759 protein-coding genes, 5 tRNA genes, 3 rRNA genes, 1 other RNA gene, 16 pseudogenes and 6 riboswitches (2 of these 790 running past the window's edge) are annotated in these 922,746 nt (G+C 73.1%); of the genes and pseudogenes, 489 read left to right on the top strand and 295 right to left on the bottom strand.

Annotation, left to right across the window (positions count from 1 at the left end):
* Both O7625_RS29870 and O7625_RS29865 read left to right on the top strand, forming a co-directional pair.
* Nucleotides 1–596: the end of a lyase family protein gene (locus O7625_RS29870; protein WP_282343291.1), read on the top strand. Its footprint begins 856 nt before the window's first position; the window shows 596 of its 1,452 coding nt (coding positions 857–1,452); its start codon lies beyond the left edge, outside the window; its stop codon occupies nucleotides 594–596.
* Between the two features lie 58 nt (nucleotides 597–654).
* Nucleotides 655–1,617 (top strand): ROK family protein, encoded by a 963-nt coding sequence (locus tag O7625_RS29865; RefSeq protein WP_282343290.1) that lies wholly within the window; start codon nucleotides 655–657, stop codon nucleotides 1,615–1,617.
* Between the two features lie 332 nt (nucleotides 1,618–1,949).
* On the opposite strand, the gene O7625_RS29860 is transcribed toward O7625_RS29865, so the two are convergent.
* The 9 genes from O7625_RS29860 to O7625_RS29820 all read right to left on the bottom strand — a co-directional run bounded on the left by O7625_RS29860 (nucleotide 1,950) and on the right by O7625_RS29820 (nucleotide 10,737).
* On the bottom strand, nucleotides 1,950–2,207 hold the full coding sequence (locus O7625_RS29860) for a hypothetical protein (protein ID WP_282343289.1): 258 nt from the start codon (nucleotides 2,205–2,207) through the stop codon (nucleotides 1,950–1,952).
* 276 nt (nucleotides 2,208–2,483) lie between these two features.
* Complete coding sequence (fabF, locus tag O7625_RS29855; protein WP_282343287.1) at nucleotides 2,484–3,710, bottom strand: beta-ketoacyl-ACP synthase II; 1,227 nt, start codon at nucleotides 3,708–3,710, stop codon at nucleotides 2,484–2,486.
* A 1-nt stretch (nucleotide 3,711) separates the two neighbouring features.
* Entirely contained in the window at nucleotides 3,712–3,951 is a 240-nt protein-coding gene (locus O7625_RS29850; protein WP_067313076.1) for an acyl carrier protein, read from the bottom strand.
* Nucleotides 3,952–4,026: 75 nt separating this feature from the next.
* Entirely contained in the window at nucleotides 4,027–4,971 is a 945-nt protein-coding gene (locus O7625_RS29845) for a beta-ketoacyl-ACP synthase III (protein ID WP_067313078.1), read from the bottom strand.
* A complete protein-coding gene (locus O7625_RS29840) occupies nucleotides 4,968–6,140 on the bottom strand; it encodes an acyltransferase domain-containing protein (protein ID WP_282343284.1) in 1,173 nt (390 codons plus the stop codon). Before O7625_RS29840 ends, O7625_RS29845 begins: the two co-directional genes overlap by 4 nt.
* A gap of 134 nt (nucleotides 6,141–6,274) precedes the next feature.
* Nucleotides 6,275–7,465, bottom strand: coding sequence for a helix-turn-helix domain-containing protein (locus tag O7625_RS29835; protein ID WP_282347141.1), 1,191 nt, complete (start codon nucleotides 7,463–7,465; stop codon nucleotides 6,275–6,277).
* A 194-nt stretch (nucleotides 7,466–7,659) separates the two neighbouring features.
* Nucleotides 7,660–8,739: a cellulose binding domain-containing protein gene (locus O7625_RS29830; RefSeq protein WP_282343283.1), complete on the bottom strand. Its 1,080-nt coding sequence runs from the start codon at nucleotides 8,737–8,739 to the stop codon at nucleotides 7,660–7,662.
* 118 nt (nucleotides 8,740–8,857) lie between these two features.
* Nucleotides 8,858–9,544, bottom strand: a complete 687-nt coding sequence (locus O7625_RS29825; RefSeq protein WP_067313111.1) for a response regulator transcription factor — start codon at nucleotides 9,542–9,544, stop codon at nucleotides 8,858–8,860.
* A complete protein-coding gene (locus O7625_RS29820) occupies nucleotides 9,541–10,737 on the bottom strand; it encodes a histidine kinase (RefSeq protein ID WP_282343281.1) in 1,197 nt (398 codons plus the stop codon). Before O7625_RS29820 ends, O7625_RS29825 begins: the two co-directional genes overlap by 4 nt.
* A gap of 190 nt (nucleotides 10,738–10,927) precedes the next feature.
* Between O7625_RS29820 and O7625_RS29815 the strand changes: the two genes are divergently transcribed.
* Together O7625_RS29815 and O7625_RS29810 are read left to right on the top strand one after the other, a co-directional pair.
* Nucleotides 10,928–11,467 (top strand): hypothetical protein, encoded by a 540-nt coding sequence (locus O7625_RS29815; protein ID WP_282343279.1) that lies wholly within the window; start codon nucleotides 10,928–10,930, stop codon nucleotides 11,465–11,467.
* A gap of 103 nt (nucleotides 11,468–11,570) precedes the next feature.
* Nucleotides 11,571–11,927: a hypothetical protein gene (locus O7625_RS29810; protein WP_282343277.1), complete on the top strand. Its 357-nt coding sequence runs from the start codon at nucleotides 11,571–11,573 to the stop codon at nucleotides 11,925–11,927.
* A 53-nt stretch (nucleotides 11,928–11,980) separates the two neighbouring features.
* Here the strand turns inward: O7625_RS29810 and O7625_RS29805 are convergent, their stop codons facing one another.
* Nucleotides 11,981–12,640 (bottom strand): hypothetical protein, encoded by a 660-nt coding sequence (locus O7625_RS29805; protein ID WP_282343275.1) that lies wholly within the window; start codon nucleotides 12,638–12,640, stop codon nucleotides 11,981–11,983.
* A 223-nt stretch (nucleotides 12,641–12,863) separates the two neighbouring features.
* Between O7625_RS29805 and O7625_RS29800 the strand changes: the two genes are divergently transcribed.
* Nucleotides 12,864–13,466, top strand: coding sequence for a copper resistance CopC family protein (locus O7625_RS29800; protein WP_282343273.1), 603 nt, complete (start codon nucleotides 12,864–12,866; stop codon nucleotides 13,464–13,466).
* Between the two features lie 45 nt (nucleotides 13,467–13,511).
* Here the strand turns inward: O7625_RS29800 and gltX are convergent, their stop codons facing one another.
* The 3 genes from gltX to O7625_RS29785 form a co-directional block, all read right to left on the bottom strand.
* Nucleotides 13,512–14,921: a glutamate--tRNA ligase gene (gene gltX, locus O7625_RS29795; RefSeq protein WP_282343271.1), complete on the bottom strand. Its 1,410-nt coding sequence runs from the start codon at nucleotides 14,919–14,921 to the stop codon at nucleotides 13,512–13,514.
* Between the two features lie 180 nt (nucleotides 14,922–15,101).
* Nucleotides 15,102–16,379 carry an MFS transporter gene (locus tag O7625_RS29790; protein WP_282343269.1) on the bottom strand — a complete coding sequence of 426 codons (1,278 nt, stop codon included), beginning with the start codon at nucleotides 16,377–16,379 and terminating at the stop codon, nucleotides 15,102–15,104.
* Nucleotides 16,376–17,701 carry a GH1 family beta-glucosidase gene (locus O7625_RS29785; protein WP_067314622.1) on the bottom strand — a complete coding sequence of 442 codons (1,326 nt, stop codon included), beginning with the start codon at nucleotides 17,699–17,701 and terminating at the stop codon, nucleotides 16,376–16,378. The genes O7625_RS29790 and O7625_RS29785 overlap by 4 nt, the downstream gene beginning before the upstream one ends.
* Before the next feature lie 182 nt (nucleotides 17,702–17,883).
* Here O7625_RS29785 and O7625_RS29780 point away from each other — a divergent pair, with 182 nt between their 5' ends.
* Nucleotides 17,884–18,330, top strand: coding sequence for an SRPBCC family protein (locus tag O7625_RS29780; protein WP_067314624.1), 447 nt, complete (start codon nucleotides 17,884–17,886; stop codon nucleotides 18,328–18,330).
* A gap of 131 nt (nucleotides 18,331–18,461) precedes the next feature.
* On the opposite strand, the gene aceE is transcribed toward O7625_RS29780, so the two are convergent.
* On the bottom strand, nucleotides 18,462–21,206 hold the full coding sequence (gene aceE / locus O7625_RS29775; protein WP_348773977.1) for a pyruvate dehydrogenase (acetyl-transferring), homodimeric type: 2,745 nt from the start codon (nucleotides 21,204–21,206) through the stop codon (nucleotides 18,462–18,464).
* Between the two features lie 173 nt (nucleotides 21,207–21,379).
* Between aceE and O7625_RS29770 the strand changes: the two genes are divergently transcribed.
* On the top strand, nucleotides 21,380–21,784 hold the full coding sequence (locus O7625_RS29770; protein ID WP_067314628.1) for a YjbQ family protein: 405 nt from the start codon (nucleotides 21,380–21,382) through the stop codon (nucleotides 21,782–21,784).
* Between the two features lie 112 nt (nucleotides 21,785–21,896).
* On the opposite strand, the gene O7625_RS29765 is transcribed toward O7625_RS29770, so the two are convergent.
* Entirely contained in the window at nucleotides 21,897–23,564 is a 1,668-nt protein-coding gene (locus tag O7625_RS29765; protein WP_282343266.1) for an alkaline phosphatase D family protein, read from the bottom strand.
* Between the two features lie 199 nt (nucleotides 23,565–23,763).
* Here O7625_RS29765 and O7625_RS29760 point away from each other — a divergent pair, with 199 nt between their 5' ends.
* The 5 genes from O7625_RS29760 (at nucleotide 23,764) to O7625_RS29740 (ending at nucleotide 28,955) form a co-directional block, all read left to right on the top strand.
* The gene (locus tag O7625_RS29760; RefSeq protein ID WP_282343265.1) at nucleotides 23,764–26,766 is read left to right on the top strand and encodes a thiamine pyrophosphate-dependent enzyme; all 3,003 of its coding nucleotides are present in this window, start codon (nucleotides 23,764–23,766) and stop codon (nucleotides 26,764–26,766) included.
* Nucleotides 26,767–26,879: 113 nt separating this feature from the next.
* Nucleotides 26,880–27,317, top strand: a complete 438-nt coding sequence (locus tag O7625_RS29755) for a DUF3052 domain-containing protein (RefSeq protein ID WP_067315614.1) — start codon at nucleotides 26,880–26,882, stop codon at nucleotides 27,315–27,317.
* 93 nt (nucleotides 27,318–27,410) lie between these two features.
* Nucleotides 27,411–27,878 carry a peroxiredoxin gene (locus O7625_RS29750; RefSeq protein WP_282343264.1) on the top strand — a complete coding sequence of 156 codons (468 nt, stop codon included), beginning with the start codon at nucleotides 27,411–27,413 and terminating at the stop codon, nucleotides 27,876–27,878.
* Nucleotides 27,879–27,961: 83 nt separating this feature from the next.
* Nucleotides 27,962–28,036 (top strand) — tRNA-Val (locus O7625_RS29745).
* 130 nt (nucleotides 28,037–28,166) lie between these two features.
* Nucleotides 28,167–28,955 (top strand): alpha/beta hydrolase, encoded by a 789-nt coding sequence (locus tag O7625_RS29740; protein WP_282343263.1) that lies wholly within the window; start codon nucleotides 28,167–28,169, stop codon nucleotides 28,953–28,955.
* Between the two features lie 368 nt (nucleotides 28,956–29,323).
* Here the strand turns inward: O7625_RS29740 and O7625_RS29735 are convergent, their stop codons facing one another.
* Complete coding sequence (locus tag O7625_RS29735) at nucleotides 29,324–30,262, bottom strand: aminoglycoside phosphotransferase family protein (RefSeq protein ID WP_282343261.1); 939 nt, start codon at nucleotides 30,260–30,262, stop codon at nucleotides 29,324–29,326.
* A 264-nt stretch (nucleotides 30,263–30,526) separates the two neighbouring features.
* Between O7625_RS29735 and O7625_RS29730 the strand changes: the two genes are divergently transcribed.
* Nucleotides 30,527–31,675, top strand: a complete 1,149-nt coding sequence (locus O7625_RS29730; RefSeq protein ID WP_067313661.1) for a polysaccharide pyruvyl transferase family protein — start codon at nucleotides 30,527–30,529, stop codon at nucleotides 31,673–31,675.
* Nucleotides 31,676–31,783: 108 nt separating this feature from the next.
* Here the strand turns inward: O7625_RS29730 and O7625_RS29725 are convergent, their stop codons facing one another.
* The gene (locus O7625_RS29725; RefSeq protein ID WP_282343258.1) at nucleotides 31,784–31,981 is read right to left on the bottom strand and encodes a hypothetical protein; all 198 of its coding nucleotides are present in this window, start codon (nucleotides 31,979–31,981) and stop codon (nucleotides 31,784–31,786) included.
* An 82-nt stretch (nucleotides 31,982–32,063) separates the two neighbouring features.
* On the opposite strand from O7625_RS29725, the gene O7625_RS29720 reads away from it, so the two are divergent.
* From O7625_RS29720 to O7625_RS29710, 3 genes are all read left to right on the top strand, one after another.
* Nucleotides 32,064–32,585 (top strand): DinB family protein, encoded by a 522-nt coding sequence (locus tag O7625_RS29720; protein WP_282343256.1) that lies wholly within the window; start codon nucleotides 32,064–32,066, stop codon nucleotides 32,583–32,585.
* A 265-nt stretch (nucleotides 32,586–32,850) separates the two neighbouring features.
* A complete protein-coding gene (locus O7625_RS29715) occupies nucleotides 32,851–36,087 on the top strand; it encodes a DEAD/DEAH box helicase (protein ID WP_282343254.1) in 3,237 nt (1,078 codons plus the stop codon).
* Entirely contained in the window at nucleotides 36,084–37,166 is a 1,083-nt protein-coding gene (locus O7625_RS29710) for an SWIM zinc finger family protein (protein ID WP_282343252.1), read from the top strand. Before O7625_RS29715 ends, O7625_RS29710 begins: the two co-directional genes overlap by 4 nt.
* 92 nt (nucleotides 37,167–37,258) lie before the next feature.
* Here the strand turns inward: O7625_RS29710 and O7625_RS29705 are convergent, their stop codons facing one another.
* Nucleotides 37,259–37,522, bottom strand: coding sequence for a DUF3040 domain-containing protein (locus O7625_RS29705; RefSeq protein ID WP_067313648.1), 264 nt, complete (start codon nucleotides 37,520–37,522; stop codon nucleotides 37,259–37,261).
* A gap of 515 nt (nucleotides 37,523–38,037) precedes the next feature.
* Here O7625_RS29705 and O7625_RS29700 point away from each other — a divergent pair.
* From O7625_RS29700 to O7625_RS29680, 5 genes are read left to right on the top strand one after another with little or no spacing between them, the layout of a single operon-like run.
* Complete coding sequence (locus tag O7625_RS29700) at nucleotides 38,038–39,972, top strand: DUF1800 domain-containing protein (protein ID WP_282343250.1); 1,935 nt, start codon at nucleotides 38,038–38,040, stop codon at nucleotides 39,970–39,972.
* A gap of 44 nt (nucleotides 39,973–40,016) precedes the next feature.
* The gene (locus O7625_RS29695; RefSeq protein WP_282343248.1) at nucleotides 40,017–41,384 is read left to right on the top strand and encodes a DUF1501 domain-containing protein; all 1,368 of its coding nucleotides are present in this window, start codon (nucleotides 40,017–40,019) and stop codon (nucleotides 41,382–41,384) included.
* A complete protein-coding gene (locus O7625_RS29690; RefSeq protein ID WP_282343246.1) occupies nucleotides 41,381–42,802 on the top strand; it encodes a ferric reductase-like transmembrane domain-containing protein in 1,422 nt (473 codons plus the stop codon). The genes O7625_RS29695 and O7625_RS29690 overlap by 4 nt, the downstream gene beginning before the upstream one ends.
* 10 nt (nucleotides 42,803–42,812) lie before the next feature.
* Nucleotides 42,813–43,397 (top strand): FMN-binding protein, encoded by a 585-nt coding sequence (locus O7625_RS29685; RefSeq protein ID WP_282343244.1) that lies wholly within the window; start codon nucleotides 42,813–42,815, stop codon nucleotides 43,395–43,397.
* A gap of 44 nt (nucleotides 43,398–43,441) precedes the next feature.
* The gene (locus tag O7625_RS29680) at nucleotides 43,442–44,164 is read left to right on the top strand and encodes an FAD:protein FMN transferase (protein WP_282347139.1); all 723 of its coding nucleotides are present in this window, start codon (nucleotides 43,442–43,444) and stop codon (nucleotides 44,162–44,164) included.
* A gap of 90 nt (nucleotides 44,165–44,254) precedes the next feature.
* Here O7625_RS29680 and O7625_RS29675 read toward each other — a convergent pair whose 3' ends face one another.
* Both O7625_RS29675 and O7625_RS29670 read right to left on the bottom strand, forming a co-directional pair.
* Nucleotides 44,255–44,413 (bottom strand): hypothetical protein, encoded by a 159-nt coding sequence (locus O7625_RS29675; protein ID WP_282343242.1) that lies wholly within the window; start codon nucleotides 44,411–44,413, stop codon nucleotides 44,255–44,257.
* Between the two features lie 126 nt (nucleotides 44,414–44,539).
* Nucleotides 44,540–45,211, bottom strand: a complete 672-nt coding sequence (locus tag O7625_RS29670; protein WP_282347138.1) for a bifunctional DNA primase/polymerase — start codon at nucleotides 45,209–45,211, stop codon at nucleotides 44,540–44,542.
* A 248-nt stretch (nucleotides 45,212–45,459) separates the two neighbouring features.
* On the opposite strand from O7625_RS29670, the gene O7625_RS29665 reads away from it, so the two are divergent.
* The 7 genes from O7625_RS29665 (at nucleotide 45,460) to O7625_RS29635 (ending at nucleotide 52,514) form a co-directional block, all read left to right on the top strand.
* A complete protein-coding gene (locus O7625_RS29665; RefSeq protein ID WP_282343241.1) occupies nucleotides 45,460–46,686 on the top strand; it encodes a helix-turn-helix domain-containing protein in 1,227 nt (408 codons plus the stop codon).
* A gap of 16 nt (nucleotides 46,687–46,702) precedes the next feature.
* The gene (locus O7625_RS29660) at nucleotides 46,703–47,284 is read left to right on the top strand and encodes a flavoprotein (RefSeq protein WP_282343240.1); all 582 of its coding nucleotides are present in this window, start codon (nucleotides 46,703–46,705) and stop codon (nucleotides 47,282–47,284) included.
* A gap of 56 nt (nucleotides 47,285–47,340) precedes the next feature.
* Nucleotides 47,341–48,207 carry a Nif3-like dinuclear metal center hexameric protein gene (locus O7625_RS29655; protein WP_282343238.1) on the top strand — a complete coding sequence of 289 codons (867 nt, stop codon included), beginning with the start codon at nucleotides 47,341–47,343 and terminating at the stop codon, nucleotides 48,205–48,207.
* The gene (locus O7625_RS29650; RefSeq protein WP_067314868.1) at nucleotides 48,204–48,941 is read left to right on the top strand and encodes a C4-type zinc ribbon domain-containing protein; all 738 of its coding nucleotides are present in this window, start codon (nucleotides 48,204–48,206) and stop codon (nucleotides 48,939–48,941) included. The genes O7625_RS29655 and O7625_RS29650 overlap by 4 nt, the downstream gene beginning before the upstream one ends.
* Before the next feature lie 4 nt (nucleotides 48,942–48,945).
* Nucleotides 48,946–50,193 (top strand): bifunctional RNase H/acid phosphatase, encoded by a 1,248-nt coding sequence (locus tag O7625_RS29645; RefSeq protein ID WP_282343235.1) that lies wholly within the window; start codon nucleotides 48,946–48,948, stop codon nucleotides 50,191–50,193.
* A 307-nt stretch (nucleotides 50,194–50,500) separates the two neighbouring features.
* Nucleotides 50,501–50,746: a DUF3311 domain-containing protein gene (locus O7625_RS29640; protein ID WP_067314872.1), complete on the top strand. Its 246-nt coding sequence runs from the start codon at nucleotides 50,501–50,503 to the stop codon at nucleotides 50,744–50,746.
* A 118-nt stretch (nucleotides 50,747–50,864) separates the two neighbouring features.
* Nucleotides 50,865–52,514, top strand: a complete 1,650-nt coding sequence (locus O7625_RS29635; protein WP_282343230.1) for a sodium:solute symporter — start codon at nucleotides 50,865–50,867, stop codon at nucleotides 52,512–52,514.
* A 299-nt stretch (nucleotides 52,515–52,813) separates the two neighbouring features.
* On the opposite strand, the gene O7625_RS29630 is transcribed toward O7625_RS29635, so the two are convergent.
* On the bottom strand, nucleotides 52,814–53,293 hold the full coding sequence (locus O7625_RS29630; RefSeq protein ID WP_282343228.1) for a MarR family transcriptional regulator: 480 nt from the start codon (nucleotides 53,291–53,293) through the stop codon (nucleotides 52,814–52,816).
* A gap of 70 nt (nucleotides 53,294–53,363) precedes the next feature.
* Here O7625_RS29630 and O7625_RS29625 point away from each other — a divergent pair, with 70 nt between their 5' ends.
* Nucleotides 53,364–54,587: an MFS transporter gene (locus O7625_RS29625; protein ID WP_282343226.1), complete on the top strand. Its 1,224-nt coding sequence runs from the start codon at nucleotides 53,364–53,366 to the stop codon at nucleotides 54,585–54,587.
* A 16-nt stretch (nucleotides 54,588–54,603) separates the two neighbouring features.
* Here the strand turns inward: O7625_RS29625 and O7625_RS29620 are convergent, their stop codons facing one another.
* Nucleotides 54,604–55,365: a sulfite exporter TauE/SafE family protein gene (locus tag O7625_RS29620; protein ID WP_282343224.1), complete on the bottom strand. Its 762-nt coding sequence runs from the start codon at nucleotides 55,363–55,365 to the stop codon at nucleotides 54,604–54,606.
* Between the two features lie 195 nt (nucleotides 55,366–55,560).
* Here O7625_RS29620 and O7625_RS29615 point away from each other — a divergent pair, with 195 nt between their 5' ends.
* The 5 genes from O7625_RS29615 (at nucleotide 55,561) to O7625_RS29595 (ending at nucleotide 61,821) form a co-directional block, all read left to right on the top strand.
* On the top strand, nucleotides 55,561–56,373 hold the full coding sequence (locus tag O7625_RS29615) for a hypothetical protein (protein ID WP_282343222.1): 813 nt from the start codon (nucleotides 55,561–55,563) through the stop codon (nucleotides 56,371–56,373).
* Between the two features lie 53 nt (nucleotides 56,374–56,426).
* Nucleotides 56,427–56,844, top strand: an RNA gene (gene rnpB, locus O7625_RS29610) — RNase P RNA component class A.
* Between the two features lie 968 nt (nucleotides 56,845–57,812).
* Nucleotides 57,813–58,205 carry a hypothetical protein gene (locus O7625_RS29605; protein ID WP_282343220.1) on the top strand — a complete coding sequence of 131 codons (393 nt, stop codon included), beginning with the start codon at nucleotides 57,813–57,815 and terminating at the stop codon, nucleotides 58,203–58,205.
* A 450-nt stretch (nucleotides 58,206–58,655) separates the two neighbouring features.
* Nucleotides 58,656–60,785 carry a hypothetical protein gene (locus O7625_RS29600; RefSeq protein ID WP_282343218.1) on the top strand — a complete coding sequence of 710 codons (2,130 nt, stop codon included), beginning with the start codon at nucleotides 58,656–58,658 and terminating at the stop codon, nucleotides 60,783–60,785.
* Nucleotides 60,778–61,821, top strand: coding sequence for a hypothetical protein (locus O7625_RS29595; protein WP_282343217.1), 1,044 nt, complete (start codon nucleotides 60,778–60,780; stop codon nucleotides 61,819–61,821). Before O7625_RS29600 ends, O7625_RS29595 begins: the two co-directional genes overlap by 8 nt.
* 412 nt (nucleotides 61,822–62,233) lie before the next feature.
* Here O7625_RS29595 and O7625_RS29590 read toward each other — a convergent pair whose 3' ends face one another.
* The 3 genes from O7625_RS29590 to O7625_RS29580 all read right to left on the bottom strand — a co-directional run bounded on the left by O7625_RS29590 (nucleotide 62,234) and on the right by O7625_RS29580 (nucleotide 64,902).
* Nucleotides 62,234–62,839: a hypothetical protein gene (locus tag O7625_RS29590; RefSeq protein WP_282343214.1), complete on the bottom strand. Its 606-nt coding sequence runs from the start codon at nucleotides 62,837–62,839 to the stop codon at nucleotides 62,234–62,236.
* 1,206 nt (nucleotides 62,840–64,045) lie between these two features.
* A complete protein-coding gene (locus O7625_RS29585) occupies nucleotides 64,046–64,534 on the bottom strand; it encodes a roadblock/LC7 domain-containing protein (RefSeq protein ID WP_084261209.1) in 489 nt (162 codons plus the stop codon).
* On the bottom strand, nucleotides 64,531–64,902 hold the full coding sequence (locus tag O7625_RS29580) for a hypothetical protein (protein ID WP_067306011.1): 372 nt from the start codon (nucleotides 64,900–64,902) through the stop codon (nucleotides 64,531–64,533). The genes O7625_RS29585 and O7625_RS29580 overlap by 4 nt, the downstream gene beginning before the upstream one ends.
* A 393-nt stretch (nucleotides 64,903–65,295) precedes the next feature.
* Between O7625_RS29580 and O7625_RS29575 the strand changes: the two genes are divergently transcribed.
* The 4 genes from O7625_RS29575 (at nucleotide 65,296) to npdG (ending at nucleotide 69,176) form a co-directional block, all read left to right on the top strand.
* Nucleotides 65,296–65,568: a hypothetical protein gene (locus tag O7625_RS29575; RefSeq protein WP_282343209.1), complete on the top strand. Its 273-nt coding sequence runs from the start codon at nucleotides 65,296–65,298 to the stop codon at nucleotides 65,566–65,568.
* Between the two features lie 82 nt (nucleotides 65,569–65,650).
* Nucleotides 65,651–66,724 (top strand): HU family DNA-binding protein, encoded by a 1,074-nt coding sequence (locus O7625_RS29570; RefSeq protein WP_282343207.1) that lies wholly within the window; start codon nucleotides 65,651–65,653, stop codon nucleotides 66,722–66,724.
* A 65-nt stretch (nucleotides 66,725–66,789) separates the two neighbouring features.
* Nucleotides 66,790–68,223 (top strand): RNB domain-containing ribonuclease, encoded by a 1,434-nt coding sequence (locus O7625_RS29565; protein ID WP_282343206.1) that lies wholly within the window; start codon nucleotides 66,790–66,792, stop codon nucleotides 68,221–68,223.
* Between the two features lie 254 nt (nucleotides 68,224–68,477).
* Nucleotides 68,478–69,176, top strand: a complete 699-nt coding sequence (gene npdG, locus O7625_RS29560) for an NADPH-dependent F420 reductase (RefSeq protein WP_282343205.1) — start codon at nucleotides 68,478–68,480, stop codon at nucleotides 69,174–69,176.
* A 161-nt stretch (nucleotides 69,177–69,337) separates the two neighbouring features.
* Here npdG and O7625_RS29555 read toward each other — a convergent pair whose 3' ends face one another.
* From O7625_RS29555 to O7625_RS29545, 3 genes are all read right to left on the bottom strand, one after another.
* Nucleotides 69,338–69,853, bottom strand: a complete 516-nt coding sequence (locus O7625_RS29555; protein ID WP_282343203.1) for a hypothetical protein — start codon at nucleotides 69,851–69,853, stop codon at nucleotides 69,338–69,340.
* A gap of 261 nt (nucleotides 69,854–70,114) precedes the next feature.
* The gene (gene panB, locus O7625_RS29550) at nucleotides 70,115–70,960 is read right to left on the bottom strand and encodes a 3-methyl-2-oxobutanoate hydroxymethyltransferase (protein WP_282343201.1); all 846 of its coding nucleotides are present in this window, start codon (nucleotides 70,958–70,960) and stop codon (nucleotides 70,115–70,117) included.
* Between the two features lie 239 nt (nucleotides 70,961–71,199).
* On the bottom strand, nucleotides 71,200–72,960 hold the full coding sequence (locus O7625_RS29545) for an NAD+ synthase (protein WP_282343198.1): 1,761 nt from the start codon (nucleotides 72,958–72,960) through the stop codon (nucleotides 71,200–71,202).
* Between the two features lie 245 nt (nucleotides 72,961–73,205).
* Here O7625_RS29545 and glnA (O7625_RS29540) point away from each other — a divergent pair, with 245 nt between their 5' ends.
* From glnA (O7625_RS29540) to O7625_RS29525, 4 genes are all read left to right on the top strand, one after another.
* Nucleotides 73,206–74,555, top strand: a complete 1,350-nt coding sequence (gene glnA, locus O7625_RS29540; RefSeq protein ID WP_282343196.1) for a type I glutamate--ammonia ligase — start codon at nucleotides 73,206–73,208, stop codon at nucleotides 74,553–74,555.
* Between the two features lie 167 nt (nucleotides 74,556–74,722).
* Nucleotides 74,723–75,148, top strand: coding sequence for a DUF350 domain-containing protein (locus tag O7625_RS29535; protein WP_067306037.1), 426 nt, complete (start codon nucleotides 74,723–74,725; stop codon nucleotides 75,146–75,148).
* Nucleotides 75,149–75,309: 161 nt separating this feature from the next.
* Entirely contained in the window at nucleotides 75,310–76,002 is a 693-nt protein-coding gene (locus O7625_RS29530) for a WYL domain-containing protein (protein ID WP_282343193.1), read from the top strand.
* A 219-nt stretch (nucleotides 76,003–76,221) separates the two neighbouring features.
* Nucleotides 76,222–76,596, top strand: a complete 375-nt coding sequence (locus O7625_RS29525) for a VOC family protein (RefSeq protein ID WP_282343192.1) — start codon at nucleotides 76,222–76,224, stop codon at nucleotides 76,594–76,596.
* 231 nt (nucleotides 76,597–76,827) lie between these two features.
* On the opposite strand, the gene O7625_RS29520 is transcribed toward O7625_RS29525, so the two are convergent.
* Nucleotides 76,828–77,304: a hypothetical protein gene (locus O7625_RS29520; protein ID WP_282343191.1), complete on the bottom strand. Its 477-nt coding sequence runs from the start codon at nucleotides 77,302–77,304 to the stop codon at nucleotides 76,828–76,830.
* A 340-nt stretch (nucleotides 77,305–77,644) separates the two neighbouring features.
* On the bottom strand, nucleotides 77,645–78,580 hold the full coding sequence (locus O7625_RS29515) for an LD-carboxypeptidase (protein ID WP_282343189.1): 936 nt from the start codon (nucleotides 78,578–78,580) through the stop codon (nucleotides 77,645–77,647).
* Nucleotides 78,581–78,838: 258 nt separating this feature from the next.
* Between O7625_RS29515 and O7625_RS29510 the strand changes: the two genes are divergently transcribed.
* A complete protein-coding gene (locus tag O7625_RS29510; RefSeq protein WP_282343187.1) occupies nucleotides 78,839–79,603 on the top strand; it encodes a type 1 glutamine amidotransferase in 765 nt (254 codons plus the stop codon).
* A gap of 1 nt (nucleotide 79,604) precedes the next feature.
* The gene (locus O7625_RS29505; protein WP_282343184.1) at nucleotides 79,605–82,616 is read left to right on the top strand and encodes a bifunctional [glutamine synthetase] adenylyltransferase/[glutamine synthetase]-adenylyl-L-tyrosine phosphorylase; all 3,012 of its coding nucleotides are present in this window, start codon (nucleotides 79,605–79,607) and stop codon (nucleotides 82,614–82,616) included.
* Nucleotides 82,617–82,638: 22 nt separating this feature from the next.
* Here the strand turns inward: O7625_RS29505 and O7625_RS29500 are convergent, their stop codons facing one another.
* Complete coding sequence (locus O7625_RS29500) at nucleotides 82,639–84,444, bottom strand: SAM-dependent methyltransferase (protein WP_282343183.1); 1,806 nt, start codon at nucleotides 84,442–84,444, stop codon at nucleotides 82,639–82,641.
* Between the two features lie 407 nt (nucleotides 84,445–84,851).
* Here O7625_RS29500 and O7625_RS29495 point away from each other — a divergent pair, with 407 nt between their 5' ends.
* Nucleotides 84,852–85,481 carry an XRE family transcriptional regulator gene (locus O7625_RS29495; protein ID WP_282347137.1) on the top strand — a complete coding sequence of 210 codons (630 nt, stop codon included), beginning with the start codon at nucleotides 84,852–84,854 and terminating at the stop codon, nucleotides 85,479–85,481.
* Nucleotides 85,482–85,531: 50 nt separating this feature from the next.
* Here O7625_RS29495 and O7625_RS29490 read toward each other — a convergent pair whose 3' ends face one another.
* Nucleotides 85,532–87,466: a hypothetical protein gene (locus O7625_RS29490; protein WP_282343181.1), complete on the bottom strand. Its 1,935-nt coding sequence runs from the start codon at nucleotides 87,464–87,466 to the stop codon at nucleotides 85,532–85,534.
* Between the two features lie 44 nt (nucleotides 87,467–87,510).
* Between O7625_RS29490 and mptB (O7625_RS29485) the strand changes: the two genes are divergently transcribed.
* Together mptB (O7625_RS29485) and mptB (O7625_RS29480) are read left to right on the top strand one after the other, a co-directional pair.
* The gene (mptB, locus tag O7625_RS29485) at nucleotides 87,511–88,944 is read left to right on the top strand and encodes a polyprenol phosphomannose-dependent alpha 1,6 mannosyltransferase MptB (protein ID WP_282347136.1); all 1,434 of its coding nucleotides are present in this window, start codon (nucleotides 87,511–87,513) and stop codon (nucleotides 88,942–88,944) included.
* Between the two features lie 11 nt (nucleotides 88,945–88,955).
* Entirely contained in the window at nucleotides 88,956–90,479 is a 1,524-nt protein-coding gene (gene mptB / locus O7625_RS29480; protein ID WP_282343179.1) for a polyprenol phosphomannose-dependent alpha 1,6 mannosyltransferase MptB, read from the top strand.
* A gap of 15 nt (nucleotides 90,480–90,494) precedes the next feature.
* Here mptB (O7625_RS29480) and glnA (O7625_RS29475) read toward each other — a convergent pair whose 3' ends face one another.
* The gene (gene glnA / locus O7625_RS29475; RefSeq protein ID WP_067313152.1) at nucleotides 90,495–91,919 is read right to left on the bottom strand and encodes a type I glutamate--ammonia ligase; all 1,425 of its coding nucleotides are present in this window, start codon (nucleotides 91,917–91,919) and stop codon (nucleotides 90,495–90,497) included.
* Nucleotides 91,920–92,262: 343 nt separating this feature from the next.
* On the opposite strand from glnA (O7625_RS29475), the gene O7625_RS29470 reads away from it, so the two are divergent.
* Nucleotides 92,263–92,646 (top strand): RDD family protein, encoded by a 384-nt coding sequence (locus O7625_RS29470; protein WP_282347135.1) that lies wholly within the window; start codon nucleotides 92,263–92,265, stop codon nucleotides 92,644–92,646.
* A 266-nt stretch (nucleotides 92,647–92,912) separates the two neighbouring features.
* Here O7625_RS29470 and O7625_RS29465 read toward each other — a convergent pair whose 3' ends face one another.
* The 3 genes from O7625_RS29465 to lipA all read right to left on the bottom strand — a co-directional run bounded on the left by O7625_RS29465 (nucleotide 92,913) and on the right by lipA (nucleotide 96,571).
* Entirely contained in the window at nucleotides 92,913–93,602 is a 690-nt protein-coding gene (locus tag O7625_RS29465) for a DUF4191 domain-containing protein (RefSeq protein WP_282343177.1), read from the bottom strand.
* 145 nt (nucleotides 93,603–93,747) lie between these two features.
* Entirely contained in the window at nucleotides 93,748–95,274 is a 1,527-nt protein-coding gene (locus O7625_RS29460; protein WP_282343175.1) for an NAD(P)/FAD-dependent oxidoreductase, read from the bottom strand.
* A 274-nt stretch (nucleotides 95,275–95,548) separates the two neighbouring features.
* Nucleotides 95,549–96,571, bottom strand: a complete 1,023-nt coding sequence (gene lipA, locus O7625_RS29455) for a lipoyl synthase (RefSeq protein ID WP_282347134.1) — start codon at nucleotides 96,569–96,571, stop codon at nucleotides 95,549–95,551.
* Nucleotides 96,572–96,957: 386 nt separating this feature from the next.
* Here lipA and aspS (O7625_RS29450) point away from each other — a divergent pair, with 386 nt between their 5' ends.
* Nucleotides 96,958–98,244 (top strand): aspartate--tRNA(Asn) ligase, encoded by a 1,287-nt coding sequence (aspS, locus tag O7625_RS29450; protein ID WP_282343174.1) that lies wholly within the window; start codon nucleotides 96,958–96,960, stop codon nucleotides 98,242–98,244.
* 564 nt (nucleotides 98,245–98,808) lie between these two features.
* On the opposite strand, the gene O7625_RS29445 is transcribed toward aspS (O7625_RS29450), so the two are convergent.
* The 7 genes from O7625_RS29445 to O7625_RS29415 form a co-directional block, all read right to left on the bottom strand.
* Nucleotides 98,809–99,201 (bottom strand): VOC family protein, encoded by a 393-nt coding sequence (locus O7625_RS29445; protein WP_282343172.1) that lies wholly within the window; start codon nucleotides 99,199–99,201, stop codon nucleotides 98,809–98,811.
* 4 nt (nucleotides 99,202–99,205) lie between these two features.
* On the bottom strand, nucleotides 99,206–99,844 hold the full coding sequence (gene lipB, locus O7625_RS29440; protein WP_282343170.1) for a lipoyl(octanoyl) transferase LipB: 639 nt from the start codon (nucleotides 99,842–99,844) through the stop codon (nucleotides 99,206–99,208).
* Between the two features lie 103 nt (nucleotides 99,845–99,947).
* Complete coding sequence (locus O7625_RS29435; RefSeq protein WP_282343168.1) at nucleotides 99,948–101,771, bottom strand: DUF2079 domain-containing protein; 1,824 nt, start codon at nucleotides 101,769–101,771, stop codon at nucleotides 99,948–99,950.
* A 97-nt stretch (nucleotides 101,772–101,868) separates the two neighbouring features.
* The gene (locus O7625_RS29430) at nucleotides 101,869–102,768 is read right to left on the bottom strand and encodes a TIGR01777 family oxidoreductase (protein WP_282343166.1); all 900 of its coding nucleotides are present in this window, start codon (nucleotides 102,766–102,768) and stop codon (nucleotides 101,869–101,871) included.
* 101 nt (nucleotides 102,769–102,869) lie between these two features.
* Nucleotides 102,870–103,517: a DUF4276 family protein gene (locus O7625_RS29425; protein WP_282343164.1), complete on the bottom strand. Its 648-nt coding sequence runs from the start codon at nucleotides 103,515–103,517 to the stop codon at nucleotides 102,870–102,872.
* Nucleotides 103,514–104,941, bottom strand: a complete 1,428-nt coding sequence (locus tag O7625_RS29420) for an AAA family ATPase (protein ID WP_282343162.1) — start codon at nucleotides 104,939–104,941, stop codon at nucleotides 103,514–103,516. Before O7625_RS29420 ends, O7625_RS29425 begins: the two co-directional genes overlap by 4 nt.
* A gap of 170 nt (nucleotides 104,942–105,111) precedes the next feature.
* Nucleotides 105,112–106,113, bottom strand: a complete 1,002-nt coding sequence (locus tag O7625_RS29415; RefSeq protein ID WP_282343161.1) for an aldo/keto reductase — start codon at nucleotides 106,111–106,113, stop codon at nucleotides 105,112–105,114.
* 46 nt (nucleotides 106,114–106,159) lie between these two features.
* Here O7625_RS29415 and O7625_RS29410 point away from each other — a divergent pair, with 46 nt between their 5' ends.
* Nucleotides 106,160–106,540, top strand: a complete 381-nt coding sequence (locus tag O7625_RS29410) for a MerR family transcriptional regulator (protein WP_282343159.1) — start codon at nucleotides 106,160–106,162, stop codon at nucleotides 106,538–106,540.
* Between the two features lie 17 nt (nucleotides 106,541–106,557).
* On the opposite strand, the gene O7625_RS29405 is transcribed toward O7625_RS29410, so the two are convergent.
* The 4 genes from O7625_RS29405 to O7625_RS29390 form a co-directional block, all read right to left on the bottom strand.
* Complete coding sequence (locus O7625_RS29405) at nucleotides 106,558–106,728, bottom strand: hypothetical protein (RefSeq protein ID WP_282343157.1); 171 nt, start codon at nucleotides 106,726–106,728, stop codon at nucleotides 106,558–106,560.
* A 32-nt stretch (nucleotides 106,729–106,760) separates the two neighbouring features.
* Nucleotides 106,761–107,198 (bottom strand): LLM class flavin-dependent oxidoreductase, encoded by a 438-nt coding sequence (locus O7625_RS29400; protein ID WP_282343156.1) that lies wholly within the window; start codon nucleotides 107,196–107,198, stop codon nucleotides 106,761–106,763.
* A 105-nt stretch (nucleotides 107,199–107,303) separates the two neighbouring features.
* Nucleotides 107,304–107,915 carry a hemerythrin domain-containing protein gene (locus O7625_RS29395; protein ID WP_282343155.1) on the bottom strand — a complete coding sequence of 204 codons (612 nt, stop codon included), beginning with the start codon at nucleotides 107,913–107,915 and terminating at the stop codon, nucleotides 107,304–107,306.
* Nucleotides 107,916–108,150: 235 nt separating this feature from the next.
* On the bottom strand, nucleotides 108,151–108,756 hold the full coding sequence (locus O7625_RS29390; RefSeq protein WP_282343154.1) for a TetR/AcrR family transcriptional regulator: 606 nt from the start codon (nucleotides 108,754–108,756) through the stop codon (nucleotides 108,151–108,153).
* Nucleotides 108,757–108,988: 232 nt separating this feature from the next.
* On the opposite strand from O7625_RS29390, the gene O7625_RS29385 reads away from it, so the two are divergent.
* Complete coding sequence (locus tag O7625_RS29385) at nucleotides 108,989–109,933, top strand: SDR family NAD(P)-dependent oxidoreductase (RefSeq protein WP_282343153.1); 945 nt, start codon at nucleotides 108,989–108,991, stop codon at nucleotides 109,931–109,933.
* Between the two features lie 149 nt (nucleotides 109,934–110,082).
* Here O7625_RS29385 and sucB read toward each other — a convergent pair whose 3' ends face one another.
* Both sucB and lpdA read right to left on the bottom strand, forming a co-directional pair.
* Entirely contained in the window at nucleotides 110,083–111,915 is a 1,833-nt protein-coding gene (gene sucB, locus O7625_RS29380) for a 2-oxoglutarate dehydrogenase, E2 component, dihydrolipoamide succinyltransferase (RefSeq protein WP_282343151.1), read from the bottom strand.
* 71 nt (nucleotides 111,916–111,986) lie between these two features.
* The gene (gene lpdA, locus O7625_RS29375) at nucleotides 111,987–113,375 is read right to left on the bottom strand and encodes a dihydrolipoyl dehydrogenase (RefSeq protein ID WP_282343149.1); all 1,389 of its coding nucleotides are present in this window, start codon (nucleotides 113,373–113,375) and stop codon (nucleotides 111,987–111,989) included.
* A 180-nt stretch (nucleotides 113,376–113,555) separates the two neighbouring features.
* Here lpdA and O7625_RS29370 point away from each other — a divergent pair, with 180 nt between their 5' ends.
* Nucleotides 113,556–113,885, top strand: a complete 330-nt coding sequence (locus tag O7625_RS29370) for a hypothetical protein (RefSeq protein WP_282343146.1) — start codon at nucleotides 113,556–113,558, stop codon at nucleotides 113,883–113,885.
* A gap of 178 nt (nucleotides 113,886–114,063) precedes the next feature.
* Here the strand turns inward: O7625_RS29370 and O7625_RS29365 are convergent, their stop codons facing one another.
* Nucleotides 114,064–115,635, bottom strand: a complete 1,572-nt coding sequence (locus tag O7625_RS29365; protein ID WP_282343144.1) for a leucyl aminopeptidase — start codon at nucleotides 115,633–115,635, stop codon at nucleotides 114,064–114,066.
* 164 nt (nucleotides 115,636–115,799) lie between these two features.
* On the opposite strand from O7625_RS29365, the gene gcvT reads away from it, so the two are divergent.
* Nucleotides 115,800–116,930 (top strand): glycine cleavage system aminomethyltransferase GcvT, encoded by a 1,131-nt coding sequence (gene gcvT, locus O7625_RS29360; RefSeq protein ID WP_067313625.1) that lies wholly within the window; start codon nucleotides 115,800–115,802, stop codon nucleotides 116,928–116,930.
* 186 nt (nucleotides 116,931–117,116) lie between these two features.
* Here the strand turns inward: gcvT and O7625_RS29355 are convergent, their stop codons facing one another.
* The 3 genes and pseudogenes from O7625_RS29355 to O7625_RS29345 form a co-directional block, all read right to left on the bottom strand.
* Nucleotides 117,117–118,412 carry a DUF2314 domain-containing protein gene (locus O7625_RS29355; protein ID WP_282343141.1) on the bottom strand — a complete coding sequence of 432 codons (1,296 nt, stop codon included), beginning with the start codon at nucleotides 118,410–118,412 and terminating at the stop codon, nucleotides 117,117–117,119.
* A 65-nt stretch (nucleotides 118,413–118,477) separates the two neighbouring features.
* On the bottom strand, nucleotides 118,478–119,251 hold the full coding sequence (cobS, locus tag O7625_RS29350; RefSeq protein WP_282343140.1) for an adenosylcobinamide-GDP ribazoletransferase: 774 nt from the start codon (nucleotides 119,249–119,251) through the stop codon (nucleotides 118,478–118,480).
* Nucleotides 119,252–119,426: 175 nt separating this feature from the next.
* A pseudogene (locus O7625_RS29345) lies at nucleotides 119,427–121,415 on the bottom strand (bifunctional adenosylcobinamide kinase/adenosylcobinamide-phosphate guanylyltransferase); the annotation flags it as partial.
* A gap of 217 nt (nucleotides 121,416–121,632) precedes the next feature.
* Between O7625_RS29345 and O7625_RS29340 the strand changes: the two are divergent.
* Nucleotides 121,633–121,833 carry a hypothetical protein gene (locus tag O7625_RS29340; RefSeq protein WP_067313620.1) on the top strand — a complete coding sequence of 67 codons (201 nt, stop codon included), beginning with the start codon at nucleotides 121,633–121,635 and terminating at the stop codon, nucleotides 121,831–121,833.
* Complete coding sequence (locus tag O7625_RS29335) at nucleotides 121,833–122,630, top strand: site-2 protease family protein (RefSeq protein WP_282343136.1); 798 nt, start codon at nucleotides 121,833–121,835, stop codon at nucleotides 122,628–122,630. The genes O7625_RS29340 and O7625_RS29335 overlap by 1 nt, the downstream gene beginning before the upstream one ends.
* A 43-nt stretch (nucleotides 122,631–122,673) precedes the next feature.
* Here the strand turns inward: O7625_RS29335 and O7625_RS29330 are convergent, their stop codons facing one another.
* Nucleotides 122,674–123,672, bottom strand: coding sequence for an aldo/keto reductase family protein (locus O7625_RS29330; RefSeq protein WP_067313615.1), 999 nt, complete (start codon nucleotides 123,670–123,672; stop codon nucleotides 122,674–122,676).
* A 48-nt stretch (nucleotides 123,673–123,720) separates the two neighbouring features.
* Nucleotides 123,721–127,746: a WG repeat-containing protein gene (locus tag O7625_RS29325; RefSeq protein ID WP_282343134.1), complete on the bottom strand. Its 4,026-nt coding sequence runs from the start codon at nucleotides 127,744–127,746 to the stop codon at nucleotides 123,721–123,723.
* 296 nt (nucleotides 127,747–128,042) lie between these two features.
* Between O7625_RS29325 and O7625_RS29320 the strand changes: the two genes are divergently transcribed.
* Genes O7625_RS29320 through O7625_RS29310 form a run of 3 tightly spaced genes read left to right on the top strand, consistent with a single transcriptional unit; the run spans nucleotide 128,043 to nucleotide 130,643 of the window.
* Nucleotides 128,043–128,756 carry an ABC-2 family transporter protein gene (locus O7625_RS29320; RefSeq protein ID WP_282343133.1) on the top strand — a complete coding sequence of 238 codons (714 nt, stop codon included), beginning with the start codon at nucleotides 128,043–128,045 and terminating at the stop codon, nucleotides 128,754–128,756.
* Nucleotides 128,749–129,591, top strand: a complete 843-nt coding sequence (locus tag O7625_RS29315; RefSeq protein WP_282343131.1) for an ABC-2 family transporter protein — start codon at nucleotides 128,749–128,751, stop codon at nucleotides 129,589–129,591. The genes O7625_RS29320 and O7625_RS29315 overlap by 8 nt, the downstream gene beginning before the upstream one ends.
* Nucleotides 129,588–130,643, top strand: a complete 1,056-nt coding sequence (locus O7625_RS29310) for an ATP-binding cassette domain-containing protein (RefSeq protein WP_282343130.1) — start codon at nucleotides 129,588–129,590, stop codon at nucleotides 130,641–130,643. Before O7625_RS29315 ends, O7625_RS29310 begins: the two co-directional genes overlap by 4 nt.
* Here O7625_RS29310 and O7625_RS29305 read toward each other — a convergent pair.
* The 3 genes from O7625_RS29305 to nadA form a co-directional block, all read right to left on the bottom strand.
* A complete protein-coding gene (locus O7625_RS29305; RefSeq protein WP_282343127.1) occupies nucleotides 130,585–131,229 on the bottom strand; it encodes a DUF3043 domain-containing protein in 645 nt (214 codons plus the stop codon). The two genes, O7625_RS29310 and O7625_RS29305, sit on opposite strands and share 59 nt — an antisense overlap.
* A gap of 109 nt (nucleotides 131,230–131,338) precedes the next feature.
* Nucleotides 131,339–132,694: a UDP-N-acetylglucosamine 1-carboxyvinyltransferase gene (murA, locus tag O7625_RS29300; RefSeq protein WP_348773976.1), complete on the bottom strand. Its 1,356-nt coding sequence runs from the start codon at nucleotides 132,692–132,694 to the stop codon at nucleotides 131,339–131,341.
* 238 nt (nucleotides 132,695–132,932) lie between these two features.
* Nucleotides 132,933–134,132: a quinolinate synthase NadA gene (gene nadA / locus O7625_RS29295; RefSeq protein ID WP_282343125.1), complete on the bottom strand. Its 1,200-nt coding sequence runs from the start codon at nucleotides 134,130–134,132 to the stop codon at nucleotides 132,933–132,935.
* Nucleotides 134,133–134,226: 94 nt separating this feature from the next.
* On the opposite strand from nadA, the gene O7625_RS29290 reads away from it, so the two are divergent.
* The 4 genes from O7625_RS29290 (at nucleotide 134,227) to O7625_RS29275 (ending at nucleotide 137,849) form a co-directional block, all read left to right on the top strand.
* The gene (locus O7625_RS29290; RefSeq protein WP_282343123.1) at nucleotides 134,227–135,363 is read left to right on the top strand and encodes a glycerate kinase; all 1,137 of its coding nucleotides are present in this window, start codon (nucleotides 134,227–134,229) and stop codon (nucleotides 135,361–135,363) included.
* A gap of 283 nt (nucleotides 135,364–135,646) precedes the next feature.
* Complete coding sequence (gene erpA / locus O7625_RS29285) at nucleotides 135,647–136,015, top strand: iron-sulfur cluster insertion protein ErpA (protein WP_067314213.1); 369 nt, start codon at nucleotides 135,647–135,649, stop codon at nucleotides 136,013–136,015.
* Nucleotides 136,016–136,374: 359 nt separating this feature from the next.
* Nucleotides 136,375–137,352 (top strand): carbohydrate kinase family protein, encoded by a 978-nt coding sequence (locus tag O7625_RS29280; RefSeq protein ID WP_282343121.1) that lies wholly within the window; start codon nucleotides 136,375–136,377, stop codon nucleotides 137,350–137,352.
* On the top strand, nucleotides 137,349–137,849 hold the full coding sequence (locus O7625_RS29275; RefSeq protein ID WP_067314209.1) for an ATP-binding protein: 501 nt from the start codon (nucleotides 137,349–137,351) through the stop codon (nucleotides 137,847–137,849). Before O7625_RS29280 ends, O7625_RS29275 begins: the two co-directional genes overlap by 4 nt.
* Before the next feature lie 727 nt (nucleotides 137,850–138,576).
* Here O7625_RS29275 and O7625_RS29270 read toward each other — a convergent pair.
* Nucleotides 138,577–138,792 (bottom strand): sulfurtransferase TusA family protein, encoded by a 216-nt coding sequence (locus tag O7625_RS29270; RefSeq protein ID WP_282347132.1) that lies wholly within the window; start codon nucleotides 138,790–138,792, stop codon nucleotides 138,577–138,579.
* Between the two features lie 227 nt (nucleotides 138,793–139,019).
* Nucleotides 139,020–140,171: an aminotransferase class V-fold PLP-dependent enzyme gene (locus O7625_RS29265; RefSeq protein WP_282343120.1), complete on the bottom strand. Its 1,152-nt coding sequence runs from the start codon at nucleotides 140,169–140,171 to the stop codon at nucleotides 139,020–139,022.
* A gap of 171 nt (nucleotides 140,172–140,342) precedes the next feature.
* Here O7625_RS29265 and coxB point away from each other — a divergent pair, with 171 nt between their 5' ends.
* Together coxB and O7625_RS29255 are read left to right on the top strand one after the other, a co-directional pair.
* Nucleotides 140,343–141,314, top strand: a complete 972-nt coding sequence (coxB, locus tag O7625_RS29260; RefSeq protein WP_282343116.1) for a cytochrome c oxidase subunit II — start codon at nucleotides 140,343–140,345, stop codon at nucleotides 141,312–141,314.
* Between the two features lie 10 nt (nucleotides 141,315–141,324).
* Nucleotides 141,325–141,753, top strand: a complete 429-nt coding sequence (locus O7625_RS29255; RefSeq protein WP_282343114.1) for a cytochrome c oxidase subunit 4 — start codon at nucleotides 141,325–141,327, stop codon at nucleotides 141,751–141,753.
* 419 nt (nucleotides 141,754–142,172) lie between these two features.
* Here O7625_RS29255 and O7625_RS29250 read toward each other — a convergent pair whose 3' ends face one another.
* The 5 genes and pseudogenes from O7625_RS29250 to O7625_RS29230 all read right to left on the bottom strand — a co-directional run.
* Nucleotides 142,173–142,583 (bottom strand): VOC family protein, encoded by a 411-nt coding sequence (locus O7625_RS29250; RefSeq protein WP_282343111.1) that lies wholly within the window; start codon nucleotides 142,581–142,583, stop codon nucleotides 142,173–142,175.
* Nucleotides 142,584–142,745: 162 nt separating this feature from the next.
* The gene (locus tag O7625_RS29245; RefSeq protein WP_282343109.1) at nucleotides 142,746–142,952 is read right to left on the bottom strand and encodes a hypothetical protein; all 207 of its coding nucleotides are present in this window, start codon (nucleotides 142,950–142,952) and stop codon (nucleotides 142,746–142,748) included.
* 527 nt (nucleotides 142,953–143,479) lie between these two features.
* Nucleotides 143,480–144,526: an anthranilate phosphoribosyltransferase gene (trpD, locus tag O7625_RS29240; protein WP_282343107.1), complete on the bottom strand. Its 1,047-nt coding sequence runs from the start codon at nucleotides 144,524–144,526 to the stop codon at nucleotides 143,480–143,482.
* 85 nt (nucleotides 144,527–144,611) lie between these two features.
* Nucleotides 144,612–145,007 carry a hypothetical protein gene (locus O7625_RS29235; protein WP_067314694.1) on the bottom strand — a complete coding sequence of 132 codons (396 nt, stop codon included), beginning with the start codon at nucleotides 145,005–145,007 and terminating at the stop codon, nucleotides 144,612–144,614.
* A 286-nt stretch (nucleotides 145,008–145,293) separates the two neighbouring features.
* Nucleotides 145,294–146,217: pseudogene (locus O7625_RS29230) on the bottom strand (cytochrome c oxidase assembly protein); the annotation flags it as partial.
* Nucleotides 146,218–146,343: 126 nt separating this feature from the next.
* Between O7625_RS29230 and O7625_RS29225 the strand changes: the two are divergent.
* From O7625_RS29225 to O7625_RS29205, 5 genes are all read left to right on the top strand, one after another.
* On the top strand, nucleotides 146,344–146,943 hold the full coding sequence (locus O7625_RS29225) for a heme-copper oxidase subunit III (protein ID WP_067314692.1): 600 nt from the start codon (nucleotides 146,344–146,346) through the stop codon (nucleotides 146,941–146,943).
* Between the two features lie 72 nt (nucleotides 146,944–147,015).
* A complete protein-coding gene (locus tag O7625_RS29220; protein WP_067314690.1) occupies nucleotides 147,016–147,849 on the top strand; it encodes a cytochrome c in 834 nt (277 codons plus the stop codon).
* A gap of 67 nt (nucleotides 147,850–147,916) precedes the next feature.
* Nucleotides 147,917–149,002: a Rieske 2Fe-2S domain-containing protein gene (locus O7625_RS29215; RefSeq protein WP_282343102.1), complete on the top strand. Its 1,086-nt coding sequence runs from the start codon at nucleotides 147,917–147,919 to the stop codon at nucleotides 149,000–149,002.
* On the top strand, nucleotides 148,999–150,624 hold the full coding sequence (locus tag O7625_RS29210; protein ID WP_067314685.1) for a cytochrome bc complex cytochrome b subunit: 1,626 nt from the start codon (nucleotides 148,999–149,001) through the stop codon (nucleotides 150,622–150,624). Before O7625_RS29215 ends, O7625_RS29210 begins: the two co-directional genes overlap by 4 nt.
* A 327-nt stretch (nucleotides 150,625–150,951) precedes the next feature.
* Nucleotides 150,952–151,629 (top strand): DUF4142 domain-containing protein, encoded by a 678-nt coding sequence (locus O7625_RS29205; protein ID WP_282343100.1) that lies wholly within the window; start codon nucleotides 150,952–150,954, stop codon nucleotides 151,627–151,629.
* 187 nt (nucleotides 151,630–151,816) lie between these two features.
* On the opposite strand, the gene O7625_RS29200 is transcribed toward O7625_RS29205, so the two are convergent.
* The 6 genes from O7625_RS29200 to O7625_RS29175 form a co-directional block, all read right to left on the bottom strand.
* Entirely contained in the window at nucleotides 151,817–152,104 is a 288-nt protein-coding gene (locus O7625_RS29200) for an Lrp/AsnC ligand binding domain-containing protein (RefSeq protein WP_067314680.1), read from the bottom strand.
* 729 nt (nucleotides 152,105–152,833) lie between these two features.
* Entirely contained in the window at nucleotides 152,834–153,448 is a 615-nt protein-coding gene (locus tag O7625_RS29195; RefSeq protein ID WP_282343099.1) for a hypothetical protein, read from the bottom strand.
* 23 nt (nucleotides 153,449–153,471) lie between these two features.
* Entirely contained in the window at nucleotides 153,472–154,335 is an 864-nt protein-coding gene (locus O7625_RS29190) for a sugar phosphate nucleotidyltransferase (protein ID WP_282343098.1), read from the bottom strand.
* A complete protein-coding gene (locus O7625_RS29185; RefSeq protein WP_067307979.1) occupies nucleotides 154,332–154,853 on the bottom strand; it encodes an NUDIX domain-containing protein in 522 nt (173 codons plus the stop codon). The genes O7625_RS29190 and O7625_RS29185 overlap by 4 nt, the downstream gene beginning before the upstream one ends.
* 79 nt (nucleotides 154,854–154,932) lie before the next feature.
* A complete protein-coding gene (locus O7625_RS29180; RefSeq protein WP_282347131.1) occupies nucleotides 154,933–156,720 on the bottom strand; it encodes an HD domain-containing protein in 1,788 nt (595 codons plus the stop codon).
* Between the two features lie 127 nt (nucleotides 156,721–156,847).
* Nucleotides 156,848–158,605, bottom strand: a complete 1,758-nt coding sequence (locus O7625_RS29175) for a DEDD exonuclease domain-containing protein (RefSeq protein WP_282343095.1) — start codon at nucleotides 158,603–158,605, stop codon at nucleotides 156,848–156,850.
* Between the two features lie 127 nt (nucleotides 158,606–158,732).
* Between O7625_RS29175 and O7625_RS29170 the strand changes: the two genes are divergently transcribed.
* Nucleotides 158,733–160,259 (top strand): NYN domain-containing protein, encoded by a 1,527-nt coding sequence (locus O7625_RS29170; RefSeq protein WP_282343093.1) that lies wholly within the window; start codon nucleotides 158,733–158,735, stop codon nucleotides 160,257–160,259.
* A 64-nt stretch (nucleotides 160,260–160,323) separates the two neighbouring features.
* Here the strand turns inward: O7625_RS29170 and O7625_RS29165 are convergent, their stop codons facing one another.
* Nucleotides 160,324–161,085 carry an FAD-binding oxidoreductase gene (locus O7625_RS29165; RefSeq protein WP_282343091.1) on the bottom strand — a complete coding sequence of 254 codons (762 nt, stop codon included), beginning with the start codon at nucleotides 161,083–161,085 and terminating at the stop codon, nucleotides 160,324–160,326.
* Nucleotides 161,082–161,435, bottom strand: coding sequence for a hypothetical protein (locus O7625_RS29160; protein WP_282343089.1), 354 nt, complete (start codon nucleotides 161,433–161,435; stop codon nucleotides 161,082–161,084). The genes O7625_RS29165 and O7625_RS29160 overlap by 4 nt, the downstream gene beginning before the upstream one ends.
* Nucleotides 161,436–162,098: 663 nt before the next feature.
* Here O7625_RS29160 and O7625_RS29155 point away from each other — a divergent pair.
* The 5 genes from O7625_RS29155 to O7625_RS29135 all read left to right on the top strand — a co-directional run bounded on the left by O7625_RS29155 (nucleotide 162,099) and on the right by O7625_RS29135 (nucleotide 166,833).
* The gene (locus O7625_RS29155; protein WP_282343088.1) at nucleotides 162,099–163,340 is read left to right on the top strand and encodes a helix-turn-helix transcriptional regulator; all 1,242 of its coding nucleotides are present in this window, start codon (nucleotides 162,099–162,101) and stop codon (nucleotides 163,338–163,340) included.
* A complete protein-coding gene (locus tag O7625_RS29150) occupies nucleotides 163,340–163,888 on the top strand; it encodes a GNAT family N-acetyltransferase (protein ID WP_282343086.1) in 549 nt (182 codons plus the stop codon). Before O7625_RS29155 ends, O7625_RS29150 begins: the two co-directional genes overlap by 1 nt.
* A gap of 152 nt (nucleotides 163,889–164,040) precedes the next feature.
* Nucleotides 164,041–164,247, top strand: a complete 207-nt coding sequence (locus tag O7625_RS29145; protein ID WP_067308001.1) for a hypothetical protein — start codon at nucleotides 164,041–164,043, stop codon at nucleotides 164,245–164,247.
* Between the two features lie 190 nt (nucleotides 164,248–164,437).
* Nucleotides 164,438–165,697 (top strand): M48 family metallopeptidase, encoded by a 1,260-nt coding sequence (locus O7625_RS29140; protein WP_282343085.1) that lies wholly within the window; start codon nucleotides 164,438–164,440, stop codon nucleotides 165,695–165,697.
* A complete protein-coding gene (locus O7625_RS29135) occupies nucleotides 165,694–166,833 on the top strand; it encodes a glycosyltransferase family 4 protein (protein WP_282343083.1) in 1,140 nt (379 codons plus the stop codon). The genes O7625_RS29140 and O7625_RS29135 overlap by 4 nt, the downstream gene beginning before the upstream one ends.
* Before the next feature lie 147 nt (nucleotides 166,834–166,980).
* Here the strand turns inward: O7625_RS29135 and O7625_RS29130 are convergent, their stop codons facing one another.
* From O7625_RS29130 to O7625_RS29110, 5 genes are all read right to left on the bottom strand, one after another.
* The gene (locus tag O7625_RS29130; protein ID WP_282343081.1) at nucleotides 166,981–168,741 is read right to left on the bottom strand and encodes a bifunctional diguanylate cyclase/phosphodiesterase; all 1,761 of its coding nucleotides are present in this window, start codon (nucleotides 168,739–168,741) and stop codon (nucleotides 166,981–166,983) included.
* Complete coding sequence (locus tag O7625_RS29125) at nucleotides 168,734–169,543, bottom strand: SAM-dependent methyltransferase (RefSeq protein WP_282343079.1); 810 nt, start codon at nucleotides 169,541–169,543, stop codon at nucleotides 168,734–168,736. The genes O7625_RS29130 and O7625_RS29125 overlap by 8 nt, the downstream gene beginning before the upstream one ends.
* 205 nt (nucleotides 169,544–169,748) lie before the next feature.
* Nucleotides 169,749–170,417, bottom strand: coding sequence for a response regulator transcription factor (locus O7625_RS29120; protein ID WP_007072219.1), 669 nt, complete (start codon nucleotides 170,415–170,417; stop codon nucleotides 169,749–169,751).
* 7 nt (nucleotides 170,418–170,424) lie between these two features.
* Nucleotides 170,425–172,116, bottom strand: coding sequence for a GAF domain-containing sensor histidine kinase (locus O7625_RS29115; RefSeq protein WP_282343077.1), 1,692 nt, complete (start codon nucleotides 172,114–172,116; stop codon nucleotides 170,425–170,427).
* Between the two features lie 14 nt (nucleotides 172,117–172,130).
* Nucleotides 172,131–173,930, bottom strand: coding sequence for a long-chain fatty acid--CoA ligase (locus O7625_RS29110; protein ID WP_282343075.1), 1,800 nt, complete (start codon nucleotides 173,928–173,930; stop codon nucleotides 172,131–172,133).
* A 169-nt stretch (nucleotides 173,931–174,099) separates the two neighbouring features.
* On the opposite strand from O7625_RS29110, the gene O7625_RS29105 reads away from it, so the two are divergent.
* From O7625_RS29105 to O7625_RS29080, 6 genes are all read left to right on the top strand, one after another.
* On the top strand, nucleotides 174,100–174,552 hold the full coding sequence (locus tag O7625_RS29105) for an SRPBCC family protein (protein WP_282343073.1): 453 nt from the start codon (nucleotides 174,100–174,102) through the stop codon (nucleotides 174,550–174,552).
* A 37-nt stretch (nucleotides 174,553–174,589) separates the two neighbouring features.
* Complete coding sequence (locus tag O7625_RS29100; protein WP_282343071.1) at nucleotides 174,590–175,273, top strand: hypothetical protein; 684 nt, start codon at nucleotides 174,590–174,592, stop codon at nucleotides 175,271–175,273.
* Nucleotides 175,274–175,337: 64 nt separating this feature from the next.
* A complete protein-coding gene (locus O7625_RS29095; RefSeq protein ID WP_172898563.1) occupies nucleotides 175,338–176,294 on the top strand; it encodes an ROK family glucokinase in 957 nt (318 codons plus the stop codon).
* The gene (locus tag O7625_RS29090; protein WP_282343069.1) at nucleotides 176,291–177,013 is read left to right on the top strand and encodes an endonuclease/exonuclease/phosphatase family protein; all 723 of its coding nucleotides are present in this window, start codon (nucleotides 176,291–176,293) and stop codon (nucleotides 177,011–177,013) included. Before O7625_RS29095 ends, O7625_RS29090 begins: the two co-directional genes overlap by 4 nt.
* Before the next feature lie 112 nt (nucleotides 177,014–177,125).
* The gene (locus tag O7625_RS29085; RefSeq protein ID WP_282343067.1) at nucleotides 177,126–178,529 is read left to right on the top strand and encodes an NAD(P)-binding domain-containing protein; all 1,404 of its coding nucleotides are present in this window, start codon (nucleotides 177,126–177,128) and stop codon (nucleotides 178,527–178,529) included.
* Nucleotides 178,529–179,356 (top strand): alpha/beta fold hydrolase, encoded by an 828-nt coding sequence (locus O7625_RS29080; RefSeq protein WP_282343065.1) that lies wholly within the window; start codon nucleotides 178,529–178,531, stop codon nucleotides 179,354–179,356. The genes O7625_RS29085 and O7625_RS29080 overlap by 1 nt, the downstream gene beginning before the upstream one ends.
* A gap of 40 nt (nucleotides 179,357–179,396) precedes the next feature.
* Here O7625_RS29080 and O7625_RS29075 read toward each other — a convergent pair whose 3' ends face one another.
* The 3 genes from O7625_RS29075 to O7625_RS29065 all read right to left on the bottom strand — a co-directional run bounded on the left by O7625_RS29075 (nucleotide 179,397) and on the right by O7625_RS29065 (nucleotide 186,144).
* Nucleotides 179,397–180,815 carry a trehalose-6-phosphate synthase gene (locus tag O7625_RS29075; RefSeq protein WP_067308052.1) on the bottom strand — a complete coding sequence of 473 codons (1,419 nt, stop codon included), beginning with the start codon at nucleotides 180,813–180,815 and terminating at the stop codon, nucleotides 179,397–179,399.
* A 221-nt stretch (nucleotides 180,816–181,036) separates the two neighbouring features.
* Entirely contained in the window at nucleotides 181,037–181,885 is an 849-nt protein-coding gene (locus O7625_RS29070) for a DUF308 domain-containing protein (protein WP_067308034.1), read from the bottom strand.
* Between the two features lie 482 nt (nucleotides 181,886–182,367).
* A complete protein-coding gene (locus O7625_RS29065; RefSeq protein WP_282343062.1) occupies nucleotides 182,368–186,144 on the bottom strand; it encodes an adenylate/guanylate cyclase domain-containing protein in 3,777 nt (1,258 codons plus the stop codon).
* Between the two features lie 41 nt (nucleotides 186,145–186,185).
* On the opposite strand from O7625_RS29065, the gene O7625_RS29060 reads away from it, so the two are divergent.
* Nucleotides 186,186–186,452, top strand: a complete 267-nt coding sequence (locus O7625_RS29060) for a hypothetical protein (RefSeq protein ID WP_282343060.1) — start codon at nucleotides 186,186–186,188, stop codon at nucleotides 186,450–186,452.
* A gap of 84 nt (nucleotides 186,453–186,536) precedes the next feature.
* On the opposite strand, the gene O7625_RS29055 is transcribed toward O7625_RS29060, so the two are convergent.
* Nucleotides 186,537–187,229 (bottom strand): Crp/Fnr family transcriptional regulator, encoded by a 693-nt coding sequence (locus O7625_RS29055; protein WP_282347130.1) that lies wholly within the window; start codon nucleotides 187,227–187,229, stop codon nucleotides 186,537–186,539.
* Nucleotides 187,230–187,513: 284 nt separating this feature from the next.
* Here O7625_RS29055 and O7625_RS29050 point away from each other — a divergent pair, with 284 nt between their 5' ends.
* The 5 genes from O7625_RS29050 to O7625_RS29030 all read left to right on the top strand — a co-directional run bounded on the left by O7625_RS29050 (nucleotide 187,514) and on the right by O7625_RS29030 (nucleotide 191,689).
* Nucleotides 187,514–188,026: a polyadenylate-specific 3'-exoribonuclease AS gene (locus tag O7625_RS29050; RefSeq protein ID WP_282343058.1), complete on the top strand. Its 513-nt coding sequence runs from the start codon at nucleotides 187,514–187,516 to the stop codon at nucleotides 188,024–188,026.
* A gap of 51 nt (nucleotides 188,027–188,077) precedes the next feature.
* The gene (locus tag O7625_RS29045) at nucleotides 188,078–188,581 is read left to right on the top strand and encodes a pyridoxamine 5'-phosphate oxidase family protein (protein WP_282343057.1); all 504 of its coding nucleotides are present in this window, start codon (nucleotides 188,078–188,080) and stop codon (nucleotides 188,579–188,581) included.
* A 177-nt stretch (nucleotides 188,582–188,758) separates the two neighbouring features.
* A complete protein-coding gene (locus O7625_RS29040; RefSeq protein ID WP_088644698.1) occupies nucleotides 188,759–189,787 on the top strand; it encodes a 6-phosphofructokinase in 1,029 nt (342 codons plus the stop codon).
* A gap of 78 nt (nucleotides 189,788–189,865) precedes the next feature.
* Entirely contained in the window at nucleotides 189,866–190,684 is an 819-nt protein-coding gene (proC, locus tag O7625_RS29035; RefSeq protein WP_145921025.1) for a pyrroline-5-carboxylate reductase, read from the top strand.
* 12 nt (nucleotides 190,685–190,696) lie between these two features.
* Nucleotides 190,697–191,689 (top strand): aminoglycoside phosphotransferase family protein, encoded by a 993-nt coding sequence (locus O7625_RS29030; protein ID WP_282343052.1) that lies wholly within the window; start codon nucleotides 190,697–190,699, stop codon nucleotides 191,687–191,689.
* Here O7625_RS29030 and O7625_RS29025 read toward each other — a convergent pair.
* Nucleotides 191,664–191,951 carry a hypothetical protein gene (locus O7625_RS29025; protein WP_282343051.1) on the bottom strand — a complete coding sequence of 96 codons (288 nt, stop codon included), beginning with the start codon at nucleotides 191,949–191,951 and terminating at the stop codon, nucleotides 191,664–191,666. The genes O7625_RS29030 and O7625_RS29025 overlap by 26 nt on opposite strands.
* Nucleotides 191,952–192,154: 203 nt before the next feature.
* On the opposite strand from O7625_RS29025, the gene O7625_RS29020 reads away from it, so the two are divergent.
* Together O7625_RS29020 and O7625_RS29015 are read left to right on the top strand one after the other, a co-directional pair.
* Nucleotides 192,155–192,673 (top strand): helix-turn-helix domain-containing protein, encoded by a 519-nt coding sequence (locus O7625_RS29020; protein WP_282343050.1) that lies wholly within the window; start codon nucleotides 192,155–192,157, stop codon nucleotides 192,671–192,673.
* 10 nt (nucleotides 192,674–192,683) lie between these two features.
* Nucleotides 192,684–193,253: a PIN domain-containing protein gene (locus O7625_RS29015; RefSeq protein WP_282343049.1), complete on the top strand. Its 570-nt coding sequence runs from the start codon at nucleotides 192,684–192,686 to the stop codon at nucleotides 193,251–193,253.
* Nucleotides 193,254–193,296: 43 nt separating this feature from the next.
* Here the strand turns inward: O7625_RS29015 and O7625_RS29010 are convergent, their stop codons facing one another.
* A complete protein-coding gene (locus O7625_RS29010) occupies nucleotides 193,297–194,130 on the bottom strand; it encodes an exonuclease domain-containing protein (protein WP_282343041.1) in 834 nt (277 codons plus the stop codon).
* Nucleotides 194,131–194,658: 528 nt separating this feature from the next.
* Here O7625_RS29010 and O7625_RS29005 point away from each other — a divergent pair.
* Nucleotides 194,659–195,012, top strand: coding sequence for a DUF2203 domain-containing protein (locus O7625_RS29005; RefSeq protein ID WP_282343038.1), 354 nt, complete (start codon nucleotides 194,659–194,661; stop codon nucleotides 195,010–195,012).
* Nucleotides 195,013–195,469: 457 nt separating this feature from the next.
* On the opposite strand, the gene O7625_RS29000 is transcribed toward O7625_RS29005, so the two are convergent.
* The 3 genes from O7625_RS29000 to O7625_RS28990 all read right to left on the bottom strand — a co-directional run bounded on the left by O7625_RS29000 (nucleotide 195,470) and on the right by O7625_RS28990 (nucleotide 198,264).
* On the bottom strand, nucleotides 195,470–196,417 hold the full coding sequence (locus tag O7625_RS29000; RefSeq protein WP_282343036.1) for a threonine/serine dehydratase: 948 nt from the start codon (nucleotides 196,415–196,417) through the stop codon (nucleotides 195,470–195,472).
* Nucleotides 196,418–196,594: 177 nt separating this feature from the next.
* Nucleotides 196,595–197,404 carry a class F sortase gene (locus O7625_RS28995; protein ID WP_282343034.1) on the bottom strand — a complete coding sequence of 270 codons (810 nt, stop codon included), beginning with the start codon at nucleotides 197,402–197,404 and terminating at the stop codon, nucleotides 196,595–196,597.
* Nucleotides 197,401–198,264 (bottom strand): DUF4397 domain-containing protein, encoded by an 864-nt coding sequence (locus O7625_RS28990; protein ID WP_282343033.1) that lies wholly within the window; start codon nucleotides 198,262–198,264, stop codon nucleotides 197,401–197,403. The genes O7625_RS28995 and O7625_RS28990 overlap by 4 nt, the downstream gene beginning before the upstream one ends.
* A 151-nt stretch (nucleotides 198,265–198,415) precedes the next feature.
* Between O7625_RS28990 and O7625_RS28985 the strand changes: the two genes are divergently transcribed.
* The 3 genes from O7625_RS28985 (at nucleotide 198,416) to O7625_RS28975 (ending at nucleotide 200,433) form a co-directional block, all read left to right on the top strand.
* Nucleotides 198,416–198,910 (top strand): GNAT family N-acetyltransferase, encoded by a 495-nt coding sequence (locus O7625_RS28985; protein ID WP_282343032.1) that lies wholly within the window; start codon nucleotides 198,416–198,418, stop codon nucleotides 198,908–198,910.
* Between the two features lie 3 nt (nucleotides 198,911–198,913).
* On the top strand, nucleotides 198,914–199,480 hold the full coding sequence (locus O7625_RS28980) for a GNAT family protein (protein WP_282343030.1): 567 nt from the start codon (nucleotides 198,914–198,916) through the stop codon (nucleotides 199,478–199,480).
* Nucleotides 199,481–199,629: 149 nt separating this feature from the next.
* Nucleotides 199,630–200,433 carry an SGNH/GDSL hydrolase family protein gene (locus O7625_RS28975; RefSeq protein WP_282343028.1) on the top strand — a complete coding sequence of 268 codons (804 nt, stop codon included), beginning with the start codon at nucleotides 199,630–199,632 and terminating at the stop codon, nucleotides 200,431–200,433.
* A gap of 88 nt (nucleotides 200,434–200,521) precedes the next feature.
* Here O7625_RS28975 and O7625_RS28970 read toward each other — a convergent pair whose 3' ends face one another.
* Nucleotides 200,522–201,016, bottom strand: a complete 495-nt coding sequence (locus O7625_RS28970) for a glutathione peroxidase (protein ID WP_067313572.1) — start codon at nucleotides 201,014–201,016, stop codon at nucleotides 200,522–200,524.
* A 145-nt stretch (nucleotides 201,017–201,161) separates the two neighbouring features.
* Between O7625_RS28970 and O7625_RS28965 the strand changes: the two genes are divergently transcribed.
* The 4 genes from O7625_RS28965 (at nucleotide 201,162) to O7625_RS28950 (ending at nucleotide 205,939) form a co-directional block, all read left to right on the top strand.
* Nucleotides 201,162–202,784, top strand: a complete 1,623-nt coding sequence (locus tag O7625_RS28965) for a glycosyl hydrolase family 18 protein (RefSeq protein ID WP_282343026.1) — start codon at nucleotides 201,162–201,164, stop codon at nucleotides 202,782–202,784.
* Nucleotides 202,785–202,942: 158 nt separating this feature from the next.
* A complete protein-coding gene (locus O7625_RS28960) occupies nucleotides 202,943–203,419 on the top strand; it encodes a hypothetical protein (protein ID WP_067313577.1) in 477 nt (158 codons plus the stop codon).
* Between the two features lie 68 nt (nucleotides 203,420–203,487).
* On the top strand, nucleotides 203,488–204,894 hold the full coding sequence (locus O7625_RS28955) for a 3-deoxy-7-phosphoheptulonate synthase class II (RefSeq protein WP_089004191.1): 1,407 nt from the start codon (nucleotides 203,488–203,490) through the stop codon (nucleotides 204,892–204,894).
* Nucleotides 204,895–204,919: 25 nt separating this feature from the next.
* Complete coding sequence (locus tag O7625_RS28950) at nucleotides 204,920–205,939, top strand: GntG family PLP-dependent aldolase (RefSeq protein WP_282347129.1); 1,020 nt, start codon at nucleotides 204,920–204,922, stop codon at nucleotides 205,937–205,939.
* A 233-nt stretch (nucleotides 205,940–206,172) separates the two neighbouring features.
* On the opposite strand, the gene O7625_RS28945 is transcribed toward O7625_RS28950, so the two are convergent.
* Both O7625_RS28945 and pknB read right to left on the bottom strand, forming a co-directional pair.
* Nucleotides 206,173–207,036 (bottom strand): deoxyribonuclease IV, encoded by an 864-nt coding sequence (locus O7625_RS28945; RefSeq protein ID WP_282347128.1) that lies wholly within the window; start codon nucleotides 207,034–207,036, stop codon nucleotides 206,173–206,175.
* Nucleotides 207,037–207,056: 20 nt separating this feature from the next.
* Entirely contained in the window at nucleotides 207,057–209,042 is a 1,986-nt protein-coding gene (gene pknB, locus O7625_RS28940) for a Stk1 family PASTA domain-containing Ser/Thr kinase (protein ID WP_067301903.1), read from the bottom strand.
* A 383-nt stretch (nucleotides 209,043–209,425) separates the two neighbouring features.
* On the opposite strand from pknB, the gene O7625_RS28935 reads away from it, so the two are divergent.
* Nucleotides 209,426–209,815 carry an Rv2175c family DNA-binding protein gene (locus O7625_RS28935; protein WP_282343018.1) on the top strand — a complete coding sequence of 130 codons (390 nt, stop codon included), beginning with the start codon at nucleotides 209,426–209,428 and terminating at the stop codon, nucleotides 209,813–209,815.
* 235 nt (nucleotides 209,816–210,050) lie between these two features.
* Here O7625_RS28935 and O7625_RS28930 read toward each other — a convergent pair whose 3' ends face one another.
* Nucleotides 210,051–211,133 carry a polyprenyl synthetase family protein gene (locus O7625_RS28930; RefSeq protein WP_282343016.1) on the bottom strand — a complete coding sequence of 361 codons (1,083 nt, stop codon included), beginning with the start codon at nucleotides 211,131–211,133 and terminating at the stop codon, nucleotides 210,051–210,053.
* A gap of 81 nt (nucleotides 211,134–211,214) precedes the next feature.
* Nucleotides 211,215–211,451, bottom strand: a complete 237-nt coding sequence (locus O7625_RS28925; protein ID WP_282343014.1) for a GntR family transcriptional regulator — start codon at nucleotides 211,449–211,451, stop codon at nucleotides 211,215–211,217.
* Between the two features lie 603 nt (nucleotides 211,452–212,054).
* On the opposite strand from O7625_RS28925, the gene O7625_RS28920 reads away from it, so the two are divergent.
* The 3 genes from O7625_RS28920 (at nucleotide 212,055) to O7625_RS28910 (ending at nucleotide 214,071) form a co-directional block, all read left to right on the top strand.
* Complete coding sequence (locus O7625_RS28920; protein WP_282343013.1) at nucleotides 212,055–212,297, top strand: hypothetical protein; 243 nt, start codon at nucleotides 212,055–212,057, stop codon at nucleotides 212,295–212,297.
* Nucleotides 212,298–212,419: 122 nt separating this feature from the next.
* Nucleotides 212,420–213,337 carry a methylenetetrahydrofolate reductase [NAD(P)H] gene (metF, locus tag O7625_RS28915; RefSeq protein WP_067301893.1) on the top strand — a complete coding sequence of 306 codons (918 nt, stop codon included), beginning with the start codon at nucleotides 212,420–212,422 and terminating at the stop codon, nucleotides 213,335–213,337.
* A gap of 44 nt (nucleotides 213,338–213,381) precedes the next feature.
* Nucleotides 213,382–214,071, top strand: coding sequence for a CDP-alcohol phosphatidyltransferase family protein (locus O7625_RS28910; protein WP_067301891.1), 690 nt, complete (start codon nucleotides 213,382–213,384; stop codon nucleotides 214,069–214,071).
* Nucleotides 214,072–214,120: 49 nt separating this feature from the next.
* Here O7625_RS28910 and crtI read toward each other — a convergent pair whose 3' ends face one another.
* From crtI to O7625_RS28880, 6 genes are all read right to left on the bottom strand, one after another.
* A complete protein-coding gene (crtI, locus tag O7625_RS28905) occupies nucleotides 214,121–215,608 on the bottom strand; it encodes a phytoene desaturase family protein (RefSeq protein WP_282343006.1) in 1,488 nt (495 codons plus the stop codon).
* Nucleotides 215,609–215,618: 10 nt separating this feature from the next.
* A complete protein-coding gene (locus O7625_RS28900; RefSeq protein ID WP_282343005.1) occupies nucleotides 215,619–216,749 on the bottom strand; it encodes a glycosyltransferase family A protein in 1,131 nt (376 codons plus the stop codon).
* A 94-nt stretch (nucleotides 216,750–216,843) separates the two neighbouring features.
* Nucleotides 216,844–217,722 (bottom strand): carotenoid biosynthesis protein, encoded by an 879-nt coding sequence (locus O7625_RS28895; RefSeq protein ID WP_282343003.1) that lies wholly within the window; start codon nucleotides 217,720–217,722, stop codon nucleotides 216,844–216,846.
* Entirely contained in the window at nucleotides 217,719–218,288 is a 570-nt protein-coding gene (locus tag O7625_RS28890; RefSeq protein ID WP_282343000.1) for a GNAT family N-acetyltransferase, read from the bottom strand. Before O7625_RS28890 ends, O7625_RS28895 begins: the two co-directional genes overlap by 4 nt.
* Before the next feature lie 10 nt (nucleotides 218,289–218,298).
* Nucleotides 218,299–219,018 carry a monooxygenase gene (locus O7625_RS28885; protein WP_282342998.1) on the bottom strand — a complete coding sequence of 240 codons (720 nt, stop codon included), beginning with the start codon at nucleotides 219,016–219,018 and terminating at the stop codon, nucleotides 218,299–218,301.
* Nucleotides 219,015–219,503 (bottom strand): YbaK/EbsC family protein, encoded by a 489-nt coding sequence (locus O7625_RS28880; protein ID WP_282342996.1) that lies wholly within the window; start codon nucleotides 219,501–219,503, stop codon nucleotides 219,015–219,017. Before O7625_RS28880 ends, O7625_RS28885 begins: the two co-directional genes overlap by 4 nt.
* A gap of 609 nt (nucleotides 219,504–220,112) precedes the next feature.
* On the opposite strand from O7625_RS28880, the gene O7625_RS28875 reads away from it, so the two are divergent.
* The 3 genes from O7625_RS28875 (at nucleotide 220,113) to O7625_RS28865 (ending at nucleotide 223,273) form a co-directional block, all read left to right on the top strand.
* Nucleotides 220,113–220,562, top strand: a complete 450-nt coding sequence (locus tag O7625_RS28875; RefSeq protein ID WP_067301872.1) for an SAV_6107 family HEPN domain-containing protein — start codon at nucleotides 220,113–220,115, stop codon at nucleotides 220,560–220,562.
* A gap of 144 nt (nucleotides 220,563–220,706) precedes the next feature.
* Nucleotides 220,707–221,444: a hypothetical protein gene (locus O7625_RS28870; protein ID WP_067301869.1), complete on the top strand. Its 738-nt coding sequence runs from the start codon at nucleotides 220,707–220,709 to the stop codon at nucleotides 221,442–221,444.
* A 20-nt stretch (nucleotides 221,445–221,464) separates the two neighbouring features.
* Nucleotides 221,465–223,273 (top strand): DNA polymerase Y family protein, encoded by a 1,809-nt coding sequence (locus O7625_RS28865; RefSeq protein ID WP_282347127.1) that lies wholly within the window; start codon nucleotides 221,465–221,467, stop codon nucleotides 223,271–223,273.
* 185 nt (nucleotides 223,274–223,458) lie between these two features.
* On the opposite strand, the gene O7625_RS28860 is transcribed toward O7625_RS28865, so the two are convergent.
* Nucleotides 223,459–223,803 (bottom strand): hypothetical protein, encoded by a 345-nt coding sequence (locus O7625_RS28860; RefSeq protein WP_282342991.1) that lies wholly within the window; start codon nucleotides 223,801–223,803, stop codon nucleotides 223,459–223,461.
* On the opposite strand from O7625_RS28860, the gene O7625_RS28855 reads away from it, so the two are divergent.
* The 6 genes from O7625_RS28855 (at nucleotide 223,792) to O7625_RS28830 (ending at nucleotide 231,430) form a co-directional block, all read left to right on the top strand.
* Nucleotides 223,792–227,298 carry an error-prone DNA polymerase gene (locus O7625_RS28855; protein ID WP_282342989.1) on the top strand — a complete coding sequence of 1,169 codons (3,507 nt, stop codon included), beginning with the start codon at nucleotides 223,792–223,794 and terminating at the stop codon, nucleotides 227,296–227,298. The genes O7625_RS28860 and O7625_RS28855 overlap by 12 nt on opposite strands.
* Nucleotides 227,299–227,389: 91 nt before the next feature.
* Nucleotides 227,390–227,569, top strand: coding sequence for a hypothetical protein (locus O7625_RS28850; protein ID WP_067301863.1), 180 nt, complete (start codon nucleotides 227,390–227,392; stop codon nucleotides 227,567–227,569).
* Between the two features lie 43 nt (nucleotides 227,570–227,612).
* The gene (locus O7625_RS28845; protein WP_067301928.1) at nucleotides 227,613–228,383 is read left to right on the top strand and encodes a methyltransferase domain-containing protein; all 771 of its coding nucleotides are present in this window, start codon (nucleotides 227,613–227,615) and stop codon (nucleotides 228,381–228,383) included.
* Nucleotides 228,380–229,567 (top strand): nucleotide pyrophosphatase/phosphodiesterase family protein, encoded by a 1,188-nt coding sequence (locus O7625_RS28840; protein ID WP_282342987.1) that lies wholly within the window; start codon nucleotides 228,380–228,382, stop codon nucleotides 229,565–229,567. The genes O7625_RS28845 and O7625_RS28840 overlap by 4 nt, the downstream gene beginning before the upstream one ends.
* 92 nt (nucleotides 229,568–229,659) lie before the next feature.
* On the top strand, nucleotides 229,660–230,919 hold the full coding sequence (locus O7625_RS28835; RefSeq protein ID WP_282342985.1) for a DNA polymerase IV: 1,260 nt from the start codon (nucleotides 229,660–229,662) through the stop codon (nucleotides 230,917–230,919).
* Nucleotides 230,920–231,034: 115 nt separating this feature from the next.
* Nucleotides 231,035–231,430 (top strand): DUF3040 domain-containing protein, encoded by a 396-nt coding sequence (locus tag O7625_RS28830; protein ID WP_067301847.1) that lies wholly within the window; start codon nucleotides 231,035–231,037, stop codon nucleotides 231,428–231,430.
* A gap of 346 nt (nucleotides 231,431–231,776) precedes the next feature.
* On the opposite strand, the gene O7625_RS28825 is transcribed toward O7625_RS28830, so the two are convergent.
* The 3 genes from O7625_RS28825 to O7625_RS28815 are packed head-to-tail and all read right to left on the bottom strand — an operon-like array spanning nucleotide 231,777 to nucleotide 236,632.
* Nucleotides 231,777–234,245 (bottom strand): DUF3488 and transglutaminase-like domain-containing protein, encoded by a 2,469-nt coding sequence (locus O7625_RS28825; RefSeq protein ID WP_282342983.1) that lies wholly within the window; start codon nucleotides 234,243–234,245, stop codon nucleotides 231,777–231,779.
* A gap of 28 nt (nucleotides 234,246–234,273) precedes the next feature.
* Nucleotides 234,274–235,572 carry a DUF58 domain-containing protein gene (locus tag O7625_RS28820; protein ID WP_282342982.1) on the bottom strand — a complete coding sequence of 433 codons (1,299 nt, stop codon included), beginning with the start codon at nucleotides 235,570–235,572 and terminating at the stop codon, nucleotides 234,274–234,276.
* 1 nt (nucleotide 235,573) lies between these two features.
* The gene (locus O7625_RS28815; protein ID WP_067301838.1) at nucleotides 235,574–236,632 is read right to left on the bottom strand and encodes a MoxR family ATPase; all 1,059 of its coding nucleotides are present in this window, start codon (nucleotides 236,630–236,632) and stop codon (nucleotides 235,574–235,576) included.
* Between the two features lie 417 nt (nucleotides 236,633–237,049).
* Between O7625_RS28815 and leuS the strand changes: the two genes are divergently transcribed.
* Nucleotides 237,050–239,914: a leucine--tRNA ligase gene (leuS, locus tag O7625_RS28810; protein WP_282342979.1), complete on the top strand. Its 2,865-nt coding sequence runs from the start codon at nucleotides 237,050–237,052 to the stop codon at nucleotides 239,912–239,914.
* A 94-nt stretch (nucleotides 239,915–240,008) separates the two neighbouring features.
* Here leuS and O7625_RS28805 read toward each other — a convergent pair whose 3' ends face one another.
* Both O7625_RS28805 and O7625_RS28800 read right to left on the bottom strand, forming a co-directional pair.
* A complete protein-coding gene (locus tag O7625_RS28805; RefSeq protein WP_282342978.1) occupies nucleotides 240,009–240,851 on the bottom strand; it encodes a hypothetical protein in 843 nt (280 codons plus the stop codon).
* On the bottom strand, nucleotides 240,848–241,759 hold the full coding sequence (locus O7625_RS28800; RefSeq protein WP_282342977.1) for an ATP-binding cassette domain-containing protein: 912 nt from the start codon (nucleotides 241,757–241,759) through the stop codon (nucleotides 240,848–240,850). The genes O7625_RS28805 and O7625_RS28800 overlap by 4 nt, the downstream gene beginning before the upstream one ends.
* Nucleotides 241,760–241,891: 132 nt before the next feature.
* On the opposite strand from O7625_RS28800, the gene O7625_RS28795 reads away from it, so the two are divergent.
* Nucleotides 241,892–243,115 carry a sensor histidine kinase gene (locus tag O7625_RS28795; RefSeq protein WP_282342976.1) on the top strand — a complete coding sequence of 408 codons (1,224 nt, stop codon included), beginning with the start codon at nucleotides 241,892–241,894 and terminating at the stop codon, nucleotides 243,113–243,115.
* Nucleotides 243,112–243,798, top strand: coding sequence for a response regulator transcription factor (locus O7625_RS28790; RefSeq protein ID WP_282342975.1), 687 nt, complete (start codon nucleotides 243,112–243,114; stop codon nucleotides 243,796–243,798). The genes O7625_RS28795 and O7625_RS28790 overlap by 4 nt, the downstream gene beginning before the upstream one ends.
* 71 nt (nucleotides 243,799–243,869) lie before the next feature.
* Here O7625_RS28790 and O7625_RS28785 read toward each other — a convergent pair whose 3' ends face one another.
* From O7625_RS28785 to O7625_RS28775, 3 genes are read right to left on the bottom strand one after another with little or no spacing between them, the layout of a single operon-like run.
* Nucleotides 243,870–244,553, bottom strand: a complete 684-nt coding sequence (locus O7625_RS28785) for a VTT domain-containing protein (protein ID WP_282342974.1) — start codon at nucleotides 244,551–244,553, stop codon at nucleotides 243,870–243,872.
* A 16-nt stretch (nucleotides 244,554–244,569) separates the two neighbouring features.
* Nucleotides 244,570–245,292, bottom strand: coding sequence for a glutamine amidotransferase (locus tag O7625_RS28780; protein ID WP_067301824.1), 723 nt, complete (start codon nucleotides 245,290–245,292; stop codon nucleotides 244,570–244,572).
* Nucleotides 245,282–246,529 (bottom strand): MurT ligase domain-containing protein, encoded by a 1,248-nt coding sequence (locus tag O7625_RS28775; protein ID WP_282347126.1) that lies wholly within the window; start codon nucleotides 246,527–246,529, stop codon nucleotides 245,282–245,284. The genes O7625_RS28780 and O7625_RS28775 overlap by 11 nt, the downstream gene beginning before the upstream one ends.
* A 354-nt stretch (nucleotides 246,530–246,883) precedes the next feature.
* On the opposite strand from O7625_RS28775, the gene mraZ reads away from it, so the two are divergent.
* From mraZ to O7625_RS28655, 24 genes are all read left to right on the top strand, one after another.
* Nucleotides 246,884–247,315: a division/cell wall cluster transcriptional repressor MraZ gene (gene mraZ, locus O7625_RS28770; RefSeq protein ID WP_282342973.1), complete on the top strand. Its 432-nt coding sequence runs from the start codon at nucleotides 246,884–246,886 to the stop codon at nucleotides 247,313–247,315.
* A gap of 210 nt (nucleotides 247,316–247,525) precedes the next feature.
* Nucleotides 247,526–248,635, top strand: coding sequence for a 16S rRNA (cytosine(1402)-N(4))-methyltransferase RsmH (gene rsmH, locus O7625_RS28765; RefSeq protein WP_282342972.1), 1,110 nt, complete (start codon nucleotides 247,526–247,528; stop codon nucleotides 248,633–248,635).
* Nucleotides 248,632–249,234 carry a hypothetical protein gene (locus O7625_RS28760; protein WP_282342971.1) on the top strand — a complete coding sequence of 201 codons (603 nt, stop codon included), beginning with the start codon at nucleotides 248,632–248,634 and terminating at the stop codon, nucleotides 249,232–249,234. Before rsmH ends, O7625_RS28760 begins: the two co-directional genes overlap by 4 nt.
* A 5-nt stretch (nucleotides 249,235–249,239) precedes the next feature.
* A complete protein-coding gene (locus O7625_RS28755) occupies nucleotides 249,240–251,588 on the top strand; it encodes a penicillin-binding transpeptidase domain-containing protein (RefSeq protein WP_282342970.1) in 2,349 nt (782 codons plus the stop codon).
* A gap of 52 nt (nucleotides 251,589–251,640) precedes the next feature.
* On the top strand, nucleotides 251,641–253,203 hold the full coding sequence (locus tag O7625_RS28750; protein WP_282342969.1) for a UDP-N-acetylmuramoyl-L-alanyl-D-glutamate--2,6-diaminopimelate ligase: 1,563 nt from the start codon (nucleotides 251,641–251,643) through the stop codon (nucleotides 253,201–253,203).
* Nucleotides 253,200–254,612: a UDP-N-acetylmuramoyl-tripeptide--D-alanyl-D-alanine ligase gene (gene murF, locus O7625_RS28745; protein ID WP_282342968.1), complete on the top strand. Its 1,413-nt coding sequence runs from the start codon at nucleotides 253,200–253,202 to the stop codon at nucleotides 254,610–254,612. The genes O7625_RS28750 and murF overlap by 4 nt, the downstream gene beginning before the upstream one ends.
* A complete protein-coding gene (gene mraY, locus O7625_RS28740; protein WP_067301809.1) occupies nucleotides 254,609–255,745 on the top strand; it encodes a phospho-N-acetylmuramoyl-pentapeptide-transferase in 1,137 nt (378 codons plus the stop codon). Before murF ends, mraY begins: the two co-directional genes overlap by 4 nt.
* Nucleotides 255,746–256,017: 272 nt before the next feature.
* A complete protein-coding gene (locus O7625_RS28735) occupies nucleotides 256,018–257,424 on the top strand; it encodes a putative peptidoglycan glycosyltransferase FtsW (protein WP_282347125.1) in 1,407 nt (468 codons plus the stop codon).
* Nucleotides 257,424–258,530 carry an undecaprenyldiphospho-muramoylpentapeptide beta-N-acetylglucosaminyltransferase gene (gene murG, locus O7625_RS28730; protein ID WP_282342967.1) on the top strand — a complete coding sequence of 369 codons (1,107 nt, stop codon included), beginning with the start codon at nucleotides 257,424–257,426 and terminating at the stop codon, nucleotides 258,528–258,530. The genes O7625_RS28735 and murG overlap by 1 nt, the downstream gene beginning before the upstream one ends.
* A gap of 31 nt (nucleotides 258,531–258,561) precedes the next feature.
* Nucleotides 258,562–259,980 carry a UDP-N-acetylmuramate--L-alanine ligase gene (gene murC / locus O7625_RS28725; RefSeq protein WP_282342966.1) on the top strand — a complete coding sequence of 473 codons (1,419 nt, stop codon included), beginning with the start codon at nucleotides 258,562–258,564 and terminating at the stop codon, nucleotides 259,978–259,980.
* 112 nt (nucleotides 259,981–260,092) lie between these two features.
* Nucleotides 260,093–260,911, top strand: coding sequence for an FtsQ-type POTRA domain-containing protein (locus O7625_RS28720; RefSeq protein ID WP_282342965.1), 819 nt, complete (start codon nucleotides 260,093–260,095; stop codon nucleotides 260,909–260,911).
* A gap of 240 nt (nucleotides 260,912–261,151) precedes the next feature.
* Complete coding sequence (ftsZ, locus tag O7625_RS28715; protein WP_067301796.1) at nucleotides 261,152–262,267, top strand: cell division protein FtsZ; 1,116 nt, start codon at nucleotides 261,152–261,154, stop codon at nucleotides 262,265–262,267.
* 105 nt (nucleotides 262,268–262,372) lie between these two features.
* Nucleotides 262,373–263,110 (top strand): YggS family pyridoxal phosphate-dependent enzyme, encoded by a 738-nt coding sequence (locus tag O7625_RS28710; RefSeq protein WP_282342964.1) that lies wholly within the window; start codon nucleotides 262,373–262,375, stop codon nucleotides 263,108–263,110.
* A gap of 184 nt (nucleotides 263,111–263,294) precedes the next feature.
* Complete coding sequence (locus O7625_RS28705) at nucleotides 263,295–264,020, top strand: cell division protein SepF (protein ID WP_282342963.1); 726 nt, start codon at nucleotides 263,295–263,297, stop codon at nucleotides 264,018–264,020.
* 29 nt (nucleotides 264,021–264,049) lie between these two features.
* Nucleotides 264,050–264,355, top strand: coding sequence for a YggT family protein (locus O7625_RS28700; RefSeq protein ID WP_067301785.1), 306 nt, complete (start codon nucleotides 264,050–264,052; stop codon nucleotides 264,353–264,355).
* A 43-nt stretch (nucleotides 264,356–264,398) separates the two neighbouring features.
* The gene (locus O7625_RS28695; RefSeq protein WP_067301781.1) at nucleotides 264,399–265,199 is read left to right on the top strand and encodes a DivIVA domain-containing protein; all 801 of its coding nucleotides are present in this window, start codon (nucleotides 264,399–264,401) and stop codon (nucleotides 265,197–265,199) included.
* Between the two features lie 69 nt (nucleotides 265,200–265,268).
* Nucleotides 265,269–266,141 (top strand): hypothetical protein, encoded by an 873-nt coding sequence (locus tag O7625_RS28690; protein WP_282342962.1) that lies wholly within the window; start codon nucleotides 265,269–265,271, stop codon nucleotides 266,139–266,141.
* An 11-nt stretch (nucleotides 266,142–266,152) separates the two neighbouring features.
* Nucleotides 266,153–266,455 (top strand): DUF167 domain-containing protein, encoded by a 303-nt coding sequence (locus tag O7625_RS28685; RefSeq protein WP_282342961.1) that lies wholly within the window; start codon nucleotides 266,153–266,155, stop codon nucleotides 266,453–266,455.
* A 22-nt stretch (nucleotides 266,456–266,477) separates the two neighbouring features.
* Nucleotides 266,478–267,980, top strand: a complete 1,503-nt coding sequence (locus O7625_RS28680; RefSeq protein WP_282342960.1) for a potassium/proton antiporter — start codon at nucleotides 266,478–266,480, stop codon at nucleotides 267,978–267,980.
* A gap of 222 nt (nucleotides 267,981–268,202) precedes the next feature.
* Nucleotides 268,203–268,622 (top strand): TraR/DksA family transcriptional regulator, encoded by a 420-nt coding sequence (locus O7625_RS28675; protein WP_067301769.1) that lies wholly within the window; start codon nucleotides 268,203–268,205, stop codon nucleotides 268,620–268,622.
* Nucleotides 268,623–268,688: 66 nt separating this feature from the next.
* The gene (gene lspA, locus O7625_RS28670; RefSeq protein ID WP_282342958.1) at nucleotides 268,689–269,321 is read left to right on the top strand and encodes a signal peptidase II; all 633 of its coding nucleotides are present in this window, start codon (nucleotides 268,689–268,691) and stop codon (nucleotides 269,319–269,321) included.
* A complete protein-coding gene (locus tag O7625_RS28665) occupies nucleotides 269,318–270,262 on the top strand; it encodes an RluA family pseudouridine synthase (protein WP_282342956.1) in 945 nt (314 codons plus the stop codon). The genes lspA and O7625_RS28665 overlap by 4 nt, the downstream gene beginning before the upstream one ends.
* Nucleotides 270,263–270,547: 285 nt before the next feature.
* Nucleotides 270,548–272,221 (top strand): AAA family ATPase, encoded by a 1,674-nt coding sequence (locus O7625_RS28660; RefSeq protein WP_282342954.1) that lies wholly within the window; start codon nucleotides 270,548–270,550, stop codon nucleotides 272,219–272,221.
* A gap of 56 nt (nucleotides 272,222–272,277) precedes the next feature.
* Nucleotides 272,278–273,306: a DUF2567 domain-containing protein gene (locus O7625_RS28655; RefSeq protein WP_348773975.1), complete on the top strand. Its 1,029-nt coding sequence runs from the start codon at nucleotides 272,278–272,280 to the stop codon at nucleotides 273,304–273,306.
* Here the strand turns inward: O7625_RS28655 and O7625_RS28650 are convergent.
* The gene (locus O7625_RS28650; RefSeq protein ID WP_282342953.1) at nucleotides 273,221–273,919 is read right to left on the bottom strand and encodes an LON peptidase substrate-binding domain-containing protein; all 699 of its coding nucleotides are present in this window, start codon (nucleotides 273,917–273,919) and stop codon (nucleotides 273,221–273,223) included. The two genes, O7625_RS28655 and O7625_RS28650, sit on opposite strands and share 86 nt — an antisense overlap.
* A 106-nt stretch (nucleotides 273,920–274,025) precedes the next feature.
* Here O7625_RS28650 and hisD point away from each other — a divergent pair, with 106 nt between their 5' ends.
* The 12 genes from hisD (at nucleotide 274,026) to hisF (ending at nucleotide 282,631) form a co-directional block, all read left to right on the top strand.
* Nucleotides 274,026–275,348: a histidinol dehydrogenase gene (gene hisD, locus O7625_RS28645; RefSeq protein WP_282342952.1), complete on the top strand. Its 1,323-nt coding sequence runs from the start codon at nucleotides 274,026–274,028 to the stop codon at nucleotides 275,346–275,348.
* A complete protein-coding gene (locus O7625_RS28640; protein ID WP_282342951.1) occupies nucleotides 275,345–276,418 on the top strand; it encodes a histidinol-phosphate transaminase in 1,074 nt (357 codons plus the stop codon). Before hisD ends, O7625_RS28640 begins: the two co-directional genes overlap by 4 nt.
* Nucleotides 276,415–277,026 (top strand): imidazoleglycerol-phosphate dehydratase HisB, encoded by a 612-nt coding sequence (gene hisB, locus O7625_RS28635; RefSeq protein ID WP_067301745.1) that lies wholly within the window; start codon nucleotides 276,415–276,417, stop codon nucleotides 277,024–277,026. Before O7625_RS28640 ends, hisB begins: the two co-directional genes overlap by 4 nt.
* Nucleotides 277,027–277,090: 64 nt before the next feature.
* The gene (locus O7625_RS28630) at nucleotides 277,091–277,261 is read left to right on the top strand and encodes a hypothetical protein (protein ID WP_172898466.1); all 171 of its coding nucleotides are present in this window, start codon (nucleotides 277,091–277,093) and stop codon (nucleotides 277,259–277,261) included.
* Nucleotides 277,261–277,929, top strand: a complete 669-nt coding sequence (gene hisH / locus O7625_RS28625; RefSeq protein ID WP_282342950.1) for an imidazole glycerol phosphate synthase subunit HisH — start codon at nucleotides 277,261–277,263, stop codon at nucleotides 277,927–277,929. Before O7625_RS28630 ends, hisH begins: the two co-directional genes overlap by 1 nt.
* Nucleotides 277,930–277,959: 30 nt before the next feature.
* Nucleotides 277,960–278,283: a hypothetical protein gene (locus tag O7625_RS28620; protein ID WP_067301738.1), complete on the top strand. Its 324-nt coding sequence runs from the start codon at nucleotides 277,960–277,962 to the stop codon at nucleotides 278,281–278,283.
* 14 nt (nucleotides 278,284–278,297) lie between these two features.
* Nucleotides 278,298–279,026 carry a bifunctional 1-(5-phosphoribosyl)-5-((5-phosphoribosylamino)methylideneamino)imidazole-4-carboxamide isomerase/phosphoribosylanthranilate isomerase PriA gene (gene priA / locus O7625_RS28615; RefSeq protein ID WP_282342948.1) on the top strand — a complete coding sequence of 243 codons (729 nt, stop codon included), beginning with the start codon at nucleotides 278,298–278,300 and terminating at the stop codon, nucleotides 279,024–279,026.
* Complete coding sequence (locus O7625_RS28610) at nucleotides 279,023–279,445, top strand: RidA family protein (RefSeq protein WP_282342946.1); 423 nt, start codon at nucleotides 279,023–279,025, stop codon at nucleotides 279,443–279,445. The genes priA and O7625_RS28610 overlap by 4 nt, the downstream gene beginning before the upstream one ends.
* Nucleotides 279,446–279,688: 243 nt before the next feature.
* Nucleotides 279,689–280,135: a MarR family transcriptional regulator gene (locus O7625_RS28605; RefSeq protein ID WP_067301729.1), complete on the top strand. Its 447-nt coding sequence runs from the start codon at nucleotides 279,689–279,691 to the stop codon at nucleotides 280,133–280,135.
* 5 nt (nucleotides 280,136–280,140) lie between these two features.
* On the top strand, nucleotides 280,141–280,572 hold the full coding sequence (locus O7625_RS28600) for an organic hydroperoxide resistance protein (protein WP_282342945.1): 432 nt from the start codon (nucleotides 280,141–280,143) through the stop codon (nucleotides 280,570–280,572).
* 45 nt (nucleotides 280,573–280,617) lie between these two features.
* Nucleotides 280,618–281,616 (top strand): NADP-dependent oxidoreductase, encoded by a 999-nt coding sequence (locus O7625_RS28595; protein WP_282342943.1) that lies wholly within the window; start codon nucleotides 280,618–280,620, stop codon nucleotides 281,614–281,616.
* Between the two features lie 247 nt (nucleotides 281,617–281,863).
* Nucleotides 281,864–282,631, top strand: coding sequence for an imidazole glycerol phosphate synthase subunit HisF (hisF, locus tag O7625_RS28590; RefSeq protein ID WP_067301720.1), 768 nt, complete (start codon nucleotides 281,864–281,866; stop codon nucleotides 282,629–282,631).
* A gap of 66 nt (nucleotides 282,632–282,697) precedes the next feature.
* Here hisF and O7625_RS28585 read toward each other — a convergent pair whose 3' ends face one another.
* Both O7625_RS28585 and O7625_RS28580 read right to left on the bottom strand, forming a co-directional pair.
* A complete protein-coding gene (locus O7625_RS28585; RefSeq protein WP_089004194.1) occupies nucleotides 282,698–283,156 on the bottom strand; it encodes a hypothetical protein in 459 nt (152 codons plus the stop codon).
* 409 nt (nucleotides 283,157–283,565) lie between these two features.
* Nucleotides 283,566–284,168 (bottom strand): annotated as a pseudogene (locus O7625_RS28580) (hypothetical protein); the annotation flags it as partial.
* A 58-nt stretch (nucleotides 284,169–284,226) separates the two neighbouring features.
* Between O7625_RS28580 and O7625_RS28575 the strand changes: the two are divergent.
* On the top strand, nucleotides 284,227–285,684 hold the full coding sequence (locus tag O7625_RS28575; RefSeq protein WP_282342939.1) for a PLP-dependent aminotransferase family protein: 1,458 nt from the start codon (nucleotides 284,227–284,229) through the stop codon (nucleotides 285,682–285,684).
* A gap of 46 nt (nucleotides 285,685–285,730) precedes the next feature.
* The gene (locus O7625_RS28570; RefSeq protein WP_282342937.1) at nucleotides 285,731–287,035 is read left to right on the top strand and encodes a low temperature requirement protein A; all 1,305 of its coding nucleotides are present in this window, start codon (nucleotides 285,731–285,733) and stop codon (nucleotides 287,033–287,035) included.
* A 58-nt stretch (nucleotides 287,036–287,093) separates the two neighbouring features.
* Here the strand turns inward: O7625_RS28570 and O7625_RS28565 are convergent, their stop codons facing one another.
* Complete coding sequence (locus O7625_RS28565; protein WP_282342935.1) at nucleotides 287,094–288,920, bottom strand: long-chain fatty acid--CoA ligase; 1,827 nt, start codon at nucleotides 288,918–288,920, stop codon at nucleotides 287,094–287,096.
* Nucleotides 288,921–289,165: 245 nt separating this feature from the next.
* Nucleotides 289,166–289,795, bottom strand: coding sequence for a TIGR03085 family metal-binding protein (locus tag O7625_RS28560; RefSeq protein WP_282342933.1), 630 nt, complete (start codon nucleotides 289,793–289,795; stop codon nucleotides 289,166–289,168).
* Nucleotides 289,796–289,960: 165 nt separating this feature from the next.
* On the opposite strand from O7625_RS28560, the gene O7625_RS28555 reads away from it, so the two are divergent.
* The 3 genes from O7625_RS28555 to O7625_RS28545 all read left to right on the top strand — a co-directional run bounded on the left by O7625_RS28555 (nucleotide 289,961) and on the right by O7625_RS28545 (nucleotide 294,655).
* On the top strand, nucleotides 289,961–291,835 hold the full coding sequence (locus tag O7625_RS28555; RefSeq protein ID WP_282342931.1) for an ABC transporter ATP-binding protein: 1,875 nt from the start codon (nucleotides 289,961–289,963) through the stop codon (nucleotides 291,833–291,835).
* Nucleotides 291,836–292,030: 195 nt separating this feature from the next.
* Nucleotides 292,031–293,818, top strand: coding sequence for an ABC transporter ATP-binding protein (locus O7625_RS28550; protein WP_282342929.1), 1,788 nt, complete (start codon nucleotides 292,031–292,033; stop codon nucleotides 293,816–293,818).
* A 99-nt stretch (nucleotides 293,819–293,917) separates the two neighbouring features.
* Nucleotides 293,918–294,655 (top strand): DUF2470 domain-containing protein, encoded by a 738-nt coding sequence (locus O7625_RS28545; RefSeq protein WP_282342928.1) that lies wholly within the window; start codon nucleotides 293,918–293,920, stop codon nucleotides 294,653–294,655.
* A 419-nt stretch (nucleotides 294,656–295,074) separates the two neighbouring features.
* Here the strand turns inward: O7625_RS28545 and O7625_RS28540 are convergent, their stop codons facing one another.
* The 3 genes from O7625_RS28540 to O7625_RS28530 are packed head-to-tail and all read right to left on the bottom strand — an operon-like array spanning nucleotide 295,075 to nucleotide 297,178.
* Nucleotides 295,075–295,680, bottom strand: a complete 606-nt coding sequence (locus O7625_RS28540) for a TetR family transcriptional regulator (protein ID WP_089004374.1) — start codon at nucleotides 295,678–295,680, stop codon at nucleotides 295,075–295,077.
* A gap of 5 nt (nucleotides 295,681–295,685) precedes the next feature.
* Complete coding sequence (locus O7625_RS28535) at nucleotides 295,686–296,441, bottom strand: ABC transporter permease (RefSeq protein ID WP_067315418.1); 756 nt, start codon at nucleotides 296,439–296,441, stop codon at nucleotides 295,686–295,688.
* Nucleotides 296,438–297,178, bottom strand: coding sequence for an ABC transporter ATP-binding protein (locus tag O7625_RS28530; protein ID WP_282342925.1), 741 nt, complete (start codon nucleotides 297,176–297,178; stop codon nucleotides 296,438–296,440). The genes O7625_RS28535 and O7625_RS28530 overlap by 4 nt, the downstream gene beginning before the upstream one ends.
* A 267-nt stretch (nucleotides 297,179–297,445) precedes the next feature.
* On the opposite strand from O7625_RS28530, the pseudogene O7625_RS30310 reads away from it, so the two are divergent.
* The 4 genes and pseudogenes from O7625_RS30310 to O7625_RS28510 all read left to right on the top strand — a co-directional run.
* A pseudogene (locus O7625_RS30310) lies at nucleotides 297,446–298,165 on the top strand (phosphoribosyl-AMP cyclohydrolase); the annotation flags it as partial.
* A gap of 210 nt (nucleotides 298,166–298,375) precedes the next feature.
* A pseudogene (gene hisI / locus O7625_RS28520) lies at nucleotides 298,376–298,738 on the top strand (phosphoribosyl-AMP cyclohydrolase); the annotation flags it as partial.
* Nucleotides 298,735–300,288: an anthranilate synthase component I gene (locus O7625_RS28515; RefSeq protein ID WP_067315426.1), complete on the top strand. Its 1,554-nt coding sequence runs from the start codon at nucleotides 298,735–298,737 to the stop codon at nucleotides 300,286–300,288. The pseudogene hisI and the gene O7625_RS28515, both read left to right, overlap by 4 nt.
* On the top strand, nucleotides 300,285–300,875 hold the full coding sequence (locus O7625_RS28510; protein ID WP_282342922.1) for a Trp biosynthesis-associated membrane protein: 591 nt from the start codon (nucleotides 300,285–300,287) through the stop codon (nucleotides 300,873–300,875). The genes O7625_RS28515 and O7625_RS28510 overlap by 4 nt, the downstream gene beginning before the upstream one ends.
* A gap of 133 nt (nucleotides 300,876–301,008) precedes the next feature.
* Here O7625_RS28510 and O7625_RS28505 read toward each other — a convergent pair.
* Nucleotides 301,009–301,248 (bottom strand): annotated as a pseudogene (locus O7625_RS28505) (hypothetical protein); the annotation flags it as partial.
* Between the two features lie 477 nt (nucleotides 301,249–301,725).
* Here O7625_RS28505 and trpC point away from each other — a divergent pair.
* The 5 genes from trpC to O7625_RS28480 all read left to right on the top strand — a co-directional run bounded on the left by trpC (nucleotide 301,726) and on the right by O7625_RS28480 (nucleotide 307,279).
* The gene (gene trpC / locus O7625_RS28500) at nucleotides 301,726–302,529 is read left to right on the top strand and encodes an indole-3-glycerol phosphate synthase TrpC (protein ID WP_282347123.1); all 804 of its coding nucleotides are present in this window, start codon (nucleotides 301,726–301,728) and stop codon (nucleotides 302,527–302,529) included.
* Between the two features lie 111 nt (nucleotides 302,530–302,640).
* The gene (trpB, locus tag O7625_RS28495) at nucleotides 302,641–303,876 is read left to right on the top strand and encodes a tryptophan synthase subunit beta (protein WP_282342920.1); all 1,236 of its coding nucleotides are present in this window, start codon (nucleotides 302,641–302,643) and stop codon (nucleotides 303,874–303,876) included.
* A gap of 4 nt (nucleotides 303,877–303,880) precedes the next feature.
* The gene (gene trpA, locus O7625_RS28490; RefSeq protein ID WP_282342918.1) at nucleotides 303,881–304,690 is read left to right on the top strand and encodes a tryptophan synthase subunit alpha; all 810 of its coding nucleotides are present in this window, start codon (nucleotides 303,881–303,883) and stop codon (nucleotides 304,688–304,690) included.
* Between the two features lie 49 nt (nucleotides 304,691–304,739).
* Nucleotides 304,740–306,077, top strand: a complete 1,338-nt coding sequence (gene lgt / locus O7625_RS28485; RefSeq protein ID WP_282342916.1) for a prolipoprotein diacylglyceryl transferase — start codon at nucleotides 304,740–304,742, stop codon at nucleotides 306,075–306,077.
* 11 nt (nucleotides 306,078–306,088) lie between these two features.
* A complete protein-coding gene (locus tag O7625_RS28480; protein ID WP_282342914.1) occupies nucleotides 306,089–307,279 on the top strand; it encodes an NAD(P)/FAD-dependent oxidoreductase in 1,191 nt (396 codons plus the stop codon).
* Nucleotides 307,280–307,632: 353 nt separating this feature from the next.
* Here the strand turns inward: O7625_RS28480 and O7625_RS28475 are convergent, their stop codons facing one another.
* The gene (locus O7625_RS28475; RefSeq protein ID WP_067314579.1) at nucleotides 307,633–308,475 is read right to left on the bottom strand and encodes a GNAT family N-acetyltransferase; all 843 of its coding nucleotides are present in this window, start codon (nucleotides 308,473–308,475) and stop codon (nucleotides 307,633–307,635) included.
* 146 nt (nucleotides 308,476–308,621) lie between these two features.
* Here O7625_RS28475 and gltB point away from each other — a divergent pair, with 146 nt between their 5' ends.
* Both gltB and O7625_RS28465 read left to right on the top strand, forming a co-directional pair.
* Complete coding sequence (gene gltB / locus O7625_RS28470; RefSeq protein WP_282342913.1) at nucleotides 308,622–313,277, top strand: glutamate synthase large subunit; 4,656 nt, start codon at nucleotides 308,622–308,624, stop codon at nucleotides 313,275–313,277.
* On the top strand, nucleotides 313,270–314,778 hold the full coding sequence (locus tag O7625_RS28465) for a glutamate synthase subunit beta (RefSeq protein WP_282342912.1): 1,509 nt from the start codon (nucleotides 313,270–313,272) through the stop codon (nucleotides 314,776–314,778). Before gltB ends, O7625_RS28465 begins: the two co-directional genes overlap by 8 nt.
* Nucleotides 314,779–315,464: 686 nt before the next feature.
* Here O7625_RS28465 and O7625_RS28460 read toward each other — a convergent pair.
* On the bottom strand, nucleotides 315,465–317,003 hold the full coding sequence (locus O7625_RS28460) for a M1 family metallopeptidase (RefSeq protein ID WP_282342911.1): 1,539 nt from the start codon (nucleotides 317,001–317,003) through the stop codon (nucleotides 315,465–315,467).
* 200 nt (nucleotides 317,004–317,203) lie between these two features.
* Between O7625_RS28460 and O7625_RS28455 the strand changes: the two genes are divergently transcribed.
* From O7625_RS28455 to O7625_RS28405, 11 genes are all read left to right on the top strand, one after another.
* Nucleotides 317,204–318,016: an SGNH/GDSL hydrolase family protein gene (locus tag O7625_RS28455; protein ID WP_282342910.1), complete on the top strand. Its 813-nt coding sequence runs from the start codon at nucleotides 317,204–317,206 to the stop codon at nucleotides 318,014–318,016.
* A 106-nt stretch (nucleotides 318,017–318,122) separates the two neighbouring features.
* A complete protein-coding gene (locus tag O7625_RS28450; protein ID WP_282342909.1) occupies nucleotides 318,123–320,864 on the top strand; it encodes a hypothetical protein in 2,742 nt (913 codons plus the stop codon).
* 80 nt (nucleotides 320,865–320,944) lie between these two features.
* Nucleotides 320,945–321,955: a hypothetical protein gene (locus O7625_RS28445; RefSeq protein ID WP_282342908.1), complete on the top strand. Its 1,011-nt coding sequence runs from the start codon at nucleotides 320,945–320,947 to the stop codon at nucleotides 321,953–321,955.
* Nucleotides 321,956–322,717, top strand: a complete 762-nt coding sequence (locus O7625_RS28440) for a hypothetical protein (RefSeq protein ID WP_282342907.1) — start codon at nucleotides 321,956–321,958, stop codon at nucleotides 322,715–322,717. It abuts the gene before it with no gap.
* Between the two features lie 216 nt (nucleotides 322,718–322,933).
* Complete coding sequence (locus tag O7625_RS28435) at nucleotides 322,934–323,302, top strand: peptidase inhibitor family I36 protein (RefSeq protein WP_282342906.1); 369 nt, start codon at nucleotides 322,934–322,936, stop codon at nucleotides 323,300–323,302.
* A 181-nt stretch (nucleotides 323,303–323,483) separates the two neighbouring features.
* Nucleotides 323,484–323,978, top strand: a complete 495-nt coding sequence (locus tag O7625_RS28430; RefSeq protein WP_282342904.1) for a hypothetical protein — start codon at nucleotides 323,484–323,486, stop codon at nucleotides 323,976–323,978.
* A gap of 217 nt (nucleotides 323,979–324,195) precedes the next feature.
* Nucleotides 324,196–327,633, top strand: a complete 3,438-nt coding sequence (locus O7625_RS28425; RefSeq protein ID WP_282342903.1) for a DEAD/DEAH box helicase family protein — start codon at nucleotides 324,196–324,198, stop codon at nucleotides 327,631–327,633.
* Nucleotides 327,630–329,012 (top strand): restriction endonuclease subunit S, encoded by a 1,383-nt coding sequence (locus O7625_RS28420; RefSeq protein WP_282342902.1) that lies wholly within the window; start codon nucleotides 327,630–327,632, stop codon nucleotides 329,010–329,012. Before O7625_RS28425 ends, O7625_RS28420 begins: the two co-directional genes overlap by 4 nt.
* A gap of 5 nt (nucleotides 329,013–329,017) precedes the next feature.
* Nucleotides 329,018–330,508: a class I SAM-dependent DNA methyltransferase gene (locus O7625_RS28415; protein ID WP_282342901.1), complete on the top strand. Its 1,491-nt coding sequence runs from the start codon at nucleotides 329,018–329,020 to the stop codon at nucleotides 330,506–330,508.
* A gap of 2 nt (nucleotides 330,509–330,510) precedes the next feature.
* On the top strand, nucleotides 330,511–330,834 hold the full coding sequence (locus O7625_RS28410; protein WP_282342900.1) for a helix-turn-helix transcriptional regulator: 324 nt from the start codon (nucleotides 330,511–330,513) through the stop codon (nucleotides 330,832–330,834).
* 271 nt (nucleotides 330,835–331,105) lie between these two features.
* Nucleotides 331,106–331,441, top strand: coding sequence for a DUF6204 family protein (locus tag O7625_RS28405; protein WP_282342899.1), 336 nt, complete (start codon nucleotides 331,106–331,108; stop codon nucleotides 331,439–331,441).
* Between the two features lie 405 nt (nucleotides 331,442–331,846).
* Here the strand turns inward: O7625_RS28405 and O7625_RS28400 are convergent, their stop codons facing one another.
* Entirely contained in the window at nucleotides 331,847–332,062 is a 216-nt protein-coding gene (locus O7625_RS28400; RefSeq protein WP_282342898.1) for a DNA-binding protein, read from the bottom strand.
* A gap of 79 nt (nucleotides 332,063–332,141) precedes the next feature.
* On the opposite strand from O7625_RS28400, the gene O7625_RS28395 reads away from it, so the two are divergent.
* The gene (locus O7625_RS28395) at nucleotides 332,142–332,333 is read left to right on the top strand and encodes a hypothetical protein (protein ID WP_084261485.1); all 192 of its coding nucleotides are present in this window, start codon (nucleotides 332,142–332,144) and stop codon (nucleotides 332,331–332,333) included.
* On the top strand, nucleotides 332,333–332,644 hold the full coding sequence (locus O7625_RS28390; protein ID WP_282347122.1) for a hypothetical protein: 312 nt from the start codon (nucleotides 332,333–332,335) through the stop codon (nucleotides 332,642–332,644). Before O7625_RS28395 ends, O7625_RS28390 begins: the two co-directional genes overlap by 1 nt.
* A 27-nt stretch (nucleotides 332,645–332,671) precedes the next feature.
* On the opposite strand, the gene O7625_RS28385 is transcribed toward O7625_RS28390, so the two are convergent.
* Nucleotides 332,672–335,221, bottom strand: coding sequence for a tetratricopeptide repeat protein (locus O7625_RS28385; protein WP_282342897.1), 2,550 nt, complete (start codon nucleotides 335,219–335,221; stop codon nucleotides 332,672–332,674).
* A 194-nt stretch (nucleotides 335,222–335,415) separates the two neighbouring features.
* Between O7625_RS28385 and O7625_RS28380 the strand changes: the two genes are divergently transcribed.
* Nucleotides 335,416–336,915 carry a DUF3237 family protein gene (locus O7625_RS28380; RefSeq protein ID WP_282342895.1) on the top strand — a complete coding sequence of 500 codons (1,500 nt, stop codon included), beginning with the start codon at nucleotides 335,416–335,418 and terminating at the stop codon, nucleotides 336,913–336,915.
* 72 nt (nucleotides 336,916–336,987) lie between these two features.
* On the opposite strand, the gene O7625_RS28375 is transcribed toward O7625_RS28380, so the two are convergent.
* Nucleotides 336,988–337,938: an FAD-dependent oxidoreductase gene (locus O7625_RS28375; protein WP_282342893.1), complete on the bottom strand. Its 951-nt coding sequence runs from the start codon at nucleotides 337,936–337,938 to the stop codon at nucleotides 336,988–336,990.
* Nucleotides 337,939–338,062: 124 nt separating this feature from the next.
* On the opposite strand from O7625_RS28375, the gene O7625_RS28370 reads away from it, so the two are divergent.
* The 3 genes from O7625_RS28370 to O7625_RS28360 all read left to right on the top strand — a co-directional run bounded on the left by O7625_RS28370 (nucleotide 338,063) and on the right by O7625_RS28360 (nucleotide 342,246).
* Nucleotides 338,063–339,106 (top strand): LysR substrate-binding domain-containing protein, encoded by a 1,044-nt coding sequence (locus tag O7625_RS28370; RefSeq protein WP_282342891.1) that lies wholly within the window; start codon nucleotides 338,063–338,065, stop codon nucleotides 339,104–339,106.
* Between the two features lie 333 nt (nucleotides 339,107–339,439).
* A complete protein-coding gene (locus tag O7625_RS28365) occupies nucleotides 339,440–341,737 on the top strand; it encodes a M48 family metalloprotease (protein ID WP_282347121.1) in 2,298 nt (765 codons plus the stop codon).
* 50 nt (nucleotides 341,738–341,787) lie between these two features.
* Entirely contained in the window at nucleotides 341,788–342,246 is a 459-nt protein-coding gene (locus tag O7625_RS28360; RefSeq protein WP_282342889.1) for a hypothetical protein, read from the top strand.
* A gap of 453 nt (nucleotides 342,247–342,699) precedes the next feature.
* Here the strand turns inward: O7625_RS28360 and O7625_RS28355 are convergent, their stop codons facing one another.
* Together O7625_RS28355 and O7625_RS28350 are read right to left on the bottom strand one after the other, a co-directional pair.
* The gene (locus tag O7625_RS28355) at nucleotides 342,700–343,566 is read right to left on the bottom strand and encodes an aldo/keto reductase (protein ID WP_282342887.1); all 867 of its coding nucleotides are present in this window, start codon (nucleotides 343,564–343,566) and stop codon (nucleotides 342,700–342,702) included.
* Between the two features lie 116 nt (nucleotides 343,567–343,682).
* On the bottom strand, nucleotides 343,683–345,806 hold the full coding sequence (locus O7625_RS28350) for a GAF domain-containing SpoIIE family protein phosphatase (RefSeq protein WP_282342885.1): 2,124 nt from the start codon (nucleotides 345,804–345,806) through the stop codon (nucleotides 343,683–343,685).
* A gap of 370 nt (nucleotides 345,807–346,176) precedes the next feature.
* On the opposite strand from O7625_RS28350, the gene O7625_RS28345 reads away from it, so the two are divergent.
* The 3 genes from O7625_RS28345 (at nucleotide 346,177) to O7625_RS28335 (ending at nucleotide 349,202) form a co-directional block, all read left to right on the top strand.
* Complete coding sequence (locus O7625_RS28345; protein ID WP_067303965.1) at nucleotides 346,177–346,542, top strand: YciI family protein; 366 nt, start codon at nucleotides 346,177–346,179, stop codon at nucleotides 346,540–346,542.
* 260 nt (nucleotides 346,543–346,802) lie between these two features.
* Nucleotides 346,803–348,251, top strand: a complete 1,449-nt coding sequence (pyk, locus tag O7625_RS28340; protein WP_282342878.1) for a pyruvate kinase — start codon at nucleotides 346,803–346,805, stop codon at nucleotides 348,249–348,251.
* A 66-nt stretch (nucleotides 348,252–348,317) separates the two neighbouring features.
* Nucleotides 348,318–349,202, top strand: a complete 885-nt coding sequence (locus O7625_RS28335) for an acyl-CoA thioesterase II (RefSeq protein ID WP_067303970.1) — start codon at nucleotides 348,318–348,320, stop codon at nucleotides 349,200–349,202.
* Nucleotides 349,203–349,315: 113 nt separating this feature from the next.
* On the opposite strand, the gene O7625_RS28330 is transcribed toward O7625_RS28335, so the two are convergent.
* Together O7625_RS28330 and O7625_RS28325 are read right to left on the bottom strand one after the other, a co-directional pair.
* Nucleotides 349,316–351,082 (bottom strand): extracellular solute-binding protein, encoded by a 1,767-nt coding sequence (locus O7625_RS28330; protein WP_282342873.1) that lies wholly within the window; start codon nucleotides 351,080–351,082, stop codon nucleotides 349,316–349,318.
* A 30-nt stretch (nucleotides 351,083–351,112) separates the two neighbouring features.
* Entirely contained in the window at nucleotides 351,113–352,699 is a 1,587-nt protein-coding gene (locus tag O7625_RS28325) for a serine/threonine protein kinase (protein WP_282342872.1), read from the bottom strand.
* A gap of 225 nt (nucleotides 352,700–352,924) precedes the next feature.
* Here O7625_RS28325 and O7625_RS28320 point away from each other — a divergent pair, with 225 nt between their 5' ends.
* Together O7625_RS28320 and O7625_RS28315 are read left to right on the top strand one after the other, a co-directional pair.
* A complete protein-coding gene (locus O7625_RS28320; RefSeq protein WP_067303978.1) occupies nucleotides 352,925–353,395 on the top strand; it encodes an Rrf2 family transcriptional regulator in 471 nt (156 codons plus the stop codon).
* Nucleotides 353,396–353,789: 394 nt separating this feature from the next.
* Nucleotides 353,790–354,668: pseudogene (locus tag O7625_RS28315) on the top strand (sulfite exporter TauE/SafE family protein); the annotation flags it as partial.
* A gap of 363 nt (nucleotides 354,669–355,031) precedes the next feature.
* Here the strand turns inward: O7625_RS28315 and O7625_RS28310 are convergent.
* Nucleotides 355,032–356,468: a pyridoxal-dependent decarboxylase gene (locus tag O7625_RS28310; RefSeq protein ID WP_282342870.1), complete on the bottom strand. Its 1,437-nt coding sequence runs from the start codon at nucleotides 356,466–356,468 to the stop codon at nucleotides 355,032–355,034.
* A 212-nt stretch (nucleotides 356,469–356,680) separates the two neighbouring features.
* On the opposite strand from O7625_RS28310, the gene O7625_RS28305 reads away from it, so the two are divergent.
* Nucleotides 356,681–358,981: a cellulose binding domain-containing protein gene (locus O7625_RS28305; RefSeq protein ID WP_282342869.1), complete on the top strand. Its 2,301-nt coding sequence runs from the start codon at nucleotides 356,681–356,683 to the stop codon at nucleotides 358,979–358,981.
* 239 nt (nucleotides 358,982–359,220) lie between these two features.
* On the opposite strand, the gene O7625_RS28300 is transcribed toward O7625_RS28305, so the two are convergent.
* Nucleotides 359,221–360,231, bottom strand: a complete 1,011-nt coding sequence (locus O7625_RS28300) for an LLM class flavin-dependent oxidoreductase (protein ID WP_282342868.1) — start codon at nucleotides 360,229–360,231, stop codon at nucleotides 359,221–359,223.
* Nucleotides 360,232–360,620: 389 nt separating this feature from the next.
* Here O7625_RS28300 and O7625_RS28295 point away from each other — a divergent pair, with 389 nt between their 5' ends.
* A complete protein-coding gene (locus tag O7625_RS28295) occupies nucleotides 360,621–361,082 on the top strand; it encodes a hypothetical protein (RefSeq protein WP_282342867.1) in 462 nt (153 codons plus the stop codon).
* Nucleotides 361,083–361,319: 237 nt separating this feature from the next.
* Here the strand turns inward: O7625_RS28295 and O7625_RS28290 are convergent.
* Nucleotides 361,320–361,402, bottom strand: a tRNA-Leu gene (locus tag O7625_RS28290).
* 95 nt (nucleotides 361,403–361,497) lie between these two features.
* On the opposite strand from O7625_RS28290, the gene O7625_RS28285 reads away from it, so the two are divergent.
* From O7625_RS28285 to O7625_RS28245, 9 genes are all read left to right on the top strand, one after another.
* Nucleotides 361,498–362,121: a response regulator gene (locus tag O7625_RS28285; protein ID WP_067303992.1), complete on the top strand. Its 624-nt coding sequence runs from the start codon at nucleotides 361,498–361,500 to the stop codon at nucleotides 362,119–362,121.
* Nucleotides 362,122–362,182: 61 nt separating this feature from the next.
* Nucleotides 362,183–363,364, top strand: a complete 1,182-nt coding sequence (locus O7625_RS28280; RefSeq protein ID WP_282342866.1) for a hypothetical protein — start codon at nucleotides 362,183–362,185, stop codon at nucleotides 363,362–363,364.
* Between the two features lie 262 nt (nucleotides 363,365–363,626).
* Nucleotides 363,627–364,796 carry a branched-chain amino acid ABC transporter substrate-binding protein gene (locus tag O7625_RS28275; protein WP_067303997.1) on the top strand — a complete coding sequence of 390 codons (1,170 nt, stop codon included), beginning with the start codon at nucleotides 363,627–363,629 and terminating at the stop codon, nucleotides 364,794–364,796.
* A 91-nt stretch (nucleotides 364,797–364,887) separates the two neighbouring features.
* Nucleotides 364,888–365,838, top strand: a complete 951-nt coding sequence (locus O7625_RS28270) for a branched-chain amino acid ABC transporter permease (protein ID WP_282342865.1) — start codon at nucleotides 364,888–364,890, stop codon at nucleotides 365,836–365,838.
* The gene (locus tag O7625_RS28265) at nucleotides 365,835–366,989 is read left to right on the top strand and encodes a branched-chain amino acid ABC transporter permease (protein ID WP_067303999.1); all 1,155 of its coding nucleotides are present in this window, start codon (nucleotides 365,835–365,837) and stop codon (nucleotides 366,987–366,989) included. Before O7625_RS28270 ends, O7625_RS28265 begins: the two co-directional genes overlap by 4 nt.
* Before the next feature lie 7 nt (nucleotides 366,990–366,996).
* The gene (locus O7625_RS28260) at nucleotides 366,997–367,902 is read left to right on the top strand and encodes an ABC transporter ATP-binding protein (RefSeq protein WP_282342863.1); all 906 of its coding nucleotides are present in this window, start codon (nucleotides 366,997–366,999) and stop codon (nucleotides 367,900–367,902) included.
* Entirely contained in the window at nucleotides 367,892–368,602 is a 711-nt protein-coding gene (locus O7625_RS28255) for an ABC transporter ATP-binding protein (RefSeq protein ID WP_067304002.1), read from the top strand. The genes O7625_RS28260 and O7625_RS28255 overlap by 11 nt, the downstream gene beginning before the upstream one ends.
* A gap of 183 nt (nucleotides 368,603–368,785) precedes the next feature.
* Nucleotides 368,786–371,485, top strand: a complete 2,700-nt coding sequence (gene polA, locus O7625_RS28250) for a DNA polymerase I (protein ID WP_282342859.1) — start codon at nucleotides 368,786–368,788, stop codon at nucleotides 371,483–371,485.
* Nucleotides 371,486–371,545: 60 nt separating this feature from the next.
* A complete protein-coding gene (locus O7625_RS28245; RefSeq protein WP_282342857.1) occupies nucleotides 371,546–372,109 on the top strand; it encodes a cysteine hydrolase family protein in 564 nt (187 codons plus the stop codon).
* 147 nt (nucleotides 372,110–372,256) lie between these two features.
* Here O7625_RS28245 and O7625_RS28240 read toward each other — a convergent pair whose 3' ends face one another.
* Complete coding sequence (locus tag O7625_RS28240; protein WP_348773974.1) at nucleotides 372,257–372,604, bottom strand: DUF3140 domain-containing protein; 348 nt, start codon at nucleotides 372,602–372,604, stop codon at nucleotides 372,257–372,259.
* Between the two features lie 134 nt (nucleotides 372,605–372,738).
* Nucleotides 372,739–373,548 carry a class I SAM-dependent methyltransferase gene (locus O7625_RS28235; RefSeq protein ID WP_067304057.1) on the bottom strand — a complete coding sequence of 270 codons (810 nt, stop codon included), beginning with the start codon at nucleotides 373,546–373,548 and terminating at the stop codon, nucleotides 372,739–372,741.
* 404 nt (nucleotides 373,549–373,952) lie between these two features.
* On the opposite strand from O7625_RS28235, the gene rpsA reads away from it, so the two are divergent.
* Nucleotides 373,953–375,449, top strand: a complete 1,497-nt coding sequence (gene rpsA / locus O7625_RS28230; protein ID WP_067304014.1) for a 30S ribosomal protein S1 — start codon at nucleotides 373,953–373,955, stop codon at nucleotides 375,447–375,449.
* Nucleotides 375,450–375,850: 401 nt separating this feature from the next.
* Nucleotides 375,851–377,068 (top strand): dephospho-CoA kinase, encoded by a 1,218-nt coding sequence (gene coaE, locus O7625_RS28225; protein WP_282342854.1) that lies wholly within the window; start codon nucleotides 375,851–375,853, stop codon nucleotides 377,066–377,068.
* A 66-nt stretch (nucleotides 377,069–377,134) separates the two neighbouring features.
* Here the strand turns inward: coaE and O7625_RS28220 are convergent, their stop codons facing one another.
* The gene (locus O7625_RS28220) at nucleotides 377,135–378,625 is read right to left on the bottom strand and encodes a hypothetical protein (protein WP_282342852.1); all 1,491 of its coding nucleotides are present in this window, start codon (nucleotides 378,623–378,625) and stop codon (nucleotides 377,135–377,137) included.
* Between the two features lie 631 nt (nucleotides 378,626–379,256).
* Here O7625_RS28220 and uvrB point away from each other — a divergent pair.
* A complete protein-coding gene (gene uvrB, locus O7625_RS28215) occupies nucleotides 379,257–381,365 on the top strand; it encodes an excinuclease ABC subunit UvrB (RefSeq protein WP_282342849.1) in 2,109 nt (702 codons plus the stop codon).
* A 159-nt stretch (nucleotides 381,366–381,524) separates the two neighbouring features.
* Nucleotides 381,525–382,355: pseudogene (locus tag O7625_RS28210) on the top strand (helix-turn-helix transcriptional regulator); the annotation flags it as partial.
* A 172-nt stretch (nucleotides 382,356–382,527) separates the two neighbouring features.
* Here O7625_RS28210 and O7625_RS28205 read toward each other — a convergent pair.
* A complete protein-coding gene (locus O7625_RS28205) occupies nucleotides 382,528–383,289 on the bottom strand; it encodes an SDR family oxidoreductase (protein WP_282342845.1) in 762 nt (253 codons plus the stop codon).
* Between the two features lie 204 nt (nucleotides 383,290–383,493).
* A complete protein-coding gene (locus tag O7625_RS28200) occupies nucleotides 383,494–383,787 on the bottom strand; it encodes an antibiotic biosynthesis monooxygenase (protein WP_067304019.1) in 294 nt (97 codons plus the stop codon).
* Between the two features lie 426 nt (nucleotides 383,788–384,213).
* Between O7625_RS28200 and O7625_RS28195 the strand changes: the two genes are divergently transcribed.
* Nucleotides 384,214–385,212 carry a TerC family protein gene (locus O7625_RS28195; protein WP_067304022.1) on the top strand — a complete coding sequence of 333 codons (999 nt, stop codon included), beginning with the start codon at nucleotides 384,214–384,216 and terminating at the stop codon, nucleotides 385,210–385,212.
* A 47-nt stretch (nucleotides 385,213–385,259) separates the two neighbouring features.
* On the opposite strand, the gene O7625_RS28190 is transcribed toward O7625_RS28195, so the two are convergent.
* Nucleotides 385,260–386,183 (bottom strand): NlpC/P60 family protein, encoded by a 924-nt coding sequence (locus O7625_RS28190; protein ID WP_282342841.1) that lies wholly within the window; start codon nucleotides 386,181–386,183, stop codon nucleotides 385,260–385,262.
* Between the two features lie 61 nt (nucleotides 386,184–386,244).
* Nucleotides 386,245–387,342: a dipeptide epimerase gene (locus O7625_RS28185; protein ID WP_282342839.1), complete on the bottom strand. Its 1,098-nt coding sequence runs from the start codon at nucleotides 387,340–387,342 to the stop codon at nucleotides 386,245–386,247.
* A gap of 43 nt (nucleotides 387,343–387,385) precedes the next feature.
* On the opposite strand from O7625_RS28185, the gene O7625_RS28180 reads away from it, so the two are divergent.
* Nucleotides 387,386–388,183 (top strand): tyrosine-protein phosphatase, encoded by a 798-nt coding sequence (locus tag O7625_RS28180; RefSeq protein ID WP_282342837.1) that lies wholly within the window; start codon nucleotides 387,386–387,388, stop codon nucleotides 388,181–388,183.
* 139 nt (nucleotides 388,184–388,322) lie between these two features.
* Here the strand turns inward: O7625_RS28180 and O7625_RS28175 are convergent, their stop codons facing one another.
* The 3 genes from O7625_RS28175 to O7625_RS28165 form a co-directional block, all read right to left on the bottom strand.
* Nucleotides 388,323–389,180 carry a serine hydrolase gene (locus O7625_RS28175; protein WP_282342833.1) on the bottom strand — a complete coding sequence of 286 codons (858 nt, stop codon included), beginning with the start codon at nucleotides 389,178–389,180 and terminating at the stop codon, nucleotides 388,323–388,325.
* A 212-nt stretch (nucleotides 389,181–389,392) separates the two neighbouring features.
* Nucleotides 389,393–391,261, bottom strand: coding sequence for a translational GTPase TypA (gene typA, locus O7625_RS28170; protein ID WP_067304033.1), 1,869 nt, complete (start codon nucleotides 391,259–391,261; stop codon nucleotides 389,393–389,395).
* A 416-nt stretch (nucleotides 391,262–391,677) separates the two neighbouring features.
* Nucleotides 391,678–393,807: an efflux RND transporter permease subunit gene (locus O7625_RS28165; RefSeq protein WP_282342829.1), complete on the bottom strand. Its 2,130-nt coding sequence runs from the start codon at nucleotides 393,805–393,807 to the stop codon at nucleotides 391,678–391,680.
* A 144-nt stretch (nucleotides 393,808–393,951) separates the two neighbouring features.
* Here O7625_RS28165 and O7625_RS28160 point away from each other — a divergent pair, with 144 nt between their 5' ends.
* From O7625_RS28160 to O7625_RS28150, 3 genes are all read left to right on the top strand, one after another.
* The gene (locus tag O7625_RS28160) at nucleotides 393,952–394,467 is read left to right on the top strand and encodes a MarR family transcriptional regulator (protein ID WP_282347119.1); all 516 of its coding nucleotides are present in this window, start codon (nucleotides 393,952–393,954) and stop codon (nucleotides 394,465–394,467) included.
* Between the two features lies 1 nt (nucleotide 394,468).
* Nucleotides 394,469–396,130 (top strand): CocE/NonD family hydrolase, encoded by a 1,662-nt coding sequence (locus O7625_RS28155; RefSeq protein ID WP_282342827.1) that lies wholly within the window; start codon nucleotides 394,469–394,471, stop codon nucleotides 396,128–396,130.
* Nucleotides 396,131–396,323: 193 nt separating this feature from the next.
* Entirely contained in the window at nucleotides 396,324–397,181 is an 858-nt protein-coding gene (locus O7625_RS28150; RefSeq protein WP_282342825.1) for a hypothetical protein, read from the top strand.
* Between the two features lie 411 nt (nucleotides 397,182–397,592).
* Here the strand turns inward: O7625_RS28150 and O7625_RS28145 are convergent, their stop codons facing one another.
* Complete coding sequence (locus O7625_RS28145; protein WP_067314937.1) at nucleotides 397,593–397,796, bottom strand: cold-shock protein; 204 nt, start codon at nucleotides 397,794–397,796, stop codon at nucleotides 397,593–397,595.
* Between the two features lie 226 nt (nucleotides 397,797–398,022).
* Here O7625_RS28145 and O7625_RS28140 point away from each other — a divergent pair, with 226 nt between their 5' ends.
* A complete protein-coding gene (locus tag O7625_RS28140; RefSeq protein ID WP_282347117.1) occupies nucleotides 398,023–398,661 on the top strand; it encodes a 50S ribosomal protein L11 methyltransferase in 639 nt (212 codons plus the stop codon).
* 50 nt (nucleotides 398,662–398,711) lie between these two features.
* Here O7625_RS28140 and O7625_RS28135 read toward each other — a convergent pair whose 3' ends face one another.
* Both O7625_RS28135 and O7625_RS28130 read right to left on the bottom strand, forming a co-directional pair.
* On the bottom strand, nucleotides 398,712–399,365 hold the full coding sequence (locus O7625_RS28135) for an MBL fold metallo-hydrolase (protein WP_282342824.1): 654 nt from the start codon (nucleotides 399,363–399,365) through the stop codon (nucleotides 398,712–398,714).
* Nucleotides 399,366–399,371: 6 nt separating this feature from the next.
* Nucleotides 399,372–400,091, bottom strand: coding sequence for a maleylpyruvate isomerase family mycothiol-dependent enzyme (locus O7625_RS28130; RefSeq protein ID WP_282342822.1), 720 nt, complete (start codon nucleotides 400,089–400,091; stop codon nucleotides 399,372–399,374).
* Between the two features lie 179 nt (nucleotides 400,092–400,270).
* On the opposite strand from O7625_RS28130, the gene rsgA reads away from it, so the two are divergent.
* From rsgA to O7625_RS28115, 3 genes are all read left to right on the top strand, one after another.
* Nucleotides 400,271–401,350: a ribosome small subunit-dependent GTPase A gene (gene rsgA / locus O7625_RS28125; protein ID WP_282342820.1), complete on the top strand. Its 1,080-nt coding sequence runs from the start codon at nucleotides 400,271–400,273 to the stop codon at nucleotides 401,348–401,350.
* A 397-nt stretch (nucleotides 401,351–401,747) separates the two neighbouring features.
* A complete protein-coding gene (gene uvrA, locus O7625_RS28120; protein WP_282342818.1) occupies nucleotides 401,748–404,693 on the top strand; it encodes an excinuclease ABC subunit UvrA in 2,946 nt (981 codons plus the stop codon).
* Between the two features lie 203 nt (nucleotides 404,694–404,896).
* Complete coding sequence (locus O7625_RS28115; protein ID WP_282342817.1) at nucleotides 404,897–405,364, top strand: Rieske (2Fe-2S) protein; 468 nt, start codon at nucleotides 404,897–404,899, stop codon at nucleotides 405,362–405,364.
* 55 nt (nucleotides 405,365–405,419) lie between these two features.
* Here the strand turns inward: O7625_RS28115 and O7625_RS28110 are convergent, their stop codons facing one another.
* Complete coding sequence (locus tag O7625_RS28110; protein WP_282342815.1) at nucleotides 405,420–408,659, bottom strand: penicillin acylase family protein; 3,240 nt, start codon at nucleotides 408,657–408,659, stop codon at nucleotides 405,420–405,422.
* 182 nt (nucleotides 408,660–408,841) lie between these two features.
* Here O7625_RS28110 and O7625_RS28105 point away from each other — a divergent pair, with 182 nt between their 5' ends.
* Complete coding sequence (locus tag O7625_RS28105) at nucleotides 408,842–410,209, top strand: endonuclease/exonuclease/phosphatase family protein (protein WP_282342814.1); 1,368 nt, start codon at nucleotides 408,842–408,844, stop codon at nucleotides 410,207–410,209.
* Nucleotides 410,210–410,219: 10 nt separating this feature from the next.
* Nucleotides 410,220–412,169, top strand: coding sequence for an excinuclease ABC subunit UvrC (gene uvrC / locus O7625_RS28100; RefSeq protein WP_282342812.1), 1,950 nt, complete (start codon nucleotides 410,220–410,222; stop codon nucleotides 412,167–412,169).
* Between the two features lie 6 nt (nucleotides 412,170–412,175).
* On the opposite strand, the gene recQ is transcribed toward uvrC, so the two are convergent.
* Both recQ and O7625_RS28090 read right to left on the bottom strand, forming a co-directional pair.
* On the bottom strand, nucleotides 412,176–414,020 hold the full coding sequence (gene recQ, locus O7625_RS28095; RefSeq protein WP_282342811.1) for a DNA helicase RecQ: 1,845 nt from the start codon (nucleotides 414,018–414,020) through the stop codon (nucleotides 412,176–412,178).
* Nucleotides 414,021–414,113: 93 nt separating this feature from the next.
* The gene (locus O7625_RS28090) at nucleotides 414,114–414,566 is read right to left on the bottom strand and encodes a hypothetical protein (protein ID WP_282342810.1); all 453 of its coding nucleotides are present in this window, start codon (nucleotides 414,564–414,566) and stop codon (nucleotides 414,114–414,116) included.
* Nucleotides 414,567–414,786: 220 nt separating this feature from the next.
* On the opposite strand from O7625_RS28090, the gene O7625_RS28085 reads away from it, so the two are divergent.
* The 11 genes from O7625_RS28085 (at nucleotide 414,787) to O7625_RS28035 (ending at nucleotide 424,302) form a co-directional block, all read left to right on the top strand.
* Entirely contained in the window at nucleotides 414,787–415,641 is an 855-nt protein-coding gene (locus O7625_RS28085) for a helix-turn-helix transcriptional regulator (protein ID WP_282342808.1), read from the top strand.
* Nucleotides 415,642–415,664: 23 nt separating this feature from the next.
* Nucleotides 415,665–415,868, top strand: a complete 204-nt coding sequence (locus tag O7625_RS28080; protein WP_282342806.1) for a DUF397 domain-containing protein — start codon at nucleotides 415,665–415,667, stop codon at nucleotides 415,866–415,868.
* A 65-nt stretch (nucleotides 415,869–415,933) separates the two neighbouring features.
* Complete coding sequence (locus O7625_RS28075; protein WP_282342804.1) at nucleotides 415,934–416,833, top strand: hypothetical protein; 900 nt, start codon at nucleotides 415,934–415,936, stop codon at nucleotides 416,831–416,833.
* 398 nt (nucleotides 416,834–417,231) lie between these two features.
* Nucleotides 417,232–418,143, top strand: a complete 912-nt coding sequence (gene rapZ / locus O7625_RS28070; protein ID WP_282342802.1) for an RNase adapter RapZ — start codon at nucleotides 417,232–417,234, stop codon at nucleotides 418,141–418,143.
* Nucleotides 418,140–419,102: a uridine diphosphate-N-acetylglucosamine-binding protein YvcK gene (gene yvcK, locus O7625_RS28065; RefSeq protein WP_282342800.1), complete on the top strand. Its 963-nt coding sequence runs from the start codon at nucleotides 418,140–418,142 to the stop codon at nucleotides 419,100–419,102. The genes rapZ and yvcK overlap by 4 nt, the downstream gene beginning before the upstream one ends.
* 54 nt (nucleotides 419,103–419,156) lie before the next feature.
* Nucleotides 419,157–420,137: a DNA-binding protein WhiA gene (gene whiA / locus O7625_RS28060; RefSeq protein ID WP_067304387.1), complete on the top strand. Its 981-nt coding sequence runs from the start codon at nucleotides 419,157–419,159 to the stop codon at nucleotides 420,135–420,137.
* A gap of 338 nt (nucleotides 420,138–420,475) precedes the next feature.
* Nucleotides 420,476–421,480 (top strand): type I glyceraldehyde-3-phosphate dehydrogenase, encoded by a 1,005-nt coding sequence (gene gap, locus O7625_RS28055; protein ID WP_282342798.1) that lies wholly within the window; start codon nucleotides 420,476–420,478, stop codon nucleotides 421,478–421,480.
* On the top strand, nucleotides 421,477–422,682 hold the full coding sequence (locus O7625_RS28050; protein WP_282342796.1) for a phosphoglycerate kinase: 1,206 nt from the start codon (nucleotides 421,477–421,479) through the stop codon (nucleotides 422,680–422,682). The genes gap and O7625_RS28050 overlap by 4 nt, the downstream gene beginning before the upstream one ends.
* Nucleotides 422,682–423,473, top strand: a complete 792-nt coding sequence (gene tpiA / locus O7625_RS28045; protein WP_282342794.1) for a triose-phosphate isomerase — start codon at nucleotides 422,682–422,684, stop codon at nucleotides 423,471–423,473. The genes O7625_RS28050 and tpiA overlap by 1 nt, the downstream gene beginning before the upstream one ends.
* Before the next feature lie 95 nt (nucleotides 423,474–423,568).
* Entirely contained in the window at nucleotides 423,569–423,829 is a 261-nt protein-coding gene (gene secG / locus O7625_RS28040) for a preprotein translocase subunit SecG (protein ID WP_067304373.1), read from the top strand.
* Nucleotides 423,830–423,957: 128 nt separating this feature from the next.
* Complete coding sequence (locus O7625_RS28035) at nucleotides 423,958–424,302, top strand: RNA polymerase-binding protein RbpA (protein WP_282342792.1); 345 nt, start codon at nucleotides 423,958–423,960, stop codon at nucleotides 424,300–424,302.
* Nucleotides 424,303–424,441: 139 nt separating this feature from the next.
* Here the strand turns inward: O7625_RS28035 and pgl are convergent, their stop codons facing one another.
* From pgl to tkt, 5 genes are all read right to left on the bottom strand, one after another.
* A complete protein-coding gene (gene pgl, locus O7625_RS28030; RefSeq protein WP_067304451.1) occupies nucleotides 424,442–425,212 on the bottom strand; it encodes a 6-phosphogluconolactonase in 771 nt (256 codons plus the stop codon).
* A gap of 175 nt (nucleotides 425,213–425,387) precedes the next feature.
* Complete coding sequence (locus O7625_RS28025) at nucleotides 425,388–426,404, bottom strand: glucose-6-phosphate dehydrogenase assembly protein OpcA (protein ID WP_282342789.1); 1,017 nt, start codon at nucleotides 426,402–426,404, stop codon at nucleotides 425,388–425,390.
* A 46-nt stretch (nucleotides 426,405–426,450) separates the two neighbouring features.
* On the bottom strand, nucleotides 426,451–428,016 hold the full coding sequence (zwf, locus tag O7625_RS28020) for a glucose-6-phosphate dehydrogenase (protein WP_231932570.1): 1,566 nt from the start codon (nucleotides 428,014–428,016) through the stop codon (nucleotides 426,451–426,453).
* A gap of 262 nt (nucleotides 428,017–428,278) precedes the next feature.
* Nucleotides 428,279–429,457 carry a transaldolase gene (gene tal / locus O7625_RS28015; RefSeq protein ID WP_282342786.1) on the bottom strand — a complete coding sequence of 393 codons (1,179 nt, stop codon included), beginning with the start codon at nucleotides 429,455–429,457 and terminating at the stop codon, nucleotides 428,279–428,281.
* A gap of 16 nt (nucleotides 429,458–429,473) precedes the next feature.
* On the bottom strand, nucleotides 429,474–431,603 hold the full coding sequence (gene tkt / locus O7625_RS28010; RefSeq protein ID WP_282266773.1) for a transketolase: 2,130 nt from the start codon (nucleotides 431,601–431,603) through the stop codon (nucleotides 429,474–429,476).
* A gap of 263 nt (nucleotides 431,604–431,866) precedes the next feature.
* On the opposite strand from tkt, the gene O7625_RS28005 reads away from it, so the two are divergent.
* The 3 genes from O7625_RS28005 to O7625_RS27995 all read left to right on the top strand — a co-directional run bounded on the left by O7625_RS28005 (nucleotide 431,867) and on the right by O7625_RS27995 (nucleotide 434,469).
* Nucleotides 431,867–432,826 (top strand): heme o synthase, encoded by a 960-nt coding sequence (locus O7625_RS28005; protein ID WP_282342784.1) that lies wholly within the window; start codon nucleotides 431,867–431,869, stop codon nucleotides 432,824–432,826.
* Nucleotides 432,827–433,213: 387 nt separating this feature from the next.
* Nucleotides 433,214–433,546 (top strand): hypothetical protein, encoded by a 333-nt coding sequence (locus O7625_RS28000; protein WP_067304356.1) that lies wholly within the window; start codon nucleotides 433,214–433,216, stop codon nucleotides 433,544–433,546.
* Entirely contained in the window at nucleotides 433,543–434,469 is a 927-nt protein-coding gene (locus O7625_RS27995; protein ID WP_282342783.1) for a hypothetical protein, read from the top strand. The genes O7625_RS28000 and O7625_RS27995 overlap by 4 nt, the downstream gene beginning before the upstream one ends.
* A gap of 209 nt (nucleotides 434,470–434,678) precedes the next feature.
* Here O7625_RS27995 and O7625_RS27990 read toward each other — a convergent pair whose 3' ends face one another.
* The gene (locus O7625_RS27990) at nucleotides 434,679–435,626 is read right to left on the bottom strand and encodes a COX15/CtaA family protein (protein WP_282347116.1); all 948 of its coding nucleotides are present in this window, start codon (nucleotides 435,624–435,626) and stop codon (nucleotides 434,679–434,681) included.
* 319 nt (nucleotides 435,627–435,945) lie between these two features.
* Between O7625_RS27990 and O7625_RS27985 the strand changes: the two genes are divergently transcribed.
* From O7625_RS27985 to O7625_RS27945, 9 genes are all read left to right on the top strand, one after another.
* Nucleotides 435,946–436,605 (top strand): ArsR family transcriptional regulator, encoded by a 660-nt coding sequence (locus O7625_RS27985; RefSeq protein ID WP_231932875.1) that lies wholly within the window; start codon nucleotides 435,946–435,948, stop codon nucleotides 436,603–436,605.
* Complete coding sequence (sufB, locus tag O7625_RS27980) at nucleotides 436,602–438,032, top strand: Fe-S cluster assembly protein SufB (RefSeq protein WP_067304352.1); 1,431 nt, start codon at nucleotides 436,602–436,604, stop codon at nucleotides 438,030–438,032. Before O7625_RS27985 ends, sufB begins: the two co-directional genes overlap by 4 nt.
* 118 nt (nucleotides 438,033–438,150) lie before the next feature.
* Nucleotides 438,151–439,347: a Fe-S cluster assembly protein SufD gene (sufD, locus tag O7625_RS27975; protein ID WP_282342782.1), complete on the top strand. Its 1,197-nt coding sequence runs from the start codon at nucleotides 438,151–438,153 to the stop codon at nucleotides 439,345–439,347.
* A gap of 1 nt (nucleotide 439,348) precedes the next feature.
* Entirely contained in the window at nucleotides 439,349–439,693 is a 345-nt protein-coding gene (locus O7625_RS27970) for a non-heme iron oxygenase ferredoxin subunit (protein WP_067304347.1), read from the top strand.
* On the top strand, nucleotides 439,693–440,466 hold the full coding sequence (gene sufC / locus O7625_RS27965; RefSeq protein WP_282342780.1) for a Fe-S cluster assembly ATPase SufC: 774 nt from the start codon (nucleotides 439,693–439,695) through the stop codon (nucleotides 440,464–440,466). Before O7625_RS27970 ends, sufC begins: the two co-directional genes overlap by 1 nt.
* Before the next feature lie 26 nt (nucleotides 440,467–440,492).
* Nucleotides 440,493–441,797 (top strand): cysteine desulfurase, encoded by a 1,305-nt coding sequence (locus O7625_RS27960; protein WP_067304342.1) that lies wholly within the window; start codon nucleotides 440,493–440,495, stop codon nucleotides 441,795–441,797.
* The gene (sufU, locus tag O7625_RS27955) at nucleotides 441,797–442,273 is read left to right on the top strand and encodes a Fe-S cluster assembly sulfur transfer protein SufU (protein WP_067304339.1); all 477 of its coding nucleotides are present in this window, start codon (nucleotides 441,797–441,799) and stop codon (nucleotides 442,271–442,273) included. The genes O7625_RS27960 and sufU overlap by 1 nt, the downstream gene beginning before the upstream one ends.
* Entirely contained in the window at nucleotides 442,270–442,743 is a 474-nt protein-coding gene (locus tag O7625_RS27950; protein WP_282342777.1) for a metal-sulfur cluster assembly factor, read from the top strand. The genes sufU and O7625_RS27950 overlap by 4 nt, the downstream gene beginning before the upstream one ends.
* A 118-nt stretch (nucleotides 442,744–442,861) precedes the next feature.
* Entirely contained in the window at nucleotides 442,862–443,575 is a 714-nt protein-coding gene (locus tag O7625_RS27945; protein ID WP_282342775.1) for an acVLRF1 family peptidyl-tRNA hydrolase, read from the top strand.
* Between the two features lie 77 nt (nucleotides 443,576–443,652).
* Here O7625_RS27945 and O7625_RS27940 read toward each other — a convergent pair whose 3' ends face one another.
* Complete coding sequence (locus O7625_RS27940) at nucleotides 443,653–444,570, bottom strand: neutral zinc metallopeptidase (protein WP_282347115.1); 918 nt, start codon at nucleotides 444,568–444,570, stop codon at nucleotides 443,653–443,655.
* Nucleotides 444,571–444,813: 243 nt separating this feature from the next.
* On the opposite strand from O7625_RS27940, the gene O7625_RS27935 reads away from it, so the two are divergent.
* Nucleotides 444,814–446,418, top strand: coding sequence for an ABC-F family ATP-binding cassette domain-containing protein (locus O7625_RS27935; RefSeq protein WP_067304334.1), 1,605 nt, complete (start codon nucleotides 444,814–444,816; stop codon nucleotides 446,416–446,418).
* 115 nt (nucleotides 446,419–446,533) lie between these two features.
* Here the strand turns inward: O7625_RS27935 and O7625_RS27930 are convergent, their stop codons facing one another.
* Nucleotides 446,534–447,145 carry a cadmium resistance transporter gene (locus O7625_RS27930; protein WP_282342773.1) on the bottom strand — a complete coding sequence of 204 codons (612 nt, stop codon included), beginning with the start codon at nucleotides 447,143–447,145 and terminating at the stop codon, nucleotides 446,534–446,536.
* Nucleotides 447,146–447,348: 203 nt separating this feature from the next.
* Between O7625_RS27930 and O7625_RS27925 the strand changes: the two genes are divergently transcribed.
* From O7625_RS27925 to O7625_RS27905, 5 genes are all read left to right on the top strand, one after another.
* Nucleotides 447,349–447,576, top strand: coding sequence for a helix-turn-helix domain-containing protein (locus O7625_RS27925; RefSeq protein WP_007072022.1), 228 nt, complete (start codon nucleotides 447,349–447,351; stop codon nucleotides 447,574–447,576).
* A gap of 43 nt (nucleotides 447,577–447,619) precedes the next feature.
* Nucleotides 447,620–448,387 carry an enoyl-CoA hydratase/isomerase family protein gene (locus O7625_RS27920; RefSeq protein WP_282342772.1) on the top strand — a complete coding sequence of 256 codons (768 nt, stop codon included), beginning with the start codon at nucleotides 447,620–447,622 and terminating at the stop codon, nucleotides 448,385–448,387.
* 10 nt (nucleotides 448,388–448,397) lie between these two features.
* Nucleotides 448,398–448,526 carry a hypothetical protein gene (locus tag O7625_RS27915; RefSeq protein WP_282342771.1) on the top strand — a complete coding sequence of 43 codons (129 nt, stop codon included), beginning with the start codon at nucleotides 448,398–448,400 and terminating at the stop codon, nucleotides 448,524–448,526.
* An 83-nt stretch (nucleotides 448,527–448,609) separates the two neighbouring features.
* A complete protein-coding gene (locus O7625_RS27910) occupies nucleotides 448,610–450,592 on the top strand; it encodes an ABC transporter ATP-binding protein (RefSeq protein WP_282347114.1) in 1,983 nt (660 codons plus the stop codon).
* Between the two features lie 224 nt (nucleotides 450,593–450,816).
* Nucleotides 450,817–451,254, top strand: coding sequence for a hypothetical protein (locus O7625_RS27905; protein WP_157517479.1), 438 nt, complete (start codon nucleotides 450,817–450,819; stop codon nucleotides 451,252–451,254).
* 3 nt (nucleotides 451,255–451,257) lie between these two features.
* On the opposite strand, the gene mug is transcribed toward O7625_RS27905, so the two are convergent.
* The 6 genes from mug to O7625_RS27875 all read right to left on the bottom strand — a co-directional run bounded on the left by mug (nucleotide 451,258) and on the right by O7625_RS27875 (nucleotide 455,715).
* On the bottom strand, nucleotides 451,258–451,800 hold the full coding sequence (mug, locus tag O7625_RS27900; protein ID WP_282347113.1) for a G/U mismatch-specific DNA glycosylase: 543 nt from the start codon (nucleotides 451,798–451,800) through the stop codon (nucleotides 451,258–451,260).
* A gap of 176 nt (nucleotides 451,801–451,976) precedes the next feature.
* On the bottom strand, nucleotides 451,977–452,729 hold the full coding sequence (locus O7625_RS27895) for an SDR family oxidoreductase (protein WP_282342770.1): 753 nt from the start codon (nucleotides 452,727–452,729) through the stop codon (nucleotides 451,977–451,979).
* Nucleotides 452,730–452,761: 32 nt separating this feature from the next.
* Nucleotides 452,762–453,196, bottom strand: coding sequence for a hypothetical protein (locus O7625_RS27890; RefSeq protein ID WP_282347112.1), 435 nt, complete (start codon nucleotides 453,194–453,196; stop codon nucleotides 452,762–452,764).
* A gap of 68 nt (nucleotides 453,197–453,264) precedes the next feature.
* On the bottom strand, nucleotides 453,265–454,083 hold the full coding sequence (locus O7625_RS27885; RefSeq protein WP_282342769.1) for a DUF692 domain-containing protein: 819 nt from the start codon (nucleotides 454,081–454,083) through the stop codon (nucleotides 453,265–453,267).
* A complete protein-coding gene (locus O7625_RS27880; RefSeq protein ID WP_282342768.1) occupies nucleotides 454,080–455,009 on the bottom strand; it encodes a TIGR04222 domain-containing membrane protein in 930 nt (309 codons plus the stop codon). Before O7625_RS27880 ends, O7625_RS27885 begins: the two co-directional genes overlap by 4 nt.
* Before the next feature lie 133 nt (nucleotides 455,010–455,142).
* Complete coding sequence (locus O7625_RS27875; RefSeq protein ID WP_067304319.1) at nucleotides 455,143–455,715, bottom strand: TetR/AcrR family transcriptional regulator; 573 nt, start codon at nucleotides 455,713–455,715, stop codon at nucleotides 455,143–455,145.
* Nucleotides 455,716–455,932: 217 nt separating this feature from the next.
* Here O7625_RS27875 and O7625_RS27870 point away from each other — a divergent pair, with 217 nt between their 5' ends.
* Nucleotides 455,933–456,580, top strand: a complete 648-nt coding sequence (locus tag O7625_RS27870; protein WP_067304316.1) for an HAD-IA family hydrolase — start codon at nucleotides 455,933–455,935, stop codon at nucleotides 456,578–456,580.
* A gap of 156 nt (nucleotides 456,581–456,736) precedes the next feature.
* Entirely contained in the window at nucleotides 456,737–457,660 is a 924-nt protein-coding gene (locus O7625_RS27865) for an RIO1 family regulatory kinase/ATPase (RefSeq protein ID WP_282342767.1), read from the top strand.
* Between the two features lie 48 nt (nucleotides 457,661–457,708).
* On the opposite strand, the gene O7625_RS27860 is transcribed toward O7625_RS27865, so the two are convergent.
* Nucleotides 457,709–457,963 carry a DUF2630 family protein gene (locus tag O7625_RS27860; RefSeq protein ID WP_172898470.1) on the bottom strand — a complete coding sequence of 85 codons (255 nt, stop codon included), beginning with the start codon at nucleotides 457,961–457,963 and terminating at the stop codon, nucleotides 457,709–457,711.
* Nucleotides 457,964–458,180: 217 nt separating this feature from the next.
* Between O7625_RS27860 and O7625_RS27855 the strand changes: the two genes are divergently transcribed.
* The 4 genes from O7625_RS27855 to O7625_RS27840 all read left to right on the top strand — a co-directional run bounded on the left by O7625_RS27855 (nucleotide 458,181) and on the right by O7625_RS27840 (nucleotide 462,180).
* The gene (locus O7625_RS27855) at nucleotides 458,181–460,667 is read left to right on the top strand and encodes a nitrate- and nitrite sensing domain-containing protein (protein WP_282342766.1); all 2,487 of its coding nucleotides are present in this window, start codon (nucleotides 458,181–458,183) and stop codon (nucleotides 460,665–460,667) included.
* Between the two features lie 106 nt (nucleotides 460,668–460,773).
* Nucleotides 460,774–461,196: a roadblock/LC7 domain-containing protein gene (locus tag O7625_RS27850; protein ID WP_282342765.1), complete on the top strand. Its 423-nt coding sequence runs from the start codon at nucleotides 460,774–460,776 to the stop codon at nucleotides 461,194–461,196.
* A 5-nt stretch (nucleotides 461,197–461,201) separates the two neighbouring features.
* Entirely contained in the window at nucleotides 461,202–461,588 is a 387-nt protein-coding gene (locus O7625_RS27845) for a DUF742 domain-containing protein (protein ID WP_067311056.1), read from the top strand.
* Nucleotides 461,569–462,180, top strand: coding sequence for an ATP/GTP-binding protein (locus tag O7625_RS27840; protein ID WP_067311059.1), 612 nt, complete (start codon nucleotides 461,569–461,571; stop codon nucleotides 462,178–462,180). Before O7625_RS27845 ends, O7625_RS27840 begins: the two co-directional genes overlap by 20 nt.
* A gap of 78 nt (nucleotides 462,181–462,258) precedes the next feature.
* On the opposite strand, the gene O7625_RS27835 is transcribed toward O7625_RS27840, so the two are convergent.
* Nucleotides 462,259–465,141: an aconitate hydratase gene (locus O7625_RS27835; RefSeq protein ID WP_282342764.1), complete on the bottom strand. Its 2,883-nt coding sequence runs from the start codon at nucleotides 465,139–465,141 to the stop codon at nucleotides 462,259–462,261.
* Nucleotides 465,142–465,334: 193 nt separating this feature from the next.
* Here O7625_RS27835 and O7625_RS27830 point away from each other — a divergent pair, with 193 nt between their 5' ends.
* From O7625_RS27830 to O7625_RS27820, 3 genes are all read left to right on the top strand, one after another.
* Nucleotides 465,335–465,769, top strand: a complete 435-nt coding sequence (locus tag O7625_RS27830; RefSeq protein WP_282342763.1) for a VOC family protein — start codon at nucleotides 465,335–465,337, stop codon at nucleotides 465,767–465,769.
* A 34-nt stretch (nucleotides 465,770–465,803) separates the two neighbouring features.
* Nucleotides 465,804–466,289 (top strand): YcxB family protein, encoded by a 486-nt coding sequence (locus O7625_RS27825; RefSeq protein ID WP_282342762.1) that lies wholly within the window; start codon nucleotides 465,804–465,806, stop codon nucleotides 466,287–466,289.
* Between the two features lie 84 nt (nucleotides 466,290–466,373).
* Nucleotides 466,374–467,030 carry a DedA family protein gene (locus O7625_RS27820; RefSeq protein WP_282342761.1) on the top strand — a complete coding sequence of 219 codons (657 nt, stop codon included), beginning with the start codon at nucleotides 466,374–466,376 and terminating at the stop codon, nucleotides 467,028–467,030.
* 113 nt (nucleotides 467,031–467,143) lie between these two features.
* Here the strand turns inward: O7625_RS27820 and O7625_RS27815 are convergent, their stop codons facing one another.
* From O7625_RS27815 to O7625_RS27805, 3 genes are all read right to left on the bottom strand, one after another.
* Entirely contained in the window at nucleotides 467,144–467,800 is a 657-nt protein-coding gene (locus O7625_RS27815) for a C39 family peptidase (protein ID WP_067311073.1), read from the bottom strand.
* A 358-nt stretch (nucleotides 467,801–468,158) separates the two neighbouring features.
* On the bottom strand, nucleotides 468,159–468,884 hold the full coding sequence (locus O7625_RS27810) for a hypothetical protein (protein ID WP_282342760.1): 726 nt from the start codon (nucleotides 468,882–468,884) through the stop codon (nucleotides 468,159–468,161).
* 98 nt (nucleotides 468,885–468,982) lie between these two features.
* Nucleotides 468,983–469,165 carry a hypothetical protein gene (locus tag O7625_RS27805; RefSeq protein WP_067311079.1) on the bottom strand — a complete coding sequence of 61 codons (183 nt, stop codon included), beginning with the start codon at nucleotides 469,163–469,165 and terminating at the stop codon, nucleotides 468,983–468,985.
* Nucleotides 469,166–469,184: 19 nt separating this feature from the next.
* On the opposite strand from O7625_RS27805, the gene O7625_RS27800 reads away from it, so the two are divergent.
* The 5 genes from O7625_RS27800 (at nucleotide 469,185) to pulA (ending at nucleotide 477,750) form a co-directional block, all read left to right on the top strand.
* Nucleotides 469,185–469,859, top strand: coding sequence for a hypothetical protein (locus O7625_RS27800; RefSeq protein WP_282342759.1), 675 nt, complete (start codon nucleotides 469,185–469,187; stop codon nucleotides 469,857–469,859).
* Between the two features lie 100 nt (nucleotides 469,860–469,959).
* The gene (locus O7625_RS27795) at nucleotides 469,960–470,349 is read left to right on the top strand and encodes a hypothetical protein (protein ID WP_282342758.1); all 390 of its coding nucleotides are present in this window, start codon (nucleotides 469,960–469,962) and stop codon (nucleotides 470,347–470,349) included.
* A 156-nt stretch (nucleotides 470,350–470,505) separates the two neighbouring features.
* On the top strand, nucleotides 470,506–471,258 hold the full coding sequence (locus tag O7625_RS27790; RefSeq protein ID WP_282342757.1) for a hypothetical protein: 753 nt from the start codon (nucleotides 470,506–470,508) through the stop codon (nucleotides 471,256–471,258).
* A 101-nt stretch (nucleotides 471,259–471,359) separates the two neighbouring features.
* On the top strand, nucleotides 471,360–472,130 hold the full coding sequence (locus O7625_RS27785; protein WP_282342756.1) for a cellulose binding domain-containing protein: 771 nt from the start codon (nucleotides 471,360–471,362) through the stop codon (nucleotides 472,128–472,130).
* Nucleotides 472,131–472,254: 124 nt separating this feature from the next.
* A complete protein-coding gene (gene pulA / locus O7625_RS27780) occupies nucleotides 472,255–477,750 on the top strand; it encodes a pullulanase-type alpha-1,6-glucosidase (protein ID WP_282342755.1) in 5,496 nt (1,831 codons plus the stop codon).
* 98 nt (nucleotides 477,751–477,848) lie between these two features.
* On the opposite strand, the gene O7625_RS27775 is transcribed toward pulA, so the two are convergent.
* The 3 genes from O7625_RS27775 to O7625_RS27765 all read right to left on the bottom strand — a co-directional run bounded on the left by O7625_RS27775 (nucleotide 477,849) and on the right by O7625_RS27765 (nucleotide 482,289).
* Complete coding sequence (locus tag O7625_RS27775; protein WP_282342754.1) at nucleotides 477,849–479,522, bottom strand: right-handed parallel beta-helix repeat-containing protein; 1,674 nt, start codon at nucleotides 479,520–479,522, stop codon at nucleotides 477,849–477,851.
* Between the two features lie 285 nt (nucleotides 479,523–479,807).
* Nucleotides 479,808–480,089, bottom strand: coding sequence for a hypothetical protein (locus tag O7625_RS27770; RefSeq protein WP_282347111.1), 282 nt, complete (start codon nucleotides 480,087–480,089; stop codon nucleotides 479,808–479,810).
* Between the two features lie 718 nt (nucleotides 480,090–480,807).
* Nucleotides 480,808–482,289 (bottom strand): aminopeptidase P family protein, encoded by a 1,482-nt coding sequence (locus tag O7625_RS27765; protein ID WP_282342753.1) that lies wholly within the window; start codon nucleotides 482,287–482,289, stop codon nucleotides 480,808–480,810.
* Nucleotides 482,290–482,574: 285 nt separating this feature from the next.
* Between O7625_RS27765 and asnB the strand changes: the two genes are divergently transcribed.
* Nucleotides 482,575–484,536, top strand: coding sequence for an asparagine synthase (glutamine-hydrolyzing) (gene asnB / locus O7625_RS27760; protein WP_282342752.1), 1,962 nt, complete (start codon nucleotides 482,575–482,577; stop codon nucleotides 484,534–484,536).
* A gap of 93 nt (nucleotides 484,537–484,629) precedes the next feature.
* Here asnB and O7625_RS27755 read toward each other — a convergent pair whose 3' ends face one another.
* Nucleotides 484,630–485,757: a lytic polysaccharide monooxygenase gene (locus O7625_RS27755; protein ID WP_282342751.1), complete on the bottom strand. Its 1,128-nt coding sequence runs from the start codon at nucleotides 485,755–485,757 to the stop codon at nucleotides 484,630–484,632.
* Nucleotides 485,758–486,095: 338 nt separating this feature from the next.
* Here O7625_RS27755 and O7625_RS27750 point away from each other — a divergent pair, with 338 nt between their 5' ends.
* Nucleotides 486,096–487,028, top strand: a complete 933-nt coding sequence (locus O7625_RS27750; protein ID WP_282342750.1) for a carbohydrate kinase — start codon at nucleotides 486,096–486,098, stop codon at nucleotides 487,026–487,028.
* Nucleotides 487,029–487,160: 132 nt separating this feature from the next.
* Here the strand turns inward: O7625_RS27750 and O7625_RS27745 are convergent, their stop codons facing one another.
* Together O7625_RS27745 and O7625_RS27740 are read right to left on the bottom strand one after the other, a co-directional pair.
* Entirely contained in the window at nucleotides 487,161–487,991 is an 831-nt protein-coding gene (locus O7625_RS27745) for an MBL fold metallo-hydrolase (RefSeq protein WP_282342749.1), read from the bottom strand.
* Nucleotides 487,988–488,395 carry a hotdog domain-containing protein gene (locus O7625_RS27740; RefSeq protein WP_282342748.1) on the bottom strand — a complete coding sequence of 136 codons (408 nt, stop codon included), beginning with the start codon at nucleotides 488,393–488,395 and terminating at the stop codon, nucleotides 487,988–487,990. Before O7625_RS27740 ends, O7625_RS27745 begins: the two co-directional genes overlap by 4 nt.
* Before the next feature lie 191 nt (nucleotides 488,396–488,586).
* On the opposite strand from O7625_RS27740, the gene O7625_RS27735 reads away from it, so the two are divergent.
* Nucleotides 488,587–489,612 carry a phosphatase PAP2 family protein gene (locus O7625_RS27735; RefSeq protein WP_282342747.1) on the top strand — a complete coding sequence of 342 codons (1,026 nt, stop codon included), beginning with the start codon at nucleotides 488,587–488,589 and terminating at the stop codon, nucleotides 489,610–489,612.
* A gap of 182 nt (nucleotides 489,613–489,794) precedes the next feature.
* Here O7625_RS27735 and O7625_RS27730 read toward each other — a convergent pair whose 3' ends face one another.
* The 3 genes from O7625_RS27730 to O7625_RS27720 are packed head-to-tail and all read right to left on the bottom strand — an operon-like array spanning nucleotide 489,795 to nucleotide 491,997.
* Nucleotides 489,795–491,255 (bottom strand): PH domain-containing protein, encoded by a 1,461-nt coding sequence (locus O7625_RS27730; RefSeq protein WP_282342746.1) that lies wholly within the window; start codon nucleotides 491,253–491,255, stop codon nucleotides 489,795–489,797.
* Entirely contained in the window at nucleotides 491,252–491,770 is a 519-nt protein-coding gene (locus O7625_RS27725; protein ID WP_282342745.1) for a PH domain-containing protein, read from the bottom strand. The genes O7625_RS27730 and O7625_RS27725 overlap by 4 nt, the downstream gene beginning before the upstream one ends.
* Nucleotides 491,767–491,997, bottom strand: a complete 231-nt coding sequence (locus O7625_RS27720; RefSeq protein WP_067312915.1) for a hypothetical protein — start codon at nucleotides 491,995–491,997, stop codon at nucleotides 491,767–491,769. The genes O7625_RS27725 and O7625_RS27720 overlap by 4 nt, the downstream gene beginning before the upstream one ends.
* Nucleotides 491,998–492,237: 240 nt before the next feature.
* Between O7625_RS27720 and O7625_RS27715 the strand changes: the two genes are divergently transcribed.
* From O7625_RS27715 to O7625_RS27685, 7 genes are all read left to right on the top strand, one after another.
* Nucleotides 492,238–493,347, top strand: a complete 1,110-nt coding sequence (locus tag O7625_RS27715) for a MoxR family ATPase (protein ID WP_282342744.1) — start codon at nucleotides 492,238–492,240, stop codon at nucleotides 493,345–493,347.
* Complete coding sequence (locus tag O7625_RS27710) at nucleotides 493,326–494,348, top strand: DUF58 domain-containing protein (RefSeq protein WP_282347110.1); 1,023 nt, start codon at nucleotides 493,326–493,328, stop codon at nucleotides 494,346–494,348. The genes O7625_RS27715 and O7625_RS27710 overlap by 22 nt, the downstream gene beginning before the upstream one ends.
* Nucleotides 494,345–495,295, top strand: a complete 951-nt coding sequence (locus O7625_RS27705) for a VWA domain-containing protein (protein ID WP_067312912.1) — start codon at nucleotides 494,345–494,347, stop codon at nucleotides 495,293–495,295. Before O7625_RS27710 ends, O7625_RS27705 begins: the two co-directional genes overlap by 4 nt.
* 670 nt (nucleotides 495,296–495,965) lie before the next feature.
* Nucleotides 495,966–496,670, top strand: a complete 705-nt coding sequence (locus O7625_RS27700) for a beta-ketoacyl-ACP reductase (RefSeq protein ID WP_282342743.1) — start codon at nucleotides 495,966–495,968, stop codon at nucleotides 496,668–496,670.
* 23 nt (nucleotides 496,671–496,693) lie between these two features.
* Complete coding sequence (gene fabI, locus O7625_RS27695; protein ID WP_282342742.1) at nucleotides 496,694–497,461, top strand: enoyl-ACP reductase FabI; 768 nt, start codon at nucleotides 496,694–496,696, stop codon at nucleotides 497,459–497,461.
* Between the two features lie 98 nt (nucleotides 497,462–497,559).
* On the top strand, nucleotides 497,560–498,591 hold the full coding sequence (locus tag O7625_RS27690) for a ferrochelatase (protein ID WP_282342741.1): 1,032 nt from the start codon (nucleotides 497,560–497,562) through the stop codon (nucleotides 498,589–498,591).
* The gene (locus O7625_RS27685) at nucleotides 498,540–499,409 is read left to right on the top strand and encodes an HAD-IIA family hydrolase (RefSeq protein ID WP_282342740.1); all 870 of its coding nucleotides are present in this window, start codon (nucleotides 498,540–498,542) and stop codon (nucleotides 499,407–499,409) included. The genes O7625_RS27690 and O7625_RS27685 overlap by 52 nt, the downstream gene beginning before the upstream one ends.
* Nucleotides 499,410–499,448: 39 nt before the next feature.
* Here the strand turns inward: O7625_RS27685 and O7625_RS27680 are convergent, their stop codons facing one another.
* The gene (locus O7625_RS27680) at nucleotides 499,449–500,243 is read right to left on the bottom strand and encodes a hypothetical protein (protein WP_282342739.1); all 795 of its coding nucleotides are present in this window, start codon (nucleotides 500,241–500,243) and stop codon (nucleotides 499,449–499,451) included.
* Nucleotides 500,244–500,370: 127 nt separating this feature from the next.
* Here O7625_RS27680 and O7625_RS27675 point away from each other — a divergent pair, with 127 nt between their 5' ends.
* On the top strand, nucleotides 500,371–501,198 hold the full coding sequence (locus tag O7625_RS27675) for a DUF3097 domain-containing protein (protein ID WP_282342738.1): 828 nt from the start codon (nucleotides 500,371–500,373) through the stop codon (nucleotides 501,196–501,198).
* Nucleotides 501,199–501,226: 28 nt separating this feature from the next.
* On the opposite strand, the gene O7625_RS27670 is transcribed toward O7625_RS27675, so the two are convergent.
* Nucleotides 501,227–502,540, bottom strand: coding sequence for a serine hydrolase domain-containing protein (locus tag O7625_RS27670; protein WP_282342737.1), 1,314 nt, complete (start codon nucleotides 502,538–502,540; stop codon nucleotides 501,227–501,229).
* A gap of 94 nt (nucleotides 502,541–502,634) precedes the next feature.
* Between O7625_RS27670 and O7625_RS27665 the strand changes: the two genes are divergently transcribed.
* The 4 genes from O7625_RS27665 to O7625_RS27650 all read left to right on the top strand — a co-directional run bounded on the left by O7625_RS27665 (nucleotide 502,635) and on the right by O7625_RS27650 (nucleotide 507,856).
* The gene (locus O7625_RS27665; RefSeq protein ID WP_067312893.1) at nucleotides 502,635–503,108 is read left to right on the top strand and encodes an NfeD family protein; all 474 of its coding nucleotides are present in this window, start codon (nucleotides 502,635–502,637) and stop codon (nucleotides 503,106–503,108) included.
* Nucleotides 503,109–503,112: 4 nt separating this feature from the next.
* Nucleotides 503,113–504,219, top strand: coding sequence for an SPFH domain-containing protein (locus O7625_RS27660; RefSeq protein ID WP_067312891.1), 1,107 nt, complete (start codon nucleotides 503,113–503,115; stop codon nucleotides 504,217–504,219).
* Nucleotides 504,220–504,477: 258 nt separating this feature from the next.
* Nucleotides 504,478–505,269, top strand: coding sequence for a hypothetical protein (locus tag O7625_RS27655; protein WP_282342736.1), 792 nt, complete (start codon nucleotides 504,478–504,480; stop codon nucleotides 505,267–505,269).
* Nucleotides 505,270–505,630: 361 nt separating this feature from the next.
* The gene (locus O7625_RS27650; RefSeq protein WP_282342735.1) at nucleotides 505,631–507,856 is read left to right on the top strand and encodes a transglycosylase domain-containing protein; all 2,226 of its coding nucleotides are present in this window, start codon (nucleotides 505,631–505,633) and stop codon (nucleotides 507,854–507,856) included.
* 274 nt (nucleotides 507,857–508,130) lie between these two features.
* Here O7625_RS27650 and O7625_RS27645 read toward each other — a convergent pair whose 3' ends face one another.
* Nucleotides 508,131–508,736: a thymidylate kinase gene (locus tag O7625_RS27645; RefSeq protein WP_282342734.1), complete on the bottom strand. Its 606-nt coding sequence runs from the start codon at nucleotides 508,734–508,736 to the stop codon at nucleotides 508,131–508,133.
* A 298-nt stretch (nucleotides 508,737–509,034) separates the two neighbouring features.
* Nucleotides 509,035–510,873, bottom strand: coding sequence for a thiamine pyrophosphate-requiring protein (locus tag O7625_RS27640; protein WP_282342733.1), 1,839 nt, complete (start codon nucleotides 510,871–510,873; stop codon nucleotides 509,035–509,037).
* Nucleotides 510,874–511,060: 187 nt separating this feature from the next.
* Here O7625_RS27640 and O7625_RS27635 point away from each other — a divergent pair, with 187 nt between their 5' ends.
* The 3 genes from O7625_RS27635 to O7625_RS27625 all read left to right on the top strand — a co-directional run bounded on the left by O7625_RS27635 (nucleotide 511,061) and on the right by O7625_RS27625 (nucleotide 515,275).
* A complete protein-coding gene (locus O7625_RS27635) occupies nucleotides 511,061–511,876 on the top strand; it encodes an RNA methyltransferase (RefSeq protein WP_282342732.1) in 816 nt (271 codons plus the stop codon).
* A gap of 56 nt (nucleotides 511,877–511,932) precedes the next feature.
* The gene (gene argG, locus O7625_RS27630) at nucleotides 511,933–513,384 is read left to right on the top strand and encodes an argininosuccinate synthase (protein ID WP_282266661.1); all 1,452 of its coding nucleotides are present in this window, start codon (nucleotides 511,933–511,935) and stop codon (nucleotides 513,382–513,384) included.
* 94 nt (nucleotides 513,385–513,478) lie between these two features.
* Nucleotides 513,479–515,275, top strand: coding sequence for a PucR family transcriptional regulator ligand-binding domain-containing protein (locus tag O7625_RS27625; protein WP_282342731.1), 1,797 nt, complete (start codon nucleotides 513,479–513,481; stop codon nucleotides 515,273–515,275).
* Between the two features lie 185 nt (nucleotides 515,276–515,460).
* On the opposite strand, the gene O7625_RS27620 is transcribed toward O7625_RS27625, so the two are convergent.
* Nucleotides 515,461–516,810, bottom strand: a complete 1,350-nt coding sequence (locus O7625_RS27620) for a hypothetical protein (RefSeq protein ID WP_282342730.1) — start codon at nucleotides 516,808–516,810, stop codon at nucleotides 515,461–515,463.
* 88 nt (nucleotides 516,811–516,898) lie between these two features.
* On the opposite strand from O7625_RS27620, the gene murD reads away from it, so the two are divergent.
* The 3 genes from murD to O7625_RS27605 all read left to right on the top strand — a co-directional run bounded on the left by murD (nucleotide 516,899) and on the right by O7625_RS27605 (nucleotide 521,182).
* Complete coding sequence (murD, locus tag O7625_RS27615) at nucleotides 516,899–518,245, top strand: UDP-N-acetylmuramoyl-L-alanine--D-glutamate ligase (RefSeq protein ID WP_282342729.1); 1,347 nt, start codon at nucleotides 516,899–516,901, stop codon at nucleotides 518,243–518,245.
* 121 nt (nucleotides 518,246–518,366) lie between these two features.
* Nucleotides 518,367–519,674, top strand: coding sequence for an aspartate aminotransferase family protein (locus O7625_RS27610; protein ID WP_282342728.1), 1,308 nt, complete (start codon nucleotides 518,367–518,369; stop codon nucleotides 519,672–519,674).
* On the top strand, nucleotides 519,671–521,182 hold the full coding sequence (locus O7625_RS27605; RefSeq protein ID WP_282342727.1) for a CoA-acylating methylmalonate-semialdehyde dehydrogenase: 1,512 nt from the start codon (nucleotides 519,671–519,673) through the stop codon (nucleotides 521,180–521,182). Before O7625_RS27610 ends, O7625_RS27605 begins: the two co-directional genes overlap by 4 nt.
* 137 nt (nucleotides 521,183–521,319) lie before the next feature.
* Here the strand turns inward: O7625_RS27605 and O7625_RS27600 are convergent, their stop codons facing one another.
* On the bottom strand, nucleotides 521,320–522,309 hold the full coding sequence (locus tag O7625_RS27600) for a BadF/BadG/BcrA/BcrD ATPase family protein (RefSeq protein WP_282342726.1): 990 nt from the start codon (nucleotides 522,307–522,309) through the stop codon (nucleotides 521,320–521,322).
* A 201-nt stretch (nucleotides 522,310–522,510) separates the two neighbouring features.
* Here O7625_RS27600 and O7625_RS27595 point away from each other — a divergent pair, with 201 nt between their 5' ends.
* The 7 genes from O7625_RS27595 to O7625_RS27565 all read left to right on the top strand — a co-directional run bounded on the left by O7625_RS27595 (nucleotide 522,511) and on the right by O7625_RS27565 (nucleotide 530,682).
* Complete coding sequence (locus tag O7625_RS27595) at nucleotides 522,511–523,458, top strand: MurR/RpiR family transcriptional regulator (protein WP_282342725.1); 948 nt, start codon at nucleotides 522,511–522,513, stop codon at nucleotides 523,456–523,458.
* Nucleotides 523,455–524,204, top strand: coding sequence for an SIS domain-containing protein (locus tag O7625_RS27590; RefSeq protein ID WP_282342724.1), 750 nt, complete (start codon nucleotides 523,455–523,457; stop codon nucleotides 524,202–524,204). Before O7625_RS27595 ends, O7625_RS27590 begins: the two co-directional genes overlap by 4 nt.
* Before the next feature lie 25 nt (nucleotides 524,205–524,229).
* On the top strand, nucleotides 524,230–525,666 hold the full coding sequence (gene ngcE, locus O7625_RS27585; protein WP_067311567.1) for an N-acetylglucosamine/diacetylchitobiose ABC transporter substrate-binding protein: 1,437 nt from the start codon (nucleotides 524,230–524,232) through the stop codon (nucleotides 525,664–525,666).
* A 20-nt stretch (nucleotides 525,667–525,686) separates the two neighbouring features.
* Nucleotides 525,687–526,595, top strand: a complete 909-nt coding sequence (locus O7625_RS27580) for a sugar ABC transporter permease (RefSeq protein WP_067311563.1) — start codon at nucleotides 525,687–525,689, stop codon at nucleotides 526,593–526,595.
* 1 nt (nucleotide 526,596) lies between these two features.
* On the top strand, nucleotides 526,597–527,517 hold the full coding sequence (locus O7625_RS27575; protein ID WP_067311560.1) for a carbohydrate ABC transporter permease: 921 nt from the start codon (nucleotides 526,597–526,599) through the stop codon (nucleotides 527,515–527,517).
* Between the two features lie 483 nt (nucleotides 527,518–528,000).
* On the top strand, nucleotides 528,001–529,680 hold the full coding sequence (locus O7625_RS27570) for a bifunctional 3'-5' exonuclease/DNA polymerase (protein ID WP_282342723.1): 1,680 nt from the start codon (nucleotides 528,001–528,003) through the stop codon (nucleotides 529,678–529,680).
* Nucleotides 529,681–530,088: 408 nt separating this feature from the next.
* Nucleotides 530,089–530,682, top strand: coding sequence for an NTP transferase domain-containing protein (locus O7625_RS27565; RefSeq protein ID WP_067315470.1), 594 nt, complete (start codon nucleotides 530,089–530,091; stop codon nucleotides 530,680–530,682).
* A 164-nt stretch (nucleotides 530,683–530,846) separates the two neighbouring features.
* Here O7625_RS27565 and O7625_RS27560 read toward each other — a convergent pair whose 3' ends face one another.
* The 6 genes from O7625_RS27560 to O7625_RS27535 all read right to left on the bottom strand — a co-directional run bounded on the left by O7625_RS27560 (nucleotide 530,847) and on the right by O7625_RS27535 (nucleotide 540,135).
* A complete protein-coding gene (locus O7625_RS27560; RefSeq protein ID WP_282342722.1) occupies nucleotides 530,847–531,500 on the bottom strand; it encodes a hypothetical protein in 654 nt (217 codons plus the stop codon).
* Between the two features lie 129 nt (nucleotides 531,501–531,629).
* Nucleotides 531,630–532,439, bottom strand: coding sequence for a metal-dependent hydrolase (locus O7625_RS27555; protein ID WP_067315465.1), 810 nt, complete (start codon nucleotides 532,437–532,439; stop codon nucleotides 531,630–531,632).
* A gap of 102 nt (nucleotides 532,440–532,541) precedes the next feature.
* A complete protein-coding gene (locus O7625_RS27550; RefSeq protein ID WP_282342721.1) occupies nucleotides 532,542–534,209 on the bottom strand; it encodes a serine/threonine-protein kinase in 1,668 nt (555 codons plus the stop codon).
* A gap of 140 nt (nucleotides 534,210–534,349) precedes the next feature.
* Complete coding sequence (locus O7625_RS27545) at nucleotides 534,350–536,653, bottom strand: serine/threonine-protein kinase (RefSeq protein WP_282342720.1); 2,304 nt, start codon at nucleotides 536,651–536,653, stop codon at nucleotides 534,350–534,352.
* A gap of 64 nt (nucleotides 536,654–536,717) precedes the next feature.
* Nucleotides 536,718–538,052: a glycosyltransferase family 4 protein gene (locus O7625_RS27540; protein ID WP_282342719.1), complete on the bottom strand. Its 1,335-nt coding sequence runs from the start codon at nucleotides 538,050–538,052 to the stop codon at nucleotides 536,718–536,720.
* A 142-nt stretch (nucleotides 538,053–538,194) separates the two neighbouring features.
* Complete coding sequence (locus O7625_RS27535) at nucleotides 538,195–540,135, bottom strand: amylo-alpha-1,6-glucosidase (RefSeq protein ID WP_282342718.1); 1,941 nt, start codon at nucleotides 540,133–540,135, stop codon at nucleotides 538,195–538,197.
* Between the two features lie 45 nt (nucleotides 540,136–540,180).
* On the opposite strand from O7625_RS27535, the gene O7625_RS27530 reads away from it, so the two are divergent.
* The 3 genes from O7625_RS27530 (at nucleotide 540,181) to O7625_RS27520 (ending at nucleotide 544,828) form a co-directional block, all read left to right on the top strand.
* Nucleotides 540,181–542,919, top strand: coding sequence for a glucosidase (locus O7625_RS27530; protein WP_282342717.1), 2,739 nt, complete (start codon nucleotides 540,181–540,183; stop codon nucleotides 542,917–542,919).
* Nucleotides 542,920–542,973: 54 nt separating this feature from the next.
* The gene (locus O7625_RS27525) at nucleotides 542,974–543,693 is read left to right on the top strand and encodes an HAD family hydrolase (RefSeq protein ID WP_282342716.1); all 720 of its coding nucleotides are present in this window, start codon (nucleotides 542,974–542,976) and stop codon (nucleotides 543,691–543,693) included.
* 433 nt (nucleotides 543,694–544,126) lie between these two features.
* Nucleotides 544,127–544,828, top strand: a complete 702-nt coding sequence (locus tag O7625_RS27520; RefSeq protein ID WP_282342715.1) for a L,D-transpeptidase family protein — start codon at nucleotides 544,127–544,129, stop codon at nucleotides 544,826–544,828.
* Between the two features lie 231 nt (nucleotides 544,829–545,059).
* Here O7625_RS27520 and O7625_RS27515 read toward each other — a convergent pair whose 3' ends face one another.
* Nucleotides 545,060–545,335: a hypothetical protein gene (locus tag O7625_RS27515; RefSeq protein ID WP_067308270.1), complete on the bottom strand. Its 276-nt coding sequence runs from the start codon at nucleotides 545,333–545,335 to the stop codon at nucleotides 545,060–545,062.
* 47 nt (nucleotides 545,336–545,382) lie between these two features.
* A complete protein-coding gene (locus tag O7625_RS27510; RefSeq protein WP_067308294.1) occupies nucleotides 545,383–545,814 on the bottom strand; it encodes a hypothetical protein in 432 nt (143 codons plus the stop codon).
* Nucleotides 545,815–546,295: 481 nt separating this feature from the next.
* Between O7625_RS27510 and O7625_RS27505 the strand changes: the two genes are divergently transcribed.
* Entirely contained in the window at nucleotides 546,296–546,463 is a 168-nt protein-coding gene (locus tag O7625_RS27505; protein WP_282342714.1) for a hypothetical protein, read from the top strand.
* On the opposite strand, the gene O7625_RS27500 is transcribed toward O7625_RS27505, so the two are convergent.
* On the bottom strand, nucleotides 546,464–547,042 hold the full coding sequence (locus O7625_RS27500) for a DsbA family protein (protein WP_282342712.1): 579 nt from the start codon (nucleotides 547,040–547,042) through the stop codon (nucleotides 546,464–546,466).
* Nucleotides 547,043–548,222: 1,180 nt separating this feature from the next.
* Between O7625_RS27500 and O7625_RS27495 the strand changes: the two genes are divergently transcribed.
* Genes O7625_RS27495 through ugpC form a run of 4 tightly spaced genes read left to right on the top strand, consistent with a single transcriptional unit; the run spans nucleotide 548,223 to nucleotide 552,459 of the window.
* Complete coding sequence (locus O7625_RS27495; protein ID WP_282342710.1) at nucleotides 548,223–549,512, top strand: ABC transporter substrate-binding protein; 1,290 nt, start codon at nucleotides 548,223–548,225, stop codon at nucleotides 549,510–549,512.
* Nucleotides 549,509–550,408, top strand: a complete 900-nt coding sequence (locus tag O7625_RS27490) for a sugar ABC transporter permease (RefSeq protein ID WP_067308257.1) — start codon at nucleotides 549,509–549,511, stop codon at nucleotides 550,406–550,408. Before O7625_RS27495 ends, O7625_RS27490 begins: the two co-directional genes overlap by 4 nt.
* A 1-nt stretch (nucleotide 550,409) precedes the next feature.
* Complete coding sequence (locus O7625_RS27485) at nucleotides 550,410–551,243, top strand: carbohydrate ABC transporter permease (protein WP_067308254.1); 834 nt, start codon at nucleotides 550,410–550,412, stop codon at nucleotides 551,241–551,243.
* Nucleotides 551,244–551,253: 10 nt separating this feature from the next.
* A complete protein-coding gene (ugpC, locus tag O7625_RS27480; protein WP_067308250.1) occupies nucleotides 551,254–552,459 on the top strand; it encodes a sn-glycerol-3-phosphate ABC transporter ATP-binding protein UgpC in 1,206 nt (401 codons plus the stop codon).
* A 910-nt stretch (nucleotides 552,460–553,369) separates the two neighbouring features.
* Here ugpC and O7625_RS27475 read toward each other — a convergent pair.
* The gene (locus O7625_RS27475; protein ID WP_282342708.1) at nucleotides 553,370–554,476 is read right to left on the bottom strand and encodes a winged helix DNA-binding domain-containing protein; all 1,107 of its coding nucleotides are present in this window, start codon (nucleotides 554,474–554,476) and stop codon (nucleotides 553,370–553,372) included.
* Between the two features lie 351 nt (nucleotides 554,477–554,827).
* Between O7625_RS27475 and wrbA the strand changes: the two genes are divergently transcribed.
* Nucleotides 554,828–555,448 carry an NAD(P)H:quinone oxidoreductase gene (wrbA, locus tag O7625_RS27470; protein ID WP_067308244.1) on the top strand — a complete coding sequence of 207 codons (621 nt, stop codon included), beginning with the start codon at nucleotides 554,828–554,830 and terminating at the stop codon, nucleotides 555,446–555,448.
* 122 nt (nucleotides 555,449–555,570) lie between these two features.
* Here the strand turns inward: wrbA and O7625_RS27465 are convergent, their stop codons facing one another.
* A complete protein-coding gene (locus O7625_RS27465) occupies nucleotides 555,571–557,490 on the bottom strand; it encodes an anthranilate synthase family protein (protein ID WP_282342706.1) in 1,920 nt (639 codons plus the stop codon).
* 261 nt (nucleotides 557,491–557,751) lie between these two features.
* Here O7625_RS27465 and O7625_RS27460 point away from each other — a divergent pair, with 261 nt between their 5' ends.
* The 3 genes from O7625_RS27460 (at nucleotide 557,752) to O7625_RS27450 (ending at nucleotide 562,185) form a co-directional block, all read left to right on the top strand.
* Nucleotides 557,752–559,179, top strand: coding sequence for an FGGY family carbohydrate kinase (locus tag O7625_RS27460; RefSeq protein WP_282342705.1), 1,428 nt, complete (start codon nucleotides 557,752–557,754; stop codon nucleotides 559,177–559,179).
* A 70-nt stretch (nucleotides 559,180–559,249) separates the two neighbouring features.
* Nucleotides 559,250–561,766, top strand: coding sequence for a nitrate- and nitrite sensing domain-containing protein (locus tag O7625_RS27455; protein WP_282342703.1), 2,517 nt, complete (start codon nucleotides 559,250–559,252; stop codon nucleotides 561,764–561,766).
* Nucleotides 561,767–561,771: 5 nt separating this feature from the next.
* On the top strand, nucleotides 561,772–562,185 hold the full coding sequence (locus O7625_RS27450; protein WP_197700131.1) for a roadblock/LC7 domain-containing protein: 414 nt from the start codon (nucleotides 561,772–561,774) through the stop codon (nucleotides 562,183–562,185).
* Nucleotides 562,186–562,279: 94 nt separating this feature from the next.
* On the opposite strand, the gene O7625_RS27445 is transcribed toward O7625_RS27450, so the two are convergent.
* Complete coding sequence (locus O7625_RS27445; protein WP_282342700.1) at nucleotides 562,280–563,770, bottom strand: GH1 family beta-glucosidase; 1,491 nt, start codon at nucleotides 563,768–563,770, stop codon at nucleotides 562,280–562,282.
* An 898-nt stretch (nucleotides 563,771–564,668) separates the two neighbouring features.
* On the opposite strand from O7625_RS27445, the gene O7625_RS27440 reads away from it, so the two are divergent.
* Nucleotides 564,669–567,566 carry a glycoside hydrolase family 48 protein gene (locus O7625_RS27440; RefSeq protein ID WP_282347107.1) on the top strand — a complete coding sequence of 966 codons (2,898 nt, stop codon included), beginning with the start codon at nucleotides 564,669–564,671 and terminating at the stop codon, nucleotides 567,564–567,566.
* 372 nt (nucleotides 567,567–567,938) lie between these two features.
* On the opposite strand, the gene O7625_RS27435 is transcribed toward O7625_RS27440, so the two are convergent.
* Nucleotides 567,939–568,544 (bottom strand): DUF3159 domain-containing protein, encoded by a 606-nt coding sequence (locus O7625_RS27435; RefSeq protein WP_282347105.1) that lies wholly within the window; start codon nucleotides 568,542–568,544, stop codon nucleotides 567,939–567,941.
* Nucleotides 568,545–568,945: 401 nt separating this feature from the next.
* On the opposite strand from O7625_RS27435, the gene O7625_RS27430 reads away from it, so the two are divergent.
* Nucleotides 568,946–569,833, top strand: a complete 888-nt coding sequence (locus O7625_RS27430) for a phosphatase PAP2 family protein (RefSeq protein WP_282342698.1) — start codon at nucleotides 568,946–568,948, stop codon at nucleotides 569,831–569,833.
* 198 nt (nucleotides 569,834–570,031) lie between these two features.
* On the opposite strand, the gene O7625_RS27425 is transcribed toward O7625_RS27430, so the two are convergent.
* Nucleotides 570,032–571,246 carry a low temperature requirement protein A gene (locus O7625_RS27425; RefSeq protein WP_282342697.1) on the bottom strand — a complete coding sequence of 405 codons (1,215 nt, stop codon included), beginning with the start codon at nucleotides 571,244–571,246 and terminating at the stop codon, nucleotides 570,032–570,034.
* 125 nt (nucleotides 571,247–571,371) lie between these two features.
* Between O7625_RS27425 and O7625_RS27420 the strand changes: the two are divergent.
* Nucleotides 571,372–572,346, top strand: a pseudogene (locus O7625_RS27420) (LLM class F420-dependent oxidoreductase); the annotation flags it as partial.
* Nucleotides 572,347–572,467: 121 nt separating this feature from the next.
* A complete protein-coding gene (locus tag O7625_RS27415; protein ID WP_067314234.1) occupies nucleotides 572,468–573,277 on the top strand; it encodes an SDR family oxidoreductase in 810 nt (269 codons plus the stop codon).
* A 254-nt stretch (nucleotides 573,278–573,531) separates the two neighbouring features.
* On the opposite strand, the gene O7625_RS27410 is transcribed toward O7625_RS27415, so the two are convergent.
* From O7625_RS27410 to O7625_RS27385, 6 genes and pseudogenes are all read right to left on the bottom strand, one after another.
* Complete coding sequence (locus O7625_RS27410) at nucleotides 573,532–575,856, bottom strand: transglutaminase domain-containing protein (protein WP_282342695.1); 2,325 nt, start codon at nucleotides 575,854–575,856, stop codon at nucleotides 573,532–573,534.
* The gene (locus tag O7625_RS27405; RefSeq protein ID WP_282342693.1) at nucleotides 575,832–576,992 is read right to left on the bottom strand and encodes a DUF58 domain-containing protein; all 1,161 of its coding nucleotides are present in this window, start codon (nucleotides 576,990–576,992) and stop codon (nucleotides 575,832–575,834) included. Before O7625_RS27405 ends, O7625_RS27410 begins: the two co-directional genes overlap by 25 nt.
* A gap of 10 nt (nucleotides 576,993–577,002) precedes the next feature.
* Nucleotides 577,003–578,001: a MoxR family ATPase gene (locus tag O7625_RS27400; RefSeq protein WP_282342691.1), complete on the bottom strand. Its 999-nt coding sequence runs from the start codon at nucleotides 577,999–578,001 to the stop codon at nucleotides 577,003–577,005.
* Between the two features lie 35 nt (nucleotides 578,002–578,036).
* The gene (locus O7625_RS27395) at nucleotides 578,037–580,661 is read right to left on the bottom strand and encodes a fibronectin type III domain-containing protein (protein WP_282342689.1); all 2,625 of its coding nucleotides are present in this window, start codon (nucleotides 580,659–580,661) and stop codon (nucleotides 578,037–578,039) included.
* Nucleotides 580,662–580,846: 185 nt separating this feature from the next.
* A pseudogene (locus tag O7625_RS27390) lies at nucleotides 580,847–581,140 on the bottom strand (fibronectin type III domain-containing protein); the annotation flags it as partial.
* Nucleotides 581,141–583,336: 2,196 nt separating this feature from the next.
* Nucleotides 583,337–583,762: pseudogene (locus tag O7625_RS27385) on the bottom strand (tetratricopeptide repeat protein); the annotation flags it as partial.
* Between the two features lie 210 nt (nucleotides 583,763–583,972).
* Here O7625_RS27385 and O7625_RS27380 point away from each other — a divergent pair.
* Nucleotides 583,973–584,056 (top strand) — tRNA-Leu (locus O7625_RS27380).
* A gap of 603 nt (nucleotides 584,057–584,659) precedes the next feature.
* Here the strand turns inward: O7625_RS27380 and O7625_RS27375 are convergent.
* The 9 genes from O7625_RS27375 to pucL form a co-directional block, all read right to left on the bottom strand.
* The gene (locus tag O7625_RS27375) at nucleotides 584,660–584,935 is read right to left on the bottom strand and encodes a hypothetical protein (protein WP_281593055.1); all 276 of its coding nucleotides are present in this window, start codon (nucleotides 584,933–584,935) and stop codon (nucleotides 584,660–584,662) included.
* Nucleotides 584,936–584,953: 18 nt separating this feature from the next.
* Complete coding sequence (gene uraH, locus O7625_RS27370) at nucleotides 584,954–585,280, bottom strand: hydroxyisourate hydrolase (protein ID WP_281593054.1); 327 nt, start codon at nucleotides 585,278–585,280, stop codon at nucleotides 584,954–584,956.
* Nucleotides 585,280–585,789 (bottom strand): 2-oxo-4-hydroxy-4-carboxy-5-ureidoimidazoline decarboxylase, encoded by a 510-nt coding sequence (gene uraD / locus O7625_RS27365; protein ID WP_281593052.1) that lies wholly within the window; start codon nucleotides 585,787–585,789, stop codon nucleotides 585,280–585,282. Before uraD ends, uraH begins: the two co-directional genes overlap by 1 nt.
* Nucleotides 585,786–587,213 (bottom strand): guanine deaminase, encoded by a 1,428-nt coding sequence (locus tag O7625_RS27360; protein ID WP_282342685.1) that lies wholly within the window; start codon nucleotides 587,211–587,213, stop codon nucleotides 585,786–585,788. Before O7625_RS27360 ends, uraD begins: the two co-directional genes overlap by 4 nt.
* Nucleotides 587,210–588,061 carry a xanthine dehydrogenase accessory protein XdhC gene (gene xdhC / locus O7625_RS27355; RefSeq protein ID WP_281593050.1) on the bottom strand — a complete coding sequence of 284 codons (852 nt, stop codon included), beginning with the start codon at nucleotides 588,059–588,061 and terminating at the stop codon, nucleotides 587,210–587,212. Before xdhC ends, O7625_RS27360 begins: the two co-directional genes overlap by 4 nt.
* Nucleotides 588,054–590,447, bottom strand: a complete 2,394-nt coding sequence (xdhB, locus tag O7625_RS27350; RefSeq protein ID WP_282342684.1) for a xanthine dehydrogenase molybdopterin binding subunit — start codon at nucleotides 590,445–590,447, stop codon at nucleotides 588,054–588,056. The genes xdhC and xdhB overlap by 8 nt, the downstream gene beginning before the upstream one ends.
* 19 nt (nucleotides 590,448–590,466) lie before the next feature.
* On the bottom strand, nucleotides 590,467–592,026 hold the full coding sequence (locus tag O7625_RS27345; RefSeq protein WP_282342682.1) for an FAD binding domain-containing protein: 1,560 nt from the start codon (nucleotides 592,024–592,026) through the stop codon (nucleotides 590,467–590,469).
* A 65-nt stretch (nucleotides 592,027–592,091) separates the two neighbouring features.
* Nucleotides 592,092–593,429 carry an allantoinase AllB gene (gene allB, locus O7625_RS27340; protein WP_091606516.1) on the bottom strand — a complete coding sequence of 446 codons (1,338 nt, stop codon included), beginning with the start codon at nucleotides 593,427–593,429 and terminating at the stop codon, nucleotides 592,092–592,094.
* 87 nt (nucleotides 593,430–593,516) lie between these two features.
* Nucleotides 593,517–594,422 carry a factor-independent urate hydroxylase gene (pucL, locus tag O7625_RS27335; RefSeq protein ID WP_091606513.1) on the bottom strand — a complete coding sequence of 302 codons (906 nt, stop codon included), beginning with the start codon at nucleotides 594,420–594,422 and terminating at the stop codon, nucleotides 593,517–593,519.
* A gap of 357 nt (nucleotides 594,423–594,779) precedes the next feature.
* Between pucL and O7625_RS27330 the strand changes: the two genes are divergently transcribed.
* Complete coding sequence (locus tag O7625_RS27330; protein ID WP_282342679.1) at nucleotides 594,780–595,430, top strand: TIGR00730 family Rossman fold protein; 651 nt, start codon at nucleotides 594,780–594,782, stop codon at nucleotides 595,428–595,430.
* A gap of 319 nt (nucleotides 595,431–595,749) precedes the next feature.
* On the opposite strand, the gene O7625_RS27325 is transcribed toward O7625_RS27330, so the two are convergent.
* Complete coding sequence (locus O7625_RS27325; protein WP_282342678.1) at nucleotides 595,750–596,394, bottom strand: 4'-phosphopantetheinyl transferase superfamily protein; 645 nt, start codon at nucleotides 596,392–596,394, stop codon at nucleotides 595,750–595,752.
* 122 nt (nucleotides 596,395–596,516) lie between these two features.
* On the opposite strand from O7625_RS27325, the gene O7625_RS27320 reads away from it, so the two are divergent.
* From O7625_RS27320 to O7625_RS27310, 3 genes are all read left to right on the top strand, one after another.
* The gene (locus O7625_RS27320; protein ID WP_282342677.1) at nucleotides 596,517–607,013 is read left to right on the top strand and encodes a non-ribosomal peptide synthetase; all 10,497 of its coding nucleotides are present in this window, start codon (nucleotides 596,517–596,519) and stop codon (nucleotides 607,011–607,013) included.
* Nucleotides 607,014–607,049: 36 nt separating this feature from the next.
* Nucleotides 607,050–608,015, top strand: coding sequence for a kinase (locus O7625_RS27315; protein ID WP_281593045.1), 966 nt, complete (start codon nucleotides 607,050–607,052; stop codon nucleotides 608,013–608,015).
* Nucleotides 608,016–608,367: 352 nt separating this feature from the next.
* Nucleotides 608,368–611,442 (top strand): AfsR/SARP family transcriptional regulator, encoded by a 3,075-nt coding sequence (locus tag O7625_RS27310; RefSeq protein WP_282342675.1) that lies wholly within the window; start codon nucleotides 608,368–608,370, stop codon nucleotides 611,440–611,442.
* Between the two features lie 153 nt (nucleotides 611,443–611,595).
* Here O7625_RS27310 and O7625_RS27305 read toward each other — a convergent pair whose 3' ends face one another.
* Genes O7625_RS27305 through O7625_RS27290 form a run of 4 tightly spaced genes read right to left on the bottom strand, consistent with a single transcriptional unit; the run spans nucleotide 611,596 to nucleotide 617,599 of the window.
* On the bottom strand, nucleotides 611,596–612,657 hold the full coding sequence (locus O7625_RS27305) for a GntG family PLP-dependent aldolase (RefSeq protein WP_282342674.1): 1,062 nt from the start codon (nucleotides 612,655–612,657) through the stop codon (nucleotides 611,596–611,598).
* The gene (locus tag O7625_RS27300; RefSeq protein ID WP_282342673.1) at nucleotides 612,641–614,875 is read right to left on the bottom strand and encodes a pyridoxal-phosphate dependent enzyme; all 2,235 of its coding nucleotides are present in this window, start codon (nucleotides 614,873–614,875) and stop codon (nucleotides 612,641–612,643) included. The genes O7625_RS27305 and O7625_RS27300 overlap by 17 nt, the downstream gene beginning before the upstream one ends.
* Nucleotides 614,865–616,346, bottom strand: a complete 1,482-nt coding sequence (locus O7625_RS27295) for a lyase family protein (protein WP_282342672.1) — start codon at nucleotides 616,344–616,346, stop codon at nucleotides 614,865–614,867. The genes O7625_RS27300 and O7625_RS27295 overlap by 11 nt, the downstream gene beginning before the upstream one ends.
* Nucleotides 616,343–617,599 (bottom strand): Zn-dependent hydrolase, encoded by a 1,257-nt coding sequence (locus O7625_RS27290; RefSeq protein WP_282342671.1) that lies wholly within the window; start codon nucleotides 617,597–617,599, stop codon nucleotides 616,343–616,345. The genes O7625_RS27295 and O7625_RS27290 overlap by 4 nt, the downstream gene beginning before the upstream one ends.
* Nucleotides 617,600–618,122: 523 nt before the next feature.
* Between O7625_RS27290 and O7625_RS27285 the strand changes: the two genes are divergently transcribed.
* Complete coding sequence (locus O7625_RS27285; protein ID WP_141714744.1) at nucleotides 618,123–618,599, top strand: hypothetical protein; 477 nt, start codon at nucleotides 618,123–618,125, stop codon at nucleotides 618,597–618,599.
* A gap of 1,674 nt (nucleotides 618,600–620,273) precedes the next feature.
* Here O7625_RS27285 and O7625_RS27280 read toward each other — a convergent pair.
* From O7625_RS27280 to O7625_RS27250, 7 genes are read right to left on the bottom strand one after another with little or no spacing between them, the layout of a single operon-like run.
* Nucleotides 620,274–620,525 carry a phosphopantetheine-binding protein gene (locus O7625_RS27280; protein WP_091606476.1) on the bottom strand — a complete coding sequence of 84 codons (252 nt, stop codon included), beginning with the start codon at nucleotides 620,523–620,525 and terminating at the stop codon, nucleotides 620,274–620,276.
* A gap of 1 nt (nucleotide 620,526) precedes the next feature.
* On the bottom strand, nucleotides 620,527–621,432 hold the full coding sequence (locus O7625_RS27275) for a 3-hydroxyacyl-CoA dehydrogenase NAD-binding domain-containing protein (protein WP_282342669.1): 906 nt from the start codon (nucleotides 621,430–621,432) through the stop codon (nucleotides 620,527–620,529).
* A 3-nt stretch (nucleotides 621,433–621,435) separates the two neighbouring features.
* Nucleotides 621,436–622,635 (bottom strand): hypothetical protein, encoded by a 1,200-nt coding sequence (locus O7625_RS27270; RefSeq protein ID WP_091606468.1) that lies wholly within the window; start codon nucleotides 622,633–622,635, stop codon nucleotides 621,436–621,438.
* 40 nt (nucleotides 622,636–622,675) lie between these two features.
* Nucleotides 622,676–623,830 carry an acyl-CoA dehydrogenase family protein gene (locus tag O7625_RS27265; protein WP_282342668.1) on the bottom strand — a complete coding sequence of 385 codons (1,155 nt, stop codon included), beginning with the start codon at nucleotides 623,828–623,830 and terminating at the stop codon, nucleotides 622,676–622,678.
* On the bottom strand, nucleotides 623,815–625,098 hold the full coding sequence (locus O7625_RS27260) for an acyltransferase domain-containing protein (protein ID WP_282342667.1): 1,284 nt from the start codon (nucleotides 625,096–625,098) through the stop codon (nucleotides 623,815–623,817). The genes O7625_RS27265 and O7625_RS27260 overlap by 16 nt, the downstream gene beginning before the upstream one ends.
* Nucleotides 625,099–625,127: 29 nt before the next feature.
* Entirely contained in the window at nucleotides 625,128–625,322 is a 195-nt protein-coding gene (locus O7625_RS27255; protein ID WP_091606459.1) for an MbtH family NRPS accessory protein, read from the bottom strand.
* Nucleotides 625,323–625,338: 16 nt separating this feature from the next.
* Nucleotides 625,339–627,168 (bottom strand): non-ribosomal peptide synthetase, encoded by a 1,830-nt coding sequence (locus O7625_RS27250; RefSeq protein WP_282342666.1) that lies wholly within the window; start codon nucleotides 627,166–627,168, stop codon nucleotides 625,339–625,341.
* Between the two features lie 128 nt (nucleotides 627,169–627,296).
* On the opposite strand from O7625_RS27250, the gene O7625_RS27245 reads away from it, so the two are divergent.
* Both O7625_RS27245 and O7625_RS27240 read left to right on the top strand, forming a co-directional pair.
* Nucleotides 627,297–634,943: a non-ribosomal peptide synthetase gene (locus O7625_RS27245; protein ID WP_282342665.1), complete on the top strand. Its 7,647-nt coding sequence runs from the start codon at nucleotides 627,297–627,299 to the stop codon at nucleotides 634,941–634,943.
* Between the two features lie 3 nt (nucleotides 634,944–634,946).
* The gene (locus tag O7625_RS27240; RefSeq protein WP_091606449.1) at nucleotides 634,947–635,717 is read left to right on the top strand and encodes an alpha/beta fold hydrolase; all 771 of its coding nucleotides are present in this window, start codon (nucleotides 634,947–634,949) and stop codon (nucleotides 635,715–635,717) included.
* A 39-nt stretch (nucleotides 635,718–635,756) separates the two neighbouring features.
* On the opposite strand, the gene O7625_RS27235 is transcribed toward O7625_RS27240, so the two are convergent.
* From O7625_RS27235 to O7625_RS27225, 3 genes and pseudogenes are all read right to left on the bottom strand, one after another.
* Nucleotides 635,757–637,025, bottom strand: a complete 1,269-nt coding sequence (locus O7625_RS27235; RefSeq protein WP_282342664.1) for an MFS transporter — start codon at nucleotides 637,023–637,025, stop codon at nucleotides 635,757–635,759.
* Nucleotides 637,026–637,108: 83 nt separating this feature from the next.
* Nucleotides 637,109–637,702: a helix-turn-helix domain-containing protein gene (locus O7625_RS27230; protein ID WP_282342663.1), complete on the bottom strand. Its 594-nt coding sequence runs from the start codon at nucleotides 637,700–637,702 to the stop codon at nucleotides 637,109–637,111.
* A gap of 84 nt (nucleotides 637,703–637,786) precedes the next feature.
* Nucleotides 637,787–638,092: pseudogene (locus tag O7625_RS27225) on the bottom strand (transposase); the annotation flags it as partial.
* A gap of 98 nt (nucleotides 638,093–638,190) precedes the next feature.
* Here O7625_RS27225 and O7625_RS27220 point away from each other — a divergent pair.
* A pseudogene (locus O7625_RS27220) lies at nucleotides 638,191–638,589 on the top strand (LuxR C-terminal-related transcriptional regulator); the annotation flags it as partial.
* Between the two features lie 9 nt (nucleotides 638,590–638,598).
* On the opposite strand, the gene O7625_RS27215 reads toward O7625_RS27220, so the two are convergent.
* Entirely contained in the window at nucleotides 638,599–639,144 is a 546-nt protein-coding gene (locus O7625_RS27215; protein WP_282342661.1) for a flavin reductase family protein, read from the bottom strand.
* 262 nt (nucleotides 639,145–639,406) lie between these two features.
* Between O7625_RS27215 and O7625_RS27210 the strand changes: the two genes are divergently transcribed.
* Complete coding sequence (locus O7625_RS27210; RefSeq protein ID WP_282342660.1) at nucleotides 639,407–639,604, top strand: hypothetical protein; 198 nt, start codon at nucleotides 639,407–639,409, stop codon at nucleotides 639,602–639,604.
* Between the two features lie 416 nt (nucleotides 639,605–640,020).
* On the opposite strand, the gene O7625_RS27205 is transcribed toward O7625_RS27210, so the two are convergent.
* The gene (locus tag O7625_RS27205) at nucleotides 640,021–641,148 is read right to left on the bottom strand and encodes a Fic family protein (protein WP_282342659.1); all 1,128 of its coding nucleotides are present in this window, start codon (nucleotides 641,146–641,148) and stop codon (nucleotides 640,021–640,023) included.
* 1,095 nt (nucleotides 641,149–642,243) lie between these two features.
* Entirely contained in the window at nucleotides 642,244–642,510 is a 267-nt protein-coding gene (locus tag O7625_RS27200; RefSeq protein ID WP_282342658.1) for a hypothetical protein, read from the bottom strand.
* Nucleotides 642,511–642,914: 404 nt separating this feature from the next.
* Between O7625_RS27200 and O7625_RS27195 the strand changes: the two genes are divergently transcribed.
* The gene (locus O7625_RS27195; protein ID WP_067306942.1) at nucleotides 642,915–643,154 is read left to right on the top strand and encodes a helix-turn-helix domain-containing protein; all 240 of its coding nucleotides are present in this window, start codon (nucleotides 642,915–642,917) and stop codon (nucleotides 643,152–643,154) included.
* A 345-nt stretch (nucleotides 643,155–643,499) separates the two neighbouring features.
* Here O7625_RS27195 and O7625_RS27190 read toward each other — a convergent pair whose 3' ends face one another.
* A complete protein-coding gene (locus O7625_RS27190) occupies nucleotides 643,500–643,637 on the bottom strand; it encodes a hypothetical protein (RefSeq protein ID WP_157517520.1) in 138 nt (45 codons plus the stop codon).
* Between the two features lie 32 nt (nucleotides 643,638–643,669).
* The gene (locus O7625_RS27185; protein ID WP_282342657.1) at nucleotides 643,670–644,545 is read right to left on the bottom strand and encodes an alpha/beta fold hydrolase; all 876 of its coding nucleotides are present in this window, start codon (nucleotides 644,543–644,545) and stop codon (nucleotides 643,670–643,672) included.
* Between the two features lie 94 nt (nucleotides 644,546–644,639).
* Between O7625_RS27185 and O7625_RS27180 the strand changes: the two genes are divergently transcribed.
* The gene (locus O7625_RS27180) at nucleotides 644,640–645,020 is read left to right on the top strand and encodes a helix-turn-helix domain-containing protein (protein WP_282342656.1); all 381 of its coding nucleotides are present in this window, start codon (nucleotides 644,640–644,642) and stop codon (nucleotides 645,018–645,020) included.
* A 166-nt stretch (nucleotides 645,021–645,186) separates the two neighbouring features.
* Here O7625_RS27180 and O7625_RS27175 read toward each other — a convergent pair whose 3' ends face one another.
* On the bottom strand, nucleotides 645,187–646,224 hold the full coding sequence (locus O7625_RS27175; protein WP_282342655.1) for a medium chain dehydrogenase/reductase family protein: 1,038 nt from the start codon (nucleotides 646,222–646,224) through the stop codon (nucleotides 645,187–645,189).
* A gap of 31 nt (nucleotides 646,225–646,255) precedes the next feature.
* The gene (locus tag O7625_RS27170) at nucleotides 646,256–646,666 is read right to left on the bottom strand and encodes a Dabb family protein (protein WP_282342654.1); all 411 of its coding nucleotides are present in this window, start codon (nucleotides 646,664–646,666) and stop codon (nucleotides 646,256–646,258) included.
* A gap of 185 nt (nucleotides 646,667–646,851) precedes the next feature.
* Here O7625_RS27170 and O7625_RS27165 point away from each other — a divergent pair, with 185 nt between their 5' ends.
* Nucleotides 646,852–649,536 carry a LuxR family transcriptional regulator gene (locus O7625_RS27165; RefSeq protein ID WP_282347103.1) on the top strand — a complete coding sequence of 895 codons (2,685 nt, stop codon included), beginning with the start codon at nucleotides 646,852–646,854 and terminating at the stop codon, nucleotides 649,534–649,536.
* A 531-nt stretch (nucleotides 649,537–650,067) separates the two neighbouring features.
* A complete protein-coding gene (locus tag O7625_RS27160; RefSeq protein ID WP_282342653.1) occupies nucleotides 650,068–650,523 on the top strand; it encodes a hypothetical protein in 456 nt (151 codons plus the stop codon).
* Between the two features lie 288 nt (nucleotides 650,524–650,811).
* Here O7625_RS27160 and O7625_RS27155 read toward each other — a convergent pair whose 3' ends face one another.
* The 3 genes from O7625_RS27155 to O7625_RS27145 form a co-directional block, all read right to left on the bottom strand.
* On the bottom strand, nucleotides 650,812–651,315 hold the full coding sequence (locus tag O7625_RS27155) for a hypothetical protein (RefSeq protein ID WP_282342652.1): 504 nt from the start codon (nucleotides 651,313–651,315) through the stop codon (nucleotides 650,812–650,814).
* A gap of 62 nt (nucleotides 651,316–651,377) precedes the next feature.
* Nucleotides 651,378–653,009: an ATP-dependent DNA helicase RecQ gene (locus O7625_RS27150; RefSeq protein ID WP_282342651.1), complete on the bottom strand. Its 1,632-nt coding sequence runs from the start codon at nucleotides 653,007–653,009 to the stop codon at nucleotides 651,378–651,380.
* A 119-nt stretch (nucleotides 653,010–653,128) separates the two neighbouring features.
* A complete protein-coding gene (locus O7625_RS27145; protein ID WP_255470159.1) occupies nucleotides 653,129–653,254 on the bottom strand; it encodes a hypothetical protein in 126 nt (41 codons plus the stop codon).
* Between the two features lie 139 nt (nucleotides 653,255–653,393).
* Between O7625_RS27145 and O7625_RS27140 the strand changes: the two genes are divergently transcribed.
* Nucleotides 653,394–654,911 carry a glycoside hydrolase family 3 protein gene (locus O7625_RS27140; RefSeq protein WP_282342650.1) on the top strand — a complete coding sequence of 506 codons (1,518 nt, stop codon included), beginning with the start codon at nucleotides 653,394–653,396 and terminating at the stop codon, nucleotides 654,909–654,911.
* Nucleotides 654,912–654,953: 42 nt separating this feature from the next.
* Here the strand turns inward: O7625_RS27140 and O7625_RS27135 are convergent, their stop codons facing one another.
* Nucleotides 654,954–656,180: a cysteine desulfurase-like protein gene (locus O7625_RS27135; RefSeq protein ID WP_282342649.1), complete on the bottom strand. Its 1,227-nt coding sequence runs from the start codon at nucleotides 656,178–656,180 to the stop codon at nucleotides 654,954–654,956.
* 83 nt (nucleotides 656,181–656,263) lie between these two features.
* Here O7625_RS27135 and O7625_RS27130 point away from each other — a divergent pair, with 83 nt between their 5' ends.
* The 7 genes from O7625_RS27130 (at nucleotide 656,264) to O7625_RS27100 (ending at nucleotide 660,686) form a co-directional block, all read left to right on the top strand.
* The gene (locus O7625_RS27130; RefSeq protein WP_282342648.1) at nucleotides 656,264–656,626 is read left to right on the top strand and encodes a hypothetical protein; all 363 of its coding nucleotides are present in this window, start codon (nucleotides 656,264–656,266) and stop codon (nucleotides 656,624–656,626) included.
* A gap of 59 nt (nucleotides 656,627–656,685) precedes the next feature.
* Nucleotides 656,686–657,507 carry a DUF1206 domain-containing protein gene (locus O7625_RS27125; protein ID WP_067306978.1) on the top strand — a complete coding sequence of 274 codons (822 nt, stop codon included), beginning with the start codon at nucleotides 656,686–656,688 and terminating at the stop codon, nucleotides 657,505–657,507.
* Nucleotides 657,508–657,587: 80 nt separating this feature from the next.
* Nucleotides 657,588–658,826 (top strand): mechanosensitive ion channel domain-containing protein, encoded by a 1,239-nt coding sequence (locus O7625_RS27120; protein ID WP_067306981.1) that lies wholly within the window; start codon nucleotides 657,588–657,590, stop codon nucleotides 658,824–658,826.
* A 253-nt stretch (nucleotides 658,827–659,079) separates the two neighbouring features.
* Complete coding sequence (locus O7625_RS27115) at nucleotides 659,080–659,514, top strand: phage holin family protein (RefSeq protein WP_282342647.1); 435 nt, start codon at nucleotides 659,080–659,082, stop codon at nucleotides 659,512–659,514.
* On the top strand, nucleotides 659,511–659,870 hold the full coding sequence (locus O7625_RS27110) for a DUF3618 domain-containing protein (RefSeq protein ID WP_282342646.1): 360 nt from the start codon (nucleotides 659,511–659,513) through the stop codon (nucleotides 659,868–659,870). The genes O7625_RS27115 and O7625_RS27110 overlap by 4 nt, the downstream gene beginning before the upstream one ends.
* Nucleotides 659,867–660,139, top strand: coding sequence for a DUF4235 domain-containing protein (locus O7625_RS27105; protein ID WP_282342645.1), 273 nt, complete (start codon nucleotides 659,867–659,869; stop codon nucleotides 660,137–660,139). The genes O7625_RS27110 and O7625_RS27105 overlap by 4 nt, the downstream gene beginning before the upstream one ends.
* A gap of 343 nt (nucleotides 660,140–660,482) precedes the next feature.
* Nucleotides 660,483–660,686, top strand: a complete 204-nt coding sequence (locus O7625_RS27100) for a cold-shock protein (RefSeq protein WP_067306996.1) — start codon at nucleotides 660,483–660,485, stop codon at nucleotides 660,684–660,686.
* A gap of 108 nt (nucleotides 660,687–660,794) precedes the next feature.
* On the opposite strand, the gene O7625_RS27095 is transcribed toward O7625_RS27100, so the two are convergent.
* Both O7625_RS27095 and O7625_RS27090 read right to left on the bottom strand, forming a co-directional pair.
* Nucleotides 660,795–660,989 carry a hypothetical protein gene (locus O7625_RS27095; RefSeq protein ID WP_067306999.1) on the bottom strand — a complete coding sequence of 65 codons (195 nt, stop codon included), beginning with the start codon at nucleotides 660,987–660,989 and terminating at the stop codon, nucleotides 660,795–660,797.
* Nucleotides 660,990–661,077: 88 nt separating this feature from the next.
* The gene (locus O7625_RS27090; protein ID WP_282342644.1) at nucleotides 661,078–662,061 is read right to left on the bottom strand and encodes an aldo/keto reductase; all 984 of its coding nucleotides are present in this window, start codon (nucleotides 662,059–662,061) and stop codon (nucleotides 661,078–661,080) included.
* 86 nt (nucleotides 662,062–662,147) lie between these two features.
* Between O7625_RS27090 and O7625_RS27085 the strand changes: the two genes are divergently transcribed.
* A complete protein-coding gene (locus tag O7625_RS27085) occupies nucleotides 662,148–662,936 on the top strand; it encodes a trans-aconitate 2-methyltransferase (protein WP_282342643.1) in 789 nt (262 codons plus the stop codon).
* Complete coding sequence (locus O7625_RS27080; RefSeq protein WP_282342642.1) at nucleotides 662,933–663,952, top strand: adenosine deaminase; 1,020 nt, start codon at nucleotides 662,933–662,935, stop codon at nucleotides 663,950–663,952. The genes O7625_RS27085 and O7625_RS27080 overlap by 4 nt, the downstream gene beginning before the upstream one ends.
* A gap of 225 nt (nucleotides 663,953–664,177) precedes the next feature.
* Here O7625_RS27080 and O7625_RS27075 read toward each other — a convergent pair whose 3' ends face one another.
* Together O7625_RS27075 and O7625_RS27070 are read right to left on the bottom strand one after the other, a co-directional pair.
* Nucleotides 664,178–665,581, bottom strand: a complete 1,404-nt coding sequence (locus O7625_RS27075) for a HAMP domain-containing sensor histidine kinase (RefSeq protein WP_282342641.1) — start codon at nucleotides 665,579–665,581, stop codon at nucleotides 664,178–664,180.
* 29 nt (nucleotides 665,582–665,610) lie between these two features.
* Nucleotides 665,611–666,300 carry a response regulator transcription factor gene (locus tag O7625_RS27070; protein ID WP_067307012.1) on the bottom strand — a complete coding sequence of 230 codons (690 nt, stop codon included), beginning with the start codon at nucleotides 666,298–666,300 and terminating at the stop codon, nucleotides 665,611–665,613.
* Nucleotides 666,301–666,373: 73 nt separating this feature from the next.
* Here O7625_RS27070 and O7625_RS27065 point away from each other — a divergent pair, with 73 nt between their 5' ends.
* A complete protein-coding gene (locus O7625_RS27065) occupies nucleotides 666,374–667,297 on the top strand; it encodes an ADP-ribosylglycohydrolase family protein (RefSeq protein WP_282342640.1) in 924 nt (307 codons plus the stop codon).
* A 169-nt stretch (nucleotides 667,298–667,466) separates the two neighbouring features.
* Here the strand turns inward: O7625_RS27065 and O7625_RS27060 are convergent, their stop codons facing one another.
* Complete coding sequence (locus tag O7625_RS27060; RefSeq protein WP_282342638.1) at nucleotides 667,467–668,342, bottom strand: YcnI family protein; 876 nt, start codon at nucleotides 668,340–668,342, stop codon at nucleotides 667,467–667,469.
* A gap of 209 nt (nucleotides 668,343–668,551) precedes the next feature.
* On the opposite strand from O7625_RS27060, the gene thrS reads away from it, so the two are divergent.
* The 4 genes from thrS to O7625_RS27040 all read left to right on the top strand — a co-directional run bounded on the left by thrS (nucleotide 668,552) and on the right by O7625_RS27040 (nucleotide 673,341).
* Entirely contained in the window at nucleotides 668,552–670,555 is a 2,004-nt protein-coding gene (thrS, locus tag O7625_RS27055; RefSeq protein ID WP_282342637.1) for a threonine--tRNA ligase, read from the top strand.
* Nucleotides 670,556–670,685: 130 nt separating this feature from the next.
* On the top strand, nucleotides 670,686–671,198 hold the full coding sequence (locus tag O7625_RS27050; protein WP_089004381.1) for an HIT domain-containing protein: 513 nt from the start codon (nucleotides 670,686–670,688) through the stop codon (nucleotides 671,196–671,198).
* A 28-nt stretch (nucleotides 671,199–671,226) separates the two neighbouring features.
* Nucleotides 671,227–671,895 carry a hypothetical protein gene (locus tag O7625_RS27045; protein WP_282342636.1) on the top strand — a complete coding sequence of 223 codons (669 nt, stop codon included), beginning with the start codon at nucleotides 671,227–671,229 and terminating at the stop codon, nucleotides 671,893–671,895.
* A gap of 387 nt (nucleotides 671,896–672,282) precedes the next feature.
* A complete protein-coding gene (locus O7625_RS27040; protein ID WP_282342634.1) occupies nucleotides 672,283–673,341 on the top strand; it encodes an aldo/keto reductase in 1,059 nt (352 codons plus the stop codon).
* Nucleotides 673,342–673,776: 435 nt separating this feature from the next.
* Here O7625_RS27040 and O7625_RS27035 read toward each other — a convergent pair.
* Nucleotides 673,777–675,423 (bottom strand): annotated as a pseudogene (locus O7625_RS27035) (GTP-binding protein); the annotation flags it as partial.
* 249 nt (nucleotides 675,424–675,672) lie between these two features.
* On the opposite strand from O7625_RS27035, the gene pgsA reads away from it, so the two are divergent.
* The 7 genes from pgsA (at nucleotide 675,673) to O7625_RS27000 (ending at nucleotide 681,672) form a co-directional block, all read left to right on the top strand.
* On the top strand, nucleotides 675,673–676,293 hold the full coding sequence (pgsA, locus tag O7625_RS27030; protein WP_282342633.1) for a phosphatidylinositol phosphate synthase: 621 nt from the start codon (nucleotides 675,673–675,675) through the stop codon (nucleotides 676,291–676,293).
* Entirely contained in the window at nucleotides 676,290–677,231 is a 942-nt protein-coding gene (locus tag O7625_RS27025) for a phosphatidylinositol mannoside acyltransferase (RefSeq protein WP_067315321.1), read from the top strand. The genes pgsA and O7625_RS27025 overlap by 4 nt, the downstream gene beginning before the upstream one ends.
* 15 nt (nucleotides 677,232–677,246) lie before the next feature.
* Complete coding sequence (locus O7625_RS27020) at nucleotides 677,247–678,419, top strand: glycosyltransferase family 4 protein (RefSeq protein WP_282342631.1); 1,173 nt, start codon at nucleotides 677,247–677,249, stop codon at nucleotides 678,417–678,419.
* 8 nt (nucleotides 678,420–678,427) lie between these two features.
* Entirely contained in the window at nucleotides 678,428–678,931 is a 504-nt protein-coding gene (locus O7625_RS27015) for a hypothetical protein (RefSeq protein ID WP_282347100.1), read from the top strand.
* A 130-nt stretch (nucleotides 678,932–679,061) separates the two neighbouring features.
* Complete coding sequence (gene pdxS, locus O7625_RS27010) at nucleotides 679,062–679,979, top strand: pyridoxal 5'-phosphate synthase lyase subunit PdxS (protein ID WP_282342629.1); 918 nt, start codon at nucleotides 679,062–679,064, stop codon at nucleotides 679,977–679,979.
* Between the two features lie 28 nt (nucleotides 679,980–680,007).
* The gene (pdxT, locus tag O7625_RS27005) at nucleotides 680,008–680,613 is read left to right on the top strand and encodes a pyridoxal 5'-phosphate synthase glutaminase subunit PdxT (RefSeq protein WP_282342627.1); all 606 of its coding nucleotides are present in this window, start codon (nucleotides 680,008–680,010) and stop codon (nucleotides 680,611–680,613) included.
* 306 nt (nucleotides 680,614–680,919) lie between these two features.
* Entirely contained in the window at nucleotides 680,920–681,672 is a 753-nt protein-coding gene (locus tag O7625_RS27000; RefSeq protein ID WP_067314570.1) for a YebC/PmpR family DNA-binding transcriptional regulator, read from the top strand.
* A gap of 108 nt (nucleotides 681,673–681,780) precedes the next feature.
* Here O7625_RS27000 and O7625_RS26995 read toward each other — a convergent pair whose 3' ends face one another.
* The 3 genes from O7625_RS26995 to O7625_RS26985 form a co-directional block, all read right to left on the bottom strand.
* Nucleotides 681,781–682,743, bottom strand: a complete 963-nt coding sequence (locus tag O7625_RS26995; protein ID WP_282342623.1) for a permease prefix domain 1-containing protein — start codon at nucleotides 682,741–682,743, stop codon at nucleotides 681,781–681,783.
* Nucleotides 682,740–683,081 (bottom strand): PadR family transcriptional regulator, encoded by a 342-nt coding sequence (locus O7625_RS26990; protein WP_282342621.1) that lies wholly within the window; start codon nucleotides 683,079–683,081, stop codon nucleotides 682,740–682,742. Before O7625_RS26990 ends, O7625_RS26995 begins: the two co-directional genes overlap by 4 nt.
* A gap of 117 nt (nucleotides 683,082–683,198) precedes the next feature.
* Nucleotides 683,199–683,786, bottom strand: a complete 588-nt coding sequence (locus O7625_RS26985) for a hypothetical protein (protein WP_282342619.1) — start codon at nucleotides 683,784–683,786, stop codon at nucleotides 683,199–683,201.
* 144 nt (nucleotides 683,787–683,930) lie between these two features.
* On the opposite strand from O7625_RS26985, the gene O7625_RS26980 reads away from it, so the two are divergent.
* The gene (locus O7625_RS26980; protein ID WP_282342617.1) at nucleotides 683,931–685,478 is read left to right on the top strand and encodes a serine/threonine protein kinase; all 1,548 of its coding nucleotides are present in this window, start codon (nucleotides 683,931–683,933) and stop codon (nucleotides 685,476–685,478) included.
* On the opposite strand, the gene O7625_RS26975 is transcribed toward O7625_RS26980, so the two are convergent.
* Together O7625_RS26975 and O7625_RS26970 are read right to left on the bottom strand one after the other, a co-directional pair.
* Nucleotides 685,475–686,026, bottom strand: coding sequence for a hypothetical protein (locus O7625_RS26975; RefSeq protein ID WP_282342616.1), 552 nt, complete (start codon nucleotides 686,024–686,026; stop codon nucleotides 685,475–685,477). The two genes, O7625_RS26980 and O7625_RS26975, sit on opposite strands and share 4 nt — an antisense overlap.
* A 65-nt stretch (nucleotides 686,027–686,091) precedes the next feature.
* Nucleotides 686,092–686,631, bottom strand: a complete 540-nt coding sequence (locus tag O7625_RS26970; protein WP_067314556.1) for an RNA polymerase sigma factor — start codon at nucleotides 686,629–686,631, stop codon at nucleotides 686,092–686,094.
* 183 nt (nucleotides 686,632–686,814) lie between these two features.
* Here O7625_RS26970 and O7625_RS26965 point away from each other — a divergent pair, with 183 nt between their 5' ends.
* The 4 genes from O7625_RS26965 (at nucleotide 686,815) to dnaE (ending at nucleotide 694,362) form a co-directional block, all read left to right on the top strand.
* Nucleotides 686,815–687,537 carry a TetR family transcriptional regulator gene (locus O7625_RS26965; RefSeq protein ID WP_282342612.1) on the top strand — a complete coding sequence of 241 codons (723 nt, stop codon included), beginning with the start codon at nucleotides 686,815–686,817 and terminating at the stop codon, nucleotides 687,535–687,537.
* Nucleotides 687,534–689,117, top strand: coding sequence for an MDR family MFS transporter (locus O7625_RS26960; RefSeq protein ID WP_067314554.1), 1,584 nt, complete (start codon nucleotides 687,534–687,536; stop codon nucleotides 689,115–689,117). The genes O7625_RS26965 and O7625_RS26960 overlap by 4 nt, the downstream gene beginning before the upstream one ends.
* Before the next feature lie 167 nt (nucleotides 689,118–689,284).
* Nucleotides 689,285–690,595 carry a M6 family metalloprotease domain-containing protein gene (locus O7625_RS26955; protein ID WP_282342610.1) on the top strand — a complete coding sequence of 437 codons (1,311 nt, stop codon included), beginning with the start codon at nucleotides 689,285–689,287 and terminating at the stop codon, nucleotides 690,593–690,595.
* A 233-nt stretch (nucleotides 690,596–690,828) separates the two neighbouring features.
* Nucleotides 690,829–694,362, top strand: coding sequence for a DNA polymerase III subunit alpha (gene dnaE / locus O7625_RS26950; RefSeq protein WP_282342609.1), 3,534 nt, complete (start codon nucleotides 690,829–690,831; stop codon nucleotides 694,360–694,362).
* A gap of 150 nt (nucleotides 694,363–694,512) precedes the next feature.
* Here the strand turns inward: dnaE and O7625_RS26945 are convergent, their stop codons facing one another.
* Nucleotides 694,513–695,373, bottom strand: a complete 861-nt coding sequence (locus O7625_RS26945) for an SPFH domain-containing protein (protein WP_067307804.1) — start codon at nucleotides 695,371–695,373, stop codon at nucleotides 694,513–694,515.
* 178 nt (nucleotides 695,374–695,551) lie between these two features.
* On the opposite strand from O7625_RS26945, the gene O7625_RS26940 reads away from it, so the two are divergent.
* From O7625_RS26940 to O7625_RS26885, 12 genes are all read left to right on the top strand, one after another.
* The gene (locus tag O7625_RS26940) at nucleotides 695,552–696,589 is read left to right on the top strand and encodes an aminotransferase class V-fold PLP-dependent enzyme (protein WP_282342607.1); all 1,038 of its coding nucleotides are present in this window, start codon (nucleotides 695,552–695,554) and stop codon (nucleotides 696,587–696,589) included.
* Nucleotides 696,590–696,742: 153 nt separating this feature from the next.
* Nucleotides 696,743–697,366, top strand: coding sequence for a transcriptional regulator (locus O7625_RS26935; RefSeq protein ID WP_282342605.1), 624 nt, complete (start codon nucleotides 696,743–696,745; stop codon nucleotides 697,364–697,366).
* Nucleotides 697,367–697,546: 180 nt separating this feature from the next.
* Nucleotides 697,547–699,112 (top strand): MFS transporter, encoded by a 1,566-nt coding sequence (locus tag O7625_RS26930; RefSeq protein ID WP_282342603.1) that lies wholly within the window; start codon nucleotides 697,547–697,549, stop codon nucleotides 699,110–699,112.
* Nucleotides 699,113–699,123: 11 nt separating this feature from the next.
* Nucleotides 699,124–699,732 (top strand): TetR/AcrR family transcriptional regulator, encoded by a 609-nt coding sequence (locus O7625_RS26925; protein WP_067307813.1) that lies wholly within the window; start codon nucleotides 699,124–699,126, stop codon nucleotides 699,730–699,732.
* 136 nt (nucleotides 699,733–699,868) lie between these two features.
* Complete coding sequence (gene ruvC / locus O7625_RS26920) at nucleotides 699,869–700,396, top strand: crossover junction endodeoxyribonuclease RuvC (RefSeq protein ID WP_067307816.1); 528 nt, start codon at nucleotides 699,869–699,871, stop codon at nucleotides 700,394–700,396.
* Nucleotides 700,393–700,995: a Holliday junction branch migration protein RuvA gene (gene ruvA, locus O7625_RS26915; protein ID WP_067307819.1), complete on the top strand. Its 603-nt coding sequence runs from the start codon at nucleotides 700,393–700,395 to the stop codon at nucleotides 700,993–700,995. The genes ruvC and ruvA overlap by 4 nt, the downstream gene beginning before the upstream one ends.
* Nucleotides 700,996–701,038: 43 nt before the next feature.
* Complete coding sequence (ruvB, locus tag O7625_RS26910) at nucleotides 701,039–702,103, top strand: Holliday junction branch migration DNA helicase RuvB (protein ID WP_067307871.1); 1,065 nt, start codon at nucleotides 701,039–701,041, stop codon at nucleotides 702,101–702,103.
* Nucleotides 702,104–702,241: 138 nt separating this feature from the next.
* The gene (gene yajC, locus O7625_RS26905; protein WP_282342595.1) at nucleotides 702,242–702,589 is read left to right on the top strand and encodes a preprotein translocase subunit YajC; all 348 of its coding nucleotides are present in this window, start codon (nucleotides 702,242–702,244) and stop codon (nucleotides 702,587–702,589) included.
* A 226-nt stretch (nucleotides 702,590–702,815) separates the two neighbouring features.
* On the top strand, nucleotides 702,816–704,729 hold the full coding sequence (secD, locus tag O7625_RS26900; protein ID WP_282342593.1) for a protein translocase subunit SecD: 1,914 nt from the start codon (nucleotides 702,816–702,818) through the stop codon (nucleotides 704,727–704,729).
* Between the two features lies 1 nt (nucleotide 704,730).
* Nucleotides 704,731–705,930 (top strand): protein translocase subunit SecF, encoded by a 1,200-nt coding sequence (gene secF, locus O7625_RS26895; RefSeq protein WP_067307824.1) that lies wholly within the window; start codon nucleotides 704,731–704,733, stop codon nucleotides 705,928–705,930.
* Nucleotides 705,931–706,029: 99 nt separating this feature from the next.
* On the top strand, nucleotides 706,030–706,596 hold the full coding sequence (locus O7625_RS26890) for an adenine phosphoribosyltransferase (RefSeq protein ID WP_067307827.1): 567 nt from the start codon (nucleotides 706,030–706,032) through the stop codon (nucleotides 706,594–706,596).
* 277 nt (nucleotides 706,597–706,873) lie between these two features.
* Entirely contained in the window at nucleotides 706,874–709,306 is a 2,433-nt protein-coding gene (locus tag O7625_RS26885; protein WP_172898568.1) for a bifunctional (p)ppGpp synthetase/guanosine-3',5'-bis(diphosphate) 3'-pyrophosphohydrolase, read from the top strand.
* A 131-nt stretch (nucleotides 709,307–709,437) separates the two neighbouring features.
* Here O7625_RS26885 and O7625_RS26880 read toward each other — a convergent pair whose 3' ends face one another.
* Nucleotides 709,438–710,280, bottom strand: coding sequence for a peptidylprolyl isomerase (locus O7625_RS26880; protein ID WP_282342590.1), 843 nt, complete (start codon nucleotides 710,278–710,280; stop codon nucleotides 709,438–709,440).
* 59 nt (nucleotides 710,281–710,339) lie between these two features.
* Entirely contained in the window at nucleotides 710,340–711,224 is an 885-nt protein-coding gene (locus O7625_RS26875; protein WP_282342588.1) for a peptidylprolyl isomerase, read from the bottom strand.
* A gap of 261 nt (nucleotides 711,225–711,485) precedes the next feature.
* On the opposite strand from O7625_RS26875, the gene O7625_RS26870 reads away from it, so the two are divergent.
* The 7 genes from O7625_RS26870 to O7625_RS26840 all read left to right on the top strand — a co-directional run bounded on the left by O7625_RS26870 (nucleotide 711,486) and on the right by O7625_RS26840 (nucleotide 720,549).
* Nucleotides 711,486–712,205 (top strand): MBL fold metallo-hydrolase, encoded by a 720-nt coding sequence (locus O7625_RS26870; protein ID WP_282342587.1) that lies wholly within the window; start codon nucleotides 711,486–711,488, stop codon nucleotides 712,203–712,205.
* 71 nt (nucleotides 712,206–712,276) lie between these two features.
* The gene (gene hisS / locus O7625_RS26865; protein WP_282342586.1) at nucleotides 712,277–713,599 is read left to right on the top strand and encodes a histidine--tRNA ligase; all 1,323 of its coding nucleotides are present in this window, start codon (nucleotides 712,277–712,279) and stop codon (nucleotides 713,597–713,599) included.
* A 75-nt stretch (nucleotides 713,600–713,674) separates the two neighbouring features.
* Nucleotides 713,675–714,610, top strand: coding sequence for an acyl-ACP desaturase (locus O7625_RS26860; protein WP_067307843.1), 936 nt, complete (start codon nucleotides 713,675–713,677; stop codon nucleotides 714,608–714,610).
* 694 nt (nucleotides 714,611–715,304) lie between these two features.
* A complete protein-coding gene (locus tag O7625_RS26855) occupies nucleotides 715,305–716,357 on the top strand; it encodes a S1 family peptidase (RefSeq protein WP_282342584.1) in 1,053 nt (350 codons plus the stop codon).
* A 192-nt stretch (nucleotides 716,358–716,549) separates the two neighbouring features.
* Entirely contained in the window at nucleotides 716,550–718,352 is a 1,803-nt protein-coding gene (gene aspS, locus O7625_RS26850) for an aspartate--tRNA ligase (protein ID WP_282342581.1), read from the top strand.
* A gap of 212 nt (nucleotides 718,353–718,564) precedes the next feature.
* Nucleotides 718,565–719,164, top strand: coding sequence for a helix-turn-helix domain-containing protein (locus O7625_RS26845; RefSeq protein ID WP_282342580.1), 600 nt, complete (start codon nucleotides 718,565–718,567; stop codon nucleotides 719,162–719,164).
* Nucleotides 719,161–720,549 (top strand): MFS transporter, encoded by a 1,389-nt coding sequence (locus O7625_RS26840; RefSeq protein ID WP_282342579.1) that lies wholly within the window; start codon nucleotides 719,161–719,163, stop codon nucleotides 720,547–720,549. Before O7625_RS26845 ends, O7625_RS26840 begins: the two co-directional genes overlap by 4 nt.
* Here the strand turns inward: O7625_RS26840 and O7625_RS26835 are convergent.
* A complete protein-coding gene (locus tag O7625_RS26835) occupies nucleotides 720,520–721,266 on the bottom strand; it encodes a GNAT family N-acetyltransferase (RefSeq protein WP_282342578.1) in 747 nt (248 codons plus the stop codon). The genes O7625_RS26840 and O7625_RS26835 overlap by 30 nt on opposite strands.
* Before the next feature lie 131 nt (nucleotides 721,267–721,397).
* Here O7625_RS26835 and O7625_RS26830 point away from each other — a divergent pair, with 131 nt between their 5' ends.
* The 21 genes from O7625_RS26830 to O7625_RS26730 all read left to right on the top strand — a co-directional run bounded on the left by O7625_RS26830 (nucleotide 721,398) and on the right by O7625_RS26730 (nucleotide 750,104).
* On the top strand, nucleotides 721,398–721,610 hold the full coding sequence (locus O7625_RS26830; protein WP_067307861.1) for a hypothetical protein: 213 nt from the start codon (nucleotides 721,398–721,400) through the stop codon (nucleotides 721,608–721,610).
* A gap of 75 nt (nucleotides 721,611–721,685) precedes the next feature.
* Nucleotides 721,686–723,185, top strand: coding sequence for a replication-associated recombination protein A (locus O7625_RS26825; protein ID WP_282342577.1), 1,500 nt, complete (start codon nucleotides 721,686–721,688; stop codon nucleotides 723,183–723,185).
* Between the two features lie 3,374 nt (nucleotides 723,186–726,559).
* Nucleotides 726,560–727,165 (top strand): hypothetical protein, encoded by a 606-nt coding sequence (locus O7625_RS26820; protein WP_089004382.1) that lies wholly within the window; start codon nucleotides 726,560–726,562, stop codon nucleotides 727,163–727,165.
* Nucleotides 727,166–727,312: 147 nt separating this feature from the next.
* The gene (locus O7625_RS26815; RefSeq protein WP_067312329.1) at nucleotides 727,313–727,774 is read left to right on the top strand and encodes a DUF948 domain-containing protein; all 462 of its coding nucleotides are present in this window, start codon (nucleotides 727,313–727,315) and stop codon (nucleotides 727,772–727,774) included.
* A 33-nt stretch (nucleotides 727,775–727,807) separates the two neighbouring features.
* Nucleotides 727,808–728,113, top strand: a complete 306-nt coding sequence (locus O7625_RS26810) for a hypothetical protein (RefSeq protein WP_067312326.1) — start codon at nucleotides 727,808–727,810, stop codon at nucleotides 728,111–728,113.
* The gene (gene alaS / locus O7625_RS26805) at nucleotides 728,110–730,788 is read left to right on the top strand and encodes an alanine--tRNA ligase (RefSeq protein ID WP_282342576.1); all 2,679 of its coding nucleotides are present in this window, start codon (nucleotides 728,110–728,112) and stop codon (nucleotides 730,786–730,788) included. The genes O7625_RS26810 and alaS (O7625_RS26805) overlap by 4 nt, the downstream gene beginning before the upstream one ends.
* A gap of 73 nt (nucleotides 730,789–730,861) precedes the next feature.
* Entirely contained in the window at nucleotides 730,862–731,323 is a 462-nt protein-coding gene (ruvX, locus tag O7625_RS26800; protein WP_067312321.1) for a Holliday junction resolvase RuvX, read from the top strand.
* Entirely contained in the window at nucleotides 731,320–732,561 is a 1,242-nt protein-coding gene (gene mltG / locus O7625_RS26795) for an endolytic transglycosylase MltG (protein WP_282342575.1), read from the top strand. The genes ruvX and mltG overlap by 4 nt, the downstream gene beginning before the upstream one ends.
* Nucleotides 732,558–733,367, top strand: a complete 810-nt coding sequence (locus tag O7625_RS26790) for a shikimate dehydrogenase (RefSeq protein ID WP_282342574.1) — start codon at nucleotides 732,558–732,560, stop codon at nucleotides 733,365–733,367. Before mltG ends, O7625_RS26790 begins: the two co-directional genes overlap by 4 nt.
* 251 nt (nucleotides 733,368–733,618) lie before the next feature.
* Nucleotides 733,619–735,124 carry a glycoside hydrolase family 16 protein gene (locus tag O7625_RS26785; RefSeq protein WP_282342573.1) on the top strand — a complete coding sequence of 502 codons (1,506 nt, stop codon included), beginning with the start codon at nucleotides 733,619–733,621 and terminating at the stop codon, nucleotides 735,122–735,124.
* Between the two features lie 115 nt (nucleotides 735,125–735,239).
* Nucleotides 735,240–736,475, top strand: a complete 1,236-nt coding sequence (locus O7625_RS26780) for a hypothetical protein (protein ID WP_282342571.1) — start codon at nucleotides 735,240–735,242, stop codon at nucleotides 736,473–736,475.
* 320 nt (nucleotides 736,476–736,795) lie between these two features.
* The gene (locus O7625_RS26775; RefSeq protein WP_282342569.1) at nucleotides 736,796–737,626 is read left to right on the top strand and encodes a phosphatase PAP2 family protein; all 831 of its coding nucleotides are present in this window, start codon (nucleotides 736,796–736,798) and stop codon (nucleotides 737,624–737,626) included.
* Between the two features lie 89 nt (nucleotides 737,627–737,715).
* On the top strand, nucleotides 737,716–738,660 hold the full coding sequence (locus O7625_RS26770; RefSeq protein WP_282342567.1) for a glycosyltransferase: 945 nt from the start codon (nucleotides 737,716–737,718) through the stop codon (nucleotides 738,658–738,660).
* A 221-nt stretch (nucleotides 738,661–738,881) separates the two neighbouring features.
* Nucleotides 738,882–740,798: a delta-60 repeat domain-containing protein gene (locus O7625_RS26765; protein ID WP_282342565.1), complete on the top strand. Its 1,917-nt coding sequence runs from the start codon at nucleotides 738,882–738,884 to the stop codon at nucleotides 740,796–740,798.
* Between the two features lie 192 nt (nucleotides 740,799–740,990).
* The gene (locus O7625_RS26760) at nucleotides 740,991–742,637 is read left to right on the top strand and encodes a hypothetical protein (RefSeq protein WP_282342564.1); all 1,647 of its coding nucleotides are present in this window, start codon (nucleotides 740,991–740,993) and stop codon (nucleotides 742,635–742,637) included.
* The gene (locus O7625_RS26755) at nucleotides 742,630–743,562 is read left to right on the top strand and encodes a glycosyltransferase family A protein (RefSeq protein WP_282342563.1); all 933 of its coding nucleotides are present in this window, start codon (nucleotides 742,630–742,632) and stop codon (nucleotides 743,560–743,562) included. The genes O7625_RS26760 and O7625_RS26755 overlap by 8 nt, the downstream gene beginning before the upstream one ends.
* On the top strand, nucleotides 743,555–745,786 hold the full coding sequence (locus O7625_RS26750; protein ID WP_282342561.1) for a hypothetical protein: 2,232 nt from the start codon (nucleotides 743,555–743,557) through the stop codon (nucleotides 745,784–745,786). The genes O7625_RS26755 and O7625_RS26750 overlap by 8 nt, the downstream gene beginning before the upstream one ends.
* Nucleotides 745,783–747,393, top strand: coding sequence for a lipopolysaccharide biosynthesis protein (locus O7625_RS26745; RefSeq protein ID WP_282342559.1), 1,611 nt, complete (start codon nucleotides 745,783–745,785; stop codon nucleotides 747,391–747,393). The genes O7625_RS26750 and O7625_RS26745 overlap by 4 nt, the downstream gene beginning before the upstream one ends.
* Before the next feature lie 13 nt (nucleotides 747,394–747,406).
* Nucleotides 747,407–748,294 (top strand): sulfotransferase domain-containing protein, encoded by an 888-nt coding sequence (locus O7625_RS26740; RefSeq protein ID WP_282342557.1) that lies wholly within the window; start codon nucleotides 747,407–747,409, stop codon nucleotides 748,292–748,294.
* Between the two features lie 87 nt (nucleotides 748,295–748,381).
* The gene (gene aroC, locus O7625_RS26735; RefSeq protein ID WP_282342556.1) at nucleotides 748,382–749,560 is read left to right on the top strand and encodes a chorismate synthase; all 1,179 of its coding nucleotides are present in this window, start codon (nucleotides 748,382–748,384) and stop codon (nucleotides 749,558–749,560) included.
* A gap of 37 nt (nucleotides 749,561–749,597) precedes the next feature.
* Nucleotides 749,598–750,104: a shikimate kinase gene (locus O7625_RS26730; protein WP_282342554.1), complete on the top strand. Its 507-nt coding sequence runs from the start codon at nucleotides 749,598–749,600 to the stop codon at nucleotides 750,102–750,104.
* Here the strand turns inward: O7625_RS26730 and O7625_RS26725 are convergent.
* Both O7625_RS26725 and O7625_RS26720 read right to left on the bottom strand, forming a co-directional pair.
* Nucleotides 750,094–750,882 carry a cytochrome c oxidase assembly protein gene (locus tag O7625_RS26725; RefSeq protein WP_282342553.1) on the bottom strand — a complete coding sequence of 263 codons (789 nt, stop codon included), beginning with the start codon at nucleotides 750,880–750,882 and terminating at the stop codon, nucleotides 750,094–750,096. The two genes, O7625_RS26730 and O7625_RS26725, sit on opposite strands and share 11 nt — an antisense overlap.
* Nucleotides 750,879–751,403, bottom strand: a complete 525-nt coding sequence (locus O7625_RS26720) for a DUF2243 domain-containing protein (RefSeq protein WP_282342552.1) — start codon at nucleotides 751,401–751,403, stop codon at nucleotides 750,879–750,881. The genes O7625_RS26725 and O7625_RS26720 overlap by 4 nt, the downstream gene beginning before the upstream one ends.
* A 159-nt stretch (nucleotides 751,404–751,562) precedes the next feature.
* Between O7625_RS26720 and aroB the strand changes: the two genes are divergently transcribed.
* From aroB to nusB, 4 genes are all read left to right on the top strand, one after another.
* Nucleotides 751,563–752,639: a 3-dehydroquinate synthase gene (aroB, locus tag O7625_RS26715; protein WP_067309489.1), complete on the top strand. Its 1,077-nt coding sequence runs from the start codon at nucleotides 751,563–751,565 to the stop codon at nucleotides 752,637–752,639.
* A complete protein-coding gene (gene aroQ, locus O7625_RS26710; RefSeq protein WP_282342548.1) occupies nucleotides 752,636–753,094 on the top strand; it encodes a type II 3-dehydroquinate dehydratase in 459 nt (152 codons plus the stop codon). Before aroB ends, aroQ begins: the two co-directional genes overlap by 4 nt.
* A 138-nt stretch (nucleotides 753,095–753,232) precedes the next feature.
* The gene (gene efp / locus O7625_RS26705) at nucleotides 753,233–753,790 is read left to right on the top strand and encodes an elongation factor P (protein WP_067309483.1); all 558 of its coding nucleotides are present in this window, start codon (nucleotides 753,233–753,235) and stop codon (nucleotides 753,788–753,790) included.
* 23 nt (nucleotides 753,791–753,813) lie between these two features.
* Complete coding sequence (gene nusB, locus O7625_RS26700) at nucleotides 753,814–754,224, top strand: transcription antitermination factor NusB (protein WP_172898569.1); 411 nt, start codon at nucleotides 753,814–753,816, stop codon at nucleotides 754,222–754,224.
* Nucleotides 754,225–754,348: 124 nt separating this feature from the next.
* Here nusB and O7625_RS26695 read toward each other — a convergent pair whose 3' ends face one another.
* Nucleotides 754,349–754,837, bottom strand: a complete 489-nt coding sequence (locus O7625_RS26695) for a helix-turn-helix domain-containing protein (RefSeq protein ID WP_013285505.1) — start codon at nucleotides 754,835–754,837, stop codon at nucleotides 754,349–754,351.
* Nucleotides 754,838–755,122: 285 nt separating this feature from the next.
* On the opposite strand from O7625_RS26695, the gene pyrR reads away from it, so the two are divergent.
* The 18 genes from pyrR (at nucleotide 755,123) to O7625_RS26605 (ending at nucleotide 777,084) form a co-directional block, all read left to right on the top strand.
* Nucleotides 755,123–755,704 (top strand): bifunctional pyr operon transcriptional regulator/uracil phosphoribosyltransferase PyrR, encoded by a 582-nt coding sequence (gene pyrR, locus O7625_RS26690; protein ID WP_067309477.1) that lies wholly within the window; start codon nucleotides 755,123–755,125, stop codon nucleotides 755,702–755,704.
* Between the two features lie 49 nt (nucleotides 755,705–755,753).
* Nucleotides 755,754–756,740 carry an aspartate carbamoyltransferase catalytic subunit gene (locus O7625_RS26685; RefSeq protein ID WP_067309474.1) on the top strand — a complete coding sequence of 329 codons (987 nt, stop codon included), beginning with the start codon at nucleotides 755,754–755,756 and terminating at the stop codon, nucleotides 756,738–756,740.
* Entirely contained in the window at nucleotides 756,737–758,068 is a 1,332-nt protein-coding gene (locus O7625_RS26680; RefSeq protein ID WP_282342542.1) for a dihydroorotase, read from the top strand. The genes O7625_RS26685 and O7625_RS26680 overlap by 4 nt, the downstream gene beginning before the upstream one ends.
* Before the next feature lie 173 nt (nucleotides 758,069–758,241).
* The gene (gene carA, locus O7625_RS26675) at nucleotides 758,242–759,444 is read left to right on the top strand and encodes a glutamine-hydrolyzing carbamoyl-phosphate synthase small subunit (protein ID WP_282342540.1); all 1,203 of its coding nucleotides are present in this window, start codon (nucleotides 758,242–758,244) and stop codon (nucleotides 759,442–759,444) included.
* The gene (gene carB, locus O7625_RS26670; RefSeq protein WP_282342538.1) at nucleotides 759,437–762,835 is read left to right on the top strand and encodes a carbamoyl-phosphate synthase large subunit; all 3,399 of its coding nucleotides are present in this window, start codon (nucleotides 759,437–759,439) and stop codon (nucleotides 762,833–762,835) included. Before carA ends, carB begins: the two co-directional genes overlap by 8 nt.
* A 199-nt stretch (nucleotides 762,836–763,034) precedes the next feature.
* Nucleotides 763,035–764,078 (top strand): quinone-dependent dihydroorotate dehydrogenase, encoded by a 1,044-nt coding sequence (locus O7625_RS26665; protein ID WP_282342537.1) that lies wholly within the window; start codon nucleotides 763,035–763,037, stop codon nucleotides 764,076–764,078.
* A gap of 364 nt (nucleotides 764,079–764,442) precedes the next feature.
* Nucleotides 764,443–765,717: an adenosylmethionine--8-amino-7-oxononanoate transaminase gene (locus O7625_RS26660; RefSeq protein ID WP_282342536.1), complete on the top strand. Its 1,275-nt coding sequence runs from the start codon at nucleotides 764,443–764,445 to the stop codon at nucleotides 765,715–765,717.
* 79 nt (nucleotides 765,718–765,796) lie between these two features.
* Complete coding sequence (gene pyrF, locus O7625_RS26655) at nucleotides 765,797–766,636, top strand: orotidine-5'-phosphate decarboxylase (protein WP_067309451.1); 840 nt, start codon at nucleotides 765,797–765,799, stop codon at nucleotides 766,634–766,636.
* 174 nt (nucleotides 766,637–766,810) lie between these two features.
* Nucleotides 766,811–767,128 (top strand): integration host factor, actinobacterial type, encoded by a 318-nt coding sequence (gene mihF, locus O7625_RS26650; protein ID WP_067309448.1) that lies wholly within the window; start codon nucleotides 766,811–766,813, stop codon nucleotides 767,126–767,128.
* A gap of 25 nt (nucleotides 767,129–767,153) precedes the next feature.
* Nucleotides 767,154–767,654, top strand: coding sequence for a guanylate kinase (locus O7625_RS26645; RefSeq protein ID WP_282342534.1), 501 nt, complete (start codon nucleotides 767,154–767,156; stop codon nucleotides 767,652–767,654).
* Nucleotides 767,655–767,788: 134 nt separating this feature from the next.
* Entirely contained in the window at nucleotides 767,789–768,052 is a 264-nt protein-coding gene (gene rpoZ, locus O7625_RS26640; RefSeq protein ID WP_007075826.1) for a DNA-directed RNA polymerase subunit omega, read from the top strand.
* A gap of 14 nt (nucleotides 768,053–768,066) precedes the next feature.
* Nucleotides 768,067–769,275: a bifunctional phosphopantothenoylcysteine decarboxylase/phosphopantothenate--cysteine ligase CoaBC gene (gene coaBC, locus O7625_RS26635; protein ID WP_282342532.1), complete on the top strand. Its 1,209-nt coding sequence runs from the start codon at nucleotides 768,067–768,069 to the stop codon at nucleotides 769,273–769,275.
* Between the two features lie 91 nt (nucleotides 769,276–769,366).
* Nucleotides 769,367–770,560, top strand: coding sequence for a methionine adenosyltransferase (gene metK / locus O7625_RS26630; protein WP_067309439.1), 1,194 nt, complete (start codon nucleotides 769,367–769,369; stop codon nucleotides 770,558–770,560).
* 59 nt (nucleotides 770,561–770,619) lie between these two features.
* Nucleotides 770,620–772,743: a primosomal protein N' gene (locus tag O7625_RS26625; protein WP_282342530.1), complete on the top strand. Its 2,124-nt coding sequence runs from the start codon at nucleotides 770,620–770,622 to the stop codon at nucleotides 772,741–772,743.
* A gap of 192 nt (nucleotides 772,744–772,935) precedes the next feature.
* Entirely contained in the window at nucleotides 772,936–773,919 is a 984-nt protein-coding gene (locus O7625_RS26620; RefSeq protein ID WP_282342528.1) for an AAA family ATPase, read from the top strand.
* A 135-nt stretch (nucleotides 773,920–774,054) separates the two neighbouring features.
* Nucleotides 774,055–774,615 (top strand): peptide deformylase, encoded by a 561-nt coding sequence (gene def, locus O7625_RS26615; protein ID WP_067309436.1) that lies wholly within the window; start codon nucleotides 774,055–774,057, stop codon nucleotides 774,613–774,615.
* Between the two features lie 7 nt (nucleotides 774,616–774,622).
* Nucleotides 774,623–775,549, top strand: coding sequence for a methionyl-tRNA formyltransferase (fmt, locus tag O7625_RS26610; RefSeq protein ID WP_067309433.1), 927 nt, complete (start codon nucleotides 774,623–774,625; stop codon nucleotides 775,547–775,549).
* Nucleotides 775,546–777,084, top strand: a complete 1,539-nt coding sequence (locus tag O7625_RS26605; protein WP_282342525.1) for a transcription antitermination factor NusB — start codon at nucleotides 775,546–775,548, stop codon at nucleotides 777,082–777,084. The genes fmt and O7625_RS26605 overlap by 4 nt, the downstream gene beginning before the upstream one ends.
* A 251-nt stretch (nucleotides 777,085–777,335) precedes the next feature.
* Here the strand turns inward: O7625_RS26605 and O7625_RS26600 are convergent, their stop codons facing one another.
* A complete protein-coding gene (locus tag O7625_RS26600; RefSeq protein ID WP_282342524.1) occupies nucleotides 777,336–778,226 on the bottom strand; it encodes a septum formation family protein in 891 nt (296 codons plus the stop codon).
* A gap of 258 nt (nucleotides 778,227–778,484) precedes the next feature.
* On the opposite strand from O7625_RS26600, the gene rpe reads away from it, so the two are divergent.
* The 7 genes from rpe (at nucleotide 778,485) to ribH (ending at nucleotide 784,719) form a co-directional block, all read left to right on the top strand.
* A complete protein-coding gene (gene rpe, locus O7625_RS26595) occupies nucleotides 778,485–779,165 on the top strand; it encodes a ribulose-phosphate 3-epimerase (protein ID WP_067305107.1) in 681 nt (226 codons plus the stop codon).
* Nucleotides 779,166–779,167: 2 nt separating this feature from the next.
* Complete coding sequence (locus tag O7625_RS26590; protein ID WP_067305109.1) at nucleotides 779,168–780,127, top strand: response regulator; 960 nt, start codon at nucleotides 779,168–779,170, stop codon at nucleotides 780,125–780,127.
* 62 nt (nucleotides 780,128–780,189) lie between these two features.
* Nucleotides 780,190–780,360, top strand: a riboswitch (FMN riboswitch).
* 134 nt (nucleotides 780,361–780,494) lie between these two features.
* Nucleotides 780,495–781,556 carry a bifunctional diaminohydroxyphosphoribosylaminopyrimidine deaminase/5-amino-6-(5-phosphoribosylamino)uracil reductase RibD gene (ribD, locus tag O7625_RS26585; RefSeq protein ID WP_282266367.1) on the top strand — a complete coding sequence of 354 codons (1,062 nt, stop codon included), beginning with the start codon at nucleotides 780,495–780,497 and terminating at the stop codon, nucleotides 781,554–781,556.
* Nucleotide 781,557: 1 nt separating this feature from the next.
* Nucleotides 781,558–782,250 carry a riboflavin synthase gene (locus tag O7625_RS26580; protein WP_282342520.1) on the top strand — a complete coding sequence of 231 codons (693 nt, stop codon included), beginning with the start codon at nucleotides 781,558–781,560 and terminating at the stop codon, nucleotides 782,248–782,250.
* Nucleotides 782,247–782,942, top strand: a complete 696-nt coding sequence (gene pnuC, locus O7625_RS26575; RefSeq protein ID WP_282342518.1) for a nicotinamide riboside transporter PnuC — start codon at nucleotides 782,247–782,249, stop codon at nucleotides 782,940–782,942. The genes O7625_RS26580 and pnuC overlap by 4 nt, the downstream gene beginning before the upstream one ends.
* Nucleotides 782,939–784,216: a bifunctional 3,4-dihydroxy-2-butanone-4-phosphate synthase/GTP cyclohydrolase II gene (locus O7625_RS26570; protein ID WP_282342516.1), complete on the top strand. Its 1,278-nt coding sequence runs from the start codon at nucleotides 782,939–782,941 to the stop codon at nucleotides 784,214–784,216. Before pnuC ends, O7625_RS26570 begins: the two co-directional genes overlap by 4 nt.
* 2 nt (nucleotides 784,217–784,218) lie before the next feature.
* Complete coding sequence (gene ribH, locus O7625_RS26565; RefSeq protein ID WP_282347099.1) at nucleotides 784,219–784,719, top strand: 6,7-dimethyl-8-ribityllumazine synthase; 501 nt, start codon at nucleotides 784,219–784,221, stop codon at nucleotides 784,717–784,719.
* A gap of 157 nt (nucleotides 784,720–784,876) precedes the next feature.
* On the opposite strand, the gene O7625_RS26560 is transcribed toward ribH, so the two are convergent.
* The 3 genes from O7625_RS26560 to O7625_RS26550 form a co-directional block, all read right to left on the bottom strand.
* Nucleotides 784,877–785,620: an amino acid ABC transporter ATP-binding protein gene (locus tag O7625_RS26560; protein WP_282342509.1), complete on the bottom strand. Its 744-nt coding sequence runs from the start codon at nucleotides 785,618–785,620 to the stop codon at nucleotides 784,877–784,879.
* A gap of 33 nt (nucleotides 785,621–785,653) precedes the next feature.
* Nucleotides 785,654–786,421, bottom strand: a complete 768-nt coding sequence (locus O7625_RS26555) for an ABC transporter permease subunit (protein ID WP_282347098.1) — start codon at nucleotides 786,419–786,421, stop codon at nucleotides 785,654–785,656.
* Nucleotides 786,422–786,558: 137 nt separating this feature from the next.
* Complete coding sequence (locus O7625_RS26550) at nucleotides 786,559–787,431, bottom strand: ABC transporter substrate-binding protein (RefSeq protein WP_282342508.1); 873 nt, start codon at nucleotides 787,429–787,431, stop codon at nucleotides 786,559–786,561.
* Between the two features lie 198 nt (nucleotides 787,432–787,629).
* Here O7625_RS26550 and O7625_RS26545 point away from each other — a divergent pair, with 198 nt between their 5' ends.
* The 9 genes from O7625_RS26545 (at nucleotide 787,630) to pheT (ending at nucleotide 795,739) form a co-directional block, all read left to right on the top strand.
* Entirely contained in the window at nucleotides 787,630–787,893 is a 264-nt protein-coding gene (locus O7625_RS26545) for a phosphoribosyl-ATP diphosphatase (protein ID WP_282342506.1), read from the top strand.
* A gap of 46 nt (nucleotides 787,894–787,939) precedes the next feature.
* Nucleotides 787,940–788,785 (top strand): ATP phosphoribosyltransferase, encoded by an 846-nt coding sequence (gene hisG, locus O7625_RS26540; protein WP_282342504.1) that lies wholly within the window; start codon nucleotides 787,940–787,942, stop codon nucleotides 788,783–788,785.
* Nucleotides 788,786–788,830: 45 nt separating this feature from the next.
* Entirely contained in the window at nucleotides 788,831–789,304 is a 474-nt protein-coding gene (locus tag O7625_RS26535) for a PH domain-containing protein (RefSeq protein WP_282342502.1), read from the top strand.
* 348 nt (nucleotides 789,305–789,652) lie between these two features.
* Nucleotides 789,653–790,303, top strand: coding sequence for a translation initiation factor IF-3 (gene infC / locus O7625_RS26530; RefSeq protein ID WP_067305144.1), 651 nt, complete (start codon nucleotides 789,653–789,655; stop codon nucleotides 790,301–790,303).
* An 18-nt stretch (nucleotides 790,304–790,321) separates the two neighbouring features.
* Nucleotides 790,322–790,516: a 50S ribosomal protein L35 gene (rpmI, locus tag O7625_RS26525; RefSeq protein WP_026267805.1), complete on the top strand. Its 195-nt coding sequence runs from the start codon at nucleotides 790,322–790,324 to the stop codon at nucleotides 790,514–790,516.
* Between the two features lie 32 nt (nucleotides 790,517–790,548).
* Nucleotides 790,549–790,941, top strand: a complete 393-nt coding sequence (gene rplT / locus O7625_RS26520) for a 50S ribosomal protein L20 (RefSeq protein WP_067305147.1) — start codon at nucleotides 790,549–790,551, stop codon at nucleotides 790,939–790,941.
* Nucleotides 790,942–790,972: 31 nt separating this feature from the next.
* The gene (locus O7625_RS26515; protein WP_282342501.1) at nucleotides 790,973–791,812 is read left to right on the top strand and encodes an RNA methyltransferase; all 840 of its coding nucleotides are present in this window, start codon (nucleotides 790,973–790,975) and stop codon (nucleotides 791,810–791,812) included.
* Nucleotides 791,813–792,072: 260 nt separating this feature from the next.
* The gene (pheS, locus tag O7625_RS26510) at nucleotides 792,073–793,152 is read left to right on the top strand and encodes a phenylalanine--tRNA ligase subunit alpha (RefSeq protein WP_282342500.1); all 1,080 of its coding nucleotides are present in this window, start codon (nucleotides 792,073–792,075) and stop codon (nucleotides 793,150–793,152) included.
* Between the two features lie 40 nt (nucleotides 793,153–793,192).
* A complete protein-coding gene (gene pheT / locus O7625_RS26505; protein ID WP_282342499.1) occupies nucleotides 793,193–795,739 on the top strand; it encodes a phenylalanine--tRNA ligase subunit beta in 2,547 nt (848 codons plus the stop codon).
* 56 nt (nucleotides 795,740–795,795) lie between these two features.
* On the opposite strand, the gene O7625_RS26500 is transcribed toward pheT, so the two are convergent.
* The gene (locus O7625_RS26500) at nucleotides 795,796–797,517 is read right to left on the bottom strand and encodes a beta-1,3-glucanase family protein (RefSeq protein WP_282342498.1); all 1,722 of its coding nucleotides are present in this window, start codon (nucleotides 797,515–797,517) and stop codon (nucleotides 795,796–795,798) included.
* Between the two features lie 219 nt (nucleotides 797,518–797,736).
* Here O7625_RS26500 and argC point away from each other — a divergent pair, with 219 nt between their 5' ends.
* From argC to argH, 7 genes are all read left to right on the top strand, one after another.
* Nucleotides 797,737–798,738, top strand: a complete 1,002-nt coding sequence (gene argC, locus O7625_RS26495; RefSeq protein WP_282342496.1) for an N-acetyl-gamma-glutamyl-phosphate reductase — start codon at nucleotides 797,737–797,739, stop codon at nucleotides 798,736–798,738.
* Between the two features lie 55 nt (nucleotides 798,739–798,793).
* Complete coding sequence (argJ, locus tag O7625_RS26490) at nucleotides 798,794–799,966, top strand: bifunctional glutamate N-acetyltransferase/amino-acid acetyltransferase ArgJ (protein WP_282342494.1); 1,173 nt, start codon at nucleotides 798,794–798,796, stop codon at nucleotides 799,964–799,966.
* Complete coding sequence (gene argB, locus O7625_RS26485; RefSeq protein ID WP_282342492.1) at nucleotides 799,963–800,889, top strand: acetylglutamate kinase; 927 nt, start codon at nucleotides 799,963–799,965, stop codon at nucleotides 800,887–800,889. Before argJ ends, argB begins: the two co-directional genes overlap by 4 nt.
* Nucleotides 800,886–802,130 (top strand): acetylornithine transaminase, encoded by a 1,245-nt coding sequence (locus tag O7625_RS26480; protein WP_067305172.1) that lies wholly within the window; start codon nucleotides 800,886–800,888, stop codon nucleotides 802,128–802,130. The genes argB and O7625_RS26480 overlap by 4 nt, the downstream gene beginning before the upstream one ends.
* The gene (gene argF / locus O7625_RS26475; RefSeq protein WP_282342486.1) at nucleotides 802,127–803,056 is read left to right on the top strand and encodes an ornithine carbamoyltransferase; all 930 of its coding nucleotides are present in this window, start codon (nucleotides 802,127–802,129) and stop codon (nucleotides 803,054–803,056) included. The genes O7625_RS26480 and argF overlap by 4 nt, the downstream gene beginning before the upstream one ends.
* Nucleotides 803,053–803,562: an arginine repressor gene (locus O7625_RS26470; RefSeq protein ID WP_067305179.1), complete on the top strand. Its 510-nt coding sequence runs from the start codon at nucleotides 803,053–803,055 to the stop codon at nucleotides 803,560–803,562. The genes argF and O7625_RS26470 overlap by 4 nt, the downstream gene beginning before the upstream one ends.
* A gap of 82 nt (nucleotides 803,563–803,644) precedes the next feature.
* A complete protein-coding gene (gene argH, locus O7625_RS26465; RefSeq protein WP_067305182.1) occupies nucleotides 803,645–805,108 on the top strand; it encodes an argininosuccinate lyase in 1,464 nt (487 codons plus the stop codon).
* A gap of 86 nt (nucleotides 805,109–805,194) precedes the next feature.
* On the opposite strand, the gene O7625_RS26460 is transcribed toward argH, so the two are convergent.
* Nucleotides 805,195–805,545, bottom strand: coding sequence for an MmcQ/YjbR family DNA-binding protein (locus O7625_RS26460; RefSeq protein WP_282342482.1), 351 nt, complete (start codon nucleotides 805,543–805,545; stop codon nucleotides 805,195–805,197).
* Nucleotides 805,546–806,018: 473 nt separating this feature from the next.
* Entirely contained in the window at nucleotides 806,019–806,426 is a 408-nt protein-coding gene (locus tag O7625_RS26455; RefSeq protein WP_282342480.1) for a DNA-binding protein, read from the bottom strand.
* A gap of 128 nt (nucleotides 806,427–806,554) precedes the next feature.
* Between O7625_RS26455 and O7625_RS26450 the strand changes: the two genes are divergently transcribed.
* The 4 genes from O7625_RS26450 to O7625_RS26435 all read left to right on the top strand — a co-directional run bounded on the left by O7625_RS26450 (nucleotide 806,555) and on the right by O7625_RS26435 (nucleotide 809,505).
* Nucleotides 806,555–807,160, top strand: coding sequence for a DNA-3-methyladenine glycosylase (locus tag O7625_RS26450; protein WP_282342479.1), 606 nt, complete (start codon nucleotides 806,555–806,557; stop codon nucleotides 807,158–807,160).
* 140 nt (nucleotides 807,161–807,300) lie between these two features.
* Nucleotides 807,301–807,603 carry a hypothetical protein gene (locus tag O7625_RS26445; protein ID WP_282342477.1) on the top strand — a complete coding sequence of 101 codons (303 nt, stop codon included), beginning with the start codon at nucleotides 807,301–807,303 and terminating at the stop codon, nucleotides 807,601–807,603.
* A gap of 112 nt (nucleotides 807,604–807,715) precedes the next feature.
* Nucleotides 807,716–808,882: an LLM class flavin-dependent oxidoreductase gene (locus O7625_RS26440; protein WP_282342475.1), complete on the top strand. Its 1,167-nt coding sequence runs from the start codon at nucleotides 807,716–807,718 to the stop codon at nucleotides 808,880–808,882.
* A complete protein-coding gene (locus tag O7625_RS26435; RefSeq protein WP_282342473.1) occupies nucleotides 808,879–809,505 on the top strand; it encodes an FMN reductase in 627 nt (208 codons plus the stop codon). Before O7625_RS26440 ends, O7625_RS26435 begins: the two co-directional genes overlap by 4 nt.
* Before the next feature lie 3 nt (nucleotides 809,506–809,508).
* Here the strand turns inward: O7625_RS26435 and O7625_RS26430 are convergent, their stop codons facing one another.
* Nucleotides 809,509–810,387: a universal stress protein gene (locus tag O7625_RS26430; protein WP_282342471.1), complete on the bottom strand. Its 879-nt coding sequence runs from the start codon at nucleotides 810,385–810,387 to the stop codon at nucleotides 809,509–809,511.
* Between the two features lie 178 nt (nucleotides 810,388–810,565).
* Here O7625_RS26430 and O7625_RS26425 point away from each other — a divergent pair, with 178 nt between their 5' ends.
* On the top strand, nucleotides 810,566–811,036 hold the full coding sequence (locus O7625_RS26425; RefSeq protein WP_282342469.1) for a cyclic nucleotide-binding domain-containing protein: 471 nt from the start codon (nucleotides 810,566–810,568) through the stop codon (nucleotides 811,034–811,036).
* Here O7625_RS26425 and O7625_RS26420 read toward each other — a convergent pair.
* On the bottom strand, nucleotides 810,951–811,316 hold the full coding sequence (locus tag O7625_RS26420; RefSeq protein WP_282347097.1) for a hypothetical protein: 366 nt from the start codon (nucleotides 811,314–811,316) through the stop codon (nucleotides 810,951–810,953). The genes O7625_RS26425 and O7625_RS26420 overlap by 86 nt on opposite strands.
* Nucleotides 811,313–811,489: a hypothetical protein gene (locus tag O7625_RS26415; protein WP_282347151.1), complete on the bottom strand. Its 177-nt coding sequence runs from the start codon at nucleotides 811,487–811,489 to the stop codon at nucleotides 811,313–811,315. The genes O7625_RS26420 and O7625_RS26415 overlap by 4 nt, the downstream gene beginning before the upstream one ends.
* A 220-nt stretch (nucleotides 811,490–811,709) precedes the next feature.
* Here O7625_RS26415 and O7625_RS26410 point away from each other — a divergent pair, with 220 nt between their 5' ends.
* Nucleotides 811,710–811,934 carry a hypothetical protein gene (locus O7625_RS26410; protein WP_282342467.1) on the top strand — a complete coding sequence of 75 codons (225 nt, stop codon included), beginning with the start codon at nucleotides 811,710–811,712 and terminating at the stop codon, nucleotides 811,932–811,934.
* A 114-nt stretch (nucleotides 811,935–812,048) separates the two neighbouring features.
* Nucleotides 812,049–812,270, top strand: a complete 222-nt coding sequence (locus O7625_RS26405; protein WP_282342465.1) for a hypothetical protein — start codon at nucleotides 812,049–812,051, stop codon at nucleotides 812,268–812,270.
* Between the two features lie 30 nt (nucleotides 812,271–812,300).
* Here O7625_RS26405 and pflA read toward each other — a convergent pair whose 3' ends face one another.
* The 3 genes from pflA to O7625_RS26390 all read right to left on the bottom strand — a co-directional run bounded on the left by pflA (nucleotide 812,301) and on the right by O7625_RS26390 (nucleotide 815,922).
* Nucleotides 812,301–813,086, bottom strand: coding sequence for a pyruvate formate-lyase-activating protein (gene pflA, locus O7625_RS26400; protein ID WP_282342463.1), 786 nt, complete (start codon nucleotides 813,084–813,086; stop codon nucleotides 812,301–812,303).
* On the bottom strand, nucleotides 813,083–815,326 hold the full coding sequence (gene pflB, locus O7625_RS26395) for a formate C-acetyltransferase (RefSeq protein ID WP_282342461.1): 2,244 nt from the start codon (nucleotides 815,324–815,326) through the stop codon (nucleotides 813,083–813,085). The genes pflA and pflB overlap by 4 nt, the downstream gene beginning before the upstream one ends.
* Nucleotides 815,327–815,469: 143 nt before the next feature.
* A complete protein-coding gene (locus O7625_RS26390) occupies nucleotides 815,470–815,922 on the bottom strand; it encodes a hypothetical protein (protein WP_282342460.1) in 453 nt (150 codons plus the stop codon).
* Between the two features lie 137 nt (nucleotides 815,923–816,059).
* Between O7625_RS26390 and O7625_RS26385 the strand changes: the two genes are divergently transcribed.
* The 3 genes from O7625_RS26385 to O7625_RS26375 all read left to right on the top strand — a co-directional run bounded on the left by O7625_RS26385 (nucleotide 816,060) and on the right by O7625_RS26375 (nucleotide 818,657).
* Complete coding sequence (locus O7625_RS26385; protein WP_282342458.1) at nucleotides 816,060–816,563, top strand: GNAT family N-acetyltransferase; 504 nt, start codon at nucleotides 816,060–816,062, stop codon at nucleotides 816,561–816,563.
* 9 nt (nucleotides 816,564–816,572) lie between these two features.
* Entirely contained in the window at nucleotides 816,573–817,208 is a 636-nt protein-coding gene (locus O7625_RS26380; RefSeq protein ID WP_282342456.1) for a hypothetical protein, read from the top strand.
* A 126-nt stretch (nucleotides 817,209–817,334) separates the two neighbouring features.
* Nucleotides 817,335–818,657 (top strand): hemolysin family protein, encoded by a 1,323-nt coding sequence (locus tag O7625_RS26375; protein WP_231932585.1) that lies wholly within the window; start codon nucleotides 817,335–817,337, stop codon nucleotides 818,655–818,657.
* A gap of 88 nt (nucleotides 818,658–818,745) precedes the next feature.
* Here the strand turns inward: O7625_RS26375 and O7625_RS26370 are convergent, their stop codons facing one another.
* The 4 genes from O7625_RS26370 to O7625_RS26355 form a co-directional block, all read right to left on the bottom strand.
* On the bottom strand, nucleotides 818,746–819,063 hold the full coding sequence (locus tag O7625_RS26370; RefSeq protein WP_282342455.1) for a PRC-barrel domain containing protein: 318 nt from the start codon (nucleotides 819,061–819,063) through the stop codon (nucleotides 818,746–818,748).
* The gene (locus O7625_RS26365) at nucleotides 819,050–819,421 is read right to left on the bottom strand and encodes a hypothetical protein (protein ID WP_282347096.1); all 372 of its coding nucleotides are present in this window, start codon (nucleotides 819,419–819,421) and stop codon (nucleotides 819,050–819,052) included. Before O7625_RS26365 ends, O7625_RS26370 begins: the two co-directional genes overlap by 14 nt.
* 2 nt (nucleotides 819,422–819,423) lie before the next feature.
* On the bottom strand, nucleotides 819,424–820,650 hold the full coding sequence (locus O7625_RS26360) for a divalent metal cation transporter (protein ID WP_282342453.1): 1,227 nt from the start codon (nucleotides 820,648–820,650) through the stop codon (nucleotides 819,424–819,426).
* 98 nt (nucleotides 820,651–820,748) lie between these two features.
* Nucleotides 820,749–821,123 carry a PaaI family thioesterase gene (locus O7625_RS26355; protein ID WP_282347095.1) on the bottom strand — a complete coding sequence of 125 codons (375 nt, stop codon included), beginning with the start codon at nucleotides 821,121–821,123 and terminating at the stop codon, nucleotides 820,749–820,751.
* A gap of 116 nt (nucleotides 821,124–821,239) precedes the next feature.
* Here O7625_RS26355 and tyrS point away from each other — a divergent pair, with 116 nt between their 5' ends.
* From tyrS to rrf, 5 genes are all read left to right on the top strand, one after another.
* On the top strand, nucleotides 821,240–822,526 hold the full coding sequence (tyrS, locus tag O7625_RS26350; RefSeq protein WP_282347094.1) for a tyrosine--tRNA ligase: 1,287 nt from the start codon (nucleotides 821,240–821,242) through the stop codon (nucleotides 822,524–822,526).
* Between the two features lie 176 nt (nucleotides 822,527–822,702).
* Nucleotides 822,703–822,984: a hypothetical protein gene (locus O7625_RS26345; protein ID WP_282342452.1), complete on the top strand. Its 282-nt coding sequence runs from the start codon at nucleotides 822,703–822,705 to the stop codon at nucleotides 822,982–822,984.
* A gap of 743 nt (nucleotides 822,985–823,727) precedes the next feature.
* Nucleotides 823,728–825,242, top strand: a 16S ribosomal RNA gene (locus O7625_RS26340).
* 395 nt (nucleotides 825,243–825,637) lie between these two features.
* A 23S ribosomal RNA gene (locus O7625_RS26335) occupies nucleotides 825,638–828,750 on the top strand.
* 111 nt (nucleotides 828,751–828,861) lie between these two features.
* A 5S ribosomal RNA gene (gene rrf / locus O7625_RS26330) occupies nucleotides 828,862–828,978 on the top strand.
* The 16S, 23S and 5S rRNA genes sit together here, the layout of an rRNA operon.
* Before the next feature lie 90 nt (nucleotides 828,979–829,068).
* Here the strand turns inward: rrf and O7625_RS26325 are convergent.
* Entirely contained in the window at nucleotides 829,069–831,057 is a 1,989-nt protein-coding gene (locus O7625_RS26325; RefSeq protein WP_282342451.1) for a hypothetical protein, read from the bottom strand.
* Here O7625_RS26325 and O7625_RS26320 point away from each other — a divergent pair.
* Nucleotides 831,007–831,960, top strand: coding sequence for a Replicase polyprotein 1ab (locus O7625_RS26320; protein WP_282342449.1), 954 nt, complete (start codon nucleotides 831,007–831,009; stop codon nucleotides 831,958–831,960). The two genes, O7625_RS26325 and O7625_RS26320, sit on opposite strands and share 51 nt — an antisense overlap.
* On the top strand, nucleotides 831,957–832,976 hold the full coding sequence (locus tag O7625_RS26315) for an HAD-IIA family hydrolase (protein ID WP_282342447.1): 1,020 nt from the start codon (nucleotides 831,957–831,959) through the stop codon (nucleotides 832,974–832,976). Before O7625_RS26320 ends, O7625_RS26315 begins: the two co-directional genes overlap by 4 nt.
* Before the next feature lie 46 nt (nucleotides 832,977–833,022).
* Here the strand turns inward: O7625_RS26315 and O7625_RS26310 are convergent, their stop codons facing one another.
* Nucleotides 833,023–833,358 (bottom strand): SCP2 sterol-binding domain-containing protein, encoded by a 336-nt coding sequence (locus tag O7625_RS26310; protein ID WP_282342446.1) that lies wholly within the window; start codon nucleotides 833,356–833,358, stop codon nucleotides 833,023–833,025.
* A 111-nt stretch (nucleotides 833,359–833,469) separates the two neighbouring features.
* Between O7625_RS26310 and O7625_RS26305 the strand changes: the two genes are divergently transcribed.
* The 22 genes from O7625_RS26305 (at nucleotide 833,470) to O7625_RS26200 (ending at nucleotide 858,456) form a co-directional block, all read left to right on the top strand.
* Nucleotides 833,470–834,168, top strand: a complete 699-nt coding sequence (locus O7625_RS26305) for a hypothetical protein (RefSeq protein WP_282342444.1) — start codon at nucleotides 833,470–833,472, stop codon at nucleotides 834,166–834,168.
* Between the two features lie 259 nt (nucleotides 834,169–834,427).
* Nucleotides 834,428–834,622: a hypothetical protein gene (locus O7625_RS30305; RefSeq protein ID WP_348774029.1), complete on the top strand. Its 195-nt coding sequence runs from the start codon at nucleotides 834,428–834,430 to the stop codon at nucleotides 834,620–834,622.
* Between the two features lie 22 nt (nucleotides 834,623–834,644).
* The gene (locus tag O7625_RS26295; RefSeq protein WP_282342442.1) at nucleotides 834,645–835,490 is read left to right on the top strand and encodes a TlyA family RNA methyltransferase; all 846 of its coding nucleotides are present in this window, start codon (nucleotides 834,645–834,647) and stop codon (nucleotides 835,488–835,490) included.
* A gap of 109 nt (nucleotides 835,491–835,599) precedes the next feature.
* Entirely contained in the window at nucleotides 835,600–836,484 is an 885-nt protein-coding gene (locus O7625_RS26290; RefSeq protein WP_067313367.1) for an NAD kinase, read from the top strand.
* 162 nt (nucleotides 836,485–836,646) lie between these two features.
* Nucleotides 836,647–838,404 carry a DNA repair protein RecN gene (gene recN, locus O7625_RS26285; RefSeq protein WP_067313353.1) on the top strand — a complete coding sequence of 586 codons (1,758 nt, stop codon included), beginning with the start codon at nucleotides 836,647–836,649 and terminating at the stop codon, nucleotides 838,402–838,404.
* A gap of 119 nt (nucleotides 838,405–838,523) precedes the next feature.
* Entirely contained in the window at nucleotides 838,524–839,702 is a 1,179-nt protein-coding gene (steA, locus tag O7625_RS26280) for a putative cytokinetic ring protein SteA (protein WP_067313369.1), read from the top strand.
* Between the two features lie 27 nt (nucleotides 839,703–839,729).
* Entirely contained in the window at nucleotides 839,730–840,665 is a 936-nt protein-coding gene (locus O7625_RS26275; protein ID WP_067313355.1) for a copper transporter, read from the top strand.
* Nucleotides 840,666–840,723: 58 nt separating this feature from the next.
* Nucleotides 840,724–841,590 carry a hypothetical protein gene (locus tag O7625_RS26270; protein ID WP_282342438.1) on the top strand — a complete coding sequence of 289 codons (867 nt, stop codon included), beginning with the start codon at nucleotides 840,724–840,726 and terminating at the stop codon, nucleotides 841,588–841,590.
* A gap of 1 nt (nucleotide 841,591) precedes the next feature.
* Complete coding sequence (locus O7625_RS26265) at nucleotides 841,592–843,262, top strand: lipid II flippase MurJ (RefSeq protein WP_282342437.1); 1,671 nt, start codon at nucleotides 841,592–841,594, stop codon at nucleotides 843,260–843,262.
* On the top strand, nucleotides 843,259–844,461 hold the full coding sequence (locus O7625_RS26260; RefSeq protein WP_282342435.1) for a glycosyltransferase family 4 protein: 1,203 nt from the start codon (nucleotides 843,259–843,261) through the stop codon (nucleotides 844,459–844,461). The genes O7625_RS26265 and O7625_RS26260 overlap by 4 nt, the downstream gene beginning before the upstream one ends.
* Nucleotides 844,461–846,887 (top strand): hypothetical protein, encoded by a 2,427-nt coding sequence (locus O7625_RS26255; RefSeq protein WP_282342433.1) that lies wholly within the window; start codon nucleotides 844,461–844,463, stop codon nucleotides 846,885–846,887. The genes O7625_RS26260 and O7625_RS26255 overlap by 1 nt, the downstream gene beginning before the upstream one ends.
* A gap of 129 nt (nucleotides 846,888–847,016) precedes the next feature.
* Nucleotides 847,017–848,843, top strand: coding sequence for a CTP synthase (locus O7625_RS26250; RefSeq protein ID WP_282342432.1), 1,827 nt, complete (start codon nucleotides 847,017–847,019; stop codon nucleotides 848,841–848,843).
* Nucleotides 848,840–849,445, top strand: a complete 606-nt coding sequence (locus tag O7625_RS26245) for an NUDIX hydrolase (protein ID WP_282342430.1) — start codon at nucleotides 848,840–848,842, stop codon at nucleotides 849,443–849,445. Before O7625_RS26250 ends, O7625_RS26245 begins: the two co-directional genes overlap by 4 nt.
* A 384-nt stretch (nucleotides 849,446–849,829) precedes the next feature.
* A complete protein-coding gene (gene ald, locus O7625_RS26240) occupies nucleotides 849,830–850,945 on the top strand; it encodes an alanine dehydrogenase (RefSeq protein ID WP_282342428.1) in 1,116 nt (371 codons plus the stop codon).
* The gene (locus O7625_RS26235; protein WP_282347093.1) at nucleotides 850,942–851,985 is read left to right on the top strand and encodes a site-specific tyrosine recombinase XerD; all 1,044 of its coding nucleotides are present in this window, start codon (nucleotides 850,942–850,944) and stop codon (nucleotides 851,983–851,985) included. The genes ald and O7625_RS26235 overlap by 4 nt, the downstream gene beginning before the upstream one ends.
* A 205-nt stretch (nucleotides 851,986–852,190) precedes the next feature.
* Nucleotides 852,191–853,114, top strand: coding sequence for a ParA family protein (locus tag O7625_RS26230; RefSeq protein ID WP_067315071.1), 924 nt, complete (start codon nucleotides 852,191–852,193; stop codon nucleotides 853,112–853,114).
* A gap of 68 nt (nucleotides 853,115–853,182) precedes the next feature.
* Entirely contained in the window at nucleotides 853,183–854,229 is a 1,047-nt protein-coding gene (locus O7625_RS26225; RefSeq protein ID WP_282342426.1) for a segregation/condensation protein A, read from the top strand.
* A gap of 4 nt (nucleotides 854,230–854,233) precedes the next feature.
* Complete coding sequence (scpB, locus tag O7625_RS26220) at nucleotides 854,234–855,193, top strand: SMC-Scp complex subunit ScpB (RefSeq protein ID WP_282342424.1); 960 nt, start codon at nucleotides 854,234–854,236, stop codon at nucleotides 855,191–855,193.
* Nucleotides 855,180–855,950: a pseudouridine synthase gene (locus O7625_RS26215; protein ID WP_067304624.1), complete on the top strand. Its 771-nt coding sequence runs from the start codon at nucleotides 855,180–855,182 to the stop codon at nucleotides 855,948–855,950. The genes scpB and O7625_RS26215 overlap by 14 nt, the downstream gene beginning before the upstream one ends.
* A 192-nt stretch (nucleotides 855,951–856,142) precedes the next feature.
* A complete protein-coding gene (gene cmk / locus O7625_RS26210) occupies nucleotides 856,143–856,823 on the top strand; it encodes a (d)CMP kinase (protein WP_282342421.1) in 681 nt (226 codons plus the stop codon).
* Entirely contained in the window at nucleotides 856,820–858,217 is a 1,398-nt protein-coding gene (der, locus tag O7625_RS26205) for a ribosome biogenesis GTPase Der (RefSeq protein ID WP_282342420.1), read from the top strand. Before cmk ends, der begins: the two co-directional genes overlap by 4 nt.
* A gap of 165 nt (nucleotides 858,218–858,382) precedes the next feature.
* Nucleotides 858,383–858,456: transfer RNA gene (locus O7625_RS26200), tRNA-Pro, on the top strand.
* Nucleotides 858,457–858,540: 84 nt separating this feature from the next.
* Here O7625_RS26200 and O7625_RS26195 read toward each other — a convergent pair.
* From O7625_RS26195 to O7625_RS26150, 10 genes are all read right to left on the bottom strand, one after another.
* Nucleotides 858,541–859,566 (bottom strand): site-specific integrase, encoded by a 1,026-nt coding sequence (locus O7625_RS26195; RefSeq protein ID WP_282342418.1) that lies wholly within the window; start codon nucleotides 859,564–859,566, stop codon nucleotides 858,541–858,543.
* A 75-nt stretch (nucleotides 859,567–859,641) separates the two neighbouring features.
* Nucleotides 859,642–859,995, bottom strand: coding sequence for a LysE family transporter (locus tag O7625_RS26190; protein WP_282342414.1), 354 nt, complete (start codon nucleotides 859,993–859,995; stop codon nucleotides 859,642–859,644).
* 3 nt (nucleotides 859,996–859,998) lie between these two features.
* Nucleotides 859,999–860,511 carry an acyl-CoA thioesterase gene (locus O7625_RS26185; RefSeq protein ID WP_282342412.1) on the bottom strand — a complete coding sequence of 171 codons (513 nt, stop codon included), beginning with the start codon at nucleotides 860,509–860,511 and terminating at the stop codon, nucleotides 859,999–860,001.
* 115 nt (nucleotides 860,512–860,626) lie between these two features.
* A riboswitch (cobalamin riboswitch) is annotated at nucleotides 860,627–860,847 on the bottom strand.
* A 12-nt stretch (nucleotides 860,848–860,859) separates the two neighbouring features.
* Nucleotides 860,860–861,846 carry an ECF transporter S component gene (locus O7625_RS26180; RefSeq protein ID WP_282342410.1) on the bottom strand — a complete coding sequence of 329 codons (987 nt, stop codon included), beginning with the start codon at nucleotides 861,844–861,846 and terminating at the stop codon, nucleotides 860,860–860,862.
* Nucleotides 861,843–863,480, bottom strand: coding sequence for an ABC transporter ATP-binding protein (locus tag O7625_RS26175; protein WP_282342408.1), 1,638 nt, complete (start codon nucleotides 863,478–863,480; stop codon nucleotides 861,843–861,845). Before O7625_RS26175 ends, O7625_RS26180 begins: the two co-directional genes overlap by 4 nt.
* Nucleotides 863,477–864,718 carry a CbiQ family ECF transporter T component gene (locus O7625_RS26170; protein ID WP_282342407.1) on the bottom strand — a complete coding sequence of 414 codons (1,242 nt, stop codon included), beginning with the start codon at nucleotides 864,716–864,718 and terminating at the stop codon, nucleotides 863,477–863,479. The genes O7625_RS26175 and O7625_RS26170 overlap by 4 nt, the downstream gene beginning before the upstream one ends.
* Nucleotides 864,711–865,610 carry a hypothetical protein gene (locus O7625_RS26165; RefSeq protein WP_282342406.1) on the bottom strand — a complete coding sequence of 300 codons (900 nt, stop codon included), beginning with the start codon at nucleotides 865,608–865,610 and terminating at the stop codon, nucleotides 864,711–864,713. The genes O7625_RS26170 and O7625_RS26165 overlap by 8 nt, the downstream gene beginning before the upstream one ends.
* The gene (locus O7625_RS26160; RefSeq protein WP_282342405.1) at nucleotides 865,607–867,055 is read right to left on the bottom strand and encodes a cell wall anchor protein; all 1,449 of its coding nucleotides are present in this window, start codon (nucleotides 867,053–867,055) and stop codon (nucleotides 865,607–865,609) included. Before O7625_RS26160 ends, O7625_RS26165 begins: the two co-directional genes overlap by 4 nt.
* 138 nt (nucleotides 867,056–867,193) lie before the next feature.
* Nucleotides 867,194–867,332, bottom strand: a riboswitch (cobalamin riboswitch).
* An 84-nt stretch (nucleotides 867,333–867,416) separates the two neighbouring features.
* The gene (locus tag O7625_RS26155) at nucleotides 867,417–867,902 is read right to left on the bottom strand and encodes a hypothetical protein (RefSeq protein ID WP_282342402.1); all 486 of its coding nucleotides are present in this window, start codon (nucleotides 867,900–867,902) and stop codon (nucleotides 867,417–867,419) included.
* 32 nt (nucleotides 867,903–867,934) lie between these two features.
* A complete protein-coding gene (locus O7625_RS26150; RefSeq protein ID WP_282342401.1) occupies nucleotides 867,935–868,978 on the bottom strand; it encodes a peptidase in 1,044 nt (347 codons plus the stop codon).
* Nucleotides 868,979–869,078: 100 nt separating this feature from the next.
* Nucleotides 869,079–869,230, bottom strand: a riboswitch (cobalamin riboswitch).
* Nucleotides 869,231–869,422: 192 nt separating this feature from the next.
* Nucleotides 869,423–869,628: riboswitch (cobalamin riboswitch) on the top strand.
* Nucleotides 869,629–869,843: 215 nt separating this feature from the next.
* Between O7625_RS26150 and O7625_RS26145 the strand changes: the two genes are divergently transcribed.
* On the top strand, nucleotides 869,844–870,146 hold the full coding sequence (locus O7625_RS26145) for a hypothetical protein (RefSeq protein WP_282342400.1): 303 nt from the start codon (nucleotides 869,844–869,846) through the stop codon (nucleotides 870,144–870,146).
* A gap of 139 nt (nucleotides 870,147–870,285) precedes the next feature.
* Here O7625_RS26145 and metE read toward each other — a convergent pair whose 3' ends face one another.
* The 5 genes from metE to O7625_RS26120 form a co-directional block, all read right to left on the bottom strand.
* The gene (metE, locus tag O7625_RS26140; protein ID WP_282342398.1) at nucleotides 870,286–872,523 is read right to left on the bottom strand and encodes a 5-methyltetrahydropteroyltriglutamate--homocysteine S-methyltransferase; all 2,238 of its coding nucleotides are present in this window, start codon (nucleotides 872,521–872,523) and stop codon (nucleotides 870,286–870,288) included.
* A 114-nt stretch (nucleotides 872,524–872,637) separates the two neighbouring features.
* Nucleotides 872,638–872,852, bottom strand: a riboswitch (cobalamin riboswitch).
* Between the two features lie 487 nt (nucleotides 872,853–873,339).
* Entirely contained in the window at nucleotides 873,340–873,561 is a 222-nt protein-coding gene (locus tag O7625_RS26135) for a superoxide dismutase (RefSeq protein ID WP_282342394.1), read from the bottom strand.
* A 29-nt stretch (nucleotides 873,562–873,590) separates the two neighbouring features.
* Nucleotides 873,591–876,236: an alanine--tRNA ligase gene (gene alaS / locus O7625_RS26130; protein WP_282342392.1), complete on the bottom strand. Its 2,646-nt coding sequence runs from the start codon at nucleotides 876,234–876,236 to the stop codon at nucleotides 873,591–873,593.
* Between the two features lie 212 nt (nucleotides 876,237–876,448).
* A complete protein-coding gene (locus O7625_RS26125; RefSeq protein WP_282342390.1) occupies nucleotides 876,449–876,709 on the bottom strand; it encodes a superoxide dismutase in 261 nt (86 codons plus the stop codon).
* A gap of 5 nt (nucleotides 876,710–876,714) precedes the next feature.
* Nucleotides 876,715–877,329, bottom strand: coding sequence for a superoxide dismutase (locus O7625_RS26120; protein ID WP_282342388.1), 615 nt, complete (start codon nucleotides 877,327–877,329; stop codon nucleotides 876,715–876,717).
* A gap of 85 nt (nucleotides 877,330–877,414) precedes the next feature.
* Here O7625_RS26120 and O7625_RS26115 point away from each other — a divergent pair, with 85 nt between their 5' ends.
* From O7625_RS26115 to tsaD, 4 genes are read left to right on the top strand one after another with little or no spacing between them, the layout of a single operon-like run.
* Entirely contained in the window at nucleotides 877,415–877,816 is a 402-nt protein-coding gene (locus O7625_RS26115) for a transcriptional repressor (RefSeq protein ID WP_282342386.1), read from the top strand.
* Nucleotides 877,817–877,851: 35 nt separating this feature from the next.
* The gene (locus O7625_RS26110) at nucleotides 877,852–878,577 is read left to right on the top strand and encodes a CGNR zinc finger domain-containing protein (RefSeq protein WP_282342385.1); all 726 of its coding nucleotides are present in this window, start codon (nucleotides 877,852–877,854) and stop codon (nucleotides 878,575–878,577) included.
* Nucleotides 878,578–878,586: 9 nt separating this feature from the next.
* Nucleotides 878,587–879,135, top strand: a complete 549-nt coding sequence (def, locus tag O7625_RS26105; RefSeq protein WP_282342383.1) for a peptide deformylase — start codon at nucleotides 878,587–878,589, stop codon at nucleotides 879,133–879,135.
* Nucleotides 879,136–879,138: 3 nt separating this feature from the next.
* Nucleotides 879,139–880,191 carry a tRNA (adenosine(37)-N6)-threonylcarbamoyltransferase complex transferase subunit TsaD gene (gene tsaD / locus O7625_RS26100; RefSeq protein ID WP_282342381.1) on the top strand — a complete coding sequence of 351 codons (1,053 nt, stop codon included), beginning with the start codon at nucleotides 879,139–879,141 and terminating at the stop codon, nucleotides 880,189–880,191.
* A 672-nt stretch (nucleotides 880,192–880,863) separates the two neighbouring features.
* On the opposite strand, the pseudogene O7625_RS26095 reads toward tsaD, so the two are convergent.
* A pseudogene (locus tag O7625_RS26095) lies at nucleotides 880,864–881,247 on the bottom strand (transposase); the annotation flags it as partial.
* A 131-nt stretch (nucleotides 881,248–881,378) separates the two neighbouring features.
* On the opposite strand from O7625_RS26095, the gene O7625_RS26090 reads away from it, so the two are divergent.
* A complete protein-coding gene (locus O7625_RS26090; RefSeq protein ID WP_282342379.1) occupies nucleotides 881,379–882,659 on the top strand; it encodes an SMC family ATPase in 1,281 nt (426 codons plus the stop codon).
* A gap of 474 nt (nucleotides 882,660–883,133) precedes the next feature.
* Here the strand turns inward: O7625_RS26090 and O7625_RS26085 are convergent, their stop codons facing one another.
* The 3 genes and pseudogenes from O7625_RS26085 to O7625_RS26075 all read right to left on the bottom strand — a co-directional run bounded on the left by O7625_RS26085 (nucleotide 883,134) and on the right by O7625_RS26075 (nucleotide 886,087).
* Nucleotides 883,134–883,646: a hypothetical protein gene (locus tag O7625_RS26085; protein WP_282342377.1), complete on the bottom strand. Its 513-nt coding sequence runs from the start codon at nucleotides 883,644–883,646 to the stop codon at nucleotides 883,134–883,136.
* Nucleotides 883,647–883,830: 184 nt separating this feature from the next.
* A pseudogene (locus O7625_RS26080) lies at nucleotides 883,831–884,601 on the bottom strand (IS5 family transposase); the annotation flags it as partial.
* A gap of 130 nt (nucleotides 884,602–884,731) precedes the next feature.
* Nucleotides 884,732–886,087: a glycoside hydrolase family 6 protein gene (locus tag O7625_RS26075; RefSeq protein WP_282342375.1), complete on the bottom strand. Its 1,356-nt coding sequence runs from the start codon at nucleotides 886,085–886,087 to the stop codon at nucleotides 884,732–884,734.
* A 1,243-nt stretch (nucleotides 886,088–887,330) separates the two neighbouring features.
* Here O7625_RS26075 and O7625_RS26070 point away from each other — a divergent pair.
* The 6 genes from O7625_RS26070 (at nucleotide 887,331) to O7625_RS26045 (ending at nucleotide 903,370) form a co-directional block, all read left to right on the top strand.
* Entirely contained in the window at nucleotides 887,331–889,478 is a 2,148-nt protein-coding gene (locus O7625_RS26070; RefSeq protein WP_282342373.1) for a glycoside hydrolase domain-containing protein, read from the top strand.
* A gap of 170 nt (nucleotides 889,479–889,648) precedes the next feature.
* The gene (locus O7625_RS26065) at nucleotides 889,649–890,275 is read left to right on the top strand and encodes a hypothetical protein (protein ID WP_282342371.1); all 627 of its coding nucleotides are present in this window, start codon (nucleotides 889,649–889,651) and stop codon (nucleotides 890,273–890,275) included.
* A gap of 203 nt (nucleotides 890,276–890,478) precedes the next feature.
* Nucleotides 890,479–892,149 (top strand): hypothetical protein, encoded by a 1,671-nt coding sequence (locus tag O7625_RS26060; protein ID WP_282342369.1) that lies wholly within the window; start codon nucleotides 890,479–890,481, stop codon nucleotides 892,147–892,149.
* Between the two features lie 43 nt (nucleotides 892,150–892,192).
* The gene (locus O7625_RS26055) at nucleotides 892,193–896,782 is read left to right on the top strand and encodes a DUF6603 domain-containing protein (RefSeq protein WP_282342367.1); all 4,590 of its coding nucleotides are present in this window, start codon (nucleotides 892,193–892,195) and stop codon (nucleotides 896,780–896,782) included.
* Nucleotides 896,783–896,822: 40 nt separating this feature from the next.
* On the top strand, nucleotides 896,823–899,681 hold the full coding sequence (locus O7625_RS26050; RefSeq protein WP_282342366.1) for a hypothetical protein: 2,859 nt from the start codon (nucleotides 896,823–896,825) through the stop codon (nucleotides 899,679–899,681).
* A 5-nt stretch (nucleotides 899,682–899,686) separates the two neighbouring features.
* On the top strand, nucleotides 899,687–903,370 hold the full coding sequence (locus O7625_RS26045; protein WP_282342365.1) for a hypothetical protein: 3,684 nt from the start codon (nucleotides 899,687–899,689) through the stop codon (nucleotides 903,368–903,370).
* 28 nt (nucleotides 903,371–903,398) lie between these two features.
* On the opposite strand, the gene O7625_RS26040 is transcribed toward O7625_RS26045, so the two are convergent.
* Entirely contained in the window at nucleotides 903,399–904,658 is a 1,260-nt protein-coding gene (locus O7625_RS26040) for an APC family permease (protein WP_282342363.1), read from the bottom strand.
* Nucleotides 904,659–904,779: 121 nt separating this feature from the next.
* On the opposite strand from O7625_RS26040, the gene O7625_RS26035 reads away from it, so the two are divergent.
* Both O7625_RS26035 and O7625_RS26030 read left to right on the top strand, forming a co-directional pair.
* Nucleotides 904,780–905,553: an ArsR family transcriptional regulator gene (locus O7625_RS26035; RefSeq protein ID WP_282342362.1), complete on the top strand. Its 774-nt coding sequence runs from the start codon at nucleotides 904,780–904,782 to the stop codon at nucleotides 905,551–905,553.
* A complete protein-coding gene (locus O7625_RS26030; protein ID WP_282342361.1) occupies nucleotides 905,550–905,951 on the top strand; it encodes a VOC family protein in 402 nt (133 codons plus the stop codon). Before O7625_RS26035 ends, O7625_RS26030 begins: the two co-directional genes overlap by 4 nt.
* 118 nt (nucleotides 905,952–906,069) lie before the next feature.
* Here O7625_RS26030 and O7625_RS26025 read toward each other — a convergent pair whose 3' ends face one another.
* Nucleotides 906,070–909,117 carry a tetratricopeptide repeat protein gene (locus tag O7625_RS26025; protein WP_282342360.1) on the bottom strand — a complete coding sequence of 1,016 codons (3,048 nt, stop codon included), beginning with the start codon at nucleotides 909,115–909,117 and terminating at the stop codon, nucleotides 906,070–906,072.
* Between the two features lie 157 nt (nucleotides 909,118–909,274).
* Entirely contained in the window at nucleotides 909,275–910,240 is a 966-nt protein-coding gene (locus O7625_RS26020; RefSeq protein ID WP_282342359.1) for an NmrA/HSCARG family protein, read from the bottom strand.
* Nucleotides 910,241–910,329: 89 nt separating this feature from the next.
* Here O7625_RS26020 and O7625_RS26015 point away from each other — a divergent pair, with 89 nt between their 5' ends.
* Nucleotides 910,330–910,848, top strand: a complete 519-nt coding sequence (locus O7625_RS26015; protein ID WP_282342358.1) for a MarR family winged helix-turn-helix transcriptional regulator — start codon at nucleotides 910,330–910,332, stop codon at nucleotides 910,846–910,848.
* A gap of 72 nt (nucleotides 910,849–910,920) precedes the next feature.
* On the opposite strand, the gene O7625_RS26010 is transcribed toward O7625_RS26015, so the two are convergent.
* Together O7625_RS26010 and O7625_RS26005 are read right to left on the bottom strand one after the other, a co-directional pair.
* Nucleotides 910,921–911,217, bottom strand: a complete 297-nt coding sequence (locus tag O7625_RS26010; protein WP_282342357.1) for a hypothetical protein — start codon at nucleotides 911,215–911,217, stop codon at nucleotides 910,921–910,923.
* Between the two features lie 91 nt (nucleotides 911,218–911,308).
* The gene (locus O7625_RS26005) at nucleotides 911,309–911,860 is read right to left on the bottom strand and encodes a GNAT family N-acetyltransferase (RefSeq protein WP_282342356.1); all 552 of its coding nucleotides are present in this window, start codon (nucleotides 911,858–911,860) and stop codon (nucleotides 911,309–911,311) included.
* Between the two features lie 238 nt (nucleotides 911,861–912,098).
* Between O7625_RS26005 and O7625_RS26000 the strand changes: the two genes are divergently transcribed.
* From O7625_RS26000 to O7625_RS25960, 9 genes are all read left to right on the top strand, one after another.
* On the top strand, nucleotides 912,099–913,547 hold the full coding sequence (locus O7625_RS26000) for an alpha/beta fold hydrolase (protein WP_282342355.1): 1,449 nt from the start codon (nucleotides 912,099–912,101) through the stop codon (nucleotides 913,545–913,547).
* Between the two features lie 148 nt (nucleotides 913,548–913,695).
* Nucleotides 913,696–913,824, top strand: a tRNA-OTHER gene (locus O7625_RS25995).
* 54 nt (nucleotides 913,825–913,878) lie between these two features.
* Nucleotides 913,879–916,038, top strand: a complete 2,160-nt coding sequence (locus O7625_RS25990) for a hypothetical protein (RefSeq protein WP_282342353.1) — start codon at nucleotides 913,879–913,881, stop codon at nucleotides 916,036–916,038.
* A gap of 387 nt (nucleotides 916,039–916,425) precedes the next feature.
* Nucleotides 916,426–917,385, top strand: a complete 960-nt coding sequence (locus O7625_RS25985) for an acyl-CoA dehydrogenase (RefSeq protein WP_282342351.1) — start codon at nucleotides 916,426–916,428, stop codon at nucleotides 917,383–917,385.
* Entirely contained in the window at nucleotides 917,379–918,116 is a 738-nt protein-coding gene (locus O7625_RS25980) for a PIG-L family deacetylase (RefSeq protein WP_282342349.1), read from the top strand. Before O7625_RS25985 ends, O7625_RS25980 begins: the two co-directional genes overlap by 7 nt.
* On the top strand, nucleotides 918,113–918,739 hold the full coding sequence (locus O7625_RS25975) for an SAM-dependent methyltransferase (protein ID WP_282342347.1): 627 nt from the start codon (nucleotides 918,113–918,115) through the stop codon (nucleotides 918,737–918,739). The genes O7625_RS25980 and O7625_RS25975 overlap by 4 nt, the downstream gene beginning before the upstream one ends.
* Nucleotides 918,736–919,413, top strand: a complete 678-nt coding sequence (locus O7625_RS25970; protein ID WP_282342345.1) for a glycosyltransferase — start codon at nucleotides 918,736–918,738, stop codon at nucleotides 919,411–919,413. The genes O7625_RS25975 and O7625_RS25970 overlap by 4 nt, the downstream gene beginning before the upstream one ends.
* 253 nt (nucleotides 919,414–919,666) lie before the next feature.
* Nucleotides 919,667–921,385 carry an aminotransferase class V-fold PLP-dependent enzyme gene (locus O7625_RS25965; RefSeq protein ID WP_282342343.1) on the top strand — a complete coding sequence of 573 codons (1,719 nt, stop codon included), beginning with the start codon at nucleotides 919,667–919,669 and terminating at the stop codon, nucleotides 921,383–921,385.
* Between the two features lie 176 nt (nucleotides 921,386–921,561).
* Complete coding sequence (locus O7625_RS25960; RefSeq protein WP_282342342.1) at nucleotides 921,562–922,461, top strand: ABC transporter substrate-binding protein; 900 nt, start codon at nucleotides 921,562–921,564, stop codon at nucleotides 922,459–922,461.
* Nucleotides 922,462–922,504: 43 nt separating this feature from the next.
* Here O7625_RS25960 and meaB read toward each other — a convergent pair whose 3' ends face one another.
* Nucleotides 922,505–922,746: the 3' end of a methylmalonyl Co-A mutase-associated GTPase MeaB gene (gene meaB / locus O7625_RS25955; protein WP_282342340.1), read on the bottom strand. Its footprint extends 775 nt past the window's final position; only the last 242 of its 1,017 coding nucleotides appear in the window; its start codon lies beyond the right edge, outside the window — the gene reads right to left on this strand; its stop codon occupies nucleotides 922,505–922,507.

Raw genomic sequence — 922,746 nt, 5'->3', positions numbered from 1 at the left:
CGATGGCCGGCGCGAGCGCCGCCGACGCCGCCTCGGTGCTCAACAACGTCGGGGCCGCCTGGTGGGAGGACTCCAACAACGCCACCACCGACGTGCAGGTCCGGCTCTGGGACAGCAACGACCGGGCGGACCGGTTCTTCGCCCTGGTCGGCGGCTTCCTCGCCGAGTTGGAACCGCTGCACCCGCCCACCCGGGAGGAGATCGTCGCGTCCGGGGCCACGACCACCGCCGCGGCCGACGCGCTGACCCGGCACGGGGTGCCGTTCCGGGCCGCCCACTCGGTGGTCGGCCGGCTGGTCCGGGCCGGTGCGCCGGACACCTGGACCGCCGACGGGGTCCGGGCCGCCGCCGAGGGACTCACCGACCGGTTGACCGACGACGCCGTCGCCGACCTGATCGCCGCCGCCGTCCACCCCGACCTGGTGCTGGACCGGGCGCAGGTGGACGGGCCGGGAGCCGCCGCCGTCCGCGCCCAGGTCGCCACCCTGCGGGTCGCGTTCACCGGCGTCGCCGACCGCCTCGCCGCGACCCGCGACCGGCTGGCCCGCGCCGACGCGGCGCTGGACACGGTCGCCGCCGAGGTGGCCGGCCGGTGAGCGCGTCGAGGAGACGACCCGGTGCCGGTCCGGCCGCCGGGCCGGGGGCAACCGCGTCGTGGACGCGACCGGCGGGCACGGCGGTGACGGGGCGGTGGAGCAGGTGAGCGTACGGCTGGCCGGTGTCGCCGCCGGCACCCGCACCGACGGGCTGCTGCTCGGCATCGACTTCGGTGGCACCAAGATGGCGGTCGGGGTGGCCGACGGGAGCGGCCGGTTGCTGGCCCACCGGCGGATCGCCACGCACGCCGAGCGGGGTGCCCCGCAGGCGTTGGACCGGGCTCTGGCGCTCGCCGCCGAACTGGTCGCCGGGGCCGGTGGGCCGCTCGTGGCGGCCGGCGTCGCCTCGCCCGGCGTGGTGCGTCCGGACGGCATCGACCTGGCCCCCAACGTGCCCGGCTGGGAGCGGTTGCGGCTGGCCGACGCGGTGTCCGACGCCCTCGGGGTGGCCCGGGTGGCGGTGGACAACGACCTGAACGCCGCCGCCCTGGCCGAGCTGCGGCTCGGCGCGCTGCGCGACGCCGACCCCGGCCTGGTGGTGGGGATCGGCACCGGCGTGGCGGCGGCGGTCACCGTCGGCGGCCGGGTCCTCGCCGGGCACCGGGGGGCGGCCGGCGAGATCGGGTACGCGGTGGCCGGCGGCCCCTGGCCGGGCACCATGCTGGAGCTGGACTTCTCCGGCCGGGCGCTGGACCGGTTGGCCGACGAGCTGGGGGTGGCCGGGCAGGCGGCCGGGCTGGCCGCCGCCGCCGAACTGCCCGGTGCGGCCCGTGACGCGCTCACCGCCCGGGTCGACGAACTGGCCCGGCACCTGGTCACCTGCTGCCTGCTGCTGGATCCGCAGCGGGTGGTGCTGGTCGGCGGGGTGGCCGGCAGCACGCTGATCCGGGGGCTGCTGGTCGACCGGCTGGCCGAGGTGCTGCCGCACCGTCCCGACGTGGTGCTGTCCCGGTTCGCCGACGACGCGGCGCTGCTCGGCGCAGTCACCCTGGCCCGGGAAGCGGTGCCGGCAGCCCGCTGACCGCCCCACCCGGGCCTCCGGGCCGGGTGGGGCGGACCGGTCCGGCCGGGTGGGGCGGGCCGGTCCGGCCGGGTGGGGCGGGCCGGTCGGGCCGGGTGGGGCGGGCCGGTCCGGCCGGGTGGGGCGGGCCGGTCGGGCCGGGTGGGGCGGGCCGGTCGGGCCGCGTGGGGCGGGCCGGTCGGGCCGCGTGGGGCGGGCCGGTCGGGCCGCGTGTCCGACCCGCGAAAGGGGGGCGGGCCGGACACGCGATGCAGGTCGGACACGCGGTGCGGGCCGGACAGGCGGTGCGGGCCGGACAGGCGGTGCGGGCCGGACAGGCGGTGCGGGGCGGGTCAGAAGGTGGGTGGGGTGGGGCTGGTCGGGGTGAGCACCCCACCGGCCGGGGTCCGGATGGCGTGGGCCGCCGCCCCGGCCCGGGCATGGATGGCGTGGGCCGCCGCTGCGTTGCGGACCACCTTGGCGGTGTCGTGGCTGACCAGGGTCCGGTTCTGCTTCACGGTCCGGCCGTCGATGAGCACGGTGTCGATGTTGGCGGGGGTGGCCGAGCGGACCAGGGCGGTTTCATGGGGTCGGGTGGTGGAGTTGCCCATGATCAGATTGCGATTCTGAACACTCGCCCCGGCGTGTCGTCCCAATTTCAGCAATCTGATCATGAGGCCCGCCTAGGACCCGAGGCCCGCCCGAGGGCTGTGCCCCACTGAGGGCTGTGCCCCGCCTGGGCTTGTGCCCCGCCTGGGCTTGTGCCCGCCTAGGACCCGAGGCACGCCTGAGGGCTGTGCCCCGCCCGAGGCCCTAGGCATGCCTGGGGCGCTAACGCCGGCCAGCCCACCAGTCCGGGTGCAGGGCTGGTGGGCTGGCGGTGTCGGTCAGGGGCGGGTGAAGACCAGGGCGACGTTGTGGCCGCCGAAGCCGAAGGAGTTGTTCAGCGCGGCGGGCACGTCCAGGTGGCGGACCTTGTTCGCGGCCACGTCCATGTCCAGACCGTCGTCCGGGTCGTCCAGGTTGATCGTCGGCGGGATGACGCCGTCGCGGATGGTCAGGATGGTGGCGATCGACTCCAGCGCGCCGGCCGCGCCGAGCAGGTGCCCGGTCATCGACTTGGTGGCGGTCAGCACCGGATGGTCGCCGAGCGCCCGGTGCAGCGCCTTGATCTCGGCGAGGTCGCCCACCGGGGTGGAGGTGGCGTGCGCGTTGACGTGCACGATGTCCGCCTTCGCCACGTCCGCGTCGGCGATCGCCTTGGCGATGGCCCGGATCGCGCCGGCCCCCTCCGGGTGCGGCTGGACGATGTCGTACCCGTCCGAGGTGATGCCCGCACCGGCGAGCCGGGCGTACACGTGGGCGCCGCGGGCGGCGGCGTGGTCTGCCCGCTCCAGCACCAGGATGCCGGCGCCCTCACCGAGGACGAAGCCGTCCCGGCCCTTGTCCCAGGGGCGGGAGGCCAGCTCGGGCTCGTCGTTGCGGGTCGACATGGCCCGCATGGAGCTGAAACCGGCGATCGGCAGCGGGTGGATCACCGCCTCGGTGCCGCCGGCCACCACCACGTCGGCCCGGCCGGCGCGGATCATGTCCAGGCCGAGCGCGATCGCCTCCGCACCCGTCGCACAGGCGCTCGCCACCGAGTGCACCCCGGCCTGCGCGCCCAGCTCCAACCCCACCCAGGCGGCGGGGCCGTTGGGCATCAGCATCGGAATGGTGTGCGGGGAGACCCGGCGCGGGCCGGACGCCTCCAGGATGTCGTCCTGGGCGAGCAGGGTGAGGGCACCGCCGATGCCGGAGCCGACGCTGGCGCCCAGCCGCTCCGGGTCCAGCCCGGAGTCGGCGAGCCCGGAGTCCGCCCAGGCCTGCTGCGCCGCGATCAGCGCGATCGCCTCGGAGCGGTCCAGCCGGCGTAGCTTGACCCGGTCCAGCACCTCGGACGGGTCCACCGCGAGCTGGGCGGCGATCCGGACCGGGAGCTGGCCGGCCCACTCCTGGGTGAGCGGACCCACCCCGGAGCGGCCGGCGAGCATGGCGTCCCAGGTCGACGCGACGTCCCCGCCCAGCGGGGTGGTCGCGCCGAGCCCGGTGACGACGACGTCGACGTGACTCATCTCAGGACTGCGCCTCGATGAAGCTGACGGCGTCCCCGACGGTCTTCAGGTTCTGTACCTCGTTGTCCGGGATCTTGACGCCGAACTTCTCCTCGGCGGCGACCACGACCTCCACCATGGAGAGCGAGTCGACATCGAGGTCGTCGGTGAAGGACTTCCCCTCGGCCACGTCGTCCGGGTTCACCCCGGCGACCTCTTCGAGGATCTCGGCGAGGCCGGAGGTGATCTCGTCACGGGTCATTGCGGTGGGTTCCTCTCATCGGGTTTGTTCTCCGCCGGATGGCGGTGCGCCGCGGTCGCCGACCGGGGCGGGTCTTCAGGGGCAGCGGACGACCTGGCCGGCGTAGGTCAGCCCGCCGCCGAAGCCGAACAGCAGCACCGGGGCGCCCGAGGGCACCTCCCGCCGCTCGACCAGCTTGGACAGGGCCAGCGGCACGCTCGCCGCCGAGGTGTTGCCGGACTCGACGATGTCCTTGGCGATGATCGCCTGGGGGATGTTCAGCCGCTTGGCGATGCCGTCGATGATCCGCGAGTTGGCCTGGTGCGGCACGAACGCGGCGAGCTCCGACGGGTCGACGCCGGCCCGCTCGCAGGCCTGGAGGGCCAGCGGGGCCAGCGCGGTGGTGGCCCAGCGGAACACCGACTGACCCTCCTGCGCGATGTACGGCCGCCAGCCCTCGATGCGTACCGCGTCGCTCTTGTCCGGTGCGGAACCCCACACCACCGGTCCGATCCCGGCCGGCTCGTCGTCGGCGGTGGCGGTGACCACCGCCGCGCCCGCGCCGTCGGCGAAGATGATGCAGGTGGAACGGTCGGTCCAGTCGGTGAAGTCGGAGAGCTTCTCGGCGCCGATGACCAGCGCGTTGCGCGACGCGCCGGCCCGGATGGCGTGGTCGACGGTGCCCAGGGCGTAGGCGAAGCCGGAGCACGCGGTGTTCAGGTCGAACGCCCCGGGCGCGGTGATGCCCAGCTTGGCGGCGACCCGGCAGGCGACGTTGGGGCTGCGGTCGATCGAGGTGCAGGTGGCGACCACCACCAGGTCGATGTCGGCGGCGGTGAGGCCCGAGTTGGCCAGGGCCTTGTCCGCCGCGGCGGTGGCCATGTCGGCCACCGACTCGCCGTCGGCGATCCGCCGGCTGGCGATGCCGACACGGTCCCTGATCCACTCGTCGTTGGTGTCGACGAACTGGGCGATGTCGTCGTTGGTCACCACCCGGGACGGCTGGTAGTGCCCGAGGGCGACGATCCGACTGCCGCTCATGCGTGGCCTCCGATACGGGCGATGGGTCGGCCCGGCGCGACCGGGTCGTCGTGGTGGGCGAGCCATTCGGTGAGCGGGCCGCTGTCGTGCGCGGTCACCTCGACCGGCCCCTGCCGGGTGGCCACCTGCCCGAGCACCTGACCGGTGCTCAGCCGGGCGCCCTCGACGAGGCCCTCGGCCGGGGTGAACGAGCCGACGGCGGGGGCGACGACCACGCGGGACGGTGCCGGTGCCGGCCGGGTGGCGGGCGGGCCGCTGTGCCGGGCGATCAGGTCGCGGGCGGCGGGCAGGTCACGGGGGGTGTTCAGGGTGACGATCTCCGGCACACCGGTGGCCTTGAGTTCCCGCTTGGCCAGCCCGGCGAGGGTGCCGGCCGGGGGGAGTTCGAGCAGGCCGGTGACGCCCAGCTCGGCCAGCGTGTGCATGCACAGGTCCCACCGCACCGGTGCGGTGACCTGTCGGACCAGCCGGTGGACGAATTCCCTGCCCCGCGAGACGACCGCGCCGTCGAGGTCGGACAGGAGCAGCCGGGCCGGGGCCGACGGGGTGATCCCGGCGGCGACGGCGGCCAGGGCCTGCTCGGCGGTCGCCATGTACGGGGTGTGGAACGCCCCGGCGACCTTGAGCCGGACGACCTTCGCCTTGGCCGGGGGCTCGGCGGCGAGCTTGTCCAGGGCGTCGAGCGCCCCGGCGGCGACCACCTGGCCGGCGCCGTTGCGGTTGGCCGGGTGCAGGCCGTGCGTGGCCAGGGCGGCGAGCACCTCGTCCGGGTCGCCGCCGAGCACGGCGACCATCCCGGTCGGCTCCAGGGCACAGGCGTCGGCCATCGCTCGGCCGCGTACCCCGGCGAGGGTGATCACCGTCTCGGCGGAGAGCACCCCGGCCAGCGCGGCGGCGGCCAGCTCCCCGACGCTGTGCCCGGCGACCAGGTCGACGTCGTGCAGGGGGAGCTGTTCGGCGGCCAGCAGGGCCGAGGCCACCAGCAGCGGCTGGGTGCGGGCGGTGTCCCGGATCTCGTCGGCGTCCGCCTCGGTGCCGAGCCGTACCAGGTCCACCCCGGCCGACGCCGACCACCAGCGCAGCCGTGACTCGGCACCGCGCAGGTCGAGCCAGGGCGTCAGGAAGCCGGGCTTCTGGGAACCCTGGCCGGGAGAGAGGACGGCGAGCACGTCTATGACTCTCCCCGATACCCCGGGGTAGCGCTGTGCGGCCTGACACCAAACCACACTAGAAGTCTTGGAGGTTTCCTACAAAAATCGGCGGGGATCGTCTCCTATCGGGCTTGTCCATCGGTCACCCGGCGTCATCGTGGGGCCGGGCCGGTCACGCCGGCCGGGACGATCGGGTCGAGCCGGCCCACCGTGAGTGCCACCTGGAGCGCGAACGCGTCCCGGGGCGTCAGCGGGGAGAAGCCGGTCACTTCGGCGATTCGTCGCAGACGGTAACGGACCGTGTTCGGATGCACGAACAGCGCCCGGGCCGCGCTCTCCAGCGTCCCGCCGGCGGCGAAGAAGGCGTCCAGCGTCTCCAGCAGCTCCCCGCCGGCGCGCAGCAGGGTGGCGTACACGTCGTGCCGCAGCCGGCGGCGGGCCTCGGCGTCCCCGGCCAGCGCCCGCTCGGGCAGCAGGTCGGCCGCCGGCACCGGGCGGGGTGCGGTGGGCCAGGCCGGGGCCGCCCGGTATCCGGCCAGCGCGGCCCGCGCCGAGTCCGTCGCCTCGTCCAGACTGGGTACGGCCGGACCGACCACCACCGGCCCCTCACCGAACGCGGGAAGCAGCTTCTCGGTGGCGGTCACCGGATCGGTCGCGCCCCCGAGCACGATGACCAGCCGGTCGCCGTGCACGCCCCCGATCACCTCCACCCCGATCCGGCGGGCGTGCCGGTAGACGGTGTGCAGCACGGCGGCCACCTCCCCGCCGGGGGACCGGCCCACCGCGACCGCCACCGGTGGCGCGTCCGCCCAGCCCAGCGCAGCGGCCCGGCTGGCCAGCACGTCGGGGGAGTCGCCGCGGAGCAGGGCGTCGACCAGCAGCGCCTGCAACCGGGCGTCCCAGGAGCCGCGGGACTCGGCGGCGCGGGCGTAGACCCGGGCGGCGGCGAAGGCGATCTCCCGGGAGAAGCGCAGCACCGCCTCGCGGAGCTGCTGCTCCTCGCCGGGTGCGGCCAGGTGGGAAACCTGCTCCTCGACCACGTCGATGGTCACCTTGATCAACGCCACCGTCTGCTGGAGGCTGATCGACCGGGCCAGGGCCAGCGGCGCGGCGTCGAACACCTCGTCGGACACCTCCTGGGTGCTGTCCGTGGTGCCGCCGCCGGAGCCCAGCCACTCGACCAGGGACCGGGCGCCGGCCTGTGCCACCAGCATCACCCAGGAGCGCTGGTCGGCCGGCAGCTCACGGAACCAGGGCAGGCTCTCGTCCATCCGGGCCACGCTGGCGGTGGCCAGCGCCCCCGCCGCCCGTTCGATCCGGCGCAGGGTGGCCGTCAGTTCCATCCCACCCGGTTCGTTCACCGCACCAGCCTGACACGCCCTGAGCAGGGCCTCGACGCCGGCTCCGGTGCACCGGTCACGAACCGGCCCGGGGCACCGGGTCGCGCGGGCGACGAGCTGCGCTCCGGGCCGGTCGGGCCGGCCCGGAGCGCGGGGCCGCCCACCGCGCGACGAGCGGGGGCGGCCGGGGCGCGGGGTCAGGCCGTGACGGTGAGGTGGACGACCCAGCGCACCTGCGGGGAGGGGCACGGCGTGGGCGCGTGCCGGCAGACGTTGTCGGTGATGGTGGCGACGTCGACCCGCCCCGGGGCGGTCGCCAGGTAGCTGGCGACGAGCGGCTGGCCGGTCGGGTACCCGCCGGTCACCTCGCGGGCCACGACCACCCCGGCGGGGGTGACGGTGGGCGGCAGGTAGTTGCTGGCCAGGCTCACCACCAGGGTGTCACCGACGCGCAGGGTGAGCTCCCGCTGGTTGTCGGGGGCGGTGACCACGACGGTCTGTCCGGTGCCGGTCGGTGGCAACTCGATGACCGAGACGTGCAGCGTCCACAGGACGGCGGGCAGGGCGCACGGCGGGGTGGCGTACCGGCAGGCGTGGTCGGTCCGGGTGGTCAGGTCGGCGGTGCCCGGGGTCACCGCGCGGAACGTCGCCGCCAGGGGCTGCCCGGTCGGGTAGCCGCCGCTGCTCGAGAGGGGGGAGAGCACGCCGCCGGTGACCGTGGGCGGCAGGTAGTCGGCGGCGAGGGCCACGCCCAGCGTCTGCCCGACGAACAGGGTGACGGTGCGCTGGTTGTCGGCCTCCTGCACGGTGACGTCCGCGCCGCTCGGCGGGCTGACGGTGGTCGGTGGGGCGGCGTCGTTGGTGCAGCTCGGCGTCGGCGTCGAGGTGGGGCCGGCGAGCTGGACCCCGAAGGTGGTCGACGCGCCCGGGGCGAGCACCCCGTTGTACGACGCGTTGGTCGCGGTCGCGGTGCCGCCGGTCGCGGCGATCGAGGCGTTCCAGGACGACACGATCCGCTGGCCGTCGGCGAGCGGCCAGCTGACCGTCCACCGGTGGGCGGTCGCCGACGCGGTGTTGACGACGGTGAAGGTGGTGATCTGGCCGCCGTTGGCCCCGCTGCCCCACTGGGAGTCGACCCGGACCGTGGCGGTGCACCCGCCGACCGTGGTGGCCGTGGCGGGTGCGCCCCCGGCGACAGTGGTCATGCCGAGGGCCACGACGGTGGTGGCGGCGACGATGCCGCACGCCGTCAGGACGGACCTCCTGGAAGCGATCATGTCCATTCCTCCGATCCGGCGGATCTCCGGCCGGGCGGCGTCGGACGACAGGTGCCGGCCTGGTTGCGTTCCGCACCGCACCCTACGACCGGCCGAAAGGGCGGTCAATAGATTTACGTCAATGTTGACGGAGATCGGACCGCGGTGCCGGGACGGGCAGGGCCAACTCCTGGGCGAGGATCGCCGCCTGCACCCGGCTGCGCAGCGCCAGCTTGGCCAGAATCCGGCTGACATGGGTCTTGGCGGTGCTCTCCGCCACCGCCAACCGGTCCGCGATCTGCTGGTTGGACAGGCCGACGCCCAGACAGGCCAGCACGTCGCGCTCCCGGGGCGTCAACGCGGCCACCGCCTCCCGCTCCGCGTCGCCGACGCCCGGCGCGGTCGCCGCGAAGGCCGAGATCAGCCGCCGGGTCAGGGTCGGGGCGATCACCCCCTCGCCCCGGGCCACCGCGCGCACCGCCGCCACCAGCCCGGCCGCGTCGGTGTCCTTGAGCAGGAAGCCGGCCGCCCCCGCCCGCAGCGCGCCGAAGACGTACTCGTCGAGGTCGAAGGTGGTCAGCACCAGCACCTCGGCGGTACCGGCGGCGACGATCTCCCGGGTCGCGGAGACCCCGTCCAGCCGGGGCATCCGGACGTCCAGCACCGCCACGTCGGGGAGCAGCTCCCGGCAGAGCCGGACCGCCGCCACCCCGTCGGCCGCCTCACCCACCACCTCGATCTCCGGCGCCCCGGCCAGGATCAGCGCCAGCCCGGCCCGCACCGCGTCCTGGTCGTCGGCCAGCACCACCCGCACCGGGGCGGTCACGCCGACGCCCCGGTGGGCAGCGCCGCCCGGACCCGCCAGCACCCGTCCCGGAGACCGCCGGTGAACTCCCCGTCGAGCAGGGTGGCCCGCTCCCGCATCCCGATCAGCCCCGCGCCGCCGCCCGGCAGCCCCGCACCGGCCGTCCCCCCCGCACCGGGCCGGTCGGACCGCACCGGATTCTCCACCGTCACCACCACCTCCGTCGGCCGGTACGCCACGGTCAGCTCCGCCGTGCCCCGGCCGTGGCGCAGCGCGTTGGTCAACGACTCCTGCACGATCCGGTACGCCGCCAGGTCGACCCCGACCGGCAGCGGCCGGGGTCGGCCCTCGACCGTCGTCCGGACCCGCAGACCGGCCGCGGCCATCCGGGCCAGCAGCTGGTCCAGCTCGGCCAGGCGGACCCGGGTGGCCTCCTGCACCGGATCGGCGGACGGCTCCCGCAGCAGCCCGACGAGCTGCCGCATCTCCGTCATCCCCTGCACGCTGCTCTCCCGGATCACCCGTAGCGCCGCCTCGACCCGGGGCCGGTCCAGCCCGGGTGCGGCGAGCACGGCGGTGGCGTGCAGGGCCACCGCGCTGAGGTGGTTCGCCACCACGTCGTGCAGCTCACGGGCCATCCGGGCGCGCTCGGCCAGCACCGCCTGCCGCCGGTCCAGCTCGACCAGCCGGGCGGTCTGCTCGGCGCGGGTCCGCTCGGCCGCCGCCTGGTCGCGGTACTGCCGCACGCTGACCCCGGTGACCACCGGCAGCACCCCGAGCAGGGCGAACGGCACCCCGAACCCGGCACCCCGCCAGCCCCAGACCAGCAGGCCGAGGGCGGTGCTGCCGACGGTCAGCCCGACGGTGACCCGCAGCAGCCAGCGCCGCACCCGGGACGGGCCGTACACGCAGGTGTCGTACAACACCTGGGTGTAGATCACGGTGCTGCCCACCGAGACGCCGAGTGCGGCGTCGGCCAGCACCGCCACGGTGCCCACCGCCAGACCGGTGCGGGTCGCCACCCGGCGCAGCCCGACGGCCACGCTCACCGCCAGCAGCGGCAGCAGGAAGCACGCCCTCGGCACGTCCGGCGCCCAGGGGAACTGGGGTTGCAGGCCGACGCCGTAGACCGCCAGGCCGCCGCCGAGGGACGCTCCGGCCAGCGCCAGGTCGCGCCCGGGCCGACCGGAGCCGGCCCAGCCCGGCATCCGCATGGTCCCGATCCCATCACACCCCGGGGCCGGTCCCCTCCGACCTGGGCAGGACACCGCCCGCCCGGCCGTCCGTCGAAGGAGGTACGCCGGCCGGCGGTCCGTCGAACGATGGACCCGTAACTCGTCCCCGCCGGTGAGGTGGGGGCCGGCCCGCCCCGGCACGCTGGAGAGCACGAGGGGGAGGTTGGACATGCTGCTGGCGGTCATCATCGGCTGCGAGGTCGGGTTCTGGGTGCTGCTGGTCGCCGGGCTGGTCGCCCGGTACCCGCTGCGCCGGCCCCGGGTGGGCGCGGCGCTGCTGGTCTGCGTCCCGCTGGTCGACCTGGTGCTGCTGGTCGCGGCGGCGGTGGACCTGCGGCGAGGGGCCACCGCGGACGCCACCCACGGGCTGGCCGCCATCTACCTCGGCTTCTCGGTGGCGTTCGGGCACTCCCTGATCCGCTGGGCGGACCAGCGCTTCGCCCACCGGTTCGCGGGCGGGCCGCCGCCGGTGAAGCCGCCCCGCTACGGCTGGGCGCGGGCCCGGCACGAGTGGCGGGAGTGGGGGAAGGCGCTGCTCGGCTGGGCCGTCGCGTGCGCCCTGCTGGCCACCGCGATCGTCGTCGTCGGCGACGCCGAGCGCACCCGGGAGCTGGCGAACTGGATCCGCAACCTCACCGTCGGGCTGCTGATCTGGCTGGTCGCGTTCCCGGTCTGGGAGACGATCTTCCCGCGCCGACCGAAGTCCTGACACCGGGGTACGCGCTGCACGGCGTGTCGGTGCCGGCCAGTACGGTGGCACTGCCGCGCCGGGATGTCGTCCCGGCGCGCGACGCGAGTGTGAGGAGACCGGGATGGCGCACGGGGAGGCCGAACAGGGCTGCGCCCAGGGCGAGCCCTGCCGGCCGGGCCACCACGACCAGCCGGGGGCGGCGCGACCGCACCGCCGGCTGGCGACGGAGCAGGTCTGTCGGGCGGCTGAGCGGGCCGACGACGAGCTGGCGCTGCCCCGCCAGCGCAGCAGCGAGCCGGCCGACGGGCCGGTGTCCCGACCGGCGGCGGTGGAACCCGGTCCGGTGGGTCAGCCCGACGCACCGACCCGGGCCTGCCGCAGTGACCTGGCCGGGTGGGCCGGTGCCCACCGGCACGGGCCGGTGCGTCCGGTGCGGCGTCCGCAGCGCCTCCAGCGCCCACCGCAGCGCTGGTGCTGACCGGCCCGCCCCGGCGCTGGTGCTGACCGGCCGCTGCCGCGCCGGCTGACGGATCAGCGGGTGCGGCGGCGGACCAGCAGGGCGATACCGGCCAGGCCGAGGGTGATCACCAGCATCACCCCGACGTTGAGCAGCAGCAGCCGCTGGAGTTCGGCGAGCGCGTCGTCGATGTCCCGGCCCGGGTTCAGGGCGTCCTCCGGGAGCACCCGTTCGCCGCCGCCGACGCCACCGGTCACCGTGTCGAGTCGGCGTTCCAACGGCACCCCGGCGGCCCGCAGCGTCTCGGACATGTTGAGCCGCCCGAGGAACCACCCGGCGGTGGTCTTGCGCTGGTCGGGCTGCTTGGCCGGGCGGTAGGCCCGGGGGCCGCCCTTGGCCAGCGGATAGAGGTCGTACGTCTGCTTGGGAACGTCCCCGGCGAGCACGACGACCGTGTACTTCGGACCGAGGTCCGCCGGCTTGGGCCCCTTGGCCTCACCGGTGCGGCCGAACCAGCTGACCTGGTCGATGACCGCGACCACCTGGGTCGGCGCGGTGTCCGCCCGCAGCCGCAACGGTGCGCTCAGCCCGACGCCGGTGATGTCCACCCCGGCGGGCGGCGTCTTCGGCGCGGCCCGGTGCGCGTCGGCCGCCTGTGCCGCCGGACCGGTGGTCAGGACCACCGTCACCACCATGGCGACCACTGCGAGCAGCCGCCTCACCTTCTCGGCCATCGCCGCCTCCTCGCCCCGTTCGATGGATGGCTGTGCTGCGGGTCACGTGCGGATCGGTCGACGACGGTGGTCGACCGGGCAGCGCCGGCCCCACCTCATAGACTCCATGGAACATCGCGCGGATGCAGCTCTGGGAACAATAAGTGGAACTATCTGCGATCCCCGAACGACCACAAGACAGCCACGTGATCAGTGGGCGGATCTTACCTTTGCGGAGGGCTTCATGGGGGGCAGGGTCGCACGGCTGGTACGGGCGGTGCCAGTGCTCGTCGGCGTGGTGCTCGCGGTCGCGCTGTCGTCCGCGTCGCCGGCGTACGCGCACAACTCGCTGACCGGCAGCAATCCGGCAAATGGTGCCCGGATCGCCACCGCGCCGACCACGGTGGAGCTGCGCTTCCTGGCCAAGCTCGACCCGGCCAGGACGAAGATCACAGTGACCGGACCGGACAACATCCCGGCCGCCGGTGGTGCGCCGGCCTTCTCCGGCAGCCGGGTCAGCGTGCCGTTCACCCCCGGGGCGGCGGGCCTCTACATCGTCGAGTACCGACTGCCCTCCAGCGACGGGCACCCGGTCAAGGGCGAGGTGCGGTTCACCCTCACCACCGGCACCGCCGCCGTGCCCCCGTCCCCGTCGGCCACCCCGTCGGCCAGTGCCGCCCCGACGCCGAGCAGCAGCCCGGCACCCGCCGCGTCGTCGGCGGACCCGGTCCCTGCCGCCGGCACCGACGACGCCGGCCGGGGCTGGCTCTGGGCGGCCGGCGGCCTGGCGCTGCTCGCCGCGCTCGTCACCGGGCTGTTCCTGCGCCGCCGTTCCGCCCGTCCCTGACCGGCGGGCCGGGGCGGCGGTGCGGACCGGTCGGCGGCGCGGGGCTCAGACCAGCCGGAGCCGGGCGGCCCGCAGTCGGGTCAGCGTGCGCTCCCGGCCCAGCACCTCCAGCGACTCGAACAGCGGCAGCCCGACGGTACGGCCGGTGACCGCCACCCGGACGGGAGCCTGGGCCTTGCCGAGCTTCAGGCCACGCTCCGCGCCGACCGCCTCCAGCGTCGACTTCAGTGACTCCGCGTCCCAGGAGTCGAGGGCGGCGTAGCCGGCGACGGCCGCGTCGAGCAGGTCGGCCGCCCCCTCCTTCATCGCCTTCGTCCAGGCCGCCTCGTCGATCGACGGCTCGGCGAGGAAGAGGAAGTCGACGTTGGGCACGATCTCGCTGAGCACCGCGATCCGGGTCTGCGCCAGCGGGGCCACCGCGGCGAACGCGTCGGCGTCGAACTCCGCCGGCTGCCACGGCGGCGGCGCGATGGTGCCGGTGCCGGTCAGCCACGGCTGGCAGGCGGCCACGAACTCGTCGACCGGCAGCGCCCGGATGTACTCGCCGTTGAACGCGCGCAGCTTCTTCTCGTCGAAGAAGGCGGGGGAGGGGTTGACCTCGGTCAACCGGAACTCCTCCTCGATCACCGACCAGGGCACGATCTCCCGGTCGCCGGAGGGTGCCCAGCCGAGCAGCATCAGGTAGTTGCGCATCGCGGCGGCGAGGTAGCCCTCGTCCCGGTACGCCTCCAGGGCCACCTTGTCGCGGCGCTTGGAGAGCTTCTGCCGCTTCTCGTTGACCACCACCGGCACGTGTGCCCAGACCGGCGGCTCGACCCCCAGCGCCTCCCAGAGGAGCTGCTGCTTGGGGGTGTTCGGCAGGTGCTCCTCGGCCCGGATCACGTGGGTGATCCCCATCGTCATGTCGTCCACGACGTTGGCGAGCAGGAACACCGGGGAGCCGTCGCCCCGGGCGATGACGAAGTCCTCGATCAGCTTGTTCTCGAAGGTCGGCTCGCCCCGGATCAGGTCGACCACCACCGTGCTGCCCTCGTCCGGGGTACGGAAACGCAGCGCCCGTCCGTCGCCCGCCGCCAGCCCCCGGTCCCGGCAGAAGCCGTCGTAGCCCTGGTACTGCGAGCCGGTGCGGGCCTGCACCGCCTCCCGGGTGCAGTCGCAGTAGTAGGCCCGCCCGGCGTCGCGCAGCCGCTGGGCGGCGGCGCGGTGCTCACCGGCGTACGACGACTGGAAGTAGGGGCCTTCGTAGCTGCCCCGGGCGATGCCGATCCAGTCCAGCGCGGACAGGATGCCCTCGGTCCATTCGGGCCTGTTGCGGGCGGCGTCGGTGTCCTCGACGCGCAGCACGAACACCCCGCCCTGCTGCTTGGCGTAGATCCAGTTCTGCAGCGCCGAGCGGGCGCCGCCGACGTGGAACATACCGGTCGGGGAGGGGGCGAAGCGCACACGTACCGTCACGTCGCCCAGCCTACGGCCGGGCTCGACCAGGCTCCGCCAGGGGGCCGGGAGCCGCCGCCCCCGCGCGCGTCGCCGGCGGCTCCCGGTCCGCCGGCTCCTCCGGCACCAGCCGCCGCCCCGCGCGGGTCGGCGGCGGACCGGACCGCCGGCCGCGGGACCGGCCGGCACCCGGCCCGGTGCTCAGCGGACGCCCCGGATCTTAAGCACCAGGGCGCTGCCGAGCAGGGTGACCACCGCGGTCACCGCGTACAGCGTCGGGTAGCCGCCCAGGTGGACCACGATCGGGGCGGAGAGCGCCGGGCCGAGCACCTGGGGCGCGGAGTTGGCGATGTTGATCACGCCGAGGTCCTTGCCCCGGTCGGTGGCGCGGGGCAGCACCTCGGTGATCAACGCCGCGTCGACCGACAGGTAGACGCCGTAGCCGGCACCGAGCAGCACCGCGGCGACCAGCGCCGCCGGCCAGGTCGGGGCGACCGCCAGCAGCAGCGCGGCCACCGCCATCACCACCCCGGAGACGATCACGTAGACCTTGCGCCGGCCGGACCGGTCGGACAGCATCCCGGCGACCACGGCGGTGAGCATCATGCCCAGGGTGTAGAGCAGGATCAGCACCAGCAGCCCGCCCTCGGGGTCGGGGTAGCGCACCCCGTCGGTGAGGAAGTACAGCAGGTAGAGGGTGCCCAGGGCGTTGCCGATCTGCACCAGGAACCGGGTGATCCAGGCCCAGGCGAAGTCCGGGTGCCGGCGCGGGTCGATCCACATCGAGGCGACCAGCGCGCGCAGCCGCAGCGGCGGACGGTGCTGCCGGGGCAGCGGGTCGTCGGGGGTGAGGAAGGCGAACGGCAGCGCCAGCAGCAGCACCGCCAGCGCCATCGCCGTGTAGCCGGGCACCGTGCCGCTGACCAGGGCGGTGACCAGCACCGCGCCGAGCACCAGGCCGAGCGCCTGCGGGATGCCCACCCAGCCGGAGACGCCGCCGCGCTGCACCACCGGCACCCGGTCCGGGATGGCGGCGGTGAGGCTGGCCAGCATCGCGTTGAAGCAGACCTGGGCGGCGACCCAGCCCAGCGCCACCCCGGCGATGGTCTGCTGCCGGGCCAGCAGCACCAGCGCCAGCGCGCCGAGCACCGCGCCGCCGGCCGTCCAGACGTGCCGGCGGCCGAACTCCCGCCCGCCGATGCGCAGGCAGGTGCGGTCCGACAGCGCCCCGGCGAGCGGGTTGGCCAGCACCGCCGCGAGCGCGCCCAGCCCGGTGACGACGGCCAGCATCGCCTCCTTGTGGTCCGGCGAGATCCGCTCCACCTGCTGGGGCAGCAGCACCTGGATCGGGGTGAAGAAGGCCATCCACACCCCGAGGTTGGCCGCGAAGACCAGCGCGATCCAGCTCCGCCGGACCGGGACCACCGGGTCGGCGAGCGCCGCCGGCAGCGAGGCCGGCGTCGGGTCGACGGTGGTCACCCCCGGCCGACCTGGGACCGGTACCAGGCGTACGAGGACTTCGGCGTCCGGGTTCCGGTGGGGAAGTCCACGTGCACCAGGCCGAAGCGCTTGGTGAAGCCCTCGGCCCACTCCCAGTTGTCCAGCAGCGACCAGACGAAGTACCCGGTCACGTCGACGCCCTCGTCGATCGCCGCCCGGACGGCCCGCAGGTGCCCGTCGAGGTAGGCGATCCGGTCGGGGTCGTGCACCCGGCCGTCGGCGTCCGGGACGTCGTCCCAGGCGCAGCCGCCCTCGGTGACCTGGATCGTCGGCAGTGCGTCGCCGTACCGGTCCCGCAGGCCGACGAGCAGGTCGCGCAGCCCGTCCGGGACCACCGGCCAGTCGAACGCGGTCCGTGGGTAGCCCTCCAGCGGGACCAGCGTGAACGGCACCGGCGAGCCCTCCTCGGGGGCGCGGACCCCGGTGGGGTTGTAGTAGTTGACCCCGAGCACGTCCAGCGGCGCGGCGATCACCGCGAGGTCGCCGTCGCGCACCACGCCCGGGTCGAGGCCGTCCGGGTAGCCCCGGCCCAGCAGCGGGTCGGTGAACAGGTGGTTGTGCAGGTCGTCGTACGCCGCCGCGGCGGCCCGGTCGGCGTCGGTGTCGCCGTGCCGGACCACCGGTGAGTAGTTGTTGGCGATGGCCACCGGCGCGGTGCTGTGGGCGCGCAGCGCGGCGACCGCCAGCCCGTGCCCGAGCAGCTGGTGGTGGGCGGCCGGGAGGGAGTCGAAGAGCAGGGTCCGGCCGGGGGCGTGCTCGCCGGTGCCGTGGCCGAGGCTCAGGTGGATGAACGGCTCGTTGAGGGTGATCCAGAGCTTCACCCGGTCGCCGAGGCGGGCGGCGGTCAGCTCGGCGTACTCGGCGAAGTGGGCGGCGGTGTCCCGGTTCAGCCAGCCGCCGGCGTCCTCCAGGGGCTGGGGCAGGTCCCAGTGGAACAGGGTGGCGACCGGGTCGATGCCGGCAGCCAGCAGGTCGTCGACGAGCCGGTCGTAGAAGTCCAGGCCGGCGGCGTTGACCGGGCCGGTGCCGGCGGGGCGTACCCGGGGCCAGGCGATCGAGAACCGGTAGGCCGAGACCCCGAGCCCGGCGAGCAGCGCGACGTCCTCCCGGTACCGGTGGTAGTGGTCGCAGGCCACGTCGCCGGTGCTGCCGTCGAGGATCCGGCCGGGGGTGTGGGCGAAGGTGTCCCAGATGGACGGTCCCCGGCCGTCGGCGGTGGCACCCCCCTCGATCTGGTACGCGGAGGTGGACACCCCCCAACGGAAGCCGGCGGGGAAACCGGGGATCGGTGCGGTCGTCATCCACCCTCCCAGAACGCGAAACGTGTTCGCACTCTAGGGCGCGCAGCCCGGGAGCGCCATAGGTGCGGGGTAATGCGGGTGCCGGGGATTTCGGCGTGTCTTTGCCGAACACATCCCGGTAAGTCCGATTTGACGCTTAGAGTGCGTAATATCGCGGATGTCCTCAGTGGGGGAAGAACAGAATGATCCTCGTCGAACGCAGTGCACACGTGCTGGCACCGGTGGAAGCGGTCTGGGAAGTCGTCCAGCGGGCCGAGCAGTTGCCCGCCTGGCTGGCCGGGGTCCGGGCCGCCGAGGTGCTCTCGGGGGAGGGCTTCGGTCGCCGACAGCTCGTCCAGGCCGGGCGCGGCTCGGCGCACGAGGCCGAGGTGATCGCCTACCAGGAGCCCACCCTGATCGGCTGGCGGGAACGCGCCCGGGGGGCCGGTGCCCGCGCCGAGGCGCGCACCGAGATCTACGTGCAGCTCACCGCCGATGAGGAGGAGGGCGGCACGATCGTCCGGCTGATCGTGGTCCGCTGGCCGGCCGGCCCGGTCAAGGGCGCCCTGCTGCGCCTCGGACTACGCCGGGTCGGCGCCGACCTGGAGGACTCGCTGGCCCGCCTGACCGACCTGGCCGCGGTGGGCTGACCGGCCCGCCGCCGGTCGAACCGGCCGCCGGTCCCGCCACCGCCGTACCGCCGTACCACGCGCCGCCTCACGACGGTGGCCCGACCTCCCACCGGGGAGATCGGGCCACCGTCGTCACTGCGGTCAGCCGGTCAGCTGTCGCCGCCGGTCTCGCCGACCGGGGCGGAGTTGACGTCGTCGATGGCGTACTTCTTGGCCGCCTCGGCCGGCACGGTGGCCGGCACCGCGCCGCGCAGGGCGAGCTGGCGCAGTGTCGCCACCGCCACCGACTCGGCGTCGACGTGGAAGTGCCGGCGCAGCGCGTGCCGGGTGTCCGACATGCCGAAACCGTCGGTGCCGAGCGAGGTGTAGTCGCCCGGTACCCAGCGGGAGATCAGGTCCGGTACCGCGCGCATCCAGTCGCTGACCGCGACCTTCGGCCCGTCGGCGTCGGCCAGCTTCTCCTGGATGTACGGCACCCGCTGCTCCGCCCCCGGGTTGAGCAGGTTGTGCTCCTCGCAGAGCACCGCGTCGCGGCGCAGCTCGGTCCAGGAGGTCACCGACCAGACGTCAGCGGCCACCCCCCAGTCCTGGGCGAGCAGCTGCTGTGCCTTGAGCGCCCACTGCATGCCGGTGCCGGAGGCCAGGATGTTCGCCTTCGGCGCGTCCCCGTCGACCTGCGGGGCCTCGGCGTACCGGTAGATGCCCCGGAGCAGCCCCTCGACGTCCAGCCCGGACGGCTCCACCGGCTGGTGGATCGGCTCGTTGTAGACGGTGAGGTAGTAGAAGATGTTCTCCTGGTCCTCGCCGTACATCCGGTGCAGGCCGCGCTCCACGATGTGCGCCAGCTCGAACCCGAACGCCGCGTCGTAGGCGACCACCGCCGGGTTGGTGGCGGCCAGCAGCAGCGAGTGGCCGTCCTCGTGCTGGAGGCCCTCACCGTTGAGCGTGGTACGGCCGGCGGTCGCGCCGAGGACGAAGCCCCGGGCCATCTGGTCGGCCGCCGCCCAGAAACCGTCACCGGTGCGCTGGAACCCGAACATCGAGTAGAAGATGTACATCGGGATCATCGGCTCGTCGTGGGTGGCGTACGAGGTGCCGGCGGCGGTGAACGAGGCGACCGAACCGGCCTCGTTGATCCCCTCGTGCAGGATCTGCCCGGTGGTCGACTCCTTGTAGGACAGGAAGAGGTCCCGGTCGACCGAGGTGTACCGCTGGCCGTGCGGGGAGTAGATCTTCGCGGTCGGGAAGATCGAGTCCAGACCGAAGGTGCGGGCCTCGTCCGGGATGATCGGCACCCAGCGCTTGCCGAACTCCTTGTCCTTCATGATGTCCTTGAGCAGGCGGACGAAGGCCATCGTGGTGGCCACCTTCTGCTTGCCCGAGCCGCGCTTGACGTCGGCGAACCGCTCCGACCCCGGAATGGCCAGCTTCTTGTGGCTGGTCCGCCGGGACGGCAGGTAACCGCCGAGCTGCTCGCGCCGCTCCCGCAGGTACGCCAGCTCGTCCGAGGACTCGCCCGGGGTGTAGTACGGCGGCAGGTACGGGTTCTCCTCCAGCGCCTTGTCCGGGATGTCCAGGTAGAGCCGGTCGCGGAACAGCTTCAGGTCGTCCAGCGTCAGCTTCTTCATCTGGTGCGTGGCGTTGCGGCCCTCGAAGTGCGAGCCCAGCGTCCAGCCCTTGATGGTCTTGGCCAGGATGACGGTCGGCTGCCCGGTGTGCTCGGTGGCCGCCTTGTAGGCCGCGTAGAGCTTGCGGTAGTCGTGCCCGCCCCGCTTGAGGTTCCAGATCTCGTCGTCGGACAGGTGCTCGACCATCTTGCGGGTCCGCTGGTCCCGGCCGAAGAAGTGCTCCCGGACGTACGCCCCGGACTCCGCCTTGTAGGTCTGGTAGTCGCCGTCGGGGGTGGTGTTCATCAGGTTGACCAGCGCACCGTCGGTGTCCGCGGCGAGCAGCGGATCCCACTCCCGGCCCCAGACCACCTTGATCACGTTCCAGCCGGCGCCCCGGAAGAACGCCTCCAGCTCCTGCATCACCTTGCCGTTGCCGCGGACCGGGCCGTCCAGCCGCTGGAGGTTGCAGTTGATCACGAAGGTGAGGTTGTCCAGCTCCTCGCGGGCGGCCACGCCGATCGCGCCGAGCGACTCCACCTCGTCCATCTCGCCGTCACCGAGGAACGCCCAGACGTGCTGCTGGGAGGTGTCCTTGATGCCCCGGTGCTGCAGGTAGCGGTTGAACCGGGCCTGGTAGATCGCGTTCAGCGGGCCCAGACCCATGGAGACCGTGGGGAACTCCCAGAAGTCCGGCATCAGCCGCGGATGCGGGTACGACGGCAGCCCGCCGCCCGGGTGGGACAGCTCCTGCCGGAACCCGTCGAGCTGGTCCTCGGAGAGCCGGCCCTCCAGGAACGCCCGCCCGTACATGCCGGGGGAGGCGTGACCCTGGTAGAAGATGTGGTCGCCGCCACCCGGGTGGTTCTTGCCCCGGAAGAAGTGGTTGAAGCCCACCTCGTAGAGGGAGGCGGAGCTGGCGAAGGTGGAGATGTGCCCGCCGACGCCGATCTCCGGCCGCTGCGCCCGGTGCACCAGCATCGCCGCGTTCCACCGCACGTACGCCCGGATCCGCCGCTCGATGTGCTCGTCACCCGGGAACCAGGGTTCCTGCTCCGGGGCGATGGTGTTGATGTAGTCGGTGGTGGTCAGGGACGGAACCCCGACCTGCCGCTCACGGGCCCGCTCCAGCAGGCTCAGCATGACGTACCGGGCGCGTTTGGTTCCGCGCTCGTCGATGACACCGTCGAGCGACTCGACCCATTCGCCGGTCTCTTCAGGGTCGATGTCCGGAAGCTGGCTCGGCAGACCAGCGGTGATCACCGGGCGCTTGCGTTCCGTAGCCACAGGCGTTCCCTCGGTTGTGTGTGGGATAGGTCTCTAGCGCCATCCTGCCCTCTGGTGGCACCCGTCGTCACGTGTAGCTCCCCCAGACGCGACGCTGAACACAGGTACCCGTCGGTAACTTGGCGCTGTCGACCTACCGGGCGACGGTCGGGCCGGTGCGGCAGAATGCGCCCATGCGCAGTGAGGTGATCACCGTCCGGACCGGCTCCCGTCCCACCGTCGCGGACATCACGGCCGAGGCCGAACGGTTCGTCTCCGGGCAGGGCGACGGGCTGCTGCACGTCTTCGTGCCGCACGCCACCGCCGGGGTGGCGGTCATCGAGACCGGTGCCGGCTCCGACGACGACCTGCTGCGGGCGCTCGACGACCTGCTGCCCACCGACGACCGCTGGCGGCACCGGCACGGCTCACCCGGCCACGGCCGGGACCACGTGCTGCCCGCCTTCGTCCCGCCGTACGCGACGCTGCCGGTGCTCGGCGGCCGGCTCCAGCTCGGCACCTGGCAGTCGGTCTGCCTGGTCGACCCGAACGGCGACAACCCGACCCGCCAGGTCCGCTTCTCCTTCCTTCCCGGCTGACCCGGCCGGGCCGCTTCCCTGGTCGACCCGGCCGGGCCGCTCCCGGCTGAGCCAGCCGGGCCGCTCCCGGCTGACCCGGCCGGGGCGCTCCCGGCTGACCCGGCCGGGCCGTTCAGCGCAGCCCGGTCTCCGTCTCGACGGTGTACCGGTCCCGGTCCACCCCCGACGGCAGCGCGCGGGCCGTGGTCGGCGGCCGGTCGTACGTCTGGTGCAGGCCGGGCACCCGGTCCTCGACCACGAACGACGCCCGGGGGTACGCCGGGGCGCCCGGCCGGCTCACGTACGGCAACACCATGAAGTCCGCGCTGAGCTGGGCCGGGGTGATCGTGGTCCGGACGAAACCGCGCAGGTCGTTCTGGAACCGCAGGTGCGGGTTGGTGCGCAGCCAGGGGTGCGAGCCGCTGGCCGAGTCGAACCCGTCCCCGCCCGAGGTGACCGAGGAGCAGACCAGCTCGGTGCCGACCGTCCGCGCCGCCGGGTCGAGGTAGTCCAGCTTCAGGTCGGCGGCCCAGTGCGCGTGCACGTCGCCGGTGAGCACCACCGGGTTGCGCACCCCGGCCGCCACCCAGCCCCGGGTGATCCGGTCCCGGGAGGCCAGGTAGCCGTCCCAGGCGTCCATGCTGGTCAACCTGGTCGGCCCCGGGTCGCGGTCCCGGGCGGCGAAGAACACCTGCTGGGCGAGGAGGTCCCAGCGGGAGTCGGACCGGCGGAACCCGTCCAGCAGCCACGCCTCCTGCGCCGCGCCGGTGAGGGTGCGCCCCGGGTCGGCCGCCGCCGGGCAGTCCCGGTAGCCGTCCCCGCACGCCTGGTCGTCCCGGTACTGCCGGGTGTCGAGCAGGTGGAAGGTGGCCAGCCGACCCCAGCGCAGCCGCCGGTACAGCGCCATGTCCGGACCGCGCGGCACCGAGCCCCGCCGCAACGGCATGTTCTCGTGGTACGCCTGGAAGGCGGCGGCCCGCCGGGCCAGGAAGTTCGGATCCGGCTCCTCCGGCACCGCGCCGGCCCAGTTGTTCTCCACCTCGTGGTCGTCGAAGACCACCGCCCAGGGGGCCACCGCGTGCGCCGCCTGGAGATCCGGGTCGGTCTTGTACTGGGCGTGCCGCTGCCGGTAGTTGGCCAGCGTCCGGGTCTCCGGCCCCTCGTGCCCGCGCGGCCGGTCGGGGCCGTACTCCCGGGCGTACTCGTACTGGTAGTCGCCGAGGTGCAGGATCAGCTCCGGCTCGCTCTCGGCCAACCGCCGGTACGCGGTGAAGTACCCCTGCTCGTAGTGGGAACAGGAGACGAAACCCATGGCCAGCGCGGCGGGCAGGGCGGCCGGATCGGGCGCGGTACGGGTCCGCGCGGTCGGCGAGAGGTGACCCTCGGCCCGGAACCGGTAGAAGTACTCCCGTCCCGGCAGCAACCCGGTCAGCTCGACGTGCACGCTGTGCGCCGACTCGGGCCGGGCGGTCTGGGTACCCCGCTGGACGACGTGCCGGAACAGCTCGTCGGCGGCCACCTCCCACTGCACCTCGACCGTCCGGGCGGGCATGCCGCCCAACCCGTCCTCGGCCAGCGGCACCGGAGCCAGCCGGGTCCACAGCACCATCCCCTGGTGGTCGGGGTCGCCGGAGGCCACTCCCAGGGTGAACGGCCAGATCAGCGGCCGGTGGCTGGCGGTGCCCACCGGGCGGGCCGGGCGTCCACCGGCGGCGTCGGCGGGTGTCGGCAGGCCGGCGGTCGCACCGGCCGCGCCGACGGCCGCACCGGAGAGCAGGACGGTACGTCGGGACAGTGCCACGGGAACCTCCCAGGGTCCGCTTCGTTCCTGACCCCGGCAGCGTCGCGACCCACGGTGACCGTCAGGTGGCCGTCGGAGGCCGTCGTCGTCTCCGGCAGCCGAACAGCGGCCGGCGGCGGTGGTGGTCGCGCGGACCGAGTCGCCCCGCCCGGTCGTGTCTGAGTGGGCGACCGTGGCCTCCGTCGGTAATGCTGATCGCGTGACCACCCCGCAAGATCTCGACGACCGGTTCCGGGAGACCCTGGGCGCACTGCCCGAGCCCGAGCGGCGGTGTGACCCGGCGCAACCGGTACGGCCCGGCGCGGCACTGACCGGGCGACAGCTGCTCGCCCTCTTCGACGCCCAGGTGACCAGCCGGCAGCTCGACCTGGCCGGCCGCTGGCTGCGGAGCTTCGACGAGGGCTTCTACACCATCGGCTCGGCCGGGCACGAGGCCAACGCGGCGGTCGCCGCCGCCCTGCGGCCCACCGACCCCGCCCTGCTGCACTACCGCTCCGGCGCGTTCTACTGCCTGCGCGCCGCCCAGGCGGCCGGCGTCTTCCCCGGCGGCGGCACCCCGGCCGAGGGCGTCCCGGACCGGGACGCCGACACGGACCCGGCGACGACCGCGCCGCATCCCGACGGCGTGCCGGTGGCCGGGCACTTCTCCGACGGCGTAGCGGCGGCCGGGCACCTTTCCGACGGTGCGGCGGCAGCCGGGGACTTCTCCGACGGGGTGGCGGCGGCCGGGCAGCCGTCCGACGGTGCAGCGGCGGCCGGGGACGGCGACGATGCCCTCGGACCGCCGCCGGGAGCCGACCCGGAACCCGTCGTCACCGACGACCCGCGTGCCGTGCGGGCCGGCGTGCCGGACGCCCCCGACGGCGTGGCCGTGTCGCCGCCCCCGGCCGGTCCGGTCACCTACCGGGTGGGTGCCGACGGCACCGCCGAACCGGTACCCCGCCACCGGCCCACGCCCACCGCTGCCGGCCCGGTGCCCGCCGTGACGGACCCCGCCCAGCCCTCCGCCTCCACCGACCCCACGTCCGCCTCCACCGACCCCGCCTCCACCGATCCCGCCCTCACCGATCCCGCCTCGACCGGCCCCGGGCACACCGGCACCGGGCACACCGGCCCCGGGGACGTCACCCCGGCCGGTGTCGCCGACCGGGGGGCGGTGGCCGGCACGCCGTCGGCGCCGGCTGACCGGCCGGCGTCGGCGACCGGCCCGGCCGAGCGGTCGCCGGGGGACCGGGACGAGTGGGAGCAGGCGTACGCCGAAGCGGCCCGGGACGTGCTGAGCGGGATGGTCGCCTCGGCCCGGGATCCGATCGCCGGCGGCCGGCACAAGGTCTTCGGCCGGGCCGACCTGGCCGTGGTGCCGACCACCTCCACCATCGCCTCGCACCTGCCCCGGGCGGTCGGGCTGGGGCTGGCCGTGGAACGGCTGCGCCGGATCGACACCGCCGGCCGGCGCGACGATCCGGCCGGTCCGCCGCGCTCGCCGTGGCCCCGGGACGCCATCGTGGTCTGCTCGTTCGGCGACGCCTCGGTCAACCACGCCAGCGCCACCGCCGCGTTCAACACCGCCGGCTGGTACGACCACACCGGCCTGCGGATCCCGGTGCTCTTCGTCTGCGAGGACAACGGCCTCGGCATCAGCGTCCGGTCGCCCGACGGCTGGGTGGAACGCACCCTGCGGGCCCGACCGGGGGTGCGCTACTTCACCGTCGACGGCACCGACCCGGTGGCCGCGTACGCGATGGCCGCCGAGGCCGCCGGCTGGGTGCGGCGGCACCGTCGGCCAGCGGTGCTGCACCTGCGCACGGTGCGGCTGCTCGGGCACGCCGGTGCGGACGCCGAGCGGGCGTACCGCAGCACCGCCGAGATCGCCGCCGACGAGGCACGCGACCCGGTGCTGGCCACCGCCCGGCTGCTCGTCGAGGCGGGGGTGGCCACCGGGGAGGAGCTGCTGGCCCGCTACGACGAGCAGGGCTGGCAGGTACGCCGTACCGCCGAGGAGGTGCTCGACGAGCCGAAGCTGGCCACCCCGGCCGAGGTGGTGGCCCCGCTGTCGCCCCGCCGGCCGCTGCGGGTCGCCACCGCGGTGGCCCGGGCGGCGGAGCGGGCCGCCGGGCCGGACGCGGCCAGCCGGGCGGAGGCGTTCGGGGGCAGGCCGCCGGAGCTGGCCGGGCCGCTGACCCTGGCGCAGAGCATCAACGCCGCCCTCGCCGACGGGATGCTCAGTCATCCCCAGCTGGCCGTCTTCGGGGAGGACGTCGCCGCCAAGGGCGGGGTGTACGGGGTGACCAAGGGGCTGCGGGAGAGGTTCGGCGCGGCCCGGGTCTTCGACACCCTGCTCGACGAGACGTCGGTGCTGGGGCTGGGGCTGGGCGCCGGGCTGGCCGGGATGCTGCCGGTGCCCGAGATCCAGTACCTGGCGTACCTGCACAACGCGGAGGACCAGCTGCGGGGCGAGGCGGCCACCATGCAGTTCTTCTCGCAGGGGGCGTTCCGCAATCCGATGGTGGTGCGGGTGCCGGGGCTGGCGTACCAGGAGGGGTTCGGCGGACACTTCCACAACGACAACTCGGTGGCCGTACTGCGGGACGTGCCGGGTCTGGTGGTCGCGGTGCCGGCGCGGCCCGACGACGCCGCGCCGCTGCTGCGGACCTGCCTGGCCGCCGCCGTGGTGGACGGCACGGTCTCGGTGTTCCTGGAGCCGATCGCGCTCTACCACACCCGGGACCTGTACGAGCCGGGTGACGGTGAGTGGATGGGGCCGTACCCCGAGCCGGGTGCCTGGGCGGCCGGTCACGTGCCGATCGGCCGGGCCAGGGTGTACGGCGTCGGATCGGCCGAGGACATCACCATCGTCACCTTCGGTAACGGGGTGCGGATGTCGTTGCGGGCGGCGTCGACGCTGGCCGACGAGGGGATCGGCAGCCGGGTGGTGGACCTGCGGTGGTTGGCCCCGCTGCCGGTGGCGGACCTGATCCGGGAGGCGTCCGCCACGGGCCGGGTGCTGGTGGTCGACGAGACACGGCGCTCCGGCGGGGTCGGGGAGGGGATCCTCGCCACGCTGGTGGACGCCGGATACGTGGGGGCGGCGCGGCGGGTGGCGGCAGTCGACTCGTTTGTACCATTAGGTCCGGCTGCCCGTCAGGTGCTGGTCTCCGAGGATGCCATTACCCAGGGTGCCCGTACGCTGCTGGCACGGTAAATTCCGTTCCACCCGGTGCGCCACTTGCGCGACGGACCACAACTGTGTGGACTCTGCCTGACGGCGTCGCCGCGACGCCACCGAGCAGGGACGAGATGAGGAGGCACGCGACAGTGAGCGCGACCGCTGGTCAGGCCGCCGACGGGGTACGTCTCCTGGCGGACCGGTTCGGGATCGAACCGGGGATGGTCGTCATGGAGATGGGGTACGACGAGGACGTCGACCAGGATCTCCGGGACGCCCTGACCGACCGCTGTGGAGAACTGGTCGACGAGGACACCGACGAGGTGGTCGACGCGGTGCTCGTCTGGTACCGCGACGGCGACGGTGACCTCTTCGAGCTCCTCGTCGACGCCCTCGGCCCGCTGGCCGACGCCGGAGTCGTGTGGCTGTTGACGCCGAAGGCGGGACGGGACGGCCACGTCGAGCCGAGTGAGGTCGCCGAGTCGGCGCAGACCGCGGGCCTCCAGCAGACCTCGACCCTCAACGCCGGCAAGGACTGGAGCGGCGCCCGGCTGGTGCTGCGCCGCGGGTCCAAGGGCCGCAAGTAGGTCGTACCCGACTGAGCGGTCCCACACCCCGGGTGTCGCCCGTGGGTGTGGCAGGCTGAAACCACCCCCCCAGACTCGACCCGAGGAGTTCGCATGCCGATCGAGGTTGGTGCCGAGGCACCCGACTTCCTGCTGAAGGACCAGAACAACCAGGAGGTACGGCTCTCGGACTACCGGGGCAACCGCACCGTGCTGCTGGTCTTCTACCCGCTCGCGTTCACCGGCATCTGCCAGGGTGAGCTGTGCGAGGTGCGGGACAACCTCAACGACTACGTCAACGACGACGTGCAGGTGCTCACCGTCAGCGTCGACTCGGTGTACGCCCACAAGATCTGGGCCGAGAAGGAGAGCTACCAGTTCCCGCTGCTGTCCGACTTCTGGCCGCACGGGGCGGTCGCCCAGGCGTACGGCGTCTTCAACGACCTCGCCGGCATCGCCAACCGGGGCACCTTCGTCATCGACAGGGACGGCATCGTCCGGTTCGCCGAGATGAACATGCCGGGTGAGGCGCGCGACCAGCAGGGCTGGCGCAAGGCCCTCGCCGACACGGTCGCCGCCTGACCGGTCACCGGGCACACCGTTGCGACGGGTCGGGGGCCGGCAGGTAGGCTTGCCAGCCTCCGGCCCGCTCGCACGGGCGTTCCGGGCGCGTAGCTCAGTGGGAGAGCACTCGCCTTACAAGCGAGGGGTCGCAGGTTCGAAACCTGCCGCGCCCACCACACCATCGGCACCGGATCCGAAGGCCGCCGCTGGCCGCCTTGAGCAGCACCGTCGTTGCCGTCAGAGGCCGGGGGTACGCCGTCGGGGTGTCCGCGCGCGGCCCGCCGCAGCAGGTCGGGGGAGACGCCGGTGAGCTACGCGGACGTCAACGGACTACGCCTGTGGTACGAGGAGCACGGCGACGGCCCGCCGTTGGTGCTGCTGCACGGCGGCTACGGCTCGGTGGAGACGTTCGCCCCGATCCTGCCGGCCCTGGCGCGGCGTCGCCGGGTGATCGCGGTGGACCTCCAGGGTCACGGCCGGACGGCCGACGTGGACCGACCGCTGCGCTACGAGTCGATGGCCGACGACGTCGCCGCGCTGCTGCGGCACCTCGACCTGCCCGGCGCGGAGGTGCTCGGCTACTCCCTCGGCGGCGGGGTGGCGCTGCGGGCCGCCATCCAGCACCCGGAACTGGTGCGCCGACTGGTGCTGGTCTCCACCCCGTGCAAGCGGCAGGGGTGGTACCCCGAGGTGCTGGCCGCGATGGCCGACCAGGACGAGCGGACCGGCGAGCAGATGCGCGGCACGCCCCCGCACCAGCTCTACGCACGGATCGCCCCCCGGCCGCAGGACTGGCCGACGCTGTGGGCCAGGACCGGTGACCTGCTGCGCCGCGAGTACGACTGGTCGCCGGAGGTGGCCGCCCTTGCCGTACCGGTCCTGTTGGTCTTCGCCGACGCCGACGCGATCCCGGTCGCCCACATGGCCGAGTTCTACCGCCTGCTCGGCGGCGGCCGCCGCGCCCCGGGCGGGGACGGCACCGCCCGCCCCCTCTCCCGCCTGGCGATCCTCCCGGGCCTCACCCACCAGGAGATCCCCACCACCCCCCTCCTCCCCCACCTGGTCCTCCCCTTCCTGACCCACCAACTCCACTGACCCCCCGCCCGCCGACTCCTCCCCTCCCTCTGCCCCCACCCCGCCCCCACCCCGCCCCTGCCCCGCCCCTGCCCCCACCCCGCCCCCGCCCCGCCCCTGCCCCGCCCCTGCCCCCACCCCGCCCCCGCCCCGCCCCGTGTCCCCACCCCGCCGCGTCCCGCCTCGGCCCGGTGATCAAGAGATTTAGGTCAGGCTGGGCGCTGAAGATGACCCAAACCTCTTGATCACTCGATCAGGCGGGCCGGGTGGGTTGGTGATCAAGAGGTTTGGGTCAGGGTGGGACGGGCGGGGTGACGTAAACCTCTTGATCACCGGGCCTAGCCGGGGGTGAGGGCGGGGCGGGGCGGGGGTGGAGTGCTGAGGTGGTGTTACTGCGGGAGGCGGTGGGTTAGCCAGGGGAGGAGGGCGTCGGCCTGGGCCTGTTGGAAGCGGCGGACGGTGGGGATGCCCGGCGGTGGCGGCCGGCGGGCACTGTCGGTGAAGAAGCCGGCCAGGCCCGCATAGAAGCCGGTCAGCACGGCAGGGTCGACGTCGGCGGTGAGCGGCAGCCGACGTACCAGTGCCTCGGTGTCGTGCCCACCGTGCAGCCGCACGTTGACCAGCAGCAGTGCGGTGTCCAACCAGGCGGGGCCCCGGCAGGCCCACGGCCAGTCCACCACGGTGACCGAACCGTCCGGGCCGATCAGCAGGTTGTCGGCCCGGACGTCGAGGTGACACAGGGTGTCGCCGGTCAGCGCGGCCAACCCCCGGTCGGCTGCCGCGCACAGCTCGGTCAGGTGCGCGGCGGCCCACGGGTCGAGCCGGGGCGGTGGGTCGGCGGCGATCCGCCGCCAGCCGGCGAAGTCGTGGGCCAGCCGCTCGGCGGCGGTCGGTACGTCCGGCACCGGGTTCGGGGTGAGCGCACCGGCCAGGGCGGCCAGCGCGCAGAGCACCGAGTCGAGTTCGGTGGCCCGCCAGGGCGTGTACGGGTGCCGGCCCTCGACGTCGGTGAGCACCAACGCCACCCACTCGCCGTCGTCGTGCCAGCCGAGCAGCCGGGGCGTCGGCGCCGATCCGGGCAGGGCGGCGGTGTGCCTGGCCTCGGCCCGGTGCATCCGGGGCGTCTCCGGGTTCTGCGCCGGGCTGACCGCCTTGACGAACGCGCGCCGCCCGCCGGCCGTTCTCACCCGGTCGGCGGTGCCGGGGGAGTACCCGCCCGGTTGGGAACGCGCCTCGACCACCCGGTCGCCGATGATCTGCTCCACCGCCAGCTGGACCGACCGGGGCAACTCGGCCCACCCGATCCTGCCCCCGCCCGTGCCATCCATCCCCCCACCCTGGCCGCCCCCCGCAATCCAGACAATCGGATTACCTCCCCCACCCCCGCCCCTGCTCCCGCCCCCGCGCATCGCGCGCACAAGCCGTTGATCAAGAGGTTTACGCCAGAGAAGTTGAGCAGGTTGACGTAAACCTCTTGATCAACGGGCTGAAGCGCCGGGGGCCGGGCCGGCCGGGCGGGGTGGGGGAGGGGGTGGGCATGGGTTGGGGTTGGGGGGGAATGCGGGCGGGACGGTCCTGGGGAGGAGTGACGGATGAGAGGTCCCACCGGCTTGACCATCGGTGTGCTCGGCTCGTACGGCGGTCGGAACCTGGGTGACGAGGCGATCCTCACCGGGCTCCTCGCCGATCTCCGCGAGCAGGAGCCGAACGCCCGGATCATCGTGTTCTCCCGCAATCCGGCGCACACCGCGCTGGCCCATCCGGACGTGGAGGCGGTGCCCTGGGAGGGCGTCAGCCGGGTCGACTCGGCCGAGGTGCTCGGCCAGCTCGACCTGCTCATCCTCGGCGGCGGCGGCATCCTGTACGACAGGGAGGCCCGCCGTTACCTACGGGTCGTCCGGGTCGCCCAGGAACGGGGGCTGCCCCTGCTGACGTACGCGGTCGGTGTCGGGCCGCTCAACGACGGGGTGGACACCGGCATGGTCCGGGAGACCCTGGCCGGGGCGACCGAGGTGACCGTCCGGGACCAGGAGTCCCGGATGGTGCTGGAGGAGGCCGGGCTGCTCAACCCGATCACCGTCACCGCCGACCCGGCGTTCCTGCTGGAACCGGAGGACTTCCCGGCCCGGCTGCTGCGCGAGGAGGGGGTGCCCGCCGGTCGACGCCTGGTCGGGCTGAGCGTCCGTGAGCCGGGGCGGGCGGCCGAGCGGCTCGACGTCGACGGGTACCACCGGTTGCTGGCCCAGATCGGCGACTTCCTGGTGCAGCGGATCGACGCGCACGTGCTGTTCGTCCCGATGGAGCGGGACGACATCCGGCACTCGCACGGGGTGCTGTCGCACATGGTGGCCGCCGACCGGGGGCGGATCCTGCACGGTGACTACTCGCCCCGGCAGGTGCTCGGCCTGATGCGCCACTTCGACCTGGCCGTCGGGATGCGGCTGCACTTCCTGATCTTCGCGGCGATGGTCGGCACCCCGTTCCTGCCGCTGCCGTACGCGGGAAAGGTCTTCGACCTGGCCCAGCGGCTCGGCGTGCCGGCGCTGCGCGGGGTGGAACGCGAGGTGGAGGGTCCGCTGCTGGCGGAGGTGGACCGGCTCTGGGACGAGCGGGACTTCCGCCGCGAGGCCACCGCCCAACGGGTCGCCGAGGTCTGCGAACAGGCCCGGGGCACCTCGCAGGTCACCCGGGCCGTACTGGACGGCCTGCGGTCCCGTTCGCTGGCCCGGACGGCCGTCTGACGGCACGGAAACGCCGGCCGGTCTGGGCGGCGCGGACGCGCCCGTTGCGCGCTGGCCCGGACGGCCGTCTGACGGCGCGGACGCGCCCGGTGGCGGTGGCGCGGCGGGTCAGACCGCCGGGCCGCGCCACCGGTAGCGCCACTGGTCGCCCGCCGACTCGAGTTCGTAGATCTGGGCGTCGACCAGCCCCTGCGGGCCGAGGTGGTGGTGGGTCAGCGGGGGGCGCTGGTTGCTGTCCAGCTCGACGTCGACCGCCTCGCCGTCAGCCGGGCCGTCCGCCAGGGGAATCCGTACCGTCGAAGCCATGCGCCCATCCTGCCAAGCCGGCCGCCCGGCCGCAGGGTTTGCCGGGACAGCGGGCCGCCCCGGGCGTGACTATCGTGCGGTGATGGCGGAGATTCGGATCGACCCGACGCTGGGTCCGGTGCTCGCCCGCACGGGTGACGAACGGGCGGTGCTCGACGCGTTTCTCGATTTCCACCGCGCGACGGTGCTGCGCAAGGCGCGGGGGCTGACCGACGCCGAGGCGTCCCGCCGGCTGGTGCCGTCGGCGACCACCCTGGCCGGCCTCCTGCGGCACCTCACCCTGGTCGAACGGAACTGGTTCCCGTTCCTGCTCGCCCCGACCCCCGACGACGTCTTCCCGACCTCCGAGGAGGACGCGGTGGCCAGCTTCACCGTGCCGCCGGGGGAGACGCTCGACGCGCTCGCCGACGCCTACGAACGGGCCTGCGTCCGCTCCCGCGAGCTGGCCGCCCGGTTCCCGCTGGACCGGGTGGTCGCCCATCCGCAGCTCGGTGAGGTGTCGCTGCGCTGGATCATGGTGCACATGATCGAGGAGACCGCCCGGCACGCCGGGCACGCCGACATCCTCCGTGAGCTGACCGACGGCAGCACCGGCGCGATCTGACCCGACACCCCGCTCCGGTCGGTCCGACCCGCCCACCCTCGGTCGTCGCGCACCCTCGGTCGTCGCGCATCCCGACCCGCCCATCCCGGGCCGTCGCCCACCCTCGGTCGTCGGCCGTCCGGGGTTGTCGACCACCCTGACCACCCCCGGGCCGTCGGCCACCCCGATTCGTCGGTCATCCCGGGCCGGTCCGCCATGGCGTGCGGCGCTGACCGGTCGTCGCCGCCTATCCTGGCCCCCGGCGTCGACGACGAGGGGGAAGCGCGTGCTGGTCGTCCACGGATCGTGGCTGGTCGGGGCCGGTCTGGCGATCTGGGCGGAGGATTCCACCCGGCCGACGCAGGTGCCGCGTCGCCCCGGCCGGGCACCCCGCGAGCGCCCCCACCCCTTCGCCGCCGGGCCGGCCGCGCTCGGCGCGCTGCTCGGCGACCGCCCGGCCGGCACCGTGCTGCTCACCCTGCCGACCCGGGCCGGGGCGCCGCTGCACTCCCCGGAGCTGGTCCCGACCGCCGTCGGGGAACCGGCCCGCGGCCCGGTCACCCTCGCCGGTTGGCGGACCCCCGCCCTCCGGTACGCCCCGGACGCCGCGCTCGCCCTGCTGGGTGACCTCGACGGGCTCGACGCCGTGGTCGGGGCGGGCCTGCGTCACCTGGCCCGGGTGGCCGAGCTCGCGGTCGACCTGGTGGCCCGGGGCCGGCTGCTGCCCGGCGTGGCCGACCCTCCCCCGGGGGAGGCGCCCCCGTCTCCGACGGCGACCGGCCGGGCGGCGCGTTCCGCCGGGGAGGCGGTCGGGTGGGCGGTGTGGCGGCCCCTGCTTACCGGCGCGGACGCCGCCTGGGTCCGGTCGCTGGCCCTCGCCCTGCCCCCGGCGGTCCGGGCCGCCAGCAACGACCCGCTGCCCACCACCCGTCCCCGCCCCGGCACGGGCCGGGCGGCCGGGACGCCGTCCGTTCCCGGTGCGGCCGGGGTGTCGTCCGGTCCGGGCGCGGGCGGGGCGGCTCGGGTCGTACCGGGTACCGGGGCCGGTGAGCTGGTGGCCGACGCGCTGGACCTGCTCACCGATGCCGCCGCCCGGCGGGCGCTGGCCGGCACCGACCTGGTCGGAGGCGGTCGGCGCGACGGCGTGACGGCCGGGTGGCTGGCGGCGCTGACCGGCCCGCACCGCCGGTTCACCGCCGGAACGACCGCCCTGGCCACCCTCCGCACCGAGCTGGACGCCTGGCAGCGCGACGCCGTCGGCGGCCCGGTCCGGGCCAGTTTCCGGCTGGTCGAGCCGGCCGACGACGAGATCGTCGACCCCCTGACCGTGGTGCCGGCCGACCCGTCGGGCGTCGTCGGTCAGGGGGGACGGTGGCGGGTCGAGTTCGGCCTCCAGGCCGCCGACGAGCCGGGCCTGCACGTCGCCGCCGGGGACGTCTGGCGGACGCCGGAGCGGCTGCCGGCGCTCGCCGGCCGGGGGGACGACCCACAGGAGACCCTGCTGGCCGAGCTGGGCCGGGCCGGGCGGCTCTGGCCGGAGCTGGACGAGGCGCTGCGTACCCCCGCCCCGGAGCAGCTCGACCTGGACGTCGAGGGGGCGCACCGGTTCCTGCGCGACGGCGCACCGGTGCTGCACGCCGCCGGCTTCGGGGTGCTGCTGCCGTCCTGGTGGCAGCGGCCGTCGGCGCGGCTCGGCACCCGGTTGCAGGCGCGCAGCCGGACCGCCCCGGGCACCGTCGCCGCCGCCTCCGCGCTCGGGCTGGACGCGTTGGTCGACTACCGCTGGGAGGTGGCGCTCGGGGACGAGACGATCGACGCCGACGAGCTGGCCGCGCTGGCCGCGTTGAAGACCCCGCTGGTGCGGCTGCGCGGCCGGTGGGTGGAGCTGGATCCGAAGCGGTTGGCCGCCGGCCTGCGGCTGCTGCGTTCCGCCGGTGAGCTGACCGTGGCCGACCTGCTCAAGATGGGGCTGGCCGGGTCGGACCGGCCGGACGCCCTGCCGGTGCTGGCGGTGAACGCCGACGGCCCGCTCGGTGACCTGCTGGCCGGGCAGGCCGAACGGCGGCTCGCCCCGCTGGACCCGCCGCCCGCCTTCCGGGGTACCCTGCGGCCGTACCAGCGGCGCGGTTTGGCCTGGCTCGCCTTCCTCCAGTCGCTCGGGCTCGGCGGGGTGCTCGCCGACGACATGGGGTTGGGCAAGACCGTGCAGCTGCTCGCCCTGCTCGCCGGGGACCGGCCGGACTCCGGGCCGACCCTGCTGGTCTGTCCGATGTCGCTGGTCGGCAACTGGCAGCGCGAGGCGGCCCGGTTCACCCCTGACCTGCGCGTCCACGTGCACCACGGCGTGGACCGGGCACGGGACGCGGAGTTCGAGGCGGCGGTGCACGCCGCCGACCTGGTGCTCACCACCTACGCGGTGGCCGCCCGGGACGCCGTCGCGCTGGCTTCGGTCGGTTGGCACCGGGTGGTGGTCGACGAGGCCCAGGCGATCAAGAACGCGGCCACCCGGCAGGCCGAGGCGATCCGGGCGTTGCCCGCCCGGCACCGGGTCGCGGTCACCGGTACCCCGGTGGAGAACCGGCTGGCCGACCTCTGGTCGATCATGCAGTTCGCCAATCCCGGTCTGCTCGGCCCGGCGAGCAGTTTCCGGCAGTCGTACGCGGTGCCGATCGAGCGGCACGGCGACGCCGAGACCGCCGCCCGGCTGCGCCGGATCACCGGCCCGTTCGTGCTGCGTCGACTCAAGACCGACGCCTCGATCATCTCCGACCTGCCGGAGAAGCTGGAGATGGAGGTGCTCTGCAACCTGACCGCCGAGCAGGCCTCGCTCTACCGGGCGGTCGTCGACGAGATGCTGGCGAAGATCGAGTCCAGCACGGGGATGGAACGCCGGGGCCTGGTGCTGGCCACCATGACCCGGCTCAAACAGGTCTGCAACCACCCCGCCCAGCTGCTGCGGGACGGCTCGCCGCTGGCCGGCCGCTCCGGCAAGCTGCAACGGCTGGAGGAGATCGTCGACGAGGTGCTCGCCGCCGACGAGAAGGCCCTGCTGTTCACCCAGTACGCCGAGTTCGGCGCGCTGCTGCGCGGGCACCTGTCGGCCCGCTTCGGCCGGGAGGTGCTCTACCTGCACGGCGGGGTCGGCAAGGCCGACCGGGACGACCTGGTGACCCGGTTCCAGTCCCCGGACGGCCCGGCCCTGTTCGTGCTCTCCCTCAAGGCCGGTGGCACCGGGCTCACCCTGACCGCCGCCAACCACGTCGTACACGTCGACCGGTGGTGGAATCCGGCGGTCGAGGACCAGGCCACCGACCGGGCGTTCCGGATCGGCCAGCGACGGCGGGTGCAGGTCCGCAAGTTCGTCTGCGCCGGCACCGTGGAGGAACGGGTGGCCGCGATGATCGCCGACAAGCGGAGCCTGGCCGCGTCCGTGGTGGGCAGCGGCGAACAGTGGGTCACCGAGCTGTCCACCGGCCAACTGCGGGAGCTGTTCGCGCTGGACGCCGGGGCGGTGGTCGAATGACCGCCCGACGGGCCGGGCCTTCCGCCGGCCGCCCCGGCCCGGCCGGTCCCGGGGCGGGGGGCGCGTTCGCCGACTTCGGCCCGCCGCGCCGGGTCGACGACGGGTTGCGGGCGCGCAGCACCCGGGGAGCCATCGGGGTCTCCTGGTGGTCCCGGCGGTTCCTGGAGGTGCTGGAGTCGTTCGCCCTCGGCACCCGGCTCACCCGGGGCCGGGCGTACGCCCGCCGTGGTCAGGTCCGCCGGCTGGTCGTGTCACCCGGACGGGTCGAGGCGAGCGTGCAGGGTTCCCGCCCTGCGCCGTACCCGGTGGTCATCGCCCTGCCGCCCTTTCCCGACCCGCTCTGGGCGCGGGTCGAGCGGGAGCTGGCCGGGCAGGCGTTCTTCAGCGCCCGGCTGCTCGCCGGTGACCTGCCGGCCGAGCTGGAGGAGGTGTTCGCCGCCGCCGGGGCGCCGCTGTTCCCCGCCTCGGTGGGGGAGCTGACCCAGCACTGCGGCTGCCCCGACTTCGCGGTGCCGTGCAAGCACCTCGCCGCGACGTTCTACCTGCTCGCCGAGGCGTTCGACGCCGATCCGTTCGCGTTGCTGCACTGGCGGGGCCGGAGCCGGGACGAACTGCTGGGCCGGCTCCGTACGCTTCGCGCCGGCACCGCCGGCCCGTCGGGTTCCGCCGGCACCGCCGGCCCGTCGGGTTCCGCCGGCACCGCCGGAGCAACCGGGCCTGCCGGCACCGTCGCGTCACCCGAACCCGCCGGGTCGCCCGATGTCGGCGGCAGGGCACCGGGTGGGTCGGCGGCGGACCCCGTACCGTCGATGGTGGACCGTACGGCGAGCGGCGCGGGCGGGCCGGATCCTGCTCCGGCGGGCGCGGCCCGGGTGCTCGCCGACCTGCCCGACGTGCCGCTGAGCGCGGCGGTGGACCGGTTCTGGCTGCCACCGGTGCCGTTGCCGGACCGACCGGCGGTCCTGGCCACCGGCCCGGAACTGCTGCTGCGCCAACTCGGCGCACCCGCACCGGAGATCGGCGGGCCGGGCCTGCTGGAACGCCTGCGCCGGGCCTACCAGGCCCTCGACCCCGGCTGACCGGCCTCCCGACCAGCGTCGGACCACCGCCCGACCGGACCTCGGCCCGGTGCGGGCGGTGGGTCGGTCCGGGGGCGGCCGGAGCGGCGGGGTCAGCGCCAGCGCCAACGGTGCCGGAAGTGCCACATGAGTCCGGTGTGGGCCGTCAGGACCATCAGACACATGGCACCGGCGGTCCGCCCGGCCAGGACGGTCATCGCGGGCAGGGCCGCCCACAGGACGACGGTCAACAGCAACAGCCAGCGTCCGCGCCGGGCTCGAATCCGATGGTCGAGTCGGGCGAAGAACCTCGGATCGCTCTCCCGGAGGTGCCGGGTGATCTGGTCGAATCTGCGCTGATCCTCTTTGCTGAGCATGGCGGTGCCTTCCCCTCACGGCTTCAGCGGTTCGGCGGCTTACCCGCTCCGGCAGCGGGTCACGCCCTCCTGCTGCTGCTACTTTCGCCTCCCCGGACCGGCGGCGGAACGGGCTGTCCGCTGCGGCGGGGCGGCTGTCCGTTTCGACGGGACGGGTCGTCCGAAACCGGACCACGGGGCGCGGGCACGACCTCAGCGCGGGTTTACCGGCGCCTTAAGTTTCGCTGTGCCGGTGAACGTCGTGCTTCCACGGCACGTACCACCGAACGGTCGCGGCGGGGTCGAGGCCGGACACGTCGTCCCTGCTGGGGACGCCGGCCTCCGCCCGGGGCGCAACCACCCGGTCGGCGGCGCTGCTGAGCTGCGCCTTAAGTGCCCTGCCCGGCCGTCGCGCGCGGCCTTGAAGGCCACCCACCGCTTGGCTACCTTCCCGGGGCAACTCCTCCGGCAGCCGCCGCACCCGCCGCCCCGCCCGGTCGCAGCGTACGGCGCATCGAAGAAAGCGGGACTGGCGCATGGCCGACCAGAACGTGCCACCGCGGCGACCGCGCGACGAACAGGGGTACGGTGCCGCCCGCGGCCCGCAGTGGGTCGGCCCCGAGGGCCTGGGTCGGCAGGCGTTCCACCAGCCGGCCGGCAGCGGACTGCCCATTCTGGACGACGACGGTGACGACGATCGGAGCCGGGTCGGCCGGCGACGTGCCCTGGTCGCGCTGGGCGGCACCGCCGCCGTGGTGGCCGGTGGCGCGGCGCTGGCGATGAGCCCCCGGGCGCGGGGCCTGTTCGACGACGCCGCCGGGGACGCCACCGGCGTCACCGCCACCGACGGCACGCCGGCCCGCCCGAGCGGCCAGCAGCCGAGCACGGTACGCACCTACACCGAGCAGAACGAGAGCTACATGGGCTCCCGGGCCGGTGCGGCGCTGAAGCGGAACTCGCCCAGCGGTGGCCGTACCTTCTCCGGCCCGGCCGACGCGGCGGCGCGGACCCCGGTGACGGTCGAGACCGTGCTGGCCAAGGACCCGGTCCGGCACCTGGCCAGCCGGGCCACCTTCGGGGCCACCCCCAAGGTGCTCGCCGACATCAGGCGGATGGGCATCGACGCCTGGGTGCGTCAGCAGCTCGACCCGGAGAAGATCGCCCCGAGCGCCGCCGAGCTGAAGCTCGCCGAGCTGCCCACCCTCGCGCTGACCAGCAAGCAGCTACGCGACCAGCGGGAACAGCTCGCCGCGCGGGGGGCACAGCCGGAGAAGGAGATGGTCGACGGCACGCTGGCCCGGCAGATCTGGTCGCAGCGGCAGCTCTACGAGGTGATGGTCGACTTCTGGAACGACTTCCTGCACGTCGCGGCGGACTTCGACGGCGGTGAGGCGTACCGGAACTCGTTCGACCGGGACGTGATCCGCGAGCACGCCATGGGCAGCTACCCGGACATGCTGGTGGCCGCCAACCGGCACCCGGCGCTGCTGCTCTACCTCAACCAGAACGACTCCCGGGCCGACGCGGTCAACGAGAACCTCGCCCGGGAGAACCTGGAGCTGTACTCGGTCGGGGTCGACGGCGGCTACACCGAGAAGGACGTCCGGCAGGCCGCCCTGCTCCAGACCGGCCGGGGTGTCGACGACGGGCGGTACGTCTTCCGCCACGACCGGCACTACCGGGGCAAGGTCAGGATCCTCGGCTTCAGCCACCCCAACGACTCGACCGACCCGAAGAAGGCCGACCAGGTCGTCGACGCGTACCTCACCTACCTCGCGCTGCACCCGTCGACCGCCCGGTCGGTGGCGCGTGCCCTGGCCACCCGGTTCGTCTCGGACACCCCGCCGAAGTCCCTGGTGGACCGGCTCGCCCGGATCTACACGGTCAACAGGGGCTCGGTGAAGCCGCTGCTGATGTCGCTGTTCAGCTCCTCGGAGTTCTGGGCGGCGGTGGGCCAGAAGGTGCGCCGGCCGATGGAGTACCTGGTCGCCACCTACCGGACGCTGGGCGTCGGGCCGCAGGCCGGGCCGGGTTTCCGCCAGGGCGACAGCGGGCGCACCGCGTTCGCCCAGGGGCTGCGCCAGATCCACGACAAGCTGCGCGAGCTGGGCCACCACCCGATGGGCCAGCCCACCCCCGACGGCTACCCGGACGTCTACGTCGCCTGGACGTCGGCCGGCACGATGGTCAACGGCTGGAACGAGGCGGCCGAGCTGATCGCCGGGAACCGCACCCCGTTCACGTACACCCGGCCGGAGAAGCTGGTGGCGAAGCCGCCGGCGACCGCCGGGGCGTACGTGGACGCGCTGGCCCAGCGGCTGGTGCACCAGAAGCTGTCCACCCGGGAGCGGAACCTGATCCTCGGGGTGGCCGGGGTGTCCGCCACCGCCAGGGTCGACGCCACGTTCGACGGGGCGATCGCCGCCGTCGCGCGGGCGATCCTCGCGTCCCCCCAGCACCACCTGCGGTGAGGCAGTCGATGGAGAAGCCGGCGACGCATCCGAGGGAGAAGACCGTGCCCGCGTTCCCCCTGCACCCCGAGTGCCCCGACCTGCGCCGGCTCGCCGACAACCCGGCCGAGGCGCTGCTGCGCGCCGAGGCCGACGTCGTCGCCGCCGAGAACGCCGCCGAGGCCGACCGCTACCGCCGGCTGGAGGAGCTGGAGGAGGCGCAGCAGGACGGGCGCGGGGTGACCCGGCGGACCTTCGTCGCCGGTGCCGCCGCCACCGCCACCACGCTGGCCACCGCCCAGTTCGTCAGCACGTCGGCGTCGTTCGCGGCGACGAGGACCGGCACCCTGATCCACGTCTTCCTCTACGGCGGGCTGGACGGGCTGAGCCTGGTCGCCCCGGCCGACGACCCGGTGCTCGCCAAGGCCCGCCCCGACCTGCTGCTCGGCGACGACTCGCTGGCCCTGGGCCGGGGCTTCAAGCTGACCAGCGCCTTCGCCCCGCTGGAGAAGTGGCTGCGCAACGGGCGGCTCGGCTTCGTCCCGGCAGTCTCCGACGAGCGGTTGTCCCGCAGCCACTTCCAGGCCGCCGACGCCTGCAACCTGGGCGGCCTGCCCAGCGAGACCGGCGGCCGGGGCTGGCTGGACAGCCTGGTCGACTCGCTCGGCAAGGGCACCGCGTTCCGCAGCGTCGGCATCGGCAGCACGCTGCCCCGCTCGCTGGTCGGCACCAACGGCGCGCTGTCGCTCAACAGCGTCGGCTCGTTGCGGCTCAACGGCGAGGAGCGGTACCGGGCGGCCACCGAGAAGGCGATCCGGGGGCTGTTCACCGGGATCCACCATCCGGTCGAGGAGGCGGTGATCGAGGGGATGGGCGCGCTGTCGACCGCCCAGCAGCTCGCCGCGAAGCCGTACCGGCCGGCGGAGGGGGTGACCTACGAGGGCATCGGGTACGCCTTCCAGCAGCTCGCCCAGTTGATCAAGGGTGGGGCGAACGTCCGGGTCGCCACGGTCGGCATGGGCGGCTACGACACCCACGAGAACCAGGGCACCCGCGCCGGCGGCCAGCTCCACCGGCGGCTGGGCGAGCTGGCGAAGGCGATGGCGGCCTTCCTCACCGACCTGGGCGACCGGGCGGACGACGTCACCATCATGGTGTCCAGCGAGTTCGGCCGCCGGGTCGCCTCCAACGGCGGCGGCACCGACCACGGCCACGGCGGGGTGGTCACCGTCCTGTCCGGCCGCCGGCTCGCCGGCCCGCTGCTCGGCGCCTGGGACGGCCTGGGTGACCTGGACTCGGGCGACGTGCCCGAGTACAACAACATGTTCGACGTCTACGGCACGGTGGCGCAGGGCCGGTTCGGGCTGACCACGGCCCAGGTGGACAGGATCTTCCCGAGAAGGAAGTTCACCCCGATGAAGCTCTACGCGTGACCTGTCGGGACCTGCCCGCCGCCGGCCGTCGTACCGGGGATCCGTCCCGGCACGGCGGCCGGTCGGCTGCGTCCGTACCCCCGCCGCCGGCCCTGCCCCGGCGGGGGTCCACCGGCCGGCGGGTGCTGTCCGCGCTGTTCTGGCTGGGCCTGGTCGCGGCGGTGCTCCCGTGGTGGCTCGACACCCCGGCCGGTTCGCTGGCCGGCACCGCCGACCTGCTCACCGCGGCCGGGCGGGTCACCGGCCTGGTCGCCGGCTACCTGCTGCTCGTGCAGGTGCTGATGATGAGCCGCCTCGGCGTGCTGGAACGCGGGGTCGGCGGCGAGCGGCTGTCCCGGGTGCACCGGGACCTGGGCGCGACCCTGCTGGTGGCGGTGCTGGCCCACCTGTCGCTGCTGGTGGTCGGCTACGCGCGGACCCGGGACAACTCGGTGACCGCCCAGGTGGGGGTGCTGCTGCGCGACTTCGACGACCTGGTGTCCGCCTTCGTCGCGGCCGGCATCCTGGTGCTGGTCGGCGGCACCGGCATCCGGGCCGTCCGCCGGGCGGTGCCCTACGAACTCTGGTACCACCTGCACCTGACCAGCTATCTCGCGCTGCTGCTCGGCTTCGGCCACCAGTTCAGCAACGGCGCGCAGCTCTTCCCGCCCGGCCCGGTCCGCACCGGCTGGATCGCCGGCTACCTGCTGGTGGCCGCCGCCCTGGCCTGGGGTCGGCTGGTCGCGCCGCTGCTGCTCAACCTGCGGCACCGGCTGCGGGTGACCGACGTGGTGGCGGAGAGCCCGGACACCGTCTCGATCTACCTGACCGGCCACCGGCTCCTCCAGCTCGACCTGCTCGGCGGGCAGTACCTGCGCTGGCGGTTCCTGACCCGGGGGTGCTGGTGGCAGTCGCACCCGTTCTCGCCGTCCGCCGCGGCGAACGGCCGCTGGCTGCGGCTGACCGTCAAGGTGGTCGGCGGGCACACCGCCGACCTGCGCGACCTGCGACCCGGCACCCGGGTCTGGGCGGAGGGTCCGTCCGGGACCTGCACCGCCGCGCACCGGACCCGGGAGCGGGCTTTGCTGATCGCCGGCGGCAGCGGCATCGGCCCGCTCCGGGCGATGCTGGAGGAGCTGCCGCCCGGCGCGGCCCTGATCTACCGGGCCCGCACCCCGGCCGACGTGCTGCTGCAGCACGAGCTGGACTGGCTGGCCCAGGCCCGGCAGACCGCCGTCTGGTACGTCGTCGGCTCCCGCGACGACGCCGGCCCCCGGCAGGTGATGAGCCCGGACGGGTTGCGCCGGCTGGTGCCCGACCTGACCCGCCGGGACGTGTACCTGTGCGGACCACAGGGGCTGGTCGACTCCTCGGTGCGGGCGCTGCGCCGGGCCGGGGTGCCCCGCCGGCAGATCCACCTCGCCCCGTTCGAGCTGTAGGAGGGCTGACATGCGTCGCGCGCTTCTCGCGATCACCGGGCTGGCCGCCGGCACCACCGCGCTGGTGGTGCTCAAGGGCGGACCGGGCACCGGCCAGGTCGCCCAGGGTCTGCCGGCCGCCACGCCGGCCGAGCGCGGCCCGGTCACCACCGGCCCGGTCACCACCGAGGCGACCCCGCAGCGCCCCACGGCGACGAACCGGCCGACCGGCCGACCCGGCGCCACCCCGAGCCGCACCCCCGGCGGCACCCGGAGTACTCCCGGCGGCACTCCGCCCGCCCCGAGGGCCGGCTCCGCCGCGCCGCCGTCGACCACCCGCCGGGTCACCGGCCCGGTGATCTCCACGGAGTACGGCAACGTGCAGGTGCGGATCACCGTCTCCGGGACGAGGATCGTCGACGCGGTGGCCGTGGAGCTGCCCCAGGGCGGCCAGTCCGACCTGCGCAGCGCCCGGGTCGACGACGCCTACAGCGGCACCTCCGGGGCGGTGGTGCGTCAGCAGAGCGCCCTGCTGGACACCGTCTCCCAGGCGACCGCCACCAGCGACGGCTACCGGCGGTCGTTGCAGGCCGCGCTCGACCGGGCACGCGGGTGACCGTGCCACGGACCCGGCCCGGCCTGCGCCGGGTCGAACAGGTGATGGGTACGGCGATCAGCCTGGACCTCGCCGACGACCTGCCCGCCGCCACCCTGCGTACGCTCGCCGACGACACCTTCCGCTGGCTGCGTGAGGTCGACGCCCGGTTCACCACCTACCGCGACGACAGCGAGGTACGCCGCGTCGACCGGGGCGAGCTGCCGCTGTCCGGGGCGTCGGCGGACCTGCGCGCGGTGCTGGCCCGCTGCGCCGACCTGTGGGGCGACACCGACGGCTACTTCGACGTGTACGCCACCGGACGGCTGGATCCCTCGGGTTTCGTGAAGGGCTGGTCGGTCCAGGTCGCCTCGGACCGGCTGGTGGCCGCCGGGGCCGCCCAGCACTGCCTGAACGCCGGTGGCGACGTCCGGGTACGCGGGCACTCGTCGTCCGGGCGGCCGTGGCGGATCGGCGTCCGGCACCCCTGGGACGCGTCCGCCACCTGCCTGGTGCTCACCGGTACCGACCTGGCGGTCGCCACCTCGGGCGTCTACGAGCGGGGGCACCACGTCCTCGATCCCCGGCGGGGCGAGCCGGCGCGGGGCCTGCGCTCGGTCACCGTGGTCGGCTCCGACCTGGGCGTCGCCGACGCCTACGCCACGGCGGCGGTGGCGATGGGGGTGGCCGGCGTCGGCTGGCTCGACCGGCTGCCCGGCCACCGGCACGCAGTGGTCACCGACGACGGCCGGCTGCTGCGCTCCACCAGCCTGCCGCTGGTCGACTGACCGCACGACCGGGCGGTACGGGTGCAGGGGCGCGGTGGGGCCGGTGGACGGTGCCGGCCGGCGGACGGCAGCGGGTGACCGCGGTGCGGGTCACCGGGCGGTGCGCCGGGTGCCGGCCGGGCGGGAGCCGGTGGGTCGGGGCCGCCCCGGTTGGGAACCGGCGGGTCGGCTGTCCGACCAGTGCCGGGGTCGCCGCCGGTGCGGTGGTTCGGTGCCGTCGGTGTGCCGCATCTCGTCGTCCCTGGCCATGTTCCTACCCCCGCTCCGCAGGCGCACCCGCGCCGTCGTGGTGTGCAACGAGCGCGGCGGCGGCCGGGACGCTGGCCGGAACCCGACCCTGCCGCGCGGCACCAGGCCATTGCCGCCGTGCGGTGGTCAGTGGCCGCGCCGGGGCAGCGGGAGCTGGCCGGGCAGCAGCTCCGGGGTCAGCGTCACCCCGTCGGCCCGTAACGTCTCGATCAGGGTGTTCTGCAGCAGGTACGAGTCGGGCAGTTGCCAGCGGGCCTGTTCCGGGGCGACCGCCCAGCGCACCGTGCCCTCGGGCAGCCGGGTGGGCGGGGCCGGTATCCACGACCCGGCACCGTGGCGCACCACGTGGAAGCAGTGTTCCAGTTCGGGGCGGAGCGGGTCGCCGGGGCGGACCAGGAACATCCACCGCCCGGTCGGGGTCACCACCACCGGCCCCTGGGCACCCGACCCGGCCGGGTGTCCGGGAACCGCGTCGAGCAGCCGCCGGCCCAGCTGCGCCGAGACCTCCAGCACGTCGAAGGCGCGGCCGGTGGGCAGCAGCACCCCGTGCGGACGACTGCGCCACCAGGTGGCCACCCGGGCCGGGTCGGTGCTCGCCCCGCGTTCCCAGTTCTCCAGGGCGGGATGACAGCCGACGGTGGGGCAGCCGGCCCGGCCGCAGACGAAGCGGCTGCGCGCGAGGCAGGCACCGGGGGTCACCTCCCAGCCGTGCACCGCGTACCGCACGGCGATCCGGCGCAGCCGGACCCGCTCGATCGGTGACAGCTGGGCGACCCTCGGCCCGACGTTTCCCCACATGTCCCGTGCTCTCCGCTCACTCCGACCGGTCACCGCGCCACCCCCTACGTCGAGCGCCGTCACTGTCCCGACCCGGGATCGTTGACCTGACGAACAGCTCGTGCAACTTGCACGAAAAGTTACGAGAACCACCTGTATGGGTGCCGCACACGCTGTGCGACCAGCAGGGACGGACGGATCGGAAGCACCCCGCCGGGGTCGTCCGCAGACCGGCCGGACGAACCGACGAGGGGGAGGAACGGGAGAAGATGGACGAGCTGCCGATCGGGCGACGGGTGGCCTACTGGCGCGGGCGGCGCAAGATGTCGCAACAGGTCTTCGCCGACCGGCTGGGCAAGTCCAAGAGCTGGGTCGACAAGGTCGAGCGCGGGGTCCGCCGGCTGGACAAGTTCTCCGTCCTGTACGAGATCGCCGTCATCCTCCGGATCGACGTGCAACTGCTGCTCGGCAAGGACCCGGAACGGCGCAGCGACGCGCTGACCTGCATCGACCAGATCGAGGTGCAGGAGATCCGGGCGGCCCTGGAGCAGTACAGCTCGATGACCGCGTACTTCGACGCGGTGTCGCACCCGCCGCCCCTGCCCGACCTGGGCAAGGCCGTCACCCACGCCTGGCTCACCTACCAGTACGGCCGCTACGCGATGCTCACCCGGGCGCTGCCGAAGCTGCTGCGCGACGCCCAGGCCGCCGACGCCGGCCACCAGGGGGACCAGGCGAAGGAGGCCGCCAACCTGCTCGGGCAGGTCTACCAGATCGCCTCCTCGGTGCTGCGCAAGCTGGGCGAGTGCGACCTGGCCTGGTTGGCCGCCGACCGGTCGATGGCGGTCGCCCAGCGTGCCGACGACCCGCTGCTGGCCGGGGTCGCCACCACCCGGGTCTGCAACGCGCTGGTGGCGATGGGCCGGGCCCGCCCCGCCCTGGAGCTGAACGTCAGCATCGCGAACCGGCTCGCCCCCGGCGGCATGAACGACAGCGGGCCGGGCCGGCTCTCCGTCTACGGCATGCTGCTGTTGCAGGGGGCGATGGCCGCCGCCCGGTTCGGTGACTCGGACACCGTCGAGGACCTGTTCCACGGCGCCCACGAGGCGGCCGTCATGCTGGGCGGCGACCAGAACCACTACTGGACCTCGTTCGGCCCGACGAACCTGGAGCTGCACCGGGCCGCCGCCGCGGTGGAGATGGGCGACGGCGGACGGGCGGTGGAGATCCACCAGCGGATCCCCGAGCCGCGCTTCAACGGGTTGCTGCCCGAGCGCCGCGCCCACCACCTGCTCGACATCGCCCGGGGCTACACCCAGGTCGGTGACATGGCCAAGGCGGGGGAGATGCTGCTGCGCGGCGACCGGCTCGCCCCGTCGGAGATCCGCTGCCGGCCGATCGCCCACGAGGTGATGTCCGACGTGCTGCGTCGCACACGGGGTGCGTTGCCCGCGCCGCTGGCGGAGTTGGCTGAGCAGATGGGAGTCGGAGTATGAACGCGGCGGTGGCCGGATGAGCGGCGGACCGCACCAGAACGACGAGCGCCGGACGGTGCTCTACGTCATCGCCTGCGGTTCGCCGCTGGCCCGTCACCTCGACCGCCTGGTCGGCCTGGCCCAGGACGACGGCTGGGAGGTCTGCGTCGTCACCACCCCGGACGGGGCGAAGTTCGTGGACCGGTCCGCGCTGGCCCGGCAGACCGGCCACCCGGTGCGGACCCACTACAAGAACCCGGGCGACCCGGACCTGCTGCCCCCGGCGGACGCCATGGTGGTCTGCCCGGCCACCGTCAACACGGTCAACAAGTGGGCGGCCGGGATCACCGACACCCTGGCGCTGGGCCTGCTGGTCGAGGGGCAGGGCCGGGGGGTGCCGGTGGTGGTGGTGCCGTTCACCAACGCGGCGATGGCCGGGCACCCGGCCTTCCAGACCGGCCTGCAACGGCTCCGCGAGTGGGGCGCCACGGTGCTCTTCGGCGACCACGTCTACCCGTTGCACCCGCCCGGTACGGGGGAACGGCACCTGCACGCCTTCCCGTGGGAGGCGGCGGTGGCCGCCCTGCCGGACCGGTCCCGGGCCGCCTCGGCGGCCTGACCCGGGCGACGGGCGGTGGGCGTGGTCGCCGCTGCGCGCCGGTAAGCTGACCGGCCGTGAGCACAACCGCGTCCCCGCCGTCCGTCGCCGACGTCGTCACCGAGCTGGATCGGCGTTACCCGCCCGCCTGGGCCGAGGAGTGGGACCGGGTCGGTCTGGTGCTCGGCGAGCCCACCGACCCGGTCCGCCGGATCTACGGCACGGTGGACGTCGTACCCGAGACGGTCGCCGAGGCCCTCGCCGCCGGGGCCGACCTGATCGTCGCCCACCATCCGCTGCTGCTGCGCGGTGTCTCCTCGGTCGCCCCGACCACCTGGAAGGGGCGGATCGTGCACGACCTGATCCGCGCCGGTGTCGCCCTGTACGTGGCGCACACCAACGCCGACGTCGCCGCACCCGGCGTCTCCGACGCGCTGGCCGCCCGGTTCGGGCTGACCGACCTGCGCCCCCTCGCGCCGTCCGCCCCCGGTTCCCCGTCGGCCGGTGGTGGCCGGGGCATCGGCCGGATCGGCGAGCTGCCCGCCCCGATGAGCCTGGCCGAGCTGACCCGGCACGCCGCCGCCGTCCTGCCGGCCACGGTCTGGGGGGTTCGCGCCGGGGGTGATCCCGCGCGTATCGTGCATACCCTCGCGGTCAGCGGCGGCTCGGGCGAGGGTTTCCTGGCCGCCGCGACCGCCGCCGGAGCGGACGCGTTCCTCAGCTCCGACCTGCGGCACCACTCCGCCGGCGAGCACCTCGCCGCCGGTGGACCCGCCCTGCTGGAGGCCGCGCACTGGGCGACCGAACGACCCTGGCTGGACGACGTGGCCGCCCACCTGCGGGCCGGCTTCGGCGTCGAGACCGTGGTGTCCGACCTGGACACCGACCCGTGGACCGTGCACGCCGCCGCACCCGCGATGGACGACAAGGAGCCCCGACCGTGAAGGCTGAACCCCAGGTCCAGCGCCGCCTGCTCGATCTTCAGGCGATCGACACCACCCTCGCCCAGCTCGCCCACCGACGCCGGTCGCTGCCCGAACGGGCCGAGCTGGAGGGGTTGGCCCGCGAGCTGTCCGGGTTGGAGGACGAGCGGGTCCGGGCCCAGGTCGCCGTGGACGACCTGGACCGGGACATCGCCCGGCTGGAGAAGGACATCGACCAGGTACGGGCCCGGAAGAGCAAGGACGAGACCCGGCTGGCCAGCGGCAGCGGGCCGGCCCGCGAGCTGGAGGCGCTCCAGCACGAGCTGGTCTCCCTCAACCGGCGTCAGAGCGACCTGGAGGACGCCGAGCTGGAGCTGATGGAGCAGCGCGAGACGGCGCAGGCCACCCTGGACGGGATCGAGGCCCGGATCGCCGAAACCCGGGACCGGCGGGCCGCCGCCGAGCAGCGCCGCGACGAGAGCCTGGCCGCCATCGCCAAGGAGGAGGAGTTCAAGCAGGGCGCGCGTAAGCCGCTCGCCGCGGACCTCCCCGCCGACCTGGTGAGCCTCTACGACAAGATCCGCGAGGACACCGGCCTCGGTGCGGCACTGCTCACCTCGGGCCGCTGCGGTGGGTGCCGGCTGGAGCTGTCTGGGGCGGACCTGGCCCGGATCCGCCGGTCGGACCCGGACGAGGTGGTCCGCTGCGAGGACTGCCGGCGGATCATGGTGCGTACCAACGAGTCGGGGCTGTAGCCCGGTGGCGGTACGCGCGGTCGTCATCGAGGCCGACGGCGGGTCGCGGGGCAACCCCGGTCCGGCCGGGTACGGTGCCGTGGTCCGGGATCCGGCCTCCGGCGAGGTACTGCTCGAACGCGCCGAGGCGATCGGCACGGCCACCAACAACGTCGCCGAGTACCGGGGTCTGATCGCCGGGCTGGAGGCCGCCGCCGAGCTGGGCGCGGTCGAGGTCGACGCCCGGATGGACTCCAAGCTGGTGGTCGAGCAGATGTGCGGCCGGTGGCAGATCAAGCACCCGGGGCTGCGCCCGCTCGCCGCCCAGGCCGCCGCGCTGGTGGACCGCTTCGACACCGTCCGGTTCAGCTGGATCCCCCGGGACCGCAACAGGCACGCCGATGCCCTGGCCAACGCGGCGATGGACGCCGCCGCCGGCAAGCCGTCCCGGTCGGCGCCCGGCTCGTCCGCCGGCCAGCCGTCCCGGCCGACGCCCTCGTCGTCCGGCGACGAGCCGTCCCGGCCGGTGGCCGGTGCCGACTCGCCGGGCCGGGCGCAGGCCCGCGAGGTGGCCGCCCGCGCGGCCACCCGGACCGCCGGCACCGATCCGGCGACCACCAAGGCGTCCTGGGAGCCGCGACCGACCTTCACCGCCACCCGGCTGATCCTGGTCCGGCACGGTGCGACCGAGTGGACCGTGCAGCACCGCTACGCCGGCCGGGCCGACGTGCCGCTGTCCGAGTCCGGCCAGGCCCAGGCCCGGGCCACCGCCGCCCGGGTGGCCGCGCTGGCCCCGTCCGTCGCGGCCGTGCTCAGCTCCCCGCTGTCCCGGTGTACGGCCACCGCCGAGGCGATCGCCGGGGCACTCGGCGGTCTGCCGGTACGCCCGCAGGACGACTGGATCGAGTGCGACTTCGGCGACTGGGACGGCCACACCTTCGCCGAGGTGCGGGACCGCTGGCCCGGCGAGTTGGACGCCTGGCTCGCCTCCACCCGGATCGCCCCGCCGGGCGGTGAGTCGTTCACCGAGGTCGGGCAGCGGGTCGACCGGGCGATGGCGGCGCTGCGGGAGGCGTACCCCGGAGAGACCGTGGTGGTCGTCTCACACGTCTCGCCGATCAAGCTGGCGTTGCGCGACGCCCTCGCGGCCGGCGATGCCTTCCTGCACCGGCTCTACCTGGACGCGGCGGGCATCTCGGTGCTCGACATGTGGCCCGACGGCGGGATCGCGGTCCGCTCGGTCAACGACACCGCCCACCTGCCGCCCGACTGAGCCCCGGTCGCCCACCGGCCGGTCCGGACGTCCCGGACCGGCCGGTTCGTCGTGGCCCGGTCCGCTGTGGCCTGGTTCGTCGTGGCCCGGTTCGTGGCCTGGTTCGCTGTGGCCTGGTTCGTTATGGCCCGGTCCGCGGGTCGCTGCGTCGTTCGTCGTCGGTCGATGTGCCGGGCCTGGGGTACGCCGCTCGGCGCAGCCGGGCGGCCGTTGAGCGCATCGTCGCGCGCCGATGGAAGGTGAACCGCTCCACCGGGTCGTAGCGTCCGGCCGTTACCGGTCGGCACGACTACCGGAGGTGGGTCAGATGACCGTCGGCGAACCGGAGACACCCCGTGCGGCGTCGTCCAGGGCGAAGGACCACAGCCCCTGGAACTGGTTGCTCTTCGTCCCGATCGTGGTGCCGCTGATCCCGGTGCTGTTCAACGCGGACTCGCCCCGGCTGTTCGGCTTCCCGCGCTTCTACTGGCTGCAACTGGCCTGGATCCTGCTCGGGGTGGCCACCACCACGCTGGTCTACCGGATGACCCGGAAGCGGGGTGGGGACCGGTGAGCGCGAGGAGTGAGCCGGTTTTGCGAGCCCCGCAGTCGCGAGCGGCAGGTGGCTCGGTGAGCGCGAGGAGTGAGCCGGTTTTGCGAGCCCCGCAGTCGCGAACGGAGGGGGAACGCTGATGTGGCGTGATCATCTGACCGAGATCATCGTCTTCTCGGTGCTCTTCCTGCTGGTCAGCGCGATGGGCTTCGTGGCGGCCCGGTGGCGGGCGCCGAAGGACATGGCGCACCTCGACGAGTGGGGTCTGGGCGGGCGCAGCTTCGGCGGCTGGATCACCTGGTTCCTGGTCGGCGGTGACCTCTACACGGCGTACACCTTCGTGGCGGTGCCGGCGCTGATGTTCGGGGCGGGCGCGGCCGGGTTCTTCGCGGTGCCGTACACGATCGTCATCTACCCGCTGGTGTTCCTGGTGCTCTGCCGGCTCTGGTCGGTGTCGCACCGGCACGGCTTCGTCACCCCGGCCGACTTCGTGCGCCGCCGGTTCGACTCGCCGGTGCTGGCCCTGCTGATCGCGATCACCGGCATCGTGGCGACCATGCCGTACATCGCGTTGCAGCTGGTGGGCATCGAGGCGGTGCTCAAGACGATGGGGGTCACCGGGGACAACGCGGTGGCCCGGCACCTGCCGATCATCATCGCGTTCGCGATCCTGGCCGCCTACACCTACCAGTCCGGGTTGCGTGCCCCGGCGCTGATCGCGTTCGTCAAGGACAGCCTGATCTACGTCGTCATCCTGGTGGCGGTGATCTACCTGCCGTACAAGCTGGGGGGTTGGGGTTCGATCTTCGACGCCGCGGACGCGAAGTTCGCCGCCTCGCCCAACCCGAACGACGGCATCCTGCTCAACGCCGACAACCAGCTCCAGTACGTCACCCTGGCGTTCGGTTCGGCGCTGGCGCTCTTCCTCTATCCGCACAGCATCACCGGCGTGCTGGCCAGCCGGAGCCGGGACGTGATCAAGCGGAACATGTCGGCGTTGCCGGCGTACAGCCTGCTGCTCGGGCTGATCGCGCTGCTCGGCTTCATGGCCATCGCGGCCGGGGTGAAGCCGCTGCCCGGGGCGAAGGAGGGCACCCTCGACAGCAACACGGTGGTGCCGGTGCTGTTCGACCAGCAGTTCCCGGACTGGTTCGCCGGGGTGGCGTACGCGGCGATCGGCATCGGCGCGTTGGTGCCGGCGGCGATCATGTCGATCGCGGCGGCGAACCTGTTCACCCGCAACATCTACAAGGAGTACCTGAGGCGGGACGCCAGCCCGGCCCAGGAGGCGACCGTATCGAAGGTCACCTCGCTGGTGGTGAAGGTCGGCGCGGTGGCCTGCATCGTCTTCCTCGACCCGCAGTTCTCCATCGACCTCCAGCTGATCGGCGGCGTGATCATCCTGCAGACGCTGCCGGCGGTGGCGCTGGGTCTCTACACCCGCTGGTTCCACCGGGGCGCGCTGATCGCCGGTTGGGCGGCCGGCATGGGGCTGGGCATGTGGATGCTCTACCAGATCCCCAACCCGGCGTCGAAACGCGCACACTTCGGCGGGTCGGCGTTCCCGCTGTCCGACTTCGGCTTCGACACCAAGAAGACGATCTACGTGGGCATCGTCGCCGTGCTGGTGAACCTGGTGGTGGCGGCGCTGGTCACGCTGGCGCTGCGGGCGGCGAAGGTGGCCGAGGGCACCGACGGCACCACCCCCGACGACTACTTCGCCGACGAGGGCGACCCCCGCATCACCCCCACCCGAACCCCCACCCCATCCCCCGAACCCATCGCCTAACCCCCGCCCCGCCCTCCTGCCCTCCACCCCGCCCTCCGCCCCTGCCCCCGCCCTCCGCCCCGGTGATCAAGAGCTTTACGTCAACATCCCGCCGAGAACTGGCCCAAACCTCTTGACCACGTGACCGACTCGGCCGCCGTGTCCGCCTCCGGGCTGACTGAGGCCGGTGATCAAGAGGTTTGGGCCAGCGTTCGGGGTGGAGCTGACGTAAAGCTCTTGATCACCGGGGCGGGGGCGGGGGCGGGACGGACGGCGGGGCGGGGGCAGCCGGCGGGGCGGGGGCGCGCGGGGTGGGTGGGTCAGGGGCGGCGGGTGCGGGAGTCGAGGGCCTGGTTGAGGCGGCCCAGCAGGGTGGCCAGGGTGTCCCGGTCGGCGGGGGTCCAGTCGGCCAGGATGTCGCCGTAGAGCCGGGTCCGGGCGGCCTGGACGACGGCCATCCGGTGCAGGCCGGCGGCGGTGGGGGAGACCACGGTGCCCCGCCCGTCCGTCGGGTCGGGGGTGCGGGCGATCAGGCCGTCGCGTTGCAGCGCCGACAACTGCCGGGTGACCGTGGAGCCGTCCAGGTTGAGCCGGGCGGCCAGTGCCGAGACGTTCTGCGGGCCGGTGGCGTCGAGGTGGCGCAGGATCACGTACGCCGCACGGTCGAGGACCCGGTGCTCGGCGCTGCCGGTGGCCCGGCGGGTGGCCTCGCCCAGCCGCATGAGCAGGGCCACCTCGGTCTCGATCCGGCCGAGGGCGGCCTCGCCCGACTCCGTTCGCGTCGCCTGGTCGTCACTCATAGCTGTATGATACAACAGAATTACCTGTATGATACAGTTATATGCGGCTTCGGCCGGACGGGAGAGCGGAGTGGACCGGCATACCGAGCCCCACCGCAGTGCCATCTACGCCACCACGCTGGTGGCCTTCCTCGCCATCGCCGGCATCGCCGTGGTAGACCCCATCCTGCCCGCGATCGGCACCGCGATCGGGGTCACCGCCTGGCAGGTCGAACTGCTCTTTACCGCGTACATCGCGGTGATGGCGGTCGGGATGATCCCGGCGACGCTGGCCAGCGGACGGTTCGGCTTCAAGCCGGTGCTCGTCACCGGCGTCTCGGTGGTCGGCCTGGCCGCCATCGCCGCCTCGTTCAGCGACGACATCGTGCAGCTGTCGGTGCTGCGCGGCGTCTGGGGGCTGGGCAACGCGATGTTCTTCGCCACCGCCATGGTGGTCCTGGTCAACCTCGCCAACGACCGGGAATGGGTGGTCGGCCTCTTCGAGACCGCGCTCGGCCTCGGCTTCGCCGTCGGCCCGCTGATCGGCGGCCTGCTCGGCCAGGTGAGCTGGCGGCTGCCCTTCTTCGTCTGCGGCATGTTCATGGTGCTCGCCCTGCTGGTGGCCGCCCGCAAGCTCCGCGAGCCGACCCACCGGCAGCCGCCCGTACGGCTGGGGCAGATCTTCGCCACCTACCGCCGGCCGGCGTTCCTCATTCTCTGCGTGGTCACCGCCGCGTACAACTTCGTCTTCTTCGTGGTGCTCGGCTACACGCCGCTCTTCCTCGGCCTCGACGTCATCCCGCTCGGCCTCGCGTTCACCGGCTGGGGTCTCGGCCTGGCCGCCGGCATCCTGCTCATCGGCCACCGGCTGGCCCACCGGATCGGCGCCGTGCAGACCGTCGGGGTGGCGCTGGTCGGCCTGCTGGCCTGCATGGTCCTCTTCGCCACCTCGACCGGCACCGCCGAGTCGCTGGTGGTGCTGGTCGTCGCCGGCCTGTGCATGGGGCTGGCCAACGCCAACCTCACCGACCTGGCCCTCGGCCTCGGCTCCACCGACCGTCGGGTCGCCACCGGCGCGTTCAACCTGGTCCGCTGGGGAGCCGCCGCACCCGCCCCGATCCTCGCCGGCAAGCTCGCCGAACACGGGCTGGCGCTGCCGTTCTGGGTCGGCGCCGGGGTGCTCGCCGTCGGCCTGCTGGTCTACCTGACCTGCGCGCACCTGATGGCCGCCGGTTACGGGGAACGGCTGCGCTGGTCCCGCTGGAACCGGGCCGCCCGGCAGGCCGAGCACGAACCCGTCGGGGAGGCCTACTGAGCGGCCTCGTCGCCGTTCAGCCCAGCGCCCGCCAGAGCAGGTAGAGGCCGATCGTCGTGCCGAAGCAGACGATCAGCGTCCGGAGCACCACCGGTGGCAGCCGCCGGGTCACCCGGGCCCCCACGTACCCGCCGAGCATGGTGGCCGGCGCGACCACCGCGACCGCCGCCCAGTTGACCGGCCCGAACAGGGCGAACACCACCAGCGTGGTCAACCCCACCACGGCCGAGAGCAGGTTCTTCACCGCCGACACCCGGGCCAGCGTCGCGTCCAGCACCAGGGCCAGGCCGGCGACCAGCATCACCCCGAGCGCCGCGCCGAAATAGCCGCCATACACCGTGCCGACCGCGACCATCGCCTGCACCGTGAGGGTACGGCGGCGCGGGCCCAACTCGGCCGGGTGGCCGACCAGCCGGCGCAGCGGCCCCTGGAAGGCCAGCACCGCCGTGGCCCCGAGCACCAGGAACGGCACCACCAGGTCGAACGCCCGCGCCGGGGTGGCCAGCAGGAGCAGGCAACCGACCCCCGTGCCGAGCACCGCCGTCGGCAGCAACGGCCACAGCGTCCGCCGGGGCGGCAGGTCCGTCCGGCTGCCCGCCACACTCGCCGCGTAGCCGGGGAAGACCGACACCGAGTTGCTGACGTTCGCCGCGACGGGCGGAATGCCCACCGCGATCATCGCCGGGAACGTGATCAGCGAACCACCGCCGGCCGCCGCGTTCACCATGCCCGCGGCGAGACCGGCGATGACCAGCAGAAGAACGTCCGAGAGCCCCATGGTGCCCAGAGGCTAGTACCACGGCCGTACGGCGGGATCAGGCGGACCGCCGCACACCGCCCCGTGAGACCCGACGCAGGTCCGCGCGGTCGTCTGTCAAGGATCAGGCAATTCGTGGTGCCGACGGTCGGCAGAGCCTAATGTCGATGCCTCCCGGGGCGGTCGCGCCGGCCGGACAGCAGCTGCGGAGGAACCTTGCTCGGGAGATTCATCGCGTTGGCCGGCGCCGTCGTCAAGAACGCCATGCTCTACATCCTCATCGCGGGCCTCTGCCTCTACGTCCTGGGTATGTTCCTCTGGCGCGAGCTCGGCGCCCTGCAGAAGTACCAGGTGCCGTTCCTCGCCACCACGCTCTTCTTCATCCTCGTCTTCGTGGTGGCGCAGACGGCGGTGCTGGACCGGCACCGCCAGTCGCTGGCCTCGATCGAGCTGGGCCTGGCCCTGCTCGCCGAACAGGCCGGTCGAGCCGTCGACGTGCAGGTGTACGAGGACGACCAGGTCTACGAGGCCACCCGGCAGGCCGTGCAGAACGCCCGCGAACGGGTCTGCGTCAGCTACCTGCGCAGCCATGGGCCGAACCCGGTGGGCGCGGCGGCCCGCCACATCCAGGCATGCCGGGAGTGGGCGCTCAGCTCGCCGCACCACCGCTTCCGCCGGGTGATCCTGCACAGCGACGAGGAGGCCATGGCCGAATTCCTGGCCACCGAACTCGCGGCCGTGCGGGCAGCCAAAGTCAAGGGCCACCGGTACGGGGTCAAACTGCTGACCGAGTCCCGGCACGCGGCGGAGGCGTTCAGCATCGGCATCTACGACGACGACCTGGTCATCATCACGTACTCCACCGACTCCCACCGGCACGTCGCCTTCAGTATCCGCAGCCAGGACGTGGTGAACCGCTGTTTCCGCTTCTACTTCGAAAGCCTCTGGGGGTCCGCGACCGACATCGAGAAGTGCATCGGTACCCCCGCCGCGGCCGAGCTGCCCGCCCCGGCCGAGGCCGACCGGTAGCCACCGCTGCGACGCGTCCCGCCGGCACCTCGTTAGGATGGGAGCGCGACGGACGAGTCGACCGGGCGGTCGCGTCGGCGGGCTGCGGCCCGCCGCCGAGGAACGTCCGGACTCCACAGGGCAGGGTGGTTGTTAACAGCAACCCGGGGCGACCCGCGGGACAGTGCCACAGAAAACAGACCGCCGACCCCACTCGGGGACGGTAAGGGTGAAACGGTGGGGTAAGAGCCCACCAGCACCCCGGGTGACCGGGGTGGCTCGGTAAACCCCACCCGGAGCAAGGCCAAGCAAGGGCGTCACCGCAAGTTGACGACCCGGCGCAGACGCTTGAGGGCTGCCCGCCCGATGTCTGCGGGTAGGCCGCAGGAGCCTGTCGGCGACGGCAGGCCGAGATGGATGGCCGCCGCCGGTGCGGACCTCGTAAGGGGTACGCGCCGCGCACAGAATCCGGCGTACAGGTCGACTCGTCCGTCGCCCACCAGCTCAGAGCCGTGATCATGGCTCTGAGCTGGTTCTATGTTCGGGCGTCGCTGGTCGTTCTTGGTCAACGTTGGCCGGCGTTTGACGCCCTGAGCGCTGACTCAGTTGCCCCTCGCCTCCGGTCGGTCGTGCTGCATCGTCGTGGGCCTGTGCGGGGCCGGCGGGTGGGGTTCCGGGTGGAGGGCCGCCGGCTGTGGGGAGGGCCGGGTGCGTCCTGGCCGTGGAGCCGGGTACCGCGACGGGATGAGCCGGTGGCAAGCCGGTCCCGGGGTTGGATCGGCGCGGCAGGCGGAAGCTCCGACCTCGACGGGGCCGGGGCGACGGCTTCCGTACCGGCCTTCGTGGTCCCATCCCCGGATTGGATGGGCCTGCCTGCGCCATGCGGTCGCTGCGCTTCGTGAGCGCCACCCGGATGAACTGGCCCTGGACTGATCTGCGGTCCGCACCGGGGCGGTGTCCCGACGCCTGTCCGCGGCTTACCACCGGCCGGGCTTGCTGTCTCGCTCATGTAAATGCCCTACGACCTGGCCGCCGCGAACCCGGGCCTGCCCCCTTTCCTCCATTCTCGCCCCATGGTGCTCCACGAAACGCTGGCGAGTAGTAGCCGTTATCGCTTTCTCTGCGATCTTGAAGGTTCATCTACCAGGCGAACGTTGTGGTCCTGCCTCTGAATCCAGTTCTACTGGCCCTCGTGACCAGACAGCATAGAGTCTTACCGGGTCGCTCCCGCGATCAATCTGCAGCCCGCGAGATGCGATACGAGATGTTGTCAAGTTTTTGACAAATGCGCCGTCTGGTTGTCCGTAGGTTGCGACTCACCCGCTATCGATGCAAGGGTCGGTAGGCGGCGGGTTGTCTATCTCGGCTTGGGTTGCCGGGGTGGATCCAACTGTCGGAGGATGCCGCGAAGCTATCAAGAGGGGGTGATTCGACTGAGAGAAGTCATTACCACTGTTGTCATGGCACTTGGTACCGCAGCGCTCCAGCTTGTCATGAAAGGCCTGAGTCGAACCAACCATGCGGGCAAGAATCACGGCTTGAGTCTGGATGACGCCCTCTTCTGGTCTGATTGGGTGATTGCTGCAGCGCTTGCACTCTCTGGATCCATAGTCGTGTCGTCGAGTCAAGGCAAGCAGATTCCTCAACTACAACTGTTCCTCTGCTTTGCTGCAATATTCTTCGGCTGTAGCGTCCTCCCCTTCTTCCTGAGGATATTCGCCTACGGGCCTGATGCCGAGATCAAATCCTGGGGTTGGTGGGGGCTCGGATGGGTCCTGGTGGCCAATGCCTCCGGAGTGCTCGTTCTTTTGAGCGCAGTTTGGGCGGGGGTGGCAGTCTATGACCGACAATAGGAGCGAATCGGACGGTACTGAAGGTCACTCCCAGTCCGAGAAGGTGGCTGCGGCCGCAGGTGCGGCTGCGACTGTCGGCAGCGCAGTCGCTTCGATAGCCGTGGCGGCCGGAATGACCGCCGTCCCCGCAGTTGGTATCGCTCTTGTCGCCTCGGCCGTTATCACCAAACTGGTGGCGACGTACCTTCGCAAGAAGCGAGACAGGAGTTAGCCGACCCAGGGCCAGCGCCGGCCGGCGTTCGACGCCCCTACGACGCCTTGGAGACGGGATGCGCGGGTGGCGAGCCGGTCCCTGGCGGGACAGCGGCAGCAGCCGGTAGCCTGGCGGCGCCTGGTAGCTGGCGAGTCACGACCTGCGTCGTCGCTGCTGTCGGACCGCCCGTGTAGCCTTCGGGCCTACCCGCCATGCCTGTGGCCCAGCCAGCCATGCCTGTACGGAAGAAGCGTCACTTGCCACGGAACGAGGCTCCCCCACGGCAGCCCTTCGCGCTCGAATCCCGGTTCGATGCGGCGTTCACCGCCCGCCTGGCGTTGCGCGAGAAGCAGGTTCAGCAAAGCTACCGGCCCATCATCAGCATTCACAAGTGGTTCGCCCGACGTCCCGGCACCCTTTTCCGGAACCTGCTGCTGAGCGAGTTCGGGGACGGGAAGGTGAGTGAGGAGTTCTGGCAGCCGCACAATATCGACGCGGTCATCGCCGACCCGTTCATGGGCGGCGGCACGACGATGTTCGAGGCCCTCAGGTTGGGTGCGGGTGTCGTTGGTCGGGACGTGAACCCGATGGCTTACTGGCTGGTGCGGCAGGGCATCGAAAAGATCGACCTCGACGAGTTCGCGGCGGTCGGAGAGAAGATCTGGCTCCAGTTGCTCGACGAGCTCGGCGAGCTGTACAAGACGCGGTGTGAACACTGCGACGGCGACGCGACCGTCAAGTACTTCCTCTGGGTCAAGACGTGCCGGTGCCCGCATTGTGCATCGGTTGTTTCGCTGTTCCCCGGCTACCGGATCGCCGAGGCCGTGCGGCATCCGCGCGAGGTGTACCACTGCCCGCGTTGCGACCGGTTGCGGGAGATGGGGGCCACGAAGGACCCGCGGTGCCCGGAGTGCGCCACCAGCCTGAAGGGGAACGCGAGTCGCGGCAAGGCCACCTGCCTGGATTGCCAGACGACCTTTGCCTTCGCGCCCCATCTGGCTACCCCTCCCGAGCACCGTCTCTTCGCTATCGAGTACCAGTGCGTCACCTGCTACCCGAACGTCAAGGGACGACAGTTCAAGACGCCGGACAGCGAGGACCACCAGCGGGTCGAGGCGGCGGGCCGCCGCCTGGGTGCCGACGGCGGGGACATTCCTGACGACGCGATCCCCGAGGGGGACGAGACCAACCGGCTCCTCCGGTGGGGATACCAGCGGTACCGGGCGATGTTCAACGACCGTCAGTTGGTCGGCCTGCGTACCCTCCTGCGGCTGATCCGTGAAGTCCCGGACCAGCGTCAACGCTACGCCCTGGCGACCGTCTTCAGCGACTTCCTGCGGTACCAGAACCTGCTGTGCCGCTACGACACCTACGCGCTGAAGTGTCAGGACATCTTCTCGGTCCATGGATTTCCGGTCGGGCTCATCGCGTGCGAAAACAACCTGCCGGGCACACCCCGGGTGGGATCCGGCTCGTTCATCCATTTCGTCGAGAAGTTCCGCAAGGCGAAGAGGTACGCCCAGCAGCCGTTCGAGATATCGCATGACGGCGGGCGGAAGCGGGTGCTCCCCATTCGCGGGGAGAGCGCCGAGGCGGCCCTGGTCGCCGGCCTGCCCCGGCGGGGGGAGGCCTGGCTGGACTGTGCTCCCTCCCAGGAGGTACCGCTGGGTCGTCGCTCGCTCGACGGCGTCTTCACCGATCCGCCGTACTTCGACAACGTCCAGTACGCGGAGCTGATGGACTTCTGCTTCGTGTGGCTGCGCAAGCTGCTCGGCGATGACATCCCGGCGTTCAGGCGAGCATCGACCCGCACCGAACACGAGTTGACCGGGAACGACACCCTGAACCGGGGCCTCGTCGAGTTCACGACGGGCATCAGCGCGGTTTTCCAGCGCATGCGGGCCGGGCTCAGGGAAGGCGCTCCGCTGGTGTTCACCTACCACCACAACCAGCCGGCCGCCTACGCCCCGCTCGTCGTGGCGTTGCTCGACGCGGGCCTGACGTGTACCGCCACCCTGCCGGCACCGGCCGAGATGGCCGCCTCCCTGCACATCGCGGGCACCGGGTCGTCGATCCTCGACTCGATCTTCGTTTGCAGGTCCGCGGGGTTCGTCGCCGACAACGCCGCCCTCCTGCCCGACCGCACCGACGATCTGGGCGCCGCGGTCGACCGGGACGTGGCGGCGATGCTGGCGGCGGACTACGCGTGCACCCGGGGCGACGTGGCGTGCCTGCAGGCCGGCCACATCGCGGGTCAGACCGTGCGGGACCTCGTCGACGACTGGGACCTGTCCGTCCCCGTCCCGGATCGGATCGCCATCGTCACCGCTCACATGGCCAGCCTTGCTGTCAGCACGGGAAGCAGGTCACAACCACCCCATGACTGACGTCCGCCCCTACCAACTCTCGGACGCCCAGCTGCTGGAGCACCTGGACGCCATGGTCTCGGTCACCTTCGCTGACCTCACCAGCCAGTTCATGTTGCTGCCGCGCGGTTCCGCCTTCGTCGCCTATGAGGAGTTCCTGGCCGGCTATGAGGCGGTCCGGCAGGCGACCGGCGGCTTCGCCGGCGTCAGCGTCGACCGGTTGTGGAACGCGCTCCGCAGGAATGCCCTGGCCCTGGTGGCGATTCGCTGCATTCTTGGCATCTCCCCGCCGGAATGGGAAGATCTGACGTTCGAAGAGACCGGCGTACGGCTGCCCAGCAACTGGGCGCGGGGGCTCGACGGCAGAGTCAAGCGGAACCACGCGTTCTTCACCTCCTCCACCGGCAGGACGGCGCTCACCGTCGAGCGGACCACGCTCCTTCTGCAGAGTGCCTGTAGCGCCCTGTCGAGCGGGGCGGAGGAGACGCCCGAAGGTTTGATCCACCGCCTGGACAAGATCGACACCAGGGAAGGCCTGGAGAGCGTTCGCTACGTCGCGCAGCAGCACGTTCCGTACGCCGTCCTGTTGTACGAGCGCTACCTGGGTCGACCGTTCGCCAGCCATCGCGATTCCGTGTCGGAACTCGTGGGCGACGTGATGGAAAGCGCCATCGAGGAGCAGTTGACCTCCCAACGCATCCCGTTCAGAAAGACCAGGCGAGCCGAACGGGTACCGGGCTTCGACCAGGCGCCGGACTTCTTCGTCCCCGACGAGCTGGCGCCGTCGGTCATCATCGAGGCCAAGATCACCGGTGACGACGGAACGGCGCGGGACAAGGTCTCGCGGATTCTGCGCCTCGCCAGCATGAGAGACCAGCGGATCGCCGACGGTCGCCGTGGGTTCCAGGTCGTGGCCTGCATCGACGGTCGCGGCTTCGGCGTCCGCCGCCAGGACCTGAAGGACCTGCTCACGGCGACGCGTGGCAAGGTCTTCACGGCCAGCAGCCTGGGTGATCTGGTACGCAACACCGATCTTCACACCTTCAGGCCGGGCTGACCCGGGTGCGGTGGTCGGGTGGTACGTGCTGCCGGCTGACCCGTTGCGGTGTCCTCTCGGCGATCGGTCGTCAGTAGCGGGTGGAGGGTGACGGGCCGGCGGGGTCTGACGGCTGGCCGGTCGGGGGTGGCGCTGTCGGGTCCTGCGGATCCTGGTTCTCCCCGCCCTGCCGGGTGGGACACGCCGGTAGCGGCTCCAGCTGACCCAGCTTCGCGCGAATCGGCAGGATATCGATGACCTTTCCGTACCCGGTCGGCTCGCCGCCTCTCCTGCCGGGCCGGCAGGACAGCTCTCCCGGTGGTCCTCCACGGACGACCACCGGGAAGCGGCAGGGCACCGAAGCCGAGCCTGAGCTGTCCGGGCGTCGACGTCGTCCGTGGTCGACGTCGACACCCGACGAGCCCGCGTCAGGTCACACCGTGCAGTCGTGTGGCCCGTCGGTGGTGAGGAGCGCCAGCGAACACACCTTCAGCAGGGGGTAGTGCGGCCCCATGACCGTCGCGGCGGTCTCGGCCGAACTGTCCACCGGCACGTTCTGGGTGGCGTGCGGGAAGCCGGCCACCGGCATCAGGTTCCGCAGCAGGACCATGTGCGGGGCCGCCGGGTAGGAGACGGAGAACGGCAGGAAGGTGGCCCCCTCGATCCCCTCGATCGCCGTCCGCTGCTGTTCCCGCCCGAGCACGTACGTGTAGTAGCCGTGCCGGTCTAGGCGGGTGTCGTCGTCGTAGCGGCAGCCGAGGCTCGCCGGTGCGTCGGTGAACCGGTTGATCACGACGGGTTTGACCTGGCCGCCCAGGTTGGTGCACATCGAGAAGTACCGCAGGTCCGTGTGGCGGCGCGGCCAGACGCCGGGATGGTTGCCGGAGACGGTACGGGGCGCCCGGCCCCGGATCACCATGACCTGGTCCGCTGCCGGCGGGGTCACCCAGGTACCGAGGTACGCGTTGTCCGGGTTCGGCGCGAGGTTCTCCACCTCGGACGTCCGGGTGAAGAGCTTCTGGCCGGTCTCCTCCGGCAACCCCGGTCCACCGGGATGCCCAGGCCCGCCCGGTCCACCTGGCCCACCTGGCCCACCCGGTCCGCCGGGTCCACCAGGTCCGCCCGGTCCACCGGGTCCACCAGGTCCGCCCGGTCCGCCGGGATGCCCCGGTCCGTCACCGGGTCCACCCGGTCCGCCAGGATGTCCCGGCCCTCCCGGCCCGCCGGGATGTCCCGGTCCACCGGGTCCAGGTCCGCTCGGGTGTCCGGGGCCGCCAGGATGTCCGGGGCCGCCGGGCTCGGCGTCGGCAGACCTCGCCGTCTCCCGGGCCGGGGTCGGTGCCGGGGTGGTGGGGGTGCTTCCGCCCGACGTGCAGGGGGGCAGGGTCTGTGACACCCCGTCGAGGGTGAGGGTGATGGTGGGCAGCACCACCGTCGCATCACCACCGGTCGGTAGGTAGACCCGGAAGATGACCGACGCCTTCGCGCCGGGCAGGGCGTCCTCCCGGGCCAGTGGCAGACGGTTGGTCTGTCCCAACGCCACCTCGGGGCTGATGGTGAGGGTGAACCGGCCACCCGGCGCGGCGGGGGACTTCCATGGGTTCAGGCTGCCCGGATCCGGTGTGATCAGGTAGTCGGGCATGCTGGAGCTGACGCCATTACGCATAAAGTAGGTGGGCTTGTCGTCGTACACGTTGAAAGAGGCGTATCGCGCGTCGGGGAAGACCCCGGAGATGGTGATTTCCAGACCCGGCGTGACCGGGTAGATGGTCGACCAGTAGGTGGCGGCGGTGTCCGGCCAGTAGGCGTTCAGGCTCGTCGCCCCGTACTTCGACGACCAGGCGCAGGTCGGCATGGTGGTGCCGGCGGCGGTACGCTCGGCCTCGGCCGGTGCGGCTACCAGGGGAATGCTCAGGGCGATCAGCCCTGACAGGAGGAGAAGCGGCCGACGTGTGGCTCGCGTCGATGATGCGAGTACAGAGAGTGGCATCCGTCGACTTGATCAGAAATATGTGTCGACGCAGTTACTGAAGCGGTCAATTGTCGTTGCTGTGTCGCGCGTTTTCGACCTGTCTGTGATTACTGTTTGGAGGCGGTGGTGATATTTTCGGAAAAGCCAGGTCGAGGATATCTGGTCGGGTGGTGCGGCAGAGTGTGGACAAGTGCGGGATTCGCCCGTTAAAGAATGTCTGCGGCCGGGCGGCCGGGGCCACGACGTGGTCCGTCGCCGCCCCCGCCGTCCGGGTCAGGCGTCCGTCGGTACGCGGGTCAGCAGCACCGCGAGGCGGCTGGCCACTCCCGGGGCGTGCAGGTGCAGCCGGGCGACGTTGACGGCGTCCGTGCCGACGACGGCGAGCAGGGCCTGCTCGCTGACCGCGTAGACGCTCAGGTAGCCCTCCTGGTTGCGTACCGTGGACTGCTGGAACTCGCCCTGGCCCAGTCGCATCCCGACCTGCCGGCCGAGGCCGAAGGTGGTCGCGGCGAGTGCGGCCAGGTCGTTCGGGTCCACCTCGTTCTGGAGGTTGTGCGTGATGAGCAGGCCGTCGACGCCGCCCAACACGCAGCCGTGCACTCCCGGAATCTGATGCCGTAGTTCCGCCAGCTCCCGACTGATCGCCGGGTACGGCAACGAGCTGTCCCCGGCGAGCGACGGCGGGAGCGGCCGGGCGGCCGGCAGCTTGGCGCGGCGTGCGGAGCGGCGGGGCAGGGCGGTCTCGGTCTTGTCGGCGCTCACAGTTCCAGGCTCTCCTCGATGGTGCGCAGCTGGTGCCGGGCCATGGCCAGGTTGGCCCGGCTCTTGCTCACCATCAGATAGAGGAAGAGACCCTTGCCGGTACGTCCGGTCAACGGTCGGATCAGGTGGTACTGGCTGCCGAGCGTGATCAGGATGTCCTCGATCTCGTCCTCGATCTTGAGCATCTCCAGGGTACGCATCTTGGCGCGGACGACGTCGGTGTTGCCGGCGGCGGCGACGGTCAGGTCGATCTCGCCGGTGCCGCCGGCCACGCCGAGGGTCATGCCACTGCTGTAGTCGACGAGCGCCACCCCGATCGCTCCATCGATGCTCATCGCGTTTTTCAGGGCGACGTCCAGGCTAGCCACGGTGGTGTTCTCCCGGTTCGACAGGGCGGCGCCGCCGTTGGCCCCTTCGTCTTTCTGCCCACGTGGTGGGCGGGGGGTGGCGCCGCAAGAGGTTTGACGAGGCTCGCACACACCTCGATCCGCTCGCATCCGGGGTCGCCGCATCGGCCTGTCCGGCCGGGCACTGTCGGCCGGCTGTCCGGTCAAGAGGGGCAGGCCGAAGGATGGTTCGTCCCGCGGCGGCCTGTTACCAGGTGTCCACGCCGCGCGACATCGGCGGAGGCCCCCGATCCGACGGTGGTCGAGCTGCGGGGCCGGCGGTGTCGGGGGTCGCGGGCTGCCGTCCGGCTGCTTCTCGGGCAGGTCGGGGCCGGTTTCGCGGTTCTGCCCCCGGGAAGTCCGAGCACGTCTACTGTGGAAGTGGTCGTGACCGATTGCGGCGATCCGGTGGCGGTCGGGCTGCGCCCGGTGCACAGTGATCTCATGAACGACAGCGGAAGTGGTGGGCCCTACTACTGGTGCACCCGACACCACCGGGTCGAGACCGATGCCGACGTGTGCCCTGCCAAGCACGTTCTCGGACCGTATCCCTCGGCAGCCGACGCGCAGAACGCCCTGCAGAAGGTGCAGGAGCGCAACGAGGCGTGGGAGGCCGAAGACGCCCGCTGGGCCGGGGAGGGCAACTGAACGGCGCGGGACGGCCCGCGTCGAGGACTCCGTGCCTCCGTGGGGAGGCACGCGGGAGCATGTCCCCAAGGAGGGAACCGAGATGGCCGAAGCAACAGAGGCCACCACCCGCCCGGCCGTGACGAGGACCGCCGCGGCGGAGCGGACCGCTGGCGCGACCCGGAGTACCGCGGCCCGACGTTCCAGCACCACCACGGCTGCGGCCCGCAGGGTGTCGGCTGGCCGGGCGACGGCGAGCGCCGCGGGCGCCGGCTCCGGCCGGACCCCGGCCGCCGGTACGACCACCGCCCGGAGGGCGGCGGCCGGTAGGGCCGGCGGGGCGAAGAAGGCCCCGGCCACCAGGAGTCCCGCCAAGAAGGCCCCCGCCTCGACGTCGGCGGCGAAGAAGGCCCCGGCCGCCAGGAGCACGGCGACGACGGCAGCCGCGTCGACGTCGACCGCGAGGAAGGCCCCGGCGAAGAAGGCCGTCGGCAAGACCACCGTCGCCGCCCGGAAGACCGCCGGAGCGGCGAGGAAGACCACGGCGACCGCCCGGAGCGCGGCGGCCAAGAAGACCACGGCGGCGAAGAGGACCACGGCGGCCGCGGCGAGGAAGACCGCGGCGACCGCCCGCACCGCCGCGAAGAAGTCCACGCCCGCGAAGAAGTCCACGCCCGCGAAGAAGTCCACGCCCGCGAAGAGCGCGGCGGCGAAGAAGGCCACGACGGCGGCGAAGACCATGCCCGCCAGGAAGACCACGGCAGCCAGGAAGACCACGACGGCCAAGACCACGGCGGCCAAGACCACGGCGGCCAAGACCACGGCGGCCGGGAAGACGACGGCGGCCAGGAAGACCACGGCGGCCAAGAAGACCACGGCGGGCGGGAAGGCCGTGCCCGCCAAGAAGACCGCCACGGTCAGGAAGGCACCGGCCAAGAAGGCGCCGGCCCGGAAGTCGACGGCGAAGACGGCGCCCGCGTCGAAGTCGACCGCGAAGACGGCCCCGGCCAGGAAGACGAGCGCGACGACCACCCGCAAGGCGGCGGCGAAGAAGACGGTCGCCACGAAGACGGTCGCCACGAAGGCCAGCGCCCGCAAGGCCCCCGCCCGGACCGCGGCGGCGCGGGCCGGCGCACCGGCCGGTGCCCGGTCCCGGGCAGGTAAGGCCACCGGCTGACCGTACGGAGACCACCGGCCGCCCGCCGGAGAGCGGATCACGCGGCACGCTGCCAGGATTGACCCGTGGTCATCCGACGTGTGCTCGCGCCCCGCATCGACTTCGGCGCGCTGCGCCGCGAGCTGGGACTGCCTGACGGCTTCCCGGCTGCGGCGCAGCGCGAGGCGGACGAGGCGGCGCACGCCCCGCTGCCCGCCGCGGCCGACCGTACCGACATCCCGTTCGTCACGGTCGACCCGGCCGCCTCCCGCGACCTGGACCAGGCGATGCACCTCGGCCGCCGCCCCGGTGGCGGCTACCGGGTGCGGTACGCCATCGCCGACGTCGCCACCCACGTGCGTCCCGGCGGCCCGCTGGAGGAGGAGACCTGGCGGCGCGGCCAGACGGTCTACCTGCCCGACGGGAACGTGCCGCTGCATCCGCACACGCTCAGCGAGGGGGCCGCCAGTCTGCTGCCCGACGTCGACCGGGCGGCGGTGCTCTGGACCATCGACCTCGACGCCGACGGGGCCACCGTCGCCGTGGAACTGGAACGCGCCCTGGTGCGTAGCCGCGCCAAACTGGACTACGCCGGGGTGCAGGTGGCCGCCGACACCGACCGGCTGCCCGAGCCGATCGCGCTGCTGCCCGAGATCGGTGCCCTGCTCACCGCTCGTGGCCTGCGCCGGGGGGCGATCAACCTGCCGCTGCCCGAGCAGGACGTCGAGCCCGACGGGGACGGCTGGCGGCTGGTGCTGCGCGGCCCCGGCCCGATGGAGGACCACAACGCCCAGATCTCCCTGCTCACCGGGATGGCGGCGGCGGACATCATGCTCGCCGGCCGGATCGGTCTGCTGCGTACCATGCCGCCGCCGAAACCGGAGGCGGTGGCCCGGCTGCGGGCGGCGGCGGCCCCGCTGGGCGTGCACTGGCCGGACGGGGTACGGGTCGGCGAGGTGCTGGCCGGGTTGGACGCCTCGCAGCCCCGGGCCGCCGCCTTCGTCGACCAGGCGGCCGAGCTGATGCGCGGTGCCGCGTACACGGCGTTCGACGGGGAACTGCCCGGACAGCCGGAACACGGCGGGGTCGCCGCCGCGTACGCGCACGTCACCGCCCCGCTGCGCCGGCTGGCCGACCGGTACGCCACCGAGGTCTGCCTGGCCCTGCACGAGGACCGCCCGGTACCGCAGTGGGCACGTGCGGCGCTGCCCCGGCTGCCTGAGGTGATGGCCTCGACCGACCGTACGGCGGGCACCGCCACCCGGGGGGCGATCGAGCTGGCCGAGGCGGTGCTGCTGGAGCACCGGGTGGGGGAGACGTTCTCGGCGGCGGTGCTGGACGTGGACGCGCCCCCGAACGGCCAGTCGAAGCCCGGCCGGATCCCCGGCGGGACGGTGGCGCTGGACGATCCCCCGGTACGCGCCCGCTGCACCGGGGAGCTGCCCCTGGGTGAACGGGTCACCGTCCGTCTGGTCACCGCCGACCCGGTCGAACGCAAGGTCCTCTTCGAGCGCTCCTGAACACCCCCGGCGACGTTCCCGGCCCGGCGACGTCACCGGGCCGGTGCGGCCGATGGTCGTTGCCGGCCGATGGTCGGGGGCCGACGGTCGCGGGCGGCCGATGGCTGGTACGGCCGGCTGGTGGGGGCGGCGACGGCCTGGGGGCGGCCGACGGTCGCGGGTGGCCGGCCGTTGCGGGTGGCCGTTGGTCGGGGCGGCCAGTGTCACAGCGCCGTGCGCCGGTGGTGGCGCGGGCGGTTTGCGAGGATGGCGTCATGGCATACGACGCGAGCACCCTCCCCGACGTGTCCGGGCTGACCGTCGGCATCATCGGTGGCACCGGCGACCAGGGGCGGGGGCTGGCCTACCGGTTCGCCCGCGCCGGCCAGCAGGTGCTGATCGGATCCCGTTCCGCCGAGCGGGCCGCCGAGGCGGCGGCGGAGATCGCCGCGCTGCCCGGGCTGCCCGCCGGGGTCGACGTAACCGGTGCCGGCAACGACGAGGTGGCCCGTCGCAGCGACGTGGTGGTCGTCGCGGTGCCGTGGGACGGGCACGCGGCCACCGTCGCCGCGCTGGCCGGGCCGCTGGCCGGCAAGATCGTCGTCGACTGCGTCAACCCGCTCGGCTTCGACAAGCAGGGTCCGTACGCCCTGCCGGTCGCCGAGGGCAGCGCCGTGCAGCAGGCGGCGGCCCTGCTGCCGGACTCCCGGGTCTGTGCGGCGTTCAACCACGTCAGCGCACCGTTGCTGGCCGACCCGGAGGTCGACCGGATCGACCTCGACGTGCTGATCTGCACCGAGGAACGGGAACTGGTCGACGTCGTCGGCGCGCTGGCCGCCCGGATCCCCGGCATGCGCGGCATCTACGCCGGGCGGTTGCGCAACGCCCACCAGATCGAGGCGTTCACCGCCAACCTGATCGCCATCAACAAGCGCTACAAGGCGCACGCCGGCATCCGGGTCACCGACCTCTGATCCGCCGCCCGCCCCACCCGCGCGCCTTGTTACCGAGATCTTGGAGGGAAAGTGCCCCCAGGGGGGCCGAATACCGCCAAGATCTCGGCGTACAGCGCCGCACCCCAGCTCGTGGGGGCGGAGGCGGGTGCGGTGGCGTGGGCGTGGTGGAGGGCGGGCGGTCAGAAGTTGATGTCGACGCCGGCCTTCTTGCAGGCGGTGTTCGCCATCGCGCTGGTCTTCTGGAACTCCGGACGGTCGGCGGCGGCTTCCATGTCCGGGGCGGTCGCCACCCTGCCGGCGGCGACGCCGAACGCGGCCAGCGCGGTGGCTGCCTCGCTGGCAGGGCTGCCGGCGGTGGCCTTGGCCAGTCCGGTCGCCATCTCCGTGTAGGCCTTCTTCAGCGCCGGATTCGGGTCGCCACCCGACGTGGCGGCCTTCACGACCTCGGCCTTCGTCTCGTCGGCGATCTTCTTCGCCGCCGTGCAGAGCTTCTTGTCGGCGGTCGGGTCGGCGGCCGCGGTCGGGTCGGCGGCGGTGGGATCCCCGGCTGCCGTGGAAGAGGAGGCGGACGGCGCGGCAGTGGTGGCGGAGGCCGACGGTGCCGCCGTCGTCGGCGTCTCCTCTTCGCTGCACGCCGCGAGGGCGAACACGAAGACACAGGTCAGGGCGACAGTTGACAAGCGGGCAGGCTTCACGGGCGGAACCCTAGCGGCTTTCCCCGGCCCGTGGTCGCCCGTCCCGTCCTGCGGCACCCCACCCGTCGGAACGCCGCCCGCGCCGGGAGCGCCGCCCCGCGGGGGTGGAGGACACGACAGGGGTGGAGGACACGACGGGGTGGTGGGACACGACAGGGGTGGTGGACACGACGGGGAGGTGGACCAGGGGTGGTGGAGGTGAGTGGACGTGACGGGGGCGGTGGACAGCGGTCGCCACCGCCGCCACCGCCCCCGTCACGCTCAGAACGTGTGCTCGGCGGCCGGGAAGTCGCCGCCGCGTACCTCGTCGGCGAAGCGGCGGGTGGCCTCGGTCAGCGCCCCGGCCAGGTCGGCGTAGCGCTTGACGAACCGGGGGGCCTTCCCGGTGCGTAGCCCGGCCATGTCCTGCCAGACCAGCACCTGGGCGTCGGTGTCCGGGCCGGCGCCGATGCCGACGGTGGGGATCGCCAGTTCGGCGGTGACCCGCTTGGCGACGTCGCCCGGCACCATCTCCAGTACCACCGCGAACGCGCCCGCCCCGGCCACCGCCCGCGCGTCGGCCAGCACCTCGTCGGCGGTGTCGCCGCGCCCCTGCACCCGGTAGCCGCCCAGGGTGTGTTCGCTCTGCGGGGTGAACCCGATGTGCGCCATCACCGGGATGCCCGCGCCGGTGATGGCCGCGATCTGCTCGGCGCAGCGCCGGCCACCCTCCAGCTTCACCGCGTGGCAGCCACCCTCCTTCATGAACCGCACCGCCGTGCGCAGCGCCTGCGTCGGCCCCTCCTCGTACGAGCCGAACGGCAGGTCGCCGACGACCAGGCTCTGCCGGGTCGCCCGGACCACGGCGCGGACCAGCGGCAACAACTCGTCGACGGTCACCGGCAGGGTGGTCTCGTAGCCGAACACGTTGTTCGCCGCCGAGTCGCCGACCAGCAGCGCGGGGATCCCCGCCTGGTCGAAGATCGCGGCGGTGTACTGGTCGTACGAGGTGAGCATCGCCCACCGGTCGCCGCGCTCCTTGGCGGCGATCAGGTCGCGGGTGCGGACCCGGCGGGTGGCCGGCCCGCCGTACAGGGCGGTCACCTCGGTCGGGGTGGACTCCACCATGACTGTCTCCTTTCCTCGAGGCCGCTGTCGCGGTCCCCGGGCTCTGCCGCGATCGTCGCACCGCGCGACCGGTCGACGGCAGGGAACAGTGCAGGATTTCACTCCGCCGGGGTGAAGCCGACCGCCCGCCGCAGCACCGCAGCGCCGCCGGAGCGCCGACCGCCGGGACGCCGACCAGCCGGGACGCCGACCGGTGCGGAGCCGGCCGGAGTGGGTGGTGAACCGGCCGGCCGCGGTGCTCAGCCGTCCTCGCGCCAGCGGTTGGTGATCGGCAGGCGACGGTCCCGGCCGAACGCCTTCATCGAGATCTTCGTGCCGGGTGCGGACTGCCGGCGCTTGTACTCGGCGGTGTCCACCAGCCGCAGCACCCGGTCGACCACCGCCGGGTCGTGGCCGGACTCGACCAGCCCGGCCCGGCCCAGGTCGCCGTCGACGTAGCCGATCAGGATCGGATCCAGCACGTCGTACTCGGGCAGGCTGTCGCTGTCGAGCTGGCCCGGGCTCAGCTCGGCCGACGGCGGCTTGCCGATGGAGTTCTCCGGGATCGGCGGGGTCTCGCCGCGGCGGGCCGCGTCGGCGTTGCGCCACTTCGCCAGCCGCCAGACCAGCGTCTTCCAGACGTCCTTGACCGGGTTGAACCCGCCGACCGAGTCGCCGTAGAGGGTCGAGTAGCCGACCGCCAGCTCGCTCTTGTTGCCGGTGGTGAGGACCAGGTGGCCCTCCTGGTTGGACAGTGCCATCAGGATGACCCCGCGGACCCGGGCCTGGAGGTTCTCCACCGCGACCCCGGACAGCGAGATGTTGGCCAGGAAGGTGTCCACCATCGGCTGGATCGGCTCGACCCGGTAGTCCAGGCCGGTCCGTTTGGCGAGATCCTCCGCGTCGGCCCGGGAGTGCTCCGAGGAGTGCTGGCTGGGCAGCGAGACGCCGACCACCCGCTGCGGCCCGAGCGCGTCGACGGCGAGCGCGGCCACCACCGCCGAGTCGATGCCGCCGGACAGGCCCAGCACCACCGAGGGGAACCGGTTCTTGTTGACGTAGTCGCGCAGACCCAGCACCAGCGCCTGCCACACCTCGGCCTCGTCGGCCACCGGCGCCATCAGGCCGCCGTCGGCCGCCGGCCCGGTCGGGGCCGCCGGAACCCCCTCGACGGTACGCCGCAGCACCCGCATCCCGTCGGCGAGTTCCTCGGTCTCGGCGGCGTGCGGGCCCGCCCCGGCCAGCTCCACGTCGTGCACGAGCAGGTGCTCGACGAACTGCGGCGCGCGGGTGAGCAGGTCGCCGTCGGCGGTGACGATCATCGAGTCACCCTCGAAGACCAGCTCGTCCTGGCCGCCGACCATGTTGACGTACGCGATCGGGGCACCGGCCTCGACGGCCCGGCGACGCACCAGCGGCAGCCGTACGTCGTCCTTGTTCAGCTCGTACGGCGAGCCGTTGATGTTGACCACCAGGCCGACGCCGGCCTGCCGGGCCACCGCGAACGGGCCGCCGGCCTGCCACAGGTCCTCGCAGATGGTCAGCGCCACGTCCACCCCGGCGACCCGGACCACGGTCAGGGTGTCGCCGGGCACGAAGTAGCGGTCCTCGTCGAACACCCCGTAGTTGGGCAGGTGGTGCTTGAAGTAGCGGGCCACCACCTCGCCCCGGTGCAGCAGCGCGGCGGCGTTGCGCGCCCCTCGACCGGGCTGCGCGTCCCCGCTGACCTGGGGTGGGCCGTCGGCATCCAGGTAGCCGACCACGACCGGCAGGTCACCGAGGCCGTCGGTGGCCAGGTCGGCGGCGAGCCGGTGCAGCGCGGCCTGCGAGGCGGCGACGAAGGAACGGCGGAAGACCAGGTCCTCGACCGGGTAGCCGGTGAGCACCATCTCCGGGAAGGCGACGAGCTGGGCGCCGGCGTCGGCGGCCCGACGGGTCCAGGCGCGGATCAGCTCGGCGTTGCCGGCCGTGTCGCCGACGGTCGGGTTGACCTGGCACAGGGCCAGACGCAGGGTGGTCATGTACTCATCTTGCCCCAGTGGCGGCCGGTCGATCCGGTGGCTCCGACGAGACGACGGACACCCTCCGGCCGACACCCGGCCGGCCCGGTGCTGGTGGCGGGGCGCCCGCTGATCCGGCGGTCGGGACACCGCAGGACGAGCGGCGGCAGGTCGCGTAACGTCTGCTTAACCAGGCCGGTGGAGACTGGGCGGTCAGGACGGACCGGCCGACCGGTGCCGGACGAACGTGGCGAGGGGTTGGGGAAGTGGACCGTCAGCAGGAGTTCGTCCTCCGCACGCTGGAAGAGCGGGACATCCGGTTCGTCCGGCTGTGGTTCACCGACGTGCTGGGCACGCTCAAGAGCGTCTCGGTCGCTCCGGCGGAGCTGGAGGCGGCCTTTGAGGAGGGCATCGGGTTCGACGGCTCGGCCATCGAGGGCTTCGCCCGGGTCTTCGAGTCCGACATGGTCGCCATGCCGGATCCGACCACCTTCCAGGTGTTCCCCTTCGAGGGCGGGGTGAGCGGCGAGAGCGCCCGGATGTTCTGCGACATCCTGCTGCCCGACGGCGGCCCGTCCTGGGCCGACCCGCGGCACGTGCTGCGCCGGATGCTGTCCAAGGCGGCCGAGAAGGGCTTCACCTTCTACACCCACCCCGAGATCGAGTTCTTCCTGCTGGAGAACGGCCCGCAGGACGGCTCGGTGCCCATCGCCGTGGACTCCGGCGGCTACTTCGAGCACACCACGCACGCCGTCGCGCGGGACTTCCGCCGGCAGGCCGTGCTGGCGCTGGAGCGGATCGGCATCTCGGTGGAGTTCAGCCACCACGAGGTCGCCCCCGGCCAGCAGGAGATCGACCTGCGGTACGCCGACGCGCTGACCACCGCCGACAACATCATGACCTTCCGGCACGTGGTCAAGGAGGTGGCGCTCTCCACCGGCGTGCAGGCCAGCTTCATGCCGAAGCCCTTCACCGACCAGCCGGGCAGCGGCATGCACACCCACCTGTCGCTGTTCGAGGGGGAGCGCAACGCCTTCCACGACTCCGGTGACCCGATGAAACTGTCGAAGGTGGCGAAGTCGTTCATCGCCGGGCTGCTGATGCACGCCCGGGAGTACACCGCGGTCACCAACCAGTGGGTCAACTCGTACAAGCGGCTGTTCCCGCAGGCGTTGCCGGACCGGATCACCGAGAGCCCGGCGTACGTCTGCTGGGGGCACCTGAACCGGTCGGCGCTGGTCCGCGTCCCCGCGTACGGCAAGCCGAACTCGGCCCGGGTGGAGGTCCGCTCGCTGGACTCGGCGACCAACCCCTACCTGGCGTTCGCGGTGATGCTCGGCGCGGGCCTGAAGGGCATCGAGGAGGGCTACGAGCTGCCGCCGGGCGCGGAGGACGACGTCTGGTCGCTGACCAGCGCCGAGCGGCGGGCGATGGGCTACGAGGCGCTGCCGGAGAACCTGTCCGAGGCGATCGACGTGATGGCCGGCTCCGAACTGGTCGCCGAGGTGCTGGGCGAGCACGTCTTCGACTTCTTCCTGCGCAACAAGCGGGCCGAGTGGGAGCAGTACCGCCGCGAGGTCACCCCGTACGAGCGGCAGCGGTACCTGTCGCTGTAGCGCGTACCGTCGGCCGGGGTCGTCCGCGACGGGGCCGACGGCGGCCCGGTCGCCCGACGGTCCGCATCTCGGCCGGTCCGGGGGCTGTCGGTGGTGGTGCGGTGCCGCTATCGTCTCGATCACCGTGCCGGCACCCGCGCCGGGCGCAGGAGGTCGGGAGGCCGTCGGTGCTGGAGGATCTGCTCACCGGAGCATGGCAGAGCGTCGTGTTCGGTGTCGTCGGGGTGGCGCTGATGGCGGCCGGCTTCGTGCTGGTCGACGTGCTCACCCCGGGCAAGTTGCGCGAGCTGATCTGGATTCGGCGTAACGGCAACGCCGGGCTGCTGCTGGCCGCCAACCAGCTCGGCGTCGCCGGCATCGTCTTCACGGCGATCGTGACCAGCTACGACGACTTCGCCAAGGGGCTCGCCTCGACGGTGATCTTCGGGCTGATCGGGCTGGCCGTCATGGCGCTGGCCTTCGGTGTCCTCGACCTGCTCACGCCGGGCAAGCTCGGCGAGGTCATCTGCTCCGACGAGCCGCACCCGGCGGCCCGGGTCAGCGCCGCCACCCACTTCGGGGCGGCCCTGATCGTCTGCGCCTGCATCGCCTGACCGGGCTGCAGGCCGACCGGTCGCCGCCTCGACCGGGCTGCCCGTCCGGCCGGACCGTTGCCCGACCGGGCTGCCGTCTCGCCGGGTCGCGGCCCGACCCGGTTCGTGTCCGGTCGACGGCGGCGGCGCGGTTCGTCGTACCCCCGTCGTAGCGTGCGGAGATGAACCGGACGGACCGTCTCTACGCCCTGGTGGAAGAGTTGCGGGCGGTGGCGCCCAGGCCGCGCAGCGCCCGCTGGCTGGCCGGCCGTTTCGAGGTGAGCACCCGCACCGTCGAACGGGACATCGTCGCCCTGCAGGGGGCCGGCGTGCCGATCTGGGCCGAGCCCGGCCGTGCCGGCGGTTACGTGGTCGACCGTGCGTACACCCTGCCACCGGTCAACCTGACCGCTGCCGAGGCGGTGGCGATGGCGGTGGCCCTGCACCGCCTCGCCGGCACCCCGTTCGCCGAGGCGGGCGGCACCGCGCTGCGCAAACTGCTCGCGGTGCTGCCGGCCGCCGACGCCGCCGACGCGCGTCTGCTCGCCGGGCGGGTGCTGCTGATCGGCGTCGGGCCGGCCACCTCCGTCCCGGCCGTCGTCGCCGGCGCGGTCGCCGCCCGCCGGGTGCTCCGCCTGCGGTACGCCGACCGGCGCGGCGTGGCCTCGTCGCGCGAGGTCGAGCCGCTGGGCTACCTGGGCAACAGCCGGCACTGGTATCTGTTCGCCTGGTGTCGGCTCCGCGGCGGGCCGCGTTGCTTCCGTACCGACCGGATCGTCGGCGTGGAGGTGCTGCCGGAGCCGGTGACCCGGGAGTTCCGCCCCGACGAGGTGGACGTCCCGCCCGAGCGGTTGCACCGGCTGAGCCTCGCGTGAGGCTGGTCCCGGGGGCGGCGGGTCCGGCCGGGAACCCGGGGCGCGGCGGGTCCGGGAGCGGCGGATGCGGGGGCGGCGAGTCCGGGAAAGGTGGGGGCCGGGGCGGGTCGTCGCCCGGGAGTTTTCCGCAAACACCGACAGGACGGTGTCGCGGACGCTCGGCAGGCTGGCCGCCGAGCCCACCGGCCGCCCGGCCGGCAGGGGGACAGGAGGCAGCGCGTGACCAGCACACCCATCACCTGGTTCGAGATCGGCACCGACCGGCCGGAGGAGGTACGAGGCTTCTACGCCGAGTTGTTCGGCTGGAGCTTCGCCGTGGAGGACCCGGCCGGCGGTGGGTCCTACCAGACGACCACCGCGGGGCAGCCGGCCGGCATCGGCGGAGGGATCCGGCTCCTCCCCGAGGGCGCACCCGGGTACGCGATCCTCTACGCCGAGGTGACCGACGTGGCGCAGACGTGTCGGCGGGCCGAGGCGGCCGGCGGTACGGTGCTGACGCCGCCGGGGACCACGCCGAACGGGTTGACCCGGGCCCGCCTGCGCGACCCGTCGGGCAACCTGCTCGGTGTCTTCTCCCCGCCGGCGACCACCTGATCGAGCGGGGGCGGCGTCGCGGTACCGGCCGGGTGGCCACCGCGACACCGCCCCCGCTACGTCGGTCACCGGCCGACTGCCACCGCGACGCCGCCCTTCTCGCGTCGGTCACCGGCCTGGTGGCCCGCCGCGACGCCTGTCGGTCACCGGCCGGCTGCGACGCCTGTCGGTCACCGGCCGGGTGGCTAGCGGCGACGCTGGTCGGTCACCGGCCGGGTGGCCGGCGGTGGGTCACTTGCCGGGCGGGCCGTCCGGGCCGCCGCGGTGGCCGGGGCCACCCGGACCCGGGAACACCCCGGACTCGACGGCCTTGGTGATCGCGTCGGCCTGCTCCTGGGTGAGCTTGCCGTCCTCGACCGCCTGGGCCAGCCGCTCGGTCAGCTTCGCCTGCCGGTCCTCGGCCGACGGCCGTTCCGGCCGGTCACCCTTGACCCGGTCCTTGTGCTGCTCGCGCACCTTGTCCAGCGCGGCGGTCACCTTGTCGGTGTCCACGCCCAGCTCCTTGGCCAGCGCCTCGGCGAACTCGTGCTGCCGGCCGGCGCGTTCGGACTGCCGGTCGGTGCCCTGCTCGGCCTCGCTGCTGACACTCGGCGTCGGGGTGGATCCACCCTCGGCGAAGGCCACCGTGGGAGCGGCGATCCCCACCCCGAGCACGCCGGCGGCGGCGAGGCCGACCAGCAGCTGCTTCTTCGACATCGTGCGGGACATCAGTCCTCCAGTATCTCGGTGGTGATGCGTTGACGTCACCGACAGTGACCATCGAATCTGAGAAAACCCCGTCCCGATCCTGTCCCCCAGCTGAAAGTTCCGCCCTCCGGCCCGCCGGCTCCACCCACCGGCCCGCTGATTCCGCCCTCCGGCCCGGCAATTCGCCCCTCCGGCCCGGTGATCAAGAGGTTTAAGACGGGAATGCGCTTTCCGTCCGCCCAAACCTCTTGATCACCGGGGTCCGCCTGCCTAAACCTCTTGATCACCGGGGTCCGGCCACCGGACCTCTTGATCACCGAGGTGGGTGGGCGGGGGAGGGGTGGGGAGGGGAGGGGAGGGATTACTGGACGGCGGGGGTGAGGGTGAGGGTGTCGGTCGTGGTGTCCAGGGTGGCCCGGGTGTGGACGGGGACGGTGAGCTGGCCGGGGCCGTGGCCGATCGGCAGGCCACCGAGGACCGGCACGCCCAGGTCGCCGAGGCGGTCGGTGAGGACGTCCACGACGGTGGTGTCCCACCCGTCGGCGCAGTCGGTGAACTGGCCGACCGCGACGGCGGCCAGGCCGTCCAGCGCGCCGGCGCGGCGCAGGTGGGTGAGCATCCGGTCGACCTTGTACGGGGGCTCCTGCACCTCCTCGACGAGCAGCACCGCCCCGGTCAGGTCGGGCATGTCCGGGGTGCCGATGGTGGCGGTGATCAGGCAGAGGTTCCCGCCGATCAGCCGACCGGCCGCCCGCCCCGGTACCCGGACCGGATACGTCGTCTCCTCCGGCACCGCGGCCACGGTCACCGGGGCGGTGGTCATCAGCGCGGCGTGCAGCGACTGCGCCGAACGCAGCGGCGTGCGCTCGTCGACCCAGGCTGCCCCGGGACCGTGCACGCCGGCCAGCCGGGCACCCCGCCAGAGCGCGAACTGCAGGGCGGTGATGTCGGAGAAACCGGCCACCACCTTCGGATCCCGCCGGACGGCGGCCATGTCGATCAGGTCGACCACCCGCTGTGCGCCGTAACCGCCCCGGGTGCAGATCACCCCGCGTACCTGCGGGTCGGCGAAGGCGGCGTTCAGATCGGCGGCGCGCAGCGCGTCGTCCCCGGCGAGGTAACCCCGGCGGGCGTACGCGTGGGGTGCCACCACCGGCCGCAGCCCCCAGCCGGTCAGCAGCTCGATGCCGCGCGCCACCCGCTCCGGCCGGGTCGGCCCGGACGGCGAGACCAGCATCACCGTGTCGCCCTCGCGCAGCACGGGCGGACGCAGGACGGACGGGTCGTCGGCGATCACAGCGGCCGAGCATAGTCGCCCCGCCGGGCCGGACCGCGCTGATCCGGACCCCCGTTCGCGGCCCACCGACCCGGCCCGGGCCGGACCTGCTGTCGGCGCATCGACCCGCCCGGGGCGGTCCCGCTGTCGGCCCAGCCCTATACGGTCCGCCGTCGGCGCGGCGACCCGACCCGCGGCGACCCGGCCCGCTCCGGTCGCGCCGGCGGTCGACGCGAGGCGTCCCGGGCGGCTGTCGACGTACCCGATAGCCTCGACGGCGTGGGAACCGCACTGGTGATCGAGAACGACCCGACCGACGACCCCCGACGGCTGGGGGACTGGCTGGTGGAGGGGGGCCTGGAACTGCGGGTGCTGCGCCCGCACGCCGGCGACGAGCTGCCCGACGACCTGACCGGGTACGTGGCGCTGGTGGTGCTCGGCGGCGACCAGCACGCCTACCCGTCGGCCGACGGCACCCCCGGCGCACCCTGGTTCCCGAAGCTCGAAGGGTTGCTGCGCAAGGCCGTCCGGCACCGGGTGCCGACCCTCGGCGTCTGCCTCGGCGCGCAACTGCTGGCCACCGCGCACGCCGGCCTGGTCGAGCGCAGCCCGTCCGGCCCCGAGGTGGGTCCAGGGGTGGTCGGCCGGCGCGACGCCGCCGAGAGTGACCTGCTGTTCCGGTACGTGCCGCTGATCCCGGACGTGCTCCAGTGGCACGCCGACGAGATCACCGAGCTGCCCCGGGCCGCCACCCTGCTGGCCGCCTCGACCCGCTACCCGCACCAGGCGTTCCGGCTCGGTGACCGGGCCTGGGGTCTCCAGTTCCACATCGAGTGCGACACCGCGATGATCGCCGGCTGGGCGCACGGCTCCGAGCTGCTCGCCGAGCTGGGCTACGACGAGGACCTGGTGGTGGCCGCCTGCGACCGGGTGATGGCCGACGTCGAGGAGGTGTGGCAGCCGTTCGCCGTCCGCTTCGCCGCTCTCGCCCTCGGCGAGCTGGCCGACGACACCCGCCGCAGCCTCCCCCTGCTCGGCCATTGAGATGAGCAGACCCACCAGGGGACGGCTGGCCCGTTACGGCTTCGCCGAAGGCGACGGTGGTCCGCGCGCCGCCGACCTGCTCGGCTCGGACGGGCTCGGGCTGTGGCGGGCCGACGAGCAGGAACCCGCCGACCGGGCGGCGGCCGACCTGCTGGCCGCGCTCTCCCGGGCCGCCGACCCGGATCTGGCACTGCGCCAGCTGCACCGGATGGTGGAGTCCGAGCGGCGGACCGCCACGGCGACGGGGTCGGGGGTGCTGGCCGCGCTCGCCGCCGACCCGGGCCTGCGGCGTCGGCTGGTCGCCGTCCTCGGGGCGTCCTCCGCCCTGGGTGACCACCTGGTCGCCAACCCGGGCCAGTGGACGGTGCTCGGCACCGCCCCGGACGGGCTGGCCCCCACCGCCGACGGCCGGCTCGGCCTGGCCCTCGCCGGGCGGCTGACCACCGCCACCGCGCCGGTGGCGGTGCTGCGGCAGGCGTACCGGCTGGCGTTGCTGCGGATCGCGGCGGCCGACCTGACCGGGGGGCGGGGCCTGGAGCAGGTGATGTCGGCGCTCTCCGCGCTGGCCGACGCCACCCTGGCGGCGGCGTACGAGATCGCGGTGGGCGAGCTGCCGGCGGGGACGCCCCGGCCGCGGCTGGCCGTGGTGGCGATGGGCAAGTGCGGCGGCGGCGAGCTGAACTACGTCTCCGACGTCGACGTGATCTTCGTGGCCGCGACCGACGAGGACCTGCCCGCCGCGACCACCGTCGCGGCCCGGTTGATCCATGTCTGCGGCCTGGTCGCCTGGCCGGTGGACGCCGCGCTGCGTCCGGAGGGCAACCGGGGGCCGCTGGTCCGCACCCTGGCCAGCCACCTCGCCTACTACCAGCGGTGGGCCCGCACCTGGGAGTTCCAGGCGCTGCTCAAGGCCCGGCCGGCCGCCGGTGACCTGGCGTTGGCCGGCGAGTGGGTCGACGCCCTCGCCCCGCTGGTCTGGCGGGCGTCCGAGCGGCCCGAGGCGGTCTCCGACGTACGCGCCATGCGCCGCCGGATCATCGACAACATCCCGCCGAAGGAGCTGGACCGCGAGATCAAGCGGGGTCCGGGCGGGCTGCGGGACATCGAGTTCGCCGTCCAGCTGCTGCAACTGGTGCACGGCCGGGGCGACGAGTCGCTGCGGGTGCCGGGCACCGTGCCGGCGCTGCGCGCGTTGGTGACCGGCGGCTACGTCGGGCGGGCCGACGGCGAGGCGCTGCTGCGCGGGTACCGCTTCCTGCGCGGCGTCGAGCACCGGCTGCAGCTCCAGGCGCTGCGGCGCACCCACACCGTGCCGACCGAACCGGCCGCGCTGCGCTGGCTGGCCGCCGCGCTCGGTTACGCCGCCATCCCCGGCCGCAGCGCCGTGGAGAGCTTCCGTGTCGACTGGGTCGCCCACGCCACCGAGGTACGCCGGCTGCACGCGAAACTGCTCTACCGGCCACTGCTGGAGTCGGTGGCCCGGGTGCCCGCCGACGGGCTGCGGCTCACCCCGGAGGCGGCCCGGCACCGGCTGGAGATCCTCGGTTTCGCCGACCCGGCCGGTGCGCTGCGGCACCTCCAGGCCCTCACCGGCGGGGTGAGTCGGACCGCCGCGATCCAGCGGACCCTGCTGCCGGTGCTGCTCAGCGAGTTCGCCGACGCGCCCGAACCGGACCGGGGGCTGCTCAACTACCGTCAGGTCTCCGACAAGCTCGGCAGCACCCCGTGGTACCTCCGACTGCTGCGCGACTCCGGCCCGGTGGCCCGCCGGCTGGCCCGGGTACTGTCGTCGTCCCGGTACGCGGCCGACCTGCTGGCCCGGGAACCGGAGGCGCTGCGGCTGCTGGCCGAGGAGAACGAGCTGGCACCCCGGTCCCGGGAGGTGCTCGGCGACGGGTTCGCCGCCGCCGCCGCCCGGCACGCCGACCCGGTCGAGGCGACCCGGGCGGTCCGCGCGCTGCGCCGCCGGGAACTCGTCCGGATCGCCTGCGCCGACGTGCTCAGCCGGGCCGGTGGGTTGGCCCCGCGCCCCGAGCGCGGCGCACCGACCGGCCCGCTGGCCGACGTGACCCGGGTCGGCACCGGGCTGTCCCACGTCACCGACGCCACCCTCTCCGCCGCGCTGCGGGCCGTCCGGGCCGCCCAGCCGAAGCTGCCCGGCCTGCGGTTCGCGGTGATCGGCCTGGGTCGCCTCGGCGGGTACGAGTCGAACTACCTGTCCGACGCCGACGTGCTCTTCGTCTACGACGCGCCGGCCGGGACGGCGGAGAGCACGGCCAGCGCCACCGCGCACGCCATCGCCGAGGAGCTGCGTCGGCTGCTGAGCGCCCCGGCCCCCGACCCGGCGCTCGGGGTCGACGCCGACCTGCGCCCGGAGGGACGGCAGGGGCCACTGGTCCGCAGCCTCGCCGCCTACGCCCAGTACTACGCCCGCTGGTCCCGGGTCTGGGAGGCGCAGGCGCTGCTGCGCGCCCGGTTCGTCTGCGGCGACAGCGACCTGGGGGCCGAGTTCGAGGCGATGGTCGACCCGGTCCGCTATCCGGCCGACGGGCTGACCCGCGAGCAGATCGTCGAGATCCGGCGGATCAAGGCCCGGGTGGAGAACGAGCGGCTGCCCCGGGGCGCCGACCCGGCCACCCACACCAAGCTGGGGCGGGGTGGTCTGGCCGACGTCGAGTGGGCGGTGCAGCTGCTCCAGCTCCGGCACGCGGGGGCGTACCCGCAGCTGCGCGGGACGCGTACCCTCGATGCGCTCGCGGCGGCGCGGGACGCCGAGCTGGTCGATCCCGCGGACGCCGCCGCGATGGCCGCCGGGTGGACCCTCGCCGCGCAGGTCCGCAACGCGCTGATGCTGGTCCGGGGTCGGGCCGGCGACCAGCTCCCCCGGCACGGGGTGGAGCTGGCCGGGGTGGTGCGGTTGCTCGGCGCGGACGACCCGGGGGAGTTCCTCGACGACTACCTGCGCACCGCCCGGCGCTCCCGGACGGCGATGCAGCGGGTCCTGGAGAGCTGAGCCCGCCGCCGGTGCGGGTCCGTCACCGGCGGCGGAGCAGCACCAGGTGGTCGACCAGGGTGGCGGTCTCGCCCTGCGGGCCGGTGGCCTGTCGCTGCGGCGCGTCCAGCCGTTCGACGTGCCATCCGTCCGGGTCGAGATCGAGGTCGGCCAGGGTCTCCTGCGGGGTGGGGAAGCGCAGGTGGCGGTGCTCGGGGTCGCCCCAGGGCGGCACCGAGCCGTGCTCGACCACGAGCAGCCGCCCGCCGGGTGCCACCGCCCGGGCCGCGGCCCGCAGCACCTCGGTCCGGGGGAAGTCCAGGGGCGACTGGAGGAACTGCGCGGAGACCAGGTCGAACACGCCGGCCGGGAAGGTCCGGGCCAGGTCGTGTCGCCGGAACTCGACCCGGGCCGTCACCCCGGCGGCCGCCACGGCGGCGGCCGACCGCTCCAGGGCGGCGGTGGAGACGTCGACGGCGGTCACCCGCCAGCCCTGCCGGGCCAGCCAGACCGCGTCGCCGCCCTCTCCGCAGCCCAGGTCGAGGGCGGTTCCGGCGGGCAGCTCCCCGACGACGTCGACCAGGTGCGGATTGGGCCGCCCGCTCCACTGCCGCTCCCGGCCCTGGTACAGCTCGTCCCAGTGCCCGGCGGTCGCCTCGTCGACCGCCGGGTCGCCGTCGGCACCCGCCCCGACCGGGACGACCGCCGGAAGCCCGGCCCCGGGAGCCGGGTCGGCCGCCGGCACCCCGGCGGCCGGGCCGGTGGCCGGGCCGGTGGCCGTGGCCGCCCGGCGGGCGGCCACCGCGCGGGTGGTGTCCTCGTCGATCAGGTCGGCGTTGACCGCGGCGGCGGCCTTCAGGCCCGCCGCGGCGGCGGCGATCACGGTGGCCTGCGGGTCGGTGACGTTGCCGGCCGCCCACACCCCGGGCACCCCGGTCGCGCCGCTGGCGTCGGTGGCGAGCCGGTTGCCGAGAACGTGCCCGCCGAGCCCGAAGTCCTCGGAGGTCAGTCCGAGCCCGGTGAGGAAGGCGGCCCGGGCGTGGAACGCGGGGGCCACCACCAGCGCCTCCCGGGGCACCACCCGGCCGGAGTGCAGCCGTAGGCCGGTCAGCCGGTCGGCATCGACCTCCACCGCCGCGACCTCGCCGTCGACCACGGCGACACCCCGGGCGGCGAGCTTCTCCGCGTCGTCGGCGGGCAGCGGGCCGGCGGTGTGCGTGAAGACCACCACGTCGTCGGTGAGTTGCCGGAACAGCAGCGCCTGGTGGGCGGCGAACGGCCCGGTGGCGAGCACCCCGACGGCCCGGTCCCGGACCTCCCAGCCGTGGCAGTACGGGCAGTGCAGCACGTCCCGCCCCCACCGGTCGGCCAGGCCCGGCACCTCGGGCAGCTCGTCGACCAGGCCGGTGGTGACCAGCAACCGCCGGGCGTGCAGCGTACGGCCGTCGGCCAGGGTGACCGCGAACCGTGCCGGCCCGGCGTCGCCGGCCCGGTCCGGGGCGTCGTTCGGGTCGGCTGCGTCGTTCGGGTCGGCCGGGTCGGCTGCGTCAGCCGGGTGGGCTGCGTCGGCCGGGTGGGCTGCGTCGGCCGGGTGGGCTGCGGTGACCGTGCCGTCGAGGACGGTGACGCCGTAGCGGGCCACCTCGGCGCGGCCCGTCGCGTACAGCTCGGCGGGCGGCACGCCCTCGTTGGTCAGAAAATTGTGCACGCGATCGGCGGGGGCGTTGCGCGGTGCGCCGCCGTCCACCACCACGACGTCGCGGCGGAACCGGCCCAGGGCGAGCGCGCCGCTGAGCCCGGCCGCGCCGCCGCCGATCACCACCACGTCGTGTACCACCGGGTACGTCATGATCGTTGCCTCCTCGCGGGTGGGTCCGTCCCACCGACGCCCCGGATCGTCCCCCGGGATCGCCGAACTGCCAAACATCGTTGCCGGAATGGCAAACTGGTGCGGTGACCGACGAGCGCACCGAGCAGGAAGCCCAGCCCCGGTCGGCGGCCGGACCCGGCAGCTCACGGTCGGGCGATGGCCCCGGGCCGGACCGGGCCTCGCGGGTGGGTGGCGGCTCCGGGCCGGACCGGAACCGGCGGGCGGGTCGCGGAGCCGGGCCGGGCCGGGACTCGCGGGTGGGTGGCGGACCAGAGCCGGACCAGGGCTCGCGGGTGGGTGGCGGTGCCGGGCCGGAGCAGGGTGCCGGGGCGGGGCCGGGACGGTGGACCGTCCCGGACGGGACGCAGGCCACCGACCCCGAGGAGGTGCTGACCGCCGTGGGGCCGCGGCTGCGGGCGCTGCGCCAGCAGCGCGGCGTGACGCTGAGTCAGCTCGGAGCGGGGACCGGGATCTCGGTCAGCACGCTGTCCCGGCTGGAGTCGGGCGGCCGGCGGCCCACCCTGGAACTCCTGCTCGCCCTGGCCCGCTTCCACCGGGTGCCGCTGGACGACCTGGTCGGCACGCCGCAGATCGGGGATCCCCGGGTGCACCGCCGGCCGGTGCTCCGGCACGGGGTCACCATCGTGCCGTTGAGCCGACGTCCGGGCGGTGTGCAGGCGTACAAGATGATGTATCCGCCCGGGGTGCCGGTGGGGGAGCCGAGCCAGCAGGTGCACGAGGGCTACGAGTGGCTCTACGTGCTCTCCGGCCGGGTCCGGCTGCTGCTCGGCGGTCACGACCTCACCCTCGACGCCGGTGAGGTGGCCGAGTTCGACACCCGTACCCCGCACTGGTTCGGCAACCCGTTCGACGCTCCCGCCGAGCTGCTCAGCCTCTTCGGGCCGCAGGGAGAGCGCCTCCACGTCCGCGCCCGCCCCGCCACCCCACCCGCTACCCCACCTCCCACCCCACCCCACCCTCCACCTCCCACCTCACCCCCCGCCCTGCCGCGTTGATCAAGAGGTTTGCGTCGTGCTGCTGCGGATCCCTGACCTGAACCTCTTGATCAACGCGGCGATGCGGCGGTGGTGGTGAGGGTCCAGGTGCCGGGGGTGGGGACCGTGAGGAGGGTCCAGGGGCCGTCAGGGGTGATCGTGGCGGGGGGTGAGGCGGTCAGCCAGCGGGTGTGGCGGATGCGGATCAGGACCTGGGCGGCGGCTGTGGTGCGGAGGGTCAGTGTGGCGGCGTCCTGGCGGACCAGCACCCCGGGCGGGGCGACCAGGGGCGTCGGGTCGGTCACCGCGTACAACCGCCAGTGCCGGTCCGACCAGACCTCGGTCAGGTACGGCAACCCCGCCCCGACCAGCTCCGCCTCGGCCCGGCCCACCCAGGACAGCGGCGCGTCGGGGACGGCGACGTACTGCACGGCGTACTCGTCCAGCCAGGCCCGGTAGCTGTCGGCGGTCAGCGGCACACCGGTACCGCTCGCCCCCGGGACGGTGGTGAAGAAGAGCGGGTTGCGGCCGATGTCGACCTGCCGCAGCCAGCCCCGGGCCAGCGGCACCTCGCCCAGCTGCGCGGCCTCCCAGTAGTTGCGGGTCGGCGGCACCTCCACCCGACCGGTGAGCCCGCGCCGGCCCAGCTCGGCGGCGAGCGGGGCGAAGTAGCTCCGGTCGGCGGTCGGATCGTCGGCGCTGCGCAGGTCGGCGGCGACCACCGGCGGCAGCCACCAGCACACCACCGCCAACAGCGCGGTCAACGCCACCGCGCCGGTCCACCAGCCCCGGGCGCGTCCCGCCCGCCCGGTCCCCGGGACCTGCCCGGACCCTGACGCCGCGTCGGTCGGCGGGACCGACGGGGTGGCCAAGGGGACCGACGGGGTGGCCGGGGGGAGCGGCAGGTCGGTCGCGCCGGTCGGGGTGGTCGCGCCGGTCGGCGGGACCGGTGGGGTGGTGTCGCCGGATCCGGGGCCCGCGCGGCGGGGCAGCCGGGCGGTGAGCCAGCCGGGTGGCCGGGCGGCGGCGGCCAGCACCGGCAGCGCGAACATCGTCACCAGCCGGGTCGCGTTCAGCCCGACCGGGGTGTGCACCAGCGCCGCCGCCAGCACCCCGGCCGCCGCCAGCACCGCCGCCACCCGCACCGGCCGGTACGCCACCAGCGCCGCCACCAGCAGGCTGACGGTGACCGACCGCAGGGTGTCGGTGCGGCTGATGTTCATCCAGCCGCCCTCGCCGAACAGCAGCCCGGTGACCGCGAGCGGCACCGCCGCCGCGCCGCCGAGCAGCAAGCCGTCGGCGTACCGGCGGTCGACCAGCAACGCCGCCCCGACCAGGCCGACGAACAGCCCCGCCACCGGGCTGGTCGCCGAGGCGGCCAGCGCGCCGAGCACCACCAGGACCGGCCTGACCCGCCGCCAGCCCGGACCGGCCACCCGGCTTGCGCCGGGACCGGCGGCCCGACGTCTGCCCGGATCGGCGGCCTGCGGTCCCCCGGGACCGGCGGTCCGACGTCCACCCGGATCGGGCGTTCGACGCGCGCTCCGGTCGGCCGGCGGCGTCCCGGCTGGGGCGTCGGCCGTCGGCAGGGTCAGGGCGAGCAGGGCGACCAGCCCGAACGCCACCCCGAGGGCGTAGGTGACCCGGCCGGAGACCAGGTTGCCGGTGATCGTGAGCACCCCGACCAGGCTGCCGAGCAGCGGCCGGGGCACCCCGGTCCACACCAGCAGGGCGGCGAACGCGGCGGCCGAGCCGACCAGTGCCAACGCGCCCGTCGGCCGTACCCCGAGAGTCGCCATCAGCGGCGGCGAGACCAGGCTGTAGCCGAACGGCTGGATGCCGGCGTACCAGCGCAGGTCGACCAGGGCGAAGCCGTGCGCGGCGAAGAAGTCGGCGCGGGCCACCTGGGCGGACAGGTCCGAGCCCAGCCGGGGCAGCGCCAGCCACACCCCGGCGAGCAGGACGGCGAAACCGGTGGCCGACCCCACCACCCTGTTGCCCCGCATGCCCACCTCCGGTCCGCGATCACGCTACTGGCAGCATGACGGACGTGCCTCACCACCTGTCCCGCTGGCTCGGTCTGTCCGGTTCGGTGCTGCTCGCCGTCGCCGCGTACCTCGGGGGCGCGCTGCCGGGGTCGGAGCTGCGCCCCACCCCGGTCACCATCTGGCAGAGCCGGCACGGGCCGCTCGTCCTGGCCCTCTGGCTGGTCGGCACCGGGCTACTCGCCTGGGCGTGGTGGAGCCTGCGCGACCGGGTGCCGTCGGCCCGGTGGGCACTGGTCACCGCCGGGCTCTGGGTGCTGCCGCTGCTGTTCGCGCCGCCGCTGGGCAGCCGGGACGTGTACGCGTACGCCTGTCAGGGGGCCAGCTACGCGGCGGGGATCAACCCGTACGAGCAGGGGGTGTCGGCGCTGCCCTGCCCCTGGATCGACACCATCTCCTACATCTGGCGGGACACCCCGGCACCGTACGGGCCGCTCTTCGTGCTGCTCGCCGGGGCGATCGTCCGGGCCACCGGGTCACTCGACACCGACACCGCGCTGGCCGTGAACATCGCCCTGTTCCGGGTGCTCGCGGTGCTCGGGGTGGCGACGGCCGCGGCCTGCCTGCCGGTGCTGGCCCGGCGCTGCGGGGTGCCGGTGGGCCGGGCGCTCTGGCTGGCGCTGGCCTCCCCACTGGTCGGTGTGCACCTGATCTCCGGGGCGCACAACGACGCGCTGATGATCGGCCTGCTGGCCGCCGGGCTGGCCGTGGTGGCGGCCAACCCGGGGCGGCGCTGGCCGCTGCTGGCCGGCGGGGTGCTGCTCGGCCTGGCCGGCGCGGTGAAGGTGACCGCCCTGGTGGTGGTGCCGTTCGCGGTGCTGGCCGCGCTGGTCGGGCCGTACCGGATCCGGGCGCTGTGGCGCGACGGCCTGCCGGTCGCCGGCGGCGCGCTGGTCGCGGTGGTCGGCGCGACCCTGGCGGCTGGCCTGGACCTCGGCTGGATCGCCGGCCTGGAACAGGGTGGCCTGGTGATCGCCTGGACGTCGCCGCCGACCGCGGTCGGGCAGACCGTCGGCTACGTCGCGGCGCTGTTCGGCGCGGACGTCGACGCGCTGCCGGTGACCCGGACGATCGGCATGGTGGTGCTGGCGGTGCTGCTGGTCTGGCTGTGGTGGCGGGCCCGCACCCGGGATCCGCTCTGGCACGCCGGCCTGGCCCTGGCCGCGACGGTGGCCCTCGCACCGCTGTTCCACCCCTGGTACTGGCTCTGGCCGATGGCGGTGCTCGCCGCGACGACCCACCGCGCCACCCGGTGGTTCGCGCTGGTGGCGTTGATCTCGGCGTTCCTGGTGCTGCCCGACGGCACCGGGCTGCCCCGGTTCACCAAGATGCCCGGAGCCCCGCTGATGACGCTGTTGGTGATCGTGGTGGCCGTCCGGTTGGTACGGTCGGCTCGGGCGGCCCGGCGGCCCGCCACCGCCGTTTCGACCGCCGACTGAGGAGATGGCCGGTGACCGGACCGGGCGGGGTACGCGTGGCGCGCTACCTCGGGTTGACCGGAGCGGTGCTGCTCGCGGTGGCCGGCTGGCTGGGCGGGGTGCTGCCCACGGTGCCGCCGACCGGCCCGTGGCGGGCGCCGCACGGCCCCGTGGCGGTGTCGTGCTGGCTGGTCGGGACGGCGCTGATGGTGGCCGCCTGGTGGGCGTTGCGCGCCGGTGCCCCGTCGACCCGGTGGGCGTACGCCACCGCCGGGCTCTGGTCGCTGCCGCTGCTGGTCACCCCGCCGCTGGCCAGCCGGGACGTCTACTCGTACGCCTGCCAGGGCTGGTCGTACGCGGCCGGCCACGACCCGTACCGGGTGGGGGTGGCGGTGGCCGGCTGCCCGTGGGTGGAATCGGTCGCGCCGATCTGGCGGGACACCCCGGCCCCGTACGGCCCGGCCTTCGTGCTACTGGCCGCGCTGGCCGCCGGGCTCGGCGGCACCCTGGTCGGCACCCTGGTCGTGCTGCGGCTGTACGCGGTGGCCGGGGTGCTGCTGGTGGCGCTCTGCCTGCCCGGCCTGGCCCGCGCCGCCGGGGTGCCCACCCGCCGGGCGGCCTGGCTGGCGCTGGCCTCCCCGCTGGTCGGGGTGCACCTGGTGGCCGGCGCGCACAACGACGCGGTGATGCTCGGCCTGCTGCTGTTCGGCCTGCTGGTGCTGGTCCGCTCACCCGGGCGGGGGCGGGCGCTGCTCGTCGCCGGGGTGCTGCTGGGGCTGGCGGTGGCGGTGAAGGCGACCGCGGTGGTGGTGCTGCCCTTCGCGGCCCTGACGGCGCTGCACGGCCGGTACACCTGGCGGGGCCTGCTGCGTGACGGCGGACGGCTGGCCGGGGCGGTGCTGGTCACCCTGGCGGCGGTCTCGGCGCTGTCCGGGCTGGGGCTGGGCTGGGTGGCCGGGCTGGCCCGCAGCGGTGACTCGCAGCAGTGGACGTCGCCGCCGACGGCGGTGGGTTTCGTGGTCGACTACGTCGGCGAGCTGGCCGGTCGGCACCCGGGCGCGGTGCCGGTGACCCGGGCGGTGGGCCTGCTGGTGCTGCTGGTGCTGCTGGCGGTGCTCTGGTGGCGGGCGTGGACGGCGCTGCGCGGGCTCAACGACGTCCGGCAGCGGGTGCACCGGCTGGCCGCAGCCCGGCCCCGGGTCACCCTGCTCGCGGCGGGGCTGGCGCTCGCGGCGACGGTGCTGCTCGCCCCGGTCCTGCACCCGTGGTACGTGACCTGGCCGCTGCTGGTGCTCGCGGTGTCGGCGACCCGGACGACCTGGCTGGTGCCGCCCGCGGCGCTGGCGGCGTTCCTCACCCTGCCCGACGGCACCACTGTCGCCCGGTACAGCAAGGCGCCCGGCGCGATCGTGATGACCGCCCTGGTGGTGGCGGTGCTGGTCGGCGCGTTGCGGGGCGGGGTGGTGGCGGTGCTGGTCGGCGCGTTGCGGGGCGGCTGGACGAACGGAACGGGCCGGCGTCGCGGAGGCGACGCCGGCCCGGCCGGTGGAACGTGACCGTCGAGGTGGGCCTCAGCAGTCGAAGTACATGGCGAACTCGTGCGGGGTCGGGCGCAGGCGCACCGGGTCGACCTCGTTGGCCCGCTTCCAGCTGACCCAGGTGGAGATCAGGTCGGGCGTGAAGACGCCGCCGTCGAGCAGGTAGTCGTGGTCGGCCTCGAGGGCGTCGAGCACCTCCGGCAGCGAGCCCGGCACCTGCTTGACGTCGCCCCACTCCTCCGGCGGAAGGTCGTAGAGGTCCTTGTCGATCGGGGCCGGCGGCTCGATCTTGCTCTTGATGCCGTCCAGGCCGGCCATCATCATCGCCGAGAAGGCGAGGTACGGGTTGCTGGACGGGTCCGGCACCCGGAACTCGACCCGCTTGGCCTTGGCGCTGGCGCCGGTGACCGGGATGCGGGTGCAGGCGGAGCGGTTGCGCTGCGAGTAGACCAGGTTCACCGGGGCCTCGTAGCCGGGCACCAGCCGGCGGTACGAGTTGACCGTCGGGTTGGTGAACGCCAGCAGCGACGGCGCGTGGTGCAGCAGACCACCGATGTACCAGCGGGCCATGTCCGACAGGCCGGCGTAGCCGGTCTCGTCGTAGAACAGCGGCTCACCGTTGAGCCAGAGGCTCTGGTGGGTGTGCATGCCGGAGCCGTTGTCGCCGAAGAGCGGCTTGGGCATGAAGGTGGCGGTCTTGCCGTTGGCCCAGGCCTCGTTCTTCACGATGTACTTGAAGAGCTGGAGCTGGTCGCCGGCGTGCAGCAGGGTGGAGAACTTGTAGTTGATCTCCGACTGGCCGGCGGTGCCGACCTCGTGGTGCGAACGCTCCACGGTGAAGCCGCCGTCGACCAGGCGACGCACGATCGAGTCACGCAGGTCGGCGTAGTGGTCCACCGGCGGCACCGGGAAGTAGCCGCCCTTGTACGCGGTCTTGTAGCCGCGGTTGCCGCCGGCCTCCTCGCGCCCGCTGTTCCACGCGCCCTCGATCGAGTCGATGTAGTAGAACGACTGGTGCGCGGAGGTCTCGTGGCGGATCGAGTCGAAGATGTAGAACTCGGCCTCGGCACCGAAGTACGCGGTGTCGGCGATGCCGCTGGCGGCGAGGTAGGCCTCGGCCTTCTTGGCCACGTTGCGCGGGTCCCGGGAGTAGGCCTCACGGGTGAACGGGTCGTGGATGAAGAAGTTGAGCGCGAGGGTCTTCTGCGCGCGGAACGGGTCGATGAAGGCGGTCGCGACGTCCGGGAGCAGGAGCATGTCCGACTCGTGGATCGCCTGGAAACCGCGGATCGACGAACCGTCGAACGCGAGACCGTCGGTGAAGACGCTGTCGTCGAAGGACTCCACCGGCAGATTGAAGTGCTGCATCACGCCGGGCAGGTCACAAAAACGTACGTCGACGAACTTTACGTCCTCGTTCTTGAGGTATCGCAGGAGTTCCTCGGGATTGGCAAACACACGTCCTCCTGGCACGTCCACTCCGGTGGCTGGGCTCTGGCGACGCTATGACCGTGGGGTTGCTCGCCCGTGTCTCCAATGTTTCTGCCGTGTTACGACGCTCGCGGAGCGTCATCTGCGCCGCTCAGTACCCGCCGGGTTGTCCGTTCGGACGATACCGGCAGGAGCACTGTATCGCCATTCGCGGTGATAAGACCGAAGTTGCACAGACTGCGAGAACAGCCTGCCTGTCCACCTGGTGACCGGCCCGGCGGGCGGCAGCGGCACCCGCTGACCGCCCCGACCGACGCCGGGCCGGTGCTGACTACCCTTGACCACCGTGACGAGTCCGCCCGCGGCACCGGTGCCGCCCGCCACCGACCCCGCCTTCACCCCGCCGAGCCTCGGCCGACGGTTCGGTGCCCTGGTGATCGACTGGGTGCTCTGCCTGCTGGTGTCGAACTTCTTCGCCGACCCGGTCCGCGACGGCTGGGCCCCGGTGGCGGTGCTCGTCGTCGAGTACGGCCTCTTCCTCGGCCTCTTCGCCCAGACCCCCGGCATGTGGATCACCCGGCTGCGCTGCCTCGACTGGTCCGACGGCGGACGGATCGGGATACCCCGGGCGTTCCTGCGCGGCCTGCTCCTGGCCCTGGTGGTTCCGCCCCTGATCATGGACGAGCAACGCCGTGGCCTGCACGACCGGCTCACCGGCGCGGTCATCGCCGACGCACCCCGCCCCACCCGCTGACCACCCCCGCCTCCCGCATGGGCGCCCCCGCCCACCGCATGCTCGCCCTGCCTCCCGCATGCTCCCGCCACCGCATGATCATGAACGGTCGACCCCCGCTGCGGAGAGGACCGCGCGGGGGTCGAGCGCAGGCGCGGGACGGAGCGGGCCGGATGCGCGGGCCGTCGGCGGCAGGTGGCAGGCAGCAGGCCGGCTGCGGCTGGCAGGTGGCAGGTGGCAGGTGGCAGGTGGCAGGTGGCAGGTGGCAGGGCGGACGACGCAGTGGGTCAGCGGCCCCGCGTCTGGCGGAACGCGCGGCCCGGAGGGCGCATGTTCTTCGGGATCGCGCCCTTGGGCATCTGCGGGCGGGCGGTGAGGGCCTTGAGCCGCTTGTCGAGCGAGTTGACGTCCTTGCCGTTCAGGGTGCGCGGCAGCCGCATCAGGGTCATCCGCAGCTTGCGGATCGGCAGCTCACCCTCGCCCTGGCCGATCACGTAGTCGTGCAGCGGCGCGGAGCCGATCACCTTGGCCAGCCGGCGCTTCTCCTGACCCAGCAGGCCGCGTACCCGCTGCGGGTTGCCCTCGGCGAGCAGGATCACGCCGGGCCGCCCGATCACCAGGTGCACCATGTCCATCTGGGTGGTGGAGCTGACCGCCGGGGTGACCCGCCAGTCGCCGCGCATGTTCTCCATGATCTGCGCCGCCGCCCCGGGCTGCCCCTCGGCGGCGTTCATCATCGCCTTGTTGGACCGCAGGTTGAGCACGATCAGCACGGCGAGCAGGGTGAACAGGATGCCGATCGGCAGCCAGAGCCAGCCCCAGAGGATCACCGCGACCACGGTGAGCGCGAGCGGGATCAGCACCGCTCCGGCGGCCAGCGGCGCGAACCACCGGTCCTGCTTGGCGGTGAACCGGAACACCATCCCGATCTGCTTCAGCCGCTGGCCGAACGAGACCTTCTCCTGGGGCTTTGCCATGCCGCGAGTCTAGTGGTCCCCGCCAGGACGGATGATCCCCGGCCGGCGGTCGGCGGCGGGCCGGGGCGTCCCGGGTGGCGGGACCACCGCGAGCGGGGTCGATCCCCGGCCGGGCCGGAACGGACCCGGCCGGTTCCGCCGGTGTTCAGCTGGCGGGCGAGCGGTCCCCGGCCGGCGGCGCGGTGCGCGGGCGGGGCACGACCGGGGCGGCCCGACCGGTGCCGCCCTGCCCCGTGCCGCCATGGCCGGCGCTGTCGGCGCCGCCCTCCTCGTGGTAGTCCTCCTCGACGTTGACCGCCCAGACGTCGTGGTCGGTGCCGTCCAGGATGTTCTCGGCGGCCAGCATCGCGGTGAGCATCGAGTGGTCCTGGTTGTTGTACCGGTGCATGCCGTTGCGGCCCACCGGGTGCACGTTCGGCACCGCCTCGGCGAGCCAGCGGCGGATCACCTCGACCGCCTCGGCGTACCCCTCGTCGTAGACCGGGTAGGCCTTCGGCATCCGCACCACGTAGCCGGTGGTGACCGAGCCGGGGCGGACCAGGCCGAGCCGCTCCAGCTCGGCGGTGCCGAAGGCGACCAGCTCCGGGTCGGGCGTCGACCACAGCTCGTCACCCTCGTTGACGAAGTACTCCAGGCCGAGGCAGGTGCCGCCGTCGCGGACCATCTCCGGCGACCAGGCGCCGTAGTTCTGGATCCGGCCGACCTGCACCCCGGGGGTGTGCACGTAGATCCAGTTGTCGGGGAAACCGGCCTCGGCCGGCACCACCAGGGCCACGGTCAGGAAGTCCCGGTGCAGCAGCGCGTCGGCGGCCTCGCGCACCTCCGCCGGGGCGGGCGGGTCCATCGCCCGCACCAGGGCCGAGATCGGCATGGTGGAGACCACGTGGTCGGCGGCGATCCGCCGTTCGCCGGTCGGGCCGGCGACGGTCACCGCGACCGCCCGGCCGTCCGCGCGGTGCACGGTGTGCACCGCGGTCTCCAACTCGACCGTCCCACCGCCCTTGACCACCAGCTCGGCGCAGCGCTCCCACATCATCCCCGGGCCGAGCCGGGGGTAGCGAAACTCCTCGATCAGGCTGGTCACCTCGGTGCCGCCGCGCTGGGGCAGCAGCGCGCCGCGGATCGCCGCGCCGAGGGACAGGTTGCGGATCCGCTGGGCCGCCCAGTCCGCCTGCAGCTCCGTCGCAGGGATGCCCCAGACCTTCTCGGTGTACGTCTTGAAGAACATCCGGTACAGCCGGGCACCGAACCGGGCGGACACCCAGCCCTCGAAGTGGCTCTGGTCGGCCGGCGGGCGGACCCGCGCCCACAGGTACGACCCGACGCACCGGCACGCCTCCCACACGCCGAGGTTCCGCAGCGCGTTGCCGGCCCGCAGCGGGTAGTCGAACAGCCGGCCCTGGTAGTGGATCCGGCTCATCCGGGGGCGCAGCAGGAAGTCGTCCTCGGGGAGCACCTCGTGCCAGAACGCCTCGACCCGGGACACCTTGGTGAAGAACCGGTGCCCGCCGATGTCGAAGCGCCAGCCCTCCCGCTCGACGGTGCGGCTGATCCCGCCCACCACGTCGTCGGCCTCCACCACCTCGACCGGGGCGTGTCTGCGGGTCAACTCGTACGCGGCGGTGAGACCGGCGGGGCCGGCGCCGATGACAACCGTGTGCGGCTGCGCCATCAAAGACACCACCATCGATGAGTTAGGGGTCGGGGCTGGCGGAATCTAACACGATCTCGCCCTGCTCGGGGAGGGTCGTCGAATCGTCGCCGAGCTGCCGCCCAGCACCCCTTGCGGGTGTGGCCGAGGTCTGGAAAGATCGACATATCCGAATGCCCGGCGATCGTCGCGGTGGCCGACGGAGTCGTGCGGGCGTACCCCGGTGGCGTCCCGGGCCGGCCGACGGCACCGAGGCACCGTCAGCCGAAGCCGATCGAGGCGTTCCGGCGGGCCGTCAGCCGACGGTGACCGAGGCGTCCTGGCGGGCGGTCAGGGCCTGCTGGTAGAGCCGCCCCGCGCGGTACGACGAACGCACCAGCGGCCCGCTCATCACCCCGGCGAAGCCGATCTCCTCGGCCTCCTCGCGCAGCTCCACGAACTCCTCCGGCTTGACCCAGCGGGTCACCGGGTGGTGCCGGGGGGTGGGCCGCAGGTACTGGGTGATGGTGATCAGCTCGCAGCCGGCCTCATGCAGGTCACGCAGCGCCTGGGAGACCTCGGCCCGCTCCTCGCCCATGCCCAGGATCAGGTTGCTCTTGGTGACCAGGCCGTCGGCGCGGGCCTGCCGGATCACGTCGAGCGAGCGCTCGTAGCGGAACGCCGGACGGATCCGCTTGAAGATCCGGGGCACCGTCTCGACGTTGTGCGCCAGCACCTCCGGCCGGGCGCCGAACACCTCGGCGAGCTGCTCGGGGACCGCGTTGAAGTCGGGGATCAGCAGCTCGACGCCGCAGCCGGAGCGCAGCGCGTGGATCTGCCGGACGGTCTCGGCGTACAACCACGCGCCGCCGTCGGGCAGGTCGTCACGGGCCACGCCGGTGATGGTGGCGTACCGCAGGCCCATGGTGGCGACCGACTCGGCGACCCGGCGGGGCTCGTCGGCGTCGAACTCGGCCGGCTTGCCGGTGTCGATCTGGCAGAAGTCGCAGCGCCGGGTGCACTGGTCGCCGCCGATGAGGAAGGTGGCCTCCCGGTCCTCCCAGCACTCGTAGATGTTGGGGCAGCCGGCCTCCTGGCAGACGGTGTGCAACCCCTCGCGCGAGACCAGCCCGCGCAGCTCGGTGTACTCCGGCCCCATCTTGGCCTTGACCTTGATCCACGGCGGTTTGCGCTCGATCGGCGTCTCGGCGTTGCGCGCCTCGATCCGCAGCATCCGTCGCCCCTCGGGGGCGACCGTCGCGGAGCGCGCTGCCTGCTGGGTCGTCGGCGCGGAGTGCTCGATCGTCACGAAAACGAGCCTACGCCCGACGGCGGCGATCGATACACGTCGGGCGACCGGCGTCACGTCCCGGGCCTTGTGACACCGGACACCGGCCGGCCGAAAAAGCCCGTTACAGGCCGCCCGGTCGGGTGCTAGCGTGCCGGCAGAGCTGTGACGGAGCCGAGTACCGCCCCGATCCGCCAGTGCAGAGAGCCGCCGGTTGCTGGAAGGCGGTCTGACGCCGGGGCGCGAAGACCCTCCCGAGCCGCGGGAAGAACGGCGCGTCCGCACGCCCAGTAGAGCCCGCCCGGCTGGCCCCGGTGAAAAGGCGACGAATGAGGCCCCCGCCACGGTGGGGGCGAAGGTGTGGTGGCACCGCGAGGTTCCCGCTCGCCCACACCTCCCGGGGATCGCGTTGCGATTCGATCGAGGAGGTAACCGCCGTGCAACGCATCCTGTCTTCCCACCTGTCCACCCGTGTCGGCGCGACCGTGCGGGTCGCCGGCTGGGTGCACCGCCGCCGACTGCTCAAGTCGGTGGCCTTCCTGATCGTTCGGGACGCCGCCGGCCTGACCCAGGTGGTGGTCACCGACCCGGCCGTCCGGGCCGCCGTGACGGCGCTGCCCGAGGAGACCGTGGTCGAGGTGGTCGGCACGGTCACCGCGAACGGCACCGCGCCCGCCGGGGTCGAGCTGACCGGCCCGGCGGTACGACCGCTCGGCCCACCCGCCGTGCCGCCCCCGTTCGACCTGTACCGGCCGGCGCTCACCGCGACCCTGCCCACCCAGCTCGACCACGCCCCGGTGGCGCTGCGGCACCCGAGCCGCGCGGCGGCCCTGCGGATCGCGGCGGCGGCGGTGGCCGGCTTCCGGGCCACCCTGGACGTCCGCGACTTCGTGGAGGTGCACACCCCGAAGGTGGTGGCCACGTCCACCGAGAGCGGGGCGGACGTCTTCGCCCTCGACTGGTTCGGCCGGCCCGCCTACCTGGCCCAGTCGCCGCAGTTCTACAAGCAGCTCATGGTGGGGGTCTTCGAGCGGGTCTACGAGGTGGGGCCGGTGTTCCGGGCCGAACCGCACGACACCGTCCGGCACCTGGCCCAGTACACCTCGCTCGACGTCGAGTTGGGCTTCGTCGACGACCACCGGGACGTGATGGCGGTGCTGCGGGACACCCTCGCCGGGATGCTCGCCGAGGTGGCGCGCCGGGCCGACGGCGCGGTGGCGACCCTGGGGCTGACCCTGCCCGGGGTGCCGGTCGAGATCCCGGCCGTGCACTTCACCGAGGCGCTGCGGATCGCCGGCGCACCCGCCGACGAGCCGGACCTGGCCCCCGCCCACGAGCGGACACTGAGTGAGTGGGCCCGGACCACCCACGGCTCGGACTTCCTCTTCGTCACCGGCTACCCGATGGCGAAGCGGCCCTTCTACACCCATCCCGCCCCGGCCCGGCCGGCGTACTCGAACGGTTTCGACCTGCTCTTCCGGGGGCTGGAGCTGGTCACCGGCGGGCAGCGGCTGCACCGCCACCCGGACTACCTGGCAGCGCTCGCGGCGCGCGGCGAGCCGGTCGAGCCGTACGCCGGGTACCTGGACGCGTTCCGGCACGGGATGCCGCCGCACGGCGGCTTCGCGGTCGGCCTGGAGCGCTTCGTGGCCCGGCTGGTCGGCGCGGCCAACGTCCGGGAGGTGACCGCCTTCCCGCGCGACCTGCACCGGCTGACCCCCTGAGCCGCCGAGGGTCTGCCCGGCCGGCCCATGCCGGTCTGCGCGAGGCCGGTCGGCTGACCGGTCGGGCTGGGCGGCCCTGCCGAGGATGCTGGCCTGCCTCGGCCGCCTGGTCTGCCCGCTCTGCCCGGTCTGCCCGGCCGCCTGGTCTGCCCGGCCGCCCGCGGTCGCCCGCCGGGCGTGCACTCTGGGTAGTGGCCTCGCCGATGTCACCGTTGATTGCTCTCCGTGATCGGCGCGGGGTGTTAGCGAAGCCCATTTTTGTCACGTCTCAGCCAGCGCCCCGCTGAACAGGGGTTTTGCCGCTGCCTCTCTCCGGCCTACCCACCTGCCCCTCCGCACTTTGCTCTGCTGCCATCGACGCGACGGTAACTTTCCGCATGCGGTGCCTTTAGGGCAGCAGAGCAAAGTGGGGGAGAGGGGTAGGTGTTACCCGTAGCTTTTCTTACGCTGCGTAGCGTATTGGGAGGTGCTGCGGCCGACGGCGCTGGGCGGTAGCGTGGTGGATACGGTGCCGGTGGATCTGCGGCGGCCCGACGGGGCAACGGGAGCGGCGGGGTGGCGGGGTCAGGCCGGGCCGAGCAGGTCCCAGCGGTTGCCGGCGATGTCCCGGAACACGGCCACCCGACCGTACGGTTCGGTGCGCGGAGGCGTCACGAACTCCACGCCGGCGTCGACCATCCGCCGGTGGACGGCGTCGAAGTCGTCGACCCGGAGGAAGAAGCCGACCCGGCCGGCGACCTGGGCACCGACCGCCGCGTCCTGCCGCTCGCCGTCGGCGCGGGCCAGCAGGATGCCGGTCTGCGCGCCGGGCGGACGGACCACCACCCACCGCTTCGGGCGGCCGTCGTTGGTCAGCGAGGGCGCGTCCTCGACCAGCTCGAAGCCGAGAATCCCGGTGAAGAACGCGATGGCCGGGTCGTAGTCGGCGACGACGAGGGTGACGAGGTCGATCCGCACCGGCTCAGCCGAGCAGGGTGGGCAGGTGCCGCTCCACCACGGGCAGCACCTCGGCCACCGTCACGGGGCGGCCCAGCTCGGCGGTGAGCGAGGTGGTGCCGGCGTCGGCGATGCCGCACGGCACGATCCGGTCGTAGTACGACAGGTCGCAGTCGCAGTTGATCGCGAAGCCGTGCTGGGTGACACCCCGGGCGACCCGGATACCGATGGCGGCCACCTTGCGGGCCGGGCCCCGGTCGTCGTCGGGCACCCAGACGCCGCTGCGTCCCTCGACCCGGCCGGCGGTCAGCCCGAACTCGGCGCAGACGTCGATCAGCAGCTGCTCGGTGCGGCGGACGTAGGCGACCACGTCGACCGGGTCGGGTAGCCGGACGATGGGGTAGCCGACGAGCTGCCCCGGCCCGTGCCAGGTGATCTTGCCGCCCCGGTCGACGTCGACCACCGGGGTGCCGTCCATCGGTCGGTCCCAGGGCTCGGTGCGCTTGCCCGCGGTGTAGACGCTCGGGTGCTCCAACAGCAGCACCGTGTCGCCCCGCTCGCCGGCCACCACCTCCGCGTGCAGCCGTCGTTGCTCGTGCCACGCGGTCGGGTAGTCGACCACCCCGGCCCGGACGGTGGTCACCCCGGAAGTCGTCACGCTCACCGTGCGAGCCTAGCGCCGCCCACCCGTGCCCCGCCCCGTGAGCCTCGTCGCGCCACCCTCGGTGACCCCGGCGACCCTCCCGGGGAGCGGGCCGGCGGGCTGGTCAGGAGGTGGGGACGGTCCAGAGCCAGACGTCGTCCACCCGGCGTGGCTCGCCGAGCAGCGCGGTGGCGGTGCGGCGCAGCGCGTCCTCGTCCAGGTCGTACTTGGCGCCGTGCACCTCGTCGGGGAGGACGACCGCCTCGACCCCCCAGTACCGCAGGTCCTCCCGGGACAGCCGGATGCTGCCCTCGGTGACGATCGGCACCAGCCCGGTCCGGCCGGCCTGGTCCATCAGGGTGTCGAAGGTGCGCGGCGGAGGGCCGATCCGGCCCCGCCCGTCGGGGCCGCCGGGGCCGAGGAAGAAGCCGGCGGGAAGCCGGAACTCACCCTGCCGATGGGCCAGGGCGTACGCCTGCCAGCGCTGGCCGTCAGGGGTGACGTCCAGGGTCAGCGGGATCGGGGTGAGCACCCCGCCCGGTGAGACGTACTCCCGCCAGGTGCCGGCGGTGACGAACTCCGGCACCGGCGGACGGACGCTGGTCAGCAGCGGGGTGGGCAGCAGCGGCAGCAACGCCGCCGCGAAGCCCGCCCCCCACGCCCAGGCCGCCGTCCGGCCCGGTGGCGTCGTCCGCAGCCGGTCGATGGTGTATGCCAGCAGCACCCCGATCACCGGGGCGACCACCAGGGCCAGCCGGGACGGCAGGGCGGCGTTGACCACCGGCAGGTCGTCCAGCACCCCGAAGGGCAGCAGTTGCCCGGTGCGCCGCCCGTTCCACTGCGCCACCGGCCCCCAGGAGAGCACCGCGAAGACCACGGCGGTCACCCCGAGCGCGGCCAGCGTGGCCCGCCGGCCGGGGCTGGCGCGCCGCCACAGCCACCCGAGACAGGCCACCGTGAGCAGCAGCAGCGGCAGCCCGAAGAAGCTGTTCTCCTCGGTCGGGTTGGGCGCCAGCGTGGTGTCCAGCCCGGCGGCCCCGGCCAGCGACCGGCTCGGGTACGCCCCGAACGCGGCGATGTCCTCGGAGTGGATGACCGGGTCGAAGCCGGTGCCGTGGAAGCGCTGCGGCCCGGCGAAGTGCAGCCACAGCGGGTACGCCAGCAGCACCCCGGCGACCAGCGCGGTCACCGCCAGCCCGCGCAGGAAGTCCGGCAGCGCGGCGCGGGCCTGCGTCCGTCGGGCCGGGTGCAGCGCCCAGACGGCGAGGAACACGGCGATCGCCAGGGCGGTGAAGAACAGCCCCTCGGCGGCGATCGAGAAGGCCACCGCGACCAGCAGGCCGAGCAGCAGGCCGCCCCGCCGCCAGTGCCCCGGTCGACCCAGCGCGAACACCGCCGCCACCAGCAGCGGCACCAGCCAGCCGGCGGTCCAGTTCAGGTGCGCGTTGGCGTGCGCGACCATGCCGGGGGAGAAGGCGATGGACAGCGCCCCGACGCCCGCCGCGAGCCGGCTGGCGACGAGCCGCCGGGAGAGCAGCCAGTACCAGGCCAGCGCGGTGGCGGCCAGGTTGAGGGTGAGGATCACCAGGAACGTCGCCGGTGGTCCGACCAGGTACGTCAGCGGCGCGAAGACCACCGCGTACACGGTGATCGAGGTGTTGACGGCGAGGTTCACCCCGTCCGGCACGTTGAGCAGGTGGGTGAAGAGCGGGTTCTCCCCGTGGGTGACCGCGTGTCCGCCGAAGGCGAGCAGCCACTCGAACAACGCCTGGTCGCTGGAGTTCACGGTGATCGCCCGCTGGTCCGGGTCGCGCCACAGTCCGCTGGTGACCCAGACCGCCAGCACCACCGCGATGATCACCACGATCAGGTCGGCCCGTCGACCCCGGCGGGCGTCCGGTGCGGCGGTGGGCGGCTGGTCGGCGGCCAGGGTCGGGGAGGTCGGCACGGAGCGGACGTTACCAACCGCAACCGGACCCGCCGGCCGGACCCGCGGACCCGCCGCCGGGCGGACGTCCTCGGCTCGCCGGGCGACCGCCCCCGGCTCAGTCGGTCAGGGCGGCGTGCAGGGCGGCGGGCAGCTCGGGATGGGTCCAGGTGAAGCCGGCCCGGGTGAGCGCGGCGGGCAGGACCCGGGTGCTGGCGAGCGCCTCCTGGGCGAAGCCGCCCAGGGCGACCTTCAGGGCCACCGCCGGGATCGGGACGATCGCCGGCCGGTGCAGTTGGCGGGCGAACTCCCGGGTGAACTCGGCGTTGGTGACCGGGTTCGGGCCGACGACGTTCACCGCGCCCGCGGTGTCCCCGGCGTCCAGCAGGAACACCACGGCGTCCAGCCAGTCCCGCATCGAGATCCACGGCAGCCACTGCCGCCCGCTGCCCAGCCGGCCGGCGACGCCCAGCTTGAACGGCAGCAACTGTGGCTTGAGCAGCCCCCCGTCGCGGTGCAGCGGCAGACCGGTCCGCAGCCGCACCACCCGTACCCCGGCGTCCTCGGCGGGCCGGGTCGCGGCCTCCCAGACCCGGCACACGTCGGCGAGGAACCCCTCACCCGCCGGGGCGTCCTCCTCGACCACCCGGTCGCCGGTGTCGCCGTACCAGCCGACCGCGGAGGAGTTCAGCAGCACCCCGGGGCGGTCCGCCGCCGGCAGCCCGGCGATCGTGACGGCCAGCGTGGTGGTGCTGTCCACCCGGCTGGACCGGATCACCCTGCGGTAGTCGTCGGTCCATCGCTTGTCGCCGACCCCGGCCCCGGCCAGGTTGACCACCGCGTCGGCCCCGGCCACCACGGCCGGGTCGAGCTGCCCGGCCGCCGGATCCCACCGCCGTTCGTCCGGGGTACGCGGCGACCGCCGGACCAGCCGGATGACCTGGTGCCCCTCGTCGGTGAGACGATCGACCAACCGGGTGCCGAGAAAACCGGACGCGCCGCCCATCAGGATCCGCATACTCCCATCTTCGGCTACGGATGGGGATGCGGATGCGTGGAGCGGCATGAGTCACTCGGCTGTCGCAGCGGCGGATCTGCTCCGCACTACTCGCTGTCGCGCTACCGGTGTGGCTCCCACCGCGCGGCGATCCTGTCGATGTCCTCACGTAGCCGCTTCCAGCTGTCGAGTCGAGCGACCGGCCCTGACGGATCGAGTAGTTGCAGTAACTGACGTCGATGTTGGTTGAACCGTTTGCGGACGGCCTCCCTTCGGCGACCGGTCTCTCCCGATGCGGCCAGGAGACAGGTTCGGAGCATCTCCTTCGGATCGGCGAGCGCCTCCACCTCATGTCTTTTCGGCAGGGTGAGGCCCATGCGTCCCGTCGGGTTGCCGGCCACCAGCCGGATGGTCGTCTCGTCGAGCAGTAGCCATGCCTCCGTCATACGCACCGGGATCACCGGGATGAGTGCGCTCGCCACGTCGAGTGATCCGATCGCACCGGTGATCTCTCTCAGCCTGGCATCGTGGCCGGCATTGTCCGCGTCCCGGTGCACCACGACCAGATCGACGGGCGCGCCGACCAGCCGTAGGCCGGCAGCCACCCGGGACCGCACATCCTTGTGGACCTTTCCGAGTAGAGAGAAGTCCGGTTGACTCAGTCGTACCTCGATGCCTCGCTCGAGGAACAGGGATTCGATGAGCTCGGCGAGGGGAGCATCGGAACTGCCCTCCGCCACGAACAAGCCGGAGTAGGAGCGTTGCCTCATCCCACCATGTCCAACGGGAGTCGCAGTTGAGCCCCGGGAGGCGCGGCGAGGTAGGCCACGACATCCGCCTCGGAGAAGCTCGGCTGCCCTGGCGTGGCCCGCCACGAGTCGCGGTAGGGCAACAGTGCCAATGCCCTGGTGACCGTGCCGTCCGGTGCCAGTCTGGGCCTGACGTCGGCCAACAGAAGGTCGGACGGGGCGCAGAGTGCCATCACCCCCGGCGAGTGCGTGTTCACGATGACCTGTCGGAACGGGTTGGTGTCCGCAGGGGCCACGGTGGGATCAACAGCGAGATCCTGAACGAGTTGCACCATCGCAGGCAGGTTGGCCGGGTGGATGCCATTCTCCGGCTCCTCCATGCAGATCAGTCCGGTGAAGCCCGGATCCTCCAGCAGAACGCAGAGTGCCAGGAACCGCAGGGTGCCTTCCGATAGTGCCCGAGCCGGCAGCCGGAGATTGCTCTTCTCCTGCAGGAAGAGCGTGAAGACCTCCCGGACCTGGTCCAACTCCACGGTGATTCCTCTGACGCCGAGCCCGATGAGATCAGACAAGCGACCGGCGACGCGGGCATAGAGGGCAGCCGGGTCGGCCTCAGAATGGTCCCCGGTGGGTTCGTTGGCAATTCGGTAGAGCGCTGCGGCCAGGTGGCGGCCGTCGGGGGCGAGCGAGCGAGGATCGGCGAAACCGTCAGGGGCGCGTAGGGCGGAGGGTTCGAGCGCCAGTCTGCGCCAGCTCTGCATCTCCCGTCGCGCCGCCAGGATCGTCGGGTAGTCATTGGTGGTGACTGTACTCAGGACGGTACGACCGGCCCGCGCCGCTGCTCGCGGTTGAGGCTTACCTCTGCTCCCGCCGTCGCCGTGCACGTTGATCACCGTGCCGGTGTCTCGCTGCTCAGTGGAGAGGAAAGGGCCGCCACGTCGTTCACCGCGTACCACGCCGTTTCGGAAACGTGCGACGTTGTGACGGAATCTGAGATGTTGCCCGGCCTCACCGCGCCGGATGTGCCGTAGCTCTTCACCGAGCAGACTCAGCCGGCCGATGCTGCCCTCACGCGTCGGGGTCTCGAATCCGAGCGTCACTTCGTACCGAAGAAAGGTCGTGGTGGCATCAGCGGCTGTCCCGAGGTCGTCCTCCACCTCGGTCGGCACGATCATTTCGGCGGCGAGCTTGAGGCGATGCTCGTGGTCCCGATAGCCGTCCCAGAACAGGTCGCGGGGGTCGCCCCCGCGCACACCGGAGGAACCGCGGACGCGTTGCGACGCCTCGACAAGACTGTCGCTGGCGAGGTACGACATGAACTCGATGGCGTCGAAGATGTTCGACTTGCCGACGCCATTGGCGCCGGCGATGCAGGTGAACGGACCAAAATCGACCGCGATATCGAGCAGGTTCTTGAAACCCTGCACCTCGAGCCGCGTCAGCATGGCACGAGCCTAGTCGTCGAGAAACCTCTCACCGGGGGCACCTCGGCTGCCGGCGCGGCGGCGAACCGGCTCGACCGCAGGGGCGAGACCCTGCGGTCGAGCTCCGGACGGGTACGGGGAGGACGAGATGTGTCCGTCTCGGCACCGCTGAGCGGCACGGTGTCGATAGATCAGGCGCTCGGCGAGACCGGACGCAGATCGGCGAGGAGCCGCTCCACCTCGGCGAACGCGTCCGCCGGCAGCGGGCCGAGGGTGAGGGTGGCGAAGTTCTCCCGGGCCTGCGCCACCGTCCGGCAGCCGGGGATCGGCACCGTCCGGGGGCTGCGGGCGAGCAGCCAGCCCAACGCCCCCTGGGCGAGCGTGCGGCCGTCCGAGGTCAACGCCGCCCGGACCGCCGCCACCCGGGCCGACCACTCGGGGCTGGGGCGGCCGTCGCGGAACCACACCAGCCACTGCGGTGCCCGCACCCGTACGTCGTCCGCCCCCGGCGTGCGGGTGGCCCCGGTGAGCAGGCCCATCGCCAGCGGCCCCCGGTTGAGGCTGGCCAGGTCGAACGTGTCGCAGACCGCCAGCACCTGCGGGTTGTCGTTGAGCACCGACTCGTCGTGTTCGACGGCGACGCAGTGCGGTCCCGCCTCGGCGAACGCCCGCGCCGACGCCGGGTCGTCGGTGCTCCAGCCGTACCCCCGGATCTTGCCCTGGGTGACCAGGCCCTCCAGGGTGTCGACCAGGTCGAGCGCGGCGGACGCCGCCAGGTCGTTGAGGTGTAGCAGGTAGAGGTCGACGTGGTCGGTGCCGAGCCGGCGCAGCGACCCCTCCAGGCTGGCCACCGCGTACGCCGGGTCGGCGTCGACGCCCAGCGCCCGCCGGGTCGCCTCGTCGCTGCGGTTGCCGAACTTGGTGACGATCACCGCCCGGTCCCGCCGGCCGGCGAGCGCCCGGCCGAGCACCCGCTCGCTGTGGCCGGCACCGTAGTTGCTGGCCGTGTCGAAGAGGGTGACCCCCAGGTCGAGGGCCTGGTGGACGGTGGCGACCGACTCGTCGTCGTCCACCTCGCCCCAGCCGTATGGCTGACCGTCGTCGCCCCAGAGCGGGCCGCCGATCGCCCAGCACCCCATGCCGACCGCGCCGACCTCGATTCCGCTGCGACCCAGAGTCCGTGTCGTCGTCATGCCGACCAGTGTTGAACCTGGAGTGCGCTCCAGGTCAAGCGGTAACATGCGGCCCGTGTATTCGCCCTCGGAGGCCGCCCGGCGCAGCGGGTTCAGCCTCGACACCCTCCGCTACTACGAGAAGATCGGCCTGCTCAGCGGCATCGGCCGCACCTCCGGCGGCCGTCGGGTCTTCACCGACGACGACCTGAGCTGGCTGGTGATCTTCCGGTGCCTGCGCGACACCGGCATGCCGATCGCCGAGATGTGCCGCTACGCCGAGCTGTCCCGCGCCGGCGAGCACACCGTCGTCGCGCGGCAGGAGCTGTTGGAACAACACGCCGCCCGGGTCGAGGAGCAGATGACGCTGCTCCAGCGCCAGTACGCCCACCTGCGCGAGAAGATCCGCTTCTACCAGGGCGTCACCGGGGCGACCCCCGCCCCCTGAGCGCCCGACCCCGCCGGTCACGGGTGGGTGGACCCCGACCCGTCCTGGGCCGGTGGGGCACCGGGCAGCCGGGCCAGCACCGGGACGAGCGGTTCGAGGGCGTCCCGGCGTACCACGAAGCGGGTGACGCCCCAGCGACGCCGGTGGGCCGCGACCGCCGCGACGATCTCGTCCACCGTGCCGATCAACACGAACGGGGTGGCCAGCAGCTCGGCGACGGTCAGTCCGATCCGTTCGGCCTGGAGTCGACCGTCACCGGGGAGCCGTCGAGCAGGGCGCGGACCGCCTCGGCGACGGCCACGCAGCGGCGGACCCGACCGGCGACGTCGGGGTGTACCCGGCCGACGGCGGCCCACTCGGCGGGGGCGTGGCCGGCCCCGACGCCGAGCCGGGCCCGCCCGCCGGAGACCAGGTCGAGGGTGGCCACGTCGGCGGCGAGCAGGATCGGTTCCCGCACGCCCAGATTCGACACGTACGAGCCGAGTCCGATCGTGGTGGTCACCGACGCGGCGGCGGCGAGCGCGACGAACGGGGACGTCACGTCGCCCGGGTGGTCGGCGGCGAGCAGGGCATCGAAGCCGGTCGCCTCGGCTCGCCGGGCGAGGTCGACCCAGTCCGCCGCGTCGGTCGGGGTCGCCTGGAGCGAGACGACGGTCACCGGCCCAGCTTCGCCGACGCGGGTCGCCCCGGCCATCGCGCAGGCGCGGATTCCGCCGACCGGAGAATCCGGGCCGTCCACCCAGGTTTCCGCCGACCCACGCGATCACCAGTCCGGTGGCGGGGACACACCGAGCAGCTCCTCGGTGCCGCCGGCCCGGTCGCCGAGCGCGTCGAGGGCGGCGGTGAGGGTGCGTTCCTCGTAGCGGAAGTGAGATCCGAGGATGGCGGACAGGCCGTCCAGCTCGACGCGCACCCGGTCCAGGGCCGCCGGGTCGTCCACCGGCGGATCGGCGACCAGCGCCTCGATCCGCCGCACGATCCAGTCGACCATGCGGTGGTCCCGGCTGAGCTTGTCGAGCACCGGCCGCAGCTCGGGTGCCTCGTCGGCGAGCACCCGGAACGCCCCCGCGTCCTCGCCGGTGTGGTGCCGGGTCAGCGCGGCGCAGAAGCTGAGACAGTGGGTACGCAGGTGGCGCAGCCGGCCGCCGGGAGGCGACCGATCGTCCCCGGGACCGGCAGTGCGTCGACCCGGCCCGGCCGGCGGCCCGTCGTCGGCGGGCCGACCCGTGCCGGGAGGGCGATCGGCGTCGGTCGACGGGTCGGTGTCGAGGGCGGCCCGGATCTGGTCCAGCTCGTCGAGCAGCCAGAGATGGATCTCTACCAGTTGGTGGCCGAGCGCGGTCAGGCGGTCGGTCGGGGTGGAATCGGGGTGCACGTGTGTCCCATGCTGTCCCGCGCCTCCATGCCCTCGGCGGTCTCCTTGCCGGGTGCACCGCGACGCTGCACCGATCCTACGACGTGCCCGGCGCGCTGTCCGACCCCGAGGGTGACGCACCCGGCCGTGCCGTCCGACCGCTGATCGGGCCTCCTCGTGCCGACGGGACCGCCGGGGCGGCCCCATGCGCCCGTGCGTGGCCGGCCCGCCCGGCGGGCACGCCCCGGGATCAGGCTCAGTCGGCCGGGTGCCGGCGCAGCCCGGCCATCAGCAGGTCGAGCAGCCGGCCGGCGAGGTCCCGCTGGTCCGGCCCCTGGGCGGCCAGGGACATCCCGCTGAGCCCGGCCAGCACGTCGCCGGGATCCACGTCGGGGCGGATCGTGCCGGCGGTGACGCCGGCCGTCAGCAACCGGGTCAGCGCGGCGACCAGCAGGTCCCGGCTCTGCGCGTACGGGTTGGTGCCGGCGGCGACCACCAGGCGCAGGGCGTCGGCCATACCCCGCTTGGTGGCCAGGTAGTCGACGAAGTGGTCCATCCAGGCCCGGGTCGCCTCGGCGGCGGGCAGCCGGGCCAGCAGCTCGTCGGCGGCGGCGCACAGCTTGGCCAGCTCGCTGCGGTAGGCGGCCTCGACCAGGGCCTCCCGGGTGGGGAAGTGCCGGTAGAGGGTGCCGATGCCGACCCCCGCGTCGCGGGCGATCGCCTCCAGGGTCACCTCCGGCCCCTGCCGGGAGAACGCCCGGACGGCGGTGTCGAGCAGCCGCTGCCGGTTACGCAGCGCATCGGCGCGCAGCGGGCGGGGGGCGGGCTGCGGCGCGTCGCCTCCGGGGCGGTTCTGCGGCACGTCGTCTCCTGGGGTCCGGTACGGCACGGGCCGCCGGTCGGCGTCCCGGCGGGCGGGGTTTCTCCGGTCGTGAGCCGCCGCCCGAGGTGTCACACGGCCCGAGGCGCGACGCGGCCCGGTTGGCAAACGGAGGAACCTCCGGTTAGGCTCGGAAGCTGTAACGGAGGGGCCTCCGCTTCTCATCGTAGCGGCCGGGCCGCTCGACCCGCGCCGCGCCGGACAAGGACGGATCATGACCACCAACACACCAGTCCGCACGCCCTTCGACGCCAGCAGCACCGCCCTGGAGGTGGTCCGGGACGTCGACCTCACCGGCCGCCGCGCCGTGGTGACCGGCGGCGCCTCGGGCATCGGCGTGGAGACCGCCCGCGCGCTCGCCGCCGCCGGGGCCGACGTCACCCTGGCCGTGCGGGACCTCGACGCCGGCCAGCGGGCGGCCCGGGACATCACCGCCACGACCGGCAACGACCGGCTGCTGGTCGCCCCGCTCGACCTCGCCGACCAGGCGTCGGTGGCCGCCTTCGTGGCCACCTGGGACGGGCCGCTGCACCTGCTGGTGAACAACGCCGGCGTCATGGCGTCGCCCGAGCGGCGCACCGCCGAGGGCTGGGAGTTGCAGTTCGCCACCAATTACCTCGGCCACTTCGCCCTCGCCACCGGACTGCACCGCGCCCTCGCCGCCGCCGACGGCGCCCGGATCGTCTCGGTCAGCTCGGCGGCGCACCTGCGGTCGGAGGTGGTCTTCGACGACATCCACTTCCGGCAGCGCCCCTACGACCCGTGGCTGGCGTACGGGCAGTCGAAGACCGCGAACGTGCTCTTCGCGGTCGAGGCGAGCCGGCGCTGGGCAGACGACGGCATCCTCAGCAACGCGCTGATGCCCGGCGCGATCCACACCAACCTCCAGCGGCACGTCAGCGCCGAGGAACTGGAGCGGATGCGGGCCGCCAGCGGCGGCGGCGCGGCCAGCTGGAAGACCGTGGAACAGGGCGCCGCCACCTCGGTGCTGGTCGCCACCTCGCCGCTGCTCGACGGGATCGGCGGCCGGTACTTCGAGGACTGCCAGCAGGCCGCCCCGCACCAGCCGGGCACCCGTACCGGAGTCGCCGACTACGCCCTCGACCCGGCCGCCGCCGAGCGGCTCTGGACGGTCTCCGAGCAGACCCTGCGCGGCTGACCCGCCGCTCGGCACGCCAGCGCGGTGACGACGAAGGTCCCCGCGCGGCGGGCCAGGGCGGTGACGACGAAGGTCCCCGCTCGGCACGCCGGGTGGTGACGACGAAGGCGCCCCGGTCGACCGACCGGGGCGCCTTCGTGGACGGGTCGTTACAGGCCCAGCTCGGCCTCGAAGTTGCCGCCCTCCAGCCGCTCCTTGACCGCGACCAGGAAACGGGCCGCGTCGGCACCGTCGATCAGCCGGTGGTCGTAGGACAGGGCCAGGTAGACCATCGACCGGATCGCCACGACCTCACCCAGGTCCGGGTCGTTCACCACGACCGGACGCTTCACCACGGCACCCGTGCCGAGCATCGCCGACTGCGGCGAGGGCACGATCGGGGTGTCGAAGAGCGCGCCCCGGCTGCCGGTGTTGGTCAGCGTGAAGGTCGCCCCGGCGATCTCGTCCGGGCTGATCTTGTTGGTCCGGGTGCGCTCGGCCAGGTCGGCGACCCGCTTGGCGATGCCGCCCAGGTTGAGGTCACCGGCGTTGTGGATGACCGGCGTCAGCAGGCCCCGCTCGGTGTCCACCGCGATGCCGAGGTTCTCGGCCTCCGGGTAGGTGATGGTGCCCGCGTCGAGGTCCATCCGGGCGTTCACGACCGGGTACGTCTGCAGGGCCTCGATGGCGGCCAGCGCGAAGAACGGCAGGAACGACAGCTTCACACCGTGCCGCTGCTGGAACGAGTCCTTCGCCTGCGTCCGCAGCCGGGCGATCCGGGTGACGTCCACCTCGATGACCGTGGTGAGCTGCGCCATCTCGTGCAGCGACTCCTGCAACCGGGTGGCGATGGCTTTGCGGATCCGGGTCAGCTTCTCGGTGCTGCCCCGCTTGCCGCTCGGCTGCGGCTTCGCGGCCGGTGCCGCCGGGGCGGACGGCTGCGGGGTGGGGGCGGGCGCGGCCTTGGCCGCCTTCGCCTTCTCCGCCGCCTCCAGCACGTCCTGCTTGCGGATCCGGCCACCGACGCCGGTGCCGTTGACCGACGCCAGGTCGACGCCGTGCTCACCGGCCAGCTTGCGCACCAGCGGGGTCACGTAACCGGGGACCTCGCCGCCGCCCTGGGCGGCGGCGAGGGCAGCCGACGGTCGGGCCGGCGGGGCCGCGGGAGCGGCCGGCTGAGCGGCCTGCTCGGCCTTCGCCGGCTGGGCCGCCGACTCGGCCTCGGCGGCCGGCTCGTTGTATCCCGCGCCCGGGGTGGGCTCGGTGACCTCGGGCTCCGGCTTCGACTCGGCCTTCGGGGCCGGCTCGGCCGCCGCCTTCGAGGCGGGCTCCGGCTCCGGCGCCGACTCGGCCGGGGCGGCGCCCCCGGCGGTGCCGATGACCGCCAGGTCCGCGCCGACCGCGGCGGTCTCGTCCTCGGGGACCTTGATCTCCAGGACGGTGCCGGCGACCGGCGACGGGATCTCGGTGTCCACCTTGTCGGTCGACACCTCCAGCAGCGGCTCGTCGACCTCGACGGTCTCGCCGACCTGCTTGAGCCAGCGGGTGACGGTGCCCTCGGTGACGCTCTCGCCCAGGGCCGGCATCTTCACCGCGGTGCCCTCGCCCGAGGACGCCGGGGCGGCCTGCGCCGCCTGCTGCTCCTGCTTCTGCTCGGGCTCCGGGCCGGTGCCCTCGGCGGCGGCCGTCGGTTCGGTGGCCGGCTCGGCCTGCTCCGGCTCGGCGGCCTCGTCGTCCTGCGGGGCGTCCGAGCCGGCCGACTCGCCCTCGCCGGAGATGACGGCCAGCTCGCTGCCGACCTCGGCGGTCTCGTCCTCAGCGACCACGATCCGGCTCAGCACCCCCGCCGCGGGGGACGGGATCTCGGTGTCCACCTTGTCGGTCGACACCTCCAGCAGCGGCTCGTCGACCTCGACGGTCTCGCCCTCCTGCTTGAGCCAGCGGGTGACGGTGCCCTCGGTGACGCTCTCGCCGAGCCGAGGCATGGTGACCGATACCGGCATGTTCTGAAACTCCTTCGTGGCCTGGTGCGATCCTCGCCCGCTTGCCGCCGGCGTCGCGGAATGAGTGTGGGTCAGGCGTGCGCGTGCAGCGGCTTGCCGGCCAGGGCCAGGTGCGCCTCGCCCAGGGCCTCGTTCTGGGTCGGGTGGGCGTGCACGAGCTGCGCCACCTCGGCCGGGTAGGCCTCCCAGTTGTAGATGAGCTGCGCCTCGCCGATCAGCTCACCGACCCGGGCTCCGACCATGTGCACGCCGACCACCGGGCCGTCCTCGACCCGGACCAGCTTCACGAAACCGGCGGTCTTGAGGATCTGGCTCTTGCCGTTGCCGCCCAGGTTGTAGTTGTAGGTGCTGACCTTGTCGCCGTACTGCTCCTTGGCCTTCGCCTCGGTCAGGCCCACCGACGCAAGCTCCGGGTCGGAGTAGGTGACGCGCGGGATGCCGGCCTCGTCGATCACGGCCGGGTTCAGGCCGGCGATCTCCTCGGCGACGAAGATGCCCTGGGCGAAGCCCCGGTGGGCGAGCTGGAGGCCGGGCACGATGTCGCCGACCGCGTAGACGTTCGGTACGCCGGTGCGCAGCCGCTCGTCGGTCAGCACGTACCCCCGGTCGAGCTTGACGCCCTGCTGCTCGTAGCCGAGGTCGGCGGTGTTCGGCCCCCGGCCGACGGCGACCAGCAGCAGCTCGGCCTCGACGGTCTCGCCGCCGGCGATGGTCAGCTTGACGCCCTTCTCGGTCTTCTCGACCTTCTCGAACGGCTTGCCGACCTTGAAGTTGATCTTCCGCTTGCGGAACGCCCGCTCCAGCGCCTTGGACGACTCCTCGTCCTCGGCGGCCACCAGCCGGGGCAGCGCCTCGACGATGGTCACGTCCACCCCGAAGGACTTCCACACGCTGGCGAACTCGACGCCGATCACGCCGCCGCCCAGCACGATCACCGACGCCGGAACCCGGTCCAGGGTCAGCGCGTGGTCGCTGGTGATGATCCGCTCACCGTCGACCTCCAGGCCGGGCAGGCTCTTGGCGTACGAACCGGAGGCCAGGATCACGTTGCGGCCGGTGTACCGCTTGCCGTCGACCTCGACGACGTTCTTGCCGACCAGCTTGCCGGCGCCCGCCACGAAGGTGATGTTCTTGTTGCCGCCCACCAGCCCCTGCAGGCCCTTGTACAGCCGGGAGATCACCCCGTCCTTGTACGCGTTGACCCCGGCCATGTCGATGCCGACCAGCTCGGCCTGGACGCCGAACTGCGCCGACTCACGGGTCTGGTCGGCGATCTCGGCCGCGTGCAGCAGTGCCTTCGTCGGGATGCAGCCGTTGTGCAGGCAGGTGCCGCCGAGCTTGCCCTTCTCGACGAGCGCGACGGAGAGGCCAAGCTGGGCGGCACGCAGCGCCGCCGCGTAGCCGCCGCTGCCACCTCCGAGAATGACGATGTCGAAGGTTGCGTCGTTCGGCTCGCTCACGTCCAACTCCCTGGTCGCTTCGCTGCATCGGGGGTCACGGCGGGGCGGCACGGGCAGACCCCACCTCGGTCATCTTGTCACTTGCCCGTCCGCAGCGCGTACCGAGGTGCCCAACGACACGTCACCGACACGTACTCTTGTCACCGTCCGCGACGACGGACGGGGGAGAGGAGTAGCCCGGTGGCGCTGTTCCGGCGACGCAAACCGCCGACTCCGGCCAACCGTGACCGGCCGGCCGAGCGGGCCGACCTGGATCACCTGGCCGACTTCGTCCGCACCCGGCGGGGTGTCGAGGCGTACCTCGAACCCCGGACCACGATGACCGAGACGACCGTCATCATGATCGCCGACGACGGCGAGTGGACCCGGCGGCGGATCGACGGCCCGGACGGCGCCCGCCGCTTCGCGCACGCCCTGGGCATCCCGATCTACGACGTCCGGCTGATGGGCTACCCGCAACGGATGCGCGACTACAACGAACGCCGCAAGCGCCGGCCCGAACTGTTCTGACTGGCGACCCCCGCCCGGCGTCGCGCCCGTCCCGCGAGGCGTCGCCTCGGGCGGTCGTCGCTCCGGGTAGGCCGGCGTAGCTCCGAGTTGGCGTCGCTCCGGGTAGGCCGGCGTCGCGCGGTACGGGCCGGCGCGGACGGGATGCCGTCGGGGGCACCCCGTCCGCGGGTCGCGCAGGTCAGCCGTGGGCCGCGACGTCCTCGACCAGCTGCAGCAGGGTGCGGACCGGTACGCCGGTGCCGCCCTTGGTCCAGTAGCCGGTCGGCTCGCCCACGTGGTAGCTCGGCCCGGCGATGTCGATGTGCGCCCAGGCCACCCCGTCGGTGACGAACTCGCGCAGGAACACCCCGCCCTGGAGCATGTGGCCGGCCCGGTCCATCCCCGCGTTGACCTGCGAGATGTCCGCGACGTCCGAGTCCATGCCCTTGCGTACGTCGTCCGGCAGCGGCATCGGCCAGGCCGGCTCGCCGACCGCGTCGCCGGCCTCCCGTACCCGCTCGCACAGCTCGGGGGTGCCCATCACCCCGGCGATCCGCTTGCCCAGCGCGACCACCTGCCCACCGGTGAGGGTGGAGGTCTCGAACAGGTAGTCGGTGCCGTCGGCGCAGGCCCGGGCCATCGCGTCACCCAGGATCATCCGGCCCTCGGCGTCGGTGTTGAGCACCTCGACCCGCTTGCCGTTGAACATGGTGACCACGTCACCCGGCCGGTAGCTGGTGCCCGACGGCATGTTCTCCGCCATCGGCAGGTACCCGGTCACCGTCACCGACGGCTTGAGCGCGGCGATGGCCAGCATCGTCGCGCCGACGGCCGCCGCGCCGGCCATGTCGGACTTCATCTCCCACATGCCCTGCGCCGACTTGATCGAGATGCCGCCGGTGTCGAAGGTGATGCCCTTGCCGACCAGCGCCACCCGCTTGCCGTTGGTCTCGCCCTCCGGGGTCCAGGTCAGCTTGACCAGGCGCGGCGGGGCCTCGGATCCCTGACCGACGGCGGTGATGCCGCCGTACCCGCCGGCCCGCAGCTCCGCCTCGTCCAGCACCTCGACGTCGAGCCCGGCGGCCCGCGCGGCGGTGGCCACGGCCTCGGCGAAGGCCGGGGGCCGCAGCTCGTTCGGCGCGGTGTTCACCCAGTCCCGGGTGGTCCGCACCGCCCCGGCCACCACGGCGGCCCGGTCCACCTCGGCGCGGGCGGCCTGGTCGGCGGCGTCCGGCACGGCGATCAGCACCTCGGCCACCGGCTCCCGCCGGGTCGGCTGCGGCTTGGTCTTGTAGCCGGCGAACCGGTAGCCGCCGAGCAGCGCGCCCTCGGCGACCGCGCGGAGCGCGGCCGGGGCGTCGGCGTCGTCCGGCAACGGCAGGCTCAGCGCCACCCGGGGCGCCCCGGCCAGGGCCCGGACCGCCGCGCCGGCCGCCCGGCGCAGGGTCTCCGGGCCGGGGGCGGCACCGGTCGGCTCCGGACCCAGCCCGACCGCCACGACCAGCGGCGCGGTGACGGTGCCGAGCGTGGCCAGCTTGATCACCTCGCCGGGACCGCCGGTCGCGCCGAGCAGGGCGAGCGTCTCGGTCAGTTTGCCGTCGAAGGCGGCGGCGATGCTCTCCGCACCGTCGGCGAGCAGCAGGGTACCCGCCGGGCCGCTCGTGGCGTCCGGGCCGGTGGTCTGGCTGTGCACGCCGATCACGACCGCGTCGACCGCGAGTTCGGCAGGGTCGGTGTCGACCAGGCTGAGGGTGGTGCTGGACGATGTCACTGAAGCTACTCCGGGCGGGCCGGGCCGGCCGCGTCGTCGCGTACCGGCGGTGTGATGGTCTCCGGCGGCAACCTACCCCGCCGGAGCGCGGGTGTGTCCCGCCGACGTGCCGACGGGCCCCGCCGATGCTAACCAGCGGCACACCCCCCGGTAAGTTGCCACCCATGACGGACGTGACCTCCGACGCCGCCGCGACCCGGCTGCGCCGTTCCCCGCTGCACGCGCGACACGCCGCGCTCGGCGCCAAGTTCGCCCCCTTCGGGGGCTGGGAGATGCCGCTGGAGTACGCCGGCGGCGGGGTGCTCAAGGAGCACACGGCGGTACGGACGGCGGTCGGCGTCTTCGACGTCTCGCACCTGGGCAAGGCCCGGGTGAGCGGCCCCGGCGCGGCCCGGTTCGTCAACTCCTGCCTGACCAACGACCTGGACCGGATCGGGGCGGGCCGGGCGCAGTACACGCTCTGCTGCGACGACGCCACCGGCGGGGTGGTCGACGACATCATCGCCTACCGGTACGCCGACGACCACGTCTTCCTCATCCCGAACGCGGCGAACACCGCCGAGGTGGTCCGCCGGCTGCGTGCCGCCGCACCGGCCGGCGTGGAGGTCACCGACGAGCACGAGCGGTACGCGGTGCTGGCCGTGCAGGGTCCGCGCTCCGCCGAGCTGCTCGACGCGCTGGGCCTGCCCACCGGGCACGACTACATGAGCTTCTCCCCGGCGACGCTGGCCGACGCCGGGCTGACCGTCTGCCGGACCGGGTACACCGGCGAGCTGGGCTACGAGCTGGTGGTCCCGGCCGACCACGCGGTCGCGGTGTGGGACGCGCTGTTCGCCGCCGGCACCGGTGTCGGGCTGCGGCCCTGCGGGCTGGGCGCCCGGGACACCCTGCGCACCGAGATGGGTTACCCGTTGCACGGGCAGGATCTCTCCCTGGAGATCACCCCGGTGCAGGGCCGGTCCGGCTGGGCGGTGGGCTGGGACAAGCCGGCCTTCTGGGGCCGTGACGCGCTGCTCGCCGAGAAGGCCGCCGGCCCGCGTCGTACGCTACGCGGCCTGGAGGCCGTCGACCGGGCCATCCCGCGCGCCGGCATGACCGTGTACGTCGGCGACGCCCCGGTGGGCACGGTCACCAGCGGCACCTTCAGCCCGACCCGCAAGCAGGGCATCGCCCTGGCCCTGCTGGACACCGCCCCGAAACTCGCCGACGGCGCCCTCGTCGAGGTCGACATCCGCGGACGCCGCGCCCAGATGCGGGTGACCCGTCCCCCCTTCACCACCCCCTCGGTCCGCTGACCCACCCCCCACCCCACCCCCGCCCTCCGCTGCGCCCCCGCTGGCCCCCGGTGATCAAGAGGTTTACGTCAGGTCCGGCCGAGATCCTGACGTAAACCTCTTGATCACCGGGGCGAGCCGGGCGCGGGGCGAGCGCGAGCCGAGCGCGGGGGCGCGGAGGGTGGGGTGGGGTCGGGCGGGGAGGGGTCAGTGGGTGGGGTGGGGGCGTTCGCCGGCGTCCAGGACGGCCTGGGTCCAGCCGCCCTCGATGACGCCGGTGCCGTCCAGGACCGCCCAGTCGACGACCTCGGCGACCGGCACCACGACCGGGGAGCCGATCCGCACGGTGGGGTCGGTGTTGGCGTCGCTGGCGCTCGCGCCGACGATCCGCTCCGGGGAGTCCCACGAGTTCACCCCGGCCCAGACGTACTCGGGGCCGTCGTCGCCGGGCAGGCCGTACTTGACCACCAGCTGTGACTCCGGGGGCAGCCCGTCGGCGAGGAACCGGGCGCGGATGTCGTCCAGCCCGGCGCGGGCGGTGGCGATCGCCCGGCTCATCGCGTCCCCCGAGCGGGCGTACCGGACGTCCGGCTCGATGCCGGAGAACAGGGTCGCGCAGGCCGTCGCGTAGTAGCGGCCGTCCGGCCCCGGATGACCGGGGGGCGGGCGCAGGCTGAGGAACGAGTCGGCCTCCGGATCGGTAGCCGGGTCCAGCTCCAGGCGCAGCAGCACCGGGGCCGTCGCGCCGTGCTGCTCCGGATTGCCGTACGCCACCGCGATGTCGTGCCCGGTCACCGTGGCCAGCACCGGCAGCTGCACGAACGCCGGCACCTCCTCGCCGGCGAGGCCGTCGGTCCAGTCCCGCAGCAGCCGACGGGCCGCCCCGGTCAGCACCGCCCCCCAGGCTCGGGTCAGGTGGTCGGGCACCCCCTGGGTCTGCAACTCCAGCATCCCGAACCGGCGGAGCCCCTTGGTGGTGAACCACAGCCCCTCGGTGTCCGACGAGTAGGGGACCAGCACCCAGTCGACCAGCCGGATCCGGCCCTGTGCGTCCGGCAGCGACCTGAGCGCCGTCGCCGGGTCGAGGAACTGCAACCCGAACACGTCCACCACGTCGCCGTCGACCGACTCGGCCACCGCGGCGGCCACCGCCCGCGCCGCCCACTCGTGCGCCGGCGGCCAACCCGGCCGGTACTCGGCCCGCACCACCACCAGGTGACTGGCGGCGGCGAGCCGGCCCAGTTGGGCCTCGGTGGCACCGAAGGCGGTGAGCAGGTCCGGCGGCAGCTGCGGGAACTCGTCGATCGACCGGGTGTCCACCGACATCAGCGGACTGTCCAGCATCTGCGTGGCGAGGCCGTACACCGGGTCGGCGAGCCGACCGGCCAGTGCCCGTACCGCGGTCTTCGGGCTCACCCGCGGCAACCCCGCCATCGGCACCAGGTAGGTCGCGCTGAGCGACTCCGGGACCGGTACGGGCAGGAAGTCGTCCGTGATGAGCAAGTCGTCCCCCGGAAGGCCGTGCCGGTGTTGTCGGGGCAAACGCTACCCGCCGGGCCGCGTCGTCCTCAGCCGGACAGCACCAAGCCCAGGTAGACCAGCGTGGTCACCACCTCGACGGTGGCCCCGAGCACGTCGCCGGTGATCCCGCCGAACCGGCGTACCAGGTGCCGGAGCAGGCCGGTCACGACGGCGAGGGAGGCCAGCACGGCCACCGGCCCCTGCCACGGGCGGCCCGGCACGGCCGGCACCGCCACCAGCGCGACGGCGACCGCGCCGACGACCGGCCCGACCGGCCCGACCGTGCCGGCGACCAGCGCGCCGAGCCCGTCCGGGCGGGCCGCCGGCACCCCGCGCCGGCAGGCCAGGGTGACGCCGAGCCGACCGGCGGCGGTGCCGGCCACCACCGCCGCGAGCGTCGCCGGCCACGACCGGCCGGCCAGCTCCGCGAGCGTCGCCGTCTGGAGCAGCAGGACGACCACCAGGGCGACCACGCCGAACGGCCCGACGTCCGGCTTCTTCATGATCTCCAGCGCCGCCGGGCCCCGCCGGTACGACCCCAGCGCGTCCACGGTGTCGGCCAGCCCGTCCAGGTGCAGCCCCCGGGTGAGCAGGGCCGCCGATCCGACGGTCACCCCGGCGGCGACCAGGGGCGGGGCCAGCGCGGCCAGCAGCAGCAGCACCCCGCCGAGCAGCCCGCCGAGCAGCGCACCGACGAGCGGGGCGAGCGCCATCGCGGTGCCCGCCGTGGTCCGGTCGATCCGTCCGGTCCGGACCGGGGCGATGGTGAGGGTGGTCAGTGCCAGTCGGAGCCCGTCGCCGCGCCCGGACTCAGCCGGCACGCCGACCGGACGGGTCGCGCTCCGGCCCGGTGTCGCCGCGCTCCGGGCCGGTGCCGTCCGCTCCGGCGGACTCCGCGGCGTCGTGCGCCCCGGCGGGCTGCGCCCCGGCGGCGGTCGGGTCGGGAGTGACGGTGGCCGGGTCGGGAGCGTTGGTCGGGCCGGTGGTGGTCGGGCCGGTGGTGGTCGGCCCGGGGCCGGCCGGCTGCGGCTCGGCGAACTCGGGGGTGACGTCGGGCACGTCGCCCCCGATGCGCTCCGGGTCGGTGGGCTCCGGGGTGGCGCGGCTGAGGCCCGGATCGGTGACGTCCGGGGCGGCGGAACTCCGGGACGGCTCGTCGGGCTCCGGCGGGGTGGGGGTCAGGCCCGGGTCGGTGGCGTCCGGCAGGGTGGCGTCCGGCCCGTCGTCGTCGGCGCCGCCGTGGTGCGGGTGGGCGGGCAACGCCCCGGCCAGCGCCAGCACCGAGCGCAGCAGCGGCAACGCGGCCAGCGCGTTCGCCCCCTCGCCGAGGTCGAGCCGCAGCTCCAGCAGCGGGGTCAGGCCGAGCACGTCGGCGGCGAGCCGGACCGCCGGGTGGCCACCGTGGTCGACCAGCAGGCACCAGTGCCGGGCCTGACCGGCCAGGTCCCGGCTGATCATCCCGGCGGCCAGGCCGACCGGCCCGTCGAGCAGCACCGGCACCCGGCGGGCGGTCGCGCCGAGCAGCACGCCGGTCGCCACCGCCACGTCACCGCCGCCCAGCTCGGCCAGGACGTCCTTGGCGTCCCGGGGGGAGCGGCGGGTGCGGTGCAGCGCGTCCCGGACCGTCGCGCACCGCACCATCCAGGCGGCGTCGTCGATCTCGCCGTCGGCCGTGTACACCCGGCCCAGCACGGTGGGGGCCTCCGCTCCCGCGGTCGCGACCAGCACCGCGGCGGCGGCGGCCTCGGTGCCCGCGCCGCACGCCCCCAGCACCAGCAGCCGTACGCCCGCGTCGGCGGCCTCCTCGGCCAGTCGCCAGCCGTAGCGCAGGGCCGCCTCGACGGCCTCGACGTCCAGCGCCGGCCCGTGTTCGATCGGTGCGGACGGCGGGGTGTCCACCACCTGGAGGCCGGCCCCGTTCTCGGCGGCCAGACGGGCGAGCGCCCCCCGCCCGGCCCGCGCCTGCCGGGCCAGCCGGGCCGACTCGTTGGGCAGTGCCCCGGCCGCCGCGCCGCCGGCGTGGTCACCGTGCAGCAGCAGCACCCGGACGTCGGTCCACGGCGTGGGCGTCGGGGTGCCCTGGGTGGCGGCGGCGAACTCGACCACCCGCTCCAGCACGCCCAGCCCGGCCCCCGGCAGGTCCAGGGTGCCGAGCCGCTGCACCGCCTGCGGGCCGGCGTACTCGTCGGGCATCGGCAGTTCCATGCCGGGCTGGATGACCAGCCCGGTGTCGACCACCGGCAGCGCCATGGTCGGCGCGGCCCAGCCGGTGCCGTCGTCGGCGGCCGGCGCGGCCGGCGTCGTCGGCAGGGTCGGGGTCAGCACCTCCGGCAGCGGGGCCGGCGACGGGTCGGCGGGGGCCGGGTGCCCGACGGTGGTGGGGGTCGCGTCACCGCCCGGGGCGGCCTGGGCGGGTACGCCGACCGGCCGGGCCGGGGCGGACGCTTTGAGCCAGGCCGGCTGGCCGGCGACCACCAGCGCCACCGCGTCGCAGGCGTCCGCGACGGCCCGGTTGGCCGCGCCCAGCGCGTCGGTGAACGCCCGGCCGAGCGGGGTGGTGGGCACCAGCGACAGGCCCACCTCCGGGCTGACCAGCACGATCCGCGCCTCGCTGGCGCGTACCGCGTCGGCCAGTTCGGCGATGGTGGCGACGTCGTCGGCGGGCTGGTGGGCCGGGTCGAGCAGCACCGTCACCCAGCCGCCGAGGTCGTCCACGAGGACCGTCTCGTTCGGCCCGGCCGAGGCGAGCACGTCGGCCAGCCGGCGCGGGTCGTCCGCGGTCTCCTCGGTGGTCCAGCTCCCCGGCCGGCGGGCCCGGTGGGCGGCCAGGCGGGTGGCCCACTCGGTGTCGTCCGGGTCGCCGACGGCCGAGGTCGCCACGTACCGCACGGTGGGTGCGTCGGCCACCAGGGACTCGGCGAACTCCGACTTGCCCGAACGGATACCGCCGAGCACCAGGACCGTGTTCCACCCCTCAACGGACATGCCCGTACCTTAAGGCCGCCCGGCCCGGCAGCGCCCGCCGGCCCGGCCGCGTCCCGGGGGGCGTCCTGGCCGGTCGGGCCGGGTCGGACCGGCGGCGGTGACGGCGGGTCACCGGTGCGGCCCCGGAGGCCCGCGTCCGGTGCGGTCCGGCACCGGCCGACTACGCTTGCGGGGGTCCGTCCCCCGGGGGCGGCGGAGCGGCGAGGGGAGACGCGGCATGGCGTGGAGCTGGCGGTACGAGGGCACGGACGGCGCGTCGGTCGACGGACCGGCGGACACGTTCAGCAGTCAGGCGGACGCCGAGTCCTGGATCGGCCAGACCTGGCGGGAGCTCGCGGCGTCCGGCGTCACCTCGGTCACGCTCGTCGAGGACGACCGGGTGGACTACCGGATGAGCCTGCTGCCGACGGCGGAGTGATGGCCCACGACCGCCCGGGGGGCGAGCCGTTGGTGCTCGGCGTGCCCCGGGCGGCGTTCCGGCCCAGCCCGGTCTTCCTGGCCCTGGTGGCGCTCTTCGTGACCAGTGGCGTGCTCACCTGGAACGGGGTGGGCAACGTCCGGTTCGACGTGTTCCTCTTCGTCGTCTCCGGCTGGCTGGTCTCGCTCTGCCTGCACGAGTACGCCCACGCGGTGGTCGCCTACCGGGCCGGTGACCGGGACATCGCCCACCGGGGCTACCTGACGTTGAACCCGCTCAAGTACACCCATCCGCTGCTGTCGATCGTGTTGCCGGTGGTGGTGGTGCTGCTCGGCGGCATCGGCCTGCCCGGCGGGGCGGTCTGGGTGGACCGGCACGCCATCCCGGGGCGGCTGCGGCACACCCTGGTCAGTCTCGCCGGCCCGGCGACCAACGTGCTGTTCACCCTGCTGCTGGTGGTGGTGCTGCGGGTGGGGATCGGGGCGGGCGGCCCGGTGGAGTTCTGGGCCGGGGTGGCGCTGCTGGCGTTCCTCCAGCTCACCGCGAGTGTGCTGAACCTGCTCCCGGTGCCCGGCCTGGACGGCGGCAACATGATCCAGCCGTGGCTCAACCCGCAGTGGCGACGGATGTACGACCTATTCGCGCCGTTCGGCTTCATCCTGCTCTTCGCCCTGCTGTGGAACCCGCGCATCGGCGGCTGGTTCTTCACCGCCGTCTTCTGGCTCAGCGACCTGCTGGGTCTGCCGCCGTGGCTCTACAGCACCGCGCTGTCCCTGATCCGGTTCTGGCAGACCTGACCGCACCCCGGCCCGGAGCGGGTCCGGGGTGCGGCCGGGCGGGTCAGGGGCGCTTGGCCGGGCTCTCGGTCTTGGCCGGGTCGCGTTCGGTGACCGGGGCGACGATGTCGTCGATGGCCTTGAGCAGGTCCGCCTCCAGGGTCACCCCGGCGGCCTTGACGTTGTCGTGGACCTGGTCGGGGCGGGACGCCCCGATAATCGCCGACGCGACGTTCGGGTTCTGGAGCACCCAGGCGACGGCGAGCTGCGGCATGGTCAGCCCGGCCTGCTCGGCGAGCGGCTTGAGCTGCTGCACCCGGTTCAGCACCTCGTCGTCGAGCCACTTCGCGATGAAGTCCGCGCCCGACTTCTCGTCGGTGGCCCGGGAACCGGCCGGCGGCGGCTGACCCGGCAGGTACTTGCCGGACAGCACACCCTGCGCCATCGGCGACCAGACGATCTGGGAGATGCCCAGCTCCTCGCTGGCGGGCACCACCTCGGCCTCGATGACCCGCCACAGCATCGAGTACTGCGGCTGGTTGGAGACCAGTGGGATGTGCAGCTCCCGGGCGAGGGCGTGCGCCTCGCGCAGTTGCGACGCCTTCCACTCCGAGACGCCGATGTAGAGCGCCTTGCCCGCCCGTACGACGTCGGCGAACGCCTCCATCGTCTCTTCCAGCGGCGTGCTGTAGTCGTACCGGTGGGCCTGGTAGAGGTCCACGTGGTCGGTCTGGAGGCGGCGCAGCGAGCCGTCGATCGAGGCCATGATGTGCTTACGGGACAGGCCACGGTCGTTGCGGCCGGGCCCGGTCGGCCAGAAGACCTTGGTGAAGATCTCCACCCCCTCCCGGCGTTCCCCGGCGAGGGCCTTGCCGAGCACCGTCTCGGCGCGCGTGCCGGCGTAGGCGTCGGCGGTGTCGAAGGTGGTGATGCCGCTGTCCAGGGCGGCCCGCACGCACGCCAGCGCCGCGTCCTCCTCCACCTGGGAACCGTGGGTGATCCAGTTGCCGTACGAGATCTCGCTGACCATGAGGCCCGAACGGCCAAGGTGACGGAATTCCATGCTGCGACCCTAGCCCCGCCCGGTCCGGGGCACCCGTCGACGCGGTGGTCAGAGCACGGGGTGGGTGTCGGCGAGCAGCCGGTCGATCTCCGCCAGCACCCCGTCCCGGTCGGGGTGCACCGGGCGGATCAGCGGTTCGCCCCGCCGGTCCAGCGCCCCCCAGTGGTCCATCCCGTCACCGACCAGGAACGCCACCGGGTGGATCACCAGGGCCGGGTGCACCGGCCGGACCAGCATCGTGCCGGCGCGGTCGACCACCCCCTGCCGACCGGCGAGTTCCACCACGGCCAGCCCCTCGTCGGTGAAGCCGTCGAGCTGCCGACCGTCGGACAGCGTCGTGGTGATCCCGTGGTAGCGCGGCGGGACGACCAGCCGGCCGTGCCGGTCCACCGCGCCCCAGCCGCCCCGGCGGACGGCCGCCACCCCGGCACGGAACGGGCGGACCTCCTCGAAGCCCGCCGGCACCAGCACTGTCCCGTCGGGCTCGATCGCCGACCAGTCGGCGTCGCCGCCCCGCGACACCCAGGCCAGGCCGTCGGAGAAGGGCAGCACCCGGGTGTACCCGGCGTCGAGCAGGGTGCCGCCGGCCTCGTCGATCAGTTCCCAACCGGTGTGGTCGGGGCGGCGTACCCAGGCCACCTGCTCGTGGAACGGCTGCGCCTCGGCGTACCGGTAGTCGACGACCAGGTCACCGGCGGTGTCCGCGTACCCCCAGCAGCCCCGGCCGTCGTGGGTGGGCCGCGGCGCGCGGCGGCCGTGCCGCACCTCGTCCCGGCTGCGTGGGTACGGCCCGAAGCCCGCCCGCGCCGCCGCCCGGCTGTGCACCGCGTCCAGCGCCACCCCGATCCGCCCGGTCAGCTCCGGGTCGTCGGCCCGACGCAGGTCCAGTGCCCGCTCGAAATGGGCGCACGCCTCGATCAGCCGACCCTGGTCGTAGCAGCAGCGGCCGGCGTGCTCGTGCAGGGCCGAGCGCAGCCGGTCGGGGAGTTCGGTGGAGTTGGCCTCGGTGAACAGCCGGTCGGCCTCGGCGAACTCGCCCTTCCAACGCAGCGCCTCGGCCAGCCGCGCCCGGGCCAGCGCGGTCCGCCGCAGCTCACCGGTCGCCTCGGCGTAGGTCAGGGCGAGCCGTCCGTCGGCCAGCGCGTCGTCCAGGTCGTCGACCAGCCGGGAGGTCACCGCCCGCAGGCTGAGCAGCCTGGCCCGGGCCCGGTTGTCCAGGGCCGAGGCGAGCTTCTCGGTCAGCCGGCGTCGGAGGACCCGCAGTTCCGCCGGGTCGTCGACCACCTCGCGCAGGGTCTGCGGGTCCAGCCGCCACCGGTAGCCGGCCAGCACCTGCTCGGGATCGTCCCGGGGTACGGCCGACGGGGCGTCGGGCTCGTCCGGTTCGCCCGGGACGGTCACCGTCGACCCCGACCGCGCGCCGCTCCGGAGGGCGGTCGGCGGTGTCGCCGTGCTCCCGGCCGGCGGTGTCGGGGTGCCGGTCGGCTGTGTCGGGGTGCCGGCCGGCGGTGTCGGGGTGCCGGCCGCGCTGGTGGTGGTCGCCGGTCCGGCCTCGACCGCCGCACCCGGGTCGGCCTGCGGGCTGCTGTCGGCGGGGGTGGCGCGCGGGCCCGTGCCGGCCGGCTCGGTGGGACGGCCGGTGCGGTCGTCGGCCGGCTCGGTGGGAGCGTCGGTGCGGTCGTCGGCCGGGAGCGGGCCACCGTCGGCGGTGTCGGCCGGGGCGGAACCCCCTGCCGGGCCGGCTCCCGTGTCGGGGGTCGCCGTGTCGAGGCGGTGCTCCGGGACGCTGGCGGCGGGCGGGTGCGGCTGCACCGCCACGTCGGCGGCGGCTGTAGCGGCTTCCGCCGCCGGCGCAGACCCGGTCCTGCCGGGACCGTCGGTGGCGCTGACCGTGCCGTCCCGGTCCGGCGCCGGCCGGGGGTCGTGTACGGGAGCGGCGTCGGAGGCGTCCGCCGGGGAGGCGGACCGGGCCGGCGGTACCGCGAACCCGGTGCCGGCGGTCCGGTCGCCGGTGTCGGCGGATCGGTCCACGGCAGGTGGGGTCCGGTCGCCGGCGTCGGTGCGGGCGGTTCGGTCGCCGGGGTCGGTGCGGGCGGTTCGGTCACCGGCGTCGGTGACCGGCCCACCGGTGCCGGCGTGTGCGGGCCTGCCACCGGCGTCGGTGGTGCCGGTGGCGGGTGGCGTGGGCGTCGACCGGCCGGGCCGGAACCAGGCGGCGGAGCTGTTCGGCGGGGTCCGGGGCGCGGTGTCCGGTGCGTCGGCGGTGGGCTCCGGCGGCGGTGGGACGTACCGGCGGGGTCGGTCGGGGGTGATCTCCAGACCACCGGGTCGGCCGGTCGGGGGAGCGGCGGGTGGGTCGGCCGGTGTCGGCGCAGCCGGCCGGCGGTCGCTCTGCGGGGGCTGGCGGAACTCGATGTTCAGCCGGGCCGCTGGTGGCGCGGAGACCGGGGCGGCGTCGGCCGTACCGAGGTCGGCCGCCGGCCCCGGGGCCGGCGAGACCGGAACCGGAGAGACCGGCGGGCCGGAGACCGGCGGGCCGGAGACCGGGCGGGCCGGGGACGGACCAGGGACCGCGCGGGTCGGAGGCGGGCCGGGGTACGGCGGGCCGGAGACCGGGCGGGTCGGCGGGGGTGCCGCGCCGCCCCGACGGTCCCCGGGGCGTTCCGGCATCGGGTCCGGGGTGACCCGGGCCGCCGGACGGTCGTCGTAGCGGCCGGGCGGGGGGACCGGCCGGTGCGGTTCCGCCGGGCGGCGCTCCGACCCGGGGTACGGCTCCCGGCCGTCGCGGGTGTGGTCCGGGTCGTGCGTGGGTCGCCGGGTGCCCGTCCGGTCGGTGCCGGCACGACTCCACGGCTCGCCGGTCGACGGGGCCGGCGGCGGCGTGGACTCGCGGGGACGGAGGTCGGGGAACGCCTCCGTACGCGACGCCGCCTCCCGTGGTCGCGGTGGCGGTCGCTCCGCGGGGACGCGTGGGTGCTGCCACCGGTCCTCGGGAATGGGGGAGATCGGCGTCCGGTCGTCGTCGAAGGGACGGCGGCGGAGGTCGTCGTGGCCCCGGGCGGCGGGTCGTTCGACGGACTCCCGTGCCGGCGACCTGGGGGGTTCGTCCTCCCGGAACCGCGTCGGGAGATCCTGCGCGGGCCGCCGCGTGCCCGGGTACGGGTCGTGGCGGGCACCATCGGTGAACCGCCGGTCGTGGCGGTTCTCGTCGGTGAGCCGTCGATCGTGCCCGCCGTCGTCCGGGGTGCGTCGGGCCTGGCCAATGGCGTCGGGGGTGAGCCCGCCGTCGTCGGGGGTGCGGTGGTCGACGCCGGGGCGTTCGCTGGTGGTGCGCCTGCGGCGGGGGAGCCCGTCGGGCTCGACGCTCCAGCCCGGTTCGACGAACCGGTCGGAGCGGCTGTCGCGGGGCGGTTCGTGGCGGGGCGGTTCGTGGCGGGGAGCGGGGGAGACGGGTGCCCGGCCGGGGGACACCGGTGTGACCCCGGGAGTGGTGCGCTCCCGGCCGGGTGGGGTGTCGTACCCGTCGGCGCGGTGTCGGTCGGGGGCGGCGCGGTCGGGGGCGGCGCGGTCGCGGTGCCACCCGGTGGGGGCCGGGTCGACGGCATCCCGCCGCCGGTCGGACCATCTGGTCCGGCCGGCGTGCCGGTCGGCTTCCGGGCGGCCGTCGTACCGGTCCGGTTCGGTCCGGTCGGCGGGCCGGTCCGTCGCGGGCCGGCGGCGTTCCCGCTGCCAGATCGGCTCGTCCGGGGGCCGGCGGTACGCCTCGTCGACCGGCCGGCGGTACGCGTCGTGGTCGGGGTACCGCTCGTCGCCCGGCTCGTCCTCGCGGGTGGCCGCGTCCTCCTGGTCGGCCCAGGACCGGCCGAGGTAGGTGCCGTCGGGGCGGGTCGGGGCGAGCGGGGGCACCTCGGCGCGGCCGAAGGCGGCGGGCCGCCCCCGCGGGTCGGCGTACCGGTTGCCGATGTCCCCGGGGTAGCGCTGGCCGCGGAACTGGGGGTGCCACTCGCTGGTCGGCTCGATCACCCAGGACGGTTCCGCCGGGGCGTCCCAGCGGTCGCGCCACCCGCCCGTCATCGGGGGCCTCCGTGTCCACGCGTGCGGCGCGGCCCGATGCCCGGCTCGCGTCGCTCGCTCACGGCGGTGTCACCTCGTTGCAAATTGTGGTGCCGGGCGCCCCGGGATGCCGGTAGAGTCCCCCGTCCGGCACGGCGGGGCTGCGGAAGGAGGGTAGCGGCGTGGGCTCGGTCACCGCCACTGTGGCACTACCCACGAGCGCAAACGTTACCCGATGGTTCCGGACATTCGGGGCCATATCCCGGGCCGGATTCCGCCGGTACGCCACCTATCGACAGGCCGCCCTGGCCGGTGCGGTGACCAACACCGTGTTCGGTTTCCTGCACTGCTCGGTGCTGCTGGCCGCCGCCGGGACCGGAGCCGTCGGCGGGTACGACCGGAGACAGCTCGCCACCTTCGTCTGGGTGGGGCAGGGGCTGATCGCCGTCGTGCTGCTCTGGGGCTGGAGCGACCTGGCCGACCGGATCCGCACCGGTGACGTGGCCACCGACCTGCTCCGCCCGGTGCACCCGGTGACCAGCTACCTCGCCACCGACCTGGGGCGGGCCGGGTACGCGGCGCTGGCCCGGCTGCTCCCGCCCGTCCTGGTCGGGCCGCTCTTCTTCGACGTCTACCTGCCGTCCCGGTGGCCCACCGTCGGGCTCTTCGTGGTCTCCGTGGTGGTCGCCGTGGTGCTCTGCTTCGGCTGCCGGTTCCTGGTCAACGCCACCGCGTACTGGTGGCAGGACGCGCGGGGTCCGCTGCTGCTGTGGACCCTCGGCTCGGGGGTGCTGGCCGGGCTCTACTTCCCGCTGCGGTTCCTGCCGGAGTGGCTGCAACTGGTGCTGTGGTGTGGCACCCCGTTCCCGAGCCTGCTGCAGACCCCGCTCGACGTGCTGGTGGAGCGGGATCCGCCGGCCGTCCAGGTCGGCCTGGTCGCGCTCCAGCTCGGCTGGGCGGTGCTGGTGCTGGCCGCCTGCCGGCTGGTGCAGCGGCGGGCCGAACGTCGGCTGGTGGTGCAGGGTGGTTGAGCCGGGGGTGTGCACCGGCGAGGCGGTCCGGCCAGGTGGGACGTTGCGGGCGTACCGGGCGCTGCTCGGGGCGCAGGCCCGGTCGCAGACGGCGTACCGGGCGTCGTTCCTGCTGGACCTGCTGGGCAACCTGGGAGCCACCGTCTTCGACGTGGTCACCGTCCTAGTGATCTACGGGGTGACCCGGGAGCTGGGCGGGTTCACGCTGCGCGAGACGCTGGTGATGGTGGGGCTGTCGGCCAGCGCCTTCGCCGTGGCGGACCTGCTGGTCGGCAACATCGAGCGGCTGCCGGCGCACGTCCGCACCGGCCTGTTCGACGCGGTGCTGCTCCGGCCGCTCGGCGCGCTGCCCCAGCTGCTGCTGATGAACCTGCCGCTGCGCAAGGTGTCCCGGGGTGTGTTCGGGGTGGCCGTGCTGGTGGTGGCGCTGGGCTCGGCCGGGATCGACTGGACCCCGGCCCGGGTGGCGCTGGCGGTGGTCGCCCCGCTGGCCGGGGTGGTCTTCTTCGGGTCGCTCTTCGTGGCCACCGCCACCGTGTCGTTCTGGTGGGTGGACTCCGGCGAACTGGCCAACTCGGTCACCTACGGTGGGCGGGACTTCACCTCGTACCCGGTGACCGTCTTCGAGGGGTGGTTCCGGGCCGCCTTCGCCTACGGGCTGGGCTTCGCCTTCGTCAGTTACCAGCCGGCGCTGGCGCTGCTGGGCCGCGCCGACCCGCTCGGCCTGCCGTCGTGGGCCGGCTGGACCGCGCCGGTGGTGGCGTTGGTCGCCGCCGTGGTGGCGGCGGCGGCCTGGCGCACCGGCATCCGCCACTACCGGAGTACGGGGTCATGAGCGTCATCGAGCTGGACGGGCTGCGCAAGGAGTTCACGGTACGGGTGAGGGCGGGCCGGCTGCGCCGGGAGAAGCGCACGGTCACCGCCGTGGACGGCATCGACCTGCGGGTGGAGCGGGGCGAGATGCTCGGCTACATCGGCCCGAACGGGGCGGGCAAGTCGACCACCCTGAAGATGCTCACCGGGGTGCTGAGCCCGTCGGCGGGGCAGGCCCGGGTCTGCGGCCTGCGCCCGGTCGCCGACCGGACCCGGCTGGCGCTGCGGATCGGGGTGGTCTTCGGGCAGCGCTCCCAACTGTGGTGGGACCTGCCGCTGGGTGACTCGTTCGACCTGCTGCGGCACCTCTACCGGGTGCCCGCCGCCGACCACGCCGCCCGGCTGCGCCGCTGCCGTGACCTGCTCGACCTGGACGCCTTCCTGGACACCCCGGTCCGGCAGCTCTCGCTGGGGCAGCGGATGCGCGGCGAGTTGACCGCCGCGCTGCTGCACGGCCCGCAGGTGCTCTTCCTCGACGAGCCGACCATCGGGCTGGACGTGGTGAGCCGGCAGGCGGTCCGGGAGTTCCTCGCCGAGCTGGGCCGGGCCGGTGACACCACACTGGTGCTGACCACCCACGACCTGGCCGACATCGAGCGGTTGTGCGCCCGGCTGGTGGTGGTCGACCACGGCCGGGTGGTGCACGACGGGTCGATCGCCGCCCTGCACGCCCGGTACGGCTCCCGCCGGTTGGTCGTCGTCGAGCTGGACGCCCCGTTGGCGGTGCCGCCGCAGCCGGTGGGGGCGCCGCTGCTCCGGGTCGAGGCCGACGGCCGGCGGCTGGTCTACACGCTGGAGTCGGCGGGGGTGGCGGAGGTGGTGTCCGCGGTGGCCGGGCTGGCCGCGTTGCGTGACGTCTCGATCGTCGAGCCGGACATCGAGGACGTGGTGGCCCGGCTCTACCGGACCCCGCCCCCCGCCCCCGGTGGGGGCGGGGCCGTCGGGAGAGAACTGGTCAGACCGGTTCGCCGATCTGCACCCGGGGGGCCGGGGCGCGCATCCGGCGGAAGGTGATCGACCGCATGATCGCGTACAGGTAGAGCGAGCCCATCCGCTCGCCGCTGGTCGGGAAGCGCTCCCGGACCAGCTTCTTGATCCGGCGGGAGATCAGCACCGAGTCGATCACCACGCCGAGCGCGAGCGCGCCCCACACCACGTTGGAGGCGAGCCGGATCGCCGGCGGCATGGCGGCGTTCGAGCCGATCAGCACGATCAACGCGCCACCGAAGAACCAGGTGCCGATCGTCCGGCGGGAGTCGACCACGTTGCGGGCCAGCAGCCGCTCCGGCCCCCGGTCCCGGGGGCCGCCCTCGCGGCGGAACTCGGCGGCGGCCTCGGTGCGCGCCTTGCGGCGCTGCTCCCGGGCCTCCTCCTTGGTCAGCGGCCGGGTCGGGCCGGCGGGCCGGCGACCGGCGACCGGCCGTTTCGGGGTCTCGACGCCCAGTTCCTTCTTGCTCGGGGTGTAGCCCCGGGGGCGCGCGGCGGATGGCTCCTCGGTCACCACCGTGGCGGTGGCGGAGGAGTCGGAGTCGGCGGACTTGCGGCGAAACAGCGACGGCACGAGGTGAAGGGTAGCCACCCGCCGTCGCCCGGTGCACATCACGGGTGCACCGGGCGCTCGGCGGGCGGGTGGGACGGGGTCACGGCCGTGGCCGGGAGCGGGCCGGACCGGGGTCACGGCCGCCCGCCGGTACGGGCCGGACGGGGTGTTACGGGCGTTCGGTGTGCGCGCCGAGGTCGGCCAGCTTGGCCTCGAAGTCCTCGTAGCCCCGGTTGATCAGGTCGACGCCGTACACCCGGGAGGTGCCCTCGGCGGCGAGCGCCGCGATCAGGTGGCTGAACCCGGCCCGCAGGTCCGGGATGACCAGGTCGGCGGCGTGCAGCTTGCTCGGCCCGGCGATCACCGCGGAGTGCTTGAAGTTGCGGCGGCCGAACCGGCACGGGGTGCCGCCGAGGCAGTCCCGGTAGACCTGGATGTTGGCGCCCATGGTGTTCAGCGCGTCGGTGTAGCCCAGCCGCTGCTCGTAGACCGTCTCGTGGACGATCGACAGGCCCCGGGCCTGGGTCAACGCCACCACGAGGGGCTGCTGCCAGTCGGTCATGAAGCCGGGGTGCACGTCGGTCTCCAGCGCCACCGCGTTCAGCTCGCCGCCCGGGTGCCAGAACCGGATGCCGCCCTCCTGGCCCGGGTCGCCGAGCTTCGGCGGGCGGGCGTCGGTGACCTCGTACTCGCCGCCGACGGAGCGGAAGATGTTGAGGAAGGTCATCATGTCGGCCTGCTGCGCGCCGAGCACCTCGACGTGGCCCCGGGTGGCCAGCGCCGCCGCGGCCCAGCTCGCCGCCTCGATCCGGTCCGGGATCGGCCGGTGGGTGTAGCCGTGCAGCTTCTTGACGCCCTGGATCTCGATCACCCGGTCGGTGTGCACCTTGATGATCGCGCCCATCTTCTGCAGGATGCAGATCAGGTCGATGATCTCGGGCTCGACGGCGGCGTTGCGCAGCTCGGTGACGCCCTCGGCCATCACCGCGGTCAGCAGCACCTGCTCGGTCGCGCCGACGCTCGGGTACGGCAGGGCGAACTTGGTGCCGTGCAGTCCGTTCGGCGCCGACAGGTGCAGACCCTCGGGGCTCTTCTCCACCGTCGCGCCGAACTCGCGCAGCGCCTGGAGGTGGAAGTCGATCGGGCGGGGGCCGATGTGGCAGCCGCCCAGGTCGGGGATGAAGGCGTGGCCGAGCCGGTGCAGCAGCGGGCCGCAGAACAGGATCGGGATCCGGCTGGATCCGGCGTGCACGTTGATCTGGTCGGTGCTGGCGCTCTCGACGTTGGACGGGTCGAAGACCAGCTCGCCGTCCTCGGTGCCGTCGGTGACCTTCACCCCGTGCAGGCCGAGCAGCCCGCGGACCACCTCGACGTCACGGATCTTGGGGACGTCGAACAGCCGGCTGGGCGAGTCGCCCAGCAGGGCCGCGACCATCGCCTTGGAGACCAGGTTCTTCGCGCCGCGCACGCGGATCCGCCCTTCGAGCGGAGTACCTCCGTGTACGACCAGGACGTCGTCCGTCAACGCAACCTCCAGCGCGTGTCGGGTGGTGCCAGGTGAGTCGATGATGGGGCATGCTGTCCAGCCGCCCGGTACGGGCTGTCCAGCTACCCGCTGGGGGGCCGACAGCAAACGGCCCCCGTGGTACGTCGCCCCGGCAGCATAGCCCTCCGTGACGAGATGCGAATCGGTCACCGCACCGACGCGGGAACGAACCGGCGAATCTGGTACGTTCCCGTACCTTGTCGGTGACCGTACGTGATCAGGTGGCGGCGGGCGGCGGGGTGTCGGCGGCCGGCAGCGCGAGCATCTGGTCCAGCGCCACCCGGGCGTGGTGCGCGGTGTCCGCGTCGACGGTGATCTGGTTGACCACCCGGCCGGCGACCAGCTCCTCCAGCGCCCAGACCAGGTGCGGCAGGTCGATCCGGTTCATCGTGGAGCAGTAGCAGACCGCCTTGTCCAGGAACATGATCTGCTTGTCCGGGTGGGCCAGCGCCAGCCGGCGGACCAGGTTCAACTCGGTGCCGACCGCCCACGCCGAGCCGGCCGGGGCCGCCTCGATCGCCTTGATGATGTACTCCGTCGAGCCGACCTGGTCGGCGGCGGTGACCACCTCGTGCCGGCACTCCGGGTGCACCAGCACGGTGACCCCGGGCACCCGGGCCCGGACGTCGTGCACGCTGTCCAGGGTGAACCGGCCGTGCACCGAACAGTGCCCCCGCCACAGGATCATCTTCGCGTCGCGGACCTGCTCGGCGGTGAGCCCGCCGTTCGGCTTGTGCGGGTCGTAGAGCACGCAGTCGTCCAGCGAGTAGCCCATCTCCAGCACCGCCGTGTTGCGGCCCAGGTGCTGGTCGGGCAGGAACAGCACCTTGGAGCCCTGCGCGTAGGCCCAGTCCAGCGCCCGCTTCGCGTTCGACGAGGTGCAGACCACGCCGCCGTTGCGGCCGACGAAGCCCTTGATGTCCGCCGAGGAGTTCATGTACGTCACCGGCACGGTGTCCGCCGCGACACCCAGGTCGGTCAGCACCTCCCAGGCCCGTTCGACCTGCCCCAGCACCGCCATGTCGGCCATCGAGCAACCGGCCGCCAGATCGGGCAGGATCACCCGCTGCGCGTCGGTGGTGAGGATGTCGGCGCTCTCGGCCATGAAGTGCACGCCGCAGAAGACGATGTACTCGGCGTCCGGGCGGGCCGCCGCCTCCCGGGCCAGCTTGAACGAGTCGCCGGTGACGTCGGCGAACTGGATCACCTCGTCGCGCTGGTAGTGGTGACCGAGAACGAACACCCGCGTGCCCAGCGCGGCCTTCGCCGCCGCCGCGCGGGCCACCAGGTCGGGGTCGCTCGGCGCCGGCAGGTCTCCCGGACACTCCACGCCACGCTCGGTGGCAGGGTCGCTGCCGCGGCCGAGGAGCAGCAGCGCGGTCGCCGTGTTGGAGGGTTCCACCCAGGTCGAAGTCACGTCCTCATGGTCCCACAACGGGCCGTTCGCACGACCGCTGCCGGTGTGGGCTGCCACACTGCTCCGCGCCGATGTGGCCTGCCACACTCTGGGCATGCGCGTGCTGCTCTGTCCGGACAAGTTCGCCGGCACCCTGGAGGCCCCCGAGGTGGCGGCTGCCGTCGCCGCCGGCTGGCGGGCGGTGCACAGCACGGACGAGCTGCTCGTCCGCCCCCTGGCCGACGGCGGCCCGGGTTTCGTCACGGTGCTCGCCGGTGCGCTCGACGGCCACCGGATCCCGGTGCCGACGGTCGACCCGCTGGGCCGTCCCGTCACCGGTGAGATCCTGCTCACCGCCGACGGCACCGGCTACCTGGAGAGCGCCCAGGCGTGCGGGCTGCACCTGCTGGCCGCTACCGAGCGCGACCCGAAGGCCACCACCTCGTACGGCCTCGGGGCGCTGGTCACCGCCGCCGTCGAGCACGGGGCCCGGACGGTGGTGATCGGGCTGGGCGGCTCCGGCACCAACGACGGCGGGGCCGGTCTGTTCGCGGCGCTCGGCGCGACCCCGCTCGACGACGCCGGCCGGGCGCTGCCGTACGGCGGAGCGGCGCTGGCCGCCGTCGCCGCCCTCGACGGGGTGCCCCGGCTGCGCGGGGCCGCCCTGGTCGCCGCCACCGACGTGGACAACCCGCTGCTCGGACTGCACGGCGCGAGCAGCGTCTACGGCCCGCAGAAGGGTGCCGACCGGGCCGACGTGCTGCTGCTCGACGCCGCGCTGGAGCGTTGGGCGACGGTGCTGGAGCGGGACCTGCCGGGCTGCCCGCCCGGCCTGGGCACGCTGCCCGGCGGGGGTGCCGCCGGCGGCCTCGGGGCGGCGGTGCTGGCCCTCGGCGGGCGCTGCGAATCCGGCATCGGCCTGGTCGGCCGGGCGATCGGCCTGGACGCCGCGCTGGACGACTGCGATCTGGTGATCACCGGGGAGGGGTCGTTCGACCACCAGTCGCTGCGCGGCAAGGTGGTCGCCGGGGTGGCCGGGGCGGCCCGCGACCGGGGGGTGCCGTGCGTGGTGCTGGCGGGCCGGGTGAGCACCGGCCGGCGGGAGGCCGCCTCGGCCGGGGTTACCGAGGCGTACAGCCTGGTGGAGCACTTCGGCGGCGAGGAGCGTGGCGGGGTGGCGGCGGCGATGGACCGGCCCGCCGAGGGGCTGCGGGCGCTCGGTGCCCGCCTGGCCCGGCAGTGGAGCCGCTGACCGGGCGGCCGGGCGGGGTGGCCGCGAGCCGTCGGCCGGTGGCCGGGCGGGGTAGCCGGGAGCCGTCCGGCGGTGGCCGGGCGGGGTGGCCGGGAGCCGTCGGGCGGTGGCCGGGAGTCGTCCGGTGGGTGGCCGGCGGGGCGGGCCGGGGCGGCGATCACGCCAGCCGGGTGGTGCCGGCCGGGGCGGCGTACCATCGGAGCTGGACCACACCGGGAATCACTGGCCGTCGCGTGCTGTTGGCCAGGGTGTCCGGACCCATACCGCGCAGGGAGATTTCCACGTGACCACGCCAGCGCAGACCGACTCGACCGAGGCTCAGGCCCCTACTTCCGTCGTCCTCACCGACGTCGCGGCGCAGAAGGTCAAGGCCCTGATCGAGCAGGAGGGCCGCGACGACCTGCGGCTCCGGGTCGCGGTGCAGCCGGGTGGCTGCTCCGGCCTGCGGTACCAGCTCTTCTTCGACGAGCGTTCGCTCGACGGTGACGTCGTCACCGACTTCGACGGCGTAGGCGTCGTGGTCGACCGGATGAGCGCCCCCTACCTGGCCGGGGCGACCATCGACTTCGCCGACCGGATCGACGCCCAGGGTTTCACCATCGACAACCCCAACGCGGGCAGCTCCTGCGCCTGCGGCGACTCGTTCAGCTGAGTCGCGACCCGTCGCGCCCGACGGGGCCGTCCCGACCCGGGACGGCCCCGTCGTCGCGTCCGCGCCGGCTGTCGGGTGCGGGTCGGCTCGTCAGCTGTGGATCGGCTGTCCCGTCCGGGTCGGCTTGTCGTGTGCGGGGCCGGCTGTTGTCTGTGGGCGGCTGTCGCGTCCGGGTCGGCGTCGGGTGCCGGGCCGTCTGTCGTGTGCGGGCCGGCTGTCGCGGCCGGCCGGCTCGGCGGCCGACCGGCGGGTGACGAACGGATGACCAGGTGGTGGCCGGTGCTCGTCCGACCCTCGTCCGTCGCTTGAGAGTGACCGGTAGGCTGACCCGCGCCGTGCTCCCGACCCCGAGGGTTGACATGAAGATCGCCGTGACCGGTTCGATCGCGACCGACCATCTGATGAGCTTTCCCGGCCGCTTCGCCGACCAGCTCATCGCCGACCAGTTGCACAAGGTCTCGCTCTCCTTCCTGGTGGACGACCTGGTGCTGCGCCGGGGCGGGGTGGCCGCCAACATCGCGTTCGGCATGGGGCAGCTCGGGCTGAGCCCCATCCTGCTCGGCGCGGTGGGCGCCGACTTCGCCGACTACCGTTCCTGGCTGGAGCGGCACGGCGTGGACTGCGACTCGGTGCACGTCAGCGAGGTGGCCCACACCGCCCGCTTCGTCTGCACCACCGACACCGACATGTGCCAGATCGCCTCGTTCTACGCGGGGGCGATGAGCGAGGCCCGCAACATCGAGCTGACCCCCGTCGCGGACCGGCTCGGCGGCCTGGACCTGGTCCTGGTCAGCGCGAACGACCCGGAGGCGATGCTCCGCCACTCGGCCGAGTGCCGGGATCGGGGCTACGCCTTCGTCGCCGACCCGTCGCAGCAGCTCGCCCGGATGGACGGCGCGGACGTGGTCGCGCTGATCGACGGGGCCGAGTACCTGATGACCAACGACTACGAGAAGTCGCTGCTGCAGAGCAAGGCCGGGCTGACCGACGCCCAGCTCCTGGAGCGGGTGAAGGTCCGGGTCACCACCCTCGGCAAGGACGGCGTGGAGATCGCCACCCGGGCCGGGGAGCCGTTCCGGGTGCCGATCGTCCGGGACGCGCGGGCCGTCGACCCGACCGGGGTCGGCGACGGCTTCCGGGCCGGTTTCTTCGCCGCCCTGTCCTGGGGCCTCGGGCTGGAACGTGCCGCCCAGGTCGGTTCGCTGCTGGCCGCGCTGGTCCTGGAGACCGTCGGCACCCAGGAGTACGACGTGCGCCGCGACGTGTTCGTCAAGCGGCTGGCCGACTCGTACGGGGACGACGCCGCCGAGGATGTCCGGCCGCACCTGGTGCCATGACGCAGTCGCTGGTCGTGTTCGCCGGCCTGCCGGGGGTGGGTAAGAGCACCCTCGCCGGGCAGGTCGGCGTCTCGCTGGGCGCCCCGGTGCTGCCGGTCGACCCGATCGAGCGGGCGCTGGCCCGGCACGGGCTGACCGGTCACGGGGCGGCCCTGGCCGGGTACGACGCGCTGGCCGGGCTGGCCGGGGTTCAGCTCGGGCTGGGCACCAGCGTGGTGGTCGACGCGGTCAACCCGGTGGCCGGTGCCCGGGAGCTCTGGTTCGACCTGGCCGCGCGGGCCGGGGTGCCGCTGCGGCTGATCGAGGTGTACTGCGGCGACGAGGCGGAGTGGCGTCGCCGGGTGGAGGCCCGGCACGCCGCGGACCCGCTCGCCCCGACCTGGGAGCAGACCGGACGGCGCGGCACGGAGTACGAACCGCTGGTCGGCCCCCGCCTGGTCGTGGACACCACCATCGCGATCGACCCGCTCCCGGCCATCCTGCGTTACCTGGCCTGATCCCCGCGCGTCAGGCGTCGCCTGCCCTGACCGGGGAAGCGCGTCGGGCGGCGGTCAACGGATGGACCCCACCGCCCACCCCGACCCCCGTCCTGAACTGGCTCATCACCGCCCTGACCCACCACCCCACCCCCTAACCCCACCCACCCCTTTCCCCACCCAGCCCTTCCCCCACATCCGCCCCGGTGATCAAGAGGTTTACGTCAAGTTAGTGATCAACTTTGACGTCAACCTCTTGATCACCGGGGCGCAGTGGTGGGGCGAGAGCGGAGGCGAGGAGGCGGGGGTGGGGGTGCGGGGTGGTCAGATCGGCTTAGGTAGGACGACCTCCAGGCGTACCGACCTACTCCCTGATCAGCGCGCGACTCGGCCGGTAAGAGGGTGACCCAACGCAGCTCCCCCGTCCCCGTCCCCGTCCCTGTCCCCGTCCCCCCGCCCCTGTCGATCATGGAGTTATGGTGCCTGTGAAACGGTCGATATACCGCATATCGACCACCACAACTCCATGATCGACGGGGCGGGAGGGGGCGGGAGGGGGCGGGGCGGGAGGGGGCGGGGACGGGGTTGGGGTGAGGTGGGGAGCGGGGACGGGCGGGCAGTGGGACGGGGAGCGGGGCGGGGTGGTGAGCCGGGCAGGAGGACGCGGAGCTGGGGAGAGGGGCGGGGGAGCGGAGCTGGGGAGAAAGTCGGGGGAGAGCGAGGGGGGAGGGGCGTGGGGGGGGGGGGGTCAGTGGGTGCGGCGGATGTCGTAGGCGGGGCCGTCGGGGGTGGTGGCGACGAACTCCTGGGCGCGCATCCGGCACCAGGCGGGGATGTCGACGGCGGCGGCCGGATCGTCGGCGAGTACCCGGAGGACCGTGCCGACGGGCAGCTCGGGCAGCCGGCGGGCCAGCGCGATCACCGGCAGCGGGCAGCGCTGCCCCCGACAGTCCAGCACCTCCACCGCTGCGGCCCCCTCGTCGCTGGCCCCGGGCGGGCGGTCCACGGGGGCAACCCCATCGTCGCCCGCCCTGCTCGGCGAGCCGTCGTGCCTGGTCGGGGTGGTCGCAGGCCTACCACCCGGGCCGTCGTGCCTGGTCGGGGTGGTCGCAGGCCTACCACCCGGGCCGTCGTGCCTGGTCGGGGTGGTCGCAGGCCTACCACCCGGGCCGTCCTGCCCGGTCGGGGTGGTCACAGGCCCACCACGCCGGCGTCGGCGCGCAGGTCGGCGACGATCCCGGGTAGCTCGGTGAGGAAGCGTTCGACGTCGGCGTCGGTGGTGTCCCGGTGCAGCGAGACCCGGACGTTGCCGTGCGAGAGCACCCCCATCGCCTCCAGCACGTGCGACGGGCGCAGCGTCGAGGAGGTGCAGGAGGAGCCGGAGGAGACGGCGAAGCCGCGCCGGTCCAGCGCATGCAGCAGCACCTCGCCGTCGACGTACAGGCAGGAGAAGGTGACCAGGTGGGGGAGCCGGTCGACCGGGTCGCCGACCACTTCCACGTCCGGCACGTCGGCGGCGACCCGGGTGCGGATCCGGTCGACCAGCGGGGTCAGCCGGGCCGCCTCGGTCGCCGCGTCGGCCGCCGCCGCGCGCAGGCTCGCCGCCGCTGCCACCACCGCCGGCAGGTTCACCACCCCGGGGGTACGCCCGAACTCCCGCTCGTCGGCCGGCCACGGCGACTCCCAGCGGGTGCCCTTGCGGACCACCAGCAGCCCCACGCCGGGTGGGCCGCCCCACTTGTGCGCGCTGGCGGTCAGCACCGACCAGCCGGACGGCACCGGAACCCGGCCGACCAGCTGGGCCGCGTCCACGTAGAGCGGCACCCCGGCGGCGGCACAGTCGGCGGCGGCCCCGGCGACCGGCTGGGCGGTGCCCACCTCGTGGCTGGCCCCGATCAGCGCCGCCAGCGCCACCCCGGGTGACTGCACCGCCGCCGACCAGGCGGCCTTGTCGAGCCGGCCGAGCCGGTCCACCGGTACGGAGGTCGCGGTGCCGCCGGCCGCGACGTGCCGTTCGGCGGCGTGCAGCACCGCCGAGTGTTCGATCGCGGAGTGCACCAGCGTCGCCCCGCTGCGCCGCCGGCCGGCGAGGCCACCGAGCACGGCGGAGTGCGCGGCGTGCGTACCGCTGGGGGTGAAGGAGAGCTCGTCGGGGCGGACGCCGAGGATGGCGGCGGTGGCCTCGCGCGCCGCGTCGAGGAGCTGGGCCGCCCGGCGGGCTCGGCCGTAGAGCCGGGCGGGGTCGGCCCAGCCGTCGTCGAGGGCGGCCAGCAGCGCCTGCCGGGCGACCGGATGCAGTGGCGCGGCGGTGGCGGCGTCCAGGTAGACCGGGTGGGCACTCACGAAAGATGACGCTATCGCGTCGGGATGGCCAAGATCCCCCCGATGGGGTCGGACAGCGACCCCAACACGGTCGCGCCCGCCATGGTCGAGTAATCTGCGACCGTCGGTGACGCCTTTGCCGTCGGTGCTGTTGGAAAGCCCCACCGCGGCGTGCTAGGGAGGCAGGACCAGGTGGTCGCAAGGAGTTCGGAGGTACGGCCGTCGGCCGTACGGCACAGCGCTTCCCCCGGAGCCGGTGAGCGTCGGCGGCGTGGTGCTGGCCGGCTCGCCGGGCTCGGCCTCGGCGGAGCTGCGCTGCTGGTTCTGCTCACCGGGTGTGACGTCGGCCGCTCCGTCGACGGCTTCGGCTGGCCGCAGGGCGGCATCACCCCCGAGGCGCACCGGATGTACGACCTGTGGATCGCCTCCTGCATCGCCGCCCTGGCGGTTGGTGTCTTCGTCTGGGGCCTGATCTTCTGGTGTGTGGTGCGCTACCGCAAGCGCGGCAACGAGCTGCCGGTGCAGACCCGCTACAACCTGCCGATGGAGTTCCTCTACACCATCGCGCCGATCCTGATCGTCTCGGTGCTCTTCTACTACACGGCGGTGGTCCAGACCGACGTGGTGCGTACGACGAAGAACCCCGACGTCGTCGTCGAGGTCGTCGCCGTCAAGTGGAACTGGCAGTTCAACTACCGCGACGGCCAGGGCCCCGAGGCCAACACCGTGGCGTCGGTGCTGGGCACCAGCGAGGTCATCCCGGTGCTGGTGCTGCCGACCGGACGGTCCATCCGGTTCGAGGAGACCAGCCGCGACGTCATCCACTCCTTCTGGGTGCCGGAGCTGCTGTTCAAGCGCGACGTGATGCCCGGCAAGATCCGTAACGTCTTCGAGGTCTCCAAGCTGGAGACCGAGGGCGCGTTCGTGGGCCGCTGCGCCGAGCTGTGCGGCAGCTACCACGCCTTCATGAACTTCGAGCTGCGGGTGGTCTCCCCGGAGGCGTACGACCAGTTCCTGGCGGCCAAGCGGGACGGCAAGTCGACGCAGGAGGCGCTGACCGCCATCGGTCAGGACCCGTACGCGAAGACCACCCAGCCGTTCGACACCCGGCGGACGAAGGACAACTTCAACCCGGACGACGCGTCCGCGAGCGCGGGAAACTGAGGTATCCGGCATGAAGACCGAGTGGCGTATCTTCCTGATCATCGCCGCGTTCCTGCTCGGCGCGACGGTCCTCTACGGTGCCTGGACGTACGGCGACTCCGGCGGCCAGGTCGAGTGGGTCGGCACGGTGGCCCTGCTGCTGTCCTTCCTGCTCTGCGCGATGTGCGGTGGCTTCTTCTGGTTCGTCTCCCGCCGCATCGACCTGCGCCCCGAGGACCGGCCGGACGGCGAGATCGCCGACGGCGCGGGCGAGATCGGCTTCTTCAGCCCCGGCAGCTACTGGCCGTTCGGCCTGGCGCTGGCCGCCGCGATCGCCGGCCTCGGCCTGGTGTTCTGGCAGTTCTGGCTGCTCGGCCTGGGCCTGGTGCTGGTCATCCTCGCCGCCTGCGGCCTGCTCTTCGAGTACTACTCCGGTACCCGGCGCACCGCCGAGCACTGACCCACCGGCCCGGCCGCTGCGAGCCTGCTCGCCGCGCCCGGCACCGACCCGATCACCCGACCGGCCCGCCTCCCCACCCGGGAGGCGGGCCGGTCGTCGTTGCCTGCTGCCGTCAGTGCCCCGCTTCCGCCGCCGCGGCTACTGTCCTGCTGTCCTGCTGTCCTGCTGTCCTGCTGTCCTGCTGTCTCTGCTGCTCTGCTGCTCTGCTGTCCCGCTGTCCCGCTGCGGTCTGCCGCGTGCCGTCTGCCGTCTGCCGTGCGGCCGTCGGCTGCTGTCGTCGCGGATGATCGACTCCAAAGGGCCGAAGTAGCGGTGTTCCCGGCGCTTGATACCGCTGTTTCGGCTCAGTTGAGTGGATCAGGCAGGCGTGGTGGATGAGTGGGTCAGGGAGGCGTGGTGGGTCAGGCGGGCGTGGTGGGTCAGGCGGGCTCGGGCCAGACAGGTCCCTGGTCGGTCCAGGTGACACCCTTGTTGCGGCACAGGCAGAAGGGGTGACCGACCGGGTCGGTGTAGACCCGCCACCCGTAGCCGTCGGGGCCGACGAAGTCATGCTTCAGGGTCGCGCCGAGGGCCAGGACACGACGCTGCTCGGCCTCGATGTCATCGACCTCGAAGTCGAGGTGGAACTGTTTGGGGTGCTCGCCGTCGGGCCACTGCGGGGCGCGGTACTCCGACACCCTGATGAAGGCCAGCTCGATCTCGCCGAACCGGATACCGGCCCAGTCCTCGTTGCTGCCCTCCTTGACCGGGCGATCCGTCACTGCGGAGTAGAAGGCCGCCAGCGTCATCGTGTCCGGGCAGTCGATGATGAAATCCGTGAGTCGGAGCATCCGGTGATCCTGTCACGCAGCTCAGCGGCCGGACTTCGGGGCAGGTCGGAGTCCGGGGCAGGTCGGAGTCCGGGGCACGGTCGGACCTCCGGGTAGGGCCGGACTTCCGGGTAGGGCCGGGGCGGTATTCAGCCGGGGGAGCCGGCGGTGCCCCAGTCGGATTCAGGCCGCGTGACGACCGGCTGGCGGCCGGCGGCGGCGGTCGGCCAGTCGGGTGGGTTGGAAGGCGAAGGTCGCGATCAGCACCGCCGCACCACAGCCGGTGCAGGCCAGCTCGGGGCAGTCGGCGCCGTGGCCGTCGGGGCACGGCGGCACCTCGAACAGCTGAACGCTCTCGCAGGTGTCGCAGTAGAACTCGCGATCCGACACGGGCGTCCCCTCTCGCTCCGGAAACCGCCGATGGACCGTGCCGCCATCACCGGAAACAGAAAACTACTCTCATGTAGTTTCCCACGCCCGGGTGACAATTCCCCGCCGCCCCGCCGCCCCGCCGCCCCGCCGCCCCGCCGCCCCGCCGCCCCGCCGCCCCGCCGCCCCGCCGAAACCTCTTGGTCACCGCCGTCGCCCCACGGTTCAGGCGGTGATCAAGAGGTTTTGGTCACGTCGGCGCGGTCTGCTGACCGAAAGCTCTTGATCACCGGGGCGGGGCGACCGGCGGGGGCGGGGCGACCGGCGGGGGCGGGGCGACCGGCGGGGGCGGGGCGACCGGCGGGGGCGGGGCGACCGGCGGGGCAGGGCGACCGGCGGGGCAGGGCGACCGGCGGGGCAGGGCGGGGCGACAGTGGGGTGGCGGCCTGCGGGTCACGCCGGTATCCGGGCAGCCCGCCACGGCATCCCGGCGGGGCTGGCCGGTCCGAGGGCCGGGGGTGGTTGGGCGCGGGAGGGACGGCTGCGGCTCAGAGGGAGCGGGCGACCTCGATCCACCGCTCCAGGGTGGCCGCTGCCGCCCCCGAGTCGACGGACTCCGCGGCGCGGGCCATACCGGCGCGTACCGCCTGGGTGAGGTCACCGTCCAGCGAGGTCTGGGTGGCCAGCGCGACGGCCGCGTTGACCAGGACGGCGTCGCGTACCGGACCGGTCTCGCCGGCCAGCAGCCGGCGGGCCACGGCGGCGTTGTGCGCGGCGTCACCGCCCCGCAGGTCGGCCAGGGTGGCCCGGGGCACCCCGAGGTCGGCCGCGTCCAGCACGGCCTCCCGGACGGCACCCCCCTGGGCCACCCAGACCCGGGTGGGCGCGGCGGTGGTGAACTCGTCCAGGCCGTCCTCGCCGCGCATCACGATCACCGAGTCGCCCCGGCGGGCGAAGACCTCGGCCATCACCGGGGCCATCCGGGCGTCGAAGCAGCCGACCGCCCCGGCCCGCGGCCGGGCCGGGTTGGTCAACGGGCCGAGGAAGTTGAACGCGGTCGGCACGCCGATCTCCCGTCGGACCGGACCGGTGTGCCGCATGCTGGGGTGGAACCGGGCCGCGAAGCAGAAGCCGATCCCGGCCTCGGCCACGCACCGGGCCACCTGCTCCGGGCCGAGATCCAGCGGTACGCCGAAGTGCTCCAGCAGGTCGGCGGTGCCGCACAGCGAGGAGGCGGCACGGTTGCCGTGCTTCACCACCCGTACGCCCGCGCCGGCCACGACCAGCGCGGTCATCGTCGAGATGTTGACCGTGTGGGCGAGGTCACCGCCGGTGCCGACCACGTCGACCGCGGTCCGGCGCAGCTCCTCCGGCAGGGTGACCCGGACCGAGTTGTCGAACATCGCCTCGACCAGGCCGGCCAGTTCGGCCGGGGTCTCACCCTTGGCGCGCAGCGCGACCGCGAAACCGGCGATCTGCGCCGGGGTGGCGGCGCCGGCCATGATCTCGTTCATCGCCCAGGCGGTGTCGGCGGTGGACAGCTCGTTGCCGCGCAACAGCGCGTTGAGCAGGTGCGGCCAGGTCCGTTCGCCCATGCTGGGCCTCCCGAGCGGCGTGGGGTGTGATGGACGGGAGGCGCCCGTCACCCGGGCGCCAGGGACGCCGCCGAGCGCGTCCGGCTCAGGCGGCGGCGTGCGTACGCAGCAGCTCGGCGACCGTGGTGCCGGTGGTCACCGGGTCGAGCGGGTGCATCAGCACGCCGTCGACCTGCGCGTACGAGGCGAGCCATCGGTCGGCGGCGCGGGCGATGACCACGCAGGTGGGCGGGGCGTCCGCCCGGTCGTCCTTGATCTGGCGGGCGATGCCGATGCCGCCGCCGGGGCTGGCCTCACCGTCGAGCAGCATCAGGTCGATCTCGTAGTCGTCGACCAGCCGGATGCAGCCGAAGTAGTCGGACGCCTCGACGAACTCGATCTGGATGCCCGGCGCGGGACGGGTGCCCACGGCCAGCCGCATCCGGTCCCGGACCTGCTGGTCGTCGCTGTAGAGCAGGACGGTGCAGAGACGATCGCTCATACCGACACTCCGCTTCGCTCCGTGCCGTGATGAGGCACCGTCGCACTGAGCATGACTCGCTCGCTGCGCTCACTCATGGGCTGTACTCCTCGTTGCTGCCGCTGATCCTACCGGGCGGTGTGGCGTACTCGACATCCCGCCTGCCGGCTCCCGGCGGACCGGGTTTCGCGGCAGCTCAATGCGGGTTTCCGGGGCTCGTTCCGGCTCCGGCGGCGGCTCCGGCCCCCGCGGCTGAGGCCCCAGCCCCAGCCCCGGCCCCGGCCTCGGCGGTGGCGGTGCCGGCCTCGGCGGCGCGGTCGCGGGCCTCCTGCCGGTCCAGCTCGCGGTCCACCCGGCGGGCCTCCCGCTCGGACTGCTTGACCCACTGCACCACCAGCACCGCGAGCATCGTCACGCTGACGAACTCGCCGCCGGCCCAGAGGATCCCCCCGGCGACCACCTGGTCGTTCCACGGGTCGGACCAGGCCAGGTTGAGTGACGGGTACCAGTCGCCGCCGAACAGGGTGGTGCTCTGCATGATGGTGAGCCCGAGCACGGTGTGGAACGGCACCGAGAGCAGCATCAGCAGCGCCCGCGCCGGGTACGGCCAGCGGCCGGGCAGCGGGTCGAGGCCGAGCAGCGGCCAGAAGAACACGCAGCCGGTCATGATGAAGTGCGCGTGCACCAGCTCGTGCGCCCAGGCGTGTTCGAGGGTGTAGCGGTAGAGGTCGGTGAAGTAGAGCGCGAACGGGTTGACCACGAAGATGGTGAACGCCACCAGCGGGAAGCTGTAGACCCGGGCGATCCGGCTGTGCACGACGGCCAGCAGCCGCTTTCGCGGGCCGACCGGCAGGGTGCGCAGCGCGAGGGTGACCGGTGCGCCCAGGGCGAGGAAGATCGGCGAGATCATCGACAGCACCATGTGCTGCACCATGTGCACCGAGAGCAGGGCGGTGTCGTAGGCGTGCAGGCCGCTGACCGTGACCGCGGCGATGCCGCCCAGGCCCGGTCCGAGGAAGCACACGGTACGGAGCACCGGCCAGTGGTCCCCGCGCAGCCGCAGCCGGTGCACCCCGTAGAGGTAGAGGCCGGCGGCGAGGACCAGGCCCAGGGCGAGCCAGCTGTCCAGCCGGGTCTCGGTGAAGACGCGGGTGATGTCGAACGGCGGCGGTACCTCGACGCCGGCCGCCGCCACTACGGTGGACGGGGCCGTCGAGGTGGCGGCGAAGATCGAATCGACGTGCAGCACGCTTTTCAGGCTAGGCCAGGCGAACCGGACCGCCACGATCGGGCCATCCCTGACCCGGGTTTGGCCCCCCGCTGATCGCCCGCCCCGGTCAAGGGCAATAATGACCGCGTGACTGCGGCCCCAGCCATTGACAAGAGCCGGATCCACTCTCTGACGCGGCCCAACATGGTCAGCGTCGGGACGATCGTGTGGCTCTCCAGCGAACTCATGTTCTTCGCGGCGCTGTTCGCGATGTACTTCTCGATCCGCGCGGCGGCGCCGGAGCAGTGGGAGAAGCACACCGAGGTCCTCAACATCCCCTACGCGACCACCTTCACGGTGATCCTGGTGCTGTCCTCGGTTACCTGCCAGCTCGGTGTCTTCGCGGCCGAGAAGGGTGACGTGCACGCCCTGCGGCGCTGGTTCACGCTCACCTTCGTGATGGGCCTGATCTTCGTGCTCGGCCAGGCGAACGAGTACCTGACCCTGGTCCACGAGGGCGTGAAGATCAACGAAGACGGTTACGGGTCGATGTTCTACCTCACCACCGGCTTCCACGGCCTGCACGTGACCGGCGGTCTCATCGCCTTCATCATCTTCATGATCCGCACCACCATGGGCCGGTTCACCCCTGCCCAGGCCACGTCGGCGATCGTCGTGTCGTACTACTGGCACTTCGTCGACGTCGTGTGGATCGGGCTCTACGCCATGATCTACTGGCTTCAGTGATCTTGGCGCGTCACGTTCCGCGCCGCTGCTCCGTCCCCTGAGACAAGGTCCAACCGGTTAAGGACACAGGTCATGACTTCTGACAACGACCGCCGACGCGGTCTGCTCGCGCGCCTGCGCGGGCGGCCCGCGGCGCGCAGCAGGGGCCGCCGCCGGCTGGGCGCGGCGTTCCGGCTGATCGCCGCGCTGACGCTGGCCGGCGGTGCCTACACGGTCTTCGCCCCGGGCGCGCAGGCGCAGGAAAACCCGCCGCTGACCGGCGCCGCGGCCGAGGGCCGGGCGCTGTTCGACGTGAGCTGCGTGACCTGTCACGGCCCCAACGCCCAGGGCGTCGAGGGTCGTGGCCCGAGCCTGATCGGTGTCGGCTCCGCCTCGGTGGAGTTCCAGGTCGGCAGCGGCCGGATGCCGATGGCCCGGCAGGAGGCGCAGGCCATGCGCAAGCCGCCGGTCTTCACCGACGAGCAGGTACGCCAGCTCGGCCAGTACATCCAGGAGCTCGGCGGCGGCCCCCAGGTCCCGCAGGGCAACCTCCGCGAGGGCGCGAACCTGGCCACCGGTGGCGAGCTGTTCCGGATCAACTGCTCGCAGTGCCACGCCTTCGGCGGTGGCGGCGGCGCGCTCTCCTCCGGCAAGTACGCCCCGAGCCTGGCCCCGGCCAGCGACGCGCAGATCTACGCCGCGATGCTCAGCGGCCCGCAGAACATGCCGGTGTTCGGCGACAACCAGATCACCCCGGAGCAGAAGGCGGACATCATCGCCTACATCCAGGAGTCCCTGAAGGCCGACCAGGACCAGGGCGGCTTCAACCTCGGTCGGTACGGGCCGTCCACCGAGGGGCTGGCCATCTTCCTGGTGGGCATCGTCGCGCTGGTCTTCACGAGCCTGTGGATTGCGGGCAAGTCGTGACCGGGCGGATCGTCGACAGCATTGCCGTGGTGCCGGCCGCCGGCACCGCCCGTAGCGAGGTGACGGCATGAGCACCCAGACCGAGCAGCACGCCCCGCAGGACCGGGAGCCGCTCGACGTCCACGACCCCCGGCTCTCCCGGTTCGACATCGTCACCGAGGGGGCCCGCCGGGACGACATCGAGATCGTCCACTACGAGGAGCAGGTCGTCCCGGGCAGCAAGGCCGAGCGCCGGCTGACCCGTACGGTCGCGGCGATGTTCCTGCTGACCGGGCTGGCCGCGACCGCGTTCCTGGTCGTCTACATCTGGTGGCCCTGGGAGTACGAGCCGGGCCGGGGCGGCGACAAGTGGTACACCCCGCTGCTCGGCGTCACCCTGGGCATCGCCCTGCTCGGCATCGGCTTCGGCATCCTCACCTGGGGCAAGAAGCTGCTGCCCAAGGAGGTCTCGATCCAGGACCGGCACGACGGCCCCGGGTCGTCGGAGGACCGGAAGATCACCGGCGAGACCATGCTCTACCTGGCCGACGAGATGGGGGTGCGGCGGCGTCCGCTGCTCGGTGTCTCGCTCGTCGCCGGCCTGCTGCCGGTCGGGGCGGTCGCCGCGGCCCCGCTGGTCGGCGGCCTGATCTCCAACCCGCACAAGAACAACCAGATGTTCACCACCGGCTTCGCGCCGGCCGACGGCAAGAAGATCCGGCTGGTCCGTGAGGACGGCCGGCCGATCCGTCCCGCCGACGTCAGCGCCGGTGGCCAGCTCACCGTCTTCCCCGGCATCGACCACGGCGTGAGCAACCGGCACGCCGACTCGCCGACCCTGCTGATCCACCTGCGGGAGAGCGACGCGGAGAAGTCCCGGCAGGCCAACTCGCGGGTCGGCCACGGTGACTACATGTGGGGCAACTACGCCGCGTACTCCAAGATCTGCACGCACGCCGGCTGCCCGGCGAGCCTCTACGAGCAGCAGACCAACCGGCTGCTCTGCCCGTGTCACCAGAGCCAGTTCCTGATCACCGACAACGCCCGTCCGGTCTTCGGCCCGGCGAGCCGGCGGCTTCCCCAGCTGCCGATCGAGGTGGACGAGGAAGGTTTCTTCGTGGCGAAGTCCGACTACACTGAAACCGTCGGCCCCGACTTCTGGGAGCGGCCATGAAGCGCCGAAAGTTTGACGTGGCAGCGGTGCCGGGCAAGGCCGCAGTGGGAGCGGACGACCGCTTCCAGGTAGCCACGCCGCTGCGCAAGCTGCTCAACAAGGTCTTCCCGGACCACTGGTCGTTCCTGCTCGGCGAGATCGCGCTCTTCTCGTTCGTCGTGCTGCTGCTGACCGGCGTGTTCCTGACCTTCTTCTACGAGCCGGCGATGACCGAGGTGGTCTACAACGGCAGCTACGCCCCGCTGCGGGGCACGCCGATGTCCGCCGCGTACGCCTCCAGCCTGGACATCTCGTTCGATGTCCGGGGCGGTCTGATCATGCGGCAGATGCACCACTGGTCCGCGCTGCTGTTCATGGCCGCGATCGTGGTGCACATGCTGCGGATCTTCTTCACCGGCGCGTTCCGCAAGCCGCGGGAGACCAACTGGATCATCGGTTCGCTGCTCTTCTGGGTCGGCTTCCTGGCCGGCTTCACCGGCTACTCGCTGCCGGACGACGGCCTGTCCGGCACCGGCCTGCGGATCGCCTCGGGCATCATGCTGTCGATCCCGGTGATCGGCTCCTGGGTCACCTCGTCCATCTTCGGGGGCGAGTTCCCGGGCGAGATCATCATCAGCCGGTTCTTCATCGCCCACGTGCTGCTGATCCCGGGTCTGCTGGTGGCGCTGATCAGCGCCCACCTGGGCCTGGTGTTCAAGCAGAAGCACACCCAGTGGCCCGGCCCCGGCCGGACCAACGACAACGTGGTCGGCGAGCGGATGTTCCCGCGTTACGCGCTCAAGCAGGGCGGCTTCTTCATGGTCGTCTTCGGCGTGATCGCGCTGATGGGCGGTCTGTTCCAGATCAACCCGATCTGGTATTTCGGCCCGTACGAGGCGTGGGTGGTCTCGGCCGCCAGCCAGCCCGACTGGTACGTGATGTTCCTCGACGGCTCGACCCGGCTGATGCCCGCCTGGGAGATCAACATCCCGATCGGCGACGGGTACGTCATCCCGCCGCTGTTCTGGCCGACGGTCGTGCTGCCGGGCATCCTGGTCGGCCTCTCCACGCTCTACCCGTTCGTGGAGGCGCGGCAGCTCAAGGACTACCGGCACCACAACCTGCTGCAGCGGCCCCGGGACGTGCCGGCCCGCACCGCGGTGGGCGCGATGGCGGTCGCCTTCTACATCGTGCTGACGCTCTCCGGCGCCAACGACGTGATCGCCGACAAGTTCCACATCAGCCTGAACGCGATGACCTGGGCGGGCCGGATCGGCCTGCTGGTGGTCCCGCCGCTGGCGTACTACGTCACGTACCGGATCTGCCTCGGGCTCCAGCAGCACGACCGGGAGGTGCTGGCCCACGGCGTGGAGACCGGCATCATCCGTCGACTGCCCGACGGCCGGTTCGAGGAGGTCCACCAGCCGCTCAGCGCAGCCGACGGCCACGGCCACGCCGAGCTGGACTACGTCGGTTGGGTGGTGCCGAAGAAGATGAACCGGCTCGGGGCGCTCGGCCCGGCGATCCGGGGCTTCTTCTACCCGATCGAGAAGCCCGTCGAGGCACCGGTTTCGCCGGGGCACCCGCCGGTGGAACCCCGCCCGGAGCGGGAGCAGATCGGCAGCGGCGACGCCCGCCGCTGACCTTCCCGATCCTGTCGACCGAGACGCCCGCCGGAGTACTCCGGCGGGCGTCTCGTCCGTTTCCGGGGCACCGAGCCCCGTTTCCGGACGAGCTGACGTCCGTTTCCGGGGCGTTCCGGGTGAGCTGACGTCCGTTTCCGGTGGCGACCGGGCCGGACGGCGAGGCGACCGGCCCGGCACCCGTTGGTGGCCCGGTTGGTCCCCGACCGGGGCAGGCACCCGTTGCAGGTCCGGCGGCGACGCGACCGGCCACCAACGGGTGGAAAGCCCAGGAATAACCCCCGCCAGCCGGGTATCCGTGCGGTCCAACGGAAACGGGGAGGCAACATGTTGGGTATCAAACGCCTGGGACTACTGGCCACGCTGGCGGTGGTCGGTCTGGCGCCCGCAGCCGCCGCAGAGGCCGCCGCGCAGCCGTCGGCGCAGGACACCCAGTACCTGCAGGCGGTGCACCAGGTGAACCTGGCGGAGATCGTCACCGGCAACCTGGCCCAGAAGAAGGGCCAGAACGAGCAGGTCAAGCAGCTGGGGCAGCAGTTCGTCACGGACCACACCCAGCTCGACCAGACGGTGCAGAGCACCGCGCAGCAGCTCAACGTGTCGCTGCCGAGCGCGCCGACGGCCGACCAGCAGAAGGTCATCGACAAGCTCAACGGGCTCAACGGCGCGGCGTTCGACAAGGCCTGGGTGACCGCTGAGCTGGCCGGTCACGTGCAGGCCATCCAGGCCACCCAGACCGAGATCTCGCAGGGCTCGGAACAGTCGGTGGTCCAGTTGGCGCAGGACGCCCTGCCGGTGTTGCAGGCGCACTACGACGCGCTGGTGGCCCTGGCCCAGGAGCTGGGCATCCCGGTCCCGCAGACCAGTGCCAGTGGCACCGCGAGCCCGAACGGCAGCGGCACGCCGGCACCCGGTGGCCCGACCGAGTCCCCGGCCCCGGGCGGCACCACGGAGTCGCCGGAGCCGGGTGGCAGCACCGAGACACCCGCTCCGGACAACAGCTGACACCTCGTACCACCTGATGGTGGCCGGTCCCCAGGGGCCGGCCACCATCGTGCGCGCGGACACCAGCAGCCGGTGCCACCGTCGCGCACGCCGCTACCGGCGGCCGGTGCTGTTGGCGGCCGGATGCCGGCGGCCGGGGGTGGCGGCGGCCGGATGCCGGCGGTGGGATGGTGTCGGCGGGGCCGGGTCAGTCGGCGCTGGCCAGGCCGATCGCGAAGGCCTCCTCCAGGTCGTGCTGGGAGTAGGCGCGGAAGGCGATGTGCGATTCGGTGCCGAGCACCCCGGGCACCTTGGAGATACTGCCGGCGATGACCTGGGCGATCTGCTCGAACTCCCGGACCCGGACGATGGCGATCAGGTCGACGTGCCCGGCCACCGAGTAGACCTCGCTGACGCCGGGCAGGTTGGCCAGGTTCTCGGCCACCTCGGGGATCGAGTCGGTGGCGCAGTCGATCAGGACGATCGCGGTGATCACTGGATGATTCTCCGTTCGTCGTGCCCGGCGCGACGCCGGCCTGGTGTCGTCGACCATGCTAGTGCCGTACCCACCCGCCCCTCCCGGTTGTCCCCGCCCCGCATCCCTGGCCCTCGCGCCCCGACCCTGGCCCGCGCGCCCTCAACCCTGCCGTTCACGCCGCTGGCCCCTGTCGCCCTGCGCTGCCGCCCTGCCATGTCGGCCCCTGAACCTCACCCCTGGATCGTCGCTCCCGCCCGTTGGTCCTACGCCGCTTCGCTTTCCAACCGGTGTGGCCCGTACGTCGAGCCGGTCCGTGCGCCGATTCAACCCCGCCCTCGGGCCACGGCCGGCGAGCGAGCCGGTGCCCGGGGGTCTGTGCGAGCGCGACTGCCGTCGGCGTGAACATCGAACGGAAGGCGTATGCCTGGCTGGCATATTTATGCCAGCCAGGCATACGCGTCGCACCGCATAGTGTCGGTGGTGAAGGCTCCCCTGCCCGCAGCGCCGGTGGCCGGTCGCGCCGGATGTTGTCGGTGGTGAAGGCTTGGCTGTCCGCAGCGCCGGTGGCCGGTCGTCGTGCCGGATGGTGTCGGTGGTGAAGGCTCCCCTGCCCGCAGCGCCGGTAGCCGGTCGTGCCGGATGGTGTCGGTGGTGCTCGCTCGCCCGCCAGCGCCAGCAGCCGGACGAGGGCCGCCGGTGGCGCAGGGCAGAGCGGGTGGCCGGGACGAGAGCCGCCGGTGGCGGGGGTCAGAGCAGCATGGTGCGGGGGTCGGCGGCCATGGCACGCAGCCACCCCGCCGCCTCCGCCGCCCCCGGGCAGCGGGCGGTGTCCAGCGCGGCGGCCAGGGCGTACATCTCCGGCGGCGGGATGAGCAGGCTCTCCTTGCTGCGCAGCCCCAGCTTGACCGTGCCGGTGTCGGTGGTGACGGTGAGCACCGGGGTCCGGGTGACCGCGCCGGTGGCGACCAGCGAGCCGTCGCTGGAGACCCCGGTGTGCGCGACGGCCGCGGCCCGCAACGACACCGACCGGGCGGCCCGCAGGTCGACGCTCTTCGTGGTGAGGCCGACCACGGTGAGCCGGCTGCCCTCCAGCCGGGCACTCGTCCGCACGATGCTGGTCACCAGCAGGCCGATGAAGAGCATGACCAGCCCGGCCGACAGCAGCGCCACGAGTGCCGGCACGGTCGCGCTGCCCGAGCTGTCGTTGCCGGTCGCCGCGTTCAGGCCGGTCCCGATGAAGGCACCGACACAACCGCAGGTCACCGTCAGGATGGCACCCAGCACCAGCAACGAGACGACCCGACCTGTCCGGCCCGACCGGTAGCCGACCGACAGGGGGATCCGGGGCACGGAGGGCTGCATGCCGGTGATTCTGGCACCGACGATCAACTTCCGCCTGGTGAGGCCGGCACGGTGAGGCCGTCGCCGGCCCGGATGGCGTCCCGGAGCCGTTCGTCCGGGCCGACCGTCGCGCCGGGCCAGACCACCACGCGCTCCACGTCGCCGCGTACCACCGCACCCGCGCCGACCACCGCGTGCCGTGCCCGGCCGGTGACGGTGGCGTCCGGGGCGACCAGCAGGCCACCGTCCCCGGCGGCGTGCAGGTTGGCCGCCAGGTAGTCGGCGGGCGTGCCGGTGTCGAAGAACGTTCCCGGGTACGGCACCACGGTCAGCTCACCGGCCGCCTCCGCCGGCCGCCACACCGTGCGGACCAGGTCACCGAAGCGGGCCGGCAGCTCCCGCACCCGGTGCCAGGGCAGCAGCGAGAAGCCGGTGAAGACGTGCCCGTCGAAGGTGCCGGGGGCGGTCGGGTCCGGGGCCGGGCGGCCGAGCAGCCGGACGGACCGGAAGTCCCAACCGGCGAGCAGCGCCGCGACGTCCGGCCCGGGAGCGCGGTGCGGATCGGCCAGGTACGCGTCGGCGTTGCCGACCAGCACCCCCCGGCCGGCGATCCAGCCCCGCAGGTTGCCCAGGCCGCCGGCGGTGCCCAGCGGATCGCCCGGCTCCACCGACAGGTGTGCCCGGTCGCCGACGTGCGTCACCACCTGGTCGGCCAGGTAGCAGGCGTTCACCGCCACCCGGTCCGGCCCGGTCAGGCCCAGGCCGGCGAGCCGTGCCAGCGCCCGATCCAGCAGCGACACGTTGCCGATCGGGCAGAGCGCCTTCGGCACCCGGGCGGTGAGCGGGCGTAACCGGGTGCCCTCACCGGCGGCGAGCACCACCGCGCACAGGCCGTCCGGTGCGCTCACGTCGCCGGCTGGCCGGCCTGCGGCCCGATGCCGTAGTGGCCGAGCAGGTTGGCGGTGGCCCGGCTCAGCCGGGGCAGGTCGTCCAGCGGGTGCCAGGCGGCCTCCAGGACCTCCGCGCCGTCCACCTTCAGGGTCGTGGTGGAGGCGGGCACCTCGACCTCGAAGACCATGTCCACCCAGCCCCGGGTGTGCACCAGGGCGTTCGGCACGGCCGGGCGGAGCCGGTCGGGGGGCAGCCGGACGCCGGACTCCTCGTGCAGCTCGCGGGCCGCGCCGACGACCGGCGCCTCGCCGCGCTGGAGCAGCCCGGCGGGGAGCGTCCAGCTGTGCCCGGGGGGCTGGCGCAGCAGCAGGAGCCGGCCGGCCCCACCGGCCTCGCTGTCCCGGACCAGGGTCACCGCGCCGACGACGTACTTCGGCCCGGCGAGCCGGACCAGGCGACGGCGGACCGACACCGGCAGCCGGTAGAAGACCTTGTACGCGACGGCCCGGCCGGTGGCGCGGGAGCGGAGGATCATGGCTCCAGGCTAGGCCGTCGATGCGCCGCTGTGGGGCGCGGGGCGACCGGTCACCCGGGCAGGCGTCGACCCGCCCCGGTCACTGTCGATGGTCGACCAGGTCGATGAGCTGGCGGACCACGGTGTCCGGTTCGACCGCCCGGTCGAAGACCGCGACCAGCAGGGTCTCCAGGTCGGGGTAGCCGAGCTCCTCCGACAGCCGCAGCAGCGGCAGGTCGCTGGCCAGCCCCCGATCGTGCTTGCGCAGCGCCAGCCCGATGGTGGCCCGCCCCAGGCGTACCTTGTCGGCGATCGAGATGCCGGGCTCGGTGTGGTCGGTGAACCAGCGGCTGATCTGCATCTGCGCGTGCGGCGACTTGACGAAGTCGAGCCACTCGCGGCGGGGCCCCCGGGGGGCGGAGGTCGCCTCGAAGCCGCTCTCCGCGTCGCTCTCGGTGTAGATCTCCACCACGTCGCCCTCGTCCAGTTCGGACGCCAGCGGGGCGAGCCGGCCGTTGATCCGCGCGGCGAGACAGTGGTCGCCCCGCTCGGTGCCCAGCTCGTAGGCCAGGTCGACCGGGGTGGCCCCGGCCGGGAGCACCACCTGCCGGCCGTCGGCGACCACCTGGATCTGCGCCTCGGCCAGGTCGCAGCGCAGCGACTGGAGGAACTGGGCCGGGTCGGGGGCCTCCTGCTCCCAGTCGAGCACCCGGCGCAGCCAGGAGAGCCGGTCGGTGTTGCTGGTCTCGCCGGAGGCGCGGGGGAAGCGGAAGTCGGCGGCCACGCCGTACTCGGCGCAGCGGTGCATCTCCTGGGTGCGGATCAGCACCTCGACGGTGCGCTCCTGCGGGCCGCAGACGCTGGTGTGCAGGGAGCGGTAGAGGTTGTTCTTGGGGGAGGCGATGAAGTCCTTGAACCGGCCGGGGACCGGCCGCCAGCGCCCGTGCACCGCGCCGAGGGCGGCGTAACAGTCGGTGGCCGGGCCGTCCACCACGATCACGATCCGGGGCAGGTCGTACGGGGCGGTGTGCCCGCCGGCCACGGTGTCCTTCCAGATCGAGTAGAGGTGCCGGGGGCGGACGCTCACCTCGGCGTCCACCCGGCTGCGCCGCAGCGCCACCTTGGCCTGGGCCACCACGTCGTCGAGGTAGACGTCCCAGCCGGGCCGGTCGTGCACGTACCGGGCCAGCCGGGCGTGCTCGTCGGGCTCCAGGTGCAGCAGCACCACGTCGTCGAGGTCGCGTTTGAGGGTCTGGATGCCGAGCCGGTCGCAGAGCGGGACCAGCACCTCCTGGGTCTTGCGGGCGATCCGCTCGCGGGAGGCGGCCGAGCGGACCCCGAGGGTACGCATGTTGTGCAGCCGGTCGGCCAGCTTGATGATCAGCACCCGGACGTCCTTGCCGGCCGCGATGATCATCTTGCGGATCGTCTCGGCCTCGGCCGCCTTGCCGTAGAACGCCTTGTCGAACTTGGTCACCCCGTCGACCAGGTGGGCCACCTCGTGGCCGAAGTCCTCGCTGAGCGCCTGGAGGGTGTAGCGGGTGTCCTCCACGGTGTCGTGCAGCAGCGCCGCGACCAGGGTGGTGGTGTCCATCCCGAGGTCGGCGCAGATCTGGGCGACCGCCAGCGGGTGGGTGATGTAGGGCTCGCCGCTCTTGCGGAACTGCCCGCGGTGCATGTTCTCGGCGATCGTGTACGCCCTGCGCAGCACGGAGGCGTCCGCGCTGGAATGGATGCCGCGGTGGGTGCGGACCAGCTGGGTCACCGGATCACCGTCGCTGGCCGGCCAGCTCAACAAGGACCGGAGCCGCCGGGCCAGGGGCAACTCACCCGGCTGGGCCGGGAGCGCACCCCCCAGGGCGGCGCCGTGTCCGGCGTCGACGTCCACGAGGGACACCTCCTCACCCCGACTCCCGTCCACCGTACCCGGCAACCGGAAGCAGGCCCACGAAACGGGCAGGACTGCACTCCCTTAACAGCCTAAGCGAGGCGGGGTAGTCCGATCGGTCACTTGCTCATGGGCGTTCGGTCGAGAGTTGGGCGGACCCACCGCCCTCGGCCTTCGCCAGCAGGTCACGGAACCGCCCCGCGCCGGCCACCGGGGACGACCATTCGGAGGTCATCTCCACCAGACGGGTCTCCGGTCGCTCCAACCAGGACAGGATCCGCTCGGTCTCCTCGGCGGTGGCCCGGGGCACCGGCCCGTGCCCGCCCGGCTCCACCGTCTCGGCGGTGGCCCGGATCGCGGTGATCGTCGGTCGCGGGTGGACGCCCGGCGGGGACACCCCGGCGCCGGCGAGCCGCCCGTGCCGCACCAGCGCCAGCTCCCAACCACCCCCGGCGGCGGGCCGGGCGGCGGCCAGCTCGTCGATCCGGGTCAGCCCGGCCAGCCGCTGCATCCGGACGGCGGCCCGCAGCACCGCCGCCAGCCGGGACCGCACCACCGCCGCCTCCTCGTAGCGCCGGGACGCCGCCAGCGCCTCGATCCGGGCCAGCAGGGCGTCCACCACCACCTGCGGGTCGCTGGTGGTGGCGGTGCGGAACGGCGTGACGGCGCGCCGGTCGTACTCCTCGGGGGTGATCCGGTGCTCGCAGGGTGCCGGGCAGCGGCCCAGCTCGGCCAGGGCGCAGGCCGGCGTGACCGTGCGCAGTGACAACCGGTGGGTGCACTGGCGCAGCGGCACCGCGTCGTGGAACCCGGCGGCGGCCAGCTCGGCGGCCCGGGTGGAGCGGAACGGGCCGAGGTAGGCGGTGTCGCCGGGGGCCAGGCCGCGCACCACCGACAGCCGGGGGTACGGCCCGTCGGTCAGCTTGAGCCACACCATCCGCTCCGGATACTTCGACCGGCGGTTGTACGGCGGGGCGTGCGCGGCGATCAACCGCAGCTCGCGGACCTCCGCCTCCAGCGGGTGGGCGCACTCGACCGCCTCCACCCGCTCGGCGGCGGCCAGCATCTCCGACATCCGGGCCCGTTTCTCGGCGGCGGTGAAGTAGCTGCGCACCCGGGTGGCGATGTCGCCGGAGGTGCCGACGTAGAGCGGCCGGTCGTCGGCCGCCCGGAAGATGTAGACCCCGGGGGCCTTCGGCAGCCCCTCGGCCAGGTGCCGCTTGCGTCGCTGGGTGGGGGTGACCGCCCGGGTGAACTCGATCGCCTCGCCGACCGTGTCGACCCGGTGCCCACCGAGCCGGGCGATCAGCCCGTGCAGCACGTCCACCGTCGCCTTGGCGTCGTCCAGCGCCCGGTGGGTGGGCTGGGTGGCGGTGCGGAAGTAGGCGGCCAGGGTGCCCAGCTTGCGGTTGGGCACCTCGTCGCGGCTGAGCACCCGGCGGGCCAGCGCCGCCGTGTCCAGCACCCGGGGGTTGGGCCAGCGGTGGCCGTGCTTCGCGCAGGCGGCCTTGAGGAACCCGACATCGTAGGGCGCGTTGTGGGCCACCAGCACGGCGTCGGCGATGAACTCCAGGAAGCTCGGCAGCACCTGCTCGATCGGCGGGGCGGGAACCAGCATGGCCTGGGTGATACCGGTCAGCACGGTGATGAACGGCGGGATCGGCACCCCCGGGTTGACCAGGGTGGCGAGTACGCCCAGCTCCTCGCCGCCGCGTACCTTGACCGCGCCGATCTCGGTGATGCCGCCGCCGTCGGGTGAGCCGCCGGTGGTCTCCAGGTCGACCACCACGAACGTCGTCGCGTAGAGCGGCAGCGCCGGATCGACGCCGCCGGCCGACCGGTCCAGCCCGGCCAGGGTCTGTTGGACGAACTCCCCAGGTGCCACGGCCGGCAGGTTAATCGTCAGGTGCGACACTCCCGTCACCGCAGCCCCAGCAGCCCCCCACGACATAGGATGAGAGATCGGCTCACTCATCCGGCGGTGGGCCCGGTCGCGGTGGGAGACTTGCCCCATGCCCCTCACCGAGCCGTACGACGACCACCTCCCGGAGGAGGGGTCGTCCGCCGCCGTGCCCGGGGCCGGCGGGAACCCGGGTGCGGGGGCGCCCGAAACTGAGACCGGACCGCCCGAGACCGGATCCGCTGGGGGCGAGGCCGGATCCGCCGGGGCCGAGGCCGGATCCGCCGGGGGCGGAGCGTCGGAGGCGGGATCCGCCGAGACCGGGCCGCCCGAGCCGGAGCCCAGCCTGCCCGAGCCGGTCCGGCAGCGGATCGTGGCGCTCACCGCCGCGGTCCTGCCCGGCCTGCCCGGCGACGAGGTGCCGGTGCCGCTGCGCCGGGTGGCGAAGTTCGCCCCGAACCGCCGGGCGCGGCTGGGCGGCTCGGCCATCGCCGCGCAGCTCACCGCCGATCCGCTGTTCCGGCAGCGGGTCACCGCCCGGGTCCTGGCCGACGCCGGTGACCTGGGTGCGGCAGTGGTCGACGGGACCGCGCCGGCCGCCGCCGACCCGGTCGAGGTGGCCGCCCTGGCCTACCTCGTCCGCCCCCGGGGCTGGCGGGAGCTGATCGACGCCAGCGGGGCCGTGGTCCGCGCCGAGGCGGACAGCGCGGTCGTCGCCGAGCTGGTCCGGGAGGCCGAACAGCGGGCCACCCGGGCCGAGCACGACCGGGCGGTGGCCCGGGTGGAGGCGGACAAGCTCCGCGACGAGCTGGCCCGGGTCCGCGAGGAGCTGGGTCAGCTCCGGGAGGACAACCGCCAGCTCCAGCGCAGCCTGCGGGAGACCCAGGCCCGGGAACGCCGGGCCAACGACCTGCTCGCCACCGAACGCGGCCGGGCCACCCGGGCCGCCGCCGACAGCGACGCCGAGCTGCGCCGGGCGCGGGCCCGGCTGGCCGAGGCCGAGGCGGCGGCCGGGGTGGCCAAGGCCAGCGCCAAGGAGGCTCGCTCGGTCGACGACGCCCGGCTGTGGCTGCTGCTGGAGACGATCGGTCAGGCCGCCGTCGGGCTGCGCCGCGAACTGGCTCTGGACCCGGTGGACAAGCTCCCCGCCGACTTCGTGGCCGACGCCTTCACCGACGCCCCGGTGACCGCCCAGGCCGGACCGGCCGCCCGCGCCCGGGACACCGACGACCCGGCCCGACTCGATCAACTGCTCGCCCTGCCCCGGGCGCACCTGGTCGTCGACGGCTACAACGTCACCAAGCGCGGGTTCGGCGAGATGTCCCTGGAGCAGCAGCGCAAGCGGTTGATCACCGGGCTGGGGGGGATCGCCGCGCAGACCGGCGACGAGGTGACCGTGGTCTTCGACGGGGCGGAGCGGATGCACGGCCTGCCGCCCACCCCGCGCGGGGTGCGGGTGCTCTTCTCCCGAAAGGGGGAGACCGCCGACGAGCTGATCCGCCGACTGGTCCGGGCCGAGCCGCCCGGCCGCCCGGTGGTGGTGATCTCCTCCGACCGCGAGGTCGCCGACGGGGTACGCCGGCACGGGGCGTACCCGCTGGGCGCGGACTCGCTGCTGCGCCGGCTGTCCCGCTCCTGAGCGACGCGCTGCACTACCCCGTGAGCAGGACCGGGCGAACGTCCGGTGCGGGCTGGCCGCAGTGTCAGCCGGGGATCTCCGGGGCCATCGGGGCGGGCAGGTGGAGGCGGTCCTCGGGCACTCCCGCCAGGGGTAGCCGGCGGCGGGCGTCGTCGAGCATCGCGGGTGGGCCGCAGACGTACACCTGGTCGTGAGGTCGGTGGTGGCGCAGGGCGACGGTGAGCGCGTCGCCCCGCTCGGCCGGTGCGGCCTGCGGGTCGTCGGAGAACGCGGGCACGATGGTGAGCCAGTCGTGGGCCTGCTGGAGCTTGTCGAGGGCGATCGGGTCGTACAGGCCGGTGAAGGTGCGGGTGGCGGCGATCAGGATGACCCGGCGGCCGTCGGGGGCGGCGGCGACCTGTTCGACCAGGGCGCGCAGTGGGGCCAGGCCGGTGCCGCCGGCCACCAGCAGCAGGTCGCCGTCGCGCAGGTGCAGGCCGGTGTCGCGGGGCGGGCCGAGGTGGAGCAGCTCGCCGGGGCGTACCTGGTGCACGAGGCTGGCCGAGACGGTGCCGGTGGGGACGGCGCGGACGTGCAGCTCGACGGTGCCGTCGGGGCGTGGCGCGTTCGCGGGGGAGTACCAGCGCCACCGGCCGGGGTGGCGCGCGGTGTGGACGGGGACGGCCTGGCCGGGGCGGTGGGCCAGCCGCGACCAGGGGCGGAGGGTCAGGATGGCGGTGGCAGTGCAGGGCCGGTCGTGGTCGACCACCCGGGCCGGCACGCTGTCGCACCGGCCCGTCCCGTCGGGCGGTAGCGGCCACCCCGACGGCTGGTCGGCGGCGCTCATCGGGCCACCGCCCGGCGTACCCGGCTGATCCGTTCGTCGGGCAGGTCCGCCGCCCAGCACACCCCGACCAGGTAGTCGCCGACGCGCCGGTGCTGCTCCTCGGACAGGCCGAGCCCGCCCCAGGGGTCCGCCGGCTCCCCGGCGAGCGCGGCGGTCACGCTCGCCGTCAGGTGCGCGGCCAGCCGGCCGAGATCCACCCCGACGAGGTACGGCGACAGCTCCGCGTCCGCCGCCACCAGCCGCAACCAGCGGCGGACGATCTCGGCCGGGGTCATGCCGCAGGTCTCCTGCCCCGGCCGGCTGTCGCGGGGCGGCCGGTCCCCGTCGGGGATGTCTGCTGCGGTGGTCATCGTGTCTGCGCCCCTGTGCGTCGCGGAGGGTGGACCGGCACCGGGGCGGGCGGGGTCGAGGTCGCGTCGTGGGAGTCGACACCACCCCGGAGCCCGGCACCCGCCCCGGGCCATGCCGTCGACCATCGCCGCTGACCAGGGGTTCCGTTATGTGGTGATGATCGTGGGCGGCATGCGCGCACCGTATTCGACCGACTACGCGGATGGACCCGCCCGCCTGTGCCTCATCGCCACCCCGGTCCCGGTGTCCTGGCTCGACCGGGCGGCGTGGCAGGAACGGTCCGTCCGACTGGTACGACATGAGCGTGGGCGTCCTCGATATGCGCGCTGCGTATACCACTCGTGCACGGAGCGGGTTGAATGATTACGCTCGACGTCGGACTCGACCGCCCGCGATTGGCGAGGTTGCCGGTGACATCTGCGAACTGCCCACGCTGCGGCGGACGACTCGCCCGTGACAACGACAGCGGACGCTGCGCCCCCTGCCAGGCTGCCGAACGCGACCGGCTGAGCGCGCCACCCGAGGTGCCGACCTCCTTCTGGGACCACCAGCCGGTACGACAGGCGTTGGCGTCTCGTCATTTCGGTCGGTTGATTAGGGCCTACCGGTGCCATCCCTACCACGGGCGGCACCCGTTGCCGCAGAGCGTGGTGGCGGGGTGGATGGGGATCACTCAGGCGCAGTTGAGCCGGATTGAGAACGGACCGCCGGTAGTGCACCTGGACCGGCTGGCGCACTGGGCGAAGATCCTCGGGATACCGGGTGTCCTGTTGTGGTTCAGCCTGCCCGGCGTGCGGCCCAGCTCAACGACGGACTTCGGGCCGGTACCGGGGCGCGACTGCCATGACCACGGGGACCTTGAGACGACACCAGTTTCTCTCGAACCATCGACGAAGGGGGTGGTCACCACGGACCGCCGGCAGTTCCACGCACTGGCAGCGTTGGCGGGAGTCGGCTCCGTGAGCAATGTGGGCTTCTTCGCCACGCTCGCGGACCAGTCTGCGTCCATCGGCCTCGAACACGTCCGCCGGGCCGGCTCCCTGGTGAAGGAGTTCCGGGACGCCGACGCGGCGACCGGTGCCAATCAGCTGTGCGACATCGCCATCCATGTCCATGGTCGTCTGGCCTCCTGGGCGGCAGAGGCACTCTACAGTCGAGATGTCGGTGAAGCCCTCCAGGCGTCGCTCGCCGACCTGGCCGTAGAGACGGCGTGGCTGGCTCACGACGCCGAACGCCGGGCAGCCGTGCGTCCCTATCTCCACGAGGCGATCACACGGGCACGGCTCGCCGACGATCTCCAGGTCGAGGCACGCGCGTTCACGCAACTCGCACTTCACACCTGGAACTTCCGGCCCACCGAGTCTCTGCACTGCGCGGACGCCGCGTTCCGGATCTCCGCCGGCTGGGCGACCCCACGCCTGCGCACACTTCTACACCTTCGGCGGGCATGCGCGTTCGCCGTGCTGAAGGACCACGGCGCTTTCGAGCGCGAGATGCGCAACGCACGCCAGCAACTGGAACGGGGTCCGCACCAAGAGGATCCCGACTTCGTCCACTTCGTCAACGCCCAGGAGGTCCAGGGTCTGGAGGCGTTGTCGTTCCTCTCGCTCGACCAGCCGGGGCGTGCCGCGGAGGCGCTCCGTGACGCCATCGCCAACGGATCCCCCACCCACCGGCGCAACCAGGTCTACTACCGGGTACGGCTGATCGAGGCGACCTGCCGGGCGGGCGACGTCAGCGAGGCCGCCCGGATGGCGGTTGACCTGCTCCCTGAGGTGCGGCAGATGAACTCCGGCCGGGTGACCCGGCATCTGGCCGACATCCGTTCGACAGTGGGCCGGCTACCTCGGCAGACCGCCCCGGTCCGAGACTTCATCGAAGCCTTCGACGGGGTGGCCGTCTGATGATCGGGAGTCTGACCTTCCGCCACTACAGTTCGGTCGAAGCCGAAGAGATCACCGAGCAATTGATCGCCCTCTACCTGGACGTCCATGCCGGGCAGGGGGATTTCTACGGTGAGGACCGTTACCGTCGCCAACTGTCCGCCCACCGGCAGCGGCCTGGATGGGTGCTGGTAGCCGCTGCGCTGAATGAGGAGTTGATCGGGTACGTCTACGGGTTCCCGTTGGCACCGGACACCCGATGGTGGGACGGCATCGAGGAACCCGTGCCGGTCGGCTTCACCGAGGAGGACGGGCAGCGGACCTTCGCCATCTGCGAGCTGCTGGTGCGCGCGCAGTGGCGGCGGCAGGGGGTTGCGCGGGCGCTGCACGACGATCTGGTGCGGAGCCGACACGAGCAGCGGATGACCCTTCTCGCCCGGCCGGACAACGGCCCCGCGCAGGCGGCGTACCGGTCCTGGGGATGGCGGACCGTCACCCGGCTTCGACCCGGCTGGCCCGACGCGCCCCTGTTCGACGTCCTCGTCCGCGATCCGGGTTCGACAGGCTGACGATCACGCCGCCGTCCGGCGATCGGCCCGGCACTGGTTGATCACTGTTGTCCGATTGTGTCGTACCCGATGGCTAGTGTCCGACCTGACCGACGGTGCTCGGGTGGTGACGAGGGTCTTCCGCCCGACGCCGCACTGCGTCAGGAGGCACGATGCTCATCGACTGCGACGGTTGCCGGGTCCGTGGTGCGGGCTGCGCCGGCTGCCTGGTGACGGCCCTGCTCGACACCGACTCGCCGGCCGCCGGCCTGGGTGCCGCCGAGCACCGGGCGATCGAGGTGCTGACCCGCTCCGGCTTCGAGGTGGAGGTGCTGGCCCACGAGACCGCCCGTCCGGCCCGCCGCCGTCGGGTCGCCTGACGCCCGCCGGTCCGCTGCGGCACGGCCCGGTGCCGGTGGGCCGGTGGTCTACGCGGGCCGTAACGGGGTCCGGGGCACACCGCGCCGCTGCCGCGTCGGCGGGCCATAGGATGGGCGCTCACGGCGGGAGGAGCGGCGGCATGACTCGGGTACGACGCCACACCCGCAGACCCGCTGCCGGGGTGTCCCGGTGACCCCGCGCGGCTGGGCGGTGCTCACCCTGGCGGCGCTGGTGCTCGCCCTGGTCGTGGTCGGTGCCCTGCTGGTCCCGTGGCACCGGCCCCCGGCACCCCGGGCCGATCAGCTCGCCGCGCTGCGCGACCTGCCCACCGACCAGGTGGCCCGGGGGCGGGCGTTCCAGGCGGCGCTGCGCCCCGGCCGCTACACCGGGCTGGTCGTCGGGCTGCTGGTGGCCCTGCTGCTCGGGCTGACCCCGCTCGGCGCCCGGCTGGTCGAGCTGGCCGGGCGGCCCTTCGGCGACCACTGGATCGCCCGCGCGGTGCTCGGCGGGATCGCCGTGGTGCTCGTCGCCGACCTGCTCACCCTGCCCTTCGCCGCCTGGCGGCAGTCGGTGCTGACCCGCTACGGGCTGAGCACCCACGGCTGGGGTGGCTGGACGGTCGACCTGCTCAAGTCGTACGCGGTCAGCGCGGTCGTCGGCGCGGTGGTGCTGCTCGGCTTCTACACCGTCACCCGGCTCGCCCCGCGCTGGTGGTGGGCGTTCGGGGCGGCCGGCGCGGCCGGGTTGGTGGTGCTGCTCTCCTTCGTGCTGCCGGTGCTGGTGGAGCCGGTGTTCAACCGGTTCACCCCGATGGAGCCGGGGCCGCTGCGCACCGAGCTGACCGCGCTGGCTGCCCGGGACGGCGTACCGGTGCGGGACGTGCTGGTCGCCGACGCCTCCCGCCGCACCCGGGCGGTCAACGCCTACGTCTCCGGCCTGGGGCCGACCCGCCGGGTAGTGGTCTACGACACCCTGCTGCGCGAGGCCACTCCCGCCGAGGTGACCAGCGTCGTCGCGCACGAGCTGGGCCACGCCAAGGACCGGGACGTCTGGACCGGCACGCTGACCGGCGCGCTCGGTGCCGCCACCGCGGTCGTCGCGCTCTACCTGCTCGGCTCCTGGACGCCGCTGCTGCGCCGGGCCGGCGTCGACTCGATCGCCGAGCCCCGGGCGTTCGCGCTGCTCATCGCCCTGGTGACGGTCGTCGGGCTGGTGGCCGCCCCGGTGCAGGCGTTGATGTCCCGCCGGGTCGAGGCCCGGGCCGACGCGCACGCGCTGGCGCTCACCGGCGACCCGGCCACCTTCGAGGCGATGCAACGCCGGCTGGCCGGGGTCAACCTGGGCGACCCGGACCCGCCCCGCTGGGAGTACCTCTGGTCGGCGTCGCACCCGTCCACGGTGGAACGGATGGCCGCCGCCCGCGCCTACGCCCGGCAGGTCGGCCGGTGAGCCGGACCCTGCTGGTCACCAACGACTTCCCGCCCCGCCCCGGCGGCATCCAGTCGTTCGTGCACCAGCTCGCCGTCCGCCAGCCGCCCGGCTCGGTGGTCGTCTACGCCTCCAGCTGGCGGGACACCGCCGAGTTCGACGCCGCGCAGCCCTTCCCGGTGGTCCGGGACGCCACCCGGGTGCTGCTGCCCACCCCCGGGGTCGCCCGCCGGGCCGCCCGGCTGGCCCGCGAGCACGGCTGCGACACCGTCTGGTTCGGTGCCGCCGCACCGCTCGGCCTGCTCGCCGGGGGGCTGCGCCGCCGCGCCGGCATCCGCCGCGCGGTGGCGTTGACCCACGGCCACGAAGCCGGCTGGGCGACCCTGCCCGGCGCCCGGGCCGCGCTGCGCCGGATCGGCCGGGACACCGACGTGGTCACCTACCTCGGCGACTACACCCGGGTACGGCTGGAACGCGCCCTGCACGGCGTCACCGAGCTGCACCGGCTCGCCCCCGGGGTCGACGTGGACACCTACCATCCGGCGGTGGACGGCGCACCGGTCCGGGCCCGGCACGGGCTGGCCGACCGGCCGGTGGTGGTCTGTGTGTCCCGGCTGGTCCCGCGCAAGGGCCAGGACATGCTGATCCGGGCGCTGCCGGCGATCCGTCGCCGGGTGCCCGACGCGGCGCTGTTGGTGGTCGGGGGCGGGCCGTACCGGGCGACGCTGGAGAAGCTGGCCCGGTCCACCGGCGTGGCGCGGGACGTGGTGTTCACCGGTTCGGTGCCGTGGGAGGCGCTGCCGGCCCACTACGCCGCCGGTGACGTCTACGCGATGCCCTGCCGCACCCGTAACCGGGGCCTGGACGTCGAAGGGCTGGGCATCGTCTACCTGGAGGCGTCGGCGACCGGGCTGCCGGTGGTGGCCGGCGACTCCGGCGGCGCACCCGACGCGGTCCGCGAGGGCGAGACCGGCTACGTCGTCCCGGGTCGGGACGTCGCAGTGCTCGCCGACCGGGTGGCCACCCTGCTCGCCGACCGGGAGCTGGCCCGCCAGCTCGGCGCGGCCGGTCGGGCCTGGGTGGAGAAGGAGTGGCGCTGGGAGACCCAGGCCCGCCGGCTGGCCGACCTGCTCGCCGGCACCACCGCACCCGGCTGAGCCGCGACCGACCGCCTGGTGTGCCTCACTTCGGCGGCCGGTGCCGTGCCGGGTGGCCCGTGGTGCGCCACCTCGGCGGCCGGTGCCGTGCCGGGCGGCCCGGCGGGTGTCACCAGGGCGGCCGGTGCCCGGTGGCCCGGCCGGGGCTCAGCGGATCTTCTCCAGGATGCGGGCGGCCGGGGCGGGCCGACCGAAGTGCCAGCCCTGGCCGGCGTCGCAGCCGATGGCGCGGAGCCGGTCGGCCTGGTCGGCGGTCTCCACCCCCTCGGCGGTGACGGTCAGGTCCAGCGCGTGGGCCAGCGACACCAGCGAGGCGAGGATCCGCTCGTCGTTGCGGCTGGCCGGGTCGACCTGCGGGGTACGCAGCCTGGTCACGAACTCACCGGCCACCTTCAGCTCGGTCACCGGCAGGTCCCGCAGATAGACCAGGTTGCTGTAGCCGGTGCCGAAGTCGTCGATGGCGATCCGGACGCCCAGCTCGTTGAGCATCCGTAGCGCCCGGACCGGGTCCTCCGCGCCGGTGCTCATCATGGTGCTCTCGGTGATCTCCAACTGGAGCCGGTGCGGTGGCAGGCCGGTCTGCGCCAGCAGCCCGCATACCTCCTGCACCAGGCCGGGTCGGTGGACCTGCCGGACGGCCAGGTTGACGCTGACGAACGGGGCCGGCCCGCCGCCCGCCGCCCAGCTCTCCGCCTCCCGGCACGCCTCGGCGAGCACCCAGCCGCCGAGCCGGACGATCAGCCCGGTCTCCTCGGCCAGGCCGATGAAGCTGTCCGGACCCAGTACCCCCAGCTCCGGGTGCCGCCAGCGGACCAGCGCCTCCACCCCGAGCAGGGTGCCGTCGCGCAAGGACGTCAGCGGCTGGTAGTCGAGGAAGAACTCACCCCGGTCGAGGGCGGCGGGGATGGCCGCCGACAGGGCGTACCGGGCCAGCTCGGTGCGGTGCCGGGCCGGGTCGAACAGCGCCCAGCGGGCGCCGCCGGCCGCCTTGGCCCAGTGCAGGGTGCTGTCGGCGGCCCGCATCAGCTCACCCGGGGTGGCGCCGACCACCGGCCGTTCCACGATGCCGACGCTGGCCGTGACGGTCAGCTCGTGCCCGTCGACCAGGGCCGGCTCGGCGACCGCCGCGAGCGCCGCCTCGGCCACCGTGACCACGTCGTCGGTGCCGCGGGTGTGCTGGACCAGGATGACGAACTCGTCGCCACCGAGCCGGGCCACCAGATGCTCGCCGAGCGCCCGGCGCAGCCGCTGCGCCACCTGCACCAGCAGGGCGTCGCCGAGCTGGTGCCCGAGGGAGTCGTTGACCACCTTGAACCGGTCGAGGTCGAGGAAGCAGACCCCCACCCGGTCGGAACCCCGCCCCGGCAGGGCGATGGCGGCGGCGAGCCGTTCGGTGAACAGGGTCCGGTTGGGAAGGTCGGTGAGCGGGTCGTGGGTGGCCTGGTGGCGGAACCGGGACTCACTGTCGCGCAGCGCCCGTTCGGCCTGCGCCCGGGCCACCATCGCGGCCCGCCGGATCGACTCCTGCTCGTCGAGCGTCCGGTCGCGCAGCGCGCGGGCGTACCCGGTGGTGATGGTGGCGAGCAGCCGGGCCAGCCGGTCGGAGACGTCGTCGCCGACCAGACCGAGGTCGCGCAGCAGACGGAGCTGGATCACCTCGACGGTACGGCCCAGCCCCTCGGCCGAGGCGATGTGCGCGGCCACCAGTTCGGCACCCACCTGGTGCCCGATGCGCGGGTCGAACGGCTCGGCCCGCAGCGCGGCGGCCAGCCGTACGGTGAGGCGTTGCAGCAGCGCCTCCAGCTGGGCCTGGGTCATCGGCAGGTAGCTGGTGCCGGAGACCGCCTTGGCCCAGGCGCGGGCGAAGATGCCCGGACAGGACGCGCCGGTGGCCACCGGCTCACCCATCGAGACGCCCGACGCCGCCCAGGAAGCCGGCCCGCTCGGCGTCCTCGGCGCTCTCCGGCGTCTCGGGCCGCCACTGCGGCAACCAGACCACCCCGGGATCGACCAGCGTGAAACCGTCGAAGAACGCGGCCAGCTCGGCCCGGCTGCGGATGCACAGCGGGTTGTCGGTGCGGCGGTAGACCCGTTCCGCCTCGGCCTGCTCCGCCCTGCGGCGACCGTCCTCGCCGGCCTGGGAGAGGACCAGGTGACTGCCCGGGGCCAGCGCCGAGCGCAGCGTCCGCAGGATGTCCTCGGGATGGTCGGAGTGCGGGATGAAGTGCAGCACCGCCACGACCATCACCGCCACCGGCTGGGTGAAGTCGATCAGGCGGGTGACCTCGGGATGTCGCAGGATCGCCTCTGGCCGGCGCAGGTCCTCCCGGACGACGACGGCGTTGCCGTTGCCGGCGAGGATCTCCTGGCTGTGCGCCACGGCGACCGGGTCCACGTCGACGTAGACCACCCGGGCGTCCGGGGCGGCCCGCTGGGCGATCTCGTGCACGTTGCCGACGGTGGGGATGCCGGAGCCGATGTCGAGGAACTGACGGATACCGGAGTCGACCAGGTATTGCACCACCCGGCGCAGGAACGCCCGGTTGGCCTGGGCCATCAGCGGCGCGTCGGGCACCGCCTCCACCATCGCGCGGGCGGCGACCCGGTCGGCGGCGAAATTGTGCGAGCCGCCGAGATAGTAGTCGTACATGCGGGCGACGCTGGGGCGTTCGATGTCGATGTCGTCGGGTGCCCAGTCCGGTCGCTGCATCCCCAACCCCTTTGTCGAGTATCACCGCGTGGGTCGTCGCCTGCGCGGTTCACCCGGGTATTGTGCCCGCCCACTGCCCGGGTGCAAAGACCGCGATCTGTGCGCGATCATCCCCTTACCGGGCGCAATCGAAACCTGTGGATCGCCCGGCAGGCCCGGTCCGACGAGGGATCCGGGCCTGCCGGCCCGCGGGGTGAGGACCCGCTCAGAACTTCGGTGCGTCCGGCGCCTCGAGCAGGCCCAACCGCAGGGCGGTCATCAACGCCTGCGCCCGGTTGGCCGCGCCCAGCTTCTCGTAGAGCTTGGAGATGTGGGTCTTGGCGGTGGACTCGCTGACGAAGAGCTGCTTGGCGATGCCGGCCACGCTCATGCCGTCGGCGAGCAGCCGCAGCACCTGACCCTCGCGGGGGGAGAGCTGCGGACCGGACGGGGCCAGCCGACGCTTCATCGCCTCGGCCAGGTCGGCCGCGGTGAACGCGCTGGGCGAGGAGGCGGCGTGCCGGGCGGCGGCGACCACCTCGTCGGCCGGCGCGGTCTTCGGCACGAACGCGCTGGCCCCCGCCTCCAACGCGCCGAAGAGCTGGTCGTCACCGGCGTACATGGTGAGCACCACGATGCCCATCGACGCGCTGGACTTGCGCAGCGCCCGGGTGGCCTCCAGGCCGCTGCCGTCGGGAAGTCGCAGATCCATGATCACGACGTCCGGTTGCAGCGCGCCGGCCTGGCGCACGCCCTCCGCCGCCGTCGCGGCCTCGCCGACGACCTCGAACTGACGGTCACGCTCGAAGGCGTGCCGCAGCCCCTTGCGGATCAGGTCGTGATCGTCGACAAGGAGGACCTTGGTACGGGTGGCCGGTGTCGGGCTTGTGGTCATCCTCGAATTACTCCACTTCTGCTGCTGCGCTGCCACGCACGTTATCGCGCCGGGGCGACGAACCCACCACCACCGCCACGGTCGTACCGCTGGGTTGCCGGGGACTGATCTCCAACCGGCCCCGGATACGTTCCGCCCTCTCCGCCATGATCGCAAGGCCGTAGTGACCGTCGGTGCGCTGGTCACCGATGCCGTGACCGTCATCCGACACTTCAATTTGCGCGTACGGGGGGTCCACCTCGCAGGTGACCCAGAGATTCGACGCCCCGGCGTGCTTGCGGGCGTTGGTCACCGCCTCCTGCGCGATGCGCAGCAACTCGGCCTCGGTGGCGGCCGGCAACCGGGCGGTCGACTCGTCCAGCGACAGGTGCACCCGCAGCCCGCCGGCCGAACCCACGGTCCGGGCGTACTCGGCGATCGCCGCCGCCAGGCCGCCGTGCCGGTCCACCTCGCTGCGCAGCTCGAACAGGCTCAGCCTCAGCTCGGTGATCACCCGGGTCACCTCGCCGCGCAGGGTGCGCAGCGCCTCGGCGGTCTCCTTCGGGTCCTCGTCCACGTAGGCCAGGGCGTTGTCGATGCCGTAGCCGACCATCACCAGCTCCTGCGCCACCCCGTCGTGGATCTCCCGGGCCAGCCGCTGGCGCTCCTCGTTGGTGGCCAGCGACCGCACGTCGTCGAAGAGCAGCGCCGCCTCCAGCCGCAACGCGGCCGGGCCGGTCAGCCCGGTCACCCGGGACACCACCGGCGGCGGGTAGGCGTGCGCGGCGTCCGCCTCCAGCACCACCAGGCCGACCGTACGGACCCCGGCGACCAGCGGCACGATCAGCGACGAGACGTCCCCGCCGGGGTGCGAGCGGGCCTGCGACCGGGCCGCGGTCTGCGGCTGCTGGCTGGCCCAGGCGTCGGCGATCGCCGAATCGGAGTCCAGCGTCGTTTCCCAGTCGACCCGGTCCACGCCCACCTGGGCGAGCACCACCAGCCGGCCGCCGCCGCTGGCCGACAGCACCGCGCCCCGGTTGCCGGGGGCCACGGTGCGCAGCTCCTCCAGCAGGTGCTCGGAGATGCCGCCCGGGTCGAGGGTGGCCCCGGGCAGCTGCCGGGCGACCGTCCGGAGCTGGGTCAGCAGCCGGGTCGCCTCGGCGTACGGCTGGGGCTTGCCCTCGGCGCGGACCCGCATCACCTGGTGCAGGGTGCCGGCGGCGTACAGCCCGAGCCCGGCGAGGATCAGCCACTGTGCGCAGACCGCCAGGTAGCCCGGCTGGCCGAGCTGCCGCCCGCCGTCGACCACGGTGAGCGCGCCGGCCATCAGCAGGGTGACCGCGGTGACCGCGAGCAGCACCGCCCCCTCGCGGAACTGCCGGCGCAGCGCGGTGACGGTGACCGGCACCGCGAGGTAGGGCAGCACCGCCGACGCGCCCAGCCCGCCGACCGACGAGCCGAGCACGGCGGAGACGGCGACCTGGCTGGCGGCCAGCCCGATCACCACCGCCTCGGCGAGCCGGCTCAGCGGACCGATCAACCGGTGCTCGGGGGCGAGCAGGGCGGGCGCTCCGGCGACCGCCAGCAGGGCGATCCACCAGAGCTGGGCGGGATCGCGGGTGGCGATCAGGGTCAGGACGCCGACCAGCGCGAGCATCACCGCACGGGCGGCGGCGGCGACGGGGCGCGTCTGGGGGCGGACGGCTGTGGAGGCGGACACGTGACGGATCGTAGTCAGCCTTGGTAGATCTCCGCGATCTCGGCCGCGTACGTCTTGTGCACGACCTGCCGCTTGACCTTGAGCGAGGGGGTCAGCTCACCGGTCGCCTCGGTGAAGTCGCGGGGCAGGATGCGGAACACCTTGATCGCCTCGGCCTTGGAGACGGCCAGGTTGGCGGTGTCCACCGCGCCCTGGATCTCGGCCCGCAGCCCGTCGTGCGTCAGCAGCTGGTCGACCGGGGTGTCCTCGGCCAGCCCGTGGGCGGCCAGCCACTTCGGCAGCGCCTCCTCGTCGACGGTGACCAGAGCAGCGATGAACGGCTGCCGGTCGCCGACCACCACGCACTGGCTGACCAGCGGATGCGACCGGACCTGGTCCTCCAGCACGGCCGGTGCGACGTTCTTGCCGGCGGCCGTCACGATGATCTCCTTCTTGCGGCCGGTGATGCTGAGGAAGCCGTCGTCGTCGAGGTGGCCCAGGTCGCCGGTGCGGAACCAGCCGTCGGTGAGCGCCTCGGCGGTGGCCGACTCGTTCTTCCAGTACCCCTGGAAGATCAGGTCACCGGCGATCAGGATCTCGCCGTCGTCGGCGATCCGGATGGTCACGCCGGGCAGCGGGCGGCCGACGGTGCCGATCTTCGTGCCGGTGGGCAGGTTGGCCGCGGCGGCGGGCGAGGTCTCGGTGAGGCCGTACCCCTCGCAGATGGTCACCCCGATGCCACGGAAGAAGTGCCCGAGCCGGGCGCCGAGCGGAGCGCCACCGGAGATCGCGTCCCGGCAGCGGCCCCCGAGCGCGGCCCGCAGCTTGCGGTAGACCAGCCGGTCGAAGACGGCGTGCTGGGCGCGCAGCGCGAACCCGGGACCGCCCGGGGTCTCCTGCGCCTCGCTCCAGGCGATGGCGACCTTCTCCGCCCGGTCGAAGATCGCGCCCTTGCCGTCGGCCTCGGCCTTCTGCCGGGCGCCGTTGTAGACCTTCTCGAAGACCCGGGGGACGGAGAGCACGAAGGTCGGCCGGAACTCCTGGAGCTGGGGGATCAGGTCCCGGGTGTCGGCGCAGTGCGCCATGGTGGCCCGCGCCTGCACCACCCCGATCTGGATGAGCCGGGCGAAGGCGTGCGCCAGCGGGAGGAACAGCAGGGTCGAGGCCCCCGGGCGGAACAGGTTCGGCAGCACCGGGACGGCGTTGGCGATGTCGGCGTACATGTTGCGGTGGGTCAGCACGCAGCCCTTGGGGCGGCCGGTGGTGCCGCTGGTGTAGATGATCGTGGCGACGTCGGCGGCGCGGACCGAGGTGCGGCGGCGCTCGATCTCCTCCGGGTCGACCGCCGCGCCGGCGGCGACGATCTCGTCCACCCCGCCCAGCTCGATCTGCCACACGTCGCGCAGCTCGGGCAGCCGGTCCCGGACCCCGGCGACCAGGGTGGCGTGGCTGTTGGTCTCCACCACCACCGCGACCGCACCGGAGTCGGCGAGGATCCAGGCGGCCTGTTCGGCGCTGGAGGTCTCGTAGATCGGCACGGTGACCGCGCCGGCCGCCCAGATGGCGTAGTCGAGCAGGGTCCACTCGTAGCGGGTGCGGCTCATCAGGGCGACCCGGTCGCCGGGGGCCACCCCCGCGCCGGCCAGCCCCCGGGCGACCGCCACCACCTCGTCGCGGAACTGCCGGCAGGTGACGTCGACCGCGGCGCGGCCCTCCACGGCGGGCCGGACGAACTGCACCGCGTCCGGTGCCGCCTCGGCGTTGTCCCAGACCGGGTCGGTCAGGTTTGCCGCGTCGCCGATGCTGACGATCGGCGGAACGGAGAACTCGCGCACCTGCACTCCCTCGTGCTCGCACTGGCCGGGCCGACCACGGGCCGGCATGGTCGAAACCTACCCGGCCGCCGCGCCGGATGCCCCAGCCAGGTAGCCCGCCCCACCGGCCCGGACCCGGCTCCGGGGGTGGAGCGGGGCGTCCGCCGGGCGCGGCGGGTAGCCTCCCCCCATGGCGGACTCCTCCACCCAGTCGATCATCATCGGCGCGTCACCTGACCAGGTGGCCGCGGTCATCTGCGACTTCGCGAGCTACCCGGAGTGGACCGAGGCGGTGCGCCGGACCGAGGTCGTCGAGGAGTACGAGGACGGCTACGCCAGCCAGGTGCGGTTCACCATCGACGCCGGCGTGATGGCCGACGAGTACGTGCTGGCCTACGAGTACGCCGAGGACCTCTCCCGGATCGAGTGGCACCTGGTCGCGCCGTCGCGGATGCAGAAGGCGCAGCGCGGCTCGTACGACCTGGTCGGCAACCCGGACGACACCTGCACGGTGACCTACACCCTGGAGGTCGAGCTGTCGGTGGGCATGATCGGCATGTTTCGCCGGAAAGCCGAGAAAATGATCATGGATACGGCGTTGAAGCAGCTCAAGCGCCGGGTAGAAGCAGCCGGTGCGGCGTAGCGACGCGGCGGCCGGCGACACGACGGAGGAGCCGACCATGGGCGCAACGGAGCCGGGCTCGGCCCGGGAGGAAGCCGAACGGCTGGTCGCCACGCTGATCGCGACGGCCCGGCTGGCATCCGACGGCACCGGCTCGGGTGCGGGACCGTGGGGTCCGTTCGGTGGGATCGTGTCGGGTGTCCTCGGTCACAGTGCCGGCCCGGCCCGCCCGACCGGGGGCGCGCACCGGGCCGGTGCTTTCGGCACCGGATCGGCGGAGTGCTGCATCTGTCCCGTCTGTCGGGCTATCGCCGCGTTGCGCGATCCGAGCCCCGAGTTCGCCGAGCGGCTCGCCACCGGCGCGGGCGACCTGGCGGCGGGGATCGCCAGCCTGATGCGCGCGTTCGGCACGCCGGCAGGCGGGGAAGCATCCCACGGGACGCCCGGTGACGCCAGTGCGACGACCGGCGGAGCCGGCCCCGCCGATTCCGACGCCGATCATGTGTGGCGCGAGGCCACCCGTACCGGGCATGATTCTGCGTCGGCGCCGGAGCGGGACATCTGGTCCGCCGCCACCCGGGCGGAGGACGCGGCCGAACCGACCGCCGCCGCACCGCCCGTCGACGACGCCGGGCCGGCCGCGTCGGCCCAGCAGGTCCGGCCCACGGCCGACGGCCCCGTGGTGCCCGCCTCGCGGGCGCCGTCCGGCGCGGGCGGGGACGCACCAGGCGACGGGGCCTGACCACCGGACATCCCGGCGGTGCTCGGCCGCTTCGGTCGATGCCGGGACGCACATGCAGAGGGGAGTGGCCGCGGTGACGCTGACCATCGGAGTCGACGTCGGTGGCACGAAGGTGGCCGGCGGTGTCGTGGACGACACCGGCAGGGTGCTCGTGCAGGCCCGGCGGGACACTCCCGCGGACGACGTCGGCAAGACCCGCGACGTCATCATCGACCTGGTCACCCAGCTCGCCGCCGGCCACCAGGTCGACGCGGTGGGGATCGGCGCGGCCGGCTGGATCGACGCCTCCCGCTCCACCGTGCTCTTCGCCCCGAACCTGGCCTGGCGCGACGAGCCGCTGCGCGACTACGTCAGCACCGCCACCGGGCTGCCGGTGATCGTCGAGAACGACGGCAACGTGGCCGCCTGGGCCGAGTTCCGGCACGGTGCGGCCCGCGAGGCCGACGACTCCATGGTCATGTTCACCATCGGCACCGGCGTCGGCGGCGGCATCGTGCTCGGCGGTGAGCTGGTCCGCGGCGCCCACGGCATCGCCGCCGAGCTGGGCCACATGCTCACCGTCCCCGACGGCCACCAGTGCGGCTGCGGCCGGCTCGGCTGCATCGAGCAGTACGCCAGCGGCAGCGCCCTGGTCCGGTTCGCCCGGGCCGGCGCGCGGCAGGAGCCCCAGCGCGCCACCGCCCTGCTCGACCTGGCCGGCGGCGACGCCGAGGCGATCACCGGCCCGATGGTCACCACCGCCGCCCAGGCCGGCGACCCGATCTCGGCCGAGGCGTTCGCCCAGATCGGCCGGTGGCTCGGCACCAGCCTCGCCGACATGGCGCAGATCCTCGACCCGCAGGTGCTGGTCGTCGGCGGCGGCGTGGTGGACGCCGGTGACCTGCTGCTCGGCCCGACCCGGCGGTCGTTCACCGACGCGCTGGCCCAGCGCAGCCGGCTCCCGGTGGCCGAGATCCGCCCCGCCGAACTCGGCAACAGCGCGGGCGTCATCGGCGCCGCCGACCTGGCCCGCCGCCGATGAGCGCCGGGTCCACCGACCCCGCCGCCGACCGGGTGCCGCTGCGGGTGGTGTCCTACAACATCCACAGCCAGCGCGACGACACGGCGGCGCTGGCCAGCGTGGTCCGGGAGGCCGCCCCGGACGTGGTGATCGTGCAGGAGGCGCCGCGCCGGTTCCGGTGGCGGCAGAAGTCCGCCGCGTTGGCCGACTCGTTCGGCCTGGTGGTGGCCGCCGGTGGCCTGCCCTCGCTGGGCAACCTGCTGCTGACCAGCCTGCGGGTCCGGGTGACCGGGACGCACTGCCAGCGGTTCCCGCTGACCCCGGGCCGGCACCTGCGCGGCGCGGCGTACGCCCGCTGCCAGGTGGGCCCGGCCCGGTTCCTGCTGGCCGGCTCGCACCTGTCCACCGACCCCACCGAACGCCCCGGGCAGGCCGCCCTGCTCAAGCGGGAGCTGTCCGCCGCCGACCTGCCGGTGGTCTTCGGGGCCGACCTCAACGAGGGGCCGGACGGCCCGGCCTGGGGCACCGTGGCGGCCGGGCTGACCGACGCGGCGGTGGCCGCCGACGCGGCCGACCGGCACACCTACTCGTGCGCCAATCCGCGCCGGCGGATCGACGCGCTCTTCGTCGACCCCCGGGTCGAGGTGGTCGGCTACGACGTGGTGGACACCCCGACCACCCGCCGGGCCAGCGACCACTTCCCGGTCCTGGTCGACCTGCTGCTGCCGGCCGCCGGCTGACCCGGCGGCCCGGCCGCGAAACCCCCGCGAGCCGGGCTGGACAACGGGCGGCGGGTCCGGGGAGGATGCCCGTCGAACCGGCGTACCTGGCCGCACATAAGGAGATTTCCGGGTGTCCCCCTCCACCGAGCACGGCCGGCCCGATCCGGAGACCACCACGCTCGCCCCGAGCCGGGACGGCCGCCCGGTGTCCGACCGGGGCGACACGGTCTGCGTGATCGGTGCCGGGGCGAGCGGCCTCACCGCCGTCAAGAACCTCACCGAGCACGGCTTCGGCGTCGACTGCTACGAACGGGAGACCGGCGTCGGCGGCGGCTGGAACTGGCGGCACGACCGCAGCCCGGTGTACGCCAGCACGCACCTCATCTCGTCGCGGCCGTTCACCCAGTTCCCCGACTTCCCGATGCCGGACTCCTGGCCGGACTACCCGCACCACAGCGAGCTGCTGTCCTACTTCGAGCGGTACGCCGACCACTTCGACCTGCGCCGGCACATCTGGTTCGGCACCGAGGTCGTCCGGGTGGAGCCGGTCGACGGCGACCGGTGGGACGTCACCACCCGCAGCACCGGCGGGTACGGCCCGGAGCGCACCTCCCGGTACGCCGCCGTGCTCGTCGCCAACGGGCACAACTGGTCACCGAAGCTGCCCCGCTACGAGGGGCTGGAGGAGTTCCGGGGCGAGGTCATGCACTCCTCGTCCTACAAGGACCCGGCCCAGTTACGCGGCAAGCGGGTGCTCGTCGTCGGGGCCGGCAACACCGGCTGTGACCTGGCGGTCGAGGCGGCCCAGCAGGCGTCCCGGTGCTGGCACTCCACCCGCCGCGGCTACTGGTACGCCCCGAAGTACGTCCTCGGCCGCCCCGCCGACCAGGTCAACGACACGCTGCTGTCCTGGCGGGTGCCGCTGCGGCTGCGGCAGTGGCTCTACCACCGGACCCTGCGGCTGACCGTGGGTGACCTGACCCGGTTCGGGCTGCCGAAGCCGGACCACCGGGTCTACGAGACACACCCGATCGCCAACAGCCAACTGGTCTACTACGTCGGCCACGGCGAGATCACCCCGGTCCCGGACGTGGCCCGGTTCCACCCCGGCGGGGTGACCCTCACCGACGGCCGGGAGATCGACCCGGAGCTGGTCGTCTTCGCCACCGGCTACCTGCCCCGCTTCGAGTTCCTCGACCCGGGGATCCTCGGCGACGCCGACGGGTCCGGCCGGCCCCGGCTCTGGCTGCACGCCTTCCCGCCGGGCCACCCGACCCTGGCGGTGGCCGGGCTGTTGCAGCCCGACTCGGGGCTGTTCACCCTGGCGCACTGGCAGACGGTGCTCTTCGCCCGGTCGCTGCGGGTGCGCCGGGAGCAGCCGCAGCGGGCCGCCGCGTTCGCCTCCCGGGCGGCGGCCGGCGCGGGGCAGCGGTACACGGGGAAGGTCAAGGACAGCAGCCGGCACTGGTTCGAGGTGGGCCACGTCGACTACCTGCGCGCGGTGCAGCGCGCCCTCGACGAGCTGGAGGACTGATGAGCGGCACGACCGGGGAGCGGGTACGCGTCCTGCGGGGCCGGGAGTGGGCACGTCCGGTCCGCGCGGTGCGGCGGGAGGTGCTCAGCGTCGTCCCGGACCTGGAGGAGGGGCGTCCGCCGCTGCTGTTCGTGCCGGGGTTCGGGCACGGGGCGTGGGCGTTCGCCGAGCACTGGCTGGAGCACGCCGCGTCCCGGGGCTTCCCCGCGTACGCGGTGAGCCTGCGCGGGCACAGCGGCAGCGAACCGGCGGCGGAGGCGACGCTGCGGGCGTACACCCATGACGTGGTCCAGGTGGCGGCGGGCCTGCCCCGGCAGGCGGTGCTGGTGGGGCACGGCGCGGGGGCGCTGGTGGTGACACACGCGTTGGCGCGGTACCCGGCGCGGGCGGCGGTGCTGGTCGCGCCGGTGCTCGGCGGCGTCGCGACCGCCGTGGCCGCGGCGCGCGGCAACCCGGTCGGTACGCTGCCCGCCCTGTTCGGCGGGGCGCTGCGGCTGAACCGCCGGCAGTTGTTCAGCCGGGAGCTGCCCGACGCGGACGCGCGGCGGCACCTGGCCCGGCTGGGCCGGGCCAGCCGGCGGGCGCAGTGGCAGCTGCTCGCCGGCCGGCAGGCCGAGCCGGCGGTGGGCCGGCCGCCGGTGCTGGTGCTGGGCAGCCCCGACGACCGGGTCGTCCCGCCCGCCGCGCTGACCCGGGCGGCCCGCCGGTACGGCGCGGCCCCGCTGCTCTTTCCGGGCATGGGGCACGACCTGATGCTCGACACCCGCTGGCAGGAGCCGCTGGACGCGCTCCTCGACTGGCTGGTCAAGGAGCCCGGCCGCGGCTGACCGCCCGGCTCAGGAGCCCGGCCGCGGCTGACCGCCCGGCTCAGCCGGTGCTGCTGAGCCGGGTGAGCAGGGAGCCGGTGTCGTCCAGGGCGCTGAGGTAGGAGCGCGCCCAGGCGTGGATGTCGTGCCGGTGCAGGTGGTCGCGCATCGCCCGCATTCGGTCACCGGCGTCGGCGGGCGCGGCCCGCAGCGCCGACAACAGCCCCTGCTTGAGCCCCTCCAGGTCGTGCGGGTTGACCAGGTACGCCTGCTCCAGCTCGGCCGCCGCCCCGGCGAACTCGCTGAGCAGCAGCGCGCCGGTGTCGTCGACCCGGGCGGCCACGTACTCCTTGGCCACCAGGTTCATGCCGTCGCGCAGCGGGGTGACCGCCATGACGTCGGCGACCCGGTAGAGCGCCGCCAGCTCGGCGCGGTCGAAGGGCTGGCTGAGGTAGTGGATGGCCGGTTCGCCGACCCGGCCGAACTCGCCGTTGATCCGGCCGACCTCGCGTTCGATCCGTTCGCGCAGGATCTGGTACTGGCCGACCCGCTCCCGGCTCGGCATGGCGACCTGCACCAGCACCGTGTCCCGGACCTTGACGTCACCGCTGGCCAGCAGCTCGCTGTAGGCCTTCAGCCGCTGCTCGATGCCCTTGGTGTAGTCCATCCGGTCGAGGCTGAGGATGACCCGCTCGGGGTCGCCCAGGTCGTGCCGGAGCCGGCGGGCCCGCGCGGTGACGTCCGGCCGCCCGGCGAGCGCCGCCATCTCGGCGGTGTCGATCGAGACCGGGTACGCCCCGATCCGCACCACCCGGTCCTGCACGCCGATCCGCCGGTCGGTGGCCGGCAGGCCGAGCACCTTGGTGGCGAGCTGGGCGAAGTTGTGTGCCGCCTGGGCCCGCTGGAAACCGATCAGGTCGGCGCCGAGCATCCCGCGCAGCAGCTCCGACCGGCGGGGGAGCTGCATGAACAGCTCCGGCGGCGGGAACGGCACGTGCAGGAAGAAGCCGATCCGCAGGTCGGGGCGGAGTTCGCGGAGCAGGCCGGGGACCAGTTGCAGGTGGTAGTCCTGCACCCAGACCACCGCGCCCGGGTCGGCCACCGCGGCGGTCGCCTCGGCGAACCGCTGGTTGACCCGCTGGTACGCCTCCCACCAGCGGCGATGGTATTCGGGTTGCTCGACCGCGTCGTGGTAGAGCGGCCAGAGGGTGGCGTTGGCGAAACCCTCGTAGTGGTCGCGCAGGTCGTCGGCGGTGAGCGGGACGGTCTCCATGTGGACACCGTCCACGTCGGGCAGCACGGGCGCGGGCCCGGTGCCACCGGCCCAGCCGACCCAGGTGGCCGGGGTCTGGCGGAGCAGGGGGTGCAGGGCGCTGACCAGCCCGCCGGGGCTGCGGCGCCACTCGCAGGCGCCGTCGGGCGCCACGCTGTCGTCGATGGGGAGCCGGTTGGCCACCACCACCAGTGATCTCTGTCGCATCTCGGGCATTCCGATCGGCAGTGGACCGACCACGCGAGCGGGGAACAACCGGGCGGTCGGTGGGGGAAGTGACCTACAACGGTATTCCTACTGACCGTAAGTTACACCGCTGTTACACCGGGCGGGGGGCCGGTGGTGTCCCGGCATGCGGGCGGGACGGCGGTGGGGTCGGGGGCGGGGAACGGGGGCTGGGGAATCCGGTCGGGCCTACGGGGGAATGGTCAGACGACCGCGCCGTCGTCGGGATCGTGCTCGTCCTCGTCGCCGGGACGCAGTCGCCAGATCAGCGTGACGAAACCGGCGAGGATGCCGGTGAAACCGAGCAGGGTGACCACCGAGGCGTCCACCACCGGCAGCAAGGACGGGTTGAGGAAGAGGACGAAGCCGAGCACGATCCCCAGCACGCCGACCACCGCGTACTTCGAGATCCGGGGCAGCGGCGGGGGAGGGGGCGGGGTGTAGCCCTCCTCCGGGTCGTCCGGCAGGTCCGCCCCGAAGGTGTCCAGGCCGTCCAGCAGCGACGGCTCGTCCTGCCGGCCCCGGGGGGTCACCGAGATGCCGGAGATGTCGGCCGCGTACGGCAGCCGTCGGACGTCGGTGGCGGTCGGGCCGGTCGGCTCGTCGGCGCGGGTGACCGGGCCACCCGCCCGGGAGGCCGGATCGGTGGTCTCGTCGTCGTCGACGTCCTCCGAGGCCGGCCAGGGGTTGCTGCCGGCGGCCGGGGCGGTGTGGAAGGCGGCGACGATCCGTTCCCACTCGGCGTCGACGTCCGGTTCGGGCCGGGCCGGCTCCGGGGTCGACTCGTCGGCGAGCTGGGTGAGGTAGTCGCGGGCGGTGGTCAGGTGCGAGCGGTCGACGTAGAGCCGGTCGACCGGCCGGGACGGCACGGTGGTCGTCCGGGTGATCGGGTTCAGGTCGGCGGAGGGCTGCAGGTAGGCGGCGATCCCGCCCGCGGCGAGCACGTCGAGCAGGTGCTCGCCGACGCGCGGGTCGACGTCGCCCGCGACGGCGTACTCGCTCGCGTCGAGCCCGTTGTCCCGCCGTCCCCGGCGGGCGCCACCCGCTGACACCGGACATCCTCCTCCGCGCACCTCGCGGTGCGGTCGTGTCGGCGCCCCGTACGCCGTGCCCTGAATCGTGACACGTCGGCACCCGGTTCCGGGAGTGCGTTGTGGCGTGCCGCTCGTGGTTCGTCGCTCCGCGACTCGGCGGACGCCCCCGTCGGGCCGCCCCGGGGCGGCACGGTCGCCGTCCCGCGCGCCCGGTCGGGGCGGCGCGACGCGGGGCCGTCGGCCCGGCGAGCACGCGGGAACGGCCGCCGTAGCGGCTGGTGGCGTACCTGATCGGCGGTCCGCCGCCCGGGGCGTGCTCGCCCGCTCCGCCGGCCCGGACGTCCCTGCGGCCGCTCGGCGGGTCGCTGGCCCCCGGTGGCGGGGAGCTTCGGCGGTGCCGTCCGATCCATTGCCGAGCGGGGTCCGCAAGAAGTGACATTCGACGTGAATCAGGAATACTTCACCTGCGGACACCCCGACCGTCGGCGGGGGAGGGAAGGTCAGCGTCGGGCGGCCGTCGTCGGGGCGGCCAGCCGGAGCAGGCCGGGCATGCCGAAGCGGTCGGCGAAGTCGCGTACCCGGTCGAGGGCGACCGCCGCCGCGGCCGGATCGGCGACGGCCAGCGCCGGCACCGACAGCGCGGTGGTCAGCACGTGGTCGGTGGTGTCGGTCATCCGGGCGTAACTGTCCGCCGCCGTCCGCAACAGCCGGGCGGCCCGGTGCGCGTCGCCGTCGGCCGTCGCCAGGGTGGCCCCGGCGACCTGTCCGGCGGCCACCGCCCAGGGGGTCATCCGGGCGGACCGGTCGAGCAGGTCGTGGACCAGCCGGGCGGCGTCCGGGCCGAGCACGGCGGCGACGTGGCCCACCGCCGGCACCCACTCGGCGAACGGGATCATCCGGGTCCGCCGCCAGTCCTCGGCCAGCTCCACCAGCAGCCGCATCGCCTCGTCGGACCGACCCTCGACGGCCCGGCAGAGCGCGGCGTGCGCCAGCGTCGAGCGCAGCACCCGGTGGAAACCACTGCGTCGCGCGGCGACCAGGGCCTTGGCCACCATGTCCGGACCATCCGCCCCGTCCCCGTCCCCCTCCGCCCCGCTGCCGCCCGCCCCGCTGCCGCCCGCCCCGCTGCCGCCCGCCCCGCTGCCGCCCGCCCCGCCGCCGGCCGCCCCGCCGCCGGCCGGGCCTGCGCCGGCCGGGCCTGCGCCGGTCGGGCCTGCGCCGGCCGGGCCTGCGCCGGTCGGACCCCCGCCGGCCGGTGCGGGTCCGGCCACCCCACCCGCCGGCTCGACCCCGGCGCTCAGCGCACGCATCCACCCGGAGACCGCCACGATGTGCAGGTCCCACTCGGCGGTCGGCCGGCGGGTCGACTCGGTCGCCATCTCCAGGGCCGCCACCCAGTCGCCGGCGTAGTACGCCCGCGTCCACTGGTCGGCGAAGCTGGTCGCCACGCCGTGCCCACCGGCCAGGTCCAGCGCACGCTGTTCGTCGACCAGCCGGGCCGACCGGGCCAGGTCGCCCTCCTCCTGGGCCGCCCAGGCGAGGTTCTGCACCGCCCGCCGCCGACAGGCCAGCCGGTCGGCCCGGCAGTGTTCGGCCACCTCGGTCAGCTCCGCGTACGCCTGCTGCTCGCCGGCCAGGTAGCGGGCCACCGCCAGGGTGATCCGGGCGTTGGCCCGGACCTCGGGAAGCGCCATCCGCTCGGCCAGCCCGGCCGCCGAGCGGGCCGCCGCACAGGCCGGCTCGGTCTCGAAGTTGAGCATCCGGACCCGGGCCAGCTCCAGCAGCGCCTCCGCCTTGTCCTCGGACTCCGGCAGCCCGGCGTAGATCTCGTTGGCCCGGTCCAGGCAGCGCAGCGTCTCGGACCGGTCGGCCCGGCTCCAGGCGGCCGTGGCGAGCAGGGTCCAGGCGCGGGCCGCGCCGGAGCGGTCCCCGGCGGCGGCCAGCCGGTCGACCAGCCCGGTCAGGGTCTGCGTGCCGCCGTCGACGAGGAACGCGTCCCCGTCGCGGAACAGGGCGAGCTGCGCGGCGAACAGCTCCAGCCCCGGGTCGGGCTCCCCGCCGATCGCGAGCGCCCGGTCGACCAGCGTCGCCGCGTTGTCCAGGGCGTGCAGCGCGTTGGCCCGGCGGGCGGCCCGGTGCAGCGCGGTCCGGGCCGCCATCGCGTACGGGGTCGGGTCCAGCCCGACGGTCCGGGCGATCTCGTGGGCGGCCCAGCGGTGGTTGGCCAGCGTCTCGGCCAGGTCCTGCTGCCCGGCGTCGGCGCGCTGGGCCAGCCAGTCGGCGGTGTGCTGGTGCCGCAGCACCCGTTCCGCCCGGGGCAGCCGCTGGTAACACACGTCGCGGACCAGGATGTGCCGGAACCGGTACTCCGGCTGACCGGCCATCGTGGACGCGGGCAGCTCGAAGACCATGTCCCGGCGCTGCAACCGGTCCAGCGCCCGCTTGACCCACTCGACCGTCCGGCCCAGGGCGGTCGCCACCGGCGCCGGCCAGAACTGCACCCCGACCACGGCGGCGGCCTGGAGTACCGCCCGGTCGGCCGGATCGAGCAGGTCGAGCCGGTTGGCGATGACCGCCTGGACGGTGCGCGGCATGTCGGCGGTGCCGGCCGGGTCGAACCGGGCGGTCGGGTCCAGCAGCCCGCCGTCCATCAGCATCCGGGCGTACTCCTGGGCGTACAACGGATTGCCGTCGGCGAACTCGATCAGCGGCGGGCGGGCCGCCGCCGGCAACGCGGCCTGGCCGAGCAGCAGGGAGTACAGGGTGTCGATGTCCGCGTCGTGCATCGGCGGCACCGAGATGGACATCGCGCCGCTGATCATGCCGGTCCAGGCCGGCTGCCGCTCCCGCAGCTCCGGCCGCGCGGTCGCCACCACCAGCAGGGGTACGCCCCGAGCCGCCGCGCCGAGCTGCTCGACGAAGGTGAGCATCGCCTGGTCGGCCCAGTGCATGTCCTCGAAGACCAGCACGGTCGGACCCTGCCCGGCGAGGGCGAGCAGGAAGCGTCGCCAGGCGGCCCCGGTCTCGGCCGGGTTGAGCCGCCCCGCGGAGACCCCCAGCAGCGGTCCGAGCGCGTCGGCCAACCGCAGGTCGGGCGGATCGCCGAGCTGGTCGAGGCGCTGGCGCAGCCGGTCGCGCAGCGGCTCCGGGTCGTCGGTGTCCGGTGCCCCCAGCCAGGCCTTGACGATGTCGGCCAGCGCGGCGTAGGTGACGTTCTCGCCGAACGGCGGGCACTGCCCGACCAGCCAGGTGACCCGGTGGCCGGGCAGGTTGGCGGCGTGCCGGGACAGCTCGCGCAGCAGCCGGCTCTTGCCCACCCCGGCCGGACCGAAGACGGTCACCAGCTGGGAGGTGCGCTCGTTGACCGTGCGGTGCAGGGCGCTGACCAGCAGGCCGCGCTCGTGTTCCCGGTCGACCATCGGGGTCAGCTCGGCGGCCTGCGGGTCGGTGCGCGGCCGGGCCCGGACGGCCAGCCAGAGCCGGCTGACGGCCGTGCGTCCCTTCAGGGTGACCGAGGGCTGGTCGACGTACTCCAGCTCGTGCCGGGTGGCCGCCCAGGTGCTCTCGTCGACGACCACCCCGCCGGTCGGGGCGAGCCCCTGCAACCGGGAGGCGGTGTTCACCACGTCGCCGGTGACGAAGGCCTGCCCGCCGTCGCGGGTGGCGGAGAGGTCCACCAGCGCCTCACCGGTGGCCACGCCGACCCGGAAACCCAGCGGCGGCTGTGGTCCGGCGGCCTGCCGGGCCAGGCTGCGTTGCAGCTCCAGACCGGCCCGTACGCAGCGCAGCGCGTCGTTGTCGGTGGCGACCGGGGCACCGAAGAGGGCCATCACCGCGTCCCCGATGTACTTCTCCACCACCCCGCCGTACTGGTGGACGAGTTTGCGGACGGTGGCGAAGTACGCCTGCTGGAGACTGCGTGCCTGCTCCGGGTCGGCCCGCTCGGCGTACGTGGTGAAGTCGACGATGTCGATGAAGAGCACACTGACCTGGCGGCGGTCCTCCCGCACGGTGACCGCGTGGTCGTGCAGCGGCTGCCCGCAGTCGGTGCAGAAGTTGGCCTCGGGGGTGTTGGCGTGCCCGCACGAGGCGCAGCCGAGCGTCAGCGCCTGTCCGCAGCCGCCGCAGAAGCGGTCGTCCGGTCCCGCCGCCCGGGAGCAGTGTCCACACCTGAGGTCGATGACGAACTCCGTACGTGAGGAGATCCCATTATCCCGCCGCGACGGCCAGTCGGGTACCCGACCTGTGGGCGGACCCTGCGGCTGGCCGGCCGCCACTAGTGTTCCTCACGAGGAAAACTCACTGTCAGGAGAGTGCCGTGCACGTGCGCTTGTCCGCCTACTGGACCGATCCGGACGGCACCGTCCGGTCCCCGGGGGAGACGGTCGACGTCGACGCGGTGACCCTGGCGAGGATGGAGGAGCAGGGCATGGTGGACAATTCCGACAGCCAGACCACCTCGGACGCCGGCACGACCACGGGCTCGACGTCCAAGCCGCAGAAGATCGGTCCCGGGCCGACCACACCCCCGGAGAACATCGGGCCGGGGCCGACTGCCCCGCCCGCGGACGACATCGGTAAGTGAGCGAACGGCGTGGCCGGCGGACCGAAGGGTCCGCCGGCCACGCCGTTCGTGTCGTCTGGGACGGGCCACCCGGGGGCGGCCTGGTCAGCGGTCGGTCATCCCGGCCCGTCGGCGCAGCGCGGCCACGTCGGTCACCACGATCCGGCGACCCTCGGTACGCAGCCAGCCGCGGCTGGCGAAGGAGCCGATCGCCTGGTTGACGCTCTGCCGGGAACCGCCGGCCATCTCGGCGAGCTGGCTCTGGTTGAGCTCGATGGTGATCATCGGGGCCTGGCTCTCGCCGGCCAGCCGGACCAGCGTCTTGGCCACCCGACCGGGCAGGTCGAGGAAGACGTGGTCGGCGTTCTGCTCGGTGAGCCGCCGGATCAGCGCGCCCAGCGACCGCATCACCGCGTCCAGGATGCGCGGGTTGGAGTGCACCAGCTCCATGAAGGCCGGACGGGACAGCGCGAGCGCGGCGCAGTCCTCGATCGCCTCGGCCGAGGCCGAGCGGGTGGAGGCGTCCAGCAGGGAGACCTCACCCAGCACATCGGGTGGTCGGATGACCGACAGCACGGCGCGTTCCCCGGTCGGCGCGGTACGGAACACCGCCACCGCCCCGCGGCGCAACACGATCAGCGACTCGCCGGGATCGTTCTCGACGAAGAGGAGTTGGCCCTTGCGGTAGGTGCGCGGCACGGCCGCGGCGATCACCCGCTGGCGGACCTCCGGCTCCAGCCCCGCGAACATCTCCACTCCGGTGAGGGCGTCCCCCGGCTCCGGCAGGCGCATCTCCACGGCCCCACCCCTCCCCCGGTCACGGACCACAACTTCGCTCACCGGGTGAACCCTGACGGCCCTGTCGAGGTGAACTGACACCGGTTCGGCGTCCGGTAGCGGTACACATCAGATCATGACGGTCCAGTCGCTTGCTGTACACCCCCGTAGACCGTTCCGTGACACTCCCGAGCTGCGGCGGCGGGCGGTGACGGGCGTCCCGCGCGGCCCGACCGCACCGGCGGGGCCGGGACGGCCACCCCCGCCCGGGGACGGCCTCCGGCGGTGGGCGAGGATGGACGACGATGGTCTACCGCTACTTCTACGACTGCGAATTCATCGAGGACGGCCGGAGCGTCGACCTCGTGTCGATCGGTGTCGTCGACGAGTACGGCCGCGAGTTCTACGCGGTCTCCACCGAGTTCGACGACTCCCGCGCCGTGCCCTGGGTCCGCCGCAACGTGCTGGACAAGCTCCCCTCGCCGGCGGACCGTGCCTGGCGCTCCCGGAGCCGGATCCGCGACGACCTGTACGAGTTCCTGCTGGAGCCGGTCCGGGACCGGCCGGGCGAGCAGCTGGAGCTGTGGGCCTGGTACGCCGCCTACGACCACGTGGTGCTGGCCCAGCTCTGGGGGGCGATGCCGGCGCTGCCCCGGGAGATCCCCCGGTTCACCAAGGAGCTGCGGCAGCTCTGGGACGACCGGGGCCGTCCCCGGCTGCCGGACGCGGCGGCCGACCGGCACGACGCGCTGGTCGACGCCCGGCACAACCTGGCCCGCTGGCAGGCGATGACAGCCGGTGACAGCCGGCAGGTTTGACCCGCGTTGCCCGGGGCACCGGTTCGGCGAGCCGATCCGAGGGAGTGCGCCATGGCCGACGACGCGACCACCATCACCGAAGCCCGGCGGCGGGTGACCGAGCTGATCCGGGACGCCCGGATCTGCATGTTGACCACGATCGGGGTGGACGGCCGGCTGCTCAGCCGGCCGATGGCGCTCCAGGCGGCCGAGTTCGACGGCGACCTGTGGTTCTTCGCCTACGCCGACTCGGCCAAGGTGCGTCAGCTCCGGGTCAACCCGGAGGTCAACGTCGCCTTCTCCGACCAGCGGCACCACGCCTGGGTCTCGGTCTCCGGCACCGCCCAGGAGGCGTACGACCGGTCCCGGGCCGAGCAGCTGTGGAACCCGGTGCTCAAGGCGTGGTTCCCGGACGGGCTGGACACCCCCGGGCTGACCCTGATCAAGGTGCACGCCAGCTCGGCCGAGTACTGGGACTCGCCGGGTGGCACGGTGGTCAACCTGCTCGGGTTCGCCAAGGCTGCGGTGACCGGGAAGCCGCCGGCGGTGGGGGAGAACCACGAGGTCAGCTACTGACCGGTAGCCGGGGCCGGGCCGGGACCGGTCGGGGCGCGGTGTCGGCGTACACCTGAGCCGACTACAGTGCGCAGTGACGGCCCGCCCCGGGCCGGCAACGGTGCCGATGGTCTGAGCTGACACATATCCTGGGGCTTATCCGGGCTTCACCTGACGTTCCAGGAGGATGAGCAGATCATGCGTATCGGCGTGCTCACCGGCGGCGGCGACTGCCCAGGTCTCAACGCGGTCATCCGGGCGGTCGTCCGTAAGGGCGTCGCTACTTACGGTCACGAGTTCGTGGGTTTCCGGGACGGCTGGAAGGGTCCGCTTGAGGGCCTGTCCAAGCCGCTCGGCATCCCTGAGGTGCGGGGCATCCTGCCGCGCGGCGGTACCATCCTCGGCTCGTCCCGCACCAACCCTTTCAAGATCGAGAACGGCGTGGAGCGGATCAAGGAGAACCTCGCCGCGCAGGGCGTGGACGCGCTGATCGCGATCGGCGGCGAGGACACCCTGGGTGTCGCCACCAAGCTGCACGAGCTGGGCGTCAACGTGGTCGGTGTGCCGAAGACGATCGACAACGACCTGGGCGCCACCGACTACACCTTCGGCTTCGACACCGCCGTCAACATCGCCATGGAGGCGATCGACCGGCTGCACACCACCGCGGAGAGCCACCACCGCACCCTGGTCGTCGAGGTGATGGGCCGGCACGCCGGCTGGATCGCCCTGCACGCCGGCCTCGCCGGTGGCGCCAACGTGATCCTGCTGCCCGAGCGCAAGTTCGACGTCGACCAGGTCGCCGGGTACGTCGAGAAGCGCTTCCAGCACCAGTACGCCCCGATCGTCGTGGTCGCCGAGGGCGCCCAGCCGCTCGACGGCCAGATGGTCCTGCACAACCAGGAGCTGGACGCCTTCGGGCACGTCCGGCTCGGCGGCATCGGCCAGTGGCTCGCCGAGCAGCTGGAGGCGAAGACCGGCAAGGAGGCCCGCACCGTCGTGCTCGGGCACATCCAGCGCGGTGGCACCCCGACCGCGTTCGACCGGGTGCTCGCCACCCGGCTCGGCCTGCAGGCCATCGACGCCGCCCACGAGGGTGACTGGGGCAAGATGGTCGCGATGCAGAGCACCGACATCGTCCGGGTGCCGCTGGCCGAGGCCACCCGCGAGCTGAAGACCGTCCCGATCGAGCGCTACGACGAGGCCGAGGTCTTCTTCGGCAGCTGAGCGCACCCCACCCCTTCCCCTCCGCCCTGTCGGAGGGGAAGGGGCACGGGACCGGACGAACGGGACGGAAGGGTGACAATGGGGTCGGCGAGGCACACTGTCGCGGTGATCGGGGCGGGAAAGATCGGCGAGCTGATGCTCTCCGGGCTGCTGCGGTCCGGCTGGCCGGCACAGCGGCTACTGGCCACCGCCCGCCGTCCCGTCCGGGCCGAGGAGCTGGCCACCCGGTACGGCGTACGGGTGGTCGACAACCTGACCGCCGTCGACGAGGCGGCGGTGCTGGCGATCGCGGTGAAGCCCCAGGACGCGGGCGTCCTGCTGGACGAGATCGGCCCCAAGGTGCCGGCCGACAAGCTGGTCGTCTCGCTCTGCGCCGGGCTGCCCACCAGCTTCTTCAGCCGTCGGCTGCCCGAGGGCACGCCGGTGGTCCGGGTGATGACCAACACCCCGGCCCTGGTCGACCAGGCGATGAGCGCCATCTCGGCCGGCGCGCACGCCACCGGCGAACACCTGGCCCTGGCCGAGGAGATGTTCGCCCCGCTCGGCGCGACCCTGCGGGTGCCCGAGTCGCAGCAGGACGCGGTCACCGCGCTCTCCGGCTCCGGCCCGGCCTACTTCTACCTGCTGGTCGAGGCCATGATCGACGCTGGCATCCTGCTCGGCCTGCCCCGGCAGGTGGCGCACGAGCTGATCGTGCAGACCGCGATCGGCTCGGCCATGATGCTGCGCGACTCCGGCGAACACCCGGTCAAGCTCCGCGAGGCCGTCACCTCCCCGGCCGGCACCACCATCTCCGCCGTCCGCGAGCTGGAGAAGCACGGGGTACGCGCGGCGCTGCTGGCGGCGCTGGAAGCCGCCCGCGACCGCGCCCGCGAACTCGCCGCCCAGGCCGACTGAGGTCACCGACCGATGTCGGACGGGAGATCGAACGACATTCCCGATCTTGGTCCACCACCCGAACGCATAGTGGTCGACGCGGACCAGGTGCGCCGGCTCGTCGCCGCCCAGTTCCCACAATGGGCCGGCCTCCCGGTCGAACGAGTCGCCAACGGCGGCTGGGACAACTGGACCTTCCACCTCGGTCCGGGGATGTCGGTACGCCTGCCGAGCGCACTGGAGTACGCCGAGGCGGTCGACAAGGAACACATCTGGCTTCCGGTGCTCGCCTCTCAACTCCCGTTGCCCATCTCCACGCCATTGGCGAAAGGCGAACCCGGCGAGGGCTATCCGTACCCGTGGTCGGTCTGCCGATGGCTCGACGGTCAGACCGCGCGGAGGGACCGCATCGCCGACCCGGTCCGGTTCGCACTCGACCTGGCCGAGTTCGTCGCGGCACTGCAGGACATCGACGCCGCTGGCGGCCCTCGCCCCGGCAGGCACAACTGGTACCGGGGTGGCACGCTGCGTACCTACCATGAGCAGGCCAGCCGAGGACTCAGGGCGCTCGGCGGTCGTATCGACACCGGCCTGGCCGACGAGATCTGGGAATGCGCTCTGGACGCGGGTCCCAACGGTGTGGAGCGCTGGTTCCACGGTGACCTCGCGCAGGAGAACATTCTCCTCGATGATGGGCACCTGGCAGGGATCATCGACTTCGGCACCTGCGGCGTCGGCGATCCTTCCTGTGACCTGGCTGTCGCTTGGACACTCCTGACCACCGACGGCCGACGGGTGTTCCGGGAGCGGCTGCCCGTCGAGGACGCGACGTGGGCGCGCGGCCGTGGCTGGGCGCTCTGGAAGACGCTTGTCACCTATGCCAACGCGCCTGACGACAGCGAAGTGGCGGCGAACTCACGGAGGATCCTCGACGAGATCTTCGCCGAGTACACCGACAGCGAACAGCCGGTGAAGCCCCGCACCGACCGGGCGACGCGGCCTACCCGGCCGCCGCCGATGCCTTGAGAACCGGGATGGCGTCGATCTTCTCTGAGCTGAGGCTTTCCCAGTAGATGCCCCTCGGACGCTGCCGTCGCCGGCACTCGATCACCTCATCCGGAGTGATGATCAGATCGAGGCCGAAATCGTGCGATGACTCGGGGAGCGGCCCGTCAACGACCTGCAACGGATGGACCGTCGTTGCGAGGATGGTGGACGGGCCGACCAAGCCGGTCTCGGTGAGTAAGCCGACTTCGATGTCTGAGTGGTCCGCGCCGAGGCGCAGCACGGCCGGGTGGTCGACTACCTGGCCGGGTGCTGCGGGCGCTCGACGTGCCGGCCGGTGCGGTGGACGCGGCCCGGCGGGCCTTCGCCGACGAGGCCGGCGCGTGACCGCCGGCTCGCGGCTGCGGTTGCTCGCCGCAGGGGTCCTGGCCGAACACATCCACCTGCCGACCGAGCCCGTCGGCCAACCCTATCGTTTTTTTCGCTTTGGCGAGTATCGTGGTGACGGGATCGATGACGCCGGAGGGTCTTGTGACGGTGGTACCAGCAGGCGGATCGGCGCCCAACGGTGACGAGTTGCGGCGCTTCGCCCGGCGGTCGCTGCGGGGGCGGCGGCTGCAACTGATCGTCGATGGCGGAGAACCGGTCGACGTGCCGTCCGTGGTGGGGGAGGCCCTCGCCGAAGTCGTGTCGATCCTCGGTCGCGGGCGGCCGGTGCGGGTGATGGCGGAGAACGTCGAGCTGTCGACCGGGGAGGCCGCCGCGATCCTGGGCGTGACCCGTCCGACGGTGGTCAAGCTGATGAACGATGGCGTGCTGCCCTACACCCGCCCCAACTCCAGCCGCCGGGTCGCGTTGCACGATGTGCTGGCCTACAAGGAGCGCCGGTCGAGAGCGCGCCGTGAGGCCCTGGACGAGTTGACGGCCGACGCGATCGACATGGGCGTCTACGACGAGGCGATCCGGCGCGGTCGCCAGCAGCCAGCCGACCAACCGGACGAGTGACCGTCCGCTGATGACCGTCGCCGTGCTGGACGCCTGCGTCCTCGTGCCCAGCGTCCTCGCCGACACCCCGCTGCGCTGCGCCGAGCAGGAGCTGTACCGCCCGCTCTGGACGCGGACGATCCTCGACGAGGTTCGCCGGAACCTGCCGCCGTCTGTGCTCGGTGCCAAGGCCGAACGCAGGGTCGAGGTCATGCGAGAACACTTCCCGACAGCGATGGTCTCGGGGTATGAACCTCTCATCGCCGAGATGACCAACGATCCCAAGGATCGCCACGTGCTCGCCGCCGCCGTCGTCGCCGACGCGGAAGTGATCGTCACCGCCAACCTTCGCGATTTCCCGGACCACGCGCTGGCACCGTACGCCATCGAGGCGCTGCACCCGGACGACTTCCTCTGCCTGCTGCTGGACGACGACCCGGAACGAATCGCGGACATCGTCGTGCAGCAGGCGGAGGCCACCGGGAGAGGTGGACGGCCGAAGCTCAGTGTGGACGACGTCCTGAGCGGTCTGGCCGGTTGCCGGGCGATCCGGTTCGTGCACCGGGTCTCTCGCCAACTCGCCGAAGGTCGTTGGCCCTGACCTGTTTCGATCCGGTGCGGACTGGCGGCTGAGAAGGGGTGGCCTATCGGCGACGCCGGGTCTCCAGCGGCCACTCCAGGCTGACCCGCTCGTCGCGGCCCTGCCGGTCGAAGTACTCCTGGAGGTTCCGCTTCTGCCCGGCGTACCAGGTGACCTGCGCGCGGTGGAGGTCGTCGGGGAGCATCCGGGCGATGCGTTCGTGCCGGGCCGCGATCGCCGCGGCCAGCGCGACGGCGGCGCGGGCGTCGCTCGCGGCCTCGTGCGCGGAGCCGGCGTCCACCTGGTAGTACCGGCACAGGTCGCCGAGCTGCCGGCTGCCGTACCGGTGGGGTTCGACCTCCTGGTGCAGGATCGAGGGGTCGATGACGACGGCACGGTCCCAGTCCAGCGACGGCAGGGCGTGCCGGGCCAGCTCGGCGTGCAACGTCGTGACGTCGAAGTGGGCGCAGAAGGCGACCAGCGGCGTGCCCTCGGCGATCACCTTCCCGATGGCCGCGCCCAACTCGGCCAGCGCCTCGCCGGCCGGCCTTCCGGTGCTGCGCACCATCTCGTCGGTGATGCCGTGGATCTCGGTGGTGCGGGGCGGGATCGGCACCCCGGGATTGACGAGCCACCGCCTGGTCGTGCCATCGGAGTGCACCAGGGCGGCGGAGACGATGCGGGCGTCCAGCGGCTCGTCCCCGGTGGTCTCGATGTCGAAGCCCACCATCGGCAGGTCGTGCCACCCGCGGTGGGTGCCCGGCGGCGGCGCCACCTCCACCGGCACACAACCGTCGTGGTACGTGGTCCAGCCGGCACCGACCCTGAGCGCCTGCCCGGCCCCGGCCTCCACCCGCCGTCGGCACGTGCCACAGCTACCGGGGAACTTGTTGATCACGATGGGACTCCTGGTTCGGTCGTGCGGATGCCCCCGACGGACACGGGTGCCGGGGGTGGGACGCGAGGGGTCGCGCCCCAAGATCCTTGATCACCGGTCCCGTCGTCCACACCCGCCGGCCGGATCACCCTATGACCCTTGTGGACTGTCGGCTCCGGCCGCCCGCCGGTCGCGCCCCGCAGCCGGCCGACACCGACAGCGACGCGGGCAACTCCGGTGACGACAAAGCGACACGGCCACCCGACTCCCCGGTGACACGGTGACACGGTGGTGCACGACACCCGGCCCGGTGCGGTGGTGACGTGGCGGTGTATGAGACCCGGCCTGTTGAGGCGGTGACGCGGTGGTGCATGAGACCCAGCCTGTTGAGGCGGTGACGCGGTGGTGCATGAGACCCGGCCCGGTGATGCGGTCACCCGGTCACCCGGTCACCCGGTCACGTGGCGGGCGGCCCGGCACCGGCCCGCAGGGTCGACCGAAGCCGGCGACGGGTCGGTACGAAAGGCGCGGGTGCTCCATACTGGCCCGGTGTTCACTCTCGCCCAGGCGCGGTACCTGGTCGCCACCCTGCAGCCCCGCATCGACGAGCTGATCGGCATCCGGGCCGACCTGGCTGAGCTCCGGGCCGACCTGGCCGGTCCCGGCATGTCGGCGCTCGGCGGCCGGGCCGAGGTCAAGGCGCTGGAGGCCCGGTTACACGGGGTGCTGGAGGAGCTGAACTCGCACGACATCCAGGTCAAGGGGATCGCCCCGGTGCTGCTCGACTTCCCCGGCGAACGCGAGGGCCGGGCGGTGCTCTGGTGCTGGCTGGAGGGCGACTCCGACGTGCGCTGGTACCACCGGGTCGAGTGCGGCTTCGCCGGCCGCCGCCCCATCCGCTAACCCCACCCAGCCCTGCACACCCCACCCCCACCCCTGCCCCGCCCCGCGCACCCCACCCCGCACACTCCACCTCACCCCGCACACTCCACCCCGCACACCCCACCCACCCACCCACCCCACCGCGTCGATCATGGAGTTGTGGGGGACGCGAAAGTGGTCATAACCTCGCGAAATTGGCACCAGAACTCCAAGATCGCGCGTGACGCTCGAACTCAGGGCGGGCCGCGCCGGGGCCGGGGGTAGCCGGGCGGCCGTATCGGAGCTGGTCGGGCCACACTCGGAGGTGGGTCGGGTCGGAGGGCGCCGTAGTCAGGCCAGGTCGCCCTGGGTCGGGCCGGAGCCTTCCGGGCCGCGTGTGAGCTGGGCTGGTGGGTGCGTCGGAGTCAGGGCGGGGCCGCGCTGAAGCCAGCCGGGGGCGGGGTGCGGGGTGCGGGGGAGGGCGGTGTGGAAGAGGGGATCAGGGGAGGGTGGACAGCAGGGCGGGGGAGACGTTGCCGCCGCTGAGTACCAGGATCGTCCGGGTACCCGGGGCAGCGGTCACCCGACCGGTACGCAGCGCGGCGAGGGTGACCGCCGCCGCCGGTTCGAGCAGTAGCCGGGTAGCCGCCATCAGCTCCCACCAGGCGGACCGGATGTCGGCCTCGGTAACCTCGACCAGATCGTCCACCAGTTCCCGGACGTGGGCCAGGGTGAGCCGGCCGGCGAAGGGGGCGGCCAGTCCGTCGGCCATCGAGACCGGTCGGGTCGCCGGGGTGGCGCCGTCGCCGCGGAGCGCGTACCCGACGACGTTGGCGGTGGCCGGCTCGACGCCGACGATCCGGGCCGTCGGGACGGCCGCCCGGACGGCGGTGGCCACCCCGCTGATCAGCCCGCCCCCGCCGACCGGGACCAGCACCAGGCCCGGCGGCGGGCCGTCGGCCAGCAGCTCCCGTCCCAGGGTGGCCTGACCGGCGATGACGTCCGGGTCGTCGAACGGCGGCAGCAGGTGGTAGCCGCGTTCGGCGGTGATCTGCTCGCAGGTGGCGAGCAGGTCGTCGGTGAGCACCACCTCGCCACCCCAGCGGCGGACCGCCTCGATCTTGGTGGGTACCGCGTTGGGGGGCATGCAGACGACGGTGGGCAGACCGAAGCTGCGACCGGCGAAGGCCACGGCCATGGCGTGGTTGCCGGCGGAGAAGGCGGTCAGCCCGGCGGGGACCGCCTGCCGCTCGGCCAGGGCGAGCAGCGCGTTCAGCGCGCCCCGGACCTTGAAGCTGCCGGTGTGCTGGAGGTTCTCCGCCTTCACCGCGATGTCGAGCCCGTACTCGTCGCTGAGCTGTGGACAGGGCAGCAGGGGGGTCCGGACGATCCGTCCGGCGAGCCGGTGTTCGGCGGCCAGGACGTCATCCACGCTGGTCAGTCGCACTGCCGGAGCCTAGCCGACCGGCCCGGGGTCAGCCGGCGGCGGAGCGGGGAAGTGCGTCGGCCGGCGGTGGAGGGAGTCGGCCGGCGGCGGGGAAAGGAGTCAGCTGGCGGTGGAGCAGGGGAGGGGGTCGGCGGGCGGTGGAGCGGGAAAGGAGTGAGTCGGCGGCGAGGGAGAGGGTCAGTCGGCGGCGGTGCGGGGGAGGGGATCGGCCGGCGGGTCGGCGACCGCGAAGACCACCACGTTGTCCCGGTAGTGCCGCACACGCCGGTCGAAGTCGCCGCCGCAGGTGATCAGCCGCAGCTCGGGGCCGGGCGTCGGGCCGTACACGGTGGCGGTGGGAAAGGCGTCCTTGGGGGTACGCAGCGCGCCGGTGACCCGGAACGTCACCCGGCGGTCGCCGCGCCACACCTCGATCCGGTCGCCGGGGCGCAGTTCGCCGAGGCGGGCGAAGACGGCCGGGCCGCGCCGCGAGTCCAGGTGGCCGGCGATCACCGCCGGTCCGGGGTCGCCCGGTGCCGGCCCGCCGCCGTACCAGCCGGCCCTGGTGAAGTCGGCCGGCGGGACCAGGGTGCCGGCCCGGTCCAGGCCGAGCGCGGTGAGCGTGGAGTCGACGCCGATCCGCGCCACCCGTACCCGGGTGGGTGGCGCGGGCGCGGTGCGGAGGGCGCCGGCCCCGGTGGCGCAACCGCCGGTGCAGCCGGGCCGCCACTCTCCGGACCCGGCGGCGGGGCCGCTGCCGTCCATCGGGTCGGAGCCGACGGCCGGGTCGGAGCCGGCGGCGGGGCCGTTGCCGTCCACCGGGCCGGAGTCGGCGGCGGGGTCGGAGCCGGCGGCCGGGCCGGAGTCGGCGGGGCCGAGTCGGGTGTCGGTGGCCAGGCCGACACCGGTACCGGCGGCGAGGCAGAGCGCCACCCCGAACGCGACCAGGGCGGTGGCCGGTGCCGGCCGGGCGCGGTGCCGCCGGATCGCGAAGCCGGGCCTGGTCACCAGACCGGTCGCCGCCGACGCCGCACCAGCACCGTCGTGCCCACCAGCACGGCCCCCGCGGCCAGCCCGCCGGCCACCTTCGGGTACGTCCCGAGCCCGCCGACGGTCAGGCCGCCGGCCCCCGCCGGCACCCCGCCGGCCGGGGCGACCCCACCGTCGCGGGCGTCCTCGCGCAGCTCGGTGGTGAGCCCGCCCCGCTTGCCGTCGAGCACCAGTAGCGAGTAGACCCGCCCACCGGCGAGGGTCACCTCGGCGTCGGTGGTCGGGCCGCTGCCACCGCCGAGGCGCAGCCGCCAGCGGCCCGGCTCCATCTGGTGGTAGTCGGTGGTGGTGGCGAACCGGACGTCGTCGGCGATGGTCGGGCCGTCGTCGGCCGCCACGTCGACCACCGGGGCGCGTACCGAGGCCTGCACGATCCGTACCTTCGCCTGCCCGGCCGCCGGGGCGCTGAGGTCGTCGGCGAGCACCCGCAGGCCCAGGTCGGCGTACCGGCCCACCCCGGCCACCGTGTACGCCCGGCCGGCGTCGACGGCCACCTCGGTGGTGAGCACCGGCGGCTCGCTGGCCGGGGCGCCGGCCTGCCGCATCGCCACCGCGTACCGGCCGGCGGCCAGGGGCAGGTAGCGGGAGACGACGCCGTAGCCGACGGCGGGGAAGACCTGCGGCGTCCCGTTGCCGGCGGCGGAGAGGTAGACGTCCACGGCCGGGGTGTCGGGGGAGAGGTGGGCGAGCCGGACGTAACCGACGTCCCCGGCCGCGGCGACGGCCGGTGCGGCACCGCTCACGGCCACCGCCGCGCCGAGCAGGAGGGTGCCGGCGGCGGCGAACAGCCGGCGCGGCGCGGTACGGAGCTGGGGCATCTCGCCTCCGAAGTGGTGTGTCGGTCCGGTCCCGACCTCCAGCGTCCCGTGAGCGGGACTGGATGGCAAGCCGGACACCTGCGGAACCCGCCGGTTCCGATCAGCGTGTCTCGGTCGGTGACCCCTGCGGAGTATCCGGTACCGTCCGTTCGTGATCAACGTTCGACGGGCCGTGGTGGCCGACGCCGGGGAGATCGTCCGCCTGCGTGGGGTGATGCTGGCCGACATGGACCAGATGGCTCCCGCGCCGGGCCCCTGGCAGCAGGCCGCCCGGGAGGTGCTCCACCACCGGCTCGCCGAACCGGCCGACCTGATGGCGGTCTTCGTCGTCGACGACCCCCGCCGACCGGGCGCCCTGGCGGCCTGCGCGACCGGGACCATCGAGCAGCGCCTGGGCGGTCCCGACAACCCCGACGGGCTGATCGGGTACGTCTTCAACGTGGTCACCGAGCCGGCGTACCGTCGTCGCGGTTTTTCCCGGGCCTGCCTGGAGGCGCTGCTGGACTGGTACCGGCAACGCGGGGTGGGCAGGGTCGACCTGCGGGCCTCGGTCCCGGGCGAACCGCTCTACCGGTCCCTGGGATTCGTGCCCACCTCGGGGCCGACGCTGCGGTTGAGCCTGCCGGTGCCGGCCGGGCGGGGCTGACGGGTGTTCGCGTCGCCGCTGACCGACGCCGCCGAGCTGCGCCCGCTCTCGCCGTGGCACGCGGAGGAGTTCCTGGCCCACCTGGATCGGGCCCGGACGCACATCGCCCCCTGGGTCGGCGCGTCCTTCGTGGCCACCGACCTGGAGTCGGCCCGCCGGGTGCTGCGCCGGTACGCCGAGAAGTGGGCGGCCGACGCCGGTGGCATCTGGGGGATCTGGGCCGGGGGCACCCTGGTCGGCGGGGTGATGTTCGTGTCCTTCGACCCGGTGTCGGGGGTGGCCGAGGCGGGCTGCTGGCTGGAGCCGGCCGCCGAGAGGCGGGGTCTGGTGACCCGGGCGGCCACCCGGATCGTGGACTGGGCGATCCGGGAGCGCGGCATCCACCGGGTCGAGTGGCGGACCAGCGTCGGCAACGTCCGCAGCGTGGCGGTGGCCCGCCGGCTCGGGATGCGGCACGAGGGCACCCTGCGCGAGGCCGTGCCGGGTCCGGCGGGTCGGGTCGACGTCGAGGTGTGGGCGGTGCTGGCGGGGCAGTGGTCGCCGACGGGCGGCCCACGGGCGTCGGCGTAGCCGCGGACGTCGGCGTAGCCGCGGGCGGTCGTCTGCGGGGGTGCCGGTGCGGGGTCGCCGGACCCCTGTTCCACATCGATGTCCTTCCCAAACTCTGCATCGAGTGATATCTATCTCACACCACCACTTCCAGCCCCCAGGAGTGCGACGTGCGGAGATCCCGACTCGTGTCCCTCGCCGTGAGTCTCGCGGCATCCATCGGCGTGACCCTCGGCGTGGCGGTGCCCGCCCAGGCGGCCCCCTCCGACCGGTACGTGGCCCTCGGCGACTCGTACGCCTCCGGCGTCGGCGCCGACAGCTACACCTCCGAGAGCGGGGCCTGCCAGCGCAGCACCAACGCCTACCCGGCGCTGTACAACACCAACGTCAAGCCCGCCTCGTACAAGTCGGTGGCCTGCTCCGGGGCGACCACCACGGACGTGGTCAACAACCAGCTCTCCGCACTGACCTCGACCACCACCCTGGTCAGCGTCACCATCGGCGGCAACGACGTCGGCTTCACCTCGATCATGAGCACCTGCGTGCTCCAGGGCGAGTCCCAGTGCGTCGCGGCCGTGCAGGCCGCCGAGAACAAGGCCCGCGCGGAGCTGCCGAGCAAGCTGGCCACCGTCTACCGGGGAATCCGGTCCCGCGCGCCGTCGGCCCGGGTGGTGGTCGTCGGCTACCCGGTCTTCTATCAGCTCGGCACGGTCTGCGTGGGGCTCACCGCGACCTCCCGCGCGAAGATCAACGAGGGCATCAACCTGGTGGACGACCTCACCCGCACCGCCGCCACCTCGGCCGGCTTCACCTTCGCCGACGTCCGGTCCGTCTTCGTCGGTCACCAGCTGTGCAGCTACGGCGAGAAGTGGCTGCACGCGCTGAACTTCGTCAACCTCGGTGTCTCCTACCACCCGACGGCGGCCGGCCAGTCCGGCGGCTACTACCCGGTCTTCCGCTCCGCGGCGGGCTGACCCACCACCAGCGGCCGGGCCGCCGGCGGATCGATCGCCGGCGGCCCGGCCGCTGGTGTTTCCGGTCGTCGGCGCTGCCACCGCATCCTCACCGGCCGGCGGGCAGGACCTTGTCGATCGCCGCGCGCAGCTCGGCCGAGTCCGGGGTGACCGTGGGCGCGAACCGGGCGGCGACCGTGCCGTCCGGGGCGACCAGGAACTTCTCGAAGTTCCACCGGACGTCCCCGGTGTGTCCGTCGGCGTCGGGGGTGTCGACCAGCGCCGCGTAGAGCGGGTGCCGGGCCGGGCCGTTGACGTCGACCTTCTCGGTCAGCGGGAAGGTGACCCCGTAGTTGACCTGGCAGAACTCGCCGATCTCGGCCGCCGTGCCGGGTTCCTGCCCGGCGAACTGGTTGCACGGCACCCCGAGCACCACCAGCCCCCGGTCGGCGTACTCGGTGGACAGCTCCTGGAGGCCGGCGTACTGCGGGGTGAGCCCGCAGCGGGAGGCCACGTTCACCACCAGCAGCGCCCGCCCCCGGTAGCCGGCCAGGTCGACGGGTCCGCCGGTCAGGGCGTCGATCTCGATGTCGAAGACGGTCATGCCGCGAGGCTACGCGCCCGTGCGCCCCACCTCGCCCGACCGGGCCGGCGAATCGACGGATACGCATCTTGACGAAGTGATGACGGTGTGAGTAGCGTCTCCCCATCGATTTGGAAAGTTTCCTAACTGTTTGAGGAGGCGCCCCATGAAGAGATCCCTCCGCCGCGCCCTGTGGGCCGGCGCGGTCGTCGCGCTGACCGTGGCGGCGGTACCGGTGACCTCGGCGTTCGGCGCCGGAAGCGTTACCGCGACATTCGCCTCGGCGCAGGACTGGGGGACCGGCCACGAGGGCCGGGTCACCGTCGCCAACGGCTCCAGCGCCAGCGTCAGCACCTGGCGTATCGAGTTCGACCTGCCGGCCGGCACCACCATCAGCAGCTTCTGGGACGCCGACGTCACCAGCAGCGGCAACCACTACGTGGCGGTGAAGAAGAGCTGGGCCGGGCCGCTCGCCCCGGGGGCCAGCTTCAGCTGGGGCTACAACGGCACCGGGCCGTACAAGGCCCCGCTGAACTGCACGATCAACGGCGCGTCGTGCGGCGGGGGCACCCCGCCCACCACCACGAAACCGCCGACGACCGCCCCGCCCACCACCGCCCCGCCGACCACGCCGCCCCCGACGACCCCGCCGCCGACCACCCCGCCGCCCAGCGGGGACAAGAAGGTCGTCGGCTACTTCGCCGAGTGGGGCGTCTACGGGCGCAACTACCACGTCAAGAACATCGCCACCAGCGGCTCCGCCGCCAAGCTCACCCACATCCTGTACGCCTTCGGCAACACCACCGGCGGCCGGTGCACGATCGGGGACAGCTACGCCGACTACGACAAGGCGTACACCGCGGCGGACAGCGTGGACGGCGTCGCCGACACCTGGGACCAGCCGCTGCGCGGCAGCTTCAACCAGCTGCGCAAGCTGAAGAAGATGTACCCGCACCTCAAGGTGATCTGGTCCTTCGGCGGCTGGACCTGGTCGGGTGGCTTCACCCAGGCCGCGCAGAACCCGGCCGCGTTCGCCGACAGCTGCTACAACCTGGTGGAGGACCCGCGCTGGGCGGACGTCTTCGACGGCATCGACGTCGACTGGGAGTACCCCAACGCCTGTGGTCTGAGCTGCGACAGCAGCGGCCCGAACGCGTTCAAGAACGTGATCTCCGCGCTGCGGGCCAAGTTCGGCTCGTCGGCCCTGGTCACCGCGGCGATCACCGCCGACGGCAGCAACGGCGGCAAGATCGACGCCACCGACTACGCCGGTGCGGTGGGCAACCTCAACTGGCTGATGCCGATGACGTACGACTACTTCGGCGCGTTCAACGCGCAGGGCCCCACCGCCCCGCACTCGCCGCTCACCTCGTACACCGGGATTCCGCAGCAGGGCTTCAACTCCGACGCGGCGATCCAGAAGCTCAAGTCCAAGGGCGTCCCGGCCAGCAAGCTGCTGCTCGGCATCGGCTTCTACGGTCGCGGCTGGACCGGGGTGACCCAGGCCGCCCCGGGCGGCACCGCCACCGGCGCGGCCCCCGGCACCTACGAGGCGGGCATCGAGGACTACAAGGTGCTCAAGAACACCTGCCCGGCCACCGGCACGATCGCCGGTACGGCGTACGCCAAGTGCGGCAGCAACTGGTGGAGCTACGACACCCCGGCCACCATCGGCGGCAAGATGACCTACGCGAAGAACCAGGGCCTCGGTGGCGCGTTCTTCTGGGAACTCTCCGGTGACACCGGCAACGGCGAGCTGATCGGCGCGATCAAGGGCGGTCTCGGCTGAGCCGAGCACCGACACCGCACCCGTCCGGCGGGGAGGGACCAGCAATCCGGTCCCTCCCCGTCGGCGTGTCCGCGTCGTCACGGGTTGCCACCCCACCGGTGCGGTGTGGCAGACTCGCCGCTCGGCAACCGGTCGACATGTCGCATCCCGGAGGACGTATGGACGCCAGACTCCGCGCCGCGGGCGTCGTACCGCTGGCCCTGTCGCTGTTCACCCTGCTCGGCTGCGGCTCGACCGGGGACGACGGGGCCGAGGGGACGCCGGAGCGGGTGCCCGCCCAGGAAGCGTCCGGCAAGGCCCGCGAGCGGGTCCAGGCGTACCTCGACGCGATGACCGCCAAGGACCCGGCCGCCGGCCGCAGCCAGCTCTGCGCGACGATGCACGCGGGTTTCGACGCCGCCGCGACCGGGCCGAACGGCGACTTCGCCGACCACTTCAAGGTGTCCCGGGCGACCATCACCGACATCCGCACCGGTGCCCAGGGGCAGGAGGTCAGCACCACCGTGACCGCTTCGGCGGGGACGCGGAAGACCACCCGCCCGCTGCTGTTCACGGTCACCCGGGACGGCGCGGACTGGTGCATCGCGGGCGAGGAGCCCGGTGGACACAGCCCTGAGCCGTCGGTCACCCCCTGACCTCCCAACTGCCGGAACCGCGCCCCTCGCCGCCCGGCCGCCCGGACCGTCGCCGTACGCTTTCTCCCATGCGCCATGAGTGGCATCAGCTGAGCTACCCCGCCGTGAGCAGCCCCGGGCTGCAGACCAGCCGCCCCACCGTCGACTCCGCCGAGGACGCCGCCCTCGGCCTCGACAGGTGGCGTGAGCTGCCCCGCCAGCAGACCCCGCCGTGGTCCGACCCGGCCCAGGTCGCCGAGGTGTGCAAGGTGCTCGACACCGTGCCGTCGGTGGTCGCGCCCTACGAGGTCGACCAGCTCCGGCGCAAGCTCGCCCTGGTCTGCGAGGGCAAGGCGTTCCTGCTCCAGGGCGGCGACTGCGCCGAGACCTTCGCCGACAACACCGAGAGCCACCTGCTGGCCAACGCCCGCACCCTGCTCCAGATGGCGATCGTGCTCACCTACGGCGCGTCCCTGCCGGTGGTGAAGGTGGCCCGGGTCGCCGGCCAGTACACCAAGCCCCGGTCGCTGCCGACCGACGCCCGGGGCCTGCCCGCCTACCGGGGCGACATGATCAACGCGCTGGAGGCCGACCCGGCCGCCCGGGTCGCCGACCCGCAGCGCATGATCCGGGCGTACGCGAACTCGGCCGCCGCGATGAACATGCTCCGCGCCTACCTGGCGGGTGGGCTGGCCGACCTGCACGCGGTGCACGACTGGAACAAGGGCTTCGTGAAGAACTCCCCGGCGGGGGAGCGCTACGAGGCGATCGCCCGGGAGATCGACCGGGCCATCGCGTTCATCCGGGCCTGCGGGATGACCGAGGACGACGCGCTGCGTACCGTCACCCTCTACTGCTCGCACGAGGCGCTGGCGCTGGAGTACGACCGGGCGCTGACCCGGGTCTCCGACCGCCGGGCGTACGGGCTGTCCGGGCACTTCCTCTGGGTCGGCGAGCGGACCCGGCAGCTCGACGGCGCGCACATCGACTACATCTCCCGGATCGCCAACCCGATCGGGGTGAAGCTCGGCCCGACCACCAGCCCGGACGAGGCGATCGAGCTGTGCGAGAAGCTCAACCCGGAGAACATCCCCGGCCGGCTCACCCTGATCAGCCGGATGGGCAACCACAAGGTCCGCGACGCGCTGCCGCCGATCGTCGCCAAGGTCACCGCCGCCGGGGCCAAGGTGGTGTGGCAGTGCGACCCGATGCACGGCAACACCCACGAGTCCTCCAACGGCTACAAGACCCGGCACTTCGACCGGATCGTCGACGAGGTGCTCGGCTACTTCGAGGTGCACCGGGGGCTGGAGACCCACCCCGGCGGCATTCACGTCGAGCTGACCGGCGAGGACGTCACCGAGTGCCTCGGCGGCGCGCAGGGCATCGAGGACCTCGACCTGCCCGACCGGTACGAGACCGCCTGTGACCCCCGGCTGAACACCCAGCAGTCGCTGGAGCTGGCCTTCCTGGTGGCGGAGATGCTGCGTGGCTGACCACCCGACCGGCGGCGACACCCCGCTGGTGGACCTGCGGTCCGACACGGTGACCCGACCGACCGTCGGGATGCGGGCGGCGATGGCCGCCGCCGAGGTCGGCGACGACGTGTACGGCGAGGACCCGGCGGTCAACGCGCTGGAGGCCGAGGTCGCGGCGCTCTTCGGGCACGAGGCGGCGCTCTTCGCCCCGACCGGCTCGATGGCCAACCAGATCGCCCTCCAACTGGTCGTCCCGCCCGGCGACGAACTGCTCTGCGACGCCGACGCGCACGTGGTGACGTACGAGGTCGGCGCGGCGGCGGCGTACGGCGCGATCTCCTCGCGGACCTGGCCGGCGGTGGGCGCGGACCTCGACCCGGGCGTGGTGGAGGCGATGATCCGGCCGGACGGCTACTTCGCGGTGCCGACCCGGGCGATCGCCGTCGAGCAGACCCACAACCGGGGCGGCGGCGGGGTCATCCCGTTGCCGACCCTGCGGGAGCTGCGCCGGGTCGCCGACACCGCCGGCCTCGCCCTGCACTGCGACGGCGCCCGGATCTGGCACGCGCACGTCGCCGACGGGGTGCCCCTGCAGGAGTACGGCGCGCTCTTCGACACGCTGTCGGTCTGCCTCTCCAAGGGGCTCGGCGCACCGGCCGGCTCGCTGGTGGTCGGCAGCGCCGCGCAGATCGCCCGGGCCCGGGTCCTGCGCAAGCGGATGGGTGGCGGCATGCGGCAGGTCGGGGTGCTCGCCGCCGCCGGCCGGTACGCCCTGACCCACCACCTCGCCCGGCTCGCCGACGACCACGCCCGTGCGGCCCGGCTCGCCGAGGCGCTCGCCGGGTCCGGGGTGCTCGCCGGGCCGGTGCGGACCAACATCGTCCCGCTGGACCTGACCGGGCACCGGCTCGACGCCCGTGCCCTGGCGACCGCCGCCCGCGCCGAGGGGGTGCTGCTGTCGGTCCTCGGCCCCCGTACCGCCCGCCTGGTCACCCACCTCGACCTCGACGACGCCGCCATCGACCACGCCGCCAAGATCCTCCCCCACCTCCTGACCCCCTGACCCTCTCCCGCTCCCTCCTCGCTCTTCCCCTCCCGCCCACCGCCCTGCGCGGGTTGATCAAGAGGTTTGCGTCGCCCTGTCCGCGTTGATCAAGAGGTTTGCGTCGCCCTGTCCGCGTTGATCAAGAGGTTTGCGTCAACTTCGATCTTCACGTTGACCTGAACCTCTTGATCAACGCTGAATCTCTTGATCAACGGGGGAGCCAGGGGAGGCTGCGGGGAGAAAGGGTGGATTTAGGGGGTTTGGAGGCGGTTGAGGGTGGTGATGTCGGTGGCGTGGCCCTCGTGTTTGTCCGAGGGGGTCTCCACGACGACGGGGATGCCGGCGGTGGCCGGGTGGGCCATCAGCTCGGCGAAGGCCGGTTCGCCGATGCCGCCCTTGCCGATGTTCTCGTGCCGGTCCCGGGTGGAGCCGCACAGGTCCTTGGAGTCGTTGGCGTGGATCAGCTTCAGCCGGTCCGCCCCGACCGTGGCGACCAGGGCGTCCAGGGTCGCCGTCATGCCACCCTCGGCGGCCAGGTCGTGCCCGGCCGCCCAGGCGTGGCAGGTGTCGAAGCAGACGCCCAGCCCCGGGTGCCGGTCCACCGCGTCCAGGTAGGGGCCGAGGTGCTCCACCCGGGAGGCCAGTGACCGGCCGCCACCGGCACTCGGCTCCACCAGCAGCAGCGGACCACCGGCGGCCATGGTCTCGTCCAGCAGCGGCAACAGCGACTCGCGTACCTGCCGCAGGGCGGTCTCGGCGTAACCGGCGTCGACCGCGCTGCCGGCGTGGAACACCACCCCCCGGGCCCCGATCGCCCGCCCCCGGCGCAGCGCGTGCGCCAGCGTCTGCGCGGACTTCTCCACCGTCGCCGGGGTGGGCGAGCCCAGGTTGACCAGCAGCGAGGCGTGGATGTAGACGGGCACCCCACGGGCGGCGCAGCCCGCGGCGAAGAGCGCGTCCTGGGCCGGGTCACCGGGCGGCAACGCCCAACCCCGCGAGTTGGAGACGTAGACCTGCACCACCCGGGAACCGGTCGCGTCCACGTACGGCAGGGCCGCCCTGGCCAGCCCGCCCGAGGTGGGGGTGTGCGAACCGACCGGCCGGAGCGGGCTCACCGGCAGCCCGCCGGGGCGACTCACAGGCAGCCCAGGGTGACCGGGGTGCCGGGCGGCACCTGGGAGTTCTCGCCCGGGTTCTGGAACCGGACGATGCCGTTGGGGTTGAACTGGACGTTCACCGTGAAGCCGGCCCCCTCCAACTGCTGCTTGGCCTGCTGGCAGGGCAGGTCGACCACCCGGGGCACGGTCACCTGCGGCGGACCCTTGCTGACGTCCAGCTTGACCTTGGTGCCCTTCTCCACGCCCGCGCCGTCGGCCGGACTCTGCCCGAGCACCTCGTCGCGCGGCTTGTCGGACTCCTTGTACGTCTCCACCGCCACCAGCCCGAGCTGGGACAGCGCGGTGCGGGCGTCGCCGAGGCTCTTGCCGACCAGATCCGGCACCGTGACGGGGGCCCGACCCCGGCTCAGGATGACGGTCACCTTGGTGCCCGGTTTCACCTCGGTGCCCACCTTGGGGTTGGTGTCCACCACCACCCCGGCCGGCAGGTTGTCGTCGTAGCGGGGGCTGCCCTTGGCCACCACCAGCTTCGCGCCGGTCAGATCGGCCTCGGCCAGGTCGAACTCCTTGCCGACGACGTCCGGCACCGGGAACCGCTCGGGCCCCAGGGAGAGGGTCAGCGTGATGGTGCCGCCCTTGAGGATCTTGGCAGCCGAGCCCGGGTCCTGGGCGACCACGCCGTCGCGGGGGATCTTCTCGTCGTACCGTGGTTCGGCGAAGGAGAGCCGGAACCCGGCCCGGTCCGCCTGGGCCTGCGCGTCGGCGCGGCTGAGGTTCACCAGCTGCGGGGCGACCGTGTAGCGGCCCACCCCGACCCACCAGCCCCCCATCGCGGCGAGCAGGCCGATCACCACCACGGCCGCCGCCACCGACAACCGGCCGCGCGGGGTGCCCATCACCCGGGTACGCAGCTGCGCGAACCGGGAACCCAGGGCGGCATCCTCGACGGCCCGGCGTCGGTGCGGGCGCTGCGGGGCGACCGGCTCGGGCAGCCGGGCCCAGGTCGGCCGGTTCACCGGGCTGACCGCGGCCACCACCATCGTCGGCTGGGCCACCGCCGGCAACTCCTCGCCCACCCGGCCCAGCACGGCGGTGTGCGCGTTCGGGTTGCCCAGCTCGTCCCGGGCCACCTGCACCTCGGCCAGCAGCGCGCCCGCGTCGGCCGGGCGGGCGCCCGGATCCCGCCGGGTCGCCCGGCCGACCAGCTCGTCGAGCACCCGGGGCAGGCCGGGCACCAGGATCGACGGGGCCGGGACGTCCCGGTCGACATGCTGCCAGGCCACCTCGACCGGGCGGTCCCCGTCGTACGGAACCCGACCGGTGAGCATCTCGAACAGCACGATGCCGGCCGAGTAGACGTCGGTCCGCGGGTCGGCCTGCCCGTCGGTGACCAGCTCCGGCGCCACGTACGCGACGGTCGCCATCAGCTGGTTGCCGTCGCCCTCCTCGGCGCTGGCCTCCACCGCGCGGGCCAGGCCGAAGTCGGCGACCTTGACCACGCTGTCGACCAGGTTGGCCACCCCGCCGGTGGGCGCCTCGGCGACCAGCACGTTCTCCGGCTTGACGTCCCGGTGGACCAGCCCGGCCCGGTGTGCGGCGGCGATCGCGGCGAGCATCTGCTCCATGATCGCCAATGCCTCATCGGGGTTGAGCCGGCGGCGTTCGGCCAGCACCTCGCGCAGGGTGCGGCCCCGGACGTACTCCATCACCAGGTAGGGCAGCCCCTGGTGGGTGCCCTGGTCGTAGACGGCGACCACGTTGGGATGGGTCAACCGGGCGATGGCCTTGGCCTCGTCGGTGAACCGGCCCGGGAATCCCGCCAGTCGGGACCGCGCCTCGGTGGCCTGGGACGGGTGGATGATCTTCACCGCGACGGTGCGTTCCAGCCGCTCGTCGGTGGCGGTGTACACGGTCGCCATGCCACCACGGGCCACGCGACCGCGAATGCGGTAGCGCCCGTCGAGCAGCGAGCCCAGCAACGTGTCGGCGACCTGTATGTCCATCGGCAGGGAGTCTATGTGTCCTGAGGGTGAAGGTTGAACAGGATGCTACAGCCGGGTTCCGACCCGACCGACCCGCCGCACTGATCCGGGCACGGCAGCGCGCTGCCCGACCGCACCCCACCGGCACGACGGGACGCCGCCGCGCGTGCCTCCGGCGTGCGGTCGGGTCGTGTCGGGCGGGTGCCGCCGGGTGCCGCTGCGCGTGCCTGGGCCGGGGCACCGCCGGGAGTACGGCCGTGTGACGCGGGATGCCGTTGCGGGTGCGGCCGGGTGGTGTGGGGCGTGTGACGCGGGGTGCCGTTGTGGGTGCGGCCGGGTGGTGTGGGGTGTGCGACGCGGGGTGCCGTTGCGGCTGCGGCCGGGGGACGTGGCAGGGTGGTCCGGTGACCGATTCCGTACCCGCCGACCAGTCCGTCGGCAGTGAACTCGCCGGCCCCGGCGACCCGGCCGACTGGCTGAGCCTCCCCGACGTCGCCGAGCGGCTCGACCTGTCGATCAGCAAGGTCCACCAGATGATCCGGGACCGCGAGCTGATCGCGGTGCGCCGGGACGGCGTCCGCCGGATCCCCGCCGACCTGGTGGCCAACAAGACGGTGCTCAAGCACCTGCCCGGCGTGCTCAACCTGCTCGCCGACGCCGGGTACGACGACGAGGCCGCGTTGCGCTGGCTCTACCAGCACGACGACACCCTCTCCGGTGGTAACGGCGCGGTCACCCTCGGCGGCGACCACGCCCGCGAGGTGAAGCGCCGCGCCCAGGCCCTCGGCTTCTGACCCTTCCCGCCGTCCCGCCTCCCCTCCCCCCCGTCCCGCCTCCCCTCCCGTCCCAGAGCCGGCCCCCTGAAGTCACGAGACCACAGCACGATCAAGAGGTTCAGGTCACCTGCCGGCTCATCTCGTGACCTGAACCTCTTGATCAACGAGGTTCAGCGCGGGGTGGAGTGGGGCGGCGGCGTAGGGCGGGGCGGCGGCGTAGGGCGGCGCGCGGGGGAGTGGGGACGGGGCGGGGTCAGTCGGCGCGGCGGGTGGCGGCGATGGCCAGGTCGACCAGGGCCTGTCGGGCCTCGGTGTCGAGGTCGACGCCGGCCAGGGCGGCCAGGGCGGCGTCGGTCAGGGTGACGATGCGCTGCTCGGTACGGGCCAACGCGCCGGTGGCGCTGATCAGCTCGCGGAGCCGGGTCACCCCGTCCTCGTCCAGCGCCGGGTCACCGAGCCGGCCGAGCAGCAGCTCCCGCCCCGCCCGGTCGGCGACCTCCACCGCCGCCGCCACCAGGTAGGTGCGCTTGCCCTCGCGCAGGTCGTCGCCGGCCGGTTTGCCGGTCTGGGCCGGGTCGCCGAACACCCCCAGCACGTCGTCGCGGAGCTGGAACGCCTCGCCGAGCGGCAACCCGTACGCCGAGTAGGCGGTGCACACGTCCGCGGACGCGTCGGCGAGCGCGCCACCGAGCAGCAGCGGCCGTTCCACGGTGTACTTGGCCGACTTGTACCGGGCCACCTTGCCGGCCCGCTCCAGCGAGACCTCGCCGGTCGCCTGGGTCAGCACGTCCAGGTACTGCCCGACGGTGACCTCGGCGCGCATCTCGTCGAAGACCGGCCGGGCGCGGGCCGCCGTGCGCGGGTCCAGCCCGGCGGAGTGCAGCATCTCGTCGGACCAGACCAGGCAGAGGTCACCGAGCAGGATCGCCGCCGCGTCGCCGAAGCCGTCCGGATTGCCGTTCCAGCCGGTCGCCCGGTGCCGGGCGGCGAACCGCCGGTGCACCGCCGGCTCGCCGCGCCGGGTGTCGGAGCGGTCCATCAGGTCGTCGTGGATCAGGGCGCTGGCCTGGAAGAACTCCAGCGCGGCCAGGGCGGTGACCACCTGGTCGGCGTCCACCCCGCCGGCGCCCCGGAACCCCCAGTACGCGAACGCCGGGCGCAGCCGTTTGCCGCCACCGAGCACGAACCCCTCGACCGCCTCGGCGACCGGCGTGAGGGCCTCGTCGATGCCGGCCATCCAGCTGCGCCGGCCGGCCAGGAACTCGGTCAGGGCCTTGTCGACGCGCTGCCGCAGGCCGGCACGGTCGACGGGGGAGACGGGAGCGGCGTGGGTCACGCCCCGACGCTAGCCGGTCGCCACCGTCGCCGCCGCACCAGCGCCCCGGCGCGTCGGCCCGGCGGGCGGACGCCCGTCGGGTCACTTCTGCTCGGCGACCCACGTCCCGCGACCGGCGAACGTCAACACCAGCCCGCGTTCGCGCATCAGCTTGACGGCCGCTCGTACCGTTCCGCGCGACACGCCGTAGGTCTGTTGCAGGTAGGCCTCGCTCGGAATCGGTTGCCGAGGTTTGAGCGTCCCGTCTTCGATCTGTTTGGCGAGTAGGTCAGCCAGTTGTACGTAGAACGGCACTGGCGACATCTCATCGATGCTCATGGTCGGACCTTAGGAACGACGAACACGACAATCTCGACCAGCTACGTACAGCACAGCATTGTCCGTGCAGCTCGTTCTAATGCGTGCTGTACGGGCCTGTACGAGTGGAACGAGCTGGGCTACCCTCGGTGGCAATCCGCAAACCGTCAGCACTGGGGAGAAGTCTTGTGTCCCGTTGGAAGTGGTTTCACCGGCCGGCCAGAGCCGTCGACATCGTCCAGAAGCCGGCACCCACGCGAGAAGCTGTCGTTTTCGCTCGGCGCGGCCCTGTCCGGTGCTGGCCGGCGGCGGGCGATCGGTCGACGACGAATCATGCGCCCAGCCGACGCGCCGGAAACGGCGTACGGCCCAACCGGGGCTCCTGGCCCCGTGGCTGACAGGTGCCTGCCGAGCCGAGAGGGACCGGGGCCGGCGGCCTCGCCGGGCTGGGCCACCCGCCATGGTTGAGGCGGGGTCGGAGCCACCGTTCGCTGTGCTCATGGCCGGCTACGTGGTCGACTTCCACCATCGCAGCGTCTGCTCTCGGTGTCGGCCCGACGGCTCCTGCGTGCGCCTGACGCAGGCCGGCGAGACGCTACGTGCCTGGCGGGACAGGAAGAACCGGTGAGGGCCGGAGACGCATTCGACGTGACCAGGGCCGCGAGTGTCCAGTTCCTCAAGCCCATCCGTTTCCGGCTGATCCGCGTGCTCGACTGGCCTACGTACGACGGGTGGGTATGGCTCGACGGCTATCAACTGGACGCGAGGGGGGACGCTGTGTCGCGCCGGAAGATCTTCGTGCGGAGGGACGGTCTTCGCCCCGCCGTTCCGATCCGGGCCACCGGCAAGAGGACGAGGCGCGGTTAGCGTGACCACCACCCCGGCGCGTCACTGCGGGGCGCGGGTGGGACGTCGGTCGGCTCGGCGAGTGTCGATGTTCTGGTGGGAAGTACGTGAAGCCGGGCGGCAACGCCCGCTAGAGTCGACACGTGGCGCTCGGTCTTCCCTCCGTCCTCCCCAATCCCCAGCCGGCGATCGGGGAGCTGATCCGCGACCGCCAGCCGACGTTCTCGTTCGAGTTCTTCCCGCCCAAGACGGCGCAGGGCGAGCAGCTGCTCTGGCAGACCATCCGCGAGCTGGAGCCGTTGCGCCCGTCGTTCGTGTCGATCACCTACGGCGCGGGCGGTTCGACCCGGGACACCACCGTCGCGGTGACCGAGCGGATCGCCACCGAGACCACGTTGCTGCCGATGGCGCACCTGACCGCCGTCAACCACTCGGTCGCCGAGCTGCGCAACGTGATCGGGCGACTGGCCGGGGTGGGGGTCCGCAACGTGCTCGCCGTGCGTGGTGACCCGCCCGGCGACCCGGGCGGGGAGTGGATCCGCCACCCCGAGGGCGTCGACTACGCCGAGGACCTGGTCCGGCTGGTCCGCGACGCCGGTGACTTCAGCGTCGGGGTGGCCGCCTTCCCCTACAAGCATCCCCGGTCGGTCGACGTCGAGAGCGACACCGCGCACTTCGTCCGCAAGTGCCGGGCCGGCGCGGAGTTCGCCATCACCCAGATGTTCTTCGACGCCGACGACTACCTGCGGCTGCGCGACCGGGTGGCGGCGGCCGGCTGTGACACGCCGATCCTGGCCGGGGTGATGCCGGTGACCCAGATCGGCACCATCGAACGCTCGGTGCAGCTGTCCGGGGCGCCCTTCCCGCCCGCGCTGGCCGAGCGGTTCGCGCGGGTCGCCGACGACCCGGAGGCGGTCCGCCGGCTCGGCATCGAGCAGGCCAGCGAGATGTGCGCCCGGCTGCTCGACGAGGGGGTGCCCGGTATCCACTTCATCACCCTCAACCGCTCACCCGCGACCCGGGAGGTGTGGCGCAGCCTGCGGGCCGACGCCCGGGTGTGAACGCGCTGACCCCGACACCTCGACCACACCGCGGCGGTTGACCGATGGTGGGCACACAGCTGAACTGGAACGAGTACGCGACCGCCTGGGCCCGGTTGCACGGCGGTTTCGACCCCCGGGCCGCCGCGCCGGTGGTCCGTGCCTGGCTGCGCTTCGCCTACCACGTCGGTTACGTACTGGGCCGGCTGCGGGTCACCCCGACCGCGGTGACCGTCGGCGGGGTGCTGCTCTGCCTGTGCGTACCGCTGTTCAGCGTCCGGTCGGCCCAGGGGGCGATCGTGGGGGCGCTGTTCGTGTTGCTCGCCTCGGTCGCCGACAGTGTGGACGGGGCGGTGGCGGTCGCCACCGGCCGGACCACCCGGCTCGGCTACGTCTACGACTCGGTCGCCGACCGGCTCGGCGAGATCGCCTGGCTGGTGGCGTTCTGGCTGGTCGGCGCGCCGGGGGCGCTGGTGGTCGCGGCCGGCGCGCTGTCCTGGCTGCACGAGTACGTCCGGGCCCGCGCGGTCGCCGCCGGGATGCGGGAGATCGGCGCGGTCACCGTGGGGGAGCGGCCCACCCGGGTCTGCGTCGCCCTGGTCGGGCTGCTGCTGGCCGGGCTGACCGGGCTGATCGACCTGGACCTGTCCGCCGGCACCATCACCATGGCCACCGCCGTCTGGCTGCTGCTGGCCGGCTTCGGCCTCGGCCAGCTCCTCTCCACCGTCCGCCGCGCCCTGCTCGACGCCGGCTGACCCGCCCGCGCCCGGGGCGCGGCCCGGGCGGGCCATGGGGCGGGGATTTCTACCAGGCGGGGCCGATCTCGTCGGCGACGATCTGGGCGGACAGGGTGACCATCGGCAGGCCGCCGCCGGGGTGGCTGGAGCCGCCGACCAGCCACAGCCCGTGCACCGGCCCCCGGTTGGCGGGGCGGAGCAGCCCACCCGCCGTACCGTAGATCGACCCGCCGGGCGCGGCGGTCGCGGCGTCCAGGTCGGCCGGGGTGCGGATCTCGCGGAACAGCAGCCGGTCCCGCACGTCGACCCCCCGCTCGGCGAGTACGTCGAGGATCCGGTCGGCGTACGCGTCGGCGAGCCCCGGCCGACGCCAGTCGACCGCATCCGGGGCGGTGCCGTGGCGGGCGGCGTTGACCAGCACGAACCACGCCTCGTGCCCGGCCGGGCGGACCATCGGGTCGTCGGCCACGGTGACGAAGACCGTCGGGTCGGTCGCCGGCCGGGCCCGGATCCCCCGCCCCGGGTCGCCGAAGACGGCGTCGAACTCGGCGTCGTAGTCGCCGGGGAAGAAGACGGTGTGGTGGGCGAGCCCGGAGTCGCCGCGTACCCCGAGCAGCAGCACGAAACCGGCCAGGCTGCGGTCGGTCAGCGCGGCCAGCCGGCGCGGGTGGGGCAGGAGGTCCCGGTAGACGGTGAGCGCGTCGGCGTTGGCGACCACCACGTCGGCGGGGACGGGCGCGTGGACCCCGGCGAGGCGTACCCCGTGCACCCGGCCCCCGGCGGCGTCGATCCGGGTGACCGTCTCCCCGGTGCGGACCGTCACGCCCAGGTCCAGGCAGCGGGAGAGCAGCGCGTCGGCCAGGGTGCCCAGCCCACCGCGCAGGTACCAGCCGCCGAAGGTCAGCTCGGCGTAGGGGACGGCCACCAGCGCGGCCGGGGCGCGACGCGGATCCGCGCCGGTGTAGGTGGCGTAGCGGTCCAGCAGCATCCGCAGCCGGGGGTCCGACAGGTGGCTGCGGCCCAGCCCGCGCAGGGTGCGGCCGGGGCCGATCGCGGCCAGGTCACCCAGCCGCCAGGCCAGCGCGGCCAGGTCCCGCGGCGAGTCGACGGTACGCCGCAGGATGTCCCGGTGTGAGGCCGTCCACACCCGGGCGGCCCGCCGCCACAGCCGTTGCCAGTCGGCGGCGGACCGGTCGCCGAGGGCGACGCCGATCCGGGCGGCGAACTCGTCCGGGTCGGCGCACGAGTCGAGGACCGGCCCGCCACCGGGGAAGACGTGCCGCACGATCGGGTCCAGCGGGGTCAGGTCGAGGTACTCGTCGAGCTTCGCCCCGGTCGCCTCGAACAGGTCGTGGAAGACCTGCGGCAGGGTGAGCAGGCTCGGCCCGGTGTCGAAGTGGAAGCTGCCCGCCGGGGTGTGCCGGACGTACCGGCCGAGCTTGCCGCCGACGGTGCCGGACCGCTCGAAGACGGTCACCTCGTGCCCGCTGACGGCCAGCCGGGCGGCGGTGGCCAACCCGCCCACGCCGGCGCCGATGACCACGATCCGCGCCATGCCGCGCCTCCTAGCTGACCGGGCGGCCCCGCCAGGACAGGCGACGCCGCTTCCGCAGATGGTACGACCGCAGGGTCAGCCAACCGAGCACCACGACCGACACGGGGTGGGCCAGCGCGTCGGGCCAGGCCCGGCCGCCGGTGGCGTGGGCGCTGCGCACCCGGCCGGCGACTCCGGCGGCGTACCCGGTCAGGGCCAGCCCGGCGGCCGGCGGCGAACCCGCCACCAGCGCCGCCACCGCCAGCAGCGGCGGCGCGGTGTAGAGCAGCAGCAGCGCGGCGACCACCGCCGCGGCGGCCGCCGGGTGGCCGAAGGTGGCCCAGAGCGACTTGGTGTAGCCGTCGCGCAGCTGCGGCCAGGTCTCGTACATCCGGCAGGCGGCCAGCCGGGAGCCGTCGGCCAGCGCGATCCGGCCGCCGGCGCGCTTCACCGCCCGCGCCAGCTCGATGTCCTCCAGCACCCGGTCGGCGACGGCGGCGTGCCCGCCGGCCCGCTCGTAGCCGGCCCGGTCCACCAGCAGGAACTGCCCCCCGGCCGCGGCCAGCGACGGCCGCGCCGAGCGTTCCATCGCGCGCAGCGGCAGGAAGGTCAGCCACAACCACTGCAACAGCGGCTGCACCAGCCGGTCACCGACCGTCCGCACCAGAATCCTCGGGTACGCCGACAGCAGCGTCGCCCGCGCCGCCCGCAGCTCGGTCACCGCCGCCGCCACCGCGTACGGGGTGAGCACCACGTCGGCGTCGACGAAGGCGTACACGGTGGCGGTCGGGTCGGCGTGCCCGGCGAGCTGGTGGCAGGCGTGCGGTTTGCCCAGCCAGCCCGGTGGCGGGGTGACCCCGGTGCGCAGGGTGACCCGGGGGTCGTCGCCGACGACCGCGCGGACCACCTCGGCGGTGCCATCGGTCGAGCCGTCGTCGAGCACCACGATCCGCAGGTCGGGCACCCCCTGCTGGGCGAGCAGCGCGCGCAGGCACGGGGTGACCCGGTCGGCCTCGTCGCGCAGCGGGAGCAGCACCGCCACCGCCTCGTCGACCCCGACCGGCCCGTCGGCGGGCCGGCGCAGCCAGTACCGGGCGTTGACCCAGGTGTGTGTGGTCAGTGCGGTCACCGCGACGGCCAGCACGAGCGCGACGACGGTCACCGCCCCTTCACCGACCAGGCCGGGTGCGGTCGGTGCCGTCCCGGCGTCGGGTGCCAGCACGGTGGCGGGGCGGGTCGGCCGGGCCGGGTGCCGCTCATGCCGGGGTGTCGACGCCGGGCCGGTCCGGCACCGGCCGGTCGGCGGGCCGTCGGCGGGCGCGTAGCAGGGTCACCGCCAGCGGCACCGCCACGGCCGCCATGCCGACCGCACCCCAGACCGCCGAGGCGGGCAGCCGGAGGAAGACCGCGTGCGCCAGCACGCTGGAGAAGTACGTCCACAGGTAGAGCGCGAACATCGGGTCGTCGCGGGAGCCGGTGACCGCGGCGGACGGCCCGGCCAGCGGGCGCAGCGCGCTCATCAGCAGCACCGCGAAGAGCAGCCAGCCCAGGTAGTTGCTGACCGGGATGCCGGGCAGGCCGGGCAGGGCCGGGGTGGCGTCGCGCCACACCCAGTAGCCCTCGGCCACCATCTGCGGGTCGAGGAAGAGGTCCCAGCCGGCCAGTCCGACGGTGGCCAGCGCCACCCGCCCGGCGTGCCCCACCCACCGGGGCGTCGCGGTGCCGGCGGCGGGTGCCCGGCCGGCGGGCGTGGTCAGCCTGCCGGTGGGCGTGGTCAGCCGGACGGCGGCCAGCCAGGCGGGCCAGGCCATCCAGGTCCAGGCCAGTGGGATGATCAACGGCACCCCGGCCAGCTTCGGCCCCAACTCGCCGGAGTAGTCGTAGCTGCCGAACGGGAAGCCGGTGGCCACCCCGAGCGCCTCGATCGCGAACCCGCCGCCGGTGGCCACCGCGACCAGCGCCACCGCCGCCCGGGCGCCCCGGGTGAGCAGCGCGTGCCCCACCGAGAGCAGGTAACCGAGGACGACCGTGGCCACGGTGAGCCGGGCCCGGGTGCCGCCGGTGGTGAGCGGATAGCAGATCTGGGCCAGCACCAGGACGGCCAGCAGCAGCCAGGGGACGTGCCGGCGGGTCATGGTGTGGCCGGGCCGGACGTGCCGGGGCGGGGCAGCGGCAGGTCCCGGCCGAGCACCCCGAACGGCCGTTCGTCACCGGGGAACCGGAAGTGCCGCAGCACGTCGACGAAGCCGAACCGCCGGTACAGCCGCCAGGCCCGCGACGTCCGCTCGTCGGCCTCCGGGGTGGACAGCAGGGTGGTGCCGCCCTCAGCGAGGCTGAGCAGGGCGGTGAGCTGCCGGGCGCCCACGCCGTGCCCCTGCGCGGCCGGCCGGACGTGCAGCTCGACCACCTCGAAGCAGTGGGTCAGCCAGCGCTGCCGGGCGTCCGGGTCCAGCGCCCGGAAGACCTGGTCGTGCCACCACTGTCCACCCGCACCGAGGTAGCCGTAGCCGAAGCCGGCCAGGTGGCCCTCGGTGGTGAGGCTGGCGACGGCGCGGAACCCGGGCCGGCGGGCGTGGGTGGCGATGTAGCCGCGCCGGGCCTCCAGCAGGTCGCTGCGGTAGCCCATCGCCTCCCCGTAGACCGTGACCACGTCGTCGAGCCGCCGGACGAGATCCTCCGGCGTCCACCGCACCAACCTCATGCGCGTCCTCTCACGGTTGCGGGTCACCCTCGGCGACCCAGCCCAGCACCGACCGGTCGCCGACCACGGCGCGCACCTCGAAGCGCGCGAACAACTCCTCCGCGTACCACCCTTCGGTGGGGGTGCGGGTGATCGCCGCCCGGTGCTCCGGGTGACGGTACGCGAACGCCACGAGGTCCGTCGGGTCGCGCCACACGCTGACCGTGCCCTGCCAGCCGAGCGGCGCCTCGCCGACGCCGAACCGGGCGAGCAGCCCCGGCGCGGCGTGCAGCGCGGCGGCGACCGGGGGGACGGCCCGCCAGAAGGTGAGCGCCCGGCGGGGACGCAACCGGGCCCGGGTCAGCGCCAGCACCGGCCCGTCGACCCGGCCGCCCGCCGGCTCGCCGAACGGCCGCCGGCCCGACCACTCGCCCCGGCTGGTCACCGGGCGCAGCTCCAGCCGGGCCGAGGCGCGGGCGATCCGGGCCCAGGAGCGGCCCACCGGGGAGGCGTCGAAGCCGGCCGCCGCGGCGGGGGAGTCCCACACCACCAGCGCGGCCCACCGGGTCAGGTCGGCGTCCCCCGGGCCGAAGCCGGTGCCGGTCCCGGTGCCGAGCAGCTTGCCGAACCGTACGCCGGGGGTGCGCCGCAGCCGCCACGGATGCCGGGCCATCCGGGTCAACGCCCGGCCCACGGCGGCCCGGGGCACCCGCCACACGTGCAGGGTGACGAGCTCCGGGGTGGTGTTCACGCCACCTCGGCGGGAGTGCCGCCGGTGATCCGCAGCAGCTCCGGGTAGGTGGTGGGGAAGACGGCCTGCGGTACGCCACCGGCGGCCCATACCTCGGGGTGGCCGGCCAGGGCGGTGTCGACCAGGGTGCGCAGCGGCCCGGGGTGGCCGACCGGGGCGACCCCGCCGATCACCTGCCCGGTGTGCTCCCGGACGAACTCGGGGGTGGCCCGGCGCAGGTGGGTCACCCCGAGGTGGGCGGCCAGGCCGGCGGTGTCCACCCGGTGCGCGCCGGAGGTGAGCACCAGCAGCGGGGTGCCGTCGGCGTCGAAGACCAGCGAGTTGGCGATCGCGCCGACGTGGACGCCGAGCGCGGCGGCCGCCGCGGCGGCGGTGTGCACCGCCTCGGGCAGCAACCGGACCCGGCTGGGGGAGTCGGACCCGTCCCGCGCGCCCGCGTCGTCGAGCGCCCGCTGCACCGCCTGCACGTTCGGGTGTGACTGCATGGGGCCATTCTCCCCGGTGCCGTCGGTGCTGCGGCAGCCGGTCCCGGTCGAGCGCCCCGCATCCGGCCGCACCCCCACCGGCGGGCAGTCCGGTGCTCCTGTTCCGCGCCGGCCGGTCCCGCACCGCGCCATGCCGGGCTATCCGGTCCGTGCGCCCGCGCCGCACGGTCCGGTTCCGCCGCTGCCGGGTGCGGGCGGGGCTCCAACCTGGCACGCCGTACGCCACCGTTGCGTTTTCGTCGGGGGCAGGGTGTACTGTCAGAGCAGTTAGAACGAGTGTTCGATTCACTCGCACACCCGTTCCAACGCCCCCGGGGGCGGTGTTTCGCGGCGCCGACCCGGGCAGGTGCGGTTTCGCGGACCGCACCGGGGTTCCGGGCAGTCGCGAGCCCGGTCCCGTCAAGGCAGGTCGTCGCCCGCCGCCCACGACCCCCGGGCGGCGGGCGACGAACCCGCCGGTTCGCCGGCCGGGTGTGGTGTGGGGAAGCGTCCACACCCGGCCGGCCCCCATCGGTGCGCCTTCCTCCGCACCACCCGCCCCGGGCGTCGCGCCGGTGGAGTCCCTCCACCGTGCGTTCCGCCCGACCCGGTCACGCGGAGGAGACAGTCATGCCGACCAACCCGGCCCAGGCGCCGACGGTGCCCGCGCACGTGCTGCCGCACCGCACCCCGACCCAACTCCTCGCGGTGGCCCGACGAGGGCTGGCCGAGGCCGCCCAGACCCGCCCCGACGGGTTGCGTTACGCCGCCGCCCACCTGGCCGCGCTGCGCGCCGCCGCCGCCCTGCTGGCGGCCCGCGCCCGGCCCGCGCCCAGCCGGCGACGCCGGATCACCAGCGTCTGGGTGCTGCTCGCCAGCGTCGCCCCCGAGCTGGACGAGTGGTCCCGGCACTTCGCCGCCGCCGCCGGCAAGCGGGCCGCCGCCGAGGCCGGCATACCCCGGGTGGTGAACGCCCGGGAGGCCGACGACCTGCTCCGGGCCGCCGAGCAGTTCGTGGCGGTGGTGGAGCAGGCCCTCGGCCTGACCCACCAGCCCGCCCTCGACGGCCTCGCCGCCTGACCCGCTTCGCCGGTCGGGTCGGCGGGGCCGCGGCCGGCTCGCCACCCGGGGGAAACAGCTGACCCGGCCGCGTCCCGGTCCCCGCCGGCCCGCTGTCCGACGCACAACCTGATCCGAGTAACGACACGACGGGGGGCTGGTCCGATGGCGGGCCGCATGGTGGTCGGTTCCGCCGCACTGGCCGCTCTGGTGCGTCCGGCGAGCGCGCCGGACCCGACGGGCGGCCACCGGGTGCTCCCGGTGGCACCCGAGCTGACCGGCCTGCTGCCGCACCGGGGGCTACGCCGGGGCAGCACGGTCGCCGTCACCACCGGTCAGCCCCGGCACAGTGGTGGCACCTCCCTGGTGCTGGCGTTGCTCGCCGAGGCGTCCCGGGCCGGGTCGTGGTGCGCGGTCGTCGGGGTGCCCACCTTCGGTGCCGGTGCCGCCGCCGAGGCCGGCATCGCCCTGGACCGCCTGGCCCTGGTGCCCCATCCCGGCCCGGAATGGCCCACCGTGGTCGCCGCCCTGATCGACGGGGTCGACGTGGTGGTGACCGCCGTGCCGCACGCCGTCTCCGCCCCGGTCGCCGACCGGTTGGCTGCGCGGGCACGGCAACGCGGCTGCGTGCTCGTGCCGTACGGTCGCTGGGCCGGTGCGGACGTCACCCTCCAGGTGGTCCGGGGGGTCTGGGCGGGGCTCGGTCCGGGCCGGGGCCGGCTGCGCCGCCGGGAGGTCACCGTGTCGGCCCGCGGGCGCGGGGCGGCGGCCCGCCCGAAGGAGATCACCATGTGGTTGCCCGGGGACGGGTCCACCCGGATCATCCCGCGGGCCGGGTCGACCGGCCCGTCCGGGTCCACCGCCGGGGCCCGGCCGGGCGGGTTGGCCGTGGTCGGGCCGTGACCCGTACGCCGGTACGCACCATGCTGCTCTGGTGCCCGGACTGGCCGGTGCTCGCCGTCGAGATCGTCGACGGGGTACCCGCCACCGGCCCGGTGGCCGTGCTGCACGCCAACCGGGTGGTGGCCTGTTCGGCGCCGGCCCGCGCCGTCGGGGTGCGCCGGGGCCTACGCCGACGGGAGGCGCAGGGGCGCTGCCCTTCGCTGACCGTCGTGGACCACGACCCCGGTCGGGACGCCCGTGCCTTCGAACCGGTCGTCGCCGCGGTCGAGGAGGTCGTCGCCGCGGTCGAGGTGGTCCGCCCCGGCGTCTGTGCGTTCGCCGCCCGAGGACCCGCCCGCCACCTCGGCGGTGAGGAGGCCGCCGCCGAACGGATCGTGGAACAGGTCGCCCAGGCCTGCGCGGTGGAGAGCCAGATCGGCATCGCCGACGGGGTCTTCGCCGCCGGTCTCGCCGCGCGGACCGGGCAGGTGGTGCCCCCGGGCGGCACGCCGGGATTCCTGGCCGGGCTGCCCGTCGAGGCGGTCGGCCGACCGGCGCTGGCCGACCTGCTGCGCCGGCTCGGCGTACGGACCCTGGGCGACTTCGCCGCGCTGCCCGCCGGTGACGTGCTGGCCCGGTTCGGCTTCGACGGGGCGCTCGCCCACCGGCTCGCCGCCGGGTACGACCACCGGCCGCTCGCCGTCCGGCAGCCGCCCGCCGACCTGACGGTCACCGCCCACCACGACGAGCCCCTCGACCGGGTCGACGCGGCGGCCTTCGCGGCCCGGATGCTGGCCGAGCGGCTGCACGACCGGCTGGCGGGGCACGGGCTGGCCTGTACCCGGCTCGGCATCGAGGCGGTCACCGCGCACGGCCAGGAACTGCACCGGGTGTGGCGGCACGACGGGCTGCTCACCGCCGCCGCCATCGCCGACCGGGTGCGCTGGCAGCTCGACGGCTGGCTCTCCGGCAGCACCGGTCGACCCGGTGCCCGCCCGGCCCGACCCACCGCCGGAATCGTCCGGCTGCGGCTGATCCCCGACGGGCTGCTGGCCCGGGGTGGGCTGCAACCCGGCCTGTGGGGGGAGGCCGGTGCGGAACGGGACCGGGCGCACCGGGCGTTGAGCCGGGTGCAGGGCATCCTCGGCCCGGAGGCGGTGGTCACCGCCGTGCTGGGCGGCGGCCGGTCCCCGGCCGACCAGACCCGTCTGGTCCCGTGGGGCGACGAACGACTGCCCACCCGCCCCGGCCCGCCCCCGTTGCCGGACACACTCCCGCTGCCGGACGTATCCCCACGGCGGGGTGTGTCCCCGCTGCCGGACGTGCCCTCACGATCGGGCGTGTCTCCACGGCCGGGCCTGTCTCCACGGGTGGACATGTCGCCAAGGGCGGGCCTGTCTTCACGGCCGGGCCTGTCTCCACGGCCGGGCCTGTCTTCACGGCCGGGCCTGCCTCCGCTGCCGGGCCTGTCTTCACGGGCGGGCCTGTCTTCACGGGCGGTGGCGGGTGGGCTGCCTGCGGCGCCGCCCTGGCCGGGACGGCTGCCGCCGCCCGCGCCGGCCGTGGTGCTGTCCGTTCCGCTCGCCGCGACCGTGCACGACGCCGCCGGGGAGCCGGTGGTGGTCAGCGCACGGCTGGTGGTCAGCGGCGCCCCCGCCCGACTCTGTGTCGGCGGTAGCGACCCGGCGGAGATCGTCGGCTGGTCCGGTCCGTGGCCGCTGGACGAACGGTGGTGGGTGCCCACCGAGGCCCATCGCCGGGCCCGGTTCCAGGTCTGCCTGGCCGACGGCGCCGCCCTCCTGCTGGCCGTCCAGGCGGGCCGGTGGCTGGTGGAGGCGATCTATGACTGACCGGTTGTCTGGTCCGCGTCGGGCTGCGTCGGGTTGGTCTGGGTCGGATCGTGTCGCGTCGGGTTGGGTTGGTCCGGACCGGACCGGGCCGCGTCGGGTTGGGTTGGTCCGGGCCGGGGCGCGTCGGGTTGGTCCGGGCCTCAGGGTTGTTTCCTCATGATGAGTGGTATGCCGCTGAGGCATATTTATGCCTCAGCGGCATACCACTCATCGGAGAAACCACTCCTGTCGGCGGTGACCCTGCCGCGCCACGCGCCCTGCGCCGCAGGAGCGACCCGCCGCGTCAGGGCGGCGCGCACCGTGAGGGCGGCGCGCACCGTGAGGGCGGCGCGCACCGTGAGGGCGGCGTGCACCGTGAGGGCGGCGTGCACCGTGAGGGCGGCGTGCACTGTTGGGGCGGGGGCGGGCTGCACCGACAGGGTGGCCTGCACCGACAGGGTGGCCTGCACCGTGGGGGCGGCCTGTGCCGTGAGGGCGGCCTGTGCCGCGGGGACGGCGGGCACGGCGGGGGCGGCCGGATGAGCTTCCATAATCCGAAGCTGCCCTGGTCGGAGCTGGAGCGGGTGCTGTCCGGACGCCCCGCCGACGGCAGCGCGGGCGACCGTTTCCTGGACGGAGGTTCCCCCGGCGAGCGTTCCCCGGGTGACCGGTTCCAGGACGGTGGGCCTCGGGGCGGCCGGTTCCAGAACGGCGGGCCTCGGGGCGGGCGGTCCCGGGAGGACGGGCCGGATGGCCGGCGGCGGACGGACCGGCACCTGCACGTGGTGGATCCACTCGCCGACGCCGACGGTGGCGACTCGCCGGCCTGGAGCCGGCACCGCGAGCGGTACACGCCTGTCGGGCTGACCCGACCGGACGGCGCGGTGCCCTACGCCGAGTTGCACGCGCACACCAACTTCAGCTTCCTCGACGGGGCGAGTCATCCGGAGGAACTGGCCGAGGAGGCCGTCCGGTTGGGGTTGACCGCGCTCGCCGTGACCGACCACGACGGGTTCTACGGGGTGGTCCGGTTCGCCGAGGCGGCCGGTGCGCTAGGCCTGCCGACGGTCTTCGGCGCGGAGCTGTCGCTGGGGCTGCCCGGCCCGCAGCAGGGCGAACCGGACCCGCTGGGCCGGCACCTGCTGGTGCTGGCCCACGGCCACGAGGGGTACGCCCGACTCGCGTCGGTCATCTCGCGGGCCCAGCTACGCGGCGGGGAGAAGGGTCGCCCGGTCTACGGCGACCTGGAGGAGCTCGCCGCCGAGCTGCGGGACCACGTGCTGGTGCTGACCGGCTGCCGCAAGGGGCACGTGCCGGCGGCGCTGCTCACCGAGGGGGTCGACGCGGCGGCCCGGGAGCTGGACCGGCTCACCGCGCTGTTCGGCGCGGAGACGGTGGCGGTGGAGCTGACCGACCACGGGCACCCGGTCGACGCCGACCGTAACGACGCCCTCGCCGAGCTGGCCGCCGCCACCGGGCTACCCACCGTGGCCAGCAACAACGTGCACTACTCCAGCCCGGGGCGGCGACGGCTGGCGACCACCCTGGCCGCCGTACGGGCCCGGCGCAGCCTGGACGAGATCGACGGCTGGCTGCCCGCCGCGGCCACCGCCCACCTGCGCAGCGGCGCGGAGATGGCGGCCCGGTTCGCCGGGTACCCGGGTGCGGTGTCCCGGGCCGCCGAGTTCGGCGCGGAACTCGCCTTCGACCTGCACCTGGTCGCGCCCCGGCTGCCGGCGTACCCGGTGCCGGCGGGGCACACCGAGATGAGCTGGCTGCGTCACCTCACGATGGCCGGGGCACACGAGCGCTACGGCCCGCCCGGGGCGCACCCGGAGGCGTACGGGCAGCTGGAACACGAGCTGCGGATGATCGACGAGCTGGGCTTCCCCGGCTACTTCCTGGTGGTCTACGACATCGTGGCGTTCTGCCGCGCGCAGGACATCTACTGCCAGGGCCGGGGTTCGGCGGCCAACTCGGCGGTCTGCTACGCGCTGCGGATCACCAACGTGGACGCGGTACGGCACCGGCTGCTGTTCGAGCGGTTCCTCGCCCCGGAACGCGACGGGCCACCCGACATCGACGTGGACATCGAGTCCGACCGGCGGGAGGAGGTGATCCAGCACGTCTACGCCCGGTACGGCCGGGAGCACACCGCCCAGGTCGCCAACGTCATCTCGTACCGGCCCCGGTCGGCGGTGCGGGACGTGGCGAAGGCGTTCGGCTACTCGCCCGGGCAGCAGGACGCCTGGAGCAAACAGATCGACCGCTGGGGCTCGGTCGCGGCGGTGGACGTCGAGGGCATCCCCGAGCAGGTGGTGGCGTACGCCGACGAGTTGCAGACGTTCCCCCGGCACCTGGGCATCCACTCCGGTGGCATGGTGATCTGCGACCGGCCGGTGATCGAGGTGTGCCCGGTGGAGTGGGGGCGGATGCCCGGCCGCAGCGTGCTCCAGTGGGACAAGGACGACTGCGCGGCCGTCGGGCTGGTCAAGTTCGACCTGCTCGGCCTGGGCATGCTCTCCGCCCTGCACTACGGGTACGACCTGATCGGCCAGAGCCTCGACCTGGGCGACATGACGCTGGACGACCCCGAGGTCTACGAGATGCTCTGCCGGGCCGACTCGGTGGGGGTGTTCCAGGTGGAGAGCCGCGCCCAGATGGCCACCCTGCCCCGGTTGAAACCGCGCGAGTTCTACGACCTGGTGGTGGAGGTGGCGCTGATCCGGCCCGGCCCGATCCAGGGCGGCTCGGTGCACCCGTACATCCGGCGCAAGAACGGCCAGGAGCCGGTGACGTACCCGCACCCGCTGATGCGCAACGCGCTGGAGAAGACCCTCGGCGTGCCGCTGTTCCAGGAGCAGCTCATGCAGCTCGCCATCGACCTGGCCGGCTTCGACGCCGCCGGAGCCGACCAGTTGCGCCGGGCGATGGGGGCGAAACGGTCGGTACAGCGGATGGCGCAGCTCGCCGACCGGCTCTACGCCGGGATGGCCGAGCGGGGGATCACCGGCGAGCTGGCCGACGACGTCTACCGCAAGCTCACCGCGTTCGCCAGCTACGGCTTCCCGGAGAGCCACGCGATGAGCTTCGCCTACCTGGTGTACGCCAGCTCGTGGCTCAAGCGCCATCATCCGGCGGCGTTCCTGGCCGCCCTGCTCAACGCCCAGCCGATGGGGTTCTATGCGCCGCAGACCCTGGTCGACGACGCCCGGCGGCACGGCGTCGAGGTCCGCCGGCCGGACGTCAACGCCAGCGGGGCGGGGGCGGTGCTGGAGTCCACGCCGGAAACGCGCTGGGGGAGCGTGCCGGGGGAGCCGCCGCACGCCTGGGGGCTGGGCGGGCCGGCGGTCCGGCTCGGGCTGGGCGGGGTCCGTACCCTCGGGGACGGGGTGGCCGAGCGGATCGAGGCGGAGCGGACGGCGCACGGGACGTACCGGGACATGCCGGATCTGGCCCGGCGGGTCGGTCTCACCGCGGGTCAGTTGGAGGCGCTGGCCACCGCGGACGCCTTCGCCTGTTTCGGGCTGACCCGGCGGCAGGCGCTCTGGGCGGCCGGCGCGGCGGCCCAGGACCGGCCGGGCCGGCTGCCCGGCACGGTGACCGGCGCGGCGGCCCCCACCCTGCCCGGGATGGAGGCGGTGGACCGGCTGGTCGCCGACGTGTGGGCCACTGGGTTGTCCCCGGAGAGCCACCCGGCCCGGTTCCTCCGGGACCGGCTCGACGCGCTGGGCGCGGTGCCGATCGCCCGGCTGGGTGGGGTGGAGTCGGGTCGGCGGGTCCGGGTCGGCGGGATCGTCACCCACCGGCAGCGGCCGGCGACGGCCGGCGGGGTCACCTTCCTCAACCTGGAGGACGAGACCGGGATGCTCAACGTCACGTGTTCGCCGGGGCTGTGGCAGCGTTACCGGCGGGTCGCCCGTACCAGCGCCGCCCTCGTGGTCCGTGGCCTGCTGCAGCGGCACGAGGGGGTCACCAACCTCACCGCCGACCGGCTGGACCCGATCACGCCGCCGGTCGCGCCGGCCTCCCGCGACTTCCGATGAGTGATCCACATTACGGTTTTCCGGCCCGGAAAACGGGAGACTTCCGGCACGCGCCGGCAGAGCGGCCCGCGCGTGGCAAGGGGGATGACCAGTGACGATGGACAGTACGTACACCGGTGGACTGGCGAACGCCCGGCGCACCCGGCTGGGGGCCGGTTGGACGCCCGCCCAGGACGCCGAGCCGCGGGAGTACCAGGTGACCGAGGGTCCGGTGGCCAACGACCGCCGGTCCCGCGCCGAGGAGGACCCGGCCGGCGGCGGGGAGATCTGAGCCGGCGGCGTCGGCACCGCCAGCGGGGGGTCGGGTGGCGCGGGTGACTAGGCTCGACCGGGTGGAGCAGAGCACCCGAGGCCGGTTCGCCGGGCCGCCGCTGACCCCCCGTACCGCCGTCGTCTGGTCGGTGCTCGCCGCCGAACTGGACCGGCGGGCCGACGTCGAGCTGTCCGTGCTCGACGTGGGTGGCGGCACGGGCGGGTTCGCCGTGCCGCTGGCCCAGGCCGGTCACCGGGTGACCGTGGTCGACGCCAGCCCTGACGCGCTCGCCGCGCTCACCCGCCGGGCCGCCGAGGCCGGGGTCGCCGACCGGGTACGCGCCGTGCAGGGCGACGGCGACGCGCTGACCGGCCTGGTCGAACCGGCCTCCGTCGACCTGGTGCTGTGCCATTCGGTGCTGGAGGTGGTCGACGACCCGGGTCCGGTGGCGACCGCGCTGGCCGGCGCGCTGCGCCCCGGGGGCGCGGCGAGTGTGCTGGTCCCCGGGCGGGCGGCCGCCGTGCTGGGCCGGGCGATGAACGGCCAGATGGAGGTCGCCGCCGCGCTGGTCGCCGCCGCCGACGGGGCCGCCGGCCCCCGGGACACCCTGCGCCGCCGGTTCGACGCCGGGGAGGCCGCCGCGCTGCTGAGTGCCGCCGGCCTCACCGTGGAGGAGATCCACGGGGTACGCGTCCTGGCCGACCTGCTGCCCGCCAGCGTCGCCGACGCCCAGCCGGGTGCCCTGGTGGAGCTGGAACGGGCGCTGGCCGGGCGCCCGCCGTACCGGGACCTCGCCGCCCAGCTGCACCTCTTCGCCCGCCGGCCGGCATGACCGGCGTGCCCCGCAGTGGCCTGCCCGCGCCTCCCGCCGATCCGCTGGCGGTGGTGCCGCCGCGCTACGGCGGGGGCAGCCTGGCCGACGTGCTGCCCAGCGCGTTGGCCGTGCTCGGTGTGCCGGGCGCGGCCGACCTGCTCGGGCTCGCGCCGGGCCTGGCCGGGGTACGGCGGATCGCGGTCTTGCTGGTCGACGGCCTCGGGTGGTACCAGCTCCCCACCGCCGCCCGGTACGCCCCGACCCTGACCGGGCTGGCCGCGACGGTGGGCCGCCCGCTGACCTCGGGGTTCCCCTCCACCACCCCGACCAGCCTGGTCACCCTGGGCGCGGGGGCGGCCCCCGGGGCGCACGGCGTGCTCGGCTTCACCGTCCGGGTGCCCGGCACCGACCGGGTGCTCAACCACATCGACTGGAACGGCGACCCGGATCCGCTGCACTGGCAGCCGGTGCGGACCCAGTGGCAGCGCGCCCGTGCCGCCGGGGTCGCGGTGACCGTGGTGAGCCGCCCCGAGTACGCCGGCAGCGGGCTCACCCTGGCCGCCAACCGGGGCGGCGACTACCGGGGGGCCGCCGGGGTGGACGCCCTGGCCCGGACGATGCTGGCGGCGCTGGCCGCCGGGACCGGCCCCACCCTGGTCTCCGGCTACCACCCCGACCTGGACCGGCACGGGCACCTGAGCGGGGTCGACTCGGCACCGTGGCGGATCGCCGCCGCCGGGGTGGACGGCCTGCTGGCCCGGCTCGTCGACGGGCTGCCGCCGGATGCCGCGCTGCTGGTCACCGCCGACCACGGCCAGCTCGACGTGCCCGCGGAGCACCGTTTCGACCTGGACACCGACCTGCGGCTACGGGCCGGGATACGGGTGGTCGCCGGTGAGCCCCGGGTGCGGTACCTGCACGTCGAGCCGGGTGCGGTGGACGACGTGCTGGCCACCTGGTCGGCGGTGCTCGGCCCGGCGGCCCGGGTGACCACCCGCGAGGAGCTGGTGGCCGAGGGCTGGTTCGGCCCGGTCGACGAGGACCACCTGCACCGGGTCGGCGACGTGGTGGTGACCTGCCGGGGCACGTACGCGGTGCTGGCCACCCGCTCCGAGCCGCCGGCGGCGTCCCGGCTGGTGGCGTACCACGGGGCGGACACGGCGGCGGAGATGACCGTGCCGCTGCTGGTGGTGCGGGGCTGACGGTCGGCCCGCCCGGCCGCCGGCTGCGTGGCGCGGCGTCGCGTGACCCGGCTGCCGGGCCAGGTGTCGTACCGGGCGGCTAGCCTGCGGGGATGGGCCGGAGCCAGTCGTTGCCGCGGGGTGGTGACCCGCGTTTCGGCCCCGACGCCGACGACTCGGCCAGCCCGATCCTGCACGTCGACATGGACGCCTTCTTCGCCGCCGTGGAGGTGCGCCACCGGCCCGAGCTGCGCGGTCGGCCGGTGGTGGTCGGCGGGGTCGGCCCGCGCGGCGTGGTCAGTTCCGCCAGTTACGAGGCCCGCCGGTACGGCGTGCGCAGCGCGATGCCCACCGCGCGGGCGCGGGCGCTCTGCCCGGGCGCGGTCTACCTGTCCCCTGACTTCGCCCGCTACCGGGCGGCCTCCGACGCGGTGATGCGGATCTTCCGGGACGTCACCCCGCTGGTCGAGCCGCTCTCCCTCGACGAGGCGTTCCTCGACGTGACCGGTGCCCGCCGGTTGTTCGGCCCGCCGGCGGCCATCGCCCGGCGGATCCGCGCCCGGGTGACGGCCGAGCAGGGGCTGACCTGCTCGGTCGGAGTGGCGCCGAGCAAGTTCGTGGCGAAGCTCGGCTCCACCCGGGCCAAGCCGGACGGCCTGCTCGTGGTGCCGGCCGGTCGGGTGCTGGAGTTCCTCCACCCGCTGCCGGTCGACGCGCTGTGGGGGGTGGGCGAGCGGTCAGCCGAGACGCTGCGCCGGCTCGGTCTGCGGACCATCGGCGACCTGGCCGAGGCGCCCGTCGGGATGCTCCGCAAGGCGCTCGGTGCGGCGTCCGCGACCCACCTGCACGAGCTGGCCCGGGGGCGTGACCCCCGGCCGGTCAGCCCGGAGCAGGTGGAGAAGTCGATCGGGGCCGAGGTGACCTTCGACGTCGACGTCGTCGACCCGCAGGAGATCCGCCGGGCGCTGCTCGCCCTCAGCGAGAAGGTGGGCAGCCGGCTGCGTGGGGCCGGTCAGGTCGGCCGGACGATCTCGCTCAAGGTGCGACTGTCCGATTTCCGCACCGTGCACCGGTCCCGGACCCTCGGCGGGGCGACCGACGTGGCCCGCGAGATATTCGACACCTCGTGGGGCCTCTGGACGGTTCTCGACCCTGGTGAGCCGGTCCGGCTGGTCGGCGTCCGGGTGGAGGGTCTGGCCGGGGTGGCCGACACGCCGAGACAGCTCACGCTCGGCGCACCGGAGCGGGGCTGGCGGGAAGCGGAGACCGCCGCGGACGCGGCGGCTGCCCGTTTCGGGCGGTCCGTCATAGGTCCGGCCAGTCTGCTCGGCAAACGTGACCGCCGGCCCGGGGAAAATAGCAGTCGGCCGTAGGTCGTCCCGCTTTCCGACGCGCGAGCCCCCTCGTAGACTTGGCGGCAAGCAGCCGGATGGCTGCCACGGTCTGTCGGCCCGACCGGGCCGACCAACGTGACCGGGGAGGAGTGCCGTGCCGCTCTCGGAGCACGAGCAGCGGCTGTTCGAGCAGATCGAGCGGTCGCTTGCCGAGGACCCCAAATTCGCCTCGGCCGTGCGCGCCAGCGACCCGCGTTTCCATACGCGACGTCGCCTGCTCGTCGCTGCCGGCGTGGTGGTCGTCGGTCTGGCCCTGTTGGTCTACGGCGCGGTGATCAAGACGCCGCCGCTGGCAGTGGCGGGGTTCGTCGTCATGCTGGCCGCGCTGGGCTACGCGGTGCAGTCGCACCGGCGGGCGCAGTCACCGGACCTGCACGTGGTGGGTGGCACGACGAGTCGTCGCCGTCCGCGTGGCCGGGGTGGCCGTCGGCCGTCGCTGCTGGACCGCATGGAAGATCGGTGGCGGCAGCGTCCGGAGGGACACCGCTGACCTGTCCGCCCCACGGGATGGACGGGCGTCACCGCCGACGGTGGGTGCCGGACGACGTCCGGCAACCTCCGTCGTATCGCCATGTCCGCGTCACCCGGCAACCTCCTCGTATCGCCATGTCGGCGTCCCTCGTATCGCCATGTCCGCGTCGCCCGCCGGGCCGGTAGCGTGCGCCACCCGCCCGACTGACGCTCCCGCCGGCCCTTGATCCACTCCTGTGGGGCGAGGTAGCGGTATCAGCCCGTCCTGATACCGCTACCTCGCCCCACGAGCGAGCGGGCGAGCGGGCGGCCGGGCGGGGCGGGGCAGGCCGAGCGGGGCGAGCGGGGCGGGGCGGGCTGCGGGGTCAGGCGCGGCGGGCGGCCAGCAGCCGGCGGGGGTTCCAGCGCAGCAGCAGCCGGCGGAGCCGGCCGGAGGCCGCCACCAGCCGTGCCGAGCCGTCGCCGAGCGAGGTGCGCCAGCGCAGCAGCACCGACGGGGGCAGTACGGCGGCGAGGAACCGGGTACGCCGGTCCGCCCTGGCGGCCAGGGTGCCGCGTACCGTCCGTAACGCCGGGTACAGCGGCTCACCGGTGAGCGGGTTCCGGGCGTAGCGGGCGCGTTCCTCCGCCCGGCCGAGCAGCCGTACCGCCGTGGCCGAGTCGCCGTCCGCGCCGACCGCCTCGCGGGCCAGCCGTTCGGCGGTCGCCCGGGGCGTCTCCGTGCGGTCGATCGGCACCCGGTAGTCGATCAGGGTGTCGAGCAGCTCGTCCCAGGCCGCGTGTGCGTCCGACCGGGCCCGGTCGGCCTCCGCACCCAGCACCGTCATCGGGACGCTCCCACCCACCGCGCCGTCGGCGGCCGCGCCGGCCGCCACCGGGACGGGCGGGCGGTGCCGCCGCTGGCGCAGCGCACGGCGACGCAGCGCCGGCACGGCCAGCAGCGCCAGCAGCGCGAGCAACCCGGCGGCCGTCCACCACGGCCAGGTCGGGGCGCGTTCGACCGGGGCGTTGACGGTCGAGTCGAAGCCCTGGTCGACCTCCCGGTCGGTCTCGTCGTCGGCCTGCGGCCCGGCGGTGGCGCCCGGGTCACCCGGGGCGGCCGGCGCGGCGGTGTCCGACGGCTCCGGGTCCGGCGCGTCGGTGTCCGGCGCCCACGCCGACCGGGTGGACCCCTGGACGCCGTACGCGGGGGTGGCGTCGAACGGCACCCACCCCAGCCGGTCGAAGTAGACCTCCGTCCAGGAGTGCAGGTTCCGGTTGGTCAACGTGTAGGTGTCCCCGTCGACGTTGCTGCCGTTGGTGAAGCCGAACGCCACCCGGGCCGGGATGCCGGCCTCCCGCACCAGCCAGGCCAGCGCCGCCGCGTACTGCTGGCAGTAGCCGACCTTGTTGGTGAGGAAGTCCACGATCTCCTGGCCGCTGGTGCCGCCCTTGGTGCTCAGCGAGTACCGGAAGCCGTTCTCCTGGGAGAAGTAGTCGTAGATCGCCCGGACCCGGTCGTAGTCGGTGGACTTCCCCTCCACCAGCCGGTTGACCAGCAGGGTGACCTCCCGGGCCTCCGGGGTCCGGGTCTGTTGCCGCCGGATCGGGTGGTCGGCGGGCAGCGGCCGGGCCCGGCGCAGCGCCGCCGGGTCGTACGTCGAGCGCACGTACTCGAACGAGTAACGCTTGCCCCGGGAGTTGTCCCGGTTGGAGAAGACCACCCCGAGGTTCTGGTCGTACGACCAGTTGCCGTTGAGCCCGTCGAAGCCGACCGGATCGGTGTAGAGCGGCACGAAGGGCATGTTCAGTGTCCGGCTGACCTCCACGGTCGCCCGGTAGGTCTGCTGCTCCACCCCCGGCCCGGCCCGGTCCGCCGGGTCGGGGAGTTCCCGGTTGACCGGTCGGCCGTTGGGCGCGCGTACCCGGAAGCCGTCCGGACGCAGCTCGTCCGCGACGCCGAACCGCAGGTAGAAGGGGTTCTTCTCGGTGGTGGTGACCTTCACCATGTCGGCCACCTCGGACTGGTTGAGCTGCCCGCTGAGCGCCGCGAAGAGGTCGATCCGCCCGGGGCCACCGCCCTGGCCGGGGCGTCCGGTGCCGGTGCCGTTGCCGGCGCCGATGAACTGGTCCAGCAGTCCACCGCTCATCCCCGGCACGGCCAGCGGCAGCACCACGGCCAGGACCACCCCGACCACCGCCAGCCGGCGGCCGGCGGCGGCCAGCGGGGAGGACTCCCAGACGTCCACGTCGCGGCCCTCGCCGGTGAACCGGCGGCCGAACCGGCGGACCCGGTCGACGTTGTCGGTGACCAGCAGCCAGAGGTAGCCGGCGGCGCCGACCACGAACGGCATCGCCGGCACACTGTCCACGTAGACCGCCACCGGGACCGAGTAGATGGCCAGCATGGGCAGCCCGGCCAGCGCCGGTCGGCGCAGCCCGACGGCGAGCACGTCGACCACGACCGCCACCGAGCCCACCCCGAGCACGCTGATGAACAGCAGCGGGGTGGTGTCCGGCACCTTCACCCCGTAGGTACGCATGTCCTGTAGCGAGCCCTGGGCCAGCTCACCGAAGTGGGCCAGCGTCCCCGGCGTGGGCAGGAACGCGATCAGCTCGCTGCCGCCCGGGAAGAGCCAGGTCAGCGCGAGCAGCAGACCGGCGAGCATGCCCAGCACCTGACCCCAGAGCGGGGCACGGACCAGCCGGGTGAGCGCCGCCGCGCCGGCCACCACGGCGACCGCGATGGTCGACTGGATCAGCCAGGTCCACTGCTGGAAGATCGACGACAGCGGGGCCGCGGCGAGCAGGGTCGCCGCGGCGGCCACGAAGCCGATGTTCCGGGACGCGATCACGGCGTCACCCTCTCTGTGGTCGGACGGGTCACCGCACCGCCCCGGCAACCGTCTCGGCCAGGGCCGCGCGCAGCGCGAAGCCCTGCGAGCCGCGCCCGGCCTGCGGCCAGAGCGCCGGCAGTTGACCGTCGTGGTCGACCCCGATGATCCGCCAGCCGCCCTGCAACAGGGTGAGCGCGGCGGCGGCGTGGACCTGCTCGGCCTCGAACCGGGCACGTTCCGGCAGGCTGAGCCAGGTGGAGCTGTTGAGCAGGAAACCGACGCAGGTCGCGCCGCTGCCGCGCAGCCCGCTCAACAGCTCCGCCTCGGCGGTGGTCAGCGAGCCGAACAGCGCGATGATCAGGCCGCCGTCGGCGCGTTGCCGGACCCGCTGCACCAGGGCCGCGACGTCGCCGCGCTGGTCGAGCCGGACGTCGGCGAGGTGGTCGAGGAGCAGGCCGTCACCGGTGGCCTCGGTGGCGTCGACGTCCACCCCGTCCCCGGTGACCAGGCGCAGCTTGTAGCCGGCCTGCCGGAGGTGGGTGGCGATGCTGGCGGCGGCGGAGACCGACCACTCGAAGCTGGCCGTCGGGCCGTCGCCCCGGTGGCCGTGCGCCCGGGTGTCCAGCAGCACCGTGGCCCGGCTCTCCCAGGGCTGTTCCTCCCGGCGCACCATCAGCTCACCGGTGCGGGCGGTCGACTTCCAGTGCACCCGGCGCAGGTCGTCGCCCATCCGGTACTCCCGGGTGGCGGTGTCGTCCTCGCCGTGCACGGCGACCGACCGGGCCCGGCTGTCGCCGCTGCCGGCGTACTCACCGGGCAGGCGCACCGAGGGCAGCGGGGTGACCTGGGGGACCACCGTCAGCTGCTCGGTGCTGGGGAACGCCCGGGCCAGCTCGCACAGCCCGAACGGGTCGGTCATCCGGACCACCAGGGGCCCCACCTCGTACCGGCCGCGCACGTCGGCCCGGACGGTGTACGCCACCGAGCTGGCCTGCTGCGCGCCGAGTCGTTCCAGCACCACCCGGGGCCGGCTGCCCAGCGCGTACGGCAGCCGGTCCTCCAGCAGCAGGGTGCCGGTGGGCAGCCGGGACATGTTCTGCAACCGCAGCACCACCCGGGAGCTGGCCCCGACCGGCACCCGGTGCGGGTCGAGCGAGCGGTTGCAGGCCAGCTTGTACCTGGTCCGCCCGACGTAGAGCGCGGCGAGCAGCGGCAGGACGGCGAGCAGCACCGCCACCCGCAGCAGGTCCCGCTCGCCGAGGATGCCGGCGGAGATCGCCGCGGCGATCGCCGCCGCCAGGAACGAACGACCCCGGGTGGTCAGGCCCCGCAGCCCGGCCCGCACGTCACGGCCTCCGCGGCTCGAACGGCGGGCGGCCGTTGCCGGCGGCGGGCCGGGGCGTGTCGTACCCGGTGGCGCGCTTGCGGTCCGACGGCAGGGCCAGCCGGTGCACCAGGTCGGCGACGATCGCGTCGGTGGTGCGCCGGGCGAGCTGGGCGTCGGCGGTGGGGATGACCCGGTGGGCCAGCACCGGCACCGCCAGCGCCTGCAGGTCGTCGGGGAGCACGTAGTCACGCCCCTCCAGGGCGGCCACCGCGCGGGCGGTGCGCAGCAGCTGGAGGGTGGCCCGGGGGGACGCGCCCAGCCGCAGGTCGGGGGCCTCCCGGGTGGCGGTGACCAGGTCGACGGCGTACTGCTTGACGGCGTCGGCGACGTGCACGTTGCGGACGGTGGCGATCAGCCGACGGACCGTGTCGGCGTCGGAGACCGGGCGCAGCTCCTGGAGCGGGTCGGCGGCGCCGTGCCCGTCGAGCATGGCCAGCTCGGCCTCCGGGCCGGGGTAGCCCATCGCGATCCGGGCGGTGAACCGGTCCCGCTGCGCCTCCGGCAGGGGGTACGTCCCCTCCATCTCGATCGGGTTCTGGGTGGCGATCACCATGAACGGCGTCTGGAGCTGGTAGGTGACCCCGTCGACGGTGACCTGCCGCTCCTCCATGCACTCCAGCAGCGCGGACTGGGTCTTCGGCGAGGCCCGGTTGATCTCGTCGCCGACGACCAGGTTGGCGAAGACCGCGCCGGGCCGGAACTCGAAGTCGTGGGTCTCCTGGTTGTAGACGCTGACCCCGGTGACGTCGCTGGGCAGCAGGTCCGGGGTGAACTGGATGCGGCGGACCGAGCAGTCGATGGACCGGGCCAGCGCCTTGGCCAGTTTGGTCTTGCCGACGCCCGGGACGTCCTCGATCAGCAGGTGGCCCTCGGCCAGCAGGACCGCCAGGGCGAGCCGCACCGTGGCTGTCTTGCCCTCGATGACCTGCTCGATGTTGGCCACGACGGCCTCGCTGGCGGCATGGAACTCGTCGTGCGGCAGCACGCCGCCCACCTCGTCCCAGGTCTGTTGTGTCACGGGCCTTCCCCTCGTCGCCACGACGGCAGCTCTTTAAGGAGCACCTGGACCCGTCGTTCGGTTCGCAACGGGAAGCCTCGTCTGCCGCAGGAATCGCACTGGTCTCTCAGGCTAACCATGTTTGCGGTGATCGCCGAACCCTGCCGGAAGTCGGCCGGTCACCCAGCGGATATTCGTCAGGTCGGGGGACCTGACGCGGCCGGACGATCACGGACGGTGACCGGTGGGCCGGACGTGGCCCGCGGCCGGCGGGCGCCAGGGGGTACACTGCGGAACATGGCCGGAGCCATCCTGCTTCTTACCGAGCCGTGCTGACGCGCTGACGCGCGACGGCACGGCGGCCCCTCCTGTGCGAGGGGCTTTTTCGTGCCCTGAACAGATGCCCCGGATCCGACCTGACCGCGCCAAGGAGAAGCCATGACTGAGGCAGCCGCACCGGCGGGCGACACCCCCCCGTTCCGGTACACCGCCGCCCTGGCCGACGAGATCGAACGTCGGTGGCAGGACACCTGGGCGCGGGAGGGCACCTTCCACGCCCCGAACCCCACCGGCCCGCTGGCCGACCCGGACCACCCACGGGCCGGCGCGGAGAAGCTCTACGTGCTGGACATGTTCCCCTACCCGTCCGGCGCCGGGCTGCACGTCGGCCACCCGCTGGGCTACATCGGCACCGACTGCTACGCCCGCTACCAGCGGATGTCCGGTCGCAACGTGCTGCACGCGATGGGTTTCGACGCGTTCGGGCTGCCCGCCGAGCAGTACGCGGTGCAGACCGGCACCCACCCCCGGACGACCACGGTGGCCAACATCGAGCGGTACAAGGCGCAGCTGCGCCGGCTGGGGCTGGCCCACGACGAGCGGCGCTCGGTGGCCACCATCGACACCGACTTCTACCGGTGGACCCAGTGGGTCTTCCTGCAGATCTTCAACTCCTGGTACGACCCCGACGCCCGCAAGGCCCGCCCGGTCGCCGAGCTGGTCGCGGCGTTCGCCGCCGGTGACCGGCCGACCCCGGACGGCCGGGCCTGGGCCGAGCTGACCGACGCCGAACAGCGGCGGATCGTCGACGACCACCGGCTGGCGTACGTCTCGCAGGCGCCGGTGAACTGGTGCCCGGGGCTGGGCACCGTGCTGGCCAACGAGGAGGTCACCGCCGACGGCCGCTCCGACCGGGGCAACTTCCCGGTCTTCAAGCGCAACCTGAAGCAGTGGATGATGCGGATCACCGCGTACGGCGACCGGCTGCTGGACGACCTGGACGCGCTGGACTGGCCCGAGTCGATCAAGCTGCAGCAGCGCAACTGGATCGGCCGCTCCACCGGCGCGCACATCGACTTCACGACCGGGACCACTGATTCCGGTGTGGCGGGCGAAGCCCGCATCAGGGTGTTCACCACCCGGCCGGACACCCTCTTCGGGGCCACCTACCTGGTGCTGGCCCCCGAGCACGAGCTGGTCGACGCGCTGACGGCGGCCGCCTGGCCGGACGGCACGCGGGACGCCTGGACGGGCGGGCACGCCAGCCCCCGGGCGGCCGTCGAGGCGTACCGGAAGGCGGCGGCGGCCAAGACCGACGTGGAGCGGCAGGCCGACACGAAGGAGAAGACCGGCGTCTTCGTCGGCACCTACGCCACCCACCCGGTCACCGGCGGGCGGATTCCGATCTTCATCGCCGACTACGTGCTGGCCGGCTACGGCACCGGCGCGATCATGGCGGTGCCCGCCCAGGACGAGCGGGACTGGGACTTCGCCGAGGTCTTCGAGCTGCCGATCGTGCGGACCGTGCAGCCCCCCGAGGGGTTCGACGGCCGGGCGTACACCGGGGACGGGCCGGCGATCAACAGCGCCGCGCCCGAGCGCGGCCTGGACCTGGACGGGCTGGGGGTGACCGAGGCCAAGGCCGCGATCGTCGAGTGGCTGGAGGCCAACGGCCACGGGGTCGGCGCGGTCACCTGGCGGCTGCGGGACTGGCTGTTCTCCCGGCAACGCTACTGGGGCGAGCCGTTCCCGATCGTCTACGACTCCACCGGCGCGGCGATCCCGCTGCCCGAGTCGATGCTGCCGGTCGAGCTGCCCGAGGTGGACGACTTCTCGCCGAAGACGTTCGACCCGGACGACGCCGACAGCAACCCGGAGACCCCACTGTCGCGGCGGCGCGACTGGGTCGAGGTGGAGCTGGACCTGGGCGACGGGCCGCAGCGGTACACCCGGGAGACCAACGTGATGCCGCAGTGGGCCGGCTCCTGCTGGTACGAGCTGCGCTACCTGGACCCCACCAACCCGGACCGGTTCGTCGACGCCGAGAACGAGCGGTACTGGATGGGGCCGCGCGCCGAGGGTGACTGCGGGGGCACCGACCTGTACGTCGGCGGGGCCGAGCACGCCGTGCTGCACCTGCTGTACGCCCGGTTCTGGCACAAGGTGCTGTACGACCTGGGGCACGTGTCGTCGTTCGAGCCGTTCCGCAGGCTGTTCAACCAGGGCATGATCCAGGCGTTCGCGTTCACCGACCCGCGGGGCGTCTACGTGCCCGCCGAGGAGGTCGTCGAGGTCGACGGCCGCTGGTTCCACGGTGAGCAGGAGGTGACCCGCGAGTACGGCAAGATGGGCAAGTCGCTGCGCAACGTGGTCACCCCGGACGACATGTGCGCGGCCTACGGCGCGGACACCTTCCGGGTGTACGAGATGTCGATGGGTCCGTTGGAGGTGTCCCGCCCGTGGGAGACCCGGGCGGTGGTCGGGTCGTACCGGTTCCTGCAACGGGTCTGGCGGGCCGTGGTCGACGAGCAGACCGGCGCGCCGCGGGTCACCGACGAGCCCGCCGACGCCGCGACCCGCCGGCTGCTGCACCGGATCGTCGACGGGGTCCGGACCGACATGGAGGGCATCCGGTTCAACACCGCGATCGCCAAGCTGATCGAGCTGACCAACGCGCTCACCCGGCTGCCGGCCACCCCGCGCGAGGTGGCCGAACCGCTGGTGCTGATGCTGGCCCCGTTCGCCCCGCACGTCGCCGAGGAGCTGTGGCGCACCCTGGGTCACGCCACCTCCCTGGCGTACGCGGACTTCCCGACCGCCGACCCGGCGCTGCTGGTCGCCGAGACGATCACCTACCCGGTGCAGGTCAACGGCAAGGTCCGGGGCCGGGTCGAGGTGCCCGCCGACGCGGCGCAGGAGGTCGTCCGGGCGGCGGCCCTGGAGGCGGTCGCGTCCGCGCTGGCCGGCAAGGAGCCGCGCAAGGTCATCGTGGTGCCGGGCCGGCTGGTCTCGGTCGTCGCCTGACCTGTCGGGAAGAGCCCCTCGTCGACGCTTCACGCGGCGCGAGGGGCTCTTCCCACCGGTCCGCCCGGCGTGCCGCCGCGGACCGTGGGGCGGGTCAGGGTTCGCGGCGGTGCACGACCAGCGCGGCCACCAGGGTGGCGACGACCGGCCAGACGGCGAGGGTCACCCAGGAACCCGGGATCGTGGCGAGATGCTCGTTGAACTGGATGTACGGGTTCGCGACGAGCCGTTCCCAGGCCGGCACCGGCAGGGCGTTGTGGATCGCGGCCGTCCACCGGTTCTCCAGGTCGAAGGCCAGCGGCAGCAGGAGCAGCAGCCCCGTGGTCGCGACGATCGCCGGGGCGGTGTGCCGCAGCAACGCGCCGAAGCCCAGGCCGATGAGCGCGCAGACCGGCAGCAGCAGCGCCGAGGCGACGACCGCCCGCAACGCCCCGGGGTCGCCGAGCGACGCGCCGGCCCCCCGGTCGGCGAGGATGGCCTGCGACAGCCCGAACGACACGGCTGCGGTCAGCACCCCGACGACCAGCATGACCGTCGCCAACACCAGCACCTTGGCGGCGGCCACCGCGGACCGCGCCGGTACGGCGGCGAACGTGGTACGGATCTGGCCGCTGGCGTACTCACCGGCGATCGCCACCGCGCCGACCGCCCCGGCGGCGAGGATGACGAACAGCCAGCCCTCCTCGGGGAAGGCGTCGTGGATCGGGTCGAACGCGGCCTGCCGCTCCGCCGAGTAGCCCGGCCAGTTGTGGTGGTCGGCCAGCGCCGCCCGCACGCTGAACAGCATGGCCGAGACCGCGATCAGCGCCAGCGACCCGTAGGTGGACCGCAGCGAGAACAGCTTGAGCCACTCGGCGGCGAGCAGGTCACGGAAGCGGGCGGCGGGCTCGACGGCCCGGCGGCCGGCGCCCCGGGTGGCCTCGGTCGGGGCGGTCACCGGTGTTCTCCCGCCCGGTATTCGACGCGGTCGGCGGTGAGGTTCATGAACGCTTCCTCCAGTGAGGTGGACCGGGTGATCAATTCGTGCACCGGGATGCCCCGGGTGAAGGCCAGGTCGCCGAGCGCCGTCGGGCTCAGGCCGGTCACCGTGAGCGCCCCGTCGGGGGCCGTCCCGACGTCCGCGCCCGCCTCGCGCACCGCGACGGTCAGCGCCGCCGGGTCCGGCGTACGGACCACGACCTGCGCCTGGACGCTGCGGGCGGCGAACTCGGCCAGACTCTCGTCGGCGATCAACTCGCCCCGGCCGATCACCACCAGGTGCTGGGCGGTCTGCTCCATCTCGCTCATCAGATGGCTGGAGACGAGGATGGTCCGGCCCTCGGCGGCGAGCCGCTGGAACAGTTCACGCACCCACCGCACCCCGGCCGGGTCGAGCCCGTTGAACGGCTCGTCGAACAGCAGCGTCGGCGGATCGCCGAGCAGCGCGGCGGCGATACCGAGCCGCTGCTTCATACCGAGCGAGAAGCCACCGATCCGGCGTCCGGCGACGTCGCTCAGGCCCACCTCGCCCAGCACCTCGTCGACCCGGGACCGGCCGATGGCGTTGCTGGCGGCGAGCGCCCGCAGGTGTGACCGGGCACTCCGCCCGCCGTGCACGTCGCCCGCGTCGAGCAGCGCGCCGACGTGCCGTAACCCGCGCCGACGCGCGGCGAACGGCTGCCCGTCCACCAGGGCACTGCCGCTGGTCGGGCGGTGCAGGCCGAGCAGCAACCGGAGGGTGGTGGACTTGCCGGCGCCGTTGGGCCCGAGGAACCCGGTCACGTGCCCGGGCCGGACGGTGAGGGTGAGCCGGTCGACGGCCGTGGTCCGGCCGTACCGCTTGGTGAGGTCACGTATCTCGATCACGGCGTCGACGTTGCCGGACGGCGGCCGACCGGGCGTCGTACCGCCGGCCACTTCGGTCCCTGCGGGGTAGGCCCCGGGGCGTACGCCCGCCGGCTGATGACCACCCGGCCGCCCGCTGGCTACGGTGTGCCCATGCGTGCCGTCGCCGCCCGCCCGTACCCTGTCGCCCACCGGGTGCGGACGGTCCTCGTCTGGGCCGGGGTGGGCCTGTTCCCGGTCGTGGTGCTGTTCGCGTCGACCGTCGGCACGGGTGGTCCGCTCCTGCCGGTCCCCACCCCCGACGGGAGCGTGCCGGGGATTCCGCTGCGCTACCTCGCGCCGATGCTGGTGGTGCTGCTGCCCGCCGCGCTGCTGGGACGCCGTCCGCTGCTCGCGCTGGGGCTGGCCCTCGTCGGGGCCTGCACGGTGACCGTGGCGACGAACGCCTGGGAGAACGGCTACCTGTCCGCCGTCTGGTACCTGCAGTTCCTCGTCATCGATGCGATGGTGGGGCTGGTCGCGACACGCTTCCCGGGCCGGATCGCGGTCCCCGCCGCCGCCGTGGTGCTCGTGCTGCAGGTCACGGCGGGTTTCGTCAACTCAGCTACCGGCCCGGTCGACCGGGCCACCAGTTCGGTGCTGCTGGTGGTCGCCGCCGTGGTGGCCGGCGGGGCGGCGCGGGCCCGCCGTCGGCACGCCGAGGAGTCACGCGCGCACACCGCCGTCGAGGCGGTCACCGCGGAGCGGCTGCGGATCGCCCGGGAGGTGCACGACATGGTGGCGCACAGCATCGGTGTCATCGCCATCCAGGCGGGTGTCGGCGCCCGGGTCATCGACACCCAGCCGGGGCAGGCCCGGGCCGCGCTCGCCGCCATCGAGCAGACCAGCCGGGACACGCTGGCCGGGCTGCGGCGTACCGTCGGGGCGCTGCGTCACCCGCAGCAGGCGGAGGCGTCGCTGGACCCGCCGCCCGGTCTGGCGGACCTGGACCGGCTGGTCGACGTCGCCGCCGACGCGGGGGTCCGGGTGGCGGTACGCCGGGAGGGTCCGCCCCGACCCCTGCCCGGGGAGGTCGACCTCGCCGCCTACCGGATCGTGCAGGAGGCCCTGACGAACGTCGTGCGGCACGCGGGCGTCGACCGGTGCCGGGTCACCCTCGACTATCTGCCGGACGGGCTCCGGGTCGAGGTGGTCGACGCGGGCCGGGGCACTCCGCCCGGCGGTGTGGGCGCCGGGCACGGCATCCTCGGCATGCGGGAACGGGTGACGCTGCTCGGGGGCCGGTTCGCCGCCGGGCCGCGCCCGGAGGGCGGCTTCCGGGTCGCGGCCCGCCTGCCGGCCGACGGCGGACGGGTGAGCGCCGGGGCCGAGGGGTGAGCATCCGGGTGCTGCTCGTCGACGACCAGCCGCTGGTCCGCGCGGGTCTGCGGGTGCTGATCGCCGACGCACCCGACATCGAGGTGGTCGGTGAGGCCGGCACCGGCACGGAGGCGGTCCGGCTGGCCCGGGACGTGCTGCCCGACGTGGTGCTGATGGACCTGCGGATGCCCGGGACCGACGGCATCACCGCCACCCGGGCGATCACCGCCGCCGGCGGCCCGACCCGGGTGCTGGTGCTGACCACGTTCGACGACGACGCGCACGTGCACGGCGCACTGCGTGCCGGGGCGAGCGGATTCCTGGTCAAGGACATGGCCCTGGACGACATCCTCGGCGCGGTCCGGGTGGTCGCCGCCGGTGACGCCCTCATCGCTCCGGCGGTGACCCGCCGGCTGATCGCCGAGTTTGCCCGCCGCCCCGACCGGGCCGCCCAGCCGCGCCCCCTGCCCGGGGTGACCGAGCGGGAACGCGAGGTGCTGACCCTGGTCGGTCGGGGCTTGTCCAACGCGGAGATCGCCGCGCACCTGTTCATCAGCGCGGCCACCGCCAAGGCCCACGTGGCCCGGCTGTTCACCAAGCTCGGCGCACGGGACCGGGTGCACCTGGTCATCGCCGCCTACGAGGCCGGGCTGGTCCACCCCGCGCACCGTGACGACCGTGACGCGGAACGCGGCTCCTGACCCGCCGGGGCGACGGCACGCCACCGGCCGGCCCGTCCGGCGTCGGCGCCGGTCCCCGACGCCGGTCGGGGTCAGCCCGGGTCGAGCCGGCGTCGGCGCTCCGCCCGCCACCACTGGTACGCCAGCACCGCGCTGGCGATCAGCCCGAGGCCGGCCGGGGCGGCGGCGTACCAGTTGATGCTGCCGGGGGAGCTGGCCGCCGCGCCGATGGCGGCGTAGCCGAAGGCGGTCGGGGCGGAGGCCAGCACGCTGCCGACCAGGAACGGCAGCACCCGCGCCCCGGTGGTGCCGTAGCCGTAGCTGACCAGCCCGAATCCGGCGATCGGCAGCATCCGTACGGTGATCACGCCCAGCACGCTCTGCCGGGCGAACCAGCCGTCGAGCCGGGCCAGCCGGCCGCGTACCCGTTCGGCGACGAACTCCCGCCCCAGCACCCGACCGACGGCGAAGCCGAGCGCGGCGGCCAGCAGCGCCGCGCCGAGCGCGTACGCCGCCCCCTCCAGCGGGCCGAACACGGCCCCCGCCACGAACGTGACGAAGGTACGCGGGACCAGCGCCACCAGCAGCAACGCCCCGACGACGATCCCCGCGACCGGCGCGTACCCGCCGAGGGCGTCGGCCAGCCGGGGCAGCTCGCCGACGTCCGGCCGGGGCGCCACCAGCAGCAGCACCGCGAACCCGGCCAGCATGACCAGCAGCAGGACGAACCGACGTGCCGACGGCTGACCGAGCAGCCGCCGGACGGCGGCGATCACGGGTGGGCGGCGGGCGTCACGGGCGGGCGGCGGCGGCCACCGCGGCGCGGCGCTCGGTGCGCAGCCGTTCGGCCCAGGTGTCGTCCAGCGGCGGGAGCTGGTGCGCGCCGGTGGCCCAGCGCAGCAGCAGATCGGCCAGGGCCGGGTTACGGGCCAGCGCCGGCCCGTGCGAATAGGTGCCCAGCAGCTTGCCCCGCCAGGCGCCCTCGGTGACGCCGTCGTTGCCGACCCCGGCGCTGACCCGGGCCAGCGGCGACACGCCGGGGCCGAGGTGGGTCCGACCGCCGTGGTTCTCGAAGCCGGAGAGCGCCGGCACCCCCAGCCTCGGGTCGATCTCGCCGGCCAGCTCGCCGACCGCCCGGGTCGGACCCCGGTCGGAGGAGAGGTCGAGCAGCTCCAGGCCGGCGCAGCGGGTGCCCTTGGCGAAGAAGGAGCTGCCGAGGAGCTGGTAGCCGGCGCAGACGCCGAAGACCACCGAGCCCTGGGCGACGGCCCGGTGCAGGCCGCCGTCGGCGAGCAGCCGTTGCGCGCCGAGCGCCTGCGGGCCGTCCTCGCCGCCGCCGAGCAGGTAGATGTCGGCGGTGGCGGGCAGCCGCTGGTCGGAGCGGACCTCCAGCACCTCGACCGGCATCCCGCGCTGCTGCGCCCGGCGGGCCAGGATCAGCAGGTTGCCCCGGTCGCCGTAGGTGGAGAGCAGGTCGGGGTAGATCCAGACGATACGCAGGCTCTCAGTTGACACGGTCCAACTCCGCTCGGATGTCCTGGAAGGCGGTGTAGTTCGCGATGACCTCCAGCCGGCCCGGCGGGACCGCCCGGACCGCCTCGCCGAACGCCCGGACGTGCTGGAACGGCACCCCGTTGACGTCGAGCCGGACCGCCAGGTCGTACGCCCGGTCGCCGGTGATCAGCACCTGCCGGCCGCGCAGCGGGGCGAAGTCGACGTCGAACAGCCAGGAGGTGTCCAGCCCGTCGGGGTCGCGGGCGTTGATGGAGAGCAGGGTGGGCGCCTCGTCGGCCATGTCGAACGCCTCCAGCCAACTGGCCGGGTTCTTGGCCAGCAGCAGCCGGATGTTGCGCCCGTCCCGGTCGACCTGGGCGTACCGGCCGGCGACCGAGGTCACCGTGTGCAGCCGGGACACCGCGTCGACGGGGCGTACCCCGAACTCGGCGGCGACGGCGAGGGCGGTGGCCGCGTTGCCGAGGTTGACCTTGCCGGGGAGCTGGAGGGTCACCTTGTGCCAGGCCCCGGTGGGGTCGAGCACGCCGTCGTCCTCCACCGTCCACTGCGCTTCCGGGCGGCGCAGCGGGCAGCCGGAGCACCACCACTGCTCACCGGAGCGCTGGATGGTGGAGCCGCACTCCGGGCAGACCCAGGAGTCGTCGTGCCAGCGTTGCCCGGCGCTGAACCAGGTGACGTGCGGCGGGCGGACGCCCCGTGCGGGGTCGGCCGGCGGGGTGGCGGCCCAGACCACCATCGGGTCGTCGGCGTTGGCGACCACCCGTACGTCGGTGTGCCGGACCAGCGCGGAACGCCAGAGCTGCGCCATCATGGCGACCTCCTTGGCCCGGTCGAGCTGGTCGCGGGAGAGGTTGAGCAGGGCCACCACGTGCGGCTCGGTGGCCTCCAGCACCTGCGCGAGGTAGTGCTCGTCGACCTCCAGCACCGCGTACGGCGTGCTGCCGGCCTTGGCCAGCGCCGAGGTGTGCCCGGTGGGCATGTTGGCGCCGAAGGAGTTGGTGGCGACCCGGCCGAGCACGCCGACGGCGGCGGCGCTGAGCCGGGTGGTGGTGGTCTTGCCGTTGGTGCCGGAGATCAGCGCGATGGCGCGTCCGGCCGAGAGGTGGGCCAGCAGGTCCGGGTCGATCTTCAGGCCGATCCATCCGCCGATCACCGAGCCGTCACCCCGGCCGGCGGCGCGCGACAGCGCCGCGGCGGTCCTCGACACGGAGCTGGCCACCTTCGCCCGCAGGGGCATCTTCGCGTCCGTCACCCGAGCGAGGTTACCGGACCCCCGCGCCCGCCAGATCGCCGCCGACGGCGAACCGTTCGGTCGGGGTGGGCCGGGCGTCCGGTCGGCGCGGGCTCCACCGGACGGGGTCGATCGATGTCGGGTAGCGGACCCGGCCCGGCGGCGCTCCGCCCCTCCACTTCGCTCCACCGGCTCTGACGTGCGGTTTTGCCCGCGACAGCGACGCGCCGCGCGGGCGAATCTGGTTGCAGGTGGAGGGAAGTGGAGTAGAGTGGGGCGCATTGGTGAGGCCGGGAGGGCCCACCGGCCCGGGGGGTCAGCGGCGCCGCGAACGCCGCTCAGGGCGAGGGGGTAGGGCCGATGTTCCTCGGCACGCACACCCCACGCCTGGACGAAAAGGGCCGGTTGATCCTTCCGGCCAAGTTCCGGGACGAACTGGCGGGGGGTGTCGTGATCACCAAAGGGCAGGATCGCTGTCTCTACGTCTTCCCCACGTCCGAGTTCCAGCGGATCGCCGACCAGTTGCGCGCGCAGCCCATGACGAACAAGGCGGCCCGGGCCTACAGCCGGGTCTTCTTCGCCAGCGCGCACGACGAGGTCCCCGACAAGCAGGGCCGGGTCACCATCCCGGCCCACCTGCGGTCCTATGCCGCGCTCGACCGGGATCTGGTGGTGATCGGGGCGTCCACCCGGGTGGAGATCTGGGACCGGACGGCCTGGGAGAGCTACCTCGCCGAGAGCGAAGACGACTTCGCCGACATCGAGGAGGGGGTGCTGCCCAGCGGTCTGTAGGGCGTGGCGACGCCCGACGTACTGCGAGATCTCCAGCCGCTTTCGAGTTCCTGGCGCCCCTTCCCCGGTGCCAGGGGCACGATCTCCCTCCCGGGTCGACGACCCGGAGCCGGAGCGGGAGCGGATGGGGATCTGGCGGTACGACGGCACGGCGTCGTCCGACGGCAGAGCGCGACACGTAAGAGCAGGTATTCCACAGTGGGGGTCGACATGGGGGAGCTACGCGGCACGCACGTGCCGGTGCTGCTCGAGCGGTGTCTCGAGCTGCTGGCCCCCGCGCTGGACCGGGGCGGCCGGACGGTCCACGTCGATGCCACGCTGGGCCTGGCCGGGCATGCCGAGGCGGTGCTGGAACGGCATCCGCACACGGTGCTGATCGGCCTGGACCGGGACACCGAGGCCCTGGCGCACGCCCGGGTCCGGCTGGCCCGCTTCGCCGACCGGATCCACCTGGAGCACGCCGTCTACGACGAGTTGCCCGAGGTGGTGGCCCGGCTGGGCTATCCGGTCATCGACGGGGTGCTGTTCGACCTGGGCGTCTCCTCGTTGCAGCTCGACGCGCCCGACCGCGGGTTCGCCTACGCCCAGGACGCGCCGCTGGACATGCGGATGGACCAGACCCGGGGGGTGACCGCCGAGGAGGTGGTCAACACCTACTCCCACCCGGATCTGGCCCGGGTGCTGCGGGTCTACGGCGAGGAGAAGTTCGCCGGCCGGATCGCCTCGGCGATCCTCCGGGAGCGTGAGCAGGGGCGGATCACCTCCTCGGCCCGGCTGGCGGAGCTGGTCAGGGAGAGCATTCCGGCACCAGCGCGACGAACCGGGGGACACCCGGCCAAGAGAACGTTTCAGGCTTTACGGATCGAGGTAAACAGGGAACTGGCGGTGCTGGAGAAGGCGCTGCCGGCTGCCCTCGACACGCTCGGCGTGGGCGGTCGCATGGTGGTCCTGTCCTACCACTCGCTGGAGGACCGGCTCACCAAGCAGGCGCTCGCCGACCGGGTCCGCAGCAAGGGCCCGGTCGACCTGCCGGTGGAACTGCCCGGGTCGGGTCCGACGTTCCGACTGCTCAGTCGGGGCGCCGAACTCGCCGGGGAGGAGGAGGTCACCGCGAACCCGCGGGCCGCGTCGGTGCGGTTGCGGGCCGCGGAGCGACTCGACCCGGCCACCGGGCCGTCGGGGCGGACCGACCGCGAACGGTCCCGCCGACGGGTCAGGGCGATGCACCAACCGGGAACGGGGTCGACAGCGGGTTCCACAGTGGATCCGGTGGGGGCGCCGGGGGACGGCAGGACGGACGAACAGGGGGAGGGGACATGAACGTCAACAAGCGCGACGGCCGCGACGCGGTCGTCGGGCAGCGCGCACCGCGGTCGGGGGGCCGGACCACGGCGCAGCGCACGGCCCGTACCACGATGCCGGCGGACCTCGCTGGTCGACAGGGGGAGGCTCGCCGGGGGGCGCGCGCGTTCCCCACTCAGGGCAGCGCCGCGCTGCGACCGGCCGAGCAGCCGGCCACCCGGACCACCACCACCGGCACCGGGTCGCCCCGGCTGCGGGTGGCGCCACCGCCGCCGGTCCGGGTGCCCCGGGCACCGTTCGCCGCGCTGATCGTGGTGCTCGTGGTCGGCGGGGTGCTGGGCATCCTCGCGGTCAACACGAAGATCAACGAGAACGCCTTCAAGCTCCAGCAGCTCCAGCAGCAGCAGGCCCGGCTCGACGTCGACCAGCAGCAGTTGGAGAAGCAGATCGAGGAGGCCAAGGAGCCGGGCAACCTGACCGCCCGGGCCCGCAAGCTGGGTCTGGTGGAGGCCGGCGAGCCGGCGTACATCCGGCTGCCGGACGGTCGGCTGATCGGCGTGCCGCAGCCGGCCGACGGGCAGCCGGCGATCACCAGCCAGCAGGGCAACGGGGGGTAGCACCCGTGCCGCCGAGATCGGACGAACCGCGCCGGGACGCCACGGGCTCCCGGCGCGGTGCGGTTCGTGGTGGGGCCGCCCGCGCCGGCGAGCCGCGAGCCGGGCAGCCCCGCGCCGGCGAGCCGCGAGCCGGGCAGCCCCGCACCGGGGAACCCCGGACCGGGCAACCCCGGGGCGGCGAGCCGCGCACCGGCGACCCACGGCCGGGGGAGTCCCGGGGCGGGGACACCGGCGGGATCTCCGACGCGCGGGCGTACACCCCCCGGGGCCGCACCATCCGGGAGAGCAGCGAGGACCGGGGCGGGCAGCGGCGCACCCCGCGCGCCGGCCGCTCCGGCGACCCGTTCCGCCCCGCCCTCCAGGTCCTCGACGGCGGTCGGGCCGCCGCCAACCGGAGCGGCCGCCGGGAGGCCGCGCCGACCGGTCGTACCGGCGTCATCCGGACCGTGCCGCCGCGCGTCGCGCCCGACGACGACGAGTTCGCCGAGCCGCCCGCCCCGCGCCGCCGGCCCGGCCGCAGCGTCCCGCGCCGGGGTGACCCGCCCGGTCGCGGCGCCCCACGCCGCACCGAGACGCCCCGGCGTACCGACCGACCGGCCGGGCGACGGCCGGTGCGCAAGCCACGCCGCCCGCCGAAGCTCGCCGAGCCGCGTCGCCGGCTGCGACTGGGCACCGTGCTGGTGCTGGCGATCTTCGCGGTCATCGGCATCCGGCTGGTCGTGCTGCAGGCCGTGGACACCCCGGCGTACGCCGGCGGCGGCGTCGACAACCGGCTCACCCGGATCGACCTGCCGGCCCCGCGCGGCTCGATCCAGGACCGCACCGGCGCCCCGCTGGCCCGCAGTGTCGAGGCCCGGTACGTCTTCGCCGACCCCACCATGGTCAAGGACCGCACCGAGACCGCGAAGCTGCTCTCCCCGCTGCTCGGCGTCCCGGTCTCCGAACTGGCCGACAAGATGAAGCGTCGGGGCAACCTCCAGTTCCGCTACCTGGCCCGGGGCGTCGACGTCGCGCAGGCCAAGCAGATCGAGGCGCTCGACCTCGCCGGCATCGGCACCCACCGCGACGAACGCCGCGAGGTGCCCGGCGGTGACCTGGCCGCCAACCTGGTCGGCTTCACCAGCCAGGACATGGACGGGCTGGAGGGCCTGGAGGCCCGCTACGACGACCTGCTGCGCGGCCAGGACGGCCGGCGGGTGTACGAGGCGGGGCTGGGCGACCTCAACGCCCCCATCCCCGGCGGCTACAGCCAGACCACCGCCCCCAAGCCGGGCAGCTCGCTGGTGCTCACCATCGACCGGGACCTCCAGTTCCAGGTGCAGCAGATCCTCAGCCGGCAGATGGCACAGACCCGGGGCGCGATCGGCGCGGCGGTGGTGCTCGACGTCAAGACCGGCGACGTGCTGGCCCAGGCGAGCAACCCGACCTACAACGCGGCCTCGCCGGAGCAGAGCCGACCCACCGACCGGGAGGACGCCGCCTCCAGCTTCGTGGTCGACCCGGGGTCGGTGCACAAGGCGATCACCTACGGCGCGGCGTTGCAGGAGGGCGTCATCACCCCGGACAGCGCCTGGCCGGTGGCGAACAGCATCACCCGGGGCGGGGTGACCTTCCGCGACACCCATCCGGCCGAGGGCAAGAAGTTGAGCGTGGCCGGGATGCTGGCGTACTCGTCCAACGTCGGCACCATCGAGATCGGCGACCGGCTCGGCCGGGACCGGCTGATCGACTACCAGAAGCGCTTCGGGCTGGGGCAGCCCACCGGCGAGGGGATGCCCGGCGAGGCGTCCGGCCGGCTGCTCCCGGCCGAGCAGTGGAGCGACTCGTCGTACGGGTCGGTGCCGATCGGGCACAGCGTCGACGCCACCCCGCTGCAGATGGCCGCCGCGTACGCCACCATCGCCAACGACGGCACCTACGTCCAGCCGCACCTGATCAAGGAGGTGGTCGGGGCGGACGGCAGGCGCACCCCGGCCGCCGCGCCGGTCACCCGGTCGGTGCTCAGCCCGAGCAACGCCGCCGCGCTGCGTACCCTGCTGGAGGCGGTCACCACCGTCGACGACGCGACCGGCGTGGCCGCGGCGGTGCCCGGCTACCGGATCGCCGGCAAGACCGGCACCGGGCTGCGGTACGCCGACGGCAAGCAGCAGCCGGGCGAGGTGGGCTCGTTCATCGGGATGGCCCCCGCCGAGGCGCCCCGCTACGTGGTGGCGGTCTTCGTGTGGAACCCCGAGGGCGGTGGCGGCGCGGTCGTCGCCCCGGCGTTCCGCGAGATGATGGGCTTCACGCTGCGTCACTACCGGGTTCCGCCGTCGCGCGGGAAATCCCCCAACTTCGAGGTCTTTCCGCGCTGACCGGGAACGGCGGGACATCATCGGTGAGTGCCGACGAACCACCGGGGCGGCTGTGCGGCCGGAACCGGACGACCGGGTAGGGTCTGACGCCGTGCCCGGCAATCCACGCCCCCGTACCGTGCCCGGAGTCCGGCTCGGCGACCTCGCCGACCGGCTCGCCGTAGCGCCGCCGGCCGACGCCGCCGAGCTGGTCGTGACCGGGGTGACCCACGCCAGCCAGGAGGTCCGCCCCGGCGACCTGTACGCCGCCCTGCCCGGTGCCCGTCGGCACGGCGCGGAGTTCGCCGCCGGGGCCGCCACGGCCGGCGCGGTGGCCGTGCTGACCGACCCGGCCGGCGCGGCGGCGGCCGGCGCGACCGGGCTGCCCGTCCTGGTGACACCCGATCCCCGGGCCGTGCTGGGCGAGCTGGCCGCCGCGGTCTACGGCGACCCGACCGACGGGCTCACCGTGATCGGGGTGACCGGCACCGCCGGCAAGACCTCGACGGCCTACCTGATCGAGTCCGGGCTACGCGCCGCCGGTCACGTCACCGGCCTGATCGGCACCGTGGAGACCCGCCTCGGCGACCTGGTGATCGACAGCGTCCGGACCACTCCGGAGGCCACCGACCTGCACGCCCTGCTCGCCGCCGCCCGCGAGCGCGGGGTGACCGCGGTGGTCATGGAGGTGTCCAGCCACGCCCTGGCGATGGGCCGGGTGGGCGGGGTCCGGTTCGCCGTCGGCGGCTACACCAAATTCGGCTCCGACCACCTCGACTTCCACGCCGACGCGGCGGACTACTTCGCCGCCAAGGCCAGGCTCTTCGACGGGCGCTGCCGGGTCGAGGTGCTCAACCACGACGACCCGGCGCTGCGCCCGCTGTTCCGGCCGGCCACGGTCAGCTACTCGGCGGCCGGCGACCCGACCGCCACCTGGTGGGCCGACCGGGTCGGCGGCGAGGGCTACGCCCAGCGGTTCACCGCGCACGGCCCGGACGGCCTGGAGCTGCCCGCCGGGGTGGCGCTGCCCGGCCGGCACAACGTGGCCAACGCGCTGCTCGCGGTGGCCAGCCTGGTCGCCACCGGGGTGGACCCGGCGACCGCCGTCGCCGGGGTGGCCGCCTGCGGCGGGGTGCCCGGCCGGCTGGAACTGGTCAGCGGGGACGCCCCGGTGCGCGGGGTGGTCGACTACGCGCACAAGACCGATGCCGTGGTGGCCGCCCTCGCCGCGCTGCGCGGCACCGGCACCGGTCGGCTGATCTGCGTCATCGGCGCCGGTGGCGACCGGGACCGGGGCAAGCGCCCGGTGATGGGCGCCGCCGCCGCCCGGGGGGCCGACGTGGTGCTGGTGACCGACGACAACCCGCGCACCGAGGACCCGGCGGCGATCCGGGCCGAGGTGCTGGCCGGGGCGTACCGGGCGGACGCCGGTGCCCGGATCGTCGAGGTGCCGGGCCGGCGGGAGGCCATCGCCGAGGCGGTCCGGCTGGCCGAGCCGGGGGACGTGGTGGCGCTGCTCGGCAAGGGGCACGAACGCGGTCAGGAGATCGCCGGCGAGGTGTACCCGTTCGACGACCGCACCGAGCTGGCGGAGGCGCTGCGCGTCCGCTTCGGCGACCTGGCGGGTCGACGGTGATCCCGCTGAGCCTGGCCGAGGTGGCCGCGGCGGTGGGCGGCCGGCTGCACGCCGCCGACCCGGACACCCGGGTCACCGGCCCGGTCGAGTTCGACTCCCGCAAGGTCGCCGCCGGGGCGCTCTTCGTGGCCTTCCCCGGCGAGCGGGTCGACGGGCACGACTACGCCGCCGGTGCGGTCGCCGCCGGTGCGGTGGCGGTGCTCGGCACCCGGGAGCTGCCCGGGGTGCCGATGGTGCTGGTGGACGACGCGCTGGCCGCGCTGGGTCGGCTGGCCCGGGCGGTGGTGGACCGGCTGCCGGGGCTCACCGTGATCGGGCTGACCGGATCGTCGGGCAAGACCACCACCAAGGACCTGATCGCCCAGCTCGCCGTGCGGCTCGGTCCGACGGTGGCCCCGCCCGGGTCGTTCAACAACGAGCTGGGCCACCCGTACACCGCCCTGCAGGCCACCGCGCAGACCCGGTACCTGGTGATGGAGAAGGGAGCCCGGGGCGTCGGGCACGTCCGTTACCTCTGTGACGTGGTGCCGCCGCGGATCTCGGTGGTGCTCAACGTCGGGGTGGCGCACCTGGGCGAGTTCGGCTCGGTGGAGAACATCGCCCTGGCCAAGGGGGAGCTGGTGGAGGCGCTGCCGGCCGACGGGCTGGCGGTGCTCAACGCCGACGACCGGCTGGTGGCGGCGATGGCGTCGCGCACCGCCGCCCGGGTGGTCCGCTACGGCGAGTCGGCCGACGCCGACGTGCGCGCGGTGGACGTGACCCTGGACGGGCGGGGGCGGCCGGCGTACACCCTGCTGACCCCGGAGGGGACCGCCCCGGTGCGGCTCGGCCTGACCGGCCGGCACCAGGTCTCCAACTCGCTGGCCGCGGCGGCGGTCGCCCGGGAGCTGGGCATGCCGCTGGCCGAGCTGGCGGCGGCCCTGGGCGAGCTGGGGCTGGTCTCCACCCGCCGGATGGACGTCTTCACCCGGCCGGACGGGGTGACCGTGATCGACGACTCGTACAACGCCAACCCGGCCTCGACGGCGGTGGCGCTGCGGGCGCTGGCCGGGATGCACCGGGGCGGGCGGACGTTCGCCGCCCTGGGTTACATGGCCGAGCTGGGCGAGTACGAGGACGAGGGGCACCGGGAGGTCGGCCGGCTCGCGGCCGAGCTCGGTGTCGACCGGCTGCTCGTGGTGGGTGAGCCGGCCGCGCCGATCCACGAGGGCGCGACAGCGGTAAGTGACTGGGGAGGAGGGTCGGTGCTGCTCACCGATCAGGCGGCGGCCGTCGAGGTGCTGCGCAGCGAGCTACGACCGGGTGACGTCGTCCTGGTGAAGGGCTCCCGGTACCGCACCTGGGAGGTGGCCGACGCGCTGCGTGCCGACGGCGAGGGTGCCGGGGCCGGCGCGGGGGGTGCCGCGTGAGGGCGGTCATCGTCGCCATCGGGGTGGCGTTCCTGGTGTCGCTGCTGGCCACGCCGCTCGCGATCAAGGTGTTCGCCCGGCTCAAGGCCGGTCAGCCGATCCGGTCGAACCTCGGGCTGGCCAGCAACGAGGGCAAGAAGGGCACGCCGACGATGGGCGGCGTGGTGTTCATCCTGGCCACGGTGATCGCCTACGTGGCCGGTCACCTCGCCCTGACCACCCTGCCGGACGCGCAGATCGCCCAGGTCGAGCCGACCATCACCGCCCTGGTGCTGCTGGGGCTGATGGTCTTCTCCGGCGCGGTCGGCTTCATCGACGACTTCCTCAAGGTGCGCAAGCGGCACAGCGGCGGGCTCAACAAGCGCGGCAAGCTGTTCGGGCAGATCCTGGTCGGGGCGGCCTTCGGGGTCGTCGCGCTCTACTTCCCGAGCAGCATGACCGACGCCAGCGGGGCGACGACCAACACCGAGACGGTGGGCAGCACCACGCTGAGCTTCATCCGGGACATCCCGGCGCTGGAGATCGGCAAGGTCGCCTCGGTGATCGTGATCATCATGGTGGTGATGGCGGCGACCAACGGGGTCAACCTCACCGACGGCCTGGACGGGCTGGCCACCGGCGCCTCGGTGATGGTGCTGGCCGCGTACGCGCTGATCGCGTTCTGGCAGTACCGGCACTGGTGCGCCGACCCGACGTACACCGCCAACCCGGACAACTACTGCTACGCCGTCCGGGATCCGCTGGAGATCGCGTTGATCGCCGGGGCGGCGGCCGGGGCCTGCGTGGGCTTCCTGTGGTGGAACACCTCGCCCGCCCGGATCTTCATGGGCGACACCGGTGCGCTGGGCCTCGGCGGCCTGATCGCCGGGATGGCGATGTCCACCCGGACGGTCCTGCTGCTGCCGATCCTGGGCGGGCTCTTCGTGATCATCACGATGTCCGTGGTGATCCAGATCATCTCCTTCCGCACCACCGGCAAGCGGGTCTTCCGGATGTCCCCGCTGCAGCACCACTTCGAGTTGGCCGGCTGGAGCGAGGTCAACATCGTGGTCCGCTTCTGGATCATCGCGGGCATCGGGGTGGCCATCGCGCTGGGCCTGTTCTACAGCGACTTCCTGGCCAGCATGGGCTGACCCCGGGCACCGGGGCGGTCCCGCGACGGGTCACCGCCCCGGCCCCCGGCCGGGGTTCCCCCTACCCGAGGGGCACCCGATCCGCATTTCGACACGCCGACCGGCACGAACGGCCGGAACCAGCCGCCCGTAGCGGCGATGATGGGCGGGTGGGGGAGGACCGAGGCACCAGCACCGGCACGACGACCCAGACCCAGCCGCGGCGGGTCGCGGGCTCGGGGCGTACCACCGACCCGCCAGCAGCGCTGGCCGGGCTGGGGCCGGCCGGCGGCCTGGCGGCGCTGCGCGGCCTGCTGGCCCGCCCGCTGGCCTCCTACTACCTGCTGCTGTCCAGCGCCGGCCTGCTGCTGCTGATCGGCCTGACCATGGTCTTCTCGGCCACCAGCGTGCGCGACTACGCCGAGGCCGGTGACGCGGCCGCCTCGGTCACCAAGCAGGCGATCTTCGCGGTGATCGGCATCGTCGCGTTCTGGGCCTGCCAGCGCCTGCCGGCCAGCACCTTCCGTTCGCTGGGCCGACCCCTGCTCGGGGCCGCGGTGGTGCTGCTGCTGGTGCTCAACCTGCTGGTGGCCCTGGACGCCCTGTTCGGGCTGGCCTCCCTCGGGCCGCTGCGGGCCAACCTGCTCTGGCTCTATCTCGGGCCGATCCAGGTGCAGCCCGCCGAGCTGGCCAAGCTGGCGCTGGTGCTGTGGGGGGCGCACGTGATCGCCCGCAAGGGCGCCGCGCTCGGCTGGTGGAAGGAGCTGGCCACCCCGCTGTTCCCGGTGGTCGGCCTGCTCTTCGTCCTGGTCGGCTACAACGACCTGGGCAGCATGCTCTGCCTGCTGGCCATCGTGGTCGGCCTGCTCTGGGCCGCCGGGGTGCGGTTGCGGGTCTTCGCCGCGCTCTCCGCGGTCGGCCTGGCGGGGATCGGACTGCTCGTCGCGGTGGCCTCGCTCGGGGCCGGATCCGGCGCGCGCGGCCAGGAGAACTACCGACTGGCCCGGCTCACCTCGTTCCTCGACACGCCCGACCCGGCCAAGTGCGTCGAGGACGCCTGCTGGCAGATGGTGCAGGCCCGCAACGCCATCGAGCACGGCGGCTGGTTCGGTGTCGGGCTGGGCAAGAGCAGCGTCAAGTTCGGCTGGCTGCCGGCCGCCCACAACGACTTCATCTTCGCCGTCATCGCCGAGGAGCTGGGCGTGGTCGGCTGCACCGTCATCCTGGTGCTCTTCGCCGTGCTCGCCTACACCGGGCTGCGGATCGCCCGCCGGGTCGCCGACCCGTTCCGCCGGCTCGCCGCCACCGCCGTCACCGCCTGGCTGGTCGGCCAGGCGGTGATCAACATCGGCGGGGTGACCAAGCTGCTGCCGCTGACCGGGGTGCCGCTGCCGTTCATCTCCGACGGCGGCAGCGCGCTGGTCGTGACCCTGGCGGCGGTCGGCATGCTCGCCTCCTTCGCCCGCGCCGAACCCGACGCGGCCCGCGCCCTGCACGCCCGTCCGCCCGCCCGATGGGTCCGACTAGTCTGGGCCCCGTTGCCGCCGCTTCCCGGCGCGCGGAGCCGACCGGCACCGCCGTCGGCTGCCCCGGGGTCCGTGCCCCGGGCGCGCGGGCGGCGACCCGACGATCAGGCCGTACCGCGCGGCGTCCGGCAGGACCGGACCCGGGGCGGGACGGCGAGCGAGAGGAGACGCTGATGGGTCCGCTGCGTTCGGTGGTGCTCTGTGGAGGGGGCACCGGTGGGCACATCTACCCGCTGCTCGCCTTCGCCGACTGCCTGCGCCGACACGACCCGGGCGTCCGGATCACCTGCCTCGGCACCCCGAAGGGGCTGGAGAACGAGCTGATCCCGCCGGCCGGCTACGACCTGCGGCAGATCCCGGCCTACCAGCTGCCCCGCTCGGTCAACATGGGCCTGGTCCGCACCCCGGACCGGATGTGGAAGGCGGCCCGCGCCGCCGGCAAGGTGATCGACGAGGTCGCCGCCGACGTGGTCGTCGGCTTCGGCGGGTACGTCTCGGTGCCCGGCTACCTGGCCGCCTGGCGGCGGGAGATGCCGATCGTCATCCACGAGGTCAACGTCCCGCCGGGGGTGGCCAACCGGCTCGGCATGAAGTTCACCAAGAACCTCGCGGTCGGCTTCCCGCACCAGCCGGCCCAGTCCGAGGTGCTGCGCGACGCCCGGGTGGTCGGCGTGCCGCTGCGCCGGGGCATCGCCGGGCTGGACCGCAACGCCATGCGCGCCGCCGCCCGCGCCCACTTCGGACTCCGCCCCGACCTGCCGGTCCTCTTCGTCGCCGGTGGTTCGCAGGGGGCCCGGTCGATCAACCTGGCGGTCTCCGGCGCGGCCAAGGAGCTGGCCCGCAACGGGGTGCAGGTGCTGCACGTGATGGGTGCCCGCAACGAGCCGGTGCCGATCCCGACCGACCTGCCGGTGCCGTACGTGGCGCTGCCCTACCTGTCCGAGATGGAGCTGGGCTACGCCGCCGCCGACCTGATGCTGGCCCGGGGCGGGGCGATGACCTGCGCCGAGGTGGCCGCCATCGGGCTGCCCACCATCTACGTGCCGTACCCGCACTCCAACCAGGAGCAGAAGCGCAACGCGCTGCCCGTGGTGGAGGCCGGCGGCGGGCTGCTCGTCGACGACGCCGAGCTGACCCCGGCCTGGCTGGAGCGCACCGTGCTGCCCCTGCTGCGCGACCCGCAGCGGCTGTACGCGATGGGTGCCGCCGCCGCCGGGTACGGCCGCCGCGACGGCGACGTGGCACTGCTCAACTTCGTCTACGAGGCGGTGGCCCGGTGAGCCGGTCCACCGCGACGGGAAGGTACCTGGCATGAACACCGCGCAGTTCACCCCGGCCGGCACGCTCACCGCGGAGGACCTGGGCCGGATCCACCTGATCGGGGTGGGCGGGGTCGGGATGAGCGGCCTGGCCCGGCTCTTCCTCACCCGGGGCCTGCCGGTCTCCGGCAGCGAGCTGCGCGAGTGGCCGTCGCTGGCCGGCATGCGGGCGCTGGGCGGCACCATCCACATGAGCCACGAGGCGGCCAACCTCGACGGGGTGGACACCGTGGTCTACTCCTCGGCGATTCCGCAGGACCACCTGGAGATGGTCGAGGCCCGCCGGCGCGGGCTGCGGGTGCTGCACCGCTCCGAGGCGCTCGCCGCGGCGATGACCGGCCGTCGGACGGTGGCGGTGGCCGGCACCCACGGCAAGACCACCACCACCTCGATGGTGACCATGGTGCTCCAGCAGGCCGGGGTCGACCCGTCCTTCGTGATCGGCGGGGAGATCTCCGAGGTGGGCTCGGGGGCGCACCATGGCACCGGCGAGCACTTCGTGGTCGAGGCGGACGAGAGTGACAGGTCGTTCCTGATCTACCGCCCGTACGTGTCGATCATCACCAACATCGAGGCCGACCACCTGAACACCTACGGCGACCTGGCGACCCTGGAGGCGGCCTTCGCCGAGTTCGCCCGGCTCACCGACCCGGCCGGGTACGTCATCACCTGCGCCGACGACCCGGGCGGGCGGCGGCTGGCCGAGACGCTGCGCGCCGAGGGGCGGCGGGTCTGGACGTACGGCGAGGCGGCCGACGCCGACCTGCGGCTGTCCGAGATGGCCTCGTCCGCCCAGGGCGTGCGCTACCTGGCGGCCCTGGACGGCCGTTCGCTGGGGGAGATCCGGCTGCCGGTGCCGGGACGCCACATGGGCCTCAACAGCGCCTCGGCGGTGCTCGCCGCCCACCTGCTCGGCCTGCCGGTGGCGGCGGCGGAGGCGGCCCTGGCCGCCTTCCCGGGCGTGCGCCGGCGCTTCGAGCGCAAGGGCGTCGCCGACGGCGTGCTGGTCTACGACGAGTACGCCTACCACCCGACCTCGATGACGCTGGCCCTGCGGACGCTGCGCGAGGTGGCCGGCGACGGCCGGCTGATCGTGGTCTTCCAGCCCTACCGGCTGTACCGGACCCGGGACCTCCAGGCGGAGATCGCCGCCGCCCTGGCGATCGCCGACGAGCTGGTGCTGCTGGAGGTCTTCGGCCCCGGTGAGCTGCGCCAGCCGGGTGAGGGGTCGGCGGCGTTGCTGGCGGCGGTGCCGCTCGACGACGCGCACAAGGTCTTCGTGGACTCGCTCGACGACGCGCCGGTGGAGGTGGCCCGCCGGGCCCGCCCCGGCGACGTGGTGGTGACGATGGGCGCTCCGCCGATCTCGCTGCTGGGCGATCAGCTGCTCGACGCGTTGACCGCGCGATGATCGCGCGGTTCCTCCGGCGCGGCCCGGACCGCGGCGTCCGGGCCGGGAGCGCCGCCGGTCCGCCCGTCGGGCGCCCGGTGGCCGGTCCGGACGGCGCGACCGCCGGTAGCGGATGAGTCCGGGTCCGGCGCGGGGCCGTGGCACCGGCACGGACGGCGGTGGTGCCCGGCGGGGTCCGGTCCGGCGCTGGCAGCTCGTCCGGGCGGGCAGCGACGCGGTCCCGCCGTCGACCCGGCGGTTCATGGCGCGGGCCCGGCAGCGGCGGATGCGGGCCGCGCTGCCCTGGGCGGTGGTGGCCGGGGTGCTGGTCCTCGCCGGCCTGGTGGCGTGGGCGGTGCTCGGATCCGGCCTGTTCGGGGTGCGTGAGGTCCGGGTGGAGGGGGCGCGGCTGGTCACCCCGGTCGAGGTGCGTGACGCGGCGGGGGTGCCGGACGGGGTGCCGCTGGCCCGGGTGGACCTGGCCGCGACGGCCCGGCGGATCGGTGGCCTGGCCCCGGTGGAGCGCGCCACGGTCCGCCGGGACTGGCCCGGTGCCCTGGTGGTGACGGTGGTGGAGCGGACCGGGGTGGCGGTGGTGCCCCGGGACGACCGGTTCGTGGTGATCGACCGGGCCGGGGTGGTGTTCCGCACGCTGGCCCGGCCGCCGGACGGGCTGCCGGTGGTGCGGCTGGCGGCTCCGGGGCCGGACGATCCGGGCACCCGGGCGGCGTTGCAGGTGCTGGCCGTGCTCACCCCGCAGCTGCGGGCCGCCCTGGTCGAGGTGACCGTCGAGGGACTGGCCCGGATCGGGCTGACCCTGCGCGACGGGCGGGCGGTGGTGTGGGGCGACGCGACCCGGGGCGCGGACAAGGCGCGGGTGGCGACGGCGTTGCTGGGTCGGAAGGCCGACACGATCGACGTGAGCGCGCCGGACGTGGTGACCCTCAGGTGAGGTCCGTGGTGGACGTGAGTCGCCCCGCACCCGGCGGCGACACGCCGGTGGGGTCCTTGGCTCTCGGCGTGGGGGCGCTTACGTTGCCCCGAAGAGGATCAGTGGTTGACATAACTCTAAGCCTCTAGTAGAGGGTTAGGGTTCAGCTCTGATCCTCGCTGGTGAAAGCTCCTCGACCACCGGTCCGGGCCACGCCGTACCGGGGCAGTGCGAGCCAATCTCGAAGGGAAAGGACCGGAGATGACACCTCCGCACAACTACCTGGCGGTCATCAAGGTCGTCGGCATCGGCGGCGGCGGCGTCAACGCCGTCAACCGGATGATCGAGGTTGGGCTCAAGGGCGTCGAGTTCATCGCGATCAACACCGACGCGCAGGCGTTGCTGATGAGTGACGCCGACGTCAAGCTCGACGTCGGCCGGGAGCTGACCCGGGGGCTCGGCGCGGGCGCCAACCCGGACGTCGGCAAGAACGCCGCCGAGGACCACCGCGACGAGATCGAAGAGGTGCTCAAGGGCGCCGACATGGTCTTCGTCACCTGTGGCGAGGGGGGCGGCACCGGCACCGGCGGGGCGCCGGTGGTGGCCAACATCGCCCGCAAGCTCGGTGCGCTGACCATCGGTGTGGTCACCCGTCCGTTCTCCTTCGAGGGCAAGCGCCGCCAGGTGCAGGCCGAGTCGGGGATAGACGAGCTGCGCAACCAGTGCGACACGCTGATCGTCATCCCCAACGACCGGCTACTGGCGCTGGGTGACCGCGGCATCAGCATGATGGACGCCTTCCGCACCGCCGACCAGGTGCTGCTCTCCGGCGTCCAGGGCATCACCGACCTGATCACCACGCCGGGCCTGATCAACCTCGACTTCGCCGACGTCAAGAGCGTGATGAGCGGGGCGGGCAGCGCGCTGATGGGCATCGGTAGCGCCCGGGGCGAGAACCGGGCGGTCGAGGCGGCCGAGGCGGCCATCTCCAGCCCGCTGCTGGAGCAGAGCATGGACGGCGCGCGGGGGGTGCTGCTCTCCATCGCCGGCGGCTCCGACCTGGGCCTGTTCGAGATCAACGACGCGGCGCAGCTGGTCACCGACGCGGCCCATCCGGACGCCAACATCATCTTCGGCGCGGTCATCGACGACGCGCTCGGCGACGAGGTGCGGGTCACCGTGATCGCCGCCGGCTTCGACGGCGGGACGCCCGCGTACAAGGCGGTCGACTCGCCGCGCAAGAGCAACCAGAACCAGCCGACGACGCAGACCCCGACGGTCACCGCGCCGGCCACCCTGCCGCCGCCGCAGCAGACGCCGCGCCGGGTGCTCTTCGACGACGTCGACGTGCCCGACTTCCTCAAGAACGGCTCCTGAGCCGCCGATGACGAGCAGCTCCGTGGCCGGTCCCGCGGCCCCGCCGGTGACCGGCGGTCCCCGTGCGGGCCGCGTCGTCGCGTCGTCGACCGGGCGGACCGGCCGATGACCGGTCCCTCCGGTCCGGACCGCCGGGCCGAGCTGGCGGCCGGGCTGGCCGCGGTACGGACCCGGATCACCGGGGCGTGCGCCGCCGCCGGCCGGGATCCGGCCGGGGTGACCATGATCGCGGTGACCAAGACCTACCCGGCCGGTGACGCGGTCGCGCTGGCCGGGCTCGGGGTCGTCGACCTGGGGGAGAACCGGGACCAGGAGGCCGCGCCGAAGGCGGCCGAGGTGGCGGCGGCGGGGGTGACCGCCCGTTGGCACTTCATCGGCCAGTTGCAACGCAACAAGGCCCGTTCGGTGGTCCGCTACGCCGACGTGGTGCACTCCGTGGACAGTGCCCGGTTGGCCCGGGCGCTGGCCACCGCCGCCGAGTCCGGTCGGGACCGTCCGCTGGAGACGCTGGTGCAGGTCAGTATCGACGGTGACCCGGCCCGGGGTGGTGCCCTGCCGGGCTCCACCGACCCCGACCGGGGGCTCGACCCGGTGGCCGAGGTGCTGGCCGGGGCGGGAGCGCTGCGGTTGGCCGGGCTGATGGCGGTGGCGCCGCTGGGCTGGGAACCCGAGCGGGCGTTCGCCCGGCTGGCCGAGGTGGCGGCGGCGTTCCGGGCGCGGCATCCGGCGGCCACCGCGCTCTCCGCCGGGATGAGCGGTGACCTGGAGGTGGCGATCGGGTACGGGGCGACACATGTCCGCGTCGGCAGCGCGTTGCTCGGAATGCGTTCCACGCTGCGGTAGCCTGACCCCGGTAGGAGCAAATTACATCAGTGTTGTTCAGGAGCGGCGTCCCGAGGTCGGGGGCCACGACGGGCGAGCCGCGAATCGCGCGTCGGGGGAGCGTCGCTCCGATCCGGTGGGCAGGGACGTCCACTGGCGACACGGCACGGGGGTGCGTGCCGCACGGCGGACGGAAGGGCGCGGGATGGGTGCACTGCGCAAGGCGGGGGTCTGGCTCGGGCTCGTCGAGGAAGACGACGAGCGCGGCTACGACGAGGGCTACGACAAGCCCGGCTACCGCGAGTCGCGGTACCGGTCGAGCCGGTACTCCGAGGAGTTCGCCGACGACGACGAGGACGACGCCGAGGAGCCGCCGGCGCCGCGTCCCCGGCTGGGTGACCGGGGCCGGCTGGCCGACCGGTCCAGCCGGGCGGTGGAGGCCGACCGCGCCGACGACGAGCGGGCCGAGCGGTCGGAGCGGGCCGACCGGGCCGAACGTTCGGAGCGGGCCGAGCGGGCGAGCGTCCGGTCGATCACCCGGTCGACCGGTGCGGATACCTCGGGCGCGTTGAGCTACCACACCCGGGACAATCTCGCCCTGGCGCCGCAGGCCTCGCCCCGGGAGCGCCCGGTGGTGGCCGAGGAGGAGCAGCGCTACCAGATCACCACGCTGCACCCGACCACCTACCGGGAGGCGCGGACCATCGGCGAGCACTTCCGCGACGGGGTTCCGGTGATCATCAATCTTACCGAGATGGACGAGGCGGACGCCCGCCGACTGGTGGACTTCGCCGCCGGGCTGGCGTTCGGGCTGCGCGGTACGATCGAGCGCGTGACCAACCGGGTGTTCCTGCTCTCGCCGGCCAACGTCCAGGTCACCGCCGAGGACAAGGCCAAGATCGCTGAGGGCGGCTTCTTCTCCCTGAGCTAAGTCCACCCGAACGAGGGACGTCGCCTACCGTGTTGTCGATCATGTTCCAACTTTTGTACCTGATTTTGTACCTCTTCCTTATTGTGCTGTTGGCCCGATTCGTTCTCAGTGCGGTCCTCCAGTACGGTCGTCGGTGGCAACCGGGGCGTGGCGCGTCCGCCGGACTCGAGTCCGTGTGGAGCGTCACGGATCCGCCTCTCAAGGCGTTGAGGCGGGTGATCCCCCCACTGCGAATTGGTACCGTGAGCATCGACCTGGCCTCCCTTGTGCTCCTGGTTATCCTGTTCGTGCTGATGAGGTTTGTGTTAGATCCGCTGATCAGGAACTTCTCCTGACCAGCGCGCGCTTTCGCGGCCGCAACTGACCCGAGGAGTTTCGATGCCGCTGACACCGGCCGACGTGCACAACGTCGCCTTCAAAAAGCCGCCGATCGGCAAGCGGGGGTACGACGAGGAGGAGGTCGACGCCTTCCTGGACGAGGTCGAGCGGGAGCTTGCCCGTCTGATCGAGGAGAACAACGAGCTGCGCGCCCAGGTGGAGCGCGGCGGTCGTGGCGGGGCCCCTGCCGGCCCCGGCGGCGACGCCCGGCTCGCCGCCGAGCTCAACGACGTCAAGGCCCAGCTCGACCGGGTGCAGCGCGACAAGGCCGCCGCCGAGCAGGCCGCCCGTGCGATGCAGGCGGAGCTGGAGCAGGTCCGCACCACCGGTGGCCCGGCCGTCGGCGGCGACGGCGAGCAGCAGGCGCTGCGGGTGCTCATGATGGCCCAGCGCACCGCCGACGACCACGTCTCCGACGCCCGTCGCGAGGCCGACCAGCTGCTCTCCGAGGCCCGTTCGAAGGCCGAGGAGGTCACCCGGGAGGCGCGGGCCAAGGCCGACGCGCTGGAACGCGACGCCCGTCAGCGGCACCAGGAGGCCATGGGCGGCCTGGACGCCAAGCGGACCGCGTTGCAGAAGCACATCGAGGAACTCAAGCAGTTCGAGCGCGAGTACCGCACCCGGCTCAAGGCCTACCTGGAGAGCCAGCTGCGCGACCTCGACGGTCGGGGTCAGGGCCTGGAGGCCGAGATGACCCGCACCGAGGGCACCCGTGCCGTCGGTGGCAACGGGCTCGCCGCGGCGAGCCTCGCCGGCTCGTACGGCGGCAGCCGCTCCGGCGCCCTCGAAGCCGGCCGCTGATCCACGTCGGCGGCCGTCCCCCGACGGCCGCCGACTTAGCCACGACCCACGACGCGGCGGGGGTGAGCTGTGCTAGTCGCCAGTCTGCTGCTCATCCTTGTCGCGGTCGCCCTGCTGGTGTTCGGTCTCGTCGACGGCTCCAGCACGCTGTTGACCAGTTCCATCGCGGCCAGTCTGCTGGCCGCCGTCGCACTGGTGGCCGGTGCCCGCCAGGCAGCCGCCACCAGGGCGAGGGCGGCGGAGCGGGCCGAGCAGGGTGAGCACGCGGGTGCGCCCCGCGCCACCGCCCCGCCGGCCGCGTCCGTGCCGTCGGAGGTCCCGACGACGTACGTTCCGACGACGATCGGTGCCGGTGGCGTCGGGTGGCGGCAACCACCCGGCCCGCCGGTGGCCGACGATCCCGTCGTCCTCTCCCCCCGCCCCGACGCCGGGGCCTGGGAACCCGAGGCGGAAGCCCCCTGGGATCCGGTCGTGGTCCCCGAGCCGGCGGGGCCGACCGGTCGACCCCCGGCGACCGGTCCCGTCCGGTACGACGACCCCGACCCCGACCGGTACGACGACCCCGACCCCGACCGGTACGCCGCCGATGACACCGACCCCGACCGGTACGACGACCTTCCCGTCGATGCCCCCCACACCGACCGTCAGGTGGACGGCCCGGACGACCCCGCGCCGCCCTGGGAGCACCCGGCCGACGCCTCGTCGCCGTGGGAACCACCGCTGCAGCGCGTCCCGCCCGCCGACGCCGCCCTGGTGGCCCAGCTCGACGACGAGGTCCGGGTCGTCGACGGGCATCCCCGCTACCACCTGCTCTCCTGCGCCCACCTGATCGAGCGGGAGCACGAGCCGCTGCCGGTGTTCGAAGCGATCTCGCTCGGCTTCACCCCGTGCGGCCTGTGCAACCCGGACACCGCCCTGCTCGCCGACACCTACCCCCGCTGAGGCCGGCGTCGATGCCCATGGACACGCTGACCGTGGCCGTACGGGTCAAGCCCGGCGCGTCCCGGCCCAGGGTCGGCGGCTGCTTCGCCGGCCCGCACGGTCCCGCCCTGGTGATCGCGGTGACCGCCCCGGCGGTGGACGGGCGGGCCACCGAGGCGGCCCGCCGGGCGCTGGCCGGCGCGCTGGGCGTCCGGCCGGCGGCGGTGGCGCTGCGGACCGGAGCGGCCAGCCGGGACAAGCTCTTCCTGGTCGACGGTCCGCCGCCCGGCCTGACCGAGCTGCTGCGGCGGCTACGCGACGGATCGGCCGGGTGACAGCGCCCGGGGTGGGGCGCCCGTGACGCCGGGGTTGGACCTGGCCCTGCTCCTCGGAGCGGCCGTGTTGCTGGTGGCGGTCGGTGCGGTGCGGTTCTCCACCCGGCTGGGCGTACCGAGTCTCCTGGTCTATCTGGCGCTCGGGGTGGCGATCGGCGAGGCGGGGCTGGGCATCCGGTTCGACGACGCCGAGCTGACCCGGGTACTCGGCTTCTGCGCGCTGATCGTGATCATCGCAGAGGGCGGGCTGACCGCGCGGTGGAGCACCCTGCGCCCGGTGCTCGGCCTGGCCGGCGCGTTGTCCACGGTCGGGGTGCTGGTCAGCATCGTCGTGGTCGGCCTGGTGGTGCACCTGCTGCTCGGGCTGGACTGGCGGTTGGCGCTGCTCTACGGCGCGGTGCTCTCCTCCACCGACGCGGCGGCGGTCTTCGCCACCCTGCGCCGGTTGCGGCTGCCGCCGCGGCTGGTGGCCACCCTGGAGGCCGAGTCGGGCATGAACGACGCCCCGGTGGTGATCCTGGTGGTGCTGCTGTCCCGCAGCGGCCCGGTGGAGCACCCGTGGTGGTTCGAGGTCTTCCTGGTCGGCTACGAGCTGGGAGTGGGCGCGGCGGTCGGGTTGGCCGTCGGGCTGGCCGGTCGGTTCGCGTTGCGGCGGGCGGCGCTGCCCTCGTCCGGGTTGTACCCGATCGCCGCGGTCGGCTTCACCGTGCTGGCATACGCCGCCGGGGCGGTGGTGCACGCCTCCGGCTTCCTCGCCGTCTACGTGGCCGGGGTGCTGCTGGGCAATGCCCGGCTGCCGCACCGGCAGGCCATCCTGGGGTTCGCCGACGGGCTGGCCTGGCTGGCCCAGATCGGGCTGTTCGTGCTGCTCGGCCTGTTGGCCACGCCGGAGCGGCTGCACACCGCGCTGCTCCCGGCGGTGGTGACCGGGTTGGCCCTGCTGCTGCTGGCCCGGCCGGCGTCGGTGCTGGTCTCCGCGTTGCCGTTCCGGGTGGGTCTGCGTGAGCAGGCGTTCCTGTCCTGGGCCGGGCTGCGCGGGGCGGTGCCTATCGTGCTGGCCACCATCCCGCTCTCGGCCCGGGTGCCCGGGGCGGACCGGCTGTTCGACGCGGTCTTCGTGCTGGTGGTGATCTTCACGGTGCTCCAGGCGGGCACGCTCGCGTCGGCCGCCCGCCGGCTGCGGGTGACCGCGCCGGCCGAGCTGGCGGAGATCCGGGTGGAGACCGCGCCGCTGGAGCGGATGCGGGCGGACCTGCTCCAGTTGGAGGTGCCGACGGGCTCCCGGCTGGCCGGGGTGCACGTCGACGAGTTGCGGTTGCCGGTGGGTGCGTCGGTGACCCTGGTGCTGCGGGACGGGGTGGGCTTCGTGCCGGGTACGGACACCCGGCTCAAGACCGGCGACAGTCTGTTGATCGTGGCGACCGCCGGGGTGCGCGACGAGGCCGAGCGCCGGCTGCGGGCGGTCAGCCGGCGCGGTCGGCTGGCGAGGTGGTTCGGCGAGTACGGCGAGGATCGAGACGGTTGACCTGCTAGTCTCCTTTTTGCCCCAATTAGCGGTTTTAGGGGCTGAATAGCGGTGCGACAGTGCGGCACGTTGTCGGACGCCTGCACGTTCCGTATTCTTGCCAACCTCCGGAGTGCGCGGCCACCGTTGCCGTGCGCCCGTTTTGTTACGCGGGGACGCCACGTCGGCGGACCCTGTCCGGGCACCGCCGAGCGCCGCGTCCCGCGGCTGAGGGAGCTGACGATGGCGAAGCCAGCCGACACCAGGACCGCCGGTAGCAAGCCGACGGCGAAGGCCACCCGCAGCGCGGCCGAGACCGAGAAGATCCGGGCGGCCCTGGCGGCCCGACGGGACGAGCTGCGCGCCGAGTACGATCAGACGCTGAGCGAGATCACCGAGCTGCAGCGCGACCGGTTGACCGACTCGGCCGGGGACGACCAGGCCGACACCGGCACCAAGACGTTCGAGCGCGAGCAGGAGATCTCCCTCGCCAACAGCATCCGGGAACGGATCACGCAGGTCGAGCGCGCCCTGGAGCGGCTCGACGAGGGTGGCTACGGATGGTGCGAGCGGTGCGGGAACCCGATCCCGGTGGAGCGGCTCGCCGCCTTCCCGTCGGCGACCCTCTGCGTGACCTGCAAGCAGCTGGCGGAGCGGCGCTGACGTCCACTCCCCGGTGACCTCGCGAGACGGCGGAACCACGCCGTCAGGACAGTCGATGGGGAGTCGATGACCACAGCACCGACCGCCGGATCCGGCACCACCGAGCCGGGCGGTGGCACACCCCGCCGCAGGGCGGTCGTGGTCCTCGTCGGCATCGCCTCACTCGCGCTGCTGACGGATCTGCTCACCAAGCACCTGGCCCTGCAACTGCTCGACGACCGGGCCCCGGTCCGGCTGCTGGGCGGGGCGGTGTACCTCACCCTGACCCGCAACAGCGGCGCGGCGTGGAGCATCGGCGCGGACCACACCTGGGTGTTCCCGCTGATCACCATCGGGGTGGTCGGCTGGATTGCCTGGATGGCGCTGCGGCTGCGCTCGCTGCCCTGGGCGGTCTCCCTCGGCCTGGTGCTGGGGGGCGCGCTGGGCAACCTCACCGACCGGATCTTCCGGGCACCCGGCCACTTCGTCGGTCACGTGGTGGACATGGTCAGCCTCTTCGACCCGTACGGCCAGGTGTGGCCGGTGTTCAACCTGGCCGACAGCTGCCTGGTCTCCGGGGTGCTGCTGGCCGTGCTGCTGGAGCTGACCGGCCGCCAGCGCGACGGGCGGCGGGTCGGCGGCCGGGGCGACGCGGTGTCCACCGGGTCACCGGCCGACGGGCCGACCCATGCCGACGCCGAGCCGAGGGAGCGGGCATGACCGACACCTTCGTCGCCGGTGGCGACCACCGTTCGCTGCCTGTCCCGGACGGCCTCGACGGGATGCGGCTGGACCAGGCGGTGTCCCGCCTCTTCGGGCTCTCCCGCACCGCCGCCGCCGCGCTGGTCGACGCCGGGGACGCGCTGGTCGACGGGGTGGCCCGGCAGAACTCGCACAAGGTCAAGGCCGGTTCCTGGCTGGAGGTGACGCTGCCTGCCCCGGTCGCCCCGCCGACCGTGGTGCCGCAGGCGGTCCCCGGGCTGACCGTGGTCTACGCCGACGACGACATCGTGGTGGTGGACAAGCCGGTCGGGGTGGCCGCCCATCCCAGCCCCGGCTGGACCGGCCCGACGGTGATCGGCGGCCTCGCCGCGATCGGCCACCGGATCTCCACCAGCGGGGCCGCCGAGCGGCAGGGCGTGGTGCACCGCCTCGACGTGGGCACCACCGGGATCATGGCGGTGGCCAAGAGCGAGCAGGCGTACACCGCGCTCAAGCGGGCGTTCAAGTACCGCGAGGTGGAGAAGCGCTACCATGCGGTGGTCCAGGGGCATCCCGACCCGTCGCGGGGGACCATCGACGCCCCGATCGACCGCCACCCGCACCACGACTACCGCTGGGCGGTGGTCTCCGACGGCAAGCCGAGCATCACCCACTACGACACCATCGAGGCGTTCCCGTCGGCCAGCCTGCTCGACGTCCGGCTGGAGACGGGGCGTACCCACCAGATCCGGGTGCACTTCTCGACCCTGCGGCATCCCTGCGTCGGCGACCTCACCTACGGCGCCGACCCGACCCTGTCGGCGCGGCTCGAACTGCGCCGGCAGTGGCTGCACGCCCGGTCGTTGACCTTCGCCCATCCGCGTACCGGCGACGACGTCACCTTCGTCAGCGAGTACCCGGACGACCTGGCCCGCGCGCTGACGATCCTGCGCGACTGACCGGTACGGCCCGGTCCACCACCCGCCGGCAGGGCGGGCCGGTGATGGGCGATTCGTCGGAAGGGGCACCCGGCGTGATCGCCCCGACACCGTCACCGACCGGAGAGGGTACGGATCGTCCGGCGTCGACCCCCGCTGCGACCTCCCCGGACTCCGGTGGCAGCGGGTCATCCGCCCGGTCGCGCTGAGTATTGTTGCCGGGGGATGTGTGCAGACCGCCGTGGTCCGAATAGGGTTTCGTTCGTAGCCTGTCAGGTGGATATCGACGGCGCGGGAGGGCGAGCCTTGGACGGCACCGAGACCGGCTGGAGCCGGTCGGCCGAACCGGCACCGCGATGGCGGGCGCTCTTCGAGCGCGCCCGCCTCGGCGGGCGCGCCGCCGAACAGCCGGAGCCGGACCGCCGGGGCGAGGACCCGACCCGGGAGCCGTTGCCCGGCCGTACGCCCGGCGGCGGCTGGGCCGGGCGGGGATCGGCCACCGTGCCACCACCTGCCGACCCGGGCTACCCCGCGCGCCCGGGCTACCCCGCCGATCCGAACTACCCCGCGAGCCCGGGCTACCCGGCGGACCCGAACTACCCCGCGGAGCCGGGTTACGCCGTCGATCCGGGCTACCGGGCCGGGGCGAGCTACCGGGTCGACCCGGCCCACCACGCCGGCCCCGGCTACCCGGCCGAGCCCGGTCTCCGCGCCGATCCCGGCTACCCGGCCGGCTCCGGTTACCCGGCCGAGCCCGGCTACGCGGCCGATCCCGGTTACCCGGCCGAGCCCGGTTACCGGTCCACCGGCGGTTATCCGGCCGAGCCCGGCTACCTGCCGGAGCCGGCCCGCCCGCCGGACCCGCCGGTCGTGCCGTCCCGCTACGCCCTGCTGGACGGCGGTTACCGGGCTGAGCCACCAGCCGCCGAGTCCCGGTACGCCCTGCTGGACAACGGGTACCGCGCGCCCGGTTACGCGCCGCCCGAACCGGCGTACCAGCCACCCCAGCCGACGTACCCGGAGCCGGCGTACCCGGAGCCCGGCTATCCGGCCGAGCCGCCGGTCTACCAGCCCGAGCAGCAGGCCTACCCGCCCGCGGTGACCGCCGACCGCAGCTATCCGGCCCGGATCGAGCCGGCCCGCATCGAGTGGCGTCAGCAGGGTCCACAGGACGAGCAGGAACGGGCCGCCGGCATCCTCCGGCGTGACCTGGGCACGCCCCGGGTGCTCGCGTTCGCCAACCCCAAGGGCGGCGTGCACAAGACCACCGCCACCGTGCTCGCCGCCGCGACCGTCGGCAGCGTCCGGGGCCGGGGCGTGCTCGCCTGGGACGACAACGAGCTGCGCGGCACCCTCGGGCTGCGCGCCGGCAGCGCCCGGCACGCCCGGACGATCCGGCACCTGATCAGCGACCTGGCGCACATCGAGATCCGCGACGGGGCCGAGCTGCTGGAGTCCCTCGACGACTACCTGCGGCACGCCTCCGACGGCTCGTACGACGTGCTGGCCGGGGAGGAGAGCCCCCGGTTCGCCCAGCGGCTCGACCAGTTCACCGTCAAGCGGGTGCTGGAGCTGCTGCGCCGCACCCACGACGTGGTCTGCGTGGACACCGGCAACAACGTGGAGAGCCCCAACTGGCGCACCGTCATGCACGCCGCCGACCAGCTCGTGGTGACCACCGTGCCCCGGGAGGACGCCGCGTTCAGCGCCGACTGGATGCTCGACCTGCTGCACGAGGAGGGGATGGGCGAGCTGGCCGACAACGCGGTCACCCTGATCTCCTGCCCGACCCCGGGCCGGTCACCCCTGCAGGACGACCTGGAACGGCACTTCGCCACCCGGACCCGGGCCGTCGCCGTGGTGCCGTACGACCCGGTGCTGGAGACCGGCTCGTCGATCGAGTACCACCACCTCCAGGCCGAGACCCGGGCCGCCTGGCTGCGGGCCGCCTCGATGATGCTGGAGCCGTTCGCCCGCTGAGGGGCAGTCCCGCCTCCGCCGCCCCGCCGTACCGCTGCGCCTGAGAGGATCATCGGGTGAGCACGGACACCCCCGATCCCCACCGCCCCGCCGACGCCCCGGCGGGTGCCGCGCCCACCCCGGACGCCGCCACCACCGGGCCACCGGCCGGCGGGCCGTCCACCGCGCCCGGCCACGACCCGGCCGGGAACCACCCCACCGCGTCGGCCTACGACCCCACCGCCCCGGGGCGCGACCCGGCCGGTGACGGCCCTACCACGCCCGGCCACGACCCGATCGTGCCCGGCCACGACCCGGCCGGTTACGGCCCTACCGCGCCCGGCCACGACCCGGCCGGGTCGTACCTGCCGTGGCCGCCGGCCGCCGGGCCGCCGCAGCGGGCCGACCGGCGGCCGGGGCGCACGCTGGCGGTGGCGGGTGCGCTCGTGCTGGGCGTGGCTGCGCTCGGTGGGCCGCTGGGGCTGCTCTGGGCGGCGCTGGCCCCGGACACCCCGGTGCGCAAGACCGCCGAGGGGGCCGTCTACGCCCAGCCCCAGCCGGAGCAGCCGATCGCCGCCGACGGCTGGTTCAGCCTGCTCGGGCTCGGTTTCGGGGTGCTCGCCGCGATCGCGGTGTGGACGCTGCTGCGCCGTCGCCGCGGGCCGGTGGACCTGGCCGCGCTGACCGTCGGCGCGCTCGGCGCCGCCCTGGTCGCCTGGCAGCTCGGCCGGCGGATCGGGCTGGACGGCTACCAGCGGCTGCTCGCCACCGCGCCCGCCGGCACGCCGTTCGACAAACCGGCCGACCTGCGGGCCGGGGGCATCGAACGGATCTTCGGCGTGCTGCCCGTGCCGTACGGCAACCTGCTGCTGCCGGCGTTCGCCGCCGCCGTGACGTACACCCTGCTGGCCGGCTGGTCGCGCTGGCCGGCACTGCGCCCGGAGCCGGAGCCGGCACTGCGCCCGGAGCCGGCGCCCGACGCGGCGGCGGGGTGGCCCGCCGCCGGGGCGGCCGACGGGGTCAGTTGGGGGCCGGCGGGGACGCCAGCTCCGACAGCGGCACCGGAACCGCCCGCACCTGGCGCAGCAGGGTCGACTCGCGGTTGAGCAGCCGCAGCTCGGCGCGGAGCCGGGCCGCCGTGTCGTCGATGGCGAGCAGCCGTTGCCGGTCGGCCACGGTCAGCACGGCGGTGGCCGCGACCAGGTGGGACAGCACCGTCGGGTCCTCCGGCAGCTGCTCGGACAGCTCCTCCGGGTCGTCCCGGATCAGCCCCAGGTACTGCCGGAACACCGCGATCACCCGGGTCGCCAGCAGCTCCGCGGCCTCGTCCGGGCCGGTCGGCTCAGGCAGCCACTCGACCTCGGCGGTCAGGTAGCCGGCGGCGTCCCGGTCGGTCCCGGTGACCCGGAACCGTCGCCGGCCCACCGTGACGATGTCGAAGCCGCCGTCGTCCAGCTCGGTGACCTGCCGCAGCTCGGCCGTGCAGCCCACCTCGTGCAGGGTCACCTCGCCGCCGCCGGGGGTGGCCCGACCCGCGGCCGGGGCGACCTCCCAGCCGGAGCGGATCGCCACCACACCGAACTCCCGGGGCACCCCCTCGGGCCGGGCGACCAGGTCCCGCACCAGGTGGCGGTAACGCTCCTCGAAGATGTGCAACGGCAGCACCAGACCTGGAAAGAGCACCGTTGCGAGGGGGAACACCGGCAGCCGTGCGGTCACACGTCCGAGCGTAGCCCGATCCGGCGAGGTCGGCGTGTCCCGGCTCACCGTCCCGCGGTACGGGCGGCGCGGGTCGCCCTCCGGGCCGCCGCCTAGACTCGGGGGCGTGTTGAATCGGATCGACCTGCGCGGCGGGCTCCGCGACCCGCGCCGCCTGCTGCCCCGTGCCCAGCTCGACGTCTCCGTGGCCGTCGAGCGGATCCGCCCCCTCGTCGAGGCGGTCCGGGACCACGGGTACCCGGCGATCCGGGAGGCCAGCGAACGGTTCGACGGGGTCTGCCCGCCGGTGCTGCGGGTTCCGGCCGGGGCGATCGCCGAGGCGGAGGGGACGCTCGACCCCGACGTCCGGGCCGCCCTGCTGGAGTCGATCGAGCGGACCCGTCGGGTGCATGCCGACCAGCGCCGCACCGACCACACCACCCAGGTCGTGCCCGGGGGCACCGTCACCGAGCGCTGGCTGCCGGTCGACCGGGTCGGCCTGTACGTCCCCGGCGGGCTGGCGATGTACCCGTCGACGGTGGTGATGAACGTGGTCCCGGCCCAGGCGGCCGGGGTCCGCTCGCTGGTGGTGACCAGCCCGCCGCAGCAGGACAACGGGGGCCTGCCGGACGCCCGGGTGCTCGCCGCCTGCGCGCTGCTCGGCGTCGAGGAGGTGTACGCCGTCGGCGGCGCCCAGGCGGTGGCGATGCTGGCGTACGGCGCCGCGGTCGACGCCGAGGGCACCCTGCGCTGCGAGCCGGTCGACATGATCACCGGACCGGGCAACATCTGGGTCACCGCGGCCAAGCGGCTGCTGCGCGGCGTGGTCGGCATCGACGCCGAGGCCGGCCCCACCGAGATCGCGGTGCTGGCCGACGACACCGCCGACCCGGCGCACGTCGCCGCCGACCTGATCAGCCAGGCCGAGCACGACCCGCTGGCGGCCAGTGTGCTGGTCACCCCGTCGGTCGAGCTGGCCGACGCGGTGGACCGGGAGCTGGCCCGGCAGGTGCCGGCCACCAAGCACGCCGACCGGGTCGGCACCGCGCTGGGCGGGGAGCAGAGCGGCGTCGTGCTGGTCGACGACCTCGACGCGGGGCTGCGGGTGGTCGACGCGTACGCCGCCGAGCACCTGGAGATCCAGACCCGGGACGCCCGCGACTGGGCGCTGCGGGTGCGCAACGCCGGGGCGATCTTCGTGGGGGCGTGGGCGCCGGTGTCGCTCGGCGACTACTGCGCCGGCTCCAACCACGTGCTGCCCACCGGGGGCTGCGCCCGGCACTCGTCCGGGCTGTCCGTGCAGTCCTTCCTGCGCGGGGTGCACCTGGTGGAGTACACCCGGGAGGCGCTGCGCGACGTCGCGCCGCACGTGCTGACCCTGGCCACCGTGGAGGACCTGCCGGCGCACGGTCAGGCGGTCGCCGTGCGCTTCGCCGGGGAGCCGTCGTGACCACCCTCGACGACCTGCCGATCCGCGACGACCTGCGGGGGCGGTCGCCGTACGGTGCGCCGCAGCTCGACGTGGCCGTCCGGCTGAACACCAACGAGAACTCCTACCCGGTGCCGGAGCCGGTGGTGGAGGCGATCGCCAAGGCGCTCGCCGCCGCGCTGCGCGACCTCAACCGCTACCCGGACCGGGAGGCGCTGGCGCTCCGCGCCGACCTGGCCGGCTACCTGGGCCACGGGATCACCGCGGATCAGGTCTGGGCGGCCAACGGCTCCAACGAGATCCAGCAGCAGCTGCTCCAGGCCTTCGGCGGGCCGGGGCGGACCGCGCTCGGCTTCGTGCCGGCGTACTCGATGCACCCGCTGCTGGCCCTGGGCACCGGCACCCGGTGGGTGCCGGTGCAGCGGGGGGTCGACTTCGGGCTGACCGCCGCCGAGGCGGTCGCCGAGGTCCGGACGCACCGCCCCGACGTGGTCTTCCTCTGCTCGCCGAACAACCCGACCGGCACCGCGCTCGACCCGGCGGTGGTCACCGCCGTGCTCGACGCCGCGCCCGGCATGGTGGTCGTCGACGAGGCGTACGCCGAGTTCGCCCGCCCCGGCACCGGCAACGCCCTGACGCTGCTGCCCGGCCACCCCCGGCTGGTGGTGAGCCGGACGATGAGCAAGGCGTTCGGGTTCGCCGGTGGCCGGTTGGGCTATCTGGCGGCCGACCCGGCGGTGGTGGCCGCGGTACAGCTGGTCCGGTTGCCCTACCACCTCTCCACGCTCACCCAGGCCGCCGCCCGCGCGGCGCTGGCCCACCGCGACGCCCTGCTCGGCAACGTCGAGGCGATCAAGGTGCAACGCGACCGGATCGTCGACACGCTGCGGTCGCGGGGCCATCGGGTGGCCGACAGCGACGCCAACTTCGTGCTCTTCGCCGTCGGCGACGACCAGGCCACCGCCTGGCGTGCCCTGCTCGACGCCGGGGTGCTGGTCCGGGACGTCGGCCTGCCCGGCTGGCTGCGGGTCACCGCCGGCACCCCCGCCGAGACCGACGCCTTCCTCACCGCGATGGAGAAACTGTCATGAGTCGCACCGCCCGGGTGGAGCGGATCACCAAGGAGACCAAGGTCCTCGTCGAGATCGACCTCGACGGCACCGGCCAGGCCGAGATCAGCACCGGGGTCGGCTTCTACGACCACATGCTCCACCAGATCGCCCGGCACGGCGGCTTCGACCTGACCGTCCGCACCGTCGGTGACCTGGAGATCGACGCCCACCACACGATGGAGGACACCGCGCTGGCCCTGGGCGCCGCGTTCGACCAGGCGCTGGGGGACAAGGCCGGCATCCGGCGGTACGGCTCGGCCACCGTCCCGATGGACGAGGTGCTCGTCCGGGCCGCCGTCGACCTGTCCGGCCGCCCGTACGTGGTGCACGACGAGCCGGCGCTGTCGCCGTACATCGGGCCGGTCTACCCGACCAGCATGACCCGGCACATCTGGGAGTCCTTCGGCCAGTCGGCCCGGGTCACCCTGCACGTGGACGTGCTGCGCTCGGCCCGGCCGGGTGGCCACCCGGACGCGCACCACGTGGTGGAGGCCCAGTTCAAGGCGGTCTCCCGGGCGCTGCGGGAGGCCACCGCACTCGACCCGCGTAACGCCGGCGTGGTGCCCAGCACCAAGGGCGCGCTGTGACCGGCGCGGCCCGGACGACCCGGCCCGGCCCGCGCCGGGGTGACCGGGCCGGAGGGCGACGCTGATGGGGCCGGTGCTGCCGACCCTGCTGTTGATCCTCGCCGGCCTCCTCGTCGGCGGGGCCTGGTCGTTGTACCGGCAGGACGCGCCGCGTGGTGCGATCGTGGTCACCGGGCTGCTCGCCGTGCTGGCCACCGTCGGCGGGGTGCTCTGGCTGCTACCCGGGGAGGGCTGATGAGCGAGCGGGTCGCCGGGGACGACACCGGCGGGCGGAGGCGCGGCCGGCGGATCGTGGTGCTCGACTACGGCTCGGGCAACCTGCGTTCGGCCGAGCGGGCGCTGGCGCACGCCGGGGCGGACGTCACGGTCACCGCCGACCTGGCCGCCGCCGCCGGGGCCGACGGGTTGGTGGTGCCGGGTGTCGGCGCGTACGCGGCCTGCATGGCCGGGATCGAGGCGTCGGGTGCCGGCCCGGTGATCGCCGAGCGGGTCGCCGCCGGTCGGCCGGTGCTCGGCATCTGCGTGGGCATGCAGGTGCTCTTCGAGCACGGCGACGAGCACGGGGTGGTGACCAAGGGGCTGGGGCTGCTGCCGGGCGGGGTGACCCGGCTGCCCGCCGACCGGTTGCCGCACATGGGCTGGAACACGGTGACGCCGCCGGCCGGCTCGGTGCTCTTCGCCGGGCTGCCCGCCGACAGCCGGTTCTACTTCGTGCACTCCTACGGGGTGCTGGACCGGCCGGCGCTGACCGGAGCGGGGGCCCGGGTCACCACCGCGCACCACGGCACGGACTTCGTCGCCGCGGTGGAGCGGGGGGCGCTGTCGGCCGCCCAGTTCCACCCGGAGAAGTCGGCCGAGACCGGTGCCGCGCTGCTGCGTAACTGGCTGGCCACGGTTGACTGAGCCGTCGGGCCGCACCGGGCCGGGTGCGCGGTGAGCAAGGAGCGGGCCCGCCGACGGGCCGTCCGGGAGGCGGAGGCGGCCCGCGACCGCGTCGTCCGCCAGCGCAAGCTGGCCCGGCGGCAGCGTCGTCGCGCCCTGGTCCGCCGGGTCACCCCGCAGTGGCGGCGGGGCCGGACCGGCCGGTTGGCCCGGCGCAGCCGGGGGGAGCGGGCCGCCATCGTCGGGCTGACCGCGGCGGCGCTGGCGCTGATCTGGGTGTTCGTCGACGATCTCGCGCTGCGGTTGGTGCTGGTCGTGCTGTTGCTGCTGGTCCTGCCGGCGATCGTGGTGATCGCCCTGGACCGTCGGATCTGACCGAGGAGTAGAACGTGAGCCTGACCCTCTTGCCCGCCGTGGACGTCGCCGACGGCCAGGCCGTCCGACTCGTGCAGGGCGCGGCCGGCAGCGAGACCGCGTACGGCGACCCGCTCGACGCGGCGCTGGCCTGGCAGAACGACGGCGCGGAGTGGATCCACCTGGTCGACCTGGACGCGGCCTTCGGCCGGGGTTCCAATGCCGCCCTGCTCGCCGAGCTGGTCGGGAAGCTGGACGTGCGGGTGGAGCTGTCGGGCGGTATCCGGGACGACGCGTCGCTGCGGGCCGCGCTGGCCACCGGGGCGGCCCGGGTGAACATCGGCACCGCCGCGCTGGAGGACCCGCAGTGGTGCGACCGGATCTGCGCCGAGTACGGCGACCGGGTGGCGATCGGCCTGGACGTGCGGGGCCGTACCCTCGCGGCGCGCGGGTGGACCCGGGACGGTGGTGACCTGTGGGAGGTGCTGGCCCGGCTGGACGCCGCCGGCGCGTCCCGGTACGTGGTGACCGACATCACCAAGGACGGCACGATGCGCGGGCCGAACCTGGACCTGCTGGCCGAGGTGTGCGCCCGCACCTCCGCCCCGGTGATCGCCTCCGGTGGTGTCTCGACCCTGGACGACCTGCGCGCCCTGGCGACCCTGGAGTCGGCCGGTGTGGAGGGCGTGATCGCCGGCAAGGCGCTCTATGCGGGCGCGTTCACGGTGGCCGAGGCGCTGGCCACGCTCCGGGCCGCCGGGTGACCGACGCCGGGCTGCCGCCGGGTGACGACGCGACGGTCACCCGGCTCGGCTCGGGCGGCCCGTGGGAGGCGGTGTACGGCTACTCCCGGGTGGTTCGGGCCGGCCGGTCGGCCTGGACGGCCGGCTGCACGTCGACTGTCGACGGGACGGTGACGCACGTCGGTGACGCCGCCGCCCAGACCGCCCAGGCGTTGCGGATCGGCCTGGCCGCCCTGGGCGAGGTGGGCGCGTGCGCCGCCGACGTGGTGCGGACCCGGCTGTACGTGACCGACCGCCTCTTCGCCGACGAGGTGGGCCGGGCGCACAACGCCGTCTTCGGCGCGGTCCGGCCCGCCGCCACCATGGTCGTCGTCGCCGGCCTGCTCGACCCGGACCACCTGGTGGAGGTCGAGCTGGAGGCCTACCTGCCGCCGTCCTGACCCGCGCACCGGCCGTTCCGGGCCGGTGCGTCCCGGCCTGCCCGATCCGTTCCCTCCCGGCCTGCCCGATCCGTTCCCTCCCGGCCTGCCCGATCCGTTCCCTCCCGGCCTATCCCGGCCCGTTCCCGCCCGACCCGGCGTGTCCCGGGTCGCACCGCGGCGGGCCGTGCCGGGCCGGGAGAGCTGGGTCACCCTCCGGCCTGATCGGTTGTGCACAATCAAATTGCGGGCTATGTTTTCCGGGTGACTGAGGATCTGGTGCTGGGCCGGCAGGTGTGCTTCGCGCTCTACGCGGCGTCCCGGGCGCTCACCGACGTCTACCGGCCCATCCTCGACGAGTTCGGGCTCACCTACCCGCAGTACCTGGTGCTGCTGGTGCTCTGGGAGCGGGGTGACGATCCACCCACCGTCTCCGAGCTGGGAGCCGCGCTACGGCTCGACTCCGGCACCCTCTCCCCGCTGCTCAAGCGGTTGGCGGCGGCGGGCCTGGTGGTCCGCACCCGCTCCGCACGTGACGAGCGACGGGTCGAGGTGGGGCTGACCGCCGACGGCGCGGCCCTGCGCCAGCGGATGACCGACGTGCCGACGCGGGTGGTCTGCGCCACCGGCCTCGACGAGGCCGAACTCGTCACGCTGCACGACACCCTCACCCGGATGACCGCGACGATCCACCGACAGAAGGAGCAGTGATTCCCATGCAGGTGCTCTACACCGCCTCCGCGACGGCCACCGGCGACGGCCGCAACGGCCACGTCCGCACCTCCGACGCCACCCTCGACCTGGACCTGACCATCCCGAAGGAGATGGGCGGCGCGGGCGGCGCGGCCAACCCCGAGCAGCTCTTCGCCGCCGGCTACGCGGCCTGCTTCCACTCCGCGTTGCGCACGGTCGCCCGCCGCGACAAGGTCGACGTGACCGGTTCGGTCGTCGAGGCGGAGGTCGGCATCGGCGCGAACGGCAGCGGCGGCTTCGGCCTGGCCGTCACCCTGGTGGTGGACCTGCCGGCCGTCGAGCGCTCCGCCGCCCAGCAGCTGGTCGAGGCCGCCCACCAGGTGTGCCCCTACTCGAACGCCACCCGGGGCAACATCGAGGTCACCCTCACCGTGCGCGAGGCCGCCGCGGCCTGAGCACCGCACCGGTCCACCACCATCGCGTACGAGAGGACGACACCGATGAGCAGCAACCGTGAGATCCACCTGGCGTCCCGCCCGCAGGGCTGGCCGACCGCAGACAACTTCCGCCTGGTCGACACCGAGGTGCCCAGCCCGGGGCCGGGGCAGATCGTGGTCCGCAACCAGTTCATGTCGGTCGACCCGTACATGCGCGGCCGGATGAACGACGTCAAGTCCTACGTGCCGCCGTTCGCCCTGGACGCGCCGCTCGACGGTGGGGCGGTCGGGGAGGTGGTGGCCGGCGAAGCCGACGGGATCCGGGTCGGCGACACCGTGCTGCACGGGCTCGGCTGGCGGGAGTACGCGCTGGTCGACGGCCGGTCCGCCCGCCGGGTCGATCCGGACGTCGCCCCGGTCAGCGCCTACCTGAGCGTGCTCGGGATGACCGGGCTGACCGCGTACGCCGGGCTGCTCGACGTGGCGGCGATGCAGCCGGGGGAGACGGTGTTCGTCTCCGGCGCGGCCGGCGCGGTGGGCAGCATGGTCGGCCAGATCGCCAAGCTCAGGGGGGCTGGCCGGGTGGTCGGCAGCGCCGGCTCGCCGGCCAAGGTGGAGCGGTTGACGGCGCTCGGTTTCGATGCCGCCTTCGACTACCATGACGGCCCGGTACGCGACGCGCTGAAGGCCGCCGCCCCGGACGGGATCGACGTCTACTTCGACAACGTCGGCGGCGAGCACCTGGAAGCGGCGATCGGCGCGATGAACCTGCACGGCCGGGCCGCGATCTGCGGCATGATCGCGCAGTACAACTCGGCCGAGCCGCCGGCCGCGCCGCGCAACCTGGCGCTGGTCATCGGCAAGCGGCTCACCCTGCGCGGCTTCCTGGTCGGCGACCACGGCGACCTGCGCGACCAGTTCGTCACCGAGGTCGGCGGCTGGCTGCGCGAGGGCCGGCTCTCCTACGACGAGACGATCGTCGACGGCATCGAGAACGCCCCCGAAGCGTTCCTGGGCCTGCTCCGCGGCGAAAACCTCGGCAAAATGCTCGTCCGCCTCTAACCAGCCCACCCCCACCCCCACCCCCACCCGCTCCCCGCCCCCACGCCTCCCGCCCCTGCCCGGCCCCGCCCGACAGCGTTGATCAAGAGGTCTGCGCCATTCTTGAAGATCGAACTGGCGTAAACCTCTTGATCATCGTCCGTAAACCTCTTGATCACCGTGGGGTTCCCCGGGGGTGGCGTGCGGGGTGGGCGAGGAGGGGGCACGGGGTGGGGGTGGGTGGGGCGGGGTTGGATAGGCTCGGCGCATGACGGTGGCGGTACGGGTGATCCCGTGTCTGGACGTGGACGCCGGCCGGGTGGTCAAGGGGGTCAACTTCCTCGACCTGCGCGACGCCGGTGATCCGGTGGAGCTGGCGGCGGCGTACGACCGGGCCGGCGCGGACGAGTTGACCTTCCTGGACGTCACCGCGTCCTCCAGCGACCGGGGCACCATGCTCGACGTGGTACGCCGTACCGCCGAGTCGGTGTTCATCCCGCTGACCGTCGGCGGCGGGGTCCGGCAGGTCGCCGACGTGGACACCCTGCTGCGCGCCGGGGCGGACAAGGTGGGGGTGAACACCGCCGCCATCGCCCGCCCCGAGCTGATCGCCGAGATCGCCGACCGGTTCGGCCGGCAGGTGCTGGTGCTCTCGTTGGACGTCCGGCGGGCATCCGCCGGCACCACCCCCAGCGGTTTCGAGGTGACCACCCACGGTGGCCGGCGGGGCACCGGGCTCGATGCGGTCGAGTGGGCGGCGCGCGGTGCCGAGCTGGGCGCGGGGGAGATCCTGCTCAACTCGATGGACGCCGACGGCACCAAGGCCGGTTTCGACCTCACCCTGATCGAGGCGGTCCGTGCGGTGGTCGACGTGCCGGTGATCGCCAGCGGCGGTGCCGGCCGGGTGGCACACTTCCCGCCCGCGATCGGCGCGGGCGCCGACGCGGTGCTCGCCGCCAGCGTCTTCCACTTCGGCGAGCTGACCGTCGGGGAGGTCAAGGACGCCCTGCGCGCCGCCGGGCACCCGGTGCGCTGACGCTTCCCGCCGCCGCCCACCCCGCGCGCATCCTGGTCCACGTGGGGCGGGCGTGGGCGTGGTGGCTCAGCGGCCGGTCTGGCCCTCGGGGGAGCGGCGCGGGGCCGGAATCGACCGGACCACGTACTCCTGCACGGCGGCGGCATGGTCCTCCTCGGGCAGGTGCCACGGGGCGCTGCCCGGGGCGTGTCGCCGGACGAGCACCCCCTGGACACTGTCGACGGTGCCCCCGACCCCGGCCCGGGGCCGGGTGCGCCAGAGCTGCTCGCCGTCCGGGGTGATCCGGAACCAGCCGTCGGAGACGGTGACCAGTCCCGCGCCGACCAGTCGCTGGACCGCTGTCTCCACGTCGTGCCGTTCGGGTATCGCGTGGTTGAGGTGGTCGGCGGTGGACAGCACGTCAGTGAGTCGAACCCCTTCCGGGCGGCGGGAGTCCGCCGCGCGCCGATGCCGTCCGGCCCCGCTGGCGATCACCAGTGACACGAAGATCCAGGCGTCCGTCCAGCGCCACGCGTTATCCCCCATGCACGAATGATGCCTGTAGGTGTCCGCTGAGGAAACACCTACTTTCCCCCTGTCATGTCAGCGCAGCTCAGCGTGGATCACCCCCGAAGCCCCGGAGCGCGGTCGCGCCGGAGACCGGTCCGGGACGACCCGCTCCGGGAGCGTGCGGCGGCTCGGCGCCCGGCGTCCCGACGCGCGGCGGGGGGTGGGTCGGCGCGGTGGGAACCGGTGTCCCGACGCGCGGCGGGGGGTGGGTCGGCGCGGTGGGAACCGGTGTCCCGACGCGCGGCGCGGGTTCGGTCGGATCGGTGGGAACCGGTGTCCCGACGCGCGGCGCGGGTTCGGTCGGTGCGGTGGGAACCGGTATTCCGGCACCTGGTGCGGTGGCACCCGGTGCCGCTCGGGGCGGCTCGGCGGGAACCGGTGCCGGCGGGACGGCGAAGCGCGGAATGAAGAACTGGGTCAGCGGGCCGATGCCGAGTGCGTACCCGACGGTGCCGACCCCGACCGTGCCGCCGAGCAGCCAGCCCAGGGCCAGCACGGTGACCTCGATGACGGTGCGGACCAGCCGGACCGAGCGGCCCGGCCGGCGGGCGACGTAGCCGGTCATCAGGCCGTCGCGGGGGCCGGGGCCGAGCCGGGCGCCGAGGTAGAGGCCGGTGGCCGCGCCGTTGGCGACGATGCCGCCGAGCAGCAGGCCGGCCCGGACGGGCAGCGGCAGCCCGGCCGGCAGCAGGGCCACCGTGGCGTCCACCACCAGCCCGATCACCACCACGTTGCTCACCGTGCCGAGCCCCGGGCGTTGCCGCAGCGGGATCCAGAGCAACAGCACGAGCGCGCCGACGGCGATGGTCACGGTGCCGAACGACAGGCCGGTCTGCCGGGACAGCCCCTGGTGGAAGACGTCCCACGGGTCCAACCCGAGCCCGGAGCGGATCATCATGGCCATGCTGACGCCGTAGAGGACCAGCCCGGCGAAGAGCTGGGTGAGCCGTCGGGCGGGACGGTGCCGGAGATTGCCAAGCAGAGCCATGCATGCCACCCTAGGGTCCAATGCTCAGCGTAGAAGAGCCAATTCGACGGGAGTGGTCGTGACCAGCCAGGTGCGAGGGGTCCAATTGGCCCGGTTGCTCGGGCAGTGGCACGCGTTGCCGGGTCGTCGTCGCAGCCCCGACTACGCCGCGCTCGCCGCCGCGGTCCGGGGCCTGCTCGCCGACGGCCGGCTCCCCCTGGGGGTACGCCTACCCGCCGAGCGGGAGCTGGCCGAGGCGCTGCGGATCAGCCGTACCACGGTCACCGCCGCCTACCGGCAGCTGCGGGAGACCGGTCACCTGGCCAGCCGACGCGGCGCGGGGAGCTGGACCATGCTGCCCGGCACCCACCGGGTCGCCAGCACCGGCCTGTGGACCCCGCTGGACGACCGCGACATGATCGACCTCGGGGTGGCCGCGCTGGCCGCCCCGCCCGAACTGGTGCCGGCCGCCCGGGCCGCGGTGGAGGACCTGCCGCGTTACCTGTCCGGCGCGGGCTACCACCCGACCGGCATCATCGAGCTGCGCGAGGCGGTCGCCCGGACGTACACCGAGCGGGGCCTGCCGACCAGCGCCGAGCAGATCATGGTGACCAGCGGCACCCAGCACGCCCTGGACCTGGTGCTCCGGCTGGCCCTCGCGCCCGGCGGGAACGTCCTGGTGGAGTCGCCCACCTATCCGAACGCGCTCGCCGCGCTGGCCGCCCGGCGGGCCCGGATCAGCACCCACGGCCTCGCCGTCGACGCCGGCTGGGACGCCGACCTGCTGCTGGGCAGCATCCGGCAGACCAGGCCCAAACTGGCGTACCTGATCCCCGAGTTCCAGAACCCGACCGGCCACCTGATGCCCGCCGAGCTGCGGGAGCGGCTGGTGGCCACCGCCCACGCCGCCGGCACCGACCTGGTGGTCGACGAGTCCTTCGTGGATCTGCCGCTGAACGGCACACCGCTGCCCCCGCCGGTCGCCGTCTTCGACCGGCACTCCCGGGTGATCTCCATCGGCGGGATGAGCAAGCCGTACTGGGGTGGGCTGCGGATCGGCTGGGTGCGGGCGTCCGCCCCGCAGGTGCAGCGGCTGGCCGCGGCCCGGGTCGGGGTGGACATGGCCAGCCCGGTGCTCGACCAGTTGGTGGCGGTGCACCTGCTCGCCCAGGCGCCGGCGATCGTCGCGGCCCGCCGTGCGCAGCTCGTCACCCAGCGGGACGCCCTGATCGACGTGCTCGCCGAGCGGCTGCCCGACTGGCGGGTCGGGGTGCCGCACGGCGGGGTCACCCTCTGGGTCGAGCTGGACGGCCCGATCTCCAGCGCACTGGCCCGTGCCGCCGAGGAGGTGGGCGTACGGCTGGCCCCCGGCCCCCGCTTCGGCCTGGACGGCACCCTGGAACGCTTCCTGCGGCTGCCCTTCACCCTGCCCGCCGACGACCTGGTGGAGGCGGTCGGGCGGCTGGCGGCCATCCGGTACGACCTCGACCGGGGAGCCGGTCGCCCGCGCTGGCGGGAGCCGGCCGTCATCGCCTGACCCGAAACCGGCCTGGCCGGGCGGTGCCGGCTGGGAGACTGCCGGGGTGGGTAACCCGGGGTGGTCGCGTGGCGTCCGGCCCGGCGCGCCCGGCTCGCGGACCACCCGCCTGGAACTCTTCTACGACCTGGTCTTCGTCTTCGCCTTCTTCAACGTCACCGCGTTGACCTCGCAGCAGCCGACCGGCAGCAACCTGCTGCGCTGTCTGCTGGTGCTGGGGTTGCTGTGGTGGTGCTGGACCGGGTTCGCGGGCCTCGGCAACGCCGTCCGGGCCGACCAGGGGTGGCTGCCGGTGGTCGGCTTCCTCACCGGCACCGCCACCTTCCTGCTGGCGCTGAGCATGCCGGGGGCGTTCGTCGACGAGCCGGGCGGGCTGAACGGCCCGCTGGTCTTCGCCGGCTGCTACTTCCTGGTCCGGGCCTCCCAGCTGGCCGTCTTCGGCGTGCTGGCCCGCGGCGACCCGACCCGGTGGCGGCAGTGGATCCGGCTGGCGTTGCTGCCGGTGGCCGCCACCGGGCTGCTGGTCGTCTCCGCGTCGCTGCCGGGGAGGATCGCCGGGGACGGCGCCGCGACCGCCCTGCAACTCACCCTCTGGGCGGCGGCCCTGCTGCTGGAGTACGTGGTCGGGGTACGGGTGGGCGGGACCTACTGGACGGTGCTCTCCGCCGGGCACTGGGCGGAACGGCACGCCCTGATGGTGCTGATCGCGCTCGGCGAGTCGATCATCGCGCTCGGGGTAGGCCCGAAGTTCGTCACCGGTCTGCCGTTGACCTGGCCGGTGGTGATCGCCGCGGTACTCGGCATCGCCGTGGCGTCGGTGCTGTGGTGGGCCTACTTCGACACCCTGGCGCTCGCCCTGGAGCAGGCGCTGCACCGCAGCCGCGACCCGGCGTCGCGGGCCCGGCTGGCCCGGGACGTCTACACCTACCTGCACCTGCCGATCGTCGCCGGGGTGATCTTCTTCGCGCTCGGGCTCAAGGACCTGCTGGTCGAGGTGGCCGATCCGGACACCCCGCGCTGGGGGGAGTCGCTCGGCGGGTACTGGATCCTGGTGCTCTACGGCGGGGTCGGCCTCTACCTGCTCAGTCTCGTCGCCTGCGGGCTGCGGGCGGTCCGGGTGCTGCGCTGGCCGCCGGTGGTGGCGGTGCTGGCGCTGGGCGCGCTCGCCCCGGTGGGTGCCCGGGTGCCCGAGGTGGGCGCGTTGGCGCTGTTGGCGCTGGTCTGCGTCGCCCTGGTCGCGGTGGAGACCCGGGGGCAGGGCCGCCGTCGCCATCGGGTGCGGCAGTTGGCCCTCCAGGAGCAGGAGGCGGCCGAGGCCGAGCAGAGCCGGTGGCGGCACGAACACCTGTGACCGACCGGCGGCGGTGTCCCGGGACGGGGGGACACCGACGCCGGTCGGTCACCGACGGTCAGATCTCGGCCAGGCTGCCCGCGTACATCTTGTCGATCTCGGCGGCGAAGTTGCTCTCCACCCCACGGCGCTTGATCTTCAGGGACGGGGTCATCTCGCCGTCCTCGATGGTCAGGTCGCGGGGCAGGACGGTGACCCTCTTGATCGTCTCCCAGCGGTTGAGCTTGGTGTTGAGCTGGGCGACGTGTTCCTCGACCATGGCCCGGGCCTCGGGCGAGGCGACGATCTCGGCGTAGTCGCGTCCCTCGAGCGGACCCCCCGCCGCCCAGCCCCGGATGGCGTCCGGGTCCAGGCTGACCAGCATGGTGCAGTAGTTGCGGGCCTGACCGATCACGATCGCCTGTGAGGTGTACGGGCAGATCGCCTTGAACATGCCCTCGATGTGCGACGGCGCGACGTACTTGCCGCCGGAGGTCTTGACCAGGTCCTTCTTCCGGTCGGTGATCCGCAGGTAACCGTCGCCGTCGAGGCTGCCGATGTCACCGGTGCGGAAGAAGCCGTCCTCGGTGAACGCGGCGGCCGTCTCCTCGGGCAGGTTGTGGTAGCCGCGCATCACCGGTCGACCCCGGACCAGGATCTCGCCGTCGGTGTCGATCCGGCACTCCAGGTCGCCCATCGCCCGGCCGACCGTGCCGATCCGCAGCCCGTCGGGCGGGTTGACGAAGTTGCCGGCGCTGGTCTCGGTCAACCCGTACCCCTCGGAGATGGGTAGGTTGGCCGCGGCGAAGAAGGTGGCGATCTCCGCGCTCAACGGGGCCGCGCCGGAGACGAGCACCCGGATCCGGCCGCCGAGGCGGGCCTGGAGCTTGCTGAACACCAGCTTCTCGGCCACCGCGTACTTGGCCTTCAGCAGGCCCGGGACCGGGCGGCCGGCCTGCTCCAGGGCGACCTTCCGCTTGCCGACCTCGACCCCCCAGGCGAAGATCTTCGCCTTCGCGCCGCCCGCGTCCTGCGCGGTGGTGACCGCCTTGTTGTAGACCTTCTCGTAGACCCGGGGCGCTCCGCACATCAGCGTCGGACGGATCACCGCGAGCATCTCGACCAGCTTGTCCACCCGGCCGTCGACATAGGTGGGCAGGCCGACGTGCGTCGATCCGCAGAGCAGCGTCTTGCCGAACGAGTGGGACAGCGGCAGCCACAGGTACTGCACGTCGTCGTCGCGCAGCAGACCCGTCTCGGCCTGTACCACCCCCTCCCAGCACCAGCCGCCGTGCAGCAGCTCGACGCCCTTCGGCCGGCCGGTGGTGCCCGAGGTGTAGATCAGCGTGGCCAGGTGCTCCGGGCCGACCGGGGCGATCAGCCGGTCGACCAGCCCCGGGTCGGCGGCGAGGGCCTGGGTGCCCCGCTCCTCCAGCTCGGCGAGGGTGAGCTGGGGCACCGCGGCGGCCGGGTCGGGGGTGCCGTCGAAGAGCACCACGTGGGTCAGCGCGGGCAACTGCGCACCGGCGATCTTCGCGGCCTGGGCCGGGTTCTCCGCGAACAGCACCCGGGAGCCGGAGTCGGCGATGATGTACGTCGCGTCCTGCGGCTCGGTGGTGGGGTAGACGGTGGTGGTCGCGCCACCGGCGCACATGATGCCGAAGTCGGCGATGATCCAGTCCAGCCGGGTGTTGGCCAGGATCGCCACCGGGTCCTCCAGCCCGACCCCGAGCCCGTGCAGGCCGGCGGCGACCGCGTCGGCCCGCCGGCCGACCTGCGCCCAGGTCAGCCAGACCGGCCCGGAGTCGTCCGCCGCCGGGTGGGCGAAGGCGTGCCGGTCGGGGGTCGCGGCCACCCGCTTGCGGAACATGTCGGGGATGGAGCGGTACGGGACATCGAGAGCCATCGCGGTAGCCGCCTTCGGGGGTGGATGACGTGACGGGGGTCACGTCGCTCTGCGGTTACCGAAGGGTATTGCCTGCACCGGCGCATCGGCTAGCCCTCGAACCTGTGAGGCGGCTGAGTACCGCCCGCCCCGGTCGCCCGGTGCCCCCGTGCGCCACCCGCCCCGGTCACCCGTTGCCCCGGTGTGCCACCCGCCCCGGTCGTCCGGTGCCCATGCGCGGCCCGCTCCGGTGCGCGGGCCGCCGGTCAGAGCCCGAGCGGAGCGGTGCGCAGGCGTTCGGCCAGCGCGGCCGGGCCGTCGATCTGGACCCGGGCCACCCGTTGCCGGCCGGAAAGGAACAGCACCAGCTCCCCGGACGACCCGACCAGCCGGACCCGTTCCCCGCCCCGGCCGGCGGTCAGCTCGCCGTGGCCGGGGGCCTGCACCAGCAGACTCGCCGGGAAGCGTCGGACCCGGGTCCGGACCAGCAGGGCCACCGGGCGCCACAGCCGGGCGGTCAGCCCGGCCGGGAGGTCCCGGGGCTGCCAGCCCGACCGGGCCCGCCGGATGTCCTCGTGGTGGATGAAGAACTCCATGGTGTTGGCCACCTCGTCGGTCAGCGGGTTGCTGACCGGGCTCCACACCGGTGGGCGGCGCACCTGGGCGACCAGTTCCGACCAGGGCCGGGCGGCGATCCGCAGGCGCACCCGCTCGGCGTACCCCTGTAGTGGCGGCAGCAGGATGCCACCGGCGGCGTCCGGACGGCGCTCCCGCACCACCAAATGGGCGGCGAGGTCCCGGGCGGTCCACCCCTCGTTGATCGTCGGGGCGTCCGGGCCCACTTCCAGCATCAGGTCGGCGAGCGCCTCGCGCTCCGCTCGGGCGTACCGCGGCATGCAGCGATCGTAGGTCGCCTCACCGGCATCGGCGCGGCGAGCGGTCCGCCGCGCCGGCCGGTGACCGCTCGGCGACGTGACGGTGGACATACCACGCCGGGCGGCGGAGGTGGCTGCGACCGGTAAGGATAAGGGAGATACTGGTGGCTTACGGCGGGGGAGAGCGTGACGAGCGGGACGAGTCGGGACGTGATCCAGCGGGGGCTGTCGATCCTCGGCCGGGCGATCCGGGAACAACCACGCATCTTCGCGGTGGCCGTCGCCGGCAGCGTGCTCTTCGGCGGGCTGGTGATCGCCAGCGCCTACGTGGTGGGCGCCGTCGTCGGAGACGTGGTGGTGCCGGCGGTCGAGTCCGGTGAGGTGGGCACCGGCACCCTGGCCCTGGCCGCGGTGGCGCTGTTCGGGATCAGCGTGCTGCGGGTGGTCGGCATCTTCGGCCGGCGGCTCGGCGCGGGCTACATGCAGTTCCGCCTCCAGGCCGCCTACCGCCGCCGGGTCACCCGCCGCTACCTGGAGCTGCCGCTGTCCTGGCACCACCGCAACGCCACCGGGACGCTGCTGTCCAACGCCAACTCCGACGTGGAGGCGGCCTGGTACCCGATCGCACCGCTGCCCTTCGCGGTCGGCACGCTGGTGATGCTGGTCGGCGCGGTCGGCTCGCTCTTCGCCACCGACTGGGCGCTCGCCCTGGTCGGGCTGGCCGTGTTCCCCGCCCTGTTCGCGCTCAACGTGGTCTACTCCCGCCGGATGGCGCCCCGGCAGGCCCGCGCGCAGCGGTTGCGGGCCGAGGTCAGCGGCATCGCCCACGAGAGCTTCGACGGCGCCCTGGTGGTCAAGACCATGGGCCGGGAGGCCCAGGAGACCGCCCGGTTCGCCGGTCGCGCCGGGCAGCTACGGGACGCGCTGATCTCGGTCGGTCGGCTGCGGGGGGTCTTCGACCCGCTGCTGGAGACGCTGCCCAGCCTCGGCACCCTGGCGGTGCTCGTGGTCGGCACGATCCGGCTGCGGCAGGGCGCGATCAGCGTCACCGAACTGGTCAGCGTCGCCTTCCTCTTCACCGTGCTGGCCTTCCCGGTGCGGGCCATCGGCTGGGTGCTGGCCGAGCTGCCCCGCAGCGTCGCCGGCTGGGACCGGGTCAGCCGGGTGCTCGACGCCACCGGCGAGATGCCCTACGGGGACGTCGCCCTCGCCGACGACGGTACGCCCGCCACCCTGGCCTTCACCGACGTCCACTTCGGGTACGCGCCGGCCGAGGCGCACCTGCCCGGCACGCAGGTGCTCGGTGAGGTCACCTTCACCGTGCCCGCCGGGCGGACGGTGGCGCTGGTCGGGCCGACCGGCGCCGGCAAGTCCACCATCGCCTCGCTGGCGGTCCGACTGGTCGACCCGGACGCCGGCACGGTCAGCCTGGACGGGGTGGACGTCCGGCGGCTCACCGCCGGGTCGCTCGCCTCGACCGCCGCCCTGGTCGCCCAGGTGCCGTTCGTCTTCGACGACACGGTCCGGGCCAACATCAGCCTGGACCGGCCGGGCATCGACGACGCGGACGTCTGGGCGGCGCTGCGGCTGGCCGAGGCGGACGGTTTCGTCGCCGCCCTCCCCGACGGGCTGGACACCATGGTCGGCGAGCGGGGCACCTCGCTCTCCGGCGGGCAGCGGCAACGGCTCACCCTGGCCCGCGCGTTGGCCGGTCGGCCCCGGCTGCTGGTGCTCGACGACGCCACCAGCGCGGTCGACCCCCGGGTCGAGGCCGCCATCCTGGCCGGACTGCGTTCCCCCGCACCCGGGCAGCAGGCCGCCGCGTCGATCCTGGTGGTGGCGTACCGGCGGGCCACCATCGCGCTCGCCGACGAGGTGATCTACCTGGAGCAGGGCCGGGTGCTGGCCCGGGGCACCCACACCGAACTGCTGGCCACCGTACCCGGCTACGTCGACCTGGTCACCGCGTACGAGCAGGCCGAGCAGGAACGTGAGCAGAACCGGACGTACGACGAGGTCGCCCCGCTGCCGTCGGGCCTGGAGATCGAGGTGGACCGGTGAGCGCGAGGAGTGCAGCGCAGCGGAGCCCCGCAGTCGCGAGCGGAAGGTTGGTTCGGTGAGCGCGAGGAGTGCAGCGCAGCGGAGCCCCGCAGTCGCGAGCGGAAGGTTGGTTCGGTGAGCGCGAGGAGTGCAGCGCAGCGGAGCCCCGCAGTCGCGAGCGGAGCGGCGGCAGCGGTGAGCGAGGGGGCGGCAGCGGTGAGCGCGGGTGCGGGCGGTGCGGACGAGCGGGCCGAGGGAACCTGGCAGACGTTGCGGCGCGGGCTGGCGCTCTCGCCGGAGCTGCGTACCGGACTGGCCGGCACGATCGCCCTGGCGCTGGTCTACATGGTCGGCCGGGTGGCCGTGCCGGTCGCCGTGCAGCGCGGCATCGACCAGGGCATCGCCGTGCCCGGCGGCCCGGACCTGGGGGTGATCGTCACCGTGGTCACCGCCACGGCGGCGGTGCTGGTGCTCACCACCGCCTGCGGTTACCTGATGATGCGGCGGTTGTTCACGGTCAGCGAGACCGCGCTGGCCAACGTGCGGACCAGGGCTTTCCGGCACGTGCACGACCTGTCGATGCTGCACCAGCAGTCGGAGCGGCGCGGGTCGCTGGTCTCCCGGGTGACCAGCGACGTCGACCAGATCACCCAGTTCCTCCAGTGGGGCGGGGTCATCCTCATCGTCAACCTGGGTCAGCTCGCCGTCACGACGGCCGTGATGGTGGCGTACTCCTGGCAGTTGACGCTGGTGGTGCTCGTCGCGTTCGCGCCGGCGGTGCTGATGATCCGGCTGTTGCAGCGCCGGCTGGCCGGGGCGTACGGGGTGGTCCGGCAGCGGATGGGCACCCTGCTCGGCACGATCGCCGAGAGCGTGGTGGGTGCGCCGGTGATCCGGGCGTACGGGGTGTCCGGTCGGACGGCCCGGCGGTTGGACGCGGCGATCGAGGGGCAGCGGGTGGCCCAGCAGCGGGCCATCCGGATCAGCATCATGGGCAGCTCGGTGGGGGAGCTGGCGGCCGGGGTGGCGCTGGCCGGGGTGGTGGTGGTCGGGGTGTCGCTCGGGGCGGACCGGACGTTGTCCATCGGCCAGCTCACCGCGTTCCTGTTCCTGGTCACCCTCTTCATCCAGCCGGTGCAGATCGCCACCGAGGTGCTCAACGAGGCGCAGAACGCGATCGCCGGCTGGCGGCGGGTGCTCGACGTGCTGGACATCGCGCCGGACGTGGCCGATCCGGGGGAGCGGGGCCGGGAGCTGCCGGTGGGGCCGCTGGACATCCGCTTCGCCGACGTGACGTTCGCCTATCCGGGTGGGCCGCCGGTGCTGCACGGCGTCACGCTGGACATCGCGGCGAAGAGCCGGGTGGCGGTGGTCGGCGAGACCGGCAGCGGCAAGACCACCTTCGCCAAGCTGCTCACCCGGCTGATGGATCCGACGCAGGGGCGGGTGCTGCTGTCCGGGGTGCCGCTGGACGAGGTGCGGTTCGACTCGCTGCGGTCCCGGGTGGTGATGGTGCCGCAGGACGGGTTCCTGTTCGACGCCACGGTCGGGGAGAACGTCCGCTTCGCCCGTTCCGAGCTGACCGACACCGAGCTGACCGCCGCCTTCACCGAGCTGGGCCTGGCCGACTGGCTGGACGGTCTGCCGGCCGGTCTGGACACCCCGGTGGGCGAGCGGGGGGAGGCGCTGAGCGTCGGGGAGCGGCAACTGGTCGCGCTGGCCCGGGCGTACGTGGCGGATCCGGACCTGCTCGTCCTGGACGAGGCGACCAGCGCCGTCGACCCGGCGACCGAGGTGCGCCTGCAACGCACCCTGGACGCGGTCACCCGGGGCCGGACCACGTTGGCCATCGCGCACCGGCTCTCCACCGCCCAGGCCGCCGACGAGGTGGTGGTGGTGGACCGGGGCCGGATCGTGCAGCGCGGCCCCCACGAGGAGCTGCTCCGTGACCCCGAGTCGGTCTACGGCCTGCTCTACGCCTCCTGGCTGGAGCAGACCCGCTGACCGACGACCACGGTCGAAGGGCGGGGAGTCGGTGGACGCGGTCGCCCGGGTGCTCTACTCTGCGGGTTAGGTAAGGCTAACCTTTATCGGAGGTGCCCGGTGGCCCCGACCCCTGCTGAGCTGATCCGTACCCTGGTGGCCGGTCGGCTGCCCGGCCTGGTGCACCTCGCCCACCGCCCCGGCCCGTTCCACGTCCGGCACGCCACCGACCCGGAGGGGCGGGTGCTGCTGCTGGTCCCGGTCTTCAGTGACCTCGCCGCCGAGCTGGACCCGGGCGCGGCCCGCGACGTCGCCGTGGTGCTCGACGTGCTCGACCTGCCCCCGGCCGCCGGAGCACCCTCGGCCGGCCGGGCCTGGGTGTCCGGCTGGGCGGTGCCCCTGTGCGGCGAAGCTGCCCGTCGCGCCGCCGCCGACTTCGCCGCCGTGGACCCGACCGGTGACCTGCTCGACGTCGGCAGCCGCTTCCGGTTGCACCGCTTCGAGGTCGCCGAGGCCCGCCTGGAGGCCGCCGGCACCGTGCACCGGGTCGACCCCGGTGAGTACGCCGCCGCCGAGCCGGATCCGCTGCACGCCGACGAGGCCACCGTGCTGGCCGACCTCGCCGACCGCCACGGCCCCCAGGTGGTCGCGTACCTGCGGCGTCAGCTCGACCTGGCCGGTGACGAACCCCGGGTGGTACGCCTCGACCGCTACGGCCTGATCGTGGCGTACGGCCGACCCGGCGACCGCCGTCGGGCCCGCCTGCCCTTCCCCCACCCGGTGACCGACCGCGCAGACCTCCCTAACCTCCTCCACCCCCTCCTCAACACCCCCACCCCCACCCACCGCCACCTCTGACCGCCCCCGCCCCTCCTCCCCGCCCGCCCCTCCCTCCCTCCCGCTCATCCCGCCTCGCCTCGCCCCGGTCACCCCGCCTCGCCTCGGTGATCAAGAGGTTCAGGTCACCGGCAAGCGCGTTCCCCACCGCAAACCTCTTGGTCATCAGCCGCCAACGCGGTCTGATCCCCTTGCTCAGCTGGTAGGCGCGGTGATCAAGAGGTTTGCGTCACCAGCAAGCACGTTCCCCACCCCAATTCTCTTGGTCATCAGCCACCACGCGGTCTGACCAGCGTGCACGTCTGGTAGGCCCGGCGATCAAGAGATTTGTGTCATCGGATCGCTCGAAATTGACGTAAACCTCTTGATCACCGGGGCGGGGGCGGGGCGCGGGCGGGGCGGGCGAGGGCGGGCGAGGCGAGGGCGGGCAGGGCAGGGGGTCACGGGGTGGGGGGTGGGAGTGGGGCGGTGAGGTAGCGGTGGATGGTGGGGCCGAGGGTGGCGGCCAGGGTGTCGGGGGTGGCGGAGGCGACCGGTTCGAGGCGGATGACGTAGCGCATCATGGCCAGCCCGATCATCTGGGTGGCCACCAGCGCGCCGCGCATCGGCAGCTCCGCCGGGGGCAGGTCGAGGTGGTCGAGCACCCGGCGCAGCACCTGGGTGACCAGGAACTCGCGCATCAGCCGGGCGGTCCACTCGTTGTCGGCGGCCGAGCGGAGCAGGGCCACCGCCGCCGCTCCGGCCGGCGAGTCCCACACCCCGAGGAACGTGCGGACCAGCCGTTCACCGGTCCCGTCCGGGTCGCCGACCAGGACGGCGGGTAGGAGCGCGGCCGGGTCCACCGGGATGTCGATGGTGGCCCGGAACAGCTCCTCCTTGCTGCCGAAGTAGTGGTGCACCAGGGCCGGGTCGACCCCGGCGGCGGTGGCGATCTGCCGGATCGGGGTCGCGTCGAAGCCGCGTTCGGCGAAGGCCGACCGGGCGGCGGTGAGGATCGCCTCGCGGGTGTCCGGGTTGCCGGGGCGGCGGCCGGTGCGTCGGGTCACCGGGGTCACCCGCTGCGCCGGCGCAGGGTGGCCGCCGCGAGTACCAGGGCCGCCAGTGCCGCGCCGGCCACGATCGCCATGTCCCGCCACATCAGGCCGGTGGGTTCGGCGTGCGCGCCGACCTCCTGGAGGGCCTCCACCGCGTACGACAGGGGCAGCACGTCGCTGACCGCCTGGAGCCAGCCGGCCATCTGCCCGCGGGGGACGAACAGCCCGCACAGCAGCAGTTGCGGGGCGACCACCACCGGCATGAACTGCACCGCCTGGAACTCCGTCCGGGCGAACGCGCTGCACAGCAGCCCCAGCGCGACGGCCAGCACCGCGTTCACCGCGGCGATCCCGACGACCAGCCCGGCGGAGCCGGCTGTGGTGAGCCCGAGCAGTTGGTACGCCGCGGCGGCGGCGACGGTCGACTGGACCACTCCGGCCAGCCCGAACGCGATGCCGTAGCCGAAGAGCAGGTCGAGTTTGCCCAGCGGGGTGGTGAGCAGTCGCTCCAGCGTCCCGCTGGTGCGTTCGCGGAGCATCGCGATGCTGGTCACCAGGAACATGATGATGAACGGGAAGAAGCCCAGCATCACCAGGGCGACCCGGTCGAAGGGGGCCGGCCGGCCGGGCGGGGCGGGCTGGTCGGCGTACATGTAGTAGACCAGGGTGAGCAGTACCGTCGGCACCACCACCAGCAGCGCCACGGTGCGCCGGTCGTGCCGGAGCTGGCGCAGGATGCGCCCGGTGGTGGCGGCCAGGATCGTCGGGTTCACGCCGCCTCCCCGGTGGTCGACGGGTCGGTCTCGCCGGCCCGGATCAGCCGCAGGAACGCCTCTTCCAGGTCGTCCACCCCGGTCGCGGCGCGCACCGCGTCCGGGGTGTCGTCGGCGATCAGTCGGCCGTGGCGGATGAGCAGCAGCCGGTCGCAGCGGGCCGCCTCGTCCATCACGTGGCTGGAGACCAGCAGGGTGGTGCCGGTGGCGGCGAGGGCGTGGAACCGGGCCCACAGGTCGGCCCGCAGCACCGGGTCCTGCCCCACCGTGGGTTCGTCCAGGACGATGAGTTGCGGTTCGCCGACCAGCGCGCAGGCCAGTGAGGCGCGGCTGCGTTGCCCGCCGGAGAGGGTGCCGACCAGTTGGCCGGCGGCGGCGGCCAGGCCGACGTCGGCGACCGCCCGGTCGGCGTCGGCGGCGGCGCGTCCCTGGAGGGCGGCGAAGTACCGGGCGTTCTCCCGGACGGTCAGGTCGGCGTAGACGCTGGGCGCCTGGGTGAGGTAGCCGACCCGGTGGCGCAGGTCGGCCGCGCCGGCCGGACGGCCCAGCACGGTGACCGTGCCCGAGCTGATGGTCTGCACCCCGACCACGGCCCGCATCAGGGTGGTCTTGCCGCTGCCGCTGGGGCCGAGCAGCCCGGTGACCGCGCCCTGCGGCACCGTGCAGTCGATGCCGTCCAGCACCCGCCGCCGGCCCCGGTCGACGACCAGGTCGCGGACGGCGATGGCGTCGTCCATCGCGCCTCCCTCTGTAATTCATCGGTTGTTGAACTCAACGGTAGATGAATTACCCGTCGTTCCGCAACGGCCTGTCACCGACCGGTCCCGGTAGCCGGTGCGCCGGTGGGTGCGCCGTCGGCCGCACCCGACACGCCGGTGCGGTGGTCGGGGCCGGGCCGAAGGATCGGGCGCTAGCCTTCGGACCAGGGCATCAGCCTTCGGATCGGGCGCTAGCCTTCCGACCGGACAGGTGGTCCGCCTTCGGGCATTGCGCGCTGATCGGACGTGCGGCACGATGGCGCGGTGGATCACGCTCCGTTGCCGGAGGCCGCCTTCCTGGCCGACTGGACCGACCGGCTGCGGGCGTCCGCCGACCGTCCCGTGGTCGGCATCCTGCTGCGCGGCAGCCATGCCCGGGGCGCCGCCACCGCGTACAGCGACGTCGATCTCGACGTCCTGGTCACCGCGACCGCCGCGCCCACCCCGCCGTACGACGCCCGGCGGGCCTACCTGGCCGAGGTCGACGGGCGCATCGTGCACGTCTCGGTGGCCGCCCGGGACGTCCGCACCTGGGTCGACCGGCTCGGCGAGCCGGCCGAGTGGGCGTTCGGGCTGCCGGTGACGACCCCCGCCCGGCTGCTCTGGGCCGATCCGACCTGGCGGCCCCGGATCGACCTGCCGGTGCTCTGCCAGCCCGCCGACCAGCCCCGCCTGGAGGAGTTCGTCGCGACCCTCGGCAAGGTGGCGGGGGCCTGGGCCGCCGCCGACCCGCTCGGCGTCCGGCTGGCCGCCGCCGACCTGGCCCGGCTCTGCCCGTGCGTGCTACGGCTGGCCAACCCGGGGGTACGGGTGGCGTCCCGGCGGGTCGCCTTCGCCGCCGCCCTGGACCTGCCGGTCGCGCCGCCCGGCTACCGCGACGACATGCTCCGCTGCCTGGGGATCCGCCCCGGCGGCGTCGCCGAGGTCGCCGCCGCCGCGGCCCGGCTGGTGGCCGGGGTGCTCCCGCTGGTCCGCCCGTACGCCGACCGGATCGCCGAGACGGCCGGCCCGGACCTCGCCCTGGCCCTGGGCGACGGCCGGCTGGACCGGTATGTCGCCCAGCTCTCCCGGGCGGTCGGGGACGGGGCGCAGGTGCCCGCGCCGCGTGCGGGACAATCGGTAACTGTGCCCGTACCTGACTCCGCTCCCAGCGCCGGTGGACCCGTCGGCGCGGTCCGCCCGTCCCGTCTCGACCCGGCCATCGCCGCCCGGCTGCGCCGCACCCCGGACGGCCTGGTCGCCGCGGTCGTGCGCCAGCACGACACCGGCGAGGTGCTGATGGTCGCCTGGATGGACGACGAGGCGCTGCACCGCACCCTCACCACCGGCCGGGCCACCTACTGGTCGCGCAGCCGCCGGGAGTACTGGGTCAAGGGCGCCACCTCCGGCCACCACCAGTACGTCCGCTCGGTGGCGCTGGACTGCGACGGCGACGCGGTGCTGGTCGGCGTGGACCAGGTCGGCGCGGCCTGCCACACCGGCGAACGCACCTGCTTCTTCACCGAACTCCCGGTCACCACCCAGGGGGCGATCTCATGACCGACGGTGCGCTCAGCCCGGATCTGCCGACGTTCGTCGAGGCGGCGGCCCGGTGGCGGGTGGTGCCGGTGACCCGGCGGCTGCTGGCCGACGCGGAGACCCCGGTCGGGGTCTACCGCAAGCTGGCCGGCGGGCCGGGCACCTTCCTGCTGGAGTCCGCCGAGCAGGGCGTCGGCTCGGCCGGGATGGCCTGGTCGCGGTACTCGTTCATCGGGGTGCGCAGCAGCGCCACCCTGGTCGAGCGGGACGGCGTGGCGAGTTGGACCGGCACCCCGCCGGCCGGCGTGCCGGTCACCGGGGATCCGGTGCACGTGCTGCGGGAGACCGTCACGGCGCTCGCCGGGGGCACGCCGGATCCGGCCGCCGGCCTGCCCCCGCTGACCGGCGGCATGGTCGGCTACCTGGGGTACGACCTGATCCGCCGGTTCGAGCGGCTGCCCGAGTTCACCGAGGACGATCTCGGGGTGCCGGAGCTGGGCATGATGCTGGCCACCGACCTGGTGGTGCTGGACCACTACGACGGCTCGGCGATCCTGGTCGCCAACGCGGTGCTGCCCCCGCTGGACGACCCGGACCGGGCGGCCCTGGTCACCGCCGCGTACCACCACGCGGTCGGCCGGCTCGACGCGATGACCACCGCGTTGTCCCGACCGATTCCGCCCATGATCTCGACGGTGGACCGGCCGCCGGCCGGCGACGTGGTCAGCCGGACCGCCGAGGGCGGCTACCCGAAGGCGGTCGAGGCGGCGAAGGAGGCGATCCGGGCCGGCGAGTGCTTCCAGATCGTGCTGGCCCAGCGGTTCGAGCGGGCCACCGACGCCGACCCGCTGGACGTCTACCGGGTGCTGCGGACGACCAACCCGAGCCCGTACATGTACCTGCTGCGGTTCGACGGGTTCGACATCGTCGGCTCGTCCCCGGAGGCGCACCTGAAGGTCAACGCCGACGCCGACGGGCAGCGTCGGGCGATGCTGCACCCGATCGCCGGCACCCGGCCGCGCGGGGCCACCCCGGCGGCCGACGCCCGGCTCGCCACCGAGCTGCTGGCCGACCCGAAGGAACGGGCCGAGCACGTGATGCTGGTCGACCTGGGCCGCAACGACCTGGGCCGGGTGTGCCGGCCGGGCACCGTGCAGGTGCCGGAGTTCGCCACCATCGAGCGGTACAGCCACGTGATGCACATCGTCTCCACGGTGGTGGGCACCCTGCGCGACGACCGGACGGCCTTCGACGCGCTGGCCGCCACCTTCCCGGCCGGCACCCTGTCCGGGGCGCCGAAGGTCCGGGCCATGGAGATCATCGAGGAGCTGGAACCGGTCCGGCGGGGCCTCTACGGCGGCACCGTGGGCTACTTCGGGTTCGGCGGCGACCTCGACATGGCGATCGCGATCCGTACCGCGCTGATCCGCGACGGCCGGGCGTACGTGCAGGCCGGGGCGGGGGTGGTGGCCGATTCCGATCCGGCCGCCGAGGACCAGGAGACCCGGAACAAGGCCGCCGCCGTGCTGGCCGCCATCGCCGCCGCCGAAACCCTGCGACCGGCGCGGTGAGCGACACCGGGACGGCCGCGACGACGGCCGCCGGCAGCACGTCGGGCGGGCGGCGCGAGCTGACGTACGCGCTGCTGCTCTGCCTGGCGGGGGCGGGCCTGGCCAGCTGGGCGGCGACCCGGACCTGGGCGGTGGAGGTGCTCGCCCGGGGTGCGCTGCCGGCGGCCCGGCAGGACCGTTCCGGGGCGGACCTGCTGCCCTGGCTCCCCGCGTTGGCGCTGGTCGCGTTGGCCGGCGGCGGCGCGGTGCTGGCCACCCGGGGGCGGGTCCGGCGGTCACTGGGCGGTCTGGTCGCGCTGCTCGGCCTGGCGGTGGCGGCCGGTGCCGGCTACGGGCTGACCGCCGGCCTCGGCGTCGAGGTGCACCCGCAGTGGCCGGCGCTCTGCCTGCTCGGCGGGTTGGTGGCGGCCGGTGGTGGGCTGCTCACCGCGCGGCGCGGCGGGCGCTGGCCGGCGATGGGTGCCCGCTACGAGCGGCCGGCGCGCACCGGTGGGCCGGCGCGTTCCGACGGGCGGCCGATCGCCGACCGGGGCACCCGGGAGGCCTGGGACGCGCTCGACCGGGGTGAGGACCCGACGGTCAGCTGACCGGCTGCGGGGCGCGGGTCGTCGGCCGCTGTCCGGCGGCGGCCCGGCCCCCGGTCGCGCGCCGGGCCGCGACCAGCTCGGCGCTGGCGGTGGCCCGGGCGGCGGCCAGCTCGGCGCCGGCGGTGGCCCGGGTGGTGGGCAGCCCGGCCCGGGCGGCGGCCAGCTCGGCGACCAGGCGGTCCAGTTCGGCGCGTTGACCCGCGCGGGCGCGGTCGGCGCAGACCGCCTCCCAGGCGTTGCCCCGGGCGGTCCGCACCCGGCCCTCACCGGCCACGACGCGTTCGAGGGTGTGCACCACCTCGACGGCCAGCGACGCGACCGTCCGGGAGATGGTGGTGAGTCCGATGCCGGCGTTCGGCCCCGCAGTGCTCATAGGTCACCCCGCACGATGAGATCCGATGGTGGGCAGGCGCATCGTCGAGTCTGCCCGATGCCGATGCTGCCGGGTTCACGTTTCGCCCGGGTGACGGCCCGGTCAACGCTCCCCACCTGCGCCGGACGGGCATTCTTGACCTTGGTCACAACAGGCCGGCGACCGGCCCGAGCTGCGCGGCGGCGCGGATCGTGATCTCATAGCGTATGGGCATCGATCGATGGTCCGGCGTGCCCCGGACGACGGATGTCGATGACACCGCCCGACGGGTACGGTGGCGCTGCGTGACATTCCGTTCACCGGAGGTCGGGCATCATGCCACAGCCCATCTCGTGAGGAGCGCCATACCCCCGGCACATGTCGCCAGGTGGCGCGCCCTAGCATCGGCCCATGACACCCGGAGAGGGGAGTCCGTTGGTGACTGCTGATCATGCACACGCAGAGGGGGACGGGGCCGGTTCGGCGGCGTCCGGAAGTGTGCTCGACGAGATCCTGGCCGGCGTCCGCGAGGACGTGGCGCGGCGGCAGGAGCAGGTTCCGCTGGAGCGGATCCGCGAGCTGGCCGCCGCCGCGCCGCCGCCGCTGGACGCGTACGCGGCCCTGCGCAAGCCCGGCGTGGCCGTGATCGCCGAGGTGAAGCGCTCCTCACCGAGCCGGGGCCGGCTGGCCGAGATCGCCGACCCGGCCGAGCTGGCGGGGGAGTACGCCTCCGGCGGTGCCCGGGTGATCAGCGTGCTGACCGAGGGACGGTGGTTCGGCGGCTCGCTCGACGATCTGGCCGCGGTCCGTGCCGCCGTCGACGTGCCGGTCCTGCGCAAGGACTTCGTGGTCTCCAGCTACCAGGTGCACGAGGCCCGGGCGCACGGGGCCGACCTGGTGCTGCTGATCGTCGCCGCGCTGGAGCAGAACGCCCTGGTCGGGCTCCTGGAGCGGATCGAGTCGCTCGGCATGTGCGCGCTGGTCGAGGTGCACACCGAGGAGGAGGCCGACCGGGCGCTGGAAGCCGGCGCGCAGGTGATCGGGGTCAACGCCCGCAACCTGCGTACCCTGGAGGTCGACCGGTCCGTGTTCGAGCGGATCGCCCCCGGCCTGCCCAGCAGCGTCGTCAAGATCGCCGAGTCCGGCGTGCGGGGTCCGCACGACCTGATCCGGTACGCCTCGGCCGGCGCCGACGCCGTCCTGGTGGGCGAGGGGCTGGTCACCCAGAAGAGCCCCCGTGAGGCGGTCGCCGAGCTGGTCAACGCCGGGAACCACCCGGCCACGCCCCGCCCGGCGCGCTGACCCGACGGGCAGATCCGCGCAGCGAGAGGACATCGCGATGAGCGAGCGTGAGCGATTCGTCACCGGCGACACGACGGCGCGTCGGCACGCGACCGGCCGGGGAGCGGCGGCATGAGCGCCGACGTGTCGACCCCGGCCGGGCAGTTCCCCGACTCCGCCGGCCACTTCGGCCGGTTCGGCGGCCGGTTCGTCCCCGAGGCGCTGGTCGCGGCGCTCGACGAGCTGGACGCGGCATACCGCAAGGCGATGACCGACGAGGAGTTCCGCGCCGAGTTCGACGCCCTGCTGCGCGACTACGCCGGCACCCCCTCGCTGCTGTACTCCGCCGAGCGGTTCTCCGCCAAGGTCGGCGCCCGGGTGCTGCTCAAGCGGGAGGACCTCAACCACACCGGCGCGCACAAGGTGCGCAACGTGCTGGGTCAGGCGCTGCTCACCCGGCGGATGGGCAAGCGGCGGGTGATCGCCGAGACCGGTGCCGGCCAGCACGGGGTGGCCACCGCCACCGCCGCCGCCCTGTTCGACCTCGACTGCGTGGTCTACATGGGCGAGGTGGACACCGAGCGGCAGGCGCTCAACGTGGCCCGGATGCGGATGCTCGGCGCCACCGTCGTCCCGGTGACCACCGGCTCGCGCACCCTCAAGGACGCGATGAACGAGGCGATGCGGGACTGGGTCGCCAACGTCGACGACACCCACTACCTGATCGGCACCGCCGCCGGCCCGCACCCGTTCCCGGAGCTGGTCCGGGACTTCGTGCGCGGCATCGGCGACGAGGCCCGCCGGCAGTGCCTCGACCTCACCGGCGGGCTTCCGGACGCGGTCCTCGCCTGTGTCGGTGGCGGCTCCAACGCGCTGGGCATCTTCCACGCCTTCGTCCCCGACACCGACGTGCGGCTGTACGGCTTCGAGGCCGGCGGCGAGGGCGTGGACACCGACCGGCACGCGGCCAGCATCACCGGCGGCACCCCGGGGGTGCTGCACGGCGCCCGCACGTACGTGCTCCAGAACGCCGACGGCCAGACCATCGAGTCGCACTCGATCTCCGCCGGCCTGGACTACCCCGGCGTCGGCCCGGAGCACGCCTGGCTGCACGACAGCGGCCGGGCCCGCTACCTGCCGGTCACCGACCGGGAGGCGATGGCCGCGTTCGAGCTGCTCTGCCGTACCGAGGGGATCATCCCGGCGATCGAGAGCGCGCACGCGCTGGCCGGCGCGGTGCAGGTCGCCCCGCAGCTCGCCGCCGAGCTGGGCCGGGAGCCGGTCCTCGTGGTCAACCTCTCCGGCCGGGGCGACAAGGACGTGCACACCGCCGGTGAGTACTTCGGCATCCTCGACAAGGAGCAGTGAGACCGTGAGCCGGATCGGGGTGGCCTTCGACAAGGCCCGTGCCGACGGGCGGGCCGTCCTGGTCGGCTGCATGCCGGCCGGGTTCCCCACCGTCGAGGGCAGCATCGCCGCGATGACCGCGATGGTCGAGGCCGGGGTGGACGTCATCGAAGTGGAGATCCCCTACTCCGACCCGGTGATGGACGGCCCGGTGATCCAGAAGGCCAGCGACATCGCGCTGGCCGGTGGGGTCCGCACCGCCGACACGCTGCGCATCGTCGAGGCGGTCGCGGCCACCGGCGCCCCGGTGGTCACCATGACCTACTGGAACCCGATCGAGCAGTACGGGGTGGACGCGTTCGCCCGGGACCTGGCCGCCGCCGGGGGCACCGGTCTGATCACCCCCGACCTGATCCCCGAGGAGGCCGACGAGTGGCTGGCCGCCTCGGACGCGTACGGGCTGGACCGGACGTTCCTGGTCTCCCCGTCGTCGACCGACGCCCGGCTGCGGATGACCGTCGAACACTGCCGGGGCTTCGTCTACGCCACCGCCATCATGGGGGTGACCGGGGCACGGTCGCAGACCTCGGACGCCGCACCGGTGCTGGTCTCCCGGCTGCGGGAGGTCACCGAGCTGCCCGTCGGGGTGGGGCTCGGTGTCGGCACGGGGGCGCAGGCGGCCACCGTCGCCGGGTACGCCGACGGGGTGATCGTGGGCAGCGCGCTGATCCGCCGGCTGCTCGACGCACCGGATCTCGACGCCGGGCTGACCGCCCTGCGTACCCTCTCCGCCGAACTCGCCGAGGGCGTCCGGGCGGTCGGGTCGGCGGCCTGACCGGACCGGGGTGCCACGGCGGGGCGCCGCAGCGGTAGCCTGTGCACCCGTGACCCTCGTCTCGATGACGCCCCTGGCGGCGCTGCCCAGCCCGACGACCGCCGTGTGGCAGCTCGGGCCGGTCCCGCTGCGGGCGTACGCCCTCTGCATCGTCGCCGGCATCGTGGTCGCCTGTCTGGTGACCGAGTACCGGCTGCGCCGGCGCGGGGTGGCCCCCGGCGCGGTGCTCGACATCGCGGTGTGGGCGGTCCCGACCGGCATCATCGGGGCCCGGATCTACCACGTGATCACCTCACCCGAGAAGTACTTCGGCACCGGGGGCGACCCGTGGAAGGCGTTCGCCATCTGGGAGGGCGGCCTCGGTATCTGGGGGGCGGTCGCCGGTGGCGCGGTCGGCGCGTGGATCGCCGCCCGGCAGCTCGGCATCCCACTGACGGTGGTGGCCGACGCGCTGGCCCCGGGCCTGCCGCTGGCCCAGGCGGTGGGCCGGCTCGGCAACTGGTTCAACAACGAGCTGTACGGCGGGCGGACCAGCCTGCCGTGGGGCCTGGAGATCCACCGGATGGACCCGGACAACCCCGGGCACGCACTGCGCGACGACGCCAACCAGCCCATCCTGGAGCCCGGCCTCTACCATCCGACGTTCGCCTACGAGGCGCTGTGGAACCTCGGCGTCGCCGGCCTGGTGTTCGCCGTGGACCGCCGGTTCAAGCTGGGACGCGGCCGGGCCTTCGCGCTCTACGTGATGGGCTACACCGCCGGCCGGTTCTGGATCGAGCTGATGCGCAGCGACGAGGCGAACCGCATCCTCGGCGTACGGCTCAACGTGTGGACCGCCGGGCTGGTCTTCGTCGGCGCGTTGATCTACTTCCTGCGGGTGCGGGGTCCGCGCCAGTTCCTGATCCCGATCGAGGCTCCCGCCCCCGCCGTCGCGGCGACCGGTGCCGACGTCTCCCAGGTCGACCTGTCCCGCACCGGAAAGGGCTCCCCGGCGGCGGTCGCCCCGGTGGGGTACCAGGTGGTCGACGAGGAGCAGTTCACCACGTACCGGGAGACCGGGGTGCGGCCCGACGAACCCGGCGCGGACGACGTGCCGGCGACCGGCGACGGGGTCGCGGAGCCGGCCCCGGACGACGCGGCCCGGACCTCGGTGACCACCGACCGCCCCGCGGACGCCGCCGACCCGTCCGCCGCGACGACCGACCCGTCCGCCGCGACCGATGACGGCCCCACCGCCGGCGGCGACGGCCCCGCCGCGACCGGCGAGCGTCCCACCGTCGGCGGCGACGGTTCCGCCGTGACCGGCGACCGGCCCGGTGCGGGCGACGGCAGCGGCTCTGCCGGTGCCGGCGGCAGGGGCGACCGCCCCACCGACCGGGACAGCTGAGCGGGCGCGGCATGCGCAGCGCGGTGGTGGTCGGGGCCGGTCTCGGCGGTCTGGCGGTGGCCGGTGCGCTGGCCCGCTCGGGGTGGCAGGTCACCGTGCTGGAACGCGCCGACCGGGTGCGCCCGGAGCCCACCGCCGTGGTGCTCTGGCCCAACGGGGTACGCGCGTTGCAGGTGCTCGGCCTCGGGGCCGGTCTGGACGCCATCGCCACCCCGCTGCCGGACGGGGGCATCCGTCGCCCCGACGGCCACTGGCTGGTGCAGCCCCGGCCCACCCCGGCCGACCGGATGCCGGTGGTCGTCCACCGGGAGGATCTGCACGACGCCCTGATCGCCGGCCTCGGTGAGCGGGTCGAGCTGCGGACCGGGGTCGGGGTGGACAGCGTCCGGGCGGATGCCGGGGAACGGCCCGGGGTGGGGTGCAACGGGCGGTTCGTCGAGGCGGACCTGGTGGTCGCCGCCGACGGCACGGACAGCGTGCTGCGCCGCCAGCTGGCCCCGGAGGCCTCCGTGGTCAGCTCCGGCTGTGCCGCCTGGCGGGCGGTGATCCCCTGGTACCGGGCGAGCCTGCCGGGCGACCAACCGGTCGGCGGTGAGGTGCTGGGCGCGGGCTACCGGTTCGTGGCCGCGTCGCTGGGCGAACGGGGTTCCTCCGGGGGGTCTCGTCGGGGCGGGGTCTACTGGGTCGCCACCGCCGCCGGAGCGCCCCGGCCTGAGCCGCCCCGGACCCAGCTCGCCCTGCTGAAACGCTGGTTCGCCGGCTGGCCCGCGCCGATCGGCGAGCTGTTGGCAGCGACCGAACCCGCCGACCTGGTCCAGCAGGAGATCCGCGAGCTGCGCCCGCTGCCCCGGTCGTACGGCTTTCCGGCCGGGCCGGGCGGGGTGGTGCTGCTCGGCGACGCCGCCCACGCCATGCCGCCGCACCTGGGACAGGGCGCCTGTCTGGCCTTCGAGGACGCGGCCACCCTGGCGTCGCTGCTGCGGGAGTCCCGTCTCCCCGACGCCGTGCAGGCGTACGACCGGTTGCGTCGTCCCCGCGCGGCCACCGTGGTCCGGCAGACCCGCCGGATGTCGGCGGTGCTCCAGACCCGGGGCCGGCTGGCCCTGCGCGCCCGGGACGCGGCCCTCGGCACCCTCAGCCCTCGCCTGCTCTCCGGTGCCGCCACCACCGCCGCCGCCTGGCGCCCCCCACCCTCCTCCTGATCCTCCCCGGGCCGCCGCCCCTTCCCCGCGCCGCCGCCCCTTCCCCGTGCCGCCCGCCTCGGTGATCAAGAGCTTTACGTCACCCCACCCGCCCCAGGTGACCCGAACCTCTTGATCACCCGCTCAAGCCGGCTGGACGCGGGGGTGATCAAGAGGTTCGGGTCAATCCGCCGCCCCCACGTGACGTAAAGCTCTTGATCACCTGCTCAGGCCGGGTGGGTGCGGGGGTGATCAAGAGGTTTGGGTCGGGGTGGCGCGGCGGGGTGACGTAAAGCTCTTGATCACCCGAATCCGGGCCGGCCGGCGGGGCGAAGGGTGGAGGGCACGGTGGGGGAGGACGAGGGGGTGGGGGGTCAGAGGAGGGCGGTGGGTTCGGCTATGCAGGCGGTACCGATGCGGCGGAAGCCGACGCGGAGGTAGACCCGGGCGATCTCCTCGCTGCCGGCGGAGAGGAACACCAGGTCGGTGCCGGCGTCGCGGAGGGCGTGGGCGAGGGTGGCGGTGACCGCCGAGGCGAGCCCGCGACGGCGGGCGGCGGGCAGGGTGGCCACCCCGGCGATCTCGGCGACGTCGTCGACCCGCATGGCCATGCCGCTGGCCAGCGCGCCGTCGGCGGGGGTGCCGGCGACGACCGACAGTCGCCGGCCGTCGGCGATCCGGAGCCGCTCCTCGTCCAGCGCGGCCACGTCGAGTTCGGTCATGGCGGCGTCGCGCTGCTCGGGGCCGGCGTCGCCGCGGGCGGTGCCGGCGGCGGAGAACCCCACCGCGGCGACCGCGCGCCGGGCCGCCACGTCGAGCGCGAAGCCGGGTGCGTCCGGGTCGAGCACCCGCACGGGTACGTCGGTGAGCGTCGCCGGGTCGGGCAGGGCGGCCGGATCGAGCACCATCAGCGGTGCCTCCAGCACGCTCAGCCCGGCGGCGCGGGCGGTGGCGAGCAGGTCCGGGGTGGTGTCGTGCACCCACTCGAACGCCTCCGGCAGGCCCAGCTCCCGTTGCCGTTCGCGGACGGCGTGCACGTCGGCCAGTGAGGGTGCGGTGGTGGTGTCGAGGCGCGGTCGGGCGTAGAACGGCCAACCCTCGCCATCCCGGACAAAGAGCACCAGCGCGCCGTGTTCCTCGGGGTGGGCGGCGTCCCGGGGCACCGCGTCGTAGAAGCGTTCCAACCGGTCGAACAGATCGCGGTGTGCAGGATCCACCGCGCGAGACTACACGTCCCAGAGTCTGGACGGTGTGATCAATCCGCACTGGCCCCGCCCGGGTCGCCCTAACGTAGACTCAACAGACTGCCAAGGGCCGACGTCGTCCCGACCATGAAACAACCTGAGTGACGACAGGAGACCCGGTGGCCCTTCCGTACCCGCACACCCCGCAGCCGGTCCCGTCCGCGACCGGTCTGTACGACCCGGCGCACGAGCATGACGCGTGCGGGGTGGCCTTCGTGGCCGACCTGTACGGACGGCGTTCCCATGCGGTGGTGGCGAACGGCCTCGGTGCGCTCTGCCGGCTTGACCACCGGGGCGCCCGGGGCGCCGAGCAGAACACCGGCGACGGCGCAGGAATCATGATCCAGGTTCCGGACGCGTTCCTGCGCGCGGTGGTGGACTTCCCGCTGCCGCCCGCCGGCCAGTACGCCACCGGCCTGGTCTTCCTCCCCGACGACGACGGCGGCGAGGCCCGCGCCCGTCAGGTGGTGGAGAAGTACGCCCTGGTCGAGGGGGCCGAGGTGCTGGGCTGGCGCGACGTGCCGACCGACCCGAGCGGGCTGGGCGAGACGGCGCTGGCGGCGATGCCCCGGATCCGGCAGCTCTTCCTGGCCGCGCACCGGCTCACCGACACCCCGGCCGGTCCGGCCGGCTCCGCGCTGGCCGGCATCGACCTGGACCGGGTGGCGTTCTGCGTGCGCAAGCAGGCCGAGCGGGAGACCGCCGAGCGGGGGGTGACGGCCTACTTCCCGTCGCTGTCGGCCCGGACGATGACCTGGAAGGGCATGCTCACCCCCGACCAGCTGCCGGAGTACTTCCCGGAGCTGACCGACGAGCGGGTCGACAGCGCGATCGCGCTGGTGCACTCCCGGTTCTCCACCAACACGTTCCCGTCCTGGCCGCTGGCCCACCCCTACCGGTTCATCGCGCACAACGGCGAGATCAACACGATCCGGGGCAACCGGAACTGGATGCAGGCCCGCGAGGCGCTGCTGCGCAGCCCGCACCTACCGGGCAACATCCGTCGGGTGTTCCCGGTCTGCACCCCGGCGGCCTCCGACTCGGCCAACTTCGACGAGGTGCTGGAGCTGCTGCACCTGGCCGGCCGGAGCCTGCCGCACGCGGTGCTGATGATGATCCCGGAGGCCTGGGAGAACGACCCGGCGATGCGCCCGGACAAGCGCGCGTTCTACCGGTTCCACGCCAGCCTGATGGAGCCGTGGGACGGCCCGGCGTCGGTCGCCTTCACCGACGGCGAGATCGTCGGCGCGGTGCTCGACCGTAACGGTCTGCGGCCGGGGCGCTGGTGGCATACCGCCGACGGGCTGGTGGTGCTGGGCAGCGAGGCGGGTGTGCTCGACCTCGACCCGGCCACGGTGGTCGCCAAGGGCCGCCTCCAGCCGGGCCGGATGTTCCTGGTCGACACGGTCAACGGCCGGATCGTCTCGGACGACGAGATCAAGACCGAGCTGGCCGCCGCCCAGCCGTACGACGAGTGGCTGCACGCCGGCCTGATCGAGCTGGACGACCTGCCGCCCCGCGAGCACGTGGTCTACACCCACGACTCGGTGCGTCGCCGGCAGCAGACCTTCGGCTACACCGAGGAGGAGCTGAAGATCCTGCTCGCCCCGATGGCCCGCACCGGCGCGGAGCCGCTCGGCTCGATGGGCACCGACACCCCGATCGCGCCGCTGTCGACCCGGCCCCGGCTGCTCTACGACTACTTCCACCAGCTCTTCGCCCAGGTCACCAACCCGCCGCTGGACGCCATCCGGGAGGAGCTGGTGACCAGCCTGGCGTCGACCATCGGCCCGGAGGGCAACCTGCTGGACCCGGGCGCGGCGAGCTGCCGGCAGATCGTGCTGCCCTACCCGGTGATCGACAACGACGAGCTGGCGAAGCTGCTCGACGTCGACGAGGACGGCGACCTGCCCGGCTTCAAGGCGGTCCGGGTCTCCGGGCTCTACCGGATCCGCGACGGCGGGGCCGGCATCAAGGCCCGGCTGACCGAGATCTGCCGGCACGTGTCCGAGGCGATCGAGGACGGCGTACGGATCCTGGTGCTGTCCGACCGGGACTCCAACGCCGACCTGGCGCCGATCCCGTCGCTGCTGCTCACCGCGGCGGTGCACCAGCACCTGGTGCGGGAGCAGACCCGGACCCAGGTGGCGCTGATCGTGGAGTCCGGTGACTGCCGCGAGGTGCACCACGCGGCGGTGCTCATCGGGTACGGCGCGGCGGCGGTCAACCCCTACCTGGCCTTCGAGTCGGTGGAGGACATGATCGCCACCGGCGCGCTGGTCGGGGTGGAGCCGGGTAAGGCGGTCCGCAACTACGTCAAGGCGCTCGGCAAGGGCGTCCTGAAGATCATGTCCAAGATGGGCATCTCGACGGTGTCGTCGTACTGCGGGGCGCAGGTCTTCGAGGCCGTCGGCCTGGACACCCGCCTGGTCGACCGCTACTTCCGGGGCACCCCGAGCACCATCGGCGGGATCGGGCTGGCCGGGATCCACGCCGAGGTCGCCGCCCGGCACGGGCAGGCCTGGCCGACCCCCGGCGCCGCCGGCTCCACCCGCCTGGAGGTGGGCGGCGAGTACCAGTGGCGGCGCGAGGGCGAGCTGCACCTGTTCAACCCGGAGACGGTCTTCCTGCTCCAGCACGCCACCCGCAGCCGCCAGTACGACGTGTTCCGCCAGTACACCGCCAAGGTCGACGAGCTGGCCGCCCAGGCCGGTTCGCTGCGCGGGCTGTTCACCCTGCGGACCGGGCTGCGCCCGGCGGTGCCGATCGAGGAGGTCGAGCCGGCCACCGAGATCGTCAAGCGGTTCGCCACCGGGGCCATGTCGTACGGGTCGATCTCGGCCGAGGCGCACGAGACGCTGGCCATCGCGATGAACCGGCTCGGCGGCAAGTCCAACACCGGCGAGGGCGGTGAGGACGTCGACCGGCTGCACGACCCGGCCCGCCGCTCGGCGGTCAAGCAGATCGCCAGCGGGCGCTTCGGGGTGACCAGCGAGTACCTGGTCAACGCCGACGACCTCCAGATCAAGATGGCGCAGGGCGCGAAGCCCGGCGAGGGCGGGCAGCTGCCCGGCAACAAGGTCTGGCCGTGGATCGCCCGGACCCGGCACGCCACCCCGGGCGTCGGCCTGATCTCCCCGCCGCCGCACCACGACATCTACTCCATCGAGGACCTCGCGCAGCTCGTGCACGACCTCAAGTGCGTCAACCCGGCCGCCCGGGTGCACGTCAAGCTGGTCAGCGAGGTCGGCGTGGGCACCGTCGCGGCCGGGGTCGCCAAGCTCAAGGCCGACGTCATCCTGATCTCCGGGCACGACGGCGGCACCGGCGCGTCCCCGCTCAACTCGCTCAAGCACGCCGGCACCCCGTGGGAGCTGGGCCTGGCCGAGGCGCAGCAGACGCTGCTGCTCAACAAGCTGCGCGACCGGGTCACCGTGCAGGTCGACGGCCAGCTCAAGACCGGCCGGGACGTGGTGGTGGCGATGCTGCTCGGCGCGGAGGAGTTCGGCTTCGCCACCGCCCCGCTGATCGTCGAGGGCTGCGTGATGATGCGGGTCTGCCACCTGGACACCTGCCCGGTGGGCATCGCCACCCAGAACCCGGTGCTGCGGGAACGCTTCACCGGCCGACCGGAGTTCGTGGAGAACTTCTTCCTCTTCCTCGCCGAGGAGGTCCGGGGCTACCTGGCCGAGCTGGGCTTCCGCAGCATCGAAGAGGCGATCGGGCAGACCGAGGTGCTCGACGTCGTACCGGCGATCGAGCACTGGAAGGGCCACGGCCTCGACCTGGCCCGGGTGCTGCACACCCCGGAGCTGCCCGAGGGCGCGGCCCGGCGCGGGGTCCGCGCCCAGGACCACGGCCTGGCGCAGGCGCTGGACAACGAGCTGATCGCGCTGGCCCAGCCGGCGCTGCGCGACGGCAGCCCGGTCCGGGTGGAGGTGGCGGTGCGCAACGAGCACCGCAGTGTCGGCGCGATGCTCGGCGGCGAGGTGACCCGCCGGCACGGCGGTGCCGGCCTGCCGGACGACACGGTGGAGTTCGTGCTGCGGGGCACCGCCGGGCAGTCCTTCGGCGCGTTCCTGCCGCGCGGGGTGACCCTGCGGCTGCACGGCGACGCCAACGACTACGTCGGCAAGGGGCTCTCCGGCGGCCGGATCGTGGTCCGCCCGGACGCCGCCGCGCCGTTCGTCGACCCCGACGCCACCGCCGGGCAGCGCGCCGAGGACCAGATCATCGCCGGCAACACCATCCTGTACGGGGCCACCGGCGGTGAGCTGTTCCTGCGGGGCCGGGTGGGGGAGCGCTTCGCGGTCCGCAACTCGGGCGCGGTGGCCGTCGTCGAGGGCGTCGGCGACCACGGCTGCGAGTACATGACCGGTGGCACGGTGGTGGTGCTCGGCGAGACCGGCCGCAACTTCGCCGCCGGCATGTCCGGCGGTACGGCGTACGTGCACCGGCTGGACACCGGCCGGGTCAACGCGGAGCTGGTCGACCTGGCCCCGCTGCGCGACGCCGAGCGGGAGCTGCTGCACGACCTGGTGCAGCGGCACGTCGCGGAGACCGACTCGGCGGTCGGCGCGGAGCTGCTCAAGCGTTGGCCGGAGGCGGTCGGGGAGTTCACGGCCGTGGTCCCACGGGACTACCGCCGGGTTATGGAGATCATGAAGGCCGCCGAAGCCGCCGGCCGCGACGTCGACGACGCGGTGATGTCTGCGCTGACCGCGTCGGTGCCGCCCGCCACGCGGGTGGTCGCCCAGGAGGTGGCTCGTGCCTGACCCGAACGGTTTCCTGCGCTATGACCGGCGGCTGCCGGCCCGTCGTCCGGTGGCGGTGCGGATCAGTGACTGGCGTGAGGTCTACCCGCCCGCCGGTGAGGAGCTGATCCGCGAGCAGGCCACCCGCTGCATGGACTGCGGCATCCCGTTCTGCCACGACGGCTGCCCGCTGGGCAACCGCATCCCGGACTGGAACGACCTGGTCCGCACCGGGACCTGGGACGCCGCGGTGGAGTCGTTGCACGCCACCAACAACTTCCCCGAGTTCACCGGTCGGCTCTGCCCGGCGCCCTGCGAGGCGGCCTGCGTGCTGGGCCTGGGTGGTCAGCAGCCGGTCACCATCAAGCAGGTCGAGGTGGAGATCGCCGACGCGGCGGTGGCCCGGGGCGGGCTGAACCCCCGCCCGGTGCCGGCGTCGACCGGTCGTTCCGTGGCCGTGGTCGGCTCCGGTCCCGCCGGGCTCGCCGCCGCCCAGCAGCTCGCCCGCGCCGGTCACGCCGTCACCGTCTACGAGCGGGACGACGCGATCGGTGGCCTGCTCCGGTACGGCATCCCCGACTTCAAGCTGGAGAAGCAGCACATCGACCGGCGGCTGGCCCAGCTCGCCGCGGAGGGTGTGCAGTTCCGCACCGGGGTGGACGTCGGTGTCGACGTGACCGCCGAGGAGCTGCGGTCCCGGCACGACGCGGTGCTGCTGGCCTGCGGCGCGCTCCAGGGTCGGGACACCCCGGAGACGCCCGGTCGGCAGTTGCGCGGCGTCCACCAGGCGATGACCCACCTGGTCGCCGCCAACCGGGTGGTCGCCGCGGCCGGGGACGGCCGGCCGGCGCAGGCGGTGCTGCCCGACGGTACGCCGATCGACGCGGCCGGCAAGCACGTGGTGATCATCGGTGGTGGCGACACCGCCGCCGACTGCCTGGGCGTGGCCCACCGGCAGGGCGCGGCCGGGGTCCACCAGCTCGACCTCTACCCGGAGCCGCCGCACGGCCGGGACGCCGAGCGGGATCCGTGGCCGACCTGGCCGTGGGTGCTACGCAACTACCCGGCACACGAGGAGGGCGGCGAGCGGGTCTTCGCGGTCGCGGTGCAGGAGTTCGTGGACGACGGCACCGGCCAGGTCAAGGGCGTCCGGATCGCCGAGGTGACGGTGGAGCGGCGGGACGGCCGCCGGATCGTCACCGCGCTGCCCGGCTCCGAGCGGGAACTCCCGGCCGACCTGGTGCTGCTGGCCATCGGCTTCGAGGGCACCGAGGAGCAGCCGCTGCTGGCCCAGTTCGGGGTGGTCCGCAACGCCCGGGGCGCGGTCGACGCCCGCCCGGACTGGCAGACCGACGCCGACGGCGTCTTCGTCGCCGGGGACATGCACCGGGGCGCGTCGCTGATCGTCTGGGCGATCGCCGAGGGCCGGGCCGCCGCCGCGGCGATCCACTCCTACCTGGGCGGGGTCGGTTCGCTGCCGGCTCCGGTCGATCCGGCCCGGCAACCGCTCGCGGCCCGCTGACCCCCGCCCGCTGACCCCGACGGCTCCGGCTGGCGCGCTGGTACGTCGGACCCGCTGGTCCGTCGGGCCGGCCCGCTGTTGCATCGTTTCGGGCAGTTCGATCGATGGCCGTCAGTCGACCTGGTCTGCAGGTCGGCTGACGGTCCGCCCCTGCGGCTCCGCCGCCGTTCGCCGGTGCGCTGGGTCGACTCGGCCGCCGTTCGCCGGTGCGCTGGGTCGGCTCGCAGCCGCTTCCGCTGGCACGACCTGTCCGGACTCCTGGTGTCGCGGGGCGTCGGCCAGCCCTTCGGAAGCATGTGACTCCAGGAGGGGATATGCCTGGCAGGCATTTTTATGACCGTCAGGCATACTGCTCTCCGGAACCATTGTTCCGGCCAGGCTCGACGCCGCTCCGATCGATGCCGACCAGGGTCGGCCCGAACCTGACCCCGCCCTGACCTCGATGTCAGCCGTCCCGGGCCGAAGCCGTCCCGGGCCGAAGCCGTCCCGGGCCGAAGTCGTCCCGGGCCGAAGCCGTCCCGGGCCGAAGCCGTCCCGGGCCGAAGTCGTCCCGAGGGCCGGAGGCGACCCGAGGGCCGGGGGTGACCCGAGGGCCGAAGGCGACCCCAGGGCCGGAGGCGACAGTTCCGGGCCGGTCCGGGCTGCCCACCCCGGTGCCGGGGGCAGGCAGCCCGAACCGGGGTCGGTCAGCGCGCCAGCAGCTGGTGCGCCGACCGGATCCGTGACCACGACGTCGGCTGCGCCGGGGAGGTCGCGGTGCGGGTGGCGGTGGCCGGGGTGGGGCGGCCGGGGGTGAACAGCCAGGTGGTGAAGACCGGGTCGAGGTCGACGCCGGAGATCTGCTCGGCGAGCGCCTGGAAGTCGGCGATGCTGCCGTTGCCGTACCGGTGCGCGGCGGTCCAGGCCGGCAGGATCCGGAAGAACGCGTCGTCGCCGACGGCCAGCCGGATCTGGTGCAGGGCCATCGCGCCCCGGTCGTAGACCGCGTCGTCGAAGACCGCGCCGGCACCCGGGTTGCCCGGCGGGACCTGCCAGAACCCGTCGTCGGCCGGGTAGCTGGCGTAGGTGAAGTCGAACAGCTCCTGCGCGCTGCCCTCACCCTGCGCCTCCGACCAGAGCCATTCGGCGTACGAGGCGAAGCCCTCGTTCAACCAGATGTTGCTCCAGTCGGTCACCGAGACCGAGTCGCCGAACCACTGGTGGGCGTTCTCGTGCACCACTACGTACGGGTTGCTGCCACGTCGCCAGAAGCCGGGACCGTACACCGGGCGGGTCTGCGTCTCCAGCGCGAAGCTGATGCCGTCGATCGGCCCGGCGACACCCCCCTGCGCCTCGAACGGGTACGGCCCGAAGATGCCGCTGGCCCAGTCGACGATCTCGGCGGTCCGCTCGATGCTGGCCCGTGCGGCCGGAGCCCGGTCGCCCAGCGTGGTGCTGTAGGCGTTGATCACCGGCAGCCCGCTCGGGGCGGTGTCGGTGACGATGTCGTACTGGCCGATCGCCAGGAACGCCTGGTAGGTGGCCCCGGGCCTGGTGCTGCGCCAGCCCCACCGCATCCGGTTGCCGGCCTCGGCCAGCGGGGGCCGGGGCTGGACGCCGTTGCTGATCACCTCGACGCCGTTGGGCACCGAGACCGAGATGTCCCAGGTGGCCTTGTCCAGCGGGTGGTCGTTGGACGGGAACCACCACCAGGCCGACTCGGGCTCGTTGACGGCGAGCGCGCCGTCGGCGGTGCGGGTCCAGCCGGAGTAGCCGTCGACCAGGGTCTCCGACGGGACGCCGGAGTAGGTGACCACGATGGTCAGCGCCTGGCCGGTGCTGATGCCGCGCGGCGCGGTGACCACCAGCTCGTGGACGCCCTCCCGGGCGAACTGGGCGGTCCAGCCGTTGACCCGCACCGACTCGACGTCGAGCAGGAAGTCGAGGTTGAAGCGGGAAAGGTCCTGGGTGGCGGTGGCCAGGATGGTGGTGGTGCCGCTGAGCCGGTCGCTGGCCGGTTCGTAGCGGAGCCGGACGTCGTAGTGGTCGACGTCGTAGCCGCCGTTGCCGTAGTCGGGGAAGTAGGGGTCGCCGAGCCCGGCGCTACCGGGTTTCGGGGCGGCCGAGACCGCGACCGACCGGCTCTTGCCCGGTCGGGCGTCGGCCTGGCCGGGGGTGCCGGTCACCAGGGTGCCGGCGGTGGTGACGGTCAGGGCGGCGATGGCCGCCGTGAAAACACGTCGCACGGGGTGGACTCCCTCCATCGGGGTGTTCGCACCGACAACCTAATCGACGCCGGTGGAACCATGCGCGCCGGACGGGTGGGGATCGGCTGTTCTCTTTATGTCGATGTTTCGCTAGCATTACCGACTAGTAACAACGCCTCACCCCCTTGGCCACGCGCGCGGTCCAGAGGCTTCACCGTTCCTGCCCCTGGAGGATCGTCATGCCCCACCGCGCCCTACCGCGCCGCGCCCTGGCCCGTGCCGTCACCGCGCTGACCGCCCTGCTCGCCACCGTCGTCGGCGTCGTGCTCGTCCCCACCGCCGCCCAGGCCGCCACCGTCCACTACGTGGCGCTCGGTGACTCCTACTCCTCCGGCGTCGGCGCCGGACCGTACGACCTGTCCACCTGCCTGCGCAGCCAGAAGTCGTACGCCCCGCTGTGGGCCGCCGCCAACGCGGTCACCAGCTTCGCCTTCCCCGCCTGCGGCGGCGCGGTCACCGCCGACGTGATCAGCAAGCAGCTCGGCGCGTTGAGCGCCACCACCACGCTGGTCACCATCACCATCGGCGGCAACGACGCCGGCTTCGCCGACGTGATCACCAGTTGCCGGTTCGGCAGCACGGCGAACTGCACCGGCGCGGTCGACAAGGCCAAGAGCTTCGCCACCGCCACGCTGCCCGGCCGGCTCGACGCCACCTACGCCGCGATCCGTGACCGGGCACCGAACGCCCGGCTGGTGGTGCTCGGCTACCCCCGGCTCTTCGAGACCGGCTCCTGCGGTGTGCTGGCGATGAGCAGCTACAAGCGGACCATCCTCAACGAGGCCGCCGACGTGCTCGCCACGGTCACCGCCGCGCGGGCCGGGGCGGCCGGGGCCACCTTCGCCGACGCCCGCCCGTTCTTCACCGGGCACGGCGTCTGCGCCGCCGCCCCGTGGATCCGCGACGTCAGCGGCGTCATCGAGGCGTACCACCCGAACGCCGACGGTTACCGGTACGGCTACCTGCCCACGTTGGACGCCGCGCTGCGCTGACCGGTGCGGCCGGGGTCACCGGCGGCACCGCACCGGGCACGGTCTGTTGCCGACGTCGTCGACAATGGGAGGCCTGTGGTCTCCCGGACGACGGTGGAGGTGCCCGATGCGCGAACCGGTGACCCCGCCGCCGCCCCGGCCGCCCGCCGCGGACGACCCACCGCCCCGGCCGCCGGCCGCCGACGACCCGCTGCCCCGGCCGCCCACTGCGGACGGCCCCCCGGTCGGCGGCACGGAGCTGCTCGCCCTGCTCACCCGGCTGCTGCGCCGGCCCCGCCGGGACGACCGCCGGCTGCCGGTGCTCTGGCTGGTCCGGGCGGTCACCGGCGGCGACCCTGGTCTCCTGCTGCGCCGGTTCGTCGGGCGGGGCGCGGGCCGCCAGGTGCCGCACGCCGTGGTGGACCTGGCCGCCCGCCCCGACCTCGCCGACGTCCCGGCCCTGCTGCGGGAGCTGCGCCGACAGTTGTCGTTGGAGGCGTTCGGGGCGACCCGGCTGCGGTTCCGGCACTATCCGCTGGCCGACTGGCTGATGCAGCAGACCCTCGAGGTGGGCGTCGACGGCGCCGGCAGCGGGCGGGCCAACCTGGTCCGCCGGTTGCGTGACCGGCGTGGTCAGCGTGCCGTGGAGGAGCCACAGGTCAGCGGGGAGTCGGGGGTCGGCACGGCGCTCCAGGTGCTGCTCTGGCTGCTGCGCCGGGCGGTGCCGAGCGTGGTGTTCCGGATCGCCGTCTCCGGCCGGGTGCCGGTCGTCGGGGGCCAGTACCGCTGGTTCATGCGGCAGCAGTACCTGGCCCCACGCCAGTCGGTGACCTTCCTCGGGTTCGCCGAACGCCTCACCGCCGGGTGGCGCGGCGGCGAACAACCGGCCCAGGTGGACAAGCTGCTGCTGCACGCCTTCCTGGAGGACCTGCGGCAGGCGTACCGGCGGCGGGTCTGGCGGCCCGGGGACTGGCGGCGCACCGCGTACCCGGTGCTGCTGCTCGACGGGGTGACCGTGGGCGGCGTGGGGCACACCCTGGTCCGGCTGCTCAACGACGTCCGCAACGAGACCGGGCGCAACGATCCGCTGCTGGTGGTGGCGCTCGCCGCCGCACCGCCACCGGAGCTGCCCGCCACCCGCCCGCTGCGGGAGGCGGACGAGGCGTACGACGAGTGGGCCGAGGCGGTGTCCGAGACCCGCCGGTTGCGGCGTCCCGCCGCCTGGCTGGTGGTGCTGCACCCGGACGCCGACGACGCCACCCCGCCGCCCGGGGCGGTCCCGCCCGCGCTGGTCGCGCCCGACCCGCCGTGGTGGTCGCGCCGGTTCCTGCCGGCCGCCGTGGTGCTGGTCCTGCTGGCCGGGGTCGGGGTGTGGGCGGACAGCAGGTGGACGACCGACTGCCATCCGGCGCTGACCGGTCAGGTGCGGGTGCGGTTGATCGCCAAGGAGTGCGTCGGCTACAGCGACCACGCGGCGCAGGTGTTCAACAGCGAACCCGGCCAGGAGCGGCTGCGGGCGGTGCAGCGGCGGATCTTCGCGCAGAACCGGGCCGCCGAGGAGGTGTGGCGGCGCAGCGACCACCGCCGCCCCTACCTCACCGTGGTCTACCTGGGCACCCTCACCGGAAACCGGACCCGGGCGGACGAGGAGTCGTACGTCTCCGAGCGGGAGGAGTTGGAGGGCCTGGCCACCGCCCAGTACGCGCTGCTCAAGGAGTCGGCGGCGGCCGACGGCGCGGCCCTGCTGCACGTGGTGGTCGCCAACGGGGGCCGGCAGATGCGCCACGCCGGGCCGGCGGTGGCCATGCTGGAGGAGCTGGCCGACGACGATCCGACCGTGCTCGGGGTGGTGGGCCTGGTGGAGAGCCGGGCCAGCACCGCCTCGGCGCTGCGGGAACTCAACCGGGTCGGGCTGCCGGTGCTCGCGCCCACCCTGTCGGCCGACGGCATGTCCGAGAACTCCAGCCTCTACCTCCAGGTGTCCGCGCCGAACGCCGATCAGGCCCGGATGATCGAGGTGTACGCCCGGCAGGTGCTGCGGGTGACCGGGGCGCACGTCTACTACACCACCGGCGAGGGCAGCTCCCTGGCCGAGGACCTCTACGTCGGTACCCTGGTCGACGGGTTGCGCCAGCGGTTCGGCACCCGGCTGACCCGGCTCGCCGAGTGGAGTGTCGGGCAACGGTTGACCAGCGAGTGCGGCTACCCGGGGGTGCTGGTGTTCGCCGGGCGCTGGTCGGAGTTCGACGGCTTCCTGCGGGCGTTGAAGGAGTGCGGCGGCAACCCGCCCCGGCACCTGGTCGGCGACGACTCGGTCAACCGGTACATGGCCAACCCGGGGCTGCGGGTCAGCGCCCCGGGCAACCTGCCGGTGACGTACGTGTCGAAGGCGACGCTGGCCACCTGTGCCGCGCTGCGGGCCGCGCAGGCCGCCGGGGACGACGCCCGGGGCAGCTTCCTGACCTGGATCGGCGCGCCCGACCTGCTCGACCCGCCGCGTTGCCGCGACGGTGCCGGCGCACCGGTCGGCGAGCGGGTCAGCCTCGCCTACGACGCGGCGATGATGATGGTGCGGGCGGTGGAGAGCCTGGCCGCCCGGCTGCGGCACGCCGACCCCGGCCGGCGGTGGGATCCGCACGCGGTCAACCCGGTCGGTGTGCACGCCGAGGTGCTGCGCCAGAACGCCGCCGCCGGCTACCCGGGGGTGGCCGGGGTGATCCGGTACGCCCCCGACTCGGGCGATCCGGTCGCCAAGCGGCTGGCGTTGCTGCGGGTGGCCCGGGTGCCGGACGTCGCCGCCGAACCGGTCGAGGTGTTCCGCTGCGGGTCCGCCGACGGCGGACCGGACCCGGGCTGCCGGCCGGTCTGACCGGCGGCGGGCCGTGCGTGGTGACCCGGCGGGGCGTTAGGGTTCCCTCGTTTCGTCCGCGCGTCGGTGGGGGGCAGTGGGTGGGCAGGCTCGCGTCCGCGTACGGGCAGGCGGTCACCGTGCACCGGCAGGCCCGGCAGCGGTGGACGGCGGCCAGCGCGGCGCTGGCCCGGCTGTCCCGGCGGCCCGTCCCGGAAACCACCGCCGATCTGGTCGCCCGGCTGTCCCGGCTGGCCAACGTGCTGGCCGCCCCGTCGGCGTCCGGTGCGCCGGCCCCGGTGCGGATCGGGGAGGCGTCCACGGCGGAGGGCCGGTTCCCGCTGCTGCTGCCGTTGGGCGCGGGCCGGCACCTGGCGGTCGACGGTGACGCCCGCGATCCCCGGGTGGCGGTGCTGCTGCGGGTGCTGGTGCTGCGGTTGCTCAGCACGGCGGCGCCGGGCACCGTGCGGGTGGTCGGCATCGACCCGGCCGCCTGGGGGGCGACCTTCCTCCCGCTGCGCCCGTTGCGGGACGTCGGGGTGCTCGGCACCGTCGCCACCAGCGGAGTGGAGATCGGCGCGCTGCTGGACGCCGTCGAGGCGCACGCCCACGCCGCCCGCCAGACCGCCCCGGCACCGGGTGACGCGGCACCGGGCGGTGTGGCGGCGACCGGCGGCGGGGTCGGTGGGCGGGCGGCGGAGCTGCTGCTGGTGGTGGCCGCGTCCGCGCCCGGCCCGAAGGAGCTGGCCCGGCTCGCCGCGCTCACCCACGCCGGGCCGGCCGCCGGGGTGTGCGTGCTGTTCGCCGGGCGCGCGGTGACCACGCCCGGCCAGGCCGCGCCCGCGCTGGGCGGCACCACCGAGGTACGCCTCGACGAACGTTACGCCCGCATCGGCGACCCGCCGGGGCAGCCGTTCAGCGACGACGGCACCGGGTTGGCCGTACCGGTGCTGCTCGACGACGACCCGCCCGCCTCGGCGGTGCGGGCGCTGGCCGACCGGCTGGGCGCGCAGGTGCGCCGGGAGACCGCCGGGCACCCGGCCGACCTGCTGCCCGGGCAGCGCCGGCCCGGGTCCACCCGCGCCGGTCACCAGCCCGGGGAGGAGCGCTGAGTGGCCGACTACGACGAGTACGCGGCGGCCGTCCGGCAGCTCTCAACGCGGATCCGGGAGGGCGGGTCGGGTGCCGCCGCCGAGGCGGAACGCCGCCGAGCCCTGCGCGCCGGGGTCGACCAGCTGGGCCAGCGGCTGGCCGCCCAGGAGCAGCGCCTCGACCAGCTCGGCGCGGCGGCCGGCCTGTCCCCGGTCGTCGACGCCGCCGACCGTGGCCCGGCCGCTGACCGGGCCCCCGGCTCCGGTCCGGCGTCCGCCGCCGGTAGGGACATTGCCGCGACCGCCGGGGCGTCCGCCGCCGGTAGGGACGTCGCCGCGACCGTTGGGGCGGACGGCGACGTGGACGGTGATCCGGCGGTCGCGCTGGCGCAGGCCCGCCGCCTGGTCGACGAGGCGGACCGGCTGGGCGGGCAGGCCGAGGCGCTGGCCCGGCGGCCCGCACTGCTGCCCACCTGGTCGCCGACGGCCCGCGCGGTCGCCGTCTATGTGGGCTGTGCCGCCGTCGGCGCGCTGGCCATGCTGGCGCTGGTGGTCGCCAACGGCTCCGGCCTGGTCGACGGCGTGACCCTCGGCGCGTTGACCTGCGCCGGGCTGCCGTTGATCTCCTTCGTCACCGGTTGGCTGGTGCTGGGGCGGTGGGGACGACCGGCCCTGGCCGGTGCCGACGCTTCCCGGTTCGCCCCGCTCGGCTTCGTGATCTGCGCGTTGCTGCTGCCATCGACGTACTGCGTAGTCCTGCTGCTGGTCGGCTTCCTGGGCTGACCGGGCGGCCGGCCGTGGCCCGGGGTGGACCGGGCCGAAGATCGCTCACCCGGCGGTGGTGGAGTGGATCTGCGATGCTGACGTGCGTCGGCCTCCGTCCACGACGGACGCTCGCGGCAGGGACGCCTGCCCGGCGTACGACCAGGGGGAGGGACGGCCGGGGTCACGTCGACCGACGTGCCCCCGCCGCGTTCACCGGGATGAGATGAGAGCCCCATGCCTTTGAGGAAAGTGATCGCCGCCGCGTCGATGGCGGCGGCGCTGGTGGGTGTCAGCGCCGTGCCCGCGCAGGCGGCGACGGGCTACAACCGTTGCCCGCAGTTCAGGATGTGTGTGTTCACCGGCCCCAACGGCTCCGGCACCATGGCGGCCTTCGCGGTCGGTGACGGTGACCTGGGGGACAGCAACGGCCCCACCGGCATGAACAACAACATCGAGAGCTTCTGGAACAACAGTGGTCACCACTGGGACTTCTGGGACCTGCCCGGCTACTCCGGCGAGGTCCGGCACTCGGAGCCGTACGTCGGCGGCAAGAACTTCGGTTCCGCCTGGGACAACCGGGTCTCCTCCCTGCACGACTACTGACCGGCACCGGCCCGCCCGCAGCCGGGGGAAACGCCCCTGCGGCTGCGGGCGGGCCGCAGGCTCGCCGCGTCGGCAGCAGGGCGGCGAGCACGTCGCCCCAGGTGGGGCGAACGGGGGAACTCGGCGGCGTCCCGATCACCACCTGGTGGTCCCGGATGGCGGCGGTGCCGGACCCTCTATCGTGGACGGCGATGTGCCGGGTCGGCGGGTGCCGGCCGGACGGGGTGGAGGCGACGACGTGGTGGCGACGACCGGCCCGGGTGGGCGCGACGGTGGCGAGCTGGACGGGTTCCACGTCGGGTGGGTGCCGGCCGCGGCGGGCGACCTGGTGTCGGACTTCGCGTCCGAGTGGGAGGACGTCACCTTCGCCACCCGGGTCTGGGAACGTGCGGTCGAGGACGGTTACCAGGTGGACCTGCGGGTGCACGTGCTGCGCGGGGACCGGCTGGCCGACCTGGCGGAGCTGCGCGACTACCTGGCCGAATACCACGAGCGCGATCCCGCCGACTGGCCGCTGACCGGGTTCGACCACGGTCAGGGGGCCGGGTTCGTCGGTGACGGCGAGGCGTTCTGGCTGGTGGGGCCGGGTCTGGCGGTCGACGTACTGGTGGATGTGGAGCGGTTCGGCGCGGACGCCGCACGGGTGGTGGCGGAGTCGGTCGTCACCGCCGGCTGAGGGTCGATCCCGCAGGTCGCGGTGTCGGGGCGGTGAGCGCCCCGGCACGGTCGTGATCGACGGAACCGCACGGTGTCGGAAAGCCGATAACGCACGGCTACCCGCAGAGGGATTCGCGTCCATATCCTGACGTGTTCACCGTCGCTTATGGACGTGGAGAGTCGTGGATCATCGACAGGTACGCCGCCTGGCGGAGCAGTCTGCCAACTTCGGATTCTTGGCGGACCATCCGCTGCTGGTCTGGTACGGCGCGGGAGCGGAACTGCTCGTCTACGTCGACGCCCAGTCGGCGATGTTCAAGGCCCGCGCGTTCGGCGACGTGCTCGCCCGGGACCTGGTCCGGCGCACCCAGGTCACCCCGACGAAGGACACATTCTTCCACCAGGTGCAGGTGCTGCACGCCTCGGGCGCCCTCACCGCGAAGGTCTACGCCGCGTTCGACCGTCTGCGGGACACCGGCAACCGGGCGGTCCACGACCACCTCGGCGAGGTCCGTGAGGCGCTGGTGCTGCTGCGGACCTGCTTCGACCTGGGGGTCTGGTACCACCGGGCGTTGACCGACGACCGTTCACCGCGCGGCTTCGTGCCGCCCACCCCGCCTGCGGCACAGGTCCCGGTGTCGATCGCCGAGGGTCTGCGCGCCGAGATCGAGCGGTACAAGCAGGAGCTGGCCCAGACCAAGCTGCTGCTGGAGGGGCAACCGTCGCTGGCGCTGGCCCAGGCCGCCGCGACGGATGCCGCCGAGCGGGCGGTGCGGGACGCCGACGCCCGACGCCCGCAGGCCGCCGCGCTGGTCGCCAGTCTCGAACCGGCGGCCGAGGCGGCGCAGCAGGCGTTCGACAGTGCGCAGCCGGTGGCGGTGTCCGCGGCCAAGCGGGAGGACTTCATCGCCCGCGCCCGCCGCGCCTCCCACGAGCCGCTGAACGAGGCGCAGACCCGGATCGAGATCGACCGTCAGCTCACCGCCGCCGGGTGGCAGGTCCAGGACGAGAGCCAGCTCAACCTCTTCGCGGGCAGCGGCGTCGCGGTGCGTGAGGTGACCCTGGCGACCGGCCGGGCCGACTACCTGCTCTACGTCAACCAACGCCTGGTCGGGGTGATCGAGGCCAAGCGGGAGGGCACCGCCCCGCGCGGGGTGGAGGCGCAGCTCGACCGCTACCTCGACGGGTTGACCGCCGAACAGCGGCTCAGCGCCTGGCGGCGGGAGGCGGCGCTGCCCTTCGGGTACGTGGCCACCGGCACCGAGACCGCGTTCGTCAACCGGCTCGACCCGTTTCCGCGTACCCGGGAGGTGTTCGCGTTCCACCGGCCGGAGACGCTCGCCCGGTGGATGCGGGAAGCGGACGACGAGCCGGCCGCGCCGACGCTGCGCGCCCGGCTGCGCCGGATGCCGGCGCTGGACCGGCTGGGCCTGCGCCCGGCGCAGATAGACGCGGTCGAGGGTCTGGAACGCTCGCTGGCCGACGCCCGGCCCCGGGCGTTGATCCAGATGGCCACCGGGGCGGGGAAGACCTTCACGGCGGTCACCAGCAGCTACCGGCTGCTCAAGCACGCCCGCGCCCGCCGCATCCTGTTCCTGGTCGACCGGAACAATCTCGGCAAGCAGACCCTGCGGGAGTACGCCGGCTATCAGACCCCCGACGACGGGCGGAAGTTCACCGAGCTGTACACGGTGGACCGGCTCTCCGGTGCCGGTCTGCTCGACTCGTCCACCGTGGTGATCTCGACGATCCAGCGCCTGTACGGGGCGTTGCGCGGCACCGAGCTGCCCGACGTCGACCTCGACGACCGGGCCTTCGACAGCTACGACCTCGACGAGCCGGCCGAGGTCGGTTACAACCCGCAGCTACCGCCGGAGACGTTCGACCTGATCGTGGTGGACGAGTGTCACCGGTCGATCTACGGCAAGTGGCGGGCGGTCATCGAGTACTTCGACGCCTTCGTGGTGGGGCTGACCGCGACCCCGGTGAAGCAGACCCTCGGCTTCTTCCAGCAGAACCTGGTGTCGGAATACACCTACGAGCAGGCGGTCGCCGACGGGGTGAACGTCAACTTCGACGTCTACCGGATCCGGACCGAGATCACCGAGGGCGGGCAGAGGATCGAGGCCGGCACCGTCGTGCCGCTGCGCGACCGCCGCACCCGCGCCGAGCGCTACCAGGAGCTGGAGGACGACTTCACGTACGCGGGCCGCCAGGTCGGCCGGTCGGTGATCTCCAAGGGGCAGCTCAGGCTGGTGCTGGAGACCTTCCGCGAGCGGCTGTTCACCGAGATCTTCCCGGGCCGCTCCACGGTGCCCAAGACGCTGATCTTCGCGTGCGACGACAACCACGCCGAGGAGATCGTCACCATGGTCCGGGAGGTGTTCGGGCGCGGCAACGAGTTCGCCCGGAAGATCACCTATTCCTCCCGACGGGACGGCGACAACCCCGACACCCTCATCCAGGCGTTCCGCAACAGCCCGGAGATGCGGGTCGCGGTCACCGTCGACATGATCGCCACCGGCACCGACGTCCGGCCGCTGGAGTGTGTGTTCTTCCTCAGGCCGGTGCGCAGCGCCACCTACTTCGAGCAGATGAAGGGGCGTGGGGCGCGCACCATCGACCCGGCCGACTTCCAGTCCGTCACCCCGGACGCCCAGGTCAAGGACCGGTTCGTCATCGTCGACGCGGTAGGTGTCACCGAAGCCGACCTGGACGAGGCGGTGCCGCTGCAACGGCACACCGAACAGCAGATCTCGCTGCGTGACCTGCTGCGCAAGGCCGGCACGCTGACCGCCGACGCCAACGAGGTGGCCACCCTCGCGTCCCGGTTGTCGCGCCTCGACCGGCAACTCACCGACGACGAGCGCGCCGAGTTGGCGGAGCTGGGCGGGCAGCCGCTCACCGGCATCGTCCGGGGTCTGGTCGACGCCGTCGCCCCCGAGCAGCTCAACCCGGCGACCCAGGCCGGGCCGGACGCCGTCCGCGACCTGCTGGCCGGTGCGCTGCGCCCGCTGGCCGCGAACCCGCAGCTCCGCGACCGCATCCTGGAGATCCGCCGCGCCCACGACATCACCATCGACGAGGTCAACGTCGACACGCTGCTGTCGGCGGCCGGGGTGCCCGCTGCCGAACGCGCCCAGGTGACCGTGCGGAGCTGGCACGACTACCTGGAACAGCACCGCGACGAGATCACCGCCTTGCAGGTGTTCTACGAGGGCAAGGGCCGGGTCAGCTACGAACAGCTCAAGGAACTCGCGGCCCGGATCGCCCGGCCCCCGCAGGCGTGGACGCCGGAGTCGCTGTGGAAGGCGTACGTGCTGCTCGGCCGGACCGCCGAGCAGGCCGGGCCGCGCGGGGTGACCGACCTGGTCGCCCTCATCCGCTACGAACTGGGCCTCGACCAGGAACTACGTCCATTCCGTACGGTCACAGAGGAGCGTTTCCGTGGGTGGCTGCTGAGGCAACAGCAGGCGGGCGCTACCTTCACTGCCGATCAGGTGTGGTGGCTGGAGAGGATCAAGGACGTGATTGCGGTCAGCGTGGAGATCACCCCCGACGACCTGGAAGGGGCACCCTTCACCGAACGCGGCGGCATCGACGGGTACGCAGGCGCCTTCGGCAACCGCGCCGAACCCCTCCTCACCGAACTCAACCAGGAGCTGTCCGCGTGACCGACCTGCCCCCCGGTTGGGAGTATGCAACTCTCGGTGAGATTGCGGAAACATCATTGGGTAAGATGCTCGATCGGAGCAAGGGGACGGGGCGGCATTTACTCCCTTATCTGCGGAACGTCAATGTGCAGTGGGGGCGAATCGACGTTTTGGATATTCTCAGCATGGATATCCCTCCGGAGCAGCAGGAGCATTATCGTATTCGTTCAGGTGATCTCCTCGTCTGTGAGGGCGGAGATATTGGCCGCTGTGCCATCTGGCGCGATGATGGTAGCTATATGGCATTTCAGAAGGCTCTGCATCGTGTTCGACCGCTCGGTGGAATTGATTCCCGCTACCTGCGGCTCTTCTTGGAGCATCTAAGTGTTTCGGGTAAATTGGCTGCATATGCGACCGGAAGCACAATTAAGCATCTGCCGCAGGAGCAACTTCGGAAGATTGCAATTGCGCTTCCGCCGCTCGCCGAACAGTGTCGCATCGTTGCTGTTATTGAAGAGCAGGTTGTTCGTCTTGATGCTGCATGTCAACAGGTCCATCGTGCCGCCGCGCGGGCTGTTCGGCTTCGTGACGCGGGGTGGGATTATGTGCGGCTCAATGCGCAGGGCGGCGAACTTGTAAGGCTCGGAGACATTCTGGCTGTTCCCCTGCGGAACGGACACTCTGCCCCGGCTGCTGTCGGTGGGACCGTTCGGACGTTGACCCTGACTGCGGTCACGAGATCAAAATTCGTGGATGACTTTACAAAGATGACTGCAGTTGACCCGCTGCGGGTCGGTGACCTGTGGCTTAAGTCGGGTGACATTCTGATCCAACGGTCCAATACGCCGGAGTTGGTCGGAACGGCGGCTATTTATGAGGGGCCTGATGACTGGGCCATTTTTCCGGATCTCGTCATTCGGGTGCGAGTGAAAGAAACCGCACTGTCAGCCTTCGTGGCTCTCATGCTTCAGACGCCGGCAGCTCGGAACTATTTCCGCTCGCGCGCTAAGGGTTTGGCTGGCTCGATGCCGAAGATCGATCAGCAGGTTGTCCAGGATTTTTCTTTCCGGCTACCGAGTCGAGATCGACAGGCTGCAATTGTAGATCGTTCTCGTGAATTCTTGGCGCTAGTTGATCGTATCTCCGATACCTGTCAACGATCGCTGCGCAAGGCCAGACTCCTGCGCTCCTCGCTGCTGGCGGAGGCGTTCGCCGGGCGGCTTGTGCCGCAGGACCCGAACGACGAGCCGGCTGCCGAACTGCTCGCCCGGATCAGGGCCGAGCGCTCGACCGCCATCCCGAAGCAGCGGACGCGCGCCCGGCGTACCCCGAAGGAGTTGGCGGCACCGCCGACCAGGGTGACCGGCGACGACTACCAGCAGGAGACCTTGCCACTGTGAGCACTGTGGATTCGCGCCGTCTGGTGCAGAAGCTGTGGAACTACTGCGACGTGCTGCGCGACGACGGCGTGTCGACGATCGATTATGTGGAGCAGTTGACCTTTCTGCTGTTCCTCAAGATGGCCGATGAGCGGGCCAACCGGACGTTCCGGCCGGAGCAGATCGTGCCCGAGGAGCTGAGCTGGCAGACCTTGCTGGACGCCGAGGGCGACGACCTGGAGGTGCAGTACCGGAAGATTCTCACCGGATTGGCTCGGGAGGATGGCACCCTCGGCACGATTTTCCGCAAGGCGCAGAACAAGATCCAGGACCCGGCGAAGCTCAAACGGCTGATCGTCGACCTGATCGACAAGCAGGAGTGGTCGGGCACCGGGGTCGACGTCAAGGGCGACGCCTACGAGGAGCTGCTGGCCAAGGGTGCGGAGGACGCGAAATCCGGCGCGGGGCAATACTTCACCCCGCGTGCGTTGACCACCGCGATGGTCGACTGCATGCTGCCCACCCCCGACGACACGATCACCGACCCGGCCTGCGGCACCGGCGGGTTCCTGCTGGCCGCCTATGACCACATCCAGCGTCACCACGGCAGCGCCCTCACCCCCGACCAGCGGCGACGCCTCGCCCACGGCGCGATCACCGGCACCGAGCTGGTCGACGGCACCGCCCGGCTGGCGGCGATGAACATGCTGCTGCACGGCATCGGCACCCCCAACGGCCCGTCGCTGATCGCGGTAAAGGACGCCCTGGGCAAGGAGCCTGCGAGCCGGGTCAGCCTGGTGCTGGCCAACCCGCCGTTCGGGCGCAGCTCGTCGATCCGGATGGTTGCCGACGGCGGCCGGTCCTCCCGCGAGGAACGCGAGATCGAGCGCAACGACTTCTGGGCCACCACCGCCAACAAGCAGCTCAACTTCGTCCAACACATCGCCGCCCTGCTGGAGATCGACGGCCGGGCGGCGGTCGTCCTGCCCGACAACGTGCTGTTCGAGGGCGGTGCGGGGGAGACCATCCGCCGCCGGCTGCTCAAGCAGTACGACCTGCACACCATGCTGCGCCTGCCCACCGGCATCTTCTACGCCGGTGGCGTCAAGGCCAACGTGCTGTTCTTCGAGCGCAAGCGTGCCCGCGAGGAACCCTGGACCCAAACCCTCTGGGTGTACGACTTCCGCACCAACCAGCACTTCACGCTCAAGCAGAACCCGCTGCGCCGGGAACACCTCCAGGACTTCGTCGACTGCTACCTGCCCGGCAAGGACCGCGCCGAGCGGGTGGAGACCGAACGTTTCCGCCCCTTCTCGTACGACGAGTTGATCGCCCGCGACAAGGTGAACCTGGACATCACCTGGCTCAAGGACGCCTCCCTGGAGGACGCCGACGCGCTGCTGCCACCCGAGGTGATCGCCCAGGAGATCGTCGAGGACCTCCAGGCGGCCCTACGCGAGTTCGCCGCCATCGCCGAAGCCCTCGGCGCGACAAACTCACAGGTCGACGGAGACTGACCGTGTATAGCAGCAACTACGTGCGATGGAACGACATTCGCGCCGAGCATGTGGAACGGGCCGGGGGTGAAGAAGTTGTCGAGGCCGGCAAGCGGGAATTGCTCGCCGAGGTGGTCGGGCACCGCCTCGCCGAGGTACGTCGTGCCCGCAGCCTGACTCAACAGCAGGTCGCCGACCGCATGGGTGTCACCAAGGGGCGCGTGTCCCAGATCGAGCAGGGCAAGATCTCCGGACAGGACGTCCTCGCCCGCTATGCCGCTGCGCTCGGCGGACGCCTCCATCAGGCGATCTACATCGACGACGGGGACATTGCCGCCATCGCATAGCCCTCATCACTCGGTATGTCCGACCGGCTTCGGCCACATCGCTCGTATCAGCCACGCTCGCGCGTGTGCAGTGGTGCGCCGGTTACTGCAGGGTGCCATTCCCGCTGGGGCGTACTGCTGGAAAAGCCCGGGTGTTCCGGTGACCCTTCGGGTAGGGTCGCCGGCGCACCTTGTGGTCGGCCTGTGGTAGCCGCGACCCGCCTTCCTTCCGGTCGCCGCCAGCTCGCCTTTTCGATGTCGTCGTGCTCAGCAGGAGCCGGAGGTTCCCACCATGGCCGAAAAGACCTATCAGGTCATCGTGCGCGGCAAGTTCGCGCCGCTCAGTGACGATCAGCGCGCCGCGCTGCTCGCCAGGGCGGACAAGCACGATGTGTTCCAGGCGAAGTTCACCGAAGAAGGCACCGTGACCTATGAGCGGTCCCTGCTCGGGTTCACGTTCCGCTGCCTGGTCCCGGCAACCCGGGAGGAGGCGGAAGCGGTGGTGATCGGTCGGGCGGAAGCGCTGGCCGCCACCGCCGTCGCGGACCTCGGTGCCGGTTACCGGGATCTCACGTCGGTCTCCACCGACCTCGACGACATCAAGATCCGCCACCGCGCACGCTCGTAACGGCCGGCCATCTCTCACGGCCGTCGCCGTGCCACGAGCCGCCACCGCGTACGCTCGCAATGGCCAGCCATCCTCACGGCCGTCGCCGCGCCAGGCGCCACCTCCTTTGTGGAGATTTGTTGTCGCCCTGGGCGCAATAAGTCTCCACAAACCTGGGCCGGTTGTCGGTGCGGGCTCCGGCGACCCCACCCACGATGCAGACTGCCGACCGCCGGGTGTGGCGAGCGTGTGCGTCTCGCACGTCGGGCGAGGCGAACTCGCCGTATTCATGATCCGCGCTACGGCCTCGGTGGGCACGGTCGGCGCGTGCCGTCGTGACGTCCTCGCCCGCTATGCCGCCGCGTTCGTGGTGCACAGGTCTGTGGACCGCTTCGGAGCTTGGCGGCGCTCCAGCAGGGCGGCCGGTTACTCCGGGGTGTCGTCCTCGGTGGGGCGCGGCGGCCGGTGCTTCGTGATCCACTCTTCGACGTCCACGGCCAGCCACACCTTCATGCCGCGCAGCTCCTGGTAGGGGCGCGGGAAGGTGGGGTGCCGGGTGAGCTGCTGGAACCGCTGCCGCGAGACACCCATCCGCTGGGCGATCTCGTACGGACCCATCAGCGTCACCGGGTCACGACTCATGTGGCTGACAGTAATGCGTCGCTGACTTTCCGATCGGCTATTGCCAGCTGACTAAACCTCCACCAGGGACCGTGTCGGTATGTCACGACGGGTGTCCTACCACGAGTATCTGCTGGCTACGGCGATGACGTTGGCGCGGCGGCACCGGCCGGCGTGGTCGTGGCGGCGGTGGCGGTTCGTCTGCCGGTGCGGCAACGAGCTGCCCTGCCGCTACCGGCACCGCATCCCGATCAACCAGCGGCACTGGCCGAGCCAGGACGGGCCGCGATGATCGCGCTACGGGCCGGGGTGCTGGTGCGGGTGACGCGCACGGCGAGCCCGCAGTTCGTCAGGCCGATCCTGTTCCGGCTGATCCGGGTCCGCACCGAGTGGATCACGTACGACGGGTGGGCCTGGCTCGACGGCTACCAGATCAACGCCAAGGGCGACGCGGTGGCCCGCCGGTTGATCTACGTCCAACCTGCCGAACTCCTGCCACCCGAACCCACCCCGCAAGCCACCCCGATCCGCCGGCCCGCCCCCGCCTCCCGCGCCGCCACCTCCCGGCGCGTCCCGTCGACCCGACCGCCCCGCCCGCAGTGACTCGGAGCCGTCGATAAGCTGCAGTGATCATCCCTCCGCATCGCGGAGAGGTTCGTTCACCTCGGTTCCGCCAGCCGCACGGCGCAACTCGTCAAGGAAGCGCCTGGCTGCTTGACGGCGTTCCTCGAGCGCCGCCGGATTGGCAGCCGCGAGTTCGTCGAGGTAGCGGACACTTTCGGCGGTTGAGGCAATGATCTCTTCGGTCACGCTGCCGATCATGAGCCCGACGTATCCGACGTTCCATAGTGAAGTAGCGAGGTCGGGGAGGTAGGCGTCGCGGTTGCTGGTGGCGAGTTCTCGGTAGAGGCTGACGGCTTCGTGGTTGGTAGTGAGGGCTTCGGTATGTTGTCCGGCTTCGGCGAGTCGGATCGCGTGGTTGTTGAGGGACATGGCGAGGTCGGGGAGGTAGGCATCGCGGTTGGTGGTGGCGAGTTCACGTCGAATGCTGACGGCTTCGTGGCTGGTGGTGAGGGCTTTGGTGTGTTGTTCGGCGTTGGCGAGTCGGATCGCGTGGTTGTTGAGGGACATGGCGAGGTCGGGGAGGTAGGCGTTGCGGTTGGTGGTGGTGAGTTCTCGGTAGAGGTTGACGGCTTCGTGGCTGGTGGTGAGGGCTTTGGTGTGTTGTTCGGCGTTGGCGAGTCGGATCGCGTGGTTGTTGAGGGACATGGCGAGGTCGGGGAGGTAGGCGTTGCGGTTGGTGGTGGTGAGTTCTCGGTAGAGGTTGACGGCTTCGTGGCTGGTGGTGAGGGCTTCGGTGTGTTGTCCGGCGTTGGCGAGGTGGATCGCGTGGTTGTTGAGGGACATGGCGAGTTGTGGGAGGTAGGTATCGCCGTCAATGGTCGCGAGTTCGCGTCGGAGGTCGACAGCTTCCCGGCCGATGATCAGGGCTTCGCGTCGTCGCCCGATTTCGGCCAGTCGTATTGCGTGCTCGTCGATCCATAATGCCTGCACATCGGGTGGGGTGTCCGGGATAGGACCGGCGACGATGCGGCTCGTCAACGCCACCGCCAGCCGCCCCAACTCCATCGACGGGTATGGCACACGGACGGCGATCTCCTGCGCCCATCTGAGATCGATGTCCGCGTCCGCCAGCAGCCGCACCGCACCCGGCGTGAAGACCCCCGGGAACTGCACCCCGACCTGGAGCACCGCCTCGACCATCCGGGGCACGTCCGCCGCCAACGCCACCTCGATCAGCGCCGTCGCGTCGGCCTGGTGGGTGCGCGCCCGACCGAGCACGGTCAGCGCGCGTACCGCCTGCGCCACCGTCAGGCCGGTGAACACCCGCGCCCGGTCGGCGGCCGGGTAGTCCCGCAGCACCCGCACCGCGAGCGTCTCCGCCAGCAGGTCGGGCTGCACCACGCCGAGCGCGGTACCGTCGGCGGCGGGGTACAGGTCGGCCAGCCACGCCGCGTACCGGGCCACCCGGTCCGGTTCGGCGTCCACCAGCGCAGGAACCCGCCGAACCAGGCCGGCGACCTCGTCCGGGCCGGGCGAGCCGGCCGCCCCGGGGGGCGAGGCGGCCGGGCCGTCCGCGCCGAGCAGCGCCGCCACCCCGACCACCTGCCGCAGCAGCGCGTCCGATGCCGGGTCGTCGGCGGCCAGCAGGCCCGCCCGCCGGGCCGCGAACCGCCAGTAGCGGGCCTCGTGCCCCAACACCTCGGTCAGCACGTCGTACCGGCCGTGCCGGGGTTTCCCGTCCAGGACGGTCAGCAGCGCCTCGGCGTGCAGGCGCAGCACCGGCGTGTCCGCCGGGCGGTCGCGCGGCTCGACCGCCGGCACCGGCCGCGTCAGGTGGGCGGCGAAGTCCCTCGCCGCGAGGGCGACGATCTCGTCGGGTGCGCTCTCCTCGATCCGGGCCGGCAGCTCCACCACCTGCGACCGGCCGGTCAGCGCGTCGAGCAACTGCGCCTGCTGCGGGTACGCCGCCGACAGCGTCTCCCACCACAGCCCGGCACCCCGCGCGATGAGCAGCACCCGGACCCGTACCCCGGCGGCCCGCTGCGCCGCGCAGACCAGCGCCGCCACCCCGGCCCGGTCCCGCGTCTCGGCGTAGTCGACCACCACGAGCAGCCGCTCCGGTACGTCGCCCGAGGCGATCAGGGCGGCCGTCCGCTCCTCGGCCCCGGGGTGGATCCACTCGCACCGCCAACCGGGCAGCCGGTCGGCGAACTCGCGGGCCAACCGGGTCTTGCCGACGCCGCCCGCGCCGGTCAGCAGGCGTACCGCCACCGCGCCGGGGTCGGTCGTCCAGGATTCCAGTCGGCGCAGCACCCTGCCGCGACCGAGGAAGTCGACCACCGCCTGTCCGGGGTGCAGCAGCCAGGCCACCGACTCCGGCAGCTCGGCCGACGTCACCCCGCGCAGCGCGTCGTCCCGTCGCCGCCGGGCCTCCCGCTTCGCCGCCAGCCGGTCGGCCACCGTCGGCCCGAAGCCCCCGACCACCCCGGCGGCGGCAGCGGAGACCACCGTCCAACCGGTCTTGTCGTCGGCCACCGCCGCCCAGGCGCCGAATCCGGCGACCATGCCCGGGATGCCCACCCACCACGCATGCCGCCGCCAGGCACCCCGATCCATGCGCGACACCCTACCGAGGGTCACCAACAGGACACGAAACGATCTTCAGGGTGCGGGCCGGGTCGCCCGGTCGGGGGAGGGGGCACCGCTCATTTAATCGAGATTCGTCGATTGACAGAAGTTTGTCCGATCGAGACACTGGTTGAAACATAACCGTGCGTGCAAGGTGTGGCGCTGCCGCTCCGGGAGGACAGATGAGGCTCGTACACCGGCGGCCCCTGCTCGCGGGAGCGCTCGCCGCCGCCACCCTGGTCGGCGTCGTCGGGGTCGCCAGCTCGGCCTCCGCCGCCACCGGCTGCCGGGTGACCTACACCGTCACCAGCCAGTGGAACGGCGGCTTCGGGGCCAACGTCGCCGTCACCAACCTCGGCGACCCGCTCAACGGCTGGCAGCTCACCTGGTCGTTCACCGCCGGCCAGCAGATCACCCAGTACGGGAACGGCACCGTCACCCAGAACGGCGGCCGGGTCACCGTCGGCAACACCACCTGGAACGCCGCGCTCGGCACCGGGGCGAGCACCTCGTTCGGCTTCAACGGCTCGTGGAACAACGCCAGCAACCCGGCGCCCACCGACTTCGCGCTCAACGGCACCCCCTGCACCGGCAGCACCACCCCGCCCACCACCCCGAACACGCCGACCCCGGGCACCCCTCCGCCGACGACCCCGCCCCCCACCACGCCGCCGCCCACCCCGACCACCCCGGCACCGACCACCCCACCGCCACCGACCCCGAGCACCACCCCGAGCGGCGCGGAGGCGACCATCGTGCCCGACCCGTCCTGGACCTGCGGCCGGTCCACCGGCATCGTGCCCCCGACCCGTGGCCGGCTGGTCTTCCGCGCCACCGCCCAGCTCGGCGCGATCCGCGACGTCGGCGTCACCCCGTACGGCCACCGCCGGATCCTCGACATCCGGGGCGGGACGGTCACCGGGGACCGGATCAACGGCAGCATCCTCACCGGCGGGCTCGACCTCGAACTCACCCTCGGCAACGGCGCGACCGAGCTGGAACAGGTCGCCATCCTGCGCACCGGCGACGGCACCCCGATCTACCTGCGCACCTGCGGTGTCGCGCCGGCCGGCGACTCCACCGTGCGGATCGTGCCCGACTTCGAGGCCCCGAACTCCAGCCCGTACGCCTGGTTGAACACCGGCACCTACGTCGGCACCCGGACGGTCGACACCGCGACGAACACCCTGAACCTGGCCGTCTACGACGTCGCCGGGGTGTCCCCGGCCGACCCGCGCGTGCAGCTCCGCGACCCGGCCGGGGTGACCAACCAGCCGTGGGACTGCCTGACCGGCAGCGGCAGCCGGGGCGCGGCGGTGTTCACCGAGACCGTCACCCTCGGGGCCAGCGTCTCGGTCGGGGCCAGTAAGCGCGGCACCCGCAACATCATCCCCATCACCGGCGGCACCGTGACCGGCCGGGTGACCGGCACCGTCCTGCCCGGCGGGGCGGACTACCAGCTCATCGGCTCGACCAGCACGCTGGACGCCCGGTACGTGCTGTCCACCAACGACCGGGAGCTGATCCTGGTCCGCAACTGCGGGGCGTTCGGCCGGCTGGTGCCGACCTTCGAGGCCCGCGCCGCCGGCCCGTACGCCTTCCTCAACGCCAACACCTGGCTCAGCTCGGATCCGGGTTCCGCCCCGGGCGGCGTGAGCATCACCTTCTACGAACGCCGGTGACCCGGCGGGCAGCCGTGGTGGCCCCGCCGCACCGCCTCCGGGCCGATGCGGCGGGGCCACCCGCGTCGCTGGTCAGGTGTCCAGCGCCAGCCGGGCCACCTCGTCCGCGCACCCCCAGGCCAGGGTCACCCCCGCGCCCCCGTGGCCGTACGCGTGCACCAGCCGCCGTCCCGGCGTCGAACCGGCCTGCACCGCCACCCTCGGCCCGCCGTGCCGGGCCGGACGCAGCCCCACCCGCACCCCGAGCACCGGAGCGCCGGCCAGCTCCGGCACCAGCGCCACGCACCGGTCCCGGATCGCCGTCGAGGTGGCCGGATCCGGGCCGGTGTCCCACTCGCCGGGCTCGAAGGTGCCGCCGAGCACCACGTCGTGCCGGCGCGGATGCACGTAGGTGATGCCGGCCGGGTTCTCCTCGTCCCGCACCGAGGTGACCAGGCCGGGGTTCGCCACCAGCACCAGGTGCCCGCGTACCGGGTGCACGGCCGGATCGTCGGCGAGTCGGCCGGCGGCCAGGCCGGTGGCGTTGACCACGGTGGGGGCGAGGGCGAAACCGTCGTCGAGCCGGTCCAGCCGGCCGGTCCTGACCACCCCGCCGGCGGCCGTGAACCGGTCCCGCAGCCAGCCCAGGTACGGCGACATCTCCACGGTCGGCGCGGTGAACCGCAGCTCCGTCGCGTACGGCCCGGAACCCGGGCCGGTGACCAGGTCACCGGTGGCCGCCGCCCACCACGGCGGACCGTCCCCCGGCCGGCGCAGCAGCATCCGGGTCGGCCGGGCCACCACCCCCGGCACCCCGGTGGCGGCCTGCCAGCTCAGCTCCGCGTGGGTCTCGACGGCCCAGCGCAGCACCCGGGGATCGGCGTCGGTGTGGCTGGGGTACCAGACGGCGGCGGCCACCGCCGACACCGTGTCGTCGGGCGGGTCGGCCGTCAGCAGGGTCACCCGGGCACCCCGTTCCCGCAGCCGCACCGCCGCCGTCAACCCGATGATCCCGCCGCCGACCACCAGGACCTGTGTATCCATCGTCGACCTCCCCATCGGTGCCGCCCCGGGCCGGGCGGCCGGACCTGGATCGTCTCCCCGGGCCGACGGTCCGGTCCAAGACAGAACCGGCGGCCGGCGATAAGCCGCACTTATCGTTACCGGGATGGGGACCTCACCGACCGGCGGCCCGGCCCGGCCGGACCGGGACCTGCCGGCGCAAGGTCGGTCGGAGCGGGACCTGCCGGCGCGGGGTCGGTCGGAGGGGGACCTGCCGGTGCATGGTCGGCCGCCGGGCGACCCGGCCGGGCGGCAGCCGGCACCCGACGGCGGGGACCTGCGCCGGTGGCGCTACTTCGTGGTGCTCGCCGAGGAGCTGCACTTCACCCGGGCCGCCGCCCGGCTGCGGATCGCCCAACCGGCGCTCAGCCAGCAGATCCGTGCCCTCGAACGGCAGCTCGGGGTGACCCTGCTGCACCGTGACAGCCACGGCTGCACACTGACCGGGGTGGGCGCGCAGGTGGCCGGGGAGGCCCGTCGGCTGCTCGCCGAGGTGGACGCCGCGACCGCCCGGATCCGCGACCTGGTCGGCGGGCGCGGCGGCCGGCTGCGGCTGGCGTACACCCGGTCGGCCCGGGGCGGTCGGGTGGACGCGCTGGTGGCCCGGTTCCGGGCGGCCCATCCCGAGGTGGAGGTGGTGCCCGAGACCGGCTGGACGGCACCGAACGTGACCGGGCTGCTCACCGGCCGGCTCGACGTCGCCTTCGTCCGCCCGCCGCTGCCGGAGGCGGGCCTGACCTGCCGTACCGTCGACCGGGAGGAGCTGTTGTTCGCGGTGCCGGCGGGGCATCCGCTCGCGGCCGGTCGCGGCCGGGTGCGCCGGGCCGAGGTGGTCGACCTGCCCGCGGTGATGTGGCCCCGGGAGAACGGCCCCGGCATGTTCGACCGCACCATCGCCCAGGTCTGGCCCGACGGCGGCTTCCACCTGGTCCGGCAGGAACCCGACGACGAGCAGTTGCTGCGCGCGGTGGCCGACGGCGACGTGGTCGCGGCCGTGCCCGCCGGCCGGGCCCGCGCCCTGAAGGTGCCGGGGGTACGCCTGCGGCGCTTCGCCGCCCCGGTACCGACCGTCGACGTGGCCCTCGCCTGGCGGACCGACACCGCCAACCCCGCGGTCCGCCGACTCGCCGCGCTCCTCGCCACCCTCTGATCCGCCGGCTCGCCGGTCCTTACCGCTCGCTGCCCCGCCGCGTCGCCGTGCTCCTTGCCGCTGTCGGATCCGCCGGCTCGCCGTTGTCGGATCCGGTGGGCACCGGCGCGCTCGGACGGATATCCGACAATGGGCCGGCACGCCGGTCGAGCGGGCGAATGTGAATCGCCGGCCGCATTCGCAACGAGTAATGTGCTGCCTCCCACGGCCGTGACGGACCACCGTGTTCGTGGAATCGTCCCACCCTGTTCATGGGTCGTTTCGCCGTGTCCCCGGAATCGTCCTGCCGATCGGCAGGAGACGCTGTAGTCGAGGAGCCCCGACGTGTCCGACATGGACAGCGCCCCGCAGTTCAGCAGCGGGGCCGATCCCGCCCCGGCGCAAACCCGGACCGAGACCCCGGCCGCGCCGGCCGCCGCATCGCCCGCCGCGCCACCCACCGCGTCGCCCGCCGCGCCACCCACCGCGTCGCCCGCCGCGCCACCCACCGCGTCGCCCGCCGACGACGCCGGTGACCGGTTCGCCCATCGGCCGCCCGGCTATCCCAGCGCCCTGGTCTGGCTGCGGGCCGGCATCGTGCGTGACTGGCGGGGGGTGCTCGGCTCGTTCCTGGCCACCTGGCTGTACGTGCCGTTGGCGCTGGTGTCGGCCCTCTGGTGCGGCCTCGCCCTCGGCCTCTACGGGCTGATCGCCGGGGGCACCCAGTCCGAGGAGGCGGTGCCCGAGCTGCTGCGGGACGCGCCACTGGTCGGGCCGCTGCTGGACGCCTTCGTGACGCGCTCCGGCGGGGTGGTCGGCGGATTCGCCGGATTCGTGGTGGGCGCGCTCGCCGGTTTCCTGGTCGTGCTGGTGCTGCCCTGGCGCAACGCCTTCGACGAGCCGGCGAACCTGTTCACCGGGCTGGCCGGAATGGTGGTGGCCGCCGGCCTGGTGGGGGTGCTCTACACCGTCGGGCGGGTGCTGCTGGAACCGTGGCTGCTGGGTGTCTCCGGCGCACGTCCGCTCAGTCGCCGCGAGGCGGAACGGTTGCGTCCGCTGCTGACCGACTGCGCGGCCCGGCTCGGCCTGCCCGGTGAACCCCGGCTGCTGATCGAGGACGACCCGGTGCTCACCAACGCCCGCGCGTACGCCCGGCACGTGGTGGTGAGCACCGCCGTGCTGGACTGCACCGACGAGGAGATCGCCGCGCTGCTCAGCCACGAACTCGTGCACTGGCGGACGGGCGACGAGGTGACCAGCGCGTTCATCCGGGGCGTCGGCCTGCCGCTGGTGCTGGTGCACGCGCTGCCGGCCTGGCTGATGCGCCGCTTCCCGCACCCGGCCACCGACTTCGTGGTGTTCCTGTTCTTCTGGCCGGTGCTGCTCACCATGCGCTACCTCGTGCTGCCCTGCCACCGCCGCGACGTCCGGGCCGCCGAGTACCGGGCCGACGCCGGTGCGGTGCTCGCCGGGCACCGGGAGGGGATGCGCGCCATGCTGGAGCGACGGCGCTCCTTCGAGACCGGCCGCAGCGGTTGGGACGAGGCGGTCTGCGCCACCCACCCGCCGTCCGAGCTGCGCCTGGACCGGCTGGACCGGCCCGCCCCGGACCCGGCCACCGACCCGGTGGCCACCGCGCGCGGCCTCGACGGGCTGTTCGGCGCTCCGCCGACGACGGCGATCGGCTCCCGCCGGGCGCTGCTGCTGGTCGGGGCGCTGGTGCTGGTGAGCTGCCTGGGCGGTGGGTTGACGGCGGCCCAGTGGGCGTTCTTCCGCCCGCAGGCGGTCGTGAGCGACTACTTCGCGGCCCTCGACGACCACGACGGCGAGGACGCGCTCGCCCTGCTCACCCCCGAGGCGCGGGCCACGGTGGGCGACGGCGGGCAGCTCGCCCGGATGGTGTCGGCCAAGGGCTACCAGCCGCCCGCCGCGGTGTCCGTGACCGGGGTGGAGCGCGACGGCGACGAGGCGGTCGCCACGGTCGCGTACACCCTCGGCGGGCAGAAGCTGACCGCCGAACTGCCGTTGCGCCGCGACGACTCGGCCGTGCTCGGGCTGTTCCACCGCTGGCGGATCGACGCCGCCCCGGCGACCCTGAGCCTGCCCGGCGGCCCGGCCCCGCTGACCGTCAACGGGGTGCCCGCACCCACCGGCGACGAGCAGGTGGCGGTGCCGCTGCTGCCCGGGGCGTACACGGTGGCGGGGGAGAGCAACGTGCTCAGCGAGACGGCCTCGCGGGAGGTCTACGTCGTACCCGGGCAGCAGAGCGTGAGCGGCGCGGAGCTGACGCCCATGCTGCGACCCGAGGCGCAGGCGGCGGCGGAGCAGAGCGTGCGGTCCTACCTGGACGCCTGCGCGGCCCAGGCGGTGGCCGCGCCGCCGGGCTGCCCGCTGCGCTACTACACCGGCGGTACGACGGTGAAGAAGATCTCCTGGAAGATCACCGAGTACCCGACGATCGAGCTGACCCTGACCGGCCCGACCACCGCCCGGGTCTCCACCGCCTACGAGGCGCAGGGGTCGGCGCGGGCGACCGGCAGCACCGTCGGCTACTTCGGGACGACCCCGTTCACCGAGAACGAGAGGTTCGGGGTCAGCGGCGTGCTGTCGGTGGTCGACGGCAAGCTGACCTTCAAGCCCGGCGACGACTGAGCCGTCCGGCGAGGACCACCCCGCAGGCGACCACCGAAACGGAGACCGAGATGACCGCCCCCCGCTCCGACGCGCCGGCCCGGCTGGTGCTGGCCCCGCGCGCCGCCGGCCCGCAGCGGACGCCGCTGCTGACCTGGCTGCACCGTGACCCGAGGTACCGCGCCGTGGTGCGCGACGCGGGGCAGGGTGGCGGTCGGGCCGGCTTCAGCGACGCGGTGATCATCGCGGTGGTCGCCCAGGGGCTGCTGCCCGGACTGTTCAACCTGGTGCAGAGCTGGGTGGACCAGCAGCGTACCGAGGTGAGCATCCGGTTGCAGGTCGGCGACTCCGAGGTGGAGCTACAGGTCAGCGGTCGGACCGACCCGACGAAGCTGCTGGACCAGGCGCAGCGGGCGCTGGACCAGGGGCGACGGGCGCTGGACCCGGGCCGGGCGCTGGACCCGGGCCAGGCGCAGCGGGTGCTGGACCCTGATCGGGCGCAGCGGGAGCTGGGTCCGGGCCAGGGGTAGCGGGTGCTGGACCCCGATCGGGGCGCAGCGGGAGCTGGGTCCAGGTCAGGAGCAGCGGGCGCTGGACCGGCAGGAGCGGGCGGGGGACGCCGAGGGCCGGGGCGCTGCCGGTTCCGTCGTGCCCGCTGCGGATGGCCGGCGACCCGGGCCTGGTGTCGACGGCGCCACGCCCCCCGATGGCCGGTCAGGCGCTCACCGACGCCACGGCGGCGATCCCGGCCCACCCGGCGTCCTCGGCGACGATCCGACCGGAGGCGGCGAAGCGGGGGCTGCGCGCCGTGAACCTGGGCCGGGGCATGGTCTACCGGAAAGTCCTCATGCCTGTCAGGCATATTTATGCCTGACAGGCATGAGAGCTGCTCGGCACATGGTGGTCCGGCGCGACACGCCGACGCGAAAACGCGCCGCCACCGCCCACCGTCGTTCCTTGCCAGCGGCCGGGGTCGCGTCCGGTCAGGCGGCCTTGGCCAGCGCCTCGTACTCCGCGTCGGTGAGCTGGACCTGCGCGGCGGCCACGTTCTCCTCCAGGTGACCGACCGAGGACGTACCCGGGATGGGGAGCATGACCGGCGAGCGGCGCAGCAGCCAGGCGAGCGCGAGCTGGGCGGGCGTCGCCTCGTGGTCGGTGGCGATGGCGTCCAGCGGGCCGCCCGGCTTGGCCAGGTTGCCGGTGGCGATCGGGAACCACGGGATGAACGCCAGGTCGTTGCGCTCGCAGTACTCCAGGACGTCCTCGGCGCTGCGGTCGGCCAGGTTGTAGAGGTTCTGCACCGACACGATCGGGGTGATCCGCCGGGCCGCCTCGATCTGCTCGACGGTCACCTCGGAGAGCCCGATGTGCCGGATCTTGCCCTCCTGCTGGAGCAGGGCCAGCTCGCCGAGCTGGTCCTCCAGCGGCACCTTCGCGTCGATCCGGTGCAGCTGGTAGAGGCCGATCGACTCCAGACCCAGGTGCCGCAGGCTCAGTTCGCACTGCTGGCGCAGGTACTCCGGCCGCCCCACCGGCCGCCAGTCGCCCGGCCCGGAGCGGGTCAGGCCGGCCTTCGTCGCGATGACCAGATCGTCGGCGTACGGGTGCAGCGCTTCCCTGATCAGCAGCTCCGAGACGAACGGCCCGTACGAGTCGGCGGTGTCGATGAACGTGACCCCCAGCTCGTACGCCCGGCGCAGCACCCGGACCGCCTCGGCCGGGTCCTTCGGGTCACCCCATACCCCCGGCCCGGTGATCTGCATGGCCCCGTAGCCGAGCCGGTCCACCTGGAGGTCGCCCCCGATCCGGTAGGTGCCGGACGCCTTCGCGGGCTGTGCGCTGGAACCCATGAGTCTTACCCCGATCCTGTGCGTTGTCGTCAGCGGCAAATCTAGCCACCGCTTCCCTGGCTTTCCCGAAGATCGCCGTCGGGAACACCCACGGGACCGATGTGGGCACCGACACCTCACCCCGCGTGCCGGATGACCACCAACGCCTGGTCGTCGTCGGAGCCGGAGAGCTTGCTCAGGATGGTGTCCGCGATGACCTCCACCGGCTGGTCGCGCACCGGCACGATCACCTCGTGCAACGCCGCCACCCCGGCCTCGTACGCCTGGTCGCGCCGCTCCACCAGCCCGTCGGTGTACGCCACCAGCAGGTCACCCGGGCCGAACGCCACGGTGGTCACCGGCACCGGGTCGCGGACCAGCCCCAGCGGCAGCGAGTGCCCCGTCCAGACCGTCTCCGGCGGCTGCCCCGGCCGCAGCAGCACCGGATGGGGGTGCCCCACCCGGGCGACCTGCGCCACCCCGGCGACCGGGTCGACGACCATCGCCAGGCAGGTGCCGAGGAACCCGGCCCCGAGCAGGCCGGTCAGCCGGGGGAACACCTCGGCCAGCGGCACCCCGGACCGGATCAGGGTGTTCACCACCGTCCGGAGCTGGGCCATGTCGGCCGCCGCCTCGACCTGGTGACCCACCACGTCGCCGACCACCACGGCCAGCCGGCCCTCGTCGAGGTCCACCAGGTCGTACCAGTCCCCGCCCAGGTGCAGGCCGCTCATCGCCGGCTGGTAGCGGGTGGCCAGCTCCAGGCCGGGGGAGCCGACCGTGTCCGAGGCCCGCAGCCGACCCGCCAGCCGGGTCACCAGGTTGTGCTCGGCGGCGGCCAGCCGGACCCGTTCCAGGGTCTGCTCGCACAGGTCGGCGATGGTGTCCAGCAACGCCAGGTCGTCGTCGTGCAGCGGCCGTTCCCGGGGCCAGCCGAAGCCCAGCGCGGCGATGGGTCGCCGGGAGGCGTCCAGCAACGGCAACGCCACCGTGGTCACCATGCCGTACTCCCCGGCCGGGTCCGGCAGGCCGGGATGGCGGGCGGCGAACTCGGCCCGGTTGCGCAGGATGATCCGCTCACCGGTGCGCAGCGCGCGGGCGATCGGCCGCGGATCGTCGATGGTCAGGTCGTCGAAGGTGGCGACCAGCCCGCTCGGCAGCTCACCGTGCCACAGCCGCAGCCGCCGGCCCTCGTCCCGCATCGCCAGGCCGGGCAGGGCCGCGCCGAGCGCCATCGGCGCGGCGTCCAGGATCACCTCGATCGCCTCGGCGGTCGACCGGGTGACGCTGAGCCGGGCGGCGAACTCCGCCATCGCCCGCGCCGAACCGGTCAGCTCGGCCCGCCGCAACGCCTGGCTGCACAACCCCGCCACCGCGTCGAGCAGGGTGCGGCGGGCCTCCTCGTCGGCGACCGGCCCGGACCACCGCACCTCGAGCGCGCCGAGCACCGCCCCGCCACCGTCGCGCAACGGCAGGCAGACCCCGTCGGGCAGCGGCACGGGCGTCTCCTCGCGGACCACCCGGGCCAGCGGCTCGTCGTCGGCGACCGCCAGCCGGGACGGCCCGTCGCCACCGACCACCGTCAGGTCCAGCGCGCCTGCCGTGGCCACCGCGACCCGGACCTCGGCCGCGCCGACCAGCGCCGGGGTGACCGTGGTGACCACTTCCGTCACCGCCGCCCGGTTCCCGGCGGCGCTGAGCGCCCCGGCGAGCCGGGCCAGCCCCTCGGCCTGCCGCAGCGCCCGCCGCCGGTCGCCGGCCCGCTGCGCGGGGACGTCCGCCGCCGGGGTGTCGGTGACCGTGGTGAAGACCCCGCCGGGGCGGCCGAGCGCGTCGACGATCGGCCCCGACGAGCAGACCAGCCGGCGTCGACCCGTACCGGCGTCGACGTCACGTTCGTGCCGGCAGGTGACCCGGGCGGCGGTCAGCACCTCGGTCAGCGCGGGTACGGCGTCCGGCCAGACCGCCGTGCCCGGCCGCCCCGGCGACTCCCGCCCGGCCGGGTCGAACAGCGCCAGGTACCCGTCGTTGGGCAGCAGCACGAGTTCCGGACCCCACCAGACCGCCGCCGGGGTCGGGGTGTGCAGGCAGATGGTCAGGGCGGTGCGCAGGCTCTGCGGCCAGGAGTCCAACGGCCCGAGCGGGGTGGCCGCCCAGTCGTGCCCGACGATTCGCCGGCCGGCCCGACCGCCACAGGAGAGGAGTTCCCGCCAGCGGGTGTCGTCCGGCGGCCGGGGGTCGACGGTGGCGGAGCGAGTCATGTCGGGACCTCCGCTCTGCGGATCGAGCCCTTCCCCATCAATCGGACCGTACCAGCGTCCGCCGACGCCCACGCTGGTCGATCCCCGGGTCGGGCCGCCGGAGCTCGTCGTCGCGCCCGCCGGCCCCGGTACGTTCACCCCGCCGGTCGGCCCGCTCCGGGCCGGTTGCGGTCCGGGTCGCCGGTCGGCGTACCGACGGGCACCCAGGGCAGTTGCCCCGACCACCCGCCGGGGGCGGCCGGCTCGTGGGACGCTGGCCGGGTCCGGGGGAGCACGGCGGTCCGCGGCAGCGCGGCGGGTCCGGCGCCGCCACGTCGCCCCGGGCGGGTCGACGACCGGCGCGGTGGGGCGCCGACGCGCAGGGGGAGCCATGACGGGTACGCCGCAGCTGGACTTCGCGCTCGACACGTACGAGTGCATCGTGCTCTATCCCGGTCCGGCCGGTCGGGTGCTGCCGCCGGAGACCGTGCAGCGGCTCCAGGCCGAACACACCGCGCACATGCGGGCGCTGCAACGGCGGGGCCTGGTGCTGGTGGCCGGGTCGATCGACGGTCCGGCCCGGGAGCCCGCCCCGCCGATCGGCATCGGCCTGGCCCGCACCGGATCGGTCGACGACGTACGCAGCGTGATGGAGGCCGACCCGGCGGTACAGGCCGGGCTCTACACGGTCGACGTGCTGACCTTCCTGTGCCCGGCCGGCTCGCTGGAGTTCCCGCTGGTCAAGACCGACAGTTAGCGGTCCGTGCGGACCTGTGTCGGGCGGTGGCCGCCGATCGGGCCGGTGCCGGGGCGGCCGCGCCCGGGAGCGCGCGGACGACGATGGCCCCCGGGCGGTACGATTCCCGGCGCGCGGTCGCCGATGCCCGCGCCGCTCCGACGGCCCCGGCGTGGCCCGTGTCCCGCCGGCCACGCGCCCACCCCGCGCGTCGTCGGACCCCTGTTCCTCAGTCCGCAAGGGGTCGGCCCGCAGGTCGACCCGGAGGAGAGACTAGCCTGATGGGCGTGACACGCCGCGCGAAGATCGTCTGCACTCTTGGCCCTGCCACCTCGTCCCCGGAGCGGCTCCGGGGGCTGATCGAGGCGGGCATGAACGTGGCCAGGCTGAACTTCAGCCACGGTAGTCACGCCGACCACGAGTCGGTGTACCGGATGGTCCGCGAAGCAGCCGAGGCGGTCGGCGTGCCGGTCGCCATCCTGGCCGACCTCCAGGGCCCCAAGATCCGGCTCGGCAAGTTCGCCGACGGGCCGCACGAGTGGCGTACCGGCGACTCGGTGGTGATCACCGGTGACGACATCCTCGGCACCAAGGACCGGGTCTCCTGCACCTACCGCAAGCTGCCCCAGGAGGTGAAGCCGGGCGACCGGCTGCTGATCGACGACGGCCGGGTCGCCGTCGAGGTCAGCGACGTCACCGGCAACGACATCCGGTGCCTGGTCACCGAGGGCGGCCCGGTCTCCAACAACAAGGGCGTCTCGCTGCCGAACGTGGCGGTCAGCGTCCCGGCGATGTCGGACAAGGACGCCGAGGACCTGCGCTTCGCGCTCGGCCTGGGTGTCGACCTGATCGCGCTCTCCTTCGTCCGCACCGCGGAGGACATCAAGCTCGTCCACGGCATCATGGACGAGGAGGGCGTGCGCCGTCCGGTGCTGGCCAAGGTCGAGAAGCCCGAGGCGGTCGACCACCTGGAGGCGATCGTGCTCGCCTTCGACGGCGTCATGGTGGCCCGGGGCGACCTCGGCGTCGAGATGCCGCTCGACCAGGTGCCCCTGGTGCAGAAGCGGGCCGTGCAGCTCTGCCGGGAGAACGCCAAGCCGGTCATCGTGGCCACCCAGATGCTCGACTCCATGATCGAGAATTCCCGGCCGACCCGGGCCGAGGCCTCCGACGTGGCCAACGCGGTGCTCGACGGCGCGGACGCGGTGATGCTCTCCGGCGAGACCAGCGTCGGCAAGTACCCGGTGCTCACCGTCAGCACCATGGCCAAGATCATCACGACCACCGAGGCCGGCTCGATCGGGGTGCCCCGGCTCCAGCACGACCCGCGCACCCACGGCGGCGCGCTCACCGTGGCCGCCTCCTCGATCGCCCGCGCCATCGGGGCGAAGGCGCTGGTGGCCTTCTCGCAGACCGGCGACACCGTCAAGCGGCTCAGCCGGCTGCACTGCGACCTGCCGCTGCTGGCCTTCACGCCGGTCCCCGAGGTGCGCAGCCAGCTCGCGCTCTGCTGGGGCGTGGAGACCTTCCTGATGCCGTTCGTGCAGCACACCGACGACATGTTCCGGCAGGTCGACCAGGCGCTGCTCGGCCTCAACCAGGCGACCCCCGGCGACTACGTGGTGATCGTCGCGGGCAGCCCGCCCGGCACCCCGGGCTCCACCAACACGCTGCGCGTGCACCAGCTCGGCTCCCTGGTCGACGCCGCCTCCGCCCGGGCACTCCAGTGAGCACCCCGGCACGGCTGACAGTGCCCGGCCGGTGAGCACGATGGTGCGGCGGACCGGGACAGCGCGGTGAACGGGCGTCCGGCGGTGACCGGCCAGGCCGCGGTCGACCAGCTCCTCGAGGTCCTCGACCTCGATCACACCGGCGAGATGACCTTCCGGGGGATGAGCCCCCGGGTCGGTCCGCAGCGGGTGTTCGGAGGGCAGGTCGCCGGCCAGGCACTGGTCGCCGCCGGGCGCACCGTTGACCCGGAGCGGTTCGTGCACTCCTTGCACGGCTACTTCGTCCGCCCCGGCGATCCGGCCGAGCCGATCGACTACCAGGTGGAGAACGTCCGGGACGGGCGCTCCTTCTCGGTGCGCCGGTCGGTGGCGGTGCAGCACGACAAGCCGATCTTCTTCATGTCGGCCTCGTTCCAGCGGCAGGAACAGGCCCTGGAACACCAGGCCCCCACCCCGCCGGACGTGCCCGGCCCGGACGACGTGCCGACCATGTCCGACCGGCTGGCCCGCTACCCGGAACGGCTCGGCATCTGGGGGCAGATCCCCCGCCCGATCGACGTCCGCTACGTCGGCGAACCGGGCTGGGTGCGTCCGGGTGACCGCCCGGCCGACCCCCACCAGCGGGTCTGGATGCGTATCGACGGCAAGCTGCCCGACGATCCGCTGCTGCACGCCTGCGCCCTCACCTACGCCTCCGACCTGACCCTGCTGGATTCGGTCCTGTCGGTGCACGGCGAGGTCTGGGGGCCGGGCGGCCTGGACGGGGCGAGCCTGGACCACGCGCTGTGGTTCCACCGGTCGTTCCGCGCCGACGAGTGGTTCCTCTACGACTGCTGGAGCCCGTCGGCGTCCGGCGCGCGGGGCCTGGCCACCGGCCGGATGTTCACCGCCGACGGCCGGCACATCGCCAGTGCCGTCCAGGAGGGCCTGCTCCGGCGCGTCGGCGACTGACCGACCGCCTCCCGGCCGGCGCGGCCCCGCCGGCCGCGGCTGACGGTCGCTCCCGACCCCGCCGACCTCCCGGCCGTCGGTCGGCCTCGGCCCGTCCGGTGGCCGGGGCGTGGTCAGAAGCTGCTGACCACCTTGACCAGGGCGTCGTCGATGGTGGCCGGGTCCTTCGCGTCGAACGCCTTGCCGGCCGACGCCTTGGCGATCCGGTCCAGGGCGGCCAGGTCCGAGTCCTGGTCGAAGGCCACGCAGAAGACCTTGACCGGCTTCTTCGGGTCCAGCGCGATGTCCCGGAGCAGCCGGTCCAGGTCGCTGTCCTTCTGGTACTCGTTCTTGCCGTCGGTGAGCACCACCACCGCGTTGATCCGCTTCGGGTCGTAGCTGTCGAGCATGCTGCGGTGGGCCGCGCGGACCGTCGCGTACAACGCGGTGTTCCCGCCGATGCGCAGGCCGGTCAGCTTGCGGTTGAACCCGTCCCGGTTCAGTGGCGCGAGCCGGACCTCCTCGCTGTAGGGCCGCTTCGTCCGTTGCGGGGTCTCGCTGGAGAACGACCAGAGCGCCACCTGGTCGGCGGAGTTCAGCAGCCCGATCGCCTTGCTCGCCGCGTCGGTCGCCGCCTGGAACCGGGTCTGGTCGCCGACGCTGGCCTTCATCGAGCCGGAGGTGTCCACGGCGAGCAGGATGTTCGCCTTCTTGCGCAGGGTGTCCCACCCGCCGAGGATCGCGCCGACCACCTCCGGGGTGGGCGGGTCGAAGTAGGTGAGCCGGTCGCCGCCCGGCCCGGCCACCGTGGCCAGCAGCGACTCGGCGGGCCGGCGCTCGTCGTCCCGGAACCCCAGGGCGGCGAAGCTGCGCTGCTGCGGACCCTCGCGGAGGAAGCCGAGGAAGTCCTCGGCGGCCTCCCGCTGCGCCGGGTCGGCCGAGGGGAGCACCACGTACGGGTGGTCCAGGTTGAAGGTGCCCTCCTTCGGGTGCACCGCCACCAGCGGTACCCGGGGCTTGCTGCCGGTCGGGCTGAGCTGCCCCTGGTTGTAGAGGTAGACCAGCTCCTCCTGGAGGACGATCGCGCTCATGTCGGTCGCCGGGGCGTCCCCGGTGGCGGCGGCGTCGGCCTCGGCCAGGCTGCGCAGCAGGTCCACCGAGTCGTCGCTGTAGTGCGAGACGTTCGCCTCGATCCGCCGGACGAACTGGGTCACCGCGGGCTGGGCGAGATCCTCGCTGGTCAGGTCGCTGGCCCGGTTGACCGCCGCGTAGTAGGTGGCGATGGTGGCGGCCAGGCCCGAGGTGGACAGGTGCGGGTTGTCCTTGCCGAAGGTGAACCGGCCCCACTCGGGTTTGCCGAACGCCGCCCAGCCGGTGTCGCCGGACAGGCCGAGGATGTCGGCCCAGCCGAGCGGGCCGCGCTGCTGCACCAGCTCACCCTTGTCCCTGGGCATGGCGATGACCAGGGGACTGTTGGCGATCGACGGGTGCTGTCCGGGGGTCTGCGCCGGGCGGCCCGCCGCCGAGTCCAGCAGGCGTAGCTGCCCGGTCCACAGCGACGAGGTGGGCAGCCACACCTGTGGCTCGGCGACCTGCGGCTGGGTGAGCGACCACCCGCCGGCCAGTGCCTCCATCGCCTCGCCCGAGTTGAGGCCGTGCACGGTCACCTGCGCGCACCGCCCGCCGAAGCGCCGGCCGGCGGCGTTGTAGCGGTCGGCGAGCTGGGCGACCAGCGTGCTCTTCTCGGTGGAGGAGCTGACCTCCAGCGGTACGCAGCCGGCCCGGTCGGTGCCGGGGTCGGGCCGGACGTACAGGTAGGCCGCGGCGATCACCGCGAACCCCGCGACGACGGCGGCCGTGTACGGCAGCCATGACCGGGCGGGACGCTCACCGGTGGCCATCGGCTCCTCCAGGGGTTCGTGCGGCGTGGGTCAGGCGTCGGTACGGGGTGCCGGCCCGCCCGCCCCGGTGGGCTCCGACCGTCCGGGCTCTGCGACGGACGGGGTGAGCGCGGCGGCGACCAGCAGACGGACACCGTAGACCACGACGAGGGTGACGGAGCCGACGGCGGTGGCGGTGCCCACGGCCGTCGTGGCGACGTACCCGGCGGCGCTGCCCAGCGAGCCGAGGAAGATGGCGGTCGACACCCCCCACGGGTCGGTCCACTGCTGGCGCAGCCGCCGCCCGAAGCCGTCCCGCCCGGCCGGCGGGGTGGCGGCCGGGGCCGGTCGGTCCGTGGTCGGTCGGTCCGTGGTCGTCCGACCCGGGCCGGGGACGGCCGCCCGCCCGCCGGGCGGTGTCGCCGGCTCGGCCGGGCCGGTCCAGGCCTGCGCCGGTGGGGTCGGTCCGGTCCAGGCGGTCGCCGGTGGGGTCGTGCCGGTCGAGGCCGTCGCCGGCTCGGCCGGGCCGGTCCGGTGCGTCGCCGGTGGGGTCGAGGCGGTCCAGGCCTGCGCCGGTGGGGTAGGGGTGGGCCAGGCGGTCGCTGGTGGGGTCGTCGCCGGGCCGGTCGGGGCGGATGGTGCCGGGAGGACTGTCGACATGGTCGGCCACGGGTCGACCGCCATCGGGACCGGGCCGTCCGGTGCGGCCGGGGTGACCGGCGGGGAAACCGGCGCGACGGTGGACAGGGTACGGGGCAGCTGCTGGGTGGCGGCCGCGTCGGTGCCGGCCCGGAGCACCGACTGCAACGGCACGGCGGTGCCCGGGTGGGTGTCCCGGCCGAGCAGGCGGAGCAGCACCTCCTGGGCGGTCGGCCGGGCCCGGTGGTCCTTGTCCAGACACTGTCCGATCAGGACGGCCAGCGGACCGGAGAGCCCGGTCAGCTCCGGCGGGTCGTGCATAACCCGGTGCATCACCGCCGCGACCGGACCGGTGCGGAAGGGGGGCTGTCCGCCCGCGGCGAAGGCGATCGTCCCCGCCCAGGCGAACACGTCGCTGGCCGGGCCGACCTCGTCGTCCCGGAACCGTTCCGGGGCCATGTAGGGGGCGGTGCCCATGATGCGGTCGGTCATCGTCTCGGTGACGTCGAGCGCGCGGGCGATACCGAAGTCGATCACGCGCGGGCCGTCCGCCCCGAGGATCACGTTGTCCGGCTTCAGGTCGCAGTGCACCACGTCGGACTGGTGGATCGCGGCCAGCGCGGTGGCGGTGCCCACGGCCAGCCGGTGCAGCGCGTTGCCGCTGATCGGACCCTGCTCGCGGACGTGCCGTTGCAGGGTGACGCCCTCGATGAACTCGCTGACCACGTACGGCAGCTCACCGTCCACGTCGGCGAAGAGGATCTGCGCGGTGCAGAACGGCGCGACCCGGCGGGCGGCGGCGATCTCCTTGGCGAACTGGGACTTCGCCTTCGGGTGCTGGCGCAGGTCCACGTTGATGACCTTGACGGCGACCCATCGGCCGTGGTCGTCCCGGCCCAGGTAGACCACACCCTGCCCGCCCGCGCCGAGCCGGCCGACCAGCTCGTACGGGCCGGCCTGGCGCGGATCCCGCGTGGTCAGCGGTGTCACGTCCGGCATCGCTGTCGCTGCCCCTATCGGCCGGTGCTCCGGTGCGCTGGTGCGTCGTGGATCGGCGACCCTGCCGGACGACAGGGGTATGGTGCCACGTCCGTGCCACCGTTGGCACCGCCGGCCGTCGGCGGGGAGGGTGCGCGGCGGTCGTCCGCGACGCCGCTCGGCCGTTCGGCCGTTCGGTGGAGGGTGGCGACCCGGCCGGCCGGTTCGGCGACTAACCTTGCGGCCATGCGTCTCTCCGCTCGGGTCGACTATGCCCTCCGTGCGGCCGCCGAGCTGGCCTCGGTGGCCGACGGCGCGGAGGACGGCCGGTCGCGGCCCGTCACCGCCGAGCAGATCGCCCGCTCCCAGGACATTCCGCCGAAGTTCCTGGAGAGCATCCTGCTCCAGCTGCGTCGGGGTGGCGTCGTGCACGCCCAGCGCGGCCCGGAGGGTGGCTACTGGCTGGCCAGGCCGGCGGCGGAGATCTCCCTGGCCGAGGTGATCCGGGTGATCGACGGTCCGCTGGCGCACGTCCGCGGGCAGCGCCCCGAGCAGCTCGGCTACCACGGCGCGGCCCGGGCGTTGCAGGACGTCTGGATCGCGCTGCGGGCCAGTGAGCGGGAGATCCTGGAGCAGGTCAGCGTCGCCGACGTGGCGGCCGGAGTGCTGCCGGGGCGGATCAACGAGCTGGCCGCCGACCCGCGCGCCTGGAGCTGAGCGCCGGGAGCCACCCCGCGCGTCGGAAGTTGACGGGCGGGAGCCACCCCGCGCGCTTGGAGCTGACGGTCGGGAGTCACCCCGCGCGCCTGGAGCCGGCGGTCGGGAGCTGACGGCCGGGAATCGTCCCGCGCGCGCAGTGGTGCGCGGCGGGTGGCGTCCCGCGCGCTGGGAGCTGAGCGTCCGGAATCGTCCCGCGCGCCGGGAGGAGGGTGGAGCGGTCCGGCGGTAGTCGTCGCAGGTGTCGGGCCGCCCGTCCGGCGGGGTGACCGGCCGGCCGGGCCGGCGCGGCCGTCGGCGCGTCCCACCCACCGATCAGGGGGTTGACCCACGGGCCGTCATGCCGCATTGTCGACCAAGTTGATAGGAGATGCCGAGAAGTTCGGAGGGGTACGTGCGCAAGCTTCTGGTGCTCGCCCTGGTGGGCCTGGCCGCGCAACTCGTCGATGGTGCCCTGGGCATGGCGTACGGGCTGACCTCGTCGACCCTGCTGCTCTTCGTCGGCGTCGCCCCGGCCGCCGCCTCGGCGTCGGTGCACCTCGCCGAGATCGGCACCACCCTCGCCGCCGGTGTCGCGCACTGGCGGTTCGGCAACGTCGACTGGCGGGTGGTCACCCGGATCGCCCTGCCCGGCGCGGTCGGTGCGTTCGTCGGGGCCACCTTCCTCAGCTCCATCTCCACCGAGAACGCCGCCCCGTGGATGGCCGGCATCCTGTTCACCCTCGGGGCGTACCTGCTGGTGCGCTTCTCCCGGCCGCTGCGCCAGCGTCCCGGTGCCGGGCGGCTGCGCGGCCGGTTCCTCGGCCCGCTCGGGCTGGTCGCCGGTTTCGTCGACGCCACCGGTGGCGGCGGATGGGGTCCGGTGGCCACCCCCGCGCTGCTGGTCTCCGGCCGGATGGAGCCGCGCAAGGTGATCGGGTCGGTGGACACCGCCGAGTTCGTGGTCGCCGGGGCGGCCAGCATCGGTTTCCTGATCGGCCTGGGCAGCGAGGGCTTCCTGCTGCCCACCGTCGCGGCGCTGCTGATCGGCGGCCTGATCGCCGCGCCGGTGGCCGCCTGGCTGGTCCGGATCGTCCCCGCCCAGCTGCTCGGCGCCACCATCGGCGGGGTGATCGTGCTGACCAACGCCCGGATCCTGCTCAACGCCGGTGACGCCGGGTCGACCACCCGCCCGGTGGTCTACCTGCTGCTCGCCGCGGGCTGGCTGGTCGCCCTGGTGCTGGCCGTCCGCGCGCTGCGCCGGACCCGCCACGCCCGCGCCATCGTCGACGCCCACGCCGCCGGTGCCGAGGTGGGGGCCGCCGCGGACGCGCCGGCCACCGCCGATGCCGGTGGGCGCGGTGGCCAGGACCCCCACGGTGCCGCCGACGACCGTGCCGGGGTCGACAACCCTGCCGGGGTCGACGGTCGCGTCGAGGTCGACGGTCGTGCCGGGGTCGACGGCCCCGTCGGGGTCGACGGCCGTGCCGCCGAGACGGCACCGGTTCCGGTCGGGTCCGCGCCGGGCACGCCCCCCGACCTGCTGGCCGGGGTCGAGCGCTGATGCCGACCGGGTACGCCCGCAGCTCGGCCCCCCGGCTCTACCGCAGCTCGGCCCCGGCTCCGCCGCAGCTCGGCCCCCGGCTCCGCCGCTGGCTCAGTCTCCGGCCAGGATGTCGGTGGCGGCGGCCGACAGCAGGTCCCAGGCCCGGTCCACGTGCTCCGGCCGGGTCAACGGTGAACCGACGGCCAGCCGCAGGGTGTACCGGCCGTTGACCCTGGTGTGGGTCAGGTGCACCTGCCCGCTGTCGTTGACCCGGGCCAGCAGCGCCGCGCTCGCCTCGTCGCCGGCCCGCAACCGGAACGTGACCAGCGAGAACGGGTGCGGGGCGGCCAGCGCGAACCGGTCGTCGGCGCGTACCCGGGTGGCGAACCCGTCGGCCAGGGCGATCCCGGAACGCAGGTGAGCCCGCAGCCCCTCGACGCCGTACCAGCGCAGGACGAACCAGAGCTTGAGCGCCCGGAACCGACGGCCCAGCGGGACCTGCCAGTCCCGGTAGTCGATCACCGCACCCGATTCGCTGGCGGCGTTGCGCAGGAACTCCGGCATGACGGTCAGCGCCTCGATCAGCTCGCCCCGGTCGGCCACCCAGAAGGCGTCGCAGTCGAAGCCGGTGAGCAGCCACTTGTGCGGGTCGAAGCAGTAAGAGTCGGCGTGCTCGACGCCGGCGTGCGACCAGCGCAGCTCGGGGCAGATCGCCGCCGCCCCGGCGTACGCGGCGTCGACGTGCAGCCAGACGCCGTACTCGGCGCAGATCGCGCCGATCTCCGGCAGCGGGTCGACGGCGGTGGTGGAGGTGGTGCCGATCGTCGCCACCACGATCGCCGGCACCTCGCCGGCGGCCAGGTCCGCGACGATCGCCGCGCGCAGCGCCGCCGGCCGCATCGCCTGGCTCTGCGGATCCACCTCGACCGTCCGGACGCCCTGCCCGCCGAGGCCGGCGATGCGGGCCGCCTTCTCGATCGAGGAGTGCCCGTGCGCCGAGGTGTACGCCCGGTACCGGCGGTCGACGCCCACCTCCCGCCAGCGGCCCCCGCTGGCCCGGTGCAGGGCGGCCAGGGTGGCGACCAGGGTCGCCGAGGAGGCCGAGTCCTGGATGACCCCGCCGCCGGGGCCGGTGGAGCGGAACGTCGCCGGCAGGTCCATCAGGTCGGCCAGCCAGTCCAGCACCACCGTCTCGAGTTCGGTGGCGGCGGGGCTGGTGGCCCAGAGCATGCCCTGGGTGCCGAGGCCCGAGCTGACCAGGTCGGCCAGCACGCTGGGGCCGCTGGTGTTGGCCGGGAAGTAGCCGAAGAAGCCGGGGTGCTGCCAGTGGGTGAGTCGGGGTACGACGATCCCGTCCAGGTCGGCCAGCATCGCCGCGATCGGCTCGCCGTGCGTGGGTGGGGTGGTCGGCAGGGCGGCGGTGACCGTGCCGGGCGGGTCCTGGGTGGTCACCGGGCGCTGGTCCAGCGTCCGCCAGTAGTCGGCGATCCAGTCGACCACGGCGTGACCGGCGCGGCGGAACTCCTCGGGGTCCATGTGCTCTGCCATGGGCCGAGTCGATCAGGTGGGCCGCCGCCGGGCAAGAGCGGCTCCGCCTTGTGCTGTCGGAAAGCGTTGTCCTACGATCCAGCTGCGCGGAGTCAAGCTATGGACGTCGATGTAAGGTGTCCCGTCACCACCGTCAGTGCGGGCGCAGTCCTCCGCCGGCTCGGGCAGGCCGGCGTCACCGCCCTGCGCTGAACTCTGTGAAAGGCGTTCCCGTGCACCTGAGTCCCACCCGTCGGCGAGCCGCGCTGCTCGCCGCCGCCGCGGCCACCACCCTCACCGCCGGCACCCTCACCGCCGTGACGGCCTCGGCCGCCGCCGCCGGCTGCCGGGTCGACTACAAGATCAGCAGTCAGTGGGGCGGCGGCTTCGGCGCCGACGTCACCGTCACCAATCTCGGCGACCCGCTCAACGGGTGGACGCTGACCTGGTCCTACACCGCCGGTCAGCAGGTCACCCAGGCGTGGAACGCCACGGTCACCCAGTCCGGCGCGCAGGTCAGCGCCAGGGACGCCGGCTACAACGCGGCCCTCGGCACCAACGGCGCGGCGAACTTCGGCTTCAACGCCTCGTGGAACGACGCCAGCAACCCGGTGCCGGCGAGCTTCGCCCTCAACGGCACGACCTGCACCGGCGGTACCGCCCCGACCACCGCGCCCCCGACGACCGCGCCGCCCACCACCCCGCCGCCGACGACCCCGCCCCCGACCACGCCACCCCCGACCACGCTGCCCCCGACGACCCCGCCGCCGACCGACCCGCCGGCCGGGGCGAAGCAGCTGGAGGATCTCGACCGCGGGCTGGTCAGCGTCCGTTCCGGCAACGGCAACCTGGTCTCCTGGCGGCTGCTCGGCACCGAGACCTCCGGGGTGTCGTTCAACCTCTACCGGGGCTCCACCAAGGTCAACGCCTCGCCGCTCACCGGCGCCACCAACTACCTCGACAGCGGGGCGGCGGCCGGCTCGGCGTACACCGTGCGGGCCGTGGTGAACGGTGCCGAGCAGGCGGCTTCCGCGCCCGCGCTCCAGTTCACCAACGGCTACCTCGACGTGCCGATCCAGCCGCCGGCCGGGGGCACCACCCCGAGCGGGGAGGCGTACAGCTACTCGGCCAACGACGCGAGCGTCGGTGACCTCGACGGCGACGGCGACTACGAGATCGTGCTCAAGTGGGATCCGTCCAACGCCAAGGACAACAGCCAGTCCGGCTACACCGGCAACGTCTACGTCGACGCGTACACCCTGAGCGGCAGCCGGCTGTGGCGCATCGACCTGGGCCGCAACATCCGGGCGGGCGCCCACTACACCCAGTTCCAGGTGTACGACTACGACGGCGACGGCCGGGCCGAGGTGGCGATGAAGACCGCCGACGGCACCCGCTCCGGCACCGGTCAGCTGATCGGCTCATCGTCGGCGGACTACCGCAACTCCAGCGGCTACGTGCTCTCCGGCCCGGAGTACCTGACCATGTTCAACGGGCAGACCGGTGCCATCGCCTCCACCGTCAACTACGACCCGCCGCGCGGCACCGTCTCCTCCTGGGGCGACTCGTACGGCAACCGGGTCGACCGGTTCCTCGCCGGCACCGCCTACCTGGACGGGCAGCGGCCGTCGCTGATCATGGCGCGCGGCTACTACACCCGGGCGGTGGTCGCCGCCTGGGACTTCCGCAACGGCGCGCTGACCAAGCGGTGGACGTTCGACTCGAACGCCTCCGGCAACTCGGCCGCGGCCGGTCAGGGCAACCACCAGCTCTCCGTCGCCGACGTGGACGCCGACGGCCGTCAGGAGATCGTCTACGGCGCGGCCACCATCGACGACAACGGCCGGCTGCTCTACTCGACCGGCAACGGTCACGGCGACGCCCTGCACGTCGGGGACCTGGACCCGAGCCGGTCCGGGCTGGAGGTCTTCAAGGTCGACGAGGACGCCAGCAAGCCCAGCTCGTACTTCGCCGACGCGCGGACCGGCCAGATCATCTGGAAGAGCCCGGCCAACGGCGACAACGGCCGGGGCGTCTCGGCCGACATCTGGGCCGGCAGCCCCGGCGCCGAGTCGTGGTCGGCGGCGGTCGACGGGCTGGCCAACACCCGGGGCCAGAACGTCGGCCGCAAGCCGTCGTCGACGAACTTCCTCGCCTGGTGGGACGGTGACCCGGTGCGGGAACTCCTCGACGCCACCAAGATCGACAAGTACGGCACCGGCGGCGAGACCCGGCTGCTCACCGGCAGCGACGTGGCCTCCAACAACGGCACCAAGTCGACCCCGGCGCTCTCCGGCGACATCCTCGGCGACTGGCGCGAGGAGGTGATCTGGCGGACCAGCGACAGTCGGGCGCTGCGGATCTACAGCACGCCCACCCAGACCGGCACCCGGATCTACACGCTGATGCACGACCCGCAGTACCGGGCGGCGATCGCCTGGCAGAACACCGCCTACAACCAGCCGCCGCACCCGGGTTTCTTCATCGGTGACGGCATGTCCACCCCGCCCACGCCCAACATCTACCTGCGCTGACCGCTCCGGTCCGGCGCTGACCGGGCCCGGACCGCACCGGCCCGGACCAGGCCGGCTGCCGTTCGGGGCCGGAAAAGCAGGCACCGGGTCGCCAGCCGCGGAATCCGCTCAGCTGGCGACCCGGTGCACCACACCGCAGCACCCCCGACCCGTCCCGACCGGGAGTGCCGTACCACCACCGGTCATAAAGTTAGAGGTCCTGCGCGACGGTAGGGTGACGTCGCTATGAAGAGCGTGTTTCAGGCGCTCCGGGTGAGCCCGTCGGCCACCTTCTCGGCCACCAGCTCGAAGGAGCGCACCCGGTCGGCCACGTCGTACACCATCGTGGTGAGCATCAGCTCGTTCGCGCCGGTGCGGGCCAGCAGCTCGGACAGCTGCCGGCGGACCGTCTCGGGCGAGCCCATCGCCTGACCGTCGCGGCGCTGCCGGACGAACTCCCGCTCGATCTCGGTGTACGGGTACCGGGCGGCCTCCTCCGGGCTGGCCAGCGGCTCGGGCCGTCCGCTGCGCAGCTTGAGGAACGACAGCGCGCTCGGCCCGGTCAGCCACTCGGCCCGCTCGTCGGTGTCGGCGCAGACCACGTTCACCGCCACCATCGCGTACGGCTCGGCCAGCCAGCGGGAGGGCCGGAAGTGCTGCCGGTAGAGCTGGAGCGCGGGCAGGGTGTGCTGCGCGCTGAAGTGGTGCGCGAAGGAGAACGGCAGGCCGAGCAGGCCGGCGAGCTGTGCGCTGAACCCGCTGGAGCCGAGCAGCCAGACCGCCGGGGACTGGCCCAGCCCCGGGGTGGCGGTGATCGCGCCCGGGTCGTCGCCGCTGAAGTAGTTCATCAGGTCGGCCAGCTCCCGGGGGAAGCCCTCCGCCGACAACCCCTCCATGGTGCGGCGCAGGGCCAGCGCGGTCCGCTGGTCGGTGCCCGGCGCGCGGCCGATGCCCAGGTCGATCCGGCCGGGGTGCAGCGCCTCCAGGGTGCCGAACTGCTCGGCGACGACCAGCGGCGCGTGGTTGGGCAGCATCACCCCGCCCGAGCCCAGCCGGATCGTGGTGGTGTGCGCCGCCAGGTGGGCGAGCAGCACCGCCGGCGCGGAGCTGGCGATCGCCGGCATGTTGTGGTGCTCGGCCACCCAGAACCGGCGGTAGCCCAGCTCCTCGGTGCGGCGGGCCAGCTCGGTGGTGTGCCCGAGCGCCTCTGCGGCGGTGGCTCCGGCGGCGACGGGAGCAAGGTCAAGGACAGACAACGGTACGTCGATCACGCCTTTCCCAACCCGTCCCGGACCGGATGTGTTCCCCGGGCCGGTGGCGGCCCGGAGCGTCGGCGTGCCCGTCGGGGCTCGGCGCGGGCGGGTCCGGCGTGCGCGTCGGCGGGCTGGTGCGCGTCGCGCAGCCACCGCCTCTGCGTTTTTTGCCCCAATCAATACTTATGCGATACGGGGATCTCTCGATAACGGTGACATGGTAAGTGGCGTGAATGCGCGGAGGGCTGACAGCACAATCCCGGCGCATTTCTTCTGTCGCAGGGTTGACGCCCTCCGGCCCCGGCTGCCAGCATCTACCTGCGTCATCCGATATCCCACCGGGCGGTCGGCCCGGGGGAGGCGATGTCAGAAATAGGATCCTGGAGATCCAGAAGCGGGGGAAGAAAATGCGAGTCCGGAAACTGTTAGCCACCCTGGCGATCGCCTTCTCGGCGGTCGCCGGCACGATGGTGGTCACGTCGGCTCCGGCCCAGGCGGGCACCTGCGGCACACCGTACTGCGGTGGAGTCGTGGTCAACCGGGGAGCGGGCGGTTCCTTCAAGGTGACGAACACCTGGTGTTCGTCGCTCGGGGCGTACTATGTCGGCAACAAGCTGTCCTGTGTGAGTAAGCCGGACAACTGGTATGCCTGGAATGCCGACGCCAGCCTGAGTTCGGGTCAGAGCACGGCCAGCCGGACCACCTACTACTACGATGTGGACGCCTTCGCGATCCCCGCCGGATGCCAGATGTGGTGGTATTTCGGGGACAACAGCCAGGATCTGCAAACCGACCGGGCCGGCAGTGTGCGGAAGTGGTTCCGCATCGCCGACGGGGCACGGGTGAGCGTGACGCGCCTGAGCTGCTGACGCGACCGGGCGGGCCACGCCACCTCCGGGTCACCCCCGGCGGCGGGGCCGGTTGACGGCCGGGTCCGGTTCGGCGTCTGGTCCGCCACGGCCGGCGGGGTCTGCGGTGCGGGGTCCTTCGAGCGGGAGGAGCCGGCCACCGGGGAGCTCGCCGGCCGGTGCGGCGGTGACGCGGCGCAGCGAACCGACCGACGCTGGGTGCAGGCACGCGTACGCTGGACGTACGTATGAAAAGGGTGCCGGGAGCGGGATTCGAACCCGCAAGCCCTTTCGGGCAGAAGTGTTTGAGACTTCCGTGTATGCCGTTCCACCATCCCGGCGTCACCCCGAGGGGCGCGTGGCTCACTGTACCCGACTAGGCTCATGCGGGAGCATGGGTGGTAGCCGTGTGGGATCTATGGTGGGGGTAGGGCTGGTGGCCGAGACGCAGACGGATGCCGAGCGCAGGCGGGTGTTGATCGCCGAGGACGAGGCGCTCATCCGACTGGACCTGGCCGAGATGCTGGTCGAGGAGGGTTACGAGGTCGTCGGCGAGGCCGGGGACGGCGAGACCGCCGTCCGGCTGGCCGAGGAGCTCAAGCCCGATCTGGTCATCCTCGACATCAAGATGCCGATCATGGACGGGTTGGCCGCCGCCGAGCGGATCGCCGGCGCCCGGATCGCCCCGGTGATCATCCTGACCGCGTTCAGCCAGCGTGATCTGGTGGAGCGGGCGCGGGCCGCCGGGGCGATGGCCTACCTGGTCAAGCCGTTCCAGAAGAGCGACCTGGTGCCGGCGGTCGAGATCGCCCTGTCCCGCTACTCCGAGCTGGCCGCCCTGGAGGCGGAGGTGGCCGGGCTCACCGACCGGCTGGAGATCCGCAAGACGGTCGAGCGCGCCAAGGGCGCGCTGATGACGACGTACGGGATGACCGAGCCGCAGGCGTTCAAGTGGATCCAGCGCACCGCGATGGACCACCGGATGACCATGAAGGAGGTCGCCGAGCGGATTCTCGCCGAGACCGCCGGTGGTGACGTCGCGGAGCAGCCCGCCTCCTGATCCGCCCGTCGGGGGCGTGCACGGGTGACCGTCAGTCGTGCCGATCGATACGCTCTGGGGCATGTCTGCTCAGCGCGTACGGGTCGGGTCCGCGGTGGCCGCCGCGACCGTGGTGCTCCTGGCCGGGTGCTGGTCGGCTCCGCAGGCCGCGCCCGCGGCGCCGCTGCGCCCCGGCTGGCAGGCGGTGACCCTGCCCGTCCCGCCGGGCACCCCCGGCCGGCTGCTGCTGCGGGACGTGGCGCAGTGCGGCGGGCGCTGGTTCGCGGTGGGCGCGGTCGCCGACGCGGCGGGCGCGACCCGGCCGGCGGCGTGGTCCAGCCCGGACACGGCGACGTGGACGCCGCTGCGGCTGACGGCGCGCAGCGCGTACGGCGCCGAGAACGTGCTGACGGCGGCGGCCTGCCGCAACGGGCTGTTGGCGGCGGTGGGCGCGAAGAGCGGCGGCGTGCACGGCAACCCCCGGATCAGCACCTGGCGACAGCTCGCCGACGGCACGGCGGTGGAGGTGCCCGCGGAGTTCGAGGTGTTCGGCGGCCCGGACGCGGTGAACGTGGGGCGGATCGCGGGCGGTCCGGCGGGTTGGCTGATCGCCGGCAACCGGGGCACCGGCGCGGCCGTCTGGTCGTCCGCCGACGCGACGGAGTTCCAGTTGGTCAGCGGCGTCGCCCCGCTGGCGTCGGACCCGGCGGGGCGCACCTGGGCGGCGGACGCGGCGGCCACCGGCTCGGGATGGGTGCTGGTCGGCTCGCGGCGGTCGCCGGGGCGGCCGGGCGGGGAACCGGCGGCGTGGACGTCACCGGACGGGCGGGCCTGGCAGCGGCGGGTCCTGCCGGACGCGGCCCCGCCGGGCGATCTGCAGCGGGTGGTCGCGGTGAGGGACCGGCTGGTCGGGCTGGGCCGGCGCGGTGACTCGTTGGCGGCCTGGACCGCCGGCCCCGAGGGGGCGCAGTGGCGCCCCGGCGGATCGCTGCCGGCGGCGGCAGGTGGCCCGACGGCGCAGGTCGCGGCGCTGGCGTCGACCGGCGGCGGGGTGGCGGCGGTGGTGTCGACACCCTCCGGCGTCACCGGGTGGTTCTCCCGGGACGCAGGTGGGTGGTCGGCCGTCGAGGTGCCGCGCCCGTTGCCGGGCGGGGCGGACCGGTCGGTCGCCCTGGCCGGCTCGGCGGACCGCCTGGTCCTGGCGGCGGACGACGCGGAGGGCGGCTCCCTGTGGACGGCGCAGGCCCCGGGCCGGCCCGGGTGAGCGGTCCGTCAGCTGTCTCCGACGGGTGCCGAATGCCCGGTTTCACCCTCGTCCCGGGCGTTCTGTTACAGCACTCCGGTGAAATCGGCCACTCAACGTAACGGTTAGGTCAACCCGGCTTCGTAGGTCTTACGGCGTGCCCCGCTGGTGGGATAACGTCCCGCCCCAGACCGGGTACGCGGTCAGTTCGAGCACCCCCGCAAGGGCCAATTTCCAATTCGCGGCGGGCGTTCGGGCTTTGGGACTGAGGAGGGTACGAGCCGTGAGGCAGAAGCTCGCACGGGTGCTCGGTGGCGTTGCCATCGGCGCGCTCGTTATCAGTGGCACGGCCGCGTGTAAGGCCGACAGTGGCAGCGAAGGTAGCAGCGGGAACTCGGCGGCCTGCGACCTCAAGATCGGCTTCTTCGGCCCGTTGACCGGCGACGCCGCGGGTCTCGGTATTCACATGCGCAACGGCACCAAGCTGGCGATCGACCAGTACAACAAGGACAACGCGGACTGCAAGGTCAACCTGTCCGAGTACGACTCGCAGGGTGACCCGGCCAAGGCCCCGGCCCTGGCGCAGCAGGCGGTGGGCGACACCAAGGTCGTCGGCATGATCGGCCCGGCGTTCTCGGGCGAGTCCGAGGTGGCCGACCCGATCTTCGAAGAGGCCGGCCTGCCGATCATCACCCCGTCGGCGACCCGTCCGAGCCTGAGCACCAAGGGCTGGAAGATCTTCCACCGGGGCGTCGGCAACGACACCTCGCAGGGTCCGGCCGCCGGCCGGTACATCAAGAACGTGCTGAAGTCGGACAAGGTCTACGTCGTCGACGACCAGTCGGCGTACGGCGCGGGCCTGGTGGACGAGGTCAAGAAGGTCCTCGGCACCGTGGCGGGCGAGGACAAGGTCCAGGTCAAGCAGACCAACTTCTCCGCGGTCGTCACCAAGATCGTCGGCAGCGGCGCGAACGTCCTGTTCTTCGGTGGCTACTACACCGAGGCGGGCCTGCTGCTCAAGCAGCTCAAGGGTGCCGGCTGGAAGGGCACCATGGTGGCCGGTGACGGCGTCAACGACGCCAACTTCGTCAAGGTCGCCGGTCAGCAGGTCGCCGAGGGCACCGTCCTGACCTGCCCCTGCGCCCCGGCCACCGCGGCCAAGGGCACCTTCGTGACCGACTACAAGGCGGCCTTCGAGAACGCCGAGCCGGGCACCTACGCCGACGTGTCGTACGACATCACGAAGATCTTCCTTGAGGGCATCAAGAGCGGCAAGGCGTCCCGCGCCGACCTGCTGGCCTTCGTGAAGTCCTACAACAAGGCCGGTGGCGCCACCGGTGTCACCTACAAGTTCGAGCCCACCGGTGAGCTGGACCCTGCCCAGGTGCTGGTCTGGGCGTTCAAGGTCAACGCGGGCCAGGTCGTTCCGGACATCGAGATCCCGAAGGCCTGACCGGTTCGCCGGTCCCGCCAGGGATACCAGACGACGCGGCCGGGAGTGACCCTCCCGGCCGCCTCGTTTGGCCGCACAGTTGGAGCCCTACTTGAACTTCGATGAGTTGCTCGGGAACTTCCCGGCTCTGACCATCACCGGGCTGGAACAGGGCGCGATCTACGCCCTGGTGGCCCTCGGATACACCCTGGTCTATGGCGTTCTGCGCCTGATCAACTTCGCCCACTCCGAGGTCTTCATGGTCGGCACCTTCACCGCCCTGTGGACCTGGGAGGCCCTCGGCTACGACCAGAACTCCCCCTCGCCGGCCATCGGGCCACTGGTGCTCGCGCTGGTCGCCGGACTGATCGTGGCGGGGGTCGCCTCCGCGGCGACCGCCGTGACCGTGGAGCTGGTCGCCTACCGGCCGCTGCGGCGGCGCAACGCGCCCCCGCTGGCCTTCCTCATCACCGCGATCGGCGCGTCGTTCGTGCTCGCCGAGTCGTTCGGCATCGGCACCCGCCGGGCCCCGTTCGGCATGCCGACGCTGCTGCCCTCCGAGACGGTGTTCACCGTCTTCGGTGCCAACGTGACCAACATCCAGCTGCTCATCCTCGGGGTGACGCTGGTGATGATGATCGGCCTGGACCAGTTCGTGAACCGCAGCCGGCTCGGCCGCGGCATCCGGGCGGTGGCCCAGGACGCGGACACCGCCGCCCTGATGGGCGTCAACAAGAACCGGGTGATCCTGCTGGTGTTCGTGCTCGGTGGCCTGATGGCCGGCGTCGCGGCCCTGCTGTGGAACGTCCGTTACGGCTACACGAAGTTCAACGTGGGCTTCCTGATCGGGCTCAAGGCGTTCGCCGCGGCGGTGCTCGGCGGCATCGGCAACCTCCGCGGCGCGCTGCTCGGCGGCCTGCTGCTCGGGGTGGCGGAGAACTACGCCGCGGGCCTGTTCGGCGGAGACTGGAAGGACTTCACCGGTTTCGTGCTGCTCATCGTGCTGCTGATGTTCCGGCCCACCGGCCTGCTCGGCGAATCTCTCGGGAGGGCGCGCGCATGACCGCCACCGTGAACAAGGGTCGGCTCTCCGGCGCCAAGGGGCGCTGGGCGGCCATGCCGAAGCAGATCCGCTGGGCCGGGATCGCGGCCCTGGTCGTCCTGCTCTACATCCTGCCCAACAAGTGGTTCTACGAGTACCTCGGCTTCCCCATCGGCAGCGAGTACTTCGCCCTCTACACCACCCGCTCGGACTTCGCGGGCGTGCTGTTCGACACCGCGGTCTTCGTGCTGCTGGCCGTGGGCCTGAACGTGGTGGTCGGCTTCGCCGGTCTGCTCGACCTCGGCTACTTCGGCTTCTACGCGCTCGGCGCGTACACGGTGGCGTTGTTGACCTCGCCGGAGAGCCGGCTGGGGACGAACTGGCCGTGGCTGGCGGCGGTGCCGATCGCGGTGATGGTCGCGATGGTCTCCGGTGTCATCCTCGGCGGCCCGACGCTGCGGCTGCGGGGCGACTACCTGGCCATCGTGACGCTCGGCTTCGCCGAGATGATCCGGCTCTACGCGGCCCGCAACGAGGGTGTGCTCCAGGGCCAGCGGGGCATCCCGGCGATCCCGCACCCGCCGGGCACCGGCTCGGACGGCAAGCCGCTGTTCGGCGTGGTGGACTCCCGCCCCTACTACTGGCTGCTGCTGACGCTGATCCTCCTGGTCATCGTGCTGGTCCGGAACCTGGCCAACAGCCGGGTCGGCCGGGCCTGGGTGGCGACCCGGGAGGACGAGGACGCGGCCGAGGTGATGGGCGTGCCGACGTTCAAGTACAAGCTGTGGGCGTTCGCGATCGGGGCGGCGGTGGCCGGCCTGACCGGTGCGGTCTTCGCCGGCAAGCAGACGTTCATCAACTCTGACCAGTTCGTGCTGGAGAGCTCCATCCTGGTGCTCGCCGCGGTCATCCTGGGCGGTGCCGGCAACATCAAGGGCGCCATCGTCGGCGGCGCGATCACCTGGTACCTGCCGGAGTGGCTGCGTGGTGTCGGCGACCTGATCGGGGTGGAGTTCGACGCGGCGGAGTACCGGATCCTGATCTTCGGCCTGGTCATCATCGTGATGATGATCTTCCGACCGCAGGGTATCGTGCCCAACCGGCGGCGGGCGGCGGAGTTCGCCGACCGGCGCCAGGAGGCGGTTCCGCAGGAGAAGGTGCCCAGTGAGTGATCCGCAGATGAGAAGCGACCGCGACGCCAGCAGCGACCGCGACGTGGTCGCCGACGGCCGCAGCACCGTCGGGGTGCCGCCGGAGCCCGGTTCCGGTGCCCCGACGGCGGCCACCCCGGCGGGGCGGGACGCCGCCGGGCGGGAACCGCTGCTGGAGGTCGACGACGTCACCCTGCGCTTCGGTGGCGTGGTCGCCCTCGACAAGGTCAACTTCACCCTCTACCGGGGGGAGATCCTCGGCCTGATCGGCCCCAACGGCGCCGGTAAGACGACCTGCTTCAACGCGATGACCGGCGTCTACCGGCCCACCGAGGGCGAGATCCGGTTCAAGGGGCAGCGCACCAACGGCAAGCGGCGGTCCTGGATCACCAAGGCCGGCATCGCCCGGACGTTCCAGAACATCCGGCTGTTCCCCGAGATGACGGCGCTGGAGAACGTGATGGTGGGCACGGACGTCCACCACAAGACCAGCGTCATCGCGGCCATGCTCCGGCTGCCGCGGCACTGGCGGGAGGAGCGGGAGGGCCGGGAGAAGGCGTACGAGCTGCTGCGGTTCGTGGGCATCGAACGGCGCGCGAACGACCTGTCCCGCAACCTGTCGTACGGTGAGCAGCGCCGGCTGGAGATCGCCCGGGCTCTCGCGACCGACCCCGCCCTGCTCTGCCTGGACGAGCCGGCCGCCGGCTTCACCCCGGCGGAGAAGGAGGAGCTGCTCGGCCTGATCCGCATGATCCGCGACAAGGGCATCACCGTGCTGCTGATCGAGCACGACATGCGGCTGGTGATGGGCGTGACCGACCGGATCGTCGTGCTGGAGTTCGGCAAGAAAATCGCCGAGGGCCTGCCGGCCGAGGTCCGGGACGACCCGAAGGTGATCGCCGCGTACCTGGGGGTGCCGACCGATGCTGCTTGAGATCAAGGACCTGACCCTGCTCTACGGGCGCATCCAGGCCCTGCACGGGATCAGCCTGGTGGTCAACGAGGGCGAGGTGGTCGCGCTCATCGGCGCCAACGGCGCGGGCAAGACCACCACGATGCGGGCGATCTCCGGGCTGCGTCCGGTGGCCGAGGGCTCGATCGTCTTCGACGGCACCGACGTCACCCGGATGCGCGCCGACCTGCGGGTGACCCGGGGGATCGGGCAGGCACCGGAGGGCCGGGGCGTGTTCCCGGGCATGACGGTGCTGGAGAACCTGGAGATGGGGGCGTACACCCGGCGTGACCGGCCGGAGATCGCCAAGGACCTGGCCATGGTGCTGGACCTCTTCCCCCGGCTGGCCGAACGGCGCAAGCAGGCCGGCGGCACCCTCTCCGGCGGCGAGCAGCAGATGCTGGCCGTGGGGCGGGCGCTGATGGCCCGGCCCCGGCTGCTGCTGCTCGACGAGCCGTCGATGGGGCTCGCGCCGAAGCTGATCCAGCAGATCTTCGAGATCATCACCCGGATCAACGAGCAGGGCACCACGATCCTGCTCGTGGAGCAGAACGCCCAGCAGGCGCTCTCCCGCGCCCACCGGGGCTACGTGCTGGAGACCGGGCGGATCGTGAAGGAGGGCTCCGGTCAGGAGCTGCTGCACGACCCGGCGGTCAAGGAGGCGTACCTCGGCGTCGCCTGAACCCGCTCCACCCGGCTGCCGTCCGTCCCCACGCGGGGACGGACGGCAGCCGCCGTCGTGGTGCTGGTTGCCGCGGTGCGGCTCGGCCTTGCGGTGCGGCCGGCCGCGCGGCGCGGTGCGGCCCGGCGGCGCGGGCCGTGCCGAGCGGCGGGGTTGTCGGGGGTACGGACTAGAGTCGCTGCCGTGACAGCTACGACGCCGCGCCTGCTCCTCGTCGACGGACACTCCCTGGCATACCGGGCCTTCTTCGCCCTGCCGGTGGAGAACTTCTCCACCACGACCGGGCAGCCGACCAACGCCGTCTACGGCTTCACCTCGATGCTGATCAACGTGCTCCGCGACGAGCAGCCCACCCACATCGTGGTCGCCTTCGACGTCTCCCGCCGCTCCTTCCGCACCGAGAAGTACGCGGAGTACAAGGCGGGCCGCAGCGAGACCCCGGCCGACTTCAAGGGCCAGGTCAGCCTGGTCAAGGAGGTCCTCGACGCGCTGCGTATCCCGGTCGTCGAGCGGGAGGGCTACGAGGCCGACGACGTCATCGCCACCCTCGCCTGCCAGGCCCGGGACCAGGGCATGCAGGTGTTGATCAGCACCGGCGACCGGGACGCCTTCCAGCTCGTCGGCGACCAGGTGACCGTGCTCTACCCGCGCAAGGGCGTCTCCGACCTGGCCCGGATGGATCCGGCCGCGATCGAGGCGAAGTACGGCGTCGGCCCGCAGCGCTACCGGGACCTGGCCGCCCTGGTCGGGGAGACCAGCGACAACCTCCCCGGCGTCCCCGGCGTCGGCCCGAAGACGGCCGCCAAGTGGATCCAGACGTACGGCGGGGTCGAGGGCGTCGTCGCACGGGCCGACGAGATCAAGGGTAAGGCCGGCGAGAGCCTGCGCGAGCGGCTCGCCGACGTGATCCGCAACTACGAGATCAACTGCCTGGTCTCCGACCTGGAGCTGCCGCTGCGCCCCGAGGACGCCCGCTGGCAGGGCTGGGACCGCGAGGCCGTGCACCAGGTCTTCGACACCCTCCAGTTCCGGATCCTGCGGGACCGGCTCTACCAGTACCTGGAGGCGGTGGAGCCGGAGGCCGAGGCCGGCTTCGACCTGGCCGGCGAGGTGCTCACCGCGCCGGGCGCGCTGGCCGGGTGGCTGGCCGCGCACGCCCCGGCCGGCAGCGCGATCGGGCTGGCCGCCAAGCTGGACACCGGCCCCAACCGCCGGCACACCGCCTCGGTGACCGGCCTGGCCCTGGCCACCGCCGACGGCGCCGCGGCCTGGGTCGACCCGGCCGGTCTGGAGCCCGTCGACGAGACCGCGCTGGCCGACTGGCTGGCCGACGCCGGGCGGCCCAAGGTGCTGCACGACAGCAAGCCGGCGCTACTGGCGTTCGCCGCGCACGGCTGGGCGCTGGCCGGCATCGCCCGGGACACCCAGATCGCCGCCTACCTGGCCCGCCCCGACCAGCGTTCCTACGACCTGACCGACCTCGCCCTGCGCTACCTGCACCGCGAGCTGCGGGTCGACGCCCCGGAGACCGGCCAGCTCACCCTCGACGGGCTGGGTGACGAGGGGGTGGCCGAGCAGAACCTCATGCTCCAGGCGCGGGCCACCCTCGACCTGGCCGACGCGATCGACGCCGAGCTGTCCCGCGACGGCGAGCAGTCCGCCCGGTTGATGGCCGAGGTGGAGCTGCCGCTGATGCGGGTGCTCGCCGGCCTGGAGACCACCGGTATCGCCGCCGACACGGACTACCTCTCCGAGCTGGAGGCGCACTTCGCCGCCGAGGTGAAGGCCGCCGCGCAGGGCGCTTACGCGGCGGTCGGCCGGGAGTTCAACCTCGGCTCGCCCAAGCAGTTGCAGGAGATCCTCTTCACCGAGCTGGGCCTGCCCAAGACCAAGAAGATCAAGACCGGTTACACCACCGACGCCGACGCGCTCCAGTGGCTCCACGCGCAGAACCCGCACCCGGTCCTGGGGCACCTGCTGCGCCACCGGGACGTGGCCAAGCTCAAGTCGACGGTCGACGGGCTGCTCAAGTCGGTCTCCGACGACGGCCGGATCCACACCACCTTCAACCAGACCGTCGCGGCCACCGGCCGGCTCTCCTCCACCGAGCCCAACCTCCAGAACATCCCGATCCGCACCGAGGAGGGGCGGCGCATCCGGCGGGCCTTCGTGGTGGGGGAGGGCTACCAGACGCTGCTCACCGCCGACTACAGCCAGATCGAGATGCGGATCATGGCGCACCTGTCGTTGGACGAGGCGCTGATCGAGGCGTTCAACTCCGGCCACGACTTCCACGCCGCCACCGCGTCGTCGGTCTTCGCGGTCCCCGTCGGCGAGGTCACCGCCGACCAGCGCCGCAAGATCAAGGCCATGAACTACGGCCTGGCGTACGGGTTGAGCGCCTTCGGTCTGTCCCAGCAGCTCGGCATCACCCCCGACGAGGCCCGGGGGCTGATGGAGAACTACTTCGCCGGGTTCGGCGGGGTGCGCGACTACCTGCACGAGGTGGTGGCGCGGGCCCGTCAGGACGGCTACACCTCCACCATCCTGGGCCGCCGCCGCTACCTGCCCGACCTGGTCAGCGACAACCGGCAGCGGCGGGAGATGGCCGAGCGGATGGCCCTCAACGCGCCCATCCAGGGCTCGGCGGCCGACATCATCAAGGTCGCCATGCTGCACGTCGACACCGCGCTGCGCGCTGCCGGGCTGCGGTCGCGGATGCTGCTCCAGGTGCACGACGAGCTGGTCTTCGAGGTCGCCCCCGGTGAGCGGGAGGCGCTGGAGGCGCTGGTGCGGCAGGAGATGGGCACCGCGTACCCGCTGTCCGTGCCGTTGGAGGTCTCCGTCGGCGAGGGCCGGGACTGGAACAGCGCCGACCACTAGCCGGCCGCCCGACCCCGGCCGGAGGTGTTCCGGCCGGGTTCATCGTCACCAGGGGGAGAGATGACCACACTCGCCGACCGGCCGCACACCGCGCTGCTCGTCGTCGACGTGCAGAACGGCGTGGTGGCCGGGGCGTTCCGCCGGGACGAGGTCGTCGCCCACGTCGGCGCGCTGGTGGAGCGGGCCCGGCGGGAAGGGGTGCCGGTCGTCTGGGTGCAGCACTGCGACGCCCAGCTCGTCCCGGGTGGCGACGACTGGCGGATCGTCCCCGAGCTGACGCCGGGGCAGGACGAGCCGAGGGTCGAGAAGCGTTACGGCGACTCCTTCGAGGACACCACGCTGGAGTCGGTGCTGGCCGGGCTGCGGGTCGGCCGGCTCGTCCTGGCCGGTGCGCAGACCGACGTGTGCGTCCGGTCGACCCTGCACGGCGCGTTCGTCCGGGGCTACGACACCATTCTGGTCAGCGACGCCCACACCACGGAGGACATGACGGCCTGGGGTGCCCCGCCGCCGGAGCAGGTCGTGGCGCACACCAACCTCTACTGGTCCCACCAGTCGGCCCCGGGGCGTACGGCCGGCACCATCGAGACCCGGGACGTCGACTTCACCGCCGCCACCGCCTGACCCCGTCGCCCTGGTCGCCCGTCGTCGGCCCGGTAACCCGTGGTCGGCCCGGTAGCCCGCCGCCGTACCGGTCCACGCGGCGGTTCGTCCCGCGCCGTCGGTTCGGCCCGGTGTGCCCGGCCTGCGTCGGCGGCACCGCCCCGCCGGTCAGCGCAGCGGGTCGTGGCCCCAGTTCATCAGCGACCAGCGCCACTTCGTCTCCCGGACGTCACCGCCGGGCCGCTGCGCCAGGTGCCGGTGCACGTACCCGACCACCTTGCGCATGTGCCGGTAGTCGGCGGCGGAGAGTTCGGCCCGCTTGCGGCGCAGCAGGTCGACGATCCGCCGGCCGGACGCGTGCCCGACCGACTCGCCACCCCCGGCGCGTCCCCCGCTGTGCCAGCCCACCCGCTTGGACTCCTCGGTCTGCAACCAGGCGGAGAGCTCGCCGGGTCTCATGTTCACCGCCTCGGTGAACTCCCGGTAGGTCTGCTGCGGATCGTCGGCCCGGCTCACGGCGCACCACCCCCGGCACGCCCCGGGGCACCGGGGCGGACGCGGAACCTCTGCACGGCCATGGCGGCCGGGTACCCGGCGGCGGTGCACCGAAACGACCGGCCCGGAGCCGGGATACGTCGGGACCGCCCCGGTCAGGCGGTGGCCGGCTTCTCGGCGACGAAGATCGCGGTGCCGGGGAAGAGCCGCCCACGCAGCGGGCTCCACTGCCCCCAGGTCTCCCGGTGCCCCGCCGGCCACTCCGGCTCCACCAGGTCGAGCAGGCGGAAACCCGCGCCCACCAACTCGCGGATCCGGTCGCCGAGGGTCCGGTGCTGCTCCACGTAGCTGGCCACCCCCCGGTCGTCCTGCTCCACGTAGGGCGAGCGGTCGAAGTAGGAGTGCACGGCGGTCAGCCCGCCCTCGCCCGGGTCGTCGAGGAAGACCCAGCGCATCGGGTGGGTGACCGAGAAGACCCACCGCCCGCCGGGGCGCAGCACCCGGTGCACCTCGGCCATCAGCGCGGCCGAGTCGTCGACGAACGGGATCGCCCCGAAGGCGGTGCAGGCGATGTCGAACGACGCCCCGGCGAAGGGCAGGGCCAGGGCGTCGGCCTGCACCAGCGGAACGGGCACCCCGCTGGCGCGGGCGGCGCGGGCGGCGTGCCGCAGCATGCCGGCGGAGAGGTCGAAGGCGACCGGGTGCGCGCCCTGGGTGGCCAGCCAGCGGGCGCAGGCCGCGGCCCCGCAGCCGACCTCCAGGACCCGTCGTCCGGCCAGCTCGCCGAGCAGCCGCACGTCAGCCTCGCGCAACCCCTCGGGGCACCAGCGGAAGTCCACCTCGCCCAGGAACGCGCCGTGCTCGGCCTGGTAGTCGTCGGCGTCGTGGTCCCACCAGCCACGGTTGGCCCGTCGGGTCTCCGTGGCGCCCACCCGGCGGCGGAGCACCCGCTCGTCGTCGCTCACCTGCTCGTTGTCGTGCACCCGCTCACGCTAGGCCCTGGGTGGGTGCCACCTGACGGACCCCGGTGCGCGCGGCGTGCCGGACGGCCGTACGCTGTCGGTCCCGTGAGGTGGATGTGACGGATGAGACAGCGGAGGTGTTTTCCGACCGAAATCTCCGCTTTCGCAGCTGACGAGGTCGCGAGGACCCGGGAGGGCTTGCACGCTGTGGTAATGCAGCGGGTAGGCTAGACGATGCGCTCGTGGATCGTGTACCTCGGCAGGGAGCAGGTGCGCGGTCGTCGGAGCACCAATGGTCTTCTCTTGGCGATCGTTCGGTGTGCCCGGTGGCGGATCCGCTGGCGCGAACGGGTCACTGCGACACCACGCCTGCTGTGACAACCCATCCGACCGGAGCAACCGCCCACATGACGAGCAGCATCGAGGCCCCCTCGAGCGCCACCCGGGTCACCCACGACGATCTCGGTTCCGAGGAGGCTTTCCTCGCCGCGATCGACGAGACCATCAAGTACTTCAATGACGGCGACATTGTCGAAGGCACCGTCGTCAAGGTCGATCGGGACGAGGTCCTGCTCGACATCGGCTACAAGACCGAGGGCGTCATTCCCTCGCGGGAGTTGTCGATCAAGCACGACGTGGACCCCGCCGAGGTCGTCTCGGTCGGTGACCACATCGAGGCCCTGGTCCTCCAGAAGGAGGACAAGGAGGGTCGTCTGATCCTCTCCAAGAAGCGGGCGCAGTACGAGCGGGCCTGGGGCACGATCGAGAAGATCAAGGACGAGGACGGCGTCGTCCGCGGTTCGGTCATCGAGGTGGTCAAGGGTGGCCTCATCCTCGACATCGGGCTGCGCGGCTTCCTGCCCGCCTCCCTGGTCGAGATGCGGCGGGTGCGTGACCTGCAGCCGTACGTCGGCCGCGAGCTGGAAGCCAAGATCATCGAGCTGGACAAGAACCGCAACAACGTGGTCCTGTCCCGCCGGGCCTGGCTGGAGCAGACGCAGTCCGAGGTTCGCACCGAGTTCCTCAACAAGCTCCAGAAGGGGCAGGTCCGCAAGGGCGTCGTCTCGTCGATCGTCAACTTCGGCGCGTTCGTCGACCTGGGCGGCGTGGACGGCCTGGTGCACGTCTCCGAGCTGTCCTGGAAGCACATCGACCACCCGTCCGAGGTCGTCGAGGTCGGCCAGGAGGTCGAGGTCGAGGTCCTGGACGTCGACCTGGACCGGGAGCGGGTCTCGCTGTCGCTGAAGGCGACCCAGGAGGACCCGTGGCGGCAGTTCGCCCGCACCCACGCGATCCAGCAGATCGTGCCGGGTAAGGTCACCAAGCTGGTCCCGTTCGGTGCGTTCGTCCGGGTGGACGACGGCATCGAGGGCCTGGTCCACATCTCCGAGCTGGCCGAGCGGCACGTGGAGATCCCGGAGCAGGTCGTCCAGGTGGGTTCCGAGGTGATGGTCAAGGTCATCGACATCGACCTGGAGCGTCGCCGGATCTCGCTGTCGCTCAAGCAGGCCAACGAGGGCTTCGTCGAGGGCGAGGAGCACTTCGACCCGACCCTCTACGGCATGGCCGCGACGTACGACACCGAGGGCAACTACATCTACCCGGAGGGCTTCGACCCGGAGACGGGCGAGTGGCTCGAGGGGTACGACAAGCAGCGCGAGACCTGGGAGAACCAGTACGCCGAGGCGCGTCAGCGCTGGGAGGCCCACACCAAGCAGGTGCAGACCTCCCGGGCCGCCGACGCCGAGGCCGCCGCCAACCCGGCGCCTCCGGTCGCCACCGGTGGCACCACCACCTCGACCAGCTCGTCGGCCCCGAGCCGGCAGGCCGAGGAGCCGGCCGGCACGCTGGCCACCGACGAGGCGCTCGCCGCCCTGCGGGAGAAGCTCGCCGGCGGCAAGTGATCCGTAAGCTGCCTCCCACCCGGTACGACGTCTGACGTCACCCCCGGTCCGGGTAGCCGCTGACACAGAAGCCCCGCCCCCGATCCGCCACGCGGATCGGGGGCGGGGCTTCTGTGCCGTTCCCGGCCGCCGCCGCTCCCGTCCCGCGACGGGACGGGACGGGACAACCGACTCAGGGATGGCGATGTTGCGGTCCAGGTGGCATCGGATACCGCTACCTCGCCGACTGTGCGGGACGCCCCGGGCGAGATGCCCTGGGCGAGACGCCCCGGGCGGGCGCCCCGGGCGCGCCGGGCTGGGCGAGACGCCCCGGGCGAGACGCCCCGGGCTGGGTGAGGCGGTCCGACTCGGTGTGGTGGGTCGGTGTGGTGTGGCGGACGCCGATCCGGTTGACTGGGTCGGTGTTGAGGGTGGGACTGACCGGGGGCATCGGGTCCGGTAAGAGCGCGGTGGCGGCGCGACTGGCCGCGCTGGGCGCGGTGATCGTCGACTCCGACCGGATCGCCCGCGAGGTGGTCGCGCCGGGGAGCGACGGGCTGGCGGCCGTCGTCGCCGCCTTCTCCGACCGGGTGCTGGCCGCCGACGGGACGCTGGACCGGGCCGCGTTGGGCGCGCTGGTCTTCGCCGACCAGGCCGCCCGTCACCGGTTGGAGGAGATCACCCATCCCCGGGTCCGGGCCCGGTCGGCGGAACTCTTCGCCGCGGCGCCCCCGGACGCGGTGGTGGTCAACGACGTACCGCTGCTGGTGGAGGTGGGGCTCGCGCCGACGTACCACCTGGTGGTGGTGGTGCGGACGGCGGTGGCCACCCGGCTGCAGCGGTTGGCGCGGGACCGGGGGATGTCCCGTGCGGAGGCCGAGCGGCGGATCGCGGCCCAGGCCGACGACGCCCGCCGCGCCGCCGCCGCCGACGTGCTGCTCGACAACGACGGTGGCCTCGACGACCTGCACGCCGCGGTGGACGCCCTGTGGCGGGACCGGCTGCTGCCCTACGAGCGCAACGTGCGGGAGCACCGGGTGGCCGGGGAACCGGTGGTGGTACGGCCCGAGCCGGATCCGACCTGGCCGCAGCAGTACGCCCGGCTCGCCGCCCGGATCCGGCACGCGCTGGCCCCGGCCGACCTGCGGCTCGACCACGTCGGCTCGACCGCCGTCCCCGGACTGGCCGGCCGGGACGTCCTCGACGTGCAGGTGACCGTGCCGTCGCTGGCCGAGGCGGACGGCCCGCTGGCCCAGCGGCTCGCCGACGCCGGCTTCCCGAGGCTGCCCGGCCGGTGGTGGGACTGCCCCCGGACGGCGGTCGGCAGGGGCCGGGCCGGCGACGAGGGTGGGACGGGTGACGACGGCTGGGAGAAGCGGTGGCACGGCAGCGCCGATCCGGGCCGGGCGGTCCAGGTGCATCTGCGGGTGGCCGGCTCGCCCGGCTGGCGGCACGCCCTGCTGATGCGTGACCACCTGCGCGCCGATCCTGACCGGCGGGCCGCCTACCTGCTGGTGAAGCGGGAGTTGGCGGCCTCGGCACCGGCCGGCGTCGAGGCCGACACCGCCGCCGACCCGTGGTTCGACGAGGAGTACCTGCGCGCCGAGGCGTGGGCCGCGCAGACCGGCTGGCGCCCCTGACGGGTCCGGGTCCACCCACCGACCCGTCACGCGTCGACCGTGCCGGTGTCCGGGCCGACCGGGCGTTCAGCCGGCCCGGACCGGCCCGCCGGCCTTCCCCGGCGGGGACGCGGCCCGGGGTGGCTTCGGGCCAGCTGGTTTCGGGCGGGGTGGTTTCGGGCGGGGCGGGGTGACTCCGGCCGGCAGTGGTCCGGGTGTCAGGTCCAGCTGCGCCCACGCCCCACCGGCGGTGCGCAGTTCCAGCCGTCGGGGGAATCCGGACCGGTCCAGCCAGTACCGCACGCGCTGGCCCCGGTGGTGTACCTCGAACACGTCCACGGGCCGGTCGGCCCGCCGGTCGCCCCGGATGCGTACCGTCGCGTCGGCCGGTGGGGGCGGCCCGCCGGCCCGGAGCGCGGTGTCGACCAGCATGTCCAGCTCGTCGGCCGGTCGTCCGGCGAGCCGCCAGCCGACGTCGGGCGGGGGCGGCAACGGCGGTCCGGGGGCCGCGGTGCCCGGTGCCACCGGTACGTCCGCACGGGCGAAGCCGGCCCGGTCCCGGCGGAGCAGCGTACGGCGGCCGAGCGTGTCCAGCTCGGCCACCGACAGGTAGGCGACCCCGGCGGACCAGCTCAGCCACCCGGTGCCCCGCAGGTTGGCGGTGCCGCCGAGCGGTGCCGCGACGGTGACGGCGGCCCCGGGGCCGGTACGTAACCGGGTGGCCAGCCGGCCCAGCCGGGCGGCCTCCTCATCGGTGGGCGCCCGGGGCAGCCCGGACCGGCCACCGAGCGCTTCGACCGGCCACAGCGTCGGCCGGTCGGCGCGGTCCAGCTCCACGGTGATCGGAAGGCCGTCGGCCAGCCGGCCCGCCCAGCGACGCAGCCGGGCGTCCCGGTCCACCCACCAGCGGGGGTCCGCCCCGCCGGCCGTCGGCTGCCCGGGGGACGCGCCGGCCGGACCGGTCGGCGTGCCGGTGGGCGGCCAGGCCGCCTGGAGGACGTCCACCTGTTCGCCACCGACGGTGTCCCGGCCGAGCCAGCGTCCACCCCCGGCCCGCAGCGGTTCCACGGCCCCGGTCCGGTCGGCGGCGAGCCCGAACAGGACGGCGAGCGCCCCGGCCAGGCCCCGGCCGGCCGGCAGGCTCCGGAGCCGCCACCGGTCCCCGGGCGGGACCAGCGGCGGCCGGGCCGGGGCGACGATCACCGTGGGGTCGGGGCGGTGCACCACCGCGGTCGGGGTGGCCTGCACCAGGCCCCGGTCCTGGCCCGCCCCCGGACCACCGACGCCGAGGTAGGCCAACGGACGGGACCAGTCGACCCAGCCGATCAGGTCGGTACGGCCGGCGCCGGTGCCGAGGACCACCCGCACCCCGGCCCGGACGTCCCGGTAGGTGGCGACCCGGGCGGCGGCCAGCCGTTCGGCCTCGTCGCCGGTCAGCGCGCGGGCCGCCCCCGTCGGGGCGGGCGTCCAGCTGAGCAGGCCGGCCACCAGGGCGACGGCGGAGGAGACGGCGACCACCCCCAGCGCGACCAGGGTGACCCGCCGCCGCCCGGGGGCGCTGTCGTCGACGCTCGCCAATGGGGGCACGGTGCTCCGTCGGCCGGCTGACCGGTGGTGTCCGCCGGGTCGTCGTCGACCCGGGCCGGCGGGTGGGGCACCGGTCCCCCGGGGGTGTCGTGGCCGGTCGGGCGAGGTCTCCACGTGTGGTTGAACGGGCCGGGAGCGGGCTCGTAACGGCGGTGGGCGCGCCGGTGCGGGCGGTGGTGCTCCCGGCGGCAGTCGGATCCGGCGGCGCGGGCGCGGGCGGCGCCCCTGGGGACGGGTGGTGGGGGCGTTCCGGGGCGGCAGGGGCACGCTGAGGGGACAGGGGCGCTGCGGGGGCGTTCCGGGGTGATCGAGGGGTGACACAGGCGCTGAGGGCGACAGGGAGCGCTGAGGATGCAGGGGCGCTCGCGGCGGCCGGTCTGCGCCAGGGGCGCGACCACGCCGGGGCGCGCACGCCGGTGATGTCCGGGTGCTGCGACCCCAGGGTGCCGGGCGGTGCGAGCCTGTCGAGGGCCCGGCCTCCGCCGCGGTCGGCCGCCGCGAGCGGCCTACGGTGTCCAGGCTAGCCCTCCCGGATGTGGGCCACAATGGCAATATCGAAGCTGATCACAGGCTTGGCCACGGTCGCGGTGAAGTGTCGGACCTGCGGCGTACCGTGGGAACCATGGCGCTCGACATTCCCCGGCTCGACGGTCGTTTCCAGGTCGTCAGCGATTTCCAGCCGGCCGGCGACCAGCCGGCAGCCATCGATGATCTTGAGCGTCGGGTGCGGCGTGGCGACCGCAACACCGTGCTGCTCGGCGCCACCGGCACCGGCAAGAGCGCCACCACGGCGTGGCTGGTCGAGCGGCTGCAACGACCGACCCTGGTGCTCGCCCCCAACAAGACGCTCTGCGCCCAGCTCGCCAAGGAGTTCAGCGAGCTGCTTCCGCACAACTCGGTGGAGTACTTCGTCTCCTACTACGACTACTACCAGCCCGAGGCCTACATCCCGCAGACCGACACCTACATCGAGAAGGACTCCTCGATCAACGAGGAGGTGGAGCGGCTGCGGCACAAGGCGACCATGTCCCTGCTCACCCGGCGGGACACGATCGTGGTGGCCACCGTGTCGGCCATCTACGGCCTGGGCACCCCCGAGGAGTACCTCGACCGGGCCGTCCGGATCGCCGTCGGGCAGGAGCTGGACCGCGACCAGCTGCTACGCCGGCTGGTCGACATCCAGTACACCCGCAACGACATGGCCTTCCAGCGCGGCACCTTCCGGGTCCGCGGCGACACCCTGGAGATCATTCCGGCGTACGAGGAGCTGGCGGTCCGGATCGAGCTGTTCGGTGACGAGGTGGAGAAGCTCTACTACCTCAACCCGCTCACCGGCGACGTCGTCAAGGAGGTCGACCACCTGCTGATCTTCCCGGCCACCCACTACGCGGCGGGGCCGGAGCGGATGGAGCGGGCGACCCGGGACATCGAGGCCGAGCTGGGGGAGCGGCTGGCCGAGCTGGAACGGCAGGGCAAGCTGCTGGAGGCCCAGCGGCTGCGCATGCGGACCACCTACGACCTGGAGATGATGCGCCAGGTCGGGTTCTGCTCCGGCATCGAGAACTACTCCATGCACATCGACGGCCGGTTGCCCGGCAGCCCGCCGCACTGCCTGCTCGACTACTTCCCGGACGACTTCCTCACCGTGGTCGACGAGTCGCACGTCACCATCCCGCAGATCGGCGGCATGTTCGAGGGGGACGCCTCGCGCAAGCGGATGCTGATCGACCACGGGTTCCGGCTGCCCAGCGCCGCCGACAACCGCCCGCTGCGCTTCGACGAGTTCCTGGAGCGGGTCGGTCAGCTCGTCTTCCTGTCGGCCACGCCGGGGCCGTGGGAGATGGAGCAGGCCCAGGGCGAGTTCGTCGAGCAGGTCATCCGGCCGACCGGCCTGATCGATCCGGAGGTCGTGATCAAGCCGACCAAGGGGCAGATCGACGACCTGATGCACGAGATCAAGCTGCGTACCGAGCGCGACGAGCGGGTGCTGGTCACCACGCTGACCAAGAAGATGGCCGAGGACCTGTCCGACTACCTCCTGGAGAACGGCATCCGGGTGCGCTACCTGCACTCCGAGGTCGACACCCTGCGCCGGGTGGAGCTGCTGCGCGAGCTGCGCAAGGGCGACTACGACGTGCTGGTCGGCATCAACCTGCTCCGGGAGGGCCTCGACCTGCCGGAGGTCTCCCTGGTGGCGATCCTGGACGCCGACAAGGAGGGCTTCCTGCGCAGCGGCCGGTCGCTGATCCAGACGATCGGCCGGGCCGCCCGCAACGTCTCCGGCCAGGTGCACATGTACGCCGACAAGATCACCCCGTCGATGGCGGCGGCGATCGACGAGACCAACCGCCGCCGGGCCAAGCAGATCGCGCACAACGAGGCGCACGGGATCAGCCCCGAGCCGCTGCGCAAGAAGATCCACGACATCCTCGACGACATCTACCGCGAGGCGGAGGACACCGAGAACTCCCGGGTCGGTGGGGCGGCCCGGCAGCTCTCCCGGGGCAAGGCGCCGGTCAAGGAGACCCGCAGCCGTGGTCGGGCCGGCGTGGACACCCCGTCCCGGGAGGGGATGGCCCGGGCCGACCTGGCGCAGCTGATCCAGGAGCTCAACGATCAGATGCTCGCCGCCGCCCGCGAGCTGCAGTTCGAGCTGGCCGCCCGGATCCGCGACGAGGTGGCCGACCTGAAGAAGGAGCTGCGGGGGATGGACGCCGCCGGGGTCACGTAAGGGCGCCGCGTCGCCGGGCGTACGCTGCCGGGCGGGGAACGGTCGAACCGCCTGGCAGCGGAGGGGATCCGAATCCGACTCGGATGCACATTGCAGCGTGCGAGCGAGGTGTTGCCCTGGGTGATGATCCTGCGTACCCTCCCTCGTGGGGAGGCTGGGATGCCATTGTCATCGAGTCCTGTCATTCGACGTGCGCGGCTCGGCGCCGAGCTGCGCCAGTTGCGCAGACGGGAGGCGCTGACGCTGGAACAGGTGTGTACCCGGTTGGGCTGGGCCTCCACATCGAAGCTGTCCCGCATCGAGCTGGGGCAGAGCCGACCGGATCTGGCCGACGTGCTCGACCTGCTGGACGTCTACGAGGTCCCGTCGCCGCAGCGTGAGGCGCTGATCGTCATCGCCCGGGACGCGGCGACCGGTCGCGGCTGGTGGAAGGCGCTCGGCGAGATGAGCGAGCGGCAACGCACCTACGCGGAGCTGGAGGCAGGTGCGGCGAGCATCGTGGAGTACCAGCCGGCGGTACTGCCCGGCCTGCTCCAGGCGCCCGGCTACGCCCGGCTGCGGATCACGGCCGGTCGACTGCTGCATCCGGACATCGACGTCGAGGCCGATCTGCGGGCCAGGCTCACCCGGCAGGCGGTGTTGCGCCGGCCCGATCCGCCGCGGTACACCGCCCTGCTCGACGAGCGGGCCTGCGACCCCGGCGACCTGCCCGCCGACGTCTGGCGCGAGCAGGTGGACCAGTTGTTGGCGATGGCCGAGCTGCCGCACGTGACGATCCGGGTGGTGCCCGGTACGGCGGTCCCGCCCGGCGGGGCCTACCCGTTGACGGCCTTCTCGTGCTACTCGTTCCCCGACCCGGCCGACCCGCGCACGGTGATGCTGGAGGCGATGACCACCGACGTCCGGCTGGCCTCCGACGCGGACGTCAGCCGGTACGACCGGATGACCGGTTGGCTCTCCGCCGCCGCGCTGAGCCCGGCGGAGACGGTGGAGCTGTTCCGCCGTCGGGCCGCCGACCTCGCTGCCGATCCGGCCGCCGGCCCGGCCGTCGCCCTGTCGGGCGACGACGAGGCTCTCCGGGACGAGCAGGCGGCCGACGAGGAGGCCGGTGACGTCGTGCCCGGGGATCCGGAGGCCACCAGACGGGCGGCCGTTCCGGGGCTCACCCGTAGCGGTTGAAACCACCCTCGGAGTCGATGACCTGACCGGTGATCCAGCCCGCCTCCGGTGAGCAGAGGAACCGGGCCAGCCGCGCCGCGTCCTCGGGCGTTCCCCAGTGCCCGGTCGGGAAGCGCGCCGCCACGGCGGCGTGCGCGTCCGGTGCGGCGTAGCCGGTGTCGGTCGGGCCGGGGTTGAGGCAGTTGACGGTGATCCCGCGGGGCATGAGCAGCGGGGCGAGCTGGGCGGTGAGGTTCTCCACGCCGGCCTTGCTGGCCGCGTAGGCCAACTCGGTCGGCATCGGGCCGAGCCGCTGGCCGCTGGAGAAGAGCACCAGCCGACCCCCCGCCCCGGCGGTGAAGGCGGCGCTGAACGCTTCGGCCAGCAGCAGGGTGGCCCGCACGTTCACCAGCAGGTGCCGGTCGATCTGGTCCGCCACCAGCTCGCCCAGGCGGGTCGGGTGGGAGTGCGCGTGTGCCGCCACCACCGCGTCGAGTCGACCGTGCCGGCGTACCGCCTCCGCGACGAGCGCCGCCGGGGCGGCGGGGTCGAGCAGGTCGGCGGTCACGTGGTCGGCGGCGCCGCCAAGCTCGGCCAGGAGCGCCGGTACACCGTCCGGGTCGCCACCGTAGGGCTGGCCGTCGTCGTAGCCGGGCAGGCCGGTGAGGAGCAGCCGGTGCCCGTCGGCGGCGAGGGTGCGGGCGACCGCCGCCCCGATGCCGATCCGTCGACTCACCCCGGTCACCAGGAACACCCGCTCAGCCATGCCGGCCAGTGAACCGGACCGGCCGGTCCGGACGCCACGGGTTATCCGTCACCGACCCGTGCCGGCAGGGGTGGTCACCGCGTGGACCACCGGACCCGGCACCCCCGAACGCGTCGGGGCCGGTGTGCCTCGCGTGCGCCGGAGGATAACCCGGGGGTACGACAGTTCCGGTCGAGCCGGGATCGACCAGGGTGGATTCGTTTCTCAGGCCGGTACGTCGACGAAGTGCTCGACCCGGGGCGGGGCGGCGAAGTGCGGGCCGATCAGCGCCCGCCACCTGTCGAAGGCCTCGGTGCCCCGGAAGTTCTGCTCGTGGGCCTGCACCGAGTCCCACTCGACCAGCAGGACGAACCGCGAAGGGCTTTCGATGCCCCGGGTCATCCGGACCGAGCGGCAGCCCTGGACGGCGACGATGATCGCGTGCGCCTGCGCGTAGGCGGCGGCGAAATCATCCTCGTGGCCGGGTGTTACGTCGATGAGCGCGACCTCAAGCACCATGTCCGACAGCCTGCCACGTCACCCCACCCGGCCGCCGTGCCGGGGGGAACTCCGTCACCGGCTGGGCCGACGGCGGGCACCGATTACCCCTAGTCTCCTAGGATGCCCTGCGCGATGTGCCGGACGTAAGGGGCAAGGCGGGTGCCCGAACGTGACGCTGTCGGCAATGCGGGCCGCAGGAGATGCGCCCGTGGCCCTCGATGGTGAACAATGGCGGCCGAGGAGGGGAGTATTCCCCCGCGACGGAGTCGTCAGCACGGTCGAGCGTCACCCCCGGCGATCGACCCGGCTCCGCCGGTCGGCGGCCCGTTCGCGGGTCACCGGCGGAAGAGACCTCCGACAGTCACCAGTGTGTGCGTCGTCGCCCACCCCGCCGTCACGCGGCGTACGGTGTGCCCGACGCCGCGTGTCTGCCGGAGGAATGGATTGAACGTGTCCGGAATGGTGTGGGCGGGAACCCTCGTCGCACTCACGGCGGTGCTCCTCGTCGACCTCTTCATCATCGGTCGCCGGCCGCACGAGCCGAGCGTCCGCGAGTCGAGCCTCTGGGTCAGCTTCTACGTCGGCCTGGCACTGCTCTTCGGGGCCGGCCTGTGGGTCACCGCGGGCGGCAACGTGGCCGGCCAGTTCTACACCGGTTGGTTGACCGAGTACAGCCTCTCGGTGGACAACCTCTTCGTCTTCGTGATCATCATGGCCCGGTTCGGGGTGCCCCGGAAATACCAGCAGAAGGTGCTGCTCGTCGGCATCGTGCTGGCCCTGGTCATGCGGGGCGGCTTCATCGCCGCCGGGGCGGCGCTGCTCGCCCAGTTCTCCTGGGTGTTCTACATCTTCGGCGCGTTCCTGATCTACACGGCGATCAACCTGGCCCGCCAGGGGGAGCCGGAGGAGGACGAGTTCAAGGAGAACGTGCTGATCCGGTGGAGCCGCAAGGCGCTGCCGATCTCACGGGACTACGACGGCGCGAAGCTCACCACCCACCAGGCCGGTCGGCGGTTGTTCACGCCGATGCTGGTGGTGATGATCGCGATCGGCACCACCGACCTGATCTTCGCGCTGGACTCGATCCCGGCGATCTTCGGAATCACCCAGGAGCCCTACCTGGTCTTCACCGCGAACGTCTTCGCGCTGATGGGCCTGCGGCAGCTCTACTTCCTGGTCGGTGGACTGCTCGACCGGCTGGTCTACCTGAGCTACGGGCTGGCGGTGGTGCTCGGCTTCATCGGCGTCAAGCTGGTGCTGGAGGCGCTGGCCGACAACAACCTGCCGTTCCTCAACGACGGCGAGCCGGTCGGCTGGGCACCGCACATCCCGATCTGGTTGTCGTTGACGGTCATTCTCGGGTGTCTCGCCGTGGCGACGGCGGCCAGCCTGGTCAAGTCGGCCCGGGACCGGCGCCGCGAGCTGGTCGACGTCCACCGCTGACCGGGGCCGGGCAGGGGCGTCGCCGCACCCGCGGCGTTCCTGCCCGGTCAGACCCGGTGTGCGCCGACCAGGGTGGCGACCCGGTCGGGCGGCAGCGGCTCCGCCAGCACCCGCTGCTGCCGGTAGCAGGCGTGCAGCATCCGGGGTCCACTGCCGGCGGTCACCAGACCGACGTGGTGGATGCCCCGTCCAGGTCGGGCGAAGAAGTAGAGGTCGCCGGGGCGTTCCTCGCCGGCCGGCACGGGCGTGGTGACCGCCGCCTGGTCGTCGGCGTCCCGGGGCAGTGGCACGCCGAAGCGCCGCCAGGCCAGATGGACGAGGCCGGAACAGTCGATCCCGTGCCCGGAGAGCCCGCCCCAGACGTACGCGACGTCCCGCAGCCGGGCGGCGACGGCCAGCACGTCGTCGGCCGACGGCGCGACGGCCGGCAGGCCGGCGACGTCCACCTCGGGCACCCACAGCGGGTCGGGGCGACCCGGCACCCGGACCGGTCGCCATCCGCCGACGGCCGGACCCAGGGGAGGGAGCCGGGTGCCGAGGACGACCCCGGGCAGGGCCACCGGGCCACCCGGTGCGGCGCACAGGTCGGTGCTGACCGCGTCGACGACCAGCGGTGCGGGCGGGTCGCCAGCCCTCCGGTCGCGGGTCGGCGGGGCCGGGGCGAGCTGCGCGGTGGGCAGCCACCCGGGATAGCCGCGCGGGTCACGGCGGGGAGCGGCCTGTTCCACCGCGACCACCTCGGCCCAGCCGCCGGGGAGTACCGCGGTGACCAGCACCCGCTCGCCGAGCAGCAGTTGGCTGAGCACGCAGTCGCCGACCCGTTGGGCGGCGTCCATGCCGGTGATCCAGCCGTCGGTGTCGGAGGGCACCGCCAACGCCGGCCGGTCGACCGGCCGGGTGGCCGCCGGGTCCGTCCAGAGGGTGGCGACAGCTACCCGTACCAGGGCCTCGCGGCCCGGCTCCAACTCCACGTCGACCTCCGGCTCACGTGTCGGTGCCTACCCCGGACGATAGAGAAAAAATTTTCCGCCATCAAATTCGGTGCTGGACTTTTGTTTCGGTCACCGCGGTGATGCCGAGCCCCGGGGCGTCCGGCAGCACCACCGTGGCACCCTCGTACCGCAGCCCGCCGCGCACCGGCGACGAGGCCAGCCACCAGGCGGCGTCCAGGTCGGACACCACGCTGGTCCGGTAGGCGGCGGCCAGGCTGGCCGCCGCGCCGACCCCGACCTGGCTCTCCATCATGGATCCGACCAGGGTGCCCATCCCGTGCGCGCGGGCCAGCTCCAGCAGGGTCCGCGCGGGTCGCAGGCCGCCGCACTTGGCGAGCTTGACGTTGACCAGGTCGGCGGCCCGGCGTCGGATCACCTCGACGAGGTCCCGCACCCCGAACACCGCCTCGTCGGCCAGGATCGGCACGTCCACCCGGTCGCCGACCCAGGCCATGCCGTCGAGGTCCCAGCGGGCCACCGGCTGCTCGACCAGTTCCACGTCGAGCCCGGCGTCCTCCACGCCCCGGATCACCCGGACCGCCTCGCGCGGCGTCCATCCCTGGTTGGCGTCCAACCGGATCCGCACCTGCGGGCCGACGGCCGCCCGGACCGCGCGGACCCGTTCCAGGTCCCCGGCCGGATCCGTGCCGACCTTCAGCTTCAGCACGTCGAACCCCTCGGCCCGCCGCTGCCGGGCGGCCGCCGCCAGCTCCGCGCCGTCCCCGGCGGCCAGCGTGACGTCCGTCGGGAGCCGCAGCGCCGCCCCCCCGAGCAACCGCACCAGCGGTACGCCGAGCCGCCGTGCCGCCAGGTCGTGCAGGGCGACGTCCAGCGCCGACCGGGCCGCCTCGTTGCCGGCCACCGTCGCCTCCATCTCCGCGCAGCGGGCCAGCACGTCGTCGGCGTCCCGGCCCACCACCGCCGGGGCGAGCAGCTCGCGGACGCACGCCTCCGCCCCGGCCACCGACGCGCCGGTGACCTGCCACACCTGCGGCGCCTCGCCGTAACCGGACCGCCCGTCGGTGTCGGTCACCTCCACCACCAGGGTCCGCACCGTCGTGGTCCGGCGCAGCGCGGTGACGAAGGGGGTGTGCAGGGGCGCGGACAGCCGGTGGGTGCGTACCGCGGCGATCGTCATGTGCGGCACCCTATACGCACGACAGCGCCGGAGAGGGAGGCCGATGAACGCTCGGAAATGGGAGCTGGTGGGCGCACCGAACGCCCGTGACCTGGGCGGACTGCCCACCATCGACGGGCGGCGGGTGCGGGTCGGCCGGTTGATCCGCACATCGGCGCTGGGGCGGCTCACCGAGGACGACCTGACGGTGCTGGGCCGGCTCGCCCCGGCCTGCGTCGTGGACCTGCGCGACGACTCCGAGACCGCGCTGGCCCCGCCGAACCGTCTGGTCGGCGACCCCTGCCTGGTCCGGCTGCCGGTGCTGGACCCGGCGCAGCCGGCGTTCACGTACCTCTCGGCGCTGCTGCACGGCCACGACCTCGACGGGTACGACGAGGTGGCCCGGCAGGGCGCGGCGGCGGCGATGGCGATGGTCTACCGCTGGTTCGTCACCGGTGCGGCGGCCCGCGAAGGTTTCGCCCGCGCGGTGCGGCTGGCGACCGACCCGGCGAACCTGCCGCTGCTGTTCCACTGTTCGGCCGGCAAGGACCGCACCGGATGGCTGGCGGTGGTGCTGCTGACCGCGCTGGGTGTCGACGAGGAGACGGTACGGGTGGACTACCTGCGGCACAACGAGCTGACGGTGGCGCTGCGCGGGGCGATGTCGGCGGCGATGCTGCGGCAGCGGCCCGGGTTGGATGCGGAGACGGCGCGGGCGGTGCTGGAGGTCCGCCCCGAGTACCTGGACGCCGGATACGACGAGGCGCGTCGGGTGTACGGGTCGTTCGACGCCTACCTGGCCGACGGGTTGGGAGTGACCGCCGAGGTCCGCGCCGCCCTGTGCACGCACCTGCTGGACTGACACCGGTCGCACGGCCGGTCCGGAGCGGGCCGGGTCGGGCCGGCCGGTGCGCGCCGGTCCGGTGCCGGCCGGTGCGGGCCGGTCCAGTGCGGCGCGGTGCCGGCCGGTCCGGTGCGACGCCGGTGCGCTGCGGTGCGGGTCAGCCGGTCAGGTCGTGCCGGGCGGCCCAGGCCGTCGCCGAGATCTCGGCGACCAGCCGGCAGGCGTCGTCGAGGTCGGGATCGGGGGAGGCGGCGAGGTCGGTGGTGGTGCACACCGCGATCACGTACGCCGGGGCGTCGTCGGGCAGGACCACGCCGACGCCGTGCCGCACGCCGCGTACCCAACCGTTCTTGTGGGCGATCCGGGTGCCGGCGGGCAGCCCGGCGGCGAGATCCTCGCGGTGCCGCTGGTCCAGCAGCACGTCCACCATGGCGGCGCAGGCCGCCGGGGAGGCCAGTTGACCGGCCCGGTGCACGCCGACGGCCAGCCCGCCGAGCAGTGCCGCCAGGTCGGCGGCGGTGACCAGGTTGGTGATGCCCGCCTCCCGGGCGGCGGCGTCCTCGATGCCCCGGCCGGTGACGCTGTGCCGGGCCCCGGCGAGCTGCCACGCCCGCGCCACGGCGGGCAGCCCGACCCGGTCGACGAGCAGGTTGGTGGCGAGGTTGCTGGACCGGGTGATCATGCGGTCGGCGAGCCATCGCGGGGTGGCCCGCCCGCCCAGGCGTTCCCAGACAGCGTCGTCGTTGTCGTAGTGCCGGGCGCAGGAGAACCGGGGCGCGCCCGGCTGGGCCGAGTCGAACTCGTTGACCACCGGGACCGGGTGGTCCAGTTCGAGGGTGCCGGCCTCGGCGGCCCGGTGCAGGGCCAGCAACACCGCGACCTTCATGGTGCTGGCCGCGTAGTGGGTGGCGTCGGGGGTGCGGGTCCAGGTGGGCGGCGCGTCGAGCCGGCCCAGGTACGCCGAGACGGTGCCGGGCACCCGGTCCAGCCGGGCGTCGAGGTCATCCCAGGTCATGCCCGTGACGCTAGCGGACCTCCGGGGCCGGGCACGGCCGGAGCCCCGGGGCCGGGGACGGGCGGACCTCCGGGGCCGGGCACGGCCGGAGCCCCGGGACAGGTGACGGGCGGAGCCCGGGGGTGACGGGCGAGCCCCGGGGCGGGGCCTGGGACGGGCGGAGCCCCGGTCCGCGTGCGGCGGGCCGGGGCTCCGGGTGAGGCGTGGGTGGCTCAGCCGGCGTGCTTGCGGCGGGCGGCCATCCGGCCCCGCTGGGTCTGGTCCAGCACCACCTTGCGGATCCGGACGGCGACCGGGGTCACCTCGACGCACTCGTCCTCGCGGCAGAACTCCAGCGCCTGCTCCAGGGAGAGCTTGCGCGGCGGGATCAGCTTCTCGGTCTCGTCGGAGGTCGAGGCCCGCATGTTGGTGAGCTTCTTCTCCTTGGTGATATTGACGTCCATGTCGTCGGAGCGGGAGTTCTCCCCGACGATCATGCCCTCGTACACCTCGGTGGTGGGCTCGACGAAGAGCTGGCCGCGCTCCTGAAGGTTGATCATGGCGAACGGGGTGACCACACCGGTCCGGTCGGCCACCAGCGACCCGTTGTTGCGGGTCCGCAGCTCACCGAACCACGGCTCGTACGACTCGAAGACGTGGTGCAGGATGCCGGTGCCCCGGGTGTCGGTGAGGAACTCGGTGCGGAAGCCGATCAGGCCGCGCGCCGGCACCAGCCACTCCATCCGGATCCAGCCGGTGCCATGGTTGACCAGCTGCTCCATCCGGCCCTTGCGGGTGGCCAGGAGCTGGGTGATCGCGCCCAGGTACTCCTCCGGCGCGTCGATGGTCAGCCGCTCCACCGGCTCGCAGGTCTTGCCGTCGATCTCCTTGGTGACCACCTGCGGCTTGCCGACGGTCAGCTCGTAGGACTCGCGGCGCATCTGCTCGACCAGGATGGCCAGGGCCAGCTCGCCACGACCCTGCACCTCCCAGGCGTCCGGCCGCTCGGTGGGCAGCACCCGCAGTGACACGTTGCCGATCAGCTCCTTGTCGAGCCGGTCCTTGACCATCCGGGCGGTGACCTTGGCGCCCTTGACCCGGCCGACCAGCGGCGAGGTGTTGGTGCCGATGGTCATCGAGATGGCCGGCTCGTCCACGGTGATCAGCGGCAGCGGGATCGGGTTCTCCGCGTCGGCCAGGGTCTCGCCGATCATGATCTCGGGGATGCCGGCGACGGCGATGATGTCGCCCGGCCCGGCCGACTCGGCGGGCTTGCGCTCCAGGCCCTCGGTCATCAGCAGCTCGGAGATCCGGACCCGCTGGGTGCTGCCGTCGGTGCGGCACCAGGCCACGGTCTGGCCCTTGGTGATGGTGCCCTGGCGCACCCGGCACAGCGCCAGCCGGCCGAGGAACGGCGAGGCGTCCAGGTTGGTGACGTGCGCCTGGAGCGGGGCGTCCTCGTCGTAGGAGGGCGGCGGGATGGTGTCGAGCAGGGTCCGGAACAGCGGTTCCAGGCTGCTGCTGTCGTCGGGCACCGAGCCGTCGGCGGGCTGGGTCAGCGAGGCGATGCCGTCGCGGGCACAGGCGTAGACGATCGGGAAGTCGATCTGCTCCTCGTCGGCGTCCAGGTCGAGGAAGAGTTCGTAGGTGTCGTCCACGACCTCCTTGATCCGGGCGTCGGGGCGGTCCACCTTGTTGATCACCAGGATGATCGGCATCCGGGCCTTGAGCGCCTTGCGGAGCACGAACCGGGTCTGCGGCAGCGGGCCCTCGCTGGCGTCGACCAGCAGCACCACCCCGTCGACCATGGTCAGGCCCCGCTCGACCTCGCCGCCGAAGTCGGCGTGACCGGGGGTGTCGATGATATTGATGGTGACCGGGTCGGAGCCGTCCGCCGGCAGGTACCGCACGCCGGTGTTCTTGGCCAGGATGGTGATGCCCTTTTCCCGTTCGAGATCCATCGAGTCCATGACGCGCTCGGTGTTCTCACCACGGGCCCCGTAGGCGCCGGCCTGCCGCAACATGGCGTCGACCAGGGTCGTTTTGCCGTGGTCGACGTGGGCGATGATGGCGACATTGCGGAGGTCGGTGCGAAGCTGCATACCCTCCATACTCCTGTCTACGGTTGCCGGGGCAGGTGCCGGGGTCGTCCCGTCGCCGCCCGGATCTCTGCCGGAACTGCTGTTCCGGCCGTGCCAGCTGCGGATCTGCCGATCCCACCGGCAGCCCGTCGGCCCGGTGGGCCGGCGGGCACCTGGTAGCTGCGACGGTCACGGCGGACGGGCCGCGGTGATCGTCGCGCTGACGGTGCCGGGGGAGTCGACCCTGCTGGTCGGTCTCCTAGCGTACGCGGGCCCGGGAAGGCCCGTCTCGGCACTGCTCCCGCTGACCGGCCGGGCGGTGACCGGGGACACAGTCGCCGGGTGGACGGCCGGTCGGGGCGCCACCTCCGCGGTGGCGCCCCGGGCGGGTGCGACGCCCCGGCGGTGGGGCGTGGTGGAGTCCCGGGCCAGGCGGTTCAGTCGTGGGCGGCGGCCGGCGTCGGGGCGGTGGGCACCGCGTCGGTGGGGGTCTCCCGGTGGATCCGGCCCGGCCACCAGAACCGGTCGCCGAGCACGAACGCCAGCGCCGGCACCAGCACCGTACGCACCAGCAGCGTGTCGAGCAGCACACCGAGACACACGATGATCCCGATCTGGGTCAGCAGGATCAGCGGCAGCACGCCGAGGACGGCGAAGACCGCCGCGAGCAGGATGCCCGCACTGGTGATCACCCCGCCGGTGACCCGCAGGGCGGAGAGCATCCCGTCCCGGGTGCCGGCGGCCCGGGCGTCCTCCCGGGCCCGGGTGACCAGGAAGATGTTGTAGTCCACCCCGAGCGCGACGAGGAACACGAAGGCCAGCAGGAGCACCCCGCTGTCCAGCGCGGGGAAGCCCAGCACGTGGTCGAAGAGCAGCCACGCCGCGCCGAGGCTGGCGAAGAAGGACGCGATCACGGTGAGCACCAGCAGCAGCGGGGCGAGCAGGCCGCGCAGCAGCAGCACCAGCACGGCGAGGACGAGCACCAGGATGATCGGCAGGATCAGCCACAGGTCGCGGGTGTTGGCCTCGTCGGAGTCGTACGTCGCGGCGACGGTGCCCCCGACGAGCGCGCCGTCGGGCGGGTCGACGCCCGCGACGGCCGGCGGGGCGGAGTCGGGTACGGCGGCGACGGCGTCGCGCAGCGCCTCGACGGCCCGGTCGGACGCCGGGGTGCCCGGTTCGTCGGTCAGTACGACGTCGACCTGGGCGACGGTGCCGCCGGCCGGGCCGGGCCGGGCGGAGGCGACCCCGGGCACGGCCGCGGCGACCCGGGTGACCGCCGGGGCGGCGGCCGGGTTGGTGATGACGGCCACCGGCTGGGTGGTCCCGGCGGGGAAGGCACGGGCCAGGGTCTGGGCTCCGGCGACCGCCTCCGGCTCGACCCGGAACTGTTCGGTCTCGGACAGGCCGGTGCGGATGCCGAGGCCGCCGAGGGCGAGGCCGGCGAGCAGCAGGATGGCGAGCGCGGCGACGGGCACCGGGCGGCGCACCACGGCCGCGCCGAGCCGGCCCCACAGTTTGCCCTCCCGGGCCGGGCCGCCGACCCTGGGCACGAACGGCCAGAACAGCCCCCGGCCGAAGACGACCAGCACGGCGGGGAGCACGAACAGCGCCGAGAGCATGGCGAACACGACGCCGGTGGCGCAGGCCACGGCGAGCGCCCGGTTGGTCTCCTGCTCGGAGAGCAGCAGGGTGAGCACGCCGAGCACGACGGTGCCGCCGCTGGCCAGGATCGGTTCGGCGGTACGGCGTACGGCGGCGCGCATCGCGGCGAACCGGTCCTCGTCGCGGCGCAGCTCCTCCCGGTAGCGGGCGATGAGCAGCAGGGCGTAGTCGGTGGCGGCACCGAAGACCAGCACGCTGGCGATGCCGGTGACCGCGCCCTCCTGGAGGTTGATGCCGACGGCCGGGACGATGGTCTCGACGGCCCGCAGGGTGAGCTGTTCGGTGGCGGCGACCACGATCAGCGGCACGATCCACAGGAACGGGCTGCGGTAGGTGATCAGCAGCAGCAGGGCGACCACGCCGGCGGTGACCGCGAGCAGGGTGACGTCGGCACCCTCGAAGACCTTGGTCAGGTCGGCGGTGAATGCGGGTGCCCCGGTGACCGCGACGGTGATCCCGTCGGGCAGGCCGGTGAGCGCGGCGCGTACCTGGGCCACCTCGTCGGCGACGGCCTGCTGGCCGCCGGCGGTGTCCAGCGGGACGGCGAGCAGCGCGACGGTGCCGTCCGGGGAGACCTGGGGTGGGCTGACCTGGCCGCCGACGGCCAGTCGGGCCAGCGCGGCGGCCCGGTCGGTGACGGCGGCCCGGTCGGCGCCGGTCAGCGCGGCGCCGTCGTCCCGGCTGACCACGACGATCGCCGGCTGGACGTCGCGTTGCGGTAGCTGCTCCTGGAGGCGTTCCACCTGGGTCGACTGCCACTGCGCGGACAGGCCGGTGGTGGAGACGGGGGCGGGGTTGTCGGGCCGGGGGAGCCCGAAGACGACCGCGCCGACGACGATCGCGGCGACCACGGTGAGCCAGGCGGCGAGCCGGCTGCGGGCGACGCGGGTGAACAGAGACATCGGCTGCCCTCTTGGTCGGTGGTGACGCGGACGGAGAGATAGCCCGCCCTTCGAGTATCTTGATGTGCGAGATTATCCGGAGCTGCTCTATGCTGCAACCGGGCGCATCGACAGGGGGCGGCGGCGGGCGTGGCAGCGCACGAGATGTACCGGCGGCGGGACGATCCGCGCGGGCGGATGGTGGCCGACATCACCAACGACCTGCGGCGTTACTCGGCCGACGCGCAGCACATCGGGCACGCCTTCGCCAACCTGCACGGGCTCAACCCGACCGACCTGCAGGCGCTGATCGCGGTGATGGAGGCCGAACTCCTCGGCGAGCCGATCACCCCCGGCCGGCTCGGCGAACAGCTCAACCTCTCCTCCGGGTCGGTGACCGCGCTGATCGACCGGCTGGAACGCGCCGGGCACATCCGCCGCGACCGGGACACCGCCGACCGGCGCAAGGTGTTCCTGCACTACGCCGACCAGGGGGCGGCCCTGGCGATGAGCTTCTTCGGCCCGCTCGGGCGGCGTACCGACGCGGTGATGGCCCGGTTCACCGACGAGGAGTTGGCGGTCGTGCACCGGTTCCTGGCCACCATGGTCGCCTCGATGCGGGAGCACCGCGACGCCGTGCGGGCCACCCGTCCCGAGTCGCCCCGCCGCGCGGCGGACTGACGTGCTGGACCGGCCGCTGGCCCGGCTCGCCGCCGCCGCGCTGCGGCTGCCGGCCGTACCCACCCACCGGGTCGACGTCACCCGGGGCATCGTGGTCCGGGCCCGCGACGGGGCACGGCTGCGCACCGACCACTACGCCCCCCGGCTGCCCGCGGCGCCGACCGTGCTGATCCGCACCCCGTACGGCCGGGGCGGGCCGATGCGGCTGCTCGGCCGGCTCGTCGCCGGGCGCGGCCTGCACCTGGTGATCCAGTCCTGCCGGGGCACCGACGGCTCCGACGGGCGGTTCGACCCGCTGGTGCACGAGCGCGACGACGGCCTGGACACCGTCGACTGGCTGCGCCGGCAACCCTGGTACACCGGCCGGTTCGGCATGTTCGGGGCCAGCTACCAGGGCTTCGTCCAGTGGGCGCTGGCCGCCGACGCGGGGGAGGAGCTGGCCGCGATGGTCGCGGTGGTCACCGCCTCGGCCACCCGCGACTCGACGTACGCGGGGGAGTCCTTCGCCCTGGACACCGTGCTGACCTGGGCCGAGCTGCTCCAGGCGCAGACCGTGCCGTGGCTGGCCCGGCAGTGGGAACTCAAGCGCGGGCAGCCCCGGCTGGCCGCCGCCCTGGCCCACCTGCCGCTGGCCGAGGCCGACCGGGTGGCGACCGGGGTGACCGTGCCGTTCTTCCAGGAGTGGCTGCGGCACCACACCCCGGACGCCGACTACTGGCGGACCCGGGTCTTCGGCGCGCGGATCGCCGAGGTGCGCGCCCCGGTAACGATGGTCACCGGCTGGCAGGACATCTTCCTCCCCGCCCAGCTCGCCGACCACGCCGCGCTGCGGGCGGCGGGCGTGCCCACCCGGCTCACCGTCGGCCCGTGGACGCACGGCAGCCCCGGGCTGCTGGCGGAGGCGCTGCGGGAGGGGCTGGGCTGGCTCGACGCCCACCTGCACGGCCGGCCCGCGCCGCCGCGCGCCCCGGTGCGGGTGCACGTCGGCGGGGAGGGCGGCGGCTGGCGCGACCTGCCCGACTGGCCGCCGCCGGCGACCGGGACCTCCTGGCACCTGCACGCCGGGGGCCGGCTCGCCCCGCAGCCGCCGGCCCCGTCGACGCCGGACACCATCCGGTACGACCCGACCGACCCGACCCCCTCGCTGGGCGGCCCGCTGCTGGTCGCCCAGCGCGCCGGCCCGGTCGACAACCGTCCCGTCGAGGCCCGGCCGGACGTGCTGGTCTACACCAGCGCGGTGCTGACCGCCCCGGTGGAGGTGCTCGGCCCGGTGCACGCCGAGATCCACGTCCGCAGCGACCTGTCGTACCTGGACGTCTTCGTGCGGCTCTGCGACGTGGACCGGCGCGGCCGGTCCTGGAACGTCTGCGACGGCCTGGTCCGGGTCGCTCCGGGCCGGTTCCCCGTCGACCCGGACGGGGTGACCCGGGTGCCGGTGCCGCTGTGGCCGGCGGCACACCGCTTCGCCGCCGGGCACCGGCTGCGGGTCCAGGTCTCCGGCGGCGCCCATCCCCGGTACGCGCGCAACCCCGGCACCGGCGAACCGCTCGGTGCGGCGATCACGCTCCGCGCTGGGGTCCGGCAGATCCTGCACGATCCATCGCATTTGTCCCGGCTGGTGCTGCCGGTGCTCCCCGCCGTATCCCCACTTGGACCTATCTGAAGACAAGCCTCCTGAGCTGGGGTTTTTAGGTGGTTGTGGATATCGTTTCTCGCAACGCCCGATGACGTGCACCAGTGGCCGACTCCGCTCTCCCGGCAGGCGCTGCCTACGTGGAGTGACGACGATTCCCCGGCCCTGGCCTGCTGCCGAAGCAGTCGGCACCCCCGGTCCCGGCTGCGGAAAGGGGGACGTCATGACGACGGCTCCGGCCAATCTGCTGGCGGTCCGCCGGCTCCTGCTCGACACCATCCGGGGCCTCGACCCCGCCGCAGTGGGGATCGTCGGCGATCCGGCCCACCGGGGCGGCTACCACACCGGCTCCGACCGGGTGGTCCCCAACGACTACTCCGTGGTCGAGTCGCCCCGGGACTCCGCCGGCCTCACCCTGTACGCCTCGGCGCTGGACGTCGGCACGTTCAGCGTCCGGTCCGGGGGCGCCACCCACAATCTCCAGTCGTTCTCCACCTGGTGCGTCGCCCAGTGCCGGGCGAACACGGCGGACAGCCGTGACCTCCGGGAGATCATCTACAGCCCGGACGGCAAGGTCGTGCGGCGCTGGGACCGGCTCGGCAAGCGCAGTACCGGCGACGACTCGCACCTGTGGCACACCCACTTCAGCTTCTTCCGCGACTGCACCAAGGCCGGACGGGACCAGACCCCGCTGTTCCGGCGCTACCTAACCGGCATCGGACTCCTGGAGGACACGGACATGACACCCGAAGAGCACGCCTGGCTGGAGACCGTCCACAAGAACCTGACCGTCCTGGACGGCCGTAACCCGGTAGGGCAGATCTACACCCGGATGGCGATGGGGGAGGACCACACCAACCCCGACTTCGTCGTCCCGCACCCGAGCCTGAAGTCGCTGGGCGCCCAGTTGGCGTCGCTGCAGACCGCGCTGACCGCACTGGCCAACAAGGACTTCACCGACGAGTCGGCCATCGTCACCGGGGTGCTGGCCGGGCTGACCCCGGAGAAGATCGCCGCCGCCATCCCGCCCACCATCGCCCGACAGGTCGCCGACGAGTTGGCCAAGCGCCTGGTCGCGTGAGGGTGGACCCCGTGGCACCCCTTCCGGGCCGCCTCCTGCGGAAGGGGTGCCACGGCCGACCGGTGCCGTGGCCGGGTGTCCGGCGCGGCGGGCCTGGGCGTGACGTCCGGTGAGGTGGCGCGTCGGGTGAGGTGGCGCGTCCGGTGGCAAGGGCCGCCAGGTACGCGACGTGCAGGGGGGCCGTGGCGGCCACACCTGCGGCAACGGCGACGGCGGTGACGTCAGCCGGGCCTGGCACGCGGGAGGCGGACCTCGGAGGTGTCGCAGGGCGGCCGGTGGCCGCGGTGTCGCAGGGCGGCCGGTGGCCGCGGTGTCGCAGGGCGGCCGGTGGCCGCGGTGTCGCAGGGCGGCCGGTGGCCGCCGGAAAGCGCTCGGTGGCGGCGGCCAAGGGCCGCCGCCACCGGCACGGACCTACAGCGGGCGGACGTTCTCCGCCTGCGGACCCTTCTGCCCCTGGGTCACATCGAACTCGACCTTCTGGGCCTCCTGCAGTTCCCGGTAGCCGCTGGTGGCGATCGCCGAGTAGTGAACGAAGACGTCGGGGCCTCCGCCGTCCTGCTCGATGAAGCCGAAGCCCTTTTCCGAGTTGAACCACTTGACCGTGCCGGTTGCCATGCATCTCTCCCTGTTTACAACGGGTGATCCCGCCGCTACGGCGGACGATCGCCCTGTACTGCCCCGACAGTAACCGGCCGATCCGATTTTTGCCTGCTGAAGTGCCGCAAGATTCAGCGGAAACTCGCGGCGGACGGCGAAACGCCATCCACCGGGCGGCCGGCTCCGGCACACTCGACCGGTGAACGGACCGAGCGCCGCCGCGTTGACCGCGCTGGAACGGGAGATCGACGCGCCGGGCGACGGACTGGACCGGCTCCGGCTGGTGTCCACCCCGTTCGTGCCCGAGGTACGGCTGCACCTCGCCGAGGACGCCATCGTGTGGTGGGCCCGGATGGAGGCGGCCGCCGGTCGTACCCTGCCGCCGCCGTTCTGGGCCTCGGCCTGGGCCGGCGGCCAGGCGCTCGCCCGTCACCTGCTGGACCATCCCGACCTGGCCGCCGGCCGCCGGGTGCTCGACCTGGCCGCCGGCTCCGGGCTGGTCGCCATCGCCGCCGCGCTGGCCGGCGCCGCCCAGGTCGTCGCCAACGACGTGGACCCGTACGCGGTGGCGGCGGTGACCGTCAACGCGCGGGCCAACCGGGTACGGGTGCTCGCCCACCAGGGGGACCTGCTCGACGAGGCCGGGCCGCAGTTCGACCTGCTGGTCGCCGGGGACGTGCTCTACGACCGGAAACTGGCGAGGCGGATGCTGCCGTACCTGCGGCGGGCCGCCGAGGGTGGGGCGCAGGTGCTGGTCGGTGATCCGGACCGGGGGCACCTGCCGGCGGAGTCGCTGGAGCTGGTGGCCAGCTATCCGGTGCCGACCACCGAACCGTCGGTCGACTCAGCGGTCCGGCGGGTTCAGGTGCTGCGGCCCTGCTGACCGCGGCGGGGCCGGGCGGCGCCGGCCGGTCCGGCCGACGCCGCGCACGGTCACCAGCCGCGCGCCCGCCACTGCGGCAGCGAGGCCCGCTCCGCGCCGAGGGTGCTGTCCGCGCCGTGCCCCGGATAGAACCAGGTCTCGTCGGGCAGCCGGCCGAAGAGCTTGTGCTCCACGTCGTCGATGAGCTGGCCGAACCGCTCCGGATCCCGGTCGGTGTTCCCCACTCCGCCCGGGAAGAGGGAATCGCCGGTGAACAGGTGCGGTGTGCCGGCCGGGTCGCGGTAGAGCAGCGCGATCGAGCCGGGGGTGTGCCCCTTGATGTGGATGACCTCCAGCGTCTGCCCACCCACCGCCACGGTGTCGCCGTCGGCCAGGGTCTGCGCCGGGATCGGCAGGCCGTCGGCGTCGTCGGCGTGTACCAGGGCCTGGGCACCGGTCTTGGCGACGACCTCCTCCAGCGCCACCCAGTGGTCCATGTGCTGGTGGGTGGTGACCACCGAGGTCAGGCCGGCGTCACCGACCAGGTCGAGCAGCCGGGGTGCCTCGTTCGCGGCGTCGATCAGCACCTGCTCGCCGGTGTCGCGGCAGCGCAGCAGGTAGGCGTTGTTGTCCATCGGGCCGACCGACAGCTTGGTGACGGTGATGCGGTCCAGCTCCCGGACGGCGGGCGAGCCGCCGTGGGTGACGTCTCCGGTGTAGCTCATGGGGCTCTATATCCATTCCGGTGGGGTCGGCAGCGGACCGTCCGGGGTGACGGTCAACTCGTCGCCGCTGCTGCGGCCGATCAACCAGGCGGCCAGGCCGGCGGCGGTCCCGGCGACCAGCGGGGCACCGGCCGGGTCGCCCACCACCAGCTCCGGCCGGTTGCCGTCGACGGGTCGCAGCACCAGCGCCGGCGCGTCCGCACGGTCGGCGAGCCCGCCGGCCACCTCGTGCAGCAGGTGCTGGGCGACCACGGGCGGCCAGTCCGCCGGCCGGTAGCCGGTGGCCAGGTCGACGTGGTGCACCTCCAGCTCGCGCAGCCGGGCCCAGACCACCAGGGCGGCCTGCCACGGGCCGTGCCGGGTCCGCACGGTGGCGCCCCACGCCTCGACCGGCATGGCCGCCACCGCCGCGGCGAACCGCTCGGTGCTGTGGCGCAGGTCGGCCAGCTGCTCGGCGGGGGGCCGACCGGCACCGGCGGCGATGTCGGCGTTGCGGGCCTCGACGCTGGCGTACATCGGGATGTCCTCGCCGGTGCGGGCGGCGGTGAGCAGGTTGACGAACCCGTCGGCGTTGCGGGCCAGGTGGGTCAGCACGTGGCCACGGGACCAGCCGGGCAGCAGGCAGGGGGCCGCGACGGCGGCCGCGTCGAGACCGGCCGCGGTGTGCAGCAGGCGGGCGGTCGCGTCGTCCACCTCGCCGGTCAACAGCAGGGGATCCGTTGTCACGCCCCGACCCTAGCGGTCCGGCCCGTGCCGCGCCGGGCGGGGAATTCGCTTTCGGCACGTCGGCGCGCGGCCTACCGTCGGTTCCGACGCGGTGACAGGACGACGGACGGGGGTGGTGACCATGCCGGTCGCAGTACGGGTGTTGCGCCACGACCAGCTCCGACCCTGATGAGGATGATATGACCATCGATCTGACCGCGCTCGGCCTGGATGCGGAGCGGGCGGCGTACGCGCGGCGGTGGCCGGACCGTCGGCCCGGCCGGGTGGCCCGGGTCGACCGGGGGGTGTGCACCGTGCTCGGCGCGGACGGCCCGGTCCGGGCCAGCCTGGGGCCGGCGGTGCTGGCCGCCGCGGCCCGGGACCTGACCGCTCTGCCGTGCGCCGGCGACTGGGTGCTGCTGGCCCGGTGGCCGGACGGCCCGGTGACCGTCGACGCGGTGCTGCCCCGGCGGACCGCGCTGATCCGCCGGACCGCCGGCAAGGACGCCAGCGGGCAGGTGCTCGCCGCCAACCTCGACACCGCCGCGGTGGTCGAGCCGGTGCACCCGGAGCCGGACGCCGCCCGGATCGAACGGCTGCTCTCCCTGGCCCACGAGTCGGGCGCCCGGCCGCTGCTGGTGCTCACCAAGGTCGACCTGGCCGCCGACCCGCGGGCGGTGGCCCGGCAGCTCGCCGCGGTGGCCCCCGGGGTGCCGGTGCTGCCGGTCAGCGCCGAGCGCGGCACCGGCCTGGAGCCGCTGCGTCCGCTGGTCGCGCCGGGTCTGACGCTGGCGCTGCTCGGCCCCTCCGGGGCGGGCAAGTCGAGCCTGGTCAACGCCCTGGTCGGCGCGGAGGTCATGGCCACCCAGGCGATCCGGCGCTCCGACGGCAAGGGCCGGCACACCACCACCTGGCGGGCGCTGGTGCCGGTGCCGGGCGGCGGTGCGGTGCTGGACACCCCCGGGGTCCGGGCGGTGGGCCTGCTGGACGGGCACACCGGGCTGGACCGGGCGTTCCTGGACATCGCCGAGTTGGCCACCGGCTGCCGGTACGCCGACTGCGGGCACACCGCCGAGCCGGCCTGCGCGGTGCGGGAGGCGCTGGAGACCGGGGAGCTGCCGGCCCGGCGCTGGGAGAGCTGGCGTCGCCTCCAGCGGGAGGTGGCGTTCGAGAGCGGTCGCCGGCAGAGCCGGCTGGCCGCCGAGCGGCGGGGCGGCTGGCGGGGTGGCCGGCGGCGGCCCTCCCGCCCGGTGACGCCACCGCGGCCGGGCGGATTCTGACCGGTCCCGGTTCCGCCCCGGGTACCGACCCGGCTCGGGGCGGGTCGGCACCCGGGGCCGGCGAAGGGCAGGTCGGCACCCGGGGGTCGGCGAGGGGCAGGTCGGCACCCGGGGCCGGCGAGGGGGCGGGTCGGCACCCGGGGGTCGGCGAGGGGCGGATCGGCACCCGGGGCCGGCGAGGGGGCGGGTCGGGTCGGGCGGTGCCGATCGGGTCGGGCGGGCGGTGGGCGGTGGGGTGACCGACCGGGGCGAGCGGGCGGAACATGCGGGCGAGAGAAGTTGTCGTACCCCGGGGCTAGAGTTGCCCAGGCGTTCCTTCTGCGCCCGCAAAACCGCTCAGATTTCCCTCGGAGCGGACAGATCCGCCTCATATTTCTCTTCCGGGAGCATCCGCACCGTGGCCGACCGTCTGATCATCCGTGGCGCGCGCGAGCACAACCTGCGTGACGTCAGTCTCGACCTGCCCCGGGACGCGCTCATCGTCTTCACCGGGCTCTCCGGCTCCGGCAAGTCGAGCCTGGCCTTCGACACCATCTTCGCCGAGGGGCAGCGCCGCTACGTCGAGTCGCTGTCGTCGTACGCCCGGCAGTTCCTCGGCCAGATGGACAAGCCGGACGTCGACTTCATCGAGGGGCTGAGCCCGGCCGTCTCCATCGACCAGAAGTCGACCTCGCGCAACCCCCGTTCCACCGTCGGCACCATCACCGAGGTCTACGACTACCTGCGGCTGCTCTTCGCCCGGATCGGCGAGCCGCACTGCCCGGTCTGCGGCGAGCGGATCTCCCGGCAGAGCCCGCAGCAGATCGTCGACCGGGTGCTGGCGATGGCCGAGGGCACCCGGTTCATGGTCCTCGCCCCGGTGGTCCGGGGCCGCAAGGGCGAGTACGTCGACCTCTTCGCCGAACTCCAGGCCAAGGGCTACGCCCGCGCCCGGGTCGACGGGGTGGTGCATCCGCTGACCGAGCCGCCGAAGCTCAAGAAGCAGGAGAAGCACACCATCGAGGTGGTGATCGACCGGCTCAGCGTCAAGGCGAGCGCCAAGCAGCGGCTGACCGACTCGGTGGAGGCCGCGCTCGGCCTCTCCGACGGCCTGGTGCTGCTCGACTTCGTCGACCTCGCCGAGGACGACCCGGCCCGGGAGCGTCGCTACTCCGAGCACCTGGCCTGCCCGAACGACCACCCGTTGGCGATCGAGGACCTGGAACCCCGGGTCTTCTCGTTCAACGCGCCCTACGGGGCCTGCCCGGAGTGCACCGGCCTGGGCACCAAGAAGGAGGTCGACCCGGAGCTGGTCGTCCCCGACCCGGAGCGCACCCTGCGCGAGGGCGCGTTGCAGCCCTGGTCCACCGGGCACAACCTGGAGTACTTCCTGCGGCTGCTGGAGGCGCTGGGCGAGAGCCAGCACTTCGACGTCGACACCCCGTGGCGGGCGCTGCCGGCGCGGGCGCAGAAGACCATCCTGCACGGCTCCGACGACCAGGTGCACGTGCGTTACCGCAACAAGTTCGGCCGGGAGCGCTCCTACTACACCGGTTTCGAGGGTGTGGTGCAGTGGATCGAGCGCCGGCACACCGACACCGAGAGCGAGTGGTCGCGGGACAAGTACGAGGGCTACATGCGCGACGTGCCCTGCGCGGCCTGCGGCGGCACCCGGCTCAAGCCCGAGGTGCTGGCGGTCACCATCGCCGGCAAGAGCATCGCCGAGGTCTGCAACCTGTCGGTGGGCGAGGCGGCCGAGCTGCTCGCCGGCATCGCGCTGACCGACCGGCAGAAGATGATCGCCGAGCGGGTGCTCAAGGAGATCAACGCCCGGTTGCGGTTCCTGCTCGACGTCGGCCTGGACTACCTCTCCCTGGACCGGGCGGCCGGCACCCTGTCCGGCGGCGAGGCGCAGCGCATCCGGCTGGCCACCCAGATCGGCTCCGGCCTGGTCGGCGTGCTCTACGTGCTCGACGAGCCGTCCATCGGCCTGCACCAGCGGGACAACCACCGGCTGATCGAGACCCTGCTGCGGCTGCGCGGCCTGGGCAACACGCTGATCGTGGTCGAGCACGACGAGGACACCATCCGGGTCGCCGACTGGATCGTCGACATCGGGCCCGGCGCGGGCGAGCACGGCGGCCGGATCGTGCACAGCGGCTCGGTGCCGGCGCTGCTGGACAATCCCGAGTCGGTGACCGGGGCGTACCTGTCGGGTCGGCGGGAGATCCCGACGCCGAAGCGACGCCGGCCGCAGACGCCGGAGCGGGAGCTGGTGGTGCACGGGGCGCGCGAGCACAACCTGCGCAACCTGACCGTGCCGTTCCCGCTCGGCCAGCTCATCGCGGTCACCGGCGTCTCCGGCTCGGGCAAGTCCACGCTGGTCAACGACATCCTGTACGCGGTGCTGGCCAACCAGATCAACGGTGCCCGGCTGGTGCCCGGCCGGCACACCCGGGTCTCCGGGCTGGAGCACGTCGACAAGGTGGTCGGTGTCGACCAGTCGCCGATCGGCCGGACGCCGCGCTCCAACCCGGCCACCTACACCGGGGTCTGGGACCACGTCCGCAAGCTGTTCGCCGAGACCACCGAGGCCAAGGTCCGGGGGTACGGGCCGGGCCGGTTCTCGTTCAACGTCAAGGGGGGGCGCTGCGAGGCGTGCTCCGGCGACGGCACCATCAAGATCGAGATGAACTTCCTGCCGGACGTCTACGTCCCGTGCGAGGTGTGCAAGGGCGCCCGGTACAACCGGGAGACCCTGGAGGTGCACTACAAGGGCAAGACCGTCTCCGACGTCCTGGAGATGCCGATCGAGGAGGCGGCCGAGTTCTTCTCCGCCATCCCGGCCATCCACCGGCACCTGCGGACGCTCAACGACGTGGGCCTGGGCTACGTACGGCTGGGCCAGTCCGCGCCGACGCTCTCCGGCGGTGAGGCGCAGCGGGTCAAGCTGGCCGCCGAGTTGCAGAAGCGGTCCACCGGCCGGACGGTCTACGTGCTCGACGAGCCCACCACCGGCCTGCACTTCGAGGACATCCGCAAGCTGCTGCTGGTGCTGGAGGGGCTGGTCGACAAGGGCAACACGGTGATCACCATCGAGCACAACCTCGACGTGATCAAGACGGCCGACTGGCTGATCGACATGGGTCCGGAGGGCGGCCACCGGGGCGGCACGGTGCTGGCCACCGGCACCCCGGAGGAGGTCGCCGAGGTCGCCGAGAGCCACACCGGTCAGTTCCTGCGGTCGGTGCTCAAGCTCGACGGGGAGGCCCGCGGCGCGAAGGCGGCGTCGACCCGGGCGGCCAGGGCCAACGGCGCGACGCCGAAGGCGCGGACCCGCAAGGTGCCGGCCGGGGCGCGCTGAGCCGACCGGGCAGCCGTGCCCGGAGATCGGGCTACCGATCCCCGGGCACAGGGTGGTCCGCTATCGTCAGCCGTCCGACGCGGTGCGGGGGGCGGGGGTGAACCGCCGGGACACCGTGGTGCGTGTGCTCAGATGCGGCCGTGAAGGCCGACGATTCCGGTGACGGACGATTCTGGTAACAGCGGTGGAGAGAAGGGCTGGAGATGAACGACGATCAGGCGCTGACCGGGGCCGGGAAGCAGACCCGACGCGCCCTGCTGGCCGGGGCGGGTGCGGTGGGGGCCTCGGTGCTCCTGACCGCCTGCGGTGACGATTCCGGTGACGAACCGACCAGCCCGGCGAGCAGCGGTGCGCCGGCCGCGTCCAACGCCGGTAGCGGGCCGGGCACCGTCGTCGCCAAGACCGCCGACATCCCGGTGGGTGGCGGGCAGGTCTACGCCGCGCAGGGAGTGGTGATCACCCAGCCGACGGCGGGGCAGTTCAAGGCGTTCGACCCGATCTGCACCCACCAGGGCTGTCCGGTGTCGAACGTCGACGGCGGGACGATCAACTGCACCTGCCACAACAGCGCGTTCGCCATCACCGACGGCGCGGCGAAGAGCGGCCCGGCGACCACCCCGCTGGCCGCCAAGCAGATCAAGGTCGAGGGCGACCAGATCGTCCTGGCCTGACCGGCGCCGGCCGGGGCGGCGGGGGTGACCCACCGCCCCGGCCGGCACCGTCGGCTCAGTGCGCGTACACCGCCATCTCCCAGAGGGAGTAGCCGTACGAGGTGGCCCGGGTCACCCCGTGCATCCGGACGTACCGGGCGTTCTCGGCGGGGAACGCCACCACGTCGGTGCCGCCGTCGCCGGCCGTGGTCGACCAGACCGTCCGCCAGCTCGACCCGTCGTTCGACACCTCGATCCGGTACGACCGGGCGTACGCCGACTCCCAGGCCAGGGTCACCCGGCCCACCTGGCGGGCCGACCCGAGGTCGACGGTGAGCCACTGGTCGTCCGCCCAGCTGCTCGCCCAGCGGGTGCCCAGGTCGGAGTCGACGGCCTTGGCCGCCCCGAAGAACAGCTCGCTGCCCGACGCGCTGACCGGCCGACCGGCGGCCAGGTTGGTCAGGTCGTCACCCCGGCGGGACGGGAACGAGACCACCTGCTGGAAGGTGGGCCGGTTCTGCCAGGCGATGGTGGCGTGCTTGATCCCGCCCAGCGGGGACTGGATGATCGCGTCCGCGCACCACTGGTCACCGGCGGCGCAGCTCGCGTCACCGGGGTACACCTGCTCAGCCGGGGTGGCCGCCGCTGTGCGCAGCGTGTCCAGCAGCACCTGCCGGCAGCCGGCCAGGTTCCCGGCGCCGCAGTAGCCCCGGCCCAGCCCGCCGCGCACCGGGTCGCCGAGCACCGCGCGCAGGTCCTTGTCGACGTAGCCCCACCAGCCGTACTGGAAGGACGAGCCCTTGTGCGACTGGGCCTCGTTGGCCGAGGTCGGCAGGTTGGACTTGTCGCCCTGCTGGTGCCCGGAGGGGGACTCGTTGATCTGGATCGCGTTGATCAGTGACTGGTAGAGGTCCGGGCCGAGCTGGTCGCGGAACATCCCCCGGACCAGCAGCGGCCACCAGGCGTCGAAGGTGCGGATCGCCTCGGCGTGCCGGTAGACCTTCGACCCCTTCGCCGTCTCCACCCGCAGCGCGCCGTCCTGCCGCCACGCCCTGAGCCGGCTGATCTCGGTGGCCAGCGTGGCGTCGGTGACGGGCTGGCTCTCCAGCACCCGGATCAGCTCGTCGAGCACCTCGGCCCCGCGCAGGTCGGTCAGGCCGGCCTGCTCGACCAGCGCGGTCAGCGAGCCCCGGTCGTACTTCCGGCCGGCGGCCAGGCCCGCCTTGAGCGGTCGGTCCAGCAGGTCGGCCCGGTGCACCGCGCCGAAGCTGTAGTTGCCGTCCGCGCCGCCGAAGTCCTTGGCCTGCTTGTTGTTCCAGCTGACGTAGTAGTCCTGGTTGACCGACCGGGGGTGGGCGGCCAGCGGGGCGTAGCCGGCGGTGTTCGTCGCCGGGTCGAAGCCCTGCCACTCGTAGGCCGGCTCGGCCTTCATCGGCAGGTTCGGGTTGGACCCGGCGGCCCGCACCGGGTTCAGCCCGGAGTTGAAGTACGCCGACTCGGTGGAGTTGACGTAGAACCAGTTGAAGGCGTACTCGACGTTGTTGGCCGAGGCGACGAAGGCGTCCGCCGAGCCCATCTGCTCCGGGTCGTTGAACATCTGGAAACCGATTGCCGAGTCGGCCTCGTGCCGGTAGGTGGACCGGAGCTGGGTGAAGGCGTGCGGCCGACCGCCGACCGTGGCCCGCCAGGCGACCAGGCCGAGCTTCGTCCGCCAGGCGACCAGCTTGTACGACCCCTTGGCGGTGCCGTCGGCGAGGGTCGGCGTCCACTTGTTGACGTGGGCGAGCTGCTCCATCGCCAGGCACTGGCCCCGGTAGAGGTAGTGGTCGGCGGCCAGGGTCGGGGTGCTGCCGTCGGTGGTGCACAGCGGCACCGCGTAGCTGTCGGTGATGTCGTGGATCGACGAGGTGGCGCTCCAGGCGTAGTCCTGGCCCCGGCCGAGCAGCACGTAGAGGTTGAGGCCGGCGAACGCCGCGCCCCGGGCGCTGATCCCCGGCCCCTGCAACTCCTGCACCATCAGCAGCTGCGGGGAGAAGTAGCCGGTCTGCGGGCCGAAGACCGCGACCGGGTGGCCGGTGGCCGAGTTGGCGGCGGAGACCACCGCCGCGTTGGACATCCCCCGGTGCGCCGGGCTGATGGTCAGCCCGGACAGCGCGGCGGCCAGCTCACCGGACGCGCTCGTGCCGGTACGGGCCGGGGCGGCGGTGCTGCCGGCGGAGCCGGTCGGGTCGGTGAAGATCGGCTCGACCCGGGCCGAGCCGGCGTCGGGCAGCACCACGCTCGCCGCGTCGGGGGAGGCGTCGCCGTACGGGAAGCTCTGTCCGTCGTGCAGGGTCAGCACGGTCTCCGGGTCGTTCTGGTTGCGGAACGCCGTCCACACCCTGTCGCCCTCGGTGGTGCCGTACTTCGCGCGGGCGGCGATCCGGACCAGCGCGGACTGCATCTCGGTGCCGCCCCCGCCGCCGAACAGCCCGCCCACCACGCCGGCGATGGCGATCAGGTCGGTGAGCTGGAACGGCTCCGGGCCGCCGGCGTTGGTGACCGCGTCGAGGTGGCCGGTGAGCACGTACTCGCCGGGGCAGTTGCGGGCGCCCATGCAGACGCCGATGTAGGCGTTGATGCCGGCGATGTACTCCTGTACGTCGGCGTAGAGCTGCTGGCCGCGCGGACCCTTGGTGCGCAGCGCCTCGACCTGCGCCTGGAGGTCCGCCTCGGTGTACGGCGAGTTGCGCCAGACGCTCTGCTCCAGCGCCCGGTTGCCGGGTGCGCCGCCGGCGAACGAGGTGAGGGTGCCCCGGCCGACGTGGCGCAGCAGGTCCATGGTGAACAGCCGGTCCTCGGCGCCGGCGTACCCCGCGCCGTACATGGTGCCGCCCCGGGTGGTGCCGGTGACGTGCGGGACACCGGTCGCCCTGTCCCGCAGGATACGGACGTCGGAGCGGGGCGAGTAGTCGCGTTCGACCTGCCCCTGCGGGACGCCGAAGGAGGCGTCGGTGAAGAACGAGCCGATCTGTTCCTCGCGCAGCCCGGCGTAGCCGTACACCAGGTCGGCGTACCGGCCGAGCTGGTCGGCGGAGTGCCGGGGCAGGGTGCCGAGGGTCTGGTTGCCGAGCACCTCGACCAGGGTGGCGTTGCCGTTCTGGCCGGGCGGCAGGATGTCGCCGCACTCGCCGAGGCAGTAGTCCTCGGGAGCGAACGCGGTACGCGGCGCGGCGGCCTCGGCCGGGGTGGTGGGCGTCGCGGTGAGCAGGGCGGCGACGCTGATGCCGGCGGTCAGACCGGCGAGCAGGCGGCGGACGGTGGGGGGACGGGGCATGGTGATCCTCCAATGAGGATGGGGATCTTTATATGAATAACATTCGGTTACCGGATGGTAATCTCCGTTGGTCGATATCGGAAGACGTCCATCGCGCGGCTGCCGGATCTTCGCCGGGTGGTACCGGGCCGGTCGGGGCGCGTGGATAGCCTTCGATCCCCCCGCTCCAGATTGGATCGTCGATGAAGGTCGTCCGTCTGCTCGCGTCCGCGACGTTGCTCGCGGTCGCGCTCACCCCGTCCGGGCCGGCCACCGCGGCCCCCGCCGCCACCGGCCCGGCCCCCGCCGCCGCGTCGCGCGGGACCGCCGCCGCCCCCACCTCGGGCGCGTTCTCCGTGCTCACCTACAACGTCGCCGGCCTGCCCGACATCATCTCCGGCGGCGACCCGGCGACCAACACCCGGCCGATCGGCGAACGGCTCGGCGGGTACGACATCGTGCACGTCCAGGAGGACTTCAACTACCACGCCGACCTGTACGCCACCGACCAGCACCCGTACCGGACCCCGACCAGCGGGGGCGTGCCGTTCGGCAGCGGCCTCAACACGCTGTCGAACTACCCGTACAGCGACTTCGCCCGGGTGAAGTGGAACTCCTGCAACGGCACCGACTGCCTCACCCCGAAGGGCTTCACCGCCAGCCGCATCCGGCTGGCCGAGGGCGTCTACGTCGACTTCTACAACGCCCACCCGAACGCCGGCAGCACCGACGCCGACCTGGCCGCCCGGCGCGCCAACATCAGCCAGCTCTCCGCGTACGTCGCGGCGAACTCGGCCGGCAACGCGGTGGTGCTGATGGGTGACCTGAACGTCCGCTACACCCGTACCGGCGACAACATCCGCGACCTGGTGGCGGCCAACGGCCTCACCGACGTCTGGGTGCAGCAGGAGCGGGGCGGCCAGCCGCCGGCCGCCGGTGACCCGGCGCTGCTCTGCGACGAGGCCAACGTGACGGACTCCTGCGAGGTGGTCGACAAGATCCTCTACCGGGGCAACAAGCTGGTCCGGCTCAGCCTGGACCGCTACCACAACGAGCACGCCCGGTTCCTCACCCCGACCGGCGGGCCGCTGTCCGACCACTACCCGCACGCCGCCTGGTTCGACTGGACCCTCGCCCCCGACCTGCGGGCCAGCGACACCTGGGGCGGCCCGCACGGCACGCCGTTCACCGACGCCGACCGGGTCGGCCCGGCGGTCACCCGGGTCACCCTGCGCGGCGGCTCCCGGCTCGACGCCGTCGGGGTGGACCTCGCCGACGGCGGCCAGCTGCGCCACGGCGGCACCGGTGGGACGGAGAGCAGCCTCACCCTGGCCCCCGGCGAGCGGGTCACCCAGGTCACCCTCACCCAGGGCCAGAAGGACGGCCGGACCCGGATCTTCTCGGCCCGGCTCACCACCGACCAGGGCCGCACCCTCACCGCCGGCACGCCCACCTCGGCGGCGGTCACCCTCACCGCGCCCCCCGGTGGCCGGCTCGCCGGGTTCTTCGGCCGCAGCGGCAGCGAGGTCGACCAGCTCGGCGTGATCTGGAGTGTCAGCGGTAACGGTTAGTCTCGGTGCCGTGGCTGATCCCTCGACCTACCGCCCGGCGTCCGGCACGATCCCCGAGTCCCCCGGGGTCTACCGGTTCCGGGACGGCACCGGCCGGGTGATCTACGTCGGCAAGGCCAAGAACCTGCGTGCCCGGCTCAACTCCTACTTCGGCGATCTGCTGGGTCTGCACGAGCGGACCCGGCAGATGGTCACCACCGCCGAGTCGGTCGACTGGATGACCGTCGCCACCGAGGTCGACGCCCTCCAGCAGGAGTTCACCTGGATCAAGCAGTACGACCCCCGGTTCAACGTCCGGTACCGCGACGACAAGTCGTACCCGTACCTGGCGGTCACCCTCGACGAGGAATACCCGCGGCTGCAGGTCATGCGGGGTGCGAAGCGTAAGGGCGTGCGGTACTTCGGGCCGTACTCGCACGCCTGGGCGATCCGCGAGACGCTCGACCTGTTGCTGCGGGTCTTCCCCGCCCGCACCTGCTCCGCCGGGGTGTTCAAGCGGGCCGGGCAGGTGGGTCGCCCCTGCCTGCTCGGCTACATCGGCAAGTGCTCCGCGCCCTGCGTGGGCACCGTCTCCGCCGACGCGCACCGGGCGATCGTCGACAACTTCTGCGAGTTCATGGCCGGTCGCACCGACAGCATGGTGCGCCGCCTCGAACGCGAGATGACCGAGGCCAGCGAGCAGTTGGAGTTCGAGCGGGCGGCCCGGCTACGCGACGACGTGGCCGCCCTGCGCCGGGCCATGGAGAAGCAGACGGTGGTGCTCGGTGACGGCACCGACGCCGACGTGGTCGCCTTCGCCGACGACCCCCTCGAAGCCGCCGTGCAGGTCTTCCACGTCCGTGACGGCCGGGTCCGCGGCCAGCGTGGCTGGGTGGTGGAGAAGACCGAGGAGCTGACCACCGGTGACCTGGTGCACCACTTCTGCACCCAGGTCTACGGCGGTGAGCAGGGCGAGGCGGACGTCCCCCGGGAGCTGCTCGTCCCCGAGCTGCCCGCCGACGCCGAGGCGCTCGCCGACTGGCTCAGCGCCCGCCGGGGCAGCCGGGTGTCACTGCGGGTGCCCCAGCGCGGCGACAAGAAGACCCTGCTGGAGACGGTGGGCCGCAACGCCAAGGACGCGCTGGCCCGGCACAAGCTCAAGCGGGCCGGTGACCTCACCACCCGGGGCAAGGCGCTCGACGAGATCAGCGAGGCGCTCGGGATGCGTACCGCGCCGCTGCGCATCGAGTGCTTCGACGTCTCCCAGATCCAGGGCACCGACGTGGTGGCCAGCATGGTCGTCTTCGAGGACGGGCTGCCCCGCAAGAGCGAGTACCGCCGGTTCATCGTCCGGGGGGCCACCGACGACCTGTCGGCGATGTCCGAGGTGCTGCGTCGCCGCTTCGCCCGTTACCTCGACGCCCGCGCCGAGACGGGCGAGCTGGGCGAGGAGACCGCGTCCGACCCCGACCGCCCCGGCATCGACCCGGCCACCGGTCGGCCGCGCCGGTTCGCGTACCCGCCGCAGCTGGTGATCGTCGACGGGGGTGCCCCGCAGGTGGCGGCGGCGGCCCAGGCGCTGGCCGAGCTGGGCATCGACGACGTGGCGCTGTGCGGGCTGGCCAAGCGGCTGGAGGAGGTCTGGCTCCCCGACGACGACTACCCGGTCATCCTGCCGCGCACCTCCGAGGGGCTGTACCTGCTGCAACGCGCCCGCGACGAGGCGCACCGGTTCGCCATCACCTTCCACCGGCAGCGGCGTTCCAAGCGGATGACCGAATCGGCCCTGGACACCGTTCCCGGCCTCGGCGAGGTCCGCCGCAAGGCGCTGCTGCACCACTTCGGTTCGCTCAAGCGGCTCTCCGCGGCCACCGTGGAGGAGATCGTCGAGGTGCCCGGGGTCGGCCGCCGCACCGCCGAGGCGATCCTCGCGGCCCTCGACGGCGACCCGAAGACCACCGCCCCCACCCCGACCGACTGACGGCGGTCAGGGCTGGTCGGCGAGGACGGCGAGGATGGACTCGCCGTACTTGGCGAGCTTGTTCTCGCCGACGCCGCTGATCCGGGACAGCTCGGCCAGCGAGGTGGGCGCGTCGGTGGCGATCTGCCGCAGCGTCGCGTCGTGGAAGATGACGTACGCGGGCACGCCCTGTTCCTTGGCGGTGGCCCCCCGCCAGGCCCGCAGCCGCTCGAACAGCGACCCGGCCGCCGGGGAGAGCTCCGCGACCACGGTGGCCGCGCCGCGCGGCTTGGCCGAGCGGGTCGGGGCGACCTTCTCCGGCTCCCGGCGCATGGTGACCGTGCGGCGGCGGGCCAGCACCTCGGTGCTGGCCTCGGTGAGCGCCAGCGTGCCGTAGTCGCCCTCGACCGCCAGCAGCCCCTCGGCGAGCAGTTGCCGGACCACCCCGCGCCACTCCGCCTCGCGCAGCTCGGTGCCGATGCCGAAGGTGCTCAGTGCGTCGTGGCCGTACTGGCTGATCTTGTCGTTCTGCTTGCCGAGCAGGATGTCGATGCAGTGCCCCGCGCCGAAGCGCTGGTTGCGTTCCCGGTCGAGCCGGTAGACGGTGGAGAGCAGCTTCTGCGCGGCCACCGTGCCGTCCCAGGTCTCCGGCGGGGTCAGGCAGGTGTCGCAGTTGCCGCAGTCGCCCGTGCCGGGCTGGCCGAAGTATTCGAGCAGCTGCACCCGCCGGCAGCGGACCGTCTCGCAGAGCGCCAGCATGGCGTCCAGGTGGGTGGCGAGGTTACGCCGGTGGGCGAGGTCGCCGTCGGACGTCTCGATCATCTTGCGCTGCTGCACCACGTCCTGGAGGCCGTAGGCGAGCCAGGCGGTCGACGGCAGGCCGTCCCGGCCGGCCCGACCGGTCTCCTGGTAGTAACCCTCGACCGACTTCGGCAGGTCGAGGTGGGCCACGAACCGGACGTCCGGCTTGTCGATGCCCATCCCGAAGGCGATCGTGGCGACCATGACCAGGCCGTCCTCGCGCAGGAAGCGCTGCTGGTTGGCGGCGCGGGTGCCCGCGTCCAGGCCGGCGTGGTAGGGCAGCGCGGCGACCCCGTTGGCGACCAGGAACTCGGCGGTCTTGTCCACCGAGGCCCGGGACAGGCAGTAGACGATCCCGGCGTCACCCGGGTGCTCGTCGCGCAGCAGGGTCAGCAACTGCTTGCGCGGCTCCTTCTTGGGCACGATCCGGTACTGGATGTTGGGCCGGTCGAAGCTCGCCACGAAGTGCTTCGCCCCGGTGAGCTGGAGCCGGGTGGCGATCTCGGCCCGGGTGGCGCTGGTGGCGGTCGCGGTCAGCGCGATCCGGGGCACCGCCGGCCACCGTTCGTGCAGCATCGACAGGGCCAGGTAGTCCGGGCGGAAGTCGTGCCCCCACTGGGACACGCAGTGCGCCTCGTCGATGGCGAACAGGCCGATCCGGCCCCGGTCGAGCAGCTGCTGCACGCCCCGGGTGCCCAGCGCCTCCGGGGCGAGGTAGAGCAGATCCAGCTCCCCGTCGACGAACGCCTGCTCGACCGTGCGCCGGGCCGCGTAGTCCTGCGTCGAGTTGAGGAAGCCGGCGCGCACGCCGACCGCCGTCAGCGCGTCGACCTGGTCCTGCATGAGGGCGATCAGCGGGGAGACGACCACCGCGACGCCGTCGCGGACCAGGGCGGGGACCTGGTAGCACAGCGACTTGCCGCCACCGGTGGGCATCAGCACCAGGGCGTCCCCGCCGGCCACCACGTGGTCGATGACCTCCTGCTGGAAGCCCCGGAAGGCGTCGTAGCCGAAGACCCGGCGGAGCACGTCGAGGGCATCGGAGGCGCGCAGCTCGGTGGGGGAGGCCATCCGGGGAGTGTACGGACCCGCCCCGACAACGCCGTCCACGACGCCCCCGCCGCCGGTGCGCCCCGGATGCGGTGCCGATCACTGCCGCGCCCCTCACCCGGGGCTGTCGCCGTCGCCCCAGCACAGCCCGCCGAGGCCCGCCGCGCTGTGGAAGCCGGGATGCCCGGTGACGTCCATGCAGACTTCCCCGTCGGGGCCGATCCGGCCGCAGAACACCGGCTCGACGTGGTTCCAGGCGTCGGCCCGGGACAGCAGCGCGGCGTTCGCGGCCAACTCGGGGCGCAGGATCGTCAGCCCCTCCGTGTAGACGACGGCCTGGTCGCGGGCCTCGCCCAGGTCGGCCGCCAGGTAGGACAGGTGCAGCGTCCACCGACGGTCCGGCTGGTAGGCCCCGGCCGGCGGCCCGTTGCGGTCCGACCGCCGCTCGCGCTCGGTCAGATAGCGGGTGACCACCGAGTCGGCGTACGACGAGAGGGCGTCCGGCGTCGCCAGCGCGTGCGCAATGGCGGCCCGGACCCGCTCGGACACGTCGGCCCGGTCGAGCATGGCGGCCAGGTCACGACGAAACTCGGACCCGGACCGCCCCCACCGCGAAGATCGGTTGTCAGTCAATGCTGCCTCCGGATTTCGTTGGGCCTCAACAGCTTGGCGCATTGAGCCTGCACCAATGCAAGCGATCTTGCAACGTAGCATCAATGTGTGCCAGACTGCTTCGGTTGAGACTCCTTGGTTTCATGTCCGCATCCGGTGGTCGGGAGGTACTGCTATGGCATCGACCGCGAGTCCGACGATTCGTGCGCGTCGACTGCGTCGTGAACTCCGTCGACTGCGTGATCAGCGAGGTCTGACGGTTGAAGACGTCGCTCGCTCGGTGGGGTGGCATCGAGCGAAGGTGATCCGAATCGAACAGGGGCACAGCGGGATCGCTGCGGACGGCCTGCGGAAGCTCCTGGATCTCTACGACGCATCCCCTGAGGAGCGGGATGCCCTGGCCGGTCTTGCGCGTCAGGCGCGGCAGAAGGGCTGGTGGAGCGTGTACGGCGACGTGCTGCCCGACGACTACGTCGGCTTCGAGGCGGAGGCGGAGTCGATCAGCACGTTCCAGAGCCTTCACGTCCCAGGTCTGTTGCAGACCGAGGAATACGCGCGGGCAGTCATCCATGCTGGACGCGCGACTGCCGGCAAGGACGAAGTCGACCGAGTCATCGCGGCGCGTCAGGCACGAAAGGTGCTGCTCACGCGCGATGTCCCTCCGAAGCTCTGGATCATTCTGGACGAGGCTGCGGTGCGGCGAGTCGTTGGTGGTGCCAAGGTCATGAGCGTTCAGTTGGGGCGCATCATCGAGGCATGTCAGCTACCAGCCGTCGAGGTGCAGGTGCTGCCCTTCGCTGCGGGGGCGCACGCCTCGATGGGCGGTGCTTTCACGATTCTCGACTATGCGGAGCCAGCCCTCGACCCGACCATCGTCTACGTGGACAACGACATCAACACCCTCCTGCTGGAGGAGGAGCAGCAGGTTGCGCGATATAAACTCGTCTTCGACCACCTACGTGCGAAGGCGCTCGACCCTGACCAGTCTGCCGATTTTCTCGTCAGGATCTCCGCCGAGCTTCAAGACTGAGTCTTGGCCTGAGGAGCACCCCGATGAACCCGACCCACCCTGCGAACGTGATCTGGCGTAAGAGCGCTCGTAGTAGCGCAAATGGTTCGGATTGCGTTGAGGTGGGTGAACTTCCCGAGGGGTTGGCGGTGCGGGACTCCAAGGACCCGGGCGGCCCCGCACTCCTCTTCGACCGGGGCGCCTGGTCGTCGTTCGTCGTCGGCCTGCGGCGTGGCCTGCGCGGCTGACTCGCTCGCCGGGCGGTCTCCGCCCTGACGTCGGCGGCGTCACCCGCACCCGGTTAGATGGTCGGATGGCGGTACGCATCGATATCGAAGCCCTCCGGGACGAGGCTGGACCGATCGCCTGTGCGGCGGCGGACAAGCTCCGGGCAGCCGGCCAGCCAGCGGAGATCATGGCGGTGGGCGGGGGAGTCTCCGGCGTGATCCGGGAAGCCGGGCAACCGCCGTACGAGGTCTGGGTGGGGGTCACGGCGGACGGCTTCACCGTCGAGTGCGACTGCCCGGCCGGTGCGGTGTTGTGCGGGCACGCGGTGGCCCTCACCGCCGCCGGCCTGGAAGACGGAGTCGCGTGGTCCTCGGCGGCCACCCCGCCGTCGGCCCTGGCGATCGACCCGAAGGTCGCTGAGCTGGCCGAACTCGCGCGCGGCATCCCGGCCGGGAGGCTGGCGTCGCTGGTGGCCGAGTGGGCGGTCACCGATCGCGTGCTGGAGCACAGGTTGCGGGCGCAGGCTGGTCAGCTCGCGCCGCTCACCGTCGCCGAGCTGGACGGCATCCGGCACACGATCGACACCCTCGCCCGCGAGGCGACCGGCGGTGACCGGTGGGACCTGCACGACGTGGAGAAGGCCGGCCGGGCGATCGTCGAGGAGGTCGAGGTGCTCGCCCAACGGCCGCCGAGCGAGGAGACGCTGCTGCTGGTCGAGCGGGCCGCCCGCGCCTGGGACGGCCTCGCCGGCTACCTCTGGGACGCCTGGGAGACGTACGAGGAGGAGCCGGCCGAGATCGGCGGCGCGTTGCGGGCGGCGCACGTCCGGCTCTGCGAGCAGGTACGGCCGGATCCTGACGACCTGGCCGCCCGGCTGGCGGAGATCATCGGGGCGGCCGAGGTCGACTCCTGTCTCGACGAGCGGGAGGACTACCTCGGCGTGCTCGGTCGGGACCGGGTCAGGGCGCTGCGGAGCCGCCGCTGACGCTCGCGACCGCCGAGGGGCCACACACCTCCCGGACCGCGGTATGCCTGTCCGTCATAACTATGACGGACAGGCATACCGCTGCGTGTGGAGTGATGCCCCGGCAGTCGGTGCCGGTCGGGTGACGGTCCGCGCCGCGATCGGGCTTCGCGCCGCCGGCCGGGTCCGCGCTGAGGCCGGGTCCGCGCCGCGATCGGCTTCACACTGTCGGCCGGGTCCGCGCTGTCGGCCGGGTCCGCGCTGGCGGCCGGGTCCGCGCTGGCGGCCGGATCCGCGCTGGCGGGCGACCCGCCATCGGCCGTGCGGGGATCGACGCCGCCCGCCGGGATAGAGTCGTCGACTGACCATGCGCGGCCGGTCCACCGGGGCGCGGCGCGACGTACTCGGGGGTAACAGCGGTGAGCGAGGCGCGGACAGCCGGCGGGTACGTCGAGGGCGGCACGGCGGAGTCGGACACCACGCTGGTGGTGGTCACCGGCCTGTCCGGCGGTGGCCGCAGCACGGTGGCCCGCGCCCTGGAGAACGTCGGCTACTACGTGGTGGACAACCTGCCGCAGGCGCTGATGCTGGACATGGCCGAGCTGGCGATGAAGGCCGGCGGCGCGGCCCGGCGTACCGCGATGGTGCTGGACGTGCGGTCGCGGGCCTTCTCCACCGACCTGGCCGGGGCGATCCGGGAGCTGAAGGACCGGGGCTTCTCGCCCCGGGTGGTCTTCGTCGACGCCGACGACGAGGTGCTGATCAGGCGGTTCGAGAGCGTCCGCCGGTCGCACCCGTTGCAGGGTGAGGGGCGGCTCGCCGACGGGATCGCCGTCGAGCGGGAGCTGCTGGAGGAGGCCCGGGACCAGGCCGATGTGATCATCGACACCAGCCACCTCAACGTCAACCAGCTCCGTCGCCGGGTCGAGGAGCTGTTCGGCGGCGAGGATGCCCGTCGGCTGCGACTCACCGTGCTCTCCTTCGGCTTCAAGTACGGCCTGCCGCCGGACGCCGATTTCGTGCTCGACGCCCGGTTCCTGCCGAATCCGTACTGGGTGCCCGAGCTGCGGGAGCACACCGGTCGGGAGCCGGCGGTCAGCGCGTACGTGCTCGGGCAGGAGGGCGCGGACACCTTCGTCGCCTCGTACGCCGACCTGGTCAACGCCACCACCGCCGGATTCGAGCGGGAGGGCAAGCGCTACCTGACGGTGGCGGTCGGCTGCACCGGCGGCAAGCACCGCAGCGTGGCGATTGCCGAGGAGTTGGCCGAGCGGCTGCGCCAGTCGGGGCTGGCCGCCAACGCGCAGCACCGGGACCTGGGGCGGGAATGACGGCGACGTCGGTGGTCGCCTTCGGCGGTGGGCACGGCCTGTCCGCCTCGCTGCGGGCACTGCGACACTGCGCCGGGGAACTGGACCTGGACATCACCGCCGTGGTCACCGTCGGCGACGACGGCGGTTCCAGCGGCCGGCTGCGGGCCGAACGCGGCGGCCTGCCCCCGGGTGACCTGCGGCAGGCGCTGGTCGCGCTGGCCGGGGACCATCCGGCCACCCGGCGCAGCGCCGGGCTGTTCCAGCACCGGTTCACCGGCGACCCGCGGGACGGGCTGGCCGGGCACGCGGTGGGCAACCTGGTGCTCTGCGGCCTGATGGAGCAGCTCGGCGACCCGGTCGCCGCGCTGGCACACGCCGGGGCGATGCTCGGCACGGTCGGCCGGGTGCTGCCGATGTCCGCGCAGCCGGTGGACATCGAGGCCCGGGTACGCGGCGTCGACCCGGCCCGCCCCGACGAGCGGCGCACCGTGCGCGGTCAGCACCAGGTGGCGGTGACCACCGGCACGGTGGAGGCGCTGCGGCTCACCCCGGACACCCCGGTGGCCTGCCCGGAGGCGGTGGCCGCGGTCGGCGGTGCGGACTGGCTGATCTTCGGGCCGGGTAGCTGGTACACCAGCGTGCTGCCGCACCTGCTGGTGCCGGGGCTGGCCGAGGCGATCGTGACCAGCCCGGCCCGTCGGCTGGTCACCCTCAACCTGGCTGCCGAGCAGGAGACCCTGGGTCTCTCGGTGGCCGACCATCTGGCCGCGCTGCGGTGGTACCTTCCGCAACTCACCGTGGACTACGTGGTGGCCGACTCCAAAGCGGTGGGTGACCCGGAACCGGTCGGGCGTGCGGCAGAATCGCTGGGTGCCCGGTTGGTCCTCGCCCCGGTCGCCGTCGACGACGGCACGCCCCGTCACGATCCGGCCGCCCTGGCTGCCGCACTGGTGCCTGTCCTGGGCGCCGATCGTTAAGCACGTACGTAATCACCGGCGACACGCCGGTACCGGTCCGTGAGGGGGCGCACAATGGCGATGACGGCTGCGGTCAAGGACGAGCTGAGCCGGGTCGACGTGCCCAAGCCCTGCTGCCGGCGGGCGGAGATGGCCGCCCTGCTGCGCTTCGCCGGTGGGCTGCACATCGTCTCCGGCCGGGTGGTGGTGGAGGCGGAGCTGGACACCGGGGCGGTGGCCCGCCGGCTGCGCCGGGAGATCGCCGAGGTGTACGGCTACCCCAGCGAGATCCACGTGCTCGCCTCGGGCGGGCTGCGCAAGGGCAGCCACTTCATCGTCCGGGTGGTCAAGGACGGCGAGGCGCTGGCCCGGCAGACCGGCCTGCTCGACGTCCGGGGTCGACCGGTACGCGGCCTGCCACCGCACGTGGTGGCGGCGAACGTCTGCTGCGCGGTGTCGGCCTGGCGGGGCGCGTTCATGGCGCACGGCTCGCTGACCGAACCGGGCCGCTCCAGTGCGTTGGAGATCACCTGCCCCGGCCCGGAGTCGGCGCTGGCCCTGGTCGGCGCGGCCCGTCGGATCGGCATCACCGCCAAGAACCGGGAGGTGCGCGGGGTGGACCGGGTGGTGGTCAAGGACGGCGACGCGATCGCCGCGCTGCTCACCCGGATCGGCGCGCACTCCAGCGTGCTGGCCTGGGAGGAGCGTCGGGTACGCCGCGAGGTGCGGGCCACCGCCAACCGGCTGGCGAACTTCGACGACGCCAACCTGCGTCGCTCGGCGCGGGCCGCGGTGGCCGCCGCCGCCCGGGTCACCCGGGCGCTGGAGATCCTCGCCGACGACGCCCCGAACCACCTCACCTCGGCCGGTCAGCTGAGGCTGGAGCACCGGCAGGCGTCGCTGGAGGAGCTGGGCGCGCTGGCCGACCCGCCGTTGACCAAGGACGCGATCGCCGGCCGGATCCGCCGGCTGCTGGCGCTCGCCGACAAACGCGCCCGTGACCTGGGCATCCCGGATACCGAAGCGGCCGTCACGCCGGACATGCTCGTGGTCTGATAGGACGGTGGGTCGCCATCCGGCGGGCGCGTGCGGGGCACGGGCCGGCGGGGGTGACGTGCCACGGGTCGGGTGGGTGGGGCGTGCCGTGCCGTCGACCCGGCGGGGTCACCACCCGCCGCATCGCGGCGGGGCACGCTCGGATAGGGTCGACGGGTACGGCAAGGGGGCCGGCACAGGCACTCCTCGCCGTGCACGCCGCCTCAGGCGGTCAGGTCCTCCCAGACCGTGGCGGGGTGGCCGAGACGAATCGTCAACGGCCGGCTCACCGGCCGGCGCACACACCTCCGCCGGCCCGTTCTGACGTCGGCGGACCAGAACGCGAGGAGATGGGACCTGTGACCATCCGGGTTGGCATCAACGGCTTCGGCCGCATCGGCCGTAACTTCTTCCGGGCCGTGCTGGCGTCCGGCGCCGACATCGAGGTCGTCGCCGTGAACGACCTGACCGACAACGCGACGCTCGCCCACCTGCTCAAGTACGACAGCATCCTCGGTCGTCTGCCGCACGAGGTCAAGGCCACCGCCGACGAGATCACCGTCGGTGGCAAGACCATCAAGGCGTTCGCCGAGAAGGACCCGTCGAAGCTGGCGTGGGGCGAGGTCGGCGCGGACGTCGTCATCGAGTCCACCGGTTTCTTCACCGACGGCACCAAGGCCAAGGCGCACGTCGACGGCGGGGCCAAGAAGGTCATCATCTCCGCCCCGGCGAAGAACGAGGACGTCACGGTCGTCATGGGCGTCAACCACGACCAGTACGACCCGGCCAAGCACACGATCATCTCGAACGCCTCGTGCACCACGAACTGCCTGGCCCCGATGGCGAAGGTCCTGCAGGACACCTTCGGCATCGAGAAGGGCCTGATGACCACGATCCACGCGTACACCCAGGACCAGAACCTCCAGGACGCGCCGCACAAGGACCTGCGTCGGGCCCGCGCCGCCGCGCTGAACATCGTCCCCACCTCGACCGGCGCCGCCAAGGCGATCGGGCTGGTGCTGCCGGTGCTCAAGGGCAAGCTGGACGGTTACGCGCTGCGGGTGCCGATCCCGACCGGCTCGGCCACCGACCTGACCGTCGAGGTCGGCCGGGAGACCAGCGTGGACGAGGTCAACGCCGCGATCAAGGCCGCCGCGGACGGCCCGCTCAAGGGCATCCTGGTCTACAACGAGGACCCGATCGTCTCGTCCGACATCGTCACCGACCCGGCGTCGTGCATCTTCGACGCGCCGCTGACCAAGGTCATCGGCAACCAGGTCAAGGTCGTCGGCTGGTACGACAACGAGTGGGGCTACTCCAACCGGCTCGTCGACCTGGTCAAGCTGGTGGGTTCCTCGCTGTGAGTGCGAGCATCCGCAACCTCGACGACCTGCTCGCCGAGGGGGTATCGGGTCGGCGCGTGCTGGTGCGCGCCGACCTGAACGTCCCGCTCGACAAGCAGACCGGGGAGATCACCGACGACGGCCGGATCCGGGCCGTCCTGCCCACCCTGGGCGCGCTCGTGCAGGCCGGGGCGAAGGTCGTGGTCTGCTCGCACCTGGGCCGCCCGAAGGGCGCCCCGGACCCGCAGTACAGCCTCCGCCCGGTCGCCGGGCGGCTCGGCGAGCTGCTCGACGCGCCGGTGCACTTCGCCACCGACACCGTCGGCGAGTCCGCCCGCACCACGGTGGACGCGCTGGCCGACGGTCAGGTCGCCCTGCTGGAGAACCTCCGCTTCAACAAGGGGGAGACCAGCAAGGACGACACCGAGCGGGGGGCCTTCGCCGACCAGCTCGCCGCGTTCGGCGAGGCGTACGTGGACGACGCGTTCGGTGCGGTGCACCGCAAGCACGCCAGCGTCCACGACGTACCGGCCCGGCTGCCGCACGTCGCGGGCCGGCTGGTGCTGCGCGAGGTGGAGGTGCTGTCCCGGCTGACCGGGGAGCCGGAGCGCCCGTACGTGGTGGTGCTCGGCGGTTCCAAGGTCTCCGACAAGCTGGCGGTCATCGAGGCGCTGCTGCCGACCGTCGACCGGCTGCTCATCGGCGGCGGGATGTGCTTCACCTTCCTCAAGGCCCAGGGCCACGAGGTGGGCACCTCGCTGTTGGAGGAGGAGATGGTCGAGACCTGCGGCAACCTCCTGGCCCGTGCCGACGGCAAGATCCTGCTCCCGGTCGACGTGGTGGCCGCGGACGCCTTCGCCCCGGACGCCGCGCACGACACGGTGCCCGCCGACGGCATCCCCAGCCACCGGCTCGGCCTGGACATCGGCCCGGAGACGGTGGCCGGCTTCACCGCCGCGCTCGCCGGGGCGAAGACGGTCTTCTGGAACGGCCCGATGGGCGTGTTCGAGATGCCGGCGTTCGCCAACGGCACCCGGGGGGTCGCCGAGGCGATCACCAAGACCGACGCGTTCACCGTGGTCGGTGGCGGGGACTCCGCCGCGGCCGTCCGGGCGCTCGGGCTGGACGAGTCGTCGTTCGGTCACATCTCCACCGGCGGCGGCGCCTCCCTGGAGTACCTGGAGGGCAAGACCCTCCCCGGCATCGCTGCCCTGGAGAACTGATGGCGAGCGTCACCCGCCGGCCGCTGATGGCCGGCAACTGGAAGATGAACCTCAACCACCTCGAGGCCAACCTGCTGGTGCAGAAGCTGGCCGCGAGCCTCACCGAGCAGCAGCTCACCGCCGTCGAGACGGTGGTCCTGCCGCCCTTCACCGACCTGCGCACCGTGCAGACCGCGGTGGACGGCGACAAGCTGCTCATCGGCTACGGCGGGCAGGACCTCTCGCCGTACCAGTCCGGCGCGTACACCGGGGACATCTCCGGGGCGATGCTGGCCAAGCTGGGCTGCACCTACGTGACGGTCGGGCACTCGGAGCGGCGGCAGTACCACTACGAGGACGACGCGATCGTCAACGCCAAGGTGGCCGCCGCGCTGGCCAACGGGCTGACCCCGATCCTCTGCATCGGTGAGGGCCTGGAGGTCCGCGAGCAGCTGCGGCACGTGCCGCACTGCTGCGACCAGCTCGACGGCGCCCTCAAGGGGCTCACCGCCGAGCAGGTCACCCAGGTCGTGGTCGCGTACGAGCCGGTCTGGGCGATCGGCACCGGCAAGACCGCCACCCCCGAGGACGCCCAGGAGGTCTGCGGGGAGGTCCGCAAGCGGCTGGTCGAGACCTACGACCAGGGCACCGCCGACCAGGTCCGGATCCTCTACGGCGGCTCGGTCAAGTCGTCCAACGTCGCATCGATCATGTCCCAGCCGGACGTGGACGGGGCGCTGGTGGGCGGGGCGAGCCTGGACGCCGAGGAGTTCGCGAAGATCTGCCGCTTCCCGGAGCACACGGTCGCCTGATCGCTCGCTATTCTTGACTCCGCCCGTCCACCGGTCGGTGCCGCCGTGCCCGATCTGTCCGGGCGAGGATCGTAACGAGAGGACTGACCCCAGCCATGCCGATCTGGTTCGCATACACGTTGATCGTGTTGCTGGTCATCACGAGCGTTCTGCTCACCATGCTCATCCTGCTGCACCGGGGTAAGGGCGGCGGGCTGTCGAGCATGTTCGGCGGCGGGGTCAGCTCCAGCCTGGCCGGCTCGTCGGTGGCCGAGAAGAACCTGGACCGCTACACCGTCCTGGTGAGCATCGTCTGGTTCGCCTGCATCGTCGGGCTCGGCCTCTGGCTCCGGCTCCAGCTCAACAGCGGGGCCTGAGCGACTCGATCAGGTCGTACAATCTGCGCGCGGTCCGTCACGGACCGCGCGCAGTTTTGTTTCTCCGTCCCGTCGCCCGTCGCCCGCCTCCGGCGGCGGGTTCCCTCCGACGACAGGAGCGAGCAACAGTGGCCAGTGGCAACGTCATCCGCGGTTCACGAATCGGGTCGGCACCCGAGCGTCCCACCGAACGGCACGAGCCGGCCCCCCGCCGCGCGGTCACCTACTGGTGCCGCAACGACCACGCCACCGAGATCCGGTTGGCGTTGGACGCCGAGGAGCCGGCGGTCTGGGACTGCCCGCGCTGCGGGCTGCCGGCCGGGCGGGACGCCCAGAACCCGCCCGGACGCACCCGCCCCGAGCCCTACAAGACCCACCTGGCGTACGTGAAGGAGCGCCGTACCCCCCAGGAGGGGGAGGCGCTGCTGAACGAGGCACTGGCCGCGCTGCGCCGCCGCCGCGGCCGGGAGTGACCCCGGCGCCCCCGCGGTCGGGAACGACCGCTGCGCCGCCGCGGCGGCCGGACACGACCACGGCGGCGCGGGCGCGCTGACCCGGCCCGCGCGGCCGGGTCGCCCCGGGGGCTTCAGTACGGCCGGGTCGCCCGGGGGCTCAGCGCAGGCTGCGCAGCCGGGGCGGCACGTCGGCCGCCGCCGCCCGGTCGAGCAGCCAGAGGGTCCGCGAGACGCCCTGCACCCCGGCCGCCGGCAACTGCTTCGGGCCGGCTCCGGCCAGCGCCATCCCCACCGCCCGCGCCTTGTCGGCCCCGCTGGCGACCAGCCAGACCTCCTCGGCGGTGTTGATCGACGGCAGGGTCAGGGTGGTCCGCACCGGTGGCGGCTTCGGGCTGCCCCGCACCGCGCTGACCGGCCGGCTGTCGTGGTGCACCGGGTGCTCGGGGAAGACCGACGCCACGTGCCCGTCCTCGCCGACGCCCAGCATCAGCACGTCGAAGTGGGGCAGCGCGGCGTGACCGGGCCGGGCCGCCCGCGCCAGCTCCTCGGCGTACGCGGCGGCGCCGGCCTCCGGGTCGTCGCCGGTGGGGCCGTCGGTGGCCGGCATCGGATGCACCCGGGCCGGGTCCAACGGCACCAGGTCCAGCAGCGCGGCCCGGGCCTGCGTCTCGTTGCGTTCCGGGTCGCCGGCCGGCAGGAAGCGCTCGTCGCCCCACCAGACGTCCACCCGGGACCAGTCGACCGCGTCGTGGGCGGGCAGCGCGACCACCGCCCGGTGCACCGCCGCGGCGATCCGACCGCCGGTCAGCACGATCGACGCCGCACCCCGCTCCGCCTGCGCGTCGAGCAGCTTCACCACCAGCCGGGCCGCCACCGCCTGCGCCAGCAGGTCGGCGTCGGCGTGCACGGCGACACTCGCCTCACTCATCTTGGCCTTTCCCGACCGCTCGGCGCGGTCCTGCTCGTCGTGGCGGGACCGGTCGGCCCGCCGGGTGCCGGCTGTCACCGGGGAGTCGCGTCATGCCGGGCCGGGCGGATGACAGGCCCGTCGCCGCCCGGACCGGCCGGTGGGCGACCCGGAGGACCACCCACCGGCCTACGGTCTAGGACGCCGCGCTGGTGCCGGCGTGCGTGCTCACGCCCGCCTCCGCCCGCCGCGCGGTGGCCGGGTCCTTCCAGACGTGCACCCGCTGCGACGGGCGCTGCTCCAGGCCCGACAGGCCGGCCGCCGCGCCCAACGCCTCGGCGTAGACCTGGTCGGCGTCGAGCCGGCGCAGCTCCTCGGCCAGCTCGTCACCGAGCGGGCGACGCACCAGCGGCAGCACCCGGTCGTCCTGGCCGGTACGCCGGAACGTGGCCAGGCTGTCGTCCCGGGTCAGCGTCAGCTCGTCGCCGTTGGCGCAGCGCAGCTGCACCTGACGCATCCGCGGGTGGTCGTCGGTGTGCTGCCACTGCGGCTCGATGCCGAGCCGGGCGGCCAGCCAGCCCTGCATCAGCGCCGCCGTCGGATCCCGGCGCGGGGCCACCACTGTCGCCTCGGTGACCCGGGCCTCGGTGGTGTCGAACGCCCCGGCGACCAGGGTGCGCCACGGGGTGATCCGGGTCCAGGCGAGGTCGGTGTCGCCGGGGGCGTAGTCCCGGGCCCGTTCCCGCAGCGCCTCGATCGGGTCGGCCGCCTGCGCGCAGTCGGTGATCCGCCGGTCGGCGACCACCCCGAGGAAGTCGGTGGCGATCTCCGTCGGTGGCTCGCCGTGCCACCAGGTGACCACCGGCACGTCCGGCACCAGCAGCGGCATCACCACCGATTCGGCGTGCAGGGCGAGCCGGCCGTACATCCGGGTCACCACCGCCTCGCACGGCCCCAGCCGGCCGCCGACCACGATCTCCGCGTCCAGCCGGTTACGTTCCCGCTCCACGTCGGCGCGGACGACCACGAGCAGCCGGCAGGGGTGGGCGGCGGCGGCGATGGTGGCCGCCGCCTCCGCGTCCCGGACCCGCTTCTCGTCGACCACCACGATCAGGGTCAGCGCCATCCCGCTGGCCACCCCGCCCGCGCTCCGCCGCTCGGCGGCGAGTGCCTTGACCACCTCGTTGCCGGTGGTGTCCCACAGCCCGATCACTGGTGCCTCCCGGTCCGCCCGCTGTGCCTGCTGCCCTCGTGGCCGTTCACGCCCGCCGCCAGGCGCGGCCCTCGCGGGCCAGCATCTCGTCGGCGGCCCGGGGGCCCCACTCGCCGGAGCGGTACGGCTCCGGCTTGGTGCCCTCCCAGGCGTGTTCCAACGGGTCCACCACCGCCCAGCTCTGTTCCACCTCGGAGGCGTCCGGGAAGAGCGTCCGGTCGCCGATCAGCACGTCCAGCACCAGCCGTTCGTACGCCTCGGGGCTGGACTCGGTGAACGCCTCGCCGTATTGGAAGTCCATCGCGATGTCGCGGACCTCCATGGTGGTGCCGGGCACCTTCGAGCCGAACTTGAGCACCACGCCCTCGTCCGGCTGCACCCGGATGACGAGCTGGTTGTTGCCCAGCGACTCCATGTCGGCGGCGTTGAACGGCAGGTGCGGGGCCTTCTTGAACATGATGGCCACCTCGGTCACCCGCCGCGGCAGCCGCTTGCCGGCCCGGATGTAGAACGGCACCCCCGCCCAGCGGCGGTTCTGGATGCCCAGCTCCACGGCGACGTACGTCTCGGTGGTGGAGTCACCGGGGACGCCGTCCTCGTCGAGGTAGCCGACGGCCCGTTCGCCGCCCACCCAGCCGGGCAGGTACTGGCCGCGTACGGTGCCCCGGGCGACGTCCTTCGGCAGGGTGATCGCCTTGAGCACCTTCAGCTTCTCGGCCCGGATCTCGTCGGCGTCGAAGCTGGTGGGCTCCTCCATGGCGACCAGGGCGAGCAGTTGGAGCAGGTGGTTCTGGAGCACGTCGCGGGCGGTGCCGACCGAGTCGTAGAAGCCGGCCCGGGAGCCGATGCCGACGTCCTCGGCCATGGTGATCTGCACCGAGTCGACGTACTTCGAGTTCCACAGGGGCTCGAAGAGGTTGTTGGCGAAGCGCAGGGCGAGGATGTTCTGGACCGTCTCCTTGCCGAGGTAGTGGTCGATCCGGAAGACGTCCTGCCGGGTGAACACGTCGTCGACCAGGTCGTTGAGCTCCTTGGCCGACGGCAGGTCGTTGCCGAACGGCTTCTCCACCACCACCCGCCGCCAGCCGCCGCACTTCTCGTTGTCGGCCATGCCGGTGCGGGCCAGCTGCTTGAGCACCACCGGGAACGCCGTCGGGGGGATGGAGAAGTAGAACGCCGCGTTGCCGTGGATGCCGTGGCTGTCGCGCAGCTGGTTCAGGGTCGCCGCGAGCTTGTCGAAGGCGGCGTCGTCGTCGAACGACCCGCCGACGAACTTGACGTTGCCGGCCAGCCGGGACCACACCTCCTCCCGCCACGGGGTCCGGGCGTGCTTCTTCGCCGACTCGTGGGCCAGCGCCTCGAAGTCGCCGTCGCCCCAGTCCCGACGGGCGAAGCCCAGCACCACGAAACCGGGTGGCAGCAGCCCCCGGTTGGCCAGGTCGTAAACCGCCGGCAGCAGCTTCTTGCGCGCCAGGTCACCGGTCACTCCGAAGATCACCAGGGCGCACGGCTCCGGGATCCGGGGGAGCCTTCGGTCCTGCGCGTCGCGCAGCGGATTCACGCCGCCTCCTCGCTCCGTCTGGTGCATGTCGTCCATCGTCACGTCCGCCATCGTCCGGTCACCGTCAGCACGGCCGGGGGCCGCCGAAAGGTCCCGGTCGGATGGTGCCACCGGGAGGCCCTGCGCGTACAGGGCAGCCGGCGCCGGAGCGGACGCGGTCGGTTCGACCACGTCCGCTCCGGGCACCGCGGGACCGGCGTCGGCGTCGGCCGGGCCGGTCGGCAGGTCACTCACGTCGCCGCCGGTGCCGCGGTGACGCCGACGTGGCGCGTCGCGGGGCGGCCCGGCCCCGCGACGCCGGCTACGCCGTCGGTCACGCGTTTCCCCCGGCCCGCTGGGCCGCCTCGGCGTTGCCCTTGGCGGCCTCGTTCGGGGCGCCGCTGCCCTGCGCCGCGGCGGCCAGCGACGTGCGGACGCCGTCGAGCAGCTCACTCCAGCTCGCCTCGAACTTCTCCACGCCCTCCCGCTCCAGGGTGGCGATCACCGCGTCCATGTCGATGCCGACGGCGGCCAGGTCGGCGAAGACCTGCCGGGCGGCGTCGTACGCGCCGGTGATGGTGTCGCCCCGGGTCTCCCCGTGCTCGGCGTACGCCTGGACCACCGACTCCGGCATGGTGTTGACGGTGCCGGGGGCGATCAGCTCCTCGACGTAGATCACGTCCCGGTAGTCCGGGTTCTTGGTCGAGGTGGACGCCCACAGCGGGCGCTGCGGGTGGGCGCCGGCGTCGGCCAGCGCCTGCCACCGGTCAGAGGAGAAGACCTCGGTGTAGCGCTCGTAGGCGAGCTGGGCGTTGGCCACGGCGGCCTTGCCGCGCAGCGCCTTGGCCTCCTCGGAACCGATCTTGTCGAGCTGCTTGTCGATCTCGGAGTCGACCCGGGAGACGAAGAACGAGGCCACCGAGCCGATGGTGGACAGGTCGTGACCGTTGGCCTTCGCCTGCTCCAGGCCGGCGAGGAACGCCTCCATCACCGCCGAGTAGCGGTCCAGCCCGAAGATCAGCGTGACGTTGACGCTGATCCCCTCGGCCAGGGTCGCGGTGATCGCGGCCAGTCCCTCCTCGGTCGCCGGGATCTTGATGTAGAGGTTGGGCCGGTCCACCAGCCACCACAGCGCCTTGGCCTCGGCCACCGTCCTGTCGGTGTCGTGGGCGACCCGGGGGTCGACCTCGATGGAGACCCGGCCGTCGACGCCGTCGCTGCCGTCGTACGACGGGCGCATCACGTCGCACGCCCAGCGCACGTCGTAGGTGGTCAGCATCCGGACCGCCTCTTCCACCTCGATGCCCCGGGTGGCGAGGTCCTTCAACTGCCAGTTGTACTCGTCGGCGTCGCTGAGCGCCTTGGCGAAGATGGTCGGGTTGGTGGTCACCCCGGCCACGTGCTGCTCGCGGCGGAGCCGGTCCAGCCCGCCGGAGCTCAGCCGTACCCGGGAAAGGTCGTCGAGCCAGACCGCCACTCCGGCGGCGGTGAGGTCACCCAGTCTGTCCGTCATGTCGTCCACGCTCCCCTCAGTTGCCGGTCGTGAAACCGGTGATGTCGCCCACCCGGGTCAGCGCCGCGTGCGCGGCGGCGACGATCCGGTCGGGGGTGAAGCCGAACTGCTCGAACAGCACGGTGTGCGGGGCGCTCGCGCCGTAGTGCTCCAGGCTGACGCTCTCGCCCAGGTCACCGACGATGCCCCGCCAGGACATCCCGATGCCGGCCTCCACGCTGACCCGGGCCTTGACCCCGCGCGGCAGCACCGACTCGCGGTACGCCTCGTCCTGCTCGTAGAACCACTCCTGGCAGGGCATCGAGACGACCCGGGTGGGGGTGCCGTCGGCCTCCAGCCGCTCCCGGGCGGTGAGGCAGAGCTGCACCTCGGAACCGGTGCCCACGATGATCACCTGCGGCTTGCCGTTGGACGCCTCGGCCAGCACGTAGCCGCCCTTGGCGGTGCCCTCCGCGCCTGCGTACGTCTGGCGGTCCAGGGTCGGCAGCGGCTGCCGGCTCAGCGCCAGCGCGGTCGGCCGGTCGGTGTGCTCCAGCGCCTGCCGCCAGGCCCAGGCGGTCTCGTTGGCGTCGGCGGGCCGGACCACGTCCAGGCCGGGGATGGCGCGCAGCGCGGTCAGGTGCTCCACCGGCTGGTGGGTCGGGCCGTCCTCGCCGAGGCCGATCGAGTCGTGCGTCCAGACGTACGTCACCGGCAGCTTCATCAGGGCGGCGAGCCGTACCGAGGGGCGCATGTAGTCGCTGAACACCAGGAAGGTGCCACCGTAGGGGCGGGTGCCGCCGTGCAGGGCGATGCCGTTGAGGATCGCGCCCATGGCGTGCTCACGGATGCCGAAGTGCAGCGTGCGGCCGTACTCGTGGCCCGGGAAGTCCTTGGTGGCGTGGGCGGCCGGGATGAACGACGGCTCGCCCTTCATGGTGGTGTTGTTGCTCTCGGCCAGGTCGGCCGAGCCGCCCCACAGCTCCGGCAGCACCGGGGCGAGCGCCTCCAGCACCTTGCCGGAGGCGGCCCGGGTGGCCACGCCCTTGGCGTCGGCGGGGAAGGTCGGCAGCGCGTCCGTCCAGCCCTGCGGCAGCACCCGGCCGGCGATCCGGTCGTAGAGCGCCTTGCGCTCCGGGTTGGCCTGCGCCCAGCCGTCGAACTCGCCGGTCCACGCCTGCTCGGCCTCGTCGCCGCGGGTCAGCACCCCCCGCGCGTGGGCGAGCACGTCCTCGTCGACCTGGAAGCTCTGCTGCGGGTCGAAGCCGAGGATCTCCTTGGTGGCCTTCACCTCGTCGGCGCCGAGCGCCGAGCCGTGGATCTTGCCGGTGTTCTTCTTGTTGGGCGCGGGCCAGCCGATGATGGTGCGCAGCGCGATGAACGAGGGGCGGCCGGTCTCCGCCTTCGCGGCCAGCAGCGCCTGGTACAGCGCCTCGACGTCCTCGTGGTAGTCGCCCTGGTCGGCGTCGCCGGCCCGCCAGTCGACGGTCTGCACGTGCCAGCCGTACGCCGCGTAGCGGGCCGCCACGTCCTCGCTCTTGGCGATCCGGGTGTCGTCCTCGATCGAGATCTCGTTGTCGTCGTAGATCAGGGTGAGGTTGCCGAGCTGCTGGTGTCCGGCCAGCGCGCTCGCCTCGTGGCTGATGCCCTCCTCGATGTCGCCGTCGGAGGCGATGCACCAGATCTGGTGGTCGAAGACCGACGCGCCCGGCTCGCTCTCCGGGTCGAACAGGCCGCGCTCCCGGCGGGCCGCCATGGCCATGCCGACCGCGTTGCCCAGACCCTGCCCGAGCGGGCCGGTGGTGGTCTCGACACCCGGGGTGTGCCCGTGCTCCGGGTGGCCCGGGGTGAGTGAGCCCCACTGCCGCAGCGACTTCAGGTCGTCCAGGCTCAGCGGGTAGCCGGAGAGGAAGAGCTGGATGTAGAGCGTCAGGCTGGAGTGCCCGGCGGACAGCACGAACCGGTCCCGGCCGGGCCAGTTCGGATCGGCCGGGTTGTGCCGCATCACCCGGTTGAACAGCAGGTACGCCGCGGGCGCGAGGCTCATCGCGGTGCCGGGGTGGCCGTTGCCGGATTTCTCCACGGCATCCATGGCCAGGACGCGGACGGTGTCGACGGCCCGGCGGTCGAGGTCGGTCCAGTTGAGTGCGGGTCGGTTGGCAGCCACTATGGTTGTGCTCCTCGGCAGATGGGCGGAACCCTCAGTGGTGACCCTATCGAGCGGGTCTAAACGTCCGCCCGGGGATCTCAGCAGGCAGTTACGTACGGGCGGGCCGGATCGTTCGGTCACCCGCCAGGTGTGACGGCCCGCACCGTTGTCGGGTCGGCCGGGCAGCGAAAACGACGACGCGTAGTGTGTGGTGCGGTGTGCGGACCCGGTGGGTTCCGCCGGACCGAATCTCCCCTGGCGACGCCGGAAGGTGGCAATCCGTGAGCATGATCACCGAGCGCCCCGTCAGCAATCCTGCCGGGCAGCCGCCGGTGCGCACGGTGAGCCGGGAGCCGGCGACGGGCCGGCGGGACGTGCGGGCGGTGGTGTCCGCCTACGTGACGCTCACCAAGCCGCGCATCGTGGAGCTGCTGCTGGTGACCACGGTGCCGGCGATGATGCTCGCCGACGGTGGCCTGCCGTCGCTGTGGCTGATGGCCGTGGTGCTGGTGGGCGGCTCGTTGGCCGCCGGTGCGGCGAGCGTGCTGAACTGCTACATCGACCGGGACATCGACCAGTTGATGCGGCGGACCAAGCGGCGTCCGCTGCCGGCGCACACCGTCTCGCCCCGCAGCGCCCTGGTCTTCGGGCTGGTGCTGGCGGCGGTGTCGGTCGCGCTGATGGCGACGTTCACCAACCTGTTGGCCGCCGCGCTGACGCTGGCCGCGATCGCCTACTACGACCTGGTGTACACGCTGTGGCTCAAGCGGACCACGACGGCGAACACCTTCTGGGGCGGGGCGTGCGGGGCGGCTCCGGTACTGATCGGGTGGGCCGCGGTGACCGGGTCGTTGGCGGCGCCGGCCTGGGCGCTGTTCGCGGTGGTCTTCTTCTGGCAGATGCCGCACTTCTACCCGCTGGCCATGAAATACAAGGACGACTATGCCCGCGCCGGCATCCCGATGCTGCCCGTGGTGGCCTCGGCCCGGCGGGTCAACGCCGAGATCCTGGTCTTCGCCTGGCTGACCGTGGCGACCTCGCTGGCGCTGTGGCCGCTGGGCATGAGCGCGGTCTACGGGGTGCCGACCGCGGTGGTGGGCGCGGTCTTCCTGGTCGAGGCGCACAAGCTCTGCCGACGGGTGACCCGGGGCGAGCCGGTCAAGCCGATGCGCCTGTTCCACTGGTCGACCACCTACCTGACCATCGTCTTCGCCGCCGTGGCCCTCGACGCTCTGCTCTGACGGGCACGGCGTCTCCCGGGTCGGCGCACGGCGTCTCCCGGGCCGACGTGCGGCGTCTCCCGTCGGCGGGCGGCCTTCGGGCGGAACGTCCGCGCCGGTCGGCGGGTCGGTCACGGCGGGGGCGGACCCGGGCGGGCGGTGGCACGACGTCCCCGATCCCCCGTCGGCCGGCGGAAATCATGTCCGGATGGTGAGATTTTCTCCGGGCGCGACCAGCTGGGGCAAGCCGGACGCGCGGGGACGATGCGGTCAGACCATTACGCCCGCATTTATCCGACATGTCCGGGCAATATCCCCCGGTATTTGCGATAAACCCTCGGGTAATTGGTATCACAAATAGTTCATGATTCTCGCGCGTAGGGGGGCCGGTCTGCTTAGGCTTCGCCCATGGCAGAAGGTTCCGATACGACGCTGACGGCTGAACAGACCGCCGAGCCGGCCCCCACCGGGCTGGTCTCGGGCCTCAGGTCCTTCGCCGCCGGACACGGCGGCGCGAAGGCGGTCATCGAGTACGTCGGCAAGCGTGGCGCACGGATCGTCCTGGTCGGTGCGGACGGTGTGTGGGGCGACCAGTTCGCCGAGGACACCGTGACCGCCCGGGAGGCGTGCGCCCAGGCGGGCGTCACCGTCGAGAACGCCTGGGAGCGTGAACTGATGGACCAGATGCGGCCGAGCAACGACCTCTGGCGGTCGATGGCCCGACGCACGATGTCCCGTTGACGGACCACCACCCGACCCACCAGCCGACCCGGGGGGAACCCCGGGTCGCTCTCGTCACCTGCTCCCGCTTCGCCGACCTCTACCCGGACGACCGGCTCGTGGTCGCTCCGCTGGCGGCGCGGGGCGTCACCGTCGAGGCCGCCGTCTGGGACGACCCCGGGGTGGACTGGGAGCGGTACGACCTGGTCGTCCTCCGGTCGCCCTGGGACTACGTGCCCCGCCGGGACGAGTTCGTCGGCTGGGCGCGGCGGGTGCCGACCCTGGTCAACCCGGCCGACGTGGTGGAGTGGAACACCGACAAGCGCTACCTCGGCGCGCTCGCCGACGCCGGGGCGCCCACCGTGCCGACCTCCTGGATCGAGCCGGGAACCCCCTGGGAGCCGCCCGCCACCCCGGGCGAGTACGTGGTGAAGCCGGCGGTCAGCGTCGGCAGCCAGGACACCGGCCGCTACGACCTGACCGACCCGGGGCACCGGGAACTGGCCGTTGGGCACGTCCGCCGGCTGTCGGCCGCCGGCCGGGTCGCCATGGTCCAGCCGTACCTGGCGGCGGTGGACACCGTCGGGGAGACCGCGCTGCTCTTCTTCGCCGGCCCGGACGGCCTGGCCTTCAGCCACGCCATCCGCAAGGGCGCCATGCTCGACGGCCCGGACCCGGGCGTCGAGGGGCTCTACAAGCCGGAGCGGATCAGCCCGCGCGCCGCCACCGACGAGCAGCTGGCCGTCGCCGCGCGGGTGCTGGCCGAGGTGCCGGGCGGGTCGCGGCGGCTGCTCTACGCCCGGGTCGACCTGATCCCGGGGCCGGACGGCACACCCGTGCTGATCGAGCTGGAGCTGACCGAGCCGTCACTGTTCCTCGGCCACGCCGACGGTGCCCCCGACCGCCTCGCCGACGCCGTGCTGACCCACCTCGCCCGCCGCTGACCCCGCCCCGGCCGTCCTACCTTTCCGGGCCGCCGCGCCTGCGCCCGGTCGGGCCGTCCCGCGGACGCCTGCCGGGCAAGATCTTGCTACTTACACGTTGTAGTGGCCTTCCGCGGTGAGGATGCCACTACAACGTGGTTCGAGCGCGATCTTGGCGGCGCGGCCCCGCGGGCGCGGGCGTGCCGGGGTGGAGGGTCGGGGAGGGGTGCTCAGACGGTGGCCGGGATCCGCTCTCCGGGCGGGGTCCGCGCCGGGCCGGTCGGGAGTTCCCGGCGCTGCCGGGTCGACCAGAGCACCGCCAGGGTGGCCAGCAGCACCAGGCAGGAGCCGAGCATGTGCGCGGCGACCAGCACGGCGGGCAGCTGGGTGAAGTACTGCACGAAGCCGATCAGGCCCTGTCCCAGCTCCACCGCCACCAGCACCAGGGCGGCGCGGGCCGGGCCGGTCGCGCCGACCGCCCGCAACGCCAGGACCAGGGCGACGGAGAGGCCGATCAGCAGAAACACCCCGTCGGCGTGCACCTGGGAGATCGTCTCCGGGTCCAGCCCGTTGCGGGCCGCGCCGTGGTCGCCGGCGTGCGGGCCGCTGCCGGTCACCCAGGTACCGACGACCAGCACCGCGACACTGACCGCGGTGGTGAGCCGGGCCAGCGTGCGCAGCGGCCCGGGCACCACCGGCACCGCCGGGCCGTCGGGGTCGACCACCCGCCGCCAGAGGGCGTACGCCGCCGCGATGACCGCCATCGAGGCGAGGAAGTGCAGCCCGACCACCCACGGGTTGAGGTTGGTCAGCACGGTGATCCCGCCGAGCACGGCCTGCGCCGGGATGCCGAGGAACACGGCGACGGCCAGCGGGAGCAGCCCGGTGCGCCGGGGCCGGTGGGCCAGCACGGCCAGCAGGGTGGCCAGGGCGATCGCCCCGACGGCGAAGGTGAGCAGCCGGTTGCCGAACTCGATCACGCCGTGCACGCCCATCTCGGCCGTGGTGGTGTACGACGCGTCGGTGCACCGGGGCCAGGTGGGGCAGCCGAGCCCCGACGCGGTGAGCCGGACCGCCCCGCCGGTCACCACGATGGCCACGTTGGCCACGATCGAGGCGTACGCGAGACGGCGCAGCAGGGTGGTCGAGACCGGATACCGGTCGAGCAGGCGGACCAGCGCGGCGGGAACCGGGAACCGGACGGATCGCTTCACGCCGCGAATCCTACGCACCGTAGTGGAGCCCGATCGGGTGACTCCGCCGCTCCGGTGGGCGGAATCACCGGGGTCTCGTTTGCGGCCCCCCGGCGAATTACGTAACGTTGGCGTTGTGAAAAACGCGGCGGCGCTCTCCGGGCACCCGCCGACGGCCGCCCCGGCCGTCGGGGCGGGTTCGCGGTCCCGGCGTGCCGGCCGGGCCGCCGGGCCGGAGGTCGGGCGGCGGGCCGCGCCGCAGCCGGCGTCGGCCGCGTCCACCGATCTTTCCACCCGGGACCGGGTGACCCAGCTGCTGCTGGCGCAGGGGGCGACCACGGCCGGTCAGCTCGGCTCGGCGCTCGGCCTCAGCCCCGCCGCGATCCGCCGGCACCTCGACGCGATGCTGGCCGACGGCGACGTGCTCGCCCGGGAGCAGACCGTGCGGGGCAGCCGGGGTCGGGGTCGACCGGCGAAGGTCTTCCTGCTCACCGACGCGGCCCGGGTGCGCTGCGGCACCCACCACTACGACAACATGGCCACCGCCGCGCTGCGGTGGATCGCCCGCAACGGTGGCCCCGACGCGGTCGAGGCGTTCGCCGCCGACCAGGTCGCCGCGCTGGAGGCCCGCTGCCGGGCCGCCATGGAGGACGCCGGCGACGATCCGCTCGCCCGTTCCGAGGCGCTCGCCGGTGCGCTCACCGCCGAGGGCTACGCTGCCAACGCGTCCACGATCGCCTCCGGCGGGCAGCTCTGCCAGCACCACTGCCCGGTGGCGCACGTGGCCGCCGAGTTCCCCCAGCTGTGCGAGGCCGAGACGGCGGTCATCTCCCGCCTGGTCGGCACCCACGTGCAGCGCCTGGCCACCATCGCGCACGGCGACGGGGTGTGCACCACGCACATTCCGACCCAGCCGCGCGCCCAGTCCGGTAACACCGTCACCACTGTGAGGACAGATAGATGACCGAGCAGATCGTCCAGCCCCTGACCCAGGAAGAGCAGCTCGCCGCCCTCGGTCGGTACGAGTACGGCTGGTCCGACTCCGACGTCGCCGGGGCCGCGGCCCAGCGCGGCATCAACGAGGCGGTGGTGCGGGACATCTCGGCGAAGAAGAACGAGCCGGCCTGGATGCTCGACCTGCGGCTGAAGGGCCTGCGGCTGTTCGGCCGCAAGCCGATGCCGTCCTGGGGCGCCGACCTCACCGGGATCGACTTCGACAACATCAAGTACTTCGTGCGCTCCACCGAGAAGCAGGCCACCAGCTGGGAGGACCTGCCGGAGGACATCAAGAACACCTACGACCGGCTGGGCATCCCCGAGGCGGAGAAGCAGCGGCTGGTCGCCGGGGTCGCCGCGCAGTACGAGTCCGAGGTGGTCTACCACAAGATCCGTGAGGACCTGGAGGAGCAGGGTGTCGTCTTCCTCGACACCGACACCGCCCTCAAGGAGCACGAGGACATCTTCAAGGAGTACTTCGGCACGGTGATCCCGGTCGGCGACAACAAGTTCGCCGCGCTGAACACCTCCGTGTGGTCCGGCGGCTCGTTCATCTACGTGCCGAAGGGCGTGCACGTGGAGATCCCGCTCCAGGCGTACTTCCGGATCAACACCGAGAACATGGGCCAGTTCGAGCGGACGCTGATCATCGTCGACGAGGGCGCGTACGTGCACTACGTCGAGGGCTGCACCGCGCCGCTCTACTCGTCCGACTCGCTGCACAGCGCGGTCGTCGAGATCATCGTCAAGAAGAACGCGCGGTGCCGCTACACGACCATCCAGAACTGGTCGAACAACGTCTACAACCTGGTCACCAAGCGGGCCGTCTGCCACGAGGGCGCGACTATGGAGTGGGTCGACGGCAACATCGGCTCCAAGGTCACCATGAAGTACCCCGCGGTCTACATGACCGGCGAGCACGCCAAGGGCGAGGTGCTCTCGGTGGCGATGGCCGGCGAGGGCCAGCACCAGGACGCCGGGGCCAAGATGGTGCACGCGGCGCCGCACACCAGCAGCACCATCGTGTCGAAGTCGATCGCCCGGGGCGGCGGCCGTACCTCGTACCGGGGTCTGGTGCAGGTGCTGGAGGGTTCGCACCACAGCCGGAGCACGGTCAAGTGCGACGCGCTGCTGGTCGACACCATCTCCCGCTCGGACACCTACCCCTACGTCGACATCCGCGAGGACGACGTGTCGATGGGGCACGAGGCGACCGTTTCCAAGATCAGCGACGACCAGCTCTTCTACCTGATGAGCCGGGGGCTGAGCGAGGACGAGGCGATGGCGATGATCGTGCGGGGCTTCATCGAGCCGATCGCCAAGGAACTCCCGATGGAGTACGCCCTGGAGCTCAACCGTCTGATCGAACTCCAGATGGAGGGCGCGGTCGGCTGACGCCGCCCGTCGGGCCGCATCGGGTACCGACCTGCCCGCAGCGGCCCGGCCCGCGACCGGCCCGACCCACCCTCCGCTCAATGACACCGTCGTCACGGACAGACAGACCAAGGAAGAGATGACTATCCAGGCTTCCGCGCCGCCAAGCACCAAGTCGCAGGCGCTGCGCTCGTACGACGTCGCCGACTTCCCGGCCCTGACGGGGCTGGAGGAGGAGTGGCGCTTCACCCCGCTCAAGCGGCTCCGCGGGCTGACCGGGGGAGCGCCGGTCGCCACCGCCACGGTCCGCCACGAGTACGCCGACCTGCCGGCCGGCGTCACCGTAGGGCGGATCGACCGGGACGATCCCCGGGTGGGCAGCGTGCTCACCCCGGTCGACCGGGTCAGCGCCCTGGCGTACGGCGGGGCCGGGCAGGCCCTGCTGGTCGAGGTCGCGGCCGACGCGGTGGTCGACGCGCCGGTGACCCTGCGGGTGGTCGGCGAGGACGCCGACGGGCTGGCCTTCGGGCACACGTTCGTCGACGTGGGGCGGTTCGCCGAGGTGGTGCTGGTGCTGGAGCACGTCGGGGCGGCGACGCTGGCCGACAACGTCGAGGTCGCGGTGGCCGACGGGGCGAAGCTGACCCTGGTCACGGTGGCCGACTGGGCCGCCGACGCGGTGCAGGCGCAGCACCTGAAGGTCCGGCTCGGCCGGGACGCCAAGGTGTCGCACGTCCAGGTCAGCCTGGGCGGTGACCTGGTCCGCCAGTACACCACGGTCGAGTACACCGGCCGGGGCGGCGAGGCCGAGCTGTACGGCGTCTACTTCGCCGACGGCGGCCAGCACCTGGAGCACCGGCAGCTCGTCGACCACAACGTGCCGGACTGCCGCAGCCACGTCGGCTACCGGGGCGCGTTGCAGGGCGAGCAGGCGCACACCGTCTGGGTGGGTGACGTGCTGATCCGGGCCGAGGCGACCGGCACCGACACCTACGAGATCAACCGGAACCTGCTGCTCTCCGACGGCGCGCGGGCGGACTCGGTGCCCAACCTGGAGATCGAGACCGGCGAGATCGCCGGTGCCGGGCACGCCAGCGCGACCGGCCGGTTCGACGACGAGCAGTTGTTCTACCTGATGGCCCGGGGCATCCCGGAGGGTGAGGCCCGCCGGCTGGTGGTCCGGGGCTTCTTCGCCGAGGTGATCAACAAGATCCCGGTCGAGGCGTTGCGTGAGCGGCTCGGGGACGCGATCGAGGCCCGGCTGGCGAGCGGGAACAGCGAGTTCGCGAGCCCCGCACCCGTGGGCGGAGACGCCGCCGTCGGGGCCGGAGCCTGACATGATCCGGATCTGCTCCACCGAGGACGTGCCGAAGGGCACCGTGATCAGCGCCGACGTCGACGGCACCCAGATCGCCGTGGTGCACGGCACCGACGGCGGGTTCTACGCCGTCCACGACGAGTGCTCGCACGCCTCGGTGGCCCTCTCCGAGGGCGAGGTCGAGGGCTGCACGCTGGAGTGCTGGCTGCACGGTTCCCGGTTCGACCTGCGCACGGGTGAGCCCAGCGGGCTGCCCGCGACCGAGCCCGTCCCCGTCTACGCCGTCGAGGTACGCGACGGCGACATCTATCTTCCCGTGGGCGCCGACGGCCGCCCGACGCCGAGCAATGGAGTGACCCGATAATGAGCACCCTGGAGATCCGCGACCTGAAGGTGTCGGTCAAGCTGCCCGAGGGTGAGCTCAAGCCGATCCTGTCCGGTGTCGACCTGACCGTCCGGTCCGGGGAGACCCACGCGATCATGGGGCCGAACGGCTCCGGCAAGTCGACCCTGGCGTACTCGATTGCCGGTCACCCCAAGTACGAGATCACCGGCGGCTCGGTGACCCTCGACGGCGTCGACGTGCTGGAGATGACCGTCGACGAGCGGGCCCGTGCCGGCCTCTTCCTGGCCATGCAGTACCCGGTCGAGGTGCCCGGCGTCTCGGTGGCGAACTTCCTGCGCACCGCCAAGACCGCCATCGACGGCGCGGCCCCGAAGCTGCGCACCTGGGGCGGCGAGCTGCGCGGCGCGATGGAGAAGCTCCAGATGGACCCGGCGTTCGCCCAGCGCAATGTCAACGAGGGCTTCTCCGGCGGCGAGAAGAAGCGGCACGAGATCGTGCAGCTGGAGCTGCTCAAGCCCAAGATCGCCATCCTCGACGAGACCGACTCCGGGCTCGACGTGGACGCGCTGCGGGTGGTCAGCGAGGGGGTCAACCGGGTGCGCGACACCGGCGACACCGGCCTGCTGCTGATCACCCACTACACCCGCATCCTGCGCTACATCAAGCCCGACTTCGTGCACGTCTTCGTGGCCGGCCGGATCGTCGAGCAGGGCGGCCCGGAGCTGGCCGACAAGCTCGAGGAAGAGGGCTACGAGCGGTACGTCGCCGGGGCCGGCGCGGCGCGGGCCTGAACTCACACGGACAGGGGTCTGCTGAGATGACCACCATCGCCATCCCGGACGGGATGCCGCAGTACGACGACGTGCCGCGCTTCGACGTGGCCGCGGTGCGGGCCGACTTCCCGATCCTCGACCGGGAGGTCAACGGGCACCGGCTGGTCTATCTCGACAGCGCCAACACCTCGCACAAGCCGCGGCAGGTGCTCGACGTGCTCACCGGGCACTACGCGAGGCACAACGCCAACGTGTCGCGCTCCGTGCACACTTTGGGCACCGAGGCGACCGAGGCGTACGAGGGGGCGCGGGCGAAGGTCGCCGCGTTCGTCAACGCGCCGAGCGTCGACGAGGTGGTGTTCACCAAGAACTCCACCGAGGCGATCAACATCGTGGCGTACGCCTTCTCCAACGCCTCGCTGCGTGCCGACGCCGACGAGCGGTTCCGGCTCGGCCCCGGCGACGAGATCGTGATCTCCGAGATGGAGCACCACTCGAACATCGTCCCGTGGCAGCTGCTGGCCGAGCGGACCGGCGCGACCCTGCGCTGGTTCCCGGTCACCGACACCGGCCGGCTGGACGAGTCGGGGCTGGACGAGCTGGTCACCGAGCGGACGAAGATCGTCTCGCTGGTGCACACCTCGAACATCCTCGGCACGGTCAACGCCACCTCCCGGATCACCCGGCGGGTCCGGCAGGTGGGGGCGCTGCTGCTGCTCGACTGCTCGCAGTCGGTGCCGCACCTGCCGGTGGACGTGGTCGACCTGGACGCCGACTTCATCGTCTTCACCGGGCACAAGATGTGCGGGCCGACCGGCATCGGCGTGCTCTGGGGGCGGGGCGAGCTGCTCGCCGCGATGCCCCCGGTGATGGGCGGCGGCTCGATGATCGAGACGGTGTCGATGGCCCGGTCCACGTTCGCCGCGCCGCCGGCCCGGTTCGAGGCGGGCACCCCGCCGATCGCCGAGGCCGTCGCGCTCGGCGCGGCGGTCGACTACCTCACCGGCGTCGGGATGCGGGCGATCCAGTGGCACGAGAAGGAGCTGACCGCGTACGCGCTGGACGCTCTCACCACCGTGCCGGGGCTGCGGATCTTCGGCCCGACGGTGCCGGTCGGCCGGGGCGGCACCATCTCGTTCGCGCTCGGCGACGTGCACCCGCACGACGTCGGGCAGGTCCTCGACTCGCTCGGGGTGCAGGTGCGGGTGGGCCACCACTGCGCCAAGCCGGTCTGCACCCGGTTCGGGGTGCCGGCGATGACCCGGGCGTCGTTCTACCTGTACACCACCACGGAGGAGATCGACGCCCTGGTGGCGGGTCTCGAACAGGTGCGGAGGATCTTCGACTGATGCAGCTGGACCAGCTCTACCAGGAGATCATCCTGGACCACTACAAGCGTCCGCAGGGGCGCGGTCTGCGCGACGCCGACGATCCCGCCGCCCAGGTGGCGGAGGCACACCACGTCAACCCGACCTGTGGTGACGAGGTGACCGTGCGGGTGGCCGCCGTCGGCGACGTCGTGGTGGACATCTCGTACGACGGCGCGGGCTGTTCGATCAGTCAGGCGTCGGCGAGTGTGCTGTACGACCGGCTCTCCGGCCGGCGCACGGGGGAGATCGCCGCCGTGCACGCCGGGTTCGTGGAGTTGATGTCCGGCCGTGGCCAGGTCACGCCGGACGAGGAACTACTCGGTGACGGGGTGGCGTTCGCGGGTGTCGCCCGCTACCCGGCCCGGGTCAAGTGCGCGCTGCTGCCGTGGATGGCGTTCAAGGACGCCGCGGCACGCGCGGGGGTGGGCGTGAGCCCGACGGAGGTTGAGGCATGAGCGAGGACACCGCTACCGCGGCGACGCCGGAGACCGGCGACGCCAGCACCACGCCGCCCGGCGCGGTGACGCCGCCGGTCGCCGAGGGGTCGGCCGGCACGACGGAGGCCGCCGGCACGACGGGGGCCGCCGGGTCGGCCGGTGGTCGGGCGGCCCTCGCCGACATCGAGGAGGCGATGAAGGACGTCGTCGACCCCGAGCTGGGCATCAACGTGGTCGACCTCGGCCTGGTGTACGGCGTGCACGTGGACGACCAGAACGTCGCCACCCTGGACATGACGCTGACCTCGGCGGCCTGCCCGCTCACCGACGTGATCGAGGACCAGGCCCGGCAGGCGTTGACCACCGGCCCCGGTGGGGGACTGGTCGACGACATCCGGATCAACTGGGTCTGGCTGCCGCCGTGGGGCCCCGACAAGATCACCGACGAGGGTCGGGACCAGCTCCGCTCCCTCGGCTTCAACGTCTGACCCCTGCCGCTCGCGCGGGCACGGTACCCCGAGCCGGGTGCCGTGCCCGTTTCGCGTCCGCGGCCGGTCGGCGGCGTCCGGCGGCGGGTGGCCGACAGTCGTGCCGTACGGTCGGGTGATGAGCAGCCGACCCGCGGCCGGTGGCGGCCGGTGGATCGAGGTCGATCCGACCCGCGTCGCCCGCTGGGTGGAGGGTTTCGCCGACCGGCACGGTCCGCCCGTCGTCTCCCCGCAGGGGTACGGTCTGCTGCTCACCGCCCCCGACGGTACGACCGCCGAGCTGCATCTCCCGCCGGGCGCCGACGGCGGCGCCCCCGGGGAACCCGCACGGGCCCACGACGCGGCGGGGGAGGTCACCGGCGCGTCCCGGCGGGTCGACGACGTGCCGGGGTTCGTCGACGCGGCCACCGCGCCCCGCCGGATCGGCCTGTTGCTGGCCCGCAAGGGCGCGGTGGCGGTCGGTGTGGCGCTCGGCGGGAAACTGCTGACCTCCAAGGTGGACACCCGGTACGTGCAGGGCCGCACCGCCGCCGGGGGCTGGTCCCAGCAGCGGTTCGCCCGGCGGCGGGACAACCAGGCGAAGGCGGCCCTGGGCGATGCGGCCGAGCTGGCCGTACGGCTGCTGCTGCCGGAGGCGGCGACGTTGGCGGCGCTGGTCTGCGGTGGCGACCGGCGGGCCGTCGACACGGTGCTGGCCGACCGGCGGCTGGCCCCGCTCGCCGCCCGGCGGGTCGCGCGGCTGCTCGACGTGCCCGAGCCCCGGCACGCGGTGCTGGTCGGTGCGGTCAGCGCCGCCCGTGCGGTCCACGTCCTGCTCCGCGACCCGGCCTGAGCCCGGCCGGGAGCGACAGCGGCGGCCGGCGGGCGTGAGCCCGGCCGACCGCCGCGATGCTGCCGGCGCGGTGCCGGTCAGAGGCTGCCGCTGAAGGTGTCGCAGGCCTTCGGGTCGCCGGTGGTGTAGCCCTTGGTGAACCACTGCTTGCGCTGCTCGGAGGAGCCGTGCGTGAACTCCTCCGGGTTCACCGGCCGGTCGGCCCGCTTGGAGATCGCGTCGTCGCCGATCTTCTCGGCGGTGTCGATCGCCTGCGCGATGTCCTGCTCGGTGATGCTCTTGAAGATCTTCTGTCCCTGCTCGTCGGCGGTGCCGGTGGCGTTCTTGGCCCAGGCGCCGGCGTAGCAGTCGGCCTGGAGCTCCAGCTTGACCGAGAGGGCGTTCGCGCTGCCCGGGTCGCGCTGCTGCTGGCGGCGCATCTGCGCCTCGGTGCCGAGCAGGTCCTGCACGTGGTGGCCGTACTCGTGGGCGAGCACGTACGGCTGGGCGAACTCGCCCTCCGCGCCGAGCTGGTCGGCGAGGGTCTGGTAGAAGGTCAGGTCGATGTAGACCAGGTCGTCGGCCGGGCAGTAGAACGGCCCGACGCCGGAGTCGGCCTGGCCGCAGCCGGTGTTGACGCCCTGGCTGAAGAAGACCGTCTTGGACGGCTGGTACTGCTGGCCGAACCGCTCCGGCAGCGCGGTACGCCAGTACGCCTGGATCGAGTTGACGTAGAGGGTGTTGCGGCAGTCCAGCTGCTTCAACGCGTCGTCGGCCTCGCACTTCTGCTCCAGCGCCGTGTTGTCGCCCGACTCGGCACCGCCACCGTTCATGGCGTTCAGCCCGAACCCGCCACCCACCAGGGCCACCAGCACGGCGATGATGAGCCCGACGATGCCGCCGCGCCCACCGCCGCCCGGCAGGGGGATCGGGATACCCGCCCCGCCACCTCCACCGGACCCCCGCCGGTCGTCCACCTGGCCGGTGTCGATCCGCGCGTTCTCGTTCAGCTCCATGTTGACCCCGATCACCGTTTCGTCACGTCTGAGGGTTGCGGTACCGGACGGGTCCGGACGGCGTTTCCGGTACCCGATGATCTTGCCCGGTAATCCGGGCGGTGCGCGCCGGGCCGCCCGGTACACTAGTCGGGTGCTGCGCTGCGAAGGCTGAATCGCCCCGCGCCGACGGGAACCATGGACCCGCCGGCGCTTTCGCGTGCCCTGAGTCAGCCCTTCAGACCCCGAGAGCGAGTACCGGAAATGATCAGTGTCACCGGCCTGGAACTGCGCGCTGGTTCCCGGATCCTACTGTCCGACACCACCCTGCGGGTGCAGCCGGGTGACCGGATCGGATTGGTCGGCCGCAACGGCGCGGGCAAGACCACCACCCTCAAGGTGCTGGCCGGCGAGGGACAGCCCTACAGCGGGGAGATCGACCGGCGCAGCGCCATCGGCTACCTGCCCCAGGACCCCCGTACCGGCGACCTGGAGGTAACCGGGCGGGACCGGGTGCTCTCCGCCCGAGGGCTGGACGTGCTGATGGCCCAGATGAAGGAGATCGAGCAGCGGCTCGCCGACGGCGTCGACGACAAGCTCGTCCGCCGCTACGGCGCGCTGGAGGACCAGTTCGCCTCGCTGGGCGGGTACGCCGCCGAGGCCGAGGCCGCCCGGATCTGCGCCAACCTGGGGCTGCCCGACCGGGCGCTCGCCCAGACCATCGGCACCCTCTCCGGCGGTCAGCGCCGCCGTATCGAACTGGCCCGGATCCTGTTCCGCGACGCCGGTGAGAACGGCGGCGGCATCCTGCTGCTCGACGAGCCCACCAACCACCTCGACGCCGACTCCATCACCTGGCTGCGTGGCTTCCTCGCCAACCACAAGGGCGGGCTGATCGTGATCTCCCACGACGGTTCGCTGCTGGAGTCCGTGGTCAACAAGGTCTGGTTCCTGGACGCGACCCGTTCCGTGGTCGACGTCTACAACCTGGGCTGGAAGGCGTACCAGGAGGCGCGGGAGACCGACGAGCGGCGGCGTCGCCGGGAGCGGGCCAACGCCGAGAAGAAGGCCGGCGCGTTGATGGCGCAGGCCGACAAGATGCGGGCCAAGGCCACCAAGACCGTCGCGGCGCAGAACATGGCCCGGCGGGCCGAGAAGCTGATCGCGGGGCTGGAGGAGGTACGCGTCTCCGACAAAGTGGCGAAGGTCCGCTTCCCCAACCCCGCGCCGTGCGGCAAGACCCCGCTCACCGCGACCGGCCTGTCCAAGTCGTACGGCTCGCTGGAGATCTTCACCGACGTGAACGTCGCGGTCGACCGCGGCTCCCGGGTGGCCATCCTCGGGCTCAACGGTGCCGGCAAGACCACCCTGCTGCGGATGCTCGGTGGGCTGCTCCCTCCGGACACCGGCGAGGTGCACGCCGGGCACGGCCTGCGGCTGGGCTACTACGCCCAGGAGCACGAGACGCTGGACGTGGAGCGGACGGTGCTGGAGAACATGCGGGCGGCGGCGATCGAGCAGTCCGACACCGACCTTCGCAAGATCCTCGGTGCGTTCCTCTTCTCCGGCGAGGACGTCAACAAGCCCGCCGGGGTGCTCTCCGGTGGCGAGAAGACCCGCCTCGCGCTGTCCACCCTGGTCTGCTCCGGCGCCAACGTACTGCTGCTGGACGAGCCGACGAACAACCTCGACCCGGTCAGCCGGGAGCAGGTGCTCGACGCCATCGCCAACTACCCCGGCGCGATCGTGCTGGTCACCCACGACCCGGGCGCGGTGCTCGCGCTCAAGCCCGACCGGGCCATCCTGCTCCCCGACGGTGACGAGGACGCCTGGAGCGACGACCTTCTCGAACTGGTGGAGCTGGCCTGACCGGCACCGGCCTTGCCGGCCTCGGGCTGGCCTGATCTGCGCCGGTCGGCCAGCCTGACCGGCCTGGTCGAGCCAGCCTGACCGGCCTGACCAGGGCCGGTCGGGCCGGGCACGGTCAGCCGGCGAGGTCGACCAGCCGGCCGGGGACGCCCGAGCCGACCAGGATCACCAGGCCGATGGCGACGAAGATCGCCGGGACCAGCCAGTGGCCGATCCGCCCGACCAGGTCGACCACCCGCCGGTGCCCGCCGAGCAGGGCGGCGACCCCGCACCAGACGCCGACCAGGGCGGTGAAGACCACCAGGTAGACCACCCCGTCGCCCGGGTCGAGGGCGCGGAACACCGGGACGTAGACGGCGATGTTGTCGGCGCCGTTGGCGATGGTCACCCCGGCGACCCCGAGCAGGCCGCCGACCACCGCCGGCGGCGGGGTGTCGTCGTCGGTGCGGGGCCGGCTGCGCAGTGCCCGCACGCCGAGCGCGATCGGCAGCAGCCCGAGCAGGCCGGTCCAGGGCTCGGGGAGCACCAGCAGACCGGCGGCGACCACCACGGCCGCCGCGACCAGGGCGGTGATGCCCAGGTACTGCCCGGTCACGATCTGCCACCGGCGGGGTCGTCCGGTGCCCCGGGCGGCTACGAAGAGCACGGTCAGCACCACGATGTCGTCGAGGTTGGTGGCGGCGAAGACGGCCGTCGCGGCGCTCGCGGTGGCCCACAGGTCGGTCACGACGGGCAGGCTACGGGCCGTCCACCCGGGCCTTCGCACGGCGGGGTGGGTCGATCACCGTCCGGAGGGTCACTCTATCGGGTTGGCGACAATACATAGCGTGTCGGTTGGCGAAGAGTTGATATCTGGCGCATGATCGTTCGAGGCGGTCTAATAGGTATGACCGTATCCGAAGCGCACAGTCTGGGACGTGAGGAATCAGCATGGCAGCCACTGGCACAGCCACCAGCACTGAGAAAGGTCGCCGGATCGTCGGAGCCGAGCGTCAGACGCTCGCCAAGGACCTGGTAAAGCGGTACACCGGTGGGGAGAGCATCCGGGCGCTCGCCGCGTCGACCGGGCGATCCTACGGGTTCATCCACCGCGTGCTCACCGAGTCCGGCGTGCAGCTGCGGCAGCGCGGCGGCGCCCGACGTCGCAAGAAGGCGTGACCCGCCCACCAGCGTCGTCCATGAGTGCACCCGGGGCGGTCCGGTGACCGTCGAGACCGCCGGGGTGCGACTGCACTGTGCCGGGCCGGTCGCGACGGTGACGTTGTGCCGGCCCGACGTGCTCAATGCCCAGACCCCGGCGATGTGGCGCGCGATGAGCGACTTCTCCCGGGACCTGCCCGGCGACGTGCGCGTCGTGGTGGTACGCGGCGAGGGGCGGTCGTTCTCCGCCGGCCTCGACCTGTCGGTGGCCGGTGCCCAGGGGCCGGGTTCGTTCGCCGAGCTGTCCACCCTGCCCGAGCAGGAGTGCGCCGACCGCATCGCCGGTTACCAGCAGGGTTTCACCTGGCTGCACCGACCGGACGTGATCTCGGTGGCGGCCGTGCAGGGCCATGCCATCGGCGCGGGCTTCCAGCTCGCGCTCGCCTGTGACCTGCGGGTGCTCGCCGAGGACGCCCGCTTCTCGATGGCCGAGGTGACCCTCGGCCTGGTCCCTGACCTGGCCGGTACGAAGCGGCTGGTCGAGCTGGTCGGCTACGCGCGCGCCCTGGAGCTGTGCGCCACCGGCCGGCGGATGGACGCCGCCGAGGCCGACCGGATCGGGCTGGCCAATCTGGTGGTGTCGAACGCCGAGTTGGACGACGCGGTCCGCGACCTGACCGCCGGCCTGCTCGCCGGGAACAGGGACGCAGTGGTGGAGATCAAGGCGCTGCTCGCCGGGGCATCCGGCCGCTCCCACGCCGATCAGCAGCGGGCCGAGCGCGAGGCGCAGACCCGCCGGCTGCGCGACCTCGCGGGCCGGGGCGACTAGCCAGCGGGCGGTGGCGACCAGGCGGAGCCGGTCGCGGGTCGAGATGACCGGGCAGAGCCGGTTGCGGGTCGAGATGACCGGGCAGAGCCGCTCGCGGGCCGGGGCGACCGGGCGTGCCCGCTCGGGAAGCACCGGGTGACCGTCGAGGTTGTCGTAGTCGTCGGGAGAATCGAACCCGACGGTGTGTCGCCCACGACGCGGAGGTGTCCGATGTCCAACCCGATGGCGGGCGGCAACATGGCGGGCTGGAGCATGCTCCGGTCGATCCGCCAGGACGGCGAGGTGTCCGCGCACCGGCTCAAGCGTGGCACCGCCCGGCGGATCATGGCCTTCGCGCACCCGTACCGGCGGGACATCGTCGTCTTCCTGGTGACCGTGGTGATCGCCGCCGTGATCGGGGTGGCCACCCCGGTGCTCGCCGGCCACGTGATCAACGCGATCAGCGGGGGCGGCCCGGAGGCCGGCGCCACCGTCGTCCGGTTCGCCCTGATCATCGGGGTGCTGGCCGTGGCCGACGCGCTCTTCTCCCTCGCCCAGCGGTGGTACTCGGCCCGGATCGGCGAGGGGATCATCCTGGACCTGCGCACCCGGGTCTACGACCACGTGCAGCGGATGCCCCTGCAGTTCTTCACCCGGACCCAGACCGGTGCCCTGGTCAGCCGGCTCAACAACGACGTGATGGGTGCCCAGCGGGCGTTCACCTCCACCCTGTCCGGGGTGGTCAGCAACGTCATCCAGCTCGTGCTCACCGCCGGGGTGATGTTCACCCTCTCCTGGCAGATCACCGCGCTCTCCCTGGTGCTCCTGCCGATCTTCGTGATCCCGGCGCGGCGGGTCGGCAAGCGGCTGGCCGAGATCACCCGGGAGTCGTACGACCTCGACGCCAAGATGAACGCCACGATGACCGAGCGGTTCGGGGTGGCCGGCGCGCTGCTGGTCAAGCTGTTCGGCTCGCCCGAGGTGGAGGCCGACCGGTTCGCCGGGCGGGCCGAGCGGGTCCGCGACATCGGCATCCAGTCGGCGATGTACTCCCGCACCTTCTTCGTGGCGATGCTGCTGGTCGCCTCGCTGGCCCAGGCGCTCACCTACGGGCTCGGTGGCTGGCTGGCGGTCACCGGCGCGGTCAGCGCCGGCACCGTGGTCACCCTCGCCCTGCTGCTCACCCGCCTCTACGGTCCGCTGACCGCGCTGTCCAACGTCCGGGTGGACGTGATGAGCGCGCTGGTCTCCTTCGACCGGGTCTTCGAGGTGCTCGACCTGCGTCCCGGCATCGAGGAGAAGCCCGACGCGGTGCCGGTGCCCCGGGGCACCGGGCGGGTGGAGTTCCGCGACGTCCGGTTCCGTTATCCGGCCGCCGCCGAGGTCTCGCTGGCCTCGCTGGAGGAGGTCGCCACCCTCGACCGGACGGCCAACGAGCCGGTGCTCAGGGGCGTCTCGTTCAGCGTCGAGCCGGGGCAGATGGTGGCCCTGGTCGGGCCGTCCGGCGCGGGCAAGTCCACGCTGTCCATGTTGGTCTCCCGGATCTACGACGTCACCGACGGCGAGGTGCGGGTCGGCGGGGTCGACGTCCGGGACGCCACCCTCGCGTCGCTGCGCGACGAGATCGGCGTGGTCACCCAGGACTCCCACCTGTTCCACGAGACGATCGCCGAGAACCTGCGGTACGCCAGGCCGGACGCCACCGACGACGAGATCTGGACGGCGCTGGCCGGCGCGCAGGTGGCCGACCTGGTGCGGTCCCTGCCCGACGGGCTGGAGACGACGGTCGGCGAACGCGGCTACCGCTTCTCCGGCGGCGAGAAGCAGCGCATCGCCATCGCCCGGCTGCTGCTCAAGGCCCCGTCGATCGTGATCCTCGACGAGGCCACCGCGCACCTCGACTCGGAGAGCGAGGCGGCGGTGCAGCGCGCCCTGTCGGTGGCGTTGACCGGGCGTACCGCGCTGGTGATCGCGCACCGGCTCTCCACCGTGCGGGACGCCGACCAGATCCTCGTGCTCGACGACGGGCGGATCGTCGAGCGGGGCCGGCACGAGGAGCTGGTCGCGGTCGGCGGGCTCTACGCCGAGCTGTACCGGACCCAGTTCGCCGTGGCCGACTCGCCCGCCCCGCACGCCGAGGTCGAGCAGCCCGAGCCGATCGTCACCACCGTGCCGATGGGCACCTACGTCGCCCAGGAGGCGCTGCCTCCGGCGGTGGCCAACTAGCCCCGTCCGCCTGTCGACCGGTGGTGTGCGGTACGTCGCCCCGGCCGGTCCCCGGGTGTCGTGTAAATGATGACATTGAGGTAAGAAATTGCGGTCGTACGCATTGTTCAACGATTGATGTAATTCAATTTCGTGCGTGCTTTTGAGTGGGGACTGCCTTAGCATTGGTATGCCATCGACCACCGGTCGGGAGCGCACTTTCCTCTTTATGTCTGGAGTGAGGCATGCCGCACGTCCGTTCTTCCCGCTTCGTCCGTCTGCTGGCCGCGTGTACCGCCGGGGTGGCCGCGGTGGCCGTGCTCCCGATGGCCAGCGCCCAGGCGGCCACGGCCCCGTTCACCGTCTCGGTCACCGGCGGTTACAACAACACCCAGTCCCTCGGCACGGCCACCGGAACGGTGACGGGAACGGGGGGAAGTGCCCAGGCGAGTTACTCGGTGACACTGTGCGGGCAGAGCACCTACCCGAGTTCCCGGGTGACCATTCAGGGCGGCACCGCCAGCGTCAGCCACACCGTCTACTACCAGAACTGCGAGACCTTCACCGGCGATCTCGTCTCCAGCTACGGATTCTCCAACGCGCAGATCACCGTCTCCGGATCCACCTTCTACCCGGGCAACCAGTACACCACCTACACGAAGAGCAGGACGGTGTACTTCTGACCGTCAGCCGGCGGCCGGGGGCGGGTGACCGGCGACGGCCGCGCGTAGCTCACCGAAGGCGGCCCCCAGCGTCCGCGGGGTGAAGTGGGCGTTCAGACCGCTCGGATTGGGCAGCACCCAGAGCCGCGCGCCGGCCAACGGTTCCGGCTGCGGGCCGAAGCCGGCCTTCGGCCGGGCGAACCCGATCCGGTACGCGGTCACCCCGACCACCGCCACCCAGGCCGGTCGGTGCCGGGCCACCTTGTCGGTCAGCGTCCGCGCGCCGGCCACCAGCTCCGCCGGGGTCAGCTCGTCCGCCCGTGCACTGGCCCGCGCCACCATGTTGGTGATGCCCAGCCCGTACCCGGGCAGCGTGTCCTGTTCGCTCGGGTGCAGCTGGCGCGGAGTGAAGCCGCCCCGGTGCAGGGCCGGCCAGAAGCGGTTGCCGGGCCGGGCGAAATGCCATCCGGTGGCCGCCGACCAGAGACCGGGGTTGATCCCGACGAAGAGCACGGTCAGCCCCGGGCCGAGCACGTCCGGGATGGTCCGGTCGGCTGCCGCGGCCAACGCCGCCCGGTCCGGTCGCCAGCCGACCGGTTCGCGGGCACGCCGGGCCGCACCGGCGGTGGGACCGGTCTCGGCCCGCCCGGCGGTGGGGTCGGCCGGTCCGGGCCTGGGGTCGGCCGGCTCGCGGGAACGGCCGGCCGGCCCGGCGGTCGGGTCGGCGGGCTGGCGGGCCGGGGTCACAGGCTGCGCAGGGCGCCGCCGTCGACCGGCACGCTGACCCCGGTGACGTAGCCGGCGGCGGGGGAGAGCAGGAAGGCGGCGACCCGGCCGAACTCGGCCGGGTCGCCGATGCGGCGCAGCGGGATGCCGGCCTCCACCCGGGACCGGGCCGCCTCGTCGTCGCCGAGCAGTTCCCGGCTGCGGTCGGTCAGGAAGCGTCCCGGCAGCAGGCCCAGCACCCGGACGCCGTGCGGGCCGTACTCGTCGGCCAGGTCCTTGGCGACCCCGGCCAGGCCGGGCCGCAGGCCGTTGGAGATGCCGAGGCCGGTGATCGGCGACCGGACCGAGGTGGACAGCACCAGGCCGATCGCCCCGCCGTCGGTGAGCGCGGCGGCCACCGTACGGGCCGTGCGTACCGTGCCCAGGAAGACCGTCTCGAAGGACTCCCGCCACTGCGCGTCGCTGACCTGCGCGGCGGTGCCCGGAGGGGGTCCGCCGACCGAGACGAGCGCCCCGTCGAGCCGGCCGAAGTGCCCGTGCGCGGCGGCCACCAGCCGCTCGGGGGCGTCCGGGTCGGCCAGGTCGGCGACCAGGCCGATCGCGTGCCCGGGTCCACCCAGCCGGTCGACCGCCTCGGCGACCCGCTCCGGCGTCCGGGCCGACAGGACCACCCGCGCCCCGTCGTCGACCAGGCACCGTGCGGTCGCGAAGCCGAGCCCCCGGGACGCGCCGGTCACCACGTACACCCGGCCGGTCAGTTCGAGATCCATACCGCGATCCTGCCGTACCCGGGCCGTTGGGGTCAGTGGCGGGCCGGACGTAGCAGGCGTACCCGACCGGCGAGCTGGAGGGCGACGGCGTCGTCGACCCGGGCGAACGCGGGCATCCGGCGGTGCCGGGGCGGGTGCCGGCCGTCGTAGTGGTGGACGGCCTCCCGGACGACCAGCTCCTCCGCGCCGAGCGCGGGGAGCGCCGAGCGGTCCCGCAGCTCGCGGGCGAGGTCCCAGCCGTCGCGCAGCGAACCGGCGGTGGGCCGGTCGACCGCCCAGTCGCGGAAGGTGGCCCACCAGGCGTCGCCGAGGCCGGCGGCGAGCAGCGGCCAGTGCCGGGCGACCTCGCCGGCCCGCTTGCGCAGCAGGGCCGTCCGGGCGGCGTCGACCCGGTCGGTGGCGAAACCGACCGGCACCGGAGCGCCCGCGACCAGCGCTGCTACCAGCGCGGCCTGCCGGGCGGCCAGTCCGGTGGCACCGGGCGCGGGGGCCGCCCCCGCCGCCGGGGGGCCGGGATCGGCCGGGCGGGGGACGGTCACGTGACGACCGGGTGGCCGGACACGGCGGCGAGGGCGTCCAGCTCCGCCCGCAGGGTGGCGGCGGGCGGGTAGTGGCCGTCGCGTTCCAGCAGCAGCGGGGGTGGCCGACGACCGGCGCAGAGCGCGCCGACCAGCGCCAACACCTCCGCGGGCACCGGATCGGTGTGCGTGTCGTGGTAGAGCCCGTCGCGCTCCGCCCCGCCGGCCACGTGCAGGTAGGAGATCCGTTCCACCGGCAGCCGGTCGAGCAGGAGCCGCGGGTCCGCACCCCGGTTGCGGGCGTTGGCGTAGACGTTGGCCACGTCGAGCAGCAGCCCCGCCCCGGTGGCGTCGAGGATCTCGGTGAGGAAGTCCGCCTCGTCCAGGTCGTCGTCGGGCCAGTCGAACAGCGCGGCGATCGGCTCCAACGCCAGCGGCACCGGCAGCTCCGCCTGGGCTCGCCGGACGTTGGCCACCACCGCCGCCACCGCCTCCCGGGTGCGCGGCAGCGGCAGCAGGTGCCCGGCCTCCAGGCCGCCGGCCCGGACGAAGGCGATGTGCTCGCTGACCAGCGGTGCCTCGACCAGTTCGGCCACCCGGGCCAGGTGCGTCACCCGGGCCGGGTCGACCGGTTCGGCACCGCCGAGGGAGAGCCGTACCCCGTGTGGTACGACGGTGACGCCGGCCTCCCGGAGCGCGGCCAGCCCCGGCGGGAGCGGACCGGCCGGGGCGACCGACTCCGCCACCACCTCGACGAAGCGCAGCCCGGGCAGCCCGGCGACGAATCCGGCGATCTCCGGCCGCCAGCCGATGCCCACCCCGTGCGGGCCGGTCATCCGCCGCACCCTCCGCCGCCGCACCCTCCGCCACCGCCGCCGCAGGAGGAGGACGAGCCGCCGCTACAGGACGACGTGCTGCCACCGCACGAGGTGCCCGAGTAGCTGCTGCCGCTGCCGGAACTCAACGCCTGCCGCTGGATCGCCGCCTGTGCGGCGAAGCCGGGGTCGAGCGCGTAGAGGGAGGCGGTGCCGAACAGGGCCACGCCCATCGCCGCGCCGGCCGCGCCGTAGGTCGCGTAGGCCGGGGCGGAGTCCGGGGAGAGGTGGTGGCTGCTGCTGCGCAGGTGGCGCAGGGCCGTGTTCGCCGACCTGGTCCGGCGGGGCGTGCGGGCGATCAGGGCGAACGTCAGCCCGAGCCCGGCCAGGGCGAGCAGCAGCCAGCCGACAGGACGACCGTTGACCAGGCCGGCGACCAGCCGCACCACCCCGAGGGCCAGGAGCACCAGCAGCAGGTTGCGCCCTCGACGCAGCGCCCGGACCCCGTCGGCGTCGATCAGCAGGCCGTGTTGCTCCAACCCCTGGCGCAGCTGCTCCAGGGCTCTGGCCACGCCGGGATCCCGCCCCAGCTTCCCGGCGGCGACCGGCCGGCTGGCGGCGTGCCGGATCGCGTGGTCGAGCGGGGTGACGCCGGTGGGGGTCGGCCCGGCGGCGATCAACCGGCGGTCCGACCGTACGTCGATCGCGCCGGCCGCCCGCAGGCCACCGAGCGCCGACCAGACGGCGAGCTGGTCACCGCCGTTGAGGTAGGCGACCTGCTGGGGCCCGAGCTGGTCGATGCCGGCGGCGTCGGGGGGACCGGCGGTGGTCCGGCGGCGGTGCAGCAGCGTGCCGACCACGGCGACGACCGCCACCATCAGGTAGAGCTTGAGGAAGAGCGGGCCGGGGATACCCCAGGTGTCGCCCGGTGCGGCGAGGATGTTCATCGGCTGCTCCTGTCGCGCGAGGAGGGGGATCGCGGCCTCATTGTGGGGCAGCCCCGCCACGCCGGCATCGCCGGCGGTGGCGAGTTACCGAGCCGAGACCTGCCCGCCCACCCGGCCGGGCGCACAGGCCTCGTCAGTGCCGGCGGACGGCCTCCTCGACCAGGTCCAGCACCGGCCCGAGGTCACCGGCGGGCCGCCCCATGGCCAGGTGCAGCACCAGCCCGTCGTACGCCAGCTCCAGGAACTGGGCCAGCACGTCGATGTCGATGTCCTCGCGGAGCACCCCGGCCTCGCGCTGCCGGACGAGCCGGTCCCGGGTCGCCTCGGCGATGGCGGCGGAGCGTTCCGCCCAGCGCCGGGCGAAGGCCGGGTCGGTGCGCAGCCGGCGGGACACCTCCAGCTGGCTGCCCAGCCACCCGGTGGTGTCCGGGGAGACCGCGCGGGCCAGCAGGTCCCGCATGACCTGCACCAGGCCGTTGCGGGCGACCGTGGAGACCATCACGGCGGCGTCGTCCTCGGCCACGGCGAGGAAGAGCGAGTCCTTGTCGCGGAAGTGGTGGAAGATGGCACCCCGGGACAGCCCGGTGGCCTCCTCCAGCCGGCGCACGGTGGCTCCCTCGTATCCGTGCCGGGCGAAACAGGCCCGAGCCGCGCCGAGGATCTCCTGCCGGCGCGCGTCGAGCTGGTCCTGACTTACTCTGGGCACGGGTCGATCGTCGCAGGTGACCCTCCGCAAGGCAAACCGTACGTACGGCTTGCTATTTGCCCGTCGCCCCGGCTGCAGGACGCCCGTCCGGTTAGGATCGGCCGATGCCGACAGCCCCGGTCACCTCCCCTTACCCGCCCGCCGCCGGCTGCCCGACGGTCGTCGGCGGGTAGCTCGGCCCTGTCGGCGGCCGTCCCCTCTCCCGTAAGGTGCCTCAGTGCCGTTGCTCCTGCTCGACCTGGACAACACCCTGCTCGACCGGGCCGGGCCGTTCCGCGCCTGGGCCGAGGGTTTCCTGGCCGAGATCGGTGCCCCGGCGACCGACATCGACTGGCTGCTGTCCATCGACGCCGACGGCCTGACCGACCGGTGGGACATCGCCGACGCCATCCGGGACCGGTACGCGCTGCGCATCCCCTCCATCGACCTGGTCGAGGAGCTGTACGACGGGGTGGTCGGCTACACCCGGCTGGACCCGCTGGTCGCCTGCGCGCTGCGGATCGCCGACGACGCCGGGTGGCTGCCGGTGGTGGTCACCAACGGGTCGGTCCGGCTGGAGGACGCCAAGATCCGGCAGACCGGCCTGGACCGGTACGTCGCCGACTGGGTGATCTCCGAGGAGGCCGGGGTCAGCAAGCCCAACCCGCGGATCTTCGCGCTGGCCGCCCAGCGGGCCCGGCTGCCGCTGCGCGGCGCGTGGGTGGTGGGGGACAGCCCGGAGGCGGACATCGGTGGGGCCGCCGCGGTCGGTCTGCCCAGCGTCTGGCTGCACCGCGGGCGGAGCTGGACCGACACCCGGTTCGCCCCCACCCGTACCGTCGACTCGTTGATCGCGGCGGTCTCGGTGGTGCTGGCCGGCGGATAAATCGGTGGTGCCGGCCGGGTGGATCCGCCAGCATGGGGCCACACGGACGTGCGTGGCCGGGCGGTGCCCGGTCGAGGAGAGGAGGTCGGTCATGACCGTCTTCGCAGGGTCGTACCACCTGCCTCCATCAGCCTCGATCAAGGGATCACCGACACCGTGCGTGACCACGACCTCCCGGCGCCGCAGCGCCGGGGCCGCGGCAAGAGCCGCTTCGACGACGACGAGACATCCTTCCTGACGTACGGCCGGCAGCCGGCCCGTACCGCCCCCGACGACGAGCCCGACCCGGCGGACCAGTGGTCCTCCTGGGGCGAGGCCGTCCACGGACCCGAACCCCACCCGCCGTGGCTGGTCACCGAGCTGGCCGCCCGGGACACCGACCTCGGGGTGCTCAAGACCGGCAAGGAGGCGGACGTCCACCTCGTCCGCCGGGCGGTGCCCGACACCGACCGGTCCTGCCTGCTGGCCGTCAAGCGGTACCGGGACGCCCAGCACCGGCTCTTCCACCGCGACGCCGGTTACCTGGAGGGCCGCCGGGTACGCCGGTCCCGGGAGAACCGGGCGATGGCCGGTCGGACGGCGTTCGGCCGGCAGCTGATCGCCGGCCAGTGGGCCGCGGCCGAGTTCGCCGCGCTGTCCCGGCTCTGGGAGATCGGCGCCGCATCCGGGCGGATCGCCGTGCCCTACCCGGTGCAACTGCTCGGCACCGAGCTGATGCTGGAGTTCGTCGGCGATCCCGACGAGGGGACCGCCGCGCCCCGGCTGGCCCAGGTACGGCCCGACCCGGCGCAGCTGCGCTCACTCTGGGCACAGCTCGTCGACGCCCTGGTGGTGCTGGCCCGCGCCGGCTACGCCCACGGCGACCTGTCGCCGTACAACCTGCTGGTGCGGGCGGGCCAGCTCGTCGTGATCGACCTGCCGCAGGTGGTCGACGTGGTGGCCAACCCGCAGGGGCCGGAGTTCCTGGCCCGCGACGTCCGGGTGGTGGCCGCCTGGTTCACCGCCCGGGGGCTGCCCGCCGTCGACACCGACCCGGCCGAGCTGACCGCGATGCTGCTGCGGGAGGCGGGGGTGCGCTGACCGGGCGCCGCCCCGGACGACTCCCACCGTCCGGGGCGGCACCGGTGCTCACTGGAGGTAGCGCTCCACCTCCGACACCGGTCGGGCGCCCTGGGCCTCCGGGTCGCCGTGGGCCTCGCGGGCCGCCCGACGGCGACGCAGCAGGTCCCAGCACTGGTCCAGGGACTCCTCCAGCGCGTGCAGTCGTTCCCTGGCCTCGTCGTCGGTGCCGGACTCGTGGGCCTGGGCGGTCGACCGGAGCCGGTGCTCCTCGTCGACCAGTTCCGAGATCCGGTGCAGGATGGTCTTGTCGTCCATGTCCATGAGCCTGGCACAGCGGGGTCGGCTACGCCCGTGTTCGGGGTCGGCCGGCACCGGCCACGGGCGTCACCACCACCGCCGGAGCTGCGGCACCCGGCGCTGTCGCCATGATCAGCTGAGCTTGAGCGATGGTGGTACCGACTGCTAGCGTGCGCCGGGTTCAGGTGTGCCGTGACGCGTCGGGCGTCCGGCGGCCACGGTCCGGCCCGGGGGCGGTGTGATGGGTTCCGGCAGCACGCGTCTGCGTACCAAAATCGTCGCCCTGCTCACCTCGCTCGTCGCGCTCTGGTCCTTCGCCGCCTGGGTCACCGTCCGGGACGGCTTCAACCTGCTCTGGGTCCAGACCCTCAACAGCCGGGTGGCCGACCCGGGGGAGGCGCTGCTCACCGCCCTCCAGGACGAGCGCCGGCTCGCCAACGCCTACCTGGGCGAGCGCGGCCAGCGGCAACTCGACGCGTTGACCACCCAGTGGCAGCGTACCGACCAGGTGGCCGACGACTTCGGCACCTCGGTGGGCAGCTGGCAGGCGGAGCTGGCCACCGGGGAGGACACCCGGCGTCGGGTGGACGAGGTGCTGACCGGCCTGAGTGGCCTGACCGGGGTACGCGAGTCGGTCCGCGACGCCGGGGTGAACCGGGCCGAGGCGTCCACCGCGTACACCGCGATCCTCGCCGCGGTGCTGCGGATGTACGGATCGCTCGGTCAGCTCGACGACGCCCGGATCGCCGCGGAGAGCGAGACCCTGGTCGACCTCTACCAGGTGCGGGAGCTGATCTCCCAACAGGATGCCCTGATCACCGGCGTGCTCGCGGCGGGCCGGATGACCGGCGACGAGTACGCCCGCTTCGCCCAGCTGGTCGGCGCCCAGCGCTACCAGACCGCGGAGGCGGCCGGCGAGCTGTCGCCGGCCGACCGGGTCCGGTACGACCAGCTCGCCGGCTCGGACGCGGTGGCCCGGCTCCGGGTGCTGGAGGACCGGGTGATCCAGCAGTCCCGGTCGGGCACCGCCCTGCCGTTGACCGCCGAGGAGTGGCAGTCGACCGTCGGGCCGGCGATGCAGGCCCAGGTGGACTTCGGGGTGACCGTCGGCGACGCGCTCATCGAGCAGGCCACCCCGATCGCGGTGGGCGTCATCATCCGGCTGGTGCTCGCCGCCGGCCTCGGCCTGATCGCCGTGATCGCCTCCATCGTGGTGTCGATCAGCACCGCCCGGAACCTGGTCCGTCAGCTCGCCCGGCTGCGGGACGCCGCGCTGCGGCTGGCCCACGAACGGCTGCCCGGCGTGGTGGACCGGCTCGGCCACGGCGAGGACGTCGACGTGGCCCGGGAGGCCCCGCCGCTGGACTTCGGCGACGACGAGATCGGCCAGCTCGGCCGGGCCTTCAACGCCGTCCAGGAGACCGCGGTCCGCACCGCGGTGGAGCAGGCCGAGCTGCGCCGCAACGTCCGGGCGGTGTTCCTCAGCCTGGCCCGGCGGACCCAGGCGCTGGTGCACCGCCAGCTCACCCTGCTCGACGCGATGGAGCGGCGGGAGGACGACGCGGAGGAGCTGGAGGACCTGTTCCGGGTCGACCACCTGGCCACCCGGATGCGGCGTAACGCGGAGAACCTGATCGTGCTCTCCGGAGCCACCCCGGGCCGGGCCTGGCGGCGCAACGTTCCCATGGTGGACGTGGTGCGCGGCGCGGTCGCCGAGGTCGAGGACTACACCCGGGTGGACGTGCTGCCGCTCGGGCCGGTCGCGCTCGCCGGCCGGGCGGTCGGCGACGTGATCCACCTGCTCGCCGAGCTGATCGAGAACGGACTCTCCTTCTCCCCACCGCAGACCACCGTCGAGGTGCGGGGCCGGTTGGTGACCGCCGGGTTCGTCATCGAGATCGAGGACCGGGGCCTGGGCCTGACCGGGGAGGAGCTGGTCGCCGCCAACCGCCGTATCGCGGACCGGTCCGAGCTGAACCTGGCCGACGCCGCCCGGCTGGGGCTGTACGTGGTGAGCCGGCTGACCGAGCGGCACGGGGTGAAGGTGCAGCTCAAGGAGTCGGCCTACGGGGGGACCACCGCCGTGGTGCTGATCCCGGCGGAGCTGGTGGTGCCGGCGGACCCGAGCACGTCCGGCGCGCTGCCGGTCGTCACCGCCCGTCCGGCCGCCCCTGAACCCCCGGCCGCCCCGGCCCCGGCAGCTTCGACCCCGGCCACGGCCGCTCCGACCCCGATCGCCGCCCCCGCCGCCGCGCCGCCGGTGGCTCCGGTCGCGACGCCGCCGACCGGGGTGTTGAGCCCGGCGGGTCTGCCGACCCGGTCCCGCAAGCGGCCGGTCTCGCAGGACGCCCTGCACGCGCCGACCGTCCCGACCGGTCTGCCGGTGACCCGCCCCCGCCCGCACACCCCGGCCGACCAGCCGACCCCCGACGGGCAGACGGTGGACGACGGTGACCGTCCGCCGTCGCCTACTGTGGAGGGGCCGGTGACCGACGCGGGCCTGCCGGTCCGGGTGCGACAGGCCAACCTGGCCCCCGAGCTGCGGACTCTCCCGACCGGTGGGGAGGCCGGGGCCGGTGGCGCGGTCCGGCGGGCACCCGAGCAGGTGCGCCAGATGATGAGCGCCTACCAGTCGGGCACCCGGCGGGGGCGGACCGACGCGGCCCGGTTGCTGGAGGGCAGCCGCACCGGCGACCGGTCGGACGACGGAGACGACGCGGCGACCTGACGGCGTCGCGGCCGACGCGGTGACCTGACGGCGTCGCGGCCGATGCGACGCCGACGACGGGTACGACAACCGAGCACGGCGGAACCGCCGGGGAAGAGGACGACGAGTGGGGCAGACGACGGCATCGGGTGCCGACCTGACGTGGTTGCTGGACGATCTGGTCGGCCGGGTGAAGCAGGCCGAGCACGCTGTCGCGCTCTCCACCGACGGCCTGCTGATGGCCGCGTCCCAGGGCATGGGTCGGGACGACGGGGAACACCTCGCCGCGATGGCCGCCGGCATCCAGAGCCTGGCCCGGGGAGCCGGCAAGCGGTTCGGTGGCGGGCAGGTCCAGCAGACCATCATCGAGATGGAGTCCTCGTTCCTCTTCGTCACCGCGGCCGGGCCGAACGCCTGCCTGGCGGTGCTGGCCGGCACGGACGCCGACGTCGGCCTGATCGCGTACGAGATGGCGATGCTGGTGGCCCGGGTGGGCAAGTACGTGGCGTCGCCGGCCCGGGGCGCCGACCAGCCCTCCGGTGGGAACTGACCGCGATGGCCGGTGAGGGCGACACCGAGGACGAGCGGTGGGTCGACGAGCACGCGGGTCCGGTGGTGCGCCCGTACGCGGTGACCCGGGGTCGGGCCCGCCCGGTGACCGGCTCGTTCGACCTGATCTCCCTGGTCACGGCGACCCGGACGACGGTCGTCGAGGAGGGCGGGCTGGGGCCCGAGCACGTGGCGATAGTGGCGCTGACCCAGCACATCCAGTCGGTGGCCGAGGTCGCCGCCCGGCTGGACCTGCCGGTGGGTACCGTTCGGGTGCTCCTCGGTGACCTGGTGGCGCGGGACCTGGTTCGGGTACAGGAGCCCCGGGAGCCGTCCGGTGTGAAGGACGAGAGCATCTACGAGGCGGTGATCAATGGACTACGGGCACTCTGAACGTCCGGCGGGGGCGCGGGTGCTGCCCACGGCGCTCAAGGTTCTGGTGGCGGGCGGGTTCGGGGCGGGCAAGACGACACTGGTCGGTGCGGTGAGCGAGAGCCGTCCACTGCGGACCGAGGAGGTGCTGACCGAGACCGGCATCGGCGTCGACGACCTGTCCGGAGTGGAACGCAAGAGCACCACCACGGTGGCGATGGACTTCGGCCGGATCACCATCAGCGACGACCTGGTGCTCTACGTCTTCGGCACGCCGGGGCAGGACCGCTTCTGGTTCCTCTGGGACGAGCTGGCGGTGGGCGCGCTCGGCGCGGTGGTGCTCGCCGACACCCGGCGACTGGCCGACTGTTTCCCCTCGATCGACTACTTCGAGGGGCGGGGCACGCCGTTCGTGGTGGCGGTGAACTGCTTCGAGGGTGCCCGACGGTTCGGCCTGGACGAGGTGCGTACCGCGCTGGACCTGGACCCGGAGGTGCCGCTGCTGCTCTGCGACGCCCGGCTGCGGGAGTCCGGCCGGGACGTGCTGATCACCCTGTTGGAGCACGCGATGAAGACCCGGGACTCCCGACGTCGCCCGGCCGGCGGTCACTGACCCGACCCGTCCGGCGGCCAGCGTGCCGAAACGGGCCTCTCCCCCCGCGGGGGGAGAGGCCCGTTTCCACGCCGTGGATCAGCTCGCGATCATGCGACGCAGCACGTACTGCAGGATGCCGCCGTGCCGGTAGTAGTCCGCCTCACCGGGGGTGTCGATCCGGACCACGGCGTCGAACTCCACGCCGGTGTCGGTGCTGACCCGCACCGTACGCGGGGTGTCGCCGTCGTTGAGCGCGGTCACCCCGGTGACGGAGAAGGTCTCCGTGCCGGTGAGCCCGAGCGACTCGGCGGTGGTGTCCACCGGGAACTGCAACGGCAGCACACCCATGCCGATCAGGTTGGACCGGTGGATCCGCTCGTACGACTCGGCGATGACCGCCTTGACGCCCAGCAGCATGGTGCCCTTGGCCGCCCAGTCCCGCGACGAGCCGGAGCCGTACTCCTTGCCGGCCAGGATGACCAGCGGCACGCCGGCGGCCTGGTAGGCGGTGGAGGCGTCGTAGATGGTGGTCTGCTCGCCATTCAGGTGGTTGACGGTGAAGCCGCCCTCGGGGAGCGCGGCTCCCGCGTCGGCACCGGCGCCGGGGAGCCGCAGCTGGTTACGCAGCCGGATGTTGGCGAAGGTGCCCCGGATCATCACCTCGTGGTTGCCCCGACGGGAGCCGTACGAGTTGAACTCGTGGCGCGGCACGCCGTGCTCGGCGAGGTAGCGGCCGGCGGGGGAGTCGGCCTTGATCGCGCCGGCCGGGGAGATGTGGTCGGTGGTCACCGAGTCGCCCAGCTTGGCCAGCACCCGGGCACCGGCGATGTCGACGACCGGGCTCGGCTCCTGCTGCATCCCCTCGAAGTACGGGGGCTTGCGCACGTAGGTGGAGTCGTCCGCCCAGGCGAAGGTGTCGCCGGTCGGGGTGGGCAGCGACTGCCAGCGCTCGTCCCCGGCGAACACGTCGGCGTAGGCGGCGCTGAACCCGGTCGCGCCGATCGCCTGGGCGATGACGTCCTGGATCTCGGCGCTGTTGGGCCAGATGTCGCGCAGGTAGACCGGCTCGCCCTGGGCGTCCTCGCCGAGCGGCTCATTGGCCAGGTCGATGTCCATCGTGCCGGCCAGCGCGTACGCCACCACCAACGGCGGGGACGCCAGGTAGTTCATCTTGACGTCCGGGTTGATCCGGCCCTCGAAGTTCCGGTTGCCGGACAGCACCGACACGACGGCCAGGTCGTTCTCGTTGACCGCGGCGGAGACCTCCTCCGGCAGCGGTCCGGAGTTGCCGATGCAGGTGGTGCAGCCGTAGCCGACCAGGTTGAAGCCGAGCTTGTCGAGGTAGGGGGTGAGCCCGGCCCGCTCATAGTAGTCCATGACGACCTTGGAGCCGGGGGCGAGCGTGGTCTTGACCCACGGCTTGCGGCTCAGGCCCTTGTCGACGGCGTTGCGGGCCAGCAGCGCGGCCCCGATCATCACCTGCGGGTTGGAGGTGTTGGTGCAGGAGGTGATCGCGGCGATCACCACCGCGCCGTGGTCCAGCTCGTACTCCACCCCGTCGCTGCCGGTGACCCGGACCGGGTTGCTGGCCCGGCCGCCGGCACCGACGGCGGCGGTCTCCAGGTCGCGCGGCTCGTCGGCCGGGTCGCTGAACTGGTTGGCCGGCGGGTCGCTGGCCGGGAACGACTCGGCGCTGGCCTCGTCGGCCGGGCCGTTCGCGCCCCGGGGGAGCTGCTCGCGGGCCACACCGGGCTTGAGGTCGCGCTCACCGGCGGAGTCGTCGGCGACGTAGTCGGTCAGCGCCGAGCGGAACAGCGTCTTGGCGGCCCCGAGCGGCACCCGGTCCTGCGGGCGCTTCGGCCCGGCCAGGGACGGCTCGATGGTGCCCAGGTCCAGCTCCAGGCGCTCGGAGTACGCCGGCTCGTGGTCCGGGTCGTGCCAGAGCCCCTGCTCCTTGGCGTACGCCTCGACCAGCGCGACCTGGGCGGCGTCCCGGCCGGTCAGCTCCAGGTAGCGGACGGTCTCGGCGTCGATCGGGAAGATCGCGACGGTGGAGCCGTACTCGGGGGACATGTTGCCGATGGTGGCCCGGTTGGCCAGCGGCACGGCGCTGACGCCGGGGCCGTAGAACTCGACGAACTTGCCGACCACGCCGTGCTTGCGCAGCATCTCGGTGATGGTGAGCACCAGGTCGGTGGCGGTGGTGCCGGCCGGCATCTCGCCGGACAGCTTGAAGCCGACGACCCGGGGGATCAGCATGCTGACCGGCTGGCCGAGCATCGCGGCCTCGGCCTCGATGCCGCCGACGCCCCAGCCCAGCACGCCCAGACCGTTGACCATGGTGGTGTGCGAGTCGGTGCCGACGACGGTGTCCGGGTAGGCCTGACCGTTGCGTTCCATGATCGTCCGGGCCAGGTACTCGATGTTGACCTGGTGCACGATGCCGGTGCCGGGCGGGACGACCTTGAACTCGTTGAACGCGCTCTGGCCCCAGCGCAGGAACTGGTAGCGCTCCCTGTTGCGCTCGTACTCCAGCTCGACGTTGCGGGCGAAGGCGTCCTCCCGGCCGAACAGGTCGGCGATGACCGAGTGGTCGATGACCAGCTCGGCCGGCGCGAGCGGGTTGACCTTGGTGGCGTCGCCGCCCAGCTCGCGGACCGCCTCGCGCATGGTGGCCAGGTCGACCACGCACGGTACTCCGGTGAAGTCCTGCATCAGCACCCGCGCCGGGGTGAACTGGATCTCCACGCTCGGGTCGGCGGTGGGATCCCACGCGCCGAGCTGGGAGATGTGGTCGGCGGTGATGTTCGCGCCGTCCTCGGTCCGCAGCAGGTTCTCCAGCAGGATCTTCAAGCTGTAGGGCAGTCTGTCGTGCCCCGGCACCTGGCTGATCCTGAAAATCTCGTAGCTCGCGTCTCCGACGCGTAGCTGGGTCTTCGCACCGAAGGTGTCGAGGCTCGCCACGTCGTACTCCTTCACACCAGCGACCGTGAGTAGTCCTGAGCAGTCTGTCGCACCGGGCGGAACGCCGCCCAGGTTAGGTAACACTTACCGCCGATTCGTCGGCTTCAACAAAACCGTACGTCCGTCTTGCTATTCACGCAACCTGGTGCCAGGGTTCGGGACGAGCGGCGGACGGGGCCGTGTCGGACCCGGCCGCTACGGTGTGCCGATGGTGTCGGTCAAGCAGGTCCAGGTCACCTTCGACTGCGCGGAGCCCGAACGGGTCGCCCGCTTCTGGTGCGCGGTGCTCGGCTACGTCGTCCCACCACCGCCGCCGGGGTTCGCCGACTGGGGCGCGTTCGACAGAGCCCTGCCGCCCGAACGGCAGGGCTCCGCGTTCGCCTGCGTCGACCCCACCGGCACGGGCCCACGACTGTTCTTCCAGCGCGTGCCCGAGGGCAAGGTGGTCAAGAACCGGGTGCACCTCGACGTGCGGGTCGGCACCGGGCTGGTCGGCGAGGAGCGACTGGCCGCGCTGGAGGCCGAGTGCGCCCGGCTGGTCGCCCTCGGCGCGACCCGGGTACGCCTGCTGACCGCCGACGGGTTCAACGAGTCGTGCCTGGTGATGCAGGACGTCGAGGGCAACGAGTTCTGCCTCGACTGAGCCACCGCCGCCGCGCCGCACTATCGTTTCCGCCGTGCACATCCGTTTCGACGTCCCCGCCGACCCCGCCTACCCGGGCCGGGTGGCCGCCGCGCTCAGCAGCGTCCGGCTGCGCCGGTTCAGCCTGATCGGCGCGGCGCTGGCGGCGGCCGGTGCGGCCGGCCTGCTCGTCTCCTGGGGCGACCGGTTCTCGTCGCTGTGGCTGGTACTGCTGGTGGGCGGGCTGCTGTCGATGCTCTACGCGCCCTGGGTGCGCTGGCGGGCCCGACGTCGCTCCGACGACTACGCGATCGAGGGCGGCTACGACATCACCGACGACAACATCATGATGCGCAGCGGCTCGGAGTCCGGCGGCATCGCCTGGGACGGGGTGGCGCAGGTGCGCGAGGCCGGCGACTTCTGGATCGTGTACGTCGGCCGGATGCCGGCGACGGTGATCCCCCGCTGGCTGATGTCCGCCGGGGACGCCGAGACGCTGCGCGCCTTCATGGCCGCCCGCGGTCTGCTCGCGGCCGACTGAGCCGTACCGCCCCCGGGCACGACTGCCCCACCCGGCCCGTCCGGCGCGGGTAGGGTTCGAGGTCGGGTCGGAAGGGGTGCCGTGGTGGTCGACGTTCAGCACTGGCTCGTGGCACTTCCCCCGGGGGTGGTCTACCTGATCGTCGCCGGGGTGATCGGCGTCGAGAGCATGGGTGTCCCGTTGCCCGGCGAGATCGTGCTGGTCAGCTCCGCCCTGTTGGCCGCCACCGGGGTGGTCGAGCCGCACTGGGTCGCCTCGGCGGCGGCGTTCGGCGCGATCGTCGGGGACTCCGTCGGCTACGCGGTGGGTCGCCGGGGCGGCCGTCCGTTGCTGGCCCGGCTGGGTCGGCGTTTCCCGAAGCACCTGGGCCCGGCGCAGCTCGCCCGCGCCGAGCAGAGCTTCGCCCGGCACGGTGTCTGGGCGGTCTTCTTCGGCCGGTTCGTCGCCCTGCTGCGCATCCTGGCCGGGCCGCTGGCGGGCGCGCTGCACGTGCCGTACCGGCGGTTCCTGGTGGCCAACGCGGCCGGCGGCCTGGTCTGGGCCTTCGGCACGACCTACCTGCTCTACAGCCTCGGGCGGGCGGCCGAGCACTGGCTCAAGGACATCTCCTGGGCAGGCCTGGTGCTGGCCGTGCTCGGCGGGCTGGTCAGCACCTGGTGGCTGCGCCGCCGCGCCCGCCGCCTGGAGTCGGCGACGACCACCGACGAGGCGGAACCGGTGGCGGCCGGCACCGACCGCTGAACCCCGCGCCGGCCGGCACCGACCGCAGAACCGCGCGGCCGGGCACGGGGGCCGGCCGCACCGACGACGATCGGGCCGCCCCCGGGTGGGGACGGCCCGATCGGTGTACGGGGTCAGGACGAGTAGCCGCGGGTGGCGATCCAGTCGGCGAGGTTGTCCACGCTCATCCGGTAGGACGCGGTGTCCGGGTTGGCCGAGTCACCGATGGTCACGGTCTTCCCACCGTCGCGGTAGCCGATGACGCTGATGTAGTGGCCACCCTCGAAGGAGTGGGCGTTGCCGTCGGTGTCCACGGCGGTGCCGGCGATGTTGGCCACCACGGCCCGGCCGTCGTCGACGGCACGCACGATGTCGGCGCGCAGCTCGTCGGTCTGCTTGTCGTCGGCCTTGGTGCTGCGGATCTCGGTGCTCTCGTACGCCTTGCGGCCGGTCTCCTTGTTCAGCACCGGGGTGATGTCGTTGATGCTGTCGGTGCCGTCCTCGGTGGTCCGCATCTCCTTGGCCATGGCGTCGACGTCGATCTTCTTGCCCTGGACGGACAGGGCGTTGCGGGTCGCGGCGGGGCCGCAGTAGTAGAAGTTCGGCTGCGCCTGGTAGTCCATCGTCAGCTCACGCTCGCCGGCGGGCCGGCGCTCGGCCTGCACCGAGGCGGGGGCGGTGGTGCGGGCCTCGGCGGCGTAGGCGGCGGTCAGCGGGCCGGCGATGGCGCCGGTGGTGAAGGCGAGGCCGGCAGCGGTCAGGGCGGTCTTGCGGATCAGATCGGTACGCATGGTCGCGTGCTCCTCTGCATTCGGGGGTGTGGCGGACGCCCACCGGGGGCGGGGCGTCGCCGGAAGTTCAGCGGGATCGCCCGGCGATCGGGGGGACCTGCTCGGGCGTCCGGGGGTAGATAACCGACCCGGTGGCGACCGCATTCCGCGATCGGGGTTCCGGGGCCGTCCCCGCGGCTGGGGGAGTGGCGGTGGTATGCCAGATACAACGCCCCGCCCCCGGCGGCGATTCCGCCGTGCGGGTGGCCCCGGCCACGGGACGATCGGGCACGAACGGGTTTGTCCGGTGCCGGACCTCAGGCCGGAACCGGACGTCCGGGCGGTTACCGGACCCGGTGTGATGGGTGACGGATCCGGCTCAGTCGGCGCGGATCAGGTCGACCACCGCGTCCCGGGCCGCCCGGACGGCGTCGCGGGACTGCTCCGTGTGGTCCAGGATGTCGAAGGCGTGCTGGCCGTCCGGCACCTCCACCAGGCGCACCGGTCGACCGACCCGGTCGGCGGCGTCGAGGAACGCCGCGATGCCGGCCAGCAACCCGGGGAGCTGGTCCTGCCCGGCCCGGGTCAGCACCACCGGCGTGGTCGAGCCGGCACCGAGGGCGTCGAGGGGCAGGAACCGGGGCGGCACCTCCCAGCCGGGCAGCGGGACGAGCAGCGGATAGGTCAACGCGATCCCCCGCACCCAGGCCGGCGCGGCGCGCAGCCAGTCGGCCGACAGCAGGCCCCCGCCGGAGAAGAACCAGAGCACCACCCGTTGCGGGTCGACCCGGGGATCGGCCCGGACGGTCTCGACCAGTCCGGCGATGTCGTCGGCGGTGGCGGGCAGCGCGGCCAGGTCGGTCACCCGGTAGCTGAGCAGGGCGGCGACCAGGCCCTGCTCGGCGAGGAGCGCCCCGTAGCCCCGGTAGAGCAGCCAGTCCCGGGGGTCCGGCGCGCCCGGCGGCAGCGGAGCGCCGTGCACCACGACCACCACCGGGTGCGGGCCGGGGCCGGCCGGCAGGTGCAGGTCGACCCGGCCGTGCCGCTCCACCGGCGCGGCGGGCGGTGCCAACACGAAGGGTTGCTGCTCGACCGCATTTTCCATGCCGGGGAGCCTAACCGTCCACGGCCCGTCCGACCGCCCCGTCACCGACCACCGTGGACACCGCGCGCGGTCGACCGGTCACCGACCGCCCGGGGCGGTCAGGCCGGGTCGTCGCCGGACCTCGCGGCCTGGGCGTGCCGCTCGCGCAGCCGGTCCCGGATCTCCTCCGGGGTGTACGCGCGACGCCGCCGTTCGGCGCGGGCGACGACCACCCCGGTCGCGGCGACCCCCGCGAGACCCGCCAGGCCGAGGACCTTCCACCACTGCATCCGTTGCCGCATCGGCCTAGGGTAGACGCTCATGAGCATCAGCCTGGACGAGGCCGTCGACCTGACCCGTACCGGTGACGTGTGGGTGTTCCGGGGCCGCAGCGTGCCGGACCGGGCCATCCAGTTCACCACCAACAGCCCCGTCAACCACGTCGGCATGGCGGTGGTGCTGGACGACATGCCGCCGCTGATGTGGCACGCCGAGCTGGGGCGGTCGCTGCGGGACATGTGGACCGGCACCCACCAGCGCGGTGTGCAGCTGCACGACCTGCGGGACGCGGTCTGCGTCTGGGCCAACCGGTACGGCCAGCGGGCCTGGCTGCGCCAGCTCGAACCGTCGGCCGACCCGGCGATGGAGCAGGCGGTGCTGCGGACGGTGGCCCGGCTCGACGGCACCCCGTTCCCGTCCACCGCCCAGCTGGCCCTGCGGTGGGCCAGGGGACGGGTGCCGCACCTGCGACTGCCGGTGCCGGGTCGACGGGACCGGGGCGACGGGCGGGCCGACCGGCCGGTCGGGGACCGCGCGCTGGAGACCGCGTACTGCGCCGAGGTGGTGGCGGTGACCTACGAGGCGATGGGGTTGCTGCCGGCCGGTCGTCGACCGAACTGGTACGACCCCGGCCGGTTCTGGAGCGGTGACGACCTCGACCTGACCGGTGACGCGCGGCTCGGCGCGGAGATCGAGGTGCACGTCCCGCCCCGCTGAGGCCCGCCGGTGGCGGGAGTCCGTCGGCGGCGGGAGGTCCGTCGGCGGCCGATGGCGGGAGGAGGTTTGCCGGCGGCCGGTGGGGGCAATTGGTGACGCCGTGAGAGCCTCCACCGACCTCGATACGCTGAGCGACTTCTTCGACCGGTACGGGGTGGCGCTCACCACCGGCGACGTGCCCACCATCGCCGGCTGCTACGCCCTGCCGGGGCTGGTGGTCGCCGACACGTACAGCTTCTCGTTCAGCACGATGGCCGCCGTCGCGCTCTCCTTCGTCGGGGCCGCACCGGACTACCAGGAGCGGAAGCTGGTCGCGGCGCACGCGCTGATCGAGGAGGTGGAGCCGGTCTCGGCCCTGCTGACCATGGTCGCCGTGCGGTGGGAGTTCCTGGACAGCGAGGGCCGGTCGGTGCCCGGGGAGCGCTACCGGTACCTGCTGCGCGGCACCGAGGACGGCCCGGCGATCTGCACCGTCATCCGGACCGGCTGACCGGCCGCCGGCTTCCCGGCCTGGTGACCGGCTTCCCGGCCTGGTGACCGGCTTCCCGACCGGCTTCCCGGCGCCCTGACCGGCGTCCCGGCCCCCGGTGATCATCCGTACTGGACGGTCGCTAGTCTCTGGGCACGGGGCCGACCGAGGAGGATCATGCCGGGCACGCGCTGGACGCGGTGGACCGCTCGGGTGCCGCACGTGGTCGCGGTGCTGCCCTGGATTCTCGCCTCAGCCGCGGTGATCGTTCTGATCTTCCTGCTGGTGACGGCGATGGTGGCGGTCTTCGGCCACGACCGTTACGCCGAGCACGGTCCCGGTTCGCGCAGCGAGGCCGTCATGGTGCCGGGGGTGCCGGTGGCGACCACGTCGGTCCTGCCGTCGCCGTCGCCCACCCGGACCAGGCGGGAGTCCGGCGGCCGGCCCGGCGACGCCGTGCCCCCGGCCGGGCGGCCGCCCGCCGCGTCCCGGTCGGCGACGCCGTCGGCCTCCGGGTCGCCGTCGACCGCACCTCCCTCGCCGACGCCGACCAGGCTGCTCAACGACGACGACCCGGGGATCTCGTACCGGGGCAGGTGGGCGGTGTCGCGGGGTCGACCGTTCGGCGACCACCGTGACGACGTGCACTACACGGTGCACGACGGGGACTCCTTCAGCTTCACGTTCACCGGTACCGGGCTGGACTACATCACCTCGCGTGACCCCGAGTACGGGGACGCCGACGTGTGGGTCGTCGACGCCGGTGGTCGGCCGGTGCGACAACAGCGGGTGAGTGCGCGGGCGGACCGTTACCTGCCGCAGCAGACGGTCTTCAGCGTCCGGGACCTGCCCCGGGGGACGTACACCCTCTGGGCGGTGAAGCGCAACGGCGTCTACTTCCAGGTGGACGCGCTGCGGGTGCGCGGCTGATCCGGCGAACTGTCCGGTTAGGACAAACTCCGGACGTTGGGTACTTTCCGACAATCGCCTGAATCGTTACTCTTCTCGGACGGGGCCGACCAGGGAGGGTCATGTCCGGCATGCGTCGCGCGCAACCGCGGGCACACGGAGCGGGTGCGCTGGCGTCGTCGCCATGGGTGGTGGTCGGCACGGGCGCGCTGGTGATGGTCGTGCTCCTGATCGTGGCGCTGGCGTCGTACCGCAGCCGTGGGCCGGCCTTCGACGCCCGGCCGGTCGACCCGATGCCCACCTATCCGCTGTCCGAGTCGACGGCCACCAATCCGGCACGGGTGGCGGCGAACCTGCCCGAGCCGGTCGTCCCCGGGTTGACGCCCCGCCGCACCGATCCGCCCCCGGACGGACCGTCCGACGACGTGGCGTCGGGTGTGCCGTCGACCGGTGGCGAGGCGGTTCCGCCGCCGGCCGGCGGGGTCGTCGCGCCGCCGGTGGCCGAGACCGCGCCGGCCGGGCCGACCACGGCACCTCCGCCGCCGCCACCGCCACCGCCGCCGTCGTCGTCGATGAGCGGCCGGTTCCGGGTGATGGACAGCTGGAACAACGAGGCGTTCATCGGCGAGGTGCTGCTGTACAACCGGGACCGGGTGTCCCGGCCGTGGACGGTCCGGCTGGTCCCGCCGCCCGGCAGCCGGCTGGTCACCTCGTGGGTGGAGGGTGCGCCGCAGGGCAGTTCCCGGATGTCCGGCGGGGTGTTCACGTACACCAGCGGGGTGAACGTCGGACCGGGCGCGTCGGTGCCGTTGCGGTTCCACTTCGAGCACACCGGGGGCAGCATCCGACCGTCACGCTGCACTGTCGACGGGGTGGCCTGCTCCGGTCTCTGAGGGCGCGACGCCGTCCGGGTCTCTGCAAGGTTGCTGCTTTGTTGCGACTTGGTTTGCAAGGTATTGCAGAACGTTTCAGCAAGGGCTAGCGTGCGGGCGAATCACGACCATAGGAAGGCCGTCGATGAAACCCCCGCTGCCGCGCAAGGCGCTGCTCGCCCTGGTCTCCACCCTCACCCTCGCCCTCGTCGGCCTCCCGGTCGCCGTCCGTAACCTCGGTGCCGACGCCACCGACCGGCCGTCCACCGTCGACGCCCTCGCCGCGGCCGGCGCCGCCCAGTGGGGTGCCGAACCCACCACCGAGGCGCTGCTCGCCGCCGGCACCGGCCGGGGCCGCGCCGAACAGTTCTACTTCGTCCTGCCGGACCGGTTCGCCAACGGCGACCGGCGCAACGACACCGGCGGCCTGACCGGCGACCGGCTGCGCACCGGCCTCGACCCGACCGACAAGGGCTTCTACCACGGCGGCGACCTCAAGGGCGTGATCGACAAGCTCGACTACATCCAGGGTCTCGGCACCACCGCCATCTGGCTCGCGCCGGTCTTCAAGAACCGTCCCGTCCAGGGCAGCGGCGCGGACGTCTCTGCCGGCTACCACGGCTACTGGATCACCGACTTCACCCAGGTCGACCCGCACTTCGGCAGCAACGAGGAGATGAAGCGGCTGGTCCGGCTGGCCCACCAGCGCGGCATCAAGGTCTACCTCGACGTCATCGTCAACCACACCGCCGACGTCATCAAATATGCCGAGGACGGGTACGCCTACGTCGACAAGAAGACGTCGCCGTACACCGACGCGCAGGGGCGGGAGTTCGAGGACCGCAACTACGCCGACGGCACCCGGGACTTCCCCCGGGTGGACACCGACGCCGGCCCGTACACACCGACCTTCGCCAGCCCCGCCGACGCGGGCGTCAAGGTGCCGGCCTGGCTCAACGACCCGACGATGTACCACAACCGGGGCGACTCCACCTTCGCCGGCGAGAACAGCGAGTACGGCGACTTCTTCGGCCTCGACGACCTGTGGACCGAGCGGCCCGAGGTGGTCCGGGGTCTGACCAAGGCGTACGGCGACTGGATCGCCAGCACCGACGTCGACGGTTTCCGGCTGGACACCGTCAAGCACGTCAACCTCGACTTCTGGCCGCAGTTCAGCCAGGGCATCAAGCGCGCCGCCGACAAGGCGGGGAAGAAGGACTTCTTCATGTTCGGCGAGGTCTACAGCGCCGACCAGGAGGTCACCTCCACCTACGTGCGGCGCGGCGGGCTGCCGGCCACCCTCGACTTCTCCTTCCAGGAGGCGGCCCGCGCCTACACCGCCGCCGACGGCCCGGCGAAGGCGCTCGCCGACGTCTACGCCAAGGATTCGCTGTACGCCGCGCGGGACACCGACGCCGGCCGGCTGACCACCTTCCTCGGCAACCACGACATGGGCCGGATCGGCTCGTTCATCGCCGCCGCCGGGGGTGACGACGCCCACCAGCTCGGCCGGGACCGGCTCGCCCACCAGCTGATGTTCCTCACAAGGGGCCAGCCGGTGGTCTACTCCGGCGACGAGCAGGGCTTCACCGGGCCGGGCGGGGACAAGGACGCCCGGCAGGACATGTTCGCCACCCGGACGGCGGACTACCTCGACGACGACCTGATCGGCACCACCCGCACCCACGCCAGCGACCAGTTCGACACCAGCCACCCGCTCTACCGGACCATCGCCGAGCTGGGCCGGCTGCGGGCCGCACACCCCGGTCTGCGCGACGGCGTGCAGGTCACCCGGTACGCCGCCGACGGGCCGGGCGTCTTCGCCTTCTCCCGGATCTCCCCGGCCGACCGCACCGAGTACCTGGTGGCGGTGAACAACGCCGGCACCCCGCAGACTGTCCGGGTGGACACCTGGTCACCCGGCACCACCTTCACCGGCATCTACGGCGGCGCGGCCACCCCGACCGCCGGCACCGACGGACAGCTGAGCCTGACCGTGCCGGCCGGGTCGGCCGTGGTGCTCCGGGCCGCCCGGCCCGTCCCGCAGGCCGCCGCCAAGCCGACCGTCACCCTCACCGGGCCGGGCACCGACCCGGTCGCCACCCGGGCCGCCGTCACCGCGCGGGTGACCGGTGACCCGCTGGCCACCGTGACCGTCGCCGCCCGGGTCGCGGGCGGGAAGTGGACCCTGCTGGGCAGCGCGCACACCGCGCCGTACACCGTGCACCACGACCTGACCGGGCTGGCCGGGGGCACCCGGGTCGAGTACAAGGCGGTGGTCCGCGACGGGAAGGGCCGCACCACCGCCACCCGGTCGACCGCAGTGGTCGGCACCCCGGCGCAGGGCGCGTCCCGGGACTGGCTGGTGGTGCACTACCAGCGCCCCGCCGGCGGCTACGCCGACTGGGGGCTCTACGCCTGGGGCGACATCGATCCGGCGTACGTCACGCAGTGGCCGGCCGGGCAGCCGTTCGCCGGGGAGGACTCGTACGGCCGGTTCGCCTGGGTGAAGCTCAAGCCCGGGGCGAAGTCCGTCGGGTTCCTGGTGGTCGACAAGGCGGGCACCAAGGACGTCGCCGACGACCGCACGATCGACGTGACCGCCACCGGCGAGGTCTGGGTCAAGCAGGGCGACCCGGCGCTCTATCCCACCCGGCAGGCCGCCACCGGCGAACCCGACCCGCCCGTCGACCCGGGCACCGCGCTCATCCACTGGCGCAAGGCCGACAACGACTACGCCGGCTGGGGCCTGCACGTGTGGGACGGCGCGGCCACCCCGACCGACTGGGCCAGCCCGCTGCCGCCCGAGAAGGTGGACTCGTTCGGCGCGGTGTTCCGGGTGCCGCTGGCGGCCGGCGCGACCGGGCTCAACTACATCATCCACCGGGGCGACACCAAGGACCAGCCCGACGACCAGCGCCTCGACCTGACCGGGGTCGGCCACGAGGTCTGGCTGCTGGGCGGGGTGCCCGGCCGGCTGCTGCCCCCCTCGGCGGTCGGCCCGGCGAAGCACGTCGACATCACGAAACAGCAGGCCAAGTGGATCGACCGGGGCACCGTGGCCTGGTCGACCGGCCCGACCGACGGCAAGGCGTACGCCCTGGTGGCGGCACCGGCGGGCGGGCTGGGCGTGGTCGACGGCGAGCTGTCCGGGACGTACACCACGCTGCCGTTGCGGGCGCAGCGCAACGGGCTCACCGAGGCCCAGCGGGCGGCCTTCCCGCACCTGTGGTCCCACCAGGCGTTCCGGCTCGACCGGGCCGACCTGGCGAAGGTGCCGGCGGCGCTGCGCGGGCAGCTCGTGGTGACCGAACGCGACGCCCGGGGCGCGCTGCTCGGCGCGACCGGGGTGCAGATCCCCGGCGTGCTCGACGACGTGTACCGGGCCGCCACCGACGCCACGCTCGGCGTCACCTTCGCCGGCAGGGTGCCCACCCTCGCGGTCTGGGCACCCACCGCCCGGACGGTCGCGCTCGAACTGTCCGACACGCCGTCGGCGCCGCCGCGCACGGTGGCGATGCGCCGCGACGACCGTACCGGCGTCTGGTCGGTGCGCGGCAGCCGCGACTGGACCGGCCGCTACTATCGCTACCGGGTGGAAGCCTGGCAGCCGGCCGCCCAGAGGGTCGTCACCGCGTCGGTCACCGACCCCTACTCGGTGGCGCTCGCGGCGGACTCCACGCACAGCCGGATCGTCGACCTGACCGACCCGGCGCTCGCCCCGCCCGGCTGGTCCGGGCTGCGCAAGCCGGCCGCGCCGCCCGCGTCGCAGGCGCAGATCTCCGAGCTGTCGGTACGCGACTTCTCCATCGCCGACACCACCGTCCCGGCCGACCGGCGGGGCACCTACCTGGCCTTCACCGACCCGGGCACGGCCGGCATGAAACACCTCAGGGCGCTCGGCGACGCCGGGGTCGACTACCTGCACCTGCTGCCGGTGTTCGACTTCGCCACCATCCCCGAGAAGCGGGCCGACCAGCGGCAGCCCGACTGCGACCTGGCGGCGCTGCCCCCGGACTCCGACCGGCAGCAGGCGTGCGTCGCGGCGGTCGCCGACACCGACGGCTACAACTGGGGGTACGACCCGCTGCACTACACCGTCCCCGAGGGCGGCTACGCGGTCGACCCGGACGGGGAGCAGCGGACCACCGAGTTCCGCCGGATGGTCGCCGGGATCAACGGCGCCGGCCTGCGGGTGGTGCTCGACGTGGTCTACAACCACACCTCCGCCGCCGGCACCGACGCGAAGTCGGTGCTGGACCAGGTGGTGCCCGGCTACTACCACCGGCTGCTCGACGACGGCACCGTCGCCAACTCGACCTGCTGCGCCAACACCGCCCCCGAGCACGCCATGATGGGCAAGCTGGTGGTCGACTCGCTGGTCGTCTGGGCGAAGCAGTACAAGGTGGACGGCTTCCGGTTCGACCTGATGGGCCACCACCCCAAGGCGAACATCCTGGCCGTCCGGGCCGCGCTGGACCGGCTGACCCCGGCCCGCGACGGCGTCGACGGGAAGAAGATCCTGCTCTACGGCGAGGGCTGGAACTTCGGCGAGGTCGCCGACGACGCCCGGTTCGTCCAGGCCACCCAGGCCAACATGGCCGGCACCGGGATCGGCACCTTCAACGACCGGCTCCGCGACGCGGTCCGCGGCGGCGGCCCGTTCGACGCCAACCCGCGCGTGCAGGGCTTCGCCTCCGGCCTCTACACCGACCCCAACGGCGACCCGGTCAACGGCACCGCCGCCGAGCAGCAGGCCCGGCTGCGCCACCAGCAGGACCTGATCAAGGTGGGGCTGACCGGCAACCTGCGCGGCTACCGGTTCACCGACTCCACCGGCCGGAAGGTCACCGGGGCGCAGGTGGACTACAACGGCTCGCCGGCCGGCTACACCGCCGCCCCCGGCGAGGCGGTCACCTACGTCGACGCGCACGACAACGAGATCCTGTACGACGCGCTGGCCTACAAGCTGCCGACCGGCACCTCGGCGACGGACCGGGCCCGGATGCAGGTGCTGGCCCTGGCCACCACCGTCCTCGGGCAGGGCACCGGGTTCGTGGCGGCCGGCTCCGAGCGGCTGCGCTCGAAGTCGCTGGACCGCAACTCCTACAACTCCGGGGACTGGTTCAACCAGATCCGCTGGGACTGCACGCAGGGCAACGGGTTCGGCGCGGGTCTTCCCCCGGCAGCGGACAACCAGGACAAGTGGTCGTACGCGAAGCCGCGGCTGGCCGACCCGTCGCTGGTGCCGGACTGCGCCGCGATCGACCTGGCCGACGCCCGGTACGCCGAGCTGCTGCGGATCCGGCGCTCCTCGCCGGTGTTCGGGCTCTCCACCGCCGAGCAGGTGCAGCAGCGGGTCGCGTTCCCGCTGTCCGGCGTCAGGGAGACCCCGGGGGTGCTCACGATGACCCTGGACGCCCGCGGGCTGGGCGGCCGGTGGAGGTCGGTGACCGTGGTCCTCAACGGCACCCCGACGGCGGCGAAGCAGACGGTGACCGGGCTGCGGGGCACGGACACCACCCTGCACCCGGTGCTGGCCGACTCGGCCGATCCGGTGCTGCGGACCGCCTCGTTCGACCGGGCGGCGGGCACCTTCACCGTGCCGGCGCGCAGCGTGGCGGTCTTCGTCCAGCGCTGACAGCGACGACCGGCCCCCCTCCGCGTGGTGCGGAGGGGGGCCGGTTCGCGTCCTGCCCGGTGTGCCGCCGTCACCGGCCGCACGTCATCCGAGGATGCTCAGCCGAAGCAGTTCGGGATGGTGTCGCCCGGGATGGCCAGGCAGTTCGTCGGGCGGTTCGCGACGATCGCGGACCGGTTGTCCACGTTCACCGCGCCCTCGAAGGTGAACACACCGCCCGGAGCGAGGGTGGCGAAGTTGTTGGCGACCTTCGTCCGGCTGAGGTTGACCTCGCCGAAGATGTTGAAGATGCCGCCGCCGACGCCGATCGGGCCGAGCGCCCGGTTGGCGACGATCTCGGACTCCCGCACCGTGGTGACGCTGTCCGCGTTGAACAGCCCGCCGCCGAAGAAGCCGGCGGTGTTCTCCTTGAGGTGGCTCTTCTCGATGGTGACCGCGCTGTCGAAGGCGACGGCCACGCCGCCGCCGACACCGGCGGTGCTGTTCTTGGCCACCGTCGAGTCGTGCACGTTGACCTGGGCGTCCGCCGCCGCGAGACCGCCGCCGGCGAGCACGGCGGTGTTCGACAGCAGCTCGGTGTAGCGCACCGTGGTGTTGCCCCCGATGTCGAGCATACCGCCACCGAAGCCGAGCGTCTCGTTGTCGGTGATCTTGGACTTCTCGATCAGGACGGTGCCGCCGTCGACGTCCTCGGTGAAGATCTCCGCAGCGCCGTTGGCGACCCCGCCGCCACCGACGATGGCGGTGTTGTCGGTGATCGTGGACTCGTCGACCGTGAGCAGGCCGGCGTTGAAGATGCCCCCGCCGAAGAAGAAGGCGGTGTTGTGGGCGATCTCGCTGTGCCGCAGCGACGTGGTGCCGAAGTTGGCCAGCCCGCCGCCGTTGCCGCCGGACTGGTTCAGCACGACCGAGGTGTCGAACAGGTTGGCCGCGCCACCGGGCTGCACCAGGATGCCCGCGCCGTCGTTGACGCCCGGCTCCTCGACCAGCGTGGTGACCTTGCCCGCCTTCGCCTTCGGCGCGGCCTTCACGGCGGCCTTGCGGGCGGCCTTCGGCGCGGCCTTCAGCCCGGCCTTCGGGTTCGCCTTGCGGGCGGCGAGCGCCTGGGCCAGCGGGGTGCCGGCCTTGACCTGGGCGGCGAGCGCCTGGGAGTCCGAGTAGGCCCCCCAGACCGCTGCCGGCGAGACCGGCTGCAACGCCTCGATGGTCTGCCCACCCTTGATGGTCAGACCCTTGAGGTTCAGGTGACCACCCGGACCCACGTTGAGGATCCGGAAGTACTCGGCGGTGGCGTCCCGGGTGATCGTGGTGTGCTCACCCCGCAGGGTGATGTCCTGGGTGATCACCGGCAGACCGTTGCCGTCCTGGTTGCGGGTCAGGTTGTAGGTGCAACCCTTGGCCAGGTCCAGCACGCCACCGTCGCGGCTGTTGGCGAAGACGATGGCCTGGATGAGCCGGTCGGTGTCACAGGGCACCTCCTTCCCCCGTTCGTGGTCCTTGCCGTCGCGGTCGTCCTTGCCGCCCCGGTCCGGACCCTCGTCGCCACGACCCTCGTCGCCGCGACCCTGGTCGCCGTCCTTGGTGACCTGCTGAGTGGTGTTCCACGTCAGTCCGCTCACCCCGACCGCCCCGGCGCTGCCGGCGAACCCGACCGCGGCGAGACTGACCACACCTGTCAACCCGGCGACGCCACTGGCGAGCCAGAGCTTGCGACGGCTCCTGCTCCCCGTCGCCCGCGCGGAGGCTTCGTTGTTCGTTAGGTAGTTGGACATCGGAGCTCTCTGCCCTCTCCTCGTACCAGACAGGGTCGCCGCGCCTGAGCGGACGTCCCCTGCTACAAATCGGTTGTAGCTCCCGAAAGACACGGTATGAGAAGGTTCCTCGCTATGAGGGCAAAGCCGAAGAAAGCCCGCTTTGGGGACGCCGGTCCTCGGTCAGGCGCATTCTCGGACGGCCGGGCGTCACCTGCCCACCGCCACCCGCCGACGCAAGACCGTGCTGAAAGCACGACGTAGTGGCCTCCGTAGTGCCGAAGCACGCAGATGATCGTGGGCCGCTCACTCTGGCGTCGGCGCGCACCCGCCGTCGTGGCCGGCGGGGCGCCCGCAGCGACCGGCCGGGTATGGGCGGGGGCCGGGGCCGTCGAGCGGGGCGTCGCACCAGATCCGGGTACGGGTGGACTGCCGGTCCTCCTCGGAGAGGGTGGTCTCGCCGAAGTCCATGGCGAGCACGTGCCCGAGTGAGCGGCGTAACGCCATCGCCAGGGCGGCGGCCTCGTCGGCGCTGGTCAGCCTGGTCGGCAGGTGGATGATCCAGCACGGGTCGGTCACCGGGGCCACCCGCTGTTCCGGGCCGTCCGGATCCGGAGACCGCGCCACCGACGGGTGCCGAGGGTGCCGGCGCGGACGCGCTGCGGCAGCAGCAGCCCGGCTCGATAGATCATCCTGTCTCGCCCTTCCTCGTCCGTCGGGGTGTACCGGGCGCATCAGGCGATCACGATCCTGATCGAGACCGGTGATCTATACGGTCATCAGGGCTTGGGCGTCTTCGTTTCGGACACTCCCAGGTAACGAGAGGGTAAGTGTGAGCCGGAAGCGGCGGCTGATCACCCCGAGACAGGAAGCGCCCGACCGAGGTTGGGCCCGCTTGGCGATCATGGAGTTGTGGTGCCGATTTTGGGGATTTTGCGGGCGTTTTGTTACCCACCGCAACTCCATGATCGGCGAGGCAGCGCTGGTTGACGAATAGTCGTTCCACTTGCGCAACGGTGTTGTCCATGACGTAGTGGCCTCGTGACGGTGGGATGCCACTGAAACATGGATCGAGCACGATCATGGGGCTGTTCCGTCTCGTCGCCACGGCTGCGCGGGGGGTGTGGGCGTCGGCGGGCCCGGTCGTGGAGTGTTCGTCCGGGCGCGACAGCGCGCAGGGCAAGGCTGGGGAGCTACGGGATCCGGAGCGGGTGGGCGACTGCGGCCCTGCCGCCGGTGCGTGTCACCCCATCGGGGAACGCCTCCGGCGGCGGGGCCGCTGCGGATGGTGCTGGGCTCGGTCGGGTCAGCCGGGGAGGCGGGGGCCTGCCTCGCGCTGCTCGGCCAGCCAGGTCTCCACCTCGTCGGAGCGCCGGGGCAGCCCCGCCGACAGGTTCACCGAGCCGGTCGCGGTGACCAGGATGTCGTCCTCGATCCGGACGCCGATGCCACGCAGCTCCTCGGGGACCAGCTCGTCCTCCGGCTGGAAGTACAGCCCCGGCTCGACGGTGAGCACGTAGCCCTCGCCCAGCGCGCCGTCGCGGTACTTCTCCTTGCGGGCGTTGGCGCAGTCATGCACGTCGATGCCGAGCATGTGGCTGGTGCCGTGCAGCGTCCACCGCCGGTAGACCGTCGAGGTCGGGTCCATCGCCTCGTCGACGCTCACCGGGAGCAGGCCGAGGTCCTTCAACGCCTCGGCGAGCACCCGCATCGAGGTCAGGTGCACCTCGCGGAACCCGATCCCCGGCTTGATCGCGTCGATGCCGGCCTGCTGGGCGGCGTACACCGCGTCGTAGACCTGGCGTTGCAGCGGGGTGAACCGGCCGTCGACCGGCAGCACCCGGGTCACGTCGGCGGTGTAGAGGTTGCGGTTCTCCACGCCCATGTCCATCAGCAGCAGCTCACCCGGGCGGGTCGCGCCGTGGTTGTGCACCCAGTGCAGGATCGTCGCGTGCTCGCCCGCGCCGACGATCGAGCCGTAGCCGACGTCGTTGCCGTCGTGCCGGGCGCGCAGCGCGAAGATCCCCTCCAGCAGCCGCTCGGAGACCCCCCGGTCGGCCGGCAGCGCGCGGGCCACGTCCTCGAAGCCGCGTACCGTGGCGTCGACCGCCTCCTGGAGCTGGGCGACCTCCCACTCGTCCTTGACCAGCTTCAGCTCGGCGATCGTGATGGCCAGCTCCCGGTCCCGGGCCGGCTGGCCCTCCTCGCGGGGGCCGTCCCACGGGCGCACCGCCGCGTCCACCCGCTGGTCGAAGCCGCGCAGCACCCTGGTCCGCCCCGGCGCCATCCGGGCCAGCGCGCCGTCCAGCGCGGTCAGGTCCTCGGTGGCCAGGCCCAGCTCGGTGGACTTCTCGGCCAGCGTGTGCCGCCGGCCCACCCACAGCTCACCGTGCCGGCTGCGGAAGAACTCGTCGGTCTCCCGCGAGGACCGGGGGCGCATGTACAGCGTCGCGTCGTGCCCCGAGCCGTTGGGCCGCAGCACCAGGACGCTGTCCGGGTCGTGGTCGCCGGTCAGGTACGCGAAGTCGCTGCCCGGCCGGAACGGGTGGTCGGTGTCGTTGGCGCGTACCTTCTCGGTGCCGGTGGGGATGACCAGCGTCTCGCCCGGGAAGGCCGCGGAGAGCGCCTCCCGCCGCTTGGCGTGGTGCGGCACCTCCGGCCGGGGGCCGACCGGCAGGCTGGTGTCCCGCCATCCCTTCCGCATGAAGGACAGGAACGCCTCCGGGAAGTCCGGGTCGTGCGATTCGGTGCCGTCCGCCGGCTTGCCGTCCGTCCGTTCCTCGGCCATGTCGGCTCCCTTCGCCTCGTCGCTCGTCCAGACGGTACTCCGGCTCCGGCCCGACAGGGTGCCTGCGGTCCCGCACCCGACGCTCCGCCGCCCGGCCGACCCGCCGCGACCCGCCGCCCGCTCGCCCGTCGCCTGCTCGACACGCCGCCCGCTCGGCCCGTTGCCGCCCGGCCGGCCCGTGGCCCGCCCGGCGCGGGGGCGGGCGGGGCGGATCGTGTCGGGCGGAGAGGGACAGGGTGTGCGGTGCCGCACGGCCGCGTCGGGCCGCGTGGAAAGATGGCGGCCATGTGCGGACTCCTGGCCTTCTTCAGCGCGAACGGCAACGCCGCCGCCCACCGTGACAACATCGCGGGGGCGTTGGAATGCCTGCACCACCGCGGACCGGACGAGACAGGGGTCGAGGTGGTCGGCGACGCCACCGGCCACTACGCGGACGGGGTGTTCGCGCACAAGCGGCTGGCCATCATCGACGTCGCGTCCAGCCACGAGCCGTTGCCCTACGCCAACGGTCGTTACCTGCTCACCTTCAACGGCGAGATCTACAACTACATCGAGCTGCGGGAGGAGCTGACCCGGAGCTTCGGCGCCCAGTTCGCCACCGCCGGTGACGGCGAGGTGATCGTCGCCGGCTACCACTACTGGGGCGAGCAGGTGCTCACCCGGCTGCGCGGCATGTTCGCCTTCGTCATCTGGGACCGGCAGGAGCGCCGGGCGTTCGGTGCCCGGGACTACTTCGGCATCAAGCCGCTGCACTACCTGGAGACCGCCGACGGCCTCTACCTCGCCTCGGAGAAGAAGGCGCTGCTGCCCTTCGCGCACTCCTACTACCAGGGCGACGCCGGGATCGACACCGCCAACCTCAGCCACTACCTGACCCTCCAGTACGTCCCCGAGCCCGGCACCCTGCACCAGGGCATCAGCCGGATCGGTTCCGGGGAGTACCTGAGCTGGTCCCCGGGGGGCCGGTTGGACGTCCGGCGCTGGTACCGACCGGTGTTCCGGCCCGCCCCGGTCGCCGACGAGCAGCGGCTCTACCACGAGATCCGGGAGACGCTGCGGGAGAGCGTCCGGATGCACATGCGTTCGGACGTCCCGGTCGGCTCGTTCCTGTCCAGCGGCATCGACTCGACCGCCGTGGTGGCCCTGGCGCGTGAGTTCAACCCCAACATCCTCACCTTCACCGTCGGCTACGACGTGCCCGGCTACTCCGAGATCGACGTGGCCCAGGAGTCGGCCCGGCACCTCGACGTGACCACCATCCCGACCAAGATCGGGCCGCAGGACATGATCGACGCGCTGCCGAAGATCGTCTGGCACCTGGACGACCCGGTGGCCGACCCGGCGCTGGTGCCGCTCTACTTCGTCGCCAAGAAGGCCGCCGAGCACGTCACGGTGGTGCTCTCCGGCGAGGGCGCCGACGAGTTCTTCGGCGGCTACACCATCTACCGGGAGCCGCTCTCCCTCGGCACCGTCAACGGCCTGCCCGGCGGGGTGCAGAAGGGCCTGCGCGCGGTCTCCAAGGCGATCCCGCAGGGGGTCAAGGGCAAGAGCTTCCTGGAGCGCGGCACCACCCCGATCGAGCAGCGCTACTACGGCAACGCCCGGATGTTCACCGAGGAGGAGAAGCAGCACCTGCTGCGCCGCTACGACCCCTCGGTGCGCTACACCGACGTCACCGCCCCGATCTACGCCGAGTGCACCGAGCTGGACGACGTCACCAAGATGCAGTACGTCGACCTCTACACCTGGCTGCGCGGCGACATCCTGGTCAAGGCGGACCGGATCTCGATGTCGCACTCGCTGGAGGTGCGGGTGCCGTTCCTGGACCGGGCGGTCTTCGACGTGGCGGCCACCATCCCGGTCGACCTGAAGCTGCCGCCCCGCTCCGACGCCACCAAGTACGCCATGCGCCAGGCGTTGCAGGGGGTCGTGCCGCCGGCCATCGTCAACCGTAAGAAGCTGGGCTTCCCGACCCCCACCCGGGTCTGGCTGCGCGGCGAGATGTACGAGTGGGCCCGGCACGTGCTGTCCACCTCCGGCGCCGGCGACCTGATCGACCTGTCGTACGCGATGCGGCTGCTGGAGGAGCACAAGCGGGAGGAGGCGGACAACTCCCGCAAGGTGTGGACGGTGCTGATCTTCTGCATCTGGCACGCCATCTTCGTGGCCAAGACCCTCGACCCGGGCATCCAGCGCAACCAGTCGGCCCTGCTCACCAAGCCGGTGGTCGGCAGCATGGTCCGCTGACCGGTCCCGGTGGTGACCGGCGCACGCCGGTCGTCCGACGAACGCAGGCCCCCGCCCCGAAGGGCGGGGGCCTGCGGCCTTGTCAGTACCCGGTCACCGGCCGGAGCAGGTGATCGTGGGCAGCCCGTTGGTGCCGGAGCTGCTCGCCGTGAAGCCGAACGTGGCCGTCCTCTCCGGCTCGATCGCGCCGTTGTACGCGGCGTTGGTGACGGTCACCGTCGACCCGCTGGTGCTCAGCGTGCCGTTCCAGACCTGCGAGATCACCTGGCCGTTGGGCCAGGTCCAGCTCGCCGCCCAGCCCCCGTACGTGCGGGTGCTGTGGTTCATGATGGTGACCTCGCCCTGGAAACCGCCGTTCCAGGCGCTGACCACCTTGTAGACCGCCATGCAGTTGCTGTTGCCCGGCGGCGGGGTCGTGGTCGGCGGCGGGGTCGTGGTGGGCGGCGGAGTGGTGGTGGGCGGCGGGGTGGTGGTGGGCGGCGGGGTGGTCGGCGGCGGCGTGGTCGGGTTGTTGCCGCTGCCGACCCCGGTCACCTGGCCGTTGCCACCGTCGAAGGTGACGTCCGAGCAGCCGAAGAAGTTCTCCTGGCTGTCCGAGCGGACCCAGCGGGAGTAGATGATGTGCCGGCCGGACTTGCCCGACGGCAGGTTCCCGCTGAAGTAGTAGTGCCCCTCGTTGGTGCCCGACGCGCCCCGCTGCGGCGGGTTGGTCACCGTGAGGAACGGCTCCTCCAGGTCGCTCCAGGCCAGCGGCCGGGTCGGGCTCCAGCTGTCCTTCGTCACGTAGAAGTAGAAGGTGCCCGGGTGGTGCGCCCAGTTGCTGTACTTGAAGTCCAGCCGTGCGCCGGACGTCAGGTGGGTCAGCGGCCAGTCGGTGCGGGCCAGGTCGTACCCGGCGAAACCGGTGTTGCCGCCGCTGCACAGCTTGCCGTCGGGGATGAAGCCGACGGTACGGCCGCCGGCGTCCGAGCGGAGCACGCTGAACCAGTTGTAGAGCGAGTTGGTGCCGCTCTGGGCGACGGCGGCGGAGCAGGCCGGGTTGTTCGGCCTGATCTCGCCGGTGGGGCTGAGGCCGTCCTGCCAGCACAGGTAGGTCCGGCTGCCCGGAACGATCGGCGTGCCGTGCGCGGCGGCCGGTTCGGGCTGCACCGTCAGGGCGACGGCCCCGAAGGCGAGGGTGGCGGCCGCGGTGAACAACGCGGCCGTACGAGAACGGAGCACGAGCTTCTCCTGATCCGCGGGGTGGCGTGAGCGCCCGCCCCGCACAAGGTGGGGATGCGTCGGTCGCGGCTCTGGCCGGCGGCCCGACAGGGGCCGACGGACGCGTGCCGTCGGCGGTCCGTGCCCACGGACCGGTGCCTCTCGCGTCTGACCCCAGCTGATCGCCGAGCGGATGCGGCAGCCCTCCGCGCCGGCCCGGCACACCAATACCATCACGCCCGGACGAACCATGCAATAGTCGTTGCTCGATGGGTGAGATTCTGTTGCCTGGCCGGCCCCGATCGGCGTGGGCCGTTGTGCCAGCCTGATAGGCGGACGACGACGCGCTGGGAGGCGACGTGGGATACGCGGTGGTGCTCGGCGAGGCGCTGATCGACCTGCTGGACGCCGAGTGCGAGGGGCGGCCGGTGTTCCGGCAGGCGATCGGCGGCGGCCCGCTCAACGTCGCCGTCGGGGTGGCCCGGCTCGGCGGCACGGCCCAGTTCGTCGGCTCGCTCGGCGACGACGTGCTCGCCGACCGGATCCGCGACTTCCTGGCCGCCGCCGGGGTCGGGCTGACCGGGACGGTCACCGTCGCGGCGTCCACCACGCTGGCGGTGACCACGCACACCGGGGCCGAGCCGGACTTCCGGTTCTACGGCGACCCACCGTCGTACGGCCTGCTCGCCGCCGACGGCCTGGACGTGGCGCTGGTCGAGGGCGCGGACGTGCTCTACTGCGGCTCGATCGTGCTGTTGCGCCCGGCCACCCTGGCCGCCGCCCGCCGGGCCTGGTCGCTCGCGCCGGGACTGCGGGTCTTCGACCCCAACGTCCGACCCCGGCTGCTGTCCGGCCCGGCGGAGCTGGCCGCTCTGCGGGAGGTGGTGGTGGAGTTCGCCGCCGGGGCGCACCTGGTGAAGCTCAGCGCCGCCGACGCCGCGCTGCTCTGGCCCGAAGAGCCGGTCGAGGGCGTCGCGGCGTACCTGCGGGAGCTGGGCGCGGGCACGGTGGTGGTGACCCTCGGCGCGGACGGTGCCCTGGTCGCCGCCGGCCCCGACCCGGTCCGGGTGCCCGCGCCGAAGGTCCGGGCGGTGGACGCCACCGGTGCGGGGGACTCGGTGATGGCGGCGCTCATGGCCGAGCTGCTGGCCGACGGGGCAGCGACCGGGCCGGGCGACTGGCACCGACGGGTGGCGTTCGCGCTGCGGGTCGCCGGCCTGGTCTGCGAGTCGCCGGGCGGGGCGGTCGCCATGCCCACCCGGGACGAGGTGCGTCACCGCTTCGGCGACTGACCACGGCCCGCGCCACCCGGCCCGGCCGCCCGCGCCGCTCCGCCGGTCGCCACCCGGCCCCGACCTGCCGCGCCGCTCCGCCGTGCGGCCCGGCCGCCCGCGCTGTCGCGCCGGCCGGTCAGCCGGCGGCCGTCAGGGGGCGCCGTCGAGTTCGCGGTAGCCCCGGCGGGCGGCGGTGAGGCCGGGCCGGGCGCCGAACGGGGAGTCCGCCGCCACCCGCTCCGGCGGTGCGCCGCCGGTGTGCGCGGCCCGGATCAGCCAGGCCAGCTCGGCCAGCCGGGCATGCTGGGCACGGACGAACTCCACGTCCACCGGCGTGCCGTGGCCGGGCACCACCACCGTCGCCGGGGTGGTCGTCCGCAGCAGCTCGGCCACCGCGTCCGGCCACTGCAACGGGTACGACTCCTCGAAGGCCGGCGGCCCGGACTGCTCCACCAGATCCCCGGCGACCAGCACGTCGGCGTCCGGCACGTGCACCACCAGGTCGGCGTCGGTGTGCCCGTGCCCCGGGTGCCGCAGCACCACCCGCCGGCCGCCGACGTCCAGCACCGTCTCGGTGTGCACGGTGTGCGTGGGGGCCAGCAGGGTCGTCCCGGCCAGCTCGGCGGCGAGCGCGGGGTGGTCCGCCCGCATCTCCTCGTACGCCGCCCGGCGCAGCCGGTCCGGCCGGTCCCGCAGCGCCGCGGCGGCCCGCTCGTGCGCGTACACCGGGCGGGGCGGGTCGGCGGCGAGCGTGGCGTTGCCGAAGCAGTGGTCGAAGTGGTGGTGCGTGTTCACCAGCGTCCACGGGTGCGGGGTGACCGCCCGTGCCGCGGTGGCCAGCGCGGTGGCCTGCCCGGCGGTGGACAGGGTGTCCACCAGCAGCGCCGCGCCGTCGCCGACCACCAGCGTGACGTTGACGTCGAGCAGTGGCTCCCGCAGCACGTGCACCCCGTCGGCGACCGGTACGAAGCGGAACGTCATGACGGCACCCGCGCCGCCCGCTCGACGAAGCGCTGCCGGTCGACCAGCGCCCGCTCGATCCGCCCCGAGGCCACCGTGACGTCGCCGTCGGTGACCGTCACCTCGAACAGCAGCCGCCGCCCGTGGGCCTCGGCCAGCCGGGCGTGGGCCACCACGGTCCGCCCGACCGGGGTGGCGGCCAGGTGCGCCAGCTCGACCCGGACGCCGACCGTGGTCCGGCCGGCGGGCATCCCGGCCGCCGTCGCGGCCACCGTGGCGGCCTCGGCGAGGGCGAGCACCCGGGGGGTGCCCAGCACCGGCACGTCACCGGAGCCGACGGCCCGCGCCGTGTCGGCGTCGGTGACGGTCAGCTCGACCCGGGCGGCCAGCCCCGGCGGGAACGGTGCGTCCGGCTGTTCCAGCATGGGGACCAGCCTAGTGGGCGGGCTACCGCCGCCGGCCGGGAGATCGACGGCCCGGCCGTGCCGCGACGCCGGTGGTCCGGCCCCGGCGGGGCGGGTGGTGCCGGCCCCCGGCGGGGCGCCCGGCTCCCGGCGGTCACCCGGCAGGTGGTCGGCGGTGGTCGATGCGTCGCCCACCGTTAACCTTGACGGCGATGGCCGTTGTGACTGAGCCCCCGCCCCCCGTCCCGTCCCCCACCGCCGAGGCGTCCGCCGGTGGCCGGCGTCGCGTGACCGCGATGTCGGTCTGGGCCGTCGCCTTCGTGGTGACCTGGCTCGTCATCGGCCTGCCGACAGATCCGGCGTACGCCTTCCTCTGGATCTGGGCCGGCACCGTCGCCTGGAACTGGGGTCGGCCGTGGCGCAGCCACCTGGCCTTCGCCCGGGACTGGATCCCGGTGGTGCTGCTGCTCGCCTTCTACAACCTCTCCCGGGGCTTCGCCGACAACGGCCGCACCCCGCACGCCTACGAGCTGATCGTCGCCGACCGGGTGATGTTCGGCTGGGCCACCGGGGGCGAGGTGCCGACGATCTGGCTCCAGCAGCACCTCTACCGGCCCGAGGTGCACTGGTGGGACGTGCTGGTCAGCTGGGTCTACTTCTCCCACTTCGTGGTGACGCTGGCCGCGGCGGCCGTGCTCTGGCTGCGCAGCCGGGAGCGCTGGGCGGCGTACATGCGGCGCTGGGGTTTCCTCTGCGCCGCCGGTCTGGTGACCTACTTCGTCTACCCGGCCGCGCCGCCGTGGTGGGCGGCGCAGAACGGGCTGCTCACCGAGGTCGCCCGGATCTCCACCCGGGGGTGGAAGGAGTTCGGCATGCACGGTGCGGGCAACCTGCTCAACGCCGGGCAGATCGCCTCCAACCCGGTCGCCGCGATGCCGTCGCTGCATACCGCCTGGGCGCTGTTCGTGGTGCTGTTCTTCCTGCGGTCGACCCGCCGCCGGTGGTGGCCGCTGCTGCTGGCGTACCCGCTGGCGATGACGTTCACCCTGGTCTACAGCGGTGAGCACTACGTGATCGACGTGCTGGTCGGCTGGGCGTACGTGGGGCTGACGTTCCTGGTCGTCGGGCTGGCGGAGCGGGCCTGGCGGTCCCGGCGGTCCCGGCGGGCCGCCTCCGTCGGGGACGACGAACCCTCGGCGCCGGTCGCGCCCGCCGCGCCGGTGCCCGCCCGGGACTGAGCCCGCCCGGGACTGAGCCCGCCCGGGACTGAGCCCGCCCGGGACTGAGCCCGCCCGGGACTGAGCCCGCCCGGGACTGAGCCCGCCCGGGACTGAGCCCGCCCGGGACTGAGCCCGCCCGGGACTGAGCCCGCCCGGGACTGAGCCCGCGGGTCAGCCGGCCGGGCGGTGCGTGCGGGCGGTCAGCCGGCCCGGCGGGCGGCGTGCGCGCGGGCGGTCAGCTCCGCGGCGAGCGTCCAGGCCTCGGCCAGGTCGCGGTGGGGCGCGGCGGCCCCCGACCCGCCGGCGGTGTCGACGTGCACCGTGGCCAGCCGCAGCCGTCGTTGCGCCGGCCCCTGCACCACCCGCACGCTCTGGATCCGGGCGTACGGCACCAGCGCGAGCTGCCGGGTGAGCAGGCCGGACCGGGCGGCGAAGACCCGTTCGTGCAGCCCCGCGCCGAGCACCCGGGCGCTGAGCGGGCGCAGCCAGCGGGCCCGGGTCGGGGGCGGGGTCAACGGCAGCGCGGTCAACCGCACCCCGGCCAGCACCTCGTCCACGATCGCCGTGCCGACGTCCAGGTCGCCGACGGGGAGCAGCCGGTCGGGCCGGTTGCGGTCGTCGGCCTCGCCGCCGGAGTAGCCGGCCACCTCCAACCGCAGCCGCAGCCAGCCCTTCATCCGCCAGAGCAGCGGCCAGGTCACCCCGACGGTCTGCACCCGTTCCAGCGGCACGGTCTGCATCCGGGTCTCCAGCAGGCCGTTGTGGATGCGCAGCCGGTCGGACTCGCGGGCCAGCCGGAAGTTCCAGTCGTCGAGGACCCGGCGGACGGGTTGCAGCAGCACGCCGGCCATCGCGGTGAGGGTGCTGGCCACCGCGATGAACGACCAGGAGCCCTCGGAGAGGAACTGCGCCACCACGAAGGCCACCCCGACCGGGAGCAGGAACGCCTGCGGGGTGAGGAGCTGGCTGACCAGCAGGTCGGTGTTGGTCACCGCGTGCAGCGGGCGGCCCGCCGGCTCCCCGCCGGTCGGGCGGGCGACCGGGCCGGTGCCGTCCGCCGGTGCGCCGACGGCCGGCGGCACGGCCGCGTCGCCGACCTCGGTGCCCGGCATGCCGGCGGCGACGGTGAGCAGCCGCTGCCGCAGCCGGGCCGCGTCGGCGACCGAGAGGTACGCCAGCGGCGCCTCGGTCTTGCCGCCGCCGACCACCTCCAGCCGCAGCTCGGCCAGGCCGGTGAGCTGCGCGAGCAGTGGTCGGACCACCTCGACGGCCTGCAACCGTTCCAGCGGGATCGCCCGGGTGCGCCGCCACAGCAGCCCCTCGTAGACCCGCAGTTCCCGCCCGACGATGTGGTAGCCGGTGTTGTACCAGCTGACCACCGCCAGCACGGTCGCGCCCAGGGCGAGCACCGCCACCAGCACGGCGAACCAGCCGAAGCCGACCCTCGACAGGGTCGACCAGGACAGCCCGGCGATCACCACCACCAGGGACTTCGCCCCCTGCAACACCGGGCTGAGCGGGTGCAGGCGCTGCCGGGGTTCGACGTCACCGGCCGCCGTGCCGTTCTCGGCCGGACCCGGCGGGGCCGCCGTGACGCCCGGTGGGGCGGGTGGTGGGTCGGCGGGACGGGCCGCGCCGGGGCCGGGGGGACCGTCGGTCACAGCCCCTCCGCCCGGTCCTCGCCGAGCGCGGTGAGCCGGTCGCGCAGCCGGGACGCCTCGGCCGGCCGGAGGCCGGGAACCCGGGCGTCGGTGGCCGCCGCAGCGGTGTGCAGCTGCACGGTGGCCAGGTCGAAGGCGCGTTCCAGCGGGCCGGCGCTGACGTCGACGAACTGCATCCGCGAGTACGGCACGATGGACAGCCGGCGGACCAGCAGCCCGTGCCGGACCAGCAGGTCGTCGGCGCGTTCGGCGTACCCCCAGGCGCGGACGGCGCGGACGATGGTCACCACCCGCCAGCCGCCGCCGAGCAGCACCACCGCGCAGCCCACGCCGAACAGCCAGTGCCCGCTGAACACCCAGCCCAGCGCCAGCCCGACCAGCAGCACCGCCACCCCCAGCGCCAGGCGGAGCAGCTCCACCCAGATCAGGTCGGTCGAGATGGGCTGCCAGCGGACGGTGTCCGGCCAGGGTTCCAGGGCGCTCACCGGGGACTGGGGTGGCTCGGCAGCGTTCACGCTTCGAGGGTATGCGATCCCGGGAGCGGGGCGACCTCCCGGAGGAACCCGCGGGCGTCGAGAAAGTCACCGAGGCTGCCCCGGTGGGCCGGGCAGGCGAGCCAGGTCTTGCGCCGGTCGGGCACGTGCAGCCGGGGATTGTTCCAGCGCAGCGCCCAGACGGCGGGCGCGCGGCACCCCCGGGACGAACAGACGGGGGCGTCGTCGGTGGGGGTGGGATCGGTCACCCGGGGAGTGTAGACACGCCGGGACCGGAGGTTAGAGCGCCGGGCGGCCACGGGGGGAGCCGCCCGGCGACGGGGTGAATCGTACACGCGGCAGACCCCTCCGTGTCCACCCTCGTTCAGCGATTCGGTGATCCGGACGGTGTGTCCGAAATCGGGTTCTCGCCGCCTCGGCTCTCAGCCGGGCATGCGAGTCTTGGTACCGCACCACGCCACGACGACCGATCATGCTGTGGAGGACCGGTGGCCCAGCCGACCACGCCCGACGCCCCGACCCCGAACGGAACGTCCCCCGGGACACCTCCGGCGGTGACCACCCCCGCCCAGGACGCCACCCTGCTGGAGCGGGCGTTGTTCGAGATCAAGCGGGTGATCGTCGGGCAGGACCGGATGGTGGAGCGGATGTTCGTGGCGCTCCTGGCCCGCGGACACTGCCTGCTGGAGGGGGTGCCGGGGGTGGCCAAGACCCTGGCGGTGGAGACCCTGGCCCGGGTGGTGGGCGGCGAGTTCGCCCGGGTGCAGTTCACCCCGGACCTAGTGCCGGCGGACATCATGGGCACCCGGATCTACCGGCAGTCGAGCGAGAAGTTCGACGTCGAGCTGGGGCCGGTCTTCGTCAACTTCCTGCTCGCCGACGAGATCAACCGGGCCCCGGCCAAGGTGCAGTCGGCGCTGCTGGAGGTGATGAGCGAGCGGCAGGTCTCCATCGGCGGCCAGACCCACCGGGTGCCCGACCCGTTCCTGGTGATGGCCACCCAGAACCCGATCGAGCAGGAGGGCGTCTACCCGTTGCCGGAGGCGCAGCGGGACCGCTTCCTGATGAAGATCGTCGTCGGGTACCCCACCGACGCGGAGGAGCGGGAGATCGTCTACCGGATGGGGGTCGCCGCACCCGAGCCGGCGCAGGTGTTCAGCGCCGACGACCTGCTCGCCCTGCAACGCAAGGCCGACCAGGTCTTCGTGCACAACGCGCTGGTCGACTACGCGGTCCGGCTGGTGCTGGCCACCCGCAGCCCCGCCGAGCACGGCATGCCCGACGTGGCCCGGCTGATCCAGTACGGGGCCAGCCCGCGGGCCTCGCTCGGCCTGGTCCGGGCCACCCGGGCGCTGGCGCTGCTGCGCGGCCGGGACTACGCGCTGCCCCAGGACGTCCAGGACATCGCGCCGGACATCCTGCGGCACCGGTTGGTGCTCAGCTACGACGCGCTCGCCGACGACGTGCCCGCCGACCACGTGGTGCACCGGGTGATGTCGACCATTCCACTGCCCTCGGTGGCCCCCCGGCAGCAGGCGTCCGCGTCGCCGCCGGTCAGTGGCCCGCCGGCCGGCGGCTGGCCCGGCCAGCGGCCGTGACCGGCCCGGTGCGCCCGGCCGACGCCGCCGGGGAGCGGACCGAGGCGGTGCTGTCCCGGCTGCAACTGCTGGTCACCCGCAAACTCGACGGCCTGCTTCAGGGCGACTACGCAGGGCTGTTGCCCGGTCCGGGCAGCGAGGCGGGGGAGTCCCGCGAGTACCGCCCCGGTGACGACGTACGCCGGATGGACTGGCCGGTCACCGCCCGCACCACCACCCCGCACGTGCGGCGTACGGTGGCCGACCGGGAGCTGGAGACCTGGCTGGCGGTGGACCTGTCGGCGAGCCTGGACTTCGGCACCGGCCGCTGGCTCAAGCGGGACGTGGTGGTCGCCGCCACGGCCGCGCTGACCCACCTGACGGTGCGCGGCGGGAACCGGATCGGCGCGGTGATCGGCACCGGGGCGCAGGAGCCGCCCGCGCCTGCCCGCCGGTGGCGGCCCGCCGCCCCGCCACCTGCCGCGCCGCCACCCGCCGGGCCGGGGACGCTGACCCGGGTGCCGGCCCGCTCCGGCCGGCGGGAGGCCCAGGCGTTGCTGCGGGCGGTGGCGCACACCCCGTTGCGCCCCGGGCGCGGCGACCTGGGCGCACTGGTGGACCTGCTCAACCGGCCGCCGCGCCGCCGGGGCCTGGCCGTGGTGATCTCCGACTTCCTCGCGCCACCCGCGCAGTGGGGTCGTCCGCTGCGGAAGCTGCGGGTCCGGCACGACGTGCTGGCCATCGAGGTGGTCGACCCGCGTGAGCTGGAGCTGCCCGACGTGGGGGTGCTGCCGGTGGTGGACCCGGAGACCGGCGAGCTGCACGAGGTGCAGACCGCGGATCCTCGGCTGCGCCGCCGGTACGCCGAGGAGGCCGCCGCCCAGCGCGCGGCGAACGCCGCCGAGATGCGGGCCGCCGGCGCCGGGCACCTGCTGTTGCGTACCGACCGAGACTGGCTGCTGGACATGGTGCGATTCGTGGCCGCCCAGCGGCACGCCCGCACCCGGGGGACGACGCGATGATCCGTTTCATGCAACCGTGGTGGCTGCTGACCCTGCTGCCGGTGCTGGCCCTGGCCGCGGCCTACGTCTGGCGGCAGCGCCACCGCCGGGCGTACGCGATGCGGTTCACCAACGTGGACCTGCTGCGCACCCTCGCGCCCAAGGGGTTGGGCTGGCGGCGGCACGCGGCGGCGACCGCGCTGCTGCTGGCGATGGTGGCGCTGGCCACCGGGATGGCCCGGCCGGCGATCGACACCGAGGAGCCGTTGGAGCGGGCCACCGTGATGCTCGCCATCGACGTGTCGTTGTCCATGCAGGCCGACGACGTGTCACCGAACCGGCTGGAGGCCGCCCAGGAGGCGGCTAAGCAGTTCGTCGGCGAGCTGCCGGTGAGCTACAACCTGGGGCTGGTCTCCTTCGCCAAGGCGGCGAACGTGCTGGTGGCACCCACCAAGGACCGGGCCGCGGTGACCGCCGCGATCGACGGGCTGACCCTGGCCGAGGCGACCGCCACCGGTGAGGCGGTCTTCACCTGCCTGGAGGCGATCCGGTCGGTGCCGGCCGACGGCGCGGCCGGCATTCCGCCGGCCCGGATCGTGCTGCTCTCCGACGGGTTCCGCACCTCGGGCCGGTCGGTGGAGGAGGCCGCGGCGGCGGCGCAGGCGGCGAACGTGCCGGTCTCCACCATCGCGTTCGGCACCGACTCCGGGCAGGTGGACATCGGCGGCCAGTTGCAGCGGGTGCCGGTGGACCGGCTGGCGCTGGCCCAGCTCGCCGAGACCACCGAGGGCTTCTTCTACGAGGCGGCCTCGGTGGCCGAGCTGAAGCAGGTCTACCAGGACATGGGCTCGTCGATCGGGTTCCGCACCGAGCCGCGCGAGATAACCCAGTGGTACGCCGGGGTGGCGCTGCTGCTGGCGCTCTGCGCGGGTGGGCTGAGCCTGTTGTGGACCTCCCGGATGCTGTGAACCGGGGTGCTGCCGTGCCGGTCGGTGGCGGTCAGTGACCGCCACCGGCCAGCACGAACACGACGGCGACCCAGACGGCGGCGAGGGTGAAGCTCAGGGGGGCTACGTAGCGGCTCATGAACGGCTCCGGTGGCGACGGGACGGTCCGCGGGGCGGGCGGGACCGCAGGGGGTTGATCGGGGCGCACACACGAAGTCGTGACCGGGCTGCTGCACCGCGCGGGACCGGCGGCCGTCGACTCCCCGGCCGGTACGGCGGGGGTCGGCGGTGCGGGTGGGGCGCGGTGAGCGGGAGCTGGGTCAGCTCAACCGACTGAGTCGTGGCTCAGCGGGGCTGACGGACGGCCCGGCCACGACTGGGAGGATCGCTATCTCGCACAGCGATCACCTCCTGTGGTCGGCGGGGCTGGAAACACGAGCCGCCTTCGGCTCGGAACGCCGATCATCGTACAACGGGGACGCCGGGCATCCGTACTCAGCGTGCCGGTCCCGGTCCGGTCAGCCGGCGGTGACCGGCCGGATCCGGGGCGTGACGGCGGGGTCGGGCAACCGCCGGCCGCCCTGCGCCGCAGCGGCCGCGCCGACCCCGACACGACGGTGCTCCGTTAGGGTTACCTGCCGGTAAGGCCTAGGCTCCGACCGGAATGATCAGCGGAACCGAAGGGGGACCTGTGGCCCGCACCGTGCTGGTGACCGGCGGCAACCGGGGAATCGGACTGGCCATCGCGCAGGCCTTCGCCAAGCAGGGTGACCGGGTGGCGGTCACGCACCGCAGTGGCGACGCCCCGGCGGGGCTGTTCGGGGTCCGCTGCGACGTCACCGACTCCGCCTCCGTCGACGCCGCCTTCACCGCCATCGAGGCCGAGCTGGGGCCGGTCGAGGTGCTGGTGTCCAACGCCGGCATCACCGACGACACGCTGCTCATGCGGATGTCCGAGGAGCAGTTCACCGGGGTGGTCGACACCAACCTGACCGGTGCCTTCCGCTGCGCCAAGCGGGCCTCGTCCAAGATGCTCCGGGCCAAGTGGGGCCGGATGATCTTCATCTCCTCGGTGATCGGCCTCTACGGCGGCGCCGGCCAGGTCAACTACGCCGCCAGCAAGGCCGGCCTGGTGGGGGTGGCCCGCTCGATCACCCGGGAGCTGGGCAGCCGCAACATCACCGCCAACGTCGTCGCCCCGGGCTTCATCGACACCGAGATGACGGCCAGCCTGCCCGAGGACCGGCGCACCGAGTACCGCAAGGTCATCCCCGCCGGTCGGTTCGCCGATCCGGACGAGGTCGCCGGGGTGGTCACCTGGCTCGCCTCGGACGCCGCCGGCTACATCTCCGGCGCCGTCATCCCGGTCGACGGCGGCCTCGGCATGGGCCACTGAGAACGTACGGAGGAAGCCAACACATGTCAGGACTGCTCGCCGGCAAGCGGCTGCTGGTCACCGGCGTCATCACCGAAGCCTCGATCGCCTTCTCGGTGGCCAAGCTCGCCCAGGAGAACGGCGCCCAGGTCGTGCTCACCGGTTACGGCCGGCTCTCGCTGGTCGAGCGGATCGCCCGGCGGCTGCCCCAACCGGCGCCGGTCATCGAGCTGGACGTGACCAACCCGGAGCAGCTCGCCGGCCTCGCCGACCAGGTGCGCAAGCACGTCGGCGGCCTCGACGGGGTGGTCCACTCGATCGGCTTCGCCCCGCAGAGCTGCCTCGGCGGCGGCTTCCTCGACGCCGCCTGGGAGGATGTGGCGACCGCCCTGCAGGTCTCCACGTACTCCTACAAGTCGCTGGCCATGGCCGCGCTGCCGCTGATGTCGCCGGGCGGCGCGGTGGTCGGCCTCACCTTCGACGCCACCAAGGCCTGGCCGGTCTATGACTGGATGGGCGTGGCCAAGGCGGGGCTGGAGTCCGTCTCCCGCTACCTCGCGGTACACCTGGGCCGGCAGGGCATCCGCAGCAACCTGGTCGCCGCCGGGCCGCTGCGCACCATGGCGGCGAAGTCCATCCCCGGCTTCGAGCAGTTCGAGCAGGCGTGGACCGAGCGCTCCCCGCTCGGCTGGAGCCTCACCGACCAGGAGCCGGCCGCCCGCGCCTGCCTGGCGCTGATGTCGGACTGGTTCCCGGCCACCACCGGCGAGATCGTCCACGTCGACGGCGGGTACCACGTCCTCGGCGCCTGAACCACCCGCGGGGCGCCCCGGACACCGGGGCGCCCCGCGGCACGTCCGCGACCAGGGGGCCTCGTCGGCCGTCGCCGGGCACGGGGGAGAATGACCCCATGTCGTACGACGCATTGGTGCTGGTCTCCTTCGGCGGCCCGGAACGGCCCGAGGACGTGCTGCCCTTCCTCCAGAACGTGACCCGGGGGCGGGGGGTGCCGCCCGAGCGGCTGGCCGAGGTCGCCGAGCACTACCTGCACTTCGGCGGGGTCTCCCCGATCAACCAGCAGTGCCGTGAGCTGCTCGCCGCGATCCGGGCGGACTTCGCCGCCCACGGCGTGCAGCTGCCGGTCTACTGGGGCAACCGGAACTGGGATCCGATGCTCGCCGACACCGTCACGCAGCTGCGCGACGACGGCGTCCAGCGGGCGCTGGCGTTCGTCACCAGCGCGTTCGGCGGCTACTCGTCCTGCCGGCAGTACCAGGAGGACATCGCCGCCGCGCGGGCCGCCGTCGGCCCGGACGCCCCGGTGATCGAGAAGCTGCGGCAGTTCTGGGACCATCCCGGCTTCGTCGAGCCGCACGCCGACGCGGTGCGTTCCGCACTGGAGACGCTGGACCCGGCCCGGCGGGACACCACCCGGATCGTCTTCACCGCCCACTCCATCCCCAGCTCGGCGGCGGCCACCGCCGGCCCGCACGGCGGCCGGTACACCGCCCAGCTCGAAGAGACCGCCCGTCTGGTGCACGCCGCCGCCGCGCCCGACCTGCCGTACGACCTGGTCTGGCAGAGCCGCTCCGGCCCGCCGCAGGTGCCGTGGCTGGAGCCGGACGTCAACGACCACCTGACCGCCCTCGCCGGGCAGGGGGTGACCGGGGTGGTGGTCAGCCCGATCGGGTTCGTCTCGGACCACCTGGAAGTGGCCTGGGACCTCGACACCGAGGCCGCGGAGACGGCCGGGCGGTTGGGCCTGGACTTCGTCCGGGCCGGCACCCCCGGCACCGACCCGAGGTTCGTGACCATGGTGCGCGAGCTGGTGGCCGAACGCACCACCCCCGACGGGGAGCGGCTGCGCCGCCGCCTCGGCGAACTGCCCATGTGGGACACCTGCCCCACCCCGTGCTGCGTGTCGGCCGCCCGCCGCCCCTGATGACGACCCGCCCTCCCCGAAACCCCCTGGGACGACAGATGCTTGACCGCAAACCGGTGCAGAGCTGGCTCACCGACATGGACGGCGTGCTGGTGCACGAGGGCCAGCCGGTTCCCGGCGCCCCGGAGTTCGTCAACCGGCTCCGGTCGTCCGGCAAACCCTTCCTGGTGCTCACCAACAACTCCATCTACACCCCGCGCGACCTCCAGGCCCGGCTCACCCGGATGGGGTTCGAGGTGCCCGAGGAGGCGATCTGGACGGCGGCGCTGGCCACCGCCCAGTTCCTCGCCGACCAGCGGCCGGGCGGCACCGCGTACGTGATCGGGGAGGCGGGGCTGACCACGGCGCTACACGCGGTCGGCTACGTGCTGACCGACTTCGCCCCGGACTACGTGGTGCTGGGGGAGACCCGCACCTACAGCTTCGAGGCGATCACCAAGGCGGTCCGGCTGATCAACGACGGGGCCCGGTTCATCTGCACCAACCCGGACGTCACCGGCCCGTCGGTGGAGGGCGCGCTGCCCGCCGCCGGTTCGGTCGCCGCGATGATCTCCAAGGCGACCGGGGTGGAGCCGTACTTCGTCGGCAAGCCGAACCCGATGATGATGCGGTCCGCGCTGAACACCATCAACGCGCACTCCGAGAGCACCGCGATGATCGGCGACCGGATGGACACCGACATCCTGTGCGGCCTGGAGGCGGGCCTGGAGACCATCCTGGTGCTCACCGGGATCAGCACCCGGGCCGAGACGGAACGCTACCCGTACCGGCCGTCGCGGATCGTCGACTCGGTGCTCGACCTGATCGACGAGATCTGAACCGGCCGGTCGGTCGGGGAGGCCCGGCTGGCGGCCCGGTCAGGGGCGGAGCGGGGCGTTGCAGGCGGCGACCAGGGCCTGCCGGCAGGCGGTGGTGAGCGGGCGCAGAGCCGCGTCGCGCTGCTGGGCCTCGTGGTTGTTGACCGCCCCGCCGGGGGCGCTCTCCCCGGCCAGCGCGAGCACCCGGTCGAGTACGGCGGCCCGGGCGAAGAGCCGCCGGGAACGCGGGTCGAACCCGGGCGGCAGGTCGGTGGCCCCGTCCGGGCGGCGCAGCGCGGCCAGCGCCCCGGCCAGCTCGGGCCGCCACTGGGCCACGTCGAGCCGGGTCAGCGCGGCGGTGGACTCGGCCAGCGCGGTGGCCAGTTCGGCCTCCGCCTCGGCCGCCCCCGGCGCGGTCAGCGACGCCCGGGGCGCGTCGGCCGGCAGCGGATAGACCCGCCACAGCACCGTCTCCCAGGTCATCCCGGAGCCGGAGGTGTGGGTACGCACCTCGGGGATCAGCCCGAGCGCGCCCGCCACCACGGCCTCGCCGGCCAGCAGCGCCGCCCCGGCGAAGTCACCCGGGCCGGGCAGGCCGCGCGGGTCGCCCGGGGCCGGCAGCACCAGCCGGATCTCGTCGGGGGAGAGCTTGGCCAGCGCCGGCAGGGCGTCCCGCAGCGGCACGTCCCGCCAGGTGCCCGGGGCGTCGGCGACCAGGTGCTCCTCGTCGCCGGCCACCGACTCGGCGACCTCGTCGAAGGGCACCAGGCCGGCCCGCCAGGCGCGTACCCAGGCCACGAAACGGCTCGACCGGCGCGCGGCCAGGGTGGCCGCGCCCGTTGCGGGGGAGGACATGCCGAAAGGGTACGTGCTCCCCGCTGCCCCTGTCTCGACTGCCGCGTCGCCGGCCGTCCCGCCGTCCCGCCGTCGGGGCGGGCGCGTCGGGAGGTGCCGGGGCGCGGGTGCGGCTAGCGTGATCGACATGGCGGGGCGATACGGCGAGGACGTGCTGGCGGGCGACTGGCGACGACGGAAGGTCACCCCCGAGGTCGACGCGGAGGTGGACCTCGTGGTGGAGGACGCCGACTCGGGGTTCTGCGGCGCGGTGGTCGGATTCGAGTCGGGTGCGGTGGTGCTGGAGGACCGGCACGGCCGGCGGCGGGTCTTCCCGCTGCGGCCCGCCGCGTTCCTGCTCGACGGGGCGCCGGTGACCCTGCGCCGGCCGGTCCGCGCCCCGGTGCCGGCCGCCCGGCGGCGTACCGCCTCCGGATCGGTCGCCGTGGCCGACGTCCGGGCGCGGGTGGCCAAGGCGAGCCGGATCTGGGTCGAGGGCGTGCACGACGCCGCCCTGGTCGAACGGATCTGGGGCGACGACCTGCGGATCGAGGGCGTGGTGGTGGAGCCGCTGGACGGCATCGACGCCCTCGACGCCGAGGTACGCGGCTTCACCCCCGGCCCCGACCGCCGGCTCGGGGTGCTCGTCGACCATCTGGTGCCCGGTTCCAAGGAGAGCCGGATCGTGGCCCGGGTGGACTCCCCGTACGTGCTGGTCACCGGCCACCCGTACGTCGACGTGTGGCAGGCGGTCAGACCGGCGGCGCTGGGCATCCGGGCCTGGCCGGTGGTGCCGCCGGGCCGGCCGTGGAAGGAGGGCGTCTGCGCGGCCCTCGGGGTGGCCGAGCCGGCCGAGATGTGGCGGCGCATCCTGTCCCGGGTGGACAGCTTCGCCGACGTGGAGACGCCGCTGATCACCGCGATGGAGCGCCTGATCGACTTCGTGACCGAACCCGGCCGCCCCGACGCCGGCTGACCGTGCCCGGCCCGGCGGGGCTTTGGGGTCAGGGCTCCTGGTCGGGGGTGCGGGTGAAGACGAAGGTGCCGATGTCCAGGCCCACCGCCCGCCCGGCCGGGTCGCGGAGCACGGCGAGGAGTTCGCTGTTTTGCTCGCCGGAGCGGCCCCGCCAGCGGTCCGGTCCCTCCCGGGTGAACCGCAGCGTCGGGTTGCCGACCCGGCCGGCCCACAGCTCACCGGCCGGGTCGGCGCGGACCTCGTACTCGATGCCCATCCACCACCAGCGGCCGGTCAGCTCGGCCAGCTCCGCCGGCGGAGGCGCGGCCGCCGGCCGCCACGGGGTGACCGGTGCCGGTTCGGCGTCCAGGACCAGGGTGAGCAGCTGCCGGGACAGCCCGCCGATGTGCCCGGTGCGGAAGCCGTACGAGTTGGCGTAGCCGACCACGGCGGTCCGGCTGGGCCGGTGCACGGTCAGCGCGGCCACGTAGCCGGGCATCGAGCCGCCGTGGCCCACGTACACCCGGTCGCCCTCGCGGTACAGCTCCAGCCCCAGGCCGTGGCCGCCGCGCCAGGAGTCCAGGTCGTTGATCATCACCGGGGTGCACATCTCGGTGAGGGTGTCGGCGGCCAGCACCTCGTCGGTGGGGTCGGCGAGGAACGCCGCCCAGCGGGCCAGGTCGGTCACCGTCGACCAGAGCTGCCCGGCGGGGGCCATCGCCCCGGTGTCGGTGCGCGGCTCCTCCCGCAGGGTGTCGTGCCACGGGTGCACCACGTAGCCGGGCGCGTACGGCTCGGTGGGGTGGTAGGTGGTGCGCCGCATGCCCAGCGGGTCGAGGATCCGGGTGGTCAGCAGCTCCGCCCAGGGTGTGCCGGTGACCCGCTCCAGGACCCCGCCGAGCAGCCCGTACGCCAGGTTGGAGTAGTGGTAGCCGCGCCAGGCGGGGTAGCCGACCTTGTCCGTGGTCAGGCCGGCCACCAGGGTGGCCAGGTCGGTGCCCTCGGTCCGCTCCCACCACGGCCCGTCGGGCTCGCGGTGCAGGCCGCTGGCGTGGCCGAGGAGCTGGCGCAGGGTGAGTCCGCCGACGGCGGTGTCCGGCAGGTACCGGTCCAGCGGGTCGTCGAGGGTGAGCCGGCCGGCGTCGCGTTCCCGCAGCAGCAGCGTCGCGGTCATCGTCTTGGTGATCGAGCCCACCCGGTACTGGAGGTCGGCGTCCGGGCGCGGGTGGTCGCCGGCGGCGGCCAGGTGCACCAGGGCGCCGTCGCGCACGACACCCAGCGCCAACGAGGGCGTACGCCCGGTGGCCTGAGCCTGCGCCACCAGGGTGTCGATCCGGCGGGCGGTCTCGGCGAGCAGGGTCACGATCGGCTCCTTCACGGCGGTCGGTACCGCCCTGGGACGAGCTTACTGATCATCAGAAGTGGGTGGATTCGCGTGGACGTGTCACGATCGGGGGGTGGACGCCGTGGTGTGGATCGTGCTGGGTGTGCTGTTGGCCGTCGCCGAGATCTTCACGACGACGCTGTTCCTGATCATGTTCGCGGTCGGCGCGTTCGCCGCCGCCGGGGCCGCCGCGCTGGGTGCGCCCGTCGCCGTGCAGGCGGTGGTCTTCGCCGTGGTGTCGGCGCTGACGGTGGCGCTCGCCCGACCCACCATCCGTCGGCACATGCGGCCGTCGGTGGACAGCGGCGAGCAGCCGTTCGGGGTGCAGGCGCTGGAGGGCGCCACCGCGCTGGTGATCGAGCAGGTCGATACCGAGCGGGGCATGGTGAAGATCGACGGCGAGTTGTGGACGGCGCGTCCGTACGACGCGACGCAGACCTTCGCGCCCGGTGTGCGGGTGCAGGTGATAAAGGTCCAGGGCGCCACCGCCCTGGTGTGGCAGGACGACATTTCCTCCCCCGGTGAGCTGCCGGAAGAGAAAAGGTGACGGTATGGAATTTCTAGCGGTCCTGTTGGTGGCCGTAGCGTTGATCATAGTGGTGACGCTGGCGAAGGCGGTGCGTATCGTGCCGCAGCAGCGTCAGGACGTGGTGGAGCGGCTCGGCAAGTACAAGAGCACGCTGAACCCGGGCCTGAACCTGCTGGTCCCGTTCGTCGACGCGGTGCGTACCAAGGTCGACATGCGGGAGCAGGTGGTCAGCTTCCCGCCGCAGCCGGTGATCACCTCCGACAACCTGGTGGTGTCGATCGACACCGTCCTCTACTACAAGGTGGTCGACTCGGTCCGGGCCACCTACGAGATCGCCAACTTCATCCAGGCGATCGAGCAGCTGACCGTCACGACGCTGCGTAACGTGATCGGCTCGCTCGACCTGGAGCGGGCGCTGACCAGCCGGGAGGAGATCAACCGGCACCTCTCCGGCGTGCTCGACGAGACCACCGGCCGGTGGGGCATCAAGGTCACCCGCGTGGAGATCAAGGCGATCGAGCCGCCGCCGAGCATCCGCGACTCGATGGAGAAGCAGATGCGCGCCGAGCGGGACCGCCGGGCCGCCATCCTCAACGCCGAGGGGCACAAGCAGTCGCAGATCCTCACCGCCGAGGGGGAGAAGCAGGCGGCGGTGCTGCGCGCCGACGGTGACCGGCAGGCCCGCATCCTCCAGGCCGAAGGTCAGGCGAAGGCGATCCGGACGGTCTTCGACGCGATCCACACCGCCAACCCGAGCCAGAAGGTGCTGGCCTACCAGTACCTCCAGGCGCTGCCGCAGATCGCCAACGGCACGGCCAACAAGGTGTGGATCGTCCCGGCCGAGCTGACCAAGGCCCTGGAGGGCATGGGCGGCGCGCTGGGCGGGCTGAGCCAGATGGTCGGCGACGAACCGGCCCCCGAGGCGAAGCGCACCGCCAGTGAGGTCGAGCGGGAGGCCGCCGAGGCGGCCCGGGCGGCGGCCAGCGCGGCCCAGCAGATCCACGACGAGGTACGCGTCGCCGAGGCGCAGGCCACCGGCGGCAACGTGCCGCAGGGGCTGCCCGCACCCGAACCGGTCTCCCCGGCCAGCCTGGTCAGCGACCCCGCCGACCAGCGCGAACGGGCCTGACCCCACCGCCGCCCACCCGGGGCGGCAAATGCGAGAAACACTCATCCGGCGCCCCGGTGCCTGCCACGATCGGTCCTGAGGGACGGGTGGTGGTCAGGCCCGGGGCGCCGGACGCGTTCCGGCCCGCCCCCGGCGCAGACGGGTGACGCGTTCCGGTCGCCCGTCGGAGGTGAACGGGTGGCGCGTTCCGGCCCGCCCGTCGCAGGAGCAGACGGGCGCTGCCTTCCGTGCCGCCCGTCGGAGCGGACGAGGTGAGGCATGAAGGACCCGTTGTTCTCCCGTACCCCGACTGTCGGCGCGCACGACCCGGCGGGTCCGCTGGGCACCCGGCGGACCGGTGGCGGCTTCGGCGTGCTGCCCTTCGTCGGCGACCCCGGCCCGGCCGCACCCGCCACCGACGCCAGTTGGGCGTGGTCGCTGCGCCGGCTCGCCCGCGCCGCGGTCTGGCTGCTGCCCGCCTACGCGGTGCTCTACGGCGCGGTGGCGATGGCCGGTGACGGCGCGGCGGGCAACGACCCGTACCCGGCCGACGGCCGACCGCTCTACCTGCTCGGCTGGGTCGCGGCGATCTGGCTCGGCCTGCTCGCCCTGCTCGCGCTCACCGGCCTGCTCGCGGCCACCCGCAGCCGGCGGGGCGCGGTTGCCGGCCTGCTGGTCGGCATCGGCGGTACGGTGCTGATGCTGCCCTTCGCCGGCCTCGCCGAGCAGACACCCGTCTTCGGCACCACCGCCCGGACGCTGGTGCTGGTCGGCGCCACCTGCTACAGCGCGGGATGGCTGCTCACCGGCTGGGCGGTGGCCCGCTCCGGGGCCTTCGCCATCGGCGACGGGGCGATGCTGATGATCGCCGCCCCGCTGCTCGGTCTCGGCGGCGCGCTGGTCGGCTCGCTGCCGACCTTCGGCGCGATCTTCGTGCTGATCGCCGGCATCGGCATCGGCTACCGCTCCGGCCGCCTCCTGCCGGCGGCCATCGCCCGCGACGCCGCCACCGCCAGCGTCACCACCCCCGCCCCACCCACCGGCCCCCAAGGCCCCCTCCCCGCCGCCTGACAGTGCCCCGCCTGCGTCCTACGCCCTACCCCACCCGCGCGGCCGATCCCACCCGTGCCCGTGCCCACCCGTGCCGGCGCCCGCTCCCGCGCTCCCCGCCCGCGCCCCTCGGCCCCGCCCCGGTGATCAAGAGGTTTAGGTCAGTTGATCAAGAGGTTTAGGTCAGAAATCTGGGCGGACAGCGCCTAAATCTCTTGATCACCGGGGGGGAGCTCGCCGACGAGCGGTTCGGGGGAGAGGAGGGAGGGAGGGGTACGGCGGGGAGGGGGTGACATGGCGGGGCGGTAACGGGACGGAGGGGAGAACGGGGATGGGCGGGGACGGGAAGGGTGTGGGGTGGGGAAGTCGCTGGCAGGTTACGGTGAGTTACCTGACAATCAGGCGGCGGAGTGGGCCGCTGGTCGTCGCGGTGGCAATGCTGGAGCGCATGTCCTCACCCCGGACGCCGCTGACGCGGCTGCTCACCGTGCTGCTCGCCGGCCTGCTGGCCGGTCTGGTCCTCGCGGTCGCCGCGCTGCCGGGCAACCTGCTCGCCGGAATCGCCACCAAGGCGGTCCTCGGGGCGTTCGACGACCTGCCGGCGGCGCTGCGTACCCCGGCCACCCCGCAGCGCTCCTACCTCTACGCCAACGACGGTAAGACGCTGCTCACCACGTTCTACGACGTCAACCGCACCGACGTGCCGCTCGCCGAGATCGCGCCCACGCTGCGGCAGGCGATCGTCGCGGCCGAGGACCGGCGCTTCTACTCCCACGGCGGGGCCGACCTGCGGGGCATGGCCCGCGCCCTGGTCGCCAACGTCACCGGTGGCGGCACCGCCCAGGGCGGTTCCACGCTGACCATGCAGTACGTGCGCAACGTGCTCAAGTCCGACCCCACCCGCACCGCCGAGGAGCGGCAGGCGGCGACCGAGCAGACCGTCGGCCGCAAGCTCCAGGAGATCCGGTACGCCTCCGAGCTGGAGAAGACGCTCAGCAAGGACGAGATCCTCAACCGTTACCTCAACATCGCCTATTTCGGCTCGGGGGCGTACGGTGTCGCCGCCGCCAGCCAGCGCTACTTCGGCAAGGCCCCCGCCGATCTGACCCTGGCCGAGTCGGCGCTGCTGGCCGGCCTGGTGCAGTCGCCCGACGCGTACAGCCCGATCGACGGTGACCGGGACGCGGCCCTGGAGCGGCGCGGGTACGTCCTCGACTCGATGGTCGCCACCGGCGCGATCACCGCGGCGCAGGCCGAGACGGCCCGGGCCGAGAAGCTGACCCTGCACCCCACCGCCCAGCCCAACGGCTGCACCGCCGCGGTCACCGCCGACGCCGGCTTCTTCTGCGACTACCTGCGCGGCTGGTGGCTGGACCAGCCCGCCTTCGGCGCGACCGAGCAGGAGCGGGAGCAGGCACTGCGCCGGGGCGGGTACACGGTCGTGACCTCGCTCGACCCGGACGTGCAGGCCACCGCCGTCGCCGAGGCCCGGAAGGTCTACCCCGCCGACGACGCCCGCGCCCTGCCGATCGCCGCCGTGGAGCCCGGCACCGGCCGGGTGCTCGCCCTGGCCGTCAACCGGGAGTACGGGGTGGGCGACGGTCAGACCGTCAACCCGCTGGTCTCCGGGGGCGGCAGCATCGCCGGCTACCAGGCCGGCTCGACGTTCAAGCTGTTCACCATGCTGGCGGCGCTGGAGAACGGGCGTACCCTCTCCACCGGTTTCGACTCGCCGAGCCGGCTGACCACCCGCTTCCCCGCCGAGGGGCCGGCCTCCTGCGACGGCCGCTGGTGCCCGGCCAACGCCAACCCGGCCCGGATGGACGGCTACCGGATGATGTGGGACGGCTTCGGCCGCTCGGTGAACACCTACTTCGTCTGGCTGGAGGAACAGGTCGGGCCGGCCAAGGTGGTGGAGATGGCCCAGCGCCTCGGGATCACCTTCCGGGCGCCGGCCGACGCCGACCTCGCCGCGCACGACGCCGACGACTGGGGGGCGTTCACCCTCGGGGTGTCCGCCACCACCCCGCTCGACCTGGCCAACGCCTACGCGACGGTGGCCGCCGAGGGGACGTACTGTGCGCCGACGCCGGTGGTGTCGGTGACCGCGCCGGACGGCACGACCGTGCCCGTCGGCGCGCCGGCCTGCAGGCAGGTGTTGACGCCGGACGTGGCGCGGGCCGCCACCGACGCGGCGCGCTGCCCGGTCGGCCAGCAGTCGGCGTACGGGCAGTGCAACGGCAGCACCGCCGGTGGGGTGGACCGGATCGTCGGTCGCCCGGTGGCCGGCAAGACCGGCAGCTCCGAGCAGAACGCCACCGAGACCTTCGTCGGCTTCACCCCGCAGGTGGCGGTCGCCGGTATCGCCGCCAACCCCGACGACCCGAGCGACGCGGTCGGCGCGGCGGTGCAGGGTGAGGTGATCACCGCGGTCGCCCGGACCATCCGGACCGCGGTCGACGGTCAGCCGGTCCGCGACTTCACCGCCCCCAGCCGTGAGCTGGTCGGCAACCCGCAACGTCCGACGCCCCGGCCGTCCCCCCGCCTGCCGTCCCCGGAGCCCGACGTCCCGGACCTGCTGCGCTGGCTACAGAACCGCCGGGGCTGACCCGGGGATCGCGCGCGGCGCGCGGCGCCGAGGTGCAAGATCACGCTCGATCCATGTTCTAGTGGCATCCAAACGCTTGCGAGGCCACTCGAACACGGATCGAGCGTGATCTTCAGCGGCAGTGGCGAGGAGCAACCGGCTGGACCACCATCCGGTCGAGGGGACCAGGGTGCCGGCTGTGCTGCCACCGGGCTGGTGTGCCCCCACCACCGTGCTGGGCCGGGGTGTCGGCTGTGTGCTGCCACCGGGGCTGTCCGCGCGGTGCCGGTGACGGCTACCGCCTGCCGGTCACCGTGGCGACCGCGCGGTCCAGGGCGCCGGCCACCGTCGCCGGGTCGGCATTGCCGTCGATCAGGATGAAGCTGCCGAACTCGGGCAGCGCCCGGTAACCGGCGTCCAACGCGGTCAGGTGCGCCAGTTCCTCGGTGTCGATGCCCCGGGCCAGCACCCGCCGCCGGGCCAGCTCCGGGGTGACCGCCAGGAAGCAGACCAGGTCCGGCCGGGGAAAGAAGGCGTACGCGGCGCGGACCAGCCGGATGCCCCGGTCGCCCCGGGCCTGCATGATCACGTACTGGCACCAGGTCCAGCGGTCCATCACCCCGACCCGCCCGGTCAGCCGGGTGACCGCCACCGCGCGGGCCAGCGCCAGCCAGCGCACCGTCGCCTCCAGCGCCGGGTAGCCGCGCCGGCCGAACAGGTGCACCCCGTCGCGCCGGCCCACCGCCTGCGCCAGCCGGTTCCACAGTGGCCGTCCGCCGGCGTTCTCCAGGTAGACCGCTGGTACGCCGGCCTCGCGCAGCCGCCCCACCAGTCGCTTGGCCTGGGTCGACTTCCCCGACCCGTCCACTCCCACCACCGCGACGACCACCCCACGCCCCACCCCCCGCACCCTAACCACCCCCACCCACCCCTTCCCGCCCCTCCCGCCCACCCCTCCCCGCCCCCCGGTGGGCTGGCCCCCCCCGGTGGGCTGGCCCCCCCCGGTGGGCTCGGCCCCCCGGTGGGCTCGGCCCCCCGGTGGGCTCGGCCCACGGTGATCAAGAGGTTCAGGTCACGACAGGCGGCTGTGATGACCTGAACCTCTTGATCACCGGGGCTGGGCCGGCTGGGCGGGCCTGATCGGGGTGGGGCTGGGCGGGGTGGGGCTGGGCGGGCGGGAGGGGCGGGGCGGGGATGGGTCAGGGGTTCTTGCGGCGGGGGCGGTAGGTGGTGAGGGTGGCGGGGATGCCCCGGCGGACGATCCCGGCCCGGTCGGTGTCGCCGCGGAGCAGGGCCGCCGCCGTCTTGCGGGCCTGGTCGAGGGTGAAGTGCGGAGGCAGCATCAGCTCCGCCGGGTCGACCATCGCGTTCACCACGACCGGGCGGTCGGCGGTCAGCGCCCGCCGCCAGAGCCCGGCGACCTGGTCGGGGGAGTCGACCAGCTCGCCGTCGAGGCCCAGCACCTCGGCCCACCGGTGGTACGCCACGTCCGGCACGTCCTGGCTGGCCGGATAGCGTGGGGTGCCCTCGGTGGAGCGCTGTTCCCAGCTGACGAACGCCAGATCCCGGTTGTTGAGCACCAGCACCACGAAACGCGGGTCGGCCCAGTGCCGCCAGTTCTTCGCCACGGTGATCAACTCGTTGACCCCGTTCATCTGCATCGCCCCGTCGCCGATCAGCGCCACCACCGGCCGGTCCGGGTGGGCGAACTTCGCCGCCAGGGCGTACGGCATGGCACCGCCCATCGACAACAGGGTGCCGGAGAGGCTGGCCAGCATGCCGGGGCGGACCTGGAGGTGGCGGGCGTACCAGGCGGTGGCGGTGCCGCAGTCGACCGCGATCATCGCGTCGTCGGGCAGCGCGTCGTTGAGGGTGTGGAACAGCAGTTGCGGGTTCACCGGGTCGGCGGGCTGCCCGGCGAGGTCGGCCTGGGCGCGTCGCCAGCCGGAGGTGGCGTCGGCGATCGTCGCCCGCCAGGCCGTCGGCGCGGGGCCGTCGCCCAGCTCCCGCAGCAGCGCCCGCAGGGTCGGGCCGGCGTCGCCGGTCAGGTTGACCTCGGTCGGGTAGCGCAGCCCCATCCGGGTGCCGTCCAGGTCGATCTGCACCGCACGGGCCTGCCCCTGCGGCGGATAGAACTCGGAGTACGGCATGTTGCTGCCGACGATCAGCAACCGGTCGCACTCCTGCATCAGCTGCCAGCTCGGGCGGGTGCCGAGCAGGCCGATCGCCCCGGTCACCCACGGCTGGCGGTGGTCCACGGCGGTGAAGCCGAGCAGCGCGGTGGCCACCCCGGCGCCCAGCCGGTCGGCGATCAGGCGTACCTCCTGCTCGGCGCCGAGCGCGCCCTGCCCGACCAGCATCGCCACCTTGTCGCCGCCGCGCAGCACCTCGGCGGCGCGGCGCAGCTCCGCCTCCGGCGGCACCGTCGGGGTGCTGCTCGGGACCGCGCTGGTGTGGTAGTAGCCGTGCGCGTGCGGCGGGTCCGGCACCGCCGGCTCGTCCTGCACGTCCAGCGGAAGGACCAGCGCGGTCACCGTCCGGCGGGACAGCGCCGTGCGGCAGGCCCGGTCCACCAGGTGCCGCACCTGGGTCGGGTCGTCGAGCTGGGCCAGGAAGTCCGAGGCCACGTCCTTGTAGAGGGCGAGCAGGTCCACCTCCTGGTAGTAGCCGCCACCCTCGGCGGTCAGCGCCGTGTTGCCGACCAGGGCCACCACCGGCTGGTGGTCGAGCTTGGCGTCGTAGAGGCCGTTGAGCAGGTGGATCGCGCCGGGGCCGCTGGTCGCCAGGGCGCAGCCGAGCGGGCCGCCGCCGTACTTGACGTGGGCGGAGGCGGCGAAGCCGGCGGTCTCCTCGTGGCGGACCTGGACGAACTCCACCCGGTCGCCGGCCCGTTGCAGGGCGGAGGTCATGCCGTTGATGCCGTCACCCGGGTAGCCGAAGTAGCGGTGCACCCCCCACTCGGCGAGGCGGGCCACGATGTGGTCGGCGACCGTGGCGTTCTTCGGCAACCGGCCGTCGGCGGTGCCCGTTGCGCTCATCGTGGTGGTCCCTCCGGTAGCGTCCGTTCCCCGCCCCCTTCCCGCGCCACGCCCGGGGAAACCCCACCGCGTCCGGCAAACCCGACCCGGCGTCCTGTGCACTCACATCGTGTGCCCGCATCGTGCGCCCGGACCGCGACGGGACCGCCCCGCAGGGAGGTCCCGGGCCACCCGGCAGAATCGGGCGGTGCCCGTTCACGAGATCACCGACCCGGACGACCCGCGGATCGCCGACTACCGCGCGCTGACCGACGTCGAGCTGCGTACCCGGTGGGAACCCCCGCATGGCCTGTTCATCGCCGAGGGGGAGCTGGTGCTGCGCCGGGCGTTGCGGGCCGGCTATCCGGCCCGGTCGTACCTGGTCGACGCGAAGCGGGTCGACCAGCTCGCCGACCTGGACACCGGGGACGCGCCGGTCTACGCGGCCACTCCCGACGTGTTGGAGAAGGCGACCGGCTTCCACGTCCACCGGGGCGTGCTCGCCTCGTTCCACCGCAAGCCGCTGCCCACCGACGCCGAGGTGCTGGCCGCCGCCCGCCGGGTGGTGATCCTGGAGGACATCAACAACCACACCAACCTCGGTGCGATCTTCCGGGGGGCCGCGGCGCTGGGTATCGACGCGGTGCTGCTCTCGCCGTCCTGCGCCGATCCGCTGTACCGGCGCAGCGTGCGGGTCAGCATGGGGGAGGTGTTCGCGGTGCCGTACGCGAAGCTGGAGCGCTGGCCGGTGGGGCTGGACCAGGTGCGGGCGGCGGGTTTCACCGTGCTCGCCATGACGTTGGCGGCGGACGCCGTACCGATGCAGCGGTTGACGTCGACGCAGCGGGAGCGGGCGGCGTTGCTGCTGGGGGCGGAGGGGCCGGGCCTGACCGGGGCGGCCCAGGCGGCCAGCGACGTGCGGGTGGTGATCCCGATGCGGCGCGGCGTGGACTCGCTGAACGTGGCCGCCGCGGCGGCGGTGGCCTTCTGGGAGCTGGGGCGCGACGATCCGGTTGACGGATAGTCACCACGACCACCGGCTATTTGCATGAGAATGCGGCCTCGTGCATAATCTTCCCCGTGTCCAAGGTTCTCACCTCCCTGCCCATCGGCGAACGTGTCGGCATCGCCTTCTCCGGCGGCCTCGACACCTCGGTCGCGGTCGCGTGGATGCGCGACAAGGGCGCCGTTCCCTGCGCCTACACCGCCGACATCGGCCAGTACGACGAGCCCGACATCGACTCGGTGCCCGGTCGTGCGCTTAGCTACGGCGCCGAGGTCGCCCGCCTGGTCGACTGCCGTGCCGCCCTGGTCGAGGAGGGGCTCGCCGCGCTGACCTGCGGTGCGTTCCACATCCGCTCCGGCGGCCGGGCGTACTTCAACACCACCCCGCTGGGCCGGGCGGTGACCGGAACCCTGCTGGTCCGGGCGATGATCTCCGACGACGTGCAGATCTGGGGCGACGGCTCGACCTTCAAGGGCAACGACATCGAGCGGTTCTACCGGTACGGCCTGCTGGCCAACCCGCAGCTGCGGGTCTACAAGCCGTGGCTGGACACCAACTTCGTCACCGAGCTCGGTGGCCGCAAGGAGATGTCGGAGTGGCTGCTCGAACGCGGCCTGCCGTACCGGGACAGCACCGAGAAGGCGTACTCCACCGACGCCAACATCTGGGGCGCCACGCACGAGGCGAAGACCCTGGAGCACCTCGACACCGGCATCGAGACGGTCAACCCGATCATGGGGGTCCGGTTCTGGGATCCGTCGGTGGAGATCCCCACCGAGGACGTCACGATCGGCTTCGACCAGGGCCGCCCGGTGACGATCAACGGCAAGGAGTTCGGCAGCGCCGTCGACCTGGTGCTGGAGGCCAACGCCATCGGCGGCCGGCACGGCCTGGGCATGTCCGACCAGATCGAGAACCGGATCATCGAGGCCAAGAGCCGGGGCATCTACGAGGCCCCGGGCATGGCGCTGCTGCACGCCGCGTACGAGCGGCTGGTCAACGCCATCCACAACGAGGACACCCTGGCGAACTACCACCACGAGGGCCGTCGCCTCGGCCGGCTGATGTACGAGGGCCGCTGGCTGGACCCGCAGGCGCTGATGCTGCGCGAGTCGTTGCAGCGCTGGGTCGGCACCGCGGTCACCGGCGAGGTGACCCTGCGGCTGCGCCGGGGCGAGGACTACTCGATCCTGGACACCACCGGGCCGGCGTTCAGCTACCACCCGGACAAGCTGTCGATGGAGCGTACCGAGGACTCGGCCTTCGGGCCGTCCGACCGGATCGGCCAGCTCACCATGCGTAACCTGGACATCGCCGACTCGCGGGCCAAGCTGGAGCAGTACGTCACCCTCGGCCTGGTCGGCGGGGGGTCCACCCAGCGGGCGATCGGTGCCGCCCAGGCGGCGGCGACCGGGCTGATCGGGGCGATGCCGGAGGGCGGCGCGGAGGCCATCGCCTCCCGGGGTGTCACCTCCGCCGCCGACGAGGCCCTCGACCGGGCCGCGATGGAGTTCGGCGTCGACTGACCGGCTCCGCCGTGGCGGCCGCCGGTCAGGACCGGACGCGGTGCCGGCCGTCCGGTCGACGCCGGCGCGCCCGGACCGGCCGGCGGCTGCGGCGATGGCCGGAACAGGGATCACGGAGGGTAGCGTGTCGCCCGTGTTCCCCACCGTCCGTGAGGTGCTGGCCCTGGACCCGGTCCGCCGCGGTGCGCCCCGGCTGGTCGCCGGGGAGGCCGCCCTGGACCGGCCGGTGCGCTGGGTGCACGTGGCGGAGGTGCCCGACATCGCCACCCTGCTCGGCGGCGGCGAGCTGGTGCTCACCACCGGCATCGGGCTGCCCGCCGACGACGCCGGCCTGCGCGCCTTCATCGGCGACCTCGCCCAGGTGGGCGTCTCCGGCCTGGTGGTCGAGCTGGGCCGCCGCTACCCGTCCGAGGTGCCCCGGGTGATGGCGGCGGCGGCCGAGCGACGCGGGCTGCCCCTGGTCGAGCTGCGCCGGGCCACCCCGTTCGTGCGGATCACCGAGGCGGTGCACGCCCTGATCGTCGACGCCCAGCTGCACGAGCTGCGGGCCACCGAGGAGATCCACCAGCGGTTCACCGACCTGTCCGTCGAGGGGGCCGGGGCCGCCGAGGTGGTCCGGCAGGCCGCCGAGCTGGCCGGCTGCCCGGTGGTGCTGGAGAACCTGTCCCGGCAGGTGCTCGGCTACGACCCGGCGGGGGAGAGCGCCGAGCTGCTGCTGGACGGCTGGGAGCAGCACTCCCGGCGGATCCGTCCCACCGGGCGGACGGCGTACGACGCGGACAGCGGTTGGTTGGTGACCACCGTCGGCGCGCGTGGGCAGGACTGGGGCCGGTTGCTGCTGCGCTGGCCCGCCGGTGGGGACCTCGGCGCCGGTCGACCCGTCGGCAGCCCGCCCACCCGGCTGACCATCCTGGTGGAGCGGGCGGCCTCGACGCTGGCGCTGGGCCGGCTGATCCGGCGCGACGCCGAAGGGCTGGAGCGGCAACTGCACCGCACCCTGCTCACCGCCCTGCTCGACCACTCCCGCCCGGTCGACGAGATCGCGCTACGGGCCAGGGCGCTGGGGGTGACCCTGGACCGCCGGCACCTGGTCGGCATCATGGTCCGGCACCGCCGCGACCGGACGCCGGGTCACCCCGTACCGGGCGAGGGCGGGCCGGCGGCCGACGGCTCCGGCCCACCCCCGGCCACGGGCAGCTGGCCGGCACCGGCCACTCCGGCAGACCCCCAGGCCGGTCCGGCCCGACTGCGCGATCTCGCCGAGGCGGTCGGTCAGGCGCTCCGGGAGACGAAGCTGTCCGGCCTGACCAGCCCGGTCGACGACCAGGCGGTGGGCGTGCTGCTCGCCCTGCCGGACGCCGCCGCCGAGGAACGTGCCCTCACCGCCTTCGCCGCCGCGCTGCGCCGCCGTCACCCCGACCAGCCGGTGCCGCCGGGCGGGGGCAGCGTGATCGTCGCCGCCGGCTCCGGGGTGGGGAGCCTGCGGGAGGTACGCCGGTCGCTGGTCGAGGCCCGGCAGCTCGCCGAGGCGGCCCGTCGGGACCGCCGGGACCTGCCGATCTTCCGGCTGCCGCACGTCGGGCTGGCCGGTCTGCTGCACCTGCTGCGCGACGAACCCCGGTTGCAGACCTTCGTCGAACGGGAACTCGGCGCGCTGCTGACCCACGACGCCCACCATCCCCGGGAGCAGCTGCTCGGCACCCTGCGCGCCTATCTGGAGCAGGGCCGCAACAAGTCGGCCGGCGCGGCTGCCGCCCACCTGTCCCGGCCGGCGTTCTACGAGCGACTGGCCCGGATCGGCCGGATCCTCGCCGTCGACCTCGACTCGGTGGAAACCTGCCTGTCCCTACATGTGGCCCTGCTAGCCCTCGACGCCATCCGCACCCCCTGACCCCACCCCCCACCCTCGCCCCCCGCCCGTGCCTCGCCCTCGCCCCGGTGATCAAGAGGTTTGCGTCACGATCTCGCGTTCCGGCTGACCCAAACCTCTTGATCACCGGCGCAGGCCGGGTCTGGGGCAGGCCGGGCTCGGGGCGGGGCGGGCTCGGCGCGGGGCCGGGGCGGGGCGGGGCCGGGTCAGGTGAGGGTTTCCAGGGTCTTGGTGTACGGGGTGGGGATGTGGTTGGGGCCGGCGGGGGTGAAGACGTCGGAGGTGGCGGCGGTGGACCAGGCCTGCGGGGGCACCGCGTCGACCAGGGTGCGGACCACCGGGGCGGTGCGCCACTGGTCCTGCTCGGCGAGCAGGCTCAACGCCACCACCGACTCCTCGACCTCGCCGACGCACTCGAACGGCTTGTGCCCGTCCACGCCGAGCAGTTCCCGGTAGCCGGGGATCTGCGCCTCGTCGGCCAGCAGGTCGCCGCCGAAGATGCCGACCACCCGCTCCCGGGGCATGAACGGGGCCATGGCCAGGAAGACGAACCGGCACTTCGGGCAGTTACGGCACCAGCGGGCGCTGGCGTCGCGCAGCTTGAACGCGGCGTTGCAGCTGGTCACCACCGCGTCGTAGCGGTCGATGGTGGCGAACAGCCGGGCGATGTGCAGCTCCGACAGCGACCGCAGCAGCGAGAAGTACGGCTCGGTGAGCCCGGCGTGCTCGGCCAGCGCCGCCCGCAGCAGCCCCTCGGCCTCGACCCCCTTGGACCACTGGTGGTTGATCTCGTGACCGTTCCAGATCAGGTTCGGGTCGGACGCGGACCGCTCGTTGGACATCACCACCGGCCCGAGCCCGTGCAGCACGGCGGTGGCGACCGCGATCAGCGAGTTGATCGCGGTGACCGGGATGTGCCCGTTGCGCGCACCCGCCGCGTTCAGGTCGAACAGCACCGGGTCGAGCCGTCGGCGGGCGGCCAGCGCGGGCAGCCCGGACGCCTCGTTCACCGCGACGATCACGTGGTTGGGGTTGACCGAGAAGGGCACCGGGTCGAAGCCGGCCCGGCGCAGCGCCTCCAGGCTGACGATGGAGTCCTTGCCCCCGCCGACGGCCGACAGCGGACGACGGTCGGAGTCGTCGTACACCCGGGGTGGTGGCACCTCGCCGGCCGGCACCTCGGGGCGCAGCTCCAGCACGTGCGGGAGCTGGTTGCGGTAGGCGTACTCGGCGAGGCCCCTGGTGTAGACGGCGGTGACCAGCGCGGCGGCGGCCCCGCCCAGCGGCGCCGGCAGCACCAGCCGCGGCGGCGCGGCGGCCTTGTAGTAGCTCACCCCGGCCACCACGTGCAGCAGCTCCAGGACCCGGCCCAGGGTGGCCACCGTCTCGTCCGACGGCGGCTCGGCCGGCAACGGCAGCGTGATCGTCTCGGTGAACCGCTGCTCGCCGTCGGGGCCGGTCAGGGCGTAGTCGAACAGTGCCTCGCCGGTGGCGAGGTCGATCGAGTACGACGGGAAGGTGAAGGCGTCCATCCGCCGGAGCTGCTCGTTGGGCACACGCCATACTAGGCCCTGGTTCGTCCGGCCGGGTCCGCTGCGCCGGACGGGGCCGGTACCCCCATCGTCGAGACCCCAGGGAGAGTTCGTGCGCCTGTCCGATCTGCGTGGCCGTACCGTCGCCGTCTGGGGGGCCGGCCGCGAGGGCCGCGCCGCCGTGACCGCCATCGCCGCGCACGGCCCGGCGGACCTGGTCGCCGTCGACGACAGCGCCAACTTCCTCACCGTGGCCTGGGAGGGTCCGCTCGCCGAGGCCGCGCCGCTGGTCACCGGCGAGGAGGGATTCGCCCGGCTGGCCGCCGCCGAGGTCGTCGTCCGCTCCCCGGGGGTGCCCAACACCCACCCGTGGCTGGTCGAGCTGCGCGCCCGGGGGGCCACCGTCACCCAGGGCACCGCGCTGTGGATGGCCGACCACGCCGACCGGACGATCGGGGTCACCGGCAGCAAGGGCAAGTCGACCACCGCCAGCCTGATCAGCCACCTGCTCGCGGCGGTGGACCGGCCCAACGTGCTGGGCGGCAACATCGGCGTGCCCACCCTGGACCTGCCCGACGCCGGGCTGTACGTGCTGGAGCTGTCCAGCTACCAGTGCAGCGACCTGACCGACTCCCCTCGGGTCGCGGTGGTCACCGCCCTGTTCCCGGAGCACCTGGACGCGCACGGCGGCGAGGCCGAGTACTACCGGGACAAGCTCAACCTGCTCGCGTACGGCCCGCGGACGGTGGTGGTCAACGGCAACGACCCACGGCTGGCGCTGGAGCTGGGTGACCGGGCGGCGATCCGCGCCGGCCTGCCGGACGGCGTGCACGTCGCCAGCGGCCCGGACGGCACCGACTGGTTCCACCTCGGCGACCGGCCGCTCTTCGCCCGCCAGGTGCTGCCGTTGGTCGGCCGGCACAACGCCGGCAACCTCTGCGTGGCGCTCGCGGTGCTCGACGCGCTCGGGGTCGACGTGACCGCCCACAGGGACACCCTGGCGGTGGCGGTCGCCGGGTTCCACGGGCTGGCCCACCGGCTCACCGAGATCGTCGACCCGTCCGGCCTCACCTTCGTCGACGACACCCTCGCCACCAGCCCGTACGCGGCGATGCACGCGATCGACGCGTACGACGGGCGGCCGTTGACGGTGATCGTCGGCGGCACCGACCGGGGGCTGGACTACACGCCGCTGGCCGAGCACCTGGCCGAGCGGGAGCTGACCGTGATCGGGATCCCGGACAGCGGCCCCCGGATCGTGGCGGCGCTGGGCGGGCTGCCGAAGGTGCGTACCGACGTGGTCGACGACCTGGTGGACGCGGTCCGGCTGGCCCGGTCGGTGACCCCGGCCGACGGGGTGGTGCTGCTCTCCCCGGCGGCCCCCAGCTACGGCCGGTTCCGCAACTTCGAGCACCGCTCCGAGGTCTTCGCCGAGGCGATCCGGGACACCGCCGGCTGACCGCGGTGACGCCGTGTCAGGCGTGGACGGTCGCCGGGCTACACAGTGCCAGTTGTCGTGGGCCGGTCGGGGTGGCAGCGTGCGAGGAACGCGCAAGCCGCCGCCGCTGAAGGGTGTGCCGATGACCGCCGACGACCTGCTGGCCCGACACCGGGCCGTGCTCCCGTCCTGGATGCCGCTCTACTACACCGAGCCGATCGAGCTGGTCGCCGGCTCCGGCCGCCGGGTCACCGACGCCCAGGGGCGCAGCTACCTGGACTTCTTCGGCGGGGTGCTGACCAACATGATCGGCTACGACATCCCGGAGATCCGCGAGGCGGTGGAGCGTCAACTGCGGACCGGCCTGGTGCACACCTCCACCCTGTATCTGATCCGGCAGCAGGTGGAGCTGGCCGAGAAGGTGACCGCGCTCGCCGGTATCCCGGACGCCCGGGTCTTCTTCACCAACTCGGGCACCGAGGCGAACGAGGCGGCGTTGCTGGTCGCCACCAACCACCGCCGGTCGCACCAGATCCTGGCCGTCCGCAACAGCTACCACGGCCGGTCGTACGCGACGATGGGGATCACCGGGCACCGCAGCTGGACGGCCAGCGCGCACAATCCACTCCAGGTGGCCTGGCTGCACTCCGGTGAACGGCTGCGCGGGCTGCTCGCCCGGCTGCCCGAGGCCGACCGGATGGACGCCGCCGTGGAGGACCTGCGCGAGGTGCTCGCCACCCAGACCAGCGGTGACGTCGCCTGCCTGATCGCCGAGCCGATCCAGGGCGTCGGCGGTTTCGTCGCCCCGCCCGACGGGTTGTTCGCCGGCTGGCGCAAGGTGCTCGACGAACACGGCATCCTGCTCATCTCCGACGAGGTGCAGACCGGTTGGGGGCGCACCGGCGAGCACTTCTGGGGCTACCAGGCGCACGGGGTCACCCCGGACCTGCTCACCTTCGCCAAGGGCATCGGCAACGGATTCGCCCTGGCCGGGGTGGTCGGCCGGGCGGAGATCATGGAGTCGGTGCCGGCGATCAGCTTCTCCACCTTCGGCGGCAATCCGCTGTGCACCGCCGCCGGCAACGCCGTCCTGGACTACCTGCGCGACCACGACCTCCAGGCCAACGCGGCCCGGGTGGGTGCGATCCTCCTCGACGGCCTGCGGGCCACGGTCGCCGACCTCGACGGCGTCGCCGAGGTGCGGGGAAAGGGTCTGATGCTCGCCGTGGAGTTCGTCCGGCCCGGCGGGCTGGAGCCCGATCCGGTGTTGACCGCCCGGGTCTTCGAGGCCTGCCGGGCCGGTGGCCTGCTGGTCGGCAAGGGCGGCCTGCACCACAACGTGCTGCGGATGGGCCCGCCGCTGACCCTCACCGAGGACGAGGCCCGCGAGGGGCTGGCCGTCCTGGTCGAGGCGATTCGCTCCGCCGTCGCCGGGGTGGCGGTGCGATGAGCGGGCCGGCGGGGGAGGGCACCATGGTCGGGCACTTCGTCGACGGCAAGCGGATCGACGGGGCGTCCGGCCGGTTCGGGGACGTCTTCGATCCGGCCACCGGTCGGCGTACCGGCCGGGTGGCGCTGGCCGACGCGGCGGACGTCGCGGTGGCGGTCGAGGCGGCCGAGCGGGCCGCCCGGAGCTGGCGGGACGCCTCGCTGGCCCGGCGGACGGCGGTGCTGTTCGCCTTCCGGGAGCTGGTGCACGCCCGGCGGGACCGGCTCGCCCGGGTGGTCACCGCCGAGCACGGCAAGGCGCTCGCCGACGCCGCCGGCGAGGTGCAGCGCGGCCTCGAGGTGATCGAGTACGCCTGCGGCATCGCCTCGGCGGTGCGCGGGAGCTTCAGCGCGAACGTCTCCACCGAGGTCGACTCGTACAGCCTGCGGCAGCCGCTCGGGGTGGTGGCGGTGATCTCGCCGTTCAACTTCCCGGTGATGGTGCCGCTGTGGTTCGTGCCGTTGGCGGTGGCCTGCGGCAACGCGGTCGTGCTGAAACCGAGCGAGAAGGTCCCGGGCGCGGCGCTGCTGCTGGCCGAGTGGTTCGCCGAGGCGGGCCTGCCCGACGGGGTGCTCAACGTGGTCAGCGGCGACGCCGGGGCGGTGGACGCGCTGCTGGACCACCCCGGGGTGCGGGCGGTGTCGTTCGTCGGCTCCACCCCGGTCGCCCGGCACGTGCACCGGCGCGCGACGCTGGCCGGCAAGCGGGTGCAGGCCCTCGGCGGGGCGAAGAACCACCTGGTGGTGCTGCCCGACGCCGATCTCGACCTGGCCGCCGACGCGGCGGTCAACGCCGGGTTCGGCTCGGCGGGCCAGCGGTGCATGGCGATCTCGGCGCTGGTCGCGGTGGGGCCGGTCGCCGACGCCCTGGTCGCCCGGATTGCCGCCCGGGTGGCCGGGCTGCGCACCGGCGACGGCCGGCGCGCCGTCGACCTGGGTCCGCTGGTCACCGCCGCGCACACCGAACGGGTCCGGTCGTACGTGGCGGCCGGGGTGGCGGCGGGCGCGGTCGCGGTGGTGGACGGCCGGGAGGTCGTGCCGGATGGCGACCCGGGCGGCTTCTGGCTCGGCCCGACCCTGTTCGACCGGGTCACCCCGGACATGTCGATCTACACCGACGAGATCTTCGGGCCGGTGCTCGGCGTCGTCCGGGTCGATTCGTACGACGAGGCGGTCGCCCTGGTCAACGCCAACCCGTACGGCAACGGCACGGCGATCTTCACCAACGACGGTGGGGCGGCCCGGCGGTTCCAGCACGAGGTGGAGGTGGGCATGGTCGGGATCAACGTGCCGGTCCCGGTGCCGATGGCCTACTACTCGTTCGGCGGCTGGAAGGCGTCCCTCTTCGGTGACCTGCACGCCCACGGGGAGGACGGGGTGCGGTTCTTCACCCGGGGCAAGGTGGTCACCAGCCGCTGGCCCGATCCCCGCCACGGCGGGGTGAACCTCGGTTTCCCCACCCAGACCTGAGACGGAAGGGGCGAGCCGGCGGCGCAGGCCCCGCCGGTGGCGTACTCACGATGGCTGCCTGACCGATAATGACCATGCCTTCGGTCCCGCCGGCTTGACTGGTAGGAAAACTCCTACTTGTTGCGGTCGTCGGGGCGTCAGTCGGCCGACGGGACCAGCAGCGCGTGCCGGGCGGCCGGGTCGGTGACCTCGGGCAGGGAGCGGGCGGCCAGCCAGGCCGCCGCCGCCGCGCCGTCCCCGGCCGAGTGGACCGGGGCGCCCGGCCAGCGACGGCCCGCCTCGGCCTTAACCGCCGCGCCGAGCGGTGTGCCCCCGGTGAGCAGCCCGCCGCCGAGCACCAGCGGCGTCGTCGCGCCGTCCGCGCGGATCCGACCGGCGCTGGTGACCAGGTGCGCGGCGGCGCGGTGCAGCAGTTCGGCCGCGCCCGGGTCACCGGCGACAGCTTCGTCGACGACCGGCGGGGCGAACCGGGCCAGTTGCACCGGAGGTTGGCGGGTGACCGCCTGGACCACCGCGTCGACGGTGTCGCGGGGGCGGGCCGCCACCTCGGTCGTGCCGAGCAGTTCGGCGAGCAGCCGCCGGCCGAGGGGGCCGGGCGCGGTGCCGGTGTCCAGGTCGGCCAGGAGCGCGCGGACCGCCTCCCGGCCCAGCCAGAATCCCGAGCCGGCGTCGCCGAGCAGCCAGCCGTGCCCGTCGGCGACCCGGTCCAGCCGCAGGTCGCGCACCTGGGCGGCGATCGCCCCGGTACCGGCGATCAGGATCGTGCCGTCGGGCGCGGCGGTGCCGGAGGCGTAGCCGACGAGGGCGTCGCTGTGCACCGTGTAGGGGCAGCGTAGGCCGGCGTCCGACCAGGCCTGGTCGAAAGCGGCCCGGCCGGCCGGGTCGGCGCGCAGCCGGCCGGCCCCGGCGAGCCCGACGGCCCCGGCACGGACCCGGGCCGGGTCGAACCCGCGCACCGCGCCGCGCAGGGCGGTCAGCAGTTCGGCGGCGGCCCGTTCGACGCCGTGACTGGTGGGGTTGCCGCCGCCGGCCCGGCCGGTGCCGAGGCGTTCGCCGGTGAGGGTCAGGGCGACCGCCCGGGTGGACGTACCCCCGACGTCGAGGCCGACCACGACGGCGTCGGACATCGTCGGGGACCTCCCGGGCGGGCTGGGGTGGGGGTGTCCATGCTGGTCGCTGCGGTGCCGGAGGGCAAGGGTGGCGGTCGGCGGCGGGGTGCGGCGGCAGGTAACAGTTTGAAAACTTCGCCCATGGTCTTGACAGGAAGGGGCCTTCAGTAAGAACTTTTACCACTAACAGTTAACACTCTTTTCCGAAAGGGCGGGTCGATGGCCGAGCACGAGGGGGACACCACCGCGGCAACCGCGGTGGTCGACGCCGAGCCGGCCGACCGGCGGGGGGCGGACGGGGTGCTGGCCAGGGTCCGGGCCGGCGCGGGTGAGCTGACGGGAGCGTTGCGCCGGGTCGCCGAGCAGGTGCTCAGCGACCCGGAGGCAGCGGCCCGCGCCACCATCGTCGAGCTGGCCGAACGCAGCGGCACCTCTCCGGCCACCATCACCCGGTTCTGCCGGGCGATGGGCTTCGACGGCTACGCCGACCTGCGCCTGGGCATCGCCTCGGAGACCGGCCGGGCCCGCTCGGCCGGCTGGACAGTCGACATCGGACGGGAGATCCAGCCCGGTGACCCGCTGGCCCGGGTACTCGACCAGATCATGGCCGCCGACACCCGGGCCATGCACGACACCGCCACCCTGCTCGACCTGGCCGAGGTGGAACGGGCCGCGGTCGCCATCGCCGGCGCGGCCCGGGTCAACATCTTCGGGGCCAGCGGCAGCGCCCTGGTCGGCGAGGAGATGCAGCTCAGCCTGCACCGCATCGGGGTGGCGGCGTGGGCCTGGAGCGACGTGCACGAGGGGCTGGCCAGCGCCGCGCTGCTCGGCCCCGGCGACGTGGCACTGGGCATCTCGCACACCGGGCAGACCCGGGAGACCATCGAGATGCTGGCCGAGGCGGGCAGCCGGGGGGCCACCACGGTGGCGTTGACCGGGTTCCCGCGCTCCCCGCTGGCCGAGCTGGCCGACATCGTCCTGCTCACCGCCAGCCAGGCCACCACCTTCCGGCCGGACGCGCTGTCCGCCCGGCACCCGCAGCTCGTCGTGCTCGACCTGCTCTACATCGCCGTGGCGCAGCGCACCCACGACCGCGCCCACGCGGCCTTCCGGCGTACCGCCCAGGCCGTCGAGGGGCACAAGGCCGCGAAGGGGACCACCTCATGATCAGTGCCCAGGGGTACGCCCGAGCCGTCCGCCCCCTGCTCGACCGGGTGGTCGACGGCCAGTCCGAGGCGATCGGCCGGGCCGCCGACCTGATCACCACCAGCCTGCGGGCCGGCGGGGTACTCCAGGCGTTCGGCGCCGGCCACTCCGAGGCGTTCGCCGCCGACCTGGTGGCCCGGGCCGGCGGTCTGGTCCCCACCAACCGGATCGGCCTGCACGACCTGGTGCTGCACGGCGACGCCCCCCGCGACGTGCTCGCCGACCCCAAGCTGGAACGGGATCCGGCGGTGGCCCACCAGCTCTACCCGCTGGCCCGGGCGCAGCCGGCCGACATCTTCCTGATCGCCTCCCAGTCCGGCATCAACGGCTCGGTGGTCGAGCTGGCGACGCTGGTCACCGGGCGTGGCCACCCGCTGATCGCGGTCACCTCGCTCGCGCACACCACCCGGGTGGCCCCCCGCCACCCGTCCGGCCACCGACTCGCCGACCTCGCCGACGTCGTGCTCGACAACGGCGCCCCGTACGGCGACGCACTGCTGCCGCTGGAGGGCGGCGGCGCGGTCTGTGCGACCTCCTCGGTCACCTCGGCGCTGCTGGCGCAGCTGGTGACGGCGGAGGTCGTCCGACGGTTCCACCAGGTCGGAGAGGTACCCCCTATCTACCTCTCCGCCAACGTCCCCGGTGGGGACGCGCACAACCTCGCCCTCGAGTCGCGGTACGCCGGGCGTCTCCGGCGCACCGCCTGACCCGGACACCCAAGGAGAGACGACGATGTCGAATACCCCCGAGACCCCGACCGCGCTGAACCGCCGCACCCTGCTGGGCCGTACCGCCGCGGCGGGCCTGCTCGCCACCCCGGTGGTCGGCCTGCTCGGCGCCTGCGCCACCAGCGGCTCCGACGAGGGCGGCAGCAAGGCCGAGGAGGGCACCAAGAGCGCGACCAACCCGCTCGGCGCCCCCGAGGACGCCCCGCTGGAGGTGGTCATCTTCAACGGCGGCTACGGCGAGAAGTACGCCACCGACGTGCACGAGCCGCTCTACAAGAAGGCGTTCCCCAAGGCGGAGGTCAAGCACCAGTCGACCCAGGCGGTCTCCACCGTGCTCCAGCCCCGGTTCGCCTCGGGCAACCCGCCGGAGTTCGTCAACAACTCGGGCGAGAAGCTGATCGACTTCGGTTCGCTGGTCGCCGACGGGCAGCTGATGGACCTCACCGAGCTGTGGGACGCCCCGTCGGTCGACGACCCGAACAAGAAGGTCCGCGACACGGTGGTGCCCGGCACGGTCGAGGCGGGCTCGTTCAACGGCAAGCCCTACGTCCTGTACTACGTCTCCACCGTCTTCGGGATCTGGTACTCGGGCAAGCTGTTCAAGGAGAACGGCTGGACGCCGGCCAAGAACTGGTCGGAGTTCACCGCCCTGCTCGACGCGATCAAGGGTCGGGGCATCACCCCGTACGGCTACGCCGGGGCGAACGCGGCCTACTACCAGTGGAACGTGATCCTCACCCACGCCGCCAAGATCGGCGGCACCGACGTGCTCAAGAACATCGACAACCTGGAGGACGGCGCCTGGCAGCAGGACGCGGTCAAGCAGGCCGCCGAGGCGTGGGCCGAGATCGGCGCGAAGTACGTCGACAAGAGCTTCGAGGGGCTCAAGCACACCGACGTGCAGCTCCGGCAGAACCAGTACAAGCTGGCCCTCTACCCCAGCGGTGACTGGCTGGAGGGCGAGCAGAAGAAGGACACGCCGGCCGGCTTCGACTACCAGCTGATGCCGGTGCCGAGCCTGTCCGGCTCGGACAAGCTGCCCGGCACCGCGGTGCGGGCCACCGCCGGCGAGGGCTACTTCGTCTCGGCCAAGAGCAAGAACCCGCGGGGCGGCCTGGAGTACATGCGCCAGATGCTCTCGGTGGCCGGGGCCAAGGGCTTCACCGAGGTGGTCAAGGCCCCGACGGTGGTCACCGCGGGCAGCGCCGGCTTCGCCTTCCCGCCGGGGGTGGCCAGCTCGCAGGCCGCACTCGCCGCCGCCGGCAAGGACGTGTTCAACCTGTACTTCGACGGCTGGTACAAGGAGCTGGACACCGAGGCGCGGACCGCCACCAACGAGCTGATGTTCGGCCGGATCAAGGCGGACGCCTTCGTGGAGCGGATCCAGAAGCGGGCCGACGCCATCAAGAAGGACAGCTCCGTCGCCAAGTTCACGCGCTGACCGATCGGAGTAGCGGGATCATGCGGCACGGCAAGTATCCGTTCGTGATCGGGTTCCTCTTCGCCCCGGTCACGCTGTACGTGGTCTTCGTCATCGCACCGTACGCGCAGGCGTTCCAGATCTCGATGACCAACTGGCGGGGGCTGTCCGCCCCGCAGTGGGTGGGCTTCGACAACTACCGGCGGCTGCTCGACGACGGGCGCTTCTGGCAGGCGGTCCAGCACCACGGCGTACTGCTGCTTGCCCTGCCGCTGATCACGATCGCCATCGCGCTGTTCTTCGCCTTCCTGCTCAACGTGGGCGGACGCAGCGTGGGCGGTCAGCGGCAGGGGGTCCGGGGGTCGGGGTTCTACCGGGTGGTGTTCTTCTTCCCCCAGGTCCTCGCCGTGGCCATCATCGCGGTGCTGTTCCAGATGGTGTACCGGCCCAACGAGTCCGGCCTGATCAACGGCGTGCTGATGAAGCTCGGCCTGGATCCGGTGCTGTTCCTGATCCGGCCGAACCTGGCCCTCTGGTCGATCATCGCGGTGCTGGTCTGGCAGGCGGTCGGCTTCTACGTGGTGCTCTTCTCGGCCGGGATGGCCTCCATTCCGGGGGAGATCTACGAGGCGGCCGAGATGGACGGGGCGAGCAAGGTGATGCTCTTCTTCCGGGTCACCCTGCCGCTGCTCTGGGACACCCTCCAGGTGGCCTGGATCTATCTCGGCATCGCCGCGTTCGACGCGTTCGCCATCGTCGCGGTGCTCTCGGTGGACAGCGGCGGCCCGGACGGCGCGACGACGGTGCTGGCGGTGGAGATCTACCGCAACGCCTTCGTCTACTCGAAGTACGGCTACGCCTCGGCGATGGGCGTGGCGCTGTTCTTCCTCACCCTCACGTTCGCGGCGTTGACGCTGCGGCTGACCAAGCGGGAAAGCGTGGAGTACTGAGATGGCCGCACAGACGACGCTGCCGTCGGCCCCGGCGGACACCCCGCCGGGCCGGCCCGCCGCCCGCGCCCGCCGGGGCCGGGGTCAGCACCACGAGGTACGACTGTTCAGCGGGCTGGGTCAGCTGGCGCTCGCCGTCTGGGCGGTGATCGTCATCGTGCCGATCCTCTGGACGTTCCTGGCCGCGTTCAAGAACACCAGCGAGATCTTCAGCAGCCCCTGGACCCTGCCGGCGGAGCTGCGCTGGGAGAACTTCGGTCGGGCCTGGACCAAGGCGCACGTCGGCCGGTACTTCCTCAACAGCGTCTTCGTGGTGTCGTGCAGCACCTTCGGCACCATGCTGCTCGGCTCGATGGCCGCGTACGTGCTGGCCCGGTACAAGTTCCGGGGCAACCGGGCGATCTACTACCTGTTCGTCTCCGGGTTGGCCTTCCCGGTCTTCCTGGCCCTGGTGCCGCTCTTCTTCGTGGTCCGCAACCTGGGTCTGCTGGACACCCACACCGGCGTGATCCTGGTCTACATCGCCTACTCGCTGCCGTTCACCGTCTTCTTCCTGGCCGCGTTCTTCCGGACGCTGCCGAACTCGGTGGCCGAGGCCGGCATGATCGACGGCTGCTCGCACACCCGGCTGTTCTTCCAGGTGATGCTGCCGATGGCGAAGCCGGGCCTGATCAGCGTGGCGATCTTCAACATCATCGGGCAGTGGGCGCAGTACCAGCTGCCACTGGTGCTGCTCTCCAACGCGAAGGACAAGTGGGTGCTCACCCAGGGCATCGCCGACATCTCGGTCAACGCCGGCTACGAGGCCGACTGGTCCGGCCTGTTCGCCGCGCTGACCATCGCCATCCTCCCGATGATCATTGTGTACGCGGTCTTCCAACGGCAGATCCAGTCCGGCCTGACCTCCGGCGCGGTCAAGTAGCCCACCCCGCCGCCCTGCCCGGCCCCCGGACGGGCCCCGGTCCCCGGACAGGCATCTGTGCCCGGCCCGACCTCCGGCACGGTCGACAGCCCACCCCGCCGCCGTTCCTGCGGGCCGGACAGGAACCTGTGCCCGAAAGTCCGTATGCCCCGCAGGCATATTTATGCCTACGGGGCATACGGGTCGCACGCGACTGGTGACCCCGTCCCGTCCGCTCCGGCCTGTCACCCCGCCCCGTCCGCTCCGGCCTGTCACCACGCCTCGTCCGCTCCGGCCGGTTCCGTCCGCGCCGGCCTCTCACCATGCCCCGTCCGCTCCGGCCCGTCCGCTCCGGCCAGGTCCGTCCCGCTCTGGCCCCGGGCGCGGCGCGCCGAGGAAGGGCGAGCCGCGTGAGGTTCGCCCGGTGGTCGTCAGGGGCGGCGCGACCGGTCGGACGGACCCGACGGTCGGACGGCTGTCACAGGGGCGGGGCAGAATCGGGCCGTGGCGGTGGTGGCGGTGGCGGTGGGCGAGCGGGGCGGTGGCGCGCTGCGACCGCTGGACGCCGCCGGCCGGCCGCTCGGCGCGGTCGAGCTGGTCGACGACCTGCCCGGCGCCGTCGCCGCCCGGGAGAGCGCCGAGCGCCCCCGCTGGGTGTGGGGCTCCGGCACGGCGGTCTACCCGACCCTGTGGCGCGCCGGGGTGCGCGTCGAACGCTGCCACGACGTCGAGCTGACCGAGGCGTTGCTGCTGGGGCACGCCGGCCGGTGGGGCGAGCCCCGTTCGCTGGCCGCGGCGTTCGCGCGGCTCACCGGGGCCGCCGTCCCGCCCGATCCGCCGCCGCGGCCGCCCGCGCCGCCCGGCCACGGGCAGGCCGCGCTCTTCGAGGCCGTCCCCGGCCCGCCGGCCCCCGGCATCGACACCGTGACCCGGGTGTACGCCGACCAGCTCGCCCGGATCGCCGCCACCGCCCATCCCGGCCGGTTCCGGCTGCTGGTGGCCGCCGAATCGGCCGGCGCGCTGGTCGCGGTGGAGATGGCCGCGGCCGGGCTGCCCTGGCGGGCCGACGTGCACGACGCGCTCCTCGCCGAACTGCTGGGTGAACCGTCCCCGGTGGGTGGGCCACCCCGGCGGTTGGCCGAGCTGGCCGCCCGGATCGCCGAGGCCCTCGGCGTCCGGCAACTGCACACCGACTCCCCGGCGGAGCTGCTGCGCGCGTTCGCCCGGGTCGGCGTGGACCTGCCCAACACCCGGGCCTGGGTGCTGCGCGGCGTCGACCATCCGGCCGTGCCGCTGGTGCTCGAATACAAGGAGCTCTACCGTCTCTGGACGGCGCACGGCTGGGCCTGGCGGGACGCCTGGGTCCGCGAGGGCCGGTTCCGCCCGGAGTACGTCCCCGGCGGGGTGGTCTCCGGCCGGTGGGCGACCCGGGGCGGCGGTGCGTTGCAGATCCCCAAGGTGATCCGTCGGGCGGTGGTGGCCGATCCGGGCTGGGTGCTGGTGGTGGCCGACGCCGGTCAACTGGAACCCCGGGTGCTCGCCGCGGTCTCCGGTGACGCCCGGCTGGCCACCGCCGGCGCGGCCGGTGACCTCTATGCGGCGCTGGCCCGGGACTCCTTCGGCGGGGACCGGGCGCGCGCCAAGCTCGCCCTGCTCGGTGCGATGTACGGGCAGACCGGGGGCGGGGCGCTGCCGGCCCTGGCGGTGCTCAAACGCAGCTACCCGACCGCCTTCGGCTTCCTGGAGGCGGCCGCCCGTACCGGTGAGGCGGGCGGCCTGGTCCGCTCCTGGCTGGGCCGGACCTGCCCACCGGGCACGGCGGGTCTCGGCGACGACGACACCCCGCCGGACCCGGACGCCGGATCGGACCCCCGCTCGCCCCGGGCCAGGGCCGCCCGGTCCCGGGGCCGGTTCACCCGGAACTTCGTCATCCAGGCCACCGCCGCCGAGTGGGCCTCGACGCTGCTCGCCACCCTGCGTGGCGAGCTGGCCGGCACCGGTGGGGAGCTGGTTTTCTTCCAGCACGACGAGGTGGTCGTGCACTGCCCCGCCGAGCTGGCCCCGGCGGTGGTCGAGGCGGTCCGCCGGTCCGGGGCGCGGGCCTCGACACTGCTGTTCGGCGACTCCCCGGTCCGCTTCCCCCTCGACCTCTCCGTAGTCGACTGCTACGCCAAGGCCACCTAGCCCACCCCCGTATGCCCGCCCCCCGCGCCGCCTCGCCCGTGCCCGCCCCGCCTCGCCCGCGCCGCCTCGCCCGCGCCGCCTCGCCCGCGCCGCCTCGCCCGCGCCCGCCCCGGTGATCAAGAGGTTTAGGTCATCCGAGTCAACTTCCCTGCCCTAAACCTCTTGATCACCGGCCCCGACGGGGGCGGGGTGCGGTGATCAAGAGGTTTAGGGCAGGGGTGGTGGGGTGGGGTGACGTAAAGCTCTTGATCACCGGGGCGGGCGCGGCCGGGGCGGCCCGGGTGGGAAGCCTGAGGTGGGGTGGGAGCCGGGGGAGCGGGGGGAGCGGGGTTATACGCGTGAAATATCCGTTTCGTGCCGACACTCATTTCGTGGGGGCTCGTTGCACCGGGTGTGCGTATCGCAGGAATGATCATCGCGGCGGGCGGGGGACGCCGGCTGGGCGGCCCGGAGGCGTTGCTGCGCCTGGAGGGCCGACCGCTGGTCAGCCGGATGATCGAGACGATGACCGAGGCCGGTTGCGGGCAGTTGGCGGTCGTGCTGGGGGCGGCGGCCGACGAGGTCCGCGCCGCTGCCGACCTGAGCCCGGCCACGGTGGTGGTCAACCGGGCATGGGGCACCGGGGTCGGCTCGTCGATCCGGGCCGGGCTGGCCGCGCTGGCCGACGAGCGGGTCGAGGCAGTGGTGGTGGTACCGGTCGACATGCCCGGTCTCACCCCGGCGGCGGTCCGGCGGGTGGCCGCCCTGCCGTACCCGGACGTGCTCGCCTGCGCCACCTACGACGGGCTGCGCGGTTACCCGATGCTCTTCGGCCGCCGGCACTGGGCCGGGATCGCCACCCTGGCCAGCGCCGACGTCGGAGCCCGACCGTACCTGCTGGCGCACAAGGACCAGATCGTCGACATCGCCTGCGACTCGGTGGCCGACGGCAAGCGGGTGGACAGCCCGGAGCTCATGGCGCTCTACGGCCTCACCGTGCCACCCCAGCGGGTCGGCGTCTGAGGGCTGCGGCGGCGGGTTCGTCCGCGAGCTGTGGTGGTCGGATCTTCTGAGAGCTGCCACGGGTTCGTCCGCGAGCTGTGGTGGTCGGCTCCTCGGAGAGCTACGGGCGGCGGATTCGTTCGGGAGCTACGGGCGTCGGGCTCGTCCGGCTGCCGGGGCGGCGGTCAGTCGTCGGCGGGATGGCAGACGTCCACCCGGTGCCGGGGGCGCATCTGTCGGTCGAAGGTGACGGTGACCGCCGACCGGCCGGCCGGGGTCACCCGGACCGTCTGCTCGCCGACGAACTCGGCGTCGATCCGTCCGCTGGGCCAACCGCGGCGGCAGTCCACCAGTTCCCGGTCGGCGTCGCGGCTGAGCAGGCCGGCCCGGTACCGTACCCGCAGCTCGGTGTGGGGGAGGTCCTTCCAGTCCCGGGTGTCCAGCCGGACCACGGCGTACCTGCCGTCGGGGGAGACCGCCAGCGTGGAGTCCCGTTCGACGGTCGAGGCGAAACCGGTGCGGAACATGCCCCAGGCGGAGGTGCCGACCCCGAGCAGCACCGCACAGCCGAGTGCGCCGAGCCGCAGCGCCGTCGAGGCGGGGGGCTGCCGGGCGGCCAGCCAGCCGGCGGCCACCAGGGTCAGCGCGGCCAGGGTGGCCAGTCCGAGCAGGGGCAGCGGCCGGTGCAGGAACCGTGCCGCCGGGTAGAGCCGGGCATACCCGGCATCCCAGATGACGCCCCCGAAGAGGAGCAGCGACAGTAGGGTCGACAGGCCGGCGATCGACCGTCCGCGGCGGGTTCCGGCGAGGCTGCGGGTCGTCCCGGGGCCGGCGGACATGCTCGCATCGTAGGCGTCGCCGTACCCCCCGTACTTCCCCCGGTTGGGCGGTCCCACCGCGGGGCCGGGTGCCGGACCCGGCCGGCACCACCGTGACCAGGGAAGGGGCGGGTGACGGGGCAGGGCCGGTCAGACCTCGATGTTGAAGCGCTGGAGTACCGAGGGGGCCACCAGGCCGACCGCCGCGAGCACCGAGAGCACGGTCAGCGCGGTCCGCAGCACCACCACCTCGGCCTTGCTGCCGGTGCGCAGCGCGATGCTGTTCGGCAGCCCGATCATCGTCCACATCCGACGTTTGATCGGGATCGGCCAGAGGATCGGCACCCCGGCCTTGGTGATCATGTCGCCGAGAATATGCACGAAACACCCCACCCCGACGGCCAGTCCGATCATCGGATAACCCCGGTCACCCGGCAGGTTGGCGAAGGTGAACCAGGCGGCGGCGGCCGAGACGAGGGTGACGATCACCCAGCCGGCCCGTTCGGCCCACTCGTCGAAGAGCCCGCGCAGCGCCAGCCCGATCATGAAGAACAGGATGCTCACCACCGCCCACTTGCCGTACGCGGCGCAGAGCGCGGTGGTGCCCCAGCCGACCAGCACGGTGAACGGGATGGTGTGGGTCAGGGTCCGGTGGCCGTTGTTGCGGCGCGGATCCCGGCTGAGCTTGGTGGCGTAGTAGACGCCGAGCGAGATCTTCTCCATCACCTCGGCGACGAAGAGCGAGAAGACGCCGAAGGTACGGGCCACCGTGGCGCCGCCCTGGTTGCGGGTGACCTTGCCGGAGAGGTCGAGGTCGGGGAAGAGCGCGCCACCGGCGCAGACCGCCGTGCCGACGGCCAGGGCGAGCGGGGACTGGTGGTAGTCGGCGAAGTAATCCAGTGCCCATGACCCGGTCAGCCACACCGCCGCGCCCGACAGTGCGTGGGACGGTCCCATCATGTCGCCTCGCCCCTCCCCGGTTTCTTGATCGACAACGCTACGCCACTGTGTCAGAGCCGCCGTCGACGGGGCAATCACCCGGATGGTCCACAGGGGAGGCGGTCAGGCGGCGGGACGGAAGCTCTGCCGGATCATCAGGAAGTACGTCGCGTTGACCTGCCAGTCGAACTGGTCTGTCAACCATGAGACGGTGTAGGCGCGTTCCGGGGTGACGCGCACCAGCAGCCGGGCGGTGTGCAGCCGGACGCCGGCCGGCCCGGTCCACTCGCACTCCCACAGCGCGCCGCCCCGGAACATGTCCAACGCCGAGATCTCCACCCGGCGGTAGCCGGCGAGCCGTCCGTCGTCGGCGAGCCGGCGCTCCTCGGCCTTCCAGTGGGCCACCGGGTCGGCCGGCGCGTCACCCGGGGCGACGCTCAGCACCCGGGGGCCACCCGGTTCCCGCAGACAGGTCACGGTGCCGTCGGTGTAGCGCAGCCAGCCGGCCGGCGCGGCGATCCGGAACCCGGCCGGATCCGCGTACCAGGTCCAACCGGGGACCAGGCCGAACCGCTCACCCGACGGCGGCGGCGCAGAGCTGACCGGGACGGCGTTCGCGGGCGCGGGGGCGGCGCACGCGAACGCCGCCGGCCGGGCCACCGGGTCGCCGGCCCCGGCCCCGGGCGAGGGCGGCGTGGAGTCGCCGGCCCGCAGGGCGAGCGTCGTGCCGGCTCCGATCAGCACGGTGGCCGCCACGGCCACCACGACCAGGACGATCCGGCGACGGCGACGGGGCGGCGGCGCGGTGGTGCCCCGGGCGGTCCCGCCCACTGCCGGCCCGCCCCACGTCCATGCCCGGCTGGTCGGTCCGGCCGGGCGGACGGTGGGAGCCGCCGCCCGGGTCGCAGCGGCCAGGACGCGCGGTGCCGGCGGCGGCCGGTGCCGCTCCACTGCCGGGTCGCCCGGGGGTGCCGACGTCGCCGCGAGCGCCGCCCGCAGCAGCGGCTCCGCCTCGGCTGCGGTGAGCCGTCGGTCAGGGTCGCGGCGCAGCAGGCCGTCCAGCACCGGGCGGAGCTGCCCGGCCCGACGGGTGGGGTCGGGAGGCTCGGTGGCCAGGGCGCTCAGCGTCGCCATCGCGCTCGACCGGGCGTACGGCGACTGGCCCTCCACCGCCGCGTAGAGGGTGGCGCCCAGCGACCACAGGTCGGTGCGCGGGTCGGACACCCCGTCGCGGGCGCGCTCGGGGGCGACGAACTGCGGTGAGCCGAGGACCATGCCCGGCCCGGTCATCACCCCGTCGCCGCCGTCGAAGGTGGCCAGCCCGAAGTCGGTCAGCACCACCCGGCCGTCGTCGGCGACCAGCACGTTGTGCGGCTTCACGTCGCGGTGCAGCACCCCGGCGGCGTGCGCGGCGCGCAGGGCGGCCAGCACCGCCAGGCCGATTCCGGCGACCCGGTGCGGGTCCAGCGGGCCGTCGTCGCTCACCAGCTGCTGGACCGACCGGGACGCCACGTACTCCATCACGATCCACGGGCTGTCGCCGTCGTGCACCACGTCGTAGATGCGTACCACGTTGGGGTGGTTGAGCCGGGCGGCGGTACGGGCCTCGCGCAGCGTCCGCAGCCGCAGTTCCTCGCGTTCGGACTCGGCGAGCCAGTGCGGCGGGACGACCTCCTTGACCGCGACGTCCCGGTGCAACATCTCGTCGCGCGCCAGCCAGACCCGGCCCATCCCGCCGGTGCCGACCAGATGGAGCAGCCGGTAACGCCCGGCGACCAGCAGCTGCTGCACGACGTTCCCCCTCGGCTCCCCCCGCTACCAGGGTAGCCACCTAGCTGCGGTTTCTCGACCGCGGGCGCGGTGCGCAGGGCGGCTGCCGGACGCGATGGACGGTGGCGGCACGCCGGTGCGCAGGGCCGTCGGGGAGGGGGTCAGGTGGGCGAGGTGACCTCGGTCGACCGGCCCCGGAAGCTCTCCCGGACCACCGCCAGCTCGTCGCTGGAGGCGTTCCAGTCCTCGTCCGCCGCGGACCAGCTCAGCAGGTATCCGGCCAGGTCACCGCCGGGTATCAGCCGCAGGCCGTGCTCCCGGCCGCCGAACGGGGTGTCCCACCGGCATTCCCACTGCGCGCCGTCGCCGGAGGCTGCCAGCTTGATCTTGTCGTATCCGGGCAGGGAGCCGAAGCCGAGCTGGGCGCGCTCCTCGTCCCGCAACCGGTCCAGCGCGGCGCCACCGCCGCCCCGCGGCTCCACGCTGAGGGTCCGGCGGCTGCCCGGGTCACGGAAGCAGTCCACCGTGCCCTCCTGGGTACGCAGCCAACCGACCGGCACGGCGATCCGGTAACCGGCTCCGTCGTACCAGGTCCAGCCGGGCGGGGGACGGAACCCGTCGTCCACGGTCGCCGGTCGGCCGGTGACCTTCGTGCCGACCGGGTCGGGGCGCAGGCAGGGCAGGGGAGGCGGGGCGGCGCCCGGTCCGCCGGGCGGTGGTGCCCCCGGTCGGCCCGAACCGGGACCGGGGCCGGGCGGGCCGTACGGGCGGGTGGAGGGCTTGCCGGTGGTCGGCGCGTCGGTGGCGGGCGGTGCGGCCCGGTGGTCGTCGTCGCTGATCGCGAAGGTGGTGCCGATCCCGACCGTCGCCCCCACCGCCAGCGTCACCCCGGCCAGCAGCCAGCCCCGGGCGCCGCCGGCCACCCGGGCGGTCATCGCCGCCATCCCGCCCGTCCCGGTCGCCCGTCGTGAACCCGCGCCCGCGCCGGCCCGCCCCGGGCCGGACGCCCGCTGGCCGCCCGACCCCGGGTCTGCCGGGCTGCCCGCCCCGGGCGCGCGGCCCTGGGGATCGACCAGTCCCGGGCGGTAGCCGGCCGGGTCGTCGGCACCCGCACCGGAGCCGCCGGTGCCGGAGCCACCCGGGGTCGGGCCGCCGATGCCGGAGGAACTGCCGGGCGTCGGGCCGCCGGAGCCGCCCGACATCGGGCCGCCGGAGCCGCCCGGCGCCGGGCCGGCGGAGCCGGTGGGGACCGCCGGAAGGCCGCCCGGTGGTGTGCCGACCACCCCGGCCCGGCCGACCCGCTCCGGGCCGGTGGCACCGGACGACGCCGGGGCGGGGGAGGCGGAACCCGACGACGCCGAAGCGGTGGAGGGGGCGGCGGACGACGCCGGAGCCGGGCCGGCGGCACCGGCCGACGCCGGGGGCGGCGAGGTGGCGGGCCGGTCGGCGGGGTCGGGGAGAACCCGGCGGCCGGGCGGCCCCCAGTCGCGTTCGGCGTCGCTCTCCGCCCGGCCCTGCGGGGACCGGGCCGTCGGCCGGTCGGCCTTCTCGCTGTCCCTGCCCGGCCAGTGCGGCGGCGGAGCACTGGCGGAACGGGCCACCGGCAGCACCACCGTGGGGGGTTCCACGGTGGGCACCGGCCGGGTCACCATCTCCAGCCGACGCCCCGCCTCGTCGTGGCCGATCCGCTGCCGGGGGTCGCGCAGCAGCAGCCCGTCCAGCACCGGGCGCAGCGGCCCGGCGTGCGGGGCCGGGTCCGGTGGCGAGGTGGCCAGGGCGGCCAGGGTGGCCATCGCGGTGCTCCGGGCGTACGGGGAACGGCCCTCCACGGCGGCGTGCAGGGTGGCCCCGAGCGACCACAGGTCCGCCTCCACGCTGGACACCCCTTCGGCGGCGCGTTCCGGGGCGACGAACTGCGGTGAGCCGAGCACCATGCCGGGGCGGGTCATCAGCCCGTCGCCGCCGTCGAAGGTGGCCAGCCCGAAGTCGGTGAGCATCACCCGGCCGTCGTCGGCGACCAGGACGTTCTGCGGCTTCACGTCACGATGCAGCACCCCGGCGGAGTGCGCCGCGCGCAACGCGGCCAGCAGCGCCATCCCGATGTCGGCGGCGCGCACCGGGTCGACCGGGCCGGTGGTGTCCAACACCGTCTGCAACGACTGCGACAGGACGTACTCCATCACGATCCACGGCCGCTCCTCGACCTGGACCACGTCGTAGACCCGGACCACGTTGGGATGGTTGAGCCGGGCGGCGGTACGCGCCTCACGCAGGGTCCGCAGCCGCAGCTCGTCGCGCTCGTCGTCGGCCAGCCAGGCGGGAGGGACGACCTCCTTGATCGCCACCTCGCGGTGCAACACCTCGTCGCGGGCCAGCCAGACCCGGCCCATGCCACCCCGGCCCACCATCTTCAACAGGCGGTACCGGCCGGCGATCACTACCTGCTGCACCGTTCTCCTCACCATCGGCCGAGGTACACCGTAGCCAATGGATCGGGACGGACCTATCGGTTGTCTGGTCTCGATCCGGTCAGCATGCCGCGCCGTCGAGCGCCAGCAGGTTGCCCTCCGGGATGGCGATCCGTGGGCGACCGCCGGCCAGCAGCGTGGCCGCCCGTCGGGCCTGGAAGCCGCCGTGCTCGCGGCGGGCGGCGGCGTAGCTGCTCACGGTACGTGCGGCGATGGCCGCCCAGCCGTAGCGCTCGCCGACCATGGTGCGCGCCCGGCGGGCCACCCGACGGGCGAAGACCTCGTCGCCGACGAGCCGGTCGACCGCACCGGCCAGCGCGTCCGGGTCGCTGTGCGGGAAGGTCACCCCGGTGACGCCGGGCTCGACGATCTCGGCCAGCCCGCCGGTGCTCGCCACGGCCAGCGGGGCACCGGCCGCCGCCGCCTCCAGGGCGATCATGCCGAACGGCTCGTAGAGGCTCGGCACGACTGTCGCGTCGGTGGCGGCGAGCATCGCCGGGAGCTGCCCGGCGTCCAGGAAACCGGCGAACCGGACGCTGTCGGCGACGTGCAGCCGGTGCACCCGGTCGACCAGCTCGTCCCTGTACGGGCCGTCGCCGGCGATCACCACCCGCAGCCCCGGGTGCCGGTCCCGCAGGTGCGGCACGGCGTCCACCAGGTGCTGTACGCCCTTCTCGTAGACCAGCCGCCCGGCGTAACCGACCAGCGGGCCGTCTCCGGCGAACCGGGCGCGGGCCGAGGCGACCGCGCGCGGCCGGGCCCGCCAGGCCCGGTCGTCGACCCCGTTGGGCACCACGTCGACCCGGCCGGCGGGCACGTCGAACAGCCGGCTCACCTGCTCGCGCATGTAGCCGGAGCAGGCGATCACCCGGGTCGAGACGTTGCTGATCCAGTGTTCGACGCCGTGGATGGTGCGGTTCAGCTCCCCGGGCAGCCAGCCCTGGTGCCGACCGGCCTCGGTGGCGTGGATGGTGGTGACCAGGGGCAGGTCGAGGTGCTCGGCCAGGGTCACGGCGGTGTGCCCGACCAGCCAGTCGTGGGCGTGGACCACGTCGTAGTCGGCGGTGTCGGCGGCCCGCAGGGCGGTGCGGGTCAGGGTGTGGTTGAACGCCATCGTCCAGGCCAGCAGCGACCCGGTGGCCAGCGGAAAGGTCACCGGGTCCTCGGGGGCGCGCAGGACCCGGACCCCCTCGGCGTACTCCTCCAGCGGGGCACCCTCGGCGTGCCGGGTGACCACGGTGACCTCGTGTCCGGCGGCGGCCAGGGCGGTGGCCAGGGCGTGCACGTGCCGGCCGAGGCCGCCGACGAGCACCGGCGGGTACTCCCAGGAGAGCATCAGCACCCGCTGGTGCCGGGCGGCGGGGTGGATGTCGATCACGTCGGCGTCAGGTGACATGCGGCCCCCTTCGGGTGTGTCCCGGGCACGCGCCGGTGGGACACCAGAGGGGTGTCTTCGCTGTGGCCCGGGGTCGGTGCCCATCCTGCCCAGTCGGGGATAACCAGCGGAGACGCCACCGTTGCCGGTGTGTAACGGCTGCCTATCGGGCCCGCCGGACCCGCAGCAGCTCGGCCACCGACCACGCCTGGAACGGGCAGCCGGTGGCGGCGTGCGGCGCACTGCCGTCGGCCGTCTCGCTCACCGATCCCAGGCCGTACTCGCCGAGATGGCCGACGAGCCCGGTCAGCAGGTCGTCGGTGGGCAACCCGGCCCGGCGGTACGCCTCGACGAACGGACCAATCAGCCACGGCCAGACCGTCCCCTGGTGGTAGGCGCCGTCCCGGTCCGCCGGGCCGCCCCGGTGCCGGGGGGCGAACTCGGGCGAGTCGGGGGCGAGGCTGCGCGGACCCAGCGGGGTGAACAACCCGGCCGCCACCCGGCGCAGCGCCACCGGGTCCGGCTCCAGCGGGGCGTACGGCAGCGACCAGGCGAGCAGTTGGTTGGGTCGGAGCAGGTCGTCGTCGTGGTGCGCGGCCCCACCCAGCGGGTACGCCGGGGCGGGCGCGTCGACCACGTCGTGCAGCCAGCCCGCCGGGGTGGGGAACCGCTTGCCGAACGCCTGCCGGGCCCGGTCGTGCAGCCGCCACAGCTCGGCCGGATCCTGACCGGCCAGCTCGGTCAGCTCGGCCAACCCGGCCAGTCCGTTGATCCACAACGCGTTGACCTCGACCGGCTTGCCGGTGCGCGGGGTCACCGGCACCCCGTACACCCGGGCGTCCATCCAGGTCAGCGCGGTGCCCGGGGTGCCACCCTGGGTGACCAGCCCGTCGGCCGGGTCGACCGCGATGCCGTACCGGGTGCCGTCCAGGTGCGCCCGCACCACCCCGTGCAGCGCCGGCAGCAGCTCGTCACCCAGGTCGGTGTCGCCGGTGACGGTGACGTGCCGGCTCACCGCGTGCAGGAACCACAGCGTCGCGTCGACCGTGTTGTACTCCACCCGACCGGTGTCGGCGGTGTTCGCCAGCATCCCCTCCGACAGCGTCGCCGCGTACGACCGCAGCAGCTCCCGCCCCTCGTCGGCCCGCCCGGTGCACAGGAACAACCCCTCGTAGGAGGTCATGGTGTCCCGCGACCAGGCCCCGAACCAGGGGTAGCCGGCCACCACGTCCGGCCCGGCGGAGGTACGCACCACGAACGCGTCGGCGGCCAGCGCCAGGGTCGAGTCCACCGCGTCGGCCGGCTTCGCCGCCGCCACCACCGCCCGGTGCCGCTGCCGGGCCGCCGCCACCACCTGCGCGGCCGGCGGCGGCTCCTCGGCCAGGTCACCGGCCCAGGCCAGCACCGACACGGTGTCCCCGGGGCGGTCCATCGTGCCGGAGAACCGCCCGGCGCACCACAGGTCCTCGTCGGGGTGCAGCCCCCGGGCGGCCTCCTCCCGGTGGTGCACGCCCAGCCACCACTGGCCCTCCGGCGTCCAGTCCGGGCCGGTCAGCCGGTACGCGCCCTCGACCACCGCGCCGCCGTCGGCCGGTTCCACCCGGGGCGTCGGCCCGTCGGCCCGCCGCTCGCCGTGCGCGTCGCGCCAGGTGCCGGCGGCCGAGAGGTCCAGCCGGACCGGGCCGCCGGCCACCAGCCGGTGCACCACCGCGACGGCGGGCCGGCCGTACGCCATGGCCAGCTCCCGCTCGATCACCACGTCACCGATCCGCCACCGCCAGCGGGGCAGCCCGTCGACCAGGTCGAAGCGTTCCAGGTACTCGAAGCCGCGCGGGTCGACCACGCCCGAGCTCCACTCGTGCGCGCCGAGCCGGACCCGGGCGCCGGACGGCAGCACCACCGCCGGGTCCAGGCTGACCAGCCCCACCCGGCGGGCCGCCGGAGTCTCCCCGGCCACCACCAGCAGACCGTGGTAGCGGCGGGTCCGCAACCCGCTCACGGTGCCCATGGCGTACCCGCCGAGACCGTCGGTGACCAGCCATTCCCGGGTCGCTCCACCGGCCAGTTCGCCGCAGACCCCCGGACCGAAACCGAACTCGATCAACTTCTTTCCTCCTGTGGCGGCGAGGTGTAACACGCCACGACGACAATGGCCGCTGTGGTCAAGTACCCCGGCGGCGTCGAAAATGTGCAGGTGCTCACCGACAGATCGCCCTCCGACGCCCCGTCCCCCGACGCCGAGCGGCTCCGGCTCGCCCAGGCCGACGCCGGGGAGCAGGAGTGGCGCGCATGGGGTCCCTATCTGTCCGAACGGGCGTGGGGGACGGTACGGGAGGACTACAGCGAGCACGGCACGGCATGGGACTACTTCCCCCACGACCACGCGCGGTCCAGAGCCTACCGGTGGAACGAGGACGGCATGGCGGGCGTCTGCGACGACCGGCAGACGTTCTGCTTCGCGCTGGCGCTGTGGAACGGGGTGGACCCGATCCTCAAGGAGCGGATGTTCGGCCTCGGCGGCGACGGCGGCAACCACGGCGAGGACGCGAAAGAATACTGGTGGTACCTCGACAGCACCCCCACCCACTCGTGGATGCGCTGGCGCTACCACTACCCGCAGGCCGCCTTCCCGTACGACGAGCTGGTCGCCGTCAACGCCCTGCGCGGCCGGGACGATACCGAGTACGAGCTGGTCGACACCGGCATCTTCGACGACGACCGGTACTGGGCGGTCACCGTCGACTACGCCAAGGCGTCCCCGACCGACCTGTGCATCCTGGTCACCGTCGCCAACCGGGCCGACGAGGCGGCCACCCTGCACGTGCTGCCCACGCTGTGGTTCCGCAACACCTGGGCCTGGGGTCCGCCCGGCGCGGACCGGGTGCCCCGGCTGGTGGGGGAGGGTGGTCGGCTGGTCGGCGAGCACTGGGTGCTGGGGCAGCTCCTGCTGGAGGGCGACGGCGAGCCGGTCCCGCTGCTCTGCGACAACGACACCAACGCCGAGCGGTTGTGGGGGCTGGCCGGCCGCTCGCCGTACCCGAAGGACGGGATCAACGACCACGTGGTGGCCGGCGCGGCCACCGTCAACCCGGACCGGGAAGGGACCAAGGGCGCCCTGCACTACGTGCTGGACGTGCCGGCCGGTGGACAGCGGCAGATCCGGCTGCGGCTGACCCGCACCGCGCCACCGCCCGGGGCGGTCGCGCCGCCCCCGGCGGACCTGGGTGCCGGCTTCGACACCGTGGTGTGGGCCCGGCGGGCCGAGGCGAACCGCTTCTTCGCCGGGGTGATCCCGGCGGCGGCCAGCGCCGACGAGGCACTGGTCGCCCGGCAGGCGATCGCCGGGCTGATGTGGGGCAAGCAGTTCTACCACTTCGACGTCAAACGGTGGCTGGAGGGCGACCCGGGCTCGACGCCGCCGGCCGGTCGCCGGCACGGGCGCAACAGCGCCTGGTGGCACATGACCAGCTTCGACGTGATCTCCATGCCCGACCCGTGGGAATATCCCTGGTACGCCGCCTGGGACCTGGCCTTCCACTGCGTCACCATCGCCCGGGTCGACCCGGGCTTCGCCAAGGAGCAGGTGCTGCTCCTGCTCCGCGAGTGGTACCTGCACCCCAACGGCCAGATCCCGGCGTACGAGTGGGCGTTCGGTGACGTGAACCCGCCGGTGCACGCCTGGGCGGCGTTGAAGGTGTTCGAGATCGACGGCGGGCGCGACCACGAGTTCCTCGCCCGGGTGATGCACAAGCTGCTGCTCAACTTCACCTGGTGGGTCAACCGCAAGGACACCGGCGGCAACAACCTGTTCGAGGGCGGCTTCCTCGGGCTGGACAACGTCGGCCCGTTCGACCGCTCGGCGGCGCTGCCGGTGGCCGGGGTGCTCGAACAGTCCGACGGCACCGGCTGGATGGCGATGTACGCCCTCAACCTGCTGGACATGGCGATCGTGCTGGCCGAGCACGACCGGGCGTACGTGGACACCGCGACGAAGTTCTTCGAGCACTTCGCGTACATCGCCGCCGCCGGCTACTCGCAGGGCCTGTGGGACGCCGAGGACGCGTTCTTCTACGACGTGCTGCGCCTCGCCGACGGCAGCCAGGTGCCGCTGAAGGTCCGTTCGGTGGTCGGGCTGCTGCCGCTGGCGGCCACCACCCGGCTGAGCGCCCGGACCCTGCAACGCCTGCCCGAGCTGGGCGCCCGGCTGCGCTGGTTCCTCACCCAGCGACCCGAGTACGCCGACGTGATCGGTGCCCGCCGGCTCGGCCCGGACGGCCGCCAGCAGCGGCTGCTGTCGATGGTCGGCCCGGAGCAGGTGGTCCGGCTGCTGGCCCGGATGCTGGATCCCGAGGAGTTCCTCTCCGACTACGGCCTGCGCACGCTGAGCCGGGCGCACCTGGACAAGCCGTTCGCGGTCGACCTGGGCGGGCAGGAGTTCTGCGTCGGCTACGAGCCGGCCGAGTCGACCAGCGGGTTGTTCGGCGGCAACTCCAACTGGCGCGGCCCGATCTGGATGCCGACGAACTTCCTGCTGGTCAGCGCGCTGCGGGACTACGCGGCGTTCTTCGGTGACGATCTCCAGGTGGAGTACCCGACCCGGTCGGGACGCAAGTGCACGCTGGACGAGATCGCCGACGATCTCTCCGTCCGGTTGATCTCCCTGTTCACCCGGGACGGCTGGGGGCGTCGGCCGATCTACGGCGCGTGTCAGCTCTTCCAGACCCATCCCGACTGGCGGGACCTGATCGCCTTCCCCGAGTACTTCCACGGCGACAACGGCGCCGGGCTCGGGGCCTGGCACCAGACCGGGTGGACGGCGCTGGTGGCCGACCTCATCCTGACCCTGCGCCGGGACAACCCGGATGTGCCGGGCGGGCCGGAGCGCTAGCGTGTCCGTCGGCCGCCGCCGTCCGGCGGGGCGATCCTGTCGGGAGGGGACCGGATGAGTACGGGTGGGAACGGAACGGCCCCGGGGGCGGGCGCGACGACGTTGGTCTTCGACGCCGACGACACGCTCTGGGAGAACAACGTCCTGTTCGAGCGGGTGATCGACGATTTCCTGGACTGGCTCGACCATCCGACGCTCGACCGGGCGCAGATCCGTACCGTGCTCGACGACATCGAGCGGGCCAACGCGGTGGCCCACGGCTACGGCAGCAAGGTCTTCCTGCGCAGCCTCGGCGAGTGCCTGGCCCGGCTGCGCGAGCGGCCGGTCACCGAGCAGGAGCGGCGGGAGATCGACGGGTTGGCCACCGCGCTGGTCAACCATCAGGTCGAGCTGATGCCCGGGGTCGCCGACACCCTCGACACCCTGGCCACCCGGTACGACCTGCTGCTGCTGACCAAGGGGGACCAGGAGGAGCAGCAGCGCAAGCTGGACGCCTGCGGCCTGCTGCACCACTTCGCCGCGGCGCACGTGGTGGCCGAGAAGGACACCGGGACCTACCGGTGGCTGGCCCGGGAACACGGCTTCGCCCCGGCCGACGCCTGGATGATCGGCAACTCCCCGAAGTCGGACATCCTGCCGGCGCGGGCGGCGGGCATGCGGGCGGTGTTCATCCCCAACGAGAACACCTGGGTCCTGGAGAACGACGACCTCGACCCGGCCGACGACGGGGTGATCCGGCTGGCCGCCTTTCCGGACCTGCTCGCCCACTTCTAGCCGACGGGCCGTGTCGATACGGAACAGCGTCCGTCCGGCGGCGCGTGTCACGCCGGGATGCCGCATTTCCGCTCCGGTGTGAATCACCTTCGGGGCGGCGGCGGGCCGCTTGCCCGGCGGGCCGGGGGGTGCCTAACCTTGCCCGGCGTTGACGACCCTGTCGGGGTGGTCGGGAACGCGCCGAAGTCCGGCACCGGGGCACCATGGAGCTGAGTGCAGTCGGCCTGGGTCCGCGTGTCGGACCCGACGCGGGCGGCCTGCCCCGCCCGTGGGGTCCGCAGCGGCGTACACCGCTGCCGGTCCGGACAGCCGGCGGTCGGGGTCGGGGAGTTGCGGACCCGGCCCTGACCCGCCGCCGGCGACCGCCAGGCCGCCTGGCCCTGGGCGGTCGGCGGGGCATCCGGGAGTCGGCCGTGATGCGATCATGTCAGCGATGGAGACGACACCTGCCCCGGTCGGCGGCACGGCCGCCGCCACGGGCCGCGGCCGGCTGGTCCCGCCGCCGAACCGCGCCTCCCGGCTGACCACCCTGCCCACCGCGACCCGTCAGGTCGTCATCGTCACCGGCAGCGGTTATGCCACCACGCACGCCACGCTGGAGACGTTCCACCGGGCCGGCGGCCACTGGGTGCCGGTGTCGGCCCCGCTGGCCGCCCGACTGGGCGCGAAGGGGTTCAGCGACCACCACACCGAGGGGGTGGCGACCACCCCCACCGGGGTCTACTCGTTCGGCCCCACCATGTACGGCATCGCCGCCGATCCCGGCGTGCGGTTCCCCTACCACCGGGTGGTCGCCGACGACTGGTGGAACGAGAACCCGAACTCGGCCGCCTACAACACCTTCCAGCACAGCACCACCAATCCGGGTGGCTACAGCGAGGCGCTGTGGCGGGAGGTGCCCGCGTACACCCACTTCGCGGTGATCACCTACAACATGCCGCCGAACGTGCCGAAGCCGGTACCGAACGCCGGCAGCGGCATCTTTCTGCACGAGTTCAGCACCGCCGCCGGTGGCCCCACCGCCGGTTGCGTCAGCCTGGCGCACGCCGACCTGGTGGCCGTGCTGCGCTGGCTGGATCCGAAGTACGCGCCGCGCATCGTGATCTGCCCGGCGCAGAACCTCGGCCGGTACTGAGCCGCTTGGCGGGGCTGGACCGCCTGGCTGGACCGCCTGGTGGGGCTGGACCGCCTGGTGGGGCTGGACCGCCTGGTGGGGCTGAGCCGCCGTGCCGGGGCTGAGCCGCCTGGCGGGGCTGGACCGCCCTGCCGGGGCTGAGCCGCCTGGCGGGGTGGCTGAGCCGTTCGGCGGGGTGACGCCCCGGACAGGCGTGCCCGGCCGTCGGTGGGGCGACCCGGTGGTCGCGTTTCAGGAAACCTCGTTACGGACGATCGCCACCGCCACCCGGCAGAACTCGTCCATGTCGGGCTGGAACCCGGCGGCGATGTCGGGGTGCAGTCCGGACCGGGTCTCTTCGAGCAGCCGCTGACAGACCTGCTCGACCGGTTCACCCGCGTAGCTGGCCCGGACCCGGTCGGTGGCCGCCTGGAGGGCCGAGGTGAGCTGGTCCTCCAGCGGGCCGCGCAGCTTCTGCTGCACCGGGTCGAGCCCTCTCGGGTCGAGCGTGACATGTGGCTCCGACATCGGTGCTCCCTTCGTCGGCGTCCGCGGTACCCCACCGCGGGCGTCGGTCAAACCCCGGCTGGCGCGGCGGCCACCCGGACCTGGTACGAGAGGTCCTCCGCCGGCTCCTCCCGGTACGACAGCCGGCGGATCTGCCGGTCGTCGGCGTACAGGGCGACGTCGACCAGGACCCCGAGGTGGGCCAGCCCGATGTTCGCCACCCGCTTCTTGTCCTGGAGGACGGCGCACACCCCACCGAGCAGGGTGCTGGCGTCGGACGTGCGGTGCCCGGGTGGGCACCGCAGGGTCAGGTCGACCTCGATCGGCCCGGCCAACGGCGTCCAGCCGGTCTGCTGGGCCGCGGTGCAGGCCGCTTCGAGCAGGGCGCGGACCCTCGTCGCCTGCCGATGGCCGGCGGCGAAGATGGACAGCGCTTCGGTTTTCACCGGTGGCAGGCCGCTCACCTCGAACGTCAGGGCGAGAGCGCGGGTCTCCTGCACCACGGAGCACCTCCTCGTTGAGGATGATCCTGCCCAACCCGGTGGACGCGCCGGGGGAGTTCGCGGGAGAACCCACCGATCGGGCAGGCTGATGTCGGCCGGAGGCGTATCGACTACGACGGCGACGCGCTGGCTGTGGAGTGAGTGCGTCAACGCTAGTGCAAGCGGCACAACCGGGCTAGCCCGCCGACCGGCCAGTCGTGGCCGGCCGACGGGCTGCGCGACGCCGATGGGCCGTGTGGCGCCGACCGGCTGCGCGATGGGCTGCGCAGCGCAGATTGGTCGCGTGACGCGACGGGCTGCGCGGCCGCCGCCGGGTCGCGTGACGCCGCCGGGTCGCGTGACGCCGCCGGGTCGCGTGACGCCGCCGGGTCGCGTGACGCCGCCGGGTCGCGTGACGCCGCCGGGTCGCGCACGCGGGCGGGGCCCGGGTGGGCGGGGCTCAGGTGGGTAACGGGGCGGGCACGTGGACACTGCTCAGGTGGGCGACGAGGTGCGGGCGCTGCTCAGTTGGGCGGCGGAACGCGCGCAGCTCAGGTGGCGACGGGGCGCGGCTCAGGCGGGCCGGGACGCGGATGTCGACGCCGCTCACGCGCTTGCCCGGGTAGCGGGGCGTCGGGGTGGCGCGGTGCGGCACCGGTGGGCGTGATCAGCGGCGACCCCGCTTGATCTCGTGGAAGGCCGGCATCCGCAGCAGCGGCAGCAAGGAGTCCCAGATCGTGAGGGCGTCGTCGAGCCTGGGTACCTCGGTCAGGATCGGCCCGTGGATGCCCCGCTCGGCACCCGGCACCATCAGCACCGGCGCACCGATGTCGGGTCCGGCCGAGGAGTACGCCAGCTCGTGCGACTCGCGTACCGCCGTGTCCCAACGGGTGTCGTCCAGGGCAGGGGCCGCGTCCCGGAGGCCGGCCGCCTCGACGGCCGCGTCGACCTGGCCGGCCGAGAGCTGGTCACCGGCGTCGTGGGTGCGTGCACCCAACTCGGTGTAGAACCGGCCGACGTCCACCCCGCGACCCTCGGCACGCAGCGCCTCGACCAGCCGCAGTGCCCGGCCGGAGGCGGCCATCGGCTCGGCGAACTCCGGCGGGATCTGCCCGGAGTTGAGAATGCTCAGGCTGAACGCCCGCCACTCGATGGTCAGGTCACGGGCCTCGGCCACGGTGACCAGCCAACGCGACGCGCGCCAGGTCCACGGGCAGGCGGGATCGAAGAAGAAGGTGGCATCCATCGGCCGAGCCTACGTCGGCTCCGCCCCCCTCCTCGTCCCGCCCTGCTCCCCGCACCTCGCCTGGCCCCGCCCCGCCCCGCACCTCGCCTGGCCTTGCCCCGCGCCTCGCCCTGCTCTGCGCCCCGCGCCTCGCCCTGCTCTGCGCCCCGCGCCTCGCCCTGCTCTGCGCCCCGCGCCTCGCCCTGCTCTGCGCCCCGCGCCTCGCCCTGCTCTGCGCCCCGCGCCTCGCCCTGCTCTGCGCCCCGCGCCTCGCCCTGCTCTGCGCCCCGCGCCTCGCCTGGCCCCGTACCGCACCTCGCCTGGCCTTGCCCCGCGCCTCGCCCTGCTCTGCGCCCCGCGCCTCGCCCTGCTCTGCGCCCCGCGCCTCGCCCTGCTCTGCGCCCCGCGCCTCGCCCTGCTCTGCGCCCCGCGCCTCGCCCTGCTCTGCGCCCCGCGCCTCGCCCTGCTCTGCGCCCCGCGCCTCGCCCTGCTCTGCGCCCCGCGCCTCGCCCTGCTCTGCGCCCCGCGCGCTGCGTCTCGTCCTGCGCTGCGTCTCGTCCCGCCGTCTGGCCCTACTCTGCTCACCGCGTCTCGTCCAGGCCCCGCCCTGCACCCCGCTCGGCCCGGCCCTGCACCCAACTCCGGCACCCGCACGGCCCCGCGCCTCGGCTGGCTCCACTGCGTACCTCGGGCGGTGCGGACTCCATGATCAGATTGCCGATTGGTTGAGTTTGCTCGGCGTGTCGTCTTCTTTTCGGCATTTTGATCATGGGAAGCGGCGGTGTGCGGCGGTCGGTTCGGTGCGTTGGGGGCGGGGCGGGGGTGCGGGGTAGGGGTCGGGTGGGTGTGGGGTGTGCGGCAGGGCGGGGTGGAGCGCCGGGCACCTTCTCGTCGATCACGCGATCACGCGATCACGCGATCACGTGTGGTGGGGTGGAACCGGTATGCCGGCTGCACGGTGTTTGCCAGCTTAATGGGGTGTAACGCCCCGAAAAGGCGCGATCCGGGCACTCGCGGTGTCTTCGCCGGTCGGCCGAGGATCGGCCCGGACTTCGGTTACCGGCAGGTTTCGCGGCTTCGCGGGCCGGGCAGTCTAGGCGCACGGAACGGCCGGGCAGATGCGTTTCCGCACGTCAGAGGCCCGGCCGCGCGCCGGGGCGCGGGTCACTTCCCCGGTTTCGCCGAAGAGAGGGGGAGGGTGATGACGGACCCCGGAACGGCCCGACACCGGCGTCGGCCGGCTGTCCGGGCCGGGGTGGTCGCCGCCGCGCTGGCACTCGTCGCGCCGATGGCCGCGTGCGGCACGGACGACGGTGGTGGAGGCACGCCGACGATCAACCTGTACTACCCGCCGGAGCAGAACCTGCAGAAGGTGGTCGACGACTGCAACACCCGGGCCGAGGGCCGCTACAAGATCGCCTACCGGGTGCTGCCCCGGCAGGCCGACGACCAGCGGGTGCAGCTGGTCCGCCGGCTGGCCGCCGAGGACAGTGGGATGGACGTGCTCGGCCTGGACGTCACCTGGACCCAGGAGTTCGCCAGCGCGAAGTGGATCCGCGAGTGGACCGGCCAGGACAAGAGTGAGGTCGAGCAGGGCACCCTGGCGGGCCCGCTGGACACCGCCCGCTACGAGGACAAGCTCTACGGGGCGCCGAAGAACACCAACGTGCAGCTGCTCTGGTATCGCAGCGACCTGGTCCCACAGGCCCCGAAGACCTGGGACGACATGATCGCAGCGGCCAAGGACCTCAAGGGGCAGGGCAAGCCGTACCAGGTGCTCACCATGGGCGCGCAGTACGAGGGCCTGGTGGTGCTCTACAACACGCTGGCCGAGAGCGCCGGCGGCAAGATCCTCAGCGACGACGGCAAGAAGGCCGTGATGGACGAAGGCACCGTCAAGGCCCTCGACCAGCTCCAGCGGTTCGCCACGTCGGGCGTGACGTCGCCGTCGTTCAGCAACTCCACCGAGGATCCGGTCCGGCTGGACTTCCAGTCCGGCAAGGGCGCGTTCCAGGTCAACTGGCCGTTCGTCTACCCGGCGTTGCAGGAGGCCGACCCGGAGCTGGCTCAGAAGGTCAAGTGGGCAAGGGTGCCCGGCATCGACGCGAACACCCCCAGCAAGGTCACCATCGGCGGGATCAACATGGCGGTCAGCGCCTACTCCAAGCACCCGACGGAGTCCTTCGAGGCCGCGAAGTGCATCCGGGACGCCAAGAACCAGAAGTTCTCCGCGGTCAACGACGGGGTGCCCCCGACCATCGAGGCGGTCTACGACGACCCGGAGATGGACGAGGCGTACCCGATGAAGGAGACCATCCTGGAGGAGCTGAAGGAGCCGGCGGTCCGGCCGCTGACCCCCGCGTACCAGAGCATCTCCACGGTGATGTCGGCGATCCTGTCGCCGCCGTCGGCGATCCGGCCGGAGCAGACGGCCAGGGAGCTGCGCAAGGCGATCTCCGACGCGCTCCAGTCCAAGGGGGTCCTGCCGTGAGCCGACGAGCCCCGCTGAGCGAGAACAAGAAGGCCGAACGGAAACTGGGCTGGCTGCTCTGCGCCCCGGCCGCGCTGGTCATGGTGCTGGTCACCGCGTACCCGATCATCTATTCGGTCTGGTTGTCGTTGCAGCGTTTCGACCTGCGCTTCCCCGACCAGCGCGAGTTCATCGGGCTGGAGAACTACGTCACCGTGCTCAGCAACGAGTTCTGGTGGACCGCGTTCGGGGTGACCATGCTGATCACGGTGGTCACCGTCGCGGTGGAGCTGGTGCTCGGCATGGGGTTGGCCCTGGTCATGCACCGCACGCTGGTCGGCCGGGGCATCGTGCGGACCGCCGCGCTCATCCCCTACGGCATCGTCACGGTGGTCGCCGCGTTCTCCTGGCGGTACGCCTGGACGCCCGGCACCGGTTATCTGGCCAACCTCTTCGACGGCAGTGCCCCGCTGACCGAGCGGGCCAGCTCGCTGGCGATCATCATGCTGGCGGAGATCTGGAAGACCACCCCGTTCATGGCGCTGCTGCTGATGGCCGGGCTGGCGCTGGTCCCGGAGGACCTGCTCAAGGCGGCCTCCACCGACGGGGCGACGGCCTGGCAGCGGTTCACCAAGGTGATGCTGCCGGTGATGAAGCCGGCGATCCTGGTCGCGCTGCTGTTCCGCACCCTGGACGCGTTCCGGGTGTTCGACAACATCTTCGTGCTCACCAACGGCGGCAACGAGACCTCGTCGGTGTCGATGCTCGCCTACAACAACCTGATCCGGGGGCTCAACCTCGGCATCGGCTCCACGATGTCCGTGCTGATCTTCATCACGGTGGCGATCATCGCGTTCGTCTTCGTGAAGCTGTTCGGCACCGCTGCCCCGGGCAGCGACGACGGGGAGAGGCGCTGACATGGCCGACACCACCACCCGGGCGAAGCTGCGCTGGGGCCTGATCGACGTCATCGTGGTCGTCTTCGCCCTGGTCCCGGTGCTCTGGATCGCCTCCCTGTCGTTCAAGACCCCGGGCACCCTCACCGACGGCAAGTTCTGGCCGCGGGAGTGGACGCTGGACAACTACCGGAGCATCTTCGACACCGACCAGTTCGTCCGCGCCCTGATCAACTCGATCGGCATCGCCCTGATCGCCACGTTCATCGCGGTGGTGCTCGGCGCGATGGCCGCGTACGCGATCAGCCGGCTGGACTTCCCCGGCAAGCGCCTGCTGGTCGGGGTGTCCCTGCTGATCGCGATGTTCCCGCAGGTGTCGCTGGTGTCGCCGCTGTTCGAGATCGAGCGGCAGCTCGGCCTCTTCGACACCTGGCCGGGGCTGATCCTGCCGTACATCACCTTCGCCCTGCCGCTGGCGATCTACACGCTGTCGGCGTTCTTCAAGCAGATCCCGTGGGACCTGGAGAAGGCGGCGAAGATGGACGGCGCGACCCAGGGGCAGGCGTTCCGGCGGGTGATCGCCCCGCTGGCCGCCCCGGGTCTGTTCACCACCGCGATCCTGGTCTTCATCTTCTGCTGGAACGACTTCCTGTTCGCCATCACGCTCACCTCGACCGAGCGGGCCCGGACGGTGCCGGTGGCGCTGTCGTTCTTCACCGGCGAGTCGCAGTTCGAGGACCCCACCGGGGCGATCTGCGCCGCCGCCGTGGTGATCACCATTCCGATCATCCTGTTCGTGCTCTTCTTCCAGCGCCGCATCGTCTCCGGCCTGACCTCCGGCGCCGTCAAGGGATAGGTGACAACAAATGGCTGACATCGTGCTGGACAAGGTGAGCAAGAGTTTCCCCGACGGCACCGTCGCGGTGCGGGACGTCGACCTGGAGATTGCCGACGGCGAGTTCGTCATCCTGGTCGGGCCGTCCGGCTGCGGGAAGTCCACCACCCTCAACATGATCGCCGGGCTGGAGGACATCAGCTCCGGTGAGCTGCGCATCGGCGGGCAACGGGTCAACGACAAGGCGCCCCGGGACCGCGACATCGCGATGGTGTTCCAGTCCTACGCGCTCTACCCGAACATGACCGTCCGGGAGAACATGGCGTTCCCGCTGCGGCTGGCCAAGCTGGACAAGGCGACCATCGACCAGAAGGTGGACGAGGCGGCGAAGGTGCTGGAGCTGACCCCGCTGCTCGACCGCAAGCCGGCGAACCTGTCCGGTGGGCAGCGCCAGCGGGTGGCGATGGGCCGGGCGATCGTCCGGCAGCCCAAGGCGTTCCTGATGGACGAGCCGCTGTCCAACCTGGACGCCAAGCTGCGGGTGCAGATGCGGACGGTGGTGTCCCGGTTGCAGAAGAAGCTGGGCACCACCACCGTCTACGTGACCCACGACCAGACCGAGGCGATGACCCTCGGCGACCGTGTGGTGATCATGCGGGGTGGCGAGATCCAGCAGGTCGGCCCGCCCCAGGAGCTGTACGACCACCCGCGCAACCTGTTCGTCGCCGGGTTCATCGGCTCGCCGTCGATGAACTTCCTGCACGCCGCCGTGGCGGACGGGAAGCTGCGTACCGCCCTCGGTGACGTCACGATCGGCGACCGGATCCGCCGTGAGCTGGAGGGGGCCGACGCGCCCCGGGAGCTGATCCTCGGCATCCGGCCCGAGCACTTCGAGGACGCCGAGTTGATCGACGACGAGACCCGGGCCCGGGGCATGGAGTTCACCGCGCCCGCCGAGATCGTCGAGTCGATGGGCTCCGACAAGTACGTCTACTTCACCGTCGAGGGGCAGCGGGCCAGCGCCGCCGAGCTGGAGGAGTTGGCCGCCGACGCCGGTGCCGACTTCAGCGGCGGCGGGGGCAACCTGGTGACCCGTCTGTCGGCCGAGTCCCCGGTGCGGGAGGGAGAGGACCGGCGGGTCTGGTTCAACCTGGAGAAGATCCACCTGTTCGACCCGGCGACCGGCCGGAACCTGACCCTGCACGAGGGTCGGTCGGCCGGCGCCCTCGGCGACTGATCCCCCTTCACCCCGGATCGGTGGCCGCACGCCCAGGCGCCCCCGGCGGCGTGCGCCCACCGATCCCCCCGTGCCCCTGCCCGATGGCCGCTGCCTTGCGGTCCCTGATCCGGCCCGCGGCTCCGGCACCCGCGGCTCCGGCACCCCGGCAGCCGCGGCTCCGGCACCCCGGCACCCGCGGCTCCGGCACCCCGGCAGCCGCGGCCCTGCGTCGCCACTACCTCGTGCCCCTCAGGTGTCCGGCGTCCTGCCACCCTGCCGGACCCATTCACCCTCGCGTCTCGTCCGCCACGCCCGTCTGTCCACTCGTTCGGCTGTCCGTGCCGATCGACACGCACAGTGACATGACGCCGAGCGGACCACATCACCTCCGGACACTTTGCTCTGCTGCCTTCGACGCGACGGCTGCTCTTCGTGTCTGTCGCGTCCACGGCAGCAGAGTAAAGTGTCCGAGAGGGGTTAGTGTTGGTGGGCAGGGTGTTTTAGAGAAATTGCAGCTCAATGGGTATTTACTCGCTTGGGTGGCTGGTGGACCCCGCGACGGCAGATGCTTTTTAATCACTCTCGGTGATATCAGTCCTGATTGCGCAGGGTGACCGCATGCGACCTACCGTCGCGTGCCCCGCCCCGCCCCGCCCCCGGACCGGGCCGGGCCGAGGGCGGGCGGAGGCGGGCACGCCGCCGTCTTGCCCAGGCCGGTCGGGTTGTAGGGACCGGGGGTACCAGCGACGTAGCGGACCGAGGGTGCCTGCGGGGTGCGAGCGCCTGCGGGGTGCGAGGGCCGGCGGGGTGGGAGCGCCTGCGGGGTGCGAGGGCCGGCGGGGTGGGAGCGCCTGCGGGGTGGGAGGACTGGCGGCCTGCCAGAGTCGGCGGGCCGGGTGTGTCGGTGGCCTGAGGGAGTGGGCGGGACCTACCAGGTGAGGTGCAGCGGCAGGCCGAGGAAGTGGGCGTAACCCTCCAGCGCCGCCTCGACCCGCTGCCGGGTCGGCCCGTCCAGCGGGACCAGCGGCTGCACCGTCACGGTGACCCTGGTCCGGGCGAGGCGGCGCTTCCAGGTGCCCACCACCCGGCCGCCGCGCACCACGGTGGACTGGAAGACACCGTTGCCGCCGGGGATCACCGCCTTCAGGTGCGCCGGTTCGACCATCAGGGTGCGGTCCTTGAAGCCGAGCAGGTACTCGTCGAAGCCGGGCAGCACGTGCACGTCGTCCACCGGCAGTCGGGGTGCGTCCAGCAGCGCCGGATCGAGGTGCGACTCCACCCCGTCGACCCGGACGGCGGTCAGCGTCCCGGCGGCGGTGGCGACCGCGATGGCCCGGGTGGCGTCGGCGGCGGTCAACCCCGTCCAGCCGATGAAGTCGCGCCGGGTCGTCGGCCCATGGCTGCGGAAGTACCGCCGGGCCAGGATGCCCAGCGCCTCGTCCCGCTCGGGCCGGTGCGGGTCGGGGCACCACTCGTCGAGCAGTGCGAAGGTCTGCTCGGTGCCCTGGTGCGGGGCGATGCAGGTGACGCCGCGCTGGCTGGCGTACCAGAGCAGGTGGTAGCCGCGCTGGCCGGTGGCGTCGATGCCGGCGGCGGTGAGGGTGGCCAGGCACTGCGCGCGGGTCAGCCGGCCGCCGCCGGCCAGCGTGGCGCCGAGCACGTCGGCGGCCCGGTCGGCCTCGGCCTCGGTCAGCCCGACCACGGCCCGGCGGGCCGCCGCCCCGGTCAGCGCCCGGACCCCGGTCAGCTCCAGCATCCAGCGGGCGTCCCGGGTGGGCACCAGGTGTACGGTGCCGCGCATCGGCCAGGTCCGCAGCGCCTCGCGTCGTTCCAGCGCGGCCCGCACGTCCGCCTCGGTGTGACCGGGCAGCCGCAGCCCCAGCGACCACAGACCGCTCGCCGCGTCCTGGGCCTGCATGGCCCCGAACCACTCCACCACCCCGGCGACGCCCGGCGGGCGGCCACCCGGATGCTCCCGCAGGCTCAGCGAGGTCATCCGCAGGGTGAGCGCCTCGGACCCGGTCAGTTCCACCATGCCGGCCAGGATAGGGAGACCCCCCGACACCGGTCGTCGAGGGCGGGCCGGCCCCGATCGCGCTACGCCGGTTGCCGTAACCGGCGGAGCGCGATCCCCCGTGCAGGCCCCCCTGGCCACCGGGTTCGCCCCCGCCCACAGCAGCCGTATCCATCAGGATTCCGTGCCGGCCGTCCGACGGACGCGTTCCCGGATGGAACTTGCGGAAATCTTGAGCTGCCTGCGGGGACTTTCCCGGCAGAGGGACGGCCGAGGCCCGGGACCTGCCCGGATCGTCCCGGGGCGCGACGTTTGAGCCGGCAAGCACCGGGTAGTCGCCGGAGCTGACCCGAACCGAGGAGGACACAGACGATGGACGGCCAGGTCAAGGTAGCGGTGATCTACTACAGCGCCACCGGCATCACCTACCAGATGGCGCAGGCGGCCTGCGAGGCCGCCGGGGAGGCGGGAGCCGAGGTACGGCTGCGCAAGGTGCGCGAGCTGGCGCCGGACGAGGCGATCCGCTCCAACGCGGGCTGGCAGGCCCACCGGCTGGAGACCCAGGACGTGATGGAGGCCGAGATCGACGACCTGGCCTGGGCCGACGTGGTGATCTTCGGTTCGCCCACCCGGTACGGCATGATCGCCGCCCAGCTCAAGCAGTTCATCGACACCACCGGCCCGCTCTGGGCCAACGGCGCCCTGGCGGACAAGGTCTACAGCGCCTTCACCTCCACCGCCACCTCGCACGGGGGCCAGGAGTCGACCCTGCTGTCGCTGTTCACGATCTTCTACCACTGGGGTGGTGTGGTGGTCACCCCCGGCTACACCGACCCGAGCCAGTTCGTCGCCGGCAACCCGTACGGCGCGTCGCACACCAGCAACAACGGGGAGATCGCCCCGGACCACGTGGCGCTCGCCGCGACCGCGCTGACCGCCAAGCGTGCGGTACGCATCGGGGCCGGCGTCAAGCGCGGCCTCGCCGCCGGCTGAAGCCGTGCACCCGGCCCCGCCGGCTGAAGCCGTGCACCCGGCCCCGCCGGGTCGGGTCGGCCGGGTGACCGGTGCGCCGGGCGGAGACCTGCTCCCCGCCCGGCACACCGGGTACCGCCGGGTCAGCCGTGCTCGGCGTCACCGTGCGCCGTCAGCGCCGGCCGGGCCAGCAGTTGGCCCAGCAGCTCCGCCAGGACCGCCATGCCGTCCCGGCTGAGCACCGACTCCGGGTGGAACTGCACCCCGGCGAAGGTCGCCCCGCGCAGCGCGTGCACCGACCCGTCCCGGGGATCGCGGGCCAGCTCCACCGGCCCGTACGGCGAACCGATCCGGTCGGTGGCCGACCGGGCGGTGAACGTCGAGTAGAAGCCCACCAGGCGCGGCACCCCGAACAGCGACACCTGCCGTTGCAGCCCCTGGTAGGGCGCGGTGCGGCGGTGCAGCACCAACCCGAGTAGCCCGCTGAGCAGCTGGTGCCCCAGGCACACCGCCAGGGTGGGCCGGCCCGCGTCGAGCCGGCCGGCCAGCACCCCGCGCAGCGCGGCCATCTTCGGCTCGTCGAGGGCACCCGGGTCGCCCGGCCCCGGACCGACCACCACCAGGTCGTATCCGTCGTCGTCGCCGTTGGCGTGCCACGGGCGGACGTCCACCGCCAGGCCCAGGGCGCGCAGCTGGTGGGCCAGCATGCCGGTGAAGGTGTCCTCCCCGTCGACCACCAGCGCCCGCCGGCCGACCGCCCCGGGTAGCACCGCCGCGCCGGGGGGCCGCTGGTCCAGCCAGAACCGGGCCAGCGGGGCGTTGCGGGCGGCGAGCACCGCCCGTACCTCGGGATCGTCGGCCCAGCGCACCGGCGGGTACGGGCCGGCGCCGGCCGCCTGCGGACCCAGCCCCAGCGCGGCCAGCACCCCGGCGGCCTTGGCGTGCGTCTCGGCGACCTCACCGGCGGCGGTGGAGTGCCGGACCAGGGTCGCCCCGACGGACACCCGCAGCCGCCCGGTGGGGGAGATCTCGGCGGTGCGGATCAGGATCGGCGCGTCCACCGTCTGCCGGCCCTCGGCGTCGCGGCCCAGCAGCGCCAGCACCCCGGAGTAGTAGCGCCGGCCGGTCCGTTCGTGCCGGGCGATCACCCGGCAGGCGTTCTGCATCGGGCTACCGGTCACCGTCGGGGCGAACATCGTCTCCCGCAGCACCTCCCGGACGTCACGGGTGCCCCGGCCGGCCAGCAGGTACTCGGTGTGCGCCAGGTGCGCCATCTCCTTGAGGTACGGCCCGACCACCTGCCCGCCCTGCTCGGCGACCCCGGCCATCATCTTCAGCTCCTCGTCGAGGACCATGTACAGCTCCTCGACCTCCTTCGGGTCGTGCAGGAACCGCAGCAGCCCGTCCCGGTCGGCGGCTGTCCCGCAGTGGCGGAACGTGCCGCTGATCGGGTTCATCATCACCAGCCCGTCGTCGACGCTAACGTGCCGTTCCGGGCTCGCGCCGACCAGGATCCGGGTGCCGGTGTGCACCAGGAACGTCCAGTACGCACCCCGCTCGTCGCGCAGCAGGCGGCCCAGCGCCGCCAGCGCGGCACCCAACGGGGCACCCCGTACCGTGGCGTGCAGGGTGCGGTGGATGACGAAGTTGGCCCCCTCGCCCCGACCGATCTCCCCGGTCAGCACCCGCTCGACGATCCGGGCGTACTCGTCGTCGTCGACGTCGAACGCCGCGTCGTCGGTCACCACCGGCCCGGTCGGCAGGGCGGCGAGCAGGTCGGCCAGCGGCAGCTCGGCATGCCCGGTGACGGTCAGGTACTCCAGCGGGACGCCGTCGTCCACGCAGGCGAAACCCCGCTCCGCGATCTGCCGGTACGGCACCAACGCCAGCGTCCGGGGGCCGGGGCCGCCCCCGGGCAGCGGCAGGTCGGCGAGTCGTTCGGCCACCCCCACCGGGCCGGTGAACAGGTCCACGTGGTCGACGCCCTCGCGGCGGACCAGGGCGAACGGGCCGGGATCACCGCCGTCGGCGACGGCGGCGAGCAGGTCGTGCAGGGTGTTCATCGGGTTCTCCTCCGGAGCTGGGCCGCCTCGTCGTCGGGCGGCCCCGGGTGCCGGGGAGAGAACCGTCGGCCGCCTCGTGGGGCGGCCGCGTGGGTGTCAGCTACGCGCGGGGGATGGCCGCCGGGTCGGCGGGCCACCAGCAGTTCGGGTGCGCGGGCATAGCCACACCCTAGGCGGCGGGCGGGCGATGGGGAAGAGGCTTCCCCCGCCGGTGGTCGATCGGGCCGTCGTCGGACCGACCGCCGGGTACCGTGACCCGCGATGAACATTCTCGCTCTCGACCTGGGCACCTCCTCGGTTCGCGGACTCGTGCTCGACGCCGACGCCGATCCGCTGCCGGGAGCGTTGGCCCGTCGCAAGGTGCACCTGACCGTGGCCGAGGACGGGGCCGGCACCCTGGACGCCGCCGCCTACCTCGCCGGGCTGACCGAGTGCCTGGACGAGCTGGCCGCCGCCGGTCACCTGCGCGACGTCCGCCTGGTGGCGACCTGTGCACAGTGGCACTCGGTGGTGCCGCTGGACCGGGCCGGCGACCCGCTCGGCCCGGTACTGACCTGGTTGGACACCCGGCCCACCGCACCGGACGGGTTGCGTGGCCCGGCCGACCCGGCGGACCTCCACGGTCGTACCGGGGCGTGGTGGCACCGCTGCTACTGGTCGGTGCGGCTGCCCTGGCTGCGGGACCGGACGGCCGGGGTGGCCCGGTTCGCCGGCCTGGTCGAGTACGTCCTCGGCCAGCTGCTCGACAGCGCGCCCATGTCGGTGTCGATGGCCTCCGGCACCGGCCTGCTCGATCTGCGCCGGTTGGACTGGGACGCCGAGGCGGTCGCGTTGGCCGGGGCACGGCCGGGCGAGCTGCCCGAACTGGCCCCGATGGACTGGCGCGGCCGGCTGCGCACCGGGTTCGCCCGACGCTGGCCGCAGCTCGCCGGGGCGGAGTGGACCGCCCCGGTCGGGGACGGGGCCGCCTCCAACGTCGGCTCGGGGTGCGTGGACCCCCGCCGGGCGGCGGTCACCGTCGGCACGTCGGCCGCGGTACGGCTGGTCCAGCGGGTTCCCGCCGGGACGGCGCTGCCGCCGCTGCCCGGTACGCTGTGGCGCTACCGGGTGGACCACGAGTACGTGGTGACCGGCGCGGCGTACTCGTCCGGGGGGAACCTGTTCGCCTGGGCCAACCGGACGCTGCGGTTGCCCGAGGGGTCCGAGCTGGACGCGGCCCTGGACCGGCTGGCCCCGGACGGGGTGCTCGGGGCGAACCCGCGGCTGGGCGGGGACCGGCCGCCCGGGTCGGCCCCGGCCGGCTCCGGCGAGCTGCGGGGGCTCAGCTTCTCCACCGGCCCGGTGGACATCCTCGCCGGCCTGATGGCCGGACTGTGCCGGATGGTCGCCGACGACCTGGCCGTGCTGGAGTCCGGTGTCGACGCCCCGGTCGAGGTGGTGCTGGGCGGGGGAGCGGTGACCGCCTCGGCGTGGTGGCGTACCGCGTTCGCCGCCGCCCTCGCGCCGCGCCGGGTCCGGCACCGGGCCGAGCGGGAGATCGGGGCCACCGGTGCCGCGCTGGTCGCGCTGGGCCGGGTACCCGAGGCGGAGCGGCTCGGCGGCACCGGCCGTACGGAGGAGGACCCCTCACCGACCTCGGCCGTCGGGTCCGGCACGTCCGCCCGGTCGGATGCCCCGTCGACCCGTTGACACAGCTCCGGGGCCTGGTTGGATGGACCCGGCCCCCCCGTCGTGGGGACGGGGGCCGAGGAGGCGAGACGTGGACGCAGGTCCCGACCCGACACCGAGCGCCCCGTCGCCGCCGGGTCGGAACCGGTTCGACGAGCGGGTCGTGCCGCACCGGCGGCGCTCGCCGCTGCGGCTGCGGGACTGGCGGATGCGTACCAAGCTCGCCACCGTCCTGGTCATCCCGTCGGTGGCATTCCTGGTGCTGGCCGGGGTGCAGGCCGGCGGGCTGGTCGGGCGGACCACCGCGCTGAACGACTTCGCCCGGCAGGTCGGCATCGGACGGCAGATTACCGCGGCGGTGGACCGGCTCCAGCAGGAGCGGGACCGGACCGCCGGTGAGCTGGCCGCGTTGCGCCGCGCCGGCAACGCCGCCGACCGGGACGCGGCGACGCTCGCGCTGCGGCCCCTGCACGCGGCCACCGACACCGCCTTCGACGACCTGCGCACGGCGGCCGGGCCGCTGGCCGACTCCGACGCCGCCTGGCAGGTCGCCTACGCCGAGGCGCTGGAGGCGTACGACCAGGTGGTCCGGATCCGGACGGCGGTGCCGCCGGCGGTGTTGAGCAACGACACCATCCTCGGCAACTACCACCGGGCGGTGGAGTCGCTGCTCGGTCTGCTGGCCGAGCCGAGCCCGGGGCCGGACCGTCCGGAGCTGACCGAGGCGGTGCTGCGCTACGTGCAGCTCGCCCGGGTCAAGGAGCTGTCGTCGCGGATCCGGGGCCAGCTCTACGCCGCCGCCCGCGCCGGCCGGTACGGCCTGGAGGACCAGGTCAGCCTCAGTGATCTGCGGGTCCAGCAGCTCGCCGCGCTGGGCGCGTTCCGGGTCGCCGCGAGCACCGGCCAGATCCAGGCGTACGACCGGACGTCCCGCGAGACGGCGTTCGTCGACGCGACCCGGCTGGAGGAGAAGAGCATCACCACCGGCGGCACCGCTCTGCCTCCGGTGCTGCCGGCGAACCAGTGGTGGACGGTCAGCGAGCAGCGGCAGAAGCTGCTGCGGCAGGTGGAGACCCGGGTGCTCGACGACGCGGTGGCGCGGGCCGACGGGGTCAGTGCCGCCCAGTTGCGCACCACCCTGCTGGTGCTCGGCGGCATCGTGCTGGTGCTCGGCCTGGCGGTGCTGCTGGCGGTGCTGGTCGGCCGGTCTATCGCGAACTCGATGCAGCGGCTGCGCGACCAGGCCCTGCGGATCGCCCAGGTGGAGCTGCCGCACGCCCTGGACCGGCTCCGCTCGGTCGACGGCGGGGTGCCGAAGATCGAGGTGCCGCCCGCGGTGGTCCGGTCGCTGGACGAGATCGGCGAGCTGGCCGAGGCGTTCGTGGCGGTGCACCGCAGCGCGGTCAGCGTGGCGGTGGAGCAGGCGGAGACCCGGCGCACCGTGAACGCGATGTTCGTGAACCTGGCCCGCCGCAGCCAGGTGCTGGTGGAACGGCAACTGGAGCTGTTGGACGAGCTGGAGCGGGAGGAGGCCGACCCGGACCAGTTGGAGAACCTGTTCAAGTTGGACCACCTGGCCGCCCGGATGCGCCGTAACGACGAGAGCCTGCTGGTGCTCGCCGGCACCGAGTCGACCCGGCGGTGGAACCGGCCGGTGCGGTTGGGGGCGGTGCTGCTCGCGGCCAGCGCGGAGATCGAGCAGTACCAGCGGGTCCGGCACGAGGCGGTGGCCGACCTGTACGTGGTCGGGCACGCCGTCGGTGAGCTGGTGCACCTGATGGCGGAGCTGCTGGAGAACGCCACCGCCTTCTCCCGGCCGGACACCCCGGTCCGGGTGACCGCGCGGGCCGAGGACGGCGGGGCGGTGGTGGAGATCGCCGACGCCGGTCTCGGCATGAGTCCGACGGCCCTGGAGCAGGCCAACGCCGTGCTGGCGGCGCCACCGGCGGCGGACGTGGCCGCCGTGGAGCGGATGGGCCACTTCGTGGTCAGTCACCTGGCCGCCCGGCACGGTGTCGGGGTGCGGCTGGCCGCCGCGGGGCAGGGGCTGGTGGCCCGGATCGTGCTGCCGGCGGGCCTGCTGTCCGCACCGCCCGCACCGGAGGTGGACGCGTCGCCCGCGCCGCGGGCGCTCACCAGCACCGTCGTCAGCGGGCCGCCCCGGTGGCCGGGTCCGACCCGACCGGCCGAGCTGCCGGTGGCGGGCCGCCGTCCGGACCGCTCGTCCGGGACGCCGTTGCGGGCCGTGGACGTGTTGACACCGTCCGTCCCGACCCCGGTCGACGCCGGTGGCGGCTGGTGGTCCCGGCAGGGTCCGGTGTCGTCGTCGCCGGTGTCGCTGGGGGAGAGCCTGCCCGCGCCGCCGGTCGTCCCGGTGACCGGGGGGACCAACGAGCGGGGCCTGCCGGTGCGGGTGCCGATGGCCCAGCTGACCACGGTGACCGAGCCGGCCCGTCCGCAGCCGACGCGGGTTCGCCAGGACCCGGATCCGGAGGCGGTGGGCGGGATGCTGTCGCGGCTGTACAGCGGCGTGCGTCGGGCCGAGGCCGAGGAGACCACCGAGTTGACGTTGCCGCCGGGTGTGCGGGGCGAAGGAGGACGACAGTGATGACACTGAGCCAGCAGGCGCGCGACCTGAGCTGGTTGGTCAACGCGTTCGCGGAGCGGGTGCCCGGGGTCGCGCACGCGGTGGTGGTGTCCTCGGACGGTCTGCTGGTGGCGCTCTCGGCGCAGCTGCCCCGGGACCACGCGGACAAGCTGGCGGCGGTGACGTCGGGGCTGATGAGCATCACGGCGGGCGCGGCCCAGATGTTCGACGGGGACGTCGTCAAGCAGACGGTGGTGGAGATGGGCCGGGGTTACTTCCTGGTCATGCAGATCCGCGACGGTTCCATCCTGGCCACCCTGGCCGGCGCGGAGGCGGACATCGGCGTGGTGGGCTACGAGATGGCCCGGCTGGCCAAGCAGGCCGGGGAGATGCTGACCCCGGCGCTGCGGGCGGAGCTCCAGCAGGCACTGCCCCGCTGAGCGGGCGCGGTCCGGGGTGCCGGGGTGCCGGGCCGGACCGCCCCCACGCGGTCCGGCCGTGCCGGTGGTGTCCGTCGGGTGCCGGCGGTCGACGCTACAGGCCGTTGTCCCGGATCACCTGGCGGTACCAGTGGGCGCTGCGCTTGAGGACCCGCCGCTGGGTGGGATAGTCCACGTAGACCAGTCCCCACCGCTGGTCGTACCCTTCGGCCCACTCGAAGTTGTCGAGCAGCGACCAGACGTGGTAGCTCTCCAGCGGTACGCCGTCGGCGACGGCCCGGTGGACGGCGGTCAGGTGGTCGCGGAGGAAGGCGATCCGGCCGGCGTCGTCGACCGTGCCGTCCGCGCCGAGGGTGTCCGGGCAGGGCAGGCCGTTCTCGGTGATGGTGATCGGGACCGGCCCGTAGTCGCGGGTGACCCGGGTCAGGATGTCGTACATGCCCTGCGGGTAGATCTGCTGCCAGTCCGCCTCGCTGGTGGGCCAGCGGGTGACGGTGTCGCCGGCGCCGTTCAGGTAGATCGGGGTGTAGTACTGCACGGCGAGCAGGTCCACCGGGCTGCCGATGACGGCCAGGTCACCGTCACGGACGGCGCGGACCATCCGGCTGTCCGGGCCGAGGTCGGCGAGCACGTCGGCCGGGTAGGCACCGGTGAGGATGGAGTCCAGGTAGAGGCGGTTCTCGTACCCGTCGTGCAGGGTGGCCGCGGCGGCGGCGGCGGTGCTGTCGTCGGCCGGGTAGCACGGGTGCAGGTTGAGTGCCGGGCCGATCCGGGCGTCCAGGCCGGTGGCGCGCAGCGCGCGGACGGCGAGGCCGTGGGCGAGCTGGAGGTGGTGGGCGACCAGGTACGCGGCGTCGGCGTCCTGCCGGCCCGGGGCGTGGTGGCCCCAGAGGTAGCCGTTCTGCACCACGGTCTTCGGCTCGTTGATGGTCAGCCACACCGGCACCTGGTCGCCGAGGCCCCGGAAGACGGCGTCGGCGTAGTCGGCGAACCGGTGGGCGGTGTCCCGGTTCTCCCAGCCGCCGTGGTCCTGCAACGCCTGCGGCAGGTCCCAGTGGAAGAGGGTGACCATCGGGGTGATGCCGCGTTCGTGCAGCCCGTCGACGAGCCGCTTGTAGAAGTCGAGCCCACGCTGGTTGGGCTTGCCGGTGCCGTCGGCCTGGATCCGCGGCCAGGAGACGGAGAACCGGTAGCTGCGCAGCCCGAGGTCGCGCATCAGGTCCAGGTCGTCGGCCCAGCGGTGGTAGTGGTCGGCGGCCACGTCACCGGTGTCGCCGTTGCGGGTGCGGCCGGGGGTGTGGCTGAAGGTGTCCCAGACCGATTCGCCCCGGCCGTCCTCCTTGGCGGCACCCTCGATCTGGTAGGCCGAGGTGGCGGCGCCCCAGCCGAAGCCGGACGGGAAGCGCAGCCGCTCCCCGCTGGGGTCGGCGGTCGGTTCGCCACCCTTCGGCGCGTCGCAGCCGGCGAGGGCGCCGCTGGCCGCGGCCACGCCGGCGGCGCCGACGGCGGGGAGCCCGGCGCCGGCGGTGGCGGTGGCGGAGAGCGCGGCGCGGCGCAGCAGGCGCCGTCGGGTGAGTATCGACATGGATGTTTCTCCTCAGGGTGCGGGCCACCCCGACGGCCGGGAGCGCTCCCAGCGCGGGCGTGCGGCGGCCCGGCCGCCTCGGGGGCGGGTCGCCAGCCTAGAGGGCCGCGCGTGGGCGGCCGGGATGGGGAAGCGGGGGTGTGACGGGCGCCGTCGAGGGACGGTCGGCCCCACTGCCGAGGGCAGATAGCGATCGAGGCCGGCCGGGTGGCGTGTACGCCTGACCCGTCGGCCTCTTTTCCTGTCGAGTACGGGGGTTTAGTGTGGGGACGGGGGAGGGCAACCCCCGTCCCCACCTGTGTTGCACACACGCACGCTCGAATTGGCGTCCGACAGTGCGTGTCGCGCGGGAGCCGGGCCACGCGAGTGGCTCTGGTTCCACCTCCCTCCGTGGTGGTGGGATGTCGGCTGGCGACGGTGTCCGGGCTGGCCCGTCGTCAGCCGTTCGGGCTGAACCCCGTGGTCGGGCGACCACGGTTCGACCTTCATTTGTTGCATCTCCGTCGATGGAAGCGCTCCCATCGGCGATGCTGCGACTGTAACGCCCGTCACGGCTTTGTGAAAGCCCCTAAACGAGATCGAAACATCGACCTGCGTTTCGATACTGGTAGTTGTTGTGGGAGCGCTTCCATGGCACACTGTCGAATCAACGCAGCGGAGCCAAGCACGCGCGAGTGATGGGTCGCCGAGGGCATCCGGGTCTCCCGGACGGCACCCGAAGGAACGGCACGGCCGGTCGAGTGGCCGTACCCCGTCCCTGCCCCGGCCCACCGGCCGGACCGACCACCATTCCGGCGCCTCCGTCCCCCCGCGCACCCCTGTTTCCGCGCGTGGAGGTGCCTCCGCCGGGGCCCGCAGCCCCGGCCCGGTCCGAGGAGACACCGCGCACATGAGACTCATGGCAAGACGTCGCCGCACGGCGATGCTCGCCGCCACCGCACTCGCCATCGGCGGGGTGGGCCTGCCGGCCAGCGCGGCCCAGGCCGCGCCGGCCTGCGACGTGGTCTACGCCACCAACGACTGGGGCAGCGGCTTCACCGCGAACGTCACCATCAAGAACATGGGTGACGCGCTCAGCAGCTGGTCGCTCAAGTGGACCTTCCCGAACAGCAGCCAGCGGGTCACCCAGGGCTGGTCGGCCAAGTGGAGCCAGAGCGGTAGCGAGGTCACCGCCACCAACGAGTCCTACAACGGCAACATCGGGACCGGGGCCTCCACCACCATCGGCTTCAACGGCTCCTACTCGGGCAGCAACCCGAAGCCGACGTCGTTCACCCTCAACGGCACCCCGTGCAACGGCACCCCGGCCAACCAGCCGCCGACGGTCTCCCTCGGCGTGCCCACCGGCCCGTTCACCGCGCCGGCCGACGTGCCGCTGACCGCGACCGCGAGCGACCCGGACGGGACGATCAGCAAGGTCGAGTTCTACCGCAACGGCCTGCTGGTCAACACCGACACCTCCGCGCCGTACGCGTACACCCTGACCTCGCTGCCGGCCGGCAGCTACACGGTCCAGGCCAAGGCCTACGACAACGCCAACGGCATCGGCGTGGCGGAGAAGTCGTTCACCGTCGGCAACGCCACCGGCCCGGTGCTGGTCGCCACCCCGTCCTCGGTGAGCGTCAACGAGGGTGGCAGCACCACCTTCAACCTCAAGCTCAGCGCCGCGCCGACGAGCAGCGTGCCGGTCACCCTCACCCGTACCGGTGACACCGACATCACGGTCTCGCCGGCCACCGTCACGCTCACCCCGAGCAACTGGAACACCGGGGTCACCGTCACGGTCGCCGCGGCGGAGGACACCGACACCGCCGGTGGCTCCGCCACCATCACCGCGTCCGGCACCGGGCTCGCCTCGCTGGCGGTCGCCGCCACCGAGATCGACAACGACACCCCCGGTGGGGACAACGCCTACGTCGCGAAGTTCCTCGACCAGTACGGCAAGATCAAGAACTCGGGCTACTTCAGCCCCGAGGGCGTGCCGTACCACTCGATCGAGACGCTGATCGTCGAGGCCCCCGACCACGGCCACGAGACCACCTCCGAGGCGTTCAGCTACTGGCTGTGGCTGGAGGCCTACTACGGCCGGGTGACGCAGAACTGGGCGCCGTTCAACAACGCCTGGACGGTGATGGAGAAGTACATCATCCCGTCGCACGCCGACCAGCCCACCGCTGGCGTCGCCGGCACCCCGCAGTACGCCGCCGAGTACAACCTGCCCAGCCAGTACCCGTCGGCGCTGAACGCCAGCGTCCCGGTCGGCCAGGACCCGCTGCGCTCGGAGCTGCAGTCCACCTACGGCACCGGCGACATCTACGGCATGCACTGGCTGATGGACGTCGACAACACCTACGGCTTCGGCCGCTGCGGCGACGGCACCACCAAGCCGGCGTACATCAACACCTTCCAGCGCGGCACCCAGGAGTCGGTCTGGGAGACCATCCCGCAGCCGTCCTGCGACACCTTCAAGCACGGCGGCCAGTACGGCTACCTCGACCTGTTCGTCAAGGACTCGGGTGCCCCCGCCAAGCAGTGGAAGTACACCAACGCCCCGGACGCCGACGCCCGCGCCATCCAGGCCGCGTACTGGGCGCTGACCTGGGCCAAGGCGCAGGGCAAGCAGGCCGACGTCGCGGCCACCGTGGCCAAGGCCGCCAAGATGGGCGACTACCTGCGGTACGCGATGTACGACAAGTACTTCAAGAAGATCGGCAACTGCGTCGGGGCCAGCACCTGCCCCGCCGGCACCGGCAAGGACTCCGCGCACTACCTGCTGTCCTGGTACTACGCCTGGGGCGGCGCGTACGACGCCAGCGCGGGCTGGTCCTGGCGGATCGGTTCCAGCCACAGCCACTTCGGGTACCAGAACCCGTTCGCGGCCTGGGCGATGACCAACGTGAACGAGCTCAAGCCGAAGTCCCCGACCGCGGTCGGCGACTGGCAGAAGAGCCTCGACCGGCAGCTGGAGTTCTACACCTGGCTCCAGTCCGCCGAGGGCGGCATCGCCGGTGGCGCCACCAACAGCTGGGACGGTAGCTACGCCCAGCCGCCGTCGGGCACCGCCACCTTCTACGGCATGTACTACGACGTCGACCCGGTCTACAACGACCCGCCGTCGAACCAGTGGTTCGGTATGCAGGTCTGGTCGATGCAGCGTATCGCCGAGCTGTACCTGGAGACCGGCAACACGAAGGCCAAGGCGCTGCTCGACAAGTGGGTGCCGTGGGCGATCGCCAACACCAAGCTGGGCACCAACTGGTCGGTCCCGTCGGAGCTGAAGTGGACGGGTCAGCCCGCCAACTGGAACCCGAGCAGCCCGGCGGCCAACACCGGCCTGCACGTCGAGGTCATGTCCACGGGCCAGGACGTCGGCGTCACCGGCTCCCTCGCCCGGACCCTGATCGCCTACGCGGCCAAGTCCGGCAACACGCAGGCCAAGACCACCGGCAAGGGTCTGCTGGACGCGCTCTCGGCGGCCAGCGACAGCAAGGGCGTCTCGACCACCGAGACGCGCGGCGACTACAAGCGGTTCGACGACGTGTACAACGCCGCCGACGGCCAGGGTCTCTACGTGCCGCCGGGCTGGACCGGAAAGATGCCCAACGGCGACACCATCGCCGCGGGCAAGAGCTTCCTGGACATCCGGTCGTTCTACAAGAACGACCCGGACTGGCCGAAGGTCGACGCGTACCTCAAGGGCGGCCCCGAGCCGACGTTCAACTACCACCGGTTCTGGGCCCAGTCCGACATCGCCATGGCGTACGCGGACTACGGGATGCTCTTCCCGAACGGCTGAGTTGACCCCACCGGGTGGGTGGCGCGGCGCCGCCCACCCGGAGGCCGACCGGGCCCGGGGGAGCGGACGCCCGGTCGGCGGGCGGCCTGATTCCCACGGTCAGGCCGGGGGTGGGTCGATCATCTGGCCGACGCAGCGGATCGGTCGACCCACCCCACCATCCCCCACCCCGCCACGGCGGGAAAGCCGCGAAAAAAGAGGGCGCGCGGGATAACGCGACGCCGTATGACGGAGTACCGTGTTGATCGGAGAGGCCGCTCCCCCCGTGGCGGCCTCTCCGTTAACGTCCCCGGCCCCCCGGCCCCCCGGCCCCCCGGCCCCCCGGCCCCCCGGCCCCCCGGCCCCCCGGCCCCCCGGCCCCCCGGCAGTACCTCAGCCGGGTTCCACCGGGTGCCGCAGCCCCGGATGACCGGCCGGCAGCGAGCGGCGGATCACCACCCAGCTCACCGTCAGCGCCGCCGCCACCAGCGGCCAGGTCAACGCGACCCGGGCCACGGTCAACGCGAGCACCTGCCCGCCCAGCCACAGCGGCAGGAACACCGCCACCCGCACCACGTAGGTGGCCGCCCACACCCAACTGCCCCGCCCGTACGCCCGCAGCAGTGCCGGATCCCGCCGCCACCTGCCCCGCTGCCGCAAGGCGGTCCCGACGACCATCCCGAGCAGCGGCCGGCGCACCACGATGCTGACCATCCAGGCCAGCGCGCTGGCCAGGTTCGACAGCAGCTGCACCGCGAAGAAGTCGACGGCCCGTCCGGTGCGCAGCGCCACCACCGCGGCCAGACAGACGGCCAGCAGTCCGATCAGCACCGCCCGGGGACGGTCCCCGCGCCGCCACCGCCACAGCGCCACCGCCGTGCCGGCCAGCACGGCCGCGGCCACCCCGCCGATGACCGACCGTCCGGTCGCCAGCCAGCCGATCGTGAACGCCACCGGCGGCAGGGTCGCGTCGACCGCGCCACTGCGCCCGCCGAGCAAGCTGGCCAACGACTCCACCGGCTCCGGCGCTGAGCCGTGCGGTGCCGCCGGCTCCCGCGTGGCCCCTGCGTCGTCCGGCTCCCGCGTGGCCCCTGCGTCGTCCGGCTTCCGCGCTGGACCGTCCGGTGTGCGCGTCGGCCCCGGCTCCCGCGCTGCGCTGTCGGGTACCCGGGCTGACCCGTCCGGGGCCGGCGTGTCGCCGGGGGACCGGTCCTTCGACACCGGCCGCGCGGGTGCCTCCGGCGCCGGTCGGTCCCGGGGCGGCCCCTCCCGCGCCGACTGCCGGGGCGGTCGTTCGTGCTGTGGTGAGCCGGTCACCGTCACCTCCCGTGGTCCGGAAGCCAAGTATCCGTACCGGATCGGCGACCCCGCGCGCGACGGGCCGGGCTTGCCGCTACGGTGTGCGGGTGCGAGCGACGGCAAGGGGTTGGACCGCGGTCTGGTTGGTCGTACTGGCGTTGGCCCAGACGGCCGCCTTCCTGCTGGTATGGCGGTTCGCGGTGCACACCGGCACCGGGCAGTGGCTCGACACGGTCGCGTTGACCGGCAACCGGATCGGCCAGGACCGCATCGACGGGCTGGTCAACCGGATCCTCAACGCCATGTCGGTGGTCTCCCTGCTGGCGGCCATGGTGGTGATCTTCTTCATCGCCCTGATCCGGGGCCGCAAGGCGCTCGCCATCTCGGCCACCCTGCTGATCGCCGGGGCGAACGTCACCACCCAGGTGCTCAAGTACGTCATCGACCGGCCGGCCCTCGGCATCGACCCGCAGCGTGACGCGGTCGGCAACAGCCTGCCCAGTGGACACACCACCATCGCCGCCTCGGTGGCGCTGGCGCTGATCCTGGTGCTGCCGGCCAAGGTGCGGGTGCTCGGCGCGTTCCTCGGGGTCGCGTACGCGGCCGTGGCCGGGGTGGCCACCCTCTCCGCCGGCTGGCACCGGCCCAGCGACGCGGTCGCCGCCTTCCTGGTGGTCGGGGTGTGGGCGGCGCTGGCCGGTCTGCTCCTGCTGATCTTCCAGCACGAGCAGGCGCAGGTCGCCCCGGACGACGCGCACAAGGTGGCCGCCAGCGTGCTCGGCATCGGCGGCCTGCTCGCCGTCCTCGGCTGCGGACTGGCCCTGTCCGGCCTGCTCGACCAGCAGCAGGTGCCGGTGGACGAGCTGACCCGTCGCACCCTCTTCATCGGGTACGCCGGCAGCGCCGCCGGGATCGCCGGCACCATGGGCGTGGTGGCCGCACTGGTGCTGCTCTCCGTACACCGCCTGGTTCCCCGCTGGAAGGGCTGACGCAGCCCCCACCCCACCAGCGCCCCCACCCCCGCACCCACCCACCACCGCCCCGGTGATCAAGAGGTTTACGTCAAGTCTGATCATCAACTTGACGTAAACCTCTTGATCACCGGGGGCAACAGCGGCCGGGGCAACGGCACCGGGGGCAACAGCGGTGGGGGCGGGCGGGGCGGGGACGGGTGGGGTGGGTGGGGGTTACAGGGGTGGGGCGGCGGGTTCCGGGGGGTGGCCGCGGGCGCGGTGGGCGTCGGCCGCCGCCACCACGCCGAGCACCACCGCCGCCACCGTGGCGGAGGCCAGTGGGGCCACGTGTAGCAGCAGGGGGAAGAGCAGCGCCAGGGCGGCCGCGGCGATCCAGCGGGACGGTGAGACCCGGCCGAAGACCTCGTACTCGAACCGGGCCCGGCCGAGCAGGAAGAGCACCGGGCCGCCCACCACCAGCACCACCCAGGCCGCCTCCGGGGCGGCGAGCGGATGCTCGATGGTCAGCTCGTAGCCGATCGCCGTGCCGACCAGCCCCACCACCATCACCAGGTGGGTGTCGGCAGCCGACCGACCGGTTTCCGACGGGTGCCGGGACCGCACCACCGCATCGGCGAGGATCTGCCCGGCCCGCTGCACGTAGATCCGCCACAGCAGCACCGAGGTCACCAACGCCACCGCGAACGCCCCGGTGCGGGCCGGGTCGAACGGTCCCGTGCTGTACGCCAGCCCACTCACCAGGATCGTCTCACCCAGCGCGACCAGGAAGAACTGCTGGTACCGCTCGGCCAGATGCTCCCCGGCGACGTCCCAACGGCTCGCCATGGACCGGCCCAGCCCCGGCACCGGCCACCCGAACCGGACTGCCAGGTACTCGGCGACCAGCGCCAGCGCCCAGCACACCCCCCGTGCGGTGGGCGGCAGGAACGCGCCTACCAGCCAGAGCACCCCCGTCGCACAGTAGGTGAGCAGCATGCGCAGCTTGAGCCGCCGGTACTCGTGACTGCGGAGGGCCACCAGCAGCAGCCCCGGGCGGAACACCTGCGTCACCACGTACGCCACCGCGAACGTCAGGCCGGCGGAGGTGAACGCGCGGGGGATCGCCACCCCCATCACCATGCTGCCGAACAGGGCGATGATCACCACGAGTTGGAGCCAGCCGTGGTGCGGGTCGTAACGGCTGGTGGTCCACGCCACGCCCTGCCAGATCGTCCAGAGCGCGAGCAGGAGCAGCAGCGTCTTGACGCCTCCGGTGACCGGTGACCAGCCGCTGGTGCCGCCGGGCTCCAGGGAGAGATCCTCGAAGGCGCGGAACGAGATGCGGGTGAGCGCGAAGACGAACACCAGGTCGAAGAAGAGTTCCAGGAAGGTCGCCCGCTGGGCCGATCCGGTAGGCCGCAGCGGGGCGGCCTGGTCGCCACCCGTCATGATCCTCGTCGTCCGCGGTCGGTCCGGTCCACCAGGGGTTCGTAGCATCCCGACCGCCCCCGCCGACGGTCAACGCGGCAATCCTCCCCTTGTTCCGTCGGGGGTGAGCGGGCACCATCGACCGGATGACGAACCGATGGGGCCTCACGGTGCCGCTGACCGGTGTCCCGCTCGCCGCACACGCCGCCTGCTACGCGGCCGCCGAACGGGCCGGCTTCACCGACCTGTGGTCGTCCGAGGTGAACGGCACCGACGCGTTCACCCCGCTGGCCCTGGCCGCCGCCTGGCAACCCGGCCTGCGGCTGGGCACCGCGATCACCCCCGCCTTCACCCGGGGGCCGGGCCTGTTGGCGATGAGCGCGGCGGCGCTGGCCGAGGCCGCCCCGGGCCGGTTCGCGCTGGGCATCGGCGCGTCCTCCCCGGTGGTGGTGGGGGACTGGAACGCGGTGCCCTACACCGAGCCGTTCCGGCGTACCCGGGACGTGCTGCGGTTCCTCAAGGCGGCCCTGCGGGGTGAGACCGTCGACGGGGCGTTCGACACCTTCCGGGTACGCCGGTTCACCCTGGAACGTCCGCCGGCCAGCCCGCCGCCGGTGCTGCTCGCGGCGCTGCGGCCGGGGATGCTGCGGCTCGCCGCCGCCGAGGCCGACGGGGTGATCCTCAACTGGCTGGCCGCCGACGACGTGTCCCGGGTCCGCGCCGAGCTGACCGGTCGCGGGCCGGACTTCGAGGTGGTCGCCCGGATCTTCGTCTGCCCCACCGAGGACGTCGACCACGCCCGCGCCCTCGGCCGCCGGTTGATCACCAGCTACCTCACCGTGCCGGCGTACGCCGAGTTCCACCGCTGGCTCGGCCGGGAGCCGGCGCTCGGCCCGGTCTGGGCGGCCTGGGCCGCCGGTGACCGGCGGGCCGCCGCCGCGGCCGTCCCCGACGAGGTGGTCGACGCGCTGATCCTGCACGGCTCGCCGGAGCGCTGCCGCGACCAGGTCCGCCGCTACGCCGACGCCGGGGTGGACGTGCCGGTGCTGGCTCTGCTGCCCACCCCGGAACTGGCCACCGGTGGAGCCGCCGCGCTGGGCGACCTGATCGCCCGGCTCGGGCCGCCGCCGGCCCCGGGTGTGCCGCCTGCCCCGAGTGTGCGACCGGCCCCGGGTGCGCCGCCGGCCGCCGGGAACGGGGCGGCGGCGGGGCGCACCGGGCAGCCGGCGGAACGGGGCTGAGATGAACCTGACCGACCGGGTGGTGGTGATCACCGGTGGAGCGGGTGGCATCGGTTCCGCGCTGGCCCGCCGCTTCGCCGCCGAGGGCGCCGCCGCCGTAGTCCTGGCCGACCTGGACCTGCGGGCTACCGTCGCGGTGGCCGAGACGGTCGGCCCGGCGGCCCGCGCGGTCGCCGTCGACGCCGCCGACGAGGGCCAGGTCCGCGACCTGGTGGCCGACACCGAGCGACGGTACGGCCGGATCGACCTCTTCTGCGCCAACGCGGGCGTGGCCACCGGCGGCGGTATCGAAGCCGCCGACGCCGACTGGGACCGGGCCTGGCGGGTCAACGTGCTGGCCCACGTGTACGCCGCCCGGGCCGTGCTGCCCGGCATGCTGGCCCGCGGCGGTGGCCACCTGATGCACACCTGCTCGGCGGCCGGTGTGCTCACCGCGGTCGGCGACGCCCCGTACACCGCCACCAAACACGCGGCGGTCGGGCTGGCCGAGTGGCTGGCGATCACCTATCGGGACCAGGGCATCCGGGTCAGTGCGCTCTGCCCGCAGGGGGTGGACACCCCGATGCTCGCCGACGGGTTGGGCAGCGGGCACCTGGCGGCCCGGGTGATCGCCGCCTCCGGCCCGGTGCTCACCGCCGACCAGGTCGCCGACGCGGCGGTCGCCGGGCTGGCCGAGGAGCGTTTCCTCATCCTGCCCCACCCGGAGGTCGCCCGGTACGCGCTGCGCCGCGCCGAGGACCCGGACGGCTGGCAGGCCGGCCTGCGCAAGCTGGTCCGCCGGCTGCGCGCTGCCGGCCCGCCCCCCGCGTAGTCGGCCCGCCCCCCGTGTAGTCGGCCCGCCCCCCGTGTAGTCGGCCCGCCCCCCGTGTAGTCGGCCCGCCCCCCGTGTAGTCGGCCCGCCCCCGCGCCGTCGGCCCGCCCCCGGGTAGTCGGCGCGGTCCGCCCCTCCGGCATGGTCGGCGGCGGCGCCCGGCTGGTGGGCGGTGGGCCGGCACCGGTGACGACGCCCGGCCCGCTCCCGGCTCCCGTGGTCGATCGGTGGTGCGCGGCGGTGCCGGGCAGGGGTCAGCGGGGCCAGCGCAGCGGGCCGGGCCGCACCGACCAGAGCAGCCGCCGCCAGCGGGGGCGGGCTGCCCGCAGCGCCGTCGCGTACCCCTCGGCGAGACCCCGGGCCCGGTCGGCCTGGGCGTCGGTCAGCGTGCCCGGGGCGAAGGCCGCCTGGTTGAGCAGCCCGGCCAGCTCCGTCAGCGTCGTCTCCTCCCCGGCCCGCCCGGAGTCCTCGGCGAGTGCCCGCCCGGCCAGCTCGGCCACCTCGGTCGCGGAGAGCTGCCCGCCGACCCGCCGCCCCGACAGGCGCAGCGCGTCGGTGGTGTGCCGCCACGCGCCGCCCACCCGGGTCGCCGGATCCCCCCGGGTCAACCGGGTCCGGGTCTGCGCCCGACGGTAGCCGACCAGCACCCCCAGCACCAGCCCGACCAGCAGCAACCCGGCGGCACCGGCCCCCAGCCAGACCGGGACCGGCCCGGTGCGTTCGGCGGCGACCCGACCCGGACCGGCCACCGCCGGTGGGGTGGTCGGCAGGGTCGCGGTCGGCTCGGGCACCTCCGACGGCGGTGGACTCGGCGCGGCCGGTCGGAAGTCCTCCTCCACCGGGCGGGGCGCGCTGTCCGGCCGGGGCAGCGGGTCGAACGGCACCCACCCCACCCCGGTGAAGAGCACCTCCGGCCAGGCGTAGGCGTCGGCGGCCCGGACCGGCCCGTCCCCCCGGGCGGTGAACCCCACCACCACCCGGGTCGGCAGGCCGGTCAACCGGCCCAGCACCGCGAAGGCGGCGGCGAACTGCTCGGAGGTGCCCCGCTGACCGCCGCCGTTACGCGGCCCGAACAGGAAGAACTCCAGATTCGGGTACGCGTGCCCGCTCGGCGCGTCCGCCACCAGCCGGTAGTGCTCGGCGAGGAACTGCTCCACCGCCGCCGCCCGCGCGTACGGGGCGCCGTTGTCCTCGGCGAGCTGGGCGGCGAGCCGGCGCAGCGGCTCCGGTACCCCGTCGGCCACCCGCAGCACCCGGGCCACCTGCGCACCGGCCGGCACGTCGGCGGTGCCGAGCAGGTTCGCGTCCGGCCGTTCCCGCGCCGAGGTGACCGAGTACGTCAACCCCGGCACCAGCCCCTCCGGCCGGATCAGCGTCCCGCTCTGCGGGTCGTACGCCACCCGGGCGCCGTCGACCGTACGCGGGGTGGCCACCGCCGGGAGCAGCCGACCGGTCAACCCCGCCACGGTGATCTCCTGCCGGACGGTGTCCACCGTCCCGGTGCCCGGTTCTCCGGCCGGGAGCACCCGACCGGCGGTGCGGTAGGTCGCCCCCACCCGCCAGGTGACCCCGTCGTAGTCGCTGAGCACCGCCAGCCGGATCGTGGTCGGCCCGTCCGCCGGGGGGCGGGTCGACACGTCCAGCAGCTTCTGCTGCGGTTCCAGCGCCCACCCGGAGATCCGGATCAGCGGGTTCTCGTCCAGCGACTCCACCCGGGGCGGCGGCACGTAGCGACGCGGGTCCACCGGCCGCTCGTCGACCCGCCCGGCGAGGGCCGGGCCGAGCAGGGCGGCCGCCGCCACCACCAGCGCCACCCCGGCGGCGGAGACCGTGGCGGCCCGGAGCCGGACGGCGGCCCGCAGGGCCGGAGCCAGCCCGGCGGCCGGGTCCGGGCCGGGGGCGCGTGCCGTGGCCAGGGCCACCGCGACCAGCCCGGCGAAGACGACCGACGCCCCGACCGCCGGTGCCGCGTTCGGGCCGACCACGTAGACGACCGCGACGTAGAGCGCGGTGGCCGGCAGGAACCCGAGCAGCACCCGCCCGGCCCGCAACGCCACCTCGGCGCCGGCCAGCCCGGCCAGCCAGGCCGCGACCACCGGCAGTAGCACCGTGTCCGGTGCCGGCTCGACCGGGATCATCGCGGTGAGCAGCCGGGGAACCGCGTTGGCGGCGGCGTCGGCGGTCACGTCGAGGAAGCTGCCCGGCAGGTCGGCGCTGGTCGCGGCGAGCCGTACCGACCAGCCCGTCCAGCCGAGCATGGCGGTCACCGACAGGGGTGCCACCAGCCAGGACGGCAACCGGCGGGCGGCCACGCTGACCAGCACCGCGCCCAGGGCCGCACCGCACACCAGCCGGGTCAGCAGGTCACCGGCGTACACCCGGTTGAGCACCACCCCGGTCAGGCCGATGACGGCGACCAGCGCCGTCGGCACCACGGCGGCGCGCAGCACCCGCCCCGGCAGCCCGCCGGCCGTCCGGCCCGGACCGCCGGCCGGGCCACTGTCGCCCGGCCCGCCGTCGCCCGTGCCGGTCCCGGCGGGCCGGTCGGTCACCGTCACCACCGGCGGACCGCGTCCCACGCGGCGGCGAAGGCCGCGCCGTCGGCCGCGTCGAGCACCACCGGCCCGGCCGCCGCCGGTGTCGGCCCGGCCGCCCCGAACATCCCCACCACCACCGACGGGTACGCCCCGCGCAGCGCGCCGACCCGCCCCAGGTCGTCCCGGCCGCCGGGGCCGGTGAGGAAGACCAGGGTGTCGCCGGGCCGCTCCCGGCGCAGCCGGGTCACCGCCGCGCCCAGCACCCCGTCGGGCGGGTCACCCGGACCGGTGCCGGTCAGGGCCACCGCGGCCAGCCGGTCCAGTGCCGGGTCGGTGGCCCGGTCGTCGGCCGGGTCGACCAGCAGCAGAACCACCGGCAGGTCCTGGCGGAACGCGGCCACCACCAGCGAGGCCGCCGCCTCGCAGGCCGCCTCGAACGACCCGGCCACCCCGTCGGCCCGGCCCGGGTGGGCGGTGGCCCGGTTGTCCAGCAGCACCACGATCCGGGGCAGGCTGGTGTCCACGTTCTCCCGCACCATCAGCTCACCGACCCGGGCGCTGGTCCGCCAGTGCACCCGGCGCAGCTCGTCGCCGACGACGTACTCGCGCAACGAGTCGAAGGTGATCGACCCGTGCGGCACCCCGTCCACCCGGCCGTCCAGGCTGCGCCCCGCCCCGGTCGGCACCGCCGTCAACGGGAACACCCGGGGATGCACCCGGATCACCGTCGCCGACCCGTACGGGCGGGTCGCGGCGCACAGGCCCAACGGGTCGCGGCGGGTCACCCGCAGCGGCCCCACCGGCAGCACCCCCCGTCGACGGGTCGGCACGTCGTACCCGCAGGTGGTGTCCCGGCCGGGGCGCAGCCGCAGCAACGGAACCGGCACCGGGCGGCCCGCGCAGCGGTCCTCGGCCAGCAGGCTGGTCACCCGCAACCGGCCGGCGTTGCGGACGGTCAGGGTCATCCGGGCCGGCTCGCCCACCGCCACCCGGTCCGGGTCGGCCTCGCGGGCGACCACCAGCCGGGGACGGCGGGCCGCGCCCAGCACCGCCTGCCCGACCGCCACCGCGCCCGCCGCCCCCAGCACGGTCAGCTCCGGGTACCCGAACCGCAGCCCGCTACCGAGCAGCGCGGTCGCGGCGACGAGCAGCCCGGCACCCCGGGTGGTGAGCCCCATCCCGGCCCGGTCAGCCGTGCGTCGGGGTCGACTGGCCCGACGGCAGCGGCACCGGCACCGACGCCACCGCCTGGCGCAGCACCTCGGCGGCGGTCACCCCGCGCACCTGCGCGTCGGCGGTGAGCAGCAGCCGATGGGCGAAGACCGGCTCGACGAGCGCCTTCAGGTCCTCCGGCATGATCCATCCCCGGCCGTCGATCAGCGCGTACGCGCAGGCCGCCCGGGTCAACGCGATCACCCCGCGGGGGCTGACCCCCACCCGGACCTGCGGATGGTTCCGGGTGGCCGTGGCCAGCCGGACGGCGTACCCGTAGAGGGGTTCGGCGATGTGCACCCGGCGGGCCATCCGGACCATCTCCCCGACGGTGGCCGTGTCGGTGACCGGTTGCAGCGAGTCGGGGGAGCGGACCGTCGCCCCGCGCAGCACCTCCACCTCGACCGCCTCGTCCGGGTACCCCACCGACAGCTTCACCAGGAACCTGTCCAGCTGGGCCTCGGGCAGCCGGTACGTGCCGTCCATCTCCACCGGGTTCTGGGTGGCGACCACCAGGAACGGCTGCGGCACCGGGTGCCGGACGCCGTCCACCGTGACCGTCCGCTCCTCCATCACCTCCAGCAGCGCCGACTGGGTCTTGGGCGAGGCCCGGTTGATCTCGTCGGCGATGACGATGTTGGCGAACACCGGCCCCGGATGGAACTCGAACCCCCGGGTGGCCTGGTTGAAGATCGTCACCCCGGAGACGTCCGAGGGGAGCAGGTCCGGGGTGAACTGGATCCGCCGCCACTGTCCCTGCACCGTCGCCGCGACCGCCCGCGCCAGGGTGGTCTTGCCCACCCCCGGCACGTCCTCCAGCAGCACGTGCCCCTGGGCGAACAGGGCGGTCAACGCCAACCGGACCACCTCCGGCTTGCCCAGCACGACCGCGTTGACGTTCTCGGCCAACCGGGCGGCCAGGGCGGCGAAACCCTGGACCTCCGGCTGGCTGAGCGGTTCGGGAGTGCTGTTCACGACGGCGGAGGGCTCCTCGGCTGGGATGACGGAGGTCAACAGGTGGGCAGCACGGCGATGTCGTCACCACCGGCCAGGTTGAGCCAGGCCCAGGGAATGTAGTTGCGCCCCTGGTAGTCGACCCGGACCCACCAGGTGCTCTGCTTCTGGTCGTTGTAGATCCAGGAATCGACGTTCTCGCCCTGCCGCCGACAGTACGCCCGCAGCCGGGTGCCCGGCCTCGCCCAGCCGACCTGCTTGTCGTCGTCCTGTCGGGGCACCGAGAACACCTCGTTGCCGTTGCGACCGTCCACATCGGCGTCACAGTAGGTGCGCTGGTCGCCGTCCGGGCCGTTGACACAGGTCGCCACCCCGTACAGCGGGTCGGTGGCCTGCGCCCGGGTGGCGGTGCCGCGACCGGCGGCGTTGCTGGCCGTCACGGTCACCGTGTACGAGGTGCCCGGGGTCAGGCCGGTCACCCGCAGGCTGGCACAGCCGCCCGACGCGCTCTTCCCGCCGGTGGCGGCGGTGCAGGTCGGCTCCCCGCCACCGGCGTCCACGGTGAACCGCACCGTCACCGACGTCGCATCGGCCGACGACCCGGTCACCGTCACCCGGGGTGCCGCCACCGTGCGCGCGGTGGCGGTGGCCTCCGGCCCCGGCCCGGCCTCGTTGACCGCCTTCACCCGGACCATCACGTTCTGCCCGTCGCCCAGCCCCGTCACCGTCGTGGCGGTGTCGGTCACCTCACTGGTCCGCCCGCCCACGTCGACCTGGTAACGGCTCACCGGCCGGCCGTTCGCCGCCGCCGGTGACCACTGCACCGTGATCGTGCCCGGCCGGTCGGCCACCGTGGCCGCCCGCAGCCCCGCCGGCTGGCCGGGAGCGGTGAACGGCACCACCGGGTCGCTGATCGGGGAGGCCGCCGAGGCGGCACCCCGGTCGTTGACCGCGGTCACCGTGAACGCGTACTGGGTGCCGTACGCCAGCTCGCCCGCCGGGACCACCAGCTCGGTGCGCCGCGACTCGCCCACCGGGGCGTTCGCGCCGGCCGAGGTCGCGGTCACCGCGTACCGGGCGATGCGGTTGCCCTGCCCGTCGGCCGCCGGCCAGCGCACCAGGACCGTGCCGTCGGCGCGGGCCTGCGCGGTGACCCCGGCGGGTGGATCGGGCACCGCCGCGGTCGGGGTCACCGGGTTGCTGCGCCGGGCCGGACCGTCGCCCTTGGCGTTCACCGCGTGCACCGAGAACGTGTACGTCGAGCCGTTGGTCAGCCCGGTGATCTCCACCGCCCGCTGGTTGGCCCCCACCTCGTGCCGCTGACCGGCACCCTCCACCACGTACCGCAGCACCGCCGCGCCGTTCGCGGCCGCCGGCCGCCAGACCACCCGGGCCCGCGCGTCACCCGCCGTCGCGGTCACCTGCCGGGGCGCACCGGGCTTACCCACCTGGGGCTTCGGCGGTGGCGGCGGTGGCGGCGGGTCCGGCGGCGGATCCCCGCCCAGCACGTCGTTGGCGTACTTGTCGACGGTGCGTACCCGGTGCGCGTCGTCGACCACCCGGGCGGTGGCCGCCCCCGGGGCGTTGATGAACAGGTGGTTCTCCCGCACCTCCAGCTCCCACGGGCCGGTGGCCCGGCCGGGTCGGATCGTCTCCACCAGCTGCCCGGCGGCGTCGAACGCGTAGACCGTGCCGGTCACCCCGTCGGCGCAGTAGAACCGGCCGGCCCAGGCGACCGCCGGCCCGACCCGGTCACCGCCGCCCGGCACCACGAACCGGGCGACCACCCGGCCGTCGTCCACGCCGAGCACCCGGCGGTCCCCGCCGATCGTCACCGGCACCACCGGGCCGCTCGTCCGCGCCGGCAGCGCGCCGCCGGCCGTCGCGCCGAGCGCGGTACGCCGGACCTGCCCGGACCGGACCGTCACCAGCGTGCCCGTGGTGCGATCCAGCACCGCCACCCCGTCGTCCAGGGTGGACAACACCAGCTCGTGGTTCGGCTCGGCCACCGGATGGGTCTCGACCCGTTGCGGCCCCCGCCCGCCGGCCGCCCCCGACACCGGCCCGGACGGCAGGGCGGCGGCGGTGACCGCAGCGACGGTCCCCTCCGTTGGCACCGCGATCCACAACCGACCCCGACCGTCGAACGCACCGGCCGTGATGCCCGGCGGGAAGAGCACCGGATCACCCACCGGCACCAGCGAACGGGGGTCGAGCTGCCGCACCACCCCGCGCACCGCGTCCACCACGAACGCGGCGTCGTCGTGCAGCACCACGTTGACCCCGAGGCCCGGCGTGGTGGGGGTGGTCGCGGTGATCTGCAGGGTGGCCAGGTCGAGCGCGCTCACCTGACCGGTCTCCAGGTCCCGCAGGACCAGCAGCCGGTCGGTCTGGGTGACCTGCACCGGGTGCTGCCGGGCACCCGGGACCTCCTTGCGGGTGTCCACCCGGGCGGTGATCCCGTTGACCCGGGCCAGCTCGCTGCGGGTGCTGCTCCACAGCCAACTGCTGGCGTCGAAGCTGGCCAGCGCGTCCTCGGCGGCGCCCCGACCGAGCAGGGTGAGCCCCAGCGCGGCCACCAGCGCGGTCACCGTGCCGACCGTGACCAGCCCGCCCCGTAACCGGGACCGCCGACGGGACGCGCCGACACCGGTGTTCGCGGCATCGTCGATGCTGGCCACAGCGGCTCGCCCTCCGTCCGGTGGCCGGGCGGCGGGCCGGGTGCCGGCCGTCCTGCCCTGAACCGTGGGACATCATATGGGCCGTCCCGGGACGAGGAAACCCGCACCGTTCCGAATCGGACACCCAGCGTGCCGGGGTCAGCCCGCTCCCCGCCCCGTCGCGGTACCGGTCGGCGTCGACCCGGTCAGCCGCTCCGCGACGGGCGGACCCGGTCGGTGCAGACCTGACCGGAGGTCGCGAACGCGTTCGTCGAGTAGACCGCCAGCACGGTGAAGCAGTAGTCCACCTCGGTGTTCAGCCCGTTGACCGTGAAACTGGTCTGTCCAGGGTCGACGGTGGCCATCACCCCGAGCGCCCGCCCGGTCCGTCCACCCGCGACCATGAACGGCACCGACCCGTTGCTCGGATCGGACCAGGTGACCGTGATGGTGGCCGCATCGTCACGCAGCTTCAGGTCGGCCGGCGGCGGCCCGGCCGTCCCCCCGGGCGCGGCACCTGTCGACTGTCCCGGATCGGTCGACTCGCGGCCCAGGATCAGCGCGCCGACCGTGCCCCCGACGGCCAGCAGCACCACCACGCCCGCCACCACGGCCACCAGCCGGCCCCGGCCCCGCGACCCACCTGCCCGCCCCGAGGACGACAGCGGCAGCTCGCGGTCACCCGCTCCTGTCGGGCCGCCCGCTCCTGTCGGGCCGCCTGCCCCTGTCGGGCCGCCTGCGCCCGCTGGTTGGACCGTGCCCCAGGGGTCGCTGTTCCACGGCGGTGGCGCACCCGCCGGCAGCCGCCGGGGCGACGGCGGCCCCGCCGGATCGAGCGGCTCCACCACCGGCGGGCCGTCGACCGGGTACGCGGGTGGTGCGGCCGGAGAGGCCGGCGCTTCCGCCGCTGACCCGCTCACCCCGCGCGCCGACGGTCGGTCCGCCGGCTGCCGGGGGGCGGTAGCAGGGGGCGCGCTCCCCGGTTGCGCCGTCGTGGATGACGGGTGCGATACGGGCACCGCAGCGGTCGACGGAACCGGTACGTCGGTGCCGGTCGACCCACCGTACGTACCGGGTCGGTCCGGCGGCGGCGGCGTCGGCGCGGCCGGCGTACCACTGCCCGGAACCGGGGGTATCGGAGGGACGCCCGCCGGTTCCGCCGCCCTGACCCGCGTGGGCAGCGTCGACGGTGCCGGTGCCGCCGATGCAGTCGCTGCCGCGCTCACGTGCGGGGGCGGCCCTGCGGCCCCTGCCGGTGGCGGCGGCGTGGGCGGTGGTGACGATTCCGGTGCTGCCGGTGCGGCCGGTGGAGCTGGTGTCGACGGGGTTTCCGCCAGCGGTGGTGTCGCCGTGCGTGGTGCCGCCGCTGCGAGCGGTGGTGGCGCTGCCGCCGGTGGCAGCACCCCTGTCGGTGGCAGCACCCCTGCCGGTGTGGGCGCTGGCCCCTCCGGTGCGGGTGCCGGCCTCGCTGTCGCCGGTGCCGTCGCCGGTGGTGGTGTGGTCGGCGGTAGTACTGGCGTTTCCGCCGGTGGCGGCGGGATGGTGGCGTCCGGGGGTGGGATGCTCGGGGTCGGGTGCACTGCCGGTGCCGGGGGTGGTCCGTCGCCCGGGGCGGCGGTGGGCGGTGCGGCCGGGGGGTGGCCGTCGGGCAGCGTCCGCTGGTCTGCGTCGCCGTCCTGCTCCTCCAGCAACGGCCCGATCTGCCGTACCTGCACCGTCGGGCGGTCCCAGGTCCGCGCCGGTGGCGACCCGGCGACGAGTGGTACGGACGATGCCGGTGCCGGCGGCAGTGGTATCGGCGGCGGCGGTGGTGCGGGCGGGGACGGGTCGTTCGGGGGAAGGGCCGGCACCCCACTGTCGAGAGGCGGTGCCAGCCCGGCCGGCAGCGCGATCGGCCGGGCCGGGCCGGATGGCGAGCCGGCGGGAATCACGACCGGCCGCCCGTGCTGGGCCGGCGGGCCGGGTGGCAGCGCGGTGGGCTGTCCGTGCTGGGCCGGTGGACCGGGTGGCAGCGCGGTCGGCCGCCCGTGCTGGGCCGGCGGGATGGCGGTCGGGTGGCCGTGCCGGGGTACGGACGACCGCGCGGCCGCCTCCCCGGGGCCGGATCGCTCGAGCGGTATCGACGGCACCGGATGGTAGGGCGGCTCCGGTTGGGGCGGTGCGGAGCGTGGCGGCTGGTCGTGTGGTGGCCGGAGGTGTGGCGGTGCCCAGGGCGAGGCGGCCGGTCCGCTGCCGGAGACCGGCGCGGACGGGGAGAACGGTGGTGCCGACCGCGGTCGGGGCGATTCCGCCGCCGGGACGGAGTCTGGTGTGCGTTCCGCCGCCGCCGGGGCGGAGTCCGGTGTCCGTTGCGGGGGAGCGGAGTACGGCGGTACTGCGGGCGCCCCCGGGCTGGCGGGGCGCGGTGCGGGCAGCGGCGGTGCCTCGGACTGTGGCCCGGGTGACGCCGGTCGAGGGCGGGGCACCCCGGGCCGGTGGGCGGTCGACCGGCCGTACATCTGCCGGGGCAGCGGCACCCGGGGTTCGGCGTCGAGGAGGGGGTCGACCCGAGTGTCGCCCTGGCCCGGCACCGGTGGCGGGTGCACCTGCTGGCCGGGGGAGTGCGGTGGGTCAGACGGGGCCGGCGGGGCAGCGGCCGGTGCGGGCGTCGCCGGCAGGGAACTCCCGGTAGGACCCGGCTGGTCCGCCGGGATGCCCAGGTACCGGCGGGCGGCCTGGACGGTGGGATGCTGTTCACCGAGCGCGGCGGGGCCGGCGGTCGCTACCCGGGTGTAGTTGCGGCGGGCCTCGTGGCGGTTGCCCAGCTCCTCGGCGACCCGGGCCAGGTCGAAGGCGAGGGCGAGCATCAGCGGGTCGGCCGGACTCCACCGCCGCTCGCCGGCCGCGTACGCCTCCTCCAGCACCCGACGGGCGGCGGCCGGTTCGTCGGCCTCCCGGTGCAGCCGCGCGAGCAGGTACAGCGCACTCATGATCTCCGGGTGGTCCTCACCGTACGCGGGGCGGGCCGAGTCGATCGCGTCGGCGAGCAGCCGGCACGCCGCCGACAGGTCACCGGAGGAACGCAGGGCGAGCGCCCGGTGTCGGACTGCGGCGAGGGGTGCGGGTGCGGACACGCCACCCATGCTGCCGCCTGTACGGGTCCGGACGCTACCCACCCGACGATGCGCTCCGATGCAGGCTTCTGACCTGCGATGATCCAGTCCCCGTCCGACCGCCCGACGGTGATGTGCATGATCCATTCCGGCCGTGTACAGTAATGCCCCGTGCGGCCCACCAGGCCGGCCGACCGGGGTGAGAGACGCCGGAGCCGACCGGGTAGGCTGAACGGGCAAGTCCGGGTGGCGGAATGGCAGACGCGCTAGCTTGAGGTGCTAGTGCCCGTATAGGGCGTGGGGGTTCAAGTCCCCCCTCGGACACGAACCGAATCCCAACGGTGCGTGGCAAGATCGACATTTGCCCGCACCGTTTGTGATTCCGGGTCGTAGGTCAGGTGCAACCCGAGGCTGCGGTAGACCTCCAGCTTGTGTTCCGGCTCGGCGTCCCGCAGGGCGTCCACGAGGTCTCCGAGCTCCTCGACAATGGCGATGATCTGATCCTCGTTGAGGCGAGCGGGTATGCGGGGTTCTTCTTCGGCTGGCGCTTAGTGGCGTTGCTCGGCGCGTTGCCGTTCTGCCTGGGTTTCTCGCCGCGCTCGCCAAGACCAGCCAAGATCCCGATCACTGCCACTGGATCCCGATCGCACTATTTGCGGCCGCCAACCAGGACCACAACGCCGGCGCCTGGGTTGCCTCTGCCGACATGGCCACCATCGCTGGTCTCGCCCATCTCGCCTACGCGCCACGACCCGAAGCCCTCGAGGAGCACAGCTACCTCATCGAGGCGGCAAGACCCGCTGTTCGCGGGCGTACAGCTTCACGAGGTCGTGCGGGTGCCGTCCGCTGCGTCACGCCGAGCAACGTGCTACTTGGTGCCACCCACAGGCACTTGTTGGGCGGCCGCCGCAGGCGCTGCCAGATCGCTCAGGGTGACTGCTCGGTCTCCGGCTGACGGTCGGTGTCGCCGCGAGGACGCTCGTCGCCCGCGACGAGGTAGCGACTTGCGCCGTCGCTTAGGAGCACGCCGAGCATCCACGACAGACCCGCGACGAACGCGAGATCAAAGGTCGCAACTCGTGTGAAGTGGCCGAGTGCCCAGCTGATCGCAGCAATTATTCCTGCTGGCCATGTCAGCCAGAACGATCGCACCGGAGTAGTCGTGAAGCCCACGGAACCTCCTGAGTTGTAGGTGTCGTTCATGACGACCATCCGCGCCCATCAGCTCCCCCGGTAGGTCGAGTAGCCGAACGGCCCGAGCAGCAGTGGTACGTGATGGTGCGCCCCTTTGTTGACGACCTGGAAGGTGACCACGATCTCGGGGTAGAAGGTATGGACGCCGCGATCGACGAAGTACCGCCCAGTGTCGAACCGGAGTCGGTGTACGCCCGCTTGGGGTGCGTACAGCTCGCGGACGCGCCCGTCGGCGTCGGTACAAGCCCGGGCGAGGTGCTGCCACGCGTCGCCATGACAGCGCTCGACGACGACCGCGAGTTCCGGCGCGGGGAGGCCGGTGGTGATGTCCAATACGTGAGTCGAGAGACTCATCAGCCCTCCGATCGCAGGAGTTTGCCCAGCCGGAGGCGGTTGATCGCGGCCAGGTCTGTGAGCGCTACCCGGCGCTCGGTCGCCGGGTCGTTCGCTAACCGGGAGCGGCAGATGGCGAGCAGCTCCGCCGCTGATCGTCCGTTCGCGTAAACCAGGTACAGGTGCCCGAAGCGCTCTTCGTAGGCCGCGTTGGCCTGGCCGAGACTCGTCAGCAGCTCCTCGTCCGCGGTGCCGACTCCTGCCTGCTCTCGCCGCGACCACTGTCCACCGCTGCCGCTCGTTGGCTTGCCGATCTGTGGGTGACCGGCCAACGCCTCGGCAAAGCCGGCCTCGTCGAGCATGGCGGTGCCGGCGTCGGAGGCCGCACAGAGCTCGTCCTCATTGGCGTAGGGCCGCCCGACGATGACCTCGGTCACCCATGCCTCTGCCGAGCAGCACCGGCGTAGGGCCGACCGGAGGCGCTCGTCTTCGGGCGCGGTGTTTAACCGATCCAGACTCCAGGTCGTCATCGGCTCATGCCACCGTCGGTGCCGGCTCGACTGCGATGACGCGTCCGCTCGTCGCTGTCGGTGCGCTGGGCTGCCTTGTTCGCCGCAAAAATGGTCAGGTTGCCGACGGGGCGAGGGCGTAGGGTGCGAGCGTCGATGGCTTTGGCCCTGACCGGTGCTCCGTCTATCCACACCTGCCCCAGGTCGTCCGCCGTGGCCAGCGCAAATACCTTCGCAAGTGCATCCTCTGGTCCGTTCGAGTGGCGTATGCCAATCTCCAGGACCGTGCCCGGACGGGGTCGTATCCAGATCGCGTCGAACCGCCTGCCGGCGCTCAGGTCGCCGATTTGGTCCCGCAGGCCCAGGGCCTGTGCCCCCGCCGCCGTGGCCATGTGCAACAGATGGGCAGCAGTGAGTGGCACGCCGTCCGCGCCGCGCAAACGTTGCAGGAGGTACGTCTGCAGCCCTTCTTTGAGAAGCGAGAAGCCGGTGCCCGCACCCACGTCGCAGCCGAGTGCCACAAGGACGCCGTGGGCGAGGTGGCGGTTGAGCGGGAACATGCCGCTGCCCAGCGCCGCGTTGCTCGTCGGGCAGTGCGCCACGCTGGCCTGGGCCTCGGCCAGCCGGGTCAGCTCGGTGTCAGTCGAATGCACGTTGTGTGCGAAGACGCTCTGTCGGCCGACCAGTCCGTGCCGGTCGTAGCAGTCCAGGTAGTTGGTGGTGCCGGACAGTCGCCGGACCGTGGCGACCTCGTCGAGGTTCTCGTTCAGGTGTGACGTGAACCAGCTGCCCACCACATCCCGGTGCAACTCCCCGCATGACGCGAGCAGTTCGTCGCTGCACGACAACGCGAACCGGGGGGTCACCGCGTACCGACTGCGTCCGACGCCGTGCCAGCGCCGTGCCAGCTCGCGGCCTTCGTCGTAACTGCGCTCTGCGGACGTGTGCAGCTCCGGCCGCAGCATCCGGTCACCGACGACCAGGCCGCTGGTGATCCGTAGGCCGTGCCCCGCGGCCGCCTGGAACAGTGCGTCCACCGCCGGCGCGAAGTGCGAGCCGAAAACCAGAGCGGTGGTCGTGCCTGCCGAGGTGAGGGCCGAGACGAACTCGCCGGCTACCACGCGCGCGTAGTCGATCTCGGCGATCCGTGCCTCCTCGGGCAGCGCGCAGCGTTCCAACCATTCCAGTAACGGCATCCCGAGCGCACCGATGACGCGGACCTGCGGGAAGTGCACATGGGCGTCCACCAGGCCGGGTAGCAGGACTCCATCGGAGAGCTCGACCAGCTGTGCCTCCGGGTGTCGGGAGCGCAGCGTGGCAAAGGCATCCCGCTCGACGATCCGCCCGTCCTCGACGAGCAGCCCCGCATCGCCGTCACAGCGGAGCGCGCCGCCGCGGAACGGGTCGTCGGGAGTGTCGACGACCTGAGCGCGGTAGAGGGTCATGGCCGGGCCGCCGAGGGAGCGCGGTCGTCGGCCATCGCCTGGTGATGTTCCATCCTGCCCAGGAGATCGGCGGCGACGCTGACGGCGATCGTCGCGGGCTCCTTGCCGTGGATGTCGGCGAGCCCGATGGGCGTGGTGATGCGGGCGATGGCCGTGGCGTCGTGGCCCTGTGCGGCGAGTTCGGTGCGGAACCGGGCCCACTTGCCCGCCGAACCGATGAGGCCGATGGTGCCGAATTCACCGCCGCGAAGCATCGCGTCGCAGAGGGAGAGGTCCTCCGCATGGTCGTGCGTCATGATCAACGCGTAGGTGCCTGTGGGCAGCTCGCCGAGCACGGTCTCCGGCAGCACTGCCACCCGGTGGACGTGCACCCGGGCCACCGCATCGGAGAAGACCGCCAACCGGTCCTCGGTGAGCTGCTCCGGGCGGGTGTCGATGAGATGTAGGTCGATATCATGCCGAGCCAGGACACGAGCCAGCTCCAGGCCCACGTGCCCTACGCCGAAGACAGCCACCACCGGCGCCACGGGTAGCGATTCGAGCAACACCGTGACGGTCCCTCCGCAGCACTGCACCCCGTGCTCGTAGGGCGCTTTGTCGGACAGCGCGAGCGTGAACAGCTCGGGCGTCGGGCCGCCTGCGGCCAGCAGCGTACGGGCCCGGTCGATCGCGACCGCTTCCAGCTTGCCGCCGCCGATCGAGCCCCACGTCTGCGTTTCGCTCACCACGAGCTTCGCGCCGGCCGCGCGAGGGGCATGGCCGCGGACCGTCACGAGCGTGACGAGTACACCGGGCTCACGGACGCTGCGCAGGTGCGCCACCGCTGCCAGCCAGGTTCCCTCAGACATGACTCACCGTCCGCAGGGCCCGCTCCGGCGTCGGGTGCCCGGCGTTCGCCGCCCCACCCGGAGCGAGGTCCGCGCCCGCCGTGGGGCCGTGCCCGCCGCACGCCCGCGCCCGCTCGATCGCCCAGAAGACCGCCTCGGGGGTGGCCGGCGAGGCGAGGTCGATGCTGATGCCGGCGGGCCCGAACGCGGCCGCCGCCTGGCGCAGGGCCTCGCGCACGGAGAAGGCGAGCATCAGCGGCGGCTCGCCCACCGCCTTGGCGCCGTAGACCGCCCCCTCCTCGGCCGCGTCGGCCAACATCGTCACATTGAAGACCTCCGGCATCTCCGAGAAGCTGGGCAGCTTGTACGAGCTGGCCCCTCGCGTGGCCAGCTGGCCGCGCGCGGCTCCCGTGCCGGTGTTCCAACGGAGGTCCTCCAGGGTCAGCCAGCCCGCGCCCTGTACGAACCCGCCCTCGATCTGTCCGATGTCGATGAGCGGTGACAGGCTGTCCCCGACGTCGTGCACGATGTCCACCCGTCGCGTTCGGTACGTGCCCGTGAACCCGTCGACTTCGACCTCGGCGGCGGCCACCCCGTACGCGAAGTACTTGAACGGCGAGCCCTGCATCGCCGCTGAGTCCCAGTACAGCCCCTCGGTGCGGTAGAAACCCGCCGCGAACAGTTGCACCCGCTGGAAGTACGCGGTCCGCACCAGATCGTTCCACTCGACGCCGGTAGGGGCCCCGGTACCCCGCGCCACACCGTCGACGATGCTGATGTCGGCGGCGTTCAGCCCCAGCATGGTGGCGGCCACCCGGGTCAGCCGCTCGCGAAGCTGTTCGCAGGCCTGCCTGACCGCGCCACCGTTGAGGTCGGCACCGCAGCTCGCTGCGGTCGCCGAGGTGTTGGGCACCTTGTCGGTACGTGTGGGCGCCAGCCGCACCCGGCCCAGTGGAATGCCCAGCTCGGTTGCTGCTACCTGCAGCATCTTGGTGTGCAGGCCCTGACCCATCTCGGTGCCGCCATGGTTGATCAGCACCGACCCGTCCCGGTACACGTGCACGAGTGCGCCGGCCTGGTTGAACGCGGTGAGGTTGAACGAGATGCCGAACTTGACCGGCGTGACGGCCAGGCCACGTTTGGCATGCGGATGTGCGGCGTTGAAGGCCGCGACCTCCCGCTGCCGGGCGGCAATGTCACCGGTGTCGACGACCTGACGCCAGAGCCTGTCCAGCCGTTCCGGATGCCGGACCAACTGGCCGTACGGCGTGGTCTGCCCGCGGCGGTAGAAGTTGCGTCGGCGCAGTTCCATCGGGTCGATGCCGAGCAGTGGGGCGCAGCGGCCGAGTATGTCCTCGATGACCAGCATCCCCTGCGGGCCCCCGAAGCCCCGGAAGGCGGTGCTGGATGTCTTGTGGGTGCACACGATGCGGCCGTTGAGTCGTACATGTGGCAACCAGTACGCGTTGTCAACGTGGCACAGCGCGCGGGCCAGCACCGGCTCGGACAGGTCGAGGCTCCAGCCGCCGTCCGAGGTCAGGGTCGCTTCGAGCGCGAGCAGCCGGCCCGCCGCATCGAACCCGACCCGCCACTCGACGAGAAACCCGTGCCTCTTGCCCGACATGGTCAGGTCCTGGGCGCGGGTCAGGCGCACCCGTACCGGGCGGCCGGTGCACGTCGCGCCCAGCGCGGCGATGGCAGCGAGGCCGTGTGGCTGCATCTCCTTGCCGCCGAAGCCGCCGCCCATGCGCAGGCACTGGACGGTCACCTCGTTGCTGGCCCGGCCCAGCACGTGGGCGACTATCTCCTGGGTCTCCGAGGGGTGCTGGGTACTGCTCTGCACGAAGACCCGCCCGGCTTCGTCGACGTGGGCCAGCGAGCTGTGCGTCTCCAGGTAGAAGTGCTCCTGCCCGGCGATTTCGAGTTCCCCACCGAAGACGTGCACGGCGTCGGCCAGACCGGTCTCGACGTCGCCCCGCACCAGTTGCGGCATGGCGCCCTGGAAACTGTCGGCGGCGATCGCCTCCCGCACGGTCACGTAGGAGGGCAACGCCTCCGTCTCGACCTCCACGGCGGCCGCGCCCACACGTGCCGCCTCGTACGTCTCGGCGAGCACCCAACAGACGGCGTGGCCGAAGAACATGACTTCCTCGGGGAACAATGGCTCGTCCTGCTTGATCCCGGCGTCGTTCACTCCGGGCACATCGGCGGCCGTGAGCACCCGGACGACACCTGGCACGCGGAGCGCCGGGGCGACTCGCAGCGCGGTGACCCGGGCGTGCGCCTGGGGCACCTGTACCGGGTGGGCGTGCAGCACATCCTTGGTACGAGGGATCAGGTCGTCGGTGAACTGTGCCGCACCGGTGACGTGCAGCCGCGCACTCTCGTGCGGGACCGCTGCACCCACCGCGGGACTCTCCGGCCTCTCAGACAGCGCGCTCATTCCGTGGCCTCCTCTCGGCCTGGTGCTCGGTGGCCGCGGCGATCCGTCCGCCGGGGACTGCGGCGATCTCGTACGGGGCCGGGTTCTCGGCGTAGAGCTTGAGTAGGCTCTGGCCGAGCATCGCGGCTCGATACTCGGCGCTGGACCGGTGGTCGTCCTGCGGTGTGCCCTCGCGGCGCAAAGACCGAGCGGCGGCAGCGACGGTGGCTGCGGACCAGGGGTTGCCCTCCAGCGCCGCCTCGGTCGCCCGGGCCCGGATCGGTGTGGCCGCCACCCCACCCAGGCCGATGCGTGCGCGGGTGACCGTTCCACCGACGACGTCGAGGGCGAAGCCGACGGCGACGCTGGTGACGTCGTCGAACCGCCGCTTCGCAATCTTGTGGAAGGCGACGAGGCCGGCGAGCGGGCGTGGGATCCGCACTGCCCGGATCAGCTCGTCGGAGCGACGAACGCTGCGCCGATACCCGGTGAAGTAGTCCGCCAGCGGCACCCTGCGTTCGCCGTCGACGCTGACCAGGATGACCTCGGCGGCAAGCGCGAGCAACACCGGCGCGGTGTCGCCCACCGGGGATCCGGTGCCCAGGTTGCCGCCAATGGTGGCTCTGTTGCGGATGAGCCTGGAGGCGAAGAGGGGGAACATGTGGGCGAGCAGCGGCACCCGGCCCGCGAGGCGGCGCTCGATCTCGCTGAGGGTCAGTCCGGCACCGACCTCGATGCTCTCCGGCGTGATCATCAGCTTCCGCAGCTCTGCGAGGCGGTCGATCGCGAGGACCGACTCGGCCCGGGCGCCCTGCAGATTCACCTGCACACCCCAATCGGTGGAGCCGGCCACCACGGTGGCAGTGGGCTGCTCGCGAAGCCGTCGCAGGGCGTCGGGCAGCGAGGCCGGCCGGACGAACTCCCGGCCCCCGTGCCGCAGCCGAACGGGCCGGGGCGGCGCCGTGGGCGCCTGCTGGCGTTGCACAAGCTGGTCGTCGGGCACCGGTGGACCGAGTGCGAACGCGGCGTCGCGAATCGGCCGGTATCCGGTGCAGCGGCACAGGTTGCCGCTGAGGGCGTCCAGGTCGAAGCCGTTGGGCCCCTTGTCGTGTCCGGTCACGTCGCCGTCCGGGGACGCCCGTCTTCCGGCCCGGTAGTACTCGGCAGCCATGCTGCAGACGAAGCCGGGTGTGCAGTAGCCACACTGCGATCCACCGCGGACGGCCATCTCGTGCTGAACCGGGTGCAGGCGGTCGGGGCTGCCCAGCCCCTCGGCAGTGCGGATCTCCTGGGCATCCAGGGCGGCGACCGGCAACAGGCATGCGTTGACCGCCACCCATTCGGTGGGCGAATCAACGCCGGGTCGGGCGACGAGCACCGCGCAAGCGCCGCACTCACCCTCTCCGCAACCCTCCTTGCAGCCGGTGAGGCCTCGTCCACGCAGCCATTCCAGCGCCGTGGTGTGTGGCGTGACATCCCCGAGTGGAGTGATCCGGCCGTTGACCGTGATGTCGCCGCCGCTCCGCGTGGTGTCGTCAGGCAGCGGGGGCGTGTCGGTCGACACCGCTCGGCCCGCGGTCGGCTCCTGCCGACCGGGTAGGTCCGGTCGGAATGCATGGTGCGTCCCGGTCATCTTCTTCCCCTCATCAACAGCTTCCCGAGCGGCTGTCCCTCCGTACGTACGCGCCGCCCGCGAAGCCAGGTCTGCCGGACGATGCCGGCCAGCCGTCGACCCGAGTACGCCGTCAGCTGGTGACGGTGCAGTAGGCTCGCCGGATCGACCACGAAATCGGCGTCCGGGGCGAAAACACACAGATCCGCGTCGGCGCCGGCGGCGATGCGACCCTTGTACGGCAGCCCGACGCGCTCGGCTGGGCGCTGCGCCATCCAACGCGTCACGTCGGCCAGCGAGTGCCCGCGCGAGCGGGCCGCCGTCCATACCACCGGCAGTCCCAGCTGCAGGCCCGCGATGCCACCCCACGCTTTGCCGAAGTCGCCGTGTTCGAGCAGCTTGAGCTCGGGCGTACAGGGTGAGTGGTCCGAGACGACCATGTCGATGTCTCCGGCGGCGAGCGCCTGCCACAACCGGTCCTGGTTGCCGCCGTCGCGGATCGGCGGGCAGCACTTGAACTGGGTCGCTCCATCCGGGATATCGGTATCGGACAACGTCAGGTAGTGCGGGCAGGTCTCCACCGAGACATCGACACCGGCAGCCCTGGCTGCGGTGAGCCCTGACAGCGCGTGGGCGCTGGACAGGTGCAGGACGTGGGCCCGGCCACCGGTCGCGCGCGCGGCGTTGATCACCTGGTCGATTGCGCGATCCTCGGCCCGGTGCGGGCGGGAACGCAGGAAGGCCGCGTACTCCGGCCCGGTGGGGCGTGGCGCCAGTGCGACCACCTCGGCGTCCTCGGCGTGCACGATCAGCATCGCACCGAGGCGAGCCGTCTCTGCCATCGTCGCGACGAACTCCGCAGCGTCCAGCGGTGGAAACTCCGGCACCCCGGAGTCGAGCAGGAAGCACTTGAAGCCGAAGACTCCGCCGTCGTGCAGGGCCGCCAGATCGGTGATGTTGCCCGGCACTGCCCCGCCCCAGAAGCCCACGTCGACGTAGGTCTGGCCGCGGGCGCAGCCCTGCTTGGTGGCCAGCGCGGTGGGCGTGGTCGTCGGTGGAATGCTGTTGAGCGGCATGTCCACGATGGTGGTCACTCCGCCGGCTGCGGCTGCCCGGGTCGCGCTGGCATAGCCTTCCCACTCGGTACGACCGGGCTCGTTGACGTGCACATGGGTGTCGACCAGGCCGGGCAGAAGCACCTCGTCATCAGCGAGAGTGATCGACTCCTGGGCTTCCAGCTTCGCGTCGAGTGGTGCCACGACGGCGATGCGCCCGTCACGCACACCGATCACACCCGCGGTCTCGGTGCCCTCGATGACCACGCGTCGACTGCGAAGGACGAGATCCAGCATCATGATCGCGCCTCGTCGGGCCGTCCGGCGATCAGCGGACAACAGATGGCGAGGCGGTGACGCCCGGAGTCGGCCATGTCGCTCGTCAGTTCACAGGAAGGACGGCACGGCGAGCCAGGCGTCGCCCGGCTCGGGCGCGTCGTCGCGGGTCACGGCGGCCTCGATGAGCCCGTACGGCCGGTCGGTGGCGGTGAACACCTCGCCGCTGTTCTCCAGGCCGAATCGGGCGAGGTCAACGGGGAAGTGATGCTTGTTGGGTGCGGAGAAGCGGATCTCGGCCACCTCTTCGTGAGCCTTGAGCACGTGCGCTCCCATCAGATAGAGGGTCTCCTGTAGCGCCCGGCTGTAGGTGGTGGCGAAGGTCTCCAGCAGCGACGCACTGATGGCGCCGTACGTCGAGTTCCAGTCGACCTCGGTACCCGCGTACCGCCACCTCGCGACGAGCGAGGTGGCGAGGATGCGGTCGTCGGTCTCCTGCAACGTCGTGTATTCGTCCCGGAGGAAACCCTTGAACTCCGAACCGGTCGACTTGAGCAGGACCAGGTCACGTAGGCCGGAAACCACGCGGACCAGCTGCTCGGCGTTCCGCCCGGAGAGCGTGACCACGGTCGTCCGGACGGCTCCGCCGCGGCGGAGGAACGCGTGGTCGTGGCCGGCCCCGTCGACGTCGATTCGGTCCCAGGCGTACTGCTCGACGCGGACCTGGGCGCCGGACGCCTTGGGGGACGCCTCGATCAGCCGTTGGCCGACCGCGATCGCGTAGTCCTCGGGAGACGTGACGCCGTGCTTCTTGGCGTACACGAAGGCGGTGTTCTTCTGGGTGTCGGTCGGTAGCACATCCCGCTGGTCTCCCTCGACGTGCGCCGCGGCGAAGTCACCGCGTAACGCCGTGGAGACGTTCAGATCCCAGATCTCGTGTCGCGGGTTGTCCCGGTAGATGCGCACGACGCGGTTCTCGGCCTTGCCGTACTGGTCGAAGCTGAGCACGGTACCCATGACGTCCCTCCTACGTGTCGGTCGGTCGTCCTGTCGATGTCCGCATCGTGGTGGCCGTCCAGCCGGTGGCCGTCCCCGATCAGCTCCCCACCCGGGGCGCGGATCGGGTGCGAGCCGCCGGATCCCGTCGCGTGCTGATGCCGACGGCAACGAGGCAGGGCCAACGCGTAGGAGTCGAGGCGATCCCCAAGTGGATCTCCACCGCGCCCGAGAGGGACGGGGCTCGTCGACGTCGGGTTTCCTTCATCGTGGGATCACCGTCCACCGCTGACCTGTCGCCGCTCTATCGGCGATCTCTTGTCGTCCTGCTCGCCGTCGATATCTTGGTGATAGACGCGGCGTCCCCAATGCAGTGTCATGAGCCTGCGAGTCATGTCGGCGGCGCCGACCGAGCCTGATCCCCGAGGCGCTGCGGCGCGTCCCCTGACCATCTGTGTCTTCTGCGGCGCCCGGCCGGGCCGGCGGGCGGCCGACACCGAGGCGGCCCGGCACCTGGGTCTGCTGATCGGCCGACGCGGTCACCGGTTGCTCTACGGCGGTGGTGGTTCGGGGCTCATGGGCGAGGTGGCGTGGTCCGCGCAGCGGCACGGTGCGCCCGTGACCGGGGTCATTCCCACGTTCCTGGTCGAGAAGGAGCGAGGCATCGCGGCACCACCGCAGCAGACGGTGGTCACCTCGACGCTGGGCGAGCGCAAGGTGACGTTCCTCACCCAGGCCGACGCGTTCGTCGCCCTGCCCGGCGGGTTCGGGACTCTCGACGAGGTGCTGGAGGTGATAAGCCTCAACCAGCTGAAAGTGTTGACCAAGCCGATCGTGCTGGTCAACACCGACGGGTTCTGGGATCGGTTCCTCGGAATGGCGCAGGAGCTGACCGACTGGGGCTTCACCGATCCCGACCTCGGCTCGCTCTGCTCGGTGACCGGCACCACGGAGGACGCGCTGCGGTGCGTGGAGAGGCACGCGAACCACACCGCGGGACTGGCCGCCGTCGACGCGGAGCGGCTCTGAGCCGAGTTCATCGGTTGCCGAGTCCCATAGGCGGGTCGTGACCCACTCTTCGTACCTCGACGGTCCGCGCATGCTGCACGACAGCGACACCGCCGACCGAGGTGCGACCGACCGCTCGGGTGGCCGCCCGGCGGCACCTCGGCCGCCGCCAGGTCACCTGCCGCGAGGGCCGTGTCACGGGCAGCCGCCGGGTCGGCCCAGGTGTCTGTTCAACGGACGTCCGCCGCCGGCGCCCACTGTCGATCACTGCGTACCGGAGCGTTCAGAGGTCGACCGGCCGCCCGTTCGGGGCGTCCGTCGAGCGGGCGGGGTGGGCTTGTCAATCGCCTGACCCGACCGCCACCGCGGTCAGGATCAACCGGTCGGTCGCCAGGAAGCGTCCGGAGAACCGGGACCGCGGTCCGTCGACGAGCAGTTGCGCGCTGAACCGGCCCGCAGCGGGGTCGATGGTCAGCCGGGCGTCCGGCAGTCCGAGCCACCGTCCGGTCAGCGGAAACCACGCCTTGTACACCGCTTCCTTCGCGCTGAACAGCAGCCGGTCCCAATGCGTCCGAGGATGGGCACTGCGCAGGTCGCGCAGCATGTCGGCCTCGCCGGGCGCGACGATGTAGTCCTGGGTTCCGGCCGGCAGTGTCTGGTGCGGCTCGGCGTCGATGCCAACCGACATCAGGTCGGCCGAGCGCGCGACGGCGGCCGCTCGGTAGCCGGTGCAGTGCGTGATGCTGCCGACCACCCCGGTCGGCCAGACCGGCGCCCGTTCGGCACCGATCCGGATCGGTGCCGGAGCCACACCGAGCCGCCGCAGGGCTTCGCGCGCGCAGCGGCGGGCGGTGACGAACTCCCGGCGCCGGAGGTCGACGACGTTCGCCACCAGGTCCTCCTCGCCAGGGAACACCGGCTCGCCGGGTATGTCGGAGAACGCCTCAGCGGTGCGTACGGCGGCCGGGAGCAGAGTCGCGAGCATCGACCAGAGTCTACGGCCTGAGCGCGGTGGACACCCCCTATCGTCCACGTATCCCGGACCGGCGCCTCCAACCGGTAACGGCGGGACAGCGGGCCGATAGGCGACCGGCCGAGAGTCGGCCCATGACCATCACTCCTGACGAGCGCGAGGATCTGCTGGCCGCGGCACGGCACAGTGTCACGGAACGGCTGCTGCGCGGAGCCGCGCCGACCGCGAGCCCGGTGCAGACACCGGACGCCGCACGGTCGCCCGAGGAGCCCGTCCCGCTGTCGCCGGAGCAGCATTCTCTGTGGCTCGTCGGAGAGATGGTCGGCGCACACGCGGGGCTCTACAGCGTGCATGAGGTCGTGCGACTGCACGGGGCCGTAGAGGTCAGCAGATTGCGGACCGCGCTGGATCGTCTGGTGGCCCGGCACGAGGCGTTACGTACCGTCGTCGTCGAGACCGAGGACGGACCGATGCAAATCGTCCGCGCCCCGGGGCCGGCCGCCTTCACCGTGGTGGACCGGACCGAGCACGGAGGCGACCCGATGGCCTCGGTCCGGGCCGAGCTGGCGCGGCGCTTCGACCTCGCGGCGGGACCGCTGTTCCGCGCTGCTCTCGTCGAGGCGGACGGCGATCACCTCCTGGTGCTGCACCTGCACCACCTGATCGCCGACGAATGGTCCTGCCAGATCCTGGCCACCGACCTCAGCCGGCTCTATCGCGGCGTCGCGGACGTCGCGGCGCCGGGTCGCTACACCGACTACGCGCGCCGGGCCCTCGAAGGCGCTGCCGACGGCCGGCAGACCCACCTGGACCATTGGCGCCGGGCACTCTCGGATGTCGACCCGTACCTGGAACTTCCCATCGACCGGCCGCACCCGCCCGAACCGACATACCGCGGCGACGGGGTCGTGATGACCGTGCCCCCGAACACGGCGAACCGGCTACGGCAGGTCGCTGCCGAGGCCGGCGTGACGCCCTTCGTCGCGGTGCTGGCGGGGCTCGCGGCCACCCTTGGTGGCTACAGCGGGCAAACGCGTTTCGCGGTGGGGACGCCCATGTCGCGCCGTGGCACGGCCGGCACCGACGAGACTGTCGGGCTCTTCGTCAACACCGTCGCCGTTCCGGTCGATCTGGCTGACGGGCCGGAGCTGCGTGACCTCATGATCCGCCTGCGCCGGACCGTGGCCGGGGCGCTGGACCATGCCGACGTCAGCATCGAGGAGGTGGTCCGCGCGCTGAACGTGCGACGCACGCCGGATCGCAACCCGCTGTTCCAGGTGTTGTTCCAATACCTGGACGACCACGAGGACTGGTGGGACCTTCCGGGTATCACCACCGAGCCGGTCGACCTCGACGAGGCCACCGAGAAGTTCGAACTCACGCTGGTGGCGCGCGACGACGACGGCGCGATCCGCCTGGAGCTCCGGTACGCCACGGATCTGTTCGAGGCCGATACCGCACGGCGGCTGCTGCGCAGTCTGGTTGCCGTCCTGGAGCAGATGGCCGCCGATCCCGCACGCCGGACCGGCGACCTTGATCTGCTGGGGGCCGACGACCTGCACCGGCAGCTCCGGTCCTGGAACGACACCGAGGTGCCGCTGCGCGAGACGACCCTGGCGTCCCTGTTCGCCGAGCAGGCGGCCCGGACCCCGGATGCCTGCGCCGTCGTCGACGACCAGGAGACGCTCACGTACGCGGAACTGGCGCACCGAGTGAGCCGGGTAGCCGCGGGGCTGCGGCGAGCCGGGGTAGGACCCGATGTGCCGGTCGGGGTCTGCCTGCAGCGCTCGTTCAGGCTGGTGACCGCGCTGCTTGCTGTCGAGTGGGCAGGTGGCGCGTACGTGCCGCTCGATCCCGATCATCCCGACGGCCGACACGCGATGATCGTCGCCGACACCGGGATGTCCGTCGTCCTGGTCGACCAGGAGACCGCCGGTCGTTGGACCGGCGACGAGGTCGTCGTGCTGGACGTGGACCGGCAGGCGGCGATCACCGACGACGGCACTTCCGGCCTGACGGCAGTGTCACCGGACGACCTCGCATACATCATCTTCACCTCCGGCTCGACCGGGCGGCCCAAGGGCGTCTGTGTACCGCACCGGGGTGTGGTCAACCGGCTGCAGTGGATGCAGAAGGCCTACCCGATCGGCACCGGCGACACTGTCGTCCAGAAGACGCCGTTCAGCTTTGACGTGTCGGTGTGGGAGTTCTTCTGGCCGCTGACCGTCGGCGCGCGTCTGGTGGTCGCCGAGCCTGGTGGACATCAGGACCCGGCGTACCTGGCGGACCTCATCCGCCGCAGCGCCGCGACCGTCGTGCACTTCGTGCCCTCGATGCTCGCGGAGTTCCTCGCCGATCCCACGGTCGACGACCTTCCCAGCCTGCGCCACGTCATCTGCAGCGGCGAAGCCCTTCCGGCCGGGCTGGCGGATCAGGCTCGCTCCCGGCTCACCGCCGAGTTGCACAACCTGTACGGCCCGACCGAGGCGTCGATCGACGTGTCCGCGTACACCTGTGTGTCTGCGCCGGGCGAGGCGACCGTCCCGATCGGCAGGCCGATCGACAACACGCGGCTGTACGTCCTGAACGACGCCCTGCGCCCGATGCCCGTCGGGGTGCCCGGCGAGCTGTTCATCGGTGGTGTCGGCCTCGCCCGCGGATACGTCGGCCGGCCCGTACTGACCGCTGGCTCCTTCGTGCCCGACCCGTTCCACGGCGGCCGGATGTACCGGACGGGCGACGTCGCGCGGTGGCGTACCGACGGATCCCTCGAATTCCTCGGACGGATCGACGATCAGGTCAAGGTACACGGCCACCGCATCGAGCTCGATGAGATCGTTTCGACCCTGCTGGCCCGCCCCGACATCGCGCAGGCCGCAGTGGTGCCACAGCAGACCTCGGCCGGCGCTCTGCGGCTGGTCGCCTATGTGGTGCCGACGCCCGGGCACGTGCTGTCGGCGAGCGATCTGACGGCCCATCTGCGCGGCACGCTGCCGGAGTACATGGTCCCGGCCACGTACGTGCCCCTGGACGCGCTGCCGCTGACCTCGAGCGGCAAGGTGAACCGGAAGGCGCTGCCGGACGTGTCACCGGCAGCCGCATCGCGAGCGGAGCCGACCAGGCCACGCGACGAGACCGAGCGGGTGCTGGCCGCGATCTGGGCCGAGCTGCTCGATCTCGACTTCTGTGGCGTGCGGGACAACTTCTTCGACATCGGTGGCGACTCGATCCTGGCGGTGCGGATCGCCAACCGGGCTCGCGCCGCCGGCCTGCCGGTGACCCCGCGTCTGCTGCTACGGCACCAGACGGTGGCCGAGGTGGTGGCGGCGCTCCGCGCCACGGACGGCCCGGCCGCTGACGGCCACGGCGCCGCCCCGGCCCGCGCTGCCGAACCGCTACCGGACGGCGTGGAGTCCGTGCACCGGCTCTCCGCCCTCCAAGAAGGGATGCTGTTCGAGACGATCGCCTTCCCGGCGGAGAACCGGTACGCGCAGTACCACGCCTTCGATGTGGACCAGCCGCTCGACGAGGAGGCGCTGGCCTCGGCGCTGCGCGAGGTCTGCGCCCGGCACCCCGTGCTGCGCAGCCGGTTCGCCTGGCGCGGGCGGCCACATCCGGTCCAGGAGGTGCACTGTCGCGCAGAGCCGGAACTGGTCGTCCTCGACTGGCGCGCCGACGCGTCTCCGCGGCGGTACGAGGACTTCCTCGCCGAGGACCGGGCCGAACCGATCGAGCTGACCGGTCCGATCAACCGATTCACCGCGCTGCGCACCGGTGACTCGTCCTACCGGCTGGTGTGGCGGACCCACCACATCCTGCTCGACGGATGGAGCACCGAGATAGTGGTCCGGGAACTGTTCCAGATCGTCGGCGGCCTCCGCAACGGCACGTCCGTCGACCTCCCCGACCCGGTGCCGGCGGCAGCACATCGGGCGTGGCTCGCCGGACGCGACCGCGACGCGGACGCCGTGCACTGGCAGAAGGTGCTCGGCGGATTCACCACGCCGACCGCGCTACCGGTCAACCGGTTGCCGACGGAGGAAGGCGGCCGGGCGGGTACGGCGCTCGAACTGCTGAACCTGGACCGGGGCCAGCTGGATCGGTTGACCGAGGTGTCGCGCCGCTGGCGGGTGTCGCTGGGCTCGCTGGTGACCGCGGCCTGGGGACTGCTGCTGCGTCGGTTCGGTGGCGGGGACGACGTGGTCGTCGGGGTCACCGTCAACGGGCGGTCCGGGGACTTCCCTCGGATCGAACAGGTCGTCGGCCTGCTGATGAACACCCTCCCGGTCCGGATGCGGATCGGAGAGGGGATCACCGCCGGCGCGGTGGCCCGCGCAGTCCAGGATCAGATGGCCGAGTTGCACGAGCACGTCCACTGCTCGCTGGTCGACGCCAAGCGGCAGAGCGCGGTGCGGGCGGACGAGCGTCTGTTCGACAGCATCGTGGTGTTCCAGCACGAGGAGCGCGAACCGGCGCTGCCGCCGGAAGTGTCCCCGGTGCCCGGTAGCACCGCGCTGGACAGTGGCTACCCGCTGGTGCTGGACGTGACGGCGGGGGACGGGCTGTGCCTGCAACTGGCGTACCAACGCACCTGCGGCGAGGCGGAGACCATCCGGCGGCTGCTCGCGCACCTGGCGATCATCCTCACCGCGATCGCCGATGACCGGTCCGGCTCGATCGACACGCTCGACGCGTTGCCCGACGTCGAGCGCGAACGTGTGCTCCGGACATGGAACGACACCGACGCGTGGTACCCGTCGGAGACGTGCCTGCACGAGTTGTTCGAGCAGGCGGCTCGCGAGAATCCCGCCGCTACGGCGATCGTCGATGTCGACGGATCCTCGGTCTCCTACGCCGACCTGGACGAGTCCGCGAACAGGCTGGCGCACCACCTGCGTGCCCGAGGCGTCGGCCCCGAGCAGATCGTCGGCGTGCTCCTGGACCATTCCGTCGAGATGTTCGTGGCCCTGCTCGGCGTGCTCAAGGCCGGCGGCGCCTATCTCCCCCTAGACCCCGGCCATCCAAGTGACCGGCTGAAGTACTACCTGCGGGACAGCGGTGCCCGGCTCGTGGTGACCCGGGCCGACCTCGCGGCGCTGGCCACCGACGGCGAGAACCTGCCCGCGGTGCTGCTCGACGCCGAGGCCGCGCAGATCGCAGAGCGACCGGCCACGTCGCCCCAGACGGGTGTCACGGCGCGCAACCTGGTCTACATCATGTACACCTCCGGCTCGACCGGACGGCCGAAGGGCGTGCTGATCGACCATCGAGGTCTGATCAACTATCTGTGGTGGGCGCGTTCCGGCTATGGGATCGACGGCGCGGACGGCGCTCCGATGGTCGGCTCCATCGCGTTCGACCTCTCCGTTCCCAATTTCTTCCTGCCGCTGACGGCCGGGCTGAGCGTGACACTGTTGCCGCCCGACGAGGGCCTCGGAAATCTCGCCGACCTGCTCACCGAGCCGGCCGACTTCAGTCTGCTCAAGATCACGCCGGGGCATCTCGACGTGCTGCGTCGGATGGTGCAGCCCGACAGCGTCCATTCGGTGCGCACCTTCGTGGTGGGCGCCGACGAGGTGCGTACGGAAACCGCCCTGGGCTGGCGTAAGGCGGCTCCACGGGCACGGATCATCAACGAGTACGGCCCGACCGAGACGGTGGTCGGCTGCTCGACCTATGTCCTGCCGGACGAAGTCGATCCGGAGCTGCCGCTCCCGATCGGCCGGCCCATCGCCAACATCCGGATGTACGTGCTCGACCGTCACCTCTCCCCGGTACCGATCGGTGTGACGGGGGAGTTGTTCATCGGCGGTGACGGTGTCGCCCGTGGTTACCATCGCAGGCCGTCGGTCACGGCGGAGCGGTTCCTGCCGGATCCGTACGCGTCGGAGCCGGGCGCCCGGTTCTACCGGACCGGGGATCTGGCCCGGTGGCGCGCCGACGGGAACCTCGACTTCCTGGGCCGTTGCGACGATCAGGTGAAGATCCGCGGATACCGGGTCGAACTGGGGGAGATCGAGGCCCGGCTGCTGGCTCATCCCGACATCGTCGAGGGTGCGGTCGCCGCCTTCGCCCACGAGTCAGGCGACCGTCGGCTGGTCGCGTACCTGGTGCCCCGCCCCGATGGGCAGCTGCCGAGCGCCGTTGACCTGCAGGAATGGCTGGCCCGCGACCTGCCCACCTACATGCGTCCCGCACAGTTCGTCTGTCTGCCGGAGCTGCCGCTCACGGCGGCCGGCAAGGTCGACCGCAGCCGGCTGCCGGCACCGGGCCCGGTCACCCGGGATGAGGAAGCCGGGTACGTCGCTGCCCGCACCGAGACCGAGCGACGCCTGGTCAGTGTCTGGGAACAGGCGCTCGGTGTGACCGGGGTCGGCGTGCACGACGACTTCTTCGGGCTCGGTGGCGACTCCATCGTCTCGGTGCGGTTGGTCGCTCTGGCACAGGAGTACGGTCTCGCCGTCAACCCGCGTGACGTGTTCCGCCATCCGACCGTCGCCGGTCTCGCGGCCGTGGTGACCCTCGCGGAGCCGGCAGCGGCGGAGCCCGCTCCGGAGCGATCGGCTGCGGAGCCACCGGTGGCCGGGCCCGACCCACTCACCGGGCTGGACGACGAGGCTGCCGCCGTCCTGCGTACCCAGCTGAGGGAGTTGGACACGGCCGAGGTGTACCGGCTCACCCACCTGCAGACCGGCATGCTGCTGCACCGGCTCGCCGACCCGCAGCGGGACGAGTACTTCCGCCAGTTCATCTGGGACCTCGACGGCGATCTCGACGTGGGAACGTTCGTGACGGCGTGGCAGCGGGTCATCGACCGGCATGCGGCCCTGCGGACCCGGTTCATCTGGCAGGACCTGCCGCACCCGGTGCAGGTCGTCGTCCGCGCCCAGCCGATCGTGGTCGAACGCTGGGACTGCCGTTCCACTCCTGACGGCGAGCGCGTGGGCTGGCTGGAGCGGCTGGCCGCGGACGAACGGGAGCGCGGGATCGACCTCACCGCCGGACCGCCGATGCGGCTGGTTCTGATCCGAACCGGTTCGACGCGCCACCGCCTGCTGTGGAACGTCCACCACCTGGTGCTGGACGGCTGGAGCCGGTCGATCGTGAGCCGTGAGGTGCTGGAGACATACGCCGCTATGCGTACCGGCGGTGCCCTTCCGGCCGATCCGCCGGCACTGTTCCGTGACTACCTGTCCTGGCTCGACCGCCACCCGGCGAACCGGGACATGGGTTACTGGCGGCGAACGTTGGCCGGCCTGCGCGGTCCCACGCCGCTACCCGCCGTCGCAGCGGGTCGACGCCCGGGAACCGGCATCGGCGTCGAGGAGAGCACTCTCGCCGATTCGCTGTTCCAGGCTCTGCGCGACACCGCAGCTCGTTACCGGATCAGCCTGCCGAATCTGTTGCAGGGGGCGTGGGCGTTGCTCCTGAGCCGGCATTGCGGCACCGATGACGTCGTCTTCGGCACCACGCTGGCCGGCCGGTCCGCCGACGTGCCCGGCATCGACCGCATGGTCGGGATGCTGATGAACACCCTGCCCACCCGGATCGGCGTGTCCCCGGACATGTCGATCGGCGACTGGCTCACCGAGGTGCACCGAGGCCGCCTGACCCAACAGGAGCATGCCGGCGCATCCCTGGTGGAGATTGCCCGATGCGTCGATGTGCCCCGCGGAGAACGGCTGTTCACCAACCTGTTCGTCCTGGAGCGCGCCGCCGACGAGGAGGAGGGCGAGTGGGCCGGCCTGCGGGTCGACCAGAGCGACGGCGCTCCGGGCGAGACCGCGTACCCGTTGGTGCTCACCGTGAGCGTCGCCGGTCACCTCGAGCTCGGACTGAAGTTCGAGCACGCAGTCTATGACCGGGACGCGGTCGCGGAACTCCTCAGGCACTACCGAATGCTGCTCGAGGCCGTCACCGTTGCGCCCGCCGACGACCCGGTCGCCGCGTGGCGCGAAGTCGTACCCGCGCCGGTCGTTCCGGAACCGGCTCCGGCCGCGTCGTCGGGCGCCGCCGGGCCGGCCGGGACGGGGCTCGCCGCCGCCGTCACGGAGGCCGAGCGGGTGCTCGCGGAGATCTGGAAGGGCGTGCTGCGCCTCGACCGGGTGGGGCCAGAGGACGACTATTTCGCCCTCGGTGGCGATTCGGTCCTCGCCTTCCAGGTTGTCACCCTGGGGCGGCGTGCCGGCCTGTCGATCACTGTGCAGGACGTGCTGCGCGACACCAGGCTGCGAGACCTGGCCGCCACCGTGGCGCCGGGCGCGGCGGTGGAGGTGGCGGCCCCGCGTGCCGAGCACCCGGACCCCTGGTCGGCGGTACCGCTCACTCCGGCGCAGCATCGTCTGCTCGACCAACGTGTGCCGCACGACCACTACAACCAGTCGGTGCAGGTGGACTGGCACGGCGCCGCCGATCCGGGCCGCCTGGGACGGGCTCTGCGGGCGCTGACCGCCCAGCACGACGCGCTGCGGTTGCGTCTCGACCGCGCCGCGCCCGACCGGCGCCAGCGGGTCGCGCCGGTGTCGGACACCAATCCGCTACGGGTGGTCGATCTCGGCACCCGGACAGCCGATGAGCGACGGGACGAGATCCGGGCCATCGCCGATCGGCTGCACACCGGTCTCGACCTGGCCGACGGCCCCCTGCTCAGGGCGGCACTGATCCGGGCCGACGGATTCGACGACCGCGTCGTGGTGGTGGTCCACCACTGGGCCGTGGACACGTATTCCTGGCGCATCCTGCTCGACGACCTCGCCACCGTGTACCGAACCGACGATCCCGCCGCGCTCACGCCGGTCCCGACCTCGTTCGGGCAGTGGGCCACGCGGCTCGCCGCGTACGCGAGCAGCGGGAAGCTGGACGAGGAACGCGAGTTGTGGCAGGCGGTGGCTCGCGAGCCGGCGGCGCCACCGCCCGCAGTTGATGTAGGCGGCATCAATCGTGAGTCGGCGACCCGCACGGTCGAGGCGGTGCTCGATGAAGCGGACACGAGCCGGCTGACCCGCAGGGCGGCGCACGGGGTGCCGATGCAGACGCTGGTGCTGGCCGCTCTCGGGGACGTGCTGGTGGAATGGGCCGGCGGCGGCCTCCCGGTCTCGGTCGACATCGAGGGCCACGGCCGCGAGCCGCTGTTCGATGATGTGGATCTCTCCCGCACCGTCGGCTGGTTCACCGCCAGGTACCCGGTGGTCGTCCGGCCGGTCGGCCGGGGTGGCGTCGACACGGCGGTGGACGCCCTGGCCGACACCCTGGCGGCGATTCCGCACCATGGGATCGGACATGGACTGTTGCGTCACCTGGCGGGCCAGGCCGATCTGGCATCCAGGTCGTGGGTCAGCCTGACCCACTTCGGTCATCTGCTCGACCAGGGCGACGGTGCGGGCCTGTTCCACGGCGTGGACGACGACTCGACGGCCCGGGCACCCGCCGGTGAGCGCCGCTACCTCCTGGACGTCAGGTCGTGGGTGCGAGACGGCCGGCTGCACGTCGACTGGACCTTCCCGGCCGGAAACGTCGAGGAGCGGGTGGGACGCCGGCGTCTTCAGGAGCACCTGCAGCGACTTCGCAAGCTGGCGGCACCGGCCGACCGGCCGGTTCCGGCGTCCTGGCAGCGCCTCGAGCCGGGCTCGGCACTGATGGCCGCCGCGCGTCGGCGGTGTCAGGCGCCGGCGGTGAGTGTCGCGGTGATCGCCGACGGGCAGGTCGCCCGGGCCTGGGGTGAGGGAACGACCGACGCCCGTGGGGGTGCGGCGGTCGATGCCGAAACGATCTTCCAGGCCTGTTCGGTGAGCAAACACGTCACCACGGTGGGCGTGCTGCGGCTGGCCATGGACGGCGTGCTGGACCTGGACGCGGACGTGCGTACCCACCTGACAGGCGGGTTGCGCGGCGCGTCGGGACCGGTCACCCTGCGGGGCCTGCTGGGCCACGTGGCAGGGCTGGTGCAGTACGGCCACCCGGGCCATGAGCAGGCGGACCCGCTGCCCACCCTCGCCGACATGATCCTGGGTCGGCCGCCGGCCGCGACACCGCCGATCGAGATGACGGGCGCGGCAGGGACGTTCGGCTATTCCGGAGCGAACTTCACCGTGGTGCAGAGCGTCCTCCAGGCGGTCACCGGCGAGCCGTTCGCCGAGACGATGCGACGGTTGGTGCTCGATCCGCTCGGCATGCGTGACAGCAGCTTCGACCAGGCGTTCCCGCACCTGCGGCCGGGCCGTGTGGCGCACGGCCACCGGGACGACGGCACGCACCTGCCCGGCGGCTGGCGAGTCTTCCCCCAGCAGGCCGCGAGTGGCCTGTGGACGACCGCCGCCGATCTGGCCAAGGTAGCGGTGGAGATCCGGGCAGCTGCCACCGGCGAACCGTCGCGGGTGCTCGACCGGGCGTCCGCGCAAGCCATGATCACGCCGGAGGTGCCGGGCGGTCGGTACGGCCTGGGCTGCGTCAGCAAGGTCGTCGACGGTCACCGGTGGTTCGGTCATCCCGGCGATCGGCACAGCTTCCAGTGCATGACCGCGACGGATTTCGACGACGGAGCGGGTCTGGTCGTCCTCTCGAACATCGGGGGGAGGCCATTCCTGGCCGATCTGTTCGCGGAACTGGAATTCCCCATGCCGCCGACGCTGTGACCAACGATCCGGTATCGCGCCGACCAAGGGAGAAAAATGATCATCGCATCGGGATCGGCCCGCGCCGCGTTCGATGGCCGGCCGGTGCAGGTCGGCCGTGGCTGGGCCTATGGCACCTTCGGTGAGCTGCTTCAGGGCGTGTTGCCGGAACCGGGTACGGATTTCCTGGTAACGCTGCCGATCAGGCGGGGATGTTCGGCGTACTTCGAGTTACACCCAGGCGCATCGAGGGTCGAAGTCGCACCACGGAGCAAGACGAAATCACGGGCAGTGGCCGAGGCCATGCTGCGCCGGTACGGCGTGTGGGGCGGTGGTCGGCTCACCCTCGACGGCGATCTCACCGAGGGCAAGGGCCAGGCGAGTTCCTCGGCCGATCTGGTGGCCACCGTGCGGGCGGTGAGCGAGGCGATCGGGGTGACGCTCACCCCGGCCGACATCGAGTCACTGCTGCGCCCGATCGAGCCCACCGACGGGGTGATGTATCCCGGTGTGGTGGCCTTCCTGCACCGGCAGGTCCGGCTGCAAGCGATGCTGGGTCATTTGCCGGCAACGACGATCGTGGGCGTGGACGAGGGTGGCCAGGTCGACACGGTCGACTTCAATCGCATTCCCAAACCGTTCGGCCGCGCCGAGCGGCGGGAGTACCGCAGCCTGCTCGATGAGATCACGGTGGCGATCGGCAAGGGGGATCTCGCGACGGTCGGCGCCGTGGCCACCCGGAGCGCGCTGCTCAACCAGCGGCTGCGTCCCAAGTCGATGCTCGGCGACCTGGTGGCCCTCTCGGCCGCGACGGGCGCCCTCGGGGTGGTCGCCGCGCACAGCGGAACGATCCTCGGCCTGTTGCTCGCCGACGACGACCCCGACTACCCGGACAAGCTCGCCCGGGTACGGTACGGCTGCCGCGCCCTGGCCGGCCGGGCCTGGGTCGACCGATCCATGCCGACGATGCCGCAGTCGACCGATCTTCCCACCGGATCCCGCTCTGGGCCGGGAGCCCGTTGACGGTTCGCCGGTCGGTCCGCCGCCCGATGTCGTCCGGTCAGGTCGGTGATCGCTATGGGTCTACTCAGCCTCCCCGGTTTCTGGAAAGCGAATCTTCGGGTCGGCATACCGGCCGCTCAAAATACATAACGCCGCCGCGTAGTCAGGGCTCATAGGCGGACCGAGAGTGATCGCTGGTCCTACACAGCGGATTGTTGAACGCTCGACGGCCCCGCTCCGAGCTGTTACGCTCACGATTCGGACAGTGATCAACGGCAATGGCCTTGCCCATCGCCAGGGGTGCGAGGGCGATTTCGCCGCGCGTCGCAAGGTGTAACAGACGGAGCCGAGACCACGGGGGACTGCGGCTGTGATGAACTTCGAGATCCTCGGCACGCTGGGGGTGAAAGGCCCGACAGGCACAGCCACCATCCGAGCGGCGCGGCAGCGCATCGTCCTGGTGATGCTGCTGCTCGAGGCGGGCCGGGTCGTCCCGGTCGACCGGCTGTCCACAGCCATCTGGGACGACGCCCCACCGCAGACCGCGCGAGGACAGATCCAGATCTGCGTCTCCGCGCTGCGGCGGGCGCTCGCCGACGTCGGCCTGCCGGACCGGCTGGAGACCTGCGCTCCGGGCTACCTGATCCACGCCGGGCCCGACGAGGTCGACCTGCTCGTCTTCGAGCGGCTCGTGGCAGAGGGCCGACAGAGCGCCGAGGAGCAGCGGCTCGATGAGGCGATCGGCCGCTACGAACGCGCGTTGAAGCTCTGGCGGGGCGACGCGCTGGCCGGGGTGGAGAGCCGGCTGGTGGCAGCTGCCGGCGCTCGCCTGGAAGAGATGCGGTTGCGGGCGGTCGAGGAGTTCATGGACCTGAGACTGCGCCAGAGCGGCCACCAGGAGATGATCGCCGAACTCGCCGACCTGGTGGCGTCCAACCCGCTGCGCGAACACCTGCGGGCGCAATTGATGCTCGCGCTGTTTCGCAGCGGTCGCCAGGGGGAGGCCCTGGCCTGCTACCGCGACGGTCGCCAGACACTCGTCGACGAGCTGGGCATCGAGCCGAGCGCCGAGCTGCGCGAGGTCGAACGTGCGGTCCTGGGCGGTGAAACCGACTATGAGCTGGATCCGAGGGCCGCGACCCAGCCTGCCGACGTCACGCCGGCCGACTACCGCCCGGCCCGGCTGCTCCCGCCCGACATCGGTGACTACACGGGCAACCGGCCGTTGCTCGACCGGCTCCAGGAGATAGTCACCGCGGAACCGGATGACGGGAACGCGGCGCCCCGGATCATCTCGGTCTCCGGCACCGGCGGTGTCGGCAAGTCCGCCCTGGCGATCCGGGTGGCACACGCGACGAAGGACTTCTTTCCCGACGGGCAGCTCTACGCCCGGCTCAACGGCAACAACACCCCGCTGGGCGCCGCCCAGGTCCTGGAGCGGTTCCTGCGTGCCCTCGGCGTACCGCACGTGATGATCCCCGGCGGCATCGAGGAGCGTGCCGAGACATTGCGAGCCCTGCTCGCCGGGCGGCGCGTGCTCATGGTTCTCGACGAGGTCGCGGACGAGGAGCAGGTCCGCATGCTGGTGCCCAACTCCGCCCCCAGCGTGGTCATCCTGACCAGCCGCCGCCGGCTCACCGCCTTGCCGGCGGCTCACCACGTGGAATGTCCCTTGCTCGAACCCAGCGACTCGGTCGAGTTGCTGGCACAGATCGCGGGGCCCGGTCGGATCTATGCCGAGCCGACCCAGGCGCTGCGACTGAGCAGTATGTGCGGCCACCTGCCGCTGGCGCTGCGCGCGGCAGGCGGGCGACTCCTCATCCGGCCCCACTGGACAGTGGCTCGGATGGCCGAGCGATTCGCCGACACGAGCCGGCGCCTCGACGAACTGTCGCATGGCGAACAGAGCCTCCGGGCCAACATCGCTCCCAGCTACGAGTGGCTCAGCGACCCGGCACGCCGACTGTTTCGGCTGCTCGGCGTGCTGGAGGCACGCGATTTCCCGGAATGGATCTGCGCACCCCTGCTCGGCTCGGACGACGACGCAGGTGCGGAGGCGCTCAGCGAGCTGGTGACGGCGCAGCTGCTGGAGGTCGAGACCCCGGTCGGCGGCCGAGCCCGGTTCCGGATGCACGGCCTGATCCGGATCTTCGCCGCAGAACGCCACGACGCGGAGGACCGAGCCGAGGATGGGGCCGAGGCGCTGCGCCGGGCTCTGGGCGCGTGGCTGTATGTCGCGGAAAAGGCCCACCGCAGCGAGTACGGAGGCGACCACACCGTCCTGCACAGTGACGCGGTTCGCTGGAAGGTCGATGAGACTCTCTGCGAAGAACTACTGGCCGACCCGCTCGAATGGTTCGCGGTCGAGAAGGATGCCCTGGTGGCGATGGTCGGTCAGGCCGCTGACCTCGGCGCCGACGACCTCTGCTGGGACCTCGCGGTGACGCTGGTGACCATTTTCGAGGTGCGGTCGGAATTCGTCGAGTGGCGGGCCACGCACGACAGCGCGCTCGCCGCGGTGCGGCGATCGGGCAACAAGTACGGCGAGGCCGCGGTCCTCTACTCCATGGGCGCCCTGGCTGCCGCGGAGTACCGCCTGGACGACGCGGCCCGGTTGTCCCGTGCCGCCGACGAGCTCTTCGTCGACCAACGGGTGCTGTACGGCCGGGCGCTCGTCCTGCGCAACCTGGCCTTCATCGATCGGGCGCAAGGCCGCCACGAGGAGGCCCGGCGCAAGTACGAGCAGGCGCGTGAGTGGTTCAGGTTCGCCGGTGACGTGATCGGGGAGGCCCACGTCTTGTCCGGGTTGGCCCAGCTGGCCGTCATCGCCCACGACCGGCGTGCTGCGCTCGGGCATCTCACCGAGGCGATCCGGCTCACCGAGGGACGGAGCCGCCGGATGGAGGCACAGTTGCGGTACCGCCTCGGCGAGGTGGCCCTGAAGGGTGACGACATCGGCACCGCGCTCGACTGCTTTCACGATGTCCTGGAGATCGTCGTCGAGTACGGCGACCGGATCGGCGAGGCCTACGCGCGCTACGGCCAGGGCCTGGCGCAGACCGCGGCCGGCGATGCGGATCGTGCCGTCGGCACGCTGCGCCAGGCGGGCAAGGTCGCCGCGGAGAGCGGCGACCGGATGGTGAGTGCCCGCATCCAGCTCGCCTGGGCAGAGGCCGAGTACGCGATCGGTTCGCGGGACATGGCCGCGCGCCTGGCCGGCGCCGCGCTGCAGAGGTTCCGTCAGTTGGGCGACCAGGTGTGGCAGGCCCGAGGTTTGCGCCTGCTCGGCGACACCATCGCGGACACCGCGACGGCGATGGCGGCCTGGCGGGAGGCGCTGACCATACTCGGTAAGGTCGATTCACAAGATGCCCGTGACCTCGCCGAGGAACTGGTACGCAGGCTCACCTCGGCCTCCTTGGCGTTCCAGGTCGGCGAGGCCTCCTGAGCGGTCCGGCGGGGCCGGGCAGATCTGCGGTCACCCCCAGTTGGTGTCCGTGCGGCCCGGGGCGGTGGCGTGGTGCGAGCGGGCCGGGGTGTTCGGGATCGAGTACATGGTCGTCACTCCTCGACGGGTGGGGCGGTGTGATCGCACGACTGTCTACCGTGGGCTCCCGGCGCCGTTCAGCCTCGGCTCGGAATGGGTGATCACCTTGGCGAGGCGGCTCACCGCCTCGTGCACGTCACCGGTGGTGACGCCGCAGTGGATGACCGCGCGGATCCGGCCGTGCCCGAAGGTGTTGACGGCGACGCCGGCACTGGCGGCCATCCGCACGACCTCTTCCGGGTCCCGTCCCGCGACCCGGAAAAGAATGCTGTTGGTCTGTGGTGGGTCCAGCGTGACACCCGGGATCGCGGCCAGCCCCTCGGCCATCAGCCGCGCGTGGGCGTGGTCCGTGCTCAGGCGCTCGGCCGCCTCGTCGATCGCCAGGATGCCGGCAGCGGCGATCACGCCCGCCTGTCGCATTCCGCCGCCGAGCATCTTGCGGATCCGGCGGACCCGCAGCAGCGTGGCCTCGTCGCCGGCCACCATTGAACCGATGGGTGCGGCGAGCCCCTTGGACAGGCAGAACTGCACCGTGTCGGCGTGCTGGGCCAGCTCGGCCGGCGGTACGCCGCGCGCCACCGCGGCATTGAAGATCCGGGCACCGTCCAGGTGCACCGCGACGCCGCGGGTCCGGGCCAGCGCGGCGACCTCGGCCGCGTACCCGTCCGGTAGCACCACCCCGCCGCAGCGATTCTGCGTGTTCTCCAGACAGATGACCGCCGCCGGGGCGAACTGTGGATCCTCGTCGTCCTTCGGGAACGCCGCGGCGACCGAGGCCAGTGGCAGAGTGCCGTCGGGAAGGTTGCGGATCGGCTCGTAGGAGATGCCACCGCATACCGTCGCGCCGGCCGCCTCGTACAGATAGATATCGGATTCCGACCCGACGATCGCCTTGGCCCCGCGCGGGGCGTGAGCCATCAGCGCAGCCAGATTGGCCATCGTCCCGCTCGGCATCAAACAGGCGGCTGCCTTGCCGAGGCGGTCGGCGGCCAGTCGCTCCAGTCGCAGCACGGTGGGGTCCTCGCCGTAGACGTCGTCACCGAGCGGGGCGGTGGCCATCGCCGAGCGCATCGCGGCAGAGGGCAGCGTGAAGGTGTCACTACGCAGTTCGATCATGGTTGACCTCGATTCGCAGATATCCGAGTGCGGCGTCCAGCGCCTCGCTGACCTCGTGGCCGGAGCTGCCCACCGCAATGACGTGCCCGAGCCGGTCATAGGCGTTACGCGGCGGACGAACGGCGGTCCCGGGTGCGGCCGTCACCGCCACGTCGACCACGCCCGGCGTCCGGCGGGCCGCAGTAGTGCCCTCGACGGCGGTGAGCCGGCCGGTGCGACCGGCGGTGAGGAACGCGATCCCGGCGGTGCGGTCCCGTGCCGGACTGAGCTGGACCGGGAGCCGGCACGCCGCGCGCAGGTGTTGCTCGACGATGTCCACCCCGGTGGCCAGCCGCACGAGCTCGGGGATCATGCCGCCGGCGGGGCGCGCGTTGATCTCGACGATGGACGGGCCTGCCGAGCCGAGCCGTACCTCGGTGTGCGTCGCGCCTTCCCGGATACCCGCCGCGGACAGGGCACGGGTGACCAAGGTCAGCACCTCGGCGTGCAGGGCCGGCGGAAGAGCCGCGGGGAAGACGTGCCGTGCCTCGACGAAGTGCGGCGGTGCGAGCGTGGACTTCGCCGTGACGCCGAGACAGGTGACCATGGCGTCGTGGCTGAACATCTCCACCGACACCTCCGGCCCCGCCACGTACTCCTCGACCAGTGCCAGCCTGGCGGTCGCCTGGCCGCGCACGTTCGTGGTGACCGCCAGGATGCACTCGACCTGGTCCGCCGTCTCGGCGAGGTCGTGGCAGAGCCGGACGTTGTTCGAGCCGGAGTCGTCGATCGGCTTCACCACGCACGGCAGGCCGGTCACGGCGATCGCGGCCGGGATCTCGTCGGTGGCGGCGACCACGGCGTACCCGGGCTGGCGCACCTCGGCCGCGCTCAGCATCCGCCGTGTCGCCGCCTTGTCGCGGCACACGGCGATCGCCTCCGGCGGGTTGCCCGGCAGGTCGAACGAGGCGGTCAGCTCGCTGACCTGCGGCAGGTAGAAGTCGCTGGTGGTCGCGATGCCGGCGGGCGACGAGAGGTTCGCCTTGATCGTCCGGGCCAGCTCCGCAGTGTCGTCGGTGTCGCAGACCACGGTGCGGACGCGGACGTCGGGCAGCCCGCGGTAACGCTGGGGCGAGCTGGTGAACAACACCGGCTCCACGTCGAGGCGGGCGGCCGTCCGAATGGCCGTCATGCCGGTGCCCGTGGTGTTCGCCTCGATGAAGCCGAGCTGGCGGCGGTGGTTCCGCCCGAGTTCGGCGAACGACCAGGCGGTCACCACGGTGCCGTACGGAACCTGCACCGGGTGGCTACGAGGCTGCGTCTCCGGCCGGTGCCGATAGACCGACTCCACGTACCGGTCGCCGCGGTCGGGGAAGATGCCCACCAGCGTCGTCCCTTCGGCGGCCTGCCGGGCCAGGTGGGTGAGGACCCGGTACACCGAACCAGAAGTGTTGCCGGCGAAGATCTGCTGCTCCCGGGCCAGCGCCCGGGTCGCGGCGAACGCCTCGTCATCGGACAGCCAGTGCACCTCGTCGAGCACGGCGTAGTCGATGTTGTCCGGTTGCAGGCTGTTGCCCAGTCCGCTCTGCAGGCGCTCGGGACGGTCCGGTTGGGCGAACAGCATGCTGCCGACGGCGTCGACGCCGACGGAGGTCAGCTCCGGCCGGTCGGTGCGCAGCGCCGCCGTGGTCCCGCACAGCGAACCGCCGCTGCCCACCGCGCCGACGAGCACATCGAGGCCATCGATGTCCTCCAGGAGCTCGTCCGCCAGGGCGCGGTACGCCAGCGGGTTGTGCGGGTTGTGGTACTGCTGCGGCCAGAAGGCACCGGGCAGGTCGTCCATCAGGTGAGCGAGGCGTTCCAGCCGGGCACTCTGCCAGCCCGCTCCGGTCATCGCCTCGACGACGTGCACCGCGCAGCCCAGCGCCTCGAGCTTGGTCAGGGTGATCGGATCGATCCGGGGATCGGTGACGATGTGGACCGGATGACCGAGATGGTTGCCCACCAGCGCCAGCCCCAGCGCCATGGTGCCGGACGAGCTCTCCACGATCGGCGCGCCGTCGACCAGCGTGCCGGCCTCGCGTGCGCGCAGGACGACCTCCTTGGCCACCCGGTCCTTCATCGCCATCAGGTTCTGCATCTCGAGCTTGGCGTACGCCCGCACCCCGAGGGCTGCCGGAATCCGCAGCCGGACCAGCGGGGTATGTCCGATCGCCGCCGTCACCGAGTCAAACAACATGGTGTCCTCGCAGTTGGTCTTCCACGGCGTTCACCGCAGAGGTCGTCGCGGAGCGGCGGTGCCGTCCCCATGCCGCGTGCTCGTCGAGTTCGGCGCACTGGACGGCCAGGAGGCGACGTACCGCGTCCGGACCGGTTGATCCGTCGGACGTCCGTGACGCCAGGTCGGCGTCCACGTCGAACGCCTCGGTCAGCAGGTCCGTCGGCTCCGTCACCGGGTAGCCGGCGGCCAGCCTGCGCAACAGCGGCCCGTCGGGCTCGCCGGGGGAGCGGCCCGCGTCGACGGCCGCCGCGATGTACCGGCCGGCCACCACCTGCGCGTGCCGCCATGGCAGTCCCGCTCTCAGGGTGAGCAGATTGGCCAGCCGGAAGCCGCCGAGGTGGTCACCGGCGCACGCATCCCGCATCTGCTCGGGCCGGAAGCGGAGCTCGGCGAGCACGGTGCTGGTCAGCCGGAACACCGATCCAGCCTGGGCGAACAGCGCATTCAGGTGACTACCAGCCTCCTTGGAAACCTCGACCATGTTGGCGTACGGAGTCGCGCGCTGGACCATGGCCACATCGAGGTGCAGCGCCGTCAGGTGTGCGCTCCGGCCACGGATCCGTTCGAGCACCGGGAAGTTGCGCTTCTGCGGCATGGACGAGGAGATGCCCACCATCGAGTCCGGAAGGTCCACCAGGCGGTAGGCGCCGCTGGCCCACGCCATCAGATCGGTGGCGAAGCGGCTGAGGACCACCCCGTAGGCGGACAGATCCCCGCCTACACGCAGCGCCCACCCACGGGAGGCCACCGCCATCAGGGCGTGCCGGGTCGGCCGATCGAAACCCAGGAGCGTCGCCATGCGGGGCAGGTCCCAGTCCAGCTGTTGACCGGCCATCGCACCGGCGCCGAGCGGGCACTCGTCGACCGCGTCGTAGGTCGCACGCATCTGCCGGATGGTCCGCAGCGACTCCTCGACCAGGGCGGCAAGGTAGAAGCCGGGCGTGACGACCTGAGCGGCCTGCAGGTGTGTGTATCCGGGCATCGGCAGGTCGACGCCGGCCGCCGCGCGGTCGGCGGCGGCCCGAGCCAGACCGACCAGACTCTCAATGAGCGCGGCGAGCTGCGATCGGCCGTACAGCAGTTGGGCGCAGGCCTGGAGATCGTTGCGGCTGCGGTCGACGTGCCATGCGGCCGGCACAGGTTCCGGTCCGCCCTGGACGTACCGTTCGATGGCGAACGCGAGGTCGGACATGTTGCCCTCCGGATCGGCGGTGATCTGTTCCGGGGTCAGCTCGTTCAGCCGAGAGACCAGCGCGGCCGACTGGGTGTCGTCGATCAACCCCATTCGCCGGTACTCCAGCAACAGGACCTTTTCGATCAGCACGTACCAGGGCAGGAGCGTGCGGGCTTCCTTCTCGAACTGCGGGCGCAGGATCTCTTCGTGCAGGACGTCGGCCGGGGGAGCGTCGACACGCCCGGTGAACCTCACCGGTCCGCCCCCTCCAACAGGCGACGCACCGTGGTCAGGAGTACGTCCGCCCCGGCCAGCAGATGTTCCGGCTCGGTGTGCTCACGGGGGGAGTGGCTGATCCCGTCCCGACTGGGTACGAAGATCATTCCGACCGGGCCCGCCGCAGCGACGATCTGCGCGTCGTGACCGGCGCCGCTGTGCATCGTCAGCACGGGAAGTCCGTGCTCGGCCGCGGCGTCGGTGATCGCGGCGCTGAGCCGGTGGTCGGTGCGGACGGGAGCGGCGCGCATGCGGACGTCCACCCGCGCGTCGATGCCGGGTCCCAGCGCGGCCACCGCCGCCAGGACGGCGCGTTCGGCGTTCGCCAGCCGATCGAGTGAGCCGTCCCGGATCTCCACGGTCAAGGTGACGGCGCCCGGGATCACGTTGGTCACGTTCGGCCGGACATCGAAACGGCCCACCGTCGAGACGGCGCAGAGCCGGCGCACCCGGGCGATGTCCTCGATGGCGAGCGTCAGGCGGGCACCGGCTACGAGCGCGTCGTGCCGATCGTCCATCGGGGTGGTTCCGGCATGATTCTGCTCGCCGGTGACCGTGATCTCGAAGATGTGGCGCCCGGTGATCGCCTCGACCAATCCGAGCGGGACACCGGCCCGTTGCAGCACCGGACCCTGTTCGATGTGCAGCTCGAGGAAGCCGCCGAGCCGGCCGGCCGGCCACACGGCCGAGGACAGGGCGTCGATATCGCCCCCGGCAGCCCGCAAGGCGTCGCGCAGGGGAAGCCCGGCGCTGTCCACCAGACGCTCGGCATGTTCGATGGGACCGACCATCGCCTTCGATCCGAAGAAGGGGTACCCGAACTCGGCGCCCTCCTCGTTGGCGAAGGCGACCGCCACCGGCTCGTACGCAAAGGAGCCGTCTCGTTCGTCCAGCCGTGCCAAGGTCTCCAGGGCGGCCACGACGCCGTATGCCCCGTCGAGCCGGCCGCCGTGTACCACGCTGTCGAGATGCGATCCGAACAGCAGGACCGGCCGGTCCCGGTCCGCCTCCCGGCGTCCGATGAAGAGGTTCCCGGCCGCGTCGACGGTGGCGCGCAACCGGAGCATCCGCGAGCGCTCGCAGAGGTATCGCCGGGCGGCGTGATCCGCCTCGCTGAAGCCGGTCCGAGACACTCCGCCCAGCTCGTCCGCGCCGAATCGGGCCAGCTCCGCCAGGTGGGACAGGAACCGCCGACGGTCGATCATGGAAGCCGTCTGGTTGAGTTTCAGCACCGTGCACCTCCAGCCGCCTGGACTCCCTCGACCGCGGTCAGCGCGGAGGTGGTGTCGGGGCCGGCCAGGTGCGCGGACCACGCCACGAGATCCGTCAGCCCGGACCTGCCGCCACAGGTGATGCGGTGACCGCGTCCACCCGACCGGCGCCCGAATCGGTCGGCGGCGGCGGGCGCGCTGCGGTCCTGACTGCTGTTCGCGCCGCCGAGTACGCAGACCGACAACGGCGTTGGTGCTGCTGCCGCCATAGTGAACATGTCTATCCGCCGCCCTCTCGACAAGCCGGTTCACACCAGCCGGTGGGTGGTGCAGCACCGATACTCACTGCCGGGCCTATCGGCGTGCTGTCGGCTCGTGCCGTCATGAGGACGCGATCGCAGGCCGACGGTCGACCGAGGCGGAAGCCCGGCGAAAGCCATGGTTCGTACAACAGTCGTGACGGTCGTGGTGTCGGTGGGACGGCTTCAGCAGTGACCGCCGGCCACCGCGTCGGACCGCATCGCCGAGGGGGAGTGACCACCGTATGCGCTATCTGGAGCCGCCGGAGGTCGATCTATTCCTGCAGGATCTGCGGGACGGGCCGTCGCGGCGGTTCCGCCGGGTCGTCGTCCGCTATGCGTCCGACGGGATAAGTGTCGACAGTCTGGCGGCGGCCCAACAGCGATTGATCGACGACGTACCCGAACTGGCCGATCGGGTCCGTCGTGACCAGGGTGGCTGGCGCTACGAGCCGTGCCCGGTAGCGCCGGAGGTCTATGTGGAGACCCATCAGATCGACATCGAGGACGAGGCCGCCCGCACGCGGCTGAACCTCGAGCGTGACCGCCCGCTGGATCCGGTGATGGGCCCGCTCATCCGGATCAGTGTGCTGCGTTACCGCTCCGGTGACGCGCACCTGCTGCTGGCGCTGCACGAACTGGCCGCCCGGATGCGCTCGTCCAGGGCGGTGATGCGGTCGTTACTGGCAGTCGCCACCCCGGTTTCCCCGCCGGCTGGGTGACCTCACCGCCACAGACCAACTGGCCGGCTGCCCACGGGCAGCCGGCCAGTTCTCGTGTTTTGACCATCGGGGGGATTCGTGGTGGTCGAGGTCTAGCGGAATGGGGAGGACCCTGTCCATGATCTGAGTTCTCACACAAAGATCATCAATGGGCAGGGTCCTCGATGAGGAGCGTAACGGCTACCGGTGTTGGTGACGGCGAGTTGGGCCGGATCTTGTTGGATGCATGGCGGCGGGAGTTGTACGAGGGCGTCCTGGCGTCCCGGTCACGGACGTTGTTCACGCTGGTCGACGAGCTGGCCGCCGATCAGGGCCGGTGTGGCTGTCCGGCGCATCTATCGCTGGGCACCGTCACCGGGCACGCCGCGGCGTACAGGGCGTTGCGCGACGGCGAGGTGGACACCGGTCGGGCGTTGTGGGCGGCGTGCCGGATCGCCGCTCGGTCCGGCCTGCCCCGGGTGTATGCCGTCGACACCACCGCGTGGCCACGGCCGAACGCACCCACCAGCCCGGACCGGCAGCCGCAGTACACCCTGGGCGGCCCGCGTGGCGCGGCGCTAATCAGGACCGGCTGGCGGTATCAGCACGTCGTCCGGTTGACGCTGACCCCGGACTCGTGGGTCGTGCCGGTCCTGACCGACCGGATCGCCTCCGGCGACGACCTGGTGGAAGTCACCGTGGACCACATCGCCCGGGTCTGCGCCCAGGACGGCGCCCGCCCGGCCGATCCGTCGCTGTTCCTGCTGGATTCCGGCTACCCCGCCGCCCGGATCACCCATCTGCTGCTTGAGCGCAGGATTCCCGCGGACGTCCTGGTCAGGCTGGCGACCTCGCAGACCATGTGGACCAGACCCGAACGCCGGGCCGCTCACCCACTCGGAGGCCGGCCCCGCCGGCACGGGTTCCGACTGGCCCTGCGCGAACCCGACCTGACCCCTGACGCCGGTGTCAGCGGACCACTCGACATCTACGGCATCGTCACCGTTCGGGCCTGGCATCAGGTCCACCCCCAACTCACCCGCGCCAGCCGCGGATTCACCGACCAGGGCACCCTCCCGATCGTCGAGGGCACCGTGCTACTCGCCCGAGTCCAGCACCTGCGCCCCAGCCGCCGCGCCGGCGACCTCGCACTCTGGTACTCCGGCCACCGCCGCGACCTACTCACCCTGGTCATGACCTACCTGGCCCGCTTCGACATCGAGCGCTACTTCCGCTACCTGAAGACCACCGCCCACGCCCCGGACTTCCACCCCCGCCAACCCGGCACCCTGACCACCTGGCTCCGCCTACGCCTACCTACACCTGTTCTGCACCCGCAACCACACCACCCACCACCGGTTGCCCTGGGAACCCGCCACCACCACAACCCCGACCCCCGGCCAGACACGCCGGCAGGTTTCGCCCGCGCTGCGCAACGCCTGGCAACCACCAGGACACGTGAAACCCGGCCACCCCGGACCCGGACGCCCTACCGCAAGACGCCGCAAACGCCGCACTCGCTACCCAGTCATCCGCCGCAACGCCGTCCACAAGGGCAAATGACAGCCCTCAACCACACCACCACGAACACACCCCCACCACACCGCCAGACCACCCTGCCCACAGAACGGTCAAAACACGAGAACTGGCCGGCTGCCCACGGGCAGCCGGCCAGTTCGTCGTGCGGGACGAGGGCTACAGCGGGGCGACCAGCCGATCACCGGCGTGGTCGACCACGAACTGGTCGATCGCGGCGATGGACCGGAAGTTGCGGATGTCGAGGTCGTCCCCGGCCACCGTGATGCCGAACGTCTGCTCCACGAACATGATGACCTGCACGGCGAAGAGGGAGTTCACGTAACCGTTGGCGAAGATGTCCTCGTCGTCGGCGATGCCGTCGGCCTGCCGCCGGACGAACGCACGGATCGTGTCCAGGTGGTTCTGCATGTTAGTTCCTCTCCGGAACGGTTGTGGGGTCCGTGGTGCGGTAGTCGAAGAGGCCCTGCCCGGTCTTGCGGCCCAGGTGACCGGCGTCGACGAGCTTCCGCAGCAGCAGGCTCGGGCGGTACTTGGGTTCGTTGAAGTTCTCCAGGAGGACGTCGAGCGAATAGAGCACGGTGTCCAGGCCGATGAGGTCGGCGGTGGCCAGTGGTCCCATGCGGTGCCCGAAGCACTGGACGAAGAGCCGGTCGATCTCGGCCGCCGGTGCCACGCCCTCCTGCAACAGGCAGATGGCCTCGTTGACCATCAGCATCATGGCGCGATTCGTGACGAAGCCGGGCGAGTCCTCGACCACCGCAGTGTCCTTGCCGAGCCGGGAGATCAGGTCACGGGTGAAGGCGATGGTCTCGGGCGAGGTGTGGAAACCGCGGATGACCTCGACCAGCGGCTTGAGCGGCACCGGATTCATGAAGTGGGTGCCGACGACCCGGTCGGCCCGCTCGGTCAGCCCGGCGATGCGGGTGATCGGGATCGCGGACGTGTTGACCCCGAAGACCGCGGCGGGCTTGCACATCTCGTCCAGCTCTCGGTACATCCGCTGCTTGAGCGAAAAGTTCTCGGTGATGTTCTCGACCACGAAGTCGGCGTCGGCCACGTCAGCGAGCTCGGTGCTGAACGTGATCGCCGCCAGCGTTGCGCCCGGTGTGCTCTCCGGCGTACCACCGACCATGCCGAAGAGCCGCACGTTACGCGCTATCTCTTCGGCCGCTCGGTCGAGAGCGGGTTTGCCGATGTCCACCAGGGTCACGTGGTGGCCGCCGGCGGCGAAGGCGTGCGAGACGCCGATCCCCATGGTTCCCGCCCCGATGACGGCGATGTTCTCTCGCACGGGTAATCCCCTGTCAGTTGTCATGACTTATCGGCCGTCAGGCGCGGCGAGCAACTCGGCGACCCGGGCGGGCCAGCCGGCCGGGTCGAGTCCGTGCTGGCACACGACGGCATAGGCCAGCCGCTCCAGGCCGAATCCGGCACACGCGGAGTGCGCGACCTCCCCGTCGGACATGTGGATGCCGAAGGCCGATCCGAAGGTGCGCTCGTGGAGGTTGAACGACCCGACCGCGATGTCCCGGCTGCCGCCGACGTCGAGCCGCAGCTCGTACTTGAGCTCGAGCAGACGCTGCGAGGTGGCGCGGGCGGCCACGTCGAGATCGCCGAAGAACGGATCGCTCGCCACCTCGCACCGGCCGCTGAGGCCGAGATCCTCGGTGAGACCCAGAATGCGGTCGAGGAGGCGCTGCCGGCCGGCTGTCACATGGTCGCGGTCGCCCAGGAAGACGATCTCCCGGATGGTGAAGTCCCAGAGCCGCTCCAGACCGCTGTGGTACTTCTCCTCGTGGCGGAACGACTTGCCGCGGGCGGTCACCACGCCGGCGTCCTCCGGCAGCGTTCCGTCGGCGTGCTGGTGGAAGGTGTGATAGCACATGGTCGGAGGGAGGCAGTAGTCCACGCCGGCGCACCGGTCGAGCACATCGGGCACCATCGCTCCGCCGGTGCTGGTGTCCGTAACGAAGTCGCGGTAGACGTCTCGATCGCTGTGCAGGCGGCTGACGAACATCAGGTACTGCGGGAAGGACGTCAGGTAGCCGCAGCGGTGCATCACGGATGCCGGGATCAGCGTCGGGTAACGCTGTTCGCGCGCGCGGAACTCGTCCACGACGATGTCGCGAATCGTGTCGTCGAGGGCGTCCATCAGGTGCAGCATCTGTGGGCCCAGCGCCACCTGGCCCTGGCCGGAAGGCGACGCCTCCCCGTCGGCCATGAGCCGGTCGAAGGTCCCGTCCGGGACGGGACGCTCGGCCGGGGAGGACCAGATGACCTTCGGTGGACGGGTCAGCTGGCTCAGGACATCGTCGTTCAGTACAGCGTTGACCTTGCGCCGGACCTGGTCGACGTCTCCCTGGTCGGCCACCGTCAGGTCGACGGCGGTGACCTCATCGCCGTTCCGGACGAAGCGGAAGTTGAGGATGTCAGCGGTGGCGAAGAAGATCCGGCGGCCGAACTCCTCGGCGGAAACAGACGACAGCGGCTGTTCCATGGCGATGGTGAGGGTGGTCAAGAGATGCCTCCTCGGGCATGACAGGTCGCGAGCTGGCTGTTCATGCGGGCAGGCCGATCAGCGAAGCGATGATGTTGCGCTGGATCTCCGAGGTGCCGCCGTAGACCGTGCCGGCCAGCGCGTCGCGTACTTCACGTTCGATCGGCTGGTCCTCGACATAGCCTCGGGCGCCATGGATCTGCAGGGCTGCCAGAGCGGAATCGACGAGACCTTCGCTGGCGTACAGCTTGAGCATCGCCGCCTCCAGCATCGCCATCCGGCCCTCCCGCTTGAGCCAGCCGACCTTGTACAGCAGCAGGCGGGCCAGCTCCAGACGGACTCGCATGTCAGCGATGGGATGTGAGACGCCCTGGAAAGCGGCGATCGGTCGGCCGAACTGCCGGCGCGCACTGGCATGCGCCACGGACCGCTCCATGACCCGCTGGAGGGCGCCGACCTGGGCGGCGAACATGAAGCCGCGCTCGTACTCCATCGCCGACGTGAAGAGCCGGTATCCGCCACCGGCAGCGCCGAGCAGGTAGTCCTCCGGGATCACGCAATCCTCGAACCTGACCTCGCCCATCGGGGTCCCGCGCAGACCGGCCTTACCGATCTCGCGGACGACCCGGACGCCCGGCGTCGACGCCGGGACGATGAAGGCCGACAGCCGCTCCTGCGGCGCCGCATCGGGTTCGGTAACGGCGAAGACCACGAACAGATCGGCCACCGGTGCGTTGCTGATGAAACACTTGGTTCCGGTGAGGAGGTACTGACCGTTCTCCTCGACGGCCCTGGTGGTCACCGACAGGGCGTCAGAGCCCACGTCCGGCTCGGTGAGCGCGTGTGCGCCGATCGTCGAGCCGTCGATCAGGCCCGGCAGGAACTGCTTGCGCTGCTGCGGGGTGCCGTGCTCAGCGATGTACACGGCGCAGGCCCAGACGTGGTTGTTGATCGCGAAGACCAGACCATTGTCGGCGCATCCGTAGGCGAGCGCCTCGAAGGCGACGACGCAGCTGAGTGGATCCAGTCCGGCGCCTCCGTACTCGGCCGGGAAGGGCCAGCCCAACACCCCGAACCGGGCACACTCGTCCCACCCCGCACGGTCGAACCGTGCCTCGCGGTCGTTCGCACCGGCCTGCTCGCCCAGGCGTGCCTGCGCGAATTCGATGATCTCGGTGCGCAGCCGGCGTTGGTCCTCGTTCAGCGCGAAGTCCATGATTTTCCCCTCTCGGCGTCCGCCGGCCCGGATCCGGCCGCGGTGGGTTCCCAGGCGCCGTTCGCCCAGGCGTGTGCCAGCACCCGGGCCATCGCGGCCACCTCGCCATGGTCGTTGCCGCGGCTGGTCAGGGTGGCGACGACCGGTGGTGTCCCCGGGCCGCGGGGACGCGCGGGGTGCTGGTTGGCGAGCGAGGTGAGCATCTGCCCGGCACCGACCTCGACCGCCAGCACGCGCGGCATCCCCCACATGCGCGCCAGGTTGCCGGCGAACTGGACCGGCTGGCAGAGGTGCCGGGCCCAGTAGCCGGGCGAGCAGGCTTCCTCGTCGGTCAGCCAGTCACCGGTGACGTTGGAGAGCACCGGGATGCTCGGCGGCGTGAGGGGAATGTTCTCCAGCAGACGCTCCAGCGGCCGGGCGACCGGATCCATCAGCGGGGAGTGGAAGGCGTGCCGGGCCGGCGCCGGAAGAGTGGCGACACCCGCAGAGGTCAGCCGTTCCGCCAGCCGGGCGACGGCCGAGGGCGTCCCTGACACCTGACACAGCCCGGCGCCGTTCACTGCGGCGAGCCACAGGTCGTCTCCGAGATGCTCGGCCAGGTCGCCCGGATCCAGCATCACGACCAGCATGGCGCCGGTTGGTACCTCCTCGATCAACGCCGCTCGGCGCGTGACCAGGGTCAGTGCGTCCCGGATGTCCAGCACTCCGGCCACGCAGGCCGCAACGTACTCCCCGATGCTGTATCCGACCAGCGCGGCGGGTCGGACGCCCCAATGCAGCAGGAGCCGCGCGAGGCAGTACTCCAGGGCGAAGACCAGCGGTTGCGCGAGGCTGGTCCGGCTGAGAGGACCGCCGGCATCCCGCTGGAGGAGCTCCCGCAGGGACCACCCGGTCGGGCCCGACTCGTCGGTGAGCAGCAGCTCGCGCAGATCCTGATCGAGAAGGGGGCGGAGCATCTCGCTGACCCGGTCGAGCTCGGCCCGATAAGCGGGTACGGCGTGATAAAGGTCGCGGCTGAGACCGGGACGCTGGTCGCCCACGCCGGGGAACATCAGCACCACCGAAGCAGGCGGGACGGGCCGGCCACGGGCGACGAGCCACGAATCCCCGCCGTCGAGCAGTTCGGTGCAATGTGCCGCATCGCGTCCGAGCGCCACGACACGATCCTCGTCCGGCGCACCGGGTCGTCGCCGCAGGAGCCAGCCCTCGGCGGCCACGGTGCTGGGGCCCGTGGCTTCTGGCGATGGGATGTTCGTCGTGTCGGTCATTCGGGATTCCCCTTCGCGCGCCGGGTCGGTTATCCGTCCATGCTTCGGCGCAGCGACAGCGGGCGCATGTCCGACCACACCTCGTCGATGTGGCTGAGGCAGTCATCCTTGGTGCCGGTCGTGCCGTCGGGCTGCCAGCCGTCCGGAGGGGTCCGGTGCAGCGGCCAGATGGAGTACTGCTCCTCGTCGTTGATCACGACCTGGAACTGCTCCGTGGTGCTCATCTCGTTGTCCTTCCGGTCAGCTGCGCGCCATGCGCAGCACGTCCTCGTCACTCAGGGCGGCGACCTGGCGCTCGACCAGCTCCTCGATACGGGCGGCCACCGCCTCCACCGTCGGATGCTCGAAGAGCAGGTTCATCGGGATGTCGGTGCCGAAGGTGCGGATCATCTGGCTGGTGGTCCGGATGGCCAGCAGGGAGTGCCCGCCGAGAGCGAAGAAGTTGTCGGTGGCGCCTACCCGCGGGGCACCCAGCATGTCCTCCCAGATCCGGGCCACCACCTTTTCCGGTGGTGTCCGGGGGGCCACGTGCTCGTCCTGCTCGACCGCCGCAGGCGTCGGCAGTGCCTGCCGGTCGAGCTTGCCGCTGGGCAGTCGGGGCAGGTGGTCGAGCAGTTCGATGGCCGACGGCACGGCATATCCCGGAAGGGTCGCGGCGGCATGCTCGCGCAGCCGGGCGGCCGTCAGGCCAGGCTGGTCGACCACCAGGAACAACGCGATACGGGCGTCGCCGGACGGCCCGCGCCAGGTGGTCGCGGCGGCATCGGACACTCCGTCGCATCCCCGCATCACGGCCTCGATCTCGCCCAGCTCGATCCGTACCCCGCGGATCTTGACTTGCCGGTCCTGACGGTCGAGATAGTGGAGCCGGCCGGCACGGTCACGGCGGCCGCGGTCGCCGGTGCGGTACACCCGTTCGCCGGGCCGCCACGGATGAGGCAGGAAGGCTGCCGCCGTGCGCCCGGGCGCGTGGAGGTAACCGCGGGCCAGGCCGATTCCGCCGATGTAGAGGTCGCCCGCTTCGTCGTCCGGGACAGCCTGCATGCGGTCGTCGAGGACCAGGACCTCGTTGCGGTCGATCGGACGGCCGATGCTGACCGAGGCGACCGGCCCGGAGCGGTCCTCAGGCGTGCAGGTATGACAGGTCGAGTCGATCGAGACCTCGGTGGCGCCCCAGGTGTTGTCGAGGGTCACCGTGTCCCCGAAGCGGGCCAGGAACCGCTCGGCCAGCCGGGCGGGCAGCGCCTCGCCGCTGGACAGCACGCTGCGGAGTCGGTGCAACCGGTGGACATCGGCGTCGGTCAGCTCGTCGAGGACCAGCTCCAGCATCGACGGTACGAAGTTCAGGTGTACCGCCTCGTACCTGATCGCCGCGTCGATGATCGCGCGAGGGTCACGGTGCGCGCCCGGCGCCAGCATCGCGGTCCGGCCACCGGCGGCCAGTGGCCAGAACAGCTCCACCGCGGCGTCGTCGAAGGTCAACGTCGTCTTGTGCAGAACCGTCTCGGCGGGACTCAGCGGGTGGTGCCGCTGCATCCAGTCCATCCGGTTCGTCCAGCCCCGGTGCGTGCAGGCCACCCCCTTCGGGTGCCCCGTCGAGCCGGACGTGTAGTAGACGGCGCAGAGGCCGTCCGGGTGGACGTCCGGCAGTGCGGGTCCCGGGGTGGGCCCGGCGACGCTGAACGGCAGGACGACGGCGACCGACCGGAGCGCCTCGGCCGTGCTGGCGATCTCGCCGGGCCCGGCCAGACAGATCCGGGCCCGCGCGTCGACGACCAGTTGCCGGGTCCTGGCCGGTGGGGTGCCGGGCTCGATCGGCAGGTAGGCCGCGCCGGCGCGGAGGATCCCGAGCAGCGCCGTCACCATGGCCGCCGACCGGTCCGGCACGATCGCCACCACGTCGTCCGTACGGGTTCCCCCGGCGACGAGGGCGCCGGCGATCCGATCCGCTCCCGAGACGAGGTCGCGGTAGGTGAGGGCGGTGTTCCCGTCGATCACGGCGATCGCATCCGGCGTCCGGTCACTCTGCGCCACGACGGCCGAGTGCAGGATGGCCCTTGGCTTGGTCATGCCGGCGACGTTGCCCGGTCGACCTATCGAGGCCCTGTTCGATCCCTGTCGGCGCCGGATGCCGCTCCGGTCCCGGGGGGATAGGGCGCCGATAGACCGTGGATAGCCGGCCTCGGGATGGTGCGGCCATGCGAGCGAACCCCCATGACACGGTCGACAGTCTGTTTCGAGCCCAGGTCGCGGCCACGCCGCGGGAACCGGCCATCACCGCGGACGGTGTGACGTTGTCGTACACGGACCTCGACGCACGGGCTTCGGCGGTCGCCGCGGCCCTGCGCCGGCGGGGGTTCGGGCCGGAGACCCCGATCGGTCTGTGCGCCGAGCGGAGTGTGGCGATGATGGCCGGCCTGCTGGGCATCATCCGGGCCGGCTGCGCGTACGTGCCGCTGGACCCGGACTATCCGGTCGACCGGCTGGCGTTCATGCTGACCGACACCGCGGCGCCGGTGGTCCTCACCCACGACGGTCTGATGAACGGTAACGGCGCCGGCGTACCGGTGCTCGACATCGACTCGCTTCCGCCGGGCGAGGCACCCCCGTCGCCCGCCGATCCGGACAACTTGGTCTACGTCATCTACACCTCGGGATCGACCGGCCGCCCGAAAGGGGTGCTGGTCCCCCACCGCGGGGTCGTCAACCGGCTGTTGTGGCACCAGCGCGTGCGACCCATCGGCCCCGGCACCACGATCCTGCAGAAGACACCGATCAGCTTCGACGTGTCCGCCTGGGAGTTGTTCTGGCCGCTGGTGAGCGGTGCCCGGTTGGTCCTTGCCCGGCCCGGCGGACACCGCGATCCGGCCTATCTGGCGCAGATCATCGCAGCCGAGAGAGTGGACATCGTCCATTTCGTACCGTCCATGCTCGCCCAGTTCGTCACCGAGCCCGCCGTGGCGAATCTCGACTGCGTCAGCGATGTCTTCTGCACCGGCGAGGCACTGCCGCCCGATCTGGCCGACCGGGCCGCCAAGCTGATGTCGGCGCAGGTGCACAACATGTACGGGCCGACCGAGACCTCGATCGAGGTGTCGGCGCACACCTGGCAGCCGGGCAGTGACGGGACGAGCGTTCCGATCGGTGACCCGATCGACAACGTGACCTGGTACGTGCTGGACGACAACTTCGAACCGGTGCCGGCCGGTACAGAGGGTGAGCTGTACATCGGCGGCGTCGCCGTCACCCGCGGGTATCACCGCCGGGCCGACCTGACCGCCGACCGGTTCCTGCCCGACCCGTTCGCGGGCGGCGGGCACCGGATGTACTGCACCGGTGACGTGGTCCGCGCGCTGCCGGGCGGGCAGTTGGACTATCTGGGTCGCGTCGATCACCAGGTGAAGATCAATGGAAACCGGATCGAGCTGGGGGAGATCTCCGCCGTACTGCGCGGTCACCCTGCGGTGGCCGATGCCGTCGTGGTGACGCACAGCGAGAACCAGCACACCCGCCTGGTGGCCTACGTCGTCGGTACGGGTGACCGTCCCCTGCCCGGTCGCGACGAGCTGGAGTCGTGGTTGTCCCGCGACCTCCCGGCCTACATGCTGCCGGCGATGTACCTGCCGCTGGCGCACATTCCATTGACCACCAGCGGCAAGGTCGATCGGGCGGCCCTGCCCGTACCCATGCTGACCCGCGCCGACCTGCGATCGCCGTACTCACCCCCGGAGAACCCGACGCAGCGGACCCTGACCGCGGTCTGGAGCGAGGTGCTCGGCCTGGCCGAGCTCGGCATCGACGACGACTTCTTCGCACTGGGTGGCGACTCGATCTCCGCGCTGCAGATCATCGTCCGCACCCGGGATGCCGGGCTGCAGACGACTGCCGCGCAGATCCTCGGTCTGCGGACCGTCCGCCGGCTTGCCGACGAGGTCGTTCCGACCAAGGGTGCCCCGGCGGTCGCCGGTCACGTCGAGGACCCGGCGCTGGCCGAGCTACGCAACCGCGCCGACATCGCCGACGCGTACCCGCTCACCTCGATGCAGGCCGGCATGCTCTTCCACAGCGAGCTGTCCGAGGACAGCGGGGACTATCACCAGCAGACGGTGATCGACGCCGTTGCGCCCGTCGACGACGAGGCGCTGACCGCGGCCCTCCAGGACCTGGTCGACACGCACCCGGTGCTGCGGAGCCGGGTCCAGCTCGAGGGGGTCGCCGACCCGACCCAGGTGGTGCTGCGGCGGTTCGCGCTTCCGGTCCGGAAGATCGACTGGCGAGACCGCCCGGACGCCGAACGCCCGGCTCTCTTCGCCGCGTTCCTCCGGGAGGACCGGTTAGCGTCGTTCGATCTCGTCTCGGCGCCACCTGTGCGCGCCACTCTCATCGACTTCGGAGCCCACACCCGGCTGGTCCTCAGCCACCATCACCTGATCCTGGACGCCTGGAGCCTCGCCACGCTGACCGAGCAACTCGGCGTCGCATACGCTGCTCGGCGTGCCGGGCGCCGCGCGGAGATCCACGGCGTTCCGTACCGGCGTCTCACCGACTGGCTCCGCGCTCAGGATCGCGGACCCACCGAGGACTTCTGGCGCGCGTACCTGGCCGGCCTGACCGAGCCGACGGCCTGGGAGGTGCACGGTTCGGGCCACGACACCGCCACGGACGGGACGATCGGCGAGGTCACCATGGACGTCGACGGCCCGCTGCTGGCCCGACTGCGTGCGGCCTCCCGGAACGCGGGGTTGACCGCCAGCACGCTGGCGCACGGGTTCTGGGCGCTGCTGCTGGCGGTCTACAGCGGACAGGACGAGGTGGTGTTCGGGTCGACGGTGGCGGGGCGACCGGCCGACCTGCCCGCGGTGGAGGACATGGTCGGCCTGTTCATCAACACCATTCCGGTACGTGCCTGCTACCACGGGAGCGACACCCTGGCTGGCTGGCTGAACGACCTGCAGACCGACCTGGTGCGGATGCGCGATCACGCGCACGCGGCGCTGCCGGACATCCAGGCGGTGAGCGACATGCCGAGGGGCACGCCGTTGTTCGACACCATCGTCATCGCCCAGAACCAGCCGGGCACCGGTCCGGCCGCGCACGCTGCGGGTCTGCGCCTGGCCGAGACGTACGAGCGCACCGGCTATCCGCTGATCCTGATGGTGGAGGAGCAGCCGGACCGGATCCGCTTCCTCCTTCGCCACCAGTTGCGCGCCGTGCAGCCCGAGACCGCGCGACGCATCGCCGACCACCTGCGTACGGTGGCCGAAGCGTTCGCCGAGGAACCCGGCCGGCTGCTCCGCGACACCTCCGTGCTGAGCCGGGCCGAACACGACCGTCTGCTGAGCATCAACGACACCGTGGTGCCCGGCCCCGACGATGCCACCATCGAGGGCCTGTTCGAGGAACAGGTCCGCCGCACGCCGAACGCCGCTGCGCTGCTCTGGGGCGAGCAGACGATGACGTACCGGGAGCTGAACGCCAGGGCGAACCGGCTGGCCCGTCACCTGAAGGGCATCGGTGTCGGTCCGGAGAGCCTGGTCGGCGTGATCGTCGAGCGCAGCCCCGAGCTGCTGGTCACCCTGCTCTCGGTGCTGAAGGCGCAAGCCGCGTACGTGCCCCTGGCGCCGGACAACCCGGCCGCGCGGGTCCGCACCATCATGGCCGACGCCGGGCTGTCCCATGTGGTGTCCCAGGACCAGTACCAGACCTTGCTGACCGACCCACCTGGACAGGTATGCCTGCTCGACCGCGACGCCGAGCTGATAGCTGAGCAGGACGACACCGACCCGCCCGGGGCCCGGCACGCCGACCAGCTCGCCTACGTCATCTACACCTCGGGCTCGACGGGACGACCCAAGGGGGTGGCCTGCCACCATCGCGGCCTCGTCAACTACTTGCGGTTCTGCGCCGATCGGTACACGGGCGGGCGCGACGGCGGCACGGCTCTCTTCTCATCCGTCGGATTCGACATGATCGTGCCGAACCTCTACACCCCACTGCTGCTCGGCCGACCGGTCCGCCTGCTGCCGGAAGGGCTCGACCCGGCGCAACTGGCCGCGGAACTGGTGCGCGGTGGCCCGTACAGCTTCCTCAAGATGACCCCGGGTCACCTGGAGCTGCTCACCCAGCAACTCACCGCCGCGGAGGCGGCTGGACTGGCGGGGGTACTCGCCGTCGGTGCGGACGCGTTTCCGTCTTCCGCGTTGCGCCGCTGGCGGAGCCTCGCTCCGGACAGTGACATCCTCAACGAGTACGGTCCGACCGAGGCGTCCGTGGCGAACTCGGTGTACACGCCGGTGGGTGATCCAGTCGATCGGGATCTGCTGCCGATCGGTAGTCCGATCCCGCACACGACGATGTACGTACTCGACCGAAATCTGGCCCCGGCGCCGGTCGGTGTGCCGGGGGAGATCTACATCGGCGGCGTCTGCCCGGCCCGGGGTTACCTGCACCAACCCGGCTTGACCGCGGAGCGTTTCCTGCCCGATCCCTACACCGGTCGCCCCGGCATGCGGATGTACCGCACCGGCGACCGGGGCTACCAGCTGCCCGACGGCAACGTGCAGTTCCAGCGCCGACTCGACGACCAGGTGAAGATCCGCGGGTACCGGGTCGAGACCGGCGAGATCGAACAGCATCTGGCCACCCATCCCGGCGTCGAGCGGGCGATCGTGTTGGCCCGGTCGGATCAGCAGAATCGCCGCCAGCTGGTCGCCTACGTCGTCGGTAGCGGTACCGGTACCGACGACGCAGGCGGCGTGCCCGGCGCGGGTGAACTGCGCGAGTTTCTCGGCCGGCTCCTGCCCGGCTACCTGATCCCTTCGCTGTTCGTGGCGATCGACGCGGTGCCGCTGGACGCCAACGGCAAGGTCGAGCGTCGGGCGTTGCCCGCCCCGGACCTCGTCGCGGAACCCGCCGACCGGGGATACGACGCCCCTCGCGACGAGGTGGAGGTGCGGGTCGCGGCCATCTGGGCCGCAGCACTGGGCCTCGATCGGGTCGGTGTCCACGACAACTACTTCGAACTCGGCGGCGACTCCATCCTGACGATCCAGATCATGGCCGCGGCCCGCGCGGAGGGCCTGGAGATCACGCCGAGGCTCATCTTCCGGTATCCGACGGTGGCCACCCTCGCGGCGCACACCGAGCCGGTGGCGACCGCCTCGGACGCGGCCGGGGCGGAGGCCGGCGACATCGGCGGCACCCTGCCACCGACGCCGATGCAAGCCTGGTTCCTGAATTGCGACCTGGCCGACGCACACCACTACAACCAGTCCGTCCTGCTGGAGACCGAGATCGAGGACCCGACGGTGATAGCCGAAGCGCTGCGCGCCGTCGTGAACAGGCACCCGGCGCTGCGGGCGCGCTTCACCCGGACCGATGCGGGCTGGCAGCAGCACATCGAGCCACCCGGGGATGCCGACCTGTTGATCCACGAGTTGATCGCCGACGACGAGGAACTCTCGGCCGTCGCGGACCGGGTGCAGGCAAGCCTCGATCTGACCCGCGGACCCTTGCTACGCGCAGCGCTCGTCACGCGCCGGGACCTGCCGGCCAACCTGATCGTCGTCGTCCATCACCTCGCGGTCGACACGGTTTCCTGGCGGTTCCTGGTCGAAGACCTGGCGGCGGCGTGTGACACCGACGGGCAGGACGCTGCCCTGCCGGCCACGGAGGTGCACCCCGGCGTGTGGGCCGCAGCGCTCAAGCGGCGCGCTGACGACCCGACGGTGCTGGCTCTGTGTGACCGGCTCACCGTGCCGACCGGGACCGCGCTGCCCGGCGACCCGGACGCGGGCTCCGACCTCGTCGGCGCCGCCAGCACCGTGCGCGCCGAGCTCGGCGTGAAGGACACCCGGCTGCTGCTGAGCGGCGCCCCCGCCGCCCGGCACGTGCAGGTCGAGGACGTGCTGCTGACCGCCCTCGCCCGGGCCCTGCGGGACTGGGCCGGTGGCTCGGTGCGGGTGGACGTCGAGCGGCACGGCCGCGACCATCCCCTGCCCGGCATCGACATCTCCCGTACGGTCGGCTGGTTCACCTCGGTGGTGCCGTTCGCACCGTCGATCGACGGCGATGACCTCGGCGCCGCACTCGACACCGTCAAGGAACATCTCCGCTCGATGCCCCACGGCGGCTTCGACCATGCCCTCCTGCGTCACCTCAGTACCAGCCCGCAGGCGGATCGGTTGCGCGCCGAGCAGGACGCCGAGGTGGTGTTCAACTATCACGGCCGGGTGACACCGCCGTCCGCCACCGGTCCGCTGCGCATGCTGGCACCGGTGTGCGGCGCCGACCGTGCACCCGGGCAGCGCCGTACCCATCCGATCGAGATCGAGGCCGAGATCCGCGAGGACCGGCTCCTGGTCGATTGGACCTACCCTCCGGAGCGGCTGGCGGAGTCGAGCGTGGTGACGGTGGCCGAGCGGTTCCTCGACCACGTCAACGAACTGGTGCGGTACTGCGTCGCACACCCCGGCGGGCACACTTCCTCCGACTTCCCGCTCGCCCGCCTGACCGACGACGAAGTCCGCCTCATCACCTCCGGGCCCGGAGTCGTCGAGGACGTCTATCCGCTCACCACCACCCAGGCCGGCATGCTGTTCCAGACTCTTCTGCGCCCGGACGAGGGCGTCTACATCGACCAGCAGAACCTCCGGCTGACCGGTGCGGTGGACCTGGCTCTGTTCGAGCGGGCCTGGCGCGAGGCCGCGGGCCGGCACGCAATCCTGCGGACCACCGTGGACTGGCAGAGCGGGCAGGAACCGGTTCAGGTCGTCTGGCGGGAACCGGAACTGTTCATCCGTACGGTGGACGATGCGGCCGGAGTCGCGGTCGCCGAGCGGAGTACGGGCATGACCCTCGACCGGGTGCTCTGGAAACTGGTGCTGAGCCGTTCGGAGGACGCCGTCACCGGCATCCTCACCTATCACCATCTGCTGCTCGACGGATGGAGTGTCGATCTGCTCCTGCGCGACGTGATGGCGGTCTACACGGCGTTGCTGGAGGGACGACCGGCCCGCCTGGAGCCCGCGACGGCCTTCCGGCAGTACGTCGGCTGGCTCGGGACGTTGGATGCCGTCGAATCGGGCCGGTACTGGGCCACCCAGCTGCACGATGTCACTGAGCCCACTCCGATGCCGGTTCCGGCACCGCAGGCGGAGCGCCGGGGGAGCGACTACGTGACGCTCAGCCTCACCGACGAGCAGACGCGGACCGTCCGGGCATACGCGCGCGGACACGGGCTCACCCTGGCCAGTGTGGCCACTGCCGCCTGGGCGACAGCGCTCGGTCACCTGACCGATCGCGACGACGTGCTCTTCGGCTGCACCGTCTCCGGGCGCACCGCCGCATTTCCGGGGGCCGACCGGGTCGTCGGGCCGATGCTCAACACGTTGCCCGTCCGGGTGCGCCTCGACGCCGGAATGGCGGTGCCCGCCTGGCTCGACGACGTCCAGGCGCAGATGGTGCGTATGCAGGAGCACGAGAACTCGCCCCTCAGCGAGGTCCAGGAGTGCACCGGGGTCCCGCGCGGGGTGCCGCTGTTCCACAGCATCGTGGTGACCGAGACGCTGTCGCCGACGGTCTGCACCGGCCGGGCCACGCTCACCGTGGCCGGCGCAGTGGAGAGCACTGAGTATCCGCTGGTCGTCAACGTGGTTGACGCTGATCGGCTGCGGTTGGAGCTGCTCTACGACCGCCGCTGGTACGACGCCCCAGCCGCTGCGACCGTTGCGCACACCTTCCTCGAGGTGCTGCGCGCCCTGTGCGCCGGCGACGCCGAGACCCTCGGCGAGATCATGGTCGGGTCGATGCCCATGCCGATGTCCATCGCCAACGGGCAGGGGTGACCCATGGACACCGGTCTCCTGCCGTACCGCCGATCCACTGCGACGCCGCGGATCCGTCTCTACTGCCTGCCGTTCGCGGGCGGCAGCGCGGCGGCATATCTCGGCTGGGCCGATCGGCTGCCACCGGACGTCGAGCTGTGTCCGTTGCAGCTGCCCGGACGGGGCGCCCGGGCTGATGAGCCGCCGCGCACCCGGATCGCCGAGTTGAGCGCCGAGATCGCCCACGGCATAGCGGACGAACGGTACCGGCTGCCGTTCGTCCTGTTCGGGCACAGCATGGGCGGTCTGCTCGCGTACGAGACCGCCCAGATGTTGCGGGACAGGGGCGGTCCGGAGCCGCGGCGCCTGGTGGTCAGTAGCGCGCGCAGCCCGGACCGCTGGAACCGGCTCCGGACATCGTCCCACCTCGGCAGCGATGCCGCCTTGACAACGATGTTACGGGCGCAGGGCGGCACGCCGCCCGAGTTCTTCGATCACCCCGACCTGGTCGCCCGCGCCATTCCGATCCTGCGGGCGGACCTGGAGGCGTGCGAGCGCTACCGGTACGCCGAACGGCCCCCGCTCACCGTGCCGATCGATGTGCTGGGCGGGCGTGACGACCCCGAGGTCGACGAGGCTGACCTGCTCGGCTGGCGGAGGCACAGCACCGCGCCATCGTCGCTGCACGTGTTCGACGGGGGCCACTTCTACCAGGAGAGTTCGACGGACGCGATGTTCACCGTACTCACGGCCGTATTGTCCGGCATCTGCCTGCCTCGCCACTCCTCCTCGTGACCCGGCACCTCGCTGCCCCGCTGATCGGTCCTCGACCGGTCAGCGGGTCGTAGCGGGTTGCGGCGTCACCGGGCGGCGGTCGTTGCGCGCCGCGAGGTACAGCGGGGCGGCGACGGCCAGGATGATCGCACCGATCACCATCGCCGCGCTCAGGCTGATGGCGTCGGCCAGCGCGGTCAGCGTGACGAGTCCGAGTGCGGCGGCCGGCTGCGAGACCATCGAGTTCAGCGACAACACGGTGGCGCGCTCGTCGGTGCCGACCTGGCGGTGCAGCAGCGCGTTGTGCAGCGGGTTCGACGCGCCGTGCACGAGATAGCAGGCGAGGAACGCGGTGATGATGCCGGCGAGCCCGCCGAACAGTGCCATCGCGGCGACGGCGAGCCCCTGCAGGACCCGCATCAGGGCGGCGGCGAGCGGCGTGCCGACGCGTTCCGCAACCGGGATGATCAGAGCCGCGCCGGCTGCCGAGGCGATCCAGGCGAACGCTGTCAACGGCCCCATCAGCGAGGCGATCTGTTCCGTGTCTCCGGTTACCGCGGTCAGCCGGACCGCGGTAAGCGTCTCGAAGCTGACCATCCCGAATCCCCACAGGATCTCCACGGCGAGCAGGCAGATCAGCACACGGGAGCGGGTCATGAGCCGCGTTGCACTGGCGACCGTCCGTCCGAATCGGACCGACGGGCGGTCTCGTCCGGACCGTTCCGGCCGGTTCCGCGGCTCCTCGCGCAGCAGGACCGTCACGAACCCGAGCTCGATCACCCGCACCACGATCGCGATGACGACCGGCGTGACGATGCCGGGAACGCCGGGAATCGGCTGAACCGCAACGAGGAGGCCGCTCAGCAACGAGCCCGCGCCGATGGCGATGCTCATCACGGTGCCACCCAGACCGAGTCCGCGCTCGATGGAGGTGTCCGGGTCCCGGGCCAGGGTGCTGTCCACGAACCAGGCATCGAGCGGTCCGCTGTCGAGGGCCCGATAGACGCCCTGGATCAGGAAGTAGACGGCGAAGGCGGCAACCGACGACGCGAAGGCGAACAGCAGCAGGGAGCAGATGTTGACCGCGGAGGCGAAGAGCAGTACCGGTCGCCGACCGAACGTGTCGGCCGCGCCACCCGTCGGCACTTCGAGGCAGAGGATCGTCAGTCCCTGGATCGCCATGATCACGCCGAGTTGGCCGAGGCTGAGTCCACGCTGAAGCGGCAGGAGCACCAGCACCGGAATGATCAGGCCGCTGGGGAACCACCGAAGGGCGAGCAGGATCAGATAGTCGCGGCGGATCCTCGAGGCGTTGGTCGGCGGTGGCACAGCATTCCCTCCTTCGATCGGTGCACCCATCGAGCGCACGGGTTGGCCCTCGCCGGAACACGAAGGGGGAGCCGAAGCGTCGGTCAACCGCCTGACGCGGTCAGCGGCAGCGGCGCGATGATCAGAGTGATGTCGATCGGTACGGCACCCTCGGGCCGGCTCGCGGTGTCGCCGAGCGGACGGCGCTGCACCCAGGGCGAGATGAGGGCCTCCCAGGCGCGGTGCAGCTCGGCCAGCTCGTCGACGGTCAAATAGGCGAGGTTCTGTGAGACCCCGGTGTGCTCACTCCAGCGGGAATCCATCTCCGGGCGGCGTTGCTGCCACTCGGCCAACTGAGCGGCGCTGCGCTCCAGCACGAACCGCTCCAACATGCTCAGTCCCTCGTGGCCCTCGGCTGTCTCGCCGGGCTCCCAGTCCTGGGAAACGGCGGTCACCCGCCACGGGCGCTCCCGGTTGTCGCTGCGGCCGGCCTGCTCGACGAAGCCGTACTTCCCGAGCTGGCGCAGGTGATGGGAGGCGAGCGCCTGGCTGATCCCCAGCGCGCGCGCGGCCGTCGCAGCCGTCATGGTGCCCTCACGGCCGACGAGTGCGTGGAGCTTGAGTCGAAGCGGGTGGGCCAGAGCGCGCATGGCTACCGGGTCGCCGATGACGCGCCGCCGCCCACTTTCCAAGGACATGCTTGGAGTCTCCTCGCTTTCCGCCGAATGTCAAGCAGATGCTTGGGAATCTCCCGCCCGGCGGGCTGCGGGCGGGCGGCGAACCTGGCCGGCCTTCTCCCGCGCCTGGCAACGCAGCAGATCATGGATCACCTGGTCGGTGCCGTCATCACGCCACAGGGCGAAGTAGTAGTAGGTGGCGGACTTCGACGGCAGGTCGTGCGGCAGGTACGCCCACTGACACCCGGTCCGGTTCTGGTAGAAGATCGCGTTCACGATCTCCCTCAGCTCGTAGCGACCCTGATGCCCCGACACCGACGGGTGGCGGTCCTCCCACGCCTGCAGGAACGGTCCGACCACCGCCCACTGCTCATCGGTCAGGTCACTCGGATACGCCGCACGCTCACCCATGATCAGCCCAACGCGGCCGGACCCCACCGGTTACGACCACGGCTCACATTCACACACCGACGCAAACCCACAATGCACGAAAGCTACCGAACCACCCTCTCAGCCAGTACGTAGACCAGTCGTACGCGGCACAGTTGCTGGATTCCGACAACGGCGAGGGCGTCGGCTACCTCCTGAAGGACCGGGTCGGCGCGGTCGTGGAGTTCAACGCTGCGGTGGAACAGGTCTCGGCCGGGGAGACGGTCGTCGATCCCGAGGTGGTCCGCCAGCTGATCAGTCGGCGGCCGGATCCGAGGCAGCGGCTGACCGCCCGCGAGCTCGAGGTCCTCGCGCTGATGGCGGAGGGCCGCTCCAACGACACCATCGGCAAGCGGCTGCACGTCACGGACGCGGCGGTCAACAAGCACATCGGCAACATCTTCAGCAAACTTGACCTGCCGGCCGCGATGGACGGCCACCGGCGGGTGCTCGCGGTGCTGGCCTACCTGCGGAGCTGAGCCGCAGGGTCACCGACCTCGGCCTGGCTGCCCAGCCGCGAGATCGCAGAACTCGCCGTCGAAGAAGAGCAGCGGCTCGCCCGCGTCGGGAGTGTGGTGGACCGCGACTACCTGGCCGATCAGGATCGTATGGTCGCCGCCCGGTATCACGTCCCGGACGACCGAGTCGATCCACGCGAGGGCGCCGTTAATACGCGGTGTGCCGGTGACCGGCGACGCCTGCCAACTCACCCCGGCGAACTTGTCCGGCCGGGAGGTCGCGAAGCGACGCCCTATCGCTTCCTGCCGTGCGCTGAGGATGTTGCTCCCGAACGAGCCGGCCCGCACGATGCGCGGCAGGCTGCGGCCGCGGTTCGAGCTGGACACCATGACCAGTGGCGGGTCGAGGGACAGCGACGTGAACGACTGGCAGGTGAAACCAACGGGCTCCTCGTCAAGGGCGGTGACGACGGTTACGCCGGTGCAGAACCGGCCCATCGTCCGACGGAATTCCCGCTCGTCGACCTCGGGCGCTCGCGCTGCGATCGGTGGAACAGCCCCGGCTGCGGTCTCCATGGCCGCGACGGTGCGCGGCCTCTCTATAACTCGCCTATAGCGTCAGCCGGCGGGAACCTATAGGAACGCGATATCCCGCCCACGGACTCTTCGCCGAGTAAGCCGCGACGCCGTCTGCGAAGGGTGAGTCGATTGTCAGCGATCCTTGCTGGTCACCAGGCCGGGCCCGGCGCCGATGAACTCGAGCGCCGGCTCGGCGATCCGTGAGATCCGGACAATCCGCTTGGCTTCGACCGGATCCTGCTGCCACGTCACCCTGGCCATGCTCGCCCTCGCCGTCCTGACCATCCTCACCGCCACCGCCCAGCAATCCCACGCTGACACGGAGATCATCGCGTTGCCCGTCGCCGAGATCCGCCGACGCCAGTCCTTTGATCACACCCATGAAGCTGGCCGCCTGCGCGGAAATGAGCTTCACTCGAGACCATCGCCGCTGACGATGAAGAGCGCGCGCGGTTGAAGCCCGCAGTCGACGACCTCCGCAGCTCACTGAGCCATTCCGCGCCAGGCCAAGGTGAACGATGAATCTCTCGCCGCTTCACGCTGAGGAGCCTCTCGTGCCGACCGGATCCCGGGCGGTCAGCCCGGGACCCTACAGGTAGCCTGATTTCAGGCGAGTGGAATAGCGCCCATAAGTCGCAACCGTGTTGGGTATCGGTTCGTGTCGATCCTCGGACACCAAATTTTGTGGAAAATCGCGATAAATAGGACAGGTTCCTGTCCTATTTGGGGTTACTTAGACCAAATGTTTGTAACTTCTGGAAGCAACTGCCTGGCTGTGGTTGGCCGCATCTGTCCAATTCGGTGACAGGTAATGACGTCTCTTCGGCGCGCTGACGTCGCCGATTCATGTGGTGGGCGTGTCGGGTCTGCGCGTCAGCGTCGGTACGGGTCGATGATCTCCTTGGGGCGTAGCGCGGGGGCGGCGAGGTCGCGCAGCGTCGGCGAGGTGAGGTAGAACCTGCCTCGGGTTTCGCCGTGCTGTTCGAGCATGCCTGCCCGGACGAGGGCGCGAAGGTCGCGGGTTGCTTGGTCGTCGGTGAGGTTCTCGTCGCGCTGATAGAGGGTCCGGCGTACTCGACCGCCGGTCGCGGCGAGGTGCAGGGCGCTGACGACCCGCTCGGGTAGCCCGTGGCGTCGGACCCAGGTGTCGAGCAGTTCCCAGAGACGCGCGGCCTGATCGAGGCGTTGCCGGACCAATTGGGCCTGTTGATGATGGGCGCTCAGGCAGAATCGGATCCACTTGCTGGTGTCGTTCTCGGGCTGCCAGGTTGGGCCCCCGACCTCACCGAGTGCGTCGTAGTAGGCATAGGTGTTCCGGCCGACGCCCAGCCACTCCTCGATCGAGGAGAACTCCGGGGCGAGGACACCGTCCCGGGCGAGCACGAGGGTGTGCAGGCAGCGGGACATTCGGCCGTTCCCGTCCCGCCAGGGATGGATCTTGACCAGGTTAAGGTGGGCCATGGAGGCCCGTACGAGCAGCGGTGTCTCCGGTTCGCCGTCGTCCAGCCAGTCGATCAGCTCGGAGATCAGAGACGCAACGTCGTCGGCGTCAGGCCCGGTGTAGACGCGTCGGCCGGTGTGTGCCTCGTCGATATGGATGTCGCCCGGACGGAAGCGGCCCGGCCACTTGCCGAGCTCATGGCGGAGCATCATGAAGTGCAGCGCGTTGAGCAACATGTGCTGCCAGGCGAACTCGCGTGAGCGGGCGAGTTGCTGCACGTAGGTCAGGGCGTCCCGGTAGCCGGTGATGACCTCCCAGGTTTGCGGGTTCGTCTCTACCGGTTCGTCGCCGGCGACGGCCGCGGCGGCGTCGTCCAGGGACACCTGGTAGCCCTCGATCGAATTCGATCCCTGGATGGCGTGAGCGATCAGGGTTCGTCGGAGTTGTCCTGTCCAGCGGTGCGGCTCGGCGATCTGATACCGCAGGTTGTCCCGCATGGTGTCCAGTTCGCCAAGCACGCGCTTGTCGTCATCCGTGAGCGCAGAAGTCCGATACAGCATGCGCTAATCATACAATGCATCCCGCCGAATCCCAGATTGATTCCGGCATTGCACCGATGAAGGGCATCAGGCCGCCTCTGACGTGTCGCGCCCCTCGCTGAATGAGGTTGTTCGGTCATGACAACACCTATCCGACCGAACGAACACCTCGTCGGTCCACTCGTACCCGCTGTCCTGCCCGCGCGTCTCCGCCTATGCGCGATGCCGATGCCCGCTCTGCCTGCCCGAGACTGCCCACCGGCGATCATCGACGCGGCCCTGGTGCTGGGGATGGCTCTTCCGGCACGCTGTGGCCGGGTGAGCGCGCAGCCCCTCCTGCGCGCTGGCATCGCTTAGGGGGCGCCTGCCCTGGGTAGCCGTGCACGGCATCTCGACCCACTGGCTGCGCCACACCACGCGGACCTGGGTGGAACGGCACTTCGGCTACGGCATCGCCCGCGTCTACGCCGGCCACACCGACAGCCCTGGATCCTCCACCACCACCTACATCAAGGGCCGACCTCCACGACGTCGCCAGTGCGCTGTCCGCCATGACCGGCCAACCACACCCCATGGCAGAACGCAGGAACGACTTCCAGTCGAGGGTCATGCCTTCACCGGCTGACGTTCCCGGCCACCGAGCTGAGTTGAAGATCAGGCTGCGCTAAGGATCAGCACATGTTCGTTCCTGGCTGGCTGTACTGGCTCGTTGCGGCGCTGGAACCCGGTCGCAGCTCTCTGGGATCGCGCCGTTGGCACTCGAGCAGTCGCATAGCTTCGAGCTCACGCAGCCATGCCGTTCCAAATGGGCAGCCACGCCACTCGGTCATCCCGTCGACGACCTTGTCGGTGATGCCGGCCCGTCAGCAAAGCGGCGGTGTGTCGGCCGGACCGTGGGCCGTCTCCGTGCCGGTGGCCGCGACGGCAGGCGACGACCTGGACATTGAAGTACAACGACGTATCTATGGGTGGCCAAGGTTCACTTGGCGGGACTCGGGGCAGACGTTTCTGCACGTCACGACGTACTCGTGGAAGATGCGCGACGTTCTTCCGCCTGCTTCGTTGGTGCAGGGTAAGGTGCGGGGCCGGCGGTTGCCGACCCCGCACCGGGGTGGGCTACATCTGATCGTTCGACCTACCAAGTACGGCGATCAGGCGTAGCAGGAGGGCGGTGGCCCTGGCCGCAGTGGCTGGGCCACCGCTTCCGCCGGCTTCCAGCAGTTCCGCTGCAAGCTCGAACGCGATGGCCAGGGCTTCCATCACCTTCTCCTTGTCCGGGGTCGCTGGCTGCGAACCGGGACAGCGCGGGGCTGTTTCGCTGGAGCCGTCGGGCTCATTTTCGTCATCAACCACGCGTGACCTGAAGACGAACGACGCAACCACCTCGCGTTCTCCCAACGCTCCAGGTACGTCCGGGTTACGGGGTGTTCGTCGGTCCTGCCGGTGACGTTCTGATCGCAGGGCTGGTTCCCGTGGCGTTGGTCACGCAGGTGTTCGGACTCGCAGTGCGATGGATGGGTGTCGACTCGTGCCGCACGCCTGTTAAGGGCATATCAAAATGCCACTCTATGGGACATAGGTGGCATGAACTTGGGTGCTCCCTTGCAATGTGCAAATGCACAGGACACAAAAATTTTCCGCCAATCAGCCCTGACGAAAGGCCTTGCAGGAAGAACACACCCAGGCGTTTCGCCATCGTTGACCCCGACATGGATCCCCGTAACGAACGTCCCTCACCGCCGTTCAGCAACCAGCAGGTCGGACAACTTGTCGCACTCCTTCGTCCGGTGATCGACGCGATCAGCGCACGGATCGCCGACCACGACCCTGACCCGGACCGTTGGCTGACCATCAACGACCTGGCAGCGAAGCTCCAGGTGCCGGTCAGTTGGGTTCAGGAAAAGGTCAGCGCACGTCTCGTTCCGCACCACCGCGTCGGCCGCCACGTCCGCTTCACCCGGGCCGACCTCGAAGCGTTGGAGCGCCTCTACCAGGAGAAGCCGGCTGCCCGGCAGCGCCGCGGCTGACCGCTGCCGACACGCGGACGACGTCACGACGCAAACCTGAGACTGCTCCGAGGAGGTACGACCGACCAGGACCGCGACTGGCAGGCCCTCAGCACGATGCCCAGATGAAGAACCCTCTCAACGGGATCGCGCTTAACCTGGTCGCCGTAGCTGACCGGTCCCACACCGCTGGTCATCGCCTCGACCGACCCAGGGCGGGCCGCTGAGAGGTGGCCCGCCCTCTCGGTGCTGCAGCTCGCGCCGATCGATCGGGCCGCCCGGCATGTTCAGGGCGTAACAGGACCCGGGTCTGCTGGGGTGTGCTTGGCCTTAGGCGGTGAGGGCGGGCGTCATCGCGTCCCTGGTCTACGGCCCGCCGGGTGCCCGGTCGAGCTGTCCGCGTAGGTTCGCCGCCTCCTCGCTACGGCCGAGTCCGTCGAGGACATCGGCGAGCGTCCGGTACGCCGAGAACAGTGGGTCGGTGGTGCGGGAGCCGCAGGTCATCCCCTGAGCGGAGTTGCTTTCCTCGTCCGCGGTCAGGCACGGGCCGGTGTCGCCCGAGCCGCCGTGGCCGCCACGATCGAGGCGAGGTCGCCGGGGGCGTCGACGGGAACAAGGTGTCCGCTGTGCGGGAGCAGGTGCTGGTCGAGGTGGTCCGCGATCAGCGTGAGCTGGCGCGCCGGGGCGTCTCCCACCGTCGAGGCGCCGACGGCTGTCACCGGCATGGTCAGCCGGCCCTGCTCGGCCCAGGAACGGTTCCACTGCACGTTCGCGGGCATCGCGCGGTAGTGCTCGAAGGCCGCGCGCAGGCGGTCTCGTCCGGTATAGGCGCGGACGAAGTGCCGTGCGAGATCTTCCGGCACCCCGGCGCGGGATCCGATGCCGAGGAAGAAGCGGACGTAGCGGTCCTCGTCCCCGCTCAGGAGGCTCTCGGCTAGACCGTCAGGCGCCTGGTGGAACCCGAACCACCACGGTCCGCCGGAGCCGAGGAACGTCTCCGCGCCGGCGAGTCCGCTGATGACCGCCTCGACGACGGTGAGGCTGAGCACCCGGTCCGGGTGGGCGGCGGAGAGAGCGAACGCGGGCGCGGCGCCGACGTCGAAGCCGACGACGTGCGCCGTCTGCAGGGAGAGCGCGTCGAGGAGGCGAACCTGGTCGGTCGCGAGGCTCACGGCGTCGTAGCCGCCCGCCGTCCGCTCGGTGTCGCCCGTTCCCCGCAGGTCGGGCATCAGCACGTCGTAGCCTGCGGCAACCAGTAGCGGCTCTACCTCCCGCCAGATCTCTTTGGTGTGTGGAAAGCCATGGAGCAGCAGGACGGGGCTTCCGGCGCCGGCTCGGCGCACGCTCACTCGGAGATCGTCGAGCTGAACCATCTCGATCGTCGAACGGTGGCCCTGGGCGGTACGACTCATCAGACCTCCTAGTTACCATCAGGTACCTGGAAACGATAGGAGAGCTGTGGTGAGCAGGAAAGAAGGCACGTCAGGCCCCCCTGGTCACCCCGAGGTGACCATCGCACAGCACGGTGACCTCTTCGACGCCGACTGCCCGACGCGGCTGCTGCTCGACCGGGTGGGATCGAAGTGGACCGTCATGATCGTTTTGCTGCTCGCCGACGAGGGAGAGCTGCGGTTCGGCGCGCTGCGTCGTCGCATGCCGGGCGTCTCCCAGAAGATGCTCACCCACACCCTTCGGCAACTCGAAGACGACGGCCTCGCCCATCGCCGGGTGGAACCCACGAGCCCACCCGCCGTGCACTACTCCCTGACAGCGCTCGGCGACACGCTCGTCGGTCCGTTGCGCGAGCTCAAACACTGGGCCGAGACGAACATGGGCGCGATCGACGCGCTGCGTACGTCGGCGATCGAGTCTCGTCGTGACCGGTAGGTGACGGGATGGTTCTCAGCCGACTGCGGCTGACGGCACGCCGGCCCTGCCCGACGGCGGCAGCAAGTCCGGCGTACCGCGCGGGAAGGTGCTGTTGGCGCTGGTCGAGCCTGACGAACGAGGAGGTGGCACCACAGAGAGCCGTGGTGGCCCGGCAGGCGTGTGCTCAGGGCACCAGGATGACCTTTCCCGCGACCGTACGGGACTCGGCGAGCGTCAGCGCCGACGCGGCCTCGGTCAGCGGGATCCGCGCGGCGATCTGCGGGTTGAGCACGTCGTCGGCGAGCAACCGGAACACGACGGTGAGGTCCTCGGCCAGGGTCCGCCGGAAGGTGTCCGGGCGGCGGCGGCCCGCCCAGAAGTTGTAGAAGTGGGCGCTCCGGTGGTTGGGCAGGGTGTGCCAGAGCTTCAGCTGGGCGAAGAGCTTCAGCACCGGCAGCCGGGAACTGCCCTCCTCGTCCTTCGTCGCCGCCGTGCCGTAGGACACCAGCGTTCCGCCCCTGCGCAGCAACTGCCACGACTGCTGCACGCCGGGACCGCCGACGTGGTCGAACACCGCGTCCACGCCGTCCGGCGCCAACGTCCTGATCCGGTGGTACATGTCCGGGTCGCGGTAGTCGACGGGGGTGGCGCCCAGTTCGCGTACCGCAGGGTGGTGCCGCTGTGCCGCGGTGCCGATCACCCGGATCCCGGCGTGTCGGGCCAACTGGACGAGTGTGGAGCCGACGCCGCCGTTGGCGCCCAGCACGACGATGATGCCGCCGGACCGGACCTTGGCCAGCCGGTGCAGCATCTGCCAGGCGGTGATGCCGTTGACCAGAACCGTCTCCGCGGCGGCGGCGGACACCCCGTCGGGCACCGGCACCAGGTCGGCGGCCTCGACCAGGACGTGGGTGGCCCACCCGCCGGTCTTGGTCACCGCCGCGAACCGGCGTCCGGTCAGGCCGGCGTCCACGCCGGGGCCGGCGGCGACGACGGTGCCGACCAGGTCGTACCCGGGCACGAAGGGGTACGGCGGCTGGTCGTAGTACTTGCCGCGCCGCATCTGCTGCTCGGCGAACGACACACCGGTCGCCTCCATCCGCAGGACGACCTGTCCCGGTGCCGGCGCCGGGAGGTCGCGGGTGCGTACCTCCAGACCGTCCGGTTCGACCGCGTCCGGTAGGACCACCTCGGTGGTACGGATGGTGGCGGCGTGGGTCATGACGAAGCTCCTCCACGATGTTCGGCCACGGCTACGGCTTGTCCGGCGTGTGGTGCACGCTCGTGCCGGTGTCGGACGGCATCGCCGCCAGCAGTTCCGGGTCGGCGTCGTAGTGCCGCTTCTGTAGGGCCGCGACGTCGGCGGCGAAGTCCGGAGAGTCGTCGTCGGTGATGTCGTAGGCCTCGAACCTCGCCATCAACGGGATGCCGAGTCGCTCGGACCGCGCGTGTGCCGCGTGGTTCAGGTACTCCCAGTACCCGTCCAGGTCCTCCAGGACGAAGACCGCTCCCCAGTCGAAGTCGCCGCCGTACTCGCGTCCGACGATGAAGGCCTTGACCGCCGGGATGGCCCGGCCCTGCTCGCGGAGGGCGTCGAGGGCCTCCGCGACCAGCCCGGGATCGGCGTCGTCCCTGATCTTTATCCGGTTGCCGTGGTAGATCATTGAGGCTTTCCTCCGGTGGTGTGATGAGCATGCTCGCCGGCCGGGCCGGGCGAGGACACGGGCGTGCCAGCAAGACCTTCCGCCGACGGGACCGGGCACCGCATCGGTGGGAATTGCGTAGCCGCCCGCGCGGTCGTGGAGACTCCGGGGCGATACCGGACAAGGGGTAGCGTGTCCGGGTGCGAATGACTGCTGCCGGGGGCTCACTGGTCGGCAGGGAGGCCGAACGCACGGTCCTCGACGAGCTGGTCCGGGGCGCGCGGTCGGGCCGGGGCGGGGCGCTGGTGGTACGCGGCGAGGCCGGCATCGGTAAGAGCATGCTGCTGGAATACGCCCGGGACGCGGCCTGCGACGCGCGCGTCATCCGGGCGTCCGGGGTGGAGTTCGAACGGGAGCTGCCCTTCAGTGCGCTGCACCAGCTGTGTGTGCCGGTGCTGGACCACCTCGCCGACCTGCCGGCCCGGCACGCCGACGCGCTCCGGGTCGCGTTCGGGCTGCAGGCGGGTACACCAGACCTCTTCCACATCGGCGTGGCGACCCTGGGTCTGCTGGCCGCCGCGGCCCGGGTACGCCCGCTGCTGTGTCTGGTCGACGACGCACACTGGCTGGACGCGGCGTCGTCGAAGGCGATGGCCTTCGTCGGCCGGCGGGTGGCCGACGAGCCCGTCGCCATGCTGTTCGCCCTGCGGTCGACCGCGTCGAGCGAACTGCGGGCATTGCCGGGCCTCGACGTCGGCGGCCTGAGCGATACCGAGGCCCTGGCGTTGCTGGCGGCCCGACGGCACCTGCTGCTCGACGACCAGGTGCTGAACCGGCTACTGGCCGAGGCCCGGGGGAATCCTCTGGCGCTGCTCGAACTGCCCGCCGCGGGCGGCTTCGGGCCGCCGGAGACCACCCCGGTGCCGACGCGGATCGAGCGCAGCTTCCAGGCCCGGTTGTCGGGTCTGTCGGGCGAGGCCCGTCGCCTGCTGATCCTGGCGAGTGCCGACCCGACGGGCGATCCCGCCCTGTTGTGGCCGGCGGCGCGGTTGTCGGGCATCGACGTGCCGACGGCCAGTGCCGCCGTGGCCACCACGGGACTGGTCCGTTTCGCGGCCGGCATCCGCTTCTGCCACCCGCTGGCCCGGTCGGCGGTCTACGGTGCCGCGTCGGCGGACGAACGGCGCTACGCGCACCGGGTGCTGGCCGAGGCGACCGACGACGTCACCGACCCGGACCGGTCGGCCTGGCACCGCGCCCAGGCCAGTGTCGGCCCTGACGACGGTGTCGCCGCGGAGCTCGAACGATCGGCCACCCGCGCCCGGGCGCGCGGGGGTGTGGTGGCCGCGGCGGCCTTCCTGGAACGCGCGGCCGAGCTCTCCCAGGACCCGGCCGACCGGATCGGGCGGACCCTCGCGGCGGCGCAGGCCGCCCTGGTCGCGGGCCGTCCCGACCGGGCGGCCGCGCTGGTCGGCGCCGTCGAGCACGCCGCGCTCGGCGCTTCCCACCTCGCAGATCTCGATCTGTTGCGGGGGCAGGTGGCCTTCCAGAGCCACCGGGACGACAGCGGCCCGGAGTTCATGATCCGCGCCGGCAGGCGACTGGCCGGGCCGGACCCGGAGCGGGCCCGCAGGTGTCTCCTGGACGCCCTCGAGACGAGCCTACTCGTCGGCCGGGCCAGCGGCGTGCTGGAGCTGGTGCTGACCGCCGTACGGTCGATGCCGGCGACCGGGCCACGCCCACCGGACATCCTGGACGCGCTGAGCCTGCTGGACGCGGCGGGACACCGCAAGGCTGTCCCGGTGATCCGGCAGGTCCTCGACGGCCCCGGCGGTCCCGGCTGGACCGGGTACCCCGCGCTCGCCCTGATGCTCGCGGGGGAGATGTGGGATCCGGACCTGCATCTGGCGACCGTCAGGTGGCTGGAGCGGACCGGCCGGGAGTCCGGCTCGCCGCTGCTGCTGCGTCTCGGTCTCGCCCAGCGGGCCTCGTACGGCACGCTCTGCGCCGACATCGGCCTGGCAACGGCGTCGATAGCCGAGGAGGAGGCGATCGCCGACGCGACCGGCGGGCCGCCACAGCTCTACCACCGGATCCACCTGGCTGCCGTGCGTGGCCGCCGCGCCGAGGCGCTCGCGCTGTTCGAGGACGCGTTGGCCGCGGCCACGACCAGCGGCAGCGGTCTGCTGACCGGCAACATCGACTGGGCGTCGGCGGTGCTGCACAACGGTCTCGCCGACTATCCGGCAGCGCTGACCGCCGCTCGGCGGGCCGTCGCGGACGGCGCCCTCTTCCTCGCCAGCTTCTCGCTCCCCGAACTGGTCGAAGCCGCGGTCCGCTGTGGCGACTCCGCGACCGCCGCGGCGGCGCTGGAGTCGCTGACCGAACGCGCCGATGCCAGCGGCACCGCCACCGCTCTGGGGATCGCGGCGTATTCCGAGGGGCTGGTGACCGGCTCCGAGGAGCCGTACCGCAGCGCCGTCGCGTACCTGGAGCGGAGTCCGCTGGTGACCTACCGGGCCAGGGCACACCTGCTGTACGGGGAGTGGCTTCGGCGTGAGGGCCGCCGGCGGGACTGCCGGCCGCACCTGCGCACCGCGCACGGCCTGCTGTCCGGGGCGGGATTCGACGCGTTCGCCCGGCGGGCCGCGGTCGAGCTGCGCGCCACCGGGGAACGGCCACGCCGGCGGTCGCCACACACCTACGACCAGCTCACCATCCAGGAGCTGCACATCGCCCGGCTGGTCGCCGCCGGCGCGACATCCAACGAGGTCGCCGCCCAGCTCTTCATCAGCCCCCGCACCGTGGACACCCATCTACGCAACATCTTCCGCAAGCTCGGCATCAACTCGCGGCGGCAGCTCAGGGACCGGCCGGACCTCGGGGCGTGAACCCACCGGCACCACCGACGAGCTGCGGAAAGCGGCTACCGGCCGGCTCCACGCTGGGACAGCCGTCGACTGCGCTCGCGCCAGCGGCCGGTTCGAGCAGCTGCGCGGCGGGCGCGGCGCAGACAGCCGTCATCGATCCGATCCAGCACCGCCGCCCCCGCAGGTCGGTTCGCACCGGCGGTCGGGCGTGCGGCAGTCGTCGTTGACTCTCCTGATCAGGGAACGTCCGCTCCCTGATAAATCAGGACCGGCTGTCCTTCGACCAGGCTGTCGGCGTCAGCGGTCATGCCATGTTGACTCACTGTCATTATAGGGACACGCAGGGCTATTGAGCTGGGGTGGGGTGTCTGACAAGGTGCTTATAACGGATTGTCAAAAACGAATGAAAGGAATGATCTCTATCGTAGCGAAGATCGGAATTTCGACGATTCTCGCGGTGTCGGCCATGCCCCCTCGGCATTCGGCCATCCTGATGGCATGGACCGCCAGTAGTAGGAAGACCTTGAAGGGATTGATATGAGAATTGCACGGGTGGCGGCAATGTTGACCGCCGTGATGACGGCTACTCTCGGGCTGAGTCTGACATCCGCCGGACCCGCCGCAGCCACAGAGAACGGCTCATGGCGGGCTTACGGCAACACCAACCCGATTACCTCCAGCCCCAGCACCTGGCGGTGCGCCGGCTCCAAGACGATCGCCACCAGTGTGGTCGCCCAGGTCTGTGCGATCAGGTCCTCGGGTGGGGGATCCGTGCAGGCGGCGGTGATCGTCCGCAACAACCGATCCGGTCTCTACTCGGTGGCGGCAGCCATGGACCTGTACACGACTTCTGGAGTCAATCTGGGCGACTGGGTGTGCTCGTCGTCAGGGGTCGGGGCGAACTCGTGGTCGGTGTGCTTCGGACGAACCCTCACTCAGAGCAAGGCGGTGAACTCGGTGGGGGCGTCCAGCCCGGGGGGTGACCTCGGTCAGTCGCCGTCGGTCTGACCCCACAGATGGTTCGGGCCGTGAGGAGACGAGGGTACGCCGAAAGAGTATTGGCGGCGGTCCCGACGCGGCCTGTGACACATCCCGCAGGAGCACCGCATCGTCCCGTCCTGGATTGCTCATGAGCGCCGGGTGTCCACTGCCGAATCCCGAATGCTGATTCTGGCGTTCGAGTCGGTGGTGGCAGGTTGGCTGGACGGTTCTGAGTTTCCGATCGTCGTACGCCGAGAACAGCGCGGGCCGGGCTGCCGTCAGGCGGGCCCGGCCCGTTGCCGTACTCGATCGACGTCAGTCGTTGAGGACGTGCGAGAGGCGGTCGCGGAACTTGCGCTCCGAGTCGCTGACCTGGTCGCCGCCGATGCCGAGCAGCCCTCCGCTGGACGCCGCCCCGACCACCTGCTCGGCGATCTCCACCAGCCAGTGCCGGTAGGCCCCGCCCTCGCCCTCGTCCACCTTGGCGGCCAGCAGGGTGGCAGCCTGCCCGGCCCGGACCAGCACGTCGTCGATGAGCGCCTGCGGGTCGGCCGGCGAGATCACCGGTAGCTCCTCGCCGGCCTCCGGGTCGCCCACCCGGGAGACGATCTCCCCGGCGACGGCGGCGACCAGCGGGCTGGCCGACTCCCGGCCGGCGGCGATGGTCTCCAGGCCGGCCGCGTTCTCGGCGCGGGTGCGCCGGGCGCCGTCCGACTCGGCGGCGCTCGCCGCGGTCAGGACCGACTGCGGCAGGCCGACGAGCAGCCCCCACTCCTCGTCGGAGAACCCGAACCCGGTGTACGCCGGCTGTTCGATCACGACTGAGCCCCTCTCGGTTGTTCCACTGCGGGCACCGCACGTGGGCGGTCGCCCGGGTCAGGCTAGTCCAGCGTCAGCAGGCCCTGTTCGGACACCACGCGTACGGAGAGCGTCTTGTAGCCCACCTCGTCGAAGAGCACCGTCATCCGGTCCTCCTCGTAGTTGAGTACCAGGCCCGGACCCCACTCCGGGTGGCGGACCTGGCTGTGCACGGGGAACGGGCCGACCGCGCCGCTGTCGGCGACGCTGGTGCCGGCGTGGCAGTTGTCGCAGTGCCCGCAGACGTGCGACATCTGCTCACCGAAGTAGGCCAGCAGCACCTGCCCCCGGCACCCGGTGGTCTCGGCGAAGGCGCGCATCATGTCGGTGCGGGACCGGGTGACCGTCTGCTGCCGTTCGGCCTCGGCGAGGGCCGCCGCGCCCGCCTCGACCGGGGTGGGGGAGTAGCGCGGTGCGCCGATCTTCTGCCCGGCCCGGGGTTCGGCCGCGCCGATCTGCTCCAGCAGGGCCAGGTACTGGCCGAGCTTGCGCGGCCCGAGCCCGGTCGACTCGCGCAGGGCCTTCTTCGTCGCCGGCCGGCGGCGCAGCAGCGCGGCGAGGTCCCGCAGCTCGGTCTCGTCCGGCAGGCCGCCGGAGAAGTAGCGTTGCAGGCCGACGTCCTCGGCCCGCCACAGCAGCAGCACCCGGGCGGGCGCACCGTCGCGCCCGGCCCGGCCGATCTCCTGGAAGTAGCTGTCCGGCGAGTCGGGCAGCGCCATGTGCACCACCCAGGCGATGTTCGGCTTGTCGATGCCCATGCCGAACGCCGACGTCGCCACCATGATCGGCACCTGGTCGGCGAGGAACGCCTCGTGCAGCTCGTGCCGGGCGGCGGTGGGCATCCCGCCGTGGTAGTACTGCGCCGGGAAACCGGCGGTGGTCAGCCGGTCGGCCAGCTCCTCGGCGGCGCGTCGGGTCGGCACGTAGATGATGCCGGGCCGCTCGTCGTCGCGCAGCAGCGCGGTCAGTCGCCGCCAGCGGTAGTCGTCGGTCGGGCAGTAGGCGACCTCGATGAAGAGGTTGGGCCGGTCCAGCCCGGAGACCACCACCTCGGGGTCACGCAGCCGCAGCCGGGCGATGATGTCGTCGCGTACCGGCGGGGAGGCGGTGGCGGTCAGCGCCACCACCGGCGGGCGGCCGAGACCGTCGATCAGGTGGCCCAGGGCCAGGTAGTCGGGGCGGAAGTCGTGCCCCCAGGCCGAGATGCAGTGCGCCTCGTCGATCGCCACCAGGGCCGGTGCCAACGACTTGACCTCGGCCATCCGGTCGGGGTTGCTCAGCGCCTCAGGGGTGATGAAGAGGAACTCGGCCCGCCCCTGCCGGATGTCGTCGATCGCCTGGGCCTGCTGGGCGGCGCTCTCGTCCGAACTGATCCGGACGGCGCGCAGCTCGGGGCGTTGGCGTTCGTTGAGCGCGGCGATCTGGTCCTGCTGGAGGGCCAGCAGGGGCGAGATCACCACCGTCGGCCCGGGGATCAGGCTCGCCGGGATCTGGTAGATCGCCGACTTGCCGGCTCCGGTGGGGAGCACCACCAGGGCGTCGCGTCGTTTCATCACCGCGCGCATGGCGGCGAGCTGGTTGGGCCGCAGCGCTTTCCAGCCGAACAGGCTGCGTGCCGCGCGGCGCAACGTCGTCGAGTGCATGGACAGCTTCATCGAGGGCCGGAGGTACCCGGGTCGATGGAGATCGAAACCGCTCCCACGGGATCGGTGTGCCGCCTACTGTGGCAGGTCAGCCGGGGGTCACCCGGGGTGTGGCCATGATCGACGATGGGTCAGCGGCGGCCGAACATGGCCCGGATCGCGGCCAGGAGCAGCAACCCGCCGACCACCAGGCCGAGCAGGCGTACGCCGGGAATGTCGGCCGGGGAGGTGGCGTCGGCGAGCGGCGGCAGGTCCATCCCCGCACTGTCGCACGTGACCCCGAACGACGCCAGACAGTAACAGTAAGGTTTATTGACTATTACCTCGCCCGATGTGACCATGGCAGCACCGCGACGGCACCGGGCCGTCGGCACGCGACGGGGGTACCGGGGCCGGATGAACGAGCGCAACCTGGCGGGCCTGGCCGCCACCGTCCTGCAACCTGGCTTCGTCGGCACCGCCCCGCCCGACTGGGTCCGCCGGTGGCTGGCCGACGGGCTCGGCGCGGTGGTGCTGTTCGCCCGCAACGTCGTCGACCCGGAACAGGTGGCCGCGCTCACCGCCACGCTGCGCGCCGAACGTCCCGACGTGCTGGTGGCCATCGACGAGGAGGCCGGCGACGTCACCCGGATCGAGTCCGGCCTGGGCAGCTCCCGTCCCGGCAACCTCGCCCTCGGCGCGGTCGACGACCCCGCTCTCACCGAGGAGGTCGCCCGTGACCTCGGCGACGAACTCGCCGCCCTCGGCGTCACCCTCAACTACGCCCCGGACGCCGACGTCAACATCAACCCGGCCAACCCGGTGATCGGGGTGCGCTCCTTCGGCGCCGACCCGCACCTGGTCGCCCGGCACACCGCCGCCTGGGTGCGCGGCCTCCAGTCCGCCGGGGTGGCCGCCTGCGCCAAGCACTTCCCCGGCCACGGCGACACCCGGGTCGACTCGCACCACGACCTGCCCCGCATCGAGGCGAGCCGGGGCCGCCTCGACACCGGTGAGCTGGTCCCGTTCCGGGCCGCCGTCGCCGCCGGGGTGCAGGCGGTGATGACCGGGCACCTGCTGGTCCCGGCCCTCGACCCCGACCTGCCGGCCACCCTCAGCCGCCGCATCCTCGGCGACCTGCTCCGCGACGAGCTGGGCTTCTCCGGCGTGGTGGTCACCGACGCGGTGGAGATGCGGGCCGTCGCCGACCGGTACGGCTTCGCCGGCGGCGCCGTCCGGGCGCTCGTCGCCGGAGCGGACGCCATCTGCGTCGGTGGAGAGCGCGCCGACGAGGCGGCCGCCCGCTACCTGCGCGACGCCATCGTGGCCGCGGTGCTCTCCGGCGAGCTGCCCGAGGAGCGGCTCGCCGAGGCCGCGAAGCGGGTCGGTCAGCTCGCCGAGTGGAGCACCGCCGCCCGCCTCGGTCGGCCCGCCGACGCCCCGCGCCCGGTCGACGGCTCGCCGGTCGGCCTGACCGCCGCCCGGCGGGCGGTCCGGGTCAGCGGCGACCCGGCCGGCCGGCTGCCGTTGCCCGGTGCCGCGCACGTGGTCGAGTTCGCCCCGCCGCACAACATTGCCATCGGCGCGGAGACCCCGTGGGGCCTCGGCGCACCCCTGGCCGAGCTGCTCCCCGGCACCACCACCGTGCGACTCACCGAGGCCGACCTGTCCGCCGAGCCCGCCGACCTGGCCGCCACGGCTGGCGACCCGGCCGGCGGGGTGGCCGGCCGGCCGCTGGTGCTGGTGGTACGGGACCTGCACCGGCACGGCTGGATGCGGGCCGCGGTCGACCGGGCGCTGGCCAGCCGGCCGGACGCCGTGGTCGTCGAGTTGGGGGTGCCCGAGCTGGTCACCGGCCGGCTGCACCTGGCCACCCACGGCGCGACCCGGGCCGCCGCCCGCGCCGCCGCCGAACTCCTCGCCGGAATCCGCTGACCACCCGCCCCGACCACCCGCCGGACGCCCCGACCGGAGGGCTCAGCCGACCGGCTGTTCCCGCCGGGCGGCCAGCCGGTCCAGCTCGGCCAGCAGCCGGTCCACCTCGTCGACGGTGTTGTAGTGGTAGACGCTCGCCCGTACCGCCCCACCGCTGTCCCGCAGGCCGAGCGCCTGGAAGTACTCGTAGGCGTAGTAGTCACCGCTGGACAGGCAGAGACCGGCCGCGCCCAGCGCACCCGCCAGCCCGGCCGGCGTCCACCCGGCCAGCCGGAACGACACCGTCGGGCAGCGCCGTGCGCCGGCCGGCAGGACGGTCACCGTGGGCAGGTCGGCCAGGCCCTCGCACAGCCGGGCGAAGACCGCCTCCTCGTGCGCCCGGGCGGCGGTCAGCCCGGCGCGGACCCGGGTCCGCCGGTCACCGGTGGCCGTCGGGTCCAACCCGGCGAGGTGGTCGACGGCGGCGGCCACCCCGGCCAGCAGGGGGAAGCTCGGGGTGCCGGCCTCGAACCGGTCGGGCACCGCGTCCGAGGAGGGGACCACCTTGGCCGGGTGCAGCGTCGCCCATCGCTCCGGGTCGGCCACCATCGCCGCCAGGTGCGGGCCGGACCACTTGTAGGCGCTGGTGACCAGGAAGTCCGCGCCCGAGGCGGCCAGGTCGGTCGGGCCGTGCGGCACCGAGTGCACCCCGTCCACGCAGACCAGCGCGCCGACCGCGTGCGCGGTCGCGGCGATGGCCGCCACGTCCGGCATGGTGCCGGTCGCGTTGCTGCCGGCCGTCACCGCCACCAGCCGGGTCCGGTCACCGACCAGGGCGGCGTACTGGTCGGCGGGCAGTTCCCCGGTGGCCGGGTCGAACCCGGCCCAGCGCACGGTGGCCCCCGCCGCCTCGGCTGCCTGCACCCAGGGCCGCACGTTGGCGTCGTGGTCGAGCCGGGAGACCACCACCTCGTCGCCCGGACCCCAGGTGCCGCCGAGCGTGCGGGCCAGGGTGTACGTCAGCGCGGTGGCGCTCGACCCGAGCACCACCCCGGCCGGCTCCGCGCCCAGCAGGTCGGCCACCGCGTCCCGGGCCGCCGCCACCAGCTCCAGCGAGCGCCGGCCGGGCACGGAGGCGGTAGTGCGGTTGCCGACCGCGGCCCGCATCGCGTCGGCCACCGCGTCGATCACCGCCTGCGGGGTCTGGGTGCCACCGGCACCGTCGAAGTGGGCGAAACCCTCGGCGAGCGCGGGGTACGCGGCCCGGATCCGGGTGATGTCGAACGGCATGGCACGGACCCTAGCCCGCCCCGAGCGGCCTCCGGAGATCCACCCGGATGGCGCAGTGGGCCGCGTCTCGTACCCTTGGTGGGGTGACGAAGCGAAGCGCCACCGCCCCCACCCCCCTCCGTCGGACCGCCGGCCTGCTCGCCGGCCTGGCGCTCGGCGTGGCCGTGCTGGCCGGATGCAGCTCGGACGGCGCCGACACCGACTGCGGGCTGGACGCCTGCACGGTCACCTTCGACCGGGGTGTCGACGCCAGCGCCTCGATCCTCGGGGTGGAGGCGAAGCTGATCGGTGCGCAGGGTGACCAGGTGACCGTCGAGGTCGCCGGGGAGCATCTCTCGCTCACCATCGGCCAGCAGGCGGCCGAGGTGGGCGGCTTCGCGGTGACCCTGGACAGCGTGACCGACCAGCAGGTGCAGATCCGGGTGGCGCGCAACGCGGGCGGCTGACCGCCCACAGCGGTGGCGGAGCACGTTTGAGGATCTCCGCGAGCGGAGATTGTGGCGCCATGCCACTCACCCGGAACGCCGAAGCCACCGCCGCCCGCACCGCGGACAGCCGCTGGCTGGAACTCCTCGCCCGGGCCGGTTTCATCGGCTACGGGATCGTGCACCTGCTCTTCGCCTGGATCATCCTCCAGATCGCCTTCTCCAACTCCGGCGAGGAGGGCAACCAGAACGGCGCCCTGCGCGCCCTGGGCGCCCAGCCGATGGGCAAGTTCCTGCTGATCGCGATCGCGGTCGGCCTGATCGCGATGGCCATCTGGCAGGCGCTGGAAGCCGCGGTCGGCCACCATGCCAAGCGCGGCAAGGAACGCCTCTTCGAGCGGATCGCCTCGGTGGTCCGTACCGTCGTCTTCCTCTGGCTCGCCTGGACCTCGATCCAGGTGGTCCAGGACGCCAGCTCCAACAGCGCCGACCAGCAGGAGCAGTTCAGCGAGAAGCTGATGGCCTCCAGCGGCGGTCGCTGGCTGGTCGGGCTCGCCGGCCTGGTGCTCGCCGCCGTCGGCATCGGCATGATGATCTACGGCTACAAGAAGAAGTTCGAGCGGAACCTGAAGACCAACGAGATGAACGGCAAGACCCGGCAGACGGTCCGCCGGCTCGGCATGGCCGGTTACATCGCCCGGGGCGCGGTGTTCGCCGTCGCCGGCCTGCTGATCGTGGTCGCCGCGATCAACTACGACCCGGAGAAGGCGCGGGGTCTGGACGCCGCGCTGCGTACCCTGCGCGACCAGCCGTACGGGCCGTTCATCCTGGCGCTGATGGCGCTCGGCATCGCCGCGTTCGGGGTCTACTGCTTCTTCCAGTCCCGGTTCCGCAAGATCTGAGCCTGGTCGATACCGGAACCGCCGGGCACCATTGGGCCTTTGCCCGAATGCGATCAGCCCGGCCGGAAGGAGACAACCACGTGCAGGACTACCTCGAGACGATCGCCGCCGCGGCCACCGCGGCGGCGATCGCGTTGCTGCTCGTCGAGGTGGCGCACCGCCTGATCCGGCGGCTCGGCCGCCGGTCCCACCTGCTGACCGAGCTGACCGAACACGTCCACCGGCCGTTGCAGGTCGCCGGCACGGTGGTGGCCGTGCAGTTCGCGGTGCGGTGGACCACCGGCTACGCCGTCGGCACCGGGTGGCGGCAGGCGGTGCTGCACATCCTGGTGCTCGGCGTGGTGGCCGCGGTGGCCTGGCTGGTGGCCGCGCTGCTGGTGGTGGCGGAGGACACGGCGCTGTCCCGGTTCCTGCGGGTGGACGTGCCGGACAACCGGCACGCCCGGCGGGTACGCACCCAGGTGGTGCTGCTGCGCCGGCTGACCGTCGTGGTGATCGTGGTGCTCGCCGTCGGCGTGATGCTGATGACCTTCCCGGCGGTACGCGGCATCGGCGCGGGCGTGCTCACCAGCGCCGGTGTGGTCGGTGTGGTCGCCGCGCTGGCCGCCCAGAGCCTGCTCGGCAACGTCATCGCCGGCCTCCAGCTCGCCTTCAGCGACGCGGTCCGCCTCGACGACGTGGTGGTGGTCGAGGGGGAGTGGGGCCGGATCGAGGAGTTGACGCTCAGCTACGTGGTGGTGCAGATCTGGGACGACCGGCGGCTGATCCTGCCCACCTCGTACTTCACCAGCACCCCGTTCCAGAACTGGACCCGGACCGAGGCGGCGGTGCTCGGCACGGCCGAGTTCGAACTCGACTGGTCGGTCCCGGTGCAGTCGATGCGGGAGGAGCTGCGCCGGCTGGTCGAGAGCACCGAGCTGTGGGACGGCCGGGTCTGCGTGCTCCAGGTCACCAACGCCACCGGTGGCGCGATCACGGTGCGCGCCCTGGTCAGCGCCGCCGACGCCGGCAGCCTGTGGGACCTGCGCTGCCTGGTGCGGGAGCACCTGGTCGGCTGGGTCCGCGACCAGCGGCCCACCGCGCTGCCCCGGACCCGCACCGAGTTGGGCGACTCCTCCGGCAGCCTGCCCTGGCAGTGGGCGCAGCCGCGCCGGCCGGCCCGTCGCCGCTCCGACGGCGAGGTGCCCGACGACGCCAGGGTCTTCGGTGGCAGTCACGACGGCGACGCCCGCAGCGAGGCGTTCGTCGGCCCGGACAGCAGCGAGGCCCGGGGTGACACGCTGGTCGGCGCCGAGAACGGGGCCGACGTCCGGCGCTGAGCCGGCCGGCGGGGTCCGTCCCGCACGCTGGCGTCGTCCCGTGTCCCGTCGTCCCGCACGGCCGTCGGCCGCGGGCCGAGCCGCCTCCGGAGCCCCTCGCGGTCCGCACCGCGAGGGGCTCCGTCGTGCCCGCTTCCGCGTTTCGCCGGACGTTCCGGTCCGACCTGGGGTCAGATGTGGTTGGTCACCGTGCGCAGGATTGACGGACGGCGGCTCCGGGCATACAGCGCGGTGATGACGAAAGGAGGACAGCATGGCTGACGTCGCGAACCACCGCACGTCCCGGACCGGGAGCGAGCCGTCCACCGCCGAGTTGGTGCAGCGGGCCACCGAACAGGTCTCCCGACTGATCCGGGACGAGCTGGCCCTGGCCCGGGTGGAGTTGACCCAGAAGGGCAAGCATGCCGGGATCGGGATCGGTCTGTTCGGCGGGGGCGGGGCGCTGGCCCTGTACGGGCTCGGCGCTCTGGTCACCGCCGCGATCCTGCTGCTGGCCCTGGTGCTGCCCGCCTGGGCGGCGGCGCTGATCGTGGCGGTGGTGCTCTTCCTCGTCGCCGGGGTGCTCGCCCTGATCGGGAAGAAGCAGGTCAGCCATGCGGTTCCCCCGGTGCCGGAGGCGACGGTCCGCAGCGTCCGCGCGGACGTGGACACCGTCGCCACGGCGGTGAAGGACAGGGGACGGGCATGACGGGCACGACTGGCAGCAACGGTAACGGCAGCGGCGACACCGAGGCGCTGCGCGAGGAGATCCGGCGGACCCGCTCCGAGCTGGGCGAGACCATGGAACTGCTGGCCGCCAAGGCCGACGTCAAGGCCCGGCTGAAGGACTCCGCGGAGCAGGCGAAGGAGCGGGTGCGCGAGCAGGCGGCCCTGACCGTGGCCCGGGTACGCAGCCAGGCGGCGCAGGGCGCCGACGTCGCTCGGGCGCAGGCGTACGACACCGGGGTCGCGGTCCGGGGTAACCCGGTGCCGTGGGCGACGGTGGCGGCCGGCGCGGTGGCGGTGGTGGTGGTGCTGTTGATCATTCGGGGGAGGCGCAGGTGAGCAAGGGGATCGGCAGGACCGCGTACAAGCCGGTCGGGGTGCTGCTGGGGCTGGCCGCGGGCACGCTCGCGGGGGCGATCTTCCGGCAGGTCTGGAAGGCGACCGCCGGTGACGGTGAGGCGCCCGACCCCACCGACGAGGACCGCCGCTGGGGCGAGATTCTCGCGGCGGCGGCGTTGCAGGGGGCGATTTTCTCGGTCGTCCGCGCCGCGGTGGACCGGGGCGGGGCGGTCGGTGTCCGGCGGCTGACCGGGCGCTGGCCCGACTGACGGTTGCCGGCCCGGCACCCCCGGCGACCAGCCACGACCGGGCGTCGAGGGGTCGACGACGACGGCCACGGCCCCCCGGACGCATCGACGGCCGGGGGGCCTTTCGCACAGTCGCGGCGATCCGGCCAGTGATCGTCGGGCATCCGTCAGGTCACATGTCGGAGAATTTCGTCGATTAGGCTGTGCATAGTTTTTGGGTACGTGGTTTGCTGATCCCGCTGTTGCGAGATGGCGTTGGTGGCGAGCGGTCTCCCGCTGTGGGGGCCGCCCTCGACCGTCGCTGCTCGAAACGGCCAATCGGCCGCACAGCGTGCTCGGCCGCCAGTTTTAGAAGGAGATACACATGGCGCAGGGAACCGTGAAGTGGTTCAACGCTGACAAGGGCTTCGGCTTCATCACCGTCGACGGCGGGGGTGCTGACGTGTTCGTCCACTTCTCGGCCATCCAGTCCAGCGGCTACCGCTCGCTGGAGGAGAACCAGCGGGTGGAGTTCGAGATCGCCCAGGGTCAGAAGGGTCCGCAGGCCGAGCAGGTCCGCCCCCTCTGAGTGAGCCGGTCGGCGCTGCCGGCCCGGGTGATCCGGCCAGCCGGATCGACGAGAAGCCCCGTGTCCCTCACCGGACGCGGGGCTTTCCGCATCGGGCGCCGGCCCCGGTCAGGGCAGGCGACGGGAGCGTAGACCGCGCCAGAGCAGTACCAGCCCGGCCAGCACCACCAGTGGTCCGACGACGGCCCAGAGCCGTTCGTCGGTCATCACGCTGCCGCCGACGTAGCCGAGGCCCTGCACCGTCCAGACGGCGCCGACCACCACGGCCAGCAGGCCCAGGGTGAGGGTGAGCCAACCTCTCACCGGTCCTCCCTCCGTGGGCCGGTCGTTCCGGCCCGGTCACCAGGATGCCGGTCGGACCGCGCCGGAGCGACGACCCGACCGGCGTGGCTCACCACCGGTCGTGCACCCGGGGCCGGACCAGCTCGTCGTAGACCGACCGGACGGTGTCCAGCTCGGTCGTCGTCAGCGCCGGGGAGCCGGCCGCGGCGGCGTTGCCCCGGGCCTGCTCCGGGCTGCGGGCACCGGGGATGACCACGGTGACCCCGGGCTGGTCGATGATCCACCGCAGGGCGAACTGGGCCATCGTGCGTCCGTCGCCGACCAGCGGGGCGAGCCGGCGCACCACGGTCAGCCCGAGGTCGAAGTCGACGCCGGAGAAGGTCTCGCCGACGTCGAAGCTCTCCCCGTGCCGGTTGTAGGTGCGGTGGTCGTCGGCGGCGAAGGTGGTGTGCTCGTCGTACCGGCCGGAGAGCAGCCCGCTGGCCAGCGGCACCCGGGCGATGATCCCGACCCCGGCCGCGGCGGCGGCCGGCAGCACCTCGTCGAGCGGCTTGAGCCGGACGGCGTTCAGGATGATCTGCACGCTGGCCACGCCGGGCCGGGCGATCGCGGTGAGCGCCTGGTCGCAGGTCTCCACGCTGACCCCGTAGCCGGCGATCCGCTTCTCGGCGACCAGGGTGTCGAGGCCGTCGAAGACCCGGTCGTCGGCGAAGACCTCGGTCGGCGGGCAGTGCAGCTGCACCAGGTCGAGGGTGTCCACGCCGAGGTTGGCCCGGGACCGGTCGGTCCAGGCCCGGAAGTTGTCCAGGGTGTACGCCTGCGGCGTCTGCGGCACCCGGCGGCCCATCTTGGTGGCGACGGTGAGCCCGTGTCCGGGGTTGTCCCGCAGGAACCGCCCGATCAGCTGCTCGCTGCGGCCGTCGCCGTAGACGTCGGCGGTGTCGAGGAAGGTGACGCCGGACGCCACGGCGGCGTCGAGGGCGGCCAGGGCGTCGTTCTCGCTGACCTGACCCCAGTCCGCGCCGAGCTGCCAGGCCCCGAGACCGACCACACCCACCTGCCGGCCGAGCCGGTCGAAGCTGCGTTGTTCCATGTCGTCGAGCCTAGTGACCTGGTTGTCGGGCCGCAGCGCGGGCCGTATGGTCACAACAAACCGTACGTACGTCTTGGGAGCCGCGCATGTGGGATCCGACCAGTTACCTCCGCTACGACGACGAGCGCTCCCGCCCCTTCCACGACCTGCTCGCCCGGGTCGGCGCCGAGCGGCCCCGCGCGGTGGTCGACCTCGGCTGCGGGCCGGGCACCCTGACCGCCGCCCTCGCCCGCCGCTGGCCGGACGCCCGGATCGCCGGCCTCGACTCCTCCCCGGAGATGATCGACCGGGCGCGGACGCTCGACACCCCGGTCGACTTCGCGCTCGGTGACGTCGCCGACTGGCACCCCGCCCCCGACGTGGACGTGCTGGTCGCCAACGCGGTGCTCCAGTGGGTGCCCGACCACCCGGCCCTGCTGCGCCGCTGGGTCGGCGAACTGCCGGCCGGCGGCTGGCTGGCGTTCCAGGTGCCCGGCAACTTCGCCGCGCCCGCCCACCGGGCGCTGCGGGCGGTCGCCGCCGGCCCCCGCTGGGCGGACACCGTCCGGCCGCTGCTGCGCGCGGACCCGGTCGACGACCCGGTCGGGTACGCCACGCCGCTGACCGCCGCCGGCTGCGCCGTCGACGCCTGGGAGACCACCTACCTGCACCGGCTGCCCGCCGCCGCCGAACACCCCGTGCTCAACTGGCTGGACGGCACCGCCCTGCGCCCCGTGCGGGCGGTGCTGGACGACACCGGCTACGCCGACTTCCGCGCCGCGCTGGGAATCCGACTGGCCCGCGCGTACCCGGTACGGCAGGGTCAGGTGTACTTCCCGTTCCGTCGGATCTTCGTGGTCGCCCGTACCGGTGCCCGTGCAGAGGAGAAGCAGTGACCGACCTGTCCGCCTTCATCGCCGAACTGCCCAAGGTGGAGCTGCACGTGCACCACGTGGGCTCCGCGTCCCCCCGGATCGTCGCCGAGCTGGCCGCCCGGCACGAGGGACGCAGCCCCGTACCGGCGGACCCGGACGCGCTCGCCGACTACTTCGCGTTCCGCGACTTCGCCCACTTCATCGAGGTCTACCTCAGCGTCGTCGACCTCATCCGCGACCCCGACGACGTCTGGCTGCTCACCCACGAGGTGGCCCGGGAACTGGCCCGCCAGCAGGTCCGCTACGCCGAGCTGACGGTCACCCCCTACTCGCACGTGCGCCGGGGCATCCCCGCCCCGGCGTTCTGCGAGGCGATCGAGGACGCCCGCCGACGGGCCGAGGTCGACTTCGGCATCGCGCTGCGCTGGTGCTTCGACATCCCCGGCGAGGCCGGCCTGCCGGCCGCCGAGGAGACCCTGCGGATCAGCCTCGACGAACGCCCCGACGGGCTGGTCGCCTTCGGCCTCGGCGGCCCGGAGATCGGCGTGCCCCGGCCGCAGTTCAAGCCGTACTTCGACCAGGCGCGGGCGGCCGGGCTGCACTCGGTCCCGCACGCCGGGGAGACCACCGGACCGGAGACGATCTGGGACGCCCTGCGCGAGCTGGGCGCCGAGCGGATCGGCCACGGCATCTCCGCCGCGCAGGACCCGGAGCTGCTCGCCCACCTGGCCGAGCGGCGCATCCCGCTGGAGGTCTGCCCGACCTCCAACGTGCGGACCCGGGCCGTCGCCCGGATCGAGGAGCACCCGCTGCACCGGCTGGTCGACGCGGGCGTGCGGGTCACCGTCAACTCCGACGACCCGCCGATGTTCGGCACCACCCTCAACGACGAGTACGCGGTCGCCGCCCGACTGCTCGACGCCGGCCCCGAAAAACTCGCGGCACTGGCCCGGGAGGCGGTCTCCGCCTCGTTCCTCGACCCCGCCGGGCAGGCCCGCATCATCGCCGAGATCGACGCCTACGCGGCGAGCCGCTGACCACAGGGGTGGAAACCCGGAGAAGTGGTGTACACGCGGCGGGAGCTGGTGTGGGGGACCGTGCCCCCGCCGCGCGTACTGATCCACCGGCCGGTGGGTGTCAGGGGCGACAGGCCGGTGGACTGATGGGTTCGGACACGATCCTGACAGCCCGCGCGCCCCGCGTCGCGGTCGTTAATCCGGATCTAAGGAAACCTTGTGCCGCAGCACAGTCAGCGCCGACGGTCAGCCGTCGGTGGGGCGTTGCCGCGGCCACCGGCGGCCCCCGCCCTTCTGCTCCCGCGCCTCCCGCGCCATCCGGCCGACCAGCCCGAACCGGTTGACCTGCCGGGGCGTCGCCTGCGGATCGGCCAGCAGCATCACCACGCTCGCCCCGCCCAGCCGGGCCCGGTCCAGGCTCACCGAGCCGTTGGCCTGCAACGCCACCCGCCGGGCGATGTCCAGCCCCAACCCGGTCGAGCCCTGGTCGCTGCTGCCGCGCCGCAACGCCCGGTCCGGATTCGCGATGCCCGGCCCGGCGTCGTCGATCCGGATCGCCACGTACCCGTCCCGACGGGAGACGGCCACCTCGAACGCGGTGCCCTGCGGGGTGTAACGGAAGACGTTGCCGATCACCGCGTCCAGGGCGGCGGCCAGCTCGGCCCGAGGCACCGGCACCGGGATCCGCAACTGCGCGCCGCTGACCCGGTGCGGGCGGTTCTGGTCGCCGGCCAGCGCGGCCCAGAACACCATCCGGTCCCGGACCACCTCGCTGACGTCGCACTCGGCCGGCCCGGCCTCGTGCGCCACCGCCTTGCGGGTCGTCTTGATCAGCACGTCGATCTCGCCCTCCAGGGTGACGATCGCCTGCCGGATGCGCCGGATCGTCCGCCGCCGGTCCAGCTCCGCCGGGCTGAACGAGCCGACGCTGGTGTCGTCGGAGTCGAGCCCCTCGGCGTCCAACCGCAGCACCGTCAACGGGGTACGCAGCCGGTGGGACAGGTCCGCCACCAGCTCCCGTTCGTCGGTGCGGGCGGCGACCAGCCGGTCGGCCATCCGGTTGAACGCGTAGCCGGCCTCGGCCAGCTCACGCGGACCGCTCGGGTCGACCCGTACCCCCAGGTCGCCGTCGCCGACGGCGAGCGCGGCCCGGACCAGGCCCCGGGTGGCGTCGACCGCCCGCGCGGCGAACCGGTCCACCACGACCACCGCCGCGCCGACCAGCGCCACGGCCACCCCGGCGAGCAGCAGCCAGGTACCGTCCGCGCCCTCGTCGAGGACGGCGGCGGGCACGAAGACCTCGACCACGGCGACCGTGCCGTCGAGCACCACCGGGTCGAGCCGGACCAGCCCGCCGTCGACGTCGACGACCCGGGACCGCTCCTCGGCCCGCGCCCGCTCCAGCTCGGCGGCCGGCACCCGACCGGCGGGCTGCTCCCCGGCCAGTCCGTGCACCACGGGCCGGGTCGCCGGATCGTCCCCGGTGGCCTCGACCGCGCGGCGGACCGCCGCCGGGTCGGTGCTGACGGCGAGCGCGCCGGTGACCATCGCCCCGCGCCGGGCCGCGTCGGCCAGCGCCTCCCGGCGGACCTCAGCGCGCAGGCCCAGCCCGAGCGGGACCAGGAAGGCCAGCGCGACCAGCGCGCACACGCCGGCCGTCAGGGCGGCCAGCGTCGGCCTCAGTCGGGGGCCACCAGCCGGAACCCCACCCCCCGCACGGTGCGCAGGTAGCGCGGCTTCGCCGCGGACTCGCCCATCTTTCGCCGTAGCCAGTACAGGTGAACGTCGATGGTCTGGTCCTCGCCGACCGACGGCTGGCGCCATACCTCCTCCAAGAGTTCCCGCCGGGACACCACCCGGCCAGGCCGTGCGGCCAAGTACGCCAGCAGGTCGAATTCCTTGCGGGTGAGCGCCATCGGCTCCCCGTCGAGCACCGCGCTGCGTTCGCCCACGTCGACCCGCAGGCCGCCGACGGTGTGCACGGCCGGTGCCACGGTGCGGCTCGCCCGGCCGACCCGGCGCAGCACGGTGGTGATCCGGGCATCCAGGTGCGCGCCGGTGAACGGCTTGACCATGTAGTCGTCCGCGCCGGCCCGCAACAGCCGGACCACCGACTGCTCGTCGTCGCGGGCGGTGGCGATGATGATCGGCACGTCGGTGATGCCGCGCAGCATCCGCAGCGCGTCCGAGCCGTCCAGGTCGGGCAGGCCCAGGTCGAGCACGACCAGATCGGGGGTCTCGGCGGCGACCCGGCGCAGCGCGTCCAGGGCTGTGCCGACCGCGTGCACCGCGTGCCCCCGTTCGCTGAGCGAGCGCAGCATCGCGCCCCGGACGACGTGGTCGTCTTCGACCAGGAGCACGGTGGCCACGTCAGCACCGTACTGCCCGTGGCAAGTCGGGCGCGTTGCGACGGACCCGCGAACCGGGCAAAATGGTACGACGATGCCGTTCACCCTTTTTCCCGACGCACGGCTGGCGCTGGCCCGGGACAGCCTCGCCGGACTGTCCGTCGGCGACGCCCTCGGTTCCCAGTTCTTCGTCCCGGGCCGGCGGCCCGCCGACCTCGCGGCCGGCCGGTTGCCCCCGCCGCCCTGGCAGTGGACCGACGACACCGAGATGGCCTGCTCGGTGCTGGCCGAGTTGGCCGCCCACGGCGACATCGACCCCGACCGGCTGGCCCTGGCCTTCGCCACCCGGGCCGAGCCCTACCGGGGGTACGGACCGGGTGCGGTGACGATCCTGCGGTTGATCCGCACCGGCACCCCGTGGCCGGTGGCCGCGGCGTCGGCCTTCGACGGCCAGGGCTCCTGCGGCAACGGCGCCGCGATGCGGATCGCCCCGCTCGGCGCCTGGTACGCCGACTCGACCGCCCGCGCGGCGACCCGGGCCCGCGCCTGCGCCGAGGTCACCCACGCCCACCCGGAGGGGATCGCGGGCGCGGTCGCGGTGGCCGTCGCCGCCTCGCTCGCCGCCCGGAGCCGGCTGGAGGGGGAGCACAGCCCCGACGCGACCCGGCTGCTCGCGACCGTCGCCGCGGCGGTCGACCCGACCGCCGAGGTGCACCGACGGGTACGCGGGGCGATCAGCCTGCTCGGCCGCCCCCTCGACGAGGTCGTCGCGGCGCTGGGCAACGGATCCCGGGTGACCGCCCAGGACACCGTCGCCTTCACCCTCTGGGTGGCCGCCACCCACCTGACCGACTACCCGGCCGCCATCCGGGCCTGCGTCGAGGCGGGCGGGGACGTCGACACCACCGCCGCGATCGTCGGCGGGATCGTCGGCGGCCACACCGGGACCGGTACGCCCGGCGGGGTGCCGGACGACTGGCTGGCCGCCCGGGAGGCGCTACCCGCCTGGCTGGACTGAGGGCCGTCCGGTCCGCGCTGCCCGCCTGGCTGGACCGAGGCCGCCCGGTCCGCGCTCAGCCTGCCGCCGGCCGCCCGGGGTGCCGCTCCCGTCCGGCGTTCAGCGTGCCGCGACCGCTCAGCGTGCCGGCCAGCCGCCCGCACTCAGCGTGCCGGCCAGCCGCCCGCACTCAGCGTGCCGCTACCCGCTCGGGGCCGGTGTCGGCGGAAGCGTCCGGGGCGGACCCGTCGAGACGCCAGCCCCGGTCGTCCGGGGACCGGTCGGCGTCCGACGTCGGGTCGTCGTCCCCGTCGGTCTCCGGGTCGGCGGCGGCCCGTCGGCGGGAGCGGCTCGCCACCCAGCCGATCGCCGCGCCGCCACCCAACCCGACCAGCAGGCCGCCGCCGAGCAGCAGGTCGGCGCTGGGGCCGCCGTCGCCGTCCGCCGGTGCGGCTGCGGCGTCCGGGGCGGCCTGGGCGTCAGTCGCGTCGGCCGCGCCGCCGTGGTGCCCGGTCACCGCGCCGGGGGCCGGTGGCACCAGCGTCAGCGTCGGAGCGGGATGGCCGCCGCCGGCCGGATCGGCCCAGCGCACCACGGTGCCGTCCGAGTAGGTCTGCACCAACTCGAAGGTCATCCGGTCGAGCTGCGGCAGCGGACCCATGGCCACCGAGAGCCGGGCCGGGCCCGGCACCGCCGGCCCGGCCCCCCGGGTCCAGACCACCGCCGAGGTCACCGTGCTCACCGAGGGCGCGTGGATGCCGGCCACCGGCGCGGCCAGGTCGCGGGAGGTGATCAACGGCGCCCAGCCGTCCACCGACAGGGGGTAGACCTCGCCGATCGGGGCGTCCTCCGGCAACCGGAACTCGATCTTCTCGGTCCGGGCGCCGGCCCGCTCCTCGGGCACCACGAACGTCAGCTCCACCGCGTCGCCCTGCACCGCCTGGCTCGGGCTGGAGGTCACCCCGTCCGCCAGCGCCGCGCCCGGGGCGCCGAACACCCCGGCCGCCACCGCCGCCAGCACCAGCACGCTCCGACGCCGCCGGGCGTCACCACGGGTCGTCGCCATCTTCCGCCCCCATCCGTCTCGCCGTGGCCGACACCGGCTCCGGCCACACCTGGTAGTTCGGACGGCGGGCCGAAAAGGTTCAACGGGCGGACCGCCGACCATCCGGCGGGGGCGTCCTTTCCCGGCGACCGGGCGGAACCGGGGGACCGATAGCATCGAAGGGGCCGGCACGCCGGCCCATCCGTGCCGTCTGCCGTTGAGGAGTCACCGTGTCCGCACCCCGTACCCCCGTCGTGGCCGACCCCGTCGTCGTCGCCGCCGGGACGACGGCGGCCGACGCGGTGGCCGCGGCCGGGCTGCCCGCCGCCGGCCCGAAGGCGGTCGTGGTGGTCCGCGACCCGCAGGGCCAGCTCCGCGACCTGGACTGGACCCCGGCCGAGGAGACCACCGTCGAGCCGGTCAGCCTCGACTCGCCGGACGGGCTCAACGTGCTGCGGCACTCCACCGCGCACGTGCTCGCCCAGGCCGTGCAGGACGTCTTCCCCGAGGCCAAGCTCGGCATCGGCCCGCCGATCGAGAACGGCTTCTACTACGACTTCGCCGTCGACAAGCCGTTCCAGCCCGACGACCTGGCCAAGCTCGAGAAGCGGATGCAGGAGATCGTCAAGTCCGGCCAGCGGTTCCGTCGCCGCCGCTTCGGCAGCCTCGACGAGGCGAAGGCCGAGCTGGCCGCCGAGCCGTTCAAGCTGGAGCTGATCGACGTCAAGGGCGAAGGGCTGGACACCAGCGAGGTGATGGAGGTGGGCGGCGGTGAGCTGACCATCTACGACAACCTCGCCGCCACCGACGACAAGGTCTGCTGGTCGGACCTCTGCCGGGGCCCGCACCTGCCGAACACCCGGCTGATCGGGGCGTTCAAGCTGATGCGGTCGGCCGCCGCCTACTGGCGGGGGTCGGAGAAGAACCCGCAGCTCCAGCGGGTCTACGGCACCGCCTGGCCGACCCGCGACGAGCTGAAGGCGTACCTGAAGCTGCTGGAGGAGGCCGCCCGGCGCGACCACCGCAAGCTCGGTGTCGACCTCGACCTGTTCAGCTTCCCCGACGAGCTGGGCTCCGGCCTGGCGGTCTTCCACCCCAAGGGCGGCATCATCCGCCGGGAGATGGAGAACTACTCCCGGATCAAGCACGAGCAGGCCGGCTACTCGTTCGTCAACACCCCGCACATCACCAAGGGCCACCTGTACGAGGTCTCCGGGCACCTCGACTGGTACGCCGACGGGATGTTCCCGCCCATGGAGGTGGAGGGGGCGAACTACTACCTCAAGCCGATGAACTGCCCGATGCACGACCTGATCTTCCGGTCCCGGGGCCGCTCCTACCGGGAGCTGCCGCTGCGGATGTTCGAGTTCGGCACGGTCTACCGGTACGAGAAGTCGGGCGTGGTGCACGGTCTGACCCGGGTCCGGGGCATGACCCAGGACGACGCGCACATCTTCTGCACCGAGGAGCAGATGGCCGGCGAGCTGAAGTCGCTGCTCGCCTTCGTGCTCGAACTGCTGCGCGACTACGGCCTGGACGACTTCTACCTGGAGCTGTCCACCCGCAACCCCGACAAGTCGGTCGGCACCGACGAGAACTGGGAGCGGGCCACCGAGGCGCTCCGCTCGGCCGCGCAGGAATCCGGCCTCGACCTGGTGCCCGACCCGGGCGGCGCGGCCTTCTACGGGCCGAAGATCTCCGTGCAGGCCAAGGACGCCATCGGCCGCACCTGGCAGATGTCCACCATCCAGGTCGACTTCAACCTGCCCGAGCGGTTCGGCCTGGAGTACCAGGCGGCCGACGGCAGCCGGCAGCGGCCGGTGATGATCCACCGGGCGCTGTTCGGCTCGATCGAGCGGTTCTTCGGGGTGCTCACCGAGCACTACGCCGGGGCCTTCCCGGCCTGGCTGGCCCCGGTCCAGGTGGTCGGCATCCCGATCCGCGAGGACCACACCGACTACCTGCACGGCTTCGTCGCGGCGCTGCGCGCCGAGGGCATCCGGGCGCAGGTCGACGCCGGTGACGACCGGATGCAGAAGAAGATCCGCACCGCCCAGCAGCAGAAGATCCCGTTCATGGTGATCGCCGGGGACGACGACGTGGCCGCCGGCACGGTCTCGTTCCGCTACCGCGACGGCTCCCAGCGCAACGGGGTGCCGGTCGCCGAGGCGGTCGCCCACGTGCTCGACGTGGTCTCCTCGCGGACCAACGCCGGTCCGTCGGCCGGCAGCTGACCCGGCCCCGGCACCGGCCCGCCCCGGCGGGCCGGTGCCCCGGTGTCGCGGGGACCGTAGGATCAACGGTGTGACTGGGGCGGAGCGGCACCTCGACGGCGACACCGACCACGGCCCGGCGGACGAGGGTCTGGCCGACGGGCTCGACCGGCTCTGGACCCCGCACCGGCTGACCTACATCTCCGGGGAGGACCGGCCCGACGGCGGCTACGAGAAGCCCGCCGGCTGCCCGTTCTGCCTGGCCCCCGGGCTGCCGGCCGACCGGAGCCTGGTGGTGGCCCGGGGCCGGCACGTCTTCGCGGTGCTCAACCTCTACCCGTACAACCCGGGGCACCTGCTGGTCTGTCCCTACCGGCACGTGGCCGACTACACCGACCTCGACCCGGCCGAGACGGTGGAGCTGGCGACGTTCACCCAGACCGCGATGCGGGTGGTCCGGCAGGTCAGCAGCGCGCACGGGTTCAACCTGGGGATGAACCAGGGCGGGGTGGCCGGTGCCGGCATCGCCGCCCACCTGCACCAGCACGTGGTGCCCCGGTGGGGCGGGGACGTCAACTTCATGCCGGTGATCGGCCGGACGAAGGTGCTGCCGCAACTGCTCGTCGACACCCGCGAACTGCTCGCCCGGGTCTGGCCGTCCTGACCGGTCGTCCCGGACCTAGGATGTGATCATGGCGCTGCTGCACCGGGCGGAGATCCGCCCCGGCAAACTCGAACTCCTCGCCGCCTGGCTGCCCGGCCGACCCTGGTATGCGGGGCCGGTCGACGGCGAGCCGACCCGGGTGGCCAGCTACCGGTTCGACGACCCGGCCGGGGCGGTGGGCATCGAGACGATGCTGGTCCGGGTCGGTGCCGGGCCGGTGTACCAGGTGCCGCTGACCTACCGGGACGCCCTGCTGGCCGGTGCCGACGAGTGGCTGGTCGGCACCACCCGGCACTCGGTGCTCGGCGCCCGCTGGGTCTACGACGCCTGCGGCGACCCGGTCTACGCCGCCACCCTGGCCGCCGCGATCGGCACCGGCGCCGGGCAGGCCGAGGAGTACTTCGAGGTCGACGGTGTACGGGAGGTCCGCGAGCCGTCCATGACGGTGGCCGTCGAGCGCGGCGTCGCGGTCCCCGCCGTCGGCGAGGTACGCCGGGTGACCGACGGCGAACCGACCCGGATCGTCACCGACGCCGTCGACCTGGTCGTCGCGCGTCGACTGCCCGGCGACGGGTTGGCCGCCTACGGGCTGTCCGGCGACGGGTCGGCCGGCGACGGGTCGGCCGGGGCCACGCTGACCGGTGCCTGGCCCGGCCAGCCGACCCTGCTGCCGCTGGCGCGTGTCCTGCCGCACTGACCCGCCCCGCCGACCGTCGCCGTCGGGGCGCCGGGGCGAGAGTCGACCGTTGCCGTTGCCGTTGCCGTTGCCGTGGCCGTGGCCGTGGCCGTGGCCGTGCCGGGGCGACGGTCGACCGTTGCCGTTGCCGTTGCCGTTGCCGTGGCCGTGCCGGGGCGACGGTCGACCATTGCCGTTGGCGTGCCGGGGTGCTGGTCGACCCGGCACGCCGGGGGTCGCCGGACGGGTGGCCAGGTGGACCGGACGGGTCCGCCGACGGTCCGCCGGGAGGTCGGACGCTGGTGCGGGTGGCGTCCGGGGCCACGGCGGCAATGTCGCATGTGGTCGACCGGGCACGATCCGTCAGCTTCGTCCTCCCACCCGCCCGGAAGGTGACACGATGCGGCGATGGCAGTGACGACACGGATGTTGGGTCGCAGCGGCATCGAGGTCAGCGCCCTCGGCATGGGGTGCTGGGCGATCGGTGGCCCCTGGGCCGAGGGAACCCAGCCGCTGGGCTGGGGCGCGGTCGACGACGAGGAGTCGGTACGGGCCGTCCGCCGCGCGCTCGACCTCGGGGTGACCCTCTTCGACACCGCCGACACGTACGGCGCGGGGCACAGTGAACGGATCCTCGGGCGGGCGCTGGCCGGTCGCCGGGACGAGGCGGTGATCGCCACCAAGTGGGGGTACACCTTCGACGAACGGTCCCGCCAGGCCACCGGCGAGGACGCCTCCCCGGCGTACCTGCGGCGGGCCGTGGTCGACTCGCTGCGTCGACTGGACACCGACCGGATCGACCTCTACCAGCTGCACCTGGGTGACCTGCCGCTGCCCAGGGTGGAAGCGCTGGTCGGCGGCTGCGAGGAACTGGTCGCCGAGGGCCTGGTCCGGGCGTACGGCTGGAGCACCGACCGGGCCGACCGGGCCGCCGGCTTCGCCCAGGTCGCCCCGCACGCCGCCGCGATCCAGCACAGCCTGTCGGTGCTGCGGGACGCCCCGGTGATGCTGGCCACCTGCGACAAGCACGACCTGGCCAGCATCAACCGGGGGCCGCTCGGGATGGGGCTGCTCACCGGCAAGTACACCACCGGCTCCACGCTGCCCCGCGACGACATCCGGGGCAGGGCGCCGGGCTGGCTGGAGTGGTTCCGCAGTGGTCGGCCGGCACCGGAGTGGCTGCGCCGGGTCACCGCCGTCCGCAGCGCGCTCACCGCCGACGGGCGGACCCTGGCGCAGGGCGCGCTCGGCTGGATCTGGGCGCGCAGCGGCCGGACGGTGCCGATCCCCGGCTGCCGTACCGTCGCCCAGGTCGAGGAGAACGCCGCCGCGCTGCGTCTCGGCCCGCTCGCTCCGGACCACTTCGCCGAGGTGGAACGGGGACTCGCCGCACTGCGGACGGCCGCGCTACGTGACGCCGACCGGCCGCACTGGCCGCTCCCCCCCATCCCCGCCGCCCGCCCCTAACCCCAAACCCACCCACCCCACACCCCACCCCGAGCCCAACCCACCCCGAGCCCAACCCACCCCGAGCCCAACGCACCCCGAGCCCAACGCACCCCGAGCCCAACGCACCCCGAGCCCAACGCACTCCGAGCCCAACGCACCCCGAGCCCAACCCACCCCGAGCCCAACCCACCCCACTTTCCCGCCAGCCTCACCCAGAGCCCCGAGTCCCATCCCACCCCGAGTCCAACCCGCGAGCCCAACCCACCCGCTTCCCCGCCGAGCCCCACCCCGTCGAACCCCATCCCACCCCCACCCCGCCCCCTCACCCCGTCGATCATGGAGTTGTGGTGCTCCGCATAAGTTGCATATGGGGGATAAATACCCACCACAACTCCATGATCGACGCAACCCTCACGGGAACTTCATGATCGACGCTGCTGTGGGGGTGGGGGAGTCGATGAACTCGACCCCGGCGCCACGGGGCAGCGGCTCCGCCGTGAGGTCGCGGACGGCTTACTGGCCGTGCCCGCCGGGCTGCTGGACGTGCCGGCCGTGCCCGGCGGCGGCCTGTGTGAACGTCTCCCCCAGTGGCACCCGTACCGGCTCGGTGTCCAGCTCCGCCCCGTCGGCCCGGAGCCGGTCGAGCAGCACGTCGGCGTGCGCCTCGCCCATGCACCAGAGCACCAGCTGGTGGGTCTGCTGGTCGCGCTCCAGCCGCACCGTCGGGTCGCCGGCGATCAACCGGTCCAGGCTACGGGCCAGGGCGTCCCCGTCGTCCGGGTGCCGGGGCACGACCGCCACCGGCAGCAGCGGCTCCGGCATCTCCCAGGGCGCGAGCAGCAGCGGCTCGTCCGTCGCCGACACGGTGTCGCCGGTCTGCGCCCCGCCGACCTCGGTGATCGCGCAGATGTCGCCCGCGACGCAGCCGGCGACCTCCCGCAGGGCCGCACCGAGCGGGCGGTGGAGGGCCCCGATCCGTTCGTCGGTGTCGTGGTCCGGACGTCCCCGGTCGGCCCGCCCGTGCCCCGCGACGTGCACCGGCTGACCGGGGAGCAGCGTGCCGGAGAAGACCCGGACCAGGCAGACCCGGCCGAGGTGCCGGTCGACGGTGGTCCGGACCACCTCGGCGACCAACGGACCGTCCGGGTCGCCGGCCAGCGGCGAGCGGGGGGAGCCGTCCAGCCCGGTGACCGCCGGCACCGGCCGTTCCAGGGGCGGGGGGAACGCCGACACCAGCGTGTCGAGCAGCACGTCCAGCCCGACACCGGTGGTCGCGCAGACCGGCAGCACCGGGTGGAGGTGACCCCGGGCGACCGCCTTCTCCAGGTCGCCGACCAGCACGTCGGTGTCGATCTCCGCGCCGTCGAGGTAGCGGTCCATCAGGGTCTCGTCCTCGCTCTGGGCGATGATCCCCTCGATCAGCTCGCCCCGGGACTCGGCGATGGCCGGCAGGTGCTGCGGATCCGGCTCCCGCACGGTGGCGGGCAATCCGGCCGAGTAGTCGTGCACCCGCCGGGTGACCAGCGCCAGCAGCCCGGCGACCGACTCGCCGTCGTCGCCGAGCATCGGCAGGTGCAGCGGGAGCACGTCGTCGCCGAAGACCCGCTGGCACAGCGCCACCGCCTCGTCGAAGTCGGCGCGCGGGTCGTCCAGCCGGGCGACCGCGACGGCCCGCGGCAGGTCCACCGCGGCGCACTCCTCCCAGAGGGCGGCGGTGGCGGCGTCCATCCCGTCGACGGCGGAGACCACGAACAGCGCGGCGTCGGCGGCCCGCAGACCGGCCCGCAGCTCGCCGACGAAGTCGCCGTACCCGGGGGTGTCCAGGAGGTTGACCCGTACCCCGGCGTGCTCCAGCGGGGCGCAGGACAGCGCGACCGAGCGCTGCTGGCGTACCGCGGCGGGGTCGTGGTCGGCGACGGTCGTGCCGGCGGTGACGCTGCCGGCCCGGTCGATCGTGCCGCTGGCCGCGAGTAGCGCCTCGACCAGGGTCGTCTTGCCGGCCCCGGAGTGCCCGACCAGCACCACGTTGCGTACCCGGTCGGGCGTGGTCGCCGCCGGCAGGCCGCCGGTGGAGCCCTTCTCCTGGTTCTTCTGCGCCATCGCGGCGCACCTCCCTCAGCCGGTGGTGGACGGTGACCGCCGCGCGCGACGGGAAGCGGGCACGGGTGGGTGCCGCGGCGATATCCTCCGGTGGTCCGCCGGTCGACCGGTGGTCAACGGGCGACGTGGTGACCTGGCTCACTTTTCTCCGGATTTTTCCCCCTCGGACAACCCTGCACGAGCTCCGTCGGGCGGGTCGGACGACCGGCCGTACCGCCCGCCGCTGCCGGCCGTTATCGTGGGACCGCCATGGCGAAGATCTTCCAAGAGACGGCCCGCGCGGGGATGACCCGCGTCGTGGAGCCGGTCGCGCGCGGTCTGCTCCGCGCCGGCGTGTCCCCCAACGCGGTCACCGTGACCGGCACCGTCGGCGTGCTCGTCGGCGCGCTCGGCTTCGGCGCCCGCGGTCAGCTGGTCGCCGGTGCGCTGATCGTGACCTTCTTCGCGCTCACCGACATGCTCGACGGGACGATGGCCCGGATGAGCGGTGGCTCGACCAGGTTCGGCGCGTTCCTCGACTCGTCGATGGACCGGGTCGCCGACAGCGCGGTCTTCGGCGCGGTCGCCTACTGGCTGGCCACCGAGGGCAACCACTCCGGGGTGGCCGCCGCGCTGATCTGCCTGGCCGCCGGCGGGTTGGTCTCCTATGTCAAAGCCCGCGCCGAGGGGCTGGGGATGAGCGGCAACGTGGGCGTCGCGGAGCGCACCGAACGGCTGTTGATCGTCGGCGTCGGGGGGCTGCTCACCGGGCTCGACGTCGGGCCGGCGCTGGAGATCTCGCTCTGGCTGCTCGCCGCGGTGTCGATCTTCACGGTCGGGCAGCGGGTGGCCCACGTGTACCGGCAGGCGCACCTGGTCGGCCGGGAGTGAACCTCACCGAGCTCGGCTACGTCGCCGGCTGGCGGCTGGCCCGCGCGCTGCCCCGGCCCGTGGTCGCCGCGGCCTTCCGGGCGGGCGCGGACCGCGCCCACCGCGCCCGGGGCAAGGGTGCGACCCGGCTGCGGGCCAACCTGCGCCGGGTGGTCGGCCCCGAGATGCCCGAGGCGGAGCTGGACGCGCTGGTCAGGCGCGGCCTGCGCTCCTACGCCCGGTACTGGATGGAGGCCTTCCGGCTGCCCTCGCTGAGCCGGGAGCAGATCCTCGCCAGCTTCCACCTGGGCGGATCGGAGCTGCTCGGCGCCGACGTGGCGGCCGGGCGGGGTGCGGTGGTGGCGTTGCCGCACGCCGGCAACTGGGACGCCGCCGGAGCCTGGGTGGCCGCCACCGGGTGGCCGATCACCACGGTGGCCGAGCGGCTCCAGCAGGAGGGCGTCTACCAGCGGTTCCTGGCCTTCCGACGGTCCCTGGGCATGGAGATCCTGCCCACCCACGGCGGTACCCGGCCCGCCTTCGACGTGCTGGTGGACCGGCTGGGGGCGGGCGCGGTGGTGCCGCTGCTGGCCGACCGGGACCTGTCGGCCCGGGGCATCGAGGTGGACTTCTTCGGCGGCCGGACCCGGATGCCGGCCGGGCCGGCGCTGCTGGCCATCCGTACCGGCGCCCCGCTCTACGTTGCCTCGCTGTGGTACGAACCGGAGATGGCGCGTGCGCAGTTGGAGGGCCCGCTGCCGGTGCCCGATCCGGACAGCGCGCCGTTGGACGAGCGGGTCCGGGTGCTGACCCAGCGGATTGCCGACTGTCTGGCGGCGGGCATCGCCCGTCATCCGCAAGACTGGCACATGTTGCAGCGGATGTGGCTGGACCAGCGGGGCTCCACCGACGGCGGATCCGCCGCACCGCCGCCCCCGGCCAGCGCCGGTTCGGTCTGAGGGAGGGGGGCGCCAGTGCGGATCGGCATCGTGTGCCCGTACTCCTTCGACGTCCCGGGCGGGGTGCAGAACCACGTGATGGACCTGGCCGAGGCGCTGATCGGGCTGGGTCACGAGGTGAGCGTGCTGGCCCCCGCCGACGAGGAGTCCACGCTGCCGCCGTACGTGGTCGCCGCCGGCCGGGCGGTGCCGCTGCCGTACAACGGCTCGGTGGCCCGGATCGCGTTGTTCGGGCCGGTCTCCACCACCCGGGTCCGGCGCTGGATCGCCCGGGGCGACTTCGACGTGCTGCACGTGCACGAGCCGCTGATCCCGAGCCTGTCGATGATGGCGGTGCTCGCCGCCCGGGGGCCGGTGGTGGCCACCTTCCACACGGCCATCACCCGGTCCCGGGTGATGGCCGCCGCCCAGGGGATGCTCCAGATCCCGCTGGAACGGATCACCGCCCGGATCGCGGTCAGCGCGCTGGCCCGCAAGGTGCAGGTCGAGCACCTGGACGGCGGGGCGGTGGAGATCCCCAACGGGGTGGCGGTGGCGAAGTTCGCCGGGGTGCCGCCGCTGCCCGGTTGGCCGGGGGAGTGCGCCCCGGGCCGTGGCGGGACGCTGGGCTTCCTGGGCCGGTTCACCGAGGCCCGCAAGGGTTTCCCGATCCTGCGGGACGCGTTCGTCGCGCTGGCCCCGCAGCGGCCCGGGTTGCGGCTGCTGGTGGCCGGGCCGGGCGACCCGGACGACCTGTACGGGCAGTTCCCGGCCGGGCTGCGCGACCGGGTGACGTTCCTCGGCATGGTCTCCGAGGTCGACAAGGCCCGGATGCTGCGCAGCGTCGATCTCTACGTCGCCCCGAACACCGGGGGCGAGTCGTTCGGCATGATCCTCACCGAGGCGCTGGCGGCCGGGGCCGCCGTGGTCGCCAGCGACCTGGACGCGTTCCGCCGGGTGCTCGACGGCGGGCGGGCCGGCCGGCTCTTCCCGACCGGCGACCCGGTCGGCCTGCGGGCCGCCCTGGTGGAGCTGCTCGACGATCCGGCCCAGCGGGCCGCGCTGTCCGCCTGCGGCGAGCAGGTGGTGGCGCTCTACGACTGGCCGGTGGTGGCCCGCCGGGTGGTCGAGGTCTACGCCGCGGCCATCGAGGCCACCGACGGCCGGGTGATCGACCAGGAACGGGCGGGGCTGGGTGGTCCGGAGTGACCACGACGATGCCGCACCTGTGGGCGGTGCTGCTCGCCGTAGTCGTGGCCGGCCTGACCGGGGTCTACCTGGTCTGGACGGCCGGCCGGGTCGAGCGGTTGCAGACCCGGGCGGCGTCGGCGGCGCGGGCGCTCGACGCCCACCTGCTGCGCCGGGCCGCCGCCGCCGCGGTGCTGGCCGAGAAGCGGTACGGCGTCGAGTTGTACGCGGCGGCGCGGATCGCCCTGGACGCGGTCCCCGAGGAGCGGGAGGCGGCCGAGAACGACCTCACCCGGCAACTGCGGGCGGTCCGGCTCGACCCGGCCGATCCCGCCTGCGGGGCGGTGATCGCGGCGAGCCGGCGGCTGGCCCTGTCCCGGCAGGTGCACACCGACCTGGTCCGGGACGCCCGCGCCGCGCGGAGCCGGCCCCTGGTGCGGGTGTGCCGGATGGGTCGCCGCCACCCCTGGCCGCGCTACTTCGACATCGACGATCCCACCCTGGCCCTGCCCGCGGACGTGCCGGCGGGCTGAGCCGGGGTCGCGGGGTGACCGGGGCCACAGGGCAGTCCACCGTGGGGCCGATTGGCTGTCGGAGCGGCGTCCGCGCCGGCATAGCATCAGCCGCAGTCGACCCCCGAGCACGTCCGAGGAGTGATGGACCATGCCCGAAACGCCCTCCCCGAACGCCGACGCCACCCACGTCTGGGGTACCGCCCGCGTGAAACGGGGCATGGCCGAGATGCTCAAGGGTGGTGTGATCATGGACGTGGTCACCGCCGAGCAGGCCAGGATCGCCGAGGACGCCGGTGCGGTCGCCGTCATGGCGCTGGAGCGGGTGCCGGCCGACATCCGCGCCCAGGGCGGGGTCTCCCGGATGAGTGACCCGGACATGATCGACGGGATCATCGCGGCCGTCTCCATCCCGGTGATGGCCAAGGCCCGGATCGGTCACTTCGTGGAGGCGCAGGTCCTCCAGTCGCTCGGCGTCGACTACGTCGACGAGTCCGAGGTGCTGACCCCGGCCGACTACGCCAACCACATCGACAAGTGGGCGTTCACCGTCCCCTTCGTGTGCGGGGCGACCAACCTGGGCGAGGCGCTGCGCCGGATCACCGAAGGTGCCGCGATGATCCGCTCCAAGGGCGAGGCGGGCACCGGCGACGTCTCCAACGCCACCATGCACATGCGGAGGATCCGGCAGGAGATCGCCCGGCTCGGCTCCCTGCCGGCCGACGAGCTGTTCGTCGCGGCGAAGGAGCTGCAGGCCCCGTACGAGCTGGTCCGGGAGGTCGCCGAGACGGGCAAGCTGCCGGTGGTGCTGTTCACCGCCGGTGGCATCGCCACCCCGGCCGACGCCGCGATGATGATGCAGCTCGGCGCGGAGGGGGTGTTCGTCGGCTCCGGCATCTTCAAGTCCGGCAACCCGGCCGAGCGGGCCGCCGCGATCGTCAAGGCGACCACCTTCCACGACGACCCGGACGTGCTGGCCAAGGTGTCCCGGGGGTTGGGTGAGGCGATGGTCGGCATCAACGTCGACGAGATCCCCCAGCCGCACCGGCTGGCCGAGCGCGGCTGGTGATCCGTTGGTCGGGGCGGGGGGAGGGGCCGTGCGCGGACCGGTGATCGGGGTGCTCGCCCTGCAGGGGGACGTCCGGGAGCACCTCGCCGCCCTGGCCGGGGCCGGCGCCGACGCCCGTCCGGTGCGTCGGCCGACCGAGCTGGACGCGGTCGACGGGCTGGTCGTCCCCGGTGGGGAGTCCACCACCATGAGCAGGCTGGTGGACGTCTTCGGGCTGCGCGACCCGATCGACAAGCGGATCGCCGACGGGATGCCGGTCTACGGGTCCTGCGCCGGGATGATCATGTTGGCCGCCGAGGTGCTGGACGGCCGTCCCGACCAGCGGGGCTTCGCCGGTATCGCGATGACCGTGCGGCGCAACGCGTTCGGCCGGCAGGTCGACTCGTTCGAGGCCCCGGTGGGGATCACCGGGATCGACGGCGGGCCGTTCCACGCCGTCTTCATCCGGGCACCCTGGGTCGAGCGCGTCGGGGCGGACGTCGAGGTGCTGGGCCGGGTCACCGGCGGCCCGGCGGTCGACCGGATCGTCGCCGTCCGCCAGGGCAACCTGCTGGCCACCTCGTTCCATCCGGAGCTGACCGGTGACCTGCGCCTGCACCGCTACTTCGCCGACCTGGTCGGGGCCGCCCGCTGAGCCGTCGGTCCCCTCGCCCTGACGTCGGGTCCGCCCCTTGTCGCGCCACCCGGTGGGCACGACAAGGGGCGGATCCCGGTCCGGTGGGTGCCGGTTCGGCCGCCGGAACGGGCGAATGGTGACGATTCGCCGGACAGGTCGGTGCGTCCGACGTGCCGGGTGTGACGGTGGGTTCGGTGCTCTCGGTAGGATTGCCGCGGTTCGGCGCGGGCACCGCCCGTCGCGGCCCTCCAGTGCGGCCGGTCCCGGCCTGGAGCCGGCGCGGCCAGTCGACGCGAGGCGTGAGTCAACAGACGGAGGTACGAGATGTCCGGCCACTCAAAGTGGGCGACCACCAAGCACAAGAAGGCCGTCATCGACGCCAAGCGCGGCAAGATGTTCGCCAAGCTGATCAAGAATGTCGAGGTCGCGGCGCGGACCGGTGGCGGTGACCCGGCGGGCAACCCGACCCTCTTCGACGCCATCCAGAAGGCCAAGAAGAGCTCGGTCCCGAACGACAACATCGACCGGGCGGTCAAGCGCGGCTCAGGCCTGGAGGCCGGCGGCGCCGACTGGCAGACCATCATGTACGAGGGGTACGGCCCGAACGGCGTGGCGATGCTGATCGAGTGCCTGACCGACAACCGGAACCGGGCCGCCACCGAGGTGCGGACCGCGTTGACCCGCAACGGCGGCTCGCTCGCCGACGCCGGCTCGGTGTCGTACATGTTCTCCCGCAAGGGGGTGGTGATCGTCCCGAAGGCCGACACCACCGAGGACGACGTGATGATGGCGGTCCTCGACGCCGGGGCCGAGGAGGTCAACGACCTCGGTGAGGCGTACGAGGTGGTCTCCGAGCCGGCCGACCTGATCGGTGTCCGTACCGCCCTGCAGGAGGCCGGGATCGAGTACGAGTCGGCCGAGTCCTCCCTGATCCCCAGCGTCAACGTGCCGCTCGACGAGGACGGCGCCCGCAAGGTCTTCAAGCTGATCGACGTGCTGGAGGACTGCGACGACGTGCAGAACGTCTACGCGAACTTCGACGTCTCGGACGAGGTGATGTCGGCGGTCGACGCCTGACGGCCGCGCCGGCACGGCGGTTCCCGCCGGGCGACGTGGGTCGTCCGGCGGGAGGCCCCGCGGGGTGTCCCGGCCCGGCGCCCCTGGTCCGCCGGACGGGACCGGGGTTCAGCCGCCGGTCCGGGCGGCGGACCGGCGGGCCTTCAGCACACTGTCCACCAGGTCCCACAGGGTGACCGCCGCGACGACCACGACCGTGACCCGGCCGGCGACGCCCAGCCCGTCGCCGTCGCGCAGCCAGCCGAACCGGTCGACCAGGTCCGGGTTGAGCAGCCGGTCGGTGGCCACCAGCCAGATCAGCGGCACGGTGAAGGCCAGGTCGAGCAGGGCGTTGACCACGACGAGCGGCCAGGTCCACCGCCCGGTGCGGTACTTGACCACCTCCAGCACCAGCCCGGCGAGCAGGACGGCGGCCAGCACCGGCAGCCAGGACGTCCACAGCGCGGGGTCGAGCAGCGGGATGCGGTCGCCGTCGGTGTCCCGGACCCAGGACCGGAAGTGCTGCCAGGGCAGGAAGGCGAGGGTGAGCAGGACCGTCACCACCGAGGCGCAGGTGTCGGGGAGGCGGATGTCCCGCTCCGCCGGCATCTCCGGCAGCTGGTCGACGTGCCATCCGGGCAGCGGGAGCGAGGTGTTGGTGCGTTCCAGGATCGCGAAGCTCAGGGTGACCCAGAAGGCGATCTGCACCGCCGTCTGGAAGGCCGCGGCGATGCCCGATCCAATCGCCCCGCCCGGGTTGTCGGCGACGGTGGCCTGGACCACCCCGACGAGTACGCCGACGGTGCCCGGGATGGTGGTCAGCAGCCGGCGTAGCACCTGCTGCCAGAGCAGGTAGTGGGCGGGGCCGATGAGCTGGAGCCGGCGGTCGGCGTACCGGGCGGCGAGGCGTTCCGGATGGCCCAGCTCGGTGAGCACCTCGCGCTCGGCGGTGGTGCCGTCCTGCCCGCCGCCGACCCGGTCGTCGATCATGTCCTCGATGGCGGTGCGCAGCTCGGTGGCGATCTCCTCCCGCCGGGGTGCCGGCACCGCCCGCAGGGTGGCCGCGAGGTAGCGGTCGGTCAGCGTGTTCATCGGTCGGCTCCTTCGATCAGCCCGGTCACGGAGGTCTGTACGGCGGCGAGGTCGTCGAGCAGGCGGGCCAGCATGGTCTCCCCGTCGGCACTGGTGCGGTAGAACTTGCGCGGCCGGCTCTCCTCGGTGTTCCACTCGCTGGTCAGCAGCCCCTGTTCTTCCAGCCGTCGGAGCAGGGGATAGAGGGTGTTGGCGTCGACCGGGAAGCCGTGGCCGGTGAGTTGTTGCAGCAGCGCGTAGCCGTAGCCGGGCCGGCGTAGCGCGACCAGGCTGGCCACCACCACCGTGCCGCGACGAAGTTCCTGGAGATGGGTCCGGAGGACCTCCTCGCTAACCATGCTTCACACCATAGTGTGTGGCACACACTAATGTCGAGCGGCATAGCAATGTGGTCAGTGACACCATGCGAAACCGGGGCGTCGGGAGACCCCGACGCCCCGGTTGCCGGGGACCGATCAGCAGGAGGGGCCCTGCCGGAAGGCCCGCTCGACGTGATCCGCCAGCCCGGCCTGGAAGTAGCCGACACCGGGCCGGATCGGGTGCCCGGTGAACAGCTCGACCCGGTCGCCGTACCGCACCAGGTACGCCGTGGCGTCCCCGGCGTCGTTGTGGATCAGGGCGCCCCGGGGGCCGTAGATCTCCTCCAGCTCGGCGAAGGTCATGCCCACCGACGCGCCGGCCGGTGAACGTGGCGGAGCGGTGGCGGTGCCCACCTCGACGAGCCGTCCGTCCCGGAAGGTGACCAGGATGACCCCGGCCCACTCACCGGTGACGCCGGCATCGACCGTGCCGTCGCACCCGACGACCGTCCAGGCGATCAGTCCGGCCGAGGTGAGCCGGGTCAACGAGGCCCCGATCCGGAACGGCCCCGCGCCCCGGACGCTGAGCAGGTCGGTGCCGAGGGCCGGGCGACCCGGCCGGAGATCCACGGTGGAGCCGGACCGGACGCCGGGGTCGGCCCGGTGGGCGGCGGCCGGGCCGGCCGGCGCGACGATGACGAGGGCCAGCACGCTGGCCAGCAGGATGGCGGGCAGACGAGGCATGACGCAACTCCTTCGGTGGTACGGGTCTGTCGTCCTGTTGGTCTCCGCCCGGCCGGGATCCGTTCGTCGGTTTTCCGACCGGTCCCGGCTCCGGCGGTCCACCCGACCCGTCGCCGCCGGTTACCGTGCGGTGTGGGCGGGACGATGAGCACTCCGCCGTGGATCGGCTCCTACCGGATCGAGCGGCTGCTCGGCGCGGGCTCCTTCGCGACCGTCTGGCTGGGCCACGACCCGGCCCTCGACTCCCGGGTGGCGATCAAGGTGCTGGCCGAGAACTGGAGCCACGACCTGCGGGTACGGGAACGCTTCCGGGACGAGGTCCGGCTGCTGCGGCGACTCGACCACCCCCGGCTGGTCCGGGTGCACGCGGTCGGGGAGCTGCCCGACGGTCGACCGTACGCGGTGCTGGCCCTCGCCGACGGTGGCAGCCTGCGGGACCGGCTGGCGGCCGGACCGCTGCCGGTGCCGGTGGCCCTGGCGTTGCTGGACGAGATCGCCGCCGGGGTCGCCGTCCTGCACCGGCAGCAGGTGGTGCACCGCGACCTCACCCCGGGCAACGTGCTCTTCGCCTCGACCGTCGAGGGTGAGCGGGTGGTCATCGCCGACCTGGGGCTGGCCAAGGCGCTCGCCGCCGCGTCCGGGCTGACCGCCCGGGCCGGCACCCCCGGCTACATGGCCCCCGAACAGGACGACCCGCTGGCCGTGGTGGACACCCGCAGCGACGTGTTCGGGCTGGGCCGGCTCGGCCTGCGACTGCTCGGCGGCCCCGACCAGCGGCTGCCCGCGACGGGGGTGCCCGGCCCGGTGGCGGCGGTGCTGCGGCGGGCCACCGCGCGGCGGCCCGCCGACCGCTATCCCGACGCGGACGCCTTTCGGGTCGCGCTGCGCCGGGCCACCCGACCGCCCGGCGACCCGCCCCGGCCTGCGGACGACCCGGCGGGGACGCCGCATCCCGCCGACGAAACCCCCCGCACCGGCCGGGTCGAACCTGCCGAACGGGTCGAACCTGCCGGGCCGGTCGTACCTCCAGAGCGGGCCGAAGCTGCCGAGCGGGCCGAGGCTGGCGAGTGGGCCGGGCGGGCGGATTCCAGCGGCCGGGCGGACCGGGTGGCGGGGTCGCCGCGACCACGGCGCGGGCCGGGCCGCTGGCTCGGTCTGGTCGGAGCCGGGGCGCTGACCGTCGTCGTGTTGGGCGGCACGGGAGGCGACGCGGCCCTTCCGGCGACGGACGGTGGTCGGGGCCGCAGCGGACCGGTGAGCGTCGCCCTGCCGGCGGGCTGGCGGGCGGTCGGGACGGGCTGGGCCGGCCGCTACGACGAGCGGGGACGACTCGAACCGGCGCTGGTCGTCTCGCCCGACCCGGGCCGGTGGGCGGCCGACCCGACGGTGCCCGGCGCCTTCGTCGGGCTCTCCGCCAGCCTGGGCCGGCGGACCACCCCGGCGGAGTTCGTCGCGCAACGCCCGCACGCCGACTGCGTGGCCGTGCCTGAGCGCCGGACCCGACAGTCCGGGGTGGACTGGGTGGTGGCCGGCTACGCCTGCCCGGTGGGCCGCCCGGTGCTGGTCGAGGCGGCCGCCCGCGCCGGCCCCGCCGGACTGCTCTATGTGCAGGTCGTCCCGCCCCCGGGCGGTGGACCGGAATTCGTCGACACGCTGCTCGCCGGGGTGCGGGTGACCGCCACGGCCGGCTAGACCACCACCACCGTGACCGGGTACGGCGTGCCGTCCTGCGGGATGGTCACCCGTACCGTGCCGGGCTGGACGAACCGGATGTCCACCACCCCGGCCTCGTAGTGGTGGGAGACCAGGTCCTCCCGGTCCACCGTGACCTCGCCGGGGCCGATGCCCTGGATCCGGAGCACGCCGCCGACGCTCAGGCAGAGCGACCTGAGCAACGCCAGTTCGGTGTCGGCGAGCACCAGGTCGTAGCGGACCGGACCGAGACAGGCGCTGGGCCGGGGGCTCGTCGACGGCGGGCGGGTGCCGCCCGGGGGCCGGGCGGGTGTGGTCGGCGGCGGTGCCGGGGGCCGGGACGGCAGCGCGCCCACGGTGGTCGCGGCCGGGCCGGTCGTGGGCGGCGCGGCCGGGGTGGTCGCCGGCGGCGAGGCCGTCGCCGGGGCGACCGTCGGGTCCGGTGGCCGCACCGGCAGCGGGGCCACCGGGGTCGGCCCACACGCCGTCACCGGAACGAGCGCCAGCAGGACCGCCAGCCGCCGGCCCGGGCGGGGCCGCTCAGCCACCGGCCTGCCGCTCCGGTCGGGGCGAGGTTGCCCAGTCACCGGCCTGCCTCCGGTCGGAGCCGGGCTCAGTCACCGGTCAGCCGTTCCCGGACCTGCCGGCGGGCCAGGTGGACCCGGGACTTCACGGTGCCCTCCGGTACGTCGAGCAGGGTGGCGATCTCCCGGTAGGAGAGGCCGAGCAGGTCGCGCAGGGTCAGCGCCTCGGCGGCCTCGGGGCGGACCGCGTCCAGCGCGTCGAGCAGGTCGAGCCGGGTGCCGGCGACCACGCTGGTCCGCTGCGGGTCGGGCGGGTCGGGCAGCGGCACCCCGCCGGCCTCGAGCTGCCAGCGTCGCCGCAGCGCCCGGTAGGTGGAGCGGGCCCGGTTCGCGGTGATCCGGTAGAGCCAGGTGTGGAACGACGACCGGCCCTCGAAGCGTCCGATGCCCCGGGCCACCGCGAGCAGGGCGTCCTGGCAGGCCTCCTCGGCGTCCTCCCGGTGCGGCAGCAGCCGGCCGCAGAGCCGCAGCACCTCGGGGCGTACCGCGGTCAGGAGCGCGTCGAGCGCGCCCGGCTCGCCCCGGGCGGCGGCGCGGGCCAGGCTGTCGATGTCGTCCGTGCGGAGCATGCCGGCCCCCGACCGCCGTGGTGTGTGCCGTCGAGGCTATGCCACCGGGGCGAGCGCCACCGGCGTCGAGTCGGCCAACCGACCGTGATCCACCGGTGTGTGCGGCCGGGCGTCCGGCGGCCGAGTCTCATGTCACACTGTGCAAGTTTGCAGGCGCTGCATCTTCGTTCCTAGGCTCCGACCGTGACCAGTGCCGAGGGGGCCGGACGGCGGACCCGCAAGAAGCGACAGACCCGTGCCGCGTTGGCCGCCGCCGCGCTGCGCCTGGTCGCCGAGCGGGGGCTGGACCAGGTCACCGTCGAGGAGATCAGCGCGGCGGTGGACGTCTCCCCGCGGACCTTCTTCAACTACTTCGCCACCAAGGACGACGCCCTGGTCGGCGACACCGAGGGGGACCGGGAACGGGTGCTGCGGGCACTGGGCGACGTCCCCGTGGCGGTCCCGGCGCTGTCGGCGATCCGGCTGGCCCTGGCCGGGGTCGTCGACGACGTGGAGGGCGACGCCGCGTCCTGGCTGCTGCGGATGCAGGTGGTGATGCGGTACCCGGTGCTGCTGGCCCGGCTGGTCTCCGGCAACGCGGCGACCGAGCAGGCCATGGTCGACGCGCTCGCGGCGCGTACCGGTCACCTGCCAGACGACGGCTACCCGGCCCTCGTGGTGGCGGTCACCGGCGCCGCGCTGCGGACCGCGATGGTCCGCTGGGCCACCGGCGGCGGCTCCCGTCCCCTGGCCGACCTGCTCGACGAGGCGTTCGCCGCCGTCGCCGCCGGGCTGCCCGACCCCCGCGCCGGCGGGGCCACCGACCCGCCCACCACCGACCGGCCCCCTACTGATCGGCCCACCACCGACCGGCCCGGCGCGACCGCGCCGGGCGGTCCGCACACTCCTGTGAGGAAACGCCCATGACCGCACCTGCCGAGTCGATCGACCCACCCGGGGCGGCTCCCGGCCGGATGTCCCACCGGGAGGTCCTCCAGGCCCTCTCCGGCCTGATGGTCGGCATGTTCGTGGCGATCCTCGCCTCGACGGTGGTGGCGAACGCGCTGCCGCGCATCATCGCCGAACTCAACGGCAGCCAGACCGTCTACACCTGGATCGTCACCACCGAGCTGCTGGCGATGACCGCCACCGTGCCGCTGTGGGGCAAGATGGCCGACCTCTACAGCAAGAAGCTGCTGATCCAGCTCTCGCTCGGGCTGTTCGTGCTCGGCTCGCTGATCGCCGGGCTCTCCCGCACCGTGGAGGTCCTGCTGGTCAGCCGGGTCGTGCAGGGCGTCGGCGCCGGGGGGATGACCGCCCTGGCGCTGATCGTGATGGCGGCCATGATCCCGCCCCGCGAGCTGGGCCGGTACGCCGGTGTCTTCGGCGCGGTGTTCGGCGTCGGCACCATCGCCGGCCCGCTGATCGGCGGCGTCCTGGTCGACACCTCCTGGCTGGGCTGGCGCTGGTGCTTCCTGATCGGCGTGCCGTTCAGCCTCATCTCGATCGTCCTGCTGCAACGCACCCTGCACCTGCCGGTGGTCCGCCGCAAGGCGCGCATCGACTGGTGGGGCGCACTCCTGATCACTGCGGGCGTCTCGACCCTGCTGGTCTGGTCCTCGCTGGCCGGGCACCGGTTCGCCTGGGCGTCGGGCTGGACCGCGCTGATGGTGGTCGGCGGGCTGGTGCTGCTGGCGCTGGCGGTCTGGGTCGAGTCCAAGGTCCCCGAGCCGATCATCCCGTTGCGGATCTTCCGCAGCCGCACCGTCACGCTGACCACGGTCGCCAGCGTGCTGGTCGGGGTGGCCCTCTTCGGTGGCACGGTCTTCCTGTCGCAGTACTTCCAGACCTCGCTGGGCAAGTCGCCGACCGTCGCCGGCCTGATGAGCCTGCCCATGATCCTCGGCCTGCTGGTCTCCTCCACCGTCGCCGGCCAGCTCATCACCCGGTACGGCAGGTGGAAGGCCTACCTGGTGGCCGGGGCGGCCGTGATGACGGTGGGCATGCTGCTGCTGAGCACCATCGACGCGGACACCGGCGTACCGCTGCTCTCGCTCTACATGGCGGTGCTCGGCACCGGGGTGGGCATGCTCATGCAGAACCTGGTCCTCGCCGCGCAGAACGACGTGCCCGCGCACGAACTGGGCGCGGCCACCTCGGTGCTGACGTTCTTCCGCAGCATGGGCGGCGCGATCGGGGTCAGCGCCCTCGGCGCGGTGCTGGCCAACCGGGTCACCGGCCTGCTGACCGAGCGGCTCGGCCCGGCCGCGGGCGCCACCGGCGGCGGCACCACCGAGGTGCCCGATCTCGCCGCGCTGCCCGCCCCGGTGCTGGCGGTCGTGCGGGACGCGTACGCCACGGCCACCGCGGAGCTGTTCCTCGTCGGTGCGCCGATCGCCTTCCTCGCCCTGGTCGCGGTCCTCTTCGTCCGGGAGAAGCCGTTGCACGAGACCAGCGGCGACGAACGGGCCGCGCAGGAGTCGGCGGCCCTGACCGCGGTGCACTGAAGCCGGTGCGACGGTCGCGGGCGGAGTGGGAGGCTACGTAGTTTCTACCGATGTGAGCCTGGTGGGCACCTTGGCAGGATCGGTCCTGTTCGGGCGCGAGGAATCCTCGTCGATGGGTGACGGACGTGTCCGGAGACGGCTCGACAGGCTCACAGAGGAGGACGTGGATGTCACTGAGTGCCCGGGTCAGGACGGCTCTCGCGGTGGTGATGGCCGGTACGCTGGTCGCCCCGGCGCTGCCGGCGACGGCGGCACCGGCCGCACCACCGTCCGCGCCGGCCGCGCCACCGGCCGAGGGGCCGCCGGCAGCGGGGCCGGCAGCGGCGGCGGGGCCCGCCCGGTCGACACTGGTCAGCCCGTGCCAGTTGCCCACCCCGACGACCGGATGGCAACACGAGGGACCGACCAACTACGCCACCTGGCTGCCGCCGAGCGGCACCGTCCGGGGCATCGTGCTGTTCGTGGACTTCACCAACGCGGCCCCGGTCAGCGGGGAGCTGGCCGGCCGGACCAGCATGTTCGGCGCCGCCCCGAGCTTCTTCACGCAGGCCTCGTACGGTGCGCTGAACCTCCAGTTGACCTTCGACACCGCGTGGCGGCACATCCTGCAGCCCCACGGCAACTTCGCCGGCTACAAGTCGAACTTCGCCACCCAGCGGTCGTACGTGGCCGCCGCGGTGGCCGCCGCGAACTCCGCGATCGACTTCAGCTCCTACCAGATCGTCTACGTGGTGCCGCCGAAGTCCGCGTCGACCTTCGACATCTCGCCGACCTGGGTCGCGGCCCCCGGTGGCGGGGTGACCGCCGACGGGGTCGAACTGCGCCACGCCGTCACCTTCGGTCAGGACGTCGACTACTGGGGCTACAAGATCCTCAACCACGAGACCGGGCACCTCTTCGGGCTGCCGGACCTCTACTCGTACAACAACGCCGACAGCATCCACCGGGCGGTGGGCGGCTGGGACCTGATGGGCCTGATCTCCGCCAAGGCTCCCGACCTGTTCGCCTGGCACAAGTGGAAGGCGGGCTGGCTCACCGACTCCCAGATCGACTGCCGGACCACGACGGGGAGCGCCTCGACGGTCCTGACCCCCCTGGGTACGGCCGGTGGCACCAAGGCGGTGGTCGTCCACACCGGCGGGAACACCGCCGTGGTGGTGGAGAACCGGCAGGTCAGCACGCTCGACGTGGCGTCGGGCTGCTTCCAGGCCGGAGTGCTGGTCTACCGGGTGACCACCGCGGTGTTCAGCGGCGGCGCCTGGCCCGGCGGGAACGTTCCCCCCATCGGCGGACCCTTCCCGGTCGAGGTGGTCGACCGCACCCCCGGCTCGGACGTCACCACGTGCAGCGCTGAGGAGAAGGCGCTGGTCAACGCCACCCTCACCACGATCGACCACACCGTCACCTACGGCGGGGTGACCGTGAAACTGACCGCCACCCCCGGGAACAACCGTGAGGTCTCCGTCACCGTCGTCTGATCGCGTCGGTGGACGTCGCCGGGGTGCCCCCGTCCGGCCGGACGGGGGCACCCCCGTCCGCGTCGGCGGTGGGCTCGCGGAACCGTTCGGTGACCGTCGGTGTACGGCGGGCGGGGCCGTACGACCTCCGCGTGGAGGTGTCCGCGCGGCGGGTTCAGTGGCTCCGCCGGGCGGCGCTATCGTGGACCGGCCTGATCTCGTGACCCATGATCCGATCCGGGGGGACGCCACGCATGGGCGATTCGTTCGCGCATCTGCACGTGCACACCGAGTACTCGATGCTCGACGGGGCGGCCCGGCTGAAGGACCTCTTCGCCGAGGCCAACCGGCTGGGGATGCCGGCGGTGGCGATCACCGACCACGGCAACATGCACGGCGCGAACGACTTCTACAAGCAGGCCATGGCGGCCGGCATCACCCCGATCCTCGGCGTCGAGGCGTACGTCGCGCCGGAGTCGCGCTACCACAAGGCGCGGGTGAAGTGGGGCCGGCCGGAGCAGAAGAGCGACGACATCTCGGGTAACGGCGCGATCACCCACAAGACCATGTGGGCGCGCAACGCGCAGGGCCTGAAGAACCTGTTCACCCTCAACTCGCGCGCGTCCATGGAGGGGCACTACGTCAAGTGGCCCCGGATGGACATGGAGCTGATCGCCGAGCACGCCGAGGGCATCATGGCCACCACCGGTTGCCCGTCCGGCGCGGTGCAGACCCGGCTGCGGCTGGGCCAGTTCGACGAGGCGCTCAAGGTCGCCGCCGCCTACCAGGACATCTTCGGCAAGGAGAACTACTTCCTGGAGATCATGGACCACGGGCTCTCCATCGAGCAGCGGGTCCGTGAGGATCTGATCACCATCGCCCGCAAGCTGGACATCCCGCCGGTGGTCACCAACGACTCGCACTACACCCACGAGGCCCAGGCCGAGGCGCACGACGTGCTGCTCTGCGTGCAGACCGGCAGCAACGTCGCGGACCCGAACCGGTTCCGGTTCGAGGGCGGCGGCTACTTCGTCAAGTCCGCCGACCAGATGCGGGCGGTCGACTCATCGGAGTTCTGGCAGCAGGGCTGCCGCAACACCCTGCTGGTGGCCGAGAAGGTCGACCCGAGCGGGATGTTCGAGTTCCACAACCTGATGCCGCGGTTCCCGGTGCCGGAGGGGGAGACCGAGGAGTCCTGGTTCCGCAAGGAGACCTTCAAGGGGCTGGCCCGCCGCTACCCGGGGGGCATCCCCGAGGGCCACGTGGTGCAGGCCGAGTACGAGCTGGGCGTCATCAACCAGATGGGCTTCCCGTCGTACTTCCTGGTGGTGGCCGACTTCATCCAGTGGGCCAAGAGCCAGGGCATCGCGGTCGGCCCGGGGCGTGGCTCGGCGGCCGGGTCGCTCGTCGCGTACGCGCTGGGCATCACCGACCTGGACCCGATCCCGCACGGCCTGATCTTCGAGCGGTTCCTCAACCCGGAGCGGGTCTCGATGCCGGACGTCGACATCGACTTCGACGAGCGTCGGCGCGGTGAAGTGATCAAGTACGTCACCGACAAGTGGGGCGAGGACAAGGTCGCCCAGATCGCGACCTTCGGCACGATCAAGGCGAAGGCCGCGATCAAGGACTCGGCCCGGGTCCTCGGCTTCCCGTACGCGGTCGGCGACCGGATCACCAAGGCGATGCCCCCGGCGGTGATGGGCAAGGACATCCCGCTCACCGGCATCTTCGACCCGAAGCACCCCCGGTACGCCGAGGCCGGCGAGATCCGCGGCCTCTACGAGACCGACCCGGACGTCCGCAAGGTGATCGACACCGCCAGGGGCATCGAGGGGCTGATCCGGCAGACCGGGGTGCACGCCGCCGGGGTGATCATGTCGGCCGAGCCGATCATCGAGCACATCCCGCTGACCCGCCGGGACGCCGACGGGGCGATCATCACCCAGTTCGACTACCCGACCTGCGAGTCGCTCGGGCTGTTGAAGATGGACTTCCTCGGCCTGCGCAACCTGACGATCATCGACGACGCGGTCAAGAACATCCAGCTCAACCACGGCCGGGAACTCGACCTGCTGGCCCTGCCGCTGGACGACAAGCCCGCCTACGAGCTGCTCGCCCGGGGCGACACGCTCGGCGTGTTCCAGCTCGACGGCGGGCCGATGCGCTCGCTGCTGCGGCTGATGAAGCCGGACAACTTCGAGGACATCTCGGCGGTGCTGGCGCTCTACCGGCCCGGCCCGATGGGCGTCGACTCGCACACCAACTACGCGCTGCGCAAGAACGGCCTCCAGGAGATCACCCCGATCCACCCGGAGCTGGAGGAGCCGCTGCGGGAGATCCTCGCCCCGACCCACGGCCTGATCGTCTACCAGGAGCAGGTGCAGCGCGCCGCGCAGATCCTCGCCGGCTACACCCTCGGCCAGGCCGACCTGCTGCGCCGGGCGATGGGCAAGAAGAAGAAGGAGATCCTCGACAAGGAGTTCATCCCGTTCCGGGACGGCTGCCGCGAGCGCGGCTACTCCGACGAGGCCATCCAGGCCGTCTGGGACGTCCTGGTGCCGTTCGCCGGGTACGCCTTCAACAAGGCGCACTCCGCGGCGTACGGCCTGGTGTCGTACTGGACGGCGTACCTCAAGGCGCACTACCCGGCCGAGTACATGGCGGCGCTGCTCACCTCCGTCGGCGACGACAAGGACAAGATGGCGCTCTACCTGTCGGAGTGCCGCCGGATGCGGATCCAGGTGCTGCCGCCGGACGTGAACACCTCCGCCGGCCCGTTCACCCCGGTCGGCAAGGACATCCGGTTCGGCCTGGCCGCGGTGCGCAACGTCGGGGCGAACGTGGTCGCCGCGATCATGCGGTGCCGCGACGAGAAGGGCGAGTACGCCGACTTCTACGACTTCCTCTCCAAGGTCGACGCGGTGGTCTGCAACAAGAAGACCATCGAATCCCTGATCAAGGCGGGTGCCTTCGACTCCCTCGACCACACCCGCAAGGGGCTGCTGGCCGTGCACGCCGACGCCATCGACGCCTTCGCCGACGTCAAGCGCAAGGAGGCCGTCGGCCAGTACGACCTGTTCGGGGCGGGTTTCGGTGACGCCGACACCGGGGGCAGCACCACGGTGATGCCGACCATCGGCGACGCCGAGTGGGACAAGCGGGACAAGCTCGCCTTCGAACGCGAGATGCTCGGCCTCTACGTCTCCGACCACCCGCTGTTCGGTCTGGAGCACGTGCTCGGCGCGGCGGCCGACACCACCATCGCCGCGCTGTCGGAGGAGGGCACCGTGCCCGACGGCGCGGTGGTCACCCTGGCCGGCATCCTCTCCGGCGTGCAGCGCCGGGTCACCAAGCAGGGCCGGGCCTGGGCCTCGGCGGCGCTGGAGGACCTGGCCGGCGGGGTGGAGACGCTGTTCTTCCCGAACACCTACGAGGTGATCGGCCAGTACATCGCCGAGGACGCGATCGTGGTGGTCAAGGGCCGGGTGGACCGGCGTGACGACACCCCCCGGATCATGGCGATGGACATGTCCATGCCGGACGTCACCAGCACCCCCGGCAGCAAGCCGGTGACGCTGACCATCCCGGTGCACCGCTGCACCCCGCCGCTGGTGGAACGGCTCAAGGAGACCCTGGTGCTGCACCCGGGCGACACCGAGGTGCACGTCAAGCTGCTCAACGGCGGCAAGGTGACCACCCTACGGCTCGGCCCGTTCCGGGTGGCCGCCACCACCGCGCTGATGGGCGACCTGAAGAGCGTCCTCGGCCCCGCCAACGTCAGCTGACCCGCCCGCCGGCCGGCTCACGTCGGTGGGCCGCAAGATCGTGCTCGATCCTTGTTCCAGTGGTTTCCCCCTGCGCGGATGCCACCACAACAAGGATCGAGCGGCCAGCGCGTCAGCAGCGCGGCGATCGTCGCACCGGTCGGGCGGTCGTCACTTGCCGCCGGTGACGATCCCCGGGTTGATGCACAGCCCGGGGGTGCTGCCGTTCTTCTCGGCGATCTCCAGGCAGCGGGACACCTTGTCGACCTTGGCGTTGGTCTCGGTGATCTGCCGCTGGATGTCGGCGTTGCGGCGGTCCTGTTCGAGGTTGCGGGTCTGCGCGAGCTTGTCCTGGAAGGCCTTGATGTTGCCCTCGGTCTTGTCGTCGTGGTTGACCCGGGTGATGGTGACGGACAGGATGTCGACGTCACCGGAGAGCCGCCCCTCGGCGTTGCCCCGGATGCCCTCGGCGAACGGCTTGAGGTCGACGTTGAGGTTGCCCGTCCGGGCGTCGATCTTCTCCAGCGGGTTGTACGCGGCGAAGGCGTCGTTGACCGCGCTGTCGAGCTGCACCCCCACCCGCTGACCCCGGAAGCTCTCGAAGTCACCCTTGTAGTCCATGAACTGCTTCGGTGCGTTCTCCGGCTTGACCTGCCACTCGACCAGCACCTCCACGCAGGCGTCGGCGAGCGTGCCGGTGCGGACCCGGACGCACTGGTCGCCGCCGATGTGGTCGTACTTCTGCCGGCCGGCGTCCCACTCGCCGACCTTCTGCCAGGGGGCGACCCACTTCAGCCCGGAGCCGGTGACCTCCCCGGTCGGCTTGTTGAAGCTGGTGACGATCCCGACCGAGCGGATCGGCACCGAGTGCGCGCTCGCCCCGACGGTGAAGAGCAGCGCGCCGGCCAGGCAGCCGAGCGCGACCAGCACGCCGACGCGCTTGACGCCCGGGTGGCGGGCGACGAGGGCCACGGTGCCGGCGACCGCCAGCCCGATGGCGAGGATGACGGCGAACGTGAAGCCGACCGGCACGGGGCATCACCCTTCCGGGGTGGTCATGATGTGGATCATCAACCTAGGCGGGGTCGTCAAGGCCGCTCCCGCCGGGTGGTCGGTGGCGCGGCTGCGGGCGGGGCGCCGGTGGCGGCGGGGGCCACCACCGGCAGATTGGCGCTGAGCGGGGGGAGCGGCCGTCACTAGCCTCGACGACATGGAGCTGGAAGAGGCACGCAAGCTGTGGCAGCCGGAGCCCGGCTGGTTGAACACCGCCAGCTACGGGCTGCCGCCCGAGCCGGTCTGGACGGCGGTGCAGGACGCGATGGCCGACTGGCGGGTGGGGCGTACCTCCTGGGAGGGGTGGGGGGAGGCGACCGAGCGGTCCCGGGAGGCGTTCGCCGGGCTGGTCGGCGTGCCGGCGGCGGACGTCACCGTCGGCAGCACCGTGTCGCAGCTGCTGGCGCCGATCGCCGCCGCCCTGCCGGCCGAGGCCACCGTGGTCGTCCCGGAGGTCGAGTTCACCTCCAACCTCTTCCCCTGGCTGGTGCAGCAGGACCGGGGGGTACGGGTGCGGACGGTGCCGCTGGACGGGCTGTGCGACGCCATCGACGCCGGCACCGACCTGGTGGCGTTCAGCCTGGTGCAGTCCGCCGACGGGGCGGTCGCGCCGTACGCCGAGATCGTGGCCGCGGCCCGCGCGCACGGTGCGTGGGTGGTGGTGGACGCCACCCAGGCGTGCGGGTGGCTGCCGTTCGACGCGTCGCTGGCCGACGCGGTCGCGGTCGGGACGTACAAGTGGCTGATGGCGCCGCGCGGCTCGGCGCTGGCCTACCTGGCGCCGGAACTGCGGCAGCGGCTGCGCCCGGACGCCGCCGGCTGGTACGCGGGCAAGGAGCCGCACGACAGCTACTACGGTCCGCCCCTGCGGCTGGCCGACGACGCCCGCCGGTTCGACATCTCCCCGGCCTGGTTCAGCTGGGTGGGCACCGCGCCGGCCCTGGAGCTGGTGGCCGATCTCGGCCCGGCGGTGATCGGGGCGTACGACGTGGCGCTGGCGAACCGGTTCCTGGCCGGGCTGGGGCGGCCGCCGGGCCGCAGCGCGATCGTCGCGGTGGAGGTGCCCGACGCGCGGCAGCGGTTGGCGCGGGCCGGGGTGCGGGCGGCGGTCCGGGCCGGGCAGGTGCGGGTGGCGTTCCACCTCTACACCACCGAGGCGGACGTGGACCGTGCGGTGGCGGCGCTCACCGGCTGAGCCGCCGGCGGTGGCGGTGCCCACCGGCTAGCCGCCCGCGGTGGCGGTGCCCACCGGCTGAGCCGCCGGCGACAAATCCATCGGTCGGCGCATCCGAACGGCGTCGTCCGGGCGAACCCCTGGTAATGGTGAGCTACCCGGGGGGTGCGTCTGGTGTTGTCGGATCCGATGCCGGTCGAGGCCGTGGAGACGGCCCGTAAACGGCTCTCGGCGGCCGCCGAGGACCTCGACGCGAACCTGGTCGCCGCGCTGGTGCTGGAGTCCGCCGCCACCGCCGGGGTGGCGGCGGTCTGGCAGGAGCTCTGCGTGCCGTTGCTGGCCGGGCTGCGGGGGCGGGACGCCGCCGAGATCGCCGTGGAGCACGCCCTGTCCGAGGGCATCCGGATCGGGCTGGACGTGCACCGGCGCGACCCCGACCGGCGGTTGCGCACCGACGGTGTGCTGCTCGCCGGGGCCGAGCACGAGATGCACTGTCTGGGGCTGCACGCGGTGGCCGCCGCGCTGCGCGAGCAGGGTCGGGGCTGCGTGCACCTCGGGCCGGCCCTGCCCTGGGCGGCGCTGGGCTCCGCGGTGCTGCGGGCCCGGCCCCGGGTGGTGGTGGTCTGGTCGCAGACGCCGGTCACCGGCCGCGCGTACCGGCTGGTCCGCTTCGGCCGGGACTTCCCCGGGGTACGCGTGTACGGCGCCGGCCCGGGTTGGATCGAGCCCTTCCCGCCCCCGTCGATCCGGCTGACCAGCTTCTCCGCCGCCCTGACCGCGTGCGGTGCGCCGGCCTGACCGCGTGCGGTGCACCCGGCCTGACCCCGGAGCGGCAGCGCGGACCCGCCGGTGACCCGTACCACATTCGATACGAACCGGTACCGTATCGAAACATGGTCCTCGTAAGGTGAGCACCGTTACGAGTCTGCCCCGTTCCGTATTACCCGGGACGGGTGAACCGGGGGGAGCACCGGACCCATGCAACCGTACGAGAACACCGGACACCCGAGACGATGGGCGATCCTCGGCGTGCTGGTGATCAGCCTGCTCGTCGTCGTCCTCGACAACACCATCCTCAACGTCGCCCTGCGCACCCTGGCCGACCCGGTGCACGGCCTCGGGGCCAGCCAGGGCGAGCTGGAATGGGCGATCAACTCCTACACCCTGGTCTTCGCCGGCCTGCTGTTCACCTTCGGGGTGCTCGGCGACCGGGTGGGCCGCCGCCGGTTCCTGCTCGTCGGTCTGGTGCTGTTCGGCCTGTCGTCGCTGCTGTCCGCGTACGCCGACAGCCCCGGCCAGCTCATCGCGGCCCGGGCGCTGATGGGCGTCGGCGGCGCGGCGATCATGCCGGTCACCCTGTCGATCATCTCCAACGTCTTCGACCCCCGGGAACGGGGTCGCGCCATCGGCGTCTGGGCCGGCGCGGTCGGCCTGGCGGTGGCGGTCGGCCCGATCCTCGGCGGCGTGCTGCTGGAGCACTTCTGGTGGGGCTCGGTCTTCCTGATCAATGTGCCGGTGGTGGCGGTCGGCGTGGTGCTGGTGACCCTGCTGGTGCCCGAGTCGCGTGACCCCCGGCCGGGCCGGATCGACGTGCTCGGCGTGCTGCTGTCGGTCGTCGGGCTGATCGCGCTGACCTACGGCATCATCGACGGCGGTGAGCACGGCTTCGGTCGGCCGACGGTGTGGGCCGCCGTTGTCGGCGGGGTGGCGGTGCTCGCCTGGTTCGTCGTCCACGAACGGCGCAGCGACCACCCGTCGCTGGACGTCCGGCTGTTCCGGGTGCCCCGGTTCGCCGCCCCGGTGGCGATCGTCGGCCTGGTGTTCTTCGCCGCCATGGGCGTGATGTTCTTCAGCTCCTTCTACATGCAGCTGGTGCGGGGCTACAGCCCGCTGGAGACCGGCCTGTGCTTCCTGCCGTTCGCCGCCGCCCAGCTGGTCTTCGCGCCGCGCAGCGCCACGATGGTGCGCCGCTACGGTGGCCGGTCGGTCGCCGCGGTCGGCCTGGTGCTGACCGCCGTGGCGCTGGCCGCGTTCGCCTTCATCGACGCCGACACGCCGCTGTGGGTGGTGCTGGTGTCCTTCTTCCTCCAGGGTGTCGGGATGGCCAACATCATGCCGCCGGCCACCGAGTCGATCATGTCGGCGCTGCCCCGGGAGAAGGCCGGCGTCGGGTCGGCGGTGAGCAACACCATCCGGCAGATCGCCGGGGCGCTGGGCGTGGCCGTGCTCGGTTCGGTGCTCTCCGCGGTCTACCGGCAGGACATCGCCCCGGCCGTCGACGGCCTGCCCGGCCCGGCCCGGGACGCGGCCACCGAGTCGGTCTCCGGGGCGTACGCGGCGGCGGCGCAGCTCGGCCCGGCGGCGCCCCGGCTGATCACGGCGGCCAACGACGCCTTCATCTCCGCGATGCACTGGGCGGCGACGATCTCCACGGTGGTGGCCGCCCTCGGCATCATCATCGTGCTGCGCTGGATGCCGGGCAAGCCCGCCACCGCCACCACCGTGACGCCGGTGGAGGAGCGGGAACTGGCCGGGACCACCTAGGTTCGACGAGGATGACTGACGTGAACACCACCGCTGACGCTCCGCGGTCGCCCGGGCGACCGCGGAGCGCCCGCGCGGACGAGGCCATCATCGAGGCCACCCTCGACCTGCTCGCCGAGGGCAGCACCATCGAGGCGCTGTCGATCGAGGCGATCGCCGCCCGGGCCGGGGTGGGCAAGGCCACCATCTACCGCCGCTGGGCGGGCAAGGAGACCCTGCTGCTGGACGCGCTGCGCCGGCTCAAGGGGGTCGCCGCGCAACCCGCCGGGCAGTCCGTCCGCGACGACCTGGTGCTGTTGGTCGGGGCGGTCGGGCACAACGTCGACCCCCGGGCCGCCCGGATCATGCCCTGCCTGCTGCCCGAGGTGAACCGCAGCCCGGACCACTTCCACCTCTACCAGAACATCATCGAGCCCCGGCGGAAACTGATGCGGGACGTGCTCCGGCGCGGGGTGGCCACCGGCGAGCTGCGGGCCGACCTCGACATCGAGGTGGCGATGGCGTTGCTGACCGGGCCGATGCTGATCCAGCGCCTGCTGCGCTGGCACCCGGAGCTGGACGACCGGATCCTCCCGGAGAAGATCGTCGACGGCGTCCTGACCGGCCTGCGGGCCCGCTGACCCGCACCCACCGGCAGCTCAGGCCGGGCTACCCGAGCAGCTCGGTGCGACGCGGCGTGTCCGCCCACCGGCGTGTCGGGGCGGGCCAGTAGGGTGTCGAACACACGTACTGCCGAAGGGTCGGGGAGGAGGCGGCGTGCGCGTGCTGGGCGTCGACCCGGGGCTGACCCGGTGTGGGGTCGGCGTGGTCGAGGGCGTGCCGGGGCGGCCCTGCACGCTGGTCGCCTACTACGTGGTCTACACCGATCCCGCCGACGACCTGGCGTTGCGCCTGCTGCACCTGGACCGGTCGCTGACCGGCCTGGTGGCCGAGCACCGGCCCGACGCGGTCGCCGTCGAGCGGGTGTTCAGCCAGCACAACGTGCGTACGGTGATGGGCACCGCCCAGGCCAGCGGGATCGCCGTGCTGGCCGGGGCGCGGGCCGGGCTGCCGGTGCAGACCTACACGCCGAGCGAGGTCAAGGCCGCGGTGACCGGTTCCGGCCAGGCCGACAAGAAGCAGATGACCGCCATGGTCACCCGGTTGCTGCGGCTGGCCGAGCCGCCCCGGCCGGCCGACGCGGCGGACGCCCTGGCCCTGGCCATCTGCCATGTGTGGCGCGGCGGCACCCGGTCCAAGCTGGCCGAGGCCGCCGACCGGGTACGACGAGGAGGAGCGCGATGATCGCCAGCGTGCGTGGCACGGTGACCGCGACCGGCCCGGACCACGCGGTGGTGGAGGTCGGGGGGATCGGTCTGGCCGTGCAGTGCGCCCCCGGCACCCTGGCCGAGCTGCGGGTCGGCCAGCCGGCCCGGCTCGCCACCAGCCTGGTGGTCCGGGAGGACTCGCTCACCCTCTACGGCTTCGCCGACGACGACGCCAAGCAGCTGTTCGAGCTGCTCCAGACGGCCAGCGGCGTCGGCCCCCGGCTGGCTCAGGCGGTGCTGGCCGTGCACACCCCGGACGCGGTCCGCAAGGCCATCGCCAATGCCGACACCGCGGCCCTGACCCGGGTGCCGGGGATCGGCAAGAAGGGTGCCGAGCGGCTGGTCCTGGAGCTGCGCGACCGGATCGGCCCGGTGCCGGTCGGTGCCGACGGCGCGGCCGGGGTGACCGCCGGGGCCTGGCCGGACCAGGTCCGCCAGGCGCTGGTCGGGCTCGGCTGGACGGCCGGGCAGGCCGACCAGGCGGTGGCCGCGGTGGCGGAGACGGTGGACGGCCCCACCCCGCCGGTGCCGGTCCTGCTCAAGCAGGCCATCCGACTGCTCGGTCGGACCCGGTGACCGGCGTGGCACGGCGGGCGCGGTCGCGGCCGGGGTGCCCGGCATGACCGGCGACGGCCTGGTCTCGGCGTACGCCGACGACGCCGAGCGGGACGCCGAGGTCAGCGTCCGGCCGAAGCGGCTCGACGAGTTCATCGCCCAGCACCGGGTCCGCGACCAGCTCGACCTGCTGTTGCAGGGCGCGATGCGGCGCGGCGCCCCACCCGACCACATCCTGCTGTCGGGCCCACCCGGCCTCGGGAAGACGACCCTGGCCAACATCGTGGCGGCCGAGCTGGGCTCCGGCATCCGGGTGACCAGCGGCCCGGTGATCGAGCGCTCGGGCGACCTGGCCGCCATCCTGACCAGCCTCGCCGAGGGCGACGTGCTGTTCATCGACGAGATTCACCGGATCGCCAAGCCGGCGGAGGAGCTGCTCTACAGCGCGATGGAGGACTTCCGGGTCGACGTGATCGTCGGCAAGGGGCCCGGGGCCACCGCGATCCCGCTGGACGTCGAGCCGTTCACCCTGGTCGGCGCGACCACCCGGTCGGGCCTGCTGACCGGGCCGATGCGCGACCGGTTCGGCTTCGTCGCGCACCTCGACTTCTACTCCCCGGCCGACCTGGAGGCGTTGCTGCACCGGTCGGCACGCATCCTGGGGGTGCCGATCACCCCGGAGGGGGCGGTGGAGATCGCCGGCCGGTCCCGGGGCACGCCCCGGATCGCCAACCGGCTGCTGCGCCGGGTGCGGGACTACGCCGAGGTCCGGGCCGAGGGGGTGGTCACCCTGGAGACCGCCCGCGCCGCCCTGACCGTGTACGACGTGGACGCGCTGGGGCTGGACCGGCTGGACCGGGCGGTGCTGACCGCCCTGGTCGACTCGTTCCGGGGCGGGCCGGTGGGCCTGTCCACCCTGGCGGTGGCGGTGGGGGAGCAGCCGGACACGGTGGAGGAGGTCTGCGAGCCGTTCCTGGTACGGGCCGGGCTGTTGGCGCGTACCCCGCGGGGACGGGTGGCCACCGAGGCCGCCTGGCGACACCTCGGCCGTACACCACCAAATGGTACATTTGGCATGGAAGCTCCCGCTGTACCTGATCTGTTCTCGAACGCGCCCGATCCACCGTGATCTGAACGTGATCTGCACCGCATTCGGCGTTCCCAGGTGCAGGGATTAGACTCGCCGCGGTCTGTACAGGATGTGAATATCCGCCTCCGCTCCGGCGCCTACGTGCCGCGACGGGGGCCAATGGGAAGGTCGCACACCGTGCTTTACGCAGCACAGTCCGGCGGAGGCGCCGGCAGTCTGACGCCGATCCTCATGATCGCCCTGCTCTTCGGGGTCATGTACTTCATGATGATCCGGCCGCAGCAGAAGCGCCGCCGCGAGGCCGAGGCCATGCAGTCCGCGCTCGGCCCCGGTGACGAGGTCGTCACCATCGGCGGGCTCTACGGCACGGTCGTGGGCGTCGAGGACGACACCGTGCTGCTGGAGGTGGCCCCCGGCGTGCAGACCCGTTACGCCCGTCCGGCCATCGCCCGGGTGGTCACCCGGGCCGAGCGGCCGGAGGTCGACGAGCCGGTCACCGAGGACGCGGAAACCGTCAAGGAGTGAGCGCCCGCCCCGCCCCGCACCGGGCGGGCGGGACGGGACAACTGGATAGGTGGGCCGGTCTCCGAGGGCCGGCACGCGCCCCGTCCGCCCGACGCCCCACGTCGGCGGCGGTGCGCCGTGTCGCCGGGCGGGAGTGGTCCGCGCAGAGCGCGTCGGAGCGGTAACCCCGCCCCGACCTCGTCGCCGCTGCACCGGCGGCGCGACCGTTACAGGGAGACAGACAGCCGTGGCACCACCTCAGGGACAGATGCGCCCCGGGCGGCAGCTCGCCGTGCTCGGGTTCATCTTCGTCGTCCTCTATTCCTTGGTGTTCTTCTCCGGCGGCGCCAGCGGCGGCTGGAAGGACCGGCTGGAGCCCCGGCTCGGGCTGGACCTGATCGGCGGCACCCGGCTGACGCTGGAGGCGACCAACAGCCTCGACGGCAAGCCCCCGACGTCGGCCAACCTGGAGGAGGCCCGGCAGATCATCGAGAGCCGGGTCAACGCCTACGGGGTGGCCGAGGCCGAGGTGGTCACCGAGGGCAACCGGAACATCGTCATCTCCCTGCCCGGTGAGAACCGCGACCTGACCGACGTTGGCAGCGCCGCGGAGCTGCGCTTCCGCAAGGTGCTCAAGGCCGCCGACGGCAGCGGCGCGGTCGCCGCCCCGGCGACCCCGACGCCCACCCCGTCCGGCAGCGCCGCACCCAGCCCGTCGGGCAGCGCCTCGCCGAAGGCCTCCGGCAGCGCCGCGCCCAAGGTGACCGGCTCGCCGAGCGCCGGTGGACAGGGCGGCGGCGCCCCCGCGCCGAGCGCCAGCGCCACCCCGTCCGGGTCGGCCTCGCCGAGCGCCCCGGCCGCCTCGCCCAGCGCCAGCGAGGCCCCGGTGCCGCAGAGCATCGAGGAGCAGCGCAAGGCCGTCGAGAAGAAGGTCGGCGCGGCGGCCTGGACCGCCGCGAGCGGCCTGCAGGCCCCGGCCGACCTGGGTACCAACCCGGCCCTGGCGGAGACGTTCAAGCCGTTCGGCGCGCTCTCCCCGCAGGAGGTCGCGGTACTGACCCCGCAGATGCAGTTCAACGTGCCGACCATCACCTGCGCCCAGCTCGACAAGCGGCCCCCCGCGTCGATCAAGGACGAGAAGCAGCAGGCGGTCGCCTGTGAGGGTGGCGCGGCGAAGTACCTGCTCGACCAGGCCAAGGTGGTCGGCACCGACGTCAAGGACGCCAACGCGGTCCTTGACCAGGCCAGCACCTGGGTGGTCAGCCTGAACTTCACCGGTGACGGCCAGTCCAAGTGGACCGAGCTGACCCGCGAGGCGTTCAACAACACCGGCGGCGGCTGCGACCAGACGGCCCTGGGCCAGGACGGCAAGTGCCGGGTGGCCGTGGTGCTGGACAACGAGATCGTCTCCTCGCCCGAGATCCAGGGCGTGCTCACCGGCGACTCGCAGATCACCGGCAGCTTCGACAACACCTCGGCGAACGCGCTGGCCAGCCAGCTGCGCTACGGCGCGCTGCCGGTCACCTTCGTGCCGCAGGAGCAGCAGAACGTCACCGCGACGCTGGGCGACAGCCACCTGCGGGCCGGCCTGCTGGCCGCCGGCATCGGCATGCTGCTGGTCATCGTCTACTCGTTCTTCTACTACCGGCTGCTCGGCTCGGTCATCTTCCTGAGCCTGGTGCTCTCCGCGCTGCTGGTCTTCGGGGCGCTGGTGGTCCTCGGCCGGTCGATCGGCTTCACCCTCACCCTCGCCGGCATCGCCGGCATGATCGTCTCGCTCGGTGTGGCGGCGGACTCGTTCGTCATCTACTTCGAACGGCTCAAGGACGAGATCCGGGAGGGGCGCAGCCCACGCAGCGCCGTGCCCCGGGCCTGGATCCGGGCCCGCCGGACGATCATCTCGGCGAACGCCATCACCCTGATGTCCGCCGTGGTCCTCTACATCGTCTCGGTCGGCACGGTGAAGGGCTTCGCCTTCGCCCTCGGCCTGGCGACCGTGCTCGACCTGGTGGTCGTCTTCCTCTTCCGGCACCCGATCATGACGATGTTCGCCCGGACCCCGGCCTTCCTGTCGCCCCGGGTCAGCGGCCTCGGTCGGGCACTGCCGCCCCGTACGGCCGAATCCGGCACCGCCCGCAACCCGCGCGTCAAGGAGGCCTGAGATGGCTAAGAGTGGTCTGGCGTCCCGGCTCTACCGGGGCGAGGCCGGTCTCAACATCGTCGGCCGGCGCAAGCTCTGGTTCACCGTCGCCGGGGTGCTGGTGCTGATCGCCGTGCTCAGCTTCGCGGTGCGCGGCTTCAGCCTGGGCATCGAGTTCGCCGGTGGCAACTCGTTCCAGGTGCCGGCCAGCGTCGGCACCCTGGAGCAGACCGAGGACAAGGTCAACGACGCGCTGGCCGCCGAGGGCGACGGCGCCGAGGTGGTGACCGCGCAGAAGGTCGGCAGCACCAGCGGCGAGTACTACGAGCTGCGCACCTCGCAGCTCAGCGCCGAGCAGGCCAACGCGGTCAAGGCCAAGATGGCGCAGGAGTTCGGCATCAACGCCGACCAGATCAGCGGCAGCCAGGTCAGCGAGGCGTGGGGCAGCCAGGTGACCTCCCGGGCGCTGCTCGGCCTGGTCATCTTCGTCCTGGTGGTGGCGGTCTACCTGGTGCTGCGGTTCGAGTGGCGGATGGCGGTCGCCGCGATCATCTCGCTGTTCATGAACCTGATCCTCACCGCCGGCATCTACTCGCTGGTCGGCTTCGAGGTCACCCCGTCGACGATCATCGGGTTCCTCACCATCCTGGGCTTCGCGCTCTACGACGTGGTGGTGGTCTTCGACAAGGTCCAGGAGAACACCCGGGGCATCACCGCCAACAACAACCAGACCTACGGCGAGGCGGCCAACCTGGCGCTCAACCAGAGCCTGATGCGGTCGTTGAACACCTCGGTGGTCGCCCTGCTCCCGGTCGGCGGTCTGCTCTTCATCGGTGCCGGCCTGCTCGGCGCGGGCACCCTGAAGGACCTCGGCCTGGTGCTGTTCGTCGGTATGGCGATGGCGTTCCTGACCTCGATCCTGCTCTCCACCCCGCTGCTGGTGCTGCTCAAGAACCAGGACCCGCGGATCGACGCGCACACCAAGCGGGTGCTGGCCCGCCGGGGCGCCATCGCCCGCGGCGAGATCACCCCGCGCGGCCCGGCCCGGCAGGCCACCGCCGAGGAGGCCACCGACGAGCCGATCGACCCGGAGGCGGCGGCCCTGGCCGGCAGTGCCCCCAAGGTCGGTGCCCGTCCGGCGGCCAAGCGGTCGGCCGGTGCCCGGGGCGGCCGCCCCGCCGGGGGCGGCGGCAACCGGCCCGGTGGCGCGAAGCGGCGCTGACCGGAGGGCGACCCGCCCCACGTCGAGTCGACGGCGTCCGCCATGCTGTGCGAGCAGCATGACGGACGCCGTCGTCGTACCGAAGGAGAGCCGACCACCGTGACGGAGACCCACAGCACCGGGGTACGGGGAGACAGTGGCCCGGAGATGGCCCGGCTGGTCGCCAGCCGGGTGCTGGACGTGCCGGACTTCCCCAAGCCCGGGGTGATGTTCAAGGACCTGATGCCGCTCTTCGCCGACGGGGACGTGTTCCGCGAGGTGATCGACGGGATCATCGGGTACCACGGGCGGGACGCCTTCGACATCGTGGTCGGCATCGAGGCGCGCGGTTTCGTGATCGCCGCCGCGATCGCGTACGCCACCGGGCTGGGCGTGGTGCCGGTGCGCAAGGCGGGCAAGCTGCCCCGGCCGGCGTACTCGGCCTCGTACGCCCTGGAGTACGGCGAGGCGACGCTGGAGGTGCACCAGGACGCCTTCACCGCCGGGCACCGGGTGCTGGTGGTCGACGACGTGCTGGCGACCGGCGGCACCGCCGAGGCGACCCTCGACCTGGTCGAGCGGGCCGGCGGGACGGTGGCCGGTTTCACCGTCCTGCTGGAGTTGGGTTTCCTGGCCGGGCGGGAGCGGCTCGCGGGGCGTCCGGTCCACGCCCTGCTGACCGTTTGATTCCCGGTCGTCCCGGCGGCTGGAGACCGACCGTCCGGCGGAGCGGCGGGGCACCTACCGTGCGGGTAGCATTGCCCATTGCTGACCGGGTGGTCACCCGTCCGGGCGGCGGATCAGGCCGCCGGCCGGGGGTCGGCGGCAGGGCCACCGGCCCGACGGGGGCCGGCGGGGAACACACCGGCCCGACGGCCGGTTGGCACGACAGGCGTCGGTCGTACGGCCGGCGTGGTCCCGGCGATCGGTGAGGAGGCCGGTGTCTCACGATGTCGTCCCTCCGGTGGAGGGCACGGTGCACCCGACAGGCGAGGCTGACGGCGCGGTGACCGATCGGAAGAACGACGCACCGACCGCCCCCGCGGGGCCCGGCGGCGACGCCGGTGCCGCGCCCGACGGTGTGGTCCCCGGGGCGTCGTTCGACGACGACCCGTCCCCGAGCGCGGGCTTCGCGCTGTCCAACGCGCCGACCGGGCGGCGGGTCCGGGCCCGGCTGGCCCGGTTCAACGCCCCCTGGCAGAGTTCCCAGGTCAGCGAGGTGCTCGAACCGCTGATCGCCAGCCACCGGGAGAACCACCCGAAGGCGGACGCCCGGCTGCTCCAGCGGGCCTTCGACACCGCCGCGCGCTGGCACTCCGGCCAGTACCGCAAGTCCGGCGACCCGTACATCACCCATCCGCTGGCGGTGGCGACCATCCTGGGCAACCTGGGGATGGACACCACCACGCTGGTGGCGGCGCTGCTGCACGACACGATCGAGGACACCGAGTACACCCTCGACCAGATGCGGGCCGACTTCGGCCCCGAGGTCACCCTGCTGGTCGACGGCGTGACGAAGCTGGACAAGGTCAAGCTCGGCGACGCGGCCAAGGCGGAGACCATCCGCAAGATGGTCGTGGCGATGGCGAAGGACCCCCGGGTCCTGGTGATCAAGCTGGCCGACCGGCTGCACAACATGCGGACGCTGTCCTTCCTGCCGGCCCCGAAGCGGGAGCAGAAGGCCAAGGAGACGCTGGAGATCCTGGCCCCGCTGGCCCACCGCCTCGGTATGAACACCATCAAGTGGGAGCTGGAGGACCTCGCCTTCGGGACGCTGTTCCCGAAGCGGTACGAGGAGATCCTCCGGCTGATCGGGGAGCACCAGCCGCAGCGGGAGTCGCTGCTCAAGCAGGTCACCCAGAAGGTCGGCACCGACCTGAAGGCCGCCAAGATCAAGGCGGAGACGACCGGTCGGCCGAAGCACCTCTACTCGATCTACCAGAAGATGATCGTGCGGGGGCGGGACTTCAACGACATCTACGACCTGGTCGGGGTGCGGATCCTGGTCGACACGGTGCGGGACTGCTACGCGGCGCTGGGGGTCATCCACGCCAACTGGCAGCCGGTGCCGGGCCGGTTCAAGGACTACATCGCGATGCCCAAGTTCAACATGTACCAGTCGTTGCACACGACGGTGATCGGGCCCACCGGCAAGCCGGTGGAGATGCAGATCCGCACCTACGCGATGCACCGCACCGCCGAGTTCGGCATCGCCGCACACTGGAAGTACAAGGAGCACAAGGGCACCCAGATCGTGGGGCCGCCGGCGCACATCGACGAGATGACCTGGCTGCGGCAGCTGCTGGACTGGCAGCGGGAGGCGGCCGACCCGTCGGAGTTCCTCGACGCGCTGCGGTTCGACCTGTCCAGCCAGGAGGTGTACGTCTTCACCCCCAAGGGGGACGTCATCCCGCTGCCGACGGGCTCGACGCCGGTGGACTTCGCGTACGCGGTGCACACCGAGGTGGGGCACAAGTGCATCGGGGCGCGGGTCAACGGCAAGCTGGTGCCGTTGGAGTCGACGCTGTCCAACGGCGACGTGATCGAGATCTTCACCTCGAAGTCCGACACGGCCGGCCCGACGCAGGACTGGCTGAGCTTCGTCAAGAGCCCCCGGGCGCGCACCAAGATCCGCCAGTACTTCAACAAGGAGCGGCGCGAGGAGGCGATCGAGGCCGGCAAGGACTCGATCGTCAAGGCGATGCGCAAGCAGGGCATGCCGTTGCAGCGGATGCTCACCTCCGACGCGTTGATGGCGATCGCCCGGGACCTGCACCTCGCCGACGTCGCCTCGCTCTACGCGGCGGTCGGCGACAGCCAGGTGTCGGCGCAGTCGGTGGTGCAGAAGCTGATGGCCGCGTACGGCGGCGAGGAGGGCGCGGCGGAGGACATCGCCGAGACCGCCGTCGCCACCCGTCCGCCGCACAGCCGGCAGAACAGCAGCGATCCCGGGGTGGTGGTGCGGGGCGTCAGCGACGTCTGGATCAAGCTGGCCCGGTGCTGCACGCCGGTGCCCCCGGACTCGGTCTTCGGGTTCGTCACCCGCTCCGGCGGGGTCAGCGTGCACCGGGACGACTGCGCCAACGCCGAGGACCTGCGCGCCCAGGTCGAGCGGGTGGTGGAAGTCAGCTGGAAGCTCACCTCCGCCTCGACGTTCCTGGTGGCCATCCAGGTGGAGGCCCTCGACCGGCACAAGCTGCTGGCCGACGTCACCCGGGTGCTCTCCGAGGAACGGGTCAACATCCTGTCGGCGACGGTCACCACCACCCGGGACCGGGTGGCGGTGAGCCGGTTCAGCTTCGAGATGGCCGACCCGAAGCACCTGGGGCACCTGCTGGCCGCCGTCCGCAAGGTCGACGGGGTGTTCGACGCCTACCGGGTCACCTCCGGCGCCTGACGGCCGTCGGCGGCCCACACCCAGCGGTCCGGAAACGTGGTTCACGGCCCCCGGGACGGTCCGGGGACGCGGTGGTTCACGACGAAGCGCCCGCCGGCAGAGCCGGCGGGCGCTTCGTCGTACCGGAGGGGTCAGCCCTCGATGTCGCTCATGGTCAGCTTGGTGATGGTGACCTCCTTCTTGGGGTGGCCACCCCCGGCCGACTGCGCGTACGCCTTGTCGTCACCGGCGGCGCCGACCTGCTTGACCAGGTCCATGCCGGTGGTGATGGTGCCCAGCACGGTGTAGTTCGGGTCGAGCTGCGAGTCGCCGTAGACGATGAAGAACTGGCTGCCCGTGCTGCCCGGCTGCCCGGAGTTGGCCATCGCGATGACGCCCTCCGGGTAGGGGGGCCGCTTGTCGGTCGGCAGGTTCTCCTCGGCCAGGCCGTAGCCCGGCCCACCGGTGCCGTCGGTCTGCCGCCAGCCCTTGCCGGTGGCGCTCGGGTCACCACACTGGAGCACCTTGATGCCCTCGGTCACCAGGCGGTGGCACTTGGTGTTGTCGAAGAAACCCTTGCTGGCCAGGTAGGTGAAGCTGCCGGCGGTGCAGGGCACCTTGGTGCGGTCGAGCTTGGCGACGATCGGCCCCAGGTTGGTCTCCAGGGTCATCGTCTGGGTGCCCTTGTTGGCCTGCTGGGCCGGCGGAAGGCCGACGTCCTTGATCTGCGCGGGCCGACCCTCCTTCGGCGACTCGGTGTAGGCGCACTGCGAGAAGCCCTCGGTGCCGGCGGCCTGCTGCTTGCTGTCGTCGTCATCGCCGCCGAGGCTGGTGGCCAACCAGACGGTGCCGGCGACCACGAGCACCAGGATCGCGGCGGCCCCGACGATCGCCTGCGTCTGCCGGCGCTTACGGGCCTTGGCCGAGCGCTCGGCCATCTCCCGCTCAAGTCGGGCCCGCGCCGCCGCGCGCTGCCGCTCTCTCGTGGACGTCACGGTCACTCCTCCTGGACATCTCGGGCGCGGCGTGGCCGCAGGTACGGGTGTGGGCCGGTTCAGCCGGCGCTCGGGCTGGCCGCCGGGGACGCGGCCGGGGAGCCGGTCGCCGGTGCCGGGGCGGCCTGTGCCTCACCGACGGTGAGCTTGCGGATGGTCACGTCGGTCTTCGGCTTGACCTTGGCGCCCGCCCCGTTGTCCACGGTCGGCAGGGCGCCGATCTTCTCGACCACGTCCAACCCGCCGGTCACCCGGCCGATGATCGGGTAGGCCGGCTGGGCCGGGCTGAAGTCCTTGAAGAAGACGAGGAACTGGCTGCCGTTGGCGCCCGGCGGGTTGCCGATCATGGCGACCGTGCCCTTCGGGTACGTCGGCGGCTGACCGGGGGCCGGGCTGGCCGACGGGCTCGCCTCGGGGCCGGTCGGCACGTTCTCGTTGTAGAACGTGTAGGTGGGGCCGCCCAGGCCGGTGCCGCTCGGGTCGCCGCAGCGCAGCGCGCCCTCGGCGGTGATCTCGTGGCACTTGGTGTTGTCGTAGAACGACTTGCCGGCCAGGTGGGCGATGCTCGCCCCGGCGCACGGCGCCCCGGCGAGATCCAGCTCGGCGGTGATCGGGCCGCCCTGGTCGGTGTCGACGGTCATCATGCGTACCCCGGAGGTGGGCAGGTCCTTGGTGGCCGGGGCGCCGACGTCCTTGAGGTTGGTGTTGGCGCTCGCGTCCTGCGGCGTCCAGAGGCAGACGTCCTCGGCGGCCTTCTGCTCGGGCTCGCGGTCGAAGGCGCCCAGCCCCCAGGCCGCGCCGGCCACGATCAGCACCAGCACCACGGCCGCGCCGACCCCGGCCTGGATCTGTCGACGCCGTCGCGCGGCGGCGGCCCGGCGGGCCAGCTGCCGGTCGAGCTTCTCCCGCGCGAGCTTGCGCTGCCGGTCCCTGCTGGAAGCCACCCGTGCTCCCCTCCTCTACCCTGGTCGTCACCGGCGGTCGGGCCGTTGGTGCCCGTACGTGTCCGCGGGTGCGCCACGCCACACGCCCGCAGAGTGTACGGGTAGCCGCTGTGAAAGTGGTGTACGAGGTCCGGCCTGGGTTTATCAAAGTGCGTCACTGCGCCGTCCGGGGCGGGTGGGACGGGTGGGAACGCGTGCCGCGGCACCGGCGGCGGCTAGGCTGCCCGGGAGACAGTCGACTCGAACGGAAGGGGAGCTGACGTGCTCGTGGCCGGCTTTCCCGCGGATGCTTTCGGCACCAACTGCTATGTGGTGGCGACCGCGCCGGGGGAGCAGTGCGTGGTGGTCGACCCCGGTATCGGGGTGCTCGACCGGCTCGACGCCGTGCTCGCCGAGCACCGCCTGCACCCGGCCGCCGTGCTGCTCACCCACGGCCATCTCGACCACACCTTCTCGGTCGCGCCGGTCTGCGGCGCGCGGGGCATCCCGGCCTACGTGCACCCGGAGGACCGGGAGCTGCTGGCCGATCCGACCAAGGCGCTGTCGATGGACCTCACCGCGCTGTTCGGCGGCCGGCTGCCGTACACCGAGCCTGACGACGTGGCGGAGCTGACCGACGGGGCGACGCTGGCGCTGGCCGGTCTGGAGATCACCGTCGACCACGCCCCGGGCCATACCGGCGGGTCGGTGCTGTTCCGGCTGCCCGGCGCCGGCTCGCCCTGGGAGGCCGAGCAGGTCTGCCTCTCCGGCGACGTGCTCTTCGCCGGCTCGATCGGCCGCACCGACCTGCCGGGCGGCAGCATGCCCCGGATGCTGGACAGCCTGCGGGAGAAGGTCCTTCCGCTGGCCGACGACACCGTCGTGCTGCCCGGTCACGGCCCGGCGACCACCATCGGCCGGGAACGTGTGCGCAATCCGTACCTCGTCGACGTGGCGGGGTCCGGCGGCGCGCGTCCGGCGACGCCCACCCGCGGCCTCTAGTCTCCGCTCCGCGCCGTGCGCGGAGCTGTCGATCTCACCGCGCCCCGCGCGGACCCGCAAGGAGTACGCCCATGAGCAAGCCCATGCCCCTCTCCGGCTTCCCGGAGTGGACCACGTCGCAGCGGATGATCGAACAGTTCGTCCTGGACCGGATCCGGCACACCTTCGAGCTGTACGGCTTCGCGCCGCTGGAGACCCGCTCGGTGGAGCCGCTGGACCAGCTGCTGCGCAAGGGGGAGACCTCCAAGGAGGTCTACCTGCTGCGTCGGTTGCAGGCCGACGCGGACGGCCCGGCCGGCGACGACGCGCTCGGCCTGCACTTCGACCTGACCGTGCCGTTCGCCCGGTACGTGCTGGAGAACGCCGGCAAGCTCCAGTTCCCGTTCCGCCGTTACCAGATCCAGAAGGTGTGGCGGGGCGAGCGCCCGCAGGAGGGGCGCTACCGGGAGTTCCTCCAGGCCGACATCGACATCGTGGACCGGGACACCCTGCCGGCGCACTACGAGGCGGAGATGCCGCTGGTGATCGGCGACGCGCTGCGGTCGCTGCCCATCCCGCCGGTGCGGATCCAGGTCAACAACCGCAAGATCTGCGAGGGCTTCTACCGGGGCATCGGGCTGACCGACCCGGAGGCGGCGCTGCGCGCGGTCGACAAGCTCGACAAGATCGGCCCGGCGAAGGTGGCCGCGCTGCTGGCCGAGACGGCCGGGGCGAGCGAGGCACAGGCCGACGCCTGCCTGGCGCTGGCCGGGATCTCCGCGGCGGACGCGTCCTTCGCCGACGCGGTGCGCGCGCTGGGGGTGACCGATCCGCTGCTCGACGAGGGCATCGCCGAGCTGGTCGCGGTGGTGGAGACGGCCGCCGCGCACGCGCCGGGGCTCTGCGTGGCCGACCTGCGCATCGCCCGGGGTCTGGACTACTACACCGGCACCGTCTACGAGACGTCGCTGGTCGGCTACGAGCGGTTCGGGTCGATCTGCTCCGGTGGCCGGTACGACGACCTGGCCACCGCCGGTGCCGTCTCGTACCCGGGGGTGGGCATCTCGATCGGGGTGACCCGGCTGCTCGGCCTGCTCTTCGGCGCCGGGGCGCTCTCGGTGTCCCGCAGCGTGCCGACCTGCGTGCTGGTGGCCGTCGGGGTCGAGGAGGAGCGGGCGGCCAGCAACGCGGTCGCCGAGGCGCTGCGGTCCCGGGGCGTGCCGACCGAGGTGTCGCCGAGCGCGGCCAAGTTCGGCAAGCAGATCCGGTACGCCGAGCGGCGCGGCATTCCGTACGTGTGGTTCCCCGGGGCCGACGGCGACCAGGTCAAGGACATCCGCTCGGGCGAGCAGGTGGACGCGGCGGCCGGTGAGTGGATGCCCCCCCACCAGGACCTGAAGCCACAGGTCGGCTGAGCCGTCCGGTTACTGGCGCGTACGCCACCGGGGACCTACGGTGGCGTAAGTTACGCCACCGTAGGGAGGGATCCTGTGACCGACATCAGCGAGACCGCGCTGCTCCACGAACTCGAACCCGTGGTCGCCAAGAACCTCGACCGGCACCTGGCGGTGGCGAAGGAGTGGTTCCCGCACGAGTACGTGCCGTGGAGCGAGGGGCGCACCTTCGACGGCCCGCTCGGTGGCGAGGCGTGGTCGGAGGCGGACTCGACGCTGCCCGAGGTGGCCCGGACGGCGCTGATCGTCAACCTGCTCACCGAGGACAACCTGCCGTCGTACCACCACCAGATCGCCAGCCTGTTCGGGCCGGACGGGGCGTGGGGGACCTGGGTGGGCCGGTGGACCGCCGAGGAGGGACGGCACGGCACCGCCATCCGGGACTACCTGACGGTCACCCGGGCGGTCGACCCGGTGGCCCTGGAGCGGGCCCGGATGGTGCACATGACGGCCGGTTACAGCAACTCGCACGACTCGTCGATGCTGCGCTCGCTGGCGTACGTGTCGTTCCAGGAGCTGGCCACCCGGATCTCGCACCGCAACACCGGCCGGATCACCGGCGACCCGGTCTGCGAGGCGTTGCTGAGCCGGGTCGCGGCCGACGAGAACCTGCACATGGTCTTCTACCGCAACCTGCTCGGCGCGGCCCTGGAGGTGGCCCCGAGCCAGACGATGCGGGCGATCGCCGAGGTGCTGGGCGACTTCCAGATGCCCGGGGTGGGCATCGAGGGCTTTACCCGCAAGTCGGTGGCGATCGCCCTGGCCGGCATCTACGACCTGCGTCAGCACCGCGACGACGTGGTGGCCCCGGTGCTACGCCAGTGGGACGTGTTCAACGTGACCGGCCTGGACGCCGACGGTGAGGCCGCCCGCGACGAGATCGCCGCCCGGCTGGACGGCCTGGAGCAGGCCGCCTCCCGGTTCGAGGAGAAGCGCGACGCCCGTGCCGCCAAGCTGGCCGCCCGCGCCTGAACGCCCCGCCCGACGTGGGTCCGCCGGTCTGGTGGCGTGTCCGTCCACCTGACAGCGCTTCCGCCTGCCACTCTGTGTTACTCAGGGTGACCCCTCCGGGTGTGTAACTCACCGTCACTGTCCTGCCTCCCCCGATATCCCACCCCTCCGCCCTTTGCTCTGCTGCCCTCGCGGCACCACCACCCTGGCCTGCTGTCGGCTGATGATCTCTCGGTCGGACCGACTCCAGCTCCCGCTACCCCTCGTGACTGTCGCCGGGAGGGCGGCAGAGCAAAGGGGAGGGGGTGAGGGGTGGTGGGGTGAGGTCTGGTGGCTGTGCGTAACGGGCCTGGGTGGTCATTCCTGCCTGCTTGGACCGGGAGTTCCCGGGGTGGGCGAGGGGGATCGCGTCGGTGGCCCGGTGGGGTGTCGTCCCGATCGAAATCGGCCAGGAGTCGGGCCCGATGGTGGGTGGGCGGCCGGGGTGTTCGTCGGTCGGCTCGGCCAGGTTGGCGCGGGTCTGACATGGAGGTGTCCACCGTGTTGCCTGGGCGTCATATCGACCGGCGGGGTGAATACGGGCAAAGCCATGTCTTGTTTACGATCTTAGATATGTGAATACTTCAACCTCTCGGCCGATTCTCCCCAGGTCGGCCGGGTGCCCTCGGGTACGTCTGCATGACGCTGCCCGTCACACCCTTCCGGAGGTTGTTGCATGCGACCCACGAGGTCCTCACTCCGCCACGCCGCCGCTGTCGCCATGGCCGGCACTCTGGTCACCGGCGCGCTGATGGGCGCACCCGCCCAGGCGGCCCCCGCCTCGCCCGCATCCCCCGACGCCGCCGCCAGCCTGGCCGACCGCCTCGGCGACCGGGCCGCCGGCGCCTACGCCGACGCCACCGGCAAGATGGTCGTCGCCGTCACCGACCCCGCCGCGGCCCGCGAGGTCCGCGCCGCCGGCGCCACCCCGAAGATGGTCACCCGGGGTGCGGCCCAGCTCCGTTCCGCCACCGCCGAGCTGGAGCGGTCGGCCAAGATCCCCGGCACCGCGTGGTGGACCGACGCCGTCACCAACCAGGTCGTCGTGTCGGTCGACAGCACCGTCACCGGCGCCAAGCTGGCGCGGGTCAAGGCCGCCGCCGCGCGCACCGGTGGCGCCGTGCGGGTCGAGGCCGAGGCCGGCGTGCTCAGCACCAAGATCTCCGGCGGCCAGGCCATCTACACCGGCGGCGGTCGCTGCTCGCTCGGCTTCAACGTCCGCAACAGCGCCGGTCAGACCTTCTTCCTGACCGCCGGGCACTGCACCAACATCGGCTCGACCTGGTACTCGAACTCCGGCCAGACCAGCGTGCTCGGCACCCGTACCGGCACCAGCTTCCCGGGCAACGACTACGGCATCGTCCGGCACAGCAACGCGGCCAACGCGACCGGCAACGTCTCCCTCTACAACGGCAGCTACCAGGACGTCACCGGTGCCGCCAACGCCTACGTCGGCCAGAGCGTGCAGCGCTCCGGCAGCACCACCGGCCTCAAGGGTGGTTCGGTGACGGCCACCAACGCCACGGTGAACTACGCCGAGGGCTCGGTCTCCGGCCTGATCCGGACCAACGTCTGCGCCGAGCCGGGCGACAGCGGCGGCTCGCTGTTCAGCGGCAGCAGCGCGGTCGGCCTCACCTCCGGCGGCAGCGGCAACTGCACCCGTGGCGGCATCACCTACTTCCAGCCCGTCACCGAGCCGCTGAGCGTCTACGGCGTCAGCATCATCTGACCGATCTGCCGCATCGTCTGATGCACCACCGCATCATCTGCTCCACCTCTGCGAACGGGCCGTCGGGACACCGGCGGCCCGTTCCGCGTGTGCGTGGGGCGGGCCAGCCTTGCTCACCCCGCAACCGGGCGGACCGGGCGGCTGACACAATGCGGGTAAGACAGCCGTACCGCAGATGAGGAGACGCAAGTCGTGATCCGTACCCATGACGCCGGCAGCCTGCGCGCGACGGACGCCGGCACCACGGTGACGCTCGCCGGGTGGGTGGCCCGCCGGCGCGACCACGGCGGTGTCATCTTCGTCGACCTGCGCGACGGCTCCGGCGTGGTCCAGGTGGTGTTCCGCGAGGAGGACGCCCACGCGCTGCGCAACGAGTTCTGCGTCACGGTCACCGGCGAGGTGACCCGCCGCCCCGAGGGCAACGAGAACCCGGAGCTGCCCACCGGCGCGATCGAGGTGACCGCCAGCGCGCTGGAGGTGCTCTCCGAGGCCGCGCCGCTGCCGCTGCCGGTGGACGACCAGATCGAGGCCGGTGACGACATCCGGCTGCGCTACCGCTACCTGGACCTGCGCCGCAGCGGCCCGGCCAACGCCCTGCGGCTGCGCTCGCGGGCCAACCAGCTGGCCCGGGGAGTGCTGCACGAGCGGGACTTCCTGGAGATCGAGACCCCGACGCTGACCCGGTCCACCCCGGAGGGTGCCCGCGACTTCCTGGTCCCGGTCCGGCTCCAGCCGGGCAGTTGGTACGCGCTGCCGCAGTCGCCGCAGCTGTTCAAGCAGCTGCTGATGGTCGGTGGCATGGAGCGGTACTACCAGATCGCCCGCTGCTACCGCGACGAGGACTTCCGGGCCGACCGGCAGCCGGAGTTCACCCAGCTCGACATCGAGATGTCCTTCGTCACCGAGGACGACGTGATCGACCTCGGCGAGGCGATCGTCACGGCGCTCTGGAAGGAGCTGGCCGGTCACGAGATCTCCCGGCCGATCCCCCGGATCACCTGGCACGACGCGATGGCCCGGTACGGCTCCGACAAGCCCGACCTGCGTTACGGCCTGGAGCTGACCGAGCTGACCGACTATCTGCGCGGCACCGCCTTCCGGGTCTTCGCCGCGGCGATCGACGCGGGCGGCTACGTCGGCGCGGTCGTCATGCCGGGCGGGGCGGCGCAGACCCGCAAGGAACTCGACGGCTGGCAGGACTGGGCCAAGGCGCGCGGCGCGCGGGGCCTGGCGTACGTGGTGCTGGACGCCGAGACCGGCGAGGCACGCGGGCCGGTGGCCAAGAACCTCTCCGCCGAGCACCTGGGCGGGCTGGCCGACGCGGTCGGGGCCAAGCCGGGCGACGCGGTCTTCTTCGCCGCCGGCACGAACACCCGGGAGGCGCAGGAGCTGCTCGGCGCGGCCCGGATCGAGATCGCCAAGCGGGCGAAGCTGATCGACGAGAGCGCCTGGGCGTTCTGCTGGGTGGTCGACGCGCCGATGTTCGAGCGGACGGACGACGGTGGCTGGACGGCCGTGCACCACCCGTTCACCTCGCCGAACGCCGACTGGGTCGACCGGTTCGAGGAGGCTCCGGACCGGGCGCTGGCGTACGCGTACGACATCGTCTGCAACGGTAACGAGATCGGCGGCGGTTCGATCCGTATCCACCGGGGCGACGTGCAGCAACGGGTCTTCGACCTGCTCGGCATCACCCCCGCCGAGGCGCAGGACAAGTTCGGCTTCCTGCTGGAGGCGTTCAGGTACGGCGCCCCGCCGCACGGCGGCATCGCGTTCGGCTGGGACCGGGTCTGCATGCTGCTCGCCGGGGCCGACTCGATCCGCGAGGTGATCGCCTTCCCCAAGACCCGGGGCGGCTTCGACCCGCTGACCGGCGCACCGACCCCGATCACCGGCCAGCAGCGCACCGAGGCCGGCATCGACGCCAAGCCGAAGCCTCCCACCCCGTCCGCCGGCACCGCCGGCCCCGCCGCCCCGGTAGCCACCCCGGTCTAACCCACCCGCCCGGCCCCACCCGGCCTGCCCCGCTCCACCCCGCATCGTTGATCAAGAGGTTTACGTCATCCCGCGTGTGCTGCGGTGACGTAAACCTCTTGATCGTTATGGAGGGCAGAGCGGGGCGGAGCGGGGGAGGAGGGGGCGCGGGGGAGGGAGGGGGAGATGCATAGGAGTTGTGCATAGGTTTTGTGCACAGCTATTGTGCATGTATGGAGAGCGACGACAACAGCGGGCGGGGCGCGTCCCGGGCCGCGCGGATCGACCACCGGCAGGTCCGGGTCCTGGCCCACCCGTTGCGGTTGCGGCTGCTCGGCGCGCTGCGGGTGCAGGGGCCGGCCACCGCCACCACCCTCGCCGGGCTGCTCGCCACCAACACCGGCGCCACCAGCTACCACCTGCGCCAGCTCGCCGACGTGGGGCTGGTGGTAGAAGACCCGGACCGGGGCACCGGGCGGCAGCGCTGGTGGCGGGCCGCGCACGAGGTGACCGACTGGGAACCGAGCGACTTCGACGACGACCCCGACGCCCGCGCCGCCATCGAGTGGATCCAGGGTGACCAGGTACGCCTGCTGGCGGAGCGGGCCGAACGCTGGTTCGCCGTCCAGCAGGACTGGTCGCCGGCCTGGCGGGACGCCTTCGGGATGAGCGACGCCTTCCTCACCCTCCCGGCGGACCGGCTCCAGGCCCTCGAGGACGAGCTGTGGCAGGTGCTGGAGCGCTACCGTGCCGAGGCCGACCCGGCACAGCCGGACGCCGAGCGGGTGCACGTCTTCCTGGCCGCGTTCCCGATGATCGAGCAGCGGCCGTGAGCGCCCTGACCGTACGCCAGGTCCGGTTCCGCTACCTCACCCTCTACGGCCTGCGCTGGCTGCCCACCGGCCTCACCATCCCGGTGATGATCCTGCTGATGCAGGAACGCGGCCTGTCGCTGTCCCAGATCGGCCTCGTCTCCACCGCCCAGGGCCTGGTGGTGCTGGCGCTGGAACTGCCCACCGGTGGCCTGGCCGACGCGCTGGGCAGCCGGGTCGTCCTGGTGACCGCCTGGGCGGTGAGCCTGCTGTCGCTGGGCCTGCTCGCGGTGGCCGACTCGTTCGCGCTGTTCTTCCTGGTCTGGGCGCTGCAAGGGGTCTACCGGGCGCTCGACAGCGGCCCGCTCGACTCCTGGTACGTCGAGTCCACCCGGACCGCCGACCGCAATGCCGACTACGAGCCCGGCCTCGGCTTCGCCGGAACCGTCGCGGGCGTCACCATCGCCGCCGGGGCACTGCTCAGCGGCGGCCTCATCGCGCTCGGCCCGGTCGGGCCGGTCAGCGCGTTGACGGTGCCGGTGCTGGTCGCCGCCGCCCTCCAGGCCGTCGCCCTGGCCGTCCTGCTGTCCCTGCTGGTCGAGCCCGGTCCGGCCCGGGGTCCGGGCACGCTGCGCGCCTCGGTCGCGGCGGCCCCCCGGATGGTCGGTCAGGCCGTCGGCCTGCTGCGTCGCTCCCGGGTGCTGCTGGCCCTGGTGTCGGTGGAGCTGTTCTGGGGCTTCGGCATGGTCACCTTCGAGTCGCTGCTGCCGGTCCGGCTCTCCGAGGTGGTCGGCGACCCCGAGCGGGCGGCGGCGCTGCTCGGCCCGGCCAACTCGGCGGCCTGGCTGGTGTCGGCGGCCGGAGCGGCGGCCACCCCGCTGTTGCTGCGCTGGCTCGGCGCCGCCCCCGCCGCCGCGCTGCTGCGCATCGTGCAGGGCGGCACGGTGCTCGGCATGGGGCTGCTCGCCGGGCCGGTCGGCGTGCTGGTCGCCTACCTGGCCTGCTACGCCGTGCACGGCGCGTCCAACCCGCTGCACCTGGGGCTGCTGCACCGGCAGGTCGACGGGCCGTACCGGACCAGCGTCCTGTCGCTGAACTCGATGATGGGCCAGCCGGGGTTCGCCCTCGGCGCGGTGCTGCTCACCGCGCTGGCCGACCGCTCCGGGGTGGGCACGGCGATGGTGGTCGGCGCGGTGGCGCTGGCGGTGGCCGCCCCGCTCTACCTGCCCGCCTGGTGGGCCGGCCGCCGGACCACCCCGACCCCGCCCGCCGGGGCTGATCCGGCTACGCCCGGCGGGGCTATCCCGGCCCCGACCGTCGGGGCCGATCCGGCCGGGGCCGGACCCGGGGACGTCCGGCCGGCCGGGGCGGCGGCCTCAGCCGAGCCACACCGAGCTGCGCCGTAGGGTGCCGGTGAAGCCGAGCCGACGGTAGAGCCGCAGCGCGGCCAGGTTGTCGGCGTAGACGCCGAGCGCCACGTGGTCGTAGCGGGCGAGCAGTGCCCGGGTCATCCCGGCGGTCAGCGCCGTGCCCAGTCCGCGCCCCCGCCGGTCGCGGGCCACGGTGAGCCCGGCGAGGAAGCCGATGTCGCCGCGACTGCGGTCCGCCCCGCAGGCGACCAGGCGGTCGCCGTCCCAGACGCCGTACCAGGCGGCGACCGTCGGGTCCTGCGGGCGCGACGAGGAGGTGGGGAAGGCGTCGTCGATCAGCGCCGCCAGCGCCGGGTGGTCCGCCGGACCGAGGCGGACCACCCGCTCCTGGCCGGGTTGCCGGGACGGGGCGGCGGTGGTCCAGAGGAAGTCCCAGTCGTCGATCCGGGTCGCCGCGAACCGGTCGACCAGCAGGGACCGGTCGGCCCGGGGCAGTTGCAGGTACCGCCCCGGGCCGATCGCCCCGTCGGCGACCAGCGCCGCGACCAGCTCCACCGCCGCGTCGACCGCGCCGACCACGCCACCGGCGGCCCGGTCGTTCTCCGCCGTCGGGAGCAGCCAGCCCACCGCCCCGTCGCGTATCCAGGCGCGGGGCTCGTCGTCGAGTCGCACCGCGTGCCGTACGAACGGGTGGTGGTCGGTGGCGGCGAGGACGGCCGCCCGGCCGGCGAGTTCCCGGGCGGTGTCGATCATGCGAGCAGCCTAGGACCCGGTGGGCCGAGGTGCCCCGGCGACGCCGATCTCCACGGTGGAGATTGACGAGTCGACCGATTGGGTACATCCGGGCCGACCTACTGGGAGACCCCCTACCGGAGGACATCACCATGCTCGCCATCCTCGCGGCCGTCGTGTTCGGCTTCGCGCTCCTGCTGGACCTTCTCAACACCAACTTCGGTGCCCCCGACCTGTTCAACTGGAACACCCTGGTGCTGATCGGCCTGCTCCTGCTCTCGCTCTACCTGGCCGGCGTCGGCAGCGGCCCGCGCGGCGGTGGCGGCGGCCGGTGGTACCGGGGCCGTCGGCCGGGTCGCGGCTGACCGCGACAGATCAGAACGGGCGCGGCCCGCGGCGCGATTCCGGCGTCGTGGGCCGCGCCCGGTACTGTCTTCCTGATGGATTCCGACGCCCTCTTCTCCCTCGGCGCACCCGCCGCGGCGCCCAGCGCGCCGGCCGGCGTCGTCGGGGTCGACGAGTTCGCCTCGACCGGGGCGGACGCCCCGTTGCCCGTGCGGATGCGGCCGGCGAGCATCGACGAGCTGGTCGGGCAGGAACACCTCCTCGCGCCCGGTGCCCCACTGCGCCAGCTGGTCGGCGGCGGCGCGGCGCTGTCGGTCATCCTCTGGGGTCCGCCGGGCAGCGGCAAGACCACCATCGCCCACCTGGTGGCCCGGGCCACCGACCGCCGCTTCGTGGCCATGTCGGCGCTGACCGCCGGGGTCAAGGACGTCCGGGCCGTCATCGAGGCCGCCCGCCGCCAGCGGCGCTCCGGTGGCCCGCAGACCGTGCTCTTCATCGACGAGGTGCACCGGTTCAGCAAGACCCAGCAGGATTCGCTGCTCGCCGCCGTCGAGGACCGCACGGTCACCCTGCTCGCGGCGACCACCGAGAACCCGTACTTCTCGGTCATCTCCCCGCTGCTGTCCCGGTGCGTGCTGCTCACCCTCCAGCCGCTGGACGACACGGCCGTGCGATCCCTGTTGCGCCGCGCGGTCGTCGACCCGCGCGGCCTCGGCGGCGCGCTCACCCTGGCCACCGACGCCGAGGACCACCTGGTACGCCTCGCCGGCGGCGACGTCCGCAAGGCGCTGACCGCGCTGGAGGCGGCGGCGGCCTCGGCGACCGCGCTCGGTGCCGACCGGATCGACCTGGCCACCACCGAGCAGGCGGTGGACGTGGCGGCCGTGCGCTACGACCGCGACGGCGACGCGCACTACGACGTGACCAGCGCCTTCATCAAGAGCATGCGGGGTTCGGACGTCGACGCCGCGCTGCACTGGCTGGCCCGGATGCTGGTCGCCGGGGAGGACGCCCGGTTCATCGCCCGCCGCCTGGTCATCTTCGCCAGCGAGGACGTCGGCCTGGCCGACCCGTCCGCGTTGACGGTGGCCACCGCCGCCGCACACGCGGTCGAGTACGTCGGCCTGCCCGAGGCCCAGCTCAACCTCGCCCAGGCGGTGATCCACCTGGCCACCGCGCCGAAGTCCAACTCGGCCACCACCGCGCTCGGCGCGGCGATGGCCGACGTCCGGGCGGGCCGGGGCGGCGCGGTGCCGCGCGGGCTGCGCGACGCGCACTACTCCGGCGCCCGGGGTCTGGGGCACGGCGCGGGCTACCGCTACCCGCACGACGACCAGCGCGGGGTGGTCACCCAGCAGTACGCTCCCGACGACCTCGTCGGGACCGACTACTACCGGCCCAGCGGGCACGGCGTCGAGCGGTCGGTGGCCGCCCGGCTGCCCCTGCTGCGCCGGATCGTCCGCGGGCTGCCCGCCCCGGCGTCGCGCCCCGACGGGCCGGTGCCGGTGGTCAACGGCCGTCACCTGTCGGGCACGGGGCACACCGGTGGGGCGGATGAGGACGGCGGCGACGCCGCCGGGGAGGTTCAGCAGTGACATCGCGAGGTGGGGAGCAACCGCAGGACGGTCCCGACGAGCGGCGCGAACCTCGCGCCAGGGGACGTCGGTGGGGTCGAGGGCGGGGCGGCGACGAGGCCCCGCCGGAGCCGGCCGGCGAGGAGTTCGGCTGGATCGACGACCTGCGTACGGCGAAGCAGCAACGCACCGAGCTGGGGCCGGACAACGGACCGGTGCCGCCGGTCCGTGCGCCGGCCCCGCCGCCTTCGGGACAGGGGCCGGGCGCGCCCGGCCCGGGGGGGCCGGTCGCCCCGCGTGTCGGCCAGCCCGTCCTGCGTCCCGACGGGTCGGCGCCGGGTGGGCCGCGTTCGCCGCAGTCGGGCGCCCGGCCGCAGCCGGTGCCCCCGGCCGTCCGCCCGGAATCCGTCCCGGACGGCGTCCGCCCGGATTCCGCCCCCCCGGGTGCCCGCCAGCCGTCCGCGCCGCCCGGGGTCCGGCCGCCGTCCGCGCCGCCCGGGGTCCGCCCGGATTCCACGCCGCCGGGTGCCCGGCCGCCGTTGGCGCAGCCCGGTGCCCGTCCGCAGTCCGCGTCGCCGGTGGGCCCGCCGGGTCCACGCCGGGAACCCTCGACGCCCCCCGGCGGCCAGGCCGTCACCCCACCGCCCGGTCCGGTGCACCCCGGCGGCCAGGCCGCCCCACCCCCGGGGTCGACGCCCCCCGGCGGCCAGGCCACCCCGCCGCTGCGGGGAGCGGGCCGGCCGGCCGCGCCCGAGCAACGCCCACGCCAGGGTGAGGGCGTCCGCCCGGGTACGGCGCCGGCCGGCCCTCCCGACGGGCAGCGACCCGGGGACGCGTCCCGTCCCCACCCCGTCGTCGGTGGCCCCGGTCCGGGCCGGGCCTCGACCCCCGGTCGGGCGTCGGTCCCGGGGACCGGTCCCGTGCGACCCTCGGTCCCCGGTGCCGGTCGGGCGTCGGTCCCGGGCGTCGGTCCCGCGCGGCCTTCGGTCCCCGGTAACAGCCCTGGTCAGGCCCCGGTCCCCGGTCCCGGTCGGGCAGCGGTTCCCCCCGGCCAGGCCCCTCCCGTCGGGTGGGCCGGTCCCGGTGCCCCGCCGCCCGCCACCCGGGCCACCGGCGGGCCGTCGCACGGCGGTCCGGCCGGGCCGTCGGGCCCGGTCCGGGTGGCGCCCGGCGACCGTCCGGGCGGCGCGGTACCCGACGGTCCCTCCCTGCGGAACCGTCGGACCGTGCCCGACGACCGGTCGGCCGGTCGCAGCACCGGGTCGGTCGCAGCACCGGGCCGCCCCGACCCCGGCGGCCCCCCGTCCGCTCCGACGCGTCCGACCGACGCGCTCCGCGGCGGGACGGGCAGCCCGGTCGGCCCCGGAGCGGCCCCGGTGCTGCCGGTGGGCGGGCCACGCGCCGCCCCCGTCGGTGGCCCCCGTGCCGACGCGACCGCCTCCGGTCCCCTGGTGCCGGGTGGTCGCCGCGCCGAGGCGCCTCCCGGCCGCGAACCCGGTGAGCGGCCGGCAGGCGAGCGGCCCGGCCGCCGTCGCGCCGTCGAGCCGGAGCCGCCGGTGGTGCCGCTGACCGGCAACGCGCCGCCGCTGCCCGCTGCCCCGGCTACGGCCCCCGGTGGGCCGTCGGCCCCGTCCGCGCCCGAGGCCGGTCGGCCCGGTCAGGTCGACCGGGACGACAACGGGCGTCGGCACGCCGCTGCCGACGTCGTGCCACCTCCGGGCCGGCGGGCACGTCCCGAGGGAGCCGAACCGGCCGCCCACCGTCCGGCGTCGGACGGCGAAGCGGCGGTGGGCCGGCGCTCCCGCCCGGACGGCGAGCAGCCTTCGGGAGGCTGGCGCACCCTGGGCGGTGCGGGAGCGCCCGGTTCCCGGGTCCGCCCGGACGCCGACGAGTCGCGGGTCCGGCCGAGCCGTCCGGACACCGCCGGGCCGAACGGTCAGCCGGTACCCGCTGAGGGTGAGCGTGGCGACCGGCCGGACCGGCCGGCGGACTGGCTGCGTCAGGCCGGGCGCACCACCCACACCGATCCCGCGCTGCGGGTCCTCAACCGGTCGAACCCGCCGGGTGGGACCGCTCCGGCCGCTCCGACGCGGGGTGGTCCCGAGCGGACCGACGTCGAGGCCGGTCCGTCCCGGCCGGAGCAGTCCGGGCCGCTCTGGCCGGGTCAGTCCGGCCCGGCGCGCGGCGCGGCCCGGCCGACGCCGCCCGCCCGCACCCCCGGTCGGGTGACCGGCCCCGCTCCGGGGACGGCGAACGACGAGCCGCGCCCGGTCCGGGGGCCGCACGCCGATTCCGGCCCGGCACCGGATCCGACCCGGGGGCCGCGTGCCGGTGGCCCCGGGGCGGTGCTCGACGGCCCGGTTCCTGGTGGTCCGGTGCACCGTGGCCCGGTGCGCGGTGGCCCGGTGCGCGGCGGCCCGGTGCGCGGTGGCCCGGTTCCTGGTGGTCCTGCTTCCGGCGGCCCGGTTCCTGTTCCTGGTGGCCCGGCTTCCGGTGGCCCCGCTACCCGTGGCCCCGCCAACGGTGGCCCGGCTACCGGTGGTTCGGCTCCGGTGCCCGGCGCTGGGTCCGGTACCGGGGGTCCGCAACCGGCAGGACCCGGGCCGGTGGCGGCCCGTCCGCCAGGTGTGCCGGGGCGGGACGCGGCGGTGGCGACGCCCACGTCCGGCGCCCCCCGGGTCGGTGTCCCGGTCCCGAACGGCGCTGCCGGGCCACGCCCGGTGGGAACCGCAGGGGACGCCGCCCCCCCTGACGCCGCCGCCCTGGCGGGTCCGCGGCTCGGCGTGCCCGACCCGGGTGCCCCGCGCCCGCCCGCCCCGGCACGTGGCACGGCCCGGCCGGGGGACACAGCCACCGGTCCTGCCCGGCCGGACGGCCCTGCCACCGGTACCGCCCGGCCGGACGGCCCTGCCACCGGTACCGCCCGGCCGGACGGCCCTGCCACCGGTGCGGTCACCGGTACCGCCCGCCCGCCCGTACCCCCGGGGGAGGCACGTGGTGTCCCCGGGCCGGCAGCCGGCGGCCGGCGGTCCGGGCCGCATCCCGAGGCCGGTCCCCGGCCCGCCGATGCCGGTGGGACCGTCGCCGGGCCGGCGGTGGCCCGCGCCACCGTGCCGGGCGTACGCCCGGATGCCGGGCCGGAGGAGACCACCGGGCGGGCGGCCCCGCCGGTGCGCCCACCCGACCGGGTGGAGTCGGCCGGCGTGGCGACCGTCCCGGCGGCCGGTCGGGCCGAGAGCCCGGGGCTGGCCCGGGTGACGCCGCCGGACGGTGTCCGGTCCGATCCGGACGGGTCTGCGGGCGGTGGGCCGTTGCGTCCGGCGACGCAGGACGATCCGGATGGTGCCGACCCCGACGGTGCCGGGCCGCGCCGCCGGACGGGACCACGGCGTCGCCTGCGGCTGGGGCTGCTGGTGCTGGTCAGCGTGGTGCTGCTCGGGGCGCTCCCGCTCTACTTCGGGATGCGGACGCTGAGCCGGGATCCGGTCTTCGACACCCTCGACGAGTTGGGTGTGCCGGGCTGGGCGACGGCGCAGACGGTGGACAACGTCAGCGGTAGCCGCTGGTGCCTGCAGGACTGCCGGTTGCGGGAGCGCACCGTGGAGTCCGACCGCGCACCGGAGGAGACCTCCCGGGTCTACGAACAGGCGCTACGGGCGGAGGGCTGGCGGCGGTGGGAGGTCACCCGGTGCCCGGAGCAGCCGGCCAAGGGCAGCTACACCTGCTGGCGGCGGGACGAGTTGACCCTCGACCTGTGGGTGCGGGAACCGACCTGCGCCCCACCGCCGGTGAGCGGGGAGCCGGCGGTGCCGCCGGTGACCCCGACCGCGCCCGCGGCGGGGGAGTGCGGCGGCTCGTTGGTGTCGGTGAAGGTCCGCAACGCGATCGACGACGAGCGGACCCGGCCACAGCCGAGCACCGACCCGTCACTGACCGGTGAGGACCCGTTCCCGACGATCACCGACGATCCGCTCGGTGGCCTGACACGCTCACCGTCCTGAGCCGGCTTCCATCACGGACGGTAGGGTCTGGGGCTGGCAGGCACGCCTGCTCCCGATGACCCTGCGCGGGTCGTGCCGCGATGCGGGCACCCGGGTCGCGTGTTCCGGGGCGTCGTGCCCCGGAACCCCTGCTTGAGGAGGACATGCGTGGATGGTGGACAGATCGCTGCGCTGATCGCGGCCGGCGCGTTCCTGATGCTGGTGCTCGTGCTGGCGGTGCCGATCCTGCGGCTGCGGCACACGGTGGACGCGACGACCCGGATGATCAACGACCTCAACGAGCAGACCGCCCCGCTGCTGGGGGACGTCAACACCACGGTGAAGAACGTGAACGTCGCCCTGGAGCAGGTGCAGACCTCCCTCGACGGGGTGAACCTGCAGCTCGCGAAGGTCGACACGATGACCAGTCACGCGCAGAACGTCACCGCGAACGTGGCGAACCTGGCGACCGTCGTCTCGGCCGCCGCGGCGAACCCGCTGGTGAAGGTGGCGGCCTTCGGGTACGGCGTGCGCCGGGCCGCCTCGGCGCGGCGGACCGCGGAGACCGAGCGTGAGGTGCGCGACACCATCAAGCAGCAGCGTCGGGCCGCCCGGCGCGGCAACAGCTGATCCGGCCCGACGCCGCACAGGAGGAATGGCGACATGAGGCGACTTTTCTGGCTCGGCATCGGGCTGGCCGTGGGCGTGGTGGTGGTCCGCAAGGCCACCCGGACCGCGCAGGCGTACACCCCGGCCGGCATCGCCAGCGGGCTGTCCGAATCCGCTGGCGGTCTGGTCGAGTCGCTGCGTAGCTTCGTGGAGGACGTACGGATCGGGATGGCCGAGCGCGAGCAGGAGATCCACGAGGCGTTCGCCCGCGGTGAGGCGTTCGACGACCAGTTCGCCGAGCTGCGGGAGGACCCGCGCATCGGTGACCGAGAGATCTTTCCGGAGGAACCCCAGCGATGAAGACGGCGGAGATCAAGCGGCGGTACCTCGCCCACTTCGAGGCGAACGGGCACACCGTGGTGCCGTCCGCTCCGCTGCCCGCCATCAGCGACCCGAACCTGCTGTTCGTCAACGCCGGCATGGTGCAGTTCGTCCCGTACTTCCTGGGGCAGCAGACCCCGGCGTACCGGCGGGCGGTGAGCGTGCAGAAGTGCCTGCGCACGCCGGACATCGACGAGGTCGGCAAGACCAGCCGGCACGGCACGTTCTTCCAGATGAACGGCAACTTCTCGTTCGGTGACTACTTCAAGGCCGGGGCGATCCCGCTGGCCTGGGAGCTGGTCACCAAGCCGGTCGCCGAGGGCGGTTACGGGCTGGACCCGGAGCGGATCTGGCCGACGGTCTACCTCGACGACGACGAGGCGTTCGAGATCTGGCGGTCGGTGGGGGTTCCGGTGGAGCGGATCGTCCGCCGGGGCAAGAAGGACAACTACTGGTCGATGGGGATTCCCGGCCCGGCCGGTCCCTGCTCCGAGCTGTTCTACGACCGCGGCCCGGAGTACGGGCGCGAGGGCGGCCCGGAGATCGACGAGGACCGGTACATGGAGTTCTGGAACCTCGTCTTCATGCAGTACGAGATCGCCGACGTCCGGAGCAAGGAAGAGTTCCGGATCGTCGACGAGCTGCCGGCGAAGAACATCGACACCGGCATGGGCCTGGAGCGGATGGCCTCGATCCTGCAGGGCGTCGACAACCTGTACGAGATCGACGAGGTGCGGCCGATCCTGGACCGGGCGGCGGAGCTGACCGGCAAGCGGTACGGCGCGCACTCGGGTCACGTGGCGAGCGAGTCGCACCCGGACGACGTACGGCTGCGGGTGGTCGCCGACCACGTGCGGACCGCGCTGATGCTGATCGGCGACGGGGTGACCCCGAGCAACGAGGGGCGCGGCTACGTGCTGCGCCGGATCATGCGGCGGGCGATCCGGGCGGTGCGGCTGCTGGGCTGGCAGGAGCGGGCGTTGCCGGAGCTGCTGCCGGTGGCCCGGGACTGCATGTCCCCGTCGTACCCGGAGCTGGCGCAGGAGTTCGACCGGATCTCGCAGTACGCGTACACCGAGGAGGACGCGTTCCTGTCGACGCTGCGGGCGGGCACGACGATCCTGGACACGGCGATCGCCCAGACCCGCTCGGCGGGGAAGCCGGCGCTCTCCGGTGAGAAGGCGTTCCAGCTGCACGACACCTACGGCTTCCCGATCGACCTGACCCTGGAGATCGCCGCCGAGCAGGGCCTCCAGGTCGACGCGGCGGGCTTCCGTCGGCTGATGGCCGACCAGCGCAACCGGGCCAAGGCCGACGCGCAGGCGCGCAAGACCGGGCACACCGACGTGTCGGCGTACCGGTCGGTGCGCGACGACGGCGGTGAGGTGGAGTTCACCGGCTACACCGAGCTGCGCCGGGAGTCCCGGATCCGGGCGCTGCTGAGCGGCGGGGCGACGGTCGGCGCGGCGGTCGAGGGGGAGACGGTCGAGTTGGTGCTCGACACCACCCCGTTCTATGCCGAGGGCGGCGGTCAGCAGCCCGACCAGGGGCTGATCACCGTGGGCGCCGGGCAGGTCGAGGTCTTCGACGTGCAGCAGCCGGTGCCGGGTCTGATCGTGCACCGGGCGAAGGTGGTCCGGGGTGAGGTGCGCGCCGGGGAGACCGGCTTCGCGGAGATCGACGTGACCCGGCGGCGGGCCATCTCCCGGTCGCACACCGCGACCCACCTGGTGCACCAGACCATGCGCAACTTCCTCGGCGAGTCGGCGACCCAGGCGGGTTCGTTGAACGCCCCGGGCCGGCTGCGGTTCGACTTCAACACCCCGGCCGGGGTGTCGCCGAGCGTGCTGCACGACGTGGAGCAGCAGGTCAACGAGGTGCTGTTGGCGGACCTGGAGGTGAACGCCTTCATCACCACCCAGGAGGAGGCGCGGCGGATCGGCGCGATGGCGCTGTTCGGCGAGAAGTACGGCGAGCGGGTCCGGGTCGTCGAGGTCGGCGACTACGCCCGGGAGCTGTGCGGCGGCACCCACGTGGCCCGGTCGGCCCAGCTCGGCCTGGTGAAGATCCTCTCCGAGGCGTCGGTGGGCTCCGGGGTGCGCCGGATCGAGGCGCTGGTCGGGATGGACGCGTTCGGCTTCCTGGCCCGCGAGCACCTGCTGGTGTCCCGGCTGGCGGAGCTGTTCCGGGTGCCCGGCGAGCAGGTCGCCGACCGGGTGGAGCAGACCGTCACCCAGCTGCGGGACGCCGAGAAGGAGCTGGAGAAGCTCCGTGCCCAGTTGGTGCTGGGCGGGGCGGCGGCGCTCGCCGGGCAGGCGAAGGACGTCCGTGGGGTGGCGTACGTCGGCACCGAGGCGCCGGAGGGCGCGGCCGGCAACGACGTGCGGACCCTGGCCCAGGAGATCCGCGGCAAGATCGATCCGGCCCGGCCGGCGGTGGTGGCGGTGGCGGCCCGATCCAACGGCAAGGCATCCCTGGTGGTGGCCGTGAACGCGGCGGCCCGGGGGCGCGGCCTGGCGGCGAACGACCTGGTCAAGGCGGCCTTCTCCGGTCGTGGCGGGGGCAGCCCGGACGTGGCGCAGGGTGGCGGCCTGCCCGCCGCCGAGGCGCCGAACCTGCTGCTCACGGTCGAGAAGGCGATCGCCGACGCGTGACGGGACAGCGTACGCACCAGGGCGGACCGGAGATGGTCCGCCCTGGTCCGTCATCGGGGAGGGTGAGCCTGCCGTGACCGAGTGGTCCCGTGGGGTCCGGTTGGGTGTCGACGTCGGTCAGGTGCGGGTGGGGGTGGCCCGGTCCGATCCGCACGGGGTACTGGCCACTCCGCTGGTCACCCTGGCCCGGGACCAGCGCACCGGCCCGGAGGCGGTGCCGACCGATCTCGCCCGGCTCGCCGAGCTGGTCGCCGAGTACGAGGCCGTCGAGGTGGTGGTCGGGCTGCCGGTCAACCTGGCCGGTCGGCACGGGCCGGCGGCCCAGCACGTGTCGGCGTACGCGGACCGGTTGGCCGAGGTGATAGCCCCGGTTCCGGTGACCCTCACCGACGAGAGGATGTCAACTGTCGTCGCGTCTCGTAGGCTTGCCGAGCGGGGCGTCCGGGGAAAGCGCCAACGCGCGGTGGTGGATCAGGCCGCCGCGGTCGAGATCCTGCAGAGCTGGCTGGAAGCGCAGCGGAGGCGGACGGAATGATCGACGATCTGGACCTCGGGTTCGACGAGCAGGAGAGGGGGGAGAAGGGGGAGAAGGGCCGGCACCGGCGGGGCTTCGTCAACCGGCGCAACGGCGGCGGCTCCGGCAAGTCGGGCGGCGGCCCCGGTAAGACCATCTTCGCGCTGCTGATGGCCCTGGTGTTGCTGGGCGGCATCGGTGGTGGGGCCTTCTACGGCTTCGACCGGATCCGCAGCCACTTCATCACCCCGGACTTCGACGGTCCGGGCACCGGTGAGGCGCTGGTCGACGTCAAGACCGGTGACACCGCGACCGACATCGGCAACTCCCTGTACGACGCCGGTGTGGTCAAGAGCACCAAGGCGTTCATCGAGGCGGCCGAGGAGAACGCGCTCAGCAAGAACATCCAGGTCGGCCGGTACAAGGTCAAGAAGGAGATGCGCGCCTCGGACGCGCTCACCCTGTTGCTGGATCCCAAGAGCCGGGTGGTCAACGGGGTCACCATCCCCGAGGGCATGATCACGCTGGCCATCTACGACCTGCTGGCCAAGGAGACCAAGATCCCGGTCGGCGAGTTCAAGACCGCCGCGAAGGATCCGGTCAAGCTGGGCGTTCCCGAGTTCTGGTTCAACCGCAAGGACGGCAAGAAGGGGCCCCGGAGCCTGGAGGGCTTCCTCTACCCGGCCACCTACGAGCTGCCGCCGAAGGCGACCGCCGCGCAGATCCTGTCGATGATGGTGGACAAGTTCCTCGACGTGACGGAGGAGATGAAGTTCGTCGAGACGGTCGAGGCGGACCGCGGCATCTCGCCGTACGAGGCGTTGATCACGGCGTCGATCGCGCAGGCCGAGTCGGTCAACCACGTGGACATGCCGAAGGTGGCCCGGGTGATCTACAACCGGGTCTACACCGACCGCTACCACTGCAAGTGCCTGGAGATCGACAGCGCGATCAACTACTGGCTGCGGTTGCAGGGCAAGAACCCGAAGGACTCCGACATCCTCAAGCAGTCCGAGCTGAACGATCCGAGGAACCCGTACCGGACGCACGGCGCGGACGGGCTGACCATCACCCCGATCAGCAACCCGGGCGAGGACGCCCTCAAGGGGGCGATGAGCCCGCCCAACGGCACCTGGGTCTACTTCATGACCGTCGACAAGAAGGGCACCATGGGGTACGGCACGACCGACGCCGACTTCCGTGACCTGCAACGCCAGATGTGCACCAACGGCGTGCTGAGCGGAGAGAACTGCCGGTGAGGGCCGCGGTGCTCGGTCGGCCGATCGCCCACTCGCTCTCCCCGGTGATCCACGAGGCGGGCTACGCCGCCGCCGGGCTCGCCGGCTGGTCGTACACCCGGATCGAGTGCGGGGCCGAGGAGCTGCCGGCGCTGGTCGCCGGCCTGGGTCCGGAGTGGGCCGGGCTGTCGGTGACCATGCCGGGCAAGGAGGCGGCGCTCGCGGTGGCCGACCGGGCGTCGCCGGTCGCCACCGCCGTCGGCGCGGCCAACACGCTGGTACGGCGTCCCGACGGCTCCTGGTACGCCGACAACACCGACGTGACCGGCATGGTGACGGTGCTGACCTCGGCCGGGGTGCGTCCGGGCGGCACCGTCACCGTGCTCGGGGCCGGGGGCACCGCCCGGGCCGCCGTGGCCGCCGCCGCCCAGCTCGGCGCGACCACGGTGACCGTGGTGGCCCGCCGCCCGTCGGCGGTGGCGCGGCTGCGGCCGGTGGGCGCGGCCGTCGGGGTGGACGTGGTCGCGGTGGCCTGGCCGGACGCCGCCGCGCACACCCACGCCGACCTGGTGGTCTCCACGGTGCCGAAGGGGGTCGCCGACCCGTTGGCGGCCGGGGTCGACTGGGGACCGTCCACGGTGCTCTTCGACGCGTTGTACGACCCGTGGCCGACCCCGCTGGCGGCCTCGGCACTGGCCGCCGGTCTGCGGGTGGTCTCCGGGCTGGATCTGCTGCTGGCCCAGGCCGTCGGACAGTTCACGCAGTTCACCGGGGTGTCGGCGCCGGTCGATGCGATGCGTACCGCCCTCGCCGGTGTCCGGCGCTGATCGGCCGGTGGTCGCCGTCGCCCGGCGACCGGGTGCCGGCCGTCGCTACCCACCGCGCCCCATCGCCGACTTTCCGGTCAATCAGGCGCAACCTCGGGAAGCCGGCATTCGTTTGCTGGACCGCCGAAAAGCAACCCCCGTTCTCTTATTCTTTTCTTAAGTCGTGTCGGCACCGTGATTCCCCACCTGCCATATCCGCTCGTGGTCGATACGCTGCTGCCGGTAATCGTCGCCCACCCGGGGAGTGTTCCTTGAGCAGGCACGGAATCCACCGCGCCCTTCCGGCCATCAGTGGTCGACGCAGGGCGGCCGTCCTCAGTGTCCTGAGCGTCACCGCGATCGGCGGCATCGTGGCCACCATGATGCCGCTGATCGCCGCCGAGGTGCCGCCGATCGTGCTCTCCGCCGTCGCGGACACCACTGTCACCCAGGTCCCCCAGGACGGCGACAACGGGATCAAGACCACCCTGGCCAGCTGTCCGCAGCTCTGCGACGGCAACCGGGTCGGCCAGCGCGACGCCGTGCTGGAGTTCCAGGTACGCGGCCTGCCCGCCGACGCCGTCGCCGTCAAGGCGTCCCTGCGGGTGTACGCCTGGCAGCAGTTCACCTCCCGGGTCCGGGCGCACGCCGCCCAGGGCACCGCCGCGGGGACCGGCGCCTGGCACCAACGGCCCGTCCTCGGCCCGGCGCTGGCGACCGTCGACCGGGTCAGCCAGGGCTACAACGAGTGGGACGTCTCCGCCGCGGTCAAGGGCAACGGTCAGGTCACCCTGGCGTTGACCCAGGAGAACTGGAACACCCGGATCTACTGGGCCTCCCGGGAGAACGCCAAGACCACGATCCGGCCGAGCCTGGTGGTGACGTACCAGCGTGACGGCCGGCTGCCCACCCGGCCGCCGGTCACCACGCCGCCGCCGACCACCGTCGCCCCGACGCCCGCCCCGACCCGGACGGTGTCGCCGACGCCCACCCGGACGGCCAGCCCGCCCGCGCCGACCACCGTCGCTCCGCGCCCGACGCCGACGGTGCGGCCCGGCACCGACGTGCCCGGCTGGCGACTGGTCTGGTCCGACGAGTTCACCGGACCCACCGTCGACCTGAAGCGGTGGAACCTGCGGGACAACGAGGGCCGCGACATCGACAAGGGCTGCAACGTCGACGACCCGGACAACACCTTCGTCGCCGACGGGGTGCTGACCCTGCGCGCCCAGCGGGAGACCGCGGTGTGCAGCTCGCAGACCCGGCAGTACACCCAGAGCTACCTGGACACCATCGGCAAGGCGTCGTTCACCTACGGCCGGTTCGAGATGCGCGCCAAGTCGCCCAACGGGCCGGCCGACTCCAAGGGCCTCTGGCCGGCGTTCTGGCTGCGCCCGGACGACGGCGGCAAGGGCGAGATCGACGTGGTGGAGCTGCCCGGCGGGGCGTCCCTGCACGGGGCCGCCACCCAGGCGATCTTCTACGACTACACGCCGGTCAAGCAGGACCAGCGGTGGGACTTCCCGACCGGCTACCCGGGTGACGGCTTCCACACGTACACCACCGAGTGGGAGCCGGGGGTGATCCGCTGGTACATCGACGGCCGGCAGGTGTGGCAGCGCGACCGCAGCACCACCCCGTGGTTCGACGAGGCCTTCAACAAGCCGTTCAACCTGCGGCTGAACTTCCAGGTCGGTGGCTGGCTGGGCGACCCCGACGCGGCCACCCGGTTCCCGGCCGACTTCCGGGTCGACTACGTCCGCGTCTGGCAGCGCTGAGGCCGGCCCGGCGTCCTACGCCGCCCGGTGGGTCACGGCCCGCCGGGCGGCGGCTTGTCGGCCGGCCCTATCGTGGCCGCCAGCGCGCGGCGGTCGGACGGGACAGGCGGAGGGGATGACGGTGGCGACGGATCCACGGACCCGGCAGGACGGTCTGGGCTGGGTGACCCGGGCCATCTTCGGTGATCCCCGGCTCTGGCTCGGCATGCCGCCCGACCCGGTGCCCGCCACCCACCGGCCGGCCGCCCGGTACGCCGTGGTGCCCTCGGTGGAGCGGGCCAGGTTCCTGCTCCCGCTGGCCTCCCGCCGGGTCGGCGCGGCGTCGACCCTGGCCTACAACGCGCTGCGCCCGCCGCGGGTGCGGGCCAACCGGCTGGCCGTCGGGGTGCTGGCCGGGCTCGGGGCGACCGGGCTGGCCCGGATGCCGGTGCTGACCGTCGCGGTGCCCACCGACGCCGATCCGGCCGAGCTGCTGCTCGCCGGGCACCTGGGCCGGCTGACCGGCCGCCCGCTGCACGCCGCGATCGGCATCCGCCCGCCCGATCCGCACCACAAGCCGACGTTGCAGCTCTTCGACGACCGGGGTGCCGCGCGGGCGTACGCGAAGATCGGCTGGAACGACGCGACCCGGGCGATGGTCCGCGCGGAGGCCGCCGCGCTGCGGGAGCTGCCCCGCGACGGCGGTGACTTCCCGGACGTGCCCCGGCTGCTGCGCGAGGTCGACTGGGGTGAGCTCGCGGTGACCCTGGTCGAGCCGATGCCGGCCCGGGTGCGCCGGCTGCGCCACCCGCAGCGCCCGGAGGTGGCCGCGATGCTGGCGGTGGCCCGGCGGGGTGGCCCGGCGGGTACGTCCCGGCCGGTGCGGGGTTCGGTGTTCCTGGCCGACCTGACCGCGCGGGCGGCCACGGCCGGCGGCCCGGTGGTCGCGGCGGTGACCGCCCTCGCCACGCGGGACGGTGAGCTGCCGGTGGAGTTCGGCCGCTGGCACGGCGACTGGGTGCCGTGGAACCTGGGCAGTCACCGGGGTCGGCTGGTCGTCTGGGACTGGGAGAACAGCGGAGCCGACCGGCCGGTCGGGTTCGACCTCGCGCACCAGGGGTTCCAGAGCGCGCTGTCGCTGGGCGGGCGGGACGTGGCGGGGGCGACCACGGAGATGGTCGGGGTGCTGGACCGGCACGGGGTGATGTTCGGTCTGGACCCGGCCCGGCAGCGGTTCGTCGCCGACGCCTATCTCGTCGAGCTGTGGTTGCGGACCGCGGAACTCGCGGCCGGTGGGGGTGGCTGGAGCGCGAAACTGCACCCCGCGCTGCTGCACACGCTCGCCGACCGGCTGGGTTCCCCCCGCCCCTGACCGGCGCTTTCTCCCGCTGGCTGGGACTCGTGTCGGAGTCCCGACCGGAAAAACGGCGAAAAGCCCACACTGCCGTCACCGCCGCTACCGAACCCGCCTCACGTTCCACTAGGGTGGCCCCACTCAGACCACCACTGGCCGGCGACGGCGTGGTCGGTCCGGCCCGGGACGGTGTGGGGACCTCGTCCGGGGCACACGGGGTGGGGGAGCCCCCGCCGATGGCTGGCACAGGCAGGGAGCACGATGGGATCGTCACGCGTCAGGCAGTTCGGGGTGCCCTACGCCCCGGCCACGGGTGGTCCGGGCGGCGGTGAGCCGAGGTGACCGTCGTCTACGTGCTGGCCGTGCTGGCCGTGCTGGTGCCCCTGGTCACCGTTCCGGTGCTGGCCGCCCGCTGGGCGTCGGCCGTGGACACCGGCCGGACGGCCGACCGGGTGCGGGTCGCCCTCGCCGGGTTGACCGCCGCGTTCGGCCGGGTCGGCGCGGCCCTGGTGGTGCTGCTGGCCGGCGCGGCGGCGGTGGTCGCCGTCTGCTGGCCCGTCGGCGAGGCGATCTCCCGCCTCGAACCCCACGTCGACCACCCGGTCTTCGACTACGTGCACGCCCGGCGGGTCGGCTTCTGGGAGGACGTCAACCTGTTCATCTCCCCGATCGGTGACCGCTACCCGCTCAAGTGGGTGACCGTGCTGGCCGCGATCTTCTTCGCCGTCGCCTGGCGTCGTCGCCGCTGGTGGATCCCGCTGGTGGCGATGCCGTTGCAGTTCGTCGTCGAGCAGTACACCCAGACGATCCTCGCCAAGGTCGTCGACCGCGGCCACCCGCCGACCGACCTGGGCACCTACCCCTCCGGCGGCTGCGGCCGGGTGCTGATGACCTTCGGCACCATCCTGGTGCTGGCCGCGCTGACCTGGCGGATCCCGCGCCGGGTGCTGATCGGCCTGGTCACCGCGCTGGCGGTGCTGGTCTCGGTGGAGGGCTACACCCGCATCTACGCCGAGAAGCACTGGCTCACCGACGTGTTCGGCGGGTGGTTCTTCGGCACCCTGCTGACCGGGGTGATGGTGCTCGCCGTGCTGGTGGCCGACGGTCGGGTCCGACCACCGGCCGAGCCGGCCGCCGCCGTCGACGACCGGTCCCTGACCGGCACCTGACCCGTACCCCGTCCGGCTGGCGCGACCCCTCCCCGCACCGGCCCGGACCCGGCCCCCACCACTCCACGAACGGAAGTTGGGCCACCACCGTGACCACCCTCCTCGTCGCCTCCACCGGTGGGCACCTCGCCGAGCTGCACGACCTGCTGCCCCGGCTCGGGGTGCAGCACGACTGCGTCTGGGCGACGTTCGACTCCCCGCAGAGCCGCTCGCTGCTCGACGGGCACGAGGTCATCCACGTGCCGCCGGCCGCCACCCGGGATCCGGTGGGTGCGCTGCGCGACCTGCTGGCCGCCCGCCGGGTGCTCTGCGGTGGGCGGTTCCGCCGGGTGGTCAGCACCGGCGCCAGCGTCGCCATGTCGTTCTTCCTGCCCGCCGCCCGGCACGGCCTGGACTGCCACTACATCGAGAGCGCCACCCGGACGGAGGGCCCGTCGCTGACCGGTCGGCTGGTCGCCCGGGTGCCCCGGACCCGGCTCTACACCCAGTACCCGGGGTGGGCGGGCGGCCGGTGGCGCTACGGCGGCTCGATCTTCGACGGCTACCTGCCGCAGCCCGCCGCCCCGCGCCCGGTCTCCCGGATCGTGGTGACCCTCGGCACCCAGGACCGCTTCGGCTTTCCGCGCCTGCTGCAACGGCTGGTCGACGTGGTGCCCCCCGAGGCGGAGGTGCTCTGGCAGGTGGGGTCGACCCGGATCCCCCGGATGCCGGCCGGGGCCCGCCGGCAGGTGCCGCACGACGAGATGCAGCGGGCCATGCGGGAGGCCGACGTGATCGTCACCCACGCCGGGGTGGGGTCGGCGCTGGCCGCGATCCGGGCCGGTCACCGCGCCGTCTACGTGCCGCGTCGGGCCCGGCACGGCGAGCACGTCGACGACCACCAGGTCGAGATGGCCCGGGAGCTCGACCGGCGCGGCCTGGTGCTGGCCCGGGAGGCCGATTCCGTCACGGCCGACGACCTGGCCGACGCGGCGTCCTGGACGGTCACCAGCACCGGTACGGTCCCACCGTTCCGCTGGGAGCAGCCGGCATGAGGGCGGCCGGGACCGGGCAGCCCGGTGGCGGGCCGCGCCGGTCGATGCGGAATCCTCGTCCTCCGTGGGTCGTCCGGACGCGACCCGTACGGCGGGACCGGGCCGAGGCGGTGGCCGAGCGGACCGGTCGGTTGATGGTGCGAAATGTCCGGGCAGAGCAAGCTACGCGGGATCTCACTTCATTTTTGGGGGCGCCAGTGCTTCACAGAACGTCTCGACCGGTGTGGCGGCGGTGGTTCGCCGTGCTCGCCGCACCGGTGCTCGCGGTCGGCCTGCTGGCCGCGCCCGCCCGTGCGGCGGACCTCACCCCGGTAACCAGCACCCTCACGTCGGCGAACCCGGCGGACAACATTCCGCACGCGCAGGACGGTGACACCAAGGCGTTCGCCGAGATCGGGAACACGATCTACGTGGGCGGCTCCTTCACCTCGGTCAAGGCCGCCGGGGGGAGTTGGACCTCCCGCAACTACCTGTTCGCCTACGACCGGACCAGCGGCGCGCTGAAGGCCGACTTCACCCCGACGCTGGACGGCGCGGTGCACGCCCTCGCGGCGAGTCCGGACGGCAAGCTGATCGTCGGTGGCGCGTTCAAGAACGTCAACGGGGTCAGCCGCAAGAACCTCGTCCAGCTCGACCCGGCGACCGGCGCGACGGTCACCGGCTGGGTCGGCCGCAGCGACGGCGGCCTGGTCCGCCGGACCGTCGTGGTCGGCAACAAGCTCTACATCGCGGGCGCGTTCCACTGGGTCAACGGCACCGAGCACTCGTTGCTGGCCCGGCTCGACGCGACCACCGGCGCGATCGACCCGAGCTTCCAGATCGACGCCAGCGTCGCCCGGGCCAGCAGCGAGCTGGTCTGGGGCCTCGCCGTCGCCCCCGACGGCAAGACGCTGGTCGCGGTGGGCAACTTCACCGAGGTCAACGGCCAGCCCCGCAACCAGGTGGTGGTCGTCGACCTGGACGGCACCCCGACGGTCGCCAACTGGAGCACCCAGCGCTACGTGGCGCCCTGCTACAGCGCCTCGTTCCCGTTCTACGCCCGGGACGTCGACTTCTCCGACGACGGCTCGTACTTCGTGATCATCGCGGACGGTGGCCGGGGCGACGGGGCGTACTGCGACGCCATCGCCCGGTTCGAGACCGCCGACCGGGGTTCGGCCATGGACGCGACCTGGGTCAACTACACCGGCACCGACTCGGTGACCTCCGTGGAGGTGGCCGACAACGTGGTCTACGTCGGCGGGCACTTCCGCTGGCTGAGCAACGCCAACGGCAACGACTCGGCCGGCAACGGCGCGATCAACCGGTTCGGTCTGGGCGCGCTGGACCCGATCAACGGCCTGCCGTTGGTCTGGAACCCGACCCGGTCGGGCGCTCCGGCGGGCACCACCACCTGGGGTCCGATCATGTGGGAGCTGTGGCGGGGGAGCACCGGCCTGTACGCCGGCTTCGACTCCGACGGGCTCGGCAACGAGTACCACGGCCGGCTCGGTCTGTTCCCGCTGGCCGGTGGCCGGACCGTCGCGGCGACCAACGCGCCGACGGCGTCGTCCGGCTACCTGTACGTCGGGACCGGCAACGGGCAGACCGCCAAGGTGTCGTTCGACGGCAGCACCCTGGGCACCCCGGTGACCAGCGCGCAGGCGAACCTCACCGCGGCCGGCGCGGCCTTCGCGGTCGGCAACAAGCTCTACTGGTCGAAGACCGACGCGACCGCCCCCGGCGGCAGCTACCTGGGTGTGTCGATGTTCACCGGCGGCTCGGTGGGCGCACCCTGGGTCGGCAGTGGCTACAACGACTGGTTCAACCCGGCGACGATGGCCGGCGCGTTCTACCTCGACGGTCGGATGTACTACACCAAGGCCGGCACCAACAAGTTGTTCTACCGCTACCTGGAGCCGGACGGCTACATCGTGGGCTGCTCCGAGTTCACCCTGCCGAGCGTGGGCCTGAACTGGGGTAACGTGCGCGGGATGGCCTGGGTCAACGGCAAGATCGTCTACGGCAACACCAACGGCTCGCTGCGGGCCGTGCCGTTCGACGAGGTCGCCGTCGACGGCGCCGCCTCGGTCGAGATCGCGCCGGCCAGCACCGACGTGACGTGGTCGAGCAAGACGCTGTTCTTCGCCACCTCCTGATCGACCTCCGGTACGGGCGGTCCGTCGGTGTCCCCGGGGCACCGGCGGGCCGCCCGTGGCGCAGGGGGCCGGTCGGCTGTCGACCACGGGTGAACGGTCGGCGACAATAGGACGACCGGCGGCTCGCACCGGGGCCGTCGTCCGGCCCGCGCCGACCCGCCCACACCCCCTCATCGCAAGAGGACCTGACTGATGGATGTGACCGACGTCACTCCGGCCCGGCAGCGCCCGGTCGGCCTGGCCGAACTGGCCCGTATCCCGCTGCGGCGGTGGCGCACGGTGCTCGCCGCCACCGGGTTGGTGCTGCTGCTGGTGGCCGCCTACCTGCTGGTCTTCCCCGCCACCTACACCGCCACCACGGCAGTGGTGGTCCGCCCGGTGGTCACCGACCCGTTCTCGGTGCCCTCCGGTGGCGCCGACCGGGCGGTCAACATGACCGCCGAGAGCGGGATCGCCACCAGCAACGGGGTCATCGACAAGGTCGCCTCGATCACCGGCCGGGACACCACCGCCGTGGCCGACGCGCTCACCGTGGAGACCCCGGTCGGCGGCCAGGTGATGCGGTTCAGCTATTCCGGGCACAGCGAGACCGAGGCGGTGGACGGCGCGAACGGGGCCGCCGAGGCGTACCTCGAACTGCGCAAGGGGATGTACGAGAACCAGCGCGCCGCCGTGCTCAAGTCGTACGACGACACGATCGCCCTGGTCACCAGCCAACGCACCACCACCCAGCGGTCGTTGCCGGCCAACCAGAACTCCTCCACCCCGTCGCCGCGCACCAGCGCCCTGCTGGACCAGCTCCGGGCGCTCAACGACCAGCTCGCGACCCTCGCCGAGCAGCGTTCCAAGATCGGCTCGGCGGACCTCAGCCCCGGATCGGTCACCAGCGCCGCCCGCGCCCCCGTCCCGTCGAGCCGGGACGCCGCCCCGCTGATCCTGGTCGCCGGGCTGCTCGGCGGCCTGCTGGTGGGCGGGCTGGTCGCCTTCGTACGGGAGTCCATGGACCGCCGGGTCCGCACCGCCGACGAGGTGTCGGCGCTGGTCGGCGCCCCGCTGCTGGGCACCGTCGGGCGGGACCGGTCCGGTCGGCTCTCCGACACCGACCTGCGCTACCTGGTGCTGGCCCTGAGCCGCTGGGTGGACGGGCCGAAGCCGCTGCCGCTGGTGCTGCTCTCCAGCGCCGCCGACGAGCGGCGCGAACAGGTCACCGCCGGGATCGCCGCGGCGCTCGCCCAGGGTGGGCACGAGGTGCGCCTCGGCGTCGCGCCGGAGAGCCGGGACCGGATCCGGCCCCTGCTCCAGGAGGCCCAGCGTCGCCACCCGGCGACCGAGCCGACCCGCCCCCGGGTGCCCCGCCCCCGGCCGGCGCCCAGCGCGGTGCCGACGCCGGCACCGACGCCGGCCGCCGCCCCGATGGGCAGTCCGGAGGACACCATGATCATTCAGCCGGTCCGCAAGCCCCGGCCGTTCCCCACCGACGACCCGAAGAACGGCGGGGTCTACCGGTCCACCACCAACGCGGCGGACAAGACCGAGGTCATCCCCCGGGTGCTGCCCAGGCAGACCCCCACCGTCGACGGCGAGGAGCTGCGCATCGGCTCCGGCGCGGTGCAGCTGGTCCCGCTGGACGCCCCGACCGGCGGCGGCGTGACCGTGATCGACGCGCCGCCCGCGCTCCACGACGAGCGGGGCGTACGGGCCGCCCGGGAGGGCCGCGCCGTGCTGGTCGCCGCCCGGGACAAGACCCGTACCGGCCGGCTGGGCCAACTGGTGGAACGGCTGCGCGCGGTGGGCGTCGAGCCGGTCGGATTCGTGGTGACGGGAGAGAAGCGTGACTGAGGCGACGACCGCCGGGCACCACCAGCCGGTGACCGTGGTGATCGCCACCCGGGACCGCCCCGGACTCCTGGAACGCGCCGTGGCCGCCGTGCTCGACCAGGACTACCCCGGCCCGGTGGAGTGCGTCGTGGTCTACGACCACACCGACCTGCGCGAGCTGGCCGTGGACGTCCCGGCCGGCCGGAGCCTGCGCTACGTCCACAACACCCACCGGCAGGGCCTGCCCGGCGGGCGCAACACCGGCGTCGACGAGGCCACCGCCGCGCTGATCGCGTTCTGCGACGACGACGACTTCTGGCTGCCGACGAAGCTGCGCCGCCAGGTCGAGCTGCTGGCGCAGCGCCCCGACGCCGCCGCCGCGAGCTGCGGCATCCGGCTGGAGGGGCCGGGGATCGCCAAGGAACGGCAGCTCGACCGGGCCGAGGTGACCCTCCCCGACTTCGTCGAGGACCGGATCATGGAGGTGCACTCCAGCACCATCCTGATCCGCCGCTCGACCTGGGAGGCCATCGGCCCGGTCGACGAGGAACTGCCCGGCGGCTACGGCGAGGACTACGAGTGGCTGCTGCGGATCGCCGGGCACGGCCCGGTGGTGATCGTGCCCGAGGTGCTGGTGGTGGTCGACTGGCACGGCGGCTCGTTCTTCTTCGGCCGGTGGGCGACCATCGTCGAGGCCACCCGCTACCTGCTGGACAAGCACCCCGAGCTGGCGGGCAGCCGGACGGGCCTGGCCCGGCTGCACGGCCAGATCGCCTTCGCGCTCGCCTCCGGTCGGCGGCGACGGGAGGCGGTCCGGGAACTCGGCCGGGTGGTCCGGCTCAACCCCCGGGAGAAGCGGGTGCTGGTGACCGTCCCGGTGGTGCTCGGGCTGCTCTCCGGGGAGCGGGTGCTCCGGCTGGCCCAGCGCCGGGGGCGGGGTGTCTGACCGGCGGCGCCGCGCCGGCACCTCGCCGTCCGGGCTGCCGCCGCTACCCACCTGGCCGCTGCTGGCCATGTTCGGCCTGGTGCCGCTCTGGTGGGCGCTCGGCGGCTTCTACCTCGGCTGGTCGGCGTTCGGGCTGGTGCTGCTGGGCCTGATGGTCACCCGGGGCCGGGTGGCACTGCCCGCCGGCACGGCCTGCTGGCTGGTGCTGCTGGCGCTGGTGCTGCTGAGCTTCACCCGGCTGGACCGGGCCACCGCCTACCTCACCTCCGGGCTGCGGCTCGGCTTCATGGTGACCGCCCTGATCGTCTGCGTGTACGTCTACAACCTGGTCCGCGACGGTGTCCCCTGGGCGCAGGTGCTCCGCCCGCTCGGCTGGTACTGGCTGGGCGTGGTCGCCCTCGGCTGGTTGGCGGTGCTGGCACCCCGCTTCCAGCTCACCACCCCGGTGGAGCTGCTGCTGCCGGGCAGCATGTCGGGGGAGCGCTTCATCCAGGCGTTGACCCACGTGCGGGCCAACGAGTTCAACCCCGTCTCGCGGGCGCCGATCTACCGGACCGCCGCGCCCTACCCGTACACCAACAACTGGGGTACGGCCTACGCGCTGCTGGTGCCGTGCGTGCTGGCGTACCTGACCTCGGTGCGTACCGGCAAGTTCCGGGTGGCGCTGCTGGTGTCGTTGCCGCTGTCGATGGTGCCCGCGTTCATGACCCTCAACCGGGGCATGTTCCTCGGCCTCGGCGCCGGGCTGACCTACCTCGGCCTGCGGGCGCTGGTGCGGGGCAACGCCAAGCTGATCGCCTCGATCGGTGGGCTGGTGCTGCTGGTCTGGGTGGTCAGCCTGGTGGTGCCGGTGCAGGAGCTGATCGACAACCGGGTCAGCAGCACCGACACCAACGTCGACCGGATGGACCTCTACGTGCGTACCCTCCAGGCCGTCGAACGCTCGCCGCTGCTCGGGTACGGCGCACCCAACAGTGTCGACACCACGCTCGCCGAGGAGCCGCTGGGCACCCAGGGGATGATCTGGCAGGTGCTCTACAGCCACGGTGTCCCGGCCCTGGTCGCCTTCCTGGCCTGGCTGGTGCTGATCGCCAAGCGGCTGGCCGGCGCGGTCTCCCCGGCCGGGCAGTGGCTGAGCACCATCCCGGTGATCGCCCTGGTGGTCATCCCGGTGTACGCCTACATCGACCCGAACATGTCGGTGATCTTCTTCGCGGTCGGGGCCGGGCTGGCCGCGGTCAGCGGGCCGGTGAACCGCCCGGTGACCCTCGCGCCCGGGGTCGTCGACGCCCGCACGCCACGCCCCGCGACGGCCGGCTCCGGCCTACCGTCCCCGGCGACCGGCACCGCGGCGAGCGGCGGTACGGCGACCGGCGGTACGGTCCCCGCCACCGGTACCGCTGCCGTACCGGCCCGGGCCTCGGCCTCCGTCCCGACCCGGCCGACCCGGGCGGCCGCCACCGTGCCGCCCCGGCCCACCGCCGCCGTCCCACCCCCCGTTGCGCCCGCGCCGGTACCCCCGGTCCCACCCCGCCTCCCGGCCCCGTCCGCGATGGTGTCCCCGGCCCCGGCCCCGGCCCCGCCCCCGCCGGTACCCCCGGCCCCATCTGCGTCCGCGACGGCATCCGCGACCGCGCCGCATGCCTCGGTCCCGTCCGCGACCGCGCCGCATGCCTCGGCTCCGCCCGTGACGTCGTCCCCGGCCGCGCCCCATTCGCCGGCCCCGCCTGCGACGTCCGCGCCGGGCCGGCCACCGGCCTCGTCGGTTCCGTCCTGGCCCCCGGCTCAGGCCCCGGCCCGCCCCAGCCCACCCACCCCGGTGCCGGCCCAGGGGCCGTCCCCGACCCCGCCACCGGTCGCGGCCCCGCGCCCGACGTCCGGGCCGGCCCTCGGCCCGATGACCCCCCGGACCGCGATCCCCCTTCCCGGGCCGTCCCGACCGCCGGCTCCCGACCAGGCGTCGACCCCGACCCCGGCTCCGACGGCGGCTCCGGCCCCGGCTCCGGCCCCCGTGTCGGCTCCGGCCCCGGCTCCCACCCCGGCGGCGACACCTGCCAACGGTTCCCGGCCGGTCGGCGGGGTGGACGCGCCGACCGTGGTGCAACCCGTCCGCGTCGGCGGCGACACCCCACCCAGCACCCCGGCCGACGACCGGACCCGCGCCGGAAACGAGGGCGGCACCGGGCACCAGACCCGCACCGAGGACGGCAGGGAGCAGGCATGAGACGACCGGGAACCGGAACCACTCCGGCGGTGCCCCGTCAGCTCGACCGCCGCGCCGCCGACCCGGGGGCGCACCCGTCGACCGGCCCGGCGGTCACCGACGGGGCCGACGCGGCGGGCGGTGCCGGCGAGGTACGGCGCAGCGCCCGCAGCGGCGCGGTCGGGCTGGTCGGCGCCGCGGTCAACGGGGCGCTGGGCTTCCTGCTCACCGTGGTCATCGTGCGGGGCTTCGGCACCGACGGTTCCGGCGCGCTCTTCACCGCCATCGGGGTGGTCTCCATCCTGGGGGCGATCTGCTGCGCCGGTGCGGACACCGCGCTGGTCTGGGCGCTGCCCCGCCGCCGCCCGGGTGTCGACGGCGACGCCGCCCGGCTGCTGCCGGTGGCCCTGCTGCCGGTGCTCGGGCTCACCGGGCTGGTGGCGGCGGTGGGCACACTCACCGCCGACCGGCTCGCCCCGGTCTTCTTCGCCGGGTCGGACGGCCCGACGCTGCTGCGGCTGGCCTTCCTCGCGCTGCCGGTCACGGTGGCGATGACCGTGCTGCTCGCCGCCGTCCGGGCGGTCCGCCCGGTGACCGCCGTGGTCGGTATCCAGTACGTGCTGGTGCCGCTGGCCCGGCCCGTCCTGCTGCTGGCGACGGTCGCCACCGGTGCCGGGGTGGCCGTCGGGTTCGGCGGTTGGCTGCTGCCGGTGGCGCTGGCCGTGGTCGCCGCCGCCGTCCTGCTGGTGCGGCCCCTCGGCCTGCTCGCCGGGGCGCGGCTGCGGCCGGACCGCGCGGACTGGCGTACCCTCTGGGGCTTCGCGCTGCCCCGGGCGGTGTCGGCGGCGATCGACGCCAGCAGCATGTGGGTCGGGGTGCTGCTCACCGCGGCGCTGGCCGGCGCGGACGAGTCCGGCGTCTTCGGCGCGGTCGGCCGGTACGCCCTGGCCGGGCTGCTGATCATGCAGGGGTTGCGGGTGGCCGTCGCGCCCCAGCTGTCCCGGCTGCTCGGGCAGGGGCGCACCGCCGAGGCGGCGTTGGTCTACCGGCGGGTCACCGTGGTGACCATCCTGCTGTCCTGGCCGGCGTACCTGCTCCTGGCGGTCTTCGCGCCCGCCTTCCTCAGCCTCTTCGGTGACGGGTTCACCGCCGGGGCCGCGCCGCTGGCGGTGCTCGCCGGGGCCATGCTGGTCAACTCCGGGGTGGGCATCGTGCAGACCATGCTGCTGATGAGCGGCAACAGCGCCCGGCACCTCCAGGCCACCCTGGTCGGGCTGGCGCTCACCGTGGGGCTGGGCTTCCTGCTCGTTCCCGGGCACGGGGCGCTCGGCGCGGCGTACGCCTGGACGGCCGGGGTGGTCGCCGAGAACGTACTGGCCGCGGTGGCCGCCCGGGTGGTGATCGGTGAGCCGCTGCTCACCCGCTCGGTGGGCTGGGCGGCGGCCGGGGCGGGCGGCGGCGCGGCCGTGGTGGCGGTGCTCAGCGCGCTGGTCGCCGGCCGGGGCGTGGCCGGTCTCGCGGTGGCGCTGGTGGCGCTGGCGGTGGCCGCCGCCGGGCTGCTGCTGGACCGGCGGGTCCGGCGTACGGTGCGGGCCGCCGTGACGATGCTCAGGCCGAGACCGGCGTGACGAGAGGGAGACGATGACGATCCGCGACCGCCTCAAGGGTGTGGTCCCGCACCAGGTCACCCACCAGGTGCGCAGCTCGCTGGTGCGGTACGGCGAACGGACCAGCGACCGCCGGCCGCTGCCGGACTTCCTGATCACCGGCACCAAGCGGGGCGGCACCACCTCGCTCTGGCGTTATCTGCTGGCGCACCCGCTGGTGCCCCGGCTCTTCCCGGCCTGGAACACCAAGACCTCGCACTACTTCGAGGAGAACTGGGGGCGGGGCGAGGCGTGGTACCGGTCGCACTTCCCGACCGAGCGGCACCGCCGGGCGTTGGAACGCCGGCACGGTGGGCCGGTCCGCGTCGGTGAGGCCGCGCCGCTGTACATGTTCCACCCGCTCGTCCCGCAGCGGGTCGCCGAGCTGATGCCCGACGTCCGGCTGATCTTCCTGCTCCGCGACCCGGTGGAGCGGGCGTACTCGCACTGGAAGGAGCGGCGTACCGAGGGGAAGGAGCCGCTGGACTTCGCCGAGGCGCTGGCCCGGGAGGAGGAGCGGACGGCGGGGGAGCGGGAGCGGCTGATCGCCGACCCGACGTACTTCAGCGAGGCGTTCGACTGGTGGACCTACCGGGCCAGGGGCCGCTACCTGGAGCACCTGACGCCGTGGCTGGACCGCTTCGACCGTTCCCAGCTGCTCATCCTGCCCAGCGAGACGCTGTACGCCGAGCCGGCCGCCACCCACGCCCGGGTGCTGGACTTCCTCGGCCTGCCCGCGCACCGGCTGGCCGCCTACGAGGCGCACAACCATCGGCGCAGCAGTGCCATGCCGGAGCCGGTCCGGGCCGAGTTGAGCGCCCACTTCGCCCCGCACAACGCCGCGTTGGAGCAGCGGCTGGGGATGCGCTTCGACTGGTCCTGACCCGACCGGGCGGCCGGCGGCGTCCGTAGGGCGGGACGGGCCGGGCACGACGCGGGGGCGGGCACCGGGCGTGACAGACTGGCCGCTGTGTTGCGTTGGCTGACTGCAGGTGAATCGCATGGTCCGGCTCTCGTCGCGATGCTGGAGGGGGTTCCCGCCGGGGTGGCGGTGACCACCGGTGACATCGCCGGTGAGCTGGCCCGGCGCCGGCTCGGCTACGGCCGGGGTGCCCGGATGGCGTTCGAGCAGGACGAGATCGAGATCGTCGGCGGCCTGCGGCACGGGCTCACCCTGGGTAGCCCGGTCGCGATCCGGGTCGGTAACTCGGAGTGGCCGAAGTGGCGGACGGTGATGGCCGCCGATCCGGTCGACCCGGACGAGTTGGCCCGCCAGGCCCGCAACGCCCCGCTGACCCGCCCCCGGCCGGGCCACGCCGACCTGGCCGGCATGCAGAAGTACGGCCACACCGACGCCCGGCCGATCCTGGAGCGGGCCAGCGCCCGGGAGACCGCCGCCCGGGTCGCCGTCGGCACCGTGGCGAAGGCCCTGCTGCGGCAGGCGCTCGGCATCGAGATCGTGTCGCACGTGGTGGAGCTCGGCTCGGTGTCGGCCAAGCCGGGGCTGCGGCCGGTGCCCGAGGACGCCCCGCGCATCGACGCCGACCCGCTGCGCTGTCTCGACCCGGACGCCAGCGCCCGGATGGTCGCCGAGGTCGACGCCGCGAAGAAGGCCGCCGACACCCTCGGTGGCGTGGTCGAGGTGCTGGCCTACGGCGTGCCGCCGGGGCTGGGCAGCCACGTGCAGTGGGACCGCAAGCTCGACGCCCGGCTGGCGACCGCGCTGATGTCCATCCAGGCGATCAAGGGGGTGGAGATCGGCGACGGCTGGCAGCAGGCCCGGTCCCGGGGCTCCGAGGCGCACGACGAGATCATGCCCACCGCCACCGGGGTCCGTCGGGTCACCGACCGGGCCGGTGGCCTGGAGGGCGGCATCACCACCGGCGAGCCGGTGCGGGTGCGGGCGGCGATGAAGCCGATCTCGTCGCTGAACCGGGCGCTGGCCACCGTCGACGTCAGCACCGGGGAGCCGGCGACCGCGATCAACCAGCGCTCCGACGTCTGCGCCGTCCCCGCCGCGGCGGTGGTCGCGGAGGCGATGGTGGCGCTGGTGCTCGCCGAGGCGGCCACCGAGAAGTTCGGCGGCGACTCGGTGGCCGAGATCCGCCGTAACGTCGCCGGTTACCTCGACGCCCTGATCATCCGATGAGCGTCGGCGGCGCGGTGGCGGGCGGGGGGCGGCTGCGGTGACGAGACCGGTCTGCGTGCTGGTCGGCTCGCCCGGCTCCGGCAAGAGCACCGTCGGCGCGGAGCTGGCCGCCCTGCTCGGGGTGGCCTTCCGGGACACCGACACCGACATCGAGGAGCTGGCCGGCAAGCCGATCCCGGAGATCTTCATCGACGAGGGCGAGGCGCACTTCCGGGCGTTGGAACGGGCCGCGGTGTCGGCGGCGCTGACCTCCCACGCCGGGGTGCTGGCCCTCGGCGGCGGCGCGGTCCTGGCCGAGGAGACCCGGGGCGCGCTGGTCGGGCACACCGTGGTGCACCTGTCGGTGGAGCTGCCCGACGCGGTGAAGCGGGTGGGGTTGGGCGCCGGCCGCCCGCTGCTGTCGATCAATCCGCGGGCCACCCTCAAACACCTGATGGACCAGCGTCGACCGCTCTACGCGGAGGTCGCGACGGCGACGGTGGTCACCGACGGCCGCTCGCCGGAGGAGATCGTCGCCGAGGTCGTCGCCCTGCTCAAGCCCTGACCACGGCTCGCGGCCGGCGCTCCGGCCGGTCCGGCGTCGGCCGGTCCCGGCGGGGCGTGGGCCGCCAGGTCGCCAGCAGGGCCAGGGCGAGCAGGATCTCGGCCAGGTCGCCGACGTAGTACATCAGGGTGGCCGCCGTCCGGAGCCGGTCCGCCGGGGCGGCGACGTCGACCAGCCCGGCGTACATCAGCTGGGCGAGGGTGGCGTGCGCGGCGACGGACAGGCCGAGCACCACCAGGCGCAACGGCACGCCGGGGCGGTGCGGTCCCGGGTCGGGGCCGGCGATGGCCCAGCTGAAGACGTACCCTGCCGCCAGGAAGTGCAGCAGGACCACCGCGTGTAGGCCGGGGTGGGTCAGGGTGGCCCGGTACAGCGGGGTCAGGTGCAGCAGGTAGAGGCCGCCGGCGGTGAGCAGCAGCCCGGTGACCGGGTGGGTGGCCACCGCCGCGACCGGGTGGCGCAGCAGCCGCAGGGCGGCCCGGCCGACCCGGGGCGGCACCGTGCGCAGGGCCAGCGTCCCGGGTGCGCCGAGCACCAGCCCGAGCGGCGCCAGCATGCCGACCAGCAGGTGCTGCCACACGTGCCCGACCAGGTCGTGGGCGGGCCGCAGCAGGGCCACCGCGAGCAGTGCCGTGCCGACACCGAAGCTGGCCGTGCGCCAGTGGCTCCAGCCCGCGCGGCCCGGGTCGCGCTGACGCAGCGCGGCGGCCAGGTAACCCCAGAACAGCGCCATCGGTACGAGCAGCAGCGGGCCGACCCCGCCGTGCGCCCCGGTCATCGTCGCCCGGCGCAGGTGTCCACGGCCGTGGCCCGGCGTTGCACCACCCAGCCGAGCAGCACCAGCGCCGCCCCGAGCAGCAGGAAGCCGACGTCCGCGGCGCTGCGGTGCGGGTCGCCGTACACGTGGTGGATGCCGAGTAGGTGGTGGTCGATCACCCCTTCGACCAGGTTGAACAGCCCCCACCCGACCAGTGCCCAGCCCCAGAGCATGCCGGAGCGCCACAGCCGGCCCCGGGAGCGGGTGACCCGGGCGTGCAGCAGGGCCAGCCCGGTGAGCACCGCCACCCAGGTCACCACGTGGAACAGCCCGTCCCACAGGGTGTTCATCTGCAGGCCCGGCACGGTGTCGACCGGGTACGCCCGGATCCCGATGTTGTCGCTGCCGGTGCTGCTGAGCATGTGGTGCCACTGGAGCACCTGGTGCAGGACGATCCCGTCGACGAACCCGCCGAGGCCGACGCCGAGGACGGTGGCCGGCAGCCGGATGTCCGCGCCGTCGATGGTGGTGGTGCTCGCCATGGGTTCCTCCACCGTCTCAGGGCCGGTCCCGTCCCGGTGCCCGGGTCCTGCCCGGCTAAACGCCCTGCGCGCCGTCGGGTCACGCGGCCGGCGGCCCGGGCCGCGCCAGCAGGTGGACAGTCGCCGTACCAGGGCCTGCGCTGGACTAGGCTGCCGGCGATGAACGAGGTGACCCGGATTCCGGTCGGCGGCGAGCAGCCGTACGACGTACTGGTCGGGCGTGGTCTGTTGGCCGAGCTGCCCGCGTTGCTGCCCGAGGCGACCCGGGTGGCGGTGCTGCACGCGCCGCCGCTCAAGGAGCTGGCCGACCTGATCGGCGAGGGGCTGGCCGCGGCGGGGGCGACCCCGCTGGCGATCGAGGTGCCCGACGCCGAGGCGGGCAAGCGGGTCGAGGTGGCCGCCGACTGCTGGGACCGGCTGGGCGCGGCCGGCTTCACCCGTACCGACGCGGTGGTCGGGGTGGGCGGCGGGGCGGTGACCGACCTGGCCGGTTTCGTCGCGGCGTGCTGGCTGCGCGGGGTGCGCTGGGTACCGGTGGCGACATCGCTGCTCGGCATGGTCGACGCGGCGGTCGGCGGCAAGACCGGGGTCAACACGGCGGCCGGCAAGAACCTGGTGGGCGCCTTCCACCCGCCGGTCGGGGTGCTCGCCGACCTGGGCACGCTGGACAGCCTCCCGCCGGCCGACCTGGCCGCCGGGCTGGCCGAGGTGGTCAAGTGCGGGTTCATCGCCGATCCGGTGATCCTGGATCTGGTGGAAGCGGATCCGGCGGCGGCCGTCGATCCGGCCGGGCCGGTGGTGCGGGAGCTGATCGAGCGGGCGATCCGGGTCAAGGCCGACGTGGTCGCCGGTGACCTGCGCGAGTCGAGCGTCCGGGAGGTGCTCAACTACGGCCACACCCTGGCGCACGCGATCGAGAAGGTCGAGCGGTACCGCTGGCGGCACGGGCACGCCGTCTCCGTGGGCACCGTCTACGCCGGTGAGCTGGCCCGGTTGGCGGGCCGGCTGGACGCGGCGACCGCCGACCGGCACCGCCGCGTGCTGTCCGTGCTGGGCCTGCCGACCGACTATCCGGCGGACGCCTGGCCGGCGCTGCTGGCGGCGATGCGGGTGGACAAGAAGACGCGGGGCAGCCGGCTGCGGTTCGTGGTGCTCGACGGGCTGGCCCGGCCGGCGATCCTGGACGGCCCCGACGACGGGCTGCTGCACGCCGCGTTCCGGGAGGTCAGCCGGTGAGCGGGCCGGACACCCCCCGGGTGTACGTGCTCAACGGGCCGAACCTGGGCCGGCTGGGCACCCGCCAGGTCGACGTGTACGGCGTGACCAGCTACGCCGATCTGGTTGAGCTCTGTGTCGGGACGGGGCGTGAGCTGGGGCTGGACGTGGTGGTCCGGCAGACCGACGCGGAGCACGAGTTGCTCGGTTGGCTGCACGACGCGGCGGACGAGGGCGCGGCGGTGGTGCTCAACCCGGCAGCCTGGTCGCACTACTCGGTCGCGGTGCGGGACGCCTGCGCGATGCTGCGGGGGCCGCTGGTCGAGGTGCACCTCTCCAACATCCACGCCCGGGAGGAGTTCCGGCACCACTCGGTGGTCTCGGCGGTGGCCACCGGGGTGATCTGCGGTCTCGGGGTGGACGGCTACCGACTGGCCCTGCGGCATCTCGCCACCCGGCTGGGCGCGGGCGGCTGACCCCGATCATCACTGTGCGTGATGATCGGGAGTGGCGGGCGGTGGGCGGAGCGGTCCGCCGGGCGACGGTGTGCCGTCGATGAGGCGCAGCTAGTAGACTTGCCAGGTCTGTCCGCCAATTGATGATCAAGGCAGGAAATGGCATCCACCAACGACCTCAAGAACGGCCTGGTACTCAACCTCGACGGGGAGCTCTGGGCCGTCGTCGAGTTCCAGCACGTCAAGCCCGGTAAGGGTGGGGCGTTCGTCCGCACCACGCTGAAGAACGTGCTGTCCGGCAAGGTCGTCGACAAGACCTTCAACGCGGGCACCAAGGTCGAGACCGCCACCGTCGACAAGCGCACCATGCAGTACCTGTACGCCGACGGTGAGGACTTCGTCTTCATGGATCTGGAGACGTTCGACCAGATCACCGTCCCCGGCGGCACCGTCGGCGAGGCCGCCAACTACCTCCTCCCCGAGGCCGAGGCGACCGTCGCCACCCACGAGGGCGTGCCGCTCTACATCGAGCTGCCGACCAGCGTGGTGCTCCAGGTCACCTACACCGAGCCGGGTCTGCAGGGCGACCGGTCGACCGGCGGCAACAAGCCGGCCACCGTCGAGACCGGCGCGACCGTGCAGGTGCCGCTCTTCATCACCACCGACGAGAAGATCAAGGTCGACACCCGCGACGGCCGTTACCTCGGCCGGGCCTGATGGCCGAGGGCGCCAAGCAGCAGATGCCGGCGCGTCGCAAGGCGCGCAAGCGGGCGCTGGACGTGCTCTTCGAGGCCGACCTGCGGGACCGGCCGCCGGTGGAGGTGCTCGCCGGCTACCTCGAACGGATCGAGAAGCCGCGTCCGGAGCACCTGGACTACGCGATCGGTCTGGTCGAGGGGGTGGCCGGGCACCTCGACCGGATCGACGAGGTGATCGCCAGCTACGCCGAGGGCTGGACCCTGGACCGGATGCCGGCGGTCGACCGCAACCTGGCCCGGATCGCCGTCTACGAGCTGCTCTACGTCGACGAGATCGACGACGCGGTGGCGATCAGCGAGGCGGTGGAGCTGGCCCGGCAGATGTCGACCGACGACTCGCCGCGCTTCCTCAACGGCATCCTCGGCCGGATCGCCGAGTACGCCACCCGCTGACCGGGGGTCGGGCGCGTGTCGTCCCCTACCGGGGCGGACGTGCCCGTCGGCCCGGCTGGGGCGACGGTGTGACGAGAATGGCCCGTGCCGTCCGGCACGGGCCATTCTCGTCGGCGACCGCGGATCAGGAGGCGAAGAACGCCCGCGGGTCGGCCACCAGCACACCGTGCTCGGTGAGCCGCTCGATCAGCCCGGACGGCGAGGCGTCGTAGACGATCGCCAGGGCACGCAGGTCGTCGGCGCGGATGGAGAGCACCCGGCCGTTGTAGTCGCCGCGCTGTTGCTGGATCGCCCGGGCGTAGCGGGCGACGTAGGCGAGGTCCTCGGAGGCCTCGTCGTAGAGCCGCTCCAGGTCCAGGACGATCTTGCTGGTGGGTTCGTGCCGCACTCCGCTGCCGTCGGGCAGCAGCTCCGAGACGGGAACGCGGTAGAAGTCGGCCAGCTCCGCCAGGCGGGACACGGTGACGGCCCGGTCGCCTCGCTCGTATGAGCCGACCACCACGGCCTTCCAGCGTCCGTTCGACTTCTCCTCCACCCCCTGCAGGGACAGGCCCTGCTGCTGGCGGATGGAGCGCAGGCGGGCACCCAGCGACTTGGCGTATTCAGAGGGCATTCGGACACTCCCAGTGCTGTGCTTTGGGGTTCTCCCAGCGATCGCTACGGAGCGTGACGGTACGGGGATTGCGACACGTGGTCAAGTGCTCGTGACATTCCCATCGGAGATAGTGGGGGAGTTGTCCCCTTTTCACCGTCCTGATCCGGGGATCAGTGGGTCGCGGCGAAGCCCCAGGTGACCGCTGGTAACGTGGCCGCAGCCCCGGTCGGGCCGCCCGCGACCCGTCCGGACCCCCGACATCCTTTAACGACCCGTCCCGTGAGGCGGGGAAGGAGGTCCGCCGTGGCCTGCCCACCGGCTGCCCATCCGTCGCCCGAGCGACAACCCACCGTGAAGGTGATCCTCGCCAGCGCCGACGTGCAGCGCGTCGTCGACCGGATCGCCCACCAGATCCTGGAGAAGACCCAGGGCGCCGCCGAGACCGTCCTGCTCGGCATCCCCACCCGGGGTGCCCCGCTGGCTCGCCGGCTCGCCGCCCGGATCAGCACCTTCGAGGACGTCGACGTCCCGGTCGGGGTGCTCGACATCACCCTCTACCGCGACGACCTGCGCCGGCACGCCACCCGCGCGGTCGGCCCCACCCAGCTTCCGCCCGGCGGCATCGACGGCAAACGGGTCGTCCTCGTCGACGACGTGCTCTTCTCCGGCCGTACCGTCCGGGCCGCCCTGGACGCCCTCAACGACGTCGGTCGGCCCGCCTCGGTGCAGCTCGCCGTGCTGGTCGACCGGGGCCACCGGCAACTGCCGATCCGCGCCGACTACGTCGGCAAGAACATCCCGACCGCGCTCGCCGAGAGTGTCAGGGTCACTCTCGTCGACACCGACGGCGCCGACGAGGTCCGGCTCTACGGGGGTACGCGGTGAGCACGACGCGACGGCATCCCGCAGGCGCGCACGAGAGGCGGCCCCGCTCATGATCAGACACCTGCTCTCCGGGGCCGACCTGGACGCCGACACCGCCACCCAGATCCTCGACACCGCCGCCGAGATGGCCACCGTCGCCGGCCGGGAGGTCAAGAAGCTGCCCGCGCTGCGCGGCCGGACCGTGGTGAACCTCTTCTACGAGGACTCCACCCGGACCCGGATCTCGTTCGAGGCCGCCGCCAAGCGGCTCAGCGCCGACGTGATCAACTTTTCCGCCAAGGGATCCAGCGTCACCAAGGGCGAGAGCCTCAAGGACACCGCGCTGACCCTCCAGGCGATGGGGGCCGACGCGGTGGTCGTCCGGCACCCCGCCTCCGGCGCACCGCACCGGCTGGCCAACTGGGTGGACGGGTCGGTGGTCAACGCCGGCGACGGCACCCACGAGCACCCCACCCAGGCGCTGCTCGACGCCTACACCATGCGGTCCCGGCTGGGCCGGCTCGCCGGCCTGCACGTGGCGATCGTCGGCGACGTGCTGCACTCCCGGGTGGCCCGCTCCAACGTGCTGCTGCTGAGCACCCTCGGCGCCAAGGTCACCCTGGTCGGCCCGCCGACGCTGATCCCGGTCGACTGGGCCGCCCGGGCCGGCGTCGCGCCGCCGGTGACCGTGCCCCCGGGCGGCGACACCGGCCCGCCCGCCCTGTCCCGCCCGGACACCGACGTCTGCTACGACCTCGACGCCGTGCTGCCCGGGGTGGACGTGGTGATGATGCTGCGGGTGCAGCGGGAACGGATGAACGATTCCTACTTCCCGTCCGCCCGGGAGTACACCCGGCGTTACGGTCTGGACGGCCCGCGCATGCGGCGGCTGCCGGAGCACGCGGTCGTCATGCACCCCGGACCGATGAACCGGGGGATGGAGATCACCCCCGAGGTCGCCGACTCGCCCCGCTCCACCATCGTCGAACAGGTCGCCAACGGAGTCTCCGTACGGATGGCCGTGCTCTACCTGCTGCTCGGAGGGAACAACCGGTGACCGCGTACCTGATCAAGAACGTGAGCGTCGTGGGCGGCGCACCGACCGACCTGCTGATCCGCGACGGCGTCGTGGCCGAGACCGGGACCGGGCTGGACGCCCCCGACGCCGCCGTGGTCGACGGCACCGGGCTGGTCGCCCTGCCCGGCCTGGTCGACCTGCACACCCACCTGCGGGAGCCCGGCCGGGAGGACGCCGAGACCGTGGAGTCCGGCTCCCGGGCGGCGGCCCTCGGCGGCTACACCGCGGTCTGCGCGATGGCGAACACCTCGCCGGTCGCCGACACCGCCGGCGTGGTCGAGCAGGTCTGGCGGCTCGGCCGGCAGGCCGGCCTGGTCGACGTGCAGCCGATCGGCGCGGTCACCGTCGGCCTGGCCGGCGAGCGGCTCGCCGAGCTGGGCGCGATGGCCGACTCTCCGGCCCGGGTGCGGATCTTCTCCGACGACGGGCACTGCGTGGCCGACCCGAAGCTGATGCGCCGGGCGCTGGAGTACGTCAAGGCGTTCGACGGGATCATCGCCCAGCACGCCGAGGAGCCCCGGCTCACCGAGGGCGCGCAGATGCACGAGGGCGAGGTGTCCACCCGGCTCGGGCTGACCGGCTGGCCGGCGGTCGCCGAGGAGGCGATCATCGCCCGGGACGTGCTGCTCGCCGAACACGTCGGCAGCCGGCTGCACGTCTGCCACGTCTCCACCGCCGGCAGCGTCGAGGTGCTGCGCCAGGCCAAGCGGCGCGGCATCCGGGTCACCGCCGAGGTCACCCCGCACCACCTGCTGCTGACCGACGAGGTGGTGGGCGGGCGGGGCACGCTGGCCAGCCCCGCGCTCGCCGACGGCTGGAGCCCGACGGCCAGCTACGACCCGGTCTTCAAGGTCAACCCGCCGCTGCGCACCGGCGTCGACGTCGCCGCGCTGCGCGCCGCGCTCGCCGAGGGCGTCATCGACGTCGTCGCCACCGACCACGCCCCGCACACGGTGGAGGACAAGGAGTGCGAGTGGGCGTACGCCCGGCCGGGCATGCTGGGCCTGGAGACGGCGCTGTCCATCGTCCTCGACGTGCTCGGCCCGCGGTGGGACCTGATCGCCGACCGGATGTCGCGGATCCCGGCCCGGATCGCCGGCCTCGACGGTCACGGCCTGGACCCGGCGCCCGGGGTGCCGGCCAACCTGACCCTGGTCGACCCGGCCGCCCGTCGCGTGATCGAGCCCACGGAGCTGGCCAGTCGCAGTCGCAACACCCCGTACGCCCGCATGACGCTGCCGGGTCGCATCGTGGCGACCTTCCTGCGCGGCGAGCCGACGGTCCTGGACGGAAAGGCTGTCAAGTGAGCGCGAGGAACGCAGCGCAGCGGAGTCCCGCAGTCGCGAGCGAAGGGTCGGTTCGGTGAGCGCGAGGAACGCAGCGCAGCGGAGTCCCGCAGTCGCGAGCAAGGGGTGGGTCCGGTGAGCGCGAGGAACGCAGCGCAGCGGAGTCCCGCAGTCGGGGTCGGAGGGAACACGGAATGAGCAGGCGTTCAGCCATCCTCGTGCTCGAGGACGGGCGCACCTTTCACGGCGAGTCGTACGGCAGCGTCGGCGAGACGTTCGGCGAGGCGGTCTTCAACACCGGGATGACCGGCTACCAGGAGACCCTGACCGATCCGTCCTACCACCGGCAGGTGGTGGTGCAGACCGCCCCGCACATCGGCAACACCGGGGTGAACGGCGAGGACGACGAGTCCGACCGGATCTGGGTCGCCGGGTACGTGGTCCGCGACCCGGCCCGGATCGGCTCGAACTGGCGGTCCACCGGCGCGCTGGAGGACCGGCTCGGCGTCGAGGGGGTGGTCGGCATCGCCGGGGTGGACACCCGGGCGCTCACCCGGCACCTGCGCGACCGTGGCGCGATGCGGGTCGGCATCTCCAGCGTCGAGGACGACCCGCGCGCCCTGCTGGAGCGGGTCCGGCAGTCCCCGCAGATGGTCGGCGCGGACCTGTCCGCCGAGGTCAGCACGGCCCGGCCGTACGTGGTCGAGGCGGAGGGCACCCACCGCTACACCGTCGCCGCGCTGGATCTGGGCATCAAGCGCAACGTGCCACGCCGGCTGGCCGCCCGGGGGGTGACCACCCACGTGCTGCCCGCCGGGTCGACCATCGACGACCTGCTGGCCACCGGCGCGGACGCGGTCTTCTTCTCGCCCGGCCCGGGTGACCCGGCCACCGCCGACGGGCCGGTGGCGCTGGCCCGGGAGGTGCTGAGCCGGCGGATCCCGCTGTTCGGCATCTGCTTCGGCAGCCAGATCCTCGGCCGGGCGCTCGGCTTCGGCACCTACAAGTTGGGCTACGGCCACCGGGGCATCAACCAGCCGGTGCTCGACCGGGCCACCGGCAAGGTCGAGGTGACCAGCCACAACCACGGCTTCGCGGTGGCCTGGCCGGGCCACGAGCCGGGCACGCCGGCCGGCGCGGTCGTCCCCGACCAGGTCGTCGAGACCGAGTTCGGCGGCGTGCGGGTGTCGCACGTCTGCCTCAACGACAACGTCGTCGAGGGGCTGCGGGCCGTGGACGTGCCCGCCTTCACCGTCCAGTACCACCCGGAGGCGGCAGCCGGCCCGCACGACGCCGACTACCTCTTCGACCGTTTCGCCGAGCTGATCGAGGGTCGTGGCCCCGACGGGCAGCCCGGTCCGGGCCGGAACCACAGCGAGGGGCGCACGAATGCCTAAGCGCGACGATCTCAAGCACATCCTGGTGATCGGCTCCGGGCCGATCGTGATCGGGCAGGCCTGCGAGTTCGACTACTCCGGCACCCAGGCCTGCCGGGTACTGCGCAGCGAGGGGATCCGGGTCAGCCTGGTCAACTCCAACCCGGCGACCATCATGACCGACCCGGAGTTCGCCGACGCCACCTACGTCGAGCCGATCACCCCGGAGTTCGTCGAGCTGGTCATCGCCAAGGAGCGTCCCGACGCGCTGCTGCCCACCCTGGGCGGGCAGACCGCGTTGAACACGGCGGTCGCCCTGCATGCCGCGGGCGTCCTCGACAAGTACGGCGTGGAGCTGATCGGCGCGAACATCGAGGCGATCAACCGGGGTGAGGACCGTCAGCTGTTCAAGGAGATCGTCGCCAAGGCCGGCGTCCGGTTGGGGCTGCCCGACCCGGCCGGCCTGGTGCCCCGGTCCCGGGTCTGCCACTCGATGGACGAGGTCCGCGAGACCGTCGCCGAGCTGGGCCTGCCGGTGGTGATCCGGCCGTCGTTCACCATGGGCGGCCTGGGTTCCGGCATGGCGCACACCGACGAGGACCTGACCCGGATCGCCGGGGCGGGCCTGGCCGCCAGCCCGGTGCACGAGGTGCTCATCGAGGAGAGCGTGCTCGGCTGGAAGGAGTACGAGCTGGAGCTGATGCGCGACCGGCACGACAACGTGGTGGTGGTCTGCTCGATCGAGAACGTCGACCCGATGGGCGTGCACACCGGGGACAGCGTGACCGTCGCCCCGGCGATGACGCTCACCGACCGGGAGTACCAGAACCTGCGGGACCTGGGCATCGCGGTGCTGCGCGAGGTCGGGGTGGACACCGGCGGCTGCAACATCCAGTTCGCGGTCAACCCGGCCGACGGCCGGATCGTGGTGATCGAGATGAACCCCCGGGTGTCCCGCTCGTCGGCGCTGGCGTCGAAGGCCACCGGTTTCCCGATCGCCAAGATCGCCGCGAAGCTGGCCATCGGCTACACCCTCGACGAGATCCCCAACGACATCACCCGCAAGACGCCGGCCGCGTTCGAGCCGACGCTGGACTACGTGGTGGTGAAGATCCCCCGGTTCGCGTTCGAGAAGTTCCCCGGCGCCGACCCGGAGCTGACCACCACGATGAAGTCGGTCGGCGAGGCGATGAGCCTGGGCCGCAACTTCACCGAGGCGCTCAACAAGGCGATGCGCTCGATGGAGACCAAGGCGGTGGGTTTCTGGACCCAGCCGGATCCGCCCGGGGCGACCCGGGAGAACACCCTCGCCGCGCTGGGGGTGCCGCACGACGGCCGGCTCTACACTGTCGAGCGGGCGTTGCGGCTGGGCGCGTCGGTGGCCGAGGTGGCCCGGGCGTCCGGCGGAATCGACCCGTGGTTCCTGGACCAGATCGTCAGCCTGGTCGAGCTGCGGGCCGAGATCGTCGCCGCCCCGGTGCTCGACGCCGGCCTGCTGCGCCGGGCCAAGCGAGCCGGGCTGTCCGACCGGCAGCTCGCCGCGCTGCGCCCGGAGCTGGCTGGCGAGGACGGCGTACGCACCCTGCGGCACCGGCTCGACGTGCGCCCGGTCTACAAGACGGTGGACACCTGCGCCGCCGAGTTCGAGGCGACCACCCCGTACCACTACTCGACGTACGACGCGGAGACCGAGGTCGCCCCGTCGGCCCGGCCCAAGGTGCTCATCCTCGGCTCGGGGCCGAACCGGATCGGCCAGGGCATCGAGTTCGACTACTCCTGCGTGCACGCCGTGCAGGCGTTGCGCACCGCCCCGCTCGGCGGGGTGGGTGGCGGCACGGACGCCGCCGGGTCCGGTGCCGTCGGCTACGAGACCGTGATGGTCAACTGCAACCCGGAGACCGTCTCCACCGACTACGACACCGCCGACCGGCTCTACTTCGAGCCGCTGACCTTCGAGGACGTGCTGGAGGCCTGGTACGCCGAGGACTCGTCCGGCCGGGCGGCCGGTGGCCCCGGCGTGGTCGGGGTGGTCGTGCAGCTCGGTGGGCAGACCCCGCTGGGGCTGGCGCAGCGGCTGAAGGACGCCGGGCTGCCGGTGGTGGGCACCTCCCCGGAGTCGATCCACCTGGCCGAGGAGCGCGGCGCGTTCGGCGCGGTGCTGGCCCGCGCCGACCTGCGGGCACCGGCGCACGGCATGGCCACCTCGTACGACGAGGCGAAGGCGATCGCCGACGAGATCGGGTACCCGGTGCTGGTGCGCCCGTCGTACGTGCTCGGCGGGCGGGGCATGGAGATCGTCTACGACGACGACACGCTGCGCGCCTACATCGGCCGGGCCACCGAGATCTCCCCGGACCACCCGGTGCTGGTCGACCGGTTCCTCGACGACGCCATCGAGATCGACGTGGACGCGCTCTGCGACGCCGACGGCGAGGTCTACCTGGGCGGCGTGATGGAGCACATCGAGGAGGCCGGTATCCACTCCGGTGACTCGTCGTGCGCGCTGCCGCCGATCACGCTGTCCGGCGTGCACCTGAGCGAGGTGCGCCGCTACACCGAGGCGATCGCCCGGGGCGTGGGGGTGCGCGGCCTGCTCAACGTCCAGTACGCCCTCAAGGACGACATGCTCTACGTGCTGGAGGCGAACCCCCGGGCGTCCCGGACGGTGCCGTTCGTCTCGAAGGCGACGGCCGTCCCGTTGGCGAAGGCGGCGGCCCGGATCGCGCTCGGTGCGACCATCGCCGACCTGCGGGCCGAGGGGCTGCTGCCGCCGACCGGCGACGGCGGGACGATGCCGCCGGACGCCCCGATCGCGGTCAAGGAGGCGGTGCTGCCGTTCAAGCGGTTCCGCACCCCGGCCGGCAAGGGCGTGGACTCGCTGCTCGGCCCGGAGATGAAGTCGACCGGCGAGGTGATGGGCATCGACACCAGCTTCGGGCACGCGTTCGCCAAGAGCCAGTCCGCCGCGTACGGGTCGCTGCCGATCACCGGGAGGATCTTCGTCTCGGTGGCGAACCGGGACAAGCGCGCCATGATCTTCCCGATCAAGCGGCTGGCCGACCTGGGCTTCGAGATCGTCGCCACCACGGGCACCGCCGAGCTGCTGCGCCGGCACGGCGTCGCCTGCGAGCAGATCCGCAAGCACTACCAGAGCGGCGAGGGCGCGGACGCGGTGTCGATGATCCTCGCCGGTGACGTGGCCCTGGTGGTGAACACCCCGCAGGGTTCGGGTGCGAGCGCCCGCTCGGACGGCTACGAGATCCGCAGCGCCGCCGTGACGGCCGACATCCCGTGCATCACCACGGTGCCGGGGGTGGCGGCGGCGGTGATGGGCATCGAGGCCCGGATCCGCGGCGACATGCGGGTACGCCCCCTCCAGGAGCTCCACGCCGCCCTCCGGGCCGCCCAGTGACCCGTTACCCCCACCCCCCGCGTGGTTCCCGCCCGCCGCTCGGCCCGGTGATCAAGAGGTTTCGGTCACCGGACGGTGGGTGCGGTGACGCAAACCTCTTGATCACCGGCGGGAGCGTCGGCCGGGGGCGCGTCCGCCGGGGGCGCGTCGGTCGGGGGCGCGTCGGCCGGGGGCGCGTCCGTCGGAGGGGTGTGGCGTGGTGATGTTCGAGCAGGGGGTGCGCCGGGCGCTGTTCCGCATCGGGGGCGGGGACGCCGAGGCGGCGCACGACTGGACGCTGCGCCGGTTGGCCGCCCTGTCCCGGCGGCCGGCGGCGCTGGCGTTGCTGCGGGCCCGCAATCTGCACCGGGCACCCCGGACGGTGTTCGGGGTGGACTTCCCCAACCCGGTGGGGCTGGCGGCGGGGATGGACAAGAACGGGGTGGCCCTGCCGGCCTGGCCGGCGTTGGGGTTCGGCTTCGTCGAGGTGGGCACGGTCACCGCGCACCCCCAGCCGGGCAACCCCCGGCCCCGGCTGTTCCGGCTGCCCGACAGCACGGCCGTGATCAACCGGATGGGCTTCAACAACGCCGGGGCGCAGTCGCTGGCCGACCGGCTGGCCGCGTCGCCCCGCCCGCTCGGGGTGCCGCTGGGCATCTCGCTGGGCAAGTCCAAGGTGACCCCGCTGGAGGACGCGGTCGAGGACTACCTCACCTCGTACCGGGCGTTGCGCGGGCACGGCGACTACTTCGCGGTCAACGTCTCCTCGCCGAACACCCCGGGACTGCGGTCGTTGCAGGACCGGGCTCACCTGGACGCCCTGCTGGCCGCCCTGGTGGGGGAGAAGCCGGTGCTGGTGAAGATCGCCCCGGACCTCACCGAACCGGCGGTGGCCGAGCTGCTGGAGGTCTGCCTGGCCCGGGGGGCGGCCGGGGTGATCGCCACCAACACCACGCTGGCCCGCGACGGTCTCGCCCCCACCGACCGGGAGCGTGGCGCGCAGGCCGGTGGCCTGTCCGGCGCCCCGCTGACCGGGCGGGCCCGGGAGATGGTCGCCTTCGTCCACCGGGAGACCGGCGGCCGGCTGCCGGTCATCGGGGTCGGCGGCATCCTCGACCCGGACGACGCGGCCCGGATGTTCGACGCCGGGGCCAGCCTGGTCCAGCTCTACACCGGCTTCATCTACCGGGGGCCGGCGCTGGTCCGGGCCGCCGCCCGGGTGTCGCCCGGGGCGGCGGCCGACCGGGCGGTGACCGGGCGGTGAGCCGACGGGTACGCCCGGCGCTCCCGGTCGTGCCCGTCGCGCCGTCGACACCGGTCTCCGGTTCCACCGCCGACGGAGCCGTCCCGGACCCCGGTCCGCGACCGTGCCGCACGCGGCTCCGTGGCGTCGTGGCCGCCGTGGGGGCGGCGGAGCGGGCACACCCGCGCCGTCGCCGTCGGGTTGGCGGGGTGCCGGCCCGCACGGACGGCCCGCGCTGTCGGGATGGTGGGGTGCCGGCCCGCACGGACGGCCCGCGCCGTCGGAATGGCGGGGCCGCCGGCGTGCCGGTCCGCACGCAGAGCCCGCGCCGTCGGCGCGGTGGGGCCGCCGGGGTGGCGGCCGTCGAGGGTACGGAGGAGCGCGCGTGACGCCCGAGGAGATGCTGGCCGCCGACCGGGCGCACCTCTGGCACCCGTATGCGACGTCGCCGCCGGCGCACCCGCCCTACCCGGTGCACAGCGCCGAGGGGGTGCGGCTGCGGCTGGCCGACGGCCGGGAACTGGTCGACGGGATGTCGTCCTGGTGGGCGGCGATCCACGGCTACCGGCACCCGGTGCTGGACGCGGCGGTCACCGACCAGCTGGGCCGGATGAGTCACGTGATGTTCGGCGGGCTCACCCACGAGCCGGCGGTCCGGCTGGCCCGGACCCTGGTCGAGCTGGCCCCGGACGGGCTGGAACACGTCTTCCTGGCCGATTCGGGCTCGGTCTCGGTCGAGGTGGCGATCAAGATGTGCCTGCAGTACCAGCGGGCCACCGGGCGGCCGGAGCGCCGCCGGCTGGGCACCTGGCGGGGCGGCTACCACGGCGACACCTTCCATCCGATGAGCGTGTGCGACCCCGAGGGCGGGATGCACCACCTCTGGGGGGACGCGCTGCCCCGGCAGGTCTTTGCCCCGGTGCCGCCCGGCGGCTTCACCGACCCGCCCGACCCGGGGTACGTGACGGCGCTGACCGACGCCGTCGCCCGGCACGCCGACCAGCTGGCCGCGGTGATCGTGGAGCCGGTGGTGCAGGGCGCGGGCGGGATGCGCTTCCACCACCCGGGGTACCTGCGGGTGCTGCGCGAGGTGACCCGCGCGCACGGGGTGCTGCTGATCTTCGACGAGATCGCCACCGGGTTCGGCCGGACCGGGACGATGTTCGCCGCCGAGCACGCCGGGGTGAGTCCGGACGTGCTCTGCGTCGGCAAGGCGCTGACCGGTGGTTACCTCACCCTGGCGGCGGCGCTGTGCACCCCGGAGGTGGCCCGGGGCATCGCCCGCGACGGGGTGCTCGCGCACGGTCCCACGTTCATGGGCAACCCGCTGGCCTGTGCGGTCGCCAACGCCTCCCTGGGGCTGCTGCGGGCCGGCGACTGGGCCGCCGAGGTGGCCCGGGTGGGGGCGGGGCTGCGCGCCGGTCTGGAGCCGCTGCGGGGGGCGCCGTGGGTGACGGACGTCCGGGTGCTGGGGGCGATCGGCGTGGTGCAGCTGGACCGCGAGGTGGACGTGGCGGCGGCGACGGCCGCCGCGGTGGCCCGGGGCGTGTGGCTGCGCCCCTTCCGGGACCTGGTGTACACCATGCCGCCGTACCTGACCGGGGACGCGGACGTGGCCCGGATCACGGCCGGGATCGCCGCCGCGGTCGGGGCCGGCTGAGGTCCGGGCGGGCGGGGATCCGCAAGCCGGGGCGGCGACCGTCGTCGCGGCCGGTGGACACGACACGAGAGGAGCAACGATGGAGACCTTCGGAACCCGGCTGCACCGGGCGATGGCGGAGCGTGGACCGCTCTGCGTCGGCATCGATCCGCACCCCGGGCTGCTGGCCCGCTGGGGCCTGCCGGACGACGTCGACGGGCTGGAGCGGTTCGCCCGGACCGTCGCGGAAGCGCTCGGTGACCGGGTTGCGGTGATCAAGCCCCAGTCGGCCTTCTTCGAGCGATTCGGGAGCCGCGGAGTGGGGATTCTTGAGTCAACTATCCGACAGTTGCGCGAGGCCGGGGCGCTCGTTCTGCTCGACGTCAAGCGCGGCGACATCGGTTCGACCGTCGCCGCGTACGCCTCCGCGTACCTTGATCCATCCAGCCCGTTGTATGTCGACGCGCTCACCGCGAGCCCCTACCTGGGAGTAGGTTCGCTGGCGCCGATGTTCGAGGCCGCCACCACGCACGGTGGCGGGGTGTTCGTGTTAGCGCTCACCTCCAACCCCGAGGGGGCGCAGGTGCAGCGTGCGGTCACCTCCGGTGGACGCACCGTGGCACAGCTTGTTATCGATGAGATTTCCCAGCTCAACAGGGGTGCCGACCCGCTCGGCAGCATCGGGTTGGTGGTCGGCGCGACCATCGGCGACACCGGTCACGACCTGTCCTCGGTCAACGGTCCGCTGCTCGCGCCGGGGCTCGGCGCCCAGGGTGCGACGGCCGCCGATCTACCCACCGTGTTCGGCCCCAACCTCTCCGCAGTGCTGCCGTCGTACTCCCGGGAGGTGCTCAACGCGGGCCCCGACCCGACCGCGTTGCGGGCCGCCGCCGACCGCGCGGCGGCCGACTGCCGGCAGATTCTTGCTTCCGCAAACTGACTGACGGCTCGGTCACTTTACGTTGATCATCGCGCGTCCACGTTGCCGAAAACTCCGGCGAACGCTAGTTTTCCCCGCGCTGGGAACCACGGACCCCTTTGGTTGCCAGCGACACCACGTTTCACAGAGCGTCGGTGCGTTCCGCCCGTCGCGATAGGGACCTGAGGAGAACTGGTGCCGCTCCCGTCACTGACCCCCGAGCAGCGCGCTGCCGCGCTGGAAAAGGCCGCGGAGATCCGCAAGGCCCGTGCTGAGCTGAAGGAGCAGCTCAAGCAGGGCAAGACCACCCTGGCCGCCGTCCTTGCGCGAGCCGAGTCCGACGATGTCGTCGGCAAGCTCAAGGTGTCGGCCGTGCTGCAGGCGATGCCGGGTATCGGCAAGATCCGGGCCACCCAGATCATGGAGAAGCTCAAGATCGCCGACAGCCGCCGTCTGCGTGGTCTGGGCGAGCAGCAGCGTAAGGCGCTGCTTGGAGAGTTCGCCGCCAACTGATCGCCGCAGCAGGTAGAAACAAGCGGTGAGCACGGATGACAAGACGTGCCCGGCGGTGCGGCTCACCGTCCTGACCGGACCTTCGGGTGCCGGTCGGGGCGGTGTGGTCGAGGCGGTCCGGGCGCGTTCCTCCTCCGTGTGGGTGCCGGTTCCGGTGACCACCCGGGCACGTCGCCCCGGCGAGACCGACGGCGTCGACCGGCTCTTCCGGGAGCCTGCCGAGTTCGATCGGATGATCGCCGCGGACGAGCTGCTCGAGTGGTCCCGGGCCGGGCCGTACCGCCGGGGCACCCCGCGCGCCCCGCTGGTCGACCGGCTGGCGCGGGGACGGCCGGTGCTGCTCCCGCTGGACCTGCCCGGTGCGCTCGCCCTCCGAACGGCCCTGTCCTGGGTCCGCCTAGTGCTGCTGCTGCCGCCCGGGCACCACCCGGACCCGGCCGTCGCGGCCCTCGCCGCGCACACCGTCCGACACGACCGCACCGAGCGCGCCGCCGATGAGCTGGTAGGCTTGCTCGGTTCGTCCTAATCTGGCTCCCGTCCGGCCGCGGTGTCGCGGTCGACCGGCCGGTCGCGTTCCGCGCGGCCGAGCGACCAGCCGCGTCCCCGCGGCCGAGCGACCAGCCGCGTTCGCGCGGACACTTCAGACGCAGAGGGTATTTCGTGGGATCCATCGCCAACCCCGAGGGCATCACCAACCCGCCGATCGACGAGCTGCTCGAGAAGACCACCTCGAAGTACGCGCTGGTGATCTTCGCCGCCAAGCGCGCCCGTCAGGTCAACGCCTACTACAGCCAGCTCGGCGAGGGCCTGCTCGAGTACGTCGGCCCGCTCGTGGAGACCACTCCGCAGGAGAAGCCGCTCTCCATCGCCATGCGCGAGATCAACGCGGGCCTGCTCACCGCCGAGCCGACCGACCAGCCGTAGTACCCCGTACCCCGATGTCCGCCGAGATCGTGCTCGGAGTCGGCGGTGGCATCGCCGCCTACAAGGCGTGTGAGCTGCTGCGGCTCTTCACGGAGTCGGGCCACCGGGTCCGGGTCGTGCCGACCGCGTCGGCGCTCCGCTTCGTCGGAGCGCCGACCTGGGCGGCGCTGTCCGGCCAGCCGGTCGCCGACGACGTCTGGTCCGAGGTCCACCAGGTCCCGCACGTCCGGCTCGGCCAGCGGGCCGACCTGGTGGTGGTCGCGCCGGCCACCGCCGACCTGCTGGCCCGGACCGCCCACGGCCTCGCCGACGACCTGCTCACCAACATCCTGCTCACCGCGCGCTGTCCGGTGCTGCTCGCCCCGGCGATGCACACCGAGATGTGGGAGCACCCCGCCACCGTCGCGAACGTCGCCACCCTGCGCGGCCGGGGCGTGCGGGTGATCGAGCCCGCCGTCGGCCGGCTCACCGGCGCCGACAGCGGCAAGGGGCGGCTGCCCGACCCGGCCGAGATCTTCGCCGTCGCCCGCCGCGCCCTCGCCCGGGGCGTCGACGCCCCGGCCGACCTGGCCGGTCGGCACCTGGTGGTCACCGCCGGCGGCACCCGGGAACCGCTCGACCCGGTCCGGTTCCTCGGCAACCGCTCCTCCGGCAAGCAGGGGTACGCGTTCGCCCGCGCGGCCGTCGCCCGGGGCGCCCGGGTCACGCTGATCAGCGCCAACGTGTCGCTGGCCGCCCCGGCCGGAGTCGACCTGGTGCGGGTGGGCAGCACCGGGGAGCTGCGCACGGCCACCCTGGCCGCTGCCGAGGACGCCGACGCGCTGGTGATGGCGGCGGCACCGGCCGACTTCCGGCCGGCGCACTACGCGACCGGTAAAATCAAGAAGCCGGACGACGGCAGCGCGCCGACCATCGAGCTGGTCACCAATCCGGACATCGCCGCCGAGTGGGGGCGACTCCGCCGCCCGGGGCAGGTGCTGGTGGTGTTCGCCGCCGAGACCGGCGCCGCCGAGGCCAACGGTCGGGCCAAACTCGCCCGCAAACGGGCCGACCTGGTGGTCGTCAACGAGGTCGGCGTCGACAAGGTCTTCGGCGCCGAGACCAACGCGGCCACCGTGATCGGCGCGGACGGCACCGTGCACCACCTGCCGGAACAGCCCAAGGAGGAGCTGGCCGACCGGGTGTGGGACCTGGTGCTCGCCCGGTGGGCGGACCGGTCCTGAACGGTGGATGCCCGGTCGCCGGGGTCGAAGGTGGCGCACCGTGATGACTAGACTGCTGCGCAACGATTATCAAAAAGAGCTTAGGAGTCCCGTGACACGCCGCCTCTTCACGTCCGAATCGGTCACGGAAGGCCACCCGGACAAGATCGCCGACCAGATCAGCGACGGTATCCTCGACGCCCTGCTCACCCAGGACCCGCACAGCCGGGTAGCGGTGGAGACGCTGATCACCACCGGTCAGGTCCACGTCGCCGGTGAGGTGACCACCAAGGCGTACGCCGACATCCCCACCATCGTCCGCGAGACGATCCTGGGCATCGGGTACGACTCGTCGAAGAAGGGCTTCGACGGCGCCTCCTGCGGCGTCAGCGTCTCCATCGGCGCCCAGTCGCCCGACATCGCCCAGGGCGTCGACAACGCCTTCGAGCTGCGGACCGGGGCGTCGGAGAGCGCGTTGGACGCGCAGGGCGCCGGCGACCAGGGCATGATGTTCGGCTTCGCCTGCTCGGAGACGCCGGAGCTGATGCCGCTGCCGATCGCGCTCGCGCACCGGCTGGCCCTGCGGCTGTCCGCCGTGCGCAAGGACGGGACCATCCCGTACCTGCGGCCGGACGGCAAGACCCAGGTCACCATCGAGTACGAGGGGCTGCGCCCGGTCCGGCTGAACACCGTCGTGGTGTCCAGCCAGCACGCCGCGGACATCTCGCTGGACTCGCTGCTCACCCCGGACGTGCGGGACCACGTCATCGCTCCGGAGCTGGAGAACCTCGGGCTGGACACCGACGGCTACCGGCTGCTGGTCAACCCGACCGGCCGGTTCGAGATCGGTGGCCCGATGGGCGACGCCGGGCTGACCGGCCGGAAGATCATCGTCGACACCTACGGCGGGTACGCCCGGCACGGTGGCGGCGCGTTCTCCGGCAAGGACCCGTCCAAGGTGGACCGTTCCGCCGCGTACGCGATGCGCTGGGTGGCCAAGAACGTGGTCGCCGCCGGCCTGGCCGAGCGCTGCGAGGCGCAGGTCGCCTACGCGATCGGCAAGGCCCACCCGGTCAGCCTCTTCATCGAGACCTTCGGCACCGAGACGGTGCCGGTGGCCGCGATCGAGAAGGCCGTCGGTGAGGTCTTCGACCTGCGGCCGGCCGCGATCATCCGGGATCTCGACCTGCTCCGCCCGATCTACCGGCAGACCGCCGCCTACGGCCACTTCGGCCGGGAGCTGCCGGACCTGACCTGGGAGAGCACCGACCGGGCGGCCGACCTGAAGTCGGTAGCGGGCGCCTGACCGGCACCACGCCCAGCGACCGGCGACCCGCGGACGGGTCGCCGGTCGCTCGGGTTTGTGTGGACGTCCCGCTGCCCCACCTCGACCGGCCCTTCGACTACCTGGTCCCCGCCGGGCTGGCCGCCGACGCGGTCCCCGGGGTGCGGGTCAAGGTGCGCTTCGCCGGTCAGCTGGTCGACGGTTGGCTGCTGGAACGCGTCGACGCCTCGACCCACGGCGGCCGGCTGGCGTACCTGGAGAAGGTGGTGTCCGCCGAGCCGGTGCTGGCCGCGGAGGTGGTCCGCCTGGCCCGGGCGGTCGCCGACCGGTACGCCGGCAACCTCGCCGACGTGCTCCGGCTGGCCGTCCCGCCCCGGCACGCCCGGGTCGAGAAGGAACCCCGAGCCACCCCGGCCCCGTCCGCCGACCCGGCTGCCTCCGGTCCGCGTGCCGCCGACCCGGCTGCCTCCGGTCCGCTCGCCGCCGGTCCGGCTGCCTCCGGTCCGGCTGCTGCCGACCCGGCTGCCTCCGGTCCGCGTGCTGCCGGTCCGGTTGCCGCCGCCGGTCCGCCTGCCGCCGCCGCGTCTGCCGCCGATCCGGCCGCTCCCGGTGTGGGTGACGGCGCCGGGGTGCCGCCGCGTCCTGTGGTGACCGACCCGCGCGGGTGGCGGGACTATCCGGCCGGTCCGGCCTACCTGACGGCGCTCGCCGACGGCCGGATGCCCCGGGCCGTCTGGTCGGCGCTGGCCGGGGAGGACTGGGCCGCCCGGTACGCCGACGCGGTCGCCGCCACCCTCGCCGGTGGGCGGGGCGCGGTGGTGGTGGTCGCCGACGCCCGGGACCTCGACCGGCTCGACGCGGCGTTGACCGCGCGGCTCGGCCCCGGCCGGCACGCGACCCTCTCGGCGGCGCTCGGCCCGGCCCGCCGCTACCGGGCGTTCCTGGCCGCCCGGCGGGGCGACGTGCCGGTGGTGATCGGCACCCGGGCCGCCATGTTCGCCCCGGTGGCGCGGCTCGGCCTGGTGGCGATCTGGGACGACGGGGACGACCTGCACGCCGAGCCCCGCGCGCCCTACCCGCACGCCCGCGAGGTGCTGCTCACCCGGGCACGGCTGGCCGACGCCGCCGCGCTGGTCGGTGGGTGGACCCGGACCGCCGAAGGGCAGCTCCTGGTGGAGACCGGCTGGGCCCGTGAGGTGGTCGCGGACCGGGCGACCCTGCGGGCGCGTACCCCGGCGATCGCCCCGACCGGGGACGACCCGCAACTGGCCCGGGATCCGGGGGCCGCGACCGCCCGGCTGCCCAGCCTGGCCTGGACCACCGCCCGGGACACCCTGCGCGCGGACGCGCCGGTGCTGGTCCAGGTGCCCCGCCGCGGCTACCTGCCGTCGGTCTCCTGCGCCGACTGCCGGACCCCGGCCCGCTGCCCGCACTGCGCCGGCCCGCTGGCGCTGCGGGCCGCCGACGCGCCGCCGGCCTGCCGGTGGTGCGGTCGGGTGGTCGCCGCGTACGCCTGTCCGCAGTGCGGTGGGCGGCGGCTGCGGGCGGCGGTCACCGGTGCCCGACGAACCGCCGAGGAGCTGGGCCGGGCCTTTCCCGGGGTGCCGGTACGCACGTCGGGCCGCGACGAGGTGCTGACCGACGTCCCGGCGGGCGCGGGTCTGGTCATCGCCACCCCGGGGGCCGAGCCGGTGGCCGAGGGGGGGTACGGCGCGGTGCTGCTGCTGGACTCCTGGGCGCTGCTCACCCGGGCCGATCTGCGGGCCGGTGAGGAGACCCTGCGCCGGTGGCTGTCCGCCGCCGCCCTGGCCCGGCCCGCCCCGGCCGGGGGGAAGGTGGTGGTGGTCGCCGACGGCGCGCTCGCCCCGGTGCAGGCGCTGCTGCGCTGGGATCCGGGCTGGTTCGCCGCCCGGGAGCTGGCGGAGCGCCGGGAACTGGGCTTCCCGCCCGCGGTGAAGATGGCCAGCGTCACCGGCGACGCGGACGCGGTGGCCGACCTGCTGGCCCAGGCCCGGCTGCCCGACGGGGCGGAGGTGCTCGGCCCGGTCCCCGCCGACCAGGACCGGGAGCGGATGCTGGTCCGGGTGCCCCGGGCGCGGGCCGCCGCGCTGGCCGAGGCGCTGCACGTCGCCGCCGGGGTGCGCAGCGCCCGCCGGGCCGCCGAGCCGGTCCGCCTCCAGGTCGATCCGCTCAGCCTTTTCTGAGTCGTCGGTCAGCGTCGTCGAGCATTTGGCCAGCCTGCCGTCGCACCCTGTGTGCGGTGGGCCGGAGACACCCGCGTGATAGCATCGCCCGTCATACCCGGGGCGCACGGATGGCGCGACGAAGACGGGAACGCGTCGAGCCGACGCCAGATCGATGATGCCAAGCAGCCGGTGAGCAAGGGTGGGCCAGTGGTGACCGTTCGTCAGTCGATCGTTTTCAACGGTGACCTCGGCAGCGGCAAGAGCACCGTTTCCGTCGAGATCGCCAAGCGGCTGGGCCTGCGCCGGGTCAGCGTCGGTGACCTCTACCGGCAGATGGCGCAGGAGCGGCAGATGACCGCCCTCCAGCTCAACCTGCACGCCGAGCTGGACCAGGCCGTCGACGGTTACGTCGACCAGCTCCAGCGGGACATCGCCGCCTCCGGCGAATCCCTGGTGATGGACTCCCGGCTGGCCTGGCACTTCTTCACCGACGCGCTCAAGGTGCACATGATCACCGAGCCGGCCGAGGCGGCCCGGCGGGTGCTGCTGCGCCCCTCCGGCCCGGCCGAGAGCTACACCTCGCTGGCCGAGGCGGAGGCCAAGCTCCGCGAGCGCAGCGAGAGCGAGCGGAACAGGTTCATCCTCCGCTACGGCGTCGACAAGGCCCGGCTGCGCAACTACGACCTGGTCTGCGACACCACCCGGGCCTCCGCCGCCGAGGTCATCATGCACATCGTCGACGCGTACGAGGGCCGGCTCGGCGCCGACGTGCTGCGCGACACCCCGCCGCTGCTGCTGCTCGACCCGGCCCGGGTCTACCCCACCGAGGACGTCGCCACCCTGCGCGGGCTCGACGACGCCGGGTTCGTCGGCGAGCTGGCCGCGGCCGGTGACGAGGCTCTCGAACCGCTGCGGATCGGCTTCACCGGGGAGTACTTCTTCGTCGTCGACGGGCACCGCCGGCTCAGCGCCGCCCTGCGCAACGGGTTCCCGCTGGTGCCGGCGCAGCTGGTCGCCGAGGTGGACGAGCCGGTCGTCGGGCAGACCAGCGCGGTCGACTACTTCACCACCGAGGTCCGCCCCGGCCTCGTGCACGACTGGGAGGCCGCCCACGGCATCCGGCTCCCGCTGCCCGCACACGCGCTGCTCGGCGGGGACGCGGTGCTGGCCGGCGAACCGGGCGCCAGCGCCTGATCCGCCCCGCTCACCGTCGCCGTTTCCGGAGCCGACGGCGTGGTCCCGGCAGATCGCGGTACGCCGGCCGGTGCCGCCCGCGACACTCCGTAGACTGGTACGGCACCACGCCGTCCAACGAAGGAGCCACCCCGCGTGACCGTCCAGCCCATCCGTCTGTTCGGGGATCCGGTGCTGCGCACGCCGGCCGATCCGGTCGTCGACTTCGACGTCGAGCTGCGTAGGCTCGTCGCCGACCTCACCGACACGATGCGCGACCGTGGCGGTGCCGGGCTGGCCGCCCCGCAGCTCGGCGTGGGCCTGCGGGTCTTCACCTTCGAGGTGGACGACGTGCTCGGCCACCTGGTCAACCCGGTCCTGGAGTTCCCCGACACCGAGGAGCAGGACGGCCCGGAGGGCTGTCTGTCGATTCCCGGGCTCTACTTCGACACCAAGCGCCGGCAGAACGTCATCGCCAAGGGCTTCAACGGCTACGGCGACCCGTTGCAGATCGTCGGCACCGGGCTGATGGCCCGCTGTGTCCAGCACGAGACCGACCACCTCGACGGTGTGCTCTTCCTCGACCGGCTGGACCCGGCCGGGCGCAAGGAGGCCATGAAGGCGATCCGCCAGGCCGACTGGTACGACGAGGCCGCCCCGCCGACGGTCAAGGTCAGCCCGCACTCCGCCACCAACCCCTTCGGTCTGGGCCGGTGACCCGCCGATGCGCCTGATCTTCGCCGGCACGCCGGCGGTCGCCGTCCCCGCCCTGGCCGCCGTACACGCCTCCGGGCACGAGCTGGTGGCCGTGGTGACCCGCCCCGACGCGCCCGCCGGCCGGGGCCGGGGGGTGCTCCGCTCGCCCGTCGCCGCCTGGGCCGACGAGCACGGCGTCGAGGTGCTCACCCCGGCCCGGCCCCGGGAGCCCGACTTCCTCGACCGGCTCGGCGCGCTGGCGCCCGACTGCGTGCCGGTCGTCGCGTACGGCGCGCTGGTGCCCCCGGCGGCGCTGGAGATCCCCCGGTTCGGCTGGGTCAACCTGCACTTCTCGCTGCTGCCCGCCTGGCGGGGCGCCGCCCCCGTGCAGCACGCGGTGCTGCACGGCGACGAGCTGACCGGGGCCAGCGTCTTCCAGCTGGAGCAGGGGCTGGACACCGGCCCGGTCTACGGCACCCTGACCGACGAGATCCGGCCCACCGACACCTCCGGCGACCTGCTGGAGCGCCTCGCCCACTCCGGTGCCGGGCTGCTGGTGGCCGTCCTGGACGCGATCGGGGCGGGGACGGCGCGGGCCGAGCCGCAGCCCGCCGACGGGGTCTCGCTGGCCCCGAAGCTGACCGTGGACGACGCCCGGGTGCGCTGGACCGACCCCGCCTTCGCGGTGGACCGCCGGATCCGCGCCTGCACCCCGGCCCCCGGCCCGTGGACGACCTTCCGCGGCGACCGGGTCAAGCTCGGCCCGGTGACACCGGTCGGCAACGGCCCCCAACTCAAGCCTGGAGAACTGCTGGTGGAGAAGTCCCGCGTGCTGGCCGGTACGGCGACCGTGCCGGTGCAGCTCGGTGAGGTGCGCGCGGCGGGCAAGAAGGCCATGCCGGCGAGCGACTGGGCGCGCGGTGTCCGGGTCGGCGGCGGGGAGGAGCTCGCGTGACCGGGCCGACCCGGCGACCCGCCGACGGCGTGCGCCCCGAGCAGCGCGGTGACGACCGGCGTCCCGACCGGCCCGCCGGCGGCTTCCGGGGCGACCGTCCCGCCCGTGCGGGCGGCTGGGGTGACCGGGGTGGCGTCGACGGGCGGGGCGGGCGACCCGGCCGCCCGGTCCGGCCGGCGGTTGACCTGCCCCGGCACGTCGCGTACCAGGCCGTCGCGGCGGTGCACCGCGACGACGCGTACGCCAACCTGGTGCTACCGACGATCCTGCGCGAGCAGGGGCTGACCGGGCGGGACGCCGCCTTCGCCACCGAGCTGACCTACGGCACCCTGCGCCAGCTCGGCACCCTGGACACCATCCTCACCGCCGCGGCCGGCCGGGACGTCGAGCGGATCGACCCGCCGGTACGCGACGCGCTGCGGCTGGGGGCCTACCAGCTGCTGCACACCCGGGTGCCGGCCCACGCCGCCGTGTCGTCCACTGTCGACCTGGTCCGCACGGTCGGTGAGGGCGCGACCGGGTTCGCCAACGCGGTGCTGCGCGAGGTGGCCGGCCAGGATCGCGACGCCTGGGTGACCAGGCTGGCCCCGACCATGGCGGCCGACCCGATCGGCCACCTGTCGGTGACCTACAGCCACCCGCAGTGGATCGTCCGGGCCTTCGCCGACGCCCTCGGCGGTGACCTGGGTGAGGTGACCCGCCTGCTGATCGAGAACAACGAGCGTCCGCCGGTGCACCTGTGCGTCCGCCCCGGCCGGGCCGACCCGGCCGAGGTGGCCGACGAGGTCGGCGGTGCCCCGGGCGCGTTCTCCCCGTACGCGGTCTATCTGCGCGGCGGTGCCCCGGGTGAGCTGTCGGTGCTGGCCGACGGCCGGGCGCACGTGCAGGACGAGGGCTCCCAGTTGGTGGCGAACGCGCTGGCGGCGGCCCCGATCGACGGCCCTGACGGCCGCTGGCTGGACCTGTGCGCCGGCCCCGGCGGCAAGGCCGGGCTGCTCGGCGCGCTCGCCGCGCAGCGGGGTGCCCGGCTGACCGCGGTGGAGGTCGCGGAGCACCGGGCCAGGCTGGTCGAGCAGGCCACCCGGGGGTTGCCGGTGACCGTTCTGCACACCGACGGCCGCACCGTCGGGGCGGATCCGAAGCTCGCGGAGGGGCACTTCGACCGGGTGCTGGTCGACGCCCCGTGCACCGGGCTGGGGTCGCTGCGCCGCCGTCCGGAGTCGCGCTGGCGGCGACAGCCGTCGGACCTGCCGCCGCTGACCCGGTTGCAGCGGGAACTGCTCTCCGCCGCGCTGCGGGCGACCCGTCCGGGTGGTCTGGTCGGCTACGTGACCTGCTCCCCGCACACCGTGGAGACGCACGTGACGGTCACCGAGGCCGCCCGCCGGGCCGGTGTGCCGGCGGACTTCGTCGACGCCCGACCGCTGCTCCCGGCCGGCATGCCCGGCCTGGGCGACGGCCCCACCGTGCAGCTCTGGCCCCACCGCCACGGCACCGACGCCATGTTCCTCGCCCTCCTCCGCCGCACCACCTGACCCCCCGAACCCACTGAACCCCCACCCCACCCCTCGCCCACCCACCCCCCACCCGCCGTCCCGCCTCGGTGATCAAGAGGTTCAGGTCACCCCGCCGCGCGATTTCTGACGCAAACCTCTTGATCAACCCATTCCTGACGCAAACCTCTTGATCGACCCCGCTGGGGCGGGATGGGGGGAGCGTGAGGGGAAGCGGGGGTGGGGTGCGGGAGCGTGAGGGGAGGAAGGGAGGGGAGTGCGGGTGGGGTGGGTCAGATGACGGGGAGGCCCTTGGGGCCGGCGCCGCGCATCGAGCGGGTCAGCTTCCGGTCGTCGCTCCACAGGAAGCAGCGGATGCCCCGGTCGCCCTCCTCCCACTCCCGTTGCGACGGCGGGTAGAAGATCGACCCGGCCCGGTACGGCAGTTCGCCGTTGTTGGGCACCTCGGCGAAACCGGCGATCAGCGCCATGCAGCGCCGGTGCACCCGCTGGTTGGTGCGACTGAATTCGGCCCAGCTCAGGTCGCTGCGCTCCAGGTAGACACCGACGAACTCGGCGCGGTGCGGTTCGGAGCAGAGCACCGGTGCCATGTAGTTCAGGTTGTTGCCGATCAGCTTGGGGTCGAAGCACCGGTGGCTGAGCGGGTTGTCGCCGACCATCGCCCCCCGCAGGCTGCCGACCCGGTTCACCGGCCGGGTGTTGTCGATGCTGTCGGTCTCGCTGAGGTCGCAACGGAACCAGCGGGCCCCGCTGTTCCACGCGGAGTTCGCCGGGAGTGCGATGTTCATGGTGAGCCGGGCCGAGTGCCAGTCACCACCGAGCACGTCCCGGGCCCGTTGGTCGCACTCGGCGCGGGCGGGGCGCAGCGCGGCGGAACCCGGCTCGGGCCGGTCGCCCCGGACCACCGCGCCGGTGAAGGTGCCGACGTGGATGGCCTCGGCCAGGTGGCTGCGCGCGCAGTCCACCGTGTCGTAGGTGCCGGCCTGCACCACCGGCGTTATCCGGGGCAGGCAGGCGTCGGTGGCGGGCACGAACGCCTGGGCCACCGGCAGCACCGGCCAGTCGTCGACCAGGTCTCCGTCGGCGCTGTGCTGCGGCACACAGCCGCTGAGCGCCACCGTCACCGCGCCGGCCAGCGCCAGCGCCCCGAGCCACCGTCGCATCGTCCGCCCTTTCCGGGAGCCGACGGTCCGCCGCCGCGCCCCACGTGGCCTTGCCCGCCGCCGGGCGAGCAGCATACGTGACCGTCCCCGATGGAGTGTCGTCGTACCGGGACCGTTCGGCCAGTCGTCACCGGCCCATCGTCCCCGATTCGATCTGGAGGGACCGGTTCGGACACCGTGGGTCACTCCCGGATGACGGGATGTCGCCCATGGTGCCGTGCCGTCCGCGGCGGGTGGCCGCGTTCGTACACTTGCCCTGTGACCGTACCGCCGTCGATCATCGCGCCCAGCATCCTCGCCGCCGATTTCGCCCGCCTCGCCGATGAAGTCCGCGCCGTCGAGGGCGCCGCGGACTGGTTGCACGTCGACGTGATGGACAACCACTTCGTTCCCAACCTCACCATCGGGCTGCCGGTGGTGCAGAGCCTCCGGGCGGTCACCCAGCTGCCGTTCGACGTGCACCTCATGATCACCGACCCGCGCCGGTGGGCACCCGGCTACGCCGACGCGGGCGCGTACAACGTGACGTTCCACGCCGAGGCGTGCGACGACCCGGTCGCCCTCGCCAAGGACCTCCGCTCGGCCGGGGCGAAGGCCGGGCTGGCCATCGACCGGGACACCCCGATCGAGCCGTACCTGGAGCTGCTGCCCAGCTTCGACACCCTGCTGATCATGACGATCAAGGCCGGTTTCGGCGGCCAGCGGTTCATCCCGCAGCTGCTGGACAAGGTGCGGGCGGCCCGCCGGCACGTCGACAGCGGCCACCTGGAGCTGCGCATCGAGGTGGACGGCGGGATCGCCGCCGACACCATCGAGCAGGCCGCGTCGGCCGGCGCGGACGCCTTCGTCGCCGGCACCGCCGTCTACGGGGCGGCCGATCCGGCCGAGGCGGTCCGCCGGCTGCGCGGGCTCGCGGAGCGCGCCGCCGTCGGGGCCTGAGGGTGGAGCCCACCGGCGACCGTCCCGACGTGATCCTGGTCGTCGACGACGACGAGGACATCGCCCGATTCGTCGAGTTCAACCTGCGGCTGCACGGCTTCGAGGTGCTGCACGCCGGGGACGGCCAGGAGGCCCTCGACATGATCGAGCGGCACCGGCCGGACCTGGCCGTGGTGGACCTGATGATGCCGCGCATCGACGGCCTGGAGCTGACCCGGCGGCTGCGCGCCAACCCGATCACCTCGGCGCTGCCGGTGATCATGTTGACCGCCAAGGGGATGACCGTGGACAAGGTGCACGGGCTCAGCGCCGGCGCGGACGACTACCTGGTCAAGCCGTTCGACACCGCCGAGCTGGTGGCCCGGGTCAGCTCCACGCTGCGCCGCAACAAGGAGTTCCGTGAGGTCTCCCCGCTGACCGGCCTGCCCGGCAACAGCCGGATCCGCCGGGAGATCAGCGACCGGGTCCGCAGCGGCGTCGACTACGCCGTCGGCTACATCGACATCGACCGGTTCAAGAGCGTCAACGACCGGTACGGCTTCGTCCGGGGCGACGAGTTCATCTCGGCGCTGGCCCGCAGCCTGCACCGGGCGGTGGTGGCGATCGGGCTGCCACCGGCGTTCCTCGGCCACGTCGGCGGCGACGACTTCGTGATCGTCTGCGCGCCCGAGCAGATCCGTCCGCTGACCTCCCGGGCCGTGGTCGACTTCGAGAAGTCCGCCGACACCCTCTACGACCCGGCCGACCGGGAGCGCGGCTTCGTCGAGCTGAAGGACCGTCGGGGCAACATCCGGCGGGCGGCCCTGGTCACGCTCTCGATCGGCGTCTCGCTCTCGGACGCCAGGAAGCGCTTCACCGACCCCCTGGACGCGATCGCCGTGGCCAGCGAGATGAAAACGGTCGCCAAGAGCCAACCGGGGTCATACGTCGCGGTGGACCGGCGACGCGCCGACGGGGTGTGAAGTAGCCCGCTGGAGGTGGCGGACCGACCGGGTGAACGTGTAAGACTTCGCATGTACCCACCACGCGCTGGCGGGGCTCGGTGAAATTCCGAACCGGCGGTGATCCACGCTCGACGTGGTAAGCCCGCGACCCGGACGGCTCTGCCGCCCGGTGGACCTGGTGAGAATCCGGGGCCGACGGTGGGGGAGCGGTTCGTCCGCACCCCCGACAGTCCGGATGGGAGACAGCGCGCGGGCGGGGCGGGCCTGCGCGGCTCCATCGGCGCGTGGGCTGCCCGGGGCGGCCCTGCCGTTCCCGGTTCCGTCGCCGCCTGCCCCGCTCCTCCCGTACCGCCCGCGCGCGGACCGGCGAGCGAGAGGGCAGGGCATGGGCGGCGTCTCCGTGGACGAGGCGATGCGCCGTGCCATCGAGCTGGGCGCCCGGGGCCTCGGCACCACCAGCCCCAACCCGGTCGTCGGATGCGTGCTGCTCGACGCGGACGGGGTCGTCGTCGGGGAGGGCTTCCACGCCTACACCGGCGGGCCGCACGCCGAGATCGTCGCGCTCGCCCAGGCCGGCGAGCGGGCCCGGGGCGGGACCGCGGTGGTCACCCTGGAACCCTGCGACCACACCGGCCGCACCGGCCCGTGCAGTCACGCGCTGATCCGCGCCGGGATCGCCCGGGTCGTCGTCGCCGTGCCCGACCCGAACCCGGTCGCCTCGGGGGGTGCGGCCACCCTGCGCGCCGCCGGGGTCCGGGTGGAGTTCGGGGTACGTGCCGACGAGGCCGAGGCCGGCAACGTCGCCTGGCTGACCTCGATGCGGCGCGGCTGGCCGTACCTGATCTGGAAGTACGCCGCGACCCTCGACGGCCGGTCGGCGGCGGCCGACGGCAGCAGCATGTGGATCACCTCCGAGGCGGCCCGGATGGACGTGCACGCGCTGCGCGGCACGGTGGACGCGGTCGTCGCCGGGGTGGGCACCGTGCTCGCCGACGATCCCCGGCTGACCGCCCGCAACCTGCGCGACGGCACCCTGGCCATCCGGCAGCCGCTGCGGGTGGTGGTGGACAGCGCGGGGCGTACCCCGGTCGACGCCCGGGTCCGCGACGGCGCCGCCCGGACCTGGATCGCGACCGTCGCGGAGGTCGGGGCCGGCCCGGACGGCCGGGTGGACCTGCCGGCCCTGCTGGCCGAGCTGCATCACCGCGGGGTACGGGCCGCGCTGCTGGAGGGCGGCCCCCGGCTGGCCGGCGCGTTCCTCGCCGCCGGCCTGGTCGACCGGGTCGTCGGGTACGTCGCCCCGAAGCTGCTCGGGGGCGGCCCGACCGCACTGGTCGACGCGGGTGTGACGACCATCGCCGACGCCATCGACCTGGAGATCACCGACGTCACCCGGGTCGGTTCCGACCTGCGGATCACCGCGCTGCCCCGGAAGAGGGAGGCCTGAGATGTTCACCGGCATCGTCGAGGAGTTGGGCGAGGTCGTCCGGATCGCCGACACCGGGGGTGACTCGGCGCTGGTCGCGATCCGCGGCCCGCTGGTCACCTCGGACGCCCGGCACGGCGACTCCATCGCGGTCAACGGGGTCTGTCTGACCGTGGTCGACGTCGACAGCGGGGTGTTCACCGCCGACGTGATGGGCGAGACCCTGCGGCGCTCCGCGCTCGGCGGGCTGCGCCCCGGCGACCCGGTCAACCTGGAGCGGGCCGCCGCGCTGAACAGCCGGCTCGGCGGGCACCTGGTGCAGGGGCACGTCGACGGGGTGGGCGAGGTGCTCTCCCGGGAACCGGCCGCGCAGTGGGAGACGCTGCGGTTCCGGCTCCCCGCCGCGCTGGCCCGGTACGTGGTGGAGAAGGGCTCGATCACCGTCGACGGGGTGTCGCTGACCGTGGCCGCGGTCGGCGACGACTGGTTCACCGTCGGGCTGATCCCGACCACCCTGAAGCTCACCACGCTCGGCGTCCGGGACGTCGGCGCCCCGGTCAACCTGGAGGTGGACGTGCTGGCCAAGTACGTCGAACGCCTCCTCACCACCCGCCCGCCGGTCGATCCGGCCCCGGTCGGGGGCCTGGCCGCCGCGGCGCTGGCCGACGGCGTCGGTGGTCCGGCGACCCCGTCGGTCGACGGTGGTGCCCGGTGACCGGGCCGCTCGGCTGGCTGCTCGACGCCCAGGTGCACCTGCTCGGCGCCCCGGTGCTGGTCCGGGAGATCGTCGGCAACGGCTTCGGGCTGGCCTCGGCGCTGCTCGGGCTGCGCCGGCAGGTCTGGGCCTGGCCGGTCGGCATGATCGGCAACGGGCTGCTGTTCACCGTCTTCCTCGGCGGGGTGTTCGCCACCCCGCAGGCACACGACCTCTACGGCCAGGCCGGCCGGCAGGTCTTCTTCTTCGCGGTCAGCGTCTACGGCTGGTGGCGGTGGTCACGCAACCGCCGCCAGGGCGGGGACGCGCCGGCGGTCACCCCCCGCTGGGCCACCGGCCGGGAACGGCTGGGCCTGCTGATCGCCGCCGTCGTCGGCACCGCGCTGGCCTACCCGCTGCTCGCCGCGCTCGGCTCGTGGGGGCCGCTGCCGGACGCCTGGATCCTCACCGGCAGCCTGCTGGCCACCTACGGCATGGCCCGGGGCTGGGTGGAGTTCTGGCTGGTCTGGATCGCCGTGGACGCGGTGGGCGTACCGCTGCTGCTGCGCGGCGGCTTCTACCCCTCGGCGGTCATGTACCTGGTCTACGGCGCGCTCTGCGTCTGGGGCTTCGCCGCCTGGTGGCGCAGCTCGCGGACCGTCCGCGCGGCGTCGACACCGATCCCGTCCACCTACTCGGAGGTCGTGGCATGAGCACCCAGGCGGTCACCTTCGCCCGGATCGAGGAGGCGGTGGCGGACATCGCCGCCGGCCGTCCCGTGGTGGTGGTCGACGACGAGGACCGGGAGAACGAGGGCGACCTGATCTTCGCCGCCGAGCTGGCCACCCCGGAGCTGCTCGCCTTCATGGTCCGCTGGACCTCCGGCTACGTCTGCGTCCCGCTGACCGAGGCGGAGTGCGACCGGCTGGACCTGCCGCCGATGCACCACACCAACCAGGACCGGCGCGGCACCGCGTACACGGTGACCGTGGACGCCCGGGAGGGGGTCAGCACCGGGATCTCCGCCGCGGACCGGGCGCACACCATCCGGCTGCTCGCCGACCCCGGCACCGACCCGACGGACCTGGCCCGCCCCGGCCACGTGGTGCCGCTGCGCGCCCGCTCCGGCGGGGTGCTGCGCCGCCCCGGGCACACCGAGGCGGCAGTCGACCTGACCCGGCTGGCCGGGCTGCGTCCCGCCGGGGTGCTCTGCGAGCTGGTCAACGACGACGGCACCATGATGCGCCTGCCGGACCTGGAGAAGTTCTGCGCCGAGCACGCGCTCACCCTGGTCACCATCGCCGACCTGGTGGCCTACCGGCGGCGGCACGAGAAGCAGGTGGAGCAGGTGGCCGAGGCGCGGATGCCCACCCCGTACGGGGTGTTCCGGGCGCTGGGCTACCGGGCCGAACACGACCCGGCCGAGCACGTCGCGCTGGTCATCGGCGATCTGGGCGACGGTCACGACGTGCTGGTCCGGGTGCACTCCGAGTGCCTCACCGGGGACGTCTTCGGCTCGCTGCGCTGCGACTGCGGGCCGCAGCTGCAGGCGTCGCTGGCCCGGGTCGCCCGGGAGGGGCGGGGCGTGGTGCTCTACGTGCGCGGGCACGAGGGGCGGGGGATCGGCCTGCTGCACAAGCTCCAGGCGTACCAGCTCCAGGACCAGGGCCGCGACACCGTGGACGCGAACCTCGACCTGGGCCTGCCGGCCGACGCCCGGGACTACGGCACCGGCGCGCAGATCCTCTACGACCTGGGCGTGCGGTCGATGCGGCTGCTCACCAACAACCCGGCCAAGCGGGCCGGGCTGGAGGGGTACGGGCTGACCGTCACCGGCCGGGAGGGGCTGCCGGTCCGGCCGCACCCGGAGAACGTCCGCTACCTGCGGACCAAGCGGGACCGGATGGGCCACCTGTTGGACGAGCTGGACGAGGTGACCGAGGCCCCGATGGGTGTTCCGGTCCCCGGCGACGAGATCGGAGTATGACCATGGCGGGTTTCGGTGAACCCGGAGCGACCCCGGTGGACGCCGCCGGGCTGACCGTCGGCGTGGTGGCCGCGCGCTGGCACGGCGATCTGACCGACCACATGCTCGACCGGGCCGTCGCGGCCGCGCGGGCGTGCGGGGCGCGAACGGTGACCGCCCGGGTGGCCGGCTCGGTGGAGCTGCCGGTGGTGGCCCAGGCGCTGGCCCGGCGCTGCGACGTGGTGGTGGCGCTGGGTGTGGTGGTCCGGGGGACGACCGCCCACTTCGACTACGTCTGCCGGTCGGTGACCGACGGACTGACCCGGATCGCCCTGGACGAGGGCAAGCCGGTGGCGCACGGGGTGCTGACCGTGGACACCCTGGACCAGGCGCGGGACCGGGCCGGGCTGCCCGGCTCCGCCGAGGACAAGGGCTGGGCGGCGACCGTGGCGGCGCTGGACGCCGCGCTGGCGCTCCGGTCCGTCGCCGTGGGCAACGCCCAGCCGGTCGGCTTCGCCGGCTGACCCCGGCCCGACGCTCCGGCCCGGCCGCCCTGGCGGCTGGGCCGCTGCGGGCCGCGCCGCCGGGCCGGACCGGTCGGACCGGTCGGACCGGCCGCTGCGGGCCGCGCCGCCGGGCCGGACCGGTCGGACCGGCCGCTGCGGGCCGCCGTCGCGGCGGTCAGAGCCGGCCGGCCTCGATGATCCGCCTGAGGAACTGCCGGGTCCGGGGCTGGGTCGGCTCGCCGAGGACCCGGGCGGGCGGCCCGGCCTCGACCACCCGGCCGGCGTCGAGGAAGCAGACCTGGTCGGCGACGTCCCGGGCGAACCCCATCTCGTGGGTGGCCAGCACCATCGTCATCCCGTCGGCCTTCAGGTCGCGGATCATCGCCAGCACCTCGCCGACCAGCTCCGGGTCGAGCGCCGAGGTGACCTCGTCCAGCAGTATCAGGCGGGGGGAGTTGGCCAGTGCCCGGACGATCGCCACCCGCTGCTGCTGGCCGCCGGAGAGCCGGTCGGGGTAGGCGTCCGCCTTCGCGCCCAACCCCACCCGGTCGAGCAGCTCCCGGGCCTGCGCCTCGGCCTCGGCCCGTCCCCGCCGGTGCACCCGGCGCGGGGCGAGGGTGACGTTCTCCAACACGCTCAGGTGCGGAAACAGGTTGTACGACTGGAAGACCATGCCGATGCGCCGACGGACCCGGTCAGGGTCGACCCGGGGATCGGAGATCTCCTCGCCGTCCAGCTCGATGGTGCCGTCGTCCAGCTCCTCGAGCAGGTTGACGCAGCGCAGCAACGTCGACTTGCCCGAGCCGGACGCCCCGATCAGCGCCACCACCTGGTGCTCGTGCACGGTCAGGTCGAGGCTGTCGAGCACCACCTGCCCGCCGAACTCCTTGCGCAGCCCCCGGCAGGTCAGTACGGCCATCGCCGCCTCCGGCGGGTCGTCGACACGGCCATCTCAGCCTCCGGACTGGCGTCGGGCCGAGCGCAGGGTCACCCAGTCGGTGACCGCGATCAGCGGGATGGCGAGCAGCACGAACAGCACCCCGGCGAGGATGTACGGGGTGTAGTTGAAGCTCTGCGCGGTGGCGATCTGGGCCGCCCGGACCGCGTCGATCGGTCCGGCCAGGGAGACCAGCCCGACGTCCTTCTGCATCGCCACCACGTCGTTGAGCAGCGGCGGCGCGACCCGCCGGACGGCCTGCGGCAGCACCACGTGCCGCATGGTCTGCCGGTAGGTCAGCCCCAGCGAGCGGGCCGCCGCGAGCTGGCTCGGGTGGACCGATTCGATGCCGGCCCGGAACACCTCGGCCAGGTAACCGCCGTAGGTGAGCACCAGCGCCAGCCCGCCGAGCACCAGCACCGGCGGCATGCCCTGCAACCGCAGTCCGGGCACGCCGAGGGTGAGCACGTACAGCACGATGATCAGCGGCAGGCCCCGGAAGGTGTACGTGTAGCCCGCCGAGAGCGCCCGGACCGGGAAGAAGACCGGCCCGCGCAGGGTGCGCAGCAGCGCGATCAGCAGACCGAGCAGCAGCGCCCCGACCGCGCAGCAGACCAGCAGCCGGACGTTGAGCCACAGCCCGGCGAGCACCTCGGGCAGCGCGTCCCGGGCGATCGCCGGATCGAGGAACGACCGGCGGACCCGGTCCCAGCCGGGTGCCCCGGTGACCGCGACGACCAGCAGCGTGCCGAGCACCGCCGTGGAGGCGGCGGCGACCAGCACGCTGCGGGTCGTCTGCCGCCGCCGGTACGCGGCCCGTCGCCGCTGGGCCGCCGAGGGGACGTGCCGCCGCTGCGGCGTCGGGACGTCGGGTGGGCGGGGTGGCGTCGGGGTGTCGGGTGGGCGGGGCGGCGGGTGGCTCACTGGAGTTCGGTCGCCCCTGCCACCTGGGCGAGCCACTTCTGCTCCAGCTGCTTGAGGGTGCCGGCCTCGGCGAGTTCCCCGATCGTCCGGCTGACGCAGGAGGTGAGCGGGGAGTCCTTGTCCAGCAGCAGGCCGAACGCCTCCGGCGCGCCGACCTGCGGCAGCTGCCCGACCACGGTGGCGTCGGTGATCTCCGAGCCGGTGATGTAGAACGCGGTGGGCAGGTCGACCACCAGGCCGTCGAGCTGACCGTTCTGCAGGGCCTTCTTGGCGTCGTCGTTGCTGTTGTAGACCTGGGGCTTCGCCTTCGGCTTGATCAGGTCGGTGATCGCCTGGTAGCTGGTCGTGCCGACCTGGGCACCGAGCTTGGCGTCCTTGAGGTCGGCCACCGACTTCTTGCCGACGATCTTGGACGACTTGAGCGCGATGACCGTCTGCCGCACCAGGTAGTACGGCGGGGAGAAGTCGACCGCCTGCTTGCGCTCCTCGGTGATGGAGAACTGGTTGACGTCGAAGTCGAAGTTCTTCGGGCCGGGGGCGATCGCGGCGTCGAACTTCACCCGGGTCCAGGTGACGTCCGCGGGGGCGTACCCGAGCTTCTCGGCGACCGCGTACGCGACGGCGGCCTCGAAGCCCTCGCCGCTGTCCGGCTTGTTGTCCTTGAACCACGGCGCGTACGCGGGTTCGTCGGTGGCGACGGTGAGCTTGCCCGGCGTGCGGGTCTTCAGGCCCTCCTTGGTGCAGGAGGGCGTGGTGGGGGCGGCGTCGGGGGTGGGGACGTTCTCCTGGGGCGCACATCCGGCCACGGCGACCAGGAGCGCGGCGGCGGCGACGGCGGCGGTGCGGGAACGTGAGCTGCTGCTGACCATGGCCGCCAGGATAAAGAAGATCGCCGATTCCCGGGAAGGTGTCCCGTCAGGTAGATGGGAGATCGATATCCGGCCGGCTCCCGCGGGTCGCCCGTCGCCGGCTGCTGTCCCATCCCCCGGGAGCCCGGTGGTGGGCCGGACGACACGGCCGGACCCGGAGCGCACGGCCCCGACGGGCGGCTGGAAGAATCCGGTCCCGTGAAGACGTTCGAGGAGTTGTTCGCCGAGCTCCAGGCCAAGGCCGCCGCCGGCACGCCGGGCTCGGGCACGGTCGACGCCCTGGCCAAGGGGGTGCACTTCGTCGGCAAGAAGGTCGTCGAGGAGGCGGCCGAGTCGTGGATGGCCGCCGAGCACGAGGGGCCGGAGCGCACCGCCGAGGAGATCTCCCAGCTGCTCTACCAGGTGCAGGTGCTGATGCTGGCCAGCGGTCTGGAGTTGAGGGACGTCTACCGACATCTGTGAGTGCGCCCGCGTCGTTGATCTGATCCGATCGAAGGAGCACTCCGTCATGTTGCGTGTCGCCGTACCCAACAAGGGCGCCCTGGCCGAGAAGGCCGCCCAGATGCTGCGCGAGGCGGGCTACCGCCAGCGCACCGACCCCAAGGACCTGGTCTGCCCGGACGAGGCCAACGACATCGAGTTCTTCTACCTGCGGCCCAAGGACATCGCCACCTACGTCGGCTCGGGTGACCTGGACGTCGGGATCACCGGCCGGGACCTGCTGATCGACTCGGGCGCACCCGCCGAGGAGGTGGTCGACCTGGCGTTCGGCCGGGCCACCTTCCGGTTCGCCGCCCGCCCGCAGGACGTCGGCGACGTCCAGGAGCTGGGCGGGCACCGGATCGCCACCGCGTACCCGGGGCTGGTCGAGCGCTACCTGGCCGAGCTCGGCGTCAAGGCCGACGTGATCCGGCTCGACGGCGCGGTGGAGAACGCCATCCGGCTCGGGGTCGCCGACGTCGTCGCCGACGTGGTGGAGACCGGCGCGACGCTGCGCCAGGCCGGCCTGGTCGTCTTCGGCGACCCGCTGCTGCGCTCCTCGGCGGTGCTGGTCCGCCGGGCCGCCGCGCCGGCGCACCCGCAGGCGGAGCAGCTGCTGCGCCGGCTGCACGGGGTGCTGGTGGCCCGCCGTTACGTGATGCTCGCCTACGACGTGCCGGCCGGGCTGCTCGACCGGGCCAGCGCGCTCACCCCGGGCATCGAGTCGCCGACGGTCTCCCCGCTGCATCGGGAGGGTTGGGTCGCCGTGCAGGCGATGGTCCTCCGCGACGACGTGCACCGGATCATGGACGAGCTGTACGAGCTGGGCGCCCGCGCCATCCTGGTCACCAACATCCACGCCTGTCGACTCTGAGCCGCCGCCGCGACGCCGGCCGGGGGCGGGTGGCAGACTGGTCGGGTGAGCGACACCGAGTTGATCCGCCTCAAGCCGCGTCGCATCCGGGTCGTCTGCTGGGCTTCGGCGGTCGCCCTGCTGGTGGTCTTCAGCCTGGTGGCGACCTCGTTGACCGGGGCGACCGGTGAGGGCTACGGCACCTTCCAGCGTGGCGACCAGGTCGCCATGGTCGGCCTCGGGGTGCTCGGTGCGCTCGGCATCCTGCTGTTCACCCGGCCCCGGGTCGAGGCGGACGCCCGTGGGGTCCGGGTGCGCAACGTGCTCGGCTCGTACGAACTGCCCTGGGAGGTGGTCCGGGGGGTGCGTTTCGACCGGGGTGCGCCGTGGGCCAGCCTGGAGCTGCACGACGACGACCTGCTGCCGATGGTGGCCCTCCAGGCGGCCGACAAGGAGGTCGCGGTCGACGGGGTACGGGCGCTGCGCCGGCTGCACCAGGCGCACCTGTCCCGGCTCGGCGGCGCGTCGACCCACCCGTGAGCGTCGCGGTCGACGCCCCCGCCCGGTAACCCCGGTTTGGGGCTGGCCGGGCGCGGGTGTAGTGTGGGTAAGTCGACCAGACTGCCCCCGCCTGCGGCGTGCGGGTGGTCCTGAAGCGGAGCGCCTGCTCCCACCCGAGTCGCCCCCAGTAGGTGGCCGGGTCCGGTCACCGGTTCCGGGCCTGTCCCGGTCCCGGATGCGCGATCATATGATCGTGCCGACCGGTCGAGCGGGCCCTGGCATGCGCCGGGGCCTTCTGCTTTCCGAGTCGCCCCCACCCGGGGGCCGCGCGGGGTCGGCTACCCGGCAGATCCGACTCGAGGAGGCCCCATCAGCGTCGAACCACGCGTGAACGATCAGATCCGGGCACGTGAGGTCCGACTGGTCGGCCCCGAGGGTGAGCAGGTGGGCATCGTCCCGCTGGAGCGCGCCCTGCAGCTGGCCGCGGACGTCGACCTGGACCTGGTCGAGGTTGCGCCGATGGCGCGCCCGCCGGTGTGCAAGCTCATGGACTTCGGCAAGTTCAAGTACGAGAGCGCACTCAAGGCGCGCGAAGCGCGGCGTAACCAGCAGCAGACCGTCATCAAGGAGATGAAGCTCCGGCCGAAGATCGACCCGCACGACTACGAGACCAAGAAGGGTCACGTGGTGCGGTTCCTCAAGGCGGGCGACAAGGTCAAGGTGACGATCATGTTCCGCGGTCGCGAGCAGAGCCGCCCGGAGCTGGGTTACCGGCTCCTGCGTCGGCTCGAGTCCGAGATCACGGACCTGGGATACGTCGAGGCCGCTCCGAAGCAGGACGGTCGAAACATGATCATGGTTTTCGCTCCGCACCGGGCCGTCAAGGCCTCCGCGGTCGCCGCCACGGCGTCCCGCACCGGTCCCCGGGACCGGACCACGGACGAGTCCGCGACGCCGGCACAGGGCGAGGCCCCGGTGGCCGGCGAGACCGCAGCAGCCGGCGAGACCGGCCCGACCGCTGACCCCAGCGGCCAGTAACAGGGAGAGACGTTCCACATGCCGAAGATGAAGAGCCACACGGGTATGGGCAAGCGGGTCAAGGTGACCGGCAAGGGCAAGATCGTCGCCCAGCAGGCCGGCCTTCGCCACAACCTGGAGAAGAAGCCCTCCACCCAGACCCGGCGGCTGACCGGCACGGTCGAGCTGGCCAAGGCTGACGTCAAGCGAATCAAGAAGCTGCTCGGCCGCTGACGCGCGCCACCTTTACCTAACAAGGAGTTGAGATGGCACGCGTCAAGCGGGCTGTGAACGCCCAGAAGAAGCGTCGTACCCTGCTGGAGACCGCGAGTGGTTACCGCGGTCAGCGCTCCCGGCTGTACCGCAAGGCCAAGGAGCAGGTGCTGCACTCGATGCAGTACGCCTACCGGGACCGTCGTGACCGCAAGGGCGACTTCCGGCAGCTCTGGATCCAGCGCATCAACGCTGGCGCCCGGGCCAACGGCATGACCTACAACCGGCTCATCCAGGGCCTGCGGCTGGCCGGCATCGAGGTCGACCGCAAGATCCTGGCCGACCTGGCCGTCCACGACGCCGCGGCGTTCGCCGCGATCGTCGAGCTGGCCCGCGCCGCCGTGACGGCCGAGGGCACCGGTGGCGCCGCGGCTCAGGCCGCCTGACCCACCCCGGCAGCAGATCGAGGCGTCTCCCATGCAGTCACCAGCGCGCGGGAGACGCCTCGACGCCGTCGCCGGCCCGTTCACCCCGCGGACCCCGAGGGTGGTCGCCGCCCGGCGGCTGCACCGTCGGCGGGACCGGGACGCCACCGGCCGGTTCCTGGCCGAGGGGCCGCAGGCGGTCCGCGAGGCGCTCGACGGCACCGGCACGGTGGTGGAGCTGTTCGGCACCCCGGCCGCGCTGGACCGGCACGCCGAGCTGGCGGCCCGGGCCGCCCGGGCCGACCTGCTGGTCTCCGAGGTCACCGACGAGGCCCTGGCCGCGCTGACCGAGACCGTCGCCCCGCAGGGGCTGGTCGCCGTCTGCCGGCACCTCGACGTACCGCTGGCGACCGCCCTGGCACGCGGACCCCGCCTGGTCGCGGTGCTCGCCGGGATCCGTGACCCGGGCAACGCCGGCACCGTGCTGCGGACCGCCGACGCGGCCGGCGCGGGCGCGGTGGTCTTCGCCGGGGACACCGTCGACCCGTACAACGGCAAGTGTGTGCGGGCCTCGGCCGGCAGCCTCTTCCACGTGGACGTGGTACGCGTCCCGGAGCTGCCCGCCACTGTCGACGCGCTGCGCGCCGCCGGGCTCTCGATCTTCGCCACCACCGGGTACGGCGACAGTGACCTGGACGACCTCGCCGACCACGGCCGGCTCGCCGCGCCCACCGCCTGGCTGTTCGGCTCGGAGGCGCACGGCCTGCCCGCGGAGCTGACCGCCGTCGCCGACGCCCGGGTCCGGGTGCCGCTGCACGGGCGGGCCGAGAGCCTGAACCTGGCTGCGGCGGCTGCGGTCTGCCTGTACGCTTCAGCGCGAGCGCTGCGCTGACACCCCGGTCACCCGCACACCGTCGTCACGCAGACATCGGCGTCACACAGACACCGCACCGCACACACCACACAGGGAGTCGGTCAGTTGAGGAACGCGCCACGGCGTTCGTTTAGCCAGCCCGCCGGTGTCGGCGGGCGGCGGGCCTGACCCTTCCCGCGCGCAACTCCCACCGGCGGGCTGCGGCATCGCCGCGCGTCCGTAGACTCGCCTAGCCGCCCGGGAGGGCCGGCGCCGCCGTGAGGGAGTGCCCGTACGCCATGAGCTACCGCAACGATCCGTACGACCCGAAGCAGGTCGCCCTGCTCGACCCGGCCGCCCTGGCCGAGGCCGTGGCCGACGCCGAAAAGGCGTTCACCGCCGCCGCCGACCCCGACGCGCTGACCGCGCTGCGCCCCGCGCACCTCGGCGACCGGTCCCCGGTGTCGCTGGCCCGCCGGGAGATCGGCGCGCTGCCGCCGGCCGCGAAGTCCGACGCCGGCAAGCGGGTCAACGAGGCCCGCCGGGCGATCGAGTCCGCCTACGCCGCCCGCGCCGAGGTGCTGGAGCGGGAGCAGGCCGCCCGGGTGCTGGTCGAGGAGCGGGTCGACGTGACCCTGCCGTACGACCGGCGGCCCCGGGGTGCCCGGCACCCGCTGTCCACGCTGATGGAGCAGATCAGCGACCTGTTCGTCGGGATGGGCTACGAGGTGGCCGAGGGCCCCGAGGTCGAGCTGGAGTGGACCAACTTCGACGCGTTGAACATCCCCGCCGACCACCCGGCGCGCGGGCTGATGGACACCTTCCACGTCGCACCGCCGCCGGGCGCGGACGCCTCCGGCCTGGTGCTGCGCACCCACACCTCGCCGGTGCAGGCGCGCACCATGCTGACCCGCAAGCCCCCCATCTACGTGGTGGTGCCCGGCCGGGTCTACCGCACCGACGAGCTGGACGCCACCCACGCACCGGTCTTCCACCAGGTCGAGGGTCTGGTGGTGGACCGGGGCATCACGATGGCGCACCTGCGCGGAACCCTGGACCACTTCGCCCGGGCCATGTTCGGCGAGGGGGCGAAGACCCGCTGGCGTCCGCACTACTTCCCGTTCACGGAGCCGTCGGGGGAGTTCGACGTCTGGTTCCCCGAGCACCGCGACGGCCCGCGCTGGGTCGAGTGGGGCGGCTGCGGCATGGTCAACCCGAGGGTGCTGCGGGCCTGCGGCATCGATCCGGAGGTCTACTCCGGGTTCGCGTTCGGCATGGGCATCGACCGGACGGTGATGTTCCGGCACGGGGTCAGCGACATGCGGGACATGGCCGAGGGCGACGTGCGGTTCACCCGCGCGTTCGGGGCCGGGGCGTAGGGCGATGCGGGTACGAGTCACGGAGACGGTGGTCTGAGTCATGCGAATTTCTGTCAGTTGGCTGCGGGAGCACGTGGACCTCCCGGTCGACCTGCCCACCGAGGACCTGGAGCAGGCCCTGGTGGACCTCGGCATCGAGGTCGAGTCGGTGGTGGACCTGCGCGGGACGGTCACCGGTCCGCTGGTCGTCGGCGAGGTCCGCGAGATCGAGGAGCTGACCGGTTTCAAGAAGCCGATCCGGCACTGCCTGGTCGACGTCGGCACCGCCAACGGCACCGGCAAGCCGCAGGAGATCGTCTGCGGGGCGCGCAACTTCGCCCCCGGCGACCGGGTCGTGGTGATCCTGCCCGGCGGGGTGCTGCCCGGCGACTTCACCATCGGCGCGCGCAAGACGTACGGCCGGATGTCGGCCGGCATGATCTGCTCCGCGCAGGAGCTGGGCCTCGGCGACGACCACGCCGGCATCATCGTGCTGCCGCCCGACACCCCGGCCCGGCCCGGCGACGACGCCCGGTCGGTGGTGGGGCTCGACGACGTCGTGGTCGAGCTGGAGATCACCCCCGACCGGGGGTACGCGCTGAGCGTGCGGGGCATCGCCCGGGAGCTGGCGTACGCGCTGGGCCTGCCCTTCCGTGACCCGGGCCGGGTGCCTGCGCCGGCCGGGACCGCCGAGCCGGCGTACCCGGTGCAGGTGCGCGACACCGTGGGCTGCGACCGGTTCACCGCCCGGATGGTCCGGGGTGTCGACCCGACGGCGGCCACGCCGGGCTGGATGCGGCAGCGGCTGACCGTGGCCGGCATCCGCAGCATCTCGCTGGCGGTCGACGTCACCAACTACGTGATGCTCGAACTGGGCCAGCCGATGCACGCGTTCGACGCCGACCGGATCACCGGCCCGCTGGTGGTGCGCCGGGCCGAGGCGGGGGAGAAGGTCACCACCCTGGACGGGGTGGTCCGTTCGCTGACCGTCGAGGACATGGTGATCTGCGACGACACCGGGCCGGTCTCGCTGGCTGCGGTGATGGGCGGCGAGACCAGCGAGGTGGTCGGCGGCACCACCACCGTGCTGCTGGAGGCCGCCCACTGGGATCCGGTGATGGTGGGCCGTACCGCCCGCCGGCACCGGCTGTTCAGCGAGGCGGCCAAGCGGTGGGAGCGGGGCGTCGACCCGGCCCTGCCGCTGGTGGCCCTCCAGCGCGCCGTCGAGCTGCTCACCGCGCACGGTGGTGGCGAGGCGGGCGCGGAGATCCTCGACCTCGACCACGTCCGGCCGATGCGTCCGGTCGTCCTTCCCGTCGACCTGCCGTCGCGCCGGATCGGGGTGGACTACCCCCCACAGCGGGTGGTCGACCTGCTGGAGCAGGTGGGCTGCACGGTGAGCCGGGGCGGCGACCGGCTGGCCGAGGACCCGGGGGCGGTGGGGACGACCGCCGGCACCGGCGAGGTGCTCACCGTCACCCCGCCGACCTGGCGGCCCGACCTCACCGACCCGGCCGATCTGGTCGAGGAGGTGGTCCGCCTCGACGGGTACGACCGGGTGCCGTCGGTGCTGCCCACCGCGCCGCCCGGCCGGGGCCTGACCTGGCAGCAGCGCCGCCGCCGGGCGGTGGCCCGCTCGCTGGCCGAACGCGGCTACGTCGAGGTGCTGGGCCTGCCGTTCGTCGCCCCGGAGCTGGCCGACCAGCTCGGGCTGCCGGCCGACGACCCGCGCCGGCCGGCGGTGCGGCTGGCCAACCCGCTGTCGGAGGAGGAGCCGCTGCTGCGTACCACGCTGCTCGGCCCGCTGCTCGGCATCCTCAAGCGCAACCTGGGTCGGGGCCACCGTGACCTGGCGCTCTACGAGATCGGCGCGGTGTTCCAGCCGCGTCCCGGCGTGGGCGCCCCGCCGGCCATGGGGGTGGACCGGCGTCCCACCGCCGCCGAGTTCGCCGCCGCCGACGCGGTGGTGCCCGCCCAGCCCCGGCACGTCGCGGTGGTGCTCACCGGGGACGTCGAGCCGGCCGGCTGGTGGGGCGCGGGCCGTCCCGCCGGGTGGGCCGACGCGGTGGAGGCCGGGCGGGCCGTGCTGGCCGCCGCCGAGCTGCCGGCCGAGCGGATCGAGGTACGGGCCGCCGAGCAGGCCCCCTGGCACCCCGGTCGCTGTGCCGCGCTGGTGGTCGACGGGGTGGTGGTGGGCCACGCCGGTGAGCTGCACCCGACGGTGGTGGCGGCGCTGGAGCTGCCCCGCCGGACCAGCGCCATGGAACTGGACCTGGACGCCCTGCCGGCCGCGCCGGTGGCGTCCGCGCCGACGGTGTCCGGGTTCCCCCCGGCGCTGATCGACGTGGCGCTGGTGCTGGACGACACGGTGCCGGCCGCCGACGTCCGGGCCGCGCTGGTCGAGGGGGCCGGCGAGCTGCTGGAGCAGGTCCGGCTCTTCGACGTGTACGCCTCGGAGTCGCTCGGCGCGGGCCGCCGGTCGCTGGCGTACAAGCTCACCTTCCGGGCCCCGGACCGGACGCTGACCGTGGAGGAGGCGGTGGCCGCCCGGGACGCTGCCGTGGCCGTGGCCGCCCAGCGGTTCGGGGCGACCCTGCGCGGCGCGTAGCCGTACCGGCCCGTCGACGGCCCCGACCCGGTCACCGGGTCGGGGCCGTCGGCCGGTCAGCCGGTGAAGGGCAGGACGACGCGGGAGGCGTCGCCGACGCCGAGGGTGGTGGGGGTGCCGCCGATGGCGTTCCACACCTGCACGGTCACCGTCCCGCCGCGGAGGTTGCCGAGGGTGCCGGTGGCCGAGCGCAGCCCCTGGGTCTGCCGGTAGCGCTCGGCGCCGGGTACCGGGTCGGTGGCGAAGTAGGCGTACGTCTCGACCCGGTCGGTGGTGCCGTCGCCGGTGAGGTCGTACGACACCCGGGCCTGGACGCCGTCACCGACCGCGGTGCCGGCGTCGACGGCCAGGTCGAAGGTGGTGGCTGCGCCGGTCCAGGTGCCGGTGAGCCCACGTGCGGTGAAGACCCGGGCATTGGTGGGGGTGCCGTCGTGGTTGCCATTCGCCGCCGTCAGGGTGACCGTGCCGGCGGGTCCGGTGGTGCCGGCCAGGGTGCCGTCGGCCTGCAGGTGGCGGGTCGCGTTCCACGGCTGGCCGGGGGGTGCGGTCGGGCTGGCGGTGGCGGTGGGGGTCGGGGTGGCCGTGCCGGTGAACGGGGTGAGGGTGAGGCCGGCGGCGCGCGGATCGCCGTCGTGCACCAGGGACTCCTGGGCGAGCACGTCGTCGAAGGCGAAGCCGTACGCCCGGCCGTCGACCATGTGCTGGTGGATGATCCGGGAGTAGTGGTTGGTCAGCGTGCCCCGGTAGAAGTCGGCCGGGCCGCCGCCGGGCTGCGTGGTGATGGTGTCGAGGGTGGCGCGGTGCAGGGCGGCGCAGAGCGTCCGGGCGATCGGTCCGACCACCTGGTCGTTGGGGGCGGCGAGCGTCCCGTCGCAGTCCCACACGTCGGAGCTGGTGGGCCTGGTGAAGGTGGCGACCTGTCGGCCGGCCGGGTCGGTGAACGTCATCGTGGTGCCGGCGGTACGCCCGAGGTAGCGCACGTCGGGCCGGTCGGTGAACGGGGTGACGGTCAGCGTCCGGGTGGTGTAGGAGCGCCAGGCCGCGTCGATGTACGGGTCGAGGTAGCCGGGGGCGAACCGGCCGGCGTCGACGGCCTTGCCGGGGGAGAGCACCCGCAGCACCGTGCCGTCGGACCGGGTCTGGACGGTGTCGGCCCAGCCGGGCTGGGCGCGGACGGCGTCGATGACGGCCTGCCGGCCGCCGCTGACGAGTTGGCCGGCCCGCCGGGTGGTGCCGCTCGCGCCGGTGACGCTGACCGCGTGCGGGACGGCGAACATGTCGACCTGGGTGCTGTTGAGCCAGAGCCCGGCGTCGTTGTAGGTGAACTCGGACCAGTCGAACAGGATGTCGCGGTTGGGGTCGCCGGCCGCCCATGGGGCGGGCTGGACCAGCCCGTCCGGGGTCAGTGAGAAGCGCAGCTTCTGGCCGAAGGAGAAGTAGACCCGCCCGGAGAGGCCGCGGGGAACCCGCAGGGTGACGGAGCCGCCGTTGGCGGGCCCGGCGATCGAGACGTCGGGGGCGGGGGTGGGCGGCTGGCCGCCGGCCGGCCAGGGGGTGAAGACGCCCCCGGCGGTCACGTAGCCGAGCCGGCCGGAGGCGAGGTCGACGCCGAGGAGGTAGAGGTGGACGGCCTCCGCCCGGCCGGTGTTGTTGGTGACCGTCAGCGGCAGGGGGGACGGTCCGACGGCGCGGGTGGGCGCGGTGGTGAGGCCGAGGGTGGTGATGCCGGCGATGGCGATCGCGACGAGGACGGTGGCCCAGCTTCTGGGGGTACGCAACAACGACTCCTTCGGCCGTGGGCGGCAAGCGGCGGGCGGGTGGTATGTGGCTGATAGACAGATAGAGAGCGCTCTCCCAGGATGGCCAATACCCTCATGGCTGTCAATGGATGCGGATGGTCCGGGTCGCTTCCTCATGTCCATGCAGTAGGCTGTATTAACTTGCATAGACGGTCGGTGGACCGCTAACCTTCTCTGCATAGTCATGCGGAGGTGGGAATGGGTATCCGAACTGCGGTCGCCGGAGCGAGCGGCTACGCCGGGGGCGAGCTGCTGCGCCTGATCGCCGGTCACCCCGAATTCGACCTGGTCACCGCCACCGCGCACCGCCAGGCCGGTGCGCCGGTCAGCGCCGTACACCCGCAGCTCGCGGGGCTGGATCTGGTGTTCGCGGCGACGGACGCGGCCACGCTGGCCGATGCGGACCTGGTCTTCCTGGCCCTGCCGCACGGGGAGTCGGCGGCGCTCGCCGCCGAGCTGCCGGAGTCGGTGCGGGTGGTCGACCTCGGCGCCGACCACCGGCTCCGCGACGCGGACGCCTGGTCCCGCTACTACGGCGGCCCGCACGCCGGGGCCTGGACGTACGGTCTGCCGGAGCTGCCCGGCCAGCGGGCCGCGATCGCCGACGCGACCCGGGTCGCCAACACCGGCTGTTACGCCGTCGCCGTCACCCTGGCCCTCGCTCCGCTGGTCGCCGCCGGTGCGGTCGCACCCGCCGACGTGGTGGTAGTCGCCGCCTCCGGCACCTCCGGGGCCGGTCGGGCCGCCAAGGCGCACCTGCTCGGCAGCGAGGTGATGGGGGACCTGTCGCCCTACAAGGTCGGTGCCCACCAGCACGTCCCGGAGATCAAGCAGGCCACCGGGGCGACCGGCCTGTCGCTGACCCCGGTGCTCGCCCCGATGCCGCGCGGCATCCTCGCCACCGTCACCGCCGTGCCCACCGGCGACGCCGACCCGCGCGCGGTGCTGGCCGCCGCGTACGCCGACGCGCCGTTCGTGCACCTGCTGCCCGAGGGGGCGTGGCCGCACACCGCCGCCACCGCCGGGGCGAACTCCTGCCACCTCCAGGCCACCGTCGACGTCGACTCCGGCCGGGTGATCGTGGTCAGCGCCATCGACAACCTCGGCAAGGGCGCCGCCGGCCAGGCGGTGCAGAACGCCAACCTGATGTTCGACCTCCCCGAAACCACCGGCCTGCCCCTCTTCGGAGTTGCCCCATGAGTGCGAGGAGTGCAGCGCAGCGGAGCCCCGCAGTCGCGAACGAAAGGTCAGTCCAGTGAGTGTCACCGCCCCTCGGGGGTTCCGTGCGGCCGGTGTGCCGGCCGGGTTGAAGAGCGGCGGGGCGACCGACGTCGCCCTGGTCGTCAACGACGGCCCGGACGCCGGTGTCGCCGGTGTCTTCACCACCAACCGGGTCAAGGCCGCGCCGGTGCGCTGGACCCAGCAGGTCGTCCGGGGTGGCGTGGTCCGGGCCGTGGTGCTCAACTCCGGCGGGGCGAACGCCTGCACCGGCCCGGCCGGTTTCCAGGACACCCACGCCACCGCCGAGCACACCGCCGCCGCGCTCACCGCGTCCAGCCCCCGGCTGCGGCTCGGTGCCGGTGACGTGGCGGTCTGCTCGACCGGCCTGATCGGCGAGCGGCTGCCGATGGACAAGCTGCTACCCGGGGTGCGTACCGCGATCCGGGCGCTGGCCCGCGACGGTGGCCCGGCCGCCGCCGAGGCGATTATGACGACGGACACCCGGCCGAAGACCACCGTCGCCCGGGGGGCCGGCTGGACGGTGGGTGGGATGGCCAAGGGGGCCGGGATGCTGGCGCCCGGGATGGCCACCATGCTCTGCGTGCTGACCACCGACGCGGTGGCCGGGCCGGAGCTGCTGGACGCCGCGCTGCGGGCCGCCACCCGGGTCACCTTCGACCGGGTGGACTCCGACGGCTGCATGTCCACCAACGACACGGTGCTGCTGCTGTCCAGCGGGGCGTCCGGGGTGGAGCCCGACGAGGCCGAGCTGACCGCGGCCGTCACCGCCGCCTGTCACGACCTGGCGCAGCAGTTGGTGTCCGACGCCGAGGGGGCGACCAAGGAGGTGGCCATCGAGGTGGTCGGTGCCGCCGACGAGGACGACGCGGTCGAGGTGGGCCGTTCGGTGGCCCGCAACAACCTGGTCAAGACCGCGTTGTTCGGCAACGACCCGAACTGGGGCCGGATCCTCGCCGCCGTCGGCACCACCGCCGCCGCGTTCGACCCGGACGCGGTGGACGTCGCGGTCAACGGGATCTGGGTGTGCCGCGCCGGTGCCGCTGCCGAGGACCGGGCCAAGGTCGACCTGACCGGGCGGAACGTCGCCATCCGGATCGACCTGCACGCCGGGCCGGCGACGGCCACCATCTGGACCAACGACCTGTCCCACGCGTACGTGCACGAGAACTCGGCGTACTCCACATGAACCTCTCCGCGGATCTCACCCGGGCGCAGGCCAAGGCCGAGACGCTGATCGAGGCGCTGCCCTGGCTGGCCCGGTTCTCCGGCGCGACGGTGGTGGTCAAGTACGGCGGCAACGCGATGGTCGACCCGACCCTGCAACGGGCCTTCGCCGCCGACATGGTGTTCCTCCGGTACGCCGGCCTCAAACCGGTCGTGGTGCACGGCGGCGGCCCGCAGATCTCCGCGATGCTCGGGCGGCTCGGCATCGCCAGCGAGTTCAAGGGCGGCCTGCGGGTCACCACCCCGGAGGCGATGGACGTCGTCCGGATGGTGCTGGTCGGTCAGGTCGGCCGGGAACTGGTCGGCCTGATCAACGCGCACGGCCCGTTCGCCGTCGGCCTGTCCGGCGAGGACGCCGGCCTGTTCACCGCCGTGCGGCGGCCCGCCTGGGTCGACGGCGAGGCGGTCGACGTCGGGCAGGTCGGCGACGTGGAGTCGGTGGACGTCTCGGCGGTGACCGACCTGATCGCCGCCGGCCGGATCCCGGTCATCTCCACGGTCGCGCCGGACGCCGACGGGGTGTTGCACAACCTCAACGCGGACACCGCCGCCGCCGCGCTGGCGATCGCCCTTCAGGCCCGCAAGCTGGTGGTCCTGACCGACGTCGCCGGCCTGTACGCCAACTGGCCGGACACCACCAGCCTGATCAGTGAGATCGGCACCGAGGCGCTGGCGACGCTGCTGCCGTCTCTGGAGGCGGGGATGGTGCCCAAGATGGAGGCCTGCCTGCGGGCGGTGCGCGGGGGAGTGCCCGCCGCGCACGTCGTCGACGGCCGGGTCGCCCACTCCACGCTGCTGGAGGTCTTCACCTCCGAGGGGTTCGGCACGATGGTCGTCGACACCCCGGCCGCACCCACCAACGAGGAAGGCACGGTCGGTTCATGAGCACGCTGGTGGAACGCTGGCGCCAGTCCATGATGGACAACTACGGCACGCCGCCGCTGGCGCTGGTCTCCGGCTCCGGCGCGGTCGTCGTCGACGAGGCCGGCCGGGAGTACGTCGACCTGCTCGGCGGCATCGCGGTCAACTCCCTCGGGCACGCCCACCCGGCGGTGGTGGCCGCCGTCTCGACCCAGGTCGCCACCCTCGGCCACGTGTCCAACCTGTTCGTCGCCGAGCCCCCGGTGGCCCTGGCCGAGCTGCTGCTGGCGTTGGCGGGCCGGACCGGCCGGGTGCTGTTCACCAACTCCGGCGCGGAGGCCAACGAGACGGCGTTCAAGCTGTCCCGGCTCACCGGCCGGTCGCACGTGGTGGCCACCGCCGGGGGTTTCCACGGCCGCACCATGGGGGCGCTGGCCCTCACCGGCCAGCCGGCCAAGGCCGACCCGTTCCGCCCGCTGCCCGGCGACGTCGACCATGTGCCGTACGGCGACGTGGCGGCACTGGCGGCGGCCGTCACCGACGCGACCGCGATGGTGGTCCTGGAGCCGGTGCAGGGGGAGAACGGGGTGGTGGTGCCGCCCCCCGGCTACCTGGCCGAGGCCCGGCGGATCACCGCCCGGCACGGCGCGCTGCTGGTGCTCGACGAGGTGCAGACCGGGATGGGCCGTACCGGCTACTGGTTCGCCCACCAGGCCGACGGTGTCGAACCGGACGTCGTCACCCTGGCCAAGGGGCTCGGCGGCGGGCTGCCCATCGGTGCCTGCCTGGCCTTCGGCCGGGCCGCCGAGCTGCTCCGCGCTGGGTCGCACGGCACCACCTTCGGCGGCAACCCGGTGAGCTGCGCCGCCGCCCTCGCGGTGATCTCCACCATCGCCAGCGAGGGGCTGCTCGACCACGTGAAGCGGATCGGCGAGCGGCTGCGGCGGGGGATCGAGGCGCTGGGTCATCCGCTCGTCGCCGAGGTACGCGGTGCCGGGCTGCTGCTGGGCGTCGTGCTCGCCGCCCCGGTCGCCGGCCCGGTGGCCGAGGCGCTGCGGGCGGCCGGTTTCCTGGTCAACCCGGTCCAGCCGGGGGTGATCCGGCTCGCCCCGCCGCTGATCCTCACCGCCGGGCAGGTCGACGCCTTCCTGGCCGCCCTTCCCGCCGCCCTCGACACCCCGGCCGCCGGTGGGCAGCCGCCCGCGCCGGCGCCGGCCACGATCCCGCACGCCAGCCCCTCTGACCCGACGGAGACCCACGCATGATCCGGCACCTTCTGGCCGACGACGACCTCACCCCGGCCGAGCAGTCGGCGGTGCTCGACCTGGCCGCGCGGATGAAGGCCGACCGGTTCGGCTACACCCCGCTGGCCGGTCCGCGTGCGGTGGCGGTGCTGTTCGACAAGCAGAGCCTGCGGACCCGGATCTCCTTCGACGCCGGCATCGCCGAACTCGGCGGCCACCCCCTCGTGGTGGACACCCAGGTCACCCACTTCGGCCGGGGTGAGACGCTCGCCGACGCCGGCCGGGTGCTGTCCCGCTACGTCGCCGCCATCGTGCTGCGCACCCACGGCGACGACCGGATCGCCGAGGTCGCCGCGCACGCCACCGTGCCGGTGGTCAACGCGCTCACCGACGGCTACCACCCGTGCCAGCTCCTCGCCGACCTGCTCACCGTCCGCGAGCACTGCGGCGGCACCGCCGGGCGGACCCTGGCGTACGTCGGTGACGCGGCCAACAACCTGTCCCACTCGTACCTGCTGGCCGGGGCGACCGCCGGGATGCACGTCCGGGTCGCCGGGCCGGCCGGGTTCCAGCCCGATCCCGGGGTGCTGGACCGGGCCGGGAAGATCGCCGCCGGCACCGGTGGCTCGGTGCGGGCGCTCGTCGACCCGGTCGAGGCGGTCCGGGACGCCGACGTGGTGGCCACCGACACCTGGACCTCGATGGGTCAGGAGGAGGACGGGCTGGACCGGATCACGCCGTTCCTGCCGTACCAGGTCAACGACGCGCTGCTCGCCCACGCCGGGCCGGACGTCAAGGTGCTGCACTGCCTGCCCGCGCACCGGGGCGAGGAGATCACCGGCGAGGTGCTCGACGGCCCCAGGAGCGTGGTCTTCGACCAGGCGGAGAATCGGCTGCACGCCCAGAAGGCGCTGCTGACCTTTCTCCTGGAGGCATCCTCGTCATGACCGCTCCGACCCGCGCCGCCCGGCACGCCCGCATCGTCGAGTTGATCCGCACCAGGGCGATCCGCTCCCAGACCGAGCTGGCCGACCTGCTCGCCGCCGCCGGGGTGCAGGTCACCCAGGCGACCCTCTCCCGTGACCTGGAGGAGCTGGGCGCAGTGAAGGCCCGTGGCGGCGACGGGCGGGCCGGTTACCTGATCCCGGAGGACGGCCACCGGCCGCTGCGGGACGCCGAGGCGGCCCCCGCCCGGCTGGTCCGGTTGCTGCGGGAACTGCTCAACGGGGTGGACTCCAGCGGCAACATCGCCGTCCTGCGTACCCCGCCGGGCGCGGCGCACTACCTGGCCAGCGCGTTGGACCGGGCGGGGCTGACCGAGATCGTCGGCACCATCGCCGGTGACGACACCATCCTCGTGGTGGCCCGGGAGACCGACGGCGGGGCGGTGCTCGGCGAGAAGCTCGCCGGCTGGGCCCGGCGCGAGGACAGCGGGGACGGCAACGCCCCGTGAGCCGGCGGGCCACGGGTGGGGCACGAGGAACGGTCCGGTACCGAACCCCGCAGTCGGGGAACGAAAGGTGAGCACTGCCAGAATGAACGCCGTGGACGACAAGAGCCTGACCGAGAACAGCGCCGCGACGAACCGGACGAGTCTGTGGGGTGGCCGGTTCGCCGGCGGTCCCGCCGAGGCTCTCGCGCGGCTGTCGGTGAGCGTCCAGTTCGACTGGCGTCTCGCCCCGTACGACATCGCCGGTTCCCGGGCGCACGCCCGGGTGCTGGCCGGCGCGGGGCTGCTCGACCCCGACGAGCTGGGGCGGATGCTGGCCGCGCTGGACGACCTGGAGGCCGCCTGCGCGTCCGGGCAGTTCCGCCCCACCATCGACGACGAGGACGTGCACACCGCGCTGGAGCGGGGTCTGCTGGAGCGGCTCGGCAGCCTCGGCGGCAAGCTGCGGGCCGGCCGGTCGCGCAACGACCAGGTCGCCACCGACCTGCGGCTCTATCTGCGTGACCACGCCCGGGGGGTGGCCGCCCGGCTGGTCGAGCTGGCCGAGGCCCTGGTCGAGCAGGCGGAGCGGCACGTCGACACGGCCGCGCCGGGGATGACCCACCTCCAGCACGCCCAGCCGGTCACCTTCGGGCACTGGCTGCTGGCCCACGTCCAGCCGCTGCTGCGGGACCTGGAGCGGCTGCGCGACTGGGACCACCGGACGGCGATCAGCCCGCTCGGCGCGGGGGCGCTGGCCGGTTCCGGGCTGCCGTTGGACCCGGTGGCCGTCTCCAAGGAGCTGGGGTTCCGCACCTCGTTCGCCAACTCGATGGACGCGGTCGCCGACCGGGACTTCGTCGCCGAGTTCCTCTTCGTCACCGCGCTGGTGGGGGTGCACCTGTCCCGCCTCGGTGAGGAGGTGGTGCTCTGGACCTCGCACGAGTTCGGCTGGGTCGAGCTGGACGACGCCTTCGCCACCGGATCGTCGATCATGCCGCAGAAGAAGAACGCGGACATCGCCGAGCTGGCCCGGGGCAAGTCCGGCCGGCTGGTGGGCGGGCTGATGAGCGTGCTCACCATGCTCAAGGGCCTGCCGATGGCCTACGACCGGGACATGCAGGAGGACAAGGAGCCGGCCTTCGACGCGGTGGACACCCTGGAGCTGCTGCTCCCGGCCCTGGCCGGGATGATCTCCACGATGACCGTCCGGGTGGACCGCCTGGTCGCCGCCGCCCCGGTGGGCTTCTCGCTCGCCACCGAGGTCGCCGACTGGCTGGTCCGGCGTAACGTGCCGTTCCGCGACGCACACGAGATCACCGGCAAGCTGGTGGCGCTCTGCGCGGCCCGCGACTGCGCCCTCGACGAGGTCTCCGACGCCGACCTGGCGGCGGTCAGCGAGCACCTCGACCCGTCGGTGCGTGACGTGCTGTCGGTCCGGTCGGCGCTGGCCGCCCGGATCACCCCCGGCTCCACCGGCCCCGGCCCGGTCGCCGACCAGCTCGCCGCCGCGTCCGACCAGCTCACCGGCTGGCGGGAGTGGGCCGCCGAGCGGGTGGTCCCCCGCTGACCTGACCCGCGCCGGTCGTCCGTCGCCCCTGCTGCAGGGCACGGACGACCCGGCGTGGTCCGGCCGGTCTCCGCGGCGGCCGGCGTTCAGGCGGGGCGCTCGCGGCGGGGGAGCTTCGCCACCACCGCCTGGTAGGAGCCGTCGACCGCCTCGACCAGTTCGTCGTCGGGAATGTCGCCGCCCAGGTCGAGCGCGTTCCAGCCGGAGCGGCCGACGTAGGGCATCGGCCGGGCGTCGGCGGGGAACCGGTGCAGCCACTCGTCGGCGATCTCCCGGGTCGGCCCACACTTGACGCCGACCCGGGCGGTGCCGTCGGGCGCGCCGAGGAACGCGAAGATCCGGCTGCCCACCTTCACCACCTCGTCGCCCTCCCAGGGCCGGTCCAGCCAGGCACCCGGCTTGCCGAGGCAGTACGCCAGCATCTCCTCGCGCGTCATCGCGTCCTCCCGATGCGGTGGTGGTGGCCCCAGTCTTCCCGAACCGGACCGCTCCGGCCGGTCGACCGAGGGTGGCGGTGCCTGTGGCGCGGCCCGACCGGCCCGATCGATGCCGGTGCTGTTCCCGCCGGTGCTGCCCCCGTCGCGCCGCTGGTTGCGGTGGGTGAGCGAACATCTGTCGTTACACAGAGCAATGTCTCTGCCGTGACCACCACCGCACCCTTTCTGCCTTTGCTCTGCTGCCCTCCCCGCACCACGACGCCGAACAGGAAGAACGTCGGAGAGGTGGGTGGTGACTCGGCGCTGCGGCCATGACACTGAGTGCCTGTCGCGTCGAGGTCAGCAGAGCAAAGCGTCGATGGTGGGGGGCGGGTGGCGGTTTGCTGACTACTCTCGGTAGCGGATCGCAACGGTGGCGGGGCGGTTGGTCGCCGGCGTCCGGGAACGGTGACCACGCCCCGGCGGACCCCGGGTCAGGCGGTGCGGGCGGCCAGACGTTCGTAGCGTTGCTTGGCCGCTTGGGCGCTGCCCAGGCCGAGCCCGAACGCAATGGCCTGCCAGGTCAGTCCGCGGGCGCGGGCCATCGTCAGCAGTCCCGCCTCCAGGGTGTCGAGTTCGGCGCGCAGGTGCGGCAGGAGGGTCAGCGCAGCGGTGAGGTCCGCGTCGTCGACGGGCTCCTCGTCGTCGTCGCGCTTCGTCCCGCCGGCGGCGAGCGCGGTGACCACCGAGACGGCCTCCCACGGGTCGGCCAGGTACGGATTGGTGTGCCGCCGCCGTCGTGCGTCGGTGTCGGCGTGCCGCGTGCTGATCCGGTGTAGCGCGGCGTAGGTCCGCTCAGCTCGGGCTCGGGCCGCGTCGGGTGCGCTGAAGGCGTCGGTCATGACACCATTCCAGGGCAACAACGTTCCGTTGTCAACGGAACGTTTAAACCCTGGCAGACCCCGACTCCGGCCGTCCGGCATGTCGCTGTCGGTTTGCCGATCTTTGTCGTAGGGCGTTACCTGGACCGGTGGACTACCCGTGGTTGCGTGCCCCGGCCGCCGAGGTGGCCGAGACGGCGCGGACGCTGCTCGGCTGGGAACTCGCCGCCGGCGGCGTCCGGATCAGACTGACCGAGGTCGAAGCGTACGCCGGGACCGGCGAGGACCCGGCGTCGCACGCCCACCGTGGACCCACGCCCCGGACTGCCGTGATGTTCGGCCCGGCGGGGCACGCCTACACGTACTTCGTGTTCGGCATGCACTGGTGTCTCAACATCGTCTGTGGTCGGGAGGGGGAGGCGGCGGCTGTCCTGCTGCGGGCCGGGGAGGTGGTCGCCGGCCTGCCGGCGGCCCGCGAGCGCCGGGGGGACGTCGCCGACCGGGACCTGGCCCGGGGGCCGGCCCGGCTGGCCGTCGCGCTCGGCGTCACCGCGTCGGCGAACGGCACCTGCGTGCTCGACGGGAGCGGCCCGCTGCTGCTGAGCCCGCCGACCCGCCCGGTCACCCGCGCGGAGGTCTCCGCCGGCCCCCGGGTCGGGGTGGCCGCCGCGCACGACGTGCCGTGGCGCTTCTGGATCACCGGCGACCCGACGGTCAGCGCCTACCGCCGGCACACGCCCCGACGGCGTGCCTGACCCGGGCCTGCGGGTCCGCCGGGGTTCTCCGGTGGCGCAGTTCTGTGGGGAGCCGTGGCGTGGGGAGCCCGAGGCGGGACGTCCGTCGCGGGCGGAATTGGTTAGCATTCGCGCTCATTGCGAGGGTGGAGGTAACGGGGATGGACGCACACGACGCCGGAGTGCTGGTCGGCCGGGTGGCCTGCGTGGCCATCCCGCTGGTGGTGATGCTGGTGCTGGCGGCGGTCGTCGTGGTGGCGGTCCAGCTCGGCCGCCGCCGCCCGACCCCACCCCCGACCCGGCCGTGGCCGCCCGCCGACCCGGCCCGCTACGGCCAGCCGTACCCCGGCCCACCGTCGGCGGCTCCGTCCCACGAGGGTCCGCCGCCTGCCGCGTCGGACCAGGCGGGTTCCGGAGTGCCGAGCGAGGGCGAGGGGCCGGCGGGGCCGACGCCGCCGGGGTGACCGAGGCCACCCCGGGCACGGGCGGCGGAGGAATAGTTGACGCGTCAAATAGGTTGTGCGCGACGTCCGGGTACCACGAAAGGCCCGGGATCTCAGACGCGAGGAGCTGGTCATGCAGTTCGGAGTCTTCACCGTCGGCGATGTCACGGTCGACCCGACCACCGGACGGGAGCCGACCGAGCACGAGCGGATCAAGGCGATGGTGACCATCGCCCTCAAGGCCGAAGAGGTCGGTCTGGACGTCTTCGCCACCGGCGAGCACCACAACCGCCCGTTCGTCCCCTCCTCGCCGACCACCATGCTGGGGCACATCGCGGCCCGCACCGAGCGGCTGCTGCTGTCCACCTCGACCACGCTGATCACCACCAACGACCCGGTGAAGATCGCCGAGGACTACGCCATGCTCCAGCACCTGGCCGACGGCCGGGTGGACCTGATGATGGGGCGCGGCAACACCGGGCCGGTCTACCCGTGGTTCGGGCAGGACATCCGCAACGGCATCCGGCTCGCCATCGAGAACTACGAGCTGCTGCACCGGCTGTGGCGCGAGGACGTGGTCGACTGGCAGGGCAAGTTCCGTACCCCGTTGCAGTCGTTCACCTCGACCCCGCGTCCGCTCGACGACGTGCCGCCGTTCGTCTGGCACGGCTCGATCCGTAGCCCGGAGATCGCCGAGCAGGCCGCGTTCTACGGTGACGGCTTCTTCGCCAACCACATCTTCTGGCCCAAGGAGCACACCCAGCGGATGGTCGGCCTCTACCGGCAGCGCTTCGCCCACTACGGCCACGGCTCGCCCGAGCAGGCCATCGTCGGGCTCGGCGGGCAGGTGTTCATGCGGCGCAACTCGCAGGACGCGGTGCGCGAGTTCCGGCCGTACTTCGACAACGCGCCGGTCTACGGGCACGGGCCGTCGCTGGAGGAGTTCACCCGCGAGACCCCGCTGACCGTGGGCAGCCCGCAGCAGGTCATCGACCGCACCCTCGGTTTCCGGGAGTACGTCGGCGACTACCAGCGGCAGCTGTTCCTGCTCGACCACGCGGGGCTGCCGCTGAAGACGGTGCTGGAGCAGCTGGACCTGCTCGGCGAGGAGGTCGTACCCGTGCTGCGCAGGGAGTTCGACGCGCTGCGCCCGGCGCACGTGCCGGTCGCGCCCACCCACGCCTCGCTGGTCGCCGCCCGCGACGCCGCCGCGTCGGCCACGACGGGTGACGCCGGTGACCTGGCCGGTGCGGGCGACGCCGGTGACCTGGCCGCCGCCGGGGCGGAGGGAACCCGGTGACCCGGCGCACCCTGGCCGTGGTGTCGGCGGGGCTGAGCCAGCCGTCGTCCACCCGGCTGCTCGCCGACCAGCTCGCCGCGGCGGCCCGCGACGAGCTGGTCCGGCGCGGCGACGAGGTGGAGCTGCGGGTGGTCGAGCTGCGCGACCACGCCCACGACGTGGTGAACAACCTGCTCACCGGCTTCCCGTCGACCGAGCTGCGGGCCGCCCTCGACGCGGTGACCGGAGCCGACGGCATCGTCGCCGTCACGCCGATCTTCAACGCGTCGTACAACGGGCTGTTCAAGTCCTTCTTCGACGTGGTGGACGCCCGGGCGCTGGTCGACCGGCCGGTGCTGATCGGCGCGACCGGCGGCACCGCCCGGCACTCGCTGGCCCTGGAGCACGCCGTCCGGCCGATGTTCGGCTACCTGCGCGCGGTGGTGCTGCCGACGTCGGTCTTCGCCGCGCCGGAGGACTGGTCCGGCGGCACCGCCGACGGCGCGCTGCGGGGCCGGATCGACCGCGCCGGCCGGGAGCTGGCCGAGCAGGTCGACCGGCGGCCACCGGCCACCGGCCCGGCCGACCCGTTCGCCCTCACCGCCGACTTCGCCGAACTCCTCGGCGGCGGCCGGGAGGGCTGACCCTCACCGGTACGGGTGGGCCACCAGCACCGGGCAGTGCGCGTGCTGCACCACCGCCTGGCTGACCGAGCCCAGCAGCATTCCGGTGAAGCCGCCCCGGCCCCGGGTGCCGACCACCAGCACCGACGCCGTGCCGCTCGCCTCGATCAGGCCCTGCGCCACCCCGACCGCCCGGACCGGATGCTCCCGCAGCACCACGTCCGGGTGGCCGGCGCGGACCGCCGCGGACACCTCGGCGAGCAGCCGGACCGCGTGCGCCTGGTACGCGGCGTCGCCCTCGGCCACCTCGTCCGGCACCTCCCGGTCCTGCGGGGCGGGGCCGACGTGCACCAGCACCAGCGGCACGCCCCGCCGGACGGCCTCGGCGGCGGCCTGGTCGGCGGCCACCCCGGCGGCCGGCGAGCCGTCCACGCCCACCAGCACCGGGCCGTCCAGGGCGATCGGCTGCGCCTCCGGCCGGACCACCAGCACCGGGCAGTGCGCGTGCGCGGCGACCTGCGCGCCGACCGAGCCGAGCAGCAGCCCGGCGAAACCGCCGAGACCCCGGCTGCCCACCACCACCAGATCGGCCCGGCGGGACTCCTCGACCAGCGTCGCGCCCGCCCCACCGGCGACCTGGCGCACCTGCACCGCCAGCCCCGTCCACCGCTCGGTCAGCTCGGCGGCGGTCCGCTCCAACATCCCCTGCGCCTCCTCCGACGGCGCCGGCACCCCCAGGTCGTACGGGTTCAGCGGCACGCCGTAGCCGAGCGGGTGCAGGTAGCCGTGCACCAGGTGCAGCGGCGCGGATCGCAGCACCGCCGCGTGTGCGGCCTGCTCCGCGGCGGCCAGGCTGGTCGGCGAGCCGTCCACCCCCACCACGACCGGTCGGTTCATCACCACTCCCTGGGTCGGCTCAGCCCATTGTCGACGTGCCGGCCCGTCCGCGCCGGCAGGTGAGCATGCCGGGCGTGCCGCCGCCCGCAGGTCCGGGACCAACGGCCCTGCCGCGTCGCCGCCGACCGGAGTGTGATGGAGGTGAGGACGACCGACGAGGAGCTTGCGGACGAAGGGCACCCCGATGACCCCCCTGGAGATGCTCACCGAGCACCCGTTTCTCGCCGGGCTGCCGCCGCGGTGGCTGCCCCGGCTGACCGGGTACGCCCGGCCGGTGGTCTGGCACCCCGGGCACCGGCTGTTCCGCACCGGCCAGCCGGCGGAACGGTTCTGGCTGGTCCGGGGCGGTGAGGTGGCGCTGGACTTCCCGGTGCCGGGGCGCGGTGACGTGGGCATCGAGTCGGTCGGGCCGGGCGGGGTGCTGGGCTGGTCGTGGCTGTTCCCGCCGTACCGGTGGCAGTTCGGTGCGGTCGCCGTCCGCCGGACCACCACCGTGGAGTTCACCGCCGAGGGGGTACGTCGGCTGATGGAGTCCGACGACGCCCTGGGCCGGCAGCTCACCACCCGGTTCATGAGCGTGGTGGTGGACCGGCTCCAGGCGTCCCGGGGGCGGCTGCTCGACCTGTACGGCTACCCGACCTCGGCGGCGAGCTGACCCGCGCCCGCGTCGACGCCCCCGGCGGCCCGGCCCGCTGCGCCGGCGTCGGGGCGGTGCGGGGGGCGACGACCAGTCCGGCCGGCTGGACGAAGACCGTCCGGCGGGCCACCGCGTCGCCCTTGTCGTCGAGCCGGTAGCCGTCGAGCCAGACCCAGCCGTCGTAGGTGGGCCAGTCGAGCACCCGGATCACCCGAAACCGGACCGGCCTGACGAACTGGACGCTGGCCGCCCGGGTCAGCAGGAGCAGGTCGCCCGCCCTGGGCCGGGGCGCGCTCATCGCCGACCGAACACGCTGCGGTACCTGCGCCACGCCCGGATCCGGGTGCGGGCTGCCTCGGCCACCGGGCAGAAGCCGGTCTCGGTGCACCGCCCGCACCGCCGGTCGCGGTGCTGGTCCAGGCAGCGCCAGGCCAATTCGATCAGGTACGGCACCGCGCGGTGTCCACACATTGCGCCTCCCGGGGGTGTCGGGCTCGTCGCGGCACCCCGCCCCGCCGAGCTCAGCTCCACCAGGGCGGGGGCACCGCGTCACCGATTCCACACCGTCAGCGACCAACCTGTCAACTAGGGCAGGCCCTGTAGGGCAGGCCTTAAAAAATAGTGCCCTGCAAGCCGGGCTGTGTAGGGCAGGCCCTGAAGGGTAGGACGCACTGTGCATACCTTCGGGGTCATGGGCGAGGAAGAAGTTCCGGGTCCGCTCGTCGGAGCGGCTGAGATTCAGCAGATGCTGGGCGTGAGCAGGTCACGGTTCCGGCAGCTCATCCTGCTGCCCAAGTTCCCCGCGCCATTCCAGAAGCTGATCGGCGGCTCGGTGTGGCTGCGATCCGACGTGGAGGCGTACATCCGGGAGCACCGTCGTCCCAAGCCGTCAGCCGACGAGGATGAGCAGGGCTGAGCAGCCCCGCTCGTCCGGTGGCCGGCGTCGTCAGGTGACAGTCAGGCCGCGGGCGGCGAACTGGCCCCGGACCCGGGCCACCACGGCAGGCGCGCACTCGTCTAGCTTGCTGGCATGACTGATGAGGTGCCGGGGCCACTCGTCGCCGCAGGCGAAATCCTGAAGATGCTGAATGTCAGCCGGTCACGGTTCCGGGCCATCGCGCTGCACCCGAACTTTCCGCGCCCGTTCCAGACGTTGTCGGTCGGCTCGGTGTGGCTGCGGTCGGACGTGGAGGCGTACATCCGGGAGCACCGTCGTCCCAAGCCGTCAGCCGACGAGGATGAGCAGGGCTGAGCAGCCCCGCTCGTCCGGTGGCCGGCGTCGTCAGGTGACGGTCAGGCCGCGGGCGGCGAACTGGCCCCGGACCCGGGCCACCAGCTCCGGGGCGGGCGGTTCCGTCCGGGCCAGCGGAAAGGTCAGCCCCAGCTCGGCGTACTTGTGCGCGCCGAGGCGGTGGAACGGCAGCACCTCGACCCGCTGCACGGTGGCCAGCCCGGCGGCGAAGTCGGCGACGCCTGCCACGTTCTCCTCGGCGTCGGTGAGGCCGGGCACCAGCACGAACCGTACCCAGATCGGGATGCCCCGGTCGGCGAGCCGGCGGCCGAAGCGCAGCGTCGGGGTCACCGACCCGGTCCGGGTGACCCGCCGGTAGGTCGCCGGATCCCACGACTTGACGTCCAGCAGCACCAGGTCGGTGGCGTCGAGCAGAGCGTCGTCGGCGCGGACGCCGAGGAAGCCCGAGGTGTCCAGCGCGGTGTGCAGGCCCAGGTCGTGGCAGCGTCGCAGCACCTCGCCGGTGAACCGGGGCTGCATCAACGGCTCGCCGCCGCTGATCGTCACCCCGCCCCCGGCCACCGCGATGAACCGCCGGTACGGCTCGATCTCCGCCAGCAGCTCGTCGGCCGTGCGGTGCCGGCCGCTGCGCCGGTACCAGGTGTCCGGGCTGTGGCAGTACCGGCAGCGCAGCGGGCAGCCGGCGAGGAAGGCCACGAACCGGGTGCCCGGCCCGTCCACCCCGACCGACACGTCCCACGAGTGCACCGCCCCGGTCGGCACGCCGTCGCCCCGCCCGGTGGCGGTGGCGACGGCGTGCTCGGGCCGGACGTTCACAGCGACCCGTGGAAGGTCCGGGACACCACGTCCTCCTGCTGCTCCCGGGTGAGCCGGACGAAGTTCACCGCGTACCCGGAGACCCGCACGGTGAGCTGCGGGTAGCGCTCCGGGTGCGCCATCGCGTCGACCAGGGTGGCCCGGTCCAGCACGTTGACGTTGAGGTGGAAGCCACCGGCGTCGGTGTAGCCGTCCAGCACGCCGGCCAGGTTGTCGATCCGCTCGTCGCGGGTGTGGCCCAACCCGTCCGGGGTCACCGTCGAGGTCAGCGAGATGCCGTCGCGGGCCGCGTCGTACGGCAGCTTCGCCACCGACAGCGCGGCGGCCACCAGTCCGTGGGTGTCCCGGCCGTTCATCGGGTTCGCGCCCGGGGCGAACGGCTCACCGGCCCGCCGGCCGTCCGGGGTGTTGCCGGTGTGCCTGCCGTACACCACGTTCGAGGTGATGGTCAGCACCGACATGGTCAGCTCCGCGTCGCGGTAGGTGCGCTGCCGGCGTAGCTTCGCGGCGAACGTCTCGGTCAGCCACACCGCGATCGCGTCGGCCCGCTCGTCGTTGTTGCCGTACGTCGGCGGTTCCCCCTCGACCACGTAGTCGATCGCCAGGCCGGTGTCGTCGCGCAGCACCTTGACCCGGCCGTAGCGGATCGCGGCGAGGCTGTCCACCGCCACCGACAGCCCGGCGATGCCGGTGGCCATGAACCGGCGCACCGGGTGGTCGTGCAGGGCCATCTCCAGCCGCTCGTAGGCGTACCGGTCGTGCTGGTGGTGGATCACGTTCAGCGCGTCCACGTACGTCTCGGCCAGCCAGTCCAGGGTGCGCTCGTACGCCGCCAGCACCTCCGCGTAGTCGAGGGTCTCCCCGCCGACCGGGGCGGTGGCCGGGGCGACCTGCTCGCCGGTGATCTCGTCGCGCCCGCCGTTGATCGCGTACAGCAGTGCCTTGGCGAGGTTGGCCCGCGCGCCGAAGAACTGCATGTCCCGGCCCACCCGCATCGCCGACACGCAGCAGGCGATCGCGGTGTCGTCGTCGTACGCCGGCCGGATCAGGTCGTCGTTCTCGTACTGGATGGCGCTGGTGTCCAGCGACACCTGGGCGCAGAACCGCTTGAACCCGACCGGCAACCGGGGCGACCAGAGCACGGTCAGGTTCGGCTCCGGCGCGGGGCCGAGGTTGTAGAGGGTCTGCAGGTAGCGGAAGCTGGTCTGGGTGACCAGCGGCCGACCGTCGACGCCCATCCCGCCCAGCGCCTCGGTCACCCAGGTCGGGTCGCCGGAGAAGAGCTGGTCGTACTCGGGGGTGCGCAGGAACCGGACGATCCGCAACTTGATCACGAAGTCGTCGACCAGCTCCTGGGCCTCCATCTCGGTCAGCCGCCCCTCGGCCAGGTCCCGCCGCAGGTAGACGTCGACGAACCCGGCGGTACGCCCCAGCGACATCGCCGCGCCGTTCTGCTCCTTGGTGGCGGCCAGATAGGCGAAGTAGAGCCACTGGACCGCCTCCCGGCCGGTGGTCGCCGGCCCGGTGATGTCGTAGCCGTACCCCGCCGCCATCTGCGCCAGCTCACCGAGCGCCCGGATCTGCTCGGCCAGCTCCTCCCGGTCCCGGATCACCTCGTCGGTCGACGGCCGGTCGTCCAGCGCCGCCTTCAGCGCCCTCCGCTCGGCGACCAGCCGGTCCACCCCGTAGAGCGCCACCCGCCGGTAGTCGCCGATGATCCGCCCCCGCCCGTACGCGTCGGGCAGCCCGGTGATGACGTGCGAGCGGCGCGCGGCGAGCACGTCGGACGGGTACGCGTCGAACACCGCGTCGTTGTGCGTCCTGCGGTACGTGGTGAAGATCCGGTGCACCTGCGGGTCGGCGGCGTAGCCGTACGCCTGCAACGCGGTCTCCACCATCCGCAGCCCACCGGCCGGCATGATCGCCCGACGCAGTGGCGCGTCGGTCTGCAACCCGACGATCAGCTCCCGCTCCCGGTCGATGTACCCGGGGGCGTGCGCGGTGATGGTGGACGGGGTGGCCGCGTCGACGTCGTAAACGCCGCGGCGGCGCTCCTCGACGAACATCGCCCGCAGCGTCCCCCAGACCTCCAGGGTGCGGCAGGTCGGCCCGGTGAGGAACGAGGCGTCCCCGGTGTACGGCTCGTGGTTGTCCCGGACGAAGGCGGCCACGTCGACGGTGTCGCGCCAGGCGTCGCCGGTGAAGCCGCGCCACGGGTCGGGATGTGCGGTGCCGGTCATGATCGGTCCTTCCGCGCTGGTCGGGTCCGGCGGCCTGGGTCGCCGGGGTGTCGCTCCTGCACCATCAGCCTCGTCGGGGCGGGCCGTCCCGGGCAGAGGCGCAGGACCGTCCCCGCCCGGGACCAAAGACCCCCGGCGGCCGGTCAGCGTCGGACGACGAGCCGTTGGGCGCCCAGCAGCCGCGCCCACCACGGCCGGGGCGTCGCCGGGCGCAGCGCGGGCACCCGCGCACCGCGCAGGCTGACCCAGCCGCCCGGCCCCATGGTGACCGTGCCGATCGCCGGTGGCCGGCGTCGCGCCACCACCGCCACCCCGGCGGTGACCAGGGCGACGACGGTGACGCCGGCCGCTGTGGCGAGCACCCGGTCCGGGGCGGGCAGCGCCCGGTACCGGACCCGCCCGTCGGCCAGCACGAACGCCCCCACGGCCCGCCCGTCGCGGGTCACCGGCACCAGCGCGGCGTCCGCCGGGCCCGGCAGCGGCAGCACCGGCCCCACCGGTCCGGCCGCTGTCGGCCCGGTCGCCTCCACCGGGGCACGGGGCACCGGCGGCGGTCCGAGCGGAGCGGGTCCGGTCGGGTTGACGATCGCGGTCATGGCGCTGCCTCCTGTCGCCGGTCGGGCCTGTCCCCTCGTTGGTAGCAACGCCCGGAGGGCCACCGGCAGGGCCGGACGGTACGCCGTCCGGGCCACAGGTCCCGAGGTCGGCGGCGCCGGCTGCGTATCCTCCGGCGGTGACCGCCGACCTGCGCCTGCGCCCGGTGCGCGACGACGACCTGCCGCACTTCTTCGCCCACGAGCAGGACCCGGAGGCGGCCTGGATGGCCGCCTTCGGCCCGGCCGACCCGACCGACCGGGCCGCCTTCGACGCCCACTGGGCGCGGATCCGCGCCGACCCCCGGATCGTGAACCGCACGGTGGTCGTCGACGGGGCGGTGGTCGGCCGGGTGGCGGCCTTCCCGGTGGGCGGGGACACCGAGGTCAGCTACTGGATCGACCCGCGCCGCTGGGGGCGCGGATACGCCACCGCCGCGTTGTCGGCACTGCTGCGCGAACTGCCGCGGCGGCCGGTGCGCGCCCGCGCCGCGAAGGACAACCGGGCCTCCCTGGCGGTGCTGCGCAAGTGCGGCTTCGTCGTCGTCGGCGAGGACTCGGGGTACGCCGAGGGTCGGGGCCGGCAGGTCGAGGAGTGGTTGCTGGAGTTGCCCGCCGCCCCGGCTGACCAGGGCGGGCACTAGTCTCGCGGGGTGAACTGGCTGGAACTCCTCGGCTGGGCCGGCTCCGCGCTGCTGGTCTGGTCGCTGCTACAGACGCGCCTGCTGCGGCTGCGCGCCCTCAACCTGGTCGGCTGCCTGATCCTGATCGGCTACAACGCCGCCGTGCAGGTCTGGCCGATGGTCGGCCTCAACGTGGTGCTCGCCGTGATCAACGTGTGGTACCTGCGGTCGATGCTGGCCACCCGGCACGACGCGCAGACCTACCAGGTCGTCGAGGTGGGCGTCGACGACCAGTTCCTGGCCCACACGCTACGGGTGCACGCCGCCGACATCGCCCGGTTCAACCCCGGCTTCCGTCCACCGCCGGCCGGCACGGACCGGTCGGCGTTCCTGGTGCTGCGGGCCGACGAGGTGGTGGGGGTGGTGCTGTCGCACGCCGAGCCGGGCGGGACCGCCCAGATCGACCTGGACTACGTCACCCCACGCTTCCGTGACCTCACCCCCGGCGAGTTCGTCTACCGCCGCAGCAGCCTCTTCACCGACCGGGGGTTCCGCCGGGTGGTCAGCCCGCCCGGCATGGTCACCCCCTACTACCACCGGCTCGGCTTCCGCCCCGACGGCGACACGTACGTCCTCGACCTGCCCCCGGCCACCGGGCGTGGCTGATCGTGGCCGTGGGGAGGGTTCGCGGACCGCGCGGTGGGGCACAGACTGGGCTACGCCGGACGGGTCCTCCGCCCGGCGGCGTCGGCGGTGTCGCCGTCGCCCACCGCCTGAGGGAGAGTGCCGGGCGTGCAGAGCTACTGGAGCCAGTTGGCCCTGGTCGGAGTCCTGGTCGTGCTCAACGCGATCTTCGCGGGTAGCGAGATGGCGCTGGTGTCGCTGCGGGACAGCCAGGTGCAGCGGCTGGAACGCACCAGCCGGGCCGGTCGGGTGCTCGCCCGGCTGGCCAAGGACCCGAACCGGTTCCTCGCCACCATCCAGATCGGCATCACCCTCGCCGGGTTCCTCGCCTCGGCCGCCGCGGCGGTCTCCCTGGCCAGGCCACTGGTCCCGCTGCTCGGCTTCCTCGGCGGGGCCGCCGAGACGGTGGCCATCGTGCTGGTCACCCTGGTGCTGACCTTCGTCACCCTGGTCTTCGGCGAGCTGGCCCCCAAGCGGATCGCGATGCAGCGCGCCGAGCGGTGGGCGCTGCTGGTGGCCCGCCCGCTGGACATCCTGTCCAGCTTCACCCGGCCGGCGGTGTGGCTGCTCGGCGCCACCAGCGACCTGGTGGTCCGGCTCGCCGGGGTCGACCCCAAGCACCAGCCCGACGAGATCGGGCCGGACGAGCTGCGGGACATCGTCGCCGGCAACCACGGCTTCACCAAGGAGCAGCGCACCATCATCGCCGGCGCGGTGGAGATCGCCGACCGGCAGCTGCGGGCGGTGCTCGTACCCCGGTTGCAGGTCTTCACGCTCGACAGCGGGACCACCGCGGAGGCCGCCCGGCTGCTGCTGGCCGCCACCGGCCACTCCCGGGCCCCGGTGGTCCGCCACGGCGGCCTGGACGACGCGGTCGGCGTGATCCACCTGCGGGACCTGGTGGGGGTGCCGGACGACCGGCCGGTCGACGACTGCGCCCGGCCGCCGATGCTGCTGCCCGACTCGCTGCCGGTGGTCGACGCGCTGCGTCAGTTCAAGGCGGAGCGGCAGCACATCGCCCTGGTGGTGGACGAGCGCGGAGCGGTCGACGGGATCGTCACCCTGGAGGACATCCTGGAGGAGATCGTCGGGGAGATCTACGACGAGACGGACCGGGACGTCCGCTCGGTGCGGACCGAGGCCGACGGTTCGCTGGTGCTGCCCGGCACCTTCCCCGTGCACGACCTGGTCGACATCGGCGTCGAGGTGCCCAACCGGCCCGCCGGCGACTACACCACCGTCGCCGGGATGGTGCTCTCCTGCCTCGGGCACATCCCCACGGTGGCGGGGGAGAGCGTCACCATCGACGAGTGGGAGATCACCGTTACCGACGTCGACCAGCGCGCCATCACCCAGATCCGGCTGCACCACGCCCCGACCGCGACCCCCACCGACGAGCAGGAGCCCGTCCGCGACGAGGCTCACGCCTGACCAGCCCGGCCGCGCCCCCGCGAGCACCTCCCGGGGTACGCGGCCGGCGCGGCGGCCGGCGTTCAGTCCGGCGCTCACAGTCTGGCGCTCAGTCCGGCGGGGGCGGGTCGCCGAACGGGAAGCCGGGCACCGGGGGCAGGAGCTGCACCTGGTCGGCGGGGAACTGACGGGTGTCCCGGCTCAGGAACCGTGCGGTGACCCGGATCAGCCAGGGAGCGGAGGGGTGCCGTTGCGCCCCGATCAGCCGGCCCCACGTCCGGCTCCACCAGTGGGCGGTCACCAGCACGTCGGTGAGCCGGAGCCGGCCGTCCGGGAGACCACCGCGCACCACCACGTCCACCACCCGGCCCAGCCGCCGGCCGTGCAGGTCGTACGCGGCGCGGCCGAGCAGCTCACCCGCCCGCACGGCCGGCTCCCGGAATCCGGTCGATCAGGTGCCGGCGCAGCCACGTCTCCACCGGTGGGCGGGGCAGTGCGTCGGCGCGGACGTGCAGCCGGACCGCGCTGTCGACCCGGGCGACCTGACCGAACGGGATCCGCACCGGCCCCGCCGGCTCCTCGGCGAACCGGTCGGCGAGCGCCACCAGCAACCGCCCGACCCGCCCGCCGATCCGCCGACCGAGCGCCCCCTGCCCGGTCAGCAGGTACGCCACGTAGGGCAGCCCCTGGTCGTCGACGGCGAACTCGACGTCGTCGACCTTGCCCAGCAGCACCCCGTCGGCGTCCACGATCTGCCGGTCGAGCAGTTGCCGGCCGAGCTGCATCCTCACCGGCCCATCCCCGTCCCGACCGCCAGCGGGATCGCGGCCACCGACGCCGCCACGATCACCAGCAGGAACACCGCGCCGAGCAGGTTGAGCCACGGCCCGTTCACGTCGTCCCCCAGGTACGTCCGGTCGTTGGCGACGACCAGGATCGGCAGGTACGTCAACGGCAGCACCACCGCGCTGGCCACCAGCATGTACTCGGTCAACCGGATCGGGTCGACGGTGGTGGCCAGCAGCAGCGTCGCGGCCAGCACGCTGACCAGCAGCACGCTGTGGAACCGGGCCGCCTCCCGGGGGCTGACCCGTTTGCCCCACTGCCACCCGAAGTACTGCGCCGCCGCGTACGCCGCCGACAGCCCGGTCTCCAGCGCCGCCCCGAAGGTCACCGCGAAGAACGCCAGCGCGGCGACCGCCAGCCCCACCCCACCGAACGCCAGCGCCACCGGCCGCGCCACCTGGTCGAGGGTCGACAGCGACACCCCGCCCGGGTGGAAGACCACGGTGGCCGTGGCGACCAGGGACAACGCCAGCAGACCGCCGACCGGGAAGCCGATCAGCACGCTCGACCGGGCGTCGGCGAGGTCGGCCGCGCCCCAGTTCTCCTCCACCCCACCCGACGAGAAGAAGAACACCTCGTACGGGCTGACGGTGGAGGCGAACAGCGCCACCGCCACGAACCAGTACGCCCCCCACCCCTGCCCGGCCGCGTCGGGGTGCAGGGCGCCGTGGGCCAGCGCCGCCCAGTCGGTCGGCAACCGGAACAGCGCCACGGCGAAGACCAGCAGGGTCAACCCGGCCAGTCCGAACACCCGCTCCATCAGCTGGAAGCGCATCCGCCACAGCACCAGCCAGACCGCGAACGCGGCGACCGGCACCCACAGCAGGTAACTCACCCGGGAGGCCAGGTGCAGCGCCAGCGCCACCCCGCCCAGCTCGGCGGCCAGGGTGAGCACCGTGACCAGGTAGGACGCCGCCAGGTTGAGCAGCGCGATGCGCGGACCCAACCGCTCCCGGATCAGGTCGAACACCGCCCGGCCGCTGACCGCCGCGATCCGCCCGGCCATTTCCGCGTACGCGCAGATGCCGACCACCCCGAGCACCAGCACCCAGGCGTGCGCCATGCCGAAGCGGGCCCCCGCCTGGCTCGCCGCCACCAGGTCGCCGATGTCGACGAAGCCGCCGATGGCCGACAGCACCCCGAGGGTGGCGGCGAGGAGCTTCCTCACGTGGGTGCGGGGACGGCGACGGTCACCGAGGCGACGATATCGGCGTACGGCCCACTAAGCGGGCAAACCGGTCAGGATCGCTGTGTCGCCGCGCGGGGTCAGTCCCGGGTGAGGTTCTGCAGGCGGACCTGGCCCCGGGAGACCAGCCGGCCCTCGGCGTCGGTGATCTCCACCTGCCAGAGCTGCTGGCTGCGCCCCCGGTGCACCGGCGTGCCCACCGCGACCAGCTCACCCTCGCGCACCGCGCGCAGGAAGTCCGTCTGGTTGGACACCCCGACCACGGACCCCCGGTCAGCGAGCCACAGCGTGCCGCCCACGCTGCCGACGGTCTCCACCACCGTGCAGTAGACACCGCCGTGCAGGATGCCGGCCGGCTGGTGCAGCTCCGGGCGGACCTTCCAACGGATCACCACCCGGTCACCGCTGGCCTCGTCGAACGTCAGCCCCAACAGGCCGACCAGACCGCCCGTCATCTCCGGGATCTCCACTGCTGCTCCTCCTCGCTGCACCGGCCCGGCCAGCCTAGTCGGGCCGCCGGCCGGCAAACCGGGTACGGCCCCGGACCGGCGATGGGGGAGAATCGGTGACCGTGACCGACAGCAACCTCCCGCACGGGCGGGCCTCCCTGACCGACGACCTGCGGTGGCGGGGCCTGATCCAGGACTCCACCGGCCCCGACGAGCTGCGTGCCCTGCTCGACGACGGGGCGGCCACCTTCTACGTGGGCTTCGATCCGACCGCGCCCAGCCTGCACGTCGGCCACCTGATGCAGGTCGCCACCGCCCGCCGGCTCCAACTCGCCGGGCACCGGCCGCTGCTGCTGGTGGGTGGGGCCACCGGCCAGATCGGCGACCCGAAGGAGAGCGCCGAGCGCACCCTCAACCCGCCGGAGGTGGTCGCCGGCTGGGTGCAGCGCATCCGCGACCAGCTCGCGCCCTTCGTGTCGTACACCGGGGCGAACGCGGCGCAACTGGTCAACAACCTGGAGTGGACCGGCGAGATGTCGGTGGTCGAGTTCCTCCGGGACGTCGGCAAGCACTTCCCGGTCAACAAGATGCTGGCCCGGGAGGTGGTCCGGGCCCGGTTGGAGACCGGCATCAGCTTCACCGAGTTCAGCTACCAGCTCCTCCAGGCCAACGACTTCTTCGAGCTGCACCGTCGGCACGGCTGCCAGCTCCAGTACGGCGGCTCGGACCAGTGGGGCAACATCACCGCCGGTGTCGACTACGTCCGCCGTCGCGGGGCCGGCCCGGTACAGGCGTTCACCACCCCGCTGGTCACCCGGTCGGACGGCACCAAGTTCGGCAAGACCGAGGGCGGCGCGGTCTGGCTCGACCCGGAGATGACCAGCCCGTACGCCTTCTACCAGTTCTGGGTCAACGCCGACGACCGGGACGTCACCCGCTACCTGCGGTACTTCAGCTTCCGCTCCCGCGAGGAGCTGGAGGCCCTGGAGAAGGAGACGGCGGACCGGCCGGCGGCCCGGGGCGCCCAACGCGCCCTCGCCGAGGAACTCACCACCCTGGTCCACGGCGCGGAGGAGACCCGGCAGGCCGTCGCCGCCAGTCAGGCCCTCTTCGGCCGGGGTTCGCTGGACGACCTCGCCCCGGAGACGCTGCGTGCCGCGCTGACCGAGGCCGGTCTGGTGGTGCTCACCGGTGAGCTGCCCGACGTGGCCGGGCTGCTGCGCGACTCGGGGCTGGTCGGCGGGCTCAAGGAGGCCCGGCGGGTGATCACCGAGGGTGGCGCGTACGTCAACAACACCCGGGTCACCGACGTCGACGCCACCGTCGACCGGGCCGACCTGCTGCACGGGCGTTACCTGGTGCTGCGTCGGGGCAAGCGCTCCTTCGCCGGGGTCGAGCTGCGCCCCTGACCCGGTAGGTCGTCCTCGGCCGGCCTCCGGGCCGATCCGGCGTGCCGTGGTTCCGGTCCTGGTGGGTCGTCCTCGGCGGTGCCTTCGGCCGTCCCGGCGTGCGGCGCCCCTGACATGTTCGGTCGTCCTCGATGGTCCTCCACCTGTCCCGGCGGGCTGTGTCCCGCGTCTGGTGGATGGACCTCGGCCGGTTCCTCCGGCACCTCGGCCGGTTCCTCCGGCACCTCGGCCGGTTCCTCCGGCACCTCGGCCGGTTCCTCCGGCACCTCGGCCGGTTCCTCCGGCACCTCGGCCGGTTCCTCCGGCACCTCGGCCGGTTCCTCCGGCACCTCGGCCGGTTCCTCCGGCACCTCGGCCGGTTCCTCCGGCACCTCGGCCGGTTCCTCCGGCACCTTGGCCGGTTCCTCCGGCCGATCCGGCGGGAACGCCGCCGTCGGGGTGGAGCGCTGTGCCCTTGACGGCCGTGGCCGGCCCGGCCCGGGCTGTCCTCGGTCGCGCAGGGCTGGCCTGGGCCGGAGCGTCGTCGGTCGCGCGGGTGGCCGGCCCGGCTCCGGTGGTTCCGGGCGAGTGTGACGTGCGACGCGCCCGCCGGATTTGACGATCAACTCGGCGGGCGCGTAACTTTCTCTCTGCCAGCGCGGAACGGACGAACCGGGGTGAATGCCTCGAAGGCCGGAGCGCGGTGTGAGGTTCCGACTTCGTGGGGTTGCTCCTGCGGAGCACGGACCGGGCGGTGCCCGGATCGGCCCGGGGGGTCGATTTGGTGAGGCGAAACCGACCGGGTAGTGTATGACGCCGGCAGGGAACCGGGCGTGCTAGCGGGTGACCGCAGCGGCCGGCCTGGCGACAATCACGAGGGTCTCCGGTGTGAGCCGGGGTGTTCGTGGTGTGCGGAAAATGTGGTGGAAGTGGTGTGGATCGCGACAGAGCGGTTTGACATGGCGGATACCACCGGGTAACGTAGTAAAAGTGCCAAGCGCGGGAGCGTGAGGCGCGGTGGATGAGATACCTCAGGTCGGGGCTCTGCGGTTGCGGGGTTTCGGGTGGTGTGTGGTTGTTCTTTGAGAACTCAACAGGGTGCTTGATAAGCCAGTGCCAATGATGATTTATACCCCGGGTTGGCTGAATCTTCGGGTTTGGTCGGCTGGGATTCCTTTGGCAACATTTGTTTGTTGTCAGGATGTGCTGTTCGACAAGGTTTTTGTTGGAGAGTTTGATCCTGGCTCAGGACGAACGCTGGCGGCGTGCTTAACACATGCAAGTCGAGCGGAAAGGCCCTTCGGGGTACTCGAGCGGCGAACGGGTGAGTAACACGTGAGTAACCTGCCCTAGGCTTTGGGATAACCCTCGGAAACGGGGGCTAATACCGGATATGACCTTCTTCCGCATGGTGGGGGGTGGAAAGTTTTTCGGCCTGGGATGGGCTCGCGGCCTATCAGCTTGTTGGTGGGGTGATGGCCTACCAAGGCGACGACGGGTAGCCGGCCTGAGAGGGCGACCGGCCACACTGGGACTGAGACACGGCCCAGACTCCTACGGGAGGCAGCAGTGGGGAATATTGCACAATGGGCGGAAGCCTGATGCAGCGACGCCGCGTGAGGGATGACGGCCTTCGGGTTGTAAACCTCTTTCAGCAGGGACGAAGCGCAAGTGACGGTACCTGCAGAAGAAGCACCGGCCAACTACGTGCCAGCAGCCGCGGTAAGACGTAGGGTGCGAGCGTTGTCCGGATTTATTGGGCGTAAAGAGCTCGTAGGCGGCTTGTCGCGTCGACCGTGAAAACTTGGGGCTCAACCCCAAGCCTGCGGTCGATACGGGCAGGCTAGAGTTCGGTAGGGGAGACTGGAATTCCTGGTGTAGCGGTGAAATGCGCAGATATCAGGAGGAACACCGGTGGCGAAGGCGGGTCTCTGGGCCGATACTGACGCTGAGGAGCGAAAGCGTGGGGAGCGAACAGGATTAGATACCCTGGTAGTCCACGCTGTAAACGTTGGGCGCTAGGTGTGGGGGGCCTCTCCGGTTTCCTGTGCCGCAGCTAACGCATTAAGCGCCCCGCCTGGGGAGTACGGCCGCAAGGCTAAAACTCAAAGGAATTGACGGGGGCCCGCACAAGCGGCGGAGCATGCGGATTAATTCGATGCAACGCGAAGAACCTTACCTGGGTTTGACATGGCCGCAAAACTTCCAGAGATGGGAGGTCCTTCGGGGGCGGTCACAGGTGGTGCATGGCTGTCGTCAGCTCGTGTCGTGAGATGTTGGGTTAAGTCCCGCAACGAGCGCAACCCTCGTTCGATGTTGCCAGCGCGTTATGGCGGGGACTCATCGAAGACTGCCGGGGTCAACTCGGAGGAAGGTGGGGATGACGTCAAGTCATCATGCCCCTTATGTCCAGGGCTTCACGCATGCTACAATGGCCGGTACAATGGGTTGCGATGCCGTGAGGTGGAGCGAATCCCAAAAAGCCGGTCTCAGTTCGGATCGGGGTCTGCAACTCGACCCCGTGAAGTCGGAGTCGCTAGTAATCGCAGATCAGCAACGCTGCGGTGAATACGTTCCCGGGCCTTGTACACACCGCCCGTCACGTCACGAAAGTCGGCAACACCCGAAGCCGGTGGCCCAACCCTTGTGGAGGGAGCCGTCGAAGGTGGGGCTGGCGATTGGGACGAAGTCGTAACAAGGTAGCCGTACCGGAAGGTGCGGCTGGATCACCTCCTTTCTAAGGAGCACCATCCAGTGAAAGCTGGTATGGAGCCCGCGGTCCGCAGAGTGTCGGGTCGGGGTGCTCGGATGGCGGAGACACTGGTGAGTTTTTTCTTGGCAACGGCCGTGATGATCTAGTACAGCTACACCTGGTGTGGTGGGAATGGTCGGGTCGGTGCGGCTGGGAAGAGATGGAGAGCACCCTGTTGGGTCCTGAAGGAACAATCCTTGTGGTTGTTTTTTCGGAGCCTTTGGATGAGCGGAAGCTTGTTGAAGGTTGCCAGGCATGGCCTGGCCTTGCATACCGGATTCTGTTCTGCCTGTGGGTGGGGTGGGGTTGCTGGTGTGGGGCTGTTGGGTTGTGGGTTGGTTGTTTGTTGAGAATTGCACAGTGGACGCGAGCATCTTTGTGGTCAAGTTGTCAAGGGCGAACGGTGGATGCCTTGGCACCAGGAGCCGATGAAGGACGTGGGAGGCCGCGATAGGCCTGGGGGAGCTGTCAACCAAGCTGTGATCCCAGGGTGTCCGAATGGGGAAACCTGGCACCAGTCATGTGGTGTCACCTGCATCTGAACACATAGGGTGTATGGGGGGAACGCGGGGAAGTGAAACATCTCAGTACCCGTAGGAAGAGAAAACAATTTAGTGATTCCGTGAGTAGTGGCGAGCGAAAGCGGATGTAGGCTAAACCGGTTGCGTGTGATACCTGTCAGGGGTTGCGTGGTCGGGGTTGTGGGACCCTGCTGGACAAGCTGACACTTGTCCGAGGAGTTATCAAGTTGGTGGCTAGCCGAACAGTCTGGAATGGCTGACCGTAGGCGGTGAGAGTCCGGTAGGTGAAAGTTGCTGACCTTCTGTGGGTGTTCCCGAGTAGCGGCGGACTCCTGAAATCTGCCGTGAATCTGCCAGGACCACCTGGTAAGCCTAAATACTTCCTGGTGACCGATAGCGGACGAGTACCGTGAGGGAATGGTGAAAAGTACCCCGGGAGGGGAGTGAAATAGTACCTGAAACCGTTCGCCTACAATCCGTCGGAGCCTTGCGGGGTGACGGCGTGCCTTTTGAAGAATGAGCCTGCGAGTTAGTGGCATGTGGCGAGGTTAACCCGTGTGGGGTAGCCGTAGCGAAAGCGAGTCTGAAGAGGGCGTTGTAGTCGCATGTTCTAGACCCGAAGCGGAGTGATCTAGCCATGGGCAGGCTGAAGCGCGGGTAAGACCGCGTGGAGGGCCGAACCCACCAACGTTGAAAAGTTGGGGGATGATCTGTGGTTAGGGGTGAAAGGCCAATCAAACTCCGTGATAGCTGGTTCTCCCCGAAATGCATTTAGGTGCAGCGTCGTGTGTTTCTTGCCGGAGGTAGAGCACTGGATGGTCTAGGGGGCCTACAAGCTTACCGAAATCAGCCAAACTCCGAATGCCGGTAAGTGAGAGCGCGGCAGTGAGACTGCGGGGGATAAGCTTCGTAGTCGAGAGGGAAACAGCCCAGATCACCAGCTAAGGCCCCTAAGCGTGTGCTAAGTGGAAAAGGATGTGGGGTCGCATAGACAACCAGGAGGTTGGCTTAGAAGCAGCCATCCTTTAAAGAGTGCGTAATAGCTCACTGGTCAAGTGGTTCCGCGCCGACAATGTAGCGGGGCTCAAGCACACCGCCGAAGCTGTGGCACTCACATGATACTTCGTCAGGCATTTTGGTGTCTGGTGCAGGTGTGTGGGTGGGTAGGGGAGCGTCGTGCCGGGGGTGAAGCAGCGGGGTGACCTAGTTGTGGACGCGGCACGAGTGAGAATGCAGGCATGAGTAGCGAAAGAAGGGTGAGAAACCCTTCCGCCGGATGACCAAGGGTTCCAGGGCCAGGCTAATCCGCCCTGGGTGAGTCGGGACCTAAGGCGAGGCCGAGAGGCGTAGTCGATGGACAACGGGTTGATATTCCCGTACCCGCGAAAGAGCGCCCGTGATGAACCCTGTTGTGCTAACTGTCCGAGCTGTTGGCGGTCTTCGGACCAAGAATGGTGAGCGCAGGAACCTGGTGGGTAGTAGTCAAGCGATGGGGTGACGCAGGAAGGTAGCTGAGCCCGGCCGGTGGTTGTGCCGGGGTAAGCGTGTAGGCCGTGCCGTAGGCAAATCCGCGGTACACAGGGCTGAGACGTGATGCCGAGCCGATTCAGGTGAAGTCAGTGATCCTATGCTGCCGAGAAAAGCCTCTAGCGAGTTCTTAGCGGCCCGTACCCCAAACCGACACAGGTGGTCAGGTAGAGAATACCGAGGCGATCGGGCGAACTGTGGTTAAGGAACTCGGCAAATTGCCCCCGTAACTTAGGGAGAAGGGGGGCCGGAGACGTGAAGCCCCGTGCGGGTGGAGCGTTGTATGGCCGCAGAGAGCAGGGGGAAGCGACTGTTTACTAAAAACACAGGTCCATGCGAAGAAGTAATTCGATGTATATGGACTGACGCCTGCCCGGTGCTGGAACGTTAAGGGGACCTGTTAGCTCCTTTGGGGGCGAGGCGGAGAACTTAAGCGCCAGTAAACGGCGGTGGTAACTATAACCATCCTAAGGTAGCGAAATTCCTTGTCGGGTAAGTTCCGACCTGCACGAATGGCGTAACGACTTCCCCACTGTCTCAACCACAGGCCCGGCGAAATTGCAGTACGAGTAAAGATGCTCGTTACGCGCGGCAGGACGGAAAGACCCCGGGACCTTTACTATAGCTTGACATTGGTATCTGAATGGGCTTGTGTAGGATAGGTGGGAGCCGGTGAAACCTGTACGCCAGTATGGGTGGAGGCAATCTTGAAATACCACTCTGGTTGATTTGGGTATCTAACTTCGGACCGTTATCCGGTTCAGGGACAGTGTCTGGTGGGTAGTTTAACTGGGGCGGTTGCCTCCTAAAGGGTAACGGAGGCGCCCAAAGGTTCCCTCAGCCTGGTTGGCAATCAGGTGTTGAGTGCAAGTACACAAGGGAGCTTGACTGTGAGACTGACAGGTCGAGCAGGGACGAAAGTCGGGACTAGTGATCCGGCACTTGCGTGTGGAAGCGGTGTCGCTCAACGGATAAAAGGTACCCCGGGGATAACAGGCTGATCTTCCCCAAGAGTCCATATCGACGGGATGGTTTGGCACCTCGATGTCGGCTCGTCGCATCCTGGGGCTGTAGCAGGTCCCAAGGGTTGGGCTGTTCGCCCATTAAAGCGGTACGCGAGCTGGGTTTAGAACGTCGTGAGACAGTTCGGTCCCTATCCGCCGTGCGCGTAGGATACTTGAGAAGGGCTGTCCCTAGTACGAGAGGACCGGGACGGACGAACCTCTGGTGTGCCAGTTGTCCCGCCAGGGGCACGGCTGGTTAGCTACGTTCGGAAGGGATAACCGCTGAAAGCATCTAAGCGGGAAGCCTGCTTCAAGATGAGGTATCCCATCCACCTTTGGTGGGGTAAGGCCCCCAGCTAGACGACTGGGTTGATAGGCCGGAAATGTAAGCTCGGTAACGGGTTCAGTTGACCGGTACTAATAGGCCGAGGACTTGACTACGAAGCTGCTACGCGTCCACTGTGCAACTCTGAACAAATACCAGACAACCCCCCGCACCGGGTGAGTGGTCACGGGTGTGGGTGTGTGTGTTGTTTGATATGTTCATAAGGTTACGGCGGTCATGGCGGAGGGGAAACGCCCGGTTACATTCCGAACCCGGAAGCTAAGCCCTCCAGCGCCGATGGTACTGCACTCGGGAGGGTGTGGGAGAGTAGGACACCGCCGGACAATCTTTCAGTCGAGGGCCGCCCCATCCGGGTCGGCCCTCGACTGCGTAGCGTCGTAGGTGACGCAATCAGGAAGGATGTACCTGTGAGTTCAGGACCGCAGGGCGGAGACCGTCCGCGCCGATACGAAGACCGTTCGGACCGACCCCAGGGGCGGGACGCCGGCCCTCGCCGGGACGACCGCCCCCCGTACCGGGGCGATCGTGACGACCGCGGTGCTTCGCAGGGCGGCTTCCGTGGCGGTGATCGTCGTGGAGAGGGTTTCCGGTCGGGCCCCCGTACCGGCGATTCTCGGCCCGGTGGTTTCCGTCGGGACGGGGACTCCCGCGACGGCGGTTTCCGCGGCGGTGACTCCCGGGGTGGTGACTCCCGCACCGGCGGCTTCCGGAGCGGCGACTCGGGTGGTGCCGGCGGTTTCCGGGGCGGTGACCGTCGTGAGGGTGGTTTCGGCGGTGGTGACCGTCGTGAGGGTGGTTTCCGGTCGGGTTCGCGTGACGGTGATTCGCGTCCTGGTGGTTTCCGTCGGGACGGCGACTCGCGGTCGGGTGGTTTCCGTGGCGGAGACCGGCGTGACGATGCCCGTGGTGGTGACCGTGGTGGTTTCCGGTCCGGCCCGCGTGAGGGTGGTTTCCGGGGCGGCGACCGGCGCGAGGGTGGCTTCGGCGGCGACCGCCGTGAAGGTGGCTTCGGCGGCGGAGACCGCCGCGAAGGCGGTTTCCGGAGCGGCGACCGTCGTGAGGGCGGGCCGGGCGGCGAGCGTCGTCCCGGCGGTTTCGGTGGTGGCGACCGGCGCGAGGGCGGCTTCCGTAGCGGTGGTGACCGTCGTGAGGGTGGTTTCGGCGGTGGTGACCGTCGTGAGGGTGGTTTCCGGTCGGGTTCGCGTGACGGTGATTCGCGTCCTGGTGGTTTCCGTCGGGACGGCGACTCGCGGTCGGGTGGTTTCCGTGGCGGAGACCGGCGTGACGATGCGCGTGGTGGTGACCGTGGTGGTTTCCGGTCCGGCCCGCGTGAGGGTGGTTTCCGGGGCGGTGACTCCCGCGAGGGTGGTTTCCGGGGCGGCGACCGACGTGAAGGTGGCTTCGGTGGTGACCGCCGCGAGGGCGGTTTCCGTGGCGGTGACTCGGGCACCGGCGGTTTCCGGGGCGGCGACCGCCGGCCGGAGGGCGCTGACCGTCGTGAGGGTGGTTTCCGGTCGGGTCCGCGTGACGGTGACTCGCGGCCCGGTGGTTTCCGTCGGGACGGCGACTCCCGGTCCGGCGGCTTCCGTGGCGGGGACCGCCGTGAGGGCGGTTTCCCGGGCGGCGAGCGCCGCGAGGGTGGTTTCGGTGGTGACCGCCGCGAGGGCGGCTACCGGGGTGGCGACTCCCGCGAGGGTGGTTTCCGGGGCGGTGACCGCCGTGAGGGCGGTTTCCGGGGCGGTGACCGCCGCGAGGGGGGTCCGGGCGGCGACCGCCGTCCCGGCGGCTTCGGTGGTGGTGACCGCCGCGAAGGTGGTTTCCGGTCCGGTCCCCGTGAGGGTGGTTTCCGGGGCGGTGACTCCCGTGAGGGTGGTTTCCGGGGCGGCGACCGCCGTGAAGGCGGCTTCGGTGGGGACCGCCGTGAGGGTGGTTTCCGGTCGGCGCCGCGCGACGGCGATTCCCGGCCCGGTGGTTTCCGCCGGGAGGGTGACTCCCGCGAGGGCGGTTTCCGCAGCGGTGACTCCCGTGAGGGTGGTTTCCGGGGTGGCGAGCGTCGGGACAGTGGTTTCCGGGGCGGCGAGTCGCGCGGTGGGGACCGCCGTGAGGGTGGTTTCCGGGGCGGCGAGCGCGACGGTTACGACCGGCCGCGCCGCGACGAGCAGCGGGACGGCGAGGACCGTCGTCGTGAGGGCGGGTTCGGCCCCGACCGGCAGCGCCGGGACGAGGCCGACGGCCGCTCGGTCGCCCCGGCCCTGCCGGACGAGATCTCCGCGAGCGACCTCGACACGGCGGTTCGTGCCGAACTGCTCTCGCTGAACAAGCCGGTGGCGGAGACCGTCGCCCGGCACCTGGTGGCCACTGGTCAGCTGATCGACGAGGACCCGGCCGAGGCGCTGGCCCACGCGATGGCGGCCCGCCGGTTGGCCGCCCGGATCTCCGCCGTGCGCGAGGCGGTCGGCCTGGCCGCGTACCACGCTGGGGAGTGGCAGACGGCGATCGCCGAGCTGCGCACGTACCACCGGATGACCGGGTTGCAGAGCCACCTGGCGGTGCTGGCCGACTGCGAGCGCGCCCTCGGGCGTCCGGAGCGGGCGATCGACCTGTTCCGGGGGGCCGACAGCGACAAGCTGGACAAGGCCGTGGCGGTCGAGCTGCTGATCGTCGCCGGCGGTGCCCGGGGCGACCTGGGGCAGAAGGACGCGGCCGTGGCGATGCTCCAGGTGCCGGAGCTGACCGCCGAGGTGGCCGAGCCGTGGACCGCCCGGTTGCGCTACGCCTACGCCGACGCGCTGCTCGCGGTGGGTCGGCGCGAGGAGGCCCGGGAGTGGTTCGCCCGAGCCGCCGACGTGGACACCGACAGCGAGACCGACGCCGCGGAGCGGCTGCTGGAACTCGACGGCGTGGTGATCGAGGGCGACGACGAGGACGACGAGCCGGCCGGGACGGAGGCCGCCACCGCGGACACCGCCGCCGCGTCGACGGGCGACCGCGCCGACCAGGACGACGCCGACGACGATGTCGTCGACCAGGACGACGCCGACGACCACGACGACATCGCCGGGCAGGACGACGTCGCCGAGCAGGACGACGCCGACCGGGACGGCCCCGACGGCGGCGTCGACGAGGACGAGCGGGGCGGGACCGACCACCGCACCGGTGGGCCGGCGGACGCGGGCGCCGCCCCGGACGCCGCCCCCGACACCGCTGCGGACATCCGGCCCGGTGCCGGTCGGGCCGACGACGCGGTGGCTCCGGTCGAGACGCGGTCGGCTGACGAGCCCGGATCGGCGGCGGACCGGCGATGACCGAGGGCGCCGAGGGCCGGTTGGTCGACGAGTACGCCCTGGTCGCTTTCGACCTGGATGGCGTGATCTACCTGATCGACCGGCCGATTCCCGGTGCGGTCGAGGCCCTCGGCGCATTGCGGGCCGAGGGCCGGTCGGTGGCGTTCGCCACGAACAACGCGTCGCGGCGTTCCAGCGAGGTCGCCGACCTGCTCACCGGGATGGGCGTACCGGCCGACCCGGCGGAGGTGCTCACCTCGGCGGCGGCCGCCGCCGAGGTGCTGCGGGACCGGCTTCCCGCCGGGGCCGCGGTGCTCGTCGTCGGCGCGGAGGCGCTGCGTGCCGAGATCCGCGCCGTCGGGCTCACCCCGGTCGACCGCGCCGACGACGCGCCGGTCGCCGTCGTCCAGGGGTACGGCCCGCAGGTGGGCTGGGTGGACCTGGCCGAGGCGTCGGTGGCGATCCGGGGCGGGGCGACCTGGGTGGCCACCAACACCGACCGGACGCTGCCGAGTGGACGTGGCCCGTTGCCGGGTAACGGCTCGCTGGTGGCCGCCCTGCGGCACGCCCTGGACCGGGCACCCGACGTGGTGGTCGGCAAACCCGAGCCGGCGCTCTTCGCCACCGCCGCCCGGCGTGCCGGAACCGGCCGGACGTTGGTGGTCGGTGACCGGCTGGACACCGACATCGAGGGTGCCCGCCGGGCCGGGCTGGACAGTCTGCTGGTGCTCACCGGGGTCAGCGACGTCCCCGAGTTGCTGGCCGCCCCCGAGCTGCGCCGGCCGACCCACGTCGCGGCTGATCTGGCCGGGCTCTTCGATCCGGCGGCGGTGGTCCGGGTACCCGGCGATCCGCAGGCCGGTGGATGGTCGGCGACGGCCGTCGACGGGACGGTGCAGCTGGACGGAGCCGGGCGGCCGTTGGACGCGGTGGCGGCGCTCTGCGCGGTCGCCTGGTCGGCCGGCACCGGTGCCGCCGTACGGCCGGTCTCACCGGAGGCGGAGCGGGTGCTGGCCGGGTTCGGCCTGACCCGCTGACCGCCGGGCCGGGCGGTGACGGTACCGCCCGGCACCCGTTACCCGGTCAGAGCAGCTTGCGGAGCTTCAGCAGGTCGAACGGGCTGGCCTTGATGGAGACCCGGCGGGCGGCCACCGCCTTGGTGACGTCGAGCTGACCGTGCACCAGGGCGACCAGGTCGTCGCTGGTGGTGACCAACGCGATCTTCGCCTTCGGGTCGTCGCCGTCGGCGAGGTCGACCAGCCGACCGCCGGTGATCCGGCCGTGGAAGGCGGTCTCGAGATCGGTGATCCGGCAGGCCAGGGTGCGATCCAGATCGATCTTGCTGGAGGCGTCGGCGTGCCGGTCCAGGCGGTCGGCAAGATCCCGCAGCGCCTGTCGGCACTCGTCCACGCTGGCCACATCGTCCTCCTTGCACCCGCCACGCCGTTTCCCGGCACCGTACCGCAATGGGCGGCGCGGGGCGCCCGGTAGCGTGAGGGCCGGACACTCCCCCCGCGGAAGGACTCAGTCATGCAGGACGCGTGGCGTGCCTACCTGGAGCTGGCCCTGGGCCTGACGGAAGCGCCCCGGAAGAGAGCCCAGGACGCCGCCCGGCGGTTGGCCGGCACGGGCGGTGCGACAGCCGTCCAGCTCCAGGCGCTCGCCGAGGAACTCCTCGCCACCGGCGCGGCCAACCGGGAAGCGCTGACCAAGCTGGTCCGGTTCGAGGTCGACCGGGCGCTCGGCGCGGTGGGGCTCGCCACCGCCGACGAGGTCGCCGAGTTGACCCGCCGGGTGCACGAGCTGGAGCGGCAGCTCCGCGAGGCGAGGAACGGACCGGTGGCGGTACCGGCCGGCGACGCCGCGCCCGACACCACCGCTCCGGCGGATGGCGCGGCCGGGACGGCCGGTGCCGTGAGGGCCTCCGGTGGCGCCGCCGGGGCGGCCGGTGCCGCTGCGCAGGCGACCGGCAGCACTGCGGAGACGGCCGGTGGTGAGCCCGGTGCCGCCGCGCCCTCGCCCCTGACCGTGGCGAAGAAGGCCGTGGCGAAGAAGGCCGTGGCGAAGAAGGCCGTGGCGAAGAAGGCCGTGGCGAAGAAGGCTGTGCAGAAGCCCGTGCCGGCGGACCCGTCCGCCGGGTCGGGAACGCCCGGCGAGGACCCGACGCCGCCGTCGCGTCCACCCCGTAAGGCCGCTCCCGGCCGAGGTTCCCCCGGCGGCGCCGGGTGAGCGGCTTCCCCGGGAGCCGGTCGTGACCGGCCCGTTCCGCCCCGCTCCGCCGCCGGCCGGCCGCCCCGGTCCGCCGTCCACCGGCCACCCGGGTCCGCCGCCGGCCGGCCGCCCCGGTCGGCCGTCCACCGGCCACCCGGGTCCGCCGCCGGCCGGTCGCCCGGGTCCGCCGTCCACCGGCCACCCCGGTCCGCCGTCGGTCGGTCCGCCGCAGGCTGGTCGGCCGGATCCGCCGTCGGTCGGCGGTCGGCCGGGTCCGCTGCCCGCCGGTCGGTCGGCCGCAGCGTCCACCGTCGCGGACGAGGACGTCGACGAGGCCCGCCATCCGGCCGTCGACGCCGCCGTCCGGGCGATGGCGAACGCCGAGGGCCTGCCCCCGGCCGACCAGATCGCCCAGTACGAGGCGGCGTACCAGACGCTGCGGGAGACCCTCGCCACCATCGACCAGGCCTGACCGGACCGGAGAGAACCACCCCATGGCACGTCGTACCCGACTCGACGCCGAAATCGTCCGTCGCGGCCTGGCCCGTTCCCGTGAGCAGGCGGCCGCGCTGATCGAGGCCGGCCGGGTCCAGCTGCGCGGGGTGCCCGCGCGCAAGGCGGCCGCGATGGTCGACCCGGCCGATCCGCTGCTGGTCACCGGTGCCGACCCGATCGACGAGTACGTCTCCCGGGGCGGCCACAAGCTGGCCGGCGCGCTGGCCGCCTTCGCCCCGACCGGGCTGGCCGTCGCCGGCCGCAGGTGCCTGGACGCCGGGGCGTCGACCGGCGGCTTCACCGACGTGCTGCTGCGCGCCGGCGCGGCCGAGGTGGTCGCCGTGGACGTCGGGTACGGCCAGCTCGCCTGGTCGCTGCGGACCGACGAACGGGTCCGGGTGCTGGACCGCACCAATGTGCGTACCCTCACCCCGGAGGCGATCGGCGGGCCGGTCGACCTGACGGTGGCCGACCTGTCGTTCATCTCCCTGCGTCTGGTGCTGCCCGCGCTGGCCGGCTGCACCCGTACCGACGGCGACCTGGCGCTGATGGTCAAGCCGCAGTTCGAGGTCGGCAAGGAGCGGGTCGGCGCCGGGGGTGTGGTCCGGGATCCGGCGCTGCGGGCCGAGGCGGTGCTGGAGGTGGCGGCGAGCGCCGCCGGGCTCGGACTCGGCCTGGCGGACGTGGCGGCCAGCCCGTTGCCCGGTCCGAGTGGCAATGTCGAGTTCTTCGTGTGGTTGCGCCGGGACGCGCCGGCGGCCGACCCCGAGCGGGTGCACGCCGTGGTGGTGGCCGGGCCGACCGGCCCCGGGCCGGCTGCGGAGTCCGGGAAGGTGGCAGGGTGAGTGCGGTGCGCGACGTCGGGACGGCGTCCCACGAGGGTGGACGGGAGGCGGGTCCGGTGGACCTCAGCGAGGGCCTGACCGGCCGGACGCGTGACGGGTGGTGGCACCGGTGAGCCGGACCGCGCTGCTGGTGACGCACACCGGCCGGCGACGCAGCACCGAGCACGCCCGCGCGGTCGCGGCCGACCTGATCGCGGCCGGCTTCGAGGTCCGGGTGGTGGCCGAGGAGGCGGAGGATCTCGACCTGCCCGGGGTGGTGCCGATGGCCGGTCTGCGGGCGGCCGAGGGGGCCGAGATCGTCTTCGCGCTCGGCGGGGACGGCACCTTCCTGCGCGCGGCCGAGCTGGCCCGTCCGGCGAAGGTGCCGCTGCTCGGCATCAACCTGGGCAAGGTGGGTTTCCTCGCCGAGGCGGAGATCGACGATCTCGACACCGCCGTGCGGGACGTGGTCGGGCGCAACTACACCGTGGACGAACGGCTCACCCTCGACGTCACCGCCGAGTTCGACGGCGGCCCGACCATCGAGTCGTGGGCGCTCAACGAGATCAGCGTCGAGAAGGGCGAACGCGCCCAGATGCTGGAGCTGCTGGTCGACGTGGACGGACGCCCGCTGTCCCGCTACGGCTGTGACGGCGTGGTCTGTGCCACCCCGACCGGCTCCACCGCGTACGCGTTCTCCGGTGGGGGGCCGGTGGTCTGGCCGGAGGTGGAGGCGCTGCTGTTGGTGCCGATCAGCGCGCACGCGCTGTTCAGCCGTCCGCTGGTGACCGCGCCCACCTCCACGTTCGTCATCACGGTCGACCCGTTCACCACCCTGGCGGTGCTCTGCTGTGACGGGCGGCGGGTCTACGACCTGCCGCCGGGTGCCACGGTGACGGTGCGCCGGGGCGCCCTGCCGGTGCGGGTGGTGCGGTTGCGGGACCGGCCGTTCACCGATCGCCTGGTGGCCAAGTTCGACCTGCCGGTGCAGGGCTGGCGCGGCAGCCGCCGCTGATCCCGGATCGCGGACCCGGGGCCTGCGGGGTCTGTCGGACCCCGCCCGGGGCCGCCCACCAGCGGCACCGCCCCGGCGGCCGGCGGGGTGGATCATGCCGGCCCGGCCGGTCACCCGTGCCGGCTGGTCAACTGTCCCAGCACGCGTCTACTGTCGGGTGCTGTGCTGGAAGAGCTGCGGATCACCGGACTGGGCGTCATCGAGGACACCACCCTGCCGCTGGCCGGCGGGATGAACGTCATCACCGGTGAGACCGGTGCCGGCAAGACGATGGTGGTGACCGGCCTCGGCCTGCTGTTCGGCGGCCGGGCCGACGCGGGCCGGGTGCGGGCCGCGCCGGGGCGGGCCACCGTCGAGGGGCGGCTGCGGCTCGGCGGCCGGGTGGCCGACGTGGTGCACGCCCGGATCGTCGACGCCGGTGGCGGACCCGACGACGACGGCTCGCTGCTGATGAGCCGTACGGTCACCGTGGAGGGCCGGTCCCGCGCCCACCTGGGCGGCCGGAGCATGCCGGTGTCGATGCTCGGTGAGGTCGGCGAGCAGGTGGTGGCGGTGCACGGCCAGTCCGACCAGTTGCGGCTGCTGCGGCCCGCCGAGCAGCGGGCCGCGCTGGACCGGTTCGCCGGCCCCGGGCACGAGAAGCTGGTCGACGCGCTGCGGGAGGCGTACGGGCGGTGGCGGCAGGTGGTCGACGACCTGGCCGACCGGCGCAGCAACGCCCGGGCCCGGCACCAGGAGGCCGATCTGCTCCGGCTGGGGCTGGACGAGATCACCCGGGTCGACCCGCAGCCCGGCGAGGACGACGAGTTGAAGACCGAGGCGCAGCGGTTGGAGCACGCCGAGGGGCTGCGGACGGCGGCCCAGCTGGCGCACGTGTGCGTGGCCGGTGGGGTGGAGGCGGCCGACGACACGCCGGACGCCACGGTGCTGCTGGGCACGGCCCGGCGCACCCTGGAGGCGCAGGCGGGCACCGATCCGGCGCTGGGTGAGCTGGCCGGTCGGCTGGAGGAGGCGGCCACCCTGGTGGCGGACGTCTCGGCGGAGCTGTCGGCGTACCTGGCGGCGTTGGACGCCGATCCGGCCCGGTTGCAGACCATCTACGAGCGGCGGGCCGCGCTGCGCGCGTTGACCCGCAAGTACGCCGACGACGTCGACGGGGTGATCGCCTGGGCCGAACGCGCCCGGACCCGGCTGTCCGACCTGGACACCTCCGACGAGGTGCTCGACGAGCTGGACCGGGAGGCGCAACGCCTCGCCGGTGAGGTGGCCGAGCTGGCCGGTCGGCTGTCGGCTTCCCGGCAGGAGGCGGCGGTCCGCTTCGCCGAGCAGGTCACCGTGGAGCTGGCCGGGTTGGCGATGCCGCACGCCCGGATCGAGGTGGCGGTGCTGCCCCGGCCGGCCGGCCGGTCCGAGCCGACGCTGTCGGTCAACGGGGTCGAGTGCGGGGTCGGTCCGGACGGCGCCGACGAGGTGGAGCTGCGGCTGCTGGCCCACCCGGGAGCGCCGTCGCTGCCGTTGCAGCGGGGTGCCTCCGGGGGTGAGCTGTCCCGGGTGATGCTCGCCATCGAGGTGGTGTTCGCCGGCTCCGGCGGCCCGCCCACCCTGGTCTTCGACGAGGTCGACGCGGGGGTGGGTGGTCAGGCGGCGGTGGAGATCGGCCGGCGGTTGGCCCGGTTGGCCCGCAGTCACCAGGTGCTGGTGGTGACGCACCTGCCGCAGGTGGCCGCGTTCGCCGACCGGCACCTGGTGGTGGCGAAGGACACCGGCGGCGCGGTGACCACCAGCGGGGTACGGGTGGTGGAGGACACCGAACGGGCCCGGGAGCTGGCCCGGATGCTGGCAGGTTTGCCGGATTCGGATCTGGGTATCGCCCATGCCGAGGAACTCCTGGCCGTCGCGGCGAAGGAAAGACGGCCCTGACCGCGACGATTGTGAGCGGAGGCACACCGGGCCGTGCCCTGGTGTGCTTCCCTGGGTAGGCGGCCCTGCTCAGGCATGTCGCACCGGAAAAACCAGCCTCCCATGCCAGGATGGTCACGATGCGTCTACCCACGTTGCGCCGGACCCGGAACGCGGAACCGGACTCAGTTCTCGGCACCGCTCGTCTCGACCGCCGTACCAAGCGGCTGGTCGGCCGGCTCCGCCCCGGCGACATCGCGGTGATCGACCACGTCGACCTGGACCGGGTGGCGGCCGACTCGCTGGTCGCGGTCGGGGTCGCCGCGGTGCTCAACGCCAAGCCGTCGGTCTCCGGCCGTTACCCCAACCTCGGCCCCGAGGTGCTCATCGGTGCCGGCATCCTGCTCCTGGACGACCTCGGCGAGGGGATCTTCGAGCGGCTCCGGGAGGGCGACACCGTCCGGATCGAGGGCAACACCGTCTTCGTCGGCGACGAGCCGGTGGCGCACGGTGACCTGCAGGACGCCGAGACGGTCGCCAAGGCGATGGCCGACGCCCGGGAGGGCCTGTCGGTGCAGTTGGAGGCGTTCGCCGCCAACACCATGGACTACCTGCGCCAGGAACGGGACCTGCTGCTCGACGGGGTGGGCGTCCCGGACATCCAGACCCAGATGCGGGGTCGGCACTGCCTGATCGTGGTCCGGGGCTACGACTACAAGGCCGACCTGGACGTGCTGCGCCCGTACATCCGGGAGTTCAAGCCGGTGCTGATCGGCGTGGACGGCGGGGCGGACGCCCTGGTCGAGGCGGGCTACACCCCCGACATGATCATCGGGGACATGGACTCGGTCACCGACGACGTGCTGCGCTGCGGCGCCGAGGTGATCGTGCACGCCTACCCGGACGGCCGGGCGCCGGGGCTGGCCCGGGTCAACGGTCTCGGGGTGCCGGCGATCACCTTCCCGGCCGCCGCCACCAGCGAGGACCTGGCCATGCTGCTGGCCGACGAGAAGGGCGCCTCGCTGCTGGTCGCGGTCGGCACCCACGCCACGCTGGTCGAGTTCCTGGACAAGGGTCGCGGCGGGATGGCCTCCACCTTCCTCACCCGGCTCAAGGTCGGCGGCAAGCTGGTCGACGCCAAGGGGGTGAGCCGGCTCTACCGGCAGAACATCTCCGGCTCGTCCCTGCTCCTCCTGGTCCTCTCGGCGATCGCCGCGATGGCCTCCGCCGTGGCGGTCTCCACCGTCGGCAAGGCGTATTTGGGCGTGGTCTCGGAGTGGTGGGACAATTTCGTGTTCCAGCTCGGCCAGCTCTTCTAGCTCCCGACCGATCAAGAGGCTGCAAGCGTGATCAATTTCCGATACCACGTGGTGTCCCTGACCGCGGTCTTCCTGGCCTTGGCGATCGGCCTGGTGGTCGGCACGGCCGCCCTCAACGGCCCGGTGGCCGACTCGCTGAAGGAGACGGTCAACTCGCTGCGCAAGGACAACCAGCAGATGCGGCAGTCGGTCAACAGCCTCCAGAAGGAGCTGGACCTGGAGGAGGACTTCGCCGCCGAGATGGCGCAGATCATCCTGCCGGGCAAGCTCACCGGCAAGCGGGTCATGGTGCTCAGCCTGCCCACCGGGCGGGAGCACACCGAGGGCGTGCTGAAGTCGCTGCAGACCGCCGGGGCCACCGTGACCGGCCGGGTCGACGTGCAGGACAAGTTCGTCAACCCGGACAACAACACCAACCTGATGGAGCTGGCCGTCACCGCGGCCCGGCCCACCGCGCCCGCCTCGGCGCTGCCCGGCAACGGCAACGGCGTGGAGACCTCCAGCGCCCTGCTGGCCAGCGTCCTGCTCGACCGCCCGCAGGGCACCCCGGCGGTGACCGACGCCGACCGGCGGGCGGTGCTGGCCGCGTACGCCAACGCCGGATACCTCACCAGCGAGGAGAAGGTCACCGGCACCGCCGAGGCCGTCGTGGTGGTCAGCGGGCAGCCCTACGTCGACAAGGACTCCGCGAAGAAGGACGAGTCGGTGGTGAAGATCGCCGAGCAGTTCGACCGCACCGGCGCGATCGTCGTCGGCGGCAACGGCTCCGCCGGGGGCAACCTGGTGGCCGTGGTCCGGGGCGACCCGGTGCTCGCGCAGACCATCTCCACCGTCGACAACGCCAACACCGTGCAGGGTCAGCTGGTCACCAGCCTGGCGCTGGTCCAACAGCTCACCGAGAAGCGGGCCGGTCAGTACGGCGTCGGCGACAACGCCACGCTGGTGCCTAGACTGCCCCAGTGAACGAACAAACTGCCCCGGTGACCGGTTACCACCCGACCGCCCCGTCCGGCGGTGCCGTATGAGCGGGTTCGGGCGGCTGCTCGCCGCCGCCGCCGGAGCCGCCGCCGCCCGGTACGCGCTGCGGGAGATCCGTACCGCCCCGGTCGGGCCGGCGCTGGAACGCACCAACTTCCGTGGCCGTACCGTCAGCCTCGCCGCCGGGCCGGCGCTGGCCGTCGGGGCGTCCGGCGGGGGAGCGCTCGGCGCGGGCAGCGTCCCGGCCGGTGCGGCGGTGCTCGTCGCCGGCCTCGGCGCGGGCGCGGTCGGCCTCTACGACGACGTGGTCGGCGCCCGCCCGGAGCAGAAGGCCGCCAAGGGCTTCGCCGGTCACCTCGCCGCCCTGCGCGCCGGCCGGGTCACCGCCGGCCTGGTCAAGGTCGCCGGGGTGGGCGCGGCCGGGCTCGCCGCCGCCGCGCTGCTCGCCGCCGACCCCCGGGTCGCCGCGCACCCGCGCCGGCAGCGCCACCGCACCCTCGGCCGCACCGTCGACGTGCTGCTCGGCGCGGGCGTGGTGGCCGGCACCGCCAACCTGCTCAACCTGCTCGACCTGCGCCCCGGCCGGGCGCTGAAGTCGGCGGTGCTGCTCGGCGTCCCGCTGGCCGGTGGCCCGCACGCCGGCATCGCCGCCGGGGCGGTCGGTGCCGCCGGTGGGCTGCTCGACGAGGACCTGGGCGAGCGGGTGATGATCGGCGACAGCGGGGCCAACGCGGTCGGCGCGCTGCTCGGGGTGGCGCTCGCCGCCCGGACCGGCCCCGTCGGCCGGGCCGGTCTGCTCGCGGTCCTCGCCGGCCTCACCGCGGCCAGCGAGAAGGTCAGCTTCACGGCGGTCATCCAGCGCACCCCGGTGCTGCGGGAACTCGACGCGCTGGGCCGGCGATCCGACTGACGTGACCAGACCGGCACCCCTCGCCGCCGCCGGTCGGGTGGCCGGCGCGGCCGCCCTGATCGCCGTGCTCACCGTCCTGGCCCGGCTCGCCGGGTTCGGCCGTACCGCCGTGTTCACCTGGGTCGTGGAGGGCAGCGACCTCGGCGGCATGTACGTGATCGCCAACACCGTCCCCAACATCATCTTCGAGATCGTGGCCGGTGGGGCGCTGGCCAGTCTCGTCGTACCGCTGCTGGCCGGGCCGGTCGCGGCGGGTGACCGGCGGGCGGTGGCCGCCACCACCGGCGCGCTGCTGACCTGGACGGTGACCCTGCTGGTGCCGCTCGCGGTGCTGGTGGCGCTGCTCGCCGACCCGATCGTGGCGGTGATCTCCGACGGGCGCTCCCCGGCGGAGCTGGCCGCCGGGGCACGGATGCTGCGGGTGTTCGCCCCGCAACTGCCGCTCTACGGCATCGGGATCGTGCTCACCGGGGTGCTCCAGGCGCACCGCCGGTTCGCCTGGCCGGTCGTCGCGCCGCTGCTGTCCAGCCTCACCGTCGTGGTGGTCTACCTGGTCTTCGGCGCCACCCAGGGCCGGGACGCGAGCATCGCCCAGGTGAGCCGGGCCGGTGAGCTGGTCCTCTCCGGCGGCACCACCCTCGGCGTGGTGGTGCTGTCGCTGTCGCTGCTGGTCCCGCTGCGCCGGCTCGGGCTGGCCTGGCGACCCGGGTACGCCTTCCCCGCCGACGCCCGCGCCCGGGTCGGCGGGCTCGCCGTCGCCGGGGCGGTCACCGTCACCGCCCAGCAACTCGCCCTGGTGGTCATCCTCAACCGGGTCTCCGGCGGCCCGACCGGCTCCCCGCAGGTCTACAACCTCGCCCAGACCATGTACCTGCTGCCCTGGGCGGTGCTCGCGGTGCCGCTGGCCGTCGCCGCCTACCCGGGGCTGTCCGCCGCCGCTGCGACCGGCGACTCCGCCGGCTACCGCGGCACGGTCGCCGCGACCACCCGGGGGGTGCTGCTGTGCAGCTTCCTCGGCGCGGCGGCCCTGGTCGGCACCGCCGAACCGGTCGGCCGGTTCTTCCCGCTCGGCGCGGAGCCGACCGCCGCCGCCATCGCCGGGTTCGCCCCCGGACTGGTCGGCTACGGCCTCTTCGCGGTGCTGTCCCGGGCGCTCTACGCCCGGGGGGCCACCCGGGCGGCCACCGCCGCCATCACCACCGGCTGGCTGGTGGTGCCGCTGGTCGCCGTACCGCTGGCGGCGCTGCTGCCCCGCGCCGACCGGGTGCTGGCGGTCACCCTGGCCAACTCCGTCGGCATGCTGGTCCTCGGGGTGCTCCTGGTCGGCGCGGTGTCCCGGGCCGCCGGTCGGGCCGCGCTCGCCGGCGCCGGTCGGGCCGCCCTCGCGGGTCTGCTGGCCGCGCTGCTCGCCGCCCCGGCCGGCGTCCTCACCGCCCGGCTGCTCGCCGACGGCGGCACCCCGACGACAGCGGGGGCACTCGTTCAGGGCATGCTGTCCGGGGCCGTGGTCGGCGTGCTGTTCCTCGCCGTCGCCTGGCTGGTGGACCGGCGGGACGTCGGGCCGCTGCTCACCGGCGTCCGTCGCCGGCTGGGCGGCCGGCGACCGGCGGGTGCCCCGCAGGACGGCGTTCCCCGCGACGCCGGTGACGGGAAGGAGACCCTCTCCCCATGACCGACGCGACGCCCGCCCCCGACCCCCGGGGCACGGTGGTGCTGCTGCTCGCCTCCAGCACCGGCGGGGTGGGGCAACACGTCCGGTCGGTGGCCCGGGGGCTCGTCGAGGCCGGCCAGCCGGTGCTGGTCTGCGGCCCGGCCGCCACCGACGAGCAGTTCGCCTTCGCCGCCACCGGGGCCCGGTTCACGCCGGTGGAGATCTCGGCCAACCCCACCCCGGCCGACGCCCGCGCGGTCACCGCGCTGCGCCGGGCGCTGGCCGGCGCGGACGCCCGGGTGGTGCACGCCCACGGGCTGCGTGCCGGGCTGGTCGCGGCGCTCGCCCGGCCCACCGCACCACTCGTGGTCACCTGGCACAACGCGGTGCTCGCCGGTGGGCTGCGCGGGCGGCTGTCCCGGCTCGCCGAGCGGGTGGTCGCCCGGTCCGCCCGGGTCGCCCTGGGGGCGTCGACCGACCTGGTGGACCGGGCCGCCGCGCTGGGTGCCGCCGACGCCCGGCTCGCCCCGGTCGCCGCGCCGGCCCTGCCCGCCGCACGGCGTCGCCGGGCCGCCGTCCGCGCCGAGTTCGGCGTCGCCGGTGACCAGCCGCTGGTGCTCTCCGTCGGCCGGCTGCACCCGCAGAAGCGCTACGACGTGCTCGTCGACGCCGCCGCCCGGTGGCGGACCCGCCGGCCGCCGCCCGTGGTGGTGGTCGCCGGCAGCGGCCCGGCGTACCTGGCGCTGGCCGCCCGGATCTCCGCCGCCCGCGCCCCGGTGACCCTGCTCGGGCACCGCACCGACGTGGCGGACCTGCTCGCCGGCGCCGACCTGGCGGTGGTGACCAGTGACTGGGAGGCCCGGCAACTGTTCGCCCAGGAGGCGTTGCGGGCCGGCGTACCGCTGGTGGCGACCGCCGTCGGCGGGCTGCCCGAGCTGGTCGGCGACGGCGCCCTGCTGGTCCCGCCCGGCGACGTGGACGCGGTCGACACGGCCGTCCGGTCGCTGCTGGACGACCCGGGCCTGCGGGCCGACCTGGCCTGCCGGGGCGTCGCCCGGGCCGCCGGCTGGCCCACCGAGGCGGACACCGTCGCCACCCTGCGCGCCCTCTACACCGAACTCGACACCGACCCGGCCGGTGCCCCCGGGCACCGGGACGGCGCCGGCCGCGCCGGCCCGGCGACCTCCGGCACCGATGGCCCCGCGACGGGACGCGCCTGATGCTGCGCCGATTCACCCCGGTCCTGCTCACCCTGGTCGTGGTGGTGCTCGGCGTCACCGCGCTGGCGGCCCGCCCGGACACCAGCCCGCCCCGGCGCACCGCCGACTACGTGGTCCTGGCCGGGGTGGCCGGGCTGCGCTGGGCCGACGTCGACCCGCAGACCACCCCGACGCTGTGGCGGATGGCCCAGCAGGGGTCCATCGGGTCGTTGTCGACCCGCTCCGCGCACCGCCCGACCTGCCCGGTGGACGGCTGGCTCACCCTCGGTGCGGGCAGCTACGCCGGCTGGAACGGCAACCGCCCGACCGGCGGCTGCCCGGCGACGGAGGTGACGGTCGAGCAGCCCGACGGGATCGGCGCGAACCTGCCCGACCAGGAGGGCGTGGTCGCCTACAACGCCGACCGGCAGCCCTGGGGCACGGTGCCCGGCTCGCTGTCGGAGTCGGTGCGCTGCTCGGTGGCGATCGGCCCCGGTGCCGCCGTCGCCGCCGCCCGACCCTTCGGCCGGGTCGACCGGTACGCCCCGGAGCTGCCGGCCGACCCGTCCGAGCTGCTCGGCTCCTGCGTGCTGAGCATCGTCGACCTGGGTACGGTCAGCGGCGAGGATCCGGCGGCCCGGCGGGCGGCGGCCCGGCAGGCCGACCAGGCGCTGGCGAAGGTGCTCGCCGCCCGGCCGGAGCGTTCCCTGGTGCTGGTCGCCGGGGTGTCCGACACCGAGGCACCGGCCCGGCTGCACGTCGTGGTCGCCGACGGACCCGGCTGGGAGAACGGCTGGCTCACCTCGCCCAGCACCGGCCGGGAGGGCTACCTGCAACTGGTGGACCTGGCACCGACCGCGTTGAGCGCGCTGGGCCGGCCGATGCCCGAGCGGATCTTCCTCGGCCGTCCCGCCGTCAAGGTCGACGACCGCCCGGACGACCTGGCCACCGCGATCATCGCGCCGGCCGACGCCGACCGGGAGGCCGCCGCCCAGCGGGCCGTGGCCGGGTGGTTCTTCGCCCTGCTCGCCGCGGCCCAGGTCGGCCTCGCCATCGCGGTGCTGCCGCTGTTGCGCCGGGCTCGTCGGCTCGCCGGCCCGCACAGCCCACCGCCGGTCTCCCGCCGCATCGTGGCGACCGTGGAACTGCTGCTGATCGCGGTCGCCCTGGCGGTGCCGGCGGCCCTGCTCGCCGACGCGGTGCCGTGGTGGCGGGGTGACCACGCCGGGGTGTACTTCGCCGGGGTGACCGTCGCGTTGATCGTGGGCGCGACCGCGCTGGTCCGGTTCACCCCCGGCCACGACCGCACCCTCGGCCCGCTCGGCGCGGTCGCCGGCCTGGCCACCCTGGTGGTCGGCGCGGACGTGCTCAGCGGGGCCCGGTTGCAGCTCAACGGCGTGGTCGGCTACTCCGCGCTGGAGGGCGGCCGGTTCTCCGGGCTGGGCACCGTGGGGCTGGGCGTCTTCCTCGCCGGTTCGCTGCTCAGCGCCGGCTGGCTCGCCCAGCGGGTCCGCCGGCAGTGGCGGCCGATGGTGGTGGTCGCGGTGGGCGGGCTGGCCGTGGTGGTGATCGGCAGCCCCTACCTGGGTGCGGACTCGATCGGCGCGATCGCGTTGACCGCCGGGGTGGCGGTGGCCGCCGCGATCAGCACCGGCGGCTGGCTGACGGTCAGCCGGCTGGTCTGGGCGACCATGGCCGGGCTGGCGCTGACCATCGGCTTCGCGGTGGTGGACCTGCGCCGGCCGGTGGAGGAGCGGGGTGCGCTGGGCCGGTTCCTGACCGCCCTGGGCGAGGGCACCGGCGGGCTGACCGTGCACCGGTCCAGCACCGCGAACTTCCAGACGTTGGTCAACAGCCCGCTGACCGTGCTGGCGGTGGTCGGTCTGCTGCTGGTCTGGTTCGCGCTGCTCCAGCCCTGGGGCGGGCTGATGCGGCTGTTCGGCATCTATCCGGCGATCCGGGCGGCGCTGGCCGGCACGGCGGTCGCGGCGGTCATCGCCGGGCTGCTGGGCGGCACCGCCCTGGACGTGGCCGGGGCGGCCGGCGCGCTGGTGGTGCCGATGGCGGCGCTGGCCTCGCTGCGGGTGCTCGACCACTCCACCGACCGTACCGTGCCCGATCCGGGCCATCCCCGGCCCGACGCCCCGGGCGGTCCATCCGGCGTCCGCCCACCCGACGGCGACCCGGCCGGCGGACGGCCCGCCGACGGCCCGGGCAGCGGGCCGCAGCGGCATCCGGCGGCGTCCTCCGACGGCGACCCCCCGGACGGCGCGCCGCAGCGGCGGGTGACGGAATCCGACGGCGACCGGGGCGGTGCGCCGCCCGACCGTGGGGACCGGCCGGCGGGGCGGGAGGCGGTTGCGGTGCCGGCGGCGCGTACCCCCGCGACTGCGGATCCGGCGTCGACCGAGGTGGCGGCCGGTCGGTCCGGCCCGGGGTCCGGATAGCCCGGGGTCGGGTGCGACGCCGGGTGGACCCCGGCGAGGTGTTACCGTGGAATCCCGTGGATCGCGTGATCACTTTGCTGATCGGCACGGCGGTTCGCACGACCGCTACGGACGACACGGGAGCAGGCCTTGGCCCCATCAGCACGGACGACCCGGCACATCTTCGTCACCGGGGGCGTCGCCTCCTCGCTCGGCAAGGGCCTCACCGCCTCCAGCCTCGGCAATCTGCTCACCGCGCGCGGGCTGCGGGTGGTGATGCAGAAGCTCGACCCCTACCTCAACGTCGACCCGGGGACAATGAACCCGTTCCAGCACGGTGAGGTCTTCATCACCGAGGACGGCGCGGAGACCGACCTCGACGTCGGGCACTACGAGCGGTTCCTCGACCGCGACCTGTCCGGCAAGGCGAACGTCACCACCGGGCAGATCTACTCCGACGTGATCGCCAAGGAACGGCGCGGCGAGTACCTGGGCGACACCGTCCAGGTCATCCCGCACATCACCAACGAGATCAAGGCGCGGATCCTCGGCATGGCCGACCCGGACGCCGACGGCCAGATCCCGCACGTGGTGATCACCGAGGTCGGCGGCACCGTCGGCGACATCGAGTCGCTGCCGTTCCTGGAGGCGATCCGCCAGGTCCGGCACGACCTCGGCCGGGACAACTGCTTCTACCTGCACGTCTCGCTGGTGCCCTACCTGGCCCCGTCCGGGGAGCTGAAGACCAAGCCGACCCAGCACTCGGTGGCCCAGCTGCGCAACATCGGCATCCAGCCGGACGCCATCGTGCTGCGCTGCGACCGGGAGATCCCGCAGAAGCTGAAGGAGAAGCTCTCCCTCTACTGCGACGTCGACTCCGAGGCGGTCGTCGCCGCCCCGGACGCCCCGAGCATCTACGACATCCCGAAGGTGCTGCACCGCGAGGGTCTCGACGCGTACGTGGTGCGCCGGCTCGGCCTGTCCTTCCGGGACGTCGACTGGACCAGCTGGGACGACCTGCTGGACCGGGTGCACCAGCCGCACCACACGGTCACCGTGGCGGTGGTCGGCAAGTACGTCGACCTGCCCGACGCCTACCTGTCGGTCAGCGAGGCGATCCGGGCCGCCGGCTTCGGCCACCGAGCCCGGGTGCAGCTGCGCTGGGTGCCCAGCGACGACTGCGTCACCCCGGCCGGGGCGGCGTCGGCCCTGTCCGGCGTGGACGGCATCGTCATCCCCGGCGGCTTCGGCGTACGCGGCATCGAGGGCAAGATCGGCGCCTCCCGGTACGCCCGGGAGAACGGCGTACCGCTGCTCGGGCTCTGTCTCGGCCTGCAGTGCATGACCATCGAGGTGGCCCGCCACCTGGCCGGTCTGGACGCGGCGAACTCCCTCGAATTCGACGAGGAGGCCAAGCACCCGGTCATCGCCACCATGGCCGACCAGGAGGACATCGTCGCCGGTCGGGGTGACCTGGGCGGCACCATGCGGCTCGGGGCGTACCCGGCGACGTTGACCCCGGGGTCGATCGTGGCCGAGGCGTACGGCGCCACCGAGATCAGCGAACGGCACCGGCACCGGTACGAGGTGAACAACGCCTACCGGGACCAGCTGACCAAGGCGGGCCTGCACATCTCCGGCACCTCCCCGGACGGCCGGCTGGTCGAGTTCGTCGAGCTGGACCGCGGCCTGCACCCGTTCTTCGTGGCCACCCAGGCGCACCCGGAGCTGAAGAGCCGGCCGACCCGCCCGCACCCGCTGTTCGCCGGGTTCGTCAAGGCGGTCGTGGCGTACTCGCAGGCCGACCAGCTGCCGGTGGACCTCGACCCGGTGGTCGAGGCCCCGCGGACCGGGGTGACGCCGGCCGGGACCGCGCCGGCCGGGACCGCGCCGGCCGAGCCGTCGAAGAACGAGGCGCCGACGGCGAAGGCCGCGGCCCGCAACGGCGCGGCGACGAAGGCGTCGTCCGCGTCGTGAGCGCCGTCGAGCACCGCTACGAGTTGCGCTCCCGGGCCGAGCGGTACACCGGCCGGATCTTCACCGTGGTCAGCGACGAGGTGACCATGCCCGGCGGGGGCACCGCCACCCGGGACTACGTGCGGCACGTCGGCGCGGTCGCCGTGGTCGCGCTGGACGGGGCCGGCCGGGTGGTGCTGGTGCGGCAGTACCGGCAGCCGGTCGGGCGGCACCTGTGGGAGCTGCCCGCGGGCCTGATGGACGTCGCGGGCGAGGACCTGCCGGTGGCCGCCGCCCGGGAGCTGGCCGAGGAGGCCGACCTCACCGCCGGCCGGTGGGACCTGCTGGTCGACGTGCACACCTCGCCGGGTTTCACCGACGAGGTGGTCCGGGTGTTCCTCGCCCGGGAGCTGGCCGAGGTGCCGGTCGGGCAGCGGCACGAGCGGCACGACGAGGAGGCCGACCTGCAGGTCGTCCGGATCGACCTGGACGAGGCGGTCGGCATGGTGCTGGCCGGGGAGGTCACCAACGGTCCGTGCGCGGTCGGGCTGCTGGCCGCGGCCCGCGCCCGGGACGCCGGCTGGTCGGTGCTGCGCCGGGCCGACACCCCGCTGCACCGCTGATCCGGTACGCCCCGCAGGGGCCGTCGCGGTCCGCCGCGCCGGCCCCTGCGGCGTTCCCGGTCGCCGGCCCCTGCGGCGTTCCCGGTCGAGCCCCGCACGGACCCGCTGTGCGGTGGCGGGGACACGGGCCTGCCGGGCGGGTTTCCCGACCGGCGGACCGGGCCGACCGGTGCGACCATGGGAGGGACGTCGAACGGCAGGCCCGGGCGGTATGCCTGACACACCGTCAGGCGGAACGGGCACCGGTTGTCACTGTGCCAACCGCCGACGGGTGGCAGCGCGCCTAGACTGCCGCCGGCGGAACCGGTGGACCGCGTCGGCAACGGAGCCGGCCGGGCACCGCGCAGTCCGGGGGGCGACACCCCGGAGGAAGGTGTCTGCATCGTGAAGGTCGGAATCCCACGCGAGGTCAAGAACCACGAGTACCGCGTGGCGATCACGCCGGCGGGCGTCAACGAGTTCGTCCGCCACGGTCACCAGGTCTTCGTCGAGGCGGGCGCCGGGGTCGGGTCCAGCCTGACCGACGAGGAGTTCGTCGCGGCCGGGGCCACCATCCTCGGCACCGCCGACGAGGTGTGGGACACCGCCGAGCTGGTGCTCAAGGTCAAGGAGCCGATCGCCGAGGAGCACCACCGGATGCGTGCCGGGCAGGTGCTCTTCACCTACCTGCACCTGGCGGCCTCCAAGGAGTGCACCGACGCGCTGGTCGACCGGAAGGTCACCGGCATCGCCTACGAGACCGTCGAGCTGCCCGACCGGTCGCTGCCGCTGCTCGCCCCGATGTCCGAGGTGGCCGGCCGGCTCGCCCCGCAGGTCGGCGCGTACCACCTGCAGCGGCAGGGCGGCGGCCGGGGCATCCTGATGGGCGGCGTCTCCGGGGTGTACGCGGCGAAGACCGTGGTCATCGGCGCGGGCGTGTCCGGCATGAACGCCGCCGCCATCGCGCTGGGCCTGCAGGCCGAGGTGCTGCTGCTGGACATGAACGTGGCCCGGCTGCGGCAGGCCGACGCCATCTACCGGGGCCACCTGCAGACGGTCGCCTCCAACGCCTACGAGGTCGAGCGGGCGGTGCTCGACGCGGACCTGGTCATCGGGGCGGTCCTCGTCCCGGGGGCGAAGGCCCCCACGCTCATCTCCAACGAGCTGGTCTCCCGGATGAAGCCGGGCAGCGTGCTGGTCGACATCTCCATCGACCAGGGTGGCTGCTTCGAGGACTCCCGCCCCACCACGCACGCCGAGCCGACCTACCAGGTGCACGACTCGATCTTCTACTGCGTGGCGAACATGCCCGGCGCGGTGCCGCACACCAGCACGTACGCGCTGACCAACGTCACCCTGCCGTACGCCCTCGAACTGGCCGACCACGGCTGGCGCGACGCGCTGCGCCGCGACCCCGCCCTGGCGCTGGGCCTGAACACCCACGACGGCCGGGTGGTCTACGGCCCGGTCGCCGAGGCGCACGGGATGGCGACCCTTCCGCTGGCCGAGGTGCTGGCCTGACCGACCAGAGCCGCGCCGACGGGGCCGGGGAGCCGGCACCGGCCCTGCGGCGGGTCGTGCGCGGCTACCTCGACCACCTCACCGTGGAGCGGGGGCTGGCGGCGAACACCCTCACCGCGTACCGCCGGGACCTGGAGCGTTACCTGGCCACCCTGGCCGCCGCCGGGGTGGCCGACCTGGCCGCCGTCGGGACCGGGCAGGTCGAGGCGCACCTGGCGCGGCTGCGGGCCGGCGACGCGGACCACCCCCCGCTGGCGGTGACCTCGGCCGCCCGGGCCGCCTCCGCCGTGCGCGGGCTGCACCGGTTCGCCCTCCGGGAGGGGCTGGCCGGTGCCGACCCGAGCCGGGACGTCCGGCCGCCTGTCGCGGCCCGCCGGTTGCCCCGGGCGTTGCCGGTCGACGACGTGGTCCGGCTGCTGGACGCCGCCGGCGCGGTCACCGCCACCGGCGACGGGGCGGCCGTCACGCTGCGCGACCGGGCGCTGCTGGAGTTCCTGTACGGCACCGGCGCGCGGATCTCCGAGGCGGTCGGCGCGGCCGTGGACGACGTGGACGTCGACGAGGGCACCGCGCTGCTGCGCGGCAAGGGCGGGCGGACCCGGCTGGTGCCGGTCGGCGGGTACGCCGTGCGGGCGCTGCGGGCCTACCTGGTGCGGGCCCGGCCGGCGCTGGTCGTCGCCGGCCGGGGCACGCCGGCGGTCTTCGTCAACGCCCGGGGCGGGCCGCTGACCCGGCAGGGCGCGTGGACCGTGCTGCGGCGGGCCGCGCGGCGGGCCGGGCTGCCGGTGGACGGCCCGCAGGCGGTCTCCCCGCACACCCTGCGCCACTCGTACGCCACCCACCTGCTCGACGGCGGCGCCGACGTGCGGGTGGTGCAGGAACTCCTCGGCCACGCCTCGGTCACCACCACCCAGGTGTACACGTTGGTCACCGTGGACCGGCTGCGCGAGGTGTACGCCACCACCCACCCCCGCGCCCGGGACACCCGCCCGCCCACGGCCGCCGACGGTCGGGTGCGAGCCGGACCGCCGGGCGGCTGACGGTCGGGCGCGGACCCGACCGCCGGGGCGCTGACCGGCCGCTACACCCGACACGCCGGACCGGTGCCGAACGCGCTGGTCGTCGGTGGCGTAGAGTCGGCATCGGCGCGGACCTCCTGGGCGACAACCGGGGTGCGCAGCGGCGCCGCGAAGGACGTCGGACTGCTCCGACGCCGGGTGGTCGTCGGGAGGGGGCAACGAGGACATGGCTGGCAACGGTGATCGTGCCGACGCCTGGACGTCGGAGCTCCGTGAGCAGCAGGCGTCGCTCGGCGCCGACCTGGGTCCGGCCGACCCGGCCGCCTACACGATGCGCAAGCCGATCCCCGAGCCGATGCCCACCGACCGGCACGGTCCGGCCCGGATCATCGCGATGGCCAACCAGAAGGGTGGCGTCGGCAAGACCACCACCACCATCAACCTGGGTGCCGCGCTGGCCGAGTACGGCCGCAAGGTGCTGCTGGTCGACTTCGACCCGCAGGGCGCGCTCTCGGTGGGGCTGGGCGTGAACCCGCACAACCTCGACCTGTCGGTCTACAACCTGCTCATGCAGGACGACGTGATGGCCGAGGACGTCCTGATCAAGACGGACGTGGCCGGGCTGCACATCCTGCCCGCCAACATCGACCTCTCCGCCGCCGAGATACAGCTCGTCAACGAGGTCGCCCGGGAGATGGCCCTGGCCCGGGTGCTGCGCAACGTGCGCAAGGAGTACGACTACATCCTGATCGACTGCCAGCCCTCGCTGGGCCTGCTGGCGATCAACGCGTTGACCGTGGCCCACGGGGTGCTCATCCCGCTCGAGTGCGAGTTCTTCAGCCTGCGCGGGGTGGCGCTGCTGCTGGACACCATCGACAAGGTCCGCGAACGGCTCAACTTCGACCTGGAGCTCGAGGGCATCCTCGCCACCATGTACGACAGCCGCACCACCCACTGCCGCCAGGTGCTCCAGCGGGTGGTCGAGGCGTTCGGCGACAAGGTCTACCAGACCGTCATCACCAAGACGGTGAAGTTCCCCGAGTCCACGGTGGCCGGAGCGCCGATCACCACCCTCGACCCGGCCTCCTCCGGGGCCCGCAACTACCGGCAGCTGGCCCGCGAGGTGATCGCCGCCCAGGCCGACCGGTAGGCCGGGGTGCGCCGTCGCCGCGCCACACCCGACCCGCCCCCGACGGCGACCACCTCCGCTGCCTGGGCGTGGACTACGGTCGTCCGGTGACCGCGCCACCGCTGCACCCGCCGCCGACCCCGCCGCCGCCGTCCGCGCCGGCCACCGGGGCCGCCGACGGGGCGACCGCTGCGGCGGAGGTGCCACCGACCGGTCAGGGCACCGGCTTCACCGTCCGGCTGGCGAACTTCACCGGCCCGTTCGACCTGCTGCTGCAACTGATCAGCAAACACAAGCTGGACGTCACCGAGGTGGCCCTGCACACCGTCACCGACGAGTTCATCGCCTACATCCGGGCCATGGGCGACCAGTGGGACCTCGACGAGACCAGCGAGTTCCTGCTCATCGCCGCCACCCTGCTCGACCTGAAGGCCGCCCGGCTGCTGCCCTCGGCCGAGGTGGAGGACGAGGAGGACCTCGCCCTGCTGGAGGCGCGGGACCTGCTCTTCGCCCGGCTGTTGCAGTACAAGGCGTTCAAGGAGGCGGCGGCGCACATCGCCGAGCTGGAGGCGGTCGGCGGTCGGCGGTACCCGCGCGCGGTCACCCTGGAGGCCCGGTACGCCGAGGCCCTGCCCGACCTGGTGCTCGGCATCGGCCCTGAGCGGCTGCTCAAGCTGGCGGTCCGGGCGATGACCCCGAAACCGGTGCCGGAGGTCTCCATCGCGCACGTGCACCTGGTCCGGGTCAGCGTCCGGGAGCACGCGGCGATCCTGGCCGAGCGGCTGCGCCGGGCCGGCGTCGCCACCTTCACGCTGCTCTGCGCCGACTGCGGGATCACCCTGGAGGTGGTGGCCCGCTTCCTGGCTCTGCTGGAGCTCTACCGGGAGGGCCTGGTCGCCTTCGTCCAGGAGGAGGCCCTGGAGGAGCTGACCGTACGCTGGACCGGCCCCGCCGACGGGGGTGCCGACCTGCACGTCGACGAGTACGCCGGCAGCCCCGTCGACCCCGCCCCGGTGGATCCCGCCCCCGGGAGTCCGACCGGTGCCGCGCCCGCCGGGGCCGACCCCGTGCCGGGCGAACCCACCGCCGGAGTGCCCGCCGAGCCGGTGGACGAGCCCGCATCGACGCAGGAGTGACGTGATGAGCGACGAGGAGCGCCAGGACTCGCTGGCCGACCAGGCCGCCGCCTGGGTTCCCCCGTGGGAACGCCCCACCGCCCGACAGAACACCGTGCCCACCCCCGCCGACACCGCGCCCGCCGATCCGGAGCGGACGCCGGCCGAGGCGGCGTCCGCCGATCCCGGCCGGACGCCCGCCGAGTCGGCACCCGCCGACCCGGGCCGGACACCGGCCGAAGCGGCATCCGCCGCCCCGGAGCAGACGCCCGCCGAGGCCGCCTCCGCGGCACCGGGCCGGACGCCGGTCGAGGCGGTGCCGGGTGGTTCCGGCGCACCGGGGACGGTGGCGGGGGAGCGGGGCGCGGCGGGCGTACCGAGGCGGCAGCCGGCGGGGCGGCGGCGGGCGACGGTGGTGCCGGAGCCGGCGCCCGAGCTGGACGACGCGGAGCTGCGCGGCGCGTTGGAGGCCATCCTGCTGGTGGTCGACGAGCCGGTCAGCGAGCTGGTGCTGGCCCAGGTGCTCCAGCAGCGGCCGGAACGGATCGGGCCGGTGCTCGACGACATCGCCGCCGGCTACACCGCCGCCGGGCACGGTTTCGAGCTGCGCCGGGCGGCGGGGGGCTGGCGGCTCTACACCAGGCCGGAATACGCGGCCCACGTGGAGCGGTTCGTGCTGGACGGGCAGTCGGCCCGGCTGACCCAGGCCGCCCTGGAGACGCTCGCGGTGATCGCCTACAAGCAGCCGGTGACCCGGGGCCGGGTCTCGGCCATCCGGGGTGTCAACTGTGACGGGGTGCTCCGTACCCTGGTGTCGCGTGGGTTGGTCGAGGAGTGCGGCGCCGAACCGGACAGCGGTGCGTTCCTCTACCGGACCACCACGATGTTCCTGGAGAAGCTGGGCCTGGACTCGGTCGCCGACCTGCCCCCGCTTGCCCCGTTCCTCCCCGACGACGTAGAAGAGCTTGCCGATGCCACGCGATAACCGTTCCCCCAAGTCCGACGCCCCGGTGTACGAGGGCGCCGAACGCCTCCAGAAGGTGCTCGCCGCCGCCGGTGTCGGCTCCCGGCGTGCCTGCGAGGACCTGATCTTCAGGCGTCGGGTGACCGTGGACGGCCGGGTCGCCCAGCTCGGGGACAAGGTCGACCCGGCTACCGCCGTGATCCACGTCGACGGCGAACGCCTCCAGGCCGACAACCGCCTGGTCTACGTGGCGATGAACAAGCCGCGCGGGGTGGTCACCACGATGGCCGACGACATGGGCCGCAACGAACTCGCCGAGTTCATCGGCAACCGGGTGGAGCAGCGGGTCTACCACGTCGGGCGGCTCGACGCCGACAGCGAGGGGCTGCTGCTGCTCACCAACGACGGCACCCTCACCCACAAGCTGATGCACCCGTCGTACCGGGTGCTCAAGACCTACCTGGCCGAGGTGGCCGGGCCGATCCCGCGCAACCTGGGCAAGCGGCTGCTGGCCGGCGTCGAGCTGGAGGACGGGCCGGTGAAGGTCGACGCGTTCCGGGTGGTGGACACCCTGGGCCGCAGCGCCCAGGTGGAGCTGAGCCTGCACGAGGGGCGCAAGCACATCGTCCGCCGGTTGCTGGCCGAGGTCGGGCACCCGGTGACCCGGCTGGTGCGTACCTCGATCGGGCCGATCAAGCTCGGTGACCTGCGCACCGGGCGGATCCGTCGGTTGACCAACGCGGAGGTCGCCGCGCTGTTCAAGGCCGTGGGTGACTGACCGGAGTCACAGCGGGTAGGTGTGCCGGTAGGCTTCCACGCGGCCCACGGGCCGGCGGGTGGCGTGCGTCGCCCCCGGCGGCGGCGCGTGGGGCCGACCCGCGGGGCGCGGGGATGATGGATGACGATCGACTACCGCTCAACGGCGCCGGAAGACCGGCGACCCGCGAGGTACGGGCTGAGGAGGACAACGGTGGAGGAAAACGTACGGGCCGGGCGTTGCGTGGTCGCTGTGGACGGGCCGTCCGGTTCGGGTAAGTCCACCGTCTCGCGGCGGCTCGCCGTCGACCTCGGTGCCCGCTACCTGGACACCGGCGCGATGTACCGGGCGATCACCTGGGCGGTGCTGCGCTCCGGCGTCGACCTGGCCGACGCCGCCGCCGTGGGCAAGGTCGCCGGCGAGGTCGAGCTGCGCATCGGCACCGACCCCCGGGGGTACGGCGTGACCGTCGACGGGGTGGGTGTCGACCAGGAAATCCGCGGTCCCGAGGTGACCGGCGCGGTCTCCGCGGTGGCCGCCGTGCCGGCGGTACGCACGCTGCTCGTCGCCCGGCAGCGGGACATGATCACCCATGCCGGCCGGATCGTCGTCGAGGGCCGGGACATCGGCTCCGTGGTGGCCCCGGACGCCGACCTGAAGGTCTACCTGACCGCCTCCGAGGCGGCCCGGGCCCGGCGGCGCAGTGCCGAGGACGCCGCCGACGTCGCGGCGACCGCCGCCGACCTGGCCCGGCGGGACCGGCTGGACTCCACCCGCACGGTCGACCCGCTGCGGCAGTCCACCGACGCCGTCGAACTGGACACCACCGAGCTGGGCATCGACGAGGTCGTCGCCCGGCTGCGCGAGCTGCTCACCGAGCGGGGCGTGGCATGAGCGACGGGTGGGTGGAGCTGCGCGAGCCGGAGGCCGCCGTCGAGGAGCCGACCGGTCCGCAGCCCGTGGTGGCCGTGGTCGGCCGCCCCAACGTGGGCAAGTCGACGCTGGTCAACCGGATCATCGGTCGCCGGCAGGCGGTCGTGGAGGACGTCCCCGGGGTGACCCGGGACCGGGTGCCGTACGACGCGCAGTGGAACGGCCGGACGTTCACCGTGGTGGACACCGGCGGCTGGGAACCGGACGCGAAGGACCGGGCGGCGGCCATCGCCGCCCAGGCCGAGACGGCGGTGGTCACCGCCGATGTGGTGATCTTCGTGGTCGACGCCATGGTCGGGGCGACCGATGTGGACGAGGCCGCGGTGAAGATGCTGCGGCGCAGCGCCAAGCCGGTGATCCTGGTGGCCAACAAGACCGACAACACCGCCATCGAGATGGAGGCGACCTCGCTCTGGTCGCTGGGTCTCGGCGAGCCGTACCCGGTCTCCGCGCTGCACGGGCGGGGCTCCGGCGAACTGCTCGACGCGATCCTGGACGCGCTGCCGGACGCGCCGAAGATCGTCGAGAACCGGCCGCGCGGCCCGCGCCGGGTGGCCCTGGTGGGCCGGCCCAACGTCGGCAAGTCGAGCCTGCTCAACCGGTTCTCCGGCGAGGAGCGGGCGGTCGTCGACGCGGTCGCCGGCACCACCGTCGACCCGGTGGACAGCCTGGTCGAGATCGGCGGCGAGACCTGGCAACTGGTGGACACCGCCGGGCTGCGCAAGCGGGTCGGCAAGGCCAGCGGCACCGAGTACTACGCCAGCCTGCGGACCGCCGGCGCCATCGAGGCGGCCGAGGTGGCGGTGGTGCTGCTCGACTCCCACGAGCCGATCAGCGAGCAGGACCAGCGGATCCTGACCATGGTGGTCGAGGCCGGCCGGGCACTGGTGATCGCCTTCAACAAGTGGGACCTGGTCGACGCCGACCGTCGGTACTACCTGGACAAGGAGATCGACCGGGAGCTGCGCCGGATCCCCTGGGCGATCCGGCTCAACCTGTCGGCGCAGACCGGCCGGGCCGTCGACAAGCTCGCCCCCGCGCTGCGCAGGGCGTTGGCGAGCTGGGAGACCCGGGTGCCGACCGCCCAGCTCAACCAGTGGCTCACCGCCCTGGTCCAGGCCACCCCGCACCCGGTGCGCGGCGGTCGGGCTCCGAAGATCCTCTTCGCCACCCAGGCCGGGGTCGCCCCGCCGCGGTTCGTGCTCTTCACCACCGCGCCGCTGGACGCCGGCTACCAGCGCTTCGTCGAGCGCAGGCTCCGCGAGGAGTTCGGCTTCGAGGGCAGCCCGGTGGAGATCTCGGTACGCCCCCGCAAGAAGCTCGGCCCCGGCGGCCGGGGCAAGGCGCACGGCTGACACACCTCCGTCGAAAGGGGGCCGGGTCCACCCCGACCCCCTTTCCTAGGATGCTCTAGGCGGGGTGGCGACGGTCGCCCGCCGCGGCAGGGGCCTGTGCGCGCGGTGCGAAGATCCTGCGCTAAGCTGTACCGGCTGCCGCAGGGGAAACCACGCGGAGAGCAACGGGACGTGGCGCAGCTTGGTAGCGCACTTGACTGGGGGTCAAGGGGTCGTCGGTTCGAATCCGGCCGTCCCGACAGCACGAAAAGAGGCCGTCGACCGGGATGTTCTCCCTGGTCAACGGCCTCTAATTCGTAGTGCAACAGTAGGGATTCGTTGATCTAGACGGCGCGTAGCTGGGGACCACCTGGGGACCGGCGAGCCTTCAAGTGGGCGCTGAGCGCCGTTCCCGCATCGGTGATCGACTGCCGGTCGGGGTGCAGGTACCGCTGTGTCGTGGTCAGCGACCCGTGGCCGGCAATCTTCCGCAGGACATGCACCGGAACCCCAGCATCGGCCATCCAGGTCAACCCCGTGTGCCGCAGGTCGTGCCGCCGCAGGTGCTCGTAGCCGAGCCTCGTCACCACCTCATCCCAATGGGTCGCGTCCCGCAGCACGGCAGTGCTGATCCGGCCACCGCGCGGCCCGGTGAACAGCCGGGAGTGCGGCGCGGTAACCGAGTCCAGGCGGCGGGCGACGATCGGTCGCACTTCCTCGATGAGCGGCACCATCCGGGCGCGCTTTCCCTTGGTGCCCTTGTCGATCAGACCGCCGGGGCCGGGTGTGGTCTGCCGGCGGACGGTCCACATCCACGATTCCCGATCGATGTCCTCGGCACGGACGCCGGACACCTCCCCGATCCGGGCGGCGGTGCACGCAGCGAAGATCGTCACGTCACCCCATCCGGGAAACGTGTTCGCGGACCGTTCGACCAGGGCGACGGCGAGCCCGGTCAGCGCTTCCCAGTGCGGCAGGGCGAGCGTGCGCGGGTCGTCCAACTCGTCTTCGGCCCGCTGGTATTCGCGCTGCCACCCGGTGATCTGTGCGGGATTCCGCGCAATGATGCCGTCGCTTACGGCCTGCTGCATCACCCGGACCAGCACGGCAAGGCTGTTCTTGACCGTCGATCGACTGCACTCCTCGGCAATCCAGCCGTGCACGGCCCGATCTACCGCGCCGTTGGTAATCATGCGAATCGGGATGTGGCCGAGTGCGGGCACCACCCGTTTACGCCACCCGGCAAGGTACGGGTCGAGCGTCTTGCGTTCCAGACCACGCAGGGCCAGCGTCATCACGCTTTCGCCGTACTCGGCCAGTCGCTTTGTCGCGGCAAGCGGGTCGACGCCACCCTGCGCGGCGCTGACCATGGCGTCGATCCACGCTTGTGCCTCTTCGGGTGTCGCTACCGATTCAGACGTCGGGGTGCCGCGGCTGACGGGGCACTACTCCGGCAGGGTCGACGCCGGCCAGGGACGGAGCACCTCGTGAACGACCTCGACGTGGGACACCAGGATGGTACGGATGAGGCTGGCCTGCCGCGCCGTCCGGTGGTCGAACACAAGCCGATCCGCACCGCCGAACTCGCACGTGGCCTTCACCCGAGGAGCCCCCGGAAGTGCCGCCGCCACATGCACCGCCTCCCCGGCCGCGACCCCGAGCGCGGCGACCGCGCCGGCCCGGGTGCCGTAACGGGTCGCGTTGGCCAGGACGAACATCATGTCCGGCCCGGGGGTGATCATGAGGACGGCGATGGCGGCAAGGTAACCGGCCAGGGTGGCCGCGGACAGTCCGAGCACCGCTCAGCCCTCCTCGGCGCCGTCGAGCAACGCCCGCCGAAGAGCGAGCCGGTGCTCCCGCCGGATCTGCGCCTCCCGGTAACGACGCCGGTCACCGTCGGTCTCCGGCAGCAGCGGCGGTACGGCGCGCGGCTGACCGTCGTCGTCGATGGCGACCATCACCAGGTGGGCGGTGGCCACGTCGACCGGCGGCACCGCCCGATCCCAACGGTCCGCGCTGACCTTGACAGCAACCTCCATCGAGCTGCGGCCGGCCCAGGTGATCCGGGCATCGACGTGCACGACGTCGCCGACCCGTACGGCCCGCAGGAAGGCGGTCTCGTCGATCGCGGCGGTGACCGCCGGACCGTCGGAGTGCCGGGCGGCGACCACCCCGGCGACGGAGTCGATGAGGTTGAGTATCCGACCGCCGTGCACGGTGCCCATCAGGTTGGTGTGGTGCTGGTCCATGATCTGCGACAGGGTCAGCCGCGACGCCGACGGGGGCCGACCGGTGGGCGGGGCGCTCTCGTGCATGGTTCATCCGTCCTCGGGAAGCACACCGACCGACCAGCCGGCACGCACGTCGAGGACACGCCGCAGCGCATCACCCGCCCGACCCGCCCGCGAGGTCGACGGCAGCGCACCCACCTCGTGGATGCGCAGCGCGGGCAGGTCTTCGGACTCGCGGGCGTGACCCGGCTACGCCGGATCTCCTACTGGCCGTCGCTTCCCAGGCCCCGGTGGGCCCAGTGCTGATGACGGCGGTCGTTCCCACTCACCGCTGCGGGGCAGTCCCGGATTCTCACCGGGTTCCCTCTTACGACGCCGGAAGTGACAACATCCGGGCGAACCAACGCCAGGAAGCAGCCTATCCGTGTCCGGTCAGTCCGCCGGCCGCTCCGGGGCCTGATGTGACCCACCTCCCTGACCGCCCTCCTCGGCGGTGGCGGGTGGCACACCCCGCCCTCGACGGGCAGGCGGGGCCACGCCGACGGCGGGACCCGTCACGTCCTGCGGTGCCGCCACCGGCGTCCCGGGTCCCGGCATGGTCGTTGACGGAGCCGGCTGCGGCGCGGGCGCGGCGAAAGTGACCGGGGCGTCGAACGCGGCCCGCCGGGCGGCGCGCCGCAGCGCGGCCAGCACCGCCGGGCCGGCCAGCACGACCGCCACCGCGGTGGTGATCGCCCGCCCGGTGTCCCAACCGAAGGTCGAGGTGACAGCAGTGAACACGGCGAAGCGGTGCAGATTGTCCAGCACCGGCGCACCGGCGACGTAGGAGAGTTGAGTGTCCGCGCCAAGGCTGAACGGCCAGAACCACAGGTTCATCAGCAGGCCGTAGCCGTAGGCGGCGAACGCCCCGTACCCGGCCAGGACGGCCACCTCGGCCCGGCCGCGTAGCCGTGCGGGGAGCAGACCAGCACCGAGACCGACCCAGGAGGCGCACAACATCTGGAACGGCAACCACGGGCCCACCCCGGCGGTGAGCAGCGCGGAGGCGAACAGCGACGTCGAGCCGAGGAGGAAACCGAAGCCCGGCCCGAAGACCCGACCGGCGAGGACGAGCAGGAAGAACACGGTTTCGATGCCCGCGGTGCCGGCGCCCAGGGGACGCAGCGCGGCGTTGACGGCGGCGAGTACACCGAGCATCGCCAGGGCCTTGCTGTCGATGCCACCGGAGCTGAGTTCGGCCAGGACGAGCGCCACCAGCACCGGCAGCATGACGAGGAAGACCAGCGGGGCCTCACCGGTGCGGGCGGTGCTCTCGGGATGCGCGGGAATGAAGAACGGCCAGGTGAAGGTGGCCAACGCGGCGGCGGAGGCGAGGGCCAGCACCACGGCGGTGCGCGGCGCGACCCGCAGCACACTCATGCCGGTTCCCGGGTCGGCCCCAGCGCGGCGGTGACCTGCTCGACCGTCAGCCACGGCGCCGGGGCGAGGACCTTGGCCACCTGCGGAGCGAACGCCGGCGAGGCGAGCATGACCTCGGCCGTGGTCCCGTCGGCCACGATGTCCCCGTCGGCCATCACGACCACCCGGTCGGCGAGGAGCGCGACGAGCTCGACGTCGTGCGTCGCGACCACCACCGCCCGGCCGGCGGCGGCCAGCCCTCGCACCAGGGCGACGAACTGCCGCTTGGCGAGATAGTCCAGCCCTCGGGTCGGCTCGTCCAGCAGGACCACCGGTGGGGCGGCGGTGAGCTGTACGGCGAGCACGAGCGCCAACCGTTGCCCCTCGGACAGGTCACGGGGGTGTCGGTCGCCGGGCAGACCGGGGGCGAGCAGGTCGAGCAGGGTGCGGCAGGTGCCGGCCGCCGCGCCGCTCTCCTGGTCGGCCTGGTGGCACTCGGCGTCCACCGTCTCCAGATAGAGCAGGTCTCCCGGGGTCTGCGGGACGAGTCCGACGTGCCGGCGGGCCGGGCCGGCCGACAGCTGCTTCGGGTCGACGGGATCCTGCCCGCCGCCGGCATCGACGGTGACGGTGCCCCGGTGGCGGGGACCGCTGCCCTGCACCGCCCAGAGCAGGCTCGACTTGCCGGACCCGTTACGGCCCATCAACGCGACGACCCTGCCACGATGCAGGTCGAGATCGACGCCGGCCACGGCCACGGTGCCCGGATACCGCACGACGATCTTCCGGGCGGCCAGCACCGGGGCCGTGACCGGGGCCGGCGGCGGGTCGGGAGGTGCCGTGTCGGCGAGCCGCTGACGCAGGGTGCCGGCCCGGCGGCGGGCGTCGCGGACCGACAGGGGCAGCGGCGTCCACCCGGCCAGCCGGCCCAGCTCGACCAGCGGCGGCGCGAGGTCGACACCGGCCAGGACCGTCGCCGGTGCCCCGTCGACCACCCGGCCGTCCCCGGGCAGGTAGAGCAGCCGGTCGGCATACTGCACGACCCGTTCCAGGCGGTGTTCGGCAAGCACCACGGTCACGCCCAGGTCGTGCACCAGCCGGGTGACGGCGGCGAGGACATCCTCGGCGGCGGTGGGGTCCAGGGCAGAGGTGGGTTCGTCGAGCACCAGCACCCGGGGGTGGCTGGTGAGGACCGCGCCGATGGCGACCCGCTGCTGCTGCCCGCCGGACAACGTCCGCAGCGGCCGGTGCCGCAGCTCGGCGATGCCGAGCAGGTCGAGGGTCTCCTCCACCCGCTTACGCATCACCGCCGCAGGCAGGGCCAACTGCTCCATGCCGTACGCCAACTCTTCTTCGACGGTGTCGGTGACGAACCCGGACAGCGGGTCCTGACCGACCACACCGACGACGTCGGCGAGATCGCGGGGCGGATGCCGGCGGGTGTCCCGACCGTCGACGGTGACGCTTCCGTACAGGGTGCCGCCGGTGAAGTGCGGCACCAGCCCGTTGATCGCCCGCAGCAGCGTCGACTTGCCGGCCCCGGTGCGACCGGCGACCAGGCACAGTTCGCCCTCCTCGACCCGCAGGCTCACCTCCCGCAGCGGCGGTGGACCGTCGTCGCTGTAGCGGACGGTCACCCGGTCGAATGTGATCACGGGTGACCTCCGGGTACGGACGTGGCCGGGTCGCCGGTACGGGTGGGTGCCGCGACAGTGCTGACCGGTGTGTCCACCGTCGGTGCTCGGGTCGACGGCGACCCGGGTGGTGGCGGCGCCAGCCACGCCGGCCCCGCCGCCGCCGCGACGGCGAGCAGCATCAGCGGCGTCACCTCGGGCCAGGTCAGCGGACTGACCGGCGGATAGAGCAGCTCCGGGGCGACCGAGCCGGCCTGCATCGTCAGCGCTGCGGCGGCAACGCCGCACCCGGCCACCAAAAGCTCGGCGGAGCGCCACCGGTCCGGTCGGTGGCGGCTACGCCGTACCCGGCGGCCGGCCAGCAGCATCCCGGTCACGGCGACGACCAGGCCGGCGAGGAGCATCGGCAGGCCCAGGTAACCGGGTCCGGTGGAGTCGAGCAGCCCGTACGTGCCGGCGCAGACACCGACCAGTCCGCCGAGCACCAGTGCCCCCGTCGCGGCGCGCTGACCGGCCGGCACCGCCGCGGTGCGACCGTAGCCGCGCGAGTCCATCGCCGCCGCCAGCGCCAACGACCGGTCCAGGGCGTCGGCCAGCACCGGCAGGGCGATCCCCCGCAGCGCACGCATGCCCCTGCCGGTCGCGCCACGCAGCCGACGCGCCCGACGCACCCGCAGCACGCTCTCCACCAGTTGCGGCGCGACCGACAGCGCCACCACCACGGCCGTGCCCACCGCGTACAGCGCCCCGGGCACGGCCTTGAGGAGCCGTTTCGGATTGGCCAACGCGTTGGCGGCGCCGAGGCAGACCAGCATCGTGGCAAGCCGCAGCCCGTCATAGAAGCCACCGAGGACCTGTTCGACGGCGACCGGCCCGAACAACCGGATCCCCGCCGCCCACTCGGGCAGCGGGATCTCCGGCAGCGACACCAGCAGGTGCTCGCCCTGCCCGCCACCGAAGACGATCCGGAACACCACCCGCATCGCGATGATCACCGCACCGAGGACGAGGTACATCCGGAACGCCAGCGCCCACGGCGCATCGGTGCGCCGCCGCAGGACCGTCAGCGCGGCGACGGCGACGAGCAGCGCCAACAGCAACGGATTGGTGGTGTGGCTGGCTGCCGTGGCCAGGCCGAGTGCCCACAACCACCATGCCCCCGGATGCAACCCCCGCGGCAGCCGGGCAGCCGACCAGCGGCGCGGTTCGCGCCCCGGGTCGGCCGCCGCCGCGCCAACCCCGTCCCGACGGTCAGTCATCGGGATCGGCGGCACGGCGTCGCCGGGCGGTGACCACGCCGCCGACGGCGAGCGCGGCCAGCAGCACCGCCCCGGCGATCGTGCCCAGCGGCAGCCCGCCGTCGCCGCTGCCGGAGGCGGCGACCTCGGTCACCGCCGGCTCGCTTGCCGTACCGCCCGATGACCCGGTGACGCCACCGGGCGTCGTCGTCGGCACCGACGGGGATGTCGCCGCCACGCTGGCTGACGCCGTGGCCGACAGGGTGGCGCCCGGGGTGCCGGCAGCAGGGGGGATCGTGGTTCGACCGGCCCCGCCGGCCGGTGGCACGACCGGACCGCCACCTGCGGCCGGCGGTGGCACGGCCGGTCCGCCACCGGCCGCCGCCGGCGGTGGAGGTGGTGGAGGAGGTGTGGGGGCCGGCCGTTTCGGTGTGACTCCCGGCCTGGGGGCGTCGCTGGCGTTGCGGTTGAGCGAGAAGGACCAGCCCTCGAAGCTGCCGGCCGGCGGCTTGCGGTTGAGGACACCCTTGTCGCTGTACGCCCAACCACCCCCGTTCGCGGCATGCCAGTACGACCAGTAGGCGCTGGCCGGCGGGGTGTCCACGCACTTCTCCGAAGCCGCCGACGGCTTGCCCTCGATCCGGCAGATGAACCCCTCACCCCAGCGCAGCGTGCCGGCGATCTCGAAGCCGGCGTTCTTGAGCGCCGCGAGACCGGTGGCCTGGGCGCCGGAGGCGCAGCGCACCACCGTGCCCCCGCCCAACTCGTGGAAGTCGACCACGACGGTGACCCCGGAGGCATCCGGGCAGTAGCCGGCCGACCCGGCAGCCGCCGCCGCGCTGCCCGGCCAGGAGACGCTGCCCACCGCGGTGAGCACGACGACCGTCGCGGCATGAGCGGCCCGGCGGCTCATTGCACCCGCCGTCGACGTCCGAGCACCAGCAGCACCACACCGCCGCCGATCAGCAACAATGCGACCAGCACGTACCCGATGATCGCCGCCCCGGTGGTGGGGAGACCGGGCAGCGTCGGAGCCGCCGGGGTGGTGCTCGGCGCGGCCGTGCCGGTCGGTGACACGGTGGGGGAGGGCGTCGCCGGGCTGCCGGTGGCGCTCGGGCTCGGCCCGGCCGTACCGGTCACCGTCGGTGTCGGCGCGACCGTCGGCGTGGGGGACACGGTCGGTGTGGGAGTCGCGGTGCCGGTCGGCGTGGGCGTCGGCGACGTCGGCGGCAGGTCGAGACCGATGCGGCCCAGCGGCACATGGGCGAGTCCGAGTAGGGCCTGCGCGGTGGCCCTGCGCCACTGGTCCCGGTCGGTGTCCGCGATCCCTGTCGAGACAGCGCCGGTGAACGACTCGGCGTTGTAGGCGATCGCGCCCGCGTCACCGGCGGCAGCACCACCGTTCGCCGCCGTGAGCTGCAACTGCGTCACGGCTTGTGCGGCCCGTGCAGCCTGGCTGTCCCGGCCGGCAGCGGCGAGCGCCTGCCCGGCCAGCCCGGTGCTGTTGGAGTTCGCGCCGGTGGTCGGGCCGGAACCGCCGAACGAACCGTCGGCATGCTGCTGACCCACCAACCAGTCCGCGCCCCGGCGGGCGGCGTCGGAAGCGCCGGCGGCACCGGAGTCGGCAGCAGCCAGCAACGCCTGCACGGCCATCGCCGTGGAATCGACGTCGAGGGTCGCGCCCGGCTGCTCGTCGCAGGACGGCGACGGACCGTCCGCGGTGTCCGGGTAGAGCCGGAAGCCTCCGGCCGCGCACTGCTGCCGGACGAGGAAGTCGACCGTGTCCTGCGGCAGGTCACCGCTGCGGGCCAGCCCCAGCACGGCAAAGGACTGGTCGAAGGTGTTACTGGCGTCCGGTCCACTGTCGGCCGTGGTGCGACTGGTGATCCGTCCCCTCTGCTGGCCGGCGTCCGCCCCGGCCAGCAGGGACAGCGTCACCGCCCGCAGGTCGTACCCGCCGAAGTCGGTGGGGTCGGCACCGGCGGCGGACGCGACGTAAAGCAGCTTCGCGGTCGCACCGCCGTCGGTGAAACCCTCGATGCCCCAGTCGTCATAGCTGTTGTAGGACCGGACGTGCGCCGCTACCTGCCCGGTCGCCGCCTGTCGCGTCGGCGCCGACCCGCCGGTGGCGGACATTGCGATGATCCCGTCGATGGTCAGGCCCCAGTCCGGACCGCCGAATGGACCGGGCAGTGTGCCGTCGGTGAACTGACCTGCCAGCCACGAGGTGGCGTCACGCGCGGCGGCGGCATCAGCCGGGGCGGGTGCGGCCACCCCGGCCAGGGGCACCGCGGCCGTGACGACGGTCGTCGCCACGATCGCGCCGAGGCCGGTGGCGAGACGCCGGGACAGAAGCATGGGATTGCCTTTCGCAGAGCGGTCGGTGAGACCTCCGGAACACACTCCCGGGCTCGTCACCCCGCTCCGCGTACTGCGGTGAGCGGGGTGAACGGACCGTCGACGGCAGCCCGGACCTCACCCTGTAGACCTCGACAGTGGAAGCCGCTCGTCCCGGGCGGGGCATTCCGGCTCGCGAGAGGACCCCTCGCTCACGGTTGCGGGTCAGCGCCGGCTTCTACCGGCTTTCCCCCACACGGGACGTATGCAGTTGGGTACCCGGCGCACCGGATGTCGACACGGTACCGCCCTGGCGTCACAGGACGCCAGGGCGGCGGCCGACGGCCGGCCCACCGGTCAGCCCGCGGGGATGCCGGCAGGGTCAGGGTGCCGCGATGCTCGGCGGTGCGCCCGCCCCGAAGGACCAACCCTCGACACTGCCCGGAGCCGGGTTGTAGCCGCTGGCGCCCGAGGAGCTGTAGGACCACGACCCGCCCGAGGGGGCATGCCAGTACGACCAGTAGGCGGTGGCCGGCGGTGTGTTGACACACGGGTCCGTCGCGGCCGTGGGCTTGCCGTTGATCCTGCAGACGAACGCCAGACCCCAGCGCGAGGTGCCGGTCACCGTGAAGCCGGCCCCCTGCAGGGCGGCCAACCCGGTGGCCGGGTCGCCTAGGGCGCACGCGACCTGCACGCCCCCGCCGAGCGCGCCGTAGTCGACCACGACGGTGACCCCGGTGGTGCCGGTGCAGGCGGCGGCGTGCGCCGCCTGCGGCACGGGCTCCACGGCGGTCAGGGCGACAGCGGCGATGGCGGCGGCCACCAGGCCGGCGAGTCGTACGCGGACGATGGATCGGAGACGGAACACAGGTCCTCCCGGGTTCAGGTCGGCGTGACAGGTCAGGGACAGGTGAGCACCGGTGCGTCGGAACCGGCGGTCGCAGCGGAGAGCGTGGCGTAGCCGGCACCGGTCAGGCCCAGGACTGCCTGGCCGGTGGCGCGGGTGGCGGTGGCCGGGTCGAAGGTGCCGCCGTCGAAGTCGACCGCGCCCCGGTCGGCCGGGGCTGCGCCGCAACCCACCTGCAGGCCGACCAGGAACGTCCGTGCCCGCGCCCAGGCCAACGGCCGGTGGCCGGTGCGCAGCGCCTGCGCGGCGAGCCCGGTGCTGTTGGCGTTCGGGATGCCCGTCGGGTCGGTGAAGCTACCGTTGGCGCCCTGCACCGACACCAACCAGCGCAGCCCGGCGGCAGCGTCGGCCGGGCGGCCCGCCGCCTGGAGCGCCTGCACCGCCAGTGCGGTGGCGTCCACATCGGAGGTACACACCGGCTGGGCGGGCAGCAGCGGGTATCCGCCGTCCGGGCAGCGGGTGCCGGCCAGCCAGGTGGTGGCGGTCGCGGGCGCACCCTGCGCTGTGCGGTCCAGGGCGAGGATCGCGAAGGACTGGCTGAACGCGTTGCTGTAGTTCCCGTACGCCGACCGGTCGGTGAACCGGCCGTTGGACGATTCCAGCCCCCGCAGCCGGGCGATCAGGTCGACCCCGCCGACGTCGGTCGGGTCGCCCCCGCGTACCTGCACGGCGAGGGCGAGTTTCGCGGTCGCGCCTGCGTACGCCTCGGCGCCGCCGTCACCGACGTAACCGTCGCGGACGTCCGGCCGGGTGACCCAGTCCAGTGCCCGCGTCCCGAAGTCGTCGGCGACACCGGCGGCGGCGAAGGCGAACACCGCGTCGAGGGTCAATCCCTGGTCGGGGTAGGCGACGCCGTCGAAGACCACCTCGAATCGTTCGCCGTCGACGAGCTGCCGCGCGAGCCAGCCGGCGGCGGCGCCGGCCCGGTCGGCGCCGGGGTGTGCGGGCGCAGCGGCCGCGGGCGTGGCAAGGGTGAGAGCGGCGAGTGCGCCGCAGAACAGGGCGAGCAGGCGGTGCCGGCTCAGGCGGACGACCATCGGAAGCGCCTTTCCGGCCCGGCGGTCGTCAGAACCCGGACGATCACCACCGGCAGGCAGGATCGACCGGCCTCCGACCCGTGGGCCACGACGGGTGGGGAACGGACATCACGCGTGCGGCGGGTATTCGGACTTGCCGTCAGGGGTGTCTGCCACCTCGACGACCTACCGTTGCGGGCCAGCGCCGGACTTCGACCGGACTTCCCCCGCGCACGCGTTGATGAAGTTGTCGCGACAGTCTGATCTCCGCGACAGAGGATGTCAATGCGCCATCGTGCGAACACGGTTGGTGAGAACCGGCATGATCGCCGTCCTCTCCGGACGAAGCCGGCCGTACCCTCGCCACCCGACACGAACGCGGTCAGCAACGGCACATCGACTCACCGTCGCCCGCGGTACGCAACGTTGCAGTAGGAAACACCGCCGCGTCGGGACCCGACGCGATATCGTGACACCGCAGTTGGTCCGCCACGCCCACCACGTGGCGGCGCAAGAGGGAACCCGGTGCGAGACCGGGACTGCCCCGCAGCGGTGAGTGGGAACGACCGCCGTCATCAGCACTGGGCCCGCACGGCCTGGGAAGCGACGGCCGGTAGGCCTGAGCACGACGCCCACGAGTCCGAAGACCTGCCGCTGCCCACGTGTATCCGCGCGTGGAGAGCTCGGCGACCTTCGAGGGCGGGTCGACCATCGGCGACAGCACAACATCCGGTGCTGCGTGCGACCGTACCGCTCCCTGCCGAGTTCGGGCGACTCAGCAGAAGGAGACCCAGATGCAAGCGCCACCAGCACAACGGCCCCATCCGTCAACGTCCGACGCCGTGACTCCCGGCATCGCCGGCACGCCGGCCGAACGGAACGGCCAGTGAGCAAGACCGCCGCACCACGCCACCTCAGGATCGATGACGAAGATGTCGTCGTCCTCCCGGCGGCGGACTACGAACGTCTCGCTTCCGCGCGCCGGCAACTCGGCGCCCGCGAAGCGCGAAACCGCAGCCTGACCGACCAGGTGAAAGCCCTGAGCACACTGCTCACCGACATCCGGCAGATCGTCGATTCGACGCCGGACTGCTGCGGGGCTCACCGCGATGCCGACAGCCGGATCAGGGATCTGGCAGACGCCCAGCGGATCCCGCGACCGCCGGTCATGCCCGCACCGACGACATGAACCACCGCGACACCCACCCGGACACCGCACCGCATCCGACGGCACTCTCCTGAGCCGCCCGACCCTGCCGGTAGGTGAGTTGCGCGGACGGCTCGGGGTCCGGGCGGACTCCCTTGGGAGCCCGCCCGGACTGGCCCGGTCAGCTCCGACGGACCTCGGCGGCAGCGGCGACGAGGTGCCGGAGGGACGCCTCGACCTCGGCATAGGTGCGGGTCTTCAGACCGCAGTCCGGGTTGACCCACAACCGTCGGGCGGGCACGGCCGCGACGGCCCGGCGGAGCGCGTCGACCACCTCGTGGTGGGGTGGGATGCGGGGCGAGTGGATGTCCCACACGCCGGGGCCGACGCCCCGGCGGTAGCCGATCGCGGCGAGGTCGTCGAGGATCTCCATCTTCGAGCGGGACGCCTCGATGCTGGTGACGTCGGCGTCGAGGGCGTCGATGGCGGTGATCACCTCACCGAACTCGCTGTAGCACAGGTGGGTGTGGATCTGGGTGTCGTCGGCGACCCCGCTGGTGGCCAGCCGGAACGCACCGACGGCCCAGTCGAGGTACGCCTTCTGGTCGGCCCGGCGCAGGGGCAGGGTTTCCCGGAGGGCGGGCTCGTCGACCTGGATGATCCGGATGCCGGCAGCCTCCAGGTCGCGGCACTCGTCGCGCAGCGCGAGCGCGACCTGGTCGGCGGTGTCGGCCAGGGGCTGGTCGGTACGGACGAACGACCAGGCCAGGATGGTGACCGGGCCGGTGAGCATGCCCTTGACCGGACGGTCGGTCAGCGACTGGGCGTAGGTGGACCAGGCGACGGTCATCGGAACCTGTCGGGCCACGTCCCCGTGGATGATCGGCGGGCGGACGCAGCGGGAGCCGTAGGACTGCACCCAGCCGTGCGTGGTGGCCGCGAAACCGTCGAGTTGTTCGCCGAAGTACTGGACCATGTCGTTGCGTTCCGGCTCACCGTGCACGAGCACGTCCAGGCCCAGCCGTTCCTGCAACCGGACGACCTGCTCCACCTCGGCGCGCATCCGCTGCGTGTAGCCGGCGTCGTCGAGGGTGCCGGCGTGGTGCGCGGCGCGGGCTCTGCGCAGCTCGGTGGTCTGCGGGAACGATCCGATCGTGGTGGTCGGCAGGTCCGGCAGCCCCAACCGTTCCTGCTGGCGGGCGGCCCGGGACGGATAGTCGGCGCGTTGCCGGTCGGTGGGGCGCAGCGCGGCCAACCGACCGCGGACGTCGTCGTGACGCCAAGCCGCCGGGACGGGCGGCAGCGGGGCGGGCAGGGAGGTGGTGCCGTCGCGTAGTGCGCGGCCGAGCAGGACCACCTCGTCGACCTTCTGCCGGGCGAACGCGAGCCGCGCGGACAACTGCGGGTCGAGGGAGGTTTCGGCGGACAGGTCGACCGGGACGTGCAGCAGCGAACAGGACGTGGATACCGCCACGTGGTCGGCCAGTCCGCCGACCGTCGCGCCGGCGGCGACAGCGGCGCGCAGATCCGTGCGCCAGACGTTGCGCCCGTCGACCAGGCCGGCAACGACGGTCTTGCCGCGCAGGGGACCGGCGGCGGCGAGCCGGTGCAGGTTGCCCGCACCGGCGACCAGATCCAGGCCGACCGCCTCGACCGGGGTGTCCAGCAGCGCCGGCAGCGCGTCGCCGAGGTCACCGAAGTAGGTGGCGACGAAGATCCGGGGCCGGTGGGGCAGCTCACCGAGGCGTCGGTAGGCGTGCCGCAGACCCTCGATCTCAGCCGGGCTGCGGTCGGCGACGTAGGCAGGCTCGTCCAGTTGGACCCACGCCACGCCCGCCTCGGCCAGGGCGGTGAGGATCCGGGCGTACGTGTCGACCAGGTCGTCGAGCCGGCCGAACGGATCGTCACCCTTGGCCAGCAGCAGGAAGGTGGCCGGACCCACCAGCACCGGCCGGGTGGTGATGCCCAGGTCACGCGCCTGCGCGTACTCGCCCAGGGCCTTCTCCGGATGCGCCGCGAACACGGTGTCGGGATCGATCTCCGGTACCAGGTAGTGGTAGTTGGTGTCGAACCACTTGGTAAGTTCCAGCGCTGGCGCCGCATCGACGCCACGGGCCATGGCGAAGTAGGTGTCGAGTTGCCCGAGGCCGAGCCGGGCGAACCGGCGGGGGACCGCACCGACCGCGACGGCGGTGTCGAGCACGTGGTCGTAGTAGGAGAACGTGTTGGACGGGATCGCGTCGAGACGCGCGTCGCGCAGCGTCCGCCACACGTCGGCACGTAGCCCGGTGGCGACGTCCTCCAGACCGGCGGCATCCAGCGTGCCGGCCCAGTACGCCTCGACGGCCCGCTTCCACTCGCGGTGGGCGCCGATCCGGGGATAGCCGAGCACGGTGCTCTGCCCGAATGAGGTGGTCACAGATGGTCCTTCCCTCGCGGTGACCGGCGACCACGCGAGAGAGGAAGACGGATACGCCCGGCGTAGCCGACATTCCGCCCTGGCCCTCCCGAGAGGCCGCCGACGGCGCGTACCGGCGGTACGCGCAGTGCTGGCAGGTCTTCGGACTCGTGGGCGTGACACAGGGTCGCCTACTGGCCGTCGCTTCCCAGACCTTGCGGTCCAGTGCTTCGTTGACGGCGGTCGTTCCCACTCACCGCTGCGGGGCAGTCCCGGTCTCACACCGGGTTCCCTCTTACGACGCCCCACCCGAAAAACGGGAGAGGCGAACCAGCACCGCCCGCGATCCTACGCCCCATCGCCGCCTGCCGCGGCCGGCGTCCGAGGCGCGGAACACGATTCGCGTTGCTCGGCTATGGATGGCCAGCCACCTCGACCGTCTGCACGACGTCTGGATCCTCCGCTACGCGGCCCCGAGCCGGGCAACAGTGCTTTTCCCGAGGCTTCCTCGCCGAGGTCGAGCAGTTCGATGAGGCGGTTGCGGTACAGGCTGTGGGTCTGGTTGGTGAGCATGTGTACCGGGGAGATGCGCCGGTAGGTGGCTACGCCCACCTGTTCGTTGAGGTGCCGGGGTGGGCTGCCGTCGAGCCAGTCCATGCGGCAGGCCGAGGTGGCGAGGCAGAGCACGAGGTACGGGTTAGCAGGACCCGCTGACCAACCTCGCCGAGCACGACATTGCTGCCATCGAGGGAACGAACGACAGTGCCGGCGCTCATGAGGTTCTTTCGGCAGGCGGGTGCCCGGCCGGTGGCGGCGGGACCTTAGGTGGTGGGACGGTCAGTCAGCGGCGGCGAGGGCGGCGATGCGCAGGGAGATCTCCCGGACGATGGCGGGCAACTCCCTACCGGTGTGGTCGCTGGTGATGGCGAGGGCGAGTTCGGTGAGCAGGAGGAAGGCTTGGGCGCGTTCGGCGTCGTCGGTGAACGCGTCGGTGAGCGCCTGGACGCCGGGGAGGTCGCCGCGGTGGCGGGCAGCGACGATCCCCACAGCGCGTTGCATCCCGGTCAGCAGAGCAGCGGCGTCAGGTGTCATGCGGCGCGGGTGAGGTCCCGCAGCCGGTCGAGCAGCTCTGTCGGATCCGCGTCGGCTTTGCCCTGGGCGGACGCGGCGCTGCCACCGCCCTTTCCCGCCAGGAGACGCTTGATCAGGTCGTTGGCGGCCAGGCCGCGTTGCACGCCGGCGGGGGTGACGGCGACGACGATGCTCGCACCGGCGACGACGCCGACGACGCCGGGGCGGCGGCCGAGGCGATCGCGGACCTTCTCGGCGAGACGGCGGGCGTCGCCGGTGGTCGTGATACCGGCGTAGGCGAGGCCGCCGAGGTCGATGGCGTTGGCGGCGTACGTGTCGGCGTCCAGGTCGATGAGCCGGCCGCGCAGGTCGTCGGCCTCGCGTTCGGTCTGCTTGAGTCGCGCCAGCAGGGTGGTGATGCGGTCGGGAAGTTCCTCGGGGCGGGCTTTGAGCTGGGCGGCGAGCTGGGTGACGAGGTCGCGTTCGCGGGCCAGGTACCGGAACGCCTCGATTCCGGTGACTGCTTCGATGCGACGTTGGCCGGCACCGACCGATGATTCGCCGGTGAGCGCGAGGGAGCCGATCTGCGCGGAATGCGCGACATGAGTGCCGCCGCACAGCTCGCGGGACCACTCGCCACCGATCTCGACGACCCGGACGGTGTCGTCGTAGGTTTCGCCGAACAGAGCCAGGGCACCCTCGGCGCGGGCCTGCGCCAGCGGCAGGTGGCGGACCTCGACGGGCAGGTCACGACGGATCGCCAGATTGGCGATCTCCTCGATCTCACTGCGGGTGGTCTCGGTCAGGCCACCGCGCCAGGCGAAGTCCAGGCGCAGGTAACCGGGCCGGTTGTACGAGCCCGACTGCAGCGCGTTCGGCCCGAGAACCTGGCGCAGCGCGGCATGCACGACGTGCGTGCCCGAGTGGGCCTGCCGGGCGCCGATGCGCCATTCGGCGTCGACCGCGGCGTGCACCGTTTCACCGACGGTGAGGCTGCCGTCGAGGATCCGGACGGTGTGCGCGATCAGACCCTTGACCGGTCGCTGGACGTCGATGATCTCGGCGCGCAGGTTTGGGCCGGTGAGCAGGCCGGCATCGGAGTCCTGTCCGCCGCTCTCGGCGTAGAACGGGGTGCGGTCCAGTGCGACGGTGACCATGTCACCGGCCTCGGCGGTGTCCACCGTGGCGCCGCCGGACCAGATCGCGACGACCCGGGATTCGGTGTCGAGCGTTTCGTAGGCCAACCAGTCCGTGGGCCCGTGCGCGTCCAGCACCGTCCGGTAGGCGGACAGGTCGGCGTGGCCGGTCTTGCGGGCCTTCGCGTCGGCCTTCGCGCGGGCGCGCTGCGCGGTCATCAGGGCCCGGAACCCGTCGGCGTCCACGGTCAGGCCCTGCTCGTTCGCGATCTCCAGGGTGAGGTCGATCGGGAAGCCGTACGTGTCGTGTAGTTGGAACGCCTTGTCGCCGGGCAGTGACGAACGTCCGGCCTTCTTGGTCTCGGCGATCGCGGTGTCGAGGATGGTGGTGCCGGCGCGCAGCGTGCCAAGGAAGGTATCCTCCTCGGCGTAGGCGGCTGAGGAGATGCGGTCGAAGTCGGCGGCGAGTTCCGGGTACGACGGGGCCATGCAGTCGAGGGCGACGGGAAGCAGCTCAGGCAGAGCCTTGCCCTGCCAGCCGAGCAGCCGCATGGCGCGGATCGCACGGCGCATGATCCGCCGCAGCACGTAGCCCCGGCCTTCGTTGGACGGGGTGACCCCGTCGCCGATGAGCATGAGCGCGGTACGGACGTGGTCGGCGATGACCCGTAGACGGACGTCGTCGGGGTGGGACTGGCTGGCCGCCTGCCCGGAGTGCACGCCGTACCGCTTGCCGGTCAGGTCGGCGGCCCTGGCCAGGACGGGACGCACTTCGTCGATCTCGTAGAGGTTGTCCACCCCTTGCAGGATCGAGGCGATCCGTTCCAAGCCCATCCCGGTGTCGATGTTCTTGTTCGGCAGTTCGCCGACGATCCGGAAGTCGGTCTTCGACGCCACGTCGGTGATCTCGTACTGCATGAACACGAGGTTCCAGAACTCCAGGTAGCGATCCTCGTCGACTTCCGGGCCGCCCTCGGCGCCGTAGGTCGGGCCGCGGTCGTAGTAAAGCTCGGAACAGGGACCCGCCGGGCCGGGGATTCCCATCGACCAGAAGTTGTCCGCCTTGCCCCGCCGCACGATGCGCTCGACCGGCACGCCGGTCTTGAGCCACAGGTCGTACGCCTCGTCGTCGTCCAGGTAGACCGTCGCCCAGATCCGTTCCGGGTCCAACCCGAAACCACCCTGCTCCACTGGGGTGGTCGACAGCTCCCAGGCGAGGGGGATCGCCCCGGCCTTGAAGTAGTCGCCGAACGAGAAGTTGCCGTTCATCTGGAAGAACGTGCCGTGCCGGCTGGTCTTGCCGACCTCGTCGATGTCCGGCGTGCGGATGCACTTCTGCACCGACGTGGCCGTCCGGTAGGGCGCGGCCTGCTGGCCGAGGAAGTAGGGGACGAACTGCACCATTCCGGCGTTGATGAACAGCAGGTTCGGATCCGAGATCGCGGGCAGCGGTGCCGAGGGCACCACCGTGTGTCCGTTGGCCTCGAAGTGTGCCAAGAAGCGCTGCTTGATCTCCGCCGTCTGCACAACGCCCCCTTATTGCCGCCTCTCTGCAACTGCATTCTATTGGCAGGAAGGTGAGGTGGTTCGGGACGCCCCCCGGTCGACGACTGCCCGTGGCGCGGTGCGGCCAGCGAGTCGGCTGGGGAAGGCGGCAGACGCTGCGCGAGCGCGGGTTCCGGTCGGTGCCGTCGGCACGTCTGGTGGTGCCGGCGGCACCGACCGGATGACCACCGCCGTCAGCTGTCGGGCGGGGTGGCGGTGGCGGCGACGAGCAGGGACAGCTCCTGCACGAGATCGTCCATGGACTGGCCGCTCTGCGCGCGGAGCAGCCCGAGGCTCAGGTCTGCCAGGAGGTAGAACCCGAGGCTTTTGGCCTGCTCGGAACCGAACGCGGCGAGCAGCTCCTCGGCGCCACCGAGGTCACCGCGGTGCTTGGCCGCGATGACCCCGGCGGCGCGTTGGACCAGTTCGGCCGCTGCCGGGGTGGGGCTGGTCACGCCGATCAGATCTTTGGCGTGGTGGCGCGGGCGGCGTCGAAGCGGGCGATCACGTCCGACCAGTTGACCAGGTTCCACAGCCGGTCGACGTAGTCTGGCCGGACGTTCTTGTACTGCAGGTAGTAGGCGTGCTCCCAGGCGTCGAAGACCAGCAGCGGAATGGAGCCCTGGCCGACGTTGCCGTGGTGGTCGTAGACCTGCTCCACGATCAGCCGCTGTCCGAGCGGTTCCCAGGCCAGCACGCCCCACCCGGAGCCCTGCACGCCCTTGGTGGCGGCGGACAGTTGCCCGGCGAACGCGTCGAACGTGCCGAAGTGCTCCTCGATCGCGGCGGCCAGCTCGCCGTCGGGACGGTCACCGCCGTCCGGGGAGAGGTTGCCCCAGAAGATCGTGTGCAGTACGTGCCCGGACAGGTTGAACGCGTACGTCTTCTCCAGGCCGACCAGGGTCGAGAAGTCCCCCTTCGCCCGGGCCTCGGCGAGCTGCTCCAGGCCGTCGTTGGCGCCCTTGACGTACGCAGCGTGGTGCTTGTCGTGATGCAGCTCCAGGATCTGCCCCGACATGGCCGGCTCCAGGGCGCCGTAGTCGTAGGGCAGATCGGGCAGGGTGTAAACCGCCATCAGAACTCCTCGGGGTTGCTGCCAAGTTGATGCTCTTGCCACTATTTTGCAATAGAACCGGTGATCGTGCGGCGAGGAGCGGTGGTTGACCACATCGGAGACCGAGCGGGTGAACGCCGCGGTGCAGCGATTACGCCGCGCTGGCCTGGGCAACACCGCAGCCCGCCGCGGAGTGCTCGACCAACTCGCCCACGCCGTAGGTGGCCGCGGGCACCTCACCGTGAACGAGCTGTATCAAGCCCTCCTCGCCCATGGTGTGGCCGTGGAACTGTCAACGGTGCATCGGGTGCTGCGGCAACTGGTCGAGCTGGGCATCGCCCACACCGTGCCGGTCGGCAGGACGATGACCTTCGGGCTCGCCGACGACGCCCATCACCACGCTGTCCGCGGCACCTGCGGCGACATGCGGCAGCTACCGGCCGAGGCCGTCGCCGCGAGCGTCGCCGCCGCCCACGCTGTCGGGATCGATACGGAACTATCCGGCTAGCCCCGCGGTGTCGTGGTCTACGGGCGGTGTGCGCGGTGCCGAACAACGGCCCGCTGAGGACCGCACCCGCCGGCACACGCCCCGCCCCGGTGTCGGTCGGACCCGAGCGCCCGGCACGCGCTCACCGCACCGGGGTGGGCAGCCGCAGCGGCGGGCCGACCGACAGCTACTCGCTGGCCCTCCGCGCGACGGCACTGGCCAACACGCAGCTCGAAGACCGTACGGACGCGCAGGCACTGCTGGCGGAGGAGCCTCGGTTCCGCGATGTCGTCACGGAAGCCGACCTGCACACACTGAGAGTGGCCGGGCACCGCTTGCGCGAGGTGTTCCAGACCGTGGCAGCCGGCCATGAGCGGCAGGCGATCGACCGGCTCAACGGCCTGCTGGCCCGGTATCGGGTCCGGCCGATGATCTCCGGCACCTGCGCGGTCGACTGGCGTATCCACGTCGCCGCGTCCGGCACCCCTGTAGTCGAGTACCTTGCCACCGCCCTGTGGGGACTCGCTGTCTGGCTGTGTGAACGGGGCATCAACAGGCTCGGCGTCTGTGCGGAACCCCGATGCCAGACCGCGTTCCTCGACGACAGCAGTAACCGACGCCGCCGGTTCTGCTCTGACCGGTGTGCCACCCGCAACCACGTACGGGCCCACCGCGCCAGACGTCGTGCCACCCACCCCCGACCGCTGCCCGCCCCCGTGCACAGCCAGCAACGTCACACAGTAGAAGAACCCTTAATGCCATGGAATAGCAATTGCCTATGATGGGCAACTGTGCAGACCTCGACCGGCACTCCGCGTCCGATCACCCGTTACGGCACCCCTGTGCTGCATTGCCGCTGTGCCGAGGTGACCGACTTCGACGACGCCCTCGCCCAGCTCGTCGCCGACATGTTCGCCAGCATGTACGCCGCCCACGGCGTCGGTCTGGCCGCCAACCAGATCGGCGTCGACGCGCGGATCTTCGTCGTCGACTGCCCCGACGCCACCGGCACCCACACCATCGCCACCGTCATCAACCCGGTTCTGCACCTACCCGAGCACCGCGAGCTGGTGACCGACTCGGAGGGCTGCCTGTCCGTGCCCGGCCAGCACGCCGACCTGGCCCGCTGCGCCACCGCCACCGTCACCGGGTTCGACATCCACGGCCAGGAGATCCGGCTGGACGGCACCGGCACCCTTGCCCGCTGTTTCCAACACGAGGTCGATCACCTCGACGGCCTCGCCTACGTCGACCGGCTCCCCACCAAGCTCCGCAAGGAGATCCTCGCCGCCAGCGCCGAACACCCGGGCGTCGGCGCGGGCACGGCGCAGGACGCCTGACCGATGCCGGTCGTCCTCGGCATCGAAACCTCCTGCGACGAGACCGGCGTCGGCATCGTCGCCGACGGCGTCCTGCTCGGCGATGCCCTCGCCACCAGCATGGACGAACACGCCCGCTTCGGCGGCGTCGTACCCGAGATCGCCGCCCGCGCCCATCTGCACGCCGTCACCCCTATGGTCCGGCACGCCCTCGACCGCGCCGGGATCGGCCTCGGCGACATCGACGCCGTCGCCGCCACCGCCGGTCCCGGGCTCGCCACCGCCGTGCAGGTAGGCCTCGCCGCAGGCAAGGCATACGCCCTCAGCCTCGGCGTACCCCTCTACGGCGTTCACCACCTCGCCGGTCACGCCGCCGTCGACACCCTCGAACACGGCCCCCTACCCCGCCGCTGCGTCGCACTCATCGTCTCCGGCGGGCACACCTCACTCCTCCTACTGGGCGACCTCGCACGTGACCCCGTCATCCACCTCGGCGACACCGTCGACGACGCCGCCGGCGAAGCCTTCGACAAAGTCGCCCGCCTCCTCGGCCTGCCCTACCCCGGCGGACCCGCCATCGACCGCATCGCCCGCGACGGCAACCCCGACGCCATCAACTTCCCCCGCCCCATGACCAGCCGCCACGACCCGCCCTACCAATTCTCCTTCTCCGGTCTCAAAACCGCCGTAGCCCGCTGGATCGAGAAGAACGCCGACCAGCCCGTACCCGTGCCCGACGTCGCCGCCTCCTTCCAGGAAGCCATCGCGGACACCCTCACGCACAAAGCCCTGGCCGCCTGCCGCGACCACCGAGCGGACACGCTGCTCCTCGTCGGTGGTGTCGCCGCCAACAGTCGGGTGCGGCACCTCGCCGAACAACGTGCCGCAACCGCCGGCGTGCGGCTACGCGTACCATCGCCTCGACTCTGCACCGACAACGGCGCCATGATCGCCGCCGTCGGCGACCTGCTCGTCCGCGCGAACGTCGCGCCGGACCGACTCGATCTCAGTGCCGACCCTTCCGCAGCCCTACACGGTGCTCTCCTCAGAGGCCCACGCAGAGGCCGACCTGTCTGACCGCTGTCACCGCTCGGGCCGGTCCGCCTCATCCTGGGGCCGATCCACCAGGGGTGCCGTGTCGCGTTATCACCAGGCCCCTCCTAACACGTCGCGCTGAGCAGGGACTGCACAGATTCTTCTACACGTCCCTGACGCGACGAAGGTCAACCAAGTAACCGGATTTCCTAGGATGCTCCATGAGGTGTGCAGTTATGCTGTGAAGTAGGAAATCCAGGCATCCTACGGTGGTATCGCCACGGCCGCACACGTCGCTTGCAGAATCGCGTTAGTAACCACCGCACTTGACGATCCCAACGTCGCAGTGCCGTATTGATTGGAATCACATCCACGTAATCGAATTCGGGTACGAAGACCGCGCGGTGATCCCTGCTGTCTGGCAGCAGTGGACCCGCTGCGGCGAGAACTCGCGTGGAAGACGCTGCTATCGAATAGGATCCATAGCCGCAGATGAGGCGCGTCGCACCGACGTAACTCGCGGCGGCGCGCACGTCTTCCTCGAAGGCGCGGGCTCGTCGTTGCCACCCCTGTGACGGAGGGGTGATGGGGCACCTGAGACACGAGGCGGAGGTAGGTGGCTATCGTGCCGCCGCCGAGCGCGCCGACGACCTGGCCCGCGTCCGTACCGGCCTCGGCCGTCTCCTCGGCGCGCCGGCCGATAGCATTGCACTGGCCGTGCACCTGTTGCCACCGCTGCCGGGTGGTCCACCGCTCGTCCGCCGTCCTGCGGCGGTGGGCCTGCTTTGGCCCAGCATGAGCTGTGGGCGGTGACCTCTTTGCGCACGGCCTCGGCGAGGTTGTGCCACAGGTGCCAGCGGTCGGCGACCTGCAACGCGTCGGGCAAGGCGCGGCGGACCGCATCGGCGTAGGCGCCGGAGGAGTCCCGACATACCACCTCGACACCGAGTGATCGCGCAGCCACGTTTCTGGCGTTGCGGCCTTGCGGTCGGGCAGCACGTCGATGCGTTCACGGATGACCGCGTCGATCAGGACGGTGACGTATCGCTGACGTCGCCGCAACGCGAAGTCGACCACCCCACGCACCCGAGGCACCCGCCTGCGGGTTCGGATCTGAGGTCAAGGCCGCAGCGAGCAGCCTGGGGGAGTGGCGACAGGCAGCGAAGGAACTCACCGATGCCCACCGTGAGGCGCACCATCACCTGCACCTGTCGGAGTTCGCCGACGCCGTGGCAGCGCGTAGCGCAGCCCTGGCCAACCCCGAGCTGGCCGAACTGCAGGAACGAATCGACGCCTTCGACAGCGAGTACAACAAGATCGCAGGACGAGTGCAGGACCCCACACTGCTCACGGCCGCACACGAACCACCACCGGACGTCGAGGGCAGCGAACAGGCCTACCAGACCGCGAGGCAACGTGCCACCGAACTGCATGCCCAGCGCGGCCTTGCCGTCCGGCAACACGACCGACTGAAGCAACTGGGCCCCGACCTGGTCAACGCCCTCGCCAAATGGAAGCCCATCCGCGCGGAGTACGAGATCGCCAACCGGCTCGCCCAACTCGTCGAGGGCAAGAGCACCGACAGCAATACCCGAATGACCCTCTCCACGTACGTGCTGACCCACCGGTTCCGGCACGTCGTGACGGCCGCGAACACCCGCCTCGGACAGGTCACCCACAACCGCTACCTGCTGCGCCACGTCACCGAGTCAGACACAGGCCGCCGCGCCGGGCGAAACGGTCTCGGCCTGTCCGTCATCGATGCGTGGACTGGCCAGGAGCGCCGCCCGGCCACGCTCTCGGGCGGAGAGACTTTCCTGGTCTCGCTGTGTCTTGCCCTCGGCCTCAGCGATGTCGTCTTGGCCGAGGCAGGCGGCACCCAACTCGGTAGCCTGTTCGTCGACGAGGGCTTCGGCAGTCTCGATCAAGAGGCGCTCGATCAGGTGCTCGACACGCTCGACGCCCTGCGCTCCGGTGGCCGGACCGTCGGACTGGTCAGCCACGTCGCGGAACTGCGCAGGCGCATACCGTCGCGCCTACACGTGCGCAAGACAGCGACCGGCTCATCCGTGGTCGTCGAGGCTCAGGTGCTCGACTGGGATCATCATGGGACCGCTGTTCCGCCCAGTCGAGGCCGGCCACCAGTTTCAACAGTGTGGTCGAGGGATGGGAGGCAAGTCGCTGCGCGCTGCTTGTCGACAGGAGTTGGTCGATGCTTGGCGAGGCAGTGGTGCTACGACTCCTTTACTCGGCCGGATTATGCTTGGAGCGACCTGGACAAACATGCGCGAGCATGCCGCTGGGCCACCGGACTACTGGGGGTCAAGGGGTCGTCGGTTCGAATCCGGCCGTCCCGACGCAGCTCAGAGGGCATATCTTATCGATGGATATGCCCTCGTCCGCGTTCTGGGGACCAGGATCGGTCAAGCTGGCGGCGGCTAGCGCATCTTGACCAGCGGTCAAGCCAAGGTTGGTCTTGGTGCCTGCCGATTGTTTCTTCGCATCGTTAAGGCTGCTCGCAAAGCGGGCTGCGCCGGCAGGGCACAGCGACATCCTTCCAGCTCACCGTCAGGGCAAGCCATCTCAGATGTCACCTATCGGTGCAGCAGACCCGACCCCCACACACCCACCCCACTACCACCCACCACCAACGGCCCCCACGGCCTCCACACCGACTACATCCTCGCCAACCACGCCCTCCTCAACACCGCCACCGTCATACCCGGCACCTACCAAATCCACATCCCACCACCTGGCCCTCCGACCACCGCCGCATCAGCTGCACCCTACGCATACACCCCACCCGACAGCACAACACGCAGGAGCAGGCATGACTGACATCGCGGACTGCGGCGGAGGTGAGATGCTGAATCCCAGCGGCAAGGTTCAGAGGGTGATTCGAGAGGTTTCGTCCGCCGAGAGTTTGGCCGCAGCTTCGGGGTCTGCTCGGTGGGCTTAATGGCCGCTGTCAAAGGTCCGCAGTCTTACCCCCGAGCGGGCGGTGGGACAACCGGAGCAGGTGGTGCAGTCCTGTCGGCCGGGGCGGCTCGTGAGTGCGTCGCCGACAACAGTATCGCCGCGGCGAAGAACGTCACCACCTTGCCGATGGCCAGCGCGAGTGAGGTGGTGGAAAGCCAGCTCGGGATTAGCTCGACGAAGGCCATGTATCTGTAGCGGCCGGAGCCGCCAGGATCCGCGTAGAGGAACGCGCCGGTGAACCACCCTGGCGTGATGCAGGCGGTGCACAGCACGATCGAGAACAGCGCCCAGGCGGCGGTCACGGCCGTTGACCCAGTGCGCGAGCCTGCGAGATAGCACCACACGCCAAAGACGATCATGAGCAGACTCACGATGACGGTGATGACCACAGCGAACGTCATCGGCCCTGTGGGAGGACTGCCGGTCATGCGATCGAACTGCTCGTTGATTGATCCGATCACAGTAGCGGCGACTACCGCCACGACGATGCCCATGGCCGCACTCAGGAAGGCGAGCACACTTGCCCAGACCTGGCCTCGGGAGCGGTGCGGTGGCGGCAAGGGCCTCGTCATGCGAAGGATAATCTCACTTGAGTGAACTGCGTCACCACTGGTAGATCGGCCAGCGATCGACGGGATGCCCTGGGCTAGGGCCAATACCGGTCACTTGCAACTCCAAACTCTTTGGGCGGTGGAGTCGGCGCCAGCAGATGATGGCGCAGGCGAGGGTGAGGAAGGCTTGGTGGATGTCGTCGCGGATTTCCCAGCGGATGCGTAGTCGGCGGAACCAGTGCAGCAGGGCGATGGTCTGCTCGACGACCCAGCGTCGGGCACCGAGTCCGGAGCCGTGTCCTGTGCCGCGTCGGGCGATGACCGGGGTAACGCCCTTGGCGCGAAGTTGGCGGCGGGAGCAGTCGTAGTCGTAGCCGCGGTCGGCGTGGATCCTCTTCGGTCGTTGCCGTGGCCGGCCGCGGGTGCCTCTGATCTGGGGGATCTTGTCGACCAGGGGCATGAGCTGGGTGACGTCGTGGCGGTTGCCGCCGGTCAGGGCGGTGGCGAGGGGGATGCCGCCCGCGTCGGTGATGACGTGGTGTTTCGAGCCTGGCTTGCGGCGGTCGACCGGGCTCGGACCGGTTTTGGGCCGCCCTTGAGCGCCCGGACGTGGGCCGTCGATCACCGCCCGGGACATGTTCAACTGCCCGGCGGCCCGCAGTTTGCCCAGCAGCACCTCATGCAGTCGCTGCCACACCCCGGCGTCGTTCCAATCCCGGAACCTGCGCCAACACGTCATCCCCGACCCGAAGCCAAGTTCCTGGGGCAGGTACTCCCACGCGATCGCGGTGTGGAGCACGAACAGGATCCCGCACAACACCTTGCGGTCATCCAGAGGCTTGCGCCCCGGACAGCGGTACCGCCGTGGCTGACGGGGTGGCAGCAGAGCTTCGGCCTCAGCCCACAACTCGTCCGAGACGATCCACGGCGGCTGCTCACCCCTCCTCAGTGAAATACACGAAAGTCAACCAAACCAACTCCACCAAACCCGGGGAACATCAAACCCTCCGGCAAACCGGGGGAACCTCAGAACCTGGTGGAGTCGCGAGTAGTTACAGCGGCGGCCAGGCGTTGACCAGTAGTTGGCGGAAGTGCGCCGGGAACCACTCCCCGAACGGGGGTGCCGCCGGCATCGCGCCGGTGGGCCACGTCGAACCGCGCGGCGGGAGGTAGTCCGGATCGCACAGGGGCTCGTACGGGCGGCCCGTACCCGGGCGGGCGCTGGCGCCGTCGGACTCGCCGGGCGGCTTGACCCAGACGTAGGCGTCGATGCCCAGCTCCGGCGCGGCGGTCGGTCGCTGGCCGAGACCGGTGCCCACCTGATTGCACCAGTTCCCGACCACCGTCCGCCGGTCGAGCCGGCTGCCGTCGACGTAACGGTTCACGTCCCACGAGGTCGCCGGGCCGGTGGGTCGGTTCGGGCCGCCCCAGCCGTTGCGGGAGGTGTCCACCACCACCCCCACCTGCGGGGAGAAGCCCGCTGCGATCAGCCGGTCGCGCATGTGCAGTGCATAGGGGATCTCGTCGACGAACGGGTTCCAGTCGACCCACTTCGACTGGTACACCGGCTGACCGGCGACCACGTCGTCGACCCGGAAGTGCTCCTCGCGCAGGACCGAGTAGTTGGCGGTGTTGGCGACGAAGCCGTGCACGTCGGCCAACGTGCTGCCGCCGTTCGTCGCGGCCTGCGCCAGCAGCGCCGTCAACGGGTCGGCGTTGTCCGCCCAGCCGGTCTCACCGTGGTGGCTGATGTCCAGGTACGAGTAGACGTTGGGGATGGTGCCGAGCCGGGCCAGGGCGTACCCGATCCCATCGAGGTAGGTGCCGCGCGCCTTGACCTCGTCGCAGGCCGGGGTGGCGTTGTAGCGGGGGCTCACGTTGACCACGAGGTTGGGCAGCGAGTTCGGCTCGACGAAGGTGACGATCCGCAGATTGGCGTAGCGGGCGTCGGCGAGGATCTCGACGATCGGGTCGACGAACTCGGTCCGGTAGCGGGCGATGTCGCCGATCGACAGTTCGCCGGGCGGAGCCCATCGGCCGCAGTCGCGGGCCGGCAGGTCGTAGAGGGTCAGCTGGACGAGGTCGGCGCGCTGCGCCACGGCCGCGTCCAGGTGCTCGCGCAGACCCATCATCCCGTCCTTGCCCTCGATCCGGGCGATCCGGTCCAGCCAGACGGCGGTCGGTTGGCCGGCGACGGCGTCGCCACCGGGCTCGGCGGCGGCGCGGGCGGCCCACTCCGGGTCGACGTAGACCTGCGCCCCGACGTACGGGTTGTCCATCCTGGTAGGCGGATCGGCCGCGCTGGCCGGAGCGGTGCCGACGAGCGCCCCCAGGACGAGGAGGGATCCGGCGGCGGCGATAACCGCGCGGACCCGGGTGGACACGCGTCCGGACGCTGACATGTTCATGCTGGCTGCTCCCTGGAGAACGCGGCCCAGCGCCGGATGGTGGCCTGGGGCGTGCGGCCCGGCTCCGTTGCTCCGGCCGCACCGTTGCATGGTCGGCGGCCGCTCGACATGCATTTATGCATTTCGATCTATTGTCGCATCATCCCGCCGGGTCGAGCAAGGCTCCCGCAATCGAGGACACCGGGCAGTGCGCCCAGGCGCGAGATCACCGGACGCGACGTGTGACCGTCTCGCCGGCCGGGTCGGGAGTCGGTCGGTCTCCCAAATAGCTTACCGACCTAGCAAGGCACTACTAGTCGATCACGGCCGGGCAAGCTGTTGTCAGGATGGTGCCAGAAGTTGGACGCCGGCTGGGGATGGCCCGGAGCCTGTAAGGGCAGCGTTAGAAGAGCATCCGCCCGACAGGAGCCACCGCATGGATGAGATGGTGATCAATGCCCAACAGTTGGTGAAAATTTGCTACGTCTCGCAGACGACGGCCATCCCGCCGGTCGCCGAGGATGGGCAGGCCGGATGGGCCACGGGGTACGTGCTGACCCGCTGTCTGCAGTATGAGCTGTCGGACATTCGGTCCCGCCACGCTGGCCACGCTGACCGCCCAGTACCCCTCGATCGACACCTCCACCACAAGCGCCGGCTCAGTAAGGGTGGCCGAACGTCATCACCGCACACGAGGTGGCACGCAAACGGCACTCATCACCGCGTATCCGCGTCGAGTACGCCACCGGACACCCCAAAAACTGGCGGAGCCTCGGCCGCCACCACGGCCGACGGGAGTCCTTCGACACCACCATCCGCATGATCGCCGGCCTCCTGTCCGAACACCAACACGCCGACCTCAGCGAGAACACCACCCGGCGGCATAAGGCACTGCCTGCAGCACCCCACATTTGGTGAGACGACACTCATCGTCGTACGACCGACTGTGCACAAGGTCGTTAGCGAGACACCTGAACGTGCATCACTCGCAAGATGTGTGAATCAGACGCCCAATTCATGCCACCGGGCCTACCTGTGACCGGCAAGATCGCACCGTCCACTATTGATCGCGTCGTGCAATCATTTGTCTCTCCGAGGGGGATTCGTGTCAGGCCGGTATTGCCGTGGCCGCACACGTCAGGACCTGGGAATGTGTCTCGATGGGCCGGTGCCGCAGGAGGCGTGTATTAATCCCGGCACGCGGCTGGTTCATTGCGCAGCCCATGCCTTGCCAGCTCGGTTTCTTTAGGTGAAACGAGGAACGATGATCGTCGTCATCAACAGTCGCGCAACCTGGGCCCCTTACGTTCTCTTCGAAAAGCGCGGGCATGCCGCCGCAGCACCCGCACCTAGCGATAATCTAAACTGGGATCCGAGCGGCGGGGTGTTCATTCACTACCGCGGTGGGGCGCGTCCCATTGGAGGTGACTATCCGACTGAGGAGGATTGCCTCCGGGATATCGCCGAAGTGTACGAAAAGCACACCAGCGATGACGAATTCGAAGGGGACATCGGCTACAATTTTCTCATCTGTCAGCACGGCAACGTGTACCAGGGTCGGGGATACGAGCGCGGTGAGGCTAACGCCCCCGGATACATCGGCGACTTGGGCCGCAACGCCGGCTACTACTCGATCTGCGCCCTCATGCGGGCGAACCACACCGCGACAGAGCCTCTGCTGCGCGCATACCGGTCGCTGATCCAGCATCTCCGTGAGGAAGCGCCCCGGGAGGCCGGCACTCAGATCTGGCCACACTCCCACGAGTATGGGACCGATTGCCCCGGGCCTCTCCACATGTATGCAGAGCCGGGGTCGACGATCGATCCGGCAGCACCATGGACCGGGCTCGGCGACATCCATGTGTACGCAGCCCAGAAGTGGGTGAACGCCACCTACCAAAACGCCTCCGGATACATCCCGTGCCCAGAATCAGGGAAGACCGGATGGTCCACAGTGCTCTCCCTCACCCAGGCGCTGCAGCACGAGCTCGGAATCTCCCCCACGGTCCAGAACTTCGGCCCCGGCACGTTCGACGCTGTGAAGCGGCGCAACCTGCAGCCGAGTCTCGAGATGAACGGCAACCTCATCCATATCTACAACAGTGCCCTGTTTTGCAAGGGGTATTGGGCTTCCACTGCCTATGCTCACTGGAGTACGGACTCACAGATGTCTCTTGAGCGACTCTATGGCGACGCCGGGCTGACGCACAGCGACCATGACGTGAGCACGATGTGGCCGCACATCGTCAAGGCCCTGATGCGGATGGACCAGTTCCGGCTAGTGCCGGGCGGCGACAATAACGTCCGGAACATCCAGAAACAGCTCAATTCACGCTACGTCGCCGGTGTCCGCATCCCCGCGATGGGCTTGGTTCCCTGCGACGGCATCTACTCGCGAGACGTCCAACAGGGCTTGATGATGGCGATCCAGCACGAGATTGGTATCCCACTCGACTCTATCAATGGATACTTCGGTCCCGGCACCCAGTCCGGCCTGAAGGGCACGGGATCGGGAACGCTCACCGGCGATCTGAGGTACCTGTTCCGCTCGGCGTGCTACTTCAACTCGCCCACCATGTTGCCGGGCGATCCCCAGGTGCCGCTGATGTACCGCCCGGAGGACATCGGCACCGACAGTCTGACCAGCACCCATCTGAACTGGGTACGGGCGTTCCAGCGTTTCTCGCAGATCCCCGTGACGGCGCACAATGACTACACGACCTGGGCACAGTTGCTCGTCTCCAGCGGTGACACGGACCGGCCCGCCACTGGGTGCGACTGCATCACCGAGATCACCCCCACCCGCGGGGCGGCACTAAAGACCGCCGGTTACCAGATCGTCGGGCGTTACCTCGACGAGCACCTCCCGCCCACTGACCGCGACTACATCGGCAAAGCTCTCAAGCCCGGCGAGCCGCAAACCATCCTCAACGCCGGACTGAGGTTCTTCCCGATCTTTCAGTACAACGGCCAGGAACTGAGGAACTTCACGTACGAGAAGGGGTTCGACCAGGGTTGGATCGCCCATCAGAAGGCGATCGAATACCGTATCCCGACCGGTACCTGCATCTACTTCGCCGTCGACTACGACGCTATGGATTCCGAGATCGACAGCAACATAAAGCCGTACTTCGAGGGCGTAAAGACGGTCTTCGCCGGTCAGGGTGACCGATACACCTTTGGCGTCTACGGATCGCGCAACGTGTGCACCCGCATCTCACGTGAGGTCGGGGCCAGTTGGTCGTTAGTCTCCGGCATGTCCTGGGGATTCTCGGGCAACCTCGGCTATCCACTACCAGAGAACTGGTCGTTCAACCAGATCAAGGAGTACACGTTCCAGCCCAACTGGGGACTGGACCACGATGTGTGGCGTGGTGGAAGTGACCCCGGCGTATCCGCCCTCAGCGATTAGTTTGGGTTTCATATGGTCACCAGACGCAGCCTCCTCGGGGCCGCCGCCGGCACCTGCGTCCTCGCTCTCGCCCCAGGGCTCCGGCAAAGTCGTCGGGTGATGCCGAGCTGCCTGAATGGATAAACATCGATCGATCGGAGGTCACCGTCGAGGCCCACGACGCAGCGGTGTTGACCGCGACGATCACCATCCCGCCATCGGCGAGCAAAGGTGAGCGGTACGGTGCGATCTGGGCACAGGTTGCCTCTTCGACGGTCGGGGCCGAGGGTAACCTCCAGCAGATCCGCCGGGTGGGCATCCGCGTCTATCTCGACGTCGGACCGGGAGGCGACCCACGGTCGGACTTCACCATCGCAGAGTTGGTCCCCGGGCGCACCAGGGACGGTCTCCCAGTGGTCAGAGCGAAGGTCAAGAACACCGGCGAACGGGCTCTCGACCTCAGTGGGAAGCTCCAGCTCGCCGAGGGGCCGGACGGCATCTCCGCCGGGCCGTTCCCCGTTCAGATCGGCACCACGGTGGTACCCGGTGACACCGCAGACGTGGAAGTGCTGCTCGGCAGCAAGCTGCCGGACGGCCCGTGGCAGGCCACCCTCAATATGGAAAGCGGTCGGATCCACCGTACGGTGACTGCGGAACTGACCTTCCCGGACGAGCACGGCACCTGGGGGTTGCCGGCGAACCTGGCGAAACACCTCCCCTGGATGGCCATCGGGATTGTCGCAGCGCTCGTGGTAGCAGTCCCGATGCTCGTCTTCGTCCGCAGTCGGTTGCGGCCGGTGCACCAGACGGCGACATGACTGGCGCGACGGTTCGGACTCGGACGGCGACGTGCGAAACGGAGGGACTTCCTGTCCGGCAGTCCCGACGCGGTTCAGAGGGCTGATCCAGAAATCGGGTCGGCCCTCTCGCCGTTCTGGCTGCCGATACACTACGGCGCCCCGAGTGTGACCGCGACGGCGTGCACCGTCCGATGTGGGCGACTATCCGAAGGGGACGCCGCGTGCCGTGGGAGCTGGAGATCCATACGATCGACATCGGTGTGGGCGAGGCCAGCCTGATCATCGCCGAGGATCCGGCGGTACCCGGCTCGCGCAGGTCGATCCTGATCGACGGCGGGCTGTCGGCGGCCGCGGCCTTGACGCACCAGTATGTCGTCGCCACCCTGCCGCCCGGGACCGGTCCGGATGTACTGCTGGTCACCCACTACGACAAGGACCATTCGCACGGGATCTCCAGCCTCCTGTTCGCCGACAACCTTTCCGTCCTGTGCGACACGGTGGGAGCGATCGTCGGGGCACTGGTCGGCGGTGGTGCGGCGCTCACGCAGGAGGAGGCCGCGGCCAAGACGGCCTGCGCGACGGTCGGCGCGCTGTACGGGTCGTGGGGGGCGAACGTCAACTCCATCGACGCGACGGTGAACGCCCTCACCGCGGCGACCGTCAACCTTCTCAACCCGGTTCAGGCCGCCGAGCGGGGAGTGGCCAGGGCGGAGGCGGTCGGGGCCGGCTGGGGCGGCCACGTCACGTTGATCACCAGCAAGGCCTGGCGCAAGGACGCCGGTCTGGCGGCCGGCGCGGCCGTGGCGGCCCTGCTCGCCATGGCGAACCCACCGACCGTCGCCCAGGTGCGGGCAGCGGTCGCGGCCGCCGTGTTCCCGGGACTGGCACGGACGGTCCCGAGCGATGGACGGTTCGAGACGGGCGGAATCTATCGCAACACGCGGATCGTCGACATCGGCGATGCGCGCACCGCGCCCGCCCCGTATGCGAAGGCGGTCGAGGGTGAGCTGGTGAGCAGCACGTCGGTGCACCTGCAGATACCCGGCGTGAACCGGCAGCGGACCGGGTTCGCTCCGACGCTGGGCGACGAGCTGTTCTGGAACGGCGTCGCACCCCCGGTGGCCCCCGCCAACGCCCCGTACGCGGTCCTGGTCTCGGGTCCGGTACCGCATTCCGGGGCGATCGCCAGCGTGTGGCAGGGGGTCGGGGTGGCGCCGCAGGTCATCCACGCCGGGCAGCTCGACAACAGGATGAGCATCGGCCTGGTCGTGCAGTTCAACGACTTCCGCTACTTCACCGCCGGTGACCTGCCCCTCGAGAGCGAGGATCAGCTGGCGACGGCGCTGATGGTGGCGGGGCAGCCGCTGCCGGACGGTGCCGGCGGCCTGCTGCCGGCGCTGGCGGCAGCGCCCTGGGTGACGGCCTTCAAGGCCAGCCACCACGGTGCGGAGACGTCCACCAGCGCCAACTTCCTGAACTTTCTGGGACCGAAGACCGCGATCATCTCCTGTGGCCGCGAGTACGGACACCCGTTCCAGACGATGATCGACCGGCTGGAGGATCCCAACACCACGATCGAGTTCTACTTCCTGACGAACTGCCGCTTTCCCCGGGTGGGCATCCGGGCGTCGCCGGCAGCCGACCGGGGCCCGGCCCGGGTGCCGGGGCCTGCGTACGCACAGAACGTGGCACTCAACTGGTCACGTATCTCGGGCGACAACAACGACAACAACGGTGCCCTCGGGCGGGACAGGGGCGACATCGTCCTGCGGATCAACCAGGCGGGTAGCACCGCGGCGGTGGGGCACCGGACGTACACCACGACGTACTGGGAGCACTATCCGACGGCCATGGCCGCCGCCGGCCCGACCGTGGTGACGACCCAGTGGTGAGCACGCCGCGCCGGCTCGCGGAGGCGTGGAGAAGGAGCGCGGCGTGAGCGACCTGGACGCGTTGTACCGGCACCTGGAGTCGATGGGGCGCACGGTCACCCTCGCCGCGGACGACTCCGCACTGCCCGTGCCGCTGGCCGAGTTCCTGCGCACGATGCCGAACGGCGTCCTGGAGCTGGTTCCGGGCGACGACGGGATCAGCCTGTCCGGGCAGGTGCTCACCGTCTCCGGCGACACCTCGGCGTCCTGGCCGATCGAGGGTCTCGGCCCGGAGGGCGCCGGCCCGGTGCGCCTGACCCACGCCTCGGTCACCCTGACCGGCACGACCGGCCCTGCCGCCCCTGGCAGCACTGCCGGCCCTACGGCGTCCGGCGCGGCATCCGGCGTCCTGGACCTCGACGGGCCGGTCGCGGTGACGCTGGTGTCGACCCGGGAGCAGTCCGCCGCCGGCACCGTGGCGGCCTGGCGGCTCGGCGTGCCCGCGACGACACGGCTACCGCTGTCCACGTTGCTGGCCCTCGGCGTCGGTGGGAGCGGTCGGGCCGCGGTCCTGCCGATCCCGCCGGAGACGCTGGTCGGCACGGCCTCGGTCGAGCCCTCGCAGCTGCACCTGGTCTTCTACCCGGGCCGGGCACACCGGCCACGACTGGTGTTCACCGCGAGCCTGCCCGACGCCCGGTGGACGGTCGTACCCTCGGTCCTGGCGTTCGACGACGTCACCGTCCGGGGCGACGTCGGCCCGGCCCAGTACCAGATCATGCTCAGCAGCCTCGTCACGATCGGGGACCTGCCGGTCGAGGTCGCCATCGGGGTGACCCCGGGCCGGCGGTGGACCGCTTCGCTGCGGCCGTCCGGGACGACGGCCTTCCCCGGCCTGGCCGCACTGGCCGGATGGCTCGGTGGTGCGCAACGCGGCGCGGCGGCGGCCGTCGAACTGGCCTCGCTGCGCGGCGACGGACCGGGACTGGGCGTCGGCGGGCTGGACGCGGCGATCCGCAAGGTCACCATGACGTTCGACGCCGGGACCGGGCAGCTACCGTCGGTGCAGGTCGTCAGCCTGCTGACCCTCGGCGTGCTGCGGTTGGACGTCGCGGCAAGCCTGCCGGACCTGGAGATAACGGGGCAGCTGTACGAACAGACGCCGGTCGGGGTGGCCGAGCTGCTCGATTCGCTCGGGCTGCCCTCGGCGGACCTGCCGCGGGCGCTGACCGTCAGCGAAGCCTTCTTCCTGGCCCGGCCCCGGGCCGGGCGGTACGCGGTCGACCTCACGCTGAGCGACGTGTGGCAGATTGGCCCCGTCGCGCTGCGCCGGGTCTCGGTCGGCGTCGCCTACCAGTCGTCGTCGGGCCTGTCCGGGTACGTCGAGGCGGTGCTGAGCTTCGGGCCGTCGATCAACGTGCTGTTGGAGGCCGGGTACGAGGGGGCGGCGGAAGGCTGGCGGTTCGCCGGGTCGACCGGCGCCGGGGACATCCTCCCGGTCGGCGACCTCCTCGGCTCCCTCGCCGCCGACTTCGGCATCACCGAGGTGCCCGACGTGCTGCGCCACCTCGCCCTCGTCGAGGTGGCGGCGAGTGTGACGACCGGCACCGGCGCCTTCACGTTCTCCTGCACCGGCGCCTTCACCGTGGCCGGCGCCCCGGCGCTACTGCGCGTCGACGTCGCGCTCGACCCGGTGCCGGCGGGCCAGCCGAGCGGGGCGGAACCACCGGACCCGGCGACCACGGTCGGCACCGCCGGATTCACGGCCCGGTACGGCGCGACCCTGACGATCGGCCGGATGGCCTGCGCGGTGACACTCGACCTGCGCGACGGCCGGAGCGGCACGAGCATCGACGCGCACTGGACGGCCGACCCGCAGCAGCCCCCGTTGTCCCTCACCGACGTGGCGGCGGGCCTCGACCTGCCGGTGCCGGAGCTTCCGCCCGGGCTCGACCTGACGCTGACCGCCGCGGACCTGACCTACGACCCGACCTCCCGGCAGCTGATGATCGGCGCCCGGTCGGCGGCCCACGGCGCAGCGGTCTTCGTGGCGCTGCCCGCCGCACCGGGTGCCGACGGGTCGACGCGGTATCTGGCCACGGTGTCCGTCGGGGATCCGATCGGGCTGTCCGACCTGCCGCTGATCGGTGCCGCCCTCGGGGGTGCCGAGACCTGCGCGGTCGAGCAGCTCCAGGTGATCGTGTCGGACGCCCGGATTCTCCCGCAGACCGTGGTCGAGGCGAACGGGCTCATCGGGGAGGGCTATCCGAGGTTCCCGGAGCAGGGCACGGCGGCGGCCCTCGCCTTCTCCGCCGTGCTGCGCTTCGGCGCGCAGCGCATCCCGATCGCCCTCGGCGCCGGCCGGGCCGCCGGACCCGGCACCCCCACGGAACCGGCGACCACGCCGGTCGGTTCCACCGTCGGCCCGTCTTCCGGGCAGGGTGGCGTGGTCGCCGCCGCGCCGACCGACGCGGACGGCACCGTATGGTTAACCGTGCAGAAGGCCTTCGGGCCGGTCACCATCGCCCGGGTCGGCGCCCGCTACCGCGACGCGGCCCTCTGGTTCGTCCTGGACGGCTCGCTGGAGGCCGACGGCCTCTCCCTGGCCCTGCAGGGCGCCTCGATCGGGGTGCCGGTGGCCGGCTTCGTGCCGCGGTTCGACGTGCGCGGCCTGGCACTGTCCTACGTGAACGCGCCGCTGGCGATCCTCGGCGGGTTCACCTCCGTCCCGCCGACGGGCGGCGCCACGTTCCGGTACGACGGCGGCGCCGCGGTCTCGATGCCGTCCTGGGGCGCGCTGGCCTACGGCTCGTACACCGAGGTCGACGGCGAACCGTCGATGTTCCTGTTCCTGCGGGCCGCCGGAACGTTCGGGGGTCCGCCCGCGTTCTCGGTCACCGCGCTGGCGGCGGGCTTCGGCTACAACTCCACGATCCGACTGCCCACGGTCACCGAGGTGGCCGGCTTCCCGCTGGTCGCCGGGCTCGGCGCGCAGGACGCGGACAGCTCACCGGCGCAGGCGCTGGCCGCCCTCACCGGCGGGCCGCAGCCCTGGCTCAGCCCTGCGCCGGGGCAGACCTGGCTGGCCGCCGGGGTGCGCTTCCACACGTACCGGCAGTTCGACACCACCGCCCTGCTGGCCGTCGAGGTCGGCAACGCGCTGACGGTCCTGCTGCTCGGCGTCACCACGGCCCGCTTTCCGTCGACCGGGGCGGCCCGCCCGTACGCGCAGCTGCAGCTCGAGCTCCGTAGTGTGCTGCGGCCCGGCGACGGGATCCTGGCGCTGTCCGCGGTGCTGACCCGCAACTCTTACCTGCTCGACCCGGCCTGCGTCCTCACCGGCGGCTTCGCGTTCTACGCCTGGTTCGGTGAGCACCGCAACGCCGGCGACTTCGCGGTCACCATCGGCGGCTACCACCCCGCGTTCGACGCGCCGGAGCACTACCCGGTCGTACCACGGGTCGGCTTCACCTGGTCGCTGGACGCGGCGGTACGCATCTCCGGCACCGCCTACTTCGCGCTGACCCCGTCGGCGATCATGGCCGGCGGGACGCTGGACGTGCGCTACCACGACGGCAGCCTGACCGCCTGGTTCACGGCCCAGGCCGATCTGCTGGTCGCGTGGGCGCCGTTCCGGTTCCGGACCCGGATCGGGGTCAGCGTCGGGATCGAGTACACGGCGAACCTGCTGTTCACGGCGAAGACCCTGCACCTGGAGGCGGGCGCGGAGCTGGAGCTGTGGGGTCCGCCGACCGGCGGGACGGTCACCGTCCGGCTGTGGGTCGTCACCTTCACGGTGGCCTTCGGCGCGACGGCTGACACCGCCGGTCCGGCGGTGACCCGGCTGGACTGGGCCGGCTTCCAGGAACTGCTGCCGGCCGCCACGGCGAGTACGACCTTCACCGCGGCGGCCGGACTGGCCGCGCCCCAGACCGGCCGGGCTGGCTCGACCGGCTCGGCTGGCTCGACTGACTCAGCCGGGCCGGAGCCCTGGCCGGTGCGCGCCGACGGCTTCGCCGTGACGCTGCGCAACGCGGTGCCGGTCAGCCGGGTGCTGCTCGGCTCCACGACGCAGACCGCGGCCGTGTCCGGGCCGCCGGTGGACGTCAGGCCCCTGGGCCGCACCGGCCTGACGGTGCAACAGCGGGTGACGCTACGGCGCTCGGCCGGCGGCCCGGCCGGCGAGATCGACCTGACCGCGACCGGCTGGCACGCCGTCGGCGTCACCTCGGACGTTCCCACGGCGCTGTGGGGCGTCGGCGACGGTTCGACACTCGACCCCGGCGGCGCGCAGTTGGTCCCTGACCGGCTGACCGGCCTGACCCTCACCGCGCCGCCTGCGGTCGCGGGGTGGACCGGCGGTCCGGTCGACGCGGCCGGCACCCTCGGCGTCGCGCGGATCACGGCCGACGACGCGCTGCCGCTGACCGCCGCCGCCGAGCCGGTCGGCGCGGTGGCGACGCACGCCGGCGCGGTCGGCGCGATCGCGGCGCAGATCGCCGGCCCGGCCGCGAAGGCGGCGCGCGCCGCGCTGTTCGCCGCGCTCGGCGTCCTCGGCGCCGCGCCATCGGCCGACGGCCCGGTCGACGCCTTCGCGGCGGACGCCGGGACGCTGTTCACCGATGAGCCGATGCTGACCGGGACCGCGCCCTGAACGGGCCGGCACGGCGACCCAGCGTGAGAGAGGAACGTCGATGAGCGAGCCGCTGCCGCCGGGCTCCGTGCAGTTCTACGACGGGTACTGTCCGGGCCTGGACGCGGGGACCTACGAGCTGTCCGCCGTGCAGAGCGTCGACGGCGTGGACACCGGAGCGTACTTCGGGCCGCGCACCCAGACGTTCACCGTCGACGCCCCGCGCTTCGTGCTCGACGCCGGCGACGTCGGCGAGGTGTACCCACCGGCGAACAGCTCCGGCGACTTCGGCGCCACCCTGCCCTCGATCGTCCTCAACCGGCGCACCCTGCCCTGGGAACGGCACCTCGGCACCGACCCGGGCGACGGTGCCGAGCCCTGGCTGGCGCTGCTGGTGCTGCGCGCCGACGAGTTGCCGCCCGGCCCGGCGCTGCACACGGGGACCGTCGCGCAGTTCCTGGACGCCTCCGACCCCCACGAACGTCCGCCGGCCATCGCCGCCGACACGCTGTCGGCACAGGTCCTCGCGACGGAGATGACCAGCCTGAGCCTGCACCGGCGGCTGTTCGACGCCATCGCACCGGCCGCCGGTGAGGCGCGGCTGCTGGCACACGTGCGGCGCACGGACACCGCGTCCCGCGCCGCCGGACAGGCGGACCGGGACGGCTGGCACGCCGTCGTCGTCGCCAACCGCCGGCCCACCCCGCCACCCGGCAGCGGCGGCACCGGTTCGACCCACCTCGCCTGCCTGGTCTCGCTCGAAGGCCTCGCCGTCGACCTGCCGGGTGGTGGCGGCACCCCGGCGGACGGTGGGGACGTCCGGCTGCGGCTGGCGGTGCTCGCGTCGTGGTCGTTCACCTCGAACCCGGCCGGCGGCGGTGACATCGGCCGACTGCTGGCCGGTCTGGCCCCCGCCGCGTCCGCCGGGCCCGAGGCGCTCCTGCCGCGGATCCCGGTGCCGCCGTCCGCACCGCCGTCCGCGGCGCTGACCCGGCTTCGGCAGGGCTTCGCGGCGCTGGACTACCGGCTGCCCACCGGCGAGCGGACCTTCGCCTGGTACCGGGGGCCGTTCACGCCGTACCCGGCACAGCCGCTGCCCGGCCCGACCGACGGCACCCCGCACTACGCGACCGCCTCCGAGGTGACCGTCTACGCGCAGTCCGACGGCGTCTTCGACGTCTCCTACGCGGTGGCGTTCGAGGCCGGCCGGCTCGCGGCGCTGGCCGACCGTGGCTTCGCCGTGGCGATGGTCAACGCCCGCCGTTCGGCGTTCCAGATCGTGACCAAGCTCCAGTCCCGGGCGGGCTCGCCGCTGTTCGCCAACCTCAGGCCGGCGCGGCCGGTGCCGCCGGCTCCCACGCCGCCACCCGGTCCGGAGGTGAGCGCCGCCGACCTGCTCGCCGTCCGCAGCCGCGACGTGTTCGGGGAACTGCTGGCCGGTGGCATGGGCGACCAGCTGACCTCGGCATTCACCGGCCCACCGGCGCCGCCGAGTCCATCCGCGCCGCCGAGTCCACCCGCGCCGCCGAGTCCACCGGCGCCGCCGAGCCCGTCCGCGCCGCCGAGCCCGATGGCGGTGTCGCCGGGCACCGCCGCCGCAGCGGTCATCGCGGGTCTGCTGCCACCACCGTCGGCGCTGTACCTCGGCGGTGGTGGCTTCGACGAGGGCGTCGACGCGGCATACCTGTCTTCGGTCGAGCAGGTCGAGCAGGTCGAGCCTGCCGGGCCGGTCGAGCAGGCCGAGCCGCCGGTCCCGCCGCGACCGTCCGACCCGGACCTGCCGACCGGCTTCGTCCCCGGCCGACCCGGCTGGCCCGGCCGGGACGGGCTCGACCCGGTCGAGCAGCTGCGGTACCTGCTCTCCCGCACCGACGTCCAGGACCTGCTCGCCGACCACGCGCGCGGCCCGGCCGCCGACCCGGCCACCGGCTGGCTGGCCGAACTGGCGCTGCTGCACCAGGTCCCGTTCCGGCACCTGATCCCGGACGAGCGCATGCTGCCGGTCGAGTCGATACGGTTCTTCTACCTCGACAGCGGCTGGATCGCGGCCCTGATCGACGGTGCGCTGAGCATCGGCGTCGAAGGCAGCCGCGACCTGGAGCTGCACCAGGCGATGAGCCGGCCGCTGGTCGAGGTCGTCGCGGCGAAGGTGGGTGCGGTACGCGCGGACCGCCGGAACCGGCCGGACCTGGCGGTACCCACCGGCGGGGTCGAGGCCGCCGGGACCGGTGCCTCCACGGCGGCCGGCCTGGCCACCCCGCCCACGCCCGCCACCCCGCCCACGCCTCCCAACCCACCCCCGCCGCCCACACCGCAGGGGCCGCCCGGCTCCGGGGGCCTGCCGGACATCCCCGGCAGGCCGGACCGTCCCGACCCCGGCCCCGACGCCATCCCCCTGTCGCAGCAGCGCACGGGACTGCTGCTGCGCTCGGCCGTGGTCGCCGGCTGGCCCGGCCTGGCCGTCGAGGCCAGCGCCGGCGGCCGGCCGGTGCCGCTGCTGCGGCTGGACCGGCTCTCCGACACCGTGCTGCTGGCGCTCTTCGACAGCGTGCCGGACACGGTGACGCTGACCGAACCCTGGCACGGCCTGCACTTCGGCTTCGACGGTGGCGGTGGCGACGACGGTGGCAACGACGACGGTGGCGGTGGCGGGCTGGTGCTGCGCCGGCCCGACGGCACCCAGCTGAACGCCCGGTTCCCGGCCGCCGGTCAGCCCGGCCTGCACGCCGCCTTCACCCGCCCGGGTGATCCGTCGGTCCTGCGGGTGCGGGACCTCGCTGACGCCCTGCAGGCGCGGCTGGGGGAGTTGCTACCCGGCACCGCGGTACCGATGGGTTCCGCTCTGTTCGCCACCGAACTCCTCGCGTCGGCGCATCAGCTCACCTTCCACCACACCGCCCCAGTGCCGAGAGAGACGTGAGCCCGGTGGACACTACCCTGCTGGTCCCGATCCAGCTCCAAGCCCTCCAGGTCAACCCGGGTGTGCGCGCTCAGGGCTTCCGGCGGTGGCGGATGGACTACACCCGGCTGCCCGGCTTCGGCTCGCCCGAACCCGACGCGTTCGCCGAGCCCCGGCTGGACTGGGCCGGTGACGCCGACAGCGACGGCGTACACCTGCAGTGGGTCCTGCCCGCCGCGATGCGCTCCGGGCACCACGACGCGGCGGAGGGCACGACGGCGTATCCGCTGGCGCCGAACCGCTGGCTGGTCGTCCGCAGCGCGACGCAGGGGGATCGGGCGCCCGGCGACCGGGTCCGGAGCCGGGGGTGGGTCGTCGAGAGCGACCACCTCGGTCCGGACGGAGCCTCGCCGTACCTCGACCCGACGGCCCGGACGCCGACGCCGACCCGGATCGGCCGGGTGCTGCCGCTGGCCGGCTGGCGCGAGCCGGCCGAGCGTCCGGCGCCGTTCCTGACCGCGGTCGCACCCGGCAACATCACGTTCGCCGCCTATCAGCCGCACGCCGTCGGGGTGTTCTCGCTGCACGACCCGGCGGACGACGTCGAGGACGGTTCCACACTGTCCTATGTGGTCGTCGGCTGGTACGCCGACCCCGCGTCGGACGTACTGGCCCCGGCCTGCCAGCCCGCCGGCCTCGCCGCCCGGCTGGCCGAGCTGGGCTGGTCCGCCGGCCCGGACCCGGCCGGACGCGTCGCCGACAGGACCGTCTGCCACGGCGCGATCCGCGCCCTGGCCTACTCGCGGACGTTCACCGCGCCGCGCCCGGCCCCGGCCGCGATGGCCGTCGGCAACACCTCCGTCGACGCCGTGTCGGCGCTCATCCGCGACCGGGCCGCCCGGCAGCCCGACGCCGGACTCGACCCGGACCTGCTCGAAGCCTTCCAGTACGACCTGCTGCACACCCTCGACGATCCGGACGGCCCGGCGCTGCTCGCCACCCGCATCCACGACGCCTGGTTCACGGCGCGCCCCGGCGGATCGGTGTGGCAGGTGGTCGCGGCGCAGCCCGACGGTGACGGGCCGCCGGCCGAGCCGGGCATCGCCGACCCGGACTGGCTCGCCGAGCTGAACCGGGCGCAGGCCCGCCACGATCTCGCCGCCCGCCGGCTGGCCGCACTGCAACGCGAGCTGTACGAGCTGTGGTGGAAGCGCGGCCGGTGCAACGCCCTGGACTACCGTCCCGAGGGCCTGACCGACGACCGGTTCGCCGCGGAGCTCGACCCGGGCCGGCCGGAGAGCCTGGCCGGCCGCGTCGCGGCGCTGCGCCGGGAGGTCGAACGGGCCCAGGCGGACGTGCCGTGGGGCAGCTCGCAGCAGGAGCTGGCGGCCGCGACGGACGCCTACACCGCGCGGCACCCACTGCCCCCGCGCACCGTGCTCAAGCGCGCCGACCTGCCGTCGTTCCGCAGCGCGGCCGACCCGGTGGTGGTGATCGCGGGTGTGCGGGCGGGCACGTTCGACGAGAACCTCGGCACCGGCGCGGACGGGCTGCTGCCGTGCCGCTTCGCCGATCAGTTGGTCACCGCGCTGACCCTGCCGCTGGCCGGGCTGGTCGGACCGGACGGCCGGCTGCCGGACGGCTCGGTGCCCGGCCCGACCCCGCCGCCCGGAGTGCGGATCCCGGTGCACGCGGGCGACGTCGCGGACGCGCCGGGGATCGTGCCCCTCACCGACCAGCACGGCGGGGTTCCGGTGGCAGCGGTGTTCGTCGCCCTTCAGACGGAGGCGTACCTCCTCGACCCGGCCCACGCCGCCGAGGTCGCCGCCATCGCCGCCGAGCGGGTGGGGCTGCCGTGGGCGACGGCCGAGCTGACCACCACCGCCGAGCAGTTCATGGCGGCCGGCTCCGGGGTGACCGGGACACTGCCGGCGATCCTGCCGCAGCGCTGGACGCAGCCCTGGGCGCCGCTGTTCCTGGAATGGCAGACGACCTACTACCCACTGCCGCTGGACACCCTGTGGACCTTCGACGGGACCTCGTACGACGCGAGCTGGCGCACCACCGGGACGTACCCCGGACCGCGACCCGGGCAGCTTCCCGGGCACCCGTTCAGCATCAGCGGCCGCAGTCTGCTGACGCCGCAGCCCTCGGCCACCTTCAAAGCCCGCCTGGACACCTACCTGACCACGCTGCCGGAGCCCACGCGGACCGCACTGTCGTCCTTCGCCGCCTCCGTCGACGCGTGGGACCTGCTGTCCCAGGCCCTGAGCGGCTTCAACGAGCAGTTGGCGCTGCGTGATCCGGCGAGCCTGCGTACCCCGGACGCCGCCGACGTCGACCCGGCGACCGGCCTGAGCATCGCCGAGCTGGTCGGTGGCGGCGGTGTCGCGATGCCGATGGTTGACGGGCCGGTGACCTACGGCCCGCCCGAGCCCGGCGGGTTCCAGGCCCTGCGCGCCGGCCAGTTCGCCTTCACGCAGGTCAGGGTGGTCGACAGGTTCGGGCAGAGCATCGACGTGTACGACATCGGTCGCGCCGACGCGCTCACCCCGACCATCGCGAAGGGGCTGGTGCCACAGCAGCCGATCGACACCGGGGTGGCGACCTTCATCCAGCTGCCGCCGCGGCTGCTGGAGCCGGCGCGGCTCGACGTCGGCTTCGCACCTGGCGGACCGGGCCGACCGAGCCGACCGGGCGGGGACGCCCCGGCCGCCGCCGACGTGGTGTGCGCCTGGATCGTGCCCAGCCCGCTCGACGAGGCCCTCGCCTGCTACGCCCCGGACGGCACCGCCCTGGGGGAGCTGACCGAGACGGCCGGCCTGACCGGGCCGCAGATCTCGTGGCTGCCCACCCCGGGCTCGGCCTGCCCCACCCTCGACCTGCTGACCGGGGACTTCCCGGTGCTGGCCGGGTTCCTGCGCGGGCTGACCGTCGCCGGCCCGGCGGCCTTCGCCGACCTGCTGCGCACCGTCGACGCCACGCTGTGGACCATCGACCCGCCCGGCGGCGGCGACGAGACCTATCTGGCGGCCCTGGCCGGCCGCCCGCTCGCCCTGGTCTGTGCCACGCTGCACGGCAGGTCGGCCCGGCCGCCGCGCACCGACCCGCGGTGGCCGTACACCTTCGACCCGGTCCCGTCGCCGGTGCCGGCCCACGCCTTCGGCGTGCGGGTCGGCGACGCCGCGCTGCGCGGCGACGGACTGATCGGCTACCTTTCCGTCCCGGACGGCGGGCACTTCCAGGCGGCCTACCGGCCGGCCGGCCTGATCACCGACTACGTCCGGCCGATCGGCCCGGACTCGTTCCCGGCGGTCAGGTTCGACGACGCGTCACGCACCGACCTCATCGTGCTGATGGACCCCCGGCTCCCCGTCCACCTGGTCACCGACATCCTGCCGGTGACGACCCTGACCCTGCCGCAACGCATGGTCGCCGACGCGATGGCGGCGATGGCGCTGACCGTCCGCTTCGGCCCGCTGCTGACCGACCTGCAACCCTCGGCGGCGGGGTCCGCGATCGTGCTCGCCCGCCCTCCGCAGGTCGACGGCACCTGGTCCTGGGCCGAACGGGACGGTGCCGGCGTCACCACCTTCGACATCGCCCCGGCCGACGGCGCCGCCCGCTTCCCCGGCACCCCGCCGACCGTACGCAGCGGCTGGCTGCGGCTGCACGGCGGCGTACGGCCGGGCGGGGAACCTGTGCGTTGACCTCTCGACCAGGCGGCGGCGGGTCCGGTCAGCGCCGGGTCGACCGGTGGCGGACGCGGTAAGCGGCGGCGCCTACGGCCAGCACCGCAGCGCCGGCCAGCACCGAGTGCGGCGGCAGGGCGAAGGCCAGCGCCAGGCAGCCGGCCAGGCCGACGACCGGAACGACCCGTGGCGGGCGACCCTCGGTGGCCGGCAACGTCCAGGCGCTGGCGTTGGCGATCGCGTAGTAGACCAGCACCGCGAAGGACGAGAACCCGATCGCCGTACGCACGTCGGCGGTGGCGGCGACCGTGGCGACCACCGCACCGACGGCCAGTTCGGCCCGGTGCGGCACCTGGAACCGCGGGTGCACGGCAGCCAGAGCGTGGGGCAGGTGCCGGTCCCGGGCCATCGCCAGGGTCGTGCGCGACACCCCGAGGATCAGGGCGAGCAGCGAACCCAGCGCCGCGACGGCCGCACCGACCCGTACCACCGGGACGAGTTCGGGCCAGCCGGCGGCGCGTACCGCGTCCGCCAGTGGTGCGGCCAAGCCGGCGAGCCGGTCGCCGAGCACCGCCAGCACCGCGACCGCCACGAGCGTGTACACGACCAGGGTGATACCCAGGGCCAGGGGCACCGCCCGGGGGATGGTACGGGCCGGGTCTCGGACCTCCTCACCGAGGGTGGCGATCCTGGCGAAGCCGGCGAAGGCGAAGAACAGCAACCCGGCCGCCTGCAGCACGCCGAAGACGGTGACGTCACCGCCGGCCGACAGTCGGCCGAGGTCGGCGGACGGTGCGCCCAGGCAGGCCACGACGACGCCGGCCAGGACCGCCAGGACGACCGCGACGACCGCCCGGGTCAGCCACGCCGACTTCTGCACCCCGACGTAGTTGACCGCGGTCAGCGCCACCACCGCGGCCACCGCGACGGCGTGTGCCTGCTGCGGCCAGGCGTACATCCCGACGGTGAGTGCCATCGCCGCGCAGGAGGCGGTCTTGCCGACCACGAATCCCCAGCCGGCCAGGTAGCCCCAGAACGCGCCCAGCCGCTCCCGGCCGTAGACGTAGGTGCCGCCGGACGTCGGATACCGGGCGGCCAGCCGCGCCGAGGACGTGGCGTTGCAGTAGGCCACCACCGCCGCCACGGCCATGCCCAGCAGCAGCCCCGAACCGGCAGCCGCGGCGGCGGGCGCCAGGGCCGCGAAGATGCCCGCACCGATCATCGACCCGAGGCCGATGATCACGGCGTCGAACACCCCCAGCCGCCTCGCCAACCGGCCCTGCGCCGCTGTGGATGTCGCGCTCACGATCCGCCTCCTGATGAGCCCGGCAGCGTTACGCCTGCCGATACTGCCTGACGATACGGCAGTGGGAGGTAAATCCATCAAGTGGGCTTGATCTAATCTGGTTTGATGTATCTTCCTGGTCATGGGGCCACCGAGTCACACCGCGCCGCCGTTCGTCCGGCTGGCCGCACACCCGCTGCGCTGGCAACTACTGACCGCACTCGCCCGCAGCGACCTACGGGTCCGTGAACTGGTCAGCCTCCTGGGCCAGCCGCAGAACCTGGTCTCGTACCATCTGCGGCTGCTGCGCGACGGTGGCCTGGTCACCTCCACCCGCAGCAGCTTCGACGGCCGCGACAGCTACTACCACCTGGACCTCGACAGCTGCATCCACGCGTTGGCGGGCACCGGCCTCGCTCTGCACCCGGCGCTGCGGCTGGACGGCACCACACCGGCAGCGCCGCTCCACCCGCGGCCGCGGCGCACCGTGCTGTTCGTCTGCACGGGCAACAGCGCCCGTTCTCCCATCGCCGAAGCCCACCTGCGCCGCCACACCGTCGGCCACGTCCAGGTCACCAGCGCGGGAAGCCGCCCCCGACCGCAACTGCACCCCTATGCCGTGCGGGTGCTGCACGACCGCTTCGGCGTCGACGTCACCGACCAGCGCCCGCGCCACCTGGACACGCTGACCGGCCGCCGCTTCGACTACGTCATCACCCTCTGCGACAAGGCCCGGGAAGTCTGCCCCGACCTCGGCAGCCCGGCCGGCCGGCTGCACTGGAGCATCCCCGACCCCGCCACGACCGGCACCCGCGAGGACTACCCCGCCTTCCTGCGGATCGCCGCCGACATCGACACCCGCGTGCGGCATCTGCTGCCCGTCCTCGCCACCGAACCTCAGGAGACCAGGCCGTGACCACACCCGAGCAGTACGCGAGCGTCCGCTACCTCGTCGACGATGTCCAAGCCACCGTCGACTTCTACACCACCCACCTCGGTTTCCACCTCAGGACCAGCGCCGCTCCCGCCTTCGCCGACGTCGTCCGCGGCCCGCTACGACTGCTGCTGTCCGGACCGGCCAGCTCCGGCGCCCGCGCCACCCCGCACGACGCCACCAGCCCCGGCCGCAACCGCGTCCACCTCGTCGTCGACGACCTCGACACCGAGATCGACCGACTCCGGGCCGCCGGCCTGGCGTTCTGCAGCGAACCGGTCTCCGGACCCGGCGGCAGACAGATCCTGCTCGCCGACCCCGCCGGCAACCTCATCGAACTGTTCCAACCCGCTCGCGACGCCGCCTCTGCCACCACCTGAACCCCGTCGCGCCCGTACCCCGCGAGGTCGACGTTCCCCGGCGCGGACTCCGGCTCCGTCCGCCACTGCACCACCGCCCTGTGCGCGGCCTTCGGCGGTGATCGGCCTCCCGCAGCGGCTACTCGCTGTCGTCCCGAAGCCGGTGAGCCGCAGCGAGGTTGCTCCGTGAGATCAGTGTGCTCGGGTGTTCGTCACCCAGCACCCGCTCGTACGCGCTGAGGGTGGCCTCGTACAGCGGGATCGCTTCCGCCAGTCGTCCGGCTGCCTGATAGGCGTAGGCGAGGTTGTTTCGTGAGATCAGTGTGCGCGGGTGTTCGTCACCCAGCACCCGCTCGTACGCGCTGAGAGTGGCCTCGTACAGCGGGATCGCCTCAGTCAGTCGTGCGGCCGCCTGGTAGGCGGTGGCGAGGTTGTTTCGTGATATCAGGGTGTCCGGGTGTTCGTGGCCCAGGATCCGTTCCCGTGCGGTGAGGGTGGCCTCGTAGAGCGGCATGGCTTCAGTCAGTCGGTCGGCTGCCTGGTAGGCGTAGGCGAGGTTGTTTCGTGATATCAGGGTGTCCGGGTGTTCGTGGCCCAGCACCCGCTCTCGTGCGGTGAGGGTGGCCTCGTACAGCGGGATCGCCTCAGTCAGTCGTGCGGCCGCCTGGTAGGCGGTGGCGAGGTTGTTTCGTGATATCAGGGTGTCCGGGTGTTCGTGGCCCAGGATCCGTTCCCGTGCGGTGAGGGTGGCCTCGTAGAGCGGCATGGCTTCAGTCAGTCGGTCGGCTGCCTGGTAGGCGTAGGCGAGGTTGTTTCGTGATATCAGGGTGTCCGGGTGTTCGTGGCCCAGCACCCGCTCTCGTGCGGTGAGGGTGGCCTCGTACAGCGGGATCGCTTCAGTCGGTCGGCCGGCCGACTGGTAGGCGTGGGCAAGGTTGTTTCGTGATATCAGGGTGTCCGGGTGTTCGTGGCCCAGGATCCGTTCCCGTGCGGTGAGGGTGGCCTCGTACAGCGGGATCGCTTCAGTCGGTCGGCCGGCCGACTGGTAGGCGTAGGCGAGGTTGTTCCGTGACGTCAGCGTGTTCGGGTGCTCCTCGCCCAGTACCCGCTCGTACGCGGTGAGGGTGGCCTCGTACAGCGGGATCGCCTCGGTCAGTCGTCCCGCCGTGTCGTAGGCGGTGGCCAGGTTGTTCCGTGACATCAGGGTGTCCGGGTGTTCGTGGCCCAGGATCCGCTCTCGTGCGGTGAGGGTGGCTTCGTACAGCGGGATCGCCTCGGTCAGTCGTCCCGCCGCCCAGTAGGCGTAGGCCAGGTTGTTCCGTGACATCAGGGTGTCCAGGTGCTCGTCGCCCTGTACCCGTTCCTGCACGGTGAGGGTGGCCTCGTACAGCGGGATCGCTTCCGCCAGTCGGCCGGCTGCCTGATAGACGTAGGCGAGGTTGTTCCGTGACGTCAGCGTTTTCGGGTGCTCGTCACCCAGTCGTGCGGCGGCGGCGCTGACGACAGCTTCGCCATGGTCGATGGCTGCCGGGTACGACCCCTGGACGGCGTAGTGGTGCGTCACACCATTGTTGACATCGACCACCTGGGCACCCAGGTCTTCGCTCATCTCGGTGATCGCGTCGAGCGCCGCTCTCGCGTGCGGGGCGAGCACCTGCCATTCGTCCCAGTGGGCAGGATCAGTCAGATCCAACCGCGCTCTGGCGGCCACCACCAGGCCGGCTGCCGCCGTCGTCAGGGACGACCGCTGCCCCTCCCGCATGGCCCGCCACCGGCAGACCTCGGCCACCAGTGGGTGCACCGTCAGCCCGTCACCCGAACCGGCCAGCCCGGTGGGCGTCCCGTCGACGAGGCCGACCGCCCGCAGGCCCGCCAACCCGGCCGCCATCTCCGCGCGACCCTCGTCCCCGTCGGGGAGCAGCGCCGCCGTCGACAGTACGGCGGGGTCCAGCATCGACACCGGCACCACCGAGCCGGGCCCCAGGAACGACAACACGCGCAGCAGGGTGCGCGCCCGGGTCCGCCCCTGCCGCTGCAGGGCGTCCAGGGAGATCTCCCACGTGGACATGATGAGTCGACGCGGATCCTGTTCCCCCCACCCCGGCGCACCCTCGTCCACCACGCTCAACGACCGGTCGGTCAACAAGCGTAGGTAGCCCTCCAGCCCCACGGCGGCCATCCCGGAGCCCAGATACGAGCCGGCCAGGTGCACCGCCAACGGCAGCCGGTCCAACCGGTCCGCCACCGCCGTCGCCGCCTCGATCAGCTCCGGCTCGTCCGCCCGGCCCATCCGGTCGAGCAGCATCAACGCCGCCGCCCGCTGGTCCAGCCCGCCCAGCGGGAACCACCCGGCCCGCCGCCCCCACACCGTCCGATCGGCGACCCGGGTGGTCACCAGGACGACCCCGGAGCCGGCTGACCTGAGCCAACCGCTACCGCCCGCCACACTCGTGCCGCCCGGTGCCAACAGCTCCGGAGCGTCGGCGTTGTCGATGACCAGCAACCAGGGGCCGGACACCCGGTTCAGTCGACCCCACACCACCCCGGCCAACGCCAGGTCCGAGTCGGCGCTGGTGACCTCCTCGACCGACGCGCCCGCCTCGCGCGCCACGGCCGACATGCCGGCCACCAGCGTCGCCGCGTCCACCGCCGACACCCACCACACCCGCCAGCCGGACGCCTGGGCCTCGCGCGCCGCCGCCAGTGCCACGGTGGTCTTCCCGCGACCTCCCATCCCGACCAGGATCCGGACCTGCGGCGGGTAGGCGGCGGGCGGTGCCAGGAGATCGCTGACCACCCCGTCGCGACCCCTGACGACGGCCGGTAGCTCTCCCAGCGGCGCGTCCACCATTCCGGTGCCCCTGGGTGGGCCGGCCTCGGTCGCGGCCGGCCCGCCATCCACGGTGGACGGGGCCACGACGGGAGCGCCGGTGTCCCGCGCGTCCCGCTGGCGCTGCACCGCCACCACCATCATGCTCAGCGCCGCGAGGACGATCGTCAGGACCAGCACCGAGGGGAACGGATGGTCCTGGATCACGTGCAGGCCCCACGGCCACCGCCGCACGTCGCTGCTCGCCGCGTTGACCGCCAGCGCCACCCCGGTGGTCACGACCGCCACCAGGACCAGCACCAGGACGGACGACAGGGCCACCAACCACCGCGACCACGGCTGACCCCGAAACCTCACCGTCACACCCCGCCACGACCGGATCACCGAAGCCGACAGCCCATTGAACCGCACCACCGCAAAGGCGGCCCATCCGCCGCCGGGTCCGCTGCCATCCACCCGATGGCCCGCGATCAGCCCAGCCGTCCGCCGTCGACCGCCGGACGGTGACGGAGTACTACCGGACCAGAGCCCGGAATTGGTCACGGTGGGCGACCGCCCAGTCGGCGAACGGCTGGAGGTCGGCGCCGAGCCGACGCAGCCGGTCGAAGTCGACGCCGGCGGTCAGGTCCTTCTCCGCGTTGATGAAGAACTGGAACATGTTGGCCAGTTCTGCGGCGTCCGGCATACCGGACGTGAGAAGCGCGGCGGGTTCGAGCGGCACGTACTGCACGGGCTCGCCGAGCGCCGCGGCGATGCCGTCGGCGAACTGCTCCCCGGTGACCAGTTGAGAGGCGATCGGCACGGTCCGGCCGATCATCGCGTCACCCTTCCTGAAGACGCCGTACGCGACGAGGCCGACGTTCTCGACTTTTCCGCTGACCACCCGGGCCGATCCGATGGGCAGGGCCAACACGACGGCGCCGTTCTCGGCACGCCGCGGCGGGGTCACCGTCAACAGCATGTCGAAGTACATCGGCGCGTTGACGAACGTCGTGGGCACCCCGGCGTCCCGGAAGAAGGCGTCCGCGTCGGCCTTGCCGTCGGCGTGCGGCACCGGGTAACCACCCTCCAGCCGTGCCGCGTCCGGCAGGTACCGCCGCGTGTCATCGAGCGTGGACCAGATGACATGCCGCAGCCCGGATGCTGCGGCTGCCTCGGCGGCATTGCGGGCCTGTGCCTGTTCGCGCTCGGTGCGGGTCGTCGCGAGGGACCGGGCGCCCAGTGGCTCCCAGAAGTTCGTCACCACGAACGCACCGTGGGCGCCGTCGAAGGCCCGCCGGAGGCTGGCCCGGTCGTCGAGGTCAGCCTCGACGACCTCTACGCCCAGGGCGCTGAGCTCCTTCGCCCTCGCGCTGTCCTTGTCCCGGGCCACGGCGCGGGCGACGAATCCGCCGTCCGGATCCGCGGCGATCGCCCGGACGACGCTGCCACCCTGCCGGCCGGTCGCCCCGAGCACGGTGATCACTCGGCTACTGCTCATCGGTAAGCCTCCCGCATTAGCTTGATGTGTCAAGCAGACCGTAGATCGCCCAGCTTGATACGTCAAGCAACGTGCTAGGATCAACCGTCATGGGGGAGCGGAACTGGCTCGACGACGACCAGCAGAAGGCCTGGCGGGCCTACCTGGCGATGGTCCGCGAACTCGACGGCCATCTTCGGCAGCATCTCCAGCGGGAGAGTGGCATGTCGGTGCCGGAGTTCGAGTTGCTCGCCCGGTTGTCCGAGGCCCCCGGGCACCGCCTCCCGGTCGCCGCCCTGGCCGCGACCACCGGCTGGGAGCCGAGCCGGCTGTCCCATCAGCTCTCTCGGACGGGCGGGCGTGGGCTGATCGACCGGGTGCCCTCCGCGACGGCACGCTATCCCGACGTGGTGCTGACCGAGGAGGGGCTCGCAGCCATCGCCACGGCGGCACCGCAGCACGCGGCCACCGTGCACGCCCTGTTCGTCGAGCCCCTCGGTCCGGCCGGCCTGGACGGTCTCACGGCGATCGCCCGGACGATCCTGGACAACCTCGAAGACCATCACGGTGCCACCTGCTCGCTGCGCGAGCACGGGGGCGCGCTCGACGGCGACGTCTCGCCGCCGTGATCCCGCGCCTCCCGGGTCGGTGGCGGGCGGACCGGCTACCCGGTCGCCGGTGCCGGGCCGATCACCCGGCGCTCACCGGTCGGTGGCCGGTTGGCGGGTGCACTCCAGCAGCACCCAGACGTCGAACCCGCCAGGCCATTCGTAGCTGTCGATCAGCACGCAGTCGCCGAACCCGGCGTCGGCCGCTTTGGTCAGGGCCTGGTGGTAGGCGTAGTAGTAGGCCAGCCCCATGCTGCTGGAGCCCTCTCCACTGAACTGCCTGGTCTCGACGGTGGACCCGCCGGCCCCGGCGGCACCTGCCGCGGGTGCCGCGCCGAGCAGGACGGCCGATGCGGTCAGTAGTGCCACGGTCACCCTTCGCGTTGCCATCGCACCAGGATAGGTGGCACTCGATGTGATCGCCATCCGGCGGGGCGGAGCAGGGTCGCGGCGGCGCTCACCGGTGGTTGCGCGGCGGCGCTCACCGGTGGTCGCGCGGTGGCGCGACGGCGGGCCGGTCGTGGCCGGTGAGGTCGATGCGCCAGTCGTTGCTGCGCAGCAGGAAGCCGCTGCCCGGCGGGTACGCGAAATCGCACGGACCGACGAGGGTGAAACCGAGGCGTCGGCAGAGTGCGTTGGACGGGACGTTCTCCACCGCGGGAAACGCGTGCAGGCTACGGGGTGCGTCGCCGTGCCGGGGGAGCCCGCGGACGACGGTGATCAGCGCGGCACCGGCTGCGCTGGCGATGCCACGGCCCTGGTGGGGCGGCAGGACGTTCCAGCCGGTCTCGTAGATCTGCTCGCCGTGCCAGTCGCGCTGGTGATAGGCGATGCTGCCGACCATCTCGTCACCCCGCAGGACGGCGAACATGCAGCCGCGGCCGGTCGCCGGCAGGGCGAGGTACCGGCGGTGCCGGGCCAGTAGCCGGTCCTCCGGCTCGGGGCCGCCGACGTGCCGACGCATCTGCGGGGTGTTGATCCGGCGCAGGAGGTCGAGCGCGGATTCCGACCAGGGCTCGAGACGAACATCCATGCCGCGCAGCCTGGCAGGCGTCGGGATCGTCGAGCACCTCATTTCGACCGGGCGCGGCTCGTACCCCCGCTGTGGCGTGGGGCGACCAACCGTGGACCCCCGGCCGCGCGGGGCGCTGCGTGTTCCGGACGGCCGCCCGGGGCGCTGCGCGGACAGCGGGGGCCGCGTTGCATCGTGGGGGCGAGCGCCCTAGCGTGTGGGAAGCAGATGGATGTGAGTCGATGCTCCGGGGGCGTGGATGCGTGCGGTGGTGGCTGTCCTGGTCGGGTGTCTCACCATGGTCGTCGCCCCGGCCGAGCCGGCCAGCGGCGCGACCCTCACCTGGCGGGCCTGCCCGGGCGTCGCGGACACCCGCCTGCGCTGCGCCACCGTCCAGGTGCCGCTCGACCACGCACGGCCGGCCGGTCCGACGATCGACATCATGATCTCCCGGCTCCCCGCGACCGACCCGGCGCTCCGCCGCGGTGTGCTGGTCACCACGGGTGGCGGGCCGGGCGGGGCCGGTGTCCCCGAGCCGCTGAACGTCGCCGCCGTCGTCGATCCCGCGGTGCTCGCCCGGTACGACGTCGTCGGGTTCGACATGCGTTTCGTCGAACGCAGCACCCCGATCACCTGTGGTCAGCCGGAGGAGGAGCCGGGCGGCTACTGGGTGCGTACGGCGACGTACCAGCCCCTGCGGGACACCGCCGCCGAGGCCCGCGAGTACGCCCGCGCCTGCGCCCGGCACGCCGGTTGGGCGTTGCCGTTCGCCACGACCGCACAGGCCGCCCGCGACATGGACACCATCCGGGCGCGCCTCGGCGAGCGGAAACTGTCCTTCCTCGGCGGCTCGTACGCGGCGATGCTCGGCGTCGCGTACGGCACCCTCTTCCCGCACCGGGTGGACCGGTTCGTGCTGGACAGTCCGGTCGACTACGACCTCGCCTGGCGTCCCTACGAACTGGACCGGCTGCCGGCCTTCGAGGCGAACTACGCCGCCTTCACCGGCTACCTCGCCGACAACAGCGCGGCGTTCGGGCTCGGTGCCACGCCGACCGAGGTCGCGGAAACCCTGAGCCGGGCTCTCGCCGGGGCGGCGGTCGAGCCGATCGTGGCCGGGGACCACGCCTGGACCGCCGGTGAACTCGGCTCCCTGACGGTCATCGCGACGTACTTCGAGCAGCTGTGGCCGGTGGTGGCGACCGACCTGGCCGCCATCCTCGCCCACACCCCGCCGCCGATCCCCCTGGACCCGCGCCCGGCCCCCCTGCCCGGCACCCCGGGCGTGCCGGCGGACAACCACACCGCTGTCAACATGGCCTTCCGCTGTGGCGACAACGCCTGGCCGCGCGACCTGGCGACCTACCGCCACGACCTGGCCCGCCTCGGCACCCGCTACCCCGTCTTCGGCCCCTCGATCGCCAACCTCAACCCCTGTGCCTTCTGGCCGGTCAGCCGGGACAACACGCCGCCGCTGGCCGGTAACCGGGCGCCGGCGGCGCTCGTCGTCGCCGCACTGCGCGACGCCTCGGTGCCGCCGGCCAACTCGGTCGCGACCACCCGGGCCATCGCCGGCTCCAAGCTGGTCACCGTGGACGAGCGGACCCACGTGCCGCTGCTCGGCGGCCAGGCCAACGCCTGCCTGACCGGCGCGGTCACCGTGTACCTGGTGCACGGGCACCTGCCGGAGCGGGACACCGCCTGCTAGCGCGGTGCGGCGCGGTTCCGCCAGATCGACGGGTTCGCGGGCACGACGGTCGTCGTCCGGCCGGGACACGTCCCTGGCCGGGCGACGACCGGCGGTGACCGCGAATCCCGGTAGCCGTGCCGCCCCGGCTGGTGGATGATCGACACCGGGGTCGCTAGCTCAACTGGCTAGAGCATCCGACTGAGTAGCACGTCCGCTATCCGCTTCCGCGGCCATGGGTGGGCTTCCTTCTCCCTGTTGGATCGGAGGGTTCGGGGTTCGAGTCCCCGGCGACCCACTGTGCCGTGGCCGCGGGCTGCCCGCTGCCGGAACCGACCGGAACGGAGGGCACGTGATCGAGAAGCTGGTCATCCAGAAGACCCTGCGCGTGCCGACGAGCCCGGCCGCGCCCGGTGACGGCACGCCGGTGGCCCGGCAGTTGGACGCGGCACTGCTCGACGTCGGGTTCTCCGCTTCGCGGGCTCTGCTGGAGCACGTCGGCGCCCTGGCGCCCGCGCCGGCGATGGACCTCGCCACCACGGTCGTGGCGGCGGTGCGCGAGCTGGTCGGGGACCACGTCCGGCACAACGCGTACTTCATCGGCTTCCCGCACGACGTGCCGGACACCATCGAGTTCTGGACGGACCGGCTGCGGGCCGCCGTGCTCACCGGTGGGCGCACGGCGACCGACGCCGAGCTGCGGGCCGCCGTCGTCGCGGGCGGGGTGAACCTGCTCGACCTGCCGGCCTACGGCACCTACCAGCACACCTACGCGGAGCTGCTGGCCGCGCACGACACACTGGTCACCGCGGCCGGCGACCGGGTGACCCTGCTGCGGCTCGGTGACACCGTCGAGGTGGAGGCGGAACGGCTCTACCTGGCCCTGGCCGGCAGCCCGACGCCGCACGGCGAGGCCGACCTGGCGATCCTCAGCGAGCTGGCGCTGGCCTGCGCGGACGGCGCGCAGCCGACCGAGATCCCGGTACGGGAGAACCGCGCCGTGCTCAACGGCATCCGACTCGTCCTCGGTCGACCGCTGGTCGGCGTGGACACGACGACCGACGTGCTGCGTCTCGCCTGCCAGGTCTCCGGTGGGGACGTCTCGCTCGCGGCACCCACGCGGTTCCGTGCCTTCCGGCGCCCCGAGCGGCGGATGCTGCTGGCCGCGCTGGACGAGGTCGTCGGCGCGAACCCGGACAAGCTCGGTGACGTGGCGCGCTACGCGGAGCGCTGGAAGCGGCTCGGGGAACGGCTACACCCGCACGAGTACGCCCAGTGGCCGCACGCGCAGGAGGTGTTCCGGGTCGCCCGTGGCGAGCGGCGGGTGCCCACCCTCGCCGGCCGTGCCGAGCAGGCGATCCGGGCCGGTGCGGTCGGCCCGGCCGCGTCGGTGCTGTCGGCTGCGCCGGGTCTGCTCCTACGGTCCGCCGACCGGCTGCTGCGGCTGGCGTCGGTGGCGGAGCGGGGCACCGTCGTCGACGCGGTCACCGGTGCGCTCGGCTCGGCGTCGGGTCGGGTGCTCCTCGCCCTGCGGGAGCACGTCGACAACCGGCTGACGCCCGCCTCGGCCCGGATGTACGCGAGCCGCTCGCGTACCGCGTGGGTCGGTCCCGACGAGCGGCCACCGCTGCCGGCCGGCCTGGTGGCCGAGCTGTCGTCGCTGCTCGACGCCGAGATCGGCGCTCGGCTGCCGGAGCCGCAGCGACCGCTGGTGGTGGACCCGGAGGTGCTCGACGTCGCCCTGCCGCTGTCCGGCAAGGCGAGCGAGGGCGGTTTCGCGGTCATGCCGAGGGGCTCGCGGGCGACGGTCTCCGGTGAGCTGCTGCGCTTCTTCACCTACTGGCGTCAGACCGGGCGCCGCACCGACCACGACCTGTCGCTGCTGCTGCTCGACGACGACTTCCACAGCGCCGGCCAGGTGTCGTGGACGAACTACCGGCACGACGGAGTGGTCCACTCCGGCGACGTCACCGAGGCGAAGAACGGTGCGACCGAGTTCATCGACGTGCCCCTGACGGTTCGGGGGCACTACCTGGTTCCGCAGGTCAACGTCTATGCGGGCGAGTCGTTCGAGGAGGTCGCCGAGTCGATGTTCGGGTACCAGACCCGGGCACGGGACCAGCGCGGCATGCCGTTCGACGCGCGGACCGTACGGGCGCGTTCGCACCTGCGCGGCCAGGGGCGGGTCGCGCTGCCGATGGTGTTCGCCAGGAGCGGGCGCGGCTGGCAGGCCGTGTGGCTGCACCTGTACCTGCGGGGACGGCCGTCGTTCAACCGGGTGGAGGGGAACATCTTCACCACCGCCGACCGGGTCCGGGCGCTCGTGCAGCGGCGGTACCTCACCGTGTCCTATCTCGTCGACCGGTGGCGGGAGCGGGCCGAGGTGACGACGTGGGACGGCCGGCTACCGGACGAGCCGGTCACCTTCGTCGGCATCGAGGCGCCTGAGGGCCTGCCGGACGGCTCGGAGTCGTTTACCCTGGACCGGCTCGGTGAGCTGATCCCCGGGTGAGCCGCGCGAGTCGAGGCCATGCGGGTGCTTCCTGCTGTTCCGTTCGATTCGGGACCTCCGCGCGAGCGGAGGACTGGCATTCAGCCCCCGTGCTCTCCTCGACTCCCGCCGGCCCGCCGTGGGCGTCGCCCGGCACCAGCGGGGTCACGCGTTCGTCCGCGGCGGTGACGGGCGTACGCGGCAGTGTGGCCCGCGCCATGTTTCGCCCCGCAGCAGACGGGCATCTTCCGGCGACGACCTACGGAGACCGCAGGTCACCCGGTGGGAGGTGGGGACGATGACGGTCAGCCGTCCGGAGAGGCAGCCCGTCGTCGGCGGCGGAGCACGACGGGCCGGACGCCACTCCGTGCGCCCCGGGGGAGCGCCCCGGGCGACGGGGATCCGACGGTGACCACCGCGGGCACGCCGCCCGGGGAGGCGTTCCGGTCGGCCGTGCTCGCCGGGCGTCTGGACCTGCCGTCGCCCGGCGGTGGACGCACGGCGGAGCGGTGGTCGCGACTCGTCGAACTCGGCCGCACCGACCTGGTACTGGCCCGGTTGGGGGAGGGGCACGCGGACGCCCTGGCGATCCTCGCCGAGCTGGGCGTGCCGGTCGATCCCCGGTGGCGTCGCGAGCCGTGGGGCGTGTGGGCGGCCGTCCCGGCCTCGGTCACCGCGACCCGGGACGGCGACCGGTGGCTGCTCACCGGTGACCGGCCCTGGTGCTCCGGGGCCGGTCTGCTGTCCCGGGCGCTGGTCACCGCGACCGCCGCCGACGGTGTGCGGCTGTTCGCGGTCGAGGTCGGTGCGGCCGGGGTCACCCCGGTCGCCGGCACCTGGCCCGCCGTCGGCATGGCCGCCAGCGACAGCCGGACCGTCAGCTTCGACGGCGTGACCGCCGTACCCGTGGGTGAGCCGGGCCGCTACACCGCGCGGCCGGGCTTCTGGCACGGCGGGCTGGGTGTGGCGGCGTGCTGGTACGGCGGCGCGGTCGGGGTCGCCGACACCCTGCGCGGCGCGGCCCGGCACCGCGACCTCGGCCCGCACGCCATGGCGCACCTCGGGGCGGTCGACGCGGCCCTCACCGCCGCCCGCGCCGTCCTGTTCGCCGCCGCCGACGCGATCGACGCCGACCCCACCGGTGACGCGGACCGGCTGGCGCACCAGGTCCGGGCCACCGTCGAGGCGGCGGCCACCACCGTCGTCGACCGGGTCGGCCGGGCGTTGGGGGCGGGGCCGTTGTGCCGGGACGCCGACCACGCCCGGCGGGTCGCCGACCTGACGGTGTACCTGCGGCAGAGCCACGCGGAGGCGGACCTGGCCCATCTCGGCGAACTCGCGGCGGCGGCGGGAGAACCCGGATGGTGAGGCCGATCGTCGACACGGGCACCGACGAGGGCACCTGGCGTGCCTGGCCGGCACCGGCCGACTGGCCCGTCCTCGCGCTGGACGACCGGGCGCGGGCGGTGCCGCCGCTGGTCGTCGCCCCGCACCCCGATGACGAGGTGCTCGGCGTCGGCGGCCTGGTCGCGGTGCTCACCGGCGGCGTCGAGATCACCGTCGTCACCGACGGCGAGGCCTCCCACCCGGATTCCACGGTGCACTCCCGCGCGGAGCTGGCCGCGATCCGGCGGGCCGAGACGGTGACGGCCTGCGGGCTGCTCGGCGTCGCCCCGGCAGCCATCGACCATCTCGGGCACCCCGACGGCGCCGTCGACGAAGCGGCGCTCACCGACGCGTTGACCACCCGGCTGACACCGGAGCGGTGGTGCGTCACGACGTGGCGCGGCGACGGCCACCCCGACCACGAGGCGGTCGGCCGGGCGGCTGCCGTCGCCTGCCGGCGTACCGGCGCGACGCTGCTGGAGTTCCCGGTGTGGACGTGGCACTGGGCCGAGCCGGACCACCCCGACGTGCCCTGGCACCGGGCCCGCCGGATCGACCTGACCCCGGCGGCCAGGTCGGCCAAGAGACGGGCGGTCGACGCCTTCCGCAGCCAGGTGCTGCCGCTCGGGCCGACGCCCGCCGACGCCGCGATCCTTCCCCCGCACGTTCTCGCCCGCTTCGCCCGCCCCTACGAAACGGTGTTCGTGTCATGACCTCACGCGGCACCCCCGGCGAGTACTTCGACGACATGTACGCCCGGGCCGAGGACCCGTGGAGCTTCGCCACCCGCTGGTACGACCAGCGAAAGCACGAGGTGACCGTCGCCTGTCTGCCCCGCCGCCGCTACCGGTCGGCGTTCGAGCCGGGATGCTCGACCGGCATGCTCACCCGCCGCCTCGCGCGGCGCTGTGACCGGCTGCTGGCGGTCGACCTCGCCGCCGCGCCCGTGGCGAGCGCCCGGCGGCGCCTGTCCGACCAGCCGCACGTCCGGGTGGAGCGGATGCGCGTCCCCGACGAGTGGCCGGCCGTGGGGGCCGACCGCTTCGACCTGATCGTCCTCTCCGAGCTGGGCTACTACTTCGACGACGCCGGGCTGGACCGGCTGGTGACCCGTACGGTGGACTCGCTCGAACCCGGCGGCACCCTGGTGGCCGTGCACTGGCGGCCGGCGGTGGCCGAGCACGCACGCGGCGGCGACGACGTGCACCGGCTGCTCGACGGCGTGACCGGTCTGGCGCGGACGGCCCGGCACGAGGAGGCGGACTTCCTCCTCGACGTCTTCCTCCGGGTGCCGCCGCCGGCCAGGTCCGTCGCCCAGACCGACGGTCTGTGGTGAACCGGATCGCGGTCGTGGTGCCCGCCCACGACGAGCAGGCGCTGCTGCCCGGCTGCCTGACCTCGGTCCTCGATTCGCTGCGTCACCTGCCGGTGCGCTCGGAGGTGATCGTCGTGGCCGACGACTGCCGGGACGCCACGGCCACCGTCGCCGAGCGTCTCGGCGTCGTCGTGTTGACGGTCCGCGCCCGCAACGTCGGCCGGGCCCGCGCCGCCGGCATGGCGCACGCCCTGCGGCACGGCCCGCAGGATCTGTGGCTCGTCACCACCGACGCGGACAGCCGGGTGCCCCGGCGGTGGGGCGGCTGGCAGCTGCGCCACGCCCGCGCCGGTGCCGACCTGCTGGTCGGGACGGTGCGGGTCACCGACTGGGCACCGCGCTCCGCACAGGTCCGCGAACGCTTCGAGGCCCGGTACCGGCGCGGTCTGACCGGCACCGGCCACCGGCACGTGCACGGCGCGAACCTGGGCTGCGCCGCCACCGCCTACGAGCGGCTGGGCGGATTCGCCGACCTGCGCCACGGCGAGGACCACGACCTCGTGGAGCGCGGTCGTCGGCGTGCCATGCGGGTCGTCGCCGACGCCGACTGCGCGGTCCGGACCAGCGCCCGACGGCACGGCCGCGCCCCGCACGGCTTCGCCGGCTACCTCGACGCCCTCGACGACCGGGCCTGAGCCCGGCCCCGGCCCACCTGGAAGAGGACCGGGCGGGCACGTCGGAAGCGCGGGACACGGTGCGGGCGGCTGGGCCGACCACACCATGGGCGGCGTGGCCCGTCGGCCGACCACACCGTGGGCGGCGTCGCCCCTCGGCTGACCACACCGTGGGCGGTGTGGCCCGTCGGTCGGGCACACTGTGGACAGCGATCGGGACACCGACGCGTCGTCGACCCGCCCCGTCGCCATCGCCCGGGGGAGGGAGTGCGACATGGCAACGGTGGACACGTCCAGGGTGGACCGACTACTGGCCCGGATCCGCGACGGCATCATCGGCGAGGGCGAGGTGCTGGACGGCCCGTACGGCCCCCGCCGGATCACCTACGCCGACTACACCGCCTCCGGTCGGTCGCTGGACTTCGTGGAGGACACCGTCCGGCAGTGGGTGCTGCCCCGCTACGCCAACACCCACACCGAGAGCTCCGCCACCGGCCGGGCGACGGGACGGCTGCGCGAGGACGCCCGGCGGACCATCCTCGACGCCGTCGGCGGCACCGACGACCATGCGGTGATCTTCTGCGGCTCGGGGGCCACGGCGGCCGTCGACAAGCTGGTCGGCATCCTCGAACTGCGGCTGCCCGACGGGCCGACCCGCCGTCACGGCCTGCTGGCCGGCATCCCCGCGGCGCGGCGCCCCGTGGTCTTCGTCGGTCCCTACGAACACCACTCCAACGAACTGCCGTGGCGGGAGACGTACGCCGACGTGGTGGTGATCGGCGCGGACGCCGACGGGCACATCGACCGCGCCGAGCTGGCCGCGCGGCTGGCCCGGTACGCGGACCGCCCGCTGCGCGTCGGCAGCTTCTCCGCCGCCTCCAACGTCACCGGCATCCTCACCGACACCGACGCGGTCACGGCGCTGCTGCACGCCCACGGGGCGCTGTCGTGCTGGGACTACGCCGCCGCCGGCCCGTACCTGCCGATCCGGATGGGGGAGTCGGCACCGGGAGCCGCGGACGGCAAGGACGCGGTCTTCCTGTCCCCGCACAAGTTCGTCGGCGGGCCGCAGACCCCCGGCGTGCTGGTGGTGCGCCGGGACCTGGTGCGCAACCGGGTGCCGACGGTCCCCGGCGGCGGGACCGTGACGTTCGTCGACCCTGCCGGGCACCGCTATCTCGACGATCCGGTCGCCCGCGAGGAGGGCGGCACCCCGGCGATCGTCGAGTCGATCCGGGCGGGCCTGGTGTTCGCCCTCAAGGAGTCCGTCGGCACCGAGGTCATCCAGGCCCGCGAGGAACGGCTGTGGTCGCGGGCGCTGCGCCGCTGGTCGGCCAACCCGGGGATCGTGGTCCTGGGCGACCTGCGGGCGCGGCGACTGCCCATCGTCTCGGTGCAGATCCGCCACGGTGCCCGCCACCTGCACCACAACTTCGTCGTCACGCTGCTCGACGACCTGTTCGGCATCCAGGCCCGCGCCGGGTGCTCCTGCGCGGGCCCGTACGGGCACCGGCTGCTGGGGATCGACGAGGAACGCTCCCGCGCGTTCCGGGAGGAGATCGTCCGGGGCTGCGAGGGGATCAAGCCCGGGTGGACCCGGATCACCTTCGGCTACTTCATCTCCGACCGGGTCGCCGACTACCTGGTCGACGCGGTCGACCTGATCGCCCGCCAGGGGCACCGGCTGCTGCCCGACTACCGCTTCGACGCCCGCAGCGGCCGGTGGCGCCACCACCGGGGTACGGCGTGGTCGCCGCGCCTGGCCGACCTGGTCCCGCTGCTGACCGGCGACGACCAGCCGGCGCTGCGGCGGCGGTGGGCCGGCGAGGACGCCCTGGCCGGCTACCTGGAGGAGGCCCGGGAGATCCTGGCCGGTCGCCGGGACCACCTCGACGAGGGCGACACCGGCCTCCCGGCGGGCGTGGAGGCGCTGCGCTGGTTCCACCTCCCCCCGGCCTGCACTGCTGCCCGGGACGCGCCGTCGTCGACCTGACCGGCGCGGTCGACCGGGCTCGGCAGCCCTCGGCTCGGCAGCCCTCGGCTCGGCAGCCCTCGGCTCGGCAGTCCCGGCCCGGCAGCCCTCGGTCCGGGGCCGGTGGCTGGCGACGGCGTCGTCAGCCCGGCTGCCGGTGAGTGGACGCCAGGGGTGGCGGCTGGTAGGCACTCAGGGTGCGTATCGTCTCGTTACTGCCGGCCGCCACGGACATCGTGGTCATGCTCGGCCTCGGCGGGGACCTGGTGGGCCGTACCCACGAGTGCGACTGGCCGCCCGGCGACCTCGCGGGTGTCCCCGAGGTGACCGCGACCGCGCTGCCGGAGGCGTCGACGAGCCGGGAGATCTCCGCGGCGGTCGCCGGTGACGCGCACCGGGGATCCTCGCTGTACCAGCTCGACGTCGCGGTGCTGGCGGATCTCGCGCCGGACCTGATCCTGACCCAGGACCTGTGCGCCGTGTGCGCGGTCTCCTACGCGCGGGTCAACGACGCGGTCCGGATGATCGACCTGGACACCAGGGTGGTGTCCCTGGAGGCGAGGACCATCGGCGGGATCCTGGACACGGTCGACGCCGTGGCCGCGTTGACCGGCACCACCGACCGGGCGGCGGAGATCCGCGCGGACGCCGAACGTCGCCTGGCGGCGCTGCCCGGTCCGGGGGCCGGCGGCCCGACCGTGTTGTTCGTCGAGTGGCTGGACCCGCTGATGCCCGGCGGGCACTGGGTGCCGGAGCAGATCGGCCATGCCGGTGGGCGGTCGCTGCTGCTCGGGCCGGGCGCGCACAGCACCCCGCAGCGGTGGTCGGTGGTGGCGGAGCTGGCACCCGAGGTGGTGGTGTTCGGCCCGTGCGGGTTCACGCCCGAGCGCACCGTCGGGGAGCTGTCCGTGGCGGCGGCGCAACCCGGCTGGGCGGACCTGCCCGCGGTGCGCGACGGCCAGGTGTGGGTGGTCGACGGTCCCGCGTACTTCAACCGGCCCGGTCCCCGGGTGGTCGACGGGGCGGAGATCCTCGCCGCCGTCCTCGCCGGACGTCCCGACTCCCGGGCCTGGCGGGCCGACACCGCCCCGGGCTGACGGTCCGGGCCGGGAAACGACCGCGGTCCGGCCGCCCGTCCGGTCAGCTCGACGCCGGTGGGGTGCCGGGACCGCCCACCGGCTCGGTGAATCCGGCCAGCAACCGTTGCGCGGCGAGGGCCGGGGTGAGGGTGCCGTCGACGACCTGCCGTTCCACGTCCGGGGTGAGCGCCCGTACCCGGGGATGGCTGTGCAGCCGGTCCAGCAGCTCGGCCCGGACCATCGCCCAGACCCACCCGATCTGCTGGCGGCGACGTCGCTCGGCGAGTTCGCCGGAGGCGGCCA

It is taken from the genome of Micromonospora sp. WMMD714, from assembly GCF_029581315.1.
GTDB lineage: Bacteria > Actinomycetota > Actinomycetes > Mycobacteriales > Micromonosporaceae > Micromonospora > Micromonospora rifamycinica.
The sequence above is the reverse complement of the archived record's forward strand: the minus strand, read 5'-3'. Positions and strand labels throughout refer to the sequence as shown.

What these genes read in the sequence shown, in the direction of transcription:
- O7625_RS29500 (WP_282343183.1), bottom strand. Translation starts at nt 84,444, where the DNA reads ATGACGTACCCGGTGGTACACGACGTGGTGGTGATCGGCGGCGGCGCG.
- O7625_RS27675 (WP_282342738.1), top strand. Translation starts at nt 500,371, where the DNA reads ATGGCGGGGCGATACGGCGAGGACGTGCTGGCGGGCGACTGGCGACGA.
- aroB (WP_067309489.1), top strand. Translation starts at nt 751,563, where the DNA reads ATGAACGAGGTGACCCGGATTCCGGTCGGCGGCGAGCAGCCGTACGAC.
- O7625_RS29235 (WP_067314694.1), bottom strand. Translation starts at nt 145,007, where the DNA reads ATGAGCGATCGTCTCTGCACCGTCCTGCTCTACAGCGACGACCAGCAG.
- ribD (WP_282266367.1), top strand. Translation starts at nt 780,495, where the DNA reads ATGGGCGGCGTCTCCGTGGACGAGGCGATGCGCCGTGCCATCGAGCTG.
- sufU (WP_067304339.1), top strand. Translation starts at nt 441,797, where the DNA reads ATGCAGCTGGACCAGCTCTACCAGGAGATCATCCTGGACCACTACAAG.
- O7625_RS28435 (WP_282342906.1), top strand. Translation starts at nt 322,934, where the DNA reads ATGCCTTTGAGGAAAGTGATCGCCGCCGCGTCGATGGCGGCGGCGCTG.
- pgsA (WP_282342633.1), top strand. Translation starts at nt 675,673, where the DNA reads ATGGCGAAGATCTTCCAAGAGACGGCCCGCGCGGGGATGACCCGCGTC.
- O7625_RS27605 (WP_282342727.1), top strand. Translation starts at nt 519,671, where the DNA reads ATGAGCGGGCCGGCGGGGGAGGGCACCATGGTCGGGCACTTCGTCGAC.
- O7625_RS29040 (WP_088644698.1), top strand. Translation starts at nt 188,759, where the DNA reads ATGCGTATCGGCGTGCTCACCGGCGGCGGCGACTGCCCAGGTCTCAAC.
- O7625_RS29785 (WP_067314622.1), bottom strand. Translation starts at nt 17,701, where the DNA reads ATGACGACCGCACCGATCCCCGGTTTCCCCGCCGGCTTCCGTTGGGGG.
- O7625_RS27485 (WP_067308254.1), top strand. Translation starts at nt 550,410, where the DNA reads ATGGCCGACACCACCACCCGGGCGAAGCTGCGCTGGGGCCTGATCGAC.
- O7625_RS28450 (WP_282342909.1), top strand. Translation starts at nt 318,123, where the DNA reads ATGCGCGAACCGGTGACCCCGCCGCCGCCCCGGCCGCCCGCCGCGGAC.
- O7625_RS27240 (WP_091606449.1), top strand. Translation starts at nt 634,947, where the DNA reads ATGGACACCGGTCTCCTGCCGTACCGCCGATCCACTGCGACGCCGCGG.
- O7625_RS26985 (WP_282342619.1), bottom strand. Translation starts at nt 683,786, where the DNA reads ATGCCTCGTCTGCCCGCCATCCTGCTGGCCAGCGTGCTGGCCCTCGTC.
- O7625_RS27830 (WP_282342763.1), top strand. Translation starts at nt 465,335, where the DNA reads ATGGTGTCGGTCAAGCAGGTCCAGGTCACCTTCGACTGCGCGGAGCCC.
- O7625_RS26160 (WP_282342405.1), bottom strand. Translation starts at nt 867,055, where the DNA reads ATGCTTCTGTCCCGGCGTCTCGCCACCGGCCTCGGCGCGATCGTGGCG.
- O7625_RS26995 (WP_282342623.1), bottom strand. Translation starts at nt 682,743, where the DNA reads ATGAACACGCTGACCGACCGCTACCTCGCGGCCACCCTGCGGGCGGTG.
- O7625_RS28345 (WP_067303965.1), top strand. Translation starts at nt 346,177, where the DNA reads ATGACGGGTACGCCGCAGCTGGACTTCGCGCTCGACACGTACGAGTGC.
- O7625_RS26970 (WP_067314556.1), bottom strand. Translation starts at nt 686,631, where the DNA reads ATGCTCCGCACGGACGACATCGACAGCCTGGCCCGCGCCGCCGCCCGG.
- O7625_RS29850 (WP_067313076.1), bottom strand. Translation starts at nt 3,951, where the DNA reads ATGACCCGTGACGAGATCACCTCCGGCCTCGCCGAGATCCTCGAAGAG.
- O7625_RS27330 (WP_282342679.1), top strand. Translation starts at nt 594,780, where the DNA reads ATGAGCCTGCGAGTCATGTCGGCGGCGCCGACCGAGCCTGATCCCCGA.
- O7625_RS28350 (WP_282342885.1), bottom strand. Translation starts at nt 345,806, where the DNA reads ATGACTCGCTCCGCCACCGTCGACCCCCGGCCGCCGGACGACACCCGC.
- murG (WP_282342967.1), top strand. Translation starts at nt 257,424, where the DNA reads ATGGGTCCGCTGCGTTCGGTGGTGCTCTGTGGAGGGGGCACCGGTGGG.
- typA (WP_067304033.1), bottom strand. Translation starts at nt 391,261, where the DNA reads ATGCAGCTTCGCACCGACCTCCGCAATGTCGCCATCATCGCCCACGTC.
- O7625_RS29205 (WP_282343100.1), top strand. Translation starts at nt 150,952, where the DNA reads ATGTTGGGTATCAAACGCCTGGGACTACTGGCCACGCTGGCGGTGGTC.
- O7625_RS29635 (WP_282343230.1), top strand. Translation starts at nt 50,865, where the DNA reads ATGTGGCGTGATCATCTGACCGAGATCATCGTCTTCTCGGTGCTCTTC.
- O7625_RS29685 (WP_282343244.1), top strand. Translation starts at nt 42,813, where the DNA reads ATGCGTCGCGCGCTTCTCGCGATCACCGGGCTGGCCGCCGGCACCACC.
- O7625_RS28105 (WP_282342814.1), top strand. Translation starts at nt 408,842, where the DNA reads ATGAAGGTCGTCCGTCTGCTCGCGTCCGCGACGTTGCTCGCGGTCGCG.
- murC (WP_282342966.1), top strand. Translation starts at nt 258,562, where the DNA reads ATGAACACCGCGCAGTTCACCCCGGCCGGCACGCTCACCGCGGAGGAC.
- uvrB (WP_282342849.1), top strand. Translation starts at nt 379,257, where the DNA reads ATGGCGCTCGACATTCCCCGGCTCGACGGTCGTTTCCAGGTCGTCAGC.
- O7625_RS25975 (WP_282342347.1), top strand. Translation starts at nt 918,113, where the DNA reads ATGACCTCACGCGGCACCCCCGGCGAGTACTTCGACGACATGTACGCC.
- alaS (WP_282342576.1), top strand. Translation starts at nt 728,110, where the DNA reads ATGAAGACGGCGGAGATCAAGCGGCGGTACCTCGCCCACTTCGAGGCG.
- O7625_RS26745 (WP_282342559.1), top strand. Translation starts at nt 745,783, where the DNA reads ATGAGACGACCGGGAACCGGAACCACTCCGGCGGTGCCCCGTCAGCTC.
- O7625_RS28310 (WP_282342870.1), bottom strand. Translation starts at nt 356,468, where the DNA reads ATGGCAGAGCACATGGACCCCGAGGAGTTCCGCCGCGCCGGTCACGCC.
- O7625_RS26075 (WP_282342375.1), bottom strand. Translation starts at nt 886,087, where the DNA reads ATGAACATGTCAGCGTCCGGACGCGTGTCCACCCGGGTCCGCGCGGTT.
- O7625_RS26410 (WP_282342467.1), top strand. Translation starts at nt 811,710, where the DNA reads ATGGGCGAGGAAGAAGTTCCGGGTCCGCTCGTCGGAGCGGCTGAGATT.
- O7625_RS26780 (WP_282342571.1), top strand. Translation starts at nt 735,240, where the DNA reads ATGACGGTGGCGACGGATCCACGGACCCGGCAGGACGGTCTGGGCTGG.
- O7625_RS27085 (WP_282342643.1), top strand. Translation starts at nt 662,148, where the DNA reads ATGTGGGATCCGACCAGTTACCTCCGCTACGACGACGAGCGCTCCCGC.
- O7625_RS26355 (WP_282347095.1), bottom strand. Translation starts at nt 821,123, where the DNA reads ATGACGGGCGGTCTGGTCGGCCTGTTGGGGCTGACGTTCGACGAGGCC.
- O7625_RS29045 (WP_282343057.1), top strand. Translation starts at nt 188,078, where the DNA reads ATGGCCGACGACGCGACCACCATCACCGAAGCCCGGCGGCGGGTGACC.
- O7625_RS28565 (WP_282342935.1), bottom strand. Translation starts at nt 288,920, where the DNA reads ATGGCTCTCGATGTCCCGTACCGCTCCATCCCCGACATGTTCCGCAAG.
- O7625_RS27910 (WP_282347114.1), top strand. Translation starts at nt 448,610, where the DNA reads ATGGCGGGCGGCAACATGGCGGGCTGGAGCATGCTCCGGTCGATCCGC.
- whiA (WP_067304387.1), top strand. Translation starts at nt 419,157, where the DNA reads ATGGCGATGACGGCTGCGGTCAAGGACGAGCTGAGCCGGGTCGACGTG.
- O7625_RS26015 (WP_282342358.1), top strand. Translation starts at nt 910,330, where the DNA reads ATGGGGGAGCGGAACTGGCTCGACGACGACCAGCAGAAGGCCTGGCGG.
- O7625_RS29725 (WP_282343258.1), bottom strand. Translation starts at nt 31,981, where the DNA reads ATGGCTTCGACGGTACGGATTCCCCTGGCGGACGGCCCGGCTGACGGC.
- O7625_RS29815 (WP_282343279.1), top strand. Translation starts at nt 10,928, where the DNA reads ATGCTGCTGGCGGTCATCATCGGCTGCGAGGTCGGGTTCTGGGTGCTG.
- gcvT (WP_067313625.1), top strand. Translation starts at nt 115,800, where the DNA reads ATGACGGACGTGACCTCCGACGCCGCCGCGACCCGGCTGCGCCGTTCC.
- O7625_RS26725 (WP_282342553.1), bottom strand. Translation starts at nt 750,882, where the DNA reads ATGACCGGGGCGCACGGCGGGGTCGGCCCGCTGCTGCTCGTACCGATG.
- O7625_RS26415 (WP_282347151.1), bottom strand. Translation starts at nt 811,489, where the DNA reads ATGTGTGGACACCGCGCGGTGCCGTACCTGATCGAATTGGCCTGGCGC.
- O7625_RS28280 (WP_282342866.1), top strand. Translation starts at nt 362,183, where the DNA reads ATGTCTGCTCAGCGCGTACGGGTCGGGTCCGCGGTGGCCGCCGCGACC.
- O7625_RS27415 (WP_067314234.1), top strand. Translation starts at nt 572,468, where the DNA reads ATGAACCTGACCGACCGGGTGGTGGTGATCACCGGTGGAGCGGGTGGC.
- O7625_RS28295 (WP_282342867.1), top strand. Translation starts at nt 360,621, where the DNA reads ATGCGAGTCCGGAAACTGTTAGCCACCCTGGCGATCGCCTTCTCGGCG.
- O7625_RS27170 (WP_282342654.1), bottom strand. Translation starts at nt 646,666, where the DNA reads ATGATCTACCACGGCAACCGGATAAAGATCAGGGACGACGCCGATCCC.
- O7625_RS29520 (WP_282343191.1), bottom strand. Translation starts at nt 77,304, where the DNA reads ATGTCCCGCACGATGTCGAAGAAGCAGCTGCTGGTCGGCCTCGCCGCC.
- O7625_RS26005 (WP_282342356.1), bottom strand. Translation starts at nt 911,860, where the DNA reads ATGGATGTTCGTCTCGAGCCCTGGTCGGAATCCGCGCTCGACCTCCTG.
- O7625_RS26810 (WP_067312326.1), top strand. Translation starts at nt 727,808, where the DNA reads ATGAGGCGACTTTTCTGGCTCGGCATCGGGCTGGCCGTGGGCGTGGTG.
- O7625_RS26165 (WP_282342406.1), bottom strand. Translation starts at nt 865,610, where the DNA reads ATGAGCCGCCGGGCCGCTCATGCCGCGACGGTCGTCGTGCTCACCGCG.
- O7625_RS29805 (WP_282343275.1), bottom strand. Translation starts at nt 12,640, where the DNA reads ATGGCCGAGAAGGTGAGGCGGCTGCTCGCAGTGGTCGCCATGGTGGTG.
- O7625_RS28560 (WP_282342933.1), bottom strand. Translation starts at nt 289,795, where the DNA reads ATGCCGCGGTACGCCCGAGCGGAGCGCGAGGCGCTCGCCGACCTGATG.
- O7625_RS28630 (WP_172898466.1), top strand. Translation starts at nt 277,091, where the DNA reads ATGGGGCCGGTGCTGCCGACCCTGCTGTTGATCCTCGCCGGCCTCCTC.
- O7625_RS28385 (WP_282342897.1), bottom strand. Translation starts at nt 335,221, where the DNA reads ATGGATCGGGGTGCCTGGCGGCGGCATGCGTGGTGGGTGGGCATCCCG.
- O7625_RS27790 (WP_282342757.1), top strand. Translation starts at nt 470,506, where the DNA reads ATGCCGGGCACGCGCTGGACGCGGTGGACCGCTCGGGTGCCGCACGTG.
- O7625_RS27545 (WP_282342720.1), bottom strand. Translation starts at nt 536,653, where the DNA reads ATGGTGAGGAGAACGGTGCAGCAGGTAGTGATCGCCGGCCGGTACCGC.
- O7625_RS28245 (WP_282342857.1), top strand. Translation starts at nt 371,546, where the DNA reads ATGACCACACTCGCCGACCGGCCGCACACCGCGCTGCTCGTCGTCGAC.
- ruvB (WP_067307871.1), top strand. Translation starts at nt 701,039, where the DNA reads ATGACCGGCGACGGCCTGGTCTCGGCGTACGCCGACGACGCCGAGCGG.
- O7625_RS27060 (WP_282342638.1), bottom strand. Translation starts at nt 668,342, where the DNA reads ATGGCGACGACCCGTGGTGACGCCCGGCGGCGTCGGAGCGTGCTGGTG.
- O7625_RS26315 (WP_282342447.1), top strand. Translation starts at nt 831,957, where the DNA reads ATGACCGAGGGCGCCGAGGGCCGGTTGGTCGACGAGTACGCCCTGGTC.
- O7625_RS29415 (WP_282343161.1), bottom strand. Translation starts at nt 106,113, where the DNA reads ATGACGACGACACGGACTCTGGGTCGCAGCGGAATCGAGGTCGGCGCG.
- O7625_RS27210 (WP_282342660.1), top strand. Translation starts at nt 639,407, where the DNA reads ATGCTCGCCCTCGCCGTCCTGACCATCCTCACCGCCACCGCCCAGCAA.
- O7625_RS27800 (WP_282342759.1), top strand. Translation starts at nt 469,185, where the DNA reads ATGAGCATCAGCCTGGACGAGGCCGTCGACCTGACCCGTACCGGTGAC.
- O7625_RS27840 (WP_067311059.1), top strand. Translation starts at nt 461,569, where the DNA reads ATGGACTACGGGCACTCTGAACGTCCGGCGGGGGCGCGGGTGCTGCCC.
- O7625_RS26515 (WP_282342501.1), top strand. Translation starts at nt 790,973, where the DNA reads ATGCAGTCACCAGCGCGCGGGAGACGCCTCGACGCCGTCGCCGGCCCG.
- O7625_RS29090 (WP_282343069.1), top strand. Translation starts at nt 176,291, where the DNA reads ATGAGCGCCGGGTCCACCGACCCCGCCGCCGACCGGGTGCCGCTGCGG.
- O7625_RS27175 (WP_282342655.1), bottom strand. Translation starts at nt 646,224, where the DNA reads ATGACCCACGCCGCCACCATCCGTACCACCGAGGTGGTCCTACCGGAC.
- O7625_RS29710 (WP_282343252.1), top strand. Translation starts at nt 36,084, where the DNA reads ATGACCGCCCGACGGGCCGGGCCTTCCGCCGGCCGCCCCGGCCCGGCC.
- tal (WP_282342786.1), bottom strand. Translation starts at nt 429,457, where the DNA reads ATGACGGACAGACTGGGTGACCTCACCGCCGCCGGAGTGGCGGTCTGG.
- O7625_RS26260 (WP_282342435.1), top strand. Translation starts at nt 843,259, where the DNA reads ATGACCGACGCGACGCCCGCCCCCGACCCCCGGGGCACGGTGGTGCTG.
- O7625_RS27960 (WP_067304342.1), top strand. Translation starts at nt 440,493, where the DNA reads ATGACCACCATCGCCATCCCGGACGGGATGCCGCAGTACGACGACGTG.
- O7625_RS29215 (WP_282343102.1), top strand. Translation starts at nt 147,917, where the DNA reads ATGAGCACCCAGACCGAGCAGCACGCCCCGCAGGACCGGGAGCCGCTC.
- O7625_RS29050 (WP_282343058.1), top strand. Translation starts at nt 187,514, where the DNA reads ATGGTCTACCGCTACTTCTACGACTGCGAATTCATCGAGGACGGCCGG.
- O7625_RS29425 (WP_282343164.1), bottom strand. Translation starts at nt 103,517, where the DNA reads ATGAGGCAACGCTCCTACTCCGGCTTGTTCGTGGCGGAGGGCAGTTCC.
- crtI (WP_282343006.1), bottom strand. Translation starts at nt 215,608, where the DNA reads ATGGCGCGGATCGTGGTCATCGGCGCCGGCGTGGGCGGGTTGGCCACC.
- pgl (WP_067304451.1), bottom strand. Translation starts at nt 425,212, where the DNA reads ATGAGTGAGGCGAGTGTCGCCGTGCACGCCGACGCCGACCTGCTGGCG.
- O7625_RS27250 (WP_282342666.1), bottom strand. Translation starts at nt 627,168, where the DNA reads ATGACCAAGCCAAGGGCCATCCTGCACTCGGCCGTCGTGGCGCAGAGT.
- O7625_RS27815 (WP_067311073.1), bottom strand. Translation starts at nt 467,800, where the DNA reads ATGCGTACCGATCTGATCCGCAAGACCGCCCTGACCGCTGCCGGCCTC.
- O7625_RS27305 (WP_282342674.1), bottom strand. Translation starts at nt 612,657, where the DNA reads ATGATCGAACTGCGTAGTGACACCTTCACGCTGCCCTCTGCCGCGATG.
- hisF (WP_067301720.1), top strand. Translation starts at nt 281,864, where the DNA reads ATGACGGTGGCGGTACGGGTGATCCCGTGTCTGGACGTGGACGCCGGC.
- O7625_RS28595 (WP_282342943.1), top strand. Translation starts at nt 280,618, where the DNA reads ATGAGCAGCAACCGTGAGATCCACCTGGCGTCCCGCCCGCAGGGCTGG.
- pyrF (WP_067309451.1), top strand. Translation starts at nt 765,797, where the DNA reads ATGGAGACCTTCGGAACCCGGCTGCACCGGGCGATGGCGGAGCGTGGA.
- O7625_RS27190 (WP_157517520.1), bottom strand. Translation starts at nt 643,637, where the DNA reads ATGACCTGCGGCTCCCGCACCACCGACCCACTGTTCTCGGCGTACCGG.
- O7625_RS28990 (WP_282343033.1), bottom strand. Translation starts at nt 198,264, where the DNA reads ATGCCCCAGCTCCGTACCGCGCCGCGCCGGCTGTTCGCCGCCGCCGGC.
- O7625_RS26930 (WP_282342603.1), top strand. Translation starts at nt 697,547, where the DNA reads ATGCAACCGTACGAGAACACCGGACACCCGAGACGATGGGCGATCCTC.
- O7625_RS28710 (WP_282342964.1), top strand. Translation starts at nt 262,373, where the DNA reads ATGACCGGTCCCTCCGGTCCGGACCGCCGGGCCGAGCTGGCGGCCGGG.
- O7625_RS28960 (WP_067313577.1), top strand. Translation starts at nt 202,943, where the DNA reads ATGGACGCCAGACTCCGCGCCGCGGGCGTCGTACCGCTGGCCCTGTCG.
- O7625_RS28955 (WP_089004191.1), top strand. Translation starts at nt 203,488, where the DNA reads ATGCGCCATGAGTGGCATCAGCTGAGCTACCCCGCCGTGAGCAGCCCC.
- O7625_RS28695 (WP_067301781.1), top strand. Translation starts at nt 264,399, where the DNA reads ATGCCGCTGACACCGGCCGACGTGCACAACGTCGCCTTCAAAAAGCCG.
- ruvA (WP_067307819.1), top strand. Translation starts at nt 700,393, where the DNA reads ATGATCGCCAGCGTGCGTGGCACGGTGACCGCGACCGGCCCGGACCAC.
- O7625_RS26560 (WP_282342509.1), bottom strand. Translation starts at nt 785,620, where the DNA reads ATGGCCGTACTGACCTGCCGGGGGCTGCGCAAGGAGTTCGGCGGGCAG.
- O7625_RS29195 (WP_282343099.1), bottom strand. Translation starts at nt 153,448, where the DNA reads ATGCAGCCCTCCGTGCCCCGGATCCCCCTGTCGGTCGGCTACCGGTCG.
- O7625_RS29330 (WP_067313615.1), bottom strand. Translation starts at nt 123,672, where the DNA reads ATGGAATTCCGTCACCTTGGCCGTTCGGGCCTCATGGTCAGCGAGATC.
- O7625_RS26470 (WP_067305179.1), top strand. Translation starts at nt 803,053, where the DNA reads ATGACCGCTCCGACCCGCGCCGCCCGGCACGCCCGCATCGTCGAGTTG.
- rsmH (WP_282342972.1), top strand. Translation starts at nt 247,526, where the DNA reads ATGGGGGAGCTACGCGGCACGCACGTGCCGGTGCTGCTCGAGCGGTGT.
- O7625_RS28675 (WP_067301769.1), top strand. Translation starts at nt 268,203, where the DNA reads ATGGCGAAGCCAGCCGACACCAGGACCGCCGGTAGCAAGCCGACGGCG.
- O7625_RS29420 (WP_282343162.1), bottom strand. Translation starts at nt 104,941, where the DNA reads ATGCTGACGCGGCTCGAGGTGCAGGGTTTCAAGAACCTGCTCGATATC.
- O7625_RS26020 (WP_282342359.1), bottom strand. Translation starts at nt 910,240, where the DNA reads ATGAGCAGTAGCCGAGTGATCACCGTGCTCGGGGCGACCGGCCGGCAG.
- O7625_RS26120 (WP_282342388.1), bottom strand. Translation starts at nt 877,329, where the DNA reads ATGGCGGTTTACACCCTGCCCGATCTGCCCTACGACTACGGCGCCCTG.
- O7625_RS28970 (WP_067313572.1), bottom strand. Translation starts at nt 201,016, where the DNA reads ATGACCGTCTTCGACATCGAGATCGACGCCCTGACCGGCGGACCCGTC.
- O7625_RS27895 (WP_282342770.1), bottom strand. Translation starts at nt 452,729, where the DNA reads ATGGATCTCGAACTGACCGGCCGGGTGTACGTGGTGACCGGCGCGTCC.
- O7625_RS26845 (WP_282342580.1), top strand. Translation starts at nt 718,565, where the DNA reads ATGGAGAGCGACGACAACAGCGGGCGGGGCGCGTCCCGGGCCGCGCGG.
- O7625_RS27140 (WP_282342650.1), top strand. Translation starts at nt 653,394, where the DNA reads ATGAACGAGCGCAACCTGGCGGGCCTGGCCGCCACCGTCCTGCAACCT.
- O7625_RS28965 (WP_282343026.1), top strand. Translation starts at nt 201,162, where the DNA reads ATGAAGAGATCCCTCCGCCGCGCCCTGTGGGCCGGCGCGGTCGTCGCG.
- O7625_RS27735 (WP_282342747.1), top strand. Translation starts at nt 488,587, where the DNA reads ATGGCCGTTGTGACTGAGCCCCCGCCCCCCGTCCCGTCCCCCACCGCC.
- O7625_RS28150 (WP_282342825.1), top strand. Translation starts at nt 396,324, where the DNA reads ATGACGACGGCTCCGGCCAATCTGCTGGCGGTCCGCCGGCTCCTGCTC.
- zwf (WP_231932570.1), bottom strand. Translation starts at nt 428,016, where the DNA reads ATGGCGGACGTGACGATGGACGACATGCACCAGACGGAGCGAGGAGGC.
- O7625_RS28075 (WP_282342804.1), top strand. Translation starts at nt 415,934, where the DNA reads ATGGCGGTACGCATCGATATCGAAGCCCTCCGGGACGAGGCTGGACCG.
- O7625_RS29460 (WP_282343175.1), bottom strand. Translation starts at nt 95,274, where the DNA reads ATGGCGCAGCCGCACACGGTTGTCATCGGCGCCGGCCCCGCCGGTCTC.
- O7625_RS27765 (WP_282342753.1), bottom strand. Translation starts at nt 482,289, where the DNA reads ATGGCCGAGGAACGGACGGACGGCAAGCCGGCGGACGGCACCGAATCG.
- O7625_RS29830 (WP_282343283.1), bottom strand. Translation starts at nt 8,739, where the DNA reads ATGATCGCTTCCAGGAGGTCCGTCCTGACGGCGTGCGGCATCGTCGCC.
- O7625_RS27575 (WP_067311560.1), top strand. Translation starts at nt 526,597, where the DNA reads ATGGCCGCACAGACGACGCTGCCGTCGGCCCCGGCGGACACCCCGCCG.
- xdhC (WP_281593050.1), bottom strand. Translation starts at nt 588,061, where the DNA reads ATGTCTGAGGGAACCTGGCTGGCAGCGGTGGCGCACCTGCGCAGCGTC.
- O7625_RS27935 (WP_067304334.1), top strand. Translation starts at nt 444,814, where the DNA reads ATGATCAGTGTCACCGGCCTGGAACTGCGCGCTGGTTCCCGGATCCTA.
- O7625_RS27265 (WP_282342668.1), bottom strand. Translation starts at nt 623,830, where the DNA reads ATGGACTTCGCGCTGAACGAGGACCAACGCCGGCTGCGCACCGAGATC.
- ugpC (WP_067308250.1), top strand. Translation starts at nt 551,254, where the DNA reads ATGGCTGACATCGTGCTGGACAAGGTGAGCAAGAGTTTCCCCGACGGC.
- O7625_RS26255 (WP_282342433.1), top strand. Translation starts at nt 844,461, where the DNA reads ATGCTGCGCCGATTCACCCCGGTCCTGCTCACCCTGGTCGTGGTGGTG.
- O7625_RS29595 (WP_282343217.1), top strand. Translation starts at nt 60,778, where the DNA reads ATGACTGACGTCCGCCCCTACCAACTCTCGGACGCCCAGCTGCTGGAG.
- dnaE (WP_282342609.1), top strand. Translation starts at nt 690,829, where the DNA reads ATGGGCGATTCGTTCGCGCATCTGCACGTGCACACCGAGTACTCGATG.
- rsgA (WP_282342820.1), top strand. Translation starts at nt 400,271, where the DNA reads ATGACCATCGATCTGACCGCGCTCGGCCTGGATGCGGAGCGGGCGGCG.
- O7625_RS29800 (WP_282343273.1), top strand. Translation starts at nt 12,864, where the DNA reads ATGGGGGGCAGGGTCGCACGGCTGGTACGGGCGGTGCCAGTGCTCGTC.
- O7625_RS28760 (WP_282342971.1), top strand. Translation starts at nt 248,632, where the DNA reads ATGAACGTCAACAAGCGCGACGGCCGCGACGCGGTCGTCGGGCAGCGC.
- O7625_RS27625 (WP_282342731.1), top strand. Translation starts at nt 513,479, where the DNA reads ATGGCCGGAACAGGGATCACGGAGGGTAGCGTGTCGCCCGTGTTCCCC.
- O7625_RS28875 (WP_067301872.1), top strand. Translation starts at nt 220,113, where the DNA reads ATGCCGACCAACCCGGCCCAGGCGCCGACGGTGCCCGCGCACGTGCTG.
- O7625_RS26760 (WP_282342564.1), top strand. Translation starts at nt 740,991, where the DNA reads ATGGATGTGACCGACGTCACTCCGGCCCGGCAGCGCCCGGTCGGCCTG.
- O7625_RS27785 (WP_282342756.1), top strand. Translation starts at nt 471,360, where the DNA reads ATGTCCGGCATGCGTCGCGCGCAACCGCGGGCACACGGAGCGGGTGCG.
- O7625_RS29665 (WP_282343241.1), top strand. Translation starts at nt 45,460, where the DNA reads ATGGACGAGCTGCCGATCGGGCGACGGGTGGCCTACTGGCGCGGGCGG.
- scpB (WP_282342424.1), top strand. Translation starts at nt 854,234, where the DNA reads ATGAGCGACGAGGAGCGCCAGGACTCGCTGGCCGACCAGGCCGCCGCC.
- O7625_RS28795 (WP_282342976.1), top strand. Translation starts at nt 241,892, where the DNA reads ATGCGTGCCGTCGCCGCCCGCCCGTACCCTGTCGCCCACCGGGTGCGG.
- O7625_RS29155 (WP_282343088.1), top strand. Translation starts at nt 162,099, where the DNA reads ATGGGGATCACTCAGGCGCAGTTGAGCCGGATTGAGAACGGACCGCCG.
- O7625_RS27135 (WP_282342649.1), bottom strand. Translation starts at nt 656,180, where the DNA reads ATGCCGTTCGACATCACCCGGATCCGGGCCGCGTACCCCGCGCTCGCC.
- O7625_RS26010 (WP_282342357.1), bottom strand. Translation starts at nt 911,217, where the DNA reads ATGGCAACGCGAAGGGTGACCGTGGCACTACTGACCGCATCGGCCGTC.
- O7625_RS27260 (WP_282342667.1), bottom strand. Translation starts at nt 625,098, where the DNA reads ATGACCGACACGACGAACATCCCATCGCCAGAAGCCACGGGCCCCAGC.
- O7625_RS27360 (WP_282342685.1), bottom strand. Translation starts at nt 587,213, where the DNA reads ATGACCCTCTACCGCGCTCAGGTCGTCGACACTCCCGACGACCCGTTC.
- O7625_RS26550 (WP_282342508.1), bottom strand. Translation starts at nt 787,431, where the DNA reads ATGGTCAGCAGCAGCTCACGTTCCCGCACCGCCGCCGTCGCCGCCGCC.
- O7625_RS29290 (WP_282343123.1), top strand. Translation starts at nt 134,227, where the DNA reads ATGCGCGTGCTGCTCTGTCCGGACAAGTTCGCCGGCACCCTGGAGGCC.
- O7625_RS28925 (WP_282343014.1), bottom strand. Translation starts at nt 211,451, where the DNA reads ATGAGCATCGATGAGATGTCGCCAGTGCCGTTCTACGTACAACTGGCT.
- secF (WP_067307824.1), top strand. Translation starts at nt 704,731, where the DNA reads ATGGCTAAGAGTGGTCTGGCGTCCCGGCTCTACCGGGGCGAGGCCGGT.
- O7625_RS29835 (WP_282347141.1), bottom strand. Translation starts at nt 7,465, where the DNA reads ATGGAACTGACGGCCACCCTGCGCCGGATCGAACGGGCGGCGGGGGCG.
- O7625_RS27145 (WP_255470159.1), bottom strand. Translation starts at nt 653,254, where the DNA reads ATGGACCTGCCGCCGCTCGCCGACGCCACCTCCCCGGCCGACATTCCC.
- O7625_RS27950 (WP_282342777.1), top strand. Translation starts at nt 442,270, where the DNA reads ATGAGCGAGGACACCGCTACCGCGGCGACGCCGGAGACCGGCGACGCC.
- sufD (WP_282342782.1), top strand. Translation starts at nt 438,151, where the DNA reads ATGACTATCCAGGCTTCCGCGCCGCCAAGCACCAAGTCGCAGGCGCTG.
- O7625_RS28365 (WP_282347121.1), top strand. Translation starts at nt 339,440, where the DNA reads ATGGACAGCGCCCCGCAGTTCAGCAGCGGGGCCGATCCCGCCCCGGCG.
- O7625_RS27500 (WP_282342712.1), bottom strand. Translation starts at nt 547,042, where the DNA reads ATGGATGCCACCTTCTTCTTCGATCCCGCCTGCCCGTGGACCTGGCGC.
- O7625_RS29700 (WP_282343250.1), top strand. Translation starts at nt 38,038, where the DNA reads ATGGCCGACCAGAACGTGCCACCGCGGCGACCGCGCGACGAACAGGGG.
- O7625_RS27280 (WP_091606476.1), bottom strand. Translation starts at nt 620,525, where the DNA reads ATGCAGAACCACCTGGACACGATCCGTGCGTTCGTCCGGCGGCAGGCC.
- O7625_RS27640 (WP_282342733.1), bottom strand. Translation starts at nt 510,873, where the DNA reads ATGAGCGCAACGGGCACCGCCGACGGCCGGTTGCCGAAGAACGCCACG.
- O7625_RS27405 (WP_282342693.1), bottom strand. Translation starts at nt 576,992, where the DNA reads ATGGGGCTCACCACCCGGGGTGCCGGGCTGCTCGTCGCCGCGACCGCG.
- O7625_RS28255 (WP_067304002.1), top strand. Translation starts at nt 367,892, where the DNA reads ATGCTGCTTGAGATCAAGGACCTGACCCTGCTCTACGGGCGCATCCAG.
- O7625_RS28175 (WP_282342833.1), bottom strand. Translation starts at nt 389,180, where the DNA reads ATGACCTGGGATGACCTCGACGCCCGGCTGGACCGGGTGCCCGGCACC.
- carA (WP_282342540.1), top strand. Translation starts at nt 758,242, where the DNA reads ATGAGCAGGCGTTCAGCCATCCTCGTGCTCGAGGACGGGCGCACCTTT.
- O7625_RS27595 (WP_282342725.1), top strand. Translation starts at nt 522,511, where the DNA reads ATGGCCGAGCACGAGGGGGACACCACCGCGGCAACCGCGGTGGTCGAC.
- O7625_RS29160 (WP_282343089.1), bottom strand. Translation starts at nt 161,435, where the DNA reads ATGACCACCGCAGCAGACATCCCCGACGGGGACCGGCCGCCCCGCGAC.
- ftsZ (WP_067301796.1), top strand. Translation starts at nt 261,152, where the DNA reads ATGACACCTCCGCACAACTACCTGGCGGTCATCAAGGTCGTCGGCATC.
- secG (WP_067304373.1), top strand. Translation starts at nt 423,569, where the DNA reads ATGCCGATCTGGTTCGCATACACGTTGATCGTGTTGCTGGTCATCACG.
- yvcK (WP_282342800.1), top strand. Translation starts at nt 418,140, where the DNA reads ATGACGGCGACGTCGGTGGTCGCCTTCGGCGGTGGGCACGGCCTGTCC.
- O7625_RS27245 (WP_282342665.1), top strand. Translation starts at nt 627,297, where the DNA reads ATGCGAGCGAACCCCCATGACACGGTCGACAGTCTGTTTCGAGCCCAG.
- O7625_RS29130 (WP_282343081.1), bottom strand. Translation starts at nt 168,741, where the DNA reads ATGGGTGAGCCGGTGGCCACCGGCGCGTCCTGTCCGGGCATCTTCGCC.
- tsaD (WP_282342381.1), top strand. Translation starts at nt 879,139, where the DNA reads ATGCCGGTCGTCCTCGGCATCGAAACCTCCTGCGACGAGACCGGCGTC.
- O7625_RS29845 (WP_067313078.1), bottom strand. Translation starts at nt 4,971, where the DNA reads ATGAGCGGCAGTCGGATCGTCGCCCTCGGGCACTACCAGCCGTCCCGG.
- O7625_RS28360 (WP_282342889.1), top strand. Translation starts at nt 341,788, where the DNA reads ATGACCGCCCCCCGCTCCGACGCGCCGGCCCGGCTGGTGCTGGCCCCG.
- O7625_RS29280 (WP_282343121.1), top strand. Translation starts at nt 136,375, where the DNA reads ATGAAGATCGCCGTGACCGGTTCGATCGCGACCGACCATCTGATGAGC.
- O7625_RS26000 (WP_282342355.1), top strand. Translation starts at nt 912,099, where the DNA reads ATGCGTGCGGTGGTGGCTGTCCTGGTCGGGTGTCTCACCATGGTCGTC.
- hisS (WP_282342586.1), top strand. Translation starts at nt 712,277, where the DNA reads ATGAGCAAGCCCATGCCCCTCTCCGGCTTCCCGGAGTGGACCACGTCG.
- O7625_RS28205 (WP_282342845.1), bottom strand. Translation starts at nt 383,289, where the DNA reads ATGGCTGAGCGGGTGTTCCTGGTGACCGGGGTGAGTCGACGGATCGGC.
- mltG (WP_282342575.1), top strand. Translation starts at nt 731,320, where the DNA reads ATGATCGACGATCTGGACCTCGGGTTCGACGAGCAGGAGAGGGGGGAG.
- hisB (WP_067301745.1), top strand. Translation starts at nt 276,415, where the DNA reads ATGAGTCGCACCGCCCGGGTGGAGCGGATCACCAAGGAGACCAAGGTC.
- O7625_RS28775 (WP_282347126.1), bottom strand. Translation starts at nt 246,529, where the DNA reads ATGCCCCTGCGGGCGAAGGTGGCCAGCTCCGTGTCGAGGACCGCCGCG.
- O7625_RS26215 (WP_067304624.1), top strand. Translation starts at nt 855,180, where the DNA reads ATGCCACGCGATAACCGTTCCCCCAAGTCCGACGCCCCGGTGTACGAG.
- O7625_RS25965 (WP_282342343.1), top strand. Translation starts at nt 919,667, where the DNA reads ATGGCAACGGTGGACACGTCCAGGGTGGACCGACTACTGGCCCGGATC.
- O7625_RS27205 (WP_282342659.1), bottom strand. Translation starts at nt 641,148, where the DNA reads ATGCTGTATCGGACTTCTGCGCTCACGGATGACGACAAGCGCGTGCTT.
- O7625_RS28480 (WP_282342914.1), top strand. Translation starts at nt 306,089, where the DNA reads ATGCGCAGCGCGGTGGTGGTCGGGGCCGGTCTCGGCGGTCTGGCGGTG.
- O7625_RS29640 (WP_067314872.1), top strand. Translation starts at nt 50,501, where the DNA reads ATGACCGTCGGCGAACCGGAGACACCCCGTGCGGCGTCGTCCAGGGCG.
- O7625_RS29860 (WP_282343289.1), bottom strand. Translation starts at nt 2,207, where the DNA reads ATGGGCAACTCCACCACCCGACCCCATGAAACCGCCCTGGTCCGCTCG.
- O7625_RS29735 (WP_282343261.1), bottom strand. Translation starts at nt 30,262, where the DNA reads ATGGATGGCACGGGCGGGGGCAGGATCGGGTGGGCCGAGTTGCCCCGG.
- O7625_RS29750 (WP_282343264.1), top strand. Translation starts at nt 27,411, where the DNA reads ATGCCGATCGAGGTTGGTGCCGAGGCACCCGACTTCCTGCTGAAGGAC.
- O7625_RS28870 (WP_067301869.1), top strand. Translation starts at nt 220,707, where the DNA reads ATGGCGGGCCGCATGGTGGTCGGTTCCGCCGCACTGGCCGCTCTGGTG.
- O7625_RS28265 (WP_067303999.1), top strand. Translation starts at nt 365,835, where the DNA reads ATGACCGCCACCGTGAACAAGGGTCGGCTCTCCGGCGCCAAGGGGCGC.
- O7625_RS29170 (WP_282343093.1), top strand. Translation starts at nt 158,733, where the DNA reads ATGCCCCTCACCGAGCCGTACGACGACCACCTCCCGGAGGAGGGGTCG.
- O7625_RS26960 (WP_067314554.1), top strand. Translation starts at nt 687,534, where the DNA reads ATGACCGCACCTGCCGAGTCGATCGACCCACCCGGGGCGGCTCCCGGC.
- O7625_RS27565 (WP_067315470.1), top strand. Translation starts at nt 530,089, where the DNA reads ATGATCATCGCGGCGGGCGGGGGACGCCGGCTGGGCGGCCCGGAGGCG.
- O7625_RS28705 (WP_282342963.1), top strand. Translation starts at nt 263,295, where the DNA reads ATGGGTGCACTGCGCAAGGCGGGGGTCTGGCTCGGGCTCGTCGAGGAA.
- O7625_RS27925 (WP_007072022.1), top strand. Translation starts at nt 447,349, where the DNA reads ATGGCAGCCACTGGCACAGCCACCAGCACTGAGAAAGGTCGCCGGATC.
- efp (WP_067309483.1), top strand. Translation starts at nt 753,233, where the DNA reads ATGGCATCCACCAACGACCTCAAGAACGGCCTGGTACTCAACCTCGAC.
- O7625_RS28910 (WP_067301891.1), top strand. Translation starts at nt 213,382, where the DNA reads ATGGTGGGCACACAGCTGAACTGGAACGAGTACGCGACCGCCTGGGCC.
- O7625_RS29780 (WP_067314624.1), top strand. Translation starts at nt 17,884, where the DNA reads ATGATCCTCGTCGAACGCAGTGCACACGTGCTGGCACCGGTGGAAGCG.
- fabI (WP_282342742.1), top strand. Translation starts at nt 496,694, where the DNA reads ATGTCAGGACTGCTCGCCGGCAAGCGGCTGCTGGTCACCGGCGTCATC.
- rpmI (WP_026267805.1), top strand. Translation starts at nt 790,322, where the DNA reads ATGCCGAAGATGAAGAGCCACACGGGTATGGGCAAGCGGGTCAAGGTG.
- O7625_RS27855 (WP_282342766.1), top strand. Translation starts at nt 458,181, where the DNA reads ATGGGTTCCGGCAGCACGCGTCTGCGTACCAAAATCGTCGCCCTGCTC.
- O7625_RS27375 (WP_281593055.1), bottom strand. Translation starts at nt 584,935, where the DNA reads ATGAACGACACCTACAACTCAGGAGGTTCCGTGGGCTTCACGACTACT.
- O7625_RS29680 (WP_282347139.1), top strand. Translation starts at nt 43,442, where the DNA reads ATGGGTACGGCGATCAGCCTGGACCTCGCCGACGACCTGCCCGCCGCC.
- O7625_RS28200 (WP_067304019.1), bottom strand. Translation starts at nt 383,787, where the DNA reads ATGGTGCTTGAGGTCGCGCTCATCGACGTAACACCCGGCCACGAGGAT.
- ngcE (WP_067311567.1), top strand. Translation starts at nt 524,230, where the DNA reads ATGTCGAATACCCCCGAGACCCCGACCGCGCTGAACCGCCGCACCCTG.
- O7625_RS29310 (WP_282343130.1), top strand. Translation starts at nt 129,588, where the DNA reads ATGAGCGTCATCGAGCTGGACGGGCTGCGCAAGGAGTTCACGGTACGG.
- O7625_RS26925 (WP_067307813.1), top strand. Translation starts at nt 699,124, where the DNA reads ATGACTGACGTGAACACCACCGCTGACGCTCCGCGGTCGCCCGGGCGA.
- O7625_RS28180 (WP_282342837.1), top strand. Translation starts at nt 387,386, where the DNA reads ATGAACGCTCGGAAATGGGAGCTGGTGGGCGCACCGAACGCCCGTGAC.
- O7625_RS26195 (WP_282342418.1), bottom strand. Translation starts at nt 859,566, where the DNA reads ATGGTCAGCGCCGCGCAGGGTGGCGTCGACCCGCTTGCCGCGACAAAG.
- O7625_RS27315 (WP_281593045.1), top strand. Translation starts at nt 607,050, where the DNA reads ATGATCATCGCATCGGGATCGGCCCGCGCCGCGTTCGATGGCCGGCCG.
- O7625_RS27775 (WP_282342754.1), bottom strand. Translation starts at nt 479,522, where the DNA reads ATGTCCAACTACCTAACGAACAACGAAGCCTCCGCGCGGGCGACGGGG.
- pulA (WP_282342755.1), top strand. Translation starts at nt 472,255, where the DNA reads ATGAAACCCCCGCTGCCGCGCAAGGCGCTGCTCGCCCTGGTCTCCACC.
- O7625_RS27945 (WP_282342775.1), top strand. Translation starts at nt 442,862, where the DNA reads ATGAGCAGCCGACCCGCGGCCGGTGGCGGCCGGTGGATCGAGGTCGAT.
- O7625_RS27440 (WP_282347107.1), top strand. Translation starts at nt 564,669, where the DNA reads ATGGCAAGACGTCGCCGCACGGCGATGCTCGCCGCCACCGCACTCGCC.
- O7625_RS29530 (WP_282343193.1), top strand. Translation starts at nt 75,310, where the DNA reads ATGAACCGGACGGACCGTCTCTACGCCCTGGTGGAAGAGTTGCGGGCG.
- O7625_RS29465 (WP_282343177.1), bottom strand. Translation starts at nt 93,602, where the DNA reads ATGGCAAAGCCCCAGGAGAAGGTCTCGTTCGGCCAGCGGCTGAAGCAG.
- O7625_RS26150 (WP_282342401.1), bottom strand. Translation starts at nt 868,978, where the DNA reads ATGGTCGTCCGCCTGAGCCGGCACCGCCTGCTCGCCCTGTTCTGCGGC.
- O7625_RS28135 (WP_282342824.1), bottom strand. Translation starts at nt 399,365, where the DNA reads ATGAGCTACACCGGAGACGTCACCCACGGCGGCTCGCCCGCCGTCCGG.
- asnB (WP_282342752.1), top strand. Translation starts at nt 482,575, where the DNA reads ATGTGCGGACTCCTGGCCTTCTTCAGCGCGAACGGCAACGCCGCCGCC.
- O7625_RS27845 (WP_067311056.1), top strand. Translation starts at nt 461,202, where the DNA reads ATGGCCGGTGAGGGCGACACCGAGGACGAGCGGTGGGTCGACGAGCAC.
- O7625_RS27255 (WP_091606459.1), bottom strand. Translation starts at nt 625,322, where the DNA reads ATGAGCACCACGGAGCAGTTCCAGGTCGTGATCAACGACGAGGAGCAG.
- O7625_RS27015 (WP_282347100.1), top strand. Translation starts at nt 678,428, where the DNA reads ATGCCGCACCTGTGGGCGGTGCTGCTCGCCGTAGTCGTGGCCGGCCTG.
- O7625_RS28165 (WP_282342829.1), bottom strand. Translation starts at nt 393,807, where the DNA reads ATGTCTCTGTTCACCCGCGTCGCCCGCAGCCGGCTCGCCGCCTGGCTC.
- pknB (WP_067301903.1), bottom strand. Translation starts at nt 209,042, where the DNA reads ATGGACATACAGGTCGCCGACACGTTGCTGGGCTCGCTGCTCGACGGG.
- O7625_RS28090 (WP_282342810.1), bottom strand. Translation starts at nt 414,566, where the DNA reads ATGCTCGACCGGGCCGACGTGTCCGAGCGGGTCCGGGCCGCCATTGCG.
- pyk (WP_282342878.1), top strand. Translation starts at nt 346,803, where the DNA reads ATGGGCGTGACACGCCGCGCGAAGATCGTCTGCACTCTTGGCCCTGCC.
- O7625_RS26740 (WP_282342557.1), top strand. Translation starts at nt 747,407, where the DNA reads ATGACGATCCGCGACCGCCTCAAGGGTGTGGTCCCGCACCAGGTCACC.
- O7625_RS29075 (WP_067308052.1), bottom strand. Translation starts at nt 180,815, where the DNA reads ATGCGACAGAGATCACTGGTGGTGGTGGCCAACCGGCTCCCCATCGAC.
- O7625_RS27600 (WP_282342726.1), bottom strand. Translation starts at nt 522,309, where the DNA reads ATGTCCGACGCCGTCGTGGTCGGCCTCGACGTCGGGGGTACGTCCACC.
- O7625_RS28160 (WP_282347119.1), top strand. Translation starts at nt 393,952, where the DNA reads ATGTACCGGCGGCGGGACGATCCGCGCGGGCGGATGGTGGCCGACATC.
- O7625_RS29730 (WP_067313661.1), top strand. Translation starts at nt 30,527, where the DNA reads ATGAGAGGTCCCACCGGCTTGACCATCGGTGTGCTCGGCTCGTACGGC.
- O7625_RS28890 (WP_282343000.1), bottom strand. Translation starts at nt 218,288, where the DNA reads ATGAGGTTGGTGCGGTGGACGCCGGAGGATCTCGTCCGGCGGCTCGAC.
- O7625_RS26580 (WP_282342520.1), top strand. Translation starts at nt 781,558, where the DNA reads ATGTTCACCGGCATCGTCGAGGAGTTGGGCGAGGTCGTCCGGATCGCC.
- O7625_RS29660 (WP_282343240.1), top strand. Translation starts at nt 46,703, where the DNA reads ATGAGCGGCGGACCGCACCAGAACGACGAGCGCCGGACGGTGCTCTAC.
- O7625_RS29385 (WP_282343153.1), top strand. Translation starts at nt 108,989, where the DNA reads ATGACCACCAACACACCAGTCCGCACGCCCTTCGACGCCAGCAGCACC.
- O7625_RS25980 (WP_282342349.1), top strand. Translation starts at nt 917,379, where the DNA reads ATGGTGAGGCCGATCGTCGACACGGGCACCGACGAGGGCACCTGGCGT.
- O7625_RS27655 (WP_282342736.1), top strand. Translation starts at nt 504,478, where the DNA reads ATGAAGGACCCGTTGTTCTCCCGTACCCCGACTGTCGGCGCGCACGAC.
- allB (WP_091606516.1), bottom strand. Translation starts at nt 593,429, where the DNA reads ATGATGCTGGATCTCGTCCTTCGCAGTCGACGCGTGGTCATCGAGGGC.
- O7625_RS29670 (WP_282347138.1), bottom strand. Translation starts at nt 45,211, where the DNA reads ATGTGGGGAAACGTCGGGCCGAGGGTCGCCCAGCTGTCACCGATCGAG.
- O7625_RS28720 (WP_282342965.1), top strand. Translation starts at nt 260,093, where the DNA reads ATGAGTCCGGGTCCGGCGCGGGGCCGTGGCACCGGCACGGACGGCGGT.
- O7625_RS26135 (WP_282342394.1), bottom strand. Translation starts at nt 873,561, where the DNA reads ATGCAACGCGCTGTGGGGATCGTCGCTGCCCGCCACCGCGGCGACCTC.
- O7625_RS26390 (WP_282342460.1), bottom strand. Translation starts at nt 815,922, where the DNA reads ATGACCGCGATCGTCAACCCGACCGGACCCGCTCCGCTCGGACCGCCG.
- argC (WP_282342496.1), top strand. Translation starts at nt 797,737, where the DNA reads ATGGGTATCCGAACTGCGGTCGCCGGAGCGAGCGGCTACGCCGGGGGC.
- trpB (WP_282342920.1), top strand. Translation starts at nt 302,641, where the DNA reads ATGAGCGCCGACGTGTCGACCCCGGCCGGGCAGTTCCCCGACTCCGCC.
- O7625_RS29220 (WP_067314690.1), top strand. Translation starts at nt 147,016, where the DNA reads ATGACTTCTGACAACGACCGCCGACGCGGTCTGCTCGCGCGCCTGCGC.
- O7625_RS26185 (WP_282342412.1), bottom strand. Translation starts at nt 860,511, where the DNA reads ATGCACGAGAGCGCCCCGCCCACCGGTCGGCCCCCGTCGGCGTCGCGG.
- rplT (WP_067305147.1), top strand. Translation starts at nt 790,549, where the DNA reads ATGGCACGCGTCAAGCGGGCTGTGAACGCCCAGAAGAAGCGTCGTACC.
- pflB (WP_282342461.1), bottom strand. Translation starts at nt 815,326, where the DNA reads ATGACCGGCACCGCACATCCCGACCCGTGGCGCGGCTTCACCGGCGAC.
- O7625_RS27040 (WP_282342634.1), top strand. Translation starts at nt 672,283, where the DNA reads ATGGCAGTGACGACACGGATGTTGGGTCGCAGCGGCATCGAGGTCAGC.
- O7625_RS27230 (WP_282342663.1), bottom strand. Translation starts at nt 637,702, where the DNA reads ATGTCCTTGGAAAGTGGGCGGCGGCGCGTCATCGGCGACCCGGTAGCC.
- recQ (WP_282342811.1), bottom strand. Translation starts at nt 414,020, where the DNA reads ATGGCCTCCCCCACCGAGCTGCGCGCCTCCGATGCCCTCGACGTGCTC.
- ribH (WP_282347099.1), top strand. Translation starts at nt 784,219, where the DNA reads ATGGCGGGTTTCGGTGAACCCGGAGCGACCCCGGTGGACGCCGCCGGG.
- proC (WP_145921025.1), top strand. Translation starts at nt 189,866, where the DNA reads ATGGGGTCGGCGAGGCACACTGTCGCGGTGATCGGGGCGGGAAAGATC.
- O7625_RS27425 (WP_282342697.1), bottom strand. Translation starts at nt 571,246, where the DNA reads ATGACGGGTGGCGACCAGGCCGCCCCGCTGCGGCCTACCGGATCGGCC.
- wrbA (WP_067308244.1), top strand. Translation starts at nt 554,828, where the DNA reads ATGGACGGCCAGGTCAAGGTAGCGGTGATCTACTACAGCGCCACCGGC.
- O7625_RS27530 (WP_282342717.1), top strand. Translation starts at nt 540,181, where the DNA reads ATGGCCGCTGTGGTCAAGTACCCCGGCGGCGTCGAAAATGTGCAGGTG.
- O7625_RS27660 (WP_067312891.1), top strand. Translation starts at nt 503,113, where the DNA reads ATGGAATTTCTAGCGGTCCTGTTGGTGGCCGTAGCGTTGATCATAGTG.
- O7625_RS27810 (WP_282342760.1), bottom strand. Translation starts at nt 468,884, where the DNA reads ATGGAAAATGCGGTCGAGCAGCAACCCTTCGTGTTGGCACCGCCCGCC.
- O7625_RS29125 (WP_282343079.1), bottom strand. Translation starts at nt 169,543, where the DNA reads ATGCAGCGACCGGACTGGGCACCCGACGACATCGACATCGAACGCCCC.
- O7625_RS29210 (WP_067314685.1), top strand. Translation starts at nt 148,999, where the DNA reads ATGAAGCGCCGAAAGTTTGACGTGGCAGCGGTGCCGGGCAAGGCCGCA.
- argH (WP_067305182.1), top strand. Translation starts at nt 803,645, where the DNA reads ATGAACGCCGTGGACGACAAGAGCCTGACCGAGAACAGCGCCGCGACG.
- O7625_RS29165 (WP_282343091.1), bottom strand. Translation starts at nt 161,085, where the DNA reads ATGAGCGCCGCCGACCAGCCGTCGGGGTGGCCGCTACCGCCCGACGGG.
- O7625_RS27065 (WP_282342640.1), top strand. Translation starts at nt 666,374, where the DNA reads ATGCCGTTCACCCTTTTTCCCGACGCACGGCTGGCGCTGGCCCGGGAC.
- O7625_RS27520 (WP_282342715.1), top strand. Translation starts at nt 544,127, where the DNA reads ATGGAGACGACACCTGCCCCGGTCGGCGGCACGGCCGCCGCCACGGGC.
- O7625_RS27445 (WP_282342700.1), bottom strand. Translation starts at nt 563,770, where the DNA reads ATGTCGATACTCACCCGACGGCGCCTGCTGCGCCGCGCCGCGCTCTCC.
- O7625_RS27110 (WP_282342646.1), top strand. Translation starts at nt 659,511, where the DNA reads ATGACGGGCACGACTGGCAGCAACGGTAACGGCAGCGGCGACACCGAG.
- lspA (WP_282342958.1), top strand. Translation starts at nt 268,689, where the DNA reads ATGACCACAGCACCGACCGCCGGATCCGGCACCACCGAGCCGGGCGGT.
- O7625_RS27555 (WP_067315465.1), bottom strand. Translation starts at nt 532,439, where the DNA reads ATGATGGGACCGTCCCACGCACTGTCGGGCGCGGCGGTGTGGCTGACC.
- O7625_RS27590 (WP_282342724.1), top strand. Translation starts at nt 523,455, where the DNA reads ATGATCAGTGCCCAGGGGTACGCCCGAGCCGTCCGCCCCCTGCTCGAC.
- O7625_RS27745 (WP_282342749.1), bottom strand. Translation starts at nt 487,991, where the DNA reads ATGACGTTCCGCTTCGTACCGGTCGCCGACGGGGTGCACGTGCTGCGG.
- O7625_RS28185 (WP_282342839.1), bottom strand. Translation starts at nt 387,342, where the DNA reads ATGACGATCGCCGCGGTACGCACCCACCGGCTGTCCGCGCCCCTGCAC.
- O7625_RS26685 (WP_067309474.1), top strand. Translation starts at nt 755,754, where the DNA reads ATGATCAGACACCTGCTCTCCGGGGCCGACCTGGACGCCGACACCGCC.
- O7625_RS27090 (WP_282342644.1), bottom strand. Translation starts at nt 662,061, where the DNA reads ATGGAACAACGCAGCTTCGACCGGCTCGGCCGGCAGGTGGGTGTGGTC.
- O7625_RS27115 (WP_282342647.1), top strand. Translation starts at nt 659,080, where the DNA reads ATGGCTGACGTCGCGAACCACCGCACGTCCCGGACCGGGAGCGAGCCG.
- O7625_RS26600 (WP_282342524.1), bottom strand. Translation starts at nt 778,226, where the DNA reads ATGCGACGGTGGCTCGGGGCGCTGGCGCTGGCCGGCGCGGTGACGGTG.
- O7625_RS29820 (WP_282343281.1), bottom strand. Translation starts at nt 10,737, where the DNA reads ATGCGGATGCCGGGCTGGGCCGGCTCCGGTCGGCCCGGGCGCGACCTG.
- O7625_RS29255 (WP_282343114.1), top strand. Translation starts at nt 141,325, where the DNA reads ATGAAGACCGAGTGGCGTATCTTCCTGATCATCGCCGCGTTCCTGCTC.
- O7625_RS28530 (WP_282342925.1), bottom strand. Translation starts at nt 297,178, where the DNA reads ATGGACGACGCCATCGCCGTCCGCGACCTGGTCGTCGACCGGGGCCGG.
- O7625_RS27540 (WP_282342719.1), bottom strand. Translation starts at nt 538,052, where the DNA reads ATGTCACCTGACGCCGACGTGATCGACATCCACCCCGCCGCCCGGCAC.
- O7625_RS28080 (WP_282342806.1), top strand. Translation starts at nt 415,665, where the DNA reads ATGAACCCGACCCACCCTGCGAACGTGATCTGGCGTAAGAGCGCTCGT.
- O7625_RS28860 (WP_282342991.1), bottom strand. Translation starts at nt 223,803, where the DNA reads ATGGAAGCTCATCCGGCCGCCCCCGCCGTGCCCGCCGTCCCCGCGGCA.
- O7625_RS28840 (WP_282342987.1), top strand. Translation starts at nt 228,380, where the DNA reads ATGACCGGCGTGCCCCGCAGTGGCCTGCCCGCGCCTCCCGCCGATCCG.
- coaBC (WP_282342532.1), top strand. Translation starts at nt 768,067, where the DNA reads ATGTCCGCCGAGATCGTGCTCGGAGTCGGCGGTGGCATCGCCGCCTAC.
- O7625_RS27860 (WP_172898470.1), bottom strand. Translation starts at nt 457,963, where the DNA reads ATGGACATGGACGACAAGACCATCCTGCACCGGATCTCGGAACTGGTC.
- O7625_RS27740 (WP_282342748.1), bottom strand. Translation starts at nt 488,395, where the DNA reads ATGCTGGAACAGCCGGACGCACCGTTCCCGCCGGGGCTGGCCGCCCGG.
- O7625_RS27285 (WP_141714744.1), top strand. Translation starts at nt 618,123, where the DNA reads ATGCGCTATCTGGAGCCGCCGGAGGTCGATCTATTCCTGCAGGATCTG.
- O7625_RS27970 (WP_067304347.1), top strand. Translation starts at nt 439,349, where the DNA reads ATGATCCGGATCTGCTCCACCGAGGACGTGCCGAAGGGCACCGTGATC.
- O7625_RS28835 (WP_282342985.1), top strand. Translation starts at nt 229,660, where the DNA reads ATGGGCCGGAGCCAGTCGTTGCCGCGGGGTGGTGACCCGCGTTTCGGC.
- O7625_RS27215 (WP_282342661.1), bottom strand. Translation starts at nt 639,144, where the DNA reads ATGGAGACCGCAGCCGGGGCTGTTCCACCGATCGCAGCGCGAGCGCCC.
- O7625_RS28110 (WP_282342815.1), bottom strand. Translation starts at nt 408,659, where the DNA reads ATGCCCCGTCCCCCCACCGTCCGCCGCCTGCTCGCCGGTCTGACCGCC.
- pheT (WP_282342499.1), top strand. Translation starts at nt 793,193, where the DNA reads ATGCGAATTTCTGTCAGTTGGCTGCGGGAGCACGTGGACCTCCCGGTC.
- O7625_RS26480 (WP_067305172.1), top strand. Translation starts at nt 800,886, where the DNA reads ATGAGCACGCTGGTGGAACGCTGGCGCCAGTCCATGATGGACAACTAC.
- O7625_RS29720 (WP_282343256.1), top strand. Translation starts at nt 32,064, where the DNA reads ATGGCGGAGATTCGGATCGACCCGACGCTGGGTCCGGTGCTCGCCCGC.
- O7625_RS29340 (WP_067313620.1), top strand. Translation starts at nt 121,633, where the DNA reads ATGGCGTGGAGCTGGCGGTACGAGGGCACGGACGGCGCGTCGGTCGAC.
- O7625_RS27705 (WP_067312912.1), top strand. Translation starts at nt 494,345, where the DNA reads ATGATCCGTTTCATGCAACCGTGGTGGCTGCTGACCCTGCTGCCGGTG.
- O7625_RS27300 (WP_282342673.1), bottom strand. Translation starts at nt 614,875, where the DNA reads ATGTTGTTTGACTCGGTGACGGCGGCGATCGGACATACCCCGCTGGTC.
- O7625_RS28600 (WP_282342945.1), top strand. Translation starts at nt 280,141, where the DNA reads ATGCAGGTGCTCTACACCGCCTCCGCGACGGCCACCGGCGACGGCCGC.
- O7625_RS28375 (WP_282342893.1), bottom strand. Translation starts at nt 337,938, where the DNA reads ATGGATACACAGGTCCTGGTGGTCGGCGGCGGGATCATCGGGTTGACG.
- O7625_RS29490 (WP_282343181.1), bottom strand. Translation starts at nt 87,466, where the DNA reads ATGCGGGGCAACAGGGTGGTGGGGTCGGCCACCGGTTTCGCCGTCCTG.
- O7625_RS26305 (WP_282342444.1), top strand. Translation starts at nt 833,470, where the DNA reads ATGCAGGACGCGTGGCGTGCCTACCTGGAGCTGGCCCTGGGCCTGACG.
- O7625_RS28405 (WP_282342899.1), top strand. Translation starts at nt 331,106, where the DNA reads ATGGCCGAAAAGACCTATCAGGTCATCGTGCGCGGCAAGTTCGCGCCG.
- O7625_RS26070 (WP_282342373.1), top strand. Translation starts at nt 887,331, where the DNA reads ATGATCGTCGTCATCAACAGTCGCGCAACCTGGGCCCCTTACGTTCTC.
- O7625_RS29675 (WP_282343242.1), bottom strand. Translation starts at nt 44,413, where the DNA reads ATGGCCAGGGACGACGAGATGCGGCACACCGACGGCACCGAACCACCG.
- O7625_RS26940 (WP_282342607.1), top strand. Translation starts at nt 695,552, where the DNA reads ATGGAGCTGGAAGAGGCACGCAAGCTGTGGCAGCCGGAGCCCGGCTGG.
- O7625_RS26980 (WP_282342617.1), top strand. Translation starts at nt 683,931, where the DNA reads ATGAGCACTCCGCCGTGGATCGGCTCCTACCGGATCGAGCGGCTGCTC.
- nusB (WP_172898569.1), top strand. Translation starts at nt 753,814, where the DNA reads ATGCCGGCGCGTCGCAAGGCGCGCAAGCGGGCGCTGGACGTGCTCTTC.
- pdxS (WP_282342629.1), top strand. Translation starts at nt 679,062, where the DNA reads ATGCCCGAAACGCCCTCCCCGAACGCCGACGCCACCCACGTCTGGGGT.
- O7625_RS26425 (WP_282342469.1), top strand. Translation starts at nt 810,566, where the DNA reads ATGACCCCCCTGGAGATGCTCACCGAGCACCCGTTTCTCGCCGGGCTG.
- mraZ (WP_282342973.1), top strand. Translation starts at nt 246,884, where the DNA reads ATGTTCCTCGGCACGCACACCCCACGCCTGGACGAAAAGGGCCGGTTG.
- O7625_RS27495 (WP_282342710.1), top strand. Translation starts at nt 548,223, where the DNA reads ATGACGGACCCCGGAACGGCCCGACACCGGCGTCGGCCGGCTGTCCGG.
- O7625_RS27515 (WP_067308270.1), bottom strand. Translation starts at nt 545,335, where the DNA reads ATGTCGGAGCCACATGTCACGCTCGACCCGAGAGGGCTCGACCCGGTG.
- O7625_RS29770 (WP_067314628.1), top strand. Translation starts at nt 21,380, where the DNA reads ATGCGCAGTGAGGTGATCACCGTCCGGACCGGCTCCCGTCCCACCGTC.
- O7625_RS27165 (WP_282347103.1), top strand. Translation starts at nt 646,852, where the DNA reads ATGACTGCTGCCGGGGGCTCACTGGTCGGCAGGGAGGCCGAACGCACG.
- O7625_RS28685 (WP_282342961.1), top strand. Translation starts at nt 266,153, where the DNA reads ATGCCCATGGACACGCTGACCGTGGCCGTACGGGTCAAGCCCGGCGCG.
- O7625_RS27310 (WP_282342675.1), top strand. Translation starts at nt 608,368, where the DNA reads ATGAACTTCGAGATCCTCGGCACGCTGGGGGTGAAAGGCCCGACAGGC.
- O7625_RS28320 (WP_067303978.1), top strand. Translation starts at nt 352,925, where the DNA reads ATGCGTCTCTCCGCTCGGGTCGACTATGCCCTCCGTGCGGCCGCCGAG.
- trpD (WP_282343107.1), bottom strand. Translation starts at nt 144,526, where the DNA reads ATGGGCGAACGGACCTGGCCGCACCTGCTCAACGCGCTGTTGCGCGGC.
- O7625_RS28585 (WP_089004194.1), bottom strand. Translation starts at nt 283,156, where the DNA reads ATGGGGGATAACGCGTGGCGCTGGACGGACGCCTGGATCTTCGTGTCA.
- O7625_RS26365 (WP_282347096.1), bottom strand. Translation starts at nt 819,421, where the DNA reads ATGCAGCTCGGCCGGCAACTGCTCGACCGGCAGATCGTGGACGCCGAC.
- O7625_RS27885 (WP_282342769.1), bottom strand. Translation starts at nt 454,083, where the DNA reads ATGACCGGCCCGCACGGGGTGGGCATCGGCTGGCGGCCGGAGATCGCC.
- O7625_RS26955 (WP_282342610.1), top strand. Translation starts at nt 689,285, where the DNA reads ATGTCACTGAGTGCCCGGGTCAGGACGGCTCTCGCGGTGGTGATGGCC.
- O7625_RS26825 (WP_282342577.1), top strand. Translation starts at nt 721,686, where the DNA reads ATGGATTCCGACGCCCTCTTCTCCCTCGGCGCACCCGCCGCGGCGCCC.
- O7625_RS27525 (WP_282342716.1), top strand. Translation starts at nt 542,974, where the DNA reads ATGAGTACGGGTGGGAACGGAACGGCCCCGGGGGCGGGCGCGACGACG.
- O7625_RS28455 (WP_282342910.1), top strand. Translation starts at nt 317,204, where the DNA reads ATGCCCCACCGCGCCCTACCGCGCCGCGCCCTGGCCCGTGCCGTCACC.
- O7625_RS27320 (WP_282342677.1), top strand. Translation starts at nt 596,517, where the DNA reads ATGACCATCACTCCTGACGAGCGCGAGGATCTGCTGGCCGCGGCACGG.
- O7625_RS27940 (WP_282347115.1), bottom strand. Translation starts at nt 444,570, where the DNA reads ATGGAGCTGAACGAGAACGCGCGGATCGACACCGGCCAGGTGGACGAC.
- O7625_RS28400 (WP_282342898.1), bottom strand. Translation starts at nt 332,062, where the DNA reads ATGAGTCGTGACCCGGTGACGCTGATGGGTCCGTACGAGATCGCCCAG.
- O7625_RS29120 (WP_007072219.1), bottom strand. Translation starts at nt 170,417, where the DNA reads ATGACCACAAGCCCGACACCGGCCACCCGTACCAAGGTCCTCCTTGTC.
- hisH (WP_282342950.1), top strand. Translation starts at nt 277,261, where the DNA reads ATGAGCGAGCGGGTCGCCGGGGACGACACCGGCGGGCGGAGGCGCGGC.
- tpiA (WP_282342794.1), top strand. Translation starts at nt 422,682, where the DNA reads ATGGCGAGCGTCACCCGCCGGCCGCTGATGGCCGGCAACTGGAAGATG.
- O7625_RS27880 (WP_282342768.1), bottom strand. Translation starts at nt 455,009, where the DNA reads ATGAACATCCTCGCCGCACCGGGCGACACCTGGGGTATCCCCGGCCCG.
- O7625_RS27805 (WP_067311079.1), bottom strand. Translation starts at nt 469,165, where the DNA reads ATGCGGCAACGGATGCAGTGGTGGAAGGTCCTCGGCCTGGCGGGTCTC.
- O7625_RS27905 (WP_157517479.1), top strand. Translation starts at nt 450,817, where the DNA reads ATGCCGCACGTCCGTTCTTCCCGCTTCGTCCGTCTGCTGGCCGCGTGT.
- argF (WP_282342486.1), top strand. Translation starts at nt 802,127, where the DNA reads ATGATCCGGCACCTTCTGGCCGACGACGACCTCACCCCGGCCGAGCAG.
- O7625_RS26180 (WP_282342410.1), bottom strand. Translation starts at nt 861,846, where the DNA reads ATGAGTGTGCTGCGGGTCGCGCCGCGCACCGCCGTGGTGCTGGCCCTC.
- O7625_RS26460 (WP_282342482.1), bottom strand. Translation starts at nt 805,545, where the DNA reads ATGACGCGCGAGGAGATGCTGGCGTACTGCCTCGGCAAGCCGGGTGCC.
- O7625_RS28145 (WP_067314937.1), bottom strand. Translation starts at nt 397,796, where the DNA reads ATGGCAACCGGCACGGTCAAGTGGTTCAACTCGGAAAAGGGCTTCGGC.
- O7625_RS27460 (WP_282342705.1), top strand. Translation starts at nt 557,752, where the DNA reads ATGAACATTCTCGCTCTCGACCTGGGCACCTCCTCGGTTCGCGGACTC.
- O7625_RS26035 (WP_282342362.1), top strand. Translation starts at nt 904,780, where the DNA reads ATGGGGCCACCGAGTCACACCGCGCCGCCGTTCGTCCGGCTGGCCGCA.
- O7625_RS26570 (WP_282342516.1), top strand. Translation starts at nt 782,939, where the DNA reads ATGAGCACCCAGGCGGTCACCTTCGCCCGGATCGAGGAGGCGGTGGCG.
- O7625_RS27580 (WP_067311563.1), top strand. Translation starts at nt 525,687, where the DNA reads ATGCGGCACGGCAAGTATCCGTTCGTGATCGGGTTCCTCTTCGCCCCG.
- O7625_RS28515 (WP_067315426.1), top strand. Translation starts at nt 298,735, where the DNA reads ATGACCGACGGTGCGCTCAGCCCGGATCTGCCGACGTTCGTCGAGGCG.
- O7625_RS29545 (WP_282343198.1), bottom strand. Translation starts at nt 72,960, where the DNA reads ATGACCACCCTGCGTCTGGCCCTGTGCCAGGTCAACCCGACCGTCGGC.
- hisG (WP_282342504.1), top strand. Translation starts at nt 787,940, where the DNA reads ATGTTGCGTGTCGCCGTACCCAACAAGGGCGCCCTGGCCGAGAAGGCC.
- O7625_RS29505 (WP_282343184.1), top strand. Translation starts at nt 79,605, where the DNA reads ATGAGCAGACCCACCAGGGGACGGCTGGCCCGTTACGGCTTCGCCGAA.
- O7625_RS26855 (WP_282342584.1), top strand. Translation starts at nt 715,305, where the DNA reads ATGCGACCCACGAGGTCCTCACTCCGCCACGCCGCCGCTGTCGCCATG.
- O7625_RS29080 (WP_282343065.1), top strand. Translation starts at nt 178,529, where the DNA reads ATGAGCGGCACGACCGGGGAGCGGGTACGCGTCCTGCGGGGCCGGGAG.
- O7625_RS29100 (WP_282343071.1), top strand. Translation starts at nt 174,590, where the DNA reads ATGGGCGCAACGGAGCCGGGCTCGGCCCGGGAGGAAGCCGAACGGCTG.
- leuS (WP_282342979.1), top strand. Translation starts at nt 237,050, where the DNA reads ATGACTGAGGCAGCCGCACCGGCGGGCGACACCCCCCCGTTCCGGTAC.
- O7625_RS28085 (WP_282342808.1), top strand. Translation starts at nt 414,787, where the DNA reads ATGGCATCGACCGCGAGTCCGACGATTCGTGCGCGTCGACTGCGTCGT.
- npdG (WP_282343205.1), top strand. Translation starts at nt 68,478, where the DNA reads ATGGCATACGACGCGAGCACCCTCCCCGACGTGTCCGGGCTGACCGTC.
- O7625_RS28880 (WP_282342996.1), bottom strand. Translation starts at nt 219,503, where the DNA reads ATGCAGTCACACCCGAACGTGCAGGCGGTGCAGCGGGCGCTCGACGAC.
- O7625_RS26445 (WP_282342477.1), top strand. Translation starts at nt 807,301, where the DNA reads ATGGACGCACACGACGCCGGAGTGCTGGTCGGCCGGGTGGCCTGCGTG.
- O7625_RS27275 (WP_282342669.1), bottom strand. Translation starts at nt 621,432, where the DNA reads ATGACAACTGACAGGGGATTACCCGTGCGAGAGAACATCGCCGTCATC.
- O7625_RS29430 (WP_282343166.1), bottom strand. Translation starts at nt 102,768, where the DNA reads ATGCGGATCCTGATGGGCGGCGCGTCCGGTTTTCTCGGCACCCGGTTG.
- O7625_RS29150 (WP_282343086.1), top strand. Translation starts at nt 163,340, where the DNA reads ATGATCGGGAGTCTGACCTTCCGCCACTACAGTTCGGTCGAAGCCGAA.
- O7625_RS28330 (WP_282342873.1), bottom strand. Translation starts at nt 351,082, where the DNA reads ATGGCCACCGGTGAGCGTCCCGCCCGGTCATGGCTGCCGTACACGGCC.
- O7625_RS29605 (WP_282343220.1), top strand. Translation starts at nt 57,813, where the DNA reads ATGGCACTTGGTACCGCAGCGCTCCAGCTTGTCATGAAAGGCCTGAGT.
- O7625_RS27045 (WP_282342636.1), top strand. Translation starts at nt 671,227, where the DNA reads ATGGCGCTGCTGCACCGGGCGGAGATCCGCCCCGGCAAACTCGAACTC.
- O7625_RS27125 (WP_067306978.1), top strand. Translation starts at nt 656,686, where the DNA reads ATGCCACTCACCCGGAACGCCGAAGCCACCGCCGCCCGCACCGCGGAC.
- O7625_RS27150 (WP_282342651.1), bottom strand. Translation starts at nt 653,009, where the DNA reads ATGAAGCTGTCCATGCACTCGACGACGTTGCGCCGCGCGGCACGCAGC.
- O7625_RS26990 (WP_282342621.1), bottom strand. Translation starts at nt 683,081, where the DNA reads ATGGTTAGCGAGGAGGTCCTCCGGACCCATCTCCAGGAACTTCGTCGC.
- O7625_RS29105 (WP_282343073.1), top strand. Translation starts at nt 174,100, where the DNA reads ATGGCGGACTCCTCCACCCAGTCGATCATCATCGGCGCGTCACCTGAC.
- O7625_RS26835 (WP_282342578.1), bottom strand. Translation starts at nt 721,266, where the DNA reads ATGATCGACACCGCCCGGGAACTCGCCGGCCGGGCGGCCGTCCTCGCC.
- O7625_RS29630 (WP_282343228.1), bottom strand. Translation starts at nt 53,293, where the DNA reads ATGAGTGACGACCAGGCGACGCGAACGGAGTCGGGCGAGGCCGCCCTC.
- O7625_RS26830 (WP_067307861.1), top strand. Translation starts at nt 721,398, where the DNA reads ATGCTCGCCATCCTCGCGGCCGTCGTGTTCGGCTTCGCGCTCCTGCTG.
- uraH (WP_281593054.1), bottom strand. Translation starts at nt 585,280, where the DNA reads ATGAGTCTCTCGACTCACGTATTGGACATCACCACCGGCCTCCCCGCG.
- O7625_RS26230 (WP_067315071.1), top strand. Translation starts at nt 852,191, where the DNA reads ATGGCTGGCAACGGTGATCGTGCCGACGCCTGGACGTCGGAGCTCCGT.
- O7625_RS28395 (WP_084261485.1), top strand. Translation starts at nt 332,142, where the DNA reads ATGTCACGACGGGTGTCCTACCACGAGTATCTGCTGGCTACGGCGATG.
- uraD (WP_281593052.1), bottom strand. Translation starts at nt 585,789, where the DNA reads ATGACGACCTGGAGTCTGGATCGGTTAAACACCGCGCCCGAAGACGAG.
- O7625_RS28865 (WP_282347127.1), top strand. Translation starts at nt 221,465, where the DNA reads ATGCTGCTCTGGTGCCCGGACTGGCCGGTGCTCGCCGTCGAGATCGTC.
- O7625_RS27465 (WP_282342706.1), bottom strand. Translation starts at nt 557,490, where the DNA reads ATGAACACCCTGCACGACCTGCTCGCCGCCGTCGCCGACGGCGGTGAT.
- O7625_RS28380 (WP_282342895.1), top strand. Translation starts at nt 335,416, where the DNA reads ATGAGGCTCGTACACCGGCGGCCCCTGCTCGCGGGAGCGCTCGCCGCC.
- O7625_RS27560 (WP_282342722.1), bottom strand. Translation starts at nt 531,500, where the DNA reads ATGTCCGCCGGCCCCGGGACGACCCGCAGCCTCGCCGGAACCCGCCGC.
- O7625_RS28855 (WP_282342989.1), top strand. Translation starts at nt 223,792, where the DNA reads ATGAGCTTCCATAATCCGAAGCTGCCCTGGTCGGAGCTGGAGCGGGTG.
- O7625_RS28665 (WP_282342956.1), top strand. Translation starts at nt 269,318, where the DNA reads ATGACCGACACCTTCGTCGCCGGTGGCGACCACCGTTCGCTGCCTGTC.
- O7625_RS26440 (WP_282342475.1), top strand. Translation starts at nt 807,716, where the DNA reads ATGCAGTTCGGAGTCTTCACCGTCGGCGATGTCACGGTCGACCCGACC.
- rpsA (WP_067304014.1), top strand. Translation starts at nt 373,953, where the DNA reads ATGACGAGCAGCATCGAGGCCCCCTCGAGCGCCACCCGGGTCACCCAC.
- O7625_RS26270 (WP_282342438.1), top strand. Translation starts at nt 840,724, where the DNA reads ATGAGCGGGTTCGGGCGGCTGCTCGCCGCCGCCGCCGGAGCCGCCGCC.
- O7625_RS28260 (WP_282342863.1), top strand. Translation starts at nt 366,997, where the DNA reads ATGAGAAGCGACCGCGACGCCAGCAGCGACCGCGACGTGGTCGCCGAC.
- O7625_RS29620 (WP_282343224.1), bottom strand. Translation starts at nt 55,365, where the DNA reads ATGGGGCTCTCGGACGTTCTTCTGCTGGTCATCGCCGGTCTCGCCGCG.
- pucL (WP_091606513.1), bottom strand. Translation starts at nt 594,422, where the DNA reads ATGGGTACCGTGCTCAGCTTCGACCAGTACGGCAAGGCCGAGAACCGC.
- O7625_RS28895 (WP_282343003.1), bottom strand. Translation starts at nt 217,722, where the DNA reads ATGACCCGCCGGCACGTCCCCTGGCTGCTGCTGGCCGTCCTGGTGCTG.
- O7625_RS27475 (WP_282342708.1), bottom strand. Translation starts at nt 554,476, where the DNA reads ATGGTGGAACTGACCGGGTCCGAGGCGCTCACCCTGCGGATGACCTCG.
- sucB (WP_282343151.1), bottom strand. Translation starts at nt 111,915, where the DNA reads ATGCCGGTATCGGTCACCATGCCTCGGCTCGGCGAGAGCGTCACCGAG.
- O7625_RS26050 (WP_282342366.1), top strand. Translation starts at nt 896,823, where the DNA reads ATGAGCGAGCCGCTGCCGCCGGGCTCCGTGCAGTTCTACGACGGGTAC.
- O7625_RS29305 (WP_282343127.1), bottom strand. Translation starts at nt 131,229, where the DNA reads ATGTGCACCGGGCGACGGCGGGTGGCTACCCTTCACCTCGTGCCGTCG.
- O7625_RS27680 (WP_282342739.1), bottom strand. Translation starts at nt 500,243, where the DNA reads ATGTCCTCCCCCGCAACGGGCGCGGCCACCCTGGCCGCGCGCCGGTCG.
- O7625_RS28325 (WP_282342872.1), bottom strand. Translation starts at nt 352,699, where the DNA reads ATGCCGGACGTGACACCGCTGACCACGCGGGATCCGCGCCAGGCCGGC.
- O7625_RS29185 (WP_067307979.1), bottom strand. Translation starts at nt 154,853, where the DNA reads ATGATCCTCCGCTCCCGCGCCACCGGCCGGGCCGTCGCGTACAAGGTC.
- O7625_RS29145 (WP_067308001.1), top strand. Translation starts at nt 164,041, where the DNA reads ATGCTCATCGACTGCGACGGTTGCCGGGTCCGTGGTGCGGGCTGCGCC.
- fabF (WP_282343287.1), bottom strand. Translation starts at nt 3,710, where the DNA reads ATGAGTCACGTCGACGTCGTCGTCACCGGGCTCGGCGCGACCACCCCG.
- O7625_RS27185 (WP_282342657.1), bottom strand. Translation starts at nt 644,545, where the DNA reads ATGAGTCGTACCGCCCAGGGCCACCGTTCGACGATCGAGATGGTTCAG.
- pheS (WP_282342500.1), top strand. Translation starts at nt 792,073, where the DNA reads ATGAGCTACCGCAACGATCCGTACGACCCGAAGCAGGTCGCCCTGCTC.
- O7625_RS26170 (WP_282342407.1), bottom strand. Translation starts at nt 864,718, where the DNA reads ATGACTGACCGTCGGGACGGGGTTGGCGCGGCGGCGGCCGACCCGGGG.
- O7625_RS29015 (WP_282343049.1), top strand. Translation starts at nt 192,684, where the DNA reads ATGACCGTCGCCGTGCTGGACGCCTGCGTCCTCGTGCCCAGCGTCCTC.
- O7625_RS27100 (WP_067306996.1), top strand. Translation starts at nt 660,483, where the DNA reads ATGGCGCAGGGAACCGTGAAGTGGTTCAACGCTGACAAGGGCTTCGGC.
- O7625_RS29250 (WP_282343111.1), bottom strand. Translation starts at nt 142,583, where the DNA reads ATGCTCCGACTCACGGATTTCATCATCGACTGCCCGGACACGATGACG.
- O7625_RS26720 (WP_282342552.1), bottom strand. Translation starts at nt 751,403, where the DNA reads ATGGCGAGCACCACCACCATCGACGGCGCGGACATCCGGCTGCCGGCC.
- panB (WP_282343201.1), bottom strand. Translation starts at nt 70,960, where the DNA reads ATGGTGGAGTCCACCCCGACCGAGGTGACCGCCCTGTACGGCGGGCCG.
- O7625_RS29705 (WP_067313648.1), bottom strand. Translation starts at nt 37,522, where the DNA reads ATGCTCAGCAAAGAGGATCAGCGCAGATTCGACCAGATCACCCGGCAC.
- O7625_RS28115 (WP_282342817.1), top strand. Translation starts at nt 404,897, where the DNA reads ATGAACGACGATCAGGCGCTGACCGGGGCCGGGAAGCAGACCCGACGC.
- O7625_RS27000 (WP_067314570.1), top strand. Translation starts at nt 680,920, where the DNA reads ATGTCCGGCCACTCAAAGTGGGCGACCACCAAGCACAAGAAGGCCGTC.
- O7625_RS26420 (WP_282347097.1), bottom strand. Translation starts at nt 811,316, where the DNA reads ATGAGCGCGCCCCGGCCCAGGGCGGGCGACCTGCTCCTGCTGACCCGG.
- sufC (WP_282342780.1), top strand. Translation starts at nt 439,693, where the DNA reads ATGAGCACCCTGGAGATCCGCGACCTGAAGGTGTCGGTCAAGCTGCCC.
- argB (WP_282342492.1), top strand. Translation starts at nt 799,963, where the DNA reads ATGAACCTCTCCGCGGATCTCACCCGGGCGCAGGCCAAGGCCGAGACG.
- O7625_RS28000 (WP_067304356.1), top strand. Translation starts at nt 433,214, where the DNA reads ATGGCAGAAGGTTCCGATACGACGCTGACGGCTGAACAGACCGCCGAG.
- O7625_RS27325 (WP_282342678.1), bottom strand. Translation starts at nt 596,394, where the DNA reads ATGCTCGCGACTCTGCTCCCGGCCGCCGTACGCACCGCTGAGGCGTTC.
- steA (WP_067313369.1), top strand. Translation starts at nt 838,524, where the DNA reads ATGCGTCTACCCACGTTGCGCCGGACCCGGAACGCGGAACCGGACTCA.
- O7625_RS29570 (WP_282343207.1), top strand. Translation starts at nt 65,651, where the DNA reads ATGGCCGAAGCAACAGAGGCCACCACCCGCCCGGCCGTGACGAGGACC.
- O7625_RS29325 (WP_282343134.1), bottom strand. Translation starts at nt 127,746, where the DNA reads ATGACGGGCGGGTGGCGCGACCGCTGGGACGCCCCGGCGGAACCGTCC.
- O7625_RS28355 (WP_282342887.1), bottom strand. Translation starts at nt 343,566, where the DNA reads ATGGGTTCCAGCGCACAGCCCGCGAAGGCGTCCGGCACCTACCGGATC.
- O7625_RS29335 (WP_282343136.1), top strand. Translation starts at nt 121,833, where the DNA reads ATGGCCCACGACCGCCCGGGGGGCGAGCCGTTGGTGCTCGGCGTGCCC.
- O7625_RS27690 (WP_282342741.1), top strand. Translation starts at nt 497,560, where the DNA reads ATGTCGTACGACGCATTGGTGCTGGTCTCCTTCGGCGGCCCGGAACGG.
- O7625_RS29810 (WP_282343277.1), top strand. Translation starts at nt 11,571, where the DNA reads ATGGCGCACGGGGAGGCCGAACAGGGCTGCGCCCAGGGCGAGCCCTGC.
- sufB (WP_067304352.1), top strand. Translation starts at nt 436,602, where the DNA reads ATGACCGAGCAGATCGTCCAGCCCCTGACCCAGGAAGAGCAGCTCGCC.
- O7625_RS26405 (WP_282342465.1), top strand. Translation starts at nt 812,049, where the DNA reads ATGACTGATGAGGTGCCGGGGCCACTCGTCGCCGCAGGCGAAATCCTG.
- fmt (WP_067309433.1), top strand. Translation starts at nt 774,623, where the DNA reads ATGCGCCTGATCTTCGCCGGCACGCCGGCGGTCGCCGTCCCCGCCCTG.
- O7625_RS29275 (WP_067314209.1), top strand. Translation starts at nt 137,349, where the DNA reads ATGACGCAGTCGCTGGTCGTGTTCGCCGGCCTGCCGGGGGTGGGTAAG.
- der (WP_282342420.1), top strand. Translation starts at nt 856,820, where the DNA reads ATGAGCGACGGGTGGGTGGAGCTGCGCGAGCCGGAGGCCGCCGTCGAG.
- O7625_RS26345 (WP_282342452.1), top strand. Translation starts at nt 822,703, where the DNA reads ATGGACCTCGGCCGGTTCCTCCGGCACCTCGGCCGGTTCCTCCGGCAC.
- O7625_RS26295 (WP_282342442.1), top strand. Translation starts at nt 834,645, where the DNA reads ATGGCACGTCGTACCCGACTCGACGCCGAAATCGTCCGTCGCGGCCTG.
- O7625_RS29030 (WP_282343052.1), top strand. Translation starts at nt 190,697, where the DNA reads ATGTCGGACGGGAGATCGAACGACATTCCCGATCTTGGTCCACCACCC.
- carB (WP_282342538.1), top strand. Translation starts at nt 759,437, where the DNA reads ATGCCTAAGCGCGACGATCTCAAGCACATCCTGGTGATCGGCTCCGGG.
- O7625_RS29410 (WP_282343159.1), top strand. Translation starts at nt 106,160, where the DNA reads ATGCGGCCCGTGTATTCGCCCTCGGAGGCCGCCCGGCGCAGCGGGTTC.
- O7625_RS26455 (WP_282342480.1), bottom strand. Translation starts at nt 806,426, where the DNA reads ATGACCGACGCCTTCAGCGCACCCGACGCGGCCCGAGCCCGAGCTGAG.
- O7625_RS26695 (WP_013285505.1), bottom strand. Translation starts at nt 754,837, where the DNA reads ATGCCCTCTGAATACGCCAAGTCGCTGGGTGCCCGCCTGCGCTCCATC.
- O7625_RS27610 (WP_282342728.1), top strand. Translation starts at nt 518,367, where the DNA reads ATGACCGCCGACGACCTGCTGGCCCGACACCGGGCCGTGCTCCCGTCC.
- O7625_RS28370 (WP_282342891.1), top strand. Translation starts at nt 338,063, where the DNA reads ATGGGGACCTCACCGACCGGCGGCCCGGCCCGGCCGGACCGGGACCTG.